Annotated in this window: 784 protein-coding genes, 16 tRNA genes, 3 pseudogenes and 1 riboswitch (1 of these 804 cut by a window edge); of the genes and pseudogenes, 334 read left to right on the top strand and 469 right to left on the bottom strand. The window is 60.0% G+C overall.

From position 1 onward, the window contains the following. Positions 1-1,052: 1,052 nt before the first annotated feature. The 6 genes from bcsQ to DOM27_RS12005 all read left to right on the top strand — a co-directional run bounded on the left by bcsQ (position 1,053) and on the right by DOM27_RS12005 (position 13,066). Positions 1,053-1,904: a cellulose biosynthesis protein BcsQ gene (gene bcsQ / locus DOM27_RS12030; protein ID WP_110656202.1), complete on the top strand. Its 852-nt coding sequence runs from the start codon at positions 1,053-1,055 to the stop codon at positions 1,902-1,904. Positions 1,905-2,005: 101 nt separating this feature from the next. After that, positions 2,006-6,598 (top strand): UDP-forming cellulose synthase catalytic subunit, encoded by a 4,593-nt coding sequence (bcsA, locus tag DOM27_RS12025; protein ID WP_223162324.1) that lies wholly within the window; start codon positions 2,006-2,008, stop codon positions 6,596-6,598. Next, positions 6,595-10,818 carry a cellulose biosynthesis protein BcsC gene (locus tag DOM27_RS12020; RefSeq protein WP_110656200.1) on the top strand — a complete coding sequence of 1,408 codons (4,224 nt, stop codon included), beginning with the start codon at positions 6,595-6,597 and terminating at the stop codon, positions 10,816-10,818. Before bcsA ends, DOM27_RS12020 begins: the two co-directional genes overlap by 4 nt. Positions 10,819-10,850: 32 nt before the next feature. Beyond that, entirely contained in the window at positions 10,851-11,366 is a 516-nt protein-coding gene (bcsD, locus tag DOM27_RS12015; protein WP_157956763.1) for a cellulose biosynthesis protein BcsD, read from the top strand. Between the two features lie 20 nt (positions 11,367-11,386). Continuing rightward, the gene (locus DOM27_RS12010) at positions 11,387-12,400 is read left to right on the top strand and encodes a family 8 glycosyl hydrolase (RefSeq protein WP_188113714.1); all 1,014 of its coding nucleotides are present in this window, start codon (positions 11,387-11,389) and stop codon (positions 12,398-12,400) included. Positions 12,401-12,835: 435 nt separating this feature from the next. Further along, the gene (locus DOM27_RS12005) at positions 12,836-13,066 is read left to right on the top strand and encodes a hypothetical protein (protein ID WP_110656197.1); all 231 of its coding nucleotides are present in this window, start codon (positions 12,836-12,838) and stop codon (positions 13,064-13,066) included. A gap of 21 nt (positions 13,067-13,087) precedes the next feature. On the opposite strand, the gene DOM27_RS17900 is transcribed toward DOM27_RS12005, so the two are convergent. Beyond that, entirely contained in the window at positions 13,088-13,282 is a 195-nt protein-coding gene (locus tag DOM27_RS17900) for a hypothetical protein (RefSeq protein WP_157956762.1), read from the bottom strand. Positions 13,283-13,559: 277 nt separating this feature from the next. On the opposite strand from DOM27_RS17900, the gene DOM27_RS12000 reads away from it, so the two are divergent. Beyond that, entirely contained in the window at positions 13,560-15,002 is a 1,443-nt protein-coding gene (locus DOM27_RS12000; protein ID WP_110656196.1) for a mannose-1-phosphate guanylyltransferase/mannose-6-phosphate isomerase, read from the top strand. Between the two features lie 76 nt (positions 15,003-15,078). On the opposite strand, the gene DOM27_RS11995 is transcribed toward DOM27_RS12000, so the two are convergent. From DOM27_RS11995 to DOM27_RS11985, 3 genes are all read right to left on the bottom strand, one after another. Next, entirely contained in the window at positions 15,079-16,500 is a 1,422-nt protein-coding gene (locus tag DOM27_RS11995; protein WP_245392693.1) for a mechanosensitive ion channel family protein, read from the bottom strand. Between the two features lie 182 nt (positions 16,501-16,682). Further along, positions 16,683-17,669 (bottom strand): Bug family tripartite tricarboxylate transporter substrate binding protein, encoded by a 987-nt coding sequence (locus DOM27_RS11990; RefSeq protein ID WP_110656195.1) that lies wholly within the window; start codon positions 17,667-17,669, stop codon positions 16,683-16,685. 155 nt (positions 17,670-17,824) lie between these two features. Then, the gene (locus tag DOM27_RS11985; RefSeq protein WP_110656194.1) at positions 17,825-18,793 is read right to left on the bottom strand and encodes a LysR family transcriptional regulator; all 969 of its coding nucleotides are present in this window, start codon (positions 18,791-18,793) and stop codon (positions 17,825-17,827) included. Positions 18,794-18,956: 163 nt separating this feature from the next. Here DOM27_RS11985 and DOM27_RS11980 point away from each other — a divergent pair, with 163 nt between their 5' ends. Both DOM27_RS11980 and DOM27_RS11975 read left to right on the top strand, forming a co-directional pair. After that, positions 18,957-20,213 carry a CaiB/BaiF CoA transferase family protein gene (locus DOM27_RS11980; protein ID WP_245392692.1) on the top strand — a complete coding sequence of 419 codons (1,257 nt, stop codon included), beginning with the start codon at positions 18,957-18,959 and terminating at the stop codon, positions 20,211-20,213. Beyond that, positions 20,213-21,178 (top strand): hydroxymethylglutaryl-CoA lyase, encoded by a 966-nt coding sequence (locus DOM27_RS11975; RefSeq protein WP_110656192.1) that lies wholly within the window; start codon positions 20,213-20,215, stop codon positions 21,176-21,178. The genes DOM27_RS11980 and DOM27_RS11975 overlap by 1 nt, the downstream gene beginning before the upstream one ends. A gap of 27 nt (positions 21,179-21,205) precedes the next feature. On the opposite strand, the gene guaD is transcribed toward DOM27_RS11975, so the two are convergent. From guaD to xdhA, 4 genes are read right to left on the bottom strand one after another with little or no spacing between them, the layout of a single operon-like run. Further along, positions 21,206-22,528, bottom strand: coding sequence for a guanine deaminase (guaD, locus tag DOM27_RS11970; protein WP_110656191.1), 1,323 nt, complete (start codon positions 22,526-22,528; stop codon positions 21,206-21,208). A gap of 2 nt (positions 22,529-22,530) precedes the next feature. Beyond that, positions 22,531-23,511: a xanthine dehydrogenase accessory protein XdhC gene (xdhC, locus tag DOM27_RS11965; RefSeq protein WP_110656190.1), complete on the bottom strand. Its 981-nt coding sequence runs from the start codon at positions 23,509-23,511 to the stop codon at positions 22,531-22,533. After that, positions 23,508-26,069: a xanthine dehydrogenase molybdopterin binding subunit gene (gene xdhB / locus DOM27_RS11960; protein WP_110656189.1), complete on the bottom strand. Its 2,562-nt coding sequence runs from the start codon at positions 26,067-26,069 to the stop codon at positions 23,508-23,510. Before xdhB ends, xdhC begins: the two co-directional genes overlap by 4 nt. Further along, on the bottom strand, positions 26,053-27,534 hold the full coding sequence (gene xdhA, locus DOM27_RS11955) for a xanthine dehydrogenase small subunit (protein ID WP_110656188.1): 1,482 nt from the start codon (positions 27,532-27,534) through the stop codon (positions 26,053-26,055). The genes xdhB and xdhA overlap by 17 nt, the downstream gene beginning before the upstream one ends. Positions 27,535-27,847: 313 nt before the next feature. On the opposite strand from xdhA, the gene DOM27_RS11950 reads away from it, so the two are divergent. After that, entirely contained in the window at positions 27,848-28,471 is a 624-nt protein-coding gene (locus tag DOM27_RS11950; RefSeq protein WP_245392691.1) for a TetR family transcriptional regulator C-terminal domain-containing protein, read from the top strand. Between the two features lie 402 nt (positions 28,472-28,873). Here the strand turns inward: DOM27_RS11950 and modC are convergent, their stop codons facing one another. The 14 genes from modC to DOM27_RS11880 all read right to left on the bottom strand — a co-directional run bounded on the left by modC (position 28,874) and on the right by DOM27_RS11880 (position 43,957). After that, positions 28,874-30,010, bottom strand: a complete 1,137-nt coding sequence (gene modC, locus DOM27_RS11945) for a molybdenum ABC transporter ATP-binding protein (RefSeq protein WP_110656186.1) — start codon at positions 30,008-30,010, stop codon at positions 28,874-28,876. Continuing rightward, positions 30,007-30,720, bottom strand: coding sequence for a molybdate ABC transporter permease subunit (modB, locus tag DOM27_RS11940; RefSeq protein WP_110656185.1), 714 nt, complete (start codon positions 30,718-30,720; stop codon positions 30,007-30,009). Before modB ends, modC begins: the two co-directional genes overlap by 4 nt. Positions 30,721-30,734: 14 nt before the next feature. Then, positions 30,735-31,529 (bottom strand): molybdate ABC transporter substrate-binding protein, encoded by a 795-nt coding sequence (gene modA / locus DOM27_RS11935; protein WP_245392690.1) that lies wholly within the window; start codon positions 31,527-31,529, stop codon positions 30,735-30,737. Positions 31,530-31,698: 169 nt separating this feature from the next. Next, a complete protein-coding gene (locus tag DOM27_RS11930; RefSeq protein ID WP_110656184.1) occupies positions 31,699-32,115 on the bottom strand; it encodes a winged helix-turn-helix domain-containing protein in 417 nt (138 codons plus the stop codon). 76 nt (positions 32,116-32,191) lie between these two features. Next, the gene (locus DOM27_RS11925) at positions 32,192-33,667 is read right to left on the bottom strand and encodes a PepSY-associated TM helix domain-containing protein (protein WP_110656183.1); all 1,476 of its coding nucleotides are present in this window, start codon (positions 33,665-33,667) and stop codon (positions 32,192-32,194) included. Between the two features lie 140 nt (positions 33,668-33,807). Then, complete coding sequence (locus tag DOM27_RS11920; protein WP_110656182.1) at positions 33,808-34,200, bottom strand: DUF2946 domain-containing protein; 393 nt, start codon at positions 34,198-34,200, stop codon at positions 33,808-33,810. Between the two features lie 223 nt (positions 34,201-34,423). Continuing rightward, a complete protein-coding gene (locus DOM27_RS11915; RefSeq protein WP_110656181.1) occupies positions 34,424-35,116 on the bottom strand; it encodes a response regulator transcription factor in 693 nt (230 codons plus the stop codon). A 669-nt stretch (positions 35,117-35,785) separates the two neighbouring features. Beyond that, positions 35,786-37,387: a methyl-accepting chemotaxis protein gene (locus DOM27_RS11910; protein ID WP_245392688.1), complete on the bottom strand. Its 1,602-nt coding sequence runs from the start codon at positions 37,385-37,387 to the stop codon at positions 35,786-35,788. A 347-nt stretch (positions 37,388-37,734) separates the two neighbouring features. Next, a complete protein-coding gene (locus DOM27_RS18220) occupies positions 37,735-38,265 on the bottom strand; it encodes a methylated-DNA--[protein]-cysteine S-methyltransferase (protein ID WP_110656179.1) in 531 nt (176 codons plus the stop codon). Beyond that, positions 38,262-39,629 (bottom strand): AlkA N-terminal domain-containing protein, encoded by a 1,368-nt coding sequence (locus tag DOM27_RS11900; RefSeq protein ID WP_110656178.1) that lies wholly within the window; start codon positions 39,627-39,629, stop codon positions 38,262-38,264. Before DOM27_RS11900 ends, DOM27_RS18220 begins: the two co-directional genes overlap by 4 nt. Positions 39,630-39,817: 188 nt before the next feature. Continuing rightward, entirely contained in the window at positions 39,818-41,953 is a 2,136-nt protein-coding gene (locus tag DOM27_RS11895) for a YjbH domain-containing protein (protein WP_245392687.1), read from the bottom strand. A 9-nt stretch (positions 41,954-41,962) separates the two neighbouring features. Beyond that, positions 41,963-42,778, bottom strand: coding sequence for a capsule biosynthesis GfcC family protein (locus DOM27_RS11890; protein ID WP_110656176.1), 816 nt, complete (start codon positions 42,776-42,778; stop codon positions 41,963-41,965). 247 nt (positions 42,779-43,025) lie between these two features. Continuing rightward, positions 43,026-43,661, bottom strand: a complete 636-nt coding sequence (locus DOM27_RS11885) for a YjbF family lipoprotein (protein WP_245392717.1) — start codon at positions 43,659-43,661, stop codon at positions 43,026-43,028. Between the two features lie 62 nt (positions 43,662-43,723). Next, positions 43,724-43,957: a hypothetical protein gene (locus tag DOM27_RS11880; protein WP_110656174.1), complete on the bottom strand. Its 234-nt coding sequence runs from the start codon at positions 43,955-43,957 to the stop codon at positions 43,724-43,726. 1,236 nt (positions 43,958-45,193) lie between these two features. Between DOM27_RS11880 and DOM27_RS11875 the strand changes: the two genes are divergently transcribed. From DOM27_RS11875 to DOM27_RS11815, 13 genes are all read left to right on the top strand, one after another. After that, positions 45,194-46,369, top strand: a complete 1,176-nt coding sequence (locus tag DOM27_RS11875) for a polysaccharide export protein (RefSeq protein ID WP_110656464.1) — start codon at positions 45,194-45,196, stop codon at positions 46,367-46,369. Continuing rightward, complete coding sequence (locus DOM27_RS11870; RefSeq protein ID WP_342588616.1) at positions 46,369-46,809, top strand: low molecular weight protein-tyrosine-phosphatase; 441 nt, start codon at positions 46,369-46,371, stop codon at positions 46,807-46,809. The genes DOM27_RS11875 and DOM27_RS11870 overlap by 1 nt, the downstream gene beginning before the upstream one ends. A gap of 33 nt (positions 46,810-46,842) precedes the next feature. Next, complete coding sequence (locus tag DOM27_RS11865) at positions 46,843-49,047, top strand: polysaccharide biosynthesis tyrosine autokinase (protein WP_245392686.1); 2,205 nt, start codon at positions 46,843-46,845, stop codon at positions 49,045-49,047. 78 nt (positions 49,048-49,125) lie between these two features. Beyond that, complete coding sequence (locus DOM27_RS11860) at positions 49,126-50,520, top strand: oligosaccharide flippase family protein (RefSeq protein ID WP_110656172.1); 1,395 nt, start codon at positions 49,126-49,128, stop codon at positions 50,518-50,520. A gap of 63 nt (positions 50,521-50,583) precedes the next feature. Then, positions 50,584-51,744 carry a hypothetical protein gene (locus DOM27_RS11855; protein WP_110656171.1) on the top strand — a complete coding sequence of 387 codons (1,161 nt, stop codon included), beginning with the start codon at positions 50,584-50,586 and terminating at the stop codon, positions 51,742-51,744. Between the two features lie 4 nt (positions 51,745-51,748). After that, positions 51,749-52,837: a glycosyltransferase family 4 protein gene (locus tag DOM27_RS11850; RefSeq protein WP_110656170.1), complete on the top strand. Its 1,089-nt coding sequence runs from the start codon at positions 51,749-51,751 to the stop codon at positions 52,835-52,837. A gap of 66 nt (positions 52,838-52,903) precedes the next feature. Then, complete coding sequence (locus DOM27_RS11845) at positions 52,904-54,121, top strand: capsular polysaccharide export protein, LipB/KpsS family (protein WP_110656169.1); 1,218 nt, start codon at positions 52,904-52,906, stop codon at positions 54,119-54,121. Then, positions 54,121-54,966, top strand: coding sequence for a 3-deoxy-8-phosphooctulonate synthase (kdsA, locus tag DOM27_RS11840; protein ID WP_110656168.1), 846 nt, complete (start codon positions 54,121-54,123; stop codon positions 54,964-54,966). Before DOM27_RS11845 ends, kdsA begins: the two co-directional genes overlap by 1 nt. A 20-nt stretch (positions 54,967-54,986) precedes the next feature. Continuing rightward, the gene (locus DOM27_RS11835; RefSeq protein WP_110656462.1) at positions 54,987-55,541 is read left to right on the top strand and encodes a KdsC family phosphatase; all 555 of its coding nucleotides are present in this window, start codon (positions 54,987-54,989) and stop codon (positions 55,539-55,541) included. Positions 55,542-55,977: 436 nt separating this feature from the next. Next, positions 55,978-56,910 (top strand): KpsF/GutQ family sugar-phosphate isomerase, encoded by a 933-nt coding sequence (locus DOM27_RS11830; RefSeq protein ID WP_110656167.1) that lies wholly within the window; start codon positions 55,978-55,980, stop codon positions 56,908-56,910. Positions 56,911-57,061: 151 nt separating this feature from the next. Beyond that, complete coding sequence (locus tag DOM27_RS11825) at positions 57,062-58,423, top strand: undecaprenyl-phosphate glucose phosphotransferase (RefSeq protein ID WP_110656166.1); 1,362 nt, start codon at positions 57,062-57,064, stop codon at positions 58,421-58,423. 147 nt (positions 58,424-58,570) lie between these two features. Next, positions 58,571-59,629 carry an acyltransferase family protein gene (locus tag DOM27_RS11820; RefSeq protein WP_110656165.1) on the top strand — a complete coding sequence of 353 codons (1,059 nt, stop codon included), beginning with the start codon at positions 58,571-58,573 and terminating at the stop codon, positions 59,627-59,629. Between the two features lie 75 nt (positions 59,630-59,704). Continuing rightward, positions 59,705-61,711 (top strand): acyltransferase family protein, encoded by a 2,007-nt coding sequence (locus DOM27_RS11815; RefSeq protein ID WP_110656164.1) that lies wholly within the window; start codon positions 59,705-59,707, stop codon positions 61,709-61,711. 297 nt (positions 61,712-62,008) lie between these two features. Here DOM27_RS11815 and DOM27_RS11810 read toward each other — a convergent pair whose 3' ends face one another. The 4 genes from DOM27_RS11810 to DOM27_RS11795 form a co-directional block, all read right to left on the bottom strand. Beyond that, complete coding sequence (locus tag DOM27_RS11810) at positions 62,009-64,384, bottom strand: right-handed parallel beta-helix repeat-containing protein (RefSeq protein WP_110656163.1); 2,376 nt, start codon at positions 64,382-64,384, stop codon at positions 62,009-62,011. A gap of 158 nt (positions 64,385-64,542) precedes the next feature. Next, on the bottom strand, positions 64,543-64,908 hold the full coding sequence (locus tag DOM27_RS11805) for a VanZ family protein (protein WP_110656162.1): 366 nt from the start codon (positions 64,906-64,908) through the stop codon (positions 64,543-64,545). 71 nt (positions 64,909-64,979) lie between these two features. Next, positions 64,980-65,708 carry an LrgB family protein gene (locus tag DOM27_RS11800; protein ID WP_110656161.1) on the bottom strand — a complete coding sequence of 243 codons (729 nt, stop codon included), beginning with the start codon at positions 65,706-65,708 and terminating at the stop codon, positions 64,980-64,982. After that, the gene (locus tag DOM27_RS11795) at positions 65,705-66,073 is read right to left on the bottom strand and encodes a CidA/LrgA family protein (protein WP_110656160.1); all 369 of its coding nucleotides are present in this window, start codon (positions 66,071-66,073) and stop codon (positions 65,705-65,707) included. The genes DOM27_RS11800 and DOM27_RS11795 overlap by 4 nt, the downstream gene beginning before the upstream one ends. A 246-nt stretch (positions 66,074-66,319) precedes the next feature. Between DOM27_RS11795 and DOM27_RS11790 the strand changes: the two genes are divergently transcribed. Further along, positions 66,320-66,396: transfer RNA gene (locus tag DOM27_RS11790), tRNA-Pro, on the top strand. Between the two features lie 179 nt (positions 66,397-66,575). Here DOM27_RS11790 and DOM27_RS11785 read toward each other — a convergent pair. Next, complete coding sequence (locus DOM27_RS11785; RefSeq protein ID WP_110656159.1) at positions 66,576-68,030, bottom strand: SLC13 family permease; 1,455 nt, start codon at positions 68,028-68,030, stop codon at positions 66,576-66,578. A 342-nt stretch (positions 68,031-68,372) separates the two neighbouring features. On the opposite strand from DOM27_RS11785, the gene DOM27_RS11780 reads away from it, so the two are divergent. The 11 genes from DOM27_RS11780 (at position 68,373) to DOM27_RS11730 (ending at position 78,492) form a co-directional block, all read left to right on the top strand. Continuing rightward, entirely contained in the window at positions 68,373-68,855 is a 483-nt protein-coding gene (locus DOM27_RS11780) for a DUF2489 domain-containing protein (protein WP_110656158.1), read from the top strand. Positions 68,856-69,255: 400 nt separating this feature from the next. Further along, the gene (locus DOM27_RS11775; protein ID WP_110656157.1) at positions 69,256-70,137 is read left to right on the top strand and encodes an OmpA family protein; all 882 of its coding nucleotides are present in this window, start codon (positions 69,256-69,258) and stop codon (positions 70,135-70,137) included. 316 nt (positions 70,138-70,453) lie between these two features. Then, positions 70,454-72,367 (top strand): threonine--tRNA ligase, encoded by a 1,914-nt coding sequence (thrS, locus tag DOM27_RS11770; RefSeq protein WP_110656156.1) that lies wholly within the window; start codon positions 70,454-70,456, stop codon positions 72,365-72,367. A 21-nt stretch (positions 72,368-72,388) separates the two neighbouring features. Beyond that, on the top strand, positions 72,389-72,928 hold the full coding sequence (gene infC, locus DOM27_RS11765) for a translation initiation factor IF-3 (protein WP_075563794.1): 540 nt from the start codon (positions 72,389-72,391) through the stop codon (positions 72,926-72,928). A 92-nt stretch (positions 72,929-73,020) separates the two neighbouring features. Further along, complete coding sequence (gene rpmI, locus DOM27_RS11760) at positions 73,021-73,215, top strand: 50S ribosomal protein L35 (RefSeq protein WP_071230088.1); 195 nt, start codon at positions 73,021-73,023, stop codon at positions 73,213-73,215. A gap of 36 nt (positions 73,216-73,251) precedes the next feature. Further along, the gene (gene rplT, locus DOM27_RS11755; protein WP_075563795.1) at positions 73,252-73,602 is read left to right on the top strand and encodes a 50S ribosomal protein L20; all 351 of its coding nucleotides are present in this window, start codon (positions 73,252-73,254) and stop codon (positions 73,600-73,602) included. Between the two features lie 148 nt (positions 73,603-73,750). Further along, entirely contained in the window at positions 73,751-74,770 is a 1,020-nt protein-coding gene (gene pheS, locus DOM27_RS11750) for a phenylalanine--tRNA ligase subunit alpha (RefSeq protein ID WP_110656155.1), read from the top strand. A gap of 28 nt (positions 74,771-74,798) precedes the next feature. Further along, a complete protein-coding gene (gene pheT / locus DOM27_RS11745; RefSeq protein ID WP_110656154.1) occupies positions 74,799-77,180 on the top strand; it encodes a phenylalanine--tRNA ligase subunit beta in 2,382 nt (793 codons plus the stop codon). Continuing rightward, a complete protein-coding gene (gene ihfA, locus DOM27_RS11740) occupies positions 77,143-77,517 on the top strand; it encodes an integration host factor subunit alpha (protein WP_280952140.1) in 375 nt (124 codons plus the stop codon). Before pheT ends, ihfA begins: the two co-directional genes overlap by 38 nt. Before the next feature lie 133 nt (positions 77,518-77,650). Then, entirely contained in the window at positions 77,651-78,112 is a 462-nt protein-coding gene (locus DOM27_RS11735; RefSeq protein WP_110656153.1) for a flavodoxin domain-containing protein, read from the top strand. 11 nt (positions 78,113-78,123) lie between these two features. Beyond that, on the top strand, positions 78,124-78,492 hold the full coding sequence (locus tag DOM27_RS11730) for a hypothetical protein (RefSeq protein WP_157956760.1): 369 nt from the start codon (positions 78,124-78,126) through the stop codon (positions 78,490-78,492). A 199-nt stretch (positions 78,493-78,691) separates the two neighbouring features. On the opposite strand, the gene ppnN is transcribed toward DOM27_RS11730, so the two are convergent. Beyond that, positions 78,692-80,056 carry a nucleotide 5'-monophosphate nucleosidase PpnN gene (ppnN, locus tag DOM27_RS11725; RefSeq protein ID WP_110656151.1) on the bottom strand — a complete coding sequence of 455 codons (1,365 nt, stop codon included), beginning with the start codon at positions 80,054-80,056 and terminating at the stop codon, positions 78,692-78,694. A gap of 33 nt (positions 80,057-80,089) precedes the next feature. Continuing rightward, complete coding sequence (locus DOM27_RS11720) at positions 80,090-80,377, bottom strand: YfcL family protein (RefSeq protein ID WP_157956759.1); 288 nt, start codon at positions 80,375-80,377, stop codon at positions 80,090-80,092. Positions 80,378-80,715: 338 nt separating this feature from the next. On the opposite strand from DOM27_RS11720, the gene DOM27_RS11715 reads away from it, so the two are divergent. Then, entirely contained in the window at positions 80,716-81,630 is a 915-nt protein-coding gene (locus tag DOM27_RS11715; protein WP_110656149.1) for a LysR family transcriptional regulator, read from the top strand. Positions 81,631-81,783: 153 nt separating this feature from the next. Here the strand turns inward: DOM27_RS11715 and gcvP are convergent, their stop codons facing one another. Beyond that, positions 81,784-84,681, bottom strand: a complete 2,898-nt coding sequence (gene gcvP / locus DOM27_RS11710; protein ID WP_110656148.1) for an aminomethyl-transferring glycine dehydrogenase — start codon at positions 84,679-84,681, stop codon at positions 81,784-81,786. A gap of 105 nt (positions 84,682-84,786) precedes the next feature. Beyond that, positions 84,787-85,191: a glycine cleavage system protein GcvH gene (gene gcvH, locus DOM27_RS11705; protein WP_110656147.1), complete on the bottom strand. Its 405-nt coding sequence runs from the start codon at positions 85,189-85,191 to the stop codon at positions 84,787-84,789. 593 nt (positions 85,192-85,784) lie between these two features. On the opposite strand from gcvH, the gene DOM27_RS11700 reads away from it, so the two are divergent. After that, the gene (locus DOM27_RS11700) at positions 85,785-87,179 is read left to right on the top strand and encodes an alanine/glycine:cation symporter family protein (protein WP_110656146.1); all 1,395 of its coding nucleotides are present in this window, start codon (positions 85,785-85,787) and stop codon (positions 87,177-87,179) included. Between the two features lie 33 nt (positions 87,180-87,212). Beyond that, positions 87,213-88,325 (top strand): glycine cleavage system aminomethyltransferase GcvT, encoded by a 1,113-nt coding sequence (gene gcvT, locus DOM27_RS11695; protein WP_110656145.1) that lies wholly within the window; start codon positions 87,213-87,215, stop codon positions 88,323-88,325. A gap of 169 nt (positions 88,326-88,494) precedes the next feature. Here the strand turns inward: gcvT and DOM27_RS11690 are convergent, their stop codons facing one another. The 5 genes from DOM27_RS11690 to DOM27_RS11670 form a co-directional block, all read right to left on the bottom strand. Then, positions 88,495-89,112, bottom strand: a complete 618-nt coding sequence (locus DOM27_RS11690; protein WP_110656144.1) for an alpha-ketoglutarate-dependent dioxygenase AlkB family protein — start codon at positions 89,110-89,112, stop codon at positions 88,495-88,497. A gap of 10 nt (positions 89,113-89,122) precedes the next feature. Continuing rightward, positions 89,123-89,677: a phosphatase PAP2 family protein gene (locus tag DOM27_RS11685; RefSeq protein ID WP_110656143.1), complete on the bottom strand. Its 555-nt coding sequence runs from the start codon at positions 89,675-89,677 to the stop codon at positions 89,123-89,125. Beyond that, a complete protein-coding gene (locus DOM27_RS11680; protein ID WP_110656142.1) occupies positions 89,646-90,803 on the bottom strand; it encodes a glycosyltransferase family 4 protein in 1,158 nt (385 codons plus the stop codon). Before DOM27_RS11680 ends, DOM27_RS11685 begins: the two co-directional genes overlap by 32 nt. 138 nt (positions 90,804-90,941) lie before the next feature. After that, positions 90,942-91,832 (bottom strand): murein hydrolase activator EnvC family protein, encoded by an 891-nt coding sequence (locus DOM27_RS11675; RefSeq protein ID WP_110656141.1) that lies wholly within the window; start codon positions 91,830-91,832, stop codon positions 90,942-90,944. Beyond that, positions 91,772-92,647 carry an acyltransferase gene (locus tag DOM27_RS11670; protein ID WP_110656140.1) on the bottom strand — a complete coding sequence of 292 codons (876 nt, stop codon included), beginning with the start codon at positions 92,645-92,647 and terminating at the stop codon, positions 91,772-91,774. Before DOM27_RS11670 ends, DOM27_RS11675 begins: the two co-directional genes overlap by 61 nt. A gap of 415 nt (positions 92,648-93,062) precedes the next feature. Here DOM27_RS11670 and DOM27_RS11665 point away from each other — a divergent pair, with 415 nt between their 5' ends. Further along, the gene (locus DOM27_RS11665) at positions 93,063-94,379 is read left to right on the top strand and encodes an MFS transporter (protein ID WP_110656139.1); all 1,317 of its coding nucleotides are present in this window, start codon (positions 93,063-93,065) and stop codon (positions 94,377-94,379) included. A 91-nt stretch (positions 94,380-94,470) separates the two neighbouring features. On the opposite strand, the gene DOM27_RS11660 is transcribed toward DOM27_RS11665, so the two are convergent. From DOM27_RS11660 to DOM27_RS11645, 4 genes are all read right to left on the bottom strand, one after another. Further along, positions 94,471-94,740: a GrxA family glutaredoxin gene (locus DOM27_RS11660; protein WP_075563812.1), complete on the bottom strand. Its 270-nt coding sequence runs from the start codon at positions 94,738-94,740 to the stop codon at positions 94,471-94,473. 234 nt (positions 94,741-94,974) lie between these two features. Then, positions 94,975-95,796 (bottom strand): inositol monophosphatase family protein, encoded by an 822-nt coding sequence (locus DOM27_RS11655; RefSeq protein ID WP_425353294.1) that lies wholly within the window; start codon positions 95,794-95,796, stop codon positions 94,975-94,977. A gap of 141 nt (positions 95,797-95,937) precedes the next feature. Then, positions 95,938-96,492 (bottom strand): response regulator transcription factor, encoded by a 555-nt coding sequence (locus DOM27_RS11650; RefSeq protein WP_110656137.1) that lies wholly within the window; start codon positions 96,490-96,492, stop codon positions 95,938-95,940. Between the two features lie 52 nt (positions 96,493-96,544). After that, the gene (locus DOM27_RS11645; protein ID WP_110656136.1) at positions 96,545-97,816 is read right to left on the bottom strand and encodes an ATP-binding protein; all 1,272 of its coding nucleotides are present in this window, start codon (positions 97,814-97,816) and stop codon (positions 96,545-96,547) included. A gap of 351 nt (positions 97,817-98,167) precedes the next feature. On the opposite strand from DOM27_RS11645, the gene DOM27_RS11640 reads away from it, so the two are divergent. The 3 genes from DOM27_RS11640 (at position 98,168) to DOM27_RS11630 (ending at position 101,271) form a co-directional block, all read left to right on the top strand. Next, positions 98,168-99,757 carry a peptide chain release factor 3 gene (locus DOM27_RS11640; protein WP_110656135.1) on the top strand — a complete coding sequence of 530 codons (1,590 nt, stop codon included), beginning with the start codon at positions 98,168-98,170 and terminating at the stop codon, positions 99,755-99,757. A gap of 212 nt (positions 99,758-99,969) precedes the next feature. Beyond that, positions 99,970-100,455: a large-conductance mechanosensitive channel protein MscL gene (gene mscL, locus DOM27_RS11635; RefSeq protein ID WP_110656134.1), complete on the top strand. Its 486-nt coding sequence runs from the start codon at positions 99,970-99,972 to the stop codon at positions 100,453-100,455. A 3-nt stretch (positions 100,456-100,458) separates the two neighbouring features. Then, a complete protein-coding gene (locus DOM27_RS11630; protein ID WP_110656133.1) occupies positions 100,459-101,271 on the top strand; it encodes a TatD family hydrolase in 813 nt (270 codons plus the stop codon). A 29-nt stretch (positions 101,272-101,300) separates the two neighbouring features. Here the strand turns inward: DOM27_RS11630 and ygfZ are convergent, their stop codons facing one another. Then, positions 101,301-102,347, bottom strand: a complete 1,047-nt coding sequence (gene ygfZ, locus DOM27_RS11625) for a CAF17-like 4Fe-4S cluster assembly/insertion protein YgfZ (RefSeq protein WP_110656132.1) — start codon at positions 102,345-102,347, stop codon at positions 101,301-101,303. A 292-nt stretch (positions 102,348-102,639) separates the two neighbouring features. Between ygfZ and DOM27_RS11620 the strand changes: the two genes are divergently transcribed. From DOM27_RS11620 to DOM27_RS11585, 8 genes are all read left to right on the top strand, one after another. Continuing rightward, complete coding sequence (locus tag DOM27_RS11620; RefSeq protein ID WP_110656131.1) at positions 102,640-102,837, top strand: heavy-metal-associated domain-containing protein; 198 nt, start codon at positions 102,640-102,642, stop codon at positions 102,835-102,837. 114 nt (positions 102,838-102,951) lie between these two features. Further along, a complete protein-coding gene (gene uvrB / locus DOM27_RS11615; protein ID WP_110656130.1) occupies positions 102,952-104,985 on the top strand; it encodes an excinuclease ABC subunit UvrB in 2,034 nt (677 codons plus the stop codon). Between the two features lie 59 nt (positions 104,986-105,044). After that, entirely contained in the window at positions 105,045-105,878 is an 834-nt protein-coding gene (gene nei, locus DOM27_RS11610; RefSeq protein ID WP_110656129.1) for an endonuclease VIII, read from the top strand. A gap of 163 nt (positions 105,879-106,041) precedes the next feature. Continuing rightward, positions 106,042-107,547, top strand: a complete 1,506-nt coding sequence (locus DOM27_RS11605; RefSeq protein ID WP_110656128.1) for a fumarate hydratase — start codon at positions 106,042-106,044, stop codon at positions 107,545-107,547. A gap of 193 nt (positions 107,548-107,740) precedes the next feature. Further along, complete coding sequence (cls, locus tag DOM27_RS11600; protein WP_425353293.1) at positions 107,741-109,171, top strand: cardiolipin synthase; 1,431 nt, start codon at positions 107,741-107,743, stop codon at positions 109,169-109,171. A gap of 91 nt (positions 109,172-109,262) precedes the next feature. Beyond that, complete coding sequence (locus DOM27_RS11595; protein ID WP_110656127.1) at positions 109,263-110,180, top strand: LysR family transcriptional regulator; 918 nt, start codon at positions 109,263-109,265, stop codon at positions 110,178-110,180. Between the two features lie 147 nt (positions 110,181-110,327). Next, positions 110,328-111,320 carry a YihY/virulence factor BrkB family protein gene (locus DOM27_RS11590; RefSeq protein ID WP_110656460.1) on the top strand — a complete coding sequence of 331 codons (993 nt, stop codon included), beginning with the start codon at positions 110,328-110,330 and terminating at the stop codon, positions 111,318-111,320. Continuing rightward, positions 111,307-111,531 carry an acylphosphatase gene (locus DOM27_RS11585; protein WP_245392685.1) on the top strand — a complete coding sequence of 75 codons (225 nt, stop codon included), beginning with the start codon at positions 111,307-111,309 and terminating at the stop codon, positions 111,529-111,531. The genes DOM27_RS11590 and DOM27_RS11585 overlap by 14 nt, the downstream gene beginning before the upstream one ends. A gap of 133 nt (positions 111,532-111,664) precedes the next feature. On the opposite strand, the gene DOM27_RS11580 is transcribed toward DOM27_RS11585, so the two are convergent. The 3 genes from DOM27_RS11580 to DOM27_RS11570 all read right to left on the bottom strand — a co-directional run bounded on the left by DOM27_RS11580 (position 111,665) and on the right by DOM27_RS11570 (position 114,607). Beyond that, the gene (locus tag DOM27_RS11580) at positions 111,665-112,621 is read right to left on the bottom strand and encodes a nucleoside hydrolase (RefSeq protein WP_110656125.1); all 957 of its coding nucleotides are present in this window, start codon (positions 112,619-112,621) and stop codon (positions 111,665-111,667) included. A gap of 87 nt (positions 112,622-112,708) precedes the next feature. Next, on the bottom strand, positions 112,709-113,659 hold the full coding sequence (locus DOM27_RS11575) for a ribokinase (protein WP_110656124.1): 951 nt from the start codon (positions 113,657-113,659) through the stop codon (positions 112,709-112,711). Between the two features lie 15 nt (positions 113,660-113,674). Next, positions 113,675-114,607: a D-2-hydroxyacid dehydrogenase gene (locus tag DOM27_RS11570; RefSeq protein WP_110656123.1), complete on the bottom strand. Its 933-nt coding sequence runs from the start codon at positions 114,605-114,607 to the stop codon at positions 113,675-113,677. A 334-nt stretch (positions 114,608-114,941) separates the two neighbouring features. Here DOM27_RS11570 and DOM27_RS11565 point away from each other — a divergent pair, with 334 nt between their 5' ends. From DOM27_RS11565 to DOM27_RS11505, 13 genes are all read left to right on the top strand, one after another. Beyond that, entirely contained in the window at positions 114,942-115,235 is a 294-nt protein-coding gene (locus DOM27_RS11565) for an FmdB family zinc ribbon protein (RefSeq protein ID WP_110656122.1), read from the top strand. A gap of 60 nt (positions 115,236-115,295) precedes the next feature. Beyond that, positions 115,296-117,077: an aspartate--tRNA ligase gene (aspS, locus tag DOM27_RS11560; protein WP_110656121.1), complete on the top strand. Its 1,782-nt coding sequence runs from the start codon at positions 115,296-115,298 to the stop codon at positions 117,075-117,077. 222 nt (positions 117,078-117,299) lie between these two features. Further along, positions 117,300-117,839, top strand: a complete 540-nt coding sequence (ruvC, locus tag DOM27_RS11555) for a crossover junction endodeoxyribonuclease RuvC (protein WP_245392684.1) — start codon at positions 117,300-117,302, stop codon at positions 117,837-117,839. 75 nt (positions 117,840-117,914) lie between these two features. Further along, positions 117,915-118,520, top strand: coding sequence for a Holliday junction branch migration protein RuvA (gene ruvA / locus DOM27_RS11550; protein WP_110656119.1), 606 nt, complete (start codon positions 117,915-117,917; stop codon positions 118,518-118,520). 7 nt (positions 118,521-118,527) lie between these two features. Further along, positions 118,528-119,628, top strand: coding sequence for a Holliday junction branch migration DNA helicase RuvB (ruvB, locus tag DOM27_RS11545; RefSeq protein ID WP_110656118.1), 1,101 nt, complete (start codon positions 118,528-118,530; stop codon positions 119,626-119,628). Next, positions 119,621-120,031: a tol-pal system-associated acyl-CoA thioesterase gene (gene ybgC / locus DOM27_RS11540; RefSeq protein ID WP_110656117.1), complete on the top strand. Its 411-nt coding sequence runs from the start codon at positions 119,621-119,623 to the stop codon at positions 120,029-120,031. Before ruvB ends, ybgC begins: the two co-directional genes overlap by 8 nt. Before the next feature lie 25 nt (positions 120,032-120,056). Further along, positions 120,057-120,734, top strand: a complete 678-nt coding sequence (tolQ, locus tag DOM27_RS11535; RefSeq protein WP_188113713.1) for a protein TolQ — start codon at positions 120,057-120,059, stop codon at positions 120,732-120,734. 14 nt (positions 120,735-120,748) lie between these two features. Further along, the gene (gene tolR / locus DOM27_RS11530; protein WP_110656115.1) at positions 120,749-121,189 is read left to right on the top strand and encodes a protein TolR; all 441 of its coding nucleotides are present in this window, start codon (positions 120,749-120,751) and stop codon (positions 121,187-121,189) included. A 9-nt stretch (positions 121,190-121,198) separates the two neighbouring features. Further along, on the top strand, positions 121,199-122,332 hold the full coding sequence (tolA, locus tag DOM27_RS11525; RefSeq protein WP_110656114.1) for a cell envelope integrity protein TolA: 1,134 nt from the start codon (positions 121,199-121,201) through the stop codon (positions 122,330-122,332). An 11-nt stretch (positions 122,333-122,343) separates the two neighbouring features. Continuing rightward, positions 122,344-123,657: a Tol-Pal system beta propeller repeat protein TolB gene (gene tolB, locus DOM27_RS11520; RefSeq protein ID WP_110656459.1), complete on the top strand. Its 1,314-nt coding sequence runs from the start codon at positions 122,344-122,346 to the stop codon at positions 123,655-123,657. A 47-nt stretch (positions 123,658-123,704) separates the two neighbouring features. Next, entirely contained in the window at positions 123,705-124,217 is a 513-nt protein-coding gene (pal, locus tag DOM27_RS11515) for a peptidoglycan-associated lipoprotein Pal (protein WP_110656113.1), read from the top strand. A gap of 18 nt (positions 124,218-124,235) precedes the next feature. Next, positions 124,236-125,096: a tol-pal system protein YbgF gene (gene ybgF, locus DOM27_RS11510; protein WP_110656112.1), complete on the top strand. Its 861-nt coding sequence runs from the start codon at positions 124,236-124,238 to the stop codon at positions 125,094-125,096. A 48-nt stretch (positions 125,097-125,144) separates the two neighbouring features. Continuing rightward, entirely contained in the window at positions 125,145-125,903 is a 759-nt protein-coding gene (locus tag DOM27_RS11505) for a YciK family oxidoreductase (RefSeq protein ID WP_110656111.1), read from the top strand. Between the two features lie 58 nt (positions 125,904-125,961). Here DOM27_RS11505 and DOM27_RS11500 read toward each other — a convergent pair whose 3' ends face one another. Both DOM27_RS11500 and ubiG read right to left on the bottom strand, forming a co-directional pair. Further along, a complete protein-coding gene (locus DOM27_RS11500) occupies positions 125,962-126,639 on the bottom strand; it encodes an HAD-IA family hydrolase (RefSeq protein WP_110656110.1) in 678 nt (225 codons plus the stop codon). Further along, positions 126,636-127,406 (bottom strand): bifunctional 2-polyprenyl-6-hydroxyphenol methylase/3-demethylubiquinol 3-O-methyltransferase UbiG, encoded by a 771-nt coding sequence (gene ubiG / locus DOM27_RS11495; RefSeq protein ID WP_110656109.1) that lies wholly within the window; start codon positions 127,404-127,406, stop codon positions 126,636-126,638. The genes DOM27_RS11500 and ubiG overlap by 4 nt, the downstream gene beginning before the upstream one ends. A 281-nt stretch (positions 127,407-127,687) precedes the next feature. On the opposite strand from ubiG, the gene galU reads away from it, so the two are divergent. Beyond that, a complete protein-coding gene (gene galU, locus DOM27_RS11490) occupies positions 127,688-128,575 on the top strand; it encodes a UTP--glucose-1-phosphate uridylyltransferase GalU (RefSeq protein ID WP_075562272.1) in 888 nt (295 codons plus the stop codon). A 4-nt stretch (positions 128,576-128,579) separates the two neighbouring features. Further along, positions 128,580-129,860 carry a nucleotide sugar dehydrogenase gene (locus tag DOM27_RS11485; RefSeq protein WP_075562273.1) on the top strand — a complete coding sequence of 427 codons (1,281 nt, stop codon included), beginning with the start codon at positions 128,580-128,582 and terminating at the stop codon, positions 129,858-129,860. A 62-nt stretch (positions 129,861-129,922) separates the two neighbouring features. Here DOM27_RS11485 and DOM27_RS11480 read toward each other — a convergent pair whose 3' ends face one another. Next, on the bottom strand, positions 129,923-130,519 hold the full coding sequence (locus tag DOM27_RS11480; RefSeq protein WP_188113712.1) for a Fe-Mn family superoxide dismutase: 597 nt from the start codon (positions 130,517-130,519) through the stop codon (positions 129,923-129,925). Between the two features lie 359 nt (positions 130,520-130,878). On the opposite strand from DOM27_RS11480, the gene DOM27_RS11475 reads away from it, so the two are divergent. The 4 genes from DOM27_RS11475 (at position 130,879) to msrA (ending at position 138,640) form a co-directional block, all read left to right on the top strand. Beyond that, positions 130,879-131,904 (top strand): coiled-coil domain-containing protein, encoded by a 1,026-nt coding sequence (locus tag DOM27_RS11475; protein ID WP_075562275.1) that lies wholly within the window; start codon positions 130,879-130,881, stop codon positions 131,902-131,904. Positions 131,905-131,908: 4 nt separating this feature from the next. Then, positions 131,909-133,750 (top strand): autotransporter assembly complex protein TamA, encoded by a 1,842-nt coding sequence (gene tamA / locus DOM27_RS11470; protein ID WP_075562276.1) that lies wholly within the window; start codon positions 131,909-131,911, stop codon positions 133,748-133,750. Then, entirely contained in the window at positions 133,714-137,931 is a 4,218-nt protein-coding gene (tamB, locus tag DOM27_RS11465; RefSeq protein ID WP_245392683.1) for an autotransporter assembly complex protein TamB, read from the top strand. Before tamA ends, tamB begins: the two co-directional genes overlap by 37 nt. Positions 137,932-137,995: 64 nt before the next feature. After that, positions 137,996-138,640 carry a peptide-methionine (S)-S-oxide reductase MsrA gene (gene msrA, locus DOM27_RS11460; protein WP_110656457.1) on the top strand — a complete coding sequence of 215 codons (645 nt, stop codon included), beginning with the start codon at positions 137,996-137,998 and terminating at the stop codon, positions 138,638-138,640. A 47-nt stretch (positions 138,641-138,687) separates the two neighbouring features. On the opposite strand, the gene DOM27_RS11455 is transcribed toward msrA, so the two are convergent. The 9 genes from DOM27_RS11455 to can all read right to left on the bottom strand — a co-directional run bounded on the left by DOM27_RS11455 (position 138,688) and on the right by can (position 148,681). Beyond that, positions 138,688-139,773, bottom strand: coding sequence for a hydrolase (locus DOM27_RS11455; protein WP_110656107.1), 1,086 nt, complete (start codon positions 139,771-139,773; stop codon positions 138,688-138,690). Then, entirely contained in the window at positions 139,766-141,103 is a 1,338-nt protein-coding gene (gene pepQ, locus DOM27_RS11450) for a Xaa-Pro dipeptidase (protein ID WP_110656106.1), read from the bottom strand. Before pepQ ends, DOM27_RS11455 begins: the two co-directional genes overlap by 8 nt. A gap of 22 nt (positions 141,104-141,125) precedes the next feature. Next, a complete protein-coding gene (locus DOM27_RS11445) occupies positions 141,126-142,037 on the bottom strand; it encodes a LysR family transcriptional regulator (RefSeq protein ID WP_110656105.1) in 912 nt (303 codons plus the stop codon). Between the two features lie 129 nt (positions 142,038-142,166). Continuing rightward, the gene (locus tag DOM27_RS11440; RefSeq protein WP_110656104.1) at positions 142,167-143,222 is read right to left on the bottom strand and encodes an ABC transporter ATP-binding protein; all 1,056 of its coding nucleotides are present in this window, start codon (positions 143,220-143,222) and stop codon (positions 142,167-142,169) included. Next, a complete protein-coding gene (locus DOM27_RS11435) occupies positions 143,219-144,235 on the bottom strand; it encodes an ABC transporter ATP-binding protein (RefSeq protein ID WP_110656456.1) in 1,017 nt (338 codons plus the stop codon). The genes DOM27_RS11440 and DOM27_RS11435 overlap by 4 nt, the downstream gene beginning before the upstream one ends. An 11-nt stretch (positions 144,236-144,246) precedes the next feature. After that, positions 144,247-145,194 (bottom strand): ABC transporter permease, encoded by a 948-nt coding sequence (locus DOM27_RS11430; protein WP_110656103.1) that lies wholly within the window; start codon positions 145,192-145,194, stop codon positions 144,247-144,249. Beyond that, entirely contained in the window at positions 145,191-146,237 is a 1,047-nt protein-coding gene (locus DOM27_RS11425) for an ABC transporter permease (protein ID WP_110656102.1), read from the bottom strand. The genes DOM27_RS11430 and DOM27_RS11425 overlap by 4 nt, the downstream gene beginning before the upstream one ends. Continuing rightward, positions 146,234-147,772, bottom strand: a complete 1,539-nt coding sequence (locus DOM27_RS11420; RefSeq protein ID WP_110656455.1) for an ABC transporter substrate-binding protein — start codon at positions 147,770-147,772, stop codon at positions 146,234-146,236. Before DOM27_RS11420 ends, DOM27_RS11425 begins: the two co-directional genes overlap by 4 nt. 264 nt (positions 147,773-148,036) lie before the next feature. Next, complete coding sequence (gene can, locus DOM27_RS11415; RefSeq protein ID WP_075562283.1) at positions 148,037-148,681, bottom strand: carbonate dehydratase; 645 nt, start codon at positions 148,679-148,681, stop codon at positions 148,037-148,039. 279 nt (positions 148,682-148,960) lie between these two features. Here can and gorA point away from each other — a divergent pair, with 279 nt between their 5' ends. From gorA to DOM27_RS11395, 4 genes are all read left to right on the top strand, one after another. Then, entirely contained in the window at positions 148,961-150,334 is a 1,374-nt protein-coding gene (gorA, locus tag DOM27_RS11410) for a glutathione-disulfide reductase (RefSeq protein WP_110656101.1), read from the top strand. A 362-nt stretch (positions 150,335-150,696) separates the two neighbouring features. After that, on the top strand, positions 150,697-151,281 hold the full coding sequence (gene ectA / locus DOM27_RS11405; protein WP_110656100.1) for a diaminobutyrate acetyltransferase: 585 nt from the start codon (positions 150,697-150,699) through the stop codon (positions 151,279-151,281). Positions 151,282-151,401: 120 nt separating this feature from the next. After that, positions 151,402-152,667, top strand: coding sequence for a diaminobutyrate--2-oxoglutarate transaminase (gene ectB, locus DOM27_RS11400; protein WP_110656099.1), 1,266 nt, complete (start codon positions 151,402-151,404; stop codon positions 152,665-152,667). An 89-nt stretch (positions 152,668-152,756) separates the two neighbouring features. After that, the gene (locus DOM27_RS11395; protein ID WP_110656098.1) at positions 152,757-153,152 is read left to right on the top strand and encodes an ectoine synthase; all 396 of its coding nucleotides are present in this window, start codon (positions 152,757-152,759) and stop codon (positions 153,150-153,152) included. Positions 153,153-153,270: 118 nt separating this feature from the next. Here DOM27_RS11395 and cyoE read toward each other — a convergent pair whose 3' ends face one another. From cyoE to DOM27_RS11355, 8 genes are all read right to left on the bottom strand, one after another. Further along, positions 153,271-154,164: a heme o synthase gene (gene cyoE / locus DOM27_RS11390; RefSeq protein WP_110656097.1), complete on the bottom strand. Its 894-nt coding sequence runs from the start codon at positions 154,162-154,164 to the stop codon at positions 153,271-153,273. Positions 154,165-154,172: 8 nt separating this feature from the next. Then, complete coding sequence (gene cyoD, locus DOM27_RS11385) at positions 154,173-154,505, bottom strand: cytochrome o ubiquinol oxidase subunit IV (RefSeq protein ID WP_110656096.1); 333 nt, start codon at positions 154,503-154,505, stop codon at positions 154,173-154,175. A 1-nt stretch (position 154,506) separates the two neighbouring features. After that, positions 154,507-155,124, bottom strand: a complete 618-nt coding sequence (gene cyoC / locus DOM27_RS11380; RefSeq protein ID WP_110656095.1) for a cytochrome o ubiquinol oxidase subunit III — start codon at positions 155,122-155,124, stop codon at positions 154,507-154,509. 2 nt (positions 155,125-155,126) lie between these two features. After that, the gene (cyoB, locus tag DOM27_RS11375; RefSeq protein ID WP_110656094.1) at positions 155,127-157,109 is read right to left on the bottom strand and encodes a cytochrome o ubiquinol oxidase subunit I; all 1,983 of its coding nucleotides are present in this window, start codon (positions 157,107-157,109) and stop codon (positions 155,127-155,129) included. A 4-nt stretch (positions 157,110-157,113) separates the two neighbouring features. Then, complete coding sequence (gene cyoA, locus DOM27_RS11370; protein WP_342588614.1) at positions 157,114-158,106, bottom strand: ubiquinol oxidase subunit II; 993 nt, start codon at positions 158,104-158,106, stop codon at positions 157,114-157,116. A 621-nt stretch (positions 158,107-158,727) separates the two neighbouring features. Then, positions 158,728-158,982, bottom strand: coding sequence for an aldo/keto reductase (locus DOM27_RS18215; protein ID WP_223162323.1), 255 nt, complete (start codon positions 158,980-158,982; stop codon positions 158,728-158,730). A gap of 44 nt (positions 158,983-159,026) precedes the next feature. After that, the gene (locus tag DOM27_RS11360) at positions 159,027-159,713 is read right to left on the bottom strand and encodes an aldo/keto reductase (RefSeq protein ID WP_223162322.1); all 687 of its coding nucleotides are present in this window, start codon (positions 159,711-159,713) and stop codon (positions 159,027-159,029) included. Positions 159,714-159,803: 90 nt separating this feature from the next. Beyond that, complete coding sequence (locus DOM27_RS11355) at positions 159,804-160,424, bottom strand: TetR/AcrR family transcriptional regulator (protein ID WP_110656091.1); 621 nt, start codon at positions 160,422-160,424, stop codon at positions 159,804-159,806. Between the two features lie 677 nt (positions 160,425-161,101). On the opposite strand from DOM27_RS11355, the gene DOM27_RS17895 reads away from it, so the two are divergent. The 5 genes from DOM27_RS17895 (at position 161,102) to yidD (ending at position 163,214) form a co-directional block, all read left to right on the top strand. Then, on the top strand, positions 161,102-161,530 hold the full coding sequence (locus DOM27_RS17895) for an EamA family transporter (protein WP_157956758.1): 429 nt from the start codon (positions 161,102-161,104) through the stop codon (positions 161,528-161,530). 50 nt (positions 161,531-161,580) lie between these two features. Beyond that, positions 161,581-161,871, top strand: a complete 291-nt coding sequence (locus DOM27_RS11345; protein ID WP_110656089.1) for a YciI family protein — start codon at positions 161,581-161,583, stop codon at positions 161,869-161,871. A gap of 90 nt (positions 161,872-161,961) precedes the next feature. Further along, on the top strand, positions 161,962-162,405 hold the full coding sequence (locus DOM27_RS11340) for a transcriptional repressor (protein ID WP_075562293.1): 444 nt from the start codon (positions 161,962-161,964) through the stop codon (positions 162,403-162,405). Positions 162,406-162,441: 36 nt separating this feature from the next. Then, positions 162,442-162,885 carry a phosphoribosyl-AMP cyclohydrolase gene (gene hisI / locus DOM27_RS11335; RefSeq protein WP_110656088.1) on the top strand — a complete coding sequence of 148 codons (444 nt, stop codon included), beginning with the start codon at positions 162,442-162,444 and terminating at the stop codon, positions 162,883-162,885. A gap of 8 nt (positions 162,886-162,893) precedes the next feature. After that, positions 162,894-163,214 (top strand): membrane protein insertion efficiency factor YidD, encoded by a 321-nt coding sequence (gene yidD / locus DOM27_RS11330; protein WP_245392682.1) that lies wholly within the window; start codon positions 162,894-162,896, stop codon positions 163,212-163,214. Positions 163,215-163,233: 19 nt separating this feature from the next. Here the strand turns inward: yidD and DOM27_RS11325 are convergent, their stop codons facing one another. Then, positions 163,234-163,662, bottom strand: coding sequence for a SufE family protein (locus DOM27_RS11325; protein WP_110656086.1), 429 nt, complete (start codon positions 163,660-163,662; stop codon positions 163,234-163,236). A gap of 175 nt (positions 163,663-163,837) precedes the next feature. On the opposite strand from DOM27_RS11325, the gene DOM27_RS11320 reads away from it, so the two are divergent. After that, a complete protein-coding gene (locus tag DOM27_RS11320) occupies positions 163,838-164,812 on the top strand; it encodes a DNA-binding protein (RefSeq protein ID WP_157956757.1) in 975 nt (324 codons plus the stop codon). Between the two features lie 15 nt (positions 164,813-164,827). On the opposite strand, the gene DOM27_RS11315 is transcribed toward DOM27_RS11320, so the two are convergent. Beyond that, positions 164,828-165,805, bottom strand: coding sequence for a TAXI family TRAP transporter solute-binding subunit (locus DOM27_RS11315; RefSeq protein WP_110656084.1), 978 nt, complete (start codon positions 165,803-165,805; stop codon positions 164,828-164,830). Positions 165,806-165,997: 192 nt separating this feature from the next. Beyond that, positions 165,998-166,585 (bottom strand): Fe-S biogenesis protein NfuA, encoded by a 588-nt coding sequence (gene nfuA / locus DOM27_RS11310; protein ID WP_110656083.1) that lies wholly within the window; start codon positions 166,583-166,585, stop codon positions 165,998-166,000. 197 nt (positions 166,586-166,782) lie between these two features. On the opposite strand from nfuA, the gene metH reads away from it, so the two are divergent. The 3 genes from metH to DOM27_RS11295 all read left to right on the top strand — a co-directional run bounded on the left by metH (position 166,783) and on the right by DOM27_RS11295 (position 172,885). Beyond that, the gene (gene metH, locus DOM27_RS11305; protein WP_110656082.1) at positions 166,783-170,571 is read left to right on the top strand and encodes a methionine synthase; all 3,789 of its coding nucleotides are present in this window, start codon (positions 166,783-166,785) and stop codon (positions 170,569-170,571) included. Between the two features lie 114 nt (positions 170,572-170,685). Then, positions 170,686-172,338 carry a nitrite/sulfite reductase gene (locus DOM27_RS11300; RefSeq protein ID WP_110656081.1) on the top strand — a complete coding sequence of 551 codons (1,653 nt, stop codon included), beginning with the start codon at positions 170,686-170,688 and terminating at the stop codon, positions 172,336-172,338. Further along, a complete protein-coding gene (locus tag DOM27_RS11295; protein ID WP_425353292.1) occupies positions 172,331-172,885 on the top strand; it encodes a DUF934 domain-containing protein in 555 nt (184 codons plus the stop codon). Before DOM27_RS11300 ends, DOM27_RS11295 begins: the two co-directional genes overlap by 8 nt. A gap of 98 nt (positions 172,886-172,983) precedes the next feature. On the opposite strand, the gene smrA is transcribed toward DOM27_RS11295, so the two are convergent. Continuing rightward, a complete protein-coding gene (smrA, locus tag DOM27_RS11290) occupies positions 172,984-173,583 on the bottom strand; it encodes a DNA endonuclease SmrA (protein WP_110656080.1) in 600 nt (199 codons plus the stop codon). A 184-nt stretch (positions 173,584-173,767) separates the two neighbouring features. Here smrA and DOM27_RS11285 point away from each other — a divergent pair, with 184 nt between their 5' ends. The 6 genes from DOM27_RS11285 to pdxH all read left to right on the top strand — a co-directional run bounded on the left by DOM27_RS11285 (position 173,768) and on the right by pdxH (position 177,804). After that, complete coding sequence (locus DOM27_RS11285; protein ID WP_157956756.1) at positions 173,768-174,196, top strand: gamma-glutamylcyclotransferase family protein; 429 nt, start codon at positions 173,768-173,770, stop codon at positions 174,194-174,196. 127 nt (positions 174,197-174,323) lie between these two features. Further along, positions 174,324-174,689 carry an arsenate reductase family protein gene (locus DOM27_RS11280; RefSeq protein ID WP_245392681.1) on the top strand — a complete coding sequence of 122 codons (366 nt, stop codon included), beginning with the start codon at positions 174,324-174,326 and terminating at the stop codon, positions 174,687-174,689. Between the two features lie 41 nt (positions 174,690-174,730). After that, positions 174,731-175,375, top strand: coding sequence for an NAD(P)H:quinone oxidoreductase (wrbA, locus tag DOM27_RS11275; protein WP_110656077.1), 645 nt, complete (start codon positions 174,731-174,733; stop codon positions 175,373-175,375). Beyond that, positions 175,372-175,758: a DUF2069 domain-containing protein gene (locus tag DOM27_RS11270; protein WP_110656076.1), complete on the top strand. Its 387-nt coding sequence runs from the start codon at positions 175,372-175,374 to the stop codon at positions 175,756-175,758. Before wrbA ends, DOM27_RS11270 begins: the two co-directional genes overlap by 4 nt. Before the next feature lie 41 nt (positions 175,759-175,799). After that, the gene (locus DOM27_RS11265; protein ID WP_245392680.1) at positions 175,800-177,005 is read left to right on the top strand and encodes a hypothetical protein; all 1,206 of its coding nucleotides are present in this window, start codon (positions 175,800-175,802) and stop codon (positions 177,003-177,005) included. Between the two features lie 148 nt (positions 177,006-177,153). Then, positions 177,154-177,804 carry a pyridoxamine 5'-phosphate oxidase gene (gene pdxH / locus DOM27_RS11260; RefSeq protein WP_110656452.1) on the top strand — a complete coding sequence of 217 codons (651 nt, stop codon included), beginning with the start codon at positions 177,154-177,156 and terminating at the stop codon, positions 177,802-177,804. 109 nt (positions 177,805-177,913) lie between these two features. Here pdxH and DOM27_RS11255 read toward each other — a convergent pair whose 3' ends face one another. The 4 genes from DOM27_RS11255 to DOM27_RS11240 all read right to left on the bottom strand — a co-directional run bounded on the left by DOM27_RS11255 (position 177,914) and on the right by DOM27_RS11240 (position 183,913). Next, positions 177,914-178,798, bottom strand: coding sequence for a glycine betaine ABC transporter substrate-binding protein (locus tag DOM27_RS11255; RefSeq protein WP_110656075.1), 885 nt, complete (start codon positions 178,796-178,798; stop codon positions 177,914-177,916). Between the two features lie 93 nt (positions 178,799-178,891). Next, the gene (locus DOM27_RS11250; protein WP_110656074.1) at positions 178,892-179,734 is read right to left on the bottom strand and encodes an ABC transporter permease; all 843 of its coding nucleotides are present in this window, start codon (positions 179,732-179,734) and stop codon (positions 178,892-178,894) included. Then, entirely contained in the window at positions 179,734-180,936 is a 1,203-nt protein-coding gene (locus DOM27_RS11245) for a quaternary amine ABC transporter ATP-binding protein (protein ID WP_110656073.1), read from the bottom strand. Before DOM27_RS11245 ends, DOM27_RS11250 begins: the two co-directional genes overlap by 1 nt. A gap of 184 nt (positions 180,937-181,120) precedes the next feature. Next, a complete protein-coding gene (locus tag DOM27_RS11240; protein ID WP_110656072.1) occupies positions 181,121-183,913 on the bottom strand; it encodes a bifunctional acetate--CoA ligase family protein/GNAT family N-acetyltransferase in 2,793 nt (930 codons plus the stop codon). A 153-nt stretch (positions 183,914-184,066) separates the two neighbouring features. Here DOM27_RS11240 and DOM27_RS11235 point away from each other — a divergent pair, with 153 nt between their 5' ends. The 5 genes from DOM27_RS11235 to DOM27_RS11215 all read left to right on the top strand — a co-directional run bounded on the left by DOM27_RS11235 (position 184,067) and on the right by DOM27_RS11215 (position 187,941). Next, a complete protein-coding gene (locus DOM27_RS11235) occupies positions 184,067-185,002 on the top strand; it encodes a histone deacetylase family protein (protein ID WP_110656071.1) in 936 nt (311 codons plus the stop codon). A 122-nt stretch (positions 185,003-185,124) separates the two neighbouring features. Then, positions 185,125-185,757, top strand: coding sequence for a helix-turn-helix domain-containing protein (locus DOM27_RS11230; RefSeq protein WP_110656070.1), 633 nt, complete (start codon positions 185,125-185,127; stop codon positions 185,755-185,757). Between the two features lie 96 nt (positions 185,758-185,853). Beyond that, positions 185,854-186,189, top strand: coding sequence for a DUF1244 domain-containing protein (locus DOM27_RS11225; RefSeq protein WP_110656069.1), 336 nt, complete (start codon positions 185,854-185,856; stop codon positions 186,187-186,189). After that, the gene (moaB, locus tag DOM27_RS11220; RefSeq protein WP_110656068.1) at positions 186,186-186,716 is read left to right on the top strand and encodes a molybdenum cofactor biosynthesis protein B; all 531 of its coding nucleotides are present in this window, start codon (positions 186,186-186,188) and stop codon (positions 186,714-186,716) included. Before DOM27_RS11225 ends, moaB begins: the two co-directional genes overlap by 4 nt. A gap of 37 nt (positions 186,717-186,753) precedes the next feature. Further along, complete coding sequence (locus DOM27_RS11215; protein ID WP_110656067.1) at positions 186,754-187,941, top strand: molybdopterin molybdotransferase MoeA; 1,188 nt, start codon at positions 186,754-186,756, stop codon at positions 187,939-187,941. Between the two features lie 55 nt (positions 187,942-187,996). On the opposite strand, the gene DOM27_RS11210 is transcribed toward DOM27_RS11215, so the two are convergent. From DOM27_RS11210 to DOM27_RS11180, 7 genes are all read right to left on the bottom strand, one after another. After that, entirely contained in the window at positions 187,997-188,545 is a 549-nt protein-coding gene (locus tag DOM27_RS11210) for an acyl carrier protein phosphodiesterase (RefSeq protein ID WP_110656066.1), read from the bottom strand. 26 nt (positions 188,546-188,571) lie between these two features. Continuing rightward, positions 188,572-188,922, bottom strand: a complete 351-nt coding sequence (locus tag DOM27_RS11205) for a TusE/DsrC/DsvC family sulfur relay protein (RefSeq protein ID WP_110656065.1) — start codon at positions 188,920-188,922, stop codon at positions 188,572-188,574. Further along, a complete protein-coding gene (gene tusB, locus DOM27_RS11200) occupies positions 188,922-189,212 on the bottom strand; it encodes a sulfurtransferase complex subunit TusB (RefSeq protein WP_110656064.1) in 291 nt (96 codons plus the stop codon). The genes DOM27_RS11205 and tusB overlap by 1 nt, the downstream gene beginning before the upstream one ends. Before the next feature lie 16 nt (positions 189,213-189,228). Beyond that, positions 189,229-189,615 carry a sulfurtransferase complex subunit TusC gene (tusC, locus tag DOM27_RS11195; RefSeq protein WP_110656063.1) on the bottom strand — a complete coding sequence of 129 codons (387 nt, stop codon included), beginning with the start codon at positions 189,613-189,615 and terminating at the stop codon, positions 189,229-189,231. Further along, positions 189,612-190,004 carry a sulfurtransferase complex subunit TusD gene (gene tusD / locus DOM27_RS11190; protein WP_110656451.1) on the bottom strand — a complete coding sequence of 131 codons (393 nt, stop codon included), beginning with the start codon at positions 190,002-190,004 and terminating at the stop codon, positions 189,612-189,614. Before tusD ends, tusC begins: the two co-directional genes overlap by 4 nt. A 304-nt stretch (positions 190,005-190,308) precedes the next feature. Continuing rightward, positions 190,309-190,722, bottom strand: a complete 414-nt coding sequence (locus tag DOM27_RS11185; RefSeq protein ID WP_223162321.1) for a 3-phosphoshikimate 1-carboxyvinyltransferase — start codon at positions 190,720-190,722, stop codon at positions 190,309-190,311. Positions 190,723-190,921: 199 nt separating this feature from the next. Continuing rightward, positions 190,922-191,593, bottom strand: a complete 672-nt coding sequence (locus DOM27_RS11180; protein WP_075562320.1) for a Bax inhibitor-1/YccA family protein — start codon at positions 191,591-191,593, stop codon at positions 190,922-190,924. A 163-nt stretch (positions 191,594-191,756) separates the two neighbouring features. On the opposite strand from DOM27_RS11180, the gene DOM27_RS11175 reads away from it, so the two are divergent. From DOM27_RS11175 to DOM27_RS11155, 5 genes are all read left to right on the top strand, one after another. Next, positions 191,757-191,847, top strand: a tRNA-Ser gene (locus DOM27_RS11175). Positions 191,848-192,248: 401 nt separating this feature from the next. Continuing rightward, the gene (locus DOM27_RS11170; RefSeq protein ID WP_157956755.1) at positions 192,249-192,500 is read left to right on the top strand and encodes a hypothetical protein; all 252 of its coding nucleotides are present in this window, start codon (positions 192,249-192,251) and stop codon (positions 192,498-192,500) included. Positions 192,501-192,644: 144 nt separating this feature from the next. Continuing rightward, entirely contained in the window at positions 192,645-192,887 is a 243-nt protein-coding gene (locus DOM27_RS11165) for a DUF1654 domain-containing protein (protein WP_110656060.1), read from the top strand. A gap of 166 nt (positions 192,888-193,053) precedes the next feature. After that, a complete protein-coding gene (locus tag DOM27_RS11160; RefSeq protein ID WP_110656059.1) occupies positions 193,054-193,356 on the top strand; it encodes a hypothetical protein in 303 nt (100 codons plus the stop codon). Between the two features lie 182 nt (positions 193,357-193,538). Beyond that, complete coding sequence (locus DOM27_RS11155) at positions 193,539-193,754, top strand: hypothetical protein (RefSeq protein ID WP_110656058.1); 216 nt, start codon at positions 193,539-193,541, stop codon at positions 193,752-193,754. 189 nt (positions 193,755-193,943) lie between these two features. On the opposite strand, the gene DOM27_RS11150 is transcribed toward DOM27_RS11155, so the two are convergent. Both DOM27_RS11150 and DOM27_RS11145 read right to left on the bottom strand, forming a co-directional pair. After that, the gene (locus DOM27_RS11150; protein WP_110656057.1) at positions 193,944-195,653 is read right to left on the bottom strand and encodes a potassium/proton antiporter; all 1,710 of its coding nucleotides are present in this window, start codon (positions 195,651-195,653) and stop codon (positions 193,944-193,946) included. Positions 195,654-195,744: 91 nt separating this feature from the next. Then, the gene (locus DOM27_RS11145; protein ID WP_110656056.1) at positions 195,745-196,611 is read right to left on the bottom strand and encodes a hypothetical protein; all 867 of its coding nucleotides are present in this window, start codon (positions 196,609-196,611) and stop codon (positions 195,745-195,747) included. A 251-nt stretch (positions 196,612-196,862) separates the two neighbouring features. Here DOM27_RS11145 and DOM27_RS11140 point away from each other — a divergent pair, with 251 nt between their 5' ends. From DOM27_RS11140 to DOM27_RS11125, 4 genes are all read left to right on the top strand, one after another. After that, positions 196,863-197,606, top strand: a complete 744-nt coding sequence (locus DOM27_RS11140; RefSeq protein ID WP_110656055.1) for an ABC transporter ATP-binding protein — start codon at positions 196,863-196,865, stop codon at positions 197,604-197,606. Further along, positions 197,599-198,375 (top strand): ABC transporter permease, encoded by a 777-nt coding sequence (locus DOM27_RS11135; protein WP_110656054.1) that lies wholly within the window; start codon positions 197,599-197,601, stop codon positions 198,373-198,375. The genes DOM27_RS11140 and DOM27_RS11135 overlap by 8 nt, the downstream gene beginning before the upstream one ends. A 118-nt stretch (positions 198,376-198,493) precedes the next feature. Beyond that, positions 198,494-199,504 (top strand): ABC transporter substrate-binding protein, encoded by a 1,011-nt coding sequence (locus tag DOM27_RS11130; RefSeq protein ID WP_245392679.1) that lies wholly within the window; start codon positions 198,494-198,496, stop codon positions 199,502-199,504. Between the two features lie 93 nt (positions 199,505-199,597). Beyond that, on the top strand, positions 199,598-200,494 hold the full coding sequence (locus tag DOM27_RS11125; protein ID WP_157956754.1) for a hypothetical protein: 897 nt from the start codon (positions 199,598-199,600) through the stop codon (positions 200,492-200,494). A gap of 15 nt (positions 200,495-200,509) precedes the next feature. On the opposite strand, the gene DOM27_RS11120 is transcribed toward DOM27_RS11125, so the two are convergent. Further along, positions 200,510-201,295 (bottom strand): alpha/beta fold hydrolase, encoded by a 786-nt coding sequence (locus tag DOM27_RS11120; RefSeq protein ID WP_110656052.1) that lies wholly within the window; start codon positions 201,293-201,295, stop codon positions 200,510-200,512. Positions 201,296-201,384: 89 nt separating this feature from the next. Further along, complete coding sequence (locus tag DOM27_RS11115) at positions 201,385-202,065, bottom strand: 7-cyano-7-deazaguanine/7-aminomethyl-7-deazaguanine transporter (RefSeq protein WP_110656051.1); 681 nt, start codon at positions 202,063-202,065, stop codon at positions 201,385-201,387. 277 nt (positions 202,066-202,342) lie between these two features. Between DOM27_RS11115 and DOM27_RS11110 the strand changes: the two genes are divergently transcribed. Further along, on the top strand, positions 202,343-202,645 hold the full coding sequence (locus tag DOM27_RS11110; RefSeq protein ID WP_245392678.1) for an ArsR/SmtB family transcription factor: 303 nt from the start codon (positions 202,343-202,345) through the stop codon (positions 202,643-202,645). 12 nt (positions 202,646-202,657) lie between these two features. Here DOM27_RS11110 and sohB read toward each other — a convergent pair whose 3' ends face one another. Next, on the bottom strand, positions 202,658-203,695 hold the full coding sequence (gene sohB, locus DOM27_RS11105) for a protease SohB (protein WP_110656049.1): 1,038 nt from the start codon (positions 203,693-203,695) through the stop codon (positions 202,658-202,660). Between the two features lie 157 nt (positions 203,696-203,852). On the opposite strand from sohB, the gene DOM27_RS11100 reads away from it, so the two are divergent. Continuing rightward, positions 203,853-204,173: an SCP2 sterol-binding domain-containing protein gene (locus DOM27_RS11100; RefSeq protein ID WP_110656048.1), complete on the top strand. Its 321-nt coding sequence runs from the start codon at positions 203,853-203,855 to the stop codon at positions 204,171-204,173. A gap of 10 nt (positions 204,174-204,183) precedes the next feature. Here DOM27_RS11100 and nudC read toward each other — a convergent pair whose 3' ends face one another. The 4 genes from nudC to DOM27_RS11080 all read right to left on the bottom strand — a co-directional run bounded on the left by nudC (position 204,184) and on the right by DOM27_RS11080 (position 207,163). Further along, complete coding sequence (nudC, locus tag DOM27_RS11095; RefSeq protein ID WP_110656047.1) at positions 204,184-204,951, bottom strand: NAD(+) diphosphatase; 768 nt, start codon at positions 204,949-204,951, stop codon at positions 204,184-204,186. Continuing rightward, a complete protein-coding gene (gene dnaQ / locus DOM27_RS11090) occupies positions 204,951-205,700 on the bottom strand; it encodes a DNA polymerase III subunit epsilon (protein ID WP_110656046.1) in 750 nt (249 codons plus the stop codon). Before dnaQ ends, nudC begins: the two co-directional genes overlap by 1 nt. A 69-nt stretch (positions 205,701-205,769) precedes the next feature. Then, positions 205,770-206,228 carry a ribonuclease HI gene (gene rnhA, locus DOM27_RS11085; RefSeq protein WP_110656045.1) on the bottom strand — a complete coding sequence of 153 codons (459 nt, stop codon included), beginning with the start codon at positions 206,226-206,228 and terminating at the stop codon, positions 205,770-205,772. 59 nt (positions 206,229-206,287) lie between these two features. Then, entirely contained in the window at positions 206,288-207,163 is an 876-nt protein-coding gene (locus tag DOM27_RS11080) for a methyltransferase domain-containing protein (RefSeq protein ID WP_245392677.1), read from the bottom strand. A 241-nt stretch (positions 207,164-207,404) separates the two neighbouring features. Between DOM27_RS11080 and gloB the strand changes: the two genes are divergently transcribed. The 6 genes from gloB to DOM27_RS11050 all read left to right on the top strand — a co-directional run bounded on the left by gloB (position 207,405) and on the right by DOM27_RS11050 (position 215,267). Continuing rightward, positions 207,405-208,172 (top strand): hydroxyacylglutathione hydrolase, encoded by a 768-nt coding sequence (gene gloB / locus DOM27_RS11075; RefSeq protein WP_110656043.1) that lies wholly within the window; start codon positions 207,405-207,407, stop codon positions 208,170-208,172. 78 nt (positions 208,173-208,250) lie between these two features. Further along, a complete protein-coding gene (locus tag DOM27_RS11070) occupies positions 208,251-209,414 on the top strand; it encodes a transglycosylase SLT domain-containing protein (RefSeq protein ID WP_110656042.1) in 1,164 nt (387 codons plus the stop codon). A gap of 194 nt (positions 209,415-209,608) precedes the next feature. Beyond that, a complete protein-coding gene (locus tag DOM27_RS11065; RefSeq protein WP_110656041.1) occupies positions 209,609-211,474 on the top strand; it encodes an extracellular solute-binding protein in 1,866 nt (621 codons plus the stop codon). A gap of 9 nt (positions 211,475-211,483) precedes the next feature. Continuing rightward, positions 211,484-212,569 carry a microcin C ABC transporter permease YejB gene (locus DOM27_RS11060; RefSeq protein ID WP_110656040.1) on the top strand — a complete coding sequence of 362 codons (1,086 nt, stop codon included), beginning with the start codon at positions 211,484-211,486 and terminating at the stop codon, positions 212,567-212,569. Next, positions 212,569-213,687 carry an ABC transporter permease gene (locus DOM27_RS11055; protein ID WP_110656039.1) on the top strand — a complete coding sequence of 373 codons (1,119 nt, stop codon included), beginning with the start codon at positions 212,569-212,571 and terminating at the stop codon, positions 213,685-213,687. Before DOM27_RS11060 ends, DOM27_RS11055 begins: the two co-directional genes overlap by 1 nt. Beyond that, a complete protein-coding gene (locus DOM27_RS11050; protein WP_110656038.1) occupies positions 213,684-215,267 on the top strand; it encodes an ABC transporter ATP-binding protein in 1,584 nt (527 codons plus the stop codon). Before DOM27_RS11055 ends, DOM27_RS11050 begins: the two co-directional genes overlap by 4 nt. Before the next feature lie 127 nt (positions 215,268-215,394). Here the strand turns inward: DOM27_RS11050 and DOM27_RS11045 are convergent, their stop codons facing one another. Beyond that, positions 215,395-216,096: a pseudouridine synthase gene (locus DOM27_RS11045; protein ID WP_110656037.1), complete on the bottom strand. Its 702-nt coding sequence runs from the start codon at positions 216,094-216,096 to the stop codon at positions 215,395-215,397. 2 nt (positions 216,097-216,098) lie between these two features. Further along, a complete protein-coding gene (locus DOM27_RS11040; RefSeq protein ID WP_110656036.1) occupies positions 216,099-216,902 on the bottom strand; it encodes an amidohydrolase in 804 nt (267 codons plus the stop codon). A 184-nt stretch (positions 216,903-217,086) separates the two neighbouring features. Between DOM27_RS11040 and rarD the strand changes: the two genes are divergently transcribed. Then, positions 217,087-217,995 carry an EamA family transporter RarD gene (gene rarD, locus DOM27_RS11035; protein WP_245392676.1) on the top strand — a complete coding sequence of 303 codons (909 nt, stop codon included), beginning with the start codon at positions 217,087-217,089 and terminating at the stop codon, positions 217,993-217,995. Between the two features lie 74 nt (positions 217,996-218,069). Here rarD and fliE read toward each other — a convergent pair whose 3' ends face one another. Then, positions 218,070-218,396, bottom strand: a complete 327-nt coding sequence (fliE, locus tag DOM27_RS11030; RefSeq protein WP_110656034.1) for a flagellar hook-basal body complex protein FliE — start codon at positions 218,394-218,396, stop codon at positions 218,070-218,072. 488 nt (positions 218,397-218,884) lie between these two features. Between fliE and fliF the strand changes: the two genes are divergently transcribed. The 13 genes from fliF to fliR all read left to right on the top strand — a co-directional run bounded on the left by fliF (position 218,885) and on the right by fliR (position 230,960). Further along, a complete protein-coding gene (gene fliF / locus DOM27_RS11025; protein ID WP_110656033.1) occupies positions 218,885-220,738 on the top strand; it encodes a flagellar basal-body MS-ring/collar protein FliF in 1,854 nt (617 codons plus the stop codon). Beyond that, positions 220,735-221,733: a flagellar motor switch protein FliG gene (fliG, locus tag DOM27_RS11020; RefSeq protein ID WP_110656032.1), complete on the top strand. Its 999-nt coding sequence runs from the start codon at positions 220,735-220,737 to the stop codon at positions 221,731-221,733. The genes fliF and fliG overlap by 4 nt, the downstream gene beginning before the upstream one ends. Continuing rightward, entirely contained in the window at positions 221,720-222,571 is an 852-nt protein-coding gene (locus DOM27_RS11015) for a flagellar assembly protein FliH (protein ID WP_110656031.1), read from the top strand. The genes fliG and DOM27_RS11015 overlap by 14 nt, the downstream gene beginning before the upstream one ends. Beyond that, on the top strand, positions 222,564-224,045 hold the full coding sequence (gene fliI / locus DOM27_RS11010) for a flagellar protein export ATPase FliI (RefSeq protein WP_110656030.1): 1,482 nt from the start codon (positions 222,564-222,566) through the stop codon (positions 224,043-224,045). Before DOM27_RS11015 ends, fliI begins: the two co-directional genes overlap by 8 nt. 164 nt (positions 224,046-224,209) lie before the next feature. Beyond that, positions 224,210-224,662 carry a flagellar export protein FliJ gene (fliJ, locus tag DOM27_RS11005; protein WP_157956753.1) on the top strand — a complete coding sequence of 151 codons (453 nt, stop codon included), beginning with the start codon at positions 224,210-224,212 and terminating at the stop codon, positions 224,660-224,662. Between the two features lie 490 nt (positions 224,663-225,152). Next, positions 225,153-226,238 (top strand): flagellar hook-length control protein FliK, encoded by a 1,086-nt coding sequence (locus tag DOM27_RS11000; protein ID WP_157956752.1) that lies wholly within the window; start codon positions 225,153-225,155, stop codon positions 226,236-226,238. Between the two features lie 213 nt (positions 226,239-226,451). Beyond that, a complete protein-coding gene (fliL, locus tag DOM27_RS10995; RefSeq protein ID WP_110656027.1) occupies positions 226,452-226,934 on the top strand; it encodes a flagellar basal body-associated protein FliL in 483 nt (160 codons plus the stop codon). A gap of 18 nt (positions 226,935-226,952) precedes the next feature. After that, positions 226,953-227,960, top strand: coding sequence for a flagellar motor switch protein FliM (gene fliM, locus DOM27_RS10990; RefSeq protein WP_110656026.1), 1,008 nt, complete (start codon positions 226,953-226,955; stop codon positions 227,958-227,960). Continuing rightward, entirely contained in the window at positions 227,953-228,471 is a 519-nt protein-coding gene (fliN, locus tag DOM27_RS10985) for a flagellar motor switch protein FliN (RefSeq protein WP_110656025.1), read from the top strand. The genes fliM and fliN overlap by 8 nt, the downstream gene beginning before the upstream one ends. Further along, positions 228,468-228,902: a flagellar biosynthetic protein FliO gene (gene fliO, locus DOM27_RS10980; protein WP_110656024.1), complete on the top strand. Its 435-nt coding sequence runs from the start codon at positions 228,468-228,470 to the stop codon at positions 228,900-228,902. Before fliN ends, fliO begins: the two co-directional genes overlap by 4 nt. After that, the gene (fliP, locus tag DOM27_RS10975) at positions 228,902-229,732 is read left to right on the top strand and encodes a flagellar type III secretion system pore protein FliP (protein ID WP_110656023.1); all 831 of its coding nucleotides are present in this window, start codon (positions 228,902-228,904) and stop codon (positions 229,730-229,732) included. Before fliO ends, fliP begins: the two co-directional genes overlap by 1 nt. Before the next feature lie 150 nt (positions 229,733-229,882). Beyond that, entirely contained in the window at positions 229,883-230,152 is a 270-nt protein-coding gene (gene fliQ, locus DOM27_RS10970) for a flagellar biosynthesis protein FliQ (RefSeq protein ID WP_110656022.1), read from the top strand. Positions 230,153-230,168: 16 nt separating this feature from the next. Then, positions 230,169-230,960 carry a flagellar biosynthetic protein FliR gene (gene fliR / locus DOM27_RS10965; RefSeq protein ID WP_110656021.1) on the top strand — a complete coding sequence of 264 codons (792 nt, stop codon included), beginning with the start codon at positions 230,169-230,171 and terminating at the stop codon, positions 230,958-230,960. Between the two features lie 129 nt (positions 230,961-231,089). On the opposite strand, the gene flgL is transcribed toward fliR, so the two are convergent. The 11 genes from flgL to flgB all read right to left on the bottom strand — a co-directional run bounded on the left by flgL (position 231,090) and on the right by flgB (position 241,779). Next, the gene (flgL, locus tag DOM27_RS10960) at positions 231,090-232,304 is read right to left on the bottom strand and encodes a flagellar hook-associated protein FlgL (RefSeq protein WP_110656020.1); all 1,215 of its coding nucleotides are present in this window, start codon (positions 232,302-232,304) and stop codon (positions 231,090-231,092) included. Between the two features lie 72 nt (positions 232,305-232,376). After that, positions 232,377-234,005, bottom strand: coding sequence for a flagellar hook-associated protein FlgK (gene flgK, locus DOM27_RS10955; protein ID WP_110656019.1), 1,629 nt, complete (start codon positions 234,003-234,005; stop codon positions 232,377-232,379). A gap of 128 nt (positions 234,006-234,133) precedes the next feature. Next, positions 234,134-235,228, bottom strand: coding sequence for a flagellar assembly peptidoglycan hydrolase FlgJ (gene flgJ / locus DOM27_RS10950; protein ID WP_245392675.1), 1,095 nt, complete (start codon positions 235,226-235,228; stop codon positions 234,134-234,136). Further along, positions 235,228-236,379: a flagellar basal body P-ring protein FlgI gene (locus DOM27_RS10945; RefSeq protein WP_110656018.1), complete on the bottom strand. Its 1,152-nt coding sequence runs from the start codon at positions 236,377-236,379 to the stop codon at positions 235,228-235,230. The genes flgJ and DOM27_RS10945 overlap by 1 nt, the downstream gene beginning before the upstream one ends. Positions 236,380-236,384: 5 nt before the next feature. After that, positions 236,385-237,056: a flagellar basal body L-ring protein FlgH gene (locus DOM27_RS10940; RefSeq protein ID WP_245392673.1), complete on the bottom strand. Its 672-nt coding sequence runs from the start codon at positions 237,054-237,056 to the stop codon at positions 236,385-236,387. A gap of 40 nt (positions 237,057-237,096) precedes the next feature. Continuing rightward, positions 237,097-237,879 carry a flagellar basal-body rod protein FlgG gene (flgG, locus tag DOM27_RS10935; protein WP_110656017.1) on the bottom strand — a complete coding sequence of 261 codons (783 nt, stop codon included), beginning with the start codon at positions 237,877-237,879 and terminating at the stop codon, positions 237,097-237,099. Between the two features lie 42 nt (positions 237,880-237,921). Beyond that, positions 237,922-238,689: a flagellar basal body rod protein FlgF gene (locus DOM27_RS10930; RefSeq protein WP_110656016.1), complete on the bottom strand. Its 768-nt coding sequence runs from the start codon at positions 238,687-238,689 to the stop codon at positions 237,922-237,924. Positions 238,690-238,808: 119 nt separating this feature from the next. Continuing rightward, on the bottom strand, positions 238,809-240,149 hold the full coding sequence (gene flgE / locus DOM27_RS10925) for a flagellar hook protein FlgE (protein ID WP_110656015.1): 1,341 nt from the start codon (positions 240,147-240,149) through the stop codon (positions 238,809-238,811). Between the two features lie 64 nt (positions 240,150-240,213). Beyond that, positions 240,214-240,915 (bottom strand): flagellar hook assembly protein FlgD, encoded by a 702-nt coding sequence (locus DOM27_RS10920; protein WP_110656014.1) that lies wholly within the window; start codon positions 240,913-240,915, stop codon positions 240,214-240,216. 29 nt (positions 240,916-240,944) lie between these two features. Next, a complete protein-coding gene (gene flgC / locus DOM27_RS10915; protein ID WP_110656013.1) occupies positions 240,945-241,355 on the bottom strand; it encodes a flagellar basal body rod protein FlgC in 411 nt (136 codons plus the stop codon). 4 nt (positions 241,356-241,359) lie between these two features. Then, a complete protein-coding gene (gene flgB, locus DOM27_RS10910; RefSeq protein WP_110656012.1) occupies positions 241,360-241,779 on the bottom strand; it encodes a flagellar basal body rod protein FlgB in 420 nt (139 codons plus the stop codon). Positions 241,780-242,084: 305 nt separating this feature from the next. Here flgB and flgA point away from each other — a divergent pair, with 305 nt between their 5' ends. The 3 genes from flgA to DOM27_RS10895 all read left to right on the top strand — a co-directional run bounded on the left by flgA (position 242,085) and on the right by DOM27_RS10895 (position 243,644). After that, entirely contained in the window at positions 242,085-242,765 is a 681-nt protein-coding gene (gene flgA, locus DOM27_RS10905) for a flagellar basal body P-ring formation chaperone FlgA (protein ID WP_157956751.1), read from the top strand. Between the two features lie 115 nt (positions 242,766-242,880). Further along, positions 242,881-243,156 carry a flagellar biosynthesis anti-sigma factor FlgM gene (gene flgM / locus DOM27_RS10900; protein WP_110656010.1) on the top strand — a complete coding sequence of 92 codons (276 nt, stop codon included), beginning with the start codon at positions 242,881-242,883 and terminating at the stop codon, positions 243,154-243,156. 35 nt (positions 243,157-243,191) lie between these two features. After that, positions 243,192-243,644 (top strand): flagella synthesis protein FlgN, encoded by a 453-nt coding sequence (locus tag DOM27_RS10895; RefSeq protein WP_110656009.1) that lies wholly within the window; start codon positions 243,192-243,194, stop codon positions 243,642-243,644. A gap of 86 nt (positions 243,645-243,730) precedes the next feature. Here the strand turns inward: DOM27_RS10895 and DOM27_RS10890 are convergent, their stop codons facing one another. Continuing rightward, positions 243,731-244,111 (bottom strand): histone-like nucleoid-structuring protein, MvaT/MvaU family, encoded by a 381-nt coding sequence (locus DOM27_RS10890; protein WP_110656008.1) that lies wholly within the window; start codon positions 244,109-244,111, stop codon positions 243,731-243,733. A gap of 716 nt (positions 244,112-244,827) precedes the next feature. Between DOM27_RS10890 and DOM27_RS10885 the strand changes: the two genes are divergently transcribed. The 4 genes from DOM27_RS10885 to DOM27_RS10870 all read left to right on the top strand — a co-directional run bounded on the left by DOM27_RS10885 (position 244,828) and on the right by DOM27_RS10870 (position 248,375). Then, a complete protein-coding gene (locus DOM27_RS10885; RefSeq protein WP_157956750.1) occupies positions 244,828-245,772 on the top strand; it encodes a GGDEF domain-containing protein in 945 nt (314 codons plus the stop codon). A gap of 250 nt (positions 245,773-246,022) precedes the next feature. Beyond that, positions 246,023-246,658 carry a hypothetical protein gene (locus tag DOM27_RS10880; protein WP_110656006.1) on the top strand — a complete coding sequence of 212 codons (636 nt, stop codon included), beginning with the start codon at positions 246,023-246,025 and terminating at the stop codon, positions 246,656-246,658. Then, on the top strand, positions 246,655-247,401 hold the full coding sequence (locus tag DOM27_RS10875) for a DUF3307 domain-containing protein (RefSeq protein WP_110656005.1): 747 nt from the start codon (positions 246,655-246,657) through the stop codon (positions 247,399-247,401). Before DOM27_RS10880 ends, DOM27_RS10875 begins: the two co-directional genes overlap by 4 nt. Before the next feature lie 29 nt (positions 247,402-247,430). Next, the gene (locus DOM27_RS10870; protein WP_245392672.1) at positions 247,431-248,375 is read left to right on the top strand and encodes an N-acetylmuramoyl-L-alanine amidase; all 945 of its coding nucleotides are present in this window, start codon (positions 247,431-247,433) and stop codon (positions 248,373-248,375) included. A 7-nt stretch (positions 248,376-248,382) separates the two neighbouring features. On the opposite strand, the gene DOM27_RS10865 is transcribed toward DOM27_RS10870, so the two are convergent. Further along, entirely contained in the window at positions 248,383-248,934 is a 552-nt protein-coding gene (locus DOM27_RS10865) for a helix-turn-helix domain-containing protein (RefSeq protein WP_110656447.1), read from the bottom strand. Between the two features lie 156 nt (positions 248,935-249,090). Between DOM27_RS10865 and DOM27_RS10860 the strand changes: the two genes are divergently transcribed. Further along, positions 249,091-250,284, top strand: coding sequence for a benzoate/H(+) symporter BenE family transporter (locus DOM27_RS10860; protein ID WP_110656003.1), 1,194 nt, complete (start codon positions 249,091-249,093; stop codon positions 250,282-250,284). 52 nt (positions 250,285-250,336) lie between these two features. On the opposite strand, the gene DOM27_RS10855 is transcribed toward DOM27_RS10860, so the two are convergent. The 3 genes from DOM27_RS10855 to DOM27_RS10845 form a co-directional block, all read right to left on the bottom strand. Continuing rightward, positions 250,337-251,239: a transglutaminase family protein gene (locus tag DOM27_RS10855; RefSeq protein ID WP_110656002.1), complete on the bottom strand. Its 903-nt coding sequence runs from the start codon at positions 251,237-251,239 to the stop codon at positions 250,337-250,339. Between the two features lie 43 nt (positions 251,240-251,282). Then, on the bottom strand, positions 251,283-253,811 hold the full coding sequence (locus DOM27_RS10850; RefSeq protein ID WP_110656001.1) for a circularly permuted type 2 ATP-grasp protein: 2,529 nt from the start codon (positions 253,809-253,811) through the stop codon (positions 251,283-251,285). Between the two features lie 302 nt (positions 253,812-254,113). Further along, on the bottom strand, positions 254,114-257,521 hold the full coding sequence (locus tag DOM27_RS10845) for a transglutaminase family protein (RefSeq protein WP_110656000.1): 3,408 nt from the start codon (positions 257,519-257,521) through the stop codon (positions 254,114-254,116). Positions 257,522-257,782: 261 nt separating this feature from the next. On the opposite strand from DOM27_RS10845, the gene DOM27_RS10840 reads away from it, so the two are divergent. Both DOM27_RS10840 and DOM27_RS10835 read left to right on the top strand, forming a co-directional pair. Then, positions 257,783-259,237: a circularly permuted type 2 ATP-grasp protein gene (locus DOM27_RS10840; protein WP_110655999.1), complete on the top strand. Its 1,455-nt coding sequence runs from the start codon at positions 257,783-257,785 to the stop codon at positions 259,235-259,237. 4 nt (positions 259,238-259,241) lie between these two features. Next, positions 259,242-260,240: an alpha-E domain-containing protein gene (locus tag DOM27_RS10835; RefSeq protein ID WP_110655998.1), complete on the top strand. Its 999-nt coding sequence runs from the start codon at positions 259,242-259,244 to the stop codon at positions 260,238-260,240. 134 nt (positions 260,241-260,374) lie between these two features. Here DOM27_RS10835 and DOM27_RS10830 read toward each other — a convergent pair whose 3' ends face one another. The 3 genes from DOM27_RS10830 to DOM27_RS10820 all read right to left on the bottom strand — a co-directional run bounded on the left by DOM27_RS10830 (position 260,375) and on the right by DOM27_RS10820 (position 262,687). Then, on the bottom strand, positions 260,375-261,430 hold the full coding sequence (locus DOM27_RS10830) for a zinc-binding metallopeptidase family protein (protein ID WP_110655997.1): 1,056 nt from the start codon (positions 261,428-261,430) through the stop codon (positions 260,375-260,377). 89 nt (positions 261,431-261,519) lie between these two features. Next, positions 261,520-261,942, bottom strand: coding sequence for a hypothetical protein (locus DOM27_RS10825; protein ID WP_110655996.1), 423 nt, complete (start codon positions 261,940-261,942; stop codon positions 261,520-261,522). Between the two features lie 139 nt (positions 261,943-262,081). Beyond that, entirely contained in the window at positions 262,082-262,687 is a 606-nt protein-coding gene (locus DOM27_RS10820) for a Yip1 family protein (protein ID WP_110655995.1), read from the bottom strand. A gap of 346 nt (positions 262,688-263,033) precedes the next feature. Between DOM27_RS10820 and DOM27_RS10815 the strand changes: the two genes are divergently transcribed. Together DOM27_RS10815 and DOM27_RS10810 are read left to right on the top strand one after the other, a co-directional pair. After that, the gene (locus DOM27_RS10815) at positions 263,034-264,743 is read left to right on the top strand and encodes a proline--tRNA ligase (protein ID WP_110655994.1); all 1,710 of its coding nucleotides are present in this window, start codon (positions 263,034-263,036) and stop codon (positions 264,741-264,743) included. A 33-nt stretch (positions 264,744-264,776) separates the two neighbouring features. After that, positions 264,777-265,415: a lytic transglycosylase domain-containing protein gene (locus DOM27_RS10810; RefSeq protein WP_110656446.1), complete on the top strand. Its 639-nt coding sequence runs from the start codon at positions 264,777-264,779 to the stop codon at positions 265,413-265,415. Between the two features lie 40 nt (positions 265,416-265,455). On the opposite strand, the gene DOM27_RS10805 is transcribed toward DOM27_RS10810, so the two are convergent. Both DOM27_RS10805 and rfaH read right to left on the bottom strand, forming a co-directional pair. After that, entirely contained in the window at positions 265,456-265,971 is a 516-nt protein-coding gene (locus DOM27_RS10805; protein ID WP_110655993.1) for an FKBP-type peptidyl-prolyl cis-trans isomerase, read from the bottom strand. Positions 265,972-266,099: 128 nt separating this feature from the next. Continuing rightward, positions 266,100-266,636 carry a transcription/translation regulatory transformer protein RfaH gene (gene rfaH, locus DOM27_RS10800; protein ID WP_110655992.1) on the bottom strand — a complete coding sequence of 179 codons (537 nt, stop codon included), beginning with the start codon at positions 266,634-266,636 and terminating at the stop codon, positions 266,100-266,102. Between the two features lie 235 nt (positions 266,637-266,871). Here rfaH and DOM27_RS10795 point away from each other — a divergent pair, with 235 nt between their 5' ends. Continuing rightward, on the top strand, positions 266,872-268,296 hold the full coding sequence (locus tag DOM27_RS10795; RefSeq protein ID WP_110655991.1) for an AmpG family muropeptide MFS transporter: 1,425 nt from the start codon (positions 266,872-266,874) through the stop codon (positions 268,294-268,296). Positions 268,297-268,425: 129 nt separating this feature from the next. On the opposite strand, the gene DOM27_RS10790 is transcribed toward DOM27_RS10795, so the two are convergent. Beyond that, positions 268,426-270,246, bottom strand: a complete 1,821-nt coding sequence (locus tag DOM27_RS10790) for an SEC-C domain-containing protein (protein WP_110655990.1) — start codon at positions 270,244-270,246, stop codon at positions 268,426-268,428. Positions 270,247-270,454: 208 nt separating this feature from the next. Between DOM27_RS10790 and DOM27_RS10785 the strand changes: the two genes are divergently transcribed. From DOM27_RS10785 to DOM27_RS10775, 3 genes are all read left to right on the top strand, one after another. Continuing rightward, entirely contained in the window at positions 270,455-272,368 is a 1,914-nt protein-coding gene (locus DOM27_RS10785; RefSeq protein ID WP_110655989.1) for a hypothetical protein, read from the top strand. A 78-nt stretch (positions 272,369-272,446) separates the two neighbouring features. Continuing rightward, positions 272,447-274,453: a DNA topoisomerase III gene (locus tag DOM27_RS10780; protein ID WP_110655988.1), complete on the top strand. Its 2,007-nt coding sequence runs from the start codon at positions 272,447-272,449 to the stop codon at positions 274,451-274,453. A 41-nt stretch (positions 274,454-274,494) separates the two neighbouring features. After that, complete coding sequence (locus DOM27_RS10775) at positions 274,495-275,451, top strand: ketopantoate reductase family protein (RefSeq protein ID WP_110656445.1); 957 nt, start codon at positions 274,495-274,497, stop codon at positions 275,449-275,451. 133 nt (positions 275,452-275,584) lie between these two features. Here DOM27_RS10775 and DOM27_RS10770 read toward each other — a convergent pair whose 3' ends face one another. From DOM27_RS10770 to cysM, 9 genes are all read right to left on the bottom strand, one after another. Continuing rightward, entirely contained in the window at positions 275,585-277,012 is a 1,428-nt protein-coding gene (locus tag DOM27_RS10770; protein ID WP_110655987.1) for a sugar porter family MFS transporter, read from the bottom strand. 54 nt (positions 277,013-277,066) lie between these two features. Continuing rightward, a complete protein-coding gene (locus DOM27_RS10765) occupies positions 277,067-277,768 on the bottom strand; it encodes a nucleoside/nucleotide kinase family protein (protein WP_245392671.1) in 702 nt (233 codons plus the stop codon). Positions 277,769-277,979: 211 nt separating this feature from the next. Next, positions 277,980-278,285, bottom strand: a complete 306-nt coding sequence (locus DOM27_RS10760; protein WP_110655985.1) for a chaperone modulator CbpM — start codon at positions 278,283-278,285, stop codon at positions 277,980-277,982. Then, positions 278,282-279,274 (bottom strand): DnaJ C-terminal domain-containing protein, encoded by a 993-nt coding sequence (locus DOM27_RS18210; protein ID WP_110655984.1) that lies wholly within the window; start codon positions 279,272-279,274, stop codon positions 278,282-278,284. The genes DOM27_RS10760 and DOM27_RS18210 overlap by 4 nt, the downstream gene beginning before the upstream one ends. A 114-nt stretch (positions 279,275-279,388) precedes the next feature. Beyond that, positions 279,389-282,088 (bottom strand): phosphoenolpyruvate carboxylase, encoded by a 2,700-nt coding sequence (ppc, locus tag DOM27_RS10750; RefSeq protein ID WP_245392670.1) that lies wholly within the window; start codon positions 282,086-282,088, stop codon positions 279,389-279,391. Positions 282,089-282,240: 152 nt separating this feature from the next. Then, a complete protein-coding gene (gene mazG, locus DOM27_RS10745; RefSeq protein ID WP_110655982.1) occupies positions 282,241-283,143 on the bottom strand; it encodes a nucleoside triphosphate pyrophosphohydrolase in 903 nt (300 codons plus the stop codon). 28 nt (positions 283,144-283,171) lie between these two features. After that, entirely contained in the window at positions 283,172-285,424 is a 2,253-nt protein-coding gene (gene relA / locus DOM27_RS10740) for a GTP diphosphokinase (protein ID WP_110655981.1), read from the bottom strand. Position 285,425: 1 nt separating this feature from the next. Then, complete coding sequence (rlmD, locus tag DOM27_RS10735) at positions 285,426-286,883, bottom strand: 23S rRNA (uracil(1939)-C(5))-methyltransferase RlmD (protein WP_110655980.1); 1,458 nt, start codon at positions 286,881-286,883, stop codon at positions 285,426-285,428. Between the two features lie 2 nt (positions 286,884-286,885). Continuing rightward, positions 286,886-287,782, bottom strand: a complete 897-nt coding sequence (cysM, locus tag DOM27_RS10730; protein WP_110655979.1) for a cysteine synthase CysM — start codon at positions 287,780-287,782, stop codon at positions 286,886-286,888. A 286-nt stretch (positions 287,783-288,068) separates the two neighbouring features. Between cysM and DOM27_RS10725 the strand changes: the two genes are divergently transcribed. Beyond that, the gene (locus DOM27_RS10725) at positions 288,069-290,687 is read left to right on the top strand and encodes a response regulator (RefSeq protein ID WP_110655978.1); all 2,619 of its coding nucleotides are present in this window, start codon (positions 288,069-288,071) and stop codon (positions 290,685-290,687) included. 5 nt (positions 290,688-290,692) lie between these two features. Here DOM27_RS10725 and pdxJ read toward each other — a convergent pair whose 3' ends face one another. The 10 genes from pdxJ to rpoE form a co-directional block, all read right to left on the bottom strand. Beyond that, entirely contained in the window at positions 290,693-291,502 is an 810-nt protein-coding gene (gene pdxJ / locus DOM27_RS10720) for a pyridoxine 5'-phosphate synthase (RefSeq protein ID WP_110655977.1), read from the bottom strand. 79 nt (positions 291,503-291,581) lie between these two features. Then, the gene (gene recO, locus DOM27_RS10715) at positions 291,582-292,292 is read right to left on the bottom strand and encodes a DNA repair protein RecO (RefSeq protein WP_110655976.1); all 711 of its coding nucleotides are present in this window, start codon (positions 292,290-292,292) and stop codon (positions 291,582-291,584) included. A gap of 54 nt (positions 292,293-292,346) precedes the next feature. Continuing rightward, a complete protein-coding gene (gene era, locus DOM27_RS10710; RefSeq protein WP_110655975.1) occupies positions 292,347-293,246 on the bottom strand; it encodes a GTPase Era in 900 nt (299 codons plus the stop codon). Continuing rightward, entirely contained in the window at positions 293,243-293,926 is a 684-nt protein-coding gene (gene rnc / locus DOM27_RS10705; protein ID WP_425353297.1) for a ribonuclease III, read from the bottom strand. The genes era and rnc overlap by 4 nt, the downstream gene beginning before the upstream one ends. Positions 293,927-294,099: 173 nt before the next feature. Continuing rightward, entirely contained in the window at positions 294,100-294,888 is a 789-nt protein-coding gene (lepB, locus tag DOM27_RS10700; RefSeq protein ID WP_110655973.1) for a signal peptidase I, read from the bottom strand. Positions 294,889-294,899: 11 nt separating this feature from the next. Further along, positions 294,900-296,717 (bottom strand): translation elongation factor 4, encoded by a 1,818-nt coding sequence (gene lepA / locus DOM27_RS10695; protein WP_110655972.1) that lies wholly within the window; start codon positions 296,715-296,717, stop codon positions 294,900-294,902. 190 nt (positions 296,718-296,907) lie between these two features. Then, positions 296,908-298,332 carry a DegQ family serine endoprotease gene (locus DOM27_RS10690; protein WP_110655971.1) on the bottom strand — a complete coding sequence of 475 codons (1,425 nt, stop codon included), beginning with the start codon at positions 298,330-298,332 and terminating at the stop codon, positions 296,908-296,910. Positions 298,333-298,658: 326 nt separating this feature from the next. After that, positions 298,659-299,690: a MucB/RseB C-terminal domain-containing protein gene (locus DOM27_RS10685; protein WP_110655970.1), complete on the bottom strand. Its 1,032-nt coding sequence runs from the start codon at positions 299,688-299,690 to the stop codon at positions 298,659-298,661. Next, positions 299,690-300,484, bottom strand: a complete 795-nt coding sequence (locus DOM27_RS10680; protein WP_110656444.1) for a sigma-E factor negative regulatory protein — start codon at positions 300,482-300,484, stop codon at positions 299,690-299,692. The genes DOM27_RS10685 and DOM27_RS10680 overlap by 1 nt, the downstream gene beginning before the upstream one ends. A gap of 336 nt (positions 300,485-300,820) precedes the next feature. Continuing rightward, positions 300,821-301,426, bottom strand: coding sequence for an RNA polymerase sigma factor RpoE (gene rpoE / locus DOM27_RS10675; protein ID WP_110655969.1), 606 nt, complete (start codon positions 301,424-301,426; stop codon positions 300,821-300,823). Between the two features lie 360 nt (positions 301,427-301,786). Here rpoE and DOM27_RS10670 point away from each other — a divergent pair, with 360 nt between their 5' ends. Then, positions 301,787-302,869 carry a 3-deoxy-7-phosphoheptulonate synthase gene (locus DOM27_RS10670; RefSeq protein ID WP_110655968.1) on the top strand — a complete coding sequence of 361 codons (1,083 nt, stop codon included), beginning with the start codon at positions 301,787-301,789 and terminating at the stop codon, positions 302,867-302,869. 126 nt (positions 302,870-302,995) lie between these two features. Here DOM27_RS10670 and dinG read toward each other — a convergent pair whose 3' ends face one another. Next, the gene (gene dinG / locus DOM27_RS10665) at positions 302,996-305,149 is read right to left on the bottom strand and encodes an ATP-dependent DNA helicase DinG (protein WP_110655967.1); all 2,154 of its coding nucleotides are present in this window, start codon (positions 305,147-305,149) and stop codon (positions 302,996-302,998) included. A 104-nt stretch (positions 305,150-305,253) separates the two neighbouring features. Next, on the bottom strand, positions 305,254-306,543 hold the full coding sequence (rhlB, locus tag DOM27_RS10660) for an ATP-dependent RNA helicase RhlB (protein WP_110655966.1): 1,290 nt from the start codon (positions 306,541-306,543) through the stop codon (positions 305,254-305,256). A 482-nt stretch (positions 306,544-307,025) separates the two neighbouring features. Here rhlB and DOM27_RS10655 point away from each other — a divergent pair, with 482 nt between their 5' ends. Both DOM27_RS10655 and xthA read left to right on the top strand, forming a co-directional pair. After that, complete coding sequence (locus tag DOM27_RS10655; RefSeq protein ID WP_110655965.1) at positions 307,026-307,277, top strand: hypothetical protein; 252 nt, start codon at positions 307,026-307,028, stop codon at positions 307,275-307,277. Continuing rightward, positions 307,277-308,095, top strand: coding sequence for an exodeoxyribonuclease III (xthA, locus tag DOM27_RS10650; protein ID WP_110655964.1), 819 nt, complete (start codon positions 307,277-307,279; stop codon positions 308,093-308,095). Before DOM27_RS10655 ends, xthA begins: the two co-directional genes overlap by 1 nt. Positions 308,096-308,207: 112 nt before the next feature. On the opposite strand, the gene DOM27_RS10645 is transcribed toward xthA, so the two are convergent. From DOM27_RS10645 to DOM27_RS10610, 8 genes are all read right to left on the bottom strand, one after another. After that, a complete protein-coding gene (locus DOM27_RS10645) occupies positions 308,208-309,416 on the bottom strand; it encodes a hypothetical protein (RefSeq protein ID WP_110655963.1) in 1,209 nt (402 codons plus the stop codon). A gap of 2 nt (positions 309,417-309,418) precedes the next feature. Further along, on the bottom strand, positions 309,419-310,213 hold the full coding sequence (locus DOM27_RS10640) for an energy transducer TonB (protein WP_110655962.1): 795 nt from the start codon (positions 310,211-310,213) through the stop codon (positions 309,419-309,421). Further along, positions 310,213-310,620: an ExbD/TolR family protein gene (locus DOM27_RS10635; RefSeq protein WP_110655961.1), complete on the bottom strand. Its 408-nt coding sequence runs from the start codon at positions 310,618-310,620 to the stop codon at positions 310,213-310,215. The genes DOM27_RS10640 and DOM27_RS10635 overlap by 1 nt, the downstream gene beginning before the upstream one ends. Continuing rightward, a complete protein-coding gene (locus DOM27_RS10630; protein ID WP_110655960.1) occupies positions 310,613-311,146 on the bottom strand; it encodes a MotA/TolQ/ExbB proton channel family protein in 534 nt (177 codons plus the stop codon). Before DOM27_RS10630 ends, DOM27_RS10635 begins: the two co-directional genes overlap by 8 nt. Next, complete coding sequence (locus DOM27_RS10625; protein WP_110655959.1) at positions 311,130-312,533, bottom strand: MotA/TolQ/ExbB proton channel family protein; 1,404 nt, start codon at positions 312,531-312,533, stop codon at positions 311,130-311,132. The genes DOM27_RS10630 and DOM27_RS10625 overlap by 17 nt, the downstream gene beginning before the upstream one ends. Further along, the gene (locus tag DOM27_RS10620) at positions 312,530-313,369 is read right to left on the bottom strand and encodes a DUF3450 domain-containing protein (RefSeq protein WP_245392669.1); all 840 of its coding nucleotides are present in this window, start codon (positions 313,367-313,369) and stop codon (positions 312,530-312,532) included. Before DOM27_RS10620 ends, DOM27_RS10625 begins: the two co-directional genes overlap by 4 nt. A gap of 276 nt (positions 313,370-313,645) precedes the next feature. Next, complete coding sequence (locus DOM27_RS10615; protein ID WP_110655958.1) at positions 313,646-314,572, bottom strand: electron transfer flavoprotein subunit alpha/FixB family protein; 927 nt, start codon at positions 314,570-314,572, stop codon at positions 313,646-313,648. A gap of 29 nt (positions 314,573-314,601) precedes the next feature. Then, positions 314,602-315,363 (bottom strand): electron transfer flavoprotein subunit beta/FixA family protein, encoded by a 762-nt coding sequence (locus DOM27_RS10610; RefSeq protein WP_075561301.1) that lies wholly within the window; start codon positions 315,361-315,363, stop codon positions 314,602-314,604. Between the two features lie 433 nt (positions 315,364-315,796). Here DOM27_RS10610 and DOM27_RS10605 point away from each other — a divergent pair, with 433 nt between their 5' ends. Further along, positions 315,797-317,467, top strand: coding sequence for an electron transfer flavoprotein-ubiquinone oxidoreductase (locus tag DOM27_RS10605; RefSeq protein ID WP_110656442.1), 1,671 nt, complete (start codon positions 315,797-315,799; stop codon positions 317,465-317,467). A 27-nt stretch (positions 317,468-317,494) separates the two neighbouring features. Here DOM27_RS10605 and DOM27_RS10600 read toward each other — a convergent pair whose 3' ends face one another. The 16 genes from DOM27_RS10600 to DOM27_RS10525 all read right to left on the bottom strand — a co-directional run bounded on the left by DOM27_RS10600 (position 317,495) and on the right by DOM27_RS10525 (position 331,981). Then, a complete protein-coding gene (locus DOM27_RS10600; protein WP_110655957.1) occupies positions 317,495-318,310 on the bottom strand; it encodes a sulfurtransferase in 816 nt (271 codons plus the stop codon). 3 nt (positions 318,311-318,313) lie between these two features. Continuing rightward, positions 318,314-320,596: an ATP-dependent helicase gene (locus DOM27_RS10595; protein ID WP_110655956.1), complete on the bottom strand. Its 2,283-nt coding sequence runs from the start codon at positions 320,594-320,596 to the stop codon at positions 318,314-318,316. Beyond that, on the bottom strand, positions 320,593-321,126 hold the full coding sequence (locus tag DOM27_RS10590) for a DUF1285 domain-containing protein (protein WP_245392668.1): 534 nt from the start codon (positions 321,124-321,126) through the stop codon (positions 320,593-320,595). Before DOM27_RS10590 ends, DOM27_RS10595 begins: the two co-directional genes overlap by 4 nt. 61 nt (positions 321,127-321,187) lie before the next feature. Next, complete coding sequence (locus tag DOM27_RS10585; RefSeq protein WP_110655954.1) at positions 321,188-321,994, bottom strand: TatD family hydrolase; 807 nt, start codon at positions 321,992-321,994, stop codon at positions 321,188-321,190. A gap of 137 nt (positions 321,995-322,131) precedes the next feature. Continuing rightward, complete coding sequence (locus DOM27_RS10580; RefSeq protein WP_110656441.1) at positions 322,132-322,467, bottom strand: PilZ domain-containing protein; 336 nt, start codon at positions 322,465-322,467, stop codon at positions 322,132-322,134. 116 nt (positions 322,468-322,583) lie between these two features. Continuing rightward, on the bottom strand, positions 322,584-323,567 hold the full coding sequence (locus DOM27_RS10575; RefSeq protein WP_110655953.1) for a DNA polymerase III subunit delta': 984 nt from the start codon (positions 323,565-323,567) through the stop codon (positions 322,584-322,586). Continuing rightward, on the bottom strand, positions 323,558-324,214 hold the full coding sequence (gene tmk / locus DOM27_RS10570) for a dTMP kinase (protein WP_110655952.1): 657 nt from the start codon (positions 324,212-324,214) through the stop codon (positions 323,558-323,560). The genes DOM27_RS10575 and tmk overlap by 10 nt, the downstream gene beginning before the upstream one ends. A gap of 52 nt (positions 324,215-324,266) precedes the next feature. After that, positions 324,267-325,271: an endolytic transglycosylase MltG gene (gene mltG / locus DOM27_RS10565; RefSeq protein WP_188113711.1), complete on the bottom strand. Its 1,005-nt coding sequence runs from the start codon at positions 325,269-325,271 to the stop codon at positions 324,267-324,269. Positions 325,272-325,328: 57 nt separating this feature from the next. Further along, positions 325,329-326,135, bottom strand: a complete 807-nt coding sequence (gene pabC, locus DOM27_RS10560) for an aminodeoxychorismate lyase (RefSeq protein WP_110655951.1) — start codon at positions 326,133-326,135, stop codon at positions 325,329-325,331. A 4-nt stretch (positions 326,136-326,139) separates the two neighbouring features. Continuing rightward, a complete protein-coding gene (gene fabF / locus DOM27_RS10555; RefSeq protein WP_110655950.1) occupies positions 326,140-327,378 on the bottom strand; it encodes a beta-ketoacyl-ACP synthase II in 1,239 nt (412 codons plus the stop codon). Between the two features lie 423 nt (positions 327,379-327,801). After that, complete coding sequence (acpP, locus tag DOM27_RS10550; RefSeq protein ID WP_071233058.1) at positions 327,802-328,035, bottom strand: acyl carrier protein; 234 nt, start codon at positions 328,033-328,035, stop codon at positions 327,802-327,804. 96 nt (positions 328,036-328,131) lie between these two features. Further along, on the bottom strand, positions 328,132-328,875 hold the full coding sequence (fabG, locus tag DOM27_RS10545) for a 3-oxoacyl-ACP reductase FabG (protein ID WP_110656439.1): 744 nt from the start codon (positions 328,873-328,875) through the stop codon (positions 328,132-328,134). Between the two features lie 8 nt (positions 328,876-328,883). Beyond that, complete coding sequence (fabD, locus tag DOM27_RS10540; protein WP_110655949.1) at positions 328,884-329,846, bottom strand: ACP S-malonyltransferase; 963 nt, start codon at positions 329,844-329,846, stop codon at positions 328,884-328,886. Positions 329,847-329,851: 5 nt separating this feature from the next. Next, positions 329,852-330,970, bottom strand: a complete 1,119-nt coding sequence (gene plsX / locus DOM27_RS10535; protein WP_110655948.1) for a phosphate acyltransferase PlsX — start codon at positions 330,968-330,970, stop codon at positions 329,852-329,854. Positions 330,971-330,996: 26 nt separating this feature from the next. Continuing rightward, positions 330,997-331,167, bottom strand: coding sequence for a 50S ribosomal protein L32 (rpmF, locus tag DOM27_RS10530; protein WP_075561288.1), 171 nt, complete (start codon positions 331,165-331,167; stop codon positions 330,997-330,999). 31 nt (positions 331,168-331,198) lie between these two features. Beyond that, entirely contained in the window at positions 331,199-331,981 is a 783-nt protein-coding gene (locus tag DOM27_RS10525) for a YceD family protein (RefSeq protein ID WP_342588612.1), read from the bottom strand. A 12-nt stretch (positions 331,982-331,993) separates the two neighbouring features. Here DOM27_RS10525 and DOM27_RS10520 point away from each other — a divergent pair, with 12 nt between their 5' ends. Further along, a complete protein-coding gene (locus tag DOM27_RS10520) occupies positions 331,994-332,602 on the top strand; it encodes a Maf family protein (RefSeq protein ID WP_110655946.1) in 609 nt (202 codons plus the stop codon). On the opposite strand, the gene sppA is transcribed toward DOM27_RS10520, so the two are convergent. From sppA to DOM27_RS10505, 3 genes are read right to left on the bottom strand one after another with little or no spacing between them, the layout of a single operon-like run. Then, the gene (gene sppA / locus DOM27_RS10515; protein WP_110655945.1) at positions 332,590-333,663 is read right to left on the bottom strand and encodes a signal peptide peptidase SppA; all 1,074 of its coding nucleotides are present in this window, start codon (positions 333,661-333,663) and stop codon (positions 332,590-332,592) included. The two genes, DOM27_RS10520 and sppA, sit on opposite strands and share 13 nt — an antisense overlap. 48 nt (positions 333,664-333,711) lie before the next feature. Further along, a complete protein-coding gene (locus DOM27_RS10510; protein WP_110656438.1) occupies positions 333,712-334,407 on the bottom strand; it encodes an HAD-IA family hydrolase in 696 nt (231 codons plus the stop codon). A gap of 1 nt (position 334,408) precedes the next feature. Next, positions 334,409-335,356: an RluA family pseudouridine synthase gene (locus DOM27_RS10505; protein WP_110655944.1), complete on the bottom strand. Its 948-nt coding sequence runs from the start codon at positions 335,354-335,356 to the stop codon at positions 334,409-334,411. Positions 335,357-336,131: 775 nt separating this feature from the next. Between DOM27_RS10505 and rne the strand changes: the two genes are divergently transcribed. Then, positions 336,132-339,641: a ribonuclease E gene (gene rne, locus DOM27_RS10500; protein ID WP_188113710.1), complete on the top strand. Its 3,510-nt coding sequence runs from the start codon at positions 336,132-336,134 to the stop codon at positions 339,639-339,641. Between the two features lie 183 nt (positions 339,642-339,824). Here rne and murB read toward each other — a convergent pair whose 3' ends face one another. The 7 genes from murB to DOM27_RS10465 all read right to left on the bottom strand — a co-directional run bounded on the left by murB (position 339,825) and on the right by DOM27_RS10465 (position 347,746). Next, entirely contained in the window at positions 339,825-340,868 is a 1,044-nt protein-coding gene (gene murB / locus DOM27_RS10495; protein WP_110655943.1) for a UDP-N-acetylmuramate dehydrogenase, read from the bottom strand. Further along, on the bottom strand, positions 340,868-341,362 hold the full coding sequence (locus DOM27_RS10490) for a low molecular weight protein-tyrosine-phosphatase (RefSeq protein WP_110655942.1): 495 nt from the start codon (positions 341,360-341,362) through the stop codon (positions 340,868-340,870). The genes murB and DOM27_RS10490 overlap by 1 nt, the downstream gene beginning before the upstream one ends. Then, complete coding sequence (gene kdsB / locus DOM27_RS10485; protein WP_110655941.1) at positions 341,359-342,132, bottom strand: 3-deoxy-manno-octulosonate cytidylyltransferase; 774 nt, start codon at positions 342,130-342,132, stop codon at positions 341,359-341,361. Before kdsB ends, DOM27_RS10490 begins: the two co-directional genes overlap by 4 nt. Further along, a complete protein-coding gene (locus tag DOM27_RS10480; protein WP_110655940.1) occupies positions 342,129-342,329 on the bottom strand; it encodes a Trm112 family protein in 201 nt (66 codons plus the stop codon). The genes kdsB and DOM27_RS10480 overlap by 4 nt, the downstream gene beginning before the upstream one ends. 144 nt (positions 342,330-342,473) lie before the next feature. Further along, the gene (gene lpxK / locus DOM27_RS10475) at positions 342,474-343,493 is read right to left on the bottom strand and encodes a tetraacyldisaccharide 4'-kinase (RefSeq protein ID WP_110655939.1); all 1,020 of its coding nucleotides are present in this window, start codon (positions 343,491-343,493) and stop codon (positions 342,474-342,476) included. After that, positions 343,490-345,229 (bottom strand): lipid A export permease/ATP-binding protein MsbA, encoded by a 1,740-nt coding sequence (gene msbA, locus DOM27_RS10470; protein WP_245392714.1) that lies wholly within the window; start codon positions 345,227-345,229, stop codon positions 343,490-343,492. Before msbA ends, lpxK begins: the two co-directional genes overlap by 4 nt. Positions 345,230-345,358: 129 nt before the next feature. Continuing rightward, positions 345,359-347,746 (bottom strand): DNA internalization-related competence protein ComEC/Rec2, encoded by a 2,388-nt coding sequence (locus DOM27_RS10465; protein WP_245392667.1) that lies wholly within the window; start codon positions 347,744-347,746, stop codon positions 345,359-345,361. Between the two features lie 99 nt (positions 347,747-347,845). Between DOM27_RS10465 and DOM27_RS10460 the strand changes: the two genes are divergently transcribed. Then, entirely contained in the window at positions 347,846-348,376 is a 531-nt protein-coding gene (locus tag DOM27_RS10460; protein WP_110655937.1) for a DUF2062 domain-containing protein, read from the top strand. 109 nt (positions 348,377-348,485) lie between these two features. Here the strand turns inward: DOM27_RS10460 and DOM27_RS10455 are convergent, their stop codons facing one another. Continuing rightward, on the bottom strand, positions 348,486-349,220 hold the full coding sequence (locus DOM27_RS10455) for an ABC transporter ATP-binding protein (RefSeq protein WP_110655936.1): 735 nt from the start codon (positions 349,218-349,220) through the stop codon (positions 348,486-348,488). Next, a complete protein-coding gene (locus tag DOM27_RS10450) occupies positions 349,213-350,454 on the bottom strand; it encodes a lipoprotein-releasing ABC transporter permease subunit (RefSeq protein WP_110655935.1) in 1,242 nt (413 codons plus the stop codon). The genes DOM27_RS10455 and DOM27_RS10450 overlap by 8 nt, the downstream gene beginning before the upstream one ends. Before the next feature lie 265 nt (positions 350,455-350,719). On the opposite strand from DOM27_RS10450, the gene DOM27_RS10445 reads away from it, so the two are divergent. The 3 genes from DOM27_RS10445 to DOM27_RS10435 all read left to right on the top strand — a co-directional run bounded on the left by DOM27_RS10445 (position 350,720) and on the right by DOM27_RS10435 (position 353,803). Further along, positions 350,720-351,772 carry an agmatine deiminase family protein gene (locus tag DOM27_RS10445; RefSeq protein WP_110655934.1) on the top strand — a complete coding sequence of 351 codons (1,053 nt, stop codon included), beginning with the start codon at positions 350,720-350,722 and terminating at the stop codon, positions 351,770-351,772. 44 nt (positions 351,773-351,816) lie between these two features. After that, positions 351,817-352,716, top strand: a complete 900-nt coding sequence (locus DOM27_RS10440; RefSeq protein ID WP_110655933.1) for a carbon-nitrogen hydrolase — start codon at positions 351,817-351,819, stop codon at positions 352,714-352,716. Positions 352,717-352,888: 172 nt separating this feature from the next. Further along, entirely contained in the window at positions 352,889-353,803 is a 915-nt protein-coding gene (locus tag DOM27_RS10435; protein ID WP_110655932.1) for a DNA replication terminus site-binding protein, read from the top strand. 198 nt (positions 353,804-354,001) lie between these two features. On the opposite strand, the gene sthA is transcribed toward DOM27_RS10435, so the two are convergent. From sthA to DOM27_RS10385, 10 genes are all read right to left on the bottom strand, one after another. Next, entirely contained in the window at positions 354,002-355,393 is a 1,392-nt protein-coding gene (gene sthA / locus DOM27_RS10430) for a Si-specific NAD(P)(+) transhydrogenase (RefSeq protein WP_110655931.1), read from the bottom strand. Positions 355,394-355,476: 83 nt separating this feature from the next. Next, the gene (gene nqrM, locus DOM27_RS10425) at positions 355,477-355,734 is read right to left on the bottom strand and encodes a (Na+)-NQR maturation NqrM (RefSeq protein WP_110655930.1); all 258 of its coding nucleotides are present in this window, start codon (positions 355,732-355,734) and stop codon (positions 355,477-355,479) included. Further along, positions 355,731-356,786, bottom strand: a complete 1,056-nt coding sequence (locus DOM27_RS10420) for an FAD:protein FMN transferase (RefSeq protein ID WP_110655929.1) — start codon at positions 356,784-356,786, stop codon at positions 355,731-355,733. The genes nqrM and DOM27_RS10420 overlap by 4 nt, the downstream gene beginning before the upstream one ends. Then, positions 356,783-358,015 carry an NADH:ubiquinone reductase (Na(+)-transporting) subunit F gene (gene nqrF, locus DOM27_RS10415; RefSeq protein WP_110655928.1) on the bottom strand — a complete coding sequence of 411 codons (1,233 nt, stop codon included), beginning with the start codon at positions 358,013-358,015 and terminating at the stop codon, positions 356,783-356,785. The genes DOM27_RS10420 and nqrF overlap by 4 nt, the downstream gene beginning before the upstream one ends. Before the next feature lie 62 nt (positions 358,016-358,077). Next, positions 358,078-358,698, bottom strand: a complete 621-nt coding sequence (nqrE, locus tag DOM27_RS10410; RefSeq protein WP_110655927.1) for an NADH:ubiquinone reductase (Na(+)-transporting) subunit E — start codon at positions 358,696-358,698, stop codon at positions 358,078-358,080. Continuing rightward, positions 358,691-359,371, bottom strand: coding sequence for an NADH:ubiquinone reductase (Na(+)-transporting) subunit D (locus DOM27_RS10405; RefSeq protein WP_110655926.1), 681 nt, complete (start codon positions 359,369-359,371; stop codon positions 358,691-358,693). Before DOM27_RS10405 ends, nqrE begins: the two co-directional genes overlap by 8 nt. A gap of 2 nt (positions 359,372-359,373) precedes the next feature. Further along, positions 359,374-360,153: a Na(+)-translocating NADH-quinone reductase subunit C gene (locus DOM27_RS10400; RefSeq protein ID WP_110655925.1), complete on the bottom strand. Its 780-nt coding sequence runs from the start codon at positions 360,151-360,153 to the stop codon at positions 359,374-359,376. Then, positions 360,150-361,385 carry an NADH:ubiquinone reductase (Na(+)-transporting) subunit B gene (locus tag DOM27_RS10395; RefSeq protein WP_110655924.1) on the bottom strand — a complete coding sequence of 412 codons (1,236 nt, stop codon included), beginning with the start codon at positions 361,383-361,385 and terminating at the stop codon, positions 360,150-360,152. Before DOM27_RS10395 ends, DOM27_RS10400 begins: the two co-directional genes overlap by 4 nt. Beyond that, complete coding sequence (locus tag DOM27_RS10390; RefSeq protein WP_110655923.1) at positions 361,385-362,734, bottom strand: Na(+)-translocating NADH-quinone reductase subunit A; 1,350 nt, start codon at positions 362,732-362,734, stop codon at positions 361,385-361,387. Before DOM27_RS10390 ends, DOM27_RS10395 begins: the two co-directional genes overlap by 1 nt. 327 nt (positions 362,735-363,061) lie before the next feature. Then, positions 363,062-364,513, bottom strand: a complete 1,452-nt coding sequence (locus DOM27_RS10385; protein ID WP_110655922.1) for a glyceraldehyde-3-phosphate dehydrogenase — start codon at positions 364,511-364,513, stop codon at positions 363,062-363,064. A 324-nt stretch (positions 364,514-364,837) separates the two neighbouring features. Between DOM27_RS10385 and mfd the strand changes: the two genes are divergently transcribed. After that, positions 364,838-368,287, top strand: coding sequence for a transcription-repair coupling factor (gene mfd / locus DOM27_RS10380; protein ID WP_110655921.1), 3,450 nt, complete (start codon positions 364,838-364,840; stop codon positions 368,285-368,287). Between the two features lie 120 nt (positions 368,288-368,407). Here the strand turns inward: mfd and DOM27_RS10375 are convergent, their stop codons facing one another. After that, positions 368,408-369,529, bottom strand: coding sequence for a metallophosphoesterase (locus DOM27_RS10375; RefSeq protein WP_223162320.1), 1,122 nt, complete (start codon positions 369,527-369,529; stop codon positions 368,408-368,410). 185 nt (positions 369,530-369,714) lie between these two features. Between DOM27_RS10375 and DOM27_RS10370 the strand changes: the two genes are divergently transcribed. Further along, positions 369,715-371,370, top strand: coding sequence for an FMN-binding glutamate synthase family protein (locus tag DOM27_RS10370; RefSeq protein WP_110655920.1), 1,656 nt, complete (start codon positions 369,715-369,717; stop codon positions 371,368-371,370). Between the two features lie 31 nt (positions 371,371-371,401). On the opposite strand, the gene DOM27_RS10365 is transcribed toward DOM27_RS10370, so the two are convergent. Then, positions 371,402-372,346 (bottom strand): cation efflux transmembrane domain-containing protein, encoded by a 945-nt coding sequence (locus DOM27_RS10365; protein ID WP_110655919.1) that lies wholly within the window; start codon positions 372,344-372,346, stop codon positions 371,402-371,404. 141 nt (positions 372,347-372,487) lie between these two features. On the opposite strand from DOM27_RS10365, the gene DOM27_RS17890 reads away from it, so the two are divergent. Further along, positions 372,488-372,649: a hypothetical protein gene (locus DOM27_RS17890; RefSeq protein ID WP_157956749.1), complete on the top strand. Its 162-nt coding sequence runs from the start codon at positions 372,488-372,490 to the stop codon at positions 372,647-372,649. 33 nt (positions 372,650-372,682) lie between these two features. On the opposite strand, the gene DOM27_RS10360 is transcribed toward DOM27_RS17890, so the two are convergent. The 4 genes from DOM27_RS10360 to topA form a co-directional block, all read right to left on the bottom strand. After that, complete coding sequence (locus DOM27_RS10360; RefSeq protein WP_110655918.1) at positions 372,683-373,498, bottom strand: aldolase; 816 nt, start codon at positions 373,496-373,498, stop codon at positions 372,683-372,685. A 146-nt stretch (positions 373,499-373,644) separates the two neighbouring features. Continuing rightward, the gene (locus DOM27_RS10355; RefSeq protein WP_110655917.1) at positions 373,645-373,887 is read right to left on the bottom strand and encodes a hypothetical protein; all 243 of its coding nucleotides are present in this window, start codon (positions 373,885-373,887) and stop codon (positions 373,645-373,647) included. Between the two features lie 163 nt (positions 373,888-374,050). Continuing rightward, positions 374,051-374,527, bottom strand: a complete 477-nt coding sequence (locus tag DOM27_RS10350; protein WP_110655916.1) for a DUF6586 family protein — start codon at positions 374,525-374,527, stop codon at positions 374,051-374,053. Then, positions 374,524-377,145: a type I DNA topoisomerase gene (topA, locus tag DOM27_RS10345; RefSeq protein ID WP_110655915.1), complete on the bottom strand. Its 2,622-nt coding sequence runs from the start codon at positions 377,143-377,145 to the stop codon at positions 374,524-374,526. Before topA ends, DOM27_RS10350 begins: the two co-directional genes overlap by 4 nt. A 586-nt stretch (positions 377,146-377,731) precedes the next feature. Between topA and pyk the strand changes: the two genes are divergently transcribed. Next, positions 377,732-379,195, top strand: coding sequence for a pyruvate kinase (gene pyk, locus DOM27_RS10340; RefSeq protein WP_110655914.1), 1,464 nt, complete (start codon positions 377,732-377,734; stop codon positions 379,193-379,195). 126 nt (positions 379,196-379,321) lie between these two features. Here pyk and oadA read toward each other — a convergent pair whose 3' ends face one another. Beyond that, complete coding sequence (gene oadA / locus DOM27_RS10335; protein WP_110655913.1) at positions 379,322-381,142, bottom strand: sodium-extruding oxaloacetate decarboxylase subunit alpha; 1,821 nt, start codon at positions 381,140-381,142, stop codon at positions 379,322-379,324. A 101-nt stretch (positions 381,143-381,243) separates the two neighbouring features. Further along, positions 381,244-382,659: an acetyl-CoA carboxylase biotin carboxylase subunit gene (locus DOM27_RS10330; protein ID WP_110655912.1), complete on the bottom strand. Its 1,416-nt coding sequence runs from the start codon at positions 382,657-382,659 to the stop codon at positions 381,244-381,246. A 138-nt stretch (positions 382,660-382,797) separates the two neighbouring features. Between DOM27_RS10330 and DOM27_RS10325 the strand changes: the two genes are divergently transcribed. Next, entirely contained in the window at positions 382,798-383,784 is a 987-nt protein-coding gene (locus tag DOM27_RS10325; protein WP_110655911.1) for a LysR family transcriptional regulator, read from the top strand. Here the strand turns inward: DOM27_RS10325 and DOM27_RS10320 are convergent. From DOM27_RS10320 to DOM27_RS10260, 14 genes are all read right to left on the bottom strand, one after another. Beyond that, positions 383,781-384,326, bottom strand: a complete 546-nt coding sequence (locus DOM27_RS10320) for a GAF domain-containing protein (RefSeq protein ID WP_110655910.1) — start codon at positions 384,324-384,326, stop codon at positions 383,781-383,783. The genes DOM27_RS10325 and DOM27_RS10320 overlap by 4 nt on opposite strands. Before the next feature lie 74 nt (positions 384,327-384,400). Continuing rightward, positions 384,401-384,523, bottom strand: coding sequence for a hypothetical protein (locus DOM27_RS18205; protein WP_280952138.1), 123 nt, complete (start codon positions 384,521-384,523; stop codon positions 384,401-384,403). A 24-nt stretch (positions 384,524-384,547) separates the two neighbouring features. Next, on the bottom strand, positions 384,548-385,537 hold the full coding sequence (gene lipA / locus DOM27_RS10315) for a lipoyl synthase (protein ID WP_223162319.1): 990 nt from the start codon (positions 385,535-385,537) through the stop codon (positions 384,548-384,550). A gap of 34 nt (positions 385,538-385,571) precedes the next feature. Beyond that, positions 385,572-386,258: a lipoyl(octanoyl) transferase LipB gene (lipB, locus tag DOM27_RS10310; protein ID WP_110655909.1), complete on the bottom strand. Its 687-nt coding sequence runs from the start codon at positions 386,256-386,258 to the stop codon at positions 385,572-385,574. A gap of 5 nt (positions 386,259-386,263) precedes the next feature. Continuing rightward, on the bottom strand, positions 386,264-386,590 hold the full coding sequence (locus DOM27_RS10305; protein WP_110656433.1) for an HP0495 family protein: 327 nt from the start codon (positions 386,588-386,590) through the stop codon (positions 386,264-386,266). 167 nt (positions 386,591-386,757) lie between these two features. Beyond that, complete coding sequence (locus tag DOM27_RS10300; protein ID WP_110655908.1) at positions 386,758-387,978, bottom strand: D-alanyl-D-alanine carboxypeptidase family protein; 1,221 nt, start codon at positions 387,976-387,978, stop codon at positions 386,758-386,760. Between the two features lie 27 nt (positions 387,979-388,005). Next, positions 388,006-389,121 (bottom strand): septal ring lytic transglycosylase RlpA family protein, encoded by a 1,116-nt coding sequence (locus DOM27_RS10295; protein WP_425353291.1) that lies wholly within the window; start codon positions 389,119-389,121, stop codon positions 388,006-388,008. Next, positions 389,118-390,149 (bottom strand): lytic murein transglycosylase B, encoded by a 1,032-nt coding sequence (mltB, locus tag DOM27_RS10290; protein ID WP_110655907.1) that lies wholly within the window; start codon positions 390,147-390,149, stop codon positions 389,118-389,120. Before mltB ends, DOM27_RS10295 begins: the two co-directional genes overlap by 4 nt. 35 nt (positions 390,150-390,184) lie before the next feature. Beyond that, complete coding sequence (rodA, locus tag DOM27_RS10285) at positions 390,185-391,327, bottom strand: rod shape-determining protein RodA (RefSeq protein WP_110655906.1); 1,143 nt, start codon at positions 391,325-391,327, stop codon at positions 390,185-390,187. After that, entirely contained in the window at positions 391,317-393,212 is a 1,896-nt protein-coding gene (gene mrdA / locus DOM27_RS10280; RefSeq protein WP_110655905.1) for a penicillin-binding protein 2, read from the bottom strand. Before mrdA ends, rodA begins: the two co-directional genes overlap by 11 nt. A 105-nt stretch (positions 393,213-393,317) precedes the next feature. Further along, complete coding sequence (rlmH, locus tag DOM27_RS10275) at positions 393,318-393,785, bottom strand: 23S rRNA (pseudouridine(1915)-N(3))-methyltransferase RlmH (RefSeq protein ID WP_110655904.1); 468 nt, start codon at positions 393,783-393,785, stop codon at positions 393,318-393,320. Further along, positions 393,782-394,159 carry a ribosome silencing factor gene (gene rsfS, locus DOM27_RS10270; protein WP_110655903.1) on the bottom strand — a complete coding sequence of 126 codons (378 nt, stop codon included), beginning with the start codon at positions 394,157-394,159 and terminating at the stop codon, positions 393,782-393,784. Before rsfS ends, rlmH begins: the two co-directional genes overlap by 4 nt. 65 nt (positions 394,160-394,224) lie before the next feature. Beyond that, positions 394,225-394,881, bottom strand: a complete 657-nt coding sequence (gene nadD / locus DOM27_RS10265; RefSeq protein ID WP_245392713.1) for a nicotinate-nucleotide adenylyltransferase — start codon at positions 394,879-394,881, stop codon at positions 394,225-394,227. A gap of 52 nt (positions 394,882-394,933) precedes the next feature. Continuing rightward, positions 394,934-396,217, bottom strand: coding sequence for a glutamate-5-semialdehyde dehydrogenase (locus DOM27_RS10260; RefSeq protein ID WP_110655902.1), 1,284 nt, complete (start codon positions 396,215-396,217; stop codon positions 394,934-394,936). A 249-nt stretch (positions 396,218-396,466) separates the two neighbouring features. Between DOM27_RS10260 and DOM27_RS10255 the strand changes: the two genes are divergently transcribed. Genes DOM27_RS10255 through DOM27_RS10245 form a run of 3 tightly spaced genes read left to right on the top strand, consistent with a single transcriptional unit; the run spans position 396,467 to position 399,620 of the window. After that, positions 396,467-397,303, top strand: a complete 837-nt coding sequence (locus DOM27_RS10255) for a hypothetical protein (protein ID WP_110655901.1) — start codon at positions 396,467-396,469, stop codon at positions 397,301-397,303. Beyond that, entirely contained in the window at positions 397,294-398,217 is a 924-nt protein-coding gene (locus DOM27_RS10250; RefSeq protein WP_157956748.1) for a diguanylate cyclase domain-containing protein, read from the top strand. Before DOM27_RS10255 ends, DOM27_RS10250 begins: the two co-directional genes overlap by 10 nt. Further along, positions 398,214-399,620 carry a bifunctional DedA family/phosphatase PAP2 family protein gene (locus DOM27_RS10245; RefSeq protein WP_110655899.1) on the top strand — a complete coding sequence of 469 codons (1,407 nt, stop codon included), beginning with the start codon at positions 398,214-398,216 and terminating at the stop codon, positions 399,618-399,620. The genes DOM27_RS10250 and DOM27_RS10245 overlap by 4 nt, the downstream gene beginning before the upstream one ends. 59 nt (positions 399,621-399,679) lie before the next feature. Here the strand turns inward: DOM27_RS10245 and DOM27_RS10240 are convergent, their stop codons facing one another. Continuing rightward, a complete protein-coding gene (locus DOM27_RS10240) occupies positions 399,680-400,333 on the bottom strand; it encodes a flavin prenyltransferase UbiX (protein WP_110655898.1) in 654 nt (217 codons plus the stop codon). Next, entirely contained in the window at positions 400,317-401,690 is a 1,374-nt protein-coding gene (gene mpl / locus DOM27_RS10235; protein WP_110655897.1) for a UDP-N-acetylmuramate:L-alanyl-gamma-D-glutamyl-meso-diaminopimelate ligase, read from the bottom strand. Before mpl ends, DOM27_RS10240 begins: the two co-directional genes overlap by 17 nt. A gap of 528 nt (positions 401,691-402,218) precedes the next feature. Between mpl and DOM27_RS10230 the strand changes: the two genes are divergently transcribed. Then, positions 402,219-403,478 (top strand): 6-phosphofructokinase, encoded by a 1,260-nt coding sequence (locus DOM27_RS10230; RefSeq protein WP_110655896.1) that lies wholly within the window; start codon positions 402,219-402,221, stop codon positions 403,476-403,478. A gap of 426 nt (positions 403,479-403,904) precedes the next feature. Continuing rightward, positions 403,905-404,453 (top strand): glycine zipper 2TM domain-containing protein, encoded by a 549-nt coding sequence (locus tag DOM27_RS10225; RefSeq protein ID WP_110655895.1) that lies wholly within the window; start codon positions 403,905-403,907, stop codon positions 404,451-404,453. A gap of 1,041 nt (positions 404,454-405,494) precedes the next feature. Here the strand turns inward: DOM27_RS10225 and DOM27_RS10220 are convergent. The 5 genes from DOM27_RS10220 to hemA all read right to left on the bottom strand — a co-directional run bounded on the left by DOM27_RS10220 (position 405,495) and on the right by hemA (position 410,237). Then, positions 405,495-406,241, bottom strand: a complete 747-nt coding sequence (locus tag DOM27_RS10220) for a HesA/MoeB/ThiF family protein (RefSeq protein ID WP_110655894.1) — start codon at positions 406,239-406,241, stop codon at positions 405,495-405,497. A 51-nt stretch (positions 406,242-406,292) separates the two neighbouring features. Further along, positions 406,293-406,793, bottom strand: coding sequence for an Lrp/AsnC ligand binding domain-containing protein (locus DOM27_RS10215; protein ID WP_110655893.1), 501 nt, complete (start codon positions 406,791-406,793; stop codon positions 406,293-406,295). Between the two features lie 234 nt (positions 406,794-407,027). Then, positions 407,028-407,861 (bottom strand): peptide chain release factor N(5)-glutamine methyltransferase, encoded by an 834-nt coding sequence (prmC, locus tag DOM27_RS10210; protein WP_110655892.1) that lies wholly within the window; start codon positions 407,859-407,861, stop codon positions 407,028-407,030. Next, complete coding sequence (gene prfA, locus DOM27_RS10205; protein ID WP_110655891.1) at positions 407,861-408,946, bottom strand: peptide chain release factor 1; 1,086 nt, start codon at positions 408,944-408,946, stop codon at positions 407,861-407,863. Before prfA ends, prmC begins: the two co-directional genes overlap by 1 nt. A gap of 16 nt (positions 408,947-408,962) precedes the next feature. Further along, a complete protein-coding gene (hemA, locus tag DOM27_RS10200; protein WP_110655890.1) occupies positions 408,963-410,237 on the bottom strand; it encodes a glutamyl-tRNA reductase in 1,275 nt (424 codons plus the stop codon). 277 nt (positions 410,238-410,514) lie between these two features. Here hemA and DOM27_RS10195 point away from each other — a divergent pair, with 277 nt between their 5' ends. The 9 genes from DOM27_RS10195 to DOM27_RS10155 all read left to right on the top strand — a co-directional run bounded on the left by DOM27_RS10195 (position 410,515) and on the right by DOM27_RS10155 (position 418,375). After that, positions 410,515-412,227: a tetratricopeptide repeat protein gene (locus DOM27_RS10195; protein WP_110656430.1), complete on the top strand. Its 1,713-nt coding sequence runs from the start codon at positions 410,515-410,517 to the stop codon at positions 412,225-412,227. A gap of 89 nt (positions 412,228-412,316) precedes the next feature. Next, a complete protein-coding gene (gene lolB / locus DOM27_RS10190; protein WP_110655889.1) occupies positions 412,317-413,021 on the top strand; it encodes a lipoprotein insertase outer membrane protein LolB in 705 nt (234 codons plus the stop codon). Next, the gene (ispE, locus tag DOM27_RS10185; protein ID WP_110655888.1) at positions 413,018-413,902 is read left to right on the top strand and encodes a 4-(cytidine 5'-diphospho)-2-C-methyl-D-erythritol kinase; all 885 of its coding nucleotides are present in this window, start codon (positions 413,018-413,020) and stop codon (positions 413,900-413,902) included. The genes lolB and ispE overlap by 4 nt, the downstream gene beginning before the upstream one ends. A gap of 149 nt (positions 413,903-414,051) precedes the next feature. Continuing rightward, positions 414,052-414,126, top strand: a tRNA-Gln gene (locus DOM27_RS10180). A gap of 263 nt (positions 414,127-414,389) precedes the next feature. Further along, positions 414,390-415,331 carry a ribose-phosphate pyrophosphokinase gene (locus DOM27_RS10175; protein ID WP_188113709.1) on the top strand — a complete coding sequence of 314 codons (942 nt, stop codon included), beginning with the start codon at positions 414,390-414,392 and terminating at the stop codon, positions 415,329-415,331. Between the two features lie 164 nt (positions 415,332-415,495). Continuing rightward, positions 415,496-416,149, top strand: a complete 654-nt coding sequence (locus DOM27_RS10170; protein ID WP_110655887.1) for a 50S ribosomal protein L25/general stress protein Ctc — start codon at positions 415,496-415,498, stop codon at positions 416,147-416,149. Positions 416,150-416,182: 33 nt separating this feature from the next. After that, the gene (gene pth, locus DOM27_RS10165) at positions 416,183-416,770 is read left to right on the top strand and encodes an aminoacyl-tRNA hydrolase (RefSeq protein ID WP_110655886.1); all 588 of its coding nucleotides are present in this window, start codon (positions 416,183-416,185) and stop codon (positions 416,768-416,770) included. Positions 416,771-417,060: 290 nt separating this feature from the next. Beyond that, complete coding sequence (gene ychF / locus DOM27_RS10160) at positions 417,061-418,152, top strand: redox-regulated ATPase YchF (protein ID WP_110655885.1); 1,092 nt, start codon at positions 417,061-417,063, stop codon at positions 418,150-418,152. A 146-nt stretch (positions 418,153-418,298) separates the two neighbouring features. After that, positions 418,299-418,375: transfer RNA gene (locus tag DOM27_RS10155), tRNA-Met, on the top strand. Positions 418,376-418,440: 65 nt separating this feature from the next. Here DOM27_RS10155 and DOM27_RS10150 read toward each other — a convergent pair. From DOM27_RS10150 to DOM27_RS10095, 12 genes and pseudogenes are all read right to left on the bottom strand, one after another. Continuing rightward, positions 418,441-419,304 carry a D-amino-acid transaminase gene (locus tag DOM27_RS10150; RefSeq protein WP_110655884.1) on the bottom strand — a complete coding sequence of 288 codons (864 nt, stop codon included), beginning with the start codon at positions 419,302-419,304 and terminating at the stop codon, positions 418,441-418,443. Between the two features lie 94 nt (positions 419,305-419,398). Continuing rightward, positions 419,399-420,379: an N-acetyl-D-Glu racemase DgcA gene (gene dgcA, locus DOM27_RS10145; protein ID WP_223162318.1), complete on the bottom strand. Its 981-nt coding sequence runs from the start codon at positions 420,377-420,379 to the stop codon at positions 419,399-419,401. Next, on the bottom strand, positions 420,373-421,374 hold the full coding sequence (dgcN, locus tag DOM27_RS10140) for an N-acetyltransferase DgcN (RefSeq protein WP_110655883.1): 1,002 nt from the start codon (positions 421,372-421,374) through the stop codon (positions 420,373-420,375). The genes dgcA (DOM27_RS10145) and dgcN overlap by 7 nt, the downstream gene beginning before the upstream one ends. A gap of 80 nt (positions 421,375-421,454) precedes the next feature. Further along, entirely contained in the window at positions 421,455-422,255 is an 801-nt protein-coding gene (locus tag DOM27_RS18200) for a TRAP transporter large permease subunit (RefSeq protein ID WP_280952137.1), read from the bottom strand. 64 nt (positions 422,256-422,319) lie between these two features. Then, positions 422,320-422,772, bottom strand: a pseudogene (locus tag DOM27_RS18195) (TRAP transporter large permease subunit); the annotation flags it as partial. A gap of 61 nt (positions 422,773-422,833) precedes the next feature. After that, complete coding sequence (locus DOM27_RS10125) at positions 422,834-423,394, bottom strand: TRAP transporter small permease subunit (protein WP_110655880.1); 561 nt, start codon at positions 423,392-423,394, stop codon at positions 422,834-422,836. Then, positions 423,391-424,530: a TRAP transporter substrate-binding protein gene (locus DOM27_RS10120; RefSeq protein WP_110655879.1), complete on the bottom strand. Its 1,140-nt coding sequence runs from the start codon at positions 424,528-424,530 to the stop codon at positions 423,391-423,393. The genes DOM27_RS10125 and DOM27_RS10120 overlap by 4 nt, the downstream gene beginning before the upstream one ends. A gap of 90 nt (positions 424,531-424,620) precedes the next feature. Next, positions 424,621-426,060, bottom strand: coding sequence for an N-acyl-D-amino-acid deacylase family protein (locus tag DOM27_RS10115; RefSeq protein WP_110655878.1), 1,440 nt, complete (start codon positions 426,058-426,060; stop codon positions 424,621-424,623). Positions 426,061-426,097: 37 nt separating this feature from the next. Further along, positions 426,098-427,504 carry an amidohydrolase family protein gene (locus tag DOM27_RS10110; RefSeq protein ID WP_110655877.1) on the bottom strand — a complete coding sequence of 469 codons (1,407 nt, stop codon included), beginning with the start codon at positions 427,502-427,504 and terminating at the stop codon, positions 426,098-426,100. 91 nt (positions 427,505-427,595) lie between these two features. Beyond that, a complete protein-coding gene (locus tag DOM27_RS10105) occupies positions 427,596-428,516 on the bottom strand; it encodes an N-carbamoyl-D-amino-acid hydrolase (protein ID WP_110655876.1) in 921 nt (306 codons plus the stop codon). A gap of 152 nt (positions 428,517-428,668) precedes the next feature. Further along, positions 428,669-429,583 carry a LysR family transcriptional regulator gene (locus DOM27_RS10100; protein ID WP_110655875.1) on the bottom strand — a complete coding sequence of 305 codons (915 nt, stop codon included), beginning with the start codon at positions 429,581-429,583 and terminating at the stop codon, positions 428,669-428,671. Positions 429,584-429,693: 110 nt separating this feature from the next. After that, positions 429,694-431,010: a M18 family aminopeptidase gene (locus DOM27_RS10095; protein ID WP_110655874.1), complete on the bottom strand. Its 1,317-nt coding sequence runs from the start codon at positions 431,008-431,010 to the stop codon at positions 429,694-429,696. A 134-nt stretch (positions 431,011-431,144) separates the two neighbouring features. Here DOM27_RS10095 and DOM27_RS10090 point away from each other — a divergent pair, with 134 nt between their 5' ends. From DOM27_RS10090 to DOM27_RS10080, 3 genes are all read left to right on the top strand, one after another. Next, a complete protein-coding gene (locus DOM27_RS10090; RefSeq protein WP_110655873.1) occupies positions 431,145-433,259 on the top strand; it encodes a carboxy terminal-processing peptidase in 2,115 nt (704 codons plus the stop codon). A 213-nt stretch (positions 433,260-433,472) separates the two neighbouring features. Beyond that, complete coding sequence (ligB, locus tag DOM27_RS10085; RefSeq protein WP_110655872.1) at positions 433,473-435,224, top strand: NAD-dependent DNA ligase LigB; 1,752 nt, start codon at positions 433,473-433,475, stop codon at positions 435,222-435,224. A 317-nt stretch (positions 435,225-435,541) separates the two neighbouring features. Beyond that, complete coding sequence (locus tag DOM27_RS10080) at positions 435,542-436,780, top strand: capsular polysaccharide export protein, LipB/KpsS family (protein ID WP_110655871.1); 1,239 nt, start codon at positions 435,542-435,544, stop codon at positions 436,778-436,780. A 152-nt stretch (positions 436,781-436,932) separates the two neighbouring features. Here the strand turns inward: DOM27_RS10080 and DOM27_RS10075 are convergent, their stop codons facing one another. The 19 genes from DOM27_RS10075 to cysD (DOM27_RS09985) form a co-directional block, all read right to left on the bottom strand. Continuing rightward, positions 436,933-437,922, bottom strand: a complete 990-nt coding sequence (locus DOM27_RS10075) for a glycosyltransferase family 2 protein (protein WP_110655870.1) — start codon at positions 437,920-437,922, stop codon at positions 436,933-436,935. A gap of 118 nt (positions 437,923-438,040) precedes the next feature. Beyond that, positions 438,041-439,069 carry a glycosyltransferase gene (locus tag DOM27_RS10070; RefSeq protein WP_245392666.1) on the bottom strand — a complete coding sequence of 343 codons (1,029 nt, stop codon included), beginning with the start codon at positions 439,067-439,069 and terminating at the stop codon, positions 438,041-438,043. 46 nt (positions 439,070-439,115) lie between these two features. Next, on the bottom strand, positions 439,116-441,431 hold the full coding sequence (locus DOM27_RS10065; protein WP_223162317.1) for a glycosyltransferase family 2 protein: 2,316 nt from the start codon (positions 441,429-441,431) through the stop codon (positions 439,116-439,118). An 11-nt stretch (positions 441,432-441,442) separates the two neighbouring features. Next, a complete protein-coding gene (locus DOM27_RS10060) occupies positions 441,443-443,287 on the bottom strand; it encodes a glycosyltransferase family 2 protein (protein ID WP_110655868.1) in 1,845 nt (614 codons plus the stop codon). A gap of 33 nt (positions 443,288-443,320) precedes the next feature. After that, positions 443,321-444,313 (bottom strand): glycosyltransferase family protein, encoded by a 993-nt coding sequence (locus tag DOM27_RS10055; protein WP_110655867.1) that lies wholly within the window; start codon positions 444,311-444,313, stop codon positions 443,321-443,323. 125 nt (positions 444,314-444,438) lie between these two features. Then, the gene (locus tag DOM27_RS10050; protein WP_223162316.1) at positions 444,439-446,775 is read right to left on the bottom strand and encodes a rhamnan synthesis F family protein; all 2,337 of its coding nucleotides are present in this window, start codon (positions 446,773-446,775) and stop codon (positions 444,439-444,441) included. A gap of 20 nt (positions 446,776-446,795) precedes the next feature. Continuing rightward, the gene (locus DOM27_RS10045; protein ID WP_223162315.1) at positions 446,796-447,587 is read right to left on the bottom strand and encodes a hypothetical protein; all 792 of its coding nucleotides are present in this window, start codon (positions 447,585-447,587) and stop codon (positions 446,796-446,798) included. Positions 447,588-448,540: 953 nt separating this feature from the next. After that, positions 448,541-449,896, bottom strand: coding sequence for a UDP-glucose dehydrogenase family protein (locus DOM27_RS10040; protein WP_110655865.1), 1,356 nt, complete (start codon positions 449,894-449,896; stop codon positions 448,541-448,543). Positions 449,897-450,057: 161 nt separating this feature from the next. Next, the gene (gene rfbC, locus DOM27_RS10035; RefSeq protein WP_110655864.1) at positions 450,058-450,603 is read right to left on the bottom strand and encodes a dTDP-4-dehydrorhamnose 3,5-epimerase; all 546 of its coding nucleotides are present in this window, start codon (positions 450,601-450,603) and stop codon (positions 450,058-450,060) included. A gap of 36 nt (positions 450,604-450,639) precedes the next feature. After that, on the bottom strand, positions 450,640-451,560 hold the full coding sequence (gene rfbA / locus DOM27_RS10030) for a glucose-1-phosphate thymidylyltransferase RfbA (RefSeq protein WP_110655863.1): 921 nt from the start codon (positions 451,558-451,560) through the stop codon (positions 450,640-450,642). 84 nt (positions 451,561-451,644) lie between these two features. Further along, positions 451,645-452,532 (bottom strand): dTDP-4-dehydrorhamnose reductase, encoded by an 888-nt coding sequence (gene rfbD, locus DOM27_RS10025; protein ID WP_110655862.1) that lies wholly within the window; start codon positions 452,530-452,532, stop codon positions 451,645-451,647. Continuing rightward, positions 452,529-453,602, bottom strand: a complete 1,074-nt coding sequence (gene rfbB / locus DOM27_RS10020; protein ID WP_223162337.1) for a dTDP-glucose 4,6-dehydratase — start codon at positions 453,600-453,602, stop codon at positions 452,529-452,531. The genes rfbD and rfbB overlap by 4 nt, the downstream gene beginning before the upstream one ends. Before the next feature lie 98 nt (positions 453,603-453,700). Next, entirely contained in the window at positions 453,701-454,816 is a 1,116-nt protein-coding gene (locus tag DOM27_RS10015) for a KpsE/RkpR family capsule polysaccharide export protein (RefSeq protein WP_110655860.1), read from the bottom strand. Beyond that, a complete protein-coding gene (locus DOM27_RS10010) occupies positions 454,813-455,763 on the bottom strand; it encodes an ABC transporter ATP-binding protein (protein WP_110655859.1) in 951 nt (316 codons plus the stop codon). The genes DOM27_RS10015 and DOM27_RS10010 overlap by 4 nt, the downstream gene beginning before the upstream one ends. Before the next feature lie 13 nt (positions 455,764-455,776). Continuing rightward, on the bottom strand, positions 455,777-456,631 hold the full coding sequence (locus DOM27_RS10005) for an ABC transporter permease (RefSeq protein ID WP_188113720.1): 855 nt from the start codon (positions 456,629-456,631) through the stop codon (positions 455,777-455,779). Between the two features lie 74 nt (positions 456,632-456,705). Continuing rightward, complete coding sequence (locus DOM27_RS10000) at positions 456,706-458,439, bottom strand: polysaccharide biosynthesis/export family protein (protein WP_245392664.1); 1,734 nt, start codon at positions 458,437-458,439, stop codon at positions 456,706-456,708. Between the two features lie 181 nt (positions 458,440-458,620). Then, entirely contained in the window at positions 458,621-459,025 is a 405-nt protein-coding gene (locus DOM27_RS09995) for a DVU3141 family protein (protein WP_110655856.1), read from the bottom strand. A gap of 140 nt (positions 459,026-459,165) precedes the next feature. Beyond that, complete coding sequence (gene cysN / locus DOM27_RS09990; RefSeq protein ID WP_110655855.1) at positions 459,166-461,097, bottom strand: sulfate adenylyltransferase subunit CysN; 1,932 nt, start codon at positions 461,095-461,097, stop codon at positions 459,166-459,168. Then, on the bottom strand, positions 461,097-462,014 hold the full coding sequence (gene cysD, locus DOM27_RS09985) for a sulfate adenylyltransferase subunit CysD (protein WP_110655854.1): 918 nt from the start codon (positions 462,012-462,014) through the stop codon (positions 461,097-461,099). The genes cysN (DOM27_RS09990) and cysD (DOM27_RS09985) overlap by 1 nt, the downstream gene beginning before the upstream one ends. 731 nt (positions 462,015-462,745) lie before the next feature. Here cysD (DOM27_RS09985) and DOM27_RS09980 point away from each other — a divergent pair. The 6 genes from DOM27_RS09980 to DOM27_RS09955 are packed head-to-tail and all read left to right on the top strand — an operon-like array spanning position 462,746 to position 477,414. Beyond that, the gene (locus tag DOM27_RS09980) at positions 462,746-464,806 is read left to right on the top strand and encodes a capsular polysaccharide biosynthesis protein (RefSeq protein WP_110655853.1); all 2,061 of its coding nucleotides are present in this window, start codon (positions 462,746-462,748) and stop codon (positions 464,804-464,806) included. A 1-nt stretch (position 464,807) separates the two neighbouring features. Further along, positions 464,808-466,070, top strand: a complete 1,263-nt coding sequence (locus DOM27_RS09975; RefSeq protein ID WP_245392663.1) for a capsule biosynthesis protein — start codon at positions 464,808-464,810, stop codon at positions 466,068-466,070. Then, the gene (locus DOM27_RS09970) at positions 466,067-466,846 is read left to right on the top strand and encodes an SDR family NAD(P)-dependent oxidoreductase (protein WP_110655852.1); all 780 of its coding nucleotides are present in this window, start codon (positions 466,067-466,069) and stop codon (positions 466,844-466,846) included. The genes DOM27_RS09975 and DOM27_RS09970 overlap by 4 nt, the downstream gene beginning before the upstream one ends. Further along, positions 466,846-468,477 carry an LTA synthase family protein gene (locus DOM27_RS09965; protein ID WP_110655851.1) on the top strand — a complete coding sequence of 544 codons (1,632 nt, stop codon included), beginning with the start codon at positions 466,846-466,848 and terminating at the stop codon, positions 468,475-468,477. Before DOM27_RS09970 ends, DOM27_RS09965 begins: the two co-directional genes overlap by 1 nt. Before the next feature lie 37 nt (positions 468,478-468,514). Next, a complete protein-coding gene (locus DOM27_RS09960; protein ID WP_110655850.1) occupies positions 468,515-476,095 on the top strand; it encodes a type I polyketide synthase in 7,581 nt (2,526 codons plus the stop codon). After that, entirely contained in the window at positions 476,092-477,414 is a 1,323-nt protein-coding gene (locus DOM27_RS09955; RefSeq protein WP_110655849.1) for an aminotransferase class I/II-fold pyridoxal phosphate-dependent enzyme, read from the top strand. The genes DOM27_RS09960 and DOM27_RS09955 overlap by 4 nt, the downstream gene beginning before the upstream one ends. A 196-nt stretch (positions 477,415-477,610) precedes the next feature. Here DOM27_RS09955 and DOM27_RS09950 read toward each other — a convergent pair whose 3' ends face one another. The 6 genes from DOM27_RS09950 to DOM27_RS09925 all read right to left on the bottom strand — a co-directional run bounded on the left by DOM27_RS09950 (position 477,611) and on the right by DOM27_RS09925 (position 483,467). Further along, entirely contained in the window at positions 477,611-478,603 is a 993-nt protein-coding gene (locus DOM27_RS09950) for a DctP family TRAP transporter solute-binding subunit (protein ID WP_110655848.1), read from the bottom strand. A 35-nt stretch (positions 478,604-478,638) separates the two neighbouring features. Next, positions 478,639-479,919, bottom strand: coding sequence for a TRAP transporter large permease subunit (locus tag DOM27_RS09945; RefSeq protein ID WP_110655847.1), 1,281 nt, complete (start codon positions 479,917-479,919; stop codon positions 478,639-478,641). After that, the gene (locus DOM27_RS09940; protein WP_223162314.1) at positions 479,916-480,545 is read right to left on the bottom strand and encodes a TRAP transporter small permease; all 630 of its coding nucleotides are present in this window, start codon (positions 480,543-480,545) and stop codon (positions 479,916-479,918) included. Before DOM27_RS09940 ends, DOM27_RS09945 begins: the two co-directional genes overlap by 4 nt. A gap of 63 nt (positions 480,546-480,608) precedes the next feature. Next, positions 480,609-481,610, bottom strand: coding sequence for an NAD(P)-dependent oxidoreductase (locus DOM27_RS09935; protein ID WP_110655845.1), 1,002 nt, complete (start codon positions 481,608-481,610; stop codon positions 480,609-480,611). 13 nt (positions 481,611-481,623) lie between these two features. After that, a complete protein-coding gene (locus tag DOM27_RS09930) occupies positions 481,624-482,415 on the bottom strand; it encodes an IclR family transcriptional regulator (protein ID WP_110655844.1) in 792 nt (263 codons plus the stop codon). Next, on the bottom strand, positions 482,415-483,467 hold the full coding sequence (locus tag DOM27_RS09925; RefSeq protein ID WP_110655843.1) for a D-2-hydroxyacid dehydrogenase: 1,053 nt from the start codon (positions 483,465-483,467) through the stop codon (positions 482,415-482,417). The genes DOM27_RS09930 and DOM27_RS09925 overlap by 1 nt, the downstream gene beginning before the upstream one ends. Before the next feature lie 240 nt (positions 483,468-483,707). On the opposite strand from DOM27_RS09925, the gene DOM27_RS09920 reads away from it, so the two are divergent. The 4 genes from DOM27_RS09920 to DOM27_RS09905 all read left to right on the top strand — a co-directional run bounded on the left by DOM27_RS09920 (position 483,708) and on the right by DOM27_RS09905 (position 485,867). After that, positions 483,708-484,715: an L-idonate 5-dehydrogenase gene (locus DOM27_RS09920; RefSeq protein WP_110655842.1), complete on the top strand. Its 1,008-nt coding sequence runs from the start codon at positions 483,708-483,710 to the stop codon at positions 484,713-484,715. 65 nt (positions 484,716-484,780) lie between these two features. Beyond that, on the top strand, positions 484,781-485,074 hold the full coding sequence (locus DOM27_RS09915; protein ID WP_110655841.1) for an antitoxin of toxin-antitoxin stability system: 294 nt from the start codon (positions 484,781-484,783) through the stop codon (positions 485,072-485,074). Next, a complete protein-coding gene (locus tag DOM27_RS09910; RefSeq protein ID WP_110655840.1) occupies positions 485,071-485,370 on the top strand; it encodes a type II toxin-antitoxin system mRNA interferase toxin, RelE/StbE family in 300 nt (99 codons plus the stop codon). Before DOM27_RS09915 ends, DOM27_RS09910 begins: the two co-directional genes overlap by 4 nt. A 260-nt stretch (positions 485,371-485,630) precedes the next feature. Continuing rightward, a complete protein-coding gene (locus DOM27_RS09905; protein ID WP_110655839.1) occupies positions 485,631-485,867 on the top strand; it encodes a type II toxin-antitoxin system Phd/YefM family antitoxin in 237 nt (78 codons plus the stop codon). 366 nt (positions 485,868-486,233) lie between these two features. Here DOM27_RS09905 and DOM27_RS09900 read toward each other — a convergent pair whose 3' ends face one another. The 30 genes from DOM27_RS09900 to DOM27_RS09755 all read right to left on the bottom strand — a co-directional run bounded on the left by DOM27_RS09900 (position 486,234) and on the right by DOM27_RS09755 (position 523,155). Further along, positions 486,234-486,533: a helix-turn-helix domain-containing protein gene (locus DOM27_RS09900; protein WP_110655838.1), complete on the bottom strand. Its 300-nt coding sequence runs from the start codon at positions 486,531-486,533 to the stop codon at positions 486,234-486,236. Positions 486,534-486,743: 210 nt separating this feature from the next. Then, on the bottom strand, positions 486,744-488,132 hold the full coding sequence (locus DOM27_RS09895) for a glycosyltransferase family 2 protein (protein ID WP_188113708.1): 1,389 nt from the start codon (positions 488,130-488,132) through the stop codon (positions 486,744-486,746). A gap of 476 nt (positions 488,133-488,608) precedes the next feature. Next, positions 488,609-489,775, bottom strand: a complete 1,167-nt coding sequence (locus DOM27_RS09890) for a nucleotide sugar dehydrogenase (RefSeq protein ID WP_110655836.1) — start codon at positions 489,773-489,775, stop codon at positions 488,609-488,611. Positions 489,776-490,026: 251 nt separating this feature from the next. Continuing rightward, complete coding sequence (locus DOM27_RS09885; RefSeq protein ID WP_110655835.1) at positions 490,027-490,677, bottom strand: acyltransferase; 651 nt, start codon at positions 490,675-490,677, stop codon at positions 490,027-490,029. 51 nt (positions 490,678-490,728) lie between these two features. Continuing rightward, a complete protein-coding gene (locus tag DOM27_RS09880) occupies positions 490,729-493,107 on the bottom strand; it encodes a capsular polysaccharide export protein, LipB/KpsS family (protein WP_110655834.1) in 2,379 nt (792 codons plus the stop codon). 20 nt (positions 493,108-493,127) lie between these two features. Continuing rightward, positions 493,128-494,105 (bottom strand): KpsF/GutQ family sugar-phosphate isomerase, encoded by a 978-nt coding sequence (locus DOM27_RS09875; protein WP_110655833.1) that lies wholly within the window; start codon positions 494,103-494,105, stop codon positions 493,128-493,130. A gap of 271 nt (positions 494,106-494,376) precedes the next feature. Next, complete coding sequence (locus DOM27_RS09870) at positions 494,377-495,393, bottom strand: phytanoyl-CoA dioxygenase family protein (protein ID WP_110655832.1); 1,017 nt, start codon at positions 495,391-495,393, stop codon at positions 494,377-494,379. A 179-nt stretch (positions 495,394-495,572) separates the two neighbouring features. After that, positions 495,573-497,414, bottom strand: coding sequence for a glutamine--fructose-6-phosphate transaminase (isomerizing) (glmS, locus tag DOM27_RS09865; protein ID WP_110655831.1), 1,842 nt, complete (start codon positions 497,412-497,414; stop codon positions 495,573-495,575). A gap of 77 nt (positions 497,415-497,491) precedes the next feature. Then, the gene (locus DOM27_RS09860; RefSeq protein ID WP_110655830.1) at positions 497,492-498,163 is read right to left on the bottom strand and encodes a PIG-L deacetylase family protein; all 672 of its coding nucleotides are present in this window, start codon (positions 498,161-498,163) and stop codon (positions 497,492-497,494) included. Then, the gene (gene pseI, locus DOM27_RS09855) at positions 498,156-499,202 is read right to left on the bottom strand and encodes a pseudaminic acid synthase (protein WP_223162313.1); all 1,047 of its coding nucleotides are present in this window, start codon (positions 499,200-499,202) and stop codon (positions 498,156-498,158) included. Before pseI ends, DOM27_RS09860 begins: the two co-directional genes overlap by 8 nt. Further along, entirely contained in the window at positions 499,202-499,897 is a 696-nt protein-coding gene (locus DOM27_RS09850; RefSeq protein WP_223162312.1) for a formyl transferase, read from the bottom strand. The genes pseI and DOM27_RS09850 overlap by 1 nt, the downstream gene beginning before the upstream one ends. A 13-nt stretch (positions 499,898-499,910) precedes the next feature. Next, positions 499,911-500,438: a UDP-4-amino-4,6-dideoxy-N-acetyl-beta-L-altrosamine N-acetyltransferase gene (gene pseH / locus DOM27_RS09845; RefSeq protein WP_110655828.1), complete on the bottom strand. Its 528-nt coding sequence runs from the start codon at positions 500,436-500,438 to the stop codon at positions 499,911-499,913. Further along, positions 500,425-501,579 carry a UDP-2,4-diacetamido-2,4,6-trideoxy-beta-L-altropyranose hydrolase gene (gene pseG / locus DOM27_RS09840; RefSeq protein WP_110655827.1) on the bottom strand — a complete coding sequence of 385 codons (1,155 nt, stop codon included), beginning with the start codon at positions 501,577-501,579 and terminating at the stop codon, positions 500,425-500,427. The genes pseH and pseG overlap by 14 nt, the downstream gene beginning before the upstream one ends. Next, entirely contained in the window at positions 501,576-502,280 is a 705-nt protein-coding gene (gene pseF, locus DOM27_RS09835) for a pseudaminic acid cytidylyltransferase (protein WP_110655826.1), read from the bottom strand. The genes pseG and pseF overlap by 4 nt, the downstream gene beginning before the upstream one ends. After that, positions 502,280-503,437 carry a UDP-4-amino-4,6-dideoxy-N-acetyl-beta-L-altrosamine transaminase gene (gene pseC / locus DOM27_RS09830; protein ID WP_110655825.1) on the bottom strand — a complete coding sequence of 386 codons (1,158 nt, stop codon included), beginning with the start codon at positions 503,435-503,437 and terminating at the stop codon, positions 502,280-502,282. The genes pseF and pseC overlap by 1 nt, the downstream gene beginning before the upstream one ends. Next, positions 503,437-504,435 carry a UDP-N-acetylglucosamine 4,6-dehydratase (inverting) gene (gene pseB / locus DOM27_RS09825; RefSeq protein WP_110655824.1) on the bottom strand — a complete coding sequence of 333 codons (999 nt, stop codon included), beginning with the start codon at positions 504,433-504,435 and terminating at the stop codon, positions 503,437-503,439. Before pseB ends, pseC begins: the two co-directional genes overlap by 1 nt. 8 nt (positions 504,436-504,443) lie before the next feature. Then, entirely contained in the window at positions 504,444-505,979 is a 1,536-nt protein-coding gene (locus DOM27_RS09820) for a hypothetical protein (RefSeq protein ID WP_110655823.1), read from the bottom strand. 2 nt (positions 505,980-505,981) lie between these two features. Then, a complete protein-coding gene (locus DOM27_RS09815; protein ID WP_157956747.1) occupies positions 505,982-508,747 on the bottom strand; it encodes a CDP-glycerol glycerophosphotransferase family protein in 2,766 nt (921 codons plus the stop codon). Positions 508,748-508,803: 56 nt separating this feature from the next. After that, positions 508,804-510,072 carry a LicD family protein gene (locus tag DOM27_RS09810; protein ID WP_110655821.1) on the bottom strand — a complete coding sequence of 423 codons (1,269 nt, stop codon included), beginning with the start codon at positions 510,070-510,072 and terminating at the stop codon, positions 508,804-508,806. A 20-nt stretch (positions 510,073-510,092) separates the two neighbouring features. Beyond that, positions 510,093-511,106, bottom strand: coding sequence for a tetratricopeptide repeat protein (locus DOM27_RS09805; protein ID WP_188113707.1), 1,014 nt, complete (start codon positions 511,104-511,106; stop codon positions 510,093-510,095). A 315-nt stretch (positions 511,107-511,421) separates the two neighbouring features. Continuing rightward, a complete protein-coding gene (locus tag DOM27_RS09800) occupies positions 511,422-511,883 on the bottom strand; it encodes an adenylyltransferase/cytidyltransferase family protein (RefSeq protein WP_110655819.1) in 462 nt (153 codons plus the stop codon). Continuing rightward, positions 511,883-512,875, bottom strand: coding sequence for a Stealth CR1 domain-containing protein (locus DOM27_RS09795; protein WP_188113706.1), 993 nt, complete (start codon positions 512,873-512,875; stop codon positions 511,883-511,885). Before DOM27_RS09795 ends, DOM27_RS09800 begins: the two co-directional genes overlap by 1 nt. 108 nt (positions 512,876-512,983) lie before the next feature. After that, entirely contained in the window at positions 512,984-514,087 is a 1,104-nt protein-coding gene (locus DOM27_RS09790) for a KpsE/RkpR family capsule polysaccharide export protein (RefSeq protein WP_110655817.1), read from the bottom strand. 41 nt (positions 514,088-514,128) lie between these two features. Then, positions 514,129-515,058 (bottom strand): ABC transporter ATP-binding protein, encoded by a 930-nt coding sequence (locus DOM27_RS09785; RefSeq protein WP_110655816.1) that lies wholly within the window; start codon positions 515,056-515,058, stop codon positions 514,129-514,131. A gap of 4 nt (positions 515,059-515,062) precedes the next feature. Further along, positions 515,063-515,875, bottom strand: coding sequence for an ABC transporter permease (locus tag DOM27_RS09780; protein ID WP_188113705.1), 813 nt, complete (start codon positions 515,873-515,875; stop codon positions 515,063-515,065). A gap of 78 nt (positions 515,876-515,953) precedes the next feature. Continuing rightward, entirely contained in the window at positions 515,954-517,756 is a 1,803-nt protein-coding gene (locus tag DOM27_RS09775; protein WP_110655815.1) for a polysaccharide biosynthesis/export family protein, read from the bottom strand. Between the two features lie 155 nt (positions 517,757-517,911). After that, positions 517,912-518,271 carry a DVU3141 family protein gene (locus DOM27_RS09770; RefSeq protein ID WP_157956746.1) on the bottom strand — a complete coding sequence of 120 codons (360 nt, stop codon included), beginning with the start codon at positions 518,269-518,271 and terminating at the stop codon, positions 517,912-517,914. Positions 518,272-518,895: 624 nt separating this feature from the next. Beyond that, a complete protein-coding gene (gene cysQ, locus DOM27_RS09765) occupies positions 518,896-519,717 on the bottom strand; it encodes a 3'(2'),5'-bisphosphate nucleotidase CysQ (protein WP_110655813.1) in 822 nt (273 codons plus the stop codon). An 85-nt stretch (positions 519,718-519,802) separates the two neighbouring features. Next, positions 519,803-521,566 (bottom strand): SLC13 family permease, encoded by a 1,764-nt coding sequence (locus DOM27_RS09760; protein ID WP_110655812.1) that lies wholly within the window; start codon positions 521,564-521,566, stop codon positions 519,803-519,805. A 335-nt stretch (positions 521,567-521,901) separates the two neighbouring features. Beyond that, complete coding sequence (locus tag DOM27_RS09755) at positions 521,902-523,155, bottom strand: aminoglycoside phosphotransferase family protein (RefSeq protein ID WP_110655811.1); 1,254 nt, start codon at positions 523,153-523,155, stop codon at positions 521,902-521,904. A 436-nt stretch (positions 523,156-523,591) separates the two neighbouring features. Between DOM27_RS09755 and DOM27_RS09750 the strand changes: the two genes are divergently transcribed. Beyond that, the gene (locus tag DOM27_RS09750) at positions 523,592-528,163 is read left to right on the top strand and encodes a spectrin repeat-containing protein (RefSeq protein WP_110655810.1); all 4,572 of its coding nucleotides are present in this window, start codon (positions 523,592-523,594) and stop codon (positions 528,161-528,163) included. Between the two features lie 150 nt (positions 528,164-528,313). Here the strand turns inward: DOM27_RS09750 and DOM27_RS09745 are convergent, their stop codons facing one another. The 16 genes from DOM27_RS09745 to DOM27_RS09665 form a co-directional block, all read right to left on the bottom strand. Then, positions 528,314-529,912, bottom strand: coding sequence for an isocitrate lyase (locus DOM27_RS09745; protein WP_110655809.1), 1,599 nt, complete (start codon positions 529,910-529,912; stop codon positions 528,314-528,316). 457 nt (positions 529,913-530,369) lie between these two features. Next, entirely contained in the window at positions 530,370-531,719 is a 1,350-nt protein-coding gene (locus DOM27_RS09740; RefSeq protein ID WP_110655808.1) for an adenosylmethionine--8-amino-7-oxononanoate transaminase, read from the bottom strand. Then, positions 531,716-532,468: a dethiobiotin synthase gene (gene bioD, locus DOM27_RS09735; RefSeq protein ID WP_110655807.1), complete on the bottom strand. Its 753-nt coding sequence runs from the start codon at positions 532,466-532,468 to the stop codon at positions 531,716-531,718. Before bioD ends, DOM27_RS09740 begins: the two co-directional genes overlap by 4 nt. Positions 532,469-532,541: 73 nt before the next feature. Next, a complete protein-coding gene (gene bioC / locus DOM27_RS09730) occupies positions 532,542-533,381 on the bottom strand; it encodes a malonyl-ACP O-methyltransferase BioC (protein WP_110655806.1) in 840 nt (279 codons plus the stop codon). Then, entirely contained in the window at positions 533,378-534,169 is a 792-nt protein-coding gene (locus DOM27_RS09725) for an alpha/beta fold hydrolase (RefSeq protein WP_110655805.1), read from the bottom strand. The genes bioC and DOM27_RS09725 overlap by 4 nt, the downstream gene beginning before the upstream one ends. Next, positions 534,166-535,437 (bottom strand): aminotransferase class I/II-fold pyridoxal phosphate-dependent enzyme, encoded by a 1,272-nt coding sequence (locus tag DOM27_RS09720; RefSeq protein ID WP_425353290.1) that lies wholly within the window; start codon positions 535,435-535,437, stop codon positions 534,166-534,168. Before DOM27_RS09720 ends, DOM27_RS09725 begins: the two co-directional genes overlap by 4 nt. A gap of 101 nt (positions 535,438-535,538) precedes the next feature. Next, positions 535,539-536,618, bottom strand: coding sequence for a biotin synthase BioB (bioB, locus tag DOM27_RS09715; RefSeq protein ID WP_223162336.1), 1,080 nt, complete (start codon positions 536,616-536,618; stop codon positions 535,539-535,541). A 340-nt stretch (positions 536,619-536,958) separates the two neighbouring features. Beyond that, entirely contained in the window at positions 536,959-537,987 is a 1,029-nt protein-coding gene (adhP, locus tag DOM27_RS09705) for an alcohol dehydrogenase AdhP (RefSeq protein WP_110655802.1), read from the bottom strand. Positions 537,988-538,243: 256 nt separating this feature from the next. Next, positions 538,244-540,142, bottom strand: a complete 1,899-nt coding sequence (locus DOM27_RS09700; RefSeq protein WP_188113704.1) for an aspartate:alanine exchanger family transporter — start codon at positions 540,140-540,142, stop codon at positions 538,244-538,246. Next, a complete protein-coding gene (gene gad / locus DOM27_RS09695; RefSeq protein ID WP_110655801.1) occupies positions 540,135-541,517 on the bottom strand; it encodes a glutamate decarboxylase in 1,383 nt (460 codons plus the stop codon). Before gad ends, DOM27_RS09700 begins: the two co-directional genes overlap by 8 nt. A gap of 495 nt (positions 541,518-542,012) precedes the next feature. Continuing rightward, positions 542,013-542,198 carry a hypothetical protein gene (locus DOM27_RS09690; RefSeq protein ID WP_075561163.1) on the bottom strand — a complete coding sequence of 62 codons (186 nt, stop codon included), beginning with the start codon at positions 542,196-542,198 and terminating at the stop codon, positions 542,013-542,015. A 223-nt stretch (positions 542,199-542,421) separates the two neighbouring features. Continuing rightward, a tRNA-Asn gene (locus tag DOM27_RS09685) sits at positions 542,422-542,497 on the bottom strand. Positions 542,498-542,531: 34 nt separating this feature from the next. Continuing rightward, positions 542,532-542,607 (bottom strand) — tRNA-Asn (locus tag DOM27_RS09680). A 24-nt stretch (positions 542,608-542,631) separates the two neighbouring features. Further along, a tRNA-Asn gene (locus DOM27_RS09675) sits at positions 542,632-542,707 on the bottom strand. A gap of 202 nt (positions 542,708-542,909) precedes the next feature. Then, positions 542,910-542,986 (bottom strand) — tRNA-Met (locus tag DOM27_RS09670). 270 nt (positions 542,987-543,256) lie between these two features. Continuing rightward, a complete protein-coding gene (locus DOM27_RS09665) occupies positions 543,257-544,219 on the bottom strand; it encodes a choline ABC transporter substrate-binding protein (RefSeq protein ID WP_110655800.1) in 963 nt (320 codons plus the stop codon). A gap of 302 nt (positions 544,220-544,521) precedes the next feature. On the opposite strand from DOM27_RS09665, the gene betI reads away from it, so the two are divergent. The 7 genes from betI to DOM27_RS09630 all read left to right on the top strand — a co-directional run bounded on the left by betI (position 544,522) and on the right by DOM27_RS09630 (position 559,015). Further along, positions 544,522-545,142, top strand: a complete 621-nt coding sequence (gene betI / locus DOM27_RS09660; protein WP_110655799.1) for a transcriptional regulator BetI — start codon at positions 544,522-544,524, stop codon at positions 545,140-545,142. Positions 545,143-545,248: 106 nt separating this feature from the next. Then, complete coding sequence (gene betB / locus DOM27_RS09655; RefSeq protein WP_110655798.1) at positions 545,249-546,718, top strand: betaine-aldehyde dehydrogenase; 1,470 nt, start codon at positions 545,249-545,251, stop codon at positions 546,716-546,718. 126 nt (positions 546,719-546,844) lie between these two features. Beyond that, a complete protein-coding gene (betA, locus tag DOM27_RS09650; RefSeq protein WP_110655797.1) occupies positions 546,845-548,533 on the top strand; it encodes a choline dehydrogenase in 1,689 nt (562 codons plus the stop codon). Between the two features lie 325 nt (positions 548,534-548,858). After that, complete coding sequence (locus DOM27_RS09645; protein ID WP_110655796.1) at positions 548,859-550,145, top strand: efflux RND transporter periplasmic adaptor subunit; 1,287 nt, start codon at positions 548,859-548,861, stop codon at positions 550,143-550,145. Beyond that, entirely contained in the window at positions 550,142-553,306 is a 3,165-nt protein-coding gene (locus tag DOM27_RS09640; protein WP_110655795.1) for a multidrug efflux RND transporter permease subunit, read from the top strand. Before DOM27_RS09645 ends, DOM27_RS09640 begins: the two co-directional genes overlap by 4 nt. Further along, positions 553,303-556,407, top strand: coding sequence for an efflux RND transporter permease subunit (locus DOM27_RS09635; RefSeq protein ID WP_110655794.1), 3,105 nt, complete (start codon positions 553,303-553,305; stop codon positions 556,405-556,407). The genes DOM27_RS09640 and DOM27_RS09635 overlap by 4 nt, the downstream gene beginning before the upstream one ends. Positions 556,408-556,546: 139 nt before the next feature. Then, positions 556,547-559,015 (top strand): acyl-CoA dehydrogenase, encoded by a 2,469-nt coding sequence (locus tag DOM27_RS09630; RefSeq protein WP_110655793.1) that lies wholly within the window; start codon positions 556,547-556,549, stop codon positions 559,013-559,015. Positions 559,016-559,092: 77 nt separating this feature from the next. Here DOM27_RS09630 and DOM27_RS09625 read toward each other — a convergent pair whose 3' ends face one another. From DOM27_RS09625 to DOM27_RS09610, 4 genes are all read right to left on the bottom strand, one after another. Then, entirely contained in the window at positions 559,093-559,704 is a 612-nt protein-coding gene (locus tag DOM27_RS09625; RefSeq protein WP_110655792.1) for a septal ring lytic transglycosylase RlpA family protein, read from the bottom strand. Positions 559,705-559,885: 181 nt separating this feature from the next. Then, positions 559,886-561,715, bottom strand: coding sequence for an SLC13 family permease (locus DOM27_RS09620; protein WP_110655791.1), 1,830 nt, complete (start codon positions 561,713-561,715; stop codon positions 559,886-559,888). Positions 561,716-561,829: 114 nt separating this feature from the next. Beyond that, positions 561,830-562,807: an NADPH:quinone reductase gene (locus DOM27_RS09615; protein ID WP_110655790.1), complete on the bottom strand. Its 978-nt coding sequence runs from the start codon at positions 562,805-562,807 to the stop codon at positions 561,830-561,832. A gap of 161 nt (positions 562,808-562,968) precedes the next feature. After that, positions 562,969-563,544, bottom strand: coding sequence for a hypothetical protein (locus tag DOM27_RS09610; protein ID WP_157956745.1), 576 nt, complete (start codon positions 563,542-563,544; stop codon positions 562,969-562,971). 364 nt (positions 563,545-563,908) lie between these two features. On the opposite strand from DOM27_RS09610, the gene DOM27_RS09605 reads away from it, so the two are divergent. From DOM27_RS09605 to DOM27_RS09590, 4 genes are all read left to right on the top strand, one after another. After that, the gene (locus DOM27_RS09605) at positions 563,909-564,724 is read left to right on the top strand and encodes a glycerophosphodiester phosphodiesterase family protein (RefSeq protein WP_245392662.1); all 816 of its coding nucleotides are present in this window, start codon (positions 563,909-563,911) and stop codon (positions 564,722-564,724) included. A gap of 156 nt (positions 564,725-564,880) precedes the next feature. Continuing rightward, positions 564,881-565,699 carry a motility protein A gene (locus DOM27_RS09600; RefSeq protein WP_110655788.1) on the top strand — a complete coding sequence of 273 codons (819 nt, stop codon included), beginning with the start codon at positions 564,881-564,883 and terminating at the stop codon, positions 565,697-565,699. Next, positions 565,696-566,580 (top strand): OmpA/MotB family protein, encoded by an 885-nt coding sequence (locus DOM27_RS09595; RefSeq protein ID WP_110655787.1) that lies wholly within the window; start codon positions 565,696-565,698, stop codon positions 566,578-566,580. Before DOM27_RS09600 ends, DOM27_RS09595 begins: the two co-directional genes overlap by 4 nt. 87 nt (positions 566,581-566,667) lie before the next feature. Next, positions 566,668-566,914: riboswitch (cobalamin riboswitch) on the top strand. Positions 566,915-567,036: 122 nt separating this feature from the next. Further along, positions 567,037-568,902, top strand: a complete 1,866-nt coding sequence (locus DOM27_RS09590; protein WP_188113703.1) for a TonB-dependent receptor domain-containing protein — start codon at positions 567,037-567,039, stop codon at positions 568,900-568,902. A 368-nt stretch (positions 568,903-569,270) separates the two neighbouring features. Here DOM27_RS09590 and DOM27_RS09585 read toward each other — a convergent pair whose 3' ends face one another. The 4 genes from DOM27_RS09585 to DOM27_RS09570 all read right to left on the bottom strand — a co-directional run bounded on the left by DOM27_RS09585 (position 569,271) and on the right by DOM27_RS09570 (position 574,382). Further along, on the bottom strand, positions 569,271-571,073 hold the full coding sequence (locus tag DOM27_RS09585) for a sensor domain-containing phosphodiesterase (RefSeq protein ID WP_110655785.1): 1,803 nt from the start codon (positions 571,071-571,073) through the stop codon (positions 569,271-569,273). 542 nt (positions 571,074-571,615) lie between these two features. Then, positions 571,616-573,244: a phosphoethanolamine transferase gene (locus DOM27_RS09580; protein ID WP_110655784.1), complete on the bottom strand. Its 1,629-nt coding sequence runs from the start codon at positions 573,242-573,244 to the stop codon at positions 571,616-571,618. After that, on the bottom strand, positions 573,241-574,017 hold the full coding sequence (locus tag DOM27_RS09575) for a phosphatase PAP2 family protein (RefSeq protein WP_110655783.1): 777 nt from the start codon (positions 574,015-574,017) through the stop codon (positions 573,241-573,243). The genes DOM27_RS09580 and DOM27_RS09575 overlap by 4 nt, the downstream gene beginning before the upstream one ends. Beyond that, positions 574,002-574,382 (bottom strand): diacylglycerol kinase, encoded by a 381-nt coding sequence (locus DOM27_RS09570; RefSeq protein WP_342588610.1) that lies wholly within the window; start codon positions 574,380-574,382, stop codon positions 574,002-574,004. The genes DOM27_RS09575 and DOM27_RS09570 overlap by 16 nt, the downstream gene beginning before the upstream one ends. 384 nt (positions 574,383-574,766) lie before the next feature. Here DOM27_RS09570 and DOM27_RS09565 point away from each other — a divergent pair, with 384 nt between their 5' ends. The 3 genes from DOM27_RS09565 to DOM27_RS09555 all read left to right on the top strand — a co-directional run bounded on the left by DOM27_RS09565 (position 574,767) and on the right by DOM27_RS09555 (position 578,045). Continuing rightward, positions 574,767-575,006: an SNARE-associated domain-containing protein gene (locus tag DOM27_RS09565; RefSeq protein ID WP_110655782.1), complete on the top strand. Its 240-nt coding sequence runs from the start codon at positions 574,767-574,769 to the stop codon at positions 575,004-575,006. Then, entirely contained in the window at positions 575,007-576,872 is a 1,866-nt protein-coding gene (locus tag DOM27_RS09560; protein WP_342588619.1) for a bifunctional DedA family/phosphatase PAP2 family protein, read from the top strand. Between the two features lie 96 nt (positions 576,873-576,968). After that, complete coding sequence (locus DOM27_RS09555; RefSeq protein ID WP_110655780.1) at positions 576,969-578,045, top strand: PA0069 family radical SAM protein; 1,077 nt, start codon at positions 576,969-576,971, stop codon at positions 578,043-578,045. 27 nt (positions 578,046-578,072) lie between these two features. On the opposite strand, the gene DOM27_RS09550 is transcribed toward DOM27_RS09555, so the two are convergent. Beyond that, positions 578,073-578,639: a TetR/AcrR family transcriptional regulator gene (locus DOM27_RS09550; RefSeq protein ID WP_110655779.1), complete on the bottom strand. Its 567-nt coding sequence runs from the start codon at positions 578,637-578,639 to the stop codon at positions 578,073-578,075. A 102-nt stretch (positions 578,640-578,741) separates the two neighbouring features. Here DOM27_RS09550 and DOM27_RS09545 point away from each other — a divergent pair, with 102 nt between their 5' ends. The 4 genes from DOM27_RS09545 (at position 578,742) to DOM27_RS09530 (ending at position 582,582) form a co-directional block, all read left to right on the top strand. Next, a complete protein-coding gene (locus tag DOM27_RS09545; RefSeq protein WP_110655778.1) occupies positions 578,742-579,338 on the top strand; it encodes a LysE family translocator in 597 nt (198 codons plus the stop codon). Positions 579,339-579,708: 370 nt separating this feature from the next. Beyond that, positions 579,709-580,500 carry a glycosyltransferase family 2 protein gene (locus DOM27_RS09540; RefSeq protein ID WP_110655777.1) on the top strand — a complete coding sequence of 264 codons (792 nt, stop codon included), beginning with the start codon at positions 579,709-579,711 and terminating at the stop codon, positions 580,498-580,500. After that, complete coding sequence (locus tag DOM27_RS09535; RefSeq protein WP_110655776.1) at positions 580,497-580,808, top strand: lipid-A-disaccharide synthase N-terminal domain-containing protein; 312 nt, start codon at positions 580,497-580,499, stop codon at positions 580,806-580,808. Before DOM27_RS09540 ends, DOM27_RS09535 begins: the two co-directional genes overlap by 4 nt. A gap of 16 nt (positions 580,809-580,824) precedes the next feature. Next, positions 580,825-582,582 (top strand): ArnT family glycosyltransferase, encoded by a 1,758-nt coding sequence (locus tag DOM27_RS09530; protein WP_110655775.1) that lies wholly within the window; start codon positions 580,825-580,827, stop codon positions 582,580-582,582. Positions 582,583-582,644: 62 nt separating this feature from the next. Here the strand turns inward: DOM27_RS09530 and DOM27_RS09525 are convergent, their stop codons facing one another. Both DOM27_RS09525 and DOM27_RS09520 read right to left on the bottom strand, forming a co-directional pair. Next, a complete protein-coding gene (locus tag DOM27_RS09525; protein WP_110655774.1) occupies positions 582,645-584,045 on the bottom strand; it encodes an ATP-binding protein in 1,401 nt (466 codons plus the stop codon). Beyond that, positions 584,042-584,704, bottom strand: a complete 663-nt coding sequence (locus DOM27_RS09520; RefSeq protein WP_110655773.1) for a response regulator — start codon at positions 584,702-584,704, stop codon at positions 584,042-584,044. The genes DOM27_RS09525 and DOM27_RS09520 overlap by 4 nt, the downstream gene beginning before the upstream one ends. 246 nt (positions 584,705-584,950) lie before the next feature. Here DOM27_RS09520 and DOM27_RS09515 point away from each other — a divergent pair, with 246 nt between their 5' ends. From DOM27_RS09515 to cobO, 4 genes and pseudogenes are all read left to right on the top strand, one after another. Beyond that, entirely contained in the window at positions 584,951-586,594 is a 1,644-nt protein-coding gene (locus DOM27_RS09515; RefSeq protein ID WP_157956744.1) for an ArnT family glycosyltransferase, read from the top strand. A 37-nt stretch (positions 586,595-586,631) separates the two neighbouring features. Beyond that, a complete protein-coding gene (locus tag DOM27_RS09510; protein ID WP_110655771.1) occupies positions 586,632-587,633 on the top strand; it encodes an SDR family NAD(P)-dependent oxidoreductase in 1,002 nt (333 codons plus the stop codon). Between the two features lie 108 nt (positions 587,634-587,741). Continuing rightward, positions 587,742-588,065 (top strand): winged helix-turn-helix domain-containing protein, encoded by a 324-nt coding sequence (locus tag DOM27_RS09505; RefSeq protein WP_110655770.1) that lies wholly within the window; start codon positions 587,742-587,744, stop codon positions 588,063-588,065. A 31-nt stretch (positions 588,066-588,096) separates the two neighbouring features. Next, a pseudogene (gene cobO, locus DOM27_RS09500) lies at positions 588,097-588,708 on the top strand (cob(I)yrinic acid a,c-diamide adenosyltransferase); the annotation flags it as partial. Between the two features lie 137 nt (positions 588,709-588,845). Here cobO and DOM27_RS09495 read toward each other — a convergent pair. After that, a complete protein-coding gene (locus DOM27_RS09495) occupies positions 588,846-589,727 on the bottom strand; it encodes a cobalamin-binding protein (RefSeq protein WP_157956743.1) in 882 nt (293 codons plus the stop codon). Between the two features lie 209 nt (positions 589,728-589,936). Between DOM27_RS09495 and DOM27_RS09490 the strand changes: the two genes are divergently transcribed. Further along, complete coding sequence (locus DOM27_RS09490; RefSeq protein WP_110655767.1) at positions 589,937-590,758, top strand: SIMPL domain-containing protein; 822 nt, start codon at positions 589,937-589,939, stop codon at positions 590,756-590,758. Positions 590,759-590,879: 121 nt separating this feature from the next. On the opposite strand, the gene DOM27_RS09485 is transcribed toward DOM27_RS09490, so the two are convergent. Further along, positions 590,880-592,325 (bottom strand): sodium-dependent transporter, encoded by a 1,446-nt coding sequence (locus DOM27_RS09485; RefSeq protein ID WP_110655766.1) that lies wholly within the window; start codon positions 592,323-592,325, stop codon positions 590,880-590,882. 354 nt (positions 592,326-592,679) lie between these two features. On the opposite strand from DOM27_RS09485, the gene DOM27_RS09480 reads away from it, so the two are divergent. Continuing rightward, a complete protein-coding gene (locus DOM27_RS09480) occupies positions 592,680-593,336 on the top strand; it encodes a potassium channel family protein (protein ID WP_110655765.1) in 657 nt (218 codons plus the stop codon). A 46-nt stretch (positions 593,337-593,382) separates the two neighbouring features. Next, positions 593,383-594,750 carry a TrkH family potassium uptake protein gene (locus tag DOM27_RS09475; RefSeq protein ID WP_110655764.1) on the top strand — a complete coding sequence of 456 codons (1,368 nt, stop codon included), beginning with the start codon at positions 593,383-593,385 and terminating at the stop codon, positions 594,748-594,750. Positions 594,751-594,776: 26 nt separating this feature from the next. Here the strand turns inward: DOM27_RS09475 and DOM27_RS09470 are convergent, their stop codons facing one another. After that, positions 594,777-595,406 carry a LysE/ArgO family amino acid transporter gene (locus tag DOM27_RS09470; protein ID WP_110655763.1) on the bottom strand — a complete coding sequence of 210 codons (630 nt, stop codon included), beginning with the start codon at positions 595,404-595,406 and terminating at the stop codon, positions 594,777-594,779. A gap of 92 nt (positions 595,407-595,498) precedes the next feature. On the opposite strand from DOM27_RS09470, the gene DOM27_RS09465 reads away from it, so the two are divergent. Then, positions 595,499-596,407, top strand: a complete 909-nt coding sequence (locus DOM27_RS09465; protein WP_110655762.1) for a LysR family transcriptional regulator ArgP — start codon at positions 595,499-595,501, stop codon at positions 596,405-596,407. A gap of 74 nt (positions 596,408-596,481) precedes the next feature. Beyond that, positions 596,482-596,835 carry a hypothetical protein gene (locus tag DOM27_RS09460; RefSeq protein ID WP_157956742.1) on the top strand — a complete coding sequence of 118 codons (354 nt, stop codon included), beginning with the start codon at positions 596,482-596,484 and terminating at the stop codon, positions 596,833-596,835. Between the two features lie 133 nt (positions 596,836-596,968). On the opposite strand, the gene DOM27_RS09455 is transcribed toward DOM27_RS09460, so the two are convergent. Continuing rightward, entirely contained in the window at positions 596,969-597,271 is a 303-nt protein-coding gene (locus DOM27_RS09455) for an MTH1187 family thiamine-binding protein (RefSeq protein ID WP_110655760.1), read from the bottom strand. 432 nt (positions 597,272-597,703) lie between these two features. On the opposite strand from DOM27_RS09455, the gene cfa reads away from it, so the two are divergent. Continuing rightward, positions 597,704-598,855 carry a cyclopropane fatty acyl phospholipid synthase gene (gene cfa, locus DOM27_RS09450; RefSeq protein ID WP_110655759.1) on the top strand — a complete coding sequence of 384 codons (1,152 nt, stop codon included), beginning with the start codon at positions 597,704-597,706 and terminating at the stop codon, positions 598,853-598,855. A gap of 94 nt (positions 598,856-598,949) precedes the next feature. Here cfa and DOM27_RS09445 read toward each other — a convergent pair whose 3' ends face one another. From DOM27_RS09445 to DOM27_RS09420, 6 genes are all read right to left on the bottom strand, one after another. Further along, complete coding sequence (locus DOM27_RS09445; protein ID WP_110655758.1) at positions 598,950-603,875, bottom strand: hypothetical protein; 4,926 nt, start codon at positions 603,873-603,875, stop codon at positions 598,950-598,952. Next, positions 603,872-604,834, bottom strand: coding sequence for a hypothetical protein (locus DOM27_RS09440; RefSeq protein ID WP_245392661.1), 963 nt, complete (start codon positions 604,832-604,834; stop codon positions 603,872-603,874). The genes DOM27_RS09445 and DOM27_RS09440 overlap by 4 nt, the downstream gene beginning before the upstream one ends. 3 nt (positions 604,835-604,837) lie before the next feature. Further along, entirely contained in the window at positions 604,838-606,298 is a 1,461-nt protein-coding gene (locus tag DOM27_RS09435; RefSeq protein WP_110655757.1) for a hypothetical protein, read from the bottom strand. A gap of 250 nt (positions 606,299-606,548) precedes the next feature. Then, positions 606,549-608,066 carry a tripartite tricarboxylate transporter permease gene (locus tag DOM27_RS09430; RefSeq protein WP_110655756.1) on the bottom strand — a complete coding sequence of 506 codons (1,518 nt, stop codon included), beginning with the start codon at positions 608,064-608,066 and terminating at the stop codon, positions 606,549-606,551. After that, complete coding sequence (locus DOM27_RS09425; RefSeq protein WP_110655755.1) at positions 608,066-608,512, bottom strand: tripartite tricarboxylate transporter TctB family protein; 447 nt, start codon at positions 608,510-608,512, stop codon at positions 608,066-608,068. Before DOM27_RS09425 ends, DOM27_RS09430 begins: the two co-directional genes overlap by 1 nt. Further along, a complete protein-coding gene (locus DOM27_RS09420; RefSeq protein ID WP_110655754.1) occupies positions 608,509-609,495 on the bottom strand; it encodes a Bug family tripartite tricarboxylate transporter substrate binding protein in 987 nt (328 codons plus the stop codon). Before DOM27_RS09420 ends, DOM27_RS09425 begins: the two co-directional genes overlap by 4 nt. A gap of 357 nt (positions 609,496-609,852) precedes the next feature. Between DOM27_RS09420 and DOM27_RS09415 the strand changes: the two genes are divergently transcribed. The 4 genes from DOM27_RS09415 to DOM27_RS09400 are packed head-to-tail and all read left to right on the top strand — an operon-like array spanning position 609,853 to position 613,811. Then, on the top strand, positions 609,853-610,524 hold the full coding sequence (locus tag DOM27_RS09415) for a response regulator (RefSeq protein ID WP_110655753.1): 672 nt from the start codon (positions 609,853-609,855) through the stop codon (positions 610,522-610,524). Beyond that, the gene (locus DOM27_RS09410; protein WP_245392660.1) at positions 610,521-611,918 is read left to right on the top strand and encodes a sensor histidine kinase; all 1,398 of its coding nucleotides are present in this window, start codon (positions 610,521-610,523) and stop codon (positions 611,916-611,918) included. Before DOM27_RS09415 ends, DOM27_RS09410 begins: the two co-directional genes overlap by 4 nt. Beyond that, positions 611,915-613,054: an ABC transporter substrate-binding protein gene (locus tag DOM27_RS09405; protein ID WP_245392659.1), complete on the top strand. Its 1,140-nt coding sequence runs from the start codon at positions 611,915-611,917 to the stop codon at positions 613,052-613,054. The genes DOM27_RS09410 and DOM27_RS09405 overlap by 4 nt, the downstream gene beginning before the upstream one ends. A 7-nt stretch (positions 613,055-613,061) precedes the next feature. Next, positions 613,062-613,811, top strand: a complete 750-nt coding sequence (locus DOM27_RS09400) for a TlyA family RNA methyltransferase (protein ID WP_110655752.1) — start codon at positions 613,062-613,064, stop codon at positions 613,809-613,811. Positions 613,812-613,839: 28 nt separating this feature from the next. Here the strand turns inward: DOM27_RS09400 and mscK are convergent, their stop codons facing one another. Then, complete coding sequence (mscK, locus tag DOM27_RS09395) at positions 613,840-617,394, bottom strand: mechanosensitive channel MscK (RefSeq protein WP_110655751.1); 3,555 nt, start codon at positions 617,392-617,394, stop codon at positions 613,840-613,842. A gap of 329 nt (positions 617,395-617,723) precedes the next feature. Between mscK and DOM27_RS09390 the strand changes: the two genes are divergently transcribed. Genes DOM27_RS09390 through DOM27_RS09375 form a run of 4 tightly spaced genes read left to right on the top strand, consistent with a single transcriptional unit; the run spans position 617,724 to position 619,721 of the window. Beyond that, positions 617,724-618,647: a phospholipase A gene (locus DOM27_RS09390; RefSeq protein ID WP_110655750.1), complete on the top strand. Its 924-nt coding sequence runs from the start codon at positions 617,724-617,726 to the stop codon at positions 618,645-618,647. 60 nt (positions 618,648-618,707) lie between these two features. Further along, positions 618,708-619,049 (top strand): ElaB/YgaM/YqjD family protein, encoded by a 342-nt coding sequence (locus tag DOM27_RS09385; RefSeq protein ID WP_110655749.1) that lies wholly within the window; start codon positions 618,708-618,710, stop codon positions 619,047-619,049. Next, positions 619,049-619,429, top strand: a complete 381-nt coding sequence (locus DOM27_RS09380; protein ID WP_110655748.1) for a phage holin family protein — start codon at positions 619,049-619,051, stop codon at positions 619,427-619,429. Before DOM27_RS09385 ends, DOM27_RS09380 begins: the two co-directional genes overlap by 1 nt. Then, positions 619,422-619,721: a YqjK-like family protein gene (locus DOM27_RS09375; protein ID WP_110655747.1), complete on the top strand. Its 300-nt coding sequence runs from the start codon at positions 619,422-619,424 to the stop codon at positions 619,719-619,721. Before DOM27_RS09380 ends, DOM27_RS09375 begins: the two co-directional genes overlap by 8 nt. A gap of 130 nt (positions 619,722-619,851) precedes the next feature. Here DOM27_RS09375 and DOM27_RS09370 read toward each other — a convergent pair whose 3' ends face one another. Next, positions 619,852-621,033 (bottom strand): BaiN/RdsA family NAD(P)/FAD-dependent oxidoreductase, encoded by a 1,182-nt coding sequence (locus DOM27_RS09370; protein WP_110655746.1) that lies wholly within the window; start codon positions 621,031-621,033, stop codon positions 619,852-619,854. Positions 621,034-621,198: 165 nt separating this feature from the next. Between DOM27_RS09370 and DOM27_RS09365 the strand changes: the two genes are divergently transcribed. The 4 genes from DOM27_RS09365 to DOM27_RS09350 all read left to right on the top strand — a co-directional run bounded on the left by DOM27_RS09365 (position 621,199) and on the right by DOM27_RS09350 (position 626,348). Next, the gene (locus DOM27_RS09365; RefSeq protein ID WP_245392658.1) at positions 621,199-622,428 is read left to right on the top strand and encodes an efflux RND transporter periplasmic adaptor subunit; all 1,230 of its coding nucleotides are present in this window, start codon (positions 621,199-621,201) and stop codon (positions 622,426-622,428) included. Beyond that, complete coding sequence (locus tag DOM27_RS09360; RefSeq protein ID WP_110655745.1) at positions 622,428-625,559, top strand: efflux RND transporter permease subunit; 3,132 nt, start codon at positions 622,428-622,430, stop codon at positions 625,557-625,559. The genes DOM27_RS09365 and DOM27_RS09360 overlap by 1 nt, the downstream gene beginning before the upstream one ends. 110 nt (positions 625,560-625,669) lie before the next feature. Further along, the gene (locus tag DOM27_RS09355; RefSeq protein WP_110655744.1) at positions 625,670-626,041 is read left to right on the top strand and encodes a glycine zipper domain-containing protein; all 372 of its coding nucleotides are present in this window, start codon (positions 625,670-625,672) and stop codon (positions 626,039-626,041) included. 70 nt (positions 626,042-626,111) lie between these two features. Continuing rightward, entirely contained in the window at positions 626,112-626,348 is a 237-nt protein-coding gene (locus DOM27_RS09350) for an ElaB/YgaM/YqjD family protein (protein WP_075561809.1), read from the top strand. Between the two features lie 186 nt (positions 626,349-626,534). Here the strand turns inward: DOM27_RS09350 and DOM27_RS18285 are convergent, their stop codons facing one another. Genes DOM27_RS18285 through DOM27_RS09335 form a run of 3 tightly spaced genes read right to left on the bottom strand, consistent with a single transcriptional unit; the run spans position 626,535 to position 627,312 of the window. Beyond that, positions 626,535-626,627, bottom strand: coding sequence for a tautomerase family protein (locus DOM27_RS18285; RefSeq protein WP_110655743.1), 93 nt, complete (start codon positions 626,625-626,627; stop codon positions 626,535-626,537). A 30-nt stretch (positions 626,628-626,657) separates the two neighbouring features. Then, a complete protein-coding gene (locus DOM27_RS09340; protein WP_110655742.1) occupies positions 626,658-627,068 on the bottom strand; it encodes a protein YgfX in 411 nt (136 codons plus the stop codon). Then, complete coding sequence (locus DOM27_RS09335; protein WP_110655741.1) at positions 627,028-627,312, bottom strand: FAD assembly factor SdhE; 285 nt, start codon at positions 627,310-627,312, stop codon at positions 627,028-627,030. Before DOM27_RS09335 ends, DOM27_RS09340 begins: the two co-directional genes overlap by 41 nt. 189 nt (positions 627,313-627,501) lie before the next feature. Here DOM27_RS09335 and DOM27_RS09330 point away from each other — a divergent pair, with 189 nt between their 5' ends. The 3 genes from DOM27_RS09330 (at position 627,502) to lapB (ending at position 629,394) form a co-directional block, all read left to right on the top strand. Continuing rightward, positions 627,502-627,804, top strand: coding sequence for an integration host factor subunit beta (locus DOM27_RS09330; RefSeq protein WP_342588609.1), 303 nt, complete (start codon positions 627,502-627,504; stop codon positions 627,802-627,804). Positions 627,805-627,900: 96 nt separating this feature from the next. Continuing rightward, positions 627,901-628,206: a LapA family protein gene (locus tag DOM27_RS09325; RefSeq protein WP_110602835.1), complete on the top strand. Its 306-nt coding sequence runs from the start codon at positions 627,901-627,903 to the stop codon at positions 628,204-628,206. Then, positions 628,207-629,394, top strand: coding sequence for a lipopolysaccharide assembly protein LapB (gene lapB / locus DOM27_RS09320; RefSeq protein WP_110655740.1), 1,188 nt, complete (start codon positions 628,207-628,209; stop codon positions 629,392-629,394). Positions 629,395-629,422: 28 nt separating this feature from the next. On the opposite strand, the gene pyrF is transcribed toward lapB, so the two are convergent. Next, positions 629,423-630,130: an orotidine-5'-phosphate decarboxylase gene (gene pyrF, locus DOM27_RS09315; RefSeq protein ID WP_110655739.1), complete on the bottom strand. Its 708-nt coding sequence runs from the start codon at positions 630,128-630,130 to the stop codon at positions 629,423-629,425. A 227-nt stretch (positions 630,131-630,357) separates the two neighbouring features. On the opposite strand from pyrF, the gene DOM27_RS09310 reads away from it, so the two are divergent. The 5 genes from DOM27_RS09310 to DOM27_RS09290 all read left to right on the top strand — a co-directional run bounded on the left by DOM27_RS09310 (position 630,358) and on the right by DOM27_RS09290 (position 634,447). Further along, entirely contained in the window at positions 630,358-630,621 is a 264-nt protein-coding gene (locus DOM27_RS09310) for a ComEA family DNA-binding protein (protein ID WP_110655738.1), read from the top strand. A gap of 115 nt (positions 630,622-630,736) precedes the next feature. Then, positions 630,737-631,243, top strand: coding sequence for an FxsA family protein (locus DOM27_RS09305; protein ID WP_110655737.1), 507 nt, complete (start codon positions 630,737-630,739; stop codon positions 631,241-631,243). Positions 631,244-631,410: 167 nt separating this feature from the next. Next, positions 631,411-631,704 (top strand): co-chaperone GroES, encoded by a 294-nt coding sequence (locus DOM27_RS09300; RefSeq protein ID WP_110655736.1) that lies wholly within the window; start codon positions 631,411-631,413, stop codon positions 631,702-631,704. A gap of 63 nt (positions 631,705-631,767) precedes the next feature. After that, positions 631,768-633,411 (top strand): chaperonin GroEL, encoded by a 1,644-nt coding sequence (groL, locus tag DOM27_RS09295; RefSeq protein WP_110655735.1) that lies wholly within the window; start codon positions 631,768-631,770, stop codon positions 633,409-633,411. A 643-nt stretch (positions 633,412-634,054) separates the two neighbouring features. Further along, on the top strand, positions 634,055-634,447 hold the full coding sequence (locus DOM27_RS09290) for a hypothetical protein (RefSeq protein ID WP_157956741.1): 393 nt from the start codon (positions 634,055-634,057) through the stop codon (positions 634,445-634,447). A 463-nt stretch (positions 634,448-634,910) separates the two neighbouring features. On the opposite strand, the gene DOM27_RS09280 is transcribed toward DOM27_RS09290, so the two are convergent. After that, complete coding sequence (locus DOM27_RS09280; RefSeq protein WP_110655732.1) at positions 634,911-635,144, bottom strand: hypothetical protein; 234 nt, start codon at positions 635,142-635,144, stop codon at positions 634,911-634,913. A gap of 216 nt (positions 635,145-635,360) precedes the next feature. Between DOM27_RS09280 and DOM27_RS09275 the strand changes: the two genes are divergently transcribed. Then, the gene (locus DOM27_RS09275; RefSeq protein ID WP_110655731.1) at positions 635,361-635,591 is read left to right on the top strand and encodes a hypothetical protein; all 231 of its coding nucleotides are present in this window, start codon (positions 635,361-635,363) and stop codon (positions 635,589-635,591) included. A gap of 323 nt (positions 635,592-635,914) precedes the next feature. Here DOM27_RS09275 and DOM27_RS09270 read toward each other — a convergent pair. Further along, positions 635,915-635,988, bottom strand: a tRNA-Gly gene (locus DOM27_RS09270). A gap of 731 nt (positions 635,989-636,719) precedes the next feature. Next, a complete protein-coding gene (locus DOM27_RS09265) occupies positions 636,720-637,400 on the bottom strand; it encodes a GntR family transcriptional regulator (RefSeq protein ID WP_110655730.1) in 681 nt (226 codons plus the stop codon). A 220-nt stretch (positions 637,401-637,620) separates the two neighbouring features. On the opposite strand from DOM27_RS09265, the gene DOM27_RS09260 reads away from it, so the two are divergent. From DOM27_RS09260 to DOM27_RS09235, 6 genes are all read left to right on the top strand, one after another. Continuing rightward, positions 637,621-638,661 carry a 4-hydroxythreonine-4-phosphate dehydrogenase PdxA gene (locus DOM27_RS09260; protein ID WP_110655729.1) on the top strand — a complete coding sequence of 347 codons (1,041 nt, stop codon included), beginning with the start codon at positions 637,621-637,623 and terminating at the stop codon, positions 638,659-638,661. Between the two features lie 119 nt (positions 638,662-638,780). After that, on the top strand, positions 638,781-639,794 hold the full coding sequence (locus DOM27_RS09255) for a Bug family tripartite tricarboxylate transporter substrate binding protein (protein WP_110655728.1): 1,014 nt from the start codon (positions 638,781-638,783) through the stop codon (positions 639,792-639,794). Between the two features lie 74 nt (positions 639,795-639,868). Further along, positions 639,869-640,360, top strand: a complete 492-nt coding sequence (locus DOM27_RS09250) for a tripartite tricarboxylate transporter TctB family protein (RefSeq protein ID WP_110655727.1) — start codon at positions 639,869-639,871, stop codon at positions 640,358-640,360. Positions 640,361-640,385: 25 nt separating this feature from the next. After that, positions 640,386-641,939 (top strand): tripartite tricarboxylate transporter permease, encoded by a 1,554-nt coding sequence (locus DOM27_RS09245; RefSeq protein ID WP_110655726.1) that lies wholly within the window; start codon positions 640,386-640,388, stop codon positions 641,937-641,939. 33 nt (positions 641,940-641,972) lie between these two features. After that, entirely contained in the window at positions 641,973-643,409 is a 1,437-nt protein-coding gene (locus tag DOM27_RS09240) for an NAD(P)H-dependent oxidoreductase (protein ID WP_110655725.1), read from the top strand. Further along, positions 643,406-644,383, top strand: coding sequence for a sugar phosphate isomerase/epimerase family protein (locus DOM27_RS09235; protein WP_110655724.1), 978 nt, complete (start codon positions 643,406-643,408; stop codon positions 644,381-644,383). Before DOM27_RS09240 ends, DOM27_RS09235 begins: the two co-directional genes overlap by 4 nt. 41 nt (positions 644,384-644,424) lie before the next feature. Here the strand turns inward: DOM27_RS09235 and DOM27_RS18190 are convergent, their stop codons facing one another. Further along, positions 644,425-644,553, bottom strand: a complete 129-nt coding sequence (locus DOM27_RS18190; protein ID WP_280952136.1) for a hypothetical protein — start codon at positions 644,551-644,553, stop codon at positions 644,425-644,427. A 42-nt stretch (positions 644,554-644,595) separates the two neighbouring features. After that, positions 644,596-644,826, bottom strand: a pseudogene (locus DOM27_RS18280) (GFA family protein); the annotation flags it as partial. A 148-nt stretch (positions 644,827-644,974) separates the two neighbouring features. Here DOM27_RS18280 and DOM27_RS09225 point away from each other — a divergent pair. Continuing rightward, positions 644,975-645,382 (top strand): hypothetical protein, encoded by a 408-nt coding sequence (locus tag DOM27_RS09225; protein ID WP_245392657.1) that lies wholly within the window; start codon positions 644,975-644,977, stop codon positions 645,380-645,382. A gap of 22 nt (positions 645,383-645,404) precedes the next feature. Beyond that, positions 645,405-645,629, top strand: a complete 225-nt coding sequence (locus tag DOM27_RS18275; protein WP_110655721.1) for a DUF4236 domain-containing protein — start codon at positions 645,405-645,407, stop codon at positions 645,627-645,629. A gap of 140 nt (positions 645,630-645,769) precedes the next feature. Here the strand turns inward: DOM27_RS18275 and DOM27_RS09215 are convergent, their stop codons facing one another. The 10 genes from DOM27_RS09215 to DOM27_RS09170 all read right to left on the bottom strand — a co-directional run bounded on the left by DOM27_RS09215 (position 645,770) and on the right by DOM27_RS09170 (position 651,074). Next, positions 645,770-646,465 carry an aspartate/glutamate racemase family protein gene (locus tag DOM27_RS09215; protein ID WP_110655720.1) on the bottom strand — a complete coding sequence of 232 codons (696 nt, stop codon included), beginning with the start codon at positions 646,463-646,465 and terminating at the stop codon, positions 645,770-645,772. Positions 646,466-646,782: 317 nt separating this feature from the next. After that, positions 646,783-646,870, bottom strand: a tRNA-Ser gene (locus DOM27_RS09210). 134 nt (positions 646,871-647,004) lie between these two features. Then, positions 647,005-647,565 (bottom strand): nitroreductase family protein, encoded by a 561-nt coding sequence (locus tag DOM27_RS09205; RefSeq protein WP_110655719.1) that lies wholly within the window; start codon positions 647,563-647,565, stop codon positions 647,005-647,007. A gap of 104 nt (positions 647,566-647,669) precedes the next feature. Further along, positions 647,670-648,509: an NADPH-dependent 7-cyano-7-deazaguanine reductase QueF gene (gene queF / locus DOM27_RS09200; RefSeq protein ID WP_110655718.1), complete on the bottom strand. Its 840-nt coding sequence runs from the start codon at positions 648,507-648,509 to the stop codon at positions 647,670-647,672. Next, positions 648,506-649,279, bottom strand: coding sequence for an ABC transporter permease (locus DOM27_RS09195; protein WP_110655717.1), 774 nt, complete (start codon positions 649,277-649,279; stop codon positions 648,506-648,508). Before DOM27_RS09195 ends, queF begins: the two co-directional genes overlap by 4 nt. Continuing rightward, positions 649,276-650,259: an ABC transporter ATP-binding protein gene (locus DOM27_RS09190; RefSeq protein WP_110655716.1), complete on the bottom strand. Its 984-nt coding sequence runs from the start codon at positions 650,257-650,259 to the stop codon at positions 649,276-649,278. The genes DOM27_RS09195 and DOM27_RS09190 overlap by 4 nt, the downstream gene beginning before the upstream one ends. A 329-nt stretch (positions 650,260-650,588) precedes the next feature. Next, positions 650,589-650,663: transfer RNA gene (locus DOM27_RS09185), tRNA-Gly, on the bottom strand. 53 nt (positions 650,664-650,716) lie between these two features. Continuing rightward, positions 650,717-650,792, bottom strand: a tRNA-Glu gene (locus tag DOM27_RS09180). Positions 650,793-650,889: 97 nt separating this feature from the next. Then, a tRNA-Gly gene (locus DOM27_RS09175) sits at positions 650,890-650,964 on the bottom strand. A gap of 34 nt (positions 650,965-650,998) precedes the next feature. After that, positions 650,999-651,074: transfer RNA gene (locus tag DOM27_RS09170), tRNA-Glu, on the bottom strand. Positions 651,075-651,338: 264 nt separating this feature from the next. On the opposite strand from DOM27_RS09170, the gene msrB reads away from it, so the two are divergent. The 9 genes from msrB to DOM27_RS09125 all read left to right on the top strand — a co-directional run bounded on the left by msrB (position 651,339) and on the right by DOM27_RS09125 (position 659,372). Next, positions 651,339-651,737, top strand: coding sequence for a peptide-methionine (R)-S-oxide reductase MsrB (gene msrB / locus DOM27_RS09165; RefSeq protein ID WP_075562529.1), 399 nt, complete (start codon positions 651,339-651,341; stop codon positions 651,735-651,737). A 526-nt stretch (positions 651,738-652,263) separates the two neighbouring features. Continuing rightward, positions 652,264-653,208 (top strand): ribosome biogenesis GTPase YlqF, encoded by a 945-nt coding sequence (gene ylqF, locus DOM27_RS09160; RefSeq protein WP_110655715.1) that lies wholly within the window; start codon positions 652,264-652,266, stop codon positions 653,206-653,208. 168 nt (positions 653,209-653,376) lie between these two features. Then, complete coding sequence (locus DOM27_RS09155; RefSeq protein WP_110655714.1) at positions 653,377-654,603, top strand: pyridoxal phosphate-dependent aminotransferase; 1,227 nt, start codon at positions 653,377-653,379, stop codon at positions 654,601-654,603. Positions 654,604-654,821: 218 nt separating this feature from the next. Then, positions 654,822-655,724, top strand: coding sequence for a protease HtpX (gene htpX, locus DOM27_RS09150; RefSeq protein ID WP_110655713.1), 903 nt, complete (start codon positions 654,822-654,824; stop codon positions 655,722-655,724). A gap of 251 nt (positions 655,725-655,975) precedes the next feature. Further along, on the top strand, positions 655,976-656,497 hold the full coding sequence (locus tag DOM27_RS09145) for a DUF3455 domain-containing protein (RefSeq protein WP_110655712.1): 522 nt from the start codon (positions 655,976-655,978) through the stop codon (positions 656,495-656,497). 157 nt (positions 656,498-656,654) lie between these two features. Continuing rightward, on the top strand, positions 656,655-657,263 hold the full coding sequence (locus DOM27_RS09140; protein WP_245392656.1) for a sigma-70 family RNA polymerase sigma factor: 609 nt from the start codon (positions 656,655-656,657) through the stop codon (positions 657,261-657,263). Beyond that, on the top strand, positions 657,260-658,021 hold the full coding sequence (locus DOM27_RS09135) for an anti-sigma factor (protein ID WP_110655711.1): 762 nt from the start codon (positions 657,260-657,262) through the stop codon (positions 658,019-658,021). The genes DOM27_RS09140 and DOM27_RS09135 overlap by 4 nt, the downstream gene beginning before the upstream one ends. A 148-nt stretch (positions 658,022-658,169) precedes the next feature. Further along, positions 658,170-658,592, top strand: a complete 423-nt coding sequence (locus tag DOM27_RS09130) for a MarR family winged helix-turn-helix transcriptional regulator (RefSeq protein ID WP_110655710.1) — start codon at positions 658,170-658,172, stop codon at positions 658,590-658,592. A gap of 12 nt (positions 658,593-658,604) precedes the next feature. Next, entirely contained in the window at positions 658,605-659,372 is a 768-nt protein-coding gene (locus DOM27_RS09125; RefSeq protein WP_110655709.1) for a siderophore-interacting protein, read from the top strand. Positions 659,373-659,416: 44 nt separating this feature from the next. Here DOM27_RS09125 and pdxB read toward each other — a convergent pair whose 3' ends face one another. Continuing rightward, positions 659,417-660,568 (bottom strand): 4-phosphoerythronate dehydrogenase PdxB, encoded by a 1,152-nt coding sequence (gene pdxB / locus DOM27_RS09120; protein ID WP_110655708.1) that lies wholly within the window; start codon positions 660,566-660,568, stop codon positions 659,417-659,419. Between the two features lie 249 nt (positions 660,569-660,817). Here pdxB and DOM27_RS09115 point away from each other — a divergent pair, with 249 nt between their 5' ends. Then, on the top strand, positions 660,818-661,093 hold the full coding sequence (locus tag DOM27_RS09115) for a WGR domain-containing protein (RefSeq protein ID WP_075562624.1): 276 nt from the start codon (positions 660,818-660,820) through the stop codon (positions 661,091-661,093). A 76-nt stretch (positions 661,094-661,169) separates the two neighbouring features. Here the strand turns inward: DOM27_RS09115 and rlmKL are convergent, their stop codons facing one another. Continuing rightward, on the bottom strand, positions 661,170-663,362 hold the full coding sequence (gene rlmKL, locus DOM27_RS09110; RefSeq protein WP_110655707.1) for a bifunctional 23S rRNA (guanine(2069)-N(7))-methyltransferase RlmK/23S rRNA (guanine(2445)-N(2))-methyltransferase RlmL: 2,193 nt from the start codon (positions 663,360-663,362) through the stop codon (positions 661,170-661,172). A gap of 253 nt (positions 663,363-663,615) precedes the next feature. Between rlmKL and rmf the strand changes: the two genes are divergently transcribed. Beyond that, entirely contained in the window at positions 663,616-663,825 is a 210-nt protein-coding gene (gene rmf, locus DOM27_RS09105; RefSeq protein ID WP_087719572.1) for a ribosome modulation factor, read from the top strand. Between the two features lie 157 nt (positions 663,826-663,982). On the opposite strand, the gene DOM27_RS09100 is transcribed toward rmf, so the two are convergent. The 7 genes from DOM27_RS09100 to DOM27_RS09070 form a co-directional block, all read right to left on the bottom strand. Then, the gene (locus DOM27_RS09100) at positions 663,983-665,011 is read right to left on the bottom strand and encodes a quinone-dependent dihydroorotate dehydrogenase (protein WP_110655706.1); all 1,029 of its coding nucleotides are present in this window, start codon (positions 665,009-665,011) and stop codon (positions 663,983-663,985) included. A gap of 140 nt (positions 665,012-665,151) precedes the next feature. Continuing rightward, positions 665,152-666,270, bottom strand: coding sequence for a hypothetical protein (locus DOM27_RS09095; RefSeq protein ID WP_245392655.1), 1,119 nt, complete (start codon positions 666,268-666,270; stop codon positions 665,152-665,154). A gap of 209 nt (positions 666,271-666,479) precedes the next feature. Beyond that, on the bottom strand, positions 666,480-671,300 hold the full coding sequence (locus DOM27_RS09090) for an NAD-glutamate dehydrogenase (RefSeq protein WP_110655704.1): 4,821 nt from the start codon (positions 671,298-671,300) through the stop codon (positions 666,480-666,482). A 255-nt stretch (positions 671,301-671,555) separates the two neighbouring features. Then, a complete protein-coding gene (gene trmA, locus DOM27_RS09085; RefSeq protein ID WP_110655703.1) occupies positions 671,556-672,683 on the bottom strand; it encodes a tRNA (uridine(54)-C5)-methyltransferase TrmA in 1,128 nt (375 codons plus the stop codon). A gap of 113 nt (positions 672,684-672,796) precedes the next feature. Next, on the bottom strand, positions 672,797-673,702 hold the full coding sequence (murI, locus tag DOM27_RS09080; RefSeq protein WP_110655702.1) for a glutamate racemase: 906 nt from the start codon (positions 673,700-673,702) through the stop codon (positions 672,797-672,799). Beyond that, positions 673,695-674,594, bottom strand: coding sequence for a LysR family transcriptional regulator (locus DOM27_RS09075; protein WP_110655701.1), 900 nt, complete (start codon positions 674,592-674,594; stop codon positions 673,695-673,697). The genes murI and DOM27_RS09075 overlap by 8 nt, the downstream gene beginning before the upstream one ends. A 157-nt stretch (positions 674,595-674,751) precedes the next feature. Further along, the gene (locus tag DOM27_RS09070) at positions 674,752-675,294 is read right to left on the bottom strand and encodes a hemerythrin domain-containing protein (RefSeq protein WP_110656414.1); all 543 of its coding nucleotides are present in this window, start codon (positions 675,292-675,294) and stop codon (positions 674,752-674,754) included. Positions 675,295-675,552: 258 nt separating this feature from the next. Here DOM27_RS09070 and DOM27_RS09065 point away from each other — a divergent pair, with 258 nt between their 5' ends. Continuing rightward, positions 675,553-676,905, top strand: a complete 1,353-nt coding sequence (locus tag DOM27_RS09065) for a replication-associated recombination protein A (protein ID WP_110655700.1) — start codon at positions 675,553-675,555, stop codon at positions 676,903-676,905. A 131-nt stretch (positions 676,906-677,036) separates the two neighbouring features. Here the strand turns inward: DOM27_RS09065 and lolA are convergent, their stop codons facing one another. The 3 genes from lolA to DOM27_RS09050 all read right to left on the bottom strand — a co-directional run bounded on the left by lolA (position 677,037) and on the right by DOM27_RS09050 (position 683,786). Next, positions 677,037-677,693: an outer membrane lipoprotein periplasmic chaperone LolA gene (lolA, locus tag DOM27_RS09060; protein WP_110656413.1), complete on the bottom strand. Its 657-nt coding sequence runs from the start codon at positions 677,691-677,693 to the stop codon at positions 677,037-677,039. Positions 677,694-677,862: 169 nt separating this feature from the next. Then, positions 677,863-681,540: a DNA translocase FtsK gene (locus DOM27_RS09055; RefSeq protein ID WP_280952135.1), complete on the bottom strand. Its 3,678-nt coding sequence runs from the start codon at positions 681,538-681,540 to the stop codon at positions 677,863-677,865. A 212-nt stretch (positions 681,541-681,752) separates the two neighbouring features. Further along, positions 681,753-683,786, bottom strand: a complete 2,034-nt coding sequence (locus tag DOM27_RS09050) for a methyl-accepting chemotaxis protein (protein ID WP_188113702.1) — start codon at positions 683,784-683,786, stop codon at positions 681,753-681,755. Positions 683,787-683,943: 157 nt separating this feature from the next. On the opposite strand from DOM27_RS09050, the gene aat reads away from it, so the two are divergent. The 3 genes from aat (at position 683,944) to infA (ending at position 685,886) form a co-directional block, all read left to right on the top strand. Then, the gene (gene aat / locus DOM27_RS09045; protein ID WP_110655697.1) at positions 683,944-684,636 is read left to right on the top strand and encodes a leucyl/phenylalanyl-tRNA--protein transferase; all 693 of its coding nucleotides are present in this window, start codon (positions 683,944-683,946) and stop codon (positions 684,634-684,636) included. Then, positions 684,633-685,391 carry an arginyltransferase gene (locus DOM27_RS09040; RefSeq protein WP_110655696.1) on the top strand — a complete coding sequence of 253 codons (759 nt, stop codon included), beginning with the start codon at positions 684,633-684,635 and terminating at the stop codon, positions 685,389-685,391. Before aat ends, DOM27_RS09040 begins: the two co-directional genes overlap by 4 nt. Positions 685,392-685,667: 276 nt before the next feature. Further along, entirely contained in the window at positions 685,668-685,886 is a 219-nt protein-coding gene (gene infA, locus DOM27_RS09035) for a translation initiation factor IF-1 (RefSeq protein WP_013332816.1), read from the top strand. Positions 685,887-686,064: 178 nt separating this feature from the next. Here the strand turns inward: infA and clpA are convergent, their stop codons facing one another. Then, complete coding sequence (clpA, locus tag DOM27_RS09030; protein ID WP_110655695.1) at positions 686,065-688,329, bottom strand: ATP-dependent Clp protease ATP-binding subunit ClpA; 2,265 nt, start codon at positions 688,327-688,329, stop codon at positions 686,065-686,067. Positions 688,330-688,449: 120 nt separating this feature from the next. Further along, positions 688,450-688,779: an ATP-dependent Clp protease adapter ClpS gene (gene clpS, locus DOM27_RS09025; RefSeq protein WP_245392654.1), complete on the bottom strand. Its 330-nt coding sequence runs from the start codon at positions 688,777-688,779 to the stop codon at positions 688,450-688,452. A 274-nt stretch (positions 688,780-689,053) separates the two neighbouring features. On the opposite strand from clpS, the gene DOM27_RS09020 reads away from it, so the two are divergent. From DOM27_RS09020 to DOM27_RS08985, 8 genes are all read left to right on the top strand, one after another. After that, positions 689,054-689,656 (top strand): pseudouridine synthase, encoded by a 603-nt coding sequence (locus DOM27_RS09020; RefSeq protein ID WP_110655694.1) that lies wholly within the window; start codon positions 689,054-689,056, stop codon positions 689,654-689,656. Positions 689,657-689,824: 168 nt separating this feature from the next. After that, on the top strand, positions 689,825-690,274 hold the full coding sequence (locus DOM27_RS09015) for an NUDIX domain-containing protein (RefSeq protein WP_110655693.1): 450 nt from the start codon (positions 689,825-689,827) through the stop codon (positions 690,272-690,274). Between the two features lie 174 nt (positions 690,275-690,448). Beyond that, the gene (gene mnmA, locus DOM27_RS09010) at positions 690,449-691,735 is read left to right on the top strand and encodes a tRNA 2-thiouridine(34) synthase MnmA (RefSeq protein ID WP_110655692.1); all 1,287 of its coding nucleotides are present in this window, start codon (positions 690,449-690,451) and stop codon (positions 691,733-691,735) included. After that, positions 691,732-692,376 (top strand): high frequency lysogenization protein HflD, encoded by a 645-nt coding sequence (gene hflD, locus DOM27_RS09005; RefSeq protein WP_110655691.1) that lies wholly within the window; start codon positions 691,732-691,734, stop codon positions 692,374-692,376. Before mnmA ends, hflD begins: the two co-directional genes overlap by 4 nt. 67 nt (positions 692,377-692,443) lie before the next feature. Next, positions 692,444-693,808, top strand: a complete 1,365-nt coding sequence (gene purB, locus DOM27_RS09000; RefSeq protein WP_110656411.1) for an adenylosuccinate lyase — start codon at positions 692,444-692,446, stop codon at positions 693,806-693,808. A gap of 36 nt (positions 693,809-693,844) precedes the next feature. Next, on the top strand, positions 693,845-695,047 hold the full coding sequence (locus tag DOM27_RS08995) for a cupin domain-containing protein (RefSeq protein WP_110655690.1): 1,203 nt from the start codon (positions 693,845-693,847) through the stop codon (positions 695,045-695,047). Positions 695,048-695,227: 180 nt separating this feature from the next. Continuing rightward, positions 695,228-695,695 (top strand): outer membrane lipoprotein, encoded by a 468-nt coding sequence (locus tag DOM27_RS08990; RefSeq protein ID WP_110656410.1) that lies wholly within the window; start codon positions 695,228-695,230, stop codon positions 695,693-695,695. Positions 695,696-695,901: 206 nt separating this feature from the next. Then, entirely contained in the window at positions 695,902-696,888 is a 987-nt protein-coding gene (locus DOM27_RS08985) for a lipid A deacylase LpxR family protein (RefSeq protein ID WP_110655689.1), read from the top strand. Between the two features lie 130 nt (positions 696,889-697,018). On the opposite strand, the gene DOM27_RS08980 is transcribed toward DOM27_RS08985, so the two are convergent. After that, a complete protein-coding gene (locus DOM27_RS08980) occupies positions 697,019-697,306 on the bottom strand; it encodes a hypothetical protein (RefSeq protein ID WP_110655688.1) in 288 nt (95 codons plus the stop codon). A gap of 204 nt (positions 697,307-697,510) precedes the next feature. Here DOM27_RS08980 and slyD point away from each other — a divergent pair, with 204 nt between their 5' ends. Next, the gene (slyD, locus tag DOM27_RS08975) at positions 697,511-697,993 is read left to right on the top strand and encodes a peptidylprolyl isomerase (RefSeq protein WP_110656409.1); all 483 of its coding nucleotides are present in this window, start codon (positions 697,511-697,513) and stop codon (positions 697,991-697,993) included. Between the two features lie 161 nt (positions 697,994-698,154). Here slyD and DOM27_RS08970 read toward each other — a convergent pair whose 3' ends face one another. From DOM27_RS08970 to DOM27_RS08945, 6 genes are all read right to left on the bottom strand, one after another. Next, entirely contained in the window at positions 698,155-698,766 is a 612-nt protein-coding gene (locus DOM27_RS08970; protein ID WP_110655687.1) for a C40 family peptidase, read from the bottom strand. Positions 698,767-699,029: 263 nt separating this feature from the next. Then, on the bottom strand, positions 699,030-701,456 hold the full coding sequence (locus tag DOM27_RS08965; protein WP_245392653.1) for a DUF1266 domain-containing protein: 2,427 nt from the start codon (positions 701,454-701,456) through the stop codon (positions 699,030-699,032). A 175-nt stretch (positions 701,457-701,631) separates the two neighbouring features. Then, positions 701,632-702,912, bottom strand: coding sequence for an acyltransferase family protein (locus DOM27_RS08960; protein WP_223162309.1), 1,281 nt, complete (start codon positions 702,910-702,912; stop codon positions 701,632-701,634). Positions 702,913-703,089: 177 nt separating this feature from the next. Then, complete coding sequence (locus DOM27_RS08955) at positions 703,090-703,332, bottom strand: GlsB/YeaQ/YmgE family stress response membrane protein (RefSeq protein WP_110655685.1); 243 nt, start codon at positions 703,330-703,332, stop codon at positions 703,090-703,092. 162 nt (positions 703,333-703,494) lie between these two features. Then, positions 703,495-705,966 (bottom strand): glucans biosynthesis glucosyltransferase MdoH, encoded by a 2,472-nt coding sequence (gene mdoH, locus DOM27_RS08950; RefSeq protein ID WP_245392652.1) that lies wholly within the window; start codon positions 705,964-705,966, stop codon positions 703,495-703,497. A gap of 19 nt (positions 705,967-705,985) precedes the next feature. Further along, complete coding sequence (locus DOM27_RS08945; protein WP_245392651.1) at positions 705,986-707,578, bottom strand: glucan biosynthesis protein G; 1,593 nt, start codon at positions 707,576-707,578, stop codon at positions 705,986-705,988. A gap of 303 nt (positions 707,579-707,881) precedes the next feature. On the opposite strand from DOM27_RS08945, the gene DOM27_RS08940 reads away from it, so the two are divergent. The 4 genes from DOM27_RS08940 to DOM27_RS08925 all read left to right on the top strand — a co-directional run bounded on the left by DOM27_RS08940 (position 707,882) and on the right by DOM27_RS08925 (position 713,867). Further along, positions 707,882-709,438, top strand: a complete 1,557-nt coding sequence (locus DOM27_RS08940) for a glucosyltransferase domain-containing protein (protein ID WP_110655682.1) — start codon at positions 707,882-707,884, stop codon at positions 709,436-709,438. Between the two features lie 213 nt (positions 709,439-709,651). Further along, positions 709,652-711,247 carry a solute:sodium symporter family transporter gene (locus tag DOM27_RS08935; protein WP_110655681.1) on the top strand — a complete coding sequence of 532 codons (1,596 nt, stop codon included), beginning with the start codon at positions 709,652-709,654 and terminating at the stop codon, positions 711,245-711,247. Positions 711,248-711,438: 191 nt separating this feature from the next. Continuing rightward, the gene (locus tag DOM27_RS08930) at positions 711,439-712,830 is read left to right on the top strand and encodes a YcjX family GTP-binding protein (protein WP_110655680.1); all 1,392 of its coding nucleotides are present in this window, start codon (positions 711,439-711,441) and stop codon (positions 712,828-712,830) included. Then, the gene (locus tag DOM27_RS08925) at positions 712,827-713,867 is read left to right on the top strand and encodes a YcjF family protein (RefSeq protein WP_110655679.1); all 1,041 of its coding nucleotides are present in this window, start codon (positions 712,827-712,829) and stop codon (positions 713,865-713,867) included. Before DOM27_RS08930 ends, DOM27_RS08925 begins: the two co-directional genes overlap by 4 nt. A gap of 84 nt (positions 713,868-713,951) precedes the next feature. On the opposite strand, the gene DOM27_RS08920 is transcribed toward DOM27_RS08925, so the two are convergent. The 6 genes from DOM27_RS08920 to DOM27_RS08895 form a co-directional block, all read right to left on the bottom strand. Continuing rightward, positions 713,952-714,752 (bottom strand): Cof-type HAD-IIB family hydrolase, encoded by an 801-nt coding sequence (locus DOM27_RS08920; protein ID WP_110655678.1) that lies wholly within the window; start codon positions 714,750-714,752, stop codon positions 713,952-713,954. A 159-nt stretch (positions 714,753-714,911) separates the two neighbouring features. Further along, entirely contained in the window at positions 714,912-716,603 is a 1,692-nt protein-coding gene (nagE, locus tag DOM27_RS08915) for an N-acetylglucosamine-specific PTS transporter subunit IIBC (protein WP_110655677.1), read from the bottom strand. 10 nt (positions 716,604-716,613) lie between these two features. Continuing rightward, on the bottom strand, positions 716,614-719,382 hold the full coding sequence (locus tag DOM27_RS08910; protein WP_110655676.1) for a glucose PTS transporter subunit IIA: 2,769 nt from the start codon (positions 719,380-719,382) through the stop codon (positions 716,614-716,616). Between the two features lie 105 nt (positions 719,383-719,487). After that, positions 719,488-720,507 (bottom strand): SIS domain-containing protein, encoded by a 1,020-nt coding sequence (locus DOM27_RS08905; protein WP_110655675.1) that lies wholly within the window; start codon positions 720,505-720,507, stop codon positions 719,488-719,490. Next, positions 720,507-721,673 carry an N-acetylglucosamine-6-phosphate deacetylase gene (nagA, locus tag DOM27_RS08900; protein ID WP_110655674.1) on the bottom strand — a complete coding sequence of 389 codons (1,167 nt, stop codon included), beginning with the start codon at positions 721,671-721,673 and terminating at the stop codon, positions 720,507-720,509. The genes DOM27_RS08905 and nagA overlap by 1 nt, the downstream gene beginning before the upstream one ends. Positions 721,674-721,713: 40 nt before the next feature. Continuing rightward, complete coding sequence (locus DOM27_RS08895) at positions 721,714-722,448, bottom strand: GntR family transcriptional regulator (protein ID WP_110655673.1); 735 nt, start codon at positions 722,446-722,448, stop codon at positions 721,714-721,716. 209 nt (positions 722,449-722,657) lie between these two features. Between DOM27_RS08895 and DOM27_RS08890 the strand changes: the two genes are divergently transcribed. The 4 genes from DOM27_RS08890 (at position 722,658) to gpgF (ending at position 727,707) form a co-directional block, all read left to right on the top strand. Beyond that, a complete protein-coding gene (locus DOM27_RS08890) occupies positions 722,658-724,598 on the top strand; it encodes an exoribonuclease II (RefSeq protein ID WP_110656407.1) in 1,941 nt (646 codons plus the stop codon). A gap of 172 nt (positions 724,599-724,770) precedes the next feature. Further along, positions 724,771-725,904 carry an N-acetylglucosaminyl phosphatidylglycerol synthase gene (gpgS, locus tag DOM27_RS08885; protein ID WP_110655672.1) on the top strand — a complete coding sequence of 378 codons (1,134 nt, stop codon included), beginning with the start codon at positions 724,771-724,773 and terminating at the stop codon, positions 725,902-725,904. Further along, positions 725,897-726,712: an N-acetylglucosaminyl phosphatidylglycerol deacetylase gene (gene gpgD / locus DOM27_RS08880; protein ID WP_110655671.1), complete on the top strand. Its 816-nt coding sequence runs from the start codon at positions 725,897-725,899 to the stop codon at positions 726,710-726,712. Before gpgS ends, gpgD begins: the two co-directional genes overlap by 8 nt. Next, complete coding sequence (gene gpgF / locus DOM27_RS08875) at positions 726,709-727,707, top strand: glucosaminyl phosphatidylglycerol flippase (protein ID WP_110655670.1); 999 nt, start codon at positions 726,709-726,711, stop codon at positions 727,705-727,707. The genes gpgD and gpgF overlap by 4 nt, the downstream gene beginning before the upstream one ends. A 213-nt stretch (positions 727,708-727,920) precedes the next feature. On the opposite strand, the gene sucD is transcribed toward gpgF, so the two are convergent. The 9 genes from sucD to sdhC all read right to left on the bottom strand — a co-directional run bounded on the left by sucD (position 727,921) and on the right by sdhC (position 739,573). Continuing rightward, entirely contained in the window at positions 727,921-728,793 is an 873-nt protein-coding gene (sucD, locus tag DOM27_RS08870) for a succinate--CoA ligase subunit alpha (protein WP_110655669.1), read from the bottom strand. Next, positions 728,793-729,959 (bottom strand): ADP-forming succinate--CoA ligase subunit beta, encoded by a 1,167-nt coding sequence (sucC, locus tag DOM27_RS08865; RefSeq protein WP_110655668.1) that lies wholly within the window; start codon positions 729,957-729,959, stop codon positions 728,793-728,795. The genes sucD and sucC overlap by 1 nt, the downstream gene beginning before the upstream one ends. Positions 729,960-730,076: 117 nt before the next feature. Beyond that, entirely contained in the window at positions 730,077-731,528 is a 1,452-nt protein-coding gene (lpdA, locus tag DOM27_RS08860) for a dihydrolipoyl dehydrogenase (RefSeq protein WP_110655667.1), read from the bottom strand. A gap of 81 nt (positions 731,529-731,609) precedes the next feature. Further along, the gene (odhB, locus tag DOM27_RS08855; protein WP_110655666.1) at positions 731,610-733,211 is read right to left on the bottom strand and encodes a 2-oxoglutarate dehydrogenase complex dihydrolipoyllysine-residue succinyltransferase; all 1,602 of its coding nucleotides are present in this window, start codon (positions 733,209-733,211) and stop codon (positions 731,610-731,612) included. Positions 733,212-733,262: 51 nt separating this feature from the next. After that, entirely contained in the window at positions 733,263-736,094 is a 2,832-nt protein-coding gene (locus DOM27_RS08850; protein WP_110655665.1) for a 2-oxoglutarate dehydrogenase E1 component, read from the bottom strand. A 259-nt stretch (positions 736,095-736,353) separates the two neighbouring features. Next, positions 736,354-737,064 carry a succinate dehydrogenase iron-sulfur subunit gene (locus DOM27_RS08845; protein ID WP_110655664.1) on the bottom strand — a complete coding sequence of 237 codons (711 nt, stop codon included), beginning with the start codon at positions 737,062-737,064 and terminating at the stop codon, positions 736,354-736,356. A gap of 14 nt (positions 737,065-737,078) precedes the next feature. Then, positions 737,079-738,851 carry a succinate dehydrogenase flavoprotein subunit gene (sdhA, locus tag DOM27_RS08840; protein WP_110655663.1) on the bottom strand — a complete coding sequence of 591 codons (1,773 nt, stop codon included), beginning with the start codon at positions 738,849-738,851 and terminating at the stop codon, positions 737,079-737,081. 3 nt (positions 738,852-738,854) lie between these two features. Further along, positions 738,855-739,202 carry a succinate dehydrogenase, hydrophobic membrane anchor protein gene (gene sdhD, locus DOM27_RS08835; RefSeq protein ID WP_110655662.1) on the bottom strand — a complete coding sequence of 116 codons (348 nt, stop codon included), beginning with the start codon at positions 739,200-739,202 and terminating at the stop codon, positions 738,855-738,857. Then, positions 739,196-739,573 carry a succinate dehydrogenase, cytochrome b556 subunit gene (gene sdhC / locus DOM27_RS08830; protein ID WP_110655661.1) on the bottom strand — a complete coding sequence of 126 codons (378 nt, stop codon included), beginning with the start codon at positions 739,571-739,573 and terminating at the stop codon, positions 739,196-739,198. Before sdhC ends, sdhD begins: the two co-directional genes overlap by 7 nt. A gap of 498 nt (positions 739,574-740,071) precedes the next feature. On the opposite strand from sdhC, the gene gltA reads away from it, so the two are divergent. Further along, positions 740,072-741,358 carry a citrate synthase gene (gene gltA, locus DOM27_RS08825; RefSeq protein WP_110655660.1) on the top strand — a complete coding sequence of 429 codons (1,287 nt, stop codon included), beginning with the start codon at positions 740,072-740,074 and terminating at the stop codon, positions 741,356-741,358. A 402-nt stretch (positions 741,359-741,760) separates the two neighbouring features. Here gltA and DOM27_RS08820 read toward each other — a convergent pair. The 3 genes from DOM27_RS08820 to gltX form a co-directional block, all read right to left on the bottom strand. After that, a tRNA-Glu gene (locus tag DOM27_RS08820) sits at positions 741,761-741,836 on the bottom strand. 27 nt (positions 741,837-741,863) lie between these two features. Continuing rightward, a tRNA-Ala gene (locus tag DOM27_RS08815) sits at positions 741,864-741,939 on the bottom strand. 100 nt (positions 741,940-742,039) lie between these two features. Beyond that, positions 742,040-743,518 (bottom strand): glutamate--tRNA ligase, encoded by a 1,479-nt coding sequence (gene gltX / locus DOM27_RS08810; RefSeq protein ID WP_110655659.1) that lies wholly within the window; start codon positions 743,516-743,518, stop codon positions 742,040-742,042. 328 nt (positions 743,519-743,846) lie between these two features. Here gltX and DOM27_RS08805 point away from each other — a divergent pair, with 328 nt between their 5' ends. Further along, entirely contained in the window at positions 743,847-744,455 is a 609-nt protein-coding gene (locus DOM27_RS08805; protein WP_110655658.1) for a helix-turn-helix domain-containing protein, read from the top strand. A 105-nt stretch (positions 744,456-744,560) separates the two neighbouring features. Here the strand turns inward: DOM27_RS08805 and DOM27_RS08800 are convergent, their stop codons facing one another. After that, positions 744,561-745,751 carry an MFS transporter gene (locus tag DOM27_RS08800; RefSeq protein ID WP_245392650.1) on the bottom strand — a complete coding sequence of 397 codons (1,191 nt, stop codon included), beginning with the start codon at positions 745,749-745,751 and terminating at the stop codon, positions 744,561-744,563. A gap of 594 nt (positions 745,752-746,345) precedes the next feature. Here DOM27_RS08800 and DOM27_RS08795 point away from each other — a divergent pair. From DOM27_RS08795 to putP, 5 genes are all read left to right on the top strand, one after another. Then, positions 746,346-747,311 (top strand): Bug family tripartite tricarboxylate transporter substrate binding protein, encoded by a 966-nt coding sequence (locus tag DOM27_RS08795; RefSeq protein ID WP_245392649.1) that lies wholly within the window; start codon positions 746,346-746,348, stop codon positions 747,309-747,311. Between the two features lie 85 nt (positions 747,312-747,396). After that, positions 747,397-747,768 (top strand): hypothetical protein, encoded by a 372-nt coding sequence (locus tag DOM27_RS08790; protein WP_110655655.1) that lies wholly within the window; start codon positions 747,397-747,399, stop codon positions 747,766-747,768. Between the two features lie 24 nt (positions 747,769-747,792). Beyond that, on the top strand, positions 747,793-748,563 hold the full coding sequence (locus tag DOM27_RS08785; RefSeq protein WP_110656406.1) for a helix-turn-helix domain-containing protein: 771 nt from the start codon (positions 747,793-747,795) through the stop codon (positions 748,561-748,563). Positions 748,564-748,866: 303 nt separating this feature from the next. Continuing rightward, positions 748,867-752,055 (top strand): bifunctional proline dehydrogenase/L-glutamate gamma-semialdehyde dehydrogenase PutA, encoded by a 3,189-nt coding sequence (putA, locus tag DOM27_RS08780; RefSeq protein ID WP_110655654.1) that lies wholly within the window; start codon positions 748,867-748,869, stop codon positions 752,053-752,055. A 186-nt stretch (positions 752,056-752,241) separates the two neighbouring features. Continuing rightward, the gene (gene putP, locus DOM27_RS08775) at positions 752,242-753,732 is read left to right on the top strand and encodes a sodium/proline symporter PutP (protein WP_110655653.1); all 1,491 of its coding nucleotides are present in this window, start codon (positions 752,242-752,244) and stop codon (positions 753,730-753,732) included. Positions 753,733-753,879: 147 nt separating this feature from the next. On the opposite strand, the gene DOM27_RS08770 is transcribed toward putP, so the two are convergent. Continuing rightward, positions 753,880-754,272, bottom strand: a complete 393-nt coding sequence (locus tag DOM27_RS08770; RefSeq protein ID WP_110655652.1) for a GtrA family protein — start codon at positions 754,270-754,272, stop codon at positions 753,880-753,882. Then, on the bottom strand, positions 754,269-755,300 hold the full coding sequence (locus tag DOM27_RS08765) for a glycosyltransferase family 2 protein (protein ID WP_245392648.1): 1,032 nt from the start codon (positions 755,298-755,300) through the stop codon (positions 754,269-754,271). The genes DOM27_RS08770 and DOM27_RS08765 overlap by 4 nt, the downstream gene beginning before the upstream one ends. Positions 755,301-755,552: 252 nt before the next feature. On the opposite strand from DOM27_RS08765, the gene DOM27_RS08760 reads away from it, so the two are divergent. Further along, positions 755,553-756,110, top strand: coding sequence for an OmpW/AlkL family protein (locus tag DOM27_RS08760; RefSeq protein WP_110655650.1), 558 nt, complete (start codon positions 755,553-755,555; stop codon positions 756,108-756,110). Positions 756,111-756,215: 105 nt separating this feature from the next. Here the strand turns inward: DOM27_RS08760 and DOM27_RS08755 are convergent, their stop codons facing one another. Beyond that, entirely contained in the window at positions 756,216-756,542 is a 327-nt protein-coding gene (locus DOM27_RS08755; RefSeq protein WP_110655649.1) for a YqcC family protein, read from the bottom strand. Positions 756,543-756,841: 299 nt separating this feature from the next. Here DOM27_RS08755 and DOM27_RS08750 point away from each other — a divergent pair, with 299 nt between their 5' ends. From DOM27_RS08750 to DOM27_RS08735, 4 genes are all read left to right on the top strand, one after another. After that, complete coding sequence (locus tag DOM27_RS08750; RefSeq protein WP_110655648.1) at positions 756,842-757,873, top strand: DUF3549 family protein; 1,032 nt, start codon at positions 756,842-756,844, stop codon at positions 757,871-757,873. A 4-nt stretch (positions 757,874-757,877) separates the two neighbouring features. Next, complete coding sequence (locus tag DOM27_RS08745; protein ID WP_110655647.1) at positions 757,878-758,315, top strand: ATP-dependent zinc protease family protein; 438 nt, start codon at positions 757,878-757,880, stop codon at positions 758,313-758,315. Positions 758,316-758,364: 49 nt separating this feature from the next. Next, complete coding sequence (gene rimK, locus DOM27_RS08740) at positions 758,365-759,273, top strand: 30S ribosomal protein S6--L-glutamate ligase (RefSeq protein ID WP_110655646.1); 909 nt, start codon at positions 758,365-758,367, stop codon at positions 759,271-759,273. A gap of 112 nt (positions 759,274-759,385) precedes the next feature. Further along, a complete protein-coding gene (locus DOM27_RS08735; RefSeq protein ID WP_110655645.1) occupies positions 759,386-759,826 on the top strand; it encodes a hypothetical protein in 441 nt (146 codons plus the stop codon). Between the two features lie 62 nt (positions 759,827-759,888). On the opposite strand, the gene DOM27_RS08730 is transcribed toward DOM27_RS08735, so the two are convergent. The 7 genes from DOM27_RS08730 to DOM27_RS08700 form a co-directional block, all read right to left on the bottom strand. Next, entirely contained in the window at positions 759,889-760,548 is a 660-nt protein-coding gene (locus DOM27_RS08730; protein WP_110655644.1) for a SanA/YdcF family protein, read from the bottom strand. A 158-nt stretch (positions 760,549-760,706) separates the two neighbouring features. Then, on the bottom strand, positions 760,707-761,270 hold the full coding sequence (gene sufT, locus DOM27_RS08725) for a putative Fe-S cluster assembly protein SufT (RefSeq protein WP_110655643.1): 564 nt from the start codon (positions 761,268-761,270) through the stop codon (positions 760,707-760,709). 52 nt (positions 761,271-761,322) lie between these two features. Then, positions 761,323-762,564, bottom strand: a complete 1,242-nt coding sequence (locus DOM27_RS08720) for a cysteine desulfurase (protein WP_110655642.1) — start codon at positions 762,562-762,564, stop codon at positions 761,323-761,325. Position 762,565: 1 nt separating this feature from the next. Then, complete coding sequence (gene sufD / locus DOM27_RS08715; RefSeq protein WP_110655641.1) at positions 762,566-763,903, bottom strand: Fe-S cluster assembly protein SufD; 1,338 nt, start codon at positions 763,901-763,903, stop codon at positions 762,566-762,568. Continuing rightward, positions 763,900-764,652: a Fe-S cluster assembly ATPase SufC gene (gene sufC, locus DOM27_RS08710; protein ID WP_110655640.1), complete on the bottom strand. Its 753-nt coding sequence runs from the start codon at positions 764,650-764,652 to the stop codon at positions 763,900-763,902. The genes sufD and sufC overlap by 4 nt, the downstream gene beginning before the upstream one ends. Before the next feature lie 75 nt (positions 764,653-764,727). After that, the gene (sufB, locus tag DOM27_RS08705; RefSeq protein WP_110655639.1) at positions 764,728-766,170 is read right to left on the bottom strand and encodes a Fe-S cluster assembly protein SufB; all 1,443 of its coding nucleotides are present in this window, start codon (positions 766,168-766,170) and stop codon (positions 764,728-764,730) included. Between the two features lie 108 nt (positions 766,171-766,278). Next, positions 766,279-766,755 (bottom strand): SUF system Fe-S cluster assembly regulator, encoded by a 477-nt coding sequence (locus DOM27_RS08700; protein WP_110655638.1) that lies wholly within the window; start codon positions 766,753-766,755, stop codon positions 766,279-766,281. Between the two features lie 777 nt (positions 766,756-767,532). On the opposite strand from DOM27_RS08700, the gene DOM27_RS08695 reads away from it, so the two are divergent. The 7 genes from DOM27_RS08695 to DOM27_RS08665 all read left to right on the top strand — a co-directional run bounded on the left by DOM27_RS08695 (position 767,533) and on the right by DOM27_RS08665 (position 779,077). Continuing rightward, entirely contained in the window at positions 767,533-768,942 is a 1,410-nt protein-coding gene (locus DOM27_RS08695; RefSeq protein WP_110655637.1) for a UDP-glucose dehydrogenase family protein, read from the top strand. A gap of 167 nt (positions 768,943-769,109) precedes the next feature. After that, complete coding sequence (locus DOM27_RS08690) at positions 769,110-771,071, top strand: glycosyltransferase (protein WP_110655636.1); 1,962 nt, start codon at positions 769,110-769,112, stop codon at positions 771,069-771,071. A 27-nt stretch (positions 771,072-771,098) separates the two neighbouring features. Further along, complete coding sequence (locus tag DOM27_RS08685) at positions 771,099-772,568, top strand: PilZ domain-containing protein (protein WP_110655635.1); 1,470 nt, start codon at positions 771,099-771,101, stop codon at positions 772,566-772,568. A 143-nt stretch (positions 772,569-772,711) separates the two neighbouring features. Then, positions 772,712-773,614 (top strand): polysaccharide lyase, encoded by a 903-nt coding sequence (locus DOM27_RS08680; RefSeq protein ID WP_110655634.1) that lies wholly within the window; start codon positions 772,712-772,714, stop codon positions 773,612-773,614. Between the two features lie 29 nt (positions 773,615-773,643). Further along, positions 773,644-774,948 (top strand): alginate lyase family protein, encoded by a 1,305-nt coding sequence (locus DOM27_RS08675; protein WP_245392647.1) that lies wholly within the window; start codon positions 773,644-773,646, stop codon positions 774,946-774,948. Between the two features lie 170 nt (positions 774,949-775,118). Next, positions 775,119-777,878 (top strand): SEL1-like repeat protein, encoded by a 2,760-nt coding sequence (locus DOM27_RS08670; RefSeq protein ID WP_110655633.1) that lies wholly within the window; start codon positions 775,119-775,121, stop codon positions 777,876-777,878. After that, a complete protein-coding gene (locus DOM27_RS08665; protein WP_110655632.1) occupies positions 777,875-779,077 on the top strand; it encodes an alginate lyase family protein in 1,203 nt (400 codons plus the stop codon). Before DOM27_RS08670 ends, DOM27_RS08665 begins: the two co-directional genes overlap by 4 nt. A gap of 90 nt (positions 779,078-779,167) precedes the next feature. On the opposite strand, the gene DOM27_RS08660 is transcribed toward DOM27_RS08665, so the two are convergent. The 11 genes from DOM27_RS08660 to DOM27_RS08610 form a co-directional block, all read right to left on the bottom strand. Then, positions 779,168-780,460, bottom strand: coding sequence for an adenylosuccinate synthase (locus DOM27_RS08660; RefSeq protein ID WP_110655631.1), 1,293 nt, complete (start codon positions 780,458-780,460; stop codon positions 779,168-779,170). An 89-nt stretch (positions 780,461-780,549) separates the two neighbouring features. Beyond that, on the bottom strand, positions 780,550-781,731 hold the full coding sequence (locus tag DOM27_RS08655; RefSeq protein ID WP_110655630.1) for an ATP phosphoribosyltransferase regulatory subunit: 1,182 nt from the start codon (positions 781,729-781,731) through the stop codon (positions 780,550-780,552). A 253-nt stretch (positions 781,732-781,984) separates the two neighbouring features. Then, complete coding sequence (gene hflC / locus DOM27_RS08650) at positions 781,985-782,950, bottom strand: protease modulator HflC (RefSeq protein WP_110655629.1); 966 nt, start codon at positions 782,948-782,950, stop codon at positions 781,985-781,987. After that, entirely contained in the window at positions 782,950-784,197 is a 1,248-nt protein-coding gene (gene hflK / locus DOM27_RS08645) for an FtsH protease activity modulator HflK (RefSeq protein ID WP_110655628.1), read from the bottom strand. The genes hflC and hflK overlap by 1 nt, the downstream gene beginning before the upstream one ends. Before the next feature lie 187 nt (positions 784,198-784,384). Next, complete coding sequence (hflX, locus tag DOM27_RS08640) at positions 784,385-785,707, bottom strand: ribosome rescue GTPase HflX (RefSeq protein WP_110655627.1); 1,323 nt, start codon at positions 785,705-785,707, stop codon at positions 784,385-784,387. Positions 785,708-785,721: 14 nt separating this feature from the next. Then, positions 785,722-785,973, bottom strand: coding sequence for an RNA chaperone Hfq (gene hfq, locus DOM27_RS08635; protein ID WP_075562615.1), 252 nt, complete (start codon positions 785,971-785,973; stop codon positions 785,722-785,724). Positions 785,974-786,100: 127 nt separating this feature from the next. Then, positions 786,101-787,081, bottom strand: a complete 981-nt coding sequence (miaA, locus tag DOM27_RS08630) for a tRNA (adenosine(37)-N6)-dimethylallyltransferase MiaA (protein ID WP_110656404.1) — start codon at positions 787,079-787,081, stop codon at positions 786,101-786,103. Positions 787,082-787,098: 17 nt separating this feature from the next. Continuing rightward, positions 787,099-789,108 carry a DNA mismatch repair endonuclease MutL gene (mutL, locus tag DOM27_RS08625; protein ID WP_110655626.1) on the bottom strand — a complete coding sequence of 670 codons (2,010 nt, stop codon included), beginning with the start codon at positions 789,106-789,108 and terminating at the stop codon, positions 787,099-787,101. A 28-nt stretch (positions 789,109-789,136) separates the two neighbouring features. Beyond that, positions 789,137-790,732 (bottom strand): N-acetylmuramoyl-L-alanine amidase, encoded by a 1,596-nt coding sequence (locus DOM27_RS08620; RefSeq protein ID WP_110655625.1) that lies wholly within the window; start codon positions 790,730-790,732, stop codon positions 789,137-789,139. Then, positions 790,726-791,235, bottom strand: a complete 510-nt coding sequence (gene tsaE / locus DOM27_RS08615) for a tRNA (adenosine(37)-N6)-threonylcarbamoyltransferase complex ATPase subunit type 1 TsaE (protein ID WP_110655624.1) — start codon at positions 791,233-791,235, stop codon at positions 790,726-790,728. Before tsaE ends, DOM27_RS08620 begins: the two co-directional genes overlap by 7 nt. Then, a complete protein-coding gene (locus DOM27_RS08610; protein WP_110655623.1) occupies positions 791,219-792,733 on the bottom strand; it encodes an NAD(P)H-hydrate dehydratase in 1,515 nt (504 codons plus the stop codon). The genes tsaE and DOM27_RS08610 overlap by 17 nt, the downstream gene beginning before the upstream one ends. 190 nt (positions 792,734-792,923) lie before the next feature. Here DOM27_RS08610 and queG point away from each other — a divergent pair, with 190 nt between their 5' ends. Next, positions 792,924-794,015, top strand: a complete 1,092-nt coding sequence (gene queG, locus DOM27_RS08605) for a tRNA epoxyqueuosine(34) reductase QueG (RefSeq protein ID WP_110655622.1) — start codon at positions 792,924-792,926, stop codon at positions 794,013-794,015. 28 nt (positions 794,016-794,043) lie between these two features. On the opposite strand, the gene orn is transcribed toward queG, so the two are convergent. Continuing rightward, positions 794,044-794,613: an oligoribonuclease gene (gene orn / locus DOM27_RS08600; protein WP_110655621.1), complete on the bottom strand. Its 570-nt coding sequence runs from the start codon at positions 794,611-794,613 to the stop codon at positions 794,044-794,046. A 150-nt stretch (positions 794,614-794,763) separates the two neighbouring features. Here orn and rsgA point away from each other — a divergent pair, with 150 nt between their 5' ends. After that, the gene (gene rsgA, locus DOM27_RS08595; protein ID WP_110655620.1) at positions 794,764-795,810 is read left to right on the top strand and encodes a small ribosomal subunit biogenesis GTPase RsgA; all 1,047 of its coding nucleotides are present in this window, start codon (positions 794,764-794,766) and stop codon (positions 795,808-795,810) included. 190 nt (positions 795,811-796,000) lie between these two features. Here the strand turns inward: rsgA and DOM27_RS08590 are convergent, their stop codons facing one another. After that, complete coding sequence (locus tag DOM27_RS08590; protein ID WP_110655619.1) at positions 796,001-797,317, bottom strand: NCS2 family permease; 1,317 nt, start codon at positions 797,315-797,317, stop codon at positions 796,001-796,003. Positions 797,318-797,606: 289 nt separating this feature from the next. Here DOM27_RS08590 and DOM27_RS08585 point away from each other — a divergent pair, with 289 nt between their 5' ends. From DOM27_RS08585 to arfB, 3 genes are all read left to right on the top strand, one after another. Further along, positions 797,607-798,437: a sulfurtransferase gene (locus DOM27_RS08585; RefSeq protein ID WP_110655618.1), complete on the top strand. Its 831-nt coding sequence runs from the start codon at positions 797,607-797,609 to the stop codon at positions 798,435-798,437. Positions 798,438-798,600: 163 nt separating this feature from the next. Then, on the top strand, positions 798,601-799,446 hold the full coding sequence (asd, locus tag DOM27_RS08580; RefSeq protein ID WP_425353289.1) for an archaetidylserine decarboxylase: 846 nt from the start codon (positions 798,601-798,603) through the stop codon (positions 799,444-799,446). Positions 799,447-799,557: 111 nt separating this feature from the next. Continuing rightward, entirely contained in the window at positions 799,558-799,974 is a 417-nt protein-coding gene (arfB, locus tag DOM27_RS08575) for an alternative ribosome rescue aminoacyl-tRNA hydrolase ArfB (protein WP_110655616.1), read from the top strand. Positions 799,975-800,027: 53 nt separating this feature from the next. Here arfB and epmA read toward each other — a convergent pair whose 3' ends face one another. The 3 genes from epmA to efp form a co-directional block, all read right to left on the bottom strand. After that, positions 800,028-801,017, bottom strand: a complete 990-nt coding sequence (gene epmA / locus DOM27_RS08570; RefSeq protein WP_280952134.1) for an EF-P lysine aminoacylase EpmA — start codon at positions 801,015-801,017, stop codon at positions 800,028-800,030. Continuing rightward, on the bottom strand, positions 801,014-801,784 hold the full coding sequence (locus tag DOM27_RS08565) for an SDR family oxidoreductase (protein ID WP_110655615.1): 771 nt from the start codon (positions 801,782-801,784) through the stop codon (positions 801,014-801,016). Before DOM27_RS08565 ends, epmA begins: the two co-directional genes overlap by 4 nt. A gap of 254 nt (positions 801,785-802,038) precedes the next feature. Continuing rightward, positions 802,039-802,605, bottom strand: a complete 567-nt coding sequence (gene efp, locus DOM27_RS08560) for an elongation factor P (RefSeq protein WP_110655614.1) — start codon at positions 802,603-802,605, stop codon at positions 802,039-802,041. Positions 802,606-802,702: 97 nt separating this feature from the next. Between efp and epmB the strand changes: the two genes are divergently transcribed. Beyond that, positions 802,703-803,749: an EF-P beta-lysylation protein EpmB gene (gene epmB, locus DOM27_RS08555; RefSeq protein ID WP_110655613.1), complete on the top strand. Its 1,047-nt coding sequence runs from the start codon at positions 802,703-802,705 to the stop codon at positions 803,747-803,749. Between the two features lie 22 nt (positions 803,750-803,771). Here the strand turns inward: epmB and DOM27_RS08550 are convergent, their stop codons facing one another. Genes DOM27_RS08550 through DOM27_RS08540 form a run of 3 tightly spaced genes read right to left on the bottom strand, consistent with a single transcriptional unit; the run spans position 803,772 to position 806,192 of the window. Beyond that, on the bottom strand, positions 803,772-804,089 hold the full coding sequence (locus tag DOM27_RS08550) for a DUF2834 domain-containing protein (protein WP_110655612.1): 318 nt from the start codon (positions 804,087-804,089) through the stop codon (positions 803,772-803,774). Between the two features lie 46 nt (positions 804,090-804,135). Continuing rightward, positions 804,136-805,533 (bottom strand): ATP-binding protein, encoded by a 1,398-nt coding sequence (locus DOM27_RS08545; protein ID WP_110655611.1) that lies wholly within the window; start codon positions 805,531-805,533, stop codon positions 804,136-804,138. Beyond that, entirely contained in the window at positions 805,530-806,192 is a 663-nt protein-coding gene (locus tag DOM27_RS08540; protein WP_110655610.1) for a response regulator, read from the bottom strand. The genes DOM27_RS08545 and DOM27_RS08540 overlap by 4 nt, the downstream gene beginning before the upstream one ends. Before the next feature lie 354 nt (positions 806,193-806,546). Here DOM27_RS08540 and DOM27_RS08535 point away from each other — a divergent pair, with 354 nt between their 5' ends. Further along, positions 806,547-807,287, top strand: a complete 741-nt coding sequence (locus tag DOM27_RS08535; protein WP_157956740.1) for a glycosyltransferase — start codon at positions 806,547-806,549, stop codon at positions 807,285-807,287. 58 nt (positions 807,288-807,345) lie between these two features. Here DOM27_RS08535 and DOM27_RS08530 read toward each other — a convergent pair whose 3' ends face one another. The 9 genes from DOM27_RS08530 to pgi all read right to left on the bottom strand — a co-directional run bounded on the left by DOM27_RS08530 (position 807,346) and on the right by pgi (position 819,680). Next, positions 807,346-807,855, bottom strand: coding sequence for a DUF3465 domain-containing protein (locus tag DOM27_RS08530; RefSeq protein WP_245392646.1), 510 nt, complete (start codon positions 807,853-807,855; stop codon positions 807,346-807,348). Between the two features lie 252 nt (positions 807,856-808,107). After that, on the bottom strand, positions 808,108-808,542 hold the full coding sequence (locus tag DOM27_RS17885; RefSeq protein WP_157956739.1) for a protealysin inhibitor emfourin: 435 nt from the start codon (positions 808,540-808,542) through the stop codon (positions 808,108-808,110). Further along, the gene (locus tag DOM27_RS08520) at positions 808,539-809,591 is read right to left on the bottom strand and encodes a M4 family metallopeptidase (protein WP_110655606.1); all 1,053 of its coding nucleotides are present in this window, start codon (positions 809,589-809,591) and stop codon (positions 808,539-808,541) included. The genes DOM27_RS17885 and DOM27_RS08520 overlap by 4 nt, the downstream gene beginning before the upstream one ends. A gap of 138 nt (positions 809,592-809,729) precedes the next feature. After that, positions 809,730-811,439: an HD domain-containing phosphohydrolase gene (locus tag DOM27_RS08515; protein ID WP_110655605.1), complete on the bottom strand. Its 1,710-nt coding sequence runs from the start codon at positions 811,437-811,439 to the stop codon at positions 809,730-809,732. 159 nt (positions 811,440-811,598) lie between these two features. After that, the gene (gene serB, locus DOM27_RS08510) at positions 811,599-812,816 is read right to left on the bottom strand and encodes a phosphoserine phosphatase SerB (RefSeq protein WP_110655604.1); all 1,218 of its coding nucleotides are present in this window, start codon (positions 812,814-812,816) and stop codon (positions 811,599-811,601) included. A gap of 125 nt (positions 812,817-812,941) precedes the next feature. Further along, the gene (gene parC, locus DOM27_RS08505) at positions 812,942-815,194 is read right to left on the bottom strand and encodes a DNA topoisomerase IV subunit A (protein ID WP_110655603.1); all 2,253 of its coding nucleotides are present in this window, start codon (positions 815,192-815,194) and stop codon (positions 812,942-812,944) included. A gap of 1 nt (position 815,195) precedes the next feature. Continuing rightward, positions 815,196-817,076, bottom strand: coding sequence for a DNA topoisomerase IV subunit B (gene parE, locus DOM27_RS08500; RefSeq protein ID WP_110655602.1), 1,881 nt, complete (start codon positions 817,074-817,076; stop codon positions 815,196-815,198). Between the two features lie 257 nt (positions 817,077-817,333). Next, the gene (locus DOM27_RS08495; protein WP_110655601.1) at positions 817,334-817,981 is read right to left on the bottom strand and encodes a YqiA/YcfP family alpha/beta fold hydrolase; all 648 of its coding nucleotides are present in this window, start codon (positions 817,979-817,981) and stop codon (positions 817,334-817,336) included. A 49-nt stretch (positions 817,982-818,030) separates the two neighbouring features. Then, positions 818,031-819,680, bottom strand: coding sequence for a glucose-6-phosphate isomerase (gene pgi, locus DOM27_RS08490; protein WP_110655600.1), 1,650 nt, complete (start codon positions 819,678-819,680; stop codon positions 818,031-818,033). Between the two features lie 119 nt (positions 819,681-819,799). On the opposite strand from pgi, the gene cmoA reads away from it, so the two are divergent. Continuing rightward, a complete protein-coding gene (gene cmoA, locus DOM27_RS08485; RefSeq protein WP_110655599.1) occupies positions 819,800-820,597 on the top strand; it encodes a carboxy-S-adenosyl-L-methionine synthase CmoA in 798 nt (265 codons plus the stop codon). Continuing rightward, entirely contained in the window at positions 820,590-821,600 is a 1,011-nt protein-coding gene (gene cmoB / locus DOM27_RS08480) for a tRNA 5-methoxyuridine(34)/uridine 5-oxyacetic acid(34) synthase CmoB (protein ID WP_110655598.1), read from the top strand. Before cmoA ends, cmoB begins: the two co-directional genes overlap by 8 nt. A gap of 13 nt (positions 821,601-821,613) precedes the next feature. On the opposite strand, the gene DOM27_RS08475 is transcribed toward cmoB, so the two are convergent. From DOM27_RS08475 to DOM27_RS08445, 7 genes are all read right to left on the bottom strand, one after another. Continuing rightward, positions 821,614-823,689: an LTA synthase family protein gene (locus DOM27_RS08475; RefSeq protein WP_110655597.1), complete on the bottom strand. Its 2,076-nt coding sequence runs from the start codon at positions 823,687-823,689 to the stop codon at positions 821,614-821,616. 153 nt (positions 823,690-823,842) lie between these two features. Beyond that, on the bottom strand, positions 823,843-824,754 hold the full coding sequence (gene epsC / locus DOM27_RS08470) for a serine O-acetyltransferase EpsC (protein WP_110655596.1): 912 nt from the start codon (positions 824,752-824,754) through the stop codon (positions 823,843-823,845). Between the two features lie 166 nt (positions 824,755-824,920). Further along, positions 824,921-826,390: a sulfate adenylyltransferase subunit CysN gene (gene cysN / locus DOM27_RS08465; protein ID WP_110655595.1), complete on the bottom strand. Its 1,470-nt coding sequence runs from the start codon at positions 826,388-826,390 to the stop codon at positions 824,921-824,923. Continuing rightward, positions 826,391-827,314 (bottom strand): sulfate adenylyltransferase subunit CysD, encoded by a 924-nt coding sequence (gene cysD, locus DOM27_RS08460; protein ID WP_110655594.1) that lies wholly within the window; start codon positions 827,312-827,314, stop codon positions 826,391-826,393. 139 nt (positions 827,315-827,453) lie between these two features. After that, positions 827,454-828,176 (bottom strand): phosphodiesterase, encoded by a 723-nt coding sequence (locus DOM27_RS08455; RefSeq protein ID WP_110655593.1) that lies wholly within the window; start codon positions 828,174-828,176, stop codon positions 827,454-827,456. Further along, complete coding sequence (locus DOM27_RS08450; RefSeq protein WP_110655592.1) at positions 828,176-828,622, bottom strand: DUF1249 domain-containing protein; 447 nt, start codon at positions 828,620-828,622, stop codon at positions 828,176-828,178. Before DOM27_RS08450 ends, DOM27_RS08455 begins: the two co-directional genes overlap by 1 nt. Positions 828,623-828,710: 88 nt before the next feature. Further along, a complete protein-coding gene (locus DOM27_RS08445) occupies positions 828,711-829,337 on the bottom strand; it encodes an NUDIX domain-containing protein (protein ID WP_110655591.1) in 627 nt (208 codons plus the stop codon). A gap of 312 nt (positions 829,338-829,649) precedes the next feature. Here DOM27_RS08445 and DOM27_RS08440 point away from each other — a divergent pair, with 312 nt between their 5' ends. Continuing rightward, entirely contained in the window at positions 829,650-831,065 is a 1,416-nt protein-coding gene (locus DOM27_RS08440; RefSeq protein ID WP_110655590.1) for a PhoH family protein, read from the top strand. A 98-nt stretch (positions 831,066-831,163) separates the two neighbouring features. On the opposite strand, the gene DOM27_RS08435 is transcribed toward DOM27_RS08440, so the two are convergent. The 3 genes from DOM27_RS08435 to DOM27_RS08425 all read right to left on the bottom strand — a co-directional run bounded on the left by DOM27_RS08435 (position 831,164) and on the right by DOM27_RS08425 (position 832,860). Continuing rightward, positions 831,164-831,406, bottom strand: coding sequence for a hypothetical protein (locus tag DOM27_RS08435; protein ID WP_110655589.1), 243 nt, complete (start codon positions 831,404-831,406; stop codon positions 831,164-831,166). Between the two features lie 133 nt (positions 831,407-831,539). Next, positions 831,540-832,166: a DUF938 domain-containing protein gene (locus DOM27_RS08430; RefSeq protein ID WP_110655588.1), complete on the bottom strand. Its 627-nt coding sequence runs from the start codon at positions 832,164-832,166 to the stop codon at positions 831,540-831,542. 28 nt (positions 832,167-832,194) lie between these two features. Next, positions 832,195-832,860, bottom strand: a complete 666-nt coding sequence (locus DOM27_RS08425; protein ID WP_110655587.1) for an alpha/beta hydrolase — start codon at positions 832,858-832,860, stop codon at positions 832,195-832,197. A 190-nt stretch (positions 832,861-833,050) separates the two neighbouring features. Here DOM27_RS08425 and DOM27_RS08420 point away from each other — a divergent pair, with 190 nt between their 5' ends. Continuing rightward, a complete protein-coding gene (locus tag DOM27_RS08420) occupies positions 833,051-834,754 on the top strand; it encodes an LTA synthase family protein (protein WP_110655586.1) in 1,704 nt (567 codons plus the stop codon). Here the strand turns inward: DOM27_RS08420 and DOM27_RS08415 are convergent. The 7 genes from DOM27_RS08415 to DOM27_RS08385 all read right to left on the bottom strand — a co-directional run bounded on the left by DOM27_RS08415 (position 834,711) and on the right by DOM27_RS08385 (position 843,465). After that, on the bottom strand, positions 834,711-835,712 hold the full coding sequence (locus DOM27_RS08415) for a TerC family protein (RefSeq protein ID WP_110655585.1): 1,002 nt from the start codon (positions 835,710-835,712) through the stop codon (positions 834,711-834,713). The genes DOM27_RS08420 and DOM27_RS08415 overlap by 44 nt on opposite strands. Positions 835,713-835,959: 247 nt before the next feature. Next, the gene (purU, locus tag DOM27_RS08410; protein ID WP_110655584.1) at positions 835,960-836,826 is read right to left on the bottom strand and encodes a formyltetrahydrofolate deformylase; all 867 of its coding nucleotides are present in this window, start codon (positions 836,824-836,826) and stop codon (positions 835,960-835,962) included. Continuing rightward, on the bottom strand, positions 836,823-837,497 hold the full coding sequence (locus tag DOM27_RS08405; protein ID WP_110655583.1) for a sarcosine oxidase subunit gamma: 675 nt from the start codon (positions 837,495-837,497) through the stop codon (positions 836,823-836,825). Before DOM27_RS08405 ends, purU begins: the two co-directional genes overlap by 4 nt. 13 nt (positions 837,498-837,510) lie before the next feature. Then, positions 837,511-840,600 (bottom strand): sarcosine oxidase subunit alpha family protein, encoded by a 3,090-nt coding sequence (locus DOM27_RS08400; RefSeq protein ID WP_110655582.1) that lies wholly within the window; start codon positions 840,598-840,600, stop codon positions 837,511-837,513. Continuing rightward, positions 840,597-840,953, bottom strand: coding sequence for a sarcosine oxidase subunit delta (locus DOM27_RS08395; RefSeq protein WP_110655581.1), 357 nt, complete (start codon positions 840,951-840,953; stop codon positions 840,597-840,599). Before DOM27_RS08395 ends, DOM27_RS08400 begins: the two co-directional genes overlap by 4 nt. 12 nt (positions 840,954-840,965) lie before the next feature. Then, positions 840,966-842,216, bottom strand: coding sequence for a sarcosine oxidase subunit beta family protein (locus DOM27_RS08390; protein ID WP_110656402.1), 1,251 nt, complete (start codon positions 842,214-842,216; stop codon positions 840,966-840,968). A 223-nt stretch (positions 842,217-842,439) separates the two neighbouring features. After that, entirely contained in the window at positions 842,440-843,465 is a 1,026-nt protein-coding gene (locus tag DOM27_RS08385) for a substrate-binding domain-containing protein (protein WP_245392645.1), read from the bottom strand. Positions 843,466-843,619: 154 nt separating this feature from the next. Here DOM27_RS08385 and DOM27_RS08380 point away from each other — a divergent pair, with 154 nt between their 5' ends. From DOM27_RS08380 to DOM27_RS08360, 5 genes are all read left to right on the top strand, one after another. Then, positions 843,620-844,606, top strand: coding sequence for a substrate-binding domain-containing protein (locus DOM27_RS08380; protein ID WP_110655579.1), 987 nt, complete (start codon positions 843,620-843,622; stop codon positions 844,604-844,606). 72 nt (positions 844,607-844,678) lie between these two features. Beyond that, positions 844,679-846,169, top strand: a complete 1,491-nt coding sequence (locus tag DOM27_RS08375; protein WP_110655578.1) for a sugar ABC transporter ATP-binding protein — start codon at positions 844,679-844,681, stop codon at positions 846,167-846,169. Further along, positions 846,162-847,154 (top strand): ABC transporter permease, encoded by a 993-nt coding sequence (locus tag DOM27_RS08370; protein WP_110655577.1) that lies wholly within the window; start codon positions 846,162-846,164, stop codon positions 847,152-847,154. Before DOM27_RS08375 ends, DOM27_RS08370 begins: the two co-directional genes overlap by 8 nt. Beyond that, positions 847,151-848,134, top strand: a complete 984-nt coding sequence (locus DOM27_RS08365; protein WP_110655576.1) for an ABC transporter permease — start codon at positions 847,151-847,153, stop codon at positions 848,132-848,134. Before DOM27_RS08370 ends, DOM27_RS08365 begins: the two co-directional genes overlap by 4 nt. An 11-nt stretch (positions 848,135-848,145) precedes the next feature. Continuing rightward, a complete protein-coding gene (locus DOM27_RS08360) occupies positions 848,146-849,702 on the top strand; it encodes an FGGY-family carbohydrate kinase (RefSeq protein ID WP_110655575.1) in 1,557 nt (518 codons plus the stop codon). A 29-nt stretch (positions 849,703-849,731) separates the two neighbouring features. On the opposite strand, the gene DOM27_RS08355 is transcribed toward DOM27_RS08360, so the two are convergent. From DOM27_RS08355 to DOM27_RS08345, 3 genes are all read right to left on the bottom strand, one after another. Next, positions 849,732-850,310, bottom strand: a complete 579-nt coding sequence (locus tag DOM27_RS08355; protein ID WP_110655574.1) for a DNA-3-methyladenine glycosylase I — start codon at positions 850,308-850,310, stop codon at positions 849,732-849,734. Between the two features lie 223 nt (positions 850,311-850,533). Continuing rightward, positions 850,534-851,727, bottom strand: coding sequence for a formaldehyde dehydrogenase, glutathione-independent (gene fdhA / locus DOM27_RS08350; protein ID WP_110655573.1), 1,194 nt, complete (start codon positions 851,725-851,727; stop codon positions 850,534-850,536). Positions 851,728-851,932: 205 nt separating this feature from the next. Continuing rightward, positions 851,933-853,033 (bottom strand): FAD-binding oxidoreductase, encoded by a 1,101-nt coding sequence (locus DOM27_RS08345; RefSeq protein WP_425353288.1) that lies wholly within the window; start codon positions 853,031-853,033, stop codon positions 851,933-851,935. 437 nt (positions 853,034-853,470) lie between these two features. Between DOM27_RS08345 and DOM27_RS08340 the strand changes: the two genes are divergently transcribed. Then, positions 853,471-854,760 carry an aromatic ring-hydroxylating oxygenase subunit alpha gene (locus DOM27_RS08340; protein ID WP_110656401.1) on the top strand — a complete coding sequence of 430 codons (1,290 nt, stop codon included), beginning with the start codon at positions 853,471-853,473 and terminating at the stop codon, positions 854,758-854,760. 86 nt (positions 854,761-854,846) lie between these two features. Here the strand turns inward: DOM27_RS08340 and DOM27_RS08335 are convergent, their stop codons facing one another. After that, complete coding sequence (locus DOM27_RS08335; protein ID WP_245392644.1) at positions 854,847-857,015, bottom strand: TonB-dependent receptor; 2,169 nt, start codon at positions 857,013-857,015, stop codon at positions 854,847-854,849. Between the two features lie 305 nt (positions 857,016-857,320). Between DOM27_RS08335 and DOM27_RS08330 the strand changes: the two genes are divergently transcribed. Beyond that, positions 857,321-858,268: an ABC transporter substrate-binding protein gene (locus DOM27_RS08330; protein ID WP_110655570.1), complete on the top strand. Its 948-nt coding sequence runs from the start codon at positions 857,321-857,323 to the stop codon at positions 858,266-858,268. Next, positions 858,265-860,262 carry a Fe(3+)-hydroxamate ABC transporter permease FhuB gene (gene fhuB, locus DOM27_RS08325; protein ID WP_110655569.1) on the top strand — a complete coding sequence of 666 codons (1,998 nt, stop codon included), beginning with the start codon at positions 858,265-858,267 and terminating at the stop codon, positions 860,260-860,262. Before DOM27_RS08330 ends, fhuB begins: the two co-directional genes overlap by 4 nt. A gap of 68 nt (positions 860,263-860,330) precedes the next feature. On the opposite strand, the gene DOM27_RS08320 is transcribed toward fhuB, so the two are convergent. The 7 genes from DOM27_RS08320 to DOM27_RS08290 all read right to left on the bottom strand — a co-directional run bounded on the left by DOM27_RS08320 (position 860,331) and on the right by DOM27_RS08290 (position 868,903). Beyond that, positions 860,331-860,576 (bottom strand): hypothetical protein, encoded by a 246-nt coding sequence (locus DOM27_RS08320; protein ID WP_110655568.1) that lies wholly within the window; start codon positions 860,574-860,576, stop codon positions 860,331-860,333. Between the two features lie 241 nt (positions 860,577-860,817). Continuing rightward, positions 860,818-861,693 (bottom strand): electron transfer flavoprotein subunit beta, encoded by an 876-nt coding sequence (locus DOM27_RS08315; protein ID WP_342588608.1) that lies wholly within the window; start codon positions 861,691-861,693, stop codon positions 860,818-860,820. Next, entirely contained in the window at positions 861,680-862,957 is a 1,278-nt protein-coding gene (locus DOM27_RS08310) for an electron transfer flavoprotein subunit alpha/FixB family protein (RefSeq protein ID WP_110655567.1), read from the bottom strand. The genes DOM27_RS08315 and DOM27_RS08310 overlap by 14 nt, the downstream gene beginning before the upstream one ends. After that, on the bottom strand, positions 862,954-864,981 hold the full coding sequence (locus DOM27_RS08305; protein ID WP_110655566.1) for a (Fe-S)-binding protein: 2,028 nt from the start codon (positions 864,979-864,981) through the stop codon (positions 862,954-862,956). The genes DOM27_RS08310 and DOM27_RS08305 overlap by 4 nt, the downstream gene beginning before the upstream one ends. Before the next feature lie 48 nt (positions 864,982-865,029). Further along, positions 865,030-867,099, bottom strand: coding sequence for a dimethylglycine demethylation protein DgcA (dgcA, locus tag DOM27_RS08300; protein ID WP_110655565.1), 2,070 nt, complete (start codon positions 867,097-867,099; stop codon positions 865,030-865,032). 115 nt (positions 867,100-867,214) lie between these two features. Beyond that, complete coding sequence (locus DOM27_RS08295) at positions 867,215-867,745, bottom strand: DUF5943 domain-containing protein (protein ID WP_110655564.1); 531 nt, start codon at positions 867,743-867,745, stop codon at positions 867,215-867,217. 180 nt (positions 867,746-867,925) lie between these two features. After that, positions 867,926-868,903 (bottom strand): dipeptidase, encoded by a 978-nt coding sequence (locus DOM27_RS08290; RefSeq protein WP_110655563.1) that lies wholly within the window; start codon positions 868,901-868,903, stop codon positions 867,926-867,928. Between the two features lie 328 nt (positions 868,904-869,231). Here DOM27_RS08290 and DOM27_RS08285 point away from each other — a divergent pair, with 328 nt between their 5' ends. Continuing rightward, positions 869,232-869,969, top strand: coding sequence for an AzlC family ABC transporter permease (locus DOM27_RS08285; protein ID WP_425353287.1), 738 nt, complete (start codon positions 869,232-869,234; stop codon positions 869,967-869,969). Continuing rightward, entirely contained in the window at positions 869,966-870,313 is a 348-nt protein-coding gene (locus DOM27_RS08280) for an AzlD domain-containing protein (protein WP_110655561.1), read from the top strand. Before DOM27_RS08285 ends, DOM27_RS08280 begins: the two co-directional genes overlap by 4 nt. Before the next feature lie 113 nt (positions 870,314-870,426). Here DOM27_RS08280 and gbdR read toward each other — a convergent pair whose 3' ends face one another. Beyond that, the gene (gene gbdR / locus DOM27_RS08275) at positions 870,427-871,548 is read right to left on the bottom strand and encodes a choline metabolism transcriptional regulator GbdR (RefSeq protein WP_110655560.1); all 1,122 of its coding nucleotides are present in this window, start codon (positions 871,546-871,548) and stop codon (positions 870,427-870,429) included. Positions 871,549-871,942: 394 nt separating this feature from the next. On the opposite strand from gbdR, the gene efeU reads away from it, so the two are divergent. The 4 genes from efeU (at position 871,943) to efeO (DOM27_RS08255) (ending at position 876,405) form a co-directional block, all read left to right on the top strand. Further along, a complete protein-coding gene (gene efeU, locus DOM27_RS08270) occupies positions 871,943-872,791 on the top strand; it encodes an iron uptake transporter permease EfeU (protein WP_110656399.1) in 849 nt (282 codons plus the stop codon). A gap of 4 nt (positions 872,792-872,795) precedes the next feature. Next, positions 872,796-873,953, top strand: a complete 1,158-nt coding sequence (gene efeO, locus DOM27_RS08265) for an iron uptake system protein EfeO (protein WP_188113700.1) — start codon at positions 872,796-872,798, stop codon at positions 873,951-873,953. 145 nt (positions 873,954-874,098) lie between these two features. Next, positions 874,099-875,406: an iron uptake transporter deferrochelatase/peroxidase subunit gene (gene efeB, locus DOM27_RS08260; protein ID WP_110656398.1), complete on the top strand. Its 1,308-nt coding sequence runs from the start codon at positions 874,099-874,101 to the stop codon at positions 875,404-875,406. A 150-nt stretch (positions 875,407-875,556) separates the two neighbouring features. Beyond that, on the top strand, positions 875,557-876,405 hold the full coding sequence (gene efeO / locus DOM27_RS08255) for an iron uptake system protein EfeO (RefSeq protein WP_110655558.1): 849 nt from the start codon (positions 875,557-875,559) through the stop codon (positions 876,403-876,405). 192 nt (positions 876,406-876,597) lie between these two features. On the opposite strand, the gene DOM27_RS08250 is transcribed toward efeO (DOM27_RS08255), so the two are convergent. Then, a complete protein-coding gene (locus DOM27_RS08250) occupies positions 876,598-877,839 on the bottom strand; it encodes a DUF2254 domain-containing protein (protein ID WP_110655557.1) in 1,242 nt (413 codons plus the stop codon). A gap of 196 nt (positions 877,840-878,035) precedes the next feature. Between DOM27_RS08250 and DOM27_RS08245 the strand changes: the two genes are divergently transcribed. The 3 genes from DOM27_RS08245 (at position 878,036) to DOM27_RS08235 (ending at position 882,847) form a co-directional block, all read left to right on the top strand. Continuing rightward, the gene (locus DOM27_RS08245; RefSeq protein WP_110655556.1) at positions 878,036-879,046 is read left to right on the top strand and encodes a DNA topoisomerase IB; all 1,011 of its coding nucleotides are present in this window, start codon (positions 878,036-878,038) and stop codon (positions 879,044-879,046) included. Between the two features lie 157 nt (positions 879,047-879,203). Next, a complete protein-coding gene (locus DOM27_RS08240) occupies positions 879,204-880,277 on the top strand; it encodes a lactonase family protein (RefSeq protein WP_157956738.1) in 1,074 nt (357 codons plus the stop codon). 332 nt (positions 880,278-880,609) lie between these two features. Beyond that, positions 880,610-882,847, top strand: a complete 2,238-nt coding sequence (locus DOM27_RS08235) for an NADP-dependent isocitrate dehydrogenase (protein ID WP_110655554.1) — start codon at positions 880,610-880,612, stop codon at positions 882,845-882,847. A 128-nt stretch (positions 882,848-882,975) separates the two neighbouring features. Here the strand turns inward: DOM27_RS08235 and DOM27_RS08230 are convergent, their stop codons facing one another. Beyond that, positions 882,976-884,448 carry a carbon starvation CstA family protein gene (locus tag DOM27_RS08230; protein WP_110655553.1) on the bottom strand — a complete coding sequence of 491 codons (1,473 nt, stop codon included), beginning with the start codon at positions 884,446-884,448 and terminating at the stop codon, positions 882,976-882,978. A gap of 312 nt (positions 884,449-884,760) precedes the next feature. Here DOM27_RS08230 and DOM27_RS08225 point away from each other — a divergent pair, with 312 nt between their 5' ends. The 5 genes from DOM27_RS08225 (at position 884,761) to DOM27_RS08205 (ending at position 888,855) form a co-directional block, all read left to right on the top strand. Beyond that, positions 884,761-885,531 carry a murein L,D-transpeptidase catalytic domain family protein gene (locus DOM27_RS08225; RefSeq protein ID WP_110655552.1) on the top strand — a complete coding sequence of 257 codons (771 nt, stop codon included), beginning with the start codon at positions 884,761-884,763 and terminating at the stop codon, positions 885,529-885,531. Positions 885,532-885,618: 87 nt separating this feature from the next. After that, positions 885,619-886,710, top strand: a complete 1,092-nt coding sequence (locus DOM27_RS08220; protein ID WP_110655551.1) for a L,D-transpeptidase — start codon at positions 885,619-885,621, stop codon at positions 886,708-886,710. Positions 886,711-886,932: 222 nt separating this feature from the next. Continuing rightward, a complete protein-coding gene (locus DOM27_RS08215; RefSeq protein ID WP_110655550.1) occupies positions 886,933-887,436 on the top strand; it encodes a universal stress protein in 504 nt (167 codons plus the stop codon). Positions 887,437-887,521: 85 nt separating this feature from the next. Further along, a complete protein-coding gene (locus DOM27_RS08210; protein WP_110655549.1) occupies positions 887,522-887,791 on the top strand; it encodes a DksA/TraR family C4-type zinc finger protein in 270 nt (89 codons plus the stop codon). Between the two features lie 122 nt (positions 887,792-887,913). Beyond that, positions 887,914-888,855 (top strand): LysR family transcriptional regulator, encoded by a 942-nt coding sequence (locus DOM27_RS08205; protein WP_110655548.1) that lies wholly within the window; start codon positions 887,914-887,916, stop codon positions 888,853-888,855. Positions 888,856-888,907: 52 nt separating this feature from the next. Here DOM27_RS08205 and nspC read toward each other — a convergent pair whose 3' ends face one another. From nspC to DOM27_RS08185, 4 genes are all read right to left on the bottom strand, one after another. Beyond that, the gene (nspC, locus tag DOM27_RS08200) at positions 888,908-890,074 is read right to left on the bottom strand and encodes a carboxynorspermidine decarboxylase (protein ID WP_110656397.1); all 1,167 of its coding nucleotides are present in this window, start codon (positions 890,072-890,074) and stop codon (positions 888,908-888,910) included. Positions 890,075-890,088: 14 nt separating this feature from the next. Further along, positions 890,089-891,288 carry a saccharopine dehydrogenase family protein gene (locus DOM27_RS08195; RefSeq protein ID WP_110655547.1) on the bottom strand — a complete coding sequence of 400 codons (1,200 nt, stop codon included), beginning with the start codon at positions 891,286-891,288 and terminating at the stop codon, positions 890,089-890,091. Positions 891,289-891,572: 284 nt separating this feature from the next. Then, complete coding sequence (locus tag DOM27_RS08190) at positions 891,573-891,896, bottom strand: YnfA family protein (protein WP_223162307.1); 324 nt, start codon at positions 891,894-891,896, stop codon at positions 891,573-891,575. A 159-nt stretch (positions 891,897-892,055) separates the two neighbouring features. After that, on the bottom strand, positions 892,056-892,307 hold the full coding sequence (locus DOM27_RS08185) for a CsbD family protein (protein ID WP_157956737.1): 252 nt from the start codon (positions 892,305-892,307) through the stop codon (positions 892,056-892,058). Between the two features lie 241 nt (positions 892,308-892,548). Here DOM27_RS08185 and DOM27_RS08180 point away from each other — a divergent pair, with 241 nt between their 5' ends. Further along, positions 892,549-893,472, top strand: a complete 924-nt coding sequence (locus tag DOM27_RS08180) for a DMT family transporter (RefSeq protein ID WP_110655545.1) — start codon at positions 892,549-892,551, stop codon at positions 893,470-893,472. A gap of 67 nt (positions 893,473-893,539) precedes the next feature. Next, positions 893,540-893,965 carry a copper resistance protein NlpE gene (locus DOM27_RS08175; protein ID WP_110655544.1) on the top strand — a complete coding sequence of 142 codons (426 nt, stop codon included), beginning with the start codon at positions 893,540-893,542 and terminating at the stop codon, positions 893,963-893,965. Between the two features lie 57 nt (positions 893,966-894,022). Here the strand turns inward: DOM27_RS08175 and DOM27_RS08170 are convergent, their stop codons facing one another. The 9 genes from DOM27_RS08170 to fabV all read right to left on the bottom strand — a co-directional run bounded on the left by DOM27_RS08170 (position 894,023) and on the right by fabV (position 905,546). Next, complete coding sequence (locus tag DOM27_RS08170) at positions 894,023-894,754, bottom strand: class I SAM-dependent methyltransferase (RefSeq protein WP_245392708.1); 732 nt, start codon at positions 894,752-894,754, stop codon at positions 894,023-894,025. Between the two features lie 35 nt (positions 894,755-894,789). After that, complete coding sequence (locus DOM27_RS08165; protein WP_110655542.1) at positions 894,790-895,587, bottom strand: undecaprenyl-diphosphate phosphatase; 798 nt, start codon at positions 895,585-895,587, stop codon at positions 894,790-894,792. Between the two features lie 52 nt (positions 895,588-895,639). Further along, positions 895,640-896,329, bottom strand: coding sequence for a tRNA (adenosine(37)-N6)-threonylcarbamoyltransferase complex dimerization subunit type 1 TsaB (tsaB, locus tag DOM27_RS08160; RefSeq protein ID WP_110655541.1), 690 nt, complete (start codon positions 896,327-896,329; stop codon positions 895,640-895,642). A 134-nt stretch (positions 896,330-896,463) separates the two neighbouring features. After that, positions 896,464-897,120, bottom strand: a complete 657-nt coding sequence (gene adk / locus DOM27_RS08155) for an adenylate kinase (RefSeq protein WP_110655540.1) — start codon at positions 897,118-897,120, stop codon at positions 896,464-896,466. 256 nt (positions 897,121-897,376) lie between these two features. Beyond that, positions 897,377-899,536 (bottom strand): dihydrolipoyllysine-residue acetyltransferase, encoded by a 2,160-nt coding sequence (gene aceF, locus DOM27_RS08150; protein ID WP_110655539.1) that lies wholly within the window; start codon positions 899,534-899,536, stop codon positions 897,377-897,379. 112 nt (positions 899,537-899,648) lie between these two features. Continuing rightward, positions 899,649-902,339, bottom strand: coding sequence for a pyruvate dehydrogenase (acetyl-transferring), homodimeric type (gene aceE / locus DOM27_RS08145; protein WP_110655538.1), 2,691 nt, complete (start codon positions 902,337-902,339; stop codon positions 899,649-899,651). 379 nt (positions 902,340-902,718) lie between these two features. Next, positions 902,719-903,291, bottom strand: coding sequence for a 1,6-anhydro-N-acetylmuramyl-L-alanine amidase AmpD (gene ampD, locus DOM27_RS08140; protein ID WP_110656395.1), 573 nt, complete (start codon positions 903,289-903,291; stop codon positions 902,719-902,721). Positions 903,292-903,326: 35 nt separating this feature from the next. After that, positions 903,327-904,313 (bottom strand): GlxA family transcriptional regulator, encoded by a 987-nt coding sequence (locus DOM27_RS08135; protein WP_110655537.1) that lies wholly within the window; start codon positions 904,311-904,313, stop codon positions 903,327-903,329. Between the two features lie 33 nt (positions 904,314-904,346). Continuing rightward, positions 904,347-905,546 (bottom strand): enoyl-ACP reductase FabV, encoded by a 1,200-nt coding sequence (gene fabV, locus DOM27_RS08130; RefSeq protein WP_110655536.1) that lies wholly within the window; start codon positions 905,544-905,546, stop codon positions 904,347-904,349. Between the two features lie 313 nt (positions 905,547-905,859). Between fabV and DOM27_RS08125 the strand changes: the two genes are divergently transcribed. Then, a complete protein-coding gene (locus DOM27_RS08125) occupies positions 905,860-906,267 on the top strand; it encodes a DUF7079 family protein (RefSeq protein ID WP_110655535.1) in 408 nt (135 codons plus the stop codon). Between the two features lie 44 nt (positions 906,268-906,311). On the opposite strand, the gene DOM27_RS08120 is transcribed toward DOM27_RS08125, so the two are convergent. Together DOM27_RS08120 and DOM27_RS08115 are read right to left on the bottom strand one after the other, a co-directional pair. Beyond that, positions 906,312-906,806, bottom strand: coding sequence for a glutathione peroxidase (locus tag DOM27_RS08120; protein WP_110655534.1), 495 nt, complete (start codon positions 906,804-906,806; stop codon positions 906,312-906,314). Positions 906,807-906,942: 136 nt separating this feature from the next. Beyond that, on the bottom strand, positions 906,943-907,464 hold the full coding sequence (locus DOM27_RS08115; protein ID WP_110655533.1) for an NUDIX hydrolase: 522 nt from the start codon (positions 907,462-907,464) through the stop codon (positions 906,943-906,945). Positions 907,465-907,670: 206 nt separating this feature from the next. On the opposite strand from DOM27_RS08115, the gene DOM27_RS08110 reads away from it, so the two are divergent. Further along, positions 907,671-909,359 carry an acyl-CoA dehydrogenase family protein gene (locus tag DOM27_RS08110; protein WP_245392643.1) on the top strand — a complete coding sequence of 563 codons (1,689 nt, stop codon included), beginning with the start codon at positions 907,671-907,673 and terminating at the stop codon, positions 909,357-909,359. A 157-nt stretch (positions 909,360-909,516) separates the two neighbouring features. Here DOM27_RS08110 and DOM27_RS08105 read toward each other — a convergent pair whose 3' ends face one another. After that, the gene (locus tag DOM27_RS08105; protein WP_110655531.1) at positions 909,517-910,125 is read right to left on the bottom strand and encodes a LysE family translocator; all 609 of its coding nucleotides are present in this window, start codon (positions 910,123-910,125) and stop codon (positions 909,517-909,519) included. A gap of 175 nt (positions 910,126-910,300) precedes the next feature. Here DOM27_RS08105 and DOM27_RS08100 point away from each other — a divergent pair, with 175 nt between their 5' ends. Together DOM27_RS08100 and DOM27_RS08095 are read left to right on the top strand one after the other, a co-directional pair. Further along, complete coding sequence (locus tag DOM27_RS08100; RefSeq protein WP_110655530.1) at positions 910,301-910,627, top strand: ElaB/YgaM/YqjD family protein; 327 nt, start codon at positions 910,301-910,303, stop codon at positions 910,625-910,627. Between the two features lie 161 nt (positions 910,628-910,788). Then, on the top strand, positions 910,789-911,199 hold the full coding sequence (locus DOM27_RS08095) for a carboxymuconolactone decarboxylase family protein (protein WP_110655529.1): 411 nt from the start codon (positions 910,789-910,791) through the stop codon (positions 911,197-911,199). A 108-nt stretch (positions 911,200-911,307) separates the two neighbouring features. Here the strand turns inward: DOM27_RS08095 and DOM27_RS08090 are convergent, their stop codons facing one another. Both DOM27_RS08090 and DOM27_RS08085 read right to left on the bottom strand, forming a co-directional pair. After that, on the bottom strand, positions 911,308-912,036 hold the full coding sequence (locus DOM27_RS08090) for a Crp/Fnr family transcriptional regulator (RefSeq protein WP_110655528.1): 729 nt from the start codon (positions 912,034-912,036) through the stop codon (positions 911,308-911,310). Between the two features lie 269 nt (positions 912,037-912,305). After that, positions 912,306-912,920, bottom strand: coding sequence for a hypothetical protein (locus tag DOM27_RS08085; protein ID WP_110655527.1), 615 nt, complete (start codon positions 912,918-912,920; stop codon positions 912,306-912,308). Positions 912,921-913,219: 299 nt separating this feature from the next. Here DOM27_RS08085 and DOM27_RS08080 point away from each other — a divergent pair, with 299 nt between their 5' ends. Beyond that, positions 913,220-913,918 carry a phosphatase PAP2 family protein gene (locus DOM27_RS08080; protein WP_110655526.1) on the top strand — a complete coding sequence of 233 codons (699 nt, stop codon included), beginning with the start codon at positions 913,220-913,222 and terminating at the stop codon, positions 913,916-913,918. A gap of 53 nt (positions 913,919-913,971) precedes the next feature. Here DOM27_RS08080 and DOM27_RS08075 read toward each other — a convergent pair whose 3' ends face one another. After that, positions 913,972-915,111 (bottom strand): GGDEF domain-containing protein, encoded by a 1,140-nt coding sequence (locus tag DOM27_RS08075; protein ID WP_157956736.1) that lies wholly within the window; start codon positions 915,109-915,111, stop codon positions 913,972-913,974. Between the two features lie 317 nt (positions 915,112-915,428). Between DOM27_RS08075 and DOM27_RS08070 the strand changes: the two genes are divergently transcribed. Beyond that, on the top strand, positions 915,429-915,830 hold the full coding sequence (locus DOM27_RS08070) for a DoxX family protein (protein ID WP_110655524.1): 402 nt from the start codon (positions 915,429-915,431) through the stop codon (positions 915,828-915,830). A 21-nt stretch (positions 915,831-915,851) separates the two neighbouring features. On the opposite strand, the gene DOM27_RS08065 is transcribed toward DOM27_RS08070, so the two are convergent. From DOM27_RS08065 to metE, 7 genes are all read right to left on the bottom strand, one after another. Further along, positions 915,852-916,541 (bottom strand): uracil-DNA glycosylase family protein, encoded by a 690-nt coding sequence (locus tag DOM27_RS08065; protein ID WP_110656394.1) that lies wholly within the window; start codon positions 916,539-916,541, stop codon positions 915,852-915,854. 61 nt (positions 916,542-916,602) lie between these two features. Beyond that, complete coding sequence (locus tag DOM27_RS08060) at positions 916,603-917,076, bottom strand: TspO/MBR family protein (protein ID WP_245392642.1); 474 nt, start codon at positions 917,074-917,076, stop codon at positions 916,603-916,605. Between the two features lie 5 nt (positions 917,077-917,081). Further along, positions 917,082-917,522: a VOC family protein gene (locus tag DOM27_RS08055; RefSeq protein ID WP_110655522.1), complete on the bottom strand. Its 441-nt coding sequence runs from the start codon at positions 917,520-917,522 to the stop codon at positions 917,082-917,084. Positions 917,523-917,724: 202 nt separating this feature from the next. Beyond that, the gene (locus tag DOM27_RS08050) at positions 917,725-918,129 is read right to left on the bottom strand and encodes a DoxX family protein (protein WP_110655521.1); all 405 of its coding nucleotides are present in this window, start codon (positions 918,127-918,129) and stop codon (positions 917,725-917,727) included. 25 nt (positions 918,130-918,154) lie between these two features. Beyond that, positions 918,155-918,763 carry an FMN-dependent NADH-azoreductase gene (locus tag DOM27_RS08045; RefSeq protein ID WP_110655520.1) on the bottom strand — a complete coding sequence of 203 codons (609 nt, stop codon included), beginning with the start codon at positions 918,761-918,763 and terminating at the stop codon, positions 918,155-918,157. 150 nt (positions 918,764-918,913) lie between these two features. Next, positions 918,914-919,699 carry a C-type lysozyme, inhibitor gene (locus tag DOM27_RS08040; RefSeq protein WP_110655519.1) on the bottom strand — a complete coding sequence of 262 codons (786 nt, stop codon included), beginning with the start codon at positions 919,697-919,699 and terminating at the stop codon, positions 918,914-918,916. Between the two features lie 289 nt (positions 919,700-919,988). After that, on the bottom strand, positions 919,989-922,277 hold the full coding sequence (metE, locus tag DOM27_RS08035) for a 5-methyltetrahydropteroyltriglutamate--homocysteine S-methyltransferase (RefSeq protein WP_110655518.1): 2,289 nt from the start codon (positions 922,275-922,277) through the stop codon (positions 919,989-919,991). A 124-nt stretch (positions 922,278-922,401) separates the two neighbouring features. Between metE and DOM27_RS08030 the strand changes: the two genes are divergently transcribed. After that, positions 922,402-922,746: the 5' end (the start) of a LysR family transcriptional regulator gene (locus tag DOM27_RS08030; protein WP_110655517.1), read on the top strand. 585 nt of this gene lie beyond the right edge of the window; 345 of the gene's 930 nt are visible here — the first part of the coding sequence; its start codon is at positions 922,402-922,404; its stop codon lies beyond the right edge, outside the window.

The following is a 922,746-nucleotide window of genomic DNA, read 5'->3' as shown; positions in this document are numbered from 1 at the left end:
TGCGCTCATGGCAGGTGTTGCCGGACCTTGCTGCAACGGCTCCGTTGCCGTTGATCCAGTTATCGGCGCTACCGGATTTCGCTTTAGCCCAATTTGAGAAATTTTTGATGGACGCCCTCGATGAATTTGAGCATCGAGAGGCGCAAGGCCGCGTGGCTATGGCAATGAGCGGGCGATGAGTGCGAGTATGAGAAAACTAATGCAAGAAAGTGAGATCACAATATCGGCTTTTTTGTAACATTAAATTACCTGATAGACGTTATAATAGTTACATAAAGACACATAAAGCCGGGGTGCCACCGGCCAAGTTGGCGACAGAAAAAGAAAACGACGCAGGGTGATCAAGTGACGCTTCCCCAGGATGTTGTAACGCTGCTGGCGACCGCCGGTATCGACGATGTTACCTATCAAGAGTTTATCGGTGACGGCTTGGCCAGTGCGCCGGCGACCTCCCATTGGCGGCTGTTGAGGCAACTGGCGCCCGAGTGTGTCACTTCGACAGCCCCTGCTTCGGCAGCTCTGGCTTCGACAACCTCGGCTTCGGTAGACCCAGCCTTGACGGGCCGGGGATCCGGGGGCCCTGGCTTGGTACATCCTCCCCTGAAAAACCCAAGCGCGCAGGAAACGCCCCTGAGGCCGGTCATGAACGACGTGCCGTTCCAGGAGTCGAGTCACTCTCGCTCCCGCGATGACGCCTTCGTGGTGCCGTCCTTGACTCCCCGAGCAGCCCAACACGGTGATAGCTCTCCCTCTTTTTTGGCCACCTCTTTTCCGGCCGATGGGCGAAGTGCTTCCCCGGGCGCTATTAGAGCGACGTCCTCGGGCGCGAATAATAGCAACGCGTCTAATAGCAACGCATCCTGGGACGCCAAGGGAGCCGAGTTTTCAGACACGGGCGAGGCTGGAGTCAACGGCCTATCCAGCGTGGAAATTCCGCAGCCTGCTGAGCGTCGCCAGGGGGGCGGTCTTCTACGGTTGTCCCGAAATGCCCGTGGGAACGAGGTGGCCGGGCAGGAAGCCTCCCTGGCCAGCGTATTACAGAGGGTTTCGTCATGACGCTGATCAATCTGCTCTCGCCGAAAGGCGGCGTGGGTCGCACCACGCTGTGCGCCAATCTCGGTGTGGCATTGCAACAGCTGGGGTATCGGATCGTGCTGGTGGACCTGGATCCGCAGAACGCGCTGAGGCTGCACTTTCAGTTCCCGATGGGCGACGAGCGCGGCTTGATCGATCGATTCGATTCTGCCGGCGACTGGCGACATTACCTGATAGGGCTGACGGAGGGGCTCGAGTTGCTGCCTTTCGGGGTGGCATCCGATGCGCAGTGGGACCGCTTCGTGGCGATGCGGGCTCTCCCCGGTGAATTGTCGCGCCGCTTGCGAGCACTGGCGCAGGGCCCTAATACGCTGATTCTGGTCGACTCCCATGCTGCGCGGGTGAGCGCTTCGCCGGCGTTGATCGATGATGCCGATCTCAATCTGCTGGTGCTGATGGCAGACTCCGGCTCCGTGGCGCTGTTGCCGCGTCTGGAAGCTCAGGTGGGGAGTCTTCGCCGCGCCGGCGAAGAAGGGCGGGTCGGCTACCTGCTCAATCAGGTCGACACCCGCGCGCGGCTGAAACGAGAGATCACCGAACTGATGCTGAACCGGCTGTCGCCGTCGCTGGTGGGCTCGGTACATCGTGACGAAGCCATCGCCGAGGCTTTGGCGGAACAGCGTAGCCTGTTCGAACAGGCGCCGTTCAGCGCCGCCGCGCGCGATATCGAGGAAACCGCGCGAGCGCTGGCCCAGCGATTCCCGCTTCGCTTCAGTGGCCTGTCATCGACTGGTCAGAGTTCGACGGGCCAGGGTTCGACTGGCCTGGGTTCGGGTGGATGGACCTCAAATGAGAGAGAGCGGTTCTAACTATGAGCATCGATTCCTCTCATCGCTCTAACCGCTCTAAGAATAAGAGTCAAAGTAGCGGTCCGAGACCTCGGTCGAATGCACGAAGTTCACGGTTATCCGTGCTGATTGCCGTCGTCATCCTGCTGGGCGTCTTGCCGATCGTGTTGCTGACCGTGACCACGCCGATGTCGGTCTCGCATCAGGGGTTGTTCGGGCTGATCACAGTCGTGGCGATGCTGGTACTGCTGCGCTTGCGAGCCAATTCTAAACCCATTGCGATCTTTCTGATCCTGCTCTCGGCCGCGATTTCGACTCGCTATCTCTATTGGCGTGCCACGGAAACGCTGGTGTTCCAAAGCTGGCTGGAGGCGGCGCTGGGCTATGGCCTGTTCGTGGCAGAACTCTATGCTTGGGTCATTCTGATCCTCGGTTATATCCAGAATATCTGGCCGCTGGAACGCAAAGTGGCGCCGCTGCCGGCGGATACAGCGTCCTGGCCGAACGTGGATGTCTACATTCCGACTTATAACGAGAGTCTGCAGATCGTTCAGGACACGGTGCTGGCGGCGCAAAACCTGGACTATCCGCGTGACAAGCTCAAAGTCTATCTGCTCGACGATGGTCGCCGGGAGGCTTTTGCCGCGTTCGCGGCCGCGGCGGGGGTGGGCTACATCACCCGAAACGACAATCACCACGCCAAGGCTGGCAATCTCAACCACGCCATGACGATGACCCAGGGCGAGCTGATCTGCATCTTCGACTGCGATCACGTCACGACCCGCGGTTTTCTGCAGATGACGGTCGGTAGCTTTGTCGCCGAGGACGATCTGGCACTGGTGCAGACGCCGCACCATTTCTATTCTCCAGATCCGTTCGAGCGCAATCTGAGCGTCGGCGAGCGCATGCCCAGCGAAGACGAGCTGTTCTACGGTCTGATCCAGAAAGGCAACGACTACTGGAACGCCACGTTCTTCTGCGGTTCCTGCGCTGTGATCCGTCGCTCGGCACTCGAAGAGATTGGCGGTTTTGCCGTAGAGACCGTTACCGAAGATGCGCATACGGCGCTCAAGCTGCAGCGGCTTGGCTGGAAGACCGCTTACCTCGGTGTGCCGTTGGCGGCGGGGTTGGCGACGGAGCGGTTGTCGTTGCACGTTGGGCAGCGAATGCGCTGGGCACGCGGCATGACGCAGATCCTGCGCCTCGACAACCCGTTGTTCGGGCGCGGGCTGTCGTTGATGCAGCGGCTCTGTTATCTCAACGCCATCCTGCATTTTCAGTTCGCCTTGCCGCGTATCGTCTTTCTGACCGCGCCACTGGCATATCTGCTGATCGGCCAGAACATCATCGCCGCCTCGGCCGGGATGATCTTCGTTTATGCGTTGCCTCACCTGGCTCATACCCTGGTACTCAACTCGCTGCTGCAGGGGCGCTATCGGTTCAGCTTCTGGGCAGAGATCTATGAAACCGTGCTGTCGTTTCACCTGGTCAAGGTCACGTTGGTGACGCTGTTGAGTCCCCGTCGCGGCAAATTCAACGTGACCGACAAAGGCGGGTTGTTGCCGGAAGGATTTTTCGATTTCAAGGTCGTAAGACCGCATCTGATCGTCGCCGGACTGCTCATCGTGGCGATCGCCTGGGGGATAGTGCGACTGGTCTGGAACGAGTCGTTCGGTATCGAGCGCAATGTCATGCTGCTCAACCTGTTCTGGGCGAGTTTCAGTCTGCTGATGCTGTTGGCCGCCATCGCGGTGGCGCGGGAGTCGCGCCAGGTTCGAGCCACAGTGCGAGTCGACGTCGAGCTGCCGACCGTCGCTTACCGCACGGATGGCCACGCCGAGACCGCGATCACGCGCAACTTGTCGATGGGCGGCGCGCTGGTGGAACTGGTCGGCGATACGGCGGGTGAACCGATCGAGTGGATCGAGCTGCGTCAGGGCAGCCAGTTCACGAGTTTCCCGGTCACCGAAATTCATCGGGAGGGGCGCCAGATTCGGCTCAGTTTCAGCCGGCTGGACATCGGCCAACGGCGTCAGCTGGTGCGTGCGGTAATGGGGCGGGCCGATGCCTGGCTGTCACGCCCAGGCCATGTCGATCATCCACTGCGTTCGTTGTGGTGGGTCGTCAAGTCGGTATTCGGGCTGTTCTTTACCTCATGGCAACAGCGCCGTCATGTGGCCGCGGGTGAAACGCGCGCTTCCGGCTCCTTCTGGGCGGCTGGCCGGCTAATGGCGCTGGCGGTGTTGGCGGCCTTGTTGCTGGTGACGGCGCGCTCGGCGTTGAGTGATGATCTGACGTCAGGTAATGAATTAGCGCAGGGTAATGAACAGACGTCACGGGAAGAGATGGCCCGACCCAACCCGTCAATGACGGAGGCGAACGATGCCGCGGCGTCTCAGCCATTCGCGCCCGCGGCCGCCGCGAACCCGTTCACGGCGGCCGCGAAGTCCGATCCCTCTTCGCCTCGGGTATTGGGCGATGAGCGTTGGGAAAGCGTGACGCTGGGCCAGTTGACTGGCGGCAGGGATATCGTGCTGAGCGGTGCCCAAGCGCGCGCGGGCGTGCCATTCTCGGTGCGAGCCGACGAGTTGGCCACGCAGGCTTCATTGATGCTGGACCTGCGCATGCCCGAGGGTGAAACGAGCGAGCGCCAGCGACTCAGTGTCTCGCTCAATGGCCAGCCGCTGCATAGCCAGATGCTCGAGCGTCAACCGGGTGAGCGGTTCACCCTCGAACTGCCGATAACGCCGGCGTTGCTGGTGACCCACAACCGTCTGGATTTCGCGCTTTCCGGACAAAGCGAGAATCAATGCCTGACGCCGTCGAATTCTTCACAGGCGCTGACGGTAGGACGAAGCTCGCTACTGCAACTGGCGTTGAAGCGCTTGCCGCTAAAGCGTGATCTCGCACATTTCCCATTGCCGTTTTATAGCAACGTCGCGTTATCTTCGGCCTCGGCGCAGATCGTGCTGCCGACCAGACCCAGTGAAACGACGCTGCAAGCCTCGACATTGCTGGCATCTTATCTGGGCAGTCGGGCCAGATCTCGGGAACTGACATTTCGTGTATCGCAGGGGAGCCTGCCGGATGCCGACGCTATCGTGCTGGCGACCGGCAATGATTCGATCGCCGGAGTGGATGCCTCTCAACTGGCCGGTAACGGGATTCGGTTGATTCCGAATCCGTTGAACCCTGCGCACACCTTGATGATTCTGCATGGCGATTCATCGTCTCAGTTGCTGGCATCGGTGCGAGATTTCGTCATCAATCAATCTCGGCTATCCGGCATCGAGCATGAGATGCAACGGGTCGAGGCGCCGGCATACGCGGATAGCGGCGCACCGAACTGGATCTCTTCGGCAAAGCCGGTGACGCTTTCTTCGCTGACGACATCGGAGAACCTGCAGAGCCCTGGGCTTACGCATCCGGCGATCGATATCAATTTTCGCGCGGCACCCGATCTATTCCTTTGGCCCGGGCAGAACTTGCCGCTGGCACTCAAGTACACCTTTCCCAATGCCGATTGGCTGGATGAGTCGCGCTCCAGGCTCGACGTCAATCTCAACGGCACCTACCTGGGGTCGCTGGGCGTCAATCAGACCGGTGTCATCGAGCGTCTATGGGGAAAACTGGGCGGTGACGCCCGCCGTGATGGCGGCATCATTCGCATTCCGCCTTACCTGATCTATGGCGAGAACACGTTGAGTCTCTACTTCAACTTGAAGGCGAAGGATGACGCCGGGTGTCTGGCGGCGAGCGGAAGCGTAAACAGCCGTTCTGACGGAGGTTCTGATAGTGCTCAAGACGCCGAAACAGGCAGTCGTGGAGAGGAGATCGATGACGATTCGCTAAGCCAGATCTCACCGGATTCGACGCTGGATCTCAGTCAGGCACGTCACTTTGCCACGCTGCCCAACCTTTCCTATTTCGTGGGCGCGGGCTTCCCGTTTACTCGACGTCCGGACCTGGCGGGTAGCGCGATCCTGTTACCCGCGGAGCCCGACAATAGCGAACTGGCGACCGTCCTCAATCTAGCCTCGCGTCTGGGCGAGTCGACCGGCGTCGCCATGCATGGCGTTGCGGTGGGGTTGGGTAACCCGGGCGCTGCGCGTTACGCCGACCGGGATCTGCTGGTGGTTGCGCAGACCCAGGCGCCGATGATGAAGACGCTGCTGAGCCAGGGGGGGATCGGTATCGATAACGGTGGGCTAAAGGTCAGAAATCCGGACTGGGCACAGCGTGCGATGGGCTGGTTGCAGGGGCAGTGGCGTACCGATCATGGGGCCCTGCGTAGGGCGCTGGTGAGTCGTCGTCATGTCGATGCGCTGGTGGGCCTGGAGTCGCCGTGGCAGGCCGGTCGCAGCATCGTGATCATTACTGCCGACGAATCCGAGGCTCTGCCGGGTCTGGTCGATGCGTTGGACGATCGTCGGGTCAGCCAGGCGGTGCGCGGGGATGTCGTCTTGATCGACGGCGACGGCAGCGTATCGGCCTTCCGCGTAGCTGATCACTATCAGGTCGGCAACATGCCGTGGCCCCAGCGTTGGTACTGGGTATTCGGCGAGCGCCCGTGGTGGCTGATGTGGTTGCTGATCGCCGCTCTCGTTCTGTGCACGGCGGTGCTGTATCCGCTTCTCAAACGTCGGGCGATGCAGCGCCAGTCCACGATTTCTCTCCCGGCTTCGGGATCGGCACCGTTCGAGGTCGAGCGATGAAACGCGATAGATGGTACGGGTTGTTGTTGCTTGGCATGTTGGGCGGGAGCACGCCGCTACTGGCGCAGCCGGTCGGTGACAGCTTGCAACCGCTGTTCGATCAGGCGGTTTTCTGGCAGTCCCGCCAGCGTGTCGATCTCGCGGAGGAGTCGCTGGAGCGGATTCTGTCGGTCGATCCGCAGAATCGGGAGGCACTCTTCCGGCTAGGACTGTTGGCAATCGACAACGACGATACAACGGCCGCAGACAAATGGTTGAGCCGACTGCAACAGGTCGCACCCGATGACTCCCGCGTCGAGCGTCTGCGTCAGGCCAAGGAGCGACGCAATATCGATCCGGTGGTACTGGCGCGCGCGCGCGCGCTGGCCAAGGCTGGCAACCTGCAGGGGGCGCTGCGCGAATACGATCAGCTATTCGGCAGTGACGGCCCACCCTGGGATCTCGCCGCAGAGTATTACGAGACGCTTGCGGGTACCGATGGGGGCTGGTCACGGGCCAGCAAGGCGCTCGACGATCTTCATCAGCGCGCTCCTGACGACAAAGCGCTGGCACTGGCATCGGCGCGGGTACTGAGTTATCGCGCCGAATCTCGGCGCACCTCGATCGATCAACTGAGTCAGATGACACCCAGTGCCTCGACTCGCGCCGCCTGGCGTCAGGCCTTACTTTGGCTGGATGCGGGCATGGACGATCAGGGGCTGTACGAACGCTATCTGCAGCGTTATCCCGATGACAAAGCCGTTCGTGAGTATTTTCTGGCCACGGCCGCCGAGCCCGAAACCGATCCGGTGTCAGAGGCTCGTGGCAAAGGGTATCAGGCGCTCGACGACGGTGATCTGGCGCAGGCTCAGACGAACTTCAAGACCGCACTCGAGGCCGCTGAAGACGGACCAGAGACAAAAGACGCCGAGTCAATCGCCGGGCTTGGGTTGGTGGCGTTACGACGTCAGCAGTTCGTTCAGGCTCGGGACCAACTGGGACGCGCCATCCAGATGGCGCCGTCTCAGGCGGATCAGTGGACCAGTGCGTTTCGTAGCGCCAGCTTCTACGCGGAGCTGGCGGAAGTTCGCCGTCTGGCGGCAAGCGGCAAATACAAGGCGGCGTTGACGCGCGTGGCGCCGCTGACTCGCGAAAATGGCCGTGACGGCCGCGCAGCTCGGCTGCTCGAAGCGGATCTATTGCATCGCCAGGGCAATGACGATGCGGCAGAGCGACGTTACCGGCAGGTGCTGGCGGAAGATGCGAAGAACATCGAAGCGACTCAGGGGCTCGTTGGCGTATTGCGAGACCAGCAACGCTGGCAGGAAGCGGAAATCTTCGCACAGCAATTGCCCGCGAAGGTGCGCGCTTCCATGGGCGACCCGCGCAGCGATCAAGCACAGTCACTTCGTGAGCAGGCCAATCAGCGCTTTACGGCGGGCGATAACGCCGAGGCACATCGACTGTTCAGTCAAGCGATCGAGCTGGCGCCGAACGATCCGTGGATTCGACTCGATCTAGCGCGGCTGTATCAGGCTGAAGGCAAACCGTATCAGGCCAGTTTCGTCATGTCCCAGTTGCTGGGTGACGAGGCGACGCCTGAAGCGCTGCAGGCGGGCGCTTTACTGGCAGGCGAGCAGCAGCGCTGGGATGATGCCGATACGCTGTTGCAGCGAATACCGGCTGACAGCGGGACGTCGCAAGCGGTGGCGGATCTCAAGGGACGAGTCGCCTTTCAGCGTCAGTTGGCGACGGTTCAGCGGCGTATGGCCTCTCGTGATCCCTCGGCTCGCGAGACACTGTATCAATGGTATCGCAATCCACCATCCTCACCTGATGCCGTGGGTAGCGTGGCACTGGCGTTGGCCGATGCCGGGCAGCCCGGCATGGCGCTGGAGCTGGTGCGTCGGAATCTAGCTCAGGCCGATGTCTCCAAAACCCCAACGGCGTATCTCGGCCACGCGCTGGTGCTCGCCAGGGCGGGACATTTCGAGGAAGCCAAAACCTTGCTTTCGCGCCTGGACGCTGCGGCGTCGTCCCCGGAGCAGCGTGCGATGTTGACCCGCACCGCGGGTGGCATCGCGGTTGCTCAGGCGGATCAGCTTCGCCAGCAGCAGCGCTACGCCGATGCCTACGACGTGCTGCAGCCTGCGCTGCAAGCCTCGCCGGACGACCCGCAGTTGCTGCTGGCACTTGGCAGGCTCTATAGCAGCGGCGAAATGCCCGACGCCGCCGCGAGCGTCTACGATCATCTGTTGGAAACACAGCCCGATAACGATGAGGTGCTGGCTGGCGCCGTCAACGCGGCGCTGGAGCAGGGTGATGACCAGCGGGCAGAGACATTGCTGGTCAAACATGCACCGCTCTCTTCGCCTTCGTTGGTGATACTGGCGGCTCGAACGGCCCGTGCTCAGGGGGATCGCGAGCAGGCGATTCGGCTGCTTGAGCAGGCGCGAGATCAGCAACTGGCCGTGAACGGAGAAAACCCGCTATTGCCCCAGACGGCGATGGCATCGGGCCAATTGGGTGTGAGCGGCAATCCTTTCCGTCAAACGCAGCAGGCGGCACGGGTAAACGGTAGCCGCTGGGATGCCATCACCGCGACGGGCTCGGGCAGTCGGAGTGTTTCCGATGATTCTGTCAGCACCGAGTCCGGGGGCGACACGACTCTGGGGGAAATCGATCGGTTGCTGACGGAATTACACGGCGAAACGGCACCGCGGCTGGTTCCCAGTGCTACGTTGCGACAGCGCGACGGTGAGTCGGGGTTGAGCGAGTTGACCTCGTTGGGCAGCACGATGATGTTTTCGGCAGCCCCGTTCAAGCGTGGGCGGTTGGAGGTTTCCGTGTCGCCAGAGTACGTTTCTGCGGGAGAAGCGAGCGGTAGTGCCCGGGAACGGTACGGTAGCAATTCCTTCGTGACAGCAGCGGAAACGCTGCAGACGCGGCTCTCCGATGTCTCGACGATTCTGGACAGCATTCAGGATTCGGCGGACAGCTATCAGGTGCTGGCCCTGCAGGACCAGCAGAATCCCGGTGATCCACTGACCCAGTTGCAGTTGACGCGGGCTGCCGAAAGTTTCCAGCAGGCACTCGACCGCAATCCGCTATTTGAAGCTGGCATCGATACGGCGTCGTTGAGTGACGCGCAATTGTCGCAGTTTCGCGCCGCGGTGAGGCAATTCGTCGTCAGTGACGATCTATCGGCGTCGGAGCGTTCCCAGTTGCTGGGCGATATCGACAGCGTTTTCGATGCCGATTTCTCCAATCTCGACGCGGAGGAATTTACCTCGGCGCGTGAGGCCTTGGAAGAGAGTCTGACTCGAATTCAGCAGGGCATCGGGAGCCGTCTGGCTGCGGTGCCGCGAGCCGCACGTCGCCCGGATTCAATCACCGATGCCGGGGTGGGATTGGAATTCGCCTATCGCCTGGATTCGATCGACGCCGATATCGGCAGCACGCCGCTCGGGTTTGAAAAATCCAACGTCGTGGGCGGGATTACCTGGCGCCCCCAGATCAGCGAGGACACCCATCTCAGCGTGACCGCCGAGCGGCGTGCCGTGAAAGACAGCGTTCTCTCCTATGCGGGCGTCAAGGACCCGTTGACCGGAGAAACCTGGGGGGCGGTAACGCGAACCGGCGGTAAAGTCGGAATCGAGTATGACGATGGTAAAAGTGGCGCATACGCCAGTGCGGGCGCCTACGTTTATCGGGGGGAAAACGTCGCTGATAACCATTCGTTCAATCTCGATACGGGGGCCTACGTTCGACCGATCAATGAGCCGGATCGTCAATTACAGGTCGGGGTCAATCTCGGCTACATGGGATTCGACAAAAACCTGCGCTACTTCACGTATGGTCACGGCGGCTATTTCAGCCCCCAGGACTACGTCAGTCTCGCATTCCCGGTCAGCTACCAGCAGCGTCAGGACAAGTGGACCTATCGTATCAGTGCTGCGCCCGGCTTCCAGAGCTATCAGGAAGACGACGCGGACGTGTTCCCTGAAGACGGTGATGCGCAATCGTCGCTGGATACGCTGGCAGCCGCGGGGCTGGTAGGGCAGTCGCACTATGACGGTGAGAGCAAGTCAGGATTCGGAGTGACGTTGGGTGGCGATGTCAGCTACCAGTTGGCGCCGGATCTGAGCGTGGGCGGCACACTGGGTTACGACACATTTGGTGACTACTCCGAAACCTCCGCGTCGGTTTATCTCAACTATCAACTGGGGGCTCGACCTTGAACCCATATTTGTACGATACATCGCTCAACGCCATGAGTTTACTGAATGTGTGGGATGGTGCGGAGATCGAGGCGCCGTCCGCTACCCGTTTCTCGGCTGAGCCCGATGGCGAACCGTTTGGAGATGCACCGCATTGGCCGAAGGTGCTCGACCTGTTGATCGACGAGCTGATTCAGGCGGCCGGCGAGGCGGAAGCTCAACCGTTTCTACAGCGTGTCGGGCTGCGACTCGCCGATGATCTACCTCTGGGTCAGCCCGCGACGCTAGCCGCGCTGGAGTCGGAGATCAATCGTCGGCTGGCCCAGCTCTCCTGGGGCTGGTGCTCGATTCGTGACGCGGGTCGGCACCTGGTTATCGAGCACGGCGATTATCCCCTCATGGGCTCCGACGACATCGGCGAGGCGGGGCGTCTGCGCTTGCTCGGCCTGTCATGGATTCTGGGCAGTCTCTACCAAGGCTGGCTTGGTGCTCAGGGTGGCCAGGCTGCGGTCAGCTACCAGCGCAACAGATTTCATCAGTCATTGATCTTTCATTACGGTAGCGCATGAACAACGTACCGACTCGGTGGTTGAAACTCCTCTTGCTGCTGCTTGGTGTCGTCGTGATGCCAACGATGGCGAATGCGGGATTCAACGCCAGCGATCCCGGCTGGCAGAACTACAAGACGCGATTTCTATTGCCAGAAGGGCGCATCATCGATACCGCCAACGGCGACGTCAGCCACACCGAAGGGCAGGGCTGGGGCATGTTCCTGGCGGTCCAGTTCGATGACCGCCGTACTTTCGACAGAATCTGGCAATGGACCGAGGCTAACCTGGCGAGGCCGGATATCGCGCTCAATGCCTGGCGCTATGACCCCCACGCACAGCCACCGGTCGCCGACAACAACAATGCGACGGACGGTGATCTATTCGTGGCCTGGTCGCTGCAATTGGCGGCGGATCGGTGGGGCGATGATCGGTACGCTCAGCGATCCGATGCCATACGTGGCGCCATTCGAGATCATTTGATCGATAACATCGGTGGTTACGAGATATTGCTACCGGGGCTCGAAGGTTTTCGTCAGGAGGGGTATGCCGATATCAACCTGTCCTATTGGGTTATCCCGGCGCTGCGCGATTTTGCCGCTCGTTATCCGGATGAGCCTTGGCAGGTCGTTATCGATAGTGGCCGCCAGCTTCTGGAAAGAGCGCAATTCGGTTCGGAGCAGCTACCCGCTGACTGGCTACGCTTGCAAACTTCAGGTGAACTGACGCCGGCCGAAAGATGGCCGCCGCGCTTCGGGTTCGAAAACATCCGGACCCCGCTCTACTTCACCTGGGGAGGCGCGCGAAATGTCGGCACGCTCGAGAATATTGCTCGATTCTGGGACCAGTCTGCGCCTCCCGCCTGGATCGACGTTACATCTGGAGACAGGGCCGATTATCCCCTATCCGAGGGCGGAGAAGCGATCAATGCTCTGCTCAGCGGTCGGCCTTGGGCCATCGGTACGACGCCGAGCACCGGCGAAAACTACTATTCTGCGACGCTACTGCTGCTGACTCGGGTAGCCGCCACCCAGCTCAGTCTGAGCGCCTGGTAGACGCTCGAGAAGCCCGCTGTCCAGTGATCGTTGCCGCACTGTTGCGGCGATGCCACGTGCCATTCCTTGTCTACCTCCAAGACAGTGCGGGGGACAACACAGCGTGTATGCGTTCGACGTGGTAACGGGAATTTTGAGCGATTCTCGTAGTCAAAGTGAGTAGCGATCACTGCAGCCGACTCGTTACCTATTCGGATTCTCCTCCTTGGTCAGCACACGTTGTCGCTATTCGGCGCTCGAGAGGATTTCGGCTTTAGTGATTTTCGGAGCAATTTTCGCTAGACTGATCCGATATTTATGGAAATCACGGCAGTATTTTCAGTCAGCAAGTTTTTACTTCGGTCAACGCTGGTTCAAGCCGTTTATCAATAGACTTTATCGACCCGGATTTGGGTCGTTTTTTAGGATGTTTAATAAAATATTATGCCTCGTACGATGGATGAACGTGAAAAGCTTCGTAAGTTTCGTGAACTTGATGACGCCTTTGCCCAGGCCCTTCGTGAGATGGACGGCGATTCTCGCTCCGCCTCAAACCCTTCGGAAGAGCCTGCCGCCCGCGCCGACTTCGAGATGCGCGTGCAGGGTTTGATGGACGAATACGCCTTGAGCCAGACCTGTGTGTATAAAATGCTCAGCACGTTGTTGGAGCATAAAAAAATATTATAATAAGCGTTTTGAAATTTATCGTTAATAAAATTTAAAATGCCTATGAAATATGTCGATGGCCTTCGGCGCGCCGGTCATCGATAGTGTTGTGAAAGTAATTGAATGCTTTGATGTTGACGCTGAAGCTTCTTTTGTTTGTGTTTCGTTGTATGGCCAAGTTGCCGCTGAAATATTTTTAATATCAATTGCTTTGATTTTTTGATTGATGTTCAGCATGTCGGTTTCAACGGAATCATCTGCATTGTCCGAGTAAACCGATAGCTTGCGTTGTCAGTGTGTCAGTGATCGAATGACCCGAGCGAAAATATTGGGGCACGTAAATTATCATTTATAGGTCTTTCGGCGGGTCCGTGTCTTTTTGCTGACCGAGCCTGGGTGGGGACCGGAGTTCGGACCCCCGCGTGTCCGGTAATCTGTTGTCTTGCCGGCTCGTTACATGGCAAGTCCCTGCCTCGACGAACTGGCTGTTCCAGCAAATGCCAAGGATGTGCGCATGCTGATTCCCGTTGTTCTAGCCGGTGGTTCCGGCACTCGTCTTTGGCCGATGTCGCGGGCGAGCTACCCCAAGCAGTTTCTATCCATTAACGGAACGCACAGCATGCTGGTGGAAACCTTGGCGCGTTTCGAACCGTTGGCACCCGCGGAGCCGATCGTGGTGTGTCAGGAAGCGCACCGTTTTCTGGTTGCCGAGCAGCTACGGGAGACAGATTGGTCGGCAGATATTCTGCTCGAGCCAGCGATGCGCAACACCGCACCGGCCATCGCCCTGGCCGCGCTGCAGGCCATGAGCCGTGATGCCAATGCCGTCATGCTGGTATTGCCTGCCGACCACGCTATTACCAATCCCGACGCTCTGATCCGCGCGATGGCGCCAGCGCAGGCAGCGGCCGAGCAGGGCAAGCTGGTGACATTCGGCGTGACGCCGACGCGTGCGGAAACCGGCTACGGTTATATCGAAAAAAGCCTCGAGACCGACATTGGGAATGGCCGCGAGGCGAACGAGTCGGCCGGTAACGATGACGCGGTGCCGATCCTGCGTTTCGTCGAAAAGCCCGATGCAATAACGGCGCAGACGTATTTCGATAGTGGCCACTATCTATGGAACAGCGGCATGTTCGTGATGCGCGCGGATCGCTACCTGCAAGCACTGAAGCAGTACCGGCCTGCCATGCTGGCGTCGGTGACCCGGGCCTGGGAAGGTCGTCAAGCCGATCTCGATTTCCTGAGAGTCGACGTTGAGGCCTTTAGTGCCTGCGAGGCGGAGTCGATCGACTGCGCGGTGATGGAAAATACCGCGGATGCCAGCGTGGTGGCGCTGAATGCCGGCTGGTCGGATGTGGGTTCATGGCAGTCGCTGTGGGAGATCTCGGCCAAGGATGACAAAGACAATGCGCTGCGCGGCGATGTTGTCGTCGATGACGTTTCCGGCAGCCTGATTCATAGCGAAAGCCGACTGGTGGCGGCGGTCGGGGTCCGAGACCTGATGGTGATCGAGACGCCGGATGCGGTCATGGTCGCCCATCGCGATGCCGCCCAGGCGGTCAAGCGGATCGCCGAGACGCTCAGGCATCAGAATCGACCCGAGTGGGACCAGCACCGCCGTGTGCATCGCCCATGGGGCAGCTATGACGGCGTGCATCGCGCTGAGCGTTATCAGGTCAAGCGTATCAGCGTGAACCCCGGCGGCCGGCTGTCGTTGCAGAAGCATTTCCATCGTGCGGAACACTGGATCGTGGTCCGCGGCACAGCGCGAGTGACGCGTGGCGACGAAACCTTCCTGCTGGAAGAGAATCAATCGACCTATATCCCCCTGGGCGTCGTTCATCGGCTCGAGAACCCGGGCAAGATCGAACTGGAGCTGATCGAGGTTCAGAGCGGAAGCTATCTCGGCGAAGACGATATCGAGCGGTTCGATGACGTCTACCGGCGGGAGTGACAATCAGGCTCGATCATGAGCCTGGCTGAACAGGGCTGCCTTGACCGTTGCCCTGGGCATAGTCCTGTGTGTCGCCCTATGCCTTGCTCTGTATATCGCCCTGTGCATCGCCCCTCGCCAGCGAAGCGGCCGAATCCGATAGCGGTGTTTGCCGTGTGTTGCCGCCGTCGCGTTGTGGCATATCCAGGCGCATGGTCGGCAGGTGCTCAGGATAATTCCGGCAGATGAAGTCGATCAGACCTTCACGGATCTCGCAGCGTAGATCGAAGGTATTGGGGCCGCCGCTACTGCTGATCAGCACGCGCAGTTGCTTGTTGCGCTCGGTCATCTCCAGCAATTGCACCTTGCAGACCCGGCCCGTCCAGAACGGCGACGCCTCGGCGATCCGCTGGCACTCGGCGCGCAGCGGTTCCATCGGTAAGTGATAATCGGCGTAGAGGATGACCACGCCGATGAGATCCTTGTCACGGCGGGTCCAGTTCTCGAAAGGGTGGTCGACGAAATAGGTGATCGGCAGCACCACTCTTCGCCAGTCCCAGGTGCGCACGACGGCATATGTCAGAGTCAGTTCCTCCACCCAGCCCCATTCGCCTTCGACAATGACGGAGTCGTTGAGTTGGATCGGTTGTGTCAGTGCGATCTGAATCCCGGCGATCAGATTGCCCAGCACCTTTTGCGCCGAGAAACCGAGCACTACGCCTAGAATACCCGCCGACGCCAGGATGCTGGCCCCTAGCTGACGGACCTTGTCGAATACCATCAGCATCGAGGCCAGCGCCAGGATGATAATGACGAAGTTGATCAGCTTGCGCAGCACGGTAATCTGAGTGTGCACTTTGCGTGCCACGGCATCGTCGTCGTCGAACCTGTAGCGTTCGCTGAGTGCCCGCTCGATGATGTTGACGCCGTGAATCAGTACCCCGGCGATGGCGCCGATCAGAATCAGGCTGGTGAGATCATGTAGCGCGGAATCGAGACTGACCGATGTGACGAAAATCGGAAAGATCGAAAACAGTACGAAGATCGGGATCAGTGCGGCGAGACACCGAGCCATGAACGGTACCAGGAAGCGCTCCAGTATCGAAGTCCTCGAGTCGCCCCAGCGATCCATGGTGGTGACCAGCCGGCGGCTGAGGCGGATCAATAGCCAGACGCCGAGCAGAGCGGCAGCAAAATGTGCCACGGGCATGATCAATGAATGCCCCTCGACCTCTTCAGGGATCAGGAAGTGGGTCGCACCGAACAATCCGTAGACCCACAGCACACCCACCAATGGTGGGTGTATGGACTTGGCCGTCGTACCGAGAAGGTGCAAGCGGCCGGCATCCAGCGATCGCAGGCGAAAATGAACGTACTTGAGTAGCGCGTGGGCAATGACGGTCGCGCCGATGATGGCCGCCGCAGTGATCCAGAACGGTAGCGCATCGAGCCACTGCGCGATCATGGTATTGATGGATGCCGTATCGATAGCTGTCGCATTTAGGGTCGATGCATTCATGAATGAGCCTGTTGTTACTGTTGTCGACTCATCTCAGCTTAGGCGCTTTAGCTACGACTTTCGTCTCAAATCGTATTTGTCCCGCTCGGCGCTGGTGGCGAGCGCGGACAGTGTTTACGGAAATCAGTTGTGCAGACGAGCTCACCCGGGCCGCCGAGCGAGCTCATGCGGCGGTGCTCCGGTTATTGGGATAGGCCGATCTGGCGCGATATGTCGGCGATCTGGGCGATTTGATCGTTGACGAATGTAGTGAAGGCCTCTCCGTGCATTTCGAAGGGCATCAGTCCGTTCTGGGTCATCACGCTTTTCCACTCATCGCTGGCGTATAGCGTGTCGATAGTATCGACCCACCAGGTATAAGCGTCCCCGGAGATTTCCGCCGGTACATAGAATCCGCGCCAGTTGGGAGCGATGGTATCGATTCCCTGTTCCCGAGCAGTAGGCCATTGATGCAGTTTGCCGGGTAGACGCTCCTCGGAGAGGATCGCCAAGGGGCGCAAGTCGCCGGACTCGATGAAGCTGATCACTTCCGAAATATCGCCGGTGAAGGCGTCCACATGGCCGCCCAACGTCTGAGTCACGGCTTCGCCGCCACCGTTGTAACCCAGGTAGGCAATGCGTGCCAGATCGTCGACCCCGGCCTCATCTGCCGCCATCAGCAGCTTCAGATGATCCCAGCCGCCGGTCGCGGTGCCACCGGTAAAGGTCACTGCCCTTGGATCGTCCTTGAGTGCCTTCATCACGTCGGACAACGATTGGTACGGGGAGTCCGCCGCGACCGCGATCACGCCGTAGTCTGCCCCGAGGGTACCGACCCAGTTGACCATGCTGGCGTCCATGCCCGGAAACTGGCCACGAGCCAGGCCGGTGGTGGTCACGGTGCTGGCGGCCACGATCACGTTCTCCTGGCCGCCGCGCTTCTGCACCACATGGGAGAATCCGACGCCGCCACTGGCCCCCGGCATGTTGATGGTCTGGACATTGCCATCGACCAGGTCGAGGTCGCCGAGAACACGACCGACGGAGCGGCAGGTGAAGTCCCAGCCACCGCCCGGGTTGGCCGGGGCGATGCAGTCGATCTTTCCGGCCGGCTCGAAAGCCTGGGAGGTGCTGGCCGCACCGCAGAGCAGGCCGCCGGCAATGAAAGTCATCAAAGTACGTCGGATCATGGCGTGTTCCTCTTCGTTTTGTTATCGATCTGCACTATGGCTTGCTCCATTCGGAGCCTATGGCACAGCGTTGTAGCTGAAGAGGACTGTAGCGAGCGGCGCGATGAGGAGATATTGATATTTGAACAAGCAAGCCTTCGTGTTTTCCGAAGGCTTTACACCTTCGTCGTAACGTTTGTGAGCGCTGCAGAATCATTCGTCAGCTCTGCAGTAGTTTCGGTATCCGCGTCTCGTGCGCTCGCGCTTGCCAGGTGTTCGACCATCTGCCGTGCGATCAGGGGTAACGCTTCCAGATCGCGAACGCCGATGACCAGTTCACGCTCCGCCCATTCGTCGATCAACGGGACGGTCGCCAGCGCCAGGCTCTCGCGGTAGGAAGCCACTGCGCGGGCGGGAAGAATGCCGATCCCCATTCCGCGATCGATCATTCGGCAGATGCCTTCGAAGCTGCGTACCTGTATGCGCATTCGCAGCGGCCGCGCCAGCCGCTGCGAATCCTGCTGCATCAGGGCATGGAGCGAAGAGTCCTGTTCCAGGCCGATGAAGTCGTAGTCCAGGGTATCGGCAAAGGCCAGACTTTCACGGCTGGCCAGCGGATGATCGCGGGCAGTGACCAGTACCAGCCGATCCCGGCGATAGGCATGAATCGAGAGACCTTCGGCGGGAATATGGGCCGAAAAGATGCCGATGTCGGTCAGGCCATCGCGAACAGCCGCAATGATTTCGTGGCTCAAGCGTTCCTGCATGTCGATGCGGATCTGCGGGTAACGCCAGGTGAAGTCGCTCAGATCGTCGGGGAGAAACTCGATCACGGCCGAAGTGTTCGCATGCAGCCTGACGTGACCCCGGACCCCCACGCTGTACTCGCTGAGATCGGCGTTGAGATGATCCAGGCTATCGAGCATGTGGCGGGCGTGATGAAGAAGCGCGTGGCCGGCAGGTGTCAGCTCGACGCCGCGAGGTCGGCGATAGAGTAGGGTCGTCGATAGTTGGGTCTCGAGATCGCTGATTCGTTTGCTGACGGCCGCCAGTGCCAGATGCTCCCGCTCGGCCGCGCGCGTCAGGCTTCGCGAGTCGGCAATGGCGACGAACAGCTTGAGAGTGACGAAGTCGAGTCTTTTCATGACGAGAGCATCTGCTTGCAGCGATTTGACTTCCCACTTTAGCGTTCGCCATTGACGAAGCCTAGCTTGACGATCGCCTAATTGTGGCCTCCGGCATGCTGGGCCAACCTCTACTTATCGATAGCCGACATCGTTGGCGGCGGTTCTAAACAATTGGAGTTGTATGAAGGTCACAGAGGAGAGCGACATGGCGGCCGGTGACAACGCGCAAGCGCTAGCAGGGCTCAAGGTGGTGGAGCTGGGGCAATTGATCGCCGGACCTTTCGCCAGCAAATTGCTGGGCGAGTTCGGGGCGGACGTGATCAAGATCGAGCCGCCAGGAACGGGCGATCCGCTGCGTAAATGGCGCGTGCTGAAGGACGACACCTCTCTGTGGTGGCACGTCCAGACCCGCAACAAGCGCTCGCTGGCGCTCGATCTGCGCTCCGAGGAAGGCCAGGATGTCGTGCGACGTCTCGTCGATGAAGCGGATATCGTCGTCGAAAACTTTCGTCCGGGTACGCTCGAGAAGTGGGGCTTGGGTTGGGAAACGCTGAGCGAGCGCAACCCAAAGCTGATCATGGTACGCATTTCCGGCTACGGCCAGACCGGCCCTTATCGTGACCGGCCCGGTTTCGGGGTGATCGGCGAGGCGATGGGCGGTCTGCGGTATCTGTCCGGCCATCCGGATCAGCCCTCCGTGCGCGTTGGCATCAGCATCGGCGATTCCCTGTCCGCGCTATACGGCGTGATCGGTGCATTACTGGCGTTGCAGGAGCGTCATCGCAGCGGCCAAGGGCAGTATATCGATGTTGCGCTCTACGAGTCGGTATTCGCGATGATGGAGAGCCTGATCCCCGAGTACGACGGTGCCGAGGTCATCCGTGAGCCCAGCGGCAGTGCTCTGCCCGGCATCACGCCTTCCAATGCCTATCCCTGTGCTGGTAACAATAGCGCGGACGGTGAAAGCACGGGTGGCGAGTACGTGCTGATTGCCGGTAACGGCGACAGTATCTTCAAACGCTTGATGCTAGCGATCGGACGCCAGGATCTCGCCGATGATCCACGTTTTGCCCACAACGATGGCCGCAGCCGTCATGCCGAACTGATAGACGGCGCCATCGCGGACTGGACCCGCCAGCATGAGCGCGACTACGTACTCGACGTGCTGGAGGGCGCACACGTTCCGGTCGGTTATCCGTACACGGCCAAGGACATCGTCGCCGATCCGCACTATCTGGCACGGGAGATGATCGAAACGATTCGGCTAGGCAATGGCGAATCGCTCAAGGTGCCCGGCGTTTTGCCAAAGCTGAGTCGCACGCCGGGGCGGGTCGAAGGTGGCGGGCCGGCGCTGGGTCAGCATACGCAGGATGTGCTCGACGAGTTGGGCATTGACCGTGAGACCCAAGCCAAAATGCACGAAAGAGGAGTGATCTGATGGCTGATCAGATAATCGACTCGGTGAATCGGACCACAAAGCGGTCCCGCGTCACCATCAATGATGTCGCACCACGAGACGGTCTGCAGATCGAATCGCGATTCGTGCCGACGGAGGAGAAAATTCGGCTGATCGATGCGCTGTCCCGCACTGGCCTGGCGAAGATCGAGACGACGTCATTTACCTCGCCCAAGGCGATTCCCAACCTGCGAGATGCCGAGGAGGTCATGCATGGCATCGAACGGGTCGCCGGTGTCGACTATGTCGTGTTGGTGCCCAACGAGAAGGGCGCCGAGCGTGCCTTGGCCTGCGGCGTTGACGAGATCAATCTGGTGCTGTCCGCCAGCGACAGCCATGGTCGTGCCAATCTGCGCATGACGGCGGAGCAGTCGCTCGAACGCTTCGCCCATATTCTCGAGATCACCAAGGGGAGTGGCGTATTCGTCAACGCCTCGATCTCGACGGCATTTGGTTGCCCGTTCGAGGGTGACGTTCCCTTCAAGCGGGTGCTCTGGATTACCGAGAAGCTGTTGGCACTGGGCGTGCAGGGGATTTCGCTGTGCGACACCACCGGCATGGCCAACCCGCGCCAGGTCGCGGATCTCTGCCGAGAAACATTGAGCCGATGGCCGTGGTTGCCGGTAACGCTCCATGTGCACAACACGCGCGGGATGGGGCTGGCCAACGCGCTGGTAGCATGGCAGCACGGCATCACCCGATTCGATGCCTCGTTGGGTGGCCTGGGCGGCTGTCCCTTCGCCCCGGGAGCGACCGGCAACGTCTGCACAGAGGACCTGGTCCACATGTTCGAGCAGATGGGTGTCGATACCGGTGTGGATCTCGAACGCCTGCTCGCTGCCGCCGAGCTGTTACCGGGAATGATCGGCCATGAAGTGCCGGGTCAGGTGATCAAGGCCGGTCCATCGAGCCGCCGCTATCCGTTGCCGGAGACGGCCAACGGATAAGCTCGTCCCATCATCGTCACGAAGCGGTCACGGTGCCGCGTCACGGTCGTGAACCCGGCGACCGTTAGCCCAGGTTGCCGCCACCGTGCGGTCATCGCCCAGCATCATCATTGCGAACAGGCGCTCCGCCAATATCGAGGTCTGGGACAGGCGGCGTGCCATCAGCGGGGTCGCGTTCGGATCGAGAACGACGATATCCGCTTCGAAACCCGACTGAAGGCTGCCGATTCTGTCGGCCAGGTGCAAAGCCCGCGCGTTGCCGAGCGTGAGACGGTAAAAACCTTGCCATCCGGTCAACGCCTGGCCGAGTAGCGCGCCGACCTGGTAGGCACCTTGTAGCGTGCCGAGGCCGGAGAGTGAGGTGCCGCCGCCGACATCGCTGGCCAGCGATGTGGTCAGACCCGCATCACGACACGCCAGACGGTCCATCAGCCCGCTCCCCAGAAACAGATTCGATGTCGGACAGAAGGCGATATTGGCGCCACGCTGAGCCAAACGATGACGTTGATCGCCATTCAGATGAATGCCATGGGCGAAGGTGCTGCGTGGACCGACCAGACCGTAGCGCTCGTAGACGTCGAGATAGTCCCGGCTTTCGGGGAACAGTTCCGCGACCCACGCGACTTCGCTGCGATTCTCCGACAGATGGGTCTGCAGATAGAGGTCGGGGGCGTTATTCAACACGCCGCCCACGGCGTCGAGCTGTTCACGGGTGGAGGTCGGCGCGAAACGCGGCGTCAGGGTGTAACCGAGACGACCGCGGCCGTGCCAATCGGCGATCAGACGTTCGCTGTCGCGTACGCCGCCCAGCGTATCGTCGGTCAGGACATCCGGCGCGTTCCGGTCCATCAGTACCTTGCCGGCGATCATGCGTAGCTGGCGGCGGTGAGCGGCACTGAAGAAGCTGTCGACCGAGACCGGGTGCGAGGAGCAGAACACCTGGGCGGTGGTAGTACCGACGCGCAGCATCTCGTCCAGGAAGCGCTCGGCACCGGCCTGGGCATAAGCAGCATCGGCAAACCGGCATTCGGCGGGAAAGGTGTAGTCGTTGAGCCAGTCGAGCAGTTCGCGGCCGTAGGACGCCATGATGTCGAGCTGAACGTAGTGCACATGGCTATCGATGAAGCCCGGCATCATCAACTTGTCGCGGTAATCGACGATCTCGATCCCGGGCGGCAGCTGGTCGAGCAGGGCATCGAAAGGCTCGACAGCCTGAATATGCCCGTCGACGATCCAGATTGCACCGTCCTCCAGATACCGCATGGTGCCGGCTAGCGGCGTGGCTTCTTCGCCGGGGTCGTCGAGGCAGGTGAACAGGGGGCCGCGAAGCAGGCGTTGGTGAGTATTCATGGTCACTCTCTAGCGGGATCGTTGACGAATGAGGCGCTCTCGACAGGTTCGGAGGAGGAAAAGACGTTGCGTAGGGTCTCCGGCGCGGCGCCACGCTGTGCCGGTTTGCTCGAAGGTTGCTGCTGGACAAGCAACTCGGCGGCAACGCTGATCGCGATCTCGTGCGGGCGTTTGGACTCAGTCGTACCCAGGCCAATCGGGCAACGAACCCGGGCCAGCGCAGCGTCATCGAACCCGGCGGCGGCCAGGCGGGAGCGGAAGCCGGCCCATTTGCTCTTCGAACCGATCAGGCCGATGGTCTTCGAATCCTCGCGCCCCGAATGTTGAGGAGATAGCAACGCCGCGATCAGCGCGCGGTCCTGCGCATGGTCATGGGTCATCACCAGCACGTGACTCTCTGTCGGAATCGCCGCCACGGCGCGATCAATGCCCTCGGCGTCTGGCGTCAAAGCCATCGGTTGAATGCGGGCAGGGTAGCTCTCGTGATGATCCTCACGATCGCCCGAGCGATCGTTCAGGCCAGGAAATGCCTCGGGCCGGCTGTCGTACCAGTCGATGCGCCAGGGTAACGGCGCGAGTAGCTCGACCAGCGCCCGACCGACATGCCCCGCACCGAATAGCGTCAGGTGGCCTTCGGCACCGGAGAACACTTCGAGCAGCACGTGGACGAAGCCGCCGCAACACTGGCCGGAGCGACCACCCAGCGGAAACGCCTCGAGGTAGGTATTTGACGACACAGGGGGTGCCGCCAGATGCTGGCGGGCCGTCTCGATCACCTGCTGCTCGAAGTGCCCGCCGCCCAGAGTATCGACGACCTCCCTCACAGTGACGATCAGCTTGGCGCCGGGCTCGCGCGGGGTCGAGCCGGCAGCGCCGACCACGCTGGCCAACACGTGGGGCGTCGCGCTCTCCTGCAGTCGATGAAGCGCGGCATGCCAGCTTTCGCGGCCGGCCAGGACTTCGATAGAGTCGCAAGTGCTCATCGTGACGCTCCGGCGCTCGACTTTCTGGCGTTCCACTCTCCGACGCGCAATGCTTCGGCGGCCATCAGCACTCGTTCCGGCGTGGCCGGAGTATCCAGTGTCGGGCTGACGCGATAGTCGGTGAGACTCGATAGCGCGTCGCGCAGTGCCGACCACACGGAAATGCCGAGCATGAACGGCGGCTCGCCCACCGCCTTGGAGCGATAGATGCTGGCCTGGGAGTTGGGATGTCCCTCGAGCAGTTCGACATTGAAGATCGGTGGCAGATCGCCGAAGGTCGGGATCTTGTAGGTGGCGGGGCCGTCGGTGAGCAGGCGGCCGTCATCGTTCCACTTCAGCTCCTCGCTGGTCAGCCAGCCCAGGCCCTGGATGAAACCGCCTTCGACCTGGCCCAAATCGATCGCCGGGTTGAGCGAGTCGCCGACGTCATGAAGGATATCGACGCGCTCGACCCGGTACTCGCCGCTCAGCGTATCGACACTGACCTCGCTGACCGACGCGCCGTAGGCGAAGTAATAGAATGGCCGCCCCTGCCCGCGATCACGGTCGTAGTGAATCAGCGGCGTGGAATAGAAGCCGGTCGCCGATAGCGAGACCCGGCCGAGATAGGCGGCTTGTACCAGATCACCCCAGGCGATACGGCGTTCGCCCTCGGCGTGGCCGGCAATCAGCTCACCGTCTTCCAGCCGCATGTCTCCGCCACCCGATTGCTGACCTTGGAAAAAATGCTCGGCGGCGAAGTCGAATAGACGCTGGCGGATCTGGCTGGCAGCATCGCGAGCGGCCATGCCGTTCAGATCGGCGCCGCTGGAAGCCGCGGTGGGCGAGGTGTTGGGCACCTTATCGGTACGGGTAGCGCTGATCCGTACCGATTCGAAATCGATGCCGAGCTCACGGGCGATGACCTGACACACCTTGGTATGCAGCCCCTGTCCCATTTCGGTGCCGCCGTGATTGATCATCACGCTGCCGTCAGTGTAGACGTGGAGCAGGGCACCGGCCTGGTTGAGATGCTTGGCGGTGAACGAAATGCCGAACTTGACCGGCGTCAGCGCCAGGCCGCGCTTGATGATGGCGCTCTGACGGTTGAACTCACGGATCTCGTCTCGTCGCTGCCAGTAATTACTGCTACGTTCCAGACGCGCGATGATTTCTACCATCAACGGGTGCTGGTCGACATGCTGACCATAGTGCGTGGTATCGCGCCCTTGGCGATAGAGATTGCGTTTGCGAACGGTCAACGGGTCTTCGCCAACATGGCGGGCGATATCGTCCATCGCCAGCTCGACGATCATCATCCCCTGGGGGCCACCGAAGCCGCGAAAGGCGGTATTTGAAGCAGTATGGGTGCGGGCTCGATGCCCCGTCACCCTAGCCGCGCCTAGCGAGTAGGCGTTATCGGCATGAAACATGGCGCGATCGACCACCGCTTCCGATAGGTCCGGCGAATGCCCACAGTCGCCGATCAACGTAATGTCGCCGCCGACGATCACGCCGTCATTGTCGAAACCCAGACGATAACGATTGTGAAACGGATGCCTTTTGCCGGTGGCGCGTGTGTCTTCGGCGCGCGGCAGGCGTAGGCGTATTGCTCGTCCGGTCCGGCGTGCCAACAGGGCTGCCATGCACGCCCAGGGCGCTGCCTGGGTTTCCTTGCCGCCGAAACCGCCGCCCATGCGCCGATTTTCCACCGTTACCGCATGGAACGGAATATCGAGCACTTCAGCGACCAGCTTTTGGGTCTCGCTGGGATGCTGATTGGAGGTATAGACGATGACGCCTTCGTCCTCGCTGGGTATGACCAGACAGGCCTGGCCCTCGAGATAGAAATGTTCCTGACCACCGACGAACTGCTCGGCTTCGAGCACGTGTGAGGCACCCTCCAGCGCCTGCTGCCAATCACCGCTGACCTGAACGTGAGTCGGGCGCACGAATTCGCCGGCAGCGGCGGCGGCAATCGGATCGAATCTGGGCAAGAGCGGCTCGATCTCGACGACGGCCGCTAGGATGGCGCGACGTGCTTCCGCATAACTATTGGCGGCCACGGCGAACAGCGGTTGCCCGACGTAGCTCACTGTCTCATCCGCGAACATCGGATCGCCGGGGAACACCGGGCCGATATCGCGATGCCCGGGGATATGCTGTGCGGTGATCACGTCGACGACGCCAGGCATCTCCAGAACCTTGCTCAGGTCGAGCCGCGTCACGCGGCCGTGGGCCACGTCGCTAAGCCCCACCATGGCATGCAGCGTGCCGTATGGCGCAGGCAGGTCGTCGATATAGCGGGCGCGCCCGGTGACATGCTTGATGCCGCTTTCGTGGGCCTGCGCATGTCGGGAGCCATTTGGCCCAGGGGACGGCTTAACCGTATCGCGTGCGACCGGTTCGTCGCCTTCGAGACGGCCGAGTTCCTGTCCCGTGTCCGATAACTCGCCTTCGATTCGGGATTCCAGCGAAGCTTCGGACGCAGTCGCTTCTGTCGGCTCGCCACTGCCGGCCTTGGTGTTTTTTGATGCGCCGCGCGAGGCCTTGAATAGTCGTTTAGTGAGCGTACGCATCGAGAGCCACCTCCGGCGTCGGAGCGTTCGAGTCGGCCCTGGCCAGCGTCAGCCGCCAGCGTTCGAGCAAATTGATCGCGGCGGTGAGGCGATACTCGCGAGAGCCTCGGGCATCGCTCATGGGCGTGAGCGAATCTCGTAGCACCTGCTTGGCGATCTCGAAGGCGTCCTCGCCGGGCGTCTGGCCTTCCAGCGCGTCTTCGACGGCTGTGACACGTAGCGGAACCGCCGCCATGCCTCCGTAAGCTATCCGCACGTCTGTCAGAACGCCGTCTCTCAATCGCCAGCGGAAAGCGCCCAGCAGTGTCGAGATATCGTCTTCACGCCGCTTGGAGAGCTTCCATACTCTCAGCTCATGATCGGGCTGGGGTTTGGGCATATAGATGGCGACGATGCATTCGTCGGGCTCGAGTGCGGTCCTCTTGTAGTCCAGGAAGAACGATTCGAGGGGCAATTCGCGCACGCCCTCGGGGCCGGCCAGGCGCAGTCTGGCATCCAGCGTCAGCAGCACCGGCGGTGTGTCGCCAATTGGCGAGGCATTGGCAATATTGCCCCCGACGGTGGCGCGGTTGCGAATCTGGGCCGATCCCAGCCGAGTCAGCAGATGCGCAAACCCCGGGTAGTGCTCGGCCAGTAGCGGTTCCCATTCGCGGTAGGTCACTGCGGCGCCGATCCACCAGCCCTCGGCGGTCTCTGCGATCTGGCGGAGCTCTTCGACCTGGCGAAGATCGATGAGTGTGTCGAACCGCGCTAGCCGCTGAGTCACGTCGAGCCACAGATCGGTGGCACCAGCCACCAGCGACGCTTCGGGATGGCGCTGCATCGCGATGATGAGCTCCGCCAACGTCGTCGGGGTCTGATAGCCGCCCTGGTTTTCGCTCTCGCTAACCACGCTCTGTGACAAGCCATGAAGCTCGCTCTCGAGCGTCGGATCATTGGCCCAGGGCGGGCGAGTGTCGGGATGGTCGTTCATGCTCAAGGCGGCATCCCTAATCGGGCGATAACCGGTGCAACGACAGAGGTTGCCGCCCAGGGCCGCTTCCAGCCGATGGGCATCCAGGGGTTGGCTCGCGGCCGTGCGCTGCTGCTCGTGCAGCGCGAACAGCGACATTACGATGCCCGGGGTGCAAAAGCCGCACTGGCTGCCATGACAGGCCACCATCGACGCTTGCGCCGGATGCAGCGCATCGCCCCGGGCGAGTCCCTCAATGGTGATCAGGTGCGCGCCCTGAAGCTGGTGCGCCGGCGTAATGCAGGCATTGGCGGTGCGGTATGCCAGCGGCAGGTTTTTCCATTGGCCTTCTTGCGGATGGGCGATGGCCACGGTGCAGGCGCCGCAGTCACCGGAAGCACAACCCTCTTTGGTACCTTGCAGGGCGAGCGGCCCGCGCAGTAGCTCGAGAATGCTCGTATCGGGTGTGCTCGCCACACGCTGACGTTGACCATTGAGAAAGAATTCGATCATCGGGGAACCGTCGTTATCATTGTCTGGTCATCGTGAGAGTCGCCATTCAATACCGTCGCCATCGATACGCGAGTAGAAAAGACGCGCTCGTCATAAAATCCTGACCGATCGGTCAGCTTTAGATAGCGTCCTCGATTCCGAGTGGCATGGCAAGTGCTCTCTGCCGGCTCCGAAAACTGGACCTTTGGCAGACAACCCCTCGGATTCAGCATAGCATCGGTACCGGAAGCCTCGAGAGGTTTGCTCGATGAATCGAGTTGTCAGCCCTGGGGCCCGGAAATTCAGTCTGATTGATGTACGCAAGGAGTCGGTGGTGAATCACGATCTTTCTGAGGCGACGGTTCGGGAGCGCAATGAGCTGCGAATTCACGACGCCGCGGAGAACATCTTTGCCCGGCATGGTTATCGTGGCGCTAGTATTCAGGCGATCGCTGCCGCCGCCGGACTACCCAAGTCGAACGTTCTCTATTATGTCGGTAGCAAGCGTCGACTCTATATCACGTTGCTGGAACGCACGATGTGGCGGTGGAACGAGATGTTGAGCGATATCAGCGTCGACGATGACCCGGCAGAAGTGCTCGAAGCCTTCATTCGCAGCAAGATGCGGCTGAGCCAGACCCATCCCCAGAGTTCACGACTATTCGCCAACGAGATACTTCAAGGGGCGCCTTTCCTGAAAGAATCGCTCTTCGGCGACATGCAAGAATGGATGGAAGCCCGCACTCAGGTTTTCCGGCAGTGGGCGGAGCGTGGACTGATGGACCCGGTGGATCCGGTCTGGCTGATATTCCTGATCTGGTCGGCGACGCAGCACTACGCGGACTTCGAGACGCAGATTGTCGGCATCACGCATCGCGAAAAGCTCGGGGACGAGGATTTTCGATCGGCCAGCGACTTCCTGTGCCAGGTCATCATCAAAGGATGCGGCGCGCGCTAGCGAACCTTCGGTCCGTGCCGGCAACTGACGACGATCATCGGGACGGGGAGGAAAATAGGATGAAAAATGGCGGGGCAAAAGAGCGAAGACAATAACCACTGATTCAAAATCGGAAGCGAGTCCCTTCGCGCTCGACTTCCTGTCGAGTCTCAACCTTGAGGGCCGGCAACATCCTGTTGCACTGCTGTCGATCCCTGGATGCTATCCCTGATCGCGCTCCTTGCGAGTGCGCATCGTCCTTGAAGGTGCCTCCTTGCCGCAGCGGCATCCTGCCTCGCGCATTGTAGTCGAGAAAAGATTCACAAAGCGAATGGGAAATGGGCTAAAAATCCCTTTCGTTACAAAGAGATACATTAATTTCCGGTCTCGTTTCCCGGCCTGCTTCAAGTCTCTGTTTCTGAATTAAAATCGCGAATCGAATGCGACGCTTCGAATCAGCGCGATCACGGATTTTCCTACCACGAGTTGCATTTCGTCACAGGCCTGGCGAGTAAGACGCGCTCGCAGTCGTTGGCGCCCGAAAATCAGGCGTACTTCATTGGCGCTGGGTTCTTGCGGAGAGGGCTCGATCGTCTCGATCGTCGTCTCGAGGCCGTTTCGATAGCTGGTGCCTCGGGGCATCGTGTGGGCCAGCGCGACGTCACGTACACCGATATGCAGACGTATCGACGCACCTTTGGGCTGGTCGACCGCGGGAATACGCAGCGTCTGGCCGTCGCCAAGGGCAACCCGTGTCAGCGAATAGCGGTTGTCGTGATCGACCACCGTGGCGTTAAGACGTGTGGTAGCGTCGAATCCGCCCAGCCGGTCGGTCAGATCGAGCCGCATCATCAGCTCGTCGAGTTGTCCGTGAGCGATCAGACGGCCCTGTTCGACCAGCGCGAGATGATCGGCTATCGCGACGATTTCCGCGGTATCGTGACTGACGTAGATCACCGGAATGTCGATCTCACGGGTCAAGCGAACGAGATAGCGCAACAACTCCTGTTTGCGTTCGCCATCGAGTCCGGTCAGCGGCTCGTCCATCAACAGCATCCGTGGCTGGGTCAGCAGGGCCCGGCCGATCGCGACGCGCCGGGCCTCGCCGCCGGAGAGTGTCCCGGGGAGGCGCTCGAGAAGGTGCCCAATACCCAGTAGGGCCACCAGATCGTCGAAACGCGGCCGTGCGGCCGATGGCATGCCGTAGATCAGGTTGCCGCGAACGCGGTAGTGCGGGAACAGCCGCGCTTCCTGAAACACCACGCCCAGCTGGCGCTTGTGAATCGGAACCCGGATATTGTTCGCGACATCGGTCAGCGAGCGCTCGCCGAGTCGGACGTGCCCGGCATCCGGACGGTCGAGGCCGGCAATCAATCTCAGCAGACTGGTCTTGCCGCTACCGGATTGGCCGAACACCGCAGTCACTCCGCTAGCCGGCACCGCGAGCGAGATATCCAGGTCGAAGTCACCCAGTCGTTTTCGTACGCGACAGTCCAGGGCGTTGCTGTCGGCGCCGGCGTCGCTCGCACGATAGGCGTGATGGCGGGAGACATCTTTCATCGATCACGCTCCTCGAGACGTCGCCTGGCACGGCGAGCCAGCCATTCAGATGCCATCAGCGAGAGCATGGCGATCACGATCGACAGCACGCAGAGTCGGGCGGCGGCGGCTTCCTTGCCAGGTGTCTGGATCAGGGTATAGAGCGCCAGGGGCAAGGTGCGCGTCTCACCGGGGATATTGGACGCAAAGGTGATGGTGGCGCCGAATTCCGATAGTGCGCGGGCAAACGCCAGCACCGTTCCGGTCAACAATCCCGGTGTCGCCAGTGGCAGCGTGATCGTCAACAGTACGCGCCAACGATTGGCGCCGAGCGTACCCGCGGCCGCTTCCAGTTTGGGATCGACAGCCTCGAGCGAGAGCCTGACGGCACGAACCAGCAGTGGAAACGCCATTACGCCACCAGCGATGGCGGCGCCTTGCCAGGTAAAGGGCAACGAGAAGCCAAAGCCTTGATACAGCCACTGGCCCAGCCAGCCGTTACGGCCCAACGATAGTAGCAGCAGATAGCCCACCACCACCGGCGGCAGCACCAGCGGCAGGTGCAGCAGTCCGTCGAGCAGGGCTTTTCCCCGGAACTCGTAGCGCGCCAGTAGCCAGGCAACGGCGATGCCAGGGAGCAGAATCCACCCAACCGCGCTGCCAGCGATTTTCAGGCTAAGAGTGATGGCCTGCCATTCGGTCTCGGAGAGTGCTATCGCCTCGAGGAACATCTGAGGATCGAAACTCAGTCGGCTTCGACGGGCGTGAACCCGTAACGTGAAAATATCGACAGCGCATGATCACCGCCCAGCCATTGCCGAAACGCGTCGGTCGCATCGCTCGGTTCCGGGTTGACCACGGCGAGGGGGTACGTGATGGGATCGTGGCTGTCGTCGGGAAACACACCGACCTCCTTGACCCGATTACTTGCCTTGGCGTCGGTTTCGTAGACGATGCCCAGCGGGGTTTCGGCTCGCTCGACCAAGGCCATGGCGGCACGCACGTTGTCGCCGTTGGCAAGGCGCGACTCCAGCGCGTCCCATTCGCCAATCGATTGCAGTGCCTGCTTGGCGTAGATGCCGGCCGGCACATGGCTGGTTTCGCCGACAGAGAGCCGCTGATCGCCTCCGAGCTGCGAGGCGATCGTGATATCGCCACCCGGAGTGAACGCCTGGACGTCGCTTTGCCATGGTGCAATCAACACCAGTCGGTTTTGAAGCAGATCCACACGTCGGCTGACCGGCACGTTCTGATCACTGAGCCAATCCATCCATTGCTCATTGGCGGAGATATAGACATCGGCTGGTGCACCGCTGGCGATCTGACGCGCCAGCGTCGAAGAGGACGCGTAGACCGGAACGATATCGATGTCATGGCCGGACTCATAAGCGTGAATCGCCTCGTTCATGGCATCGGTCATCGAGGCGGCGGCATAGACCTGAACCCGCACTCGAGAATCGTCGGCAGCATACGCGCCGAATGGGAGGGCCGTGCCCATGACCAGCAGACAGAAAGTAGAGAGTCGAACTGAGGCGATCACGGGTTTCTCGCTATGTATAAATGGAAATAACGGGAGTCACTATAGCCCTCGGTGACATAGCGGTCGAGAGTCAGACGGTCATGCAATGTTTCGTGTCGGTACGCGTCAGTGAAAAATATCGGAAGACAAGTGCCAGAGAGACGCTAGAGATAGGTAGGGGAGAGACGATTTAGACAGATGTCGAGTCAGTCTTGTTACCCTTGGCTGCATCCGCGCCCGACTCGGCATCGTGGTCGTGTGAGAGCGACTTCAACAATGCCTGGCCGCTGGGGTGCTGCGTCACATCGGCCATCAATTGACGATAATGATCGATGAGTTCCCGCCCCAGGGGGGTAAGCGTCGCGCCACCACGCTGGGTACCACCACTGGCGGTACTGGCCACTGGAGCGGCCAGATGGCGATTCATGGTATCGAGGAGTTGCCACGCCTTCTTGTAGCTCAGATCCATCTCGCGACACGCCGCGGCGATCGAGCCATGCCGCTCGATCGCCTCCAACAGTTCGATCTTGCCGGGGCCAATCACGATTTCCTTGTCGGCGACCAGGCGAAGTTGGAAGCGCGGCGTAGGGTGGTGAGTACGGGTCATGGCAGCATCATGGTGGTGACGAGGCACTCGTTTTAACACAGGTCGCAACACGGGCGCTCGCCTTGAAACCATTGGCTCATGCCGTCTGCGCGACTTCTTGATGAGCGCCTGCTCGCCAGCGTAGCCAGTCCACGATCACGAACAACGCCAAGCTGGCTCCCATCACCGGCAGCGCATAGCCGAAGGCAAGCGCGACGAGGACGACACAGGCCCGCGATCGTCGGCCCATCCGCCGGAAGATCGCGGTCAGCGTCTGCGCCTCGCGGGAGCCGGTAGATCGCCGTCGCCACCACATCGCGTAGCCCCAACAGATCAAGGTGGCGAGGCTCGTTGCGAAGGCTATCAGCACCAGCTGATTGGCCAGCCCGAACAGCACACCCATATGCATGTCGATTCCCCACCGGGTCAGCTTGGCGGCCAGCGGGAACGTGGCGAAATCGGTTCGATCGGTAACGGCGAATGTTTGCGGGTCCAACGCGACCTGATCGACCTGGGTCGGCCATTCGCGGCCGATCTCGCGAATCTGCCAAGCCTTTTGCGGCGAGTCGGGTGGCATGATCTCAATCTTGTCGGCATCGATGCCGGCGGCTCTTGCTGCGTGAAGTGCATGGTCGAAGTCGTCCAGCGACAGCGCCGTGTCGTGGGTCATGTCCATCCCGGCGTGCTGCTTAGAGGCATGATGCGCGGCGTGAGGATCCGCGTTATGCGCCGAGGCGGAAGGCGCTGCCAGATCGGTGGAAACGCTCGGCGTACCCCAGCCCCAGGCATGTCGCAACTGCGCGATATTGCCGCCGGCCCACTGGGACCAGGTCAATCCGGTTGCCGAAAAAAATAGCAGACCGATCAGCGCGATGATGCCAAGGGTGGCATGACGCTGGCGTAAGCGTTGCGGACCTGCCACTCGACGACTGACACGTCGGCGCCACCACCACAGGAAGCCGCCGCCTAGCGCTGCGATCCACAGCCAGGAGGCTGCCAGCTCGCTGTAGAGTCGGCCGACGTCGCCCAGCAACAGACTACGATGGAACTGGTCGATGGCCGTGCGCAGCGGTAATACACCGCTGGTCCCGTAGACCGGCATGTCGCCTCGAATCTCCAATGTCACCGGATCGACGAACAGTGCACGATGTTCCGAGGCGCCGTAGGCCTCACCGCTGAACATCACCCGTGTCGTCGTTCCGGGTTCCGGCGCGGGACGAACTGCGGCCGGGGGCTGGGCGAGTCCGGCTTCGGGGGATTGAATAAAGTGCCCGGCTTCCGGGGATTGAATCGGTCGCCTGACATCGGGGAGCCGAGGAGACAGCTCGGCGGCGGACTGGGCGGCCTCGATCTGGCGTGACAGAGGCTGAGGTTCGCCATTGCTCTGCGTTGTCAGGGCGTCGCGATAGAGCCAGCTCTCGAGCTGTGGGGTCAGCGCATAGGCAATGCCGGAGAGTGCGGCGACGAGCAAGAAGGGGCCGACGAACAGGCCGACGTAAAAATGAAGACGTGTGATCAGTGCGACCCATGCGGGAAGCGCGCGGCGATCGACCGCCGAGGAAACGGTGCCCATGAATGAACTCCAAGCCTGAACCGATGTGCAGCGCAGCGATGTCGAAGTCTCGAGCGTGCACTGGATGTCGCCGCCCATGTAGGCCCGAAGGATATGGTCCCGTAGGCCAGAAGGGCGGTGACGATGGAAAACAAATGGATTCAGGTTCGGGGTGGCGCTCGAGAGGCGTAGCGAGGATAGACCGGAGCGGTCGCTGACGACGTCTCGATCGTCAGCGTCAGAAAGCCCGCGGGTGGCGGGGTCAGCGGCGGCATCACTCGTGGCGGCGCGAGCCCTGGCGTATGGAGGAAGAGCTCACAATAGCCGCACGCGGTCATGTCGAAATGATGGACGATATGGGTATCGACCATCCGGGACTCGCCATGGGGGGGAAGTTTGGAGTCGACCTGGCGTGGCATGCCTGCCACGGCACCCGTCGGCATTTCCATCAACCGTTGCATCTGGCTGATCAACGGGCCCGTGAACGCCATCAGCATGGCGAACAGCGCGAGCGCGGTCAGCGAGCGATACCAGCGATGCCAGAAATGCGTCATATCCGTTCCAGGACGCCGTCGTTAGACCGAGACTCTACCTGTAAGCGGTTTTCCCGCCAATCATGGCCGGCTGGGTGTGTGGTTATGTCGCATTCTGCGAAAGTCCAAAGAGGCGGGCGGTGAAGAGCTGACTCAGGCCTGACAGAAAGATATGACGAAACGCTGACACGCTAATGCATCGTGTAACACACGGAGTGAAACATTTGATAAAGGCGCCCATAAGTCAAGGCGGCGATAGCTGGACGTCGAGGCGATACCCATGCTGGTAGATGCTCTGGAGCTTGATGCCATGACGGCCATCCAGCTCCAGCTTTCGTCGCAGTCGGCTGATGTGAGTGTCGACCGTGCGTGTCGCGATGTCTCCTTTTTGACCCCAGACTATCTCCAGCAGATGAGCCCGTGAAAGCAGCTCTCCGGCGTGAGCGAAAAGCAGGCTGACAAGACGGTACTCTCTCTCCGTTAGCAGTATCAGCCTCCCGGCCAATGACACCTGGCGCTGACTCGCATGAAGTTCATACTCGCCGAGTCGGTGACGCTCACGGGGGGCGGGGGTGGTAATGCGACGCGCCAACGCGTTCACCCTTGCAACGAGTTCCCGCGGGCGCAGCGGTTTTCCCAGGAAGTCATCCGCACCCAGTGCCAGCGCCTTGACGACCGTTTCTTCCTCCTGGCTGGCCGTCACGAAAAGAACGGGTCCCTTCCAGCCATCGTGTAATCGGAGATGAGCCAGTACATCCATGCCGCTGGCGTCCGGCAGGTACCAATCGAGAATCATCATGTCGAACTGATATTGCTGCAGTCCACGACGGAATTCGCTGGCGCGGGAAAACATGCGCGCCCGATGGCCGGCCCCCTCGAGACAGATCTCGATGAAGGCCTGTTGATCCGGGTCGTCCTCCAGTACGCCGATGTGCATGGATGTCGTCATGAATCCTCTCAGCCGTCCAAATATCGATTCGCGCGTGGTCCAGTCTGCCATACCGTCACAACGTCTACAGCCTGGATTACGTGACTCGAAATATAGTCGACAAAAGACATGAGGAAATGATGAAAATGAGCGTGTTGGTAGGAGCTATTGTCGGTTTGCGGTTTGCTGATTGGTGGTCTATTGATTAGCAGGATGTTGACTACAGCATGGGGGTTATCGCCCAAGTGTGGCTGGCAGCGCTGCTGAACTGACGGCCAAAGGGAAGCCGCTACCGATTCGATTACGGGCCGATATTCGTGGTCTGTCTTTTCGATGACTGTCTTGACCTGAGACGCGAAGACATCATCCTCTATCCGTCGGGCGGGTAGCCCGAATTGAATTCTAGAGAGGCCTAGAGTCCGATGTCGCGCGTGCCAACGACATCCTTTCAGTCCAGGCGATTCTGAGGGTTACCTTCGGCCATTCTGTCTTTTTCGCACGCTGGTCGCAGACGGGCTACCCGCCAGCACACTTCTCTCGGTTGCCTTCCCGCTCTTCCAAAGGAGACTGGAAAGCTATATTGCCTCGTTTCGAAATTCTCTACAGTCGATCGTGGCGATGAATAATTCACAACTGGGTCGGGATATGGGGGTAATGATGTTGCTTATCGTCGTAGGCTCAGAAGGATTCCCATTCGATTTCCTGTGTGGCCCTGGGCGTGGTTTCGGTATTGGAACGTGGACTTGCTACCGGTAGCGCTGGTCTGGCGCTGGAGCTGGTTGGCGGAGTGGTCTGGCTGAGCTTGAAACTCGACAGCAGCTCGTCCAGCCGCAAGACCTGGTCGCGCATTTCCGACGCGGCGGCTCGCGACTGCTCGACCATCGACGCGTTGTGCTGGGTCATACTGTCGAGATCGGAGACGGCCGTGTTGACCTGGCCGATACCGATGCTCTGTTCTTTGGTGCCCGCGCTGATTTCGTTGATGACATCGTTGACGTGCTGGACGCTTTGGACGATTTGCTGCATCGCGCCCCCGGCTTGATCCACAAGTTCCGCGCCGTTGCGTGCGTGCGCCACTGAATTGTCAATCAGAGCGCGTATCTCGTTCGAGGCCTCGCTGGATCGGCTCGCCAGAATTCTGACTTCCTGGGCGACGACGGCGAAACCGCGACCATGCTCGCCGGCACGGGCCGCTTCCACCGAAGCGTTGAGGGCGAGAATATTGGTCTGGAAAGCGATGCTGTCGATCATCGTGATGATCTCGCTGATCCGTGTCGACGAATCGCGTATATCGCCCATTGTCGCTATCACCGACTGCATCGTGGTTTGGCCTGCCCGGGCATTGTCGACGGTGTCCTGCGTCAGCCGGGAGGCCTGTTGAGCCGAATCCGCTGTATTCTTGACCGTCGCGGAAATCTGCTCCATCGAGGCGGAAGTCTCCTGCAGATTCGACGCTGACTGCTCCGTACGTGAAGCGAGGTCGTCGCTGCTAGTGGCGATCTCCTTGGCGGCGACGCTGACTGACGCCGTGCTGTTACGAACGCCTTGCAGCAACTTGTCGATGCGCGCAATGAAAATGTCGAATTGGGTGGCAAGGTCGCCGATCTCATCACGTCGTCGGCTGGTGATCCGCGCGGTCAAGTCCCCGTCTCCCTCAGAGATTTCCTTGATACGGGCGGTTATTTGTCGAAGGGAACGGGACATTAGCAGTGGGCCGCCCAGCGCGAGAGAAATCGAAGCAATCATGACGATGATACCGAAACCGAGGATCACGGCTTCCTGTGCGTCGGCACGGGAGAGCGCGTCTGATTCCAGTTCGTCGATGGCATCTGCAACACTCTGCCCGGCAAGATCGTAGATAGTGCGAAGATTTTCGAAGGCGTTCAGAGAGCTTCCCTCGAGTTGAGTCCGGGCCGCTAGAGTATTGCCACTATCATGCAGCTGGAACGTCCGTCCGGAGGCCTCCAACCAACTCTGGTAGTTGCTACTGAAATCCTCAGTCGTTGCGGTTACGGCGGGATAGTCGACCATCAGCGATTGAAAGCGGGTGATGCGATCCAAGGCTTGTTTCGCATTTTCTTTGTAGTCGGACAGAGCCTGGGCGGCCCGCTCGGATCCTGGCGGGGCTTGAAGGTATTCAAGTTCGGCAACTCGGGACTGATAAAGATCGCGGTCTCCATTCAGAACCGCGCCTATCGCGACATTGAAGGTGCCGCCAAATTCCTGCATGCGATATTTGATCGATTCGATCAGACGATAGTCGGCGATGTAGACGACCATCAGTGCGAGAGGAATGAAGAGAAACGCTAGCGTATATTTAATGCGGATCTGTCGGAATGAACCAAGCATGATCGCTACCTCAATTTAGGTTGGTAGCTGAAAAGTAAGCGGATGACCTTGGTTAGTCGACTACGCTTCTTGCTTTGTTACTTTTGTTTACATTTTGGTTTTTTAGTCAACTTATTGGGGGATTAAACGCTAAAGATAAAGAGATAACGGCCGATAATCCTATCTTATAGAGACTTGCTTCAGTCTTTTTAGGGTCTTTTAAGTTTCGGCCGACAGGGTGACGAATGGCATTGCCCTGTCGGTGATTATTGGCCACTGATACAGGTAAAAGCACTCATTCATGATGAGCGCTGAAGTATGGATACCTCATGTTGGAGTAACCAGCGCTTTCTATCGAGCCCGCCAGCGTAACCGGTCAGTTTGCCGTTGCTCCCAATGACTCGGTGACAGGGAACGATCAGCGACAGGGGATTGCGTCCGTTCGCGGCGCCGACCGCTCTCACCGCGAGTGGTGTGCCGATGGCGACGGCGATTTCGCGATAGCTACGCGTCTGACCGAAGGGGATGGCTTGCAGCACCTGCCACACGCGAATCTGGAAGTCGGTTCCGCGTGGCGCGAGAGGTAAATCGAATACTGTCAGCTCAGCTCGAAAATACGCCTCCAGCTGCTCTGCGCAGCGCTCGGTAATGGCATTGGTTTGCTCGGCGACGTCGGTGCCGTTAGAAAACGCCAGCCAGGTCAGGCCGTGGTCGGTTGCGCGTATCACGATGGGGCCGAGCGGAGTCGATGCAGGCGGGTGATAAATATGCACGTAGTCGTCATGACGTGCCGGAAGCCGCGGATCATCGAAGGGCAAGAAGCGTTTCATAGGATCTGATTCCACAATTGTAGCGTGAGGTAGCTGCGCCAAGGCGAGGCGACAGCGGGGTCGATCGATGTCGTCAGTGCGGCGAGTGCGCGACGCACGCCGACATCGTTATCGAGCCAGATATCCGGATCTCCATGACCACGGAAAGCGACCACGTTGGCCGTCCAAGGGCCGATCCCCTTGAGCGAGAGCCATTGTTGGGGATCATTGTCGATCTCACCGCTGGCGTAGGCAGTCGCCAACCGGCGAACAGTCTCGCGGCGGCTACCGGGCAATTTCAGAAAGCTCAGATCGCTGGCGGCGATGGCTTCAGGAGTGGGGAAGCGCCGGCGCTTCTGATCGCCGCCTTCGCCGAGCTGATCGACCAACTGCTGGATTAGCCGGTTGGCGGCGGCAATCGAGATCTGCTGGCCCAGGACGGCGCGGACGCCGGCCTCGAACACGTCCCAGGATCCCGGCAAACGCAGCCCCTCGGCGAGCGCCAGATCGGGAACGCATTGCCTCAGGTGATCCTCGATGACTTGGGTATCGGCGTCCAGGTCCAGCATACGGCGGATCTGGCGAACGATCGCGTTGAGATCGCCAAGCTCGCTCAATTCCAGCGTCACGTCGAACTGATTGCGCGCGGGGTCGTGTACGGCCTCGAAGTGACCGGTCGTTGTCCCATAGCGGATCGTGCGGCCGATCGAGTGCTCGCCGATCCACTCCAGGCCCTCGATGACGTGAACCGCGTAGAAATGGCGTAACCGTTCCCATCGATAGGGTGGACGGTAGGCCAGTTTCAGGTTCAGGGCGGCACTCTGGCGACTGCGACGTCGCCGGATGTCAGTGGGTGTCAGCAACATCTGACGTTTGAAGGCATCGTTGAACCGCCGCAGGCTCGCAAATCCGCTGGCATGAGCGATATCGACGACCGGCAGCGCCGTTTCGTGAAGCAGTTTCTTGGCAAATAGGCACTGACGGTAAAGCGAGTAGGCTTTGGGCGACACGCCGAAGCGGCGTTGGAAAAGCTGGCGCAGATAGCGTTCACCGATACCCAGCCTCTTGCAGAGAGAGGAAATATCGCCATCCTGTAGCGCGCCGTCGTCGATCAGGCGTATTGCACGCGTTAGTGTGGTCCGGGTACCCAGCCAGGCGGGGGAATCCGGCGCGCTGTCCGGTCGGCAGCGCAGGCAAGGGCGATAGCCGGCGCTGGATGCGGCGACGGCCGATTCAAAGTAGCGCACGTGGCGCTCCTGCGGCAGTGTCGCCGGGCAGACGGGGCGACAGAAAATGCCTGTGGTACTGACGGCAATGAAGAAGCTGCCATCGAATCGGGCGTCACGGGCCAAACGTGCACTTCGGCACTGTTGAGGATCGAGCATGGTGGCGAGTCCTGGTCATCTCTCGGAGCCATTGTAACGCCTGTCCATGGATTGACTGGCCGGATCCGGCACTCAATGGTGTCGATCTGGGTATCGAACTTCAGCGATCCATCGGCCCAGAAGACAGCCAGAAAAACGACGCCTCGGAGGCGCCGTGGCAAAGCAAAACGTTCAGGCCATGAGACATGCTACTTCCAGAGCTGGTCGTAGTCGTCCCAGTAGTGGCCCATGTCGCGATCCTGAGTCAGCCCGTACAGCGTATAACGACGGGCGAGACGCGCGCCGCCATCCCGCGTCAACGGCTGCCAGGCGATGGTCGTGCTGCTACGGCTGGATTCGGAGAAGAAGGCATCGAACGGGATCGAGACGTAGAGTCCCTTATCGAAGCTGCCTTCACCGTAGTCATCGCCGGCATCCGTTAGTGTTGCCCAGGCGCCGATCCGAACGCCCGAATCGAACTGGCGAGACAGGTCGAACGTTGCACCGACATCCTGTGCCAGGTATCGACCTACGCTGACCTGAGCCAGCACGTCCTCGATACCGGTTTCGATATAGGCCGTGGCGTGTCCGGTCCAGGTGTCGTAGTCACGCATGTCGAAGCGCTGATCGAAATCGCGCTGTTTGACCCAATTGAGATCGACGCCGAACGCCACCGGGCTGTTGAACGGGCGGTAGAGCACTTCGCCGCCGGCGCCCGCATACATCATTTCGAGAAGGCCGCCATAGGCCATGCCGTACCAGTCCTGGCCAAAACGCATGGTGCGGGTGTATTGCAGATTGTAGATCCCGAGGCTGGTCTCCTCCAGATAGCGGTTGATATTGGTGCGCACACGCGGCAGCTGCGAGTTGGCAACGTATTCGTAGTCGTCGAAGTTATCGGCCAGATTCAGCGCTGCGCGACCGCTGAACCAGCCGTTCGGATCCGTGCGGTACTCGGCATCCAGCTTGGCGTAGAGCTGATAGAGATAACCGTCTGGGCCGCCCAGGTTCTGGTTTAGACCGGGTGACAGGCTCCAGGTGAACTGGTCCAGATTACTCTGATAGAGCACGTCGCCGCTGGGCGGGATGTCGCTCGGCTGGGTTAGTGCCGACGCATACAGTCCGTAATGATATTGCTGATCGTGGGCGGCGGAGCTGGCGGCGTTGAGATAGGCTTGGCGATCGTGGACATCGTCGCGCAAGCTCATGCCGACGCTTTGCCAACGGTAGCGGTAGGTTCCGATATTTTCCGCCGTGTGATTGTTGAGGATGCGATTGGCGCGATCCTCGCTTTCCAGCATCGAACGGTATTTGGTCGCTTCCGCCTCGACGATCAGTTCGTCGTCATCACGGGTGATACGCCGTACGCGCATGCCGGCATTGTCCTGCAGATCCGCCGTGACCTTATCCCAGTCTCGCGTGGTGTGACGAGGTGCAGCCTGTAGCGTGGCGGGTAACGGGTCGTTCGTCTTGGGTTGTGAGACGCCGGCGAGATTCCCTCGGAAGGTAATCCCGAACATGGCTGTATTGCCGCGCTCCCAGCCGGCGCTCAGAGAAATGTTGTCATTGAGCGCCAGTCGAGCTCCCAAATTAACCGGGGAGTCTTGCGAGATAGGGCTATCGAACGGTTCGCTGCGGTAGGCGTTACCATCGTACTCGAGCTGCAGCGTGAGCGGACTCCATGGGGTCTGATACTCGACGCCGCCGAACAGGCCCATGTCGCCACTGAACAGATTGCCAAACTCGAAATCACCCGCTTCTTCCGGATTTTCACTGGAACGTTCATCGAAACGGTCCGATAGGGCAGATAAGGGATTGTCGATACCCCCTCCAGCCCCCAGGTAACCCCAGCCCAATCCGAGGGAGAAGTCGAAGTTGTACCAGCGCTTGCTGGCGACCAAATATTCGCTACCGAACAGACCGGTACCGCCGAAGTCGCGAAATCCCAACGCCACGGCGGGGGAGTCGCGATCTTCCTTCAATAGCCGCAATTTGAAGTCTATGCCTTTATCCAGATAAGAACGCCCGGGGTCGCTGGAGGCGGGGTAATCCTGGTTAGTGATCGCCGTATAACGAAAGCCTGCTTCCAACCAGTCCATGGGTTGAAAGCTGATGTTGTAGCGAAGATAAGGTGATACATGGCTGTGATTGAGAGAAATGTCTCCCAGCGGCGCCATGCGTGCTGTCGGGGTCTGCATCAACCCGATGCCGCCGAAATCGGTTCGAGCCTGCCCCAGTTCCGCATGGGCGATCGGCGAGTAAGCTATCAACATCGGGAGCGAGACGCCCATCGCCGGCGTGAGAAAGCGCAGCAGGGTCCAGCGGCGATCTGCAAGTGTCGTCATGAGCATGGCTTACTGATAAAGATTGGCGGGATCGACCGTGATGCAGTCATCACCGGGCAAACGGGTGGATAGAAACTGGGGAAGTGCCATATCAACCCATTGCGCTCCGACCGATTCCAGCGGCAAGGCGATAATCGCGCGGATGCCGGGTACCAGTGGTGCTTGATCATGATTCCAGGCGGCGATACCCAACTTGCGTATTTCTCCCTGAGGGGTCACCAGTTGCAAAGTATCGGCGCGCGCGTAGGCATCCTTGGGGAGCTGATCCATCAGCGTGTCCGTGGTCATTCCCGGTTGCCATGCCAGGCGTTTGACGCCCAGCGGGGTCCACGCTTCGACCCAGTCAGGGGTGCTGCACCAACCCAGTTCGTCGACGTCTTCGATACGCGGCACCTGACGCAGATGCGCCATTAACCAGGTAGGATCAACCCGGCCGGGCACTCGGCCCTTGTTCAGCTTGTTCAGGGCTTCTCTCCAGGACTCGAGCCCGTCACCAATCGCCGGCGCATTCAACAATCGAGCTTGCATGGCGAGTCCGTCGAGCTCTGTTTCCAACCGTCGTTGACGTTGCCGACCCTCTGCTGCCAATGCGTCGCGCACCACAAAGGCGCGTGACCAGTTCACGGGGGCTTCGCGTTCCACTGTGAGCCAGGCATCGAGGAGAGAAGGAGATTGCGACGGCGGTTGATGTCCTTCGATATCAATGGTGAAGGTCGATGTTGGCTCGGTGTCATCCTGAGCTTCAGCCGTACTGACCAGACCCCACAGTGCGATCGCGAGTATCCAGCGAGCGGTCTGTGGCAGCCGGTTATGGGGGGTTACCATGTGTCGATCTCATCCTTGATTGGCTTCACGGAGATCCCTGTCTCGTCACGCATTTCGTCCAACCTTTACCCAGTCGGAACGCTTTCCGGCTAAAGACCTGTTCGGCTAAGCTCATCCGCTCACTTTTCGTGTTGCGATACGTCGGGCGATCTTGTTCGGTTTTCGTCTCGTTCGATGCCCATCTCACAACTGTGACCTTGGGCAATCCGCACGCTGTCCGGGCTATTCGTTATGGGCGTGCAGTTAGTCACCACGGACGCGCCACTTTCCAGTCGAATGTTGGTGCATCAGGCCACGGCTGAGTTTCAACGGCCCATAGACGCCCATCCCCCGGAGCCCGCCATAGCGTGCTCTGCGTGACGTCGCCGGTATCCCAGTCGAGCGTCTCGTGGCAGGTTTGCAGTGCGCGAGAGGTTAACGGCAGTTCGGTGTTCGAGGTGCTGGCTTCGCACCTCAGCGTGGCGTCTGCCTGTCCACGATGCGCGTAGCCTTCCGACGTTCGCCACTCGCGAGTGATGCGGTAGGAGACCGACGATGACGCCTGACGCCAGGGGAGCCTGTCGAGGTCATTGCCGTCCCTGTCGGTAATCCGGGTATCTATCAAGTTTTGTTCCAGGCCAGCGCTGCTGTGCAGATAGCCATCCTTCAAAGCGATCGTCGCTTCATCGCGGAACTGCCAATAGGTCATGTCCTCTGCCTGACTCGCCAGAATGACCAATCCGCCGAAGCCTGCGACGTGGAAATCCAATGATGCGTAGGAAATCGACTCCGCTCGAGCAGATGTATCGTCGCCGGAAAACCCAGGGACGACGTCCAGAGGCGATTGTCCACTGCCGATCGAGCACCCGGAAAGGGCAAGACTCGCGGCGGTTAGGCCGAACATGGGGAAACAAAAGAAGACCGCCCGAGGGCGGCCTTCCAAGCGGAAATGACGTGCTGCTGTCATTACCGGGTCCCGGTCGTACCGGTGGTACCGGTCGTTCCGGTAGTACCATCACTACCACCTGCAGCAGCCAGTGCGCCGACCGACGACGCTGCAGCGCTTGTGCCGGCAGCCGAAGCTGTCGACGCGCTAGCAGCGGTACCGGCACCGGCGGCACTGCCCGTTGCAACTTCCTGGGCGGCGGCGAGAGAAGAGACAGCCATTAAAGCGACTGCCATGATGGCTAGCTTCTTCATAAGTACCTCCTGAATTGTTGGTTAAACCAACGAGTGTGGTCCGAAGACCACCTTTATTCTTACCAATATTAGACGATGGGGCAATTATAACTTGTGATTTATCTCGTATCTAGCGAATAAAGGCAATGTGTCAGGAATGAGTCGCCGGCTTCCTGGGTGCGCTTGTGTATCACCCTGCACTGATAAGCAACAAGTAAAATTAGCTTTGTTCATACTGGTGCAAATTTTTGATGGCGATGCAAGAAAACTTAAATGTGTCTTTATGAAACAATGCGTTAGTATATGGTTTCGCCAAAAATTAATTTGTCTATAATCGGCGACATGCCTTATTCGTAAGTCTAAGGAAAAGCGCTATCCAGCTCGCTGATCCAGGTTCTGTGTCTATTGTGTAGCGTAGATTTTTTCCGCGTTTTGCCTACAGGACATGCGGTTTCGGACCAAAAAGTCCGTAAGTTTATGAAAAATATGCCGTGGATATGGGGTTGTGGAAATGTGTTTCTAAAAGTAAATAGTGTTATTTTGTTGTTTTTTAATGAGCATGTATGTGTTTTCCAATCTGTTTTTTCATTTTTCGTGTCGCGAAATCGTCACACCTTGGCGCTATCAGTAATACGTCTAGATGGTGTGAAAACATCAAAGCCTTGGTTTTTGCACAGTTCCTTATGTGGTTTTGTATCCACATAGTAATCTTATTGTGTTTTTTTATAAACTTGGCACGAAATTGGCATTGGTTGCTTTGTAGGCAGGCTGAGACAAGGATTGGTCTCACTCAAATTTAGTGCGCTTTGCGTCGGTCAGTCGTTAGTAGTGTTACGTTCGATTTTTAGTATTCGATAAAATTTGATTAGCAAGGAAGCCAGCAGGTCAGAGACATTTTGATGTCATGTTGGTTTGTTTGAATCAAGTTTGTGCATGAATGATGAAAGTGGCTTCGGGGAATGCCGTTATTACCTTGGGGCGGTAGCGTGTTTAAAATTTATTAGATAATTTTCATTGTCTTTGATGCGTCATCCTCTGTGGCAAGACATGTTTGGCTGCGAAGTGGCTGCCAACATTTTCTTGGCAAAGGATGTATGGCAAGAAGGGCTTCAGCTGTTGTTGGCATTCAGGGCGCGGCCGGGACGAGATCGGCGAGAACGAGAGCGTCAACCAGAAGTCCAGAAACCAGAGCGACTGAAACCAAAGCAATAGGGACGAGAGCTACATGGACGAAAGAAAGGGTGGTCAGCGGGGATGATGAAATTACGCAGAGGCTGGTGGTGTTTTCCAATTCTGTCGTTGTCTATAGCCGTTGCGGTGTCGGGCTGTGCCTTCGCACCCGGTGGGCATATCGATTACGACACTGACTCTGCGCCTGTCGATGATCTGGTCGATGTAGAGCCGATCACGCTGGGTCTGGTGCGGACACAGCAGGCGGCTTCTGGCCAGGCTGGGGATGCTGGCGTTGATGGCAGTGGAGAAACGGCGCTGGCCCGAGCGGTTGCCAACCCGCAGCGCCAAGCATCCAGCGATCCTTACGAGTATCACATCGGTATCGGCGATGTGCTGTCGATCATCGTCTACGACCACCCCGAACTGACTATTCCTGCAGGTAGTGAGCGTCCTACCGAGGATACGGGCAATACCGTCTATAGCGACGGCACTATTTTCTATCCTTATGTCGGTCGTATCCAGGTTGCGAGTCGAACGATCGAAGACGTTCGATCCCAGTTGCAGAGCCGCCTGGCGACCTATGTCACGGAGCCGCAGGTCGATGTCAAAGTCGTTGGTTTCAATTCTCAAAAAGCCTACGTCACCGGGCAGGTAGAACGCCCGGGGGTGATGCCGATTACAAATGTACCGATGACGATCCTTGACGCCATCAACCTCGTCGGCGGTCTCAATGGGGATGCCAATTGGCATGATGTCGTGCTTTCCCGCGGAGACACTGAAACTCACATCGATGTCTATTCGATGCTGCAGAGCGGGGACATGCGTCAGAATCAGCTGCTCGAAAACGGCGATGTTCTGCATATCCCCGATATCGGCAATCAGAAGGTCTTCGTCATGGGTGAGGTGATGGATCCCGTCACGCTGCCGATGGGCAATTCGCGGTTGTCACTGACGGACGCCCTGTCGGAGGCCGGGGGCATGGACGAAGCTCAGGCCGATGCCAAAGGCATTTTCGTCATCCGTCAGGCTGCGCCGGATACCGGCAAGCTTGCCACTGTTTACCAACTGGATGCGCGCAACGCCACGTCACTGGTCCTCGGGGCGCAGTTCATGCTCCAGCCGACCGACATTGTGTACGTCACCGCCGCACCGCTCAGCCGCTGGAACCGTGTCGTCAATCAGCTGACGCCAACGATAAGCTCGGTCTACCAGGTGACGCGTGCTACGCGTGACTTCGATGAACTGCGCGACGGCAACTGATGATGTTCGATCGAATACTGGTGTTGTGTACCGGCAATATCTGCCGCAGCCCGGTGGCGGCAGCGCTGCTCACGCAGCGCTTTCCGGACAAACAGGTGTCTTCCGCCGGGTTGGGGGCATTGGTCGGGGAGGGTGCCGAGCCGACCGCGCGGCGGCTGGCCGACGCCGATGGACTGGATCTCTCTTCGCATGTGGCACGTCAGGTCGACGAAGCGATGCTGCAGTCGGCCGACTTGATCCTGGTGATGTCGGATGGCCAACGTCGGTCCGTGGCCGAGCGCTATCCCGCCGCGACCGGCAAGACGATGCTGTTCACACGATGGATCGAAGAAAACGAAGTGCCCGACCCCTACCGCAAAAGCCAGAGCGCGTTTGAACACGTTCATCAACTGCTGGTGAAAGCTGCGGATGCCTGGGTCGACAAGATGCCCGGTCGTTAATAAGGACGTGCTGAAAGGATGCAAAACGCCCACATGAACACAAGCAATACACCGACGACATCGGCAGCCCGCAACCACGAAGAGATCGACATTCGTCGGTTGCTGGGGATCTTGCTGGACCACAAGAAATGGGTGCTGGCGAGTGTTTTCGGTTTCGCGCTGATCGGCTTCGTATACGGCAGTCTGGCGACACCTATCTATCAGGCCGATGCTCTGGTGCAAATCGAGAATTCTGGCCAGGGCAACAATCCGCTTCAAGAGGTTTCCAGTCTGCTTGGACAGAAGCCACCAACGCTCTCCGAGATCGAGATCATTCGCTCGCGGATGGTGCTGGGTCAGGCGGTCAGTCTGCTCAACCTTGATGTCAACGTGGCGCCGGTTACGATGCCCGTCATCGGTACCTTCCTTCAGCGACAGAGTGTCGGTAGGCCCGGCTTTGCCGATGGCTGGGGATATGCGTTCAGCGACGAGAGCGTCGCGGTCAGTGAGATGCCTGTCTCTGATGACTACCTCGGCAAGACGTTTACGCTCAAGGTGCAGGATAGCTACACATATAAACTGTTCGATGGCGATGGCAGCGAGTTGGGAACCGGCGAGGTCGGGCAGTTGAGCACTTTCCTCGATGGCAATGTCTCGATGCGTGTGACGTCGATCCAGGCGGCCAGCGGTGCCGAGTTCACGATCCAGCATATTTCCCGACTGGCGGCGATCAACGGTCTGAAAGGTCGCTTTAACGTTGGCGAAGCAGGCAGCGAAACGGGCATTCTGCGATGGAGTCTCACCGGGCCGGATCCTGACGCCACCGAAAAGGCGCTCAACACCATTGCTGATATCTATTACTCGCAGAACGTTCAGCGTCAGTCGGAAGAGGCACGCAAGAGCCTGGACTTCCTCAATACCCAGGTGCCGGAGATTCGCGCTCAGCTCAATCAGTCCGAAGAGAAGCTCAACGCCTATCGTGAGTCCAAGGATAGTGTCGACCTGTCGCTGGAAACGAAATCCGTTCTCGAGCGTATCGTCAATCTGGAATCTCAGCTGAACGAGCTGGAGATGAACGAAGCTGAAATCTCCCAGCGCTTTACCAAGAGTCATCCTACTTATCAGGCGCTACTCGAGAAGAAGGCGCAGCTTCAGCGTGAGCGCGACAATCTCGACAAGCAGGTCAAGGGCTTGCCGGAGACGCAACAGGAAATCCTGCGGTTGCAGCGTGATGTCCAGGTCACCAACGAGATTTACGTCCAACTGCTGAACAAGGTTCAGGAAACCAAGATTTCCGAGGCGAGCACGGTGGGTAATGTGCGCGTTCTCGACACGGCTGAAGTGTTGTCCGCGCCGGTGGCGCCCAACAAGCCGCTACTGATTGCCGTTGCCATCATCCTGGGTTTGGTCGTTGGCGTCGCCGGGGTCTTCCTGCGTGCACTGTTCAACCGGGGTATCGAGACACAGGAGCAGATCGAGGAATTGGGGCTGCCGGTCTACGCCACGATTCCGCTATCCGATGAGCAGAGCAAATTGAACCGCCGCGTCAAACGCTCGGATAAGGATCAGAGCCGTAGTGTGCTCGCAGGCCTGCTGGCGTCCCGCAATCCGGCGGATATGTCAGTCGAGGCATTACGGGGTCTACGCACCAGCCTGCATTTCGCCATGCTCGAGGCCAAGGATAATCGGCTGATGATCACCGGACCGAGCCCCGGCGTCGGCAAGAGCTTCGTCAGCATCAATCTGGCAGCAGTGTGTGCCCAGGCCGGTCAACGCGTACTGGTCGTCGATGCCGACATGCGCAAGGGCCAGGTTCATAGCGTCTTCGGTGCGCCTTCGGAAAACGGGCTCAGCGATGTGTTGTCCGGCAAATTACCGCTGGATCAGGTCATTCGCGATGTCGATGGCGTCGACAACCTGCAGTACGTATCGCGTGGCATGGCGCCACCCAACCCCTCCGAATTGCTGATGGGCTCGCGCTTCAGCGAGTTTTTGGCCGCTGTCAGCGAGCGCTTTGATCTGGTGATCGTGGACTCGCCGCCGGTCCTCGCGGTTACTGATGCTGCGATCATTGGCGACCAGGTTGGCACGACTCTGATACTGGCGCGATTCCAGCTCAATCCGCCCAAGGAGCTGGAATTGGCGATCAATCGCTTGAAAACGGCGGGTGTGGAGCCTCGTGGGGCAATCCTCAATGCAGTGGAGCGCAAAGCCGCCACTGAATACGGGTACGGTTACTACCATTACAGCTACAAGTGACGTGATGCCATCTGCTCAGAAGCCGTGTCGCTGCGGCGTGAATCGTCGTTTCAAAAGCGATTGCGAGGTCGATAACGCATGAATCAAACGTCGATGGCAGCCTTGCCACGCCGACTTGCCTCGCATTTCCGCGGAGAGTTGTTCGCCTCCCTATGCCGTACCTTCGCCGCACGTGGAGTCGCGGCACTGGGGACGATTTTCCTTGGTGTCGTGCTGGGCCGTCTGTACGGAGCTCAGGGTGTCGGGGTTTTCGCTCTCGCGCAGAGTGTGATTTTCGGTGCAGGTATCATTGCATGTTACGGGCTCAACGGCTCTCTGATGCGCTACATCAGCCAAGACAACGATAGCCCCAACATCCTGTGCTATCTGCGCTGGGCGCTGTTGAGAGCCGGAGCCCTGAGTCTACTGTTTGGCGCGGTGATTGGCGTATTTCACCAAGGCATCGCCAACGCGTTTGATTCTCCAGATTTATCGACATTGCTGATCAGCATCGCGGTGGCGGTGCCCGCGTTCACGCTGTCTTTTGTGCTGGCCGGATTTCTCAAGGGCGTCAATATGCCGGCGAGAGCCAGTCTTCAGGAAAATGGCTCGATTTCGTTGCTGGCGGCCATCTGCATCCTGGTTGTAGTGTTCATTGGAGATGCGCGATCTCTGCCCCAGGCAGGTTGGGCATTCTGCGCGGCTGCATGGGTCGTCTTTACTCAGGGTGCATTACAGACCGCGCTATGGCTGTATCGGAAACCTCAGGTGCGCCGAGCCCAAGGCCCCGATCTGGAGACCCTTTCGACACGAAGTGACTTTTTTGCCACGGCACAGAGTTTCATCGTTCTGAATTTGTCGATGTTTCTTCAGCAGGTGGTCGCCATGTTGATCGCGGGGGTATTGCTCAGCCATGGCGATCTCGGGCTCTTCAAGTCAGCCGAACGGGTCGGAATGATCATCAGCTTTATATTGCTGGTCATCAATGCTGTTTTTCCGCCGCGCTTCGCCAGATTATTTCATCAAAACAAGCACGCCGAGCTGAGTCGCCTTGCGCGCCAGAGCTCACTGGTGGCGGCTACCATGGCGATGCCGCTCGCTATCATCTGCTTTGTATTTCCTGAGTGGGTATTGAGTTGGTTCGGCGAAGAGTTTCGCCATGCAGCCAATCTGCTTCGCATCATTGTGATCGGACACCTGGTGAATGTCATGTTCGGTTCCGTTGGCTTTCTACTGACCATGACTGGGCGCGAGAAGATCATGCGTAACATTTCCCTGATCTGTAGTGCACTCGGATTGCTTGCATTCCTGGTGCTCATACCGATGCTAGGGGCCATCGGGGCAGCGATTTCGCTGGCCATGGTCTTGATGTTGCAAAACCTCGTGGCCGCAATGTTCGTATGGCGACGGATGGGAATCGTCATGCTTCCGGTTCGTTTGGGTTTAAACCGTTCTTCCAAGGCTGACGAAACCGATTCTTCTGGGCCTAGATAGTTCTTTATGCGCAGATGGCCGACCGTACGAAAGCGCCAAATTGGCTAACGGAATAGCGCTGATATGCTGGTAATCAATACCAAACGAATGTTGGTGGCGGCACCTGTCATTTTTGCCGTTGCACTGCCGAAATCGGGTGTCGCTTTGGGTGGCATTCCGCTGAACACCATCTATCTGCTGATCGTGGCGACTTTTCCCATTCTCTTTATCAAAGGGATGCTGGGAACGGGCCAGCTCGCACGGCAAGATCGCTACTCCATCTACATCTGGATGATGGCGCCTTTCTGGGCGCTATTCATTGCAGTTACCACGCTCAATGGAATCGACAGTGTCGGCATGTATTTCGGTTATGTCATGGCTTTGGTTGTCGTGCCGATTTTTTTCTACGTATGGTCAAAGCAGCTACCTGCTGACAGTATCCAATATCTGTTGGGCTGTTTGCGAAACTGTATTCGTTTCGCGGTGGCTTTTGGTCTTTTCCTTTTTGTTTTGAAGATCGCCACAGGTCAGTATTTTTCGATACCGGCACTCACCACAACCTTTGGCGCCGAGAAGACGCTGGAATCCAGGATGAACGACCGGGGTGGGATCTTTAAGTTATTTTCCACTTATAACAACGGCAATATCTATGCGGTATGCATGATCATGCTGGTTCCGATCTATACGGTAATCGAGAAAAACCGTCTCTGGGTTGTGGCGCTGATGCTGTCGATCATGCTGACGTTATCGCGTACGGCTTGGGCGTTGCTGCTGATCTACTGCGTGTTCGAGTATTTGGTATTCAACAAGGCGATTTCGGTCAAAAAGTTGATCCTGATTTGCTTTGCTCTGTGCCTTGTCGTGCCGGGTATCGTGGGGTTGCTGGGCATGATGGGAAAGGATATGACTTTCCTGTTCGATAGCAACCTTGGCGGGCGCGCCGCTTATCTCGATTATTTCTTTGACGCCGGCTTCATTTCCAGTACTCCGCTGTATTGGTCCTATGAAATTCCTTATGTGTCGATTGCCGAGTTCATGGGGCTGATCGGGCTCGTTCCCTTTCTCATGTTCTTCTCCAATATCGTCATCGCGCGAAGCTTGTTCGACGTAACGCGCCCGGTCAGTCGGGCGGCGTGTATTGGCTGTGTGATGTACGGAGTCGCCACGTTTTCCGATGCGGCACTGGTGCTCGTTCCGACCTTCATTATCTATTCCCTGTTGGTAATGCTCTCTTTCAGCGAGTGATCTCATGAAAATCATGCATGTCTGCGAGACGGTGACGGGTGGCATCGCCACCTACCTGAATAACGTGGTTGGAGAGCAGGCTCGCCGGCCGGAGGTCGAGGAAGTGTCGGTGCTGTTGCCGAGCTCTCAGTTGGATGAGATCAATCTGGGCGATATCGGCGGTCTGAATAGCAAGATCCATTTGCTGGGATTCGGCGGTGACGGCCGGCTACAGCGTTTACGTCACCTCGCATCGCGCCTGCGTGGTGCCATCGGGGACGCGCGGCCCGATGTAGTTCACGTCCATAGCACCTTTGCAGGATTTCTATGCCGTACGCTGCCCATTTCGTTCCATGGCGCCAAGTTGATCTATCAACCCCATGGCGTTGCATTCGACCCTCATCGAATCTCCGGCCTCAAGAAGCACGGCATTCAATGGGTCGAGAAAGCGCTTTATCAGCGCACTGATGGGGTGGTCGCCATCTCCGAGTATGAGCAGGCGTTGCTGGCGCAGGCAGGCATGGGCGACAAGTCCTTGCTGATCAAGAACTGCGTACGTGACACGCGAGAAGTTATCGGTGAAGGGCGTAAGGAAGATTTCTATCTCTTTATCGGACGCTTTGATCGTCAGAAAGGTTTCGATCACCTCTATGAGTTCTGGGGTGAGGATCGTCCTCCCCTGAAGATCGTTGGCGGAAACGTCGTCGACGCCGAAGCCGGCTTTGCGGATCGCGACAATATGGAGTTTCTCGGTTGGCTCGACAACGCCACGCTCGACGGACTGATCGCTCGTGCCAAAGCGTTGATCGTGCCTAGTCGCTGGGAAGGTTTCGGATTGGTGGTGTTGGAAGCCTATCGCAACGGGACGCCGGTGATCTGTTCGAACCGTGGCGCATTGCCCGAGCTGGTCAGCCATGGAGAGACGGGCTTCGTCTTCGATTTCGATGATTTCGCGGCGTCTCTGGCCACGGTCATGACCAAGTTCGACGAGTGTGATCAGCAGGTAATGGGGCAGCGGTGCCGCGATTGCTATGAACGTGACTTTTCGCCCACCAGCATGAACGCGGAACTCATGAAGCTTTATCAGCCCCACGAACTGCTCCCAGCATCATGAGGCGCTATTAGCTTCATCAAGCGATATCAGCCTTTAAAAACGCTACCAGCATAAGTGGACAGTGCTATGTATAGTCAGGTTCTCATCAATATCTCGAACCCCGAGGATTACCGCTTCTTCAAGCGAGTTTTCGCGGCGCCCAATGCCGGTGGTTGTCGAATCGATTTCGTGGCCAATAATGCCATCATGTATGTCTATCTCAAGCTCAAGCGTGAGCGAGTCTTCATGCCTCGACGTGGGCGGGGTCGAACCTGTCGAGAAAACAATTTCAGCATTCTGACCGGTCGCTTGACGCATGCGCAGGCAGATCGGGTCTATTCCGGCTTCGCGGACTTCATCGAGCGCGAGCAACCGAAGCATCAGTGGGATCTTTATATTCTGCCGAGTGGCCGTCTGGCGTCGCAGTCCGCATTGGCGGATCACGCGCGATCCAAGGGCATCGATGTGTTGTATACGGGCTATGGCAATATCGGTAACAAGACCTTCGCGGACCCACAGGGCACCGACATGCAGTCCTATCTTTATGAGCATGTCGAGGTGTTGGACGCGTATCCTGTCGACATCGAAGCCTTCCGGCGCTGGAAGCAGGACTACACGACGGCACGGATGAAAAAACACGTCATTGGTCAGGCGCGTACGCTCGACTTCAAGACGGTCTTTCAGAAGTTCGTTCAAGTCATGGGTTGTCGCGTCGAGTCCATCCTCGGTTACGCTGGTGAAAATGCCTATGGTTTCGACGAGTTGCAGAAGCTCAAGAAGGCCGATGCCGTAGACCTAGACCATATGGATTGGGAAATGCCCTATCTATTCTTCCCGATGCAGGTCAGCACCGATGCGCAGATCATCCTGAACTACCACAAGAACAGCGTCATCGATGGGCTCAAGGATGCGATAGCGATGGCCAAGGAGAAAGGGCTGAAGTTGGTCATCAAGCCCCATCCTGCAGAGATCAATCAGGCCATTCCCTCGATTCTGTCAAAACTGCGAGCGGAGCACGGGTTTCTGATCGTCAACGAGAATACGTTCCAGTTGCTGGATCGTGCAGTGGAGGCGGTCACCATCAATTCCACGGTTGGCCTCGAGGCCAAACTGCTGGACAAGAAAGTGACGTTTTTGGGCAATACCTTTTATGCGCAGTTCAGCGAACGCCGACTTGCCGCGTATATCCATCACTATCTGGTGGATGAAGATTACTTCCAGGATACTCCCTTCAGCGGTGCGAATTTCGCTAAGCTAATGGATCGCGCAAGATTGCAATTTATGGACAGAAGTGAGGTGGCTTGATGAGATCCGTACCGGTTGCCGGGCTGACAGTGGCCAATGACGCGCCTTTCACGTTGTTTGGCGGCCTCAACGTGCTGGAAGATATGGACAGCACGCTGAAGGCTTGTGAAGCCTACGTCGAGGTAACACAGAAACTCGGCATTCCCTATGTATTCAAGGCGTCGTTCGACAAGGCCAATCGCTCCTCGATTCACTCCTTCCGGGGTGTCGGGCTCGATGAAGGCATGAAGATCTTCGAGGCGGTCAAGCGAGAGTTCAACGTGCCGGTGATCACCGACGTGCACGAGATCGAACAGGCCGGCCCCGTCGCCGAAGTCGCCGACGTGATTCAGCTGCCAGCGTTTCTGGCGCGTCAGACCGATCTGGTCGTGGCCATGGCCAGGACCGGCAAGCCGATCAATATCAAGAAGCCGCAGTTCCTGAGCCCTGGGCAGATGAAAAACATCGTCGCCAAGTGTGCCGAGGCGGGTAACGAGCAGGTCATTCTTTGCGAACGGGGCAGTTGTTTCGGGTATGACAATCTGGTCGTCGATATGCTGGGTTTCCGTGAAATGATGGATGTCAGCGGCAACGCGCCGGTGATCTTCGATGTGACGCACAGCCTGCAGCGACGCGATCCGACAAGTGATGCCTCCGGTGGGCGTCGTCGTCAGGTGCTGGAGCTTGCGCGTTCCGGGATGGCGATCGGATTGGCCGGCCTGTTTCTCGAGGCGCACCCCGATCCTGATAACGCACGCTGCGATGGCCCCAGCGCACTGCCGCTGGACAAGCTCGAACCGTTCCTGGCCCAGATCAAGGCGGTGGATGATCTGATCAAGAACCTGCCCACGGTCGAGATTGATTAATGACAAGCCGAGATCGATTGATGGCACGCCCGGATCGTCGTGACCAGATCGAATTGATGCTGTTCGATGTCGATGGCGTGCTGACCGATGGCACGTTGTTGATCGGGCCAGAAGGCGAGTCGCTGAAACCGTTCAATGTGCGTGACGGTGTGGCGATCGGCCTGCTGCGCCAGCACGGCATCAAGAGTGGGGTGCTGTCGGCGAAATCGAGCCAGCCGCTGATTACTCGAGCGACCCAGCTGGGCATGGACGTGATCAAGATCGGATTCAGCCATAAGCTCGAAGCCATTCGCCAGATCGCCGAAGAGCAGGGGATTGCTCCTGAACGCATCGGTTTCGTGGGGGATGACATCATCGATATTCCGGTCATGCAGGAAGTGGCCGTTGCTTATGCGCCGGCGGACGCGCATCCATTGGTCATCGAGGTGGCTGATCATGTCACGCAAGCGCTGGGCGGACGTGGTGTCGCGCGGGAAATCGCCGAAGATCTGCTAGCGGCTCGCGGTCTCGATCTCGCCGAGATGTATGCGCACATGCTGGGGGATGCCGACGCCCTGCGTCGCGTCGTGCAGTAAGGCTTTCGCCTCAGGCGTTAAGCCTCGGATGCTGAGCCCTAGGTGCTAGTTGTAAGACCTAGTGCATTCGCCATCACCCGCCCGGGTGGTGGCCTTTTCTGAGCTTCAATTTCTGAACTTCAATCTCTGAGCTGCGATCGATCCGGGTTCTTCCGGAGCCTCGGTCGTCTGACGGTGACGTGCCTTTGCGCGTGTTCTGACGTCATGCGTGAGATCTTGCGCCTGCGTCTTACCGCAATGTCTTTCCAAAATGGTCTTCCTGGAGTGGCCTTCACGGAATGGCCTTTGCGCAATGGCACGGTCTGATCCTGGCCACGGCACCCTCGGTAATGCTCCATCTGGAATGTCCTATCTCGACCTCGAATGCTCTCTTTCGATCTGAGGGCCATCGGTCTCGAACCCATTGATCTCATTCAGACTCAGGGAGGGAATCATCATGAATCTGGAATATCTGGAAACGGCCAGGCAGGTCTTCGTCAAGGAAGCCGAATCGCTGCTGGAAGTGTCTCGCAAGCTGGATAACGATTTGAGCACCGCGATTGACGCGATCCTGGAAACACCGGGACGGGTCATCATCTGCGGGATGGGTAAATCCGGCATCGTCGGTCGCAAGATCGCGGCGACGCTGGCCAGCACCGGGACCCCGAGTTTCTTCATGCATCCGGGAGAGGCTTATCACGGCGATCTCGGCATGGTCACGCCGCATGATGTGTTCCTCGCGATTTCCAATTCCGGCGAAACGGAAGAGGTGATCAAGCTGATCCCCTATCTCAAGGACAACGGCAATTATCTTGTCGGGATGACCGGGAATCGCGGCTCCACGTTGGCCCGGGCTTCCCACAGTCACTTGGATATCGGTGTCATCGAGGAGGCTTGCCCGCTGCAGCTGGCACCGACCTCTTCGACTACCGCCACGCTGGCAATGGGTGATGCGCTGGCGGTGACGTTAATGAAAGCGCGAGACTTCCAACCCGAAAATTTTGCCCGCTTTCATCCTGGAGGCTCCTTGGGGCGTCGCTTGCTAAGCCGCGTCGAACACGAAATGCGCAGCGAGAACCTACCGGTCGTCAAGGCTGAGGCGGAAGTGCTCGACGTAATTCAGGCGATGTCGCGTGCGCAACTGGGGATGGCGGTCGTTCAGCACAATGGCAGTTGGGGCGTCATCACTGACGGTGACGTACGTCGCGGCATCGAAAAATACGGCGAGTATGTGTTCTCCAAGAAAGCCTACGACTTCATGACGCCGGAGGCATCCAGGATTTCCCCCACGGCCCGGGTCGAGGATGCACTAGTACTAATGGAATCCAAGAAAATCAATGCTCTGCTGGTCTTCGACAACGAAAAACTGGTTGGCGTATTCAAGAAATAACCGGAACGGAGTCCCTCTGTCGGGGCGGGAAGCCACTTCCGAGAGGACTTTCAATTATTGATTGTCGTTAGCGATTTCAACATCAATTTCAACAACAGGCTTCAACGAAAGACATCTCAAGGGTTACCAGGATGGTATCGGGAGAACGAACATGAAAAGTCTAAATCCTGTAAGGCGGCTGGCGCCGTTAATCGACGTCATGGCGATCGTGATGGCGGGGGTTCTAGCGAATGAAATCCGTTTTCAAACGTCGCAGCTGGACAGTGTCAATGCACTGGTATTGATCGTCATGGCGTTGGCCGTCGTGCTGATCAATCTCTTCGGCGGGGGATACAGTAAATGGCGTTCGACGCGGCTACGCAGTCGTATCTACCGACTGCTCTGGGTGTGGACGGCCGTGTTCGCGGCGGTGAGCATTTTGATGTTCCTGCTGAAGCTGTCAGATGCCGTTTCCCGGCAATGGCTGGTGTTCACCTTCATGTTGTCGTTCTGTCTGGTAGCGGCTTCTCGCGCATTGCTGATGATGTTGGCTATGTATCACAACGGACGGATCAAGAATCGGCGTAAGGTTTTTCTGGTGGGGCCGGAGGAGAACCTGCTTGATGTGGCTCGTTCGCTGCGTCAGCACCAGGAACAGGGATACGCGATTGCCGGGGTGTGCCGGGGGCGAGTGCTGAGAGCAGAGAAAACGCCACGGAATCTGGCACGTCGGGTCGAGAAATCGGGTGCCGATGAAGTCTGGATTTGCCTGTCGGTTTCCGAAGGCGAACATGTGAAGGCGATCATGTACAACCTTCGTCATCTGCCGCTGGAAATCCGTTTCATTCCGCATTTTGCCGACATTCCATTACTCAATCATCGAGTCAGCCACATTGCAGGTACGCATGCGATCGATCTCAGTGTCAGTCCGATATCCGGCAGTGCGCTATGGGCCAAGCGGCTCGAAGATATCGTCATCGGCGGTTTGATCCTGCTGCTGATTGCGCCGGTTTGCGTTGCTTGTGCCGTGGCCGTCAAGTTGTCTTCGCCGGGCCCGGTGCTGTTCAAGCAGCTACGCACGGGGGCCAATGGCCACGACGTGCAGGTGTATAAATTTCGCTCGATGAAAATACATCAGGAGAAGAACGGACAGGTTGCCCAGGCAACGCGCCGAGATCCTCGGATTACGCGAGTCGGAGCATTTCTCCGGCGTACGTCACTGGACGAGCTGCCGCAGTTCCTCAATGTCATCCAAGGGCATATGTCGATCGTTGGGCCGAGGCCTCATGCGCTGGCACACAACGAATATTACAAGGATCTGGTCGAATCTTACATGCAGCGTCACATGGTGAAACCGGGTATTACCGGTTGGGCCCAGGTTCGTGGTTTTCGCGGAGAGACCGACACGTTGGACAAGATGCAGCATCGCGTCGAGCACGATCTCTGGTATATCAATAACTGGTCGCTACTGCTTGATCTAAAGATCATTTTTCTGACCGTGTTCAAGGGTTTTGCCGGTAACAACGCCTACTAAGGCTGCTTTCTCAATGCGGTGACCATGGTTGACGGTTGCCTCCTCCCCGTCGGCGGCACGCTTGCTGCCGTTACGTCGTTGCGCTGCCACATTCGTGGCGGAGCGGCGATCTCCGCATTCAATAGATGACGCAGAAGGAAAGCTTTCGTGGGACAGACGACAGCATCACGATATCGATGGATTGATCTGGTCAGAGGGACGGCGGTCGTTCTGGTGATCGTGCTCCACTCTCAATATGGTATTTCCATCCGCTATGAAGGTCTTTGGTCCTGGCTGCCGCTGATGTCGGAATATCTGGCGCCATTTCGTATGCCGGTATTGATGTTCCTTTCCGGCTTGATGGTCGCGCGCTCGCTACAGAAGGGGCCGCGCAGGTTTTTCGGAGGAAAGCTGAAGAATATTGCTCATCCCTACGTCGTGTGGACACTCGTAGCCTTCGTGCTTTACTCGCTGCGTTGGGTCTTGATGAACGAGCCAATGCCGGATGAGCTGTTTCCTCTATTTATTCTGCCGTACAACTATCTGTGGTTCCTTTACTGTTTGTTCATCTATTACATCGCGGCGTTCTTTCTGTTCAAGCTGAGCGCCAAGTGGGCGGTCGCGCTGACGCTGATTTGCTACGTTGGCTACTATTATCTTGCCCAGCATCTGGCACCCGACTGGCTGATGGTGCCCGATGACGATGGTCGCATGGTGCCGACCCTACCGACCAAGATCGTCTTCTATGCGGTCTTCTTCATGCTCGGCGGGTGGTTTGGCGAGAATCTGAACGGTTTCGCAGAAGGTCTGGCGCGCCTGAATCCGGCTATCGTATGGCTTCTCGTGGCAATCTGCGCGACGGGTTATCTCATGCCGTTGCATCCTTTTTCTCCCGTCTATCTATTGATCTCTCTGGCCTCGCTGGTGCCGCTGGCGCGGCTTGCCATGCTCGGTTGGGTGCAGCGTTGCACGATGTTGCTGCAGTGGTGCGGCCGTCAATCCATCGTGCTTTTCGTCGCGCACATGCCGATCATTCTCGTTGTCATCACCGTGCTATCGAAAGCCATGCCAGCTTCCAACGCCAACCTGGTATTCGGATTGCTGTTCGGAACCGCTTTCATCTGTTGCTGTGTTCTGGCATGGATGGCTCAGCGCTGGCCGGCGGTGAGGTTCCTGTTTGCTTACAACCTGAAAAGCCGTCAGGAGCGCCTCGAAAGCCGGGCTTGATCCTGATTCAGCTTGAAATTAACGGTCACAACGGAAGAGGTGTGTTGTCCCAAGTCATTGGAAAGGAGCCAGTCGTTGGACAAGGATCGTGGGTATCTTTACGAAATACAGGGGTTGCGTGCTGTTGCGGCGTTGATGGTCTCCATCTATCACATCTGGATTCAGCGCGTGTCCGGGGGCGTCGATGTCTTCTTCGTTGTTGCCGCTTTTTTTATCGTGGGGTCATTGACGCGACGGGAGTCATTAACGTTAGGTGATGTGCTGGATTACTACGGCAAGACGCTGCGTCGTGTGGTCCCGAGCGCGGCGTTGGTGATCTTTTCGACCATTCTAATATCGATGTGGTTAATGCCAGATTCAATGTGGCGCAACCAGATCAAGCATGCGTTGGCCTCGATCGCGTTCATGGAGAACTGGTCTCTGGCAATGACGGCCACGGACTATCTGCAGCAGGGGTCTCCGCCTTCGCCGTTCCAGCAATTGTGGGCGCTGGCGGTACAGATTCATTTCTATTTCTTCTTCCCGCTCATTCTATGGGTGGGTTTGAAGCTCGATTCTCGTCGTGACCGGGGAGATCATCGTTTCTGCGCCTTGCTGTTGATGATCATCACTGTCGCTTCGCTTGCATACAGCATCTATATCACCGAGAAGAATCAGCCCTGGGCCTATTTCGATACGTTCGCCCGTGCCTGGGAGTTCTCGTTGGGCGGTTTGCTGGCTTTGTTTGTCTCCCGGTTCACGTTATCGATGCTGACGGCCAAGCTGCTGGGCTGGGTGTCGTTGATCGTGTTACTGACATTCGCGTTGTTTCTCAACGTGTCAGCGCTGTTTCCCGGCATCGTGGCATTGGTGCCGGTGCTGGCTGCGGCCGGCATCATCGCTGCCGCGCGGAATCAGGGCGACATGAGGGTGTTGAATAACCGTTTCGTCGTCTGGTTTGGCAACATCTCGTTCTCTTTTTATCTATGGCACTGGCCATTACTGTCGTTCTATCGCTACGTGACCGGAGAGTTCGAGGTCAGTTTCGTGGTGGGGCTGACGATAATCCTGACGTCGGGGATATTGGCATTTCTGACTACCTGGGGATTTGAAACGCCGGTGCGTCGTTCGGCACTGTTGTCTCGTCGCCGAATTTACGCCTACGCCTCTTGTGCCGTGTTGATGTTGTTGCCGCTAGGGTCGCTGTTTGCCTGGTATCAGGATTACCAAGGCAGGAGTGCCGACGCCAAGGCCGACCTTCAAGAGTTCATGCACGAGCCATCGACGACTTTTTCAGAAGGTGGCTCGGTCGAGAGTCAGGATCTGTCCCCGTCGACGCTGATCGCAAGTCAGGATCTGCCGGAATCTTCCTATGATGGCTGCCACCAGAGCTATCTCGAGTCCAAGTTGATCGAATGCGAGTATGGCAACCCTCAATCAGACCACACGGTGGTATTGGCAGGGGGATCGCATGCGCAGCATTGGCTGGCCGCGTTGAAGGTCATTGCCGAGCGGGAAAATTTTCGATTGGTCTCGCTGACCAAAGGCGCCTGCATGTTGTCCATGGACCCGCATGCTCGCTACCAGGTGAATCCTTCCTGCCTGACCTGGAATCGGGAGGCGACTGACAGGCTGATCGAAATCAATCCGGATCTGGTCTTCACTACCAGCACTCGGGGGCAAGGCGAAGATGAGCGTGTCCCTTCGGGTTATCGGCAAGTCTGGAACAGGCTGGCAAAAAGCAGCATCAACGTTTTGGCGCTGCGCGATAATCCATGGTACGGCTTTGACGTTCCTGAATGCGTCGATCTTCACGATGATCCTGCTTCTGCCTGTTCGATTCCGCGGCAGTCCGTGCTGAAAGCGCACTCGCCAACCGATGACGTGCATTTGCCCAACGTCTATTTCGCCGATCTGAGTGATCTCTTCTGTGATGATGAGCGCTGCTCACCGCTGGACGGCAATGTATTGATCTACCGCGATGACCATCACATCACCAACACGTTTTCCTATCTGACGGCGGATCGAATCGAGAAAACGTTGCACCAGGCGGACCTGGTATTCGAACAGCGCTCGAGCGCGGGGCTTGCGCTGCGAGACTGAGAGAGGGTGTCGCGCACTCGAGAATGTGGCGAGTGCGCGTTCTCCTCAAACTCGATTCGTTCGACATGTTTATCGACTGAGGGAGGATGCCTTGGTGCCAACCAGACGCCAATTCTTGACCGCCGGGCTTGGCTGTTTGACGGTGACGCTTTTGCCGCCATGGGTGAGCGGGGCAATTGCTGGCCCCATGACTCGGACACCAGAGCGAGTCGTCCCCGGGCAAGAGCAGCGCATCGCCCGGGTCGTGTCTGCTGATAGCGTGATCGTGCTCCGCTAAAACGGCGAGCGAGGCACCTTTCAATCCTGCTCACGTGGTCGCGTCGCCTTGAGGCCAATGCGGAGTGCGGCATAGCGTTCCGCACTGTCGCCTTTCGTCGTTTCGACGTCCACGGGTTTGAAAGTCAAATCTCGATTGTTTAGCGACTCGAACTGTAAAGCATCGCCGCCGGCGCGCTGGTTGAGGTTTAGATTCTCTATTCGGCTACCCGCGGTGATGAGATTGCCATTGAGACGGAAGGCGTGAGCAGGACGACGCCCGGTGCTACGAGCGTCACTGATCGCGATCGAGGTCTCTACCCCTGGTACGTCGATGCGGCTTTCCATGATGTCCACGATGGTTGTTCCCGCATAGGCGCGAGCCTGAACCAAAAGGGGGATCACTCCCGATGGTTGTTCGACCGTAGATTCGATCGTCCCGCCTTTCCAGCAGCCATATTGGGTGCTGTTGGGCCCTATCGCGACAAACACGTCACCGTCTGTCGCCTTCTTGGTAAAGGTAAAGCGATTGTCGTGCAGCTGCTGTTCCCGGGCGTTGCTGTGGGCGCGTAGGTCCATCAGCACGTTATGGTGCTGTACGTTGCGATAGGTCACGTTCACCCACGAGTCCACCGCTACCAGCCCGAAACCTTCCCCCTCATAGACGAAAGACCCGGTGTCGAGTACGACGTCCTGCTCGAAATCCGGATCCTCGAATCCCGCCAGACGACGAAACAGGGTTTTCCCCAATCCCGGCTTGAACCTCTCGGTTGCGTAGCGGCTGCGCAACTCTGCGGCTTCGGATGTCTGTAGTGCGTAGAAATTCTTGATCACGTTGCCACGAGTGGCATAGAAGATCGATATGCCGAAGTTGCCGGCATTCACCGAGTAAATCCCATCGAACAGGCAGTAGGTACAACCTTCGAAGTCGAAGGCAGTATCGCTGACATCCTTGGCACTGCAGCCATAAATCTTGATGTTGTGAGCGTTGTTGAAATAAATCGCGCCATTAGAGCGGTTGCAGTGGACATCGGTAATGTAGCCGTCACGAAGCCGTCGCATCCAGCGTAGTTCTCCTCCCTTGCCCGGTCTCGCCGAGCCTCCCCAGCCAGAAATATTGCAATAGTCCATGTGGATATGCGCGATGCTGAAATCACGCACAAAATTCAGACGCACGGCACAGGCAGCCTTGCCATCTCCCGGAGAGTAGCTGTACCGGTCGGTACCGCCGGAGAGATGGCTGATACGGATTTGCTGGTTGAGGTCGTCCGGTGTCTGCGCATGAAAGCCCGCCATGACGGCATTGTCGGTCGCTGGATCATCCTCATGGCCCAGCGAGTAGCGATCATTCAATTCCAGCTCGTGGAAAAACTTGATGCCGCCGCAGCGGATGTGGTGATTCTCGTGGTAGTCGACTCCACGCACGCAGACCAGGGCAACGGCAGCGCTGGCGAAATCGGTTGCCTCGAACGTCAGGCCGCTGATTCGAATGTCGTGGCTGAAGGCTTGGTCGATGTCACCGGCGGGTCGCCCTTTGGCCCAGGCATCGATCACGTGTGGCTCTCGCATCCAGAACAGGCCGTCACGGAAAGACGCACCGACGTAATCGCTGACGATGCGGCTGTTGGTTGCTGGTCCGTCTCCGATAATCCGTGTGCCCGAGCACAGCCGAATCTGGCCCTCGCCAACGTACAGCCCTCGCTCATCCGGTAGGTCAGGCAAGTACTTGTTGCGAAAGGGCGTCTTGTCGATCGTCTCCTGCAGCCATGCCGACTCGTCCGTGCCTCGCGAGCCAGAGGTAGCCTTGGCGTTATAGTCGGCACGGAATCCAACTTTCAGAAGATGGACGTCGTGACTTTCGTGAACGTAGGCGGCGCCATCGTCGCTCCACAGCGTGAAGTGATGAAAGTCGGGGCGATTCCCGTCGATGGCGAGCCACGCCATTTGGCCCGCCCGGCTTGTGTCGTCGAGATGAGTGCGTCGCTGTAGTTCGACGTTGATTTCGTCGGGGAGGTCATGATGGAAGCGCTTGCAGATCAGCCGAACACCATCAGTAACGTGATCCGCTGGCCAGCTTTTCAGCATGTCGACGGAGTCGACAACGATCAGGCGCTGATTCAGAGCTGCCGCAAGGGTTTGTGTGCCAGAGGCCGACGCCACGGCGTCTTGATCGAAAAATTGAGCAGTGAGGCTTTGGCGGGAGTCGCCTTTTTCGACATCGATGGCGTAGTGGCCATTGGGTGCCGCCAACTGGATGAGACCCTCTGAGTTCGATGTAAAAGGGTTGGAAAGCGGGGCGCCCGAGACATCCTGTAGATCCGGTGCCGGCTCGGCATTTCCTTGATGGCGCACGGTGACTCGAGCGTTAGAGATGGTTTGTCCATCGGTGTCTTGTGTAAAGAACGTTTTGACTTCCATGAGACATCATCCATTAGGCCATCATCCAATGGTCTAATTATCCCCAGAGTGGTTCATGATCACCTTAGCGAGTCGTTGTCATTTTGTAAGGGCAGGTTGTAAAGACGGGCTGTGGAGACGGGTTGCAAGCGTGAATCGACAAAGGTTAACGACACGAATCAGGAATCCGATGTCGCAAGTCGAGTCAGTTGCACGAGGAGCCAGCCCAGGCTGGCGCCAAGCATATCGATGCCGACATCGCTGAGTCTGGGATGCCGGTGGGGCGAAAAGTGTTGCAGCCACTCGGTACCCAGGGCGGGGATCAAGCAAAGGGCCAATGGAAGCCAGGGCGCGCGATGACGCATCAGCCAGGAGAGTAAACCGCTTATCATGACGAAGAGCACGAAGTGTGATGCCGGTTGAATCGTATTGCTCGCGCCCAGCCAGCGCTGGATCGAAGCCTCGTACTCACCGGGCATGAGTGTGCCGGCCGCGAGTATTATCAACACGGCCGCTAGAGCGGGCGCCACAATTTTTACTTTCATACCTCGATCCTTGAAACGATTCGCACGTTCAGTTGAGTGCCCACGCCCTTTTGAGTTCCTGCTGGCGTTTGCTAGAGCCCGAATAAATGCACAATGGGCGGCAGTATGAAAGCCGTGACCAAACCGGACGTCCCCATTGCCAGCCCCGAGAAGGCGCCGGCCACGCTACCGATGGAGGCAAAACAGTAGGCGGTGCCGAAGCCATGAGCCGCCAGCCCCATGGAGTAGCCCTGAATGGTGGGGTCCGTGATTCGGGTAAGTCGGAAAATCCAGGGCCCGACGATGCACCCCACGACGCCGGTCAGCAGCACCAGGCCGGCCGTCAGTGAAGGAATTCCGCCGATTTTCTCGGCAACCCCCATCGCAATCGGGGATGTTACCGATTTGGGAGCCAGCGATAGCACCGTTTCGGGGCCGGCGCCCAAAATCATGGCGATGCCGACGGCGGAGATCACCGCTGTGACGACACCGGTAAGCGTACCGACGACGATGGGCCACAGCATGCGGCGCACGCGTTCGCGGTGATCGTAGAGCGGTATGGCCAGCGCAACCGTGGCCGGACCCAGTAGAAAATGCAGGAACTGGGCGCCCTCGAAATAGGTGGTGTAATCTGTGTCGGTCAGGAACAGAAAACCAATCAACAGAGCAATGGCCACGATGACCGGATGAAGAAGTGGAGTTCTGCCTGCCCAACGGTTGATCCTGCTGGCAACGATGAATGCCAGCAGGGTGGCGAATAGATGCAGCAGCGGACTGGCGGCCAGATAGACCCACACCTTTGCGAGACCGAAATCGTTCATGCATCACCTTCCCTGGAGGAAGTCGCTTTTTTCGCAACGCGCTGCAGGATCTGGCTGGTCACCAGAAGGGTCACCGACGTGGATACGATCAGCGTAATGATCAGGATCCCGATTTCCCGACCGATCAGACCGAAATGCTGGATAAGACCGACGCCGGCGGGTACGAACAACAACGTTAGATATTTGAGCAGACCTTCTCCCATCGTCCGCAGACTGCCTGGAACACTGCCCCGTGTGATCAAGCCGATCAGGAGAATCAACATGCCGAGCACGGGGCCGGGAACGGGAAGCGCAAGAGCGCGGCTAATGATCTCGCCTAGAAACTGACAGCCGAGCAGGATGCTCATCCCGATGATCAATCCCATATCGCCACCTTTAGACTTTGGTCGTAATGACGATAGATTGTACCCGTGGCCCGACCAGGAGACGAGGCTCATGGGCGAGTCATGAACGCGGTAGGGATGCAGTGCCCTGACGAACCCGGAGGTTGTAGTGGCACGCTTTCGCAAGCGATTGAAAAAAAAGCCTTAAGAAGCGCTTTTCATTTCTCGAGGTGCAAGGTAGTATACGCAGCGTTTCGCAGGGACCGAACTTTGGTGACTGACCGAAACCGGAGCGTGGCGCAGCTTGGTAGCGCGCTGCAATGGGGTTGCAGAGGTCGCAGGTTCGAATCCTGTCGCTCCGACCAAATATGAGAAAGGCCATCGGATTTTTTCTGATGGCCTTTTTTTGTCTGCGTTTTTTGAATTCTCTCGAATGTAGAAGAGTGCTTGGCATCGATAGCCGCGCAGCTAAAAAGCCGGCATCGTCACAGCGGTAATTGTCGCGCCGATGTCGGCGGTCTGAGCGTCTTCGGTCGACTCCGACCTAGAGCCAGAGTAGTTCGATCAGCCCCATGCAGATCAGCGTGACCAGTACCGTACCCGCGATGTTCAACAGAAACCCGGCTCGGATCATCGATTGAATTTTCATGTGGCCGGTTGCGAATACAATGGCGTTGGGGGGCGTGGCTACCGGCATCATGAATGCGCAGCTGGCGGCGATCGCGGCTGGCACGGTAATCAGCAGTGGATCGACGCCGAGCGACATGGCCAGTGCGCCGAGCAGTGGCAAAAAGGCGGCAGCCGTTGCCGTATTGGATGTCAGTTCGGTCAAGAAGATGATCACCAGCACCACGATGCCGATCAACAGTAACAGCGGTAAAGCACCAAACACGCTCAGTTGATTGGCGATCCAGTCAGCGAGCCCTGAACTGCTGATGGTACTGGCAAGAGCCAGGCCGCCGCCGAACAGCAGCAGAATTCCCCAGGGCAGATCCCTGGCATCGTCCCATAGCAACAGCGGTCGATGGCGTTCATTGCCGCTGGGGATCAGGAAAAGCGCTACCCCGGCCAGCAACGCGACCGAAGTATCGGATAGCCATTCGATCCCCCAGTCATTGAGAAGCGGACGTGTTACCCAAGCCAGTGCTGCAAGTAGAAAAACGATACCGACACGGGCTTCCGCCGGGCTGAGCTTGCCCAGTTTGGCCAGTTCATCGCCGATGACATTGCCACTACCATCGTCGAGCTCCAGCTCGAAGCCGCCGCGAGTCAGCCACCACCAGGCCACGGCCATCATCGCGATGCTGACCGGCAGGCCGACGACCATCCATTGGGCAAAACCTAGTTCGATATTCTGCTCGCTCGACAGGTAGCCCGCGAGAATGGCATTGGGTGGCGTACCGATCAGCGTTGCGATGCCCCCGATACTGGCGGAGTAGGCGATGGCCAGCAGCAGAGCGGTCGCGTAGCGTTTGACTTCGTCCGATTCCGCACTGGCAAACAGCGAAACCACCGACATGCCGATGGGCAGCATCATGATGGCGGTTGCGGTGTTAGAGACCCACATGCTGATGAACCCCGTCGCCAGCATGAAGCCTGCGATCTGCTGCTTGGGCTTCTGGCCGACGACATTGAGAATCCGTAGCGCGATGCGTCGATGCAGATTCCAGCGCTGCATGGCGATGCCGAGCAGAAAACCGCCGAGAAACAGGAAAATCGTGGGGTTGGCATAGCTAGCGGCAGTGCTTTTCAGGTCGGCAATACCGAGCGCGGGCGCCAGCGGAATGGGAAGTAGGGACGTTGCCGGGATTGGGATGGCTTCGGTTGCCCACCAGGTCGCCAATAATAGTGCTAGCCCGATACAGTGCCAGGCGGCCGGTTCCATACCGGCTGGCGCCGGTAAGACCTGCGTCAAGATAATCCAGATCGGTCCGAGAACGAGACCGATTTGCGCGGCCATCGAAGGCGCTTTTGGCGTCTGTTCAGTCGTTTCCGCCATCAGAGGAAATCCTTTTCGGGTGGCTTGAGTTCTGTCTATTCTACTTAAGATGTAGCCCTATCGATGCGACCCCTCCTTAGTCTTTGGTCTAGGGTGGGCGTTGATCTTTCTGGTGGGTAGCAGGCTAAACACGATAGTGCTCTACCCTTACCAGGCGAATGATGCCCCGGCGAGGTCATTGGCACTGGCGGCGTATCGTGGTCTTGAACTGGAGATATCGCCGGTTGGTAGTGGCGAGTGAGCCAGTGGAAAGGTAGGTGAGCCCTAGAGATGCTGTTACTCTTTTGGCCACGACTCTTTGTCCACGATCGGACATTCTTCCTATAAGGCCGCGTTAACTGTATGTCGTTACCTCTTGCAATCGGATTCACGATCCTTGCCGTTCTGATCATTGCCGGGCTCTCGATCTATGCCTGGCGTTTATGGGGCGAGGTCAAACGGCGCCGAGCGTTTCGAGTCGCTGAAATCGATCGCGCTAACCAAAACTGCATCGATAGTTTAGACGCGCTATCACAGGCGATGGTCGAACGTCAGGTGGACATGGTGGAGGGCGCGTTACGTTGCAAGGTGCTGCTCGATATCATCGACAATCGCCTGGTCGACCGGGAAGTCTGGCGGGTGCTTGGCGAAGTGCAGGTCGAAGCCGAACACTTGCACACCCACCAGTCCCGTCGCGAGCTCTCCCCGCGTGAACGTCACCGTGAGGATCTTCAGCGTGAAGAGATGGCAAAGCGTCATGATCATCGGTTGCATCTGGCGGCGGTCGAGCTTCGGATATTCTGCCGGGATTGGATAGGGCACAACGAGCAGGCTTTCAACGACTGAAACGCTCGCTCGCGGCTCAAGAAGGCTTGGCGACGAGCTCGGAGAATGAATGCTCTTCTCCCGAAGAAATGCAAGATCCAGAATGCGAAAGTACAAAGAAAAAGTGCAAAGTTTTTGCTAATCCACTTTGCCAATCTGGTAAATGATGCTAAAAAAGAACAGTGTTTCCCGACACGGGTTTGCATCTCGGGCTGGAATCGATAATGCTGTTACGGAGCTGCAAAGAAAAGGGGCAATGGGAACATTGACTACCGCTCAAATCGGCGTCTACGACGTTGGCGAGAGTTTTCTTTGTTGTCAGGAGGAGGGGAACCCTTCCTCTTGATGAATTCGGCTTCTATACTCGAAGCCGCTGGGTAACGCCCGTTACGACTAGCGCTGTGTTAAGAAGGAGTCTTACATGAAAAAATCAACGACTGGCTTGCTACTAGGTTCTGCTCTGGTAGTCGGTCTTTCTGGTTGTGCCAGTTCCGGTATGGAATCCACTGGTAGCTCGTCCGACCAAGCTTGGTACCAGTCCCCGTTCGTCTGCGGTATCGCCGGCGGCTTGATCGGTGGCGGTGTCGGTTACGCAACTAGCGGTAGCTCCGATGAAGATACCGGTGCTGCGGTTGGTGGTGTTGCTGGCGCGACTGCTGGCGCTCTGCTGTGTGCTGATTACTCGTCGAATGTCATGGACAGCGACGGCGACGGCGTGCCTGACGATCGTGACCAGTGCCCGAATACGCCTGCTGGTGTAGCAGTGGACGCCGTTGGCTGCCCGCTCGACACCGATGGTGACGGCGTGCCGGACTACATGGATCAGTGCCCGGGAACGCCGGCTGGCGTTGAAGTCAACGCTCAGGGTTGCCCGCTGGATTCCGACGGCGACGGCGTGCCGGACTATCAGGACCAGTGCCCTGACACCCCGGCTGGTGCAGAAGTCAACTCCTTGGGTTGCCAGGAAGATCTCGTCCTGCGCGACGTCAACTTCGAGTTTGACTCTGCCAAGCTGACTTCCAGCGCCGAATCCATTCTGGACGGTGTGTCCGACAAGCTGATGACCAACGACAAGCTGCGCATCCGCCTTGAAGGCCACACCGACTCTGTCGGTCCGGCGGCCTACAACAAGGAGCTGTCCCAGCGTCGTGCTGATTCCGTGAAAGCCTATTTGGTTAGCAAAGGGTTCTCCGGAAGCAACATCATGACCATGGGTTATGGTGAAGAGCAGCCGGTCGCCAGCAACGATACTGCTGAAGGTCGCGCTCAGAACCGTCGCGTTGAGCTGGGTGAGTGGGAATAAGTTTTATCCCGACACGTAGTTGATGTGATGATAAGGGCGCCTTCGGGCGCCCTTATTGTTTGGTGAGAAAAAACCGGGTTGATAGCTGCAAGAGAAAATAACCCTGGGATTCGGCGTCTTTGCCAGTGATGGCGAGGGCGTTTTTTCGCTGTTAGTCTACGTTCTCGCGATCACCAGCCTGCTTCGCGAAACGACATCTCTCGAGCATCAATGGATTTGCCCGTATGCGAGCCCGTCGCAAGGGAGGTGTTTCTGCTTCATAAACGAGTTCATGTGATCCTTGGTGTGGACCACCACTGAGCGTAAGGAATGTTTCATGCCCATTGTGACACTGCCGGACGGCAGTCAGAGAACTTTCGAAGAGCCCGTTACGGTCATGCAATTGGCCGAGTCCATCGGTCCTGGACTTGCCAAGGCATGTATCGCCGGCAAGATAGATGGCATCGAAGTCGATGCCGCCGATATTATCGGTCATGATGCCGAAGTGGCTATTCTGACCGCCAGAGACGACGAAGGCGTGGCTATCATTCGCCACTCCTGTGCTCATCTGCTGGGGCACGCGGTCAAGCAGCTGTATCCGGACGCCAAAATGGCCATTGGTCCGGTCATAGACGATGGCTTTTATTACGACATCGACTTCGAGGCCTCTCTTTCCTCCGAAGATCTGGAAGCGATCGAGGCGCGTATGAAGTCGCTGATCGATCAGGAGTATGACGTCGTTCGAGAGTATGTCGATCGGTCAGAAGCGTTGGCGAGCTTCGCGTCGAGGAATGAGCCTTACAAGCAGGAGATCGTCGAGAGTATTCCTGAAGGCGAGGCGATTCGTCTCTATCATCATCAGGAATACATCGACATGTGTCGCGGTCCTCATGTGCCAAATACGCGCCATCTCAAGGCATTCAAGCTGACCAAATTGGCGGGCGCCTATTGGCGCGGTGATGCCACCAAGCCGATGCTGACCCGAATTTACGGTACGGCCTGGGGAGACAAGAAGGCGTTGAAGGCCTACTTGCTGCGTCTCGAGGAGGCCGAAAAACGCGATCATCGCAAGCTGGCTCGCCGCTTCGACTTCTTCCATATGCAGGAAGAAGCGCCGGGTATGGTGTTCTGGCATCCCCGCGGATGGACACTATGGCAGGCCGTCGAGCAGTACATGCGGGGCGTCTACAAGAGCAGTGGCTATCAAGAAATAAAGTGTCCGCAGATCATGGACGTGGCGTTGTGGAAGAAGTCGGGACATTGGGACAACTACGCCGACAACATGTTCTTCACCGAGTCGGAGAAGCGTGAATACGCGCTTAAGCCGATGAATTGTCCGGGCCATGTTCAGGTTTTCAATTCTGGTCTGCGAAGTTACCGCGAATTGCCGATTCGTTATGGCGAGTTCGGCGGTTGCCATCGAAACGAGCCTTCGGGCGCGTTACACGGTATCATGCGCGTGCGAGCCTTCACGCAGGATGATGGGCATGTTTTCTGTACCGAGACGCAAATCGAACCCGAAGTCACGGCGTTTCACCGTCAGGCGCTGAAGGTTTACGGCGATTTCGGCTTCGAGGACATCGCTGTCAAGATTGCGCTTCGGCCTGAAAAACGTCTGGGTAGCGATGAAACATGGGATCGTGCCGAAGATGCATTGCGCGCCGCTTTGGGCAACTGCGATGTCGAATGGCAGGAGTTGCCGGGCGAGGGTGCCTTCTATGGTCCGAAGATCGAGTACCATATGAAGGATTGCCTGGGTCGCGAGTGGCAGGTCGGTACCATGCAAGTCGACTTCATGATGCCCAGCCGCCTAGGCGCGCAGTATGTCGCCGAGGATGGTTCTCGCCAGGTACCCGTCATGCTGCACCGGGCGATCGTCGGCTCGATGGAACGTTTCATCGGTATTTTGATTGAACATTACGCCGGGGCCTTGCCTTTGTGGCTCTCTCCGGTCCAGGCTGTAGTGCTCAATATCACGGATGCTCAGCGTGAATATGCCGAAAATCTTGCCAAACGCTTGCGTGAAGCTGGTTTTCGGGTCGAGTCGGACTTGAGGAATGAGAAGATCGGCTTTAAAATCCGCGAGCATACGCTGCAGAAGATTCCTTATCTGCTGGTTGTCGGCGATAAGGAAGTCGAATCGGGTGCCGTTGCATTACGCACTCGGTCCGGTGAGGATTTAGGGTCGGTAGCTGTCGATGCGCTGATAGCGCAGCTACAGCAGTCCAACCATCCGGAGCAGCAACGTTAATCGCCAAATGGAGATCTAACGATCAAGCGTAATAATCAGCGCGGGCGTCCTCAGGAAAAGCGCGCGCCCATTAATGACCGTATTCATGCAGACGAAGTTCGCCTTATCGATGCCGAGGGCGAGCAGTTGGGAGTCGTTCCCATGCAGGAGGCGCTTCAGCGCGCCGAGGAAGCCGGGATGGATCTCGTTCAGATTTCCAATGCCGATCCTATCGTCTGTAAAATCATGGATTACGGTAAATTTCTCTTCGAGCAGAAGAAGCAGAAGTCAGCTCAGAAGAAGAAAACCAAACAGATCCAGGTCAAGGAAGTCAAGTTCCGTCCTGGCACGGACGAGGGCGACTATCAGGTGAAGCTCAAAAACCTGATACGTTTCCTCGAAGGTGGCGACAAGGGTAAGGTCACGCTGCGTTTCCGTGGTCGCGAAATGGCACACCAGGATATCGGTCGTCGACTGATGGAACGGATTGCCGCCGACCTGGAAGAGCTGGCTGCTGTCGAATCCTTCCCCAAGATGGAAGGCCGGCAGATGATCATGATTCTTGCGCCCAAGAAGAAGTGATCCGCGGGCAAGTCGAACGGGAAACGGCGAGCGGCAGCGCTCGCTGTTTCCGGCCTCGGGTTTTCTAAAAAAAGCGGAGTGGAGTTTTTCCCATGCCGAAAATCAAGAGTAACAGTGGTGCTGCCAAGCGCTTCAAGAAGACTGGTAATGGCTTCAAGCACAAGCAGTCTTTTCGTAGTCACATCCTGACCAAGAAGTCCACCAAGCGTAAGCGTCAGCTGCGTGGCATGAAGCAGGTACACGCTGCCGACAAGCAGCTCGTAACTCGCATGCTGCCCAACCTGTAACACTTGGTAGTCAGTCTTTAACGTCAGGAGAGTACTATGTCTCGCGTCAAGCGTGGTGTCGTCGCACGTCGTCGTCACAAGAAGATCATGAAGCAGGCCAAGGGTTACTACGGAGCGCGCTCGCGTGTTTTCCGCGTAGCCAAACAGGCCGTCATCAAAGCCGGTCAGTATGCCTACCGTGACCGTCGTCAGCGGAAGCGCCAGTTCCGCGCTCTGTGGATCACGCGTATCAACGCGGCGGCTCGCATCAATGGCATGTCTTATAGCCGTTTCGTGGCGGGCCTGAAAAAGGCCGGCATCGAAATCGACCGTAAGGTGCTGGCTGATTTGGCAGTTCACGAGAAAGCGACCTTTACGGCGCTTGTCGAGAAAGCCAAAGCTGCATAAGCGGGTCAACTTCATCCTTCGGGGTGATGAGTGGTATGACCGATCCAGGGGAAGAGCAGCTGCTCTTCCCCTGTTTTTTTATATCGTATCGCCGCGTCGTTTTTTGATCGACGGCGCTGCGCAATGGACGACAAGCGGAGCTCGACGGATGGATCATCTTCCTGCCCTGGTCAACGAGGCGAGAGCGGCTATCGCCGGCGCTGAAGACGCCCAGGTACTCGACCAGGTGCGTGTTCGCTTTTTGGGCAAGAAAGGCGAGATCACAGCGCTGCTCAAGGGGCTGGGGCAGTTATCCGCGGAGGAGCGCCCTGCTGCTGGAGAGCGGATCAACGAAGCCAAACAAGCCCTGCAGCGTGAACTTGAGCATCGTAAGCAAGTCATTGAGCAGGCAGCGATGCAAACCCGGCTCGAGGCCGAACGCATCGATGTGACGCTACCGGGGCGAGGCGAGATCAACGGTGGTCTTCATCCCGTCACCCAGACGCTCGAGCGGATCGAGTCGCTTTTTCAGCGCATTGGTTTCGACGTCGCCGTCGGACCGGAAATCGAAGATGATTTCCATAACTTCGAAGCGCTCAATATTCCGGCGCATCACCCGGCGCGCGGCATGGCGGATACCTTCTACTTCGATGCCACGCGACTGCTACGTACGCACACGTCACCTGTGCAGGTGCGTACCATGCAATCCCAGGAGCCGCCGATCCGAATCGTCTGTCCGGGACGAGTCTATCGTAGTGATTCCGATCTGACTCACACGCCGATGTTCCACCAGGTAGAAGGCTTGCTGGTCGATGAAGGCGTCAGCTTCGCCGATCTCAAAGGCACCATCGCGGACTTTCTGCAGGCGTTCTTCGAGCGGGACGACCTGGATGTGCGCTTTCGGCCATCTTATTTCCCTTTCACCGAGCCGTCGGCCGAAGTCGATATCCAGTGCGTCATGTGCCAAGGCGGGGGCTGTCGAGTGTGCTCACACAGCGGTTGGCTGGAGGTGATGGGGTGCGGCATGGTGCATCCGGAGGTATTTCGTCATTCGGGTATCGATGCCGAGCATTACACCGGTTTCGCCTTCGGCATGGGGGCGGAAAGGCTGGCGATGCTGCGCTATGGCGTGAACGATCTGCGCCTTTTCTTCGATAACGATCTGCGTTTTCTGAGTCAGTTCAACTGATTTCCTCGCCCAGTCAAGGAGTATCCCGATGAAGTTTTCCGAAGCGTGGCTGCGCGAGTGGGTATCACCGGCTCTCGAAACCCAGGAGCTGGCCGATGCCATTACCATGGCTGGCCTGGAGGTCGACGCGGTCGCCCCCGTTGGTGCTATCTTCGAGGGCGTTATCGTGGCGACGGTCGTTGCCAAGTCGACGCATCCCGATGCCGACAAGCTCAATGTCTGCCTGGTTGACGACGGCTCCGACGAACCCGTGCAGGTGGTCTGTGGTGCACCCAATGTCGATATCGGTCAGAAAGTGCCTTTCGCGCGTGTTGGAGCGGTACTTCCCGATAATTTCAAGATCCGGAAAGCCAAACTTCGTGGCATCGAATCCTGCGGCATGATCTGCTCCGCATCCGAACTGGGCCTGGAAGAAGGGCGTTCCGAGGGTATCTACGTGCTACCGGCGGAGGCTCCTGTCGGAAAGGACTTCCGGACCTGGTTGCAACTGGACGATCACACCATTGAGGTCGACCTGACGCCCAACCGCGGCGACTGCCTCAGTCTGCGTGGGATGGCTCGCGAAGTCGGTTGCGTGACGGGAACCAAAGTGAACGAACCGAGCATCGCGCCGGTCGTTGCTCGCAACAACGCCCAGTTCCCGGTCGGCGTGAGTGATGGAGAACGATGCCCGCGCTATCTGGGCCGTGTCATTCGTGACGTCGACGTCACAGCGAGTACACCGTTATGGATGTGCGAGCGTCTACGTCGTAGTGGAATTCGCAGTATCGATCCGGCAGTCGATGTCACCAACTATGTCATGCTCGAGCTGGGACAGCCGATGCACGCTTTCGATCTCGATACCCTGAAAGGTGGGATCGAAGTTCGCCGGGCGCGGGAGAATGAGCGATTGACGCTGCTGGATGGACAGGCAGTAGTGCTGAACGAGAACACGCTCGTCATCGCCGACCATGATCGTGCGTTGGCGATCGCCGGTGTGATGGGAGGGGAAGCGACCGGGGTAACAGGCGAAACGCGCAACCTGTTCCTGGAAGCCGCCTACTTCTCGCCGCTCGCCGTTGCCGGTAAGGCGCGCGATTTCGGGCTGCATACGGACGCGTCGCACCGCTTCGAGCGTGGCGTGGATCCGGATATCACGCGCCCCGCGATGGAGCGTGCCACCGAACTGCTGATCGCTATCGTCGGGGGAGCACCAGGGCCGATCACCGAGGTGAGGCAGCCGATGCATCTGCCTCGGCGACCGGATGTCGAGCTGCGTCGCGAGCGGTTGTCCGCTTGTCTGGGCGTTCGTCTGCCCGACGAGGAAATCCATCGCATCTTTCGTTCGCTGGGCATGGCCAGCTCCGCGCCCGGGCAGAGCTGGCGCGTAGAGATCCCGAGTTGGCGTTTCGATATTTCGGTCGAGGAAGACCTGATCGAGGAGGTCGCTCGCATTCACGGCTATAACCAGTTGCCGGTGCGACGGCCTCAGGCACGTCTGAGTCTGGCGGCCGATGACGAGGCGTCACAGCCACTTCGTCGTTTGCGTCGGCACATGGTGTCCCGGGGCTACCAGGAGGCGGTGACTTACAGTTTCGTGTCACCGGAGTTGCAGGCATTGATAACGCCGGACGGCGTGTCTCCGGTACTGGCCAACCCGATTTCTAGCGACATGTCGGTCATGCGACATAGCCTCTTTCCCGGGTTGATCAAGGCGCTGATACACAATCTCAATCGTCAGCAGCATCGTGTGCGACTGTTCGAAACCGGTTTGGTCTTTCAGGGCGAACTGGACGAACTGGTACAGACCTCGATGTTCGGTGGTCTGATTTGTGGCTCTCGAGAAGTCGAAGGTTGGTTCTCCTCACGTGACGGTGTCGATTTCTTCGACCTCAAGGGTGACGTGGAGAGTCTGATCGCATTGAGCGGTGAAGCCGATGCGTGGAGTTTTGTGGGTGAAACCCATCCCGCGCTGCATCCGGGACGGTCAGCACGCGTCTATCGCAAGGGTGAGGCCGTGGGTTGGCTGGGAGCGTTGCATCCCGCCATTCGCGCGCAGCTCGACATCAAGCCCGAAGTATATGTTTTCGAAGTCGAGCAGGATGCTTTGACCCAGGGTGTGATATCTCGCTTTATGCCACTCTCTCGCTATCCGGAGGTGCGTCGGGATCTGGCATTCGTGGTCAACGACGAGGTGGGGGTCGCGCCGCTGCTGGATGCCATTCGAGTCCGGGCCGGCGAGTGGCTCACTCAGTGGCAGTTGTTCGATGTCTACCATGGCAAAGGGGTAGAGCAAGGCTTCAAGAGCGTTGCCATGGGCTTGACCTGGCAGCATCCTTCGCGCACTCTCAATGACGAAGAAATCAATCAGTTAATCGCAGACGTCGTGGAAGTTGCGCAAACGCGCTTCGGGGCCACGCTGCGGAGTTGATCCGTCATCCTGCGCGAAGGGAGCGATCATGGGAGCGCTGACGAAAGCTGAGCTTGCGGAACATCTGCACACGGAACTTGGTTTCTCCAAGCGGGAAGCCAAATACATGGTGGAGACGTTCTTCGAGGAGATTCGTGGCTGTCTGCGCGAAAACGAGCAGGTAAAACTGTCCGGTTTCGGCAACTTTGACCTGCGAGACAAGCGGGAGCGGCCCGGTCGTAACCCCAAGACCGGCGAAGAGATCCCGATCTCCGCTCGGCGGGTGGTGACTTTTCGCCCCGGGCAGAAACTCAAGGCCAAGGTCGAGAGTTTCGACGGTGAGTTGCAAGAGGACTGAGCCGGCCTCGTGATTTTCATGACCGCCCGCCAGCGATTCGTTGGCGGGCGGTCATGCTTTGGGCCTCGCACCAGGTGAGCCCAGGTAGGGGGTGTGCTAAGCTCCCGCGCAAATCAATTGCTGACTGAGTGTTATGCCTAAGCTAAAGATTGTCGTCGGCACCGTCTACGGTGGTGCGCTCGACGTGGCGGAGCAGGTTTCGCCGTTGTTCGAACAGGCGGGCTACGAGGTTGCCATCATCGAACAGCCGTCGGCGAGTGACATGGTCGATGAGCTGTCGGATCTGGTGCTGTTTTGCGTGTCGACCACCGGCAGTGGTGATTTCCCCGGTGACTTCGTTCCCTTCGTTCGTCAGCTCAAGGCCCAGTCGCCGAGCCTCGTCTCGCTTCGATACGGTTTGATCGCGCTGGGTGATAGTTCATATGGCGATACGTTTTGCGGTTCCGGCAGAGCGCTGGACGATATCCTGGCCGATCTGGGCGCGCAACGCTTGGGAGAGCGTCTCGAAATCGACGCGATGGAGACCTTCATGGCGGACGACGCTGCCATTCCCTGGATAGAAGCCTGGATCGAATCGCAGGGGCTCAAGGTGTGACCGAGTCACGGGTGTCTTTGCCGCGAACGCTGACCGCAACGCGGTGGAGTACGTTGCTCGGTCTGGCTATGGTCATGCTGCTTTCGCTGCCCCGTTACTGGTTCTTGCACGACACCACTCGATTGACGCTGCTGGCCATCCTGGCGCTTGCGGTCGTCACGGCGTTGATCGGATTCTGGCGTTTGATGGCGACGACGGAGCGGCAGCGTTGTCCTGCAGCGTTCCGGCATCTCGCGGGATGTCTGATTGGAGGTATGGCGCTGATGGCTATCTGGCACTGGTTCGATGTCGCTGCCGACCACTGGTCCGTGATCGTGTCACAGGGCGCGGCGCTGGGGTTGCTGCTGCACGTGGTCATTCGAATCTGGCGTCGTCGTTGAGTTCTGCCTCGTTAAATTTGTTCTGGCCGAACCTGTCGTGCCAAACGAGCAGCGCGGTTTTCATCTGGGATCGTTGCCAGTTGCGACATAAAAACGAAGACGGCGAGCCTTTGGCTCGCCGTCTTCGCGTTTGGCGTCTTCCATACGCCTCCGGGTGTCGTGCTCACCGGGGTCGAACTTCTCCCCGAGGCAGCAAGCCTCAGCCAAGGGTGTAGCAAGGGACGTACTCGCTGCCCGGCAGCTTCATGCGTCCCTGCGCCACGAATGAGGTCAACAACGTATCCAGACGTTTCATCAATTCTGGCTCGGCATGCAATCGGAAGGGGCCGCGAGCCGCGATGGCGCGCACGCCGGGTTCCTTGACGTTGCCAGCGACGATGCCCGAGAACGCCCGTCGGAGGTTGGCTGCCAGCTCATGATTGGGCTGGTCGTGGTGTAGCGCCAACGCCGACATCGCCTCATGAGTGGGTTCGAAGGGCTGCTGAAAACCACCCTCGATGTTCAAACGCCAATTGAAGTAGAACGCGTCGTTTTGTTCCCGTCGAAACTCCGCCACTTCCTGGATGCCGTCGCGCATCAGGCGCGCGACGCTGACCGGGTCGTCGACCACGATACGATAGTGCTGGCGAACTTCTTCGCCCAATGTGTAGCGCAGAAATTCATCGATGCGCTGGAAGTAGTCGTGAGCACTGTCCGGTCCGGTAAAAATGACCGGGAAGGGAATGTCGCGATTGTCCGGGTGCATCAGAATGCCGAGCAAATAGAGAATCTCTTCCGCGGTTCCCACGCCGCCGGGAAACACAACGATCCCATGACCGACACGCACGAACGCTTCCAGGCGCTTCTCGATGTCCGGCATGATGACGAGTTCGTTGACGATCGGGTTGGGTGATTCAGCGGCGATGATGCCCGGTTCGGAAATCCCCAGGTATCGGCTGCCTTTGCGCCGCTGCTTGGCATGGGCCAGATTGGCGCCTTTCATTGGCCCTTTCATGGCGCCGGGGCCGCATCCGGTGCAGATATCGAGCCCGCGCAGACCCATGTGGTAGCCCACCGCCTTGGTGTAATCATACTCTTCACGCGTGATCGAATGGCCGCCCCAGCAGACGACCATGCTCGGCTCCTGTGCGGTACGCAGCGTGCTGGCGTTACGCAGGATATGAAATACAGCGTTGGTGGCGCCTTCGTTGGTTTTGAGGTCGAACTTGGGGTTGTTCTGGATCTCGTTGTAGACGTAGACGATGTCGCGCAGCACGGCGGAGAGCTGTTCGCGCACGCCACGAATCATGCGCCCGTCGACGAAGGCGCAGGCCGGGGCATTGGAAAGCTTGAGCCGGATACCGCGATCCTGCTGCAGGACCTCGATCTCGAAGTCCTTGTAGGCTTCCATGACCGCCAAGCCATCGTCGGTGGGGGTATCGCAATTGAGAATGGCCAGTGCACAGCGTCTGACCAGGTCGTGAAGACCGCTCGTCGAGGTATCCCTCAGCCGGTTGACTTCGGACTGGGACAGCACCTCGAGACTACCCTCGGGGGAAACGATGGTTGATAGCGTCTCTGGCATGGACGGCATCCTCATGGCAATGAAAATCGTAAATTAGTGCTCGGCGCGTGCGGCGGCGGTCTGCCATAGAGCGGCAATCTGTTCGCGATCGGCTTGGCTCATGTTGTCCTGAGCGAAAGTGCTTTCCAGCCATTGCCAGTAAGTCGCGTCGAAATCATAGGCGTCGACATCGGCAGGGTCGTAGTCGGCCATTTCCTGAACCAGACCGATTTGCGGGATCATGTAGCCGAGAGCAAAAAGTTCACCATCATCGGCGTTCTCTTCCATGACAAGTAGCGTTTGCTGCACGGCCTTGGCGCGCTGCGCGAAGGGATCAGACATAGGGTTCTTCAATCCTGGTTGAAAGTGGGTCAATGCTAACATGCGAGGTAGCTCGCCGCAGAGCAGAGCCGCAGCTATAGGAAGCCGTGAACGGCGTTTCCAAGTTTCGTGCTCGGTTCAGAAACCGCGGCGTTGCGCTCGACCGATCAGGCCTTGTTTGCGTCTCCTACCACGGTTTCCGAACGATTTTCTACCGTAGTGGCAATGCGGCAATGTCCATAAACTGTTATGATTAGAACGCCTATGGGCGACAACGAGGCGTTATCGAAGTGCCGCATGCAAGGTTGGCTATTTCGAGACGCTTTACCAGCCGAACAGTGTGAGTGATCTGCGTTTCCATGTTCAACGCTCAGTATTTCCGTACTTACATGATGCTCGTCGAAACGGGGAGCTTTACTCAGACGGCGGGCAAGCTCGACATGACGCAGCCCGGGGTCAGTCAGCATGTGCGCAAGCTGGAAGAGTATCTCGGCCGATCTCTGCTCAATCGTCATGGTCGCCGATTTTCGCTGACGGATGCTGGCCGTCGGGCTTATGACTACGCGGTCAAGCTATTTGCCGAGCATGAGCATTTTCGCCGCTCGCTGGATGACGACTCGCCCGACAGTGGCGAGTGTCGTATCGCATCGCCTGGCAGCGTAGGACTGATGTTCTATCCTTTTTTGCTGGGCTATCAGCAGATGCATCCGGGGCTGACGGTCAACTATAGTTTCGCTTTCGATCATGAGATCGCTCAGGACGTGATGGCAGGGCGCTATGACGTGGGCATCGTCACCGAGGTCGGCAAGCAGCCCGATTTGAGTTTCGAGGCCTGGCATCAAGAGCCGTTGTGCCTGGTCGTACCGGCCGATTTTACCGGCACCACGCTGAGCGAGCTGCTGGCGTTGGGTTTCGTCAACTACAACGACGGCAATACCAATGCGGGTCTGCTGTTGCGAAGCAACTTCGGCAACGAGTTTCGCAGCATGAGCCATTTCCCGCGACAGGGATTCACCAACGAAGTGGGTCAGGTTCTGGATGCGGTGGCCCGAGGGCTGGGATTCACGGTGGTATCGCGACCGGTTCTGGAGACGTCGCCATGGCAACGTCAGGTCAAGGAGATGCCGCTGGCGCAGCCGGTCTACGAAACACTGCACTTGGTGTCGCGTACGGATGTGGAATTGCCCAAGCGCTACCGTCAGTTGTTGTCATCCTTTCGCCAGCAGCGTCTCAATGCCCTTTATGGATACAGCGAGCTCCCCACGCTGGAATAGCCCTGACACCCGATATCCGTTCAACTTATTCGTTCGCTGCTTGTCTTCAGTGCGGGGACGAGATTTCGGTGGGGCATGAGATATTCAACGACAAACGGCCGCTCCATGAGCGGCCGTTTTGGTTCTGGCTACTGCGGTTTCGATAATGACTTGCTAGGCATCCCGGTAGGCATCGATCGGCGGGCAGCTGCAGATCAGATTACGATCGCCGAAGACATTGTCTACACGGTTGACCGCTGGCCAATACTTGGCGTCACGCACGGCTTCTGTCGGGAAGGCGGCTCGCTCACGCGAGTAGGGGCGCTCCCAAGTCTCTTCCGTTACATCCGCCATGGTATGGGGCGCCAGCACCAGCGGGTTCGAATCCTTCGACCATTCGCCGGATTCGACACGTGCAATTTCTTCACGAATGGCGATCATGGCGTCGCAGAAGCGATCGATTTCGTAGCGTGACTCGGACTCGGTGGGCTCGACCATCAGGGTGCCGGCGACCGGGAAAGACATCGTCGGGGCGTGGAAGCCGTAATCCATCAAACGCTTGGCGATGTCTTCTTCACTGATCCCTGAAGCCGTCTTGAGAGGGCGGATGTCGAGAATGCACTCATGGGCAACCGTGCCATTGGCGGCTTGATAGAGCACGGGATAGTGCGCCTCGAGCCGCTTGGCAATGTAATTCGCATTGAGTATGGCCAGCTCGGTGGCTTCACGGAGCCCGCGAGCGCCCATCATCTTGATGTAGGCCCACGAGATCGGCAGGATCGAGGCGCTGCCGAAGGCGGCAGCCGAGACGGCGCCGGAGTTCTTGTCGATGCCCTCCTGCGGCGTCACGACGTGATTGGGCAGGTGGGGTGCGAGATGTGCCTTCACGCCGATCGGCCCCATTCCTGGCCCGCCGCCGCCATGCGGGATGCAGAACGTCTTGTGCAGGTTGAGATGCGAGACGTCGCCGCCGTAATCGCCGGGGCGACATAGACCGACCTGCGCATTCATGTTGGCACCGTCGATGTAGACTTGTCCGCCATTGTCGTGAACGAGCTTGCAGGCTTGGCGGATGTTTTCCTCGAAGACGCCATGAGTCGAGGGATAGGTCAACATGATCGCCGAGAGACTGTCACAGTGCTTGGTGGCCTTGGTCTCAAGATCGGCCATGTCGATATTGCCGTCTCGATCGCATTCCACGACGACGACCTTCATCTGCGCCATGGCGGCAGAGGCCGGGTTGGTGCCATGGGCCGAGCTGGGTATCAGGCAGATATCACGATGTCCTTCGCCGACCGCGGCCTGGTAGCGACGAATGGCGACCAGTCCCGCATACTCGCCCTGGGCACCGGAATTTGGCTGCATCGAGATATCGTCGTAGCCGGTAATTTCGATCAAGAAGTCGCTGAGCTCGGTGATCATCTGACGATAGCCGGACGTCTGATCATTTGGTGCAAATGGGTGAATATTGGCGAATTCCGGCCAGGTGATCGGGATCATCTCGCTGGTGGCATTCAGTTTCATGGTGCACGACCCCAGCGGAATCATCGCGTGGGTGAGCGACAGATCGCGGTTTTCCAGGCGCTTGAGGTAGCGCAGCATTTCGGTTTCACTGCGGAAGCGCTGGAAATTGGGATGCTGAAGAAACTCGCTGTCGCGACGGTAGGCGACGGGGATACCGCTGGAACCCTGTTCGACGGCTTCGCGGTCCAGTTCGCTCACCGATAGGCCATGCTCCTCGCCGATCAGTACATCGAAAAGTACCGCCAGGTCGGCCGCCGTCGTGGTTTCGTTGAGACTCACGCCGACTTCACCATCCACGGGATAGCGAAGATTGAGCTCGCGGGTCAAGGCTCGGCCCTGAATACGATGGCTGTCGACGCCGGTCAATGTCAGGGTGTCGAACCAGCTGTCGTGCTTGAGCGTGATGCCATGCTGCACCAGGCCTGCCGCCAGAAGCGTTGTCAGGCGATGGATGCGCCCGGCGATGGTCCGAAGGCCTTCGGCACCGTGGTAGACGGCATAGAAACCGGCGATGTTCGCCAGCAATGCCTGGGCGGTACAGATATTGGATGTCGCCTTTTCGCGGCGAATATGTTGTTCGCGCGTCTGCATGGCCATGCGCAGGGCAGGTCGACCACGGCTGTCCTTGGAAACGCCGATGACACGCCCCGGCAGTGAACGCTTGAGTGACTCACTGGTAGCGAAAAAGGCAGCGTGAGGACCGCCGTACCCCATCGGCACGCCAAAGCGCTGAGAATTGCCCAGCACGATGTCGACACCCATGGCGCCAGGTTCCTTGAGCATGACCAGACTCATCAGATCCGCCGCCACGCAGGTCATGATCTGGCGCGAGCGTGCCGTGGTGACCAGATTCTCGAGATCTCCGATATCACCGTCGACGCCGGGATACTGCAGTAGGGCCCCGAAGACCTCTTCATCGGCCAACCGAGCTGCGGGTGCGACGACCAGCTCGAATCCCAGGTAGGCGGCACGGGTGCGCAATACGTCCAACGTCTGCGGGAGGACGTCATCGGCGACGAAGAAACGCTGGCTCTTCTGCTTCTTGTTCGAGCGCCGACACAGTGCCATCGCTTCGGCTGCCGCTGTTGCCTCGTCGAGCAGCGAAGCGTTGGCGATCGCCATACCGGTCAGATCCATCACCATCTGCTGAAAATTGAGCAGTCCTTCCAGTCGACCCTGGGCAATTTCCGGCTGATACGGCGTATAGGCGGTATACCAGCCCGGATTTTCCAGCACGTTGCGCTGAATCACCGCCGGTAGGTGAGTAGGGTAATACCCCTGTCCGATGTAGCTCTTGAATACCTTGTTCTGCCGCGCCAGACCCCGCAGATAGTCCAGCGCTTCCGACTCGCCTCGAGGGCCGTCCAGTGCCAACTCGCCATCGAGACGAATCCCCTGGGGAATGGTTCGATCGATCAGCGTCGTCATCGACGTCATATCGAGAGCCTTGAGCATCTCGGCGACATCGTGTCGGGTCGGGCCATTGTGACGCTGAAGAAAATCGGCGTGGTTGGCCAGTTCGGTCAATGGGCGAGTTTCGGTGGGCATAATCTATCCGGCGAGGTTGGCAAGAGATTGCTAGGAAAGGGACGCGACCGTCCGGTGGAGAGGCACCGAACGGTCAGGCCAGCAGGTGGCGAGAAAGACCGGCGATCAGCTGTCTTGATCTTCCTCGGCCGCGACCAGGTCGCTGTAGGCTTCGGCCGACATCAGTGATTCAAGATCGCCCTGATCGGCCAGCTGCAGCTTGAGAATCCAGCCGTCGCTGTAGGGAGAGTCGTTCACCGTCTCGGGACTATCTTCCAGCGCCTCGTTGACTTCGACGATTTCGCCGGCCAGCGGAGAGAAGAGATCGGACGCCGCCTTGACCGACTCGATAACGCCGAACTCGTCGCCAGCATCCAGTTCTCGGCCTGCTTCCGGCAGTTCGACGAAAACGACATCACCCAGTGCTTCCTGGGCATGGTCGGTAATGCCGACGGTCACGGTACCGTCGCCGTTGTCCAGCACCCATTCATGGCTGTCGGTATAGAGCAGGTTATTAGGAATTTCGCTCATGAGGTTTCCTATAAGAAACAATTTTCGATACGGGGGATTTTGGCGAGCATTATGCCTCAATGCGGGATCGAATGGCATAGTCTCACGTGCTTCCATCGCAGCTTCTCGCGAATCGCGCTTCTAGGTTGGGCCTAGATCCCAAAAACGTCCAGTCCTGCGACGACTAACTCCACCTCGAGCGTGTCACGGCGTCACTTGCGTAGAGTCGTAGGGCTCCATTCTTGTCTATCCCGACATCGGGTAGGGTGAAAAAAACGCCGACGTCAACCGACCCCGCATCGGGAAGCCGGTGTTTCTTATTGGAAACAAAGATGCTTTTCGCTATGGTGCCTTGAGTACGGACCATACGACCTGACGTACCCGCCACCCGACTCAATGCGAGCGATCGTCGGACAGGCCCATGAGCCATCTTGCCAGGTGGATGCCATGGGATAATTGTAGGCAGACAGTCGAATCCTCTATTGTTGCGACGCTTTACTTCAGAAGATCGACCCGGATGGAAAGAAATTCACCTGCCGGTTCGCAAGACGCTCTAATGTGATCGACACACAATAGCGTTACCAATACACAATAACGTGCCAATGGAGTTCGCCATGGATTCACTGACTGCTGTATTTAGCGCCATCAATGGCGTGGTCTGGGGCCCGCTGATGCTGATTTTGTTGTTCGGAGTCGGTATCTATCTACAGTTGGGCCTCCGGTTGCTGCCCATCCGCAAATTGGGGCTGGGTTTTAGCTTATTATGGCGTGGGCGCCGCAGCGATGCCGACACTCATGACCAGGGTGAGATATCACCGTTCAACGCACTGATGACGGCGCTCTCGGCGACCATAGGTACCGGCAACATCGCCGGTGTAGCCACGGCTATCGCCCTGGGTGGGCCGGGTGCGGTTTTCTGGATGTGGTTGACTGCCTTGGTGGGTATGGCGACCAAGTTCGCGGAAGCCGTGCTGGCCGTGCGCTACCGGCAGACCGATTCCAGCGGAAACCACGTCGGCGGGCCGATGTATTACATCCGTAACGGCCTCGGCAAGCGCTGGGCCTGGTTAGGCGGGTTATTCGCGTTCTTCGGTGCCATCGCCGCTTTTGGTATCGGCAATACCGTGCAAGCCAACTCGGTGGCCGATGCGTTGACCACATCGTTCGGTGTGCCGGCATGGCTGACCGGCGTGATCATCATGGTGCTGGCGGGCGCCGTCATCCTGGGCGGCATCAAGCGTATCTCCAGCGTCGCCGGCAAACTGGTGCCGCTGATGGCGGTCGCCTACTTCGCAGCAGGTGTGGTCGTCCTGATCATCAACGCCGATCAGATCGGTAGTGCTCTGGGGACCATCTTCGAGCATGCGTTTCAGCCCATTGCCGCCAGTGGAGGTTTTGCTGGCGCAGCGGTTGCGGCGGCCATTCGTTTCGGTGTCGCTCGGGGGATCTTCTCCAATGAAGCCGGTTTGGGGAGTGCGCCGATCGCCCATGCCGCAGCGCAGACACGCAATCCGGTGCGCCAAGGGTTGATCGCCATGCTGGGCACCTTCATCGATACGCTGGTGGTCTGCACCATGACTGCGCTGGTGATTCTGACCTCGACGCACTGGCTGGATGGCGAAAGCGGCGCGGGCCTGACCTCGCTGTCGTTCGACAGCGCCTTGCCCGGTATCGGTCAGCACATCGTGGCGATCGCGTTGTCGATATTTGCCTTTACCACGATTCTGGGCTGGTCGTTCTACGGCGAAAAGTGCTTTCAGTATCTGTTCGGTGATCGGGCGATTCTGCTTTACCGGATTCTATTCGTGCTGGCAGTGCCGATCGGGGCGATGGCAAAACTGGATTTCATCTGGCTGGTGGCAGATACCTTCAACGCGATGATGGCGATCCCCAATCTGATCGCCTTGGCACTGTTGTCTCCGGTTGTATTCAAGCTGACCCGCGACCACTTCGCCGGTAAGACCGTGCTACCGGGTGAAGCGCTGGAAGACCGTGATCGAGACGCGTAATTTTCTACTATCTGCTCTTAACGGGAGACATTGATGTCCAACATGAAACAGACACCGTTGTTTGCGCTGCATCAGCAGCTTGGCGGGAAAATGGTGCCGTTCGCCGGCTACAGCATGCCAGTGCAGTACCCTCTGGGCGTCAAGAAGGAGCATGAGCATACGCGTCGAGCTTGTGGTCTGTTCGATGTCTCTCACATGGGCCAGGTGAAAGTGACTGGGCCATCGCCCGCCGTCGCGATGGAAACCCTGGTGACAGCCGACGTCGTCGGATTGGTGGAAGGTGGCCAGCGCTATGCGCTGTTCACCAATAGCGAAGGCGGTGTGCTGGATGACCTGATGATCGTCAACCATGGCGAGTCGCTGTACGTGGTCGTCAATGCGGCGTGCAAGGACCAAGACATCGCGCTGATGCGCACTGGCCTCGGGACAGGACATGATGTCGAAGTTCTGGATCGAGGCTTGCTGGCACTGCAAGGCCCACAAGCTCGGGATGTCATGCAGCGCCTTTGTCCGGCTGCTTGCGAACTGGTGTTCATGCAGCACGCCCGCTTTGAGGTGATGGGGCATGAAATATGGGTGAGTCGTAGCGGATATACCGGAGAAGACGGTTTCGAAATTTCGACACCGTCCGAGGCGACTGAAGCGTTGGCGCGCTGGTTTCTCGAGCAGCCGGAGGTCGAGCCGATCGGCCTTGGTGCACGGGATTCGCTGCGGCTGGAAGCGGGGCTCTGCCTCTACGGTCACGATATCGACACTACCACCACGCCGGTGGAAGCGAGTCTCTCCTGGGCAGTGGGCAAGCCGCGTCGCGTAGGCGGCGAGCGGGAAGCTGGCTTCCCTGGGGCCGACATGGTGCTTCACCAGTTGCAGGCGAAGGATCATCGCCGTCGCCGGGTGGGATTGATCGGCGAGGGCCGCGCGCCGGTGAGAGAGGGAGCCAAGCTGTTCGATGCAGACGATCACGAGGTCGGTCACGTCACATCCGGCAGTTTCGGTCCCAGCGTGGGAGCGCCTGTTGCGATGGCTTACGTTGTCATCGACTCCGCCGAGAAAGGCGCGACGCTGTATGCCGATGTTCGCGGCAAGCGGCTGCCGATGGTCATCAGCCCCATGCCGTTCGTGGCAGCGAATTACTACCGCGGATGAACACTGCCTGAAATTCCATATTTATACCGTTATCTTAAAACGCCTTCTTTTTCGAGATGGCGTTTTTCGTTTGGCATAGAGAAAAGGCCTTCCCAGCAGCCACATCTTCAGACAATCGGACAGATGCCGCTCAAATTGACAAGTGCCAGAAAATCCGACGAGTCGTCTGCTAGACGATCCGGCGAAAGGTGAGATTGATTCGGCCACCTTCGATTGCGCGTGGGGCTAGTGCATGCTGCCAATGTTGCTGGGCACCGGGGCCCATGAGTAGCAGGCTGCCATGAGGTAGCCAGACGTTGAACGCGCACCGGGCCGATCCCGTCTTTCTTCGAAAGCGCAGCGGGCGTTCGCTGCCCAGCGAGATCGATGCCACGATGGGTCGATCACCAAGCTCGGGCTCATCGTCGCTGTGCCACCCCATGCGCTGCTCACCGCTGGCGTAGTGGTTAAGTAATACGCTGTTGAAGTCGGTAAACGGTAGATTGCACCTCTGCAGCACGTCTTTCACGCGGTCTCGCAGCATGAGGACCAGCGAATGCCACGGCTGCGGCTGAAACGTTTGTCCCGAGTAGCGGTAACCGGCATCGCTATCTCCCATCCAGCACTGAGAGCGCGGAATCGTATGCAACCGCCCGTAGAGTCGAATGGACGGAGAGCTCCAGTCGATCTCTTTGTCGAGCGCGTGCTGCAATCTCGTTGCCTCCGCTCCCGACAGGAAGCCGGGAAGCAGCGTCAGCAAAGGAGAGTCACTGAGATATTGCCAGTCGGCGCGTGTGGTGTCGATCATGGCAACGGGCCTAGCTCCCGGCGAACAATGCTATCAGGCCGCTGCACCAGGCCAGTCCCGCGCCGATCAAAGCACCCACGACGACGTCGCTGACATAGTGCAGCCCGAGCACCACGCGGGAAGCGGCAATCAGGATCGCGATAGGAATCACGATCGGTAGCAGCTGCGGGGTGGTGGCAGCGGTCAGACACGTAAACATGGCCGCGTGTAACGTGTGCCCGCTGGGAAAGCTATAGCGGTCGACCGGCGGCATGGTGCAACGAATCGTGGAGTAGGTGATGTAGGGGCGTTCGCGGCACAGGCGAGTCTTGAGCACGCGATACAGCAGCGCGGCAACGCTAGCTGTCAGCCCCCAATGCACCGCTATCAGCCATCCGGCTTTGCCGTGCCATAGAGGCTGCAGCAGTGCCAGCATGACCCAGGCGGGCCAGTCACCTAGACGACTGACGGCGCGAAACAGCCATAGTGTCGGGATGTGCCGGGAAAATTCTGCCAGTCGGTGACTGAGCCGACTCTCGAGTCGATCCAGCCGTTCAAACCTGAGACGTGGTGTGCGTGGCAGCATGTGGGGCCCCCTGAGCCTGGATCAAGTGCGCGAGAAAGCGGTCACCGATGCGTGACCAGCTCAGATTCGAGACGCGTTTGCGAGCTTCGCAGCCCAAGCGGGCGTACAACGCCGGCTGGACGCACAGTTCGCTGGCGGCATCAATGAAGCCCTGGTCGTCACCTGGTGGCACCAGACGTCCATTCACGTCGTGGTTGATCAGTTCCTTGGCCGCCGCGTGGTCAAAAGCGACGATGGCAAGTCCACTGGCCATTGCCTCCGGTACGACGTTGCCGAAGGTTTCGGAAAGAGAGGGGAAGACGAACATGTCAGCGCTGGCATAGTGGCGTGCCAGTGCCTCGCCGGTCTGAAAGCCGGTAAATATGGCATCCGGCAGCCGTTGAGTAATCGTCTTGCGGGCGGGGCCGTCACCGACCAGGACCTGTACCAGTGCCGGGTTGGCGCGTCGCATCGCCGCCATCGTGCTGGCCAGCAGTTCTATGTTCTTCTCGCTGGCGAGACGGCCGACATAGAGCGCGATGGGCTGGTGAGGGGCGGCCCCCCATTGACGCCGCAGATCGGGATCTCGCCGCGAGGGATGGTAGCGGTTGGCATCGACTCCCCGGGCGAGAACCGAGACGCTACGGTAACCGGCATCTTCCAGCAACTGACGCTGCGCTGCGGTGGGGACCAGGGTGGCCTCGCAACGATTATGGAAGTAGCGCAGACCTCGGCGGGCAATGGGAATGCTCCAGCCGAGATGGTAATTGCTGGCGTACTGATCGAAGTTGGTATGGAAGCCGCTGACGACCGGAATTCGAAGCCGCCGTGCTGCGTTCAGTGCCGACCAGCCCAGGGGACCCTCGGTGGCAATGTAGATGGCATCCGGACGCTCTTGGCGCCATAGCCGCATCAGCCGGCCCCGGCAAGGCCATCCGACATGTACATCGGCGTAGATCGGCAGTGCCACGCCACGCACATGAACGTCGCGTTCGGCTAGAGGGTCGCGCTTACCATCCGCCGGATCAGGGCGTATCAGCTGCAGCAGGATGCCCTTGGACACCAGATGGCTGGCGAAATGGCTCAGGGTATGAGCTACGCCATTGACCTCTGGCGCCCAGGTTTCACTGACCAGGGCTATGCGCATCGTTACCACTCCTTCCACGCTGGCGAAGCTGCCACTGCGCCCGACTTGTCATCAACCGTATTGATCCGGTCCTTGATCATGCGGGTTACCCATGACGCTGATGCGTCACGGTGATGACGAATTCATGACACCGCTGAACTAGCGTAGCACGCGCGCGGGATCCACGGGCTTGCCACCATGACGGAGATCGAACAGCAAGTGGTAGCGGCTGCCGTCACTCTCCTGACTGATGTCGCATAGCGGCGCGCCGGCCGAGACAGATTGTCCCTCGGTGACCAGTAGCTTGCCGCAGAAGGCGTAGACGCTCTGCATGTTATCGGCGTGATGAAGGATCACGACCTGACCTAGCTGGCGCATCCCGCTGGCAAAACGAACCTTGCCCGAGGTGGTCGCTTTCGCCTTCGCCGCCGCCTCTGTGGAAAGCATCATGGGTTGCAGCGTGCCGTGAGAATCTCGACCAAAGCGACGCTCGACGCTGTAGTTCGCCAATGGCCATTGCCACCGGCTCGCGGATGACGGTAGCGGGCCGGGATCCGGCAGAGAACGAGACGCCGCTGGCGTCGAGGTTGATCGTCGGGTGCCGTTTGACGAAGATCCGCCGCCCAACGGGATCTGAATCAGTTGACCAACGGCCAGCTGCGAAGGGTCGATACCCTTGTTGGCAGCCTGGACGCGCTGAGGGTTAGCGCCGAAATAGCGGCCGATCGAATACAGCGAGTCTCCCCGACGCACCTGATAACGATAAGGGCCGTCCCCCGGCGCGCGTTCCTGCCGGGAAGGCAGCATCAGGCGCTGCCCAATGGCCAGGTGGCGAGAGTCGATACCCGGGTTGAAGCGTTGCAGACGCAGTAGCGGAATGCCCGCCTGGTCGGCGATTTTCCCCAGCGTATCGCCGCGCTGAACCGTCACCCAACCACCGCCGTCGGCAATGCGAGTGCCGCCGCTGGCGCAGCCTCCAAGGATGAACATCAGTCCCAGCAGTAAGAGGAGAGCGCTGCGTCTTTTTCCTGCCACAGTGAATTCAACCATGTGTAGAAACGTTCCTTGTATTGGGCGTCGCCGTAGCGGCCCTCCAGCATCCATTCTGGCCTGTCGAGACATCTGACGGATATCGCCACCTCTGACTCTCGACCGCAGAGGAAGTCCCAGAAATTAGGCGTGCTGCGCCGATAATGCAGAGTCACGTCGAGAATGCCGTCCAGTCGCGGCCCCAGCAGGCTGATCACCTGAGCAATGCCGCCGGCCTTGGGGCGCAGCAGGTGCCGATAGGGGCTTCCCTGGCGATGCTGTTTTTGTTTCGTGAAACGCGTTCCTTCGACGAAGTTATAGATCGTCATCGGCATCTCTCGGGCGTGCTCGCACATGCGCTGCGTCGCTTGGCGATCTCGCTCGGCCAGCTTGGGATTGCGCGTGAGCTTTTCCCGGCTGTAACGCCGCATGAATGGAAATTCGAGCGCCCACCAGGCCAAGCCGACGATAGGGACCAGAATCAACTCTCGCTTGAGAAAGAACTTCGGCATCGACGCTCGTCCGGTCAGCACGTAGAGCATGACCATGATATCGGTCCAGCTCTGATGGTTGGCAATCATCAACCACCATTGATGCGGCGACAGCGTCTCGGGAATATCGGCTCGAATCTGTGGATGAATCCAGTAACGGATCCAGACATTGTTGGTTCTTATCCACGCGAGCGCGATGCGGTGCAATCCTCCCAGTATCCGCAAGCGCCAATGCCGGGTTGGCGTGATCAGTTTCAGCGCAGTCAACGCCACCAGGGGAACCCCCCAGAAAAGCGTATTGAAGATCAGCAGCAGGACGCTGATCAACCCTTTGAGGGTCGACATGCCATTCTCCATCAATGACTTGGCTCGATGTTACTGGAATGTCGCAAGGCTGCCCAGCACCTCGAGTCGTTCACCCGTTGTCAACGAAAAATCTTCGTGAAGAGAAAGCCTATGCGTGAGCCGAGATTGAGATTTCTCATTGTCGAAAAACTGACCAATTTAAGACCAGCGTGGGTGGGGCCGACGACCCTCGAACCCAGCCACCGGTAATGCACAGCGTTATCCACAGAAGATGTGAATAATTTGTGTCGGTCGTCGTGGTGTATCGATATCGCCAAATCTCGGCAATATCCCCCATGAATTGATAGAATGCCGCCGCTTTCGCCTCCGTTCGACACGGAGAACCGCATATCGATTCGCCTCGACGTCAAGTCGCTGGCCGTCTTCCCTTACCGACGCTATCTGGAGAGTGCCGTTGCGTTCCTTACCCGCGACCCTTCCCATTCTGTTTCTGTGCGAGATCAGCTTTCTTCTCGGCCACGGGTTGATCATGACGTTGCTGGGTGTACGGATGTCGCTGGAGGCCTTTCCCTCGCAGATGGCGGGGTTGTTGATGTCCTGCTTTTCGCTGGGATTCGTGGCCGGCAGTTACTGGCTGGAAAAACGCATCCGGAGCGTTGGCCACATCCGCGTGTTTGCGGCATGTGCAGCGCTGCTCGCCGCCACCGCCATTCTGCATGGGTTATGGGTCAATCCCTGGGCGTGGCTGGTATGGCGGCTGTTCGGCGGTGCCGCGACGGCGGGGCTGCTGATGGTGATGGAGTCGTGGGTGTCTGGCGAATCGACCAATGAAAATCGAGGCCGAGTGCTGGGTTGGTATCTGGTGATCTCGACGCTGTCGCTGGCGGGCGGGCAGTGGATGCTCAATATGGCCGATCCGGGCACGTTCGTGCTGTTCTCGGTGGCGGGCGTGCTGTTTGCGCTATCGCTGGTGCCACTGTCGATCCACCGGATCCAAGGGCCGCTGCGCAACAGTCAGAGCGCGCCAGTCAAGATATCGCTGCGAACACTGCTGGCAAGAGCGCCGGTCGGTCTTGTCGGCGCTTTCGTGGCAGGGTTGATGGTCCAGGCGTTTTTCGCCATGACGCCTTACTATGGCCAGGAGATCGGACTTACCACCGCTCAGACGGCCAAGTTCATGTCGATAACCACGCTGGTGGCGCTCATCGCCCAATGGACCCTGGGGCGGGTCTCGGACCGTTTCGATCGTCGCAAGGTCATTCTGTGCATGGCGGTGGTCATGGCGATATCGGGCGTTCTGATCGTGTTTGCCGCACGTTCCAGCTACTGGCTGCTGGTGTTCGTGGCCAGTTTCCATACCGCGATGCTGCATACGCTCTATTCGCTGAGCCTGGCGCATACCCACGATTGGCTGGAGCCCGAGGAGACGATTCAGGCCAACGGCAAGATCCTGATGTGTTACGGCGTCGGGTCCGTGGTAGGGCCGTTCAGCGCATCGATCTTGATGCAGAGTGTGGGACCGGATGGTCTGTGGCTGTTCCTGGGTGCGGCGGCGCTGGGTCTGGCATTGTTCATCGCCTATCGGCTGTGGCGGCGCGAACCTGTCATGGCGCCGGAAGAGCAGGAGCCCTACATGCCGTTGGTGCCGATGGTGGAATCTACTCACTACATCAATGAGCTGGATCCCCGTCACGGGCCTTATCAACATGAACTGAATTTGGAAGGTGATCCGGAGGAGGAGTACGACGAGCCGGCCTATCAACCTGGTTGACGAGGTGGATCGATACTCGAGGCAAACCTACATTCCATAACGACAAGAGCCGGCGAAAGCCGGCTCTTGTCGTTACGTCTCGTCTAATGCCTCAAGCGTTTTCAGGCATCAAGGCTTTGTCCTGGACATATTGATCAAATTCGGTGAAGCCGCCGATGTGCGTCTGGTCGACAAAGATCTGCGGCACGGTCTCGACCGGCTTGCCGATTGTCTTCTCCATGTCGGCCTTGGTGATACCTTCGGCATGAATATCGATGTAGCGAAAATCGAAATCGTCTCGTGCTTCTTTCAGTTTTTCCGCCAGGTCTTTGGCGCGAACACAGAACGGGCAGCCGGGGCGGCCAAAAATGACGGTCAGCATCAATGATTCTCCTGGTCTGGATGATGAATTCACTTCGAAGGGAAGAGAGTATCAATAGAGTGGGGCTTATTCTTTCGTATTAAACCCGGCCGAACCAATAGAGTCTCGCTACATTCGTTATTGCAGGCCACTATCGGTCTCATTTCGGTCTAAGGGGTTGCTGGCCGGTCTCGAAGTTTGTGGGCAAGTCTCGCAATACGCCGCGGTTCTCGCCACGGCGTAGCATGGCCGACTTCAGGACTCGAGCCGCTGACCCGCATCAGCGTCGCGCAGCAGATTCCCGAGCGACTGGTGAATGTCGGGAGCGCTGACCAGCAGGTTCTCGCCATAGAGTTCGACCGGCAGACTCTCGGGGCATTCATAGAGATGGCTCGCTGTTGCGCCGGCTTCTCGGGCGATCAGTAGCCCAGCAGCAAAATCCCAGGGCAAGACACTTTCGTAGTAGGCGTCAAGCCGCCCGCAACCCACGTGGCAGAGGTCCAGCGCGGCGGAGCCATTACGGCGAACGTCACGGCAAGCATGGACCACATGATTGAGGCGTTTGATCAGTGGCGCGCGTTTGTCGCGAGCGTAGGGAAAGCCCGTCGCGACCAGGCTCCTCTCCAGGGTGTTTGCCTGGCTGCAGTGCATAGACTCATCGTTGAGTCGGGCTCCCTGATCGCGCACCGCGGTGAAGGTTTCGCCCAGGAACGGGGCATGAACCACGCCCAGTTGAACCTCTCCATTCATCGCCCAGGCGATCGACACGGCGACATGGGCGTGTCCGTAGGCAAAGTTGACCGTGCCGTCGATGGGATCGACGATCCAGAGCGCACCTCGTTGCTCGAGTTGACTGCGGTCCGGCGCGAGTTCTTCGGTCAGTCTGGCTTCGCCGGGAAACAGCGATTCCAGTTCATCGGCGATCATCTGATCCACGGCAACATCTATTTCGGTTACCAGCTCGTCACCGCCTTTGTACTGGCGGGAAAAATTTTGTTTCTCGCGGGCCTGAACGATCATTTCGCCGGCCTGACGGGCGATGCGGATCATCTGCTCGAGTCGCTGGGTGTGGTCCACGATGGACTCCTGTCGGGAAGGGCTAGGGCGCTCTCCAGCTCGGTGATGAAACTGGGCGCGTTGGTTGACGAAGAATAGGACGACTCTTCGTCGAGCCGGTGAAAAGCAGCGACTGACAGGGCATGGGTCAGTCGAATGGTATCAATGTCTTACCGGGCGCTTCTGCAGTTTGCGTTGCAAGGTACGGCGATGCATGCCCAGAGCTCTGGCGGTCGCGGAGATATTGCCGTCGTGCTCTTGCAGGACTTTCTGAATATGCTCCCAGGTGACCCGGTTGACCGACGGCGGGTTGTCGGCAATTTGGACGTCGCCGTCGCCGGTCTCGCGCTCGAGCGACTGCAGAATTTCGTCCGCATCGGCCGGCTTGCAGAGATAATTGGCGGCCCCGAGCTTCATGGCTTCCACGGCGGTTGCGATGCTCGAGTACCCGGTCAGCACCACGACGCGACATGCCGGCGCGACCTTGAGCAATGCGGGTAGCAGTTTCAAGCCGGAGTCGGATTCCAGCTTGAGATCGAGAGTTGCCAGCGCGGGCGGTGTTTCCCGCGCGACGGCCAGAGCCTGATCATAGGTGTGGGCGACGACCACGTCGTAGCCGCGTCGGCGCATGGCGCGTTCCATGACGAAACAGAGTTGTTCGTCGTCGTCGATGATCAGCAGACGCTCCTGATCGGGCGTCCGTTGCGAGTCACTCATCACTGAAACCTCCTGTCACTGAATCCTGTTCGGGGGATCGCGGACGTAAGCATCACAGGCTTTCGCCAGCCCTGACGCGGGGAAGCTTGACCTCGGTCAACGTGCCGCCTTCCTCGTGGTTATAGAGACTCACGCCGCCACCGAATCGACTGACGGTGGCGTGGGTCAGAAACAGGCCGATCCCCATCCCCTTGCTCTTGGTCGAGATGAAGGTGTCGCCCAGCTGGTCGGCGATCGACATCGGCACCCCGGGGCCTTTATCACGAATGTCGATGACCACCTCCTCGGTATCCCAATCGAGGCTGGTCACGATGGCCTCGGGGCTGGCGTCGGCGGCATTGTTGAGCAGATTGATCAGCGCCTGTTCCAGCGTGGCGTCCACGGCGATGCTGGGCTGGCCGCGCTTTCCGAGCACCTCCAGCCGGTGATGGACGTCCGGCCTGAGCACCAGCCAGCGCTGGATCAGATTCTCGAGCCAGGGCGTCGCGCGCCGTGTCTCGGGCTTCTCCAGACGGCGTCGATCGGCATTGGCGACGAGTGTCTGCAGGCGTTGCTTGCAGGTGTCGACCTGGCTGCGGAGCAGATCAATGTCTTCCACTAGTGCTGGCTGCTGGCTGGCTTCGTGGCGCATCTCCTTGAGTAGCACCGCCATCGTCGACAGCGGGGTGCCGAGCTCGTGAGCGGTACCTGCAGCCTGGGTCGCGACGGCCAGGATCTGCTCGTTGCGCAGGGCGGCTTCACGGGTGCGAGACAGCGTCATGTCACGCCGGCGCAAGGTTTGCGCCATCTTGAAAATGAAGAAAGTCAGCAGACTGCCGGAAAGAATGAAGTTCAACCACATGCCGAGAGTATGCAACTGGACCCCGAACACGATCGTGCTATTGGTCAACTGAGGAACGGGTTGATAAAACAGCATCATGGTCGTGTAGCTGGCGGTAGCCGCCATGGCGATGACCCAGGCATAAGGCCATGGCAGCGTGGAGGCGGCGATGCCCAGAGGCACCAGCAGATAGGTGATGAAAGGATTGGTCGAACCGCCGGTGTAGTAGAACAACAAGCTCAGTCCGGCGATGTCGACCAGCCAGTGCAGCAGATATTCGGTATCGGTCACGGCGCGCGGGCGTCCCAGTCGCCACCATGTCGCCACGTTGAACAGGCCCATGGCGACGATGACACTGATGACCGGCAGAACGTGGAGCTGAAACCCCAGCACTTCAATGCCGAATATGATCGCGGCCAAGAAGCCGGTCCAGGTAATCCCGCGGACGATCGTCAAACGAACCAGGTTACGGTTCGGCGTCGAGAGCGGAAGCGGTTGCAGCATGGTCTCTCCGGTATCGAGTCGGGTTGGCGAGACGTTCGAAACGCGAACGAGAGCAGCGCGGCTGACTCGACATCGCCGCGGTTATCGCGGTCATGGTAACGCAAGCCGCGAGGAACGTGGACAGGTCGAAAGAAAGAGGCGTCCGTTTGTCGCACAGGGGCGGGCTCGCGATATCGTTTAGACGTCTCTGGTGTTGTGTCCTGGCCTCGTCTTTCGAAAGGCCGCAGCCATGGCGGCGGCTACAACTCTGCCGGTTCAGCGCGTACAATCGCCGCCATCTTCGATCCCCCGCGAACTCTCAACCATCGACTCATGATGCTTGTGAGTCGCCTCTAGCCAGTGAAGCCATTCATGTCAGATGCTCAGCTTGCACAGGAAGCGGCCCTTCGTCGCACTTTTGCCATCATCAGTCACCCCGATGCGGGTAAGACGACGATTACCGAAAAGATGCTGTTGTTCGGTAATGCCATTCAGTTGGCCGGTTCGGTCAAGAGCAAGCGAGCCGAGCGCCACGCCACGTCCGATTGGATGAAAATGGAGCAGGAACGTGGCATCTCGGTGACCACTTCCGTCATGCAGTTCCCATACAACGGGCGCATCGTCAATCTGCTCGATACGCCCGGACACGAGGACTTCTCCGAGGACACCTACCGCACGCTGACCGCCGTCGATTCCGCATTGATGGTCATCGATGCGGCCAAGGGCGTCGAGGATCGAACCATCAAACTGATGGAAGTGTGCCGATTACGGACCACGCCGATCCTGACCTTCGTTAACAAGATGGATCGGGAGACACGTGATCCGATCGAGGTCATGGACGAGATCGAAACGGTACTGAACATTCAGTGCGCGCCAATGACCTGGCCGATCGGCATGGGCCGTCAGTTCAAGGGCGTCTACCACCTTTACGATGATGTGGTTCATCTCTATACCCAGGGCCAGGGCAATCGCATTCCTGAAGACAAGCGTATCGAAGGGCTGGCCAGCGCCGAAGTCGATCGGGTGCTGGGTGAGAGCGCGGCGGAAGAGCTGCGCATGGAGGTCGAGCTGGTACGCGGTGCCTCACACACGTTCGATCTGGAAGCCTATCGTCGTGGGGAACTGTCCCCGGTCTACTTCGGGACTGCCATGGGCAATTTCGGGGTGCGCGAAATGCTCAACGGCTTCGTCGAGTTTGCGCCAACGCCTCAGGCGCGGGAAACCGACGCTCGTGAAGTCGTTGCCGATGACGGCCGGTTTTCCGGCTTCGTTTTCAAGATCCAGGCCAACATGGATCCTAAACATCGGGATCGGGTCGCGTTTCTACGTATCTGTTCCGGCAAGTACGAGCGCAACATGAAGATGCGACATGTGCGTATCGGCAAGGAGGTCAAGATCGCGGATGCGCTGACCTTCATGGCCTCCGATCGCTCGCACGTGGAAGAGGCATGGCCGGGAGACATCATTGGCCTGCACAACCATGGCACGATTCAGATCGGCGATACCTTCACCGCCGGCGAGGACATGCGCTTCCTGGGGATTCCGCACTTCGCGCCGGAACTGTTCCGGCGCGTCCGGCTGCGTGATCCGCTGAAAATGAAAGCGTTGCAGAAGGGCCTGCAGCAGCTCTCGGAGGAGGGCGCAACGCAGGTCTTCCTGCCGTTGGACAATAACGACCTGATCGTCGGTGCCGTGGGTACGCTGCAGTTCGATGTCGTCGCGCATCGGCTCAAGGAAGAGTACAAGGTCGACTGTATCTACGAGCCGGTCAACGTTCACACGGCGCGCTGGATCTACAGCAAGGATGCCAAGAAGCTCGATGAATTCAGGCGCAAGGCGAGCGCCAATCTGGCGCTGGATGGCGGAAATTACCTGACCTATCTGGCGCCGACGCGGGTCAACCTTCAAATGACTCAGGAACGCTGGCCGGAGATCGAATTCAGGGCCACGCGCGAGCATTGACCGAGGCTAAGCTGTTTCTGGACATTTCTCCTTGAAGGATGCCTCTGGCTTGCAGGGCGTTCTTGGTTTATAGGGTACTCATGCGAGCCATGGCGTGATTTGGCCTTGCCGCTAGATGCCGCTTGAGCCATTCTGAAAACCGCCGTGTCCGCCACGGTGGTCAGCGCCAGTTCAGTCGAGAGCAACCCGTTCGATCAGAAAAGGAAAAGCCGATGGCTTCCAAATTCCTCAAAGAGTTTCGAGAGTTTGCCGTCAAAGGTAATGTCGTCGATATGGCGGTGGGCATCATCATCGGCGGGGCTTTCACGCTGATCGTGCAGAGCCTGGTGAAGAATATCTTCAACCCGGTGCTCGGGCTGCTCATCGGCGGAGTCGATTTCGCCAATTTCTATGTCGTGCTCAAGGAGGGCGGTGCGCCGGGACCTTATGCTTCTCTGGGAGCGGCTCAGGAAGCGGGCGCCGTCACGCTGGACTACGGTCTGTTTCTCAACGCGGTGATCAGTTTCATCATCGTTGCGTTCGTCGTTTTTCTACTGGTGCGCAGCATCAATCGGATGAAGCGCGAGGAAGCGGTCGCTCCCAAGGCACCGACGGACAAGGCGTGTCCGCACTGCTTCATGACGATTCCGATCAAAGCGACCAAGTGCGGCCACTGCACCGCCGATCTTCCGCTGGCGGAAGAGAGTCCGACAGCCTGAATCATGCTGTTTGACGCTCCCTCGTTCGACGGTCCTTTATTCGACGCCCCGTTGTTCGACGCGCATTGTCATCTGGATTTCGCCAGTTTCGACGCCGACCGCGAAGCCGTTTTAGAACGGGCCCACGCGGCCGGCGTCTCGCGTTTCATGGTGCCGGGAACGTCCCGACGGCGATGGGAAAACGTGCTGGCATTGAGCAAGCGCGACGACGTCGTCGTCTCGCTGGGGCTCCACCCGTTTTTTCTCGACGAGCACGCCGAGGGGGATCTTGAACGGCTGGCGGAAGCGTTCGACCAGCATCCTGACCTGGTGGGCATCGGCGAATGCGGTATCGACGCGCGATTCGAGGCCACGCTAGAGCAGCAATGGGTGCTGTTCGAGGCGCAGCTTCAAATGGCCAAGCAGCGCCGGCTGCCGGTCATCGTCCACTGTGTACACGCCGACGACCAGGTGGCCAAACGGCTCAAACAGCTCGATCTACCGGCCGGCGGGCTGATTCATGCCTTCGGGGGCAGTGCACAGCAGGCCCGACGCTTTCTGGATCTGGGTTACATGCTGGGGCTCGGCGGGGCGGTCACCTACGATCGGGCGAAACGACTACATCGCGCCGTGCGATCGCTCCCCGACGACGGTTTCGTGCTCGAGACCGACAGCCCGGACATGCCGCTATGCGGGCGCCAGGGCCAGCGCAACGAGCCAGCCTGTCTTCCCCGAACATTGAACGCCATCGCCGCGTTGCGAAGCCAGGAGCGAGACCGGATAGCCGCCAACGCCTGGGCCAATACGCGGCGACTGTTTCGGTTGGCCGCCGACTGATGAGTGGTTGAAAGACGTTGCCCCGAAGTCTAAGCGGCAACAACGCTTTCGGGATCGAGGCGCTCCAGCGGATAGGGCAGTTCGCGCAGCGTCAGCTTGCGATCGCCGACGACGAGCCTGGATTCCTCGGACTCGCTGGTATTGAGCACCACCAGCAGATCGCAGACGGCCGCGTCGCCTGCAGGCGTGGCTTGAAAAACCTCGCCCACGCGCTTGCCCTCGGCGTTGCGGATCTCGCTGCCGATCTCGACCGCAGTGCCGCCCTCCAGGGCCGCGATCTGCAACCGCTTCTTGACCTGTCCGCGAAAATGCGCGCGCGCCACGATCTCCTGGCCGGTATAGCAGCCCTTGCGAAAACTGATGCCGCCCAGGGCTTCCCAGTTGATCATCTGTGGCAGCAGCGAGTCGCTGTGCGCCGCAGTGAGCCAGGCCACGCCGGCGTCGATATCCGCGCGTTGCCAGCTCGCATTGCCGACTGCGATGGCGCTGCGCTGCATCTGGTTCCAGACCGATACCGCGCGCGCCTGGGGCAGAATCATCAGCAGGCGTGATTCAGCGCCGGGATGGCGGACCAGCACGGTGTCGTCCTGCCGACTCATGTGCCAGTCGATATCGGGCGGAGCGGGAAGCTGTGCCTCGTCGGGCAATGAGGGCATGGTGCCGAAGGCGCCGATTAGCGCCAGGTCATCGCGTGGGTTCAGCGTCACCTTGTAGAACGGGGCGTATTTGCCGAGCTGCGTCGCCAATGGGGCGACCAGAGAGATATCCAGCAGCAGCCAGTAGCGCTCTGCGCCAACCTGGAGCAGTTCGGCATTGGCGATCATGCGGCCCTTGGGCGTACAGAACGTGGTCAGCGGGGCGAATTCGCCATTCGCGTGCTCGACGTTGGCGCTGGTCTGGCCCTGGAGAAAGCGTGCCGCATCGGGGCCGTCACATTCGAGAATGCCGAGATGGCTCAGCGGCGACAGGCAGCTTGAGGTAGCGCCACGGGGGTTAGCGTACTGCGGAAACTGCCAGAGACGCTCGTCGACCTGGCGCCCGCCCGCTGCCGTGAGATGTGCCAGCCAATCGTTCATCCGGTCCCTCCATAAAGACATTGATGGCAGTCTATGCCTGATGCTGGCGTCAAGATGGTGTCGATCGCTCGCCATTGCAACATCGGCGATGGCGAACGGCGTGCTACGCTGTATCGCTGGCTCGAACTTTTTCTCCTAATCACGGTTCTGGAAGCCCCTGTCATGAACTCGGCCGTGAACCGAGTGTGACGGTATCGTGAGCTGACCGCCGTTAATTGTCAGCTTTGTAGTACTGATCAGAAAGCGCCGTTCGTCATACCGGCGTTCTGGAAAACCTCGTGGAGAAAACGGCATGGCCCGGATCAATCTGACTCTGAAAGGGGTCTCCACCCCGGAAGATCTCAATCGTGTTACAACGGCACTGATGATGGTGGATGGAGTCGATACCGTCGATATTGGACTGGAGTGGGCGGAGGTCGAGGGTCGCGTCAGCCGAGAGGCGCTGATCAAGGCCGTCGCTTCATTGAAGGCCGGCTATTCTGCTCAGTGACCGTGTCGGCCAATGATCATGTCGTCCGGCAATTGCCGCGCCGGCGAGACATGGAAAGCAACGGAAAACGGCTTGCCCCTTGAATGATGGTAGTTTGGACCCTAATTAGTGACCATGAACAAACCTTTCAAGATTCACTCCAAGTATCGTCCCGCCGGTGATCAGCCGGCCGCCATCGAGGGATTGATCCGCGGGCTGGGGGCGGGGCTTTCGCACCAGACGCTGCTCGGTGTCACCGGCTCCGGCAAGACCTTCACCATGGCCAACGTGGTCGAGAAGCTGCAGCGTCCGACGATCGTGCTGGCGCCCAACAAGACGCTGGCGGCTCAGCTCTATGGCGAGTTCAAGAGCTTCTTCCCGGACAATGCCATCGAGTATTTCGTCTCCTACTACGACTACTATCAGCCGGAAGCCTACGTGCCGTCGTCGGACACGTTCATCGAGAAAGATGCTTCGATCAACGACCATATCGAGCAGATGCGGCTGTCGGCGACCAAAGCGTTGCTGGAACGTCGCGATGCGCTGATCGTGGTGTCGGTCTCGGCGATCTACGGGCTGGGTGATCCCGAGCAGTACATGAAGATGCGTCTGCACTTCAACCGCGGCGAGCAGATCGATCAGCGCGCGTTTCTGCGGCGACTGGCCGAGCTGCAGTACACACGCAACGACGCCGATTTCCGACGCGGGACCTATCGCGTGCGTGGCGATGTGATCGACGTCTTCCCCGCGGATGCCGAAGACGAAGGGGTCCGCGTCGAGCTTTTCGGCGACGAGATCGACTCGATTCGTCTGTTCGATCCGCTGACCGGAGAGGTCCGGGGGCAGGTGCCGCGCATGACCATCTATCCCAAGAGCCACTACGTCACGCCGCGTGACACCATTCTGGGTGCGATCGATTCGATCAAGCAGGAGCTGGCCGACAGACTCGAGTACCTGCGCAAGCATGAGCGTCTGGTCGAAGCCCAGCGTCTCGAGCAACGTACGGTTTACGATATCGAGATGATGCTCGAACTGGGTTACTGCAACGGGATCGAAAACTACTCGCGCTATCTTTCCGGCCGACCACCGGGGCATGCGCCGCCCACTTTCTTCGATTACCTTCCGGACGATGCGCTGCTGTTCATTGATGAGTCGCATGTCAGCGTGTCGCAGGTTGGCGGCATGTATCGCGGTGACCGTTCGCGCAAGGAAACGCTGGTCGAATACGGCTTCCGCCTGCCTTCGGCGCTGGACAACCGTCCCATGACCTTCGAAGAGTGGGAAGGTATCGTGCCGCAGACGGTGTTCGTGTCGGCGACGCCCGGCAACTATGAAGCCGAGCACGCCGGGCAAGTCGTCGAGCAGGTGGTGCGTCCCACCGGTCTGGTCGATCCTCAGATCGAGGTGCGTCCGGCAACAACACAGGTCGATGATTTGCTTTCCGAGATCCGATTACGGGTCGATGTGGGTGAGCGCGTGCTGGTGACCACCCTGACCAAACGCATGTCCGAGGATCTGACCGAATATTTCTCCGAACACGATATTCGGGTGCGTTACCTGCATTCGGATATCGACACGGTGGAACGGGTCGAGATCATTCGCGATCTGCGTCTGGGCAAGTTCGACGTCCTGGTTGGTATCAATTTGCTGCGCGAAGGGCTCGATATTCCGGAGGTTTCGCTGGTGGCCATTCTGGACGCCGACAAGGAAGGCTTCCTGCGTTCCGAACGTTCGTTGATCCAGACCATCGGCCGTGCCGCGCGTAACGCCAACGGTAAAGCCATTCTCTACGGTGATCGGGTCACTGACTCAATGCGCAGAGCAATGGATGAAACCGAGCGTCGCCGCAACAAGCAGATCGAGCACAACGAGCGTCATGGCATCACGCCGATGACCGTGACCAAATCCGTCGCGGACATCATGGAAGGTGCGCAGGCGCCGGGTAGCCGCAAGAGCGGTCGTAAACGCAGCGAGCAACTGGTGGCGGAAGCGCCGGGCGATTACACCCGCGAAGCCCTGGGCGCGATGAACGCGTCGCAATTGACCAAGGAAATCAGCAAGCTCGAAGACCGCATGCATGAGGCCGCACAGAATCTCGAGTTCGAGCAGGCGGGCAAGCTACGTGATCAGTTACAAACGCTCAAGTCCCGGCTGCTCGAACTGGGTTAGGTCGGAGCTGGACTAAACTCAGTCAGTAATAGAAACCTCGATAAAGGTCACATCGCTCTATGCCGGAAGGGCCGGAAATACGCCGCGTCGCGGATCGATTGGGCAAAGTCCTGGTCGGCGCGCCATTGACGCAGGTCTGGTTCGCCTTTCCCGAACTGGAGAGCATGGCAGGGCGCCTGACCCGAAGCCGTGTGATCGGCGTCGACTGCTGGGGCAAGGCGTTGCTGATCACCTTTGCCGACGGTCATGTGCTCTATTCTCATAATCAGCTCTACGGTGTCTGGCGGGTTCATCGTAGCGATCGATCGCCCACGACGGGTCGAGTGCTGCGGGCGCGCCTGGCGGCAAAAGGGCACACCGCCAGTCTCTATAGCGCCTCGGATATCTCGTTGTGGACCCCCGAAACCTTACGACAGCAGCCTTTTCTGGCCCGTCTCGGGCCAGATCTGCTAACTCACGATGTGTCGACCGAAGATATCGTCGCTCGCCTGTCGGAGCCTCGCTTTGCGGGAAGGGGACTGGGTGGGCTGCTATTGGATCAGGGTTTCTACGCTGGAATCGGCAACTATCTCCGTTCGGAGATCCTGTTCTACGCGGGCCTGGCTCCCAGGCAGCGTCCTAAAGAGCTCTCTGATGCTCAGCGGTCGAGACTCGCCGACTGCATGTTGGCGACTATTCATCAGGCTTACCGTGAAGCAGGTGTGACCAATCGGCCGACATGGCGCAAGCGTCTGCAACAAGCGGGAAAATGCCGCGCTCAGTGGCGATTTGCGGTCTTCAACCGCGATAATCAACCGTGTCATGCATGCGGTACTCTGGTCTTGCGTGAGACCATCGCTTCTCGTCGGTTTTATCGTTGTCCCGAGTGCCAGCTCGATCAAGAACGAGTTTAAATGTGTCATCGGATAACCTATTTATACCGTTATCTTCTTTGTTGCCACGAATTTAGCGAACTGCCAATTTCTGTTCTCTAAGGTATGATTGGCGCCCTCGAAGTTACCGACCCTCGGACAATCGATCCGTCGGCAGTTACCGTGACCAGTCAGGAGACCAGTAATGACCGTGATCCGTCAGGAGGATCTCATTCAGAGTGTGGCAGACGCGCTGCAGTACATCTCCTATTACCACCCCAAGGATTTCATCGATGCCATGCACGCGGCCTACCAGCGGGAGGAAAACCCCGCGGCGCGCGATGCCATCGCCCAGATTCTGATCAATTCTCGGATGTGTGCCACCGGCCATCGGCCGATCTGCCAGGATACCGGCATCGTCACGGTCTTCGTCCACGTCGGTATGAACGTGCGTTGGGAAGCCGACATGAGCCTCGACGACATGATCAACGAAGGCGTTCGCCGCGCCTATACGCTGCCTGACAATATCCTGCGTGCGTCGGTACTGGCGGACCCTGACGGCAAGCGTCAGAACACCGGCGACAATACGCCGGCGGTCATTCATCACAAATTGGTACCGGGCGACACGATCGAAGTACACGTCGCCGCCAAGGGTGGCGGTAGTGAAGCCAAATCCAAATTCGCCATGCTCAACCCGTCCGACAATGTCGTCGATTGGGTGCTGGAACAGCTGCCCAAGATGGGCGCGGGCTGGTGTCCGCCCGGAATGCTGGGCATCGGCATCGGCGGGACCGCCGAAAAGGCGATGGAACTGGCGAAGGAGGCGCTGCTGGATCCGATCGACATTCAGGCGCTACAGGCTCGCGGTGCCGCCAATCGTGCCGAAGAGCTACGTCTGGAGCTGTTCGACAAGGTCAACCAGAGTGGCATCGGAGCGCAAGGGCTGGGTGGCCTGACCACGGTACTCGATATCAAGGTCAAGGATTACCCGACTCATGCCGCCAACAAACCGGTGGCGATCATTCCCAACTGTGCCGCAACCCGTCACGTTCATTTCAGCCTCGACGGCAGCGGGGCGGCGGTACTGCCGGCACCGAAGCTGGACGACTGGCCGGAGATCACCTGGGAAGTGGGTGAAGGTGTTCGCCGTGTCAACCTCGATGAGGTGACGCCGGAAGCGGTACGCGAATGGCAGCCGGGCGATACCGTCCTGCTGTCGGGCAAGTTGCTCACCGGGCGCGATGCCGCACACAAGCGAATGATCGATATGCTGGCAAACGGCGAGAGCCTGCCGGTCGATCTCCGGAACCGCTTCATCTATTACGTCGGCCCGGTTGATCCGGTCGGCGAGGAAGTCGTGGGGCCGGCCGGCCCCACGACCGCGACGCGCATGGACAAGTTCACCCGCACTCTGCTCGAGGAGACGGGATTGCTGGGCATGGTCGGCAAGGCGGAGCGGGGCCCGTTGGCGATCGAAGCCATCCGCGACAATCAGGCGGTGTACTTGATGGCGGTCGGTGGCGCAGCGTATCTGGTGGCGCAGGCGATCAAGAAAGCCGAAGTCATTGCCTTCGATGATCTGGGAATGGAAGCGATCTACGAGTTCGAGGTAGAAGACATGCCGGTCACGGTTGCCGTGGATCATCTCGGCACCTCGGTCCATCAGACCGGGCCGGCCAAGTGGAAACAGATCATCGCCGAGCGCGTCTGATCCTCCGGCATCGGGCCAAACCGTCGGCTGCCGGCGACGGGTCCCGCTCGCGGTGCCGGCCATGGCAAGTTGCAACACAGGTAAAAAAGAGAGTCCCGGTGGGGCTCTCTTTTTTTCGGTATGATGTTGGTTAGCTTGGTGATTTAAGCGGGAGCGCGGCAATGAGGCAGAGAGAGGGAGTGAGCGGGGGAAGATGGCAGACATGACTTGGCTGATCGGTATGTTTCTGTTCGTATCGCATGTCGCCGGCATCATCACCGCCGTCGTTGCGCTGATGTCGAGTCGCACCTCTCAAGGGGCAGTCGCCTGGATCGTCACGCTGGTCAGCTTTCCTTATATTGCCGTTCCCATTTTCTGGACTTTCGGTCGGCCCCGATTTTACGGCTACGTCTCCGCGCGGGGCGAACGGGATACCGTACTTCGTCAGGTACTGCAGCGTTACCGGCCCCACATGGATTCCTACGTTTCTCGGCCCGAAGCTGTCAGCGGACGCATCCGCGCTGTTGAGGAGCTGGCGAGGATGCCGATGACGCGCGGCAACCACGCGAGTCTGTTGATCGATGGCGATGCCACTTTCGATAGTCTGTTCGAAGGGATCGATCGAGCCGAAGAGTACATTCTGGTCCAGTTCTTCATCGTGCGAGCCGACGAAATAGGCTTGGCCTTCAAGCGGAAGTTGATTTACCAGGCCGAGCACGGGGTCAATGTCTATTTCCTGTACGACGAGATCGGCAGTCGTGGCCTCCCTGGCGGGTACCTGCGCGATCTCGAAGAAGCGGGGGTTCGCGTGTCGGCATTCAACTCGTCGCGCGGTTGGCGCCACCGTTTCCAGATCAATTTTCGCAATCATCGCAAGATCGTGGTGATCGATGGTCGGGATGGTTGGACCGGCGGTCTCAATGTCGCCGACGAGTATCTGGGCCGTGTCGAACGTTACGGCAAATGGCGCGACACCCATCTCAAGCTTCAGGGGCCGAGCGTGCTGGCGCTACAGGAAGCTTTTTGGGAAGACTGGTATTGGGCAACTGGCGATATCCTGGCCCTTGGCTGGAAACCCCATCATGCACCCGAAGCATCACAGCATGTGGCGATTGTGCCTTCCGGACCAGCCGACGGCCGTGAAACCGCTAGCTTGCTGGTTCAGCACGCCATGCACGGCGCACGCCACCGGCTTTGGGTGACCAGCCCCTACTTCGTACCCGACCACGGTGTGCAGGATGCGCTGGTGCTGGCCGCATTACGCGGAGTCGATGTACGGGTGCTGATCCCCGAACGCCCGGATCATTTATTGGTCTTCCTCTCGGCGTTTGCTTTTCTACCGGAAATGATACGTGGCGGTGTTAAAATATACCGTTATCAGCCAGGATTTTTACACCAGAAAGTGCTTCTTGTGGACGACCATACGGCCATGGTCGGAACGGTAAACCTTGATAACCGGTCTTTCAGGCTGAATTTCGAAGTCACAGCCTATATCCCCGACAAAAATTTTGCTGCCTCGGTCTTCGATATGCTCGAACAGGATTTTGCCAATAGTCGACAGGTCAGCCAGCGTGAGCTTTCCGAACGACCTTTGTGGCGCAAAGTGGTCTCACGTGCCACCTATCTACTGTCACCCATCCAATGACGAGACAGCCGAATCTCCATTCATTGCACGAGAAATCGCGTGGCGGATCGTATACGAATCACGCCCAGGACAAAGATGCCGGAGAGCTTCAGTGAATCTAGAAACCAAATGGCTCGAGGACTTCGTTGCGTTATCTAACACGCGAAGCTTTTCGGCCTCCGCACGGCAAAGGCATGTCACTCAGCCTGCTTTCAGTCGGCGCATTCGCTCGTTGGAACAAGCCGTCGGGACAACGCTCGTGGATCGCTCAACAACACCTGTCAGTCTGACACCGGAAGGGCAGCTCTTTCTGGTGACCGCGAGAAACATGGTCGAACAGCTCAACGATAGCCTGGCCCATCTTCGTGGTTTGGCGATGGATAACGAGGCGTTGGATATTGTCGCCGCGCACTCATTGGCGTTGGCGTTCTATCCGCCATGGATATCCCGGCTACAGAAGGGTGTCGGAGAGCTACCAACGCGGCTGGTGGCGATGAACGTCGGTGATGCCATCCACGTGCTGCGCGAAGGCAATTGCGATCTGATGCTGGCGTATCACGATCCTTATGCCACCATGCAACTGGACGCCGAGATATTCCCTTCGTTTTCCATTGGGCAGGTCAAGATGATTCCGGTCAGTGTGCCGGGTCCCGATGGCGCGCCGAAATTTTCATTCGACGGCGAAGGAGCGATTCCGTTTCTTTCTTACACCCAGGGCGCCTTTCTCGGACGCAGCGTGCGGATGCTGCTCAAGAACGAGCCCGGACGCATGCGCCTGAAAACCGTTTACGAAACGGCCATGGCGGAAGGGCTCAAGGGAATGGCGCTGCAGGGCTTCGGTCTGGCCTGGATTCCTGATTTCTGTATCCGTGAAGAACTGGCTCATGGCCGGCTCGTTCGCGCTGCCGGGGAGAGCTGGGACATCCCTCTGGAAATCCGCCTCTATCGATGCTCTCTGGTTCACAAGCCTGGGGTCGAAAAGCTCTGGCGGCGGATGATGAAACTTCCCAGCGATTTTTTGCGGGCATGAGCCCGATCAGGACATCCGAGGGGGACATCGCCGAATTGTCGTCTAGACTGCTGATAACTTGAGAAAGAGCCATTGACTGCCGATTTCCCGCAGTTCGCCTTTGCCAAGCGCGTTGGCACCCTGGCATCCAACGATAAGGAATCCTACGTGAGAGCCTCTTTTTCCAAAGTCGCCCCTTTCTTCAAGTACTGGACTGCCATCGTACGCGATTCGGTCAAGCTATGGCTCGACCGTAACGCTTTCAGCTATGCCGGATCGCTGGCTTTCTACACGCTGTTTTCCTTGGCGCCCACGGTAATCATCGCGGTGACAGTAGTCGGATTATGGTTGGGTGAGGACGCGGCTCGCGGCGAGATAGTGACTCGCTTGCAGGATACCCTGGGGCCAGCGGCAGCCAGCGCAATCGAGGATGCCGTGGCGCAATCCAGTATCCAGGCTTCCGGCATTCTGCCGACCTTGGCGGGCTTCGTCACACTAATCATCGGCGCGACGACGGTATTCGGTCAGATGCAGTTCTCACTCAACACGATCTGGGGCGTAGCGCCCAATCCAGATCGTAACAGTATCTTTCTGTTTGCCAAGAAACGGCTGCTGTCGATGGCGGTAGTATTGGCGATCGGTTTCGTGCTGTTGGTGTCGTTGATACTGGGTGTCGTCGTGCAGGCGACGTTCAGTTACGCCGGAGATTGGGTGCCGGGGAGCGTCTTCCTGCTCGAAGGGGCTCAGTTCGTGTTATCCATTGTCGTAGTAACGCTATTTTTCGCGGCAATCTTCAAGGTGCTGCCGGACGTGATGTTGTCCTATCGTGATGTACTGCTCGGCGCGCTGGTCACGGCTGTGCTGTTCATCCTTGGGCGCAACGCCATCGCCGCCTATCTAGCGCATACCGCTACGGCATCGACCTATGGAGCAGCTGGGTCGGTGGTACTGGTATTGCTATGGGTCTATTACTCGTCGTTGATCCTGCTGTTCGGCGCGGCGTTCACACGTACCCATGCGGTCGCCAAGGGCCGGCGTATCGTTCCGCGTAATACGGCGGTACTGGTTCGCCATGAAGTGATTCGAAAGGAGACATCGGATGACCCATCGAACGATCAAGGCTTGGGTGAGCGGGAGAGTGCAAGGCGTGAATTATCGTGAGCACGTGCGGCGAGACGCCGAGCGCTGGGGCATCACGGGCCATGCGATCAATCTCGAGGATGGACGTGTCGAAGTCGTTGCTTGCGGCGAGGCGACCGCCATCGCCGAGTTGATCGACCGCCTATGGGAAGGCTCTCCGGCGGCAGATGTCAGCGATGTCCGCGTCGAGGAAGCGACGCTGGTCGCGCCGGCAAGTTTCACGACTCATTAGAATTACGACTCACAGGGCTCATGGCTCATTAGCTTCACGGCCCATGCGTTCTCGACCTGGGGAAATATCGCCCGAGCGCGGATAGCGATCGGGCGATACGCGCCTAGAAGAATTCAGAATGATCCGGGGCAGTTCAGTGAGAAGTGTGAGTCGTCAGCGTCTCGACGATCCAGTCGATCACACCCGGGCCATCGGCATTCATGCAGATATCGGCCGTGGAGCCTTGGGACCAGCGTGAGTCGACGAACTCGCGTGATTCCGGTGCCATTAGCGTTTGTCCCTCGGCCAGTCCGTCCGTGACCACGCTCAAATATCCGCGTTCGACGCTGAACAAGTCCGGGCGCAATAGCCAGACCAGCGCGCAGCTATCGTGCGGACAGCAACCGTCGATCCCCAATGCTTGCTGGTAGAAGTTTCGATAGAACGCATAGCTTTCACCCAGCACCTTACCCAGCGCGCCCTGAGCATCGACGATGCGTGCCATGCTCTGCGGATCCAGCACGCAGCGGTGGGTCGCATCCAATCCGACCAGCGTCAACGGCCAGCTCGCTTCCAGCACCTTGGCGGCGGCATGCGGGTCGTTGAAGATGTTGGCCTCCGCCACCGGCGTCACATTACCGCCTTCCCGAATCGACCCGCCCATCACTACCACTCGCTTGACCTTGTCGACCAGCCCGGGATCGAGCTGCAGAGCAGCGGCGAGATTACCCAATGGTCCGACGGCGACCAGCACGACTTCGCCGGGCCGAGCATTGACCTGATCGACGATGAACTGAGCGGCACTCTGCTTCAGCGCCTGGGTCGTGACATCCGGCAGCGAGATGTCGCCCAGACCATTCTCTCCATGAATGTGACCAGGCGGCGGGTTCTTGTGCTTGACCATGGGAGCTGCCGCGCCCTGAGCAACCGGAATCGATTGCCCAGCCAGCTCGGCCAGCAGCAGCGCGTTATGGGTCGCGACTTCGATCGTGACATTGCCAAAGGTCGTCGTCAGGCCCAACAGGTCAATCTCGGGATGGGCGAGTGCAATGGCGATCGCCTGCGCGTCGTCGACACCAGGGTCAGTATCGAAAATGATCGGGGTGGGCATGTAAGTTCCTACACATCAATCTGGTTGGGATGACCGAATGCGAAGCCGGTCACTCGGATGAGACAAGACAATCAGCACGTGAGCCGGTCAAGACTTGCGGTGTTCCAGTGAGAGCGCGGGCCATTCATTCAGGGCGGCGACGACAGCCTCAGCGGTGGGAATGCTGGGCTCAGCCCCAGCCTGCTGCACGCACAGCGCCGATGCAGTCGTCGCTAGACGCAGGGCCTGCTCGATGTCTTCACCGCGCTGTCGTGCTGCCATGAAGTAACCGATAAAAGTATCGCCGGCGGCCGTGGTGTCGACGGCTTCGACCTTGTGCGCCGCCATGGTGATACGTGCGCCCTGATACTGATGACACACTCCATCGCCACCGAGTGTCAGCACGACTTCCACGTCCGGAAGACGCGCAGCCAGCGCCTCGAGCAGCGTATCGGCATCGACGGACTCCTCCTGCTCGACGAGCGCTGCAGCTTCACCGCGATTGAGGAACAGGATTCGGCAAAGCTCCAGCGGCAGAGTGGCCACGTCGGCCGACAGCGGCGCCGGGTTGAAGGCTACCGCCAGGCCGCTATCTGCGGCCTGGCGCAACATCGACTCCGAGGCATTGCACTCGTTCTGCATCAGGACCCAGCTATCCGCGTGCGCCGAGTCGACCAGCGTTTTCAGCCGTGTCTCATCAAAACCGTGATTGGCACCGGGATAGAGAATGATCGCGTTCTCGGCATCATCATCGACTTGAATCAACGCGTGGCCACTCGCGCCATCGATCAGCTCGACGTCGTGAATATCGACGCCAGCGTCGCCAAGCGGCGTCAATGCCCAGCGGTCGTTGTCGCCGAGCCGGCCCCAGTGCGAGACGTTTCCACCCGCACGCGCCAACGCCAAGGACTGATTGGCGCCCTTGCCGCCAAGTACTTGACGCAGACTAGAACTGGCCAGCGTCTCGCCGGGGCGCACCAGATGGGGAACCCGATAGACGTAATCGATGTTGATGGAGCCGTAGTTGTAGACTCTCGGCTCGGGGTTTGGCGTGACCATCTTCGAATCGCTCCCTTAATTCAACCACTCGCGGAGATTGTCCACCGTCAACTCGACAACTCGCTGGCGCGCTTCCGGCGTTATCCAGGCGTTATGCGGTGTCACGATCAGATTGAGCGACTCGGTGAGCGCGTCAAGCAACGGGTGCCCGTCACGAGGCGGTTCGCTGGGCAGGCTATCGACAGCCAAGCCACCCAGGCGTTGATTACGTAGCGCGGCCAGCGCGGCGTTTTCATCGATGATGCCGCCGCGGGCACAGTTGATCAGCAGGGCGTCCGGTTTCATCATCGCCAGCGCTTCGCTGTCGATAAGGCCGCGAGTCGCTGCCGTCAGCGGGCAATGCAGACTCAGGACATCGGCGTCGCCCAGCAGTGTCGCCAACGGCGGTCGGGAATCGTTGGCTTCGTCGCCGGGGCGCGCGGAAAACGTGACCCGCATGCCGAAGGCTTCCCCCAGTTTGGCAACGGCCGTGCCCAGGACTCCACTGCCGACGATCACCAGATGCTTATCGGCCAATTGCAGCGTGCGATGGTTGAGAAGACAGAAAATATCGCTACGCTGCCAAGCCCCCCCTTGCACCGCGGTCTGATAGAGCGGCAGGCTTGCCGCCAGAGCCAGCATCAGCATCAAGGTATGCTGGGCGACGCTTGCCGTGCCGTAGGCGGCGACATTACGCACCAAGACACCGCGACGCTCTGCGGCCGCCATATCGATGTTGTTGGTGCCAGTGGCCAGCACACAGATCAGTTTCAACTCAGGGAGAGTCTCGATCAGCTCGGCATCGAGAACCACCTTGTTGGTCAGCGCGATCGTTGCACCCTCGAGTCGTTCATGAGTCTGGTCCGACGAGGTTAGCCGATGAACATCGAGATCGTCGACGAGGGCGCGAATCGGGCCAAGGTCGACATCGTCTCCCAGTGAAGCGGCATCCAGAAGTACGGCTTTCATGCTTCTTTTCCTTATCTCTTGCGGATATCTCGGCTGTCTCGATTACCGTCGTATCGCAATTGCTGGCGCGCGGACGACGACATCGGCGTTATCAGTCGGTAATATTGCCCGCTACCGGCTGCTGCGCGCTATACTATGCGGCTTTCGTGCCCGCCTTGGAAAGGGTCGATACGGCGCAGCTCCAGCTCGAAGCCGAGAGCATTCACGGTGTTGAGCGGGGCGGTTAACAGCCAAAGAGATGGCACCACTCTGACGATCGGGTGGCGCCTGGATAACGCAAGGAAGTCGCCCATATCGTGGCCCAGGCTTCCTGTAGCCAGAGAGTGATGAATCCATGCCCATTTACGAATATGAGTGCAAGGCTTGCGGCCATCGCCTGGAGAAGCTCCAGAAAATCAGCGCCTCGCCGTTAACGGATTGCCCGACGTGCGAACGCCCGGAACTCTCTCGTCTGGTGTCCGCGGCCGGTTTCCGGCTGGCCGGCGGCGGCTGGTACGAAACCGATTTCAAATCAGGCAGCAAGAAGAATCTCGTCGGTGACACCGCCAAGCCGGCAGCGGCGGGCGAGAGCGGCAGCAAGTCGACAGGCGAAAGCAAATCGAGCGGTGAGAGCAAAGCGTCTGCCTGAGTATTGTCTTCACATTTTTAGGCTTCACAATTTTTAAGCTTCACAATTCTAGGATCCAGCATGCGCAGTCATTATTGCGGCCGATTGAACGAGTCATTGATCGATCACGAAGTCACGCTTTGCGGGTGGGTGCATCGTCGCCGCGACCACGGCGGTGTCATTTTCCTCGACATGCGCGATCGTGACGGTATCGCTCAGGTGGTAGTGGATCCCGACACGGCAGAGGCCTTCGCCAATGCCGATCGCGCGCGCAACGAGTACGTTCTGCGTATCGTCGGTCGCATTCGGCTGCGTCCGGAAGGCACCCAGAACCCCAATATGCCCACTGGCATGATCGAGGTGCTGGCGAAGCAGGTGGAAGTCCTCAACACCGCCGCGACACCGCCGTTCCAGCTCGACGAGCACGGCAAAGTAGGGGAAGAGGTTCGCCTCAAGTATCGCTACATCGATTTGCGCCGGCCGGAGATGATCGAACGCCTGCGTCTGCGCTCGCGGATTACCCACAGCGTGCGCGCCTACCTCGAGGATCACGGTTTCCTCGATATCGAGACGCCGATTCTGACCCGAGCGACCCCGGAAGGAGCCCGAGACTATCTGGTTCCGAGCCGGACTCACGACGGTCACTTTTTCGCGCTGCCGCAGTCACCGCAGCTGTTCAAGCAGTTGCTGATGGTTTCCGGTTTCGATCGTTACTATCAGATCGCCAAATGCTTTCGTGACGAGGACCTGCGCGCGGATCGCCAGCCCGAGTTCACCCAGATCGACATCGAAGCATCGTTCATCGACGAGCAGGACATAATGGGCACAACGGAGCAGATGGTGCGCCAGCTGTTCCAGAAAGTGCTGGACGTGGATCTGCCGGCGTTCCCGCGCATGCCGTACAGCGAGGCGATGCAACGCTACGGCTCCGACAAGCCGGATCTGCGCATCCCGCTCGAACTGGTCGATGTCGACGATCTGATGCAGTCGGTGGACTTCAAGGTCTTCTCCGGTCCGGCCAAGGCCGACGACGGTCGTGTAGCCGCGCTCAAGGTTTCCGGTGGCGCCAAGCTGTCGCGCAAGGAGATCGATGAATACACCAAATTCGTCGGTATCTACGGTGCGAAAGGGTTGGCCTGGATCAAGGTCAATGAGCGTGCCAAAGGGCTCGAGGGGCTGCAGTCGCCGATCGTCAAGTTCATGGAAGGCATCGTCGAGCAGCTACTGGATCGCGTCGGCGCTGAAGATGGCGACATCATCTTCTTCGGTGCCGACAGAGCGAAAATCGTCAACGAAGCGATCGGAGCGCTGCGCGTCAAGCTAGGTGAGGATCTCGATCTTTACACGTCCCAATGGGCGCCGCTATGGGTCGTCGATTTCCCGATGTTCGAAGCCGACGATAACGGCCGTCTGTCCGCGCTGCACCATCCGTTCACCGCACCTTCCTGCTCGGCGGATGAACTCAAGGCGTCGCCGGCCACAGCTTTGTCTCGTGCCTACGATATGGTGCTGAATGGCACCGAGTTGGGTGGCGGCTCGATTCGTATCCACGATCAGGCTATGCAGCGCGCGGTGTTCGAAGTGTTGGGTATCGACAAGGCAGAAGCCGAGGAGAAATTCGGCTTCTTGCTCGATGCACTGCAGTACGGAGCGCCGCCACACGGTGGTCTCGCCTTTGGTCTCGACCGTCTGGTCATGCTGATGACGGGTTCGCGGACCATTCGCGACGTCATTGCCTTCCCCAAGACGCAGAGCGCCGCCGATCTGATGACCGACGCGCCTGGCGAGGTCACCAGCCAACAGTTGCGCGACCTGCATATTCGTCTACGCCAGAAGGCAAAGCCCGAAAACAGCGGCGAATAACAACTTTCGCTGTGGCACGCCGGCGCCCCCAGGGGCGCCGGCGTCGTTTTGGCTGCAGTTAGTCTGGCTCGGCGGTAGTCTAGAACCACGCTCCGGTGCGGCTCAACGCATACAATTTCACGACATTCGCGTTCATCGATGCGAATCATGGAAACAGTCATCGATGACTGTCAGGAGGTCACTCTTGGTAAATCTTGGTCAGTGGATACAGGAATCCGACGTTTGATTCTCTTGGGCATCGACCCCGGGTCGCGGGTAACCGGCTATGGCGTGATCGATGTCGCTGCCAAGCCGCGCTATATCGCCAGCGGTTGCATTCGTATCGAGGGCGATGACCTGGCCCAGAAACTGGCGCGGGTCTATGCAGGCGTCAGCGAATTGATCGGCCTGTATCGGCCGGCAGAATTTGCCATCGAGCGAGTATTCATGGCCAAGAACGCGGACTCGGCGCTCAAGCTGGGGCAGGCCCGGGGAAGCGCGATCGTCTGCGCTGCGAACCACGGCCTGCCGGTCCACGAGTATGCCGCCCGCCAAGTGAAGCAGGCCATCACCGGCAACGGTGGCGCCGATAAGTCACAGATCCAGCATATGGTGACGGCGATACTCTCTCTGGATGGGCCACCGCCGGCCGACGCCGCCGATGCGCTAGCCATCGCCTTGACCCACGGATACGCCCGCCAGGGCTTGCTTGCGGTATCTCCACAGCGTCGCGGAAAACCCTCTCGTGGCGGGCGATGGCGAGACTTCAAGCCGGATCCATAGGCGCGCATTCGGCAGCTAGTCAGTTGAATCGGCTATGCGTATAGTGGACGCCGTCAGAGTAAGGACACGAATGGCATGATTGGACGTTTGCACGGTACGTTGCTGGAGAAAACCCCTCCTTGGGTCGTCATCGATGTACAGGGTGTCGGTTACGAGCTCGAGACTTCGATGACCACACTGGTCTCGCTGCCCGGCGCCGGAGAAACCGTGCGCCTCTATACGCACCTGAGCGTGCGTGAGGACGCCCATCTTCTTTATGGTTTTTTTCAGGATGAAGAACGCCAGCTGTTTCGCGCTCTGATCAAGGTCAACGGTGTCGGCCCCAAGCTGGCGCTAGCCATTCTCTCGGGAATGGATACCGATGCTTTCATCCACTGCGTGATGGAAGGCGATAGTAAAGGGCTGACCAAGCTGCCCGGTGTCGGCAAGAAGACGGCGGACCGCCTGATCATCGAGATGCGTGATCGCTTCCCGCATTGGCAGGAAGGGCAGGCGTCTCTACTGGGTAGCGAGACCGGAACGATGATGCCCTCGTCCGACCCGTTGGCAGATGCCGAGGCCGCGCTGGTTACGCTGGGCTACAAGCCCACCGAGGCATCGCGCATGCTGTCAGCGCTGGACAAGAGCCTTTCTACCGAAGCGCTGATAAAAGCAGCGCTATCACGCCAGCTGGCTGGATAATCCCTCCATGATTGAACCCGACCGCCTGATTGCGGCGCCGCCGCAGCAGGGCGAGCAGCAGGTCGACCATGCCATACGCCCGCGCCGGCTCGCTGACTATATCGGCCAGCCGCGCGTGCGCGAGCAGCTGGACATCTTCATTTCAGCAGCGCGGCAGCGTGAGGACACCCTCGATCATACGCTCGTGTTCGGCCCGCCGGGGCTGGGCAAGACGACGCTCGCCAATATCATCGCCATTGAGATGAACGTGGACATCAAATCCACCTCCGGCCCGGTGCTCGAACGCGCCGGAGATCTAGCGGCGATGCTGACTAATTTGCAACCGGGCGATGTGCTGTTCATCGATGAGATTCACCGACTCCCAGCCGCGGTCGAGGAAGTGCTTTACCCGGCAATGGAAGATTTTCAGCTCGACATCATGATCGGCGATGGTCCGGCAGCTCGTTCGATCAAGCTGGATCTACCGCGCTTCACCCTGGTCGGTGCCACCACCCGAGCGGGACTATTGACCTCGCCGTTACGCGATCGGTTCGGCATCGTACAGCGCCTTGAGTTTTATGCCGTCGATGAATTGACCGAGATCGTGTCGCGCTCCGCAAGGCTACTGGGCGTGCCGGCTGACGTCGAGGGAGCGCGGGAGATCGCGCGACGCGCCCGCGGCACGCCACGAATTGCCAACCGGCTGTTGCGCCGGGTACGCGACTTCGCAGAGGTCAAGGGCGATGGCCAGGTCAACGCGACGGTGGCCGATCAGGCGCTCAACATGCTCAATGTCGATAGCCATGGGTTGGATCACATGGATCGTCGGCTATTGTTGGCGATGATCGAGAAGTTCGATGGTGGGCCGGTCGGTGTCGATAGTCTGGCGGCGGCCATCAGCGAGGAGCGAGACACGATCGAGGATGTCATCGAACCTTATCTGATCCAGCAAGGATTCATGATGCGTACCACCCGGGGCCGAGTCGTCACGCGTTCCGCCTACACGCATTTCGGCATTGCCCCAGACGATCAGGCGCCACAGGCCGGGTCAGCGGTGGGAAGCGATCCGACATGTGCCGGTGCCGGCCGAAAGCCGTCGGTAGACGAGAGCCTGCCCGGCAATGAGTGAATTCATCTTCCCGGTAAAGGTCTATATCGAAGATACGGACGCCGGTGGCATTGTGTACTACGTTAACTATCTGAAATTTATGGAGCGTGCACGTAGTGAATGGTTGAATGCTTGCGGCTTCGGTCAGCGTGGACTGATCGAGCGGGGCGTGCAGCTAGTGGTCCACTCCTTGAGTTGCCGCTACGCGCGCCCGGCGCGACTCGATGACCGGCTGGAAGTGACGGCCAGGGTCAGTCGCCTTTCTGCCTGTTCGTTACAATTCGAGCAGGCCGTACGGTACGACGGGGATACATTATGCGAAGCGACGGTCGATATTGCCTGTGTCGACGCGCAACGCCTGAAACCGATGCGTTGGCCCAGCGAGCTCCGCGCGGCGCTGACGCAAGACATTCCAAGCCAGTGATTCGAGGATTTTCGTGAACGACTCCATGTCCATCCCCCATCTGATCATGAACGCCAGCCTGGTAGTCCAGTTGGTGTTGCTATTGCTGTTGGCCGCATCCATCGCTTCCTGGGTTGTCATCTTTCAACGCAGCTTTGCGCTGGCACGTGCCAAGAAAACGCAGAAAGCTTTCGACGAACGCTTCTGGTCAGGTGTCGATCTCAATGAACTTTATCGGGATGTCCCGGACAGCCACGAAGCGCAGGGTTCCGAGCACGTCTTTCGTGCCGGTTTCCGCGAATTCAATCGGCTGATGCCCAAGACGCGCAGCAGCGAAGCCGTGCTGGATGGCGTCCAGCGTTCGCAGCGCGTAGCGCTCTCTCGCGAGGAGGACAATCTCAACGCCAACCTCACGCTACTGGCGACCGTGGCCTCGGCGAGCCCCTATATCGGGCTGTTTGGTACCGTCTGGGGCATCATGGGGTCCTTCCAGAGTCTGTCGATGGCACAGCAGGCGACACTTTCGACCGTGGCGCCATGGATCGCCGAGGCCTTGGTGGCAACCGCGATGGGGCTGTTCGCGGCGATTCCGGCGGTCATTTTCTATAACCGCCTGTCGTCCATCGCCAGTCGTCTACTCGGCGAGTACGAAGATTTTGCCGAAGAATTCCATTCGATCCTGCACCGTAACCTTCAAGGTCGCGGCGGCAATCAGGCGTCCTGAGGCGGAGGTTCAACATGAGTGGACCCTATAGCCGCCGGCAACGGCGCAAGCCAATGGGCGAGATCAACGTCGTTCCGTTCATCGATGTCATGCTGGTCCTGCTGGTGATCTTCATGATCACCGCGCCGATGCTGACCCAGGGCGTGAAGGTCGATCTACCTCAGGTCACGTCGGAGCCTATCGACACCGATGAGCAGGAGCCGATCATCGTGTCGGTCGATAGCCAGGGTGAGTACTACATTTCATTGGGCGAAGAAGACAAGCCGGTAACGCTGCAGACCGTGGGCGATCAGGTCGTGGCCATTCTCGAGCGCAAGCCCAATACTCCCGTCATGGTGCGCGGCGACCAGAATGCCTCGTACGGCCAGGTCGTGACGCTGATGAGTACGCTGCAGATGGCCGGTGTGGCGAATGTCGGATTGATTTCCGAACCGCCCCATGGCGATAACGGGTAAGGAGTCAGCATGGCGAAGCGAAACCGCCGTGTCGGTTACGGCCTGCCCGTCGTTCTGGCAATTGTCGTTCACATCGTGGCGTTGTTGATGACGATGCTGCGCCTGCCGGAGAGCGAGCCGACGCCTAGTTCGTCGTCTGTCGTACAGGCGACGCTGGTCAGTGACGTTACCGCAACGGATCAGGCCCAGTACGCCAAGGAAGCGCGGGCGCGGGCTGCCCAGCAACAGGCAGAAGACGCGGCTCAGCAGGCGGCCGAACAGCAGTCGCAGGAAGAAGCGCAGCGAGCATCCGAACAGCAGGCTCAGGAACAGGCCCAAGCGCAGGAAGCGGAGCGTCAAGCGGCTGCCGAGCAGGCCGAGGCCGAATCCGATCGTCGCCAGCAGGCGGCGGAAGAAGCAGCCGCCTCACGTGCCGAAGCTGAAAAGCAGCAGCAGGCCGCCGAGTCCCAGCGTCAGGCGGAAGCGAAAAAACAGCAGGTCGCCGCAGAAAAGCGGAAGGCTGAAGAGGCCGAGAAGAAAAAGGCCGAAGCAGAAAAGCAGAAAGCGGCAGCAGCCGAAAAACAACGCCAGGCGGAAGCCGAGAAGAAAAAGGCCGAAGCAGAAAAGCAGAAGGCGGCGGAAGCCGAAAAGAAACGCCAAGCGGAGGCCGAGAAGAAGAAGGCCGAAGCGGAAAAGCAGAAGGCGGCAGAAGTCGAGAAGAAGAAAGCCGAGGCAGAAAAGAAACGCAAAGCAGAAGCTGCCGAGAAGAAGAAAGCTGCTGAGGCTGCTGCAAAGAAGGCCGCGGCCGACGCTCTGAGCGACTCGATTTCCAGTGAACAGGAGCGAATCGCCAATGCCAAACAGTCCGACCAGGCCTCGAATAGCTTCATCAATCTGGTCAAGCGTGCCGTCGAGGATCGCTGGCACTTACCGGCCAACGTGGACGGTGGTTTGGTAGCACAGGTCCGCGTAAGGCTGGGGCCGTCCGGTGAATTGCTGGCAGCCAGCGTCACGCGCAGTAGTGGCAACCCCAGTTTCGATCGATCGGCGACGCAGGCCGTTGAAGCCGCGGCACCGTTCCGTGAACTGCAGCAGCTGGATGCTGGGCTACAGCGTCGGTTCCGTGACTTCAATCTTAAATTCACCCCCGGGGATGTACAGTGATGAAACGATGGATGTCTCAAGGATGGAAAAATCTGGCCACAGGTTGGCTGGTGTCGTTGATAGCACTGACCTGTGTGGCAACGACCGCTCAGGCGCAGAACCTCACCATCGAGATCACTCGAGGCAGTGATCAGGCAACGCCGATTGCCGTCGTGCCGTTCGAATTCAGCGGCCAGGGCGGGCTACCGCAGGATGTGGCGCAGATCGTCAGCGATGACCTGGAACACAGCGGTCAATTTTCGCCACTGAGCCGCAGCTCGCTCGTCTCGTTGCCGAGCAGCAGCAAGGATGTTTTCTACGATGACTGGAAGCGTGTCGATGCACGCTACCTAGTGGTCGGCAAGATCGAACCGCAGGGTGGTCAATATCGTATCCAGTACGAACTGATGGATATCCTTGGCGGTAAGCGCATGCTCGGGGAAACCGTGACGTCCTCCGATGGCAATTTACGGGCCAGCGCTCACTACATCAGTGATCAGATTTTCGAGGCGATTACCGGTATTCGTGGCGCGTTCTCGACCCGAATCGCTTACGTTTCGGCCAGCGGTGCCGGAGACAATAGTCGCTACGCGCTCCATGTCGCCGACGCCGACGGCTACAATGGCCAGCAGATTCTTTCTTCCGATGACCCGATCCTGTCGCCGGCCTGGTCGCCAGACGGCAAGAAGATCGCCTATGTCTCGTTTGAATCCGGCAATTCCGCCATCTACGTTCAAAACGCCTCATCGGGCGAACGCGTAAGGTTGACTTCATTTCGCGGGATCAATGGTGCACCAGCCTGGTCCCCGGACGGTCGCAAGTTGGCGATGTCGCTGTCCAAGGACGGTCAGCCCGAAATTTACGTGATGAATCTAGCATCGCGTCAACTGACCCGCCTGACCAACAACCGCGCTATCGAGACGGAGCCAGACTGGGCACCTGACGGTCAGTCCCTGATTTTCACGTCCGATCGTAGCGGCGCACCGCAGCTTTACCGCATGTCGGCCAACGGCGGACAAGCCGATCGCGTAACCTTTACCGGTAGTTACAACTCTGACGGGCGCTTTTCACCCGATGGCAAATTTCTTTTCATGGTGACCCGTGACGACAGCGGTTATCACGTGGCGAAGCAGGATATGGACACCAGTCGTGTCACCGTCCTGACGGATTCACGTTGGGACGAATCGCCCAGTGTCGCACCGAATGGCACCATGGTAATCTTCGCTACCCAGCAAGGGGCGCAAGGTGTGTTGGGGGCAGTTTCTTCGGATGGACGTGCGTCCTTCCGACTACCTTCGGCGCAGGGTGACGTACGCGAACCCGCGTGGTCGCCGTTTTTAAACTAAACGACTACAGTCAGTGTGTCATTCGACATCCGAGCAAGGAGATGACAATGCAAATGAAGACCTACGCGAAGACATTAGCAGTCGCGCTGTCGCTAGCGGTAGTGGCTGGTTGTTCCAGCAGTGGCGGTACCCAGGAAGGGGACATGAATGGCACCGCCGGCGGCACGTCCGGCCAGGGCATGACGACAGGTCAAGGATCTTCAGGCTCCCAGATGGGCGCCAATGATCAGAAGCCTAACGTCGACACCATCTATTTCGCATTCGACAGTGAAGAAATTCGTCCTGAATTCGAATCCGTCCTGCGCGGTCACGCTCAGTACCTGATGGCCAACTCGAGCACCAACGTGACACTGCAGGGTTATGCAGACGAGCGCGGTACTCGCGAATACAACCTGGGTCTCGGCGAGCGTCGTGCGCAGGCGGTCGAACAGTACCTGACCGTTCAGGGTGTATCTCCGTCTCAGATCCAGATCGTCAGCTACGGTGAAGAGCGTCCGGCAATTCAGGGCCACACTGAAGAAGCTTACGCCAAGAACCGTCGCGTCGTATTTTCATACTAAGCACCGACGGAGAAAAGCATGAAACACGGTCTGAAAAGACTGTGCGGCGCGGGAGCCCTGGTGCTCCCGCTGTCCGTATGGGCTCAGCAACCGGCCGTCGATGACCTTACCGGTCAGTCGAATGGCTTCTACAGTCAGACAGAAGCTCGCCAAGGCGGCGGGGGAACGCTGACGATCCTCAATCAGCTGCAAGATAATCAACAGCAGATCCAACAGCTTCGCGGCCAGGTCGAAGAGCTGCGTTACCAGTTGGACCAGGTCAAGCAGCAGACCCAACAACAGTACCTGGACCTTGATGACCGCATATCAGGCGGTGGGATGGGGGCGGGAAGCACCGGCAATTCCGGTGGCGATCTGGATGGTGCCAGCATCGATAGCGGTACCGCCAACGATGTAGCAAGGGACACCGGCACCTCCGACGGCGGCTCTACCGCAAGCGATGCCAGGAATTCATCGCAGTCCGGTGCCAGCGACCGCGGTGGTCAAAGCGGCGCTGATGGTCAGGATGGCCGTGATGCTTACCAGGCAGCGTTTCAACAGGTTCAGTCACGCCAGTTTGACTCGGCTATCACCGCATTTCAAAGTTTCATCAGTAATTACCCGCAATCCAGCCTGGTGCCCAATGCTCACTACTGGCTAGGCGAGCTTTATTCTGCGCAATCGCAACTCGAACAGGCTGCAAAGGCATTCGAAACCGTCATTAGCGACTATCCGCAGAGCAATAAAGTTCCGGATGCGCTATACAAGTTAGGTCTATTGAAAGCGCGTCAGGGCGATACCGCTGGTAGCCGCCAGCTGCTGCAGCAGGCCCGCGACGACTATCCCGATAGCAACGCGGCCCAGATGGCGAGCGACTTTCTCAATCAAATGGGTGGCTGATCGAAATCAGTCTCTAGACTTATCGACTTCCTGGATCAGGACATCAGCATGACCTGCCATATCGACTATCGGGCACTCGCCGGGCTACTCGACGGAAATATCGTTCTGGTGTCCGGTGCCAGCAAGGGCATCGGTCGCGCTGCGGCCATGAGTTACGCTCGCCACGGCGCCACGGTGATTTTGTTGGGTCGCAGCGTCAGTCGTCTCGAAGTGGTGTATGACGCCATCGAGGCGATCGGGGCACCGCAGCCAGCGATTTTCCCGCTCAATCTCGAGAGCGCGACCTCTCAGGACTACCTGGCTGTCGCCGCCAAGCTGGAGAAGGAGTTCGGCCAACTGGATGGGCTGCTTCACAATGCCGGTATTCTAGGCGACCGCGTCACGGTCGAAGATTACGACCCGGAGCTCTGGGCCAAGGTGATGCAAGTCAACTTCACCGCGACGCTGGGATTGACTCAGGCGCTGCTACCTTTGCTGGGACGCTCGCAAGACGCCTCCGTCGTCTTCACTTCGTCCAGTGTCGGTCGCCGAGGGCGCGCCAATTGGGGGGCTTACTCGGCCTCGAAGTTTGCAACCGAAGGGTTGATGCAGATTCTGGCCGATGAGCATCAAAACGCCTCCATCCGTTTCAATTCTCTCAACCCTGGTGCCACCCGCACGGCCATGCGCCAATCGGCCTATCCGGCCGAGGATCCTCAGGTACTCCGCACTCCGGAAGAGATCATGCCGACTTACCTATGGTTGATGGGTTCACCTAGCCGAGGCATCAGCGGCCAGGCGTTTGACGCCCAACCGCCGAAAAACTGAACCAAGACAGAAAAGCGGGAAGCAGCGCCAACCCGCACACCATCGCTCGATACTTGAACTAGCGTGCCTCGAGTAACGTCGACAGGGTGTCCGCCAGTGACGCCGGGGTATCGAACCAACGAGCGGCGGGCCAAGCGTCGATGTCATCGTCTTGCGCGATGTATCCATAGCGCACGGCGATTGCCGTCATACCGGCATGATTGGCGGCTTCCATATCGCGCCGATGGTCTCCCACGTACCAGCAATCGTCGGGATCGATGCCGAGATGCCGAGCGGCTGCCAGCAGAGGGGCTGGATCGGGTTTCTTGACCGGCAGATCATCCGCACAAAACATCACTCCGGGTTTCAGCCTCAGCGCAGCTATCAGGGGTTCGGCATAACGCCGTGGTTTGTTGGTCACGATGCCCCACACATGCCCCGCAGACTCCCATTGATCTAGTAGTCGTTCCAACCCCGGAAATACTTCGCTTTTCTCGGCAACAGCTTCCGCATAGCGCTCCAGCAGGAAGTCACGAGCCTCGGCATGCTGCGGATGATCCGTCGACCATTCCAACGCCAGGGTAACGAGCGCGTTGCCGCCATTGGAAACCTGCGCTCTGATCACATCATAGGGCAGTCGTTTCAAACCGTAGTGTTCGCGCAGCCGGTTGGTGGCCTCCGCCAGGTCGGGGGCGGTGTCGATCAAAGTGCCATCGAGATCGAACAGTACGCCTTTGGGCAGGGCGGTCGAGCTCATTTGTCGTCGCCGGTACCGGTCCGCTCTTCTCCGATCCATTCGGGACGCACATGCACCATGTAGTTGACCGAAACGTCATTGGTAGTCAGCCGATAGCGGCGCGATACCGGGTTATAGGTCAGTCCTGTCTGATTTTGTAGTCGCAAACCGTGCTCACGGCACCAGCCGGACAGTTCGGAGGGTCGAATGAACTTGCGATATTCATGCGTGCCGCGCGGCAGCAAGCCCAGTACGTACTCTGCCCCGAGGATCGCGAAGGCATAAGATTTCGGATTGCGATTGATCGTCGAAAAGAACAAGTGGCCGCCGGGCTTGACCAGCTTGGCGCAGGCTTCGATCACGGAGCCTGGATCGGGCACGTGTTCGAGCATCTCGAGGCAGGTAACGACATCGAATTCGCCAGCGTGTTCTGCCGCCAACGCCTCCACGCTGACATGCCGATAGTCGACTTCCACGCCGCTCTCCAACTGGTGGAGTCTGGCAACCGCCAGTGGGGCTTCACCCATGTCGATGCCGGTCACCTCGGCGCCCCGCATCGCCATGGCTTCACTCAGAATACCGCCGCCGCAGCCGACGTCGATCACGCGTTTGCCGGCCAGCGAGACCTGTGAATCGATAAAACCCAGGCGTAGCGGATTGATATCATGCAGAGGCTTGAACTCACCTTCCCGGTCCCACCAGCGGCTGGCCAGTGCCTCGAATTTGGCGATTTCGGCCTGATCGACGTTGTCGTGAAGCGCCGCGTTGTCGTGAGGTGATGGTGTCATGAACTGGTTTCCTTGCCGGGAATGTCGGCACAACGCCGGGACGGTTCAGTCGGTCATCGCGACTCCGAGCCGGTGTAGCAGTGCGTGGCTTTACGATATTCTACTATGGACGGTAGCCAGGCTGGATGCCAAGTTAGCAAAAAGGGCTGGCAATAATCGACATGGCCTGTCGCCATTGTGCGACTGTGCTTTCGGCGTCTCGCCCGCTAAGCTAGCAGGAGACTCGATGTCAGGCTCCCCACGCCCGTTGATTTCATACCCAGGAAGGGAAGGACCTAAAGATGATTCGCAAGGCTGTACTGCCCGTCGCCGGATTCGGCACCCGTTGTTTGCCCGCTTCCAAGGCGATCCCCAAGGAAATGATCACCATCGTCGACAAACCGGTGATTCAGTACGTGGTCACCGAGGCGGTGAAGGCCGGTATCAAGGAAATCGTCCTGGTCACGCACTCGTCGAAAAGCGCTATCGAAAACCATTTCGACAAGCACTTCGAGCTCGAGACGCAGCTGGAAGCCAAGGGCAAGGATGAACTGCTCGAGGAACTTCGCAATATCATCCCCGATGACGTCAATATCATCAGCGTACGCCAGCCAGAGGCTCTCGGCCTCGGTCATGCCATTCTCTGCGCGCGTCCGGTCATCGGCAACGACCCGTTTGCGGTACTGCTGCCCGACGTCGTGATCGACGACAACGGCATGGCCAGCAACGACCTGATGGGCATGATCAAGGCCTTCGACGAGACCGGCAAGGCCCAGATCATGGTCGAGACCGTGCCCAAGGAGCTGACTTACAAGTACGGCATCGTCGCGCTCGAAGGTGACGAGCCAGCTGCTGGCGAAAGCGCACCGTTGACCGGCATGGTCGAGAAACCCAAGGTCGAGGAAGCGCCGTCGACGCTGGCCGTGATCGGTCGCTACCTGCTGCCGGGCGAAATCTTCCCGATCCTGGCAGAAACGCCGCCGGGGGCGGGCAACGAGATTCAGCTCACCGATGCCATGGAAACCCTGCGCAAACAAAGCGGTGCCGCCGCCTACCGCATGCAGGGGCAAACCTACGACTGCGGTAGCCAACTGGGCTATCTCGAAGCCACATTGGCCCTGGGGCGGAAGCATCCGAAGCTGGGCGAAGGCTTCCGTCAGTTGATTCAGCAATACGCGGCTGAGGAGTAGACCCATGCGGGTGGTCGTACATGGTAGCGAACTGGCCGCGGCGACTGCCGCCGCCGCGTTGTGCTCGGTCGGGCATCAGGTTACCTGGATGCCACATGCCGACTTTCCCTGGGAAAGCCTGGCCAATGCCGACTGGCTGATCAGTGAACCGGGCCTCAGGGACCAGATTCAGGCCGGCCAGGAGTCGGGACAGTTGGTGATCGTCGATGCCGTCCCCGACGATGCTGAGGCCGATGTTCACTGGCTGGCACTATCGCCGGATCAACGCGAGGCCGCCGAGAGCTACGTTGCGGCGGTGCCGGGGCGACAAAGCTCGCCGCTGATCATCGTCAACAACTCGACGTTTCCCGTGGGCCAGACAGAGAAGCTGGAAGCGCTGTTGGGGCACTCCTCGCAGGTGGCCGTGGCGTTGCCGGACCGCATCGAGGAGGGCCGCGCCTGGGAAACCTTCACTCGTCCGGCACATTGGCTGCTGGGTAGCGAGGACGACTGGGGAACTCAGCAGATCCGTGAACTGCTGCGTGCCTTCAACCGACGTCATGAAGTGTTCCAGTTGATGCCGCGTCGTGCCGCCGAGCTGACCAAACTGGCCATCAACGGCATGCTGGCAACGCGTATCAGCTTCATGAACGAACTGGCTGGCCTCGCCGACTCACTCGCCGTCGATGTCGAGTACGTGCGTCAGGGAATGGGCGCCGATACGCGTATCGGTTTCGAATATCTCTATCCCGGCTGCGGGTTCGGTGGGCCCAATTTCTCCCGGGACCTCGTGCGTCTGGCCGACGTGCAGCACTCGACGGGGCGCGAATCTCACTTGCTCGAACATGTGCTAGACATCAACGAGAGCAAGAAAGAAACGCTATTCCGCAAGCTCTGGAACCATTTCGAGGGTGAACTGGAAGGTCGCACGGTGGCCATCTGGGGGGCAGCGTTCAAGCCGGGAACCGCCCGTATCGATCACGCGCCGGTGCTGACGCTGCTGGAAGCGCTGTGGGCGCAGGGCGTCAAGGTCAAGGTACATGACCCGGCGGCCTTGCATGCACTGGCCGCGCACTATCCCGATCATCCGCAGCTCGAGCTATGTGAAGGAGACTTTTACAGCGCTTGTGAAGGGGCCGATGCCCTGATGCTGGTGACGGAGTGGAAATGCTACTGGAATCCGGACTGGAGACGTCTGCTGCAGGCGCTCAAGACACCGCTGATTCTGGACGGCCGCAACATCTACGATCCGGCCTACGTGGCGTCTCGAGGATTCGTCTATCGGGGTATCGGCCGCCGGGCCTGATCGCGGGCCTTGGCCCGGGTTCTAACCCCGGCGGTAACTTTGTAGCTCGAGCGCCGGTCACGCTAGACCGGCGCTCGACTCGCCACCTCGCTGTTGAGTTGCGCATACTCCCAGTTCAGGTGGGGCCACAGCGCATCGAAATACTCGCCACGGTCGTGTCGATGATCGATTCGATAGGCCTCGTCGGCCAGGGCAATGCCCAGCAGCGGGGTCACATCATCCGGTAACTCGGCAGGTGACGAGGTTGCCAGACGCAGACCGCTCCGGGAATCGAGCACCAGCCAGCACCATCCGGCGGTGGTTTCCTGGATCCGTGCGCGCCATAGGCACTGCAGTCCGCCGATCCCACCGAAGGCCGCCTCGATTCGTCGGGCGAGCCTTTCCGGCATCTCCACGCTTCGCGCGCTCAGTCCATGCCAGAAGAACACCAGGTTCCAGGCTTCCTGCGCCGAGTCACGCACGTCAGCTTCCTCGGCTTTTGCCAGCGCAGCCAGTGAGCGCCCGTCGTCGGAAGCCAGTTGCGCATTGAGCTCGTCGATGTGACGTCGATGATGGTGACTGTAAAGCAGGTCGATCTGTGCCCGGGAGACCTCGGGTTCCAGCGAATGTCGCTCGAAGGGAAGCGCGGGCAACTCGAACCGGGAAGCGAAATGGGGCATCGTATTCATCGACAGTGGGAGAGGAACGGAGTAGCGGAAAAAGAGTCCGACAGAGATCGGCCGACGGCGGGCATGCTACCGCGAACCGGGATCGGATCGCCAATGCGATACGCATTGGGGCCGCGGCCGTTATCATGCGAACCGTACGCTGCCAAGCCTAGGCTTTGCGATGGCTTTCACGTAACGTAATTGCGTCAGCGGTTTACGCCCGGCTTGCGGCATTGAGCCTTCATTCTGCGGGTTCCGCTCGACAGGAACCTTTTTGGCATATTTTCATCAGTTCGAGATTCCAGGCGTCGAAGATCATCTCGATCGCAGAATCGGCGTCCGCAACATTATCGGAAAGGTACAAGACGGCCATGCCATCACGATCCGACGAGCATCGCGCTTCTCCGAGCATCGTCCCCGACCGCAACGATATGACGGTGCCCAGGGCCGGGACACATCATTATCGAGGGGCCGGCGGCCGTCGTGCCCCCAGGGTATGGCCGCTGTGGATCCTGCTTCTGTTGCTGATTGCCGGGGCCTGCGCAGGCGGCTGGCAACTCTGGCAGACAGTGCAGGCGCAGAATGCGCAGATCGACCGGCTCAACCAGCGGCTGGATTCCACCGGCTCGACGCTGGACGCATCCGGTGAAAGCTTGCGCGCCGAATTCGACCGCCTCCGCGATCAGCTCGATGGCACTCAGGCCGCCGTGGGCAGTCTGGAAACCCGAGTCGCCGATTTCCGGCAGGGCGACCAGAAGGCCGAGCAATTCGAATCGCTGCAGAAGACCGACCAGAACCTCAGGGAGCTGATCGGGGCGTTACAGTCCTCGTTCACCGCGCTGGAGAGCACTGGCAAGGATGAGCGGGGCGCAATGACAGCACGACTTGCCACGCTCGAGGAAGGCCAGCAACAGCGGGATGATCGACTCGCTTCGCTCGGTGACGCCGTCGATCGGCAGCAGCAGGCCAATCAAGAGCAAGCCGACCAATTCAGCGCGTCGATCGAACAACTTCGCCAAGATCAGCAGGCGCTTTCGCAGCAGCTCGGGACGACGGATGATTCGGATGTTCAGGCGGCAATCGACGGTCTGCAATCGACGGTGTCGAAGCTCGAGACACGAGTCGGTACCCTGGCCCAGCAGGAGTCTCCGTCTGCGGACGACGTCGACCAACTCAAGGGAGCGGTCACGGAACTTCGCCAGGGCCAGACCGCGCTCAGCGCGAGTCTCGAATCGTTGCAGTCGCGTATCAGCGATATGCCCACCGGCGCCAGCGCGTCCCAGATTCGCGACCTCAGGGAACGGCTGGGGTCGCTCGAGGCCAGTCGCGCTCAGCTGACGCGTCGCGTGACGTCGCTGATCACCAACGTTTCCAACCTACAGCGCGGCGGAGGTTGAGCCGATGTCTCAAGCTAGAGTCCTACGGATGGGACTGCTGTGCCTTGTGCTACCCGCGGCAGGGCATGCCTGGGCGCTCGATGTCACCGTCAAGGGATTGAGTGGCCCACCGGCGAAGAACGTCGTCGACATTCTCTCGGAGCTGGAAGCCGACAGCCAGGCCACCCGCGAACGTCTCGACGGCGTGGTACGTGATCGTGCCGAGAAGGCACTGCAGGCGTTCGGTTACTACAACGCCAGTCTCGCCACCCGTTACCCCAACGAGGATAACAAACGCGTCGTCATCGATATCAAACCCGGCGAGCGCACGCAGATCACTCAGGTCGATCTTTCGCTCGAGGGCGATGCCAAACAGGACGAGGCGTTCGAGCAGGTCATGGCGAGCAGTCCGCTCAAGGTCGGCGACCCGTTGCTGCACTCGCGCTACGACGGTTACAAGGGGAAGATTTCCACGCTGGCACTGGAACGAGGCTACTTCAATTCGCGCTTTCGCCAGCAGCGTATCGAAGTTCGGCCGTGGGAGAACAGCGCCCGCATCTTTCTCGACTTCGATAGCGGAACACGCTATCGCTTCGGCAACGTTCACTTCAAGGGCAGCCAGATCGAGCAGCGCCGGCTCAGAAACATGATTCCGTTCGAACCGGGCGATCCCTACATTGCCGGGGATCTGGCAACGCTCAATCAGAACCTGGGACAAACCAACTGGTTTGCCGGGGTCGCGGTGCGCCCGCGCGTCAATGAAGACGCTTCCCCGACGCCGCCCAGCCGATGGTGGAGCGCCGCAACCGGGCGTGACACGACGGCCGATAGCACCGAAGTCATGGGTGGCCCCGGCCTGAGTGCGGCCCGTGAATTGACTGACAGCCAGCCGACGATCGTGCCGGTCGATGTCGAACTGACGCCGGCGGATCGCCATCAGTTCGAGGTCGGGGTGGGGTACGCCACCGACGTCGGTCCGCGAACGCAGTTCACCTGGACCATGCCCTGGCTCAATCGTTACGGCCACAGTCTGACCAACTCGCTGTTTCTTTCGGCGCCGGAGCAGCGCGTCTCCGGGGAATATACGATTCCGCTCGCCAACCCGTTGCGGGACAGTTACCGCGTTCGCTACGGGCTCAAGAACATCGACAACGAAGACACCAAGAGCTTCGAGAGCTCGGTGCAGCTGGCACGCCACTGGGAGTTTTCCAATGGCTGGATTCAGGATCTCTACTGGCAGACCACTTACGAAGACTTTACCCAGGCCGATCAGGACGACGCCGTGCTGCTGCTCTATCCCGGCATCAGCTGGTCGCGCACCCGCAAGCGCAACGAGACCTTCCCGAGCTGGGGCGACAAGCAGCAGCTGACGCTGGAGTGGTCGGATCCATCCTGGGGTTCGGACGCTCGCTTCGTGCGAACCACCTTCGATTCCCAGTGGGTGCGCATGCTGGGTAGCGAAAACCGTTTCGTCGGTCGGATCGGCGGCGGCGCCATGGCCACCAACACCTTCGACAAGGTGCCACCGTCGCTGCGTTTCTTCGCCGGGGGCGATCAGAGTATCCGCGGCTACTCCTATGAAAGTCTGTCCCCGGAAAACGATGATGGAGAACTGCTGGGCGGCCAACACATGTTGACCAGCAGCGTCGAATACCAGCGTCATCTGACCGGCAACTTCTGGAGCGCCACGTTCGTCGATACGGGCAACGCCTTCGACGAATGGTGGCCAGATGAGCTCAAGACCGGCGCCGGTGTTGGCGTGCGCTGGATTTCACCCGTTGGGCCGATTCGTTTCGATATCGCCCACCCGTTTGACGACGAGGAGGATTCTTGGCGTCTCCATTTCTCCATCGGACCGGAGTTCTGATTCGGCTGCTGCTGTTCCTGATCCTGTGGCTACTGGGCCTGGTGCTGACGCTCATCGGACTGGGCCTGTCTCCCTGGGGCAGCCACTGGCTGTTCGATCAGGCGCAGTCGCGCGGCTGGGTCGAGGCGCAGCGTTTCGAGGGCGCCCCGCTCGACGAGCTGACCATCGACGGGTTGCACCTGTCGGCCGGCACGCTGGATGTGGCCGTGGATCACTTTCACCTCGCCTGGGCCGATGACTGCCTGCTCAAGGGACGCGTGTGTCTCGACGATCTGAGCGTGGTCGGTGCGCGTATCCGGATGAGCGAGAGTGATCAGCAACCGACGCCGCCTCCCGAAACGGACGGCGACAGCGGCATGCCCTCGATCTCGGTACCGCTACCGATCGAGATTCGCCAGGTGCGGCTGGATGACGTCAGCGTTCAACTGGCCGACGGCACCGACGTTCATTGGCAGCATTTCCAGACCGGCGCCGAAATGGCCGGCAATCACCTGAAGCTACTGCCGACGACGCTGAACCAGGCGCGCATTCGATTGCCGCAAAGCCCGGACCAGGCGCTGGCCATGCCCGATCTTGGCCCCGGCGTCGTGAGTCCGGACGCCATGCAGGCGGCGCTGGCCGTTCAGGCTGCCGACGAGGACGCGACTGGCGAACGCGCCGCGTCTCCGGCGACGCCGGCTACTGTCGCCTCTGGAGCCGCATCGTCGACAGCCGGTGCCGACGCTGACTCCGACGATCTGGTGGCAGCCGTACTGGCGCCATTGACGCTGGCCGCGGCGGCCAACGTGGCGGATGGGGATACCTCGCAGCGCGACGCTCGCGTCGAACGGATCGAGCAGACGCTGCATGATCTTCGCCAGCAGCTACCCGACATTCAGCTGCCGCTGGAAGTCGAGGCACCCAGCCTGACGATCAGCGATGTCAGACTCGACGGGCCGAGCCCACAGCAACTGAACCGGCTGGAGCTAGCGTTCTCCGCCGTTGACCGCAACATCGAGATACAGAGACTGATGGTGGATGCCCCTGACGGCCACGTCGAGCTCACGGCGAGCGCCGAACTGCAGGGTGATATCCCGCTCTCGCTATCGCTGAATGGCCGCGTCACGCGGGCGCCGATCGACGGGCAGACGGTTGCACTCGACGCTTCCGGCACGCTCGCCGATCTCGACGTCAAACTACGCACCGACGGCGAAGCCAGAGCCGCGATCGATGCTCGAGTGCAGGCCTTCGAACCAGGTCTGCCGTTTTCGCTACACGTCGAAACGGGCCAGCTGCGCTGGCCGTTGGCGACGAGCCCGTTCGCGTCTCTACCCGACTCGGGCGAAGGGCTCGACGTTGCCGCAACCATCGACCCAACGGCTATCGAGGCCGCGCGGGCGGTGCGTGGCGTTGCCGCCGCCGATTCTGCGCCGCCGCAATACCAGCTCGACCACCTGACCCTGGATGTCGATGGCACTCTCGAGAACTATCGCGCCGCGGTGGATCTTGCCGGGCAGGGACAGGGACTGCCGCCCGTCGCGCTGACGGTGGCCGGAGAGGGCGATCTGAGTCATTTCCAGTGGCAGCCGATGCACGTCGCCAGTCAGGGCGGCGAGCTTAATAGCCAGGGCACGGTACGCTGGACGCCGGTGCTCTCGGCGAGCGTGAACCTCGATTTCAAAAAACTACCGCTGGGCGCTTTCACCCAGGCCGTGACCGGAGAGCTGAACGGTCAGACGCGCGCGGCATTCGCCATGCGCGACGATGGCGGCTGGCAGCTGTCGGTCCCTCAGTTGGCGATCGATGGCAGGCTCCAGCAGCGAGCGCTCAAGCTGAATGCACAGATCGATGGCAACAGCGAGATGCAGTGGAATATCCGCGAGCTGGATTTCCGTCAGGGTACCAATCGGGTCACCGCCAGCGGGCGCGTCGACCAGAATCTCGATATCGACGGCCGTATCGACGCCCCCGCGCTGGGCACGATTCTGCCAGCACTCTCGGGCGCCCTGCGAGGCCAGTTCGAGGGGCGTGGCACCCTGGAACGCCCGCAGATCGCCATCGATCTGCAGGGCAGCGGTATCGGCTATGCGGAGAACCGCCTCGATCGATTGACGTTGAAAGCCAATTCCACCGGGACGCAGGATCCGCAGTTCGACGTCGATTTCAATGCCGCTGGCATTCAGGCCGGCGGTCAACAGATCAGCGCCATCGATCTGGGCCTGCAGGGCCGGCTGTCCAGCCATCAGCTCTCTCTCGACGTGAGCGGCGGTGAAGGTCTGCCGCTCTCGCAGGCCTCCATTCGCCTGCAGGGGGGCCTCGACAGCGCATTCCAGCATTATAAAGGCGCATTCTCGCGGCTCTCGGCCTCGACCGACTACGGCGATATCGCGTTGCGCGACTCGCTGGGCTTCAATGCCGACTTGACCCATTCCAGCGCCATGATTTCGCCGTTCTGTCTCGATCGGCAGCAAGGCGGGGCGCTATGCCTGACCGAACGCATGACCGCTTCCGCGGACCAGGGCCGAGCGGCGCTGTCGATCGATGACATTCCGATGGCACTGCTCGACGACTTCATGCCCGATGGTTGGCAGATCGACGGCCAGACCGGCGGCAAGCTGATTGCCAGCTGGTCACGTGGCGGTCAGGCCTGGGCCGCCAAAGCCGATATCGACAGCAACGTCGCGGTCAGCGGCGTCGATGCGCGCGGCGCGCCGTGGCAAGTGCCGGCGGCAACGATGTCGCTGTCGCTGGATGCCAATCAGCAGCGGGCCCGGACCCAGCTCGATCTGCAACTGGAAGACGCGGGGCGAGTTCAGCTCCAGGCCCAAGTCGACGACCCGGCCGGCGACGGCGCGCTGCAAGGGCGGCTGCAGATGAGCGATCTCCGCTTCAGCCCCTATCGGCCACTAGTGGCAGGCATCGATCAACTGGAAGGGGCCATCAACGGTGATGTCTCGCTCGGCGGCACGCTGGCCATGCCGGCGCTGAATGGCGATGTCGTCATCGATGGCGTCAAGGTCAAGGGTGGCGTATCGCCGGTCGCGGTGACCGATGCCAAACTGACGCTGGCCCTGCAGGGCCAATCGTCGACGCTGCAGGGTTTCGTGCAGAGCGATGACGGCCGCCTCGAGCTGACCGGCGACGCCAATTGGCGAGATCCGGCCAACTGGCGAGCCAACGTCAATATCGATGGCACCGACTCGCCGCTGCTGGTGGCGATGCCGGCCTACGGTCGGCTGCGGGTGTCGCCGGACCTGCAGATTCATGCGATGCCGCAGCGACTTCAGGTACGCGGCGACGTGACCGTGCCGTGGGCGCGTCTGGAGATCGGCCAGTTGCCTGCCTCGGCACAGGCGCCCAGCAGCGATACCGTGATCATCAGTGAAGAAGATGATCGCCAGCAGCAGGCAGCCGCCGCCGCCCGGGAGAGCGAAGACGGGGCGGGTACCGCACAGGCGTTGGCCGATGCCGGCATGCAGCTCGATGTTCGCGTCAACCTGCATCTCGGGCCCGACATGAAGCTGGAAGCCTACGGCCTCGAAGCCGGGCTCACCGGCGATCTACAGGTTCGTCAGGGCACCGGCCCGGTCCAGCTGTATGGCGACGTCAATCTGACCGACGGCACGTACACCTCTTTCGGTCAGGATCTGATCATTCGCCAGGGGCAGGTGCTGTTCAGTGGCGCGGCCTCGCAGCCAAGTCTGCAGTTCGAGGCGATTCGCAATCCCGACACCACCGAGGACGACGTGGTCGCCGGGCTGCGGGTCACCGGTTCGGCATCGGCGCCACGGCTGACGATCTTCTCCGAGCCGGCAATGACGGAAAGCCGGGCGCTTTCCTACATTCTGCGCGGGCGAGCACCGGAGGACGCCGGCGGCGGTGACGATGCCCTGACTTCGGCGTTGATTGGGCTGTCGCTCTCTCAGACCGGTAGCGCGGTGGGTCAGGTCGGCGAAGCGTTCGGGGTCCAGGATCTGAGCCTCGATGCATCGGGATCCGGCGACGACAGTCAGGTCGTGGTCAGCGGATATGTCTTCGATGACTTGAAGGTGAGTTACGGCGTCGGCATATTCTCTCCCATCGCCGAACTGACGTTGCGCTACCGCCTGATCCAGAATCTCTATCTTCAAGCGGTCTCCGGTGCTGCGCAGGCCGTGGATCTGATCTATACCTTCAGCCTCGGTCGTGCCACCGGCAATTGAAAGCCACCGGCAATTGACCTCAACGGCGTCCGACGCCTCGGGCGCCGACCTCGACATCTGGGAGATGACCATGTTTCAACGACGTTCCGAATCGCTCCCCACCGCGGAAACAGCACTCCCGGGGCGCGATACGCCCATCGCCATCAGCGGCGAGCACCTGATCAATGGCGCCTCGATTCAGCCACCGTTTCCGGCGGGGACCGAGCAGATCGTGCTCGGGGCCGGCTGTTTCTGGGGCGCCGAACGCCTATTCTGGGAACAGGAAGGCGTCGTCGTGACGGCGGCGGGCTATGCCGGCGGTGTCACGCCGAATCCGACCTATGAAGAGACATGCTCGGGCAGGACAGGCCACACCGAGGTCGTTCTGGTCGTCTATGACCCGGCTCGAGTGACGCTTCAATCCCTGCTTAGCACCTTTTGGGAAGCGCACGATCCCACTCAGGGCATGCGCCAGGGCAACGACATGGGCACGCAGTATCGCTCGGCGATCTATACCACCAGCGACGCGCAGCAGACGGCAGCACAACTGAGTCGAGACGAGTATCAATCGGCGTTGCAGGCGCGCGGGCTAGGGGCCATCACTACCGAGATTCGGCCGTTGGATACGTTCTACTACGCCGAGGAGTATCACCAGCAGTATCTGGCCAAGAATCCCAACGGCTATTGCGGACTGAAGGGAACCGGCGTGACCTGTCCGCTGACGGCCTGACCGCACGTTCGGTCGGCTTCCGTACAGGGTTTCCTGCCTGTCCCGACTCACTGATCCTGCCGAGCGGGACGGGCAGCCGGTTCGGATAGGCGGGATCTCGGTTCAGAAGGACAACTCGGCGGCTCGGACGGGCAGGGTGCCCACTGCTGGAGCTGGGCCCCGATCCGACGGGCCAGCCAGGAGCGCAGCCGACCGCCACACACTTCGACATATCCAACATGACCACCGTATCGTGCGATTTCGACCCGAACCGATGAGGAAGGGGCCGGCAGGCGTGAGAACAGATCTCGTGGCATGAACGGATCGTCGGCGGCGTGCAGCACCAACGTGGGTGTATCGATCTCGCCCAGCAGCGGGCCCGCCGAGGCGCGGCAATAATAATCGCTGGCCGAACGGAAACCGTGCATTGGCGCGGTGATATCGTTGTCGTAGGCCCAGAAAGTGTTCAGGTGCCGAATATCCGAGGAGGTGATTCTCAGCGGTAGCGACATCGTCTGCAGCCGAGTCATCACCTTGCGCTTAAGCTGTCGTAGCAGATAGCGCTGATAGACCCGCGCGAAGCCGCGATCGAGGGTGTCGGCGCTCGCGGCGAGATCCAGCGGGGCATTGATCGCGATGGCGCCGGTCAGCGGCAGCTCATCGGCGCTGTGTTCGGCGACCAGCTTGAGCAGCATGTTGGCGCCCAGGGAAACACCCGCCGCCACCATCGACGCACCGGGATAACGCTGCGCCAGCAGATCGATGATCCAGCGGGCGTCTGCGGTATCGCCGGAATGGTACGCCCGCGGCAGTCGATTCGGCTCCCGACCGCAGCCCCGAAAATGCATCAGCACGGCACGCCATCCGAGATTTGACGCGGTGTACAGCAGTTCCCGCGCGTACGGCGAATCGAATGATCCTTCCAGGCCATGGAAGAGCAGGAAGATCGGCGCGGCGTCGCTGGCAGGGGCAGGGCTCGCCCATGCCAGCTCCACGAAATCGCCGTCCGGCAGATTCACGATCTCGGGATCCTGCCTCAACGATCGCCCCCGCAGCAGGCGCGGCAGCAGCGTCTGCACATGCGCATTGCGAAGCCACCACGGCGGATCGAAGTCGGCCGCGGCGATCGTGCCGGACGGGCGAGTCTCACGCATCGGGAATCGGTGCGCCCTGGGTCAGGTTGTCGTGACCTTGCCCCGTGATGATCACGTTGTCCTCGATCCGGATGCCGCCATGATCCTCGAGCCGGTCGATGGCCGCCCAGTCGATGGCACGGCTTTGCGAGCCCTGACGGAAGGGTTCCAGCAGCATCGGGATCACGTATAGCCCCGGTTCGATCGTCACCACCATGCCTTCGTCAACCGTGCGGGTCAGGCGCAGCGCCGGATCGGCCACCGGCGGCGGCAACGGCGTCCCCCGGCTATCGCGCTGCCGGCCACCGACGTCATGAACCTGTATGCCCAGGCTGTGTCCCAGGCCGTGAGGGCAGAAAGCGCGCGTCAGCCCGCTTTCGACTGCCGCGGCCGGGGTCATCGAGGTCAGCCCGGTATCGACCAGGAGTTCGGCGAGATATTGATGCATGTCGAGGTGCAGCTCGACGAAATTGAGCCCCGGCGCCAGCTGCGCGATCAGGCGGTGCTGGTAATCGGTCACGCCCTGAACGAGACGCTCGAATAGCGGGTCGGCGTGAATGGAAGCCCAGGTGCGGGTGATGTCCGCGGCGTAGCCGGCGTGCGCGTGGCCGGCGTCGACCAGCAGCGACTTCGGCGTCGCGGGCGCCGCCGAGGCGTAGTGCTGGTAGTGGAGAGTGCCGGCATGATGATTGATGCCGATGATGTTCTGATAAGGGACCTGAGATTCCCGCTGACGCGTGGCGGCCAAATAAGCGAGCTGGATATCGAGCTCGCCGGCACCCATCGCGAAGGCGTCGCGCGCTGCCTCGTGGCCGGCCAGCGCCCACTGGTTGGCGACGAACAGACAGTGGCGCTCGTAATCGTCCTTGCGCATGCGCAGCTCATCCAGAGCGGCGATCAGTGCCGGCGGATTGAGTTCCGCCCCCAGTGGCATCGACGAGGCGTCCAGGTCGCCGATCACCGCCAGTCGACGAGCGGAAACCTCCTGCGGGGGCGGCCAGCCGGTATCACGAAGCGGTTGCAACGCCAGGACTTCTGCCAGCACGCCCGCTGGCGCGGATGTCGGAAGATGCCAGAAATCCGCCGGCGCATAGTAGTACCAGCGCGGCGCGCGACCCGGCTGAACCAGCAGCCAGTCGTGCTGATGATGGCTGGCGCCGGTCCAGTGGACGAAGTGACCGTAGCCTCTGAACGACGCTTGCTGGTCGTCGGCAAAGAAGGTGCCGGCATGGCCGCTGTAGATAAGCACCGCATCGAAACCCTGTTCGGCCAGAATCGTGGCGTAGGCGGCCTGCAGGCGTTCCAGATGGGCGCGTTGAAGGGCTTCGACGGTGTTGTCGTCGGACGTCATTGAGCGTCTCCTGTCCTAGGGCTCATCGATGAGCAGCAGAAAGTTGCGTCAGCAGGCCCGCTAACGAAGGGTGCCGGCTATCGTGGCGAAAATGGAGGCGCAGCGACAGCGACACGTCCCAGCGCTGGTCGCCGGCCCGTGTCAGATCGCCGGTCTCGAGCAACTGCCGAACCGTGCGCCAGGGCAGCCAACCGAGGCCGTAACCCTGCTGCACCAGTTCACGAATATTGGAGGTCTGGACGCTTTCGTTGAGCGTCGAGAGATGCACCTCCTGACGCGAACGCGTCCAGTGTGCCTGCAGTGCCGCGGCGATCAGGCCGCCGGAATGATAGGCGATATGTGGCAGCGGGCTTCGCTTGTCCCCCGGCAGCGCATAACGCGGCTGGCCGTCGGGATTGGCCACGCTCACCGGCACCAGACGCTCTTCGCCGATCTCCAGATAGCGCACGCCGGTCAGATCCAGGTCCAGCGCCGTGCGCCCCTGTGGCCAGTAACACAGCGCCAGATCGACCTCGCCACGTTCCAGCGCGTGAAAGTAGTCCTCGATCAGCCAGCCGGTCGCGCGCAGGTAAGGTTCGACCTGCTGGCTGATTGCGTTCGCCTCCAGCCAGGCGGGGACGAAATGCGTCACCAGACTCTGGGGCGCCGCCAGCTTGACGCGACGGGCGTCCTCTCGGTCGAGATTCTTCAGCCGCTCCCGGGTCACTCGCACGCGCTCGCTGATCTGCTTGCACAGAATCAGAAATTCCTCGCCGGCCGGGGTCAGGCTGAGCGGCAGTGTCTGACGATTGACCAGCGTGGCGCCCATTGATTCTTCGAGCAGCTTGATGCGTCGCGAAAAGGTCGGCTGGGTGACATTCTGTTGATCGGCGGCACGGGAAAAATGACGCGTTTCGGCCAAGACGATGAAGTCTTCGAGCCAACGTAGTTCCATGGTGTTCTCTATCGTCAATCACGCTGTTGCGATGTCGCGGACGGCGGGTTGGCACATCACCTCATCTGCACAGAGCCGGTTGCGGCCAGCCTAACCGATACGCCATGTGGCGACCATCATCGACGGCCATCAGATGCGTCCCTCCTCGACGGCGTGGCAGGCGACCTGGTGGCCGCGATCCAACGTGATCGGGGTGGGGGCCGCCTCGCGGCAACGCCGGTTGGCATGCGGACAGCGATCGCGGAACACGCAGCCCGAGGGCGCCTGCAGCGGCATCGATAGTTCCCCGCTCAGTCGCAGCTGGCCGGGGAAGGCGTCGTCCAGTCGGGGGCTCGCCGCCAGCAGCGCCCGGGTATACGGATGTCGGGGATGCGCGAACAGCGTATCGGCGTCAGCCAGTTCACAGATCGTACCCAGATACATCACCGCCACCCGAGTGGCGAAATGCTCGACGACCGCCAGATCATGGGTGATGAAGAGATAGGTCAATCGATGCGAGGCCTGGGCGTCCATCATCAGATTCAGGACCTGGGCCTGCACCGAGACGTCGAGCGCCGAGACAGGTTCATCGGCCACCACGAACTCGGGATCGACGCTCAGCGCCCGGGCAATGGCGATACGCTGGCGCTGCCCCCCGGAAAATTCATGCGCGAAACGATCGCCCCAGCCGCTATCGATGCCGACATCGGCCATCAGCGTCTCGACCTTCGCCCCGACCCGGTCTCGGGACCAGTCGGGGTGATGGATACGAACCGGCTCCTCCAGCGCCTGTCGTACCGTCAGACGGGGATTGAGCGAGGCGTAAGGGTTCTGGAAGATCATCTGCATGCGCCGCCGAAACGGCTGCCACTGTCTGGCATTCAGATGATCGATACGCCGGCCGTCGTAATGCACTTCACCGTCGCTGGGCGTCACCAAGCCCATGATCAGGCGGGCCAGCGTCGACTTGCCACATCCCGATTCCCCGACCACGCAGAGCGCGTCGCCACGCTGAATATCGAGATCGACACCGTTGACGGCATGAATTCGCTCTCGCCGCCAGCCACGCTGACGTCTGTCGAATCGCCACGGCAGCAGGCGTTCCGGATGCAGGGCGAAGCGCTTGCGCAGCCGCCGAACGCTGACCAGCGGCTCCGGCGTGTCGGCGGCGCGCCCCAGCGTCTCCAGTGTCTCGGGCTGGGTCATGTCGCGCGCTCCTCGGACGGCTCGCGGGCGATCAACTCGGCGACCCAATGACAGGCCACCTGACACTCACCGGAGCGAACGGGCTGGGGCACGTTTTCGATGCAGTCTCGGCGCGGCAATCCTTCAGGCGTCATGCGATAGGCGCAACGGGGATTAAAGGCGCAACCGCTGGGTACCTCGGAGAGCGTCGGCATCGAACCGGGGATCTGATGCAGGCGCTGTCTCGGCAGCGTCATCTGCGGCAGGGCATTGATCAGGCCCTGAGTGTACGGGTGCTGGGCGTCATTGATGATCTCGCGGGTCGGCCCCTGCTCGACGATACGCCCGGCGTACATCACCAGCGTCCGTTGCGTCAGCTGGCCGATGACGCCCAGATCGTGGGAGATCACGATCAGACCGACGTCGTGTTCATCGCACAGCCGTTTGAGCAGGGTGATGATCTCGGCCTGAATCGTGACGTCGAGCGCCGTGGTGGGCTCGTCGGCGATGATGATATCCGGCTCCAGCAGCAGCGCGATGGCAATGACCACGCGCTGACAGAGTCCGCCGGAAAGCTGATGCGGATACTGCTCGAGGCGGCGTTCGGGTGACGACACCTGGACCTGACGCAGCTTGTCGATGGCGACGATCCTGGCCCGGCGAGTCGAGAGTCGTCGGTGCGCCTTGAGGCTTTCGATCATCTGCTGACCAATGGTCAATACCGGGTTGAGGGTGGTCAACGGATCCTGAAAGATCATTGCCAGGCGATTTCCTCGCAGTCGCCGAAACTGCCGTTCGGACAGCGAGGTCAACTCGCGCCCTTCGAAGCGGACCTTGCCAGCTACGATACGCCCGGGGCGCGAGAGCAATTTCAGCAGGCTGAAAGCGAGCACCGACTTGCCGGCGCCGGACTCACCCACGATGCCCAGCCGTTCGCCTCGCTCGAGCGAGAAGCTCAAATCACGGACCGCCCGTATTTCCCCCCGCCTTAGCGGGAAGCGGACATCGAGATGTTCGACTTCCAGCAGTGCCATGGGATTGGCCCTCATAGTGGTCCTTCAGGAAGGCGCGGATTGAGCGTATCGCGCAGCCAGTCTCCCAGCAGATTGACGACCAGCACGAACGCTACCAGGAATAGACCGGGCAGCAGCGTGATCCACCAGGAACCGGACTGCAGGTAGTCGAATCCCGATTTGATCAACGAACCGAGCGACGGCTGGGTTTCCGGCATGCCCAGGCCCAGAAACGAGAGTGCCGCTTCGGCCATGATGGCGTTGGCGATCTGCACGGTGGAGATCACCAGAATCGGCGACAAGGTATTGGGCAGAATATGTCGCAACATGATGCGACGCCCCGAATAACCCAGCACGCGGGCGGCATCAACGTAATCCTTGTGCTTTTCCACCAGTACCTTGGCCCTGACGGTACGCGCGTACTGAGGCCATTCGCTCAAACCGATGACGAGAATCAGTATCACCACGCCATAGTCGCCGTAGAACGCGCCGCCAAACGCCGTCTTGACTACCGCACCAATGATGATTGCCATCATCAGCGTCGAAAACGACAGCTGGATATCGACCAGACGCATCAGCAGGGTATCGATGACACCGCCGCGATAGCCGGCAAGCAGTCCCAGCGCCGTGCCCAGCATCGCCTGAAGCATCACCGCGCCCAGGCCGATCGCGATCGATACCCGGGCACCGTAGAGGATGGTCGACAGCAGATCCCGGCCCTGGGCGTCGGTCCCCAGCGGAAAGCCGGGCTCGCTCCCCGCGAGCCAGAACGGCGGCAGTTCGGAGTCGAGCAGATCGATCTGGGCCAGGTCGTAGGGATTGCTCGGGGCGATCCAGGGCGCTGCCAGGATGCTCGCCATCATCAGCACGAACAGCGCCAGACAGAGCTGGGCCAGGCGGTCGCGGCGTAATCGATAGACGAAGTAGGAGTCGCCAAAGCGTCGCCAGCGCGTCTCAGTCCCAGCTCGATCCTGCTTCATGCCGGCCTCCCGCTGATCGTGATGCGCGGGTTCAACACGCGATAGAGCAGATCGACGAGGGTATTGATAACCACGAAGATGGCGCCGATCACCATCAGGTAGGCGACGATCAGCGGCATATCGGCGCGTTCGATCGCGTCGAGAAACATCAGCCCGGCGCCAGGCCATTGAAAGACGGTTTCCGTCAGCAGGGTGTAGGCCGCCAGCGTGCCGATCTGAACGCCGCCCAGGGTGATCACCGGTAGCAGCGTGTTTTTCAGCGCGTGTAGAAAGTAGATACGTGACGCCCGGATGCCTCGCGCCCGGGCATATCGCACATAGTCGGATTCCAGCACCTCCAGCATTTCGGCGCGGATCAGACGCACGAACAGCGGCAGCATGACGAAGGCCAGCGACAGGGCGGGGAGCAGTAGATAGAGCCAACCTCGCCACGAGGCGAAATTGGTGCTCCAGACACCCCAGACGTGTACCGGGCTGCCCCGTCCGTAGGCGGGCATTCCGCCTTGGGTGGAGAGCGCCTGATTGAGCCAGCTGCCCCAGCCGGTCCCCTCGGGAAATAACGTCACGTGAATACCGATCGAAAAGAGCTGGATCAGCACCATGGCCGTCAGGAACACGGGTACCGAAATGCCCACCACCGAGAGACCCATCAGCGTTTTCGATAGCCAGCTGCGCGGGCGAATCGCGCAGTAGACACCCATCGGCGCCGCCAGCAGCAGCGTGATCACGGCACTGGTCACGATCAGCTCGAGGGTCGCGGGCAGATAGCGTGCGATTACCTCGAGCGCCGGCTCATGAAAGAAGTAGGAGTTGCCGAAATCCAGGCGCATGGCGTTACCCGCGAAGTGCAGATACTGCAGCCATAGCGGGTCGTTCAATCCCAGCGACTGGCGCAGCGCCATGATATCGGCGTCCGTCGCGGCCTGCCCCAGCAGCTGGCGCACCGGATCGCCCAGGCCACTCTGAAGGGTGAAGCCGATCACGCTGATGACGAACATCACCATGATCGCCTGGCACAGTCGTCGAATCAGAAACATGATCATCGGGGGTGAACGACCACGTCGCCCAGATAGGGCATGTTGATCACGTTCAGCACCGGCGCGATATCGACGCGATCCGACGCCGCCCAGGCAAGATTCTGCCAGTACAGGGGGATGAAGGGGGCGTCATCGTGAATCGACTGCTCGGCCTGCTTCAGCAGGCGCGCGCGAGCCTCCGGCTGCATGGTGAGGTTCGCCCGTTCGACCAGCGCATCGATCGCCGGATTGCAGTACTCGCTGGCGTTGTAGTGGCCGGCGCCGGTCTCAGGATCGGTGCAGAACGTAAGGTACTCGAAGAAATTGGCCGAATCGCCGGTATCCGAGTACCAGCCCATCATCATCATGTCCGCGGCGCGCTTGTCGTACTCGGCCCAGTAATGGTTCTTGGGCAACGTCTCGAATTCGACGGCGACGTTGATCTTGGCCAGCATAGCAGCCACCGCCAGCGCAACCTGCGCCGTCTGGGCGTCATTCACGTAACGGTTGTTGGGCGCCATCAGGGTGACCGTAAAGCCCTTGGCATAGCCGGCCTCACGCATCAGTTCACGCGCCTTGCCAAGATCGTAACGCGGTTGCAGCGTCGCCACGTGACCCGCATAGCCCTCGGGCGACATCTGTGCCGCCGGCGTCGCGAAGCCTTTCAGCAGGCGCTCGGCGATGGCCGTCTGATCAACGGCGTACGTGAACGCACGACGCACCCTGCTATCACGGAAAGCCGGAACCCGACGTTCGTTGAGCTGCAGCATGGTGATACGGGTTCCGGGCATGGAGATCAGCTGGATCCCGTCGGCATGGCGAAGCCGCTGCATCGCGTTGAAAGGCACCGGCGAGATGAAATCGACATCGCCGGCGCGCAGCGCAGCGACCCGGGTGGCATTCTCGGCGATCGGCGTCATCACCAGATGATCGACGTTGCCGGGCGACTCGGTATCCCAGTAGCCGGGAAAGCGTTCGAACTCGGTCCTGACGCCGGGATGGCGCTCCTCGATCTCGAACGGTCCGGTCCCGGACAGGTGATTCGAGGCAAACGAATTGCCGTTCTTGACGATTTCGGCCTTGTCGCGTCCGTCCGCCGAGGTGCCGGTGTAGAACCGGCTATCCATCGGGAAAAGATAAGTGGCGAGGTTGAGCAGCAGCGGGTAGGGCTTGCGCGTATGCAGATCGACGGTGAAATCGTCGATCGCTTCGGCCCGCTCGATCGGTTCGAAAATTGCACGGAAGTCCGGACTGCGCCTGAGACGTTGCAACGTCCATACGACATCCCTGGCCGTGAAAACATTGCCACTATGAAAGGTCACGCCGTGACGCAGATGGAAGCGCATTGTGGTGTCGTCGATCCGTTCCCAGCCGGTCGCCAGGCGAGGTTCGAGCTCGAGATCCCGATTCCAGCGCACCAGCGGATCGAAAGTCAGATGCGACAGCTGGAGCATGCGAATGGAGAGCTGCTCGTGGATATCCAGAGATACCGGGTCGGTGTCGTAAGCCACTCTGAGCGTGATGTCTCGGTCATCGTCGACAAAGCCATTATCGGCGGGCATATCGCCAGCCAGCGCCGAACACGACAAGGGCAACCATAGACTCACGATCAGAGCGCAGACCCGCGTGCTGGCCGGGACGCCGGATAAAAACAGGGTGAGACGCATTGAAAATCCGCTGTGCAGGCCCGTTATCCCACTACCTTACTGATAGATGTTCAACGGGCCCAATCGAAATCGCGCAACGCGGCATTCAACCCGTGAATGACGAGCGTCCCGTCAGCCGATGATCGGCGTGCGCTGACAGGACGAGACGCGAAGGGGAGATCAGCTTTCGGCGGGGAACGTCGGCTGAATTCGGATGGCGCCCATCTCGTCGGCGCGCGATACCGTGCAGCCGAGATCGTTGACGCGCCCATCGGTGAGGCCGTAGACCCAGCCATGCACCGACAATGGCTGATTGCGCTCCCAGGCGCGCTGAATGATCTTGGTCCGACACAGGTTGGCCACCTGGAGGCGAACGTTGTGTTCGCACATCCGATCGATCTGCTCTTCCAGGGGCAGCGACTCGAGGGTGGGGCGATGCTGCTGATAGAGCTCGCTGATGCTGTTGAGCCAGTAGTCGACGATGCCGTGTTCTCCCCCGGTGATCGCCGCCTTGACCCCGCCACAGCCATAGTGTCCAACGACCATGATGTGCTTGACCTTGAGCACGTCGACGGCGAACTGGACGACCGACAGCGCGTTCATGTCGTTGTGATAGATCAGGTTGGCGACGTTGCGGTGAACGAACACTTCGCCGGGCGGCAGATCGACGATCTGATTGGCAGGCACGCGGCTGTCGGAGCAGCCGATCCAGAGATAGTCGGGATTCTGCTGCTGAGAAAGCTGCGCGAAGAAGTTCGGATCTCGCTGCTGAACCCCGTCGGCCCAGCGTCGATTCTGTTCGAGTAGCGTGTTGATATCGCTCATGGCAGCACCCTGAGATACGTGAATCGACGGACGTCTTGTCGCGCCGGCAAAGCGATGATTCTAGGCTATCCGACGGGATTTTCGAAGGCGTGGCGAAAGCGTGGTGAAGGAGTGGTGAAGGAGTGGGTCAGCGGGCCCGATGGCATCGCCGACGCTAGCACCCTATCCCCAAAGCTTTTTTTATATCACCCCGATAGGCACGGTCTTTTTCGACAGTGCACCGAGGCTGGTATCATCGCGGCATTCTGTTCCCAAGATCTTGCTTCAAGGAGTTTCATTGTGGCGAATTACGATTACGACCTTTTCGTGATAGGAGCCGGTTCCGGCGGTGTGCGGGCCGCGCGAACGGCGGCAGCGACGGGCGCCAGAGTCGCGGTCGCCGAGGACCGCTATCTCGGCGGTACCTGCGTCAACGTGGGCTGCGTGCCGAAGAAACTCTACTCCTACGCGGCGCATTATCATGACGCGTTCGAGGACAGCGCTGGATTCGGCTGGACGATCCCGCAGGCACCGGCGTTTGACTGGGCGACACTTCGCGACAACAAGATCGAGGAGATCAAGCGCCTCAACGGCATCTACAGTCGATTGCTGGATGGCGCCGGCGTCACGCTGATCAACGGTCGTGCCAAGGTGGTCGATGCTAATGCAGTCGAGATCAACGGCGATCGCATCACCGCCGAGAAGATACTGGTGGCGGTGGGCGGCTGGCCCTGGACGCCCGAGTTCGAGGGCAGTGAACACACTATCAACTCCAACCAAGTATTCGATCTCGACAGCTTTCCCAAGCGCTTCCTGGTGCTGGGTGGTGGCTACATCGCCGTCGAGTTCGCCAGCATCTTCAACGGTCTCGGCGCGGACACGAGCCTGATCTACCGCGGTGAGCTGTTCCTGCGTGGATTTGATCGGGAAGTACGAGAGTTCACCCGCGACGAAATGGCCAAGAAAGGGGTCAATCTGCATTTCAAGACCAACATCGAGCGCATTCGCAAGGTAGAGAGCGGACTCGAAGTGACGTTGACCAGCGGCGAGCAGTTCGAAGTGGATGCTGTACTCGCCGCCACCGGCCGTCGACCCCACCTGGAAGGACTCGGCCTGGAGGCGCTGGGCGTCGAGCTCAACACTGATGGCACCCTTAAGGTCAACGACCGCTACGAATCCTCCGTGCCGTCGATTCTCGCCCTGGGTGACGTGACCGGCGGCCCCGAATTGACCCCGGTTGCGCTCGCCGAGGCAATGCATCTGGTCCAGCACCACTTCACCCAGAACGAGGGCGGCAAGACGCCAGCACCGCTCGACTATCAGAACATCGCGACGGCCGTGTTCTGCCATCCCAACATCGGCACCGTCGGCCTTTCCGAAGAAGAAGCACGGGAGCGTTTCAAGGCAGTGCGCATCTACAGTGCGGATTTTCGCCCGATGAAGCACACGCTGTCCGGTAGCGACGAGCGTTGCCTGATGAAGCTGGTGGTCGATGACGAAAGCGATCGTGTCGTCGGTGCTCATATGGTGGGCGACGACGCGGGCGAGACGATCCAGGGAATCGCGATTGCCGTGCGTGCCCAACTGACCAAGGCGGATTTCGATGCCACGGTGGGCATTCATCCTACTGCCGCTGAAGAGTTCGTCACCATGCGTAGCGTGACGCGTCGCTGATCATTGCCGAGCGCTGAACGTCAAAATGGCCGCCCGGCAGGGCGGCTATTGCTTCGCCTCATCGCATTTCGTCAATCGGCAGGCCCCAGTCATGCAACAACGGCGGCTGGTCGCCACAAGCCCACTCTCTTGACGTCGTTGCTACATCGAAGCCCCGTACCTCATCGCTTCCCGGGATTTCCCCGACTACTTTTCCTCACGGACCTTCGCTCGTCGTCTAGACTTCGGGTATCGAGGCAGTCGCAAGCCCGGCTGCATATAAATATTATTTATTGAATATGCGCGGCTAAATAACCTGTCGTTTGAAGGTTGGCTGACTCACTGTTATTCTGAATCCTAAATTCGCCATAGCGACCGTGACGATGACCAACCCCAACCCGGCATTTACGCCTTCGGCAGATTTGGCAAGGCCTACCGTGGCCGACGCCGTCGTCGGCAAGCCTGACATGCCACTCTTCATTCGTAAGCCCACCACAGAAGACGGTTGGGGGATCTACGAGTTGGTCAAGGCGTGTCCACCGCTCGATGTCAATTCCGGCTATGCCTACTTGCTGTTGGCGACACAGTTTCGAGACAGTTGCGCCGTCGCAACCACGGAAGATGGTGAAATCGTCGGATTCGTCTCCGGTTACGTCAAGGCGGCAGCGCCTGACATCTATTTTCTATGGCAGGTAGCCGTGGGCGAGAAGGCCCGGGGGACAGGCTTGGCGCGACGCCTGGTGGAGGCCGTGCTGACGCGGGCGGAGCTCTCCGGGTTGAACCACCTGGAGACCACGATCACGCCAGATAACCAGGCCTCCTGGGGCTTGTTTCGACGGCTTGCCGATCGCTGGCAGGCGCCGCTCATCAGCCGCGAATATTTCTCGACTGATCAATTGGGCGGTGAGCACGACCCGGAAAATCTCGTCCGGATCGGTCCGTTCGACCCGCAGCGCATCCAGGGCTGACGGATCTAACGTCGTGGGCCGTTTTCTCGCTCGGCTTTTCCGCCCGATCGTTTACGCATTCACTGCGACTTTCCCAAGTCAATCACTCCACTATCGATATCCATCCACTGAGGAGGTTGTATGCAGACTCAGATATTCGAACGCATGGAATCAGAAGTTCGGACTTATTCTCGCTCGTTTCCCGTCGTCTTTACCAAGGCACAGGGCGCTCGCCTGACCGATGAAGACGGCCGCGAATACATCGATTTTCTCGCTGGCGCCGGCACCCTCAATTACGGTCACAATCATCCGAAGCTGCAGGAAGCGTTGGTCGAGTACATCACGTCCAACGGCATCGTTCATGGGCTGGACATGTGGTCGACCGCCAAACGTGACTATCTCGAGACGCTGGAAGAATTGATCTTCAAGCCGCGTGGACTGGACTACAAGGTTCATCTGCCCGGGCCGACCGGCACCAACGCCACCGAAGCGGCCATTCGCCTGGCCCGGGTTGCCAAGGGACGCCACAATATCGTCACTTTCACCAACGGTTTCCATGGCGTGACCATGGGCGCGCTGGCGACGACCGGTAACCGCAAGTTCCGCGAGGCCACCGGGGGCATTCCCACTCAGGGGGCCAGCTTCCTGCCGTTCGACGGCTACCTCGGCGAAGGCGTCGACACGCTCGACTATTTCGAGAAACTGCTGGGCGACAAATCTGGCGGACTTGATGTGCCAGCCGGCGTCATTGTCGAGACGGTGCAGGGCGAGGGGGGTATCAATCCCGCCGGTCTGGATTGGCTGAAACGCCTCGAAGGCATTTGCCGCGCGCACGATATCCTGCTGATCGTCGATGACATTCAGGCGGGCTGTGGTCGTACCGGCAAGTTCTTCAGCTTCGAGCATGCCAACATCGTGCCCGATATCGTGACCAACTCGAAATCACTGTCTGCCTACGGCCTGCCGTTTGCACATGTCCTGATGCGCCCCGAGTTGGACCAATGGAAGCCGGGCCAATACAACGGCACCTTCCGCGGCTTTAACATGGCCTTCGTGACGGCTACTGCCGCGCTCAAGCATTTCTGGAGCGACGACCAGTTCGAGCTCGAGGTGCAGCGCAAGGGTCGCATCGTCCAGGAGCGCTTTGCCAGAATCGCCGCTTCGCTGACCGAGATGGGCTATCCGGCAAGCGAGCGCGGCCGCGGGTTGATGCGTGGCATCGACGTACGTGAAGGGGACATTGCGGACAAGATCACCGCCAAGGCTTTCGAAAACGGCTTGATCATCGAAACTGCCGGCCAGGGTGGTCAAGTCGTCAAGTGCCTCTGCCCGCTGGTGATCAGCGATGAAGACCTGCTCGAAGGTCTGGACATTCTGGAGCGCAGCGTTAGAGAATCTCTGGCCTGAACGCGACGTTGACTCGAGAAAGCGGCCCCTCGGGCCGCTTTCCACTCCCTGTATCATTCATTTCATATATTCCTTAGGAGTTGATATCGATGATTGTACGTAATCTCGCCGAATGCCGAAAAACTGACCGTTTCGTCGAAGCCGAGAACGGCAACTGGGACAGCACCCGCTTGATGCTGGCCGATGACAATTGTGGCTTTTCGTTCAACATCACCCGAATTCATCCGGGCACGGAAACCCACATTCACTACAAGAATCACATCGAAGCGGTATTCTGCTACGAGGGTGAAGGGGAAGTCGAAACCATCGCCGATGGCAAGATTCATACCATCAAGGCAGGCGACATGTACCTGCTGGACCAGCACGACGAGCATTGGCTGCGCGGCAAGGAGAAGGGCATGACCGTCGCCTGCGTCTTCAGCCCGGCATTGACCGGTCGCGAGATCCATCGTGAAGATGGTTCCTACGCACCGGCGGACGATTGAACCGGTATTTCCGCACAAAGTAGGGCATTAAAGAATCGGTAGTTCTCTTGATACCGATCTCTTGATGCCGACATAAAAAAAGACCGCCTCGGCGGTCTTTTTTTGTTCGAGACGCTGATCAACCCAACGCGAGTGAGACCAGAGGCTCGGTGATCGGCAAGCGACTATCTACAGACATCATGACGCTCAACGTCGTCACCACCATGATCGAGATGCCAAAGACCTTGCGGGCCCAGGCGGCATCATTGGTGGTGCGATACCCTTTGAGCGTGATGCTGAGCCAGTAGAGACCTACCGCCGTGGCGACGATGGCGTAGGCCCAGCCGGTATAACCGGCAACCGACAGCATGACCGAGGCGATCACGAACAGCACCGTGTAGATCACGATATGACGCTTGGCCACTGCGATGCCACATTTTACCGGTAGCACCGGTATCGACGCCGAAGCGTAGTCATCGAAACGGAAGATGGCGATCGCATAGGAATGAGGCATCTGCCACATGCTGAAGATGATCAGCAACAGCAGGGCACCCAGATCGAACGTTCCCGTTACCGCACAGTAGCCGATCACCGGCGGCGAAGCCCCGGACAAACTGCCGATCAGCGTGCTGTAGACCGAGTGACGTTTGAGATAAAGACTGTAGGCACCCACATAGATGGCAAAGCCGAATGCCGCGAAACCAGTGGCTAAAGGCGTCGTCATCCATGCCAGCAAACCGAAGCCGAAGATACCTGACAAGCAGCCAAGTAGCAGGGCGATCGGAATCGAGATCTCGCCTGTCACCATGGCACGGGACTGGGTGCGTGCCATGTGGCCGTCGATATCGCGGTCGATCACGTTATTGAAAACGCAACCGGACGCGACCACCAGCGAGGTGCCAAGTACCGTTGCCAGGAACAACCACAGTTCGAAACGGTCATCGGCGGCCAGAAAATAGCCGCCGATGACCGTCACGAGATTGCCGAAGATGATACCGGGCTTGGTCAGCAGCAAATAAGGCTTCAAGGCCATTTGCGGGCTTAGCCCAGCATCATGTTGATGTGGATGTTGTGCATGATCCATAGCGAACCACCAATGATCAGCACCAGAATGCCAGCCGTGAAGACGAAGGAAAGCACGTTCCAGCCGCCTTCGGACTTGGTATTCAAGTGCATGAAGAGAACCAACTGCACGAGTACCTGGATGATGGCCGTAACCACCACCGTGATCATCATCGTCGGAATGCCGAAACTGCCGGTCATGACGACGCCGAACGAAATCAGCGTCAACACGATCGAGAGCACGAGCCCAATGATGTAGGACTTGTAGCTGCCGTGACTGGCGCCGTCGTGCGAAGTGTGAATATCGCTCATGTCACATGGCTCCTATCAGATAGACGAAGGAGAAGACGCAGATCCAGACGATGTCCAGGAAGTGCCAGAAAAGGCTGAGGCACAACATGCGCGGCATGGTCACGCTATCGAGTCCACGCTTGGAAATCTGAAAAAACATGATCGCGATCCAGATCAGACCGAACGTCACGTGCAGGCCGTGGGTCCCCACCAAGGTAAAGAACGCCGACAGGAACGCGCTGCGGTCCGGACCGGCACCTTCAGCAATCAAATGATGGAACTCGTAGATTTCCATCGAGATGAAGCCCGCGCCCAGCAGGAAGGTTACTGCCAGCCACTTCAGCACGGCACCGCGGTCACCGGCATTCTGAGCCAGCACCGCCAGACCGAACGTGAAACTACTGATCAACAGCAGGAAGGTTTCGACCAGCACGAAGGGCAGTTCGAAGATTTCCTGGGACGTCGGACCGCCGGCAGTCGCCGTGGCCAGCACGCCGAAAGTGGCGAATAGAGTGCCGAAGATCACAAGGTCGCTCATCAGGTAGATCCAGAACCCGAAGACCTTCATTGCACCCGCGTCGTGGTGCTCATGCCCGTCGTGGGCATGAGCGTCGTGCTGCTTGATTGTGTCGGTTGCCATGATTAAGCCTGCATCTCCAACCGTTTGTGGTATTCACGCTCGGTCTTTTCGACCTCGGCAGCGCTGACGTGGTAGTCGGTATCGTTATTGAAGATACGGAACATGAACGTCACGAACATGCCGATCGCACCCAAGCCTACCAGCCACCAGATGTGCCAGATCAGCGCAAAACCGAAGAACAGGGCGAACAGCGACATGATCGGACCTTCGGCCGTGTTCTTGGGCATGTGAATGTCCTCGAACTTGGTCGCCAGTTCCCGTTTGAAGCCACCCGGCTGCTGCTTCATCTCCCAGTAGCTGTCGATGGACGCGACATCGGGCAGATAGGCGAAGTTGTAGTTCGGGGGCGGAGAGGACGTGGACCACTCCAGCGTACGGGCATCCCACGGATCGCCAGTCAGATCACGGTTCTTGTCGCGATCACGGATACTCACGACGAGCTGGATGACGATACAAGCGATACCGCAAGCGATGATCACGGCACCGAACCAGGCAACGATCATCAGCGGCTGCCATTCGGACTGCTCGTAAGACTGCATGCGGCGCATGGCACCGAAGAAGCTAAGCGCGTACAGCGGCATGAACGCGACGTAGAAGCCGATCAGCCAGCACCAGAAGGAGCGCTTGCCCCATTTTTCGCTGAGCGTGAAGCCGAATGCTTTCGGGAACCAGTATGTGAAGCCTGCCATCATTCCGAACACCACGCCGCCAATGATGACGTTGTGGAAGTGTGCGATGACGAACAGGCTGTTGTGAAGCACGAAGTTGGCACCCGGCACGGCCAGCATGACGCCAGTCATTCCGCCTAGCGTAAAGGTGATGATGAAGCCAATGGTCCAGAGTACCGGTGTCGTGAACTGAATGCGCCCGCGGTACATGGTGAACAGCCAGTTGAAGATCTTCACGCCCGTCGGGATCGCAATGATCATCGTCATGATGCCGAAGAAGGCATTGACGTTGGCACCCGCACCCATGGTGAAGAAGTGGTGCAGCCATACGATGAAGGAGAGCACGGTAATGGCGGCTGTCGCCCAGACCATCGTCTTGTAGCCGAACAGGCGCTTCTTGGTGAAGGTCGCGATGACTTCGGAGAAGACGCCGAATGCCGGCAGAATCAGGATGTAGACTTCGGGATGCCCCCAGGCCCAGATGAGGTTGACGTACATCATCTGGCTGCCGCCCATGTCATTGGTGAAGAAGTGCATGCCCAGATAACGATCCAGGGTCAGCAGGGCGATGGTGACGGTCAGGATCGGGAACGACAGAATGATCAGGACGTTGGTGCAGAAAGCCGTCCAGGTGAAGATCGGCATGCGGAAAAGGGTCATTCCCTTGGTGCGCATTTTCAGGATGGTGACGAAGAAGTTGATCCCCGTCAGCGTCGTCCCGATCCCCGAGAGCTGTAATGCCCATATCCAGTAATCGACCCCGACGTCCGGACTGTATCTGAGTTCCGATAATGGAGCGTAAGCCAGCCACCCGGTCTTGGCGAATTCACCAATGAATAGCGAAAGGTTGACCAGAATCATGCCCACCGCAAACAGCCAGAAACTCAGGTTGTTCATGAACGGGAAGGCCACGTCGCGGGCACCGATCTGCAACGGGACCACCAGGTTCATCAGGCCGATGACCATGGGCATGGCAACGAAGAAGATCATGATGACACCGTGAGCGGTGAATATCTGATCGAAGTGGTGGGGTGGCAAGTACCCTTCGGCACCACCGGCCGCAAGGGCCTGCTGGGTCCGCATCATGATGGCGTCGGCAAAACCGCGGACGAGCATGACCAGCGCGACGAGGAAGTACATCACGCCGATCTTCTTGTGATCGATGGACGTCACCCAATCGGTCCACAGATAAGCCCATTTGCGATAGTAGGTAATGAGGCCGACCACAATGGCACCACCGAGGGCGATGGCCGCCACGGTGACCATGATGATCGGCTCATGGAATGGAATCGAATCTAAGCTGAGTTTTCCGAACATGACGTTACTCCGCTGCCTGCGCACTCATGGGCATTGAAGACTCCCGTGCTTCGTTGTGCTCGTCATGGCTGTCTGTACCACCATGACCCGCTTTGTAACTTTTGATCAGATCGCCATAGAAATCTGGCGAAACCTGCGAAAAGTATTCCACTGGATTAGCAATCGAAGGCTTGGCCAACTTGTCGTAGTCATCCGGGAACGTCATGGTTTCCGGGGACTGCTTGACCTTGTCGACCCATGCCTGGAAATCTGCATCCGACGTCACGTGGGTGTCGAACAGCATTTCCGAGAAGCCTTCACCGCTGTAATGGGTCGAACGACCGCGGAAGGTGCCTGTCTCATTGCCTTCCAGATAGACGTCGTTGGCCATACCGGCCATGGCGTAAATCTGGCTACCCAGGGTGGGAACCATGAACGAATTCATGACGGTGCCCGAGGTCACACGGAAATGAACCGGCGTATCCACGGGGATAGCGAGCTCGTTGACCGTCGCGATGCCTTCTTCCGGATAGACGAACAGCCATTTCCAATCGAGCGAAATCGCATCGATCGTCATGGTTTCGTCTTCACTGGCGATAGGCTTGTGCGGGTCGAAGGTGTGCGACGTCTGCCATGTCAGAACGGCGAGGAAAAAGATGATGACGCACGGAATTGCCCAAACAAAGACCTCGATGATGTTCGAGTGTTCCCAATTTGGCGTGTATTTGGCCGCGAGATTGGTCCCGCGATATTTCCACGCAAACAGGATGGTCATCACGATGACCGGGATTACCACGATCAGCATCAAGCCAAAGGCTGTAATGATCAGCGATTTCAGACCCTGGCCAACCTGGCCGGTGGGGTCCATCAAAGCGGATCCACAACCACTCAACAATAATGGCGCGGCTAGCCACGTCATCACACTCAAATACTTGAGGGAGTTCCTTTTTCTCATCTCACGACCCCAGTGGAGGAAAGCTTTTCGGCCCTGCAACAATCGGTTAGCGGCCTGCATCATACGCTGCTAGCCAGGGCTGACAACTCTGACACGACGCACAGTGGCGTACCGAGCATCGGACGTCGCCAACGAAGTAGGGATTTCGCGGTCGGTATTGTACCGAAAAATTGGCATTTGATCAGACGATGACAGAAAACACGCCTTCAGTGTGGCGATATGTCGCAGACCATCGTGATTCAGTTTTTACTGTTTCAACTCAGCGTAGCGCAACTCCACACTGACCCGAGATGTTTTCGTGAATTCAGGCCCGTTCTTCGTGAACTGGAAATCCTTGGGGTAAGCGCCAAGCTAGAATACCAATCACAGGCCATACTTCGCATAATATTTATTATGTTAAATTCGCTGTGCGACACACTCAACGTGCTTAGGACATTTTTGCTGTGACATGAAAACATTCCTTTACTCAAAGATGATTTCGTGTGCTTCCCACTGAATTCTAACCCGCAGTAGCTAAATACCATTGCAGCAAGTCAGCCAGCAATCCAAGAAGCAACCGTTCGGGCACGGCTCTCATGCATTCAAACGACTGTGCTCCACTGCCAACCCTGCGTAGCTTGCTTGGGAGGCGTTTTCCGAGCAGCCAACGTGACCAGTCCTCGCCAGAAGCGATTCAGCTTAGAATTAGGCGATCACTTTCGCCTGCTCATCGTTGACCCAAGATATGGGGCTGCGGATGCCAGAGCCACTATCGCTATCCAGTTTCTGGATCTGCTCAGTTGAGAGCTCAAGGGTAATCGCACCGAGATTGCCGGCGAGCTGCGCCGTCGAACGCGGGCCAATCATCGGCACTGCGCCGTGAGATCCGGCCCAGGCGATCGCAACTTGATCGGCACTCGCGCCAAGCTCATCGGCGATGGAAAGCACGGTATCAAGCACTTGCGTTCGCTGTGGTGAGTCTTCAGCCTGAAAGACCTTTCCACCTAACCCTTCGGCGCGCCCTGTCTCGCCCTGACGATATTTGCCCCACCACCCAACGGTGACCAGGTCACCATGCCCAAGCCCAACGCTCTAGAGGCCGGAAAAAGATCGGCCTCAGGATCACGATGAACAAGACTGTGCTCGAATTGCGCGCCAGCGATCGGGACGAGGTGATTCAACTCGGCAAGTGTCACCGCACGCGCAAGGCGCCACGCCGGAAAGTTCGATAGCCCGGCATAAAGGATCTTACCGGCTCTGGCCAGATCTTCGAAGCCGCGCACAATCTCTTCTGATGGCGTCACGCCATCCGGATGATGTACCCAATAAAGATCGATCCGGTCCGTCTTGAGCCGCTTCAAGCTCGCTTTCACCGACGCTACCATCGCCTTGCGGCTGTTACCGGTGACGAGGCGATCGGCATTCGGTGTGGCGCCGTTGGTGTACTTGGTCGCGAGCACGAATTCTTCACGCCGGCCCTGCAAAAGAGAGCCCAAAATTTCCTCGGACTGACCGAACTGGTAGACGTCCGCCGTATCGATGAAATTCCCACCCGCCTCGGCATAAGCATTGAACACCGCCTTGCTCTCGCCGACTTCAGCGCCATGCCCCCAACCGGTCCCAAAGTTGCCGGTACCCAGCGCCAGTTGCGAGACCCGAAGGCCAGTCTTGCCAAATGTGGTGTACTTCATGATCCATCCCTCCAGCGGCTGATGGGGATTTCAAGACAGATAACGACTCAAGACGGAGAGTGACGCGAGGGTTTCAGCGTCACTCTTGCGTCAGGTGTCGGTTTCAGACGGCAGAACCTGAAAGAGACTCTGAGGCAGGCTCTGATGAAGATCCTGATGAAGCCATTCGCGGGTCTGCTCCAGGATGTCGTCAGACAACGCAGGGTCATCCACCGCGCGTGCGAGAATCACCGCCCCTACCATCGCCGACCAACGGCCCATCGCCGCTCGGCGTTTATCTTCGGCCTCGGCTTCCGGCGAGGCCTGACCCAGACTCTCGAGCTGATGACGCAAGCCTTCGGTCAGTGCCCGCTTGGCGGCTAGCGGCTGGTGGCGCGTTTCAGCGGCGAGACAGGCGGTCGGACAGCCCCCGGCGGCATTGTCGCGATGCCGGGGCGACAGATAGCGATCAATGATGGCGTCGAGATCGAGCGAACTCGAATCCGGCGACTGCGGCGCCAGTGGATGCACCTCGAGTGCATGAGACAGCGCCTGCGCCACCAAGTCATCCTTGGAACGAAAATGCCCATAAAACCCGCCATGAGTGAATCCCGCAGCCTTCATCACTTCCGACACGCTCACAGCCTCGAAGCCTCGATCACGGAACAGACGGCTCGCGGCATCAAGGATGGCGCAATGGTTTTCCTCCATCTGGGCACGGCTGACTCTCATTGATATTCCTTTCTCGACGTTCTGGTTGACGCTTAGATGATGACGGTCATATTATCGCCATTAAACATGACGTCAATCATGAATAAATTCAAGCCATCATCGGTATGAGAGGCAAACCATGAGTTCGCTTCCGTCAATTCTGATGACCGGCGCCTCCTGTGGCACCGGGGCGACTCATACCGATCGGTTTGCCCGCCGAGGTCACGATCTCGTCCTCGTCGTACGCAACGACGTCAAAATGAATGTCCTGGGAGCCAACCTGCTTGAGGCGTATGGCGTAGGCATCGATATCATCAGAGCCGATCTGACTCGACCCGACGATATCCGTGTCGTCGAACAGCGTCTGCGGGATGACTCAACCATCGACAGCCGAAGATGTCACCTGGCTTATCGTACTCAACACAACGGCGCCGGCTCGATTGGCCAATGCGGTCGCCCCGCATTTTCATGCGGTCTCAGAATGTTTCGTACCCGGAGAAAGGATCGCTGAGTGTTACGACCAACGTGCCTCCACTGGCTTGCTGGTATCCGAGGCTACTCAGGTCTCTCGGCAGGGACAGGGCCACCCGGCATTTACTCTCAGGCAAAGATCGACGGCTGAGGCCGAACGAAAGATGATTCCTCGAAACCGAAGTTCAGGGCGTAAAAACGCCGAAAACGGCTCAAGTGGGTGGAACATGAACTATTTATCCTGGGCTTTACTGGGGATGGTCGGTTACTCGTTCACCACGATACTGGTCAAGCTGGCCACGCGCAGCGGACAGTTTTCCAGCTTTGTGGTCTTGGCAATCGCCTGCATCATTACCATGGTTTCCGTCATTGTCATTATCTATATGCGCGGCGACCTGCAACAGCTTGAGCCGAGAGACCTCGTCAGCAGTAGTGCGCTGTTCGCCTATGCTACCGGTATCGCGCTTACCGTTGCCGTGTCGTCGTTATTCAAGGCACTGTCGCTGGGTCCGGCCAGTGCCGTTGTGCCGATTTACGGCATGTTCATCGTCGGTGCATCGATATTGGGCTTCGTGTTTCTCCACGAGCCAATCACCGTGCGCAAGATCGCTGGAATTGGCTTTGCCGTCGTGAGCATTGTCCTCCTGTCTCGCTGAGACTGGAATTTTCAGCCTCGAACCCTTTCTCCCCACAGGAGGCTTTTCCAATGCCATGCTATCTCTGCAAGTACATTCCGCCACGCGCCGACTTCCTTGAGACCATGACGGATGAAGAGCAAGAGCTAATGCGCCGGCACGGCGACTTTCTCGATCGCTTACTCGAAGAAGGATTAATCGTCGCCCACGGGCCAGTCATGGACCCCTCCGGCGGCTACGGCGTCTCACTCTATCGAATTGCAGACGGTGAGCTGATCGAAACACTCACCGCACAGGATCCGATCGTGAAAACGGGCTGCGGTCGTTACGAGCACTATCCGATGCTGCACCTAAAGAGCTGAATAACCAGCGCCACTTCTTAGGCCTCCGGTGGCTCCCGTCGACGCTAGCGCGTAGAATATGCCGCTCTCGATACTTGCCCGGGAATATCGATGCACGATTCGGATGTACTCCTCAAGCAGGCGGACCAACAGTGTCAGGAACGCGGCGTTCGATTCACGCCGATTCGCCGACGCGTGCTGGAGATGATCTCCGGAACGCCCGGCGGCCTCAAAGCCTACGATCTGCTCGATCGCCTTTCGGACGAACATGCCGCAGCCAGACCGCCGACGGTCTATCGCGCCCTGGATTTTTTGATCGAGCAAGGCCTGGTTCATCGCATCGAGTCACTCAACGCCTATATCGCCTGTCCATGCCCAGAGCATGTACATCGATTTCAGCTGCTGATCTGTCGTCACTGCGGCCGCGTCGAAGAGCTGCACCAGGAAGCCGTGGGAGAAATGCTATCCCGCACGGCCCGCGAACGCGGATTCACGATCCAGCGCCAGACCATCGAACTGCTCGGTGCCTGTGACGCCTGCCTCGAAAAAGCCTGATTGCGCGACGACCGAACACGCTCAACGGAAAATTTCATGTCCGGACTTTTTCACGATCTCGAAAACCTGCCGCCAGGCGCTCAGGTGGCGATGGAAGATTTGCTGTCGGCCGCCAAATGGAACGACGACGGTCTGATACCTGCCATCGCGCAGCAGCATGATAGTGGCGAAGTCCTGATGATGGCCTGGATGAATCGTGCAGCGCTGGAAGAAACATTGAGCACTGGACGGGTCTGCTACTGGTCTCGTTCGCGCCAGGCGTTCTGGCGCAAGGGTGAGACTTCGGGCCAGCAACAGCACCTCGTCGAGGCGCGATTCGACTGCGACGGCGACACCCTGCTGCTCCAGGTTGAACAGTCCGGCCCGGCATGCCATACCGGCCGGCGCAGTTGCTTCTATCTCAGGCTGTCGCCTTCCTCCGCAGAAATCGACCGCGAACCGTTGATGTCTCCGGATCAACTCTACGCCGGGAAACGCTGAGACTCGCCGTGATCGCCAAGCTCGCCACCTGGCTGCTGACCGTGCTGATACAGATCTACCGCTACGCGATCAGCCCCCTGCTCGGCCCGCGCTGTCGCTTCTGGCCTACTTGTTCCAGTTACGCACTGGAAGCCATCCGCCTACATGGTCCTTGGCGCGGCGGCTGGCTGACGATCCGCCGACTTTCGAAATGCCACCCGTTTCATGTCGGCGGTGTCGACCCTGTTCCCGAACCCAAGAACTGTCGCTGCCAACCCAGCAACGGCACTGGTAACGACACCACCGGATGTGACAAGACGAGTCGTGACAAGGCCGATCATGATGCATGAGCGCCGCTGACGGGCGATCTCAGTGGAGCTTTTGATCGAGTCTCGCTTCCCGCGCGATCGTGTAGATCCGTTCGATCATGGCGTGCAGGCCATTGCTGCGAGTCGGAGACAAGTGCTTGTCTAGCCCTAACTCGGCCAGAAATTCGGGTTCGCCATCGAGAATCTCCTGGGGTTCGCGATCGTTATAGATCCGCATCAGGATGGCGATCAGACCGCTGACGATGGCCGCGTCCGAAGTCGCCCGGAAACCCAATCGACCTGCCTCTTGCGTGGATCGCAGCCATACGTTGGATTGGCAGCCTTCGATCTTGTAAGCCGAAATCTTGTCTGCGTCGGGATATTCCGGAAGCTGGCGCCCCATATCGATGATGTACTGATAACGATCCATCCAGTTATCGAACATCGAAAATTCGTCTCGCAATTCGGCCTGGGCCTCTCTGATACTCATGGCGCCTCCTGTGATGAATGTCATCATTATAAGGCTTGGACGACCGAATCCCCATAGATGGACCCTCTTTCATTACATAGTGATTTTTACGTATACAGCTTACGTAAATCGCCTATGCTGTCTCTCAGGAGCCATCAGAAGCTCCCGCATTATCAGCAACGCAAGGGAATTCGACATGGCACGTAATGGTATTCGTTATGACGACGTCTGCCGCGCCATCGACACGCTGCAACAGCGTGGCGAAACGGTCAGCGTCCAGAAAATCCGCGAGCTCCTCGGCACGGGCAGCTACACCACGATCAGCGACCATCTTCGCGAATGGCGGCTACGTCAGAGCGGCGATTCATCAGTACAGTCCATTCCTCGCAACCTTGAGCGCCCTGAAGGACTCGACACCTGGGTTGCGGATATCTGGGACAAGGCCCAGCAGGCAGCCTACGAGAAGCTGGCGGTCTATCGCAAAGAGGCCGACGAGCAGATTCGTGAAGCCGATGAAATCAGCCATCAGGCACAGCGTCAGAGTGAAAATGCCGAGCAACGGCTGCAGGCGCTCAATGACCACATGCTGCGCGTTCAGGAACGGCTCGAGAACAAGACGACTGAAGCCGCCCACCTCCAGGCCGAGCTGCAATCCGTTCAGTCAACCCAAAGTCAGCAGCAGAAACGTATTCTCCAGCTCGAGCAGACCTGCCAGCGCCACCAATCAAGCCTGGAGCAGGCCGAGAAACAGCATCGCGAAGCGGTGGCCAAGCAGCACCAGGCAAACCAGACCAAGCTCGCTCAGGAAGAAAAACGTCATGAGTCCGCCGAGACTCGCCTCATGGGGTTACTGGAGGATGCACGCCAGGAGCGTTTGAAACAGGAGAAGCAGTACGAACAGCGTCTGGCTTCACTGGATCAACGCTGCGAGCGCCTACAGCAGGACCTCTCGGAGCAGCGACGTCAGTACGGTCAACTCCAGGAGTCTTTGCGCGCCGACAAGGTGCATATGGAACAGGCTGAAAGTGGAAAACGCGTCAGTGACGACCGAGTCAAATCGATGCAGCAGGAACGCCAGCGCCTGGAAAGCGAGCTCAAGAATTTACGTGCGGCCAATCGCGAGCTTCACGATCGACTGTCTCGTGCTGCTCTACCGCCCACGGCGAGCTGATGTGCCGGGCACCGGTCAGTCGGCTTCAGACGGCAGCAGCCCCACTTCTTCATAATAACGCCGCGCCCCGGGATGCAGGGGCGCGGTCAAGCCATTATCGATCATACCCGTTGGCGTCAATCTCGCCAGTGATGGGTGCGAATGGCGGAAGGCATCCATGTTTTCGAACACCGACTTGACCAGCTGATAGACGCTCTCTTCGCTCACATCCGCCCGCGTCATTAGCGTCGCCCTGACACCGAAGGTCGTCGTGTCGTTCGGCGTGTTGGCGTAGGTGCCACCGGGAATCACGGTGACGCTGTAATACGGCGTTTCGGCAATCAAGGCAGCGACGTCCGGCCCCGACACGTTGACCAGATGCGCGCCGCAACGCTGAGTGGCGTTATCGATCGCCTTCGAGGGGTGACCCACGACGTAGAAGAACGCATCCAGTTTGCCGCTGCACATCACCCGGGTCATGTCCTCCGGTTTCAATTCGCTGGCCAAAGTGAAGACCCCCTCCGTCTCACCCTTGACCTTCAATAGCGCGTCCAGCGTGGCTCGATGGCCGGACCCGGGATTGCCGACATTGACTCGTTTCCCTTTCAGGTCGTCGAACTGACGGATCTGGGGCGACGTGGCGACGACCGTGAAAGCCTCCGCGTGCAATGAGAACAGTGCTCTCAGGTCGGGACTGGGACCGCTGTCATAGAACTGGGCGGTGCCCTCCAGAGCCGCGTACTGAATGTCCGATTGAACGATTCCGAAATCGAAGTCGCCGTTGCGCACGCCGTTGGCGTTGTAGAGCGAACCTCCGGTCGATAGCGCCCTACAGGCCGAGTCGGTGGATTGTTGGTAGGCACGACAGATGGCCTGACCCACCGGGAGGTAGATGCCGGAAGCATCGCCGGTGCCGATCACGATCGGCGCGCCGGCCCAGGCGAAGCCTACCCAGAACATCGAGAGGCAGGCCATGAAGTGGCGGCTCGCCCGCCCTATTGCTGTCGAACGCATTCGCATGTCTCCGCAGCGATACCCTGTCGAGCTTGAAAGCTCGACGCTAATTAAGCGTATCGGCCGCGGCGGTCAAAGCTGAATGCAGCCGCGAGGCTGAAACGAGATTGGCGAGGCGGGGACCCGCTCGACGAGCACACCCACAGGCGTTGGTGACCACTAAAGCGCTGGTCATCACTACCCCTTGGCCGATCAGTAGTATGCGTTGGTCGTATCGGTATGATCGGTCACGTCGCGAATGCCGGCCAGCTCGGGGATGCGCTCCATCAGCGTCTTCTCGACCCCTTCCTTGAGGGTCAGATCGACCGCCGCACAGCCCTGGCAACCACCGCCGAACTGCAGGACGGCGATTTGCTCTTCGGTCAGCTGGATCAATCGAATCTCGCCGCCATGCGACGCCAGCCCCGGATTGATTTCGCTATAGAGGATGTAATTCACCTGATCCTCCAGCGGACTGTCGGCATTGACCTTCGGCATCTTGGCGTTGGGCGCCTTGATGGTTAGCTGGCCACCCATGCGATCCGGGTTGAAATCGACGACGGCCTCTTCCAGAAACGGCACGCTATTCTTGTCGAGATAGACGCTGAACCTTTCCAGCTCGAGCCGCTCGTCGGTCGGCTCTTCCTCTCCCGGACGGCAATAAGCCAGACAGGTCTCGGCGTACGGTGTACCGGGTTGCGTGATGAAGACCCGCACGGAAATGTCGTCGACGCCCTGCTTGGCCAGTAGATCGGCCAGATATTCCTGGCCGCTTTCGGTAATCTGAATCGGTTGGCTCATGAGACTGCGAACTCTGCTTGAGATGTCTCATTATGGTAGGAAAAAGCGGGCACCAAAACAATCCCGAGTGATTTAGTCAGGCTTATCGCTGGATTATCGCCAACGTCCCGCCAGTCGTGCCTTTCTGATACCATGCGGCCCCTTGGCGTCTCGGACGGGACGCGATCCGTTCCCCCTGCTGTTGGAGTGTCGTCGCCATGACTGCCATTACCCCCGCCTTTTCGCCCGATTCGTCGAACCAGGCGCTGAGAAAGACGCTGGGCGAGCGCATCGTGATTCTCGACGGCGGCATGGGAACGATGCTTCAGGATTATCGCCTCGAGGAAGCGGACTTTCGCGGCCGACGCTTCGCTGATTGGCCCAGCGAGCTCAAGGGCAACAACGACCTGCTGACGCTGACGCGACCGGATATCGTGGAATCGATCCATCGCGCCTATCTCGAAGCCGGTGCCGACATCGTCGAAACCAACACCTTCAACAGCACTCAGCTGTCCCAGTCGGACTACGGCATGGAGTCGCTGACCGTCGAGCTCAACCGCGAAGCGGCGCGGCTGGCACGGGAAGTCTGCGACGCCGTCGCCGAGGAAAGTGGCGTGCCGCGCTATGTCGCCGGGGTGCTGGGCCCCACATCGCGCACCGCTTCGCTGTCACCGGATGTCAACGACCCCGCCCGGCGCAACGTGACGTTCGATCAACTCCGCGATAACTATATCGAAGCCGCTACCGCCCTGATCGAAGGCGGCGCCGATCTGATCCTGATCGAGACGATCTTCGACACGCTCAACGCCAAGGCCGCGATCTATGCCCTCGAGGCGCTGTTCGAGACGCGCGGCGAACGCCTGCCGGTGATGATTTCCGGCACCATTACCGACGCCTCCGGACGCACGCTTTCCGGCCAGACCACCGAAGCGTTCTGGAATGCCGTGCGTCATGCCCAGCCGCTGTCGGTCGGATTGAACTGCGCGCTGGGTGCCGAGGAACTGCGCCCCTATCTCGAAGAGCTTTCGAACAAGGCCGACACCTTCGTCTCCGCGCATCCCAATGCGGGCCTGCCCAACGAATTCGGGGAGTATGATCAAACCGCCGAGGAGATGGCGGCGATCGTGGGTGAATTCGCCCAAAGTGGTCTGATCAACGTCATCGGTGGCTGCTGCGGTACGACACCCGAGCATATCGCGGCGCTCAAGCGCGTCGTCGAGGGCGTGGCACCGCGGGTGATACCGGAGCGCCCTGCTGCCTGCCGGCTTTCCGGTCTTGAGCCGTTCAATATCGAGACAGACTCGCTGTTCATCAACGTCGGTGAACGCACCAACGTGACCGGCTCGGCACGCTTCAAACGGCTGATCCAGGAAGAGGACTACACCACCGCACTGGAAGTCGCGCTGGAGCAGGTCGAGAACGGTGCCCAGGTGATCGACATCAACATGGACGAGGGCATGCTAGAGTCCGAGGAAGCGATGGTGCGCTTCCTCAACCTGATCGCCGGCGAGCCGGACATCGCGCGCGTACCGATCATGGTCGACTCCTCGAAATGGTCGATCATCGAGGCCGGCCTCAAATGTATTCAGGGCAAGGCAATCGTCAACTCGATCTCGCTGAAGGAAGGCGAATCATCGTTTCGCCATCAGGCTAACGAGTGCCGGCGCCACGGGGCTGCGATCGTGGTCATGGCGTTCGACGAACAGGGTCAGGCGGACACCTTCGAACGCAAGACTGAGATTTGCGAGCGCGCCTACCGTCTGCTGGTAGATGACATCGGCTTTCCGGCCGAGGACATCATTTTCGATCCCAACATCTTTGCCATCGCCACCGGGATCGAGGAACACAATAATTACGCCGTCGATTTCATCGAGGCTACGCGGTGGATCCATCGCAATCTGCCCCACGCGATGATTTCGGGCGGTGTCTCCAACGTGTCGTTCTCCTTCCGTGGCAACAATGCGGTGCGCGAAGCGATCCACTCGGTGTTTCTCTATCACGCGATCAAGGCAGGGATGTCGATGGGCATCGTCAATGCGGGCCAGCTCGCCGTCTATGACGACCTGCCGACCGCACTGCGCGAGGCTGTCGAGGACGTGGTGCTTAATCGCCGCGACGACGGCACCGAGCGATTGCTCGATGTGGCCGAGCAGTACCGTGGTGACGGTAGCGGCGCGCCCCGGAAGGAAGATCTCGAGTGGCGCAGCTGGGAGGTCAACAAGCGCATCGAACATGCCCTGGTCAAGGGCATCACTGCTTATATCGAGGCCGACGCCGAAGAAGCGAGAGCCGCCGCCGAGCGCCCGATCGAAGTGATCGAAGGGCCGCTGATGGATGGCATGAACGTGGTCGGCGACCTGTTCGGTGCCGGTAAGATGTTTTTGCCCCAGGTGGTCAAGTCCGCCCGCGTGATGAAGCAGGCCGTCGCCTACCTCATCCCGTACATCGAGGCGGAAAAGTCCGGAGAGGTGCAGTCCAAGGGCAAGATCATCATGGCGACCGTCAAGGGCGACGTTCACGACATCGGCAAGAACATCGTCGGCGTGGTATTGCAGTGCAACAACTACGATGTGATCGACCTTGGCGTGATGGTCCCCGCCGAAAAGATCCTCAAGACCGCCCGCGACGAGAACGCCGACATCATCGGCCTATCCGGCCTGATCACGCCATCGCTCGACGAAATGGTCCACGTGGCCAAGGAGATGAAGCGTCAGGGCTTCGAGCTGCCCCTCCTGATCGGCGGTGCCACCACGTCGAAAGCACACACGGCCGTCAAGATCGCGCCGCAGTACGACGAGCCGGTGATCTACGTCAGCGATGCGTCCCGTGCCGTGGGCGTCGCTAGCCGTCTGCTCTCGCCCGCCCAGAAACCGGGCTACTTTGCTGATATCCGGCAAGAATACGACCAGGTTCGCGAACGCAACGCCAAGCGTCGCCCCAAGGCCTCGGACATCAGCTACGCGGCAGCCAAAGAGCGACGCTTCAAGATCGACTGGAACCGCTTCGAGCCGGTCAAGCCAACCCAGCCCGGGCTCACCGTGTTCGATGATTACGATCTCGACGAACTGGTCGAATTCATCGACTGGACGCCGTTCTTCATGACTTGGCAACTCTCGGGCAAGTATCCCCGAATCCTCGACGACGAAGTGGTCGGTGAAGCCGCCAGCAATCTGTTCCGCGATGCCCAGGCAATGCTGCGCAAGTTGATCGACGAGCGACACATTCAGGCGCGCGGGGTGATCGGTCTGTGGCCCGCGAATAGCGTCGACGACGACGTGATCGAGGTCTATGCCGACGAAAGCCGTGAAACCGTGGTCGAACGGCTTCACCACATTCGCCAGCAAAGCACCAAGGGCCGCGACGGCATCTGTCACAGCCTGGCCGACTTCATTGCGCCGCGCTATCGAGAGAACGGTGAGCCCAGCGATAAACTCGACTGGATAGGCGGATTCGCGGTGACATCCGGCCATGGCGCCGACGAACTGGCCAAACGCTACGAAGCGGCAGGCGACGACTACAACGCGATTCTGGTCCAGGCGCTATCGGATCGTCTGGCGGAAGCCCTCGCCGAGCGTCTGCACGAGCGCGTGCGCAAGGAATTCTGGGGCTATGTGCCGGAAGAGACGCTCGACAACGATGCCTTGATCGCGGAGAAATATCAGGGCATTCGCCCGGCGCCCGGCTATCCGGCCTGCCCCGATCACACCGAAAAGGCCACGCTGTTCCGACTGCTTTCCGCCACCGACCATACCGGTATCACCTTGACCGATAGTTTCGCCATGTGGCCGGCGGCGGCGGTCTCGGGTTGGTATTTTGCCCACCCGGCCTCGAAATATTTCTCTACCGGCAAAATCGGTCGCGATCAGGTCGAGGATCTGGCTCGACGCAAGCCGATGCCATTGGCAGAGCTGGAACGCTGGCTATCGCCCGTGCTCTCCTATGACCCGGATGATAGAGAGCCCAACGATACCGCTGAACAAGGTACACGCTCCGAGCTGGCTTCCTGACGCGGCCGTAATAACGATAAAGCAATAAATTATGATCATTTATTCTTTTGTAGAATAAAGCACCCGCGGTAAGGTGCATTCATTGGCAATCCATGACTAGCAGGATCAGGCCCGATGTATCGCTACGATTCCTATGACCAGACGCTCGTCGACGAGCGCGTTGCGCAGTTCCGTGACCAGATGGACCGCTATCTCGCCGGCAAGCTCGGTGAAGAGGAGTTTCGTCCGGTTCGATTGCAAAATGGCCTGTATATTCAGCGCCATGCGCCGATGCTGCGAATCGCTATCCCCTATGGCATGTTGAGCAGCCATCAGCTCCGTGCGCTGGCGGCGATTACTCGTCGCTACGATCGCGGCTACGGCCACTTCACTACTCGCCAGAATCTGCAACTCAACTGGCCGGCGCAGGAAGACGTGCCCGACATCCTCGCCGATCTGGCCAAGGTGCAGATGCACGCGATTCAGACCAGCGGCAACTGCATTCGCAATACCACCAGCGATCAATTCGCGGGTATCGCCAAGGACGAAGTGGTCGACCCGCGCCCGTGGTGCGAGTTGATTCGGCAGTGGTCCACGCTACATCCCGAATTTGCTTACTTGCCGCGCAAATTCAAGATTGCCGTTACCGGCGCTACCGAAGATCGCGCCGCGATTCATGTACACGACATCGGCCTGCGGCTGTTCTTGAACGATGCCGGCGAGCTGCGCTTCCGTGTGCTCGCCGGGGGCGGCATGGGTCGCACCCCGATGATCGGCGAGGTGGTGCGTGCCGATCTGCCATGGCAGCACCTGCTGACCTATCTCGAGGCCATCGTTCGTGTCTACAACCAGTTCGGTCGGCGCGACAACAAGTTCAAGGCGCGGATCAAGATCCTGGTCAAGGCACTGGGTGTCGAGGAGTTCGCTCGTCGCGTCGAAGCCGAATGGGCCCATCTCAAGGATGGCAGCCAGACGCTCAACGACGACGCGGTCGACGAAGCGCGCACCCACTTCCCCGAGCCCGATCGCCGGCCGGTAGCGGAGTCGGCGATCGTCGCTTTTGATCAGCTACGTCAGGACAATCGTGCCTTCGCGCGCTTCGTGACCAACAACGTCATGGATCATAAGGTGCCGGGTTACAAGGCCGTCACGCTGTCCTTGAAACGTCGCGAGGCGGCGCCGGGCGATATCACGGCGGATCAGATGGACGCCGTGGCTGATCTGGCGGAAACCTTCGGCTTTGGTGAACTGCGTGTCACCCATGAACAAAATCTGGTGCTGTCCGACGTCCCTGTCGACGAGATCGAAGTGCTGTGGCAACAGCTGGATGCATTGGGCATGGCCAACCCGACCGTGGGCACGCTCAACGACATCATCTGCTGCCCGGGTGGTGATTTCTGCTCGCTGGCCAACGCGGTATCGATCCCCATTGCCCAGGCGATTCAGGAACGTTTCGAAGATCTGGATTTCCTCTACGACCTGGGCCCGATCGATCTGAACATTTCCGGCTGCATGAATGCTTGCGGACATCACCACGTCGGCAATATCGGCATCCTCGGCGTCGACAAGAAAGGCGAGGAGTACTACCAGATATCCCTGGGCGGCAACGCCGACGACGACGTCTCGCTAGGCAAGATTCTGGGGCCGTCCTTCTACCGCGAAGACGTGCCTGATGTCATTGATAAGGTTCTTCAGGTTTATGTTGAAAAACGCCTGGATGAAGAACGCTTCCTCGACACCTACCGCCGGGTCGGCCATCAGGCGTTCAAGGAGCGGGTCTATGCTTGAGTCTGACGTTCAAACTCCTGTGGATACGCAAGAAACCCAGGAAGCCGCCGCCTCGACGAGCGCGCTCATCAAACTCGGTCAACCCGTGACCGACACCTGGATGCTGTCTCGCAGTGACGAAACACTACCGGGACCAGATCAGCGCCCCGCCATCGTTCCGCTGACGTTGTGGCTGCAACACGCAGATCGCGATGATCTCGCGCCATGGTTGCCGAGTGACGCGGAACTGACCCCGGAACTCGTGGCCGCCATTGAGAAAGCCGCACTAGTTGCGATCGACTTCCCCGCCTTTACCGATGGCCGTGGCTATACGCTGGCACGGCTATTGCGGGAGCGCTTTGGTTACACCGGCGAGATCCGGGCGATCGGCGACGTGCTGATCGATCAGCTCTACTACATGGGTCGCTGTGGCTTCGATGCGTTGGCGCTGCGCGAGGATCAGGAACTCGAACCGGCTTTGAATGCGCTCAAGGCTTTCAGCGTCAGTTATCAGCCGGCCGTGGATCTCGGTGAACCGCTCTTTGCTCGGCGTTTGAGAGAACGCTGAAACGTCGACAGGCGGCGTCGTTTCTTGACCGGTAACAATGATGACCCCGGCTTCGGCTGGGGTCATGGCGTTAAGCCGGTTCACTCAGGAAAGTCGTTTCAACCGCGGCGCTTCTGCTGACGTTCACGATTGTTGGCTCGCGCCCTTTCGGACTTGCGCAGCATCACGAAGGTCGCTCCCAGACCGCCCTGCTGAGCCGGCGCCGAGCTGAATGCCTGGACCTGATCGAACTGTTTCAACCAATGATTGAGGTAGGAACGCACGACATTGGGCCTTCCATCGTCATCGCGTGAACGCCCGTGCACGATGAGAACGCTACGCAGATCGTGCTCGTAGGTATCGCGAAGGAAGCCGAATACCGCCCGACGGCATTCGATCAACGGCATGCGTAGCAGGTGCAGGCGCGCTTCGGCGGCATAACCTCCGTGACGCAACCTTTCCAGCACACCAATCTGGATTCCGTCACGGCGGAACTCGATCGGATCGTGAGCGCCTAACAGATCGACGAATTCGTCGGACAGGAAGTCTCGCTCGTCTTCACTGGTCTGCTGTGCACTCTCGCGCCGAGCCAGTTGGGCATCCGACGGCGACATTTGGGCACGGACGAGCGTCGCCTTGTCGCGACCCTTTCTGAGAGGCTGCACATCGTTACCCAAGGCTTCCTGGAATGCCTGGTGGTCGTTGGGTGCGTAACTCATAATGGCGTTCCTCCGTCAGTAACGTCGTTGACGCTTCGACTTCAAATGCTAGCACGGGGTTCGGGAGCCCAATCAACGTCTTGTCGTTTCTTCTCCCGCCATGTCATATCGGTACATTGTGTATGCTGGCAACAGTATTTCCTGCGACGCCTTCCCAGCTCCTTCACACAGATCAGGGTCTGCCATGATACGACGGCTTCTCACGTGGTTTTTCGCGCTGCTAATCGCGGGGGTCGCCATTGGCGGCGGATATTTCTGGTATACCTTCATGAGCCCCTATGGCTATCAGCCAACGGAAACGGCGATCGTCGACGAGCGAGTTCCCGAGCAGGACGTTTTTGTCTACGGCACCCTGCGCCACGATTGGTTACGCTGGATCATCATGGGGACACCAGCCAACACGCGCACCGCCACGCTGGAAGGATACCGCCGACAAGATCTCGACATTCTGCCGCAGGTGAGTGCCGAGGTGCCGGGAGAAGTGCTAACGGTCAGCCCCGATGCCCTGAAAGCTTTGGATCGTTACGAACGGCTGGGGATTCGCTACACGCGGGATAGCGTCAAACTCGAAGACGGCACCATCGCATGGGTCTACAGGCGCTTGCCGGAATAACTCCGAAACGTGGCATCGCGGGCTGTGATTGAGGCCGCTGCGCTACAACCGCTACAATGCGGGTTCTGCTCCACTGCGATGTCGACTACCGTACTGGCTATCGCCGCACTCACATCGCCGCACTGACATGGAAGGTTCCGCCACACCGATGCCCACGCTGACGCTGTACCACAATTCGCGCTGTTCAAAGTCCCGCGAAGCGCTCGCCTTGCTGGAGTCGCGCGGCGTTGCGGTCGTCGAACGCCGTTATCTGACCGATCCGCTTTCCCGAGAAGAACTGGAGGGGCTAGCCCAGCGTCTGGGCGACGATGCCGACCAGATGCTGCGGCGTGAAGAGACGGAATGGCAAATGCGAGGCATCGACGAGCCGACACGTACGCAAGTCATCGATGCGATCGTCGAACATCCGCGCCTGATGCAACGGCCGATCGCCGACGATGGCGAGTATGCCGTGATCGGACGCCCACCCCAGGCCGTTCTCCAACTGATCTAGCGTTCCTGTATTGATACCACCAGTGCGCTCGAGGGAAATTCATGACTGATCGTACCGCCCCCAACGGCTCGGCCGTGCCTTACGTTCTCGTTCTCTACTACTCACGGCAGGGAGCAACGAAAACGCTCGCGGAGCAGTTGGCCGCGGGCATCGAGAGTGTCTCAGGCATCGATGCCCGGCTTCGCACCGTGCCGCCGGTTTCTCCGGTCTGCGAAGCGACGGCGCCGGAGATCCCCGACGAGGGGGCCATTTACGTCGACGAGGACGATCTGCGCCACTGCTCGGGCCTGGCGTTGGGCAGTCCGACGCGATTCGGCAACATGGCCGCGCCACTCAAGTACTTTCTCGATACCACGAGTGGACTTTGGATGAACGGCGCACTCGTAGATCGGCCGGCCACCGCCTTCACGTCGACAGCCAGCCTGCATGGCGGTCAGGAAAGCACCTTGCTGACCATGCTCATTCCGCTGCTGCATCACGGCATGGTCTATGCCGGTGTGCCATATAGCGAAACGACGCTGTTGAGTACGCAAAGCGGCGGCACGCCCTACGGTACCAGCCACCTGGCCGGACCCAATGCGGACCGAGAAGTCGATGCTGATGAGCGACGTCTGGCCACGGCCCAAGGGCGTCGTCTTGCCGAGCTCGCTGTGGCGCTCGAATCGATGCGGGCGTTGCGCTCATGAACGGACTATCATCCCAGCCGGCTGACGCCACGGCTCTGAATAGCGCCCGCCGCGCGGTCTGGATTGCCTACCTGGCGCTGCTGGCTCTGCTGGTCGCCAGCGGTATCTGGCATTACGTGCAGCAGCATGCTCAGGCGGCGGCGCTACTGGTAAGAATCCTGCCGCTGGTACTGTTTCTGCCGACACTGCTGATGCAGCGACGCCGTGGCCATATCTGGTTGACGGCACTAGGCGTGCTCTACGTCGTTCAAGGCCTCATGATCGTCGCCAAAGGCGGTGGCTCGGTACTGGTCGGCGCCGAGATCCTGGCCGCCGCCGCCCTGGCGATCATGGCCTATCGGTACGTTCGCTTGCGCGGCCGGATCGATCGCCCCACCTCGTGAGGCCATCCAGTGTTCTGATCCTGGCCATGCTGGTGCTCAGCGTGGCCAGCAATCTCCTGGACTGGCCAATCTGGCCCGCGGCGATACTGGCCTGGCTGGCCACACTTCGGTTATTCCGGAAGCTGCCACGAACCTCGCGTCGCCAAGCCGGGACCCTATTCGGCGCCGGCCTGTTGCTGTGGACGGTAGCGCTGATACGCGGGACACCCTATCCGCTGCTGCATGCGCTGACCATCAACCAGTCACTACTGATGATGTTCGCCGGGGTCAGCTTTTTGACCATGGCGACGCCGCCAACCCAAGCCGATGATCAGCGGTCGGGCAGCATGCTTGGCACGATGCTGGGGGCGCATCTGTTCGGCGCGGCGATCAATCTTTCGGTGGTCTTCCTGTTTGGCGAGCGAATGCAGCACGAGGGCAGACTGACTCGTTCGCAGGCGCTCATCGTCGGACGTGGTTTTACCGCCGCCGCCGCCTGGTCGCCCTTTTTCGTCGCCATGGGAGTAGCCCTGACCTACGCGCCGGGGCTCGATTATCTCAGTCTGCTGCCCTGGGGCTTGTTGGCGGCGGCCCTCCTTCTGACGCTCAACTGGATCGACATCTGGAGATTGAACACCCCGTTCGTCGGCTATCCGATCGAAAAAAGCGCGCTGCTGATGCCTTGTATGTTGGCCATCGTGGTCATCGCGCTGCACCTATCCTGGCCCAATCTGTCCATTCCCCTGATCATTGCCATCGTTGCGCCGTTGTTCTCGTTTCTGCTGATGCCACGCGACAACCGGCGCGAGCGCATGCATCACCAGTTCACCCATGGGCTACAGCGACTGGCCCCACAGTTCGCGCTGTTCCTGGGCGCAGGCGTCATCTCTACGGGGTTAGCCGCACTACTGGCCAGTCTGCCTGATGGACTCGACCTGCCGATCGATCATTTCGGTCACTGGCAGGCCTGGTTTGCGCTGGGAACGATCGTGGTGATCTCTTTTACGGGCATCCATCCACTGATCGGTATCGCGACGCTGGCGCCGCTGATCGCCCCGCTGCATCCCGATCCTACCCTGCTCGGCATGCTGTTCCTGATGTGCTGGGCGCTGGGAACCGGCAGTAGTCCGCTGTCCGGTAGCAATCTGGCCATCTGCGTGCGCTACCAAATTGCCGTACGCGACATGCTGCGCTGGAACCTGCCCTATGCCCTGCTGGGCTGGTGCTGCTGCGGTCTGGTGCTGGCACTTCACGCCATGCTTGGTTAATGCCACGTTGAGCCGGAACGGTGATACGCCGGACCGGATTGATGACCGCAGCCAAGAATTGAGGCTAATGACTAAGATTCGAGGGGCATCATCACCCCCGCCGTCAGGCTACAATGATGACCATTCACAGCGTTCGCACGGAGAACAACTGATGAGCGACCTCGCCGGTATGCGACGGGACTACGAAGGCGAAGCCCTGGCGCCAGAGAATACCCCCGATACGCCACTTCCCTTGTTCGAGGATTGGCTGAACCAGGCCATCGAGATCGAAGGACTGGATGCCAACGCGATGACCTTGGCAACGGTCGACAGCGAGGGGCACCCCCACGCTCGCATCGTGTTGTTGAAAGGATTCGACCCGCAGGGCTTTCGCTTCTATACCAATTATCAAAGCCAGAAAGGCAGCGAACTCGCCCATGTACCCAACGCCGCGGTCGTGTTCTGGTGGCCAGGGCTACAGCGCCAGGTCCGCATTGAAGGCAGTGTCGAGAAAATCGACGTTCAGCAGTCGGACGAGTACTTTGCCAGCCGACCCCGCAAGAGCCAGCTAGCGGCTTGGGTCTCGCAGCAGAGCGTGGAAATTCCTGACCGAGACTGGATGCAGGAGCGGCTATCGCGATTCGAACAGGTGTACTCGGATCAAGAAGTCGAACGGCCGCCACACTGGGGCGGTTATCTTCTCGAACCGCTCGCGGTCGAGTTCTGGCAAGGTCAGCGCAGCCGACTCCATGATCGCGTACGCTACACGCGCCGGAGCAGCCAGGTGCTGGAGTGGCATCGCACTCGGCTGGCACCCTGAATCACGATAATGGTCGCCAGCTCTCGCTAAGACAATTTGCGCGATACCTGAACGCAGAAACGCCCGGCCATTCGACCGGGCGTTCTTTTGCCACTGACGCCACGCTGAGTTATTCGGCAGTGCCGTCAGTCCATTCAGCGACGACGTCGGGATGCTCGTCGACCCATTTCTTGGCGTTCTCGTAGGGATCCGAACCCTCTTCCTGGTTCATGAGCATGACTTCGCCCATCTGCTCCGGCGTCCAGTGAAAGTTATCCAGAATGGCGTAGGCTCCAGGCAACCTTTCCTTCAAGCCCTTGTGCACGACCGTATCGATGTGCTCGGCATCGCCATAGGCCTTCTTGGGATCGTCGAGATACTTGAGATCCCAGCGTGCGAACATCCAGTGCGGCGTCCAGCCGGTGACAACGATGTCTTCCTTGTTTTGGATCGCGCTAGCTAGTGCTGACGTCATGGCGGGGCCGCTGCTCGACTGCAGCTGCAGATTATCGATGCCATACGTCTCGATGGCACCTTCGGTCTGTGACATCAGACCCGCACCCGGATCGATCCCCACAATCTTGCCATCGAATTCGTCAGCATGGTCGTTCAGTTGATCGATCGAATCGATGTCGGTGTAAGTCGGTACTACCAGTCCAAGCTTGGTCCCCTCCAGGTTGGTTCCCAAGTCCTCGACGTCGCTCTTGACCTGCTTGTAGTAATCGCCATGAGTGGTAGGCAACCAGGCACACAGAATCGCGTCAGAATCACCGGTACCCACGGCCTGCCACATCACGGCGGCACCCAATGAGTCCATCTCGACATCATAGCCCTGCTGCTCGAGCACGGCACGAACGACATTGGTGGATGCTACCGTGGATGCCCACTCGACGTAGGCTAGCTTGATGGTTCCTTTGTCGTCCTGCGCCTGGGCGACCCCAGCGGTCATGCTGATGCCGGCTGCCATCATCAAGGCACCATAGCGAGCGGCTTGCGACATTACGTTGCGTGTCATCGACTTTCCCCTTCTTGTGGTTTGCGTACCGCAACTCATACTGCCGACGAGCCGCCGACAGCATCAGACTCTTGCTCTACTTTCTACCCATGCTCATTTCGTTTTCTTGCTACCGCTAAGAGACTGCGTCAAACGGTCCAGTAGCATCGCCATGATGACCACCGCGATACCGGCTTCAAAACCTTCGCCGGGACGCAACCGCTGGATAGCCCGCCAGACTTCGCTGCCCAGCCCGTTGGCGCCGATCATCGCCGCGATGACGACCATCGACAGCGCCAGCATGATGGTCTGGTTGATACCGCCCATCAGCGTTGGCAGCGACAGCGGCAACTGAACCTTGACCAGCTTCTGGCTACGTGTGGAGCCATACGCATCCGCCGCCTCGATCAGGTCTTTCGGCACCTGCCGAATCCCGAGCGTGGTGAAGCGGATCGCTGGCGGCATCGAAAAGATCACCGTGGCGAAGATGCCGGATACCGAGCCGATACCGAAAAACGGGATGGCCGGAATCAGGTAGACGAATGCCGGCATCGTCTGCATGAAATCGAGAATGGGCATGATCACCCGGTAGAAACGATCGGATATCGCCGCCAGAATCCCCAGCGGCAAGGCGATCACGATGGCGATCAACGTGGCGATGACGACCAGTGTCAATGTCTGGATCATTGGATCCCAAAGCCCGAGATTCCAGATCAAGCCCAGGCCCAGCAAGGCGCCAATCGCCAGACGACGGCCGCCGACTTTCCAGCACAGCAGCGCAACGAGCGCGATCACCGCCCATTCGGGCAGCCACATCAACCCATCGTTGAGCAAATTGATGCCAGCCTGCGTCCCTCGGGAAATCGCCCGGGTCACACCGGAGAACTCGGTGGTCAGAAAATCGAGTCCGGTCTCGATCCAGTCGCCCAGCGGAATTCTTGGAATATCGAAGTCCATCATTGTTCTCCCGTCTGCGCCAGTTGTTCGAGTACGGCACCCTTGACCACCACGCCGAGCAAGCGCTGCTCGTCATCGATGACCGCCACGGGGAAACTCTTGCCTTTGAACATCGGATAGAGCGTTGCCAGCGGTTCTTCCGGATTCACATGCGGGAAATCCGTTTCCAGCAGATCACGAATCGAATCCTTGCCGGCCTTTGCCGCTTCTTCGACGCCCTCCGCCTCCACGATTCCCAGCAACTTGCGCTCACGATCGACGACATAGATAGAATCCAGCGAGTTCTCGCTCATTTTGCGCAGCACGGTTCGCGGGCCGTCATCGTGACGTGCCGTGGCACGGACCGGGCGCATCACACGGCGCGCCGTAACGACTCGCGAGCGATCTACCCCTTCGGTGAAGCGCGCGACGTAATCATCGGCAGGCCGTGTCAGCACCTCTTCCGGGGTACCGATCTGCACGATTTCGCCATCCCGGAGCAGAATGATGCGGTCGCCGATGTTGAGCGCTTCGTCGAGATCGTGAGTGATGAAGATGGTGGTCTTCTTCATGCGATGCTGCAGCTCGATCAATTCCTGCTGCATGTCGCGTCGGATCAGCGGGTCGAGCGCGGAGAAAGCTTCGTCCATCAGCAGCACGCTGGAATCGTTGGCCAGAGCTCTGGCCAGTCCGACACGCTGCTGCATACCACCGGAAAGCTGATTGGGGTAGGCATGCTCCCAACCGTCGAGACCGACCTGCTTGAGCGAGTTCTTGGCTTTCTCAGCCCGTTCGGCCTTGGCAACGCCCCGAATTTCGAGTCCGTATTCGGCGTTCATCTGCACCGTACGATGCGGGAACAGCGCGAAGTTCTGGAATACCATCGAGAAATGCCGACGACGGCAATGCAGTAGCGCCTTGTCGTTGAGCTGGGGAATGTTCTCCCCGCCGATGATGATGTCGCCTTCTGTCGGTTCGATCAGTCGGTTCAGGCAACGAATCAGGGTCGACTTCCCGGAGCCGGAAAGCCCCATGATGACGAGAAGCTCACCTTCCCGGACGTCGAAGTTGATGTTGGAAAGACCGAGCGTCTGCCCGGTTTTCTCGAGGATCTGGGCGCGATTGAGACCCTCGTCACGCAACTTGAGCGCTTTCTTGGCGTCGTCGCCGAACACCTTGCTCAAGTTTCGCACTTGAATCTTGGTTTGCTGTGTCTCGGTCATGTCAGGCCTAGGTTGGCAAAGCAGAAGAAGTCCTTAACACCGCCGTTAAGACGGGTGTCGAACGGTATCTGTTAGTGTTGTTAGGTTTCGTATCATACGGTTTTATCAATAACCCTTCAAACGACAATATCCTATAATTGAATGGGCGTTCAATTTCCACCGCCGTTTTGCTTCCCCTCCACGCTCAATCCAGTGCCGTCTCCAGCCGATGGCGCTGCCATTCACTCTTGGGGTCGTTCAGCCGCAACGTGGCTTCGAGCACGCCCTCCTCGACATTGGTCCGCAGCCCGAACCCCAACCCTGCCAGCAGATGCCGCATCGGCAAATTGTCATTTAGCACCGTCCCTACCATCGCCAGCGTTCCTACCTGCCGACTGTAATCGATCATTTTCTGCATCAGGCAGCGCCCCAGGCCAACGCCGTGAAGATCGTCCCTGACGATGATCGAAAACTCGGTGCGTATATTGTCGGGATCGTTCCAGACCCGCACGACGCCAAGCATCTCTTCGCTGTCTGGCGCGCTGTCAGCCATCTCTGTACCACCCGTTCCCGTGTGATCGACCTCTTCACGCCGCCGCACCGCGATGAATGCCATCTGGCGGTCGTAATTGATCTGGCTCAGCTGGGCCAGATCCCGGACCGACAGCACTGCCTTGTGGTGAAAATAGCGATAGCGGATGCTTTGCTCGGAAAGGAATGTGTGGAAATGGGTGATCAACGGCGCGTCTTCACCGCGAATCGGACGGATTTCGACCTCCAAGCCCTTTAGCGCCACCGTTTCTCGCAGCTGTTCCGGATACGGCATGATGGCCTGGGTCGAAGGCTCTCCCAGGTCGAGCGCAAAATCCACCGCCATCAAGCCTTCCTGATTGAGCAGCAGCGGATTGATCTCGAGGCCCTTGAGTCGCGGTAGATCCGAAGCCAGCTGGGATAACTTGACCAGCAACCGGGAAACCCAGGCCACGGCGTCTTGCGGATCGTGACTGTGTTCACGAATCAACCGACCGGCTCGCGTACGATCGATCAACTCCTGCGCCAGACGCAGGTTGAGCGGCGGCAACGCTGTCTGTCGATCGGCCATGACGTCGATCTTGTATCCTCCGCTGCCGAAGACGATGACCGGTCCGAACTCCGCATCCCGAGTAATGCCGGCGCAGAGTTGCAGCGATCCCTTGCCGCGCTGCATGGTCTGCAGGCAGTAGCTGTAAATCGGACTATCCGGCAGCATCTCGCTGACATGCGACTCCAGCCGTACGACCGCGTCCACCACGCGCCCCGGCTGTTCCAGATCCTGAATCAACGAGGTCGCCGTCCGACGGGATTTCCCCCAGTAGCGAAACGGCTCACAGTTGTCCCGGTGAACGATTTTGACCGCCCATGGCCCCTGCAGCCGCTCGGTGGCGCGTTCCGCCTGTTCCAGGTCGAACACGTATTCGCTGGGCGCACACTCGATACCGTAGGCTGCCAGAACCTCTCCGGTCTCTTGATGGGTCAACCGGCCCCGCTGGCGTGCCAAGGCATCATCGACGAGCGCATGGCAGCGCTGGCGTATCTCGGCACTGGAGTCGAACGGCAACGACGGCGGGGTCTCCTGCAGCAGTCGCTGCACCTGGCGGTAGCGCACCAGATGCAGGAAAGCTCTCACGGCCTTTTCCGGTGACACGTAGCTGGGAATGCCAGCGCGGTTGCAGGCAGCGCGGGCATCGAGTGCTTCCTTCAGCCCCATCCAGCTCACCAGCAGTCGATGCCGGAATCGCTGGCGCGCCGCGACCAGCGCATTGGCGGTCTCCAGCGACGGTGCCAGGCGTGTCGGGGCGTGCAATACCAGAACTGCATCGACGTTAGCGTCCCGGGTCACGATCTCCAGCGCCCGGAGATAGTCATCCGGCGTAGCCCTGCCCCCGAGATCGACCGGATTGCGCCCCGGCCGGCTGATATCCAGCTTCTGCGTAATCAATGCCTGGGCAGATGTTTCACTGAGCTCGGCCAACAGACCGCCGCCATCGATCAACTTGTCGATCGCCAGCAACGCCGGGCCCACGCCGTTGGAAACGATCGCCAGACGATCACCTTTGGGTGGCTTGAATCTCGATAGCGTTTCCAGCGCATCGAACAGCTCGTCGGAATCCGCGACCCGCACCACACCGGCACGAGCCAAGGCCGCATCGACGATCCCGTCACGGCGTTCGATTCCGGCAGTCGCCGGCACCGGACTCAGCGTCGCTTCAGGAGTACGCCCGCTCTTGATCGCCAGCACCAGTCGGTTGCGCGACGACTCGCGTAGCGCCGTCATGAAGTGACGCGCGTTGCGGATATCTTCCAGATGCAGCAACAAGGCACGGCAACGACCGGACTGGTTCAGATAGTCGATGACATCCGGCAGTTGAACGTCGAGGCTATCGCCCAGCGTCACGAGATGCGAAAAACCGATCTCGCGCCCGGCGGCCCAGTCGATCATGGCGTTGCCCAGCATGCCAGACTGCCCCAAATAGGCGACGCTGCCATCGGCGATCGGCTGGCTGGCATAGGTCGCGTTGAGGCGCTGGGAAGGAACGGCAACGCCGAGACACTCGGGGCCCAGTACACGCATGCCGGAACGTAGAGTCGCCCGTTGCAAGCGACGACGCAGCGTGGCGCCAGCTTTCGAGTCGGGGTCGAGCGACGCCCCGCCCGAGACGATCAGCGCCGCGCGGACCTGCTTGTCGCCCAACCGCTCCAGCACGTCGGGTACGCTTTCCAGCGGTGAACAGACCACTGCCAGGTCCGGTATCTCGGGGAGATCGGCAATACGTCGGAAGCAGGTCACGCCATGAACCTCCTTGTAGCCCCGCGGATTGACCGCCCATAGCGGGCCGGGGAATTCCGCCTGGAGCAAATTCTGCAGCACCATCCCCCCGATGGATTCGGGTTTGGGGGAGGCTCCGATCACCACCAGGGAACGAGGAGCAAAAAATCGGCGCAAAAACTGCGTGGCCACAATGGACCTCACGACGTCGGCTATGAAGATTTCAACCCTACACGGTCAGACCGCCGAGGTTTAGCTCATAGACCAAAGTCGATGCGTGGCGGTGTGACGCCGCCGCCGCTCTGGCTCAGAATGTAGCGACCTCGAACCGGCCGGCGAGTCTCAATGATCACTTCGTATCTCACGCATCCCGATATCGCGCTGCACGACATGGGCTCTCATCATCCCGAGTCGCCGATGCGTCTCGAAGTCATTCGCGCCAGACTCATGCTGAGTGGCTTGCTCCAGCAGACCATGCAGTCCGAGCCCGGCCCGGCAACGAGGCTCCAGTTGGAGCGCGTGCATGCGCCAGACTACCTCAGTGCACTGGACGCGCAGCGGCCGCAAAGCGGCCTCCAGCAGCTCGATAGCGACACTCGGATGGGGCCCCATTCACTGGAGGCGGCGTCACTAGGCGCCGGGGCTGCCATCCGCGGCGTCGATCTTGTCTGCGGCGACCGCGCCGATAATGTTTTCTGCGCCGTTCGGCCCCCCGGGCATCACGCCGAACGAGCATTGGCGATGGGCTTTTGCTTCTATAACAACATCTCGGTGGCGGCGGCTCACGCTCGCGCCGTCCATGGCATCGAGCGCATCGCCATCCTCGATTTCGATGTCCACCAGGGCAATGGCACGGTGGACATCTTTCACGATGATCCGGCGATCCTGGTCTGCAGTAGCTATCAGGAGGCGTTCTACCCTTGGCGCTATCTGACTGGAGACTGGCCCAATATCGTCAATACGCCGTTGGCTGCCGGCACCGGTAGCCTCGATTTCCGGAAGGCAGTCGAGCGAGAATGGCTGACGGCGCTAGAGCGACATCGGCCCCAACTGGTACTGCTCTCCAGCGGCTTCGATGCCCATCGGGACGATCCATTGGGGCAATTGGCGCTCGATCACGAGGATTTCTACTGGATTACCACACTGGCCATGGACATCGCGCGTCGACATGCCGGCGGCAAGCTGGTCTCGGTGCTGGAAGGCGGCTACCACCTGAAAACCTTGCCTTTGAGTGTCGAAGCGCACCTGACCGCGCTACTAGGTCAGCCGTATTCGCCCTGAGGTTCCCGCCAGGTCGGTTTCAGCGCAGAGTCCGTTTGCCTCGCTGTGATATTCTTGCGCACTGCGTTATGACTGCTGCGCTACACAACTGATGACTTTTCACGATCCTGATAGAGATTTCCATGGCTGCCAGTAATGATCAGGATGCCGCGCTGCGCATCGCCGCCGGGCGCAAGGCCTTCGTCGAACCCCTGCGCCTGGGCGAGCGGCTCAAGGAAATACGGCTTTCGAATCAGTGGACGCTGGGCGATGTCAGCACCCGCACCGGACTGGCCCGCTCGACGCTGTCCAAGATCGAAAACAACCAGATTTCACCGACGTTCACCGCCGTTCAGAAACTGATCGCCGGCCTGGGCATCGATCTGCCACAGCTGCTCAAACCCACCAAGCCCAAACGCCAATCCAGCGGGCGTCGAGATCTCACGCCCCGCGGCGATGGCAAGCAGCATCCCACGCCGACCTATGAGCACGAGCTGCTGTCATATCAGCTTGCGCAGAAGCGGATGATCCCGTTCAAGACGATCGTGCGCGCGCGTCGTTTCGAGGAGTTTCAGGAGTGGGTTCGCCATGATGGCGAGGAATTTCTGATGATTCTCGAGGGGGAGATTCTGATCTACTCCGAATTCTACGAGCCGCTAGCGATGACCGCCGGAGATTCGCTGTACTTTGACAGCGATATGGGCCATGCCCTGGTATCCACCAGCGACGACGATGCCGTGGTGCTGTCGGTCTGCACGCCCGGCGACAGCGAATAGCGATTCGTCGTCTATTCTCACATCACGCGCTGGCATCGAACGCTCAACATCAGCGCTGGTATCGAACTTTCCACCTCCGCGACGCCGGGAGCCGTTATGCATCACCTCGATGAACAGACCCGCACCGAACTCGAAGCCGCCGCCTTCCGGCGTCTACTCCGCCATCTGGATGACAACAAGGACGTCCAGAACATCGACCTGATGATCCTTGCCGATTTCTGTCGCAACTGCCTCTCCAAATGGCTGGTCAGTGCGGCCGAGACGCGCGGTACCGAACTGGATTACGAAAATGCGCGCGAGTATGTCTACGGCATGCCCTACTCCGAATGGAAGGCGCACTATCAGGCTCCGGCCAGCGACGAGCAGCTCGCCGCACTGGAAGCCCGCCAAGCGCGCAAAGCGGCAACTGAAAACGGCAAGGGGGAATCATGAGCGAATCGGCCATGATCCCGCTGTCGATCGCCGTATTGACGATCTCCGACACTCGTGACGAGAGCAGCGACCGCTCCGGCCAGACGCTCGTCGAGCACCTGGAAAGCGCCGGCCATCGTATGGTCGAGAAACGCATCGTGCCGGACGATATCTACCAGATCCGTGCGGTGGTCGCGGGATGGATCGCCGATGCCGACGTACAGGTAATCCTGACCACCGGCGGCACGGGTTTCACCGGGCGCGACTCCACGCCGGAGGCCATTGCCCCGCTGCTCGACAAGCACATCGAGGGCTTTGGCGAACTATTTCGTCAGCTATCGTTCGAGGAGATCGGTAGCTCCACCATCCAGAGCCGCTGTCTGGGCGGGCTATCCAACGCCACCGTGATCTTCTGTCTCCCGGGCTCGACCGGCGCCTGCCGCACCGGTTGGAATCGTATCCTCAAGGAGCAGCTGGACAGCCGACACCGGCCCTGCAACTTTGCCAATCTGGTGATTCCCGAGCGAGGCACGCAACTCCATGGCTGAGCGATCCGCAACCGAGCAACCAAGCGCCAAAGAACCAATGAGCGAGCTCCAGAGCGTCGAGCAGGCCGTGTATGCGCTGCTTCACGGCGTCGAGCGTCTCGAGGGTGAAGTCATCGATTGTATCGATGCCGATGACCGCGTGCTCGCGGAGGACGTGCTGGCTACCATCGATGTACCACCGGCCGACAACAGCGCCATGGATGGCTATGCGCTGGCCAGCGAAGATAGCGGCAAGCGTCTACCGATCTCTCAGCGCATACCCGCCGGCCACCCTGCAAAGCCACTTACACCGGGCACTTGCGCCCGCATTTTCACGGGCAGTGAAATTCCGCTCGGCGCCGACTGCGTGGCGATCCAGGAGAACGTCGAGCTGGATGGCGACGTAGCGCTGATCCCGGCCACCCAGCCCGGTCAGAACGTGCGTCTACGAGGCCTCGATGTCAGCGCCGGCGACCCGTTGCTAGAGACCGGTACTCGCCTCGGCGCTGCAGCATTGGGATTGCTCGCGGGGCAAGGGTTGTCGACGGTCAACGTGGTTCGACGCCCGAAAGTGGCGTTGCTGTTGACCGGTGACGAAATTATCGAGCCCGGCCAGGTTCTGTCTCGTGGCCAGATCTACAACAGCAACGGCCCGATGCTGGCGACGCTGATTCGCCGCTTCGGCGGTGACCTGGTCAGCCAAGTCAAGGTGGCCGACGACTTCGACACCACATTGGGGCGACTGCGGGAAGCCGCGGCTCAAGCCGACGTCATCGTGACGACTGGCGGCGTCAGTGTCGGCGAGGAAGACCACGTCAAACCCGCCCTCGAGCAGCTCGGCGAGCTCTCGCTATGGCGTCTGGCGATGCGCCCGGGTAAGCCGTTGGCATTGGGGACGATCGGTGACGCACGGCTGGTGGGCTTGCCCGGCAATCCGGTATCGAGTTACGTGGGAGCCTGGCTCTACCTTCGTCCCCTGTTGGGCACATTACAGGGCTGCGACGAACGGCAAACGCTTCCGGTAATCAATGCCGAAGCACGGTTCGAGACCCGCACTCAAGGGAGACGTCATTACATGCGCGCCAATCTCGAGTTTCAGGGAGAGCGCATCGTGGCGAGCGTCTATCCCGAGCAGAGTTCGGCGGTATTGACCTCCTGCGCCGCTACCAATGCGTTCGCGGTGATCCCGGCCGATACTCATATCCGTCCCGGTGATCGCGTCGACTGTCTCTGGCTTCAGGGGTGATGGCTGGAAAGCCGATTCGAGGGTGCCATGTCTTACCGACACCGACCGCATTGGCTCACTCACTGAAGTGATGTTTCATATCGGGCCATAATGTAACGAAGGCGGTTTCGAGGTTGGTGTACTCGTCGCGTAGCCAAGGTGTCAGCGCCGCAAGCTGATTCGGCCCGCGCAGGCGTTGGCCGATACCGGCGATGGCACGGCAGGTAAAGTCGAAGTCCGCATAACGCTGCAACCAGTCACCGTCGATCATCGCCGGCACCATCCCTGCCAGTCTCGCTGGGGCTCGGCGCTCGCCGAGGACGCTATAGCAGCGTTCGACCAGCGTCGCATCCGGATAGCGGCTGGCCAGGAAATGATCCCATACCAGATCCAGCGCGATACCGGTATAACGTCGCTGTTCTTTCGGCGCCATCTGCAACAACCGCAGGACTTCAGCGTGGTGATCGATGGCGGCATCGACCCGACGATGATGCCGAATACCCGAGGCGACCCCCGAGGGCCACGATTCGAGATTCGCCCCTTTGACACCATCGGCGATCAGATTGCCGTAGAGGAAATCGTCACTGCCATGACGCGAAAGCCAGGCATGGGCGAGAAAGTTCATGACGGGGATTCTGAGAGGATCATGAACTAGAGACAGTTGGTCGGCTTGGGCAAGCCGGCCAACCGAGCGCCGACCTTGGCCGGACTCTCGGGGAAGAGTTGCATCAGATAGATCGAACTGCCCTTCTCCGCGCCCAGCGACTGCTTTACGGCTTTGACCAATGGGCGCATGGCCGGCGCTGCCTCGAAGCGCTGGTAAAAATCACGCAACACCTCGATCACTTCCCAATGAGCGGGGGTCAGATCCCGACCGTCGTCCGCCGCCAACGCCTCGGCGACGCGCTCCGACCAGTCATCCAGCGTCACCAGATAGCCTTCCGGGTCCAGCGCGATGGGCTGGCCTTCCACCATCAAAGTTCTTGCCGTTGTCGTTGCCATCAGAACCAACTCACGCAGCGTTCATGGGTTTCCGTCAAGGCCAAGAACCCTTTCATATCCACCACGGTAATGGCCGGGCTCACTCGCCCAGCCAGTCCGCGAGATACGAGATCCTCTTCGAGCACCGAAACCCGCCCTCCGAATGCCTCGATCACACCACTGGCAGCAGGCAGCGCCGCATAGCAGGCATCTTCGATCAGGAGTAGCTGGTCATCCGCGCCAAAAGCCTCGCCCAGGTCTCGATAGACGGCCGTCGACTGCGGAGATCGGTTAAGCAAATGCAGTTGCATGGAATGCGTTCCGGACTCAGAAAATCAGTGTGTGGGGTTGAACCTGCATTAGTTCTGCCACCGCTTCGGCGCCCAAGGGCTTCACCGGCAACATCAAGTCGTCTATCGACAGGCCACGTTCGGAAAGCGCCGCTGCGCTGACCCATAACGACTCGATATCGTACATCTCCAGCATCGCCAGCTGCGGATGGGTGCCCTTCTGGCCCAGTGCACCGGCCTGCTGACCTTCTAACAGCGCATAGACGCCATCGCCCTGGAACAGCAGACCCACACGCTGGCCGAACGCTGCCGCGACCAGCGCGACGTCGATTCCTTCGCGTAGCCAATGGCTGCCATGGGGCGGATGGCGCAGAACGACCATCAGATCCTGAGGCTCGATGTCGGAAGCGCGAATATTCGTCATGGGGCAAACGTGATCAGTCGATCATTGTTGAGCATGGCATCGACCAATTGGCCAATACCGGTCAATTCAAATGGGGCTTCGACATTGTGCGATGCCAAACCATGACGATTGGCTTCATCGGTATTCAGCAGACCCCGACGCAAACCGGCCGCAATGCAGACCAACAGCTGTGTACCATGATCTTCGTGAAGTCGCTTCCAGCCTTCGGCAAGATGGATTTCGTCCTGCGGCGGCGACATCAGTGCGGAAGCATTGTGCACACCGTCATGATAGAAAAAGACGGCTGCCAGCCGATGTCCGCCCGTCACGATGGCATCCGCGAAGCGCAACGCCGAAAGCGCCGCCTGATGGCTATAGGGCGCGGCATGTACCAACAACGCGTAATTCAGCATGACAACCGCGGCTCCCGTTCGACCGGCCCGGAATGGTTGGGCAAACGACATGGTATCAAACGACGAAGCCTCAACGTAGTAGGGCTTGAAAAGCCCTGGAAATCTGAACAGACCGCTTGCGTTTACTCAGGCTATTCCGGATAGCCGTTTGAAGTGCACTATGATGCCAATCTGCGTCAATGAACTAAAGAACTGACACAGAAGCCACCATCGACTCCAGATTTTAGCGACGCAAATACGCAAGGGGTCGCATTAAGAAAAAAGCCGGCTTTGATAAACCGGCTTTTCAGACCATTATTCTTTAGCTCTTGAACCAGTCCCAAAGCCCGGTGGAATAGCCAGTTAATATATCGATGCCCAAGGCAGATTTAAGTAAATATAAAGCAAAAAATAGAAAACAGACTACAAAAGTGCAGGCCAACGCAATGAGAAAAAGCATTGAGAGCACCGCGATGAATTGCTCTGTTGCATTTAAACGGCGGCGGTTTTTACCCATTAAAAACACTAGGTAAAAACTAAATGGGATAAATGGTAACTTGATGGTAGAACGAACATCGATTGCGTGTACGCGACCACCACGGGCGCCAACAACCGAAGCCAGCGCGATGAGCTGCTCAGTGGTAAAACTGTTTGCGACAGCCGGTGACAGGCGCTTTAGCAGCGCCTGCATCGCCGGGTCGGAGTCAGGGTGGATGGTTGCCGGACGATTTTTCACCATATTGATCCTTAACCCTTAATCGCCTCTTAACCAGACACTTCACCTATTATCCCTCAAGAAAACCGTAGCACCGCGTGGGTAAAGAATAGCGCCACGGTAATCAGGATTTTGGCAGATTCCTCGTCCTGAATTCGCCTATTGCTGGTGAACGCTTTTACCATGAGCGCTGATTACTATCAGCTCCATGTCAGGCGCATTAGTCGCGGGACATAACGCCCAGGATCGACAGCAGGCTGAGGAACAGATTGTAGATCGACACGTAGAGCGTGACGGTCGCCAGGATGTAATTCGTCTCACCCGCGCGATTCACGATCTCGCTGGTCTGATACAGAATCGCCGCTGACGAGAACAGCACGAAACCGGCGGAAACCGCCAGCGCCAGACCCGGGATGTTGAAGACCATCGCCGCGACCATCGCCAGCACCAGCACAATGGCACCCGCCATCATGAAGTTGCCCAGGAAGCTGAAGTCCTTGCGCGTAATCAGCGCCACCGCAGAAAGTCCCAGGAACGTTGCGGCAGTCATGCCCAGCGCAGTCATTACCAGCTGTGCGCCATTGGGAATCGAAAGGTAGAGGTCGATGATCGGCCCCAACGTGAAACCCATAAACCCGGTGAAGGCGAATATCGCCGCGATGCCGGCCCCGGAGTTGGCTGTCTTGTGAACCAGAAACATCAGGCCGTAGGCACCGATGAAGAACACGAAGATGTTGAGCTGCGTGACGCCCATAGCCATGGCGGCGCCAGCGGTCACGGCAGAAAATAGCAGCGTCATGGCCAGCAACATGTAGGTGTTACGCAACACCTTGTTGGTGCTGACCGCGCTCGATCGACGATCGGTGATGTCGTGCGACGTTCGAAAATCCATTGTAGTCCCCTCAGTTCTGTTGAAACTCACCCGTAGACCAGAATGCCCTTGCAAAGTTCCCCTGACAAGCGTTAAGAGCGGGCTCAAAGCGAAATAACTTGTTGAAAGCTAAAGAACCTATTGACGTATTCGGATGAGCTGGTAGTATTCCACGCCGTAAGCCGGAGGGATGGCAGAGCGGTTGAATGCACCGGTCTTGAAAACCGGCGTAGGTTAATAGCCTACCCAGGGTTCGAATCCCTGTCCCTCCGCCACCTTTTCGAAAAGGTCAGCTACTCAGCTGGCCTTTTTTCGTTTTTGCTCAAGCAAACCGCCCTTCTCATTTTCACCAACCGCCGATTCAAGGGTGATTGCTGGGATCTCAGCGGATTGAGAGCTGACCTCGCCTGACATTTCGACATCTCAGTGGCGGTCGCCGCGTCCCTCTCGATCACCTGACCTTGCTGGCGCGCCTTCCATGTCTCGCCAACCCGTCTCACCCTACCTGTGCGCTAGAGTGTAGAAGCCAAAGCTGTCATAGTGGGTAGTCAATGTTTTGAAAATGGATACCGCGTTGAATTATATGAGAAATATTGCTGTCGCCACAGCGCTCGGCGCTGTATTCGCTTCGACCCAGGCGGTCGCAGACGATTTTGAATGCACGTCGGATGGCTTGATGAAGCATGTCAGCGAGCAAACCCAGCAGATCGATGACTACATTTCCAACAGCGACAATCCGCAGCAGACTCAGCAAGCACTGACGAGTATGGCTCGAGGACTGCGTGAGAACGGTCAGGTTTCCAATCACGATGAAGAAATGAAGAAACTGGCGAGCGGCGCTGACTTCGAGCCGTCACAGTCTTTCTGCGACGATATGCAGACCACCGTGTCCGCCATCCAGTCTTACATGGAGAGTCATCCGCAGTAATTATCGATGAACGGCGCCATTCTCGAACTGAGGGTCGGCACGACGGACGCCCCGAGCCCTTCCCGCTTCATTTCAGCATCGAGATTGTCTTTGTCCCCATCCTGTCCGATACTGTATGGATAAACAGTTAGCGCGGAGCGTTCGATGGTCATTTCCTTTCCAACGCCTGAAACCAGACTCAGACGCCGTGTGGAAAAACTTATCTCGGTGGCCCATGCCAATAGCCGCCATCAAGTGACGATCAGTAGAGATAAGGGTGAACCCGTGAATGTCTGGGAACGGCTCGTCGAGCAGTTCGATGACAGTGACAGAATTCATGTGATTCACATCACTCCGCACGATGTTCTGCTCAACTGGTCCTCGCCGACATCGGGTCTGGCTTCGTGAAGCCATCTGTGCGACTACCTACGCGACCACAGCGCACCCAGTCTGCAAAACATTGGATCTTCTCAGACGTCGCAAATGGTGATTGGGTCGTGGCTTTTTTGGGCTGACGATGCGGATGCGGGCCTGAACGGTGCTACCCTGCATCTAGTCTCTTGTGATGTTGCCAATGTACCGCGCATTAATTTTCTTCGTCGTCCCCCTTCTCCTGGCAGGTTGTGTGTCGGCGAAACCGCGGCTGACGGCTACGAATTTTCTACAGGACAGCGATACCTGCGAGCGGCAGACGCATCAGATCGGGGGTGAGCCCGAATATCAGCTATGCATGGCTCGACTGGGATGGCCCGATCCTCAGACACAGGTGGCAATAGAACAAGCGGAAGATAGCAGTGGCGGCCGCAATGAGGGCCTCATCGACGAAGCAATCAACGGCCTTCAATTCGGCCTGCAGTGGGATTTGGACCCTGAGTGAGCACGCCATGGGACGGTTTCTTGATACGCTCCTGGCTGAAACATTAGCCTCTCTACGTTGCATCGCGCTCCGACAGCCCCCAGGCGAGTCACCGCCACCTTAGTGACAACCATCATGTCGCTGTACAACCGCGTATCACAACTAACCTGATTATCGATGTTTTTTCCTTGGAGGATCACATCATGGCAGAACCGTTCGTCGAGGTCCGAAAGACCCACAAACCTGGTGATCCGGGACAGATTTGCTACGAGGTCTATGACGGCGATACCGGCGGCAGTTTAGGCCATTTCGCCGATGCCTCTCAGGCGCAGAAACGCGCCGATAGCATGAACCGAATGACATCTTGCGAGACAGGCAAACGATTGGATAACCCTACCGACGAGGCTGAGGTCGAGTAGTGCGTCTCGGGGGTCATTTCATTTGGCACAGTCGGGGAACGCGTGGATAGATGACTCAAACACCAGCCATGGGAACACTGGGCACGCCCATCGGGCAAGCCGTTGTGAAGGGTGTTCCAAGGTTCGGGGGTCGATTCCAGACCTCGATTCGATTATCGAGTACGGTCCAGAATCTCGAGTTCCTCAGGTTCAGTGGTAAAGTCGCAGCCCGACGCGGGTCACGCGATTGCCTTCCATCTCGCTGACGACCCAGTGGAATCCGTGCCAGTCGACGTCATCCCCGACCACGGGATGCCCGCCTACGCGAAGCGCCACGAACTCCCCGAGCGTCATTTCCTGCTCGCCGGGGCTCAAGGTCAGGCCGTAAGCGTCAGCCACTTCTTGCATCAATGCTTCGCCATCCAGCGTGAACGTCCCGAAAAAGGCGCGCTCTCGCTTGAGCTTCGCTTCGCCATTGAACAGGCGGTTAAGTGATGGCAGGTCACCGGTTCGCCCGATCAGACAGATGACATCGCTCAGTCGAAGGCGTGTGCTCCCCTTCGGGTGCAACATCGCGTGCTGGCGGAAAATCGCCGAAATCAGCGTGCCTGATGGTAATCGCAGCAGCCGAATCGGCACGTCGTCGAGCGATTCATTTTCGACCTTGTAGACGAACATCTCGTAGTCGTTTTCGGGCAGCACGCCCAACTGCCCACGACGATCGGGCGTCGTGGTTTCCGGCAATACGACACGCATCCAGCGAGCAACGCGAGCTAGCGTTGATCCCTGCAGCAGCAGGGATATCAATACAACGAAGAACGCCACGTTGAAGTAGAGCGTGGCGTTCTCGACACCGCTGATGACGGGAAAGATCGCCAGCACGATAGGAACTGCGCCTCGCAACCCGACCCAGGAGATAAAGCAAAGTTCTCGCCACCGGAAATTGAAGAACGGTACCAGCGAAACCATGACGGCAACGGGACGTGCCAGCACGATCAATGCCACTGCCAGAATGGCACTGGGTACGGCGTAATCGATCATCTCGGATGGGGTCACCAGCAACCCCAGTACCAGAAACAGACCGATCTGGCTGAGCCATGCCAGCCCGTCATGCACCGGCAGTATATGGTTGAGATGGCGCCCCGGCTGATTGCCGATCATCAGCCCGGTAAGATAGATGGCCAGAAAGCCACTACCTCCGGCGGCGCTGGTCGCGCCGAAGATACAGAACCCCAGGGCCAGCGCGAGCAGAGAATAGAGGCCCGGCGCCAGATCCAGCCAGCGCAGCAGCTTGGCCGACACCCATCCCCCACCCAACCCGACGGCCAGGCCCAGGCCGAACTGGAGGATGAAGTGCATCAGCGTTTCCCAGACCCCTCCAACGGCCCCCGTCAGTAAGTCGGCCAAAGTGATGGTCAGGAAAATAGCCATCGGATCGTTGGTGCCGGACTCGATCTCGAGCGTTGCTCCCACTCGCTCGTTGAGATTGACACCCTGGCCCTTGAGCATGGAAAACACCGCCGCAGCGTCGGTCGAGCCGACGATCGCGCCCACCAGCAAACCTTCGATCAGACTCAGATCGAGTAACCACATGGCCAATAAGCCGACAATGCCGCTGGTCAGGAAGACGCCGATGGTCGCTAGCGAGAGCGCAGGTTTGAGGCCCACGCGAAAGGTCCGGAAGCGCGTGCGAAGACCGCCATCGAGCAGGATCATCGCCAGCGCGAGATGCCCGATCAGGAACGCTTGAGAATAATCATTGAATTGCAGGCCGAGCACACCCTCCTCACCGGCAAGCATGCCGAGTCCTAGAAAGAGGACGAGCAGCGGCACGCCAATCCGGGACGAGACGCGGCTGGCTAGAATGCTCAGGGCTATCAGTGCCCCGCAAACGAGGAAAAGGCTATTGATCGAGTCCAAGAATTAGCCGTCGGTCAGGTTCAAGAAACGAAGTCCGGCGGATAGTATGCCATGTACGCGGAAACTTGCGGCGCTGAAAAGCGCTGTAAATTTAATCTTTTAGCCAGTGGGGATGAGGTATTACCTGATCTCTCGAATCCTCACCGTGCAGTGACAACAGGACCGCCAGGGCCCGCATACCGTAGCGGTGGGGGCCTAGCGCGGGAAGCGCTTGGTGATGACGATAAGCGGTGACGAAGGCGTCACGCTGGGCTGCATTTTCGAGGAGCAGCTCGAACAGACACAGATCGAACTCCAGCGGCGCCCACACCAACGCCTCCCAGTCACTCCAGAGCCAATTCGTCGCGCCTGCCAGGAACTGATCGCTGCGCAGATCGGGTAATGACCAGACGGACCGCGTAGGCGATGGAAAAACAGGGATATCCAAGAACCACGCACGCTGCGGGTGGTTTTCGATAAAGGTCTGGGCACGTTCCGGCCAGCGGGACAGGGACAGGACATCACCCGCAGGATGTCCGAAGCCCGGCAGCGATTGATGATGCAAGAGCCCCAATTGATGACCGAGAAGCTGAGCTAGTGCCACGTTCATGGCCGGCGGCTCCGCACTGCGCCAAGGCAGGCTCCAGAGCGGCGCGCCTCGCCATTGCCCTAGAAATGTCATCGGCAACGGGGCCATCGGCAAATCCGGTGGCAACATACCCGGGACGCGAGTCAGTGCCTCGGGTGACTGCCAACGGTCAAAACCGAACAGCTGCTGGAGACCACGCCAGAACGGATCGGTCGTCGGTGACTTTCTCGCCAACTTGAGCAACTGCGGTGACAGCTCGTCACTGTGCCATAGCCAATTGGCACTGTCCGGCCAGCGTAGTAACAGTGGCGTCAGCAACTTGCCAGTCAATACCGAAACCCGTTGCGTCAGCTCAGGGGGGGCTTGGAGCGGGTGGTGGCGTGCCGTCAATGAACATCATCCTTGCAGAGGCGCTCGACATCATCGCCAGTGGGCAGGCGGCGCTGGGCAGCGTACAATCCGGGGCACTGGATAGGGGTGCCCATAGCATGGGCTGAGAGTGAAATTGGCTGAATGCGCAATCGCAATGCGATTGTAAACCGCCATGCACAACCCTGGAACCTGAACCGGCTAGTACCGGCGGAGGAAATGCCAGCAGTTCTCGCATGACTTCGTCCGGTTCCCCCTCAACGGGAGTTGTCATGCCCCCACCCGGACTTTTCGTCCGGCAGGCGTCGCTGACCTTTGGTGATCGCCCGCTGTTTCATGAGCTACAGGCTCGCTTCGACGCGGGCAGCTGGACCTGTCTGCTTGGCCGTAGCGGCAGCGGCAAGAGTTCGTTACTGCGCATGATCGCCAGTCTGAAGTTGCCTGACAACCACCATCTCGATCTCGAAACCAGTGACGGCGCACCGCTGATGGGCCGGCTGGCATGGATGGCACAGCAGGATCTGCTCGTACCTTGGCAGCGCGTAATAAGCAACGTGATGCTCAGCGCCCACTGGCAAGGAAACGCCACGCCTCGAGACCGACAACGCGCCGAGCAGCTGCTGGCCCAGGTCGGGCTCGCCGACAAGGCCAATCAGTGGACTGGCGAACTCTCCGGGGGGCAACGTCAACGAGTCGCCCTAGCCCGTACCTTGTTCGCGAACGCCAGCGTCGTGCTGATGGACGAACCTTTCTCCGCCGTCGACGCCATCACTAGGCTGGAACTTCACGAGCTCGCCAGTCAACTGCTCTCCGAGCGCACCGTGATCATGGTTACCCATGATCCATTGGAAGCGCTGCGGCTGGCCGACCGGATCCTGGTTCTGCAGGGAGAGCCCGCCCGGCTGGTGCCAATTCCGGCGCCGGGAGGCTCCCGCCCTCGCCCGCTCGACAATAGCGAACTGCAACAGCGTCAGGCCGAACTGGTAACCCAGTTACGGGAGACGACGCATGCGTAGTCGTGCAGCCCTGGGCCGGGCTCTTCGGCCCTTGTTGGCGCTCGTCGTCCTTGTCGCCATCTGGCAACTCACTTTGAGCCTGACTGGCGTACCCCGTTATATCCTGCCTTCGCCAATGGCAGTGGGCCAGGCCCTGATCGAACAACGTGGGTTATTGGCCCATCATGCCGGCATTACCGCCATCGAGATCGTGGCCGGGCTGATCGGTGGCATTCTGCTAGGGCTGACGACGGCGCTGGCGCTGGCGCGATTTCGTGCGCTGCGTCGAACGCTGCTACCACTGTTACTGATCAGTCAGGCTATACCGCTGTTCGCGCTGGCGCCGATTTTAATGCTGTGGCTCGGCTACGGGTTAGGCCCGAAGATTCTGATGGCCATGGTCATCATCTACTTCCCGGTAGCCTCGACCGGCTACGACGGATTGCGCCAGACACCTCAGGGCTGGCTGGATCTGGCTCAGACTTTCGGGTTGAGCCGACGCCAGCGGTTGTTGAAGGTCCAGCTACCCGCCGCCCTACCATCGCTTGCCTCCGGGCTGCGAATGGCGGCCAGCGCCGCGCCGATCGGTGCGGTAATCGGTGAATGGGTGGGCTCTAGCCAAGGACTTGGCTATCTGATGCTGAACGCCAATGCCCGGTTGCAGATCGACCTGATGTTTGCCGCTCTGGTCGTACTGGTCGCTTTCGCCGTCCTACTTTACTTCGGCGTCGACGCTGCATTGAGATTGGCGATGCCGTGGCAGCGAGATCGAGTAGCAGATCATGGCTGAACTCGATTTGGCATCCGTTACACACGACCGAGCCTATCCTCCCAACCACCATCATCAGCAATCATCATTACGACCAACCATGACTACCATCCATTCAATCCAACGGGGGGAACCCAGAATGATGATCTCACGCTCGACGCGCTGGCTGACCATGAGCCTGGCACTGCTCGGTCTGATCTTGATCTTGCCGACACTGGCGCTGGCACAGGAGAAAGAGAGCGACGACCTGGCGCCACCGCAGATGATTCCCATGAGCGTGATGCTCGACTGGTACGTCAATCCTGTTCACGCGCCGATCATCATTGCCAAACAGCGCGGGCTCTTCGAGAAGCGCGGACTGGATGTCGATATCCAGTCCCCCGCTGACCCCAGCGTTCCACCCAAACTGGTCGCTGCTGGGCGTATCGACCTGGCCGTGAGCTACCAGCCACAGCTGCATCTGCAGGTCGACCAGGGGCTACCGATCGTTCGGGTCGGCACCCTGATCGCCACGCCATTGAATGCACTGATGGTGCGAGCGGACAGCGGAATCGACGACATTTCCCAGCTCGCGGGCAAGAAAATCGGCTATTCGGTCGGTGGCGTCGAGGAAGTGCTGCTGGCGGCGATGCTCGAGCACAACGGGCTTGGCCTTAAGGATGTCGAAATGGTCAACGTCAACTTCTCGCTGACGCCTGCCCTGATCAGCGAAAAAGTGGATGCCGTGACCGGTGCGTTCCGTAATTTCGAGCTGGCGCAGATGAAACAGGAAGGTGTCGAAGGCAAGGCGTTCTATATCGAGGAACAGGGTATTCCCGACTATGACGAACTGATCTTCGTCGCCAATCGCGACACGCTCGATCGGCACCGAGACGCGGACCGCCGCTTCATGGACGCAATCGGCGAGGCGACATCCTGGATCATCAACCATCCAGACGACGCCTGGCATAGCTTCGTTGCGTATGATGCGTCACTGGATACGCCGCTGAACGCTGCCGCGTGGAAGGCCACACTGCCGCGCTTCGCCCTGCGGCCGTCGGCGCTCGATCCCAAGCGTTACCGCGACTTCGAAGCCTTCCTGCTCGAACGAGGTCAGATCAAGGCGCAGAGCCCGGTCTCTCGCCTGGCGGTTGATCTCAACGCGCCCTAACCGGCATCGCCCAAGGGAGGAGCCCGAGCCCCCAATATGAGTTCGAGACCGACAGATTTTGGCCCCGTGCGTCACGACCTTTTACGTCAAGACGTGCTACACCAAGACCAATTGCGTCAAGACCGGTGGCGCTACGACCCGCAACAGGATCCGGGCAGGACACTGCCCAGCGCCACACTCGACGACCTGGCCGTGCTCCCCGCTCGGCCGGGTGTCTATCTCTTTTTCGGCGCCACTGATTTGCCGCTCTACGTCGGCAAGAGCGTCGACATCCGCGGCCGTGTCCGCAGCCACGTCCAGCAGCCGGCCACCCGTCGACATGTTCAGATGATCACCCAGACCCAGCGTGTTGCCTGGCTGCGGACCAGCGGCGATCTAGGAGCGCAACTGCTCGAGGCCGATTTGATCAAGCGCTGGGTGCCGCTCTACAACCGACAACTGCGCAAGCGCGTACGCATGGTGAGCTGGAACTGGCCTGAGGGCGATGATCGGCCGGTGTTGACCGATGGCCAGTGGGTGGTCACGGCGCGCACACAGTTTTACGGGCTGTTCCGTAATCGTCGCGATGCGCAAATGACGTTACGTGATATCGCCACCGACGAGTCGCTCTGTCGGCGCGTACTGGGGCTGGAAGCTGGCAGCGGTCGCTGCTTCGGTTATCAGATCGGGCGCTGCCACGGGGCCTGCTGCGGCACGGAAAGCCTTGAAGATCATGCCGTGCGAGCGCGCGACGCCATGGAGCGGCTGCGCATCGAGAACTGGCCCTGGCCCGGCCGGGTTGCCTTCCGCGAAACCAATCGTCATGGCGAGGCCGGGCTGCATATCGTCGATCACTGGCACTACCAAGGCAGCGTCGAGCGGCTCGAGGATCTCGAGGTCCTGCCCGACACTCGTGGTTTCGACATCGATACCTATCGCATTCTCAATCGATTCATTGCGGCGCCGTGCCCATCGATCGCGGCCATCCCGATCGATGGCGAGAATGAGTAATACGACGCCAGATCGCTACGAGGCGTCGAGAAAGCGATTCACCGCCTCACGAAAGGCTTCCGGCTGTTCGGCGTGCAACCAGTGACCGGCGCCTTCCAGCGTCTGCCACTCCGCCCCGGGTAGAACGGCCTCTACCGCATCGCGGTAGTCGTCGCGCACGTAAGGCGATGCCCCGCCGCGAATCAGTAGCGTCGGCCCTTCGAAGGGCTCATCCCCATCCGGTGCGGCGATAATGTCCTCATAGCCGGCGCTGATCTCGTCCAGTCCCACGCGCCAGCGCATCACGCCGTCGCCATCGCTCACCAGGTTGGTGGCCAGGAACTGGCGTGTAGGCGCACTATCGATCGCTTCCTGCATCAGCGTGCCGGCATCGCGACGGGATGCCGGTTCGGCGCACTCGACCCGCCGCAGCGCGGTGAATATCTCGTCATGACCATGCGCATAAACCACCGGGGCAATATCGGCGACGATCAGGTGAGCGACCCGCTCCGGATGCAAGCGTGCCAGCGTCATCGCGACCTTGCCGCCCATCGAATGGCCCAACAGGTCGATCTTGCCGATCTCGAGCGAGTCCAGCAGCGCAATGACATCAGCCGCCATCGCTGCATACTGCATGCCCTCGACGTGCGGCGAGCGCCCATGATTGCGAAGATCCGGCGCGATCACGCGGCGATCGGGCTGCCACTGCTTGATGTGGGAACGCCAGTTGTCGGCGCTGCCGAACAGTCCATGCAGCACGACCAGCGGTAGCGTCGTCTGCTCGTTTTCCGGTACGCCGGTGTCGATACAATGCAGTTGCAACGTCGTTATCTCCTGATAATCGGTCTGGCAGGCTCGCAGCAGAATACCAAACCTGCGCCGGAGCGCCGACCCAGTTCATTCCGGCGCGCTCAGCCCTGCTGGCGCGATACGCCAGGCAGATTCACCTGATCGCGATGCGTCAGTAGCCGACGCCCCAGATAGGCCAGCAGCACACCATACAGCGGCAGGAAGAAAATCAGGCTGATCGATAGCTTGACGGCGTAGTCGAACCAGGCGATTTCGACCCAGTGTTGCCGCATGAAAAGGTCCGGGCCCTGCCAGAAAGCGATGGCAAAGAACGCGAAGGTATCTGCCAGATTTCCCAAGATGGTGGAGAACGTCGGGGCGACCCACCAGGCGCGAAGCCGACGCATGCGATCGAACACATGGATGTCGAGCAACTGCCCCAGCACGTAGGCCATGAAGCTAGCCAGCGCTATTCGTCCGACAAACAGATTCCATTGCGCCAGCGCCTCGAAGCCTTGAAAACGGCCTTGCTGGAAAAGCACCGATACACCATAGGAAACCAGCAGCGCAGGCAACATCACGCTAGCGATAATGCGGCGTGCCGATGACTTGCCGAACAATCTGACCGTCAGGTCGGTGGCCAGAAAGATGAAGGGAAAACTGAAAGCGCCCCAGGTGGTATGTAGCCCCCATAGCGTGAAGGGCAACTGAACCAGATAGTTGCTGGCAGTGATCACGAGGACGTGAAAACTGACCAGCCAGAGCAAGGCGAGCCGGAGTTGGCGACTGTCGAGTGTCAGCATGAGAGACCTTTTTCGTTTGCCGGCGCTTCTGTCTAACGAAGCTTTCGTCTACCGGAGCGTGGCCGAGGGGTAAGGGAACCCTCTGGATGGCCGCATGAAATCGTCCGCGAATAGCGGGCGCGCATTATAGAGATTTGCCTTAGTGGCGACTAGAGAAACCATACTCTCCCACGGAGAAAAAACGCTGTAACACTAGGTTACAATAAGTTAATATAGTACGGGACTGAACCGCCGGTTCAGTGTTGGCAATCCGCCAACGCGGATGCGGAATTTCTCTATGACGACAACAGTTACCCCGCTTGGTGATCACCAGATCGGCTCTGCCACGGCTATCCTCAAGGCCATCGCCAACGAGAGCCGGCTGCGTATATTGTGCATGTTGATGCGCGGAGAGCGTTCGGTTACCCAGATCAATCAGGAGATGACGTTGAGCCAATCGGCGCTATCACAGCATCTGGCCGTACTTCGCCAGGAACGTCTGGTATCGACACGCCGCAGCTCACAGGTCATCTACTATTCACTACACGGTGATGTCGCCGAACGTCTGATTCAGACACTCGGCGAACTGAATCTCACCTGACGTCAATAGCGACTAGCGGCGCTGCCAGCCAAGATCATCGACGCGCTGGAGTATGTGATCGACGCCCTTTTCAAGACGACTCTCCACGCCTTTGCCTAGTCGGCTCAACAGTCCGGAACGTGATTCCAGCGACACGTTCAGGACACGAGCCTGCTGGCGCTGCTTTTCCAGCAGATAGGCATCGCTGGTGCCAACCGCATCGACCAAGCCGGCAGCCAGCGCTTCGCTGCCATACCAGATTTCACCGGTCGCAACCGACTCGACATCCAATCCGGGTCGCCGCTCGCCGACGTAATGCTTGAACAGATCGTGAGTCGAGGCCAGATCCTCGAGAAACTTGGCTCGGCCTTCTTCGCTATTTTCACCCAGCACGGTCAGCGTGCGCTTGTAACGCCCTGCCGTCAGTAATTCGACATCGACATCGTGCTTCTTGAGCAGACGATGCACGTTGGGTATCTGAGCCACGACACCGATCGACCCTATCACGGCAAAGGGCGCCGCGATCAGATGATTGGCGCAGCATGCCATCATGTAGCCACCGCTGGCCGCGACCTTATCGACGCATACCGTCAGGCTGGCCCCAGCGTCGCGAAGACGATCGAGCTGGGCCGCCGCCAATCCATAACTGTGGACCAGCCCGCCGCCTGACTGCAGCCGTAGCACGATCTCATCGCCGGACTGAATCTCTTCCAGCAGCAGTGACACCAATTCAGCCAGTGCGGGAGTCTTCGAGGCCTTGAGATCGCCATCGAAATCGAGCACCCAGATACGCTCGGGCGCGTCTACGAGTCCCTTGGCGGCCTGCTTGTCGGATTTCCTGAGCTGCTTGGCGAGTCGTCGCCGGCCCGCTTTGGGTTCTGCCGCCAAGCGCAGCTGACGGCGCCGACGTTGAAAGCGCTCATCGAGCTCAACGACCTTCAACGTCGCCCCATCACCGCTTTGTCCTTTACGTCGCCCATGAGCGATCAGGGTCAAAACTACCCCGAGAGCGATCACCAGAGTGGCGGTCTTCGCCAGAAAAAGACCATAGTCGGCCAACCATTCGATCACGTCACACTCCTTGCGCTGAGAGATACTCTTTTCAAGGCCTTTGTCCCGTCTGAGTCACGCCACTGCAAAACCCTGCTCCCGTCGCCGCGCTTGCATGGTGCTTGCGTGGTAGCCTGGGCAATGATTTGCTTAGCGTTTTGTGACGGGAGAAACCTTCATGGAAGACCAGCAATTGATCGCCAAACTCCGCGCGCGGTTCGACCCCGAAGCAGCCGAATCGGTGTCGGCGGTCTATCAATTCGATCTCGACGACGTCGATGATTATCACATGACGATCGATCACGGCGCGCTCGATATCCAGCCCGGTCGTCATCCGGACCCCAGCGTTACCATCATCAGTGACACCGGGACACTGATGGCACTGGTCAAGAAAGAGCTCAACACGATGCAGGCGTTGCTGACGGGCAAGGTCAAGGTCAAGGGAGACATCGGTCTTGCCAGCCGGCTGCCCAAACTGTTCGGCAAATCCAAGGCGTGAGCTGCTGCGCTCAACGCACCGCGACCGCACCGCAGTGGGTTTCGATCAATTGGCGAGAAATCGAGTAGGCCGGCGGAAGCTGCGGTAATTTGTCCGGACGGAACCAGGCCGCATCGACGATTTCCTCTCCGTCGATGCGGATGCGACGACTGGCCGCTTCGGCAAAGAATCCCATCATCAGCGAGTGCGGAAACGGCCACGACTGACTCTTGAAAAAGCTGACGCGGCCGACATCGATACCCACTTCTTCCATCACTTCTCGCCTGACCGCAGCCTCGACCGCTTCGCCCGGCTCGATGAAACCGGCTAGTGTCGAGTAGCGCTGAGGCGGAAACCGCGGGCTCCGGGCCAGCAGCATGTCCTTGCCGTAAGTGACCAGCGTAATGATACACGGCGAAATACGCGGATAGCCGCGCAGGCCACAGTTGTCACACTGCATCGCGAACTCGTGAGAGAGTCGACGCGTGGCCTGTCCGCAGCGACCACAGAAACGATGATCCCGCTCCCAGCGTGTGACCTGCAGCGCAGTTGCCAACAGTTCGCTCTGCGCTGCCGACAGCTGCGCCAGCCAATCACGAAACGCCGGCCAGTCATCAGTCCCCGCCTCGAGCACCACGGCGACGGGTTCGCCTAGCCAGTATCCCAACGGTAGCGCTCGTTCAGGCCAGCGTTCGCAGTGGACCAGCATCTCGCCGGCTTCCGGGGCCACACCGCTATCGCTCATGCGCAATAGCCAACCGCCCACGGCATCTGCCGGCGGCATCTCGCGCTGTAGCATCAGTGTCGAGACTCCGGCAGATTCATGGCATCCCAGTGACACTGACCCGCCGTTTGACGTATCTGCTCGAGACGCTGCTGATGAGCTTCCCATTCAGCCTCGCTCGGCTTGAGCACGGCAAGTGTCGAACCGTTGCGTTCGACCTGACGCCTACCGCTGGCGCCACCGGATTCACGGTTATCGCTGGTGTCGTTCCCGGCCAGCGATAGCGCGGTCTGGCCGCCGGTCATGGCGAGATAGACTTCGGCCAGGATCTCGGAGTCCAGCAACGCGCCGTGAAGTACCCGCTGCCCATTATCGATGTCGTAGCGCTTGCACAGAGCGTCGAGACTATTGCGCTGCCCGGGATGCATCTGACGCGCCATCTTCAGCGTGTCCAGAACGCTGCAGTGCTCGGCAACCGGACCCAGCACCGGTTCCCCTCGTGCCGCCTTCAGCAACTTGAACTCGTGGTCGAAAAAACCGACGTCGAACGGCGCATTGTGAATCACCAGCTGCGCGCCGCGCATGAACTCCCATAACTCATCGGCTATTTGCGCGAAGACGGGCTCGTTGGCGACCCGTTCGCTGGTAATGCCGTGAATCTCGACGGCCTCCGCTTCGATCTCCCGTTGCGGGTTGACATACTGATGATAGGTCCGTCCGGTGAACCGGCGATTGACCAGCTCGATACCGCCGATTTCGATGATGCGATGGCCTTCTCGCGGATCGATACCGGTGGTTTCCGTGTCCATGACGATTTGGCGCATACCGTTATCCTCGCTTGTATCTGGCGGCTGTCACTGGTAATTCGGGGAAAAGCGTATTTCGGCGCAGGCTCAACGTTCCGAAGACCGCCGCGCCGCCACGACTTCATCGATCGCCTCATTGACCAGTCGATCGGCGGCCTCGTTGCCCTGATGGCCACTGTGCCCTTTGACCCAATGCCACTCGATGACGTGGCGCTGCGTTTCCGCAAGCAATTCCCGCCACAGTTCCGCATTTTTTACCGGCTGTTTGGCCGCGGTTTTCCAGCCCCGCTTCTGCCAGCCATGAATCCACTCCGTGATGCCCTTGCGAACATATTGGGAGTCGGTCCAGAGGGCGACGCGACAGGACCGGTCCAGCGCCCGTAACGCCTGAATCGCGGCCATCAGCTCCATGCGGTTGTTGGTGGTTTCGGCCTCACCCCCTTTCAAGGGCTTCTCGTGACGACCGGAGACCAGCAATGCGCCCCAGCCGCCGGGGCCGGGATTACCCCGGCAACCGCCGTCGGTATAAATTGTCACGGCGGGCATCGTCGAATCGGGTTCTGAAGCAGGCAAGACGTAAACTCTCTGTTGATGTGACTCTAAGGTCAGGCGGTCGTGCGGGACGGGCGAGCGCGGGCGACGCCGCTACCGTTGGCGTTGACATAATCCCGGGTCGTCGCGCCACATTGATCGCTATCGGCAACCTCGTGCGCCGCTTGACGGGGCAAAGGTTTGGGGCCCCGAGGAGGGTCTTCCGCACCGCGGCCGCGCGCGTGCGCCGTCTCCTTGGCAAGTCCTAACCAGGCACCGGATTTGTTGCCACCGAGCACCGGCTCCCGCACCTTGATTGGCTGGACCGGGATGCTTCGCCGCCGCGCGACCAGCAAGTATGCCGAGGCCAGCGGCAAATTGTAGCGCCGGCCCAGCGTCTCGAGTCGATCGCTTCCACTGGCGCGACCAGGTAGCCGAAAACCGCAGTAGTCTACCCGCTCGATCTCGAAGTCGACAAACGCCAGCCAGTCGCGCAGACGCCCGGGGGCGCGCCACTGCTGTTGCCACGGAGCGGGCCGCTGTCGGCGTCGGAGACCGCTCGGGCCGAACGGATGCCAGCCAAAGACCAGCAGACGGCCGTCAGCGCGCGTAACCCGCGCGGCTTCCTGCAGGACATGATGCGGACGCTCGACGGCCTCGAGCAGATGGTGCAGCAACACCAGGTCGAGGCTGTCATCGGCAAGCGGAAGGCTATCGGGGAGGCAAACTAGGCTGTTGTCACTACGAACGAGATCGGACGTCGGAGCCCAGTCCAGCGCATAGCGAATCGGACACATATCGCTCATCAATGGCGCCATGCCCAACTGCAGACTGACAATGCCACGATGTTGCTCGCAGTGCGGGCCCAGGCACGCGCGCTCGGCCCGCCACAGCGCGAGGCCGGGCGCGGATTCCCAGAATCGGCGTCCTTCGCGAACGGCTGCTTGCAAACCCTGATCGGGTGGCGAGATTGACACGGCCGACTTTACTCCCCAAGGTTATCGCTTTTTAAACGGCGGTTCGTCACCGGCTCCTGCAGCGGAAGTTCATTTCTAGGCGACTAGGGAACCTACGCGCAGCGCGTGGATCAGAGCCATGGTTGAGCGACATTCGCCTTCGACGCCGAAATCATCGACGTTGGAAACCCGGGCGCTAAAAGCGATGAACGAACCTGCCGCAGAAGGATGCCACATGTTGACCGTGAAACCGATTCCCGCGTTGCAGGACAACTATATCTGGGTGATGCGTCAGGATGCCCAGAATCGCGCTGTCGTCGTCGACCCGGGCGACGCCGAACCCGTCATCGCCTGGCTCGAGCAGGAAAACCTGATACTGGACACCATCTTGATCACTCACCATCATCGGGATCACACCGGTGGGCTGATCGAGCTGATCGAACGTTACTCTCCGCAGGTCTACGGTCCCGATAACGACGCCATTGCCGGCATCGACCATCGCGTTGGCGAAGGCGACGGCTGTCGCGTCCTGGGGCGGCACTTCGACGTGTTCGCCGTACCCGGCCATACATTGGATCATATCGCCTTCTACGCTCCCGGAACACCGGGACTGCTGTTCGCTGGCGACACGCTGTTCTCCGGCGGCTGCGGGCGCCTGTTCGAAGGCTCTCCCGAACAGATGCGCGAGTCGCTGGCCAAGCTCGAGGCGCTGCCGGAAGATACGCTGGTATTTGCCGCCCATGAATACACGCTCGCCAACCTCGCCTTCGCTGCAGCGGCCGAACCCGATAATGCAGCCCGTGATGCCTACCGGAAGGAGTGTCAGACCGCCCGTGACCTGGACCGCCCGACGCTGCCGACGACCCTTGCACGCGAACGCCAGATCAACCCGTTCCTGCGCATCGCCGAGCCTGGGCTGCTCGAGACTTTACGTCAGCGAGGAGCTGCCGATAACGATACAGAGGCTTTTGCCAGCCTACGGGCGTGGAAAGATCGCTTCTAGCATCGCGATGCAAGACGAGGTTACTCGCTGTTCGGCCGATCCGGTTCGGCGACAGCGTCATCAAGGATTGTCGAACACATGATTTACCGATCGAGGCGCTGCCAGGTCTTCTTTGGCCTGGCAGGCAGCCTGCTACTTTCCGTCATGCCCGTGACCGCCATCGCGGGCAGCGGCGTCGATGTCCAGGCCAGTGCCCCCCCGCGCACCTTCTGGTCATCGTTGACACTTCAGAAGCATCGTACGCCCGATGCCTGGCTCCGCCTTCGCAAGGAGTTTCGCCTTTCCCACGAAACGGCCAACCCCCGAGTTGCCGAGTGGCTGGAGTGGTATCGAGACCACCCTCAGCATGTCGAGCGCGTGGCGGCCCAGGCCAAACCCTGGCTGCGCTGGGTTACTCTGCAGCTCAAGTCTCGCGATCTGCCTGGCGAGATCGCCCTGTTGCCCTTCATCGAGAGCGGCTACGATCCTACCGCCACCAACCCTGGCGGCGCCGCTGGCCTATGGCAGTTCATGCCCGCGACCGGCGACGCCATGGGCCTGTCGCGCACGGCCTGGTACGACGGTCGCCACGATGTCGTCGCCGCCACCGCTGCCGCGATGAGCTACATTCAGCAGCAGGCTGACCGCTGGTACGATGGCGATCTGCTGTTGGCGCTGGCAGCTTACAACGCCGGCGCGGGCACCGTGAATTCGGCCAGAGAGGCTGCCGCCAATCGCGGCGAACCGATCGATTACTGGCATTTGCGTCTGCCCGCCGAAACCATGGCGTACATTCCGCGCCTGCTGGCGCTTTCCGAAGTGATTGCGCAGCCGGAGCAGTACGGCGTGGTGTTGCCGACGATCCCCGATAGCGCCCAATTTGCTCAGGTCGCCACCGATGGTCCGCTGACACTGTCACTGGCCGCCGAGCTCGCTGGCGTCGATCCCCAGACACTGCGCCAGCTCAACCCTGGGTTCAAGCGGGCGTCGACGCGCCCTCGCGACGATGCCACGATCCTCGTTCCCGTCGCGGTCAAGCAGCATTTTCTCGCCAACCTTGCGGCCCTGCCGGCCTCGGAGCGTACGGCCCTCAATCGCTACGTGGTGCGGCGTGGAGATACACTTTCCGGCATCGCCGCACGGTTCGGCGCCAGCGTTGGCGAAATTCGGCGGGAAAACGATCTACGCGGCAGCACCATCCGCATCGGACAGACGTTGGCCGTCCCCGCCACGACGCTGGCACAAAATGGTAGCGACCGATAACCCTTTGACATGGCCGCGATCGAGGTTACAACGAATGGCGGCAAGACGACTGCCGGTATTACGATGCACGGCACACCGGATCCTCTAAGCGGCGGTTCACAGAGTGGCGATTCACAAAGTGACGATTCGCGACACCACGCACGCTCCAGAGCGTCTTCCGTCCAGACCGGCACAGCAACGAAAGGAAGTCGATCATGACTAGATTCCGATGGCTGCTGGCCGCCGCCACGCTGGCGCTGACCCTCCCGCTGTCGGTGTCGGCAAATGCGCCGTCAAGCCAACCCACGGCTGAGAGCGACAGCGATCGCGTGCCGACCGTCCATGCCATCGCCCTCTATGACGACCCGGCGCTGCCTACCGACTTCGACCACCTACCCTATGCCAACCCTGCCGCGTCCAAAGGCGGCACGCTGCGTCGGGCCGCCAACGGCAGCTTCGACTCCACCAATCCCTTCATCATTCAGGGCACGCCTGCGGATGGGCTCAGCCAGATTTACGACACGCTGATGGAATCCAGCGCCGATGAGCCTTTCACCATGTATGGACTACTGGCCGGCGGCATTCGCCTCGATCCCGATCGCCACTGGATGGAGATCGATATCCGGCCGGAGGCGCGGTTTCACGACGGTACGCCAGTGACCGCCAAGGACGTCGTGTTCAGCTTCCGCCTGCTGCGCGGCAAAGGCTCACCGTTCTATCGAGCCTACTACGCCAGCGTCGAATCGGCCTCGGCGCTCAGCGAGCGTACCGTGCGATTCGAGTTCTCGAACAATCAGTCGCGCGAGCTGCCGCTGATCCTGGGTCAGCTACCGGTACTGCCCCAGCATTACTGGCAGGACCGGGAATTCACCAAACCGACGCTCGACAAGCTGATGGGCTCCGGCCCCTACGAGATCTCCGAGGTCGATCCCGGCCGGCGCATCGTCTATCGCCGGGTCAAGGATTACTGGGGCAAGAATCTGCCGCTCAATCGTGGACGCTACAATATCGACCGGCTGATCTACGATTACTTCCGCGATCAATCCGTGGCGCTCGAGGCGTTTCTCGCCGGCGCGTTGGACATGCGCATCGAAAGCAGTGCCAAGAACTGGGCAACCGCCTACGACACGCCGGCCGTCGAGGACGGGGCGATTCAGAGGGTCATCGTTCCCGACGGCCAACCCGCGGGGATGCAGGGCTACGTCTTCAATACGCGGCGCGACAAGCTCTCGGACCCACGAGTGCGACGCGCGCTGAGTTTGGTATTCGACTTCGACTGGCTCAACCAGCACTTGTTCTATGGGGCCTATCAGCGCACCGACAGCTATTTCCAGAACTCGGAGATGGCCGCCCTTGGATTGCCCGATGACGACGAGCTGGAGTTGCTTGCGCCCTTCCGAGACCAACTACCCGATGCCGTGTTCGACCAGCCACTGCCGATACCCCAGCCGGAGGCACTTCGCCCCCGGCTGCGAAAGGCACTCGACCTGCTCCGCGAGGCCGGTTACGACGTGCAAGACGGCAAACTCGTCAACCTCGACACCGGTCAGCCGTTCACGCTCGAATTCCTGCTCTACGACAGCCAGTGGGAGCGCATCACACAACCGTTCGTGCGCAACCTGGAGCGGCTCGGCATCCAGAGCAAGATCCGGGTGGTCGACGTCAATCAATACCTCAACCGCCTGCGAGGGTTTCAGTTCGACATGATCGTCGGCAGCTTTCCGCAGTCGGCCAATCCCGGCAACGAGCAGCGGGACTTCTGGACCAGCGAGTATGCCGATGTACCGCAGAGCCGAAACCTGGCGGGCGTCCATGATCCGGTAGTGGACGCGCTGGTCGACCAACTGATTCAGGCCGACAGCCGCGAGCAGCTGGACATTGCCTCGCGCGCGCTCGATCGCGTTCTACAGTGGGGCTTCTACGTGGTTCCACAGTGGAATTTCGACGGCACTCGCGTCGCGGTCTGGGACAAGTTCGACTATCCCAAACCCTTCCCGAGCTATACCCCCGACTTCACGGTGTGGTGGGTCGACACCGAGCGCGCTCGGGCCGTTACCGCGCGTCAGCGCGGTCAGGAGTGATTGCCGATCATGGCCAGCTATATCGTTCGCCGTCTGTTGCTGATGATTCCCACCCTGCTGGGTATCTTGCTGCTCAATTTCCTCATCGTTCAGGCCGCCCCGGGCGGCCCCATCGATCAGATGATGGCTCGTTTCGAGGGTCTGAACAGTAACGCCAGCACCGGTCTCGAAAGTGGTGGCGCTGACGGTAACAATGGTGGCGGCAACAGCGACAGCGCTCAACGCTTTCAGGGCGTCGACGAGCAATTGCGGCAGCAGTTGACTCAGGAATACGGCTTCGACAAGCCGGCCTGGGAGCGCTTCGGGCTGATGCTCGAGGACTATGCGACGTTCGATCTCGGCGACAGCCTGTTCCGCGGCCAGCCGGTAACCGATCTGATATTGGACCGACTGCCGGTATCGATCTCGCTGGGGCTCTGGACCACGCTGCTGGTTTATCTTATCTCGATCCCACTGGGCATTCGCAAAGCGCTGCGCCACGGCAGCGCCTTCGACGTCTGGTCGTCGGGTGCGGTGGTTGTCGGCTACGCAATTCCCGGCTTCCTGTTCGCCATTCTGCTGATCGTGGTGTTCGCCGGCGGCGGTTACTTGAACTGGTTCCCACTGCGGGGGCTGACGTCGTCCAACTTCAGCGAGCTGTCGCTGCTCGACAAGATTCAGGACTATTTCTGGCATATCACACTGCCGGTCCTCGCGTCGGCCATCGGTAGCTTCGCGACGTTGACCATGCTGACCAAGAACAGCTTCCTCGACGAAATTCACAAGCAGTATGTTCTCACGGCAAGGGCCAAGGGTGCGTCGGACCGTCGCGTGCTGTACGGCCACGTCTTCCGTAACGCCATGCTGATCATCATCGCCGGCTTGCCCTCGGCGCTGATCGGGATTCTGTTTACCGGTTCGCTGCTGATCGAGGTGATCTTCTCGCTCAACGGCCTCGGCCTGCTGGGATTCGAGGCCGTGATGCAGCGCGACTATCCGCTGATCTTCGGCACGCTTTATCTCTACACGCTGATCGGGCTGGTACTCAAGCTGATCTCGGATTTGACCTACGTCTGGGTCGACCCACGCATCGATTTCGGCACCCGGGAGTCGTGATGACATCGAGCCATCGCCGGCGCTTGTCGCCAATCACGCAGAGACGTCTTCAGGTCTTTCGTGGCAATCGGCGCGCCGTCTGGTCGCTATGGATCTTCGGCCTGCTGTTCATCGTCAGCCTGGGCGCCGAGCTGGTCGCCAACGACAAGCCGATCGTGATGCAGTACGACGGCCATTGGTACGTGCCGCTGCTGGTGGATTATCCGGAAACCGAATTCGGCGGTTTCCTGCCGACGACCGCGGACTATCGCGACCCGGTCGTCCACGACCAGATCGCCGACAACGGCTGGATGCTATGGCCGCCGGTGCCGTTTTCCTATCAGACCCTTGACCGCGGCGTACGCGGGCCGGTTCCCTCGCCGCCCGGCAGCCGCCACTGGCTGGGAACCGACGATCAGGGTCGCGACGTGTTCGCTCGCGTGCTCTACGGATTCCGGCTATCGGTTGCCTTCGCCCTGGCGCTGACTGTTGGCTCGATTTTCCTGGGTGTCGTGATCGGCGGCGTCCAGGGTTATTTCGGCGGCAAGATCGATCTCGTCGGCCAGCGTCTGATCGAGATCTGGTCCGGGTTACCGATGCTGTTCCTGCTGATCATTCTGGCCAGCCTGGTCGAACCCAACATCTGGTGGTTGCTGGGCATCATGCTGTTGTTTTCGTGGTTGGGCCTGGTCGATATCGTGCGGGCCGAATTTCTGCGCGCTCGAAATCTAGAGTATGTGAGAGCTGCACGGGCCATGGGGCTGCCCTCTCGCTTGATCATGCGTCGGCATGTACTTCCCAATGCGATGGTCGCCACGCTGACTTTCATCCCGTTTTTGTTCACCGGCGCCATTACCACACTAACGGCACTGGATTTCCTCGGTTTTGGTCTACCACCGGGCTCGCCGTCGCTGGGGGAACTGGTCGCTCAGGGCAAGAACAACCTGCAGGCGCCATGGCTCGGCGTCACCGCTTTCATCACCCTGAGTGTGATGCTGTCGCTGCTGGTGTTCATCGGCGAAGGGCTTCGCGACGCGTTCGACCCGCGGCACATCCTCACCGCGAATCAGGTCAAGCGCCCCCTATCCTCAGGATCACACACCCCGGCCGAGAGCCCGCGTCAGGGAAGCCTGCCATGAGTGACAACCGACTGTTCGAACTGCGCCAACTGACTATCCGCTTCGGGAGTCATATCGCGGTCGACTCGCTGGATCTGCACGTCGATCGCGGCGAAACGGTGGCCGTGGTCGGGGAATCGGGCTCGGGCAAGTCAGTCAGCGCACTGGGTGCTCTGGGATTACTGCCCACGGGCACCGATATCGAGGGCGAACGGCGTTTCGACGGTCGCGATCTCGGTAAACTTCCACCTCGACAATGGAATGCCCTGCGTGGCGGACGGATCGGATTCATCTTTCAGGAACCGATGACATCGCTGAATCCGCTGCACAACGTCGGCAGGCAGCTGGGTGAAACGCTCCGGTTGCATCAGGGGCTTCGAGGCGAAGCCGCCAAGCGCCGCATCAGGGAGCTGCTGACGCAGGTCAAATTACCCCGAGTCGACGAACTGATGACGGCCTGGCCTCACCAGCTCTCTGGCGGACAGCGCCAGCGAGTGATGATCGCCATGGCGATCGCCAACGACCCGCAGCTATTGATCGCCGATGAGCCCACTACCGCGCTGGACGTGACGGTCCAGCAGGAGATTCTGGCGCTACTGGACGATCTGCGTGATCGTTACGGCATGGGCCTGCTGCTGATCAGCCACGATCTCAATCTTGTGCGCCGTCATGCCGACCGTGTTGTCGTCATGCGTCATGGCGAGTGCGTGGAAACTGGCGCTACGACAGCCGTCTTTGAAACCCCGCAGGTGGCCTACACGCGACAGCTGATCGACGCCGTACCGGCCGGCCGGCCGCCGCCAGTGGCAGGCAATGCCGCGATGCTGCTGAGTGCCAGCGACGTGAGCATCGTCTTTCCCCGACCCAAACCGTTCCTGCGGCCCCGGCCGTCCGCCTTCGTCGCGGTCGAACCGCTGTCGCTGCAGCTGCGTCAAGGAGAGACGCTCGGCGTGGTCGGTGAATCTGGCTCCGGCAAGACGACGCTTGCATCGGCGCTGATTCGCTTGCTGCCGGCCAGCGGTGAAATCCATTTTGCCGGCCAGCGTCTGGACTTATTGGGCGGAGACGCACTCAGGCGCCAGCGGCGCGGTTTCCAGATTGTATTCCAGGACCCTTACGGCTCGCTGTCTCCGCGCATGCCGGTCGCCGATATCATCAGCGAGGGCCTGCGTTTTCACCACCCCGAGCTTGATCAAACCATCGTGGCCGAACGAATCACCGAAGCGCTGCGGGAAGTCGACCTGCCGCCGGATTGCGGCCACCGCTATCCGCATGAATTTTCGGGTGGTCAGCGCCAGCGTATCGCCATCGCGCGCGCCTTGATTCTCAAGCCGAAGCTATTGGTACTCGACGAACCCACTTCGGCACTCGACCGCACGGTGCAGAAACAGCTGATCGAGCTGTTGCGCAATGTTCAGGCCAAACATGGCCTCAGCTATCTGTTCATCAGCCACGACCTTGCCGTGGTGCGCGCGATGGCTCACCGGATATTGGTATTGAAAGAGGGCAAAGTCGTCGAACAGGGACAGTGCGAAGCGCTGCTCGAGGCACCTCAATCGGCTTACACTCGAGCACTGATCGACGCTTCTTCACTGACCTGATCGACGGTCTTTTTGAAGTTATTTTGATGACACTGCGAATCAAAGATAACGGTATAAACTCTAATCCCATAGAACGTCTATCGAGCGATTAGCTCGAATTATCCGTCCGCTCGAAGCTTAAGCTGCCTTAAAACGCAGCGATCTCTTCCGGGCGCAGATAACGACACTCGCCCGGTTCGAGATCGGGATCGAGCTCCAGCGGGCCGATCGCTTCGCGGTGCAGGGCTTCGACAGTATGCCCTACCGCCGTCAGCATGCGCCGGACCAGGTGGTAGCGTCCCTCGGTGACGCCGATCAGCACTTCGGTATCGGTTACGGCTTCGAAGGTAGCCGGCCGGGTCGGCTTGTCGTCGCCGTTCAATTCGACGCCCTCGGCAAACCGTTCCGCGATGCGCTCCGCCTCGCCCGCTGCCAGAGGTTCACCCAATGTCGCCCGATAGCGCTTTACACAGGCGCGGTTGGGCGTGGTCACGCGGTGCGTCCACTTGCCATCGTCGCTGATCAGCAATAGGCCCGATGTATCGAGATCCAACCGCCCTACCGGATGCACCCGCTCGATCTGAGGAATATCGATCAGGCTCAGCACGGAAGGATGATGCGTCGGGCGAAGAGAGCACTCGACGCCGACCGGCTTGTGCATCATCAGGTAGCGCCAGCCGACCCGCTCCAGCGTCTCGCCCTGCCATTGCACCATCTGGTCGTCGGATACCTGAAACGAGGCGTCTCGTGTCACCTCACCATCAACGCTAACCTCGAACTGGCGCAGCGCACGCTTGGCCTGGCTGCGCGTGAGTTCCGTGGCCTCGCTAAGAAATCGATCCAACCGCATTGTCAGTCACCCCAATGAAAAGTGTCGGCATCTTGCCACGCCGGGAACTTGTCGCGAAATGTCTTTAACGCATCGTTGGAAAGCGTGGCCGTCTCGACGAACGTTTCATTCGGCGAATGATCGACGATGGGCTCGCCTTTGAAGTCCACGACCATCGAATCTCCGGCGTAGGGCAAGCCGTTGCCATCTTCACCGACGCGATTGACGCCCACGACGTAGCTCAGGTTCTCGATTGCGCGTGCCTGCAACAGCGTGCGCCAAGGGTGTCGACGTGGCGCAGGCCAGTTGGCGACGCAAAGCAGTATGTCGTATTCGAAGGGCTGATCGGCGGTCGGCTGCTGGCGTAGCCAGACCGGGAATCGCAGGTCGTAGCAGACCGACAGCATGACGCGCATGCCCTTGATTTCGACTATCTGGCGTCGCGAGCCCGCAGCGTAGTGCCTGGGCTCATCGCCCATTCGGAACAAATGACGCTTGTCGTAGACGGTCATCTGCCCTGTCGGCGTCATCCATATCAGGCGGTTATAGCAGTTGCCGCCCTCGACGATCGCCAAACTTCCGGTCACAGTGCACGCCCGCTCACGGGCCTGAAGGCGCATCCACTCGAGCGTCGAGCTGGTTTCGGCAGGCTCGGCCATGGTCTCGGCATTCATCGTGAACCCGGTGGCGAACATCTCCGGCAGCACAATCACATCGGTCTGGCCACCATCCAACGTTCCCATGCGATCTTCGAGCAGACGGCGATTGGCTTCGGGGTCCTCCCAGTGCAGTTCGCTCTGCACCAGACTCACGCGTAGTTCAGTCATGACGTTACTCCTTCGAATCCCATTGCGCGGCGAGCGTGGAAAGATTTCGCCCGATCGCCGTCAGCCCCCGGCGGTTTGAGTCCACAGGTCATGATAGATTATGGCCTCAGGACAGGGAGCGTCGAACATGGCTGATTCTTCTACGGATAACTCTCGGACGTCGCCGGCGAACACGACGACGCCCGTGTCGTCAGCAACCGCGATCGAGGCGCGCCGCGGTGTCGTGTTGGGCGTTGCTGCGTATGCCATGTGGGGCTGCTTTCCACTGTTCTTTTCACTGTTCGACGGCGTACCCGCGTTCGAGGTGCTGATTCAACGAATCCTGTGGTCCTGCGCGTTTCTGATCGCGGTGGTCTCGCTAATGGGACGTTGGACCGCGCTGCGACGGGAATTTCAGGGGCCCCGAGAGCAGGCCCGAAGATGGGTCTGGAGTCTCGGTTGCGCGCTGCTGATTGCGCTGAACTGGGGGCTATATATCTACGCCGTTGAAACCCATCGCGTACTTCAGGCGAGTCTGGGCTACTTCATGACACCACTGGTCAACGTCGCGCTGGGGATGCTGGTGTTGCGTGAACGACTGAGCCGCTGGCAGACATTGGCGATCGGCCTGGCTTTGGCCGCCGTCCTGCTCCAGTTGGTGATGCTCGGCCGGTTACCCTGGATCAGTCTGGTGCTTGCAATGACGTTCGGCACCTACGGCTTGCTGCGCAAGCGGGTGGCGTTGGACGCCCTATCGGGACTGCTGGTCGAAACGAGTCTGCTGCTGCCATTGAGCCTGGTGGCGCTGGCCTGGTTGGCGTGGCACGGCCAATCTCACTTCGGGGACACCGGAGAGACGACCGTTCTGATGATCATCAGCGGCGTCGTCACTACCCTGCCGCTGCTGGCGTTCGCGGGTGCCGCGCGGCGTTTGACGCTCTCTACCGTGGGTTTTCTGATGTATCTCAACCCCACTCTGCAGTTCCTGCTGGCATTATGGGTATTCGGCGAGCCGATTTCGGCGTCCCAGTTGATCACCTTCGTGACGATCTGGATCGGGCTCGGGTTCTACTCGGTGGATACCTGGCGCCGGCATCGCAAACTCGGGGCCTGAAGAACGCAGAAAACCGGCGGTCCTGGACGGACGGCCGGGCTTCGATACTGCACGAAAGAGATAGGCCAGCGGGTTTATACCTGCAGCCCCATGACCTCCTTGTATGCTGTCACGAGACGGTTACGCACCTGCACCCCCATATCGAAACCCACACTCGCCTTCTGCATGTCGATCATTACGTCGTTCAACGCCACGTTCGGATCGCCGGCCTGGAAGGACATCGCCTGCTGATTGGCCGTCTGCTGCATCTGATTGATTCGCCCGAGCGACGCCTGGAGCTCACCGGCGAAGCTACCGCTGGTCTCGGCGGTCGGAACCATCGGGCTCGCGCTTTGACCGCTTGCCTGAGCCGACAACGCCTGCATCTGCTGAAGCGCCGCTTGAATGGCGGGAGCACTCATGGAAATTTTCCTGTGTAACGGTTTTCTATAAGACGACGTCGTATTCGCGGCGACGGCTTTTCATCCATGGCGATGGCTACCTTCTCTTCGTCGTGACCACTCTTTCTCTCTTCGTCGCGACGACTCTATATAGGAGGCCATAGGAGGCCAAAAAGCTGCCAATGGATTCGACGCTCGCAGCCTATCAATAGTCGGCCAACCACTATCGCGGTAAATGCGTGTGAAAACACCGGCTTTTCCCACCTTCACGGTTAACAGAGCGACACATAATGGCTGCCATCAAATTCACGCCCCGGCCATGGCCGCATCGGATTGACGCTCCGAGCGTGTCGAGGCACGGATGAGCAGACGCGTTGCAGGGAGCAGACTACTGCTATGTTGTCTAGTCGTACCAAGTTGATGGATTGCGCCATCCTGACGGGTCACACCGTACCGATGGACCACACCCAGGGGTTGGGTCGCCTCGCGTGGCTTGATCGGAGCTCGACATGAGCACGGCCACGGCGCCCAATGACACCCAGAGTTCAGGCAGCGCATCCGCCCGGGCTTCGAATCGGCAAGCCGGTTCGGAGGCGACCACTAGCGGGCGCGACTGGTTGAGCAAGTTGCAGGCGAATCCGCGTATTCCGCTGATCATCGCCGGCGCCGCCGCCGTCGCGATCGTGATAGCGCTGCTGCTGTGGGCTCGCAGTCCGGAATATCGTGTTCTCTATTCCACTCTGACCGATGCCGATGGCGGTCGAATCATCAATCAGCTCGATGCCATGGGCGTTCCCTACGAATTCAGCGAGGGCGGCCAGGCGCTACTGGTTCCTGCCGATCAGGTGCGTCCGATTCGTCTCAAACTGGCCGAGCAGGGCCTACCCGAGGCCAGTGGCGTCGGCTTCGAGCTGATGGACGACCAGGCATTCGGTATCAGCCAATTCGCCGAACAGGTCAATTACCAGCGCTCCCTAGAGGGAGAATTGGCTCGCACCATCGGCACGCTGGGCAGTGTCGCGCGGGCCCGCGTCCATCTGGCCTTGGCCAAGCCGTCGGTCTTCGTACGTGAGAGTCAACCCGCCACCGCCTCGGTGGTGCTAGACCTGCAGCCGGGTCGCGTACTCGGGGAAGGCCAGGTCAACGCCATCGTTCACATGGTGTCCAGCAGCGTCGCGCAGTTGGCCGTCGATGACGTCACCGTGATCGACCAGAACGGGGATCTGCTGAGCCGCCCGGCCCGAGACGCCAACAAGCTCGACGGCAGTCAGCTCGATTACGTCAGCAATCTCGAGAATCAATATGCCGAGCGAATCGAAGCGATCCTGGCACCGATCGTCGGCGCACGTAACGTTCGAGCGCAGGTCACCGCCCAGATCGACTTTTCCCAGCGTGAACAGACCGCAGAGCGCTATGGCCCCAATCAGTCACCCAACGACGCCGCGGTGCGCAGCGAGCAGAACAGCTCGTCGTTTCAGAGCAATGGCGATCTTGCCATGGGCGTACCTGGCGCGCTGAGCAATCAACCGCCGGGCGTGGCCGCTTCGCCGATCAACTCACCGGCCACGCAGGCTCAAGGCAATAACGAGAATAACGGCAACCAAGCCAATACTGCCGATAATACCAATCAAGACGCCAATCAGAACGCGACCAATCAAGGCGATGCGGCTCAGACTGCCGGTAACGGCGCCGATACCGGTCAGGTCCGCCGCGACAGCACCATCAACTATGAAGTGGACCGAACCGTCGAGCACGTCAAGCAGCATAGTGGCGGCATCGATCGCCTCTCGGTCGCGGTGGTGGTCAACTACAAGGACGGCGTGGATGACGATGGCCAGCCCACCCAGATCGCGCTGAGCGATACCGAGATGGATCAGATCCGGGGCCTGGTGCGCCAGGCGATGGGGTTCTCCGAGACTCGGGGAGACGCCATCGAAGTGGTCAACAGCCCCTTCCAGATCAATGCCCCGGCCTTTGTTACCCTGCCGTGGTGGCAGACACCGGAAGTCTGGAGCCTGGCCAAGAGCGCGCTCAAGTATCTGCTCGTGGCCCTGGCCGCCCTGTTCCTGTGGTTCAAACTGCTGAAACCCTTGATTCGACGCCAGACCCGTGAACCGCTGCCAGCGCCTGCAGCAGCAACGGCCGCCGCCCCCACCGGAGCAGCTGCAGTGGCCGGCGCCGCGAGTTATCAGACCGTCAGCGACAGTGGCACCGCCAATGCCAGCAGCGCCTCGAAAAGCCGCGAGCGCAATCGCCGCAGCGCTTCGAATTACGAGCAGGACCTCAAGGACGTTCGCGAGATGGCGCAGGAGGATCCGCGCCTGGTCGCCATGGTCGTCAGAAGCTGGATGGACAAATCATGACCCTGGAAATGACCGGCGCCCGACGCGGCGCCATCCTGTTGCTGTCGCTGGACGAAGATAGCGCCGCGGAAGTGTTCAAGTACCTTTCCAGCCGGGAAGTGCAGGACATCAGCCAGGAAATGGCCAAGCTCGGACAGGTCTCCCACGAAGAGATGGCGGCGGTACTGCGGGACTTCCATGATGAAGCCGAACAGTTCACTGCGATCAATCTGCACTCCAATGACCACATACGCGCGGTGCTCACCAAGGCTTTGGGCAGCGAGCGCGCCAGTAGTCTGATCGAGGATATCCTCGAGACCAGCAATACGGCCTCGGGCATCGACTCGCTGAATCTGATGGAAGCCTCGATGGTCGCGGAATTGATCCGCGACGAGCACCCGCAGATCATCGCCACCATCATGGTCCACCTGGAGCGCTCCCAGGCGGCCAATATACTCGAGCTGTTCGACGAGAAACGACGCGACGACGTCATGTTGCGCATTGCCACGTTCAGTGGTGTCCAGCCGGCCGCGCTGCAGGAGCTCACCGAGGTACTTACCTCGATGCTCGACGGCACCAACCTGAAGCGCAGCAAGATGGGCGGTGTCAGAACCGCGGCCGAGATTCTCAACCTGATGAACACTGCTCAGGAAGAGCAAGTCATCGACGTGGTCCGCGCCCACAGCGAGGATCTGGCCCAGCGCATCATCGACGAAATGTTCCTGTTCGAGAATCTGCTGGATATCGACGACCGCGGCATCCAGATGATTCTGCGCGAGGTCGAAACCAACTCTCTGGTCATTGCGCTGCGCGGCTCGGAAGAGGCACTGATCGACAAGTTCACGCGCAATATGTCCCAGCGTGCGGCCCAACTGATGCGCGAGGACATGGAAAACCGCGGTCCGATCCGGCTGTCGCAGGTCGAAAACGAACAGAAAGCGATTCTGGGGGCGGTGCGGCGTCTCGCCGACTCCGGCGAGATCGCCTTGAGCGGTGGCGACGATGGCTACGTCTGATCGCCGCAATCCGTCAACGCCAGGTACCGACGGCGAGTGGCACCGCTGGCAGATGGACGATCTTGGCCACGCGCCGGATACTCGACTGCCCGCGTTCGATGCCGAGGCGCAGCGTCAACGCCGGCAACAGGATGCCGACGCCGAGGCCCGTCAGGCTGCTAGCGAAAAGGCAAAGCGGGAGGGTTTCGAAATCGGCCACCGCGAAGGCCAGGAGCAGGGTTATCGAGCGGGATATCAGGAAGGCCTCGAAGCGTCCAATGCCGTCGCCGAACTTGAGTTCCATAAGCGCCTGGAGATGACCCTGAACCCGCTCGCCGAGCTTGCCGAAAATTTTCGCCAAGCCCTGATGGCATTGGACACCGAGGTCGCCGATCAGCTGGTCGAGCTGGCACTCATTACCGGGCGCCAACTAGCGGGCGAATCCCTTGCCGCCCACCCGGAGCAGATTCTGTGCGTGGTGCGCGAGTTACTCGATGCCGACACCTCATTGAACGGAAAACCCAGGCTATGGTTGCATCCGGCGGATCTTGAACTGGTGACAGCGGCCATGGGTGAGAAGCTCGCGGCAAGCGGCTGGGAGTGTCATCCCGATCCGGCGCTCGAGCGCGGTGGCTGTCGTGCCACCAGTGCCGGTGGCGGGCTCGACGCCAGCCTGAGCACACACTGGAAGGCAATTCTCGGTCAGCGACGCCAACGCCAGGCATCGCCAGCCAGCGAAAGCGGCAATTCTGAAACTGGAGATTCCACACCTGGAACGCCGGGATCTGAAATCTCGGGCTCCGAAAATCCGGCCGCTCAACCGCAGGACCTCAGCGGGCCGGAGAACGACGATGCATGACTCGGGCACGGCTCGCACTTCGACGGATTCAGCGGATTCAGCGGATTCAGCGGATTCAGCGGATTCAGCGGATTCAGCGGATTCAGCGGATTCACCTCATCATCAACGCTGGCGCCATGTACTGGAAAAGATTAGTCATCGTGTCGAATCGCTCTCTCACTACCGTCATGAGGGCCGCGTCACCCGTGCCACCGGCCTGGTCCTCGAGGCGGTCGGCATACGGCTGCCGTTGGGTAGCGCTTGCCTGATCGAACTCTCTGCCGGCAATGGCAATGGTGACGATGAGCGCTTCGCCGAGGCTGAAGTAGTGGGATTTTCCGGCGACAAACTTTTCCTGATGCCGCTGGCGGATACTAGCGGCCTGCTTCCCGGCGCCCGTGTACTGGCGCTCAGCGGCAACCGTCTGGATATCGCCAGCGCACGGCGATTTCCGCTTGGCGATGGTCTGCTGGGCCGCGTCGTCGACGGCAATGGCCGGCCCCTCGACGATCAGGGCCCGCTGGAGCAGTCCCCGCACGCCCCTCTCGAGACCCCTCCGATCAACCCGCTCGCTCGCGCGCCCATCGATACAGCCATCGACGTCGGTATCCGCGCGATCAATGGCCTGCTCACCGTGGGTCGCGGCCAACGGATGGGCCTTTTCGCCGGGTCCGGGGTCGGCAAGAGCGTGCTATTGGGAATGATGGCGCGTTTCACCGATGCCGACGTGATCGTCGTCGGTCTGATCGGTGAGCGTGGACGTGAAGTTCAGGATTTCATCGAGAACATTCTGGGTGAGGAAGGTCTGGCGCGGGCCGTGGTCGTTGCCGCTCCGGCCGATACTTCTCCGCTACAACGTATGCAGGGCGCCGCCTACGCCACTCGTCTGGCTGAGGATTTTCGCGATCAGGGGCGTAATGTCCTGCTGATCATGGACTCGTTGACGCGCTACGCCATGGCAGCTCGCGAAATCGCATTGGCCATCGGTGAGCCGCCGGCGACCAAGGGCTATCCACCTTCCGTCTTCGCCAAACTACCGGGGCTCGTCGAACGCGCCGGCAATGGCAAGCGCGGCGGCGGATCGATCACTGCCTTCTACACCGTGTTGACCGAAGGCGACGACCAGCAGGATCCGATCGCCGACTCTGCACGCGCCATTCTCGATGGACATATCGTGCTTTCCCGCCAACTGGCGGAAAGCGGGCACTATCCAGCGATCGATATCGAAGCTTCGATCAGCCGAGCGATGCCGGCCGTGGTCGAGGCCAAACGGCTGCGTCAGGCGCAGGGCTTCAAGCAGATGATCTCCCGCTACCAGCGCAATCGCGATCTGATCAACGTCGGTGCTTATATCAGCGGCCAGGACCCTCAACTGGACCGCGCGGTCGCACTTTATCCTCGGCTCGAGTCTTTCCTTCAGCAAGGGATGAACGAGATCGCCGAGCTGCCGCATACCCAGGCCGATCTGGATCGACTCATCCCCGTTGCAGAGTGACTTAACGGCCGTTCGCTCGTCTATCCGGCTGAAGGAATAGTCACCTTTTCTAGCGTTTCTCGAGCATTTGCCATGACTCCGGGACAGCCACAATGGCAGCCGGTGAATGGCCAGGTCGCTATCCGGGCATCATCGATATCACGGCACGAACAGGAGGTGACGTCTTGGCCAATACACAAGCCATGCAGATGCTTCGAGATCTGGCGCAACGCAGCAGCGACAAGGCCGTCGAGGATCTCGGCCATCTGCAGCGCCAGCAGCAGGAGGCCGAGAATCAGTTGGGGCAGCTCCAGAACTATCGCGACGAGTATCGACGCAAGCTTCACGACAGCCTGACGCAAGGCGTCTCTTCCAGCCAATGGCGAGATTATCAACAGTTCATCGGCTCCCTGGATAACGCGATCGAGCAGCAGCAGCGTCGACTCGGTGAGCAGCAATCGCGGGTCGAGAATGGCAAGCAGCACTGGCAAAGCGAACATCGTAAGCTCAATGCCTACGAGACCCTGCATACCCGACGTCAGAGCGAGGCAGCCCATCAGCTATCGCGCCATGAACAGCGCCACAGCGACGAGATGGCAGCGCAGTTACGTCGTCGCCAGCAAGATGGGGTGCATTGATAGCCGGACTGATCGCAGGCCAGGCCTCTGATTCCCGAGCCTGGCACGGAAGCCGAATCTTGAAAGCTTGCCAAGAACTTTTTTGACGAACTTAACGATAATCATACTGGCGCCATCGTCCATGGAACTCTCCTCTCTTACCGCTGCGACGTCCTCCTCGGCACGTAATGCCGATGCCAAGAGCAGCACGTCCTCGAATTCGGCCCGTGCGCCGTTCGCCGACGTCATGCAACGGACGGCGGAGGCCGAAAGGCCGCAACGTTCCGGTGCCAGCGAGAACGCCGCGTTTCGAGCCGCAAATTCGGACGCCAATCCGCAGCCAAATGCGAGCCTGGCGTCCACTGACAACGAGACAACCGGGTCGTCTTCGACTGACGCGGAGATCTCTCGAACGATGCGGAAATCGCAGCCGATACAAGGTGAGGCCCAAGCTTCCGATCCGACGCCCACAGATACGCAGCGGATTTTGCAGTCACTAGAGATGGGAGACATGTCGGGACTTCACGCTGCGCTTGAAAGCCTGGCGGGCAAGACCGAGAGCGGCAAGGCCTCATCCGACACATCAAAGGGTGGCGATGATTCGACGTCGCTCGACGTTCAGGGGCTCGCCGCCCTCTTCGCAGCCCTACCACCGGCAATGACCTCGGTGCCGAACAACACGGGCGCCGGCTCCGCCACTGGTGGGTCGAATGCGACCCAGGCAGTCCTCCAGCAAATGGGGCTGGCGTCCACGACGCCGTACGCAGGCGACGATGCCGACCAGCTCGCAGGTATCGCCCAGAAGATGCTGGCGGAGGCGGGACCGCAGCCGGGGGCATCGACTCGCGTCAACGCCGACTCCCAACAGACAGGAACGAAAAGCTCTTCCCCGGGTCTCGATGGCACTCAAGCAACACTGCCAGGCAACCTCGTTCCGGGCACCGCCCCGTCATCGGGTCAGCCCATGCCGCAAGGCGATTTGACTGCAGCTGACAAGCTCGACGCCACATTGGCGGCCAATCGCGATCTCGGCGGTCTGAATTCGGGCGCATCGCCGAGTGATCGTCCGGATCCCGGCTCGCTGGCGAGTCTGAACTCCTCGCTCTCGAATGCCGCGGGCGCCTCCACGCCGACAGCAGCGGCCACGCCCGCGGCCATCACGGCATCCGTTCAGTCACCCCAGTGGCCGGCCTCTTTCGGCCAACAGGTGCTGCAGATGCATCAGCGCGGTGATCAGCAGATGTCACTGAAACTTCATCCCCAGGAACTGGGGCCGCTGAGTGTCACGTTGACGGTTCAGGATCAGCAGGCGCAGCTCCAGATTCTTTCGGCCCACGCGCCAGTTCGCGCTGCGGTAGAAGCTGCGATTCCTCAGCTTCGTCAAGCGCTGGCCGATAGCGGCATCACCTTGGGCGAAGCCATGGTCGGTGACCAGGGGTCATTTCAACAAAATCAGTCGTCAGGCGATGGTCAGCCGCGACACGCCTCGATTCCCGGTGGCTCTCTACTGACCGCTGCACCCATCGATGCCGGGGATGAGGCAGCTCTTCGCCAAGTCGACCTCACGGCGAATGGCAATATCAGCCTTTATGCTTAGCCGGCGCTGCCGATAGTACGGAGAGCGACGGGCGAATGCGCGCCGCGATATCACGTTATTACCACGCTATGCGGCAGCATCGGCAGCCCATGCCCTGCCTCCCGGTTTCGGGGCATGAAAGGGGAAGTTGGCAAGTCCCAAGGCGTCTTTTCCAGCGATCGCCATGCTCCCTCGCCCCGCATAATCCGCAGCAACTTCCCGAGATGATCCGTAATGGCAGAAGCAATGGCCGCACCCCGTAAAAAACGCACCCTCATCCTGGTGGGGCTCTTGATCGTCCTGCTGGCGGTAGCCAGCTCGGTCGCCGTCTATTTTTATCTCGATGCCCGTAATGGCAGCGGGGCCACCGACGTCGTCGAGGACGAAGCGGTCGAACCGCCGGTGCCGATTTTCGTCACCATTCAGCCGTTCACAGTCAATCTGCAAAGTGATTACGGTGATCGTCTGCTCTACGTGGGGCTGTCGCTGCGCGTCGACGATGAACAGACCAGCGCATTTCTCAACCAGCACATGCCGGAAGTACGCAGTCGGCTGCTGATGCTGCTCTCCGGCAAAAGCGCGGAAGAGCTGATCAAGCCCGAGGGCAAGACCCTAATGAAGCAGCAAATTCTCGGTCTGTTCGATGATCCGATCACCACACCGCAGCCCGCGTTATCGATCGATGACGTGCTGTTTTCCGATTTCATCGTGCAGTAAGCGGACGCCAGGCCAACCATGTCCCAAGACGATTTACTGTCGCAGGAAGAGATCGACGCCCTTCTCAACGGGGTCAGCGGCGACGACGACAAGCCGGCCGACGCGCCCCAAGGCGACCGTCGAGTCCGGCCCTTCGATCCGGCCAACCAGCATCGGGTGATTCGCGAGCGGCTGCAGGCCCTGGATATCATCAACGAGCGCTTTGCGCGTCTCTTCCGGGTAGCGCTGTTCAACTTGATTCGGCGTAGCGCCGATATCACGGTATCCGGCGTGCGCTACCAGAGTTATAGCGAATTCGCGCGCAACCTGCCGGTGCCCACCAATCTCAACCTGATCAGTTTGAAGCCGCTCAAAGGTACCGCCCTGCTGGTATTCCCACCAGGGCTGGTGTTCATGGTGGTGGACAACCTGTTCGGCGGCGACGGACGATTCCTCACCAAGTCCGATGGACGTGAATTCACCGCCACCGAGCAACGCATCATTCAGCGTCTGATGTCGTTGGCACTGGAAGGTTATAGCGACGCCTGGAAATCGATCTATCCGTTGGAGATCGACTACATGCGCTCGGAGATGCAGGTCCGTTTCGCCAACATCACCAATTCGCCCAACGAGATCGTCGTCAACAGCACGTTCCATCTCGAGGTCGGCAATCTGGCCAGCGACTTCAACATCTGCATTCCGTTTTCCATGATCGAACCGATCCGGGACATTCTGTCCAGCCCGATCGGCGCACTGGACAGCGACGACACTCAATGGGAATCGCGCATGGCCGGCGAGATCAAGCAGACCCAGGTCGAACTGATCGCCGATTTCGCCGAGATACCTTCAAACATCGGCGACGTGCTGTCGCTGGAAGTCGGCGACATCCTTCCCATCGATCTTCCCAAGACCCTTGGCGTACGCGTCGACGGCGTGCCGGTCATGGCCTGCGAATACGGCACCCGGCAAGGCCAGCGCGCGCTACGGGTGAAGCATCTTATCGACCATGGTACGTACTCCGCCATGAAGGACTTTGACAATGAGTGACGAGCAGAAACCGGGATCCCAGCAGGGAGCGTCCGACAACTCAAGCCAGGAAGAGGCCGAAGATCTTTGGGCGGCAGCGATGGCGGAACAGGGCGTCGAGCCTGAAGCCGTCGAGCCTGAACCCGATAGGACCACTCCCACCGAGGAAACGGTCAAGCCCACCGCCACGGCGAGCACCGGTGAGTCCAGGGCGGCAGAGGTCGGCGTATTCCAGTCCTTCGACCAAGGCAGTGACAAGGCGTCTCAGACGCGGGACCTGGGTGTGGTCATGGATATCCCCGTCAAGCTCTCGGTCGAGCTGGGGCGGACGCGTATCACCATCAAGCAACTGCTCGAGCTGGCACAAGGTTCGGTAGTGGAGCTGGATGGATTGGCCGGCGAGCCGATGGACATTCTGATCAACGGCTATCTTATTGCCCAAGGCGAAGTAGTGGTGGTCGAAGACAAGTACGGCATCCGGATCACCGAGATCATCACGCCGTCCGAACGCGTTCAAAAACTGAATCGATGAAAGACGAAACTTTCCAGCAGGCGACACAGTCGGGCGGCGAGAGTATCGGCCTGCTGATGATCGGCAAGACTGCAATCTCGCTGCTCGTGGTCATCGCGATCATCCTGGCCTGCGCCTGGCTGCTGAAACGTATTGGTCCCAATCGTCGCGCAGGGACGCAACATCTGCGCGTGGTCGCCAGCACGCCGGTGGGACAACGCGAACGCGTGGTGATCGTCGAGGTCGCCGATCGCTGGCTCGTGCTGGGTGTCGGTGGAGGTCAGGTAACCAAGTTGGACACCTTAGATCCGCCCGCCGCCCCTACGGCGGGAGCCACCACGCCACCGGTCGCCGGATCCTTCGCCAGCCGTTTCGGACAGGCACTCAAGCATAATGCGAGCAACTCCCTGAAACGCCGGACCTCTCGAGGCAGCGACGGGGACGACTCTTGATGGCTATTATCGGTGCGACTGCCGGCTGGCCGAACGATGTCAGGGATACGCTCATCGCCGCCACGAGGCTGGTCTACTCCAAGTCTCGTGGCGTCATCTTGGGACTGGTGGCGCTGGTCGCATTGACGGCCAGCCACTGGGCAGTGGCACAGGCGCTCCCGGGTATCGTCAGCGAACCGATGCCGGACGGCGGGCAGCGCTGGTCGTTGAGTCTGCAGACCCTGCTATTTCTCTCGTCGCTCGCGTTCTTGCCGGCCATGCTGCTGATGATGACCTGCTTCACCCGGATCATCATCGTACTGGGCCTGTTGCGCACCGCCATGGCCACGCCTTCCGCGCCGCCCACCCAAGTTCTGCTGGGGCTGGCTCTATTTTTGACTTTCTTCATCATGTCGCCGGTCCTGGACCGGGTATACGACGAAGCCTGGCAACCGTTCTCGGCCGAACAGATTTCCCTGGAGGAGGCCCTCGATCGAGGCAGCCAACCTTTCCGCGAGTTCATGTTCGCGCAGACTCGCCAGGCCGACCTGGCGATGTTTGCGCGCATTGCCGATATCGGCGACATGCAGGGGCCGGAAGACGTACCGATGCGAATATTGGTACCCGCTTACGTGACCAGCGAGCTGAAGACAGCGTTCCAGATCGGCTTCACGATATTCATTCCCTTTCTGATCATCGACCTGGTCGTCGCCAGTGTACTGATGGCACTGGGGATGATGATGGTGCCACCGGCGACGATCTCCCTGCCATTCAAGTTGATGCTGTTCGTCCTCGTCGACGGCTGGCAGCTTCTGATCGGCTCGCTGACCCAGAGTTTCTACTTCTCTTGAACCGCGTATCTCTCCTGGGCCGCGTACTTATTCTTGAACCGCGTTTGTCTGCCCTGAACAACATCTATCCCCTATCAACCGCACGACCCTGAGACACGCCGTCATGTATCACAATGTCATCAGCCGTCCTGCGACCGCACGGAGCTAGCGATGTCTCCCGAAATGGTAATGAGCCTGGCCTATCAGGGCATGAAAGTGACGCTGATGATGGCGGCACCGCTATTGCTGACGGCGCTGCTGATCGGCTTGCTGGTCAGCCTGTTTCAGGCCGCGACCCAGATCAACGAAATGACACTGTCGTTCATCCCCAAGATCTTGGGCGTTTTCGCCATGTTGATCGTATCCGGGGCATGGATGATTCAACTGTTGGTCAACTTCACCCGGGAACTGCTGCACAATATCCCGATGATGGTTAGCTGAGGCCTCAGCGCCCACGATGATCGACATTACTTCCGCCCAATGGCTGGGCTGGCTTCAGCTGTTCTTCTGGCCTACGGTGCGTATCCTCGCCTTCTTCATGGCCTCGCCGCTATGGAGCCTGCCCAGCGTGCCGACACCAGTCAAAGCGTTGTTCGGCGCAGCCATTGCCATCGCCATTGCGCCGACCCTACCGCCGATGCCGGCAATCCCCCTGTTTTCGCTGGAGAGTTTCGGTCTGCTGCTGCAACAGATCCTGATTGGCGTGGCCATGGGGCTGGTGCTGCGCGTGATGATTGCCGTGGTGCAGACGGCCGGCGAATTCATCAGCATGCAGATGGGGCTGGCGTTCGCGACTTTCTATCAACCGGATGCCGGCACCAACACGATGGTCATTTCACGTCTACTGGAAATGTTGACGCTACTGATGTTTCTGGCCGTGAACGGACACTTGATCACGATCGAGATTCTGGCCTGGACGTTCGAGGTGTTGCCGATCGGTTCGACCTTGATCGATGCCAGTTTCGCCGAAACGCTGGCCCGCTGGGGCGGCACCATCTTCTCCTCCGGCTTGCTGATGGCCATTCCCATCATCACGGCGCTGTTGCTGATCAATCTCTCGCTGGGCATTCTCAATCGGGCTTCGCCCCAGCTGTCGATCTTCTCGGTGGGTTTCCCCATGACCTTGACCGCGGGACTGGTATTGATCACCGTGCTGATGCCGGACCTGGGGGGGTTCTGGAGCGATCTGTTCAGTCAGCAACTGCGCTTCATGCAAGGCATGATCGAGCAGATGGCCGGCAACCCCTGACCCGATAACGGTCTCACCCAATAACGCAACTTCATCGAAGAGGGGCGCNNGCGCCCCTCTTCGATTTGCGCTGTTTGATTGGCTGTCGGACGGCCGGAACTCTTCGCGCCCCTGGCGCCTAATCGCCGATTACATCAGATCGAACAGCGAAGTCCCCTGCAGATCGACGAAGGCTTTCTGCGATGCCTGTAGCCCCACTTGGCGCAGCACGTAATCGGATATCGCCGTGGTGTAATCGAGATCGATCAGGTCACTCTGGGTCTGGGTGTAGCTGATCGCGCGATCACTGCCTACGGTGTCCAGGGTATCCAACTCATTGAGCCTCGCGCCCACGGAAGCCCGCACGGTCAGAACGTTGTCCAGTGCATTGGACATTTCCCGGCTGGAGGTCGACAGCGTGTTGGCAAAAGCGGCCTTGTCGGTATCGGAATCGAGCGGATTCTCCAGCGCCGAGAGCATGTTCTCGAACGTGGTGAAGATATCCGGATTCATATTCTTCGCGGGGCCCGTGGAGAGCGAATCGCCATCATCCGGGGCCCCTTCCAGCGTCAGACGCACGCCACCGAATTCCAGTGTGGCGCTGGTGCCGTCATAGGTGCCCGTTGTGCCATCTTCAGGGCCACCACTGATCGTATATTCGAACGTTCCGTCACCGTTATCATTGAAAGAGATCGAGTAGTTCTCACCATAACCTTCGGCCGTCGTGTCAGTTACCTGCGGACCGGTAAAGGTGAGGCTGCCAGTGTTACCGGCGTCCGCCTTGGCCACATAACCGGAGCCCGCGGCCACGGTCTGAAAGACCTCGGTGCCGGTATTGCCCACGTTCATCAGCCGAGAGGAATCGACCTTCTGTTGGCGTACCTTGTCGGACCCGGCGTACTGGACCGCACCGGACGCGTCCTTGACGAACGGCTCGGCGCCATCCTGATAGCCGCCGAACAGATGGCTGCCGTTACCGTCGGTCGAGTTGGCCTGACCCAGCAGCGCCTCGTAGACGCCGCGCAACTCTGTAGACATCGACTGCCGATCGGCATCACTCAGCGTGCCATTGCCCGCCTGGACCAATAGCTCCTTGGCTCTTGTCAGAGAGTCGGAAACATTATTGAGGACGCTCTCTTCCTGACTCAGGGAGTTGCGTACGGTCACTCGGCTGTCGTTTTGCTGACTATTGCTGGCCAATGACTGCGATACGCCGATGGCTCGTGCTGCGGCCTGCGGATCATCGGAAGGACGCACGACACGCTTGCCGGAAGCGATCTGTTCGCCGACCTCCATGAAAGCGCTCTGCTGGCGGTTCATCGAGCTGACACTGCGCTCGAACATCATTACGGTGCTGACACGCACGGCTTTCTCCTCGATGGCGCCTCGATAAAAGGCGCGATCAATAGCTATTCAATAGCGACGCTTCAGCGGCTTTTAAGCGCGCAGTCCCAAAATCGTATCCAGGATGGTCGAACCCGCTTCGATGATCTTGGCGTTGGCCGAGTAGTACTGCTGATACTTCATCAGGTTGGCGTATTCCTCGTCCAGGTTGACGCCCGAATCGGCCTGCTGATAGGCGTAAAGCTGATCGCTCAGGCCCTCTTGAGTGGTGAGGTTGGCCTGGGTGATCGAGGCTCGGTTGCCGACATCACTGACCATCGCGGCATAACCGCCGCTGAGTGTCGCACTGCCACCCACCAGCTTCTGACTTTGCAGATCGAGCAGCGCCAGTGCGTTGCGGTTATCACCGCTACCGCCGCTGTCGCCATCGGCGGCGGCAATCTTGCTGGTATCACTCAATGCCACATCGAACCCGGCAGCCGCATTACGTGTCGGCTGAAGCATGAAGACATCTCCCTCGGCCGGGTTGCCGCTGGGCGTCAATGTCACCCCACCCACGGAGAGCTTGCCGTCGGCATCGGGCGAGACTGTACTGATATCGCCACTACCCAGGTTCTCGACCGAGTAGGAGCCATCGGCCTGGTAGGTCAGGCGATAGTCATCCGATGTCAGTTGGCTGACATCACCATATTCGGCGGATAGCGAACCGGTGCCAGCGTTGCTGGACCGGCTGATGGCGGTCGGACTGCCAATGTCGAAGAAAGCCTCGCCGTCATCGCCATTGAGATCGACGCCAGCCTGATGTTGCGTGTTGAAACTCTTTGCCAGAGTCACAGCCAACTGGCCAAGCTGGTTCTGGGCGCTATCCAGCGTTTCACTACGAAAGCTCAGTAGCCCGCCCAGCTCGCCACCCTTGATGACGGACTCCTTGAGCGGCGAACGGGAACCGGCGCCATCCTCGTAGGCGATCGTGATGCTGGAAGGATCTTCGCTGTTCTTGACGGCTACTAGATCGAATGACTTGTTACCGGCGACCAGCGGCATCCCGTTGGATAGCGATACCTGATAAGTGGAGCCATCCTGAACCTGGACGTTGACGTCGACCAGCTCGCCGAGGTCGCTGACCAGTTTGTCGCGCTGATCCAGCAAGGCGTTGGGCTCCTCACCGCTCCTGGCGCGAGCGAGCGTGACCTGCTTGTTGAGATCGGCGATCTGGTCGCTGAGATTGTTGACCTGGGAGACGACGCCGCCAATCTGGCCATTGATACCCTCGCGCATATCGCCCAGGTAATCATCGTAGGCACGGAACTGTGCAGCCATGCTGCGCGAGCTACCCAGCAGCCCTTCTCGCGCTGCCGCATCCGCCGGCGCGCCGGTCAAATCCTCGACACTGGAAAAGAACTTCTGCATCAGAGTCGTCAAGCCGGAGTCGCTATCCGCCAACAGGTCATCGACTTGGTTGACCTGGCTCTGATAGGTCTCCAGTGCCGATTGACGGCTGTTGACCTGGTTGAGCTGCGAACTGATATAACCATTGTATTGACGCTGAATGCCGTCGACGCTGACACCGGAGCTGGCACCATTGCCACTCCCATTCTGTCCCAATAACGTCAACTGCCGGCTATAGCCGTCGGTGTACACGTTGCTGATGTTATTACTGGTGGTCGATAGCGCATTCTGTGCCGCGCTCAAACCACTAAGGCCAATCGAATACAGGCTCATATCGCTTTCCCGTGAAACACCGTGTCAATTCCGGCAATGTCCGTGCAAGATCATGATTTTTTATCGGCGGCGTCGGTCACTTCTTGAACCATCCAATCCATTATTTCGCAACGATTTGTTACCGGCAATCAGAAAATCGCGGTAGGTAGATCGTCGGGGCCGAACGGGTTGTCGCTGCGGCTCGACGCTGCCAATAGATCACTACCCGCCGAGGACTCGAGCGTGCCCAACTGCGCCATGATTCCGCGAAGTTTGTCAGCGTAGCGAGGATCCGTGGCGTAACCACCCTGCTGCAACGCCTGCGCCGCAACGTCAGGCGATGAAGCCGCTACCACGCCCTGATAGCGCGGATTGTCACCGATAAGCTTGGCATAATCGGCGAACGCTTCGGCATAGGAACCATAAACCCGGAAACGATCGGCCATCTTGATCGGCCGCCCGTCGACATATTCGGTGGTGGTGATTTCCGTGGTGGCGCCTTGCCAGGACGAGCCGGCCTTGATTCCGAAGAGGTTATGACTGTTGCCGCCATTGGCCGTGGGGATTTCTCGCTGCCCCCAACCAGTTTCGAGCGCGGCCTGAGCCAGAATCAACTCGGCGGGCACACCCGAGGATTGCTCCGCCTGCTGGGCGGGTCCGGCCAGACTGTCCAGGAAGGCGCGGACGTGTGCCGGTCGATCATCGGACTCGCTCGCCTTCGGATCCAACGGCATCGAATGCGACGCGGTCGCCGCCGTCGAGCCGAGAGCCGCGGTATCGAATCCGACAGCGTCTCGCCCAGAAGAATGCGGCACGAACCCGGGAGTGCGTAGACCGCCATGCAGCAAGCGCGGAGCCCCTCTTGGGATACCGGCAATCAACGTCGCGCTGTCGTCGGCCGAGGCAACGCTACCAACCGGTAACGCCGAGGTCCCCGGCAAACCACTGCCCTCGAGCTGCTGAACCAGTTGATCGGCCAACCCCAAGCCTTTGCCTGCAAGCTGCTGGGCCCACTGCTGGTCCTGCATGGAGCGCATCATATCCATCTGATGACTCTCCAGCAGTCCGGACTTGGGGCTGGCGTCACGCATACTCTTGAGCATCATCTGCAGGAAGACCGCTTCGAACTGACGCGAAGCCTCCTTGAGACTGCCCTGCGGCGAGTTGGCAGCGCTGTACTTGAGTTTCTGCACGCTATGGACATCGAGCGCGAATTGCCCCGAAAGATCGTTGCTCATCGCCATCAGATGACATCCAGTTCGGCATTGAGCGAGCCTGCCGATTTCAATGCCTGCAGAATCGACATCAGATCCTGGGGAGAGGCCCCCAACGCGTTCAACGCGTTGACCACGTCCATCAGATCGGCACTGGTCTGGACCATCTGCAAAGCCCCGCCCTCCTGCTGAATGGTGATATCGGCGTTGGGTACCACCACGGTATTCCCACCGGCCAGCGCATTGGGCTGGCTGACCTGCGGGTTGGAGTCGATGACGATCGACAGATTGCCATGGGCGACGGCGGCGCGATTGAGCGTGACGGTATCGGAAAGCACGACCGAGCCGGTGCGAGCATTGAGGATGACCTTGGCCGGTCCACGCTCGGTGGTAACGTTCACGCCCTGCACCCGCGCCAGAAAGGTGACACGATCATTGTCATTGCCCGGCAACCTGAGCTGGACCGTGCGCCCATCGAGCGCGGCAGCCACCGGCGCGCCGAACTCCTGATTGATCGCCGTGACCATGCGTCTGGCGTTCTCGAAGTCAGAATTCTTGAGAAACAGATCCAGAGTGCCGTCGGCGTCACCCAGGCGCATCGGTACTTCCTGTTCGACGAGCGCGCCACCGGGGATCCGACCTGCAGACAAATGGTTGACGGAAACACTGCTGCCCGCGGCCTCGGCACCGGCGCCACCGACGTAGACGTTACCCTGGGCCAGCGCGTAGACACGACCGTCAGCACCCTTCAACGGGGTCATCAGCAGCGTTCCGCCACGAATGCTATCGGCATTACCAACCGACGACACTGTGACATCGATCTCCTGGCCCTGCCGCGAGAACGGCGGCAGTTTGGCCGTGACCATGACCGCTGCCACGTTACGCAGCTGCATATTGGTCCCTGCGGGAATCGTGACACCCAGCTGCGACAGCAGGTTGGTGACGCTCTGCCCGGTAAACGGTGCCTGTGTGGTCTGGTCACCGGTACCGTCCAAGCCAACGACCAGGCCGTAACCGACCAACGGGTTATCACGCACGCCGGAAAAGTTAGCGAGATCCTGGATGCGTTGAGCCTGCGCACTCAGGCTGAACAGCAGGATCGCGACAAGCACGAGTCCTCTCGCCAACGGTGAGCGACGTAGAGAGAGGCATGAATCCGGCGATAGAGACAGACGAGACATAGGCATCAGAACGGCGAAATGTTGAGGAAGAAGCGCTGCAGCCAACCCATGGTCTGCGCTTCGTTGATATACCCGTCACCGATATATTCGATGCGGGCATCGGCCACCTGGGTCGACTGCACGGTGTTGGCACCGCTGATCGCCCGGGGATTGACCACGCCGGAGAACCGGATGTACTCGGTACCCTGGTTGATCGCGATCTGTTTCTCGCCACGCACCTTGAGATTGCCATTGGCCAACAGATCGAAGACGGTCACGGTGATCGTCCCGGTAAAGGTGTTATTGGCATTGGCACCACCCGATCCGTTGAAGACATTCTCGCCTTCGAGGTCGGTACCGTACTTCTCGAGAAAATCGAGAGCGTCGGGCACCGTAGTCGGTGTAAAAGAGGCGGATCCATTGCGGGTCGCATTGGCCGCCGAATTCTTGCTGGCACTAACCTGCTCATCGAGCACGATGGTAATAATGTCGCCGACCTGGCGCGGGCGGCGATCCTCGAACAGCGGTTGAAAACCGAATCTCGCCTGATAGATCGAGCCGTTGGCTTGCACCGGCGGCGTCGAGGGAATCTCCACCGGCGCCGAATCCTCGACCACGGAGTGGCGGGGAATCTGGGCGCAGCCGGAGACGATCAGCACCAGAAAGAGGCCGATCAACATCATCATTCTGCGCCACATCGGGCCTAGTTCCAGGTTCGGCGACACGCGTCTTCCTCGGTTATAGCTGGGTCAGACGCTGCAGCATCTGATCGGAAGTTTCGACGGCCTTGCTGTTGATCTCATAGGCACGCTGCGTCTCGATCATGCTGACCATCTCCTCGACCACATTGACGTTGGAGGTTTCGACGTAGCCCTGATAGAGCTTGCCAGCGCCATCCAGGCCGGGGTTGAGATCGGTACGTGGACCCGAAGCATCGGTCTCCAGATACAGGTTCTGGCCGATGCTCTGAAGTCCGGTCGGATTGATGAAGGTGGAGAGCATCATCTGCCCGACTTCATTGCTCTGGGAAGTCCCGGGTTGCGTGACGGATACGCCGCCGTCCTGGCTCACGGTGATCGACAGCGCGTTCTGCGGAATCACGATCGGCGGATCGACCGGGTAGCCGCCGGCGGTCACCAACTGGCCGTTCTCGTTGACCTGAAAGCTGCCATCGCGGGTATAGCCCGTGGTCCCATCTGGCATCTGCACGGCAAAGAACCCCTTGCCGTTGATCGCCAGATCGCGAGAATTCTCGGTGTTCTGCAGCCCGCCTTGCGTATGTAGCCGCTCGGTGGCAACCGGACGAACACCGGTACCGACCTGCATACCCGAGGGTAGCGTGTCGACCACCGAAGACTGGGCACCGGGCTGACGCACGTTCTGGTAGAGCAGATCCTCGAAGACGGCGCGAGACCGCTTGAAACCGTTGGTGGAGACGTTGGCCAGGTTGTTGGAAATCACGTCCAGCTTGGTCTGCTGCGACTCCAGGCCAGTCTTGGCCGTCCATAAAGACTTGATCATGAGAGAAACCCTATCGTCGGTAGGCTAGCGCGTCGGCTGGCATCAACTGGTCAGAGAAAGCAGGCTGTTGGCGCGTTGCTCATTCTCATCCGCGCTTTCGATCACTTTCATGTGCATGTCGTAACGACGGGCGCTGTCGATCATCGATATCATCGCATCGGTCGCGGTCACGTTACTGCCTTCGAGAGCACCCGGGACCAGACGCAGGGTATCGTCGGCCTGCACTGGCGCCGCAACGTTCTGGCCTTGCGCCGGGGTCATCCGGAACAGACCGTCTTCCCCGCGCACCAGATTGTCGTTCCCCGGCGCCACCATCTTGAGGCGCGCCAGAGGCGCAACGGCATCGGGATTCTGTCCGGGCTCCAGCACGCTGATCGAGCCGTCGGCCGCGATCGTCACGTCGCCGCCAAGCGGCACCACGATCGCCTGGCCGTTGTCGGAGAGCACCGGATTGCCGAGCGACGTCAGCAGGCCGGTAGAATCGACTTGCAGATCACCCCGCCGGGTATAGGCTTCGCCGCCATCCGGTGACTGAACGGCCAGCCAGGTATCGTTACCTTGTAAGGCCACATCCAGGCTACGCCCGGTGGTGTTGATATTGCCTTGGGTGAAATCGGCCCCTGGCGTGGTCATCATCGAGGCAACCCGGGTGGACAGGCGCGCCTCGCCCTCCACGGGCACCGCGCGGAACGCCATCAACTCGCCACGAAAACCCGGCGTGCTGACGTTGGCCAGATTGTTGTTGACCACCGATTGCTGCGCCATGGTCTGGCTCGCGCCACCACCGGCGGTGTAGAGGATTCTATCCATGCCCAGTGCCTTTCAAGTCAGTGCCCTTGGAATCAAAGCTTTCGCGTCAAGCCTATCGCAGCGAGGTCGTTGCCGGTCAGATCGCAACCGGCAACGCCAGTGTGTTGGCGACGGCACTATCAGCGCAGCTGCGCGACCTGATCCATGACTTCGGACTGGGTCCGGATCGAGTTGGTGTTGGCCTGATAACTGCGCTGCGCAATGATCAGATTGACCAGCTCCTGCGTCAGGTCAACGTTGGAGGCTTCCAGTGTCTCGGACTCGATCGACCCCAGGGTGCCGGTGCCTGCGATACCCAGCAGTTCGTTGCCGGAGTCCGCCGTCGCCGCGAATAGATTGCCGCCGGACGGTGACAGGCCTTCAGGGTTACGGAAGGTCGCCAGTGCGATCTGGCCCAGATTGACGGTCTTCTCGTTGGCATAGCTGCCGACGACAGAGCCATCATCGGCGAAGCTGATGCCGACCAGCGCACCGGAGGCGTAACCATCCTGCGCCAGGCTCTTCACCGTGGAGTCATTGGAGAACTGGGTGCTGCCCGCCATGTTGAAGGTTGTGACGATGTTATCGACACCCGCACCCAACTGCCCGGCGCCATCAGCAGCGGCAGTAAACGACAGCTCGGGCCAGTCGAAGTTAGGATCAGTAATAGGTGTCGTAGCACCACCCTCGCCGATCGAAAACAGCTTGCCCGAAGAATCGAACGCCAGACTCAGCGCAGGGTCATTTGGTGTCAGCACGCCATCCAGCGCCGTGCGTGCGGTCCAGGTGTTTTCGCCAGTCTTCTGGAAATACAGCGTCGCATTGTGCTGCGCGCCCTGGGAGTCGAAGACGCCCAGGCTAGTCGAATAGTTGTAGTCGATGGATGCCTGGTCGGCAGCGTCAGTACTCTCGGAGTTCTTCGCATCAAGGCTGTTATAGAGCGTTGCCGTCGAAGTGTCATCGGCGACCGTGGTGGCGTCCAGGTTGAGTAGAATATTGATACCGGATTGAGTGCCGGTGCCCGTGCCGGTAGCGCGCGCGGGCATATCCGCCGCCGGTATATTGAGCACCTGCGGCTGGCCACCGACGACGACGCCGGAGTTGACGTTAGTAGCGTCTGCCAGGCCATACCCCATCAGTTGGGCGCCCTGGGCATTTTCCAGAAAACCGTCAGAAGTCAGCGTCAACTGGCCGTTGCGCGAATAGCCGACCTCGCCTTCCTGCTGGAAGCGCAGAAAACCATCACCGCTGATGGCGACATCCAGATTGCGCCCAGTGGCCTCCAGACTGCCGGTGCTGAAGTCCTGAAGGACACCGGAAACCCGGGTACCCAGACCAACGGCGCTGTTGGCAAAGACATCGGAAAACTGCACCGACCCACTCTTGAAACCCTTGGTCTGAGAGTTGGAAATGTTGTTACCGATGACATCCAACTGCTGAGCCGCGGCGTTGACGCCGCTCAATGCCTGTGAAAAACCCATGACTGATCCCCTGCGTTTATCGGTTGCGTAAGCTAAAACGGTTTTTTTGTCGCTACTGATTCACTCAGAGAATCTGGCGCACTTCCGAAAGCGCCACGGGATCCTGAGCGTATCCCAAGTCGAGCTGTGCGCCATTAGCGCCTTGAATCACGCCGTTCACGAGGGCGTAATTCAGGGTCGTCGGCGCGTATGTCTCGTCTCCCACGATTCCGGTCAGGGAAGCCGTGTAAGTACTATTGGTCGCGGCGCTTGAGCCGTCGGCCAATTTCCCATCCCAGGTAAAGCTATGGACGCCGGCTGCCAGCGGCCCGGTCGAGAAGCTGTCGATGATTTCGCCACTGGCGCCGCGGATATCGACCCGAAGATCTTCAACCGCGCTGTCTAGCTCCACACCGATCGGCGTTGTGACGACACCGTTGGATTCCTCGGAAGCCCCGACCAGAATCTCGTTGCCCGGCACCATCACGCCCTGCCCGATCAGCGCGGTGGCCTGCAAGGCCTGCCCCGCATCGATTTGATCGGTAATGGCGGAGAGGCTGTCGTTGAGCTTTTCGATACCGCTGACGGTATTGATCTGAGCCAGCTGTGCGGTCATGTCCGAATTTTCCATCGGGCTGGTCGGATCCTGATTCTTCAACTGAGTGACCAGCAATGTCATGAAGCGATCATTGAGTTCACTACCGGAATCGGCCCCCGTGGTGGCACTGCTGGCAGTTGTGCCATTGATATTGGCTAACGTACTGCTACCAATCACCGGACTGGACATGACATCTCCTTGATGTGGCCCGACACCGATCAGCCTTCGCCGATGGTGAGTGTTTTGGTCATCAGCGTCTTGGCGGTATTCATGACCTCGACGTTGGCTTGGTATGAGCGAGAAGCGGCGATCATGTCGACCATCTCGTTGACCGGATCGACATTGGGCATCTGCACGTAGCCCTCATCGTTGGCCAACGGATGGCCGGGGCGATATTCCATGCGCATCGGCGTGGTGTCGTCCTCGATCACGCCATTGACACGAACGCCGCCCGCGCTGCCCCCCTGCTGGCTCATCGCCTGAAACATGACCTGCCGGGCGTGGTACGGCTGCCCATCGGGCCCGGCGACGCTATCGGCGTTGGCCAGATTGCTCGCGGTCACGTTCATTCGCTGTGAGTTGGCCGACAGCGCCGAACCTGAAATCTCGAATACACTGAACATCGACATCGTGTTACTCCGACTGCATGGCCTTCTTCAGCCCTTGAATTTTACGGCTGACGAAAGTGACATCCGCTTGATAGCGCATCGAGTTATCGGCGAAAGCCGAACGTTCCCGATCCATGTCGACCGTGTTGCCATCGAGACTGGGCTGATCCGGCATGCGGTAGAGCAGATTCTGAACCCCAGCCCCGCCAGCAGCCTGACCAGGGATATGCCGTGCCGAAGTCCGCGACAGCGACAACCCGCCCGATGACTCGCTGCGGCCCTGCTCCATGACTCGATCCAACTCGGCACGGAAGTCAAAATCCCGCGCCTTGAAGTTGGGCGTATCGGCATTGGCGATATTGTTGGCCAGTACCTGTTGACGCTCTGCACGCAGATTGATGGCTTCCTGCTGAAAGCGCAGTGCGTTATCCAATTTGTCGAACATGCCGTATGCACCTCGGATGGCGTTCGCTGGAAAATTGACAGGGTGGAGAATAGCGGCGAGTGCTTCGTTTCAAACGTGTAAACAGACCGTTAATTGCGCGCCATTTTCATCAATGCTCATGAGCGAGCAGGCTTAGAATCGCTATCCAACGTGGAGGATTCCGTCGATCGGCGCGATGTACCGCGCTCCTCATAGCCACCGAGATCCGTGATATGCGTGTCGCCCCCCCAGAAGCAGCCCAGCGCCCCCGATCGAGATATCGCCCTTCTGTCCGGCGTCTGTTCTGGGCCAGCGCCGCAACGCTGATGACAGTATTGTTCGCACTATCGCTTTTGCCGATCCCTTCCATCGCCCGAGCCGACACCGAAACGCCGGCCGGCGACGCCGTCTCTGAAAGCGTGACGCGTTTTCTCGAGCAGCGAACCAGTTCACTAGGCGACCAGGTGACGATCGAAATCAGAGACAGTGGTGCCAATCTGGGCGACTGTCCGGCACCGCAACCCTTCCTGCCGAGGCCAGGTGTCCCCGAGGGCCGGGTTACGGTTGGCGTTCATTGCGGCGGTGAGGGCAAGCGAACACGTTACCTACAGGCCACGGTTTCGGCGGTGGTTCGCCATTTGGTAGCACTCAAGTCGGTCGATCCCGGACAGCGAATCGACGCGACGATGTTAGGTTGGCAGCAAGCGGATATTGCCCGTCTACGACGTGGCTATCTCGCTAGTGCCGATCAGGCAATCGGTATGGTTGCCACACGGCGCATTCCCAATGGGGCAACGCTGACCGACAATATGCTCAGAAAGCCCTGGATGGTGAAACGTGGCGATACGGTAGTGCTCACCGCCGTCGGCCACGGGTTTCGTGTCAGTCGCAGTGTCGAGGCACTGGATAACGGCGGATTAGGGAGTACCATTCGCCTCAAGACGGAGAACAATCAGATTCTGCAGGGGAAGGTGACGGGCCAGGATCGACTTCGCGTCGATTTGTGACTCGCTCAGATAAATTTCTTAACAAAACTCTGCTCAAATCTCTTTCAGCTCCCGCTGGCTTTGCCGATAACGTAAGCAAGCACGTGATTGTGCATCCAGCCATGAGGTAGTGACATTGAAAATCGATCAAACACAGCCGCTGACTCGCCCCACCCAGAATGAGGCAACTGAGCTGCGCAAGAGCACTGAGTCGTTGGAGGGCACCAAGCCATCGATCGGCTCCAAAACGACGTTGAGCCAAATTTCGACGGGCGACGATAGCAGCGATATCGATACCGCTCGCGTCAACGAGATTCGCCAGGCCATCTCTGAAGGCCGTCTCGAACTCGACACCGGAAAGATCGCCGACGGCCTGGTTCAGAGCGTCCGAGATATGCTGGGTGAGCGCTGATCACCTGAACTCCAGCCCCTTTTCAGGAATTTTGCATGACGCCAGCTGAATTGATTGTCGAGCAACAGACCCTACTGCAAGCGTTCGCTGAAACGCTCGATGCGGAAGCCGGCTGTCTCGGCAAGGGCAAGGTCGATGGGGAACGTCTGAGCGCCTTGGCGGCACTCAAACAGCAACAGCTCAATGAGCTCGACCGCATCGAGGAGCGACGCCGCGAGCATCAGCAGGCATTGGGATTCGGTCTGGGGAGTCAAGGCGCAGAACAGTTTGCCCACGCACTGGACCATCATGCAGCGTGGCAGCACACTCGTCAGTTGGCTGAGCAGGTTCGCACAACCAATAGGCTCAACGGACACATCATCTCCGCGCGACTTGAGCATAATCAACAGGCCATCGATTTTCTCAATCGTGCCATCGGGGGTAGCGTCTACGGCCCCAACGGTGAATCTCGACATCACGGCTTCGGCGGCATCAGCTCCAAGGCCTGAAAGAACAAGCGTCTGAACGCAAAACCCTCCGCCGAAACAGACGGCAGAGGGCTCTTCAGCTGGGCGCGCGAAAAAAGTAAAAGCGCTCAGTCTTCCGTTCTGACTACCCAGGACTCGACGGTGTCGCTACCGTGCTCGTCTTTCCAGGCCTTCAGCGTCTTGTGGTTGCCACCGCGTGTTTCAACCACATCCCCAGTCTTGGGATTTTTATAAATCTTCAGCTTGCGCTTGCGACGCCCGCCGGTCGATCCGGACTGGCTAGCCGCTGACGACGCGCTATCGGCTTTCGGATTCAGCAGTTCGATGACATCACGGGTGGTCTTGCCATACTCTGCCATCAGCGCTTCGAGCTTTTCCTTGAACTCGATTTCGGCCTTCAGGCGCTGATCGCCTTCCATGCGCTTCAGCTCTTCTTCCAGCTGCTTCAGGAGCTGTTCTTTTTTGACGTAATCGCTAAGTAGAGACATGCGTTCGTTGTTCCGTTGCGGATTGGTTTAAGCGTGATCATTATTGCGGATATCTAAAAACTTGCAAGCGCCGCCAGATGATTTTTTTAAAGGCGAGCAATAACAAAACTCTATTTGGGCCACGAGAGATGACTAACGGCTCTGCTGAGCGCTCTTGAGATGTTCGCTTCTCCATTTCGAGAACATTGAAAATCGGTTCTATCGATGGACGATGTAACGTTTTCCCGACTTAACGGTGTCGTAGTAGGAAGATAGCCGTAGGAAAATAATATCAAAATAGCGTCGACCAATAGACGATGGAAAAATCATCCCGTGGATCTTGTCTGACGCACGGGGAACAACGGTCGATGAATAGTGTGGCGCGAGTGACAAAAACTGGAATCCATCGCATCTCCCTCTGTCGCTACCGTATAAAATTTTCAATAAGCAAATAAAGCACGCATGAAATTCACGGACCAAGGCTATCGGATCATTTCAATGCCCCCGCGTTCGGCGCTACAGTTGCTCCCGCGTGCCGTCGATATTGAGTAGTAACTCGCGACGCAACGAGAGCCCCGCAACAGAGTCATACACCGAGAACACGCGCCGAGGTATACAAAATCATGCGTCAAAAGCCATGTATACCCAAGCTACGCAGCGAGAACAGCATCGCAAGAGGTACGCGTCGATAACCGCGACATCGATAAAAGATAAAACCAACAATGAAAAATCATTTCTTGAAAAAGACGATAGGCGCACTCGGCGGGATCTGGCTATGTGCTTCATTGCTGATGTGTGGTGCCGCGTGGCAGGTGACTGCAGGCCAGTCGGTCGCGATCATTGTACTGCTTGCATGGCTTTCCGGGTTGCTGGGTTTAGGAGCCACTCTGTGGTTACTCGACCGCCAGCTGCTAATACCGGTAAAGCGACTGACGGACCATGTTCGCCTCGAACACGACTTCAGCAATACGCCGCAAGAAATGCCCGTTGATCTCTTGCAGCGCCTCGATGCCGTAGGTTCGTTGGCGAGACAGTTGCAGACGCTAATCGAAGAATCTCGAAACCACAACGCCGCGCTGCTGGAACAGACATTGAACGACCCCTTGACCGGGCTCGGCAATCGGCGTTTGCTCGAGAGCCGTCTCGACATGCTCATCCCGCTGAGCCGGCGATTGAGTTGCACGGTCTCGGCGATGATGATCGATGTCGACCATTTCAAGCCGTTCAATGATAACTATGGCCATCCCGCAGGGGATGCCTGCCTGGTAGATCTCGCCGGTGTGTTGAAAGACACCTTTCGTCGGGAAACCGACGTCGTGGTGCGTCTGGGTGGCGAAGAATTTCTGGTGCTACTGATCAATATCGACGAAGAGGAAGCCTGGACACTGGCTGATGCCATGCGCGGCATGATTCAAGCGCTGGGCCTTCCCCACGAGTATTCGCCTGTGGCAGACGTCGTTACCGTCAGCGTCGGCGTGGTGACCAGTCCGAACGGCTTGCTGGTCAATATCGACGACATGATCGCTCATGCCGATCAAGCACTCTACGAGTGTAAGGCCCAAGGTAGAAACCGGGTTGCGGCCAGATTGATCGGGGCGCATCCCACACCTCCTCCCTACCCCATCGCCGAATCTGAGCGACGTCTCTCCCGAGCCTGTGACGACCCACTGCCGAATCTGTGATATCCACTGTCGAAACAAAGACATCCATCACCGAAGCGGGAAGAGGCGCCAACGAAGCCGTGACGGGCCTTGGCATCGAGGCAACAATCTTTACACATCAATACTGGATATAGATACAGTCTTTATTTAGATTATCCTTATCGGTGCACTGGAAACGCCGCCTTTTTATAGCTTTTTTTATGCATACCATTAAAAATAGCTTTTTTTGACTATAATAAGATCAGATCCAATGACCACGATGAGGAGCCTCATGTCAGTGATCGGCGTACTCAGCGGGGACATCGTTGCCTCCCGCGACATTACCGACAAACGCCAGTTGCGCCGCGCGATGGACACAGGCCTCGAGCGCCTCGAAACCACGCTGGGCGCCGTGGGCATGCGATTTCGTGGTGACGCTTTCCAGTTGGCGATACCCAAGGCCCAGGATGCCCTCATCGCGGCCGTCATCATGCGCGCGAGCCTCATCGAACATTCGCCCTCTCGACAGCAGATGTGGGATGCACGAATCGCGATCGGCATCGGTGAGAGTGCGATGCCTACGGTGGATGATTTCGTCAATGCCGATGGAGAGGCTTTCGTGCGCTCCGGGCAGGGCCTGGACGACACATTGAGTCGAGGCCATCAGCGCCTGGGGTTATTTGTCACCTCGGCTCAACCCGATCTAGATCTGCTGGTCCGCTTCGCTGATGACATTATCAGTCATTGGAGTCATAACGCCGCGGAAGTCGTTCGCTTGAGTCTCACGACCGACCTCTCCCAGAGCGAACTCGCCCGACGACTGAGCCGCTCTCAACCGACGATCAACCGCCGGCTGAGTGCCGCACGCTGGCCACTGATACGAGAGTTTCTCGATTTTACCCGGCAACGCCTGGAGGCACTGGCATGAGCGAGACGAGCCTATCGCTGCTGCTGGCACTGTTGCTAGCGCATACCATCGCTGATTTCATATTGCAGAGTGATATCTGGGCGAAGCAAAAACAGCAGCATCATTGGCGCACGATATCACTTTACTGGCATGTGGCTATTCATTCCCTGTCGAGCCTGGCGGTTATCATCATTTTTGGTATCGAAATCTCGATTGCCATTGTCGCCATGCTGATCATCGGGCTAACCCATTGGCTAGTCGACGTACTCAAGAGTTATACGCCGCCACGCCAGGTCCGCTTCTTCCTTCTGGATCAGGGATTGCATCTGATAATCCTGACCGCCGTTTGGTGGTGGATCACCGATGCCGACATGGCGGTTCTTCCCATCGATATCCGCATGCTATGGCAGCCAAAGACCTTACTGATCGCTTTGACCTATCTGGTGGTGACGCGCCCCGCCTCGGTATTGATCGCGCTGATCATGCGACGCTGGAGCGAGGGCGTCGATACCCGCGGCACGCTAGCCGATGCAGGAGCCAGAATTGGCATGCTCGAGCGCTTCCTTATCCTGACATTTGTACTGAGTCATCAGATGGCCGCGATCGGTTTCCTGTTGACGGCCAAATCGGTACTGCGTTTCGGCGACCTTTACGAGGATCGTGATCGCAAACTGACCGAATACGTGTTGCTCGGCACGATGTTGAGTTTCTCGCTGACACTGACGCTGGGTCTGCTGGCCCGTTACCTGCTGAGCGTGCTATGACATCCGATCACCATGGAGCACAACCGAGTGTGATACGGCATCTCGGTGGCTGGCTGCTGCTGGCCATGCTAGTCGGCTGCGCGGGCTCCTCCACCACGGAAGTTCGCGACGGCTACATCGCCGATCACGCTCATTTATCCCATGCCTACAACCAGCGGATTCGCTACCTGATTCTTCATTACACCGATTCCGAGGAGTCCAGGGCGATGCGGACGCTGCTTGGACCCGATGTCAGTTCGCATTATCTGGTGCCCAGGTACCCTGCGACCACCGACGCCCTGCCAAGCGTCTGGCAGTTGGTCGACGAGAAGGATCGCGCCTGGCACGCCGGCATCAGTGCCTGGGAAGATCGTACCCAGCTCAACGATACCTCCGTCGGGGTGGAAATCGTCAATCGCGGTCCACAGGACATTCCAAAGAGCACCTCGAAGCACCGGCCATCCGGGCCATCCGGGCCATCACATGGCGTCACCGCGGTTCGACAATGGGAACCCTATCCCGAGGCACAGATCGAGGCGGTCATCGCATTGGCGAAGGACATCATCCACCGCTACCACATGCCGCCTACGGCGATTCTGGGGCATTCGGATATCGCCCCGTCGCGAAAGATCGATCCTGGACCACGCTTCCCCTGGAAAAGGCTCCACGACGCCGGAATCGGCGCCTGGCCGAAAGACGCCGACGTCGTGGCCTATCGTCGGCAATTCTCTCGCTGTTCCCTTACGATCAGCCAGATCCAGCAAGCTTTGAGCGCCTATGGCTATGCCATCGATGTCTCCGGCGAGCTGGATAATCGCACTCGGGATGTGCTGCGCGCCTTTCAGATGCATTTCCGCCCCGCCAACTATGCCGGTCAACCGGACGACGATACCGCTGCCACGCTGTGGGCTCTACTGGCGCGCTACCGGCCTCAGGCCCTAATCGACAACAGCCTCGTAAAGCCAACGGGCTGCGAAGGTAGGCGAGACAGTTAGCGAGGTTTCAGGAGCTAAACGGATAGTGAATCAGATCATGGATTCTGGCCGAGGCTCGGGACTGGTTGCGATAGGCATGGGGTTGATCCGCCGGGAAACGCACGGCCTCTCCGGCAGACAGGAATTGCCATTCGCCGTCGAGTCGCAGCTCCATCTCCCCTTCCAGCACGATCAAATGCTCGATGACGCCGATCGCATGGGACGCCGATTCGCTTAGCGTGCCCCGGGGCAGCTCGATCACGAACATCTCGAACCCCAGCGCAGGATCGAACGCGAACAACGGCGTCACGATCATGCCCGAGGCATCATGATGCCGTAGACCCGATCTCGGACGCTGTAGCGCAGAACCTTCCGCCACCAGAAATCGTGAAAGGGGTAGTCGCAACCCACCGGCTATTTTCCATAGCGTCGAAACGGTCGGCGTAGATTCACCACGTTCGATCTGCCCCAACATCGCCTTACTCACACCGCATTCCCGAGCGACTCGATCGAGGCTCCATCCTCGCTCGGCGCGATGCTTTTTCAAGTGACGGCCGATGGCCGAGATATCCGCGTCCATCATGTTGTCTCCCGTGTGTCGCACTGCCGACATCTCGACTTCAGGGTGTGGGGTCAGCTGGCATGAATAATCGTGTCGTGCGCTATCACGCACATTGCCATCATCTCATCGTGTGCGTTATAACGCACATCCATAATCGTCATCGAGATGCCTCCTATGGATCGCTTACCGACGGGGCGAGGATTCGCCTTACCCAGGATCACCCTGTCACACGTCACGGCCGGTTTCGTGGCGGTCCTGGTCGGGTACACCAGCTCTGCGGTGATCATTTTCCAGGCGGCAGCGGCCGCTGGTGCAACCCCCGCTCAGATCGGCGGCTGGCTAAGCGCACTTGGCCTGGCCATGGGTATTACCTCGATCGGTCTCTCGCTACGCTATCGCCAACCCATTCTGACGGCTTGGTCGACGCCGGGCGCGGCGCTACTGGCAGTCAGTCTGCCAGGCATCCCGCTGAGCGAGGCGATCGGGATCTTTTTATTCAGCGCGGTCCTGATCCTGATCTGCGGCATCACTGGCTGGTTCGCCAGGCTAATGCAGATCATCCCGTCATCGATAGCCGCCGCCATGCTCGCTGGGGTGCTGCTGCGTTTCGGTCTGAACGCCTTTGCCTCGCTGGAAGGCGATTTCGTTCTGGTACTGGCAATGTTTTTGACCTATCTCGCTGCCAAACGCTGGCAACCCCGTTACGCCATCGTACTGGTGCTGCTGGTCGGACTCGGCGTGGCCGGTGGACTGGGAGAGATCGACACACGCCAGGCAGACCTGATCATGATCATGCCTCAACCGGTCTGGCCCACTTTCTCGCTATCGAGCCTGATCGGCGTAGGTATTCCGCTGTTCGTGGTGACAATGGCTTCGCAGAACGCCCCTGGCGTTGCCACACTGCGTGCTGCCGGCTATGAGACGCCGATTTCGCCGCTGATGATCTGGACCGGATTGGCGACACTCATTCTGGCCCCGTTCGGCGCTTTCAGTGTCTGTCTGGCCGCCATCACCGCGGCGATCTGCATGGGGCCGGAGGTCGATCCCGACCTGAACTGCCGCTACCCGGCGGCTGTCTGCGCTGGCGGATTCTATCTTCTGGCCGGGCTTTTCGGTGGATCGATCGGGACCTTATTCGATGCGTTGCCACCAGGTCTGGTGCTGGCAATCGCCGGTCTGGCGCTGCTTTCCACCATTGGCGGCAGTCTTCACCGGGCCCTGCTCGAAAGTCATCAGCGCGAGCCTGCCCTGATCACGTTCCTGGTGACAGGCTCCGGCGTGACGCTGTTCGGCATCGGCGCAGCATTCTGGGGGCTAGTAGCTGGCTTGCTGGCGCTATTCATTCTATCAAAACCGCGTCGTCACTGACCCAGGGTGACCGCGGGCCCCGAATGATCTCGCCAGCGCAAGAGGACGCGCATCAGATGCCGTTCAGCGCGCCCTGTCGCGCATTCTCGTCATCATCTCCCTGCGGCTCGACATCCACCTCAACATCGAGCTTGTGCGCACCACCACCATTCATGATTCCCGTAAGCGGCGGCACATCACCGTAGTCACGCCCCCACCCCAAAATAATGTGGCGATCACCCGGTAGGCTGCCGTTGGTCGGATCGTATTCCAGCCAACCCCAGTTCGGGACATGTACCGCGATCCACGCATGTGACGCATCGGCGCCAATCAAACGAGGTTGCCCGGGCGGCGGTAGCGTTTCCAGGTAACCGCTGACGTAACGCGCCGAAAGGCCTAGCGAGCGCAGACCACCGATCATCAAATGCGCGAAGTCCTGACAGACGCCGCGTCGAGCCTGAAGCACTTTCAGGATTGGCGTCGCCAGGGTCGAAAAGTCGGGATCATAGGTAAACGTCTCGAAGATCCTGCGGTTAAAATTCTCTAGCGCCTCGAGTAACGATCGGCCGACCGGAAAACTGGGTGACGCAAAGGCACGCAGCGCAGGTTCCCGCACGATGAACGGTGAATCCAGTTGAAACTGACGAAGTTCGGGCGCTCGAGCGGCATGGCTTGTGGCCGATTGCCAGTCATCGTCGACGTCCCTCGGCGGTCGCGGTCGTCCCTGGATGTGGAGACGAGTCAACGCGGTGACCGAAAGCCTCGTATGGACCTCCTGAATGCTGAAACGCGTCACCCGATTGCCGAAGAAGTCGACTCGCTCGCTGGCGATCGCAGGGCGCGGCTCGATCAGGAGTTCAGTGGATTCGACCTTCTGCCATGGGAGCTCCCGCGGCGTGACCCGCGCCTCGTTATGGCACAGAGAGACCGGAGAGGCATAGTCGTAGCGAGTCGTGTGGCGAACACAGTAGCGCATGCAAGAATCCTGTAACGAGATGACGACTGACGGTCATGGCAATCTATTGCGCTTGCATCGGCACCAGCTGGCGCGGCGCTTCGACGTGACTGAAATGGCTGTGTTCGATGGCCAGCGACAGCGCATCGAGCGGTGCCGTCAGCGCATCGAGCAATTCCGCCAGCGCACGTTTGGCCTCTTCGTCATCATCGAGCCTCGCCAACAGCTCCAGGTCGGCGAGATGGAGGGCTGAACGGGCCTTGATCAACAGTCGTGCCTCATCGCTGCGATAGGGCGTATTGCTCGGCTGGGGCAGACGTTCGATCTGACGCTCCAGGCGCTTGAACATGTAACCGACGGAGCGCGGGTTGGCCTCGTCGAACAGTAGCAGGTCGAGAATGGCTGCAGGATGCAGCTCACTACGGTAACGCCGCCGATAGGCCGTCGCGTTATCGGTCGTCGCCAGGACCACATCCCATAGCGACTCGCCTGCGTGGATGGAATCGATCAACGCCAGCCGCAACAGTCTCAAGGTGGCCAGCGCTCGCTCGAGGAAGCGACCGATATCCATGAAGCGCCAACCGAAATGATGCGGCATGGTCTCGTTGCAAAGGCCGAAGAAAGCCGCCAGCTGAGTGATCAGTGTCTCGACCGATCGACGACCCTGATCGATCCCGGCAGAGGGCAGTCGGGTGGACTCCTGACGTAGCTGATTGAAGACGCGCCAGGCGTCGTCGCCGAGATGGTCGCGCACGGCGCGGCAGTTATTGACCATGCGGGAAATCAGCATCGGCAGACTACCGTCCCGGCTCTCCTGAAATAGCGCCAGCAGACGCTCCCGGTGCGCAACGAAGAGCTCCACCGGCAGCTCGCCAGGCAATGCCGTATCGGGCTCGAGCAGATGCAGGAGGTCGATCAGGGTTTCATCTACCAGCCCTTCCTGATCCTGCTCCAGCAAGCGATAAAGCGCTTCCCGCAGCAGTCGGGACCGTCCCTCGAGACGTTCACCGTAGCGTCCCACCCAGAACAGGCTATCGGCAACACGGCTCGGCAGATCGGCGCCATCCCGCGTTACCACCAGCGGCTGACGTGAACGCCGCAGACGGCTGACATGGGGCTGCGGCTCATCCGCGGTGACCCAGACATCCTTGACGCACTGACTGGATCGCATCGCGGTCCCCGGGGCACCCTGCCAGGCCACCCCGCCGGGCATGACATCGTAGCCACTGAAACGATAATCGGCATCGAAAGTCGCCTGACTGAAACAGCGAAGATTGAATGACGACGGTGTCAGCTCGGCACAGTCACGACTGAAGAATGGCACAGTCGCCGCCACCACCGGTTGCTGCGCGACGTAACGATCAGGATGGTCGATGATCGACCGACGCAGATGGCCCGCTGCGTCCTTGCTCAAATCGCTGGGAGAAACCAGGCTCGCGCCCTCGTCCAGACACTGGAAGCTGAGGGTATCGAAGCCGGCCATCGCCCAGGCCAACCCTTCCGGCAAGCCACACCAGTGACGTTCGATGCCCTCGATCTGCAACATCTCGCCGAGCAAGCGCTCGCAAAGGATCGGCAGATGCGCCGCGATCAGCGGATGTTCCAGTGCGCCCACCCCAGGAGGGTTGGCCACGCCAACGCCACCGGCTCGAATCGCTTCGAGCAAGCCGGGCACGCCGATCAGAGAATCGCCGCGCAGTTCCAGCGGGTCACTCCAGGCATCGCCGATATGACGCAGCAACACGTCCACTGGCTGAAGGCCACCCAGAGTGCGCATCCAGACCCTGGAATCACGGACCACCAGATCACTACCCTCGACAAGGGCCAGATTGAGATAGTTGGCCAGATAGGCATGCTCGAAATGGCTATCGTGGCCAGGGCCCGGCGCCAACAGGGCAATGGTAGGATGATCGAAGTTGAGGCGTGACAACGATGACAGGGAGTGGTGTTGAGCCCCCAGAAAACCCGCCAGCCGTCGTAGTGGCGCCCGGCGATAGAGATCCGGCAAGGCACGAGACATGGCGATGCGGTTTTCCAACGCGAATCCCATGCCCGAGGGGGATTGAACACGGTCCGCCAGCACTCGCCAGTGCCCTTGCGCGTTACGGGTCAAGTCCACGCCGTGCAGTAGCAGCCCTGGATCCTCCTCGCTCAGCAGTTGATCGCAAGGCCGCAGAAAAGCCGGGTTGGCATAGAGCGCATCGGCCGGCAGCACACCCTCCGCCAGCATCCGTCGCGGCCCATAGATATCCTTGAGCACGGCGGCCAGCAACCGGCTGCGCTGCCGCAAACCCTGTTCGAGGTGTTGCCATTCCTGAGGCGAAATCACCAACGGTAACGGATCCAGCCACCACTGGCGTCGGCTGCCAGCTTCGTCGTTGGGGAGATTGTACGTCACCCCATTTTCATGCAGCAGATGCTGCACTTCATCAGCTCGCTGGACCAACGTGTCCCGTCCCAACTGACCCAACTGATGCAACAGCGGTAGCCAGCGCTGGCGCACCGATCCGTCGTCCGCGATCAACGCATCGTGAGCGCCGCCGGGAGCATAGGTTTCCAGCCAGGAAGTGCGAAGTGCTTCGATCGCCAGCATCGTTTTTATCTACGTGTGCGCCGGGGCTCCCTCCCAGCGGCCGGTCATCACCGGACTCCTGCCGGTGCCATGAGACGCGACGAAATCGTCGATTCCCTTCAATCAAGAAAACCAACACTCAAAACCAACGCTCAAGAACTATTGCTCAAGTACGGAGGTTGATTGAAACGAGTGTCAGGCTAGGCCCTTCACGCAACCCGATCGACTGCTGACCACCGGGCGCGCTACGAAAACGCCATAACTGTCGTGTCACCGACAGAGATCTATATCGGCACCTATCATATAGAGGTTGAGCCACGCCGCTAGTCGATTCCTGCGCTCCGTTCACGCAGGTCGAGCGTAAACGGATACTCACGGCTGACTTCCACGTCGGGCACGTCGTGCACGCCCTGCCGATGACCATGCGCGACGAACCTGGCCAGACGCCGCGCTTCCGCTTCGTTGGCGTTGACCGGAAAGCGTTCGAAGTTACGTCCAGCCGGGTGCGAGACGTGATAGGTGCAGCCGCCGATCGAGCGCCGATTCCAGGTATCCACGATGTCGAACACCAGCGGCGCATGGATTGGAATTCTCGGATGTAGCGCAGAGGGCGGCTGCCAGGCACGATAGCGCACGCCGGCAACCGATTCCCCGTTGCGATCGGTCGGCCTTAGCGGCACGCGATGCCCATTGCAAGTCACCACATAGCGATCGCCACTCATGCCGCTGACCCTGACCTGTAGCCGCTCCACCGACGAGTCGACATAGCGTGAGGTGCCGCCGCCGGAAGCCTCCTCGCCGAGAACGTGCCAGGGTTCGATCGCCTGGCGCAGCTCCAGCTCCAGCCCTTGATAATGGACACGCCCCAACACCGGGCAACGGAATTCCAGAAATGGCGCAAACCACTCGAGATCGAAATCCATGTCATCGTTGCAGAGATCGCCCAGTACCTCCTCCAGATCACGCCAGAGGTAGTGCGGCAACATCCAGCGATCATGCAGCGCCGTTCCCCAGCGCACCAGACCACCAGAAGCCGGACGGTCCCAGAAATGCGCGACCAGCGCGCGAACCAGCAGGCCCTGCATCAGGCTCATGCGCGGGTGCGGCGGCATCTCGAAACCGCGCAACTCGAGAAGACCGAGACGACCGGTATCGCTGTCCGGCGAATAGAGTTTGTCGATACAGAATTCCGCACGATGGGTATTGCCAGTGAGATCGGTCAGCAGGTGACGGAACAGCCGGTCCACCAGCCACGGTTGCGCGGCCTCTTCGCGGCTCAGTTGCGCCAGCGCAATTTCGAGCTCGTACAAGGACTCATGGCGCGCTTCGTCCATCCGTGGCGCTTGGCTAGTCGGCCCGACGAAGAGTCCCGAAAAGAGATAGGAAAGCACCGGATGTCGCTGCCAATAGCTGACCAGACTGCCCAACAGTGCCGGTCGCCGCAGGAAGGGAGAGTCCGCCGGCGTGGCACCTCCCAAGGTGACATGATTGCCGCCCCCGGTCCCGGTGTGCCGACCGTCGAGCATGAATTTCTCTGCCCCCAGCCGGGTCTGTCGCGCTTCCTCGTAGAGCGTCTCGGTCTGCACTACCAACGCCGGCCAGCTCTCGGCCGGCATGATATTGACTTCGATCACACCGGGATCCGGGGTGATCATGAACTGCTTGAGTCGCGCGTCGGCGGGCGGAGGATAACCCTCGACGAAGACCGGCATCTCGAGCATGGCTGCCGTCTGCTCGATGGCCGCGATCAGCTCGAGATAGTGCTCGAGCCGAGTCATCGGCGGCACGAAAACGTAGAGCTGCCCGGCTCGCGTTTCCAGACATAGGCTGGTGTTGATGGTCTGCGGCTGGTCGTTGATCAAGGCGGGCTGATCATTGACCACCTCGTCAGCAGCCTCCGCCAGTCCCGCGCGCCCGGGCCGGCGACCGCCGCTCAAGGCGTTATAGGGCAGGCTCTCGGCATTCTCTCGATGATCGTTCGCCTCCGAGCCGTGCGCTGCCAAGACCTGGCGCACCGCCTGATAGCGCCGCGTCACCCCGATATGCGGATCGTCCAGCGAAGTCGGCGCCACCCAAAGCGAACCCGGCTGATCAACGCCGCGAAACGCCGCCTGAGGCAACGACGATAACGGCAGGCGCAGCCCCATCGGTGAATCCCCAGGAATCAGATAAAGGTGGTCACGACGCAGCGGCCATTCGCCGCTCTGCCATCCCCTCAATCGTGGTGCGTAGCGCAGCGGTAGCGCGTACCCGACCACGCTGCCCAACCCGTGTTCGAGTAGTTGCGCCAGCCGTCGCCGCTCTTCGTCATCGGCGAGATCGTGCTGGCGCGGGTCGACATCCACGGCCAGGGTCTGCTCGCGCCACAGATAGTAAAAGGCGTCCTCGTATCCGGGTAACAGATAATTGGCATCGACATCCAGGTGTTCGGCCAATGCCTCGCCGAACCGCAGCGCGTCCCCGGCATCATGACCAGACTGAGCGCCTTCGTCGGCCAACCAGCGCTCGTCATGCCACACGGACTTGCCGTCCTTGCGCCAGTAACAGGCCAACGCCCAACGCGGTAAGGGCTCACCCGGGTACCACTTGCCCTGACGATAGTGCAGCAGCCCCCCAGGCGCGAAGCCACGTCGCAGCCGCTTGAGCAAATCGCCGGAGAGTTTGCGCTTGGTCGGGCCCTGGGCGGCAGTATTCCACTCATCGGCCTCCATGTCGTCGATCGACACGAACGTCGGCTCACCGCCCATGGTCAAACGCACATCGCCGGCGGTCAGGCGGCGATCGATCTGTTCACCGAGACGTTCGACCGACCGCCACTGTTCATCGCTATAGGGGCGGGTGACGCGGGGATCTTCGTGGATGCGCTCGACGCTCATGGAAAAATCGAACGTGACTTCGCACTCGTCCGAGTAGCCGACGATCGGTGAGGCACTAATCGGCTCCGGCGTCGCCGCCAGCGGAATGTGCCCTTCCCCGGCCAATAGACCCGAAGTCGGGTCGAGGCCGATCCAGCCCGCCCCGGGAACGAAGACCTCGGTCCAGGCGTGAAGATCGGTAAAATCGGTCTCGGTCCCGGAGGGGCCGTCCAGCGCCTTGACGTCTGCCGTCAGCTGAATCAGATAACCGGATACGAAACGTGCCGCCAATCCGAGATGACGCGCAATCTGGACCAGCAGCCAGGCAGAATCACGGCACGAACCACGCGCCGTCTCCAGCGTCTCCTCGGCGCTCTGCACACCGGCTTCCATGCGCACCAGATAGCCTATGTCCTGCTGCAGACGCTGGTTGAGCATCACCAAAAAATCGGCGATACCGCGAACGTCTCTGGGAACCTCCGCCAGCCAGGCCATCAAGCGCTCGCCGCGCTCGCCAATCTCGAGATAGGGCGCCAGCTCCTTGCGTAGTGCCTCCGGATAGGCAAACGGATAATTTTCGGCGTAGTTCTCGACGAAGAAATCGAATGGGTTGATCACCGTCATCGGCGCGATCACCTCCACCGCCACATCCAGTCGCGTCACCGGTTCGGGGAACACCACGCGAGCGATGAAATTGCCGAAGGGATCCTGTTGCCAACTCAGAAATTGCGGCTTGGCCGAAATCTCCAGCGAATAAGCTTCGATCGGCGTGCGGCAGTGCGGAGCCGGCCGCAGTCGAATCAGGTGCGGTGACAGATGAACCGAACGGTCGAAGACGTAGGACGTGCGATGAGACAGCGCAACACGTAGGGTCATGGTCGATCTCTTGGGTCGATTGACGATCTGGTCGTGAGTGCCCGCGAGCACGATTGAGCAAATTCAGGCTATCAGCGTAGGCGTTCGGCGTGACACCCGCATGCGCTTCTCACTATGCTGATGAAGGTATGCCGAATATCGGCGACCGAATTCTTCCATACACGTCTTGATCTACGTCTATATAAACGGTTTTGCCGCGACGGGCGACGCGATAACACCCAATAAAGGCGTCTTCGAACCCGCAGACAGGAGTCTTCTCCCATGGGCAATGTGGATTGGAAGCAGTACCCGAGCCAGCACTTCTACGACGAACTGCTCAATGCCAACGGTTTGCCACGAGACGCGGCCAAGCCACTGTGCGACATCTTTTCGAGCTTTACGTCCAAGGAACTCAACGAACGCAAGATCGCGGCGGAAGTCGCCATCCGGACCATGGGCATCACTTTCACCGTTTATTCCGAGGGCAGCACCATCGACCGGGCCTGGCCGTTCGATATCGTCCCCCGCATCATTCCGGCCAACGAATGGCGCGCCGTCGAGGCCGGTCTCAAACAGCGCGTCGATGCGTTGAACCTGTTCATCGACGATCTCTATCATGACCAGAAAGTCATCAAGGATGGGGTGTTCCCCGAGGAGGTGCTGGCCCAGTCGGTCAACTTCCGGCCGCAGTGCATGGGTATCGATCCACCTCATGGGGTATGGGCTCATATCTGCGGCTCCGATCTGGTTCGCGATGGCAATGGCACGATCTACGTGCTCGAGGACAACCTGCGCGTTCCATCCGGCGTCTCCTACATGCTCGAGAACCGCAATGTCACCAAGCGGGTCCTGCCCGAGCTGTTCGAAACCGGTCGTATTCTGCCGCTGGATGACTACCCCGCCCAGCTCTACGACATGCTGGCGAGTATGTCGCCGCGTCCCCATGATGAGCCCCAGATCGTGGTGTTGACGCCCGGCATATACAATTCGGCCTATTACGAACACGCCTATCTCGCACAGCAGATGGGCGTGGAACTGGTGCAGGGTTCCGATCTGACAGTGGACGACGACGATGTCGTACATATGCACACCGTCGACGGACTCAAGCGCGTGGACGTTATCTACCGGCGCGTCGACGACCTGTTTCTGGACCCGGAAGCTTTCATCCCGGACTCCATGCTAGGCACGCCGGGGCTGATACGATCCTGGCGTGCGGGCAAGGTCGCACTGACCAACGCCCCAGGCGCTGGCGTCGCGGACGACAAGGTCGTCTACGCCTTCGTGCCCAAGCTGATCCGGTACTATCTCGATCAGGAACCGCTGATTCCCAACGTACCCAGCTACCTGTGCATGTTAGAAGACGATCGTCGCTATGTACTCGAACATCTCGACGAACTGGTGGTCAAGCCGGCCAACGAGTCCGGAGGCTACGGCATGCTGATCGGCCCCCGCGCGACTGAAGAGGAGCGCCAGGAATTCGCCAGGCGTATCGAGGCCGACCCGCGCAACTACATGGCCCAGCCCACGCTGGCACTCTCCACCGCGCCGACACTATTCGACGGCACGCCAGAGCCACGTCATGTCGATCTGCGTCCGTTCATCCTGTCCGGTCCCGAAACTCACGTCACCATGGGCGGCTTGACGCGGGTAGCACTGGTGAAGGACTCGCTTGTGGTCAACTCTTCCCAGGGCGGCGGGAGCAAGGACACCTGGATCGTCGAAACCGAGGGGGAATGAGATCATGCTGTCACGAGTTGCCGAGAATCTTTACTGGCTGGCACGTTACCTCGAACGCGCCGAGGACACCGCCCGGCTAATCAGCGTCAACAGCAATCTGCTGCTCGACATGCCCGGCAAGGCGGCGCTGAGCTGGGCGACGCTGATCGATATCACCGGTAGCGGCGAGGTGTTCGATGCACTCTACGCGGAGCGCAACGGACGCAACGTGGTGGATTTTCTGTGCCTGTCCCGTGAACACGACAGTTCGATCCTGTCGTCGATGGCTAACGCTCGAGAAAACCTGCGCACGACCCGCGACGTGGTCCCGCGGGAAATCTGGGAAGAGATCAACCATTGCTATCTCGAGATCAGCGAGCAGACGCTCGCCGGGTTGACGCCCCGTAGCCGCGACGGCTTCCTGAAGAGCGTGACGCGAGCGTGCCAGACGCTGACCGGGTTGATCGAGGGTACGCTGAGCCACACCGAAGCGCGCACCTTTTTGTCATTGGGCCGTCATCTCGAACGCGCCGACATGACCACCCGCATTATCGATGTGCGCTCCAACAATCTGCTGCCGCGCAACCCGGAAGAACTGATTCCCTTCGAGCATCTGCAATGGATGAGCGTGCTCAAGTCACTGACCGCCTATCAGATGTACCGCCAGCAGGTGAGGTTGCGTGTACGCGGGCCGGATGTGCTGCGTTTCCTGCTGCAGAACCACGCCCTGCCCCGCTCCGTCCTGCGCAGTCTGGAAGAGGTCAGCTGGGAACTGGAGTCGCTGCCCCATCACGACCGGCCGCTGGCGGTTGCCGCGCTGGTCCGCGCCGAAGTCGCCGAAGCGGATGTTCAGTCACTGGCCCGCGCGCCGGAACAGTTGCACCGGCTGATCGATGAATTCCAGATCGGCTTCAACAACCTTCACGAAGCCATTGCCAGCGCCTATTTCGCCGTGAGCGAGCGGCCGGTGATGGCGTCGCAAAGTCAGGAACAATCCGCACTCGTCGACGATGACGAGGACTGAACCAACGGCACGGGCCAACGATACCGTTTAACGACAAGGCCGGCCGGCCTTGTCATCCTCTCGAAGCCATCAGGCATGAGTCGAAGCCCGCCACGCCGCGCGATCCTCCCCAATGCGCGATGCTAGGCGCGGTACTATCCGATGCGCGTTACGACTTGATGGACGTAGTCGAGCTTGTCTCGAATCGCCGGCGTGATGACCAGCGGCACCATGTCGAGCAAGCCCATTTCACGATTGAGCTCGTTGAGTACCAGCCCTACCTGCTGATAGGCCAGGATCATGCCGTCGATGCCGCCGTCATTGGCTGCACGTCGCATTCCCAGGTTCTCCGCGGTATCCAGTACGGCAACGATGTCTTGATAGGCAGCGAAGGTTTCGGCGAAATCTTCCCAAGCGTGCATGGTGGCGTAGGCCGATACGTGAGATCTCGCCCAGTCCGGGTTCGGCCCCTGCTCGTAGTAACTTTCCAAGGCTTCCGCGTAGGTCGGATCGTCAGGGTCGCCGAAGATCGCGCGGCTGGCGTCCTCGTCCTGCCCCTTGATCAACAGATCCCAGTAGTAGTGCCCGATCTCATGCCGGAAATGCCCGATCAACGTCCGGTGGGACTCGTTCATATCCACCCGCATTCGTTCGCGTTCGGCGTCGTCGGTTTCCATCAGGTTGATCGTGATCAACCCTTGCGCATGACCGGTGTAGACTTTCTCTTTACTCCCGGTCGTACGCCAAAGCCCCGCATCCGGCAGGGCGTCGGCCATGAACGCGAAACTCAACGGCAACGGCGAATCGTCTTGCGATGAAGGATGCGGCAGACCGATCAGATCCAGCGTATAGAACAGTCGACGCTTGGCGGCCTCGAGTGAAGCCCAGCGTTCGCGGTGGCCGTCGATCGATAGATCGGGGATGACAGCGTTGTGACGGCAGCAATCGCAGAGCCCGCCATAGGCGGCATGGTCCTTGGGTGTCTGCATCCGATTGCAGACGTGCTCGCTGGCATAGTTGAAGCATTTCACCAGCGCCGTTCCGCAGCCGCTATTGGCGCAGCGATAGCCGACCTCATTGTCGGGGATCATCGCAGCGATGGCGTGACAGGCAGGACACCAGCCGACCTCGGCATCGCAGATGACGCACTGGGTGTTGTCGAAGAAAAGCCGACTCGGCGGATTACAGTGATGGCATTCGAAAGTCCGCATGACCAATCTCCCTATCAGCAATGGCGCGATACCGCCGACGGCGGTATTTTCCGGAGGCCAGACAAGCAGATTAGCAAATTATGCCGGACTCACGAGTCGGCGATGTCTCGATTGTCGAACTCGATTTTCGACAGAGCCTGATCCAGCGTGGCTACCCGCTCAACGACGGTATTATGCCCCTCGGTGGCGAGATCATGTCCGGTATGCGTCTCGATCATCGAAGCCAGAGAAACCGCGTTCAATTGGCCTACGTAATGGACGCGATCAATCGATGCCTCGTGAGGCCCCGGCAGGTAGATGGTGTTATTGGAAAAATCCACCGCATAGGCAATCACGCCAGGCACGATGAACAATAGCAAGCCCAGTCCATCCGCAATGGCCACACCGGGATCGACACGGCCCTGAAGTTGTCCCTTGCGCTCGGGATAGAAGAGCGTGCCACAGCCGGTGAGTGACAGCATCAAGCCGCCCACGACAGCGCCGGCCACAAAGCGTCGAAAACGAGGTTGCATCGCGAAATTCCAATGACAGAGAAGTTACGCGAAGTAACCTAATCCATCATCGGACGACAAGTCCAGATGATATCTGCAGAAGAAGCATGAGGATGACGCCCGTTCTTAACCTCCGGGCGTCAGCAGAGCCGTTACCGAGTCATACCAGCGATGCGCCATAACCCCAGAGCAGTACGGTGATCGCCAGCAAGGCTTCCAGCACCAGAACACCAATGGCCAGTGCCGCGCTTGACGCGCGCATGCCTTCATGCTGATCGATACCCAGGAAGGACGGCAAACCTGCGTAGACGAGATAGACCGTGTAACAGAGCCCCGCGATGCCCGCCAGCAGGCACAGCCATACCAGTGGATAGAGCGCCACCACGCCGCTCAGGAACATCGGCGTCGCCATGTAACCCGCGAACACGACGCAGTGGTTGAGGTCCGGGCGCTCCGGATAACGACGTGCCAGCCAATGGATCACATTGCCCATCAACCAGACGGCGCCCAGTATCAGCGCGTAGAAGATGATCGCCAGCAATACCGCAGTCGGCGCCGACACGCTGACGGTTTTTGCCAGTCCGTCTTCGGTGGTGCCGAAGTGCCAGCCCACTACCGTGGTACCGATGAACGCGCAAACGACCGGGATGGCAGCCATCAGCAGCACATGGGAGCCGTAAAAATGCGAAACGGTTTCGTTTTCGCCACGGATCTGCTGCCATTCGCGGTTGGGATGCGTGAGCAGTCCCCAGACGTGATGAATCATGACACACCTCCCGCCGCCGCGGGCCGCCTACGACGGATTTGCGATGGTGTCCTGCTCCGCTCGCCTTCCCGACGATGCCGGATGCGGCCCTTGCTTTCACTATAGGAAAGATTACGAGATAAAAAAGATTGCTCGTGGGGAAAGGCCAATGTTCGAGGCCGGACGCGCGTCGCCTGCTCTGTCCTGGCATGTATCGAAGCATTAGCCGCGGCTTTTTACCGGTCGCCCTTCCCCGCCCGCAGTTCGCATCTCTATACTGGCGACCCGACGAATCACTGCCGATCACGTCATATCGAGCATATACCGCGTTCCACTTGACGCTGATGAATACAGGAAAGAACACTCCATGCGTGCCAGCCAACTACAGATCTCGACCCTCAAGGAAACGCCCGCGGACGCGGAGATCGTCAGCCACCAATTGATGCTCCGCGCCGGCATGATCCGTCGCCTGACATCGGGTCTCTATACCTGGTTGCCGGTCGGCGTGAGGACTCTACGCAAAGTCGAGCGCATCGTCCGCGAGGAGATGGACCGTGCAGGTGCGCAGGAAGTATTGATGCCGGCAGTACAGCCCGCCGAGCTATGGCAGGAATCCGGCCGCTGGGACGAGTACGGCCCGGAACTGCTGCGACTCAAGGATCGCCATCAGCGCGATTACTGCGTCGGGCCGACTCACGAAGAGGTCATTACCGATCTGGTACGACGCGAAATCAGCAGCTACAAGCAGCTGCCGACGAACTTCTATCAGGTCCAGACCAAATTCCGCGACGAGATCCGGCCTCGCTTCGGCGTGATGCGCTCACGCGAATTCATCATGAAGGATGCCTATTCGTTCGACAGTAGCGAAGATGGCCTCAAGGCGTCCTATCAGCGGATGTACGACGCGTACGTGAGAATATTCACCCGGCTGGGCCTCGATTTTCGACCGGTCCTTGCCGACAACGGTTCTATCGGCGGCACCGGCTCGCACGAGTTTCATGTTCTGGCCGATTCCGGCGAAGATGCCGTGGTCTTCTCTACCGGCTCCGACTACGCCGCCAATATCGAAAAGGCCGAGGCGCTGCCGCCCCAAGGCGCCGAGCGAGCTGCCCCGCAGGAAACCCTGCGTCAGGTTCCCACGCCGGGCGTGCGCACCATCGCTGCGCTGGTCGAAGGCTTCGACCTGCCCATCGAGAAGACCGTCAAGACGCTGATCGTACATGCCGCCGGCGGCGGCCTGATCGCGCTGATGGTGCGCGGCGATCATCAGCTCAACGAGATCAAGGCCGAGAACCTCGAGGCCGTCGCCGCGCCGCTGACCATGGCCAGCGAGGAAGAGATTCGTTCTGCCATCGGCGCCGGGCCCGGCTCGCTGGGCCCGGTCAAGCTGCCGCTGACGCTGATCGTCGATCACAGCGTGGCCTTGATGAGCGATTTCGGCGCTGGCGCCAACGTCGACGATCATCATCTGTTCGGCATCAACTGGGAGCGCGACCTGCCGCTACCGCAAGTCGCCGACCTGCGTAACGTGGTCGAGGGCGACCCGTCGCCCGACGGTCAAGGCACGTTATCGATCACCCGCGGTATCGAAGTCGGCCACGTCTTCCAGCTCGGTCAGAAATACTCAAAGGCCATGAATGCCACCGTGCTCGATGACGGCGGTCAACCAGCGACGCTCTGGATGGGTTGCTACGGTATCGGTATCACTCGCGTGGTGGCAGCAGCCATCGAGCAGAACCACGATACCGGCGGCATCATCTGGCCCGACGCCATTGCGCCGTTCCGGCTAGCCATCGTGCCGATGAACGCCCACAAATCGGAACGGGTTCGCGAGGCTGCCGACAAGCTCTACCAGGAGCTGACGGATGCCGGCATCGACGTACTGCTGGATGATCGCGACCTGCGTCCCGGCGTCAAGTTCGCCGACCAGGAATTGATGGGCATTCCCCATCGCCTGGTGATCGGCGATCGCGGGTTGGACAACGGCGAACTGGAATACAAGGGGCGCCGCGACATCGACGTCACCATGGTGGCGCTGGAAGATCTCCGATCGTTCCTGGATACCCGGTTCACCTGATCGTATGACATCGTCTTGGCGCGGTTTTCGGTCATGAGGGCGACGACGTTCGGGTTCGTCGTCGCCACTCTGCTGACGAGCGCTGCTGCCCTGGCGCAGCAGCCGGATGAGCCGCAGCAGTCGAGCGAGCCTTCATATTCAGTCGATCGCCTCGACGAGCCACCGGCCCAGGATCTGCTGGATGCATTGTCTCGCGTCATGGCGGCACCTGATGGTTTCGAAGATGCCTTCGACGCTCAGGTGTGGCTACTGGACATGCAGTCGCGGCTGGCCAAGCGTCAACCCGAGGCCTACCCGTCCCGCCATGCCCGGCTGGCGCTGCTGGAGCGCATCCACGCCGAAGCCCGTCGGGCCCAGCTGCCGCCGGAACTGGTCCTGGCATTGATCGATGTAGAGAGCCGCTTTGAACCGAACGCGGTCTCATCAGCTGGCGCGCTTGGCCTGATGCAGGTGATGCCGTTCTGGAAAGCCGAAATCGGCCGAACGCAGGACGATCTTCACGATATCGATACCAATCTACGCTACGGCTGTACGATCCTGGCCCACTATCTCGATCGCGAGAATGGGGACTGGACACACGCCCTGGCACGCTACAACGGCAGCCTGGGGCGCACGATCTATCCCGAACTGGTCATGCAGGCGTGGTTCTTGCGCTGGTGGGTGGATCGCTGAGACGCTGATGGGTGGAGCGCTGAGAAGGATGACCCTCTCGCTACTGCTTGCGATCCTCGACCTCGGTGTGCGAAGTGCCCGGCGGTAGCGGATGACCCTTGGACAGTTCGGCCCGCGTCGCCTCGCGCACGTCGAGAATCTCGATTTCGTAGGTCAGCGTTTCTCCCGCCAGCGGATGGTTGGCATCAACGGTAACCCGCGACTCGTCGACGGCCACTAACGTCACCGTTCGCGGACCGTCCGGCCCTTGAGCCTGAAACCGCTGGCCGGCTTCGAGCGTCTGGTCTTCAGGAAAGGCCGTGCGCGGGCTTTTACTGACCAGCGCCTCATCGCGTTCGCCATAGGTGTCGGCAGACGCCAGAGTCACGCTCAACCGCTCCCCGGGACCGTGAGCCGCCAATACCGCTTCCAATGCTGGAAACAGGTTGCCATGCCCATGCAGATAATCGAGAGGTTGCTGACGCGCGCGCGAGTCATCGAGGGTACGGCCTCGCTCATCCAGCAGGGCATAGTGAAGGGTCGCAACGTGGGACGGCTCGATGGCGAGCTGGCTCATGATGACTCCAGAAAGAGGATGGGGTTCAGTGCGATCATCGGATCAGGTTGACCCATTGAGCCGACGAGCTGAGTTTGATGGCCTATTTGATAGCCCGTTTGAAAGCGTCTTGAAGCGCGGTTGAAAAGCTACGAGGTGTGCTTGCGCAAGGCTTCGACCGGTACCTCGAGGCGTTGCGTCTGCTGCAGCAGATTGAGCAGCACGATGGCGCGCTCCTCGCCTTTTTGCGCCTCGAACACCCCCTGCAGAGCACGAAACGGCCCATCGGTGATCTCGACGATATCGCCCTGCCGGTAGTAGACGTTGGCGCGGTCGCGTCTGTCGTCGGCTGCGACGCGATCCCGCAAGGTATCGACCAACGCATCCTGCACGAACACGGGCTCCTGACCGAAGCTGACCAACCGCAGGACCCCGCGCGTGGATCGAATCGGTCGCCAGTTGCTGGCCATACGGTCGAGCCGGATGAACAGATAGTGCGGGAACAGCGGCTCGGCCACCCAGGTCAGCTTGCCACGTCGGCGCTTCTGCACCTCCAGCACCGGGTGAAATACCTCGTAGCCCTGATTATCGAGATGCTCGCTGGCGCGAAACGACTCGCCGCCCTTGCACTGGATAACGTACCAGCGGGATAACGACTCACCATTCTGCGTCGACTCACTGGTCATCGGTAACCCCTTGCTGATTGCAACCACTCATCACTAATAACAATCACTAATCACAATCACTAATAACAACCGCGAAAAGACAATTCCTGTCGTGTCTGCCGTGCCGAGGCAAAATCATGCGTTATCGCACCATCGCCGATATGGCATCCGGGCCAGACGCGCGGGGCCATCTAGAGTACCATTTTCGATCCGACACGTCCGCCCGCGGCGTGTCGATCCGGTTTTGGGAGGTTGCATGCAACGCGAGCCACGTAACTGGCTGTCATCCTTGCGCGTCTATCTGCGGGCACCGGTCGTGACCCTGCTGTTTCTGGGGTTTTCCGCTGGCCTACCTTATCTGCTGGTATTTTCGACGCTCACGGCCTGGCTCGAAGACAGTGGCGTCGAAGTGGCGGCCATCGGCTTTTTCAGCTGGGTGGGCCTGCTCTATTCGATCAAGCTGTTCTGGGCACCTATCGTCGACCGTGTGCAGCTCCCGCTGATCGGCCGATGGCTGGGGCAACGGCGCAGCTGGATGCTGTTGGGACAGGCGCTGATCGCCGCGGGCCTGGTAGGGCTTTCCGGCCTCGACCCCGCCGGCCATCTCCCCTTGGTCGCTGCCTTCGCCCTGCTCACCGCCTTCGGCGCCGCAACACAGGACATCGTCATCGATGCCTACCGTATCGAGTCAGGCGAGGCAGCCATCCAGGCCGCCATGGCCTCGACCTATATTATCGGTTATCGCATCGGAATCGTGATGGCGGGTGCCGGCGCGCTCTACATTGCCGATGCCGCGTCGTGGGCCGTCGCCTACCTGAGTATGGCGTTTCTGGTGAGCGTCGGCGTGATCACGGTGCTGGTTCGACCGGAACCTCCCCGTCCGCAGAGCCTCAGCGTGGTGCTGTTTCACCCGCGGGTAAAACGGTTTCTGCGCCAGAGTCATGGTCGCCGTCATTGGCAACGCCAGACCGGAGTCTGGCTGATCGCCGCGGTCATTTGTCCGATCAGCGACTTTTTCCAGCGCTATGGTCGCCTGGCGCTATGGCTGCTGGTCTTCATCGGCATCTACCGGATCAGTGATATCTCGATGGCTGCAATGGCCAACCCGCTCTACTTGAGTCTGGGGTTCACCAAGAGCGACATCGCCAGCGTCACCAAAGTCTTCGGCGTATTGATGACCATCGGTGGCGGCGTTCTCGGCGGGCTGATGGTAGTTCGCTATGGCCTGGGCCGCATGCTGATCGTGGGTGCGCTGGCCGTGGCATTGACCAACTTGCTGTTCGCCCTGCTCGCCAACGGCGGCGACAGTCTGCCGCTACTGATCGTGGCCATCACCGGCGACAATCTCGCCAATGGTCTCGCCAGCACGGTGTTCATCGCCTTCCTATCGAGCTTGACCTCGCGCACCTACACCGCGACCCAGTACGCGCTGTTCTCTTCGCTGATGACGCTACCCGGCAAGTTCATCGGTGGTTTCTCCGGCGTGATCGTGGCCGATGTCGGCTATGCCAGCTTCTTCGGAATCGTTTGCCTGCTCGGTCTGCCGGCCGTGGCGCTGGCGTGGTGGCTAAGCCGCCGTCTGCCAGCGCTCGACCTCGACAGTGATAGCAAAAATGACGAGCGCAGCTCCCCTTCAGTCAACGATGACCGGAAAGAGCACGAGCCCGCCAGCTCGCGCTGACGGGCTCGCCGAGAGTGCCGGGCCGAAAACGAGAGAAACCACGAGACACTCAAGACCGGGCCCGCGCGCCGTGAGTCAAGAGACCGGGTGGACGCCATTCTGGTCGGGCAACGGCGCCCGACCACATGCTCAGGCCAGTGAACGGCGCTGCTGCGACAACCAGTCCAGAGCGCCGTCGGAAGCCATCCACTGGTCGCGCATCAACTGACGATACTGCCACGCTTCTGCCCGGGTGCCCGGCTCCGGCATGTCGTCACCCAGCCGAGCCGGGCGCGGTCGGTCCTCGCACAGAATCGGCAATATGTAGGGGTTGGATGAGTAGACCTCTCGCAGCACAACGAGCGCGTCATCATGGCGCGACAGACGATAGAGCGCTAATACTCGGCCCATCTGCACGCCCAGCATCTCGACCCCCTCAGGGCCCTGTTCGCTCACTATCAGCGCCTGTTCGTCGCGGCCTTCACGCAGCAACTGATCGATCACCAGTTCTCGCAGACCCAGGCTATCCTCCTGATCCAATTCCAGCAGCCGCTGCGCCAGCTTTCGCGCATCCTGACCCGCGCCACGCTCCATACCGATGACCAACGCCAGACCGGTCCGCAGCAGCGTCGCATTATCCGCATCGTGCCAGGAGAAGGCTCCACCGGCGTCCTCGAGCTGACCCAGCCAGAAGCCGTAGCGTTCGGCCAGCGGCGTGAAGAAGGTATCGACCATCCAGGGAAGACTGCCGAAACGGCTTGCCAGCGCCAGGGTCAACGCCTGCATCACTCGCGGCGCATCCAGCCATTCCGGGTTGGCGCACAGCGCCTGCAGCCACTGCGGCGCCGTCACCCAGGGATCGCCCAAAAACCCCAGTGCCGCGTCTTCATCGATTTCGACTTCACAGGCATCGATCCAACCACTGTAGAGCGATGCTTCGCGAGCGCTGGGCTCATAGAGCAGCGCCCCCTCCTCGGAGTGAGACAGCTCGAGACGAGGCGGACGCTGCTGGGTATGCAGCAACGCCTGCAGCGCCGTCAATGGACCGGAAAGTATCTCCTCGGAGTGAATTACCTGTTCCGCCAGCGCGGCTTGGGGATCATCGGCCAGTTCGGCAATGAACTCGAGCTGATCCGGATCCAGATGATGCTGACGCGACAGCCGCCGCCACCAGAAAGCCGCACGCTGGCGTGCCTTGCCGACGTTGCCTTCGTGGAGCAGCACCATCGCCTCGATATACGCCAACGACGGCGAATCCGGCAAGGTTCGTTGGGCGCTCTGAAAAGCCTCACGCGCGCTCGCCAGATCGCCGCTGTCGAGATGCATCAGACACAGCCGCTCGAGCGCCGCGCCGCGCAGGAATCCCGGCCCGTCGGCCATCACCCTTTCGACCAACGCCGCACGCTTGCGATGGAAACCGCGCTCCTGATATAGATCGACCAGTATCTCGAAAGCCGGCTCGATCTGCTCTTCCAATGCCTCCCAATCACGATCGCTGGCGAACAGCGACTCCAGAGTCTGCTGCGCGCGGCCATTATTACCGCTCTCCGCGGAAACGATTCCAGCTTCCAGCAATGCCTGCGCCGGCGCCTTGCGGCTTTCCAATGCCGCCTTCAGCGTCTCGCCACGCCACTCGCGCAGCGACAACATCCACATCAGATGTTCGGGGATTACGCTGGGCATCTCGACTCGCGCGCAGCAGTCGCGATAGAGACGCCCTGAGTCGCACCAGCATGGCTCGTCGCGTTTCGGCTCCGCCAGCGGCTCGGTATCGAAGTTTCGTCGTACCAGCGGTGTCTGATTCCAGATGAGCGGGGCAAGCGCCTGAGCCAGATCGAGACTGCCGCCACAGTGCTCGGCCCCCTCACTGCGGGCCCATGCCATCATCGTCGGGTAGTGTTCATTGGCGCGAATCGCCTCGAGGGCGCCGCTGGCAAAGCCCAGCAGCTGTTCGACCCAAGCTGTCAGCATGGCATTCCTCCGTTTTCTGGCCCTATCCTAGCATGCTGGCCCAGAGCGCTGGCGAGTGCCGGCATGGGGTGATAATTTAGCCGCCGCTCACGCTATCGTCATTGCCAGACGCATCATCGTTGCCGGCTCAGCCGCTGTAACCAACCCAGTCGTCGTGACCCGTCGATCGCCGTTACTAGCCAATCGTCGTTAATAAAGAGAAGCGCCAGTGCTCCTGCCGATTCCGTTTCGCCGCCCTTCACAGTCGATCGCCAGCGATGCCCCCCAGGTTCGACTGGAGCGAGAGGGGCGCGACGAGATTCGCCGGATCACCGCGGCCGTCGAAAAAGTCCCGTGGACCATCAGCCTGATGCAGATCCTGTGGACCGCGGGGCCGGTGACCCTGCTCGGCGCCTGGGGCGGCTACCTGCTGGGGTACGGCAAGGCTCCGACGCTCGAGAACTACATCTTTTTCATCTCGTTCACGGTCATTACCGGCGCGGCCGGGATCATGGCCAACCTGCTGCATCAGCTGACGGGCGGGCGCCGGCTGGAACGCACTTCGAGTCGTATCGAACGGGTCATCAAGACCTTGCCGGAACTGCTGCTGGCCACCCGCAACCTGATCGTCGAAAGCCTCGAGGGCGACGCCAGGCGCCGTGAAGCCGCGGCCATGCTGCTGCGCAAGCAGGACCTGTCGCCCGAAGGCGTCGAGCTGGCGGCGCTCGAACTGCTGGACGATCGCGATAGCGCTCGCCTGATCGGCCAGATCGACGTCTATCGACGGGTCGGGCTTCACGCTCGCGTCAGCGACCTGGTCGAGATTTATCGCGACGACATCGAGCCGCGCTTTATCGAGCTCTATGATCTGGCACCGGTCGCGATCACGCTGCTGCGCGAGCGCTTCGAGGGCCATGCCCCGGATCCGCGTTACGGCGTACCGCGTGACGAACACTTCATCGAACGCGTCATGGCCGCCATCGAGCACGATAACGATCTGCTGATGACGCTGCAGGATGTCGAGGAGATGGTGATCCTGGCATTCGAGTTGATCAGCGGTCGGGAAATTCCGGTGCTGTCATTCGAATATCGAGGACGCTGGAAACTGGCCCGGGCCTTCGACAGCCTGGAAGAAGCTCGGGCTCGCCACCGGATCGCCCAGGCCACCGGCCTTTCTCGCCTGAAGGCACTGAATACCTATCTCGTCGAGCATTCGGTGACGCCACTGGCCGAAAGCGTCTCTGGCCAGCGCGCCGATGCCCTGCTGACGCACAGCGTTGCCGCCATCGACGAACTGAGCGAACAGACGCATGCGTTGTCCCACGCTATCCACACGGGGCGCAGCGATGATCGCCAGACGCTGCGACGCCAAGCCGAAGTGCTGACCAATGCGATCAAGCTCTACAAGAGCGTCTCCAGCGCTTACAACGAAGTCGGGCGTAGTCATGCGCATCGGCTACGCATGGGGCAGCGGTGGGATGCGCTCAGCGCCGATCTTTCCGACAACACGACGCGCCTGCGCCTGGGCCCGGGGCGGCGCGGCCTGCGTATCCGCGAAAGCAAGATTATCCTGAACGACGAGGCCAAGGCCGAAGTATGCAAGCATCTCGGCCGCCATCTCGAGAAGGCCAACATCGGCACGTTGCGCGAACGGCTGCGCCAGGCCGAGCGGGACACCCAACTCAGCGTGGGTGTCGAGAGCGCCAAGCGCGTCGCGGTGGAAATCTTCCTGGCGCTGGAGCCCCACGTGCACCTGTCGCGCCCGGCGGTGCAGCGCGCCATCAATAGCACCAATGCCGCGGATTTCGGCCAGCTCGAGCCTAACCTGTCGGTGGCGGCGAAAGCCGCGATGGGATCGGCCATGGTTCGCGAGATCGAAACCGACCTGTCGCGTACGGCAGAATCGCTGGCCCTGGCACTGGTCAAGCACTACCGCGTCGCGCTGGAACCGCGAGCAATGGAATTTCTGCAGCGCCAGTACGGCGCGCGCGAAGCGACGCTGCAGATGCTGACCAATGTCAATCTGGAGCGCGGCGAGACGGCCAATGTCAGTTACCTCAGCATGGCGCCACCGGCGGTGGGTACGCCTCATCGCCAGTGGTATCGGGCGCTGGTCCGGGCTCGCCGTCATCTCGAAAAATGATCCCTGAATCATGAATCGACAACAGCACGAATCGATACGAGAACGGATCGACAAAAGCCACTCAGCGGAGCCTGTCCCATGCGTTTGATCGTCGCCGAAAAGCCCAGTCTCGCCCGCGCCATCGCCGACGCTTTGCCGGTCAAGGCGATACGACGCGAGGGCTATCTGGAAGCCGGTGATACCGTGGTGAGCTGGTGTCTCGGTCATCTGCTGGAGCAAGCGCCACCCGAACGTTACGACCCGAAATACAAACAGTGGCGGCTCGATGACCTGCCGATCGTTCCCGAGCGCTGGCAACTGGTACCCAGGAGCCAGGCAAGAACGCAGCTGGCCGTGCTGCGCAAACTGATCAAGAGCGCCGACAGCGTCGTCCATGCCGGCGACCCCGACCGCGAGGGGCAATTGCTGGTGCAGGAGGTGTTGAATCACTTGGGCTGGCGCCAACAGACCCTGCGTCTGTTGATTCAGGATCTCAATCGCCCCGCCGTGGTCAAGGCACTGGGCAAGCTCGAGGACAATCACCGTTATCAACCGCTCTACGCTGCAGCCGAGGCACGCTCTCGCGCGGACTGGCTGTACGGCATCAATCTGACCCGCGCCTGGACCCTGATCGGTCGCCAGGCCGGTTTCGATGGCCTGCTCTCGGTAGGCCGCGTGCAGACGCCGGTATTGGGGCTGGTGGTCAGGCGCGATCGGGATATCGCCGCATTTGAACCCAAACCGTTTTACGTGCTGTGGGCCGATCTTCAGATCGCCAACGGTTCGCTACGCGCCTGGTGGCAGCCCGGAGAACACCACCCGCTGGATGATCAGGGCCGCCTGCTCGACCCGCGTCCGGCACAAGTGCTCGCCCAGCGTCTTGCCGGCGCCCGAGGTCATCTCGCCCAGCTTGACCAGAAGCGCAAGCGTCAGGCGCCACCGCTGCCCTACTCGCTGTCGTCTCTGCAGATCGATGCCGCACGCCGTCACGGTCTTTCCGCGAAGCGAGTGCTCGATGTCTGCCAGACGCTCTACGAACGCCACCAGCTGATCACCTATCCACGCTCCGACTGCCGGTATCTGCCCGCCGCACACCATCGCGAGGCAGCGAAGACCTTGACCAGCGCCTGCCGCCCGGACGACCAGCTGCGGGGCTGGGCCGAACAGGCCGATTTCAGTCTGCGCTCCAAGGCCTGGGACGACGCCAAGGTCGGTGCCCACCACGCGCTGGCGCCAACGGGGCGGCCGGTCGACATGGGCAAGCTGAGTCGAGACGAGACCGATCTGTTCCGGCTGATCGCGCGCAACGTTCTGGCCCAGTTCTATCCCGCACTCGAGACCTTCGAGACCCAAGCCGTTTTCGACATCCTCGATGAGCGCTTCAAGGCGCAGGGACGGGAGATTCTGGAACCGGGTTGGAAACCGCTGTTCACCACACGCGACGACGTCCCCGCCCTGCCTCCGCTGACGAAAGGCGAAACGGCGATAGTGACCGATGCCGGTTGCGAAGCGCGTGAGACCCGGCCCCCGGAACCGTTCACCGATGCCAGCCTGATCAAGGCGATGATGAATATCGCGCGCTACGTCGAGGACCCCGCCGTCAAACGAACGCTGCGCGATACCGACGGCCTCGGCACCGAAGCGACACGGGCCAGCATCATCGAGACACTGCTCACCCGGGGTTATCTCGTTCGCGACAAAAAAGCCATCAAGGCGACGCGCACCGGACACGCCTTGATCGACTCCCTGCCCTTGGCGGCAACTCAGCCGGAGCGCACCGCGCTGTGGGAACAGCGCCTTTCGGCGATCGCCGACAATCAGGATGCGCCAGCGCCATTTCTGGAAGCGCTGATCAGCGATCTGCGCGCGCTGCTGGACCAGGCGGATGCCGGCCGACTCAACCAGGCGCTTAAGGCATCGGCGCAAGGGCCGGCACCGGAAGCCCCCGTGCGGAAAAGCGGTAAAGGCGCTAGACGCGGCACCAGTGCCCGCAAGCCCGGGGGAAACCGTTCGCGACGGACCTCTCGGTCGAAAGAGAGCCAACCGGCCGCCTCGGCGGAGGGCAAACCGACGCGCGCTCGCCGCACGCGGAAACGTACCCCATGAGGCCCCCATCCAACACGCCTGGATCAATGACGACCCAGGCCATGACAATCCGGACCGTAACGCCAGTCGCCGATGCGCCGTGGTTGATCGTCGGCGCCGGGGCCCTCGGACAACTGTTTTCCGCTTCCCTTGCCCGGCATTATCCGGTCATTCTACTGGGAAGACAGTCGGCGCCTCCCGCGATCCGTCTGCGCACATCAGAGGGTATGGATCATCAGGTTACGCTGCGTCGCGAGCGGCTCAGCGACTGGGCGGCCGAGCGGTCCAGGAATGAACCACCAGCCCTGGTAGTGCTGGCGACCAAATCGCATGATACCCAGGCAGCGCTCGACGCATTGATGCCACGGCTGACACCAACCACACCGTTGCTGCTGTTGCAAAACGGCTTTCAGGTACAGCCTCGAATCAGCGAACACTGGGCGGGGCCGGTGCTGTGCGCCTCGACGACAGAGGCCGCCTATCGCCCGTTGCTCGATCCCGAGTCTGAGCTTTATTCCACCAGGCCGGACGTCGTACACGCCGCTGCCGGCGAAACCTGGATCGGCGATCTCGACGACAGGCACCCGACCCTGGCGGCAGCGGTCGCCGAATGCTTGGGCAAGGCGGGCATGACGGCAACTCCTTGCCTCGATATCCGCCAGCGCCTGTGGCAGAAACTCGCGGTCAATGCGGTGATCAACCCTCTGACAGCCAGCCATCGCATTCGCAACGGCGATCTGGCGGGTCCTGAATTCCGGCCTCGGATCGTGGCACTGGTCGCGGAGATCGGCCGGATCATGCAAGCCGAAGGCATTCAGCCACCCGCTACGGGCTGGCAAGCGCTCATCGAGGGCGTGATCGAGGCGACAGCCGCCAACCACTCCTCGATGCTGCAGGATGTGCTGGCAGGCCGCCCCACGGAGCGAGGCGCCATCCTCGGGCCACTGATCGATGCGGGCCTTCGCCATCGACTCGACACGCCTGAAATCATTGCGCTCTACCAGGCAACACCGCATTAGACACTAGCTCTCCTAACCCGCTAAAAACCTATCCTCGTGGGGCCGGAGCGCCAATACCGATGGTCGAAAATGCAAACGGCCGATCCATGGGATCGGTCGTTTGCGTTGTTCCAGCGGTATCGGTATCAGACTCTCATTCGGCAGCGCTGGCGGCTTCGGAGCTGACCTTGGAATCGTCCTTGGTCTTGTCCGCCGGGAAAAAGACACCCTTTTTCAGATCGTTCTCGATCTCTTCGAGCGAGCGACCCTTGGTCTCGGGAACGTAGCGCACGATGAATACCAATGCGATCGTGGTGATCACGGCATAGAGCCAGAAAGTACCGGACGTTCCCAGCGTACTGATCAGCGACAGCGTAGTCAGCGTGACCAGCAGGTTGAAGACCCAGTGGCTTAGCGCACCCATGCTCGCACCTTTACCCCGCACGAACAGCGGATAGACTTCCGCGTTGATCAGCCACAGACAGACGCCGAAGCTGCAATTGAGTGCCATGTAGATGGCCAGGCACGCCACCAGGACGTACTGGCTGAAAGCATCCTCGGGCGCACCACCCACGAACAGCAACCCCATGATCACCAGCGCCACTGCCGAACCCGGCACCATCCACAACAGGAAGCGTCTGCGTCCGATGCGGTCGACCAGAAAGATTCCCAGAATGGTGGCCAGGTTGATGAGCACCGCGCCACCGATGGCTGCCAGCACCGCGGCGCTATCGCCGAAGCCGGCCTGACTCAGGATGGTCGGCGCATAGTAGATCAGCGCGTTGTTGCCGGTGATCTGCGAGAACATCGCGATCCCCACGCCGGCCACCAGCGCCGGGCGGATCCAAGGCTGAAACAGGTCGCGCCAGGAACCTTCCGGGCGCGCCGAGACTTCCTTGATTTCGTCCATCTCGGTCTGCGCGCCCTCTCGGCTGGAGCGCACGCGCTCGAGGATATCGAGCGCTTCCGGCTCGCGCCCCTTGCTGACCAGCCAGCGCGGACTTTCCGGCAGAAACAGCATGCCCAGCATGAGAATGACGGCCGGTACGGTACCCAGACCAAACATCCAGCGCCACTGCTCGCCCAGGCCGTAACCGACGAGATAGGCGACGAGAATGCCGAACACCACCATGAACTGGAACATTACCACCAGCTTTCCACGATGCTCTGGCGGCGTGACTTCGGCAATGTAGACGGGGATGATTTGCGTCGCGCTACCGGCGGAAAGCCCGAGGATGAATCGCGCCGCGATCAGCATGCCGACGCTGGTCGAGGTCGCCGACAGAATCGACCCGACGATGAACACCGCCCCGACCAGCACGATCGTCCATCGGCGCCCGAGCCGATCGGACAGTCGGCCGGTGCCCACACAGCCAAAGATCGCGCCGAGAATGATGGCACCGGTGACCAGCTGTTTGAGCGTGTCGTCGAGGGCAAACTGCTTCGATAATCCCAATAGCGCGACGCCAATGATGCCGGTGTCGTAGCCGAAAAGCAGGCCACCCAGCGCGGCCACGACCGACACCATGACGACCAGCCCTTTACGCTGCGGGCCGCCATTGGCGGTAGCGATTGCGTTCATGTTTCTCTCCTTGAAATCGGGCGTCCTGGATGACGAATTGCCCGGTTCGAATGGCTATTTCGTGTCTTTGAAACGAATACTGGAACCGCTCCACCACAGCTGCCGATCGGCGTGGGCAGCCGCTGCCTCGATGCGTTTGGCGTTGGGTGCATCGGTCGTGCGTACCCACTCCCGTGCCTGCGTTTCACTGCGTCCGAAAGCCATGTGACGCGCCACAAGACGCTCTTCGCGCAACTCTCGGTCGACGTCGAGAAACCATACTTCGTCCAGCTTCTCTCGCACCTGCGGCCAGGGATCGTCCTCGAGCAGCAGATAATTGCCTTCGGTAACGATCAAGGACGTTTCCGATGGCACGGCGATGCTGGCAGCGATAGGCTCCTCGATCTCGCGGTAAAAGCCCGGTGCATAGACGGATTCTCCGTCGCTAGGGTGAGACCGATAACCGGCGCGAAGGCGCTGAAGCAGATCGCGATAGCCGAACGCATCGAACGTATCCGGCGCCCCTTTTCGCTCAGCCCTTCCCAGCGCCGCCAGCTGACGGTTGGAGAGATGAAATCCATCCATCGGCACGACCTGCGCCTGATCGCCCAGAACGGAGAGAAGCGCCTCCGACAGCGTGCTCTTGCCGGAACCAGGGGCACCGACCAGACCGAGAATTCGGCGTTCAGATGAATCGATTAAGCGACGGGCCGCGTCGAGAACCTGCGGGTCGATATCGATCGATATCGCTCGCGTTTCCATCGTCGTTATACGCATGGGGAAAATCGCAAAAAAGTCTGGAGTGGCGGTAATCGTAGCACGCTCATTTTGATGGTGAGAGTCATTTTTCCGCGACACGACCATCGTCGTAAACTTACTAACACCCTGCAATATCGAGATTGATGTTGCTTGTCTAAACCCCGATTTTGGCCGCAAACACTTCTCGACCACACTCGAGATATCGCATCATTGATTGGCAAGCGATCTGCTATTCGCCAACTCTCTGACGCAACCGCGCCACCTCATCTATCAGCTCGAGCGCCAGTGCAGCACCGGCAAGGTTGACGCCGAGATCACGCTGCAGACGCTGGACGACCCTGACCCGGTGCAGGCTCGCGCCGTAGAAACGCCATTGCTCACGGCGGCGGCCGCTGGGGACGATGACCCCCTCGTCGATCAGTTCGATGACCCATTCCGCGTGTACCGTACAGGTCTGGCACAGTTCACCCAGTGTTAGAACAGGGGTTTCGTCAAGATTATCGACCGGAATGCCGGTAAGGTCGTGAATCGTCATGACTTGTCCTCCGCTGTCGCTCTGGGATTGAAACCTGTCAGCGCCGCCAGCTGGCGATACGCCGCCTTGATCTCGTCACTCTCTGCGGCCGGCAACACGACCTCCAGTGTCACGTAGCAATCTCCCGGCGGCTCACCGGGGATCCCCCGCCCCTTGAGTCGCAGGCGCCGCCCGCTTTGCGAACCCGGCGGAATTTTCAGCTCGACCGAGCCTTCGGGCATCGGAACAGTAATCGTGGCGCCCAGCGCGGCTTCCCACGGAGCAACGGGCAGCCTCAGGGTGACGTCGCGCCCCTCGACCTGATAGCGCTGATGGGGGTCGAACTCGATTTCGAGATAAAGGTCGCCAGCCGGGCCGCCTCTCGTTCCCGGTTCGCCCTGCCCGCCGAGGCGTATCCGCTGGCCTTGCTTCACACCCTTGGGGATACGAACTTTCAAGGTGCGCTGACGAGGCCGCAGCCGGCCCTCGGTATCGACTTCGCCGCTTTGGAGCGTCAATGTCCGTGTCGCACCGCGATAGGCATCTTCGAGGGCAACCGACACCTTGGCGTGGTGATCCTCGCCGCGACCGCGATGACCGAAGCTGCTGGACTGATAACCACCGGAACGCGTGCCATGGCGCTGACCGAACAGCGACTCGAAAAAGTCGCTGAAATCTGCACGGTCCTCCTCTGAATAGCCTTCCCGTGCATAACCTTGCTGAGTATAGCCACCGCCTCGGAACTCGAATCCGGTGTCCCAGTCCGGCGGCGGCCGGAAGTCCTCGCCGGCCCGCTGGCCCTGACCAACCTGATCATAGGCAAGCCGCTTTTCCGGATCTTTCAGAACCTCGTAGGCCTCGCCCAGTTCCTTGAAGCGGGCGTCAGCATCGACTTCCTTGCTGACGTCAGGGTGGTACTTTCGGGCCAGCTTGCGATAGGCGCGCTTGATCTCATCCTGGGCGGCATCCCGTTCCACTCCCAGAACCGCATAGTAATCCTTGAACTCCATGCCGCACTCCCTGGCATCAAACCCGCTTGACTATCGGTGCGGCCATTCGCCGCCACCACCATGTTCCACACTCACTCTCGTTATAGCAGGTATGCAAGCTTGGCCGAGGCGCACTTAACCGGTATTGCGAAGGCCGGCGGCGATGCCCGCCATCGTCACCATCAGCGCGCGGGACAGTTCCGGCGTGATGTCGCCCTGGGCATCACGGTTACGCTGCAACAGCTCTGCCTGCAAACCATGAAGCGGATCGATGTAAGGATTGCGTACCTCGATGGCCTGACGAATCAGCGGGGTATTCTCGAGCAACTGACTCTGATCAAGTATCCGCAGCAGCACGGCCTCCAGATCCACCAGGCGCTGGCGCAGCGACTCGCCCAGCTGGGTCAATGCAGGCTCTTCGACGAGGCGTTTTTCGTAATAGGCCGCGATCAGCGGATCCGACTTTGCCAGCAGCATCTCCAGCATATCGAGATAGGTGCCGAAGAACGGCCACTGCTCGCGCATCTCTCGCAGCCGATCGAGTCCCCCCTCTTCCTCGAGGCGCTTGGAGAACGCTTCGCCGCTACCCAGCCAGGCGGGTAGCATCAGGCGAGTCTGGGTCCAGGCGAAAATCCAGGGAATGGCGCGCAGCGTCTCGATGCCGCCTTCCTGGCGCCGCTTGGCTGGACGCGATCCGAGTGGCAATCGACCCAGCGCGCCCTCCGGCGTCACCGCGCGGAAGTAAGGTACGAAGTCGGGGTCCTCACGCACCACGCCCACATAGGCGCGGTGGGCGATATCGGCAAGGCGGTCCATTTCTTCGCGCCAGACCGGCTGCGGAGCGGGCGGTGGCAACAGCGTCGCCTCAAGCACCGCGCAGACGTAGATTTCCATCGAACGCAGGGCGATATCGGGTTGCCCGAATTTGAAGCGAATCATCTCGCCCTGCTCGGTCACTCGCAAGCTACCGTTCACCGACCCCGGCGGCTGCGACAGAATCGCGGCGTGAGCCGGGCCGCCACCACGGCCGACGGTGCCACCGCGGCCATGAAACAGCGTCAACGACACGCCTCCCGCCCGACAAACATCGACCAGCCGCTCCTGCGCCCGATACTGGGCCCAGGCGGCGGCCAGCTGACCGGCGTCCTTGGCCGAGTCCGAATAGCCGATCATCACTTCCTGATAGTCGCCGGCCACCTCGCGGTATCCCGGCAGCGCGAGCAGTCGTTCGATCACGTCACCGGCACGATCCAGATCATCCAGCGTTTCGAACAATGGCGCGATCGGCAGGCGCACGCCATTGCCCGCTTCTTTCATCAGCAGCGCCACCGCCAGCACGTCGGAAGGCTGCTGAGCCATGGAGATGATATAGGTACCCAGCGCCTGGCGATGCTCACGACCGATGACGCCAAACGTATCGAGCACTTCTCGCGTTTCCGCCGAGCACTCCCAGCGTGGAGGAATCAGCGGCCGTGGCGAGGCCAGTTCTTCAAGCAGAAACGCCTGACGCGTGGGTTCGTCCCAGTTCTGGTAATTACTGCCGTCGGTGCCGACATCGAGATGCTGGGTCAGCTCCTCGAATACCTGGGCATGACGGGCACCATCCTGACGCACATCGAGCTTGGCAAGATTGACGCCAAAAACCGCCACACGTCGCAGCGTGTCGAGCAGCACGCCATTGGCGATGGTTTCCAGCCCCACATCGCACAGCGAGCGATAGCAGGCCAGCAACGGCGCGAACAGTTGCTCGCGAGTCTCGATGATCGGGGCGTCGGTGGGCGGCTCGCCATCGAGTCGGGCGCGCGACCACGCTCGGGTGGCCTCCAGCCGGGTCGACAGCCGCTTGAGCAGTGCGCGATAAGGTTCTGCAGCTTGTCGAGAATCGCGCTCGGGATCGTCGCCGACTTCGGCGCGCAGAGCATCGCTCGCCTTCCACATCGATAGCTCGGCCTTGAGCTGTTCCAGGTCGCGCAAATAGAGATCCGCCGCCATCCAGCGCCCCAACAACAGGACTTCCTCCGTGACACTGGCGGTCACGTTGGGGTTGCCGTCCCGGTCGCCCCCCATCCACGATGCGAAGCGAATCGGCGATGCCTCCAGCGGCAGACGCTCACCGGCCGTCTCCATCAACAGGACGTCGAGATCGCGATGGAACGTCGGCACTGCCTCCCACAGAGAGTTCTCGATGACAGCGAACCCCCACTTGGCCTCGTCGACGGGGGTGGGACGCTCGTGCCGGATCTCGTCGGTATGCCAGGACTGGGCGATCAGTTCCTCCAGTCGACCTTGGGCGCGCTGCATGACTTCCGGATGGTCGGCGCTATCCTCGATGGTCTGCAGGCAGTGATCGATGGCATCGTATTTCTGGATCAGCGTGCGTCGAATGACTTCGGTAGGATGCGCGGTCAACACGAGATCGACACGCATGCCAGCGATCGTGTCGACCAACTGGCGTGGGGATCGGCCCGACGCCGCCGCACGTTTCAGCAATTCGCCAAGATCGGGCTGGGTACCCGGCTTGTAGTCCTCGACGCGACGAAACCGCGCCCGGTAATGCTGCTCGGCGATATTGGAAAAATTGAGAAATTGATTGAACGCGCGAGTGACCGGTAACAGCTCGCGTTCGGGAAGCGCACGCAGATAGTCGATCAGCTCCCGGCGATCCGCCTCTTCGGCACTTTGACGGCCCTTCTTGGCCAGGGCGCGGATGCGCTCGATACGATCCACGAACTCGCCACCGAGATCCTTGGCGATGGTTCGCCCGAGACTGTCACCCAGCAGGCGAACATTGTCCCGCAGCGACTCGTGCAGCGACGTTTCAACTTCCGAACTCATGGCACCCTTCCCTGAATTGGCAAAACAGATACCCCGGAGGCGGTCCTGTTTTGGGCAGACCGATATCATCCCAATAAACCGATTAGGGATTCAGCATAACGATCTGAGGGAAAGAGTCGACCGGTGGATGAACGACATTAGTCGTAAATTTACTACGTAATGGAAGAACTCGCGGTCGTTTCTTCGCGCTTTGCGGCCTGCCAATGCCGCTCCATCTCTTCCAACGAGGCGAGCTCGGGCGTCGAGCCGTCTGCTGCCAGCCCGCGTTCGACATAGCGGAAACGCCATTCGAACTTCGCATTGGTGCGGCGCAGCTGCTGCTCCGGGTCGCAACCCAGACGCCGCGCCAGATTGACGACGGCGAACAGCAGATCGCCGACCTCTGCCTGGGCGTGCGTCCGGTCATCTTCGGCCAGCGCCGATTCGACTTCCGCCAGCTCCTCGCGAATCTTGTCGATGACGCCGCGCTCGTCGGGCCAGTCGAAGCCCTGCCCGGCGGCGCGCTTGCTCAACTTGGCGGCGCGGCTCAGTGCCGGTAACGCCGTTGGAATGTCATCCAGTGCCGAGATATTCAACGCTGAGGTACCCGACGCCGACGAGACGCGTGCCTCGCGCTCCTCGGCCTTGAGCGCTTCCCAGCGCGCCTTGACCTGATCCTCGGCGACCTGCGCGCGCTCACCATCGCCATCGTCGCGCCGCGAATTCAAGGTGCCATCCGGAAACACGTGCGGATGGCGACGTAGCATCTTGGCCGTCAACGTATGCACGACATCGTCGAAGTCGAAACGCCCCTCCTCCTTGGCAAACTGGCTGTAATAGACGACCTGGAACAGCAGATCACCAAGTTCGCTCGGCAGTTCGTCGAAGGCGCAGCGCTCGATGGCGTCGGCGACTTCATAGGCTTCTTCGAGGGTATGCGGAACGATGGTCTCCCAACGCTGCTTGATATCCCATGGGCAGCCGTGATCGGGGTCGCGCAGCACCGTCATCAGCGTCAGCAGATCGTCGAGCGAATGGCGATGCGGATTCTGCGTTTCGACGACATCAGAAGACATCAAGGAATCTCCGGCGTTGAATCGTTGTTCATCCACGGCCTTGCCCCTGCCTGAGCCGTTTGACGTCGATCACGTTGGGCAACTGCTGAATACGCGAGAAGATGCGCTCCAGCGCTTCCAGCCCTTCGATTTCCAGCGTGATTTGCATTCGCGCGATGTTGTCGAGCTTGTCGGTTACCGTGTTGACCGAGGTCACGTTGACGCGATCACTGGAGAGCACGTGAGTAACGTCGCGCAGCAGTCCGGAGCGATCCCACGCCTCGATCTCGATGTCCACCGGATACTGAGCGCGCACTTTCTCGCCCCATTCGACATCGACGATCCGCCGCGGCTCTTCGCTTCGCAGCTGCAGCACGTTAGGGCAGTCCTGGCGATGGATGGTGACACCGCGGCCCTGAGTGATGTAGCCGATGATCTGATCGCCTGGCACCGGGTGGCAGCAATTGGCCATCGCCGTCTTGAGATTGCCGACACCGAGCACGGTGATACCGTCATTGGACTCCTTGGCCTGATGGCGACGGGGCTTGGTCAGCAAGCGGTCGAGCTGCTCCTGATCGTCGCTTTCGCCGAACAGCTGCTGGGCCTGATGCAACACCTGGCCAATCCGTAAATCCCCGGCACCGATCGCGGCGTACATGTCCTCGACCTCGGTATAATTGACCGCGCCCGCCAAGCGCTCGAGATCGACACCATCGATATCGAGGCGACGAAATTCGCGATCGAAGATCGCCTTGCCCTCGTCGATATTCTGCTCCCGCGCCTGTAACTTGAACCAAGCCTGGATCTTGGAGCGCGCGCGTGACGTACGCACATAGCCCAGATTAGGATTGATCCAGTCCCGACTCGGCGCGCTTTTGGTCGCGGTGAGAATTTCGACCTGCTGGCCGGTTCTGAGCAGGTAGGTCAGCGGGACGATGCGGCCATCGACCTTGGCACCCCGGCAGCGATGGCCGATCTCGGTATGCACGCGATAGGCGAAATCGATCGGCGTTGCGATCTGGGGCATATCGATGACATGGCCGTCGGGCGTGAACACGTAGATTCGGTCCGGCGCGACGTCGCTGGCCAGCCCTTCCCGGAAATCTCCGACGTCACCGACTTCTTCCTGCCACTCGAGCACTTGACGCAGCCACGCGATTTTCTCCTCGTAACCCCGGCTCTTGGCGTCGGTGTCCATCCCCTTGTAGCGCCAATGCGCGCAGACGCCGAGTTCAGCCTCTTCGTGCATGGCAAAGGTACGCACCTGGATCTCGAGCACCTTGTTCTCGGGACCGATGACCGCCGTATGTAGCGACTGATAGCCGTTTTTCTTGGGATTGGCGATATAGTCGTCGAATTCATTGGGCACGTGATGCCAGCGCGAGTGCACCACACCAAGGGTGGTGTAGCAGTCGGCGATCTCGGGCACCAGAATGCGGACCGCGCGCACGTCATAGACCTGGGAGAAATCGATGCGCTTACGCTGCATCTTGCGCCAGATCGAATAAATGTGTTTCGCCCGGCCGTCGACCTGATAGCGCAGGATTCCCTGGCGCTCGAGCAGCGTCTCCAGAGTTTCCACGACCTCGTGAATATAGCGGTCGCGAGCCAAGCGTTTCTCCGCCAGCTGCTTGGCGATCGCCTTGTAATCGGTTTCGTGAAGATAGCGAAAAGCCAGATCCTCGAGTTCCCACTTGACCTGACCGATGCCCAGCCGATGAGCCAGCGGCGCATAGATATCGAAGACCTCACGCGCAACCCGCAGACGCTTCTCGCGCGAGGCATCCTTGACCTGGCGCAGCATGCAGGTGCGTTCGGCGATCTTGATCAACGCGATACGAACGTCGTCGACCATGGTCACCAGCATCTTGCGCAGGTTATCTTGCTGATTGTGCTGAGAAAGCCCGTGCTTCGGTGCCTGAAGCTGGCTGATCGCCGCCATGCTGAGCACGCCTTCTATCAGCTTGGCGACTTCGCTGCCCATCTGCTTGGACACGCTTTCCAGACTCAGCAGCCCACGACGAACGCTACGATAGAGTATCGCCGCTTCCAGGGTCGGCTGATCCAGTTTGAGCTGGCTGAGAATATCGGCCATCTCCAGCCCCGTCAGCAGTGTCTGATCAGGCAGTGCCTCGACTGCACCCATCGTCTCCCGCTCACTGGCGCGAAGGGCCAGCTCACAGGCCAGGCGAACACGCTCGGGCGCGCGCAACTCGACCTCTTGCTGCAATCGCTGCAGCCATAGTTCCAGATCGACACTGCCGTCATCGACCAGCGGTTCACTCTCGCGCACCTTCACCATGCTAGTGCTTACCTCCCAAAACCGGACTACCGAGATCACCATCCTGACGCTCTGGCCGTTCGAGGCGTATTGGGCGTTCGATACGTTCTCCCCGCTCGAATAGCGCCAGCGACTCCAGATGCGCGGTGTGCGGAAACATGTCGGCCATTGCCAGGCGCGACAGCGAAAAGCCAGCGCTCAGCAAGTGAGCCGCGTCTCGTGCCAGCGACGCCGGGTCGCAGGAGATGTATGCGACCCGCGCGACATCACTCTGTGCCAGGCGGCGGCAGAGCGCATCGGCACCATCCCGCGGCGGATCCAGCAACACCACGTCGTGGTCGGCAATCAGCGCCTCGACCGGCGCACCGGGATCGCCGAGATCCGCTTGCAGTACGGTTACTTCCAGCGCGTTGGCGACGGCATTGTCTCGCAGCCGCCCGACCATCTCGTTGCTACCCTCGACCGCGGTAACACTGGCAACGTCAGCGGCCAAGGCCAGCGAGAAGTTGCCGATACCGGCGAACAGATCGAGCAAGTGTTCGTCGCCGCGCGGCGCGAGCCAGTCGCGCACCGTGTCGATTAGACGCTGATTGACCTCAGCGTTGACCTGGAGAAAATCCCCTGGGGCGAGTGCAAGCGATACCTGACGCGGGCCACCGTCGACGACCGTGGCCAGCCTTGGCTGGTCGCTCAACCAGACCAGATCTGTCGATTGCCGTCCTCGGCGCAGCGCACATGCCACACCTTCACGCGCGGCAAACGTCCGCCAGCGCTGTTCGTCCTCGGGCACATCGCGAAGCTGACGGACGACCACGGTGGTCGCGTCGGCATCGGTCAGCAACAGTTCGAGATGCCCAACGTGGCGTGGGGCATCGAGCGATTCGAGCTGGGCTCGCAGCCTCGGCAGCAAGGCCGCCAGCGGCGGCGCCAGCACATGACAACTGTCGATATCGACCAGTTGCTCGCTGCCGCGTGCCCGAAAACCGAAATGAACGTGGCCCTGCGCATCGCATTTCACCCCGAGCCTCGCCCGACGCCGATAGCCGGACGCGACGCCGGTCAACATCGGCACTTCGCTGGGAGCTTCGATGGCCTGACGCCTGAGCAAGTCGATCAGCACCTGACGCTTGTGCTCGCGCTGACCGTCGACGCTCAGATGCTGAAGATCACAGCCACCGCAACGCGAGGCATAAATGCACGGCGGCTCGACGCGGGTATCGGCCGCACTGAGGCGCTCACGGATGTGAGCCTCGTCATAGCGCTTGCGCTGACGATGTATCGCCACCTCCACTCGCTCTCCCGGCAACGCGGCATCGACGAAGACCGTCTTGCCATCGGCATTCCGCGCCACGCCGCGTCCATCGTGGGCCAAACGCTCGATGATCAGCGAGCCATCATCGGTTTTCAGCTTCGGCGCGGCCGGCGATGGCTGTCGCTCACGGCGCGCGGCGGGTATCCGCCTTTTTCCCAGCATCGCCATGATCAGGCTTCCGGCGCGTAGAGGCCGGTGGAAAGGTAACGATCACCACGATCGCAGACGATGAACACGATGACCGCATTATCCACTTGCTCGGCGACTTTCAGCGCCCCCGCCAGCGCCCCGCCGGACGACACACCAGCGAAGATACCCTCTTCCCGCGCCAGGCGACGCATGTGCTCTTCGGCCTCCTGCTGGCCAATGTCCAGCACGCTATCGACCCGCTGCGGTTCATAGATATCGGGCAGATAGGCCTCGGGCCAGCGCCGGATGCCGGCAATACTCGCGCCATCCTCCGGCTGCAGGCCGACGATCTGGATCGAAGGATTGCGCTCCTTGAGATAGCGCGACGTCCCCATGATGGTTCCAGTCGTGCCCATGGCGCTGACGAAATGAGTGATACGTCCGGCCGTCTGCTCCCACAACTCGGGGCCCGTGGTACGGTAATGGGCCAGCGGATTGTCAGGATTGGCGAACTGATTGAGCGGCTTGCCTTCACCGCGGGCGATCATTTCCTCGGCCAGATCTCTCGCACCTTCCATGCCGGCTTCCTTGCTGACGCCGATCAGCTTGGCGCCGTAAGCCGCCATGGCCTGCTTGCGCTCGCTGGAGGCGTTGTCCGGCATGATCAGAATCATGTGGTAGCCCATGACCGCGGCGGCCATCGCCAGCGCGATACCGGTATTGCCCGACGTCGCTTCGATCAATGTATCGCCCGGCGAGATGTCACCCCGGGTTTCGGCTTCGCGGAGCATCGACAGCGCCGGACGATCCTTGACCGAGCCCGCCGGATTGTTACCCTCCAGCTTGGCCAGAATCGTGTTGTCGCGTCCGGCATGAATACGCGCGAGCCTCACCAACGGTGTATTGCCGACGGTCTGCGCAAGAGTAGGGAATGCCATAAATAATGTCCTGAAGCCTAAGCCTGTACGATTTCAACCGGCGGCATTTGCCGAAACGCCCGGCTGCAAACCGGTAAATGGAATGGTACTAGTATATCGAAGCTGACGGGGGACATGACAGCGGTCATCCGTGACACGGCACCGACTTGCTCACTGGCATTGACGTCACGAGACAACAATGAGAAACCTTCTTACGCTATTGCTGATTCAAGTTAAGCCCAGGATTACGGTTTTGTAGGTAATCGCCGATAAAACGCCAATAGAACGTCAAGGGCTTCGGGTATTCATGGCTTCACGCTGGCTGATCCTTCTTTCGGTACTCTCTTCCACGCTTCTACTCGGCTTTATCGGGTGGCACGCCTGGGAATGGCATCATGCCAACGATCAGATGCTGTCCCGGCGGTTGCAGAGCATCAATCGTGTCTTTACGCCATCGCTGGCCGAAGCCGCGCAGAACGAGGAGATGTCCAAGGTCCACGAGTTACTGATCCGCCTGACCAGCGATCCAGCGATCATCAACGCTACGCTGCGAGATGAAAGCGGCAGCGTTCGGGATTTCACGGGTTCGATACCGCCCCCCCCGCCGTTGAATGTCCTTCCATCGATACGGCACACCTGGCATCAAGATGGGATTCAGCGATGGATACAGCCGCTGGAGGAATTTTCCAGCACTCGATCACCGCATCGCTATTGGCTAGACCTGAGTCTCGATCCCCGACGCGCCACTACCACCTCGGAAAGCCTGTTCAACGGTTGGACGCCGCTGCTGGCGTTGTTGCTGGCGTCGTTGCTAGCATCGCCGGCGGCATTGGCTTGGCGGCAATCACGCCGCGCCGACGGGACCGGGCGCCATCGGGAACGGATCGACGACGGAGCGTCACGCCCGACGCCCACGCGATCGGCGCCGCCACTCCAGGCAGCGGTCCCGGACACTGACCTCAGCTACGTGAGTCATGAGCTGCGCGCTCCGCTATCCGGCGTCCTGGGGTTTTGTCGGCTACTGGAGAACAGCCCTCTCGACGCCCAGCAGCGGGAGTGGCTGCGTCATATCCACCTGGCTTCCAACGGGCTGCTTGACACCGTCGACCATGTGCTGGGAGATACCCGCCGTTGCCGGCCAGACAATGTATTCGATATTGCCGAGGTGCTATGGGAAGTCCTGTGTCTACAGACACCCGTGGCCCAGTCCAAGCGAATCACGCTGCTGGCGATCGTCTACGATGATGTCCCTCCCCGGCTCCTCGGTGCCGATATCGGCATCCGCCAGCTACTGACCAACCTGATCAACAATGCCATCAAATACGGCGATGCAGGCGACGTCGTCGTTCGGGTCGTCCTCGAGAGCCGTGATGGCAATGTCGTCCGGTTACGCTTGAGCGTCAGCGACGGTGGCAGTCCCGATCCATCACATCGCGAACGCCTTTTGCAGTCGATCGAGCGTGGCCGGATGCAACCGGGCGAGGCCGAAGCCGGCTTGGGCATCGGTATCTGTCATCGCCTGGTCGCGGACATGAACGGCACGCTGACACTGGGCGCACGCCCGGGAAGAGGCCACACCATCGTTGCCAACATCGGGCTGGAGGCTTGCAAGCCCTATGTTCGTCCGGCGGAATTCGATCTGGAAGGCGTCGAGATCGCCTTATGGCAACCTCATACGCGTCTTGCGTATCTACTCGATTACGCGCTCAAACGTTGGCATGCGCGCCCGACATCATTGTCCGAACCGGATTTTCTAAACGCACTGGATGACACGAGTCAGCTGTCGATCATCGGCATCGACGACGACGCCCACGAGCCCGACGCCCACCGAGCCTGGCAACGGCGCTTCAATGCCCTGCGTCATCCTTGCCTACTGATTGCCAACATTGCACCGACCCGGCAGATCACCTGGCATCTGCCACGAGGAAGTGTCGTGCTGAGGCTGCCGATATCGCGTTACATTCTCGGTCGAACACTAGCGAAAATGCTCGCCGAAAGCCGCCAGCGGACGCTACCACCTCGCCCCCGTATTCTGGTCGTCGATGACGACGAGATATCGCAACACTATCTCGATGCACTGCTCCCCATCCTGGGTGCCGACGTGGTGGTCGCCGGAAGCGCCGCGGAAGCTCTCGCCATCGCCGAGGACGCGACGATCGATCTGGTCCTGATGGACCAGCACCTACCCGACACCAGCGGTTTCGTCGCGACTCAGCGCCTGAGACGCTTGAGCGGGGAATGGGAGCACAAGCCCATCATCGCAATGACCGCCGAATCGTCAGCGTATAGACGACACCTTGTGGATAGCGGCAATTCGGACGATGGCAACGCCGAAAATGAGAGGGATCTCGAGGGTAGTGGCGTCAACGAGATGCTGATCAAGCCACTGGACGAGCGCCTGCTGAGAGACGTGCTGGCCCGGCACTTGCCGATCGCAGCGACCTCGGGCGTCATGTCGCGACCACCCTTGCAGCCCCCCCTTTCAGAGCCAGCGATCCTCGAAAGCATCTCCCCGGAACAGGTAAGCTCGCCGGAAACCCACTCGCCAGAAGCGGGTTCATCGTGGCACTCCGCGGATCTACCGGTCGTCGACAAGGCCGAGGGCCAACGCCTCAGCGGCAACCGTGAAACGCTCGCTGAGGAAATGATGGCAATGCTGGTCACGGAACTCCCTGGCTATCGCGAGGCGCTGCAGGTCTCGTGGCAGCGTCATGACGCCGAACAGCTCGTGGAAATCGCCCACCAGCTCGGGGGCGGCTGCCGTTACTGTGGCGTGCCACAGCTGTCGGCAGCCTGCGAAACGCTGGAAAGTCGGGTCCGCCTCTATCCGCTTCACGACTGCGATGAAGCGTTTCGCGAACTGATAGCCGCCTGCGACCGTCTGATCGTCTGGGCCGACGACCAGATGATCACCGCCAGTCGCTGACCGTCTTACTCGAGATCGTGGTTATCGCCATGACCATGATCGTGGTCATGCTCGAAAGATTCGATCTGAGCGACGAGCCCTGACTCCTGGCCGGCTATCATCAACCGCTTCATCTCCGCCACGGCTTCCTTGAGACCGACGAACAGCGCCCGCGCGATGATCGCATGTCCGATATTGAGTTCGTGGATGCCGGTAATCGCCGCAACCGCCTCGACATTGTGATAATGCAGACCATGCCCGGCGTTCACCACTAGCCCCAGTTCGTCGGCAAATTCCGCCGCAGCTGCCAATCGCGTGTACTCGAGGCGTTGCGCTTCCCCCGTGGATTCCGCATAGGCGCCGGTGTGCAACTCGACGATGGGCGCGCCGGCTTCGAAAGCCGCCTGAATCTGGGCAGGCTCGGGATCGATGAACAGAGACACCAGGCAACCGGCAGCCTTGAGTCGCGCGCAAGCGTCGGCGATGACGTCAGCACTGGCGACGACATCGAGCCCCCCTTCCGTGGTCAACTCCTCCCGCTTTTCCGGTACCAGGCAGACATCACTGGGCTTCAAGCGCTCGGCCAGCGCGATCATCTCCTCGGTAACCGCCATCTCGAGATTCATGCGCGTGTTGAGCACGGCGGCGATCAGTTCGACGTCGCGCTCCTGAATGTGGCGGCGATCCTCGCGCAGATGCAGAGTGATACCGTCGGCGCCGGCTTCCTCTGCCAGCAGTGCCGCCTGTACAGGATCGGGATAACGGGTGCCACGCGCCTGACGCAGTGTCGCGACATGGTCGATATTGACACCCAACTGGATGCGAGTAGCGATCATCGGCTCGAACTCCTTGCTGTAATATGCAAAACGAAAATGGTGTCGCGGCTGGCGCCCGGTCGCGGCATCGATCGCAACATCAGGAACTTCCCTGACGTCGACGCTGGTTGAGGCGTTGCATCAGCTCTCGAGAGCGTAGCGGCTGGCTGCCGATCAACGGCGCCAGGGCGGCGCGTGTCAATGCCTTGCTCAAACCGGCCAGCCCCGGTGAATCCCAATCACCCCGCGCCAATAATTTGAGACTGCGCCCATCCCACCCGGGATGATGCGCGGCAATCGGCATGAATCGACGATTTTCGGAAAGGTAGGTATAACGCACGGAAGGGTCGAGCGGCGCATCGTCCAGATCGAGAAACACCGGATCAGCGTCCAGCGTCTCCAGCAGCGTGATCTCGAGGCGCCTCAAACTGGTGGCGCGCTCCGCAGGGCGAGTCAGGCGCTCGATCGCCCAGGCATAGATGGCGAATACATCTGGTGACGGCAGGCCCACCGGCAGCGCACGTGTCAGCAACTCATTGGCATAGAATCCGCACAGCAGTCCTTCTCCCGCCAACAGCACGGCCCCCTGAGTAGTCTCCATCATGCGCAGACGCTTGAGATCGCCGTCACCGATCCAAGTCAGATGCAGTGGCGCGAAGGGTTGTAGCTTGCTCCGAGACTTGCTGCCGGCGCGCTGAACGCCTTGCGCCACGGCGCGTATGTGGCCGTGCTCGAGGGTGAGGACATCGACCAGCGCGCTGGTTTCCCGGTAGGGCCGCTTGTGCAGGAGGTAGGCCGGCTGGGGCGTCATTGCCGTTGTCTCTTGAGAAAAGCGCAGGTCAGCGACGAAGTCGCAGGCACTCGTTCATTCGTGGTTATAGCCGAGACTCTTCAGCGCACGGTCATCGTCCGACCAGCCGCGTTTGACCTTGACCCAAAGATTGAGCATGACCTTGCTGTCAAACGCTCTCTCCATCTCCTGGCGCGCCTCGATCCCGATCTTCTTGATTCGCTCGCCCTTGTCGCCGATCAGGATCTTTTTCTGTCCCTGGCGCTCGACCAGCATCAGCGCGCTGATATGAATGACCTTGCCTTCGTCACGGAACTCCTCGATCTCGACGGTCATCTGGTAGGGAAGTTCGTCACCCAACTGGCGCATGACCTTTTCGCGCACCAGCTCCGCCGCCAGAAAACGTTGGCTCTTGTTGGTGATCTGGTCGTCCGGAAAGTAGTGAACACCCTCGGGCAAACGCTTGGCGACCTCTCCCTCGAGCTCCGGCACGTTGGTTCCATCCTTGGCCGAAATCGGCAGAATCGCGGCGAATTCGCGCCTTGCCGAGAGCGATTCCAACCACGGCAGCAGCGTCGTCTTGTCTTCGAGCCAGTCAACCTTGTTGACCGCCAGGATCACCGGCGCTTCGACGTGGGTGAGCTTGTCGAGAACGACCTGATCCTCCTCCATCCAGCGCGTTCGATCGACCAGAAACACCACGCAGTCGACATCGCGCAATGCCTGGGTGGCCGCCTGATTCATGAACCGATTGATCGCCTTGTTGCGATCGCGGGTCTGCAAGTGAATGCCCGGAGTATCCACATAGACGAACTGAGCCTCGCCCTCGGTCTTGATCCCCATCACCTGATGGCGTGTCGTTTGCGGACGGCGCGAGGTAATCGAAATCTTCTGTCCCAGGATACGATTCATCAGGGTCGACTTGCCCACGTTGGGACGCCCGACGATAGCGACGAAACCACAGCTCTGTGTCATTGGCGTTTACCCTTGGATGGTTCGAGTTGGGACAACGCAAGCTCGGCAGCCTGCTGTTCGGCGAAACGCCGACTGGTACCCTCACCCAGCGTCGGCGATTCGCCCAGCATGGAAACATGGCACTCGACGCTGAAGGTCTGGGCGTGGGCCTCGCCCTCGACCGAGATCACCTCGTAGCGCGGCAACGCCTGCTGGCGAGACTGCAGGAACTCCTGCAGCCGAGTCTTGGGATCCTTCTGCGTGTTGTGCAGGTCGATCGCTTCCAGTCGCGTACCGAACCAGGCCAGTACACGACTGCGTGCCACATCCATGCCTGCGTCGAGATAGATGGCACCGATGACCCCTTCCAGACCGTCGGCGAGAATCGAATCGCGTCGGTGTCCGCCGCTTTTCATCTCGCCGGAACCCAGACGCAGGCATCCGCCCAGTTCGAATTCACGTGCCACCACGGCCAGCGTCTGACCTTTGACCAGGCCTGCCCGTAATCGAGACAGCTGGCCTTCCCGCGCGGCTGGAAAGCGCTTGAAAAGCGCCTCGCCGATCACGAAATTGACGATCGAGTCTCCCAGAAACTCGAGTCTTTCGTTGTTGGCACCGCCGACGCTTCGGTGCGTCAGGGCCAGTTCCAGCAGCGCCGGGTCACGAAAGTCGTGGCCGATACGGCGGCTGAAGCCTTGCAGAGGATCACTCACGTCATTCCCATTGAGTCGTTATCTTTGAAACAAGGAATCATCGTCTTGAAGCAAAGATTCATTGTCTTTGAAGCAAAGCGGGCGCGGGATAGCCCGTCGCCCGCTGTGCGAGTTGCACGTCCCGCCGCTTCCCGTGAACGGGGCGGCGGACTATATAAGAATCAGTTTATCTGGCGTACCGTACTGAAGCTAGGTAATCCGCCATCCCAGTGCATCCACACCGCGAACGCCTTGCCGACGATATTCTTCTCCGGCACGAAGCCCCAATAACGGCTGTCGTTGGAGTGATCGCGATTGTCACCCATCATGAAATATTCATGATCGGGAACGACGATCTCCCGCATCTGCGGCCCGGGACTCTGAGGGTTGTTGTAGATACTGTGGTCCGCCTCGCCCAGGTGCTCTTCGAAAAGCTCCTCACCTGGGGCTTCCGCTGGATCGGAATCGGTCATCGACTTGGGGACCGGTTCACCGTTGACGTAGAGCTGCTTGTTCTCGTAACGAATGCGATCACCGGGTAGACCGATGACGCGCTTGATGAAATTCACCGAAGGGTCCTGCGGGAATCGGAAGACCATGACGTCACCGCGCTCCGGCTCGCCGAGATCCGCAATTTCGGTATTGATGACCGGAAGCCTCAGACCGTAGCTGAACTTGTTGACCAGAATGAAATCGCCGATCTCGAGCGTCGGCCGCATGGAACCGGAGGGGATTTGAAACGGCTCGACGATGAAGCTGCGCAACACGAGCACGATCAGTAGCACAGGAAAGAAGGAGCGAGCGTAATCGACCGGCCAAGGATCCTTGTAGCCGGTGGCCTTTTCACCGCCCTTGGCTTCGGCAGCGGCCTGCTGGCGTTGATGACGTGAGCGACGCCAAAACAGGCTGTCCAGCAACCAGACGAGCCCCGTGATGGCGACAGCCAACACCAGTAACAACGAAAAATCCATGACCTGTTTTCCTACTCGTTCATTTTAAGAACGGCAAGGAACGCATCCTGGGGTATTTCGACACGACCCACCTGCTTCATGCGTTTCTTGCCGGCTTTCTGCTTCTCCAGCAGTTTCTTCTTACGCGAAGTGTCACCGCCGTAGCACTTGGCCGTCACGTTCTTGCGTAGCGCCTTGACGGTGGATCTTGCGACCACACTACCGCCGATCGTGGCCTGAACCGCGACGTCGAACATCTGACGCGGGATCAGCTCTTTCATCTTGTCGACCAGAATGCGGCCACGGGAATGGGCATGATCACGGTGAATGATCACCGCCAGCGCATCGACGCGCTCACCGTTGATGAGCACATCCAGACGCACGAGTTTGGCCGCCTCGAAGCGCTCGAAGCTGTAGTCGAGAGAGGCATAGCCCTTGGAGATCGACTTGAGCCGATCGAAGAAGTCCATCACCACTTCGGCCATCGGCAGTTCGTAGACGAGCTGCATCTGGTTACCCAGCACCTGCATGTCGAGCTGCACACCACGCCGATTGACACACTCCGTGATGACGTTGCCCACGTACTCCTGCGGCACCAGAATGCTGGCGCGCACGACCGGCTCGCGCATCTCGGAGACATTGGCCATGTCGGGGAGTTTCGACGGGTTGGAAATGGTGACCAGCTCGCCGTTGTCCATCAGGATTTCGTAGTTGACCGTGGGCGCCGTGGTCAGCAGATCGATGTCGTATTCGCGTTCCAGCCGCTCCTGGACGATCTCCATGTGCAGCGTGCCGAGGAAACCGACGCGGAAGCCGAACCCGAGGGCATCGGAGTTTTCCGGCACGTAGTCGAGCGAGGCATCGTTGAGCGCCAGCTTCTCGAGCGCGTCACGGAAGTCTTCGTAGTCGTCGGAGCTGATCGGGAACATGCCGGCATAGACCTGCGGTTTCACTTTCTGGAAACCGGGCAGGCGTGGCACGTCCTTGGTCTTGGTATGGGTAATGGTGTCGCCGACCGGGGCACCCTGGATATCCTTGATACCGGCGATGACGAAGCCGACCTCGCCAGCTCGCAGGACACCCGTGGAATTCTGCTTGGGCGTGAAATAGCCGATATCGGTCACGTCCCAATCGCGACCGGTCGACTTCATCCGAATCTTGTCGCCTTTTTTCAGCGTACCGTCGAACAGCCGCACCAAAGACACGACGCCCTGATAGTTGTCGAACCAGGAGTCGATGATCAGCGCCTGGAGATCGCCTTCACGATCGCCCTTGGGTGGCGGTATGTCACGAACGAGGCGCTCGAGCAGCAGATCGATATTGAGGCCGCTCTTGGCCGACACGCGTATGGCATCCTGCGCGTCGAGGCCGATGATCTCCTCGATCTCGTGAGCCACCTTGTCCGGATCGGCCTGGGGCAGGTCCATCTTGTTGAGAACCGGAATGACTTCCAGATTCTGCTCGATGGCGGTGTAACAGTTGGCGACAGATTGCGCCTCGACGCCCTGGCCCGCGTCGACCACCAGCAACGCCCCTTCGCAGGCGTAGAGCGAGCGCGACACCTCGTAGGAGAAGTCGACATGCCCCGGCGTATCGATGAAGTTGAGCTGGTAGGTATGGCCATCCTGCGCCTGATAGTCGAGCGTGACCGACTGCGCCTTGATGGTGATGCCCCGCTCGCGTTCGAGATCCATCGAATCGAGCACCTGCTCCTTGAGCTCGCGATCCGTCAGGCCCCCGCAGAACTGGATGATGCGATCCGCCAGGGTGGATTTGCCATGGTCGATATGGGCGATGATCGAGAAGTTGCGAATGAACTTCAGTTGCTCGTTACTTGCAGCGTCTGCCATTTAAGCCTTACCGGTCATTTGTACACGCGCAGTCCGCACGGAGTGCTGTAGCCAAGTCGCGCGGTCGATTTCGAATTGGGCGCATTGTACCGACATGGCCGGGGCAAAGACAGCGCCAACCGGAAGGCACGCAGCCCCGCTTTCGCGGGGCTGCGTGATACCACGAGGTGTCACTGTCGTGAGATCCCGCTCAGTCGTCGGACTTCAGACGCAATGCCACGAACAAAGAGTTGCCATCGCGTACGATTCGCACCGGAATCGCACGATCGTCATCGGCCTGTTTGACCGCGTCGATCAACTGGTCGGCGCTGTCGATCGGCTTCTGATCGAAGCTAACGACGACGTCTCCGGGCTGAATGCCCGCCGAAGCCGCCGCACCGCGAGGATCGACGCGACGCACCAGCGCCCCCTTGTCGATATCCAGCTGCTGCTTTTCCTGGTCGTTGAGATCGCTGATCGCAATGCCCAGTTGGGTCTGATCGTCGGAGGACTTGCTGGAAGGCGAGCCATCCGCGGTCATCTCTTCCGGCCAGTCTCCCACGGTCACATCGACCTCGCGCTTTCCGCCATCGCGCATGACCTGGAGTTTGACTTCATCGCCCGGCGCCACCTGACCCACTACGCGAGGCAATGTGGAGGAGTCCTCGATGTCAGATCCATTGGCGCTCAGAATGACATCTCCCGCCTCGAGGCCCGCCTTCTGGGCCGGGCTATCATCGCTGACATCCGATACCAGCGCACCGTTGGTGCCGTCGAGCCCGAAAGATTCGGCGAGATCCTTGGACACCGGCTGAATCACCACGCCCAGCCAGCCGCGACTGACATGACCTTCGGTGCGTAGCTGGTCGGCAACGTTCATGGCAACGCTGATCGGTACCGCGAACGATAGACCCATGAAGCCGCCACTACGCGTATAGATCTGAGAATTGATACCCACGACCTCACCGTCGAGATTGAATAGCGGCCCACCGGAGTTGCCCGGGTTGATCGCGACATCGGTCTGAATGAACGGTACGTAGGTCTCGCTGGGCAGGGTGCGGTTGATCGCACTGACGATACCTGCGGTCACCGAGTGGTCGAAACCGAATGGAGAGCCGATGGCGGCAACCCACTCGCCGGCTTCGAGGTCGTCAGAGTCGCCGATCTTGAGCGTCGGCAGATCGTTAGCGTCGACCTTGAGCAGCGCCACGTCGGTGCGTGCATCGGAACCCACCAACTTGGCCGGCAGCTCACGTCGGTCATTCAGCCGCACCATGATCTCGTCGGCATCCTTGACCACGTGAGCGTTGGTCAGAATGTAGCCATCCTTGCGGATGACGAAACCGGATCCCAGGGATTTACGCTCTTCCTCCTCGCCCTGGCTACCAGGCCCGCCTGGCATGGGCGGCATCTGGTCACCAAAGAAACGTCGGAAAATTTCGGGGACGTCCTGCTGACCGTAGGGCCCGCTGGACGCGCTGACGCTGCTGGTCGTGGCGATGTTGACCACGCCGGGAGCAGCCTGTTTGACCAAGCCGGTAAAGTCCGGCAGTTCGCGTGCCTGCGCCGTCTGAAAAGCCAATAACGTCACGGCCATCAATAACCACGGAGCGAACCATCTTGTCATGCGTTCCATTAAATACTCCTAAACATCGATGAAGACTCTGACGAGTCACACGTTGAGAAGAACGATGTGCGTGAAGGGTAAAGCGGCGTTGATGAACCTCACGTCATCGCATCATCGCTGCGCCAGACACAGGGCACGGCAACCACATTCATTGATGCGAAAAAACGCCAAGAGTTCACCGAGATGTAAAGTTTCTTTGCAGGGATCGTTGCGACCAGTTCAACATCGAGAATGGTCGAAGGACACAATCAGGCAGGTAGAAAATGCGGGGGCCTTCAGCGAAGGCGATTAAAAGCCGTCGGCGACGGCGCCTAGAAAGCCATCAGCGGAAACGTTCAGGAACCATCAGCAGAGATGTCGGCCGCAGTGTCGCTGGCGCTTTTACCATCATTCCACGCCACGCTCGAGGCGATGCGTGCCAGAACCTCGGCTGGCGCTTCGCCCAGAACCAGTATCTGCATCGGTCGACCTTGGTGGATCACATGGCGAACGGCGGCATAGGAGATGCCCAGGCGATGAATGCCCGCCAATAACGCAGGGCGATCGTTGGCCATGGGTTCGACGAACAGACTGACACTGGTCAAGCCGTCGCTGTACAGACGATGTTCGACGCGAGCGCTCTGGTCGGGGCTATCCGGAGGGATCGGCTGCACGGTAAAACCGGCAGGCAGCCACTGCGCATGCCATGGTGAACCCGGAGGACTGGGACCGGGCCCGAGGCGAAGCGTACTTGAGTAAAGCGTGGGCTCCTGTAGATCGGTTATCTGAAAGGTCTCGAGAATCCGCCCGTCGATATCGATCATTTCGCGCTTGAGCGGTAGCGCCGTCTGGCGATCGAGCCACAACCGGTAGCCGTAACGGAGTCCGTCCTGTGGTTCGACATCGAGCCGCCACGCCGGGCGTCCGGCAATGCGCTCGAGCGCCATCGGCTGCAGCTCGTAATGTGCTGCAATCTGCTCAGCCAGTGCGGCAGGCGCGATACCGGCCGAGAAGCCCAGAGCACCGTTCTTCGTGTCCTGGCCCACACGACCCCGTTTTTCCACCGCGATGGGTGGGCCGTCGAGAAATCTGGCGGACTCGGTTTCGATGCCGTCTTCCACGCTATGGGTCAGCGCCAGTGTTCTGACGCCATCGAAGCTGATGCGCACTGCGCGCGCACCGAAGTTATAGCAGTGGCTGGCCCAGAGGCTGCGTTGAAATAACGCTTCGGGTGTGATGTCGCCATCACCGGCCGAAGCAAGATCACGGCAATCGAAAGTTTCCGGAGCAGCTCTATCATCGGCAAACGACTGCGGCGGAACGCCAGCGGACGCCGCCAGTACGGAGAGCGCCGCGGCCCAAGACGCCCAAGGGAAGAACCGAAACATCAACGCGCTTCCGTGGCTCCGGCGTTATCGATCTGAGCGGATAAACCACCCGGCGTACGCAGCAGCGGCATCCAGTTATCGCCAGTGCTGTAGGCCGCCCCAGCCGAATGGCGCTCGAGGTAGGACTGGAGCGTCTGCGCCTGCTCTCGATCGACATTGGGCGACTGACGCGTGCTCGGCGACAGAAACATCGGTTGCATCATCTGCTCGCCGACGGTCATCAGGCCGCTATTGTTGCCATTACTCGGGTTGCCATTGCCAAGGCTGCCAACGCCCGAGCCACCCAGCGTGTACGGCAGGCCATTGGAGATGGGCGCCTGCATGGAAGCCTGCATCGCACCGCCCTGCCCGCCTGATACCTCTTCCGATGCCAGCGAGGGTTGTGCCCCAACCGACGAGGCTACTCCACCACTGGACGCGACGTCCGACGATGTCGTGGTGCCACCACCAAACTGGCCGTTGTAGACCTGAACGCCGGTGATCACCATCAGCGATACCGCGGCCGCAACGGCGGCGCCACTCATCATCGAGAACGAATGGCGCTTCGTCGGTTCACTGCCAGACTCCCGAACCGGTTGCGGCTCGTCCGCAATGGCAGCCATCACATCGCGGGAAATATCGATATCGACGATCACATCGCGCTCACGCCGCATCATGCTTCGAGCCAGATGATATCGGCGCCAGGTATCGCCCTCTTGCGAGGCCGTGCCCATCGTCTTGAGAACTCGTCTCAGATCGAATTCATCGGCTTCGTTGTCCATCAGTGCGGAAAAAGATTCATGCACCTGTTTCATAATCACACCCTCACACTCGGCCTTGCGGCTCGCCACGTGTTGAATGACGGCGACGTTCAGAGTGACATCTGGAGGCGCGTCATCTCGACCTAACATGTTCGAGATGCGCAAGCTCGACCTCTGTGTCACCAGCTCATCGTGACTGGGTGTCCCCAGTCGACGACGCCTTGGCCATCACCTGCCCTTCTACGACGACAAAAATCGACGACAGTTCATTTTCGATTCATCTTTCGTTGGCTGACCATCGCTGACTTTACTATCGAAGCCCGATGATTCGCCGAGTCAGGGACGACGAGTCCCTTGACGACAAATCGGTGAACCGACGTCTGGCGCCACTCAGGGACCATTGACCGCACCACCAGAGCCATGTTCCAGCAGCGGCTCGATGTGCTTGTCGACAGCTTCACGCGCCCGAAATATTCTTGAGCGCACGGTGCCCACCGGACACTCCATGATCGTGGCGATATCCTCGTAGGAGAGCCCATCGAACTCGCGCAGCGTAATGGCCGTACGCAGATCGTCGGGCAGCTTTTCTATCGCTTCGAAAACCGCCGCTTCGAGCTGATCGCGGGCAATGGCCGCTTCGGGCGACTCGATATCCGACAGCCGGCCGCTTTGGTCGACGATCTCTGCGTCGCTGATGTCGAGATCACTGCCTGGTGGGCGGCGCCCGCGCGACACCAGATAGTTCTTCGCCGTATTGATGGCAATTCGATACATCCAGGTATAAAAGGCACTCTCGGCACGGAAGCTTCCCAAGGCACGATAGGCCTTGATGAAGGCTTCCTGAGCGACGTCCTGCACCTCGGAATGGTCCTGGACATAACGGCTGATCAACCCAAGGATCTTGTGCTGATACTTCTTGACCAGGAGATCAAAAGCTCTGCTATCTCCTTTCTGCGCGCGTTCGACGAGTTGTTGATCGGTCTCTCGAGCACCCATTCAACCCCTCCCCGTACGGCTGGGCTGAGAAAGCGGCGGTAGCTGAAGTCGAGTGACAGCGCGGCAATAACAAGTGTGATGACTGGGAAACAATACGCTCATGATCCAACCTGGAGCCCTCGGGCTCACGATTCAATGACAGGCGTGCAACTTATAACAGAAACGCTGGATTAGCACGCGAAGCCGCCCCAGTGTTTCTGTTTTTCCCTACCTCATCAATCTGCTATTTCAGCGCCGATTTCGCGATATTCGATCCAGACCCGAGGCTCGACGACAGCCGGGAAGTTGATTTTTACACCTCGCAGCCTCCATAGTACGCGCTTCACGCGCAGTCACTAATCAGAGTCAACGGGCCCCAGCATGTCGGAACAGCAGGTCAACAATCTCAACGTTCTTTCCCAGGATGTCCTGATTACGCCGGAAGCGTTGAAGCAGAACATCCCACTCACGGAATCCGCCGAGCGCACGGTCATAGAAGGCCGCCACACCATCCAGCGTATTCTCGATCGCGAAGATCCTCGTCTCCTCGTGGTGATTGGCCCTTGCTCGATCCACGATCCGGACGCGGCGCGAGACTACGCCAGACGTCTACGCAAGCTGGCCGATGCCGTCAGCGACAGCCTCTACATCGTGATGCGTGTCTACTTCGAAAAACCTCGTACCACGGTCGGCTGGAAAGGTCTGATCAACGACCCGCACCTCAACGACTCGTTCGAGATCGAAGAGGGCTTGCATATCGCCCGCAGGCTCCTGGTGGATCTGGCCGAAATCGGGTTGCCGCTGGCCACCGAAGCACTGGATCCGATCTCGCCGCAGTATCTGCAGGACTGCATCAGCTGGTCGGCCGTTGGCGCACGTACCACGGAATCCCAGACTCACCGCGAGATGGCCTCCGGTCTCTCCGGACCCGTCGGATTCAAGAACGGCACCGATGGCAGCCTGGATGTGGCGGTCAACGCGTTGCAGTCAGTGGCCAGCCCCCACAATTTCCTGGGTATCGACCAGGCGGGCCAGGTCGCTGTTATCCGCACTCGCGGCAACGCCTATGGCCACGTCGTCCTTCGCGGCGGCAACGGCAAGCCTAACTACGACAGTGTCAGCGTGACGCTGGCCGAACAGGAGCTGCACAAAGCGGGACTGAAGGCCAATCTCATGGTCGACTGCTCTCATGCCAATTCCAACAAGGATGCGGCGCTACAGCCGTTGGTCATGGAAAACGTGACGCATCAGATTCTTGACGGCAATCGTTCGATCATCGGCCTGATGATCGAGTCGAACATTGGCTGGGGTAGCCAGAAGATCCCGGAAGATCGCAGCCAGCTCGAATATGGCGTCTCGATCACCGACGCCTGCATCGATTGGCCGACGACCGAGCGCACACTGGCCCAGATGGCGGAACAGCTGAAGTCACCGCTTCAAACGCGCCAGCAGGGCGAAGACTGAGCGGGAGCGAGATCCATCCCTGTCAGTCTCAGAGCCACACAAAACGCCCGATGCTGAAGCCAGCATCGGGCGTTTGAGTTCGGGCGGTATCATGCCTGTTCGGGTGGCCGGCTAGCGCTTGAACGACTAGTGCTTGACCGGCTCCCCTGCGTCGACACCCTCAATCTGGCGCCGGAACGGTGGCAGCGCGTCCAACAACGCCTTGCCATACCGGCGCGTCAGCACGCGCCGATCCAGCAGCGAAATGCGCCCGCTATCGTCTTCCTTGCGAATCAGTCGCCCACACGCCTGCACCAGCTTGATCGACGCATCCGGTACCGAAATTCGCATGAACGGGTTGCCGCCCTGGCTTTCGATCCATTCGGCGAGGGTGGCGCCGACGGGATCGTCAGGCACCGAGAACGGCAACCGGGTAATCACCACGTGGGTGAGGTAACGACCGGGCAGGTCGATTCCCTCGGCGAAACTCGCCAGGCCGAAGATCAAGCTCCCGTCACCGGCATCGACCGCCTTGCGGTGCCGCTCCAGCAGCTCGCGCTTGGGCAATCGGTCCTGGGAAAGCAGCCGCGATGCCCACAGTTCCGGTAGCCCATCCGCTACGCTGCGCAGCTGTTTGCGCGACGAAAACAGCACCAGCACCGCTTCGTCGTCGGCCAGGCCTTCGATGAACTGCACGATGGAGCGGTCGTGCGCCATGGCATCGCCAGGCTCGACCGCCTCTCGCGGCACGCTGAGCGTCGCACGGGAGTAGTCGAACGGGCTCGGCAGGCGCTGATAGCGATAGCGGTTGGCCAGGCCGGCGCGCTCCTGCAGCCGTTCGAAGCGATTGAGCGCCGTCAGTGTCGCCGAAGTGACCACCGCCCCGTAGCAGCTTCCCCAGAGATGACGCGCCAACGTTTCCGCCGCCGACACCGGACTGGCGGAAAACGTCAGCTCCGGTTCGCCGCCGAAGCTCTGGAACGTCAACCAGCGCGCCTGTGGTGCCTGCCCGGCCGGATCGGGCTTGGCCATGGCCGACCACAGCGCGTGCGCCTCGAGCGCGCGACCGTGGAGCAGTGCCGTCAACGGCAGCCAGGGTTCCGCCTGCCCCCGCGGAAGTCCGGTGGATTTATCCGGGTCGAGGCTCTCGCGCAGGATGTCGCTCATCGTCTCCAGATCCCGCGAGAGCTCGGCGAACGGCACCACCAACTGCTGAGCGAGCTCGACCAGCGGCTCGGGTGCACGGCCGTTGGGGAAGCGGAAATTCTGCGTTTCATCGCCAGCCCCGGCACTCAGCCCGGCGATCTGATGACCCATGGCATAGGCATCGCCGAGCCGGGGCTCCAGCGCCGCTATCCGCTCGGGAAAGCTCGCCAGCAGTCGCGCCAGCGTCGGCTGAGCGCCCAGCGCGGTGTTCAATTCGGTCAGCGACTTCTTCAACGTTCGCAACCAGCGCAGCGTGGCGTTGATCCCGAAGCGATGATAGAAGTGGTCCAGTGCCTTGTCCGGCAGATGGTGGCCTTCATCGAAGACGTAGATGCAGTCCTTGGGCGATGGCAACACCATGCCGCCGCCTAGCGCCAGATCCGCCAGCACCAGATCATGATTGGCAACGATGATATCGGCCTGCTCGAGATGCCGGCGCGAACGAAAATAGGCGCAAGCGCCGAAATGACCGCAGCGGCGGTTGGTACATTGACGGTGATCCACCGTCAGCCGCCGCCAGTCGCGATCGTCGATGGCGACCGGCCAGCTGTCACGGTCTCCTTCCCAGTTCCCCGACGCGTAGGTGTCGGCCATCTCCTGAATCAGCTGAGGAAAGTCCCCCCCGGCATCCGTGGCGATGGTCTGCTCGAACAAGGACAGCGTCGGATTGGGCTCGGCACCCTCCAGTGCCTGGTCCAGCTTGGCCACGCAGAGATAACGACCGCGACCCTTGGCCAGCGCATATTCGAAGTCGAGGCCACTGTGCGCCTTGAGCATCGGCAGATCCTGATTCAGAACCTGCTCCTGGAGCGCCACCGTGGCGGTGGCGATGACCAGGCGCTTGCCGCGGGCCTTGGCCACGGGCAGCGCCGACAATAGATAGGCGAGCGTCTTGCCGGTTCCGGTGCCCGCCTCCAGCACGCAGACGTGCTCGTTGGAGGTTCTCCGACCTTGCTCGTCCTGCTCGATCGACGCCAGCGTGCGCGCGATTTCCGCGATCATCAGGCGCTGACCGTAGCGCGGCGTGAGCTCCAGCCCCTCGAGCACGCGCCGGTAAGCCTCTTGAATCTGTTGCTTGAGGGGTTCATCGAGCATGCGCGTTCCGGAGCGGAATGGTATCAGGAAAGGATCGCCCACCGAGGGTGGGCGATTACCGGAGAGAGGCCGCAGGAACCTGCGCCACCCTGGATGTCAGCCGTTCAGGGCCGCATCGATTCGGGCGGATGCTCACAGGGAAGCTTGCCGTTGATGTAGTTCTCGATCTCGGGCAGCGAGAACGCATCTTCCTCGCCGACGAAACTGATCGATACGCCCTGAGCCCCGGCCCGTCCGGTACGGCCGATACGATGAACGTAGTCTTCCGGATCTTCCGGCAGCGTGAAGTTGATGACATGGCTGACATCCTCGATGTGAATGCCACGCCCGGCAACATCGGTCGCTACCAGCACGTTCACTTCACCTTCACGGAAACGTTCCAGCGTCTTGATTCGCTGACTCTGCGGCACGTCACCGGAAAGCATCGCCACGTTGATGCCCTGCTCACGCAGCAGCTGATCCAGCTCGCGCACCAGATCGCGACGATTGGCGAACACGATGACCCGCTCCATCGTCTCCTGGTTGACCAGATTGAACAGCAGCTTGCGCTTGTCGCTGTCACTGACCAGATAGACACGCTGATCGATATTGGCCGCGTTGTCGTGGGTCACCTCGATCTCGACGTGAGCCGGGTTCTGGGTCCACTGCTCGGAAAGGCCGAGGATGTCAGGCGTGAAAGTCGCCGAGAACAGGAAGGTCTGACGCTCCACGGGCTTGGGCGTATAGCGGATGATGCGCTTGACGTCCGGAATGAAGCCCATCGACAGCATCCGGTCGGCTTCATCCAGCACCAGCACTTCCACTTGAGACAGATCGATATCCCGTTTCTGCTGGAAATCGAGCAGTCGGCCCGGCGTTGCCACCAGCACGTCCAGATTCTTGCTTAGCTGATCGCGCTGCTTCTGGTAGTCCATGCCGCCGACGACGCTCGCCACGTTCAGCGACGTGAACCGCGCGAGAGCCTTGGCATCCTTCTCGATCTGCAGGGCCAGTTCGCGGGTCGGCGCGACGATCAGCGCGCGAGGCGTCCCCGGCTTCTGTCCGTCCGGCGCTTCCTCTTCGAGGAAATAGGCCAGCATGGAGATCAGAAACGCGGCCGTCTTGCCGGTCCCGGTCTGCGCCTTGCCGACCACGTCGCCGCCGAGCAGCGTGTGCATCAGCGCTTCGGCCTGAATCGGGGTGCAGTACTCGAAGCCCTCGGCCTGGATCGCCCGCATCAGCGGCGTTGGCAGGTCGAAGTCATGGAACCGCCAGCGCCCGGCAACAGGCTCGACCTGAAACTGTTTCAGCGACCAGCCGGAAGTGTTGCGGGACTGGGACTTACGTGGCTTGCGCCGACGCCGCTTGGGTCTGCGATTCTCTGCCGGGGCCTGGGTGTTGTCAGACTCACTCATAGTAATGACGAATGTCCGAAATCGATTGACGGTTTGACTCGCGACGGCTGGCGCCCTGTTCGACAACGCCGAAATCGGCGCGGCGGGACAGGCATTCACGCCCTCCAGGACGGTACTTCCAGGGTACTTCCAGGTGGTGCCAAGCAGTACTTCTAGACGATACCTCGACGCGACGATTGACGACTTCGCAGGGGCTACGCCCAGCGCGAGCCGGGGGCATTATATCAGCCCAGCCCGCTAACGTCGCGAGCCCAGTCGATCAACGTCGCGAGCCCCGCCAATCGACGCCTTGACGCGCGCCCAGTCGATCTCGTGAGTCGATGGTCTGGGAGCACGGACGTTAAGCGCTGGCACCTGCATCGCTGGCTGTTAGAATACGCAGTAATGTTCCGATGTCTCATTTCTCGACGTCGTGTCTCGACGTCGGGTTGCCGAGACGGTCGATGGAAATCGCTTGATAGAAACCGCTATAGGTCGCGCGCATGACTCGCAGAAAGAAGACCAAGTCGCTGGCCGACAAGGTGACGATTCGTACCGGCAAGCGCAAGGACTACCGCCGTTGGCGCCATGACAACCCCGATGAGGTTGCGCCGTCCCGCCGTTACGTCGACAAGAAAACCCAGCAGCGGAAACTCCAGGCCGAGCGCAAGCGTCAGCGTCAGAGCGCCCCGCCGCTACCGCTGCACGCCTCAAAAACCGACAGCGACGCTTCGAAGAATGGGGGCTCCGACTGATGCGCATGGTTTCCTTCAATATCAACGGTATCCGCGCACGGCTACATCAGCTCGCCGCCTTGATCGAGACTCACGCACCGGATGTCATCGGTCTTCAGGAAACCAAGGTCCAGGACAGCGAGTTCCCCCACGAGGCGGTGGAAGCGATGGGCTATCACGTCCATTTCCACGGTCAGAAAGGCCATTATGGCGTGGCGATGCTGACCAGAGCGGCACCGGAATCGGTGCATTACGGGCTGCCCGATGATGGCGAGGAAGCGCAGCGCCGTCTGATCGGGGTGACGCTGAAGATGGAAGACGGCGAGCCATTGACGGTCTGGAACGGCTACTTCCCTCAGGGCGAGAACATCGCGCACCCGACCAAGTACCCCAACAAGCGGGCGTTCTACGCCGGGCTCAATGCCCTGCTGGAGACGCAGCACGAGCCTTCCGAGCACGTGGCGATCATGGGAGATTTCAACATCTCGCCGGCCGATATCGACATCGGCATCGGTGAAGACAACCGCAAGCGCTGGCTGCGCGAAGGCAAGACCAGCTTTCAGCCGGAAGAGCGGGAATGGCTCGAACGCCTCAAGGCGTGGGGTCTCGAAGATAGCTATCGACGCTGCCACCCCGATGACAGCGACACTTTCAGCTGGTTCGACTATCGCTCCAAGGGCTTCGATCGCGAACCCAAACGCGGACTGCGCATCGACTACATCCTGGTCACCGAGCCCTTGGCACAAGCCACTCGTCAGGCCGGCATCGATTACGATCTGCGCGGCATGGAGCGTCCGTCCGACCACGCCCCGGTCTGGACCGAGTTTGCACTGAAGTGAGGGTAACCGATGGGCTGAGCCATGACGTGAGCCTGTTGACCCAAAACGGCGACGCCTGGGAATTCCAGACGTCGCCGTTGCGGTTCGTGGCCCGTTCGCGAGGGTGCATTTCCTAACCCAGCGAATCCAGCCACTGCTGCGCCTGATCGACGCCCGCGGCTTTGGCCCGACGGAACGCGTCGCGCGCCGCATCCTGATCGTCCAGCTGTGCCGTGGCGATGCCTTGCAGCAGCCAATCCCGCCCGGACATGCCGCCGCCTGCCTCTCTCAATGCCGAGAACGCATCCAGCGTCGTTTGCCATTCGCCCCAACCGTAGGCGAGCTCGGCGAGTTGCTGCCAATCTTCCGCGCGACCGCTCTGTTCGGCAAGCTTGCGCCACGCCGTCAGCGCCTGATCGTGATCGCGAGCCGCGGCCCAGGCCTGGGCGGTCAAGCGCAGCGTCGCGGGGCTGGATTGCAGCTGGCCGTCATCCAGCCAGCGCTGCAGATACTCGGCGGCTCGTGCCGGCGTTCCCCCGGCGATATGCAATTTGGCCAGTTGCAGCAGATCGTCGCGCGAGGTCAACGCCCCACGACGCCAGCCGCTCTCCCAGATCGCGGCAGCGCGGCCGTCATCTCCCGCCTGTTGCGCCAGCCCCGACGCTCGTCGCCAGACGTCCGGCGAACTCGCATCGTCGCCGAGCAGCGCCAGAGCGTCGTCGAACCGACCCGTCTGCTGGTAGACCGTGCTCGCCAATTGCTGCTGTGAGGAGCTCCACCCCTCGGCGCCGGATTCGCGGAGGCGATCGAGCGAATTGGCCGCGGCCGACCACTCCTTCAGCGAGGCCCGCGCCTGTACCAGCAGCCAACGAGAGGTGTCGTCGCCGCCGCTTCGTTCGACCCACTCCGTTAGTCGATCCGCGCCTTGTTCCGTCTGACCTGCACTCAGCCGAAGCTGTGCTTCCTGGCGTAACCAGGCCAGCCGGCGGGCATCGGGAACCTCATCGATGCCGCGCGCCTCGGCCAACTGATCCGCAGCCTGGCTATCGTTGGCCTGCCGGGCATTGGCCGACGCGGCCAACTGCAGGAACAGCGCGCGCGCCCAACGGTCGGCGGCATTCCCTCCTTGCAGCCGCGAGGCCGAAGCCGCGGCACGCGAGGCCACCGTGGCGTCGTCGCCGGCCTCGAGTTGCGACTGCATCGAGTGCAGCGTTCGAATCATGTCCTGACGCAGCGCCGGTCCTTCCGCCTGGGCCGACGGAACGCCGCCGAAGCCGATCAGGCCCGCGGCCATCAGCGCCAGGCAACGCTTGCGCAGATCACGGACCACCGTCGAACTCATCCTCAGCCCTCCAACTGGAACTGTATGCGCTGCGTCGCGCGCCTGACGTCATCGGCCGGAGGGAACTGCCATTGCGACACGGCTTGCTCGACGGCACGATCGAAGACATTGGCGGGATCGGCATCGATCACCCGCAGGCTACCGGTATCGACACGCCCGTCAGGCTGGATGATGAAGCTCACCTCGACGTAGCCCTCCATGCCCCGCCGGCGTGCACGCATGGGATAGGACGGATTGACCCGGCTGGTGGGCTGGAGCTGGCCGACATCGCGGGGCGAGGCTTGCGTGCCTTTCGGCGGCTGCTGCGGAGCGGGCTCCGCCTGCGACGGCTCGGATTGCGGCTGTGGCGCCGCTTCCGCCACGGTTTCCTGCGTAGGCTGCGGCTCGGGTTGCGGTTCCGCCTTCGGCTCTGGTTGAGGTTCCGGCTCAGGCTGGGGCTCTGGTTTCGGTTCCGGCCGCGCTTCGCTCAATTCGGGTAGCGACGCGTCCAGACTCGCATCCGGTGTCTCCATCGGCGGCGTCTCGGGCTCCGGGATCTCCACCGGGCTGGGCGTTTCCGCTGCCGGGGCGGGGGCCGCCGCGGGCGGCGGTGGTGGCGCACTGGGCGGCGTCGGCAATGCCGGCGAGGTCGGAGATGGCTGAGCCTGCGCTTGCTCCGGCGCATCGACCATCGAGATCGAGGTGGGCGTCACGATCTGGGTGCGATCCGGCTCCGGCGGCGCGACCAGCAGCGCCAGCAGATAGAACACCAGCAGCGTCAGCAGCGCGCCACCCACGAGTCCGGCCACTCTACGCATCAACCGGAGTCCCGGTTGGCGGCGACGGCCACGTTGTCGACGCCAGCCTGGTGAATACGATCCATGACCTGAATCAGCAGGCCCGTGGTCGAGTTCCTGTCGGCCTGAACGACGACGCTGCCGTCACCGGAAACCAGCTGCGCGACACGGGCGCCGACACGGTGAGCATCCACCGCTTCGCCATCGACCCATACCGCGCCCTCGCCGGTGATGGCGACCAGCACTTGAGTATCCTGCCGCGCCGTGGCCTCGCTCGAGTCGGGCCGCTCGATCTCGACGCCACTCTCCTTGATGAAGCTGGTGGTGACGATGAAGAAGATCAGCATGATGAAGACGACATCCAGCATCGGCGTGAGATCGATACCGGTCGAGTCGTCACTGGCTTCCCGCAACCGGCGCCTACGCATGTGAGTCCTCCACGGCGCGGGCCATACGGTCATGCAACCGCTGATCCTCGCGCCGAATGATCTGTTCCAGACGAGTCACGAAAAGCAGACCCACCACGGCGACGGCCATGCCGCACAACGTCGGCAATGTGGCCTGGGCGACGCCGTCGGCCATGGCCCGGGCCTGGCTGCTTTCGGTCAGCGCCAGGCTGTCGAAAACCTGAATCATCCCCGTTACCGTTCCCAGCAAGCCCAGCAGCGGGCAGATCGCGATCAGCAATTTGAGCCAAGGCAGTGGCAGACGCAGCCGCGCGATCAGTTCGCGCGTCCAGACTTCGCGCAGCGTCAGCGCGCTCCAGCTCGAGTGATCACGACGCCGGATCCAGGCTTCGATCAGCACCCGGCGCGCGCGCCGATGGGTGAATCGCCAGTAGAACAATCGCTCCAGCGAAATCGCGAACAACGCCATTGCCACCAGCATGATCAATACCAGCACTTCGCCGCCGGAACTGATCAGCCAGCGGATCGGCTCAAGCGTGGGCACCATGACGGCGCTCCTCGGCGTGTGCGGCAGCAGCGGTTTCGGCCTCGAGATGCTCGGCAAGTACAGCGCTGGCCCGGCCTTCCAGTAGACCGATCAACCGCCGGCTACGGCTGTTCAAGGCGGTGTTGGCGAACAGCAGCGGCACGGCCATGATCAGGCCCAGCACGGTGGTCACCAATGCCTGACTGATCCCGCCCGCCATCAACTGCGGATCGCCGGTGCCGAACACGGTGATCGACTGGAAAGTGACGATCATCCCGGTCACGGTGCCTAGCAGCCCGAGCAGCGGCGCCACCGCGGCGATCAGCTTGACGATCGGCTGACCGCGCTCCAGCCGCGGTTGCTCCGCCAGCAGGGCCTCGTCGAGTCGCGCCTCCAGTGCTTCCGGCGCATGATCGCGCCCCAGTGCCGCGAAGCGCTTGAGTACCCGGCCCAGCGGATTGTCGTCGTGCAATGTGTCCGGGGACTGCATCTGCCGGCGCATCCGGCCACTGACGATCACGAGATAGACAAACTGCGCCAGTGCTATCAGCAGACCGACGATTCCCAACGCAACGATCACGTAGCCGACATAGCCGCCCTGCTGAAAGCGCTGCCACAGGCTGGGCTGTCGAGACAGCGCATTCAGGACGTCGCCATCGGTGGGGTCGACCACGATCTGATTGCCATCCCCCTGCTGAAAGGCCTGTAGTGCCTGCCGAGCATCGCCGGGCGTCACCGGAGTCACCGCCAGCCTTCCGTCATCGCCGATCCGTTGCAGCAGATCGCCATTGCTGAAGGCGAGGGTGTCACCCAGGCGCACTACCTCGCGCTCGGCGACATCGCCGTCCTTGCCCGCTACCGGCGCCTGAAAGCGCACGCCACGGCCGCTTTCCGCGACCAGGCCGGCGAGAGCCTGACGTACCCGATCAAACGTCTGTCGATCGACCAGCCCATGGTCGTCAAGCCGCGGCGGCAGTCGAGCGTCACCGCCCACGGTCAGCCAGCTCTCGCCGAGAGCATCTCGCAACTCGCCGGCCTGCTGCTTGACGATGCCGGAAATCTCGCCGATATCTCCGGCCTGATCCGACCGCTGCTGCTGGAGTTCCGCCAGCTGCTGTTGCTGCGCGGACTGACGATCGTCCAGCTGTTGGCGTCGAGCCTGCGCCTGCTGCAGCCGCTGCTCGGCATCGGAAACGGCCTGCTGCAGCGCCTGGCGGTCGTCCAGCAATGTCTCGAGCCGCTGGCTGTCGCGCTGTTCTGCGGCCTGGCTATCGGCGCGAAAGGATTGGAGCACCTGCTGCATCGACGGCGTCGTGTCGCTTCCTGCGTCGGACTGGGCAACGGCAATACCCGGGGTGAGAAGCGTGGCGACGAGAGGCAATGCCAACCACCATGCGTGACGCTTCATGATTGGTCCTCTGTCGATGCCCGCCCGTTCTCGACGGTCAGTGAGGCCGGCAGGTGTAGTAGTGCCGGCGCGCTCTGATCCTGAGCGATGCGGATACCGCGGCGAACCTCGTCGATCTGATCGCCATCGAACACTTCCCACTCGCCGTTGGCGACGCTCCAGACACCGCCGGCGCGGTCGTCCGGCGTGACGTAGTACCAGCCGGTGCGTCCTACACGCAGATAGTCGACTTCCCGCGCCATTTGACTACCCTGGCTTGCCGCTTCGGACTGGGCACCGTCGAGCGGACCGCTCCACTGATCCATCTCGCGGCCGTAGTCGAGCTCGGTGCGCCACACGGAAAAGATTCGCTGCAACTTGTCCGCCTGGGAGGCGTCGTCGCGGGTCAGCATCTGCTCCAGATCGTCGACGCGTGCCAGACGCTCGTCGCGCAGGAACGGCATATCCGCCTCGATCATTGCGCGCAACTGCTCGACCATCTGGCGCAGCTCGCCCGGCAACGCTTCACGCGTCACCGAAATCTGCGCCAGCGCCTTTTGCTCGGAAGCGATTCGCTTGGCCTGGTTGTCGACGATCGGCGCCAGCTCGGCGTTGTAACTCTCCAGCCGGTCGGCCTGCTGTTTGGCCTGACGCAGACGCTCCAGCGCGTCGCGCGTGGCGTCGTCGGCTTCATCGATACGGCTTTGAAGTTCGGCCTGGGTCTGCTGGGCCTGGATGCTGGACTGGCTAAGCGAGTCCTGAGCCGATGCCGGGCCGGCCGCGGCCAGGCTCATGGCGGCGAGACAGAACGCCGACAGACGCCTCTTGCCTCGCCTGCGCGAGAAATCATGCACCACGCTATCTCCTTGCGTATGAGCAATCAGCAGCCGGTGACGAGCATCGCCGGATCGACGATGTAACGCCGCTGAATTCGATGCGATACGCTAATACAAACAAGAACAATTATCAATCCGTATAACATCGCCCCGCTTTCTCGGCGTTATCGCCCATGATTTCGCTGGCGAGCATGTCGCCGGATCGAGCCGCCTCATCAACAAGATACCGCATAAAAAACCGGCGCCCAGAGGCACCGGTTGGGTCGAACGCGGCTCGCGCTGAAACAGCAACAGCCCCTAAAGCTTCTGTTCCAGCTCGGGCAGGATCTCGAACAGATCGCCCACCAGACCGTAATCCGCGACCTGGAAGATCGGCGCGTCGTCGTCCTTGTTGATCGCCACGATCACCTTGGAGTCCTTCATCCCCGCCAGGTGCTGAATCGCGCCGCTGATACCCACGGCAATGTAGAGATCGGGAGCGACGATCTTGCCGGTCTGGCCGACCTGCATGTCGTTGGGCACGAAACCGGCATCAACCGCCGCCCGCGACGCGCCGACGGCAGCCCCCAGCTTGTCGGCGATTCCGTCGAGCAGTTTGAAATTGTCGCCGTTACCCATGCCACGGCCGCCGGAAATGACGACTCGAGCCCCGCTCAGCTCCGGACGTTCGCTCTGGGCAAGCTCTTCGCCGATGAAACGCGAACGCGCGCTGTCGGCAATGTAATCGAGCGCTTCGATGGACGCCGCGCCGCCTTCGCTCACCGCATCGAATGCCGTGGTGCGCACGGTGATCACCTTGAGCGGATCGCTCGACTGCACCGTGGCGATGGCGTTACCGGCGTAGATCGGACGCGTGAACGTATCGGCGCTCTCGACGCCCAGAATCTCGGAAATCTGCGAGACATCCTTGAGCGCGGCCACTCGCGGCAGCACGTTCTTGCCCTCGGTCGAAGCCGCGGCCAGTACGTGGCTGTATTCATCGGCCAGCGCGACCAGCAGATCCGCCAGCGGCTCGGCCAGCTGGTGGGCGTACGCTGTATTGTCGGCCACCCGCACGCGGGCGACGCCGTCGAGCCTCGCGGCAGCTTCCGCGACACTGCCAACGTTCTCACCCGCGACCAGAAGATCGATGTCGCCACCGATGGCCCGCGCGGCACCCACGACATGCGCGGTGCCGGCGGCCAATTGGCCGTTGTGGTGTTCGGCCAGAACCAGAATGCTCATGCGATCAGCTCCTATCAAAGCACTTTATTTCAAAGCACTTTGGCTTCGTTCTTGAGTTTGTCGATCAGCTCATCCACGGAGCCTACCTTGACGCCACCCTTGCGCTCGGCAGGCGTCTCGACCTTGAGCAGCGTGAGACCACTGGACACGGCCACACCCAGCGCTTCCGGTGTCTTGGTTTCCAGCGGCTTTTTCTTTGCCTTCATGATATCCGGCAGCTTGGCGTAGCGTGGCTCGTTCAGGCGCAGGTCGGTCGTCACCACGGCGGGCAGCTTGAGCGCAACGGTCTGCAGGCCCCCGTCGATCTCGCGAGTGACGCGAACTTCACCGGCTTCGACGCCCTCACCGAAAGCGACCTCGGAGGCAAAGGTGCCCTGCCCCATATCGGTCAACGCCGCCAGCATCTGGCCGGTCTGGTTGTTGTCGGTATCGATCGCCTGCTTACCCAGGATCACCAGATCGGGCTTCTCTTCGTCGACCACACCCTTGAGCAGCTTCGCCACCGTCAACGACTCGACACGTTCGTCGGTCTCGACGTGAATGGCGCGATCGGCACCCAGCGCCAGCGCCGTGCGCAGCTGTTCCTGAGCGGCCTTGGGGCCCACCGTGACGGCAACGATTTCCGAGGCGACGCCTTTCTCTTTCAGACGAACGGCCTCTTCCACCGCGATTTCGCAGAACGGATTCATGGCCATCTTGACGTTGGTCAGGTCGACGTCGGAGTGATCCGCCTTGACCCGGATCTTGACGTTGTAATCGATGACGCGTTTGACCGCGACGAGTACTTTCATGAGTGGCCTCGCATGGTTGTCCTCGCAGGTTATTGATAGACCGACCCGGCGGGCGCTGGTCGACGTCGGTGATCGAGATGTCACGACCACCCTTTTGACGTGATGCCAGACAGCAAAAACGTCGGCGCATATAGAATCACGTCGACGTCGGCCAAGGTCAACTCGGGGCCCGTCTTCCGCTCCAGCATGGTGCATCGCCGGGGGCATCGACGGGCCAAAAATGCGATGATAGCGCATCAAAGGCGTCCTGCCGAAGCAGCACCTTCGCATAAGAAAAGCGCGCCTAGGCATAACATCGGACACCTGACTAACGTTAGGCTATAAAAAACGGTGGCAACAGCCGTCGATGAACAGACCGAGCAGGCGTGCATGGCTACCGTATTCGCCAACGCCCCGCTAGCCAGAAAGGAGATCGGGTTTGGAACGTGAATCCATGGATTTCGACGTCGTGATCGTGGGTGCAGGCCCCAGCGGCCTGTCGGCGGCATGTCGTTTGATGCAGCAGGCTAACGAGACCGGGCAAGAGCTTTCGGTCTGCGTGGTCGAGAAGGGTTCGGAAGTCGGGGCCCATATCCTATCCGGCGCCGTATTCGAGCCGCGCGCCCTGACGGAGCTATTCCCCGATTGGGCCGAGCGGGGCGCGCCGCTGAATACGCCGGTGCTGCGCGATGAGCTCTACCTGCTGAAGAACACCGCCAAGGCGCAGAAACTGCCCAATGCGCTGGTGCCCAAGTCGATGCACAACACCGGCCACGCCGGTTCGACCGGTGGCAGTGATCAAAACTACGTCATCAGCGCCGGCAACCTGTGCCGTTGGCTGGGCGAGCAGGCCGAAGCGCTGGGCGTCGAGATCTTCCCCGGCTTCGCCGCGCAGGAAGCGATCGTCGATGACGCGGGCGTCGTTCGCGGCATTCTCACCGGCGACATGGGGGTCGCCGTTGATGGCAGCGAAACCGCCAATTACATGCCCGGCATGGAGCTGCGCGCCAAGTACACGCTGTTCTGCGAGGGGGCGAGGGGGCATATCGGCAAGCAGTTGATCTCACGCTTCGAGCTCGACGCGGGCCGTGATCCCCAGCATTACGCCATCGGCTTCAAGGAGCTATGGGACGTCCCCGCCGAGCAGCACGAGCCGGGGCTGGTGTTGCACGGTTCCGGCTGGCCCCTGGATGACAAGGACCATGGCGGCGACAGCCACGGAGGCTGGTTTCTCTATCACGGCGATGACCAGCAGGTCATGGTGGGTCTGATCGTCGATCTGGCGTACCGCAATCCTTATCTATCGCCGTTCGACGAATTCCAGCGCATGAAACACCATCCGCTACTGAAGCGTCATCTCGAGGGCGGCAAACGCGTGGCCTACGGCGCGCGTGCGATCACCAAGGGCGGCGCCAACTGCCTGCCCAAGATGACGATGCCCGGCGCCCTGCTGTTGGGCTGCGATGCCGGCACGCTCAACTTCGCCAAGATCAAGGGTATTCATACCGCGATGAAGTCGGGGCTGATCGCCGCCGAAACGGTATTCGCGACAATCGCCGCCGGTGATGAGGGCGGCAAGGAACTCAGCGATTTCACCAACGCCTGGGAGTCGAGCTGGGCGTGGCAGGAGCTGCAGGCCAGTCGCAGCTTCGGCCCGGCCATTCACAAGTTCGGTACCGTGGGTGGCGGTGCGTTCAACTTCGTGGATCAGTTGCTCGGCGGCAAGCTGCCGCTACAGCGCGATACCACGCCGGATCATCAGTTGAAGAAGGCAGTAGAGTCGGCGCCGATCGACTACCCCAAACCCGACGGCAAGCTGTCGTTCGACAAGCCCTCGTCGGTCTTTCTGTCGAATACCAACCACGACGAGAACCAGCCCTGCCACCTGAAGCTGAGCGATCCGGCCATTCCGATCGCGAAGAACCTGCCGGAATACGCCGAACCCGCGCAGCGTTACTGCCCGGTCGGGGTCTACGAAGTGGTCGAGGAAGCGGGCGAGCCGCAGTTCCGGATCAACTTCCAGAACTGCATTCATTGCAAGACCTGCGACATCAAGGATCCGTCCCAGAACATTACCTGGGTGGCCCCTGAAGGCGGCGGTGGGCCGAACTATCCCAATATGTAGCGCCCGCTTTCCACGTGATCGGCGGTGTCAGGCATCGCCGGTCGCGATCGGCCGCGACGGATCGCGAATCCAGTCACTCCAGGAACCGACATACAACCGGGGCAGCGGCAGGCCCGCGACGGCGTAGGCGAGAATGTTGTGGCAGGCAGTGACGCCCGAGCCGCAGTATGCCGTCAGAGCATCTCCTTTCGGAAGCTCGTCGGCTAGTTGACGGGGACTCTTGAAACGACCGGAGGTCTCAAGGTTTTGCGTGCAGGGACGGCACATGGCTCCCGGAATGTGACCCGCCACCGGATCCAAAGGCTCTTCATCCCCTCGAAAACGTGTCGCGGCTCTGGCATCCACCAACTGGCCACCCTGCTCTAAAAGCCCTTCTACTGAAGCTCGCGCGTCATCGTTGAATGACGGCTCCCAGCGGCTCTGATTTTCGGGCTCGACAGGAGCTTTCACCAACTCGCCACCAGCCATCTGCCAGCCAGCAAGCCCTCCATCCAATACACGGACGTCGGAATGACCCGCCCAGCAAGCGATCATCCACCAGGCACGTGCGCCTGCCAATTGACCGCCACTGTCATCGTAAACGACGACCGGGCGCTCGGGCGAGACACCTAGGGATTGAAGCGTTGCCGTGAAATCCTTCTGTGAAGGCAACGGATGTCGACCACCCTCGCCCGGTTCCGCGGATAGATCACGCTCGAGATCCAGAGCCATACTCTGGGGAAGGTAGCGGCGATCCTCTAGCTTTTCATCTCCACGAAAAACGCGGCAATCAAAAACCAGCGGCCGCTCAGCGCCGAGGCTTTCCCGTAGCGCCTCTGCCGTGACAAGAACGGATGCATTCATGGTTTATCTCCCGTTTCCGGACAGTTTGGTCACTGGCGCCCGTGTCGCGATCAAGCGGCGGCGGCCGGCAGCCTCAAAGCGGACATCGATCACCGGGTTGGCAGCGTTACCCTCGACCACCAGCACCTCGCCTTCGCCGAAGCTTGCATGCTGCAAACGATCTCCGACTTGCCAGGCCATGCGGGAAGCGGTGCCCGAATCGCTACCAATGCCGAACTCGGCTGGCGGTGCTGCTGACTCCCGGGCCTGCAGCGTCAATCGTCCCTCAGGGCGTTCCAGGCCGATGCGCGCCAGATAAGCACCGATCATTTCCGGCTCGCGAACCGCCACGGCAACCTCGCTGTTTTCCCGGATCGCCCGATCGATTCGACTGCAGTCCTCTACCGCGGTCTCTTCGAGAAAGCGACTCGGTCGATGATCGCCGCCATCGTGTATCAGCAGCAAGCGTTCCCGAGCCCGAGTGATGGCGACGTAGTATAGGCGACGCTCCTCCTCCAGCCGTTCCGGCGAGAGCGGATTGTCACGGCTGAAATGGGGAAAATCCTCCTCATTGAGCCCCCATACGGCGACGAGAGGCCACTCGAGGCCCTTGGCACCGTGAACGGTACTGATCAGCACGCCATCCGGCCGATTTTCTACCGGGTTGCGCAGCAGCTCGATGAATGCAGCCGGATCATTGGCCAGTTCGCCAGCCTGTTCGATCAACACATCGAGCAGCCGCACGTCATCGTCGCCCTTCTCCCGGCGTGCGGCCGAACGGCGCAATACCTTTTCCGCATCGATGGCGTCGACGACGTGTTCGAGCAGCTTGGCCGGTGGCCAGGCCGCCAGCTTGGGCAACTCGCAAAGCAGCTGCCAACGCCGCTTGAGGTGGCGACGCTGGCCGGGCTTGAGCCCGACCAGCACCGAGGCCTCGCGAGCCGGCCACTGCTGATTACGGACCAGTTCATCGACCAGACGGCGCACGCGATCCTGGGCGACGAACGTCGTGGGCTGGGAGAACAGCAGAATCAAATGGGCGGGATCGTGCAGCCGCTGTGGTTCACGCGCCAACTGGAGATAACCCGCCAACGCTTGCACTAACGGCAGCCGAAACACGAAGCGCTCTTCCTGGGCAAGACGGAACGGTATGCCGGCCCGCAGCAGTTGAAGCTGCACCGAGACCGACAACGACCAGCTGCGGACCAGTACGCAGGCTTCGTCACTGCGCCGGCCATCGGCATGCCAGCGCTGCAGCGCCTCGAGCAGCTTGGCGGCCCCGGCGCCTGCCTGTAATCGAGTCAATGGATTGCCGGGCGCCGCCAGACAGAGCTGATCCCAGCGCTGGCGATTGCCGCGAATGGCATGATTGGCCGCCAGCGCCAGCGCATGGCCGTGGCGAAACGTGTAAGAAAGCGGATACTCGCTGGCCCGACCGAACAGACCATCGAAGCGCGCCAGCATCGCGTCGGGCCGTGCGCCCCGCCACTCATAGATGCACTGATTGGCGTCGCCGACTGCCATCACCTGCGCCGCATCGCCGGACAGTAACTTGAGCAGCCGCAGCTGGGCTTCATTAATGTCCTGGTACTCGTCGACGATGACGTGGCCGAGAAATCCCTCGACGCGGCGACGCGCCTCGGAATGGCGCTCGAGACACTGCAACGGCCGATAGAGCAGATCCGCGTAAGTCATCTGCCCGGCAGATTCCAGCAACGACTCGGCCACATCGAAGGCATCGATGAAGTGACGCTCACTGCCGGTGTAGCCAAGCTTCTCGAACAGCTCGGCCGGCGTGGCGACCTCAGCCTTGACCAGGTCACAGAACTGGCCGAACGCCTCGAGCCGGTCCGCATCCAGCGCGGCCTCTCGGGTTTCGCTGTCGGCAGATTCCAGGCTCTGCATCACTGCCTGACGTAGCAACCGCTCTCGCTGCCAGTCCGCCTGCAGCAGCTGGCGCGGCGGTAGATAACCCCAGCGGGTCAGACTTTGGGTCAAGCGATGGCCGATAGAGTGAAAAGTGCGCACCTCCGGCAGCACGACGTCAGAGGGCGCCTCCCGCGCCAGCTTGGCCCGAAAGTCGTCGCGCGCCGCGCGATTGAACATCAACACCAGGATGCGCCGCGGGTTTTCGCCACCAGCGAGCAGATGAAGCACTCGCTTCACCAGCGTCGTGGTCTTGCCGGCACCGGCAACTGCCGCCACTCTCGCATGACCCTCCCGATGGTCGACCACCGCGCGTTGTTCGGGGGTCAAGCCGCCAGCCGGTGCGATCTCGGATGACGTCGAATTCACAAGTTCGTTCATGGCACCCCGGCGTCAGAGCGACCCAACGAGTGCCATACGCCACCACTCCACAGCCCCACCTCGTCGCCGTGCGTCTCAGCGAGTTCTACCCAGCGATAGAACAGATTGCGATGCAGGCGTGCCTGTAAACCATGCCGAATGGGCAACGCTGGCAGCAAATCACCTGTCGGCGTCTTCAGCAGATGGAGTTGATGACCGACGTCCAGCGGCACACGGTCACCACAGGCTGTCGTTGCCATCCAATCGGAACCGACCGGATCGGCGTCTATTACAAGCAACGGTAGATCCTCGACGACGATGCGCAGCTTCTCCGCCGGCGTCACCAGGTAGTAGCCACCGTCGGCTTCACGTCGCAGGACTCGACTCAACAAGCTGACCAGGGCCGGACGCCGGATTGGGGAGCCCTCGTGAACCCAGTCACCGCTGGCCATGATGATCAGATCCATGTCGCCGCACGAAGGTGGATCCCACTGCTCGAGCGGCGGTATGGCCTGTCCATCGAACTGTTGAAACAGCGTATCGAGTTTCACTAGGGTCTCCGTATGACGACGCCCGCATCCGGATGGAGGCATCCTCTGGCAATGAGCGTTATCAACCGAATGGATTGTCGGCTCGAGCGTCGGGCGCGCTGCCGGGAAATAGCCGATAGAAGTTGGCGCGCGTCTGCATCGCCACTTCGTCAACGGTAATGCCGCGCTCGCGCGCGATGCTCTCGGCAACCTCGACGACCCACTGCGGCTCGTTGGGACGGCCGCGATAGGGTACCGGTGCCAGAAACGGACTATCGGTTTCGATCAATAAGCGATCCAGCGGCACCTGGCGTGCTACGTCGCGCAGCGCATCGGCGCTGGCGAACGTGACGATCCCCGACAGTGAAATATAGAAGCCCGATCTTACCGCCTCCCGCGCCATGTCGAGATCTTCGGTAAAACAGTGAAGCACGCCACCGACCTTCGGATCGATGTGCTGGCGAATCAGTGCCAGCGTCTCGTCGCGTGCCTCGCGGGTATGAATGACCACGGGCAGCTCGAGCTCGTGAGCGGCCTGAAGGTGGGCGACAAAACGCCGGTGCTGGGTCTCTCGCGGCACGCTGTCGTAGTGGAAATCCAAGCCGGTTTCGCCGATGGCGACCGCACCGTAGCGGTCCGCGCAGTCCTGAATCGCCTCGCTATCGGGCTCCACTGCCACCTCATGCAGCGGATGTAAGCCCACGCTGATATCGACATCATCATGACGTCGCGCGATCTCGGCCAGATTCGGGGCACCTTCCAGCGATGTCGAGATCGCCAGAAAACGATGAACGCCGCGGGTCCGAGCAGCCTGCAGGGCCAGATCGAGATCGCCGTCGTAGGGCGTCAGATCGAGACGATCGAGATGACAATGGGAATCGACGAACATGCAAACTTCCATAATGAAATGAAACGTGGAACGAAACAGTAGGTCTTTCTGGCAATGCGGTGCGACACGGAGGAAACGCCTGAGCCTGACAGGAACCGAATGGGCAGCGCTGACAAGCCATCGGGACCTGCCGACGGTCAGAGGGTGTAACTGGTGGCGCCACCACTACCCTTCGCAGACCGCAGCCGAGTTTCGATACGCTCGCGCAACGTGTGATCATCGGCGCTGAAATGGACGCCAATGCCAACCAGGCGATGGCTGGCGCCGCTCGGGGTCAGCCATACGACCTCGCCATCGACGGGGAAGCGTCCGCTTTCATCCGGCAGCGTGACCCACAAATGGACAGATTGGCCCATCCGATAGTCGAGTTCGGTTGGCACGAACAATCCTCCACGTTCCAACCATGGCATGTAGGCACTACGCAGGGTGTCATCGTCGCGGATCGTCAACGACAGCGCTTTCTGGGCATTCATCGGTTTCACCTTCCGCATCATTGACGCATCGTTGTCGAGACCCCGACGTTCATCGGCTTATCGGCCCGGCGCTCTGTCCCGGGCTCTTGATAAGAGCTCTCGGCCAAAGCGCTTGTTCAGGACCTCAGCAACGCCGACCAGCGAACCAGCCAGGCTTCGAATACCAGCTGTGGGTTCGGATTGCCCCCGGCGGCTACCAGACGACGTTGTTCTCGAGCGTAATCGAGCAACCGGAACCAATCGCGAACCCGAGCATTCTTGACCGCCTGGCGAAAGAGCGGCAGTAGATCACTGTTACGCACTTGCTGTGGATCGCCTGATAAACCGAGGCGAATCAGGTCTTCGAGCCAGGCGATGCCGTACCATAGTATGCGATCGAGTGCCTGCGCATCGAGCCTGGCCGCTTCGCCGACGGGCTCCCCGCCCCGCACCAGCGCATCGAAGAGTTCGCGCATATCCTGGCGCAGCTGGCGAGCGTCAGCGCCCGCCAGCTCCTCGGCCAGTAGCGGCAATCCGCCGGCGACGCGCAGCCAGAAGCGCGCTTCATCGCTATCCCCCAGGCGTTCGCGTAGCCACGGTTCGGCTTGCTCCAGCGGTGGCGCCACCAGATTCCAGTGCTGGCAGCGAGAGCGAATGGTCGGCAGCAACCGCGAGGGAGTATCGGATACCAGAATGAACAAGGTTCGCTCGCCCGGCTCCTCGAGGCTTTTCAGCAGCGCGTTCGAAGCGGCGACGTTCATCGCCTCGGCCGGTTCGATCCGGATAACGCGATAGCCACCCTGCTGAGCCGTCTGGGAAACGAAGCCGTTGACCTTGCGAATCGCATCGACGCGTATCTGCCGGGATTTTTCCACCAGCCCCACGCTGAGCAGATCGGGATGGTAACCTGCCCCCAACATCCGGCAGCCGTGGCATTCGCCGCAGGCAACGTCGCCGGGCGCTCGACACAGGGTCCGCGCAATCAACGCATCGACCAGCGGCTGCTTGCCGATGCCGCGCGGCCCCGATAGCAGCAAGGCATGCGGAAGACGACCGCTATCCTGGAGCTCGATCAGCTTTCGCCAACGATCGTGCTGCCATGGCAATGGATTCATAGCCATGTGGCCAACCGCTGATCGAGACACTGGCCGATGGCGTGCTGGACTTGTTCCAGCGAAGGGGAAGCATCGATGACCGCGAAGCGCGCGTCGTCGTTGGCTCGCGCCAGGTAGGTATCCCGCACGGCTTCGAAGAACGTATCCCGCTCGCGCTCGAAGCGATCTAGCTGCGCGCCACGCTGGGCCACCCGCTGCGCGGCGACGCTTAGTGGAACATCGAGCAGTAGCGTGAGATCCGGCTGCAAACCATTCTGGACCAGCGCCTCCAACGTGCGAATGCGATCGAGATCCACACCGCGGCCACCGCCCTGATAGGCAAAAGTGGCGTCAGTGAAGCGATCGCAGACGACCCACGCGCCGCGTTCGAGCGCCGGACGAATGCGCTCGGCGAGATGCTGGGCGCGGGCCGCGAAGACCAATAGCAGCTCGGCGTCGTCGCTCCAGGCCTCTTCACGCGTGGGGTCCAGCAGCAGTTCGCGGATCGCTTCGGCACCGGGCGTGCCACCGGGCTCGCGGGTGCGTACCACCTCGATCCCTCGCAAAGTCAGCCAATCGCAGACGAAAGTGACATTGGTCGTCTTGCCGACGCCTTCGCCACCTTCCAGCGTGATGAAGCGGCCGGTCCGCTGTTCGATATCGCCTGCACTCATGCGGTGTCGTCTCGTCGCTGTGGTCGGTGTCGTGGATGTAAGCCCCGCGATCTCAATCGCGATTCAGAATATAGCGCCGGACGGCAGCGTTATGTTCCTGCAACGTCCTGGAAAACTGGTGCGAGCCATCGCCTTTCGCCACGAAATAGAGCGCATCGCCCTTTGCCGGATGAACGGCAGCTTTTAGCGAACCCAATCCCGGCATCGCGATCGGAGTTGGAGGTAGGCCTTCGATGACGTAGGTATTGTAGGCGTTCTGGCGTTGAAGATCGGCGCGGGTGATGTTGCCGATGTAGCTGTCGCCCATGCCGTAGATCACGGTGGGGTCGGTCTGCAGCCGCATGCCCTTCTGCAGCCGGCGTACGAACACCCCGGCGATCTCGCCGCGCTCGTTGGGCACGCCGGTTTCCCGTTCGATCAGCGAGGCGAGGATCAGCGCCTGATAGGGTGAATCGATGGGCAGGCCGTCATCGCGTTCGTCCCAGACGCTAGCCAGGGTCTGTTGCATACGATCATAGGCGCGACGAAGAATTTCAGTATCCGTCACACCTTTGTGATAGCGATAGGTATCAGGGAAGAATTGGCCTTCTGGATAGGTCTGGCCATGCCCTAGCTTCGCCATCACGTCATCGTCACTCATGCCCTGAGTACGGTGATCGAGCTTGGGTGCCTGATCCAGCAGCCGGCGCATCTGCTTGAAGGTCCAACCTTCCGGGATCGTCAGCCGATAGGTGACGACCTGATCGCTGGAGAGATGCGCGATGAGCTGACGGCCGTTCATCCCCGGTTCGAGTTCGAACTCTCCGGCACGCAACCCTTGGGTGGCTTCGGGTGCGATGCGCGCAAGCAGCTGATAGGGCCACGCCGCATCGATCATGCCGCGGCTCGCGAGGTCATGCACGACCTGGGTGTATGCGGCGCCGCGAGGCACCTCGTAGATCGTCGATTGGTCGATCGCGATCGGTGCATCGAGCTGTTTCTGCCAGTAGTGAAACCCGCCAAAGACCGCGATCGTCGCCACCACCAGCAGCACGATCAGAATTTTGAGGACACGCATGTTTATCCTTAATCGCCGGAAGCCGCGCAAAGACGGCTTTTGGGCATGATACGAGCGTCAATCGCCGAGATTCAGCGGATAACCCAACTGCCGATGGGCAGCGTGGCGGAAAGTATCGTTCGATTCGAGCGACCACTGCTTGAGAGTGTTGCCGACGCTATCATCGAGCCGGCGAAGGGGCCACACGCCCTGAACGCTGTTGATCAGCCAGGCGGCGTCAGCCGCCAGCAAGGTGTCGAGCCCGACGCGTACCCGATCGAGATCGACGACGTCATCCAGCGCATTCAACAGCGTACCCTCGACACCGCACCGATCGAGCAACGGTGTCTCGAGCCGGCCCTCTCGGCACCAGACCAGATTCATGGCCGTAGCTTCGACCAGATACCCCTGACTGTCGCAGAGCAACCCTTCGGCAATCGAGTCGTCCTGCCATTCCTGCCGCGCCAGTACGTTCTCCAACCGAGCCAGATGCTTGATACCGGCCAGGCGTGGCTGAATACCCAGGCGCAGTTCGCAACAACGTACAGAGATGCCCTCGAACCAACGCCCGGGCGACGGCTGAAATGGCGAGTCCGTCCAGCGCCACCGCAGGCCGGCGGTCTCGAGTGGACGATAACCCCGCCCGCCACTGCCGCGCGTCAGTATTAGCTTGAGAACTCGAAGACCCGGCCCGCATTGAGCCGGTAGCGCATGAAACGCATCGAAGTTCGGCCGTGGCAGAGCCAATCGATCGATCCCCCGCTCGAGGCGAGCCATGTGATAGCCCCACAACAACGGCTGTCCATCCCGAACCAGTACGGTCTCGAACAGCCCATCGCCATAGGCCAGACCACGATCGTCGATCGGCACTGCCACGTCGTGCATCGATCTAGACCTGAGTGAAGATCAGCGAGCCGTTGGTCCCGCCGAACCCGAATGAGTTCGACAGCGCCGTGCGAATCGGCATCTCGCGCGCGGTGTTGGGCACGTAGTCCAGCACGCAACCCTCATCCGGGTTGTCGAGATTGATGGTCGGCGGCGCGACCTGATCGCGAATCGCCAGCACGCAGAAGATCGCCTCGACGGCGCCGGCAGCCCCTAACAGATGGCCAACCATCGACTTGGTCGAGCTGACCGCCACCTGACGAGCGCTATCCCCCATGACCCGCTCCACCGCACGGCTTTCCGCCACGTCACCCGCCGATGTGGAGGTGCCATGCGCATTGATGTAATCGATCTCGGCGGGATCGATGCCGGCGTCGCGAATGGCATTGGCCATCGACGCCGCCGCGCCGTTGCCATCTTCCGGCGGCGAGGTCATGTGGAAAGCGTCATCGCTCATTCCGAAGCCGGTCAGCTCCGCATGAATCGTCGCCCCACGACGCTTGGCGTGCTCATACTCCTCCAAGACCATCACGCCAGCACCATCGGACAATACGAAACCGTCGCGATCGCGATCCCAGGGCCGGCTTGCGGCCTGCGGATCGTCGTTACGCGTAGAAAGCGCCCTGGCAGCAGAGAACCCGCCCAAGCCTAGCGGCGTGGTCGCCATTTCGGCACCACCGCAGAACATCACGTCGGCATCGCCGTAGGCGATCGTACGAGCGCTGTAACCGATGTTGTGCGTGCCCGTCGTACAGGCAGTAGTGATGGCGATATTGGGCCCTTTGAAGCCATGCTGAATGGCCAGACTGCCGGAGATCATGTTGATGATCGACCCCGGCACGAAGAACGGCGAGATTCGACGCGCCCCGCCCTTACGAAGGGAGTCGTGATTACGTTCGATCATCGGCAGGCCGCCGATACCCGAACCGATGGCAACACCGATTCGATGGGCATTGGCTTCGGTGCATTCGATTCCGGAATGGCGCAACGCCTGCGTTGCCGCCGCCACTCCATACTGGATGAACAGGTCCATCTTGCGAGCATCCTTGGGATTGAGATACTCGCCAATATCGAAATCCTTGATCGCACCACCGAACCGCGTATTGAAGCCGGTCGTATCGAAATGCTCGATCGGCGTGATGCCACTCATCCCTGAGAGAAGGCTTTTCCAGCTCTCCTCGACCGTGTTGCCGACTGGCGTTACCAGCCCCATTCCGGTCACCACCACTCTTCTGCGCGGCATCGAATCTCCTCCGAACTTCCTGATGGCCACTGAGGCGTGACTCATGAAGGACGACGTCTTGCCCGTCATCGTCCCACCAGATCGCCGCTATCACCTCGGCCCGACTGGCGCGAATTATACCTGAACAAGCCGAGAGATGGGCGTCGTAAGCCGGGACTTTGGGCTGACACCTTTTGAACGTTCGACCTTACAATTCCACTATTACCGCTCTCGAACACCGATCCACGTTTTTCGACTCTGACTTGCGCGCCCCCGGATCTTCAGCTCCTAGGCAGCACAACCGAGCCAGACGATCCATTTCATGACACCTCTTCCCGGCCGGATCGCCCAGAATGCAGAAAGCCGCTCTACATGAGAGCGGCTTTCCGGACATCGATACTATCAGCCTTCCTGGCTTCCCGCCTTCAGCGGAGCGCGCCAGGCTTACTGATGAGCAACGATGTAATCGATCGCTTCCTGAACGGTCGTGATCTTCTCAGCTTCTTCGTCGGGAATTTCGGTGTCGAATTCCTCTTCGAGCGCCATCACCAGTTCGACGGTATCCAGCGAATCCGCGCCGAGGTCTTCGGTGAAGGATGAGGAGTTCTGGATGTCCTCTTCCTTGACGTTCAGGCGTTCGGCAACAACCTTCTTCACGCGCTCTTCGATGGTGCTCATTATGTCGTTACTCCTAGTGGTACGAATCCGCCAGCTAAAAAGCTGCGGGTAGTTTATAGACCGCCCCCAGACGACGCAACCCGCGTCGCGGGAGGATTACCGCATGTTCATGCCACCGTTAACCTGCAGCGTTTCGCCGGTAATGTACCCGGCTGCATCGCTGGCGAGAAAAGCAATCGCGGCGGCGATTTCTTCCGGCTGGCCCAGTCGCGCCAACGGAATCTGTTTCAGAAGCGCTTCACGCTGCGCCTCCGGTAAAGACTGCGTCATATCGGTATCGATGAAGCCGGGGGCCACGGCATTGACCGTGATCGCACGCGAAGACACTTCACGCGCCAAGGCCCGGGTAAAGCCCTCCATGCCCGCTTTGGCAGCAGCATAGTTGACCTGCCCCAGATTCCCCATCATCGCGACAACGGAGCTGACGTTGACGATACGACCGAAGCGGGCCCGCGTCATCCCCTTGAGACTGGCTTTGGAGACACGATAGACGGACTTGAGGTTGGTATCGAGCACGGCATCCCACTCGTCTTCCTTCATCCGCATGAGCAGATTGTCACGCGTGATGCCAGCATTGTTGACCAAGATGGTTGGTGCGCCGAAGTCCTCGGTGATGCGTTTGAATAGGGCGTCTACGCTGGCCTGATCGGTCACGTCGAGCGCCAGACCCAACCCTTCGATACCCTCGGCCTTGAGGTCGTCGTCGATCCTGCCGGCGCCAGCTTCACTGGTGGCCGTCGCGATCACGATGCGTCCCTGGCGCCCCAACTCACGCGCTACCGCGCGGCCGATGCCTCGGCTCGCCCCCGTGACCAGCGCAACTCTACGTTCGGTCATGATGTCATCCCTCAAGGCTCTTGTACGTCCAGCGCGTCACGCGCCAGCTCGAGCGCCGAAGCCAAGGTATCGGGATCGTTGACCGCAATACCCCTCGCTTGACGCTGAATGCGCTTGTTCAATCCGGTCAGCACTTTGCCCGGCCCGCACTCGATGAACACGGTGGCGCCATCTTCGAACATCGCGTTAACACAGTCGGTCCAGCGTACTGGACGGTAAAGCTGCTCGACCAGACGCTGCTGAAGCACCTCGGTCGTCTGTGCAACCTGGCCGTTGACGTTCTGATAGACCGCATAGCGCGGTAGCTTGAAATCCAACGCCGCCATGGCAGCATCGACCCGCTCGGCGGCAGGCTGCATCAGCGCACAATGAGAGGGCACAGAGACCGGCAGCGGCAACGCCCGTTTGGCACCCGCCTCCTGACACAGCGCCATCGCGCGATCCACGGCAGCCTGATTACCGGCAATCACGACCTGGCCGGGAGAGTTGTAATTGACCGCGGAAACCACTTCTGACTGAGCGGCATCACGACAGGCCATTTCGACCGCCGTGTCGTCCAACCCCAAAATCGCGGCCATGGCGCCGACACCGGCCGGCACGGCTTGCTGCATTGCCTCGCCACGCAGACGAACCAGCCGTACACCTTCGGCAAAGCCGAGCGCACCGGAGCAGACCATCGCGCTGTACTCGCCCAGACTGTGTCCCGCCATCATGCCGGGACGCGGCCCTTCAAGCTCCTGCCAGACACGCCAAATTGCCACGCTGGCAGTTAGCAGCGCAGGTTGCGTACAGGCCGTTGCATTGAGTTTTTCTTCGGGCCCTTCCTGAACGACGTGCCAGAGATCGTAACCCAACGCTTCCGATGCTTCATCGAAGGTCGTGCGTACAACACTGTAACGCTCGGCCAGCTCTCGCAGCATGCCGATCTGCTGCGAACCCTGCCCTGGAAAGACCAAAGCCAGTGATTGCGTCATCGCGCTCACCCTTGAAATGATGGACCGTCGGTTCTCGTCGAATCGCGAGACCCGCTATCCACTCGGCCGTCGGTAACGGTCGACGAGATAAGAGGCGTCGCTGCGTTCTGAGACCATGCAGCGCGAAAATGATCCGGCAGCCCGACTTCCACCTCGCGCACTGCACGGTCGATGGCAAAGGCAAAGGCCTCTGGCCCGGCATTACCATGGCTTTTGACGACGATGCGGTTAAGCCCGAGCAGACTCGCGCCGTTGTGACGCACCGGGTCCAACTGAGCCTTGAATCGCATCAGCGCCGGCCGCGCCAGCAACGTCACCAGGCGCGTCGACCAGTGGGAATCAAATGTCGCCTGCAACCGTTTGAGCAGCATCTGAGCCACCCCCTCGCTTGCCTTTAGCACAGCGTTACCGACGAACCCGTCACAGACGACCACATCGGCCCGACCGGAGAATATGGCATCGCCTTCGAGATAACCGACGTAATCGAAGTCGCTGCTACCGCGCGCTCTAAGTAGTGCATCTGCCTCACGTACCCGGGCAACGCCCTTGTTCGCCTCGACACCCATGTTGAGCAGCGCGACTCGAGGTACTGCCACACCATCGACCACACGCGCCATCAGCGCCCCCATGTGGGCGAAATCGACCAGGTGCCGAGCATGCACGTCGACGCTGGCCCCCAGGTCCAGCAGGTAGCAGCGCCCACCCTGACGGGTCGGCACTGCCGAACTGATGGCCGGACGAGAAATTCCCGCAACGCTGCCCAATTCACGCCGCGCCAACGCGACCAGCGCCCCAGTATTGCCACAGGTAATGCCAGCGACAGCCCGCTGTTCGCGCACCGCTTCCAGCATGCCGTAAAGGCTGGTTGCCGTCGGATCGTCGTAAACCTCCATCGGCGGCGTGGATTGCAGCACCACTCGCGGAGCATCGACAATCGTAATGCGCTTGGCACTACCGGCATCTGACGGCGTTTTGGCCAGCGCCACCATCAAGGTCTCGAGCTCTTCTAGCGGCCCGAAAACCAGAGGCTCGAGCTCAGGGTGACGTGCCAGCGCCAACAGCAATCCACCAATAGTGGCGCGGGGACCGAAGTCCCCGCCCATGGCATCGATAGCGATGCGCATTGCCTGACGAAACGCCTGAGGTCTCGTTAAACTTCGACGACCTTACGGCCACGGTAATAGCCGTCCGGCGCTACGTGGTGACGAAGATGCGTGGTGCCGGTTTCCGGATCCTTGGAGAGAGCCGGTGAGGTCAGTGCATCGTGAGCGCGGCGCATGCCGCGCTTGGAACGGGTCTTACGGTTTTTTTGAACAGCCATGATATGACTCCAACGTCAATGTCTTTCAGGTTCAAATTTTTCCTTTCAACGACTTGAGGACGTCGAAAGGATTGTCAGGGCGGGTCGCTTTAGCGATCGAAGCGTCACCGCTGCTCATCTGCTCACGAGAAACGGCGCAATCCGCTTCATCGTGATAGACCACTTGGGGCAGGCTGAGAATCAACTCATCCTCCACCGCCCCCAGCAGGTCCAGCTGTTCGTTGTTGACCAGCACCGGCTCGTAGTCGCTGGGCACTTCCGCCGCCAAGGCATCATCACTGACGACCGCGAGCTTGAAATGACTTACCACGGACACCGGCATGGGCTGCAGGCAACGCCGGCAAGGCACCATGAGATCCGCTTCCAGCTCCCCATCGATGAGATGACGTCGCTGGGTGTCGACATCGAACTGCAGCTTGACGATGGCACTGCCATGCTGCACTCCAACCTCGTCTTCCAGGCGCGCCAGCTTCTCGAGGTCAACGAGCCCCTCGATGGTTTCTCGATTTGCCGCTGCCCGATAGGGCTCAACGGTGGGAGGAAGTCGTCTGGTCAACATAGGCGCGACATCATAGGGATTCACTGGACCTCTGTCAAAGCGCTTGGACCGCGCTATCCTGTCGTTGAAAATTGTTGCTGCAAACTCTGCCGAGAAACCATGTTCGAAACCCCATGTTTCAAGACCGTGTTTAATACCGGCATCCGACAAAACGTCTGCATGGCCTGAGATGTAGCCCGCTCCACGCCATGTCCGGCCTGTCGCAATGCCGCCCTTCGCTGAGCGGCAACGCCTCTTTTTATTGACCGAAGACAAGAGAAAACGCCCATGTCTCGACTGGTACTCGCCTCCAGCTCCCGCTACCGCCGACAGCTGCTGGATCGACTGGAAATCCCCTATCAATGGGCCGCCCCGGAAATCGACGAAAGCCGCCGCGAAGGAGAAGATGCAGCCACCCTGGCACATCGACTGGCACTCTCCAAGGCGCAGGCAATTGCGGCCGATTACACCGACCACCTGATCATCGGCGCCGATCAGCTGGCGCTTTTCGAGGATGACATTCTGGGAAAGCCTGGCGACTTCGGGACCGCCTGCGCCAACCTGCGCCGGTTCTCGGGCCAACAGGTCAGCTTCATGACCGGCCTTGCCCTGATCGATACCCGCGCGGGACGTCATCGCGTCGTTCACGAGACCTACCACGTTTGGTTCCGAAAGCTGAGTGACGAGGAGATCGAAGACTACGTCTCCCATGATCAACCGTACGACAGCTCGGGGAGCTTTCGGATGGAAGGCCTTGGCATTGCGCTGTTCGAGCGCTTCGAAGGTGATGACCCCAACACCCTGATCGGCCTACCTCTCATCAAGCTGTGCGAACTGCTGAGAGAGGCAGGCGTGAATCCGCTGAGAGGCTATCAGGGAAACGGTCAAGGTAGCTGATAGCGCACCGGCGATGCGGGGCTACTCAGTCCCAGCCAGTGGGCCGCCGCGCTGGTGAGCTTGTTGGAGACCAGCGACCAGGGATCCAGCGACGGCGTGTAGTCCTTCAGGCTCACTTCCCCGAGACGTGCTCTCGACAGCTGCTCGAGACTGCTGATGTCATCGATCAACCCCAGCGACTTCGCCTGTTCCCCGGTCCAGATCAGTCCGGAAAACAGCTCGGGGTCATCGCTGAGACGATCGCCGCGCCCGGCCTTGACGGCATCGATGAACTGCCGATGCGTCGTATTCAGGACCGACTGCCAGAACGCCCGCTGCGACGGGGAAATTTCGGAGAACGGATCCATGAACGCCTTGTTCTCGCCGGCCGTGAAAACACGTCGCTTCACGCCGACCTTGTCGATCGCGCCCTCCAGGCCGAAGCCCGCACTGATGACGCCAATGGATCCGACCAGACTCGCCGGCGAGGCGTAGATTCGATCCGCCGCCGATGCCATATAGTAGGCGCCACTGGCACCGATATCCTCGATCACCGCCAGAATCGGCTTGTCGCCCTGCTCTTGCAAATAGCGAATCTCGTCGTAGACACGCTGCGACTGCACCGGACTGCCGCCGGGGCTGTTGATATGCAACACGACCGCATCGGAGCCCGGATCCTTCCACGCCTGCTGCAGACCTTCGATGATGCGCTCGGCGTTGGCCTGGCCGTTCGCATCGATGGGCCCGCTGACATCGACGACGCCAAGATGGCGCTTGCCGGCCGACATCCCTTCGCCCTGGGCCAGGAACATGGCGTAGCCACTCAGGCAGAGCCCGGCAATCACGAGCAGTGCAAACAGCAGGCGGAAGAAAATTTTCCAGCGCCGAGAGCGACGCTGCTCGGCCAGGACCCCGCCGATCCAACGGTCCATCATCCGCACTTCAGCCAAGCGCACCGTATCGGGATCGCTATCCGCACCGGTTGATTCGCCGTCACCCGAGTGCGACGCCCTGCGCCGCCCGGCTTCTTCCGAGTTCAACTCAGGTCCCTGGGTCCAATCATCGTGCCGATCGTCGCTCATCAATCTCTCCTTGCTGATTTCCAACACCCAGGGTCTGTCGACGAACCGTCAGACCAGCAGCCACTCGGCGAGAGAAGAAAAGTCCTCGGCAACGAGGAGCGGCTCACTGCGCAACAGCCGTCCACGCTCGTGAACCCCATAGGTCACCGCGACGCGATCCATGCCAATCGCCCGTGCCATTTCCAGATCATATTCGGTATCGCCGATCATCACGGCTTCTTCCACCGTCGCGTCACATTCGACCAGCAACTCTTCCAGCATTTGCGGGTGCGGCTTCGAGCGCGTGAGGTCGGCGGTCCGGCTGGCCACGAACCAGTCGCCGCAGGCGCCGTGGCTCATGGCGCGATCCAGCCCGCGGCGGCTTTTGCCGGTCGCCACCGCCAGTCGACAGGTCGAATCACGTCGCAACCGTTCGATGCCTTCGATGACCCCGGGGAAAAATGGCGCCGGGATACGGTCGGCCAAGCGGAACTGATGACCGTAGGTCTCGCGCAACCGATCCTGCTCACCGGAGGTGATACCCGGGAAGAGCTGAGACATCGCTTCGGGCAGCCCCAGACCGATGATATCGCGAACCGCAGCAGCGCTCGGCACGTCCCACTGCAGTTCACGCGCGGCTATCTGCATGCAGGCGACGATACGATCAGCCGAATCCATCAACGTGCCGTCCCAGTCAAAGATGACCAGCCGGTAACGGCAGCGAGGTTGTGCCCGCCCACTGTGATTGACACTGGCCCTCGTCATTTCACTGACCATGGCGAGCACGCTCCAGCACCTTCTCCAACTCGGGGTCGAGCGGCGCCCTCACCTGCACGGGACGCCCACTTTTCGGGTCCGGGAAGGTCAGCGTCAATGCATGCAAAAACAGCCGATCCAGGCGCAGAGAGCGCGCGAGATAACCACCTTCCGCGGTACCGTACTTATCGTCCCCCAGCAGCGCGTGACCCGCGTGAGCGGCATGCACCCGAATCTGGTGAGTGCGGCCGGTGACCGGCTCCGCCTCGATCAAGGTCACTTTCGGGAAGGTTTCACGCACCGCGAATCGGGTCCGCGAGACTTTGCCATTGTCATCCACCCGGACACGACGCTCGCCGTTGCCGGCGTCATAGCGATCCAGTCGCGCACTGACGTAGTCGCGCCGCGCCGGCCACCGCCCCTGCACCAAAGCCAGATAGCCTTTCTCCACGCGACGCTCACGCAAAGCGGTATTGAGAGACAGCAGCGACTCCCGGTTCTTGGCCAACAACAGGCATCCCGAGGTATCCCGGTCGAGTCGATGAACCAGCTCGAGAAAATCCAGGTCCTCGCGCACCTGACGCAGCGCCTCGATCAATCCGATCTTGACCCCGCTTCCTCCGTGCACTGCCAGTCCGGAAGGTTTATTGATCACCAGCCAGTCCGGACCCTCGATGACGACGCTGCCGGCCAGGAGATTGCGCAAACTCTCGCTGGCCTCCTTGACCGCACTCTCCGGGGCCAGCCTCAATGGCGGCACCCGCACCAGATCGCCGGCCTGGACACGATAGTCCGCCTTGACCCGCTTCTTATTGACCCGCACCTCACCCTTGCGAACGATGCGGTAGATAAGCGATTTCGGCGCGCCCTTGAGCCGCGTACGCAAGAAATTGTCGATACGCTGCCCCTGCTGGGACTCGCTGACCTCGATAAACTGAACTTCCTGGCCTTCGGCCATCCTCGACCCCCTAAACGCCGCTCTGCGGCTACACCATCGCGCCGCCGGCCGCCATTCTAACGCACCCAACCATCAGCGCGAGCTCAATTGCCGCTACCTCGGCATTACTGTTATATTGCGAGTCACTCGATGGGTGAGAGCCCATTCAGGCGCCAGCCACTGGATATGCTGGCCGGAGTGAATAAATGTCTCGATCTTCCAGAGAGTTAATGAAGCCAACCGCTCACGGCTGCTGGAGTGATCAAAACACGTTTGGAACGCCAGGCCCCGACTCGAGAGCGCGACTGTTACCCCAGATCGCCCTGCTCGCGGGAAATCCACAGGTACCAGTGGAAGGCGTCGCCGAACCGAACAATGCCAAGTGATATAGACGGCAGTCTGCAGGACCGGATACGTCGATGAAGAGCGTACCGTGACATGTCCTGCCACCGTTTCGTACTCAACCCATGTTCGTGTAGCACCCATGAAAAGCAAGTCATGAAAGCAACGATGCAACGGTAACGAGCAAGCACGCCACTGGTCTCGACGAACGTCGATCTGAACTCGTATCAATGGCCGCTGCAGGCTCTTCGATACGGGGCTTCCGGAGATTTTCCTCGAGCCTCTGACGCGGGTTCTCGTATGTGTTTCACGCTGAGTTCGTTCCGATACACGCCGCGCTTTCAACCTTGCCGGGCCGCTTCATCCATGTGCGCGAGCACAGCACGACCGCTAGCGGTTCGTCGTCGCCAATTGCAGCACGCCTTCCACCGGCACGCTCAATTAGCGAGACTCTATGAAAAGAATGCTCATCAATGCGACACAGCCTGAAGAGCTGCGTGTCGCACTCGTCGAAGGACAACGCCTTTACGACCTGGACATCGAATCCGGTGCCCGGGAACAGAAAAAGGCCAACATTTACCGGGGCAAGATCACACGCCTCGAACCCAGTCTCGAAGCCGCTTTCGTCGACTTTGGTGCCGATCGCCACGGCTTTCTGCCGCTCAAGGAAATCTCCCGCGAATACTTTTCCAAGGATCCATCGGGCCGCCCGAACATCAAGGAAGTCCTGAAGGAAGGCCAGGAAGTCATCGTCCAGGTCGACAAGGAAGAGCGTGGCAACAAGGGGGCAGCGCTGACCACCTTCGTCAGCCTGGCCGGGCGCTTTCTGGTACTTATGCCCAACAATCCCCGCGCTGGTGGTATCTCACGGCGCATCGAAGGCGAAGAGCGCAGCCAGCTCAAGGAAGCCATGGGTCAATTGACCCTGCCCGACAAGATGGGCGTCATCGTACGCACCGCGGGTATCGGCCGTTCGCCGGAAGAGCTGCAGTGGGACCTCGACTATCTCGTTCAGGTGTGGGAGGCGATCACCACCGAAGCGGTCAAGCGCCCGGCCCCTTTCCTGATTTATCGTGAATCCAACGTCATCATCCGCGCCATGCGCGACTATCTGCGTCAGGACATCGGTGAAGTCCTGATCGATAGCAAGGACGTGCACGAGGAGGCCCTGAGTTTCATCCGCCAGGTGATGCCTTCCTATCAGCAAAAGATCAAGCTCTATACCGACGATGTGCCGCTGTTTTCACGGTTTCAGATCGAGTCTCAGATCGAGACGGCGTATCAGCGTGAGGTCAAGCTGCCTTCAGGTGGTTCAGTGGTCATCGACCATACCGAGGCGCTGGTGTCGATCGACATCAACTCGGCTCGCGCCACCCGCGGCGCCGATATCGAAGAGACCGCGCTGCAGACCAATCTGGAAGCAGCCGATGAAATCGCCCGTCAACTGCGTCTGCGCGACATCGGCGGACTGGTTGTCATCGACTTCATCGACATGTCGCCGGCGCGCAATCAGCGAGATGTCGAAAATCGTGTGCGCGATGCGCTCAAGCTCGATCGCGCCCGTGTTCAGATCGGCAGAATTTCGCGCTTCGGCCTGATGGAAATGTCGCGCCAGCGTTTACGCCCTTCTCTCGGCGAGACCAGCGGTGTCGTCTGCCCCCGCTGTGACGGCCAGGGTACCATCCGCGACGTTCGCTCCATCGCGCTGTCGATCCTGCGCCTGATCGAAGAAGAAGCGATGAAGGAACGCAGCGCCCAAATTCGCGCCATCCTGCCGGTACCGGTAGCGACCTATCTGCTCAACGAGAAGCGAAACGTCCTTTCTGACGTCGAACGCCGCCAAGGCGTCAAGGTTCTACTGCTGCCGAACCCCGAAATGGATACACCGCACTACGAAGTACAGCGCTTCCGTGACGATCACGTTTCCGAAGACGGCGACGAAATCAAGTCGAGCTTCGAGATCTCCGTCGACAGCGAGCTGCTCAAGGAGCCGGAGCCCACGCTCGCCAAGCCGATTCAGCGTACTCAGGCAGCAGTGCAGACCGTCCAGCATACGGCCCCTGCGCCGGACTCGTTGCATCAGGAGCCGGAACAATCAGCGCCAGCGTCGACACCGAGATCCAGTAACGGTTCCAGCCCGGCCCGCAGCAACGGCCAGACCAAACCAGCCGACGCCAAACCGACGATGCCCGCGGCACCTCAGCAGCCCCAGGCCAACGGAGGACTGATGCAGCTCTTCCGAGGGCTGTTCGGACGTCGTCGGGCCGATGAAGAAGTACCGCAGCCGAGCACGACGCCCAGCCAACGTGGCCAGAACAGCGGCAACGACAGTCAGCCGGCAGGCACCTCTCGCAACGGAGGCAACGGCAACAGCTCGGGCAACTCGCGATCGCCACGCAATTCTTCCCAGCGCGGCGATCAGCGCAACGACGCTAGCACCAAGCGTAACGACAGCAACGCTCGTAACGACGGCAACTCTCGTGACGGCGGCAACTCTCGTGGCGACAGCAACTCTCGCAACGAAAGTAGCGCACGGAGCGACGGCGGCAATCGTCAAAGCAATAACCGTCGTCGTCGGGGCCAGGACGATCGTCAGAACGGCAATGATTCGCGCAGCGACAACCGTCAAAGCCAGAATCGTCAGCCGCGCCAGGACAATCGCGGCGGCAGGACCGATAAGACAGGGGGCGACGCTGGTCAAGAAGCGACCAAACCCGATAACGGCAGCCAGCCTGACAATGCCAAACCGTCACGCTCCGATGCTTCCGATGCGCCGTCCGTCGCGAAAAACACCGTCGATAGCAAGCCGAAGCGCACGCGTAACAATCCGCGTAATCGCTCACGCAAGCACGCCCTGAACCCGACGGCGGCAGAAGAGCAGCAGCGGCTACAGGCAGCAACGCCGCCGGAGACGGACGCAGCGGCGACAGCGGCCGATACCGCCACGGCTGTACGCCAAGGTACCGAAGCGAAGCCAAGCGAAGCCAAGCCGACCGAAGCCAAAAGCTCAGAGCCCCAGGGTCCTGAAGCCAAGGCCACCGAACCGAAGGCAGGCAAGCCCTCGGAAGCGCCGAAAAAGGCCGAGCAAGACAAGCCAACTTCAGCGCCTGCGACCGCTGCCGACGATAGTGCCGAAAAGTCCGATATGCCGGTCGCCGAGCCTCGGAGCAGCGAAAACCGGAGTCAGTCCGATGTCGCTAGTCCGACGCCTGCCGCGGACGTGATCCAGCCGTCACCGACACCGTCTCAAAAGCCAAACGCAGAAAGCAAGGTCGTCGAAGCGACAGACGCGTCTGTTGAGCACCCCGCCAACGCGTCAGCCAGCGAGTCATCGCCCAACGAGACGCCGACCAGCCGCGAGCCGGGCGAGCGTCATATCGACACCGGGACTTCTCAGCCGGCCCAGGGCCAGACGTCGTCGAGCGAAAACCCGAAGTTGGCACCGCGTTCTACACGCGCCGACGTGTCGCCTCAGACCAGCGATGAGGCAGCACCGAAGCGTGCCCCCGCTGATGCGTCACCAGTAGCGACTGCTCCCGCCGACGCTACCAGCGGAGAAACGCTGGCCGATGACAAGGCATCGAGCGGTGACGAGGCCGTGTCTTCACCGGCGATCGACAAGCCTTCTGTAGTGCGGGCTGCCGAGGCTGAACCGAAGACAGAAGCTGCAACGTCGGTGACTACGGCTACGCCGGAGACTGACGCCACGCCGAATGGGAAAAACGCGACGTCCGAGCCCGTTCGTCCGAAAGAAGCCAGTGAGCATTCGCTGAAATCCGCCAACGGCGAAGCCGGTGAGAAGACATTGGAAGCGCAGGCGTTAGAGGCGCAGACGACTCCCTCGGCAACCCAAGCGACTGCCGCCGCTGCCGGAAGTGATGATGAGCCGAGCCGGCCACGGCGACGGGCTCACAACGACCCGCGTGAAAAGCGTCGTCGTGAAGGCGGTCAGAGCGACAACTGATCGGCCGAAACGTCGCCCAGGAAGCGAAAAGCCCAGACAATTTGTCTGGGCTTTTTCTTGTCTAACGGTATCGACTCCATTGGGTTTCGAGGTCCGGTTACTTACGGCTTATCTTGACCAGCGGTTCGCCACTATCAGTTGCCGATCCCATGCCAACCCCAAGTCCGGAAACGAACAGACCACTCATCCACGCGACGCATCGACACGGCGCGGCTCGCGCTCGAGCACGACGCCAAACCGCGCGTGAACGATGTCGACCAGCTCGTCGGCGAATGCGATCAGTCCGTCGAGCGTGCCGCCTCCGAAGTGAACCAGCACCAGAGCCTGGCGATCATGAACGCCGAAAGCTCCCTTACGTCGCCCTTTCAAACCGCACTGGTCGATCAGCCAACCGGCGGCCAGCTTGACCTGACCGTTGGGCTGCGGATAGTGCGGCATGTCAGGCGCTTGTCTTAGCAAGCGTGAAGCGGTCGCCTCGGTGACTAACGGATTCTTGAAGAAGCTTCCCGCATTGGGTGTCAGAGCCGGATCCGGGAGCTTCTCCCGACGGATGGCGCAAACGGCCTCGAACACCTCTCGCGCGCTCGGCGTTGTCGCTACACGATCACGCAAGACCCCGTAATCGAGCTGTGGCCGCGGGCGCGTCGACAGCGTCAGCCCAAGCCGAGTGATAACGACTCGATCGGCCAACTCTTGCTTGAAGATACTGTCGCGATAGCCGAGGCCGCAGGCATCTCGTTCCAACCGGTGCACACGAGAGTCACGCCGATCCGCCAACTCGACCCAATCGATCACATCGGCCAGTTCGACGCCGTATGCGCCAATATTTTGAATCGGCGCCGCTCCGGCCAGACCGGGGATCAGCGCCAGATTTTCGAGCCCCCACACTTCGCGCTCGACGCAGGCATCGACCAGCGCATGCCAACCGACCCCCGCCCCGACCTCGACGTGGACCGCACCGCCGTCTCCGGCGCGAAACGTCGTGCCCTCGATATCCGCCCGCAGCGTGAGTCCACCGACCGCTGGCGGTAACAACAGATTGCTGCCGCCGCCCACTACCGTGATCGGCCAGCCTTGCGCATTGGCCAGTTCCAGCCCATCGATGACATCACGTTCCACGCGGGCATGCCAGAAGCGCTCAGCCCGACTGGGCAATGCCAAGGTATTGGCGTCGGAAAGGTCATGATCGATCACCAAACCGCTAACCGCATTCTGCCGTGAAGACATCAGATCACGTCCAGACGCTGCCGCAACGACGTCACCAGCCCTTCCACGGCAAGCGCCAACTGCTCCAGCACTTGTTGAAAGCCTGCCTCGCCTCCGAAATAGGGATCCGGCACGTCCTGACCTGGCTGCCCGGCATAGTGAAGTAGACGCGATACCCGTGCCCGGCTGCCGGCCGGCTCCAGGTCGAGCACACGCTCGAGGTTGTCGGCGTCCATCACCAAAATTTCATCGAAATGCGCAAAGTCCTCGATAGACAACTGACGCCCACGCAGCGCACCGAGATCGATACCCAGATCGGCGGCGGCCTGAATGGCGCGACTATCCGGTGGTGCGCCGACGTGCCAGTCACCTGTCCCGCAGGAATCTATCTCGACACGATCCGCGAGACCCTCGTCATCGAGACGCTTTCTCAACATGCCTTCCGCCGTGGGAGAGCGACAGATATTGCCCATGCACACGAACAGAATTCGCCATTCGAACCGTGACTGATTCATGCCTCGCTCCGCTGCAGAAAATGCAGGCGCACGCGTTCCAGGTCCTCCTGAGTGTCAACGCCCCCAGGCAGCGACGAAGAAACGGTCGCTACTTGAATGAGATGCCCGTGTTGGAGCGCCCGCAGCTGTTCTAGCTGTTCCAGCTGTTCGAGCGGTGCCGGCAACCAATTGACATAGTCGGCCAGAAATCCGACACGATAAGCGTAAAGGCCGATATGTCGCAGCCACGCGTCGGTCTCGAGCAGCGTCGGCGGCTGGGTCTTCCAGGCGTTCCGGTCCCACGGGATCGGCGCTCGCGAGAAATAGAGCGCGCGCCCCGTCAAGTCGGTGACGACCTTGACGACGTTGGGATTGAACAGCGTATCGACGTCATGAATCGGTTCGGCCAGCGTCGAGATGGACGCTTGGGCGTCGGCAGCAAGCCTCTCGGCAACGCGATCAATCGCGCTGGACGGCAGTAAAGGCTCATCGCCCTGAACGTTGACGACAATGGTCTCCGCGGCCAGCTGGAGCGCGGCCGCGACCTCTGCCAGCCGATCGGTGCCAGAAGGATGGTCGCTTCGCGTCATGACCACTTCGGCACCGAAGTCTTGGGCAGCCCGTTCGATCCGTGAGTCATCGGTGGCGATCACTATCCGGGACGCACCGCTTTCGTTGGCCCGTTGCCAGACGTGCTGGACCATCGGCAGGCCGTTGATTTCCATCAGCGGTTTACCGGGCAGTCGGCTGGAACCGTAACGGGCCGGAATCACGACGACGAAATCAGTCATGGCGCCGGCGCTGCCTTACCGAGTTTTTCCTCGGTAGGCATGATTCGGGCTTCGTTCTCCAGCATCACGGGAATGCCATCTCGAACCGGATAGGCCAGCCCACTGACAGAGCTCTTGAGCTCTTGACGGTCGCGGTCGTAAGTCAGCTCGCTGTGGCTGACCGGGCAGATCAGCATCGCTATCAATTCCTTATCCATGGCCATTCCTTCTCAAAAAAATCCTGTTGTGCCATCACGCATGGGATGAACCGATACGAAGGCCTGGCGACATGATCGCGCCATCGCCATCGTTATTCTAGAGCAGAACGGGACCAGAGCAGAACGCTGACGGAGCGAAACGCCCTAATGCGAGCGTAGCTTCCATTCATCGACCCGCGCACGCCACCAGTCGATGAATGCCGCTTCCGGGACCGCTTCGACATCCAGAACCCAGCAGCGATCATCGACAAAATCCAGGCATTTCACCGCGTCCTTTGCCGTCATCACCACGGTCGTCGGCCCGACAGGCAGATCGGCGGCTGAAAATCGGTGATGATCGCCGAAGGCATACTCATGATGGGGGATCTGCAAGGCGTCGAGGGTATTGAAAAAGCGCTGTGGGTGGCCGATACCGACTAACGCCGCAACGGGGGCATCCAGCGCGAACGGCGTCGGTTCGACAGGATGACGAACCCCGCTTTTCAGGTGCCGCCAGGCCGTAGGCGAAAGCGTCATCGTGAACCGCGGCACTCCTTCCGCATCAGTATCGGACAGCGATCCGAGCCCGCCGTTCCCGATCATGGCATCGACCTCGGTCAGACGCTGAAGCGGCTCGCGTAGCGGGCCCCGAGGAAGACAGTGACGGTTGCCGAATCCCCGCGCCCCATCAATCACCACCAGTTCCAGCGCTCGCCCCAGCGCGTAATGCTGCAGGCCATCGTCGGCGATCAGAATATCGCAATGGGACCATTCAAGGAGCCTGCGCGCCGCCTGCGAACGATCGGGGTCGACGGCCACGGGCACCCCCGTCTGCTGGGCAAGCATCAAGGGCTCGTCGCCGCTTTGCGCGACCGGCGTCTCGGCAGACACCGACAATGGATAGGTGTCGGCCTTGCCGCCGTAACCCCGGGATACGATACCCGGCCGCCAGCCGTTGTCCTCGAGCCAGCGCACCAGCCAAGCCACCAACGGTGATTTGCCCGTGCCGCCGACCGATAGATTGCCCACCACGACCACCGGTACCGGCGGCTGCCATACCTCACGGCGGCCCGAGCGGTATGCTTCGCGTCGCCGCTTCACGACATGACGGTAGAGGGCTTCCAGCGGACTGAGCAACGTCAGCCAGCGAGCCCCGCGATACCAGGCGCGTTCGATCGGTGTCACGCGGGTTCCTGGAACTGCAGTTGATAGAGTGACGCGTAGGCGCCTCCCTGCGCCAGCAGCTCGGCATGCGTGCCTTGCTCGACAAGATTGCCCTGCTCCATGACCACGATACGGTCGGCGCGTTCGATGGTCGACAGCCGATGAGCAATGACAAACGTGGTGCGATCCCGACAGACGACTTCCAGCGCGCGCTGGATGTAACGCTCGGATTCGGTATCCAGCGCCGAGGTCGCTTCGTCCAGGATCAGCACCGGCGCATCCTTGAAAATGGCCCGAGCGATCGCCAGACGCTGACGCTGGCCGCCGGATAGCATGACCCCGTTATCCCCGACCACGGTGTCGTAGCCCTTCGGTAGCTGTTCGATGAACTCGTGCGCATAGGCCGCTTGCGCTGCAGATTCGATCTGCTCGCGACTCGCCTCGGGCACACCGTAAGCGATATTGTCGGCGATGGTCGTGTTGAACAGCGTCACTTGCTGAGAGACCAGCGCAATCTGCTGACGCAACGGCGATAGCTGATACTCCTGAATATCGATATCGTCGATCAGGATGCGGCCCTCGGTGGGACGATAGAATCGAGGCAAGAGGCCCATCAGCGTCGACTTGCCGCTGCCCGAACGGCCCACGATCGCCACCATCTGCCCCGCAGGCACATCGAGATCGATGCCCTTGAGAACCTGCGGTTGATCGTCGCCATAGGCAAACCGTACGTCTTCGAAGCGCACGCGTCCCGCCAGGTGCTCTGGCAGACGGGTACCCTCGTCTCGTTCCGTGGGTTGGCTAAGCAAGCCGAACAACTCCTGCGATGCCGACAGTCCTTTCTGGATGATGCTGTTGACGTCGGTCAGTGAGCGAATCGGCTTGGCCATCAGCGATGCGGCGGTAATGAACGCCACGAATTCGCCCGGCGTCATCGCGTTCATCAACTCCGGCGCCATCGCCAACCATACGAGCCCGGCCAGCGCGAGGGCCACCAGTAGCTGGATGATCGGCGTGCTGGTCGCCTTGGTCATCGCCTCCTTGATGCTCTGCTCGCGATTGTAGTTGCTGACGGCCTCGAAGCGGCGTTTCTCGTACTCTTCCGCGCCGTGCGTTCGCACCACCCGATAGCCGCTCAAAGCTTCGGACGCCACGTGTGTCACATCGCCCATGGAGTTCTGGATGCGTCGCGAGATCTGGCGAAAACGCTTGCTGGTATAGCGCACCACGAGTCCGATCAACGGCGTGACGCACATGAAAATCAGCGTCAGCAACCAGTTGGTCCATAAGAGGTAACCGATCAAGCCGATCACGAACAGACCTTCTCGCAGAATGATCGTGATCGCGTTGGTGGCTGCTCCGGTCACCTGCTCGACGTGATAAGTCACCCGTGAGATCAGATGGCCGCTAGAGTGCGTGTCGAAGAAGCGCCCCGGCATGTGCAACATGTGATTGAAAACGTTGCAACGTAACCGGTGCACCACGTTACGGGCCACGTTGCTCATGAAATAGGTCCCTAGAAAAGTCCCCACGCCACGCGCCGCAAACATGCCGATCACGAACAGCGGCAGAAAATAACGAAAACTCGCGTCGGGATGCTGTATCCCGTCGATCAGGCGTTTCATCATTTCTGCCAACGCGGTGCTCGAGGCCGCATAGATCGCATAGCCGGCCACCGCCAAGGCGAAGGAGCGCCACTCGACGCGGACGTATTCGAGAAGACGTCGGTAGAGTGCCCAACTGGAAGCTCGTGACACGTTGACTCCGTTCGACTGGGAAAAATCGACACCCGGCGTGCGTACCGTCCACCAAGGTGGCCGCCCGGACAAGATGTCGAACGGACGGCCGCTGGCGACCACGTAATCCACCGCACGGCGCGGGCGCATTCAGGGGCTGGATTCTACCCCAACAGACTCGCGGTCGACAGCCGGCCGTCGCGACCACCCAGGATGGCGCTGGGTACGCACTTCGACACCGGACGCCGATAACGTGACGCGCACGGCGCCGTCGTAGGCGGTGTTCCAGACTCGGCTACCGGCATCGATGAAGCGCTGCACGACCGCGGGCGCCGGATGGCCGAACGGATTGCCCCGCCCGCTGCTGAAGATCACTTCGGCTGGGCGAGTGGCGGCGATCAGCGCAGGCGATGAGCTAGTCGCACTACCGTGATGGCCCGCTACCAGCACGTCAATGGGTTGCGCACCCAATGCCCCCTGCCGCAAATTATCGGCAATCGCGCGCTCTGGGTCAGCGCCAGCGTCACCGGTAATCAATACCCGCCGCGCGCCCAAGGTCACCAGCAGCACACAGGAGCGATCATTGCGGTTCGCGGCGATCTCGCCCGGCGGCGGAGACAGGAATCGCCAGGAGACGTTGTCGTCGTGCCACTCTCCGCCGGCCTCGCAAGGGCGCGACGGTAGCGCCAGATCGTTTCCCCGTGGCGCCCACCAGCGCTCGACGCGATAGTCGCGTTGCAGTGCGGCGATACCGCCCGCGTGATCGGTATCGCTGTGGGTAACGACCACGTCGTCGAATCGCTGTCCCGACGGCCACAGCAAGGCCGCCGGCATGAAACCCGAGGCAAAGCGAGGGCCGGTATCCATCAGCACCCGTCGATCCCGCGTCTCGAGTTGCACCAATTGGCCCTGGCCGACATCGTAGACGGTAACGATCAACTGACCTTCCTCCAGGCCAGGGCCGGGGAGCAGTGACACGATGAACAGCAATGTCAGGCAGGCCCAGACCCGAGTTGGGCGCTCCACACCTGGCAGCAACCAGACCATGCCCCACAGCAGCAAAGCGATTGACACCGGCCATCGCCACCAGGGGTCGGGCGTCCACAGCGGCAAACCATCGGACGCCGTGGCGAGCATGAATGCCAGCGCATTGGCCAGACAATCGAAAGGCCACCAGACCCAACTAGCCAGCGCTGGCCAGGCGGCGAACGGCCATCCCAGAAAGCCGAGCGGTACCATCACGCTGCCCACGAGCGGGACGGCAAACAGATTGATCAACGGTGCCAGCGGCGCCAGCCGTCCAAAGGCGAGCAGGACTGCGGCGGCCATGATCGGTGCCAACAGCCATTGACTGCGCAGCAGCGCGATGCTGCCGCTTCGCCATCCGGAGGGTCGTGGGCGCCCCGACCACGCCAGAATCAGCACCGCCACCGCGGCAAACGAGAGCCACAATCCGGGCCGCCACGGCGCCAAGGGGTCACTGATCACTACCAGTGCCAGAGCCAGCCACCAGGCTTGCCACCAGCCCGGCGCATGGCGCCCGCTCGCCGCCCACAATCCCACCGAGACCATGATCGCAGCGCGAACGGCGGGAGGCTCGAAGCCGGCCAGACCCGCGTAGGCGAAAGCGGCCACACCGGCTACCAGCCAGGGCCAGATTGTCATTCGCCAGGACATCGGCTGAAGCCAACGGGATAGCCGCCTCGACAGCCATAGAAAAAGTGCCGCAATCAGCCCGACATGAAGTCCGGAGATGACCATCAGATGCGTCGTGCCGGTGGCGTTCAGCAGTCGCCAATCACCATCGTCGAGACGATCACCCGCGCCCAGTGTCAATGCACCCAGCCAGCGCTTGCCCAGCGCAGAGATGTCTACCGATTCCAATTGCTCGAGCGCGTTCTGGCGAAGGGAGAACGGCGCGACGGCGATTCGTCGCGGCGTGTCATCACGGACATAACCGAGCGCCTGGATACCTTCACGCCATAGCCAGGCGCCATAATCGAACGTCTCGGGATTGGCAAATCCCAACGGTTGACGCAGCCGCGCAGTGAGTTCCCAGCGCTCCCCTCTCTCGAGCCCGGGAGCGTCGTACCAGGAGAGCCTGACCCACCGGCTGACGGGGCACTTGTCGTCGGTGCTGCGAGGTCGACAGCCATCGATCTCGAACCGGAATCGCGCCCGGCGCGAGTCGACCTCCAGCGTCTGAATTCTTCCGGTCAGCGTGAAGTCGTGTCCGGCGAGAGCCGGCGGCAGCACACCCTCACGCTGCTGAGCGACGCCATACAGGCAAACCAGCAACGCCAACATCACGGCGCCACCCCATAGCGAACGTTTCCATACCGATACTGCCAGCAGCAGGACGCCTCCTCCGTACACGCTCCAGCACAGGACACTGGCGTCGCCGCTTCGACAACCGGGAAGAGAGCCGATGAGAGATCCCAGCAGCGAACCGGCTATCGCCGCCAATGCCAACGGCATCCCCAAGCCCATACGTCGCGTTATCGCATTGACCAGGCGCCGAATATCAGCGAGCGACAACGGCGGAAGTTCCCGAACAGTGACTTAACCACGGACTTGGCATGGCGAGGCCTTGGAGTTGTATGGATAATGGGCCTTCTTCGTTCAGCGAGCGGCCTCATGTCTCGTCGATGGTTACAACGCTACATCCCTAGCCAGGAGAGGCTGCAGCGCACTCGCTCTTTGCGTTTCATGCACCATATGCTGGGCGATCCAGCGATGTGGGTGCTCTCTCGCCGCAGCGTCGCCAACGCCTGCATGGTCGGGCTGTTCGCCGCCATGTTGCCGATCCCCTGTCAAATGCTGCTGGCCGCGTTCGGCGCCTACTGCTTTCGCGCCAACCTTCCGTTGTCCGTCAGCCTGGTCTGGTTGACCAATCCACTGACGATGCCGGTGGTGTTCTACTTCAACTACCGCGTCGGAGCCTGGCTTCTGGATTATCCGGCGCGCCAGATACCGGATCACATCACCACGATGTGGATCGCCGAGCAGATGGCACACATCATTCTGCCGCTGGCCGTCGGCTCGGTCGTTGTCGGTCTGGTCCTGGCCGTCGTCAGCAACGTGCTGGTGCGACTGATCTGGCGCTTCCATATCTACCGCAGTTGGCGGCGACGGGCGAAGCGTCGCCAGCGCCGCCAAAAATCGTGATCTCGTGGCTTCCGATCTCCCTTTTGCCACATCGCGAGAACACAAAAAAAGCCGCCCTGGAATATTGATCGTCCAGGGCGGCGTCAGCTTTAGGATTTGCGCGAACTATCTACACTGGTTCGTCCCGCTTGACGGCGGTCAGCTGACCCTTGTCCAATCTCATCATCCGATCCTGATGCGCCGCCATCGACATATCATGAGTGACCACCACGAAGGCGCAATCGGTGGTCGCCGCCAGTTCGTCCATCATCGCCAGGATGTTGCCCGCGGTGGTCTGGTCCAGGTTTCCGGTCGGCTCATCCATCAGCACCAGACTCGGGTCGGTAACCAGCGCCCTGGCGATGGCGACGCGCTGGCGTTCACCGCCTGACAGCTCGCCAGGCTTGTGCGCGCCCCTGGGTGCCATGCCGACGCGATCCAGCAAGCGCTGGGCCTTGTCGACGGCGACTTTACGGGTCTGACCGCGAATGATCAGCGGCAGCGCGACGTTTTCCGCCGCAGTGAATTCTGCCAGCAGATGGTGGAACTGATAGACGAAGCCGATATAGCGGTTACGAAAACTGCCCAGTGCCGACTCGCCCAGTCCCGCCAACGACTGTCCACCGATGATGACTTCGCCACCACTCGGCCGATCGAGACCGCCGAGCAGGTTGAGCAGCGTGGTCTTGCCGGACCCGGAGCTGCCGACGACGGCCACTCGCTCTCCCGCCCGAACCTGCAGATCCAGATGGTCCAGAACCGTGAGGTCCTGCGGCCCTTCGCTGTAGGTTCGCGTGAGTTGGCGGCAGTCGAGCATGATGTTGTCTCCGCTGGCGGTCGATGAACGAAAATTGACTTCACTCATAACGCAGCACCTCGGCCGGCTGGATACGCGCCGCTCGCCAGGCCGGGTAGAGCGTCGACAGGAAAGTCAGCCCGAAGGCGCTGGAAACGATCACGATCAGGTCGCTCATCTCGAGTCGTGACGGCAGATAGCTGATGAAATAGACGTTGGGATCGAGGAACTGAATACCGGTCACGGCCTGCACCCAGGCAATGATGTCGGATACCGTCAGCGCCAGAATCACGCCGGCGATGACCCCGATGACGATGCCGATGATGCCGATCGCCAACCCCTGTACAACGAAGATGCCCATGATCGATTTCGGCTTGGCGCCGATCGTGCGCAGAATGGCGATATCCGCATGTTTGTCGGTGACTACCATCACCAACGTCGAGACGATGTTGAACGCCGCCACCGCCACGATCACCATCAGCAACAGACCGATCATGTGCTTTTCCATCTGGATCGCCTGAAACAGATTGCCGTGGGTATAGGTCCAGTCCATGCCCCGGTAACCGGAACCCAGATTCGAAACGATATCCCGGGTCACCGGCCCCGCCTTGAACAGATCGTCGAGCTCCAGACGCAAGCCATCGACCTTGTCACCGAGGCGCGCGAGCGTTTGCATGTCCTCGATGTTGGCATACGCCAGGTTGGCGTCCAGATCGGCGCCGACCTTGAAGATCCCGCTGACCGTGAAGCGTTTCAAGCGCGGGAAAACGCCTCCCGGCGTGATCGACGCCTCCGGCACCAATAGCGTCACGCGATCGCCCACGCCGACCCCCAGGTTGCGCGCCAGCAACGAACCCAGTACCACATGCCAACTGCCGGGAGAGAGCTCATCGAGCGTGCCCGCCTGCATGTGCTGATCGATGATCGAGACATGGCGCTCGTATTCCGGCTGCACCCCGGTGACCATGGCCCCCTGGGTGCGGCCGCTCGCCGAAAACATGCCCTGCTGCTGCACGTAGGGCGCCGAAGCGATCACGTCCTTGTGCTGATCGACCTTCTCGGCCAGCGCTTTCCAATCCTGCATGCCGCCCTGCTGTTCGATACGGGTATGCGGCACCATCCCGAGCACGCGAGTTCGCAGCTCATGATCGAAGCCGTTCATGACCGATAGCACCAGTATCAGCACGGCGACGCCCAAGGCCAGACCCAGCATCGAGGTTAGTGAAATGAAGGAGATGAAGTGATTACGTCGTTTGGCCCGGACGTACCTCAGGCCCACCAGAAAGGGTAAACGGTCGAACATCAGGTTTGGTTCCTTGTCAGCAGCGGCTCATGTTACGGGTTTTTGGCGGTTCCCGAAAACGCTAGTTTGTCGGGTCACTCGCCGCTTGCCAGCCAGCCGACCCACGCTACACTGGCGACCAACGAAAACCGGCGACGGGCGGATCTCGAAACTGCTGTCGAACGGCGCCGAACGCCGGCTTGCATCGCCGCAACCAGGCTCTACAATGCCGCGCCCTCGTCGTCAGCCCTGACGCACACCGGCCCTTATGCGCAATGGAGACACCATGACCCTGCGTCTGTTCCCCGAATGGCATCCCCAAGATGCGATTCAACTGACCTGGCCGACCCCGACCAGTGACTGGGCGCCGCTGCTCGAGCATATCGAAGCGACGCTGGAGGCGATGGTCGTGGCCATCACTCGCTATCAGCCGGTGCTGATCGGCGTGCATGACGAGGCGCAGCGCGAACGTCTGAGCGCGCGTTTCCAGGCGCTTGGCGTCGATACCGGACGTCGCTATCTCGTTATGGTCGACAGCGATGATACCTGGGCGCGGGACCATGGCCCGATCGCCATCGAGCGCAACGGCACGCTCGAATTGCTCGACTACGTGTTCACCGGCTGGGGCGGCAAATTCGCCGCCGCACGGGACGATGCCTTGACCCAGGCCTTGGCCGCGCGGCAAATATTCGCCACACCGGTAACGTCCCAGAATTTGGTACTCGAAGGAGGCGCCATCGACACCGATGGCGAAGGTACGCTGCTCACGACCAGCGCCTGTCTGCTCAACCCCAATCGCAACCCAAGCCTGGACCGCGAGGCCATCGAAGACCACCTCGCAGAACGATTGGGCATTTCCCGCGTGCTGTGGCTCGAGCATGGTCATCTCGAAGGCGATGATACCGATAGTCATATCGATACGCTGGCGCGCTTCTGCGACCCGGCAACGATTGCCTACGTTCGTTGTGATGACCCGCAGGACGCGCATTACAAGGCACTCTCCGCCATGGAAGAAGAGCTCAAGGCACTTCGTCGAGAAGACGGTTCGCCCTATCGGCTGCTACCGCTTCCTTGGCCCAAGGCGTGTTACGACCCTGACGACGGCCATCGGCTGCCAGCGACCTACGCCAATTTCCTGATCATCAACGGCGCGGTGCTGGTACCAACCTATGGCGACTCCGCCGATTTCCGGGCACTGCAGGTTCTCGCCGGCGCCTTCCCGGGTCGCGAGGTGATACCGATCGACTGTCGCGCGGTCATCCGTCAGCATGGCAGTCTTCACTGCCTGACCATGCAATTGCCGCGCGGGGCCTTGAATCCCGCGCTTTGCCTGAGTTAATCGAATAGCCGAGTCAACTGACGATCCAAGTCAAGGAAAGATCAATGTCCAAGACACTCAAGGTGGGTCTGGTCCAGCAACAGGCCTGGCCCGACAAGCAACGCAGCCTCGAAACCAGTGACGCCGGTATCCGCGAGCTCGCCGCCCAAGGTGCCGAACTGATACTGCTGCAGGAACTGCACGCGACCCATTACTTCTGTCAGTGCGAAGATACTGATCTTTTCGATCTCGCCGAACCGCTGGATGGAACGACCGGGCAGCATCTTGCCGCCCTGGCACGTGAACTGGATATCGTCATCGTCGGGTCGATCTTCGAGCGCCGCGCCGCCGGGCTCTATCACAACACCGCGATCGTGCTGGACCGAGCCAGGGGCAGGGTCGGCCACTACCGAAAAATGCATATCCCCGATGATCCCGGCTTCTACGAAAAGTTCTATTTCACGCCGGGCGACGAAGATGCCGCTCAAGGCTTCGAACCGATCGATACTTCCGTCGGCCGCCTCGGCGTGCTGGTGTGCTGGGATCAGTGGTACCCGGAAGCGGCACGCCTGATGGCACTGGCTGGAGCCGATCTGCTGCTCTACCCCACCGCGATCGGCTGGACGCCATCCGATGACCCCGCGGAAAAACAGCGCCAGAAGGATGCCTGGACATTGATTCAGCGCTCGCACGGTGTCGCCAACGGCCTGCCGGTCATCGTTGCCAATCGGGTCGGACACGAACCCGATCTCTCCGGCGTCGGTGAAGGCATCGATTTTTGGGGAGGGAGTTTCGTCTGCGGTCCTCAAGGCGAGCTGCTAACGCATGCCGGCGAGGCGAACGAAAATCGGATCGTCGACGTCGATCTGACGCGGAGCGAGGATGTCCGCCGCATCTGGCCCTATCTGCGGGATCGTCGCATCGATGCCTATGGTGACCTGACACGCCGCTACCGTGACCGCTAGGCTGCTTAAGGATTATTGTTTCCCTGTCGCACCCACAACGCCCCGCGCCGTTTCCTGCTCTTCAGCGGTGACGCCGGGGCGGCCTCCTTCCATTCGCCGAACGATTCTTTAGCTACTAGACAAATTGACTAAGATAACGGTATAAAATGGCGTTCACCGTCAGGGGCCACTCATGGAATTGCAGTATCGCTTGCTGGCCGAGCTGGAATCCGATTTCGATCAGTTGATCGATGCCGTCGACCACTTGGCGACCCTCTACGCCGAGCGACCGACACCCGCCTGGGCACTGGGCGAATCGAGCGTCGACGCTCAATGGTTGCGCCGCGCGTTGACCGACTTCTGGTACCAGGATGGGCAGGACGGGCGCGAGACGCGCAACTACATCGGCGTGATCGTCGCCGGGCCGGCACTCATGGAAGCTGTCGCAGCAGTCAATCTCGGCAAAGCCCGCTTTGGTGCGACGCTGAAGCACATCCGTCAGTCCGCGCCCCGCTTGATCCCGGAAATCAAGGCCGTGCTGCCTTTCCGCCATCCGGCCCTGCATGATCATCTGCGCGGGCAGGGGTTGGCGCGACTGCATCTCAAACAGTGCTGGCGCCACCTCCCAGTCGCCGACGCGCCGCTGTCACGAGTCAGGCTGGCGTGGTACACCAGCGGGCGCTCGATCAAACGTCTCAGCGTGGCCGATGCCGAAGCCAAGCTGAAACAGATGGATAAATCCGCTGCACACATTCAAATCCAGTTGCGCAGACTCGGCGAGATACCGGATGGCGAGCCACTTGCACAGATCCAGCAGCAGGCGCCCGTGATGCGGGCCAATCTGTTTTTCCGTGAAGCGCTGGAAGACGGCCGCATGCGGCGTGCCATGAACCTGCCGCTACCGTTGTTCATCCCGGATCCCGCGCTGAAATTACCCCACCTCAATGATCCGCCGGTCAAGCCGCCGACCTCCCGAACTCGAGCCAAACGGTCCGACCAACGTCTCGAGGATGATGTCTTCCTGAAAAGCCTGCGAGTCTACCGCTACCGTAATCCAGCGTTGCAGATCGCCATCGATCATCAACGAAAAGACAACGCCGTCGACTGACGTGACGATGCCGACTAGATAGATATCGAACGAGTGGAATGAAGGCCGGCACACACGATATCGCCCTATATCGAGCCCCACGGGGGTTGATACAGGGCGATCACTATACTCGTCCAAAATGAGAGGGCTTCCATTTCCCGGAGGAACTGGCTCCGGACGCAGGACCTCTCGGCACTGGTCGATCCATGAGCGCTCGGCTCAGAACAGCCGGTTCAAGCCATTTTGGGCGGCGACCCGGTACGCTTCGGCCATGGTGGGATAGTTGAACGTCGTATTGATGAAGTAGCGCAGGGTATTCGCTTCGCCCTTCTGCTGCATGATCGCCTGACCGATGTGCACGATCTCCGAAGCCTGATCACCGAAGCAGTGGATACCCAGAATCTCCAGCGTCTCGCGATGGAACAGGATCTTGAGCATGCCCGCGGTGTCGCCGGTGATCTGCGCGCGGGCGGTATCCTTGAAGAATGCCTGGGCAACTTCGTAGGGCACCTTGGCTTCGGTCAGTTCCCGCTCGGTCTTGCCGACGGAGCTGATCTCCGGAATCGTGTAGATCCCGGTGGGAATGTCATCGACAAAGCGAAAATCCTCGCCGAGAAACTCATCGCTGGCACTGCGGCCCTGATCGTAGGCCGCACTGGCCAGACTCGGCCAGCCAATCACGTCCCCAACTGCATAGATATGCGAAATCGCAGTGCGGTAGTGATCGTCGACCTGCAATTGGCCTCGTCCGTTGGGCTCGAGGCCGATATTCTCGAGACCTAGCTGATCGGTATTGCCGGTGCGCCCGTTGGCCCACAGGAAGGCATCGGCACGTAGGCGCTTGCCCGATTTGAGGTTGACCACCACACCCGCTTCGTCGCCCTCGACGCTCTGGTATTCCTCGTTGTGACGAATCAGCACGCCGTAGTTGCGCAGCTCGTAGGAAAGCGCATCGCTGATCTCGTCATCGAGAAAGGAGAGTAAACGCTCACGGGTATCGATCAGATCGACCTTGACGCCAAGGCCGGAAAAGATAGAGGCATATTCCGAGCCGATCACGCCAGCGCCGTAGATGATCAGCGTCCGGGGCGTGTGCGACAGACCCAGAATGGTATCGGAACAGTAGATGCGCGGATGGCGGAAATTGACGTCGGCAGGACGATAAGGTCGCGAACCGGTGGCGATCACGAACTGCGGTGCGCTGAGCTCTTCCGCCCCTTCGTGATTGTCACGAACCACCACGGTATGTTCGTCGCGAAAATACGCCACGCCGAAAAACAGGTCGATGCGATTGCGGGAGTAGAATTTGGTGCGCAACTCGACCTGCTGATCGATCGTCACCCGCGAGCGTTCGAGCACCTTGGGAAAGGAAAACCAGCGCGGCTCGCCGATATCGCGGAACATGCGGTTGGTGTTGAACTGCATGATCTGCTTGACCTGATGTCTCAGGGCCTTGGAGGGAATGGTGCCCCAGTGGGTGCAATTGCCGCCGACCGAAGACTGCTTTTCAATGATCGCGACACGCTTACCGTGCTTCGCCGCGTTGATCGCAGCACTTTCGCCCGCAGGCCCCGAGCCGATGACCACGAGGTCATAGTTGTGAACTGCCATTTGCTTCGCCTACTCCTTACCTGATGGCTGGTACGATCTTATGAACTCGTGGCGTCGACACGCGAACCTGGTTTTCCCGTCGTTCAACGCTTGACGGCGTTATAGCCCAGATCCGCACCGCGATTCTCATCGCTGCGGCGACGCGCGCCAGCGCTGTTCTTGCGACTCTCCTCCTCGCAGACCTCGTCATTGCCTCCGCAAATCTCGCATCCACTCTTGAGTCCGAGCGTATTGAGACCGCCACAGGATCCGGCGATGGGCTTGTTTCCGAGGATGACACCAATCGCCATGCCGGCTACCAGCAGCAGCATGATGGCACAGGCCAGAATCCAGATCGTCATGACTGATCCTCCTTGTCCGAATCTTTGAAATAACCTTGAAACGCCGACGAGACCCGCGTTTCGAAGCCTTCCGTCGTCTTGACGACGAGATAGACGGCCAGGTCCTCACGCTCTGCCATGGCGAGACCCGCCTCGGGCCCCAGTACATCGATTGCCGTGGCCAAGGCATCGGCCGTCATGCAGTCGGACGTGATGACCGTCACGGACACCAGGTGATGCCTGATTGGCCGCCCGGTTCGCGGATCGATGGTATGCGAGTAGCGCTTTCCATCACTTTCGAAATAGTTGCGATAGTCACCCGAGGTCGCCACGGCCGAGTCGTCTAGTTCAATGATACGCTGCACGCTGCGTTCATTCGAGACCGGCTTTTCCACCGCGATTCTCCACGGCTTGTCACCAGGCTTGTCTCCACGCGTTCGAATTTCGCCACCGACTTCGACCAGGTAGCGATCGATGTCGAGACCATCCAGCGCCCGGGCAACCGCATCGACGCCGTAACCCTTGGCGATGCCTGAGAGATCGACGTAGACCGGTTTGGTCTTGGTCAGCATATCGCCGTCGAGATCGAGCGCCTGGTAGTCGACATTCTTCAAGGCTTTGGCGATATCGTCGTCACCAGGCACACGATCCGGATGTTTGTCCGGGCCGAAGCCCCAGAGATTGACCGCGGCACCAACGGTGACATCGAAGGCGCCGTTGGAGATGTCGCCCACGCGGATCGCCTCGCGGACCACTTCCGCCGTTTGCGGGGAGAGTTCGAACGGCTGGCCCACCGGCGCCTGGTTGAATCGGGATAGCTCGGAATCGGGTTTGTAAGTCGACATCAGGCGGTCGACACGGTGCAGCGCGTCTTTAACCGACTGCTCGATCTGCGCAAGCTGTTCATCATCGTAATCACCGTAGAAGGTGATATGGAACCCTGTGCCGAAGATCGGACCTTCCAGCCGGTATGACTGAGGTTCGCGCTCGCACCCGGTCAGTAGTGCGAATAGCAACAGGGCCAACCCCAGAAGGATCGGCCCCGTCACTCGGCGCTCAAGCCGTTCGATCATCCGCCGAAATCATCCAGCATGATATTTTCAGGCTCGACGCCCAGATCGGTCAGCATCTTGATCACCGACGCGTTCATCATCGGCGGTCCGCACATGTAATACTCGCAGTCTTCCGGCGCCGGGTGATCCTTGAGATAGTTCTCGTAGAGCACATTATGGATGAACCCGGTAGGCCCTTCCCAGTTATCTTCCGGCTGCGGGTCGGAGAGCGCCAGGTGCCAGTCGAAGTTTTCGAACTCCTCGGCGAGCTGATCGTACTCCTCGTTGTAAAACGTTTCTCGCCAGGAACGCGCACCGTACCAGAACGACATCTTGCGCGAGGCCTTCAACCGCTTGAGCTGGTCGAAGATGTGACTGCGCATCGGTGCCATGCCTGCGCCACCACCGATGAAGACCATTTCCGCCTCGGTATCCTTGGCAAAGAACTCCCCGAATGGCCCCATCACGGTAACCTTGTCACCCGGCTTCATGGCGAACACGTAGGTCGACATCAGACCCGGCGGATGACTGGACTTGGGCGGCGGCGTCGCGATACGGATGTTGAACTTGAGAAGCCCTTTTTCTTCAGGGTAGTTCGCCATCGAGTAGGCACGGATTACCTCCTCGTCGCTCTTGTGGGAGATATCGAACAGGCCGAACTTCTCCCAGTCACCGCGATACTCTTCCTCGATATCGAAATCCGAGAACTTGATATCGTAAGGAGGTGCCACCAGCTGGACGTAGCCACCGGCACGGAACGCCACTTCTTCACCTTCCGGCAGCTTGAGGTTCAGCTCCTTGATGAACGTGGCGACATTGGGATTTTCGGTAACCTCGCACTCCCATTTCTTGACGCCGAAGACCTCGTCGGGGACGCGAATCTTCATGTCCTGCTTGACCGGCACCTGGCAGGAGAGACGCCACCCTTCCTTTCTCTCGCGCAGTGTGAAGTGCGACTCCTCGGTCGGCAGAATCGAGCCGCCGCCGTCACTCACCTGACACTTGCACTGCGCGCAGGAACCGCCGCCGCCGCATGCCGATGAGAGAAAGATGCCGTTGGCCGCCAGGGTCTGGAGCAGCTTGCCCCCGGCCTGAGTCGTTACCGTATTATCGGGATCACCGTTGATCTCGATCGCCACGTCACCGCTGCTGACCAGCCGGCTGCGCGCGGCCAAAATGACCGCTACCAACCCCAGCACGATCACGGTAAACATGACGACGCCGAGCACGATGATGGATGTATCGACCATGTCGGATTCCTATTTCCTTATTGCGTTGACGTCGCTGTCCTGAGTCCAGCGCTGTCTTGGCCTCAGAGCTGAATGCCGGAGAAGGACATGAAGCCCAGCGACATCAGACCCGCCGTGATGAAGGTGATGCCGAGACCCTGCAGGCTGCCCGGCACATCGCTGTACTTGAGCTTCTCACGGATGCCCGCCAACGCCATGATCGCCAGCGCCCAACCGGCACCGGCGCCGGCACCGTAGACCACCGACTCGCCGAAGGTATAGTCGCGCTGCACCATGAACAGCGATGCACCCATGATCGCGCAGTTGACGGTAATCAACGGCAGGAACACGCCCAGCGCGTTATAGAGCGAGGGCACGAATTTATCGAGGAACATCTCCAGAATCTGGACGATGGCCGCGATGACGCCGATGTAGCTCAGCAGTCCCAGAAAGCTGAGATCGATATTCTCGGCTCCCTCGAGGCCGGTCCAGCTAAGGGCACCCGCCTTCAACAGATAGTTGAGGATCAGATTATTGACCGGCACGGTGATCGTCAGTACCACGACTACCGCAATGCCCAGACCAATGGCCGAAGAGATCTTCTTGGACACCGCCAGGAACGTACACATGCCGAGGAAGAACGCCAACGCCATGTTCTCGACGAAAACCGCCTTCACGAACAGGCTGAGATAATGCTCAAACATTAGCGGTCTCCTTGATCTTGGCCTTGCTGTTGGCAACGATCCGGTACTCGGTCTTCTCGACCTGTTCCGGGTTGAGCGAGCGCAATATCCAGATCAGCAGCCCGATGACGAAGAACGCCGACGGCGGCAGCAGCATCAGTCCGTTGGGCACATACCAGCCGCCATTCTGGACGGTCGGCAGAATGGTCAGGCCAAACACGCTGCCGGAGCCCAGCAGTTCGCGAATGAAACCGACGACCAGCAGAATGACCGCGTAACCTAGACCGTTGCCGACCCCGTCCAGAAAGCTCATCACCGGACCGTTTTGCATGGCGTAGGCTTCGGCCCGCCCCATGACGATGCAGTTGGTGATGATCAGGCCGACGAACACCGAGAGCTGCTTGGACATGTCGTAGGCGTACGCACGCAGCACCTGATCAACCACGATGACCAGCGAGGCGATGATCGTCATCTGCACGATGATTCGGATCGACGATGGAATGTGATTGCGGATCAGCGAGACGAACATGCTGGAGAAAGCCGTCACCGCAATGACCGCCAGCCCCATGACCAACGACACGCTCATGGAATTGGTCACCGCCAGGGCCGAACAGATCCCCAATACCTGCAAGGCAATGGGGTTGTTCTTGAAGACCGGTGACAGGACGACGTCTTTTACGGAGTCCGTAGCCATCTTCACGCTCCTCCTTGGGAATCGTCATGGAATCGGGCGAGATACGGGGCATAGCCCTCATCGCTCAACCAGAACCGCAACATGTTGGTGACGCCTCGACTGGTGAGCGAGGCTCCGGACAGCGCATCGACTTCGTACTCGCCGCTGGCACCGCCTTTCACGAGTTGGATCTGAGGGTCCTGAAAATCGCCACCCTCGTAGATCTTCTTGCCATCCCACTTGGCCTTCCAGCGCGGATTGTCGACTTCCCCGCCGAGTCCAGGCGTTTCCGACTGATCGTAATAGGATAGACCCACGATGGTATTGCCATCACCCCGTACGGACAAGAAGCCTTCCATCAGGCCCCATAGCCCTTGACCACGAATCGGCATGACGATCTGGTCCGGATCATCGGGATTGCCGACCAGATAGACCGTGGAGAAATTCTCCTGGCGGCCAATACCGGCGATATCGTCGTCACCCGACAGCGTACGCGATGTCGCCGGATCCCGGGCGGCATCGAACTGGTCGTAGCTACCCGGATCCAGATCCTCGGAATATTCACCGGTTTCCAGATTGACCACGCGCGGCGTGATCAGCTCGGCGTATTTCGCCTCGACGTCGTCACCCGGCTTGTAGAGCTCGGTGACCTGCAGGATATTGCTCTTGCGATCCAGCTCCTGATTTTGTACCTGCTTGGGCTTCAACACTACCGCCGCGGAAGAGACCACGACCGAGCAGATGACGCAGAGTGAGAACGCGACGATCAGCGTCTTCTTGATCGAGTTGTTGCTCGCCATCAGACAGCCTCCTTCTCGGCGGGCGCCAGCGCTGCCAGGCGTTTACGACGACGCTTGACGTTGGCCTGCACAAAGATGTGATCAATCAATGGCGCGAATAGATTGGCGAACAGGATCGCCAACATGATGCCCTCGGGGAACGCCGGATTGACGACACGGATCAGCACCGTCATCACACCGATCAATGCACCGAAGATCAGCTTGCCCCGGTTGGTCATCGACGCCGAGACAGGATCGGTGGCCATGAACACCATACCGAAGGCAAACCCGCCCAGCACCAGGTGCCAATACCATGGCATCGCGAACATCGGGTTACTGTCGGAGCCAACCAGATTGAACAGCGAGGCGGTGAAGATCATGCCCAGCATGACCCCGGCCATGATGCGCCAGGATGCGATACGCGTCAGCAACAGCACCACCGCGCCGATCAGAATTGCCAGCGTCGATGTCTCGCCCACCGAACCTTGAATGAAACCGAAGAACGCGTCCCACCAGCTGTACTGCTGGTGCAGACCTTCCATACCGTTGAGCGAGGCATTGGAGAGTGCCGTTGCGCCGGTGAAACCATCGGCCGGCACCCACACGCTGTCACCGGATATCTGCGCCGGATAGGCGAAGTAGAGAAAGGCACGCCCGGTCAGTGCCGGGTTGAGGAAGTTCTTGCCGGTACCGCCAAAGATTTCCTTGCCGATCACCACGCCGAAGCTGATGCCGAGCGCCACCTGCCATAAAGGGATCGTCGCCGGCAGCGTCAGCGCAAAGAGCACCGAAGTAACGAAGAATCCTTCGTTGACCTCGTGGCCACGTTTGACCGCGAACAGCACTTCCCAGAAACCGCCGACCAGGAAGGTCACCAGATAAATGGGCAGGAAATAGGTTGCCCCCAGCACGAAGTTGGCCCAGATGCTGCCGGGATCATGGCTTCCCGCCAGCACCATGGTCAGCACCTCACGCCAGCCGCCAATCGCCGTGAAACCATCGGCGATGGCCAGGTTGGCCTGATAACCGGCGTTATACATGCCGAAGAACATGGCTGGGAACGTGCAGGCCCAGACCGTGATCATGATGCGCTTCAGGTCGATGCCGTCGCGCACGTGGGTCATGCTCTTGGTAACGCTGGGCGGCGAATAAAAAATCGTATCGACCGCCTCATACAGGGCGTAGAACTTCTCGTACTTACCGCCCTTCTCGAAATGAGGCTCCAGCTTGTCGAGCGTATTGCGAATCCCCATCATCAGGCCTCTTTCTCGATCATGGTCAGGTTGTCGCGCAGGATGGGACCGTACTCATATTTGCCCGGGCACACGTAGGTGCACAGCGAGAGGTCTTCTTCATCCAGCTCCAGGCAGCCAAGTTCCATGGCCGCTTCGATATCGCCGACGATCAACGAGCGCAGCAGCTGCGTTGGCATGATATCCAACGGCATTACCTTCTCGTAGGCACCGATTGGCACCATCGCACGCTCGGAGCCATTGGTCGACGTATTGGGCGCGTAGTTGGGCAGCCCGAGGAATTGAGAGACGTAAATCCCCATGACCGAGTGGCGATTGCGACCGGGCGACAGCCAGCCCATGAAGGCACGCTTGTTGCCCTCTTCCAGCAGCGAGAACTGGCGATGAAACCGGCCCAAGAACTGGCGACTCCCTTCGCACTGGGTACCCCCGAAGATGGACCCGGAGATGACGCGCGTATCTTCCGGCTTCTCGATCTCGCCTTCGAGCAGTTCTTCGCTGCTGGCACCCAGGCGCGTACGCACCAAGCGTGGTTTGGTGGCTCGAGGCCCCCCGATGGCGACCACTCGAGTCGGATCGAAGCGCCCTTCGGCGAAGAGCTTGCCAATAGCGATCACGTCCTGACAGTCGAGATGCCAGACCTGACGCTGCAGACCCACCGGCGACAGGTAATGAATATGCGTGCCGACCAGCCCCGCCGGATGCAGCCCCTCGAAGCCTTCGGCCTGAACGCCCTCCAGTTCGTCACCCGGCAGTTGCGCATTGCCACGACGAGTCACGAAAAGCTTGCCCGGCGTCAGGTGACGGATCACCTCGAGCCCGTGGCGGAAGGCATCACTGTCGGCATCGATGATCACTTTGGGATCGGCCGACAGCGGATGCGTGTCGATCGCGGTCACGAAGATATCTGCGGGTATCGCGTCGAGCGCCGGCACACGTGAAAAAGGTCGAGTTCGCAATGACGTCCAGAAGCCGGATTCGACCAGTTGATCGACGACCTGCTGCCTGGAAAGCGAGGACAATCCGTCCGCCCCAAAGGCCGTGAACGTTTCGCTCTGCTCCTCATCGTCAAGCTTGATGACCACCGACAACAGGCGACGCTTTTCGCCACGATGAATGGCGACCACTTCACCGGCGCCAGGCGCGGTGTAACGGACGCCCGCCACTTTCTTGTCGCTGAACAATAGCTGGCCCCGCTTTACGCGATCGCCCTCACGGACCTCCATGGTCGGCCTCATGCCGACGTAGTCGGACCCGAGCAGCGCGACGTGGCGCACGGCGCGCCCCTCGTCGAGACGCTGCTCGGGCGCCCCGGCGACGGGAAGGTCCAGGCCTCGTTTGACTTCGATCATAGTCTCGCCCAGTTGTCGAATCTGATGGCAATAAGGAAAAAGGTTCGCCGGACGTCAGGGAGCTCCCCTCTTCGGCAGCAGCGCCATGGAAGCAGCGAAAGAGAACGTCACGGAATCCGAAGACTTTTACTTATCAGAAAGGGTGACTTCCATGGCCCCGGAACTCGATGGACCACGCCGAAAAACGCGCACCATTATAATGATCCGGGCTCCGGAAGACTACTCACCGGCATGCCTACCCGGCGGCCGGATAACGAAAAAGTCCCGGAACGACCGGGACTTTTTAGACTGAACCAAAGATTTTTAGACTAAAGTCCTATGGACGAATCACGCCGTGGCCGGGAGATACCGATGACGGACACGGGACATGTACTGGAGGATTCGTACCACCTGACAGCTGTAACCGAACTCGTTGTCGTACCAGACATAGAGCACGGCCTGCTTGCCATCGGCGATGGTCGCCTTGGCATCAAGCACCCCTGCGTGGCGGTTGCCGACGAAGTCTGATGACACCACCTCCGGTGAATCGACGTAGTCGATCTGCTTGTGCATCGGTGAATGCAACGCCATTTGGCGAAGGTACTCATTGAGCGCAACGCGGTCGGTCCCCTTCTCCAGTGACAGGTTCAGAATCGCCATCGAGACATTGGGCGTCGGCACGCGAATCGCGTTGCCCGTCAACTTGCCCGATAGTGCCGGCAACGCCTTGGCAACCGCCTTGGCCGCACCGGTTTCCGTCAACACCATGTTGAGTGGCGCACTACGTCCACGCCGATCACCCTTGTGATAATTGTCGATCAGATTCTGGTCGTTGGTGTAGGAGTGCACGGTCTCGACATGGCCGTGTGCGATGCCGAACTCGTCGTCGATCGCTTTTAGCACCGGCACGATGGCGTTGGTGGTACACGACGCCGCAGAGACGATGCGGTCGTCGTCGCCGATGGTCTGATGATTGATGCCATGCACGATGTTCTTGAGGTCGCCCTTGCCCGGAGCGGTCAGCAACACCTTGGCAACACCCTTGGACTCCAGATGCTGCGCCAGCCCCTCTTTGTCACGCCACTTGCCGGTGTTGTCGACGACGATCGCGTTGTCGATGCCGTAGGCGGTGTAATCGATCTCGGCCGGTGAATCGGCGTAGATGATCCGGATGTAATGGCCGTTGGCGATCAGCGCGTGGTTGTCATGATCGATATCGATCGAGCCCGAAAACGGCCCGTGAACCGAATCGCGACGTAGCAGACTAGCTCGCTTCTCGAGGTCGTCGCCGCTGCCACGAACGACGATGGCACGCAGACGCAGCAGGTTACCGCCGCCGGCCTTCTCGATCATGATCCGTGCCAGGATACGACCGATACGTCCGAAGCCGTAGAGCACCACGTCCTGCGACTCGCCGCCCATGCCGCTACTGTCGTGGCCACCGATGATGTCGGCCAGCTCGCGCTCGAGAAACGCGACGACGTCGGTCTCGCCGGCGTTCTTGAACGCGACGCCCAGACGACCGATATCGATGTGTGCTGGCCCCAAATCCATCTCGCTCATGGCTCTTACCATCGGCAACGTATCGGCGATGGACAGTTCGGTCCCCTCGACCTTGCGGACATAACGATGATTCTTGAGGATCCGGGTCACGGAACGGTTGATCAACGAACGGCCGAACAGCGAGGGAATCACGTTGTAGTGGCGATAGAGCTTGCCGAGTAGCGGAATCATCTCTTCCGCGCGCGCCTCGTTGTCCTGCCATTCCTGGAAGACGGTATCGAGCTGTTCCTGACTCACAAGCGGGCCTCTCTCTGGTCGAATGGGCTGGTCAATGGTGTCGGCCGCATTCGGCGGCGTGGTCGGTCGTCCGGCTGGAGCGGAACGACATCGGACTGACCAAAAACCCGATTATTATCCGCATCCTACAGAACACCTCGCAATCTCTCCGTAGTCGCAGAGGTTGTAGTTTCACTACAAAGGTCGAAGATGAACGGGCGTGACAGGAAGACCGTTGCGAGAACCTGAACGGCCGCGGTGACAGCAAGAAATCGGACTCGACGCCCCCCGCTCAGCCGCAGCCTGCTATCATCCCCTCACGCAAATTCGTTCTTCGAAAGGCTCATGTCGCACTTCACACCGCTAGCCCCGCCTCTGCCCACCGGCACGCGCGAAACCACCTATTGCCAGCTGCCCCAGGGAAGCGCCATCGCGCTGACCCTTGCACGTCTGGCGGATGACGCGCCGCTTCTGGTAGTGACTCCGGATACGGCAAGTGCCCAGCGTCTCGAAAGCAACCTGGGGTTTTACTCCCGGGTACCGGTCATGCCGTTTCCCGATTGGGAAACGCTGCCCTATGACAGCTTCTCGCCCCATCAGGACATCGTCTCCGCACGACTCAGAACACTGCGGGAACTCCAGGAGGGCACGCAGGGAATCGTACTGGTTTCGGTCAATACCCTGATGCAGCGCCTGCCCCCGAGGGAGTACGTGGCCGGGCGCGTACTGACTCTGGCGACCGGTGATCGACTCGACCGGGAAAGCTTTCGCGAACGTCTCTCGCGGGCGGGTTATCGTGCGGTGGAAACCGTCTACGAGCCCGGCGAGTACGCCATGCGCGGCTCGCTGATAGATCTCTTCCCCATGGGTACCAGCGCCCCTCTGCGCATCGATCTGTTCGATGACGAGATCGACACGCTCAGGCGCTTCGATCCGGACACTCAGCGTACCCAGGACAAGATCGAACGCATCGATCTGCTACCGGCACACGAATACTCGCTGTCACGCTCGGCAATCGCGTGCTTTCGTGAAGGTTTCGAGACGCTGTTCGATGTCGACCCGCGGCAGTGCCCGCTATATGTCGATGCGATCAAGGGCATACCCTCCCCGGGACTCGAACAGTATCTGCCGCTGTTCTTCGAAGAGACCGCCACGCTGTTCGAGCATCTCGCCAGCGAGACTCGCATCGCCATGCTTCCAGATGTCTTCGAAGCCGCCGAGCACCATTGGCGATCGATCGAAGGCCGCTACGAGAACCTTGGCGTCGACCCCACTCGCCCGCTACTGCCACCGGCGAAGGCCTTCGTGCCCGCGGCAGAGGTGTTCGCCGCGATCAAGCAGCACCCGCGTCTCGAATTCGTGACGGATCCCCAGGCGCGCCACGTTGTCGCCAGTGCGACGCAGCCCCCGCCTGCGGTGGCGATCAACGCCCGGGCCCAGCACCCGCTGGCGACGCTGGAGACGTTCCTCAACGCCCACCGCGATCTGCGCATTCTGTTCGTCGCCGAGTCCCGCGGACGGCGAGAAGCCTTGGATGAGGCGCTGGCGCCGCTGCATCGAGATATTCCCCACATCGATGGCTGGCAGGATTTCCTGGACGGCAACCAATCTTTCGCGATCGCCGAGGGCGCCCTGGATGAAGGGCTCTGGCTGGGCGACCCCAACGTCGCGGTCGTTACCGAGACCGAGCTTTACGGCGATGTGGTGCGCCAGACCCGCCGCCGCGCCAAGGTGACCGACGACAACGAGCTGGCCGTGCGTCACCTCTCCGAGCTACGCCCCGGATCGCCGGTCGTTCACCAGCATCACGGCGTCGGTCGCTACATGGGGCTGGAAATGATCACTGCCGGCGGCCAGGCGGCGGAGTTCCTGGCTCTGGAATACGCTGGCGGCGCCAAGCTCTACGTGCCGGTCGATAACCTGCAGCTCATCTCCCGCTATGCCGGCGCCAGCGACGAGCTCGCCCCGCTGCATAAACTGGGCTCTGACACCTGGGACAAGGCCAGGAAAAAAGCCGCCGAGAAAATTCGCGACACCGCTGCCGAACTGCTCGACATCTACGCCCGCCGGGAAGCCCGGGAGGGTTTCGCCAGCGATATGCCCGGCGACGAATATCTGCGCTTCGCGGCCAGCTTTCCGTTCGAGGAGACCCCCGATCAGCACGCGGCCATCGAGGCGGTGATCGACGACATGACGGCGCCGCGTCCGATGGATCGGGTCGTCTGCGGCGATGTCGGTTTCGGCAAGACCGAAGTGGCGATGCGCGCAGCGTTCCTAGCGGTCAACTCCGGGCGCCAGGTCGTGGTTCTGGTTCCCACCACTCTGCTGGCCCAGCAGCACTACGACAACTTTCGTGATCGCTTCGCCGACACCGCGGTGCAGATCGAAATGCTGTCCCGCTTCACCGGCGCCAAGGAAGAAACCGACGCGCTGAAGCGCATGGCGGAAGGTCGTGCCGATATCGTGATCGGCACGCACAAGCTGCTCTCGCGATCGGTCAAGCTCTCCAACCTCGGCTTGATGATCATCGACGAAGAGCACCGCTTCGGTGTCGCCCAGAAGGAGCGCCTCAAGCAGCTCCGCGCCGAGGTCGATATCCTGACACTAACGGCGACCCCGATCCCGCGTACGCTCAACATGGCGATGAACGGGATCCGCGATCTTTCGATCATCGCGACGCCGCCGGCGCGCCGACTGTCGGTCAAGACTTTCGTGCAGCAGCGCAATGAACCGGTGGTCAAGGAGGCGCTGCTGCGTGAAATCCTGCGTGGCGGTCAGGTCTACTTCCTTCACAACGAAGTCAGGTCGATCGAGGCCAGCGCCGAAAAGATTCGCGAACTGGTGCCTGAGGCCCGCGTCGGCGTCGCCCACGGTCAGCTTCCCGAACGGGCGCTGGAGCGGGTCATGTCCGATTTCTACCACAAACGCTTCAACGTGCTGATGTGTTCGACCATCATCGAGACTGGCATCGACGTTCCCAGTGCCAACACCATCATCATCGAGCGCGCCGACAAGTTCGGCCTGGCCCAACTTCACCAGCTGCGCGGTCGCGTCGGCCGCAGTCACCATCAGGCCTATGCCTATCTGCTGACCCCGCCGCCCAAGGCGATGACCCGAGATGCGATCAAACGGCTCGAAGCCATCACCCAGAGCGACGATCTCGGCGCCGGCTTCACGCTCGCCAGTCACGATATGGAAATTCGCGGCGCGGGCGAGTTGCTCGGCGACGAGCAGAGCGGACAAATGGAAACCGTCGGCTACAGTCTCTACATGCAGATGCTCGATCGCGCGGTCAAGGCGATCCGGGCCGGCAAGACGCCCAATATCGAAGCCCCGCTCGACGAGGGCACGGAGATCAGCCTCAATCTCCCCGCGTTGATTCCGGACGACTACCTGCCGGACATTCAGCAGCGTCTGATCATGTACAAGCGCATCAGCAGTGCGGCCGACGAGAGCGCGCTCAAAGAACTGCAGGTGGAGATGATCGACCGCTTCGGTCTGCTCCCGCCGCCGCTCAAGACCCTGTTCCGGCAGACACGACTACGCCAGCGCGCCGAGCGGCTAGGCATCGCCAAGCTCGAGGCCGGCGCAGGGCGCGGCCGGGTGATTTTCGGCCCGGATCCGCAGGTCGATCCGATGACACTGGTCGAGCTGATTCAGCGACATCCGGGCGAGTACAAGCTCGACGGCGCCGACACGCTGCGCTTTCACGGGGAGATGGAGAAAGCGGAAGATCGCCTCAAGCGCATCGACGGGTTACTGGAAACCCTCAACCGCAAGGTCAAGGCGGCGTAAACCGACACCGCATGACACCACGAAAAAGCCAGCNNCGCTGGCTTTTTCGTCGCTGCCTTTCATGTCCCCCGAATCCGGACTTATCGACATGCCCCGAATCTATATGTTTCGAATCCTGGCCTATGCCGCCGTCAATCGAATCCGGGTGATTTCCGCCGGCGCGCCAAAGCGCATCGGCGGTCCCCAGTAACCGGTTCCGCGACTGGTATAGATCCACATCCGACCCTCCTTGCCCAGCCCCGCCAGAAACCGGTTGGCACGTCGCGCCAGCAGGCTCCACGGCCAAAGCTGACCACCATGGGTGTGACCGGAAAGCTGGAGATCAAACCCCGCTTCCGCGGCCTGGGGGGCCGAATTGGGCTGATGCGCCAACAATATCCGCATCATGCCTGACGGAATGTCCCGAGCGGCTGCCACGGGGTCACTTCGATGGACGGCGACGTAGTAGCCCGCCGACAGATCCGTGATGCCGGCGACGGCCAGCGTCGTGCCGTCATGTTCGACGTAGTGACACTCGTTGATCAGCACGCGCATTCCCTGCCGTCGAAATGCCGCAACCCAAGCTTCCGCTTCACTGTAGTACTCGTGATTGCCGGTCACGCAGAAGGTACCGTGCCGGGCGCTCAAGCTCGACAATGGCGCCACGTCCTCTTCCAGCTCTGCGACACGACCGTCGGTCAGATCGCCGGTGATCGCCACCAGATCCGGCGCCAGCGTGTTGACCCGTTCGACGATACGGCGCAGATGTTTGCGCTTGATCGTGGGGCCAACGTGCAAGTCACTTAGCTGAACGATGACGAATCCGTCCAATGCAGGCGGAAGATCGTCCAGCGGCACTGATATCTCGACAGTGCGCGGCACTCGTCTCGCCTCCCACAGGGCATAGCCGGACAGCAGGAGCGTTGCCGCCAGCACCATCCATGCACTGGCCTGAACCGCCAAGCTCGGCGAGACGGCAACCAGACTCCAGGCCACCAGCAGGATGTCGCGCAATAGGGTGAGCTGAAGCAGAAACGAGAATATGCCGGCCATCAATGCCACCGGCCAGGCCAGCCAGCGCCCATTGAGCCAGGTCACCCTCACCACCAACGGAATCATGATCGCGCTGGCCAACAAATAGCCACTGCCAACCAGCCATCCCCAGATCCCCGCCGAGAGATCAGGCAGCAGTCGCCAGCCAATGTACCCATGAAGCACCAGCAGGAGCAGTCGCAACCGCAGGAAGGATCGGTGATGTCGCAAGCTCGGGCATTCCTTGTATCAAAAGGGCAAAGTGTCAAATGGGCGAACAATCAGGCATGCCAGAATCGGCACTCCAAAATAGCCGTCGGTGGCGTTGGCCGCAAAGCCGGGCGTTGCGCTATCCTCCACGGTCGCGGCGGCGTCCCGTGCCACCGCAATTTCACCTGCCTGGAGCCGATGTCCGCATGAGCTACGCCACTGGCCTTTCGCGCCTACCGTTACGCAACGCCGCCTTCATTGCCAGTCTCTGCCTGCTGATCGTTTCCGTCATCGGGCTCGCATCTTCATCGAACTGGTGGTGGGGAGTCATCATCTTCGGCGGTCTTTCATGGCTCGGATTTCACGATACCCGCCAGAAACGCCGCACCGTCAGCCGAAACTATCCGATTCTGGCCCACTGCCGCTACATTCTCGAATCGATCGGCCCTGAAATTCGTCAATACTTCATCCAGTCTGACCTCGACGAGCGTCCGTTCTCCCGGGAACAGCGCGCCGTGGTCTATCAGCGAGCCAAGAACGAGAGCGACAAGAAGCCGTTCGGCTCGCTGATCGACATGTATGCCCCGGGGCACGAGTGGATCAATCACTCACTACGGCCAACCCATATCGACGACAGCGACTTTCGTGTCCAGATCGGTGGCAACCTGTGTAGCCAGCCCTACTCCGCCAGCGTATTCAATGTCTCGGCAATGAGCTTCGGCTCGCTCTCGGGCAATGCCATTGAGTCGCTCAACGCCGGCGCCCGCAAAGGCCGCTTCTATCACGATACCGGCGAGGGCTCGATCTCTCGTTACCACCGAATTCATGGCGGAGATCTGGTGTGGGAGATCGGCTCCGGTTACTTCGGCTGCCGCTACGACGACGGCAGCTTCAATGAAGAGCGTTTCGCCGCCAATGCGCGCGACGAACAGGTCAAGATGATCGAAATTAAGCTATCACAGGGGGCGAAACCGGGCCACGGCGGCATCCTGCCCGCCGCCAAGGTGACGGCCGAAATCGCAGAGGCCCGCGAGGTACCCGTGGGTGAGGACGTGATCTCACCGGCCGGCCATAGCGCCTTCTCCACGCCGCTGGAACTGATGGCCTTCATAGGCCGGCTGCGCGAACTCTCCGGTGGCAAGCCGGTCGGCTTCAAGCTGGCGATCGGCCATCCGTGGGAGTGGTTCGCGATGGCCAAGGCGATGCGCGAGACCGGCCAGCGCCCCGACTTCATCGTCGTCGATGGTGGCGAAGGTGGCACCGGCGCGGCACCGTTGGAGTTCATCAACCGCCTGGGCGTGCCGCTGACCGAAGCATTGATGCTGGTGCACAACACGCTCGTCGGCGCAGGACTGCGCGAAGAGATCAAGATCGGCGCCGCCGGCAAGATCACCTCCGGGTTCAACATCGCGCGCACCCTGGCGCTAGGCGCCGACTGGTGCAACGCCGCGCGCGGCTTCATGTTTTCGCTGGGCTGTATTCAAGCGCTCAACTGCCATTCCGACAAATGCCCCAGCGGTGTGGCAACCCAGGATCCCAAGCGCAGCCGCCATCTGGACGTCGCCGACAAATCCGAACGGGTCTACAACTTTCACCACAACACGCTCAAAGGCCTGGCCGAGATGCTGGCCGCGGCAGGTCTGCAACACCCTGCGGAGCTCGGCCCGGAGCATATCATCCGCCGGGTCTCCACCGACGAGATCCAATCCTACGACAAGCTGTTCACCTTTCTGCAGCCGGACGAGCTGCTCAACGGCAACAGTCAGCACACGGTGTTCCAGAACTACTGGGAAGAGGCCCGCTCGGACTCTTTTCTGCCCCCGGCCCAGCTCGCAGAGCTACGCCTGACCAAACTGCGCTGAGCGGCCGCACGGAGGACACGGAGGCTCCGCATCAGGATTCGGCAATGCCGTGACCCGCGCTGGGCACCGCCCAGCGCTCTTCCGCCGTGAATAGCGTCTCGACGATCACCGGTGCCGACACTTCACGTACGCTGGCGTCTAGTGTTGCCCGCCACTCGTCCGCCTGCTCGATGGACAACGGATGGGCCTCGTCAAGCACCACGTGAACGGTGACATAGAGCAGCCTGCCCGGCCGCACCATGCGGATATAGATGGCCCGGGTGGGAAGTGGCGCCAGCGCCCCGAGAATCGATGCCCGCACGGGATCGACCACGGCCGCTCGCGGAGACCGGTTCAAAAGCTCCAGAATCGCGCTTCTGGCCACGCGCACCGGCACCCCCAGGCACAGTAGCACCACGGCGATCACCAGCCAGGCATCCACGTAGGGCACGATAGCGTGCCAGCCAAGTGCTCTCGCCACGGGGATCAGGCAGAAAGCCAACAGCACCGCCGCCGAGATTAGTGCGTTGACCCGCCAGTTCTCGATATCGGCTTCCAGCAACGGGCTGCGGATATGACCACTGACTCGATGTAGCACGAGAGCGGTCAGCGCGCAGGCCGCCGTGGCCAGAAAGGCGTAGACGATGGAGATACCCGCCGCGATCGTATTGCCGCCGGTCAACAGCGCAGTGACGGAATTGAACAGCGCCAGGGCGGAGACGCCCAGCATCAACAAGCCCTTGCAGGCGTTGACCATCGATTCGAAATAGCCGTAACCGAAGGGGTAAGTGTCATCGTCCGGTGAGATGACCAGGCGCCCGACCCGTAGTGTGAAGAGCCCGACCACGGCATAGATCGCATTGAACAGGCCGTCGAGCAGGATCGCCTGAGAGGAAGACAGCACCGAGACCGTCAACGCCACCACGCCAATGGCCGCAGCCACGATCGTCGAGAGGCGAAGCGCACCGCTCTCCGTCTTCGGCCAGCCAGTCGCCATCAGTGTCCCTCCAGAATTGACCGCGACCAACGTCGCGCACCGTCGAACCGACAGTGAACCTAGAACCCCGCAGCGGCGCTCGCGATCTGTATAATGCCGCCCCAAGACTCTCAACCTCTCGCTGCAGGAGCCGCAAGCTCGATGGCCAACTTTGCCTGGATAATCTCGATGCTCGCGATGACCATCGCCTTCCCCACGTTCTTCATCTTCAGCGCCACACGCCGGCGCGGCCTGTTGGTAATCGCGTTGACATCGGTCGTCATCGCTGTCATCGCGGCACTGATCGCAGGTCTGGCGCTGTAGGGTCGCTGGTCTGGCGCTGAGGAGTCGCGTCGTTCAGTCAGCGTAATCCGGAGCGAGACGATCGAGGCGACGGCGCACGCTGGCCAGGTGAAGCCGGGCACTCTCGGGATCTTCCAACCGCATCTGCGCCGCCGTGCTGGCGGCAACAGCCGGGTCCACCGACAGCACTTCCCGGCCGGAGCTCATCGCCTTGAGCTGCACTTCCGCAGCACGCTCCAGAAAGTAGAGATCATCCCAGGCCTCGGCGATCGTCGGCGCCGTGACAATTACGCCATGATGGCGCAGAAAGACGACGTCGGCATCGCCCAAGGCAGCGGCGATTCGATCGCCCTCCGTGCTGTCCAGCGCGAGACCGTTATAGCGGTCATCCACCACCGTACGGCCGTAGAACTTGAGTGCAGTCTGTCCCGCCCACAGCAGGGGCTCGCCCTCCGTCATGGTCAATGCCGTGGCATTGGGCATGTGGGTGTGAAATGCCGCCCGCCCAGCCGGCTTGTTAAGATGCAGACGCGCGTGGATATGGAACGCCGTCGCTTCAGGGTAACCGGCGCCGGACAGCACATGCCCGTCGAAATCGCAGATCAGCAGACTCGAGGCCGTGACCTCCTCAAAGGCCAGCCCGTAGGGATTGACCAGGAACTGGTCATCCCGGCCCGGCACCATCGCCGAGAAGTGATTACAGATGCCTTCGCCCATCCCCAGAGATGCAGCCATTCGGAAACAGGCCGCGAGATCCCGCCGCGCTTCCCGAATCGCTTCGCTATCGAGCGACGGGTCATCGAGCGTCGTTCTAGCGACAGCCTCGGAGCCAGCGCCGACCGCCACCGACGTCGTTAATGGTTGAGCCATCGAAATGTCTCCAGAGCGGCTCGTGGCGAGCCGGATCGAAAGGAGGCTGCGCGAAGACGGGCAGCAAGTCGGTTATGACCGTAGATTCCACCGATCTAGTGGACCTTGAACTCTAGTGGAGCGGCGGACCTGATGGAGCTTGAGTCCTAGTGGACGGTCGCCGGCTCGTCTTCAGACGATTCCTCTTCATCGCCCTCCCACAGGTGGGTGCGAGTAATCGCGTGATCGAGCATCTCGCGAGCCACATCGAAGCGGCTGCGGCGCAGCAGCTCGACGGCCTCCTCGGAAAAGCGGATCGAGACGAGTGGCTCGCCGGTCGCTTCCGCCGGCCGCAGCACCACTTCTCCGTCGGCAAGTTCGACGATTTCCAGAATCGCGGTATCGGACACGGCTCACCTCTCTGTTCGTTCGATGCTATTCGTTCTGAACTATTCATTTTATGGCCGTGGCAGTAACGGCTCCACTAAAAGACAAGACCAATAAAAAACGACCAGAGCCTGAGCCCCGGTCGTTATCATCTATCTTCAGGCTAACACGGTCAGCCCATCCCAGTCACCATTCGCTGCTACCCTCACGCAGCGAGGGCAACAGCGTCTTGAACTCTCGATGACACCAGCGCAACGTCTCTGCCAACATCGGCTCTCCTGCGCTAGCAATCAGCCGGCGCGGCGCCTCGCGGCGCGCGGCACCCTCGTCACCATGCAGTGCCCGCAACCGCTCCAGCAATATGGCCAGCCAGCTCTCGGGCTCATCGGCCAATGTCCGCAGCCGCTCAAGCTCAGCGACATGAATCGTGGTCGCCTGCAGCCAGGCCCGCCAGTCATCGTGCGTTAGGTCGGTATGCTCTGTTACTTCGCGAAGCAACGCATTCAAGGCCAGCTCCAGTTGCCCCAGCGCCGCCTCTTCCAACGCCATCCGACGCGCCGTCGCATGTTCGTCGCGATCCGGCTTCTGCGCCTCGACCATCCCGAGCGTCAATAGCAGCTCTGCTTGATAAAGCAGCTGATTGGTTCGGGCCGGCGAGGTCATTTACGCTTGTCCTCAACCTGCCAACGACCCGCTTCGAACGTCGCGCGCCAGCCGGTCGCCTTGCCGTCTTCGTCGGTCATCACGAACTGGCTCTTGGCCTTGCGCGAGAAGCGAATCTGCGCCGGCCGCCCATCCGGATCTTCACTCGGCGCCTCGAGCAGGAAATGATACTTCTCGGGAAGCGCATCGGCGTGAGCTTTCAACTCTCTGACCAGCGGTGGCCGGGTTTCCCGATTCTTGGGGAACTGGCTGGCGGCCAGGAACAGGCCGCTGGCGCCGTCTCGCAGCACGTAATGATCCTCGACTTTCTGGCAAGCCAGCTCCGGCATTGGAATCGGATCCATCTTGGGCGGCGCAACTTCGCCACTTTTCAGCAGTTTGCGAGTATTCCCGCACTCATCGTTGGTGCAGGCGAAATACTTCCCGAATCGCCCGCTCTTGAGCTGCATTTCGGAGCCACACTTATCACACTCGATCACCGGGCCGTCATAGCCCTTGATCCGGAATCGGCCCTGCTCGATCTCGTAATAACCATCGTCGTCGTTACTGATGTAGAGCTTGCGCCCCTCGTCAATCAGATAGCTGTCCATCGCCGTGCCGGTGTTCGGGTTTCGTCGCTTGGCGCGCAGCGCATCGGTCTCGGCGGCCTCGTCAGCCTCCTCCGGCACCGCTTCGTCCCCCGGGATCAAGTCGATGGTTGTCTTGCAGCGCTCCTTGGGCGGCAGGTTGTAGCCGGAACAACCCAGAAACACGCCGGTCGAAGCGATGCGAATCTGCATCGGACGGCCACAGGTCGGGCAGGTAATGTCGGTCTCGACCGGGTCGTTGGGACGCATGCCCTCTTCGCCCTCGGCGAGTTCCAGCTTACACTTGAAATCGGCGTAGAACGCATCGAGCACTTGCTGCCATTGCTCGTGTCCTTCAGCGACCTCATCGAGACGATCTTCCATCCGCGCGGTGAAACCGTAGTCGAGAAGATCGTTGAACGACTCCACCAGACGATCGGTAACGATCTCTCCGAGTTTCTCGGCATAAAATCGTCGATTGTCGAGCTTGGCGTAACCTCGGTCCTGAATGGTGGAAATGATCGCCGCATAGGTCGACGGGCGACCAATGCCCCGCTTCTCCAGTTCCTTGACCAGACTGGCTTCGGTGTAGCGCGCCGGGGGCTTGGTGAAATGCTGTTGCGGATCGATCTGCTCGACCTGCAGCGTGGCACCTTCCTCGATGTCCGGCAGTTGTGCCTGATCGTCCTTCTTTGCCATCGGCTTCATCACGCGGGTGTAACCATCGAACTTGAGCACCCGGCCACGCGCCTTGAGCTCGAAACCATCGGTCTCGATGGTCAGCGTCGTCGCGAGATATTGTGCCGGCACCATCTGACAGGCCACGAACTGACGCCAGATCAGTTCATAGAGACGCTGTGCGTCACGCTCGACAGCAAGTTCATCGGCCCGCTGCTTGACGTTGGACGGCCGGATGGCCTCGTGGGCTTCCTGGGCGTTCTGCTTGCTCGAGTAGCGAATCGACGACTCCGGCAGGTAGCGCTCGCCGAATTCGGCCTGAATATAGTCACGCACGCCGGCGACCGCATCCTGGGACAGGTTGGTCGAATCGGTACGCATATAGGTAATGTAGCCGCCCTCGTAGAGCCGCTGGGCCAGCGTCATCGTCTTCTTGACCGAGTAGCCAAGACGGCCACTGGCTGCCTGTTGCAGGGTCGAGGTGATGAACGGCGCGTTGGCCTTAGAGCTGGTCGGCTTGGTTTCACGGCTGGTGATGTCGAATGCATCCCGACGCAGCGGCGCGATACGTTCCAGGGTTTCCTTCTCCGACGTGGGGCGGAAAGCCTCTCCCTTCTCGCGGGCCACTTCGAAACGGACCGGCTCTCCGTCGGGCGTGATCATGTCCGCGTGAACGTCCCAGAACTCTTCCGGATTGAACGCCCGAATGTCGCGTTCGCGATCGACGATCAGGCGTACCGCCACCGACTGCACGCGGCCGGCCGAGAGCCCGCGAGCGACCTTGCTCCAGAGCAGCGGGGAAACCATGAAACCGACCACACGATCGAGAAAACGACGACTCTGCTGCGCCTCGACACGGGCAATGTTGAGCGTACCGGGCTGCTTGAAAGCTTCCTGGATGGCGTTCTTGGTAATCTCGTTGAACACGACACGCTTGTAACGCGAGTCATCGCCGCCGATGGTCTCTTTCAAATGCCAGGCGATCGCCTCCCCTTCGCGGTCCAGATCGGTCGCGAGATAGATGGTGTCGCTCTTGTCGGCGAGCTTCTTGAGCTCGTCCACCACCTTTTCCTTGCCTGGCAGGATCTCGTAGTTGGCCCGCCAGCCATGTTCGGGATCGATCCCCATACGCCGAATCAACTGATCCCATTGCTTCTGCTTCTTGTAGACGACCTTGTCGTCCGGCGACATCTTGCGGGTTATCGCCGCCTGTCTCGCCCGCTCCTTGGGATCGCTGGCCTGCTTGGAAGAACCACTGGTCGGCAGATCACGGATATGCCCGACACTCGACTTCACTACGAAATCGTTGCCGAGATACTTGTTAATGGTCTTGGCCTTGGCCGGTGACTCAACGATAACCAGTGACTTGCCCATAGCTCTCCTGCTTCTTTTATAGAGTGCGGCGAATTTTATTCAGCACGACAAATTCCACCCAGCACGACAAATTCTACTAGGCGCCGCAAATTTTGCAGAACGCCGCGAACTCGCAGCATACGGCGACGCCGACCGCTGGCGTGTCTGGCGACAGAAAACGGGGCCGACCGGAAAATCCGCCTACCCTACCCTAGCCGTTCTCGGGGCGCCAGCCGAAGCTTGACTTCCGCCGATCTTGACGGCGGCGCATCATTGGCCCTTCATGATGGGGCTTCGCGCCGGGATTCCAAGCTTGAGAATGCGGCACCATCTCGCGCCTTTCCGACTTCGCGTCGATGTCGCATCGCGGGACTGGCACGCTACACTTGCGTAAAATGGTGCCGAAGACAACGCGTCATTGTCATGACATGCTGACGTGATGAATTGGTGGCGCCTGCGTTGATCGCTTGTCATCGGCTCTTGTCGACCACGACGCTTCGGACAAGATGATCACCATGTTGTAAAATCACCACATGTCTCCGCCGCGGTATCGCTTCTCATGTTTTGACGCGTCGGGATGACTCACTCAGCTACCGGGAGAATCTCTATGCAGCAAGCGTTTCACGGCCCGATTCGTCGCACCAAGATCGTCGCTACCCTGGGTCCCGCCACCGATCGCGAGGGCGTACTGGATGCCATCATCGAAGCCGGCGTCGATGTCGTCCGGCTGAACTTCTCCCACGGCAACCCCGAAGACCACCGTCGACGGCTCACGGCAGTACGTGAAGCAGCCGAACGCCAGGGCCGTGCGGTAGCGGCACTCGGCGATCTCCAAGGCCCCAAGATCCGAATCGCTCGCTTCGCCGCCGAAGGTGGGGTCAAGCTCGAGAAAGGCCAATCTTTCTTGATCGACGTCTCACTGGAGCGCGATGCCGGCGACAGTGATCGGGTCGGCTGCGATTACGCCGAGCTGGCCGACGATGTCACCGTCGGCGATACCTTGTTGCTGGATGATGGCCGCCTGGTACTGGAAGTCGAGCGCATCGAAGGCCCGCGAATTTTCACCAAGGTCAAGGTTGGCGGCAAGCTGACCAACAACAAGGGCATCAACAAGCAAGGCGGTGGCCTTTCCGCAGCGGCGCTGACGGACAAGGACAAGGAAGATCTGAAGACGGCGATCGATATCGGCGTCGACTATCTCGCGGTTTCCTTCCCGCGCAGCGGCGCCGATATGCAGTACGCTCGTGAGCTGCTTGGAGAAGCGGGTCAGGAGATCGGCCTGGTCGCCAAGATCGAACGTGCCGAAGCCGTCGCCGACCCGGAAACCCTCGACGACATCATTCGTGCCTCGGAAGCGGTGATGGTGGCTCGCGGCGATCTCGGCGTCGAGATTGGCGATGCCCAGCTGATTGGTGTGCAGAAGCGCATCATCGCGCGCGCGCGCACCCTCAACAAGGTGGTCATCACCGCGACCCAGATGATGGAGTCGATGATCGAGTCGCCACTGCCGACTCGCGCCGAAGTGTTTGACGTCGCCAATGCGGTTCTCGATGGCACCGATGCTGTCATGCTGTCGGCGGAAACCGCCGCCGGTGACTACCCTGTCGAAACCATCCGCGCCATGGACCGGTCTTGCCTGGGCGCGGAACGAGAGCGCGCAGCACAGCAATCCCAGCATCGTATCCATGAAGGCTTCTCACGCATCGACGAGACCGTGGCGCTGTCCGCCATGTACGCCGCTAATCACCTCTCCGGCGTGGTCGCCATTACCTGTTTGACCGCTACGGGTTATACGCCGCTGATCGCTTCACGCATTCGTTCGGGCCTGCCAATCGTCGCCCTGGCCGAAACCCCGTTGGTACAGCGCCGAATGGCACTCTATCGCGGCGTCGTATCGCTGGTCTTCGACAGCTCTCGCTTCCCGCTGACCGAAATCAACGCTGGTGCGATCAAGGAACTGGTCAGTCTCGGGCTAGCCAGCAAAGGCGATCACGTCATCCTGACCAGAGGCGATCATATGAACGCCCATGGCGGGACCAACACCATGAAGATCATTCAGGTCGAGGAGTAAGTCGAAGTCTCGCTACTGCGGCAAAGGTCGACTGAAACAAAAACGCGGAGCCTAGGCTCCGCGTTTTTTTATCATATCAATGCTGATTCCATCGCCGGCTCACGTCGTTGCTAGATCTCGCTCAGGCTATTCGATCTCGACCAAAACTTCGCCCGGCGTGACGCGATCGCCCTTGGCCACGTGGACCGCCTTGACGGTGCCCCCGATCCGCGCCTGCACTTCCGTTTCCATTTTCATGGCCTCGGTAATCAGTACGGCCTGGCCTTCCTTGACGCTGTCACCCTCGGCCACCAGCACGTCGACGATATTGCCCGGCATCGACGTCGTGACGTGCCCCGGCGAGCTGGCCTTGGCACGTCCGCCGCTCTTGCCTTCCTGAACGAACTCGTCCTTGGCCTCGAACACGACTTCTTCGGGCATGCCATCGAGGGTCAGGTAGACGCGACGCTTGCTGCCACTGCTGCTGCCGACGCCGGTAATCTGCACCTCATAGGATTCCCCGTGAACGTCGATGACGAACTCGGTCGGCACGCCTTCGGAAACCGGACGACTAGCGCCACCCGCGGCTTCTGCAGCCGGAATCGCTTCCGGCACCAGAGTCCCGTCGCGTCGTCCTTGCAGATATTCCCGCCCCAGGTCCGGGAACATCGCGAACGTCAGCACGTCCTCCTCGCATCCGGCAAGCTCGCCGATATCGGTCTTCAGCTTGGCCATTTCCGGTTTGAGCTGGTCGGCGGGCCGTCCTTCGTCCACGGGTTCGTTGCCGATCGCCTTGCGCCGCACTTCCGCATTCACCTCGGCCGGAGGCTGACCATAGCCACCCAGCAGATAACGTTTCACCTCATTGGTGATCGATTTGTAGCGCTCCCCGGTCAACACGTTCATGGCCGCCTGTGTCCCGACGATCTGCGAGGTCGGTGTTACCAGCGGCGGATAACCGAGATCGGCGCGAACCTTGGGAATCTCGTCGAAGACATCCTGTATCCGGCCCAGCGCGTTCTGCTCCTTCATCTGATTGGCCAGGTTCGACATCATGCCACCCGGCACCTGCCAGATCTGTACACTGACATCCTCGCGGGTGTACTCGCTCTCGAAAGCCGCGTACTTCTTGCGAACTTCGCGAAAGTAATCACCGACGTCCTTGAGCGCTACCAGATCCAGTCCGGTGTCGTAGGGCGTCTCCTGGAACGCCGCCACCATGGCTTCGGTGGACGGGTGGCTGGTACCGCCAGCGAAAGCCGAGATGCAGGTATCGATATGCCGACACCCCGCCTCCACGGCCTTCATCTGGCTCAACGACGCGAGGCCGGACGTGGCGTGCGCATGCAGATGAATCGGCACATCCACGGCCTCGACCAGAGCTTCCACCAGCTCTCCCGTGGCGTAGGGAGTCAGCAGACCGGCCATGTCCTTGATCGCGATCGAATCCGCGCCCATGTCGACCAGACGTTTGGCCTGCTCGACATACATATCACGCGTGTGAACGGGGCTGACGGTATAACAGATCGTGCCCTGAGCGTGTTTGCCACTCGCCTTGACCGCCTTCATCGCGGTTTCAAGGTTGCGCAGATCGTTCAGCGCATCGAACACTCGAAAGATATCGATCCCGTTGTCGGCCGAGCGCGCGACGAATCGTTCGACCACGTCGTCCGCATAGTGGCGATAGCCGAGCAGATTCTGGCCACGCAACAGCATCTGCAACGCCGTATTGGGCAGCGCTTCCCGTAGCGACTGCAAGCGCTCCCACGGGTCCTCCTTGAGAAAGCGCACACAGGCATCGAACGTGGCACCGCCCCAGACTTCAAGCGAATGAAAACCGATGGCGTCGAGCTTGGCGCAGATCGGCAGCATGTCTTCGGTTCGCATGCGCGTGGCGATCAGCGACTGATGCCCATCACGCAGGACGACGTCACTGACCCTGACGGATGAGGCGTTGGTGTTGTTCATTTCTTTCTCCTGATCCTGATTCTGGTCCATTCCGCGTATTCAGAGTGCGATTTATTCATAGCACGGCATATTAGAGTTAAACGTGTTCAGCGCCGGACGCTTCAGAGCCCCGCATGAGCGGCGATGGCCGCCGCGATCGCTAAAGCGACCTCCTCCGGATTGCGTTTGACGGAGTAGTTGAGCAATTCGGGATGCGCGGGAACGAACCCGGTATCGAAATGGCCGGCACGAAATTCGGGATGCCGCAGAATTTCCTGATAATACGGTGCCGTGGTCTTTACGCCCTGCAGGCGCATGTCATTGAGCGCACGAATACCGCGGTTGAGCGTCTCTTCCCAGGTCATGCCCCAGACGATCAGCTTGAGACACATCGAATCGAAGTATGGGGGAATCGTATAGCCGGTATAGATCGCCGTGTCCGTCCTCACGCCGGGCCCGCCCGGGGCGTAATAGCGCGTGATGCGCCCGAAACTCGGCAGAAAGTCGTTCTTGGGATCCTCGGCATTGATCCGGAACTGGATGGCATAGCCCTGGTGACGAATATCCTCCTGGCGGCAGGCCAATCGCTCTCCGGCGGCGACGCGCAGCTGCTCACGGACGATATCGACGCCGGTAATCGCTTCGGTAATGGTGTGCTCGACCTGGACCCGAGTGTTCATCTCCATGAAGAAGACTTCGTTGTCCTTGACCAGAAATTCCACGGTGCCGGCGTTTTCGTAATTCACGGCCTGGGCGGCGCGCACCGCCATCTTGCCGACGTAGCTGCGCTGCTCCGGGGTCAGCTGCGGGCTGGGGGCAATTTCGATCAATTTCTGGTTACGCCGCTGGATCGAGCAGTCGCGCTCGAACAGATGAATGACGCCGCCGTGACTATCCGCCAGCACCTGGACTTCGATATGCAGCGGGTCGACCACGCACCTCTCCATGAACACCTCGGCGCTGCCGAACGCCTTGGTCGCTTCGGAGATCACCCGATCCCAGGCCTGCCCCAGTTGATCCCGCGTATCGCAACGCCGAATGCCGCGCCCACCACCGCCGGAAGTCGCCTTGAGCATGATCGGGTAGCCGATCTCCTCGGCGACGGTCAGTGCCTCGTCGAGATCGGCTAGATTACCCTCGGAACCGGGCGTGACCGGCACACCCGCCTCACGCATGGCCGCTCGAGCCGCGGTCTTGTCGCCCATCTTGGCAATGACCTCGGCGCTCGGGCCCACAAAGGCAATCCCGGCCTGGCTACAGATCCGGGCAAACTCGGCGCTCTCCGACAGAAACCCATAACCGGGATGAATGGCGTCACACCCCGTCTCCCGAGCCAGGCTGACGATACCCCGTGGGTCGAGATAGCCTGCAAGCGGCTCTTCGCCCATGAAATACGCCTCGTCCGCGCCTTTGACGTGTAACGAAAACCTATCGGGCTCGGTGTAGATTGCCACTGAACGGATGCCCATTTCGGCGCAGGCTCGTACAATACGCACGGCGATCTCGCCGCGGTTGGCGATAAGCAGTTTCTTGAACACCGTTTGGCCTCCGGGTTGCACGTGGACAGGTCGTTCATCTCTCCTTCTACGCTAGCCACCCGAGACCCAATAGAAAAATTGATATTTCTTTGCCAACCTATAAGCTCAACCTTATACCTGACCTCGAGAGCGTGCTGAATGTCGCGACCCAACCTGCTCAATCGACTGACGTTCCGTCAGCTCCAGGTCTTCCAGGCCGTTCATCGCCAGCAATCCTATTCGCGTGCCGCCGAGCAGCTCGGGTTGACGCAACCGGCCGTCAGCGCCCAAATTCGGCAGCTCGAACAGGCACTCGCTCAGCCGTTGTTCAAGTACGCGGGTAAAACGCTACATATTCTGCCGGCTGCCGATGCACTGGCCGCCTCGACACAGTCGATCTTCGGGCAGGTTTCGAGTTTGCAGATGGAGCTGTCGGAGCTGGCCGGCACGATTCGAGGCGAACTTAATCTCGCAGCCGTCTCCACCGCACAATATGTGGTGCCCCATATCCTGGCCCGCTTCCGTGCTCGCTATCCGGAGGTTCAGATTCGGCTGCGCGTCTGCAACCGGGCCCAGGCGCTGGAAAGGCTGGCAGAAAGGCGGGATGATCTGGTGATCATGGGCATGGTGCCAGACGACCCTAATCTGGTGTTCATGCCCATTCTGGACAATGAATTGATTCCGGTCGTCTGGCCGGGCCATCCACTAGTGACGGCCGACAGGGCAACGCTCGAGGATTTCGCGCGACACTATCTGCTGATGCGGGAGCCGGGTTCCGGCGCGCGAACGGCATTCGAGGATTTTGCCGCGAGGGAGCGTATTTCCTTGCACCATACCATCGAGCTCGGTACCAACGAGGCCATCAAACAGGGCGTGATGGCCCATCTCGGCGTCGCCGTGCTACCGCGTCTGGCAGTGCAACTGGAGCTGGCCTCCGGACTGCTGGCGAGCCCGACCATCCCCGGTTTCCCACTGAGACGCTCATGGTGCACGGTCTATCCCAAGGATCGATACCCCACGCCGGTGACGGAGCTGTTCCTGCGTTTCGTACGCGAGCTACTGCCGGAGCTAAATGCTCACTTTCGTGCGCCGATGACCCCGATCGAGACGCCCACCTTGCTGTGCCTCCCCGCCGAAGACAGTTAGCCAGCGTCATCGACCGGGGCTACAGGTGCTTCACGCAGGCGTGCCTGAGCGCGCAACACGTGCAACTGAATCAACTCCTCGGCCTGGGCCGCAAGCAGCTTCAGCCGATCCATATCGGTATCCTCGAAGGCTCGCGGCAGCGTGCCTATCAGGCATAGCGTTCCCACACAGACGTCCGGCGCCACGAATAGCGGAAATCCAGCGTAAAACCGGATGAAAGGCGATCCCGTCACCAGCGGATTGTCCGAAAACCGGGGATCCCGCAGTGCGTTGTTGACCACCATCGGCTGCCCATCGGCAACGACATGCCCACAGAACGAGATCCGTCGCGGCGTCTCGCAAACCTTGAGCCCCTGACGCGATTTGAACCACTGACGATCCTCGTCGATCAGCGTGATCATCGACATCGGGACATCGAAGATCTGCGTCGCCAACTCGGTCAGTCGATCGAAACCTTTATCAGCGTCCGAATCGAGCAATTGAAGATCGCGCAAGGCAATCAGACGTGCTGTTTCTTCGCGAGGAATATCCGGTGCAATCATAATGCGAACTCTTTAGAACCGAGAAAACGATCGGGGGATCATGAGAAAGCTGTCGAGCCGCTTGCCAAGCGACCTCATTGATACGCCGATGACGAGCCACCGGATGCATCGCCGGTGGAATTGACGAGCTGCACATTCGAACCGGGCGAAACAAAACGGGTCTGCCGGTAATCCGGCAGACCCGTCCATATGTCCATGACGTCGATCCTGAACCTCTGGACTTATTTTACCTCGACGCCATGCGCCTGCTTGTCGGCATGATAGGAAGAGCGTACCAACGGCCCCGATGCGACATGCTTGAAACCCAGCGCCCTAGCCTGCTCGGCGAACCAGTCGAAGGTATCGGGATGTACCCAGCGATCGATCGCCAAGTGGTTGCGTGAAGGCTGCATGTACTGGCCCAGCGTCAGCATATCGACATCATGCGCACGTAGATCGCGCATCACCTCGATGACCTGATCGTCGGTCTCGCCGACCCCAAGCATCAAACCCGATTTGGTCATCACTTCCGGACGACGGGCCTTGTAACCTTTCAACAAATCCAGCGACCATTGATAGTCCGCACCGGGACGCACCTTACGATAAAGCGAAGGGACGGTTTCCAGGTTATGGTTGAAGACGTCTGGAGCCTCTCCTTCCAGAATGTCGAGAGCCACCTGCATACGACCACGAAAATCGGGCACCAGCACTTCGATCTCGATATTCGGGCTATCACGACGAATCTCGCGGATGCAGTTGGCAAAATGCTGCGCCCCGCCATCGCGCATGTCGTCACGATCGACAGAAGTTACCACCACATAGTTGAGCCGCATTTCGGCAATGGCTTCGGCCAGCTCGCGAGGCTCGTTTTCGTTGAGCGCGTTGGGGCGTCCATGTGCCACGTCGCAGAACGGGCAGCGGCGGGTGCAGATATCACCCATGATCATGAAGGTCGCCGTGCCACCACTGAAACATTCACCAAGATTGGGACACGAGGCTTCTTCACAGACCGTATGCAGCCCGTGCTTGCGCAGCGTCTGCTTGATATGCGTGACCTGCGGAGAAACCGGCATGCGCACGCGCAACCAATCCGGTTTTTTCGGCAGCGTTTCGGTCGGAATGACCTTGACGGGGATCCGCGACACCTTGTCGGCTCCGCGCAACTTGACGCCGCGCTCGGCGCGGGCCGGCTTCTTGGTTTCGGGCGTTGACATGACGGTCGTCTCGGTCATAGGTCCCTTCCTGATAGTCGTAGAACGCCGATAGCTAGGTAGTCGCTAACGGTTCAAAAGCCTGTGGCGGCTCAAAAGCCTGAGGCCATCGCGTCTGCACGTCGAGCGTCGCAGACAGCCGCCGCGCAAAACATGCCGCCAGCTGCTCGGCCTCGCAAGTCAATGAGAGCGGTCCGGACACATGGTTGCGTAACTGCGTCATCGCGAGGCCGGCATAGCCACACGGGTTGATCCGCGCGAATGGCGACAGATCCATATCGATATTGAGAGCAACGCCGTGAAAGCTGCAGCCCCGACGAATGCGCAGCCCCAAGGAAGCGATCTTTTCCGCACCGACATAGACACCGGGCGCATCCGCTCGGGCTTTCGCATCGATGTCATGCATCGCCAGTAGATCGATAACCGCATTCTCGAGCAACGTCACCAGCTCCCGCACGCCAAGCCCCCGCCGGCGCACATCGAGTAGCGGATAGAGCACAACCTGGCCGGGGCCATGATAGGTCACCTGACCGCCACGATCACTGGCGACGACGGGAATATCTCCCGGAGTCAACAGATGTTCCGGCTTGCCGGCACGCCCTTGGGTGAAGACCGGCTCGTGCTCGACCAGCCACAGCTGATCCGGCGACTCGGCCGTGCGCTCGTCGGTGAAGCGCGACATCGCTTGCCACACCGGCAGATAGGGCTGACGCCCGAGACGATAGAGCGGAAGCGACGACATTAGTGTCACAGCACCATGTGAACGCGGCCGGTAGCCTTCAGATCCTGGAACAACGCATCTAGTTGCGCCTCCCCAGTGGCATGAATGACGGCACGGATCGACTGGAAGCGCGCGTTGCGACTGTCGGTCAGTTTGACCGATGCCGGATCGAAGCCTGGTGCGTGGCGTGCGATCACCTCGCTGACAGCCGACACGAAGTCCTCGGCGGCATCGCCGACCACCCGTATGGGATAATCGCAAGGAAACTCGACTTTGGGCCGGGGAAGATCGACATCATTCGGCGTCTGGGATCCTCGGCTCTTGGGCTTTTGAAGCTTGGGTCTCTGGGTCATGGCATTCAGACACTGCAATCGATTTCCGACCATTCTACTCAACATTAACCCGCTCACCAACTGATGCCAGTCGAGAGTGGACCGTCGGAGCATCGGGACAGAGGCGCCACCCGCAGGCGACACCAAGGACGGCCTCGGCTGACCTCATCCCGATTTGCCAACGAGCCTTAGTCGAAAAGCCCGGTCACGAACAGCACGATCGAGTCCCAGACACGCTTGAAGATGCTGCCCTCTTCGACACCTTCGAGTGCCACCAGCGGCTCCTGACCCAGCACTTCGTCACCGGATTTGATCTCCAGCGTGCCCACCTGTTGCCCTGCCTGAATCGGCGCATGCAGCGTCTCCGGCAGATTGAGGCGTGCGGTCAGGTTGTCGGCGCTGCCTCGCGGCACGGTCATGCTCACTTCGTTTTGAACGCCGAGACGAACGGTGTCGCTGTCGCCACCCCAGACTCGCGCTTCATTGAGCACGGAACCGGCATCGTAGAGCTTGCGAGTCTGGAAGAAACGAAACCCGTAATTGAGCAGACGCTGGGTTTCCGCGGCACGGGCCTCGTCGGAGTTGGTCCCCATGACCACCGCGATCAGGCGAGTGTCCTGCTTCTTGGCAGAGGCAACGAGGCAGTAGCCGGCAGCTTCGGTATGCCCAGTCTTCAAGCCATCGACATCCGGATCGCGCCACAGCAGACGATTGCGATTGGGCTGACGAATATCGTTGTAAGTGAAGTACTTTTCGGAATAGACCTGATAGTGATCAGGGAAGTCCGTGATGATATGGCGCGCCAGAATCGACAGATCGTGAGCGGATGAGTAATGATCGTCGTGCGGCAGCCCGGTGGGGTTCATGAAGTGAGTGTTCTGCATACCCAGACGCTGGGCCTGCTGATTCATCAGATCCGCGAAGGCCGATTCGCTACCCGCAACGTATTCCGATAGCGCCACACTGGCATCGTTGCCGGATTGCACTACCACGCCACGCAGCAGATTCTCGACACTAACCTGCGTGCCTTCCTGAATGAACATGCGGGAGCCGCCGGTACGCCACGCATTTTCACTGATACTGACCATGTCGCTATCGGAGATGCTGCCACCGTCGATTTCCTGCTCGACGATATAGGCCGTCATCATCTTGGTCAGACTCGCTGGCGGTATGCGTTGGTCGCCATTGTGATTGACCAGCAATTGACCTGTGGAGGCATCCATCAGCACCCACGAAGAGGCAGCCAGATCGGGCGGCGACGGAATCAATTGGCCCGGCTCCGGATTGGTCTTCGACATCTGGCTATCCGGGGTGGGCTGCTGGGCGCTGGCCGGAGATGAAAGCAGTCCCAGACATAGCGATGCGGAGATGACCAGGCGTGAAACAGATGAAGTGAACAACGCTTTCATGACAATCGGGTTCTCACTGGACGAGGGTTACTGAGTGGGCGCTACCAAGAACACTTGGCCGTAGCCGGCGTCTCGCAGGGTAGCCCTGATGGATTCGAGCGACGCCAGGTCATTGATAGGCCCGACCTGGACACGATAGAGAGGAGACGCATTGTCAATGCGAACCGGCTGCGACAGCAAGCCCTGCAGCCGGCTTTTCAACGCTTCGGCCCCGGTTTGCGAACCCAGCGCGGCCACTTGAAGATAACGACGCCCTGCCGCCGAGGTAGCCTTCGGGGTCGTCATCGACGCCGCCCCGCTCGACGCGCCTATGTTTGACGCCCCCGGGTTCAACGCCCCGGTGTTCGACGCTGCCGACAGAGAAGGCGAAGGCGCGCGCGAGCTCGCCATGCCGTCATCGGCCGCCGCGAGAACCGGGTCGATACTCGACTCGTAGTCCAGATTCGAGTCATGACGGGAGGCGTTCGTTTTCAGCGCCTGAATGGATGACGACCGGGGCGGCTCGGCTACGGGCCGTGAAGCGGCATCGTTACGAGCCAAGCGCGTCGACGAATCGTCCGAACGCCCATGATCACGAGCCCAGGCAACGGGATCGATCGCCTCGACCTTCACTCGACCGGTACCGCCTTTCAGGATGCCCAGGCGCGCGGCCGCGGCATAGGAAAGGTCGATCAATCTATCGCTGTGAAATGGACCACGGTCGTTCACTCGCACGATGACCTTGCGGCCGTTGTCGAGGTTGGTGACTCGCGCATAGGTCGGCAATGGCAACGAACGATGTGCCGCCGACATCTTGTACATGTCATAGGTCTCGCCATTCGCGGTGTCGTAGCCCTGAAACTTGACCCCGTACCAGGAAGCACGACCTTCGGCCGTGTAACCGGTGGGGTCGTCGAGCACGTGATAGGTCTTGCCCCAGACGGAATAGCTCGAGCGGTTGCCGCTCCTGGAACGAGGCTCGACCTTGGGCACCGCATCCGGAACGTTGGCCACGTCTTCAGGGGTATCCGGATAGGCATCCCGGTCCATCGAATAGCGTCCGCCGCCGCTCTGCGAGCCTCCACCACCGGCACACCCGACCAGCAGCGATAGGGCCAGCATCGCGCCAAGCCCCCGCCAGTTAGCGCCGTACCAGAACGTCATGCGCCCTCGTCCAGGGTCGTCTGGATACGCTGGGCCAGCGTGGCGACTGCCATGGCATAGAGGTGACTATGGTTATAACGCGTGATCACGTAAAAGTTATTCAGTCCCATGACATAGCGGACATGGCCGTCGGCAAAGTCCAGCGCCAGTGGAACCACCTTATCGGTGGATACCAGATTACCTGCCGTGGGCTCGATACCGACGCGCTTCAGCGCCTCGACCGGGGTACTCGGTGGCTCGGTGCCATTGAATCCAATCGACGGTGGCAACGTCTCGGGGCCGCCGGCCTCGACCAGCACCGGTTGATGACGCTGCCAACCATGCTCGCTGAAGTAGTTGGCGATACTGCCGATGGCATCGACCGGATTGTTCCATAGATCCTTAAGGCCATCGCCATCGAAATCGACCGCGTAAGCCTGATAACTTGTCGGAATGAACTGGGGGTAGCCCATCGCTCCGGCGTAGGATCCATACAAAGTCGACGGATCGACACCCTGGCCCAGGGTAATCTCGAGGAACGCCTCCAGCTCGCCGCGAAAGAACGCTCCGCGGGAGGGATGGTGGAAAGCCAGTGTCGACAGCGAATCCAGCACCCGGTGAGTGCCCTTATGTCGGCCATACTGGGTTTCGACTCCCAGAATCGCGACGACCACTTCCGGAGGCACGCCGTAGACCCGTTCGGCCCGCGCCAGCGCCTCATGGTTGGCCTTCAGAAACGCCACACCCTGCTGAATTCGCTGTGGCTGGATGAAGATATCGCGGTATTCATCCCAGCGCAGACGCCGCTCTGCCGCGTGACTCATGGCGTCCAGCACTTGCGGTCGGTACTCGGCCGCCACCATCGCCGCATCCAGTTCACGACTCGGCAACCCTTGCTCGGAGAGCGAGTCGAGCATCGCTCGCACTTGCGGATGTGTCGCGGGGTCGAAGTTTTCTTCCGCCTGCACAGCCGGAATCACTGAACACAAAAGCCCTGCCAGCAACAGCGTGATGCTGAACCGGCGTTCCTGCTTACAACGCAGCGCCATGCGCGAATGACTCCCTGCCTGCGACTCTTCCGCCATTAGTGTGTCAATAGCCGGCGGTGCGTGTGGATCGACATGAGAATACCGAAACCGGCCATCAAGGTCACGCTGGAGGTCCCGCCGTAGCTGACCAGCGGTAACGGCACCCCGACAACGGGAAGAATGCCGGTCACCATGCCGATATTCACGAAGACGTAAATGAAGAAGGTCAAAACGATGCTGCCGGCCAACAGGCGCCCGTAGGTATCCTGCGCGTTGTTGGCCATCACCAGCCCGCGCGAGACCAGCAGCAGGTAGAGCACCAGAATGGTAGTCATGCCGATCAGGCCGAACTCCTCACCGAGCACCGCGACGATGAAGTCGGTATGACGCTCGGGCAGAAATTCAAGCTGGGATTGCGTTCCCAAACCCCAGCCCTTGCCCTCGATACCGCCGCTACCGATCGCCGTCTTGGACTGGATGATGTTCCATCCGGCGCCCAGTGGGTCGCTTTCCGGGTTGAGAAAGGTCAACACCCGCTGACGTTGGTAGTCGTGCATGTTGATCCACAGCAGCGGCATCGCCGCTCCCGCCATGCCGACCAGGGCGAGAATGAATTTCCAGGAAAGACCCGCCAGCAGAATCACGAATACCGCCGCACAGGTGACCAGCAAAGAGGTCCCCAGATCCGGCTGGCGTGCAATCAGCAGTACCGGAATACCGACGATCACGGCACACACCACCAGGTCGCGCCAGGTCGGTGGCAATGGCCGGCGGTGAAGATAGGCTGCCAGCATCATCGGCATGGCGATTTTCATCAGTTCCGAGGGCTGAAACCGTAACGGGCCGATCTCCAGCCAACGCTGGGCCCCCATGCCGATATCACCCATGATCTCCACGGCGACGAGCATCAACAGACCGGCACCGTAAGCCACGGGCGTCCAGCGAAAGAGAATACCAGGTGAAATTTGCGCTATCACGACCGCGCCCACCAGCGCTACACCCATGCGAATGGCCTGGGCCATCGTCGTCGACGCCGACATGCCACTGGCGCTGTAGAGTACGACCAATCCGAACGAGATCAGCAGTAGCAGAATCGCCAATAGCCATGGATCGAGATGCAGTCGCAGCCATAGCGAGCGCTTACGACCCACCCGCGCTCGCTGCGTTCGCGGTGCAACGCGTTGAAAATCAATCGCCATCGATACTCTCGACTTCTTCATTGACGGTGGTGCCCGGCTGCGGTTCCAGCGCGCTATCAGGCAGCAACCAGGCATCGGTTAGCTCACGGCCGAGCCCGGACACCCCGCCGCCGGCGTTCTCGACGATGACGGCGATCGCGATCTGAGGATCTTCGACAGGAGCGAACCCGATAAAAAGGGCATGATCGCGCAGACGCTCGGTCAGCTCGTCGGCGTCGTACTTCTGATTCTGGCCCAACGAAAAGACCTGAGCCGTGCCGGTCTTGGCCGCCATCTCGTACTGCATGCCTGCTCCAACCTTGCGCGCGGTCCCTTCGGAACCGTGGAGAACCGCCTCCATGCCGCGGTAGACGTCCTGCCACCAGCGTGCCTGATCAACCTGGACATCCGGCTTGGTACCCGCAAACGGCGGCTCGATAGCCTCATCACCGACGCGCTTGGCCAGATGAGGTCGTACCCAATGCCCGTGATTGGCCAGCGTCGCGGTGGCTGCCGCCAGTTGCAACGGTGTTGCCATGAAATATCCCTGGCCGATACCCGCGGATAGAGTTTCGCCGGGATACCAGACCTGGTTGTATTTGTCGCGTTTCCATTCCCGCGATGGCATCAGGCCCGGCGAGGCGCCCTGGACATCCAACGAGGTGATCTCGCCAAAACCGAACTGGTGCATGATGGTCGAGAGCCGGTCGATACCCAGCCGGTAAGCCATGGTGTAGAAGTAGGTGTTGTTGGAAACTTCCAGCGCTCGCTCGAGATCGACACGGCCATGCCCCCAACGCAGCCAGTTATGGTAGCGCCGCGTATCGTTGGGCAGTTGGAAATAGCCGGGGTCGTAAATGATGTCATTGGGCTTGACTACCCTATTCTGCAGGGCTCCCAGCGCCTCGAATGGCTTGATGGTAGATCCCGGCGGATACTGGCCACGAACCGCGCGGTTATAGAGCGGCAGATCGAGATTGTCCTGCAGGGCCCGATAGTCCTTGTAAGAGATCCCGGTCACGAACTTGTTGATGTCGAAACCCGGCGCCGAGACCATCGCGAGGATATCGCCCGTCTTGGGCTGAATCGCGACGATTGCGCCCCGCCGGCCGTCCAGCAGATCGTAGGCCATGTGCTGGAGGCGACTATCGATGGTCAGTTCGATGTCCTTGCCCGGCACAGACGGGTCCCGATCCAGCTCGCGCAAGACTCTCCCACGGGCGTTGGTCTCGACCTTGCGCAGACCGGCCTTGCCATGCAGATGGTCCTCGTAGGTGGACTCGACTCCCGTCTTGCCGATGAAGTGAGTGCCTGCGTAGTTGCCCGGATCCAGCTCGGCCAATTCATCGGTGTTGATGCGTCCGACATAACCCAGCACGTGCGACATCACGATCGGATCAGGATAATAACGCATCAATTGCGCCTCTACCTCGACCCCGGTTAACAGGTAGCGGTTCACCGCCAGACGTGCGATCTGATCTTCACTCAGATCGCTCATTAATAGCGCTGGCTGGTAGGGACGCTGGCGCTGAAGAGAACGCGCGCGAAAGGCATCCACTTCGCTCTCGGGCAGATCGAGAATATCGATCAGACGCTGCAATGTGGTATCGAGATCGTCGACACGCTCACGCACGATGGTGAGGTTGTAGGTCGGACGGTTTTCCGCCAGCAGCTTGCCGTTACGGTCATAGATCAGACCGCGCCGTGGAGGTAATGGCTCGACTCGCATACGATTGCTGTCGGAGCGGGTAATAAAGACGTCGTGCTCGATCACCTGCAGGTAGAACAATCGGGAAAGAAGGCTTCCTGCCATCAACACGATGATCAGTACCGCAACTAGCGAACGATTACGGAAAACACGAACCTCGCGTTCGTGATTCTTGACGTTTTCCCGACGTTTACGCATGACGATAACAGCGATTCAGCACGACGCATGGTTTAGAACGGGCGCAGCGTTCAAGGGCGTCGCTTTCGGTGGCGTCAAGTGGAAACAAGCGACTGACTCTCTGGATCAACGGTGATACGGGTGGCCTGCGAGCAATGACCAGGCACGATAGAACTGTTCCGCCAGCAAGACTCGCACCAGCGGATGCGGCAAGGTCAATGCAGACAGTGACCAGGATTGTCGAGCGCGGGCAACCACACGGGGGTCCAGCCCTTCGGGGCCGCCGACCACCAGTGCGATGTCCTGTCCTTCCTGGCGCCACGCACACAGGCGTTCGGCCAGCTGCTCCGTGGTCCAGGACACACCTTTGACCTCCAGCGCCACGATATGTTCCTGATCACGCAGCTTTTCCAGCATCCGATCGCCTTCGGCCTGGATCGCCCGCGCGACATCCGCATTCTTGCCGCGAGCCCCCGGCGCAATTTCGACGACCTCGAACGGCATTTCACGCGGCAACCGCTTGCGATACTCCTCGACGCCCGCCTCGACCCACGCCGGCATGCGCGAGCCAACGGCAAGCAGTCGAATCTTCATCCGCGAAGCTCTTGCCGATCCGTGGTTTCCGCCGACCGCTGTGCATCGGTGGGCAAGTCTGCCCAGAGACGCTCCAGGTCGTAGAGCTGACGGGTTTCCGGCATCATCACGTGAGCGATCACGTCACCCAGATCGACCAGCACCCATTCACCACCCTGCTGCCCCTCGATACCCAGCGGGCGCAGTCCGGCGTCCTTGGCCTTCTCGACCACGTTGTCAGCGAGCGCGGAGACATGGCGAGAGGAGGTTCCGCTCGCAACGACCATGACATCGGTCACGCTGGTCAATGCGGCCACATCCAACTCGACCACATCGCGAGCCTTCAGCTCCTCGAGCGCTTCCACCACCAATGATTTAAGCGTATCTGTCTGCATAGCTCCTCGTTATATAACCCCTTGAACGGGGAATCGCGTCTCCCGGAATCCGAGAGACGCGCATTTTACTCGGATAACCTCTGAACGCCAGCCCTGGGCTCGCGATAGAGACCCTGGTTGTCAATGTAGCGCTCGACGGCCTCGGGGAGCAGATAGCGCACGCTGAGCCCCCGCTGCAGGCGTCGACGCACGTCGGTCGCGGCGATGGCCATCCGGCTAGGCAACCGCAGTCGCAGCAGATTGCCACCCGGCGCCGCCATCAGCGCCTCCACTGTCGACACCTCCCGCCCTTCGATCAGCGCCGCCAACTCCGACTCCAGTGGTGCTTCATGATCGGGCCGGTCGATCACCACGATATGCGCGAGCGACAACAGACGCTCACGCTGATGCCAATCGGGAAGCCCGAGAAAGGCGTCATGACCAACCGCCATGACCAGTCGGGCCTGATCACCCCACTCTGCACGCAGCGACGCCAACGTGTCGACGGAGTACGAGTGACCGGCGCGGCGCACTTCGCGATCGTCCGCCACCAGCCCCGGGGTACTGCCAATACCGGCTTCCAGCATCGCCAGACGGTGTTCTGCTGAAATACCCGGGGCCTGTCGATGCGGCGGCACATGGACCGGAATCATATGTACCGCGTCAAGCGCCAGCGCCTCGCCCAGCTCGACGGCACTGCGCAGGTGCCCCAGATGAACCGGATCGAACGTCCCCCCCAACATGGCGATACGGGGAATGGACGCGTCTTGATCTTCAAGAAGGGGAGCTTGCAATTCAACCTCGCACATGACCATCACCGAAGACGACATATTTTCGGGTTGTCAGCCCCTCGAGCCCGACCGGGCCGCGGGCATGAAGCTTGTTGGTCGAAATGCCGATCTCGGCGCCCAAGCCGTATTCGAAGCCATCGGCAAAGCGTGTCGAGGCATTGATGATGACCGAGCTGGAATCGACCTCGACCAGGAACCGCCGGGCCAACGTCAGATTTTCGGTCACGATCGCATCGGTATGCTGGGAACCGTAGGCATTGATATGGTCGACGGCCTGATCGAAGTCGTCGACGACCCGGATCGCCAGGATCGGTGCCAGATACTCCGTCGTCCAGTCTGCCTCCGAGGCCGCGACGGCATCGCCGATCCACTCTTGCGTACGCGAACACCCGCGCATTTCGACGCCCTTCTCGCGATAGATAGCCGCCAAGCGCGGCAGTACCTGCGCGGCAATGTCGACGTGCACCAGTAATGTCTCCATGGTATTGCACGGCGAGTAGCGCTGGGTCTTCGCGTTGTCAGCGATCGCGACCGCCTTGCCGAGATCCGCAGCGGCGTCGATATAGACATGACAGATGCCATCGAGATGCTTGATGACCGGTACGGTGGCCTCGCTGGCGACGCGGGAGATCAATGACTTGCCGCCGCGCGGGACGATGACGTCAACGAACTGCGGCATAGTGATCAAGGCTCCCACCGCGGCACGATCCGTCGTCGCCACCACCTGGACGGCAGTCGCGGGAAGCCCGGCATCCTCGAGCCCCAGCCGAATGCATTCGGCGATCGCGGCATTGCTGGCCGCTGATTCCGAACCGCCCCGCAGGATACAGGCATTGCTCGATTTCAAGCAGAGACTGGCCGCCTCGACGGTCACGTTGGGGCGCGACTCGTAAATGATGCCGATCACTCCCAGCGGCACCCGCATCTGGCCGACCTGAATACCGCTCGGCCGATAGCCGAGACCCTCGATTTGCCCGATCGGGTCAGCCAATGCTGCCACCTGACGGACACCGCTGATCATGGCATCGATTCGCTCAGGGGTCAGTGCCAGACGATCCAGCAACGCTTCGCTCAGGCCGTTGTCGCGACCCTGCTGCAGATCCTGCTGATTGGCCAGCGCCAGCATGGGGCGCGCCGCATCCAAACGAGTCACGATAGCTTCGAGGGCGGCATTCTTGCGCCCGCTGTCGACGCGTCGCAAAGCCGCGCTGGCGGCCCGGGCCTGTTGCCCCAACGTCTGCATGTACTGGACGATATCCTCGACCTGGGCGGTCGCACTCTGCTGCATGGTGTACTATTCCGTCTTGATGATGGCTCGATGGTAACCCGCTCTGGCTCGACTAGAGGTCGAGATCCGAAGTCTCTCGACAAAGGCGAAGAGCGACAAGAGAAAGTCAGGTCCCGGTGATACGATATCCCGTTGTCGTTCATCGCGGTTCAAGTCGGGCGTATTCAGGCTATACGGTCAGTCACGGCACATGCGATAGTGAGCCACTAACCGCGCCTGTCACTCGCAATCGGTCCAATATAAGCCACCATGCAAAGCAAGTACAAAAGCCTCGGCGGCACCCAAACTCTCCTGGCATTGACCCTGCTGCTTGCCCTGCTCACGGGCTGGCTGGCCGAAGAGGCCGTCAGAGCGATTGCCTGGCTAAGTGGCGCCATCTTCGCGACCTTGCTGATCCGCTCATCTTCTTCGCGAGTCTCGCGCTGGTTTCCGGTCGCGATCATCCTGCTATGTGCCCTGATGCTTGCAACGAACCACACTGAAGCCAGTCTCTGGCTATGGTTGTTACCCTTATGTCTATCGCGTCTGACTGGGCGAGTCGGGGTAGCCCTTAACGTGGCAGCCTACGTGGCGAGCGTGGCCGACATCGGTTTGACCTTACCGGTGCCGACCGCGATCGTCGCCAGCACCTCGTTGGCGATCGTATGGCTTCTGTGTCTGGAACGACAAAGGCTTTCGACGGCGGCACCGCCTCACACGACGTCCGGATGGCTGCTTCCTCCTGCCCAACTCGACGCCGATATTCAAAATGAATTGAAGCGATCCGAACGCGAAGCACTGCATAGCGAGGTCGCCCTCTATGGCTGCGCTCGCTCCACGGCTAGCGATATGGATCAGCTATGTCGCTGTCTTCGCCAGGAACTGGCGCCATACGAACGTGCCTACCGCCTTAACGACTACGGCGTCGCGGTCATCCTGGTAGCCAACCACGCCGAGGCCGCCTACCTACGCCGACAGCAGTTGAAATATGCCATCGCTCCACAGCGCGAGATCTCCTCGACCCCCCTGGCAGAGATCGGCGACCGCTTTACCAGCTACCACAGCAAGCCGCCCATGCGGGTTTCGGAGATGCAACCGTGGCATTGAGCCGCTATAAGCTGGGCGCACAACTACTCACACTGGGGTTACTGATAGGGCTCGCGCTGTGGGAACACCTGATGCGTCATTACGACCTGATCCTGCCGCCCACGTTACTCGCGATTGCGCTGTTGATTGCGATACCGTTGCAATGGCTTGGCCATCTTGGCGAGACATTGGCCGACCGTCTGCTTCTGGTCGGCGGACTGATCCTGTGCGCCGTGGAGGCACCAGGCAGCGCGACGCCCATGCTATGGCTGGGCCTCTCAGTCACTCTCAGCTTCCTGTTGCTGACGCCCCTGCCGGCCCTGCTACTGTCACTGGCGATCGTGCCGGCCCTGCTTTATCTGCTCGGCGACGCGCAAATGACGCTTTTCAATCTGGCGCTCGGCTGGTGGTTGACGCTCGCCGCCGCCGTTTTGACCGTGTTTTTGGATCGCTCTTCCCCTGCATCGCGCTTCACGCTCACTCCGTGGCGCCGAGACAGGCGGCTTTCCGGCACCGGCATCAGAGAAAGCCTGAAAATCGAAGTCGCCAGGGCGACCGAGCTCCACCGGCCGCTGAGCGTCCTTGTCGTGTATATTCCGCAGCTGGATCAGGCCAGTGACCAGTTCGGTAGCCACTTGCGCGAAATTCTGTCGGCGAGTTTCAGCGACGTGGTTTCCAACAACAGTCGTCAGAGCGACCTCCTCGGCGAGCACCGTGCCAACGTTTTCTGGCTGATGTTGCCCAATGCCGCGGAACCTGGCGCTATCGCAGCTGCCAAAAGGCTCTCGGATGCAGTCACCGCGATTACCCATCCTGAAATCGGGTCTTTGGAAAGTTATAGCCGGGTGTGTACATTGCAGGCCGATGAAAGTGCTGAACGTTTTTTACAACGCCTCGAAGCCGCCGCCAACAAGTTGCTGGAACCTCACGCTTGAATATCACCCACTGGCTATACTCTCTCGCCCCACCACCAGGACCGCTACTCGTCATCATCCTGGCGGTAGCGTTGATCGAATCGCTGGCCGTCGTCGGTATCGTGGTCCCCGGCGTCGTACTGCTGGGCGCCGCGGCATCGATCGCCGGCCACGACGATATTTCGGTCTGGCTGGTGCTGATCGCCGGTATCGTTGGCGCATTCATCGGTGACAATCTCAGTTTCTGGCTAGGCCGAACGCAACGCCGCCGGATACCGCATTGGTGGCCGCTAAAGCAGCATCCCGAGTGGTTGAGCCGAGGCAACGAATTCTTCCAGCGATTTGGCATTCTCTCCGTGGTCATCGGCCGTTTCATCGGCCCCGTGCGTCCGTTCATTCCGATGATCGCGGGAATGTTGTCGATGCCTACGAGGCGATTCGTCCTCGTCAACTTCGTCTCCGCTTTGGCCTGGGCTCCCGTCTACCTGCTGCCCGGCTACCTGCTGGGTCGTTCGTGGGAAGAACTGATGCAACTTCCGCACGGGGCCGAACGTTGGTTGCTGACGCTGTCGCTGTCGGTAGTGGCCCTGGCGCTACTGTTCTCGACCCTCCGCTATCAGCTCAGCGGGGACGGAAGCTTGCATCGTTGGCTGGAAAAACGCATGACCCGAAGCCCCTTGATGGCTCGAGGATGGAACGCGCTTTGCTCGCCTCCGCCCGCGAATGAATTTCCTCTGGCGTCCTTGTCGCTGTTGCTGACAAGCCTGATTGCCCTGGTCGTCTGGACGGCATGGGTGCTGATGCACAACGGGCCGCTGCCCATGGATCAACAGATCCATTCCCTCGCCAAACTGCTGCAGCGCAGCTGGCTGGTCGGAACCAGCGAGACGCTGGCAGAGATAGGCGATGCGCTGGGCATCAGCGTGCTGATGGCGCCTTGGCTACTGTGGTTGCTTTACGCCAAACGTTTCGCTGGACTACTGCATATCGCAGGTGCCCTGGGTCTCATCGCGGTCAGCAATACTGTATTCAAGGATCTCGCCGGCCGGGCGCGGCCAGACACTCCAGACTACCTGACCGGTTCGATGTCTTATCCCAGCGCCCATACCTCGACCATTGTGGTTGTGGTCGGCTTGACGGCAGCTTTCGCCGCCCAGGTAATGCCGCAACGGTACCGCGGATATGCCTACTGGCTAGGAATTGTCGTCTGCGTGCCCATGGCGTTGTCGAGGCTTGTGATTGGCGTCCATTGGGCAAGCGACCTAATCGGAGGCGCTTTGCTCGGGCTCACGGTCTGTGCGCTGACCCGCATCAGCTACCAGCATTTTCAGCGGCCCGACCGCGACATGCCACCCTGGGTCTGGCTGTGCATCGCCTCGCTGGCATTGGAGGCCGGACGCGTGGTCGTCTTCGCCCCCGTCTGACTCTCCTGCCCTCGACTACCGTCTACTATCCATCGCCATCTTTTTTACGCGGACACGCCTTAGTCCCCCCAGCGGGGCATCAGAGTTTGAGCGATACCTAACTGGTTGAGAATACGGGCGACGATGAAATCGATCATCGCCTCGACGCTGTCCGGCCGATGATAGAATCCCGGTGCTGCGGGTAGCATGACGGCGCCCATATGCGTGAGCTTGAGCATGTTATCGAGATGCACCGCCGACAGCGGTGTCTCTCTGGGCACCAGGATCAGCTGTCGCCGCTCCTTGAGCGCCACATCCGCAGCACGCTCGATCAGGTTATTGCTGGCCCCGCAGGCAACGGCGGAGAGCGTGCCGGTCGAGCAAGGGCAGATCACGAGCGCCTGCCAGTTTCCGGAACCCGAGGCTACGGGGGCCATCCAATCTTCCCTTCCGAAACAGCGAATCTGCCCCTCTCCAGCGCCGAATCGCACCCTCAGATCCTGCGCCAATCGATCCGGTTGTGCCGGCAGCTCGATCTCGGTCTCAACCGCAATCACGCGATGAGCAGCCTTCGAGACCATCACATAAACTTCATGCCCCGCGCCGACCAGACATTCGATCAGTCGTAATCCATACTGCACCCCGGAAGCGCCGGTCAGCGCCACAGCAACCGGAGCAGCATAGGGTGGAGTGGAATAATGCGTCCGAGACGTGGAATCAGCGTGTAGCGCCATGACGGACCTCCAGTGCGTGCAGCAGCTTGTCGTGGATACCGCCAAATCCACCATTGGACATCACCACGATCCGATCGCCTGGCGAGGCCGTGTCGACGATCTGAACGATCAATGTCTCAAGGTCGCTCTCGACCAGGCTGGCAGAATGTCGAGCCACGACTTCGGCAAGTGACCAGTCAAGCCCGGGAGGCTGATACCACCAGACACGCTCGGCCGTCGACACGCTGTCGGCCAGACGCGTTTTCATGGTGCCCTGGCGCATGGTGTTGGAGCGCGGTTCGATCACCGCCAGCAGCCGACCGCCGTGTCGATCCCGATGTAGTCCTTCGAGGGTCAGCGCGATCGCCGTCGGATGATGAGCAAAATCATCCAGCACCTGAATACCGGCCACTTCACCGCGCACTTCCTGACGCCGCTTGGGAGCCTTGAATGTCGCCAAGGCCTGGCAGCCGTCGACTAGCGACACACCCAATTGATTGGCCGCTGCCAGTGCCGCCACGCCGTTGGCAGCGTTATGCCGACCGCTCAATCCCCAGCGTACCGAATGACGCTCACCGCCATATTCCACCGTAAAGGCACGGCTGTCATCGGGATCGGGCACCAACTGCCAGTCACTTCCGGAGCGTTCCCCAAAGCGCTGAACCGGCGTCCAGCAACCCTGCGCCAGGACTCGCTCCAGCGCCGGTTCGCCATCGGCAACCACCAACCCGCCATTGCCGGGTACGGTTCGCACAAAATGGTGGAACTGGCGTTCGATAGCCGCCAAGTCGGGAAAGATATCGGCATGATCGAACTCGAGGTTGTTAAGGACGGCGACATCGGGGCGGTAGTGAACGAATTTCGAGCGCTTGTCGAAAAACGCCGTGTCGTACTCGTCCGCCTCAACGACGAAAGGCGCACCGGGTGCAGAAAGACGAGAGGAAAGACCGAAATTGCCCAGCACGCCACCTATCAGAAATCCAGGTTTCAGCCCTGCCGTTTCGAGTATCCAGGCCAGCATGCTGGCCGTCGTCGTCTTGCCATGCGTTCCGGCTACGGCCAGCACCTTGCGACCGGGCAGCACATGCTCCGCCAGCCACTGCGGCCCCGAAAGGTAAGGAAGCTTGGCGTTGAGTAACGCTTCGATTTCCGGATTACCGCGCGAAAGCGCGTTACCGACGATGACCAGATCGGGCGTCGGCTCCAGGTTGGCGGCGCGATAGCCTTCCATCAACTCGATACCGATTTCCTCGAGCTGGACACTCATCGGGGGGTAGACATTGGCATCCGAGCCGGTAACGCGATAACCCAGCGCCGTCGCCAGACGCGCCAGACTACCCATGAAAGTTCCACAGATCCCCACTACGTGAACGTGCATACCACTCTCTCCACCACACTCCCCCACATGAACCGGCGAGCCTAGCACGGCCTCGAAAACCGAGCCACCGACGCCATGTCATGGGTATTGCTGCCGATACCAACGCTTTTGATTGCGATGCCAGCACTTGTAACGTTTTCCGAACGCTGCCTCGTGGTCTGTTCACATCCGGGCGATACGAAAATGAACGAGAACCTCAATCAGCTTTTCCTGTCATCCAGTAGTGGCAGAAAAATGACCGCGCCAATGGCACCGCTATCGTATTAACAGGCATACGCCTTTCGGCTATCCTAGGCGCGCATCTGTGACTCGTATCATCCTCGCCATGCACTGCCCTGAATAACGGCCACTCCGCGACCGCCCACCCGGCATCATCGCGCCCTGTCCGGTATCAACGCATAGCGAAGGCTCCAGGGCCGATCGCCTCTACCGCAAGCTGGTCAGAACAGTCATTACCGGTGGGGGTTCCGTATCGCCGGATCAACGACACGAGCTCAGCAAATCGAACATCAGGAGATGAGAGCCGATATGGCCAAGCATAATGCCTTTTACGCACAGTCCGGTGGCGTCACCGCCGTCATCAACGCCAGCGCCTGTGGCGTGATCGAGGCCTGCCGCCGCCATGCGGACCGCATCGGCCATCTCTATGCTGGACATAACGGCATTATCGGTGCCCTGCTGGAAGACCTGATCGACACCAATCAGGAAAGCGATGAGACCGTCACCGCCCTGCGCCATACGCCCGGAGGCGCCTTCGGCTCCTGCCGCTACAAGCTTAAGTCGATCGAGCAGAATCGCGCCGAGTACGAGCGTCTGATCGAGGTCTTCAAGGCTCACGACATACGTTATTTCTTCTACAACGGCGGTGGCGATAGCGCAGATACCTGCCTCAAGGTCTCGCAATTGTCGGAGACGATGGGGTACCCGCTAACGGCGATTCACGTACCCAAGACTGTCGATAACGATTTGCCGATCACCGACAACTCACCGGGCTTTGGCAGTGTGGCAAAGTACGTAGCCACCTCGACTCGGGAGGCCGCACTCGATATCGAGTCGATGTGTGCCACCTCTACCAAGGTATTCATTCTCGAGGTAATGGGTCGCCACGCGGGCTGGATCGCGGCTGCCGGCGCGCTGTCCGGAGACTCACCGGAAGACGCCCCGCACGTCATCATCTTTCCGGAAATCGCCTTTGATCGAAAAATCGTCATGGCGCGCATCGACGAAGCCGTCAAGCGTCACGGCTTCTGCGTGATCGTGGTGTCCGAAGGCGCCCAGTACGCCGACGGCTCCTTTCTCGCCGATGGCGGCAGCACCGATGCTTTTGGCCACAAGCAGCTCGGCGGTGTTGCCCCCGCCTTGGCTTCCATGGTCAAGGAGGATCTGGGCCACAAATATCACTGGGCGGTAGCCGACTATCTACAGCGCGCTGCCCGACATATCGCCTCAAAGACCGACGTCGACCAAGCTTACGCGGTCGGTGAAGCCGCGGTGGAATTGGCATTGAGCGGTCAAAATTCGATGATGCCGGCGATCAAGCGAGTCTCGGAGTCGCCTTACACCTGGAAGATCGAACCAGCGCCGCTGGCGGAGATCGCCAACCATGAAAAATTCATGCCTCGGGAGTACATCAGCGAAGATGGCCTCTACATCAGTGAAGCCGGACGACGCTATCTGGCTCCGCTGATTCTGGGCGAAGACTTCCCGCCGTTCGAGAATGGCCTTCCCAAGGTCGCTAAACTGAAAAAAGCCAAGGTCGAGCGCAAACTGGCCGCATTCACGCTATAGCCCATCCGGCTCAGGGCGCGGGCGTCGACCGCGCCCGCCTTCCAGAGACTTCTCACATCTCACCTCTTGCCTCTGTCTCTCACCCCGCGCCATCCGGCGTTCAACAGCCGAACTATTGGCGAATTGTCGCTATTTGGATACACGACTTTTTTAATATGGAAACAGCGTTCAAGAACGCGATCCCCGAGCGATTAACAGAATTTTACGGATTATACTTAGTGTATCTGGAAACGAGCGGTGTATCTGGGGACGAGCGTCGCAGCGGCTGATTCGGTCGCGAGTGGCCGGTCGCCGACTGTGATTTACAGAGAATTGCCGTTAACCAGAAGAATTCCAGCAAAAAAACCGCAAGGTTTCAGTGCTTAGCCTTCCGCGAGAACTGGCAGGCACCCAAGCAATCGACGCGGATGGAAAAGGAGCAAGACCATGAACAAACCGATCATCATTGGCGGCATCATTGCCGCGCTGGGCATCGCTGGCGGCGTGGCCGTGGGCTCTTACCAGTCTTCCGAGGACGGTCCTCGTTATGCGGATATCGTCAGCGTCGATCCGATCGTACAGACGACCGAGTCCCCCCGTCAGGTCTGCAAGAACGTGACCGTGACCCACCAGCGCCCGGTGGAGGACGATCATCGCATCGCCGGCACCGCCATCGGCGCCATCGTCGGCGGCGTCGTGGGCAATCAATTTGGCGGCGGCAGCGGCAAGAAGATCATGACCGCCGCCGGTGCCGTGGGCGGGGGTGTTGCCGGTAACCAGGTCCAACAACGGATGCAGCAAGGCGATACCTACCAGACAACGGAACAACGCTGCAGCACCGTCAACGACAGCAAGGATGAAACCGTCGGCTACGACGTTCGCTATCGCTATGATGGTGAAGTCCACGAAGCCAAGCTGGATGACAAGCCCGATGATGACCGAGTACTGATGCGCGATGGCAAACCGCAATGGGACGAAGGCGGTCAGTCTTCCTGATCGCGAGGCCTACCCGTTCGCTTCTACACGACCCCGAATCCTTGATTCGGGGTCGCTTGGTATGGACGCCCAATGGAACGCTAGATTGAATTCCGGCGGCACAGGATATGGGCCGAGGAAACGCAATCCTCCCTTCACCAAATGCCTGAAAATTCTTTAGAGAAATACCCTAGCGCCGCGTGGATTTCCTGGGTCGCCCCTGGGGGCCAACTGGCCGACTCAGCGCGATTTCAATGGCACGCTCCCGCTCGATACCATTATCCATCAGCTTTTTGATTCGCGTTTTCAGTGTTCCCACGGGCATGCCAATGGCCTGGGCGCGCTGAGATAGAGTCTCAGTCCTGGCCTCGCTTTTCTTCCGGCATGGAACAGTCTGAAAATCTCGTGGGGTCAATTTCATCGTATTTCCGAGATGAACTTTCAATTACCGGAATGAAATCTAATTTGGTTACAATTAACTGTAGCTTAGTCTAAATTCCATGAAATTAAATTTTACTTAGCAGCTACTGTGACAAAGCGTTGCGGGCGTCTGCTATCGACCGCCGCACGGAAATCATCACGACGCTTGGTCGGGACCCTCTTAGTCACCGAATCGCCGTGAACAGCCATCCGAGTTGAGACGGTCCGTGAAAAGAGTGGTGTAACTCAGGAGGGCCGGAGGTGGCCGATGGATGGAATCGCCATCGAGCAAACGGCAAAAAAACGCCCGCCATACTTCATCACTTTGAGCTGAAGTATGCCGGGCCAAAAGATCGCGAAGCGCGACCATGAACCTCTGAGGTCAAAAGCACGCGCTCATTGGCACGCTTTCATCCGATTCTTCGTTCCTCTACCCGATAGGGCGTATATCCATCCAGCTTATCGTTAAGCCAATGTAAATTTGCCCGATGAAAATCAACATCTGGTAGAAAACTGCTCAAAAACACCGCCATGAACACTAGATTAGCAGTGTCTTTGCATAAAGAGGAAGCGGAATTTTCACATACTTTAGTGTTGGCGGATGAGTGGAGTCCATCGGTTCATGGGACACAAGCACGCCACCTAGCGCCCACCGCACACCTTGCAACCGGGATCTCTAGGCAGCGCAAAATGGCGCCATTCGCCGAGGAGAGCATCGAACGTCGATAACCCTCGATGGGGCTGGCCGGCCCCGCTGACAAGCTTCATCGCTTCCAGCGCCTGAAAGCTCCCGATCATCCCCACCAGTGGTGATATCACTCCGCTTTCGGCACAGGTCAACGAGTCGTCATCACCTCGTTCTCCGTAGAGACACGCGTAACACGGCGACGCCAGTTGACGCGGATCGAATACCGCGAGTTGACCCGAGAAGCGAATGGCGGCCCCGCTGACCAGCGGTGTGCGAGTATCGACACAGGCCCGATTGACCGCGAAACGGCTGGAAAACCGGTCCGTACAGTCCAGCACCACGTCAGCAGCCTCGACCTCCGCCAGCAATGCATCGCCGACGAGACGGATCTCCAGCGGACGAATTTTGCAGGTGGAGTTGAGACTACCAGCGGCAGCGGCAGCCGATTTCGCCTTGGGCTGCCCCAGCGATGCTTCCGAATGCGCGATCTGGCGCTGAAGATTCGACAGCTCGACGACATCGTCATCGGCAATGCACAGACATCCAATGCCCGCGCCGGCCAGATAGAGCGCTGCCGGCGACCCCAGACCACCGGCACCGATTATCAGCATGCGGGAAGCCAGCAGCCGCTCCTGGCCCACGATGTCGATTTCCTCGAGCATGATATGTCGGCTGTAGCGCAATAGAGCTTCGTCGTTCATGAACCTTCCTGAAGCGCAGGAACGGCCGTCACCGACCATCGCACCTGCGCGTTATCGGTCGTCTTCCGGATAGAAATCAGGAATCGGCAACGCCAACTCCTCCTTCACCTCTTCCATCACGACGTAGCTCTTGGATTCCTTGACACCCGGTAACGTCAGCACCACATCCCCCAGTAATTGACGGTATGCCGACATCTCGGGAATACGGCATTTGAGGATATAGTCGAACTGCCCCGACACCAGATGGCACTCCTGAATTTGCGGCAGAGTGGCGACCGCCTTGCGGAACTCATCGAAGACCGCGGGCGATTGCGTGTTCAAACTGATTTCGACGAACACCAGTAAATTAGCCCGCAACGCTTGCGGGTCGAGCACGGCTTTGTAGCCGCGGATAATGCCCGCCCGCTCAAGACGCTTGACCCGCTCTAGACAAGGCGTCGTCGATAGACCCACCTGCGATGCCAGATCCACATAGGAGATACGGGCGTTATCCTGCAGACAGCGCAGAATGTTGAGATCGATTCGATCGAGTGATCGAGACTTGGCTTTCATTGGTGTAATTGTTCCAGCCGGTGAATTAAAGCGCTCCGTGAATGGCACGAGGCCGAACGAGGATCATCCAACCGCGTGGCGCGAGCATCCATGAAACGATGTTTCATCGACCCCGCCGCCAGCAGCGGGATTATTACTATCACAAAGCGGTTACGATTCACTAACTAGCTGGGCAACTGTCGTTCAACGCTACCCGGTTAACGCTATCGCAACAGGGAATGGCATCGACCGCCTTCAGCCAGGCCACTGCCCACCGGTTATTCGCTCATGCCCTGCGAGATCCTGCCGTGAAACAACGCTCACAAAACCGCAACGCACTAGAATGTCCTGCACCTGCCCTGCCTGCGCGTAGCCATGCTCCAGCCACAGCCAGCCTTCCGGTTCCAGATGGGATGGTGCATGTCGGGCCAGCCATGCCAGGTCGGACAGGCCGGCGGCTTCGGCGACCAGCGCCGAGCGTGGCTCGAAACGAACATCGTCGCGCGTCAAGTGGGGGTCGTCGTCGGCGATATAAGGAGGATTGGCAACGATGATGTCGAAACGTCGTCCGGAAAGCGCGGAAAACCAGTCGCTCAGGAGAAAATTCACGTTGGAGATCGCGAGTTTTCTGGCATTCGACTGCGCCAGCGTGACTGCTTCAGGGGCGAGATCGACCCCGGTCACCTGCCAATCCCGGCGCTCGCTGGCCAAAGCCAGCGCCACCGCGCCGGTACCGGTACCCAGATCGAGCAACTTGCCACTCACCGCCGAAGCCGACTCGAGAGCCACCTCGACGAGGCGCTCGGTATCGGGACGCGGGATCAGCGTCGCGGGCGACGTCTGCAGGTCCAATCCCCAGAACTCGCGCGAGCCGGTCAGATAAGCCACCGGCCATCCTTCGCTGCGGCGCTCGATCAACGCGTCGAAGCAAGCGAACTGGTCGGCCGTCAGCGCACGGTCACTCCAGGTATAAAGCCAGGTTCGGCTGTGCTCGCAGACATGCGCCAACAACACTTCGGCATCGAGCCGCGGCGTCGGCGATTCGAGAAGTCGTCCAGTCGCTTCGCGCAAGGCGCCATCGATCGTCATCACTCGCCCTGCAGCGCCGCCAGCTGATCGGCCTGATATTCGTTGACCAAGGGTCGGATGACCTCATCGAGGTCCCCAGCGATGACTTCGCCGAGTTTGTAGAGCGTGAGATTGATACGGTGGTCGGTGAGACGCCCCTGGGGGAAATTATACGTGCGGATGCGTTCGCTGCGATCGCCCGACCCCACCAAAGATCGGCGAGTATCGGCCTGATGCTGACGCTGTGAGTCCACGGCTGCCTGCTTCAATCGAGCCGCCAGCAGCGACATCGCCTTGGCCCGGTTTTTGTGCTGACTGCGCTCTTCCTGACACTCCACCACCAACCCGGTCGGCAGGTGCGTGATGCGGATGGCGGAATCCGTGGTGTTGACGTGCTGCCCCCCGGCGCCGCTCGAACGAAACGTGTCGACCCGCAGATCGCTGCTGTTGATCTCGACGTCGCCGACTTCGCTCGCCTCAGGCATCACCGCGACCGTACAGGCGGAGGTATGAATCCGTCCCTGGGACTCCGTCGCAGGAACCCGTTGTACGCGGTGAGCACCCGATTCGAACTTCAACGCGGCGTAGACGTTATCGCCCTTGATCCTGGCGATGATCTCCTTGTAACCGCCCTGCTCGCCATGGCTGGCGCTGACCACTTCCACGCCCCAGCCTTTCTTCTCGGCGTAGCGGGAGTACATGCGAAACAGATCGCCGGAGAACAGCGCCGCCTCGTCACCACCGGTGCCTGCGCGGACTTCCAGGAAGACGTTGCTCTTGTCGTCCGGATCTTTCGGCACCAGCAGGCGCTTGACCTCTTCCTCGAGTTCCTCGAGTTGTGCCCGTGAGGCACGCCACTCTTCCTCGGCCAGTTCGCGCATCTCCGGATCGCTGTCCTGGCGCATTTGATCGGCAGCCTCGATATCGCCTTCGGTGCGTCGATAAGCGAGCCAAGCGGCGACCAGCGGATCGAGCTCGGCATACTCGCGGGAATAATCGCGGAAGCGCGGCTGGTCGGTAATCACTTCGGGTTCGGAGAGTAGCGCCGATAGCTCCTCGAAACGTTCCTGGAAGGCATCGAGTCGTTCGCGTAAAGACGCTTTCATGCCCAGTCCTGTATTGTCATACCGAGTCCTGTGTCGTGGCGGGCCCTTCGATGAGCAAGTTATCGGCGGCCTGAATGATGTCGTGACGAGACTGGCCCGACGCCTCGCGCAAACGCAGGGTCGGGCCATGCATCAACTTGTTGGCGAGTTGATGGGAAAGCCGTTTGATGACCGCTTCCGGATCTTCTCCGCGGGCCAGCTGTGCCAGTGCCTCAGCCTCGGAATCGCGTCGTAGCGTTTCTCCATGTTGCCGATAACGGCGGATCAGATCCCCGGCGCCACGCACCCGCCGCTCGTGCAACCAGTGGTCGACGCCACTGGCGATCAGCGCTTCGGCCTGACGCGCGGCGACTTCACGGTGGCGTCGGTTCTCGGCGATCACCTGCTGCAAGTCGTCGACGCTATAAAGGAAGACATCGTCGAGATCCCCCACTTCGGGCTCGATGTCACGTGGCACGGCGATGTCGACCATGAAGATGGGCCGATGGCGGCGCACCTTGAGAGCGCGCTCGACCATCCCCTTGCCGAGAATCGGCAGTTCGCTGGCCGTGGAAGCGATGACGATATCGGCCTGCTCCAACGCCTGTGGAATCGCACTGAGCTCGATCGCTTTGGCATCGCAGGTTTCAGCCAGCGCCTGGGCCCGCGCCAGCGTACGATTGGCGACGGTCAGTCCCATGATACCGGCTTCGCGTAAGTGACGGGCCACCAGCTCGACCGTCTCGCCGGCACCGATCAACAAGGCGCGGGCACGACTGAAATCGTCGAAGATCCGACTAGCCAGGCTGACCGCAGCGTAAGCGACAGACACCGGATTTTCGCCGATCGAGGTTTCACTGCGGACCTGCTTGGCGACGGAAAACGTCTGTTGGAACAGCCGCTCGAGCTCGCTGCCAAGTCCCGCATGCTGGCGCGCGATCTGATAGGCATCCTTGAGCTGCCCCAGAATCTGCGGCTCACCCAGCACCATGGAGTCCAGCCCGGCCGCCACGCGCATCAGATGTTTCGCCGCCTCGCCCTCGTGGTAGTGGTAGGCGCAACTCAGCAGTTCCTTCGCGGGCATGCCGTGAAACGCGCCCAGCCACTCGAGCAGCTGGCTCTCGCCATCGGCTACGGTGATGCAGTAAAGCTCGGTGCGGTTACAGGTCGAAAGCACTGCCGCCTCACGCACGTCGGGCAAGGCCCGCAACTGAGTGAGCGCAGACTCGAGCTGTGCCGGTGAGAAGGCGACACGCTCACGCATGTCGACCGCAGCCGTTCTATGATTGATACCCAGAGCTAGCAGCGTCATGAAATCACGGTCAATTGTCTTACGTGGACCCGGCGTTTGCGTCTACGAATGCCGTTGGAGCAGCGGCGGCAAATCAGGATGACGCCCACTACGGGCCAAGGAGCACGGCACGGGTCAAAAGCACAGCCCATTGTGGCCCGCTCAGCCAGGCGGCGCCATTTTAGCACAGCCAAAAGACGCTTAGCAGGCAATGAATCACGCCGACGAGGCGCGCCGGGAGATTGACCCCCGGCAACCAAACGTTATGCTGGAGCGATTGATCGATCTCGAGGACGGCATGCCCAAAAGTCTGTTCTACGCCGCCAGCTGCGCGGCCCTGTTGGCTGGCTGTCAAAGCATGTCGACTGATAGCGCATCGACACCCATCGACGACCCCATGGCAACGGCACCGCCGATCACCCAGGGTTTCGACGCATCAGGCCTGTCGCAGGTTCTACTGGCAGAAATGGCCGGCCAGCGCGGTGATTTCCACCGTGCTACCGAGGGTTACCTGGCAGCTGCCGACCGCTACCGTTCTGCCGATCTGGCCGAGCGAGCCACTTTGGCGGCTCGCTATACCGATGATACGGCATTACTCAAATCGGCCGCAGCCCGCTGGCAACAGCTGGCACCTCACGACTCCGCCCCGCAGAAGCTGCTCTCCGGCATCGCGGTAGACCGCGGCGATTGGCCTGCGGCACTACGTCACAGGCTAGAGCTCGCTCGTTCAGAACAAGATGCCCAGCTTCTCGAACTCTCCGATCTGATGGTCGAATCGCGTGCAGATCTACCGCCGCTGATCGCTCAGCTACGCGACTTCACCGCGACCTACCCGGATCACGCGGATGCCCAGATGGCGACCGCTCGGCTCGAGGCGGCCAATGGACAGTTCGAGGATGCCCAACAGCGGCTGGCGCTTCTGACCCGCCGCCACGCCAAGTTGCCGGAACTCTGGCTCACCCGATCACAGATCGCACTCGAAGCCGGTGACTATACCCAGGCCGCTTCAGCGGCGCGGCGCGGGCGCGAGTTCGCCCCCGATGACAGCCGATTCCTGCTGGCGCTGGCTCAGGCAGAAATTGCCAGTGGCGATGTCGCGTCCGCCGAACGGCAGATCGACCAGTTGCTGGCGCAGTACAATGATACACCGTCGCTGCGCATCGGCTTCGCACAGCTCTATCTGGATGCCGGGGCGCTGGAGCCGGCACGCCGTCTGCTGCTGCCGCTACTCGACCGCGACGACACGCCTCCGGCGACCTACTTGGTACTGGGCAGCATTGCCGAGACGCAGCAGGAGATCGATAACGCCCTGCTCTACTACCGGCAGGTGCCGACGGGGCCTGGGTTCCTCGAATCCCGCGCCGTGGCGACGCAGATGTTGATTGCCAACGACCGCGCCGAAGACGCTCAGAAATTCCTGCGCATCGAAATACTGCGTCATACCGGCCAACGTGCCTCTCTCACGCAGATCGGCCTTCAGGCCTTTGACAACGGCGGGCAGGCCCGCGCCGCCGATGCTCTGCTTGCCGATAGCCTCAAGCAGGCGCCGGATGACACGGACCTGCTATATACCCGGGCGATGAGGGAGTTCGAGCGCGGCAACGTCGCGACGATGATGACGCAGATGCGCGACGTCATCGCTCGCGACCCCGATAACGCCGCAGCCCTCAACGCGCTAGGCTATACCCTGGCGACGAACACCGATCACTTCGACGAAGCGCTGGATCTCATCGAACGGGCGCATGCCCTTGAGCCGCAAAGCCCGGCCATTCTCGACAGCCTGGGCTGGGTCCACTTCAAACGCGGTGAACCGCAAAAAGCGCTAGGCTACCTGCGCCGCGCCTACGCCGGTCAACCCGATCAGGAGGTGGCCGCGCACCTGGCCGAGGTCTTGGTCACGCTGGATCAACAACCCGAGGCCCGCGCGCTGGTCGAGTCGGCATTGGCGGGCAGTGACTCTCACCCGGATATCGACGACCTTCTGAAACGCTATCCGCAATTGGCGCCCTAGCCGGCGCCGCAACCCACGTCGAATCGGGTGCCGGGCTTGCCGTCATCGTGCCTCTCGCTTGTCTTCATTCGTACTTACAGGATAACCCGATGCAATACTCTTCACCGGTCATCGAACGCCGCCAGCGCGCCGCGATCTCGTTCAAGCGGTGGTGGCAGCCGCTCGGCACAATGTTGCTGGTTGCCTGGCTCGCCGGCTGCGCCGGCCAAGCGCCGGCACCGGACGTGCCCCGACAGCCTGATGACTGGCAGCGGCAGCAGGACGACCTCACCGCGCTCGACACCTGGAAAGTGGTCGGCAAAGTGGGGCTGCGTACCACCGAAGACAGTCGCAGCGCCAATCTCGACTGGTCTCAGGCGCCCAATCATTATCGCATGTTGATCAGTGGTCCCTTCGGCGCCGGACGTAGCGTGCTCGAAGGCCAGCAGGGCGCTGTCACGCTGACTACCAGCGATGGCCGTTTCGAAGCGTCATCCCCGGAAGCCTTGATGCAGCAGCAACTGGGCTGGTCGTTGCCGATATCCTCACTGGATTATTGGGTTCGCGGCCTGCCTGCGCCCAGCCGTTCACACCAACAGACTCAGGACGAACTGGGATTTCCCAAAACGTTGCAGCAGGACGGCTGGAACATTAGCTATCGCGACTGGACCTATGCCGGATCATTGTGGCTACCGAGCCGCCTGGTCATGACCTACGATGACATCCGCGCCACGCTGGTGGTCAATCAGTGGCAGCTTGAGGCCATGGCAAACGGAACGCCGAACGGCGCAGCGTCGTCAGACACCGCCCCATGACATCGCTGACCCTACCCGCTCCGGCCAAGCTCAACCGCCTGCTGCGCATCACGGGGCGCCGCCCCGACGGCTATCACTCGCTGCAGACGCTGTTCCAGATGCTGGATTGGGGCGACACGCTGCACTTCCACTCCACGGCCCACAGCCCTGACATCACGCTATCGTCGACGCTCGCCGACGTCGCTCACGAGGACAATCTGATCGTGCGTGCCGCTCGTCGGCTTCAGCGCGAAACCGGCTGCAGCCAGGGTGTATCCATCGAGCTGGACAAGCGCCTGCCGATTGGCGGCGGCCTGGGCGGCGGGAGCTCCAATGCCGCCACCACGTTGCTGGCGCTCGATCATCTCTGGGGCTTGAACCTCGGAATCGATCGACTGGCAACGTTGGGGCTGGAGCTGGGCGCCGACGTGCCGGTGTTCGTGCGGGGCCATACCGCCTGGGCGGAAGGCGTCGGAGAACATCTCGTTCCCGTGGAACTGACGCCTTCCTGGTTCGTCGTCATCCATCCGGGCATCGAGATCTCCACCGCAGCGATTTTCGGCGACCCTGGTTTGACACGCGATAGTCCGGTCATTAGTATGCGTCGCGCACTCGACCGGGCCTCCCCGGACACCGTGTGGCGCAACGATTGCGAGCGCACCGTGCGAGCGCTATATCCCGAGGTCGATCGCGCACTGACCTGGCTCGGCCGACAAGGTCAGGCGATGCTGACAGGGACCGGAGCCTGCGTTTTCTGTCCGCTGGATGACGAAGCGCATGCCGAGCAGATACTGCTCGAGCTTCCGGACGAATGGCATGCTTTCAAGGCACGCGGTAGCAATATCTCTTCGCTGCACCATGCCTTGGAAACGGCCAGGGGTTTAGACAGGACCCAAGCGTGATGTCACTTTGCCGTCAGCGCTGTCAAAACCGTTTCGACTACGCGGTTTTTGTCAGACTTTTCAGACTGGTTAAGACCTCACGACTGGTTTTTCGTCCAGACCTAGCCAACGGTTTATGCTTTTGCGCATAATGAGCGCGTTTGAATTGCTGGGGTATCGCCAAGTGGTAAGGCACTGGTTTCTGATACCAGCATTCCCAGGTTCGAATCCTGGTACCCCAGCCACTTCCTGAATTTCGACAAGCCTGCATACGGAAACCGGGACGCGATGGCCATTCAGCCCACACGATTTCCCCACCGGCGTTGCGGTTATTTCTTCTGCCGTCTCGACGTAGCTCGGCGATTCTCTCGGGTATCGTCAGCGGGCGAGCGTGGTGTCTCCGACATCCTGCCTTTCGTCTCGTCTCCCCTCTGCCGCCTTGTCACCCGTTCTGGCTCGAAACGAATGTCTTCTCATGACCTTCAACAGCTCTCAAAGGTGGCCGCGCGTGTCTAAATTGATGGTTTTCACCGGTAACGCCAACGTCGGACTCGCCTCCAAGGTAGCCGAGAGTCTGGATAACCGACTCGGCCATGCCACGGTAGGCCAGTTCAGCGATGGCGAGATTGCCGTCGAGATCAACGAAAACGTCCGCGGCAAGGATGTCTTCATCCTGCAGTCGACCTGCGCACCGACCAACGACAACCTGATGGAGCTGATCCTGATGGTCGACGCCTTGCGGCGCGCTTCGGCGACGCGCATCACGGCCGTCGTGCCCTATTTCGGCTACGCTCGTCAGGATCGCCGCGTGCGTTCGGCCCGCGTACCTATATCGGCCAAGGTCGTTGCCGACATGATGGTCAAGGCCGGCGTCGATCGCGTCATGACGATGGATCTTCACGCCGATCAGATTCAGGGCTTCTTCGACGTCCCCGTGGACAACGTCTATGGCTCGCCGATTCTGCTCGACGATATCGAACGCCAGAATTATGACAACCTGGTCGTGGTCTCCCCCGACGTGGGCGGCGTGGTTCGTGCCCGTGCCATCGCCAAACAGCTCAACGTCGACCTCGCGATCATCGACAAGCGTCGCCCCCAGGCCAATCAGGCCCAGGTGATGCACATCATCGGCGATATTCAGGATCGTACCTGCGTCGTGGTCGACGACATGGTCGACACGGCCGGCACTTTATGCAAGGCCGCCGAGGCATTGAAGGATCGCGGCGCTCGTCGCGTGGTCGCCTATGCCACGCACCCGATCCTTTCCGGGCCCGCCGTGGACAATATTAGTGGTTCAGTGCTTGACGAACTCGTCGTTGCCGATACCATACCGCTCTCCGAACCTGCACGTCGCAGTGGCAAGATTCGTCAGTTGACGGTCGCCGGCCTGATCGCCGAAGCCATTCGTCGTGTCAGTAACGAGGAATCCGTCAGCGCGATGTTCCACTGATCGTTCTTGGAACGATCTCTGCGTAATGGCTGTTTCATTACGATAGGGAATCACGCACGGATACGTGGGCGACTGCCGTGAGGGCAGTGACCCCTACTGGAACGCTATCGTCTGGTCGCGGACGATGCCGATTTCCATTACCCGACTATTTGAGGTGACAATCAATGTCCCACCATTACACTCTGACCGCCAATGTTCGTCAGGAGCTGGGGAAAGGTGCGAGCCGCCGCCTGCGCCGCAAGAACGAACAGGTCGCCGCCATCATCTACGGTGGTTCCACTGAACCGCAGCCGATCACCATCGACAAGCCGGCCTTCTACAAGGCGATCGAAGATGAAGCCTTCTTCTCCTCGATCATCGATATCAGCATCGACGGCAAGAGCGAACAGGTCGTCATTCGTGACCTGCAGCGCCATCCGTACAAGGCGCTGATCACTCACGCTGACTTCATGCGCGTCGATGCGACCCACGAACTGACTCTGAACGTTCCGCTGCACTTCTTGAACGAAGAGACGTGCAAAGGTGTCAAGGACGAGGGCGGCGTACTCCACGTTCAGAACAACGACGTCCAGATCAGCTGTCTGCCGTCCAAGCTGCCGGAATACATCGAAGTCGATGTGGCCGACCTGGCACTTGGCGAGACCATTCACCTGTCCGACATCAAAATGCCGGAAGGCGTGACTCTGGTCGAGCTCAGCCATGGTGAAGAGCACGACGCTGGCGTCGTCAGCGTCACGCACCCGACCGTCGTCAAGGAAGATGAAGAGTCCGACGACGCGGAAGACGGTGCCGCGGAAGAGAAAAAAGACGGCGAATAAGCCTTTTCGTCGAGACCACGACAGGCAGGCAATATGGGTGCAGTGAAAGCGATCATCGGTCTGGGTAACCCCGGACCGGAATACGAAGACACCCGCCACAATGCCGGCGCCTGGCTGGTCGAGCAACTCGCTCGGGGCGCAGCGGAAACGCTGCGCCCCGAACGCAAGTTTCTAGGTCTCTACGCGAGAGTCCGTCTGGGTGAGCATGACATTCACTTACTCAACCCCACCACTTTCATGAACCGCAGCGGCGCCTCGGTGGCTGCGCTGTGTCAGTTCTTCAAAATTGCGCCTGACGAGCTGCTCGTCGCCCATGATGAGCTAGATATTGCCCCCGGTTGCGCCCGCTACAAGACAGGCGGCGGACACGGCGGTCATAACGGCCTGCGTGACATTACCAGCGCGTTGACCAACGCCAATGGTTTCCACCGGCTTCGTATCGGCATTGGTCACCCCGGCAGCGCCAAGCTGGTGACCCACTATGTTCTCGGTCGCCCCGGCAAGCTGGAACGACGAGTGATCGACGACGTCCTTACCGAGACGGCCAACACCCTCCCCGACGCTCTCTCCGGCAACTGGGCCAAGGCCATGAATCGGCTGCATAGCTTCAAGCCAGACTGACGCGCTGCCATCTATCTATAGCGCCCTCCCCTAGGCACCTCAACGCCTCGAATCCGGCGCGGCTCTCTTGACGCCCCGAAACCGGCGCACTCTCTTCAACGCCCCGAACCCGGCGTGCTCTCTTCAACGCCCCGAACCCGGCGTGCTCGCTCCAATGCCCCGAACCCGGTGCCATGAGTCTGGCCCCTATCGGCCGCGTCCCGTAGAATGCCCGCCATTCGTTTTCGTGCTTTCGGCCATGTCTCAGGACCTGACCGCTCTCAGAATCATACCGTTCTCAGGATCATATTATGGGCTTCAATTGCGGCATCGTCGGTTTGCCCAACGTCGGTAAATCGACCCTATTCAATGCTTTGACACGCTCCGGCATCGATGCGGAGAATTTTCCGTTCTGCACCATCGAACCCAACACTGGCATCGTTCCAATGCCCGATCCGCGTCTCGACAAGCTCGCCGAGATCGTCAAGCCCCAGAAAGTGGTCCCGACCACGATGGAATTCGTCGATATCGCCGGGTTGGTCGAGGGCGCCTCCAAAGGTGAGGGGCTGGGCAACCAGTTTCTGGCCAATATTCGCGAAACCGACGCCATCGCCCACGTGGTGCGCTGCTTCGATGATGACAACGTCATTCACGTCTCCAATCAGGTCGATCCTACCGCCGACATCGAGACCATCAACCTCGAGCTGGCGCTGGCCGATCTCGATGCCGTGGAGCGTTCGATCCAGCGTCTGGTCCGGGTGGTCAAAGGCGGTGACAAGGACGCGATTGCCACCAAGGCAATCCTCGACCGCATTCAACCGCATCTAGCCGAAGGCCAGCCGTTACGCAGCTTCGGGCTCGATGCCGATGAACAGTATCAGCTTCGTAGCTTCGGCTTCCTGACCCTGAAGCCAACGATGTACATCGCCAACGTCAACGAAGATGGCTTCGAGAACAATCCCCATCTCGATACCGTGCGCGAGATCGCGGCCCAGGAAAACGCCGTTGTGGTACCGGTCTGCAACAAGCTGGAAGCGGAAATTGCCGAGCTCGAGGACGAGGAGCGCGCCATGTTCCTCGATGAGATGGGCATGGAAGAACCGGGGCTGGATCGCGTCATCCGAGCTGGCTATGGCCTGCTGGGTCTACAGACCTATTTCACCGCTGGCGTGAAGGAAGTACGCGCTTGGACGGTCAAGGTCGGCGCCACGGCGCCACAAGCGGCCGGCGTGATTCACACCGACTTCGAGAAAGGCTTCATCCGCGCCGAAGTCGTCGGCTACGAGGACTTCGTGGCGCTGGGCGGGGAGAATGGCGCCAAGGAAGCCGGCAAGTGGCGCCTCGAAGGCAAGACTTATGTGCTCAAGGATGGCGACATCATGCACTTCCGCTTCAATGTCTGATGTCGATCCAAGGGCGTGATCGTCGAGCGAATCCTCTAGGAAACGGGGAAAGCGTTGACGTTTCATCGGGTTATGGTAGTATTCGCAACCGTCGTCAGGCGACGTTGTCTACTTCGACATGATTACCTCGACGCGGTTGCTTTAAAGGCTACGTAGCTCAGCTGGTTAGAGCACATCACTCATAATGATGGGGTCCCCTGTTCGAATCAGGGCGTAGCCACCAGATACCACGAAAAAGCCNNGCGGGCTTTTTCGTGCCGTGGGTTTCAGCGGCGCTTTCAGACACGTTCAGATCGCGCGACGTCGGCTTTCCTCGATGTAGGCTCGGCGTAGCGTTCGTGTGACCTCACCGGGGCGGCCATCATTGATCGACACCGCATCGATCGCGATGACCGGCGTGACGAATGAAGACGCGGACGTCACGAAGCACTCCCTGGCGTTATGTGCTTCCAGCACACTGAAGGCGCGCGCCTCGACCTGCAACGACAGCACCTCGGCGATCTCCAGAACGACGGCTCGCGTGATCCCCGGCAGGATGGCATGGGACAGCTCGCGCGTTACCAATACCCCTTCGTGCGTCAGTATCCAGGCGTTGTTCGACGCTCCTTCTGTCACCACACCATTTTCTACCAGCCAGGCATCATCGGCACCCGCCGCTTTCGCCGCCATCTTTGCCATTGCGGGATAGAGCAACTGTGTCGTCTTGATGTCGCGCCGCATCCAACGCCAATCGGGCTGTGTCGCGACGCGAATGCCCTCGCTGCCACTGTGGCTATCGACGAGAGCCTTGGACTGGGTGAACAGCACCAGCGTGGGCGGCGTTGTGCTATCGGGATAGCCGAACTCACGATCACCAGCGCTGCCTCGCGTCAGTTGGAGGTAGACCATACCTTCCTCCAGCGCGTTACACCGGATCAGCTCGCGATGAATCTCCAGTAGCGTGTCGTCATCCCACGGCAACGTTATCTCGAGCTCACCAGCCGAGCGCTTCAGACGCTGCATATGCCCCGAAAAATCGATCAGTTTGCCATCCAGGACCGAAGAAACCTCGTAGACCCCATCGGCGAGCAGAAACCCGCGATCGAAGACCGACACCTTGGCGTCCTGTTCCGCGACATAGTCGCCATTCACGTAGACCGTGCGTTGTGTCATCTCATGCTGTCTCTAATATCTGTCTTCATGTTCATGCCGACTGTCACTGAACCTCGCGACGGAGTAACGAGATCAACCCCGCCATGACGTCAGCTCAGCCCCACAACGCCGGCGTCGCCGGATGAATCCCCTCGGCGTCGAAGCACATGCCGTGCTCACGATCCCGAGCCAACAGCAGCGGTCCATCGAGATCGACCACCGCCGCGCCCTGCGCCACCAATAGTGCCGGCGCCATCGACAGCGACGAGCCCACCATACAGCCGACCATGATATCGAAGCCTTGCGCCAATGCCTCGCGCTTGAGCGCCAGCGCCTCGGTCAGGCCACCGGTCTTGTCGAGCTTGATGTTGATCATATCGTAGCGACCGACCAGACTCGGCAGCGAGCTGCGATCGTGACATGCCTCGTCGGCGCAGACCGGCAATGGCCGTTCGATCTCCGCCAGCGGCGCGTCGTCTCCAGCCGGTAGTGGTTGCTCGACCATGCCAATGCCGAGCTCCAACAGCACTGGCGCTAGACGCGCGTAGGTTTCACGATCCCACCCCTCGTTGGCATCGACGATGATCCGTGCTTGCGGCGCGCCCTCACGAACGGCCTCGAGGCGTTCAACATCGCCCTCACCACCAAGCTTCAGCTTGAGCAGCGGCCAGGCGGCGTGGCGCCCGGCCTTCTCGCGCATGACGTCGGGCGTGTCCAGGGATAGCGTAAAGGCCGTGATCTCGGCTTTGGGCGCCTCGATGCCGGCAAGTTCCCAGACCGGCTTGCCGGCGCTCTTGGCTTCCAGATCCCAGAACGCGCAGTCGAGCGCGTTTCGGGCAGCGCCGGCCGGTAGTCGCGTCTGCAGCTCGAGGCGATCCATCCCCTTCCCAAGCAGCTCGCGCATCGACTCGATCTGCGAGATCACGCTGGCGACCGTTTCGCCGTAATGCGCGTAGGGCACGCATTCGCCACGGCCGGTGTGCGACTCATCGCTCAGTGTCGCCACAACGACATGTGCCTCGGTACGCGAACCGCGAGAAATGGTGAACACTTCGGCCAGCGGGAAGACCTGTTCTTCGACGGTCAGCTTCAACATGCCAACACCGCCTCCGCCAAACGCTCGGCACCCTGACGATAAGGATCGACACACGGCAACCCCAGCCGGGTTTCAAGCTCGGCCAGATAGCGATCCGCTTCCTCGACCGCCATACCGGATGTGTTGACCGAGACACCGACGACCTGACACGCCGGATTCACTACCTGCGCCAGCGGCAGCGCCGTATCGCGCAGCTGTTCAAGCGTCGGCAACTGGTAATGCGGCAAGCCGCGCATGTGCGTGCGAGTGGGTTCGTGGCACAGAATCAGCGCATCCGGCTGACCACCGTGGATCAACGCCATGGTGACGCCGGAATAGGACGGATGGAACAGACTGCCCTGCCCTTCGATGATGTCCCAATGATCGTCATCGTTGTCCGGCGTCAGCCATTCGATCGAACCGGCCATGAAGTCGGCGATGACGGCATCCAGCGGCACGCCTTCGCCGGTGATCAGAATCCCCGTCTGGCCGGTGGCGCGGAAGCTCGACTTGGCGCCACGTTCGCGCAAGGCGATATCCAGCGCCAGTGCGGTATACATCTTGCCGATCGAACAGTCGGTTCCGACCGCCAGGCACCGCTTGCCGCGCCGCGGCTTGCCGTCGCCAATCGGATACTGAACCTGGGGTACGCGCACATCGATGAGGCGCCCGCCGTACTTCTCCGCCGCCTCGACCAGCTCCGGCTCGTCACGCAGCAGATTGTGCAGACCGGAAGCGATATCCATGCCGGCGGCCAGAGCCTGCTTGAGCACGGAGACCCAGCTGCGGGAAATCACGCCACCGCGATTCGCCGCCCCGATCACCAGCGTCCTGGCGCCTTGCGCCACGGCCGCGTCAATATCGAGATCCGGCAATTTCATATCGGCCTGACAACCCGGCAATCGGTACTGGCCCAACGCATACTCCGGACGCCAGTCGCGAATGCCCTGAGCAACTTTGGCGGATAGAGGATCGGGCACATCACCCAGGAACAGCAGATAAGGGGTCTTGAGCATGTTGTCTCGTCTCTGTTGAATAGATATCGACGGAGTCCCCTCCGTCATGGCGATGCGCCGCGACACGGCAACGTGATCCGCTACATCATACTCTGCGGTAGCCAGAGCGAAATGACGGGAAATGCCAGCAGCAGTGCAAGGATGATCAGATCGCATGCCACGAATGGCCAGACGCCCGCGAAGACCTCGCTGATTTTGACCTCCTTGCCTGCGGCGCCGGCCAGGGCAAAGGCGTTGAGCCCGACGGGCGGCGTCACCCCCGCAATCTCGCACATCTTCATCGCAATGATACAAAACCATATCGGCTCGTAGCCGAGTTCCACCACGATCGGGAACACGATCGGCAGCGTCAATGCAAATGCCGCCGCTGGCACCACGACCATCCCCATCAGGAACCAGATGACCAGAATCAACCCCAGCACCATCCACGACGGCACGTCCCAGGAGGTCATGAAGCTTGTGATCTCGAACGGGATTCGCGTCAGCCCCAGGAATCGACTGAAGAACAGCGCCGCCACGATGATGAAAAATAGCGTTGTCGTGATCCCGGCCGACTCCCGTAGCGCCATGCGCAGCTTGTCGAGCGAGCGCAGTGGGCCGGTCGCCACGCCGAGAATGACCGCTCCCAGCGCACCGACCGCACCCGCTTCGGTTGCGGTGAACAGGCCACCATAGAGGCCGCCGATGACCACGCCACCCAGCAGCAGAATCTGCCACAGATCGAGAATGCCCCGAACTCGGTCACGCAGCATGATGCGGTGCTCTTCCTCCAGCATCGGCGCGAGCGCAGGATTGCGCTTGGCACGCCACACGATCGAGATAGCGTAAACCAGCGCTGTCAGCACGCCCGGCACAATGCCGGCGATGAAGAGCTGCCCCACCGGTACGCCAGTGAAAATAGAGAATAGGATGAACATGCCACTGGGGGGGAATCATCGCCGCGAAAGAGCCTGCACAGGCGATACTGCCCAATGCGAAGCGCTTGTCGTACTGATAACGACGCATCTCCGGATAGGCAATGCGTCCGAACACGCTAGCGGTGGCAAGAGAGGAACCGCATACGGTAGAGAACGCAGCGCTACCGAAAGCCGTTGCAACCGCCAGCGAGCCAGGGATTCTCGCGGTCGCGCGATGCAGCCCCTTGTAGGCCAGTTCGGCGAATCCGCTGGCCGCCGCCAGTGCTCCCATCAAGACGAACAACGGCAACACCGTAAAGGTCGGCGAAGCGATCGCCGTATACATGGTATCCCCGAGTAGCGAAGTGGCGCTGAAAGGGGTCAGAAGCGTAGCGATCCCGATAAAAGCGACCAGCAGAAAATTGATGGCCAAGGGAACGCCAAGCACGAGAAGTATCAGTAATGCCGCAACACCGACGACGCCGACTAGCGTGAAGTCCATGATGATATCCGTAGCAGGAGAAAAGTCAGAAACCCAGGAGCGCGCAAGCTTCTCGGCTCTTTCACGGACTTTTGAATCGGAATTGCGCCACCAGCCGGCGACACAGTTGTAATCCGTAAAGCGCCAGCGCGGCAAACATCACGAACTTGATCGGATAAACCAGAATCGGGCGGGGCCCGGCAATCGCTTGGCGACTCTCCAACGCACCGACGGCGTTGGTCCATACTGCCCACGCGACGATAATCACCGTCACAAGCGACACCAGCGTTATGAAACCCGTCAACAGGCGCGCCGCGGTGCCATTGAGCTTGTCCGTCAGGAATTCGACCCGAATATGCGCATCCTGCTCTTCGGCATGCGACAGACCGAGGTACACCACCGCAATCATCGTGAACATGGCCAATTCAGAAACGCCGTAGAGAGGACGCGAAAACCCCCGCGCCACCAGATCGACGATCATGAACAGCACTACCAGGATCAACAGCCAGCCACACAGTTCAGCCAGGCTCTGATTGAGTCGGGTCATCAGGCGCAGCCTAGGCGCCTGATGAATAGCCGATTTCGAGCTGGCCGGTGTGGCCTCGGCATGCGCCGGAGAATCGACGTTGGACTCGCTATTCATGAGTCGCCGGCCGCCGAGCCGTCATCGATGATCTTCTTCATTTTCTCGATGATCTGCGCGGGATTCTCGGCCCCTGCCGCCTTGGCGCTCTGGATCCAGGTCTGGCGATTGCTTTCCACGGCCGGTAACGAAACGAACTTCTCGATATCCTCGGCAGAGGCAGCCGTCACGGTATAACCGGCGGCTTCCTGCACCTTGACGATGCGATCGAACTCATTGGCGTAATACTCGCCGAAGGTCTTCTCCGCCCGCGCCGCGGCCTGCTCGAACCAGCCCTGCATCTCTGCAGGCATTGCATTCCACTTGCGTTCGTTGATCGTAAGAATCATGGGCACCGCCAACCACAAGCGACGTGACGTGAGAACGTTCGGTGCGACCTCGTCCATGCCAGTGCGGTTGAGACTATCGTAATTGGTGAAGACCCCATCGATGGCACCCGACTGCAATGACTGATAGGTGTCGCTCCAGGGCACCGATACTGGCGTTGCCCCTAGATCGCCCAGCAGATTGAGCATCCACTGGCTGGACGCGCGCACCCGCTTGCCTCGGAAATCATCGAACGAGGTCACGGGTTCGCGAAAAACACCGGCATAGGGAAGATAGGGGTAGATATAGATGATGTGCTGGCCCTGCCTGGCGAATTCCTCGCCTAGTTCGGGCACCTGGTCATAGACGGCATGATAAACCGACATGATGTCCGCGTAGTTCTCGGGACCCGCGGGGAACAACTGGAACGCACCATTCAGCAATAACTGATTGGGATAGTAGTTGATGTTGATATAACCCATGTCGGCAACACCATTACTGACACCGCCGAGAATTTCATCGCCCTGCATGACCGATGCCCCCCAATAAGGCACCACCTCGATCTCGCCGCCGGAAACCTCACTCAAGGCATCCAGAAAGCCTTTTTCGGCAGCACCGCGCAGGCCGTTCGGTGCGGTATTGGTGGCATAAGTCAGTGTTTCCGCGGCGGCAACCGCACCGGGCGTGGCAGCAAGACCGGCACCCAGAGTCAGGGTGAAGGCGGCCGCCGACATGAGACGGCGCCACGGGAGAGATTGCGGGTTCATCAAAGGCATGGGGAAAACCTCTTTATCGTTGTCGTTGTCGCTGTCGTCACAGCTCGTCGTCATCGAGCTATCAGAAAATAATCATCGATGTCACACGCACCTGTCTCATACCTTTTTGTCGACAGGCCATAACTTGGCGTTAATGGCGTGAAGTTACTCGATCACTGCCTCTCGCCGTAGAAGACGCCCTGCGCGATTGCGGACATCGCCATCGACCCAGGTGGGTTGCCCGTTGACCATTACCCAGTCGATACCGATTGCAGGCGTCGTCGGCGCGACGAAACTGGCGCCATCCAGAACCGTCTCGAAATCGAACAGCGTCAGATCAGCAAAGGCGCCCTCACGGATCACACCGCGATCGGTCAGGCCGAAACGTGCTGCCGACATCGAGGTCATCTTGCGTATGGCTTCCGGCAGTGCGAACAAGCCCTCGTCGCGACAGTAGTGACCGATGACGCGCGGGAAACTACCCCACAGCCGCGGATGCGGATTGGGATCGCTGGGCAAGCCATCCGAACCGATCATCGTCAGCGGATGACTCAGCACGCGCCGCACATCGGTCTCATCCATGTTGTGATAAATGGCACCGGCCGGCATCAATCGGCGAGCCGCTTCGGTCAGATCGACCTCCCACTCGGCGGCGATATCGCTCAGCAGCCGCCGCCCTTGCTCAGGATGCGGCTTCGACCAGGTCACCAGGATGTCGAACTGGTCCGAGACGCGCCAAAGATCCAGCGTCGTGGAGCACGCCGAGTAGGGATAGCAATCACAGTTGCAGGGTTGTTCGCGGGCGGCCGCCTCGAGCTTGTCGATGGCGTGTTCGCTCTTGCCCCAGTTTTCGACGTCGGCACATTTCAGATGCGAGATCACCAACGGCACCTTGCCGTGACGGGCAGTCTCGAACGCTTCATCCATCGCCTCGAACAAGGTTTCGCGCTCATTGCGCATATGCGTGGTGTAGATGCCGCCCTCTTCGCCGACGACCTCCACCAGCGCCTTGACCTCTGCCGTCGGCGCCAGTCGTGCATTGGTATAGGCGAGACCGGTGCTCATGCCGATTGCACCGCCCCGCAAAGCCTGACGCAGTGCTCCGCGCATGGCGAGGATCTCGTCGCCGGTAGCCGCCCGGTCGAAGCGATCCATGACACCCGCCCGCAACGTGGTATGGCCGATCAATGCCGCCACGTTGACGGCAGGCGTCGCGGCTTCCAATGCCGCGGCAAAGGCATCGAACTGCGCAAAGAACGCATCGCTCTCGCCGAGCAAATTCATCGGGTCCGGCACCTCGCCGACGATCTTGACCGGCGAAGCGCTGATCCCGCAATTACCGACGATCACGGTAGTGATGCCCTGGGTAATCTTGGGAAGCATCTCCGGCTCACGAATGGCGCAGTTGTCGTCGTGGGTATGCACATCGATAAAGCCCGGCGCCAGATAGCGCCCCTGTGCCTGGACCACCTGCGCCGCCTGGGCCATATCGAGATCGCCAATTGCCACGATCCGCTCTCCGCGCACGCCGACATCGGCGACGAACGGCTCGCGGCCGGTTCCATCGACGACGTTAGCCCGACGGATGATCACATCGAATATCATGTTGTTCTCCTGATGATGTGGAAAGGCCAACGTCGTCTCATTGCGGGGTTTTCAGCATCGTACCCGGCTGGACGACCAGCGTATCGAGCCCAGCGGCACGCACCGCAGCCTCGCCCGTCGGCGTGGTAATCAGACGACCACCACGTCCGACCACGTCCTCCCCATCGAGCAGACGCTGCCCATGGGCATAGCTCAGCACGGGGCGACGAAGCTCGAGATCGAGCACGGTGATATCCGCATCCGCCCCAATACCCAGGTGCCCTTTATGGGTGAGCCCGAGGATACGTGCGGGATGCAGACTCGCCTTGCGTACGAAACCGTCGAGACTCAAGGCGTCGAGATGGACTAGCGCCAGCCCTCGGGAGACGATGTCGTTGCGCGGGATACCGCCGCCGTCGGTTGCCAGGGCATCGACCGCATAGCGACCGTCGGCGCGGGTTGCGGTGACAAGGCGCAGACGCGGCTCGGGAGGATTGGCACGAAAGCTGATGCCGATGTTGGAACCGCAGGCCCGCCACGCCGCCAACCCTTCAGCGCCGCCGACCAGCTCGACGACGCCTTCACACTCCAGGTTGACCAGCGCCCAGCCGGCCCGAATGGCATCGGCCATCCCGTCGACTGTGGCGGGATAACCACCACGCTCGAGGCCGAAAACCGCCAGACGACTCCCTGGAATGCCATCAATGCACTCCCCACTGATCCCGTTGAATGGCGCCAGGTAAGACTCCGAGCGGATATGCGGATGCGCCGCCAGAAGCGATAGAGCCTTCTCGCCCTCGGCCACGGCATCAAGAATCTGGCCGCGGCAGTAGCTATTGATATGGGCCAAATGCAGCGGATGCCCTGCGCTTAATTCGCACGCTTCACGCATACCCTCGATATTGGAACCGGCGGACTGCGTGCCGGCATGGAAGGCCACGTACGCACCGCGCCCTGCAGCCGCTTCGATGGCATGAGCCGTCGCTTCAGCCGTCAATGGATAATGCCCACCCAACAGCTTCAGGCCGATCGCTCCCAGGCTCAGGGCATGACTCAGCGCATCGTCGATATCGTCGCGGCCGGGGGCGGCGGAAGCGATGGTGTGCTCCGGCCGCAAGTAATTGACGCAGGCGACACTCAGCCCGCAACCGTAACGCGCGGCTAGATCGACCACGCCTTCGATAGGCCCGGCCATATCCAGCGCCGTTGTCACGCCCGCCATCGCCAGCATGCGGTGACCACAACCGCCGCCCAAAAAGGGCGACAGATGGACATGCATGTCGACGATACCCGGCATCACCACACGTCCGGTCAGATCGTGCTCGCGCCGGGCGGCTCCGTATATCGTCGGCGCTACGTCGACGATCTTGTCGCCGCGTATCGCAATATCGTGAACACCATGCAACCCGTTGGCAGGATCGACGATCGTGCCGCTGCGCAGCAGTAAGTCATAAGGCTCGCCCATGTCGCCCCTCGACGATTATCGTTGTTGGAAGATCATCCGGGGAGTCATTCAGCGTCAGACTCTTTCGGCCCCGAGATCATCACGTCAGCCATTAGCGTTCGACGCCGGTCTGGGAAGTGATTCGCCCGTAGTGCTCGGTACGACGATGACGCGCAAAATCGAAAATCGTCTTCTTGCCGAACTGGCAGAGATCCATGTCGCAGCGCGCGGTGACTAGTTCGTCACCCTCGCCTTCCGTTCGCGCGACCACGAAACCGTCGGGGTCGACGATGATCGTGCCACCCATCAACGGGAAGCCATCTTCAACGCCAGCCTTGGCGACGGCCACGGCCCAGGTGGCGTTTTGATAGGCGCCCGCGGTGATCGAAAGCTCGGAATGATAAAGGCGCTTTTCCAGACCTTCGTCTCGATTCTGAGAATTGATAGAGGGGGTGTTGTAGCCCAGCATGACCAATTCGACGCCCTGCAAGCCCATCACACGCCAGGTTTCCGGCCAGCGGCGGTCATTGCAGATGCACATGCCCATCAGCGCGCCTTCGTTATCGAAGGTTTCGAAGCCAAGATCACCGGGCTCGAAGTAACGTTTCTCGAGATGCTGGAAATCACGCTCGGAGTCGTATTCGACATGGCCCGGCAGATGGATCTTGCGGTACTTACCGACGATGTTGCCTTGGCGGTCCGTCAATAATGACGTATTGAAGTGACGGCCTTCTGGCGTCAGCTCGGCATAGCCGAAAGAGATGGCAATGGCATGCTCACGAGCACGATCGAAGAGAGGCTGGGTCGTTACACTGGGCATCTCGCTTTCGAACCAGGTATCGACCTCGGCCTGATCTTCCATGTACCAGCGCGGAAAAAAGGTCGTCAGAGTCAATTCCGGATAGACCACCAGATCGCACCCCTGCCCGGCAGCCTGATCCAGTAGCGCGATCATTCGCGACACGACCGCTTCACGGGTATCGCTTTTCTGAATGGGGCCCATCTGAGCCGCGCCGATTACCCGTTCACGCATGACCTGTCCGCCTATCGATTTAGTATGGGTCGGATCAGTGTCTGAACTTTTGGCGGAGGTGTCGCATGCCGATTTATCGACAGGCTATAACTTTTTGTTAACCCAAGGCTTGGCCGGTTCGAAAGCCAGATTACTCCAAGGGCCTAATCGATCTAGGGATGAAGGGATGCGTCAGTGGCGCTGAAGCGACCGAATGCCGCTTCGAGGTGGGAAATAAACACGCGAGCCAGTTGCGACAGCGGCTCGGTACGTGGGTACACCAAGCTCACAATCAGCCGCTGCTCGACCGGCAAGGGCACTGCCGTCAAATACTCGCCATGAAAACCTTGCCACGTGAATTCGTCGATCAGCGCGATGCCGGCGCCCGCATTGGCCAGAGCGCATGCGTAATGCGGAGAATCGACCTCGGTTGCCGGCCGCCAGGGCTCGCCGGCACTTTCGAATGCCGAACGGATATGCTGCCCGAAGGGGGTTTCGGCGCCGTAACCAATTAGATCGTAATGTCGGAGTTCGGGCAGTGATACCACGTCACGCTCCGCCAGCGGATGATCGACCGGACAGACGCAGACCATGCCCGCTCGATGCAGCGGATTGGCCTCCAGGTTGGGATGATTGACCGGAAACAGCGAAATGCCGAGATCGGCCTGACGATCGAGCAGTTGATCGCGCAGCTGCATATGGCGCTGGCAATCGAGACTGACACGGACATCATGCTCTGCTCGGAAACTGGTGATCGCCCAGGGCACAACCTGATGACCGAGACTCGAACTGGCCGCGATGCGCACGACGCCGTGACGCCGTTGAGTCAAATCATGGAGCGTGTTGTTGACTCGCTGAACGTCACGATAGACGTTCTCCACATCACGAAACAATCGTCGCGCCTCCGGTGACGGATAGAGCCGCCCCTTGATGCGTTCGAACAACGGAAACCCGATGCGCTGCTCCGTGTGAGACAGCATCCGACTCACCGCCGGCTGGGAAATCATCAGCACGCGAGACGCGCCGCTGATGCTTCCGGTCGTCATTATTGCCCGGAACACTTCGATCTGCCGCAGATTCAGCGCCATTGCCGCCTCGCTAACCAGAGTTCACCGTTAAACCAGCGAAACCCACGCCCCTCTCTATCCGACCGGCTCGACATCATCTGACCTGACGCAATGACAAGCGCTGACACATCCTAAGCGATTCGGAGAGTTTCCCGATTGTAGAACGTGATCAATGCCCGAATCAGATACGCCGGATCACGACTGCCTGCCGTCTCCCGAATCGAGTGCATACCGAACTGCGGCACGCCTACGTCGATGGTCGGCACGCCGAGTTCGGTCGCGGTAATAGGACCGATGGTGCTGCCGCAGCCCATGTCCGCACGTGTCACGAACTGCTGCACGGGCACGCCGGCTTCACGGCAGATGTCGTGGAACAGCGCCCCAGTGGTGCTGTTGGTCGCATAGCGCTGACTGGCGTTGACCTTGATCACCGGCCCGGCGTTGAGTGACGGCCCATGATTCGGATCGTGCTTGTCTGCGAAGTTGGGGTGGACAGCGTGGGCGTTGTCGCAGGAAATCATCAGCGAGCGCTGAATCAACCGCACGAAACCCTCGTCGCCCGGCTCGCCGAGTGCGGAATTCACGCGGCGCAGCACGTCGGCCAGAAACGGCCCCTGAGCGCCACACGCACTGGCACTGCCGACTTCCTCGTGATCGTTGGCAACAAACAGCGTCCCCTGCTGCCCGTCGGCGGCAAGCAAGGCCTCGATCCCGATGAAACAGGAAAGCAGGTTGTCGAGCCTAGCGCTGGCGATCATCTCGCCATTGACGCCAACCCTGGCCGGCGGCTGAACGTCGTAGAAGCCAAGTTCGAAGTCGACGATGTCCGCCACCTCGATGGCATGCTCGCGTTCGATCCACTGCTTGAGCAGCCGATCAAAATCCGGGGCGTCCCCACCCTGCATCATCAGTGGCGCCATTTGTGTCTGCGCATTCAAGGCACGGCCGTTGTTGGCTTCGCGATCCATATGAATCGCCAGGCTGGGAATGATCGCTACCGGTTCGCCCACGTTGAGCAAAACGCCTTGCAGGGTGCCATCGGCTCGGCGCACATGCACCCGGCCGGCGATACCGAGATCGCGATCGAACCACGGCGACAGCAGCGCACCGCCGTAGACCTGAACACCCAATTGCAGCCAGCCCTTGTTGGCGATCGCCGGTTGCGGCTTGAGTCGCAACGCTGGACTATCCGTGTGAGCGCCGACCATACGCATTGCCTCGAGCGAAGAGGCCGGTAGCTGAAACGCGATCAAGGCACTATCGTTGCGCGTCACGTAATATTTTTCGCCAAGCGCCAACTTCCAGCTGTCAGTTTCCTTGAGCGGCCGATATCCTGCCGCTTCCAGCCTCGCTACCATATTGGTGGTGGCGTGCCACGGAGAGGGAGAGCGCTGGAGAAAATCGATCAAGCGATCTTCGAGAGCCTTGTCGGCAACGTGGTCTGACATGGGTTTCCTCGGATATCGGTCTGTAGTCACGCGGACTGACTGCTACAATGGACTCTGGACCTGAAAAAGATTCATGGATCCGGTGGTCTTTCTAGGGAATAGAGAGTGTACAGGAAACCGGGAGTGCTTCATTGATGACCCTGATTGTCGCCGCTCGGTACGCGGCCATGTGTTTGCTAGTGCTGGCATGGAGCGTCACGGCGCTAGCCGGTCCCACCCCAACGGATGACCAAAGTCAGGCGGCAAGTGAAGTCGCCGAGTCACTGCAGTATGGGCATTATGCCGATGTCGAGATCAACGACGATTGGTCCAAGCGCGCCTTCAAACGTCTGCTGGACGTGCTCGATGATCAACGCGCCTATCTCCTGCAGCGAGATGTCGACAGCTTCAGCGACCTGGAAACGACTCTCGACGATGCGCTCAAGTCAGGCGATCTCAATCGTGTCTATGCATTTTATTCACATTACCAGGATCGACTGGAAGCGCGGCTGCAGTGGTTGGTGAAGAGAGTCGACCAAGGAATCGATTACGACTACACCAGCAACGAACGTCTCGCACTCGATCGTGAAGACTCCTCCTGGGCAGGCAGCGAGGATTCGCTCGACGATCTATGGAACAAGCGTCTGGAAAATGCCGCGCTGACGCTATCGTTAAGCGATCAGTCACCGGGCGAGATCCAGAAGACGCTGCACGACCGCTACACCAACCAGCTCAATCGGGTGCGTCAGACCAACGCCGAAGATGTCCTGGTATTATTGATGGCCGCGGTCACGGGCACCGTCGACCCGCATACCGAGTACTTTTCGCCGCAACAGAGCGAATCTTTCGACATCCAGATGCGGCTCTCGCTGGAGGGGATTGGGGCGTTGCTGCAGAGCGACGGCGAGTACGTCAAGGTGTCTAGCCTCGTGCCCGGGGGGCCCGCGGACAAGGCCGGCGTGCTGCAGCCTGCGGATCGTATCGTTGCCGTGGGTCAGGACGAAAATGGCGACATGGTCAACGTCGTTGGCATGCGTCTCGATGAAGTGGTCGATCTGATTCGCGGACCGAAAGGCTCGACGGTACGTCTGGACGTCATTCCCGCCAAGGCCGTCGACGTGACGCGCACGCATACCGTTAGGATCACGCGCGACACCGTCAAGCTCGAGGATCAGGCTGCCCACAGTCGAGTGGAAGAGATTCAGCGGGACGGCGCGATGCACAAGATCGGTGTCATCACGGTGCCGGCGTTCTACGTCGACTTCGACGCCTGGCAAGCCGGTGAATCCGATTATCGAAGCACCACGCGGGATGTCGCCAAAGAGATCGACAAGCTCAAGGCACAGCAGGTCGAAGGCATCGTGCTCGATCTGCGCAACGACGGTGGCGGCGCGCTGCAGGAAGCCAATTCCATGATCGGCCTGTTCATCGACCGCGGGCCTACGGTGCAGGTACGCGACGCCCAAGGGCGCATCAATCTCTACGGTGATACCGACGCCGGTGTCGCCTATGACGGCCCCATCGCCGTACTGGTCAATCGACTTTCCGCGTCCGCCTCGGAGATCTTCGCCGGGGCGATCCAGGATTACGGCCGCGGTTTGATCGTCGGTAGTCGAACATTCGGCAAGGGTACAGTGCAGACGCTGTCCGACCTCAGCCATGGGCAGATCAAGCTGACACGGGCCAAGTTCTACCGGATCTCCGGGGAGAGCACCCAGCATCGCGGCGTCGAACCGGACATTCTCTATCCCAGCCTGATCGATCCGGACGAGATTGGTGAAAGTGCCCTCGACAACGCGCTGCCCTGGGATCGGGTACGCCCGGTGCAGTACCGTCTCTATGGGGAGCCGTGGCGTTATCTGGAGGGGCTGCAGGACCGCCACGAGCAACGCATCGCCAACGACCCCGATTTCGTCTACCTCGAGAAACAGGCCCAGTTGAGCAAACGTCTACGAGATCAGCAGACCAGCATCAGTCTCAACAAGGATCAGCGGCAGCGTGAAATGGATGCTCAGGAAAGCGAGCAGCTGGCGCTGGAAAATCAGCGCCGGCGAGCGCTGGGACAGGAGCCACTCGATAACTGGACAGATGCCCGCGAGGATCATGACTCGGCCGGCGACACCGATGACAAGGACGCCAAGGGTAGCGACGCGGGCTCCGAGAACGATGAGGCGGCGGAGGCCGATGACGGCAAACCCATCGACCGCGCCGAACTGCAGGAAACCTCGCAGATATTGCTGGATTACGTGCAGCTGAAATCCAACGGGTAATTTATCGCACCCGGTGTCGATTCATTTGGCACCGGGCGCGAACCGGCAGCTCCTGACAGACCAGGCCAGAAATTAGCCAAGGGCCTCGCGAACTCGCGAGGCCCTTTTTTATTTGATGTTTGATGGCAGTCGAAACGTCGAATCCCCCACCTTTCGGTGTTCAGAAAATCGTTCAGCGGTCGTTGAACGTTTAGAAGACTCGAGAGCGACGCCATGATTGCGATATTGATCCGGGCTGCGGCCCTCGCCTGGCTGGGCCTGTCAGGGATGGTACAGGCTGGCACACTTCACCCCAGCCCTGACCAGGCAGCTCACCCCGGCACGCTGGAGGCCTCGTGCCCACCGGGGGCAACTCAGATACGACAGCAAAGCGCTTATGAGGCTCTGACTCGACAAATCGAGCGATGGGACGAGGCCTACTATCAACGTGGCGAGCGCCTCGTGGATGACGGCGTCTACGACGAAGCCAAACGTCGCTGGCGGCACTGGCGTCACTGTCTGAATCCGGCCGCAGCGCCAATTCGCCAAACCACGACGGCATCGCCTGATGATCGACTGAGACATCCTTTTGCCCAGACCGGGCTCGATAAGCTACCGAATCAACAGGCCGTCGATGAGTGGTTATCCCGACAATCGGGTCGGACATTATGGATTCAGCCCAAGGTCGACGGCGTTGCGGTGACGCTGGTCTATCGCGATGGCAAGCTAAAGTCCGCCATCAGTCGTGGCGATGGAGAAACCGGTCAGGATTGGACCGCTCAGATTCGCCAGATCGACAGTATTCCGCAGCAGCTGGAAGATGACGAACCGGTGACGCTTCAAGGCGAGATATTCCTGCGTCTGCCGGGACATATTCAGGCCCGGGATGGTGGCGTCTCCGCACGCGCCAAGATCGCAGGCCTGATGAACCGAAAAGACCTGTCACCACAGGACGCCCAGGCAATCGGCTTCTTCGCCTGGGCCTGGCCGGATGGCCCGCTAAACGGTCAAAACCGCCTCGAACGCCTGACGCAACTGGGCTTCGCCAATACGGCCCGTTACACCCGATCGGTCGACCGACTGTTAGACGTCGAAAAATGGCGTGATCACTGGTATCACGCCGAGTTGCCATTTGCCTCCGATGGCGTAGTGATCAAGCGCAGCAAACGCCCCACGGGCCAACGCTGGCAGGCCCAGCCACCGAGCTGGGCCATTGCCTGGAAATATCCGGCGGCGGAGACGTTAGCCATCGTCGACACCATCGATATCTCGGTCGGGCGTACCGGCCGCCTGACCCCTATCGCCCGACTGGAGCCGGTCCTGCTCGATGATCGCGAAGTCAGTTCGGTGAGCCTGGGCTCGCTAGACCACTGGAAAACGCTGGATGTTCATCCTGGAGATCAGGTCTCTGTCTCTCTCGCCGGCGCGACCATTCCGCAAATCGATCGGGTCGTCATCCCGGCCATACCGCGTAAGGCGTTGGTCTTTCCCGACACTCAGCGCTACGACGCACTATCGTGCCTGACGTTGACGCCGGGCTGCCGAGAGCAGTTCCTGGCGCGATTGGAATGGCTTGGCAGCTCGAACGGTTTGGACATGATTGGCGTTGGCCCCGCAACCTGGCGCACTCTGGTCGATGCCGACTTGGTCAGCGACCTGCTGGCCTGGAGACAATTGCACGTCGCCGATCTTCAGGCCTTGCCTGGCGTCGGGGAAACGCGCGCCCGGCAATGGGTCAGCGTATTTCACGAGGCAGGGAACGCAGGCCAGAAACGATGGCTCATCGCACTCGGCATGCCGACGATTCCCGACGCCGCCGAGCAGTCGGTCCTCGCCTCATCGTTGACCACGCTACGCGAACGTTCGAAGACATCCTGGCAAGCTTTCGATGGCATCGGCCCCGTCCGAAGCGCGCAACTCATCGCTTTCTTTCGCAATCCCACTATCGATGCGTTGCTCGATGCCCTCTCCAAGCCGCCAACCTGAGCCTTGCTCGGGTTGCCAGTCTCGACGTCGTTCGAGACCCGGCGCCCTCTCACTCCACCAAAGACCTTGTCCGGCAATTTGCCGATGACCGTCGTCCGGTCTGATACGACTCATCTTTATAGGACGAATTAAACCACCGCTCGATTCACGAAAACGCGGCATGGCGGATATGCCAGGCCGCGTTACAGTCACGTCTTGCCTCGGTATCGCATCCGAGCTGTTCCGACGACCGCCAACTTCCTGATGATTACCAAGTCTCGACGACCTATCGTCGACAGACAGCGGCCGTTCCCATACTGACGAAAGGGATCGAGACGATGTTCCCCGCGAGGCGAGCCTTCCTATTTCTGCAAGGTCCCCGCTCCCGATTTCTCAATCAACTGGGGCAGCGGCTTAGCGACGATGGCCACAAGGTCGTCAAGGTCAACTTCACCGCCGGTGATCAGTTCGGGTGGCACGGCAAGCTAACGGAAACCTTTCGCGATCCCTGGCCCATGCTGGGGGAGTTCGTTACCGATCTGTGGCGACGCCACGGCATCACCGATCAGGTGGCTTTCGGTGACTGTCGCCCCGCTCATAAGGAAGTGATAAGCGCAGCGCGACGACGCGGGATACGTAACCATATTCTGGCGCCCGGCTATCTTCAGTCTTACTGGACCACGCTCGAGCGTGAAGGCGTCGATGGTTACTCACTGCTCCCGCGGGATGCAGATTGGTATCAAAGCGTTGGCCCGACGATACCTCACGCCCTGCCACCCCGTCCTTTCCAGCAGCCCCTCGCGTCACGCGCCTTTCGGAGGATCGGCTATCAGTTGGCAGATCTAGCCAATCCTCTGCTCTTTCGACATGCCCGAAGTCATACCCGACTTTCCAATGACATCGACTGCCGGCGACTCATCGGTCGAGGCCAGCGCCAGGCCGCGACCCGCTGTCGGCAACTGCTCGAGGAGAGACAGCCGTTCTATCTCTTCCCGCTCCAGCACGACGACGACAGCCGGATTCGCTGGCACTCTCCCTACGCAGACATGCATGACGGTGTCGCCCGGGTGGTCAGCTCGTTCGCTCGCTTCGCACCGGGACGCGCACGGCTGATCATCCTCGATCCGATGGGAACGGCCGTGCCGGGTTATGTTCGACGACTGCGGGACCTGGCGCGAGAGACCGATCTCGGCGAGCGGCTCGTGTTCATGCCCGGGGCCGACCTGAAAACGCTTATCGATCATGCCTCGGGGCTGGTAACGGTCAATGGGCAGGAGGGGCTCGCTGCACTGGAACGCGATTGCCCGACCCTGGCGCTGGGCCAAGCGATCTATCGTCTGCCTGGACTAACCTCAACCAGCACCCTAGATGACTTCTGGCGCCACCCGATCGGCCCCGAAAGACGTCTATTTCGAAACTTTGCCAGCGTCGTCATTCACGCCACGCAGATCAACGGAGGCTTCTATGATCGCGAAGGTATCGACCTGGCCGTGATCAATGCCGTGGCACATCTGACCGATAACATCTCTCCTATCGAACGTCTGCTGTGGGACTCTCGCCTACCGGTCGCATCCTAGATTCAATCTTCAGCAGGGCTCGGAGAAGCAAGCTCATGCTGGAACGACAAGCGGCCAGGTGAAGGTCACCCGGCCGCCGTGTCTTCTCCTGCGATGACGCACTTTCGATGGAAAGCCGATCTCTTGACGACTTGATGGTTCGGTGACCCGGCCTATGAAGTGGCCGGGGACAGCGCCTTTCCGATGTCGATGCGGGGTTTCACCATCAGTTTGGTAAAGGCCATCAATACCATCTCTTCGATCGCCGGCCCCATATCTGCCTTGAGCGCTTCGTAACTCGGATAACTCGGCGTCGGGGCGATGCACATCTCGAAGAAGTGCTGGCGATTGATATGCGGATTGTCGATGAAGAACTGGCTCAAGCGGTTGTGCTTTTCCTGCTTCGCCGCACTGGAGACGTAGTTACCCATCCGCGCGAAGAACTGTTCCACGCTACGTAGCGGCAGGTGATAGATGCAGGCTTCCCACTCTCGGGCGAAATTCATGATCTCGGCCTCGGGCTCCAGCACCGTTCCATCTTGTTTGGCCATCAGCCAGTGATACCCCATGTGCAGGCGATGTGACTGACGATGAACGAACAGCGCCTTGGTATCGGAGGCCTGCTCGCCCAGTGACCAATATTCGGCCTCCAACAGCTTCCCTTCCAGATCCTGCTGGTAGGCGATGCGCTCCTTGCAGATCACATTGATCCACGGCAGCCGAAAATAGAATCGCTTCATATTCTCTTCACCTGGGAAGCGCTGCGCGAATGACGCGTAGAAATCCTTTACCGTGAGCCCTTTTTTGAAAGTCAGGAACTCATCGGCGTCGAAACCATAGACGACGTTGTAGCAATCCTTTTTCAGATAAATGTCCAGGGCCCCATTGATATAGTCGGCCTTGCGTCTGGAAAAGCCCTGCTCGTCTTCGATCTCTACGAAGGCAATCTCCTTCTCCGGGTAGCTATCACGCAATTCAGCGACGCACTCCCTGAGGAAGTCATGCTCGATATGGCTGAGCACAATAAGCCGGTCGAACCCCAATCGCAGGTGATGCAGGAAAGACGCAAAGACGACGTCTTCTTCTCCCCGCACCATCGTGATGGCAGTAAATTCGATATTCATGGTTGAGTTTCCTGTCATGTTAAAGATTCTTGCCGCCATGGCGGCGATGCAAAGTGGGAAACGGAGCCGGCGTGCTCATACAGGATCAGCGCTCGAGATCAGCGCCATCATCTTGACCTCAGCACTATCATCTTGACCTCAGTTCTATCGTCTTGGCTCAACGGCGTACCCACCAGAAAGCTCGTGCCTTTTCCGGATTACCGATATCCAGCGCCTTGCGAGCGGCATTCTGTGCCATCAAGCGCGCGGCCGTCGGGTCATCGATCAACTGTTGCATGGCTGAACGCCAGGCTTCGGGCGTGTCCTCGACCAATAGTCCGTCCTCGCCATGCGCGACGATTTCCCGGTAAGGGGAGCGCGCACTGTAAAGTCCAACGCTCCCCATCGCGGCGTTGTCCAGAAACTTGATATAAGTCTTGCCGGCATTGAACGGCGTGTCCCGCATCGGGGTCAGGCTGATATGCATCCGTTGGCGGTCACGATAGCGCTGAAAGGCGCGCCAGCCCATGGGCTTGGGCGTGCGCACACGCTGCAAACCCCGCAACGATACCGGAGAGAATCCCCCCAGCATGATTTCGAATGTCAGTGCCTTGTTGCGCTCGTGGATATCGACCAGCGCGGGCGTGATATTCTCAAGATCGGCCAGATGAGCCCGAGAACCATGGAATCCGACACACGGCGCCAGCATGGAAAAATGGTCATGATTCGGCATCGGCGCGATTAGTGAAGGCGCCAACAGCGACACTGAATCGTGACGACGACTGAAGTGTTTCGCCAGCGGCTCACAACAGGCAATGACCTCATCGGCGATCGCTAGCAAACGTGGCTGTATTTGCGACGACACGTGAGCCATTCGCCGCCGATAGGTTTCCGGCAACTGTTCGTCCAGGGCCGCGGCGTCGATATCGTCATCGATCAGATAGCGAATGGTAGCCAATCGGTGCCGATTATCTTCCAGCCAAGAGATCCAGGCGCCATTGAGCGACCGACAGACGAGAACGTGGGCATTACGCAGTTCACCCACCAGCCAGGGCATGCACATGACTGGCAGTCGCCAGTAGCTGGTGTCGATCCGCTTGACCTCGATGCCACGTGATTGCAGCCACGGTGCCACCGATTTCAGGAAGTAGATATCTTCGGTCGGACAGGTTCCATCACTCAAAACCACCCAGCGCGGATAGTTCATGATCAGTCCCCCTCGTAGGCTGGATATTCATTCTTCTCACTGCGATTCAACGCAGCGAAAAGTCCTCGTAAGTCAGTGTCAGGCTAGGGTGATAAGCCGGGTCATCGAATAACCGATGGCGCCATCGCCGGCGCATGTAATCCGCTTCTCGACTCGCTCTTAGTCTCTTGGCGCTGGTGTCATCAGCGCCGCGGGAGACGGATTCGTGGTGGTAAAGCTCGGCGAACGGCGTCCACAGGTTGCGATACCCCGCCTCCCGGACCTTGAGACAGAAGTCGACGTCGTTGAATGCCACTGCCAGGTTCTCTTCGTCGAGGCCGCCCACGGCATCGAATAGCGCCTTTCGCACTACCAGACACGCTGCGGTCACGGCGGAATAATTCTGTACGAGATGCAGGCGACTGAAATATCCCGGCTCGTGACGCGAGAAGTATTTGTGTGCATGCCCGGCGACCCCCCCGACGCCGAGCAGAACGCCGGCATGCTGGACGGTGCCGTTGGGGTAGTAGAGCTTGGCCCCGACACAGCCGATCTCGTCGCGACAGGCCTGACCGACCATCTCTTCCAACCAGTCCTCGTTGATCGGCTCGATATCGTTGTTGATCAATCCGATAATGTCGCCCCTGGCGTGACGGGCACCGAAGTTGTTAATGGCGGAGTAGTTGAAAGGTTGTGCCCAACGCAGCACGCGAACGCGCGAATCCTTTGCAATTCCCTCGAGAAAGGCCAGCGTCTCCGGACAGGTCGAGCCATTGTCGAGAATCAATACTTCCAGATGCGGATAGCGCGTTCGTTCGAGCAAGGCCTCGACGCAGGGGCGCAGAATCGATACCTGATCACGGGTCGGTATCAGCAGGCTAACCAGCGGCGTTGGGTCCGGAATCGGCCAACGAATGCGATAGGTATTGGGGAATTTTCCCGGCTCGGCGCTGGCACCCGCGGCGTGGTGGATCAGATAATCCTTCACTGCCTGCAGACCGGCCTCTCCGGTGTAAGCTTTTTCCACGGCGGCCATCGCCGTGGAACCCGCGCCGGCATGCCAGTGGTAAAGCACCTGCGGAATTCTGATGATCTGATCGGGATTCAGGCCGGCACAGAAACGCAGTGTCAGATCATGATCCTGACTGCCCTCGAAGCCTTGTCGGAACCCACCCACGGCATTGACTCGCGAGGTTCGGTACACCCCAAGATGAGAGACATAGTTCTGCCCCAGCAACAGGTCGGGGTTCCACGCCGGTTTGAAGTGCGGATCATAGCGCTCTTCAAAATCGTCGATCTTGTCCTCGTCACTGTACAGAAGTTCCGCCTGCGGCTGGCGCTGCAAGGTTTCTACGACATGGTAGAGCGCTTCCGGCACCAGACTGTCATCGTGATCCAACAGCGCGACATAGTCGCCGCGGGCGAATGACAGCGCACTGTTGCTCGCCGCACAGATATGGCCATTGGTCGGTCGAAACACCAGCTTGATACGCGAATCCTGCTCGGCATAATGAGAAAGCCGCTCATGAACGCGCGGGTCGGTCGAGGCATCATCGGCGATACACAGCTGCCAGTTCGGATAATGCTGTGCCAATACCGACTCGATGCAGCGATCGATATCTTTCAGCACGGGGTTATAGGTCGGCAGCAGAATCGAGATCAGGGGCCGGTAGGAGAAAGTGGCCAGCCGTCGAGATATCTGCTCGACAGAGAGCACTGGCTGCTGAGCCAGCCACTGCCGGTAGCTCTTGCGTGGACAGAGGCGAACGAAGGTCTCCTCGTACTGTTTCAAGGCCAGCGTTCGCCAGTGAAGCTTCTGCGCTCGCGCGCTCAGTTTCAATTGGGTCATTATCTTTGTTTTGGGCGTCTCGAGCCACTGACCATGCAGGTTGGCCAACCGCTGAGATAAACGGTCGTAAGCAAACCACGGTGTCAGCCACACCAGTCTCAAATGGTCGACGACAAAACACCCTTCGGCTTCCAACGGATCGAAACGAATCCCTCGGACACCCGCCCCGATGAAACACAGACGCTTGGCGATTCGCCCCGGCCGGAGAGTCAGGTAGAAACTTTCCGTCTCTCTGAATCCCTGACCGGTATCGACATAGAGCCGCACTGAGCCGCTCGGCTGATCATGGCGGATAGCGACCTCGAGCATGTTCCAGCCCGGCAACGGTAAGTGGCGTCGCCAGGCGAACTGAGGATCGTTGCCCATCGAACGCCAGGCATAGTGCCCAGTTTCACCGCGGCCCTCGGCCGGCAGTTGCTCGATCTGATGGATCGGCTTGAGGCGGGGGTAACAAACCGCCCGCGTGGAGCGTCTGAGCCCACGCCAGAACATCCAATCCCTGGAAGCTGAGGTCGGTGACAGCAAGGTCTGCATCGGCATGTCCCTCACGGTTCCAGCACAGGCTGAAGCGTGGCGGTTCGCTGAACGCGATGCCGCCCCAACGACTGCTGGGTCAAGGTGACCCGGCAATCGACGATATCCCCATGACCGGCCTCAATTGGCAGATGAAAGCCTACGAAAGCGCCGCGAGGTGCGCCCCATCGGAGCATGCCGGGACGCAGCGCATTGGCCAGCGTACGACCGACCTTGTGATCGTTGACCCAGACATCGATCTCGACGGGGCTGTCGTCGGTGGCCCACCAGGCCCACCCCACCACCTTGTCGGCAACGCATTGTTGAATCGCGCCATGGACGAAGGGCCGGCCTAACTCGAACAGGGCCAGCCGGGAATCGAACAACCGCTGACATTCCTGATAGAGCTGGAAGTCTTCGGCGTTCAGCTCGCGCAACGCGATTTCATCCTCGGCACTGATGTCATAGGCATGATCTACCGACGCATGGCCCAGGTTTTCCGCCATCCCCGGGATTTCCCAGCCATATAGCGCATTCAGCATCGCCAGCGATTCCGAATAGCGCTCCGTCAGCCCGATGAATCCCAGAGCCTCGATACGCGTCGATTCCAGAAAACGACTCTGACGATTGATCATGTCGTGGCGACGATAGAACGCCGAGAACGTATCCTGATAGCCGTGGTGGCGAACGAAGTGATGATATTCAGACGCCAGTCGCTGCAGCGGGTCGCGAACGAAAGAGAAGCAATGACGCAAACCTGCCATATGCGCGTACTTGTCCAGCCGAACGTGCCCTCCCAGCAGTTGCACATTCTGGGCGGAGAGAATCTGCCACAATCGCCAGATATCGCGACGCTCATAGCCCCAGCGCACCACCGCGGGCGCCGTTTCGCGCTGCTTTTCGCCGTAGTCGTGCCAGACCCGGTCCTCGCCGAGATGTGCCTTGGCACCCAGACGAAAACTCGTCCCCGCAGTCTTGGGGATATGGACGAAGAAACATGGCTGGCGCCGGGCCGGGAAGGCTTCCGGTGCGAGGTCTTGACTGGCCTGACGAACGCGACTCAGCAGTTCCGGCGAAAACTGGACCGGCTCGTCATTCATGTCATGCCGGTGAAAATAATCCAGATCGCGAGAGTGCATCGGCCCCAGGTTGGCTCGACCGCGCGACATCTTGGTATCGACGAACTCTTCCTGCGATTTGATGTTGTAGTGGTAAATCTTCATCGGCGTATCGATCACGCTCTGCGAGCGGCCGGACTTCGCCTTGCCCTCGATGAAATCTACTGTTTGACCGTTCGCAGAAAGATAGCGATAGCCAGGCTTCAACTCTGCCGTATGCGGTGTCATCGACAATACCCGCGAAGGCTTGACGATCGACTTCACATGGCAATTGACGACTCGAGCACTATTGCTGGCCATGCTGAACCGCTCCAATACGCCGCCAGGCTGTCGAAAACGCATCCCGGAAGATCCGAAAATTCGCCAGTTGATCGCCACCGCGCCCACATCGTCGGGCGACAGCGTCGGCGCCAGCCACTCCAGTGGTCTATCGCAATGCGGGTGCACCAGAAACTCGTCAACGTCCAGAAATGCCATGTAGGTCGATTCGTGGCCGTGGCGCTCGAGTACATGCTGATACCACAGAATCTGCGCTCGCTCTTCAGGCTCCCATTGGCAAGCGGTGACCAGTCCCTGGCTCTGCCATTTCGCCAACAACAGATCGGTATCATCGCTGCTGCCGTGATCGGCAATGTAGAAGTGCTCGAAACCGATCAGTCGGTGGTAAGCAATCCACTCGGGTAGGTACTCACGTTCGTTCTTGACGATGGCGACCATCGTGTATCGATAACGGGGTTCGTTGGCGATGCGTGAAATCATTGGCGTAAGTTCCCAGGCAACTCGGGGCGGCGACTACTTCGCCGAGCCCAAAACCGGGCCGACGTCCACTCGATGACGGTAGATGAATCGAGTGATGGCCCGGATCTTTCTATCGGTAATGGCTTCTCCGAAGACATCTGCGGCTTCGGCAAGACTCGTGAATCTTGGCTGACTGGCGGTACACGCCGAGTAAAGTTCAGCGGCAATATCGAAAGGCACCTCGGCAGGCGCTGACGATGGAGCGCTACCAGGCTGGATCATGACGCGGCGCATCGGCCCTTCCAGCCGATCCCGGAACTGCCCGGGGCTACGCAGTGGCACGTGATAGACGCATGCCCCGCTCTTTTCGACGAACGCGACAGCCTCGGAATCCGGCAGGACGGGGACATCCTTCTCCCCCGCAAAAGCCTGGTGATAGGCCATGTGAACGCGCGTCCCCGGCCGCTTGCGGAACAGGACCTTGTGACGACTGTGCTGACGGCTGTCGACGCAGAGATACTCTCCTTCGAGAAACTGTCCGCTCAAATCCCGCTCTTCATAATGGCGACGCTTCGGAATCAAATTGAGCCAGGGCAGCGGAAAAACCTCACCTGTCGTTCCGTGAATCACTTTTCCCGGCAACTCGGCGACGAATGCGGCAAGGAAAGCACCAATCGATGGATACGCACCCAATGAGAGAAACTCATCGGCATCGAAGCAGTAGGCGAAATTTTCCATCTTGGGATCGACGAACAACGACAATGCCCGGTTGACGTAAAACGCCTTGCGTCTGCCGAAATGGCCGCGGCTCTCGAGCTCGACCAGATTCACTTCCAGGCCAGGAAAATCATGGCGTAGCTTGTCGATGCACTCGCGAAGAAAGTCGTGCTCCAGGTAGCTGATGACGATCAAACGCTGGAAACCCAGACGCGCATGATGCAGAAGCGACGACCAGACGATATCGCTCTCGCCCCGCACCATGGTGAGGGCGGTAAAACAGATATTCGTCGTGGCGCGGATACCCGCGCGCGTTGGATCGACCGTCACGCATCCCCCTCGACCACTAAATTGGTAACCATCACGTCTAACACCCCGGAGTCCGTTACCACGGCTTCTGTTACTGCACGGCGCCGGCGATCGGTAGCGGATCACTCGGCCCGTCGATACCGCCATCACTCACCAATGAACGGATTTCTGCCCACTTCGTTGATCAAGCGGCCCCACTTGAGAATTTCCATCTCATCCAGCGCATCCGCCCCGTGCAGTACCGCCGGGAATCCCAACGCCGCCCACTTATCCATCGGATGAAGAATATGGAATGTCGTCAGCCCCAGGTCACCGGGCACCTGCGCGTCCGCCACCACGTTGTCACCGATGTGCAGGTGACGATCGATACCTTCGTTGGCGAGGTCCTGCTTCACCTTCCGCCACATCGACCCGTTATCCTTGCGCAGCTGTTCTTCGCTCGACACCATCAACCGGTAGGCCGCCGCCACGCCGGCCTTACGGAGCATCAGCCCCACCTGCTCGCGGTTGTAATAGCTATCCGAGATGACCCAGAGAATGTGTCCCTGAGCGGCAAGATGGTTGAATAGCTCGACCATCTCGTCCTTGGGTTGGATCATTTCTAGATCGAGTTCGTACTCGAGCTCCATCCAGTCCTGAGCCACTACGGGATCCACATCCAGCTGATCGGCCAGTTCGTCGTAGATGGCTTCGATCCGAACGTCGCCCTGATAATTGGCCCGCTGTCGCAGCGTCGACTCGGCGTCGTTGCGCAGCTTGACGAACGCCTGCGCGGTGCCGACGATCCCCTGTTCGGCCAGCATCTTGCCGAGCTTCAGTTTGGCGTAATCGGGCACGGTGAACTCGCGGCGAACCAGCGTATCGAAGACATCGAAACTGATGCAGGCGTGCGCCTGGATACTGGCAACGTGCTGCTCCAACCGGCCGTGATAGCTTGCGGTGATATAGCCATTGTCCGTCGTGAACTGGCCGGTAGGCGGGTAATAAAACAGCTGCTTGTAACCGAGATTTTCGGCCAGCGGACCGAGAATTCGCTCCAGGGCGTGGAGCATCGAATTGTCGTTGGGCAACGGTTCTTCCGGGAAATCTTCGTAGGTCCACGTCTGATCCAGCACGCCCTTCATCGCACCGGGTCGAGACCAGAACATGCCACCGGCGGGATAGCTCAAAAACTCGGGGATATGATCCAATCCCAGCGTTTGCTGCCACTCGCGCATGAAACCCTTGTTCATGGTCTGGTGATTGACCCAGGCGGGCATCATCCAGAACGTGGTCGGGTAATAGAGCCCCAGCGACTCGTCAGCGGCGTAAGCATTCAATAGCCGGGTGATGACGGAAGTATCGCGCAACAGGTATTCGATCAGATACTCTGCCCACTGTGTCTGCTCCTTGCCCGAATAGAGCGACTTCTTGGAGTGCAGATGACAGAACAGGTCATACGCCTGTAGTGCCTGGCCGTACTCCACCAGGGCCGGGCCAAAGTTGCGGCCGCGGTTGGGCACGACACGGGTTTCCAGCTTGCCGACCTTGGGATGCTTGCCGAACATCTCCTGGGCATGCGTTTCGAAACTGGCATCCGCCAGCGTCAGATAGACGTCGACGGTCACCGGAAACCGCTCGATCGCCTTGGCAAATCGATCAAGAAAATCGACGTAGAAAACGTGCAGACAAAGTGCGACTTTCAACTCACTCGCCGCCTGGGTCAGCGTTTTGCTGGGCTCGATGATCTCTCGGGGGTACCAACGCACGGTAGCGGGTACATGCTGGCGTCCTTCGCTACGTCCATGCAGCAGATAGTGCTGTAGCGGGCTCTGCTGAGCATGAAAGACATCGATATACATTCGATGATAGGTCTCGCTATCGAAGCGCGGTGACGGGTTCACCGGGGCAAAACGAGATTTGCGAAGATAGTCATCGAAGGCTTCACGCTGCGTCGCGAAGCGCAGACCGTAGGTAGCCTGATACCACTTGGGATCGAACAGTCCGGTGCTTAGCGCGTCCATGAACGCCTGGCCCATCAGGGACGCGTGAGCACTACCACTGCCGGTCGTGACCCCCAGCGGCAATTCACTCGCTTCGCTGTCATCATTGCGCAATTCGGCCGCCGAATCGGCGTCCGACAAAGCAGCGGCGTCAGAAAACGAAAGCGGCTCTTCCTTACCGACAACCACGTTTGCAGGGGCAACATCATCGTTGATGGCATCTCCCTCGGAGACGATAAAGGTCTCGGTCACAGTGACCAGGTTCTTATCGTTGACGACGGGTTCTTCCCAGGGCTGGTCTTCAATGACTTTTTCTTCGACATCCTTTTCTGATCGAATCTCTTCTGACCTGGCCTTGTCTGACCGAGCCTCGGGCACGACGATGTTGTCGTCCATTCCCACGACTTCCTCCGCAGCCAGGCGCTTCTTGCGCGCCTGGCTGGCGATCTGGGTCTGAAATAGCCACGGTAATAGCGACATCATTTTTCCCGTTGGTTTCATGGGGGCCCCCGCCTATTGATTTATATTGCGAACATTTGCATCGGATTGACCATACCGTTACCGGTGATATCGTCATCGACACTAAAAAGATGCCATACGTCATGGGGAATACAGTTGGGTCTGGTAGCAAAGACTTCGTAGAGGTCCTGCACATCCGCACGCGTGTAGTTCACGCCATGGTGTCGACACATCACGACGTGATCGATCGCGCCATCGAAGACCGTTTTCAAATCCTGAAAATGGCGCTGTGTTGCTGCCTCACGACCATAGAAATATTCGAACTCGCGATTGCTCTTCTGACGAATGTCCACCATTTGCCCATGGGGAGCGGTCAACAAGCACTCGAAGAGCAACGAACGATCGAGCATGGTGCAGCCATCGCGCCACCCCACCCCCTCATGAAAGACACCCTTCAATAGCGCATGATGATCACCGATCGCGGAGTCACCTGGCTTGGTCGCGATAAAATAGAGGCCGGTCGTGTCCCGCTCCAGAATATGCGTGAGAATTTTCTGGATCGTGCCGGAATAGCCCAGGTCCAGCATCAGAGGACGCTTGTCGGGATCCAGCAGCCCGCTTCGGCTCAGATAGGCAATCAACGACCGGCGTGTCGGGGAAACGACGTCTTCCAAGGCTTTTAAATGCGGTGTCAGCCACTGCAGGACCAGATCCTGATCCTTGGGAAGCTCACAGTTGAAACGAAGAAGCTCGAACGGCAACGCTGCAAATATTTCATGTAGCTGAAGACCAAATCGCTTACGCATGAGGTCCAGTATGCTGCCTGTAAATTCATTGCTGAGCGCCATCGGCATGATCGTCTCCGAGCCCAGCATGGCGCGGAAAAGGAGCGTTCTGGACACCCGCAGGTAAACGGGGTCGTGCTGTAGATCGATTGACGACTCACGCTGCAATCGCGTCAACAGGCGATGAAAACACCACCCTTCGCGCGCCAGGCAGACGGGAAGATGGCCATTGGCTTCGGCTTCTATGGATTCGGCATAAACGTGCAGTGCGGGCCCAAGAAAGGTCGCTCCGAACTCATGTAGTGCTCGATTCTTGGCTTGCATGATGATGCCCCGTCGATGTTTGATTTGCCACGATCCGTGACGTTTACCTATTCTTGCCCGCGCGCGGTTATTGAGAAACTGCAGATCCGCACGACCTTCAGGCCGATGCAGCAGCGCTCAGCATTACCAGGCAAAGATTCATATCAATTTTTAATTTAATTAAAACTTATATTTCAAAACGCCATTCTTGCAGGTGCTTTTATAGTTTTTTGACAACCATCTTCATGCCAATCCAATTGGCGGACGTCTGAAGCCATCGAAAGATATGTAGAGAAAGCAATAAACACTATCAATTCATCAATAGTGATGGCAGCCAGGAAGCTAGCAATGTCGCGAAATAACGACAAAAAATCATGGCTTGCTACAATACGATGACATATCAATCTCGGGGAACCGTGAGCCTGCGACGTTTAATGTGTTTCGACTTTAAACATCCACCACCATCAATTTCAGGTCACCGCTAAGACTTTAGTCAGGTTAATCTCGACCCGGCTTTTGGTGAAGATGAATTTACTCATCGATATTCACCATCCAGCAATCCACTCATTAAAAGCTGATGAAAAATATCAGCTGTCTCATAACCGGAAGCATTAAAAACAGTAAACAAAGATATTGCGGTAACAATACGCCGCAGAAAACGACGATGCGTTTTCTAGCGGCGAGTCGGAGCAAGCGTCAGGAGCGGGTCGACTCAACGCCTAGCCTCGAGTTTCAGTCGGGGAAACGAGGGTCTTGCCTCGGCCGACGGCGTAATAATCGATGCCCGCAACAGACATCGTTTCTGGATCGAACAGATTTCGCCCGTCGACGACGACGGGAGTCGTCAGCTGGGCCCGAATCCACTCGGCGTCCAATGTGCGAAACTCCTTCCACTCGGTGCAGATCACCAGCGCATCAGCTCGCTTGACCGCCTGAATGCGATCGGCCACCAGCACCAGATCGTCACGCTCCCCGTAGATCCGACGACACTCTTTCATCGCCTCAGGGTCATAGGCCTGGACAGTGGCACCGTGGGACCACAGCGCTTCCATCAACGTTCGACTTGGGGCGTCGCGCATGTCGTCGGTTTCGGGCTTGAACGCCAACCCCCAGACCGCAATCGTCTTGCCTTCCAGTTCGCCCCCCAGAGCGTGGGACAGCTTCTCGAACAGAGTCGACTTCTGGCGTTTGTTGACCGCCTCGACCGCCTGAAGCAATTGGGCCTCGTAACCGACCTTGCTGGCCGTGCGCGCCAATGCCTGGACGTCCTTGGGAAAGCAGGAACCACCATATCCGCAGCCCGGATAGATGAAGTGATAGCCGATCCGCGGATCGGAGCCGATACCGCGACGAACGTCCTCGATATCCGCCCCCAGGCGCTCCGCAAGATTGGCCATCTCGTTCATGAAACTGATCTTGGTAGCAAGCATGGCGTTGGCGGCATACTTGGTCAGCTCGGCCGCTCTCACGCTCATGAACATCAACTTTTCGCGATTGCGGTTGTAAGGCGCATAGCATTCGCGCATGAGATCGCTGACGCGGTCTGACCCGGTACCGACAACGATACGTGCACCTCGTGTGAAATCATCCAGGGCCGAACCTTCCTTGAGGAATTCGGGATTGGAACAGACATCGAACGAGAGTTCAGCGGCGCGTTCCGCAAGAATGCCGGCGATGCGGTCGTGAACCTTGTCGGCGGTACCGACCGGCACGGTCGACTTGTCGATGACGACCTTGTAAGCGTTCATGTACTGGCCGATGGTGGACGCTACCGCCAGAACGTATTGCAGATCGGCACTGCCGTCTTCATCGGGTGGGGTGCCAACGGCAATGAACTGTAGGACACCATGCGCCACCGCCATTTCAGCGTCGACGGTGAACTGCAGTCGCTGGGCTTCGACGTTGCGAAGCACCATGGACTCGAGACCGGGTTCGTAGATCGGGATCTCTCCTTGAACCAGGCGATCGATCTTGTTCTGATCGATATCGACACAGACCACGTCGTGGCCAACATCCGCCAGACAGGCGCCGGTGACCAGCCCCACATAGCCGGTACCGAAAACGGTGATCTTCATCCGAGAAACTCCCAAGAGTAAGCGATGCCGCCCACAGGGCAGCCAGAAAGTCGAGATGGCGAGACCGAATGGCCTGGCGCAAAACCGTCAGCGCAAAAGTGCGAGCAAGGCTCGGAACACGAACCCGACGAACCGCTCGGGAGCCGTCCGAACCAGCAGCCCTAGGCGAAAGTTGCAGCGTCCGCCAGCGAACTTCCCTGTTCATCCTTTTCGGATGTCATCGGCTTGTCGCCAACCAGTGGCCAGTCGATAGCCAGTTGCGGGTCGTTCCAGTGAAGGCTGTATTCGTCGCCCGGCGCGTAGTAGTCCGTGCATTTGTACTGGAACTCGGCAATGTCGCTGGTGACGTAGAAACCGTGGGCGAATCCCGGCGGCACCCACAGCATCTGGCGATTGTCTTCATTCAGCAGCGCTCCGACCCATTGCCCGAACGTCGAGGAGCTCCGTCGAAGATCGACCGCCACGTCGTAGACCTCTCCTCGCGTGACCCGTACGAGCTTCCCCTGCGGTTGCTGCAGCTGATAATGCAGCCCCCGCAGGATGCCCTGGCTCGATTTGCTATGGTTGTCCTGTACGAACGTGTGTTCGCCGCAGTGCTCGACGAATTCACAGTGGCGAAACGTCTCGAGAAAGAAGCCGCGCTCGTCGCCGAATACCCGGGGGGTCATCAGCACGACGTCAGGAATGGACAATTTTTCGTAGTTCATTTTATTCGTTCCTCTGCCTACGATGGGCACGTCGGATTACTGGCCGCCAACGACTGCCGCTTTCGCTATCTTCGCTCCACGCCTCGAGTCCTCCAGGCGCTCCAGCAGGTACTGGCCGTACCCCGTTTTCTTGAGCGCGTTGCCACGTTCGGCCAAGACGGCGTCATCGATCCAGCCCTGATTCCAGGCAATCTCTTCCAGACAGGCAACCTTGAGTCCCTGACGGTGCTCGATCGTCTGCACGTACTGACCCGCCTCCAGCAGACTGTCATGCGTGCCGGTATCGAGCCATGCGAACCCGCGACCCAGTCGCTCGACGCGTAGATCGCCTCTCTCGAGGTAGGCGTTATTGATGCTGGTGATCTCCAGCTCGCCGCGCTCGGAAGGCTTGACCTGATGAGCGATCTCGACCACGTCGTTGTCGTAAAAATAGAGACCGGTGACCGCATAAGGCGATTTCGGCTTGATCGGCTTCTCTTCGATCGACAGCGCCTTGCCCGACGCATCGAAATCCACCACCCCGAAACGCTCCGGATCCTTGACCAGATAACCGAACACCGTCGCTCCTTTCTTTGCTTCCGAGGCCCGGGTCAACTGCTCGGTGAAGTGCTGTCCATGAAAGAGATTATCTCCCAGTACCAGACACACGGAGTCGCTGCCGATGAAGGATTCACCGATCAGAAATGCCTGGGCCAGACCATCGGGAGACGGCTGTTCGGCATATTCGAAGCGCACACCGAACTGTGCGCCATCGCCCAGCAGATACTGATACTGAGGCAGATCGGAAGGTGTCGATATGATCAGAATCTCGCGGATTCCGGCCAGCATCAGCACCGAGATCGGGTAGTAGATCATCGGCTTGTCGTAGACCGGCAGTAGCTGCTTGGAGATGCCCTGCGTGATCGGGTGAAGCCGAGTGCCGGAACCACCAGCTAGAATGATGCCCTTACGTGCCATGGTTAAGCTCCTATTCGATGCCAGGATCGATTCAAATATCTGGATAACGGTATAATTTGACGCCTTCCCTGCGGAAAGGAGCCTCTATGCGACGTCAAGCAGTTCCGAGAGCGTCAGCTGCAGTTGAGACTCCCAGTCCGGCAGCGTGATACCCAGCCCCTGCTCGAGCTTCTCCAGCGCCAGGCGCGAATTGAGCGGCCGTTGCGCGGGTGTGGGGTAATTGGCGGTCGGGATCGAAGCCACCTGATCCGGTTGTACCCGCAAGGTCTCCCCGAACGCTTCGGCCTGGCGAAAGATCGCCTGAGCGAAGCCGTGCCAGCTGGTTTCTCCACGCGGTGCCAGGTGATAAAGCCCGGCGGGCAGACGCTCATCCATCCGCGCCTTCACTGCCAGCAACGTGACATCGGCAATCAGCCGCGCCGGCGTTGGCGCACCGATCTGATCGCCAACGATGCTGAGCGCTTCCCGCTCCCGAGCCAGACGCAGCATGGTTTTCATGAAATTATGGCCGCGCGCGCTGTAGACCCAACTGGTGCGGAAGATCAGCGCATCAACGCCACTGGCCAGTATCGCCTCGTCACCCGCCAGCTTGCTCTCTCCATATAGGGAGAGCGGTGCCGTTTCGCTGGACTCCCGCCACGGCGTTTCCCCATTGCCGGGATAGACATAGTCAGACGAGTAATGGATGAGTCGCGCCGAAGCCGACGCACAGTAATCGGCAAGTTGCGCCGGCAGCGCCGCGTTCAACCGGAACGCCTCGTCACGCGAGCTTTCGGCCGCATCCACCGCGGTCCAGGCAGCGGCATTGACGATCAGAGTAGGTTGGAACGTAGCGAGCACACGGGCGACGGCGTCGGCATCCTGCAGGTCCAGCGACTGCCGTCCGGGCGAAACACACTTTCCCAGTGGAGCCAGCGCACGCTGCAGTTCGAAACCGACCTGACCGTTACCGCCAAGAATCAGAACGGTCATGCGGTTGCCCCTAGTCGCTCGCCCTGATAGCTGCCGTTCTGCACGCGCCGCCACCAGACATCGTTTTCGAGGAACCAGCACACGGTCTTGCGCATACCGCTTTCAAAGGTCTCGCGCGGCGTCCAGCCCAACTCACGCTGAATCTTGGACGCGTCGATCGCGTAACGCTGGTCATGGCCCGGACGATCGGCCACGAAAGTGATCAGATCCCGGTAATGCGCCACCCCCTGGGGTTTCTCGGGCGCGAGTTCCTCTAGCAGGTCGCAGATGGTGCCGACGACCTCCAGATTCTGCTTTTCGTTGTGTCCGCCGATATTATAGGTCTCGCCGATCTTGCCTTCACAGGCGACCTGAACCAGCGCCCGCGCATGATCCTCCACGAACAGCCAGTCGCGAACCTGCTTGCCGTCGCCATAGACCGGCAACGACTGACCCGCCAGCGCGCTGAGGATCATCAGCGGAATCAGCTTTTCCGGGAAATGGAACGGCCCGTAATTGTTGGAGCAGTTGGTCACCAGGGTCGGCAGACCAAAGGTTCGGTACCAGGCGCGTACCAGGTGATCGGAGCTCGCCTTGCTGGCCGAATAGGGCGAACTGGGGGCGTACGGCGTCGTCTCGGTGAACAGGTCGTCGACGCCGTGCAGGTCTCCGTAGACCTCATCGGTGGAGATATGATGAAACCGGAAAGTCGCCGCTTTCTGCGGAGCACTATCCTGCAACCCTTTCCAGTAGGCGCGAGCCGCCTCCAGCAGGGTATAGGTGCCGACGATATTGGTCTCGATGAACGCCGCAGGCCCGTCGATGGATCGATCGACATGGCTCTCCGCCGCCAAATGCATGACCACGTCCGGCTGATATTCGCGGAAGAGTCTGGCCATGGCCGCCGCATCGCAGATGTCGGCCAGACGAAACTCGTAGCGTTCGTCGCTGTCGACGCGTGCCAGCGATTCCGGATTACCCGCGTAGGTCAGATTGTCGACGTTGATGACGCGATGCGACGTGTGCTCGATCAACTCGCGCACCACCGCCGAGCCGATGAATCCGGCGCCCCCTGTCACTAGAAATGTCATGCTCATGTTACTTCCCCCGTCGAGGCTACTATTGATAGCGCAACGATCAATTGTGGATTTGTCGTACAGCGATCATTGGTGGACCGATGGCGAACCGATCAGTCGCGGTGATCTTTCACGATCAGGATCAGCATGTTGAGGATCAGCGTGATGAACAGCGCGATCACCGCGAAGACCACCGAGTTGTAGAGCCGTTCCGGCTGCTCGGGATATTCCGGCATCGTCGGCGTCTGCAATACGGAAACCTGCTTCAACTTGCGCGCAGCCTCGATGCGTGTGGTTTCGAGCGCTCCCAACGCCCCGGCATAGCTTTCCTGAGCAAACTGGGCACGTAGCATCAAGGTCTGATATTCCGAAGAAATGCTGTTGAGGGCATCACCCGACTGGCGGGCCAGACGCTCCTGCTCCTGCACGATCTGATCTTTGAGAGCCTTGATCTCGCTACTGACACGCACGATTTCCGGGGAGCGCGCACTCTGGAAGCTTGCGAGGGCACTCTTGCGGGCCTTGGCAATGGCGAGCTGTCCTTCCAGGCTCGAAACCACCGAGCTCAAGCTCTCCACCGTGCCTGTCGGCGAGACCAATCCGTTGGCGTTCTGATAGTTGACCAGCGCGTCTCGGGTTTGCTGGAACTTGTCTTCCAGCAGCGTGACCTGCTGTTCGAGAAAGCGCACCTGCTCTTCCGCCAACCGCTGGCCCATCAGATTCATGTGGCGCTCGCCCTCATCCAGCAATAGATTCGCGATCTTGTTGGCTTCTTCAGGGCTGAAGGCTTCGACGTCGACGCGCAACACGCCGGCGTAGTCGTCCAGCTCCACCGATATCCGCGATAGGAAGTATTCGTGCAGTTCTTCAAGCGGCGCGTTTTCATCGCCCAGCGCACTGAAGAAATCGGCGCCCGAGTTGGCGTAGTGATTGCGGAAATCCGCTTCATCGATGAGCAGCTTCAGCATATCCACGGAACGCATGTAATCCCGCAGCAGAAGCATGTCCGCAAGATTGCTGGTCGCGCCGCCGCTCAACAACGAACTCACGCTCAGGGTTGGCGATGCCAGTTGGGGGCTTTCCAGGACCACATTGGCGTGAGAGACATAGCGGTCGCTGGCCCACAGCGCCCAGTAGAGGGACACGATGACGATCGCGATCAGGCACACGATCCAGTGGAACGACTTGCGCAATCGGGATGATTTATTGAGATGAGCTGACTTGTTCATGGCCGACCTGTCTTTTTCGGAGTCTTTTTCGTAGACGTTGGCGTTCGATTTCGAGGCTTGGATTTCGCCTGAGCCTGGAACTGCTGCACGTATCGGCGCGCGTCGTGCATGCGCTCGCGGGCATCTTCCATGCGCCAGCGCAAGGCGTCGTCAGGGTCGTCCCGAGCCGGATCGTCGCTGGCGATCTGGTAATCGAGGCGCACCTGCTCGAATTCGCGATTGGCCTGCATCAGCACCTGTTTCGCCTCGGAGAGCGATTGAGGAACGACCGGAGGCGCGACCTTCTTGCCATCGGTCGCTTCGTGATAAGCGCTGATGGCATCTTCGATATCGTCGAACCACTGCGCCTGCCCTTTTTCCAGCACGATGCCCGCCTTGCAGAATTCCCGCAGGACCCCCTCGCCATGGGAGACCATGATCAGACTGGCTTTGCCGATGCGATCCTTGAATGCCTTCTGAGCCTTGGCCTTGAAGGCGCGATCGCCTACCGCGGTCGCTTCGTCCGAGAGGTAGACATCGAAATCGAAGGCCAGCGACAGCCCGAATGCCAGACGTGAACGCATCCCCGAGGAGTAGGTCTTCACCGGCTCATCGAAGGCATTGCCGATCTCGGCAAAGGCCTCGACTTCCTCGATCACCCGCTCGATGTCCTCCTCGGCACCGTGAATCCGAGCTACGAACTTGACGTTCTGGCGGCCGGTCATCGATCCCTGAAAACCACCCGCCAGGCCGATCGGCCAGGAAACGCGACTGTTGCGAATGATCTCGCCACGATCCGGAGAGTCCATGCCACCGATCAGCCGCAGCAGCGTCGACTTACCCGCCCCGTTACGCCCCAGCAGACCAACGCTGACGCCAGAGGGGATCGTCAGACTGATATCTTTCAGGACCCAAGGGCTGTCGTGATGGTTGTGATAACGCTTGTAGAGATTATGGATTTCGATCATGTGGGCAGATCTCCTAGTGCGCTTTCAGCTGGTCGCGAAAGCGCGTGTGAAGGATCAGCCCCAGCGAAATCAGCGCCAGCGCCCAGAACCACAGATAGGTCATGTCGATACCGCTGATCGTGTGGTAGCCGCCGAAGAAGTTCATTCGCATGCTCTCCAGGCCGTGCACGATCGGGTTCATCAACAGGTACTCACGGTATTGATGCGGCACGTAGAGCACCGGGAATATGACGCCGGAGAGCAACAGCAAAGGCAGGTTGAGGATGCGAGCCACCTTGCCGATTTCCGGAATCAGATCGCCAAGGACCGACAGCGTCAGTCCCATGCCCCAACCCAGCGCCCACAACGACAGCCAGTCCATCATCGCGCCGAACGGATAGTCGGGCATCAGCTCGAACTTGAGCAGACTGCCAATCGTGATGAACAGGATGAAGATCAGTGTCTTGAGCATGCCTTCGAGAAAACAGCGCACCAGTACCGGGTCGATCGGCTTGACCTGGCGATAGGCGAACAATCCGCGATTGGCCTCGACCGCACCAATCGAGCGCATCATGTTCTCCCGGAACAGCATGAAGCCCATCAGCCCCACCACCATCCAGGCCACGTAGTCGGCGCCGGCGATGTGTCGGCCGGACATGAACAGCCCACGCACCGAAACCATCACGCCGATGATCGCCAGCGGTTCGAAGATCATCCAGAACCAGCCCATGCGGTCTGCCATGGTGCGAGAGATGGCTTCGCGCATGAACATGGCGAACCAGACGCTTCTGGCTACCCGCCAGGGCGGCCGCGAGGGCGCTCCGGGCGGTCGTGCAAAATCTGATGGTGGAAAGCCCGGTGGTGAAAAACCCGGTCGTGAAGAATCCATGGCCATGACGGATTACCCCCGAGGGTGTACGCACAACGTGCGCATCAGGCGGAAAGATCGCGGATCGAGGGCGCTCATAGGTCAAGCGCTACGCGAGTTGCCACGGCGATCTGGAACAGGATCTGGGTGATTGACGACGCCAGTTCGATGTTGCTGGTCGGGGCAGCCGGCAGGACGATGATCTCGTCGCCGGCACGCATTCGGGTCTGCCCCGACTGGATGACGGCGCCATTGCGATGAACCACCAACACCTGGTCCTCGTCGGCTCTGGGCGTGAATCCGCCGGCCTGCTGGATGTAATCGAGGGCGCTCATGCCCGGCGTGTAGACCATCGCCTGAGGAATGATGATTTCGCCACTCAACAGAACGGAATCGGTATTCTCCGGGATGGTCACGATATCCCCGTCCTGCAGGCGTATATCCGCAACGTTGCCGTCTCTGGCAACAACCAGCCGACCTGTCGGCTTGACCTGAGAAGCCTTCTGCACGAACCGCTCGATCAACTCCGCCTGACGAACCTGGATTTCCCCTTCCTTGGCCGTGCGGGACGGGTAGCCGAGATAGGTCGTCTCGAGTCGGCGCAGGCTATCCTTCAACGACGACGCCTGTTGCTCCGCCACGCTGATCCGACGGATGGAGATATCCTGATAGCTGGTCATGTCCTTCGGCACGCTGATCGCATTGAGAAACTCGCCCAACCGGGCGTCCCGGGGCAGCGCATAACGCGATGGCCCGTAATAGCTGCCCTCGATCTGGACCACGATGGTCTCGTCACGCAGGTCGGCGCTGAACATCACTTCATCGCCACGACGCACCTCGGCGCTGCGGAATTCCGCCAGCGGCAGGTACCGTGAAATCGGACCCGAAGAACGGCTGCCCCGAAGGAGCACATGCGACACGCCGGATTTCAGTCGTGCCAGGTTGATCACGTCCTCTCCGGTCAGCGCATCGCCGACCAGTTCGTAGCGGTAGTTCTTCTGCACGTCACCCACGACGCTGATGGCCGGCCCACGCTCTTCGACCACGATGGTGTCGCCATCACGGAACTGCGGCCGGGCGATATCCCCGTTGATCAGAAATTCATACAGATCGATGACGTTGACGACCTGGCTCCCGCGCTTGATCACTACCTGGCGATAGCTACCGAGCGCTTGATCGATACCGCCCGCCTGATCGAGAAAGTAGAGCATCGAATCGTTGGGCGTTCCGGAGTAGCGCCCCGGGTTCAGCACATAGCCCGTGACGAAAACCCCCACCGGCTGCACACCTTGAAGATTGGTGTAGACACTGACGTTTTCCGGATAGACCGACTTGATCGCCCCACGCACTTTGGCGTTGAGCTGCGCGTTGGAGATCCCCTGGACCTGCAAAGGCCCGATTCGTGGCAGGAAGATGTTGCCCTGTGCGTCCACGGCCAATACGCGGTCAATCTCGACGCCGCCCCAGACCCGAATGGTGATCTGGTCACCAGGCTTGATCAGGTAATCGGGATTGAGTCCGTCGGCCATCATGCCGCGGAAACCGCCACTGAACAGGTTCTCGCCGAATGGCGGCAAGCTGTTGGGGTCGACCATGGCCTGTGCCCGTGGATCGACAGGACCATAGGTGCCACTGTCCCAATCGGCTCGCGGCGATGTTTCGGTGCTGTCGGCATCTTGCGTCTGCGACGTCATCGCCTCCGCTGGTTGGTCGCCGCCCAACAATGCGCTGCTGTTCAACCCGAAGTCCTGCCCGTGAGCAAGGCCAGCGTTCAAGCACGCTACCGCCACCAGGCACATAGCCCGGAAAATCATTGATAACCGCTTCATGGTGGTTCCCTTCCCTCACGTTGTTTCGGGCCATCGAGCACCGGATTTCGATAATCAAACTCCGGTAAAATGCCGTTTATCGGCACTTCTTGATTCGGTGGCGTCCAGGTCATTCCGGCATTAGGAACGACAGATTTAGACGGCTTCTCCGAAAAGCGTCTGCAAACTACTCAGACGCGATCTAGCGAATGATTTCCGTCACCAACCGCTGGGCATACCAGCCTTTATCCGGCACTAGGCACGTCACTTCGCCGACCGGAAGACCGGCCGGCGCGACATTACGTGTTACATCCAGGAGCAGACAGCGCCGGCCACTCGCCGAAAAGTAGCGCTCGCGAGCATGGATCGAGACGTTGGCACCCCAGGGTGAAGTGGCCATCGTGGTGACGCTGCCAGGCGCGGCACTATCGAGAAAGCTGGCGAGCGGACCGCTTACCGGCGTTGCCCCATTCATGGGCATCGCGGCCGTATCCCCTGTGCGTTGCTGTGAGGTCGCACATCCTGAGACGGCGACGATCGCCAGTGCCACCGCCCCCCATTTTCTAGCGGGATTACTCTTGCTGACTTGCCTTATTTCATTTTTCATCGCGACCACCTTTCCCTCGATTTCCCGCGCGTTATCGCCGAGAACCCAACCTGATATTTTTCTGTAGCGCTCAACGTCATTACCGTCTTTTCACGTGAACTACTCATGCTGAAATGCCGAATTCCGCTTTTGATGTCCGTCTAGATAATTCGATGACGACGCAGCCCCGCGATGAGACGCCTGATAGTCTCTTCAAGGTCACAGACCGAGGTATCGATTTCGATTTCTGGCGATTCGGGTACTTCGTAAGGCGAGCTGATACCGGTGAATTGCTGGATTTCGCCGCGACGAGCCTTACGGTAGAGCCCTTTGGGATCGCGACGTTCGCAAACGGATAGCGGCGTATTGACGAACACTTCGATGAATTCGCCGGCCTCGACCATGCGACGAACGTTGAGGCGGTCTTCGCGAAACGGCGAGATAAACGAAACCAGCGTAAGCATCCCCGAGTCGACCATCAGCTTGGCCACTTCACCGATGCGGCGAATGTTTTCCTGACGATCCTCGTTGCTGAAGCCGAGATCCCGGCACAGGCCGTGGCGCACGTTGTCGCCGTCCAATAGGTAGGTGTTGTAGCCCATGCCGAAGAGCTGCCGTTCCAACGCATCGGCAACGGTGGATTTGCCCGCTCCGGAAAGCCCCGTGAACCAGATAATGCTCGGCTTCTGACGGTTGCGATCCGCGCGCCGGCTCTTGGTGACGGCCATGTCATGCCAGACCACGTGTCCCTTATTCAGCATGTCCACCACCATGCCGGCGCCTACGGTGAGGTTGCTCAGCCTGTCGATGAAGATGAAGTTTCCGGTCTCGGGAGAATGCTGATAGCGATCCAGCACCAGTGGTTGCGCGACTTCGATCTGACAGCGCGCGATGGCGTTGAGCGGTAATGTCTCGCTCGCGTGGTGCTCGAGGGTATTGACGTCGACCTGATAGAGGATGTGGACGACTCGCCCCGGTACGATACGGGTGCCTGCCTTGAATTCGTATTCATGACCCACCGCGAGTGGCGTCTCGTGCATCCACACTACGTCGGCGATGAAAGCGCTACAGGGCTCGAGTTCGCTATTTGCCGCGACCAGAGTGTCGCCACGCGAGATATCGATCTCGTCGCGCAAGGTGAGCGTGACCGACTGCCCCGCATACGCCACGTTCAGATCACCGTCACTGGTAACGATTCGGGCCACGCTCGAGTGTTTGCCGGAAGGCTCGACCCGAATCTCGGTACCGACCTCGACGGCGCCGGCGGCCAAGGTACCGCAGTAACCCCGGAAATTGAGATTGGGTCGGTTGACGTACTGCACCGGAAAGCGAAGCTCGTGGAGACTTCGCGCCGACAGAATCTCGATCTGCTCGAGCTGGGTCAGCAACGGTGCCTCGTCGAACCAGCGCATGTGGGGGCTGGGGTCGACCACGTTATCGCCATTCAGTGCGGATATCGGCAGATAGCGAACGTCGGAAACGCTCAACTGACTGACGAAATCGCGATAATCCGCAACGATTTCCCGAAAACGCGCCTCGGAGTAGTCGACCAGATCCATCTTGTTGATCGCGATCACGAAATGGCGAATACCGAGCAGATCGCAGATGAAGCTATGCCGCCGCGTCTGAACCTGCACCCCAAAGCGGGCATCGATCAGAATGACTGCCAGGTTCGCGGTGGAAGCGCCGGTTGCCATGTTGCGGGTGTACTGCTCATGGCCCGGGGTATCGGCAATGATGAACTTGCGCTTGTCGGTGGAAAAAAACCGGTAGGCGACATCGATGGTGATGCCCTGCTCGCGCTCCGACTGCAGTCCATCGACCAGCAGAGCCAGATCCAAGAGACCATCCGTGCGACCTTGCAGCCTGGAATCTCGTGTCAGCGCTGCCAGTTGATCGTCGAAGATCATTTTGGCGTCATGCAGCAGGCGTCCGATCAGGGTGGACTTGCCATCGTCGACACTACCGCACGTCAAGAAGCGCAGCAGATCCTTGCCGTCGTGCGGCGCCCGGCTCTCGTTTGCATCCTTGTCCTGCTGCACCTGAAGGTACCCTTCGGTGTTGTCGGCTATCCGAACGGACGGATAATTCATCAGAAATACCCCTCGCGCTTTTTCTTCTCCATCGACCCGACACCGTCGTGATCGATGGCACGGCCGGAGCGCTCGCTGGTGCGAGTGAGCAGCATTTCCTGGATGATCGTGGGCAAGGTGGTAGCACGGGACTCGATGGCACCGGTCAGCGGATAGCAACCCAAAGTACGGAAACGTACCCAGCGCTCCTGCGGCACCTCACCGGCGGCGAGCGGTAACCGATCGTCATCGACCATGAGCAACATGCCGTCACGAACCACGGTGGGTCGTGGCGCGGCGTAGTAAAGCGGCACTATCGAGATCGACTCGAGATGGATGTACTGCCAGATATCCAGCTCGGTCCAGTTCGAGAGCGGAAAGACTCGAATCGACTCGCCCGGGTTGACCTTGCCGTTATAGAGATTCCACAGCTCCGGTCGCTGCTTCTTGGGGTCCCAGCGATGGTGTCTATCCCGGTACGAATAGACTCGCTCCTTGGCACGGGAAGCCTCTTCGTCGCGGCGGGCGCCACCGAAAGCGGCATCGAAACCGTGTTGGTTCAATGCCTGCTTGAGCGCCTGGGTCTTCATGACATCGGTATATTTGGCGCTACCGTGATCGAACGGATTGATATCGGCGACACGCCCTTCCTCGTTGACGTGCTCGATCAGCTCCATACCGACCTGGGCCGCCGTACGGTCGCGAAATTCGATCATTTCGCGAAACTTCCAGGTGGTATTGACATGCAGCAACGGGAACGGCGGCGTTCCCGGATAGAATGCCTTCCGCGCTAGATGCAGCATTACCGAGGAATCCTTGCCGATCGAGTAGAGCATGACCGGATTGCGGAACTCCGCAGCCACCTCCCGGATGATCTGAATCGACTCAGCCTCGAGTTGCCTAAGGTGCGTGTGAGCCCTGAGTGTGAGTTCGCGCATAACGTTCCCGTGCAGCCGATCGAGAGTAACGAAACAAGAACCTCGGTCCTGAAACGGACCAAAACGCTGGCGATCGTTGCTTTGATTTGTTGTTTCGAGACTCTTTTTCGTCCAAATAGCGCCTTCGAGTCAAACTTTAAAATCGCGAAAGGTAAGTTTATGTAAGCGACGAAAAGTCTTCATGGAGGATGTTGAAAAGAACGTTACACGGAAGAGATTAATGCTAAAAAGCGGCATTCTGATACTTTATACAAGCTACTGTTTTATATGGTATTTATCGATATAAATCCGTGAAAAATAACACCACCGCCACAGCAAACCCTATTCCAAAATCATTCGGCCAAGGAAAATACTCATCGATAAAATCTGCCCTGATTACTCTCTTAAAGAGAAAGCCAACGAGTTAAATACATCGAACGTAACGCAAGAAGTTTGAGTTTGTTAATACTAGCAACATCGGTTTTTCCCGCAGAAAAGTTTGTTTACATTTACCGTATCCGTTAACTCATTAACGATTGCGAATGTGATTACGAAATGTCCTGTCGATTATCATTTCGATACAGCGGAAAAGCGTTCGCCCCCCATCGTATGCGTTACACTGCGCGTCGGATTGCCTAAAGATGTGGACTCAAGTAGCTTTAGCACCCTTTTTCGGCGCGTCGGGCTCAGGCCCGGAAACAGCGATGCCGCAATTCTCATTGACGACGGACCGCATCCGCTTCTCGTGACCCATGCATAACGATTCGACCGCCCTGCGACCGTCCTCCCCTCGTGTGGCAGGCTACCTTTCCAAGGGTCTGGCACGCTGGAACATACTCGGCTGCCTGCTGCCCGAATACTCGCGTCAAGTTCGCCTCAAGCCGGGTAGCCGCCAACCCGTCGACGCAATTCTCGGTTGGGGTTTGAAACCCACGGCGACTCACGCAAGACGCTTGGCAGCACGGCGCGGCTTGCCGTATGTCGCGATCGAGGATGGCTTTTTGCGCTCGCTAGGGCTGGGCGTCAATTATTCCCAGCCGCACAGTCTGGTCGTGGACTATAGCGGCATCTACTACGATGCGACCCGGCCGTCCGATCTGGAGACGCTGCTGGCCGACGCCGCCTTCGAGGCCGATGAACTGGAGCGCGCCAGCCAGGCCATGCACCGTCTTCGCCGGCTGCGGCTGTCGAAATACAATCATGCGCCGGACCGGCCACTGCCGGCCTCCGATCAACCGCGTATTCTCGTCATCGACCAGACCCGCGACGATGCTTCGATCACGCACGGCATGGCCGATGCCGGGTCCTTCCAGCGCATGCTGGAGAGCGCGATCGCCGACCATCCCGACGCCGACATCCTGATCAAGACCCACCCGGATGTCATCGCCGGCCGCAAGAAAGGTTATCTGACCCAAGCCTCGACGCACCCGCGCTGTCGGTTGATCGGCGACGACATCAATCCGTGGGCGCTAATCGATGCCGTCGACGCGGTCTACGTGGTCACCAGTCAGTTGGGATTCGAAGCACTGATGGCAGAAAAGCCGGTGCATTGTTTCGGCATGCCGTTCTATGCCGGCTGGGGGCTGACCCACGACGCCCTGCGCTGCGAGCGTCGTCAGCGCCAACGTACCCTGGCGGAACTATTCGCCGCGGCCTACCTGCGCTACTGTCGTTACGCCAATCCCTATACCGGTCTGCCATCGACGCTGGAAGCCACCATCGATCTGATCGCCGATCAGAAACGTCAGCGTGATCGCCTTGCCGGCCGCTGGCTGGCCGTCGGCTTTTCCAGTTGGAAGCGAGCCTTCATTACCGATTTCCTGGGTCCCGCCTCCAGCGTGCGCTTCCTTCAGGGTGATCATCCGCAGCCGAGAGAACTCGAAGGGCGCGACAGCCTGGTGGTGTGGGGTCAGAAGGCGACCGAAGAGCTCAAGTCGCTCTGCCGCCAGCACGGACTCAAGCTGTGGCGAATGGAAGACGGTTTCGTGCGTTCGGTCGGGCTCGGGGTCGATCTGACCCGCCCGCTGTCGCTAGCCTTCGATTCACGCGGACTCTATTACGACGCCAATCACGAAAGCGATCTCGAACGGCTGCTGACGGAGACGGATTTCGATCCTGCACTACTGGCACGCGCCGCACGTCTGCGCCAGCGCCTGACAGAGCTCAAACTGTCGAAGTACAACGTAAAGGGCAAACCGCTACCCGCCCTGCCCGAGGGCGCAATCGGCACCCGGCCGGTCGTGCTGGTTCCCGGGCAGGTGGAGAGCGACGCCTCGATCGCGCATGGCTCCCCTGAAATCAAGACCAACCAGGGACTGCTCGAAGCCGTCAGGGACAATCGGCCCGACGCCTTCATCATCTACAAGCCCCACCCGGATGTCGTCTCCGGCGCGCGGGTCGGCCTGCTCGACAAGAGCGCCAGCGAACTCTACGACCTCGAGCTGATTCACTACGACATCATCGATCTGATCGAACTCGCCGATGAGATCCATACCATGTGTTCGCTGACGGGCTTCGAAGGGCTGATGCGCGGGGTGGAAGTGCACACCTATGGTCTGCCGTTCTATGCCGGTTGGGGTCTGACTCAGGATCGGCTATCCTCCCCGCGTCGCCACCGACGGCTGACACTGGATGCGCTGATCGCGGGCGCGTTGTTGACCTATCCGACCTACGTCGATCCTCTGAGCGGCGAATTCTGCAATGCCGACACCGCCGTCGAACTGATGCAACAGCAGCGCGATCAGCGCTCGGGCCTGCCCTTTCGTGTGCGCATGTACCGGCTGTACCGCAATCTGTTTTCCCAAAGGCAATGAATTGAGTGTTTTGACTTCGAGCAATACGCGCAAACGCTTCCTATTGCTGCAAGGTGTCTGCTCGCCGTTTTTCGATCGGCTGGGCGAACAGCTAATGGCCGCGGGACACCGGGTGATCAAGATCAATTTCACCGTCGGTGATAGCGCATTCTGGCGCCGGGGCAATACCTACGCCTATCGCGGACAGGCCAAGGACATTCCCGAATTCCTCTCGCAGATATGGGACCGCCACGAGATCACTGACCAAGTGGTTTTCGGCGACCGGCGGCCGGTGCATCGGCGCGCCATTCTGGCCGCGCGTCGTCGGGGCATACGTAACTACGTCTTCGAGGAAGGCTATTTCCGGCCTTACTGGGTGACGCTGGAGCGCGAAGGTGTCAACGCCCATTCGCTATTGCCGCGTGATCCGGACTGGTATCACGAAGCCGGCAAACGGTTACCCAGCGCCGGACGCCCCATGGCTTTCCCCAACCAGTTTCACACCCGAGCGCGCCACGATGTGATCTATCATCTGGCGGGGATCGCCAACCCGTTTTTGCACCCGCACTATCGCAATCACGCCCTGGTAACCGCGCCGGTGGAGTACGCCGGATTCCTGCTACGCAAGATCCGCATGCCGTACCTGAAGCGGCGTGACGAGGAACGCATACAGGCCCTGCTGGGCGCCAAGCGACCCTTTTACCTGCTACCGTTGCAGCTCAAGAGCGACGCCCAGATTCGCTATCACTCCGATTACAAGAACATGCAGGAGGTGATCGGCAAGGTAGCCGCCTCGTTCGCCTACCACGCGCCGCGCGATGCATTTCTGGTGATCAAGAATCACCCGCTCGATATGGGCCTTACGCAGTACGCGAGGCTGATCCAGGTACTGACCCACGAATACGATCTGGGTGACCGCCTGGTCTATCTCGAAGGTGGCAATCTCGAAGCGCTACTCAAGCACGCCAACGGGCTGGTGACGGTCAACAGTACCGCCGGCAACGTTTCGCTTGGCTTCGAGTGCCCGACCCATACTCTGGCGTCACCGATCTATGACATGGCGGGTCTGACCCATCAGGGTACGCTGGATGATTTCTGGCACAATGCGACCAAACCGGATGCGGAACTGTTCCGGGCCTATCGCCGAACCGTCGCCCAGACGGTTCAGATCAACGGCGGGTTCTACTGTCGCCCCGGTATCGATCTAGCCGCGGGGAACGCTCTTCGCGCGTTACAACGAGAGCGGTCCCCCCTACAACAACTCATGGATGAGATCTCGTCATGACCCGAATCGTCATTACGGGCGCTACTGGAGCCATCGGCCAGGCGCTCGCCGCCGTCTACGCGAAGCCCGGCAATCGGTTGGTCCTGCATGGCCGCCAACGCGACGTGCTCGACGCGTTGTCAGCCTCGAGCCGCCACGCGGGCGCCGAGGTCGAGCTCAGCCAGATCGACCTCGGCGACGATGCCGCCCTTTTCGAGTGGCTCGGGATGCTTTGCGATCCAACCCCACCGGATATCGTGATCGTCAACGCCGGCATGAACATCGATATCGGTGAAGACGCTAGCGGCGAAGCGTGGGAAGACGCCAGCCGCCTGCTCGAGATCAACCTGCGCGTGCCGATGGCGATGGGTAACTTCCTGGGCAAACGGATGCGCGCCGCCGGATGCGGACAATTGGTGCTGATGAGTTCGCTCGCGGCTTATCACGGGCTGCCGGTCACGCCGAGCTACAGCGCCAGCAAGGCTGGCGTCAAAGCCTACGGTGAAGCGCTTCGCGGCTGGCTGGCGCCAAAAGGCGTTGGCGTCAGCGTGGTGATGCCGGGCTACGTCAGCTCGAAGATGTGTCACGAAATGCCCGGCCCCAAGCCATTTTTATGGCAGCCCGAGCGTGCCGCCAAAGTCATTGCCGCCGGAGTCGAGCGGAACCGCGCACGGATCAGTTTTCCCTTCCCGCTCAATTTCGGCTGCTGGTGGCTGGCCGTGTTACCGGCGGCGATCTCCCAACGTTTGCTCAAGGGGTTCGGCTATGACCCCGAACATGGCGAAGAGGCGCATTGATGACTGAAGGATTCTGGAGCGGGTTTTGGGCAACGATTGCCACCCTGGTGGTCACCAGCCTGTTCGAAATGATACTGAAACCGCGCCCTCAGCCGCTGTGGAAGCGTGAGCCGGCCGCCGTCGCTGTTCACCTGGCAACGGCCGCGCTGCACTTCGCGTTCTGGCTATCGATCGTGCAGCGTCCCTGGTTTGCGCTGGTCATCGCTGCTTCGTTGCAGATGGTGGTGATTCAGGTCAACAACACCAAGTCGACGTCGCTACGCGAGCCTTTCCTGTGCCAGGATTTCGAATACTTCGTCGATGCGATTCGTCACCCGCGGCTCTACATTCCCTTTTTCGGCATTGGCCTCACGATCGCCGCCAGCTTGGCTGGCGCCATCGCCATCGGCGTCGGCTTCTGGCTCGAGCCGTCACTGTTTGGGTACGGCGACGCACCGTGGTCAGTGCTGGGAACCGTGATATTGATCGCCGCATCAGTTGCCACGCTGATCTGGCAGCTACCCCGCTTGCCGGGCTGTACGCTGGAACCCAACGACGACCTGGTTCGATTCGGCCTCTATCCCTATCTTTGGGCCTATGGCCGATTGACACGTCAGCCAATCGACCGCCAGGACAATGACAGCGACTTTGCCGCGCCATGGGATCTGGAATCAGACCCCGTCGACCCCGCGACGCTACCCAATGTCGTGCTGGTTCAGAGCGAATCGTTCTTCGATCCCCGCGACTGGCATCCTGCCATTCGGCGTGAGCTGTTGAATGAATACGATGAGCTGATGGCGCAAGCCCTGCATTCGGGGCGCTTCGACGTGCCCGCCTGGGGCGCCAATACCGTGCGAACCGAGTGCGCAGTGCTCACCGGACTCACGCCGACGCGGCTCGGTGTGCATCGTTTCAACCCTTATCACCAGCTATCGAAACTGCCGGTCAACAATCTCGCCGGCGCGCTCAAACGTCTGGGCTATCGCACAGTTTGTATCCATCCCTACCCCGCCAGTTTTTATCTGCGTGATCGGGTCTATCCCAATCTCGGGTTCGATACGTTCATCGATATCGCCGACTTCGATCTCAGCGAGCGCGACGGCCAGTACACCGGCGATCTGGCACTGGCGGAACGGGTTCAGAAACAGTTGGCAATGTCCGATGAAAAACCGCTGTTCATTTTCGTGATCAGCATGGAGAATCACGGCCCGCTTCATCTGGAGACGGCGGACCCGGCCATCGCCGAGCGGTGGGTGGAAGGCGGGGTTACTGGTGGTTGCGAAGAGCTAACGGTTTACCTGAGGCATCTGCGCAATACCAATAGTATGCTTGGGCGACTCAGGGTCTCTCTTTCCAACACTAGCGGGCTTTCAACGGAAAGTGGGCTTTCAACGGAAAGTGGGCTTCAGAAGGGTAGCGAGCTTCAGAACAATAGTCGGCCGGGCATTCTGGGTTTCTACGGAGACCATGTGCCGATCATGCCGAAAGTCTACGCACAGCATGGCGAGCCGGATGGTTTCACGAACTATTTCATCTGGCAGACAGCGCCCCATTCGGGGGATAACGTGCGGATGACGCTTCCAGCCGATAAGCTGGGAACCATAATCTACGACAGAATTATCGACCACGCAGGCAAGCTTGGTGCGAATTGAGAAAGGCGTAGCCCGCGCTACGAAGCAAGGAGTCCCAATGACCAAACGCGTTGCCATCATCGGCGCGGCTCACCGGTTCCCGAGCGCCCCGACATCACAACGTTTCTGGCAAGCGCTCAAGACCGGCGAAGACCTCGTCACCACGGTCGCCGAAGACCGCTGGGGCCTGGAAGCCTATCGCCATCCTGACAAGCAGCACCCGGGTACCAGCTACACTTTTGCAGCTGGCAGTCTCGGCGACATTTCCGGATTCGACGCCGGCTTCTTCGGCATCTCGCCACGCGAAGCCGCCCAGATGGATCCGCAGCAGCGAATCCTGCTGGAGATGACCTGGGAAGCGATGGAAGACGCCGGCATCCCTCCGCAGACGCTGCGCGGCAGCCAGTGTGGCGTCTATATGGGCATCGCCAGTCTCGATTATTCGTATCGCATGGCCGACGACATGTCGGCGATCGACACATCGACGGCGACCGGCAACACCTCGAGCATCGCCTCGAACCGGATTTCCTACGTGTTCGACCTGCACGGTCCGAGCATGTCGATGGATACCGCCTGCTCCTCGTCTCTGGTCGCCTTCCATCAGGCGTGCCAGTCGATCCGCAGCGGCGAGACGGAAATGGCGCTGGCCGGCGGCATCAGCCTGCACCTGCACCCGTTCGGTTTCATCATCTTCTCCAAGGCGAGCATGCTCTCGCCGACGGGCCGCTGTCAGGTCTTCGACGAATCCGGTGATGGTTACGTACGCTCCGAAGGCGGCGGAGTCTTCCTGCTCAAGGATTACGACAAGGCCGTCGCCGATGGTGATCGTATTCTGGCCGTCGTCGCCGGTAGCGGCGTCAACACCGACGGCTTCAAGAAAGGTCTGACGGTCCCCAATCCCGACGCGCAGGTCGCGCTGATGATCCAGACCCTGGAACGCGCTGGCCTGACACCGGATGATATCGACTATCTGGAAGCCCACGGCACCGGCACCGCCGTCGGCGATCCATTGGAAACTCGCGCCATCGGCGCGGCGATCGGTCAGAAACGCCAGACACCGCTACCCATCGGTTCGGTCAAGAGCAATCTCGGGCACCTGGAAACCGCCTCCGGCGTTGCCGGGCTGGCCAAGGCGCTTTATACCCTGCGTGAGCGTGAAGTGCCCGCCACCATCGGCATTCGCAAGGTCAATCCACGGATCGATCTGGAAGGCTGGAATCTCGACATCGTCGACAAGCCGCGCAAGCTGAAAGCCGAAGGCCAGCTGACCATCGGCATCAACTCGTTCGGGTTCGGCGGTGCCAACGCCCATGTCATCCTGCAGTCAGCGCTCGAATCGGACATTCCCGACACTGCCGTCCAGACCCGCCGACTACCGCTTTGCTTGAGCGCGCGCAGTCCGGAAGCGTTGCGCGAGTTCGCGGCACGCCTGAGCGACAACCTCACCGCCGGCAGCGTATCACTCTACGACACCGCCTACAGCCTGGCTTTCCGGCGCGAGAGCCATTCTCATGCCGCAGTGCTGTTGAGCGATAGTGCCGCCGATGCGATTACCCGGTTGGATGCCCTGGCCGCCGCCGAGAGCGTGCCCGGCGCCGCTGTCGGCGAGCGAATCGATAGCGGCTACGGCCCGGTGTTCGTGTATGACGGCAACGGCTGCCAGTGGCAAGCGATGGGTCGTACGCTGCTGATTGAATCACCGGTGTTCGCGGCCGCTATCGACGAAGTCGACGCATTGTTCTCCAAGCACGCCGACTTCTCGCTGCGTGCCGAACTCGATGGCAGCAATCAACAGCAAGACGCCGATGAAGACGATCGTCTGGCCAGTACCGAAATCGCTCAGCCGGCGCTGTTCGCGCTGCAAGTCGGGGTAACCCGAGTGCTCGAGGCGGAAGGTGTGCGCCCCGCTGCCGTCACCGGCCATAGCGTCGGTGAAGTCGCCGCGGCCTGGGCCTGCGGCGCGCTGACGCTGGCCGATGCCGTCAGCGTCATCTACCACCGTAGCGCGTGTCAGGGCCGTACCCGCGGCAGCGGCGAAATGACCGCCGTCGGCCTGGGAGCCGAGGCCATGCAGCGTTGGCTGGACGACTCAACGCATGCGGAGATCGTCATCGCCGGTGTCAACGGCCCCAAGGGCGTCACCCTGGCCGGCCCGGCCGAGGCGCTCGCACGTCTGGAAGAGGCGCTCTCCACCGATCGGATCTTCGCCAAACGGTTGGCGCTGGATTATGCCTTCCACAGCCAGGCCATGGACCCGATCCGTCAGGATGTCATCGATGCCCTTTCGCATCTGACGCCTCGCGCGGCGCAAGTCCCCTTCATCTCCACGGTGGCCGGCAAAGCGCTGGAAGGCAGCGAACTCGGCGCGGAATACTGGTGGCTCAACATCCGCGAGCCGGTGCAGTTCGGGCCGGCGATCGATTCATTGATCGAATCCGGCGCCCGCGCCTTCGTCGAAATCGGCGCTCAGCCGATTCTGCGGCGCTATCTCACCGACGCCTTCACCGCGCAGTCGGTGACCGGCAGCGCCATTGCCACGCTGAGTCGCGATCACGATGGCGCCAGCGCCATGGAAGGCAGCCTCGCCGCATTGCTGGTCAGCGGTGCCGTCTCTCCCGTGAGCTGGTTTCCGGTCATCGGGCGCTTCGTCGACCTGCCGCATTATCCCTGGCAGCGCGAGCGCTACTGGGTCAAGACGACCGGCGACAGCCAGGGCCTGATGTCGCGTCACTACGATCATCCGTTGCTGGGCTATCGCTTGCCGCGCCAAGGCATGGCGTGGGAAAGCCAGCTCGATACTCGACGCCTCCCGTGGCTTGCCGACCACCGCGTCGGTGACGCCACGGTATTTCCGGGTGCCGGCTTCGCCGAGCTTGCGCTCGCCGCGGCGGCAGCTGCCAAAGCATCGCCGCTGCTGGATATCGAAGCGCTGGAAATTCTCAGCCCGCTGCTGCTGGATGCCACGCACGGCAAGAAGCTGCAGGTGGAGATTCAGGATGCCGATGGCATGCTGACGATGAAGACACGAGAGCCAGCGAGCGACGACCCATGGACGCTCAATGCCCGTGCCCGCCTCGCCGCACAGACCCGTGGCCTGCTGCTGACACGTCGTGGCACACCGTTGCCGGACCGGCCGGCGGATGTCACCCGAGAGCAGCACCTGGCGATGGCCGCCCATGTCGGACTGGAATACGGCCCCGGCTTTCAAGCGATCAGCGAAGTATGGATCGAGCAGGACCGAGCGATCGCGCGCATCGATCTGCCATCGGCGATTGCCGAAGATCAGCGCGACTGCCTGCTGGCGCCCGGCATCCTCGACAGCGCCTTCCAGCTGTTCATCCCGCTGCTGGCCGATGAACTCGCCAAGGCCGGAGGTCTGGCTTTCGTGCCCGTGCGCCTGGAACGGCTCCAGCTTCAGGTCGATGCCGCACCGCCGGCGTCGATGGAAGTTCGCCTGACCAGCCGAGCCCCGCACTCGCTGTGTGCCGATGTCGCGCTGTTCGACGCCGATGGCAATGCCGTGGCGGTGGTCGAAGGCGCTCGTTTCAAGGCGGCCCGCCTGCGCCACACCGTTCAGCACCGGCTCAGCTACTTGGATCATCGCCTGGTACCGGCCCCGCGCGAAGCCGCTGCCCTGCCGCTCGACGAGGCCACTGCCGAGCTCGCGCTGGGTCAACTGGTCGAAAACTATCGCCGCGTCACCGAGAGCCGCTACGGCGACGAAGTCGAACCGCTGCTGGAGGCACTGGTCTCCGCATTCCTCGACGAGGCGCTGCGGGGCTATGCCGACAACGACGGACAGCTTCTCGCCGGGCGTTTCGACGCCGGCGATACCGACATTCGCCAACGCCGTCATGCGCTGATCGAACTGGCACTCGCGACGGGCATCGTCTCGGAAACGTCGGCCGGATGGCAGTTGCAAGACGCACCGGAGATCGATGCGGCAACGGTCTGGAACCTGCTGATTCGGGACTACCCGGACTACGCGGCACTGACCCACAGTATCGGTCGATTCGGGCTCCACCTGACGGACTGGATCGAAGAACGTCTCGATGTTGCCACGCTGGCACTGGATGCCTCGCGCCTGACTCGATTGGTACAGGCCGCCGTCGGCGAGCGCGGCTGGCATGCACTCGCAGAAACTTGGCTGGCGCAATATGCCATGTCGCTCGAGCTTCTGCCTCCTCACCAGCGACTGATCATGCTCGAAGCTTCGGCGCTGCGCCCTCAACTCGGCGAGCGGCTGATGACCGGTCTCACCGGTGATCGCGCCCAGTATCGATTCGCCGCCTTGCGTGACAGCGCGCTGAGTGAAGCGGAATCTCTGGCCGAACACGACCCTCGTGTCGATCTGCTGACACCAGGCGCCGCGGCGCCCGAGATCGGCGCCAATGTCGCGCTGGTGACGCTGGATGGCACTCAGGACGAGATCGACAGACTCCTTCAGTGGCTACCGCCGCAACTGGCGGAGGACGCCCAGATCGCGCTGCTGGCCCTGGGGGACACCGACTGGCAGTCATTCCTGTCGCTACCGATGGAGCCCAGTGCACGCCCCGCGAATCTCGAGGCCGTCGTTCAGCAGCTGGACGTGCTTGGGTATCGCCAGATCGAGCGTCACACGCTGGAAAACGAGCAAGGAGGCCTGCAACTGCTGACGGCCCAGGCACCGCTTGCCTCCATCACCGACGACAATCGTGCGGAAACGGGAGGAGCTGCCGGGCATACCGACGCTCAACCGTCCGAGCAGTGGTTGGTGATCAGTGATGACAGCTCGGCTTGGCTCGCCGCCGCACTGGTGACACGTTTCGACTCACTGGGTGAATCGGTGCTCCACCTGGCCGGTAGCGAACTGGTTCCCGGCGATCTGTTGCCGCTGGCACTGGAGAGCGTGACCCCGAGCCGGATCGTCGATCTGCGTGGTCTGGCAACGGCAGCGGAAGATCGTTGCGTGCTGGCCGCGCAGTGGTTACAGACACTCGAAACGCATCAGAGCCCCGCTTCGCTGTGGTGGCTGACGTTGGGCGTCGGGGCGCATTTCTCTGCACTGCCCGGGGCCGCAGTCAATTCGCTTACCCTGCCCGAGCTCTCCAAGCAGTCCGACACCACTGCGGATTCCGCGCTATGGGGATTCGGGCGGTCGCTGCAGAACGAGGCGGGTAACCGTCAGGTGCGACTGCTGGATCTGCCGTTCTCGTGTCGGGAGTCGTTGTCCCCGGACGTTCTGGACGCGCTGTTGTTCGAGCTCAGCGTGCCGGATGCCGAAACCGAGATCGTGCTGGACGACGCTGGCCAGCGTTGGGTACCCAGGTTAGGCCTGGCGCCGGCGCCCGGTACGCAAGTTGGCTCGGAAGAACTCGCGAGCGATCGCGCCGTCAGTCTGGGCTTCGAACTGCCTGGGCAGCTGCGTCACCTGCGCTGGCAACCGCACGACCTTCCCGCGCCGCAGGCCGGTCAGGTCGAGATCGCGGTCAAGGCCACCGGGCTCAACTTCCGCGATGTCATGTACGCGCTTGGCCTGCTCTCCGACGAAGCGATCGAGAATGGCTTCGCCGGCCCCACGCTGGGTCTGGAGTTCGCCGGTGAAGTGGTCAGTGTTGGCGATCCGGACAGCAAGCTGCGCCCCGGTGATGCCGTGGTCGGCTTCGGCCCGGCCAGCTTCAGCGATCGGTTGATCGCCGATGTGAACGCGGTGGCGCCGATTCCCGCGGAGATCGGCTACGCTGCCGCCGCGACGATTCCGACGACCTTTTTCACCGTCTACTACTCGCTCAAGCATCTGGCGCGGGTGCAACCCGGTGAACGGCTGCTGATCCACGGTGCCGCGGGCGGCGTCGGCCTGGCCGCGATTCAGGTCGGCCGCTGGCTGGGCGCCGAAATCTACGCCACCGTCGGCTCGCCGGAAAAGCAGGATTTTCTGCGTCTGATGGGCGTCGAGCGCATCTACGACTCACGCAGTCTGACGTTCGCCGAAGAGATTCTTCACGATAACGCCATTAAACGACAGGCACTGGAAAATGGTGGCGACGGTCGTGGCGCTAGCAGTGATGGCGTCGATGTCGTGCTGAACTCGCTGGCCGGTGAAGCGATCAACCAGAACCTGCGCGTACTCAAGCCGTTCGGTCGCTTCATCGAGCTCGGCAAGCGCGACTTCTACGAAAACACCAAGGTCGGCCTGCGCCCGTTCCGTAACAACCTGAGCTACTTCGGCGTCGATTCCGACCAGCTGATGAGCGAACTGCCGGAACTCACCGGTGAGCTATTCGCCGAGATGATGGAGCTGTTCGCCGACGGCACGTTGTCGCCGCTACCGTACATCGCGTTCGGCAGCGACCGCGTGGTCGAGGCCTTCCGTTACATGCAGCAGGCCCGTCAGATCGGCAAGGTGGTGGTCACCTACGAACGTCCGCCCCAGATGGCCCCTGCACCGGCGAAGGATAGTCCGCTGACGCTGGACGCTGCCGGTACCTACGTCGTTACCGGTGGCCTGGGCGGGTTCGGCCTGGCCACGGCGGAATGGCTGGCCGACAAGGGCGCACGCCAGCTGCTGCTGCTGAGCCGCCGAGGTGCCACCACCGAGGAAGCCGAAAGCGGCGTCGCGCGGCTGGAAGCACTCGGCGTCTCGGTCGCGGCCCGCGCCTGCGACGTGACCGACGCCACAGCGCTAGCCGACGTGCTGGACGATGCGCGCCGGACACTCGGTCCGATTCGCGGCATCGTTCACGCCGCAACGGTCATCGACGACGGTCTGATCCGCAATCTGGACGAATCGCGTATTCGCCACGCCATGGCACCGAAACTCGAGGGCGCTCGTCATCTGGATGCGCTCACGGCAGACGACGCGCTCGAATTCTTCGTCGTCTACTCCTCGGCTACCACTCTGTTCGGCAACCCCGGCCAGGCGAGCTACGTGGCCGCCAACCACTGGCTGGAAGCCTTCACGGCCAATCGTCGTGCCCAGGGACGCCCGTCGACGGTAGTCCGCTGGGGGGCAATCGAGGACGTGGGCTTCCTGGCGCGCAATACCCAGACCCGCGAAAGCCTGCAGGAACGACTCGGCGGCCAAGCGTTGACCTCCGCCGATGCGCTGGCCGTACTCGAGCGTATGCTGGTGGCCGACGTGGCTTCTCTCGGCGTTCTCGAGCTCGACTGGCACGCCCTGGCGCGCTTCCTCCCGACGGCGGAATCGCCGCGTTATCGCGAGATCGCCCGCACCGCAACAGACGACGGTAGTCAGGAAGGTGACGACGACCTGCAGCAGTTGCTGGCCAGTCTGCCGCCGGAAGAGCTTTACGCCACACTGATCGAAGTCCTCAGCAAGGAACTGGCGAAGATCCTGCTGATCGACGAGGAGAAGATCGACATCCATAAATCCGTCTACGATATGGGCTTCGACTCGCTGATGGGCGTCGAACTCGTCACCGCATTGGAAGCTCGTCTGGGCATTCAGGTCCCGGTGATGGTGCTCAGTGAAGCGGGAACACTGGCCAAGCTGTGTGACTATCTGATGGGCAAGCTGCGCGGCGATGACGCCGAATCCGACAGCGAGGAGGATGCGCTCAACGGTCTGGCCGCTCAGCACGGGGTCGAGGTACTTCAGAATGGCGGCGAGTCGCAGGACGATGGGGAGACGAAATCTTGAGTCAACCTCGCGATGCTCTGAAACAACGCCTGCTGCAGGAGGCGCGCCAGCGCCGCCAGCAGCGCCCCGAAGGCGATACCGCACCCAAGCCGACTACCGCTGGCGTTGACGAGCGGTTCACCCGCTTCGATCGCCATCCGGGTTATCAGCAACTCAAGATGATGCGTGAAGGCGGCCAACGGCTCGGCATCCCCGACCCGTTCTTCAAGGTCCACGAAAGCACCGCCGGTGCGACCACGGTGATCGGCGGGCGCGAATGCATCAATTTCGCCAGCTACAACTACCTGGGTCTGGCCCACCACCCCAAGGTGATCCAGGCCGGCATCGACGCGCTACAGCGCTACGGCAGTTCAGTATCCGCCAGCAGGCCGGTTTCCGGCGAGCGCCCGATCCACCATGAGCTCGAGCAGGCGATCGCCGAGACCTACGAAGTCGAGGCGTCGGTGGCATTCGTCAGTGGCCACGCCACCAACGTATCGACGCTGGGCTATCTGCTCGGCCCCAAGGATTTGTTGCTGCACGACGAGTACATCCACAACAGCACCGTGGTCGGCGCCCAGCTATCCGGCGCCCGTCGGATGAGCTTCGCGCACAACGACCCGGCTGCGCTCGAAACACTGCTGGCGCGCCATCGCCGTCAGTTCGAGCGCGTGGTCGTGGTGATCGAGGGGCTTTACAGCATGGACGGGGACGCCCCGGACCTGAAACGCTTCGTCGAGATCAAGCAGCGCCACCAGGCCTGGCTGATGGTGGACGAAGCCCACTCCTTCGCCGTGATGGGCGATCAGGGGCTGGGGTTGCGGGAATACTGCGGCGTGCCTTCCACCGACGTCGATATCTGGATGGGCACACTGTCCAAGACGCTTTCCGGCTGCGGCGGCTATATCGCCGGCTGTCGGGAACTGGTGGAAATGCTGCGCTACTTCGCGCCGGGGTTTCTCTACAGCGTCGGCATGCCGGCACAGGTTGCCGGTCCGTCCCTCGCCGCCCTGCAGGTCATGAAGGACGAGCCCGAACGCCTGAAGCGCTTGCACGATATTTCGCGCTACTTCCTGCAGCAGGCCAAGGTCAAAGGGTTCGACATCGGCGAGAGCATCGGTGTCGCGGTGGTGCCGGTGATCGTCGGTAGCTCCGTGCTCGCGGCCGGGCTATCGGACGCCCTGCTCAAGCACGACATCAATGTTCAGCCGATCCTTCACCCCGCCGTGCCCGAAAAAAGCGCACGCCTGCGCTTCTTCCTCAACTGCGACCACACCCGCGAGCAGATCGACCAGACGCTCGACGTACTGGAGACCGAGTGGAAAGCACGGACTAGCTGATACGCTGTTTGTACTATTCCGTCTGGACGAATGCGGCCTCGGCTCTTTAATGGAGACGAGGCCGTTTGGCTGCATCGGCTGAATATTCAAGACTCAAGACGACACGAGCGACAGCCATATGGAAAGGAGCCATTTCGAGCGTGTTACTCGTAATGGCTCCAGAGGTGGAGAACCTTCACGACCGCGCTCTAACGGTTCAGCCCTGTTGCGGTCCCGCCGCCTGCTGAATGCTGTCGATGAATTCCTCGCCATATTCATCAATGAAGCCTTGCCACACCGGCTTCACCGCTTCCTGGAAGGCTGCGGTATCGACATCGCGGTTGACCTCCATGCCATCCGCTTCCAGTTGAGAGATCATCTGCTCGGTCTGGTCGATGTTCATCTGGCGCTGCATGGCCGTGACGTCGTCGGCTGCCTTCTGCACGATCTGCTGCTGTTCAACTGGCAGGCTGTCGAATCGATTCTTGTTCATGACCAGCAGTAGCGCCGCGTAGGCGTGATTGGTCATCGACAGATACTTCTGCACTTCGTCGAAGTTGAACGACACCACGATACCCAACGGATGATCCTGGGCATTGACCACGCCGGTTTCCATGGCCGTATAGAGCTCGTTGACCTGGATCTGTTGCGGATTGGCTCCCAGCAGCTCGAACATGTTGTTGAGCACGATGGAATTGTTGACCCGCATGCGCAGTCCGTCGAGATCCTTGGGCTCGCGAATCGGGCCGCGACTGTTGGTCATCTCGCGGAAGCCGTTCTCGGGGAAAGCCAGCCCCTTGAGCCCGGAGTCCTCGAGTTCGCTCATGACACGATCCCCCGGTTCGCCGTCGAGCGCGTTGAAGGCGGCCTGGTGGTCGGTAAACATGAACGGCAGCGTGAAGGCGGCGGCCTCCGGCACCAGTCCAGTGAAGTTATTGAGCCCTGAAAGCGTGATGTCGATGATCCCCGAGCGAGCGCCGTCGATCATCTGCGAATCGTTGCCCAGCTGCCCGTTGGGAAATATCTGCACTTTCAGATCGCCGTTGCTGGCGCTTTCCACCTCCTCCTTGAACTTCTCCGCCAGAACCTGCTGCAGATCGCTCTGCGGCGCCGGGTGTGCGAAACGCAGCGTTGTCGCGGCCATGGCGGAGCTCGATACCAGCGCCAGCCCGAACAGCGTGGCGGTCGTTGCCTTGATGATCTTGTTCATGACACCTCTCCTTGCTTTGCAAGCCTTGTCAGGCTCTAGCCGATCAGCCAGTGCATCGGCACCGTAATGATCTGCGGCACCAGCACGAACAGTGCCAGCAGACCGATATACACCAGAACGAAGGGATAGACGCCGCGGACGGCATTGGTCATCGTCGTGTTGCCGACGCCGCACACCACGTTGAGCACGGTGCCCACGGGCGGCGTGATCAACCCGATACAGCAGTTGATGACGAACATCAGCCCGAAGTAGATCGGGTCGATACCCGCCTTTATGACCAGCGGCATGAATAGCGGCACCAGAATCAGGATGGCCGGCGCCAGATCCATGACCATGCCGACCAGCAGCACCACGACCATGATCGCTGCCATCAGCAGCTTCGGATTGTCGACCAGCGGGCCCAGCAGTTCGGCGAGCTGCTGGGGTAACTGAGCAATGGTGATCACCCAGGAAGCGACCATCGCCGCGCCGACCAGGAACATCACCAGGGCGGTCGAGCGACCGGCGCGAATCAGCACACCCATCAGTTTGCGCGCGTCCAGCTCGCGATAGACCACGGCAGAAACGACGATGGCGTAGACCGCCGCCACCACGGCCGCTTCGGTGGGAGTAAAGACGCCGAAGCGGATCCCGACGATGATGATGACCGGCAGCAGCAGCGCCCAGACGCTTTCTCGCAGCGCCTTGAGCCGTTCGCTGCGGGTCGCTTTCGGCTGCCGCGCGAGGTCCGATTTCCGCATCATGAAGCGCCAGGTGATCATCAGCGCCAAACCCATGAAGAGTCCGGGCACGATCCCGCCGATAAAGAGCTTGGCGATCGACAGATTGCCCGCCACGCCAAGAATGATCAGCGGCAACGACGGCGGGATGACCGGCGCGATGATGCCGCCGGCGGCCAGTAACCCCACCGAGCGAGAGGCGGGATAACCGCTCTTGCGCATCATCGGATAAAGAATGCTGACCAGTGCCGCAGCGTCCGCCACCGCCGAGCCCGAGAGCCCGGCCAGCAGCAGCGAAGTGATGATGGCGACATAACCCAAACCGCCGCGCCAGTGGCCCACCAGCGCCATGGCCAGGCGAACGATGCGATCCGACAGGCCGCCTACGGCCATCACCTCGCCCGCCACCATGAAAAACGGAATGGCGAGCAGCGCGAAATTATCGACCCCGTTGATCAGCGACTGAGAGAGGATATCGGCGCTGAACATGCCCATCTGCAACATCAGCGCACATGCCGCCGCCAATAGGGCGAAGGCTACCGGCAGGCGCAGCAGGATGGCGCCCAGCAGCACCGCCAGAAACAGAGCCAGCGTCATGGTCGGGTCTCCTTGCTACGGTCTTGCTTGTTACGGGCCTGCTCGTCATGGGCCTTCCGGGCCTGATCGGACGACGTCGGTAGCGATGCGCTATCGACGCCCGGTACTTCTATTCCCTCCGCCCCTGCGCCGGGAGCCCCTATTCCATCCGACCCCACGCCGGGCGCCTCCGAATATCCCGGACGCAGCAGCCCGATCAGTGCTGTGATGCTCATGAGCGCACCGGATACGACGCCGGCGAGATAGAAGAGTCCGGTGGGCAGGCCGGTGAGCGGCGAGATGTTGTGCCAGTTGGACAACGTCTGGCGCCAGCAGCCGATCAACAGCATGACCGAGGCAACCAGGATCACCAGCCACAGCAACCGCCCCAGCACCAGACGCACGGGGCGCGGCAGGCGGTCGAACACCTCGCCGACCGCCAGATGCTCGCCCTCTTTCAGACAGAGTGAGGCGCCCAGCATCACGATCCAGACGAACCCCAGCCGTGACAGCTCGATCCCCGGACGCAGCCCGGAGGAGAAGCCGTATCGCAACACCACGTTGATGAACACCAGCACCATCATTGCCGTCATCAGCGCGGCGATAGCCCACTCGATACCGCGCCAGAATGTTCGAATCGCTGCCATCACTGCCTCCCGCCCTGCTGGTTCAGCCCTGTATTCAGCCTCTGTATTCAGCCCCTGTGCTCATCAATCCCTTGCGTCGCCGGGTAGGCGATCGAGCTCGGCGATATAGCGCTGGGTCACGGTCAGATCCTCGTCGCCGAACCCGCGCCGGCCCAGATCCTGGTAAAGGGTCATCAAGGTGGCGAGCTGCGGCGTCACTACGCCGCCGCGCGCCGCTTCATCGGTAGCGAAGCCGAGATCCTTGATCATGTAGCGGGCCAAGCCGGACGGGGTGTAATCCTTGTCGATCAGACGCTGTTTGCGGGACTCCAGAAAGCGGCCGCCGGCATAGCCGCCACCGAGGCAGTCGAGCAGCTTCGACACGTCCAGCCCGGCGCGCTCGGCGATCACCGTGGCCTCCGACAGTGCCACCATGGTCGAAGCGACCACCATCTGGTTGCATGCCTTCGCCACTTCCCCGGCGCCCAGTGGCCCCAGCAGCATTGGCATCCCCATGGTCTCCAGCAGCGGCCGAGCGATCGCAAACGCGGCCTCGGTACCCCCTGCCATGATCGACAGTTTTCCTGCCTCGGCACCGTCGGCGCCACCGGAGAGCGGCGCATCGAGTAGCTGAACCCGGCCATCGGTCTGCTGCTCGAGCTCGCTGGCCAGCTCGCGCACGCCTTCGGGCGATGAGGTCGAGCAGACCACCAGCAGCAATGGATTCGATAGCCCGGCCAGCAAGCCGTCGTCGCCCTCGAGCAGCTCCCGCAGCTGCGGCAAGTCGGGGAGGACGGTGATGATCACGTCGCTGGCCGCCGCCAGCGCAAGGGGGCTATCACACCACTTGGCGCCCGCTTCCAGCGCCGGCTGCGTTCTTTCCCGCGAACGCCCGTAGACGCTAACCTGCGCCGCGACCCCCGAGGCCAGCAGATTGCGTGCCATCGGCATGCCCATGCTGCCGAGCCCCATCATGCCCACTCGGCGCCGACTATCGGCGTCAAGACCGGTGTCAGAATCGGCGCCAGAATCGATGCCAGAACTGATGCCAGAACCGATTTCAAAGTACTCGTCGAACGTCTGCATGGTGGCCCTCCGGCTAATCGTTGGCGCCGCCATCGGCGGCGAGATTCATGGGGTTGGCGATGCGCGCGGCCATGGCCCGAAGCGCTTCCACCGCACGCTTTTCGATCGCCTCATCGCAGCGCTCCTGCATCAGCGAGGTACCCAGGGCGTAGGCCTGCTCGCCGCTATACTGCGGTGCCACGGTCACTGCCAGCCCGCGCACCCCGGGAAAGACCTCACCCACGTCGAGACCATGACCGCGGCTGCGCACCGCACCAATCTTGTCCAGCAGCGCCTCGAGATCGGTAACCGAACGCTCGGTCCAGGCCGGACGCGTGGCGGGATCGCTGAAGCGGCGGCGGATCTCGTCGTCGTCGAGCCGTGCCAGCAGCGCGTTGCCCACCGCCGTGATCGAGGCCGGGAAGCGGCTGCCGATGCTGGCCGTCATGCGCAGCGGCATCCGCCCGGCATGCGCGGCGAGATAGAGCACTTCGGTGCCGTCGAGTACGGCCAGCTGGCAGATTTCATCGTGCAACAACGGCGTTTCGTTGCAGGCCTGGTAGAACGCCTGCACCGGATCGTCGGTGCGAAGGTAGGCGCCGCCCAGCTCCACCAGCCGCCGTCCTAGCTGGTAGCCGCTGCCACTTCTCGCGATCAGCCCGTCGGCTTCCAGTGTCAGACAGATATTGAACAGCGAGGAGCGGGCCACCGAGAGCTGGCGTGCCATCTCGCTGACGCCCAGCGGGGTACTGCCGGCCCGCTCCAATAGGGCAAGCACCCGAATCGCCCGGCTCACCGCCGGTGTCCGCTCGCCCTCACCCGCCATCAGTAGAATTCCACGGTATCGACACGATTGATCAGCGCTTCACCGTCGAGATAGCGTCGCGCGTTGTCGACGAATAGCTCGGCAATGAGACGGTCCTCGGCCTCGCTCAGCGCTGCGGTGTGCGGCGTCAGCAGGACATTGGGCAGATCCCACAGCGGCGAGCTCGTTTCCAGCGGTTCCACGGCGGTGACATCGAGCACCGCCATCCCCAAGTGACCGCTCTCGAGTGCGCGGATCAGCGCGGGTTCGTCGATCACCGTACCGCGCCCCACGTTGACGATCGTCGCCCCCGGCTTCATCGCCGCCAGCAGCGCATCGCCCACCAGGCCAGACGTGGCAGCCGTACCGGGTAGCGAACTCACCACTGCATCGGCGCGACCCGCCGCCTCGTGCAATCGATCGGGAGAGATGATCTCGTCGACATACTCGACCGGCCGCTGGTGGCGCGAAACGCCCATCACGTGCGCGCCCAGCAGCGACAGCTTGCGCGCCACTTCGCGCCCGATGCCGCCCAGACCCAGCAGCAACACGCGCTGCTCGCTGACCTGCCCCATCATCCAGCGTCCGCTCCAGTGATGAGCGCGCTGTTGATCGAGAATGCGGGGCAAATGCTTGGCACCAGCCATTACGCCAAAGACGGCGTACTCCGCCAGCGGCCCGCCGTGGACCCCGGCAGACGTGGTGAACTTGACCCGCTCGAGCTGCTCGGCGGAAAGGTTCGCTGCCTTCACCTGGCCGCCACCGCCGGCCGCCATGATGTGGACCCAACGCAGCATGGGGTTAGCGTCGATCGCGCGGGAGAGCCGAGCGGGATCGACGTCCGGAATGCCGTACAGCACCTCGGCGTCGGCAAGCAGCGCCTCGAATCGCGCCTCCTGCTCGGGCGTACGCCGGAAATTCGGATCCCCCCCGAAATCCGCCGGATGGCGCATGGGCGGCAACAACGATTGATCCCGCTTGAGCTCGAGACGGGGTTCGCGAGCCTCGATCCACTCGCACAACGCTTCACTCAACGGGGTTGCGACCGCGACCCTAAGCTTGCCCTCATTCATCAATTATCTGCCTCTCGAAATCACGACCATTGTCCAAGGAGCTGAACATCGTTCAGCTGAATGTACAGTGGTATTCTGAAAGGGTAAGCACGTCTTTGGTCGAGATTGAGGTCGGAACGGCTAGATCATTGGTCTGATATTGCTGGCGATCAAAACCGTCTAACGATGATCGATCCAGCAATGACGGATCTAGTAATGACTCAGGCCATCGGCCGCTAACCAAATGGGAGGGACATCGTCATGAAAGCGCTGGTGATACATGGCAAGCAGGATCTGCGTGAGCAGGAGTGGGAAACGCCGGAGCCTGCGGAAGATGAGGTGCGCGTGCGCATCGCCTGGGGCGGTATCTGTGGCTCCGATCTGCACTATTACCACGATGGCGCCAATGGGGCTTTCGTGGTGCGCGAGCCATTGATCCCCGGTCACGAACTCTCGGGCACCGTCGACCTCGACCCCAAAGGGGAACTGGCACCGGGAACACCGGTGACTTTCCATCCCGCCACCTTCGGTGAATGTCAGCCGGGACTGGAAGGCCAACCCCATCTGTGGCCGAACGGCGGCTACCTGGGCTCCGCCTCAACCACACCGCACACCCAGGGCGGAATGAGCGAATATCTGGTGATGAAACGCGACATGATTCGTCGCTTGCCGGAAACCCTGCCGCTCAAGCGTGCTGCACTGGCCGAACCGCTGGCGGTGGCACTGCACGGCATCAATGTCGCCGGCGGCGTTGAAGGTAAACGGGTCCTGGTCTGTGGCTCGGGACCGATCGGTCTGCTGGTGGCCGCCGCGGCGCTGGCCAAGGGCGCACGCGAGGTAACGGCGACCGACGTACACGAGGGGCCGCTGGAGCGAGCGCGGGCGTTAGGCGTACACCATACGATTCGTATCGGTGAGCAGACCCCGGACCCGGAGTCGTTCGACGTCGCGCTCGAGTGCTCCGGCGTACCGGCCTCGATCGATACGGCCATTCGTGCAGTACGTCGCGCCGGGGTGATCGCGCAGATCGGCATGATGGGCGCCGGCCCGCAGCCGCTGGAACTGGCGCTGCTGATCTCGAAGGAGATTCAGTTACGAGGGTGCTTCCGCTTCAACGACGAGGTCGATGACGCCATCGCCCTGCTCGACAGCGACGCGCGTTTCGACCAGGTCATCACCCATGCAATGAACGCTGACGACGCCATCGAAGCCTTCGCCATTGCGAAGGACGCTCAGGCATCCGGTAAGGTGCTGATACGACTCTGGTAGCCACAGCGTATATACTAGGTCAGTACTTCTTAGTCAGTACCTGGAAGCGACATGCAGAGGCCGTCATGACCAAACAATCCGTGTTCACCATGAAGCTCGAACCCGAGCTACGCGAAGCCTTCATGGCCGAGGCCGAGGCCGCCCACCGACCGGCGTCGCAGGTCGCCCGCGAACTGATGCGGGAGTACGTCGAACGCCAGCGCGAAGCGCGCGAGCACGATGAATTTCTACGCAGGAAGGTGGAAAAGGCTCGGGCCTCGATGCGGGCCGGTCGTGGCCGGCCGAACGAGGAGCTCGAAGTCGAAGCGGCGGCCCGTCGGACGGCCCTGCTGCGCCAGATCGATGAGGTCGGCGAGTGAAGGTGATATGGACTCCGGAAGCCTGGGCCGACCGGCAGGACATTGTAGTTTACATAGCGGAGGACAATCCAGTTGCCGCCGTGCGGATGGATCAGCTTTTCAGCGATGCGGCAGCAACTTTGACACAGTTTTCTATGCGGGGGCGACCCGGCACGATTGCCGGCACGCGGGAGCTAATCCCCCACGAGAGCTATCGCCTCGTCTACGAACTCGAGGGCGAGACGGTCTGGGTGCTGGCTCTGGTCCATGCCTCCCGTCAGTGGCCACCCATCCAGGATGAACACTCTGAGCGCTGAGGCCTTCCGGGCGCGCGCTGGAGGCGCACCACAAGATCCGTATTATTGAGCTGACCCGGACCCAGAGTCCTTCGACGTCACCCTCGAGGGCGCCGATGCGCCTGCCTCGATCGTTCGACACCCGGCTCGAAATGAAACAGACGAAATGAAGCTAAAGGGTGGTCGAGTTCTCTAACGACCACCCAAGCAAGATGACTCGTTGCCCCGGTCATTGGAGGATCGTATGGTTTGAGTCAGATGGAACTTCCAGGAATAGAGCCATGCAGATCAATGAGATTTCAAAAGCGGAGTTCAAAGCAAGGGCATTGGAAATCCTGCGCCAAGTCGAATCTTCCGGCGATCCAATTGTCATTACCGATAAAGGGCGCCCCGCCATAGAAGTGCGACGCTACCGAGCTGACCAACGCTCTCCGCTCGATCGTTTGCGCGGCAGCGTAGTTGAGCTATCTCAGCCGTTCGACCCGGTCGGTGAGGATGAATGGGAGACCCTCGTTTGATCGTACTCGATACGCACGCGCTGCTATGGCGGTAAACGAGGATCCTCAATTATCCAGCAACGCGCTGACTGCCATCAATCATGAGCTGCAAACAGAAGACGGTGCAATTCCCATATCCGCCATTACTACTTGAGAGATCGCACTACTCGTCGATAAAGATCGGCTGACGCTTTCCATGAGCATCGACGACTGGCTGGATACTGCTAGCGAAATAGACGGCATCAAGTTCGTGGACATACACATTCAAGTCTCCGCGAAACGATTCGCCGAAAACCATGACGTTGCGCCCACCCTGGTAACCGACCAGATAACCAACGGGCCTTGATGATAGGCTCACTCGCAATACCGAAACCGATTCGGACGTCCTCATGATTCTTCGTCCAGCAATCCATGCCAAGGATTCTCATCCGCTGGCGGGCTAGTGTCACGGTCGGCCTGGCTCAATAGTTGCTGCACGGCCAAGCGCTTTTCCCGAGGGATCAGCATCAGTTCGGCGTTGAGCCCTTCCGCGACCAGCGAGAGCGTGTCCAACCGCGGGTTGCCTTCGCGCTCCAGGCGCTGGTACTGCTGACGCGTCATGCCAATACGCAACTGCATGTCCTGCTGGGTCAATCGAAGCTGGCGTCGCCTCTGATGGATCTGGTCCACCACAGGTTTTCGATGCATACGTGGTCCTACCCTTCACAACATAGACATCATATAAGATGCTTTTTATAAAAAAGCATTTCATACGATTCCAAAGGGCAACCAAGGACCAACACGTAATGAAGGGCATCCATGGCAACCGATGCCCCATCGGGTGTGAATGCGGGCCACCGCCTTTCAGCGCTCCCCCGGAATCGAAAAACGCCCACCTGCGCTTTTCTCGTCGCGACCTTACTCGCGGGTGGATCGAGCTGGCTCTTGCCGCGCTTCCGACCGAGTGGGCGAAAACCAACCGATCACCACCGACCACCAGGAACGCGATCTGGTTGCCCGAGGCGTCGGCGAGCTTGCGCCTCGCGGCGCGGTATCGTCTTGAGGCTGGATCGCCTCAGTCTGAACGGGTTCGGGTCGAAGTGGCTCTGAAAATACTGGATCAGGAAAAAGTGGTTCTGGCACAAGCGGTACGGTTCGCGCCATCGCCGGCTGGAGCGGCCTCTCCTCGTCGTCAGGCAAATTTGCCGTTTTAGCTGTCGTTGGAGCCGGAGCTGTCGTTGGAGCTGGAGCTGGAGCTGGAGCTGGAGCTGGAGCTGGAGCTGGATTTAAAGCCGAAACTGGCGCGGATTCGCTGTCCACCACGGCATGCCGTGTCCCTCTCAAGAACGCCATGGCTTGAGAACGATTCAGCGTGTCGAGCATGTCTCTCAACATCGACAGTGCGAGATCGGCTCTTTCTAGAATATCGGCCTTATCCTGTCGGACGATACTGTCGATATCCGCGGCTTCCAGAAAGTTACGTTTCTTTGAATCGTAATCACGAAATTCAGCTTCAGGCCAAAAAAAGCGTCGACGCACTTTAACGTTCTTGTGTGAGCGGAACCCGGGACGATTCAACTTCAACTGCTTTCTCTGAGAAGGCCGCCCGCGAAGCATCAGTGCCAAGTATTCATCCTCTGAACGATACATTCGATGGATGACATAGGCTTTTTTGGGCTTGATGACAGATTCGCAGGCGAGTTCCGAGTGATCTTTGCTGAAGGCCATCGGTGCGCCGTCCGTATCACGGGGGATTACCTGTTTGCCAAAAATGGGGTAATGAATCCGAACATGTTTGATATCGATGTCGCGAATCGGAAACAAGGTCTTCAGATGTGAAGACAGCTCGTAACCTGCTCCATTACTCAACTGAGTAAAAGGAGTGCGCTGCCCCAGCTCACAATGCCACAAATGACAGATGGGCGCGGGCTGATCCTCACACACCGAGGCGGCCAGCTGATCAACGGTCATCTTGAAATCTTCCGGCATCCAGAACTCATCGATATCCAGAAACAGCAGCCAATCCACGTTCTGCTGCCGGGAGCTTTCGAGCTCCTTGGCGTAAGCAACCGTTTGCAATTTGGTACTGACGCCGGGATCACACAGATCCAGCCAATCGATGAACTCGAACGTCACTTGCGGGTAGGAACGGTTGATTCGTTCCAGCACGGCCGCCGAGGCGTCGGACGTTCTATTGATATAGACATGAATCAAGTCGAAACCAAAATGCAGGTGGTGAAAGACCCACTCTGCCAAATAAGGGCCCTCATCCTTGGCAACGGCGCAAACTTTGAATAACGGCTTCATGAACCCATCCTTGTTGACGTGTAACGCCTGAATATTGTTATAGCGACTTGTGTTAAATACTGATGCCCTGGACATCGTTACAGCAGTGGTTGACTGCAGTAAAATAAGTTCCGGAAGCTAGTATTTATGCGCGGAAAACTCAGCTCGACAGCATTACGCAACCCCATATCATCAGCAAGATGGTTTAACTAGCACGCCGGAGCCGGTCGACACTGGTGTAGCGGTCGAAAGTCTCGTCGACGCGACTCGGCGCATGCCGCCTGGCCCGGCGCTGGTAGTTCACCTCGAGCCGTAATAAAAAAAGCCACCCGAAGTTACATATAGCACGTAAAAGGGTGTAGTTTTGGTAGATAGCCACCTTCGGGTGGCTTTCAAGGAGGTTCGTCAGGCGAGCTTGTCTAACCGGGCTGGTCATAAAGAGCCAGTCACGAAGGACTGGCCATAAGGGACTTTTGAACCGCCGCCGAGGAGACCGATCAGTCACCGCCGAAAAGATCGCGCGTGTAGACCTTGTCGGTCACATCAGCCAGTTCTTCGGTCAACCGGTTGGCGAGGATCACGTCACAGCGGGACTTGAACGCCGCCAGATCGGCGATCACCTCGGAGTTGAAGAAAGTCGCCTCTTCCAACACCGGCTCGTAGACGACGACCTCGATCCCCTTTGCTTTCAGGCGTTTCATGACACCCTGCATGGCGCTGGCACGGAAGTTATCCGAGCCCGACTTCATGATCAGGCGGTAGACGCCAACGACGTTCGGATGCCGCTCCATGACCGATTTCGCAATGAAGTCCTTGCGCGTGCGGTTGGCATCGACGATCGCACCGATAAGGTTATTGGGGACGTCTTCATAGTTCGCCAGCAGCTGCTTGGTATCCTTGGGAAGACAATAGCCACCGTAGCCAAAACTCGGGTTGTTGTAGTGCTGCCCGATACGCGGATCGAGCCCTACCCCCTGAATGATCTGCTTCGCGTCCAGACCGAGAGTCTCGGCATAGGTATCGAGCTCGTTGAAATACGCCACCCGCATGGCGAGGTAGGTGTTGGCGAACAGCTTGATAGCCTCGGCTTCGGTACTGTTGGTCAGCAGCACATCGATGTCCTGCTTGATCGCGCCTTCCCGGAGTAGCTCGGCAAAGGTCTCGGCACGCGCCGAACGCTCACCCACGATGATCCGTGACGGATGCAGGTTGTCGTAGAGCGCTTTCCCTTCGCGCAGAAATTCCGGCGAGAAAATCAGGTTATCGGTTCCGAACCGGGTCGATGCCTCGCTGGTGTAGCCCACCGGAACGGTCGACTTGATCACCATGGTCGCCTGCGGATTCACCGCCATGACCTTTTCGATGACCGACTCCACACTCGAGGTGTTGAAATAGTTGGTGACCGGATCGTAGTCCGTCGGCGTGGCGATGATCACGAACGCCGCATCCTGGTAGGCCTGCTCTGCGTCCAGCGTGGCCGAGAACTGGATATCTTTCCGCGCAAGGAAAGCGTTTATCTCGGCATCCTCGATCGGCGAAACCCCGGTGTTCAACATCTCGACCTTCGCGGGGATGATATCGACGGCGACGACCTCGTGGTGCTGCGCCAGCAGCATGGCATTGGAAAGCCCCACGTAACCGGTTCCGGCTACCGCTATTTTCATAATCACGCATCTCCCTGCGACCGAAGCGGCTAAACAGCCGCCCGCCTCGCGACCTGATTCAATGATCCATGGGTATTCCTGGAACGATGCGTCATTCTATCAGACTCACCCGAGACCGAAATTAGGCGTTATCATGAACGTGCGCGCTCACGCATTTTCTTCAGGTCACTACGCGGGATCAGTTCGCCGAGGTAGTCCGCTGAAGACATCAGTTTGCGAACGCACCCCGGAAGTGGTTGTAACACTACACTTCAGTCAATCTTGTCTTTCCAATAGATGCCTTCTCTCACCGACTGCGCCGGTGTTCCCACACATAAGCACCCGCCCGGTAGGGACTTCAGCACCGTCGATCTCGCACCGACCACACTACCCGCCCCGATGGTAACGCCTTTATAGACATAGACGTTCTCCGCGATCCAAACGCCGTCTTCGACATGAATATCCCTTGCCGAGTTAATTCTACTGTCAGTAGAAGCATCATAGATCGCATGTTGATCGGATGTTCTGAATCTCACCGACGCCAAAAGACATTTCTTGCCGATGACAATATTGGTTCCGGGTTCTCCACAGTGGACCCTGGCTTCCTGGCTATTGAATTTGGTGCCCGCCCCCACCGAGATGGTGGAGCCCGATTTCACGATCAGACTGCCGTTAATCTTGCACTTGGCGCCAATCTCGATAACGGAATCGTTACCGTTGAATAGAATTCTCACGTCTATCATATTGACGCCAGCGCCGATAATCAGCGTATTGTTAACGCCCAAAAATCTGACACTTGCCCGCTTGATCACCTGGGCATTATTGCGCCCCTTAATGATATTCGTCGTTCCCCGCCCACGAACCGTGAGCCCCTTTTTCGGCTTCTCGACAGGCTCTTGAGGCGCATCGATGTTATCGGTCAAAACCCCACCCCACGACGTCGTATAATGATTTCTGCTCGAGCGTAGCTTCGGCTATCGATTCAAAACGATATAATCGATGAGTTCTTCGAGCTCACAGGCTCGTCCCAGATCGGGGCTGTAATATCTCGATAGCTCGACATAAGCGAAATGGAAGATGTCAGTGACACGTCTTTTCCTCGAGCGTCGATCGATATGAAGCCGATCCTGAGTCATTCCCCAACCTGCGTAGAATGGCATGCCATAGCAGTGCACTTTCTTGCCGGCCATCAATGCCTCGAACCCCATACCGGAAGTGACGACGTGGACTTCTTCGACGACATCAAATAGTGCATGGGGATTGACATCGAAGTCGATCAGAAACAGGTTATCGACATTCTTGATGAACGCGAGAGACTGATTGTCGAAGTAACTGCCTTTGCCGCCGGTAATCGAATCGGGGTGCTGTTTGATGAGGATATCGTGGTCCGGATAATGGTGGATCGCCTCCTGCAGCATCTTGCGGAATGTCGAATCATCGGCCATCCCCGATACGACGGACTGATCACCGCGGCGCTGGTCCAACAGCAGGATTTTCGGTTTATGCGAACGTCCTATCGAAAGCGGCGCGTCGGGGGCGTGGTTGTACTTGGAAACGCGATTCCCGACGATCTTGGCTATCAGCGCTTCCGCCCTGCCGTTTTCCTGTTCCGTCAGCTCCGGACCGGATTCCAGCAAGCGTTCCAGCCGAGAAGGTTTGGTGGCGTCATAGTAAGACGTCGTGTCATCCAGAATGATCGACAACCCCGGCTCACCGGAAAGCCCGATGCCTACCGAGCGTACGAAGCCATCCTCGAGGATCAATAGTTCGCGGCCGAGCGCGTTTCTCGCCTCCATCTGTTTCTTCTTCTCGATCTTCTCCGTGATACCCCACTGGACAAAGAGATCGACCGATGCCAACTCGATGAGCGAATCCTTGCCCTGGTTGCTCTGAATCCGCTGATTGGCGTTCAACATCGGCAGCAGATAACGCTGAACCCCATGCCAGGTCACGTCACTCGAGGGTATCGCGATGATATCGACGCGTTCTCGATTGAACACCTTGTTCAGAGGCGAGCGCTGCGGGGTCAGAACGTCGGGTTTGGCGGCTTCGATCAGATAATCCCTGATCCTTGTCGTCGAGCGCCCGTCGAAGCTACCGTTGGAGAACTGCGAGGCCGCCCATTCCATACCCGCCGGGTCAGCGGCGAATCCGCTAGTTCGATAGGTCTCGAGGTGGTCCTTGATGCCAGCGAGATTCCTGGCAACCGGAAAACGGCACGGCTCCCAGATCTGATCGAAATCGACATACTTGGTGGACAGCGGCATCTTGCCCATCAGAAAGCCTTCGAACATCATCGTACTGTTCACCGATGCCACGACATCGCTGTGGTAGATCGCCTCTTCGGGCGGAACGAGGTAGCACAGCGCATCATCGACGGCGGCACTATCGGAAAGCACCAGCCGCTTCGCGAGCCCAGCCCCCAAAATATTATCCTTGGACGGTGGCAAGCGGACAATCAACTGAAACTCGAGCGATTCGCAGGCCGTCAGCAGATCGCCGATAGCCTTGCGTTGGGACTCTCGCGCCACTTTCATATCCAACTGCGAGTCGAGAGGCTGCGAGGCAAACAGGACAGTTCGCCGCCCCGGCGATAGCCCGAAGAGGCGGAAATACTGAGACCGGCTGAGGTTGGGCAGATAATCGGTGTACTTGTCGAACTTGGGCGCCCCAACGCTGAGAAAGCGAGATTCCGGGTAGCCCCGTTCCGCGAATATCGACTTCTGCAGATCGCCCCACCCCAGGATGACGTCAGCCAGCGGCTGCGACGCGAACGACTTGGGGTCCCAGTAGTACTTGTTCTTGTCCACGAATACCGATTCATGAGGAATCAGGATTCTAGGTATGGAGAGTTCTTCGCAAACATGAGCGATCACCCGCATGATCGGTGCCCAGTCAAACGTGAAGATGATCCCGGCGAGTTTGGGCCGAAGCGGAATCAAGCGCCGAACGATCATCTTCCGATAAGTGTCCGGGTTCTCTCTCGCGAACCTTAGCACCTCTCGCCGATGGACATTCAGATCCGTCACGAAATCCAGCGGCGCGAGCGTGTAGTCCTGCTCGGACTGGATATTGTCGATCAGCGCATTGGTATGCTCGGTGATCCAGGGAATGTAGAGGAAGATCGGCTTGGCCGACTCCATGGCCAGCTTCAGCTCATAGCCTTCCTCGGGCCGGTACCAATCGGGGATCGAGCGTTCAACCTTCTGATCTTGAGGTTTGATGGCAACGATATTGCCGTTTCGCGACGCGCCATGCGCGGATTGACCGGCTTTCTCGGCCAGTTGCTTATTGCGGTAAGCGTCTTGCCAAAACTGGACCGGATGCTTGAAGAACTTGGTCGTTTTACTCATGGAAATAGACTCGGAGTGGATCAAGCATCGAAGCTCTTGATAACGCCGAGCGGCTCGCCCGCCTCGGCGACGATCAACGAGGTCAGTTTGCGCTCCCGCATCAATAGCTCGCAGTCGTGAAGGTTGACCTCCCCGCCCACCGTGACGGGCATGGTCCCCATGATCTCCCGCGCGGTCAGATGGTCGGTCCCGGTCGACTTCTCCAGGGCACGGCGAAGGTCGCCATCGGTAATCACGCCCAGCAATTTATCTTGAAGTGAAACTATACAAACGATCCCCCTTTCACCCTGGGTGATTTTGCTTACTATTTGGTGAAACGACGCTTCGCCGGGGAGACGAGGCACATCGTGCATGACCTCTTTGGCCAAGGTCAGAAGTTTTCTACCCAGCGAACCGCCCGGATGGAAACGGGCAAAGTCGACGGGCATGAAAGCCCTGCGATTCATCAAGGCAACGGCCAGGGCATCACCCATCACCAGGGTCGCGGTGGTCGAGGTCGTCGGCGCCAGATTGTTGGGGCAGGTTTCGCGCTCGATGGAGACATCGAGGTTCACACCCGCGCTTTGCGCCAGGGTCGAGTCGGCGCGACCCGTGATGGCTATCGTTTGGGCCTGGATATGGCGCAGATACGGGATCAGCTTGATGACCTCATCCGTTTCACCGCTGTAGGAAATCAGGATCACGAGATCGACACTGCCGATCATCCCCAGATCGCCGTGGTAAGCCTCTCCAGGGTGGACGAAGAAGCTGGGCGTGCCGGTGGACGCGAGTGTCGCGGCGATCTTGCGCCCGATGATGCCCGACTTGCCCATCCCCGAAACGATGACCTTCCCCGTGCAGGCCAGAATCATCTCCACTGCCGCCAGGAAGTCATCATTCAATGACGCACCAATTGCGCCCAACGCCCGGGCCTGGTCTTCGAACACGCGGCGAGCCAGCATCAGAGACTGATCGCTGGTCGGTGAAGCCTCCCTTCTCAACGGGGTGACGATCTCCATATCGCTCTCCTTTCCTGAAGCGCACTCGTAGAGCACGTTCTGACATGACTTATGGCATTACGGTGAACGAACGATGACAGAGAGTTATGACGGTTCCATTGCCATTGCGTGTCAGCGAAGTGACGCAACCGCAACCGGTACCCGATCAACACCGGTCGATTACCGGGCAAACACGAATTTCAGACATAAAAAAAGCAACCATGAAGGTTGCTTTCAGAGAGGCGGAGCGAGGATCAGCTGCGGGCGTTCAGCACCGCTACAGCCAGCGGCTTCATATCTTACGCTGCTCGATGACATGCCAGGAGGATTGCCCACCCTTGGCAGCGGCCTTCTTGTCTTCCTGTACCCGCATACGCTGAAGGACCCGATACTGAAGCCGATTGAAATAATCGAACCCCAGACCCGGCAACGGCAGAAACGGATTGGTACGGCTCATGCCCCAGAGTGCCAGCCGCGAACTACCTGGTTCCGCATTACCCCGCGCATGGACACCGAAAGTATTGGCGATCAGCAACGTATTGGCTTTGACGCGAAACGCCTGCGGCCCCGAAACGCCCAGACGCGGCGCCTCTTCTTCACTCACCCGGAATGACCCACGGGCCGTGTAGCGATTGGCATGCGCCTTGGCACGCAGGCTCATTTCGTATTCCCACTTCAACCGTTCGCGATGCGGATGGTTGGAACCGGGGACGAACACGAACGGCCCGTTCTGATCCGTCACGTCTTCCAGGTACAGCCAGAACTTCATGGTCGGCTGAAAGGTATCGACATGAAGGTTCTTCTGCGGATCCCTGTCTTTCTCGCTTTCCAGACGGCCGTTGTGCACGTTCTCCAGATGGCAGATTGGCAAGCGCGCGTGACCGGCACAGTAACGGAACAGACGCTTCAGACGACCTTCATTCAGTACCGCACGCAGCGTTGGCAACCGTTCCAGCACTTCCGGCGCCAGCAGGATGCGGTGGGTACGCGTATCCCCCTGGCAGCACTCGCGGATCTCGCCCGAGTACTCACGGACTTCGGCCAGCACCGCCTGAAACGTCTCCTCGGACAGGTAATTGGCCTTCTCTACATAGCCGTAGCGCTGGAACTGCTCACGGTCGGCCTTGGCGACGCCACCTGCCAGCATCGACATCCGTAGACGCGACATCCAATAGGCCGACCAGACCCGAGCGGCGTGCAGGCCGTAGCGGTTCAAGCGCTCGCTACCCAGTAGCGGGTTGGCGGCGAAGGATTTGGCGCCAGTGAACAGCTCACCAAACCAGATCGGATATCGAGTCCAGGATTTCATTTCAGGGTTCCTCAGTGCCAGCGAGCATGCTCTTACAGTAATTTGACGCGTTTTTGTTCCCAAGCCCAAGCATGCGCGACGATCGCTCCAACTTCTTAGAAGACTAGATAAGGTAGATGGGTATCGAAAGAGCCATGATAGGCCAAAATGATCACAGCACTGCTAATGATTGGACTTAACTATTCTACCGTCACACTCTTTGCAAGATTACGAGGCTTATCGACATCGGTACCTTTCACCAAAGCCACATGATAAGCAAGGAGTTGCAAAGCCACGACGTGTAGTACCGGAGAAAGTAGACCGTAGTGCTCTGGCATCTGCATCACCTGCATTCCCGCAGAGTTCTTGACGGAGCTATCACCGTCAGCGAACACATAAAGTTGGCCACCGCGAGCGCTTACTTCCTGCATATTGGATTTGAGTTTTTCCAACAATTCGTCATTGGGCGCGATCACTACTACCGGCATTTCCTGATCCACCAATGCCAACGGGCCATGCTTGAGCTCGCCTGCGGGATAGGCTTCGGCATGGATGTAGGAAATTTCCTTGAGCTTCAGGGCACCCTCTTGAGCAATAGGATAATGCCGACCACGACCAAGGAATAGCGCGTGTTGTTTGTTTGCGAAATATTGCGCCCAGATTTTGATGTTTGGCTCCAATGCCAACACCTTCTCGACAGCTACCGGCAGATGCCGCAACTCATTCAAGTATGCCTTCTCATCTCCCAGAGGAAGATTCGATTTGGTCTTCGCTAACAATAATGTAAGCAAGAAAAGCGCGCTAAGCTGAGTCGTGAATGCCTTGGTCGAAGCCACGCCAATTTCCGGTCCGGCGCGAGTAATAAATCGGAGCGCAGTTTCGCGAACGATAGCAGATTCCGGCACGTTACAGATTGCCAAGGTATACGTATGACCCTTTGCCTTGGCATAGTGTAAGGCAGCGAGGGTATCTGCTGTCTCGCCGGACTGGGAAATAACGACGACCAACTGCCTAGGGTTGGCGACACTTTGGCGATACCGATACTCACTAGCAATCTCAACGTTACATGGAATGCCGGCGACCTGCTCTATCCAATATTTAGCGGTCATCCCTGCATAACTGGAAGTGCCGCAGGCGATGATCAATACTGAATCCACATGCTGGAAGATCGTTTCAGCTTCAGCTCCGAAGATACCTGGCTGAAGCTGCCCCGCTCCACTAAGCATTTCCAAGGTATTACTGAGGGCTTGAGGCTGCTCGAAAATCTCTTTCTGCATGTAGTGATCGAACTCACCCAGCTCGACCGCATTAGCGCTGAGATTCGAAATCACGATGTCTCGCTCTACCAGTCGGGCGGAATGGTCCGCAATCGTCACCGCATCAGGCGTCAGTTGAGCCACATCGCCGTTTTCCAGATACACCATGCGCTTGGTGACGGAAAGCAGCGCAGAAGCATCCGAGGCGGCGTAATACCCTTCATCCGCGATGCCCAGCATCAAAGGAGAGCCTTCACGCGCGATCACCAAACACGCCGGCTCATCTTCGCTAATGACTGCCAAGGCGAAAGCGCCGTCCAAATATCCTACGGCGCGCTGAACGGCAGAGAAGAGATCCTCTGCCGGATCGCCAATCTGTCCCTTCAAGCAAGCCTGAATAAGGTGAGCGATAGTTTCAGTATCGGTGTCCGAACTGAAGGTGTAGCCCAATTCCCGCAGTTGGTCACGCAAGGCTTCATAGTTTTCGATAATGCCATTGTGCACCACTGCCAACCCGTCGGAGACATGGGGGTGTGCATTACGCTCAGCGGGAACGCCATGGGTCGCCCATCGCGTATGGGCGATTCCCACGCGCCCCCGCAGCCCCTCCGCTGCGACTTTGTCGATCAACTCAGCTACACGGCCCATGGCGCGGGCGCGATGTAGCCCGTTGCTCAAAATCGCAAGACCAGCGGAGTCATAGCCGCGGTACTCTAGTGTCGCCAGGCCATCCAGCAGAAAGGCGATACTATCCTTAGCGCCGATCGCGCCGACTATGCCACACATAATCTACTCTAAATTAATTAAACAACCAGCTTCTTCTCAAAAGCACTCGTAATAACACAGCAAAGCTACATCTTATTTTATTTCATGATTCTTATGGCCATGAAAGCTTCTGCTGCCTCCACGCCGACAATAGCACCACGATGCCTAGCCAAATATTCGATGTGCGCAATACTTCTGGAATGCGGATAATCACGCATTTCGACTTCATATTTTTGAAGAGACTCTATTTTGCTACCAATAAAGTCACTAATATCAATAAAAACATTTGGCAAAAACGCTTCGTACGTTGGGGCATTCCATTCAGAACTAGACATTACTTCAAAAGAATAAATTTCTTTTACTGAAGCTTCCGGAACTGGCCTGCAGGCAGTGAGAACCGCCTGATGGGTAATTCGATGATCCAGGTTTAAATCACCAAGATGATGTGTATAAATAACTTCAGGCTTTATTTCATAGATTATTTTTTCAAGCTTTTGAACAATATCAAGGAGAGATACGCCGTCCATCCTCTGATCAGGAAAACCAAGCATATAGACATTTTCGATGCCGAGAATCTGTTGGGCTTCTGCCGATGCCGCATTCCGCTGTGCCAAATCTGCAGCATCTTTATCCGGGCGAGAAGTTACGCCATCAGCTAAAAAAACCGCATGAACAGTATCACCATCTACGGAATGCTTTTTGATCGTACCGCCACAACCAAGCGCTTCATCATCAGAGTGGGCAGCCACTACTAGAACAACTTTATTCATCGAACTGCTTCCAATCTGTCGGTGTACCTTTCATCACGTCAACCCTAAGTTCTTTACCAACCAGAGTATTAAAATATTTTGGCTGAATGCCCACGCCGGGACGAATTCGACGAATATCACTCTGGGCAATAACCTCGCCAGCTTTCATATCTCGCATAAAATAAATCGAACGACGAAACATCTTATTAGGCTCTTCAGCCAGTTGCCTAGCATAGCCGGGCTTACCCACCGCCGCCCATGCAGAGTGAGTATTAGCACATAAACACTTTAATTCATTGGGTTCTATAGAGAAGGCACTATCTGGACCACCATCACTACGATTGAGAATGAAATGCTTTTCAATCAAACATGCTCCTAAGGCTACAGCTGCAACCGAAGCAGTGGTACCTAACGTATGATCAGACAAACCGGGAATGGCCTGAAAACGCTCCCCAAGCACCTTAACTTGCGCTAAATTTGCTTGTTCCATTGGAGCTGGATAGCTACTAGTGCAATGAAGTAATACTAACTCATTACAACCTGCATTTCGCGCTGTATTTACAGCCTCCTCAATTTCTTGCTCACTAGCCATACCCGTTGACATAATCATGGGCTTACCAGTTTTAGCTACATATTCAATCAGCGGTAAGTCAGTAGCCTCAAAAGAAGCGATCTTGTATGCTGGCGCCCCCAATTCTTCCAGCAAATCCACCGCCGTTTCATCAAATGGTGTAGAAAATACTGTGATGCCTATTTTCCGTGCGTGCTCAAACATCGCTTTATGCCATTCGAACGGTGTTTGCGCCATTTTATAGAGATCATAGAGCCTATGACCATCCCAAGGACCACCTTGTATCAAAAATTCAGGACGATCACTATCGATCGTCATTGTATCTGCCGTATAGGTCTGTAGCTTAACAGCCGAAGCCCCACATCGCTTGGCCTCATCAATGGTTTCAAGTGCACGCTCTAGGGAGCCATTATGATTAGCCGAGAGCTCTGCAATAATATAAGGGGGATACTCAGATCCAATTTTCACACCATTTATAGTGGCATACATTATGTTTTCTCCTGATCGTTTTTTTCTCGAATACAGACCGATGCGGTCAATTTGTCATTTCCGATATCCGCCTTGGAAAATTCTAAGACATAATCACCATATTCTAAAAAAGCCTTAGGATAGGTTGGCGCATCAAGCATTCGAATATGGTCATACAATTTTTTGAGACCACCGGCTTGCGGCAACCGACTTTGCTCAGGCCCCCTCCGCTTAAATATAACCGGTGCTCCCTGCTGGTCCTCTGGTTTAGGTTGATTCATTATCATCCAGTCTATAATACTGAAACTTAATTCGCCAGCACGCAAATAAATCTCTTCTGCCGTTCCTTGGAGAGAAAGGGGGACTTTTGTGTACACCGGACCGGCATCCATTTCTTCCACCATCTTGAGCGCGGTCAATTTAGTTTTTTCACATCCATCTACAATCAGGTTTTGAAGAGGGCTACCACCACGCCCATAAGGTAAATCAGTCATGTGAAAGCATACGCACTCATAGCGTTGCCAAATATTTATTGGTACTAACCAGTTCCAGTGCAAGAAAAAAATATAGCGAATCGAGCCGGCACTTTTCAACAAACTATCAAGTTGATCGGGATCGTGGGCCCAAATAAACTTATCATCAATGTGAAGACAGTCTTTTGCTAAATCATTGTGCCAAGGCTTAGAAGTAGCAAGAATATAAGTGTGGTTATCCAAAATATGCACCTTGTCAAACACGCGAAGCGGTTAAAGCTTTTCGAGCACTCTCCCATTCCAATGCAAAAAGACCAAAACGAGTAACATATTGATAAGAAGCACCATCCCAATATTGTTCTCTGAATTGCCCTTCTACGGTAAAGCCAAGTTTTTTGTGAAAATGCTCGCTTCGCTGATTATTTTCAAGAACTTCCGCGTTAATTTTATGAAGTTCTTTTTCCTTAAAAATATAGTCAAGCGCTTCTAAAGCTAATTTTGTTCCTGTTCCGGACGGCGCTTCTGGATCTATGTAAAGCCCCCAAAAAGCGTGACTGGAAAAACGGTCTATGTTAGTGAAATAGACCACCCCAAGCTTATTACCTTTAGTGTCACTATAAAGGAGCCAGTCAGAATTTTCTTTTTTAGCTTCCTTTAAAAACCACTCCTTGTGATGCTCAAATTGAATGATGTTCTGAAAAAACATTTTGGAACGTATATGGGGATGATTCCGCCATTCAAGCATCAATTCCAAGTCGGAAATAACGATATTACGTAAAGGCATAAATTTCGCCTCGAGCTAAGTATTGAATAACAAAATCAGCGCCCTTCCCACTCACAATATTTCGCGCTCTCTTTGAATTTTTAGAGTTGGTATACGCATCATCTAAAGAGCACCTTATGGCCGTACGAATACATTTGACACTCACTGAATTAACACCACCCAAAAAACTTATCAACTTCTGTGATGATAATTTTTGGTTAATCTCATCCTGATTATGGGCTACACTGACGACTATCGAAGTTAAACCGAGACACATACGCTCCCAATTTGTCGTCCCTCCCGCTCCCAACATTAGATCAGCGCGAACCATTAAAGCGGCGAGACTAGTAAGCCCAGAATAAAGTCTTGCACCATGTCTGTCTTTTACAAATCGCTCTACGACCGATGGTTTGGGGTGATTTTTTCCAAGCACCACGTCTATAAAAAGATGCTCAAATTCAGGTGCGGCCAATGCTTCCAAATAACGCTCTGTTAAATGAAATGGGTCACTCCCCCCTACGAATACTAGCACTCGCGAAATCTGCCCATCTCGCTCAGGTAGAGCCTCCGCCAGTACTGCGTATTCCTTCTTTAACAATGCATATCGTGGGCCCAGTAATAATCGACATTCTGGATTAACCAACTTGCGGTAGAGGTCTTCACTTTGATGATCTAGCACATTCTGATCAAGCAAGATATCTGCAGAATGGCAACGATCGGCCAAGTCATCGATGACAAGCAAGCGAGAGCGCGCTGGGCAGGCGACCCTCTCCCACTGGGCTTCCAAGGCATAGTGATCGACAACCAACCAGTCAGGATTCAGTTTTTCTAAATAGATGGCGCTTTCTTGGGCATCCGTTTGCCAGTTGGTTCCCAGCCAATGTGCATGAAAAGGCGGCTCCTGATCGGGGCCAGAAGTACTTTCCTGAGTCATATCCGACATTTTGAGCCGGTATACGGTAAAGCCTCGCGATTCGATCATGTCAATCAGATGACCGTGATGCTCTCGGCAAAGGAAATGGCATGCTGCGCGCTGACGCTCTCGCAGCGCCGTAGCCAAAGTGAGGCAACGCATGACATGCCCAGTCCCGATTTCGAGAGAAGCATCAACACGAAAAGCAATTCGTGGAATTAATGCTGACGACGCTTCCTTGACTGTCATGAATCTTGAGCCTGCTCGGCTTGCAGTGCTTTAAAGAGCCACTCGGCACGCTGCCAGTCTTCCTGAGTATCGATATCTTGTACTCTATGCCGGGGTAGCTTTACGGGTATCGAGCGCTCTGCAAAGAGAGGACGCCCCTGCACCCATGCTTCGGTACTTCCCCAATAGAATTGACCAGCGTCATGCCACGCCTCTTCAAGGTCCTGAGAGCGGGTAGTGAAATGCTCTGGCTGGAACATGCTCACCCGCCCTCCCAGTGTCATGCGCAGGGCGCGCTGGATTGGAAATGCATAACTGGTCACGGAAAAGGCGTAGTCGACTTCCTCTGTGGAAAGGGCCCGAAGCCCCGTTCGCAGATCTTGTGGTTGAACGAAGGGTGCTGTTGCATAAAGGCAACATACCGCGTCGGGAGACTCATCCTGTCCCGCAATCTGCGCTATTGCGTGAGCAATGACAGGAATCGTGCCCGTATGGTCATCCGAAAGACCAGTGGGTCGCAGAAAAGGCGTTTCCGCCCCCCACTCTCGCGCAACAAATGCTATTTCCTCATCATCAGTCGACACGATGACCCGATCAAAACAATTACTTGCCAAAGCAGCCTCAATGGACCAAGCGAGCATCGGCTTTCCGCCGAAAGCTTTGATATTTTTACGAGGTATACGCTTGCTGCCGCCACGTGCAGGAATTACTGCCAATCGCATCAGCCTAGCACCTTCTGCAGTACGTCGATCACTTCGTCCTGTTGGGCAGGATTCATCGTGGGATAAAGCGGTAGACTGATTGCTTCCGAGTAATAGCGTTCTGCTTCTGGAAAGTCACCCTTCCTAAATCCCATCTGTTCATAATAAGGTTGGGCAGGAACCGGTATGTAATGCAGATTGACACCGATGCCATGCTCACGGAGAGCCTCAAATACCTCGCGGTGGCTATTATTGATCTGGCCCAATTTGAGTCGGATGACATATAAATGTCGGCCCGAGTAACTGTCCGGATGCTGCCACGGAGTCACCAACGGCAAACTCTCTAAGGCCTTGTCATAACGCTCGGCCAATTGATGACGCTTGGCGACATAGTCATCTAGCCTTCCGACTTGGGAGACCCCCAAAGCCGCCTGCAACTCCGTCATCCGATAATTGAAGCCGAGTTCAATCTGCTGGTAATACCACGGCCCATCCGCATCCTGAGTCATCAGCGCAGGGTCACGGGTAATACCATGGCTTCGCAACAGATCCATGCGTGATGCCAGAGCATCACTATTCGTGAGCGCCATGCCGCCTTCCGCCGTCGTGACAATTTTCACCGGATGAAAACTAAAGACAGTAATATCGCTGTACTGGCCGCTACCGATGAAATCACCCTGGTACTTGCCGCCTACAGCATGCGAAGCATCTTCGATAATACTGAATCCAAACCGTTGGCTCAGAGCATGTATCGCTTGCATATCGCAAGGCTGCCCGCAGAGATGCACAGCAACCACGATTTTGGGTAACCACCCCTGCTGCTCTGCTGCGATAAGTTTGGTTTCCAGCGCTTTAGGGCAGAGGTTATACGTATTCACATCGATATCGACGAAGTCAACAGCCGCGCCACAATAGAGCGCACAGTTGGCTGACGCGACAAAGGTGATCGGACTGGTCCAGAGCCAATCACCCTTGCCCAGCCCTAGAGACAAGCATGCAATATGTAGCGCGGATGTTGCACTATTGACCGCAAGTGCGTGGCGAGCCCCTACGTGTTGAGCGATCATCCGTTCAAACAGGGGCACTTTCGGCCCCTGAGTCAGAAAGTCGGATTTCAGCGTCGAGACCACCGCGTCGATATCAGCTTGGGTGATTTCCTGCCGACCGTAGGGAATCATCAGATCGCTCCGATTTTATTTCGATTCTGATCAATCCAAGCCTCCAGCTCGGCGTCACTCATCCACTCTTTGTTGTTATCACTGGAATAGATAAACCCCTCGGGGACCTTATAACCGTCCTTTATGCGATTCCTATCTTTATCCCAATCGTTGATTTGCGGGAGAATTTTGAAATGCTCGGGATATTCATAAGTGTAGTAAGAATCTTCCGCACTGATCATTTGTTCGTGCAGCTTCTCCCCAGGGCGAATGCCCACGACTTCCTGCTCAGCTTCTGGGGAAATCACTCTTGCCAAATCCGTCACTTTCATGGAAGGGATTTTCTTGACATAAATCTCACCACCTTCCATATCCTCGAAAGCATGCCACACCAGCTCGACACCTTCCTCCAAAGAGATCATGAAACGAGTCATACGATCATCCGTGATCGGTAGTACGCCTCTATCTTTTATCGACATAAAGAACGGGATAACCGAGCCACGAGAGCCCATGACGTTGCCATACCGAACTACAGAGAAGCGCGTCTGGTTATGGGCAGCGTAGTGGTTTCCCGCGACAAACAGTTTGTCGGAAGTCAGCTTGGTTGCGCCATAGAGGTTAACCGGACTACTGGCCTTATCAGTTGATAGTGCCACTAATTTTTTGACGCCTTTATCAATACAGGCATCGACCAAATTCATAGCACCAAGGACATTGGTCTTGATACATTCAAAAGGATTGTATTCGGCGGTGGGAACAATTTTTGTAGCCGCCGCATGCACCACATAATCAACCCCGTCTAAGGCTCGGTAGAGTCGCTCGCGGTCTCTTACGTCACCAATAAAAAATCGAACACGACTATCACCCTCAAATTTCTTGGCCATTTCCCACTGTTTCATTTCATCACGGGAAAAAACGATCACTTTCTTAGGATTATGTTTTGCCAAAAGCATAGGAATAAATGTATGACCAAAAGAACCGGTTCCACCTGTCACCAAAATTGTTTGATTATCAAACACAGCGCACCTCAGATAATTGAATTCATTTTCAAAGCTTCAACAACATCTTGGCAGGTTTTTTTAAAATCCTGCAACGACTCCTCTTTAAACATATTTTGATGCAATCTAACAAAAGACCCCGTAACACAACCGCGTATAGAATAATTGTCAACCCAATCATGCAAAGAATCTTTAATTATCTCAACATCAGCGATATCGGCTTCCATGATTTCTTGATAACTCAAATCATCTTCAGCACTAAATATATTGGGGACTACATCAAACCAGTTACTACCCAGCATCAAAGACTTCTTACCTAGGCATGCAGCTTCCAAACATGATGTTCCCGTTTGAGAACACGTTAGCTCTGCATTTTTTATTAACTTTACAGGGTCCACATTGTCAGGCACTAAATAGACATTCGCAAGCGACTGAATATAACGATAAAAATAATGAGAGCGTCCAAACACCCCCCTATACTTCTTGCTAAGTTGCGTATAGTGCTCTTTTACTATAATATTTATATCAGGCGGAACATAGCTTCTCAAGTACAATAACGCATCGTAGATATTATAGTACGCACCGCCATCTGGATTTGAGGTCTTTTCCGGTTCGTAATGGAGTGGAAAATAAACATACCTGCCCTCCGGAAGACCACTTACCAACGCATTATTGTACAAATCATGCTGCAGCTCTCTTAATGCAGCCTTATATTCAAGGCCATCTCTAAAATTATCTATAGAAACTGACGGCGTTTCCGATAAAAAATCAGCTGCAGTAACTCTGTAAGAAATTTTTTTATCAGGAACTTTGCTAGCATCGACAGATTCCCAAAGTTCTTGGCTCACTCTTCTTTCAATGCTAACATTTTCTTGTAGAAATATTTCGTTACTTTTTTTCTGAGCCTTCATATAATCAGGTTCTATATCTGCATAATTGCCCTCTCCAAATGAATCAATATAACTATTCAAAAGTTCTTTGCAGCGTTTTTTTTCGACTCCTGTCTGACTAGTCTTCAACCACTCAGAGCCGAATCCTCGTGATAAATATGATAAAGGTACAACCGCCGACTCGCGAAAATGCAGTGTTTCAATACCAGCTATTTGACAGGCCCCATAAAAAGCCATCGTGGCAGGCAAATGAGGGCTATGGGCACTTATAATAAAATCTAATTTTTTCTGAATAACCTTGCTATAGAAAAATGAAAAAAGTGAATAGAAAAGAGCCTCCCTTTCTTGATATCTGAATGCCCCATGATCGTCTTGACGATCCATCATTTTAATTACTTTTTCTTTTAGCTCTAAAAACTCTGCTCTTTTATACCGAGGAATGCGGCCAATCTTTATTTCATCTTCAAACAGAAAGGAGGCGCCCTTGTTAAACCTCCAATAGTCGTAAAACTCACAATTTGGATAGTCATTCCGCGCAAGTTTTGTCTTACCACCGGAATAGCCCATCCACATCACCGGCTGGACATTGTATTTTATTAGCTGACGGCTTAACTTGTACATACTACCGCGCATAACGTCAATAAATCCCGCGTTTATCACGGATTGATTTTCCATATTCAAGCCTCATCCCCGCAAACGACATGATTAAATTTTTTGATATAACTCTCCGCTGGGTCACCTAAGGAGTAATGACAAACCTCTACTCTTTGCGGAAATTTTCTCAAATCATTTAACTTGACCGAACTTAGAACGCTGTTGATTTTTATAGGATCGTGCAGAACATACGTTGCTTTTGATGAGGGAAACAATGAAATCAAAACCTCCTCATCTTGCTCTCTTGGGTTTGTTAAAACCATCGGCTTCAGGGTATATAAAAAATCATTCAGCACGCTAGATACATCTGTAATTAGCAAATCAGCGTCATTCATCAAACCATTTATGTCCGCCCCACTGTCAAACAATGTAATATTGGATTGAGATTCACATAAACCTTTCATTTTTTCCAAATAAAACCCGCAACGACCGTTTTTATTATAACCAGTATATGGATGCGGCTTGAACAATACTTTTATGTCGTCTTTCTTGGAAAGCTCTTGCAGCACGCTCAAGCCAAATTCATTGACCGATGAATAATTTGCTTCTTCTACGAATCCTTCCCATGTAGGCGCATATAGTATCGTTTTTATTTTCGTAGTTGGTGCGGTAGTTTGCCGTAGATTTAGTTCAACCTGAGGTCTCCCCACGTGCACTATCTGATTGTCCCTAATTGGTAAATCACCATTCCTCAATCTAAACTCAGCCAAAGGACCTGCAACCAGCAACTTATCATAAGCCATCAAAAATTTACTTTGATTAACTACTTTATCACTCTCACCATGATTAATGAAATAGTGCTGAAGCTTGTAAAACCTTAATGCATGGACATTTTTTTGAGTATTTGCCGGGTATAGTATCTTCTTTACCACACCGTTATTTAAAAGCTCTAAATCTCGCATCGTCTTCATGTAATAAACAGGAAGATTAGTTTCTAGCAAACCTTCCGCAACTTCTTTCTCTCTAATCACTATAGCGCTTTTTCTATCCAGCCTTTCAAGTACTGGAATCCACATATTAGCTTGATAGGCGACATCTTTTAACCCGCTAACATATAATATAATTTCCGCTCGATCTTTCCGCATAAGCTGCGCGTCAGGAGTAACGAAATTGCTAATTAATTTCTGGTAACTTTGACTAACCTCACCTAGCTGACGCAACGTTTTCTGCGCCAAATTTTCAAGCTCATTATTTTCTCGGATTATTGAATTCAGAAGGCACTCGTAAGCGTAACTAATGAGTTCATTTTCATTCTGGTAAGTTTTTTTCGTTGATTCTAATACCCAGTCTTCGACCCATAAACTCCTAGAAACACCACTTTCTTTAAAATAACTATTCAAGTCCGCCGGCACCCAACAATCATATGCTTCTCTGGGTAATCTCCGGACGTCAAAGTTGGTGTGTCGATATACAACGCCCTTGTATGAATATTCCACCCAATCACTTGCTTTATTCAAAAAGCATAATACAACCTCAATACCATTTGAATGCTTCAACTCCACCGATTCTTCACACTCGTGCTGGATCGAGAAAAAAGATCGATATTTAAGATCCTTCAGAAATATATCAGTTTTTGAATTTTTGCTTACACAAAACTTCATTTCAGGCGGAGGTCGGTTATCATACTCCCTTAATAGCCATTGGAGCGTTTCCTGCAAAGCTATAACATTAGCGTCGCGAAAATTTGCCAGCTCCATCAGAGCTTTTAAAGCTTGGCGAAATCTACCGTCACGATTGTCCAACAAAGACGCGGGTGAAAGTAATGCATATGGCATAACCCACTGTGGGAGCCCCTTTTCCTGTAAATACTGCACCTGTACTGGTAAACCTGGAACTCCGCCTCTAACATCACTCGCGTGGCGATATATACTATCGTGGAGAGTTTTATGTGCTAGTTTATAATTTCCTGCTGAGGAAGCAGCTTTCGCTGTAGCGCGTGATATATCGCGATGGTAACGAACCGCCGGAGCTTTTTTACACCACCGATCTAATAACGTGATATAGCTCGCTAAATCACTTACGTTATCGACTAAATTAGCCAAATGGAGCCAGGTAGCCGTACGGCGACTGTAGCTAAGGACATTTTCAAGAATCCCCCAGGCTGCGTTTTTTTGACCAACATCTTTCAAAATCTTTGATATTACATATGCTATATCTGGCTTAGATGTCGCATTTGGTGTCATTTGCAATTCTGCTAAAGCATCAGCCGAATTACCTTGATAGTACTTTAAAATAGCCAAATAAACATGATACAACGAATCTTTAGTATCTAGTTGGCCTAATGAGATTTCCAGCCTAGCAGCTTCCCCATTCATTAATGCCGCTTCGCATGAAAACCTTCTAATTTTGCTTAAATCTTTATTATAACTTTTTAAACGATTCACGGCTTCTTCTGCAAGCTCAACTAGTCGAAAAACCTCTTCATAGTCAGCTTTTATCGCCGCCAATTGAAGCGCCGCAAGATACACATCTCGCTCGTTATCTAAGGGCTCTTTATCCTCTATCTTTTTTAAATGGCGTAACACTTGCTCGTACTGTTCATTCCACTCTGCCCGAGAGGGATCTAATTTCATCGCTTGTGCGATATGTCTTTCGGCTTTTTCATACTCTTTACGCCTAAACCACGACATACCCAGTTTAAAGTGACTTGGGGCGTGATCAGGCTTTTCGTTAACAGCCTTTTCAAAGTACGATACCGCTGACTCCCATCGCTTTTCACGATATGGTTTTAATCCAGCTTGGTACGATTTTGGAGTGCTATTGAAAACAGCTTTAACCAAACCAATCATGCTTGCCCTTTTTTCCACTTAGTAATCCTTCACCTGAACTTTTAGTTCTACATCACTTAAAAAGCTGTGCCAAGAGCAATTCGAAACTTATTATAACCACCTCTACGCCCACCCCGATGAAGCTCAATACATTGCGAAATATAGTATAACGACATGTTCAAGATGTTTGTCACTTCGATGTTAGGAGTATCTAAAAAAGTTTCGAATTCGATAATTGGAATCCGCCAATCGCCATAGTTCTCAGTCAAGTAAGTATCGTAATCGACAGGCACGAAGTATTGATCACCTAGAAAACTTCTTTTTTCCAACTCAAAAGGTGAATTCCACCAACGACACTTAATGCCGGCATGGTACAACTTCCCATTTTCTTTATAATGCCGAAACAAATCAATTTTTACGCCGTTAGGATGAACGACATACAACGTATTTTCGCTGACGATTTCCTGCAACTTGAAGCGCCTGGAATTCTTGATAGCCTGGTGCAGCAATGTCATGCTGACTTCCGGCATCACCCCGACATCAATATCTGTGTCGTGGCCTAAGATTGCACCTTCACGGATGCAGCCCAATAAAGTTCCGCTCACCAGGAAAAAGTCGATGTCGTATTGGGTCAAATCCTCCCTAAGCTGAGCCAGGGCCAGCCCTGCGCTTTCTTGCCAGCGGTTTTTCTGCGCGTCACTTCGCGCTGGCGGGGCCTTGGGCTGGCCGGCCGGCTCCAGCTCTACCTGCTGCATCAGTAACCGGGCTTCGGCGATTGCACGCTCGCCGAGCTGCAGGTCTCTCAACAACAAGATGTAGTGATTACGGGAACGAAGCCATCCGAGGTCGCCCGGTGTGAGTCGAGTCATCACGCTCTCAAAAGCTTCCGGGCACTTGGCACCTAGGGCGGCCAACCGCCAGGCCCGAAAATAGCGTGCGGCGTTATCGGTAAAAGTTATACCCTTCAGCATTGTCAGGGCTGATTCAAAACGCCCCTGAAAGCGCAATGCCTCCTGGTGTAGATAAAACGCCTCCTGAAACGTGCTGGTCCCAGGCCGGGTACCCTGCATGGCATTTATCGCGTGGCGTTCCGCCTCCGCGTGTCGCTTTGAGAACAACGCAACCCTCGCTGAGAAGACGGCTTTGGCTGGCAGCGTATCCGGAATGTCAGAAAGAAACGTTTCTGTCGTTTGTATCTCACCCAACTCAAAGCGCATTTTCGCGTCTTTCAGCGCTGTATTATGCTTCTCGACTTCCGGATATTGACGCTTGAGTCTTGCATCCTCGAAATAGAGTCGCGGGTTGGTGGCCAGCTTTCTCAACTTTCGATAGGTCTTGTGATTCATGAAGTTCCTTAACGCGAACTTTAGCGAAACGGCAGTGGGTCCGGCTCGTTCAAGGTCATGAGCAATTGCCGGTACCGTGTCATCGATTCGTCATCGCCTTGCAATAAGCCGCCATTAAGCTTTTTGTAAGCGTGGATGATCAATTCATTTTCAGAGCAAATTTTCGCGTTCGGTGTATCCAGGGTTGAATCGAAGTTGACGATTGGCGTACGCCAGTCGCCGTAGTTTTCTTCCAGATAACGCTCGGGGGGATCCGGTATCCAGAAACGCTCCCCAAGGAAAGTCGTCTCGGTGAGTCCAAAGGGAGAGTTATACCAACGCGCCTTGGTGCCACCATGCCAAACGCTGCCATCATGGGAATGATGCTGAAACAAATCGATAGCAATACCGTTCAGATGCTTGACTCGAAGACAGTCGCCCTCGCGCCTTGGCAACAGATGGAAATAGCCGGAAGCCGCCAGTATGCGGGCTACGTCGCTTTCGTCGACGTCATCCATCAACCCGATATCGATGTCGTTATCATGTGCCAGCAGCTTGCCTTCCCGAATGCAGCCCAGCAAGGTACCGCTGACCAGAAAGGGTTTCATGTCGTTGGCGCGAAGCACCCGATTGATGTCTTTCAGCGCCCTGGAAGCGCCACCGATGCGAAACCCGTTGACGACTGTGGCCCTAGTACGGCTTACAGGCTTGCGCTTGGCGGCATGCTCGACAACCGCTCTCCAGAGCTTGAAGGCCTCATCATATTCGCCCCCGCGTTGGTAGCCCGCAGCGAGATACTGAGCAATGGCGGCATGAAATGGGGGCACTGAATCCGAGGCTGAGGCACGCCGATAGTTTTCCGTCAGCCGGGCCAGCCCGTCGTTGGAATCAACCAGTTGCGCCATATAGAGCCAAGTCTTGGGGCGGCGTGTTCTGGGCACCAATATCTCGAGTTGGGCCCAAGCTTGCGATAGTTCGCCCTCTACACGGGCGATATCCGCCGCGAGATAGCGCGCATTGGTATCGTAGGGGCGAATTTCCTGAATTTGGCCCAACCAACGGCGGCTTTCGGCATACTCGCCTCGGTAATAATGGCTTAGCGCCAGATAGAACAGCGCTTTCTCTTGCCGGCCATTCCATAGGTTCAGGCGTCCGCGTCGCCCCAACTGCTGGTGGCACAGTGCACTTAGCTCATCATGATTCCCCTGGCGCAGTAGCAGCGCCCGGCTGGGCGGGCGCCAGCTATCTATCAAACGAGCAGGCTCATCGATCAACTTCAGTTGATCGGCTCTGGTTCGCAATGCGGTGTTGGTCATGGAAAAGGCCTCGTGACTCGTGAGCCCTGAACTCTATTTAAAACCAGCTCTGAGCTATGACAGATCCCGGCGCAGCATTTCCAGCACTTCGAAGGCTTGGGAAAGATCCTTCTGCGAAATGGAAAGAAAGCGCTTTAGTGAGCGTTTGAGATCGGTCGTCGAAATACTATCGGTGCGGTCAAGATAGACCACTTCACAGAGGTCACCCAGGAAATCGAACTTTCCCTCCCAGTCTTTACCGATAGCGAACGTATCTACTTTGTATTCTCTGACGTCTGATAACTTCTGCTCCCAACTCTTTTCAGGGATGACAAGATCGACGTACTGAATCGCGCTGACGATATCTGCCCGCTGTTCGTACGGAATCAGGACTTTCTTGCCTTTGCCCGCGTTGAACTCATCGGTAGAGACGCCGACAATGACCCGGTCCGCCATTTCATTGAGCCGGCGCAGCAAATTGAGATGGCCGACGTGAAACATATCGAACGTGCCATACGTAATAATCGTCTTAGCCATTAACTTGCCTTTTTCGTCATAAGAATCAATCGTTGAAGTAGCGAAGGCGCCGTTACTTTCTGCAATTTTTTCAACGCGCCAGGCACTTTTTCCACAACTGCTTCCGAATAATTGAGGCACCCCAACTTTTTATCCTTTCGACTCAAAACGTTCAGTTTCTTGCGAATGGCATCAGCGTCAGCATCCCGGCAGAAAGCGACCGAAAAATGTACCCAGTCGTTACTATCTCGCTTACGTTTCGCGAACTTTTGCGAGAACGCCAAATGATTATGTAAAGAAACCGGCCAAAACTGCTTGCGTGCCCGGAACCGATGGGAGGCATTTTTAATAAATGCGCTTTGATTAGCTTCATAAGCATTTTTCAAAATACTTTTGCGCATCGGGTAGCCAACGTGGATTGCCTTAAAAAACTTGTCGCCGCTAAACTCGGTCAATCTGGCGCCGTTGCGATTATTTTCGGAATGAAAGGATAGTTTTGCTACCTCATCCCAACCACTCCAACTTCCTCGCAAGACAACTTTTCTTTTGATAAAAAAATCTTCTGGGCAGACAGCTCCGCAAAAAAACATATCGTCATTCATGTAAATAAAGTTTTCGGCCAGCCCATTGATACGCCAGAGAAAAGTTTCTATTGATAGCGAGTTAAAAGTTGGTAACAGTTCCTCGTGCCCACGGAATATCTCCTGATGATCGACAATTCGTATTCGGTCCTTGATCGGCTCAATAGTTTTGGGCATATTCGCCACACACTCAGGTGTTTGCCCGTCCGTGACGATGTAGACACGATTGACCCAAGGCATATGCGTGGCGATAGATTGCAAACAGAACCGAATCTCGCCGTTATCACTAAAGCGGCGCGCCTTGCTGGAAATCGTCGGAATCCGCTTCGCCTGCTCCAAATACTGGTTACGTTTTCTCTGCATCGCAGGGTCGGATCCATCCACCCATGCAATGACGATATCGATATCTTTTTGCTGTAGTGTCTTATTCAAGCCAATTTCACCACTCTTGCATGATCTGTAACGACGGTCCCGTTCTCTAACGACAGTGCTATGAAGACGGCTTTGTAACAGCACTCCTTACGAGCGCTGTCGACATCATTAATCTCTATGATCCCTGATGATCAGGATCAGCATGTTGACTATCAGCGCGATGAACAATGCAATAACGGCAAATACGATGATGTTGTACAGGCGCTCGGGCTGCTCCGGGTACTGCGGCATGGTCGGTGACTGTAGCGTGGACAGCTGCTTGAGCTTGCGTGCCGCCTCGACCTGGGTGCTTTGCAAGGCCGAAAGCGCGCCGGAATAGCTTTCCTCCGCGAACTTAGCCTGCAGCTGAAGCCGCTGATATTCAGACGACACGGAGTTCAGTGCATTCCCGGATTGGGCCGCTAGCCGTTGCTTCTCTTTCTCGATCTGGTCTTCCAGGGCGGCGATCTGGCTCTTGATCCGCACGACCTCGGGTGAGTTGGCGCTCTGAAAACTACTCAGCGCGGTTTTCTGCGCCTTGTAGCTTGCCAGCTGGCCCTCCAGCGTCGCCACGACTCCGCTCAGACTTTCCACCGTGCCGGTGGGCGAGACCAATCCATTCTTGTTTTGATAGTCGAGGAGTACCTGGCGCGTCTGTTCGAAAGCCGTTTGTAGCTGGTCGACCTGCTGCTGAAGAAACTTGACCTGCTCTTCTGCCAGACGCCGACCCATGTCGTTCATATGCTGTTCGCCGCGATCGAGCAGCAGGTTGGCAATCAAATTGGCCTCCTTGGGATTGAACGCCTCGACATCGACCCGCAGCACACCGGCGTATTCGTCGAGCTCCACCGAGACACGCTTGAGGTAATAATCGTGCAGTTCTTCCAGCGGCGCATCTTCATCGCTCAGGCGGCTGAAAACGTCACCGCCGCCGTGGGCATAGTGCTCACGGAAATCGGCGTTATCCACCAGGTACTGCAGCATATCGACCGAACGGAGGTAGTCCCGCAGCAGCAACATATCGGCGTTGTTGGCTCCGCCACCACCGGAAAGCAGACTGCTGAAGCTAAAGTCCGGGGATGAAAGCTGCGGGCTTTCCAACACCACATGCGCGTGGGAGACATAACGGTCACTGGCCCACACCGCCCAGTAAAAGCTGACGAGTACGATGGCCACCACACAGATGACCCAGTGAAGATGCCGCGTTAATTTCTGTTTGACTGAAGAGTTCATCAAATTCGCTTCTGTAATCCGGATCCCAGCGCCGGCCTGGTTCAGGCGGACACCTGCTTGTGCTGTTTCAATTCCTTGAAGCGCTTTCTGGCTAGCTGATGCTTACGGCGCAGAGATTGCTTCTCTTCCTGCAGATTGGCTACTTCTGCTTCGTCAGTGGTCGTCTCGAGCCGATATTGCGCAATGATCTGCTGCTTATGGAGTTCGTTCATTTCGCGCTTGAGAGAGCGAAGCTGAGCCTTGAGACTATCGGCATCGAGTTGGTCGACCGGGATTTCCTCATCGTCATCCTCATCGGCCACGTCGGTGATCAGTCCGGTCGAGCGGTGATACGCCTCAATGGCGTCGTCGATTCGATCGAACCAGTGCGCCTTTCCCTCGTCGATGAAGATGCCCGCCTGGCACATCTGCTTCAGTGTGCCTTCCCCGTGAGAGACCATGATCAGGCTGGCGTGATCCACCCGCTGCTGGAACGCTTCCCTGGCCTTGGCCTTGAAAGCGCGGTCACCAACGGCGGTCGCTTCATCCGAGATGTAGATATCGAAATCGAAGGCGAGGGACAGGCCAAACGCGAGACGTGCCCGCATCCCCGAAGAATAGGTATTGACCGGGTCATCGAAGGCCTTGCCGATTTCGGCGAAGTCCTGAACTTCATGAATCAGCTTGTGAAGGCTCTTCTTGATGCCATGAACGCGGGCCACGAACTTGACGTTCTGACGCCCGGTCATGGAGCCCTTGAACCCGCCTGCCAGACCGATCGGCCAGGAGACACGCCCTTTCCGAATCACCCTGCCACGGTCGGGGGTATCCATGCCGCCGATCAAGCGCAGCAGCGTCGACTTACCGGCGCCATTACGCCCGATCACCCCGACACTGACACCGTCGGGGATGGTAAGGCTGATGTCTTTCAGCACCCAACCGCCGCCATGCGGACCATGGTAGCGCTTGTAAAGATTCTGGATTTCGATCATCGGGTCACCTTGCCTTCAGACGCGAAGCGAAGCGGACATGCATGACCAGCCCCAGGGTGAGGGTCGAAAGCGCCCACATCCAGAGATAGGTCATGTTGATTCCGGGGATCGAGTGGTAGCTATCGAAGAAACTCAACCGCATGCTCTCGATGCCATGCACGATCGGGTTCCAGAGCAGATATTGCTGATACTGCGCGGGCACATAGGTGACCGGGAAGATGACACCGGATATCAGCAAAAGCGGCAAAGTGATGATTCTAACGACACGCCCGACTTCAGGAACCAGGCCCGATGCGACAGACAGGAGCACTCCCAAACCGACTCCCAGCATCCAGAGCGAGAGCCAGTCCATCATCACACCAAAAGCGTGATCCGGAATCATATTGATCTTCAGGAGTGAGCCGATGAGGATGAACAGCAGGAAGATAAAACTTCGGATTATTCCTTCGACAAAGCAACGAATTAGGACCGGGTCGATTGGAAGTATCTGACGATAAGTAAACAGGCCCCGATTAGCCTCGACGGCGCCCATGGGTCGAAGCATGGCCTCCCTGAACAGGTAAAAGCCCATCAGCCCGACGATCATCCACGGGACGAACTCCGCCCCGGTAATATTTCTGCCGCCACGGATATAGGTGCGGATAAAGATCATCACGCCAACCGTGGCGACTGGCTCGAAGATCATCCAGAACCAGGCCATGCGATCCGCCATGGTTCTGGCGATCATCTCGCGCAGGTACATCGCCGACCAGACATCCCAGGTGACTCGCATGGGATGACGGACGGAATCCGGAACTGCTTCCGTATCGGTTGCCATTTAACGTTCCCGCGCCTGCCGGTCTACAACCGTGCAGGCGCTCATGCTGTGCTTGAAGAAATGCTTGAATCGCGAAGCTTAAAGATCCAGCGCGACCTTGGTGGCCACTGCGACCTGATACAGAATCTGCGTGATGCTGGTGGCCAGTTCGATATTGCTGGTCGGCGCCGCCGGCAGTACCAGAATTTCATCGCCTGAACGCACGTCGGTGTCATCGGCATGGATGACAGCACCGTTGCGATGCACGACCAGCACCTGGTCATCATCCGCACGTGGCGTGTAGCCACCGGCCTGGCGGATATAGTCTTCCGCGCTCATGCCCGGCGTGTAGACCATCGCCTGCGGGATCGTGACTTCGCCGCTCAGCAGCACGGAATCCGAGCTTTCCGGAATGGTGACCACATCGCCATCCTGCAGGCGGATATCGGCAACGCTGTCACCGCGAGCAACGACCAGCCGGCCGGTCGGTTGGGTCTGGCGCGCTTTCTGGACGAACTTCTGGATCAGCTCAGCCTGACGCACCTGAATTTCACCCTCTTTCGCGGTACGCGAGGGATAGCCCAGATAGGTCTGCTCCAGCCGGTCCAGGCTCTCATTGAGCGATTCTTGCTGCTGTTCGGCCACGCTTTCCCGGCGAATCGAGACATCCTGGTAGCTGGTCATGTTCTTGGGCACGCTGATCGCATTCAGGAACTCGCCCAGATGCGCATTACGCGGTAGCACGTAGCGTGAAGGGCCGTAATAACTGCCTTCGACCTGCACGACGATGCTCTCGCTACGCTTGTCGGCGCTGAACAGCACTTCGTCGCCGCGCTGAACGTTAGCGGTGCGAAATTCGTTGAGGGTCAGGTACTGCGCCATCGGCCCTTCCGGTCGATCGCCACGTAGCAACACGTGCGACACACCCGCACGCAGGCGTGCCAGATTGGTCACGTCGCCGCCGGTCAGCGTTTCACCCGCCAGTTCATAACGGAACGGACGTTCGACGTCGCCCACCACGGCAACCGCCGGGCCGCGTTCTTCGACCACGATGGTGTCGCCATCACGGAACTGAGGGTGCGGCATTTCGCCGTTGATCAGGAAGTCGTACAAATCGATCGTATCGACCGTGCGGCCGCCACGCTTGATCGCGATTTGACGATAACTACCCAGCGCCTGATCGATGCCGCCGGCCTGATCGAGGAAGTAGAGCATCGAATCGCTGGGCGTACCGGAGTAGCGGCCGGGGTTCTTGACGTACCCGGTGACGAACACGCCCACCGGCTGCACGCCCTGCAGGTTGGTGTAGACCTCGACGTTTTCCGGATAGACCGACTTGATCGCCGCGGTCACGCGGGAATTGAGACCACTGTTGGAAGTGCCCTGCACATTGAGCGGGCCGATCCCCGGCAGGAAGATGTTGCCCTGGGAATCCACCGTCAGCACGCTCTGCATTTCCGTGCCGCCCCAGACGCGCAGATTGATCTGGTCGCCGGGCTTGATGGTGTAGCCCGGGTTGAGGCCGTCGGCCATCACCCCACGGAAGCCGCCGGTAAACAGGTTGGCACCGAACGGCGGGAGCATGTCCGGATTCACCGGGCCCTGGTTCGGACCGACTGGGCCATTGTTCGCTAAACCATTGTTCGCTGAACCATTGTTGGCTTGACCATAGTTCGCGCTGCTCCAGTTGGCGCGAGGCTGATCGTCGACGGCCTGCTGCCCAGCCTGTTGCTGCGACTGTTGCCCGTTGGACCCCTGCACCTGAGTGGTCATCGACTGGGCCTGTTGGTCCTGTGGCACGATACTGCCGGAACCGAAGGATTGCGCGTTGGCCAAACTCACGTTCAGGCACGCTACCGCCACCAGACACCCGGCCCGGAAAAACGATGCTGCATGTTTCATGCAAAACTTCCTGTTGTGTTCACGCGGCTCGAGGCCTGCTCATTCGTTGTTCAAAACCGGCCTGACTGTTCGAAAACGATCTGGCTATTCGCAGACGGGCTGGTTGATCGAAAAACGATACACGCGAGCGCAGGCACTAAAGCAGAGGATTTTTGTTACGGAGTGCTGGGATCGACCAACATCTGCGTGACCAGGCGCTGGGTGTACCAGCCGCTATCTTTGACGAGACATGCCACTTGTGCGCGCTGCGCACTGGCGGGCGCTCCCTCTCTCGCCACATCCAGGTGCGCACAAAGACGGCCGCTGGCGGCGAAGTAGCGTTCCTGAACGATGACGGAGACATTCGAGCCCCAAGGGCTCTTGGGAAAAGCGGTGATACTGCCCGGCGTGGCATTATCGAGAAAGCTGGAGATCTCGGGGCCAAGGGCGGCTCCGCCCTGCATGGTCGCAATGCTGTTGCCACCGTAATGACTTTGCGAAGCGCAGCCCGCGAAGGTCACGGTCAGCGCCCCCATGGCTAACCACCTTCCGACCCGGCGACAGCCGGAAGAAACCCCGTTGAAAACGTTTGGCATGTTGTCTGTTCAACCTGATGGACGAAAACACTGAAAACCGGCGACGCTGGCACCCCCTCGGAAGCCACGGCCGGTGGATCGGTCTACCCTCGCACGACGCGCTGATTGTCAGAATGGTCTGAGAATTCTTGCCTGCAGCACCATCCATGATGCGGTCACAAAGCGAGCTGAAAGTAGATTCAATCCATTGTCTGATAACCCTACGATTGTATGGTGCCAACAGAGCCTTGCCTACAACCAAAAGTGTGGATCTCTAGGAAGGGTCGTATCGGCAACGTTACTTTACGTAACCATTTAAACATGAGCTTATTCATCCATCCATGGCAAATGGCTTACGAATCAAGGATTAGGATCGTTCCTGGACAGAGATACCAAATCTTTACGCAAGCCCTGTCAGTGCTGGTGCGATAACGACCAGGCGTCGGGAATGGCGAACGAGAGGAAGGTGTCGAAAAGGCGGAAAATGGATTCAAGACACGTCGACGGATTCTTCGGTGACGGCCGGCTGTCACTTACGCCGACCGTTCACACCGGTTGCTCATACTGGTCACTCATACCGGTCACTCATACCGATAGTGCGACGCTCAACGCCTTCTCCCAGCGCGGGTTTCGTTGCCCGCAGACGATGAAAAACGGGTTGAGCAGGCTTGGCTGCTGGTTGCAGCGAAGGGGTCGGAGATTGTCAGCGTCGAGCACGAGACCTCCGGCGGCGGTGACGACAGCCTGAGCGGCGGCGGTATCCCATTCGCAGGTGGGGGCCAAGCGTGGGTAGAGATCGGCCGCGCCTTCGGCGACGAGGCAGAGCTTGAGCGAGCTGCCCATGGAAACGCGCTCGTGGTCAGGCAACTGATCGCAGAAGGTTTCGAACGACTCGACGCCATGAAAACGGCTGCCGACGATCAGCCAGGGGCGTTCGTCGGCTGTGGGTAACGTACGAACGCCGATCGGCCGTTCGCCTTCGGCGGTGATCTTGAAGGCGCCCAGTTCGGCATCCCCCCACCAGGTCACACCGAGCACCGGCGCAAGAACGATACCGAACACGGGTATGCCGTTTTCGATCAGCGCCACGTTGAGCGTGAACTCGCCGTTTCTGTCGATGAACTCCTTGGTGCCGTCCAGCGGGTCGATCAACCAGTAGTTCGACCACTGCCGGCGAGTCTCGTAATCGATCGCCTCGCTCTCTTCGGAGAGAATCGGCACATCGGGCGTCAGACGCCGAAGCAGATCGCACAGCATGTGATGAGAGGCCATGTCCGCCTGCGTCAGCGGGCTGTCGTCGGCTTTGATCTCCACGCTGAAATCCTGGGCGTAGATCTCGAGCACACGCTGGCCAGCATCGACCACGCCAGCCAGCAGTTCGCGCCTGAGGGTATCTTCGACCTTCATCAGTTTTCTCCGTAGATATCCTTCGGCTTGGGACGAAAGCTGCCTACGCTCGCGCATGCGGCGTTAAAAAGCCAGAACGGACAGACTAGAACGGCCATATCAGCGGGATGAGCATGACGGCGGTAAGGCCCACCAGGGCGCTCACGGGGAAACCCAGCTTGAGATAGTCATGCATCCGATAGCCGCCCGGCCCCATCACCATCAGATTGGTCTGATAGCCCAGCGCGGTCATGAAGCTGGCCGAGGCTGCGATGGTGATGGCGATCACAAACGGCATGAAGTCCACGCCCAGTTGCTGCGATACCGCTATCGCGATCGGGAACATCAGCACTGCCGCGGCATTGTTGGTGATCATCTCGGTGAACAGCACCGTCATCAAATAGATGAACGCCAGCGCCAGCCAGGGCGAATCGATGTGCCCCACTACCCCTTCGGCTATGGACTGCGCGGCGCCGGATTGGGTCATCGCCGCGCCGAGAGAAAACGAGGCGGCAATCACGATCAGTACTGAAAGGTCGATATAACGTCGTGCCTTGCCCATGCTCAGGCAGCCGGTCATCAGCAATGCCCCGGCGGCAAGAAATGCCGCCTCGAGTATGGACAACAGGTTAGTGGCACTGAGTACGACCATCACGCCGAGAATTCCCAGCGACAGCGGCGCTTTCTGGAAATTCGGCGGCGTCGAGTCGTTGAGCTGGCTGACCAGCAGGAAATCCTTGCGATAGCGATACTGTTCGACGAATTCCTGTCCGGTTTCCAGCAACAGCGTGTCGCCGACCTGAAATTCGACGTCCCCGACCTTGCCGTTCAAACGAATCCCGTGGCGGGAAATCGATAGAATCACGGCCTGAAAGCGCGAGCGAAACCGCGATTCCCGTACTGTCTGCCCGATCCCCACGAAATCCGGGCTGACGACCGCCTCGACCAGACAGCGCCGATGTTGCGCCACCTGCAACTTCTGGACGTTGCCATTGGCGGGGCTCAACCCGCGGATTTCGCGCAGCTCCCGGGCGCACTCAGGCGTGCCGATGAACACCAGGGTATCGCCGTCCAGCAACCTGGTATCCGGCGGCACCGCTGTCAGCAGCTGATCGCCACGTTCGATATCGGCCAGATAACCGAACTGCAGATTGCGCAAACCGGCATCGGCGATCGATTTGCCCGCCAGCGGTCCGCCGGGTTCGACGGCCACCTCGACGCTGTACTCACGGATCTGATCGAGCTGCTCGTGGGTGCCGTCTCGCTGTGGCAGTAACCACTTCGCGAAGATCAGGATGAAGCCCCCGCCGACGAACAGAATCGGCAGCCCGATCCAGGTCAGTTCGAACATGCCCAGCGAAACGCCTTCCCGGCTCTGCAGCAGACCATCGACGACCAGATTGGTACTGGTGCCGATCAAGGTACAGGTGCCGCCCAGAATGGAGATGTAGCTCAGGGGCAGGAGCAGCTTGGAAGGTGGCAGACGCAGGCGGTTCGACCAGTCCTGAATGGCGGGGATGAACATCGCCACGACCGTGGTGTTGTTCATGAATGCGCTCAAGATCGAGGCTGGCAGCATCACGCGCCACTGGGCTCGGCGCAGGGTCGAGGGCTGCCCGAGCAGCATCCCCGCGATCCATTTGATCGCGCCGGTCTCCTTGAGCGCTGCGGCGACGACATAGAGTGCCGCGATGGTCATCACGCCGGTATTGGCGAAACCGGCCAGGGCCTCCTCCGGCGTCAATACATCGGCAAAGATCAGAAACGCCATCGCGCCGACCAGGATGGCGTCCGGTGCGATGCGCGTGAACACGAGCGTGGCGAGTACGGCCACGACCGTCGAGATGCTCAACCAGGCATCGATACCCATATGTCCCTACTCCACGCCTGGGCTGCACCGACTTACAGCTTTTGGATCCGATCATTAGCGACCGCTCGGCGGCATCCAAGCCGAATTCCACGATGGCCGCATTTTAAGCTGGCAGCCATGGCGGGTACCAGCACGGCTTTTCTCAGGAAAACGATGGCGTGTCTCGGGAAAAATATGACGAGATCAATGAGGTGATCGAACTGGCGCGACGCTAACGACGGGTTGAAGCGAAAGATGACAGGAAACGAAAGGTGACAGGAAGCGAACGGCGAGACTCGGGCAAACAATCGACATGAAGCGTTAGACAACCGCCGACGCCGCCTGCCCTGGTGACGTTACCGGACCGATGACGTCGTTTTCGGCTTGATTCTCGAATGCCTGGTGAGCTCGTTGAATCTCCGACGCAGGTAGACGCCGGCTTCGCTCGTGTGGAAATCAGGTTGACGCTGTAACTGCGCGAAGTAGGTCAAGATCAGCCAGCCCAGCCGATGCGCCCGATCGTCACCGATCCAGCTCTCCGCCAGGGCCGGCGGTACACTCAAGAGCAGACGGGAAAGATCGAGGCCCGGCGGTAACATGCCGGCATGATCCCAGTCGATGAACACCGGCCTGCCGGTGTGCGTTTCGATCAACACGTTATGGGGGTGGAGATCACCGTGGGCGAATACGCGTGGCAACCGATAGAGGGTTCGCGTCATTCGTAATAGCAGCCCGAGCTCTCGCCAACTCCCCCGCTTCAATGTCGACAGGCAGGCCTCTCTGATCATTCTATTCAGCGCGTGTCGCCCTCGCCGGCCGGCGTTTCTGCCAGCGCCAGCCATATCAGCGCTGAACGTATCGGTGCCCGCTTTCCCGCGCATGTCATCGGGCCAGCTGGCCCTCGATAACCGCAGAACCGAGGCGATGGTGTCGCGATACGCCTGATCGCGCTCACTGATTGACGTCTCAGTAGACGTCTCGGGAAACGAACCCAGCGCCTGACCGTCGATATTCTCGACCATCAGGCTTGCGGTATTCTCCTCGGGTATCAAGGCATTCAACGACGGCGCCGCAATGGCATTGGGCTCCAGCACGCGGCGGTGAAGACGCTCCAGCCATGCAGCATGGTGACGCGGACGGGCACGATAAACGATATGGCAGGCATCCGGCGTGCGAACGCATAACGCCGACAAATTACCCCGATGGCCGAATAGCGGACGAAACGCCTGAATGTCCAGGGTGGAAGCCAGCGGCTGCAAAAAAGCTCGGAACGCCGGTAGATCGCCATAGGCGCGTGCGGAAAGCCAGCCGTCCGGCGCGGTCTCCGGCATCACGACGGCCAGGCCGCTGCCCAGTAGCCGGCCGCTATCCAGCGCTCTGACACGAACGAGATCGCCGATCTGAAGCGCGAGTGGTGCCCGAAATCCGACTTCGGGATGATGAGTGATACCCGCTGCGACCACATCGGGTCGCGCATCCTGACATAGTGCGCAATAGCGCGCTTCGCCGTTGACCGAAATGACCACGCGCTGTCCCACGGGCGGCCGGCCGGGGTCCACGTACCATCCTCTTATCAGCGTCGGAGTGACTTCATCGACGAACCCCGGCATGAATGCTCCTCGGCCGCGCAGCGACCCGAACGTCAGTTTGTTGTTATTCAGCGCTCACCGAAGCTCGCGCTCGACGACTCGTTCGTCATGAATAGTACGTCAGGCATTCAACGGGGTTCGTAACGTGTTGATGCGTAGGAAAAACGTCTTAGCAACATAAGCCCGTCAATACATTCGGAAACGATCGGATGCCGTCGATCGGGCCGCAGGCGGAAAAGGAATTCAAAGTCAGAGCCATGCCGAGATCCGCAATTTCCGGAGATCGGCAGTGACAGCCGTGTTCGAGCGCGGAAATGTACTGACGCTCGCTCAAGTTACGCCTCAGCGACAATCACTGACTATTTACCCACAGAACGACACGGCTTTTATCCAATCAGCACTGAATCCGGGCGGTTATTGAACGAGTATTAAATAAACAACAGGGAGACCCTTAGTCATGCCCCAGGAACTCACGCTGAAAAATGCATCGAACAACGTGCCCGACACCAGCGACCCGACCGCTGGCAAGCACAGCGCTGAGCGCTGGGTATCGACATTGTCAAAAACACTGAATCTGAGCAGAAAGGCAGTCGAATCCGGCGACGAAGAATCCCAGAATTGGAAACAAGCCGATGGTGAAACCGAGCCGCCCCGCAATCTGAACGATTACAAGCAGATCGTGACGATCGGCGACGATCTCATTCGCTACGAGACCAAGGGCGGCAAGGCCATCGAAGTCGACCGGCAATCCACGCCGACGCTGTTCGAGACGATCAAGCAGGATTTTGATCAGATCAATGGCATCAACGAGAGCGCGGAAGATGGCTATGGCGTATTACCGCCCGATGCCGAGCCTCCCGGCAAGCTTAGCGACTACCGTTTCATCGCCCCGCCCGATGAAGCTGCCAAGGGTGTCATCCGCTACGAGATGCAGAACGGCACCCGGGTCGTGGTTGCCGAACGCGCCGCCCCCGTGCTCTACGCCGCCATCAAGAAGGATTACGAAAGCCTGATCGGCATCAATGAAAGCGAGGCGGACGGCTACCAGCGCATCGGCGCCGACGCCACCCCGCCCTCTTACTACAACACCGAGGTCGGCGCGCCCGGTGAAGTCGGCCCGGAGGTGATTCGCTATGAGCATGACGGTGAGAAGTTCGTTGTCGCGCGCAGCGACAACCCGGAGCTTTATGACTACTTGAACGAGCAGTACGCGACCTTGGGCGGTAACGCCGAGCATCAGAATGCCATCGATGGCGCGGTGGACGATGGCGCCACCATCGCCGGCGCCGATACCGAAGCGCCCAAGTTCAATGATTTCAAGGATTTCAGCTGGCAGACCGATGCGCGTGACGACGTCATTCGTTTCACCACTCACGACGGCAAGAATGTGGTGGTGTCGAAGGCCCTGACGCCAGCGTTGTTCGAAACGGTTTCCAACGCACAGAAAACCTGGGACCGGATCCACGAGCTCGAGGACGACGGTTACAAGCTACGCTCTGTGGACGAGGACATTCCGGTCCTGGGCAAGGGCGACAGCGTCAAGAGCGCCACCGACGAGCACGGTGACGTCATCGAAGGGCTCAAGCTGGTCGAGGTCGATGGCGAGAAGTTCGTGGTCTCGAAGGGGGTGACACCTGAGCATTTCGAGGCTGCCTCCAGCTTCCAGCAGACATCGAGCGAGGACGTCATCGACAAAGCCTTTGCCGATCACGACCTGCCCGAGTCGGAAGAGACCAATCTGATGGGCCAGGAGACCACCGTCGAGAATGATGACGGCGACGCGAAAACGGTCACCGAGCTCTACATGGAGAAGCTCGAGGAGAAAGCGGAAAACTCGGACAACGAGAACTTCAAGAAGTATGCCCGCCTTCTCGAACTCAAATCCCAACTGGACGACGGCAGCTTCCAGTATCTGCCCTACATGACGGTCAATCACGGCGGCGACTGGACCTACTACGCCAGCGACACCCAGGGCATGGATCCCGCCGACCTGCGCGGCCTGATCCATGAGGAGAAGCTCGGCGAGGAACTCGCCAAACTGCTCGGGGACGAGGAAATCGCCAAGTTCACCGACGAGGCGATGACGGAAGCCCAGAGCAAGATCAAGGATCGCGACGGGCTCGCGGACAAGATTTACGACTCGTTGACCGGCGATAAAGGCGCGGAATACCTCGACGCCATCGAGGACCTGCGTGGCAAGGGTTTCGGCGACGAAGCCGCCACGCGTTTGAACAATGATCTGAACACGCTGCAAGCGCTCGACCCCGACCGCGCGGCCGAGGCGAGAGGCAGCATCACGGCGGCCAGTACCGCCAGAGGCATCGAGGAAGAGCTCAGCGATATCGACGCCGAATATGAGGACGGCGGCGACATATCACCCAAGAGCGAGGAAGCCGCGGAGCAGGTCGCTGCCGACATGCTACCGACGATACTCACAAGTATTACCTACAGCACCTTCGGCATTCAGACCACCGACGGCGTCTGGAATGCGGTGAAGGATGCGCTCTCCGCCGACAAGACCGATCCCAAGGCCACGGTACCGCCCAATCTGTCGGCAGACGAGAAAATGCAGTTCACCAAGATCATGGCGATCGCCTCTGGCGTGAAGGAGGCTATCAAGTCGCTGGCGCTGAGCGGTAGCAACGTCAAGGAGGCCATGTCGAGTCCGATCCTGCTCGAGAACATCACCCAGCGCGCCGTGGATAAATATCAGCAGTTGACCCAGGGGAAAAGCGGGAATCCACCGGCCGTTCAGGTCGGCGATGCCGAGAGCGCAACATTCAAGGACTCGCTGAAGAGCGGGTTCCGCAGCCTGATGAGCTCGAATACCATGTTCGCGATTGGCGGCACCGCCGCCTTGGCTAATGCCATCTATCGCCGCTCGGGTGACGATTTCGGTGACACCTGGCAAGAGCGCATGACCGTCGCTCGCGGCATGCTGGTGTTCATCGGCACCACGCCTTTCGCGCTCAAGGGCATCACCGATGCAGTGGGCCCGAAACTCGATGAAGGCGGCCGGCTGGCCAAGCTGTTCGGCACCACCAACATCACCCAGGCGCTCGGACTCGACAAGGAGATGGGCGATGTCCTTCGCGAGCGCTTTCCCGACAAGTTCAACGGCGATAAAGCACCCTCCCTCAACCCGGGCGAGCAGGCGCGAGGCAAGCTGGACGACATTCGCGGCAAGCTCGAGTCTTTCGATACCCTCCTCGATCAAGAGAATGCCCCCGATTTCGAACAGAAGGCTCAGGGGTTGGTCGACGACATCCAGGGCCAACTGGACGAGGTCGATCGCATCGTCAAGGAATCCGACTCACTCAGCGACGATGACAAGAAGGAGATCCAGCAGCGCCTGGACACTATCGAGGATCGACTCGACAAGGTCGAAATGAAGAAAGAGGGCTTGGCGCCCCAGAATGCGGACGATCTCAGAGCGCTGGTCGACGACCTGTTCGAGGAAATGCAGCCCTTCGCCTCCTCGGCGACACCATCGGAACAACGCTTCGCCCAGATCGACGACTTCGATCGGGCCGTGGCGGAGTACCGCCAGTTACTGGACGCCGATGGCAAGGGCAAAGGCAAGATGCCGGACCAGGCACCAGCCATGTTCGACGAGATGATGGAGAAGCATCGCGCCATCCGCTCCTCGATCGAATCCGATCCGACGCTATCCGATGCCGAACGCGCGCAACAGCTCGACCGACTGGATGATATCGCCAACCGCCTGGACGATGTACGCCCGACGGACAGCGGCGCCCTGCCCAGCGGCGCTGGCGACGCGCTGGACGATCTCGACAGCTTTAGCGACGATCTCCACCAGCGCTTCGAGCCTGGCAACGGCGAATCGTCGAAAGCCGCCATGCAGTCCTGGAATCAGGCGCTGGATGACGAAGCCGACGTCATGACCAACGGCGAACGCACCCAGGGCGGCACGTCGCCCGACGGCCCCGGCAACACGAGTGGTGACGGCCACGGGGGTACCAACGGTGATAGTGGCGGCAAAAAGAAGACCAACATCTTCGGCCCGGCGCTCAAGGGCCTGGCCTACATGACCGACTTCGCCGGCGGCATTCTCGATACCGTCGTCGCGGGCGTCGGGTTGAACCAGCTGATCAAGAACGGCGGCACCCCGATGGAGTTCGCCGCCAGTTCGACTGGCGTGGTCTCCGGCTCGTTCTTCACCATCGGCGGCGCCGCCGAAATCGGCGCATCGCTGCAGACGGCTTCCCGTGTGCTCTCCGGGCTGGGCGCGGGTCTCCGTGCAGCCGGGCCGATCGGCAATCTGATCGGGCTGGGCGTCGGCTTCGCCAGCCTGATTCTCAATGCCGTGATGGCCCAGAAGAAAGGCGCCGAGACCGAAGGCAAGATACGCGACCAGTTCGAGCAGTTCGCCGACGATGGCGTGACCGAGGACGATTGGGGCGAGAAGTTCAACTACCTGATCAACTCAAGCTACGGCTTCAAGGAGATGATGCACGCCGGAGACGACGACAAGGAACCCGACCCCCTGTTCAAGGAGTGGTTCCCCGAAGACATGGCGGCGTGGGATGCCCAGCCGGAGCAGTACGACAAATTCACCCAGGAGATCGAGGAGAATGGCAACGTCGATGACTTCTTCTTCGATTTCGACAAGGACCAGATGCAGCTCAATATCCACGGCCAGGAGTTCTACCAGGAGCACAAGGAAACCATCGACACCATTCTCTTCAACTGGGACGAGGGCGATGGCGGCAACGACTGGACGGGCGGCGACGATATCGTCAGCAAGAAGGATCTGAAGAAGATCGCCGATCCGGAAAACGGCCACTCGAAGAAGGAGCGGGACGCGGCGCAATTCCTGCTCGACAACGAAGACTTCTTCGCCCTGCTGGATACCTTGCATAAACAGGACGGTTCGGATGGCAAGATCAGCAGCGCCGACATCGACTCCTGGATGCAACTGATCGGCGAGCGGGCGATCACCGACGACAACCCGGCCTTTGCCAAGGAAGATAGTATCTGGGACAACCCGGCGTCGTATAAGCTGTAAGCTCCGGGCCGATACCCAAGGCACCGATACCCAAGCTCAGGAAAGTCCAGCCTTGAGCGCCAAGCGACGAAAAGCGGGCCATGCCTCACTTCGAGGCATGGCCCGCCGCTGTTGTCGCGACCGGATCGCCGGTCGTGTTCAAGCCGGAACTCAGCCGAACTGGTTCATGGTATTGAGCCCACCGCCGGCCTTGAGTGCGGCCGCGCCGGAGAAATACTCCTTGTGGTCGTCGCCGAGATTGGACCCGGCCATGTCCTGATGCTTGACCGATGCCAGACCGCGCCGGATCTCGCGGCGCTGGACGCCCGCCACGTACGCCAGCATGCCTGCCTCGCCGAAATAACCTTCAGCCAGCTCGTCGGTGGACAGCGCCGCCGTATGGTAGGTCGGCAAGGTGATCAGATGATGGAAGACACCCGCCTCGCGAGCCGCATCGCGCTGGAAGTCACGAATCCAACGATCTGCCTCTTCCGCCAGCTCGGAGGCATCGTATTCGGCGCTCATCAGCAGGCTGCGCTCAATGCCGGACAGGTCCCGACCCGCCGCCTGCCAGCTATCGAAGACCTGCTGACGAAAGTTGAGCGTCCAGTTGAACGAGGGCGAATTGTTGTAGACCAGCTTGGCATCCGGTACCACGGCCCGAATGCGGTTGACCATCCCGGCGATCTGACCGATGTGGGGCTTCTCGGTCTCGATCCACAGCAGGTCGGCACCGTTCTGCAGCGAGTGGATGCAGTCCATCACCACCCGGTCCTCGCCAGTGTCGGAGCGGAAGCGATACAGCCCATTGGCCAGGCGCAGCGGTTTGCGTAGATCCCCATCGAGCTTGATCAGGATGTCGCCTTCGTTGACATCATCGACCGAGCAGATCGGCACCGTGCACAGGAAGCTGTTGTACTGATGGGCAAGATCGCCTGGCTCCTTGCTCATCGGCAATTTCTGCGTCAGCCCCGCGCCCAGGGAGTCGGTCCGCGCGACGATAACGCCCTCTTCCACCCCGAGTTCCAGAAACGCATGGCGAACCGCGCTGATCTTGGCGACGAAATCCTCATGCGGAACCGTCACTTTTCCATCCTGATGACCGCACTGCTTGGCATCGGAGACCTGATTTTCGAGCTGGATGCAGCAGGCCCCTGCTTCGATCATCTTCTTGGCCAGCAGGTAGGTCGCTTCTTCGTTACCGAACCCCGCATCGATATCGGCAATAATAGGGACGATGTGCGTCTCGAAATGATCGATCTTCTCTTGAAAACCGCGCGCCATCACCTCGTTTCCACTTTTCCTGGCCTGATCCAGCTCACGAAAAAGATGTGTCAGTTCACGCGCATCGGCCTGCCTCAAGAACGTATAGAGTTCTTCTATCAACGCCGGAACCGCCGTCTTTTCATGCATGGACTGATCGGGAAGCGGACCGAACTCGGACCGCATCGCCGCGATCATCCAGCCGGAAAGGTAGAGATATTTGCCTTTCGTGGTGCCGTGGTGCTTTTTGATCGAAATCAGTTTCTGCTGCCCGACAAAGCCGTGCCAGCAGCCCAGAGACTGCGTGTACCGTGACGCGTCTTCATCATACTCGCGCATGTCGCGACGCATGATACCTGCCGTGTAGCGAGCAATGTCGAGCCCGGTACGAAAGCGATTCTGCGCTCGCATTCTGGCCACGTTTTCCGGATCCACATTGCCCCACCTGCTGTTGTTCTCTTGACACGATCGAGTCAACGCTTCGATATCACTCTGGTAGATCGACATGAAAACCTCCGCCAATATCGGTTTGGAAATCAATTTCGTTTTTCAGCTATCGCTGAACGATTTCGAGACGATCATAAAACGAACGTTTTAACTTCTTGATCCGAGCGATTCATGACGTCTTCGGCAAGATCAATATGCGGCCCGATTCGAGACGACAACAATCATTACTTAGGTGGCGTGGGGGTAGGTTAATTACCCAAAACTGTCTATTAGGATGATTTATGTAGTCATGTATGACGTATGACGGCAGTGGATCCATTGCAGAGTCATCATTTGCCAATAGTATGATGCAGTCGGTCATGATCGGCGGCCAATTCAAAAAGCCATGTCCATTCATCGACTTGGCGGAGGAAAACGGCAGCCCTCTTTCACACCGGAAACGAACCCGGCGAAATCCGACAACCAAACGCCCGAGCGACTTTCGTCGCACGGGCGATAATCCAGTTTCACGCTTTTTTTAATCTGCGGTCGCGATTTCCAGCCCCTCGCGAGTGACTTGCGCCACCCATTCCAGCTCTTCCGGGGTGATCACGTAAGGCGGCATCCAGTAAATCACGTTACCCAGCGGGCGCAGCATCACCCCGCGTGACAGGGCATGTCGGAACACCCGCAGCCCGCGCCGTTCACGAAAGTCATAGGGCGTCAGGCTCGCCTTGTCCTTGACCATCTCGATCGCCATCACCATGCCCGTCTGGCGCACATCACCGACGTGGGGATGATCGCGCATCGGTTCGGCGAGCCACCCCATCAGCGCGGCCTTGTCACGATTGGCGACGATCACGTCATCCTGTTCGAAGATATCCAGCGTGGCCAACGCGGCCGCGCAGGCCAGCGGGTTGCCGGTGTAGCTGTGGGAGTGCAGAAACGCCTTGAGCGTTTCATAGTCATCGTAGAAGGCGGCGTAGACTTCATCGGTGGTCATCACCACCGACAGCGGCAGGTAGCCACCGGTCAGCGCCTTGGAAAGACACAGAAAATCGGGGCGAACGCCGGCCTGCTCGCCGGCGAACAGCGTGCCGGTGCGGCCGAAGCCAACCGCGATTTCGTCGAAGATCAGTTGAACTCCGTGGTGATCACAGGCCTCACGCAGCCAGGTCAGATACTCCGGCGGGTACATCCGCATGCCCCCGGCGCACTGGATCAGCGGTTCGACGATGACCGCCGCCAGCTCGTCGGCATGGCGCGCCAACGCCGCTTCCATCTGGACGAAGGCGACACGGGCCTGATCGATCCACTGGTCCCGTGGCAGTCCGAAACCGTCCGGCGCCGGCACCTTGATCACGTCCAGCAGCAGCGAGCGATAGGTCTCGGTGTAGAGCGCGACATCACCTACCGACAGCGCGCCCAGCGTTTCGCCATGATAGCCGTTGGAAATGGTGAGAAAGCGCCGCTTCTCCGGACGGCCGACATTGCGCCAGTAGTGGTAGCTCATCTTCAACGCGATCTCTACGGCCGAAGAGCCGTTATCGGCGTAGAAGCAGTGCCCCAGCCCGGCGGGCGCCAATTGGCCCAGGCGCTCAGACAATTCGATCACCGGCTGATGGGTGAAGCCGGACAGAATCACGTGCTCCAGTTCATCGAGCTGGTGCTTGATGCGGTCGTTGATGCGCGGGTTGGCATGGCCAAATACATTGACCCACCACGAACTGACGATATCCAGATAGCGCTGGCCTTCGAAGTCTTCGAGCCACACGCCCTTGCCGCGCCGAATCGGCACGATGGGCAGGGTCTCGTGGTCCTTCATCTGCGTACACGGGTGCCACAGGCTGGCCAGGTCGCGCTGCATCCAGTCGTTGTTGGCGCTCATTCGATATATCCATGGTCAGGGGTTTGGGTATTGGCGCTCGAGGCCAGCAGCGGTTCGATATTTAGAAAGTCGGCGACACGTTCGGCCGATGGCACCTGCAGCCCGGGTTCTTTTTCCAACCATGGAACGACACCCAGGCACGGCACGCCGGCCTCCTCGCTGAGCCAATGGATGAGCGAACCCAGATTCTCTTGCCGGCGAGGCAGCTCGGAGTCGATCACGTTGGCGACCCATCCTGCGATCGTCAGCCCGTCGTGAAGGATCGCTTCCAGCGTCAGCCGGGCGTGATTGATCGCGCCCAGTCGAACGCCGACCACCAGCACGACGGGCAACGCCAGTGCGATCACGAGATCCGACAGCGATTGGTGATCGTTGAGCGGCACTCGCCAGCCGCCGGCGCCCTCGATCAGGGTGATATCGGCACGCCGCGCTAGCAGCGCGCGCATGGGCAGTTCCAAAGCAGACAAGGCCAGTGAGACGCCCGCCTCCCGCGCGGCGAACTGTGGCGCGATGGCGGGCTCGAAGGCGAAGGGATTGATCGCCTCGTACGGCAGCATCGGGTGGCACTGGGCCTGAATCGCCAACGCATCGGCGTTACGCAGCCCCTGGGGCGTTCGCTCGCAGCCGGAGGCGACCGGCTTGCCGCCGGCCGTGGTCAATCCTCTGCGCCTTGCCGCTGCCAGCAGGCCTGCAGTTACCACCGTTTTGCCGGCATCGGTATCGGTGCCGGTGACGAAATAGGCGTTCATGAGTCAATTCCAGGGATTAGTGCGTTGCCTCGGGATTGGTACGTTGCCTCAGGATTAGTACGGTGCCTCAGGATTAGTACGTTGCGTCGAGATTGGAACGTCGCATCAGCACGGTCGCGACGCGATATCGGGTCGGTATGCCTGCGCCCTCCCGCCAGGTTTCCAGCGCCTGCGCCAGCTGCGCGAAGCGGCGACGGCCAGCCAGTCCTCCACCGGCCTGCTTAGAGGTGGTGATCGTGTTGGCACCGATACGTTTCAAGGCGCGAAGCGTATCGGTCGGCGTGGCGTGATAGGTCCGGCGTGTGGTCATGATCGCGTCGTGCAGCCGCCAACCCGGCCCTTTCAACGCGTCGATCAACCTGGCTTCGGCCATGAAGTCGTTGACGTGACGAGCGCCATCGACCTGCCGCCATGCGTGTTGCAACTCTTCCAGCGTGCCGTCGCACAGCGTGGTGAAGGCCAGCCAGCCGCCCGGCCGCAGCACCCGCGCCGCCTGCACCAGGAAGCCATCGAGAGAGTCGCACCACTGCAGTGCCAGACTGGAGACCATCAGATCGATGCTGCGATCGGCCAGCGGCAGCTGTTCCGCACTGCCGGCCAACCATCGTATCGGCCGACCGGTGTGTCGTCGCCGCGCTTCGACCAGCATGCCCGGCGCGATATCCAGCCCGATCGATACGGCGTCATAGCGCTGGGTCAGATGCGAGACCAGATAGCCGGTGCCACAGCCGACATCCAACAACGTGCGGGGGTCGAGATTCTGCGGCAGTCGGGCCATCAAATCGTCGGCGACCTCGCGCTGCAGCTGTGCGCCATCGTCGTAGGATGCCGCCGCGCGGGAAAAATTGGCGGCAATTCGAGCCTGTCGTGCGGCGTCATTAAACGAAAGCGCAACATTGGACTCGGCAGTCATGATGCACCTCGCGAACGCGGATGCTGTGAGCCAACGCACGGCTTCGGGTGCGATAAAGAGAAACGCGAGCGCAGGAAAGACGCCATCAGCTCGGCCGTCTCGTCGATCTGCGTCAGCGGAAAGGCGTGACCCGCGTCCGCTATCGATGCCGTGCGACCGCCTGCGGGCAGGCGTGCGGCGATGGCCTCGCGCGCAGACGACGGCACCAGCAGGTCGTTGTCGCCGAACAGGTGCAACTGGGGAATCCGTAGTCGCCCCAGGGTGTCGCGAAGATCGAACTGCGACAGCAGCGCCAGCCCTGCCAGCGATTGATCCAGCGGGGTTGCCTCGAGAGCCGCGAACAGCTGACGCCCCAGCCGGCGCGAGTCACGACCGCCCTGGGCGCTCAACTGGGCGAACCGGGACAAGGTGCGCCCGGGCGCTTGGTTGATTCCGTTTCGAAAGGCGCCGAACGTCTCCGCCGCCATGGCGTTGGGCCAACCGGGGCGGGCAACGAAACTGGCATTGGTGGCGAGGGTGATCAGTCCCCGCGCCCGCCGCCCGCGCCATTCTGCCAGTGCCGTGGCGAGCATGCCGCCCAGCGACCAGCCGGCGAGCCAGGCATCCTGCGGCAAGGCGTGATCGAGCGCCGCGATCCAGCTTTCCGAGCGATGACTGGTCAGTTCGGGATAGGCGACGCACTCGACGTTGAATCCGGGCAACCGCTGGCGCAACGCCTGTACCAGTGGCGCCAGCGGTGACGGCCCCAGCGCCCAGCCGGGCAACAGCACCAGCGTTTGGGTATTCATGTCGCCTCCTCGCAATTCGGTATCAGGCGACGCGCGCTATCGACCAGTGCGGTCAGCAGGCGCTCGAGGTCGTCTGGGGTATGGGCCGCCGACAGCGTGATACGTAACCGCGAGGTGCCGGCGGGGACCGTCGGCGGTCGAATCGCGGTACACCAGATTCCTGCCGCCTCCAGCGCTGCCGCCAGCGAGACGGCCGCGGCGTCTTGGCCGCCTCCCCTGGCGTCTCCCCTGGCGTCTCCCCTGGCATATCCCCAAGCAGGGCCGAGAACCAGCGGCTGAATCGGTGTCCGCGATGGCATCAGGTGAAGGTCGAACTCGCGCAATGCGTCAGCACCTTCGCGGAAACGATCGATCAGCGTCGCCAGCTGCGTTCGCCGATGCGGTTCGTCGCGCAGAATGTCCAGACTGGTCAACGTGGCCCAGGCCAGGGCCGGCGAGAGGCTGGTGGTATACACATAGGGTCGCGCGAACTGAATCAGTGCCTCGATCAGGGTCTCGCTACCGGCAACGAAAGCGCCCTGCGTCCCCAGCGCCTTGCCCAGCGTGCCGACAATCACCTCCACCCCACTGGGATCGACGCCCTGATCCGTCAGCGTACCGCCGCCCTGCGAGCCCAAAACGCCGACACCATGAGCGTCATCGATCATCAGCCAAGCGTGGTGTCGACGACACTGCGCCACCAGCGCGGCGAGCTCGGCGACGTCACCATCCATGCTGAAGACGCCGTCACTGACCACCAATCGGCGGCGTGCCGGATCAAGTCTGGAGAGCTGTTCACCGCAGTCGGCCGGATCGTTGTGTGCGAAACGCTGCAGCCTGGCGCCGGACAGGCGAGTGCCATCGAGCAGCGAGGCGTGATTGAGTCGATCATGCAGGGCGATATCGCCACGACTCAGCAGTGCCGAGATCACGCCGAGATTGGCCTGGTAGCCGCTGGAAAACAGCAGCGCCCGTGAGCATCCCGTCAACTCGGCAAGCCGAGATTCGAGCCGCTCGTGGGCTTCGCTGTGGCCGCAGACCAGATGTGAAGCCCCGCCGCCGGTACCGAAACGGCGCGAGCCGTCGGCCAGGGCCTCGGCCAATCGCGGATCGCCGGCCAATCCCAGATAATCGTTGCTGCAAAACGCCAGCATCTCGCGCCCGTTGCGACGAAAGCGGGGCCCTATCGCTGTCGTGGTCACGCGCCGGCGGTAGCGCTGACGCTCTCGCTGCACTGCCAGACGCCCCGCCAGCGTCTCATCCAGCGAGCCTTCCAACGAACCATCCAACGAGCTATCCAGCGACTCGTTTGGCGAATCGCTCGGTGAATGGCTCGGTGAATCGCTCGGCGAATTACGTGATGCCCCCGGCACTGCCGTGTCACTCACGCTCAGGCCCGAGCCGCGTTCGACGCCATGGCGTCGGTGACCATGGCATCTAGCCGTGCTCGGGTCACGCGTGCCTCGAGGGCGGCCTCATGCGCTGCATCATCGACGTCTTCGCGCGTCTCGGGATGCAACCCGAGACGCTCGAAAAGCTGACGGTCGTGGGCCGCCTGCGGGTTCTGCGCGGTCAACAGACGCTCGCCGTAGAAGATCGAGTTGGCACCGGCGAAGAACGCCAGAGCCTGCGTCTCGTCGCTCATCAATTCACGCCCGGCGGCCAGGCGCACATGCGAGTGCGGCATCAGGATTCTGGCCACGGCGATGGTGCGAATGAACTCGATGGGGTCGAGATCCTCGACGTGTTCCAGCGGCGTGCCCTGGATCCGAATCAGCATGTTGATCGGCACGCTCTCGGGATGCACCGGCAGGTTGGCGAGCTGCTGCAACAACCCCGCCCGGTCACTGACGCTTTCGCCCATCCCCAGAATGCCGCCACTGCAGATCTTCATGCCGGATTGGCGTACGTGATCGAGGGTTTCCAGACGATCGGCGTAGGTACGGGTGGTAATGATCTCGCCGTAATACTCCGGCGAGGTATCCAGGTTGTGGTTGTAGTAGTCGAGCCCGGCGGCGCCGAGCTGCTCGGCCTGATCGCGGTTCAACATGCCCAGCGTCATGCAGGTTTCTAGCCCCATGGCGCGCACGCCGCGAACCATCTCCAGCACCAGCGGCATGTCCTTGGCGGTGGGATGCTTCCATGCCGCGCCCATGCAGAAACGGCTGGCACCGACCGCCTTGGCCTTGAGCGCCTCGGCCATCACGGTTTCCAGCTGCAACAGCTTTTCGCGTTCGAGCCCGGTGTTGTAGTGCCCGGACTGCGGGCAGTACTTGCAGTCTTCCGGGCAGGCACCGGTCTTGATCGAGAGCAGCGTGGATATCTGCACTGCGTTGGGATCGAAATGCTGGCGGTGAACGCCCTGAGCCTGAAACAGCAGATCGTTGAACGGACGCTCCAGCAGTGTCTGGATTTCGTCGCGCTGCCAGTCGTGGCGCAGCGTCGCGCTCAGGGAAGGAAATGAAGGCATCGCCATGCTATTAGTCAACCTGTATGAAATCGATGGTTGACGGCATGGTGTCACGGCAATTAGTTAACTTCAAATTTAAGGATGGTTTACAGAACGAATTGGACACGCCAGAACACGACGCGCCAACAGGCGCCCGTCGCTTGGAGATAGCTCAGGCGGGCCAAGAGGCAAGTATTCACTCGCCCATGACGTACTCATCGTTTATCGAGTTTTTGTCTCCCAACCACGAAATAGTATTGCGGTCCAATATTCCAGCACTGTGACAAATTCGTACTATTGGAAGAACAATCGAAGAGAACCGGAGGTAATAGAATGCAGCGGAGCGACACACCCAAGGGGGTTACTCCATGACCATTACCATCCGGCCGTCTACAACCCCTTTTTCCAGATCGCTGAAGACTTGGTTTATGTCTTCAAGTCGGGTCTTATGAATATGCGCCTTGACCTTACCTTCAGCGGCGAATCGCAGAGCCTCGGCCATGTCGTTGCGCGTCCCAACGATAGATCCACGCAAGGTGATGCGTTTGAGCACCACGTCGAAGATTGGCGTTTGGAATTCCCCCGGTGGCAAACCGTTGAGGCTGATAGTGCCTTTACGGCGGACATAGTTGAGCGCCTGATTGAAAGCTGGGACCGAGACCGCTGTGACCAACACCCCGTGCGCACCACCACCGGTGGCAGCAATCACCTGATCGACGGCGTCTTCGTCTAGGGCATTGACCGAGACATTGGCTCCCAGCTGTTTGGCCAGATCGAGCTTTTCCTGAGAGACGTCCAGCGCTACCACATGCAGGCCCATCGCCTTCGCATACTGCACCGCGATGTGGCCCAATCCGCCGATACCGGAAATCGCGATCCACTCCCCCGGCTTGGTGTCGGTCTCTTTGATACCCTTGTAGGTAGTGACGCCGGCGCACAGGATCGGTGCGATGGCAGCATAGTCAACGCCATCCGGCAAGCGTGCGACATAGTCGGCGTTACCGGTAGCGTACTCCGCAAAGCTACCGTTGACGGTATAGCCGCTCATGTTCTGGCTCTCGCACAACGTCTCCCATCCGGTGAGGCAAAATTCGCAGTGCCCGCAAGCGTCATGCAGCCAAGCGATGCCGACGGAGTCACCCTCCTCGAGATGCGTGACGCCTTCGCCCAAGGCAACGATTACGCCAGCGCCCTCATGGCCAGGAATGAAAGGAGGGGTCGGCTTGACCGGCCAGTCGCCGTGAGCGGCGTGTAAATCAGTGTGGCAGATGCCACTGGCCTTGATCTTGACCAGCACTTCGCCCGGCCCCGGTTGCGGCACCGGCACTTCTTCGATTACCAGCGGCTGGCCAAACTCGTGAACGACCGCCGCTTTCATGAACTCAGGCATACCTTCCTCCTTTACCGGCTCGTGGCCGATGCGATGCGGAGCCGACATTCATACGTCGACGCTTTCAGTCAACTTCAGACATCCATGCTCGCAAGATTCAGATCGTCGCAGGCCAGGCAGTAGACAAACGGCATGCGATAGCGGCACTCAAACTTTGCCATCTTCCCTTTTAAAGCAGTACTAGTGATGCGCTCATCATAGACACCGAAGTAGTTCGTCAAGAACTATCGAACTGACTTTCGGTGTCATCGGTAAGTTACGATAAAATCATCGAGAAATAGCCACCGATCAGCGCCAGAACCGTCGTCAGAGCGTAACTGACCGGATAAGGCACGGCGGCCACCGAGCTCCCCGACTCTTCAATGATCGCATTCAGTCCTGGCGTACTGTTGCGCCCACCTGTGGTGGCACCATCGGCGATGATGGAGTTAAGCCCAAAAAATTTAAATCCGACCCAGAATGCAATCAACGGTGGGACCAAAGCACCTAGCGTCCCTATTAGCGCCAACCACACCAAGGTGTCGCCACCGAGCGCAGTGATGACTTTGGGTCCGACATTCGCAGATAGAACCACGACAAACGCATTCAACCCAAAGTCCTGAAGAAAACTCCGTGCGCCTTCATGAACTGGCCCGCCGAACTCAGGATTGCGGCTCCGGAAGTAGCTCACGCCCACGCCTGCGAGAATACACCCTGCTGAAGTACCTAGAGAGAATGGGATACCCGAGATCGAGACACTAACAATGCCAACCAGATAGCCCACCAACATGGCCAGCGCAAGATAGAGCACCTCGGATTTCATTGTCGATAGGATCGCGCGTCCGCCCAGTTGCTTTGCGGCAGCCTTAAGCGCTGCATCGGGCCCAGTCAAACGCACCACGTCGCCGAATGACACGACGCTAGCCGGTCCAAGCGGAAGTTCATTGCCAGCTCTGAAAAGCGCCTGTACTTCCACGCCTCCGGTTCCGTGACTTGCCAACTCTTGAAGCGTCTTCCCCGAGATAGCATGAGAGCCAATGTGGACGTCAGCCACTTCCAGAGGAACATTCCGAGCAAGAGCCTCATCGGACTCCGGTCCTATCAACTCTCCCTCTTCAAGTATTAGGTCATGTACGTTCCCACGCACCGTTACAATGTCGTTCATCGCAAGCACGAGATCATCGGACAAATCGAGGATTTTATGGTCTCGCACGACACGCAGTATCGGTACCTGAGGGTAGTCTTTAGCTAGCTGAGCAAGACTAAGACCGATGAGCTGTTCATGAGTCACACAAAACGCGCGTAGATCGTACGGCGAGAATCCCATTATTAGCGCGCCAGGCGCTCCCGGTACAGGATGCGTCGCGCCACCACTGTATTCAGTCTCGGCCAGCTTCGCATCCGCCTTGGCATCGCGACCAAAAATCCGCGGCAGATATCGAATCAACAGGATAATGCCGACACTCGATAATACATAGCTGATGGCATAAGCCGCAGCCATATTGGCTCCGACCTCTTCCACTGTCATCCCCATAGGGGGCGTATAAGCACCGCTCGACAGTGCGCTCTGACCGACACCGAGAATGGCCGTGATGGTATAACTGCCTGAAATCAATCCTGTCGCATATCCGGGTGCCAACCCCACCCAAGACGCGCCGAAATAGCAAATGACCCAATTCAACGCCCAAACGATGACGCCAACTCCAATAAAGGCCAGCCCCCCCTTTCGAAGACCAGAAAAGAACTGCGGCCCCACCTTCAAGCCCAGTGCATACATGAATAGCAAGAGCATGAAGGAGGATAAGATTCCAGGGATGGAATAGGTGATCCCGTAAACGGCCTCCGCCACCATCGAAATGATGACACCGACCAGCAATGAACCAGCCGTTGAGCCTAGGGAGACGCCCTTGAAATCGACTTTCCCTATCAGATTACCAAGCGCCAATGCGAGAAGAATAAATGCAATTGGCTGATTTCCGAGTAGCTCAAAAAAACCGTGTACTCCGGTTTCTGCTACGGGTTTTACGCTATCGAAGATTTGGCCAATGACGCGCCCTCCTGCGGAGGACGCGCTATCCTGGGCAACGGCAGGTCCTGTAAAAAATAGAAATGCCAAGCCCGAATAGCGAATGAAGATGCCTGATACCGATCGAACACAACGATGTATGTCAACCATGATGGAACCCCGGTTTGGCCGTCGAATTAGGCACAGGGTTTTCCGATAGGTGTTTAATCGCACGCTTCATATCGTCGAGAAGTAAACGTGCCAGATCACGACTCACCCCATGTCGGATCAAGATACGCTGAACGACGGTTTCCTGACGATTCGAGGGCAGCGGGTAAGAGGCGATCTGCCAACCCCGCATCCGAAGCCGCTCAGATAGATCGTAAAGGCTGAAGCCATGATCGGAATCGGTCAGCTTATAAGCCACCGCCGGCAACCCACCATGCCCGTCGTAAACCATTTCGAACGGCCCAATCTTCGCCAGCGCATTGCCCAACCACTGTGCCGTATCGGAGCAGGCTTGCTGAATAGCCGTATAACCATCACGCCCCAGACGCAGAAAGTTATAGTACTGCGCAATGATCTCTCCGCCAGGACGAGAGAAGTTGAGTGCAAAAGTCGGCATATTGCCGCCAAGATAGTCAACGTAGAAAATTAAATCTTCTGGTAAACCTTCTTTTGATGCCCAGATGATCCAACCCACGCCTAGCGGGGCTAGCCCATACTTGTGGCCCGATGCATTGATGGAGCGCACCCGTTCGATCTGAAAATCCCATACCAGATCACGCTGGATGAACGGCGCGATAAAACCACCAGATGCGGCATCGACGTGGATAGGAATATCCAGCCCCAAGTCGCGTTCGATGGCGTCAAGCTCTCGCGCCAAGGCTTCCACGGGTTCGTAGATGCCTGTAAACGTCACCCCAAGCGTTGCAACAACCCCTATCGTATTTTCATCGCAGTACTTTCGAAGATCCGCGGGTTGTAATCCCAGCGCCTCCCCTTCAAGCGGAACTTCTCTAATCTCGACATCAAAGTAACGCGCAAACTTTTTCCAGCAGATCTGAACGGGGCCGGTCACGATATTGGGCTTGCTCGCGTCCTTCCCTTCAGCTTCCCGCCGTTGACGCCATTTCCATTTGAATGCAAGTCCGCCAAGCATCGCCGCTTCGCTGGATCCCGTCGTCGAGCAACCGATCGTCTCCCACGATTTCTGTGCGTGCCATAAATCGGCAAGAATATGCACACAGCGATTCTCGATCTCCGCCGTCTGAGGATATTCGTCTTTGTCGATCATGTTTTTATCGACGGCATCCGACATCAGCTGTTTGACTTCATCCTCGACCCACGTAGTGCAAAACGTGGCAAGATTCTGGCGCGCATTACCGTCGAGCAATAGTTCATCCCGAACGAGGGAATAAGCGGCGTGTGGTTCAGTTCGCCCTTGTGGAATCCGGAATTTTGGAAGGCTTACCTGCGAAGCATCAGTGGTATAGATATCTCGGATGCTCGATTGGTCACCTGCGTCGACATGATGGATAGGCATACGATTTCCTTCGCGGTATGTGAAAAACATTTAAAAAATGACCGCGCGAAAGTATTTCTATCGCCTTCCTCGATTGCTCCCAGCCTCAATGTTCTTGCAGCTAGAGGACTATCCGTATCAGGCCTAGAAAAACCAAACCATGCTTAGAATATCGATCGGCAAGCCATGACTAAGTATTCTTAGTCTATCGCCGAGAAACTCTCACTACCCGACATGTATATGCGGTCAAAAATACATTATCATTTGCCAGATAATTAGAATAGCCAACATTGATTAATTATAATTAACAAAATATTTTTAAAATCAACTTAACGATGACGATTCCAGAAAACAGCATGTACGTCAGCAGAAACAGGGGCAGGGTGAGCGGTGAGCGATAGATAGGAGGTCAGGCGGCTCGCCATGGGCTCGGATGGACTGGCTCAGCTGGGCAAGCTGGATGGACTGGAAGGCAGGTATTGCTGCTCGCCCCAGGGCAGGACGAGCGATAACGGTTCAGTGAGTCTTCGACTTGGACTGCTGATACAGGTCCAGTGCGATCTGACACAGCGCCCCGGCCAGCAGTTCCAGGTTGTCGTCGGATTCCTCGTTGGCGACAACGACTCCAAAGGAACCATCCGGACGCTCGGTCAGCTCGATGCTGTAGCGCTTGAGTTCCTGCTGCTCGATCATTTCAGCCATGACTCGCTCCTGGTCGTCGGATCCCGTTATTCAGGAATGACCTCAGTGTGCAGGGGTTTTATGTCAGCAGCGTGACAGATTGGTGATATCGAGATGAACGTTTCGATACAGACGAACGTGCGCCGGGGAATTCAAGAATACGCCAGGAAGGCAGGAAAACGATGTCATGCGAAAAAACATCAAACGGAGGGAAATCATCTTGCGAGGAAAAACATCATCGCATTGGCTCCCCGAACAGGACTCGAACCTGTGACCCAATGATTAACAGTCATTTGCTCTACCAACTGAGCTATCGGGGATCGATGCGGCAATGATGTCATACGGTGTCGGCGATGGCTCCCCGAACAGGACTCGAACCTGTGACCCAATGATTAACAGTCATTTGCTCTACCAACTGAGCTATCGGGGATCGTCGTTCACCGCTGGCTGATGTTGGCTCCCCGAACAGGACTCGAACCTGTGACCCAATGATTAACAGTCATTTGCTCTACCAACTGAGCTATCGGGGACCATCCTTCAGCACGCGGCGTAGTATACGCGTTGAGTCCTTTGCGTCAAGGCCGACTGGCAGGAATGTTCAAAACGGAGGGCGCGAATTATCCAGCACAATCAATACGCTGCATGGCAGCGCCTGCCCTGGCCAGGTTCGGAAGGAGATCACGTGTTCCGGCCAATATCGTGCAGAAGACAGCGTATCGAGGAGAGGAGCGTTGGTGGCTACGCCCTGATTCGAACAGGGGACCCCATCATTATGAGTGATGTGCTCTAACCAGCTGAGCTACGTAGCCAACGCGGTTGCCTGAAGACGGCAGACGTTGCCGAGCGGCAACGGGGGCGGACTATACCTGCGGGCCCGCGCTTCGACAAGGGAAACACTGCATAAATGTCTGCGCGGGCAAATCACTTCGTTGTGCGGTGCGCAGAATCCTCACCTATACCCCATAGGCTCCGGTTCCTGTGCGCCGTACGCCTCGCGCTTTACTCCGCTCGTCGATTTATTCAGCGCTTCCCAAGCCCGCAGTGACAATCCAGGCGATTTTTCGCCATTGCCTTCGGTCTTAAACGCCCAGGGCTTCCTTGACCGCCGGCAATCCCGGTTCGCCATCGGCGGTCTTCACGCCTTCGAGCCAGGCATCCAGCGTATCGGGATGGGCCTTGAGCCAGGCGCGGGCGGCGTCTTTCTCGTCTTCACCGTCATCCATGATGCTGCCCATGACTTCGTTCTCCATATCGAGCGTGAAGCTCAGATTCTGGAGCAGCTGACCGACGTTGCCGCACTCGTCGACATAGCCGGCGCGAGTGTTGGTGTAGACGGTGGCGCCGCCGTAATCCGGCCCGAAGTAGTCGTCCCCACCGGAGAGATAGCCGATATCGAAATTGGTGTTCATCGGATGCGGCGCCCAACCCAAGAACACCATCCAACCGTCGCTCTGGGTACGTGCTTTCACCTCTGCCAGCATGCCGGCTTCGCTGGAATCCACCAGTTGCCAGTCGCCCAGACCGAAAGCGTCGTCGTCGATCATCTGCTGAATGATCATGTTGCCGTCGTTACCCGCTTCGATCCCGAACAGCTTGTGGCCGAACTGATCGGCATGCGCGTCGAGATCGGCCATCGAGGTGACACCGGCGTCGATGACGTACTGCGGCACGGCCAAGGTGTATTTGGCGCCTTCCAGATTGGCTCGAGGACGATCGACCTGCCCTTTCTCGATGTACGGGTCACTGATCGATTTCATCGACGGCATCCAGTTACCGAGGAAGACGTCGAAATCGCCACCTTTCATGCCCGCGTAAGCCACCGGCACGGAAACGGTATCAGAGGCCGCTTCGTAACCCAGATCTTCGAGGACGACACTGGCGAGGGCGGTGGTGGCCTGGATGTCGGTCCAGCCAACTTCCGCGAAGTGAACGGTCTGACAGCTCTCGGGTTCCTGTTGTTGTGTCTGGGCTTGGGCCTGAGTCAGCGGTGCCGTTGCCAAACCTACGCTGGCGAGGGTCCAGAGGATCGGTTGATGTTTCATGCTTGAACTCCCTGATCGTATTATGAGTTATCGTCAATAATCACTGATTATCGAATACTGAACTTTCCATTCGACAGAACAATACACTAGTTTTTATTGATTGACCGTTCAATAAAAAATTTCCATAATGGTGGCGTTCTCTGACGATGAAAGCCAAGTTAAGGAGAGCGGAACAGATGAAGGTTAGCGTAATCGAGGTCAGTCAGCCCTGACGCGACCATCGGGACAGGCCTATCGGACCAAGCCTGGAACGCACCCTCCGCAGGCTTTCATTCTACAGCCCCGATTCAGGAGACAAGCCCGTGCCGAAACTGGGTATGCAACCCATCCGCCGTCGCCAGCTGATTCAGGCAACGCTGGAAGCGATCGATGAAGCGGGTCTGGCCGATGCCACGATTGCGCGAATCGCCAAGCGTGCGGGCGTCTCCACCGGCATCATCAGTCACTATTTCGCCGGCAAGGACGGGCTGCTCGAAGCGACCATGCGTCACGTCCTGAGTGATCTGGGCACTGCCGTACTGGAACGCCGCGCGGCACTGGGCAATGCGCCCCCGGAAGCGCACCTGCATGCCATTATCGATGGCAACTTCGACCGTAGCCAGACCAGTCAGTCGGTGATGAAGACATGGCTCGCGTTCTGGGCCAGCAGCATGCATCACCCTCCGCTTCAGCGGCTGCAGCGCGTCAACGATCGGCGGCTTTACTCCAATCTAAGCTGTCAGTTTCGTCGCGTACTGCCCAAGCGGGAGGCGAGAAACGCCGCCCGTGGTCTGGCGGCCCTGATCGATGGCCTGTGGCTACGCGGCGCCTTGGCCCCGGAAGGGCTCAATGTCGACCGAGCCCGTCAGCTGGCCTACGACTATGTCCGCGTCCAGCTCGAGACGGCACGGCCCGTCAGAACCCGCGCCAACGATTACGCCTGAACAGATACGCTAGACGCTGACATGGCAAGCCGGGCCCGAGCGCTCATCTAAAGCACGCAAACACCCCAGCAACGCTATTTCATTCGCTACTCGAAGGGAGAGTCACATGGCACGACTCGAGACACAGACACTTTACATCGACGGCCGCCGCACCCCAGCCAGCGGCGATCAGACCTTCGACGCGGTCAACCCGGCCAACGGCGAAGTCATCGCCAGCGTCCAGCAGGCAACCGCTGCCGATGTCGACAAGGCGATCGAAAGCGCCCAGCGCGGCCAGCGCCAGTGGGCGACGATGACCGGCATGGAGCGTTCGCGCATTCTGCTCAAGGCCGTCGCGCTGCTGCGAGAACGCAATGACGAACTGGCCGAGCTGGAAACACTGAACACCGGCAAGCCGCTCAGCGAAACGACTGGCGTCGACATCGTGACCGGCGCGGACGCACTCGAATATTTCGCGGGGCTGGCACCCGCCATCGAGGGCACGCAGATTCCGCTCCGCGAAGACTCGTTCGTCTATACCCGACGTGAACCGCTGGGTGTCATCGGCGCCATCGGCGCGTGGAACTATCCGATCCAGATCGCTTGCTGGAAAGCGGCCCCGGCCTTGGCCGCCGGCAACGCTGTGGTCTTCAAGCCGAGCGAGGTCACCCCGCTGACCGTGATGAGATTGGCAGAGATCTTCACCGAAGCCGGACTTCCCGATGGCGTGTTCAACGTCGTTCAGGGCGACGGCAGCGTCGGCGCGATGCTCACCGAGCATCCCGGCCTCGCCAAGATCACCTTTACCGGCGAAGTGGGCACCGGCAAGAAGGTGATGTCCGCCGCGGCCGGTTCCACGCTCAAGGACGTCACCATGGAGCTTGGCGGTAAGTCGCCGCTGATCGTGTTCGAGGACGCCGATCTCGATCGCGCCGCCGACGGTGCGATGATGGCCAACTTCTATTCCAGCGGCCAGGTCTGCACCAATGGCACCCGCGTGTTCGTGCATCGTTCGGTCAAGGAGGCCTTCGAGGCCAAGATCGTCGAGCGCGTCAACCGCATCAAGGCCGGCGATCCGCTGGATCCCGCCACCAACTTCGGCCCGCTGGTCAGCTTCGAGCACCTGGAGAAAGTCGCCAGCTACCTGGAGATCGCCAAGCAGGACGGCGCGCGCCTGCTCGTCGGGGGCAATCGCATGACCGACGGCGAGTTTGCCAAGGGCGCGTGGGTCGCTCCCACGGCCTATACCGATTGCGAAGACGACATGCGAATTGTCCGAGAAGAGATCTTTGGTCCGATCATGGCGATTCTGGCTTTCGACGACGAAGACGAGGTCATCCGCCGCGCCAACGATACCGAGTACGGCCTGGCCGCGGGCCTCTTCACCGAAGGGCTCAATCGCGCTCACCGCGTCATTCATCAGATCGAAGCCGGTATCTGCTGGATCAATACCTGGGGCGACTCCCCTGCCGAAATGCCGGTCGGCGGCTATAAGCAGTCGGGCATCGGTCGCGAAAACGGCGTCGAAACGCTGGCACACTATACCCAGACGAAATCGGTGCAGGTCGAGATGGGGCCCTTCGAATCGGTGTTCTAACGAATCGGTTTGCTGGCAATCGGTTTGCTGGCATAGAACGGGCTGCGTTCGGCCGGACTCTATCGTCCAGCCGGGCGCGCGCCTGTCTCCCCCTCTCATCTCTTTGATTATAAAAGGAGCGTGTGTATGCAACAGGCTCAAGAATTCGACTACATCATCATTGGCGCGGGTTCAGCGGGTAACGTGCTCGCCACGCGTCTGACCGAGGATCCGTCGGTCAGCGTGCTGCTGCTGGAAGCCGGCGGCCCCGATTACCGTGCCGATTTCCGCACCCAGATGCCGGCGGCACTGGCCTACCCGTTGCAGGGTAAACGCTATAACTGGGCGTTCGAGACCGACCCGGAGCCGCACATGGACAATCGACGCATGGAGTGCGGCCGTGGCAAGGGCTTGGGCGGTTCCTCGTTGATCAATGGCATGTGTTATATCCGCGGCAACGCGCTGGACCTAGATAACTGGGCCAAGCATCCGGGCCTCGAAAACTGGGGCTATCTCGACTGCCTGCCCTACTATCGCAAGGCGGAAACCCGCGATATCGGCCCCAACGACTATCACGGCGGCGATGGCCCGCTAAGCGTTGCGACGCCCAAGGCGGACAACAATCCGCTCTATCAGGCGTTCATTGACGCTGGCGTCGAAGCCGGTTATCCGCGGACCGATGATCTCAACGGCTACCAGCAGGAAGGCTTTGGGCCGATGGACCGGACGACGACGCCCAACGGGCGCCGCTCCGCCACGGGGCGCGGCTACCTGGACATTGCCAAGCAGCGCGAGAACCTGACCATCGTCACCCATGCGACCACCGATCGCATCCTGTTCGAGGATCAGCGCGCCGTTGGGGTCAACTATCTCCACAAGAGCCAGCCGCGTCAGGCTCTGGTTCGACGTGAAGTACTGCTGTGTGGCGGCGCGATCGCCTCGCCTCAGATTCTGCAGCGTTCCGGCGTGGGCAACCCGGCGTTGCTGGAATCGCTGGGCATTCCCGTCGTGCACGACCTCAAGGGCGTCGGCGAGAACCTGCAGGATCACCTGGAGATGTATATACAGTACGAGTGCAAGGAGCCGATCTCGCTGTATCCGTCGTTGAAGTGGTACAACCAGCCCCAGATCGGCGCGGAGTGGATGTTCCTGGGCAAGGGTATCGGCGCCAGCAACCAGTTCGAGGCCGGCGGATTCATCCGCAGCGACGACAGTGAACCGTGGCCCAACCTCCAGTACCACTTCCTGCCGATCGCGATCAGCTACAACGGCAAGAGCGCGGTTCAGGCCCACGGTTTTCAGGCCCACGTCGGTTCGATGCGCTCCGAAAGCCGCGGCCGCGTTCAACTGCGCGACAAGAATCCGCGCAGCGCACCCAGCATCCTGTTCAACTACATGTCCACCGAACGCGATTGGCAGGAGTTCCGCGCGGCCATTCGCCTGACCCGGGAAATCATCGATCAGCCGGCGATGGATGCCTACCGCGGCCGAGAGATTTCACCGGGACCGAACGTGAAAACCGACGAGCAGCTCGACGCGTTCGTCCGCGAGCATGCCGAAACCGCGTACCACCCCTGTGGCACGTGCCGTATGGGAAGTGACGACGATGCAGTGGTCGATCAGGAAGGTCGCGTTCACGGCATCGAAGGTCTGCGCGTCATCGATGCGTCTATCATGCCGCAGATCGTGACCGGCAATCTCAACGCCACCACCATCATGATCGCCGAGAAACTCGCCGACCGTGTTCGGGGCCGAGATCCTCTGCCAACCTCCGAGGCGCCTTACTACGTCGCCAACGGCGCACCGGCGCGCCAGGCACCGGCCAAGAGCGCCTGAAGCGGAGGTCAGGCCGCTGAACACAGAGCGCTTTTGTCACTCGCCGTTTCACGATGCTTCGTTAGCCCGGCGCCGTTGGCCGGGCTTTTTGGTGTCTGGCGGTCAGTGAATGTAGGCCAGTCTTGCACCACGCCGTCGCTCCCCCCTATGCCTGCTCTCCACCTGATGCGAATATTTGTGCGCTAATTGCGCATTGTGCGAACAGTGTTCCTTTACACTGGTTTCCTCTTTACGCTAGTCACGATTTTACGCCGGTAAGACTTTACGCTCGTTCGACTCGTGTACCACGATCGTCGCAAAGCCAGTACAAGGAACGTTCTACGTCATGTCTTCTTCTCCTTCGTCGTCTCGCGCCCGTCGACTGCGCTGGCTCTGGCTGCTGTTGCCGATCGTTGTCGCGGCCGCTCTCGCCTACTACGTGTTCGGTCGAAGTGACGATTCGGAAACGAACGATGCCGCCAAGGGGCAAGCCGGCGGCGCGCCGCCGGCGACGGCTATCTCTGCCGTCGCCGCCAGCCTGGGGGATCTGCCGATCGAACTGACCGCGCTGGGCACGGTGCGCCCGCTTTCGAGCGTCGCGGTGCGCCCGCGCGTCGAAGGCCAACTACTGTCGGTCAATTTCGAGGAAGGCGAAACGGTCAAGAAAGGCCAGTCGCTTGCCCAGGTCGATCCGCGCGACTATCAGGCTCAACTGGATCAAGCCAAGGGGCAGTTGGCCCAGGATCAGGCCCAATTGGCATCGGCCCGTGAAGATCTGGCGCGCTACGAGAAGCTGATCAAGACCAACTACGTCTCGCGGCAGGAACTGGAGCAGCAGCGTCAACTGGTGCGCCAGTACCAGGGCGCCGTATCCGGCGATCAGGCCGGCGTCCAGAGCGCGCAGGTACAGCTCGACTATACCGATATCATCGCACCGATCACCGGCGTGGCCGGGATCCGCAACGTCGATCCCGGCAACATCATCCAGCTCGGCGACGACGACCCCATCGTTACCATTACCCAGCTCAATCCGATCTCGGTGATCTTCTCGCTGCCTAGCCGCTACGTCGATACCGTCAGGGGTCGCCTGACCGATGGCGATCGCCCTCAGGTCAGTGTCACCGGGACCGACGGCGAAACCTATTCGGGTCGGCTCGGCAGCATCGACAGCAACATCAACAGCGCTACCGGCACGATCCGGCTGAGAGCCACTTTCGACAATCCGGACGGTGGCCTCTATCCCAACGCCTACGTCGATGTCAGCCTGGTCTCGCAGGTTCTTCGCGATCAGGTCATCGTGCCCGAACCCGCGGTGCAGACCGGCCAGAACGGCAACTACGTCTACGTGGTCAAGGACGATAATACCGTCACCCGTCGTGACGTCACGCTGGTGGCGACCCAGAACTCCCAGAGCGCGCTCTCGTCAGGCGTCGAGGCCGGAGAGCGCGTGGTGGTCGACGGTGTCGACAGCCTGCGCGAGGGCGCCAAGGTACGCGTGGTCAGCGATGCCCTGCCGGGAGAGTCCAGCGACGAGGTCGCCGACCCGGCCGGCGGTGACGCCGAGAACCAGACCAGCGGTGACGCGGCAAAGCGGCCCAGCGATAACGGTGCGAATCGCGGCAGCGCCTCATGAACCCGTCTCGCCTCTTCATCCTGCGCCCAGTCGCCACGTCACTGGTGATGCTGGCGATCCTGATAGCGGGCGCACTGGCGTACCGGCTGCTGACGATCTCGTCGCTGCCAGAGGTGGATTTTCCGACCATCCAGGTCACCACGCTCTACCCCGGGGCCGGCCCCGACGTGATGCTCTCTCACGTCACTTCGCCGCTGGAAGACGAACTCGGCGAGATCTCGGGGCTGGAGGACATGAGTTCGACCAGTACCGGCGGCGCCTCGCTGATCACGCTGCGCTTCTCGCTCGATTCGGACATGGGCGTCGCCGAGCAGGAAGTCCAGGCCGCGCTGAGTCAGGCCGAAACGCTGTTACCCGACGATCTACCCCGCCCGCCCAGCTACAGCAAGGTCAACCCGGCCGATACTCCGATCATGACGCTGGCGGTCAGCTCGGATACGTTGCCGTTGACCCAGGTCTACGATCTGGTCGATACCCGCATGGCTCAGAAGATCGCGCAGATCAGCGGCGTGGGCCAGGTCAAGCTGGCCGGCGGTCATCAGCCGGCCGTACGCATTTCGGTCGACTCACGCCAGCTCGCGGCTCATGGGCTCGATCTCGCGGCAGTTCGCAGCGCCGTCGACGCGGCCAACGTCAATCAGGCCAAGGGCACGCTGTATGGCCCCTACCGCGCCTACAGCATCGATACCAACGATCAACTGCTGTCGGCGAGCGGCTATCGCGCTCTGATTCTCAAGAACGACAACGGCTCGGTGCTGCGCCTGTCCGATGTGGCCAGCGTCGAGGATGGCGCCGAGAACGCCAATCTCTCGGCCTGGGCCAACCGCCAGGGCGCCATTCTGATCGACGTACTGCGTCAGCCCGGCGCCAACGTCGTGGGCGTGGCCGACACCATCAAGCAGAACCTACCGGCGCTGGAGAACACGCTACCGGCCGGTGTCGACGTCAAGGTTCTCACCGACCGCACCACTACCATCCGCGCCGCAGTGGAAGACGTGCAGTTCGAGCTGATCCTCGCCATCGCTCTGGTGGTGATGGTGACCTTCCTGTTCCTGCGCAACATTCCGGCCACGCTGATCCCCAGTCTGGCGGTGCCACTGTCGCTGGTAGGCACCTTCGGCGCGATGTATTTGGCGGGCTTCAGCCTCAACAACCTGACCCTGATGGCGCTGACCATCGCCACCGGCTTCGTCATCGACGATGCCATCGTGGTGCTGGAGAACATCACCCGTTACATCGAGAAAGGTGAAAAGCCGATGGCCGCCGCGCTCAAGGGCTCCCGCCAGATCGCGTTCACCATTCTGTCGCTGACGATCTCGTTGCTGGCGGTGCTGATACCGCTGGTCTTCATGAGCGGCGTGGTCGGCGTACTGTTCCGCCAGTTCGCGTTGACCCTGGCGATCTCGATCGTGATCTCCGCTTTCGTGTCGTTGACGCTGACCCCCATGCTCTGTGCGCGCTGGCTGAAGCATCGCCCGGAGGCCGCAGACGATAGCGATGCAGAAGCCGATGACGAGACGATGGTACGCAATCGCCAGGGGCTGTTCGGGCGCGTGACGCGTGGCTACGAACGCGCGCTGGACTGGATTCTGGGCCACCAGACACTGACGCTGCTGGTCGCGGTCGCCACTCTCGGGGTCACCGCGCTGCTGTTTCTCGCCACGCCCAAAGGATTGTTTCCGGTGCAGGATACCGGCGTCATTCGCGGCACCACGACCGCCACGCAGTCGACGTCGTTCGAGGCAATGTCCGCTCGCCAACAGCAGCTCGTCGATCGTCTGCTCGAGGATCCCGACGTCGAGAGCATTTCCTCGAGCGTGGGCATCGACGGTACCAATACCACCCTCAATGGCGGCCGCATCTCGATCAACCTCAAGTCGCTGGACGAGCGCGGCGACCTGAACAGCGTGCTGACGCGCCTGCGTGACGCCAGCCACGACATTCCCGGCCTGACTCTGGCGCTACAGCCGGTGCAGGATCTGACGCTGGAAGACACCATCAGCCGGTACCCCTATCAGTTCTCGCTGACTCAGGGCGATCGCGAGGCATTGAACGCCGATGCCGATAAACTGATGGAGGCGCTCAAACGCTCGCCAGCCATCGCCAGCGTCAGCAGCGACGTGCAGAACGAGGGACGCAAGCTCGAGGTCACCATCGACCGTGCACGCGCGGGGCGCCTCGGGATCAGCGTCGCGGATATCGACGATGCGCTCTACGATGCCTTCGGCCAGCGCCTGATTTCGACCATCTTCACCCAGGCCAGCCAGTATCGAGTCGTGCTTGCCGCCAATGCGGGCAACGATGACGGCCCGGCGGCGCTGTCGCGTCTCTACGTGAGCAATGACGACGACGAGCTGGTGCCGCTGTCGACGCTGGTCACGCTGACCGAGCGCACCACGCCGCTATCGCTGCAGCGTCAGAATCAGTTTCCGTCGGCCTTGATGTCGTTCGCCGTGGCCGACGGCTACTCGCTGTCGGACGCCTTCGATGCGGTCGACCGGGCGGCGGGAGAAACGCTGAGCGACCAGACCACGCTCGACTATCGCGGGTCGGCACTGGCGTATACCAATTCCACCAGCGATACGCTGTGGCTGATCCTCGCCGCCATCGTCACCATGTACATCGTGCTGGGCATTCTCTACGAGAGCTATATCCACCCGCTGACGATTCTCTCGACGCTGCCCTCCGCGGCCATCGGTGCGCTGCTGGCACTGCAGATCAGTGGCTACTCGCTGGGGCTGGTGGCAATCATCGGCATCATCCTGCTGATCGGCATCGTCAAGAAGAACGCCATCATGATGATCGACTTCGCGCTGGAGGCGCAGCGCGAGCGCGGCATGTCGGCGGCAAAGGCGATTCACACCGCGGCGCTGCTGCGTTTCCGACCGATCATGATGACCACGTTCGCAGCGCTGCTGGGCGCGCTGCCGCTGATGTTCGCCAGCGGTTACGGCGCCGAGCTTCGCCAGCCGCTGGGTATCACCATGGTCGGCGGACTGCTGTTCAGCCAGCTACTGACGCTGTTCACAACGCCGGTTATCTATCTGTTTTTCGATCGCCTGGCGTCACGCTGGAATCGACTGGCTGCACGCCGCCGTCGCGATGACGAAGCCGGTCGTGACGACGATCATGACGGCAGCTCGGTCGAGGCCAAGCCGTGAGTCTGTCGTCGCCCTTCGTTCGCCGACCGATCGCGACGATCCTGCTGGCACTGGCCATCGTGTTGCTGGGGTCGCTCGCCTACGATCGGCTGCCGGTGGCGCCGCTGCCCAATGTGTCGTTCCCGACCATCATGGTGTCGGCGAGCCTCAGCGGGGCCAATCCGGAGACCATGGCGTCAACGGTGGCGACACCGCTGGAGCGCTCGCTGGGGCGGATTCCAGGTATCACCCAGATGACGTCGTCGAGCTCGGACGGCTCCACCCGAGTGATCATCCAGTTCGATCTCGACAAGGACATCAACGTGGCCGCCCAGGAGGTGCAGGCTGCCATCAATGATGCCCAGCCGCTGCTACCCAGCGCCATGACCAGCCGTCCTCACTATCGCAAGCTGAATCCGGCATCGGCGCCGGTGATGATCATGTCGCTGACCTCCGACTCCATTCCCACCAGCGAGCTCTATCAGCTCGCCGACAGCAAGATCGCCCCGCCGATCGCGCAGGTGCCGGGTGTCGGCGATGTCAACGTCGGCGGCAGCTCGTCGCCGGCGGTACGCGTCTCGATCGATCCGCGCAAGCTCAACCACGCCGGCATCACTCTCGATGCGGTCGCCGGTGCGCTGCGCGCTGCCACGACGCAGTCGCCGACCGGCTTCGTGCAGACCATCGACCACCGCTGGGAAGTGCAGACCGATTCCCAACTGTTGAAAGCAAGCGGCTACAGCCAGATCGTGATCGCTCGCGGCGACGACGGCTCGCTGATGCGACTGGGTGACGTGGCAACCATCACCGACGGTGTGGAAGACCGCTACAACGTCGGCTTCCAGAACGAGCTACCCGCCGTGCTGCTGGTGATCAGCAGCGCCAGCGGTGCCAACATCATCGATACCATCGCCGGCGTACGCGAACGTCTTGGTGAGGTGAAGAGCCTGCTGCCGCAGAACGTCAACCTCAGCGTTCAGCTCGACCGTGCGCCCGGCATTCAAGCGTCGCTGCATGAAACCCAGCTGACGCTGCTATTGGCGGTGGTGCTGGTCGTACTGGTGGTGTTCCTGTTTCTGCGCAATGCCCGTGCCACGATCATCCCCAGCGTCGTGATACCGGTGTCGCTGGTGGGTACCTTCGCAATGATGTGGGTGTTCGACTTTTCGCTCGATACGCTGTCGCTGATGGCGCTGATCGTGTCGATCGGCTTTCTGGTCGACGACGCCATCGTGGTGGTCGAAAATATCGCCCGCCATATCGAACAGGGCGTGAAGCCGTTCCAGGCCGCGCTACTCGGCGCCAAGGAAGTCGGCTTCACGGTGACCGCGATGAGCGTGTCGCTGGTGGCGGTGTTCATTCCCCTGCTACTGCTGGGCGGCTTCATCGGCCGAATGTTCCACGAATTCGCGGTCACGCTGTCGCTGGCGATCGGCGTGTCGTTGCTGGTCTCGCTGACACTGACGCCAATGCTCTGCGCGCGCTGGCTCAAACCGCATGCCCGACGGGAGCGGCAACCCGCCTGGGAGCGCGGTTTGGCCACGTTCGGGAGCTGGTTTCTGCGTGGCTATGCGCGCACCCTCGACATCGCGCTGGCGCATCGCCGTCTCACCCTGCTATCGCTGGTGGCGGTGATCGTACTCAATGGCTATCTCTATACTGCCGTCGACAAAGGGTTCATTCCGGATCAGGATACCGGCCGCCTGCTGGGCACCATGCGCGGCGATCAGTCATTGTCGTTCGAGGCCGTATCGGAGAAGCTCGGTCAGGTTCGCGAGCGATTGCTGACCGATCCTGCCGTCGACAGCGTTTTGGGCTTCATGGGCAGCGGCGGGCCGGGCCGCGGCGGCTCCTCAGCGACGCTGTTCATCACTCTGAAGCCGGGTCGCCAGGGCTCGACGCAATCGATCGGCAACCGCCTGACCGCCAACCTGCAGGGGCTGACCGGGGTCAGTACGTTCATGTTTCCGCTACAGGACATTCGCGTCGGCGGACGCTCCAGCAGCGCCTCGCAATACGAGATCACACTGAAAAGCGACAATCTCGATCTGCTTGACGACGGTGCCAGCCAGGTCCAGCAGGCGATGCAGCAGGTCGACGGCATTACCGGCGTCGATAGTGACAATCGTGGCGATGGCCTGGCCGCCAGGCTGGTGGTGGATAGAGATACCGCCTCCCGCCTGGGCATCGACATGCGCACCATCGACACCGTCCTGGGAAACGCTTTCGCCCAGCGCAAGGTGGTAAGTCTCTACGATGCCGACGAGCAGCGCTATGTGGTGATGGAGGTGGGCGCGCCCTATCGTCAGGCACCCGATGCCATCAGCGACCTCTACGTCAGCGGAAGCGACGGCGAGATGATCCCCATTTCGGCGTTCAGCCACGTCGAGCGCAGCACCACGCCGGTCACCGTCAACCATCAGGGCCAGTTCGCGGCCTCGACGATCTCGTTCAATCTCGAGGACGGCGTCTCGTTGGGCGATGCCACCGCGCGCATTCGCCAGGCGGTCGACGAACTCCATCTGCCGACGTCGGTACAGGTCGATTTCGAAGGTAGTGCCGGCACCTTCCAGAGCGGCATCGAAGCGATGCCGTGGCTGATCCTCGCCGCATTGATCACGGTCTACCTGGTGCTGGGGATACTCTACGAGAGCTACATTCACCCACTGACGATTCTGTCGACGCTGCCCTCCGCCGGTGTCGGCGCACTGCTGGCTCTGATGCTGCTGGATACGCCGTTCACGCTGATCGCGCTGATCGGCATCATCCTGCTGATCGGCGTGGTCAAGAAAAACGCCATCATGCTGGTCGACTTCGCCGTGGTCTGTGAACGCGATCAGGGCATGTCGCCGCAGGAAGCGATTCGTCACGCCGCACTGGTACGCTTCCGACCGATCATGATGACCACCCTGGCGGCACTGCTCGGCGCCCTGCCGCTGTTGATCGGCACCGACGAAAACGCCGGCCTGCGGGCGCCGCTGGGGATCACCATCATCGGCGGCTTGATCATCAGCCAGATATTGACGCTCTACACCACGCCGGTGGTCTATCTCTATCTCGACAGGTTGCACCGTCGGCTGCGGCCAAGACAGATAGCCTCGCTCCAGGGCAACGAGGCGTAGGGTGCCGGATACGGCGCCCTGAAATCGGCGCTAGCCAAAAGGATAAGTTGAGGTCCTCTAGTCAGCCGTCGCGGGATCCGCTAGTCTGGAAATCAAATTCAAACGCTCGTCTGAATTTCGTTTCCTCTCGGAGTCCATCATGATCACACTGCTGCTCATCGTCCTGGCCGTCGTTGGCTGTCTGGTCGTCATGCGTCGTGAAGCCGGCGCGCTTGCGGCAATCGCCGTGCTGGCGATACTGGGTATCGCCGGGCTGGCGCTGGATGCCGAAGTGATCGGCACGTTGCTGCTGATTGCGGCGATCGGCGTGGCCGTCTGTGGTCTCAAGCCGATCCGCCGCTTGTGGTTGTCACCAAGGCTGTTCGCGCTGTTCAAGAAAATCGCCCCGCGCGTCTCCGAAACCGAACGCGTCGCGCTGGATGCCGGCACCGTGGCCTGGGACGGCGAGCTTTTCAGTGGCCGCCCCAACTGGCAGAGGCTGCTCGACTTTGATAACCCGGGGCTGAGCGAAGAGGAGCAGGCGTTCGTCGACCACCAGTGCTCTGTCGCCGCCGGCATGTGCAACGCGTGGGAGATCGCCCGCGAACGTGCCGACATGCCCGAAGCGCTCTGGACCTACCTGAAGAATGAGCGCTTCTTCGGGATGATCATTCCCAAGGCCTACGGCGGCCTAGGCTTTTCCGCCAAAGCGCAGTCTGCGGTGCTGCAGAAACTTGCCTTCAACGAGACGCTGATGAGCACCGTTGGCGTGCCCAACTCCCTCGGCCCAGGCGAGCTGCTGTTGAAATACGGCACCGAAGCGCAGAAGGATCATTACCTGCCGCGTCTTGCCGACGGCCGCGAGATCCCCTGCTTCGCACTGACCGGCCCGCGCGCCGGCAGCGACGCCACTTCGATTCCGGACGTCGGTATCGTCTGTCGTGGCATCCATGATGGCGAAGAAGTGCTGGGGCTCAAGCTGACGTTCGACAAACGCTGGATCACGCTGGCGCCTATCGCCACCGTGGTGGGTCTCGCTTTCCGCATGTTCGACCCGGACAACCTGCTGGAACGCGGCGAAAGCGATATCGGCATCAGCTGCGCACTGATTCCCCGCGAGACCGAGGGATTGCAGATCGGCCGCCGACACCATCCAATCGGCAGTCCTTTCATGAACGGGCCGATTCGTGGCAAGGACGTGTTCATTCCCCTTGATTACCTGATCGGCGGACTCGACATGGCCGGCCAAGGCTGGCGCATGCTGGTCGAGTGTCTCTCGGTCGGTCGCTGTATCACGCTGCCGTCGGGCGCTGCGGGGATCGGTCGCTACGCGGTGGGCTGGAGCGGCGGCTTCACTCGCATCCGGCGCCAGTTCAATATCGCCGTGGCGGACATGGAAGGCGTGCAGGAACCACTGGCGCGCATCGCCGCCAAAGCCTATATCTCGCAGGCGGCGGTCATTCAGACCGCCAACACCATCGATCACGGTGTCAAACCGGCAGTACCGTCGGCGATTCTCAAAAGTCAGTTGACCGAGTTCCAGCGTGACGTGCTGGCCGACGCCATGGATGTCCATGGCGGCCGCACGGTGACGCTGGGGCCGCGAAACTATCTCGGCATCGGCTACAGCGCCAACCCGGTATCGATCACCGTCGAGGGCGCCAATATCATGACGCGCAACCTGATGATCTTCGGTCAGGGCGCGATCCGCTGCCATCCCTACGTTCTCGACGAACTGGCGGCCAAGGATGCCGACGATTTCGACGCCTTCGACCGCCTGTTCTTCCGCCATATCGGGTTGATCTTCGGCAACGGCGCCCGCGCCTTTACCCAGGCGCTGGGACTGGGCAAACCGGGCGTGCCGTTCGATGCCGTCGCCGCCCCCTATGCGCAGGATGCCGCACGCCTCTCTTCTGCTTTCAGCCTGTGTGCGGATGCGGCCATGGCGAGCCTCGGCTCCAAGCTCAAGCAGCGAGAGATGATCTCGGCGCGCCTTGGCGATGTGCTGTCGAATCTGTATCTGTTGTCGATGGTGCTCAAGCAGTGGCACGAGACGGACCGGGTCGACAATGAAGCCGCGCTGTTTCATTACAGCTGTCAGTTGCTGCTGAATCGCGCCGAGCAAGCCATGACGGATCTGTTCGACAACCTGCCCAATCGCGCGCTAGGCATGACGCTGTCGTTCGTGACCCAGCCGGTGGGACGTCGCTGGCACAAGCCGCAGGACACGCTGACCCGCGAAATCGCCAAGGCGATCTCCACCGACAGTGCACTGCGTCACAAATTGACCCGCAATACCTGGGATACCTGGGAAGAGGGTCAGAAGGACAACGCGCTGGCGCGCTACAACGCTCTGCTCGCCAACGCCGAACGTGCCGAAGCGATTTACCGCACTCTCAACAAGGCGCGGGGCAAGAAGGCGCTGCCCGAGGTCGCGCTGCATCCTGAACAGTGGATCGATGCGGCACACGAAACCGGATTGTTGAGCGATGAAGATGCCGCATTCATGCGCGCTCACGAAGCCGAAGTGCTGGAAATGCTGACGGTCGATGACTTCGCGTTCGATGCCTTCGTCACCCGCAAGGCAGTGGAAGAATCGGCAACGACCGAGGGCAAGGCCACCGCTTAGCATCGTTCGAGGAATTTCACCGGTATCGCCCCGAAGCCCCCGTCTNNAGACGGGGGCTTCGGCTTTTCAGGTTGCCGTTACTGACCCAGCACCTGCAGTTGCACTGCGGCGGCGCCATCATGAACCATTCCGAGCTGTTCCGCCGCTTTTCTGGACAGATCGATGATCCGACCCTCGACGAATGGCCCACGATCATTGATACGCACCACTGCGGTTTCGCCGGAATCCAGCGCGGTCACCTGGACTTTGGTACCAAATGGCAAGGTCTTGTGCGCGGCCGTCATTGCCCGGCTGTCGTAGGGCTCTCCGCTCGCCGTTAATCGCCCTTCGAAATAGGACGCATAGTAGGTTGCCTCGCCCAGACGCTTCTTGCCCTTCGGGGCATCTGCCTGCGCTCGTGCGGACGCGCCGGCTTCCTGATCGGAGGTCGGTCCCGATGCCCTGCCCTTGGCCCCGGGTTCTTTTCTGCCCGGGTCTTTTTTGCCGGGCTTAGCGCCAGGCTTGGCTGCCGTTGCGACAGGCCGGGGCGACGAGGTCGACTCCCAGCCCTGCGGATGATGAGTCGAGGCACAACCCGCCAGCAGGATGGAAGCGATGGCGACGGCCAGCAGGCACTTTGGCGGCCGCCGCCTTTGAAACACTCGCCGCCGCGGCCACAAGGGTGTGTCGTCAGTGAACGCTGATGTCATCGTGGTTACCTGGCACTTTCTATAAGCTCTAGCTATAAGTTCTAGAGGCTACAGGCCCTATAGGCCATTTCCGATCCGGCATCGACACGTGCCACCGCACAGAACCCAGACAGAACGAGCAGGCGCCGTCATCGAGATCAGACAAGTCATCGAAATTAGACAACGATAATCGATGATCGGCTCACGATAGCGGCCAAATAAGTAAAATCAAGGGAATGGCGGTTGCGATCACGATGAGCGACAGCGGCAGACCCAGCTTCCAGTAATCCCGGAAGTGATAGCCGCCCGGCCCCATCACCAACGTGTTCGATTGATGCCCGATCGGCGTCAGGAACGCGCAGGAAGCGCTGACCGCCACAGCCATCAGAAACGGATCGAGAGAGACATCCAGGCCACTGGCGAGATTGGCGGCGATCGGTGCCATCAGCAGTGCCGCGGCGGCATTGTTGATCACGTTGGAAAGCAGCAGGGTGATCACGAACAGTGCCACCAGCGTGATCACCGGCGGCCAGCCATTGCCCAGCGTCATCATGCCATCGGCGACCATCTGCGCGCCGCCGCTGGTCTCCAGTGCCTGGCCAACCGGCAGCATCGCGGCCAACAGCACGATCACCGGCCCCTCGATAGCGTCATAGCCCTCGCGCAACGGTAGCACGCCAGATGCCAGCGTGATCAGTGCCGCCAGCGACAAAGCGATCGCGGCCGGCAATAGATCGAACATCATGGCGGCAATCGCCACCGCAAAGATCGCTACCGACAGCAACAGTTGACGAGGCTTACCCAGCGACAGCTTGCGGCTGGCCAGCGGCAGGCAGCCCAGCGCCGAAAGGCTATCGCTGAGGCCGTTCTCGTCGCCCTGCAGCAGCAGCACGTCACCCGGCTGGAAGCGGACCTCGCGAAGACGCTGTTTCAGCCGCGAGCCGTCACGTGAAACCGCCACCAGGTGCAACCCGTGCTGGTTGAGCAGTCGCAAATGCGTCACGGTGCGCCGGATCATCATCGAATCGGTGCGTACCACGGCCTCAACCAACTGCAGATCATCGGTATCGAGCTTGGGCGTTCTGGCGGGCTTCGCTTCGCCCTCGTTTTCGAGCGCCTCGTCACCGGCCGTCTCGTCATCCCGGGATTGGGCGCCGAGGGTCAATCCGCCCTTGTCTTCCAACTGCTTGAGATCGTCGGGCCCCGCTTCGAGCAGCAGGATATCGCCCGCTTGCAGCGGACCGAAGAATCGATGCCCGGAGTGCTGTTTTTCATCCCTGATGATGCCCAGAATCGGCACCGGCTCGTCACAGACCTCTCGCAGTTCGCGCAGCGTCCATCCCACAGCCTTGGACGACTCCCCGACCGTCAGCTCGCTGAGATAGGCCGAGGTCTCGAACAGCTCGTCGGCAGAGGCTTGCCCTTGTCGCTGCGGCGTCAGCTTTCGTCCCACCAGCACCATGAAGAGCAGCCCGACCAGCGCCACACCGGCACCTACGGGGGCGAAGTCGAACATGCGGAAGGCGCCCTCTCCCTGACTGGCTCGAAAGGCGCTGATGATGATATTGGGCGGCGTGCCAATCAGCGTGATCAACCCGCCCAGCAGAGAGCCAAAGGCCAGCGGCATCAGCAGAATAGAGGGCGAGGTCCCGTGTTGGCGGGCGACCCGCACCGCGACCGGCAACAACAGTGCCAGCGCGCCGACGTTGTTCATGATCGCCGACATGAGAATCACGGTCGTCGTCAGCACCAGTAGCTGCCAGATCGGCTGGCTACCCGCCTTGAGCGCCTTTTCCGCGATCCAGTCGACCACGCCAGCATGCTCGAAGCCGCGACTGAGCACGAGAACCGCCGCCACCGTGATCACGGCCGGATGGCCGAAGCCGGAGAAAGCGTCGTCCGCGGGCACCACCCCCAGCAGGACGCAGCTCAGCAGCGCCGCCATGGCGACGAGATCATAGCGAAACCGCCCCCAGACGAAGGCGACTAGCGTCACTGCCAGTATCAGGAATACCCAGGTTGCATCCTGCATCGACACGCTCCTTGTGCGAATGAGTGCGAATGACGCCCGCCATGACAGAAAAAGCCGGCGACGCGCTATCGCGATGCCGGCTTGGGTATCATACGACAATGAATTGCATGAGGGTTACGGGACGAGAATCGTCGACCCGGTGGTCCGACGAGACGCCAGCGCTTCCTGCGCCTTGCCGGCCTCTGCGAGCTTGAAACGCTGCGCGATATCGATATTGACCTTGCCGCTTTCGAGCATGTCGAACAGATCGAGACACATCTCCTCGAATCGCTCGCGAGTGTCGGCGTAGCCGTTGAGACTGGGACGCGTCAGATAGAGCGAACCCTTCTGATTGAGAACGCCCACGTTGACACCTTCGACGGCACCGGACGAATTGCCGAAGCTGACCATCAGGCCACGCGGCGCCAGGCAGTCCAGGGAGGTAAGCCAGGTATCCTTGCCCACCGAGTCGTAGACGACGGGGACCATCGCGCCGTCGGTCAGCTCGCGAACGCGTTCGACCACGTTCTCCTCGCGGTAATTGATCGTTGCCCAGGCACCATTTTTCATTGCCAGCTCGGCCTTTTCGGCAGAGCCGACCGTGCCGATCACCTTGACGCCCAGGGCCTTGGCCCACTGACAGGCGATCGAACCGACACCGCCGGCAGCGGCGTGGAAAAGAATGGTTTCGCCGCCTTCCAGCGGGAACGTCTGACGCAACAGATACTGTGTGGTCAAACCCTTGAGCATCGCGGCCGCCGCGGTTTCGAAGGGAATATCCTCCGGCAGCTCGACCACCTTATCCGCCGGCAACACGTGGAATTCCGAGTAGGAACCCAGCGGCCCCTGGGCGTAGGCCACGCGATCCCCTTCCTCGAGATGGGTCACGCCCTCGCCAACGGCATCGACTACGCCAGCTCCTTCGGTACCCAGGCCGGACGGCATGGACGGAGCCGGATAGAGCCCGGTCCGAAAGTAGATATCGATGAAGTTGAGACCGATGGCGTGGTTCTTGACTCTGACTTCCCCCGCCTTGGGCGCGGCAGGTTCGAACTCGACGGTCTCGAGAACCTCCGGGCCGCCGGTGCGGGCGAACTGAATGCGCTTGGCCATGACATTTCCTTAGTGGGCTGATGACTCTCGGTCTGCCATCCAAGCGCCATTCCCGAGACGGGTCAAGTGCGGCACGGATCAGAAACGGTGCGGATCAGTTACCGCGTACGCCGGGTAACCGTCGAATCCGATGACGCACCCGGCAGGCACCGGGTCGGGAATCACAGGATGTCCGCGTAGCGCTCCAGCGCAGCGACGAAACGCGTCTTGTAATCCTCGAAGGTCTCCGGCTCCTGCTTGAAGGTGCGCACGATGCCATCGGCGTTAAAGCGCACCATGCTGGGCAGCACGCCGTTGACCGGTGACGGGTGCAGCGGTCCCAGGCCAATACGCAGACCATCCTCGCCTTCGATCCAGCGTTCGATACCGCAACCCCGGAAGAATGTCTCGCCGGCCTCGTCGGACGCCGTCACCCGCAGCGGTGCCTTCTCCGCCAGCGTCTTGACGAGATGTCGGCTATGCCGGGTGTTGCCCTTGCCTTCCGGGGTCGACAACATCCCCATCTCCATGGTCCCGCCATCGACATCGGACGAGATCAGCGCCAGACACAGGATCGCGCCGTCGTCTTCGGTCAGCGCGAACAGCCTTGCCGCCTCCTGTTCGAACAGCACGCCCTGCGTGCCGGCGAACATCACCAAGGGAGCCAAACCGGCTTGTTGCCCGTAGACACTGGCGCAAAGCTTGGCAAGACATGCCTCGCGGGTTTCAGGGTTTCTGACATGGACGACCTTCATCATGCTTCTCCTGACTGGTTGCCTTTTGGCGCGCTGCCGGCGGCTTCGGGCCGGTGTAATAAGCCGCGCAGCCTAGCATAATCAGCCAGCGGCTACTCTCTCCGCACCTCAACCCCAAAAACACCTCCGACGGCCATAGAGACTCTCGAATCGGTGATCGCATCACCTATATGTAACGTCGATCGATTACACTTCGCACCGGCAGTGACGAGATTCAAGCTTGGCTTGGCAAGGATTCGCCTTGACGCCATACACACGGTGACCGAAGGTCAGTGCTTCGGTGGCGGTAGCCACCGATCCATACTCATTTTTTTGATCCTGAAAGCCATGAACGCCGCCCCCGGCGTTCGACGGAGATCCCGAACGCATGACCCAGCCGCGCCCCGCCGCCAGCGCCGACCACGTCGATAACGCCATGCCCCGCTACATCGCCCACCGCGGTCTTTCCGCGCGGGCCCCGGAAAACACGCTGGCAGCGGTTCAGGCCGCACATGATGCCGGTTGCGATTGGGTCGAACTCGACGTTCAGTTGCTCGGGGACGGTACGCCCGTGATCTGGCACGACGCTGGGCTCAAGCGCTGCTCCGACGGGCGTGGCAAGCTGTTCAAGCTCAACGCCGAAAGTGCCGCCAAACTGGACGCCGGTAGCTGGTTCGGTGCCCAGTATCGGGGCGAAACCATGGCGACGCTCGAGGCGATGCTGGCACTGATTCAGCGGCTGGGCATGGGTCTCAATCTGGAGCTCAAGGTCTGCCGGGGTCGCAACGCCATCGAACTCGTCCAGGCTGCGCTGCCGCCAACGCTGGAGGCGCTGCCGGCCGACAAGCTGATCGTCTCCTCGTTCGATCGTCATGCGCTGACCGCCGCGCGAGCACTGGAATCCGACCCAGATCGACTGCGTCTCGGCGTGCTCGACGACAAGGTACCCAAGCGCTGGTGGCAGGAAACCGAACGTCTCGCGGCCTACAGTCTGCATCTCGACTGGCGCAAGATGAAGATCAAGCGAGTCCAGGAGATCGCCGATGAGGAGATCAAGCTGTTCTGCTACACCGCCAATGATCCGGTGACGTTCGAGAAGCTCTGGGACTGGGGCGTCGACGGCGTGATCAGCGATGACCCGACCCGTTTCGTGGTCCATGCCGAGGAAGTATCGACGCGGCGGCGGGTCACGGAAAGCGTCTGATGCCGGCTCGCACCCTGCCCTCGGACCTTGAGCGCCCTCCATCAATGCACATCCTTCGACAATAAGCGACTGATAGACCCGCCATTTAGACCCTTTGACGGCAAGCCCTCGGGCTTAAGATGGGCGCCATGCCCGTTCCCAGGTTGCGAGCCGTTCATGAATCCTTCTACGCTCATCGGCATCATCGCCAGTGCTTTGTTACTGGCGACCGTCGTGCTGTTTACCGCCCAGGCCCCCAGCAGCTTCTTCAATCTACCGGGGTTGGCGATCGTGCTGACCGGCACGCTGGCGGCGAGCTTCATCAGCTACCCGCTGCAGGAGATGCAACGCCTGTGCCGGCAGATCGCGGTGGTGTTCCGACGCGAACCCCAGGCCAGCGAATTGGAGAGTGATCTCGAGCAATTGATCGAAATGTCGCGCCACTGGAGTCGAGGCAATATCCGCGCGATTGAAGGTGCGCTGAATAGCACCACCAACCCGTTTCTACGCACTGGCATGCAGATGGTGATCGCCAACACTCGCGAGGAGGAAATTCGCGAGATGCTGCGCTGGCGGATGGTACGGGTCAAAGCCAGGGAGCGAACCGAGGCGCAGATCCTGCGCACCATGGCCGTCTACGCACCGGCGTTCGGCATGCTCGGCACCCTGGTCGGGTTGATCAACATGCTCGAGGTGATCCAGGCCGGAGATCTGGCGGTGATCGGCCCGCGTCTGGCCGTGGCGCTGATGTCGACGTTCTATGGCATTCTGCTGGCCAACCTGCTGTTCAAGCCGATCGCGGTCAAACTCGAGCGTCGTACCGAAGCGCGATTGATGACCATGACGCTGATTCTGGAAGGCGTGATGATGGTCAGCAAACGACGTCTGCCAGCGTTCATCGAGGAGGCCCTGAATACCTATCGTGCCGAGCATCGCGATGAAATGCGCGACGTCAGACAGCCACAGCCGGCCGACACCTCGGCCGAATCCGCATGAGTCAGGCCGCAATCTCCCCCGGCGGCCCCTTCTCCGATCTGCTGTTCGACGACGGCCCCTTCGACGATGCCGGACGCAGCAGCGAGAGCGATTCGTGGCTGATGAGCTATCTCGACATGCTCATGCTGCTGATCACGTTCTTCGTGCTGATGCTGGCGCTGTATGGCGGTCAGCTGGCCAGTCACGACACTGTCGATACACCGGTCGTCACCGCGCTGCCGCTGCATATTCCGGCGGAGAAACCGCATCTGGCAGCGCCGATGGTCTTGCCCGCCATCAGCATCGGCGAGTTCTATCGTCCACCGCGTCGGCTAACCCCAGCGCCGCTAGCGAGCGACATCGGCTTCTATTCGCCCGCATCGGTTCAGCCACTACCCACCGAGAGCCTCGTCGCCGCTTCAATGGCGTTCAGCGTGCCGTTGTTCGACCTACCTGATGTCGTGTCTGACGAAAAAGCCGCACCCGCGCTGCCTCGGATCGATGGCGTCGAAGTCACGGCGATTCCTCACGGCCTCAACCTTCGCATACAGGACCACCTGCTCTTCGACAGTAGCGCCGTCGGGCTAAGCGATAATGGACGAGAACTGGTCGAGAAGCTGATCCCGATGCTGCAGGACTTCCATGGCACGATTTCGGTCGAGGGGCACACCGATAGCGTTCCGATTTCGACCTCTCGCTTCCCTTCCAACTGGGAACTGTCAGCGGCGCGGGCCTCGGCGGTCGTTCGTGTTCTGCGCCTGGCCGGTATCGACGGCGGGCGGCTGCGCGCGATCGGGTATGCCTCGACCCACCCGCTGGTCAGCAATCACACCCCGGCCGGACGCGCCAGCAACCGCCGAGTGGAACTGGTGTTGCAGGAGCCGAACTCGTCGGCGCCGTGAGGATGCGGCCGGCTCCACAGCCACCCGATTCCTTTGCGCGGAATTCACTTGTCCGGAATTCACTTGTCGATAGGAAGCTGCGACAATCCGGCGCGTCGAGAGACGTGTGCACGGGAATCAGGTGGGAACCCTGAACTGCCCCCGCAACGGTAATCGCGTTAGGAACACGACATTTCCTAAGACACCACCGGATGTGCCGCCAGGCCATCCAGCCACTGTGAGACGACGGACAACGCTTCAAGGGAACGTTCGTCGCCATGGGAAGGCGTGTGTGTCGGATGGTTCAAAGCCATCGCGCGAGAGTCCGGAGACCGGCACGTTTCTCTTCACTGGTTGATGCGGAGGGCTCATCCAGTGGCGGCACCCCTGCCCGGACTCTCTGACGTCCGCGGCGGGCTTCGTCACGTCGTCCTCCCATTGCGTCTTCGTTCAGTACGCAGTTGGGGATCACATCGCATGCATTACCATAAAAAAGCCATCGCCTCGGGCGTCGCGCTCGCCGTGGCCATGGCTTCGCTATCGGCTCAGGCCCAGCAACGGGCCGACGGTCAGCAACAACTCGACAACGTCCAGGTGACGGCCAATCGCCTGCCTCAATCCCAGGCCGATGTGCTGGCCAGTACCACCATCATCGATCGCGCCGAGATCGAACGTAGTCAGGCAGACAGCGTGATCGAACTGTTGCAGGGCCGCGCGGGGATCGAAATCGCTCAGACCGGTGCACCGGGCAGTCTCACCAGCCTGTTCATGCGCGGTAGTGAATCCGATCACAGCGTCGTGCTGGTCGACGGCGTGCGTGTCAACTCGGCGACCAGCGGCGGTGCCAGCCTGGAATTTCTGCCCCCGGAGGCGATCGATCGCATCGAAATCGTGCGTGGCCCGCGTGCCGCCGCCTACGGCGCGGATGCCATTGGCGGCGTGATCCAGATATTCACTCGCCGTGGCAGCGAGGGCACTCATGCGTTGCTCGACCTCAGGGCCGGGGAAAACAGCACCAACAAGCAGAACCTGTTCGTCTCCACGGGGGATGCTGATACCCGCCTCAACGCCAGTCTTTTCCGCCGTGACGGCGATGGCTTCAATGCGACCGAAGCCGACACCAGCGGTGAACGCGATGGCTTCGAGCGCAGCGGCGGCCAGCTGGGCCTTTCCCATCGTTTCGGTGATCGAGTCGACCTCAGCTTCAATGCCCTGCGCCAGAACTTCGATACCGATTACGACAATTGTTACCCCGTCGGCGCCCTGGGCGCATCCCAGGACTGCCGAACCAAGGGGTATCTTCAGACCTTCGGTGGGCAGCTCGATGTGGCACTCGACACCGACTGGGACATGATCCTCACGGCCGGGCATTTCGACGAGCAACGCGAGGAACGCTACGACGGCAGCCGTAATAGCCGGACCGAATCCCACCGCAACGAACTCGGCCTGCAGCACCGTTTCACGCGGACCCACGGCGTCGATGTACTGGGCGTCGACTATCGCGAAGAACGACTCGATTACGACGATTACGCCTACGGCTCGCAGTACCAGAAGGACAGCCGCGAGAACTACGGCCTGTACGCCATGGTTCAGCGTCGGTACGGCGCCCACGAAGTGACGGGATCGCTACGCTACGATGACGACTCACGCTTCGGCGAAGAGACTACCGGCAACCTGGGTTATGCCTACCACCTGACCGAGTTCCAGCGGATCGGCGTGAGCTATGGCACCGCCTTCAAGGCGCCCAATCTGATCGATCTTTACGGCCCCTACGGCACCAACCCGGATCTCGATGCCGAAACTTCGAAGACACTGGAAGCCTTCTGGGCGCTGAATCGCGGCCCATGGGACGCACGAGTCACCGCCTTCGAGAGCCGAATCGACGACCTGATCAGCTACGATTCATTGACCTACATTCCCTACAACGTGGATGAGTCACGCATCCGCGGCGTCGAACTGAGCGGTGGCTGGCATCAGGATGGCCTCGCGCTGCGAGCCAGCCTGACCTATCAGGATCCCGAGGATCGCGATACCGGTGATCGCCTCAAGCGCCGCGCCAGGACGTTCGGTCGTATCGATGCCGACTACACGCTCGCCGCCTGGTCCGTCGGTACCACGCTGCGTGCTGCTGGCGACCGTCGTGATACGCAGTTCTCTTTCCCATATGGCGATACCACCACCGCCGGCTACGGCGTCGTCGACCTGCGCACCGCCTGGCAGGTGACGCCGACCGTCGAGCTGTCGGCAAAGCTCGAGAACGCGTTCGACAAGGATTATCAGTTGGCCGATGGCTACAACACCCGGGATCGCTATCTCGAAGGCGGCGTGAAACTCCGCTTCTAGGTCATAAACGAGAACTGCGATTCGAGACGACCGACAACGCCTGGTCACCCCGTGGATGGAGAGGCGTTATCGGTTTTCGACGCTAGCAGCCCGAGAGAGGAAGATCTCCGGGTGAAACCGCCCGGGAAATCAGCTTGAAAATGACGAAACGACAGCTCTCGATCGAGCACCGGATCGACTCAAGTCAGAGAAAACTGAACGAGCGAAATTTCGGTGAGTTGCAAAAAGTCTTTCCAATCGAAAGGCGCCAAAACGCTCTATCCGCGACGCCTCTGAGCGCAAACCCTTGAGGGGTACGCGAGTTGATCAGGGCAACAACCGCAATCCCCGAGCGTGGTCGAGACTCCATCATCTACCCTGAAGGTGGGTCACGGGCAGTTCTCATGTCGAGCAGCCAACCAATCGTCGAAGGCCTCGACGGTCATTGGCCGGGCCATCCAGTAACCTTGCGCTTCGTCGCAGCCCAGTGCCTGCAGCATCTGGTAACTTTCCGGGGTTTCCACCCCTTCGGCAACCACGTGATAGTCAAGATCATGAGCCATGGAGATCATCGCCTTGATCAGGGTCTGGCTGCGCACTTCGTGATCGATCTGAGCGACGAATGAACGGTCGATCTTTATCACGTCGGCCGGCACTTCCTGCAAGTAGGCCAGGCTGCTATAGCCGGTACCAAAGTCATCGATGGCGATCCTGATGCCGGCTTCCACCAGGACATCGAGCGCTTCGACGGCGGTCCGGGTGTTGCCGATCAGCGCGCTTTCGGTCAGCTCCAGCTCGAGGCCCACTACCGGCAACGCCTGCTCGGCCAGATACGTCTTGAGCCGAGCGGTGAAATCCGACTCTGCGAGGTTGGCTGCAGAGATATTGATGGACACCCGTAACACCAGGCCACGGCGGTACCATATTCCGGCCTGATCGATGGCATGGCGAAGAACCCAATCGGTCAACGACCGGATCATGGGCGTATTTTCGACGAGCGGGATAAATTCGTCGGGGAAGATCGCGCCCAGGACTGGGTGCTCCCACCGAACGAGCGCTTCCACGCCCACACAATCGTCCGTTATCAGGGATACTCTCGGCTGATAGACCAGCTGTAGTTGTCCGGTATCCTCAAGGGCGTGACGAAAGCCACTGATCAGCGCAAAGCGTCGAAGATGCTGCTCATCCAGGGACGAGGAGAATAGGCTTACGCCGGCTTCGCTATCGCGGGCGGACTGACAGGCACTGTGAGCGATTCGCAGTACATCGACCGGGGCGATCTCGCCCAGCCGGAAAGGCGCCACCCCCACCACGGGATGCAACATGAAAGGCGCCGCATCCCCTAACGGCATGCTCAACAACAACTGCCTGAGATGTAACGCCCTGTCCAGCGCTTCGCAATCATTCAGGCAGCGCTCGGTGCTGTCCAAAATGAGCACGTACTGCCCCGGGCCTACCTGGTAAAGCACTGTGGCGACGCCTAGCTGTAGTTGGAGTCGCATGGCAGCTTCACGCGCCACTTCGTCGAGACAAGCCGGCCCCAAAACGCGCTGCAACGAATACATCTCGGCGATATCGATCAGCTCTATGTAAAGCGCGAAACAGCTTGCGCCAGCGCGATCCCGGGCCCGGTCCTCGAGATCCTCGAGAAACTTGCTGCTGTTGTACAGCCCGGTGAGCGGATCGAGTCTGCCGAAGGCATGCTGCAATTCGATCTGGGCCATGACCATCGCTGCCAGATCCTGCAGGACGTTTATCTCATGTTCGGTCACGCTCCGCGGCTCGCTACCCAGTACACACATCGCGCCCAGCGTATAGCCGTCATAAGTTCGCAGTGGTGCCCCGGCATAAAAGCGAATGCCTGATTTCGCCAGGGGGCTGTTGCAATAGTGCGGTGATTCGAGCAGATCCGGCAGCACCAGCACCTGAGAGGAATCCGCCACCTCTCCAAAACACGCCTTGAATCGCGGTATCTCCCAGTGATCGACCCCCACCCGCGACTTGAACCATTGACGATCCTCGTCGGTCAGCGAGACGGCGGCGATGGGTAGATTGAAAAGCTCGCTGGCGATGCGCGTGATGCGATCGAAACTCTCACTAGGCGGGGTATCCAGCAGGTTCAGCTGCCGCAGCGTCAATAAACGTCTGCGCTCGTATTCATCGATCGTCTGAGTATCGAGGGCATTGGCCATCACGAAACTTCCTCTCTGTGGCTTCCAGGCGCTGTCAACGCCTAGCCAGAAGCCTTTGGAAAGGTATCGGCAAAGTGACCAAATTCTTCAACGATCCACATCACGATGTTCGACGATGCCCACGAATGCCTGGCGACCGGAGCGCTAAAGGCACAGCGTTGCCTACGAGACGCCACGCTCCAACACCACCCTTATCGATTAGGCCATGCGTCTTTTCCTCGAAGAGGTAGCCGCAGGTCCGGCCAGGATTGCCGTAAAGCAAACCTCGCCGACTGTGATCGGCGGCCACCGCCACGATATCGACAGCGATTGTGGATCGCGATATTGCTAAAAGCGTTAAAGACCGATGCCAGAATAAAAGCCAACAACCTTTAACGCCATGACGTTTCCGAAAACCGAGGTATAGGAGAAGAATTTTGAAGAGGGTTGCACAGTTGACAAAACGGCAGCCCGTGAAAGCGGGATCTTATATCTAATCCTTTGACTTGTAACGGCGCTCCGAAGAGACGCCGTTGTGCATCGATCTGAAGCCCATAGATGACTCAAGACGACTGACAGGAAGCGATCATATCCTTTTTGGCGTCGTAAATATCCGTTTTCACTTGGGCCAAACCCAGGATGGTGTGAAACAGGTTCGCGTGACTATGCTGAGATGCAGCCTCTGACTGAATGCAGCTGTAGTCGATATTTTCATCTTGCAGGATAGATTTGGAAAGCCACCAGATCATGGGGACATGCGTCTGCTCATCAGGCGCAATCAAATAGGGTAGCCCATGAAGATAGACGCCATTCTCCCCCAGCGATTCACCATGATCAGAGGCGTAAAGCAACGTCGCATCTACGGCGTCCTGGCTCTCTAGGTAGTCGATCATGCCGGACAATACATGGTCGTTATACAATATCGCATTATCATAAGCATTCTTGATGCTTTGCATATCACATTGACTGAGGTCGTCTTCGCGACACACGGGGGTGAATGTTTCATAGGCCTTGGGATAGCGCTTGTAATAGCTAGGACCATGGTTGCCCATTTCATGCAGAACAATGACCGTATTCTTCTTGAGATCCTTCGTTCTATCTTCCAGCGCTTCCCGTAGCGAATCGTCAAAACATTCATTTTTCGTACAACCCGGTTGATGGGTCGATGCGTCCATCTTGATACTCGTCACCCGTTCACAGACGCCTTTGCAGCCGGACTGATTGTCGATCCAGAGGACATCGAAGCCCGCCAACTTCAGGACATCCAGCAGCGACTCATGCTGCTCTATCGCGCTGCCATCATAGTCGTCTCGCCCCCACGGAGAAAACATACACGGAACCGAGACGGCCGTACTCGTGCCGCAAGAACTCACATCCGGATAGTTGACCAGATCGCGTTTGGCAAGCTCCGGGGTCGTCTGTCGCTCGTAACCATTAAGCCCCCAGTTGGCGGCACGGACTGTCTCACCCACCACCATCATGATTAGCTTGGGCTTGACATCACCCACGTAGATCGCGTCAGAGGTCAAGGGTATCTTCGCCTTCACCTTGTTCTTCTCGCTAGCCGTCAGCACTCTTGCCAATGAGACAACATAGTTACCGGGTGTTAGCAGATATCTCATCTCAGGATTATTACGCATCTCCGAAGCGAGACTTTGATAAATCAACAGCGCGCTGCCGATCAACAGAACGACTCCCCCGGAAAAGTAAGCGATCTTTCTCAGGAGTGCGGTTTTCCAGCGGACCGTCGACACCCGGAACCTCAACAGAATCACGATCGGCAATATCGCAAAGAGCAACAGATGCTCGAACAACCCAACGGTCAGCAGCTCGCCCGCCTCATGAGCATCGGTCTGGAGCGTATTGACGACCATCGTGGTGTCGAAATAGGTATGATAGGCAGCGGTAAAATAACTGACACTTGCTGCTGTCAATATCAATAATATCAGGACAGGCTTGACGGTATAACGTGTTGCGATCAGCATGAAGACGACATATTGCAACAGGGTCATCAACACGCCATACCCCAGCAGCGTCAGCCACGATGCTGGCACGCCAGGAGCGTGCATTTCAAACACTTTCTCCCAGAACGGCCCATTATAGAAAAGCGTAAACGAAATCGAGACGATTAAGGTTAAAAGCTCGGGACTAATAACGGGGCGGCGACTCAAAAATTTGGTAATTTTTCTCATACCCCCTCCTTTTTCACATAATGAGCAGGGGTTCTAGCGGATTGGTAACCCGCTGATGAGAGCGGTTCTTTCGATTCCAGATCCACACTGACATGTCTCAACATCAGCCACCCCAGGAGGGCGCTGCATGACCAGCAGATCATGAGCGTGAATAAGTCATGGGATAAGAAATGGGCGCCTCTGAGTTGTTGATCGATGCCAAAGGCCAAACCCATTCCCAGCCCAATGGCCAAGCCAAGAAGCTTCCATTGCGGTACCATGACGGTCAGACAAAAATACAGGGCGATCCAGGCATAGCCCGCGCTGGCATGTCCGGCGGGAAAACATGCGGTGTCGGGCATGCCGGCAGGGCGAACTTCCCATAGGCCAATAAAGGGCAGATTGCCGCCGTAGCGGGCCAGGTCCCAAGGGCAATCCATACTGATGGCATTCTTGATAAGACTGACGGTCACGGTCGATGCGGTGACTGCTGCTATAAGATAGAGAAGAGGCCGACGCCAGTGATTCCATCCTTTTTTCAGGAAAGCGGTCACGGTCAACACGATTAGTACGACACCCATCAACTCGCTCAATGTGCGACCGTCATCATGAAAGACGGATTTGGCGATGACATTATCTCTCAGCAGCCATTGCCCGCCTTCCCACTGATAAAGATAATCGGCAATATGAAAATCAATGCCATAAAGGTGGAAAAACAACATCAGCGGAATAAAAAAAAGCCATCCGTAACACAAACGCAAAAGGTGACGTTCGAAATCTACAGAAGTATGCATAGCCATACCCCTACCATCAGAACCAGGCTGACCAGAACGGCTGCCGACCCCATGTCTTTTGCACTGCCACTGAGAGGATGATGTTCCAGCCCGATCCGATCCACGGTCGCCTCCAGAGCCGAGTTGATCAGCTCCACGATGATGACCAGTAACGCGCTACCGAAGAGCATGGCCCTTTCCAAGCCGGCGACATCCGCCAGCAGCACGACAGGAAGACATAGCGCGCAGATAACGACTTCCTGACGGAATGCCGCTTCCTGTTGCCATGCCTGCTTCAGGCCTGATAAGGAGTACTTCGTCGCGTGGAATATCCGCAGCAGCCCTTTATGTGGCGGTGCAATGGATTGATCTGTCGTAGCTTTCACGAATATCTAGCCCCTCTGACGTTGTGCGACCCACTGTTCAATAACTATTGAACCAGCTTCAGAGAGGGCATCTTGCGAGGATTGACTTAAGATAAAATTATCATTCAAAGAAGAATAATTTTATCTCATAAGCCTTATTTAAGATTAGACGGAAATAGATTTCCTCCCTGTTCATATCCAGTTCCTGAAGGGAATCAGTCCCATAGCCAAGAATTCTTGAAGCGATTTTTTCCATCGTTTTCTGATCAATAAGGCTCTCTTCAGAATATCTGACTTAGGCTCGTCACGACGACAATTCCACGCACATCGCTGATGCTGATTGATTCAATGCTGACTCAGCCATCTATCGCTTATCAGTCCGCATACAATTCATGGATCGCCCCGATGCTCGATCATTTCATAGGCCTGGTGACCGATATCGCATCGCGATATGCGCTACTCGCCTATCTCGTGGTGGGCTTGTCCGCGCTGCTGGAAGCGATGCCCGTGATCGGCGCGCTGTTCCCGGGGTCGATGCTGATTGTGGCCTTGAGCGCGCTGGCCAGTGCCGGGACGTTGGGAACGTTGCCGCTTTTTGTCGCGGCCGTCATGGGCGCCGTTGCCGGTGATGGCCTTTCTTTCTGAATAGGTTCGCATTACCCATCCCGGATCGCTCGAATATGGCCCCTCAGCCGCTACCCGCAGTGGCTGAATCAGGCCGAGTCGTTGTTCAAGCGGCATGGCGGCAAGAGCGTCTTCGCGGCGCGGTTCGTTCAGGGGCCCCGCGCTTTTGTCCCTTTGGTGGCCGGCATGAGTCGGATGCCCGCTAACCGGTTCTACGCGGTCAATATCGCCTCCGCATTGATCTGGGCCCCCAGCCACGTGCTCGCCGGCATATTCCTCGGTACCTCATTGCAGATCCTTGCACAGATCGGCGGCCGTCTGGCCGTGCTGGCGGGGCTGATCGCCGCGTTGGCATGGGCGATTCCATGGATAAGCCGTCGAATCCTGACGCCCTACGGACAACAGGCTTTATCGAAGGCCCAGAAGGGTCTGGCGCGCTGGGCTCGGAGCCCGAGGACACCGGCAGGTCGATACCTGGCACGAATGGCTCACTCGGCAAGCGGCATGCAAACACTGACTATCGTGGCCTTACTGACGATGCTCGGATGCCTATGGGTGTTTGCCGGTCTGCTCGAGGACCTGGTGACGAAAGAGCCCCTGGTCCAAGCCAACCAGGCCATCTTCCATGCCCTACAGGCCCTGCGTTCCCAGTGGGGCGACAGTGTGATGCTGGTGATCACGGAGATGGGAGATGGCTTCGTTACCACTACACTGACCTTGACGATAGCAGCCTGGCTATTGAGCAGGCGGGCTTGGCGCAGCACATGTTATTGGCTGCTGGCGTTGGGAGGGGCGGCTCTGTTCACACCGGGCATTAAAGCTTGGGTGCAATGGCCGCGACCGACCGCCAATCTTTACAGCGGTTGGGAGCTCTTTTCCTTTCCCAGCGGCCACGCCACCATCAATGCCGTCTTGTACGGTTTTCTGGCTTATCTTATCGCTCGCGATCTGTCGGCCAGCTTGCGGAGCTGGGTGATCGGGGCCGCGTGTCTCTGGGTGTCGATGATTGCCTTTTCCCGACTTTACCTCGGCGCCCACTGGTTCGCCGACGTCGTGGCGGGCATGGCCATCGGCACCGCCTGGGCGATTCTCGTCGCGATCTTTCATCAACGGCATGAGACGAAGCGCGTGGAGGCAAAGGGCCTCGCTGCCGTCCTGTTGATCACGCTGACGATCGCATTGCCCTACCATGTCTTTCGGCAACTCGACCTCGATCGTAAACGGTATACCCCCGAGACCGCGGATCAATCGATCAGCTGGCAGCAGTGGTGGCATGGCAGCGCTCCAGGCATCCCGACAAATCGCGTCGATCTGGCCGGTGAGGTGGAAGAGCCGCTGGGACTGCAGTGGGCCGGGAGGCTCGACGCCCTGGGCCGAGCGCTGAGTCGCCAAGGATGGCATGTCGATACGCCCTGGACGTTCGAAAACACTCTAGCGTGGCTAACTCCGGAGGCTGGCGAAACATTCTTACCCGTCCTACCTCGCCTTGATGACGGACACCCTCCTTCCCTGAGCGCATCGCTCGCATTGCAGGGAAGTTCCACACAGAGATTAGTCATTCGAATGTGGCCCACCTCGTTCCGGCTAACGAACGTAGGCAAATCGACAGACGTCCCTTTGTGGAACGGTTCTCTGCGCTTACAGACGCGTAGAACAGTCCTTGAATGGATCTCTTGGGAGCAAGATGAAAAAGCCCCCACATCTATGCAGAAAATGTTATTTAAAACCTTGCAAAATAACGCAACGGCTAAGCTCAAACGATTGAATGACAATGAAGCGAGCGACATTATCGTGGGGCATGCGGTCCCGAACAGAGCAACGACAACGCCGAGTCGTCAGAACCCAGTTTCTCAGGCACTGCCCACCCTGATCCGCGAACCCGACTAGTGCGCGACCCGAATTACCACTTGCCGAATCGGCCGGGCTGACCCACAATACTGTACATAAATACAGTTTTCGAGGCCAGCCACAGGAGTCGCTGCCATGTCGTCTCCCTCTTGCCCTTCCCGCTTTTTGAAAGGCCGCGGAGCGACCTACAATCCCGACAATCGTTTCCAGCCTACCCACAGCACAGTGGAGGACGACGGTTGGTGGCAGGAAGAACTGTCACCTCGGATCGCCACCCGGGTGCAGTTCGAAGCCCCACGCTCGGCGCTTTCCTGGAATCAGTCGCCGGATCTGGGATTCGACCGCTCACTCAATCCCTATCGCGGTTGCGAGCACGGCTGCATCTACTGCTATGCCCGTCCCAGCCACGCCTACTGGGACCTGTCTCCCGGCATCGATTTCGAGACACGGCTGATCGCCAAGACGGGCATGGTCGACCGGCTGCGAGAAGAGCTGTGCAAACCGGGATATGTCTGCCGGCCGATCAATCTCTCCGGCAATACCGACTGCTACCAGCCGATCGAGGCGCAACATGGCACGACGCGCTCGCTGCTGGAACTACTGCTGGCGTGCCGCCATCCGGTCACGCTGGTGACCAAGAGCACCCTCATTCTGCGCGACCGCGAACTGCTCGCCGAGATGGCGCGTCACCGACTCGTTAGAGTATTCGTAAGCCTGACCTCGCTCGACAATGAACTGAAGCGCACTCTGGAGCCGCGTACTGCCTCTCCCGCGGCGCGGCTCAAGATCGTTCGAGACCTGCATGAAGCCGGGGTGCCAGTCGGCGTTCTGGTGGCCCCGGTGATCCCCGCCATCAACGACAGCGAGATCGAGACCCTCCTGAACCATGCCGCTGAAGCCGGCGCCCGCACCGCCAGCTGGACGTTGTTGCGATTGCCGCGAGAGGTTTCACCGCTGTTCGAGGCCTGGCTGGAGGCGCACTATCCGGATCGCGCGGGCAAGGTGATGAGCCTGATCCGCCAATCTCGGGGCGGCCAAAACAATGACAGCCGCTTCGGTCACCGCATGCGAGGGGACGGGTTGTTCGTCGACATGATCGGCCAGCGTTTTCGCCGCGCCGCAACGCGTTTGGGACTGGAACGGCGCGCCGACCTGGGCCTGGATATCACGCAATTCAGGGCACCTCATGCCCAGCAGGATCTGTTCAACTGAGCCACGAAGGCGGCAACGCCTCGGTAATCATCGATTCGAATGAGTGGGCCGCCAGGAAACCAACAGATGGCTCGCGATATCTCGCGCCATCTCCACGGGCCGAGTATTGCCCTCCCTGAGAACCCCCACCACCGCACCATCGATCAATAGCTGGAAGTGGCCGGCGAGCCGGTCGGGTTGCCGATAACCGGACTCGTGAAGCCTATCGGACAGCAGCCTTATCTGCGCTAGCTTGTGCTCCCTCGCGATGCGATGCGTTTCGCCATGTCGATCGGCGGCCTCCACCATCGCATTGATGAAAGCGCAGCCACGAAAATCATCGGCGCCGTAGCGTTCCGCCACCACGTCGAACACGCGAAGAGGATCACTGCCGCAAGAGGCCAACGCGGCGCCGAACACCGTCAGTGTTTTTTCGTTGCGGCAGCGAAGAACCGCGTGCAGTAAAGCCTCCTTGCTCTCGAAATGTCGGTAGAACGAGGCCCGCCCAATGCCGGCAGCGGCGATCAGTTCACTGATACCAACGGCTTGAATTCCCTCGCGATAGAAAAGCGTTTCCGCCGTCGTGATCAGCCTGTCACGGGCGTTTGTCGGCATTCTTCATCTCCTGCACGCTTGACTCGTCATGGTAATGACCAGTACCGTTTCAACTCAAATGGTACCGATCGGTTCTATTATTTTCCAGCGGGAGACCCACCGATGATCTCCGACGTTACGACCCTGGCGGTGACAGCGCTGCTGCTGTTTGGCTCTCCGGGGCCCGGCCCGATGACGATAGTCGCGACATCGGCTACCTTTGGCATTCGCCGGACGATCTCGCTATACCTCGGTATCCTGCTCGGCCTGGGATTATCGATGGTCGCCGCCTCTCTCGGGCTGGCGACGTTGCTGGCAGCCTGGCCCAGCCTCAAATCGGCTCTGCAGATTCTCGGAGGCCTGTATGTGCTCTACCTGGCCTATCGAATCGCCACGACCCCACTGGACCCGAATCAGGCCGGTGGATCATGCCTGACATTAACCGATGGCGTTCTACTCAATATACTGAACCCCAAGTCCTATGCAGTCCTGTTGGTGATCTACTCCAAATTTCTCCTGCCAGTGTCTCCCGTGGTCGCGGCCTACCTGATGACGATGCTCACCTGCATGGCAGTCGCAGTCATCACCAATCTTTTTTGGCTGTGCCTGGGCGGTGCGATACGCCCACTGTTTCAGCACCCCGCGGCTTCACGACGGTTACGGTTCGGCTTTGCAGCGCTAATGGTGATCGCCGTTTGCTGGGCACTCTTCTACAGCTGATACCTGGAAAGACCTGACCCATGCTGAGCCAAGGCATGAGTAACTTCCTGCCTGACGAGATCCAGACGTTCCCAATGGGCCTCAGCTCCGCCATTCGCGCAGTGTCACGATTTCGCCCCCGTCCTACCGGTTAAGATTTCTTTAAGCCTGAACCGCGACCATGTAGCCTCCCTGCTATCGAATCTAGAGTACAGTCAGCCGTGGCTGATACCGTTTTCAATTATTGCTTTCACGAAGGAAGGGGGAGATCGATGTTTGAAACCCTCTTCGAATCGAGAAAGGACTCGCCGAAGGCGATTGCCTAGCAACAATTTGCTGCCAGGCGCCATTGCCAAGAACCGTCAGAACTCTCTTCAGGAACTCCTCATCGATGCACGCGCCACTTACATCGCCCCTGCTTTCCATTCTGATTCCCGCCAAGGACGAAGTCGGCAATCTCCCCGGCCTGCTCGATGAAATCAGTCTGGCGCTCTCTTCCGTCGACCATGAAGTCATCGTGGTCGACGATGCCTCGACGGACGGTACCTGGGAGATGCTGAAGCAGCGCGCGGCGCAGGATTCACGATTGCGCCCGTTGCGCCATGCTCGCAGCGCGGGACAAAGCACCTCGGTATGGCAGGCGGCATGGTCGGCCCGAGGAACCTGGCTGGGTACGCTGGACGGCGATGGCCAGAATGATCCCGCGGACCTTCCAAAGCTGTTCGAACGAGCCCAACTGGGAGACGTTACGCTGGTCGCGGGTCATCGCACCAACCGCCGCGATGACTGGATCAAACGCGTTTCTTCCAAGGTCGCCAACCGCGTCCGCTCGGCATTGCTCGATGATGCGACACCGGATACCGGTTGTGGTCTCAAGGTGATCCACCGCGATACCTTCGTTTCGCTACCCTACTTCGATCATATGCACCGATTTTTGCCCGCCCTGGTTCGTGCCCAGGGAGGCGAATGTGTCTCTGTCCCGGTCAATCACCGCCCGCGCGGCACGGGTGAGTCGCACTACGGCCTCAATAATCGGCTATGGGTAGGGATCGTGGATATGATCGGGGTCATGTGGTTGCGTCGACGTAGCCGATTGCCGGCAACCGTCATCGACACGATCTCGCCAACGGTAGAGAAGCCCGAGAGTCAGGCGGACGCGAACAAGGAGGCGCCAGCATCATGAATCAAGAATGGTTGTGGGTCGCTATCGGATTCGTGGGTCAGGCGCTGTTCTCAGCGCGCTTCATCATCCAGTGGCTTGCCAGCGAGCGCGCCAGACGCAGCATCATTCCGGTCGCCTTCTGGTTTTTCAGCCTGGGCGGTGGCGCAACGCTACTGGCCTACGCCATCTATCGACGTGACCCGGTGTTCATCGCAGGCCAGGGCGCGGGGCTGATCATCTATATCCGGAATCTCGTGCTGATTCGGCGGGAGAAACGCCAGTCTGATTCTACGAAAAACGCATCCTCGGAAAACGCTTCGAACTCCTGAACGAGATCCTTCGCCCATGCGACGCTTCTGGACCGATCCCTCACAAGCGCAATATCGGCGTGCCTGGCTGTTATTGCTGCTCTTCACCATCTTGCTACTGGGCATCGGCATTGGCCTGCGCGACCCGTGGCCGGCCGACGAGCCGAGATTCGCGCTCAATGCGCTGGAAATGCTACGCACCGGGCAATTCTGGTTTCCGCACCGCGGTGGCGAGCTCTACCCAGATAAGCCGCCGGTGTTCATGTGGGCCTCGGCTCTCAGCATTTGGCTCACCGGCTCCGTACGCTGGGGGTTTCTGATACCCACGACGCTGGCCGGCGTAGGCACCCTGTTACTGGTCGTCGATCTCTGTCGGCGTCTTCATGGTCGACGCGTCGCGCTGCTTTCCGGTCTCGCCATGCTGGCAGCATTTCAGTTCGTGCTGCAGGCCAAGACGGCACAGATCGATATGATGCTGACGTTCTGCACGACGCTGGCAACCTACGGTATGTTACGCCATGCCCTGCTCGGGCCCGCCAAGGGTTGGTGGCTGGTGGGCTGGGCGGCGATGGGGCTCGGCATTATCACCAAAGGCGTCGGCATCCTGCCACTGACGCTATTGCCGGCCTGGCTATGGATGAGCTATTCCAGCGATTTTCGCAAAAACTCTCGCGGGCAAATCACACGCCTCACACTCAAGGATGCCATTCAGGGCATCGCCGTCATGCTGCTATGCGTTGCCGCCTGGGCGGTGCCGATGACCGTCATGGCGACATGGGGCGACGATCCCTCTCTGGCCGCGTATCGCGACAATATACTGTTCAAGCAGACCGGCCAGCGCTATGCCGACTCCTGGGCCCACCTCAAACCCTGGTACTACTATTTGATCAACGTCCTGCCATGGGCGTGGATGCCGCTGGTTCTCGCCTTCCCCTGGGCGATCCCCGCCTGGTGGCGCCGCTTGCGACGGTCCGACGCGCGTATCCTGCTACCACTGAGTTCGGTCATCCTGATCGTAATCTTCTTTTCCCTGTCACCCGGCAAGCGCGGCGTCTACATGTTGCCGACCGTACCGTTGCTGGTGATGACGATGGCACCGTTGCTCCCCGGGCTGATCCGCAAGAAAGGTCTGCACTGGCTGGGATTCGGCCTGCTTAGCTTGCTGGGCGGCATCCTGCTGATCACGGGAGTCCTCGGCGCCGCCGGCTTACCCGCACTGGCCAAAGTCGCCGAGCGCCATGCCGTATCGCCGTGGGCGTGGTGGATCGTGATTGGCGTCATCGCGGTGGGGCTACTGATCGCCATGCGGCCCCGCCGCGGCCTGTGGGCGCTGGCGAGCTGGCTGATGGTTTTCTGGGTCAGTTGGTCGACCTGGGGCTATGCGCTACAGGATCATGCTCGCTCGCCACGGGATATGATGACCAAGGTGGAATCGATTACCGGTGCCGGTAGCTGGCTGGCGATGCCGGATTATGACGAAGAATTTTTACTGCAGTCGCGTCAGCCCAGCATCCAGTTCGGTGACCGGACGCCGGCGAGCGATCAGTTTCGGCGGGCTTTCGCCTGGCTGCAGCAGGACGACAGCCGCTGGATGTTCGCCATGGAACGACAAGCCGAGGACTTCGCCTGCATCGAGTCGGATCAGGTCATCGACATGGGCATTCAAAATGGTGACGACTGGTGGCTGATTCCGGCATCTGCAGCCGCCCAATGCAAGGGAGATGACAAGGCTGCGCCGTTATTCGTGGCGCCGACGACGCTGCCGGACGATACCGGCAGCGCGCCCCGCGTCTGAAGAAAGGAATGGGCCGGAGATGCAAGACGAGGATCTGGATTTTGTGCCGGTTGGCCGGCGAATCAGGCGACCGGATCAAGCCAATCCAACTGGACTTCCAAACCACCGCCTTCACGGTTGGCGAGCGTCATCGTCAACCGCTGACGCTGAGCAATCTCGACTGCGATCGAAAGCCCCAATCCGCTGCCGCTGATACGCTGGTCTGAAGCGCGTTGGAAGCGTTGTGTTACCGCATCCAGCAGAGTTTCGGGGATGCCGGGGCCGGAATCGGCAATGGTGAGCCAAGGGCGCCGTTTTTCGGTGCCCATGGCGACGACCACCTCGCCGCCTTCGGGCGTGTAGCGCAGCGCGTTATCCATCAGGTTGCGAACCAGAATCTCCAGCTCGGTGGTATTGCCGCTCACATTGACCGGATCGCCTTCGACGATCTCCAGCATCTGCTGCCGGGATTCGGCCAGCGGCCAGAGATCGGCGGCCAGATCCATGACCAACACCGGTAGCGAGATCGTCTCTGGCGCCGGACGCTCCTGATGAAACTCGAGGCGCGCCAACAACAGCAGTTGTTCGACGACACGCTGTAATCGCTCGATACCGTTATAGGCTTTATCCAGCGCGCTAGGCTCGCCATAGCGCGCGTTATCGAGATGAATTTTCATCGCTGCCAATGGGGTGCGCAGCTCATGGGCCGCGTCGGCGGTGAATCGCCGCTCACGCTCGAGGGTCAGGCCGAGACGCGTAATGAACTCATTGAGCGCGCCGCGCAAAGCTTGAAGCTCGCGAGGCACGGCGACACCTATGGGGCGCAAATCTTTTTCGTCCCGGGTCTGTACCTGGCGCGATAGATGATCGATCGGCTTCAAGCCGCGCCGGATCAGCCTGGCAATCAACCAGATCAGTATCGGCAGTGCCAGCAGCAGCGGGACAAAATTTCCCAGCGCCACCTTGTTGGAAAGCTCATCCTGAAACGACTCGCGCAGGCCCACGCTGATCCAGCGCCCACCTTCCACTGGCATGCTGAACACGCGCCAGCGATGGTTGTCATAAGACACCCAGCGATGCCCCTCCTTGACCGGCGCGGGAAAGCTCTGGTCTCTGGCGTCCCAGCGGGCGCCCATCAACATCGGCCGATGTTCGACATCCCAGAACCCGACCGAAAGCATCCGCTCTTCGTGACCGTAGAGCTTGGGCTCGGCGCCCGGGGAAATGGGGCTGGCGGTCTGACCGTACCAACGAGCGAAGTGGCCAGGCTGGGAGAGCTGTTCGGCTATCGCCCGATATTCTTCCGACGTGGTGTCGACATCGGCCAATGCGGAGACGACCCGTGCCTGGAGACTCAACTGCGCATCGAAGATCTCTTCCATCTCATGGCGCGTGATCAGATACGCGGCAGTGACCGCCAGCCCCATGACGACTACCAGCACGCCGACGAGCGTGACATTGAGATAACGGCGAATCGATGTCATGCCACGCGACTATCCAGACGGTAGCCGATACCTCGTACGGTAGTGATCAGATGTTTGTCGAGCTTGCGTCGTAGATGATGGACGTGGACTTCCAGCGCGTTGGAACCGACCTCTTCTCCCCAGCCGTAAAGCAGGCTTTCCAGTTTGGGGCGCGACATGACCTTGTCGCTGTTTCGGGCCAGTTCGAGCAGCAGGGCAAACTCGCGCCGCGCGAGTGCGATGGGAGCCCCTTTCCAGCAAACTTCGTGCTGGGCTTCGTCGATGGTCAACTGGCCGATCGACAGCAGTTGAGTCGACCGACCTTCGGCACGACGCGTCACCACGCGCATCCTCGCCAGCAGTTCCTGCAGATCGAACGGTTTGAGCACGTAGTCGTCGGCCCCGGCGTCCAGCCCCATGATGCGCTGCTCGACCGCGTCGCGTGCGGTCAGGATCAGCACCGGCAGCGGATACTGACGACGCATCTCCTTGAGCACCACGAGACCGTCGATGTCCGGCAGCCCCAGATCGAGTACGACCAGCGAGAAAGGTTCGACGCGTACTGCTTCCAGCGCATCGCGGCCTTTCATCAGCCAATCCACCACATAGCCTTCCCGGATCAGGGCAGTCCGGATGCCATCCCCCAGCAGCGGGTCGTCTTCTACCAACAGTACGCGCATTGCCGTATCCGTATCGTTTGGCCATCGAGGAAATCGACGGTTGGTCTTTCAACTGATGCCATTGAGACACATCGACCTTAACGGTTTCTTAGCAGGTGTTGTCACACCACCGATGCTGCTGTCCGTCGATCATGCATGTCATCACGGGATGCGGTCCAACTCTCGTCCCTGACTGACATTCATAATGTTTCGTTAAGGCGGCCCCATCACAGTGAGCGTCTCACAACTCCGTCGAGGCGTGATCGCGTGATTCTTACCCGCCAGTTATCGCACTCTCTTCATTTTCTGAAGTGGGAGGCCAGGCACCGAGACGCCCTGGTCATTGCCCTGCTGTGGTCGATGGTGCTGGCCAGCGCTCTGGCGCGGCCATTGATGCCGATCGACGAAACCCGCTACGTCTCGGTTGCCTGGGAGATGTGGCACGCCCACTCGTTTTGGCTACCCCTGATGAACGGAGAGCCCTATGCCGACAAGCCGCCGCTGCTGTTCTGGCTGATCCAGTCCGGTTGGGCCCTGTTTGGCGTCAATGCATGGTGGCCAAAGCTGATTTCGCCACTGGCGTCGCTGATCGCGATGGCCCACCTATACCGTATCGCCCGCCGGTTGGGCTACGCCGGCAGCCAGGCTCGACTGGCACCGATGGTGCTGTTCGCCATGTTGATGTGGAATCTCTACAGCGGCGCGCTGATGTTCGACATCCTGCTCAGCGCCTGCCTGCTGGGTGCCATTTCGCCACTGGTCGCGGGTCAGTTCAACTTGCGCAAGGCCATCATCAGCGGGCTGTGGCTGGGGGCGGCACTGCTCGCCAAGGGGCCGGCCGTGTTCGTGACCCTCGGGCCGATTCTACTGACGATTCCGCTGTGGCGGGCGTCACCGCTAGGCAAGCCCGGCCGGCGCCATCTCGCCATTGCCCTGTTGTTGGGGCTCGCCACGCTGACGACCTGGGCGCTTCCCGCGGCCTGGCTAGGAGGACAAGATTATGCTCAGGATCTGCTCTGGGGCCAGAGTATTGACCGCCTTCAACAGGCCATGGCTCATGCTCGGCCGAGCTGGTGGTACCTTCCCTGGCTAGCGCTGCTCGCGTTCCCCTGGACCCTGTGGCCATCATGCTGGCCACGCCTGCCGCGCCATCGTCACCAGCGCCTTGCCTGGATCTGGCTAGTCGGACCGCTGGCGATTTTCTCGTTGATCAGCGGTAAGCAGATCCACTACCTGATGCCGCTGTTGCCGGCTCTCGCACTGCTGATCATGGATCGTCTTGGCAGTGCCGATCCATACACCCGTCTTCGCTCTCGCCTGACGGCGGTAGCCTTCGCCCTGCTCGGCCTGACGGCTCTGACCCTGATAATCACTGGCACCGGCACCCTGAGCCGCGCCATGCTGTCGCCTTTTGGCGCTCTCGCCCTGGTCGTGTGGGCCGCGATTCTCTGGCGTCAGAATTGGGTTGGCGCGCCAACAGCAACGCGAGGCCTGGCGCTGGGCGCTGGTATCGCAGTGCTGATTGCCACCCAATTGATGCTGGCACCGATGTGGAGCCGCTACGACGTCAGCGAACCTGGTCGGCTATTGGCCCACCTGGAACATGCGGGCACTCCGGTCGCCTACAATGGCAACGGCTATCAAGCGACTTTCCAGTTCGCCGGCCGTCTGGGCAACCCCTTGATCACGTTGAACGGCACTTCGTCGGATCTATGTCGCTTCCAACGTCAGGCCCCCGAAGGCTGGGTGATCGGGCGCGATCGTGATCTCCGCTCGTCGATCGGCGACCCCAACCTGGCCCACGTCTTCGAGTACCGAGGTGGGCAGTTGGATGTCGTACCGGTCGCCGCGTTGTCATTCGATGGCCGGATGCCGGCATGCGCCCCTCGGAGCCCAGACGTCGCCCAATGACTAGACTGATAAAAGATTCGTTAAGGATATGACCCGTATGAAAATCCTCGTCACCGGTGCGGCCGGATTCATCGGCTTTCATCTCGCCGACCGCCTCGTTCGAGAGGGCCACAATGTCGTGGCACTCGATAACCTCAACGATTACTACGCGGTGTCGCTCAAACAGGCTCGCGTGGAGCAGCTATCGGGCGTCCCTTTTCATCGAATCGACATTAGCGATCTTGCCTCTCTGGAGACGCTTTTCACGCGCGAACGCTTCACTCATGTCGTCAACCTGGCCGCTCAAGCCGGCGTGCGACACTCGGTCGACCACCCTCATGAATACGGCCACAGCAACCTGACCGGTTTTCTCAATCTGCTCGACGTGTGCAAGCGTCACGACGTCGAGCACCTGCTCTACGCCTCATCCAGTTCGGTCTACGGTCGCCAGAAGACATTGCCGTTCCGGGAAACCGACCCCGTCGATCAGCCGGCTTCGATCTACGCCGCGACCAAACGCGCCAACGAAATGATGGCCTATAGCTACGCCGACCTGCACCGACTGCCCTCGACCGGCATGCGTTTTTTTACCGTCTACGGCCCCTGGGGACGCCCCGACATGGCGCCCTGCCTGTTTGCCGCCAGTCTGCTGCGTGGCGACCCGATCGAACTCTTCAACCACGGTCGCATGGCACGGGATTTCACCTATATCGACGATGTCATCGAGTGCATCGTGCGACTGCTTCCCCTCCCTCCAAAACCAGCGCCGACGCCGAACCTCGAACGCCGCGCGCCTCATGAGATCTACAATCTGGGCCGCGGCAAGCCAATTGCCTTGCTTGACTTCGTCGATACGCTGGAAAAGCGCCTGGGAACCACCGCCATCAGGCATTTCAAGCAGATGCAGCCAGGCGACGTCGAACAAACCTGGGCAGACACCCATAAACTGCGATCCCTGATTCACTACACACCTCAGGTGACACTCGAACAGGGCATCGATCACTTCGTGACCTGGCTGCTCGAGTATCGCAGGCTAGTCCTGGAAGCCATGACTGCCTGACGACCGGTCATAGATCATGACCGTTTCTCCGACGAGAAGCGGTCGCCGGACGGCGCTTGTTGGCGTAGCATTTACGTTCCCGAAGTCACCTCGACTGCCGAGCCGCGCATGTCTTTGAATAATACGTCCTTGAGCAAAACCCGGACCAGCTTCTACCGTCGCCTTTACGTTGCCCACCTCATCGACGCCGGCCTTGCCGAAAGCGTGCCGGCCATCGTCGAAGTCAGCGGCATGCCACGTCGCACCGCTCAGGACACCCTCGCTGCGCTGGGCGAGCTCGACATTTCATGTGAATTCGAGCAGTCCGCCGGCGAGCGTCATCAGATCGGGCGCTACGTGATCCGCGACTGGGGGCCGATATCGCCGGCATGGGTGGAAAGCCGCGCCGAGGGGATTGCCAGCGCACTGGGCTATCCGCTTCCCAGGCCTTGAGCCCGCGGCCTAACGCGGTAATCGCTATCAGTCGGAGTCGCCCATGAGCGATCGCCAGCAGCGTCACCAGCAAGCCATGCAGAAACTCAAGACCCACGTCGACGAGAAGGTCGCCGCCGCCACCGAGCAGCGGGGCCTGCTGCTGGTGTTTACCGGCAACGGCAAGGGCAAGACCACGGCGGCCTGGGGCACCGTTACCCGCGCGCTGGGCTACGGCTACCGGGCCGGCGTGATTCAGTTCATCAAAGGACTTTGGGAGTGCGGGGAACGCGACCGGCTGATCGACGATCCCCATCTCGAAGTCCACGTGATGGCAACGGGCTTTACCTGGGACACCCAGAACCGCGACAGCGACACCGCTGCCTGCCTGGAGGTGTGGCAAGAAGCCGAGCGCCTGCTCGCCGATCCTGATGTCTACCTGGTGGTGCTCGACGAGATCACCTACATGCTCAAGTTCGGCTATCTGGATTTCGCGGCGGTCAAGCGCGCCATCGCCAATCGCCCGCCGGAACAGAGCGTCATCGTGACGGGGCGCAATGCCCACCGCGAACTGGTCGAGATGGCTGACACGGTCACTGAAATGCAAGACACCAAGCACGCCTTCAATGCCGGATTGCAGGCCCGTCGCGGCATCGACTACTGAGAAAAACTACCTGCGTTGGCAATACTGCGTTAAAAGCGGCCTCACAATGCTCATTTAGAACGCTAAACTGCGCTTGCTTGGCCGTTTTTGCCTTGTCTTGCCTGCCTCGCTTACGTTTTTCCAAAGGCTTATTAAGACTATTGACTACGGTATCGGCCCAAAGCCCGGCACACCTGCCGCACGGCCCGGATCATGCGCGGCCCGGGGCGGCTGATCGCATCGGGATCCAGCGTATAGAGCGCTCCGTCGCGCACCGCCGGCAACTCGTCGTGGCTGGCCCAGAACGCCTGCCAGCGATCGTCATCGCCCGCCGCCAGAATGACCTGCGGCTGCGCTTCGACCAGCGACTCCCAACCAATCTGAGGGACCAATACCGGTGCCTCGTCGAACAACGGCTCACCGCCGCAGTGACGAATGACCTGAGTCACGATCTGACCGCTGGCCAACGTGGTCAAGGGTGACTGACCTAACTGGTAGAAGACCCGCGGTGCCGGCGACAGCTGTTGCGCGGTGTCGTCCAGTGCTTGTTCGAAACGCGCGGCGGCTTGCTTTCCGGCATCGACATGCCCGGTGAGCCGACCGATATCCCGCAGTTCGCCCGCGATCTGATCTAACTTGCGCGGCTCGCTGCGGTAGACGGGAATATCCAACCGTTCGAGCTGTTCGATCAGCGACGCCGGCGTTCCGCTGGCCCAGACCAGCACCAGATCGGGCTGCTTGGCGACGATCAGTTCGAGCGGAATGCCGCGATAGCTGCCGACGCGATCGATCTGCCGCGCCGTCGGGGGATAATCGCTGCCATCGATGGCGCCGACCAGCTGCTTGCCGGCGCCGACGGCATAGCTCAACTCCACCAGGTGCGGCGCGAGCGCGATGATACGTTCGGCAGGCTGAGTCAGCGTCACGATGCGGCCGCTATCGTCCTCGACGCTGATGGCAGCCGCATGCACTCCGCCCCCGGGTGCCGCGGCCGCCGGCCCCCCGACGACGGTCAGCGCCACTGCCAGTGCTATCGGCACCAACCGCCAGAAGCACGCTGGGCTTGATCGGCTTGGCAATGGGGAAAGACAGCGCATCATCGACTCGACAACTTGGGATAAAGGGGTGGGCGAGCATAGCATGGGAACCGAATGACGCTGGAGGCGTCTATGCAGCGCTCAGCGCTGGTGTAAACGACGCTTTAATACCAGTTTTTCGATACGTCCGGTTTTTCGAAAGAGGAAATGCCATGTCTCCCGATACACCCATCCATCTTCGTCCCTCATTGCGCCACCCAGCCAACTCGCAGAATCTGGGCCGCACCGTCGGGCTCGGCCTGGCCGCGGTGCTGGCGACGCTGACGCTCGCCACGCCGGCGCTCGCCGACAAGACACCGCATCAGATTCATGTTCAGGCCAATGCAACGCTCGATGTCGCACCGGACCAGGCGACGCTGAACGCGCGTCTGTGGGAGCGGACACCTACCCAGATTCAGGGAGAGGAGTCCTCCGGCGAGAGCGGCGCCATCAAGCAAGCGCGAGATCGGCTGGAGTCCCGTACCGGCGAGTTGATCCGCACTTTGGAAAACGCTGGCATCGACAGCAAGAACATTCGTGCCGGCTCGCTCAGCGTACGTCCGGATTACGTGCAGACCGCCAGTCAGGGTGATGACGGCAAGCCCCCCAAGGTGCGGACGCAGGTCGAACGTTCGGTGTCGTTGACGCTAGACAAGCTGGACCGTCTGCCGCGCGTTCTCGACGCCTTGACCGCCGCGGGCGTCGATTCCCTCGACGGCGTCAGCTACGGACTCAAGGATAGCGATGCCGCCAACGACCGTGCGCTCAAGCAGGCACTCGAGCGCGCCCGTCATAAGGCCGAGATGATGGCGGACACGCTGGATGTCGATCTGGGCGACGTCGTCAGCATCGAAGAGACCACGGCACCCCGCTATCAACCGCAGATGATGATGCGAGCCGCCGAAGCCGACAGCGGTGGCAGCTCGTCGGAATATCGCAGCGGAGAGATCAGCATCGATGCCGGCGTCAGCGTCAGCTGGGAAATCGACGATTGAGCTGAAATCGCCACCGCCACTCGCTGAGTGACCGATAGAAAGAAAGGGCCGCCGCTGCGGCCCTTCTTCATCGTGCAGCATTTATCCGGTTACTCGAAGGAGTTGGCGTCACCCATCCTCGCTAGACGCGACGCGTGAGCCGGCCGAGAACGATCTCCGCGACCAGAGCCACCGCGAGTATCGCGGTCAGCCAGCGCCAGTCGAACCCCGCCCCCAATGCGCCGAGGGCATCCAGAAACACCACCACGATCGCCAACGGGCAGATATAGCGAATTGCGAATCGCCACAGGGCGTGAACCGCCGTCGGTAGTCCCAGTTCCTCCTCTAGCTGCTCTCGCCGTAACACGAATCCCGCCAGCAGCGCCGTCCCCAACCCGCCCAACGGCATCAGGAAGCGCGACGTCAGAAAGTCGAGCCAATCGAAGAAGTGACGCCCCGCCAGCTTCCAGTCCGCGCCGACGTTGAACGACAGCATCGCCAGCGTACTCACGATCCACAGCAGGATACCGACACTCCAGGCTGCCCTGACGCGAGATAGACCGTGACTTTCGTTCAGCCACGCCACCGTGGCTTCGATCATCGAGATGGCGGATGTCAGTGCGGCCACGGTCAGCATCAGAAAGAAGATCGTCTCGACCACGTCCCCCAACGGCATCTGATGAAATGCCAACGGCAGGCTCATGAAGATCAGGCCAGGGCCGGACGCCGGATCCATGCCGTTGGCGAAGATCACCGGAAAGATCGCCAGTCCGGCCATCAGTGCCACCAGCGTATCGCAAAGGGCGACCATCAACGTGGTGCGGCCGATGGATTGACCTGCCGGCAGATAGGCGCCGTAAGTCAGGATCGCCCCGGAGGCCAGCGACAAGGTGAAAAAGGCGTGCCCCATCGCCGCCAGTACCGCCTGCCCGGTGAGCTTGCCGGGGTCGAAGTCGAACAAAAAATGCACCCCGGCACCAAAGCTGCCGGAAAAAACGGCATAGACGATCATCACCACCAGCATGATCACCAGGCCCGGCATCATCCAGCGCACGCTGCGCTCGATACCCGCCTGCACACCCAGCCCCACGATCGCCATCGTGGCCAGTGTGACGAGCGTGCTCCAGAACCCAAGATTCCAGGGGTTGGCGTTATTGGCACTGAAGATGGCGGCCATTCCCTCGACGCTGTTGGCAGCGAGCCCGCCGGTGAGTGACTTCCACAGATAGGAGACCGCCCAGCCGGCGACCACCACGTAGAACGACAGGATCAGGAAGCCACACAGCATCGCCATCCAGCCCAGACCCGACCACAGCCGGCTACGCCCGGACTCCCTCGCCACCCGTCGGATGGCGTCGATCGGGCTGCCGCGCCCCCGGCGCCCCAGCGCGATTTCGGTCATCATTACCGGCACGCCAATGGCGGCAATGCACAGCAGATAGACCATGACGAACGCGCCGCCGCCGTATTCGCCGGTCATGTAGGGGAACTTCCAGATGTTGCCCAGGCCTACCGACGAGCCGGTGGCCGCCAGGACGAAGCCCCAGCGTCCCAGCCAAAGATTCTTGGGTCGTGCGATTGCGGTCATGCGTCCTCGTCATTCCAGCAGACGGCCCGATCCTGAAGGCTTCCATCAAGCCCGGATCCGGCACAGAAAGTGGCCCACGGCGGGCACCCAGTCGCCCTTGTCGGGTACGGGAGACCCAACAAGGGCGCTGCGGCGGGGGATTGTAGCGTCGCCGCGAGCCATGCGCGACCGGATCGGGATTGGTACGATGCGGGAGCTTGTGCAAAGCTTGGCGCTCAGCGATGATTCGGCCCTTTCTTCGGCCCACTCGCCGCCCGTGTTCATTTAAGACTCGGCAGAGTCGGCGTCAGGCCCGGCCGATCTACTTCAGCCCACCTGACCTGCACTCGACAAACGCCTCACAAGGAGATTTCGATGTCCCGGCACTTTGCCATTCTGGGGTTGGGCTATTTCGGCAGTACCGTAGCGCGAGAATTGAAACGCCACCAGAATCAGGTGTTGGGGGTCGATGCGGACGAGACCCGCGTCGACGCGCTTTCGGATATTCTCGATCACGCCGTCATCGCCGACCTCACCGATGAAAAGGCGCTAGGCGAGCTTTCGCTGGACGCCTATGACGTCGTGGTGATCGATGTCGACGACAACGTCGAGGCAAGCGTGACCTGCACGCTCCACGTCAAGGAGCTTGGCGCCAAGGAGATCTGGGCCAAGGCCCATTCCGACTCCCACTACAAGCTGCTCAAGCGTCTCGGGGCCGATCGCGTGGTATACCCGGAATACGATGTCGGTGTTCGGGTGGCGGAGAGCCTCAACTATCACGCCATGGTCGATTTCATTCGCCTCGGCGAGCGCCAGTTCATCGTCGAGATCGAGACCACCGAGCACCTGATCGAGCACTGCGCCAGCGTCGCCAATCTGTCGATCGACCGCGATGCACTGTTCCTGGTCGCCATCAAACGTGGCGAAGAAGTCCTCCGCAACCCCGCCGACGACACACCGCTACAAGTCGGCGATAGCCTGATCCTGATGGGTGATCTGCAAGCCTTGCGCGAAATCGGCAAGCAGATATGACCATTTCGGTGGTCTCCCTACTCGAACCGGGCTCGGAGAAGCACCCGTGAGACGCTGGCAACGCTTGAAACAACCCTTTCGTCGGGCACCTCATGGCAACGTCATTCGGCTATCTCCGCCGGAAGTGCTGCTGATCGGCTTCGCCCTGCTGTGTGCCATCGGCGCCCTGCTACTCTGGCTTCCCGGCAGCGCTACAAGGCCACTGGCCTGGCACGAAGCCCTGTTTACCGCGACCTCGGCAGTTACTGTCACCGGGCTCAGCGTGATCCATGTCGGTCATGATCTGACATTCGTCGGCCAACTGGTATTGCTGTTCCTGATTCAGATCGGTGGATTGGGGTTCATGACCTTCGCTGCGCTCACGGTACTGCTAATGGGCACTCGGCTGCCGCTGAGCCAGCAGAATCTGGTGCGCGAGGCGTTGGGCGAAATCGCCTTCAGCGACGTGCGACATCTGGTCAAGCTGGTTATCGTCTTCGCGCTATTGGTCGAAGGCAGCGGCACGCTGTTATTGGCATGCCACTGGGTGCCCGAATACGGCCTGGCGATGGGCCTCTGGCACAGCCTCTTTCACGCCGTCTCCGCATTCAATAACGCTGGCTTTTCGACCTTCCCCGATAGCCTGACTCATGAAGTCCGCGATCCACTGGTCAACGGCGTGATAACGCTGATGTTCGTCGTCGGTGGACTGGGCTTCGTGGTGGTGAGCGACCTGTATCGTCGTCGACGCTGGTCGCGTCTGGCGATGCAGACCAAAGTCGTGCTGCTGGCTACATTCTGGCTCAACGTAATAGCCACGGCGATTCTGTTGGGGCTGGAGTGGACCAATCCCGACACGCTGGGCGGTCTGGGAGATATCTTCAGCAAGGTGCAGGCCGCCTGGTTCCAGGCCGTCACCCCGCGTACGGCCGGGTTCAATACGCTGGAGATCGGTTCGCTGACCGACGCCTCGACACTACTGGTGATGCTGTTGATGTTCATCGGCGCGGGGTCGAGTTCCACCGCCAGCGGTATTAAGATCACTACCTTCGTGGTGCTGCTGCTGACGGCTCGGGCGTTCTACCGCAATACCGAGCACCCCACGGCGTTCGGCCGCTCGATCACTCAGGAAACGGTGATCAAGGCGATCACGGTCGCGCTGGCCGGCGTCTCGCTGGTCTTCCTGACCCTGTTCGGGCTCACCATCACCGACGGCGACCACTCATTTCTCGATCTGGCATTCGAGACGGTTTCCGCGTTCGGCACTGTCGGGCTTTCCCGAGGTATCACCAGCGATTTTTCGTTGCCAGGGCAATTTTTGCTGGGACTGACCATGCTGCTGGGTCGTGTGGGGCCGTTGTCCGTGGGTTATTTCCTGGCGACTCGTCAGGCGCGCGGACTGCGCTATGCCAAGGGAGAAATCCAGATCGGTTAACGATGAACCCGAGTGCCGGAGGGCACCTAGAGCGCTCGGTTCGCGAGCTGCCAGGCGACCAGCAGCATGATCGCCCCGACCGCGATATCGATGCCCTGCCACCAGCGGGGGGTCTGGAGGCGCGGCGCCAAACAACGCGCCAATCCGACCAAACCGAAGAACCATAGTAGCGAAGCCAGCGACGCCCCCATCACGAATCCGGCAGGGCTGGATTGCTGGCCACCAATGATCCCCAGCATCACCACGGTATCCAGATAGACATGCGGGTTTAGCAGCGTGACACCCAGCGCGGCGATCGCCACCGGTTTCGCGCTCGCCACGTCGATGCCGTTCATGACCCCATTGGCCATCGTCCCTTGTAATGCGATGGCCTGCGGGAGCTTGGCGCGCTTGAACGCGACACCGGCCTGCCACAACAGCCAAGCTACACCGCCCCAACGAGCCAGCTGCAGGCCGACAATGCTCGACGTGATCAGCGGTCCGAGACCCGCGACCCCGGCAGTAACCAATAGCAGATCACAGACCGCGCAAATACCCGCCACCAGCCATCCGTGCTCCCGCCGGAGGCCTTGACGCAACACGAAAGCGTTCTGCGCGCCGATCGCCACGATGAGGCTAGCGCCGATCAGCAAGCCGTGAATGAAGGACAATCCCATGATAGCGATCTCGAGGGGCTGGAATTCGCATCATGCCGACAAATCGGTTATTAATAAAAATGAACAAGCCGAATGGGGTATTAGGAAATTTGATGCTGGACTACAAACTTCTGGAAGCCTTGGCGGCTATCGTCGATCAGGGTGGGTTCGACCGCGGCGCCCAACAGCTCAATCTGACTCAATCGGCAGTCTCTCAACGCATCAAGCTGCTGGAAGCCAGGCTGGGCCAACCGGTGGTGGTTCGCACCCCTCGACTGACACCGACGCCGCTGGGCCGGCGCCTGCTGAATCATGCCCAGCAGGTTCGTCTACTGGAGCATGATCTGCTCGACAAGATTCCCGCCTTGGGCGTGAGCACACAACGTCTACGCCTGGCGGTCAACGCCGACAGCCTGGCCACTTGGTGGGCACCGGCGCTGGGGGATTTCTGCCATCGCCGTGGTGTCCTGCTGGACCTGGTAGTGGACGATCAGGAAGTGGTACTGCGGCGCATGCGTGACGGTGAAGTGGCCGGCTGCATCTGCTCCACCGCAAGGCCGGTCCAAGGAGCGCAGGCGCGCGCCATCGGCACCATGCGCTACCAGGTCATGGCCAGCCCGGATTTCGCCGAGCGCCATTTCGCCGAAGGCGTGACTCATCAGGCGCTGGGGCGAGCACCGGGGATTCTCTACGGTCCCAACGATCGCCTGCATCAACGCTATCTTGATGCGCATGGCTTCAAGGACCCCTTTCCGCACCATCTCTGCCCCTCTTCGGAAGGGGTACTGCAGATGGTTATTGCCGGCATCGGGTACGCCTTGATTCCCGAGTGCCAGACCGCCGATACCTTGCGCCTGAGTCAGCTCGTCGATATCGATCCCAAGCAACCCTTGGACGTGCCGCTATACTGGCACTACTGGCGCCATGGCGGCGAACTACTCGATGCATTGACGGCGCATCTTCTGTCCGCGGGCGACAACTGGTTGAGACCGCCACAAGCATCGCCGGCGGCTGCCATCTGACGGTATCATCGTCACCATTGCATCCGGGACTACAAGGAGTGAGTGACATGATAGGGATGACGGTCAGGACTCCTGTGTGGATCACTTTAATCGGCCTGCTCGCGCTTGGCACGCTTGCCGGCTGCGCCAGTGACAGCAGCTCGGTCGAAAAGGACGCCACCGACTTCGTCGTAACCGGTTTGGGCAGTGATCAGGACGAAGCAATGGCCAACGCCGAGGACCGATCGCTGGAGCGGTGCGAGACTCGGGATCGCGGCCAGTTCATCATCGTCGAGCAGCGGATGATGGGGCCGAACGACGAGGCAGGCAAAGCGGCCAGTGCCAACGAGCAGCCCGAAGGGGCGAGCGTCGACGAGGACTCCGAACTTCAGGCTGCCACCCAGGAAGGCGATGGCTACAAGGCCACTTGGACGATACGCTGCCACTGACCTTTCGGGCTATCATGAGACACCGACGTCAAGGCGCGTTTCTCAACAATCAGCCATCAAGACCATTCATCAAGCGCCTCCCATCAAGCGCCACTGAAATTTTCGCCGGCAAGCTGACCGGCGGATCTGCCCCTTAGAGTCGGCGCAGACTCTCAACACTTTCCACCTTGTCATCCATGTGCTGCTCCCGATCGGTCCGGGTTCCCATCTTCATCGTCGTGGTAATTCTCGGTGCGCCCATGGCATGAACACCTTCATGGCACGACTTGACGACCGCCATAACCTCGTCCCATGGGCCTTCGATATTGGTGCCGTAGGCGTGCATGCGATGGTGAAGGCCTGAATTTTCTATGAGTCGCTGACACTCGGCGACGTGGGCAGACACCGAAACGCCCACGCCCAGCGGTACGACGCACAAATCGACGATCACGTGCATTGCCGTTCTCCTACTGGTGATGAATGTTGCATCAATCCTACCGTTATCTTTCGAATCATTCTCGCATCGCTTTCAAGGACCAACGCATTGCTGTTCCGGTCATTCAGACACGGGCCCTTTCCCAAGTCGATTTTCGGGCGCAAGAATGGCAACTGATGGCTAAACTATTGCACTAATAGCGGCAGGCTTATTGACGCCAAAGCCGTTAGCACGCAATGTAAACAAGGCTAATAAAGAGAATAGGGACCGTGGTGCTCCACGTTTCCGCCGCCGCAGCTTGATCCTTCAAGCCATTCCGAGCGAGTGAAGATGGCCGATATCACGCGTCAACGCGGTCGAAGCCGCAAGTCAACAGGTCATCCTTCGCCGCTCGAACGGCGCGTCACGAGAAGGCGGTCAGGGAACGCGTTGCGCCCCTTGCTAGGAATAACCATGACCAGTAACACGGCAATTGCCCCCGTTGCTTTACCCGACACGCGCGCGCGCCACACCCTCGAACAATTGCTCGAAGGCTCCGGTGTCACCTTCAACGGCAATCAACCCTGGGATATTCGCGTTCACCATCCGGACCTCTTCTCACGAGTCATTCGTCAAGGCTCCATTGGTTTTGGTGAAGCCTACATGGATGGTTGGTGGGAATGCGATCGTATCGACGAGATGATTCACCGGCTGCTACGCCACGGACTTGCCGGGGCCGCGCACACGACTACCGAACGCGTCGTCTACAGGCTTCAGTCGAGTTTGATGAATCTGCAAAGCAAGGCACGAGCCTATATCGTCGGCAAAGAACACTACGATTTCGGTAACGATCTCTTCACCCGCATGCTCGATGAAACGCTGTGTTACTCCTGTGGCTACTGGAAGGAGGCTCGGACGCTGCACGAAGCGCAAGTCGCCAAGCTCGATCTGGCCTGTCGCAAGCTCGATCTCGAACCCGGCATGAAAGTGCTCGACATCGGCTGCGGCTGGGCCAGTTTCGCCGAGCACGCGGCCCGTCACTACGGCGTGGAAGTCACCGGCATCACCATTTCCGAAGAACAGGCCAAGCTCGGGCGCGAACGCTGTGCGGGTCTGCCGGTCGAGATCATTCTCGAGGATTACCGCGAACTCAGCGGCGAGTTCGACCGCATCGTCTCGATCGGCATGTTCGAACATGTCGGCCAGCGCAACTACGCCACCTATTTCGACACCGTCAAGCGTCTGTTGAAACCGGGAGGGCTGTTTGTACTGCACTCGATCGGCTCGAACACCAACGAAGTCAGCATCGATCCGTGGATCAACAAGTACATTTTTCCCAACGGCATTCTGCCGTCGGTCCAACAGATCGGTGACGCCAGCGAAGGCAAGCTGGTAATGGAAGACTGGCAGAACTTCGGCGCCGATTACGACACCACACTGATGGCATGGCAGGAAAACCTGCTGGCCCATTGGCACGAGATCGCCGACAGTTATGGTGAACGCGTCAAGCGGATGTTCCTCTACTATCTCGGCTCCTGCGCGGGCGCCTTCAGGGCGCGGGATATCCAGTTGTGGCAGGTGGTTTTTTCCAACGGCCGTGGCGGACGTTACGATTCACCGCGCTGACTTTTCGCCCAGCCCCCTTTTCGCCAAATCCTCGCGCCCCTGCACGAAGGCCCGCTGATGCGGGCCTTCGTGGTCTGATACCCGGATCGAAGACTTACTCCACCAGCGCTGGCGTCACGTGGATACCGAACAGGCTGGCTTCGCCATCGCCGCGTCCCGCATCTTCGGGAGCGACCTGACGCCCTTCCCGCACGATGACGTGACCACCCTGCCCTTGCTGGCCGCCAATCACGCTACCCACCAGATAGGTCGGGAAGATACTCGGATCGTTTTCATAATTGGGATTGTGGATCAGACCGATCATCTGGAAACGCCCGCGCGTATTACGCAGAGACTCCAGCGAATCCTGAATCAGGCGCCGATGCGACAGCTTGGAGAAAAGACCATCCAGAACGATGACGCTCTCCCGGCTGGCGCGCGCGCGACGCTTGTGATGGCCGGGCAGCTCCCGCAGTTCGCGTTCGATGGCAAATTCGGAAAGCTTGACCAGCCACATCAGTGAGATGGCCTCCCGCTGCCCTTCTGACATGTCCTCGTTGAGGGAGAACAAGCGACCATGCGGACGAATCGCATCGTGTTTGAGGCGAATGCCGACGTCCTGAAACAGCCCGCGATAGATCCGCCGGCGAATCTGTCGGGTCAGATCGTCGTCGCGGCCACTCTTCGCTTGCCCGTTCTCACCGGCCTGCTCGAGCCGACGACGCTGTACTGCGAGATGCGCGTCGATGTCCGCCAGCAGTTGCTGAATCAGCTCGCGTACCGATTCGTCGGCAATCAAGTCGGCCTTAACCTCGAAGTAGGCGCCGCCATCGCTGGAGCGCTTCGCGACCCGCTTGAGAATCTCCAGATTGCCAGCCGCATCGATGATGATCGAGCTGAGTCGTTCCACCAGGGTGTCTTCGATCTGTACCCGCGACGCCTGCAAGCGCGATACGCGCTGACGATGTTCGTCGAGCTGCACGTCGAGCTGACGATGCAGCCCGCGCAACGACTCCAGCGCCTCCACGCTGACGCCTTCCAGCGTTCCCAATCGAGCCCGCTCGGTTTCATTGAATAACCGGCTGGCGCTGGCCGATTCCAGCGACATTTCCAGCGCCTTTTCACGCGCGGTCACATCTCGAGCCTGGCGTTCGCGATTGCGTGAACGCTCGCCGAGATTGAGACTCCCCAATCCTTCGAGCAGCATCTGTTGGCAGGTCTCGAAGGCTTCCAGTTCGAAGACGGCGACATCCTTGCCTTCACTGGAAGCTTCGGAAGCGCTCTCCAACGACGCCGCCAGCCAACCCCGCCATTCGGCCAGCGCGGCATTGAGTCGCGGCGCATCATCGCCATCCGCCGGCCATTCGGCCTGAGCGTCGGCCTTGGCCCTTTCGAACCAGCCCTCGGGGAGCTGCCGTAGCACCTCGAGCCAGGCAACAGCGAACTGATCGGCAACGTTGAGCGCCTGCTGGTGGCGGGCAAGCCGACTTTCCAGTTCGCTCTGCTCGCGACCATTGGCCTTGCGCCGCTCGCGGGTCTCCTTCAGCGACTGCTTGAGCCGGCCGATGTCGCGCTCCAGCGTGCGATTGCCGCCCTGATCGTCGCGCACCTGAAGGAAGCTACGGATGCGGGCGAAATCGAAATCGGCGCGCCGGCTGGACTGAGCCAGCGCCGAACTCAGCGTCGCCTCAAGGGACTCAGCATCGCGCATGAACGCCGGGCCGTCTTCAGCGACGAAAGCCGCCAACCGTCGCAGTCGCTCACGTTCGCCGTCGGTAAACAGCTGGTTCAGCTGTTCGCGACACGTCTCGCGGCGCGCGTTCAATTCCTCGGCCTGGAGCGTGAGTTCGGCAAAGCGCTCGTCGATTTCGGCCAGCGCTTCGGTCAGTGCCGATAGACTGGCATCGATCTCACCGAGACGCTCGACGCCCCCAGCGCTGGCAAACCGCTCAGCGCTCAGCCACAGCTCGCCGTGATTTTCCAGCTCGCGCGCGGCCTGCTCGCGCTGCGGTTCCAGTATCTCGATGCGTTCCGCGGCGCTCTCGCTGGCTTCGGCGGCGGCTTCAAGAGCGGATTCGCCCCCCTCTTCCAGAAACCGCTGAAAGTCATCGATCGACTTCATTGCGGCATCGCCGAGCCGCGGGGTCAACGCCTCTAGTTCGGTATCCACGCGCTCGCGCTGCTCCTCCAGGGCGGCCAGGCGCACCTCGACCTCCTGTTCCAGTGCCTCCTCGGCCTGCAGCGCCAGGCGAAAGCGTTCGCCGTGAGGATCGAGTCGCTCGATCTCCGCCTGCAGCGCCTGCTCCCGCTCACGATCGACCACAAGTCGCTGCTGCGTCTCGTCCCGCAGCGCAGTGAGATAGGCGGGATCCAGCGCCGCCTTGACCGCCAGCGTCTCGACACCCTGGACGGCGCCCAAGGGGAGTTCTCCGCGCGCCAATGTCGCCTGGAGACGCGTCGCCTCGAGCACAGGCACACCACAACCGGCATCGATCAGATACTGCGAGGCTTCCCGCGCCCGCTCCTCGCCCTCGACCACCGGCGCGAATAGCTGCCCCGCGACCTGGGCCAGCCAGTCGCGACGCTGGTCATCATTCGCTTCGAGTCCGGCCAGCACTTCGTGCAGCGGCCGGAATTCGATCTCACGGGCCTCCAGCCACTGCCGGGCCTCGGTTTCCGATGCCAAGCGAGCAAGCGGATCGCCGTTCAGGCTTTCAAGATAGCGTTCTCGAGCGTCGATGGCGCCGGCCAGGCTTTCCCGCTCGCGCAACAATCGGGGATAACGCGCCTTGGCATCCTTGAGCCAGGCCGAAGGAAGCTGCTCGCTGGTCGTCCGGAATTCGCTCAGTGCGCGCTGCAGAATCTCGAACTGCTGCGCCTGCTGCTCGAGCTGATGCCGGCGGTCCTGCCCCTCGCGTGACTGGCGATAAAGCGAGTCACGCAAATGCACCGGCAAGGCCTCGCCGTGCCAGTGCCGATAGCGTTCGGCCGCACCCTTCAGCGGTTCCAGCCGTGACAGCCGTGCCTTGGCATCGCTCTGAGCACGACGTGCTTCGGCCAGCGCCTGTTCGAGTTCGGCCAGGGCACTCTTGCGCTCGCTCCAGAAACCGACCGCCGAGTGGTCGGGCCACTGCTCGGCGAATGTCTGCCACGCATCGCGTCCTGCCGCGAGCGGGGCCAGCTCTCCCTCGAGACGATGGCGCTGTTCACGCCGTGTCTGCAACCCCTCACGAGTCGATTCACGCTGCGCGTCCAACGCACTGGCCTGCGCATTCCAATCCTCGAGCTGCGCTTCGAGAGCGTCATGCTGCTCATGCTTGGTCGCCAGCAGTTCTTCGGGTGAGGTATCGGGATGCTCGGCGATGAAGCTTTGATACCACTGTGCGGGCTGTTTGAATTCGCCCATGCGGCCGAGATGATCGGCATGCGCCTTGCGGGCATCGGCGAGGGCCGTTTGAGCGGCATCCCGCGTCGCTTCGGGCGATTCGAGCTCGGTCTCGGTGAAGAGCCCTTCCGCCAGCGCCTGGGTGTAGACGCTCTGATTGTCGATGAAATCGCGCTGCCGCGACTCCAGCTGTTCGCGCTCATGCTCCACGCGTTCGAGCTCTTCATCGAGCTGTTCGGCATCCAGCCGCAACGAGCGGCGATATTCACGATCGGCGATCACCTCTTCACGGAACCGGTTGCCGTCCAGCCCCTCGAAGACTTCGGCGGCGTCGTCGAGCACGCCGATGGCACGGTAGCGCGCAGCGTCGTCGTTGAAGGCGTGACTGTCAGCCAGCCAGGCGCGCGCCTGATCGAACGACACATGGCCGATGTCACGCGCCGTGAGCCATGTCGCCTCGGGAAGATGAACCAGACGACGATGCGTATCGACCCGAGCGCCACGCTCGGAGAGAGCCTGTCGCACGTTGCGCTCGGCCTGGCGCGACAGTTTCGACAGCAGCCAGGTAGAGACGCGGGGCCGCTCGATGTCGCCGGTCGCCCAGGCAAAACCGCCGATACTGTCGGCGACTTCACGGCTCAGCTCGCGACGCGATTCGCTGTCGGTAAAGCCCGGCAATCCTGGCAAAGGTGCCAGCGCCTGGCCGCCCAGCAGTCGTTCGGCTTCGAGCAGCGAGGCATCCAGCCCGGTGAGCTGGCGGCGCGCCTCGAGCAGTCCTTCGCCCTCTTCGTTCAGAGTGGCGAGGCGTTCGACCTTTTCGTCGGCGCGGCGCTGATCGCTCTCGGCTTCCGCCAGCCGATGGCGCAGCTCGGTGATCCGAGTACCGGAGTTGAGAATGACGTCTTCGATCAACTCCTCTTCTTCATCGGTCTCGCCACGCGTCGCCCCGGAGAGAATCTGCGGCGCCAGTACTTCGTAGAAAAATGCCTGGTCGGCTTTTTCCCCGGCACGCGGCTTGATCGCATTGAAGATCTGGCTCTTGTCGGCACCGCCTTCCTTCTGAAACGCTGCCAACTGCGCCAGTTCGCGCCGGGAAATATGCACGCCAACCGCTTCCAGCCACTCCTCGCGGTTGTGTGCTCGGGTCACGCCCTGTGACCGCATCGTGCTCTGAAAATCAGCGTTGGCGTAGAGCGCCAGCTTGCCGTCGCGGGTAATGTGATGCACCGGCACGTCGGCCAGTTTGCCGGGATAGTGGTAGAACACCAGCCCGCTGCCATCGCTGTAGCCGTACATGCCGAAAACGAAGGTCTCGCCGGCAACTTCCTCGCCGGCCACTGCCAGCATGTCATCCTGCTGACTGCTGTCCTGCGCGCGAAATTCGACTCGCAAATGGGTCCAGCTGCGCCCTGCCCCATTGACCTTGGAGGGGGAACATTTACGCCGGGTTCGCGTCAGCAGTTGGCGATCGCGGGAAAGCATGCCGATCAGCGCTTCGGCCATGGTGGTCTTGCCGAAGCCATTTTCCATGCTGATTGCGCTCGACTGGCCCCGCAGATCGAGCAACAGATGGCGCATCTTGGCTTCCCAAGGAGACGCGATATCGCCGTGCTTGTTGAGCAGGTTGGCAATTTCGATACGGTTGATCACGCTCACCGGCGATTCTCCTCGGCGTTTTCGGCCGTTGCTCCGTCCGTCTTCTCTACCGACGGCGGGTCAAACATGTCAGTTGCGTGGGTAGCGTTCTCGTTTTCGTGCCCGTGTTCGCCGGCATCTTCCGCGCGAGTGGTATCCATCTCATCGTCGACGGCTACGCCCTCGCCCGCAGATATCTCATCCGCCGGTACCTCGTCCCATTCTGTTTCGACACCTTCGATGGAGGTGAGCTCGATCAGGTGTGTCAGGTGATTGACGCCGATCTGCTCGGCTTCCAGTGCCCCCAGCAGCGTCTGCTGCCAGACATCCTCATCGGCCGTTTCTCGCACCGTCTCGAGATGACCCGCGCGGCTCAGCAGGTCGATGAACGCCTTGACCCGGCGCGGGATGTCTTCGCCGCGCTCGTCGAGCAACACCCGGCTGTTCGCGGGCGCACGCTCGCCGAGCCCGCGCAGCGTTTCCAATTGTTCGCGAACCAGCTCGACCAGTTCACGGGTGACGAAGGTCGCTTCCTGATAGCGGCTGACATCGGACAGCGCTCGATTCAAACGGGTGTAGATCAACGTGTGCAGCAGCAGCCATAACTGCAGATACCACAACGCCAATTCGGCGCGGCTTTCCTGGCGTAACTTGAGCGCCTCGAACACCGGTTCTCGAGTGTAGAGCGGTGGCTGCTCCATTTCCGGATCCGGGAGCAACGCAAACAAGCGCGAGCCCGGCGCGATACCGGGGTAGTCACCGGATTCGAATGCCTTGAGGCGTAGGCCCTGGCCGGCGAGAAAATCCCGCAGCGCCTCGCGTTCGATTTCCTGGGCGTCATCGATCAACGCACAGACGTCGCGCTCGGAGAGCTGGCCTTCACGCGCCGCGCGACGTTTGCGCCCGCCGCTGGGAACACGCTCCGCGGTGCGATAACGCAACAGGTAGGCAACGACTTCGCCCATTTCCATCATGTTCATAAATCAAACTTCCTGTTCTTCGGGAGCGGTCTGGCGCAGGCGCAGCGACGGCGTGACAGCGCCTTCGATGCGACGCCCGTCCGGCAATTCGATCGTGAAGGGAGTGTCGTCGATCCCGACGCTCAAATGGTCGTCGAGCAATTGGGTATCGACGAAGGTATTGAGCAACTGCGGCAGGCAGTCCAGGGTTTCGGTGTTTGTCGACTCCGAACCCGCCTCGAAGTGATGCCAGCCTTCACTGAGCGCTTCCGGCAACGAGAGCGGCGCCTGGCGCAGACGCTGACGCAGCGCCGGCCCCTGCAACTTGAGATAGCGCGCCAGCAGTGGATCGGCGCTGGGCTTATCACCCGCTTCGTCGAAGACCAGCGCCGCTCCGCTGCGCTCGGCGCGGCGTGTTTCCACCAGCGGCAGCAGCGTCTCGACACGTGGCATGACCACCTCGGTACCCAGCGGCATCATCCGCGCGATGACGGCATCCTGCAGACGCCTGGGCGGGCGGGATAACAACAGCTTGTGGGCCAGGCCGGCAAAGTCGATCACGCCCATCGACTGAATCCGACCCTCGGCGATATCCGATAGCAGCTCGGATAGACGCCGCGAGAGGTTCTCGATCGCGTTCAACACCCGACCGATGGCACCGGATAACATGCGCAGATCCCACTCTTCCTCCTGCTGCCCGGCCCAGCTGCCGAACTGAGCGATCAGCGCCGGCGTCGAGAGCTGCGAGCGCGCACTGAGCAGCGTGCTCTGAATGGTACTCAGCGCATTGTGATAATGGCGCTCGTTGTCGAGCAGCGCCGCGAGCTTGCCCTCATGAGTCGGGTTTTCGCGTACGCGACGCAGTTCCTGGGTCAAGGCGCGAATCGCCATCAGGATCTGCTGGGTAATGTCCGGGACCCGCGAATAGTCGCCACGAGAGAGCGCGGCGACCACCTTGGCGGCATCGTACTCGGAGTAGAGCAAATCCTCGACCTGGCTTGCCAGCGTGACGGTCTGCCGCCCGCTGGGGGTCAACCTGACCTGGCCGGTCTGGCCCTGCTTCTCGATCAGCGACGTGCGTTTGGTACTGCGTCCGCTACGCTCCCCCCGCAAGGCAGCGCCGTCCTCGGCGTCGCCTTGCATGCCCTTTTCGGCCCGAGGCGCTTGCCACTCCCGAAAATGAATCTCGCTGGGCGTCGCCAGCAGATTGATCACGAAGCTCAGGTCGTCGGCGGGCAGATCGGGATAATCTTCGCGCAGATGCGTCAGGCACCGGCGCTGGGTAACGAACGCGCTGTTGGTGGCAAAATCGACCTCGAGCAGATAATCCAGCAGCAGGCAGCCGAGATCGAGCCAGTAGCCGTCGCGCAAACCGCGACGCTGCTCTTGCGTCACCTGAACGAAGGGCGAACCCGGTTCGTGGGCGCTGTCATGTAGATCCAGCAGCCGCGTCGTCGCGACCAGCAGCTTGTTCCAGGCGGTCATGTCGACTCCAGACGGGGAACAACGAACACAAGGAAAGCGAGCGCGCACCGAGCGCAGTCGTGACAACGCAACCCAGCTTGCCGATACGTCGCTTTCCAAAGCGTCGCATTATGCCAAGGTTACTGGCTCGGGTCATTTTGGCTGCCGATCATTTTGCCGGAAGTGCAGAACGAAAAATGCCCCGCCGGATTCACCGTACGGGGCATGGATCGTGGTGCAGCACACTGCGTGCCACGGCTAGCGACGTGGGTCAGCCAACTTTGGACTTGGCCGCCTGCATCCGTCGACGCAGGATCGGCCCCACGATCACCGGCAACAGCAGACCGATGATCGCCACCAGCCAAAGCCCGATCGACAGACCGCTGCTCCACAGGATCGACCAGTCGCCGTCGGAGATCTGCATCGCGTGACGCAGGTTCTTCTCCATCTCCGGCCCAAGCAGCAGACCGAGAATGACCGGCACCAGCGGAATCTCGAGCTTGCGCAGAATGTACCCACCGACGCCGAAGGCAATCATGAAGTAGAGATCGAACGTCGAGTGACTGATCGAGTAGATGCCCACGAACGCGACCATGGTCACGATCGGCAGCAGATACATCGGCGGCACCGACAGAATCTTCACGAACACGCCGACCAACGGAATGTTGAGCAGCAGCAGCATGAAGTTGCCCACCAGCAGCGCCGCGATCACGCCCCACACCAGTTCGGCGTTCTGGGTAAACATCAGCGGCCCGGGGGTGATGTTGAGCGAGACCAGCATCGCCAGCAGAACCGCCGTGGTACCGCTGCCCGGGACACCGAGGGTCAACATGGGGACCAGTGCACCGCTGGAGGCACCGTTGTTGCCGGCTTCCGGTGCTGCCACGCCGCGCGGATCGCCTTCGCCGAAATACCCGTCCTTGCCGACGATCTTCTTTTCCAGGGTATAGGTAATGAAGCTACCCAGCGAAGCACCCGCGCCCGGTAATACACCCGCGATGAAGCCAATCACGCCACCGCGTATCGTGGTGGGAAAGATCGACAGAATCTCGCGCCATTTCAGCTTGAGCGGATTGACCTTGATCATTTCACGTCCGGCACCGGCCTTCTCTTCGATGAAGAAAAGGAGCTCAGATACGGCAAACAGACCGACGATGGCGATGATGAAATCGACACCCTCGTAAAGCTCCAGCACGTTGAAGGTGTAGCGCTGGGTGCCGGTGGAGAGATCGATACCCACGGTGGCGATGATCAGACCGATCGCCGCGGCCATCAGGGTCTTCATCGGATTCTTGCCGGTGATGCCACCCAGCGTGGCGAACGCGAGCACGAACAATGCAAAGTACTCGGCGGGGCCGAACGTCAGCGCGAATCGGGCCAGCAACGGCGCCAGCAGAATCAGACCGATGGTAGCGATCAAGCTGCCCATGAACGAGGCGATCGCCGAGATGGCCAGCGCTTCGGCGGCCTTGCCTTTACGCGCCATCGGATAACCGTCGAGACAGGTCATCATCGCTGGCTCGTCACCGGGAATATTCAACAGGATCGATGAGATTCGTCCGCCATACATCGCCCCGGCGTAGACCGCCGTCAGCATGATCAGCGCGGTTTCGGGCTTGAGGCCCAGCGTGAAGGCGAGCGGAATCAGGATCGCCACGCCGTTGGCCGGGCCGAGACCCGGCAGCGCGCCGATCAGTGTGCCGATAAAGCAGCCCATCAGGGCGAACATCAGATTCTCGGGCTGCAGCGCCACGCCGAAGCCGAGCGATAGATAATGCAACGTCTCCATCAGTTGATCTCCAGCAGGCCGAGCGGCAACGGCAGTTCCAACCCATAGGTAAACAGCACGAAGACTATCGCGCCGCTAATCAAGCCGGTGAGATACGCCTTGACGGGGCGAGCCCCCATGCGCCAGCAAAGGGTGCCGACGGCCAGCATGGTCGAAATGATGAAACCCAGCGGCTCCAGCAGCAGCGCATACGCGACCAGCACCACGACGGCGATGCCCAGCTCGAGGAATGTCTGGGCGACCGGCCAGGGATTGTCCGCGTCGGGCTTGACGATCATGTAGAGACTGCAGACAGCCAGAATGACGGCCAGCAGCTTGGGAAAAGTCTCCGGCCCAACGGCTTCCGATCCCCCGAAGGGGACCGGAAACTGGGTAGCGCCGTAGTAGTAGGCCACGGCGATGACCAGCATGACCAACCCGAAGACGCGGTCATTGAACTTGCTCATTGAATCAGCCCGATTTCCTTGGATAGCGCCTGAATGTCCTGAATTTGCTGCTTGACGAAGGCTTCGAATTCACTGGAATCCGGATGGAACGGCATCAACCCGTTACTCTTCATGACCTTCTTCCACTGATCGCTGGCATAGAGCTTATCGACGGCATCGACCCAGTACTTCTTGGCATCGTCGTCGATATCGGCCGGCATGTAGAAGCCGCGCCAGTTGGGGCCGACAGCGTCGATTCCCTGTTCTTTGGCGGTGGGGATGTTGGAGAGATCGCCGGGCAGACGCTCATCGGACAACACTGCCAGCACGCGCAGATCGCCAGACTTGAGGAAGCCCTGGGTTTCGGTGATATCGCCGGTGAATGCATCGACGTGGCCGCCGATCACCTGCGTCATCGCTTCGCCGCCATTGTTGTAGGAGAGATAGGGAATCCGCGGCAGGTTCTCGACCCCAGCCGCCTTGGCCGCGATCAGTACCTTGAGATGGTCCCAGCCGCCGTTGGCACTGCCGCCAGCGAATTTGACCGCCCGCGGGTCCTTCTTCATCGCGTCCATCAGTTCGTTGAGATCGTGATAAGGAGAATCCTTTGAGACCGCGATCACGCCGTAGTCCGCGCCCACCGCGCCGATCCAGTTGACCATGTCGGCATTCATGCCAGGAAACTGATTCTGTGCCAGCCGCGTGGTGGTCGCCGTCGATGCTGCCACCAGCAACTGATCATCACCCTTGCGCTTGCTCACGGTGTGCGCGTACGCAACGCCGCCACCGGCGCCTGCCATGTTGATGGTCTGCACGCTGGCCGGCACCAGCTCGAGTTCCTCGAGCACGTTGCCCACGCTACGGCAGGTGAAATCCCAGCCACCGCCCGGGTCCGACGGTGCAATACACTCGACCTTGCCGGATGGTTCGAATGCCATGGCGCTGCTGGCGGTCAGGGCCAGCGCCGCAGCGGCCACCCACTTGATTGTTCTGGCTGCAAACATGGTTGATTTCCTCGCTGATGGAGCGGAGTTATTCAGAACGCCGACGCCAACCTTACAGTTTCGTAAGGTAGAACTTTGTTCCCATGGACGGAAATTAGGGTGAAGCCACGTAACGGTCAACGGCGCGTGTGCAAAAGCCGACTAAAGTTCAATGCCGTATTTATCAATTCGTTTACAATCGCGTCACCCAATGCGATGCGCGAAACTACCGCTGACGCAACGCCCAACGAAAGACGCATCGCCGAAGGGAACGACGTCGATATGGAACGGCGAAGAGAACAAAGTGGCAGGCGAGACGCGAGATCGTTGAGATGAACGTTTCAAAACCTGCTATCGCTCACCGGCAGGAGTGTTGCCATGACCTCTAAGTTGCTGTTGATAGAGGATGATTCTCTACTCGCCAGTACTCTTATGGAAACGTTGACGGTCGAAGGCCAGTGCGTCGACCGAATCGATGACGGCGGCACAGCGCTGACTCGGCTATCAATCGATCACGACTACGATTTGATTCTGCTCGATCTCAATCTTCCGAACCAGAGCGGTCTCGATGTGTTGGCCGCACTGCGTTCCCGCGATCGCCGGACTCCGGTGCTGATCCTGACGGCCAGAGCGGCGATCGAAGATCGCGTCAAGGGGCTGGATCTTGGCGCTGATGACTATCTCGCCAAGCCGTTCGCACTCGACGAACTGGAAGCTCGCGTTCGGGCACTGCTGCGTCGACGCCAGAACGGCCAGAATGAACCGCTGGTGCTGGGTTCTCTGCGCTTCGATCGACAACGTCAGCATTTCACCGTGGATGGCGTTGCGTTATCGCTACCGCCGCGTGAATACCGCCTGTTGGCGTGCCTGATTCGCTTCGCCGGCGAGCCCGTCGACAAGGCACGTCTGCTGGAGGAAGCCTTTGCCGGCGAAAGCATCGGCGACAACGCCATCGAAGTCTATGTTCACCGACTGCGTCGACGACTGGCCGGCGCCAATGTCGGTCTGCGCACGGTTCGTGGCATCGGCTATCTCCTGGAGGCGCAGTGATACTGTCACGGCGCTGGCGCCTGTCTCACCTGAGCCTCTATCGTCGATTGATGATCTGGCTGCTTTGCCCGCTCGCGCTACTGGTAGCGATCATGTTGTTGCAGGCCTGGCTTGCCTCGCGCGAAGCGTCCGATCGCGCTTTCGACCGGCTACTCGATGCCGCCTCGCTCTCCATCGCTGAACAGGTTCGCTGGCAACAGAGCCGGCTATGGATGGACCTGCCGCCCTCGGCCCTGGAAATGCTCGCCACCGATGCCGAGGAGCGCGTTTTCTACGCGCTCTACGACGCCCAGGGCCATTTCGTTACCGGCAACCGCTCGCTACCTTCGCTTCCCGCCGTCGCTAACGATCAGATGAGCTACGGAGACGTCATGTCTCACGGCATGTCGTTGCGGCTCGGCGTGCGGCGCTCTCGTCTGGAAGGATGGGATCGCAGCGACCGCTTCGAAGTCAGGGTCGCGCAGACTCGTGAAGGCCGTCAGGCACTGGCCAACCAGCTGTTTCTGGCGAGCTTCATCAATATCGTCATTATCGCCGGATTGGCAATGGTCGTCGTACTGCTGTCGGCGCGATTCGCACTGGAGCCGCTGACCCGCCTGCGCCGCGCGATTCGCCAGCGCAATCCTCGCACCTTGGCGCCGCTCGAACTGGCGCTGCCGCGCGAACTGGCCGAACTACGCCAGGCCCTGAACGAACTGCTGGCGCGCATGCGGCGTGTCCGCGCCAACCAGGAACGTTTCATCGGCGACGCTTCCCATCAACTGAGAACACCGCTTGCGGGGCTGTCCGCTCGAGCAGAACTCGCCCTGCGCCAGACTGACCCGGCAATCTGGCGTGCGGGACTCGTAACCCTGCATGGCACCGCCACCAAGACCGCGCGACTGGCCGGACAACTGCTGTCTTTGACGCGGCTCAACAACCCCGAAGCCACTCCGGCCAAGCATCCCGTCAATCTTGCCGCGCTGGCCCAGCGCTGCGTGAGAGAATCATTTTCGCGGCACCACCGTCGGGGCGTCGATCTCGGCGTCGAGATTCCCGACCGCCCGGTGATGGTATCGGCCACCGAATGGCAACTGGAAGAGGCCCTGAACAACCTGATCGAAAACGCTTCGCTCTATGGCGCCGACCAGATCACCGTCCAGGTCATCGACGCCCCGGCACGATTGACGGTGGTGGACAATGGTCCCGGCATTCCCGAATCCCAGCGCCTGCTGGTGCTCCGACCCTTCCATCGCGGACAGGAGGCCGGTGACGGCAGCGGGCTGGGCCTGGCCATCGTCGATAGCATCGCCCGCGCCCACGACATCCGCCTGAACCTGCACCCAGCCAATCCTGATCACTCCGAGCGCCCCGGCCTATGTATCTCGCTGACCTTCCCCGCCGACGCCCGATGATGACGTTGCAGCGAATCAGACGCGTCCTCGGCATCCTGCTGGCACTCTCGTTGATGACGACAACCCAGGCACACGCCCGAACGCTGCACTTCGCGGCAGATAGCGAGTCGCCACAGCCCCTGACCATCTACGGCGTGCTCGATCCACCTCAGGTACGCCCGCTGTTAGCGGACTTCCATTCCCGGCATCCGGATATCGATATCAAGTATCACAATCTGGAAACGTTGACGTTACACGCCCGAGTGCTGCAGGAGCGCAACGCCCCCCGCGCCGACGTTTTGATGTCCCCAGCCATGCCGTGGCAGTACGAGCTCGCCAACGAGGGTCTTTCGGCGCCACTGGAGTCATCCGCCGCCGCTGCCTGGCCAAGCTGGGCACGCTGGCGCCAGGAGCTTTTCGGGTTCACGTTCGAGCCCATCGTCATGGTCTATCGCCGCGACCTGGCCCAACGCCTGCCCCCACCCGCGAGCCACGCCGATCTACTGAACCTGCTACAGCAACACGCCGACACCCTGGATCGCCGAGTGGTCACCTATGACCCACGTCGCAGCGGGGCGGGCTATACCTACGCTATCGAGGATGCCAGAATTTCCGCCCGTTACTGGGATCTGGTCGAAGCCCTTGGAGAGAGCCACAGTGCGCTGGAGACGACCACCGGCGCGATGCTCGAGGGACTCAGCGAGGGACGCTACTGGATCGGCTACAACCTGATCGGCTCCTACGTGCAGGATTATGTCGCCGCACATCCCGAACTGGTCATGGTCGTGCCTCAGGACTATGCGCTGGTCCTGCAGCGCCTGGTGATGGTATCTCGAAACGCACCCCATCCCGCCACGGCGCAGCGCTTCGTCGACTACCTGCTGAGCGCGCCGGCCCAACGTCTGCTCGCCTCCCGCACGACCCTTGGCGCCGTGCATCCAGACATCGAGGGTGATGGCACCGCAGCAGATCTGCGCAATCGATTGGGGGACGCGATCCGCCCCGTCCAGATTGGTCCCGGCCTGCTGGCGACGATGGATACGCTCAAGCGCCAGACGCTGCTGGAGCAGTGGCAGCAAGCGTTCGACAACCGGCCGACCCATGCCGACGGCCCCCTTGCCGATCCTTCCCCCTTGCCCGACGCTTCAACGGAGTGAGCAGTCCATGAAACGACTCGATCAACTGGTTACCGCTCACGTCCGTTCACGGACACGGGCTCAACGACTGATTCGTCAGGGCTACGTCAGTGTCAACGAAGGCGTCGCTTGGCGAGTGGCGACAAAACCTGGAGAGAAGCTGCCGGATACCATCGACCTGCGTATCGCCGAGGCGCCGGAGGAGCGCTATGTATCGAGAGCAGGCCTGAAACTGGAAGCGCTGCTGGAGACGCTGGATCGTCGTCTCGATGGCCTGACCGTACTCGACATCGGTCAGTCCACCGGCGGATTCAGCGACTGCGCACTGCGCCACGGGGCCAGGCAGATCATCGGTATCGAAGTCGGGCACGATCAGTTGGATGCCTCGCTACGCAACGACGAGAGAGTCACCTGCCTGGAGGGAGTCAATGCGCGCCGTCTCCCCGTCGTCGATCTGGGGAGACTTGCCCCTGCGGGCATCGACGTCGTGGTAATGGACGTATCGTTCATCTCGCAGACGCTGATTCTGCCGGAGATCGCTCGTGTGCTACGCGAGGGTGGCGAGCTCTACTCCCTGGTCAAGCCTCAGTTCGAGGTCGGACCCGGCAAGGTCGACCCGCGTGGCATCGTGCGGGATAAAGGCCTCTATACGGTGGTCGCCAATACCTTGCACCAGGCATATCGTGTTCATGGCCTCGACATCGATCATTGGCAGGAGAGCCCGATCCTGGGCGGCGACGGCAATCATGAGTTTCTGCTGCACGCCCGGCGCCGCTGAGCCGCGCCATTCACGGCTTCCGTTGCCATCATCGCCCGCCATCACCCCCACCCCCGTCGCTACCGCCATCGTGACCAGCGCCGCCGACATCGCTGTCACCCAAGTGACCATCGTCGCCGCTGGGTTTCTGACGCGAATCGGACGCCTGATGGGACACCCGGCGCGAATCCTGATGTGAGCCGGCAGCCCGTGATGTCGAATCAGTGTCGGAGCCCAGCGTCGCGTCGCCTCCGCTGGCACTCTGCACCTTCGCCACCTGGCCATTGTCACCATGCAGCCAAACGTCCATCTGGTTGAACGCCACGCGAATTCCGTGCTCCTTGAACAACCGATCCAGCCGTCGATTGATCTCGTCACTGGCATAGAGCCGATCCAGCAGGTCGTTGACGAAGATGCGCAGTTCGAAATTGAACGCCGTTGGCCCATAGCTGATACAAAACACCTGCGGCTCGGGATCGCGCAGTACCCGACGGTTCTCGTCCGCGGCCAGACGCATCAACCGATGTACCTCGTCGAGATCAGAGCCGTGAGAGACCCCGTAAGTCAGTACCACCCGGGTGACGTTATCCGACAACGACCAGTTGATCAGTTGGTCGGTGACGAAGGTCTTGTTGGGAATGATGATCTCCTTGCGGTCGAAGTCGATCACCGTAGTGGCGCGAATCCGAATTCGGCTGACGGAGCCATGGAGCTGGCCGAGAGTGATGGTGTCTCCGATCCGCATCGGGCGTTCGAACAGAATGATCAAGCCCGAGATGAAATTGGCGAAAATCTCCTGCAGACCGAACCCGAGCCCTACGCCCAAGGCTGCCACCAGCCACTGCAGTTTGTCCCAGGATACCCCGAGCGTCCCCAGCGAAATTACGACGCCCGTGCCGACGATGACGTAGGAGAGCAGGGACGAGATCGCGTAGGCGCTGCCCTGCTTGAGGGTCAGCCGAGACAGCACCATGACCTCCAGCAACCCCGGCAGATTGCGCGCCAGCATCATGGTCAACGCCACCGTGATCATCGCAATGAAGACATCCGCCACGGTGATCGGATCCAGGGTCATCGATTCGCCCTGGCCACGTTCGATCTCCCACACGCTAACGTGATCGAGATAGGAGAACACTTCCAGCAGATCCGACCAGATCAGGTAAAAGGCGCAGGTAAAGCCGATGAACAGAATCAGCTTCGAGAGTCTCAGCGACTGCTGGTTGACCTGCTCCATATCCAGCGGCGGCTCTTCGACCACTTCGAGCCCGCCTTCGGCGCCTTCCTGAATCTGCGCGCGTCGTCGCGCCACCGCACGGCGATAGGCCAGGCGCCGCTGGGCCACGGCAAGCCCGCGAACTACCGTGGCCTCGACCAGTATCCACAGCCCGAAGATATACAGCGAATTGATGAACCGGCCAATCAGACGCAGCGCAGCGTACTCATAGCCCAATGCGATCAACCCGGCGAGTACCAACGGCACCAGTGCCAGCGCAAGACCCAGCAGCAGCCGGAAGAGCTTGAGACCGAAATAGGGCACATGCGCCAGAATCAGGCGCACCAGGATTCCGCTCATCGCCAGCAAGCCAACCAACAGCAACAGCAGAAACAACGGACGACTGGATAGCTCGGCCTGACTGCCGGGCGAGGTGCCACTGATGAGGATGGTTGGAATCAGCGAGATGCCGAGCCAAAACAACAGTCGGCGCAGCTGTGCGACATAGCCGGTCGACCAGTGAAAATGACGCGTCGCGACACCGTCCGGCACCAGCAACCGCCGCGCCCAACCGAGCACGCCCCAGGCCAGCGCGAGCTGCAACAGCGACTCCCCCACGCGCTCGGCAAAATCATCGCTGCCGAGGCGAAGCAAGCCACCCGCGACGGCCAGCATCAGAGGCCCATGCGCCGCCAGCATGGCGTTGTAAAGAATCGCACGCGGCGTATGCATCTGCGTATCGCGCTTGAGCCGGCCAATCTGCTCGTGCAGGTTGAGCAGACGCACCTTGATTCGACGCCTCACCAGCAGCAGCGTGGCCGTCAGCAACAACACCGGGATGACCGCCAACGCACGCATGTCCGGCACCTGCCAGAAGCTCGCCAATGCTTCTTTCCAGACCCCTTTCTTGACCTGATTGGCCACAATGGCAGGCGCATCTTGCCACCAGCCAAAGGTCAAAGGTCGTGCGCTGGCGACCCAGAACAGTTGCTCCTCGATCGCACCGCGAAGCGACGTGGTGAGTGCCGCCAACTGTTCCTGATTGAGCTGCAGATCGATCGCAACCGTCAGCAGACTGCCGTACTCTCGATCGAGCTGCTCCAGCACCTCACTACGCGACTGGAACAATCGGGTCAGGGCATCGATCAACGAGGGAGTCACCTCGATATCGGTATCGGCGAGGCTCTTTTCCGCCTGCGCCCGCGGGTGACGAAGCGCGTCTCGCTGATCGACCAGATCGAACTGGCTCAACCGCGTCTCGGCGATTTCCTCCTGCAGCCCCCCGAGTTGGTCGACATCCGGAAGTGCACGGCGCTGTTCGTTGAGAAGTCGCGACAGCAGCGGGCTACCGCGGATCGCATCGATCTGCTCGTTGAGCGTACGCTTGACTTGGCGTACCCGATCGAGCTGCGAACGGGTGTCGATGGCCTGGCGGATCAGGTCATTGGTGCGATCCGTGACCTCGAGCAGGCGATTGCTGAGATCGCGGTTGGTGTTCTGGATGTCACGCAACACCGGATGCGCTTTGATCGCAGCGCTACCCTCTTCGCCGATATCGGCGACGGCCTTTTCGGACTCGGCCCGGCGCTGGCGATCGAGAGCCTCCTGCAGCGCATTCAGGCGAGCTTCTTCGATAGAGACCTGGCGTTGGAGCAGGTCGCGTCGCTGCGCGTCGAGCTCGCGCAGCTGCGTATTGTTGGCCAGTTCCCGACGATGATAATCGGCTCGCAACTCCGCCAGCGCGAGTGCCAGCTGATATCGCGCCTGGGCCGGGTCGAAGGTCGGACCTTGGCTCTCGTCGTCATTGGGCGTCTGGAGACGGGTTCGCGCCTGTTCCGCATCGGCCATCGCCTGGGCAATGGCCGACTGTGCCCGCTCCGGTAGCGTCTCGGCGCTGATCAAGCGTGCGTTCACCGATGCCAACTGGTTCTGCAGCGTCTCGAGCTGGTCCAGGGAGTTGGAGGTCTTCTGCCCCAATGCCTCCACCGAGAGCCGGTCGAGAGCATCGGCCTCGGGCGGCTGGCTGTCACTCAGGCCAGAGAGCTGACGTTCGAGTTCGCGAATGCGCTGTGGGGCCTTCTGCGCCGAGCTCTCGAGAGTCTTCAGCTCCTTGCGCAGAGAATCCAGTGAATCCAGCGACTCCAGGGCGACACGCAAATCTTCCAGATCCGTGCGCTGCTGTTCACCGGGCGACTCGATCTTTTCGAGTTTCTGTTGTTCGGCCTCGAGCTTGGGCCGGGTCGGCAGGCTTCCCGATTGTTGTGCCGAGGCGACAACGCTTGTCATCAGTATGCACATTACCAGCGCAAAGAACGTGATACGCTGGGCCGCTTTTTCGAGGACGGCAGATGCCGGGACATCGAAGATGGCAGAGGCCGGGGTAGATACCATCAGGACGAACGCCTTCGTAAGTTGGAACGGTTTCTGAACAATAGATCCTGATCGCCTGACAGTCTCATCCCTGGCCGGGTAATCCGACATGCCCTCTCCTCGTCGACTCCGTTCATGCGACCACCATTGCGCTCGCGCGGTGGGCTTTGCTGTCGAACCCGGAGTTTACCGCCAGCTCGAGCGGATTCCGAGGCGTTCCTTAACCTCATTGCCCGAGTTTGACTTAAGCCGGCGACATGCTAGAAATCGACACTACCCGACAGGAAGCCTGATTTTTACTCGCCATGATCGCGCTTCTACTCATTGGATCATCTTGACAGGACAGTCTTATGACGCCTATTCGCTCGCTGCGCCATACCAGTCTTCTACTACTGGGGATGCTGACCACGCCATGGGCGGCTGCACAGGCGCCGGTCACCGACGTCGACCCGGTTCAACGAGCGAACGAGCAGGCAGATGTGCGTCGCGATCTCGAAGCGGAAACCGCCGAGAATCCGCTGGCGATCACGACCTATCGCCGCAACTACATCTTGCCATGGACATACAACACCAACCCGGACAAGTCCGATTTCCGCGAAATCACCTCCGAGGGTGATGTCGACAACTCCGAGATCAAGTTTCAGCTGAGCTTCAAGATCAAGCTGCTCGATGACATTTTCGGCAAGAATGGCGATCTGTATTTCGCCTATACCCAGCGCAGTTGGTGGCAAGCCTACAATTCCGAAGCGTCCGCGCCTTTCCGCGAGACCAACTACGAGCCCGAGGGCTTCGTGAGCTTCGACAACCGATGGACGGTGCTGGGCTGGACCAACACCATCAACCGGGTCGGCTTTGCGCATCAATCCAATGGCCGTTCGGATCCGCTCTCGCGTAGCTGGAACCGAATCTATGCCGAGACGATATTCCAGCGTGGCGACTGGGCCTTCAGTATCGCCCCGCACTGGCGCATTCCTGAAAACGAGAAAGAGGACGACAACCCCGATCTCGAAAACTACATCGGCTACGGCGACCTGACGGTGGTGCGCGCGTTCGGCGATCAGGAAGTCTCGCTGATGGTTCGCGGCAATCCCGGCAAGGCACATTATGGGGGGCAGCTAGACTACTCGTTCCCGCTATTCGGCAAGGTTCGCGGCTATCTGCAGTACTACAAGGGCTACGGCGAGAGCTTGATCGACTATAACCATGACGTGCAACGTTTCGGACTGGGCTTCAGCATCAACACCTTTTTAGCCGGGATCCCCGGCATGCGTTGATGACAGCAGTCAGCATGTCTATGCTGATACACGCCAATCGACTGTCAGAGGAAGACAACCATGACCATGCAATCCATCGGCGGCAACGGCCCCGAACGTGAGAGCGAAGCCTCCACCGAGCAACTCAAGGAAGATCTGCGCAACCTGTCGCACACGGTCGAAGAGCTGATCCACGCAACCGCGGACGACTCTCGCGGCAATATCGCGGAGCTCCGCGAACGTGCTCAGCAACGCCTGCAGGACACTCGCGAGCGCCTGGAAGCCCGCGGCGAGAAGCTCTACGCCAATGCCCGGGAGCAGATGGACGCCACCGACCGCTATGTTCACGACAATCCGTGGACCAGCATCGGGATCGGCGCCGCCTCCGGTGTGGTGCTGGGGCTGCTGCTGGGGCGTCGTTAATGGCAGGGCCGGCTGAAAATGTCATCTCCGCCGCACGGCGGTTGATCGGCAATCTCATCGCGAGTGGCGAGACGCGGTTGCGTCTCGCCGTCGTCGAATGGGAAGCCGAGCGCGAACGGCTGCTGAAGTTGCTGCTGCTCGCTGGCGCAGGGCTCATCATGCTCTCCTTCGCTATCGGGATGCTGCTTCTGCTGGTCGTGGTGATGTACTGGGAAGACAACCGACTGCAGGCGATCGCGATCTGCTCGGCAGTGCTTTTCGTAATCTCGGGCGCATTGATTCTTGCCGCCAAGCGGGTTGCCAAACAGCGCAAGCTGATGGCTGCAACCCTGCATCACCTGGACCAGGATCGCCGGTCGCTGGGGCCATCCCATGACTGAACGCGCTCGGCAGCAGCAGATACACGATCTCGAGAATCAAATTCTTCAGGATCGGCTCGACATGACGTCGGCGATGCGGGAATGGCGTGATGCGACGGCCCCTATTGATCACGCCTGGGAGAAGCTGATGAGCTGGCGGGTCCCGTTGATGGCCGCGGGCGGTTTGCTGGCAATGCGCGGTGTGCGCAAGCCGCGTGCAACCGGACGTCTGTTCAAACGCTGCCTGACCGGTTTGATGATGTACAACCGTGGCAAGGCGCTCTATCGGGCGACGCGGGGACGCAACCGCTAGTAGGGTTGCGGCCTAGCATCATTTCGCCTCCGACGGCCGCTGTCTTCAGTGGCCGTTTTTTCGTCGGGGTTCCAGACACCACCGCCCGAGAGAACCTTCCGTTATCGATTTGGAAGAATCGTCCTTGCGGTTAGACGGCCTGACCACAGGCCACGCCGGATGCCCAGGCCCACTGGAAGTTGAAGCCTCCCAACTGACCGGTGACATCCAGGACTTCTCCAATGAAAAAGAGCTGCGGAATGGCGTTGACGGCGAACGTCTTCGACGACACCGCATCGGTGTCTACGCCACCCATGGTGACTTCCGCCGTTCGCCACCCTTCCGTGCCTGCTGGCTTGAATTGCCACGCTTCCAGCCCTTGTGCCAGCGCCTCGATATCGGCATTGGAGAGTTCTGCCAGCGGTTTGTCCTTCCATCCCTGCCATTCGATCAGCGCCTGAGCGAGCCGCTTGGGCAACACCTCGCCCAGCCAGGTGCCAAGACGCCGGCGAGGCGAACCTTGACGCAGTGCGCTCAAGGTTTCGGCCACCGGGGTCGCCGGCAGCCAATCGATCGCTACCGTCATCCCCGGCTGCCAGTGGCTCGATGCCTGCAGCATTGCCGGCCCTGATACCCCGCGATGGGTAAACAGTAGCGGCTCTCGGTAGAGACCCTCGCCGCAGCGGGCCTCTACCGGACATGAAAGCCCAGCAAGGGTGGCGAGCGATGTCTTCCACTGCGATGTCACCGTGAACGGCACCAGGGCCGCGCGCGTCTCGGTCACTGCCAGACCGAATTGACGAGCCACGTCGTAACCGAAACCACTGGCCCCCAACGTCGGGATCGATAGACCGCCGGATGCGACGACGACTGCGCCAGCGTCCACCATGCGGCCATCGATCTCAAGGCGCATGCCGTCGCCGCAACGCTCGACCCTGCCAACCGATGTGGAGAGAGACACTTCCACACCGGCCCACTCGCACTCCGTCATCAGGACAGCGACGATATCCTTGGCCGAATGCGCGCAAAACAGCTGCCCGGGCGCCTTTTCGACGTACTCGATCCCGTGACGTTCGATCAACTCGACGAAATGCTGCGGTGTATAACGTTTCAGCGCCGAGATGGAAAAGTGCGGATTGCGCGAAAAAAAGTGTGCCGAGGTGGTCGCAAGATTGGTGAAATTACAGCGTCCGCCGCCGGACATCAGGATTTTCTTGCCAGCCTTGCTGGCATGATCGACGACCCTTACCCGCAGGCCGCGATAGCCCGCGGTCAGCGCACACATCAAGCCGGCAGCGCCAGCCCCGACGATCACGACGTCGTAGGTTTTCATCTCCACACCGACCTTGGCTTGCTGAGTGGGCGAGCATTCTAACAGAGCCGTTTTTCGACACTGCCTTTTCATTTGACGGGCGTTAGGGTACTAACGAGGAGCGAAACTTCACAGCGCTCGGTCGCGTCTCTTCGAGTTGCAATACAGCCTAGACATCGGCCCTATATGACAATGATACCCGCGGCTCTCTCGACGGCCTTCCGTTCTCGCCTGAGCGCTTTCTCGCCAACCACACTCCTGGGCCTGACAACCGCTGCCGTGCTGCTGTTCAGTCCAGTGTACGCAGAAGCCCAGACCGAATCCCCGATTGCCGTGATCGGCGCAACGGTCAGCGCTTCGACCTGGCAGGACCCGGTCGAGGCATTGGGCACATTGAGGGCGGATGAGAGCGTCACCCTCTCCTCGACGCTAACCGCCACCGTCAGCGCGTTCAACTTCGAGGATGGTGATCGCGTCGAAGCTGGCCAATGGCTGGTTCAGCTCGATGACGACCAAGTGCAGGCCGAATTGCGAGCCGCCCAGGCACTTCTCGGACAGCGTCAGAGCGCCCTCCGCCGCGCCCAGCAACTGCAGGACCGCAACCTGGGGATTCGCGCCACGCTCGAGGACAATGCCGCGCAGGTTCGTCAGAGCGAGGCCGAAATCGATGCCATTCGAGCCCAGTTGGCGGACCATCGTCTGCAGGCGCCGTTCGCTGGCACGGTTGGCCTGCGCAACATCAGCGTCGGCGCGTTGGTCACTCCCGGGACGGATCTGGTTACGCTCGACAAGCTCGATACCATGAAGCTCGACTTCACCGTACCGGCAACGCTGCTATCGGTATTGCACCGAGGACTCACGCTCAGCGCCACGACCCCCAGTTACCCCAAGGCGATCTTTCGCGCCAAGGTCACTACGCTCGGCACGCGGATCGATCCCGTCTCTCGTAGCCTGGTGGTTCGCGCCGACCTGCCCAATCCGGATGGACGGCTGTTGCCGGGCATGCTGATGGAGGTCAAGCTCCATCAGCCCGCGCGGCAAGCCTTGACGATACCCGAGAGCGCGCTGGTTCCGGATGGCGAGCGCCAGACCGTGTGGCTGATCGAGGCGGGCCAGCCGGCTCACGTCACTCGCCGCGAGGTCGTTACCGGTGAGCGCCGAGAAGGCGAAGTCGAGATCATCGACGGTCTGGAGAGCGGCCAACGCATCGTTACCCACGGCACCCTCAAGGTCCGCGAGGATGACCCCATCGAACTGATCGCCACCGATGTCGGGGCAGGCGACATCGAAGACGTGCTGGAACGCCAGCACCGCGCCTCTCGATCTCAGACCTCCGAATCACTGATCTCCGAATCCCAGACCTCCGAATCAGAGTCCCTTGAATCAGAGTCCCTCGAATCGCAGGCCAACGACTGATGCGAATTTCGGATCTTTCGATTCGCCGTCCGGTCTTCGCAACGGTCGTCTCGCTGCTGCTGATCGCGTTTGGTCTGCTGGCCATGGAGCGACTGCCGCTACAGGAATATCCGGCGATCGACCCGCCGATCGTCAGTATTGAAACGAACTATCCGGGTGCCTCCGCCAGCGTCGTGGAGACTCGCATCACCCAGTTGCTCGAGGACCGCATCGCCGGTATCGAAGGCATCGTCTCGATCGAATCCAGCAGCGCTGACGGCGAATCGGAAATCGACGTCGAGTTCTCGCTGAATCGCGACATCGACGGTGCGGCCAACGATATCCGCGATCGCATCTCATCGGTGGCCGACAACTTGCCTGATCAGGCCGAGCCGCCCGAGATCGAGAAAAGCGACAGTAGCGACGACGTCATCATCTGGCTATCGCTCTCCGGCGAGGGCTACACCATTCCGGAGCTCACCGATTACGCCAACCGTTATCTCGTCGATCGATTTTCGACCCAGAACGGCGTGGCGCGGGTACGCTTGAGCGGCGGCAAGGAGTACGCGATGCGCGTGTGGCTCGACCGCAACGCCCTCGCCGCTCGTCAGTTGACCGTCGACGATGTTGCCGACGCGCTGGAGAATGAGAACGTCGAACTGCCGGCCGGTTTCCTCGAATCCCGTGACCGCCAATTCACGTTGCGCATTCCGCGCAGCTTTACCACCGCTGCCGATTTCCGGAATCTGGTGGTTGCCCGAGGCACAGACGGTTATCTGGTCCGGCTGTCGGATGTCGCCCGCGTCGAAGTCGGCTCGGTCGAGGAGCGCTCGTTATACCGCGGCAATGAAGTTCCGATGGTCGGCCTCGGCATGATCAAGCAGTCCACCGCCAGCGTGCTGGAGGTCGCCAACGGGACCAAGTCGGAAATGGCCAGACTGCAGTCGACGCTGCCCGACGGCATGCAGCTGTCGCTCAATTTCGATTCTTCGGTGTTCGTCTCTGGCGCGCTGCACGAAGTCGTGTCGACACTGTTCATCGCCATGGCGCTCGTCGTCATCGTAATCTTTCTGTTTCTAGGCAATGTGCGCACCACCCTGGTGCCCGCGGTGACGGTGCCCATTTCCCTGATCGGCACCTTCATCTTTCTGGCGCTGTTCGGATTCACTCTCAATCTGCTAACGCTGCTGGCACTGGTGCTGTCGATCGGACTAGTAGTCGACGATGCCATCGTCGTCATCGAGAACGTCCATAGACGCATGATGACCCACGGCGAGACACCGCTGGTTGCTGCCTACCGAGGCACGCGCCAGATCGGTTTTGCCGTCATCGCCACCACGCTGGTGTTGATCACCGTCTTCATTCCGCTGAGCCTGCTCCCGGGCGACATCGGCCGCCTGTTCTCGGAGTTCGCGCTGACGCTCGCCGCCGCCGTTGGTCTTTCGTGTCTGGTCGCGCTGTCGCTGGCGCCGATGCTGTGTTCGAAGCTGCTCAGCCCGAGAATGCACGAGAGTCGTATCAGTCGCGGCGTGCACTGGCTGCTGGATCGCTCGCAATCCATTTATCGGCACTGCTTACGCTGGGCGCTACGCTGCCGCTGGATCGTGATCGGACTGTTTGCGCTGGTGCTGTTACTGACGGCCTGGCTGTTCCAGCAGCTGCCCAACGAATACACGCCCAGGGAAGACCGTGGCAACTTCTTCGTGCTGATCGAGGGGCCGCCAGGTGCCACCTTCCGTTACATGCAGGATTACTACGATGAGATCGAAGCCCGCTTGATGACGCTGGTCGATGCCGGTGATATCAAGCAGGTCTCGGTTCGCGGGCCGCGCGGATTCGGCAATGTCGAGAATTTCAACGACGGCATGGCGATCGTAACTCTCAATGACTGGGGCGCGCGGCGTTCCGCCTGGGACATCATGACCGATGTCAGACACAAGCTTTCCGACCTGCCCGGGGTCACCGCCACCCCGGTCATGCGTCAGGGCTTTGGTGGCCGGGTCGAGAAGCCGATCCAGTTCGTCATTGGCGGCAGCACCTATGAACAGCTGGTCGACTGGCGTGACCGTCTACTGACACGTATTCGCGATGACGGAAGCATCGGCCTCGAGGCGGTAGACAGCGACTACAAGGAAACCCAGCCTCAGCTGCGTATCCAGATCGACTACAACCGTGCCGCCGCTCTCGGCGTGACCGTCAGCACCATTGGCAATACGCTTGAGACCCTGTTCGGAGGGCGCAACGTCACCACCTACGTCGATAACGGCGAAGAGTACGATGTCATTGTCGAAGGCGAGCATGACCGCCAGCGTGCACCCAACACGCTGGATAACGTACAGGTACGCTCGGCCGTCAGCGGTGAATTGATTCCGCTGGCGAGCCTGGTGTCGGTATCGGAGTTCGCCGGTGCCAGCGAGCTCAATCGTTTCAATCGCATGCGCGCCATCACGATCGAGGCCAATCTAGGGGATGGCGTCGCGATCGGTGACGCACTCGACTATCTCCGGCAGATCGCCAGCGAGGAGCTCCCCAGTGAAGCGGTCGTCGACTACAAGGGGCCTTCACGCGATTACCGGGAAGCCAGCGGCGCAACCACGTTTCTGCTAATCCTGGGTGTCGTTGTGGTGTTCCTGGTTCTCGCCGCCCAGTTCGAGAGTTTCGTCCACCCCCTGGTGATCATGTTCACCGTGCCGTTGGCGATCAGTGGCGCGCTTCTGGGGCTCTGGGCCAGTGGACAATCGCTCAACATTTACAGTCAGGTCGGACTGGTCATGCTGGTTGGACTGGCAGCCAAGAATGGCATTCTGATCGTCGAATTCGCCAATCAATTGCGAGATGAGGGTCTAGCCTTTGCCGACGCCCTGGTCGAGGCCGCGGTAACTCGACTCAGACCGATTCTGATGACGACCGTCACGACCATGGCCGGCGCCGTTCCCTTGATCCTGGCATTCGGACCCGGCGCTGAATCGCGCATCGTGATTGGCACCGTCATTTTTTGCGGCGTTGCCGCGGCCACCCTACTCACGCTATTCATCGTGCCGGTGGCCTACGACCTGCTGGCACGACGTACCGGATCTCCCGGTGACGTAGGCCGGCGGTTGGAAAGCGAAATGCAGCGCGACGACGTGGTGAGAAGCCGCCCTAGCGACTGATGGAATTGCGACTACACTAATTCGACGGCGCTGTTGCAAGGCACGTGAGTGCGATGAATGCTGTTGCAAAAACCGCGGAGAGATCGTTTCATCGAGCCGGAGGAGTGAACATGAGTCTATTCCATCGTGACGACAAGACAGCCGGAGAAAGCCGTATCGATGAAGATATGGCGGTGGCCGCCGAGCGCGCCCCCCATCTGGGAGACGATCCCATTCGTGAGGAACCCGATCTGACTTCGGGGCCGGATCCCCGGGAATCGAGGTTAGATCCTCTGGAAGAGAGCATCGACGAGCCGCCGTCCCATGCAGCGGTCTATCTTGCGCATGACGGTTGGAGTGAACGTTCCCGCCGACGACTGGATGATCAGATCAATGACACTTGCGAAAGTTGTGATGAGTTCGTAAAACGCAAACCTTGGCAGAGCGTGGGCATCGCCGCACTGGGCGGCGCTCTTCTGACGCTGTTACTCACTCGGCGCTGATGCCACTTCTTTAACTACTGGCCGGTCGTTACCGGCCATTCACCACTGACCAACGATTAAGGATGATCCCATGAGCCGCAATTACCGGGAAGATACCCGCCGTCATTATCAAGATGCCAAGCGCCGCGGGCGCCAGAGTCTCGACCGGGCTCGCCATCGTGCCGACGACGTCAGCCACGAACTGGCTGAACATGCCGAAGAAGCGTGGCGCGATACCGATGACTACGTGCATCGTAATGCCTGGAGCAGCATGGGCGTTGCCGCACTGGCAGGATTTGCCATCGGTTTTCTCGCCGGCCGACGCTGAGTTTCCGGCCGTTCAACGGCCGAACGGCAAGACAGCATGACCTCTGACGGCTCCGTGGCACCCCTTCGTGGCGACCATGGAGCCGTCGGGGGTTATGAGCGATGCCTAGGCGTTCCCTCGCCTACCCCCTGCCGCTCGGTTCTTCTCGTCAGTCTCTGGAATAATATCTGCAAGGACTCCGAGGCCTTACGCTTCAACGAGAGCTCGGGTCACACCTTCCGCGATTTCGCGCTTCTGTTCGACGCTGCGTGGGAACTGCCGAATCGTCACCACAAGCATCGTCGGGCTCTTTCCATGGTTGAACACGATCTATTCTGACGAGCCATCCGACTGCTCGGAGAGTGCTTCACGCAAATGGCGCAGCGACTCGGCATCGCTGCTGTCCGGCCATAGCCACAGGCGTTGCCCGGAAAGATCGAGCGCCGACAGCAGTGGACCCAGGCGTACCCACTGGCATCTCTCTGATTGCCAGACCCGGCCGTCGGGAGAGCTTTCCCATACCGCGTGTCCATTGGCCTGCCCGCGTCGAAGATAGCGGCGTCGCGGCAGAGCGAGATAATGGCGATAGCCAAGCCCGGCCGCAGTCAGCGCCACCACGGCAGCGATTCGATAGTCGAGCCACCATCCCGCGTAGCTCGCCAGAACCAGCCCCAGCAGAACCTGGACGGCCAGCGATAGCCTAGAGCGCCTGATGACGACTACGGTCGACGGTTTCGGCATGTTCGACGATCATCTTGACGAGGCGGCGCATATCCGGGTCCAGCGGCCATTCGCGCCGCATCAACCAGGTAAACAGATCCTGATCTTCATTGGCCAGCAACTCTCGATAGAGCACCTGATCTCGAGCTGGCAAATGATCATACCGGTCCTCGAGAAATGGCATCAGCAGCAGATCGAGCTCCCACATGCCACGCCGGGAATGCCAGTACAGTCGTCTGCGCGTCACATCTTCGTTGTCCGACATGAATTTTCCTCGATCGAGTGTGTTGCACAGCATTATACCCAAGCGGATTCTCCGCCACTATCAGCAAACCGGTGCCGAACGGCTAATGCGTTGTTTTCTCAAAAGTTGCGAAGTATGCTGAAGCGACAATAATAGATGTCGGACGTCCGTTATGCCGTCCGCCACCGCTAGGCAGAGGCTTCACGGAGAATGTCGATGACCAAGTCTGAATTGATCGAACAGATTGCCGCACGCCGGCCCGAGCTATCGGCCAAAGAAGTGGAATCCGCGGTGCGTGTCATTCTTGACGACATCACCAGTGCGCTCGCCGATGGCGGACGCGTCGAGATTCGTGGATTCGGCAGTTTTTCATTGCATTTTCGCGAGCCGCGCACCGGACGAAATCCCAAGACCGGCGATGCCGTGGACCTCGACGGCAAATATGTCCCGCACTTCAAGCCGGGCAAGGAATTACGCGAACAGGTCAACGCCAGCCGTGCGCTCGGCTACTGATCTCCCCAGTCACTGCAGCCGTCGTCTCATCGAAGGCTGCCACCGCGGGATCGATTGGCGGCGAAAGCTGCCAGCGGTGTGTCACCAGGAATTGCTATGCGCTGGCTCAAAGGCGTCATTCTCGCCATCATTCTGATCGTCGTGCTGCTGCTCGGCATTCTATTTGCGGTCAACAACCAGCAACCGCTGCCGTTGGATCTGATCTGGGTTCAGCTGCCACCGGCGTCACTGTCGCTGTGGCTTCTGGTGGCTCTCGCCTGCGGCGTAATTCTCGGCATGCTCGCCATGACCGGCATGTACCTGCGTCTGCGCACCCTGTTGACCCGCGCTCAACGTCACAATCAGCAACAACGAAAGGAACTCGATCGTCTGCGGACGCAGGAGTTCAAGGAAAGCACCTGAATGAGCGATGTACTGCTGCTAGCGTTGCTGGTGGCAGCCATCGCCATCGGCTGGTTGCTGGGGCGTTGGGAATCGGGGCGCTTTCGCGCCCCGCCTCAACCGCCGCGCGGGTCTCTGCCGAGAGATTATTTCGTCGGCCTCAATTACCTGCTCAACGAGCAACCCGATCGGGCGATCGAGACCTTCACGCAAGCGCTCGAGGTCAACAGCGATACGGTCGAAACGCATATCGCGCTGGGTAATCTCTATCGCTCGCGTGGAGAAGCCGATCGCGCCGTTCGCATTCATCAGAACCTCCTCGCCCGCCCAGCGTTGACCCCCTCCCAAAGCGGTCAGGTACAGCTGGAACTTTCCCGCGACTTTCTCAATCTCGGCTTGCTGGATCGCGCCGAGCGTCTGTTGTTGTCGCTGCAGAAAAGCCACGTCGAGGATGCGCAGAAGCTTGCGGCCAAAAGGTTGCTGGTCGATCTATTCGAGCGCGAGAAGGAATGGGCACAGGCACTGGAAACCGCCCAGCCCCAACTGGTTCGTCAGGATGCCGATATTCGGCGGGCCGCCGCACACTGGCATTGCGAGCTGGCTCATCGGCATCGCTGCGATAACAGCTCGTCACTTGCCCGCAAGGCGCTGAGACAGGCGCTACAGACTGACGAACGCTGCATCCGCGCCAACTGGATGCTGGGACAAATCGAGTGGGATATCGGCCATTACCGCGATGCGACGCGATTCTGGCAACGTGTGCCGGAACAGGATCCGGGGTTTACCGCCATCGTATTGGAGCCGTTACGGGACGCCTATCGGTTACTCGATGACGACAATGGCTGGTGGCAATTTCTGGAGAAGCAGCTGCAACACAATCCACAGACCACGCTCGTGATGATGGCCGCGGACACGCTGAGACACCGCCAGGGCACGGAGGTCGCCTGCGCGTTCGTCAGCGAGCAGCTTCGCGAGCATCCCAGCCTGCGCGGGGTCGACTATCTGATGGATCTCTATCTGGACGACAGCGACCCCGAAGAACGCGATCGCCTGGAACTGCTCAAGCAACACACCCGCCAGCTATTGAGCATTCGGCCCCGGCATCGTTGCCAGCGCTGCGGCTTCGGCGCAGAGCAACTGCACTGGCAGTGCCCGCGCTGTCGCAGCTGGGGTACCTGCAAACCGGTCACCGGGCTGGAAGGCGAGTAGACCTGATCCGGTGGCTACTCGAGTGCAGTCAAGTGTCGAGCGTCAGCGAGCGCTCGATACTCGTCAGCGCCGCCATCGGATCACTTGCCTGTGTCACCGCTCTACCGATGACCAGATGCGTACTGCCGGCCGCCATCGCTGCTTCGGGTGTCATCACGCGTCGCTGATCCCCTGGATCGGCCGCTGCGGGACGAATTCCCGGTGTCACCTTGAGAAAATTTTCCCCGCACAGCTCCCGTAACCGGGCACTTTCACGCGCCGAGCAGACCACGCCGTCCAACCCACTCTCCTGGGACAACCTCGCCAGTCGTTCGACCTGACTCAACGCACTGCCCTGCACGCCCGTCTCCCCGAGTTCCTCATCGGACATGCTGGTCAGCACCGTGACCGCAATAAGGTGGGTCTTCAGCCCTCGCTGCATCAGACGCTCGACGCTGGCCTCCATCATGCGACGGCCACCGGATGCGTGCACATTGACCATCCACACCCCCTGGTCCGCCGCCGCCTCGACTGCGCCCGCCACAGTATTGGGAATATCGTGAAACTTCAGATCCAGAAAGACTTCGAAGCCACGTCGGTGCATGGCTTCGATGGCCGCCGGACCTACCCGAGTGAACAACTCCTTGCCAATCTTGACGCGGCAACGGGCCGGATCGAGCGCATCGGTCAGCTGCAACGCTGAGGGTAGATCCGCGTAGTCGAGCGCGATGATGAGCGGCGATTCCGTAGCGGGCATGAATGATCTCCGACAGTCGATTTCGTGCCGGAGTATACCGAATGCTAAGCGTTCGCGGGTGCCGAAGGCGCGGGAATGCATCTTTGTGGACTCCCGTGTAGGAGGTGGCTTACGCCAATCTCCGATTTTTCCCTATCAACCCTCGCTCAGCGTCGTCGATAAAAACTAGTGATGGTCGGCCAAGAACAACACCGATCTCACCCATCTCTTTTCGAGGGAACACCAATATGAAGACATTGATTCACGCCGCACTGCTATCGCTTCTCAGCTTCTGCGCGCTTCCGGCGCTGGCGCAGGACACACCGGTCAATATCAATCAAGCCTCGGTGGAAACACTGACGACGCTACCGGGTATCGGCGAGGTAAAGGCGCAGGCCATCGTCGATGATCGCGAGTCCAACGGCGACTACAAGACGCTCGAAGACCTTACTCGGGTCGACGGCATCGGCGAAACCACGGTGACCAACCTCGCTGACAGCGCGACGCTCTAATTCTTCACCGGTATCGCTACCCCGGGGCCAAGAGCGGCTCCGGGTCAATCAAGCTTGCAATCCTATCGATCGTCTCCATCTTGACTCATCAAGCAGCGTCAACGACGGAGATATCATGCCCCTGCTTTTGCTCTTTGCGCTTCTGGCCATCGCCGACTTCGCCATACTGTTTTCGGTCGGCGCCAAGATTGGCCTGCTGGCAAGCGTGCTATGGATCGTCGTCAGCGCCGCATTCGGCATCCATCTCATCCGCCGCGAGAGCCTGCTGACCCTTCAGCGCGCGCGTGAACGCTTAGCGATCGGGGAAATCCCCTCGGACGAACTCATGGCAGGCGCCTCTTTCGTTTTCGCCGGCCTTCTGCTGATGGCCCCCGGTTTTCTCTCGGACGTAATTGGACTACTGTGCCTGCTTCCGGGCAGCGGCCAGTTATGGCGGCGCTGGTCAGGCCGTAGCTCGCGCCGCGCCGGCGCTAACGGCAATGAAATACCCGGCGACTGGAGCACTCATCAACACCGAACCGAAAGTACCACCGATGACGGCAAACGTCAGGATTCCACCCCGCTCATCGAGGGTGACTATCTGGACAAAGATGACCCGGGCCCAGACCCCCGTCAGCGATAATTTTTTTCACCTGCCCCTTGAAACCGGTCATCCAGACCCAATCAAGGCAGCAGCGATAGCTTTAGGCCATCAGGCCCATTAACCGGAAGGCCAAGCCTTCGCCCCTTGAGTCTGACTCATGCGGGAATGTGCATTTGCAACATGCAACCATTAGGAGAATGTGAGCAATGAAAATCCGTCCCTTGCACGATCGCGTCATCGTACGTCGCAAAGAAGAAGAGCAGAAAACTGCCGGCGGCATCGTGCTTCCGGGCAGCGCCCAGGAAAAGCCGACGCGTGGTGAAGTCCTGGCAGTGGGCAACGGCCGCATCCTCGAGAGCGGCGAAGTGCGCGCGCTGGACGTCAAAGTCGGCGATACCGTGATTTTCAAGGAAGGTTTCGGCGTCGAAAAGCAGAAAGTCGACGGTGAAGAAGTCTTGATCATGAGCGAAAACGACATCCTGGCCGTCGTCGAAGACTGATTGGCCTGACCAACGCTCGACGATTCATCACGATTTCACGCATTACATTAGGAAGATCGAACAATGGCAGCTAAACAAGTCAAGTTCTCCGATGATGCTCGCAAGCGCATGGCGCGCGGCGTCAACGTTCTCGCAGACGCCGTCAAGGCGACACTGGGGCCGAAGGGTCGCAATGTCGTGCTGGAAAAATCCTTCGGTTCACCGACCGTCACCAAAGACGGTGTTTCCGTTGCCAAGGAAATCGAACTGAAAGATCGGTTCGAGAACATGGGCGCCCAGATGGTCAAGGAAGTCGCCTCCAAGACTTCCGACGCCGCCGGTGATGGCACCACCACCGCTACCGTTCTGGCCCAGTCCATCGTCAACGAAGGCCTGAAAGGCGTCGCTGCCGGCATGAACCCGATGGACCTCAAGCGCGGCATCGACAAGGCCGTCATTGAAGCCGTCAAGCACATCCAGGCACTTTCCGTGCCGTGCACCGACGCCAAGGCGATCGCCCAGGTTGGCACTATCTCCGCCAACGGTGACGCACGTATCGGTGAGATCATCGCCGAAGCGATGGAAAAGGTCGGTAAGGAAGGCGTCATCACCGTCGATGAAGGTCGCGGCTTCGAAGACGAGCTGGAAGTCGTCGAAGGCATGCAGTTCGATCGCGGTTATCTCTCGCCGTACTTCGTGACCAATCAGGACACCATGGCGGTCGAACTCGAAGACCCGTACCTGCTACTGGTCGACAAAAAGGTCGCTAACATTCGCGAACTGTTGCCGGTTCTCGAAGCCGTCGCGAAATCGGGCAAGCCGCTGGCGATCATCGCTGAAGACATTGAAGGCGAAGCGCTGGCGACACTGGTCGTCAACAACATGCGCGGCATCGTCAAGGTCGCGGCAGCCAAGGCACCGGGCTTCGGCGATCGTCGCAAGGCCATGCTGCAGGATATCGCCATCCTGTCAGGCGGCACCGTGATCTCCGAGGAAGTCGGTCTGAGCCTCGAGCAGGCCAATCTCGATCACCTGGGCAGCGCCAAGCGCATTACCATGTCCAAGGAAAACACCACCATCATCGATGGTGCTGGCGTCGAATCCGATATCGAAGCACGTGTCGCGCAGATCCGTGCCCAGATCGAGGAAACGTCCTCTGACTACGATCGCGAGAAGCTGCAGGAACGCGTTGCCAAGCTGGCCGGCGGCGTTGCGGTCATCCGTGTCGGCGCGGCGACAGAATTCGAGATGAAAGAGAAGAAGGCTCGTGTCGAAGACGCGCTGCACTCGACTCGTGCTGCTGTCGAAGAAGGTGTGGTACCTGGTGGCGGCACCGCCATGGTTCGTGTCCTGACCATGATCCAGGGTCTGACCGGCGACAACGAAGACCAGACTCACGGTATTGCTATCGCCCTGCGCGCAATGGAATCTCCGCTGCGCCAGATCGTGACCAACGCCGGTGAAGAAGCTTCTGTCGTCGTCAATCGTGTCAAGGACGGCGAAGGCAACTTCGGCTACAACGCTCAGACCGGCGAGTACGGCGATCTGTTCGAAATGGGCGTCCTCGATCCGGCCAAGGTAACACGTACTGCGCTGCAGTCCGCGGCTTCCGTTGCCGGCCTGATGATCACCACCGAAGCCATGGTTGCCGAAGATCCGGAAGACGCCCCGGCTGGTGGCGGCGGTCCGGACATGGGCGGCATGGGTGGTATGGGCGGCATGATGTAAGAAGACGAAGTCTTCCACGACTTGCTGTCTGATTGGGCCTAGGCCCATCGTGGTCACCGACTCCGAAGAGCCGGTGACCACAAGTTAGTATCGCTGGAAACCCGATATTCGAGTTCAGACGACTCGGGTATCGGGTTTTCGCATTTCCCCTTATACTCTTTCGCTTACCGATCTCCTTGCCAGACCGAGCCCTTATCGACTCGCGACCCTTCCAACTCCCGATCCTTGCCGCCGACAGTCGTCCCTTCCTCATGACCTGCAAGGGAATGCTTGAAGACCTCTTCTCGCCTCTTCTCGTCCTTCTATTTCCCGTTTTGAACCTGACAGACCTTCAATAACGACAGGTAGGAAAATCAAATGCATAACTCATATCGAGAGCCTCTCTAGAACCTGCGCTTCTAAATTTTCTCTTCTGTACCTTAGCTCCCGATACAAGTATTACTGAGTTTTCTCGACAACCTCGCCTTGACTCTCCTGGCGCCGCTACCGGCTAAACCGTGCGCACAATCAGATGTATTACATATTATGTAATGTCCAACATCGATAGCGGCGATCGCTTACATGCATCTAAGTGTTGAGCTAATGCGTATCTCCTTGAACGACAGTAAATTCAAAGCCAATGTGCTGCGTTGGGGGCTGCAACATGTCTAGTCGCTACTTCGTTCGAACGGTCAATCCCCATTCATTGAATGAGCACTTCGTGGTCGCCGACTACCATCAGGATGGCGCCTGCATCAATGCCTATTTCAACCTGCGGGCCGCGCAGGATGAAGCCAGATGGCTAAATCGCCATCACCATCGTCAGCAGCTCAAAGAGGCGCCATACTGCCACCTTAGCGACTGGAGGCCGCTGACAACGCCTGCTCCTCAGATCGAGCCGATGGCTCCCGAAAATGTTGCCGTCGGCCCGGTCTCGATTTTTGGCAACTCGGCGGACCTTCGCGAAACCGGCAGCAGGCATCATGACACCAGAGCGTCGCAGGAAAGGCCGCAAAGTGCCTTACAAAATCTCATGCACCGTCGACTGGTCGAATAGAGGCTCCGCTTTATCGGCTGATGGACACGAATAACGCCAAGGTCCCGTAGACACACGTCTCTACAGACCTAAGAAAAATTAAATTTTCAGCGCTTTCCGCCGTTTAACTATCAGTACGCATTGGTTTCATTGTGTAACTTGAGTATTGATAGGGCAGAGAAAGGGAAGGCAATGAGAATGACCGCGAGGGACCGAGCAGAACCTCTCATCAAAAAAGGCATCAGCCCCGAGAAAAAAAGCCTGGCGTATCTGGCTCAGCTACACGATATGCCGCTGGGAACTCTCAAGACACGAGTAAAGAAATTGGTCGATCAGGGCATCGACAGAGAAAAAGCCATTCGCCTCGCTCTCGTCAACCCGATAGGCCCTCAAGGCCGTCCCCGGCAGAGATAACACTGCGACTGCCGGGTTAAAGAGACGCCTCTCGTACCGACGGCGCCTTTTCAACGTGACCAGCCTTGTCTTAGTGGCTGCCACCTTGGGTTTCGTCACCGGGAAGTGTCTTTTCGAACTTGTCCGCGATCTCCTCCTTGACGAAATCGTCTTCGCGCTTTTGCATGTCGCTGGTGAAGTCCGATCTCTTACCGACGACTGCACCGCAGGAAGTACAGCGCACTACCTGATTCTGTGTATCGCCGTTTGTCACATCCAGACTCTCCTGACCACATTTGGGGCATTTGGCGTGGGCTTCTGTCATCGGGCATTCCTCCTCCTGAGTCGTCCTTCTCAGCGTAGTGGATCTATCGCGAATACGCGCTGCAACCACCATTCGCGGTAGTCAGCCGCTTGCGTCACATCCTCCGCCCCGGAATGCTTACGCGACCGTTTGCTGGTCGACTTGTGTGCAATAGAAGGCCATGCCGTTAGTGGCTACAGTCAGCGTTCCAACACTCCGCACCGAAGGGCTGACGACATGGCCACAACCGACGAAAAGCTGGATGCAATCCTGCTGATGCAGGCCGAAATTCTCGGGCGCCTTGAGGCGATGGGTGTCTACCGTGCTGTGGTGACGGACGAGGATCCGCGAGTGGCCGCTTTGCAGGCGCTAGGCGGTACCTCAATGGATCGACCGGCAGCCCGCGTCCGCGCCGAAATCGACGGCATCGTCGAAAAGGCGGCTCATTGGGGGAGACATTCTTACTGAGTGCGCTTGATCGAATTTCGCTTCCCATCGTTTGCAACCGGATGGGCTATGCCGCAATAGAGGCGGTCGACGCCATCGCTTTTGCGGCACTCTCGGGTCCGTGGCTCAAGCCTGGCGAGCAAGATGCCCGCAAGCGGACGGCATTCTATCTGGTCGCGCTTCATTGAACCTTTCATGTATGGCTGAAATCTAGCCATACATTAGGCCATACAGGGCGGTCGCTGCTCACTAATCATGGATGGACATATGTAAACAGGAAACCGCAGGAATGGGGTACTAGCGGAGATTTGGCGTATCGATCGGGACGCACTTGGGCGAGCTATTGGAGCGGGTGAAGGGAATCGAACCCTCGTCTTAAGCTTGGGAAGCTTCTGCTCTACCATTGAGCTACACCCGCAATGGTTTTGATAGTAAATCCAACGACTTAGACTTGCAAGCTCTTCCGCTTTCACGCCATCATTCACACGACTTCTTTCTCGCCAGCCAAATAGGGGCCTGAAAAATACCGTTCCAGACAAGAAAGAGCCCGGCCATCAAGCGGCCGGGCTCTCAATCAGCATGTGCCTAACCTGCTGACGGCTGCGGTCAGATGTTACCCGCTTCCATGGCACCGTATTCCCTACGGAAGTTCCTGTCGCTGTCCATGCGTCAAAATCATTCCAACAGCCATTGATTAATTATTTCAAAAAATGATGTCTATTTGATGTCATCATTTCAGGTAAACTAACTTACCATTAATATCATGCCACCTACCCTGTCGATCTTGACTCAGTTTGCACCGATTCAGACACCATTAAAGCCAACCCAGATTAACTAAGAAGCGGGTATTTAGTAGCAAATTGTAATTTTTATTAGAGCGAGATTCTGCACGGTCGCAGAACAGTAGAGCCAGTCCTGTAAATGACTAGCTATCTAATATGAGGCAAAAAAATCCCCGACCGAAATCGGGGAACCAAGGATCTACAACGAACGAAAATTTTAGTGTCTAAAAACGGAATTGGGTAGGCCACTTGATCCTATTTTCCTGTAGGAAATTGGCTCTATCTGCGAAAGGACACCGCAGATAATGAATTTAAACAAACCACTATTCATATAACTGTTTTGGCTTCTTCCCTTCCTTTTGCAAAATCAGACGACATCCCTTACCCGCTCCCACGCATGCTCGAGGTGAGCACTCAACGCGGCAACCAGCGCCGACGCATCGCGTCGCTCCAGCGCTCGAATCATCGCCTCGTGCTCTGCTACTGCCGCGGCCCACTTCTCCTTCCCTTCATGTCCAATGAAGCGCACACGCTTTAATTTCGACTGTAACGATGCATGAACCTGAATCAGAGACTCGTTGTGGCTTAACGCCACAATGGCGGAGTGAATACGTTGGTTGGTCTTGTAGTAGTCGAGGCGATTCCCCTCCCGGTAGTAAACCAGCATCTCATTGTGAAGCTGTCGTACCTCCGAAATTTCTTCATCGCTCCCCTCCTCGCAGGCCAGTCGTCCCGCCAGTTCCTCGAGCGTGCGAATCAGTACCAGCATGTCCTGAATATCCTTGGCTGAAAACTGGCGGACCGACGCGCCGCGCTGAGGCGTCAGGTCGACCAGCCCCTCGCTCGCCAGATAGCGAAGCGCTTCCCGTAGCGGCGTTCGCGATACCCCAAGGCGTTCACAGAGTGGACCTTCGTAGATGCGCTTACCCGGCTCGAGCTCACCTTCAATGATCATGTCTCGGAGGTGGCTGGTAATCGCATCATGAAGCGAATGCCGAGTAATCGCGGAACGAGGCGATGACGCGGCGGACGTGGCTGATTTCTTCATGAATGTGGGACCGGTTATTGAATGTGGCGCGTTAATGTATCGATTCAGCTTCCAGGCGCTCAAGGCTACGCACCAAGGCGAATGGTGTGTCGCCATCATACTTCGCCCCGGGGACCCTCGCCTCAATACCAACGTATAATGTATACATTTTGAATTTGAGCGCAATCTCCTCCCAAGCGAGTACTTCCTCCGAAGTGCTACCCAACGACGAGGAGACCTCATGACTCTTTTCCCATCACGTCACGACGCGTCCGAGCGGCCGATCATTGCCCTGGCCATGGGCGATCCTGCCGGCATCAGCGCCGAATTGACGGCAAAACTGGCGGCAGACGACGCCGTCAATCGCGCCGCAAGACTGATCATCATCGGTGACCGCCGAATTTTCGACGACGGCGCCCAGGTCGCCGGTGTTGCGCCTGTGCTTCAGGCCGCCCATGACGGCGACGCACTTTCGAACGCCGATTCACCGGCGTTTCTGGATCTTGGCCATCTGGCGTTGGAAGACGTCGACCGAGGCAAGGCCACACCGGCCGGCGGTGAATTCGCCTCGACCAATTTCCGTCGAGCGCTCGCACTGGCCCATGAAGGCCAGGTGGACGCAGTTTGCTTTACCCCGTTCAACAAGAAAGCCATGCGCTACGCCAACCCTGGCTACGACGACGAAATCCGATTCGTGGCCGACGCCATCAGCTTCGATGGCAAGGCACGGGAATTCAACATTCTGGAATCGGTGTGGAACGCTCGCGTGACCTCACACATTCCTCTGAAGGACGTCGCCGCCGCGCTGACGCCAGAATCGATCATCGATGAACTGACGCTGACGCACCACTGCCTGCAGCAAGCCGGGCATGATCATCCGCGTATCGCCGTTGCTGGCCTCAATCCCCACGCCGGTGACGGCGGCAGCTTCGGCATGGAAGAGATCGATATCATCGAACCGGCGATCCAGCGTGCGCGCGAACAGGGAATGGATGTGGAAGGCCCGTTCCCTGCCGACACCGTTTTCCTGCGTGCCGTGAAAGAAGGTTTTCATGCGGTGCTGACCATGTATCACGACCAGGGTCAGATCGCGATGAAAATGATGGGATTCGATAGCGGCGTGACGATGCTCGGCGGCCTGCCTTTCCCCGTCTGCACGCCGGCTCATGGGACGGCCTACGACATCGCCGGCCGCGGCATCGCCGATCTCGGCGCCTCGCGTCAGGCTTTGCTGTTGGCAGCACGCATGGCAAGCCGAGCCCGTCAGGCAAAGGCTGATTGAAGTTTCATCGTGGCCGGTGCAGGCCGGCACGCTGAAAGGTAGTGACTCGTAAGACTCACCCATGGATCACAAGTGTCTTTCACAAAAGCAATAACGCAAGAAACGACAGGAGAAACGCCATGTACAAGCTCACCTCTATTACGACAGCACAGCTCAAGCCCTTGACCCTGTTTTTCGCCGCGCTCACCGTCTCCGGTAGCGCGCTGGCCTGGCAGCCGGACCGCCCCGTCGAGTTCGTGGTGACATCCGGCGCCGGCGGCGGGACCGATACCTTCGCACGCACGGTGCAGTCGATCATCGGCAAGCATCAGTTGATGGACAAATCGATCATCGTCTCCAACAAGGGCGGTGGCAGCGGTGCCGAGGGTTACGTCTACTCGGCCTCGTCCAAGGATGACCCTTACAAGCTGACATTTGGTACCAACAACGAGTATCTGCTGCCCGAAGTCGGAGAAATGCCCTATGCCGCCGAGGACCTCCAGCCGGTCGCCTCAATGGCCATGGATGAGTTTCTGATCTGGGTCAACGGCGACGCCAAGTACGACAGTGCCAAGGATTTCATCGACGCCGCCAAGCAAAATCCCGGCAAGATGCAGTTCGCCGGCAGCCAGTCCAAGGATACCGATCAGACACTGGTCAGCATGATCGAGGAAGCGACCGATACTGATTTCCGCTACGTGCCCTTCAACGGCGGTAGCCAGGCACTGGTTCAACTGGCCGGCGGCCACGTCGACGCCAACGTCAACAACCCCAATGAAAACCTTGGCCAGTGGCAAGCCGGTATGGTCAAACCGCTATGTGTATTCAGCCCGGAACAGTTGCCCAAAGGCGAACCCGTCTACGAGGGCAAAGGCTGGGGTGATATCCCCACCTGCCAATCTCAGGGCATCGACATCAGCGAATACCGCATGCCGAGAACCGTCTGGCTGCCCGCGGGAGCGCCAGAGGAAGCGGTGACTTATTACCAGGATCTGTTGAAGAAAGTGAGTGAAACTCCGGAATGGAAGGATTACGTCACCCGCACGGTACAGACCAGCCAGTTCCTTAGCGGCGATGACCTCGAGCAGTACATCGACGACAACGCCAGCACCGTCAAGAAAGTGTTCGAGCAGGAAGGCTGGAGCGCTTCCTGAGTCGATGCCGCGGTTTGATTGGTTGACGTCGCAGGGCAGCCTCGCGCTGCCCTTCTTTTCCAGAGGGGGACAGCATGACCCACAACGGCATTTCCCGTTACAGCATGGAGATCGCCACCGCGTTACTGACAGGTGGTATCGGCGTGGCGATCTGCTACGGCGCCTGGCAGGTCGGCACCGGATGGACGCCCAGCGGACCGGACTCAGGCTACTTCCCGTTCTGGATCGGCGTACTGGTCGTCGCCGGCAGCCTAATCAATCTGCTGCGCACGATCATCGGCCACCGCCACAAGGACGAAGTCTTCCTGGATGCGGCCCGGCTCCGATCACTGGCCCGGTTCACGCTGCCGATCATCGGCTTTGCCGTGATCTCCCTGCTGCTGGGGCTCTACGTCGGCACGACGCTCTACGTATTTTTCGCCATGCGTCTGCAGGGCCACTACGCCTGGTGGAAATCGCTCGCCAGCGGTATCGCCATCAGCGTCTGTTTCTATCTGCTGTTCGAGCTCGTGTTCCAGGTGCCGCTGCTGAAAGGCCCGCTGGAACACGCCCTCGGCATCTATTAAGCGCCCGTCTTCAGGGGATCGCACCATGAATAATCTCTCGCTGCTGATGGACGGCTTCGCCACCATCCTCACCTGGAATCACCTCATGATCATGGTGATCGGCGTGATGCTGGGCATGCTGGTCGGCGTACTGCCAGGCCTTGGCGCCCCCAACGGCGTTTCGTTGCTGCTGCCGCTGACTTTCACCATGGACCCGGTATCGGCCATCATCCTGTTGAGCTGCATGTACTGGGGGGCGCTGTTCGGCGGCTCCACCACTTCGATTCTGTTCAACATTCCGGGGGAACCTTCATCGGTCGCCACGACGTTCGATGGCTATCCGATGGCGCGCAACGGTGAAGCAACCCGCGCTCTGACGCTGGCTTTCATGTCCGCCGGTCTCGGCGCCCTCGCCGGCGTGGTGATGATCACTCTGCTGGCCAACTGGGTCGCTCAGTTCGGCCTCAAGTTCTCGTCACCGGAATACTTTGCCGTCTACTTCCTGGCGTTCTGCAGCTTCATCGGCATGAGTTCCAGCGCGCCTTCGAAGACGCTGGTCTCGATGATGCTGGGCCTGGCCTTCGCCACCGTAGGCATGGATAGCGTCTCCGGTGGCCTGCGCCTGACTTTCGGCATCCCCGATCTGGTCAAGGGCATCAGCTTCCTGGTCGCGGTCATGGGTCTTTTCGGCATCGCCGAACTGATGGTGACGACCGAGGAAGGCCTGAGCTTCAACGGCATCAAGAGCCGGATTCGCATCATGGATATTCTGCGCACCGTGGCCGAACTGCCACGCTACTGGGTTTCGCTGGTCCGCAGCATTCTGATCGGGATCTGGATGGGCATCACCCCGGCCGGCCCGACAGCCGCCTCGTTCATGAGTCACGGCATCGCCAAGCGCTTCTCCAAGCATCCCGAGCGCTTCGGCAAGGGCGAACCCAACGGTATCGTCTCGCCGGAAGCCGCGGATCATTCCGCCGGCACCTCCGCGCTGCTGCCGATGCTGGCGCTTGGCGTACCCGGGTCCGCGACCGCCGCGGTCATGATGGGCGGGCTGATGATCTGGGGCCTCACGCCGGGGCCGATGCTGTTCATCACCCGTCCGGATTTCGTCTGGGGCCTGATCGCCAGCATGTATCTGGGCAACGTGGTCGCGGTTATTCTGGTACTGGCGACGGTGCCGCTCTACGCCTCGATCCTGCGGGTACCCTTTGCCATCATCGGCCCGGTCATCGTCGCGGTGATCTTTACCGGTGTGTACCAGGTCGCCAACTCGACCTTCGACTTCTGGCTGCTGTTGTTCTTCGCCCTGCTCGGCTATCTGTTCAAGAAGCTCGACTACCCTGTTGCCCCGCTGGTTCTGACCATGGTGCTCGGTCATCGCGCCGAGGAAGCCTTCCGGCAGTCGATGGTAATGTCCGACGGCTCGTTGACCATCTTCTGGTCCAACTCGCTGGTCACCACGATCATGGGGCTGGGTGCGCTGATGCTGGTATGGCCATTGATCTCCAAGGTGACCGGGCTGCGCGGCTGGCGCCAACGGCTGCATCGCCAGAAACCCGAGAATCACAAGTCTTCCACGCCCGATTCTCGAGCCTGAGTCTCGGCCCCGTCCCATTCAAGGAAAACGCCCATGCACCTTTCCCACTATCTCGAGGGCGGCGAGCCCATCCGCTGCTGCGTGATCGGCGCCGGTGGGTTCGGTCGCAGTTTCGTGGTCCACGCTCGCCACCTGGCGAGCATCGAGGCCCGGATCGTGCTCGACCTTGACCCCGATCTCGCCGCCAAGGCGTTGATCGATGCAGGCGTGGAGCCGGGGCGAATTCGCCATTGCCGAACGCCCGCAGAAGCCAAACGAGCCTGGGATAGGGGCGACTGGATCGTCAGCGATCGACTAGAGGCCGTGGTCGAGCTGCCACTGGACGTGGTGATCGAAGCCACCGGTCATCCCGAAGCCGGCGCCCGCCACGCCGCCCTCGCGATAGAGGCCGGGCACCATGTCGCGTTGGTCACCAAGGAGGTCGACAGTGTGGTCGGCCCTGGGCTCGCGGCCATGGCCCGCAAGCGCGGCTGCGTCATCAGTCCGGTGGACGGCGATCAGCCGGCGCTGGCAATCGGTCTGGTCAGTTGGGCCGAGACGGTGGGGCTGGAAATTCTGGCTGCCGGGAAATCGAGCGAATACGACTTCGTCTTCGACCCCGCCACCGAGACAATGACCAGCAATGGACGTCGCGTCGCGGTGCCCGGCTTCGGGGAACGCTGGGACATGCCCGCGGGACTGGACAGCGAGGGACATCATCGGTGGGTGGCAGATCGCGCCCGAATCGCTGGCGCGCTACCCCAGCATGCGGTGCCGGACCTTTGCGAGATGTCGATCGTCGCCAACGCCACCGGCGTGCTGCCGGACCGCCCCGCGCTGCATTACCCCATCGCGCGAGTCAGCGAAATTGCCGAGCTATTCGTACCGGCTGCCCAAGGTGGGCTGTTGACGCGAACGCCCGCGCTGGAGGTATTTCACTGTCTGCGTCGCCCCGATGAATTCAGTCTCGCGGGCGGCGTGTTCGTGGTCGTACGGGGTCATGATCGGGCCAGCTGGCAGATGCTGGCCGAGAAAGGTCATCTGGTCAGCCGGCGCGGCGACAGCGCGATGCTCCCGCTACCGCGTCACCTGCTCGGGCTCGAAGCCGCCACCACATTATTGGAAATGGTACGCCGCGGCGTCCCCAGCAGCGTCAGTCAGCCCAGGCCGGATGTCGATCTGATCGCGATGGCCGAATCGGATCTTGCCGAGGGCACCACGCTTACCGCCCACGGCCATCATCACAGCATCGACAATGTATCTTCGGCACTGGTACCGGCCAATCCGCTCGGCGACGATGCACCGCTACCCTACTATCTCGCCGCCAATCGGGTGCTGATGCGCCCGGTCAGGGCCGGCGAGCCGATTCGCCTGCGCGATGTCGCGATCGACCAAAGCTCATATCTGTGGAAGTTGCGTCAGACTCAGGACGCACTGTTCTTCGCCTCCGCCATGACTCCGACTCACGCCGCTACCGAGACATCGAAATGACCTCTGACCTTACCGATTGGCCAATCGCCGCCGCCATGCTGCCTTTCTCCAACCGGCTGCCGGATGGCTCTCCGCTTCAGGAAGCGAGCGCCGAGCAGTGGCAGCCGCTGTTCCAGGAGATCGCCGAAGCCGGTTTCGACCGCGTCGATCTATCCGACAACTGCTTTCGCCCCGGAGACCTGTCGACCGATCGACTGGACACGCTCGCCAGCGTCATCAAATCGGCACGTCTTGTACCCAGCTCCATATCGGTGGTGCGCTCGAGCGTAATCGACGAACGCCATGGCGACGACCATCTCGCTTACAGCCATCGATCGCTGGACGCCGCGGCCAGGCTCGGCATCGGTACCGTTTCGATCGGTCTACACCGGCCGCTGACAGAGACTCAGCAGCGTCAACTCTGGTTCTGGACGGCCGAAGGTCACCGCGACGACGCCGAAGATCGGGCCCAGTGGCAAAAGGCGGTGACGCGTATCCGTGAACTGGGCCAGCATGCCGCCGAACTCGGTATCGTGCTGTCGCTGGAGATGTACGAGGACACCTATCTTGGCAGCGCCGATTCGGCCGTCGCCATGATCGAGGAGATCGGCCTCGATTCGGTGGGATTGAATCCGGATATCGGCAACTTGATTCGCCTGCACCGGCCGGTGGAGCCATGGCTCGACGCCTTTCGCAAGGTGCTGCCGTGGTCGAACTTCTGGCATGCCAAGAACTACATGCGCGACGAGGATACCGAGCGCGGCCACTATGTCGCCTTTCCTGCTCCGATGGAGAGCGGCCTGATCAATTACCGGCAGGCGATGAAGCTGGCCGTCGAGGCCGGCTTCCGCGGCGTGATCTGCCTGGAGCATTACGGTGGCGATGGCCTCAGCGTCTGCGCCGCCAATCAACGCTACTTACGCGAACGCGTCCTCCCCGCCTGTCGCCACGTCACACCGGGCGCCAGCCGGGTCAGGCAACGACCCCGAAGCTGAACCGCGAAGGCGATCAGGGCCGTCATGCGATTGGCTCTGGATCAAAACCAGTAGTCGATGACACAGCGCCCGTCGCGAGGCGGATTCTCGAACGTGTCGAGGCCGTCGAAGCGATCGATGGGGACATTAGCCACGTCGTCGGGTTCCGCCAGTCGAAGGTTGACGGCCATGCGCCGTCGGCCATCCGACCCCAAAAATGTCGCCCGCCAATAAGCGACGCAACCGCAGTTGGGACAGAAGTGGAACGCGATGCGGTGTCCCCGTTGATAGGCTTGGGTCCCGCCGGCGACCGTGATGCCATCATTCTCGTGTGCGTAAGCCCAAAGTACGCCATATCGCCGGCAGACAGTGCAGTTACAGATGGTCGCCCTCTCCGGCTGGCCGGAAAAACACCAGGTTACTGCGCCGCAATGGCAGCCGCCCTGAATCACCTTGGAAGACATTGTCAATACACACCTCATCGTTGCCGGCGGAAAGGGATCGAACCAACATTATAGCCCTCTCGTAGCACGACATTCCGGAGGTAGTCCCCACTGCCTAGGTGAGATAAATCAATCTCAGGTCGCGATTTCATGCGTCCGACAAACCGCTATGATCAGAATTGGCATCAACAACAAGACATCAAGATCAAGGCATGTGCAGCGAGGCGTCATGAACGTTACCCACCTGGAGCACGCCATCATCGCCCTGAGTTTCCAATGTCTACTGTGGCCATTGGTCGGCCGCTGGGTCGGCGGATCGCTGATCGTCGCGGTGTTTCTGGGGCGCGAAATTGCCCAGCATGAATACGCGGGCGGCGGCCCCAATGCGGTGAGCTATTTTTACGGGCTTTTCCACCACTGGTCACTGGATTCGAGCCTTGACGTACTTTCGCCCGCTGCAGTCTGCGCCGTGTTTGCGATGCTTGTTCCCGGCAGCCCGCTATGGCGCAAGCTCAGGTCGGTGCGTGGAGCCTCCATAAGTCGTCGAACGAATTCACCCACTGACAGTCAATCATAAGAATATTTTCAGGAGCACCCGAATGGGACTTCTTTTCCGACGCACGCTCAGGCTCGGTCCCGGTTTACGGATTCGACTCAATAATCACGGCCCTTCGCTCTCGCTGGGCCCGCGCGGCGCAAACTTGAATTTCAGCCGGCGCGGCGTCCATAGCCACGCTGGCATCCCCGGTTCCGGGGTCTATCATCGGCAATCACTGTGGGAACGAAAATCACGTACGGGGAAGGCGAGCAAGAAGAGGCGTTAGCGGGCAAGTATCAAAAAAGCCCCGGTCCGGAGACCGGGCAAGTACGCAGGGGATTATCCCCAGCGCCATTATCGATCGACAAGGCCTTAACGAGAGGCTGAATTGTCTGGTCAACGCGAGGGAGATTTGTCGGGATGTGGCTATTCGCTCAAGGCAAACTTTAACCCCATGTCGACATGCAGCGCAGTCGTGTCATAAAGCGGCAGATCGCAATCCTGCTGGTGGAGTAGCAACGCAATTTCCGTACACCCCAGAATCACACCTTGCGCGCCCTGCGCCTGAAGCCTGGTGACGATCTCCTGGTAAACCTGTCGCGACGATTCTGTGATCACGCCGTGGACCAGTTCTTCGAAGATGATTCGATGGACGCTATCCCGATCCTCCCGAGACGGCACCAGGCAGGAAACGCCATGACCGTCGAGTAACCGGCCGCGGTAAAAATCCTGCTCCATCGTGAAGCGCGTTCCCAGCAGGCCGACCTGATCGATGCCATCGGCACGCAATCGTGAACCGGTGCCATCGGCAATATGGAGAAAGGGAATGCTCAGCGCCGACTCGATCGCGCCGGCTACCTTGTGCATGGTGTTGGTCGCCAGCAACAGGCACTCCGCACCGGCGGCTTCGACCTGACGGGCCGCCAACGCCAGCGCCTCCCCTGCCTTGTCCCAGTCACCGCTTTGCTGCAGCGCCTCGATCTCGGCGAAGTCGACGCTTACCATCGCGATCTTTGCCGAGTGGTATCCGCCGAGGCGCTCTCGCACGCCCTCATTGAGCAGTCGGTAATAACTTTGGGTGGATTCCCAGCTCATGCCGCCCAGTACACCAATGGTTTTCATCGCGATCCCCGCGTGGCCGTTCCTAGACACTTTTTATAACACAGTCGCCGGATTGTGACGGGGCTCTATGAAAACTGGAGAATTCTCGACGTTTCCTCCACGCGGAGCCCTATTCCAGACACGAAAATCGGCTGTTGAAGGCCGGTTCTTTTCAATTCGTGGCGGAGGGGGAGGGATTGCTGGCGCTTGTCGGCGCTCGAAAAGCAAAACCGTGAGCGCCTCGGTGCGAACCGGAGGGTTCTCATCACCTCCCCCGCCTCGCGCTTTATTCCGGACATGAAAAAGCCGGCTACTCGAGCCGGCTGATTCAGAATTCGTGGCGGAGGGGGAGGGATTCGAACCCTCGAAGCCTTGCGACTTACACACTTTCCAGGCGTGCTCCTTCGACCACTCGGACACCCCTCCGCATTGTCATCCCGACCGTTCCGGCTGTGCCGCACCGTTCAGAACGGCGCACATAGTAACGAGCTAAGCCTGTGATCGCAAGCCATTTTCTCCTTACCGCCGCCCTTTTACCTCTTCTGGACACAACCGAAGCGTCAGGTCCATCGCTCGACGTAGTCATCCGGATTGCGTATCTGCATGCCGGGATAGCGTCCGCCCGGCTGCCCGAGGTAGAGGTAGCCGATCAGCTCTTCCTGCTCGCTGAGGCCAAGGCCACGCCAAACGGTCTTGTCATGGGCGTATGTGCCGGTACGCCACATGGCGCCGAGGCCTTGGGCGTAGGCCGCGTAGAGCATGGCATGAGCCGCGCAGCTAGCCGAGATGATCTGCTCGACCGGAGGCACTTTGGGCAGGCCCGGCGTGACATTGGCGATCACGGCAATGATCATTGGCGCGCGCTTGGGCTTCTTGCGTACGGCATCGAGACTACCGTCGTCGATATGCGGATTGGCTTGGTAATCGGACTGCGCGAAGAGTTCACCTAGCCGGTCGAGCCCTTCCCCGCTTATCTCGATGAAGCGGTAGGGTGTCATTTCCTTATGGTCCGGTGCCCTCAGAGCCGCGCGATAGAGGGCGTCGAGCTGTTCGTCGGTGGGTGCGGGGCCTGCCAGCTTGCCCATCGAGCGGCGCTGATGCAGTAATTCCAGAGCGTCCATGTTCGTCTTCTCCATCCAGGCGCGATGTTAAACGAATGTTCTTAGCGAGTGCTGAACAGGATATCGGATGCGATTGCCGGTTGCCCGACTGTACGTCAAAAGCGTTACTGCCGCAGCAGACGTGCTGGCAGTGTGGGCGTCCAGCCAGGCGTAGCGCGCCAGGGATTGATATCCAGCCCGCCCCGGCGCACGTAGCGCGCCATCACCAACAAGTCTTGCGGACGACAGCGCGCCATCAGGTCAACGAAAATATGCTCGACGCAGTGCTCGTGGAAATCCTGATGCTGGCGATAGGAGATCACGTAACGCAGCAAAGCGGCGCGATCGAGTCGCGGGCCGCGATAGGCAATCACCACGCTGCCCCAGTCCGGCTGACCGGTGACCGGGCAGTTGGATTTGAGCAGGTGCGAATGCAGCGTTTCCTCGACGATATCGCTCTCATCGCAGGCGAGCAGATCCGGCGCTGGCGTGTAACGATCGATATCGACTTCGATGTCGTCGATACAGTCGCCCGGCATCGGCTGGGGCGAGAGCTCGGCATCATCGGCGCCATGGAGCTCGATCGTGACTGGTGCGCCAGCTGCTGCGCTCAAATCCCGCCGCAGGAAGTCGATAACCGCCTCGCGGTCGGCAAACGTGGTCTGGTTGAAGCTGTTGAGGTAGAGCTTCCACGACTTGGATTCGATCAGTTGCGGCGAATCCGCCGGCAAGCGGAATCGCGCCACGGCGACGACCGGCTTGCCACGTAGATCGAGCCAGGAGAGCTCGAACGCCCACCACTCGTCGCCTCCGACGAATGGCAGCGACGTCGCATCGATTCCCAGCGGCGCACGATTGGACGCACGCTCGATGGGGAACAGCAGCGAGGCGTCGTAGCGTTCGGGGTAAGCGGACTCCCGCCCGAGGGGCGCATCGGTCAGCGTGTGTGGGCGTTCCTGACTCATGAGCGAATTCCCTTGCCGCGATTGAGCATCCACAACGCCAGGCTCCAGAGCACGACGATAAATGCAGCAATGGCCACTAGTGCACCACCCACGGGGATATCGGAGATCCCGAGAATACCGTAGCGGAAGGCGTTCACCATATAGAGGATCGGGTTGATCATCGTCACGTTCTGCCAGAACTGGGGCAGCAGATCGATCGAGTAGAACACGCCGCCGAGATAGGTCAGCGGGGTCAGCACGAAGATCGGGATGATCGAGATATCATCGAACTTTTTGGCCAGCAACGCGTTGATGAAGCCACCGATCGAGAACAGCATCGCGGTCATGATCACGACGGCCAGGGTCACGAGTGGGTGATGCAGATTCAGGTCGGTGAAGAAGAACGACACGATCGTGACGATCAGCCCGACGCCGAGGCCACGCGCCGCGCCACCGATGACGAAGCCCGCCAGGATGACCCAATTGGGCATCGGTGAAACCATCATCTCTTCCACACTGCGCTGAAACTTGTTGGAGAAGAACGACGAGGCCACGTTGGAGTAGCTGTTGGTGATCACGGACATCATGATCAATCCGGGCACGATGTAGGACATGTAGGAGATACCGTGCATCTCGCCCACACGCGAGCCGATCAGATTACCGAAAATGATGAAGTACATCGTCATGGTGATCGATGGCGGCACCAGCGTCTGCGGCCAGATGCGCACGAAACGCCGCACTTCCTTGACCACCATGGTCCAGAGAGAAATCAGCAATTGCCGGGTATTCAAGACGCCGTCTCCTTGGCCTGCGTAGATTGCGCAGATTCACTGTCGATGCCCTTAGAGGTTTCCGGCTGCGAAGTCATCGAGACGAACAGCTCCTCCAGGCGATTGGCGCGGTTGCGCATCGAGAGTACGCGAACGCCCTGGCCGGTCAATTGCTGGAAAGCGTCGTTAAGATCAGTGCCCTTGCGCACGGACAGCGCCACTTGATGCGAGTCAACACGCTCGATCTCGAAGCCTTCGATCACCGGCGCCGTTTCGAGCGGCGCGGCTAGATCGAGCAGAAAGGTTTCGGTATCCAGCTCGGTCAATAGACCCCGCATCGAGGTGTTCTTGATGATCTCGCCGCGATTGATGATGGCGATGTTGCGACACAGACTCTCCGCTTCCTCGAGGTAGTGGGTCGTCAGAATGATCGAAGTGCCCTCTTCCTCATTGATCCGACGCATGTATTCCCACATGCTGCGGCGCAGCTCGATATCCACACCCGCGGTAGGCTCGTCGAGAATCAGCAGGCGTGGACGATGTATCAGGGCGCGGGCGATCATCAGACGGCGCTTCATACCGCCGGAAAGCATACGTGCCGCACCGTTGCGCTTGTCCCACAGGCCAAGATCCTTGAGCAGGCGATCGCAGCGCGGCCTGGCTTCCTTCATCGGCATGCCATAGTAGCCAGCCTGGGTCAGCACGATATCCTCGACTTTTTCGAACTGACTGAAGTTGAATTCCTGTGGCACGACACCGAGCGCGTACTTCGCCTTGGCGAAGTCCTTGTCGATATCGATACCGAAAATGCTCACCTGCCCTGCAGTCTTCTGGACCAGCGAGCAGACAATGCCGAGCGTGGTGGATTTACCCGCCCCGTTGGGGCCGAGCAGCGCAAAAAAGTCGCCCTGAGGAACATCGAGATCGATGCCTTTCAGGGCCTCGAAACCATTACCGTAGACTTTGCTCAGCCCGCGGATGGCTAGTGCCGGTTCTGCCATCAGGGATTCCTGTCATGTTTGAGAATCAAGTGAAACGAAGTGCCCTGAATATGGGGGCAATTCCATGAGGTTCAATCTTTAGCAGACGAATGGATGGTTCGGTATTGACCGCGCTGCACGACCTGGCTGCTGACACCTCCGGACGCGGCGAAAAGAAAAGCGAAGAGCGTAGCGCCCCAAAGAGATTAGAGCCCCAGTTACCGCCATGGTAACAACGACTTTTCGAGCCATTGGTCGAGTGAGACAGACGAATCGGATGCGAGAATCGCCAAAAAACAGACTGACTGTTTCATGACTGAGGGGAGCCGAATTTCTGGAGTGTCGCGATATGGAGCGGGAAAGGAGATTCGAACTCCCGACCCTCGCCTTGGCAAGGCGATGCTCTACCACTGAGCTATTCCCGCTTATCGCTGCCGACGCTATTAGCGACGACGACATGACCTGGCGATCATGAAAGTGGCGTCCCATAGGGGGTTCGAACCCCTGTTACCGCCGTGAAAGGGCGGTGTCCTAGACCACTAGACGAATGGGACGCATATTGGAGCAAGAAAGGAGATCGATGGGGCGGCCATCCGTCGGACCGGCGTTCCGGCTCACGACCCATGCTACCTATCTGACGCTACCAAATGTTGGAGCGGGAAAGGAGATTCGAACTCCCGACCCTCGCCTTGGCAAGGCGATGCTCTACCACTGAGCTATTCCCGCACCGTACTTTTTACACAAACTTCGCAAAACCGAGTGGCGTCCCATAGGGGGTTCGAACCCCTGTTACCGCCGTGAAAGGGCGGTGTCCTAGACCACTAGACGAATGGGACGCAATGTCTCAGCTCCGTCGAAGTGGCGCGTATGTTACTGAGGCCGTTTTGAGGTGTCAAGCGATTGATTTAACCGTTTTTCACCGCAGCTCAATCCGGGCTGGTCAGCGGCCGCCAAATGACCTGTAATGCAGGCATGGCATAGACCGATGCACCGTGTCGAGTGATAAGCGATGCACCGTGTCGAGTGATAAGCGATGCACCGTGTCGAGTGATAAATGGTATCGAGCAATGAATAGTGCCAAAGCGACGAGGAGACCCGACATGAGCAAGGTAGAAAAGACCGAAGCCGAATGGCGCGAAAAGCTGACTCCCGAGCAGTACCACGTCACTCGCGAGAAAGGCACCGAGCGGCCGTTCACCGGCGACTACCAAGTCGAGCCAGTACAGGGAATTTACCACTGTGTCTGTTGTGGCGCCCCGCTGTTCGAGAACGAGCACAAGTTCGAAGCGCACTGCGGCTGGCCGAGCTTCGACCGGCCTCTGGCGGCGGCATCGGTCGAGGAGCATCACGATGACAGTCACGGCATGCGCCGCATAGAAGTGACCTGTCGGCGCTGCGATGCGCATCTGGGACACGTTTTTCCGGATGGCCCCGCGGAAACCACCGGTCAACGTTATTGCATCAACTCGGTGGCGATGACATTCCATGCCGGCGAATGATCAGTGCCGACGCTGACTCCAGGTGACAAGGCTCGGGCAGCGAACGCGTTGACGCGTTTGTGATTCGCACCCATATAGTCGATAGCTGATCGCAATCGGGGGAATCGATATGAAGAAATTGCTATTCGGAGCCATCGCCAACTGGCTACGCAAACCCGAAAACCGGGAGAAAGCCAAGCGAACGGCGCGGGATCTGCATGGGAAGTACCAGAACCGGAAAAGTACACCGGACCGCGGGCCGAAACACTGACCCGCTCTAACGCTGCCCCGCTTCAATGACCCCTGATCGGAAAGCTCGATCGGGGTTTATTGCTTATAAACATGGCTGACGATTACCTCACCTCTTTGCGGCTATGCCCCTCGCCGATATCGGCGACCCCTCACCTTCGCTCGGCAAACCTCAGACGGCACCCCGCGTGCGGCCTCCAGCAAACCACCCGAACATGCTGGTAGAATAGCTGCCCGCTTTTGCATCGGGAACGCTCGATAAGCACGACGCAGGTACATAGATAGGCAGGAGACAGATATGCTCGGCTGGTATCCCGGACACATGAACAAGGCGCGGCGCGAGATTACCCAGGCACTCCCGGGAATCGACGTAGTGATCGAGGTTCTCGACGCACGCCTGCCCTACTCCAGCGGCAACCCGATGCTGGCCGAACTCACCGAGCACAAGCCAGTGCTGAAGATCCTCTCACGCGCCGATCTGGCCGACCCTGAAGCGACGCAAAAGTGGATCGATTTTTTCGACGCGCAGCCTGACAGCCGTGCCATTGCCGTCACCACCACTCAGGCCCGCGAACTCAAGCCGATTTCCGCGTTGTGTCACGAACTCGCAGGCCAGGTCCGAGCCGACCGCGACGTCCGCGTGATGGTGATGGGCATTCCCAACGTGGGCAAATCGACGCTGATCAACGGCTTGGCCGGACGCACGATCGCCAAGACCGGCAACGAACCGGCGGTAACCAAGCGCCAGCAGAGAATTCGTATCGACGGTGGCGTGTCGCTGATCGATACGCCAGGCGTGCTGTGGCCGAAGATCGAGAATCAGGCTAGCGCCTATCGGCTCGCGGCCAGCGGCGCGATTCGCGACACTGCGATCGAGTACGTCGATGTCGCCATCGTCTGTGCCGCCGAACTGGCCAAGCGTTACCCCGACGCCTTGCGCGAGCGCTACAAGCTTGGCGAGCTCCCCATCTATGTCGCGCCCACGGAGACCGACAGCGTCGATGCCGATGGACCCAAGCTAGTAGATTTTCAAGCCAAAGCCGGCTTCGACGGTCACGCGATCATGAACGAAATCGCACGCAAGCGCGGCGGATTGAAGGCTGGTGGTGTGATCAATCTGCACCGTGGCGCCGAAGTGCTGCTGCACGAGTTGCGTGACGGCAAACTGGGCAGGGTAAGCCTGGAACTGCCCGAGGACATTCCCGAGCCGACAGAGGACACAGTCGACGAATCCGAAAGCTGATTCTCGCCATACAGATGGCCTGAAAATTGTGTCTTTGCTGCCCCTTGCGCCGCTTCCACGCGGCGGTATGCTGGGACCTCGGCGACGCAGCCCGCCGCAGAGGTACTGAGACCCTTAAACCTGATCCACCCGCCTGACTCTTTAGGCTGTGCAGCATACGGAACCCCAATGAACAGCCCCATTCGGAAATCGCATAAGCTCGACAATGTCTGTTACGACATTCGCGGGCCCGTCCTCGATCATGCCAAACGGCTCGAGGATGAAGGCCATCGCATTCTCAAACTGAACATCGGCAACCCTGCACCCTTCGGTTTCGAAGCGCCTGAAGAGATTCTTCAGGACGTGATGCGCAACTTGCCGACCGCACAGGGTTACTGCGACTCCAAGGGGCTCTATTCGGCGCGCAAGGCGATCATGCAAGAGTGCCAGCGCAAGGGAATTCCCGGCGTCGGCGTTGAGGACGTGTTCATCGGCAACGGCGTTTCCGAGCTGATCGTGATGGCGATGCAGGCACTGCTTAACGATGGCGACGAGGTGCTGATTCCGGCGCCGGACTATCCGCTGTGGACGGCTGCCGCCAACCTTTCCGGCGGCCACCCCGTCCACTACCTGTGCGATGAGGCGGCCGACTGGTCACCGGACATTGCGGATATCCGCGACAAGATCACCGCGCGCACCCGGGCGATCGTGCTGATCAACCCCAATAACCCGACTGGCGCGGTCTACCCGCCGGCGGTGGTCAAGGAAATCCTGACGGTCGCCCGCCAGCACGGCCTGGTCGTGTTCTCCGACGAGATCTACGACAAGATCCTCTACGACGGCACCGAGCACGTCTCGACCGGCGCGCTGGCAGCGGACGATCAACTGGTCGTGACCATGAACGGCCTGTCCAAGAGCTATCGCTGCGCCGGCTTCCGCTCGGGCTGGATGATTCTTTCCGGCGGCCAGGGCAAGCAAAATGCCGAGGATTTCATCCAGGGGCTCAACATGCTGGCCTCGATGCGACTATGCGCCAACGTGCCGGCGCAGCATGCTATCCAGACCGGGCTCGGTGGCTACCAGTCGATCAATGACCTGATCCTCCCGGGTGGACGCCTGCTGGCCCAACGCAATGTGGTATATGAAAAGCTCAATGCGATCCCCGGCGTTTCCTGCGTCAAGCCAATGGGGGCGCTTTATGCCTTTCCACGGCTCGACCCGGAGGTCTATCCGATTCACGACGACGCGCAGATGGTGCTCGATCTGCTGCTGCAGGAGCGCATTCTTCTGGTCCAGGGCACGGCCTTCAACTGGCCGACACCCGATCATGTCCGCATCGTGACGCTGCCGTGGGCCGATCAACTGGGTGATGCTATCGACCGCTTCGCCCGCTTCCTGTCACGCTATCGCCAATGATTGTCACGGCCGCGCCTCGGCGCGGCCGTTCAGCCTCTCGAAACCTGCTCTCTCGAAACCAGCCCTCTTGAAACCTATTCGCGAAAGTCGTATCTAACGCTTCATAACCGCCTGATTACCAGGTGATAACGAATAACAGACGAATAAGAGACCAGCGCGCGATGCGAGGGTCGTATCTTTTACGAAATTGGCCTTTCCATGACTGAGGGTAGAAACCGATGATGCGAATCATCCTGTTCCTGGCGACCAACCTGGCGGTGGTGCTCGTTGCCAGTATCACGCTGCGGCTTCTGGGCGTGGAGCCTTATCTCAACGCCAACGGGCTGAACATGAATAGCCTGTTGATTTTCTGTTTCGTGTTCGGCATGGCCGGCTCGCTGATCTCGCTGTTCATCTCCAAATGGATGGCCAAGATGAGCACCAAGGCCAAGGTGATCGAGCAACCGAGCAATTCGACCGAGCAATGGTTACTCGACACGGTCCGAGAACTGGCAAAGCAGGCGAATATCCAGATGCCGGAAGTCGCGATCTTTCCGGCTCAGCAGTCCAACGCCTTTGCGACCGGCTGGAATAAAAACGATGCGCTGGTCGCCGTTTCTCAAGGACTGCTCGAGCGGATGCGCCCGGAAGAAATCCGTGCCGTGCTGGCACACGAAATCGGCCACGTTGCCAATGGTGATATGGTCACGCTGGCCTTGATCCAAGGTGTGCTCAACACCTTCGTGATGTTCTTCGCACGCGTGGTCGCCCAGCTCGTCGATAGTTTCCTGCGCGGCCGCGACAATGGCGGCGGTCTCGGTTTCATGGGTTATTTCGTGGTGGTGATCGTTGCCGAGATCGTATTCGGTCTGGTCGCCTCAATCATCGTCGCCTGGTTCTCTCGCTTCCGCGAGTATCGCGCCGACGCTGCCGGAGCCAAGTTTGCGGGTAGCGGGGCGATGATCAACGCGCTCGCGAGGCTGAAAGCCGAAACTGGCCTGCCAGACCAGATGCCCGACTCGCTGACGGCGTTCGCCATTACCACCGGGCAGACGCGCAAGATCATGGAGAAACTGTTCGCCAGCCATCCGCCGCTCGACGACCGCATCCGGGCGCTGAAGGAGTCAGCCTACCGGGAGTGATTCCAAGGCTTCACGATTCGGCTGAGAGCCTCGCGCCGAGCCCCGCCACAGCGCGGGGCTCTTTTATTTATGGGATAAACCCACGCGTGCCTGCGTCAATAATCTCAAACGGCGAATGTCAGCTTCAGAAGCACAAACCGTAACGGCTACTGCAAAAAGACGCTACCTGTTGCATCCGATGGCTCTGCTCGTGTGTATCCCTGAGGCGAGACATGATGTCTCGCCTTATTTTCACGCTTGGAGAGACGCCAATGAAAACCCTTAAGCTAGCCAGCGTTACCTTGACCACTGCCCTTCTGGGGACCTTCAGCCTGGGCGCGCTGGCCGATATGGTGCCGAAGGACGTCAAGGTGCCGGACGGCAATATGGTTGCCATGGAAACGGTAGGTGTCGGCGAAATCACTTATGCCTGTGAAGCCAAGGAAGGTGACTACGCCTGGGTATTCAAAGGTCCGGATGCCAAGCTTAATGATGCTGACGGCAATCAGGTCGGCAGCTACTACGGTCCGCCGGCCACATGGGAGTCCAGCGATGGCTCCAAGATCACCGGCACACAGCTCGCCACCGCGCCAGGCGGCGAAGGCAACATCCCGTTCCAACTGGTCGAAGCCAATCCCGCCGACGGTGAGGGTCACATGGCTGGCGTGACCTATGTTCAACGCCTGAACACCCAGGGCGGTGTAGCGCCGGACATGGCATGCAGCGCAGATAGTGAAGGCGACGAGGAAGTTGTCGAATATCAGGCCGACTACCTGTTCTGGAAAGCCAGCTGATGCAGCCTGTTTTGAAAAGCCAGTCGACGCGCTGGCAAACCGGCCGATCACGTTAATGTTGATCGACACACCAACGCGGGCTCGCCATGGCGAGCCCGCGTTGCGTAGTATGACGTCCATGGGTCCCTGGAGGGGATGTGCTTCAAGGAAGGTTCGTGTGACAGACGACGCGGCAACGTTCAACAAGGCAGGCTTCGGCCCCACGGGGTCTGACCATACGGGCTTCGACCACAGCGTCGCGCTGGAAGCCTGCGCCAGAGGCGACCGTCAGGCGCTACAGCGACTCTACGTTCAGGAGGGGGCACGCCTGCTGGGGGTGGTGCTACGTATCGTCGGTGATCGCGGTGTCGCCGAAGACATTATTCACGATGCCTTCGTCAATATCTGGAACAAGGCCCATACCTTCGATGCCCGACGTGGCTCGGGAAAAACCTGGATATTCAGTGTCGCGCGTCATCAGGCCCTCAACCACGTCAGAACCCGCCATCGTGAAGTGACCGTCGATGATGACACCGCCGAGCGGCTCGAGGCAGAACGATCGCAGGAGGCGGCTACGGATGTTCAGGATCATTTCGACTGGCTTGGCCACGGAGAGCTGGATCGTTGCCTCGGCCAGCTGTCGCCGGAGCGGCGCAATTGCCTGTTTCACGCTTATGTCGATGGTTTCAGTCATCAGGAAATCGCCACCCGTCTCGACCGACCCCTGGGCACCGTCAAGGCCTGGATCAAACGTAGCCTGGCCGCACTGCACGAGTGCCTGTCATGAATATTCCGTCGAACACCCCACCTTCTATAGACCCGAATGAGCTGAACGAGCTTGCCGGGGAATATGTATTGGGCACGCTGGATGCCGAGCAGCGCGAGATCGTCGAACGCCAACTGTCTGAAGACTCGCAGCTGCAAGATGCCATCCAGACCTGGGAAGCGAGGTTGCAGCCCTACGCCGTCATGGCCGAGCCCGCTGCGCCCTCGACCAGCCTCTGGCAGCGGATCGAGCGTACGCTCGACAACGAGGAAACGAGTGCGATTGCCTCTCCGCGCAGCAGGCAGATCCGGGCACCGAAAGAAGGGTTCTGGAACAGCCTGTGGCGCAACTTGACGCTATGGCGCGGCATGAGTTTCGCCAGCGTCGCCGTGGCGATCGGTCTGGCAGCCACGCTAGCCGTCGGCCCGACTTCGGCGCCGTCACCTCGATACATGGTGGTATTGATGACGCCGCAACATACCCAGGCTGGCTGGGTGATCCAGGCGAGCTCTTCGCAGCAGATCAGCCTGATACCGATGGGCACTTTCGAGGTGCCGCCAGGCAAGGCGCTGGAATTCTGGACCAAGGCAGACGACTGGAGCGGGCCGGTCTCGCTGGGCCTGGTTCAACCGGGCCAGACCCAGCGTCTCTCATTGAAGGATCTGCCGCCACTCGAAGACAACCAGCTGTTCGAGCTGACGCTCGAGGACGCCTCGGGGTCTCCGCTGAACCGCCCTACCGGCCCGATTCAATTCATCGGACGTGCCGTAGAACTCTGATCTGACTGGATACACTGCGCTGCTATCCCTGGCGACTGCCGCACAGGGTTCAAAAGGATAGTGGCGCACTGGCCGTTAATGAGAATGGTTGACATTATTGCGTTTCAGGCGCCTACTTGGTTGACACTGTCAACCGAAAGGCCGCGACATGACCGATACTGCGGTGGGCGAATCGTTACATCAGCTCATGCACGCTTACAAACGTGCCCTGCGCCGAGCTTACGCCGAGACCGAGCTGAACCTCACTGTCTCGCACATCCGCACGCTCAAGGCCATTCGCAGCCTGACGCCCTGCACCGCTCAACATATTGCACAGCGCACCCAACGTGATAAGGCCCAGATCACTCGGCTCCTGCGGGATCTGTTCGATGCCGACATCATCGCCAAATCGCCTCACCCCGAAGACCGACGTAGCCAGATTCTCTCGTTGACCAATCATGGTCGATCCGTACTGGCACAGGTCGACGGCTGTGAACGTGACGCCCACGCGCGATTGTCGAACGGAATGGCGCAGACGGATCTCGATGCCTTTCTACGGTTGTCGCGGTTGATGATTGCCAATCTGAACTGACGAGAACGCCCCATGCCCAAGCCCGCCCCTAGATGCTATACCGTACTGAATCGCCTGTTCGTCACACCTCACATGCTGCGACTGACCTTCGGCGGTGAAGGCATGGCCGGCTTTCCCGCCGATCAGGAGAGCGCCTACGTCAAGCTGATGGTTCCCGATGGACAAGACGAACAGGGCAACGCCCGGACGGTCCCGCGCACCTACACGGTGCGCCATCAGCGCGACGGAGAGATCGACGTGGACGTCGTGGTTCACGATGACGGTGGCCCCGCCGCCACCTGGGCCGCTGCAGCGAATCCCGGCGACACGATCCTGATCGGTGGCCCGGGACCCGCCAAACGTCTGCCGGAAAACGCCGACTGGTATCTGCTGGTCGGCGATATGACCTCGCTACCGGCGATCGGCGCCAATCTGGAACGCTTGCCACCTGACGCCAAAGGGCGCGCGATCATCGAAGTGACCAGCGAAGCCGACATCCAAGCGTTCGAGCTGCCCGACGGCATGCGGATCGACTGGTTGATCAATCCGCACCCGGGTAGCGACAGCGACCGTCTCACTAACGCCCTGCGCGAGTTCGACTGGCTTCCGGGCGCCCCAGGGATCTGGGTCGCCTGCGAATTTTCGGCCATGCGCAAGCTACGTCGCCATCTGATCGACGATCGCGGCGTGGGCAAACGGGAGATGTATATTTCGAGCTACTGGAAACTGGGCGCGAGCGAAGATGGCCACCGCGTGGTCAAGCGCGAAGACGCGGAAATAGAAGAAATCGAGAGCGCCTAGCCAAGGAGGTCGGCACGGGCGCTCTCTGACGAGGCGGGACTCGGCTATTTGCCCAGTTTGACGTTGAACCCGAAGCCTTCCATGGCGTCACGCAGGCCGCCCTTGTTCTTCTTCAGCTCGACCCGCAGCGTCTGGAATTCCCGCCGTGAGGGGTATTCGCGGCGGTAGGCATCGAACCCCGCGGCCATGCCCAGTCGACGACGATAGCGATCGAACGCCAGCATGTCCCGGCGCACGTCGTAGCAGGCCCGCGCGCACAGCGACAGCGCTTCCAGCGGTGGCGTCCAGCTGTGCAGCACGATCTTGCGCAGCCACGGGTCCGGCTTGAGCTGGCCGAGTTTCTTGCGTGACGGCAACCCGAAGTGGCGCATGGCGGCCTGATAGATCATCTCGGTGCCCAGCATCTTGCCGTCGACGCTGTAGCCGGCGATATGCGGCGTACCGATATCGACCAGCTCGAACAGCGCCTCGTCGATCCCCGGTTCGTGCTCCCAGACATCAAGCACCGTACGCAGGTCGACCTTGCGTTCGAGCCGCTCGCGCAACGCAACACCGTCGAGACAGTCGCCGCGGCCGGCATTGATCAGCACGGTGCCGGGTTTGAGTGCCTGGATACGGTCGCGATTCATGAGGTGGTGCGTGGCGTGTTTGCCGTCGGCCACCAGCGGCGTGTGCAGACAGACGATGTCGGCACGCTCGATCAGCGTATCCAGATCCAGAAAATCTTCCCGATTCTCGGCCTCGGCACGCGGGGGATCACAGATCAGACAGTCGACATCGAGATTGTCCAGACGTGCCGCCAGCCGCCCGCCGACGTTGCCGGCACCCACGATTCCCACCGTCTTGCCGGATAGCGAGAAGCCGTCTTCTTCGGCCAGTAGCAACAGACTGGAAAGCACATAGTCGACCACCGAATCGGCATTGCTGCCCGGCGCGCTGGCAAAACCGATACCCCGTTCGGCGAGCAGGTTCGTATCGATATGGTCGGTGCCGATGGTACAGGTGCCGACGAACCTCAGCTTGTCGGCGCCTTCCAGCAGCGTGGCGTTTACCTGTGTGATCGATCGCACCACCAACACATCGTGCCCGCGAAGACTGTCTGCCGTCATCTCGCGGCCGGGCTGACGAGTGACTTCGCCCAGCTCGCCAAAAAACTCTTCCGCCAGCGGAATGTTCTCATCCACCAGGATACGCATGACTTTCCTCTTGATTGGTTCCGCCCCGACGGTTGTCTCGTTCAATCCCGACCCCAGGCCATGGTAACGACCGATCAAGTGCCGGTCATGGGCCTCGAAAGCGGCGTCGATTTCTGCAGCGCTTGCTTTACAATGGCGCCTGACGTCAGCTGCGCCGCGGGGTCGAAGCACCGCAACGCTTGGCGCAGTCATATTAGGCCCGCCATTCGCGATGAACAAGCGATGAGCGCCAACGCAGCAGGAGACCGTGTGATCGTCCGTTGGGAAAGTGAACATGACTATGTCCTGGTCCATCTGCACCAGGACATGTTTGGCGACTGGATCTACAGTCGCGCCTGGGGCCAGATCGGCACCCAGTATGGGGGACTCAAGCATGCCGTCGCCGAGAGTTACGCTCAGGCAATGATGTGGGTCGATGACCTCTCTCACATCCAGACCGCGCGAGGCTACCGCAAGGTGCTGGAGGCCGACGATGACAGCCCCGAGGGCCGCCAGGCCGTGGCCCAGCTCTCGCTACTGGATTAGACCTCGCACTGGATTAGACCTCGCACTGGGCTAGACCTCGCGCGACCTCCGTCGCCGCGGAGGTCGGATTCGTCGGCTAACCAGCGTGCCGAATACGAAAACAGTGATGCAGATTGGCTCGCCGGGTGAAGTCTAGATCGTAGGTCTGGGCGGTGATTTCCTCGACGCGATAGCTCGCAACCACTGCATCGTCCAGACGAAACCGCTGCTGGTTATTGGAGAAGATCAGTTCCCCCGCTGGTGCCAGGCGTGCCATTGCCAGCTCGATCATTCGAGCGTGATCGCGTTGAATATCCAGCGTTCCCTCCATCCGCTTGGAGTTCGAGAACGTAGGCGGATCCATGAAGATCAGATCGAACTCGCTGCCGGCGGTCTCCAGCCAGCGCAGGCAGTCGTCACGCACGACCCGGTGACGACTCGGGTCGAGCTTGTTGAGCGCGAAATTATCCCGTGCCCACTCGAGATACGTGTTCGATAGATCAACGCTGATACTGTCGCTCGCCCCGCCCAGCGCAGCGTGAACGGTGGCCGTAGCGGTATAGCAGAACAGGTTGAGGAAACGCTTTCCCGAGGCCTTCTCACGGAGCAGACGGCGCACCGGGCGATGGTCCAGAAACAGTCCCGTATCCAGATAGTCCTTGAGATTGACCCAGAGTTTGGCGCCGCCCTCCTCGACCACGAAGCGGTCGCCGCTATTGGCCTGTTTACGATACTGCGCCTTACCGCTCTGGCGCTCTCGCTGTTTGTAGTGGATCTGCTCGGGGCGCACGTTCATGGCCCCGGGTATCGCGCTCAGCGCATCCATCAAGCGCCGCTGGGCCTTGCCGGGATCGACCGATTTAGGTGCCGCGTACTCCTGGACGTGGATCTGATGGCCGTAGATATCGATGGCCAGGGCATATTCCGGCATATCGGCGTCGTAAAGTCGGTAGCAGGACTCGCCGGACGTCTTGAGCCACTTGTTCAACCGCCTACGATTCTTCTGCAAGCGATTGGCGAACATCTTCGCGCCCTCACTTAACGGCGCCTCTCTCGGCACCGACCGAGGCGGAGAATCGTCGGTCTCGGCGGCCTCTCGCTTGTCGATGTCGATCAGCAACAGCTTGCAGTCGAGAGGCCCATTCTTGAACGCATACTGTTTATGGGCCCGCAGGCCGAGTCGATGACCCAGGTCCGGGTTACCGGTGAACAACGCCAACTGCCAACCCGGGAACTGCTGACGCATGCGTTCACCCAGATCGCTGTAGAGCGCGACCAGTTCGGGCAGTTCTCCCAGGCGCTCGCCGTAAGGCGGATTGGTCACGATCAGACCCGTTTGATCGGCATTTCTCTCGTCGGGCGCTTCCGGGCATACCAGCGATTTCACCGAGCCGCCATTCAGCGTAATCAAGGCGGGGATGCCAGCGCGCATGGCATTACTCTTCGCGGCGCCAATCGCCTGAGGGCTCTGATCCAGTCCAAACAGCCGCGACCGGGCGCGACGCCGGCCAACGTCGCCGCGCGCTTGTGCCTCGCGACGCAGCGTGTGCCAGGCCTCGGCGTCGAAATCGGCCAGTGTTTCCAGGGTAAAGCGTTCACGGCTCAATTGCGGGGCCACGTCTGCGGCCATCATCGCTGCTTCGATCAACAGCGTGCCTGCTCCGCACATCGGGTCGACCAGCGGCTCTCCACGTTTGGCGCGCGCCGGCCAGTCAGCCCTAACCAATAGCGCTGCGGCCAGGTTTTCCTTCAGTGGGGCGTGTCCGGCATCGCGCCGGTAGCCCCGCTGATGAAGGCTCGCGCCCACCAGATCGATACCGACCAGCAGCTGGCCCTTGTGCAGATGGGCATAAAGGCGCACGTCCGCCTCTCGCGGATCGATGGAAGGCCTCTCCCAGCCCGCCGCGAGCAGCGCTTCCACCACGCCATCCTTGACGACCTGCGCGCCGAAGCGTGTATGGCGAATGGCGGCAGACTGACCATGAAAATCCACGGCCAGGGTCTGCCCGGGCTTCAGCATCTTGGCCCACGGCTGGGATCTGACCGCTTCGACGATCGCTGCGGGCTCCTCGCAACCGTTCTCCCGCCCCAGCGTCAAGATCACCCGGTTGGCCAGGCGTGACCACAGGCAGATGCGATAGGCAGTGGCCCGGTCGGCGCTCGCGTGGAGACCGGCGACCGTAGTTTTTTGTATCTCGGCTCCCAGAGTCGCGACTTCGTCGGCCAGCAGGGACTCGATACCCCAAGGGCAGGTGATGTAGAGATTTAACAGCAAGTTATCGTCATTCATGGCGGCATCATCGGACCCGTGTATAGCGGTCATATTCCCTTGGAGACAGTAAAAAAAAGGCTTTATGACAAAACGCCTATCGACATCGTTTCTCATTTCGACTAAAGATAATAGTCGTAGCTACGAAACAACGCATGCGGTTTGCCTGTCCGGACGTTTTCGCGGGCAGTCGGTCGAACTTGGCCTCGTGCCGCTCGGCAGACTGTGGTTTTCCCTAGGAGATGCACTTGTTCAGACAAGAGGCTACTACACGATGAAACGACAGAAACGTGATCGCAACCAGCGGGCATTTCTCCACGGTTACAAAGCGGGTGTCGTCGGTCGCTCACGCGATGAATGTCCCAGCCAGGACGTGAATCTGCGCGAAAACTGGATGAGCGGTTGGCGTGAAGGTCGCGGAGACCAATGGGCCGGAATGACAGGCGTTTCAGGCATCCACAAGAACCCGGCGGTGATGACGTAGCTGGCGCTTACTCAGGACAATCAAGGCTCGTCATTGACGGGCCTTTTTATGGCTCATTCCGGCGTTTCACATCCCTCCGACCAACGCCCGTGTCGCTTCCGTTTCCCTACCGCTTTTGCCAACTTCCTGGTCACTCCTTTAATTCACGAATGATGACTCATGTCCGACGGCCATCAGCCTGGGTCGCGCGAACGCACTCGCCGATCAATTCAGGCCCGCGATAGATGAAACCGGTATAAAGCTGGACCAGATCGGCCCCTGCCTGGCATTTTTCGCTCGCCCGAACCCCGCTGTCGATACCGCCCACACCGATGATCGGCATCGCGGGTAGTAGACGCCTCAATTCCCGAACCACCGCCGTCGAGCTCGCGAACAGCGGCGCCCCCGACAACCCCCCGGCCTCGTGCGCATGGGGCATCCCCGCCACGTGCTCCCGCGATACCGTGGTATTGGTCGCGATGACTCCGTCGATCTCGTTGGCCTGAAGCGTCTCCGCCACCAGGGCAATCTCGTCTCGAGTCATGTCTGGAGCGATCTTGACCGCCAACGGCACGCGCCGACCGTTCTCGGCATCGAGTTTTGTCACCTCCGCCTTCAGCGCACTGAGCAGGCCATCGAGGTGATCACCAAACTGGAGATTACGTAAGCCCGGCGTGTTGGGCGACGAGATGTTCACGGTCACGTAGTGTGCTGCCACATGGGCCTTGCGCAAACAGGTCACGTAATCGTCAACTGCACGTTCGACCGGCGTCGTCAGATTCTTGCCAATATTAATGCCGATGACACCGTTGTAGCGACTCCTGCGGACATTGGCGACCAGGTGGTCGATGCCCGCGTTATTGAATCCCATGCGATTGATGACCGCCTGCGGCCCGGTCAACCGGAACAGCCGCGGTTTGGGATTGCCCTGCTGCGGTTTGGGCGTCACCGTGCCGACTTCGACGAAACCGAAACCCAGCGCCCCGAGAGCGTCCAGGTGATCGGCGTTCTTGTCCAGCCCTGCAGCCAACCCGACCCGGTTCGGAAATGACAACCCCATGAGGTCGGTGGATGCCGACGCCACGTAGGCATCGCCCAGCATGCTGGTCAGGCGCGCGCGATGCGCCGTATCCAATGCGGTCAGCGTCAGTCGATGGGCAGTCTCTGGCTCTAACCGAAATAACAGGGAGCGAACGAGGGCGTACATGGAAAAATCTCGTCGATAACGAAAGGAGTCAGTAGCGGCGGGCGAGTATATCCCACTTCGGCATGGCGGCACGAATTCGACGCCCAGTAACGACAAGGCCCGGAGACGATGCACCGGGCCTTGTCGTTGCGGGCAAATCGCTACTGTGTGTCGAGTTGCTGAACGCGCAGAGTGTAATTGTTGGCACCGTTCATTGCTGAACCGAACCGCTGCCCCTTGACCCAGACGCGATAGCGCCCCGGCTGCAGCACGCTCTCGATATCGAAGTCGCCATCGGCCAGGGAGCCTTCGTCGCTGGCGACCGTATTGCCGTTGGCATCGAGAATCTTGGCCTGAAGGCGATAGGTGCCTTCGTTCCCGGGGAAGGTGGAGCTGACGACCGATACCGTACCTGCTTCGGCCACGTCGAAGCTCAGCACCTCCCCTTCCTGGCGAATCACTATATCGGCGACAACCTCGTCGAAGGCATCCGGCAATGCCGGCTGGTTGTTGCGGCCTCTGCTATTCTCGGAGGCGCTCGGGACGGCTCCCGTCGCGTTCGAGGCGTCTGCCGCAGAGCTCGGCGTTGCCGCTGCACCGGTATTGGTGGTGCCGAAGGTGGCATCACCGTCATCTCGCGTGGACGCGACCTGACCGGCACCGTCGCTGGCCGCGACATCGTTGGCCGCCCGGCGGCCCGGGGCGCTCAATGTCGCAACCTGGTCGCTCTCGTCGACGAACGCCGTGGTTCGGCCACCGGGCCCAGGCCCGCCGAACATGATACCGCCGCCGTTGTCCACGCCGCCATCGTCGCTGCCGACGACCTTACCGCTGGCGTCCAGCCTGGCGACATCGACGTTGAAGCTGTTACCACCCGTCTTGGTGGTACCAAATTTCTGACCGGAAACCTGAAGCGAGTAGTCGCCCGGCTCGAGTGCCTGTGTCAGCTCGAGTCCCCCGGTGGAGCCCAATCCCGAACCGCTGGTCAACACCTTGCCGTTGCTGTCCACGAGTTTGGCCGAGATCTTGTAATCGTCGGATTCTCCCGGCAGCGTCGAACTGGTGAACCGATAGCGTCCCGCCTCGTCGACCGTGAACGGATGCTGGTGAACTCCGCCGAAGAAGAAACTACGGCTGCGCGCATCCGAGCTGGATTTGAAAAAGTGGGTCAAATCGACTTTGCTGGCGGCTTCCTGAGCATCCTTCAATGCCTCGCTCTGCGCCAGAACCTGACTGCTGGCGCCCGCTAGACTCAACGCCACGAATAAAGTGGAAAACACGCGATACTTCATGGGGCCTCTCTGCATTCTGCGACCGAATCGGAGCAAAGCATAACAGAGACGCCCACCGGCGCACCTTAAAAGGCTGTGACGGTAGGCGTTCTGCTGTCGGATAACCGGTGAAATGGTGCGTGGCGAGCAACATTTACGTTGCTCGCCACGGCCATTCAAAACGGGCGACATCAGCGCCACCCTAGTCTGTCGCCACCTTATCCCTCGTTTTCGCTCTCGGCAAGATCGACCAGTTCGCGAATCGCCACCGCGACCAGCGGGAAGCTGATCGGCGAGCCCGTCCCAATCTCGGCCAGCAATGCATTCCAGCGCTCGAATAGCGGCGATTGCTGTTCCTGCCAGCGTTCGACGCGAGGTTCGACCTCGCGAGGCGCATCCGACATCCCGAGCACCCTGACCGTCAATGCGAGCTGCTGACGATCGAGATCATCGCGGAAGGTTTCACGCGCCTGAGCCTGCCAGCTATCGCGCACCTCCAGACTGTTGATCTGCTGCATCATCCACGGCAGCTCCAGACACTGGCCGATGGTGTAGTAGGTTTCGGCAACCCGCTGAATTTTTTCACCGCTGGTGCGGGCAGCCCGAATGATGCCGAGCCCGGCATATAGGCTGGGCGCCGCCGCGACGATCGACGCCAAAGCTTCCGGCACCTTGGCCTCGACCAGCGCTTCGCAACGCTTGGCCCAGGCGTCCCGCTCGCCGCCGTTGAGGCGATTGCCGATGTCTTCCTGCAACTGTGCCAACTGCGGCGCGTACTGCTCGACGCACTCCTTGACGCTGAGCGAGCCGCGGTGACGCAGGAACCAGCGCGTTGCACGGCGCATCAGACGCATCAGATCGAGCATCATGGCGTACTGTGTCTGACTATCGACACGGTGATCGAGAGCCTCTATCTGCTCCCATAGCTGATTGAACCCGAAGCTGTCGCGAGCGATGACGTAGGCCTGGGCGATCTCGACTCGCGAGGCGCCGGTCGAGTCACGCAGTTGGCGCACGAAAGTGATGCCCATATGATCGACCAGGTCGTTGGCGATCTGGGTCGCGACGATCTCGCGCTTGAGCCGATGCTGATAAAGATCATCGGGATAACGCTCCGCCAGCGTCTCCGGGAACGCTTTCGTCACGTGTTGCTGCAATTGCGGATCCGCCGGTAGCTCGGCGGCGATCAGATCGCTCTTGAGCGTGCTCTTGGCGTAGGAAATCAGCACGCTCAGCTCCGGCATGGTCAGCCCCCCGTCCGCATTGCTGCGCTCGATCAACTGCTCATCGCCTGGCAGAAATTCGAGTTCGCGATCGAGACTGCCTGCCGCCTCCAGTTCATTGATGAAGCGGCGATACGGACCGAGCCCTTCTTTCGACTGCAGTTCGGAAAGCGATAGCGCCTGGGTCTGACGATAGTTGTCGCGCACCACCAGCTCGCCGACCTCCTCGGTCATCTCGACTAGCAGCTGATTGCGCTGCTTCTCGGTCATGTCACCCCGCTGAACGATGCCATCCAGCAGAATCTTGATGTTGACCTCGTGATCCGAGCAGTTGACGCCACCGGCATTGTCGATGAAATCGGTGTTGACGCGAATACCCTTCTCCGCCGCTTCCATACGCCCGCGCTGGGTCAGACCCAGGTTACCGCCCTCGCCGACCACGCGGCAGTTGAGCTCCCGACCGTCGATGCGCAGGCCGTCGTTGGCCTTGTCGCCGACGTCCGCATGGCTTTCACTAGACGCCTTGACGTAGGTACCGATACCACCGTTCCAGACCAGGTCAACCTTCGACTTGAGCATGGCGTTGATCAGATCGTTCGGCGAGAGCTTGTCCTCCTTGATACCGAAGACCTTTTTCATCGCCGCGGAAACGGGAATCGACTTGGCGTCGCGGGAGAAGATCCCGCCGCCTTCTGAGATCGCCTTTTCGTCGTAATCCGACCAGCTCGAACGCGGCAGGGCGAACAGACGCTTGCGTTCGGCGAAAGACTTTGCGGCGTCCGGCTTGGGGTCGACGAAGATGTGCCGATGGTTGAAGGCCCCCACCAGCAGGATTTTGTCGGACAACAGCATGCCGTTGCCGAAGACATCGCCCGCCATGTCACCGATGCCCAATACGCTGAAGGTCTCCTTCTGGGTATTCAGGCCCATTTCGCGGAAGTGTCGCTTGACAGACTCCCAGGCGCCACGCGCCGTGATGGCCATGCCCTTATGGTCGTAGCCCTGAGCCCCGCCGGAGGCAAAAGCGTCGCGCAGCCAGAAGTCATACTCGATCGAGATGGCATTGGCATAATCGGAGAAGGTCGCCGTGCCCTTGTCCGCGGCCACCACAAGGTACGGATCATCCGGGTCGTGACGTACGACCGTGCGCGGCGGCACCACGGTGGTGCCGTCGAGATTGTCGGTGATATCCAGCAGGCCACGAATCAGCGTCCGGTAGCATTCGATCCCTTCAGCCTGAAGGGTGTCGCGATCGGCATTTTCCGGCATCCGCTTGCAGATGAAGCCACCTTTGGCGCCAACCGGAACGATGACCGAGTTCTTGACCTGTTGCGCCTTCATGAGCCCGAGAATTTCGGTACGGAAATCCTCGTTGCGATCCGACCAGCGCAAGCCCCCACGGGCGACCTTGCCTCCGCGCAGGTGAACGCCTTCCATCCTCGGCGAGTAGACGAAAACTTCGAACATCGGCCGCGGCTTGGGCATACCCGGCACTTTGCTCGGCTCCAGCTTGAACGAGATGTAGGCCTTGGCACTGCCATCCTCACCCGGCTGGAAGAAGTTGGTCCGCACGGTGGCCTGAATCAGATCGACATAGCGGCGCAGCAGCAGATCATCATTGAGGCTGGCCACCTGATCGAGCATCGCATTGAGTTCGTCGATGCACGCCTGGCACTGTTCGTCGCGCTGCTTCGTCGTTTCCGGTGAGAAACGCAGCGTGAACAGCCGCGTCAAGCCACGCGTGATGTCGGCGTGGGCGGCCAGTGTGCTGGCGATGTAGGCCTGCGATAGGCCGATCCGCAACTGCTTCATGTAGTGCGCATAGGCGCGCAGCACCGCAACCTGACGCCAATCCAGATCGGCGCCGATGATCAAGCGGTTATAGGAGTCGTTCTCGGCATCGCCGACCCAGATCCGGGTAAACGCATCGATGAAATTGTCGCGCATGTCGCGCAGATCGACCTCGCCCACGCCGCGGTATTCAAACGTGAAGTCATGGATCCAGTAGGTCTGCTGTTCGGTGGCGATGCGATAGGGGCGCTCGCTGATGACGCGTAATCCGAGGTTCTCGAGTACCGGCAACATGTCGGAGAGCGGAATCGGTGTCTGGTGATGATAGAGCTTGAGATTGACGCTCTCGGCCGCGCTTTCGGCCAGATGGTAAAGACTGACGCCAATCGGTGCGCCATCGTCGAGTGCCTGGAGGTGACGAATGTCATTGGCAGCGGTGCGTGCCGCGAAGTCGTCGCGATAGCTACCGGGAAAGGCGTCGCGGAAGGTTTGAGCCTGAAGATTGCCCGCCTCCTCACCCAGACTCTCGATCAACGCGCCGTGCAGTTCTTCGCGCCAGTTGCGCGCCAGATTGATGATCTTCTTCTCCAGCGCTCGACCGTCGAACTCCACCGGCTTGTCGCCATTGAAGCGCAGCGTGAACTGGATCCGCGCCAGAATCGACTCGGAAAGGTACGGGTTGAAGTCGGCGAAGGTCGCGTCGAGTTCTTCGCACAGCAGGTTCTGGATGCGCAGACGCAGATCGGTGGAAAAGATATCCCGCGGCACGAACACCAGGCAGGAGTAGAACTGACCGGCGCGATCCTCGCGAATGAAAAGGCGCACACGGCGGCGTTCGCGAATATTGAGGATCCCGAACGCCGTTCGGCTCAACTCCTCGGTGGAGCTCTGGAACAGATCGTCCCGGGGATGCACCTCAAGCACCTGCAATAACAGCTTGCCGTTGTGCCCTTTCGGATTGACGCCAGCAGCGTCGATCACTGCTTGCACCTTGCGACGCAGTACCGGTACCGTGCGCGGCGATTCGTTATAGACCAACGAGGTGAACAGGCCGAAGAACCGCCACTCACCAATCACCTTGCCTTTAGCATCGTGACGGGTGATGGCGATGTAGTCCGGATAGGTCGGACGATGCACGCGGGCGTGATAGGCACTCTTGGCAAAATGCAGCAGCGCCGACCCCTTGTCCTGCTCGAAGCGCACCGGTTCCTGGTAGCGCGGCTGGTCCAGCTTCAGCACGCCCAGCTCGCTGCCGCTGACCCGCTCACCATGAGCTTTCTTGCCGCTGCCGACCTGGCGGCTTTCGGCGTAGCCCAGGAACGTGAAGTGCTCGTCCAGCAACCACTTGAGGAAAGCCACCGTTTCCTGCTGATCGTCCGCCGTAACCCCTTCCGAGTGCTGGTTTTCCAATTCCCCGATGATCTCGCGAGCCTTCTCGCACATCGGGTCGAAATCGACGACGGCGGTCCGCACGTCGAGAAGCACATCGCGCAGGCCTTGTTCCAGGTCGATCAACGTCTGGCTGTCCGTGTGGCGGTCTACCTCGATCAGAATGATCGACTCGCGTGCCTCCGGCGCCTTCTCGGCACGAGTGCCGGTGATCCGCGTCGCGTGGTGGCGGGCATCCCGCTCGACCGCCAGCACCGCGTTATGAATCGCATGCAGAGTCAGACCGCGCCGGTTGAGCTCCATGCGGACCGAATCGACCAGAAAAGGCATATCGCGATGGAGTACAGCGACGACGGTATGCGGAGACTGCCAGCCATGCGCTTCGAAGTTGGGGTTGAACACCCGCACTCTCGCCTCGTCGGGGTCGAAAGTGCGCATGAAATGCCAAGCTGCCAGCGTGGCGCCGTAAATATCATCGAGCTGCCGATCCGCTGCCTCCTCGAAAGGCGCCGTGGCGTAGAGATCCTCGGCGAACGCCGTGATCCGCTTGACCTTGTCTTCGGGGAGGCGTTTGGACAGCTTTTCCTTCAGCTGTTCCAGAAATTCTGTTTTTCCCTCGATCGCGACGTGTTGCATCTATCACCTCGGCTGGCATCGACCGTCAACATGGCGGCCGCATTCAATAGGATGGAAGCTTACGTCAGCGCCACACGGCGCCCCACTCAATTGAAGCTTCGTCATGACGCATGTCGGTTATGCATCGGCGGCGACACTGCTCGACAGCACTAACGATTGACAATACCGGCCGTCGAGGTTTGATTGCCGGGTTTGGCGATTACCGGAGCACGGCAATGCCTGGATCGGACTCATGTCAGATTGGGACCACGGCGGCTATCGACGCTCGAGCAGCACCCCGCACTCACAGTGGTCGGTCCAGGGGAATTGGTCAAACAATGCCATGCGTACCACGCGATGGGTTTGGCTCAACTGCTCGAGATTGACCACCAGTGTGTCGGGATTACAGGAAATATAGACGATGCGCCGATAACGCATCAGCGGCTCGCAGCTTTCCGCGTCCAGGCCGGCTCGTGGCGGGTCGACCAGTACGGTGGAAAAATCACATTCGTCGAGCTGCATCGCAGCGACCCGGCGGCCCTGCTTTTCCCCGCTCAGCGCCTGAGCGAACTCCTCTGCGGACATTCGGGCCACGTGCACGTTGTCGATGACGTTGGCTTCGAGATTGGCCTGGGCGGAGGCGACCGAGGTACGCGAGATTTCGGTCGCCACCACGCGGCGGAAGTTCTCGGCCAGCGCCACCGTGAAATTGCCATTGCCGCAGTAGAGCTCGACCAGATCGCCCTGACCTTCCTGCGTCACGTCACGAGTCACGTCTCGCGCCCAATGCAGCATCGAACGGCAGATCTCGGCGTTGGGCTGGGTGAAGCTGTTCTCCACTTGCTGGTACCGGAATTCGCGCCCGTCGACGTCTAGCCTTTCCCACACATGATCGCGATCCAGCACCAGACGCTGTTTGCGAGAACGTCCAATCAACGACACGCCGAGCTGCAGCTGCAGCTCGCGGGCACGCGCTTCCCACTCATCGGTCAGCGATTTGTGATAGATCATGGTGACCAATGCCTCGCCGCTCAGGGTGGTGAGGAACTCGACCTGAAACAGCTTGCGACGCATCAGTGGCTCGTCGCGGATCGCGTCCAGCAGTTGCGGCATCAGCGCGTTGATACGCTCGCTGGCGACCGGAAAGCGATCGACCCGAACGACGCGCTGGGCAACCCGTCCTCGATGCAGAGGCGCCTCCGGATCGGCTTCGAACATCGCGTAGTATAGATCGTCGCCTTCATGCCAGATCCGGAATTCGGCGCGCATCCGATAGTGCGATGGTGGCGACGCAAAGACTTCCAGCGACGGCGGCGATAACCGGGCGAACTGCCGTTCGATCCGCTCGCGCTTGGCTTCGAGTTGGGCGTCGTAGCGGGAAGGATCAATATCGAAAATTACCAAACCATGAGTCCTTGAAAGTAGCTCTTGAAACCGACCATTGACATGAAACGTTCACCAAAGCCATCGAACGAAACACCAACCGGGGCCGCTGGAGCACCAGGCCTGAACCACATCTACCATGCCCCGGGCGAATCGACCTCGAGCATCGTCGGCGGTGCATAGCCGAAACGCGACAGCGCCGATGTCAACCCCGCCACCGAAGTGGCCGTAGCCCAACTAACCGACCCGATTCCAGAGTCGGCCGCCGCCCTCCCTGCAGGAATATCGACGTCCCCGGGCAGCAGATTGCCGGATGGTGCTTTGCCTTCAGCCAGTGCATTGCGTTCGAATAGCACCTTGCGTTCGGATAATTCGTCGCTCTCGGAAAGCACGTCGCGCAGACGCCTGGCGATCGCCTCACCCGAATCGATCCAATGCACGCCTCTCGGCATCAAGAGCTCGAGCCGGGAGCGCAACAACGGAAAGTGGGTGCAACCCAGCACCACCACGTCGATATCCGACGCGGCCTTCAGCGGCTCGATTGCATTCGAAAGCCTCGACATATCGACTGGCTGTCCCATCATCAGACGCTCCGCCTCGATGACCAGCGCATCCGCCGCCACCCGTACGACGCGACAATCGGTGGCAAATTTGTCGATCAGTCGGTCCAGGTAGGGTCGATGGACGGTGGCGCTGGTCGCCAGCAACCCGATGACCCGACGCTGACTCAGAGTGGCGGCCGGCTTGATCGCCGGCACCGTGCCGATGACCGGTATCGACAACCTTTGGCGCAGCGCCTCCAGCGCCAGGGTACTGGCAGTGTTGCAGGCGACGACCAGCGCGCGCGGCCGGGCCTGCTCGCAGGCGCGTTCGCAGACGCTGGCGATTCGTGCCACCAGCCAGGCGTCTTCCTTGGTGCCGTAAGGCAGCGCCGCGTTGTCACAGACGTAGCCCAAAGAGAGCCACGGCAACCGGCGACGAATCTCGGCGCTGACCGAGAGACCGCCAACGCCTGAGTCGAAGATCAGCGCATCAATCATACGTCTGGCCGTTGCCGAAATAGTCGAGCAGAGCATCGATCAGCGTTCGCAACCGGGCGGGCATGTAATCGCGTTCGGTATATAGCAGGTGGACATCGAGCGGCGGCATCTCGAACGCTTCGAGCACCCGAACCAACTGCCCCGTTCGCTCTTCCGCCGCCGCCAGCGACGCTGGCTTGAGGGTCAGCCCCATACCCAGCACGGCCGCCTCGACCAGTGCTCGACCGTTATTGCAGGAAAGCGCCGGCTGCAGCCGAAACCGATACACCTCGCCTTCGACCCGAAACGGCCAGTACAACCCATGGCGAGAAAGCGTATAGTGCAGACACCGATGGTCCTTGAGATCGTGCGGGTGCCGAGGCGTGCCGTGATGCTGGAGATAATCCGGCGATGCATAAAGGTGCAGCGGCATTTGCATCAGCGGGCGCGCGATCAGGCCGGAATCTTCCAGTTCGCCGATACGCACGACCAGATCGAAATCCTCGGCCAGCGGATCGACACGTCGATCCTCCAGAACCAGATCGAGTGACACGGCCGGGTGTGCCGCCTCGAAAGCCTGGAGCGCCGGCATCAACGACCGGGCTCCGAAATCTACCGGTGCCGACAGCCGCAGACGTCCGCGAACCTCGCCACGCTGTTCGCCAATACCCGCTTCCAACTCCTGCAGTTCATCGAGCAGGCGCGCCGCGGTCGTCAGATAACGCTCGCCCTCCGCGGTCAACTGTAGCCGCCGGGTGGTGCGCATTAGCAAGCGCACCCCGAGCGTCTGCTCGAGTCGAGAAACCTGTTTGCTGACCATGGCATTGGAGACACCCAGACGTCGCGCGCCACCGGCGAAGCTACCGGCTTCGATCACCGCGCGGAAAACCTGCATCGCCTGCAATCGATCCATTCCGCCCTCTCACATCGTTCGAGCGGTTCATTCTACGCAAGCGACGACGATCGCGCAGTGGCGATCGTCGTCGAAATGAAGGGGTGGGGCCGACAGCCGCGATGGCAGGTAGGCGGTAAAACAGATGTCTATCGCGATAATGACACGTCGAAAACGGTTACAGCGGGGATGGCGCTTCGCGAAACTCGGTGTAAAGCTCAGGGTAGGCCTCCTGCAGCCGTGCCAGTTCAGCACCGGCTTGGGCAGGCAGTTCTTCTGCCAAGCGCGCCAGATCCTCCTCATCGAAGTGCTCACGGATCAGCGGAAACAGCTCTTCGCGTTCGCCACGCAGATATGCCCGATGCGCGTCCAGATAGGACTTGAGATCCTCGGCGAACTTGTCCATCGGCATGACGCCGTCCATGAGGATCATGTCGATGTTCTGAGACAGCTGCATCAACTGCTGATGCAGATGCTGATAATCTTCGGCCAGCCGATTGCTCAGCTCACCGATCTGCGACTCCCGAGCCACCAGTCGATCACTACAGATTCGTTCCAGCGGAATGGTGAATCCGCTCATGTAGTCGAGGATATAATCCACGACCTCCCGAATCAGCCGAAAGTCGGGACGCTCGCCATCGGCCAGAGTCTTGTGCTTGAGTTGCAACACATGCAGCAGGCGCGCCATGTTGGCATGGTCCTGACGCAGTTGGGTCAGCATGGGCATGGTGAGTCTCCTGTCCGTGAAGCGCGATGTCGAGTAACACCGCCTTGTCAGCCTAGTGTAGTGCCAGAATAACGCCAGAATAGTGCCACAGCAGAAGCGAATCTCGATCAACGATCGATTGGGTCTGCCATCGGCGACACGCTAGAATTCCCTACCCTAGCGGTTTTCTGGATAAACGCTCTACGCCTAACGTCTAAATCGCTGTAGCGAAATGTACGGTTTCGATGCCCACCGCCAGTCTTGGATGATGCCATGGATCTTTTTGCCGACGACGCCTCTCAAGGCGACACCCAGCCGGACAACGCGCCTCTCGCCTACCGCATGCGACCGCGCCAACTGGAAGACTACGTCGGCCAGCAGGCGCTGGTAGGCCCCGGCAAACCGCTACGCCGCATGGCCGAGACTGCCAGCGTGCGCTCGATGATCCTGTGGGGCCCGCCGGGTGTCGGCAAGACGACTTTGGCCGAAATTCTCGCCGAGGCCTCCGGCGCCAGGCTCGAACAGCTCTCCGCCGTCATGGCCGGGGTCAAGGAGATCCGCGCAGCAGTCGAAAGAGCCCGCGAAGGACAGATGCGCGAGCGTCAGACACTGTTATTTCTCGACGAGATTCATCGCCTCAACAAGAGTCAGCAGGACGCCCTGCTCCCTCACGTCGAATCGGGACTGCTGACGCTGATCGGCGCGACTACCGAAAATCCGTCATTCGAAGTCAACTCCGCGCTGCTATCGCGGGCTCGGGTCTACGTGCTGAAAGCACTCGATGACAACGAGCTGATCACCGTACTGAAGCGTGCGCTCGCCAACGAGACGCTAGGTCTCGGACAGCGCAACATTCGCGCCAGTGACGACACGCTGTCGATTCTGGCGCGAGCTGCCACCGGCGATGCTCGGCGCGCTCTGGGCCTGCTGGAAACCGCCTGTGATTTCGTCAAGATCGACGAGCACGGCGAGCATCTCGATCGCGATGCGGTGATCGAGGTCATCGGCCATCAAGCCGCCGCCTTCGACAAGCAGGGTGAGCACTATTACGACCTGCTATCGGCTATCCACAAGTCGATCCGCTCCTCGCGACCCGACGCAGCCCTTCTATACATCGCCCAGTTCATCAGCGGCGGTGGCGATCCGTTGGATATCGTCCGGCGTCTGGCGGCGATCGCTTCGGAAGACGTGGGCAATGCCGATCCGCGCGCGCTGCCGCTGGTGATAGCGGCGTGGGATGCCTACCTGCGACTCGGCGATCACGAAGGTCAGCGCGCTATTGCCCATGCTGCGATCCACCTGGCGGTCGCCCCGAAGAGCAATCGCATCGATCAGGCCTGGAGTCAGGCCAAGGCTTTCGTCGCAGAGCACCCCAATCTCGAAGTGCCGGTCTATTTGCGCAACGCCCCAACCAAGCTGATGTCGTCGCTGGGTTACGGCGATGGCTACCGCTACGCTCACGACGAACCCAACGGCTACCCTGCCGGCAGTGCCCACGACTGTTGGCCACAGAACTTACCTAGAACACACTTTTACGCCCCCAGCGAGTTGGGTCACGAAAAGCGCTTCCAGCAGATACAGGCTTGGCGCGAGGATCTGGATCGACAGGCGGACGACGAGTCCTGATCAACGAGCCCCGGCCAGATGAAACGTATTCGTTTCTACGCCGTTCGAGCGAGCCAATGTCTCCCGCACAAAGAAATTCGCCCCCGTCGTGAAATCCACGACGGGGGCGAGTCAGTCGACGAATGAGCCGGTCACGGTGTCGCTGGTGCCTGCTCGCGGATAACGTCCGCGCCGTCGGGGGCCTGGAACTGGAACTGCGCCGGGTCGATATCGGTATTGGTCTCGGCGTTGTCAAAGTCGATCGCCGTGCGCTGTCCGGTGCTGTCGGTCATCTGCAGGGCGTCGAGCTGCTCGCTGTAGAAGGTCAGCTTGAGCTGCTCGAACAAGGTGTCATTAGCCTGCGGGACCAGAGTGAAGGTCTCGCTGGCACCTTGCTGCTGCCGTGATACGTCGTAGTTCTCGGCCAGCTCCGAAGCGCTCCCCGACAGCAACAACGCCGGCGTGTGCGTAACACGGTCGTCGAGCGGCTGAATGGTGACCTGTTCCAGGTCCGGGTCGTACAGCGAGACTTCATCGCCATCGGACACGACCAACTGGCGATAGGGCTCGTTCACCTCCCAGCGGAAATGTCCCGGCCGCGACAGCCACATGTGACCGCTGGTGTCCTGCAGGCTCGATCCCGACGCATCCAGGATCTGCTGCTCGAAATCCGCCGAATAAGTCTTCAGCGGCTCCAGCAGATGCGTCAGGCGGTCGGCGGAGGCCTGATCAGCCATTGCCGTCTGGGTCATCAATACCGGCGCCAGCAATAGGGCCCCGGCGGCGACCAACGTCTTCATCTTGCGCATGGATATTCCTTCTTGAAACAAAGAGTCTTGAAACGGCGAGCCGTGAATCGACAAATCTCGGTCGACGATCATGAATCAGTAGCTTTTATTCGACGTGTTGAATCGTTGGACAACAAAACGGCCACGGGGTTTAGCTGCCCCGTGGCCGTGAGTGGCCGTGAGTGGCCGTTCAGTGACCGACGGGTGGCGGCGCGAGCACTTCGCGTGAGCCGTTGTTACCCATCGAGGTGACGACGCCGGCCTGCTCCATCGCCTCGACCAGCCGCGCAGCGCGGTTGTAGCCGATCTTGAAACGACGCTGCACGGCGGAAATCGAGGCGCGTCGCGTCTCGGTGACGAACTGCACGGCCTCGTCGTAAAGCGCGTCCTGCTCGGCGTCATCGCCGTCACCGCCATCGGCCTCGAGGCCAGCCAAGGCGTCGGCGGAGACACCGCCCGACAGAATTTCCTCGATGTACTCCGGTTCGCCGCGGCGTTTCCAGTCCTCGACGATACGATGCACCTCATCGTCGTCGACGAACGCGCCGTGAACGCGCTGTGGCATACCGGCACCGGCCGGCAGATAGAGCATGTCGCCGTGGCCCAGCAGATTCTCGGCGCCACCTTGGTCAAGAATCGTACGTGAGTCGATCTTGGACGAAACCTGGAACGCCATACGTGTCGGAATGTTGGCCTTGATCAAACCGGTGACCACGTCGACCGACGGCCGCTGGGTCGCCAGTATCAGGTGAATGCCCGCCGCTCGCGCCTTCTGGGCCAGACGCGCGATCAGTTCTTCGACCTTTTTGCCGACGATCATGAACATATCGGCAAATTCGTCGATCACCACGACGATATAAGGCAGCTTCGCGAGCGTCGGCGGCGGCTGATGCATTTCCCACGGCTGCGGCTCCCACATCGGATCCTGAACCTGCGCCCCGTGACGCTCGGCTTCGTCGAGCTTGGCATTGAACCCGGCAATGTTGCGCACACCCATTGCCGCCATCAGCTTGTAACGCCGTTCCATCTCGGCGACACACCAGCGCAGCGCGTTGGCAGCTTCCTTCATGTCGGTGACGACCGGCGCCAGCAGATGCGGGATACCGTCGTAGACCGACAGCTCGAGCATCTTGGGATCGACCATGATCATGCGGACTTCGTCCGGCGTCGCCTTGAGCAGCATCGACACCAGCATGGTATTGATACCTACCGATTTACCCGACCCCGTGGTACCGGCGACCAGCAGATGAGGCATCTTGTTGAGGTTGGCGACCACCGGCTTGCCACCGATATCCTGGCCCAAGGCCAACGTGACCGGAGATTCCGCGTTCTGATAGACGTCGGAATCCAGCACCTGGCGAATACGGATCATCGCCCGGTTGGGATTGGGAATTTCGATGCCCACCGTCGGTTTGCCGGGAATGATCTCGACCACACGCACGCTCTTGACCATCAACGAACGCGCCAGATCCTTGGCCAGGTTGCTGATCTTGGAGACCTTCACCCCCGCCGCCGGACGAATCTCGAAGCGGGTAATGACCGGACCCGGCCAAGTCTCGACCACTTCCGCCTTGACGCCATATTCACGCAGACGCATTTCGAGCAGCTCCGCCATATCCTCCAATTGCTCGGGGGTATAGTTCGGCTGCTCCGGATCGGCGGGCGTGGTCAGGCGAATCGAAGGCAGATCGCCACTCGGCTCCGGCATGTCATCCATCACCGGACGCTGGCTCTGCAGATGCTCGACCGTCCATAGCGTCGGCTGGTCCCCGGCCGCGGTCCTGGCCTGCGCCGCCGTGGCTACGCTAGATGCCGGAGCTGACGGCGAGTGCTGAGATGCCGGCGAATGCTGAGATGCCGGCGAATGCTGAGGTGTCGGCGATTGCTGGGATGATGGCGAAAGGCCGGCGAATTCGCTTCCGTTCTCGCTCACCGCATCGGCATCGTCCTCGATGTCGAAACGCGGCTCCTGACGGCGCGGCGGGGCATCGGCACCAAGTCTAGCCGACTCGTGAACCGGCGCCACGGAAGGGATCGGGTCCATGGGTCTCACGCCACTCTCGGCTTCGGTTTCATCCCAGTTGATGCCGAGGCGATCGCGCGCCGCCTTCTCCGACCGAGGCAAAGCCGTTTCTGCTGGTGCCGCGTCCGATTCATCATCGACGGAAACGTCTGCCGACTGCCAGTTCGATTCGGGCTCATGTCGCTCGGGACGAATTCCCCACTGCTGAGTCGGCACTTCGTCATCGTCTGCAGCGAGCCCGGACTCGCCCGTGGTCGACATCCGGTCTTCATCATCCCGAGACTGCCAAGAAGCAGCCACTGGGCGTCGACTCTCTTCGAAAGCACGGTTCTTCTCGTGGGTATCCTCGCCAATACCTGTCTCTTCACCGAAGCCCTGCTCCTCGACGGCACCCATGTCGTCGTCTCGCGAGGAGATTCCTGCGTTGTCCGGGGTGGCCGAGGGCGCACCAGCGGGTGCCTGGAAAGCATCCGGAATACGCCGCCGCGTGACATCGGCACGGAACGTCGAGCTATCCGCCCGGGGTCGTGACTGCGGCTGAGCGTTGGCCGCGGACTCGTCATGCGCCGCCTCAGAAGCCGCCAACGATCCTGTCGCCATGCCCGGCTCCGGATCGAGAGCAGAGATTCTGCTCGACGACTCGCCGTCGGACGATCGCACGGCAGGCTCGTCGATCGATCGCGAGGCTACCGCAGTGCGCCTGGGAGTCGGCTCGGAGTCATGGGCTGGTGTGGATTCCAACGGCACGGAACCCAAGGTAGGTTCACGCGCCTCGTCGCGCTGCTGTCTCGCGGTATAGGAGGCTTCCGGACGTTTGGCCGACGGCGTCCGAGCCGGAATGTCCCACGGAATATCCGTACGTCCATCATGCCGCCAGAGGGAGGATTCACGACGCTCGGCGCCTTCGGTCGCACCGACAGCGTTCTCCCACGCGGGCTCTTGACGGGCCTGGCGAGCGTATCCGATATCATCGTCGTCCCACTGCTCCAGGTCCGGCGCCTTAGTCCAGGATAACCAGCGCCAGGGTAACCAGCGCGCCCACCACGCCGTCTTGCGTGGCGCATCGTCTTCGACGGACGAATCTTCCTCATCGTCACGTTCGGTACCCGCAGTCTCGACGGACGCTTCGCGACGCGCCTCGGCCCTGTCGATCCGGCGGGTCTCGCGAACCTCACGCCGCTCGCCAGCGCGAGCTTTCGTCCAGTGGAACAGTCGACTGAGCGAACTGCCGAGTTCGTCCATCACCGTCAACCAGGACATCCCGGAAAACAGAGTGAACCCTGACATGAAAGCGGCAATGGCGATCAGCGTGGTCCCTCTTACTCCTACCAGCGAGGTGAGAGAGCCGGCAATGCCTCGCCCCAGAATACCGCCTGCCTGGTTGGGGAGTTCGCTGGCCGCATTGTAGAAATGCAGATCACCCAGTGTCGTGGTGCTCATCAACAGCAGCAACAGACCGCCGGTATGAACGGCCAGAGCGACTGGGTCCCAGGCGATCTGAACCTGCGCCTGGCGCATCAATCGCCATGCGCCTAGCCCGAACATGCCAGGCCACCACAACGCGCTGGCACCGAACAGGGAATAGAGAACGTCGGATAGCCAGGCGCCGATCCTGCCCATCCAGTTGGAGACGGATTGATCCGGCCCGCTGTGCGACCACCCCGGATCCGTCGGCGTGTAGCTGAACAGCGCCAACAGCAAAAAGACGCAGATAGCGAGCAGCAGGATCACCGCACCCTCGCGAGTCACACCCTGGAGGCGCATGATCACGTGGCGGGCCTGCTCCCTGGCTTGCGCTTGCGTTGATGAACGACGGCTCTTCTTGGCCGAACTCTTGGCACTCAAATGATCAACCCCCTCGCGCCTGGTCTGGCGTGGCGTAGCACAATCAACTGCCACGCCGCTGGCGGCATTCCATTCCGCTCGCGGCATTGGCGATCAGCGGCCGAACCCACTGGCGGGTCCGGCTTCTTCGAGTCGCCATCATACCGGGGGCAGAGCCGACATCACAGGGGGCGCTGCGAGCTCGCAGCATTACGGATTGCTGCCGTACCGATTCAGGCAGGCGAAGTATCCTCCACCATCGTCCGCTGCTCGATGCCGGCCACTCGCGGAGCCGTTCCGGGCTCATCGGTACCCACCTGGGAAGTGTGACGCAGGCGGAACAGGGCAACGGTATCCGCCAAACCGCGACTCTGCTCGCTCAGCTGCTGGGTCGATGCATGGGACTGTCGCACCAGCGCCGCATTACTCTGCGTGCTTTCGTCGATCTGCGAAATCGCCACGTTGATCTGTTCGATGCCGTGGGATTGCTCTTCGGATGCCAGACGGATCTCCGAGATCAATGTGCTGATGCGCTCCACCTGGGAGACGATTTCGGCAACGCGCTCCCCCGCCTCGACGGCTCGCAAGTTGCCGCTGTCGACCTCATCGACGGTGCGCCCGATCAGCGCCTTGATCTCTTGCGCCGAGGTCGCGCAGCGTTCCGCGAGACTACGCACCTCCTGGGCCACCACGGCAAACCCTCTGCCTTGCTCGCCGGCCCGAGCGGCTTCGACGGAAGCATTCAACGCCAATAGATTGGTCTGAAACGCGATGCCATCGATCACGCCCACCACCTCGGATATCTGCCGGGCCATAGCGACGATACGCTGCATCGCATCGGCCGTGGCCTCGACCGTGCTCTGCGCTTTACCGGCAGCCTGCGCCGTACGCTGCGCCTGCTCGTCACTCTCTTGCGCTCGCTGCGCATTCTGGCGCACCGTCGCATTGATTTCTTCGGTACTGGCAGCAGTCTCCTCGAGGCTCGCCGCCTGGGATTCGGTGCGCGATGCCAGCTCGGCATTCCCGGATGCCAGCTCTCGAGTATGGTTTTCCGTCAACGCGACCGCGCCGCGCACCTGGCCGACGATGCGCTCCAGCCCGTCGCCGATACCGTTCATGGCGGCGATCAGTTGACCGATCTCGTCACCCCGACGCGTGTCGATACGCTGTGACAGGTCTCCCTGCGCCAGCGCCTGGGCCAAGCCCACCGCACGATTCATCGGCCGGGTCACCACGCGTTTGACGATCCAGTAGAGCGCGAGGCTCAGTGCCGCCGCCAATCCCAGGGCGATCAGCAGGAAGCGATCGCGCGCCGCAATGACCCCGGCCTGGATCTCGTCCACCGAAACCGAGCCGGCTACGGCCCACTGCCAATCCGTATAGCGCGAGTAGGAGACCAACCGTTCGTCGCCGTCGCTGGCCTCATAGTCGATCTCGCCGGACGACTGCTCGAAGAGCGGGGTGTAGATCTCGCTCAGGTCACCGCTCAATAGATTCTGCCCCTCGTAAGGCCCACCGGCGATGACCTGTCCTCGCGCGTCGCCCGCCGTCGAGATCAGCATGGTGTAGCCTGCATCGCCGATGCCCATTTCGCGAATGCGATCCTGCACCTGTGCCATCTCTGCGCTGACGTCGACCCCTACGAACAGCGCTCCGACCACCTTGCCATCGCCATCCTGAATCGGCTGATACTTGGTGATGTAGGAGGTCCCGAATAGATTGGCAAGGCCGATGTAGGACTCATTCGCCATCAATTTGGCATAGCTCTTCGAGTCACGCTTGAGCAACGTGCCCATCGCCCTCTCGCCCTCCTCATTCTTGAGAGAGGTGGAGACACGCACGAAATCGTCTCCATCACGTGCAAAAATCGTCGCGGGCGTACCGGTCTGAGCGGTGAAACGATCGAGTTTCCAGGTGTTATCGTTGAGCACTTCCAGCCCATCTTTCAACGTCGGGGTCTGGCGCCCCGAAACCTCCACCTTCTGATCGGGGCTCAACGCGAACCGTCCCGAATACTGATCAGAGAAAATATTGAGAAATCGATCGGCCTGCTGTTGCAGGCTGTAATCGAACAGCGACAGCATGTCGGTGATGGAGTCTTGTTGAGTCTGCAGCTCGTGCTGGGTAGCTGCACGCAGCTGCGTCGTGCTCGACTGGGCCATGGCGAAGGCCAACCCCATGAGCACGGCGACCTGTAACAAGGCAACGATGGAAGCCAGTTTGATACCGATACTGGCATGGCGAAGACGCTGTCGAAGTGCAGCCATGAGTCTTTCCGCAAGTTGAGTAGTCGAGTCCTGTATCGGCGGTAACATCGTCAATCTTGATAATGGTCATGATAAAAAATGCACATCGCGCAAGATGAGAGCAGCGTTGTTATGCTGTTAGGCCTTTTATTCTGCTTTTTCCATTCGGTCGTGATGCATGCTGCCTTGGCTACCGCCCCACATCGTCGCCTTCCCTCCGGTCAACCAGGCTCTCGATGATCCGGATGGCCTGCTCGCCGCTGGCGGCGCGTTGACGCCTGAATGGCTGTTGAACGCCTATCGTCACGGCATTTTTCCTTGGTACGCCGAGGGTCAGCCGATTCTGTGGTGGTCGCCCAACCCCCGCATGGTGCTGTTTCTCGAAGAGATCAAAGTTCGCCGAAGCCTTTCCAAACGCCTACGCAATGGAGGGTTCACGGTGACGTACGACAGAGCCTTCGAGCAGGTCATCGCCGCCTGCGCCGAGACCCGCGCCGAAACCGGAGGCACCTGGATCGACGACGCCATGCGTCTGGCCTATGAAAACCTGCACCATCTGGGACACGCGCACAGCGTGGAAGTCTGGCAAGAGGAGACCTTGGTCGGCGGGCTCTACGGACTGTCGATCGGTCGAATCTTCTTCGGCGAGTCGATGTTTAGCCGCGCCGCCGATGCCTCGAAGATAGCGCTGGTTCAGCTGGCTCACGAGCTCCGCCAGCGTGACTTTGCATTGATCGACTGCCAGATGCACACCCCGCACCTGGCCAGCATGGGGGCGAGAGATATCGCTCGGGGGACGTTCATCAACTATCTTGAGGACAACGTCAACGCACCCAACCCGGCCGATCTTTGGCCAACGGAGCCACCGTGAGTAGCAACAACGCGAATGGCCCTCAGCCTCAGACACGTGATCTTCGTTTCTTCCTGACGGTGCCGCATCCTTGCAGTTACCTGCCAGGCCGGGAAGCGACAACGCTATTTCTTGATCCCCAGGAAACCGTAGCCTCGGAAGTCTACGATGCACTCACGCTGCTGGGTTTCCGACGCAGCGGCAGCAATCTCTATCGCCCCCATTGTGAGACCTGCAGCGCCTGCACATCGGTCAGGATACCGGTCGATGATTTCGCGCCTTCGCGAACCCAGCGCAAACTGATCAATCGCAACCGAGATCTGACGCTGAGACTGCGACCGACCGAATTCGACGAGCAACACTATGCGCTTTACGCCCGCTATATTCGTGCCCGTCATGCCGATGGAGACATGTTTCCGCCCGGCCGGGAGCAGTACCGGATGTTCTTGACCCAGACGCATCCGTTCGCCAAGTTGCTGGAGTTTCGACTGGGCGAGCATCTGATAGCAGTGGCCGCCACCGATCTTCTGGGCCACGGACTCTCCGCGATCTACACCTTCTTCGATCCCGACCCCATATTCGAACGACGCTCGCTGGGCAGCTTCGCCATTCTCAGCCAGCTCGAACTAGCGCGTGAACGCCATCTGCCCCATGTCTATCTGGGCTACTGGATCCAGGCCAGCCAGAAAATGCGTTACAAGCAGGACTATCAACCGCTCGAATATCTCAATGGCGGACGCTGGCAGCGCATGGTTCCGGCGATAGCGTTGGCCTAGAGGGATAAGGCCCGGACAAACGACAAACGACGATGGAAACCAGACGGTGTTCTCGTCCGCAAATCACCTTTAGCCCGCTTTCAAGCGTATTTTTGCCTTCCCCGGCGAGATAGCCCATAATATCGCGCACTTCAGAGGCCCAATTGCGGGCCGGCTCGATGATAACGTGGATGGCGACACTGCTGTTCGCGTCATATGACGTCGATTGCTGCCCGCGAGGCGCCATGCCAGGCCCTCATCAAGCCCTAGCTCAAAACGTCAAGAGGGATCGCCTATATGGCACGAGAAGATCACATCGAAATGGAAGGCGTCGTCGTCGACACGCTTCCCAACACCATGTTCCGCGTTGAACTGGAAAACGGCCATGTCGTGACCGCGCATATTTCCGGCAAGATGCGCAAGAACTACATTCGTATTCTGACCGGTGACAAGGTCAAGGTAGAGCTGACTCCCTACGACCTTTCCAAAGGCCGCATCGTCTACCGCTCTCGCTGATATCGCGACCCTGCTCGACTGCGCCCTGCTAAAGCGGTCTCTCGACTTCCGGTAAAGTCTCTGACAGCGAGCCCCACGTCAGGTAGACGACGCAAATGACGGCACGAATCAAAAACGCCTCGCCATGTTGACCATGGCGAGGCGTTGTCTTTTGCTAACGATGGACCATTGCTTTGCGTCAGGCTATTTCGGCTTCGGTTTCCAGCTGCAGTTCGTCGTTGTCGACGCGCACATGCACCAGGCCGCCGTTCTCGGCCAGTTCGCCAAACAGGATCATCTCGGCCAGCGGCTTCTTGAGTTTCTCCTGAATGACACGAGCCATCGGACGTGCCCCCATCTCCCGATCGTAACCCTTCTCGGCAAGCCACACACGAGCATCGTCATCCACGTCCAGCTGTACCCGCTTCTCATCCAGCTGCGCCTGTAGTTCGACCAGGAACTTGTCGACGACATTACGTACGATGGACGGCTCGAGACCATGGAACTGAATGATCCCGTCGAGGCGGTTACGGAACTCCGGCGTGAACGTGCGACGAATCACCTCCATGCCATCGGTCGAATGGTCCTGGTTCTGGAAACCGATAGAACGGCGAGAGATCTGCTCGGCACCCGCATTCGACGTCATGATCACGATCACGTGACGGAAATCCGCCTCACGGCCGTTATTATCGGTCAAGCGGCCATGGTCCATTACTTGCAACAGCAGATTGAAGACTTCCGGATGCGCCTTCTCGATCTCATCCAGCAGCAATACGCAGTGCGGCTGTTTGGTGATCGCCTCGGTCAGCAGACCGCCCTGGTCATAGCCTACATAACCCGGAGGCGCACCGATCAATCGCGATACCGTATGTCGCTCCATGTATTCCGACATGTCGAAGCGTACCAGCTCGATCCCCATCAGCAACGACAGCTGACGCGCCACCTCGGTCTTGCCCACACCGGTCGGGCCGGAGAACAGGAAGCTGCCCACCGGTTTGTCCGGCGACTTGAGCCCGGCGCGCGACAACTTGATCGCGGCGGAGAGACTCGTGATCGCCTCGTCCTGCCCGAACACCAGCATCTTCAGATCACGCTCCAGATTAGAGAGCAGCTTGCGATCCGAACTGGAGACACTCTTGGGCGGAATCCGCGCGATGGAAGCCACCACGGCCTCGACCTGCTCGACATCGATCGTGGCGATGCGCGCTTCCGGCGGCAACAGGCGCTGATGGGCTCCCGCCTCGTCGATGACGTCGATCGCCTTGTCGGGAAGGTGACGGTCGTTGATGTAGCGATCCGCCAGCCGTGCAGCACTTTCCAATGCGGCATCGGTGTACTTCAACTGATGATGTTCCTCGAAGCGACCTCGCAATCCCTTGAGAATGCGGATGGTGTCATCGACGGTCGGTTCCGGCACATCCACTTTCTGGAAGCGGCGCGCCAGCGCACGATCCTTCTCGAAGATGCCTCGAAACTCCTGAAACGTCGTCGAACCGATACAGCGCAGCTCACCCGAGGACAGCAACGGCTTGAGCAGATTCGAGGCATCCATGACGCCGCCGGAAGCGGCGCCAGCGCCGATCACCGTATGAATTTCGTCGATGAACAGAATCGAGTTGTCCTGCTTGCGCAGTTCGGCCAACAGTCCTTTCAACCGCTTTTCGAAGTCACCGCGGTACTTGGTGCCTGCCAACAGCGCCCCCATGTCGAGCGAGTAGACGACTGCATCGGCAATGACGTCCGGCACGTCCTCCTCGACGATACGCTTGGCCAAGCCTTCGGCGATGGCCGTCTTGCCCACCCCGGCCTCACCCACTAACAGCGGGTTGTTCTTGCGCCGGCGCGCCAGGATCTGCACCACGCGTTCGAGTTCGTGATCACGTCCGATCAACGGATCGATCTTGCCCAGGCGCGCCTGATCGTTAAGGTTAGTGGCATAGTTGGAGAGCGGGCTCTGACCGCTTTCGCCGGCCGCTTCTTCACCCTCTTCGGACTCCGACGACGGCTGCTGCGATTGACCATGGCCGGCCACCTTGGAGATGCCGTGGGCGATGTAGTTCACCGCGTCCACGCGCGCCACGCTCTGCTGTTTGAGGAAGTAGACTGCCTGGCTTTCCTGCTCGGAGAAGATGGCCACCAGCACGTTGGCGCCGGTGACTTCGCTCTTGCCGGAGGATTGGACATGGAAGACCGCACGCTGAAGCACGCGCTGGAAGCCCAGCGTCGGCTGCGTTTCCCGATCTTCCTGCTCTTCGGGAATCAGCGGGGTCGTGGAATTGATGAAGTCCTGTAGATCGGCACGCAGCTTTTCCAGATTCGCTCCGCAGGCATTCAATACATCGGCTGCCGAGGCATTATCGAGAAGTGCCAGCAACAGGTGCTCCACGGTCATAAACTCGTGTCGCTTTGAACGCGCCACGGTGAAGGCCGTGTTCAGGGTGAGTTCAAGTTCTTTACTCAACATGGCAGTCCCCTTTTAGCCGCTGAGGGCATCGGTCGGCACTTTCACAATCGGGCACAATCAGCGGTTTCGCAAGTCTTCACAGACAAAAGCGTCGACGATATGTGTCCGCTATCGATTTCTCTACTCTGCGGCATCCACATCACACATGAGGGGATGCTCACACTCTCTGGCGTATTCATTGACCTGATGACACTTTGTCTCCGCGATGTCGCGGGTAAAGATGCCGCAGGTCGCCTTGCCCTGCGTGTGAACGGCAAGCATTATCTGCACCGCTTTTTCGCTATCCATGGCGAAGAACCGCTGTAGAATTTCGACCACGAACTCCATTGGCGTGTAATCGTCGTTGTAGAGTACGACCTTGTACATGGGCGGTGGCGCCAGCTGCGGGTCCGATACCTGCTCGGCGACGTCGCCCTGCTCCTGATGGTCGGGCTCAGGAGGACGCGTCATACCCAAGCTCGACGATTTCCGAAACGGGTAGGACGACACTTTATATACGATCTCTGACATAGTATGGATGAATCCCTGGATGCATCGGCTCAGGTACATCAAGCCGGGACTCAGTGAGGTATTGGATACCATTGAAGACCCGAGGTTCCTCTGAAGATGCGGCCGACCGATTGCGTATGCAAGCCCTGGATAAAAATAGTCCCGACAGGCAATGGCCGATCCGAGAATACGGTTGGTGCCACCTGTCTCGTCCGAAGGATCGTTAACGCCCGGCATGAGTCAAATCTATCTGCTGCATAAGCCCTACCAAGTGCTCTGCCAGTTCACCGACGATCGGGGCCGGGCGACGCTGGCGGACTACCTGCCCGTTCCCGATGCCTACCCCGCTGGACGCCTCGATTACGATTCTGAAGGGCTTCTGCTGCTGACCGATGACGGCGCCCTGATTCATCGCATCAGTGATCCACGCCATAAATTGCCGAAGCAGTATTGGGTACAGGTCGAGGGCGAGCCAAGCGACGATGCGCTCAAGGCGTTACGCGAGGGCATCACCTTGAAGGACGGCCCGACTCGGCCAGCCAAGGTCCAGTATCTGGCCCAACCGGCGCCGCCACCACGCGATCCACCGGTGCGCTTTCGGGAATCGATACCCACGACCTGGCTTGCGATCGAGCTTCGTGAAGGCCGCAATCGACAGGTCCGGCGAATGACAGCACATGTGGGCCACCCCACTCTCCGACTGATCCGTGCCGCGATCGGGCCGTGGCGTCTCGACCACCTGCAACCCGGGAACTGGCGCTGCGAAACCGTCAACGTACCCCAGAGCCCTCCACGACGCGCCTCGAGCAAGCGTTCCAAGCCGAGCCGCAAGCGTTGACGCGCTCCTCTTACCTGCCGCGGCTATAGCCATACATTCGATCCGGCTTCGGCATATCCGCTAGCGGACTTTCGAATTGGCGCAGACCGGGTATGATCGGCGTGAGCTCCGCGGCCCGGTGTCGAGGGCCGCGTATCGAGTTGGGCGCATTGAGTTGGGAGAAACCACATGAATCGCTGGACACCCCGCGTGACCGTTGCCGTGGTCGTGGAACGAGCCGGTCGTTACCTGATGGTGGAAGAGGATCGCGGCGGCCCGTTCAGTCTGTTCAACCAGCCCGCCGGTCATCTGGAGCGCGGAGAGCGACTCATCGCTGCCGCCGAGCGCGAGGTTCGCGAAGAGTCTGCCTGGCAGGTCGCCATCACCGACTACCTGGGCCTCTATGTTCACCAGACCTCCGACGGCCTCACTTTTCATAGCCACGCTTTCCTCAGCCTGCCGCTCGCGCATCTTGGCAACGCTCTCGACAAAGGGATCATCAGCGCGCACTGGCTGACCTTCGACGAAATCGATGACCTCGACCGCAGCCGGCGACTGCGCACCCCCATCGTGATGCAGCGATTGCGCGATGCACGCGACGGACGCCGCTATCCGCTCGAGGTCATTCGCGAGCGCTGAGACCGGCGACGCCCGCGGTCGGGAACGCCCTCGTCACTCGTCTCGCCGGCGCCCTGCGGACGGACTCGATGCGACAGCCTGCTTTCGGCTATAATCGCCGGTCATTTATTCAGGCAGCAGAACCGTGCCGAGTGCAGATCACCGGCGCTATGTGCCCACTGTCGGAGAGTCACCATGACCTCAGCCAGCCCATCCAACGATACCGTGCGCTCATCCAGCGACGGCACGCTGCCGTCTCCCCGTCAGGAAGATACGTCATCCCGCCAGGATGCCCGGAAAGTCATCGTCGGCATGTCGGGCGGTGTCGATTCCTCCGTGGCCGCCCTGCTGCTCATCGAGCAGGGCTATCATGTCGAGGGCCTGTTCATGAAGAACTGGGACGAAGACGACGGCACAGACTACTGCACGGCGATGGCCGACCTGGCCGATGCCGAGGCCGTCTGCGGGACACTCGGCATCAAGCTGCACACGGCCAATTTCGCCGCCGAATACTGGGACAACGTCTTCGAGCATTTTCTGGCGGAATACCAGGCTGGACGCACGCCCAACCCGGATATCCTTTGCAACCGCGAGATCAAGTTCAAAGTGTTCCTCGACTACGCCGAGATGCTCGGTGCCGACCGGATTGCCACTGGTCACTACGTTCGTCAGCGTCCGACAGGCGACGGTGAGGCGCAATTGTTGAAAGGGCTGGACGTCAACAAGGATCAGAGCTACTTCCTGCATGCCGTGCCCGGCAGTGCAATCGCTCGTACGCTGTTTCCCGTCGGCGAACTGGAAAAGCCCGCCGTCAGAGCGCTGGCCGAACGTCACGGGCTGGCGACGGCGCGCAAGAAGGATTCCACCGGGATATGCTTCATCGGCGAACGCCGCTTCAGCGATTTTCTCCAGCAGTATCTGCCGGCCCAGCCGGGCCGCATCGAAACCCCGGAAGGCGATCCGATCGGTGACCACATGGGGCTGATGTACTACACCCTGGGGCAACGTCGCGGATTGGGAATCGGCGGCCTCAAGGATCACAGCGAGGATCCCTGGTTCGTTGCTGCCAAGGATCTCGAGCGCAACGTGCTGATCGTGGTTCAGGGCGAGCATCCTCTGTTATACAGCGATGTCGTCTACTGCGAACCGGCAGCCTGGATTGCCGGCGAAGCGCCAAAGACACGCCGCTTGAGCGCCAAGACACGTTATCGCCAGCAGGATGTCGCTTGCGAGTTGACGCTGCTGGCAGACGGCGAACTCGAAGTTCGCTTCGACGATCCACAGCGAGCCGTCACCCCGGGACAGTCACTCGTGCTTTACGACGGTGAGATATGCCTTGGCGGCGCGGTCATTCGCGCCACGGCGACGGCCGATGCAGCGGCGGTCGCCGAACTTACCGGCGCCGCGACAGTTGCCGCTTCCCTTACCGCTAAGGCTACCGCAGCGACTACCGCCACGACAGGGAGTCAGCGTCCGGCATGAATCCGACGCCCATTCAATCGGCACCGCTCGACAGCAACGGCCGCCAGGCGCTCGCCTTGGCCGGCGTTTTTCAGGCCGCCACCGTGGTCGATCAGCTCGCCCGCACGGGACAGTGCGACGAGCGTGCCTGGAATACGCTGATCCACGCCACGCTGGACACCGACCCGCCGAACTTCGAGTCGATCTATGGCGGTCATCACAACAACCTGCGCCAAGGCGTCGATACTCTGCTGGCGGTGATGTCGCGACAGCAAGCTCAACCGGCAGTGATGCGCTACGGTTTCTCGATGGTTCTGCTGATGCAGAAGCTGCGCCAGGACGATGCCATGATGGCCACCCTCGGTCAGCGCCTCGGGCGCGTGCAGAGCCAAGCGCAACATTTCGGCGAGACGCACGAGAACGTCATCGCAAGCCTGGGCGAGCTCTACCAAGAGACCCTTTCCACCTTTCGGTACCGGATCGTGGTGCAGGGCGAGCCGAGCCTGCTGCAGAGCCCCAGCATGCCTGAACGTATTCGCACTGCGCTGCTCGCCGGCGTTCGCTTCGCATTACTGTGGCACCAACAAGGCGGCCGCCGCTGGCGCCTGATCTTCCAGCGCGGTGCGATCAAACGCACCCTTCGCGAGCTCGACGCCAATTGACGTCGACTCGCACGTACTTCTTCACCGCGAACTCTCTGCTCGCGCGACGTTTCGGGAACCCACGATGATCGAACTCTCTGCACTGACCGCCCTTTCACCCGTCGACGGCCGTTATGCCACCAAAGCTGCGCCGCTGCGCGAGCATTTCAGCGAGTTCGGCCTGATCCGTGCGCGCGTCACCGTCGAAGTGCGCTGGTTGGAGCGGCTCGCGGCCCACCCCGGCATCCGCGAAGTACCGCCGCTTTCCGCTGCCTCGCAAGCGTTTCTGGATAAGCTGGTCAAGGAATTCTCGATCGCCGATGCCGCGCGTATCAAGACCATCGAGCGCACCACCAACCATGACGTCAAGGCCGTCGAGTACTTCATCAAGGAAGCGATTGCCGACCAGCCCGAGCTGCATGCCGTCACCGAATTCGTGCACTTTGCCTGCACAAGCGAAGACATCAACAACCTTTCCTACGCGTTGATGATGCGCGACGGTCTCGCGGCGCTGCTGCCGGTCATGCGTCAGGTCCATGCGGCCATCACCAGACTGGCCCACGAGCATGCCGAACAGCCGATGCTCTCGCGGACTCATGGTCAGACCGCCAGCCCCACGACGCTGGGCAAGGAGATGGCCAACGTTGCCTATCGCCTGCAGCGGCAACTCACCCAGATTGAATCGGTCGAATTGCTGGGCAAGATCAATGGTGCGGTAGGTAATTACAACGCGCATCTGGCCACCTATCCCGAGATAGATTGGGCCGAGAACGCCGAAATTTTCGTCGAGTCCCTGGGACTCACCTTCAATCCGTATACCACTCAGATCGAGCCGCATGACTATGTCGCCGAGCTGTTCGATGCGATCAGCCGCTTCAACACCATCCTGATCGACTTCGACCGCGATGTGTGGGGCTATATCTCGCTGGGCTACTTCAAGCAGCGCACCGTCGCGGGCGAGATCGGCTCCTCCACGATGCCGCACAAGGTCAACCCGATCGACTTCGAGAACTCCGAGGGCAACCTTGGGCTGGCCAACGCCCTGCTGGATCATCTGGCGCGCAAATTGCCGATCTCTCGCTGGCAACGCGACCTGACCGACTCCACCGTTCTACGCAATCTGGGCGTCGGTCTGGCGTATGGGCTGATTGCCTATGAGGCCGCACTCAAGGGTATCGGCAAGCTGGAAGCCAATCCGCAACGCCTCGACGACGATCTGGACCAGAACTGGGAAGTGCTGGCCGAACCGATTCAGACCGTGATGCGTCGTTACGGAATCGAAAAGCCCTACGAGAAGCTCAAGGAGTTGACTCGCGGCAAGCGTATCGACCAGGCCGGCTTTGCCGCCTTCATCGATACCTTGGCGTTGCCGGACGAGGTCAAGATCGAACTCAAGACGCTGACACCGGCAACCTACATCGGCAATGCCGTCGATCAAGCCAAAGCGCTCTGACCTTCCTACACGCACACCTCCAGGCAGGAGAAAGACATGACGTCGGCCAACACGCCCCGCACGCTGCTCGGTGGCCTCACGCCCGCGCAGTTTCTCAGCCAGCACTGGCAGAAATCGCCGCTATTGATTCGCGGCGCCTTGCCCGACCTAGTCTCGCCGCTGGAGCCGGATGACCTCGCCGGGCTGGCCTGCGAGGAAGGTATCGAGGCCAGACTGGTGGAGGAGCACGGCCCGGAAAAGCCGTGGCAGGTCAGTCATGGCCCATTCGACGATGCGACTTTCTCGCGCCTGCCATCCAGCGGCTGGTCGTTACTGGTGCAGGCGGTGGATCACTATGTCCCGGAAGTCGCCGAACTGCTGGAAGCTTTTGATTTCGTGCCGAGTTGGCGTCTCGACGACGTCATGGTCAGCTACGCGCCGCCGGGCGGGAGTGTGGGCGCCCACGTCGATCAATATGATGTCTTCTTGCTGCAGGCAAGCGGCAAGCGACGCTGGCAATTGGGAGGCAGCCCCGGCGATCAGGCCCAACTGATCGCCGGGATCGATCTGCGCATTCTGGAAGACTTCAGTGTCGAAGCCGGCCAGGAGTGGGTGTTGGAACCGGGGGATATGCTTTATCTACCCCCTGGCGTCGCCCATCACGGCATCAGCGAATCCGATGACTGCATGACCTTCTCGATCGGCTTTCGCGCACCGTCCGCCGACGAGATCGTGACCGGTTTCGCAGATTATATCGGCGAACAACTCGGCGACGATCGACGGTATGGCGATGCCGATCTTCAGCCACCCCTTCACGTCGGCGAACTGGATGATCAAGCGATCGCGCGGGTTCGCGAGCTGTTGCTGGACGCCATTGATCGCCCGGAGCAGATGGCTCAGTGGTTCGGACGTGCAATGACCCAGCCCAAGTATCTGGACCAGGTTGTCCCCGCGGAGTCCGCTACGGCGCCCAGCGCGTTGCGCGCCTCGCTCGAACGAGGCGATCGACTGAGTCGAAGTCCTGGCTCGCGCTTTGCCTGGCGTCGGCAGGACGAATCCCAAGCCATTCTGTTCGTCGACGGGGATGCTATCCTCTGTGATCCAGAGCTGGCCCGATATCTGGCGGCGGAGACCTGCATCGATGCCGGCGTACTGGATTACCCCGAGAGTGAACGTGTGCTCGCTGCACTCGTCGATAGCGGCAGTCTGAGCAGCGCCGATGAGGAAGACGAGGTTTCCGGCTCGGGCGAGATACTGTAGAGCCGCGGCAGGGAGAACGCGGCGGCCGTCGAATGGGAAGCAAAGACCGCCGATGGCTCCTACACTTCTAGCCGGCCAAGATTCAGTCGCTGAGAAGCAGACAGGACTGGATTGGTTTTAGAACACTGTTTTAGTATGCTGGCTACCAACGCCTAATCTGGATGTTAAGGAGAATCGATGATGAAACGACTCATTGCCCCTGCGCTCGTCATGAGTTTGCTGGCTCTGGCCGGTTGCACCAACACCTCCACGTACTCGGGAGATGTCTATCGCGGGGATCAGGCTGGTACCGCGCAGTCCGTAAGCTACGGCACCATCCAATCGGTTCGCCCGGTACAGATTCAGGGTGGCAATGGTGAGAGCGTGCTCGGCAGCCTGGGCGGCGCCGTTATCGGTGGCTTGCTGGGCAATCAGGTCGGTGGCGGCTCCGGGCGCACCATCGCCACCGCCGCCGGCGCTATCGGCGGCACTATCGCTGGCAGCAAGGTTCAGCAGGCCACCGATCGTGTCGATGGCTACGAGCTGGAGATTCGTCAGGACAGCGGTCAGAACGTGGTCGTGGTCCAGAAAGCCGATCGTAACTGGCAGGTTGGTCAGCGCGTCAAGCTGGTCGCGAGCGGCTCCAGCGTCAGCGTTGCGCCATACTGAGTTGGCGGCGACGTTTCTGGCTCTCGGAAGCCGGGGATGGTAACGACGCAACCAGTCAAGAATCGCGGCTACGGTAAGACTTGCCAGACGGCGTCCCTCGGGGCGCCGTTTTTTTGTTAGTGCGGTAGTAATTTCGGATGTCATCGACGCTTTACGTACGTTATTGTATGTTTCAAACGTCATCCGTTAAGGGAATGGTAAGCTTCATGAAAGGGAACTCTTGGGCGCAGGCCGGACTGCTCCTCGCCATGGCAACGATCTCCAGTGCGGCCTCGGCAGACGGCATTTTGACCCTGAAATCGGAAAACGACATATTCGTCAGTGGCGATGATGGTCATTACACCAACGGCTTCGAAGGCGACTGGTCTTTCAGACCGGGCCGTGACCATTGGACCCGCGATCTGGCCGATGCCATACCCGGGTGGAGCGCCTCCACGCTCGACGGGGCGTCCTATCGCGTGGGGCAGCAGATCTACACGCCGGAAGACATCAGCGAGCGTGGCCTGATCGAGGACGACCGCCCCTACGCCGGCGTACTCTACGCAGGGCTTTCCCTGTTCGATGACCAGCAGTTGACGGGATGGAGACGTACCAGCGGGCTCTTCTTCGACGTGGGTCTCGTCGGCCCGGGTGCTGGAGGCCATACGGTGCAGCAGAATTTCCACCATCTGATCGACAGCGACGAGCCCAAAGGCTGGCACAACCAGCTTCACAACGAGCCGTTCGTGAATGTCGCCTATCAGATCGCGTGGTGGAAACAGAGCCAGTTAGGCGCCTTGGAAGCGGAGTACGGCCCGTCCGTCGGCGTCGCCATCGGCAACCTCTACACCTATGGCGCGACGGGCCTCGGTCTACGTCTGGGCCAGGGCCTGGACAAGAGTTTCGGCATCCCTGCCGTGGCGCCTTCACAAGGCAGCCGAATCTTCTTCGAGGAAAATAGCGGCTTTAACTGGTATCTCTTCGCCAATGTCGAAGGACGCCTCATGGCCTACAACATGCTGCTCGACGGCAATACGTTCGAGGACAGTCACTCGGTCGACCGGCGGCCCTGGGTGGGAGACGCACAACTCGGGTTGGCGCTATCCTGGAATCGTTGGCAATTGACTTACAGCTCGATCTGGCGCACCCACGAGTTCGAAAGTCAGGATGATGGCGACCAGTTTGGCTCCCTCACGCTGTCGACCTGGCTCTGACGCCATATTGGTGACTACCAGACGCGACACGATCGAGCGCCACTATCAAGACAACACCACGAAAACAGCAGCGAGCGATGCATGAGCACCACACGCTGCTGTCTCAGGACCGCGGTAGCCGACGTCACATTCAGTGTAATTTGGCTCTACGCATGCCCCAACACGCAAGACGCTTGCCGACCCACAACCCCAAGGCCAGCAGGATCAGCGTCAGCAGCATGGAAACCGGGTTGATAATGAAAGTGGCGCCGAGCACTGCCAATGCTGCCGCCATCACCCAACGGTCCTGGGCGGGATCGCCGCGCAACTGGGACGGCAACCAGCGCGTGACCATAGCCCCGAGCGCCCCATCCCAAGCCTTGAGTGCCAGAAACAGCAAGACGACGAAGGCAATCAGCCAAACGACAAAAACGGTCATGACGAACTTCTCCTCAACCGCAGGATTAAGATGGTCTATCCTCAAAGCAGGGTAACCACACCCATGAGGCGGCGCAACCGCCTTGCCCGGCGTTCGGGACAGGATTGAACGCCCATAGGCCCAATCTCTAACGCAATGCGACCTGACAGAAACGTCGTGGCACGTTAGGATATGGGAGACATGCACAAACGCAAAGGTTTCGAGATGCAAATTGCCCAGAACTCCGTGGTCGCGTTCCACTACACATTGACCAATGATGCGGGAGAGGTACTGGACAGTTCAGAAGGTCGGGATCCACTGACCTATCTACACGGTTCGGGCAACATCATCCCGGGTCTCGAGAAAGAACTCGAGGGTCACGGTAGCGGAGATAAGCTCAAGGTCGCGGTCGCTCCGGACGAAGGTTACGGTGAAGTACAGCCAGCCCTGGTCCAGGAAGTGCCTCGGGATGCGTTCCAAGGCGTCGACGAAGTAGAGCCGGGCATGCAGTTTCAGGCCCAGACGCAGGAAGGTCCGCTCATGGTCACCATCACCAAGGTCGAAGGTGACACCGTGACTGTCGATGGCAACCATCCTCTGGCTGGCGAGAAGCTGAATTTCGACGTGGAAATTGCCGAAGTTCGCGAAGCGACCGAAGAAGAAGTCTCTCACGGCCATGTACACGGCGAAGGCGGTCACGAGCACTGACCCCTCGAATCCCGCTTGGCGGGATGATTCGTCGCTACGCAAAAAGGGCAGCCTCTCGGCTGCCCTTTTTTGATGCTGCTGTACTGCTGAGTAAACGCTAGAGAGTACCCGCCATCGGCATCCACTTCTCGTCATTCATTTCGTTTCGACTCGAGCCAGTCTCAACCTTCGCTTGCCAGCATCACCCGCTGAGCAAGTTGCGTGCGTTCGACTGGCCGGCGCGCCTGCCAGTAATAACGCTTCCAGTAGACGTTATCCAGGCGCGACAGTTTCACCCCCTGAGACGAGGAAGCGTGAAGAAAGTAACCCTCCCCCACGTAGACTCCGACGTGGTTGTAAGGGCCAGGCGGACGAAAGAAGACCAGGTCTCCCGCCTTCAGGTTCGTCTCGGCAACCCTATCGCCCTCCAGCACCTGCTCTTCGGTCGTACGTGGGAGCTCGAGAGCAAAGGCTTCACCGTAAACGTGCTGCATCAACGCCGAGCAATCGATACCACGATGCGTGGTTCCCCCCAGCGCGTAGGGCGTTCCCACCCAACGCTGATGCTCATCCAGCAGCGCCCTACGAATCACCGTCGGCGACACGGCCAGCGGCTTGAAATCGCGAATGGTCTGAGGAGCAGATGGCGCGTTACGAGGAATGCCGATCGCCACCGAGCGGGACTTGACCAGTGGAAGTGAATACTGCGCGTTAACCTGTTGTTGTTTTACGGGAGCAGTGCAGCCAGATATGACCATCACCAATGCCAGCCCCATGGCCGTGCGTCTTAGCATTCAGCGCAACCTCGTTCGCCTGTGAGCCGTCACGGGCACCGCCTCTCCTAATGACGACACAACAACAGTCGCCCGGCGAAATGGAGTCGCTGTGGTGGTGACACTACCCGCTAAGGTATCACCGCCATAACGGCCTATATTCGGCTCGAATCATCGACTAATCGGACAGAAAAAAGCCACGCCCGTTTCGGCTGGGCATAGCACAGCGGTGATCATATGTCATTGGATAAGCTTTGGCGAGTCCATCCAATTATCGAACAGCGTTAATGCAAGTGCTGCGGCTCACCGGGAAGGATATCGACATGCAGCGAGGTCCAGTGCGTCATGGCACTGCCCGGAAAATCGAGGCTCGCCCAGGCTCCGGCCAGCAGTGGCGATGCCTCGAGCCAGGCATCGAGAGCTTGTCGGAAACGAGCCAGGAAGGCTTCTCGCTCCGGAGTGTCATCCATGAAGAATCCGAAACCGCTGTACAGCCCCTCGGCATAATCCTGCCAACTGCTGTAGTGCCGTTCAGCCAGACGCATCGCAGCCTCGAGATAATGCGAGAGACGGGGCTCGTCGAGCCAGTCGAGCTGGCGGCCGGCCAGGGCCAGATCAACCAGTTGCGCCACATCCCAAGCCGTCATGTCCTGGTCGTTACAGCGGCAGGCGTTGTCCCGCACGTGCTTCAGACGCAAGAGATGAATGCGCTCCTCGTCGGCGCAGTCACCCGATTCGAGGATCGCGATTTCCGCATCGAGTCTAGTTCGATTGAGCGTATAGGGCGCGTAGTTGATCTGATAGTCCTGCCGGTCTCCCGCCCCGACCATAAAGTCGAGAAAGTCCGTGAGTCCGGCGGGGCCCTGCAACGCGTACTGGTGTTCTACCCATTCTCCCAGGTCGACCCGATCCTGCGGCGCCAACGGCTGAGGTGCCTGCCACAGCGCCTCGTTGAGCGGCCCTGCCAGCGATATCGCGGTGAACCGCCTCAAGGTCGGCCTCACGCCAGGCTCTCGCCAAGTGATTGACCGGGACGGGGTCAACCAGCGGAATGGCGAGCCGGGATCGGCGCGATGCCACTCGATGTCGTCCGCCAGCGAGACTTCTTCAGGGGTCTCATCCTGACTCAGGACCGTCTCCCAGGCATGCCAGGCGGCCAACAGCCGTAGAGGATCACTGTAGAAACGACTGAGAACATCGCACACAGAGCGAGATAGCGTCTCGATCTCTGTCGGTTGATAACGGCCGCTGTCCGCGGCCATCGTCAGATAGAAGGCATACTTCTCCGCCATCGCGATCGTTGCCGCATGGTCCGAACAGACGGCCAGGCGCCGCACCGAGTCCCCGACAGTTCGACGGTTCGCCGAATGACGGGCATCGGCCGCCAACTGGTTGAGGTGATGAGCCTGGGCGGGCATCCAGAAGCGCGCTAGTCCGCCGATGCCCTCTTCTTGATGGAGCCCTAGAACTTCGCTGAGGTAGCGCTCCGCATCCTCGACTCTGGCCTGCCCCACCGGTTCGACGAGATATCGACGATGGGTCAGATCCGGGTCACGAATCGCGGCGATGGCCAGCACCCAGCTGTCGGCCGAAGCCCGATGTTGCTTGACGAACGCCCGTGCCGCTTCACGCTGAGACACGTCGAGCGTGTCGCCGAGCGGTACCTGCCACGGGCTCATGCCGTCGTCCAACAGGCGCCCCCAATCGTCCTCGAACGTCTCGCGGAGATCCCTGCCATCATAAAGACTGCGTCCTCGCTGGTAGGCCTGAGCGACCGCCCGCCAATCGACGTAACGCTGCTGCAGGAGATCGACGGCATGCGCCGCGAAGTTCTCCGCCTCGGATGCCGAAAGCCAACCCGCGCAGTAGCCGAGAAAGGCTTGGTCGACAAGCCGCAACCAATCCCACGCCGCCCACTCCAACGGCTCATCGTCCGCCAGCAATCGCAGCAGGACTCGACCATAATCCTGCTGATCATTGAGTGAGGCCAACCACTCGACCCGCGCCACCGGCCCCTGACGAGCCACCCGAGTCGCATCCATATCCCAGCCGTATCGATGCCCCTGACCGGCGAGCCAGAACAGTAGCGAGAGCAGCTCATCACGATCACGAACCTCACCCTGCTCCAGCAGAAGTGCCTGACGCTGGAGGCGCTCATCGGCGGCGCACTCGAACGGCCATGTCAGTACCGGCGCAATCGCTGCCCTCGCCCGCCACGGACCTGCCTGCCAGAGATCACCCGACCACGGCGGAGCAGACGACTCGATCGAACGCAAGCCGTGCCGCAGCTGAGACCATGAAACACCCCGTTGCTGGCGCTCTCGGTTTAACAATTCGCGACCTGCCGCATCCAGTGCCGGATCCTTCAGGCGGCCCAATGCCGTTACCCACGCTCTGAGAGTCGGGATAGTCGTCACGATGTCGCGCGCCAAGGAACACAACCAGACTTCATCGGCCTGGGGGGCAACCCACCCCATCCGACTACCGAGCGCCAGCAGTTCAAGAGCCTCCAGCCGCGACAACGCCAGATCCTTCGCGTTCGTCACACCGTCCCAGAGCCGCCATGCGAACTCGTCCCGGTCACCGATACCCAACGACAGCAGGCGCGCAAATGCCTCGTCGGCGCCGAGTGCCTGACGAGGATCGCTGGCATAGGGCCAACCACAAAGCGTCAGTTGCTGGGCCCACCACGGGAAAAGAAGTTCGCTCAAGAAAGACCTCGTGAGACGGAAGCGGCTTGCGCTGGGCGGCATGAATCACGCCGCGAGCAGCAGACACGGCGGCACAGTATAACGGAAAGCCGATCGCACGCCGATGGCCTGAAGTGCAACCGAATCGACTAGAAGTACGGCCGCGCAGAATAAAGCGCGACCGACGCAATCGAAACTAGCTCAATTTCTCGGTGTGAGAGCGCGGGGTTTGCCCTAGCAGATGGCGGAGCAGGAATTTTCTGACTCGCACCACGAACTGTTCCTGAAACAGAACGCAGAGGAGCACGGTCATGACGAGGAACAGCGGATACAGCCACAGGTGCAGCTCGCCCGCTGCTGCCAGACAGCCCTTGAAGTCCGTCGAACACAGACCGGGGTCACCGGATATCACTCGTTCGACCCGCGAGAATACCGCATACAGGGGCACATGCAGGGCGAACATCGGCAACGAAGCGCCCCCGAGCCTTGTCGCCCAGCGCATCAATCGAGGGCTGCGTGGCTCCCCCCAATGCGCGGCGACATAGATCAACGCCAGTTGCGACCACAACAGCAGGCCGTTATGCAAGGCATAATACCAGGCATGACCCAATCCCAGCAGATAGACGGCGACAACCACGCTGAGCGCCACGATCAATAGCGTCAGGCAGCACTGGGGCAGTGACATCAGCCGCCCCTGAGTCTTGCGCTGGGCATAGAAGACGTACAGCAAGATACCGGACGCGAATTCCGGCAAGCGGATTAGCGGATTTCGATGCAGAATACCCGTTTCCGGCACGCCGTAGTCAGTGGTCAAAATGACATAGAGCGGTGGAATCAGATAGATGATATTGACCAGCAGAATCGCGCGGCGTGGATGCAGCACGCGCCGTAACCGCGGCGCCAGCCACGGAAAGGTCAAGTAGAAGAAGAACAGTGCCGAAATCGACCAGGACGGCGGATTGAAGGTCAGATAAAGCGGGTTCCAGGCGTGCAGCAACGTTAGATTGAGCAGCAGATTGATGCCCGTTTCCAGCGACCCCATGGTGTGGTTCAAGCTCTCCCAGTCCAACTGACCGACATCGTTATTGACGTCGTACACCACGAACCGCAATGAGATATCGCTATCACCCGGCGCTATCGCAAGGTAGCCGACCAATGCCGATACCGTCATGGCTAAAACCAGCGAGCCGATATGAATGGGGTAGAGATTGGAGAAGCGCTTGAGCCAGAAACTCCTGGGAGGCTCGCGCATTTGATGCGAGGCATCGAGATAGACGTGCGTCAATAAAAAGCCGGACAACGCAAAGAAAGCGCTGGTCGAGAAGAATCCGATATCGGTCACATAATGGGACCAGCCACGAATGGACGGGTAATTGTGTAGCGTATGAAAGATGACGATATACAAGCCGAGCAGAAAGCGTAACCACTCAAGCCCGATGAAGCGCTCTTTACGCATGGCGGTCGATGAATCAGGCATCCGTTGCAGATCTCTGGCCGTCAAAAGGCGCTAGTGTACCTGATTCTCGCCAGCAATCTTCATCTCCGACGCCTCCATCCTGGAGACCCGTCCTGAAAACCCGTGGTGGAAACCCATACAGGAAAGCCGCGCATTGGCGCGGCCTTCCGTTTCAGAACCTGGCGATACCGAACAAGCCTAGGCTTTTTTGACCTTGGCAACGATCCACAACAGGATAATTGCCCCGATGGTGGCGACGACCAGCGAGCCGATGAAGCCGTTGGACGATAGCCCCAGCAGGCTGAACAGGAAGCCGCCAAGCACGGCACCGATGATACCGACAACGATATTCCCCAGAACGCCAAAACCACCGCCGCGCATGACCTTTCCGGCAATCCAGCCAGCGATCCCGCCAATAATCAGCCACAAGATAAAGCCCATAGTGTTACTCCTTGATTCCCTTCAGCATGGATAGCTCGGGGACAACTCGACGTCATCCCCGCTTAAGCATAGACACCAATCGACCAATCTTCGAAGACCACGGACAAACCGTGGTCTGCTTTTATCGCACTGACATTCTCGCCGGAGAATCCGACGCGTCGATCAGGTGAATGCCGGCACCCGGAAAGTGGCCCTGGTGGGCAATCCGTGCTGATGCCAGGCGACATGGGCGTCTGCGTCCTCCCAGACTTGCCAATGCAACTGGGACAACATCACTGGATCGTCCAGGAACGCTAACCGTTCCAGGTTGCTCATGGATGACGGCCCTTGCCTGACGGCCCGAGTCACACGCTCCTGGCGTCGACGTTTCAGCGGTTCGGCGTAAGCGTGACGCGAGGTACCCAGCGCCGTCGCCAGCGCATTGGAGACCGGGTCCAGAACCACCTGGACGAAATGCGGCGCAGGCGCGGCGGCGTTCATCCTGCCCAGATGACGTACCATACGGCGCAGCACTCGTGGCGGGTGCGTCTCCTCGGGAATCCGGAACAGCCTTGCCCGGAAGCAGGCCCGACCCAGCGAAACCCGACTCGACAGCGTCGATACCGGGATCGATATCATCATCGCGCCCACGATCGGCGACAGCCACCACAGGAAGGTCGGCTCCATGAGATAGACCCCGACGGCCCAGACTGCACCGATCAGCGTCTGACTCCAGTGGTTGCGGATTGCGTCTCCCCAGGTGGTATCGCTGTTCTCACGAGACGGCGATCGCCACTGGATGGCCCAGCCCATGATCGAAGTCAACACGAACCGCGTATGGAACAGCATGCGCACCGGCGCCAGTGCCATGGAAAATAGCGACTCCAGCACCATGCTCAGCAGCACCTTTAGCGGCCCGCCGAACTGACGACTGCCCTGCACCCATACGAGAATCACGCTCAACACCTTAGGCAGGAACAGCAGTGTCGCTGTCGCGCCGAAAAGGCCAACGGCGAGCGTCGGATTCCACTGTGGCCACACCGGAAACATCATCCCCGGCTCCGGGAAGTAATTGGGCGTGCTCAAGGTATGTACGGCAAGCAGTGCGGTCGACAACACCAAAAACAGGAACCACAGCGGGGCCGAGATATAGGACATCAAGCCCGTCAAGAAAACGGCCCGATGCACCGGATGAATCCCTTTGGATAGAAACAGCCGGAAGTTCATCAGGTTGCCGTGACACCAGCGGCGGTCGCGACCGAGCTCCTCGAGGAGGTTGGGGGGCATTTCCTCGTAGCTGCCCTCCAACTCGTAGGCAATCCATACGCCCCAGCCTGCACGCCGCATCAGCGCGGCTTCGACGAAATCGTGAGACAGGATCTCACCGGACATCGACCCCTTGCCGGGTAACGGCGCCAACATGCAGTGGCGCATGAACGGCGCCACCCGAATAATGGCGTTGTGCCCCCAGTAATGCGACTCACCCAGCTGCCAGAAGTGCAACCCGGCAGTGAATAGCGGGCCATAGACGCGCGTGGCGAATTGCTGCATGCGGGCGTAGAGGTTCTGGCGCCCGGATGCACGGGGGGCAGTCTGCACGATACCCGCCTCCGAATGCGTCTCCATCATCTGGACCAGGCGGGTCAGACAGGCCCCTGTCATCACGCTGTCGGCATCGAGTACCAGCATGTAGCGGTAAAGCGCACCCCAGCGCCGACAGAAGTCGTCGAGATTGCCGCTCTTGCGTTTGACGCGCCGCTGACGACGGCGATAGAAGACCTGACCGAAGGCATCGAGATCCCGGCACAGCGCCAACCATGCGTGAGTTTCCTGGATCGCGATATCGGGGTCGAAAGTATCGCTCAAGATGAACACGTCGAAATGACGATCATTACCACTCTGGCGTAGCGATTCGATCGTCGCCCGCACACCGGCGAAAACCCGTGGCACATCTTCATTGCAGATCGGCACCAGCAACGCTGTACGCGCGTCGTCCGGAATCGGCTCGTCACCCACTTCGGAATCGATGGCGTAGCGATCCTTGCCCCGCAGCAACTGGAAGAACCCCATCAAGGCGGTCCAGAAACCCGCCGAAACCCAGGCGAAAAGCAATACGAACAGTGCCAGAATGGCGATTTCCAGCCACTGCTGGCCCTGGTAAGGCAACACCGTCCGCATCTGGTTGGCCGCGACGATGCTCTGACCGAATATCAGCACCAGCAGCACCCAGCGTCGAGCGGACGCGATCCTTTGCCAGCGAGGCGCCGGCCTGGTTTCGCGCTGCTTGCGGCGGAAGCCGCGACCCGCCCAGTTCCTGACCCGCTGCCCATAACGCACGAACGGGTTGGTCGACCACTTCTCTGGAGCTAGCGGCGTACGCTGCATCGGCGGCGCCGTTCGCAAGCGCGTGACGCCATGCTCGTCGGTGTCGAGGATCTCGGGCGGCGCCAGCGGCGGCTCGGCATAGGCAAGGGCCAGCCGACGTCCCACCGAACTGGCGGCGGGATCATCGTTACCGACCTCTCCCCCGCCTAGCGCAGCGTGCAGGGAAGCCATGTCATGAGTGTCCAGATCGCTGGCCAAGAGCTTGCGCCGTTCGTCACGATCCTGAGCCTCGAGCGCCAGCCGTTCCAGATAGTGTTCGGCTGACGTCATCCTGGAAATCGACGTCGCTTCAGCCATTGGCTGGCAGCCGGTAATACCAGGTCTCGGAAATCCGCTTGTCGCCTTGGTTCAGGTGCGCGCGAATATCCAGCGGCTGATTATTGTCGCTACGCTTGATCTTGACGAACACGCGCCAGCCGCCGGTCGCCGGATTACGCTCGGCATGGCTATCCACCAGCTCACCGTTGTCACCGACACTGGCTTGAACGCTGATATTGGCATCGTCGTTTAGTCCGGACAGCGACGGGCCCACGAAATCCAGCACGAACGCCGTCGAACCGTCGGCTTCCCGAACCAGATCGTCCTTACGGACTTCTCCGCGAGAACGGCGCGTCTGATCCACCCAGGCGAGCGAAGGATCGACGTAACGGTTCTCGTCTTTGGTCACGGTGAGTCGATAATCGTAGTCCAACGCCTTGTCGGGATCAGGTCCGGGTGCGGTCTCCGGCAGCCACATGGACACGATATTGTCGTTGGTCTCGTTGGGCGTCGGGATCTGGATCAGCTCCACCTTGCCCGCTCCCCATTCGTTCTGAGGCTCGACCCAAGCGCTGGGGCGCAAGTCATAACGGCTATCGATATCCTGATAGTTGTCGAAGTCGTGATCACGTTGCATCAGGCCGTAACCTCGCAGTCGCGGCGTGGCCTGCTCGTTCATCATCAACTTCGCCGGGTTGGCCAGCGGGCGCCAGGTCCAGCCGTTCTGAGAATCACTGATCAAAAGACCGTTGGAGTCGTGAATGGCCGGCCGATAGTTCAGCGTCGAAGATGGCTGCTCCGGACCGTAGAGATACATGCTGGTCAGCGGTGCCACGCCCAACTTCTCGACGGGACGACGCAGGAACAGGCGCGATTTGACGTCAACGACGGTATCGTTGCCTGGGCGCAGTACGAAACGATAGGCGCCGGTCAGGCTGGGCGAATCAAGTAGAGCGAAGATCGTCAGATACTGACTCGACTTGCTCGGCTTGACGATCCAGAACTCCTTGAACCGGGGAAACTCTTCGCCGGAGGGCAAGCCGGTGTCCACCGCAAGACCGCGGCCGGAAACGCCGTAGACCTGGTCCTTACCGATGACGCGAAAATAACTCGCACCGAGGAAGACCATCGTCTCGTCCTTGCGATCGGACTGATTGAGAGCGTAATTGACCTTGAAACCGGCAATGCCCAGGCCGTCGTCATTCTTGACGTCATCTGCCAGTTCCAGATTGCCGTAGGTAAAGTCGTCAGAATTGAACGCGAAATCGTGCACGCCCTGATCGTCGACGCTATGCAGCTGAATGGCGCTGTCATAGTGCATGCCTTCATGGAAGAAGCTGAGAGTAAAGGGTACTCCGTCCTCTCCACTCCAGACGTCACGATCACGCTTGTACTGGATCTGCTCGTACTGACCATAATCCAGGTTGCGCAGCGCTTCCGGCAAATTTCGCTCAGGTTCACTGTAACCCTGGCTTGAAAGGTCTTCGGCTTTCTTCGCGACATCATCGAAACCAAAAGCCAACACGTTTTGGGCGATACCGCTGAGTAGCAACCCGGTCAGGGCTACCACCGGAAGAAGCGCCTTGCGTTTTTCAAGGTTACTTCGCCGGATCAATGCACTCACACTCATACTCCTGTCATAGCTATCTTGCCCGATATCAACGGGCACGAATCGTTCGAGGCCACGCATGCCATACTGCAAAACGGTAAGCCGAGCCAAGCTGGGAAGGCGCCACCGTGAGACGGCGCACTGGCACGACTAACGATGAATAGTGACGGGATGGCGAAGCTTCCGTGCTTCGTACTCCGTAAGTCTAGCATACGCTACACTAAGGCACGGCAAGTCCCCATGGCCGGCCCGGCCGTTGTACCTCTAATTACGTGCTGCCATATACCAGTCTGAATCACCGTTGGATGAGGCCGATGAATGCGTATCGAATCGCACCCCGATCAGGTGATCATGTCAGCCGGATTACACCGTTGGCTGGGCATAATGGCGTATCTGGCCATTTTCAGCTACCCCTTGGTCCATGCTGATCGCCTCTATCGCGATGATGTCTGGCGTGCCTTTCACGGAGAAATGGGCTGGGTTTCCAACGGTCGTCCTCTCTCCAGCCTAGTCGTGCTGCTCGTCAATGGTGGCCCGCGCCTGGCCGATCTCGCCCCGCTGCCACTATGGCTGGGCTTAGCTGCCGTCACGTTCTCGATTTTGCTATGGCGCCGTCGGCTACTGACATTTGACTCGAACTACGCTTGGCTGGCGATGCTTATTCTAGTCGTACAGCCGTTTTTCCTACAGAACCTCTCATACCACTTCGATGCACTGCCTATGGCCCTGGCTTTGGCCTGCGCCGTCACCGGTATTGCCTGTGCACTGGACCCGCGCGCGAACCACGCGTGGCAGGCCGGATTTCGTTGGCTGACGGGCGGAGCGGGCGTGTTGGCTTCGCTGTTTTTGTATCAACCGGCCGCCAACGTCTACTTCGTGCTGCTTGCTTTTCACGTCGCCCTGACGATCGCTCAGCGAGGTCGCCCGGACTGGTCTCTCCATCTGGGGGCGCTGACGATTGGCAGCCTGGCACTGGTGATATCGAAAGTCGTTTCTGCAGGGCTGATCGGCGGCGCCTACAGCATGCAGCACAGCACCCTGGCCCCGCTTGGACAGCTGCCCGGCCATCTGATCGAACAGACGTGGCGATTCTGGCATTACGCGGCAATGACCCTGGACAAGCCGACGTGGTGGCTCGTGATCGGGCTGTCAGCCGTGACGCTGGTTGGACTGATGGTCGCCGCGTGCCACCAGCGCAACCTCGCGGGGCTGGCGGTGATGATCGTGATACTGCTCTGCTTGCCGTTGAGTGGACTGGGGTTTCTCTCGGCGCTGGCGGATCCGATCTGGCGACCCAGGGTCATGATGGGATTCGGCGCGCTTTACGCTGGATTGCTGTTCTGCGTTCTTGCCGGTCTGGGTCGGTCGCGCTGGCCTCTGATCAATCAGACCACAGTCGGCTGGCCGCTTATCGTCGCGGCATTGGGGATGCCTCTCACGCTCGCCTACGCCTACGGCAACGCGCAACACCAACAGGCGTTCCTCGCCGATGACGTTTCAATGAAGCTGATCGATGATCTCGCCACGCAACCCAAGGCCGCGCCACTGGTAATCGACGGCGCACTGCCCTACTCGCGAACCACCCGCAACGCGATTGCCGTGCATCCCATGATCGGTGAACTGATCTACCCCTATCTCGACAACGGTTACTGGTGGGGCTACCAAAATCTCTATCGGCAGGGGTTATCTTCGGCCTTCGAACTCGATAACGGCCGGACGCTACGCCAACGATTCCAGGCACGGTGCCGGCGACTTCAGCCTCTGACCCGCCGCGCCTGGTACACGCTCTACGCGTTCGAGGGGAAGTACGTCGTCTCGTTCAGTCCCGAATGCCACCGCAGTCTGACCGCCACCGAACTGCCTATCGACGACTGAGGCCCTATCTTGCGCTCCACGCGATATAGCATTTGTCCATTTTTCGGGTCTCGGTTGAAGTCGCCAGCACCTAAACGCCTACACATTGGGTTAGCTATGTCAGACAAATGGCGAATAGCGGTTTGATCCGAGTTGCCTGAAACTGCGCGGGTAATGTGGCGGCAACCCTACACAACAGCTGCCACTGGGATGCATTCAACTAGGACACCTTCTATGCATGCATGGACTTTAATCTCGTTTCTGTTCTTCACGGGGTTGGTCGCCTTGATCACCTGGCGCATCACTCACCGTGATGATCTCAGCAACACTCGCGGCTATTTTCTTGCCGGGCGCAGCCTCAGTTTCCCGCTGATCGCCGGCTCTCTGCTGATGACCAACCTCTCGACGGAGCAGATGGTCGGCTTGAATGGGGCGGCTTTCTCCGACGGGCTGAGCGTGATGGCCTGGGAAGTCGTGGCCGTCGTGGCACTGGTACTGCTGGCGCTGTTCTTCCTGCCGCGATTCCTGCGCAGCGGTATCGCCACCGTGCCGCAGCTGCTGCAGGAACGCTTTGGCCCGACGACGCAGCTGATCTGTAACGTCATCTTCCTGGTCGCCTACGCGGTCATACTGCTGCCGATCATCCTCTATTCCGGCGCCGTGGGCCTGCAGGGCATGCTCGACCTGCCCGTGCTCACGGGGATCGAATCCAGCACCACGCTGCTGTGGATGACGGTGTGGATCGTCGGCATCATCGGCGCTCTCTACGCCCTGTTCGGTGGTCTGCGCACGGTCGCGGTGTCCGATACCATCAACGCGATCGGTCTGTTGGTCGGTGGTTTCCTGATCGTCTACCTGGGGCTCGATGCCGTAGGTGACGGTAACGGCATGGCTGCCGGTTGGCATGCCATTCAGGAAGCGCAACCCGATCGCCTCAACTCGCTCGGGCGGTCGGATCAGCAAGTGCCGTGGCCGGCACTGTTTACCGGCGTGTTCCTGATCAATCTGTTCTACTGGTCTACCAATCAGCAGATCATCCAGCGTACTTTCGCCGCCAAGAGCCTCTCCGAAGGCCAGAAAGGCGTGCTGCTGACCGGCTTCCTGAAACTGCTGGGGCCGCTTTACCTGGTACTGCCGGGCATCATCGCCTATCAGCTCTATGCCGATGAAGGCATTGCCGGCGACCAGGCCTACGGCTATCTGGTATTCCATCTGCTGCCGCCGTGGCTGACCGGCTTCTTCGCCGCCGTCATGGTCGGCGCGATCCTGTCGTCCTTCAACTCGGCACTGAACAGCACCACGACGCTCTTCAGCCTGGGCATCTACAAAGGCATATTCAAAAAGGAGGCCAGCGAGCAGCAGGTCGTCAACGCCGGCAAAATCTTCGGCTGGATCATGGCAGTGGCAGCCATGACGATAGCGCCGATGCTGGCCGGCCAGGACAGCCTGTTCGACTACCTCCAGACGATGAACGCTATCTACTTCATCCCGATCCTGGCGGTGGTAATCGTCGGCCTGTTGACCAAGCGGGTGCCGGAATCGGCCGCCATCTTCGGTCTGATCGGGGGGATCGTGCTGATCGCCGCCGGCTACTTCGTGCCCCCGTTCAACGGCATCCTGGAGATCACCAACCAGTATCATTTCGTTGCCGGCGTGTTCGTGCTGCTCGTGGTGGTGATGCTGCTGATCGGCAAGATCGCCCCGCGTCGCGAAGCCTGGGTCCATGAAGACGTCAAGGCGGTCGATCTGACGCCGTGGAAAGGTGCCGTGCCGGTGGGTATCGTGTTGCTGATCCTGGTCTTCGCGATCTACTTCGCTTTCGCCGGCTGAGACTGAGTCGACCACAGCTTCACGCGTTGAAAGCGACCGCGACTCAACGCAACCAGAACGACGCCTCGCCACCGTGCGAGGCGTCGTCGTTTTTCGTCCCCTTCCCTTTTAACGCTCGCGCTCTGCCTCACCGCCCTCACCCCCGCTCATATCGTTTACCATGCGCGTAGGCTTTCTTCGGAAAAGAGGCGATGCGCCGACAACTGACTCATGAATTCCAGAATCTGATCGATCGCGGCCGGGACCGTCAACTGCGCCTGGCCGTCACCGGGCTTTCGCGCGCCGGCAAGACGGCATTCCTGACTTCGCTGGTCAATCAACTGCGACACGCCGGCATCGATGCGCGTCTGGATCTGCTCAAGTCTGCTCGCGAGGCGCGTCTGCTCGGCGCGCAGCGCGTGTCCCAGCCCGATCTCGGCATCCCGCGGTTCCCCTACGACGAAGCGATGGCCTCGCTCGAGGCGTCACCGCCCCAGTGGCCGGAGCCGACGCGCGGCATCAGCGAACTACGTCTGAAGCTGCGTTACAAGACGCGGCGTGCCCGAGGCCTGCTGGGCGATACCGCCACGCTGACGTTGGATCTGATCGACTATCCCGGCGAGTGGCTGCTGGATTTGCCACTGCTCGAACATGACTTCCTCAGCTGGAGTGAAGCCCAGCTCAAAGACATGGGACCGGAACGCCGCCAATACGCCCAACACTGGCAGGACGCCGTCGCCAAGCATTCAGCCGACGAGACGGTGGAAGAGTCGCGGCTGGCCGAACTTGCGGAGCACTACGCGGCCTCTCTGCGCCAGGCGCGAGAAGCCGGATTCTCGCATCTGCAGCCGGGCCGATTCCTGCTACCGGGCGATCTCCAGGGCGCCCCGGTACTGCAGTTCTTTCCGCTACCCGGCGTCGGCGAAGATGACCGCCAGACGCTGGAAGCGCTGCCTGCCTCCAGCCTCTATCAGGCGCTGAAAAAGCGCTTTCGCTTCTATCAGCAGCACGTGGTCAAACCCTTCTATCGTGAGTATTTTCGCCGCTTTGACCGGCAGATCGTGCTGGTCGACGTGCTCGGCGCGCTCAATGCCGGACCCGAGCGTTTCGAGGATCTGTCTCAGGCGCTCGCGACTTTGATGCGAAGTTTCGACTACGGCAAACGCAGCCTGCTGAACCGGCTGTTTTCGCCACGCATCGATCGCCTGGCGATCGCCGCCACCAAGGCCGATCACGTGACCCCGGACCAGCACGCCAATCTGGTCACTCTACTGGAATCGTTACTGGCCGAACCGATCAAGGATCTGCGCTTCGCCAATGTTCCGGTTCGAGCCTTCTCGCTGGCATCGATCCGGGCTACCGAACCGAGAGAGGTCGAAAGCGATGGCAAGCGCCAGCCCGCCTTGCGCGGACACGGTCTCGACGGAGAGCCGCTACTGGTCTATCCCGGCGACGTCCCGGCCAAACTTCCGGACCCCGAGTTCTGGCGACGCCAGGGCTTCGCCTTCACGCCGTTCCGACCGGCACCCGCGATCCCGGCGGCGCTACCGCATATTCGCATGGACGCCGCGCTGGAGTGGCTGATGGGAGACAAACTTCGATGAGCGACCCGCGCCCCGGACAACGTTTCACGTTCGACGAACCGCCCACGCCCGCTGAGGATGCTTCGCTACAGGCAGCACAGGCCTATCTGCCGACCCAGGCCAGCGATCCCTACACCGCAGCCGACGACCTTGACTCGCCGGCACTCGATGCCGCGATCAAGCCGCCGCGCAAGCGCCGCTGGGGGTTGATGACGGTCCTGGGTGGCAGCCTAGGCCTGGGTACGATCGAGGCGGTGCAGTTACTTTATACCTCCGCGCTCGGCGGCGACTGGCTCGCTGGCGCCTGGAGCCTGGTCGGCCTGCTCGCCGTCGGGCTGGGCGCCAAGGCGCTGTGCGGAGAGCTATGGCGACTGCGCAAACTGCGCCGCCATGCGCGGTTGCGCCAGCGGCTGGACGACGAATGGATCGGCGATACCAGCGACGCCGACTCGGACCCTCTGGCACTGGCCGATGAGTTACGCAGTCAGATGGGACTCTCCAAGGATCATCCGCACTGGCAGTCCTTTCTCCATGCCCATCAGGAACATCATACGGCGCAGGAAACCCGCGAACTGGTCGCCCATCACATCCTGAATCCCCGCGACCAGGCCGCACGGCGGCTGGTGACGCGGATGTCGGGAGAAACCGCGGTAATGGTCGCGGTCAGTCCGTTGACACTGGTCGACATGGCGCTGATGGCATGGCGCAACATCGCTATGCTCGACCGCATCGCCGCGCTCTACGGCCTGCAGCTCGGCTACGCCAGCCGCCTGCGCCTTTTTCGGGAAGTGCTGCGTAACATGGCCTTCGCCGGTGCCAGCGAGATGGTCAGCGATGCCGGTATGGACCTGCTGTCGATGAATCTGGCCGCCAAGCTCTCGACCCGCGCCGGGCAAGGCCTGGGCGCCGGGCTGCTCACGGCTCGCCTCGGGCTGCGTGCCATGCGCACCACCCGACCGGTCGCCTTCGAACGCGACGAGCAGCCGCGTCTCGCCGACCTCCGACGTGAGGTCTGGCAGCAGTTACGCAGGCTGGACGATTCCGCAGAAAAGCGCTGAACTCTCGATATAGAATCAGCGAAACAGAATCAGCGTTTGCCGTGAACCGTGACGGTGGAGATCGGGTGAAGCCACGCGCCGAGGTCAATCGAGGGCAAAGAACGTTCGCAGCGTATGCGCCACGGCCGATTCGTGATGGGCGCCGATCCTGTTGGCACGGGGCAGCTGCTCGATGACCTCCGGGTGGGCATTGGAGACCACGTAGGCGTTGCTCACCAGCGTCAGCATCTCGACGTCATTGAAGTTGTCGCCGAACGCCAGCGCCCGCTCGATGGGTAGGTCTAGCGCCTTGAGCGCGCGACTCAGTGCGGTTGCCTTGTTCACACCCCGCTGCATGATCTCCAGCGAGTTGGCTGCCGAATAGGTAACATGCAGCGCATCGCCATGCCGGTCCCTCAGAGTTCGCTCCAGTGGCTCGAGCAGCGCCGGCTCACCGATATAGAGCACCTTGCCGACGTGTTCACTGTCCAGATCGCGCATATCGTCGACCTGGTAGGTGAAGCCGCTCATCGCATGCAGCGGCAGCAGTTCGGGCGCCTCGGCATCGATCAGCCAGCGGTCGTGGGTATAGATATTGAGTCTCACCGAGGCCGGGCGCGGCAGTTCGACAAGTGCCTGAACCTGGTCGGTCGGCACCAGGGTTTCATTGACGAGCCGATCGTCGGGATCGTGGACGTGGGCACCGTTGCTGCTGATGATCCAGGCCGGAATCTCCAGTTGTCCACGAATCGCGGCGATGTCGTGATAGTGACGTCCGGAGGCCAGCACGATTACATGCCCCTGGGCCGACAATGCTCTCAGCGTTTCGTGGGTCAGCGCGTCGATGCGATGCTCGGCATTCAACAGGGTGTTGTCGAGGTCGCTGGCAATCAAGTACTGAGGCATGGTGTCTCCTTGGATGGATGGCATCGAACGTCCAGCGGCGCGCTGTTAGCCACGATCTTCACGTTTGAACGCTCCAGTGTCGAAGCCGGGCCAGCGGGCGTCAATTGCCCGCTGGCCTCGATGCACCAACCTTGATGCCATGTTCAAGGTTCTCGTGACTCAAGTCTTGAGACTGTTGGCCACCGCGCCCGCCTGGCGGCCGATCACCAGATGGACGACGCCGCTGCCGACTTCCTGAATGCCGGCGGTACCCAGCCCCTGGAGTGCGGATTCGTCGATCTCCCCGCGATCGTCCAACTCCAGTCGCAGCCGGGTCGTCGCCACGGCGGCGATGTTCCGGATATTGTCCGTGCCGCCCAGCGCCGCCAGCCATGCCTGACGTGAAGCATCATCCAGTTTGGCATTAGCTAGGGAGGCATCGCTCAGGGCCGCATCGCTCTCGACCGCCACCGGCACTTCCAGCGTCTTGCCATGATCGCGCACCGCCACCCGAATGTCGTCGGCCACGGCATCGGCGATCGGCCCCAGGATCACCTGCAGACCGCCACCGCGCAGATGCAGAATCCCTCGAGCGCCGAGCGCCTTGAGCGACGGCTCGTCGATCGCGGCGTCGTCCTCCATCACCAGACGCAGGCGTGTGGTACAGGCGCCCACACTGACCAGATTGGCCGCCCCCCCCAGGGCGGTCACGAAAGCAGGCCCCCTTTCGCCGGGATCGCGGCTGACGCTCACTGCCGCCACTTCCGGTTCGCGGCCGGGTGTTGGGAGATCGAAGCGAACGATCGCCCAGCGAAAGATGCCGTAGTAGAGCACGAAATAGACCAGCCCCACCGGGATCATCATCCAGCCGTTGGTGGAGAGGCCGTAGGAAAGCGCGTAATCGAAAGCCCCGGCGGAGAAAGTGAAGCCCAACTTGACGTCGAGCATGTTCATCACCGCCATCGAGATGCCGGTAAGAACGGCGTGCATCGCATACAGCGCGGGCGCCAGGAACATGAACGAGAACTCGATCGGCTCGGTAACACCGGTCAGAAAGGCGGTCAACGCCAACGACAGCAACAGGCCGCCGACCTGGGCGCGGCGTGACCGGGGGGCGGCGCGGTACATCGCCAACGCCGCTGCCGGCAGGCCGAACATCATCACCGGGAAAAAGCCGGCCATGAAGCTGCCGGCAGTTGGATCGCCGGCGAAGAAGCGATTGAGATCGCCGGTGGCGCCGTCGAAACTGCCGAACACAAACCATACGAAGCTGTTGAGCACGTGGTGCAGCCCGGTCACGATCAGAATGCGGTTGAGCACGCCATAGACGAAAAGGCCGAGATCGCCGGCATCGATCAGCCACTGCCCCAGTTGGTCGATGCCCTGCTGAACCGGGGGCCAGATCAGACCGAAGATGCCACCAAGCACCACTGCCGAGAGCCCGGTGACGATGGGAATGAAACGCCGGCCGCCGAAGAACGCCAGGTAGTCCGGCAGTTTGATCGACTTGTAACGGTTGTAGAGCACCCCGGCCACACTGCCGATGATGATGCCCGAGAGCACCCCCATGTTGATATCGGGACTCAGGGTTTCCAGTACCGCGGTGAGGACCAGATAGCCGATCACCCCGGCCAGCCCGGCAGCTCCGTTGTCATCGTCGGCGAAACCGACCGCCACACCGATGGCGAAGATCAACGCCAGGTTGGAAAATACCGCATTGCCCGCATTGGCGATGAAGCCGATATCGAGCAGATCCGGCTGGCCCAGCCGCAGCAGCAGACCCGCCACCGGCAACACTGCGATGGGCAGCATCAGCGAGCGCCCGAGTTTTTGAAGACCGGCCATGAGCCGGGAACCGAAGGTCGTGGTCATGACGCGCTCCTCAATATCTTGTTGTCGTATTGTTGCTATTCGGATTCGCTGGATCGGTGTCGGCAACTGCTTGATCGAGGCCAAGGGATGCTTCCTCGATGCGCTGGACGTTTGCGTTCGTCACGTCGGATTGCAGCATTTCTTTCAGCGCCTGTCTGACAGCGGCGGCATCTTCCAGCGCGAGCAGCGACGGCAGCCGCGCGGCCAGCACGCCGGCGTCCAGCTGACGCAGGACCGTCTTGACGGCAGCGACGCGTCCGGGTTCGACGGAAAGCTCCTCGATGCCCATGGCCGCCATCAAGGCTCCCGCCAGCGGATCCCCCGCCGCCGCGCCGCAAACGGCTACTGGACAGCGACCGGCAGCACCCTCGAGACATAAAGCGATAAGCCGCAACACGCCTGGATGGAGCACGTCGTTACGCAACGCCAGCGACGCGACTTCGCGATCCATGGCTAGCGCGTATTGGGTCAGATCGTTGGTACCGATGGAGAGGAAATCGGCCTCGTCCGCCAGGCTTTCGGCACACAGCGCCGCCGTCGGCACCTCTATCATCACCCCCAGTGCCGGCAGCCGCTCGATACCCAGCTCGGCGGCTCGTGACTCGAGTCGTCCTCGCACCCAGCGCAACTCGCTCACATCGGCAACCATCGGCACCATCAGCCGCAGCGTCGACAGACCGTCCGCGCAGAGCGGCAGTTCGCGGCCTGCTTCAAGCAGTGCATCGAGTTGCGTTTCGAACAGCGCAGGATGCATCTGCCACAGCCTTACGCCGCGCTCTCCCAGCGCCGGGTTGGGCGTTGCCGGCAGCGATAGATAGGGGAGCTGCTTGTCGCCGCCGATATCCAGCAGACGAACGATGACCGGCTTGCCACCCATCGCCTCGACAGCAGCGCGATACTCGGCTCCCTGCTCGGCGAGCGACGGCGCGGCCTTTCGTTCCAGAAACAGGAACTCACTGCGCATCAGCCCGACGCCATCGGCCCCCGCCTGTGCGGCGACTCGTGCTTCCGCACTGGAAGCAATGTTCGCACCGACTTGCAGATGACGCCCATCACGCGTCACCGCCGGATCGTGCGCGGCGGCTCGATCCGCCTCCGCTTGCTGGCGCTGCCTCGTCTGCCGGGTACCGATCATTGCCAGATACTGATCGTCTGGCGCCAGTTCCAGTTCACCACGCGACTCGTCGGGGCGGACATCGAGACATGCCTTGGCGCTGGCGACCTCCATCAGCGCATCGCCCATGGCGACCAGGCATGGCAACCCGCGCGAGCGCGCCAGAATTGAAACGTGAGAGGTCAGACCGCCAGCGGCCAGACACAGCCCGGCAATCCGATCCGCCACCTCGATGAACTGGGAGGGTGTGAGCTCCCGTGCCGTCAGAATCGCCCCCTCTAGCCCAGCCAGAGTCGTCGCCACCTCGGTCGCGAACGGCTGCATGACCTGGCGCTGCAGATCACGCAGGTCATCGGCCCGCGCCGCCAGCAGCGCGTTGTCACCGCCACGCAAACGATGAATCTCGTTTTCCAGCGTCAGGTACCAGGCACGCCCGGCGCTACGTCCACCGGCAATTTCCGCCTCGGCCGCCGCGCGCAGAACGGGATCATCCAGCCAGGCACGGTGCGCCTCGAATATTTCCGCCTCGGTCTCCTGACCACGCGCCCTCGCCGCCTGTGTCGAACGTTCGAGTCCGGCATCGACCTCGGCGATAGCGGCGGCCAGCGCCTGCTTTTCCTGTTCGGGGTCGCTCGCGGCATCGGCGACGTCGGGCAACGACACTTCGTAGCGAACCAGTGGCCCGACCGCCAGGCCAGAACTCGCCGCCAGACCGCTCAGCAGACCTCTGGAGAGATCAGAGCCTGCCTCGGCATCGGACCTCTGTGGCACTAGTGACTGCTCGCCGGCCTGCACTTGCTGCTGTGGTTCGCGCTGTGGGGGACTATCCTGAGACTCGGGGGTCTCCAGCAGTGTGGTAGCCACGTCGACCGCAGCCTGCGCCCCCGCACCGCGCGCCGAGACAGTGACTCGGTCGCCCTGAACCAGGCCCAGATTCAGCAACGCGCTCAGACTGGCGACACTCACGGCGCCCTCGCCGCGAGTGTCCTCGCCGCCCCTGCTCTCTCCATTCCTGTCTTTTCCGGCCTCGATCCTGCCAATCCGCGACAGCGTCAGTTCGACCCTGTGTGTCTGGGCGATCGCTCGCAGCCGCGCTGCGGGACGCGCATGTAGACCGCTGGCGGCAGCGATGATTGCCTCGCCTTGGACGGTTTCACCGCCTGAGGACGGCTTCCGAACAGCAGCTATCGCCGCCCCAGATCCCTGCCACTGCAGCAGGTCCTCACCCATCTCGACGATCGTCCCTGGTGCGACCAGTGTCGCCAGCTCGGTGTCGGGGCCGTTGATCAGCACGATGGGAGTGACGAGCGCTTTGGCCCGCTGCGCCAGACGATCGGCGTCGAACCGGCACAGCGTATTGCCGGCAGAGACTCGCTCACCGGTCGCAACCAGCAACTCGAATCCTTCACCATTGAGATCGACGGTATCGAGGCCGATGTGCAGTAGCCATTCTTGACCGCCGTCGTCACGTAGCGTGATCGCATGCGCGGTCCGCGCGCATTGGATGATCTCCCCGTTGCAGGGTGCATGCAGCGTCTCCCCCAACGGATCGATGGCAATGCCAGGCCCCATGGCACCCTCGGCGAAGACCGGATCGGGGACCTCGGCCAGTGGAACCACCACCCCGCGCATCGGCGCTCGGAGAAATCGTAATGTGGATGACATGAAGACTCCCGACTTGTTGTTGTTTCACTCCAGACCCAATTCGGCACATGCCGAATCCAGGTGGTCTGGCTGCGTCCTGTGACAACGGCAAATACCGTTGGCGATTCAGAGCGTTCGGGTCACCTTCTGCAGATGACGCGGTCGATCCGGATCGCCACCCCGGGCGACCGCTAACCTGGCGGCCATCACGTAGAAGCTCTGTATCACCGACAGCGGCTGCAGATCGTCATGACCGACATCGATCAACGGCAGATGGCGCGCGGCGACACTATCGTCGGCGGCCAGCAGCACCTTGGCGCCGATGCTCTCCAGCCACTCGGCCAGTTCCAGCAGCCCGGCCTGATCCGGCCCCGGTGGGGCCAGTATCAGCACTGGGTAGCCCGGTTCGATCAGCGCCATTGGCCCATGGCGAACCTCGGCGGCACTGAAGGGCTCGGCCTGGATAGCGCAGGTTTCCTTAAACTTGAGCGCGGCTTCCTGCGCAACGGAGAGCCCCAGGCCGCGTCCGATCACCAGCAACCTGTCGACCTCGGCCAACGCCTCCACCGCCGGCTGCCACTCCTGACGTGCCGCCACCTCGAGTTTCGACGGCAGCGCTTCCAGTGCCATCAGCAGCGCTTCGTCTTCGGCCCAGGCGCCGACCAGATGGGCACAGGCGGCCAAGGTGGCGAGATAGCTCTTGGTCGCCGCAACGCTCTTCTCGACACCGGCATGCAGCACGATCTCACGCTCTGAAACGTCCCCCAGCGGTGAAGCTGGCGTATTGACCAACGCCACGCTGCGCGCCCCACCGGCCGTCAGCGCCTTTTGCGCTGCCACCAGGTCGGGGCTGGCGCCGGACTGCGAAATGGCTACCGCCAACTGCCCCTGGACTCGCCAGCGCGTACCGACAACGGTAGTCAACGAGGGCGGCACCGACGCTATAGGCAACCCGAGATGCTTCATACCCAGATACGCAAGGTAGGCCGCCGCGTGATCGGAGCTGCCACGCGCCACCGTCAATGCCCCGTGCAGATCGGCGTCACGTAGCCGCTTGCCTAACTCGGCCATCGTTTCCGCATTGGCCTGCCATTGCGCTCGCAGACAATCCGGCGCGCTCTGGGCTTCTTCAAGCATCAGCGACATCAGTGGGTCTCCCGCGGCGCGCTGGCCGCCTGTGGCGTCGTCTTTATCGTTGTCGATGATAGTGACGACGCATGATGAGCCTGTTCGCCGCCCACGTAGACGGCATCGATCTCGAGTCGAGAATTCAGGACCACGATATCGGCCCGGCAATCGATATCGAGCCGGCCAATCTCGGTCTCGCCGAGGAAATCGGCGGGATATTGCGATAACCGCCGGCTGGCATCACCAAGCTCGAGACCGATCTGAACCAGGTTGCGCAGCGCCTGATCCATGGTCAGCGTACTGCCGGCCAATGTGCCATCGGCCAGTCGCACGCCGCCCATGCATTTAGTGACGTGCTGCTCCCCCAGACGATATTCGCCGTCGGGCATGCCGGCGGCAGCGGTGGAATCGGTGACGGCATAGAGGTGAGGAATGCAGCGCAGGGCCGTACGAATGGCGCCGGGATGAACATGGAGCAGATCGGGAATGATTTCCGCATAGTCAGCATGCGCCAGTGCCGCGCCGACCATGCCCGGCTTGCGATGATGAAGCCCGGTCATCGCATTGAACAGATGGGTGAACCCGTGGGCGCCATGTTCGAGCCCGGCCACACCCTCTTCATAGCTACCCAGAGTGTGCCCCATCTGGACCCGCACGCCGCGCTCTCGCAATTGGCGAATGAGTTCGGCATGGCCCGAAAGCTCCGGGGCCAGCGTCAATACGCGAATCGGAGCCAAGGTCATCAGCGCCTCGACATCCTCGATCAGGCCTGGAAAAGCATAGGGAGGTTGCGCCCCTAGTTTACCGGGATTGAGGAAAGGCCCTTCGAGATGCACGCCCAACAGCCGCGAAGCCTGTGATGGCGGTTTGGCCATCAGCCGGGCGATATCCTGCAAGGCCTGGCGAATGTCGGGCATGGGCGCGGTCATGGTGGTCACCAGCAGACTGGTGGTACCGAAACGCACATGGGTTCGCGCCATGATCGCGGCGGCATCGCCGCCTTCCATGGCATCCGCCCCGCCGCCGCCATGCACGTGCAGGTCGACGAAACCCGGCACTAGCCGAGGATGCTCGTTGACGTCGGGATCGACCGGCTCGCCCTCGATGGCGACGATTCGTCCGTCGCGCCACTCCAGGGTGCCGAGCCGCCATCCTTCGGCAGTCAGAATATTGCCGTAAAGCATCTCGCCTCCTGCGTGGGCGATGGCATTCCATTACGCGTCATCATTGAGTCAGTTCCACCATGAAGTCGTAGTAGTCGGTGCGACAATAGGTCACCGTGAGCTCCCCGGGACGGCCGTCCGCAAGATAGCCGAGCCGCGTCATCATCAGCAGCGCCTGGGATTCCGGCACCTGCGCCAGCCGCGCCAGCTCCGCATCGGCATTGACCGCCGATACATGCTGCAGTGCCCGTACGATCGGCATACCCCGATCATCGAGATGGCGATAGAGCGAATGGGTCACAGCCTCGGGATCGGGCAACACCCGGTGAGGAAGGCAGCTCTCTTCCACTGCGACCACCACGTCATCCGCCAACCGCAGCCGTTTGAGGCGCGATACTTGATGGTCCGCGCTCACGCCGAGGCGCAAGCTCTCTTCGACCGTGGGCGTCCCCATGCAGCGACTGAGCCAACGCGAACTGGGACGATGCCCGCGCTGGATCAACAGTTCGGTAAAGCTGGTCAGCCGTGTCAGCGATTGATTCAGTCGTGGGGCAATGAAGGTGCCGGAACCTTGGGTGCGTTGAATCAGCCCCAGCGCCACCAGCCGGTCCAGCGCCTTGCGAGCGGTAATTCGTGAAACGTTGAGCGCTTCCGCGAGTACCCGCTCTGAAGGCAGCGCCTCGCCAGTGCCCCAGTCACCTGCCTCGATCGCCTCAACCAGCTGCTGAGCCAGTTGTCGATAGAGCGGGGTCGATTGGTCGGCATCCAGCTTGAGCCGAGAAAGCGTCGGTTGCATGGCGAATCCGTATCGTGATCAATACCACTTCAATACCACCAACATAACCAGTCGAATACCAATCCACCAGCCCCAGAGCAGCCAACTTTCGTCGAACTCGCAGGCCTGCCACGCGGCAGTCGATGATGAACATTCCCGGCGGTGACGATTGGCGTGCCCCGGACGGAATCCGTATAGTGTCGATCTCGTCCACCGACCGATCCGATCCGATGCTGCAGAACAACTCTCTTCTGGCCCAGCTGAAGCAAAATATCCGGGCCAATACTCCCCGCGTCCAGGGCACCATCAAGGCCACCGACAAGGGGTTCGGCTTTCTCGAAGCCGAAGACGGCACTTCCTATTTCATTCCGCCTCCCGCCATGAAGCAGGTCGTTCATGGTGATCGCATCGAAGCGGTCATCAAGGAGGATGGCGACAAGAAACAGGCCGATCCGGAAACCTTGCTCGAGGCATCGTTGGACCGCTTCGTGGCGCGCGTGCAGAAGCGCGACGGCCGGTTGGCCGTGGTCCCCGATCATCCTTCGATCAATCTTTCGCTCAAGGCGCGTATCAAGCGCTCGCTGGAAGAATCCGACATCGCCGACGGCGACTGGGTCGTCGCGCGGCTAATTCGCCATCCGCTGCGCCCGGACGATCGCGCGTTCTTCACCCAGATCGACGAGCTGGTAGTCAAGAGCGAGGATCCGGCGGTGCCATGGCGGGTCACACTGGCGCGGCACGCGCTCGAACAGGAGTGCCCGCCGGCCGCCGACGCTTGGCCGCTGCAGGAAGAAGGATTGACTCGCGAAGACCTGACTGCCGAGCCGTTCTTCACCATCGACGGTGAAAAGACTCGCGACATGGACGATGCGCTGCGTGTCGAAGCGACCGACGACGGCTGGACCATGACGGTCGCAATTGCCGATCCGACAGCCTACGTTGACGAGTCTCATCCTGCGGACAAGGAAGCGCGCACGAGGGCCTTCACGGTCTATCTGCCGGGACAGAACATCACCATGCTGCCGGAAGCCCTGGCCGACGACCTGTGCTCGCTGAAGCCGGACGTCGAGCGTCCGGTGCTGGCTTGCCGGCTGCAGGTTGGCCGAGACGGCACATTGGGCGAGTATCGCTTCTTTGCCGCCACGATTCGCTCGCAGGCACGGCTGGTATATGACGCCGTTTCCGACTGGATCGACGACAAGCCGGAGATAGAGGCGCCGGCAGCGCCGATCGCCGAACAGCTCACCGCACTGGCCGATCTCTCCCGAGCCCGTGCCGCCTGGCGCGAAGCCAACACGCTGGTATTCAAGGACCGGCCGGACTACGCGTTCGACCTCGACGATGCCGGTAACGTGTTGGGCATCAAGGTCGAGGAACGACGCATCGCCCAGCGCATGATCGAAGAAGCGATGATCGTCGCCAACGCCTGCTGTGCCGATCTGCTGGCCAAGGAAGTCGGTCACGGGATCTTCAACGTGCACCACGCCTTCGAGCCGGAAAAAATCGATCAGGCGCTCGAGTTTCTGGCCGCCCAGGAAATCCCGGTGGAGCGCGAGCAGCTCTCCGAACTTTCTCGCTATCGCGAGTTTCGCCGGGCGCTGGACGCTCGTGAGGATGCCTGGCTGGATGTCCGTCTGCGGCGTTTTCAGGGCTACACCAATATGTCGGCGCGTCCGGGACCGCATTTCGGCCTGGGGCTGCCCGCCTACGCCACCTGGACATCGCCGATCCGCAAGTACGGCGATATGGTCAACCACCGCCTGATCAAACGAGTCCTTAAGTCTGAAGCGGCTCCCGCGGAGGCCAGTCAGCAGCTGACCGAACAATTGACCGAGCGCCGCCGACTGAACCGAATGGCCGAACGTGACGTCAAAGACTGGCTTTACGTGCGCTATCTGGGCGCCACCCTCGACCAGGGCGAAGTGTACGATGCCGATATCATCGATATCCGCCGTGGTGGCATGCGGGTCCGCCTGATCGCCAACGGGGCGACCGCTTTCGTGCCGGCACCGTTGATCCACAGCGACCGCACTCAGGTCGCCATCGACGACAAGGAAGGCCGCATCCAGATCGCCGGCGAGCCGCGCTATCAGCTCGGTGGCTCCCTGCGCGTCAAGCTGGTCGAAGCGCGTGAAGCGACACGCTCGCTGGTGGCCACTCCCGCCGAGTGAGCGACGCAACGGCCCGGCAGCGCTGACGACGGCGCCGCCGGGCTACCACTATGGTGTGAACGCCCTGTGGCAGTAAAACGATATACTGCAATGTAGTCGGTCATCGATTCAGTCATCGCCATTCCCTGGAATGGGCCGTACCGACAGGGATGTTTTTTAGAGGAGCGGCTCGTTGCATATTGCCGACGTTACGATGTTCTATGCCCCCGCCAGCGGTGGGGTTCGTACCTATCTCGATGCCAAGCACCGGCGACTTGCCAAGCTGCCCGGCATTACCTGCAGCCTTTTGATACCTGGCTCGCAGCTCTTTACCCACAACGGCATTCACGAAGTTCCGTCACCGCCGTTACCGTTCAGCCAGGGTTATCGATTTCCACTGCGTCGACGTGGCTGGGAGCGTGAGCTCGTTCGCCTGTCACCGGATATCATCGAAGCGGGCGATCCTTACGTGACCGGCTGGGCGGCGCTGCGCGCCGGGCGCAAGCTCGATGTGCCGGTCGTCGGGTTCTATCACTCCGACCTGCCCAGGCTGATCAGCAATCGAATGGGCAGCGGTACCGACAAACTGGTGGAGCGCTATGTCTACCAGCTCTACCGTCGCTACGATCAGGTGCTTGCGCCCAGCCGGGTGATGGCGGAACGGCTGACTCGGCTGGGCATCGAGCGAGTCGCTATTCAGCCACTAGGCGTCGACCTGGAAACGTTCCATCCCAGCCGCCAGAACGCTGCCCTTCGCCAGCGATTGAATCTCGACGACGACACCAAGTTGCTGATTTTCGTCGGCCGGGGCTCTCGCGAAAAGAATCTGCATGACCTACTGGAAACTGCTCGCCTGCTCGGCAAGGGATATCACCTGCTGCTGGTGGGCCCCAGCATGCCTACTCAGGTACCCGACAACGTCAGTGTGATCGATCGCTATACGCCGACCGAGGAAGTTGCAAGCTGGCTGGCATCCAGTGACGCGCTGGTTCATGCCGGCACGCAGGAGACCTTTGGCCTGGTCGCACTGGAAGCCATGGCCAGCGGCATCCCCGTGGTCGCCGCGCGAGCGGGGGCGCTGGCCGAAAACGTGCCGCTGGGCTGTGGCCTGTTGAGCGAACCGCATTCGCCGGCCGACATGGCGCGCGCCGTGAAAGAACTGTTCGCCAATCACGACGCTCCTCAAGCCGGACGCCGGGCGCGCCGTTACGTGGAGCGCAATCACGATTGGGACGTCGTCATCGACGGGCTGCTCTCTCACTACCGCCGGCTGACCAGCGCCACCGAAGGTGCGGGAGAAGCCCAGCAGGGTTCTCAGCATGGATAAGCAGCACTTTTCGCTGGTGCTTCACGACATTGCCCCCGAGACCTGGCCAGACTATCGCGGGTTCGTCGAGGCCATCGATCGTCTGGGTGAACGGCTGGGAAAGCGCATTCCGATCACCTGGCTCGTCGTGCCCAATTTTCATGGGCGTGGCGAATGCCGCGACAGTGACACCCTGCGCCGGGTACTCGATACCCGCCTGGCGCTCGGCGACGAACTGACGCTGCATGGCTATTATCACCGTGACGATGCTCCGGCGCCCCGCTCACTGCGCGATTACTACATGCGTCGGATCTATACCTGGGAGGGCGAATTTTACGCGCTCGACCACGACCAAGCAGGCGCCTTGCTGGACAACGGGATCGCGCAGTTCGAAGCCTGTGGGTGGCCCCATGGCGGCTTCGTAGCGCCCGCCTGGCTGATGAGCCAAGGCACGCGGCAAGCGCTGCAGGAGCGCCCGTTTACCTATACCAGCGATCCACAACGGCTCTATCGACTGCCCGGTTTCTCCCCGCTGGAAGCGCCTAGCATCGTGTGGAGCGCGCGCAGCGCCTGGCGACGCGGCATGTCCCGGGTGGTCAGCGCCCTACAATACCACCGCTTTCAGCACGCCCGGCTGCTGCGACTGGCGCTGCATCCGGTAGACATGCGTTACAAGCCTTCCTACGACTACTGGCTGCACCTGGTCGAGCACTTGCTGGAAGGCGGGCGCCAGCCGTTGACCAAACAGGCGTGGCTCGACCACGCGGCACCCGATCTCGTCCCTGACAATCTCGCCAAACGGGCGAACAAGGATCGTTCCGCGGCATGAAACGCATCTTGTGGCTGCTGGCGCTGGGGCTGGTAGCCGCGCTGGCGATCCCGATTCTGATCGGCGGCGGCGGCATCGTTGCTGAACTACGGGGGTTCCCGACATCGCAACTGTTGCTGATGATGGGGATGATCGTCGTCTGCTGGAATCTCAACGCCTTGCGTCTGAGACTGCTGTTGGCCGGTCGCGCGGGGAAACTCTCGCAGACTCGTGCCTTTTCGATCGTGATGGCGACGGAATTCGCGATCTGCGCAACGCCAGGCGGCACCGGGGGTCCGCTGACTCTGCTCGGCCTGCTGGCCCGGCGCGGCATACGACCGGCTCAGGCGTCGGCCATTTTCGCCGTCGATCAGCTTACCGACATGCTGTTCTTTCTATCCGGCCTGATCGGCGTTGCCCTCTACGTGCTGATCGAAGCCGTCGATTTGAGACTCGGTTGGCTGGTGGGGCTGCCTACGCTGCTGCTGCTCACCGCCCTCATTCTGTTATGGCTGACGCTCAGCAATTACGCTCGCGTCATGCACATGACCGGACGCTGGCTGGCCCGGCTCAACGTCAAGCGACGTTCGCGTTTCGGCTTTGCCCGTCGACTTCTGCATTTTCGCAATTCGCTGATCGAAACCCTGCGACTGCCGCACTGGCTGCTGTTGAGCGTATTTCTGCTGTGCTGCGCGCATTGGCTGATTCGCTACAGCATTCTCTACCTCGTGGTTCAGGGGCTGGGGCAGCATATCGACTGGGCCTGGACCTTCCTGGTCCAGATGGTGTCGATGGCTGCCGGGCAACTGAGCTTTCTGCCGGGTGGCGCGGGCGGCGCTGAGTTGACATCATCGGCTCTGCTGACGCCGTTGATCGGGGCGCAGAGTGCCGCCGCCGCGGTACTGATCTGGCGCTTCGTCACCTACTACTTTTATCTACTGGCGGGCTTCCCCATCTTCCTCACTACCGCCGGCAGAGCGTTCCTGCGCATGATCAACAAACGCAAACGGGCGTAATTGGTCCAAGTCTGATATCGGCGTTTTCTCGCCTCTAGCACAGAATATCCCATGTTCTAGGCCATCAAGCGGCTGGCCCAAAACGTCAACGGCCCGTCNNGACGGGCCGTTGACGAGGCATGTTGCCTCGAACTGCCTGGCTCATCGATTACCGACTCATCGACTCATCGACTTACCGGCTTACCGGCTTACCGGCTTACCGGCTTACCGACGTTACCAGCCGGTGGCAGCTTTCAGTGCATCACCAATCTCGGCGAGTGAACGCACGGTTTTGACGCCGGCATCTTCGAGCGCCTTGAACTTCTCGTCTGCAGTGCCCTTGCCACCGGAGATGATCGCGCCGGCATGGCCCATGCGCTTGCCCGGAGGCGCGGTAACACCCGCGATGTAGGAGACCACCGGCTTGGTCACGTTAGCCTTGATGTAGGCTGCCGCTTCCTCTTCGGCGGTACCACCGATTTCACCGATCATCACGATCGCTTCGGTCTGCGGATCCTTCTCGAACATCTCGAGGATGTCGATGAAGGTAGAGCCCGGGATCGGGTCGCCGCCGATACCGACACAAGTGGACTGGCCGAAACCGTGATCGGTGGTCTGCTTGACCGCTTCGTAGGTCAGGGTGCCCGAGCGAGACACGATACCGACGCGGCCCGGCTTGTGGATATGACCCGGCATGATACCGATCTTGGTTTCGCCCGGCGTGATCACGCCCGGGCAGTTCGGGCCGATCAGTCGAACACCCAGCTCGTCGCACTTGACCTTGACGTCGAGCATATCCAGCGTCGCAATGCCTTCGGTGATGCACACGATCAACTTGATGCCAGCATTGGCGGCTTCGAGGATCGAGTCTTTGCAGAACGGCGCCGGCACGTAGATGACGGACGCTTCAGCGCCGGTCTTCTCGACCGCTTCCTTGACGGTGTTGAACACCGGCAAACCGAGGTGTTCCTGGCCGCCTTTACCCGGCGTCACACCGCCGACCATATTGGTGCCGTAGGCGATCGCCTGCTCGGAGTGGAAGGTCCCCTGTCCGCCAGTGAAACCCTGGCAGATGACCTTGGTGCTCTTGTCGATCAGGATACTCATTACTTGCCCTCCGCCGCTTTGACGACCTGCTGAGCCGCGTCAGTCAGGCTGGTAGCAGCGATGATGTTCAGTCCGCTGGAGGCCAGTTTTTCGGCACCCAACTCGGCGTTGTTCCCTTCCAGACGCACCACCACCGGCACGTTGACACCGACCTGCTCGACGGCACCGATGATACCTTCTGCGATCATGTCGCAACGCACGATGCCGCCAAAGATGTTGACCAGCACGGCTTTGACGTTGGTATCGGAGAGGATGATCTTGAACGCTTCCGCCACGCGCTCCTTGGTTGCGCCGCCGCCAACATCGAGGAAGTTGGCCGGGCTGCCGCCGCTGAGGTTGACGATATCCATGGTTCCCATGGCCAGGCCTGCGCCATTGACCATGCAGCCGATGTTACCGTCGAGCGCCACGTAGTTGAGCTCAAATCGCTGAGCGTGGGCTTCGCGCTCGTCTTCCTGAGACGGATCGCGCATCGCCTGCAGATCAGGATGGCGATACAGGGCGTTGGCGTCGAGGTTGATCTTGGCGTCGAGGCAGTGAAGGTTGCCCTCGTCAGTGATCACCAGCGGGTTGACCTCCAGCAGTGCCAGATCCTTGTCGAGGAACAGCTTGGAGAGACCCAGGAAGATCTTGGTGAACTGCTTGATCTGGTCCTTGTTCAGACCCAACTGGAACGCCAGCTCGCGAGCCTGGTACGGCTGTGCACCGACCAGCGGATCGATCTCGGCCTTGAGGATCTTCTCGGGCGTTTCCTCGGCCACTTTCTCGATCTCGACACCACCTTCGGTGGAGGCCATGAATACGACGCGGCGGGTAGCGCGATCGACTACCGCACCCAGATACAGCTCGCTGGCGATATCGGTGCAGTTTTCGACCAGAATCTTGGCAACCGGCTGACCTTTTTCGTCGGTCTGATAGGTCACCAGGTTCTTGCCCAGCCACTGCTCGGCGAATGCCTTGGCTTCTTCCGGGCTCTTGATCAGCTTGACGCCACCGGCCTTGCCGCGACCGCCTGCGTGAACCTGTGCCTTGACGACCCACTTGTCGCCACCAATTTTCTTGCAGGCTTGTGCGGCTTCATCCGGCGTGTCGACGGCGAAACCCTTGGACACTGGAAGACCGTAATCGGCAAACAGCTGTTTGCCCTGATACTCGTGAAGGTTCATCGATTCATGCCATTAGGTTGCATGTGACTCGAATGGCAACGAGCCGGTCAACCGGCCCGTCACCCCCGTGCCATCCCGGCGGAATGGCAGCTAGTGCAAAAAGCGCGAGAGAATGACTTACTTTCGCTTCTTGCGATTGGCCATGTGGATGGCGTGCCCGTCGACGGCCAGAGCGGCTTCGTGCACGGCTTCCGACAGCGTCGGATGCGCGAAGCAGGTCAGAGCCAAGTCTTCGGCACTGGAGCCGAACTCCATCGCGATCACGCCCTGAGCGATCAATTCGCCGGCGTGCTGACCTAGAATGTGAACGCCGAGAACGCGATCGGTTGCCGCATCGGCAATGACCTTGACCATGCCTTCCGGTGCGTTGTTGGCGAGCGCACGTCCACTGGCCGAGAACGGGAAAGCACCAGTCTTGACTTCGATGCCCTGTTCCTTGGCCTGTTGCTCGTTGATACCCACCCAGGCGACTTCCGGCGCCGTGTAGATGACGCTGGGAATGGCGTCGTAATTCATTTCCGGCTTCTGGCCAGCGATGATATCGGCCACCATCACACCCTCTTCGGAGGCCTTGTGCGCCAGCATCGGGCCACGCACCACGTCGCCGATGGCGTAAACGCCGGAAACATTGGTGCGGCACTGATCGTCGACGAAAACGAAACCGCGCTCGTCGAGCTTGACGCCCGCCGAATCGTCGAGCAGCTTGTCGGTATAAGGCTTGCGCCCGACACAGACGATCAGCTTGTCAAAGGTCTGTTCCTGCTCGCCATTGCCGTCGGTGTACTTGACCACGACTTCGCGAGACTTGCCCTTGCCCTTGATCTCGGAACCGGTCACCCGAGCGCCCATCTTGATGTCCAGGCCCTGCTTCTTGAACAGCTTCTGGGCATCCTTGGCGATCGCCTGATCGACCATCGGCAGGAAGGTGTCCAGCGCTTCGAGAACGGTGACTTCACTGCCCAGCCGGCCCCACACGCTACCCAGCTCGAGCCCGATGACGCCGGCCCCGATCACGCCGAGACGCTTGGGCGCTTCGGTGAACTCCAGCGCACCGGCGGAATCGACGATGATGTCTTCGGTCATCGGCGCCGGCGGAATGTTCACCGGCACGGAACCGGAGGCGATAACGACGTTATCGGCCTCATAGGTTTCGGTCTTGCCGTCGTGGCCGGTCACCTCGACCTTCTTGCCATCGAGCAGTTTTCCGGTGCCTTCCAGCGCGGTGACGCCGTTGGACTTGAACAGCATGCTGATACCGCCGGTGTTCTTGGCGATGACGCTGTTCTTGAACTCCATCATCTTTTTCACGTCGGTCGCCACGTCACCGACGTTGATCCCGATCTCGGCATAATGATCGCGGGTCTCGACGAACTTGTGCGAGGTTTCGAGCAATGCCTTGGAAGGAATGCAGCCCACGTTCAGGCAGGTGCCGCCATGAACCGTCTTGCCTTCCTTGTTGACCCACTTCTCGACACAGGCCGTCTTGAGGCCCAACTGAGCGGCATGAATCGCGGCGACATAGCCTCCAGGGCCCGCGCCAATGACGATCACATCGAATTTATCGGCCATGAAAAATATCCTGTTCACTTCGTTTGCCATTCGCCGGGTTTGCCCGGCGAATCGACAGTCGGATGGTTGAGTCGAATGCGCTTAGATGTCCAGCAGCAGGCGCGCCGGATCTTCCAGCAGCGACTTGATGGCCACCAGGAACTGGACCGCGTCCTTGCCATCGATCATGCGGTGATCGTAGGAAACGGCGAGATACATCATTGGACGAATCTCGACCTTGCCGTTCACCGCCATCGGCCGTTCCTGGATCTTGTGCATACCCAGGATCGCGGTCTGCGGCGGATTCAGGATCGGGGTCGACATCAGTGAGCCGAAGATACCGCCGTTGGTGATGGTGAAGGTCCCGCCCTGCATGTCATCGATGCCGAGCTTGCCATCGCGGCCGCGTTTGCCGAAGTCGCCGATCGCCTTCTCGACATCGGCCAGCTTCATGCTGTCGGTGTCACGCAGCACCGGCACGACCAGACCCCGCGGCGTGGAAACGGCAACGCCGATATCCTGATAGCCGTGATAGACGATGTCGGTGCCGTCGATGGAAGCGTTGACGTCCGGGAAGCGCTTGAGTGCTTCGGTCGCCGCCTTGACGAAGAAGCCCATGAAGCCGAGCTTGACGTCGTGTGCCTTGAGGAAGGTGTCCTTGTACTCGCTACGCAGCGCCATCACCGCGCTCATGTCCACTTCGTTGTAGGTGGTGAGCATGGCGGCGGTCTGCTGGGCCTGGACCAGACGCTTGGCGATGGTCTGGCGCAGACGGCTCATCGGCACGCGCTGTTCGGGACGCTCGCCCTCGATCGCCGGCGCAGCCGCCGCTTTCGGAGCAGCCGCAGCCGCCGGCTTGGCGGATTTCTTCGCCGAACCGTCGTCGATCGCTTTCTGCACGTCTTCCTTCAGCACGCGACCGCCCTTGCCGGTCCCTTCGATCTTGCTGACGTCGAGATCGTTTTCGGCCGCCATCTTGCGCGCGGCCGGCGCCAGAATCTTGCCATCAACCTTGGCATCCTGCTCACCGTCGCCAGCCTGATCCTGGTTGCCGGTAGATTCTTCGGCAGACGCTTTTCCGCTGTCCGCACCTTCACCACCACCGCCCTCGGTGAAAACGGCCAGCAGCGCTTCGGACTCGACGACTTCGCCTTCCTCGACCTTGATCTCGGCAAGCGCGCCGTCGGCCGGCGCCACGACTTCGAGCACGACCTTATCGGTTTCGATCTCGGCCAGCACTTCGTCACGTTTGACCGCTTCGCCGACCTTCTTGGTCCAGCTGGCGACGGTGCCTTCCTGAACGGATTCGGGGAAGCTCGGCGCCTTGACATCATGGCTCTTGCCAGAGGCCGCGGGCTTATCCTTGGCAGCCGGCTTTTCTTCATCCGCCGACTTGCCCTTGTCGCCCGACTCGGCTTCGCTCTTGGCGCCGGCGGAGGGCTTGTCCTCGCTCTTACCGCCTTCGGAAGCCGCGCCGAGGACGCCCAGCACCTGTTCGGACTCGCAGGTATTGCCTTCCTCGATCTTGATCTCGGAGAGCGTGCCCGCCTCGGGCGCCACCACTTCGAGAACGACCTTGTCGGTTTCGATCTCGACGATCAGTTCATCGCGCTCGACGCTATCGCCCACCTTCTTGTGCCAGGTGGCAACCGTTCCCTCGGCAACGGATTCGGGAAAACTCGGCGCTTTGATATCAGTAGCCATGTCGTATCCTTAGTCTCTTTTCTCTCGCGCCTGTCTCAGCGGCAAGGCGCCTTACGCGTTGAAAGCGTCGTCGACCAGCTGGCTCTGTTGTGCCACATGGACAGACATATAGCCTGCGGCCGGGGCAGCAGATGCCGGACGACCGGCGAACTTGAGGCCGTGATCCAACCCCTCGCGGACCATGCTTGCCACCAGACGCAGATGATGTTGGCTCTGATACCAGGCACCCTGGTTGAGCGGTTCTTCCTGACACCAGACGACCTGCTCCAGATTCGGATAAGTCTTCAGCGCTTCCAGCAGTTCGTCCTTGGGGAACGGATAGAGCTGCTCGACACGAATGATCGCCGTGTCGTCACGCTCGTTCTCGGAGCGGTAGGTCGCGAGGTCATAGTAGACCTTGCCCGAACAAAGTACGGCCCGCTTGACCTGCTGCGGGTCACGCTCGCCGATGTCGGGAATGACCATCTGGAAGCGGCCTTCGGACAGCTCCTCCATGGTCGAAGTCGCATCCTTGTGGCGCAGCAGGCTCTTCGGCGACATCACGATCAACGGCTTGCGCAGCGGACGAATGACCTGACGTCGCAGCAAGTGGAAAATCTGCGCCGGCGTGGTCGGTACGCACACCTGCATGTTGTGCTCGGCACAAAGCTGCAGGAAACGTTCGAGGCGAGCGGAAGAGTGCTCTGGTCCCTGTCCTTCGTAGCCGTGCGGCAACAGCAGGGTCAGACCACAGAATCGCGCCCACTTCGACTCACCCGAAGAGATAAACTGATCGACCACGACCTGGGCGCCGTTGAAGAAATCTCCGAACTGCGCTTCCCACACGATCAGCGAGTTGGGCGCCGTGGTGGCGTAACCGTATTCGAACGCCAGCACGGCCTCTTCCGACAGGAACGAATCGTAGATGGCAAAAGCCGGCTGATCGTCCTTGATGTGCTGAAGCGGAACATAGGTCGACGCATCGGCCTGATTATGAACCACGGCATGACGATGCGAGAACGTGCCCCGCCCCGTATCCTGCCCGGTCAGGCGCACCGGATGACCGGCATCGACCAGCGTGGCATAGGCCAATGTCTCGGCGAAGCCCCAGTTCATCGGCTGGCTGCCGGCGAGCATCTTGCGACGCTCTTCATAGACACGAGATACCTGGCGCTGCACGTCGATACCGTTGGGAATCTCGCTCATCTTCTGCGCCAGCTGCGTCAGATGCTCGAGGTCGCAGCTGGTATCGGTATTACCGCTCCACTCGTGGCCGAGATAGGGCGTCCAGTCGACGAACAACCCGGTATTGGGCTGTTTGACCAGCGCGTTGGCGACGTGATTACCGGCCAGCAGATCGTCACGATACTGCTCGCCCAACTGCTTGGCCTGATCCTCGTCCAGCACGCTTTCCTTGATCAGCTGCTCGACGTAGAGCGTGCGCGTCGACTTGTGCGACTTGATCCTGGAGTACATCAGCGGCTGGGTGCCGGAGGGCTCATCCGCTTCGTTATGACCGCGACGGCGATAGCAGACCAGATCGATGACCACGTCGCGCTGGAATTCCTTGCGATAGTCGACAGCAACCTGCGTCGCGTGCAATACCGCTTCCGGATCGTCACCGTTGACGTGCAGAATCGGGGCCTGAACCATCTTGGCGATATCGGTACAATACTCGGTGGAACGCGCGTCGTCGGCCCGCGACGTCGTAAAACCGACCTGATTGTTGATCACGATATGCAGCGTACCGCCGGTCTTGTAACCGCGGGTCTGCGACATCTGGAAGGTTTCCATCACCACGCCCTGGCCGGCGAAAGCCGCGTCACCATGCACGACGACCGGCAGCACCTGCTTGCCGTCGTCATCCTGGCGGCGATCCTGGCGGGCACGAACCGAACCCTCGACTACCGGCGAAACGATCTCCAGATGTGACGGATTGAACGCCAGCGCGAGATGAACTTCACCACCGGGCGTCATCACATTGGAACTGAAGCCCTGGTGATATTTGACGTCACCGGACCCCTGCTTGATCTGTTTCTTGCCGTCGAACTCGTCGATCAGCTCCGATGGGCTCTTGCCGAGGATGTTGACCAGCAGGTTGAGACGCCCACGGTGGGCCATGCCAATGACCACTTCCTTGACGCCGTAGTTGCCGCTGCGCTGGATCACCTCGTCCATCATCGGAATGAAAGACTCGCCCCCCTCCAGACCGAAACGCTTGGTCCCGGGATACTTGGAGGCGAGATAGCTCTCCAGACCCTCGGCCGCCGTCAGCCGCTCGAGCAGATGCTCCCGCTCGCTCTGGCTGTACTTCGGCTTGGAGCGCACTGATTCGAACCGCTGCTGCAGCCAGCGCTTCTCTTCGGTATTGACGATGTGCATGAACTCGCAGCCGATCGACCGGCAGTAAGTCTGCTCCAGCGCCTCGACGATCTCCTTGAGCGGCGCCTCTTCCTTGCCCAGAAAGAACGAGCCGGTCTGAAACGCGGTGTTCATGTCGGCCTGGGTCAGGTCGTGAAAGGACAGATCGAGATCGGGAACGGTGTCCGGCTTGCGCAGACCGAGCGGGTCGATTTCGGCGCGCTGATGGCCACGGAATCGGTAAGCATTGATCAGCTGAAGAACCTTGACCTGCTTGCGGTTCTCGCTGCTGCCGGTAGCGGCCGATACGACAGGGCGACGCTCGCGGGCCAACTGGTAGAACTGCTCCCGAATGGGGCTGAGAGGAACATCTTGGGAGGGAGTGCCTTCCAGGCGCGGTAGCTGATCAAACGCTTGGCACCACTCATCGGGGACAGTCGCGGGGTCATTCAGATACTGCTCGTAGAGCGCTTCCACATAGTGAGCGTTGCCGCCGCTCATGTGAGAAGTGCGCCACATCAACTCCATTATGCCTTCTTGCATCTCTTGTTCACCCTACACTGATGGGGTGTTGTCGGCGCCGGTCGCGGTTGCGCGCCTCGGCGTCACTCCGGAACCGTCGCGAGACGGCCAACGACCATGTCTTCAAAACCATGGCATGATCGTTAAAAGCCGATGCACAAGGCACCGGCCAACATCTTGAGCTGAAACCGACTGCGACATCGCGCCGCAGTCGACAGCGTGGCGACATGATAACAAGCCAAGCGCTACGATTTAAGTCGTAGATGCCGCCTTCGACGAGTTAGGTGGCGTTGGACAGCAACATTTCGCGAATTTTGCCGATCGCCCGAGTCGGATTGAGCCCTTTCGGACACACCGCCACGCAGTTCATGATGCCGCGGCACCGGAACAGGCTGAACGGATCTTCCAGTTCGGCCAGCCGGGCCTGGGTCGCATTGTCACGAGAGTCCGCCAGGAAGCGATAGGCCTGCAGCAGACCCGCCGGCCCCACGAACTTGTCCGGGTTCCACCAGAAGGACGGGCATGACGTCGAGCAGCAGGCGCACAGAATGCACTCGTACAGACCGTCGAGCTTGTCACGCTCTTCCGGCGACTGCAGACGCTCGATCGCCGGTGCCGCGGTGTCGTTCTGCAGATACGGCTGCATGCGCTCGTACTGCTTGTAGAACAGCCCCATGTCGACCACCAGGTCGCGCATGACAGGCAGACCCGGCAGCGGACGCAGCACCAGCTTGTTGTCCTTGACCACGCCCGACAGCGGCGTGATACAGGCCAGACCATTGGTGCCGTTCATGTTCATGCCATCGGAGCCACAGACGCCTTCGCGACAGCTACGGCGAAACGCCATCGAGCTATCCTGATCCTTGATCATGGTCAGGATGTTGAGAACCATCAGATCGCGCCCTTGGGTATCGATCTGAAACTCCTGCATGTAAGGCGCGGAGTCGGTCTCAGGGTTGTAGCGATAAACGGAAACCTGAAGATTGGACATCGTTGACAACCCCCTTAGTAGGTACGGATCTTCGGCTCGAAAGTATCGACCGTCTTGGGCGTGAAGTTGACGTCACGCTGGGTGACGGTCTTGTTGCCCGGATGGAAGATCGAGTGCTTGAGCCAGTTGACGTCGTCGCGATCCGGATAATCGTAGCGCGAATGGGCGCCCCGGCTCTCCTTGCGCTCCAGCGCCGCGATAGCGGTCGCTTCGGCGACTTCCAGCAGATTGTCCAACTCGAGCGCTTCGACACGAGCGGTATTGAAGACGTCGGACTTGTCGCCCAGATGTGCCTGCCCGATACGCTCGCGCAGCTCTCCCAGTTTCTTGACGCCTTCCTGCATGTTGTCTTCTTGACGGAACACGCCAAAAGCGTTCTGCATGGTGTTCTGCAGCTCGGTCTTGAGCTCCGAAACCGACTCGCCACCGCTGGATTCGTTCCAACGTGCCAGCCGGCTCGTGGCGCGCTCGACATCGGAAGCGGAAGCATCGAGGTAGTCGATCCCTTCGCTGAGCGCCTTGTCGATGTAGATACCCGCTGCACGACCGAACACCACCAGATCGAGCAGCGAGTTGCCGCCCAGGCGGTTGGCGCCATGGACCGACACGCAGGCGGCTTCGCCACAGGCAAACAGACCATTGATGATATGGTCGTTGCCATCGCTGTCCTGGGTGATGGCCTGACCATGCACGTTGGTCGGAATACCGCCCATCATGTAATGACAGGTTGGCGTGACCGGAATCGGCTCCTTGACCGGATCGACGTGCGCGAAGGTCTTGGACAGCTCGACGATACCCGGCAGGCGCTTCATCAGCACCTCTTCGCCCAGGTGATCCAGTTTGAGCATGACGTGATCGCCATTCTCGCCGCAGCCGCGGCCTTCCAGCACTTCCATCACCATCGAGCGGGCTACCACGTCACGGCCGGCCAGGTCCTTGGCGTTGGGCGCATAGCGCTCCATGAAGCGTTCGCCATCCTTGTTGATCAGATAGCCGCCTTCACCACGACAGCCCTCCGTCACCAGGGTGCCTGCACCGTAGATGCCGGTCGGATGGAATTGCCACATTTCCATGTCCTGCATCGGGAACCCGGCACGCAGCGCCATGCCAATGCCGTCGCCGGTATTGATCAGCGCGTTGGTGGTCGACGCGAAGATGCGCCCCGCTCCACCGGTGGCCAGCACGGTCGCCTTGGAGGTGACATGGACGATTTCGCCGGTCTCGATGCAAAGCGCGATGCAACCCACGACATCGCCATTGGCGTTCTTCACCAGATCGATGGCATACCACTCGTCCAGAAAGACGGTGTTGTTTTTCAGGTTGTTCTGATAGAGCGTATGCAGCAGTGCGTGACCGGTACGGTCGGCGGCGGCGCAGGTTCGCGCCGCTTGGCCGCCCTTGCCGAAATCCTTGGACTGACCGCCGAACGGGCGCTGATAGATACGACCGTTGTCGAAACGCGAGAACGGCAATCCCATGTGCTCGAGTTCGAACACCGCCTTGGGGCCTTCGGAGCAGAGATACTCTGCCGCATCCTGGTCGGCGATATAGTCGCCGCCCTTGACGGTATCGTACATGTGCCAGCGCCAGTCGTCGTCGGGATCGGCGGATCCAATGGCACAGGTGATGCCCCCCTGGGCAGAGACCGTGTGGGAGCGGGTCGGAAACACCTTGGACAGCACGGCGGTCTTCTTGCCGGACTTGGCCAGCTCGAGCGCCGCTCGCAGGCCGGAACCGCCACCACCGATGATGATGGCGTCGAAAGACAGGTTACGCATGGTAGACATGGATCAGGCTCCCCAGAGGACTTGAACGCCCCACACCAGAAAAACGAAGATGGCGAGAATCACGACGGCCTGGAAACCGAAGCGAACACCGGTGTGTTTGAGATAGTCGGTGGAAACCGTCCATAGACCGACCCAGGCGTGAGCGGCCATGGAAATGAAGGCCAGCAAGGAGAAGATGCGCATCCAGGTCTGAGCGAACAGGCCGCTCCAGGTGGCATAGTCCAGATGGGGATGGAACAGTAGATAAGCCACGACGAATAGCGCATAAAGCGCCAGGACGACGGCCGACACACGCTGAATGAGCCAGTCGGAGAGCCCGCTGCGACCCAGATTCGTAATATTGGTTACCATACCCAGACTCCCGCCAGAACCACCAAGACAGCACTGATCACGACCGTGATCTGCGCCTTGCGATTGCCACCTTCGAGATCGACACCGTAGCCGGTATCCATGAGCAGGTGCTTGATTCCCGCGACGAAGTGAAAACCAAGTGCCGACAGCAGGCCCCAGGCGATCAGCTTCGCCAGCACATTGTTTGCCAGCGCATCACGCACCGAATCGAACCCCTCGGGCGAGGACAGTGATGCATCCAGTGCCCAGAAGCCGAAGATCAGGCCGACGAAGAGAATCACGCCGGTGATGCGATGTACGATGGAAGTCAGTGCGGGAAGTGGAAAATGAATGGTGGATAGGTCGAGGTTTACTGGACGTTTGCTATTCACGGCGCTTAAACACTCTCTTAACCCTGACGGGTCATGCCCGTTCAGGGGCGGTGGTTTTTAGAAGCAGGATCACGGTCGCAAGAGCAGTTCCGATGCGGCCCAAACCGGCTGACGATGCCAAATCGTGCGGTAGCAGATTATAGGGTTTGGGTAACAGGATGACAAATCGCCACGCCGTGCGGAGAGCAGCGGATAGCATAAAATACCAGACCCGGCGCGGGCTTGGGGTTGTCGACAGTTATTTCGAATTCTTTCGTTATTGTCAGCCCGACCCATTCAGTTGGTATGATGGTGGCCTGACCTGCAAAAGAACGGGCACCTTTTCCCTTAGCCCGGCATCCCGCCAATACCTCGCAAATTGGGGCCAGCGCCGTCACTGCGGCGTCGAGGCGACCCAGGCGAATTGACAATCCCCTGCGGAAACCTATAGTGGGCGAACGATTTTTCGCCCGCACGGCAGTAAAGACAAAGGCTTATGTCACGATAAAGGAGGCCAACATGGCTGACAGAAAAGCGAAATTATCGGTCGATGGTGTCGACAATGCCATCGAACTGCCGGTATACCCCGGCACCGTCGGCCCCGATGTCATCGACGTCCGCAGCCTGACCGCAGAAGGCCTGTTCACCTACGACCCTGGCTTCGTCGCTACTGCTTCGTGCGAATCCGGCATCACCTATATAGACGGCGCCGCCGGCACACTGCTTCATCGCGGCTACCCCATCGAACAACTGGCGGAAAATTCCAACTACGTAGAACTCTGCTATCTGCTGATGTTCGGCGAACTCCCCTCCGCCGACGAGTATGAAAAGTTCAGAAGCACGATCGCTCGCCACACCATGGTTCACGAGCAGATCGTCAACTTCTACAAGGGATTTCGCCGCGACGCTCACCCGATGGCGGTCCTCTGCGGTGTCGTCGGCGGGCTGGCCGCGTTTTATCACGACAATCTCGACATCACTCAAGCCGATCAGCGCCATGTCAGCGCCATACGCCTGATCGCCAAGATGCCGACCCTGGCAGCGATGTGCCACAAGTACAACATCGGCCAGCCGTTCATGTATCCGCGCAATGACCTCAACTACTCCGAAAACTTTCTGCACATGATGTTCGGCAATCCGTGCGAGAGTTACGGGGTCAATCCGATCATCGCCAAGGCCATGGACCGCATCTTCATGCTGCATGCCGATCATGAGCAGAATGCCTCAACGTCCACCGTACGTCTGGCGGGCTCGACCGGCGCCAATCCGTTTGCGTGTATCAGCGCAGGGATCGCAGCACTCTGGGGGCCGGCACACGGCGGCGCCAACGAAGCGGTACTGGCCATGCTCGACGAAATCGGTGATGACTCCGAAGAGAACATTCAGCGCTTCATCGACAAGGCCAAGGACAAGGATGACCCGTTCAAGCTGATGGGCTTCGGCCATCGGGTCTATCGCAACTTCGACCCGCGGGCCAAGGTGATGAAGGAGACCTGCGACGAGGTCCTGGGCGAACTAGGTGTCGGCGACGATGCGCAATTGCAGATTGCCAAGCGCCTGGAACAGATCGCCCTGGAGGATGAGTACTTCATCGAACGCAAGCTCTATCCCAACGTCGACTTCTACTCAGGCATCATTCTCAAGGCCATTGGCATCCCGACCAACATGTTTACGGTCATCTTCGCGATGGCGCGTACTGTTGGCTGGATTTCCCACTGGAATGAAATGATCACCAATGGCTATCGAATCAGCCGCCCTCGCCAGCTCTACACCGGATACGACAAGCGTGACTATCCCAAAGAGTAGCGCCCTGCAGGCACTCGATCACAGCCAGAACCGTCGACCTTGGGTTGGCGGTTTTTTTTGTGCCTACCGTTCATTCGGAAGATTTCCACACTTACTGTGGATAACCCTGTTCAAAACCACTCGATAATGTCACCAAACCGCCTCCAGAAGCGCCTTGGCAGCAAATTGCTTGAAATTTAACCAACAATAACTCATTGATTTTAATAACTAAAATTTTGATTCGCGTATTTTCAGCAAGTTAGCGGCACTATACGAGCGAAGGAGTGGAGCGGTGGAAAAGCTCGCCGGATGTCAAGCTTGGCGATGATAAAATCGAAGGGGTTATCAACAGCCGCAGCGGCCCGAGAATGCGGTATCGAAGCAAACGGAGAGAAAGATAAGAAAGAACTGCAGACGAGAAAGTGGCGTCCCATAGGGGGTTCGAACCCCTGTTACCGCCGTGAAAGGGCGGTGTCCTAGACCACTAGACGAATGGGACGCGGAAAACGGCAAATGCCGGTTCTTGTGGTGGAGCCTAGCGGGATCGAACCGCTGACCTCAACACTGCCAGTGTTGCGCTCTCCCAGCTGAGCTAAGGCCCCGTTCCAAGAACGGGGCGAACTATACGGCCATCCCACTGATAAGTCAACGCTTTATCACCACAAATGCCGGACCGCCATCAACCGCGGAGGCGGCACCGCGTTAGAGCTCCCGATACTGCTTTTCCAGGCGCTTGGCGTGCTTCTTGGAGACGCCTCCCAGCACCTCGATGGCGTGCCGCAGACGAGCGCGGGTCATATCGGACCCGAGAATCGCCATGGCGTCGAGCACCGATGTCGAGTGGGCGCTTCCCGTCACCGCGACGAATACCGGCGCCAGGAACACTTTCATCTTCAACTCGAAGTGCTCGGCAAGCAGCTTGACCTGAGCCAGCAGCTCATCCTTGTCCCAGCGCGCCACGGCTTCCAGACGCCATACCAGGAACTGCAGCAGTGCCAGCAACGTCTCGCGCTCGAGATCGATGTCGGCAAAACTCGTCTCTCGCACGTCGGGCAGGCCGGCGAAGAAATGTCCGGCCAGCGGCATGGCATCCGATAGCGTCGAGATACGCGGACGAATCTGCGGCAGGATTTGACCGACATACGCCTCGTTGAAGGCCCAGTCACACAGCGCTTTCAGCAATGCGGCATCATCGAGATCTTCTCGGATGTAGACACCGTTGAGCCAGGTCAGCTTGTCGAGATCGAACACCGGACCACCGAGAGACACCCGTTGGATGTCGAAATGGGCCATCATCTCGTCGAGGCCGAATTTTTCGCGCTCGTCCGGCATCGACCACCCCATCCGCCCCAGATAGTTGGTCACGGCTTGGGGCAGGAAACCCATGCGGCGGTAATAATTGATCGAGGTGGGGTTCTTGCGCTTGGACAGCTTCGATTTGTCCGGATTACGCAGCAGCGGCATATGACACAGCTGTGGCATCGACCAACCGAAGTATTCGTACAGCAGCTGATGCTTGGGCGCCGAGTTGATCCACTCCTCGCCCCTCAGAACGTGAGTGATCCCCATCAGATGGTCATCGACCACGTTAGCCAGATGGTATGTCGGCATGCCGTCCGACTTCATCAATATCTGGGCATCGACTTGGGCCCAGTCGACCTCGATCCGCCCTCGCAGCATGTCGTCGACTTCACACACGCCCTCGGACGGGACGTTCATGCGAATGACGTAAGGGTAGCCCTCGACCTCTCGCCGTTGCTGCTCATCAGGATCCAGCGCCAGATCCTGTGGCTTCAGCGCCAGGTGCAACCCAGCCGCCTTACGCGTATCGCGCAGGGTGTCGAGCTCTTCGCTGGTACGGTAGCACTTGAATGCGTGCCCCGACTCGAGCAGACGCTCGGCGTGCTCGGCGTAGATATCGCCGCGCTCACTTTGCCGATAGGGACCGTGCGGACCGCCGACATCGGGCCCCTCGTCCCAATCCAGCCCGAGCCAGCGCAAAGAATCGAGAATCATCTGCTCCGACTCGTCGGTGGAGCGCTGACGGTCGGTGTCCTCGATGCGCAGGACGAATTGTCCGCCATGCTGGCGAGCAAAGCAGAGATTGAAGAGTGCGATGTAAGCCGTACCGACGTGCGGATCGCCGGTGGGTGAAGGCGCAATACGCGTGCGTACCGTCATGAAATCCATTCCGTTGATGAACGAGCCGCCACATTATACGCCCCCAAGGGTGACGACTGCAGTGCTTGCTCGCGGATTCCAAATCTATGTCTTAGCGGATTTTTGCAGTCGTGCTACCAATGAAGAACGTCGGCGACCAAAATCGAGCCTCGCTCCGAGTCGGCTTAGCGCAAACCGGTATTCGCTTGACAGCAAGCACCGCGGGGCCAACGCTTTGGACAACGATAAGAATTTCCCGTAATAACATCTCCACAACTCTGTAACCCGAAACATACTTCGGCAATGAGTGGATATCCTCACAGCACCAATACGCAGGCGAGATTCATGGATGGACGGGTTAGGACCACGAATCAAACAGCTCCGCCTTCAGGCAGGCATGAGCAAGGCCGCACTTGCAAGACGGGTAGGTGTCTCTGACGTCACGATTTCCTATTGGGAATCAGGCACCATCAAGCAGATCGGGCACGAGCGCCTGGTGGCGCTCACTTCAGCGTTGAACTGTTCGATCAAGCAGCTACTTGACGATGATTCGTTGAACGCGATGGCGGTCAACTCTCAGGCGTCGAGCAAGGCCGTGCTCAGCTTGCAGGCGCATCTGTCAGCGCCGTGGGAGCAGCAGGACACGGGCCCCGATGAGATGTCCACGCTGCAAATGCTGACTCAGGATTGTCACTTGGTGACGCCAGCGGACAACGAGTCTTTCGACTTTCTTTTCGAAGGGGATATCGCTGCCATCGCGCCTTGCGATAGGTTCCAGCAGGACGGCCTATATCTTTTGGAGCGGGAGGGGAGGTTACAGATTCAGTATCTGGAGCATCTCGCTTCCGGCAGAATGCGGGTCAGCGGCGAGCAACTGCATGGGGTGACCGTCGAGAGCGTTCGTCATCCGCCCTTCCGGATCGTGGGTTATCTTCGAGCCCGCTGGAGCCGCCAATAGCCATGGTGAACCACGGGCTGGCGCGTACACTGGTCTCCAGGGGCGAAACTTCGCCCCTGAAAATCAGCATCGCGATTCGCTGCATCCTCGCGATGCTGGCCCTGTTCACCCATGACGTTGCTGTTGACGATAGGCAAAGAAGAACACGATCAGCCCGCCCACTGCCGTCGCCGCCCCGACGTAGCCGGTAGCAGTCCAGCCGAAACCAGCGCCGATGGCCACTCCCCCCAACCATGGTCCCAAGGCGTTGGCCACGTTGAAGGCCGCATGGTTGGACGCGGCCGCTAGCGTCTGAGCATCCGCTGCTACATCCATCAGACGTGTCTGCAAGGCCGGAGACAGCGAAACCATGGTACCAATGGCCACGCAGATCAGCAGAATCGACCACAGAGACTGCGCCGCCAGCGGGAACAGCAGCAAGATGGCAATACACCATACCAGCAACCATCCGACGCCCTTGAGTTGCACGCGATCGTAAAGTTTACCGCCGACGATATTGCCGACAATGGCACCGGCCCCAAAGGCCGCCTGTGCTACCGGTATCCAATACGGCGACACCTGAGTCACGTTGATCAGCACCGGCGCCAGATAGCTGAACACGCAGAACATCCCAGCGAAGCCGATTGCACCGACTCCCAGCGTCAGCCAGATCTGGGGCCGTTTGAGCGCCGTCAGCTCCTGAGCGGGGCTATTGCGCCTTTCCTGCCGGTTGAGTGGTAAATAGAGGAACACCAGAATGATGGTGAGAATGGCAATACCGCCAACCAGTACGAAAGCGAAGCGCCAGCTCAATATCTGACTTAACCATGTCGCGAAGGGATTCCCCACCAGCATGGCGATGGTCAGGCCCGACATGACCCGACTTACCGCCTGCGCACGCTTGTGCGAAGGGACTAGCGAGGCAGCGACCAGCGAAGCGACGCCAAAATAGGCCCCGTGGGGAAGCCCCGAAATGAACCGAAAGACCATTAGCGTGTGGTAATCAGGCGCGAGCGCGCTGGCGATGTTACCGACCGCAAAGAAGGCCATCAGCAAGAGCAACAGGTGGCGCCGATAGAAATGGGATCCCAGGACCGCAATGAGCGGCGCACCGACCACGACGCCCAGCGCGTAAGCACTGATCACGTTACCCACCTGCGGCTCCGTGATATTCAACGCTTCGGCCACATTGGGCATCAAGCCCATGATCGTGAATTCGCCGACCCCTATGGCGAAGCCGCCAACCGCCAACGCAAACTCGATCAATAGCGTAAACCGCCGCGAGGGTTTCGCGGCGCCGGTGTCAGCATGAGCCACAGCACTCTCCAACTTTGGTCTAATTGCACAGAACCGCAATTATTCAGGTCTTATCGACAAATGGGAACTACTGCAACGGAATCCGAGACATTTCAAGAGGGGAATACCACCGATTTGACGCTATTTGCAGCCCCGGGAGTCTGCGTCAAGGAACTTTTTCAGCGATGACCGTTCTCAGTAGGCAAGAGATTCAATACCGCTGTCGCTATGCGGTTTCTCGAGCTTACTGTAATGATCGTTCTCGCCGCGCCCTGCGCGGCGATTTTTTGTATGGGTGCCGTGCAGACAAACGTACCGCGCTCATCCGCTCCTCTCCCGCCTCGCCATCGCTCAGCTATACACATGCCGACGACCTAACCCGGTCTGGCCAAAGGCCAATAGCGAACTCGCGGTCAATCCGCTACTGTCACCCGGCCGCCACCTCATCTCTTCATTTGAAACCGGAGCGGAGCGGCGGCCTCACATCATGCCTCGCGGGCCGTGTCCAGCCGGACCATGCCTGGCTGAAATCATACTTCGCTGACGACACAGCACGGATTCATGACCATGAACGTCTCCTCCGATTTTTGTTCTCTGGCCCGACCTTTCAAGCGCATGTGCCAAGCTCTGCCATTGCTGGCATTGACCCTTGCAGCGCCCGCACATGCCGCACCACAGGGCAAGGTCGATTGCATTGCCCCCGCGCAGCCCGGCGGTGGCTGGGATTTCACCTGCCGTTCGGTGGCAAGAACACTGCAGGATCTGTCGATGATTCCTGCCGCCATGCAGACAATCAACGTTCCGGGCGCCAGCGGGGGCGTGGCTTTCAGCCATGTGCAGGCAAAGCGTGCCCAGGATGACGATTTGATTGTCGCGGCATCGACCGCCACGACCACGCAACTGGCATTAGGCAACTATCCCGACGGAAGTGCCGACCAGGTACGCTGGGTGGCAACACTGGGAGCCGATTACGGCGTAATCGCCGTCGCCAAGGACTCTCCCTATCAGTCGCTGAAAGCACTACTCGATGCGCTCAAGGCCGATGCCGGTAGCGTAACGTTCTCGGGCGGCGATGTGGCCGGTGGCTTCGATCACATCAAGGTGCTGATGGCGGCACGAAAAGCCGGTGTCGAGTCCATTCGCGATATCAAGTATCTCGCCTTCGATTCCGGCTCGGTTGCCATCAGCCAGTTGCTGGGCGGTCATATCGACGCTTTCACCGGTGATATCAGTGAAACCAAGAGTTTCGTCGATAGCGGTGATCTTCGTATTCTGGCCGTGTTCTCCGACGAACGGCTGCCGGGCCAGTTTGCCGATATTCCGACGGCCAAGGAGCAGGGAATCGATGTGGTCGCGCCCAATTGGCGCGGTTTCTACACCCCCGCTGGTGCTTCCGAACAGAGCTATGCGTGGTGGACGAAGACGCTGAACACACTCTACGACACCCCGCAATGGCAACAGACCATGACCCAGAACGGACTTCTGCCATTTCACAAGTCCGGGGATGAACTGAATCAATTCGTCGCCCAGCAGATTATCGAGATCAAGGAAATCGGCGACGAATTGGGCATGACACGCTAGATACCGCCTTTCTCGACCTCCTTGAGGACCACGGCAGCCGACATGGTAGACTGCGTCGGTTGCCGCGCGCCGGGGAGCCCTAGCGATGTCACTCTTTCTTCTGGTTTTCGCCATCTGTCTGCTGATCAGCCTGGCAACCGTAACAGCGCTCATGCTGTCTCGTACGCCACGCTACCGCACCCAGGCGCAAGATCTGCTCGATCTGTTCGACGCAGTGCTGGAAAACCGCGCCAGCGAAGCGCGCTGGCATACGCTGATCGGCTATCCGATCCGTCATGACACTTATCTGGAAAACCTGCGCCGGCGAAGTCAACATCTGATGGAAACCTACGGTCGACCGTGGCAGGCCGCTCAGGGAGGATCGCTCTTTTCCCGCAGCGGCCGCGAAGAGCTGGCTGCCCTGCGCGATCACCTGGCGGCACATCAGGCGCTTCAGGAAGGTGAATATCGTGCCTGACCCGGTTCAGTGGCAGCGGATATCATGACGGATACGATCCGGCTCGCCCCGCTCGACAATGCGATTCAGCATCATCATCACGACCACCATCAGATAGTGATCGGGCTGTCGGGTTACGCCGAGTTCGAAATCGCCGGCCAAGGTGGCCTCGTGGCGCCGCTTTCCGGCTGTCTGGTACCGGCCAATATCGAACACTACTACGAAGGAGTCGGCGATAACCGTCAGCTGATCATCGACCTCCCGGACGACGCGGCCTCGCTAACGGGCATGCATCGCCAGCTGAGAGCCCTTTTCGATCGGCCGGGCTACTTCTCGATCGACGAATCGTTGCAGCATTATCTGCAGTTTCTGATACAGGAAATGGCGCAGACCCGTCATGCGCCGGGAGATCTATTGGTCACGACGCTGCTTAGCTCCCTGCACGCCCGTCTCGGCGCAACCCTCTGTTCGCCTTCGTTGACCAAACGAGCCAGCCGGCCGCTCGATACTCAGCGCCTCGAGCAATTCGTTCTCGAGCGGCTGGATCAACGTATTAGCGTGTCCGACCTGGCCAATATCGTCTGTCTTAGCGAGGCTCATTTCAGCGAGCGCTTCCGTGATCAAACGGGAATCACACCCTATCAATTCGTGATGCGGTTGCGGCTGCACACGGCCCGCGAGCTGACGAACCTGACCGACATGCCGCTCGCCGATATCGCGGAACGCACCGGCTTCGCCAACCAGAGCGCCTTGAGCAATGCCTTTCGACGCCGCTACGGCCATTCTCCCACGCATCTGCGTCGCCCCTCTCTCTAGCAAAGCGTTAACGCTCCAGACAGGAGCGTTCAGTCTCCAATACCCCTATCCAGCTTTTAGCGCGCTCACCCGGTCTTTTTAGCAAATATCCCCCGGAAAATTGGCAAGAACCCGCGCCTTGTTTCACGCTAGAGTCAGCTATTACTTCTTTTCATTGGCGTCGGCAAAACTGCAGCGTTTCGAGAGCGGCCGCCGGCGCTGACGTCGATCACTATGGTTCGATATGGCTTGGTTCGACACGGCTTGGTTCGATAGTGCTTGGCTCAATACTGCCTGGTCCAATACTGCTAAAGGGGCTCAACAATGCTGAAAGCCGAACAAATGCTGGACGCTGCCACCTGGCAGACCTCGCTGGAAACCCTGTTCGCGAGGATCAGCGAACATTACATCGTCGACGAAGATGCCTATCTCACCGAGCTATGTACGCTGTTAGGCGCCGGCGAGGCCGATTTCGCTCGTATCGGTGACAATACTGCACAGTTGGTCCGCGACGTACGCGCCATGGACACTGCTGTCGACTCCATCGATGAGTTGCTTCAACAGTACAGCCTCGATACCCAGGAAGGCGTATTGCTGATGTGTCTGGCCGAGGCACTGCTGCGAATTCCCGACAAGACGACCGCCGACGCGTTGATCGAAGACAAGCTGGGCGTCGCCGACTGGAAACGTTATCTGGGGCAAAGTGAATCCTGGTTCGTCAATGCCTCGACCTGGGGCCTACTGATGACCGGCAACGTGATTCAGATGGACAAGCCCCGCGAAGGCAAGCCGGCCAACTTCATCAACAAGATGGTCAATCGCATGGGCGAGCCGGTCATTCGCAGTGCGATGTACCAGGCGATGAAGGTCATGGGCCAGCAGTTCGTGCTGGGGCGCACGATCGACGAGGCGCTCAAGCGCTCCAAACCGCTGTTCAATAAAGGCTACACCTACTCCTACGACATGCTGGGCGAAGCTGCCCGCACGCGCCAGGATGCGCAGCGCTACTTCGATGACTACGCCTCGGCGATTCGCCAAGTGGGTGAAACCAGCGTCAAACTCGATGCCAAAACGCCAGCGCCATCAGTGTCGATCAAGCTATCGGCACTGCATCCGCGCTACGAATTCGGCCGCCGCACCCAGGTTCTCGAAGAACTGGTCGGCACCGTCAAGCAGCTCGTCGAACTGGCCCGTGAACGTCATGTCGCGCTGACCATCGACGCCGAGGAAGTGGACCGCCTCGAGCTTTCGCTCGAAGTCTTTCGTGCCGTTTTCGAGAGCGATGCCTGCCGCGGCTGGGGCCACTTCGGCCTGGTGATCCAGGCCTATGCCAAACGCGCCCTGCCAGTGCTTCATTACATCAATCGACTGGCCGATCAGCAGGGCGACGAAATTCCGCTGCGTCTGGTCAAGGGCGCCTACTGGGACACCGAGATCAAGGAATCGCAGAAACTCGGGATCGACGGCTATCCGGTCTATACCCGCAAGGCGTGCACCGATGTCGCTTATCTCGCCTGCGCCCAGTTCCTGCTCTCCGAAAACACCCGCGGCCGCATCTTCCCCCAATTCGCGACCCATAATGCGCATACCATCACCAATATCCTCGAACTGGCCAACGATGCCGACCGTGCGTTCGAATTCCAGCGCCTTCACGGCATGGGTGAGGCGCTTTACGACGCGGCACTGAAGCGCGCACCGCAGGGCACTTACTGCCGCATCTACGCCCCCGTGGGCGCGCACAAGGATCTGCTGCCCTACCTGGTCCGTCGGCTACTGGAAAACGGCGCCAACTCGTCGTTCGTCCATCAGTTGGTCGACCCGCGCGTGCCGGTCGAATCCCTATGTGTTCACCCGATCGCGACCCTCAAGCCCTACCCAACCTTTGCCAATACCAAAATTCCGTTGCCGAAAGACCTCTACGGTGCGGCACGCAAGAACTCCAAGGGCGTCAATTTGAACATCAACAGTGAATATCAGCCGCTGATCGATCGCATGGCAGCATTCATGGAACGGGAATATCACGCCAAGCCGCTGCTAGGTATCGATGTCGCCGACGACGACAGTCAGCGTCAACGCGTCACCAGTCCCTTCGACCGTCGTCATTCCGTTGGCAGCGTGCAATGGGCGACACACGAGCAGGCCGAACAGGCGGTCGACATTGCCTGGCAGGCATTTCCACGCTGGAGCGAAACCCCGGTCGAAGAGCGTGCGGCCATTCTCGAGCGTCATGCCGACCTGATGGAAACGCATCTCGCTGAACTGATGGCCCTATGTTCACGAGAAGGCGGCAAGTTGCTCACCGATGGCGTCGACGAAATCCGCGAGGCCGTGGACTTCTGCCGCTACTATGCGGCTCGCGCTCGCGAGCTCTTCGCCGAACCTATCGCCCTGCCCGGACCCACCGGCGAGTCCAACGAGCTGATGATGAGCGGCAAAGGCGTCTTCGCCGCCATCAGCCCCTGGAACTTCCCGGTCGCCATTTTTACGGGTCAGCTAGTGGCGGCGGCGGTGGCCGGAAATACCGTACTCGCCAAGCCCGCCGAGCAGACTTCGCTGGTCGCCAACCGGGTGATCGAGCTGCTGTATGAAGCCGGCATGCCGCGGGACGTGGTGCAGCTGCTGCCCGGCGATGGCCCCACGGTGGGCAGCGTACTGAGCAGCGACCCACGCATCACCGGCGTGGTCTTTACCGGATCGACTGCCACCGCGCAGATCATCAATCGGGCACTGGCAGCCAGAGAGAACGCGGCACTACCGACACTCATTGCCGAAACCGGCGGCATGAACGCGATGATCGTCGACTCCACCGCCCTCCCCGAGCAGGTCGTGGCCGACGTCGTTCACTCCGCGTTCCAGAGTGCCGGGCAGCGCTGTTCCGCCCTTCGTGTCCTCTATCTGCAGGAAGATATCGCCGACCGCGTGATCGAGATCCTGCGTGGGGCGATGGACGAACTGCGAATTGGCGACCCGAGCGACCTGGGCACCGATGTCGGCCCGGTCATCGACGAAGAAGCTCGTGAAGGTCTGCTTAGACACGTCGAAACGATGAAGGCGGAAGGCCGATTGATCGCCGAGGCCAAGCTCGATCCCACTCTGACCGAGAACGGCACCTTCGTCGCCCCGATGGCCTTCAGTATCGACGGCATCGAATCAATGGAAGCCGAACAGTTCGGGCCGCTGCTGCATATCGTTCGCTATCGTGCCGACCAGCTCGAAACCGTCATCGACGCCATCAACGGTAAGGGCTACGGGCTGACGTTCGGCGTGCATAGCCGTAATGAGAACTTCACCAATCATGTGGCCAGTCGCATCCGGGTCGGTAACGTCTACGTCAATCGCGACATCATCGGCGCGGTCGTCGGCGTACAGCCTTTCGGTGGCCAGGGCTTCTCGGGGACGGGCCCGAAGGCGGGCGGGCCACATTATCTGTTACGCTTCGCCACCGAAAAAACGCGCACCATCAATACGGCGGCCTTGGGTGGCAACGCTTCACTGCTCGCTATGGGTGACTGAGTTCACGACGCATTATCGACGACTGCAGATCACGGGGAGCCCACAATGGTTAACAACAATGCCGACATGGGCCTCCCCTTCGTACTCCTCCCGAGCGGGGTGCTCGTCGCCAACGCTCAGGTTCGCGTGCGTAAAGCTCGTCGGAGCTACCTCCGGCCTAATAACTAAGAAACAGGAGACTCCAATATGGCTATCGGTGTTTGGATCAGCCTTTTTGCCTACTTTGCGCTCATGATCGCCATCGGCCTTTATGCCATGCGCACATCCACGTCCACCTCAGAAGATTACATGCTGGGTGGCAGGACTCTCAGTCCCCAGGTGGCAGCGTTATCGGCAGGCGCTTCGGACATGAGCGGCTGGTTGCTGCTGGGTCTACCCGGGGCGATGTTCGTATCCGGCCTGGGTTCGGCCTGGATCGGTATCGGCCTGTTCGTGGGGGCATTCTTCAACTGGGTACTCGTCGCACCGCGCCTTCGCGAACAGACGGTTCACTATGGCAATGCGATCACCATTCCCGCCTTCCTGGCAAACCGATTCCCGACTCGGGCCATGTCGCTGAGGACGGTATCCGCTATCGTCATCGTGATCTTCTTCGCGATCTACACGGCATCGGGTCTGGTCGCCGGCGGCAAGTTGTTCGAGAGCGCGTTTTCCGGCGTCATCAACATCGGTGGCCTGAGCGACTACGCGGCGGGCGTCGTCATCACACTCGGCGTGGTACTCGCCTATACCGTTGTCGGCGGCTTCCTGGCCGTGAGCATGACTGACTTCGTGCAAGGCTGCATCATGATGCTGGCCTTAGTGATCATGCCGGCAGTCGTTATCTTCGGCGAAGGGGGTGGCGGTTTCTCACAAGCCTCACAGACCCTGAATGAGGTCGATCCCACGCTGCTATCGTGGACGGATGGATTGACCTTCATCGGTTGGCTATCCGCAGTGACCTGGGGCCTGGGTTATTTCGGGCAACCGCACATCATCGTGCGCTTCATGGCCATTCGATCTCTCAAGGATGTGCCTGTCGCCCGTAACATCGGCATGAGCTGGATGCTCATCTCTCTGATCGGTGCGATCTCCCTGGGCATATTTGGCCGAGCCTATGCGATCCGCAATGGTCTGGATGTCCAGGATCCGGAAACGATCTTCATCATCTTGGCGAACCTGCTGTTCCACCCGTTGATTACCGGCTTCCTCTACGCGGCACTGCTTGCAGCGATCATGAGCACCATTTCCAGTCAGCTGCTGGTGGCATCTTCATCCCTGACCGAGGACTTCTACCGCCTGTTCCTGCGCAAGGAAGCCTCAGAGAAGGAGACCGTCGGCGTCGGCCGGATCAGCGTCGTACTGGTGGGTCTGGTGGCAGCCGTCATTGCCTCTGACCCGAACTCTCAGGTACTAGGGCTGGTCAGTAACGCGTGGGCAGGCTTTGGAGCGGCATTCGGCCCGTTGATCATCTTGTCACTGATGTGGTCGCGCACGAACGGCACAGGCGCCATCGCGGGTATGGTGGTGGGTGCCCTCACCGTAATCGTCTGGATCTCGCTGGGCTGGAGTGATGCGTTCATGGGCGGCCCAGGCGTCTACGAGATCATTCCCGGCTTCATCGCTTCCTTCATTGCCATCCTGGTGGTGAGCCGCGCGACCAGCGATGCGGGTGAATATAAGCAGATCTCGCGTTAACAATAGGGCACGTAGTGCACTCCAAGTCATCGGAAGGGCTCCTGCGGGAGCCCTTTTCGATGCCCTGCCGATAAATGTCAGTCGTCGTCCCCTGACCCGTAGCAGACCCTCATCAGTCAGCCTCCCCGGCCTTCTCGTATCCGGTCATCAGGTATGGTGCTCGCGAAACGCCCACAACCTGGAACCAACATAGGTAATCAGCGGGACGGTGAGCGTGGCGATGCCAATCGCCCAGAAGCCTGCGATATCGGTCGATGCCAGCAATGCCGCCAGTACACCATTGTTGAGGGCGAAACCCAGCAACGCCAGGGTGAAGAAGCGTCGTGCTCGCCCCCGGCGACGAAACGTCAGTCGACGATGGCCGACAAGAGAAATCTGGAAGGCCACCAGAAAACCGCAGAGATTGACGACAAATTCCGACAGTCCCGGCCACGATGCACTGAGAATGGCGGCGACCGACAAATGAGCCGCCGTCGCAACACCCCCTACCAGACCAAAACGTGCGGCAGTTTTCGCTTCGCGCTTGAGTCGACGTTTCATGAGGCGTCAGACGCTCCATCGACTCGACCGAATACGGTATCGAACCCGGCTGCCTCTTTCTCAGCGTTGAAGCTGTCTTCGATGACCAGGCTGTCCTCGGCAACCAGGTACAGAGGCCGCTGCTTGGCCTCGATGAATAGACGTCCCACGTACTCTCCCAGAATTCCGACGGAGAGCAACTGCATGCCGCCGAAGAATAGAATCGCCGTCATCAGCGACGCGTAACCGGGCACATCACTTCCTACCACGATGACCCGCCCGACGAGCAACAGAATGTAGAGAAAAGCGAACCCAGCGATGACGGCGCCAAAATACATCCAGATTCGCAGTGGCCAGGTCGAAAAGCTGACGAGACCATCGATGGCGAAATTCCAGAGTTTCCAGAAATTGAACTTGCTCGTTCCGGACTTCCTTGCCGGTCGATCATAGTAGACCCCAATGGAACGATATCCCGGCCAACTGAAAAGCCCCTTCATGAAACGATTGCGCTCGGGTAGCCGCTTTATCGCCTCGACGACTCGACGATCCATCAGACGAAAATCTCCTGCGTTGCTGGGGATCGGTGTCTCCGCGAGGCGGTTGAAGAAGCGGTAAAAGAGTCCGGCGGAGGTGCGTTTTGCCTGGGTATCTTCATCCCTGGAGCCGCGAATGCCGTAGATCATGTCATAGCCCTGGTCCCGCCAGAGCCGAATGAATTCCACAATGACCTCGGGTGGGTCTTGCAAGTCGACATCCATGGGCACCACCGCATCACCTCGCGCATGATCCAGGCCGGCGGTCATCGCAGCCTCCTTGCCAAAATTACGCGTCAACGACAACACCCGAACGCGGGAATCCGCCGAGGCTCGCTGGCGAAGCCCGGCGAGCGTCGAATCGGTGGAGCCATCGTCAACGAACAGAATTTCGAGTTGGGGAACGATGCTATCCAACGCGTGATTCACCGCCTCGAGAAAACGATCGATGGCACTTTCTTCATTCATTACCGGTACCACGATCGACAACATCCAGCCTGATCGACGTCTATCCACGAGCGCTCCTCGCACGAAATGAATCTAAGCCTTCCCTGCATTGGCAACTTGAACGGTCAGCGACTACGGTAATCCTAGCGGCTCAGAGCGGGATGCGCACGAGCAGGGATAAAACCTGAACATACGTAAAAAAACGCCGTTTCAAAATTTTACTGGACATAAAAAACACCGTTTCCTATCATTGGGGCGTTGTCTCATAGAATGTGAAGGCCGGTAACACGGCTTCATGATGAAAGAAAGGGAGTACTTATCATGACCAAGACCAAACTGATTTCTGCAATGGTAGTTGCCGGCGCTTGCGCATTCGGGACCCAAGCCGCATTCGCCTACGGTGCCGGTGATTTCTATGGCCGTCTGGATGTTGCCAAGACTGACACTGACGACGGCTATGCTGATAACGATAAAAGCGCTTCCTTTGGCGTAGGCTACATGGTTCAGGACAAGATCGGCGTCGAATTGAGCTCCATGACCGAAACTCAGGTTCATGCTGAAGGCGGCACTTTCCATCAGGTTCCGATCAACCTGATGGCTCAGTACTACCCGCTGGGCGGCATGGATTCTCGCGTTCAGCCCTACGCTGGCGTCGGCGTCAATTACACCTCGTTCTCTGATGAGAGTGGCGGCAAAGTCGGCAGCATCGACGACTCCTGGGGCGCTACTGGTCAACTGGGTGTTGATCTGATGGTAACCGACAACTTCGGCTTCAACGCCTTTGCCCAGTACACCGATGTCAGCGCTGACATCAGCGGCGGGCGCGATCTCGACCTCGACCCGGTCACCGTTGGTGCTGGTGTCACTGGCCGCTTCTAAGCGATTGCCAGTCGGTATATCAACCGGGCCTCAGGGCCCGGTTTTTTTGTGCCTGGGGTTCAAGTACTTGGCGCCAGGGCAAGGTACTGGTTCCCCAGGCGACGATCACGCGCGGGTCACGATCCGGTCGACGGCGGCAAGTTGACGGATCACAGGCTCTCTTTGGGATGCAGGCGCGTCCTTGAGCCATACCTCCATCGCCGGGGCGACGTCGCAACTGGCCGGCAAGGGCGCGCGTGCATCGACAAGTGCCTGCAACCGAGCAATAAAGACATAGCGTAGCCACTGCGGCATCGACATCGTATCGACGCAAAACGGTTGGTGACTCTCGAATGCCGAAGGCGCTGGCAAGGGTTCTTCCCACAACCCTGCGCTCATCAGCACGACTTCCAACTGGCGTAGGCCGCGCGCCAGCTCTTCGTGGACGGTCATCCTTTCTCCTGATGAGATCATTTCTCCTGATACTGCCATTCTGTCTCCTGAGACTGTGATTCTACGGTGCTGTGATTCTTCGATGCTGTGATTCTTCGATACTGCCAGAACCCTAGAGACTCCATCTTGCGGTTGCTCACAAAAATCCTGAAAGAGCCTGTGGATAAACTTGGGACACCTGCGTCAATCCGGCGCAATACATGCGATCGGAAAGGCTGGTCAATTTTTGGTCACACACTATCCAGCGCCACTACCGCACGTTACAGTGCGCGCCTCGACGAACATGACGATTATCCACCATGCAGACTCTGAGCGATTTTTTCACGCATAGCCGCGCCGAACTTGCGTTATCGGCGCTGGGCCGGCGAGTGGCACCCATTAGTCGTGACACCTTCTCCGCTTTCGAGCAGGAACGCGAACCCTGGCCGTTGCCCTGGAATGGTCGTGCTCAGGTCGCGTGTGCCATGCACTGGCCCGCCCTGCAAGAGGATCCGGCGATCTGGTTTTTATCCCTGCCGTTAGATGAACAGGGATTGCTGGTGCCCGCCGCACGAGATGCGTTTCTCGATCGTCTGCTGACTCTTGGCATGCAGCCGGCTGACGGGCCGACACCGAACGACTCGACGCGAGACGTTCTGACCCAGAGCAATCTGATGCAGGACAATCCACTGGCCTTCGAGCCGGAACTGCATCAACGTGCGTTGCTGCATGCTCGCCTGTCTCGAAGATTCGGACAACCGTCATCCGCGCATTCTGACCTGGCGCGACGTTACCTGCTAGGCGACAGCGGACTCGATTGGCAAATGCTGAGGCTTCAAGGGCTGGCCGACGAAGTCGCCGCCCAGGACCCCGCCGTCATCCTCGCGCTGACCAAGCGCCTAAAAACATTGCCGAGAGACGTCGTTCTCCCGATGTGCTACCTGATGGAGCATGGCGACGCCCCCGCCGACCTCCTGCCAACGTTATGGGAAGCCATGCGCGAGGCAAGACAACGACAAGATGTCGAAACGTTCTGCGCCTTGTTGAGAGCGTTATTGGGCAGCAACGATGGCCGAGTAGGCGATTGGCTGGATCGTATTCTCGATGACGAGGATCTCATGGCCGCCGACTGCCTGGCGGCCATCGCCGCTCGAGGCTGGCATCATCTCGAGCATGAAACTCGCCTCGGACGGTTTCTGGAACGTCTGGCGAGCTGTTCGGATGCCAACTTTCGTCCTGTGGTACACGATTTGGCATTGATCCCGCGCCTGCGGCTGCCCATATTGATGATGCTGCGTCAGGCGCCGGCGAACTCCTCCCTGGGCCGGCTCGTCAGAGAAGGGAACACGTGAACCCATGAAAGCATTGCCCTACCAGGCCAAGGCGATTATCGGCCGGCGCGAGATGGTCACACTGCCGGATCTCCACATGACGCTCTGCTGCAAAGCGGATACCGGCGCTCGAACGTCCGCCCTGCACGCGGAACAGATCGAACCCTACGAGGAAGGCGGTCATCCTTGGGTTCGCTTCATTACCCGCTCGAGTGGTCAGCCCATTGCGCATCATGAATGCCAGCTACCACTGCACGACCGCCGCAGAGTCAGAAGCTCAAACGGCCATCAGGAGTGGCGTTATGTGATCCGCACGCGGCTCATCCTGGGAGAGCTGGACTTCCCCATCGAGCTGACTCTGACCGATCGCAGCGACATGCGTCATCCCATGCTACTGGGAAGGCGTGCCATGCGGCGACTGTTGGTTGCCCCGGGTGCCGCGTTCCTGCACGGTGAACCCTGACACCCCTTTTTACCACGCCCTCTCATCCCGGCTACGGAGCCTTTCGCGCATGCACATCGGCATCTTGTCACGCAATCGCAACCTCTACTCGACGCGTCGTTTGATCGAGGCCGCCGAGCAGCGTGGCCACAGTGTCAGAATCGTCGATACACTGCGCTGCTACATGAATATCGCCTCGCACCGCCCCTCGATTCACTACAAGGGCGGAGAGCTGGAGCCGTTCGACGCTATCGTTCCACGGATCGGCGCGTCAGTGACGTTCTACGGGTGTGCCGTATTGCGTCAGTTCGAGATGATGAGTACCTACGTGCTCAACGACTCGGTCGCCATTACCCGTTCCCGTGACAAGCTGCGCTCGTTGCAGTTGTTGTCGCGCAAGGGCTTGGGGCTCCCGGTGACCGGTTTCGCCCATTCGCCTGACGATATCCCCGACCTGATCACCATGGTCAAGGGCGCGCCACTGGTGATCAAGTTGCTGGAAGGTACGCAGGGCATCGGCGTGGTGCTGGCGGAAACCAATCAGGCTGCCGAGTCGGTGATCCAGGCGTTCATGGGCATGAAGGCCAACATCATGGTTCAGGAGTACATCAAGGAAGCCAAAGGTGCCGACATTCGCTGTTTCGTCATCGGCGATAAGGTCGTGGCTTCGATGAAGCGCCAGGCAGCCGAAGGGGAATTCCGCTCCAATCTCCACCGTGGCGGTACCGCGAGTGTCATTAGAATTACCCCGGAAGAACGCTCTACCGCCATTCGCGCCGCCAAGGCGATGGGGCTGGGCGTGGCAGGCGTCGATTTGCTGCGTTCCAATCATGGTCCGGTCATCATGGAGGTCAATTCCTCACCCGGCCTGCAGGGCATCGAATCCGCGACCGGTAAGGATATTGCAGGCCTGATCATCGAGCATTTGGAAAAAAATGCCAGCACCCCGCGCAAGGCGCCACCGAAGCCTAAAGGTTAGATCGAGGAAAAATCGAACAAATAGCCGAAAATGCTAAAATTTTCTGCTATTAGGGGTAGCAAAACAGTGTTTCCGGCCGCACAATTTGTGTCACCTCAGGAGGTGGCCGCACATGTTTCTCGACAATCGCCAAGTGGCGATGGACAGCGTTCTCGAAGCGCTGGCCGACAGTCTCGATTATTTTCAGGACAATCTCGATCGCCTGCGACCGGCGCTGCGTAATGCCCTGAAACCCCATTACGAGGAACGTGGGGTCGCCATGCACGAACTACAGCAGCTGGTTCGCGAGCATCTCGATATTCTGCCACGCGATGCCGACGTCGAGCGCGACGACTATCTGTGGCTCTGGAGCCGCATCAAAAGCTTCGTCGGCAATGACAGCGCCGTACTGCTGGGAGAACTTCTCGAGCAGGAGCGTGTGTTGATGCAGGCGCTGGGTAATGCCTTTACTCATCCGCTACCGGAAGCGCTGGAACCAACACTGGAACGCTGCTGGAAGAACTGCCGCGCATTGATTCGGGAAATCAACAAGCTGCAACAACGCCAACGCTGACACCTGGAATACGACCTGCGATGCGCCGGCCGACTCATTGTCAGCAAGGCTCGGGCGAGCGCTCACGACGGTGGTAGTCGGATCGGCTCTTGAGGTCCCAGAAAGTAAGGTTCCCTACCCCAGAAGTAGAGATCTCCAAAGGTGGCGGCACGGGCAAGCCACTCCCGCAGCCTTAGTCGCCACTCGCCCTCGACGCCACCATCCGGCACTGCGCACCCGGAGGCCTCGACCCCGAGGGCGTCCGCGATGAACAATGCCCGCGGTAGATGCCAATCCTGTGATATCAGCATCAATCGGTCAGCGCCAAAGACTTCCTTGGCTCGAACGACACTATCGAACGTGCTGAAGCCGGCATAATCGAGCGTCATGTATTCATCGTCCACGTTGCGATGGCGCAAGGAGCGCCACATGCTGATGGGCTCGTTGTAATACCTTGTGCGGTTATCGCCGGAAAGTAGCAGGTGTTGGATGCGATGAAGCCGCAGCAGCTCTGCCGACGTCTCGATCCTGGCCTTGTAGTAGGGGTTGGAGCCACCCTGGCGAAGCCATTGGGCGGTACCGAAGACCAGCCCGACCGGCTGCGCGGTACAAAGCGGTACCTCATGCTCGATGCGAGCTTGGGTCTTCTGCAGTATCCACAGATTGATCAGCACCACACCGATCGCCAGCAACAGCACGCCAGCCGATAGCGCCTTGAATAACCCCTTCAGTAGCCGGAGCATGAATAAACGTAATGGCGGTGAGCGAAAAGCGGCCGCTGAGGGCCGCTCTCGGAAGTCAGATAGCGTGTGGACGTATCGATCAACATATTGCGTTCGTTGCTCTGCCAGAAACCGGCTCGCGCAGCTCGGAAGTTAGTCAGGCATTTTCTGCCAGGTGCCTAGAACATTCCCAGCTCGAGGCGCGCCTCTTCGCTCATCATCTCACGGCTCCAGGGGGGATCGAAAACGATTTCCACATGAACCTTGGAGAACTGCGATGCACCCAGGATCTTGCGCCGCGCGTCCTCGGCGATGACGTCGCCCATTCCGCAGCCCGGCGCCGTCAGCGTCATCCGAATGGTAACCATGAGTTCGCCGGTGAGCAGGCGCTCCAGGCGACAGCCGTAGACCAGCCCCAGATCGACGATATTGACCGGTATTTCAGGGTCGAAGCAGGTTCGCAACTGATCCCAAACAAAGCGCTCCATCTCCGCTTCCGTCGCGGCGGGATCCAGCGTCGGCCGCTCGAGCGCTTTGAGGCCGAGCGCATCGAGATCGTGGCCTTCGATCAGATAAAGCCGCCCTTCGTAGCTGACACTGACCGAGCTCCCCTTGGCCTGCATCACCACGACCGTACTGTCTTCAGCCAGCGTGATGGTCTTGCCGAACGGAATCGAGATGACCTCGACATCCCGCTGTAGCGGCATTTCCTGGCCTTTATAGACCTCGTTTAGCGGATCCATCGTTGCTCCTGACAGAATTGACGGCCCTGACACACCGAGAGCCGGAACCGACTCAGCGCAGCATGCCAAGCACGCGCTGCAAGGCCTCGACGAACGCATCGACCTCTTCCGGCGTGTTGTAGACCGCCAGCGAGGCACGGCAGGTCGCCTCGACACCAAAATGGTTCAACACTGGCTGAGCGCAGTGATGCCCGGTACGGATCGCCACACCCAACTGGTCGATCAACAAACCGATGTCCTGAGCATGCGCGCCGTCGACGAGAAACGAGATCACGCCCGCCTTCTGTGGCGCCGTACCGATGATTTTCAGCCCGTCGATCTGCTCGAGCTTCTGGGTGGCATGATCCAGCAGCCAATGCTCCCAGGCCGACAACCGCTCGATGCCAAGCGCGTTGACCCAATCCAGCGCCGCGCCCATGGCAATCACGTCAGCTACCGACGGCGTCCCGGCCTCGAACCGATGCGGGACGGCGGCAAAATCGGTGCCGTGCTCGAAAGAGACTCGCGAGATCATTTCACCGCCACCCTGCCACGGCGGCATGGACTCGAGGATGGATGCCTTGGCATACAACGCCCCGGCGCCCATCGGTCCATAGACCTTGTGCCCCGAAAACGCATAGAAATCGGCATCCAGCGCCTGCACATCGACTGCCTGATGCGGCACCGCCTGGGCGCCATCGACAAGCATCAGCGCACCGCATGCATGAGCGTCGGCCGCCATTTCGGCAATGGGGTTGATGGTTCCTAAGGCATTGGAGACGTGATTGACGCAGACCAGCCGAGTTCGCTCGCCGAGCATCTCGCGATAGGCGTCCTGATCGAGCACGCCGCGCGTGTCGACGGGGATGACCTTGATCACGATACCCAACTCGCGCTCGAGCAACTGCCAGGGCACGATATTGGAGTGATGCTCCATCAAAGAAATCACCACTTCGTCGCCAGCCTTCAGGTTGGCCCGGCCCCAGCTGTTGGCCACCAGATTGATCGCTTCGGTGGTCCCCCGCGTAAATACGATCTCGCGCGGTTCGAACGCATTGATGTGGCGCTGGACCGTCGTGCGCACGCCCTCGAAGGCAGCTGTTGCCTCGTCGGCCAGTGTATGCAGGCCGCGATGAATATTGGCGTTGTAGCGACGATAATAGTCACTAAGGCTGTCGATCACCGCCACCGGCGTCTGGCTGGTAGCCGCGTTGTCGAGATAGATCAATGGCTTACCGTGAACTTCCCGATCGAGAATCGGAAAATCCCGGCGCACCGCCGCCAGGTCCAGCGTCAGATCGGTAATCGCGGTCATCTCAAGCCTCCTGAATGGCCTCGGCGGTTTCCACCAGGTCAGCCAGGTTGAAGCGCTCCGGCAGACGCCCAGCAACGGCTCGTTCGACACGCTCGGCGATGACGTTGAGGCGCACCTTGTCCATGACCTCGCCGACGAATGCCAACGTCAGCAATGCTCGCGCCATCGGCTCATCGATACCGCGACTTCGTAACGCATAGACGGCATCTTCATCCAACTGGCCGGTAGTGGCGCCGTGAGAACATTTGACATCGTCGGCGTAGATCACCAGTTCCGGCTTTGTATCGATTTCGGCACGATCGGAAAGCAACAGGTTGGCGTTGTTCTGATACGCCTCGATCTGCTGCGCGTCCTTCTTGACGAAGACTTTGCCGTTGAACACACCGCGAGAGCGGTCATCGAGTACGCCCTTGTAGTTCTCGTTGGAGAAAGTGCGCGGCGCATTGTGATTGACCAGCGTATGGTTATCGACGTGCTGACGACCCTGCACGAAGAACAGTCCGTTGTAGGCTGCTTCAGCGCCTTCGGCATTCAGATCCGTCACCAGATCCGTGCGCACCAATGCCCCGCCCAGGTTCATGTTGTACGAATTGAAGTGGCTGTCGCGCCCTTGGTCGACATGAATACTGGCCACATGCAAATCCGTCAGTGCGGCTTCCTGCAGCTTGTAATGATCGATGATGGCACCCCGGTCGAGCATCACTTCGGTCACCACATTGGTGAAGTTCGCCGCCTCGGGCTCACCGGCATAGTGCTCGATGATCGTTGCCTCGGTACGCGCGCCGGCTTCGACCAGTACCCGCGGATGGCTCATTACCGGCTGTGAGCCAGCGCGCGACAGCATCAACAGATAGATCGGCTTATCGACGACGGTGCCGGCAGACAAACGAATGATGGCGCCCTCATCCGCGAACGCGGTGTTGAGCGCGGTAAAGGGCGAGAAATCGACACCCGCCAAACGGCCCAATGATCCACCGACGGCCTCGTGATTGGCGACCATCGCCTGGGAAAGAGGCTCGACCGAAACACCCGTCGGCAACGCGTCGAGATCCGACAGTGTGGCGCTAAATTGACCGTCAACGAATACCAGGCGATGCGCATCGATCTCGAGACGCAGGGCATCGAAGCTTGCAGCATCGAATGCGACGTCGGAGGCTAGCGCGAAGTCACCCTCGGCGATGCGACGCACGTCGGTATATTTCCAGTGTTCGTCACGACGAGTCGGAAAACCCATCGCCTCGAATCGCGCCGCGCCGGCCTGCCGGCGTGCCGCAACCCAGCTCGGATCGTCGGCGCGGCGTGCGGTCAGACGCTGAAGAAAGCGTTCCGCTGCACTCATGCGACAGACTCCTCCAATACCCATTCATAGCCTCGAGCCTCGAGTTCCAGCGCCAGATCCTTATCGCCGCTCTTGACGATTCGACCGTCGACCAGCACGTGAACGCGGTCCGGCACGATATGATTGAGCAGGCGCTGATAATGGGTCACCATCAGGATCGCGCGATCGGCGCTGCGCAACGAGTTGACGCCGTCGGCGACGACCTTCATGGCATCGATATCGAGACCGGAGTCGATCTCGTCCAGCATCGCCAGCTTCGGCTGCAGTACCAGCATCTGCAGGATCTCGTTACGCTTCTTCTCGCCGCCGGAGAAGCCTTCGTTGACCGCGCGCTGCAAGAAGCTCGGATCCATCTTCATCTCGGCGCTCTTTTCACGTACCAGCTTCATGAATTCCGGCGCCGGGATTTCGCCTTCACCACGAGCGGCACGCTGTGCATTGAGCGCTGCCTTGAGCAGGTAGATATTCTTGACCCCGGGGATCTCGATCGGGTACTGGAACCCCAGCAGCAAGCCGGCGCGCGCGCGCTCCTCGATTTCCATTTCGAGCACGTCCTGCCCTTCGAACAGAATCGTTCCCTGAGTGACTTCATAGCCGTCCTTGCCGGCAATCACCGCCGACAGCGTCGACTTGCCGGCGCCATTCGGGCCCATGATGGCGTGAACCTCACCGGCGTTTACGGTCAGGTCGAGGCCCTTGAGGATAGCCTTGTCCTCGATGGTGACATGAAGATCTTTGACTTCGAGCATGTGAAACCCTTGATACGAGAGAGACCGCAGACGCAGTCTCTCGAATTGGCATATGAATTCGACAGTGGCAGCGGTTCAGCCCACCGAGCCTTCCAACGTCACGTTGAGCAGCGCTTCAGCCTCGACCGCAAACTCCATCGGCAGCTCCTGGAAGACATCCTTGCAGAAACCGTTGACGATCATGCTCACGGCATCCTCCTCATCGATGCCACGCGCACGGCAGTAGAAGAGCTGGTCGTCGGCGATCTTGGAGGTAGTCGCCTCGTGCTCGACAGTCGCGGTGCTATTGCCGATTTCCTGATAGGGAAACGTGTGCGCCCCGCACTGATCGCCGATCAGCAGTGAATCGCACTGGGTGTAGTTGCGCGCGCCCTTGGCTCGTGGGCCGATCTTGACCAGACCGCGATAGGCCTGATCGCTACGGCCGGCGGCGATCCCCTTGGCGACGATGGTCGAACGCGTGTTTTCGCCGATATGGATCATCTTGGTGCCGGTATCGGCCTGTTGGCGCCCATTGGTGACGGCGACCGAGTAGAACTCGCCGACACTCTCCTTGCCGCGCAACATGCAGGATGGATACTTCCAGGTAATCGCCGAACCGGTCTCGACCTGCGTCCAGCTGATGCGGGAGCGATCACCGCGACAATCGCCACGCTTGGTCACGAAGTTATAGATACCGCCCTTGCCGTTCTCATCTCCCGGATACCAATTTTGCACCGTGGAGTACTTGATGTAGGCGTCCTCGAGGGCCACTAGCTCGACTACTGCCGCATGCAGCTGATTTTCATCGCGTTGCGGCGCGGTACAACCTTCGAGATAGGAGACTTGCGCCCGCTTGTCGCAGACGATCAAGGTGCGCTCGAACTGACCGGTGTTGGCAGCATTGATCCGGAAGTAGGTGGAAAGCTCCATCGGACATTTCACGCCTTCCGGCACGTAGACGAAGGAGCCGTCGGTGAAGACCGCCGAATTGAGCGCGGCGAAATAGTTATCCGCCTGCGGTACGACGGTGCCTAGATACTGGCGTACCAGCTCCGGATATTCACGAATCGCTTCTGAGATGGAGCAGAAGATAACGCCCGCTTCATGGAGCTTCTCCTTGAAGGTCGTCGTCACCGAGACGGAGTCGAACACCGCATCCACGGCAACCCCTGCCAGCGCTGCGCGCTCGTGTAGCGGGATACCCAGCTTCTCGTAGGTTTCAAGCAGCTTGGGATCGACCTCGTCCAGACTCTGGGGTCGGTCCTCGGGCTTTTTCGGCGCACTGAAATAGGAGATCGCCTGATAGTCGATCGGTGGATATTCCAGATGCGCCCAGGACGGCGTCGTCATCTTGAGCCACTGATAGTAAGCCTCGAGACGCCACTCGAGCATCCACTCGGGCTCTCCCTTTTTCTGGGAAATGAAAGCAATGGTGCTTTCATCAAGGCCCGGCGGCACGGTATCGCTTTCGATGTCGGTCACGAATCCTTGCTTGTATTCGCGACGGACCAACTGCTCCATCTCTTCGCTAGCCATGGTCTTCACTCCTCTCCACAGAGAGTCTTATGACGAAGACGCGATCTCGGACACCGGCACGATCAGGCAATTCACTGCCGCCGCTCGGCTCTCCCTCGCCACGCCCTCTTAATGTTCGCGCGACGCTGCCGTCGTTGGCAGCGTCACACTCTGAATCGGTAGCTGCACGGGCAGCTTGATCGGATTGGACTGCGCGAGATGCGCCAACGTCACGCAATCCAGCAGCGTGCGTATCGCCTGCGACACACGTTGCCAATTGTCGGCAACGCCGCAGGTATTCAACAGCTCGCAATCTCCATCGGCATGGCTGCATTCCGTCATACCGATCGGTCCTTCGATGGCGGCAATAATATCGCTGGCCGTGATCTCCACCGGAGACCGCGACAGCACGTACCCCCCATGAGAACCCCGGCGCGACTCCAGCAGCCCGCTCTTCGCCAGCTTCTTGAGCATCTTGCTCACTGTCGGCAGCGGCAGATGGACGCGTTGAGCCAGTTCCGATGCCGTATGCGCCTGGTCCGACTGACGCGCGATCTGCGCCATGATTACTGCCGCATAATCCGTCAACTTCGATAATTTCAGCACGCTGTAATGCCCTCTCGGTCCTGACAGCCGCCATATAGGACCATTTTAGTCCTCTTTCCCCCCGGTGTGAACCCAGTCGCCACGCTGACCCGGGCTCGCCAGCTTCGGCAAGCGAATAGGCATGACGATCACGCAGGCCATGACGATCAGCAAGCAGAGGATAATCAAGCGAAGCGAGTCGGAACCCACAAACCCGGTAAATCGAGCACGGAATTCGGACAGCGGGCTTCGACGTCGTCAAATTACGAAAAACAAATCCACACAAGAAGAATTATTTTGAAACATTTATTTCTCTAAAAAACATTTTGATTACATATAAATACATAAAGGTGATTTCAAGCCATTTCCACGTCTCCAATCGCAGACATTAGACGTCGGTATAAGGACACACCCTGTGCAATACAACGACACGAAAAGCGCATGCTCAATTACATGCATTTTTTCTGAATTGGACCGTGGAACGCTTTGATCCTAACGTTGGTGCCACATTTCGAAAACGCTGTTTGTCATCGGCTGTAAGTCAGAAAAATACGAAAGACAGCTATAAATCAATAACTTAAACCACTAATGAAAATTAGTCTTTTGATTTCATGGCTTTTTGTAAGGTCAGATTCGCTATCCGAAGTGAGTGACCACCAGTAAAGCCGAACACCAGATCATCCGTGATTAAAGTACGGAACGACTGCCGTTGGTTGGCATATCGCATGACCGATATTGCCAACGCGAAGAATGAGCGGGCGGAAACGTAACGATACGAACATAGCAAGGAGCGCCATCATGCGGATCACCATTTTTGGAACGGGATATGTGGGTCTCGTCACCGGCACCTGCCTCGCCGATGCCGGCCACGAAGTCATGTGCATGGACGTCGACAGCGACAAGATCAACGGCCTTAAAAATGGCATCGTGCCGATCTATGAGCCGGGTCTGGAAACGCTGGTCAAGCAAAACGTGGCTGAAGAGCGGTTACTGTTCACGACCGATCCGGTTGAAGCGGTCGGCTTCGGTACACTGCAGTTCATCGCCGTAGGCACCCCACCGGACGAAGACGGCAGCGCCGACCTCAAGTACGTGCTCAGCGTGGCCGACACCATTGCCGAGCATATGCAGGAGTACAAGCTGGTCATCGACAAATCCACGGTACCGGTAGGTACGGCAGATCGCGTGTCCGCCACTATCAATCAGCGCCTCCATCAACGCGACGTCGATATCCCGTACGACGTCTGCTCGAACCCCGAATTCCTCAAGGAAGGGTCGGCGGTCGAAGATTTCTCCCAGGGCGCCCGCATCATCATTGGTTGCGACTCTCCACGCGTCGAGCCGCTGATGCGCGAATGTTATGCCCCGTATAACCGGCGCCAGGAAAAGTTGATGTTCATGGACATTCGCAGCGCCGAGCTGACCAAGTATGCCGCCAACGCCATGCTGGCCACCAAGATCAGCTTCATGAACGAAGTCTCGAATCTGGCCGAGCGTCTTGGCGCCGACGTCGAGAACGTGCGCCGGGGGATCGGCAGCGATCCGCGAATCGGTTACAGCTTTATCTATCCAGGCTGTGGCTACGGCGGCTCGTGTTTTCCGAAGGACGTCCAGGCCCTGGCCCGCACCGCCAGCACTGTCGGTTACGAGGCACAACTACTTAATGCCGTGGAAGCGGTCAACTATCGCCAGAAGGCGAGCCTGTTCACCAAACTTTTTCAGGCGCTGGACGGTGACCTGCAAGGCAAGACCATCGCCGTGTGGGGGCTGGCCTTCAAACCCAATACCGATGATATGCGCGAAGCCCCGAGCCGCGAGCTGATGGAAGCGATCTGGGCGGCAGGCGGCAAGGTTCGTGCCTATGACCCGGAAGCGATGAAGGAGTGTCACCGTATCTACGGCGAACGCGACGATTTGACGCTGACAAAGCGTCGCGACGACACCCTGGCAGGTGCCGATGCACTGGTCATCTGTACCGAATGGAAGGCCTTCCGCACGGTCGACTTCCGCCGTCTGCGCGAGCAACTGGCCACGCCGGCGATCATCGACGGGCGCAACCTTTTCAATCCGGAAAGCGTGCGTGCTGCTGGCCTGCTCTATTTCGCCGTCGGCCGCGCCGACTCGCTGCGTATCCCGATCGACAACGACGCCACCGCCTCGGCAACTCAAGCAAAGCTTGGCCGTTCGAACGTCGCCTACACGCTGTAACGACTGTCTCCGCCGGCGGCATCAGTGACCGCCGGCCACCGATTTCACACACGGTTTCAGCCAGCGCCAACGCGCTGGCCACAGGAACGTCGTGCCTGCCGAGCGGGATCTCGGACGCAGGGAGCGACTCCAGGGTCGATTCAAGGGACGACTCAAAGGACATTCCAATGAGCCATATCAATTACACTCAAGCCAGACCCAGCAAGGCGTCAATAGCGACCGAGATTACGGTCATGTTGCTGCTTGCCACGCTGGTTCTGCTATTGGTGACACACCTGCCGGGCGAGGTTTTTCATCCAGGCTCGAAGAGCTTCATCTTCGCCGTGGGCTTGATAGGCGCCTGGCGCTACTCATGGTGGTTCGTGCAGGCGTTACGTTCGGTCTGGTACAACCGCCGGATGTTCCCGCGGCTGCGCGCCGAGGCCGATGCCGTCGGTGCCACCGAGACGCCGGACGCGCTCTATATCCTGTGCACCTCGTTTCGCATCGATACCGAGGTCACATTCGCCGTTTACGACGCCCTGATCCGCGATGCCGCCGATTACAACGTACCGACCACGCTATTTGCCGCCATTGCCGATCGCAGCGACGTCGACATCATCGATCAGGTCATGGAAGAACACGGCTGGCCCGATAACATCAGCGTGCGCTACATGTTTCAGAAAGGGGACGGCAAGCGTTCAGCCATGGCCGAAGTGCTGCGTGCCATCTCTCGCTGCATGCCAACCCATCGTTCGCTGCTGGTCAGCATGGATGGAGACATCCGCATTCAACCCGGCACGCTGGAACGCTCACTGTCATTTTTTCTGGCCAAAGACGATCTAGGTGCGATTACCACCAATAACAACGCGGTGGTGATCGGCAATGACGTGACCAAGGAGTGGTATGACCTGCGTTACGCGCAACGCCACCTGGTCATGAGTTCGACCTCGGTTTCCGAACGACTGCTGGTATTGACCGGTCGCTACAGCGCCTTTCGAGCCGATATCGCCACCGAACCGGAATTCATCGACCTGGTCGAGAGCGATCACGTCGATCACTGGCGCTTTGGCAACTTCAAGTTTCTTTCCGGGGATGACAAGTCGACCTGGTTCTGGCTGCTCAAGCATCGCTGGAAAATGCTCTACATCCCCGATGTCATCGTGACCGGTTTCGAGGAGTTACCCGAGCGTCGACGATTCTTTAAATCGACGCAGGATCTGATGCGCCGCTGGTTCGGCAACATGCTGCGCACCAATGGTCGCGCCATCGCGCTGGGTCCGAGCCGCATGGGCTGGTTTACCTGGTGGAGTCTCGTCGATCAGCGCCTTTCCATGTGGACCACGCTGATTGGCCCGACCATCGCGGTGATGCTGACGCTGTTCGTACGTCCATCATTTATCTTCGCCTACCTGTTGTGGATCGTGATGACGCGCGGCATTACCAGCTTGGTACTGGCGTGGCAGCGGGGGCGCTGGAGTGCGCTTTGGGTGCCGATGCTCTACTACAACCAGCTCAGCGGCGCAATTCTCAAGACCTGGGTCAGTTTCCGCTTCAATCGTCAGACCTGGTCTCGCCAGGGGATTTCCGCCGGCGAACCGGATGACCCTCGCGCAGCCCGTCGTCAGCGCCTCGGCGGCCATCTTATTCACGCGCTCTACTTCGGCATTCTGGTATTCGTTCTGGCCATTTTCGGCGGAATCATGGCACCGGCAGATCGTCTTTCGGTAGCGGCAATGGTCGGTGCGCAGCCGGAGGCGGCCGATGAGGACAATGCCAGCGATAACCGCTGGCTGGCGCTAACGCTGGCCGATGCGCCGGAAGATGGCAGCATCCATCTACCTGCCGGCGACTATCGGCTCGACGCAAGCTTTGAGGACGACGTCGCGGCGCTGGATAGGATTCGCGGCGCCAGCCTTCACGGCTATGGCGATCCAGACCACCCGACGAGGCTGCAGATCGGCCCCGGCCTGTCTACGCAGATCACGTCAGGAGACACCACGCTCGCCAGCGCCGGCCGGTTGCAGTGTGAAGCACAGCAACCGTGCCAGCTTCAGGTCGGCGGTCACGATATTCGGCTAACGGATCTATCGCTGGTACTGGGCGAAAGCCACAAGGACGAGAAAGCGCTGGCCATGAACCGCCAGTAAGCCAGGGAACACCAAGGAGATTTCATCATGTCAGATCACTTCAACAATTCGGACAACGACAACGATTCGCAGCACGATCCGGACCAGCTGCGCCACGAGCGCCGCGACGAACGTCACCACGTTCGTGTCGAAATGCCCTTCAACGTGCGCCTGGGCGATGACCGCGTGGTCAAGGGTCATGACCTCTCGATAGGCGGTTTTTCCGCAGAGACGTCGATGCATCTTGAGCGTCATCGCGAGATTCCGGTTGCGCTGATGCTCACAGCCAGCGGCGTCGAGTTGGCACTCTCAGCCATGGCGCGCCCACTGCGCGATATCGGCGAAGGCCGACGCCAGCGCATCGCGTTCGAATTCACCCAGATGGACACCCGCCAGCGCGACATCCTGCGACGAGTGATTCGCGCTCAGATGAGCGGACGCCACGTCAGCCTCGACGGTCTGGTCGATCAGCAAGACGCTCAGACGCCGCGCAAACGGCGCGCAAACGTGGCGACTCCCGCCACCAAACCCAAGCGTCGCATTCCGATGTTCCGCTATCTGGCTCTGCTGGTCGCAGCAGGCGTATTGACCGCCGCCGTGGCCGCGACGGTCTACCGCAACGTCTTTTTGATCGAGCCGAGCTTTGCCGCAGTGACCGCACCGCGTACGGACATTCTGGCGCCGGGCGCCGGCCAGCTGAAGGATCTCGACCTCAAGGCCGGCGACAAGGTCGAGCGCGATCAGCCGCTGATCGACGTCAACAACGCCGAGCTGCAGAACGATCTGCTGCTGTCTCAGGCCTCGTTCGACTACAACAAGCGCCTGATCGATAACCTGCAGAAGAGTCTCGACAATCCCGGCGGCGCCAAGGTCAGTGTGGCAACGTCCTCCAATCCGGCGGAGGGTGAGCTGGGCTACGAGACGCTGTCACCGAAGATCGCCAAGACACGTGTCGAGCAGTTCGAAACCGCGCGGGACTACGAAAGCTCACGCATCGACGCCTACAAATCGCGGGTTTCCGCCAACACCATCTACAGCCCGTGTGAGTGTGAAGTGGCATGGGCACTCAGCGCCGCCGGCGGTACCTACGTCAACGAAGGCGACCGGGTAATGACGCTGGTCAGCACCAGCAACAACGACATCATGGTCGAGGCGCTGGTGCACATGGATGACATCGGCGATATCGAAAACCATCAGAAGGCCTACATCGCCCTGCCCAACGCCTCGGAGCCGATTCCCGCCCGCGTGCGCAGCGTCGCGCTGGATGTCGAGCGTCAGCCGCGTGCCGGCTTCCCGGACTGGGTCCGCCAACAGCAGAACGTGGCGAGCGTTCTACTGGTGCCGGAAAAGCCGCTGCCCGCCAGTGCCGTGGGAACGCCGGTCGACGTTCGTTTTACCGAAGCGCCGATGCTCGACACCGCCGCCGAATGGACTTATCAGGCCGGGCGCGCCATGGCTCAAGGCGTTCAGTCGTTATGGGGGCGCGCGTCCGAGGGCATGAAAAGCGCGATGAATTGAGCCATTGCCGGCCGTGTTCAATCAGCACGGTTGACCAAACCGCACCTTCTAGATTGGCAAGCACGGTTCAATCGAAAAGCACGGCTCGACCGGAAAGCACGTCGGAGCCCGATCTCGAAACGGACATCGCCAAGGAGACGATCATGACGTTATCCACACTCGGTAAAACTCGACACTCCCTGATTCGCCCGCTGAGCGCGGCCGTTCTGACCGCCGGCGCATTGACGCTGGCTTCCCTCCCCGCGCAGGCCGCGAGCAGCAGTTCGCTGACCCAGCCTCAGGTCGCGGCCTGCTCGACGCGTTATGCGCCGGTACAGACGATGGCCATGAGCGCGAATGCAAAATCCGACCCCAAAGCATGGGTCAAGGACGGCCTCGGCGGCCAGCGCCGCTGGGGTGAACAGAATCTACGGATACTCGACAGTGCCGAAAGTGGCCTCGATGCTCCGGCGCTGCGTGTCAATTATCCCGAGGGAACTTCCTCGCCCAGCGACGCCGAAGAAGGCGGCGCCGGCTTCGTGATGCCGGCGCCGGCGCTGCGTCAGGCCGATCGTGCCTGCCTGCGTTATCAGGTGCGCTTTCCGGCCGGGTTCGATTTCGTCAAGGGTGGCAAGTTGCCGGGGCTCTATGGCGGCGATGGTCCTACCGGCGGCGATGAGGTCACCGGCAAGAATGGTTTCTCGATGCGCTTCATGTGGCGCAAGCAGGGTCAGGGCGAACTTTATGAATACGTCGTCAACAAGGACAGCGACTACGGCGAATCGGTCGGCCGCGGCCGCTGGCTTTTCACGCCGGGCCAGTGGATGACCGTAGAAGAGGAAATCGTGCTCAACGATCCCGCTCAGGAAAACGGCGTTGCCCGCGTCTGGATCAATGGGCAACCGACGCTCGAGCAACAGGGCATCGTCTATCGCACCACGGACGACGTGCATATCGACGGGCTGATGTTCTCGACCTTCTTCGGCGGCCACGGCAGTGACTGGCGGACCCCGCGAGATCAGTCCGTCGATTTTGCCGACTTCACTCTGATGACCCCTAAGGGGTGATTCATCCTCTCGACAGGGAGTCGATTCTCATGAACCGGACGTCATCCGCAGGCCGATTCGGCCTGCATCACCGCTTCAGGCTGCTGTTGGGTCTCGCAACTTTCAGTCTGGCGCTGTCGGTTCAGGCCGCTCAGTCGTCCCAGACAGACGAGGCCGCTCCGGCAGACAAGACCGCTGCCACAGATCCGACGATGAGCTACGCCCAGCGCCAGAAACTCGATCTGTCCGAGTACACGGTCACCGATCCCGATGCGTCCTATTTCGACGTCAAGGCACGGATGGCGATGCTGCAACGTACCGACAACGATCTGCTGCAGTACAACCGCGATCAGCTCAAGCACGGCCCCAGCTGCCGTCAGGAGCTGTCCAAGCCGCCGCTGGACAGTGTGATCCGGATCCCCGGCTATTATCCACAACCCAAGGCCTGGGAACTGGCTTCCGAGCCGCTGTTCGATTTCGAGGACACCGTATCGAATCTAGCCGGTTCGTATGTCGCCTCCGGAGACGATTACTACGCCGACTGCCTGGTTCAGTTTCTGGACAAGTGGGCGACGCAAGATGCGCTGAGCCAGTTCTACTACAACCGCCTCGAGCCTCAGGGCTGGTACTCGACGGAATCGATGATGTTTGCTGCCGCAATGTCTTATTCGATCGTGCGCCCCGCGGTGGCGGCCAAACGTCCGGAGGCGATCGAGCGAATCAATCATTGGCTCAACACGCTGGCCCACAAACATTCGTCCATCCGCGGTGGTGACCCGAGCTGTTGCAATAACCACTTCTACCGCCGAGCCCTATACGCCAGCATGATCGGCGTTCTGACGGATGACGACGAGCTGTTCCAGTTCGGCATCAGCGCCATCTATTCGGCACTCAACGATCTGACGCCGCGTGGCGCTCTACCGCATGAAATGGCGCGTGGCAGACGTGCCAGCCACTATCAGAACTATGCATTGCTCTATCTAGTCAACATCATGCAGGTGGCCTCTCGCCAGGGTTACGACCTGTTCGACTTCGAGTATCACGGCCACACCATCGACGATGCCGTTCAGTTCGCGCTGGATACCTTCGACGATCCGGCCGCACTGGGTGACATGGCAACGCATGCGCAGTACTACGGCTTTCTCGATGACGAGCAGTATCTCGCCTGGATGGAGATCTATCTCAGTCATCGCAGCGACTCGCGAGTTTCTCACTACGTCAGCCAGAAACGCCCCATCGACAATCGCAGTGCCGGGGGCTACGTCACCTTCTATTTCATGAACCCCAAGGCCCAGTCCCGTGCCTTGCGGGAGCCCGATGAGAAAGAGCTCGCGACTTTCGAGCCCGACGCCTGAGCATCATATCTGAACGCCGGTATTTGAATACCGACACCCGAAACCCGTGCCGATGCTCGCTATCGGCAGGATAGCTCACGCGACAGTGGCGACACTCGGGCTCGAAAAACGACGACTCATGGCCCGCTTCAGGGACGAATGACGGGCCTGACCCAAAAGGAGAGATTCACATGACGACGACTCGCAACTCGATTCGTAACGCACTACCAGTGACACTAAGCCGCCCGGGCAACCGCCTTCTGCTGGGCCTCGCCTCGGTAATCATGCTCACCGCCTGCGCGGGTCAGAGCAGCTATCAGACGCAGCCGATTGCCGCCCAGGACCGAGAGCTGTTCGCGCATCACTACATCGAATCGATGCCCTCTACCGATTGGAACCGCGTGGAATATATTCGCGGCCTAGAGGCCAAGGGCGAGAGCCTCAAGGCTATCGAGCTGCTCAAGCCGATGGCGAGAACCCACCCTGAAGCCAGCTACGAACTCGCGCGAATTTATGACGATGGCGATGGCGTACCCCGCGATCCAACGTTGGCTGCGCACTACTACCGCCAGGCCGTTCCCTACGACTTCAGCGGCCTCGACAATGCATCATTGAAGCTGGGCCGACTCTATCGCACCGGCGATGGCGTCATGCGCGACCCGGCTTTGGCGTGGAATCTGTTCCATCAGGCCATCGATCACGATGGCAACCCCAGCGCACGTATCGAAGTCGCCGAGATGCAGCTGGCCGGCGAAGGCGTCCCTCGCGATGTCGATGCCGCGAGAGAACAGCTCGAGCAGGCAGCGGCACTGAACGAGCCCCGCGCCTTGCAGGCATTAGCCGAAAACACCGCTACCGGTGGCGCGTTCGACAGCAACCCGGGCCAGTCTCACGCCTATGCCGAGCGTTATGCTCAGGCAATGACACCGCGTGCCCAGGGTGGCGATGTGGGTGCCATGCTCGCCTTGTCGCGACTCTACGCCGAGGACGGCTTGCTGCCGCAACCGGAGCGCCAGCGGCAATGGTTGAGTCAAGCCGCCGACAGCGGCGACCCGCAAGCGCTGGCCGCTGCCGGGCGTTTGCTGGTCAAGCAGCGGGATCCCGCCAAAGGCCTGGACATGCTTCAGCGTGCCGCGGGATCCGGCAACGTCGATGCCGCCTACTGGTTAGGCCAAGCCTATCTAGGTGAAGGCCGGGTCACGCCCAATCCGAGCCTTGCCGAAAAGTGGCTGACGAATGCCGCCGAGCGAGGCCAGCTCGACGCCGCTCGAAGCCTGGGCCAGGCCTACCTGGTGGGCGACGTGCTGCCAGCGAATCCCCAGCGTGGCATCCAGCTACTGGAAAGCGCAGCGCAAAAGAACGACGCCTATGCGCTCGCGCTACTGGGTAACGTCTACCTGGACGGTGACAAGGTTCAAGCGCAGCCGCAGCGCGGCGTCGAATATCTCGAACGTGCCTACAAGCTGGGGCATCCCTATGCCACGGCACGTCTGGGTGAAGCTTATCTCAAGGGAGAAGGCACACCGGCTGATCCGGTGAGAGGAGTGTCACTGCTGAGCGAGGCGGCCAAACAACAGCAGAGCGGCGCCGCCCGAACTCTGGGGATCGCTTACATGGATGGCGTCGGTCTCCAACGCGATCCCGCCAAGGCCCAGCAGTGGCTGAGCCAGGCCGTCGAGCAGAATTCCGAAGACACGACTTCCAAGACGCGACTCGGCCAAGGATATATCGAGGGTAAGCTGCCCGGTTCCAGCCAACAGGGCGTCAAGCTACTCGAGGAGGCCGCCAATCAGGGCGATGCCTATGCCATGGTCGTACTCGGCCGCGCCTATCGCGACGGCACCGGTGTGCCGCCGGATCTGAGCCGATCCGAGCTCTGGCTACAACGTGCCGCTCGCGCCGGCCACCCCTCTGCCCGGCAGGCGCTGGCACGCACCTATCGTGCCAGCGGCGAGCAAGGCAATGTCGATGATCTGATTCGCGCAGCCCAGATGGGCCAAGTACCTGCCATGGCGGATCTCGGCCGCGCCTACCTGCGCGGTGAGGGTGTACGAGCCAACTATGCCAGCGCCCGAAAATGGCTCACGCGCGCCGCCGATGAAGGCCATCCGGGCGCGACTGCTTCGTTAGGCAGGATGTACGCCGAAGGCTTGGGCGTCGGGGCCAACAAGTCGCGTGCCGCCAGCTATTTCGAACGCGCGGTTGCCGCAGGCCATGTTGGCGCCAAAGCCGATCTCGGCCAAATGCTGCTGAGCGGCGATGGGGTTTCCGCCGACCCGCAACGCGGCGTCAGACTGCTGACCCAGGCTGCCAACGCCGGGCATGGCTCGGCTGGCGTCACCCTCGGCGAAGCGTATCTCAACGGCAATGGCGTCGCCGAGGACCCTGAGCGCGGTGTGCGCTATCTCACTCAGGCAGCGCAACGCGACGACGACAACGCCCAACGTCTGCTCGGGCAATCCTATCTCGAAGGCAATGGCGTCAGCCAGGATGCGGATCAAGCCGTCGAATGGCTGTCCCGCGCGGCCGACAACGGTAACGTCTCCGCCCAGGCATCTTTAGGCGCAGCCTATCTCGAGGGGCAAGGCGGCATCACGCAAGATATCGCACGAGGTAAGCAGCTACTCACGGCGGCGGCCGACACCGGTCATGCTGGTGCTGAAGCGACGCTGGGCCGCGCCTATCTGAGCGGCGACGTACTCCCCCGCGATACTCATAAGGGCGCCGAGTTGCTGGTCGATGCCGCGCGCCAAGGGCATCAGTCCGCCAGCCTCTCGCTGGCCCAGGCCTTTCTGCAGACTCGTGGCGTCGAGTTCGTCAATCAGCAGCAGGCGATGATCTGGCTGGACGGTGTCATGGAAGGGAATAGCAAGACCGCGATCGAAACCCTGCAGGATCTGCTCGAAGACCCGGAGGTCGCCTCTGCCGCGGGCGATGCTTCTTCGACATGATCCGCCACCTTCGCAGCCATTGCCGCCGCGTTCTGACATTCGTGTTCACATCGCTGGCGCTGTCGCTCTTGCCGCCAGCGGCATGGGCCAAATCGATAATCCCCGAGGCCGCGACAAATGTCGCGGCCTCGGCCGTCATTCACAAGGCCGCCCTCGAGCTGCACACTCCGCTCTACAGCGTCACGGACAAAACGCAGCTGCCGGCCAGTGGTAATCCGCACGACTATTTCAGCTTCGCGCCCTACTGGTGGCCGGATCCGGACTGCCCAGAAGGGCTCCCCTACGAACGGCGCGACGGCGAATACAACCAGGCAACACGGGGAGACGCGACCGACAAGCAGCGCCTGATCGATTTCACCGATACGGTCAACACGTTGTCATGGCGCTATCGTCTCACCGACGACAGCGAATATGCTCAGCGTGCCGTCACTCAGCTACGCCATTGGTTCATCACGTCCGAGACCCGAATGGCACCGAACCTGCTCTACGCCCAGGCCATACCGGGGCGAATCGACGGCCGCGGCATCGGACTCATCGAAAGCCGTCTGCTGATCGAGCTTGCACAGTCGATCCGTCGGCTCGAGCCAGCACCGGCGATGACGGTGGAAACACTGCAAGGGCTGAAACAGTGGTATAGCGATTATCTGGACTGGATGCTGACCAGTAAGAATGGGCAGGACGAACATGCCAAACGCAACAACCACGGCACCTGGTACGACGCTCAGATCGTGGCGTTCGCCAGATTCGTCGATCGTCAGGCACTGGCCGGGCGTCAGTTGCATAGCGCATCGCATCGGATAGCGACGCAGATCGCAGAAGGCGGAGCCCAGCCGCTGGAGTTGGCGCGCACTCGGCCGTGGCATTACGTCAATTTCAATCTCGAGGCCTGGTCGACACTCCTCGAGGAGTCATCGACACTCGGCCTGCGCTGGCCCGACAGTGACGCGGATCGAGAACGCCTCGCTGCGGCCTATCGCTGGATTGCCGAGCGTGCGGCCAATCCCCACGCTTGGCCGTATCGGGAGCTGCACGGCTTCCACCCCGCCATCGCGCTGCCTAATCTGGTGATGGCACAGCGTCATCACCTACTCGATGATGATCATCGCGCCGGCGTCCTCGTGAACAAATGGACACGAACGGAAGATTTGGTTTCCAAACCCACCTCGCTACTGTCACTGACGATGCCAGACCCTCAGTGATGACGCCCCCAAACGACACGACCCGCTGCTTTTGGCAGCGGGTCGTGTCATCAGGCTCATGTTATCGCTTCGTGCTGAAAGCGCTGGCGATCAGTCGAACGGGTTACGCAGCACGATCGTCTCATTACGGTCGGGGCCGGTGGAGATGATATCGATCGGCGTTCCCACTTCTTTTTCGAGAAAAGTGATGTAGGCGCGCGCGTTGGCCGGCAGGTCGTCGATGCTCCGAATCCCGATGGTCGAGTCATCCCAACCCGGCAGATCGTGATAGAGCGGCTCGATCACCTCATAGCCTTCGGAATCCACCGGATTGTCGATAGTCTCTCCATCCTTGCTGCGATAACCCACGCAGACACGAATGTTCTCGAGGCCATCGAGCACGTCGAGCTTGGTCAGACAGATGCCGGAAACAGAGTTGATCTGCACCGCGTGACGCAATGCCACCGCATCGAACCAGCCGCAGCGTCGGGCACGCCCGGTAGTCGCGCCAAACTCATGGCCTTTCTCAGCCAGATGACGACCGAACTCATCGAACAGTTCGGTGGGGAAAGGACCAGAACCAACACGCGTGGTGTAAGCCTTGGTGATACCCAGCACGTAATCAAGATAGAGCGGACCGACGCCGGAACCGGTGGCCGTGCCGCCGGCCGTGGTATTGGAACTGGTGACGTAGGGATAGGTACCGTGATCGATATCCAGCAGCGAGCCCTGGGCGCCTTCGAACAGGATATTTTCGCCGGATTTACGAATATCGTGGACCAGCGAGACCGTATCGCAGACCATCGGCCGCAGCTCTTCGGCAAACGCCATCGCCTGATCCAGCACTTCCTGGAAGTCGACCGCGGGCTCACCGTGATAGCGAGTCAGCACGAAGTTGTGATAATCGAGCACTTCACCCAACTTGGAGGCGAAGCGCTCGCGGTGCAACATGTCACCCAGGCGCAATCCGCGGCGGGCAACCTTGTCTTCGTAGGCAGGCCCGATACCGCGACCGGTCGTGCCGATCTTGGCGATGCCCCGCGCCTTCTCGCGCGCCTGATCGAGGCGAACGTGATAAGGCAGGATGAGCGGACAGGCCGGCGATAGACGCAAACGTTCGCGCACCGGCACGCCTTTGGCCTCCAGCTCCTTGATCTCCTCCATCAGCGCTTCCGGCGACAGCACTACGCCGTTGCCGATCACGCAGATATTGTCGTCACGTAACACGCCGGAAGGAATCAGGTGCAGGACGGTCTTGTGGCCGTCGATTACCAAAGTATGGCCGGCATTGTGACCACCCTGGAATCGCACGACCGCACTGGCGGACTCGGTCAGCAGATCAACGACCTTGCCCTTGCCTTCGTCGCCCCACTGAGTACCCAATACGACTACGTTCTTGCCCATTGCTCTCGTCTCTTGATCAACCCGTCGCGAACTCGTCATTCATCGCGATCCGTTTTCGGTACCGGCATCGGCCCCTGACCGACGTCAGCCTAGTTCAGCGGCTCTATACGCCATTCGTCCGCTTGGCGTACCAAGTGACGATTGCAGCGATGCGCCTCCGGGCCAGTATTCTGGCCGGGCAGCGCCTGGATCACGCGCTCGCCCTGATCCCTCAGGCGATTGATGGCGTCATTGAGCGCAGCATCTTCTTCACTGGGCGCCCAGACACCGTCCGTTGGCGGTTCCCGCTCAGCCAGCGTCGCCAGCTGCTTGAGGTCCATGGAAAATCCGGTGGCCGGTCGAGCCCGGCCGAACGCCTGCCCCGTATCATCGTAGCGTCCACCCTTGCTCAGGGCCTGACCATAGCCAGGCACGTAAGCGGCGAACACCATCCCGGTGTGATACTGGTAGCCTCTAAGCTCGGCCAGGTCGAAGTAGAGCGACACCTCGGGATGCTCGGCAACGACGCCGCGATGCAGCCGCACCAGCTGCTCCAGCGCTTCCCGCACGGCACTCGGAGCCTCGGCCAACGCCAATCGGGCATGTTCGAGAATCTCCGCCCCGCCGTGCAACCGCGGCAGCTCGCTGAGCATGCGGGCCAACTTGGGGTCTTCGACGTTGGCCGCGACCAGCTCGTCGACGACAATGAACGCCTTGCGCTCGATGGCATCGAACAATGACCTTTCGACATCGGCGCGCCAGTCCGCGGCACGCACCAGCTCGCGATAGATCGCGATGTGACTCAATGCCAGATGAACCTTGCTCGCCCCCGCCGCTTCGAGACTGGACAGCGCCAGCCGCAGCACCTCGATATCGGCCTCCAGGCCGGCGTGGCCGAACAGTTCGACACCGACCTGCATCGGACTCCGACCGCCCTGATGCTTGTCCGCCTGAGCCCGCAGCACCGTGGTGCAGTAGCACAGACGCACCGGCCCCTGGCGCTTCAGCGAGTGGGCATCCATTCGCGAGACCTGAGGGGTCACATCGGCGCTGGCGCCCATCATTCGGCCGGTAAGCTGGTCGGTCAACTTGAATGTCTGCAAGTCGAGATCGGTGCCAGTGCCGGTCAGCAGCGAGTCGAGGAACTCGACCGGTGGCGGCATGACCAAGTCATAACCCCAGCGGTCGTACAGGTCGAGCAGCGTCCGACGCAACTCCTCCATCCGGGTCGCTTGCGGCGGCAATACTTCATCCATGCCGTCGGGTAGCAACCAGCGGTCAGCGATCGTCATGAGCCTATCCTGCCCAGCGGTAATTCGGTAATGATTGGAAGGCGAGCTTCCGCCGTACCATCCCATGATAGCCGCAGCTGAAAGCCGCGCCGTGCAGCCTGCTCCCGGACAGTAACGATGACGCGCAGGAGCGGGCCGCACGAATACATTCCGCACAAAAAAGCCGGGCGAGACCCGGCTATATAATGGTATCACGAAACGCCCGCAGGGAAATCCCGCGGGCGTTCGATTTCCTATGCTCTGAAACCCTTCCTCAAGGAGAGGTCGCCTCCGCCGGCGTCGGGTTTTTCAGGTAACGGAAGAAGTCGCTGTTATCCGGACTCAGGACCAACAGATCCTTGCCTTCGCCACTGAAGCTGTCGCGGTAGGCCTGCATGGAACGGTAAAACGAGAAGAAATCCGGGGCCTGCTGGTAAGCGCCGGCATAGATTTTCGCCGCCTGCGCATCACCCTCGCCGCGGGTGGTTTCTGCTTGCTGACGACCACTGGCCAAAATTTCCTGGCGCTGACGGTCGGCATCGGCACGAATCGCTTCGGCCTGCTGAGACCCCTCTGCCCGATAGGTTCGCGCTGCCTGCTCCCGCTCGGAATTCATGCGCTCGTAGACGGCCTGAGTCACTTCGGGGGGCAGCTCGATTCGCTTGACGCGAATATCGAGGATATGAACCCCCAACTCATCGCGCATCGCCTGATCGAGCTGCTGTACCGGCTCGACCATCAGCTCTTCACGGGCTCCCTCGACGGTGTCGGCGCCCTTGTCCTTGCCCGGCAGCTCCTTGTCATCGCTCTCGGCAGCGATTCGCTCCTGGATGATCGAGGACATCTCGGTCTGACCGAACTTGTTACGCAAGGCTTCGTCGGTTCGCGGCGCAATCAGGTTTTCGGCAACCTGAATATCTCCCCGCGTGGCCTCGTAGAACTGCTGCGGATCGGCAATTTTCCATTTAACGAAAGAATCGACGATGACCGCCTTGGAGTCGGCCGTCAGGTAGCGTGTCGCACTGGAATCGACCGTCTGCACACGCACATCGAAGATGCGCACCGTGTTGAACACCGGCAGCTTGAAGTGCAGACCGGGGCCGATATCGTTTTCGATCACTTCACCAAACCGCAGTTTGATGGCACGTTCGGTTTCATTGACGACATAGAAGCTGGCACTGGCAAACCATGCCAACAGTGCCAGAACGATGACCCCAATCAGGGCGCGATTGTTAAACATTAGCGACCCTCCCGCAGGCTGGAACTACGCGTCGGCTGCTGCGAGCCGCTATTCATGTGATCGACGACCTGTCGTGATATCTGTTCGAGCTGCTGCATGTTCATCGACGAGGAATCGCTTTTGCTGCTGTTGCCCCCTGCCTGCATCTGATTGAGCGGCAGTACGGTCACACCGTTGCCGTCGCCCAGATCGACGAGCGCCTTGGGTGTCTTGCTGAGCACCTGGCTCATGGTTTCCAGATAGAGACGCTCACGCGTCACATCCGGCGCCTGCTGATATTCACCCAGCAGCGAATTGAAGCGATTGGTCTGCCCCGTCGCATCAGCAACTGAAGCTGCCTTGTAGCCATCGGCTTCCTCGATCAGGCGCCGCTGCTGACCCTTGGCCTCGAGCACGACGGCCTGACTGTAAGCATTGGCCTGGTTGATCGAGCGCTGACGCTCTTCCCGGGCACGAATGACATCATCGAAAGCATTCTGGACCTGATCCGGCGGCGCGGTCGACTCGACGTTGACCGTCTGCAATCGCAGGCCAGTCCCGTAGGCATCCATGTAAGCCGTCAGACGCTCGAAGACTCGCTGCCCCAGCCGATCACGACCTGTGGTCAGGATCTCCTGAAGATGCATGTTGCCGACTTCCTGACGCAACGCGGAGTCCATGGCATTCTGCAGCGTCATCTCAGGCTCGTTGACGTTGACCAGAAAGGCGTGTGAATCGCTCACCACATATTGTGCCGAGACACTCACATGAACGATGTTTTCATCGCTGGTCAGCATCGAATCCGTCTGCGTTGCAGACCGAATGCTGGTCACGTTGACGTTATCCACGCGATCGATGATCGGCGGATTCCAGTGCAGACCGGGTGTCAGGGTGTCGGTGTACTTACCGAGCCGGAAAACCACACCTCGCTCGGACTGATCGATCAGATGGAAACCGGACCCGGCCCAGATCACGAGTGCAACGATCAATACCAGGATCGGCAACATGAAAGGATTGCGTTTGCCGCCGTCGGACCCATCGCCACCGGACCCACCGCCCGAACTGGAACGCTTGCCGCGGCCGCCCAGCATGCGATTGATCTTGTCCTGAAACTTCTTCAGGGCCTCATCGAGGTCCGGCGGACCTTGATTCTTTCCGCCGTTGTTGCCATCGCCGTTTTTGCCATCATTACCACTCGGGCGTCGGCCCCCACCGCCACCCCAGGGGTCCTGTTGGTTGTTGCCACCACCAGGCTCATTCCAAGCCATACCTAGTCTCCAATGATGCAGTCAAAGCGTTGCGTCAGGCCAAAGCGTTACGCATGGCATCGGGAGCCGCCGTGGCGGTGCACTGGCGTGCAAAAGGTCAGTTCGAACTGATGTCGAATCGCTCTTGGCCTGCATCTCCGGGCCTGATCGTCAGGCCACGAAGCTCCCCTGCGTAGTTTTCCTCGCCTCAGACCTGCTCCCAATCGGCAACCGGCGTCTTTTCCGAGGCGGGCAAGTAATCATCGGCGCGTTCATTCAAGCGAGCCATCATCTGCATAAACTCCCGCCGGGGCAAGCGAATCTCCAGATTCGAGCGGCCGTGCTCGTCGAACGTTTCATTTTGTACGGCTTGCGATTCATGCAGCGCCGCTCGTAGTCGACCTTGCTCGGGCGTCAGCGTCAAGCGGATCTCGAGAATATCCTCGGCCAGCCATTCGCCGAGCGCTTCGCGCAGCAGCTCGAGGCCTTCACCGTCACGGGCCGACAGCCAGACCACCTGCGGGAACCCGTGTCCGTCGCGCTCGATTCGCGGCGACGAGCCCAGCAGGTCGATCTTGTTCATCACCAGCAGCCGCGGTACGTCGTCGGCATCGATTTCGGACAGCACGCTGTCCACCTGCGCGACATTGAGCTCCCGATCCGGATCACCGGCATCGATCACGTGGACGATCAGGCTGGCCTCGGTGGCCTCCTGTAGCGTTGCCCGGAAGGCCTCGACCAGCTTGTGCGGCAGATGCCGGATGAATCCCACTGTGTCCGCCAGCACGACGTCGCCGACGTCCGGCACGTCCAGACGCCGCAGTGTCGGATCGAGCGTCGCGAACAGCTGGTCGGCGGCATACACCTCTGCGGCGGTGATCGCATTGAACAGCGTCGATTTTCCCGCGTTGGTATAGCCCACCAGCGATACACTCGGGATTTCCGCCCTGGCTCTGGCGCGTCGATTTTGATCACGCTGCTTGCGGACCTTCTCGAGGCGCTTGTTGATCGACTTGATCCGGCCGCGCAGCAGGCGCCGGTCGGTTTCCAGCTGCGTCTCGCCCGGGCCACGCAGGCCGATACCGCCCTTCTGCCGTTCGAGGTGGGTCCAGCCACGTACCAGTCGCGTGGACATGTACTCGAGCTGAGCCAGTTCGACCTGGAGCTTGCCTTCGTGGGTGCGCGCGCGTTGCGCGAAAATATCGAGAATCAGCCCCGTTCGATCGAGCACGCGACATTCGAGCGTGCGCTCGATATTGCGCTGCTGAGAGGGAGACAGGGCATGATTGAAAATGACCAGTTCGGCCTTGTGGGTCTCGAGTGCGGCCTTGACCTCTTCGAGTTTGCCACTGCCGATAAAGTAACGAGGGTCGGGGCGGCGCCGACTCCCCTGAATCAGGGAAGCCGACTCCGCCCCGGCAGAGCGCACCAACTCCAGGAGTTCACCCGAGTCTTCGCGCTCCTGCTCGTCCTGGAAGTCCACATGGACCAAAATCGCCGTTTCGCCGGCGTCGGGACGTTCAAAAAACAATCACTACCTCTCGATTAGCTATCGAGTCCGGGCGCAGCGGCGGGATCTTGCGGCGGCAACCGGACATTACGGGACGGTACGACCGTCGAAATGGCGTGTTTGTAAACCATCTGACTGACGGTGTTGCGTAACAGGATGACAAACTGGTCGAACGACTCGATCTGCCCCTGCAACTTGATGCCGTTGACCAGAAAAATGGACACCGGGATGCGCTCCTTGCGCAGAATATTCAGGTATGGATCCTGAAGGGACTGTCCTTTGGACATGTTGCTCTCCCTAATGCTGTTATGAATGGTGCTGTTTTAGTTGGGCGGCGATTCGTTCTGACTCGGCATCACACCGGCGGCATCGCGTGCCGCGAGTATAGGTCTCGACGAAGCCCGCCATTTTACGCTAACTGCCGTGGTCACGCACGATTTTCGCAATCCGCTCGCCGACATCCGACGCACAGCTATCGACCCAGTGCAGATCGGGCCAGCGCCGCAACCAGGTCAGTTGGCGCTTGGCCAACTGGCGGGTGGCGGCGATACCTCGTTCGCGTAGAGCATCTTTACCGTACGCGCCTTCGAGATATTCCCATGCCTGCCGGTAACCGACACTGCGCATAGCCGGCAGTTCCGGATAAAGATCGCCCCGCTGCTTCAATGCCGCCACTTCCGAGATAAATCCATCGGCAAGCATGGCATCGAAGCGCTTCGCGATACGCTCATGCAAAACGTGACGCTCGGCGGGCGCGAGAGCTATGGACAACAGGCGCCAGGGAAAGTTTTCGCGTTGCTGACGTTGCCAGTGTTCGGAGAGCGTCACACCGCTGACGAGATACACTTCCAGCGCTCGAATCAGACGCTGTCGATTCCGTGGGTGAATGGCTTCGGCCGCCTGGGGATCGACCCGGGAGAGCTCCATATGCAGGGCCTCGAAGCCCTCACGCTCGCCACGCTGTCGCAGCCGTTCACGCAACGCCGGATCGGCGCTCGGCATGGAGGCGACGCCTTCGACCAGGCGCTTGGCGTACATCATCGTCCCGCCCACCAGCAGCGGCATTTTGCCGCAGGCAGTGATGGCTTCCATCTCGCGCAGGGCATCGAGACGAAAGTCGGCCGCCGTGTAGACCTCGGCCGGATCGCGAATGTCGATCAGGCGATGCGGCGCTCGCGTCAGCTCTTCAGAGGACGGCTTGGCCGTGCCGATGTCCATGTCGCGATAGACCATCGCGGAATCGACGCTGATCAGCTCGGCGCCGAAACGTTGATGCAATGCAATGGCGTTGTCCGTCTTGCCGGAGGCCGTAGGGCCGAGCAGCAGGATCGCCAGCGGCCGCTCGTCACGCCGCGTTCCGTGCGGCGACGAGGTATCAGAATGTCCGTCGTTCACGTGATCGTCGTCCTCGTTCACTGGCCGCGAAGAAACAGCTTGTCGAGCTGCGGCATCGACATTTCGGTCCAGGTGGGACGGCCATGATTACACTGGCCGCTGCGCTCGGTACGCTCCATGTCGCGCAGCAGCGCGTTCATTTCGGGAATCGTGAGCAGTCGATTGGCACGCACGCTGCCATGGCAAGCCATGGTGCTGAGCAGCTCATTGATACGGGTCTCGAGACGATCGGAACGTCCGAAGCGCTCGAGATCACCGAGCATGTCGCGGACCAACGGTTCGATATCCGCGTCCGCCAGCAGCGCCGGCACCTGGCGTATCAACAACGTCTCGGGGCCAGCGGCGTCAAGCACGACCCCCAGACGGGCAAAGGCGTCGCGCTCCTGTTCGGCGACTTCGGCCTCACCCGCGCTGACCGCCATGGAGACCGGCACCAGTAGCGGCTGCGCGTCGAGCGCGCCGACGTGAATTTGCTGCTTCATGCGTTCGTAGACGATGCGCTCGTGGGCGGCGTGCATATCCACGATGACCATGCCGCGCGCGGTCTGGGCAAGAATGTAGACACCGTGCAGCTGCGCCACAGCGTAGCCCAGCGGTGGCGCCTGGGTATCATCGGCTTGTGTAAGCGTCGTCACCGCCGCCGGTCGTTCCCCGAGCGCCACATCAGCCGCCTCACCACCGGGCGCGCCCGTGCCATCGCCACGCGCGTTGAGCAGCGAGGCCTCGTGATCCGGATGCAGCGCGTGATACCCCGCCATGAATTCGCGGATCCGCTGCGCGGCGGGACGATCCGCCCGCTGTGATTCAGGGCGCGACGAATACGATTCCGCGCCGCCTCCGTGCTGCACGGCCAGCGACATGCGTTGCTGCTGCCAGTCCGAAGTTTCGACATCAGAGCCATCAGGTCCACTCGGCGAGTGATTCGATCCACTCTGCTCAGCGTTTCCGGGCATCCCCGCCGGGTAATCGTCGACGCCTGGCTCGCTGTTGTTGGGTTTCACCGACGCCAACGCGTGATGCAGGCTCGAGAACAGGAAGTCGTGAACCAGCCGGCCGTCGCGAAAGCGCACTTCATGCTTGGTCGGGTGCACGTTAACGTCCACTACCCGCGGATCGAGCTCCAGATAGAGCACGAACACCGGGTGGCGGCCGTGAAACATCACGTCGCGGTAGGCCTGACGAATGGCATGCGCAACCAGTCGATCCCTGACGATACGACCATTGACGAAGAAGTACTGCTGATCGGCCTGCGCCCGCGAATAGGTCGGCTGCCCGACCCAGCCCCACAGCCGCAGCCCCGTGGCCTCCAGATCGACATGCAGCGCCTCGTTCAGGAAACGCTTGCCCAGCATCGCACTGATGCGACGCTCCCGCCCGACCTGGTCGGAGGCAACGCCCGGCAGCTGATGCACGACTTTCTGATTGTGTCGCAGCAGCCAGGTGATATCGAAACGCGACAGTGCCAACCGCCGAAAGGCTTCCTCGACGTGGCCGAACTCGGTCTTCTCGGTGCGGAGAAACTTGCGCCGTGCCGGCGTATTGAAAAACAGATCGCGAATCAGCACCGAGGTACCCCGCGGATGCGGCGCCGGTGTCACCCGGGGCTCCATCTGCCGGCCTTCGGCAACGACACGCCAACCACCGGAAGGATCATCGGCAGCGTTGGAAATCAACTCCAGGCGCGATACCGAGCTGATCGACGCCAGCGCCTCGCCGCGAAACCCCAGACTGGAAACGTCCTCGAGGTCGTCGAGCGAAGCGATCTTGCTGGTGGCGTGACGCGAAAGCGCCAGTGGGAGATCGTCCGCGCCAATGCCGATACCGTCGTCGCGCACCCGAATCAATCGCGAACCGCCCGCCTCGAGTTCGACCTCGATACGTCGGCTGCCAGCGTCGATGGCGTTTTCGACGATCTCCTTGACCACCGAGGCCGGGCGCTCGACGACTTCGCCGGCGGCAATCTGGTTGGCCAGCCGAGGATCGAGAATGCGGATGCGTGGTGACTCGCTGGTCGGCAAATCAGTCATCGGCAACCTCCCCGTTCATTGGCCCGGATCATGGAATGGTCAGCACTTGGCCCACCCGCAGAATATCGCTATCCAGTCCGTTGGCCTGTTTCAGCGCCTTCATGCTGATCCGGTGACTGGATGCCACCTGGGACAGCGTATCGCCCCCCTTCACGCGGTACTCGTTACTGGCGTTGCCGCGGCCCTGATCGCGCCGCCAGGCCAGCAGGCTGGAGGGCGGCGGGTGCTGTCGGAAATGCGCGACGATACCGTCGTAGATTGCCTGGGCCAACTTGGCCTGGTGCGCGGAAGACTTGAGCTGCGCCTCTTCGCGCGGATTGGAAATGAAGCCGGTTTCGACCAGCAGTGACGGAATGTCCGGCGATTTCAGCACCACGAAGCCCGCCTGCTCGACACTGGACTTGTGCAGTTTGTTGATTCGCCCGAGCTGATCGAGCACCTGACCGCCTGTCGCCAGCGAGTCGTTCATTGTCGCGGTCATGGTCAGGTCGAGCAGCACGCCACGCAGCACCTCATCCTTGTCATCGAGGCTGAGACTGCCATCGACACCACCGATCAGATCCGACTGGTTCTCGCTGGCCGCCAGCCAACGCGCGTTTTCCGAGGTCGCTCCACCTTGAGACAAGGCATAGACCGAGCTGCCATAAGGCTGTCTGCTGCGCACGGCGTCGGCGTGAATCGACACGAAGAAATCCGCTTTCTGCTGCCGGGCGATCAGAGTCCGCTGACGCAGGCCGACATAATAGTCGCTGTCTCGGGTCAGAAACGCCTTGAAGCCTGGTGTCTGATCGAAGCGCTGTTTCACCTTGCGGGCGATCTGCAGCACGATATCCTTCTCGTGCGTGCCGTCGGGCCCCGAGGCGCCGGGATCTTCCCCTCCGTGACCGGGATCGACGGCGACGATAATATCGCGCTTGGGATGCGGCTGCGCTTCGGCGGTCGATGCCACCGCCGCGGCCTTCTTCGGATTGCCCTCGGCAACCGCTTCGGTCTGTGCCCGCTTCGCGGCGATTTCCTGATCGCGGATCATTGCCTCGATGGGGTCGATGGGATCCTTGACCGCGCTGGCGCCGGGATAATCGAGATCGAGAACGAAGCGGTCGCTGTACTGCTCGTTGGGCGGCAGGGTAAAGCTCTTGGGAACGACGGCGCGGTCGACATCGAGCACGACACGCAGCCCGCCGCTTTCGCGCACACCGGTCCGCACCTTGGAGATGGCGCTATCGTCCAGTTCGAGCTTGTCGATGTCGAAATCCAGATTGGTATTGTCGAGATCGATAACGACTCGATCGGGATTATCGAGAGTAAAGACATTGGCGTTGACCGGCCCCGACATGTCGAACACGAGCCTGACATGGTCCGGCGCCGACCATAACCGCAGGTTGTCCACCTCGACCGCCTGGGCCTGACCTACGGCACCGAGGCAGCACAGCGAGGTCAGCGCGATCAGCTTCCGGCGTCTGACGTCGACATCCTTGACCCGATCGCCGCCGCGTCGAATCCAACCCGTCAAGAAGGTCACCAGCAGCAGCAGACCTCTGAGAACGCCAGCACGGTATCGCGTCGAGACATCGCACGATGAAGCCGCGTTAGTGGGCGATATCTCTCGAACATCTTTCAGCATTCATCTTCCTTGTGACTGACGGGTACTTCACCACTCATCGAATCGTGCAACTCCACCGGCAGCTTGGCCAGTACGGCGTGCCCACGCTGGCTCCGCGCTCTTGCCAACGCTCGGCGGCCACCAGCAACCACCTCGAGGTGAATCTCAAGATCCGGGGCCGGCAACCAGCCCGCCCCCCGACTGGGCCATTCGATCAGACACAGCGCGTCGCCGCCCAGCATGTCGCGGGCACCGATGAACTCCAGCTCCTCGGGGTCGCCCAGGCGGTAGAGATCAAAATGATAGACACGAGCCGAGGCGGTCTCGTAGGGCTCGACGAGCGTGTAGGTCGGGCTCTTGACCGCACCGACGTGGCCATAGGCCCGCAAGATGCCTCGCGCTAGCGTAGTCTTGCCGGCGCCAAGATCGCCGATCAGGTGAACCTGACCGCGACCGGCCAGCGCCCGACCCAGAGATTCTCCCAAGGCAACCTGGGTGGCTTCGTCGCTAAGAATGATCGGCATGACTCGGAAACGGTTGAGGGTTGGCTAAAGTTCGCGCATAGGATGCCAGATCAGTCGCCAGCAAACCACGCTCGCCGACATCCAAAGCTGCAGCGTCGGCCGCCAGCGCATGAACTAGCACGCCGACCCTCGCGGCGGCGTCAAGCGAGGGCAACTGACCGACGAACCCGGCGATGATGCCGGTCAGGGCATCGCCCATGCCGCCGCTGGCCATGCCGGGATTGCCGAACGGGCAAAGGGTGAGCCGTTCGCCGTCGTAGACCAGCGTGCCCGCACCCTTGAGCACGATCGTGCCGCCCCAGCGCTGATGCAGGGCGATGACGGCACGACGCCGATCCCGCTGCACCTCGGCAGTGGAAATCCCCAGCAGGCGCCCTGCCTCGCCGGGATGCGGCGTCAGAACCCAGTCGTCGCGGCGGTACGGTGTCTCATAGCGCGCCAGCAAATTGAGCGCATCGGCGTCGACCACGCAAGGTTTGCTCGCATCGAGCACGCCTTGCAGCGCAGCTTGGCCCCAGGCGCCGCTACCGATCCCCGGGCCTACGGCGATGACATCGGCGGCCTCGACCATCGGTTCGAGATCCGGCGATCCGCGCACGCCTCGCGCCATGATCTCGGGGAACCGAGTCAGACTGGCCGAGACATGCGCGGCATCGGTAGCAAGGCTGACCTTGCCGGCACCGACCCGCGCCGCCAGCTCGCTGGTCATCAGCGCGGCACCGCCCATGCCGGGAGCGCCGGCGACCACCAGCACATGGCCGTAAGTGCCCTTGTGGCTATTGGGCGAGCGTGGCGGTAGCGCTATTGCCAGATCCTCGCGCGCCTGGCGCCAGGCCACCGGGATGACATCGCCATGGCGCTGCGGGTCCACGCCCAGCGAGGCATAGACGAGCTCCCCGACGACATCGAGCGCCGCGCCGGTATGCAGCCCTAACTTGTCACCGATGAAGGTGATCGTCAGTGTGGCCTTGATCGCGCCCGCTTCGACATGGCCGGTATCGACATCGACACCGGAAGGCACATCGATGGCCAGCACTGGGCAGCCGCTCGCATTGACCTCGGCGATCGCGGCGGCATAGGGCTCGCGAGGGGCGCCATAAGCGCCGGTACCCAGCATCGCGTCGATCATCAGCTCGCCGTCGAGGGTCAGCCCGTCCTCCCACGCCACCGGTTCGACACCGGCTTCCGCCGCCAGCACCGCCGCCCGCCGAGCATTGCCGTCCAGCTCGGCAACCGGCTTGAGTGCGACCAGATCGACCATCAGGCCATCGGCGACGGCCAGCGCCGCGATGACATAACCATCGCCACCATTGTTGCCGCCGCCGCACAGCACGCAGAGGCGACGTACTCGCGGCCAGCGGGCACGCAGCGTGTCATAGGCCGACTCGCCAGCCCGCCGCATCAATGCGAAGCCATCGCCTTCTGCCTCGATGGTTCGCCGATCCAGTTCACGGACCTGATCGGCCAGATAGAGCGGTTGCTGGGAAAAGGCGGACATCGTGGCTCCTCTCGTTTCCTGAAAAGGGTTTCAGATAAGTGACAGCGAAAAGGGCCGTCGATTGCCGGTGATGCCGTTCAGTCTGGCAATGGTTGTCGTTCGGCCGGCGCTCCGCCAGGACTGACGTTCGGCTGAATAGTGGTGTAGGGTAGCGCACCCGACACCCCCATCCTGTGTGCTTCTCTGCGGTATGTCACAACCATCCAGCATCGACGGCAACGAACTCGCCTCACGCATCAAGCAGTGGGGACGTGAACTCGGCTTCCAGGCGATCGGTATTACCGATACCGATCTGCAGACCCATGAGCGCTATCTACAGCGCTGGCTGGAAGCCGGGAATCACGGCGAGATGCACTACATGGCCAAACACGGCAAAAAACGCACGCGGCCGCAGGAGCTGGTGCCCGGAACGCTGAGAGTGATCAGCGCGCGAATGGATTATCTGCCGCCCGAGGTCGAAACCACTAAAGTACTCGGACAACCGCAGAAAGCGTATGTTTCACGCTACGCCCTCGGCCGCGACTATCACAAACTGATCCGCAAGCGTCTCGATCAACTGGCCCGCAGAATCGAGGACGAAGTCGGCGAGATCGGCTACCGCGCCTTCGTCGACTCGGCGCCGGTGATGGAACGCGCCCTGGCGCAAAAAGCAGGGCTCGGCTGGTTCGGCAAGAACGCCATGCTGCTCAACCCCCAGGCAGGTTCGCTGTTCTTTCTCGGCGAGCTGTATACCGATCTGCCGCTACCGGTGGACCCGCCCTTCGAACGCGATCACTGCGGTTCCTGCTCCAGTTGTCAGACGGCCTGCCCGACGAACGCCATCATCGACGACAAGGTGATCGACGCCCGGCGCTGCATCTCGTATCTGACCATCGAGCTCCACGGCAGCATCCCCATTGAGTTTCGCCAGGCCATGGGTAATCGTGTCTACGGCTGCGACGACTGCCAGCTGTTCTGCCCTTTCACCCGCTTCACCCGCGCCAGCATCGAGCCGGATTTCGCGCCGCGCCACGACCTCGACCGGGCCGAGCTGATCGACCTGTTCGCCTGGAGTGAGATCGAATTTCTCAAGCGCACCGAAGGCAGTCCGATCCGACGCATCGGCTATCGGCGCTGGCTGCGCAATCTCGCCATCGGGCTGGGTAATGCGCCCTGGAGCGAGCGCGTCGAGAGCGCGCTGCGGGCTCGTCTCGCCTACCCCTCGGATCTGGTGCGCGAACATGTGCGCTGGGCGCTGGAAGAGCAACGCACCAAGCGCGAGGCGCGTATTGCCAGCGACTGACGCCTTACGATGATCCCAGGCCTGGCGCTTAGCCTGGCAGCTTGAGGAACGTCTCACGGTAATGCTTGAGCTCTGCCAAAGATTCGCGAATATCGTCCAGCGCCTGATGGGTATTCTGCTTGGTGAAGCTGCTCGCCGCCGCCGGATTCCAGCGCTTGGCCAGTTCCTTCAACGTCGAGACATCCAGATTGCGGTAATGAAAGAAATTGTTCAGCGCCGGCATTTCGCGTTCCATGAAGCGTCGATCCTGATGCACGCTGTTACCGCATACCGGCGAGGTACCAGTCTCGACGTAGGTCGCCAGAAACTCGAGCGTCCGACGTTCCGCTTCGGAGGTGTCGGTGGTGCTTTCACGTACCCGCTGGATGAGGCCAGATTCACCGTGAGTCTTCTGATTCCACTCGTCCATGCCCTCGAGCAGCGTGTCCGACTGATGCACGGCCAGCACCGGACCCTCGGCGATCAGGTTCAGATCGCCATCGGTGATCAACGTTGCCACCTCGATGATGCGCTCTCGATCGGGATCGAGTCCGGTCATTTCCAGATCGATCCAGACCAGAAGGTCACGGCGGGCGCTTGAAGTGGATGGGTCAGACATGAACGGCTCCAGGTTGGTGTCGCCCGGCAAGGAACGCGGGCGGACACGGCAAGACGGTAAAGGCTACAATGCCCGCCATTCTACCCCCAGGGCACAACGGGAGAGCAAACCCATCCGCCAGACACCGACCACCATGAGTCTTCATAAACCATGAGCCGCCGCAAATTGACCCGCCAACAGCGCTGGCGCGTGGAGAAGATCCAGGCCGAACGCGCCGAAAGAGCATCAAAAAAGGACGAGCGCGATAGCGGACGTCTCGATGCCGGCGAATACGGCACGGAACGCCCCGGCCGGGTCGCCGCGCACTTCGGCCGTTCGCTGGAAGTGGAATCCGTCGAGGGTGATCAGGTTCGGCTGCACCGTTGTCATTTGCGCGCCAATCTCGAAGGTCTGGTGACCGGCGACCAGGTGATCTGGCGCGAAGCCAGCGACGGAAGTGGCGTGGTGGTCGCCCGCGGCGAGCGTCACAGCGTGCTCGAACGTCCCGACACCCATGGTCAGTTGCGCCCGGTCGCCGCCAACATCGATCAGATTCTGATCGTCGTCGCGGTCGAGCCCGAACCGCACCCCAACCTGATCGACCGTTATCTCGTCGCCGCCGAGAGCACCGGCATTCCCCCGGTGCTGGTGCTCAACAAGAGCGACCTGCTGCCCGACGAGGGCGGCGCACTACGCGAGTGGCTGATACGCTACGATGCGCTGGGGTATCCACTGATCGAGGCTTCCGCACGCGGCGAACACGGCCTGGACGCCCTGCACGGTCAACTGGCAGGTCGCACCTCGGTGTTCGTCGGCCAGAGCGGGGTCGGCAAATCCTCGTTGATCGACAAGCTATTGCCCGAGGAAACTCTGCGAATCGGCGCGCTGTCGACGGAGTCCCGCAAAGGCAAGCACACCACCACCACCGCCCGCCTATATCCGCTGCCGCTGGAAACAGCGATCGACGGAGAGAGACGAGGCGACCTGATCGACTCCCCCGGCATCCGCGAGTTCGGCCTGTGGCATCTCGACGAGCGCGAACTGGCGGAAGGTTTCATCGAGTTCCGCCCCTTTCTCGGCCGCTGCCGATTTCGCGACTGCCGCCACCGTCAGGAGCCCGGCTGCGCATTGCTCGGCGCCGTCGAGCGCGGCGATATCCATCCTCAACGTTTCGCCAGTTTTCAGCGCATCAGAGACGACATCGTCGCGTCCCGATGATCGCCACAAAAGCTGCCTGCGGCGATTTTTGGATAGTGACAATGTCTCGAATGCCGACGATAAACATCCAGACTTGCCGAGCGAAGATCAATCAAGGCAAAAAACGGCGAGAAGACGGAGTTTACGTGTTTGTAAATGAATACTTCGAGCCGCTTTTTAACAAAGAGTGATCGAGCGCAGGCAGTCTGGATCAACCTTCAAACAACATTAAAATGGAAAGGAAAAACAGCACCCACATCGCCGGACGCACTTCCTGCGACTTGCCTACCCCCACCTTGACCACCACGAAGGTCAGAAAGCCGAACACCACGCCGTGGGTGATCGAGTAGGTCAGCGGGATCAACATCATCGCCACGAAGGCCGGAATCGCATCGTCGTACTGCTGCCAATCGATGGTCCGAATCGGTGACAGCATGAACACGCCCACCATGATCAGCGCCGGCGCAGTGGCAATGGCCGGGACCAGTGCCAGCAGCGGCGACAGGAACAGAAACGGCAGAAACAGCAGCCCCGCGACAACGGCGACCAGACCGGAGCGTCCGCCCTGGCTGATACCCGCGGCGGATTCGACGTAGGCATTGGCCGGACTGGTGCCTAGCGGCGCCGAGATCAATGCCGAGGCCGCGTCCACCATCATCGAGCGGCGAATGTTGCGTGGCTCGCCATCCGCGTCGAGCAGATTGCCCGCCTGGCATACGCCGATGAAGGTCGACATCGCATCGAAGAACGTGGTGAACAGAATCACGAAAATGAACGGCCAGTAGGCGATCGACAGCGCGCCCAGAAAATCGACCTGCCCCATGGCGCCAAAATCGGGCCAGGCGAAGATGCCGTGGAAGTTGACCAGCGTCGGCGAGCCGGTGGGCGACATGGCACTGGCGTCACCCCACAGCCGGCCGATGGGGATGGCGATGAGCGTGGTGACGACGATACCCAGAATCAGCGCGCCTTGCAGGCGCTTCGCCACCAGCACGGCGGTGATACCGAGGCCGATCAGGAACGTGACCAATGTCGGCGTCATCTCACCGAGCCCGACCACAGTGGCCGGATTGGAGACCAGCATGCCGGCGTTGACGAGGCCGATCACGGTGATGAACAGTCCGATGCCGCAGGCGATGGCGTGGCGCAGCGTCGCCGGTATCGCATCGACCACATAGCGGCGCACGTTGAACAGCGCCAGAATCCCGAACAGCACGCCGGACCAGAACACGCAACCCAGCGCGGTCTGCCACTCGATCCCGGCACCCAGCACCATGGTATAGGTGAAAAGTGCATTGATACCCATGCCCGGCGCGACCAGAATCGGATTGCGCGCATAGAGCCCCATCATCACGCTGCCGAAGAAGCTGATCAGGACGGTGGCCGTGAGCGCGCCGGCAAACGGTACACCCGCGCTGGAGAGGATCGAAGGGTTGACCACGATGATGTACATCGCTGCCAGGAAGGTCGCGATGCCCGCCAGCACTTCGGTTTTAACCGTCGTACCCAACGAGCGTAGAGAGAACATTTTTTCAAGCACGCAGCAATCTCCTGGCAATCATGATTGTTATTGGTGACGCGAGCGATTCGCGTCCGTGAATTTTGTAGCCGAGGACGGCCCTATGGAAAGCGCCAATCGGTCATTGGGTCAAAAAACCCTGTCCGGGCTTCGTATGGCAAACAGATAGAGGCCACTTTCGAGCGGCGCGCAGTATAACGAATACGCTCGATACCGCCACCCGCTCGCTACCCGAGTGGCAGGCGTATGTGCCATCATCATCGCTAGCGCAACATCACCAATACAGGAGTCGCCGCTCATGAGCTCGGAAATTCCTCAGCTGCCACTGATTCTGGATCCGGCCACGCTATCCCGTCATCTCGAAGACCCGCATTTGCTGATCATCGACGTACCGCTCAAGGCCGAAAGCTACGAATCGGGGCACGTGCCGGGCGCGATCTTTCTCGAGTCCCGTCGCTTACTGGCAGGCACTGGCGACATGCCCAACGACGTGCCTTCCGAAGCCACCCTGAGCACGCTGTTCTCGGAACTCGGGCTGACGCCGGAAACCCACGTCGTTGCCTACGACGATGAGGGTGGCGGCTGGGCCGGGCGGCTACTGTGGACGCTGGAGCTGATCGGGCACCGCCGCTACTCCTATCTCAACGGTGGTATCCATGCCTGGCGCGCCGACGGTCAGCCGGTATCCACCACGCCCGCCTCCCCCACGCCCGCCGAGTACGAGGCGGCTTATCTCAACCCTGAGGTCCAGATCCGGCGCGAGGAGCTGCTCGAGCGTCTCGGCGACCCTGGCCTAGCGATCTGGGACGCTCGCTCCGACGAAGAGTACCGCGGCGTCAAGGGCGACAATCGGAAGCTCGGCCATATCCCCGGAGCGGTCAATCTCGACTGGCTGGAGGTGATGGATAAAGACCGGGAGCTACGCCTGCGCGATTACGCCGAGCTCGTCTCCGAGCTGGAAGCTCGCGGCCTGACCCAGGACAAGGAAATTGTCACCCACTGCCAGACCCACCACCGCAGCGGCCTGACCTGGCTCGCCGCCAAGGCACTCGGTTACGACAACGTTCGCGCCTATCCTGGCTCATGGAAAGAGTGGGGCAATCGCGACGATACCCCCATCGAGAAATAGCCCGCCGGACCAATGACATCAGCGCCGCCCGTCGATGTGGTGATCGGCGCTCGACGCCAGCATGACGCTCTATTGCACGGAACGGGTAGTCTCGCTACCTTAGTCCGCCTTCCAGCCTGTCCGACGTTAAGCTGGTCTGTCTTCCAATATCGGGGCCATCATCGTGGATCGCCAGGAACTCTTCGCCAGAATCCAGTACCCCCTGCCCCAACATGCGATCTCGCGACTGATCGGCCAACTCGCCGATTGTCGGATTGCCTGGGTCAAGGATCTGTTCATTCGCCGTTTCATCGAGACATACGGCGTCGACATGAGCCAGGCCCGACAACCGGATCCCGGCGCCTACCCTTGCTTCAATGACTTCTTCACCCGCGAACTCAAGCTCGACGCCCGCCCTATCGGCGAGGGACTGGTATCGCCGGCCGATGGCGTGCTTTCGCGCTACGGGCGTATCGAACACGGCACGCTGATCCAGGCCAAGGGCCAGACCTACTCGCTCAGCGCCTTGCTCGGCGGCGATGTTTCGCGCGCGGCACCCTTTCGTCAGGGCAGCTTCGCCACGGTCTATCTCGCACCGAAGGATTATCATCGAGTCCACATGCCGATGACTGGCACTCTGCGCGAGATGACCTACGTTCCGGGGCGGTTGTTCTCGGTCAACAGTGCCACCGCCAACTATGTTCCCGGGCTTTTCGCCCGCAACGAACGGCTGGTCTGTATCTTCGATACCGAACGCGGACCGTTGGCGATGGTGCTGGTCGGCGCGATGATCGTCGCCGGGATCGAAACGACGTGGGCCGGGCAGGTTACCCCGTTGAGCGGCCGCGTGCAGACCACCCGATTCGATGAACCGATCGTGATCGAGAAAGGCCAGGAGATGGGCCGCTTCAAGCTCGGCTCCACCGTAGTGATGTGCCTGGGTCGCGAAACCGCGTTCGGTGACTTCGACCCCGAGGGCAACCCGATCAGCATGGGGCAACGCCTGGGTGAGCTGCCTGGAACCGTTTAGACGCGGCTAGTCGTCACACCACGTTTCGAACGCATCCGTACCATCTTCAAGAACGGGCAGATTTTTCGGACGCGATTAAATTCTGCCAAGACACCAGAGAGGGAGCCTGCCATGACACTCGAAATCTCCCGCAACGTGTCAATTCCCGACAACGAGATCGAGCTCATCGCCGTGCGAGCGCAAGGCGCGGGGGGCCAGAACGTCAACAAGGTCTCTTCGGCGATTCACCTGCGTTTCGATATCCGCGCCTCGAGCCTGCATCCCGGCTTCAAGGAAAAGCTGCTGGCGCTCAGCGATCGCCGCATCACGCGGGACGGCGTCGTCGTGATCAAGTCGCAGGAACACCGCACGCAGGAGCTCAATCGCGAAGCGGCACTGGCTCGATTGAAAGAGCTGATCAAACCGGTGCTGTACGGCGACAAGCCGCGCCGCGCGACCAAGCCCAGCCACAACGCCAAACGCAAGCGCGCCGATCAAAAGACGAAACACGGCCAGAAGAAACGCCTGCGCGGACGTATCGACGACTAAATCGCCGGCCGGCGACAACCGCCCCGTAGACAACCGACCCTGGGAGGCACGGGTCAACAACGTGGCGAGGGAAACGCCATGACCTCGGCGATCGAGTCCTTGCCCAGCGCCAGTTGAATGAGACGGTCGACCCCGAGCGCCACGCCACTGCCGGCGGGCATGCCGTGTTCGAGCGCGGCGATGAGGCGCCGGTCGATATCGACCGTCGGCTTGCCCAGCGACTCGCGCTGAAGATTGTCATTCAGGAAGCGCGCGGCCTGCTCCGCGGCATCGGTCAGTTCGTCATAGCCGTTGGCGAGCTCGAGCCCCTGGAGATAGATCTCGAACCGTGAGGCCACTCCCGCGCCATCTTCCGGATCTCGATGCTTTCGGGCCAGGGCCGCCTGAGAGGCGGGATAGTCGACGACGACATCGATGCCATTTCGGCCCAGCTGCGGCTCGATAGCTAGGCTCATCAGCAAGTCGAGGCAGCCATCACGATCGGTATCACCCATCGATAGCCGGCCGATTTCCTCGGCGCGTTGGCGCAGGATCTCAAGCGAAGTGATGAACGGGTCGATATCGAGTGTCTCGCGAAAGAGATCCCGATAGCGACGCTGGCGCAATGGACCCGGGTCGACCGGCAGCACTTCGCGAATCAGCAACTCGCACTCGTCGATCAGATCGATCAGCGAGAAGCCCGGGCGGTACCACTCGAGCATGGTGAATTCGAGATTATGCCGCCGTCCGATCTCGCCGTCGCGAAAACTCCGTGCCAGCTGAAATATGGCGCCACTGCCTGCGGCCAGTAGCCGCTTCATGTGAAATTCCGGCGAGGTCTGCAGCCACAGGCGCTCACGACCATTCGATGTGGTCGCGTCGAGCGACAGCGAATCGAGATGCGGGTCGGTACTGCCGCCATGGCCAAGAATCGGTGTCTCGACTTCCAGCACGTCTCGCACCGCGAAGAAGAAGCGAATTCCTGCCATCAGACGCGCTCGCTCGCGCAGCGTTTCGATCGACGCCGTGGGTTGCCAGTCATCGGAATCGGAGATGGGCGTCACAGGTGGTAGACCTGACTGCGCCCACCGTCGATCAGGATATCGGTGGCGTTGATGAAACGGGCTTCGTCACTGGCCAGGAATAGCGCCGTATTGGCGACTTCGTCGGCTTCGCCCATCCGCTTGCAGGGCAGTAAATCGACCTGACGCTGGCGCTCCTGCTCGTCGCATTGCGCCAACCAGGCCTCGGCGGCGGGCGTGCGAATCAGCCCCGGCGAGATCGAATTGACCCGAATGCCGCGATCCGCGTATTCGATGCCCAGCGAGCGCGTCAGCCCGATCAGGCCGTGCTTGGCAATGGGGTAAGGAAAAGCGCCCGGAATGATCTTGTGACCATGAACGGAAGCGATATTGACCACATGGCCATAGCCCGCCTCAAGCATGCCCGGCAGTACCGCCTGAATGCAGTGCCACGCGCCCTCCAGATTGATCGCCAGGCAGCGCCGCCAGGTTTCCCGATCGAGTTCGAGTGGATCGCCGAAGACGTTGACGCCAGCGGCATTGACCAGGATATCGATGCTCCCCGTCGCCGCGAGTGCCTGCTCGACGCCGGCAGCAATGCTGTCGACATCGGCCACATCGGCCTCGACCCCCACACAGAGCGAGGCAAAGCGGGCAGCGAGCCTCGTCGATTCGCGCTCGAGAGCAACCGTGTCGCGATCCAGCACGATGACGTCAGCACCCTCGGCGAGAAAGCGTTCCACCGTCGCCAGACCGATCCCGCTGGCGCCACCGGTGACCAGCGCTTTGCGTCCGCTCAATCTAGCCATTCCTTGCTCCCCCGTTCACGATCCGGCATGCCTTCTGGCAGCACCCTTTTGTAAACCGTCTTGCAAACCGTCTTGCGAATATCGACACGCTCGACGAACGGCAGGCGACGCGCCACCGGCCGGCCTTGACGGCGGTCTTTGCCCTAACGACGAAGGCCACGCAAAAGCGTGGCCAGCGAAGACGAATCATCATTTCTCAGCACATCATTGCTCAGCGCATTATCGCCGAGCGTAATAGCACTGACCGCGAATGATCATGCGCGGGAGACATACTCTCCGCTGCGCGTATCGATCTTGAGAATCTCACCCTGATTGATGAACAGTGGCACACGAACCACGGCACCGGACGAGAGTTTCGCCGGCTTGGAGCCACCCTGAGCGGTATCGCCCTTGAGGCCCGGGTCCGTTTCTACCACTTCGAGCTCGAGGAAGTTGGGCGGAGAGACGGCAATCGCGTTATCGTTCCACAGCGTCACGGTGTAGACCGCCTGTTCCTTGAGCCACTTCTCGACATCGCCAATAGCTTTCTTGTCGACCGCGTACTGCTCGAAGGTGCCGTCGGTCTTCATGAAGTGCCACATGTCGCCATCGGAATAGACATACTCCATGTCCAGGTCCATGACGTCGGCGCCTTCCAGCGATTCGCCGGATTTGAACGTGCGCTCCCAGACGCGCCCGGTGTTCAGGTTGCGCAACTTGACGCGACTGAAAGCCTGGCCTTTACCCGGCTTGACGAATTCGTTCTCGAGAATGTTGCACGGGTCGCCGTCCAGCATGACCTTCAGGCCGCCCTTGAATTCGTTGGTAGAATAGTTCGCCATGATTCCTCACAAATGAACGATCGCGGGCCATCCGCGACGACAAATCCCAATTCCGCGTCATGCCCTGCGGCATGCGCTCTGATTTTAAGTGGTCAGCATGATAACCCGAACCCCGATCGCTGTGCATTGCGAAGAGGTCGTACCCGTGGCACCCGTGCCCGATACACCAACCGGCGACTGGCAGCAGCAGCTGCGCGATGTGATCCGTGACCCCGTTGCGCTATGCCGGCATCTGGCCCTGGACCCGGCGTGGATATTAGGCGCGCGAACGGGCCACGAGCTGTTCCCCGTGCGGGTACCGCTGGCGTATCTCGCCCGGATGCGGCGCGGCGATCCCGAGGATCCACTGCTGCGCCAGGTGCTGCCGCTGGTCGCCGAAAGCGATGCAGTGCAGGGCTTCGTCGACGACCCGCTGGAAGAGCGCGATCACACTCCCAGGCCGGCGTTGATCCACAAGTATCCCGGCCGGGCGTTGCTGATCGCCAGCCCGACCTGCGCCATCAACTGCCGTTACTGTTTTCGCAGGCATTTCCCTTACGCCGACAATGCCCCCTCGATGAACGAGTGGGAGCAGACGCTGGATTATCTGCGTGATGACGACTCGATTCACGAGGCGATTCTCTCCGGTGGCGATCCCCTCGCCTCGCCGGACCGTCGCCTGGCAACACTGGTCAAACGCCTGGAAGCGATCCCTCACCTCAAGCGGCTGCGTATCCATACCCGCCTGCCGGTGGTAATTCCCGATCGCGTAAACGACGCCCTGCTCGACTGGCTGGGTGGTACGCGGCTACAGAAAGTGGTGGTACTGCACATCAATCACGCCCAGGAGATCGACGAGGCCGTCATCGCTGCCTGCGAACGGCTCAAGGCCGCCGGCGTCACCCTGCTCAATCAGAGCGTGCTGCTGCGTGGCGTCAATGACGATGTCGGGGCGCTCGAGAGACTTTCCGAGCGACTGTTCGAGGCGGGCATTCTGCCCTACTACCTGCATGTACTCGACCCGGTGGCCGGCGCGGCGCACTTCGACGTGCCCGACGATGAGGCGCGCCAGCTGATGGAAGCGCTGCGTCAGCGTCTCGCCGGTTTTCTGATGCCGCGACTGGTGCGTGAAGTCCCCGGTGAAAAGAGCAAGACACCGTTATGAGCGACTCAACCCGGTGTTATCACTAGGAAAGATGTCGATAATCTCGCCAGCCGCGCAGGGTCAGATAGGCCAGCGGCCCGGCGGAGCCAAAGCAGAAGGTGATGACGTAGAACACCAGCAGATAGCCGATGCCGTGACCGCGTCGGCGTGCGTCGACAAACATCCATACCGCGATCATGATCAACGCCAGATAGACATCGAACACTACCATTGCGGTCGTTGGACGACTCATCAAGCCGCTGGCGAATTGGCCCAGCGTCTGGTCGCTGGTGGCAATCGCGAAGGTCGTGTATCCCATGAACACGATCAGCGTCAGTAGTGGCACGAGAAAACGCAACATCGGCAAATATCCTGTTTGCAGTTCGATCGACCGGTTTGGTCAAAACTCAGGATAGCGGCAACGTGACATGAACGCTCAACCCGCTGGCGACCGGCAGCGACGTCTCCTCGAGTCGGATATCTCCGCCGAGCCGTTCGGCCAGCTCCCTGACGATCGACAGGCCGAGCCCCGACCCGCTGGTACGCTGCCCGGCAAGCCTCACGAAGCGTTCGAACACGCGCTCCCGTTCGGCGACCGGGATTCCCGGCCCGCTATCCGCAATCTCGATGCGCAGCCCGTCCGCTGCTTGCCACATTCGCAGGTGCACCGAGCCGCCCTCCGGGGTATAGCGCACGGCATTGTCGAGCAGATTGCGCAGCAGCACATAAAGCCCGTTCTCGTAGCTGAGCACGCTCAGCGTCTCGGGAATCTCCTGAATGAACAGAATCTCTCGGCTGTCTATGAGCGGCTGAATGTCCCGCTGCAGTTCTCGTCCCAATCGAGTCAAGTCGATCGTCTGCCGATTCAGGCCGCCGTCGTTTTCCAGCCGGGAAAGCGTCAGGAGTTGCTCGACCACGCGAGTCATGCGATCGACGCCGTAGATGATCGAGCGGGCCCCCCGTTGAGAGCGTTCCTCGCCGGTGTCACTCAGCAGATTCTGGGCATGCACCTTGATCGCGGCCAGCGGAGTGCGCAGCTCATGCGCGGCATTGGCGGTAAATCGCCGTTCCTTTTCCAGCGTCTCGGCCAGCCGCCCGAACAGACCGTTGAGCGCACTGACCATGCCACGAATCTCTTCCGGCACCTGGCTTCCATCGATGGGCTCGAGGTAGCTCGGTTGGCGCGCGGTGATCTGTCGGCTGATGCGCAACAGCGGCAAGAACCCTCTGGCGATGGCAAACGGAATCAGCAGAGCGATCAATAGCACGCCGATGACCGGCGGCATCAAATTGCGCAAGGCGATCTGCCAGGTCAGTTCGTCACGCACGTCATCCCGTTGGGCGGCGCTGGCCCAGACGCCGTGAACCTCGTCATACAGCGTGAACGTGCGCCAGTCGTGACCGCCACCTTCGGCGTGCGCGTAGCCTGGCGCCGGAATCAGCGTATCCAGCAGACCCGGCGTTTTCATGCCAAGCAGGGCATGACCGTCGGCGTCCCATATCTGGAACCCCAATTTCTTCTCATACGGGTGGCCCAACGGTGTCGGCGCATCGGTCACGCTGTCAGGCACCAGGACCGGCTGCAGTTGAAGATCACGGATCATCTGCCGAGACTCCCGGCCCTGATCGCCACGGTACTCGAAGTAGAGCGCCACCATCGTCCGTGTGGTCTGCGCCAGCTCGGCATCGAATAGCTCGTTGATCTGGTCACGAGTGTCGTGATAACTCCAGAGCGCCGCGATCGAAGTAATCAGCGTCACCGAGATCAGCAGGACGCGCCGAAGATAGCGACGAATCGAGATCAATCTGCCACTCCCAACCGGTAACCGACGTTGCGCACGGTCGACACCACGTCGCTGCCGAACTTCCGCCGCAGATGATGAACGTGCACCTCGATCACGTTGCTCTCGACCTCGGCATCCCAGCCGTAAAGCACCTCGACCAGTTGGTCCCGAGTGAATACCTGACCGGGATGCGTCATCAGATAGGCCAGCAGATCGTGCTCGCGGCGACCCAGAGCGACCACCGTCTGATCGAAGCGTATCTCATGAGCCGCCGGATCCAGCGTCAATCGACCACAGTTCACCAACGGTGAAGCGCGCCCTGCACTACGCCTAACCAGCGCCCTCAGCCGCGCCAGCAGCTCGCCATTGTCGAACGGCTTGATCAGATAGTCGTCGGCGCCGCTATCGAGCCCGCGAATCCGATTGACGACGTCGTCCCTCGCGGTCAGCACCAGTACCGGAATCTGACTTTGAGCCTCACGCAGCTGCCTCAACACCTCGAGACCATCGATATCCGGTAACCCGAGGTCTAGTATCAATGCGTCGAAAGTGGAGTCGTCGAGCGCTTCGCAGACCCCGCGCCCCTCCATGAGCCACTCAGGCACCATCTGCTCGCGCCGCAGTACATCGACGACCCCCTCACCCAGCAATGGATCGTCTTCAACCAGCATTACCCTCATGGCACTCTCTCTTACGTTCGCCTTCCAATCGCCATTTTCGACGAAACCTGGCTTTCGAAGCGCGTCTCTTATCGGTCAGATCGCTCCATGTCTCAAATCATCGCGCTATCAGTACGATGCCATCCTTGTACAAAATGCCACCCTTCAATACAACGCCATCCTGCGGTTGGTTCCCGCTGGGTCGCGATACCGTCGCCGTTATGCCGTTCCTGCCCTGCCATCGTCATGGGCTCGTCCGGTAATCGGCGGCATATCCAGGGCGAGTGTAAGCCGATTTTAAGATTAGGCTGTCATAGTGGCGACTCCGAACGAGACGAGCAAAGTCGACGCTTTGGAAACCCACAGGATTTCATGATGCTCGAACTACCCAAACTGTCACTCGTGATCATCGTACAAGACGCCTCGCACCGCGTCGGCAGCGTTGTCGCCGAAGCATCCAGCGCCCTTCGTCATGCGAAGGATCTCGAGTTCATCGTCATCGATTCCGGCGAGAGCGATGACGGAGACGACCGGGGCAACTTGACGCAACTGGCGGATACCGATAGCCGGATCCGGCTCTATCGTCAGACGGCCGCCATCGGCGCGGACGCCGCCTTGTGGCAGGCCGGCAGCCTCGCTCGGGGAGAGTGGATCGTCACGCTCGATGCTCACGGAAGAGATGACCCGCACGATATTCCCGACATGCTCTGCGAAGCCCGGCATCAAGGGTTGACCCTGATCGAAGGGATTCCGCTCGACCCGCGCTGTCGCTGGAGAAAGCCACTTTTCCGAGCAGCCAGATCCGCCGGTATCGAGCTGGCTGATAGCGAACGCTGTGGCCTTCGCCTGATTCAGCGCGACGTGCTGACCGCCCTGCCCTCTGTGGAAAACCTGCATCGTTTTCTGCCGTTGCTGATTCGTCGCAGCGGCGGCCGTATCGGCAGTTACCGCGTCAATCGGCGTCAGGTGTCGTCGACACCGCGGCCTTCGCGCTGGTCGATACCCGCACGGATGGCGGGACACACCCGAGACTGGCTTGGCATGTGGTGGCTTTCCCGGCGCTGGCACGCGCAGCGCCCACCGAGCAAACGCCGGGTTCGCGTCTACGCGCGCTGAGGGACCATTGCTTCCGACGATAGTGCCTTTGACGATAGTGCCTTCGACGATAGCGTCGCTAACGGTAGCGCCGCCCGTCGAGCTCCAGCCAGCCGCCGACGCGGGCGCCGCTCGGATCATGGTGAGTCCAGTGAATCACGCCACCCTGAGCATTCCAGACATACTTTCCGCGAAAGCGTAATCGATCCCCCGGTACGAGCGACTTCAGCCGCGGCGCGATATCGATATTGTGCGCAATCAGCAGCGTCTGCCCGGTTGCGAGTGCAACGATGATGCGCTGATGACGACTTCCCTCTCGGTCATCCGGCAATACACGCACGACCCTCCCTGATGCCTCGATCCAAAATGCCTCCCGGCGGGTATCGAAGGCCCGGCTCAGCGTCTCTTCGGCATTGGCCCGTGCTCCTGACGACTGCGCGAGACGAGCAGCAGGAGTCGCGGGAGGCTGTCGCTCCGATCCGCCATCTCGGACTTCTCTCAGTTGGCTGGAAAATATCGAGATGACGACTATGGCCAGCAGCCCCATTGCTGCCGGTCGGCGTAGTGTCCTGATGAAGCGTTGTCGCATCTTTCTGGTTACCGTGAAACGGTAGTAAAAGCGGGCCTGTTGTCGGGCCAACGTGAAAGCCGGTCATCCGATAGAACGCCGCCGGGCAAGAAAATCGCAGCTATCGAGAGAAAGCGACGGACAAAAAAAGGCCGAACCCAATTCAGGCTCGGCCTACGCTGTGTGCCCGTCCTGGGCTACTTACTCTGAGGGCAAACTATCGGAAGAGTTCCGATCAGATGAAAAAAAACCCGTCAGCCCTAGCCTTCCCGGTTAATCGTCACTTTCATCGAGCACCTGAACCCCCCGTTTCCACAGGCCAATCAACGACCTGGGAGCCGCTCGCTCGTCCAGTTCCCATTCATGGGATGGAAAACCCGACGAAATCTCCAGCGTGACATGAAACCATCGTCCGTCTGCAACGCCTGCAGGGGGATTGGCGCTTCGACGAGTCGCATCTTGTGAACCTGGGTGCGAATCGGCCGGGCTCTGGCGTTCAGGGCATTGGCACTCAGTGTGCTGGTCACCAGCGCCTCGTTGATCGAGTTCTTCGAGTACCGCTTGCAGCTTTCTCCGCTGCGGCTCGCTCAGCTCCTGGCAGTCGATACGCCTAGGCGCCGATAGGCCGGGAGCCACGACGAAACCACCCTGTCGGGTAACCAGTAAAACGCTGGTCGGCTCCAGCCAGAAGCCGCCTTGATTGCTCATGAGATCACGCCTACATCCGCCCATGCCCGCTGAACGATACGTGTGGCGTCACTATCGGCGCCAAACCGCTTGGCGGCGCAGGCCACCGTCAGTTGCGCAAACTGCGCGAAATTGCCATCTCGCTGTAGCCCTGGATCGGTCAACGCATCGAACCAGATAGGGCCGGCTTGTTCCCAGGCAAAGCCGCCGAACGCCATCGCCGCAAGGTAGAACGCGTGATTGGGGATACCCGAATTGATGTGCACGCCCCCGTTGTCCGAAGAGGTACTCACGAAATCGTCCATGTGGGCTGGTTGAGGGTCCTTGCCCAGCACCGGATCGTCATAGGCGCTGCCGGGGTTGGCCATTGATCGCAGAGCGCGGCCATTGACACGATCGGTGAGCAGTCCTTCGCCGATCAACCAATCAGCCTCTTCGACGCTCTGCTCGAAATGGTGCTGCTTGACCAGGGTCCCGAAGACATCGGCCAAAGACTCATTGAGCGCCCCAGATTGATCGGCGTAGACGAGACCCGCCTCACGCTCGATCACCCCATGAGTCAATTCATGAGCGACCACATCGAGCGCTGCCGTGAAACGATTGAACAATTCGCCATCACCATCGCCGAAGACCATCTGAGCGCCGTTCCAGAAAGCGTTATCGTAGTCTTCGCCATAATGGACGGTGCCCAGCAAGGCCATGCCATCGCCATCGATGGAAGCCCGCTCGAAAACCTGCCAATAGAAGACATGCGTGGCGCCCAGCCACTGGTAAGCTTCATCGACGGCAACGTCGCCGCTGTCGGGACCGCCTTCCTCGCGAATCAGGTTACCCGGCAGCATTTGCTGGTTGTTCGCGGAATAGATGTAACGCGCAGCCTCCCCGGGGTTGCGACTATCCCCGGGCCGTGCCTGGATCGCACTGGCAGTGCGCAACCGAAATTGGGCGTCGGCCTGCAGCGTTGCGCGGGCACACTGCTGCAATCGCGCGTTACCGTGCGACATGATACGTTCGAGAACATGGGGTGGCATGAATCCGGCAACAGCCGGGGAATCGGTCGATCCAGCCATTCGATCACCTCCTGTGCATCATAGCGTTCCGCTCACAGTGTGGATCAAACTGTCGATCGTCGCCGCGCTGCCAATGTACCTTTTTGTCAAGAAAGCTCTGTCTCGCTGGTCTCGTTCGATAACTCGGTCGAAGCCGGATCAGCTCAACTGAAGCTGAAACTTGGCCGGCTCGACGATACCCTCGAGGTGGCCGAGCTGATCGAGATCACGCTGTGCCAACACCAGGTCAAGGCGCCGATGACGACTGCGGGTATCGAGCACCACATGGACCTGTGAAGGTCGACCCTGACCGTCCAGCCGCTGCACCCACGCCAACGCCCCATTGGCGTAACGCACCAATGATCCCACCGGCGTGACGCCAAAAAGACGCACGTAGCGTTGTACCCATACATTGTCGAAAACGTCCGGATGGTTCAGCAGATGGCGGTACGCTTCGACCAGCGGCCAGGCTTCACGGTCCGCACGCGGCCGTGTCAGCGCATCAATGACGTCGACCACGGCAAGCATACGACCCAGATCGCTAATAGCGTCACCACGCAGTCCGTGGGGATAACCACTGCCATCGAGCCGTTCATTGACCTGCTCGACCACCGGTGAGGCAATCGCCGGCGACAGCCAACGGCACTCCACCAGGCGTTCGCTGACCTGCGCGACATGCTCCGGCAGCAGCGCCCGCTGTTCCTCGGCCAACGGCACGCGGCTATCGAGCAGGCTGGTCGGCAGTGATGCCTTGCCAAGGTCGTGCACCAGCGCGCTGGCCGCGATGGCTTTCAGCGAATCGTTGTCATATCCATGGCTGCGCGCCAGATCGGCGGCGCGAATCGCCACCGCCAGCGCGTGCCGCACGGCAGCGGGCTCGGATTCGAGATAACCCAGCGCATAGAGCAGCGACTCCCGACTCTGAGCACCCAGCGTCAGCAGGGTATCGGCGTGCCGTGACAACAGCGATGGTGCGATCGTCCCCCCGTTCTGAAGCTGTAGACTCTGGGCGTTGAGATAGTCGGCGACTCGGTGAAGCCGTCGCGCCGTCGTATTGCCGGTAACAACCTGGGCGGCAATCGCCGATTTGGCGGTTTGAGGACGACGCCCTTGCGGTAGCAGAAACAGCGCTGACGGCTCGAGTGGTTTGTCGCTACTCGATGCCCGACGAACCCCCTCGCGTTCGATCTCCTTGACGCAATACCACAACATGCGCTCGCTATTGATCGGCAGCGCATCGAACTCGCAGCCCACCAACGCCACGGACCAGTCGTCATCGGTGCGGATATGCCGAATATGCCCCTTGAGATCGAGCCGTTGGCGATTGGGAAAGTGCAGTTCGAGCGCGAGCACGGGTTGATCGGGAGCGAGCGAGACAGCGTCCACCAGTCGCATGGCCAGCAGACATCCTCCCAGCGACAGGTTACGAACTTCTGTTTCGATGGCGGGCACGTCCGCTGTCAGCGTCAGGCGCGCCTCGACCCCCATTTCGGGGCGCAGCGGGGCACGAAACGTACCGCGCCGGTGCATGGTGCTGATGAATTCCGGATAGCTGCAGCGAAAACGCACTCGCTGCGAATCGTCGAGCCGCGCCGTCGCGATCAGCGCAGAGGTACGCACCAGCGCTCCCCTGACATGACCGATAAGATGGAACGAATCGCCCCGAGCCAGCGAATCCGACAGGGCAGGCACCGCCGAGACATCCACGATCAGCGCCTGCTCATGGAGGGTATCGTCGAGCAACACCGGCCAGGAGGTGCTATCCGCGGCATTGAACGCCAGATTGACGCCGCCCTGAAGACAGAGCGGCTCTAGCCATTCCCGCATGGCGTGAGCTTGATAGATATCCGTGGAGGCAGAGTCGGACATGAGGGCTCCGAAAACACATGGCGCGATAACGATGAACTGTCAGGAGGACAATATTAACGCTGATACCTGGCATTATGTAACTTTTCGTTATCGACCATTTCGATGCGAACTTTATCCTCGCTCACCGCTGTTCGCCCGCCACCACGGGCGACGTCGCCCTCAACTGTCCACTGATAGCGTCGCCAGATCCGACACGGAATAGCCCAGTAGATAAAGCAGCCCATCGAGTCCGATAATCGACACGGAAAGCTCGGCCTGACGGCGCACCAGCGGCTTGGCATGAAACGCGACGCCCATGCCAGCGACCGCCAGCATCTTGAGGTCGTTGGCCCCATCGCCCACGGCCACGGTCTGGTCCGGGTGCCACCCTTCGCGCTCCACGATCTGCTTGAGTATCATTGCCTTGCGCTCGGCGTCGATGATCGGCTCCTGCACCTCCCCGGTCACCTTGCCGTCGCGAATCACCAGTTCGTTGGCATGGATCTCATCGAAACCCAACCGCTCCTGCAGGTAACGGGCGAAATAGGTAAAGCCGCCGGAAAGAATCGCGGTCCGGTAACCCAGTCGTTTGAGATAGCCCATCAGTCGCTCGAGCCCCGGCATCAGCGGCAAAGACTCGGCGATTTCTGCCAGCACCGATTCATCCAGGCCCTCGAGCTTGCTCATGCGCTCGCGAAAGCTTTGCTGAAAATCGAGTTCGCCCCGCATCGCACGCTCGGTGACCACGGCAACGTCGTCATAGACGCCATGACGTCGAGCCAACTCATCGATGACCTCCGCCTGGATCAGGGTCGAATCCATATCGAAGCAGATCAGTCGGCGATGCTGCCGCCAGAGATTGCCAGGCTGCAGTGCCACATCGACATCGAAGCGCTCGCTCAAGGCGAGGATCTTCTCGCGTAGCGATGTGGAGTCGCGTACCGCCCCACTGAGCTGCCATTCGAGACAGGCACCGGCGTCTGCCGACAGGGCCGCATCGAGCTGGCTTTCGGCAGAAAGCCGCTTCACCTGCTGGATGGTCAATCCCTGCTCGGCCGTCAGCGCACCGACTTCTGCCATCACTTCCGCGGACAGCGAGGGCGCCATCAAGGTCAGTATCCAGCGCGAGTCCTTGGCGACGTCCGCCCACAGCGCCTCGCTTTCGGCAGACACCTTCTCGACCCGACAATCCAACCCGAACACGTCGCCGGCCGTCGGCAGCAGCGCACCGAGATCATCCGGTGTCTCGACCAGCGCTTCCAGCGCCACTTCACCGAAGGCAACATGCTGGCTCAAGTCCAGCAAACGGCAATTGGCACTAACCAGCGCCGTACCCAGTGCAGCCGTCTGGCCAGGCCGTGCAGGCCCGGTGGCTCGCACCACAAAACGTTGTGACATCGTTTCCCCACGAGGCGCCTCAATGCGCCTTCTCGCCTTTATCAATGGCTGTCATCAATGACTTATCGTCAATGGCCCGTTATCGACCGATCCTGCCGAAGGTCGATAGCGGCGTCAGGCTTCGTTCAGGACTCGACCTCGAGTCGGTCGACCTTCTGGAAGCCTCTCGCCAGCTTGCTGCCTCGGCGGCCGCGCTCGCCGGTGTAATACTCGAGATCTGCCGTTTTCAGCGTCTGTTTGCGCTTGCCTGCGTGCACGACCAGCGCTGCGCCCTCCGGCAGTAGCACCAGATCACGCACGAATTCTTCCCGCCTCGCCGCCTTGGCACCCGGAATATCGATCATCTTGTTGCCCTTGCCTTTCGACATCTCGGGTAATTGCGACAGCGCGAAGACCAATAGACGCCCCTCGTTGGACACCGCCGCCACCCGCACGTCATCACTCGCGGGGATCACCTTGGGCGGCATCACGTTGCATCCCTTGGGAACCGAGAGCACCGATTTGCCGGCCTTGTTCTTACCCAGAAGATCCTCGAGTTTGACCACGAAACCGTAGCCGCCATCGGACGCCAGCAAATAGCGCGAGCTAGGCACGTCGAGCATCAGACCGGTCATGGCGGCACCGGCCGGTGGATTGATGCGCCCGGTCACCGGCTCACCCTGGCCGCGTGCCGAGGGTAGATTATGCGCCGTCAACGTGTAGCTGCGCCCGCTATCATCGAGCAGCACCAGCGGCTGATTGGTCTTGCCGCGGGCTGCCAGATGAAAACTGTCGCCTGCCTTATAGGAAAGCCCCGCGGGGTCGATATCATGGCCCCGCGCCGCGCGTATCCAACCCTTGTCGGAGAGCACCACGGTCACCGGGTCGGCACCCACCAATTCGACCTCGGAGAGCGCCTTGGCTTCGCTACGCTCGACCAGGGGCGAGCGACGGGGATCGCCGTACGCCTCGGCCGCCTCGCGCAGTTCCTTCTCGACCAGGTCTGTCATCGCCGCTTCGGAGCCCAGCAGCTTCTTGAGGCGTTTGCGTTCAGCTTCGAGCTCATCCTGCTCGCCGCGAATCTTCATCTCCTCGAGCTTGGCGAGATGACGCAACCGTAGCTCCAAGATGGCTTCCGCCTGACGCTCGGTGATACCGAACGCGCTCATCAACGCGGGCTTGGGTTCATCCTCCTCGCGAATGATGCGGATCACTTCATCGATGTTGAGATACGCAACCAGCAAGCCTTCGAGCAGATGCAACCGATCCTCGACCTTGCCGAGTCGATGCTCGAGGCGTCGGCGCACGGTGGTACGGCGGAACGTCAGCCACTCGCCGAGCATCTCATTCAGCGCCAGGACTCGCGGCCGGCCGTCGAGTGCGATCACGTTGAGATTGACGCGAATGCTCTTCTCGAGATCGGTGGTGGCGAACAGGTGTGCCATCAGCCCGTCGGCATCGATACGGTTGGAGCGTGGCTCGATCACCAGACGCGTCGGTGTCTCGTGCGTCGATTCATCACGCAGATCGGCCACCATGGGTAGCTTCTTGGCCTGCATCTGGGCCGCGATCTGTTCGAGCACCTTGGCCCCGCTGACCTGATAAGGCACCGCAGTGATCACGATATTGCTGTCTTCGCGCTCGTAACGGGCGCGTAGCTTGACCGAGCCGCGACCGGTTTCGTAGAGCTTGCGCAGATCGGCCGGCGGCGAAATGATCTCGGCGTCGGTAGGGAAATCCGGCGCCGGTAGATACTGCATCAGATCCGCGACACTGGCTTCGGGCTGGCGCAGTAGATGACACGTCGCTTCGACCACTTCCACCACATTGTGCGGGGGAATGTCGGTCGCCATGCCGACGGCTATACCCGTGCCGCCGTTGAGCAGCACGTGAGGAAGGCGCGATGGCAGCACCGCGGGTTCGTTCATGGTGCCATCGAAGTTGGGCGTCCAGTCGACGGTGCCCTGCCCCAGCTCTGCCAGCAACGTCTCGGAGAAACGTGACAGCCGCGCTTCGGTGTAGCGCATGGCGGCGAACGATTTGGGGTCGTCCGGGCTACCCCAGTTACCCTGCCCATCGACCAGCGGGTAGCGATAGCTGAACGGCTGCGCCATCAGCACCATCGCCTCATAGCAGGCGCTATCGCCGTGAGGATGAAACTTGCCAAGCACGTCGCCAACGGTGCGTGCCGACTTCTTGTACTTGGCGTTGGCGGTCAGCGATAGCTCGCGCATGGCGTAGACGATACGCCGCTGAACCGGCTTCATGCCGTCGCCGATATGCGGCAACGCGCGATCGAGAATCACGTACATCGAATAGTCGAGATACGCCTTCTCGGTGTACTCCTTGAGCGAAAGGCGCTCGACGTCGCCTTCCGCCACCTGAATATCCATGGTCATTTCAAACCTCGATCTCGGCCAGATTACCGTAGTCTTCCAGCCAGCTCTTTCTATCGCTTGCCCGTTTGCGTGCCAACAGCATGTCCATCATCTCCAGCGTGCCGTCGTTGAGCTCCCGGGTCAGCTGGACCAGACGTCGCGTATCCGTGGCCATGGTAGTCTCGCGCAGCTGCAGCGGGCTCATCTCGCCCAGGCCCTTGAAACGCTGCACATTGGGCGTGCCGCGCTTGCCTTCGAGGCGTTTGAGTGTCGCCGCTTTCTCGCTCTCGTCGAGGGCGTAGAAGACCTCCTTGCCCAGGTCGATACGATACAGCGGCGGCATGGCGACGAAGACGTGGCCCGCGTCGACCAGCGCCGGAAAGTGGCGCACGAACAGCGCACACAGCAGCGTCGCAATGTGCAGGCCGTCGGAATCGGCATCGGCCAGGATGCAGACCTTGTGGTAGCGCAACTTGGAGAGATCGTCACTGCCCGGATCGAGCCCGATCGCCACGGCAATATCGTGGACTTCCTGGGAGCTGTAGATGTCGCTGGATTCGACTTCCCAAGTGTTGAGAATCTTGCCGCGCAGCGGCAGGATCGCCTGCGTCTCGCGATTGCGCGCCTGCTTGGCGCTGCCACCGGCAGAATCCCCTTCGACCAGAAACAGCTCGCTGAAGACGGGATCCTGACCGGAACAGTCGGCCAGCTTGCCGGGTAATGCCGGCCCCGAGGTGATCTTCTTGCGCGCCACCTTCTTGGCACTCTTCTGACGCCGCTGGGCCGCATTGATTACCAGCTCGGCGAGCTGTTCGGCCTGATCGATGTGATGGTTGAGCCACAGCGAAAAGGCATCCTTGACCACGCCGGAGACGAAGCCCGCCACCGTGCGTGACGACAGCCGCTCCTTGGTCTGACCGGCAAATTGCGGGTCGAGCATCTTGATCGAGAGCACGAACGAGACCCGCTCCCATAGATCTTCCGGAGAGAGCTTGACGCCGCGCGGCAACAGGCTGCGATATTCACAAAATTCCCGCACCGCCTCGAGCAGACCGCTGCGGAACCCGTTGACGTGGGTCCCGCCAAGCGGCGTCGGGATCAGGTTGACGTAGGACTCGAGCACCGGTTCGCCGCCCTCGGGCAACCACTGAATGGCCCAGTCGACGCCCTGCTCATCGTCCTCGAAATGACCGATGAACGGTGTCGGCGGCAGCACCTCGAAGCCATCCGTGGCCTGAGCGAGGTAGTCGCGCAGACCATCTTCGTACTGCCACACGTTCTCGGCGCCATCGGTCTCCTTGAGCACCACTTTGAGCCCGGGGCACAGTACTGCCTTGGCGCGCAGCAGATGTTTCAACCGGGGTAGCGATAGCTTGGCGCTGTCGAAATAATCGGCTTCCGGCCAGAAGCGCACGACGGTGCCGGTCGCCCGCTTGGCGCAGCTGCCGATGATCGAGAGTTCCTCGACCTTCTCGCCCTTCTCGAACGCGATGCCATAGCGATTGCCATCGCGGCACACTTCGACCTCGAGACGCGTCGACAGCGCGTTGACCACCGACACCCCGACGCCGTGCAGACCGCCGGAGAAGCGATAGCTCGACTGGGAAAACTTGCCGCCGGCGTGGAGCCGGGTAAGGATCAGCTCCACCCCGGTCACGCCGTGTTCCGGATGGATATCGATCGGCATGCCGCGACCGTCATCGGAGACCTCGATGCCGCCGTCGTCGAGCAGGTCGACACGGACTGTCCGGGCGTGCCCGGCCAGCGCCTCATCGACGCTGTTGTCGATGACTTCCTGCACCATGTGGTTGGGACGGGTGGTGTCGGTATACATGCCCGGTCGCTTGCGGACCGGATCGAGGCCGGAGAGCACCTCGATGGAGCTGGCACTGTATTGCGTCATGCAGGATCTCGCCACGTTTGTAAGGTCAAAGTCACTGGGTCAAAGTTGCATGGTCAAAGTCGCAGGGTCGACATCGCGGCGCCATCGAATCGTCACAGCGCGCCTAGCTAGCGCAGGGCATGGCTCGGACAAGGCCTGATTACCGAACAAGATCCGACATCGCGATATCTCCACCCCGTGCGGGACTGGCGACGATGATACACTCTACTGGTCAAATCTACAGTATCGCGTTGCCATTCGACACCACCGCGGCATGCTCAAGTCAGCTCGAGCGAGGCCGGTACGTGCCAGCCACCGTGGGAGAAAAGCGCGGGCAGATAGTCGGGTAGAACATTGAAACTGTGATCGCCGCCCGGGTGAATCAGCGTTCGGCTGCCGGCGTAGGCGCGCAACGCATCACGACAATCCAGCGTTTCGTCCGCGCCGCCCAGCAGTAACAGATAGCGTCGTGGATGCACGATGCAGTCCCACTGCAGCGCGGTCAATTGGTCGAAATAGCTATTGTCGATCGTGAACCGCTCGCCGGAATCGTCATTGACCAACGTTTGTCCGAGATAATCGGCCACGAAGCGGGCGGGCTGAACCGCGGGATTGATCAATACGGCGCGGAGACCGTGACGCTCCGCCAGGATCGTGGCCAGGAAGCCCCCCATGGAGCTTCCGACCAACAGCGTATCTTCGTGACCCAGCACGTCGAGAGCCGCTTCGGCCTGCTGCCATGCCACGTCAGGGCGATGCGACAGATCCGGCGTCAGACACTCGAGCGGGCGCCCTTCGTGCTGCGCCAACGCCGCGCAGGCTTGCTTGACCAACTGCGCCTTGGGCGATGCGCTGCTGCTGTTGAAACCATGCAGATACAGCAGCGCCTTGGCGGGACGAAGCACCGGTTCGGGTTCTCTCAACATGGATCGCTCGCCAATAGGTCGCTCATCCGTCGCGAACCCCCACGGGTCATCACCGGGACTGCTGCCCCGTCCAGATGGCTTCGATCAAGCCGCGGCTGGAATCGTCCAAAGCCTCCAATCCGCTTCGGGTAGCGATGATCTCTTCGGTCTCGGTGGCGATCTGTTTGCCGAGCTCGACACCCCACTGGTCGAAGGAGTCGATATCCCAGATCACGCCCTGTACGAATACCTTGTGCTCGTAGAGCGCGATCAATGCGCCCAACGTGGCCGGATTGAGGCTATCGAACATCAGCGTGGAGGATGGCTGGTTGCCGCGATAACGCTTGTAGCTAGGCGGCGTGCCGTCGGACTTCACCGCATCATCGCCAAGCATCAACACTCGAGATTGAGCAAAGCAGTTGGCCAGCGCCAACCGGTGCTGGGCCATCAGATCGCCGCGGAATCGCTCATCCTCGACATCGTTGTAGCGATTGACCGGCGCAATGAAATCGCAGGCTACCGGTTGAGTGCCCTGGTGCAGCAACTGATAGAACGCGTGCTGGCCATTTGGACCGATTTCGCCCCAGATGACCGGGCAGGTAGAGTAGTCGACGACCTTGCCACCATTGGTCACGGACTTGCCATTCGACTCCATTTCCAGTTGCTGAAAATAGCCGGGCAGGTGCTTGAGACGACCATCGTAAGGCAGGACGGCATGGGAACGGATGTCGAGAAAGTTGACGTTCCAGATACCGATCAACGCCAACTGCACCGGCAGATTTTCTGCCAGGTCGGCGGTGCGAAAGTGCTCGTCCATGGCGTGGGCACCCGCCAGCAACTGGCGGAAATTGTCCATACCGACACGGATCGCTATCGGCAGCCCGATCGCACTCCAGAACGAATAGCGACCGCCGACCCAATCCCAGAACAGCAGCTGATTGGCGGGATCGATGCCCCATTCGGTCATTTTTTCTGGCTTGGTGGACACGCCGACGAAGTGGAAACGTTTGATCAACGACTCGCCGCAGCCCAGACGAGTGGCAATCCAGTCGAGCGCCGTCGAGGCGTTCGATAGCGTGTCGATGGTGCCGAAGGACTTCGACGACAGAATGAACAGGGTCGTCTCGGGATTGAGCCAACTCAGGAAGTCGGCCAGCTGCGAGCCATCCATGGTCGAGGCGAAGTGTGTCGACACCTCAAAACCGTCTTTGGGCTCGAAATCGGTCAGCGCCGACGTGACCATCAGCGGCCCCAGATCCGACCCCCCGACCCCCAGGTTGACGACATCGGTGATCGGCTTGCCTGTCGCGCCGCGCCATTGACCGTTCAGCAGCTTATCGACCAGGGTTTCCATCTTGTCGAGCGTGGCGTGCACGTCGTGGACGACATCGACACCTTCCACCTCGAGCTTGGCGTCCCGCGGCAATCGCAGCGCGGTATGCAGCGCGGGGCGATCTTCGGTGTGATTGACACGTTCTCCCGATAGCAGCCGTTGAATCGCGCCGGGCACGTCGGCCTCTCGCGCCAGGGAGAGCAACTGTTCCCGAACCGTCGTCGTCCAGCGCTGCTTGGACAGGTCCATCTGAATACCCGCGGCCTCCAGGGAGAACGTCTCGAAGCGCGGAGACTGCTGAAACAGCGTCTTCAGATGAACATCCCGCATCCCCCCCTCGAGTTCCTGCTCGAGCGCTTTCCATGCCTGGGTCTCACGAATCGACATCTATTGCTCTCCTTGTCACGTGCAGCGAAGAGACGCAAAACGTACACTGTTGCCACGGCGGGCGTATTCCCAGCGCTACGTTCGCTTCACGCTCTCCCAATTAAGAATATCTTTCGGCAATGATTGACGCATCTTACCGTGACGCCATCTTTTCGACACCCCTCGATCGTGTGGCAAGTTTTTCGTTCGACGAACGGGTCGTGGCCTGCTTCCCGGATATGGTCCGGCGCTCGATTCCCGGCTACGGCCAGATTCTCGGCATGTTCGGTGTCATCGCCGAACGCCACTTGCGCCATGGCGCCCATGTCTACGATCTGGGTTGCTCGCTGGGCGCCGTGGGCTTGGCCCTGGCGGGCCGCCTGCCCGCCGATGCTTTCGAGCTGACCGGCGTCGACCTTTCTCCGACGATGATCGCGCGAGCGTGCGAGACCGCGGCTGAAGAAAGCCCCAATCATCGGATCACGTTCGTCGAGGGCGACATTCGTCATCTCGACTACCGTCCCAGCGGCATGATCGTGCTCAACTTCACCCTGCAGTTCCTGCCGCCGGCGGATCGCGATGCCGTGATCGCCAAACTGTTCGCGGCGCTGGAGCCCGGCGGCATTCTGGTGCTGTCGGAAAAGATCGTCGCAGAGGATGAACAGGAGAATGCCTGGCTGGTCGAGCGCTATCACGACTTCAAGCGCGCCAACGGCTACAGCGACATGGAAATCAGTCAGAAGCGTACCGCGTTGGAGAACGTGCTGATACCGGACTCGCTGGCGACGCATCATGAACGATTGGCCCAGGCCGGCTTCTCGCGAGTCACGACCTGGTTCCAGTATCTCAATTTCGCCTCCCTGATCGCTTTCAAGGACAAGGCGGCTTTCAACGACAAGGCAGCACCCAAGGAAAAGGCGGCGGTCAAAGATGCCTGACGTTGCCACCGATACGTTCAAGGATGCCGAACGTCGGCTTTATCTCGCCTTCCTCGACAACGATCTGAACCGATGGCTGGGACGCATTCCCGAACAACTGGAACGCGGGCTCGATCGACGCCGGCACGGTGATCTGCCAGCGTGGGAAAAGGCCGTGGCCAAATTGCCCGCCCTGACCTCGGCACGCCAGGTGGACTTGCAGGCCGACAGCGTCAGCGTGGAACTCGAGCTGAGCGATGCCGACCGCAGGCGCTGCGAAAACCTGCTGAAGATTCTGATGCCGTGGCGCAAGGGCCCCTACTGCCTTGGCGATATCGACATCGATACCGAATGGCGTTCGGACTGGAAATGGCAACGAGTCGCTCCACATCTCTCCCCGCTGAAGGGACGCCGCGTTCTCGATGTCGGCGGCGGCAACGGTTATCACGCCTGGCGCATGGCGGGCGATGGCGCAGCGTTCGTGCTGGTGATCGATCCCTCCCCGCGTTTCTACTATCAGTTTCAAGCCGTGCGTCATTTCGTGGGCAACGCGGATGACTATCGCACCCATTTCCTGCCCGTCGGCATCGAAGACGTACCCGAAAACCTCGCCGCCTTCGACACCGTGTTTTCGATGGGCGTGCTCTACCACCGTCCTTCGCCGCTGGAGCACCTGTTGCAGTTGAAGGATACGTTGGTGCCGGGCGGCGAACTGGTATTGGAAACACTGGTTGTCGAGGGCGATGCACAGACGGTCTTCATGCCCGGCGAGCGCTACGCCAGCATGCCCAACGTCTACTTTCTGCCCTCGTCGAAAGCCCTGGCTCACTGGCTCGAACGCTGCGGCTTCGAGGCCATCCGCTGCGTTGACGAGACGGTGACAGCGCTGGACGAGCAGCGCGCGACCAAGTGGATGACATTCCATTCACTGGCCGATTTCCTGGACCCCGTCGACCGCACGAAGACGGTCGAGGGTCATCCCGCGCCGCGCCGGGCTACATTGATCGCCCGCAAGCCCAGATAATGAATCGGCCAACTCAGGGCTTGGGCGACTCTTTCGTCGCCACCGCCTCGCGCCGAATTCGCCAATCTTCCAGACCCACGCGGGCTCGAGCGCGACGCGCCTGTTCACTCAGCGCCTCGGAGGGCGCAGTTTCGGCCTGCAACAGCCCATTCGACCAGCGATAGTAGGTCGGATGAGCCAGGTTCGCGACTGCGCCGGCCTTGCTCACCATCACGCCTTCCCCACCATCCTGGTAGTTGAAGGTCAGCGCCATGGATGACGCCTCCGGTGTATAAAGGTCACGCCCTACCCAAGGCACCTGAGCATTGGAGAGCGAATGCGCCCAAAGCGTAGGGAAGATGTCGCGATGGCTGGTCCAATCGTCGATCTGCGCTTTGCCGCCCTCTCGATACGCCGGCGGTACCCACATCAGGATCGGCACGCCGAATTGATCGAACAGATCCCTTGAGTCGGGATAGCTCATCAGCGAGCGGGTGTTGTGATCGCCGGTCGCCGCGAACAGCGTATGATCCATGAGCCCCGCCCCTTCGAGGTCGTCGAGGAATCCGCCCATGCTGTCGTTGGCATATTGATAGGTTTCAAGAATCGACGCGCCCAATTCGGACGAGGCCGCCAGCGTGTCGCCGAGACGCGAGACATCCAGGGGCGCGGGAGTGTAACTTTCGGGGATTTCGTAGGGCGGATGGTTGGTGATCGATAGCATCACCAGCAACACTTTTTCACCCTTGGCGTCAGCCTCTTTCAGCAACGCCTCACCGTAGCGAAACATCCACTCGTCGTAGAGTCCCCAGGTGCTCCCGCTCGCCTCGGGAAAGCGTTCCCGAATGGCATTTTCACCCAACACCTCGTCGAATCCCTGACGCTTGAGCGCACCATCGAGGTTGCGCCAATGTGCCGAGCCGGACGTCAGGAATACGGTGTGGTAACCCTCGCGCTCGTAGGGGGCAACCGCAGAAGTGGAGTACTGCCGATAGCCGTAACGCCCCTGCGTCAGTGGCGTGATCGGCGTGTCGAACAGCAGCCCCTCCAGACTGGGATGGGTGCCATTGCCGGATGACAATGCGTGGGGGAAGTAGTCGGCCCTCTTTTCCAGCCACGGTCGTAAACGACCCAGAAGATCGTTGTGTTCGGGATCGTCGAAATCCAGCGGGGGTCGCCCCCAGCTTTCCATCAGGCTCACCACCACGTGCGGTGGCCGGCGTTCTGCGGCGGCGACGGCAGGTGTCTTCTCGGTCATCCGATCGGATACCGCCTGCGGCGTATCCAGCCCGGACCAGCCCAGCGCCGACGCCGCTTGCATCGGCGTGGCGAACCCGTAACGCTTCAACCCAGAGCGTGGGTCGTCATCGATCTGACTCACCTCGCGTTCTCCCCAGGCCAGATAGAATGCCTGCGGGCCGCTGGGTACCAGATCATTGACGAAGGCATTCGACGAGACGGCCATGTGCATTTCGCGCAGCGGAAACGCGCCCAGACTACCCCGCCCGAGTCCGACCAGCGCCACGAGCGAAACGACAGCTAAAACGCTCGCCCAACGCCAGCCGAGCCGACGCCGCTGACGGCGCTGACCACGGCGCATCAACGCAACCTGAGTCCCCGTCATGCCAATCAGCACGACCAGCAGAGGCAGTACCGGATAATCGCTCCAGATGGTCCGCAGTACCGCCTGAGTGTCATCCTCGAATAGGCCAAAGATCAACGCATTGATCGGGCCCTGATAGAAGCTGAAATAGAAATGGTTGATCAATGCCAGCAGATTGACCAGTACCATGATCACGATCGTCCATACCAGCCACAGCCGGCGCCAAGTCGCGATGACGATTCGTGGCAGCGGCAACAGTACCGTCCCCAGCAGCAGCCAGGGACCGAGAAGCGTCGCCATGATCTTGGCGTCGAAACGCAGGCCCATCCAGAACGCGCTAACGATCTCGCCGGTTGGCACATCCAGAGAAGGTGGCGCCTCGAGTTGCCACAACGCCAAACGCATCAAAGTCAGAGTGACGACCCCGATGAGCCCCAACCGCCATAGCTGGCGGTTCATTTCACGCCAGTGCTGCCAGCGCGTTCTCGTCCTGGAATCGTTCTGCATGGGTCATCTCGACGTGGAAGGCGGGCTCACTATACCGGCCTTGATCGACGCTGACGATGCGTTAGCTGACTAAGGGAAAGAGCAGAGGCGCCTTCCAGACGACGACGCGCGGCCCAAAGCCGCGCGCCATGGAACCCTATTCGTCGCTTGGCCTCAGGGGCACGGCCCACTCTGGATATTGGCCTGGGTGATGTTGCGGCCTGGCTCCACGCTACAGGTGAGCCAAACATTACCGCCGATGATCGCCCCCTTGCCTACCGTGATACGGCCGAGGATCGTCGCCCCGGCGTAGATGACCACGTCGTCCTCGACGATCGGGTGGCGCGGCAAGCCTTTCTCCAGGTGCCCTTTTTCATCTGCCGGGAAGCGTTTGGCGCCGAGCGTGACCGCCTGATAGAGACGCACGCGGTTGCCGATGATCGCGGTTTCCCCGATAACCACACCGGTACCGTGATCGATGAAGAATCCTTCGCCGATCTGCGCACCGGGATGGATGTCGATGCCGGTGTCGGAGTGGGCCAGCTCGGCGATGATTCGCGCCACCAGTCCAGCTCCCGCCTGATAGAAATAGTGGGCAATGCGGTGGTAGATCACGGCGTGAACGCCGGGATAGCAAAGCAGTACTTCGTCGACGCTGCGCGCGGCCGGGTCGCCGTAGAATGCCGCCATGACATCGTCGTCGAGACGGCGACGCAGGTTCGGCAGACCGTCCGCGAAGCCCTGAATGATCTGTGTCGCCGACGCTTGATGCTCGGATGCCTTGTCGCCGTTGAGCCGCGCCATGTAGCGCAACTCGAGCAACACTTCCTCGTGCAGCGCATTGAGCGCACGATCCAGCGTGTGACCGACGTAGAAGTCCTCGCTCTCCTTACGCAGATCCGATGGCCCAAGCCGCATCGGGAAGATGGCCCCGCTCAGGAATTCCAGAGTTTCCCGAATGCGATGCCGCGACGGCAATTCACGACAACCCTTCTCTTTCTCTCGACCGTTCTGGGCGCGCCACTGCTCGCGAGTGGCGCGTAGCTGGGACACGATACCGTCGAGCTGCCAGTTGACGTGTTGCATAGAGGTTCCTTTCTATCACGGACGCAAGCGTCGGGCCGAAGCGGCATGATACACCTGGCGGCGCCTGGGCCAAATGTCGCAGGGAATCGCCACGATTTCTCAAAGCGACTCATGGCTTCTCTGCTCGTGCCTGGACGCTCGCCTCTCTTGCTGATGCCCTTTTCCCTTAACGCCTCTCGCGTGAAACGCCTTTCAGCAACTCACCCATATCCTTCGCCTCCCAATGCGGGAAATGCTTACGGATCAGCGCATTGAATTCGACTTCGAACGCCTGCCAGTCGACCTCGCCATCCGCCGCTGAAGAATGCGTCGACTCCTCGACAGCGCCCCGAATCAGACCTGCGCCCACCGTGATGTTGCTCAGACGGTCGATCACCACGAAACTCCCGGTGCCGGGGCTTTTGCGGTAATCGTCCAGCGGCACACTGGCGGTCAGTTCGACCCGGCAGCGGCCGATGGCATTGAGCGGCAGACTGGCGGCATCATGATGCTCGAGGGTGTTGACGTCGATCTGGTAATCGATCGCCGCGATCTTGCCGGCGATCTCCTGGGTACCGATCTTGAAATCGTAAAGCCGGCCTGGCTCCAGGGCTGCATCATGCATCCAGACGATATCGGCGGCCAACGCACGGGACTGTTCGACCTCGGCATCAGCCGCCACCAGCCAGTCGCCGCGGGAAATGTCGATCTCGTCCGTCAGGGTGACGGTGATTGCCTGACCGGGGTAGGCTTCCTCCAGATCGCCGTCGAAAGTTACGATGCGATCGATGGTGGAAAGCTTGCCCGACGGCAGCGCCTTGACCGCCTGCCCCGGGCGCAGGATGCCAGCCTCGAGCGTTCCGCAGTAGCCGCGAAAATCGAGATTGGGTCGGTTGACGTACTGCACCGGCAGGCGCAGATCGGAGAGATTGCTGTCGTGAATGACCTCGACGCTCTCGAGCAACTCGAGCATCGCGGGGCCGGGCGCGCCGTCGACCCGATACCAGGGCATGTGCTCGCTGCGATTGACGACATTGTCGCCGTCCAGTGCCGACATCGGCACGAACCGGATGTCCCTGGCGTCGAGCTTCTCGGCAAATTCACGATAGTCGGCGACGATCTCATCGAAGCGTGCCTGGGAGTAGCCGACCAGGTCCATCTTGTTGACCGCGATCACCAGATGCTGAATACCCAGCAGATCGGCGATGAAGCTGTGGCGCCGGGTCTGCACCTGTACCCCGTAACGCGCATCGATCAGGATTACCGCCAGACTCGCGGTGGAAGCGCCGGTGGCCATGTTGCGGGTGTACTGCTCGTGACCCGGGGTATCGGCGATGATGAACTTGCGCTTGTCGGTGGAAAAGAAGCGATAGGCGACATCGATGGTGATGCCCTGCTCCCGCTCCGACTGCAAGCCATCGACCAGCAGCGCCAGATCGACCTTGTCGCCGGTGGTGCCGCTGGTCTTCGACGCCTGGGTAATCGCGGCCAGCTGATCTTCGTAGATCATCTTGGAATCATGCAGCAGCCGCCCGATCAGGGTCGACTTGCCGTCATCGACACTGCCACAGGTGATGAAGCGCAGTAGATCTTTCTGCTCGTGCTCTTTCAGATACTGCCCGATGTTGTCGGCGATCAGAGTAGATTGATGGGCCATTTAGAAATATCCCTCGCGTTTTTTCTTCTCCATCGAACCCACCTGATCGCGGTCGATGGCGCGGCCGGAGCGTTCAGAGGTGCGGGTGAGCAGCATCTCCTGAATGATCTCGGGCAGCGTTGCGGCTCGCGATTCCACGGCGCCGGTCAACGGATAGCAGCCGAGCGTGCGGAAGCGTACCCATTTCTCTTCGGGCACCTCACCGGGTTCCAGCGGTAGGCGCTCGTCGTCGACCATGATCTGCATCCCATCCCGCTCGACCACGGGACGCGGCGCGGAGTAGTAGAGCGGCACGATGGGGATCGATTCGAGGTAGATGTATTGCCAGATATCCAGCTCGGTCCAGTTGGAGAGCGGAAACACACGAATCGATTCGCCCTTGTTGACCTTGCCGTTGTAGAGATTCCACAGTTCCGGACGCTGGTTCTTGGGGTCCCAGCGATGGTGCTTGTCGCGGAACGAATAGACGCGCTCCTTGGCGCGAGAAGCCTCCTCGTCCCGGCGGGCGCCACCGAAAGCCGCGTCGAAGCCATACTTGTCCAGTGCCTGCTTGAGCGACTGGGTCTTCATCACGTCAGTATATTTGGCACTACCGTGATCGAACGGGTTGATACCGGCGGCACGCCCTTCTTCGTTGATGTGCTCGATCAACTCCATGCCGACGTCCGCGGCCATACGGTCGCGAAACTCGATCATTTCCTTGAACTTCCAGGTGGTGTTGACGTGCATCAGCGGGAACGGCGGTGGCCCGGGATGGAACGCCTTGCGTGCCAGATGCAGCATCACCGAGGAGTCCTTGCCAATCGAATAGAGCATGACCGGATTACCGAACTCGGCGGCGACTTCACGGATGATATGAATGGACTCGGCTTCGAGCTGCTTGAGATGAGTCTGGCGCTGGGCGCTGACGATAGGAGCTGTCATGGTCGATGTCTCACGGTCGCCACCTGATACCAGACGGCAAAAACAGAATATGGGTGTCTAAAGGGCTCACCCTAGCGAGACATTGGTAATAACGTCAAAGAATCAAAGATGATCCAAAAATCGCTTTTGGTTATAAAAACTAGAGATCGACTCGTTCGATCCACGTCGACAGCCGTTCGCCGCGCAGGTCAATGACTCGCAAACCGGGCCGGGCCGCTTCATCGGTAGCAAACTCGTGACTTTTCGCCAGAAACTGATCCGAGGTCGCCGGACACCCGTAAACGGCCACAAGGCCCTGCCAAGCGGCATAAGCCTGATGAATATGCCCGCAGACCACTGCCCTGACCTGAGGGTAGGGAGAGAGCGTCTGCCACAGTGCATCCCGATCCTTCAGACCGATCGCATCCATCCATACCGAGCCGACATCCAGCGGCGGATGATGCAACGCCACCAATACCGGCCGCTCGTCCGCTTCCAGTTGGCGGGCCAGACGCTGCAGCTGATGCTGCCCCAACTCCCCTCCCGGTTGGCCGCTGATACGAGAGTCCAGCAGCAGCACCCGCCAGTCGCCGAGATCGATCTCCTCATGGAACGGCTGACATTCGGCCATCAGCTCTGGTTGGTCATGGTTGCCGGGGATCCAGAACCACGGGCACCCCACGGCAGCGAATGCCTGACTGGCGTGCCGATAGGCAACGGAAGTCTCGTCCTGGGCGATATCACCGGTCACCAGCAACACGTCGGGGCTGAGCGTCCGCGCCCGCTCGACGACGGCATGCAACTGGCGTAACGGGAATCCCCTGCGCGAAGCGCCCTCAGGGTCCGCCAGCAAATGGCAATCACTGATCTGGATCAGTCGCATCAGGGCGTTTCCGGCACTTCGGCGGCATGTCCATGAGCCAGGCCGTGCTGCAACCATTCCCCCAGAAAGCGGTTGATCTGCAGTTTTTCATCCGGCTGGTGCATCTGCGGATTGGGGTAGCGATAACGGCCCTGGAAGTGACGCTGTCGCTGAAAATCGGTGACTTCCGCCATATTGGCGTCGTGGTAGAGATGCACGGTCATCCGCGGTGAATCGACGAAGCCATCCAGCACGCCAGTCTGGGAAACTCTGGCAACGGTCGTATAGGGTGCCTGATCGAGCACCTCTAGCCACAGCGTACCGAAACGAGCATGTTCACCCGAAAGCGGTACTTCCTTGACCTCCCCCGGCACCATATTCATGACAAGACGGCGGAGCCGCAGGTAATTGCTGCTGCACTCCGTCTGGAGCGTCTTGAGATCAGTTACGTAAGCAGTCTTTCTCATGCAGTTCTCCTGGCGCATGACGGCCTTAACGTAGCCCGAAGATCGGGCGGCCAACTACTGCGTCCTACAGTAACGCCGCCCACTCGCGCTAGACCTTGGCTCTCAGGGTGGCTCGCTCGCGTGCCAGCCAGTGAAAGCCAATCAACGCCATGGCATTGTCCAATTGTCCCGCCATCAGTCGATCCCAGGCCTCGGGAAACGACATGACGTGAACCAGAATATCCTCGTGTTCGTCTTCCACACCGTGTACGCCGCCGATCCCCGTACTGTCGATCAGACCACAGAACAGGGTGACCTGTTCGGTACAGGCGCCTGGGCTTGGGTAGTAACGATGGAGCTCGATCAGCTCGGTGATGTCGCAGCCCGCCTCCTCCTGCGCCTCCCGGCGAGCCACATCCGCGGGGGTTTCCCCTGCTTCCACCAATCCGGCGACCGGCTCCAGCTTCCACGGCGAGACGGCATCATCCAGGGCGCCTGCGCGAATCTGCTCGACTAGAACGACCTTGTCGCAGGCTGGATCGTAGAGTAGTACGCCCACCGCATCCCGGCGAACATGAACCTCGCGATCAATCGTCTCGCTCCACTCGCCGTTGAATTGGCGATGACGCAAACGACGTTTTTCCAGTCCGAAGAAACCTGAATACAGCTGCTGATCCTCGATTCGTTCGACGTCTTCGACATCGAAGCGATTGATCGGTGCAATGGCTCGATCCATGAATCGGCTCCTCGGGATTGAAGGCCCATTATTGCGGCGCTGCAAGCCGATTCCAACTGGAGCGTGGTAATTCGCCGGCTCATGCCCTGTCGATAGGCAATGATTATTTTCGATGCCAACACGCAAAAAGGGGTGCACTTTGGATCGCATCGAGCCATTCTGGTATTGACTTCATCCGTCAGAGAGGTAAAGCCGACACAGTCTTTACGTTCGAACGATCGTGGCACTGACGGAATGAGTCGGCTGATAGCGGTCTGTCACCGCACTCCGTCAGGGTCGAGAAGCCTTGAACTCACAGGAGTGCTTTTGCCGATGGTACGAATCGACAAGAAAGCGAACAGGCTCTACGTACTGGACACCAATGTCCTGATTCACGACCCAGCAGCCCTCTATCACTTCGAAGAGCATGACGTCGTCATCCCCATGACCGTGCTCGAGGAGCTCGACAAACACAAAAATGGAATGCGCGAGATCGCGAGAACGGCACGCCAGATCAGCCGCACTCTGTCCGATCTAACTGCCCACGTGACCCCGCAGGAAATTCAGCAAGGCATCCCCATTCCCCGAATCACCGGCGGCCCGGCCGGCCGGCTGCGCTTTCTCTGTTACCAGGATCTGGCTCCGCTGGAGACGCTGGAGAACTCTCCGGACAACCGCATCCTTGCCGAAACCTGTCGGCTACGCGATGAACGCCCCGATGCCTCCGTCACGCTGGTCACCAAGGACATCAACCTGCGGGTCAAGGCCGCGGCCCTCAACGTGCCGGTCGAAGACTATCTCAATGACAAGGCGTTCGACGATCTCGACGCCATGATCGAAGGCGCGAAAGTCTACGCCGATGCCGGCCGCGACGGTCACAGCCTATGGGAATCGTTGGATGTGGAGGTGATGGTCGAGCGTACCGATGGCCATACTTTCTATCATCTCGAGGGCCGCATCCCCGAAGACTGGCACGTGGGGATGCTCGTCTCCGATAGCGACAACGGTGCGGAATTCGAGGCGATCGTACGTGGACACGGGCCGCACAAGGCTACCCTGCAGCTGCTGACCAACTATCGTCATCACGGCGGTGTCTGGGGCGTGCATGCGCACGACAGCCGTCAGAACTTCGCCCTCAACCTGTTGATGGATCCGTCCATCGACTTCCTCACCCTCGCCGGCAGCGCCGGTACCGGCAAGACCTTCATGACCCTGGCAGCCGCCCTGCAGCAAACGCTGGACGGTAAACAGTTCGAGCGCATCGTTTTCACCCGGGCGCCGATTCCCATGGGGGAAGATATCGGTTTTCTACCGGGGACCGAGGAAGAGAAGATGTCGCCGTGGATGGGCGCCTTCCACGACAACATGGACAACCTGTTACGCGACGAGCGTGAGGGCTCGTCGAGCTGGAACGATGGCGCGACCCGGCAACTGATCGGCTCTCGCGTGCAGATCCGCTCCCCTACGTTCATGCGCGGACGCACGCTCAACGACACTTTCCTGATCATCGACGAGGCCCAGAATTTCACCCCCAAACAACTTAAATCTCTGATTACCCGCGCCGGACGCAATACCAAGATCGTCTGTCTGGGCAACGTGGGACAGATCGATACACCCTACCTGACGGCCAACAGCTGTGGCATGGCAGCCGTTGTGGAACGCTTCCGTGACTGGCCGCATGCCGGTCATATCACCCTGAAAAGCGTCGAGCGCTCGAGACTCGCGCTGGCCGCGGAGGAGCTACTGTAGCCTCTCTGCCCCCTATTTAGTCTCTTTCCCTCATTGTCCACCGAACGTAAAACGCCCTGGCTTGGCCAGGGCGTTTTCATGATGAGTTATCGTCACCGCTATCGATCATCATCCTCGGAAGGCTTCTTATTGTTCATGACATCCTCGATCAACTGCTCGGACTCGCTGCGCGGCGTCTCTGCCAGGATTCGCTCAGCCTCTTCCCACGCGCAGACTTCCGTATTGCAGGACGTGCAGTACACCTGATCATCCGGTGATTTGGCCTGCGAGACCTTCATCATATGGTTGCCACAGTTGGGGCATCCCTTGGGCATGCGAAACTCTTCGGAAAAATCTGACACGGTGTCACTCCTTGTTAACCGTTGAACGTTAATCGCTGAACGTCGATCAATGTCGGTTGGACGTCTGCGTTGAGTGTAGTCGAGTTATAGGCCACTGCGGCGGCATCTCCGAACGTCATGAATCGGGGCGAGCTCAGCGTCGCCAGACGACACAGAGATTGTTTGCCGGCAATTCATGGACCGTCTCGCAGGTGAACCCATTGTCGACCGCCAGCGCCTGGACCATTTCGAGATCGCGAATGCCCCACCGCGGGTCACGCGAGCGGAGATCTTCATCGAAAGCCGCGTTGCTGGGCGCGGTGTGCTCGCCGTCGCGACGGAAAGGACCGTAGACGATGAGTATACTGCCAACGGGAAGCTGGCGACCGGCCGCGGCGAACAGGGCCTCGCTCGCAGCCCAGGGCGAGATGTGCAGCATATTGATGCAGATGACAGCCGCCAGATCCGGCAGTACCGGCCACTTCCCGGTTACATCCAGGCGAACCGGCGCCGCAAGATTGTCCAGCGCTTCTCTATCTCGCCAGGCGGCGATCGACGCCAATGCCGTCTCGCTAGGGTCAGTCGGCTGCCAACACAGCGGTGCAAGATGGCGAGCAAAATAGACCGCGTGTTCGCCGCTACCGCTGGCGATTTCCAGCACTCGCCCCGTCTGCGGCAATACCGACCGTAGTACTGCCAGAATCGGTTCGCGGTTGCGCTGGGCTGCCGGGCTGGACAGACGTCGGTCGTCTCCGTGCTCGAGACTATCCATGCTGTTCATGAAAGGCTCCGTTGACGAGGGGCTTCGCTCATTCGAGCCTGGCGGTCAGCCAGGCTGCGATATCCTGTGCCTGTTCCGGGCACAGGCTATGCCCCATTTCGTAGGTACGGTAATTGACCGGATAACCGAGCGACTCGACCCGCTCGGCGCCTTCGCGACCCAGCGACTCGGGAACCACCGGATCGGCCGAACCGTGATTCACCTCGATCGGCAGCCGACGGTTGGCCTCGGCCAGATCAATGCTATCGGCGGTAGCGAAGTAGGTCGATAGCGCCAGTAGCCCGGCCAATGGCTGCGGATAGGAGAGCGCTGCCTCGTAGGCGACCGCTCCGCCCTGGGAGAAGCCGGCAATCACGATGCGACGGCTGTCGATACCAGCCGCGATCTGGTCATCGATCAGGGCATGGATACGTTCCGCAGACGCTCGCAGTTGGTCGACATCGACTCGGCGGCCAAGATTCATCTCCAGAATGTCGTACCATGCCGACATCGTCATGCCGCCGTTGACGGTGACCGGCAGTTGCGGCGCATGGGGCAGCACGAATCGCACGGCCAACGTGGTCGGCAATCCCAACGCCGGTACCAAAGGCTCGAAATCGTGACCATCCGCACCCAGGCCATGAAGCAGAATGACGCAGGCATCGGCCTTTCGCCCATCGGTCGGTTCAATGATCAATTCTTGCGCAGATGCCATATAGGATCGTCCTCGTCGCCCGGTCATCCCGGTCTGGATTCGAAATTCTCGATGCCCAGTCTAACGTGCCATCCGCAAGCTTGCCCGCTGCGTAGGTCGATGAACGGATCCGACATTCACTCATCCGACGGCCATGGATCAGCGTCATGTTGACTTCGCAGCGCCCAACTCGACTCAAGGACGAGCTCTGATGTTCTCTCAATTCCGGACACCTCGCGGACATCTGTTACTGGCGCTGGTGTTACTCGATATCCTGCTGCTGACACCGGAACTGCCGTGGGCCGGGCTTCCACCCCGACACTGGATCGCGCTCGAAGCCCCACTGATCATCGGACTGATGGCCCTGTTGCCACCCGCGCGCTGGCGACACTGGGTAGCCGGCCTGATTGCGATTCTGGTTCTAACGGTCGTCCTCGGCGCCGCGGGCGACGCCCTGACCCAGACCATGCAGGGGCGATCGCTGAATCTCTATACCGATCTCAAGCTGGTTCCGGTTCTGATCGAACTAATCGTGACCAATCTCGGTCTGCCGCTGGCGATCGGCGGGCTGCTGGTCGTCGGCCTAGCCCTGTTCGCCCTGGGTCTGGTACTGACCAGACTGCTGCAAGGCTTCCATGCTCGCAATACGTCGCGCGGGCTGGCTCTGCTGTTGATCCTGGTGGGCGGAGTCGGCCTCGCACGCATCGACACGCTGCATGATGACGACGCCCCGGGATGGATGGCCAGGATCGGCCATCCCGCGGCCAGTTTCGTGACGTTCGAATGGCAGCGCGCACGGGAGACGCGCCAGGCCCTGACGACGTTCGGCCGCCAGCTATACAACGATAACCACGCCTACGCGGCACCCGGCGGCCAGCCTCTGCCGGGGCTGGCCAATACCGACGTCATCCTGGGGTTCATCGAGTCCTACGGCGTGGCGGCCATCGAGCGCGAGCCGTTCAGGACCGAGATTCAGCCACGCCTCGAGATAGTGGAGAGCCAGCTCGCGGCCGCCGGGCTAGCGGTCGTCACCGGGCGCGTCACCGCGGCCACCCTGGGTGGACAGTCCTGGCTCAATCACGCCACGTTCACCAGCGGCCTGCCGGTGACGTCACAGCTGCGCTTCGAGCTGATGATCAACAGCCAGCACTCGACCATGATCGACGATTTCAAGGCGACCGGCCACGACACCGTCGCCATCATGCCAGGCATTACCCGGAACTGGCCGGAAGGCAGTCTTTACGGTTACGACCAAATCCACACCTCTGACAGCATGGACTATCAGGGGCCTTCGATGGGTTGGGCCAACATGCCGGATCAGTTCACCTGGCAGAGGGTGGAGGATTACGTGCTGTCACGTCACCAAGGCCCGACCTTCACCGAGCTGGCCACGCTCTCTAGCCACGCGCCTTGGTCACCAATCATCGACATGATCGACGACTGGTCGACGATCCGCGACGGAAGGGTGTTCGATCGTTGGCAAGTTGCCGGGGAGGACTATGCTTCGCTGTGGCAGGACACCGAGGCGATGCGCCGAAACTATGGCCCGGCCATCGACTATGCGCTGCAGGCGGCCAGCGGCTTTGCTCGACGCTATTTTGGAAAGGACAATCTTGGAAAAGATGGTCTCGACCCAGACCATCAGCGCGATCACACGCTGATGATGGTCCTCGGCGACCACCAGGCTGCGCCCGCGATCATCGGCAACACTCCCGGTAGAGACGTGCCGATGCATATCATCAGCGACGACCCGGCGCTGCTTCAAGGCTTCCTGGATCAAGGCTTCCGGTCCGGCATGTTTCCGCCGGGACCGGAGGCCGCGATACCCATGCAATCGATGCGGGGCCTGCTCCATCGGATTTACGGCGCCGTCACTCCTGATGTGACGGCGACGACTTCAGATTCCGGCTCTTGATCAGGCTGGCCACGGTGGTGATTACCAGGGTGCCGAGAATGATCGTCATCGACAGCCAGATCGGGATTTCCGGAACCAGGTGCAGCGGTTGGCCGCCGTTGATGAACGGCAGGCTATTGGTATGCATCGCCTCGACGATCAGCTTGACGCCGATGAACGCCAGAATGAACGACAGCCCCAGGCTCAGGTAGACCAGACGGGTCAACAGACCACCCAACAGGAAGTAGAGCTGGAGCAGGCCCAGCAATGCGAAGGCGTTGGTGGTGAAGACGATATAGGGCTCCTTGGTCAGCCCGTAGATCGCAGGAATCGAATCCAGCGCGAACAGCACGTCGGTCATCCCCAGCGCCACGACCACCATGAACAGCGGCGTCACCAGACGCTTGCCGTTCTTGACCGTCAGCAAGCGATCTCGATCGAATTCGTCGGTTGCCGGCAGGCGCTTCTGGATCCAGCGAACGATCGCATTGGGCTCGTACTCTTCGTTTTCGTCATGCCCTCCGCCCCCTTCGCGCACCAGTTGAAATGCGGTATAGAGCAGGAACAGCCCAAACAGATAGAACACCCAACTGAACTGCGCGATGGCCGCCGCGCCGACAGCAATGAAGATGCCCCGCAGAATCAATGCGATCACGATGCCGATCAGCAGCGCCTTCTGTTGATAGGCACGCGGCACCGCAAACTTGGACATGATGATCAGGAAGACGAAGAGATTATCGACGGACAGGCTTTTTTCGGTAATGAAGCCCGCAAAATACTCGGCGCCGTGTTGCGCACCCCAAACCCACCAGAGACCACCACCAAAAACCGCCGCCAAGGCAATGAAGAAGACCGACCACCAAGCCGCTTCCCTGAAAGTGGGATCATGGGGCTTACGCACGTGGGCGTAAAAGTCGAAGATGAACAGCGCGGCAATGCCAGCGATAGTCGCCAGCCACACCCAGACGGGTACGTGCATAGAGGAACCTCCGGTAGACGGTGAACGTCACCGAAAGTCTCTCCCGTCACACTGGCTTGCCAAGGTGTGGATGCCAGTGTGACCGATAACGCCGGGACATATGGTCCGTGCTGACGACGTCATCGCCGGGGAGGATTGCTTGATCCTGCCCGCGGGATACTCCCCTTCCGTGCTGGTCGCATTGTGTCTTGAAGCCTTGACGTAAGCAAGCGCGGAAACTGGTATCCACGATGACTTGGCGTGCGGGTCAGCCCGTCAACACCACCGTACGCCCCCCGTGCAGAAAAACGCGTTTTTCCTGATGGAAGCGAACGGCCCGGGCCAAGGTCAGGCATTCGATATCGCGCCCCCGCGCCACCAGGTCTTCCGGATAATGGCTATGATCCACGGCCTCGACCCCCTGGGCGATGATCGGCCCCTCGTCGAGATCGTCATTGATGTAATGCGCCGTCGCGCCGACCAGCTTGACGCCTTTTTCGTAGGCCTGATGGTAAGGCTTCGCCCCCTTGAAGCCCGGCAGCAGCGAATGATGAATATTGATCGCTCGCCCGGCGAACTCATGGCACAACGCCGGCGACAGCACCTGCATGTAACGCGCCAGGATGACAAGCTCCGCGCCGCTCTCTTGTACCACGTGCCGAACGGCAGCTTCCTGATCCAACTTCGTCTCCGGCGTGATCGGCAGATAGTGGTACGGCAACCCGTGCCAGCTCGCCAGCGGTTCCAGATCCGGATGGTTGGAGACGATGGCGCGCACGTCTATCGCCAATTGATCGGTGCGATAGCGGTACAGCAGATCGTTCAGGCAATGGTCCGCCTTCGAGACCATGATCACGACCGGCAACCGATAGTCCGGCGCCATCAGTTCGAACGTCATGCCGAATTCCGTCGCCCGCGCCTCGAAACGGTCCCGGAAAGCCGACTCGGAAAAGTCGGCGATTTCCGGGCGAAATGCTGCACGGATGAAGAACTGCCCACCCTGATAATCATCGAAGGAGTGCAACTCGGTGATGTAACAGCTCTGCTCTTTCAGAAACCGGGTGACGACATCCACCGTACCCAGCCGGCTGGGGCACTGCGCCGCCAGCACCCAGACATCGCGCGCGCCGCTCACGACACCGCCTCCATATTCGAGGCCGACTTTCTCGCCGACGCCACTCGAGCCTTGGCCGGCTGATAGTCAATACCGTACTCCTCGCCGGCATCCAGCAACCAGCGCAGGCAGTAATCAGCGAAACTTCGTCGCACGATCAGTTCCCACCGCTCCTCACCGACACGTCGGATCACGGCCGTCGCCTTGGCGAAGACGCTGGTGACCCCCTTGCCGACGGGAAAACGTCCGGGATCGACGTCATAGACGGTAGATTTCATCAGAACCGCTACAGCGCATTCTCCATGAAGCTCGAGAACCGTTTGCCCGCCGCTGACATCGACGATGCTGAAGTGAGATTTCCCCAGCGCCTCGCACAGTGCACGTTGAAGCCGGAAGCCGTCGCCAGCCGCGACGATCAGCAACCATTCATCGGGCGATAGCCATTGCAATGAACCGGCATCGCCCAGAACCAGAGTCTGGGGTTCGGTCGGCAGCGTCAGCCCCAGGACAGACTGCACGACATCGATCATGACGGCCGGCTCGCCACGCAGAATCAGATGATCGAGGAATGCATGCTCGCGTAGCGCGACAGCGGATCCCTCGCCCGACGCCGAGGCTACGAAATGGTGCAAAGGCGACTGCGTGGTGACCGCTTGCGCAGGGTGCGGATCGAAATAAGCGAATCTGGGCATGTTGGCGCTTCCCTCAAATATTCTGACGTTGCCCTTTCGGGTCATAGAAAATCGAGCCGACCACTTCGGCCACGTGGGTCACACCATCCGGCATCGGCAGATAGACTTTCTCGCCCAGACGCTTATGCCCGCCCTTGACCACAGCCAGCGCGAAGCCGTGCTCAAGCGTCGGGCTGTAGTAGCTGGAGGTCACATGGCCCACCATGCGCATCGGAATGGCCTGCTTGGGATCGAGGACGATCTGGGCGCCCTCTTCCAGTACCACGTTCGCTTCTAACGGCTTGAGGCCCACCAGTTGCTTGCGATCTTCGCGTCGGGTATCGGAACGCGTCAGTGCGCGCTTGCCGATCCACGAGTAGGGTTTGTTGTAGCCGACACACCAGTGCATGCCGAGATCTTCCGGCGTCATCGAGCCATCTGTATCCTGGCCGACGATGATGAAGCCTTTTTCGGCACGCAGCACGTGCATGGTCTCGGTACCATAAGGGGTCAGTCCGTACTTTTCGCCATGGTCGAACAGCGCCTCCCAGACCTGCATGGCATAGTTTGCCTGTACGTTGACCTCGAACGACAGTTCCCCGGTAAACGAGATCCGGTAGACCCGCGCGGGCACGCCGGCCACGATACCTTCCCGCCACTCCATGAACTTGAAGCTGTCGCGATCGAGATCGATGTCGGTCAGCTCGGAAAGCAGGTTTCTCGCCTCCGGTCCCGTCAGCGTCATCGTCGCCCAGTGATCGGTCACCGAGGTAAAGTAGACCTCAAGCTCAGGCCATTCGGTCTGGTGCCAGAGTTCCAGCCACTCGAGGATCGCCGCCGCGCCGCCGGTCGTGGTGGTCATCAGGAAATGATTGTCGGCGAGACAGGTGGTGACGCCATCGTCCATCACCATGCCGTCGTCCTTGCACATCAGCCCGTAGCGCGCTTTGCCCACCGCCAGCTTTTCCCAGCCGTTGGTGTAGATTCGGCCCAGGAATTCCCGCGCGTCCGGCCCCTGGATATCGATCTTGCCCAGGGTCGAGGCGTCGAGCACGCCGACTTTTTCGCGCACGGCCCGACATTCCCGTACGACGGCCTCGTGCATCGATTCGAGCTTGCCATCAGCGCGTTCGCGGCGTTTTTGTGGATAGTACCAGGGGCGTTTCCACTGACCGACGTCTTCGAATTTGGCCCCATGTTCAACGTGCCACTGGTGCATGGCGGTATAGCGTTCGGGGTCGAACAGCTCCCGGCAATGGCGGCCAACGATGGCGCCGAAATTGACCGGCGTGTAGTTGGGCCGGAATACCGTGGTCCCGGTCTGGGGAATGGTCTGACCCAGACATCGCGCGGTAATCGCCATGCCGTTGATATTGCCCAGCTTGCCCTGGTCGGTACCGAACCCCATCGCCGTGTAGCGTTTGACGTGCTCGATCGACTCGAAGCCCTCTTTCGTCGCCAGTTCGATCGCCGCGGCGGTGACGTCGTTCTGTAGATCGACGAACTGCTTGGGCGCGCGCATGGTCGGCTTGTCGTGGGGAACCTGGTACATCGCGACGGCCGCTCCTTCGCGGAAAGTCTCGACGATGGGAATCTGCACTTCCTCGGCATCGATACCGTCACTTGCGAGCGCTCGTTTGACCTGCGTCACAGCGCTTTCGAACACTCCCGCGGCCGCATAGACACCCGCCGCCGCACCGACCACGCCGAAGCCTTCGAATGCTGCAATCGTCTGCCCCGGCACGAAGCCGAGGATATCGTCGCGCCAAACCGGCCGCACGCCGGTGTGCGCGGCCAGATGCACCACCGGGCTGTATCCGCCGGACGTGGCGACGGTATCGCAGTTGAGCAACTCTACTTCACCGCTGACGCGGAACCCCTCGATGTCGATAGCGGCAACTCGCGCGCCGTTGACCCGGTGTCCCTTACGATCGCTGGTCGCCTCGACCACTGCACTACCGGATATAATCCTGATCCCGGCCGCTTTCGCCCGCTCGACCAGCTCGCCGTCGGGATTGGCGCGAGCATCGGCGACCGCGACAACCTCGCCACCAGCGTTCTGCCAGTCCAGCGCCGTCCGATAGGCGTAGTCATTGGTGGTGGAAAGCACCAACCGCTTGCCGGGCCGCACGGCATAACGCCGGATATACGTCGACAGCGCACCGGCCACCAGATTGCCCGGCACGTCATTGCCGGCGTAAACCAGCGGTCGCTCGTGAGCACCGCTTGCCAGCACCACGTGACGCGCCCGTATCCGGTGTAGACGCGAGCGCGGCTGCCGCCGTCCATCGAGTGTCGGCGCAGTATCGCCGAGGTGTTCGGTTCGCCGCTCGTGCAGCGTCACGAAGTTGTGATCGAAATAACCGTTGGCCGTGGTACGCGGCAGCAGCGTGACGTTTTCCAGCGCCGCCAGGCGCTCGACGGCATCAAGGGCCCAATCGAATGCGGCCATGCCGTCGATCGTCTCGGCGCTATCCAGTAGCGAGCCACCGAACACCGGCTGCTCGTCACACAGGATCACGCGGACGCCACTCGATGCGGCGGCCAGCGCCGCCATCAGCCCGGCCGGGCCGGCGCCGATCACCAGCACTTCGCAGTGGCGATTCATATGATCGTAGATGTCCGGATCGCTCTCGGTCGGCGCCCGACCCAGCCCGGCCGCCTTGCGGATATATTTCTCGTAGGTCAGCCACATCGACGCCGGGGCCTTGAAGGTCTTGTAGTAAAACCCGACCGGCATGAATGGTCCGCCCAGCTTGCCGATCAGTCCCATCATGTCGCGCTGAGCATCCGGCCAGCCGTTGGTGCTACGTGCGGTCAGCCCATCGAAGAGCGTTTGCTGCGTGGCTCGAACGTTGGGCACCTGAGCCGCCTCGCTCGAGCCCAGTTGAACGATAGCATTGGGCTCTTCCGCGCCAGCGGCGACGATGCCTCGGGGTCGCGAATACTTGAAGCTGCGATTGACCACGTCGACGCCGTTGGCGAGCAGCGCCGAGGCCAGCGTATCGCCGGCATAGCCCGGGTAAGACTTGCCATTGAAGATAAACGATAATGGCTTGTCGCAATCGATTTGGCTGCCGACTCCACTCTCCGATGCCAGGCGGAAGGATTGGGTAGAACTCATGACGGCACTCCCTGCATCGTCGCGGTTGAGGTGACTCCGCACTCGGCATCTCGCTCGGCAAGAATCATGGACTCAGCCGTCACGCTAGGCTGATCGCCCATGCGATAGGTCTCCAGGATCGCATAGCTGCGTGTATCCCGAGTGATGTTGAAGAACTTGCGACAGCCCACCGCATGGACCCACAGTTCGTGGTGCACGCCGCGAGGATTGTCGCGAAAGAAAAGGTATTCGCCCCAGGTATCGTCGGAAGTCGCCGTCGGGTCCGCCGGACGCGCAATGTGCGCCTGCCCCTTGGGATGAAATTCCTCCTCCTCGCGATACTCGGCGCAATAAGGGCAGTAGATATGAAACATCGCCAGTCTCCTTCAGTGGGCTACGCCCGCGGCGCCGTGTTCATCAATGAGCGCGCCGGTTCTGAATCGATCGATCGAGAACGGCGCGGCGATCGGATGCGCTTGCCCGTGGGCCAGCGTCCAGGCGAAGACATTGCCGGAGCCCGGAGTCGCCTTGAAGCCACCGGTCCCCCAGCCACAGTTGAAGAAAAGCCCCTGTACCGGCGTCTTGGAGATGATCGGGCAGGCATCCGGCGTGGTATCGACGATACCGCCCCACTGTCGATTCATGCGGACACGGGAGAACATCGGGAACATCTCGATGATCGCTTGCAACGTGTGCTCCACCACCGAAAAACTGCCGCGTTGACCATAGCCAAGGTAGCCGTCGATACCCGCGCCGATCACCAGATCGCCCTTGTCGGACTGGCTGATATAACCGTGCACATGATTGGACATGGTCACGGTGTTGAGAATCGGCTTGAGCGGTTCGGATACCAGCGCCTGTAGGGGGTGCGACTCTACCGGTAGCTGGAAACCCGCCATCTTCGCCAGCACGCCGGAGTTTCCCGCGGTGACGCAGCCCACCGTCCTGGCACCGATATCCCCCCGATTGGTATGGACACCTACGACCTTGCCATCGAGGATCTTGAAGCCCGTGACCTCGGTCTGCTGAAGCAGATCGACACCGCGTGCATCGGCGCCACGGGCGAACCCCCAAGCCACCGCATCGTGTCGCGCCACCCCGCCGCGCGGCTGCCACGACGCGCCGAGAATCGGATAGCGGGCACGCTCGGAGGTATCCAGCGCCGGCTCGATCTCCTTGATCTGAGCGGGCGTGACCACCTCGCCGTCGATGCCGTTGAGACGGTTGGCGTGGACGCGGCGTTGAATATCACGCATGTCCTGCAAGGTGTGGCCGAGGTTGAGCACACCACGCTGTGAGAACATCACGTTGTAGTTGAGGTCTTGCGAAAGCCCCTCCCACAGCTTCATCGAATGCTCGTAGAGTGCGGCGGACTCATCCCACAGATAGTTCGAGCGCACGATCGTGGTATTACGCGCCGTATTGCCACCGCCAAGCCAGCCTTTCTCGATCACCGCCACGTTGGTGATTCCGTGCTGCTTGGCGAGATAATAGGCGGTAGCCAGGCCGTGCCCACCGCCACCGACGATGATCACGTCATACTCTTTTTTCGGGGTCGGGTTACGCCAATGACGCTGCCAGTTCTCGTGATGACTGAGCGCGTGTTTGACCAGACTGAAACCGGAATAGCGTTGCATGAGCCCCTCTCTACGCCTCGGCGGACGGCGGTATCGATCATCGGATCGATGATTTTCCGCGATGTTATCGTCCGCCTTGGGGGGCATGATGCTCTGCGACGTCACGCTCAAGCGTGTTTGCGACATGACGATGCGATTTGCGACAGGGTCGACTGCTCCCTTTCGTTCGAGGGTCGGTACGGGCAGCAGCGCATGGACGAGAAGCGGATGACTATCCGGCCACTCAGGTCGCCGTGGGATCACCGATGATTTCCGGCATGACTTCCAGGCGTATCGTCGGGTCCTCGGGTGGGGTATCGATCCAGTCGAAAAGACGCGCAATCATCGTGGGAACGTCCTGGCGCATCATGATCAGTCTCGGATGAAAGGCCGCCGCCAGAGGGTCCCAGTCGAAGCAGCCCATGATGATGTCGTTCATGTCATGGTCACCTAGGCGCAGCCAGCGGACGATACCTTCCAGAGAGATCGTCGAGTTGACGAACATCGCGGCGGGCAGCCGGCCTTCACGACCGACGTAGGCCTCGAGCGCTGCCTGGGCCTTCTCGGCGGCGTAGTCGCAAGGGACGATATCCGTGGCCTCCGTGGTCAGCCCGCGCCCCTCACGGGCCTGGCGAAAGCCCTCGATACGTTCCCGGGTGTTGTGATCTTCAGCTCGCCCGCCGATGAATAGCACGCGCTCCCCATCGGTCTGCTTCTCCTCGAGACGGTCGAGCAGCGCATCGGTCAGACGGCGCGCCCCCTCGCGATTGGCAGATATCACCGAAGGCGCGGCCGTACCCGGCAAGTCGAGGTTAAGGCTGGCGATGCCCGCGCCGCCACACATCTCGGCGATGACGTCAGGATTCGTCGCACCGGTACAAATCAGATGTTCAACGCGATAGGCCAGCATCATCCGCGCCGCCTCGCGCTCCTGCGCCGGGTCGCGGTTGGTACAGGAAACAATGGTGAAAGCGCCTCTCCGTCGAGCCTCGGCTTCGAATACCTGGGCAATCGAACTGAAGTAGCGGTTGTCGTACAACGGCAGGATCATGCCGAGAATGCCGGAGCGGTCTCGTCTCAGCGCACGCGCCTGCATATTGGTCGAGTAACCCTCGCGCTCGGCCAGATCGAGAATTCGCTGAGCCAGCTTTCGACTGATTCGACGCCGCTGCCACGTTCCGTTAAGGACGGCGCTGACGGTACTCGGCGAGGATTTCGCCAATCTTGCAAGATCGTAAATCGTCAGCTTTCTGGATTGCTCGATCGACACTTGGGCCCTCCCCTTCGGTAGATCAAAAGTAGCATTGACCTGATCGATGCAGAAACGAATAGTTGCACAACCGATTGCGCATTCATAAGCGACTTTGGTGATAACCGCTGAACAAGGCTGCGCTGTCGGACCACCAACGACGGGGAACCCGATCATGAAACGCAATTTATATCTCGCCGCGACCGTTCTCGCGGGCATCGTCGGCAGTGCCGGCATGGCGCAGGCTCAAGACAAACCCACCATCGCGGTCGTGGCCAAGGTCGGCGGGATACCGTGGTTCAACGCTATGGAACAAGGCATCGAGGAGATGGGCGACGAGCTCGGCGTCGATGCCTACATGATCGGACCGACCAGCGCCGACCCCGCGCTGCAGGTGCGTGCCGTGGAAGATCTCATTGCCCGTGGCGTCAATGTCATCGGCGTGGTCCCCAACGATCGCGAGGTTCTCGAGCCGGTGCTCAAGAAAGCGCGCGACCAGGGCATCATCGTCCTCACCCATGAAAGTCCCGACTCCGAGAACATCGACTACGACTTCGAGATGATCTCCGCTCAGCAACTGGGTGAAGAGCACGCCAAGCTGCTCGCCGACACTACCGGCTGCGAAGGCTCCTATGCCGTCTACGTCGGCGGACTCAACGTTCCTGCCCACAACGCCTGGGCCGATGCCGCCATCGAATGGCTCGATCAGAACTGCCCGGACATGAAGCAGGCCGCCGACCGCTTCGGCGTTGCAGAGAGTGTCGACGACAGCCGCAACACGACATTGGACTTGATCCGCGCCCACCCGGATCTGGCCGGCATCATGTCTTTCGGCAGCCAGGGCACCATCGGTGCAGCACGAGCCGTCAAGGAGCGAGGTCTGGCCGGGGATATCCAGGTCATGGGCCTGTTCTCTCCCGGTCAGGGGCGGCGCCTGGTCCATGAGGGCGTCATCACTGGGGGCTTCCAGTGGAGCCCGCTGGAAGCCGGCAAGGCTTTCGTCGCGCTCGGCGACAGACTCTACGAAGGTGGCGAGATCACCGACGGCGACGATCTGCCGGTGCTGGGTAAAGTCCGTCTCGACGGTCATACCCTGTTCGCCTCCAAGCCGCTGGAGCTGAACGAGGAGACGGTCGACGAACTGGCCGAACTCGGTCTCTGAATCGATCCATGACCCATCGCCGCGCGATGTCCGCGCGGCCTTTCTTCATCTTGCCTTCCGGGAGAGACAGCGATGGATGACATCGCACTGCGGGCGGAGCGTGTCAGCAAGGTATTCGGCCAGAGTCGGGTACTCGATGACGTTTCCTTCGAGCTTCGTCGTGGCGAAGTGCTCTGCCTCGCCGGCGAGAACGGCTGCGGCAAGAGCACGCTGATCAAGATACTCAACGGGGTCTACACCCCGGAAGCGGGAGCGGCGTTCTCGTTCGGCAACGCCGACGCCGTAAGCCGCATCACCCCTCACGACGCCCGCGCGCTCGGGATCCATGTCATCTGGCAGGATCTGGCCCTGTTCCCGCACCTGAGCGTTGCCGAGAACATCGTCTTCGACGATTACGTGGCCAGCCCTTTCCGACCGCTCTCCCGACGAGCTGCCCGCCACGAGGCGCGAGAGGTGATCGAACGACTCGGGGTTCCCCTCGACCCCGATGCCCGGGTCGAGGATCTCTCCATCGCACGACGTCAGTTGGTGGCGATCTGCCGGGTCCTGCGCGCCGGTGCTCGAATCGTTTTCATGGACGAGCCCACTGCCTCGCTGACACGCAACGAAGTGCAGACCCTGCTCGAAATCACCCGCTCGCTCTCCGCGCAGGGAATCTCCATCGTCTTCGTCAGTCATCGCCTGGCGGAGGTCCTGGCCGTCTGTCAGCGAGTGACCGTACTTCGCAATGGCGCCCTGGTCGGGACCTATCCGACCGAGGGCATGACTCAGACCCGGCTGTCACAATTGATGACCGGCCGTGAACTGACGCTCACCCCACGTCATGCCGCCTGCTCGGGCGAGCCCGTGCTCGAACTGCGCCATCTGAGTCGTACCGGCGAGTTCGAAGACGTCTCGCTGACGCTGCATCGCGGCGAGATACTGGGCCTTACCGGGCTACTGGGCGCAGGACGCACCGAACTCGCCCACGTGCTATTCGGCATGAATCGCCCCACCACTGGGGAGCTACGCAAGAACGGCAAGCCGCTGAAAATGCGCTCCAACCGGGACGCCATTCGCAACGGCATCGCCTACGTCTCCGAGGACCGCCTGCATCTGGGACTGGTCCAGAACCAATCGATCAACATGAATACCGCCGTAACGGTACTGGACGAACTGGAACAACCTCGGGGCTTTCTCGCTCCGCGACGCCTTCGCGAGCTGACCGCCGAGTGGATTCGGCGTCTCGGCACCAAGGTCAGCGACGCCGAACTCGCGGTTTCTTCTCTCTCCGGGGGCAACCAGCAGCGGATCGTGTTGGCCAAGTGGCTGGCGACCAAGCCCGATGTGCTGATTCTCGACTGTCCCACGGTGGGCGTCGACGTGGGAGCCAAGGCGGGCATCTTCGAGATCATTCGCCAGCTCGCCGACGAGGGCATGTCGATCATTCTCATTTCGGACGAGGCCGGCGAGATTTGGATGAATTCGGACCGCGTCGTGGTGCTCAAGGCGGGCCGAGTCAGCCGGGAGCTCGCGCCGAACGCCACCACCGAGGCATCGCTCGAGGAGATCATCAATGCGTAAACTGCACCTCGGCACCGAGGGCGTGCTGGCGGCGATCATCGTCGCACTCTGCCTGGTTCTCGGTTTGACCACGGATACCTTTCTGACGACGCAGAACCTGTTTGACCTGCTCAACAACCAATCCGTGAACATGATCTTCGCCGCCGGGCTGGTGGTGGTACTCATCGCCGGCGGCATCGACATCTCGTTCGCAGTGGCGGCGTCGGTGGTGCAGTACGTGGTCATGACGCTACTGATGGACCACATGGGCGGCGGCAACTGGTTGCTTGGCATCGTCCTGTCGATGGCCGTGGGCAGCCTACTCGGCCTGGTCAACGCCTTCCTGATTCATCGTTTCCGCATCGTTTCGATCATCGTCACCATCGGCACCTTCAATCTCTACTTCGGCCTGCTGATGGTCTTCACCGGCGGCGTGTCGATCTACGATGTCCCCGACTGGCTCTACTATTCGGTTCCGCTGATCGACCTGCCTGCCTCACGAGGCAGCGCGACGCTCTATCTCCCCGTGGCGGTGATGGTCGTGATGAGCCTCGCTACCGGATTCATCCTCACCCGCACCGGGTTCGGCCGTGCCATTTACGGTTTCGGCTCCAGCCCGGAGGCCGCCAGGCGCTCGGGAGTGCGGGTGGGGATGATCCACGCCTTCGCCTATGGCTGGCTGGGTCTCTGCGCCGGCGTCGCCGGGCTGATGCAGGCCCACATCGTGCAGGAGGTGGTGCCCAACGCACTGATCGGCCAGGAACTGCCGATTCTCGCGGCCGTGGTCCTCGGTGGCGCGACGCTCGGTGGGGGGCGGGGCTCGGTGACCGGTGCGCTTCTCGGCGTGCTGCTGCTGGCAGTGGTACAGAACGGGCTCAATCTGCTCGGCGTGACGCCCTATGCCTTCCGCATGATCGTCGGCTTCATCATTCTCGCGGCGATCACCTGCAGCAATCTCGACAAGCTGCTGCCCCGTCGCACGATTTCCCAGGAGGCACGCTCATGAGTTCCGCATCAGCCCCCCGTCACGCCTTCCGTCTCGGCGCCGACACGCTCGAGATCGGGATCATGGCGCTGCTGCTCGTGGCGAGCTTCTCATTCTTCGCGCTGATGGCACCCGGCTTTCTGAGCGCGGTCAACGTTCGCTCGATGGCCGTGCAGCTACCTGAACTCGGTCTTCTTTCCCTGGCCATGCTCGTGCCGATCATCTCCGGCGGTCTGAACCTCGCGGTGACCTTCACCGCCAATATCGCGGGACTGACCACGGCCTGGCTGGTGCAAAACGCCCTCGGTGACGCTGGCGTGATCGGCATCGTCGCGGGTATCGGGGCCGGTCTCGGCGTCGGCAGCGCGGCCGGATTCCTGATCGGCGTCATCGTCGCGCGGGTCGGCGCCCATCCGATTCTGGTCTCGCTGGGCGCGATGATCTTCCTCCAGGGGCTTGGCGAATTCCTGACCCGTGGCGGCGGCATCTCCGGTATGCCGGCCGGCTTTCAGTGGCTCGGCAGCGGCACTCTGATCGGCATCCCCATCCCGATGTTGATCTTCCTGATGTCCGCCGGCGGGCTCGCCTACTTCATGCAGTTCACGCGCACCGGCTTCTCGATCCATATGATCGGCTCCAACCTGCGTGCCACCGAGTACTCGGGTATCGATGTGCGCCGCGTGCTGATCGTGCTCTACACCCTCTCCGGGTTGCTGGCCGCGATCGCCGGCATGGTGATGCTGGCGCGTTTCAATTCCGTCCGCGTGGGCCATGGCGAGAGTTACCTGCTGATCACGGTATTAGCCTGTTTCCTCGCCGGCGCCAATCCGTTCGGCGGCTTCGGACGCGTGCTGCCGCTGGTGCTGGGTCTGATGAGCCTCCAGGTAATCGCCTCGGGCATGAATCTGATGGGCGCCAGCCAGCATCTCGCCACCGCCGTCTGGGGCGCGTTCCTGATCGTCGTGATGACGCTGCGCATGCCCTTTCTCAAACGTTCTTGAACAGGCCGACCATGACCAATACACATTATTCATTGGGCGTCGACATCGGCACCGGCAGCGCTCGCGTCGGAGTCTTCGACGACCGCGGCAGTCTAGTGGGCGAGGCGAAGGCGCCGATCGCCATTCACCGTCCTCTCGAACACCACGTCGAACAGAGCACCACCGATATCTGGCGGGCGATCTGCGACGCCACTCGTCGCGCCGTGGCCAAGGCGGATATCGACCCGGTTCAGGTCAAAAGCATGTCGGTCAGCGCGACCTGTTCACTGGCGCTACTTGACCGTCAGCATGAGCCATTGGCGCTATCGCCTGGCGACGAGCCCTGGAACATTATCGTCTGGATGGATCATCGAGCGACGGCCGAGGCGGAGATCTGTACCGCGACCCAGGCCACACCACTGGCCAATCTCGGCGGGGTGATGTCGCCGGAGATGCAGATGCCCAAGCTGATGTGGCTCAAGCGCAACCGACCGGAACTCTACGACAGCATCGGTTACGCCGGTGACCTCGGCGACTGGCTGGGCTATCACTGCACCGGCATCGATCGCCGCTCGGTCTGCACCCTGGCCTGTAAATGGACCTTCGATCCACGCCCGAATCGTGGCTGGGATCGGGGATTCCTCGCGCAGATCGATATGGAGGACGTGCTCGAGCGCGCCGCGCTCACCGATCGAGCCGCTGCCGTGGGCGAGCCGCTAGGAAAATTGAGCGAGACAGCTGCGGCCGACCTCGGGCTGACCACTGACTGTCTTTTCGCAGTGGGCATGATAGACGCCTACGCTGGCGCCATGGGCACGCTGGGGCGTAGCCTCGACGAACACTCGGCCCATCGATTGGCGGTCATTGCCGGCACCTCCACCTGCCATATCGGTGCCCAACCGGATCGCCGTGAAGTTCCCGGGGTTTGGGGGCCCTACCCCGACGTCCTTTGCGACGGATTCGTCGCCAATGAGGGCGGCCAGAGTCTGACCGGCGCCCTGCTGGACCACATCGTCGCTCTGTTCAGCGCGGGCAGTGAGTTCGGCGACGATCCGCACGGGGCGCTCTCGGAACTACTACTGGCACGACTCAAAGAAGGCGACCCGGCACCGGGCCTACACGTTCGTCCAGATTTCATCGGCAATCGTTCGCCACTGGCTGACCCCGACATTCGCGGCGCCATCGTGGGACTCACGCTGGAACCGCCGCGGGAGACCTTGATCAAGGTGTACTGGGCCACGGCAACGGCACTGGTCTATGGCACTCGCGCCATCGTCGAGCGCATGAACGCTAACGGCTACGCCATCGACACGCTCCACCTCAGTGGTGGCCACAATCGTTCGCCATTGCTACGCAAACTCTACGCCGATGGCACCGGCTGCCGCGTGATACTGTCAGAAGCACCGGAGCCCGTGCTGCTAGGCGCCGCCGTGGCCGCCATGGCATCGCAGCGGGACGGGGATCTGCTGGCCGTAGCCCGTGAACTCGTGCCTGACGAAGGCATACTCGAGCCCGACCCGGCAACGAGGGAGATGCACGAAACTCGCTATGTCGCGTTTCGCAATCTGTTCGACGGACGCCTGGACTGAACGTGATGCAAGGCCTCGGTGCTCAACGATCACTCCATCGCCGCCACGGGCTTGCGGCGGTGACATGACTCGTCATGGTCGTTGACCATGCCGACGGCTTCCATCCAGGCATAGACGATCACTGGCCCCACGAACTTGAAGCCGCGCTTTTTGAGCGTCTTGGAAATTTCCAGCGATAGCGGCGTCTGCGTAGGAACGGGGCCGTCGTTTTCGAAAGAATGTTGGATCGGCCGGCCGCCGACCATGCCCCACAGGAATTCGGAGAAGTCTTCGCCGTTGTCCCGCATGGCGAGGTAAGCACGCGCGTTGCCGATCGTCGCCTCGATCTTGGATCGCGAGCGTATGATGCCGGCATTTCCCATCAGACGCTCGATGTCATGCTCGTCGTATCGAGCGATCCTTTCGGGATCGAACTCATCGAAAGCGTCACGGAAGGCGTCGCGCTTCTTGAGGATGGTCAGCCAGGAGAGTCCCGCCTGAAAGCCATCCAGAATCAGCTTTTCCCATAGCGCGCGACTGTCGTACTCGGGTACGCCCCACTCGTCGTCGTGATACTCGGCATTCAGCGGATGGGTCTGCGCCCAGCGGCAGCGAATCGGTTCGGTCATGGTCGGCTCTCGTCGCGTTCTTGTTGCATCATCATGTCGATGACCGATTCTGCCGACAATCGCGTGCGCAGCCAATCGCTTATGCAGCCAAAAGAAAAAAAGCGGGCAGCGCTCGAAAGCGCCGTCCGTTGTTTTGATGGTGTCCGGAAGCCGGCTTGTGGCGGTTTCCTAGCGCGCCCCAAAGCCGGCGCTGGCTACCTCTCCTTGCGGCCCGAAAATGACGCTATCCCAGCGTGCCGTGTGGATCGATCACGAATTTCTGTGCTGCACCGCCATCGAAGGCAGCGTAACCCTGTGGGGCCTCGTCCAGTGCAATGGTCTGGACGTTCACCGCGCGGCCGATCTGTACCTTGTCGTGGAGAATCGCCTGCATGAGCTGTCGCTGATAACGCATGGCGGGCGTCTGGCCGGTATGGAACGACATCGCCTTGGCCCAGCCGAGACCGAACTTCATCGAGATATTGCCGTGCTTGGCGTCTTCGCTCTCGGCGCCAGGGTCCTCTGTCACGTAGAGCCCGGGAATGCCGACCCGCCCCCCGGCCTGAGTAATCTCCATGGTGGCATTGAGCACCGTGGCCGGCTGCTCATGGGCATGATTGTGGCCATGGCAGTTGGCCTCGAACCCCACCGCATCCACCGCGGCGTCGACTTCCGGCACGCCCAGCACCGACTCGATCAGTTCCGACATACTGGCGTCCTGCTTGAGATCCAGCCCCTCGCAGCCAAAACTGCGTGCCTGCTCGAGGCGCTTGTCGTTCATGTCACCGACGATCACGCAGGCCGCACCCAACAGTTGGGCGGAGACCGCCGCCGCCAGCCCTACCGGACCCGCACCAGCGATGTAGACCGTCGAACCCGGCTGCACACCTGCCGTCACGCAACCATGGAAACCGGTGGGGAAGATATCCGAGAGCATCGTGAGATCGAGAATCTTCTCCATCGCCTGCGCTTTGTCGGGGAAGACCAGCAGCTGGAAGTCGGCATAGGGCACCATCACGTATTCGGCCTGTCCGCCGACCCAACCGCCCATGTCGACGTAGCCGTAGGCACCGCCAGGGCGATCGCCGTTGACGTTGAGGCAGATGTGAGTATCGCCGCGTCGGCAGTTACGGCAACGCCCGCAGGCGACGTTGAACGGCACCGAGACGATATCGCCCTGTTTGATGAATTCGACGTCACGGCCACATTCGATCACCTCACCGGTGATCTCGTGGCCCAGCACCAACCCTTCGGGCGCCGTGGTGCGGCCACGGACCATATGCTGGTCGCTACCACAGATATTGGTCGTCAGAACCTTGAGGATGACGCCGTGATGACACTGGCGGCTTCCCAATGCCAGCTCGGGAAAGGGAATGCTCTCGACGGCAACCTTGCCGGCGCCGCGAAAGACGACGCCGCGATTGGCGGTTGAAGACATGGCGTAAACTCCAGTTGGCGTGATCATGGGCGCCTTCGACTCTCATCGATGGCACCCGAACAGCGTAGGATTGTCAGTGGTGGCAGGACTTGTCCTTCGACGCCTTCCCGTGATGCCTTGGCGACAGCGACGCGGTCCATAGGTCGTAGCCCGATATCGAACCGCCCCGCCGATCCACGTTTCGCAACGTCGACGTTCATCAGCCCTAGAAGTCGATGACGACTTTCCCCCGCGGCTTCGAGCAGCAGGAGAGGATGAAGCCTTCGGCCTCGTCTTCCTCGGTGATACCGCCGTTGTGTTCCATCTCGACCTCGCCTTCGAGCTTCATCACCCGACAGGTGCCACAAATCCCCATGCCGCAGGCCTTGGGGATATGCAGCCCGAGTTTGGCCGCTGCCGAGTGAATGGTGTCGTTCTCGCTGACGCGAATGCTCTTGCCGCTGCCGGTAAATTCGACAGGGACCAGATCGGCGGTATCCACCTCTTCGGCATCGGCTTCCGCCTGTTCGGCGAGTTCCAGCACGTCTTCCTGAACGCTCAGTGGCGTCGCCCCGAAAGACTCCTGGTGATAGCGCGACATGTCGAATCCATCTTCCTGCAGGACCTGACATACCGCGTTCATGAACGGCGCGGGGCCACAGCAGAATACCTCTCGATCCAGATAGTCTGCTGCCATCAGCATCAGCATCTGACGTGTCAGGTAACCGCGGAATCCCGACCAGGCTTGGCTGAGCTCATCGCTGCGTTCGCAGACGATATGTAGTCGGAACTCCGGCAACCGCGAGAACATGTGCACCAGCTCACGGTGATAGATGATGTCGTTGGGCGCCTGGGCGCAATGGATGAACTCCAGGTCGACGGCAGCGTTGGTATCGAAAAACCAGCGCGTCATCGACATCAACGGCGTGATACCGACGCCGCCCGACAGCATCAGTACCTTTTCCGCCGGGTGGTCGATAACGTTGAAATCGCCCACCGGCCCGTGGACCACCATCGGCTCACCGACCTTGAGATTGTCATGAAGCCAGTTGGAGACCCAGCCGCCGGGCAACCGCTTGACGGTAATCGAGAAGCTGTAGGGAATCGACGGCGAACTGGAGATCGTATAGGAGCGCATCACGGGCTGGCCGGCGATCTCCAGCTCCAGAGTGACGAACTGCCCCGGTTTGAAGAAGAACATCAGCGGCTGATCGGCCATGAAACAGAACGTTCGGACGTTCCAGGTCTCTTGAATGACCTTGACGCATCGCACCTGATGCCGACCATTGGTCCAGGTTTGCGTATTGACCGGATTGAAGAATTGCATCGCCACCGCGCTCGATCAGGGGGAAATGGCTTGGCGAGATAACACCGACCCGCAACGACATTTCCAGTGAATGACCCTCATGAGCGGATTCTGGGCACGCCAGCGGTCGCCGACTTGCCCGTTAACGACACGGGCATGCCAACCACACCCAAATCGATCAAAACCTGGCCAAGCGCGCATCTGATTATCCGCCATGGCAAACCATGTTTTGCGTAGGCACCGCACGCCGATTCGATATGCGGCGTCAGCTATTTGTATCGTCGGTCGTCCTCAACTCGACGAATGTCGCAGATGGACAATTTAACGGGAAGCACCTGAGCGACACTTCGCCGCAGGACGGCCGCAAGGATGCAATCACCGCCACTGCCACACGTCATTTATCCGATCGTTTTCGCCAAGATGCGGAAACGACGCTATACCCTGATGAGGATGCGTTCATGTCACCACTTCCACGCGATAGCCTGGAGGACTCACTTGCCGGTACCCGTCAAGCCGTGGCCGACATGCTGGACCAGCGCGACCCAACGTTCTCGCTGCCGCAGCCGTTCTACAACGATCCGCGCCTGTTCGCGCTGGAAATGCAGGAAGTGTTCGAGAAACAGTGGTTATTCGCCGGCATGAGCTGCGAGATTCCCGCCAAGGGCAACTTCGTCAAGCTCGAGATCGACAGCAATTCGATCATCGTGGTACGCGGCGCCGAGAATCGCATTCAGGCGTTTCATAACGTCTGCCGCCATCGCGGTTCGCGACTGTGCCTGAAGGACAAGGGCAAGGTCGCCAAGCTGGTTTGCCCCTACCATCAATGGACCTACGAACTGGATGGCCGGCTGCTGTTCGCCGGCAGCGACATGGGCACCGATTTCGATATGAGCGCCTACGGCCTCAAGCCGGTGGCGGTAAAGAGCGCGGGGGGATTCGTGTTCATCAATCTGAGCGACGAGCCGGAGCCGATCGACGACTTCCTCGTCTCGCTAGAGCATTACCTTTCGCCCTACGAGATGGACAACGTCAAGGTGGCGGTGGAATCGAATATCGTCGAGCGCGCCAACTGGAAGCTGGTCATCGAGAACAATCGCGAATGCTATCACTGCAACGGTGCGCATCCGGAACTGCTCAACTCATTGATCGAGTTCGACGACACCGACGATCCGCGCTCCACCGGCGAATATCGCGATCTGGTCGCCCGCAAGCAGGCCGACTGGACTGCCTGCGAGGTCCCGTGGCAACTGGCACGCTTCGGCAAGCGTAACCGCCTCACCCGCACGCCATTGATCGACGGTATCGTCTCGATGACCATGGATGGCAAACCGGGCTGCAACAAGCTGATGGGCCATATGCCCAACGCGGACATGGGCTCGCTGCGTATCCTGCATCTGCCCAATTCATGGAACCATTTCATGGGCGACCACGCCGTCGTCTTTAGGGTACTGCCGCTGGGCCCGCAGGAAACGCTGGTCACCACCAAATGGCTGGTTCACAAGGATGCCGTCGAAGGCGTCGATTATGACCCCGAACGCCTGCGCCAGGTCTGGGACGCTACCAATGATCAGGACCGCCGTCTGGCTGAGGAGAATCAACTCGGTATCAACTCGCTGGCCTACCAGCCCGGCCCCTATTCGAAGACCTACGAGTTCGGCGTCATCGACTTCGTAAACTGGTACAGCGAAACGCTGCGCGCCAATCTGGGAGTCGAAACTCCGGCCACGCTGCAAGTCGCCAAGCGGTAAGTTTTACCCACCCCATCAAAAAGGCGCCCTTGCCGGGCGCCATTTGGTTTCTCTCAATCCTTGTTTCTTGACCGTTCGCAGGCCGATCAGAACTCGACGGTGGCCGATAACTTGACGGTACGCGGCTCGCCCTGAACCAGCGTCTGGAAGCCAGTCGTGGCGGCAGACTCCCAGTAATCTTCGTCGGTCACGTTGTCTATGCCTGCGCGCCAGATCAGGCTCGCCTGGTTGAGCGGCATGGTGTAGCGGAAACCCAGGTCGAGACGATTCCAGGGATCGACCTCGAGGTTGTTGGCTTCGTCGACGTACTGCGAGCCGGTGCGGATGAACCGGCCAGTGGCGGTGAGACGATCGACATGCGGAATATCCCATTCACCACCCAGCACGTATCGATAGGTCGGTACACCCGGCGCGTTGTTGCCGTCGTTCTCTCCATTGGTGGTATTGCGAAGCTCCGGGTCCATGAAGGTCGCGCTTGCCAACACGCGCACGCCATCCACTGGCGCGCCGTAGCCATTCAGCTCGATGCCGCGATTGCGTTGCTCGCCGTTGTAGCCGGCAGTGTTGTCCTCGATGCTGACCTGCGGCTGCTCGATCTGGAACAGGCTGATGCCGCCGCCGATATTGCCGTAATCGAACTTGGCGCCGATCTCGTCCTGCTTGGAGCGCACGATGCCTAGAATCTCGCCGCCGTTGCTGGCCGGCATGCCCCCGATTTGCGCTGGTGCTGACTCACCTTGCTGCAGCGCTTCGACATGGTTGGCATAAAGCGAGATCGCCGCCGTCGGCTTATAGACGATGCCATAGACGGGCGTGATGCGCGATTCGGTAAAGCGACTGCTTCGGGAGCCATCAAGCGCACTGTAATTGTTGACCTCGATTTCTTGATAACGTCCGCCCAAGGTCAGCAATAGACGATCATCGAAAAAGCCCAAGGTGTCGGACAATGCAACACCGTTGTTATAGGTTCGGCCAGTCGTATTGGGATCGCTAACATCTCCGAATGGGCTCCCCCCATCTCTGACCGGCACATCGGCTGGTTCGTATATATTGGTTGGAAGATTCGAACCACTGCCAAACGTGTAAGCCACGTCTTTACGTGCATAGACACTCGAGTAGCCCAGATTGACCTGATGAGAAACAGGGCCAGTATCCAGTTGACCGCGCAAACCGACTTGACTGGCGAAAGTTTCCGACTGGTAGGCGGTATCCAGTTGGCCGACCGTACCGTCGCCAGTTTCATCTAACAAACTCACAGAACCCGATAGACTCCGTTCATGCGTGCGATTACCCCCGATCGCCGCATAGCCGGTCCATGAGTCGCTGAAATCATACTCGCCACGCAACATGGCAAAGTTGGTCTCCAGGCTCGAGCGATTCCAGCTGGGGGTGTAGTTGCTGTCAGAATCCGGTACCGAGGGCACGGAATCCCCGGTGTAGTTGGTCAGGTTCACGTTTAGCCTCCCGCCATCGATGACTGACTTCTGGTGACCGACATCCAGCGATGCCCGAGCGCGATCGCCCCGGTAGTCAAGGCCCACAACGGCAGAGGTATTCTTGCGGCTCTCGTCATCGATGGCCGTATCCCCACGCCCACGGTTGATACTGGCCCGAACGCCATATTCGTTCTGATTGCCAAAACGTCGACCGACATCGAGCTGCGTTTCACCGTAGCTGTCCGACTGGTATCCCGTGGAAATTCTCGTGATCGGCTCGTCGGTCGCTCGCTTGGGTTCGATGTTGACCGCCCCGCCCACGCCAGTCCCGCCAGCCGGGACACCATTGGCAAACGCGCTGGCACCTTTGAACAGCTCGACGCGGCCCATCATGCTGGTGTTGATCAACTGACGAGGCAGCACGCCATAGAGCCCGCCGTAGGAAATATCGTCACCGTACAGATCGAACCCGCGGATCTTGAATGACTCCGAGTAGTTGCCGAAACCCTTGCCGACCATTACCGAGGCATCGTTCTGCAGTACGTCACCCAGCGTATCGGCTTGCTGGTTCTCGATCAGCTCATCGGTATAGCTGATGACATTGAACGGCACGTCCATCGTGTCCTGCTCGCCCAGGATCCCGATCCGTCCTCCCGCAGCGACCTGCCCGCCCGCAAAAGCCGGCGGCGGCGTATCGCCCTGGGTCAGAATCGCCTGACTGGTCACGGTGACCGTATCGAGAGACTGGCTGTCGCCGGGAGGGCTCTGAGCCCAGGCCGAAGACGCCAACGGCACGGTGCTGATGGCTACGAAAGTCATCAGGCGATAGGCCTGGCGACGATTTCCTAAAGACGAGTTCCCTGCTGGCATGTCGTTTTAGACCTGTTCTTGGTTTGACAACGGAAGCGGCGATGCTGGAACTGGCTGAGGACATGAATCAGCCGTATGGCGCACGATAAGCGGCATTCTATACGCACTTCGACGAAATGAAAATGAGAACGCTTCTTATGCGCACAAGAATTTCGAGTCGTCAAGCCTCGCTCTTTATTGATAACGATTGTCATTCGATCTACCATCACCGCCCGTAGTCGCATCCGGTGCCGCGTTTCTGGCCGGATGAACCCGTGCCATTTTTCCGTCGCCAGGAAACCGTCACTTTGCCGCGTGTTCGCTCTTTTCCCGCTCTCCTCGCACTTGCGGTTGCCGTGCTGCTGGGGATGAGCACCGCGCTTGCGGACGCCCAGGCCGACGCCGATTCGAAACCGCTGCGGATCGCCGCCTCCAACTGGACGGTGGCGGAGACGCTCATCGCGCTCGGCGTCAAGCCTTATGCCGTCTCCGACATTTCCAATTACGACGAATGGGTCAAGGCACCTGCGATTCCCCAATCGACGCTGGACATGGGACTGCGCAACGAGCCCAATCTCGAGCTTCTGGCTCAGGATCCACCGGACTTGTTGATGACCAGCGCGCTGTTTTCTCGCGACAACGCGCGTCTCGAGCGGCTGATGCCGGTGAAGGTGATCGACAACTTCTACACCGACCTGCCCTACTACGAAGCGACCCTGGCGATGACTCGCGAAATCGCCAGGTTGACCGATCGACAAGCGCAGGCGGAAGACTTGATCGCCGAGACAAACCAGGTGCTGGATCAGGCTGCGCGTGCCCTTGAGAATACCGAGACACCCCTTTTCATCGTCCAGTTCAGCGATGCCCAGCACGTTCGCGTCTTTGGTCAGGGCAACATGATCGGAACCCTTTTCTCGCGTACCGACCTGACCAATGCCTGGACGGGGCCTACCAATGCCTGGGGCTATGCCAGCATTCCGATCGATCGGCTCGCGGAGCGTCCCGAGGCGCGCATCGTGATCATCAAGCCCTATCCGCGCGGGGTGGGTGACGAACTCGCCAACAACCAGATCTGGCAGCACTTGCCTGCGGTCCGCGAGGGTCGCGTGAGCTATATCGATCCCGTGTGGCCTTATGGCGGGCTGATATCGTTGCAACGCCTCGCCCGGTCGCTGGTCGAAGTCAGCACGACGAGCCCCGCTGGGCTGGCCAGCGCGCCATGAAGCTTCGCGCGCAGACACCTGCCTGGTTCGCAACCGGCCTGGCGTTGCTGGCCCTGGCCCTGGGCTACGCCACGCTGGAGATTCAATTCATCGACCTGTCGGGGCACTGGTGGCAAGCCATCGTCGCTCCGGACGACGATCAGATTCGTCAGATCGTAATGCACTATACCTTTGCCCCCCGCCTGATGGTGGCGCTGCTGGGTGGCGCGGCGCTGGCGCTGGCCGGGTGTCTGATGCAGCAGGTACTGCGCAATCCACTGGCGTCTCCGGCAACGCTGGGCGTGACCAGCGGAGCGCAGCTGGCATTGGTGATCGCCACGCTGTGGGCACCTGGCTGGATGCTGGCCGGACGCGAATGGATCGCGCTGCTTGGGGGGATCGTCGCCACGCTGCTGGTCTTCGCGCTATCGTGGAAGCGGCGCCTGGCGCCGATGGTGGTGGTCCTTTCCGGCATGGTGGTCAGCCTTTACTTCAGCGCCATCAACAGCGCGCTGCTGCTTTTCCATCAGGAGAGCCTGTCGGGACTGTTCATCTGGGGATCAGGGGCACTCGCTCAGGATAACTGGCAAGACACCCAGTTTCTGCTGCTGCGCCTGGGTATCGTGATGGTGCTGGCGCTACTGATGCTGCGCCCGCTTTCGCTGCTGGATCTCGAAGAGGAAGGTGCCAAGAGCCTGGGGATTTCGCTGCACAAATTGCGCCTCGCAGGCCTGGGACTGGGTATTTTCATGACGGCTTGCGTGGTCAGCGCCATCGGCTTGATCGGCTTCATCGGCCTGGCCGCTCCCGCCCTCGCACGGCTTTCCGGGGCTCGTACGCTGTCCCAGCGCCTGGTCTGGTCGATGATTCTGGGTTCGCTGCTGCTTGCCGTGACGGATCTCGCCGTACAGCAACTTTCACCATTCACCGCTTCGCTGCTGCCAACGGGCGCCATGACGGCAGCGCTCGGCGCCCCGCTACTGTTGTGGCTGTTGCCACGTCTGAGGGTCAGTGGATCACGACCAACGCCCAGCACGGGGCTGACGCTACCGCGCCTTTCGCACCCGCCGCGACGTCTGTGGATTCTGGGAGGGCTGACGGTCATCGCCTGCGCCGCGGCGCTCGGCATCGGTTTCATGCTCGATAGCCATTCGATGTATCCCAGCCTGGTGGGGAGCGGTGATCTGGCACTGGTCGTCGATTGGCGCCTGCCGAGAGTCGCCACAGCCGCCGCAGCCGGGTTGATGCTAGCCATTGCCGGCACGCTGTTGCAGCGCATGACCGGCAACCCAATGGCCAGTCCGGAGGTACTGGGTATCAGTGCCGGCGTGGCGATCGGCGTGATTGCGCTGATGCTGTTACCGCTTGGCATCGCTCCGCTCAGCGGCTCTGTCATGGGATTCAGCGGCGCCGCCGTGGCCCTGCTGGTGCTGATCGTCTGCAATCGCCGCAGTGGTTTTGCCCCCGAACGATTGCTGTTGACCGGCATTGCCATCTCATCACTGCTGGATGCGATGCGCGCCATCGTGCTGGCCAGTGAGGACCCTCGCGCCCAGCAGCTGCTCTCGTGGTTGGGTGGCTCGACCTACTACGCCAGCTTGACCTCCAGCGCCTGGGTCGTGGTAATCGCGATCGTGCTGGCTGCACTGGCGCTGCCACTTCAGCGCTGGCTGACGCTGCTTCCGCTGGGGGCACCCACGGCCAAGGCTCTGGGGATGAACGTGGATCGTAGCCGACTACTGCTGCTCGCGCTGGTCGCCCTGCTGACCGTCGCCGCGACGCTGGTCATCGGCCCGCTGTCGTTCATTGGCTTGATGGCTCCGCACATGGCACGGCTGATGGGCTTCCATGGCGCACGGCACCAGTTGATCGGCGCGGGGCTACTGGGGATGCTGGTCATGGTGACTGCCGACTGGCTGGGCAGAAACCTGTTCTTCCCCTATCAATTGCCGGCAGGCCTGATCGCCGCACTGATTGGCGGCGTCTACTTCATGTGGGGGTTACGCCGACTCTAGCGGGCAGGTTTCACCGCGGCCATGAGACAGCCATATCGGTAACATCGGCGGCATCGAAAAATGCCGACTCAGACACCGCTGAAAACCGGCAGCAGATGGCGCTCTATCGCTTCCCGCACTGACGGCAACATCACATCGGTGTGCTGCATCAGGTCACGAATGGCAGGTTCAAGCCCGTCTATTCCTCTGGCGCGATAGCAGCCCGCAGCCAGCCTTGCGCAGGTCTCCGGGCATGCTTCCTCCGGAATGCGCACGCCGAGAGAAACCAGCCGCTGACGAAAATCCTCGCCATCGATGAGATCAACGATCATCATCTCCCACCTCCTGTTTGACGTTATTGATATCCATCATGCGGCTGACAGTTGATCGGCCAATCCGCATCGTGCTCAATGTTGACGCTCGTCTCCAAGCCTGTCTTCCGCCACCAATATGTACCCTGACGGGCCGGGCGCAGTCGATACGCGGATCGTCGATCTTCAACTTCCGTCCCGTCGAACCGAGAGGCATCGTGCCTGGCGCCCAGTCGGCGTCAGCGCGCATGCCGAAACCGATGGCCTACTGATCTGCGGCGGACGCTTCTTCGCTGATGGAAGGAGTTTTCTCTTCTCTCAGTATTTTCTCCTTACGTAGATAATCGATCAGCTTCTCAGCCGCCTGGTCAGGCGTCAGCCCGGAAAGCACCTGACCGCCTGACGCAGAAGACTTGGCCGCCGCGGCTTTGAAGCGATCCCGGGCGTTGCCGGATTTCACAACTTTGAGCCGCCTGGGTCTGGCTCGCGCCGGCTGAGTCTGCCACGCTCGACGAGCGGTATCGGGACTCGTCTCGATACCCTCGACTACGTTGATGCTGCCGCGCCGTGCGGGCCCGAAGGCGCTCTGTCGCGGCGCGGGGGCAACCGCATCGACGGCGACCAAACAGGGCAAGCGTACGTCTAGCCGCCGCCGCTGCCCCTGCGGTAACGCCTGCAACAGCGTGGCGCTACCCGCATCGACGCTTTCGATCGCCGCGATGCCGGCAACCACCGACCAGCCAAGCCGTTCCGCCAGCAGATAGGGAAGCATGGCGGAACCCTCGCCGCACTCGGCACGCTGGCCGGTCAGCACCAGTCGTGCACCACTATTCGCCAACCATTCCGACAGTGCTGCCACGGCATCGTCTTCGGTCGTCATGGGTAGCAGCGAGAGCTCCCCCGGACGATCATCGCCGAGCCCGTGAAACATGCCCAGATACGCTTCCAGGCAATCCCGCAACGCCCCATCGTCGGCGTCGCCGGCATGGGCCAGCTTCAGCGCCGATCCGGCCAGCATCAGCCCCATCTCGACGGCACGCGCGTCTTCTCGGGCGCGTCCGGCACGCCCGGAAACCGGGTGGCGTCCGCTGGAGACCAGAGCAAATACGGACACGCTATTGGCATCATCAGGCGGCATCATGCAGAGGCTCCTCGCCCGGTTGACTGGAGGCTTTCGGCTGACCCAGAGATTCACAGAGCGCTTTCAGCACGTCGTCGCCATCGGCGATGATCGCCAGATCGGCGCGTTTGACCATATCGCAGCTCGGGTCGCTATTGATCGCGATGACCCGCTGGCATCGAGCGATGCCCTGCAGATGTTGCACCGCACCGGAAATCCCCACCGCGATATAGCAACTGGCGGAGACGAACGTCCCGGTAGCACCGACCTGACGCGCTCTCGGCATATAGCCGTCGTCCACAGCGACACGCGACGCGCCCTCGCTGGCGCCGAGCACACGGGCCGCGTGGTGATAGCCTTCCCAGTCCCCGATACCACGCCCGGCCGAGAGGATGAACGGCGCCTGCGCCAGCGGGATCTGCTGCGGGTCGACCGCTACCCGGCCACGATCGATGATGCCGATGTCGACAGCCGCATCGGTGCCGCTCTGCCCGGTGTCGACCATCATCGGCCGCGCCTCGTGGCGTGTCTCGCTGACCGGTTCGGCGCACTCGGGTAGCGCCAGCAGCACTCGCGGTACGTCGCGCTGAATATCCTGGCGATCGCCGGCCCGCGACAGGCTCTTGCCGTCAGCCACCTGCCACACTCGCGTCGCCGCGCGCTCGCCTTGCGCACCATCCGACGGGACCGAAAGTCGCGCCGCCAGACGCCGCCCCAGATCGCCACCGCCGGGGAACGTATCCGCGAACAACCAGTGTGCCGGCGACAGCGACGCTTCGATCCGCTCGAGCCCCGCCAGTCGCGCCTCGGGGCAATAATCGCCATCCTCGGCGCTCGCCGAGAGGTCGAGCCAGCGATCCGCACCGGCCTCTTCCAGGCCGGTCACGCCACCCTGAAAGGTGATTGCGGTGACCGCCAATCGACGGTCGTCGGCCAGCTGTCTGGCGAGGCCGAAAAGATCCCGGTCGTGATCGCTCAAGCGCCCTTCGGCCAGCTCCGGCACCACCATGACGTAACCCGCCGGCTCGGCGATCACGATCTGTCGGCGAGAGGGTTCCGCGCTAGCCTGAGAAGCCGATACGCTGCTCGATTCGACCGAGGCGCCGCTGCGATCGATGCGCTTGATGCCGTTGGGGCCGATGGCTCCCACGAGGTGCGGATTGACTCGGGTTACGCCCTCGGCGCTGATCCAGCGCCACGCCGGACGCGCAAACTCCTGGTGACGCGGATGCAGCCGATTGCGACGCATGCGCTCGGCGTGGGGGTCGATACGCCTGATGCTCATGCCGGCACCTCATCGAAAAATTCGGAGTCGGCCGGGCTCACGATATCGTCCGCAGCTGTGGGCTGCTCGATAAGCGCGTCGGCGACCAGCTCGGCCAGATCCTTGATCTGGGGGCGCGGTTCGACCACGCCCTCGAGCATCGCGGTACATTGCGGACAGGCCACCGCGACGGTCGTCGCTCCGGTCTCGCGCACATCGATCATGCGCATGTCGGGAATCCGAGCCTTGCCGGGTACGTCGGATAGCGCAGCGCCCCCGCCCCCGCCACAGCAGCGCGAGCGATAGCCCGAGCGCTCCATTTCCGCCACGTCGAGTCCCAGTGCCGCCAGCACCTGGCGCGGCGCGGCAAATTCGCCGTTATAGCGACCCAGATAACAGGGATCGTGATAGGTGATGGTTTCGCGCTGCTCAGACGTTGCGACGCTCAGCCGCCCCGCGTCGAACAGCTCGGCAATGAAGGTCGAGTGATGCTTGACGACGTACTCGCCGCCGAAGGCGGGGTACTCGCGACCGATGACGTGGAAACTGTGCGGATCGGCGGTCACGATGCGCTGAAAGCGATAGCGCGAGAACGTCGCGATATTGCGCTCGGCCAGGCGCTGAAACGTCGCTTCGTCACCCAGACGCCGGGCGACGTCGCCGCTGTCGCGCTCTTCATCGCCGAGCACGGCGAAGTCGACATTACCCGCCCGCAGTATCTTCACCAGCGCACGCAGCGTGCGCTGATTGCGCATGTCAAAAGCGCCATCGCCCAGCCACAGCAGCACGTCGACCCCTTCAGGACGATCCTGGATGCGCGGAATCTCCAGATCCGCTGCCCAGTCCAGCCGGGAGGCGTTGTCTAGACCGCCGGGGTTATCGGTCGCGATCAGATTGTCGATCGCGGCCGCGCCCTTCTCCGGGGTTTCACCACGCTCCAAAGTGATGAAGCGGCGCATGTCGACGATCGCATCGACATGCTCGATCATCATCGGGCACTCTTCCACGCAGGCGCGGCAAGTCGTACAGGCCCAAAGCGTCTCGGCTTCGACCAGCTGTGGGACGATTGGCTCGGCGCTCGCCCCGTGGTGTTTACCCACTTCGATACCGGGATAGCCGGAACCTGCATAGCCCGAGTCAGTACCACCGGCCATGCCCACGACCATGTCCTGAATCAGCTTCTTGGGATTGAGCGGCTGGCCCGCGGCGAACGCTGGGCACACCGCCTGACAGCGTCCGCACTGCACGCAGGCATCGAAGCCCAACAGCTGCTCCCATTGGAAATCGGCGGGCTTCTCCACGCCCAGCTTTTCAGCGTTCAGGTCCAGCGGAAACAGTGCCGTCGAGCGGCTGCCACGGTGCTCGTCATGGCTAGCATCCTGATCGAATTGATGGCCGGACGGACGGATAGACTTGGGATGCCGATCATCGAAGCGCTCGGGACGGCGATGAAATGCCAGATGCAGCGACCCGGCGAAGGCATGTTTCATCGGTCCACCCCAGCCCATGCCGACGATCATTTCCAGCACGCCCCATGCCACCAGCGCGATCAGCAACACGGCCAGTACGCCGCCGCCGAACAATGCGGGAGCGATGCCAACCAGCGGCAGACTGATCAGAAACATTCCGACCGAGTAGGCCAGCAGACTTTTCGAGAGCCGCTGCCAGGGACCCCTTGAGAGCTTTTCAGGTGGCTTCACACGACGACGATTGACCGCGAGCGCACCGACGAACATCGCGGCACTCGCCGCCAGCAGCAGCCCGCCGAGAATCGGATGGCGCCAGCCAAAACCATGAACCACCACTGCTAGCGCCATTGCCGCAACGAAGCCGCCAGCCGTCGCCACATGGGTATGTGCCATCGCCTTGTCGCGGGCCACGACGTGGTGCAGATCGTTCAGATAACGCTTCGGTATCAGCAAGATTCGCCGCCACACCATCGGCGAGCGCCGGCCCTGCCGCCATAACCGCACGCGGCGCAAGGCGCCTATCGCGCCCACGATCAGTGCCGCAAAGATCAAGATGGGGAGTAGCGTCTGCAACATGGTGCTTCTCCAAAAAAGCCGCTGACGTCGAGCTCAGCCCGTCCCGCCTCAAAGATCCTTGCAGAGGCGGAGCGCATCGTATATCGCCGCATGCGTATTCCTCGGCGCCACGCAATCTCCCAACCGGAACAGCGCGAACTCTCCCGTCTCGGCCAAGGTTGGCTGCGGCTGAATTGCGTAAAGCGCTTCGAGATCGATCTGACCGTGGTTGCGTGAGCGATCCTTCAGCGCGTAATAGAGGCCTTCATCCGGCCGCACGCCGTTCTCGACGATCACCTGATCGACCACGCGCTCCTCATGCTCGCCGGTGTATTCGTTCTCCAGCACCGCCACCAGCTTGTCGCCCTCGCGATAGACCTTGTGCAACGCTAGATCGCCGGTCATCACCACCGCCTTCTGATAGAGGCTGCGGTAATACGTCGGGAAGGTGGTGCCGCCAATGGCCACGCCAGGTTTGGTGTCGTCGGTCACGATCTCGACCGTGGCGCCCTTGCTGGCGCAGTAATCGGCAGTGGACATGCCGCTGAACTCGCACATGGTGTCGTAAATCAGGACGTTGCTGCCGGGTTCTACCTTGCCACCAAGAATGTCCCAGCTGCTGACCACCAGCCTCTCGTCAGGATTGTCCGAGTAGCCCCACTCCGGCACCTGTTCGAGGAACGGATGGCCGCCGTTGGCGAGAACCACTACGTCCGGCTGCAGGTCGCGAATCGTCGCGTCGTCAGCGCGTGTTTCCAAATGAATGTCGACGCCGAGACGCGACAGCTCCATCTCGTACCAGCGGGTGATGCCGGCAATCTGGTCACGCTGTGGCGCTCTGGACGCCAAAGTGATCTGTCCGCCCAACTGCGGCTCGGCCTCGAACAGGGTGACATCGTGGCCGCGCTCGGCGGCAACGCGGGCCGCCTCCATCCCACCGGGGCCGCCACCGACCACCACCAACTTGCGTTTAGGGCCGGTGGATTTCTCGATGATGTGCGGCAGGCCCATATACTCCCGCGAGGTCGCGGCGTTCTGGATGCATAGCACGTCGAGGCCCTGGTACTGGCGATCGATGCAGTAGTTGGCGCCCACGCACTGACGGATCTGATCGGTTTGCCCGGCCTTGATCTTGGCGATCAGATGCGGGTCGGCGATATGGGCGCGGGTCATCCCCACCAGATCGACATAGCCGCCTTCGAGCACGCGCTCGGCCTGGGTCGGATCCTTGATGTTCTGGGCGTGAATCACCGGCACCGAGACCACCTCCTTGATGCCCGCCGCCAGATGCAGAAACGGCTCCGGCGGATAGGACATGTTAGGGATCACGTTGGCCAGCGTGTCGTGGGTGTCGCAGCCGGAGCCGACCACGCCGAAGAAGTCGACCATGCCGGTGGCATCGTAATAGGCAGCAATCTGCTTCATGTCATCCTGAGACAAGCCGTCCGGATGGAACTCGTCACCGCAGATGCGCATGCCGACGCAGAAATCGTCACCAACCTCGGCACGCACGGCCTTGAGCACCTCCATGCCGAAGCGCATACGGTTCTCGAAGCTGCCGCCCCACTGGTCGGTGCGCTTGTTGACGCGTGGACTCCAGAACTGATCGATCAAATGCTGATGAACAGCAGACAACTCGCAGCCGTCGAGGCCGCCCTCTTTCACCCGGCGTGCGCCCTGGGCGAAATCGGAAATCACGCGCCAGATCTCTTCTTCCTCGATGGTCTTGCAGGTCGCACGGTGGACCGGCTCACGAATGCCCGAAGGCGACATCAGTGTCGACCAGTGGTGCCCATCCCAGCGCGAGCGACGACCCATATGTGTGATCTGGATCATGATCTTGCCGCCATGTTTGTGCACGGCATCGGCAAGATTCTGGAAATGCGGAATGATGCGATCGGTGGCGACGTTGACCGAACTCCACCACTGTTGCGGGCTATCAATGGAAACCGGCGAGGACCCCCCACAGATGCAAAGCCCGCAGCCGCCTTTCGACTTCTCTTCGTAATACCTGACGTAACGGTCCGTCGTCATCCCACCATCGGTGGCATAAACCTCGGCGTGAGCGGTACTGACCACACGGTTACGTATCGTCAGCTTACCGATCTGGATCGGCTTGAATAAGGCTTCGTGCGCCATGGTCGGTGACTCCTCTCTGCCCTCTGGCGGGGCTAATTGAGCTCAGAACGCGTCGATTGACGGGTAAATCCGGTAGGTGAAGGCGGTCCGAGCTCGGATCGCTTCAAGAAAGAACTCAGCGCGGATCGACTTCGAAATAGCCAACATCGCAACCCTCTTCAGCGCCGCTTTGGGTTTGCTCGGCGTGGGTGCGAACCTCACTGCCGCGAACTTCTAAAATCTGGTCCATGGCGCCGGCGAACCAGCCGGTGAACATGTAGTCGACCTTCGTGTTGGTCTTGCCGAGCTGATAGACGAAACAGGAGTGCTCAAGGCGAATCTTCGCCGTGCCCGCTTCCAGATCGATCTCGTCGGTGATGAACTTCCCCCAACCACGCTGCGAGAGACGATTCATGTAGTGCTCGAACACCGCCACGCCCTCGATGCCATGCAGCGCGGCTTCCTTCTCGCACCAGTACCAGGCCGATTTGTAGCCAGCGTCATACAGCAGCTTGGCATAGGCATCGACACCCAATGCACCCTCGATCGCCATATGGTTGTTGATGAAAAAGTGGCGCGGCACATAGAGCATCGGCAGCGCATCGGTAGTCCAGATACCGGTGTCGCTGTCCACGTTGATCGGCAGTTCAGGGGCCATCAGGGTCATATCGATTACCTCGGAAATTGTTCTTTGACTGCAAGCTGCGAGCCGTATCTTCTGCGATATTCGAGGAGCCGAGCGAGCGATCGAAGATCAGGCGAAGTCTGTCGGTATCGCACAGTGACGTGGTTGTACATGAGCAGAGGCCGGCAGACTTCAACGCCGAATTCGCGACGCGCAGCCGGCTTACTCGCCCCAGACGTTGCCAAGAGTCCGCATCCAGTTTTCACCCATGATCTTCCTCACCACCGGCTCGGAAAGACCGTGATCCAGCAGTGCCTGGGTGAGGTTGGGGAACTCGCCGATCGTGCGGAAACCCTTGGGATTGATGATTTCGCCGAAGCGGGTCAGGCGACGAGCGTAGCCCTTGTCGTGAGTCAGCCACTCGAAGAAGGCTTCATCCTGGCCCTGGGTGAAGTCGGTGCCGATACCGATGGCGTCCTCACCGACGATATTCATGATGTAAACGATCGCCTCGACGTAATCCTCGACCGTGGCGTTGACGCCGGCACGCAGGAAAGGCGTAAACATGGTCACGCCGACGAAGCCACCGTGGTCGGCGATGAACTTGAGCTCGTCATCGCGTTTGTTGCGAGGATGTTCTTTCAGACCGGTAGGTAGGCAGTGGGAGTAGCAGACCGGTTTTTTCGACTCGAGGATGACTTCTTCAGAGGTCTTGGAACCGACGTGGGAGAGATCGCACATCATGCCGACGCGGTTCATCTCGCCGATCACCTCGCGGCCATAGCCGGATAACCCGCCGTCGCGTTCATAGCAGCCGGTGCCGACCAGATTCTGGGTGTTGTAGCACATCTGGGTAATGCCCACGCCGAGCTTCTTGAAGATCTCGACGTAGCCCAGGTTATCCTCGAAGGCATAGGCGTTCTGGAAGCCGAGAATGATTCCGGTCTTGCCCTCTTCCTTGGCGCGAGTGATGTCGCGGGTGGTGTGCACCGGCCGCACCAGCTCGGCGTTATCGCGCATCAGCTTGTTGACGCTGACGATATTGTCGACGGTAGCTTCGAAATCCTCCCACACCGACACCGTGCAGTTGGCGGCGGTCAGCCCACCCTTGCGCATATCCTCGAATAGCGCGCGATCCCACTTGGCGATGATCAAACCATCGATGATGATGGCATCGTCGTGCAGAGATGACGTCGGCATGCGGAAATCCTCCTTGGTTGGGCGCCCGTCACGAATTGGCTTGTTGAAGCACCGGGACGACTGTTCTGCGCAGCATATCCCTGCGTCCGCGCCACTCGCCGACCGAAAGCGAATTCGAGTGTTCCGATTGCGCCACATCGAATGTCCTCACCACGACAGCCATACCCGACAGTACCGACCATGCGAGACGTGATTGACGCGCGAGAGCTCGTTGGATAGAACAGTCGATTCGGCTCAGGACTGTCGCCCCCGCGACATGACCGCCACACGACCGGTCACTTTCGTCCAAATCAAGTCACTATCGCCCACACCAAGGAAGATGAATCGAATGTCTGACATCGGGATATCACGTCGACCCCAAGGTTGGCTGATGGGGGTGCGCGAGGCGGTCCCGTTACTGGGCGGCTATATCCCGGTGGCGATCTCGTTCGGGCTGATTTCCACTCAGGCCGGATTCAGCACTGCCGAGACGATGGCGATCTCGACGTTGATCTATGCCGGCGCTTCGCAGTTTCTGTTCGTGGGGATGATCGCCAGCGGCTCTCCACTATGGTTGACCGTGGCGATGACACTGCTGATCAACGTGCGCCACGTCGTCTACGCGCCAAACCTGGCGCCTTGGCTGCCAAGAAGTCGCTGGTGGCCGTGGCTGATGCATGGCCTCACCGACCAGATCTTCGCCCTGGCCCACAGCCGGCTACCGCAGTTGCCGGAATCGCAGCGCGTCGGTTGGTTCTTCGGCGCAGCACTGCTGGCCTGGCTCAGTTGGATCGCGGGGTCGCTGCTGGGTGCGGTGGCGGGAGAGTGGCTGACGAGCCGCTGGCCGCTGCTCGGGGAGGTAATGCCGTTCGCGCTGCCGGCGCTCTTCGTGGTGTTGATCGTGCCACGTTTCACTTCGCGACGCTGGGCCGCCGCGCTCAGCACCAGTGTCGCCGTCGGCCTGCTTTGCACACTGATAGGATTGACCAATATCGGCATTCCGCTGGCAGCGACGTGCGGTGCATTCTGCTTCTATATGGTCCGCCTGCCGGAGACGACCACACCAGACAGAGGGGGACGCGCATGAGCCTCGAACTCTGGATCGGCATGCTCGTGGCGGCGCTAGGTACCTATCTGATCCGGCTGCTGCCGTTGCTCTGGATGCAGAAACGACTGACGCGCCGCGAGGCGAATGGCCCCGTCGACGCGCTGCCGAAGTGGTTGGTGGTTCTGGGACCGATGATGATCGCCGCGGTACTGGGCGTATCACTGGTACCCCGCACTCCCGATGCCGCCGGTTGGCTGGCAACGCTCATAGGGTTAGGAGTAACGCTCGTCGTCTGGCGGCGCACGCGTTCATTAGGCTGGCCGGTCGTTGCTGGTGTCATTACTTTCGGGATCGTGGTCATTGTGGCCAGAGCCGTTATGTAGGCCAACAGAACGCAGGTAACACGGCGATATCGAGCGGCAAAACGGCGTCAGTTGCAAGAAGACATCGGGCGGCACAAGAGCCGCCCGATCGGTAGGTATCAGATCAACCGCTCTCACCCCAGGGCGATACTGGCGTAGGTCGGTTCTCCCCGGGCATGACTCAACGCGACGGTAGCGCTGCTGGACTGCATGAGCGGATCGCTGCCCGCCAGTGGAACGAATGCAGGCTCCAGCCGGCGGATCTTCAACGTTTCACCACGGTCCTCACGCGGCGGCGTACCGAAGAACTCGCGGTAGCACTTCGAGAAGTGAGGCGTGGAAACGAAGCCGCAAGCGGAAGCGATCTCGATGATCGGCAGCGGAGTCTGCTTGAGCAGCTGTCGCGCGCGCGTCAGCCGCAGCTTGAGATAGTAGCGCGAAGGCGAACAGTGCAAATGGCGCTGAAACAGTCGTTCGAGCTGACGCCGGGAAACATCGACGTAGCTTGCCAGTTCGTCGAGCTCGATCGGCTCTTCGATATTGGCTTCCATCAATGCCACGATTTCCAGCAGCTTAGGCTGAGTGGTACCCAGCACGTGCTTGAGAGGCACTCGCTGCTGATCCTCCTCGCCGCGCACACGCTCGTAGATGAACATTTCCGAAATGGCCGCGGATAGCTCGCGGCCGTGATCGCGGCCGATCAGATTGAGCATCATGTCCAGCGGTGCGGTACCACCGGAGGCGGTGAAACGATCGCGGTCGATCGAGAACAACCGTGTGCTCCAGGCCGTGCGGGGATAAGCCTCCTGAATCGCAGCCAGACACTCCCAGTGAATGCTGGCATCGTACCCGTTAAGCAGGCCGGCCTGTGCCAGCGCCCAACTGCCGGTGCAGACCGAGCCAACCCGCCTCAACTGACGATGGCGACTCTGCAGCCAGGTCAGCAAGGCCGGCGTGACCGAGCGTTGCGGCGCGACGCCACCGCAGACCACCAGCCAGTCGAGCCGTAGCGGCGAGTAGGCGCTGGCATCTGGCGTCACCTGCATGCCATCGCTGGCTCGCACAGGGGCGCCATCCATGGTCATCACGTACCAGCGGTACAGCTCGCGACCGGCCAGTTGATTGGCCATTCGCAACGGCTCGATTGCCGAGGCCAGCGAGATCAGAGTGAAGTCTTCCAGCAGCAGAAAACCTAGTGTCTGCGGCTCCGGTACGGCATTGGCGCGGCCGGTGCCTCGAACGGGATTGATTGCCATTTCACGTCTCCTCCAAGGATATAGAACGGTTATTGTTATCGGTTCCCTGGCATCTGTCGGTCTCGGTCCATGGCGATTTCATCGGCGTCGGACGACTCGTGACAGCGATCGCCAGGCGACTTTTACAGCGCCTTGACGGTCTAGTTCGACTGTAATCCCTGTGACGACACGACGCATGCGTTTTTATCTCTCCGCGACAGGCTAACCGCCATCAGATACTTCGATGTCGCATTTAGAACAGAAAGCAGCCGGTTAGCCGAACTGATGTCGCGATCCCGATGGTTAAACGAAAAATCATTACCGATTGCATTTGATAACACGTATCATTCGTGCCGTTCGCCCGCCACGTGCGGTTCTGTCTGATGATCGTTTCGTTCGCAATCGGGTTCCCATCATGTTGGTACCATTTTTAATCATGCTGAGAGAGGGACTGGAAGCCGCTCTCGTCGTTGGCATCATCGCAAGCTATCTGCGCCAGACCGGGCGTGGCGCCTGGATGCCCGCCGTCTGGATCGGCATTTTCCTGGCCGCAGCGCTGGCCCTGTTCGTCGGTGCAGGCCTGCAGTTCGCCAGTGCGGAATTCCCGCAGCGCCAGCAGGAAATGTTCGAAGCCGTGGTCGGCTTTCTCGCCGTTGGCGTCCTGACCTGGATGGTGCTGTGGATGCGGCGCGCCGCCAGCGGTATGCGCCAGGGGCTGACACAAGCGCTCGACCACGCTTTTCGTAGTGGTCGACGACACACCTATGCACTGATCGTCATGGTCTTTCTGGCCGTGGCACGCGAAGGCCTGGAATCGATCTTCTTCCTACTCGCCGTTTTTCAGCAAAGCACCAGCGCTCATGCACCTTTGGGCGCGCTGCTTGGTCTGGGTGTCGCCGCAGTCGCCGGGTTGGCTCTCTATCGTGGCAGCCTGAAACTACCGCTGGGGCATTTTTTCCGCGTGACAGGGATGTTCATTCTGTTGGTCGCTGCCGGCCTATTCTCCGGCTCCGTGCGTGCGTTGCACGAAGCCGGGCTGTGGAATCATGCCCAACAGGTCGTGTTCGATCTAAGTAATACCCTACCGCTGGATACGCCGCTCGGCTCGCTGTTCGCCGGCATCTTCGGTTATCAGCCTGCTCCGACGGTCAGCGAAGTAGTCGCCTATGTCGGCTATCTCGTCGCTGCGCTTTGGCTGTTGCAACCACGTCCGACATCACGCCGGATCGCACCGGCACCCCGCACTCAGCAAGGGCGGGCCTGAAGTCATGTCCAACGCCGTTCACCCTGCGACGCCCTCTCCGCGCGCGCTGCGCCTTGGCCTCGTCATGTCGTTCCTGCTCGTGCTGTTTGCATTGGGTGTATTCACCCTGTCGCTCGAGGCGGTCAGATCACCAAACGAAGACGGTTATCGGGTCAACGTCACTTCCAGTGGCTGCGAGCCGAATCGTCTGGAAGTTCCCGCCGGACAACGAACCTTTACCGTCGTCAATCAGTCGGATCGCGCCATCGAGTGGGAAATCGTCGACGGCGTCATGGTGCTCGCGGAACGTGAAAATATCGCTCCCGGCCTACGCCAGCCGCTGACCGCCACGCTGAAAGCCGGCGACTATGCGATGACCTGTGGTCTGCTCAGCAATCCGCACGGTACCCTGCACGTCGTCGCTGGCGACTCGAATGCCGAACCTGCCGCCCTTTCCACCACGGCCTTCATCGGGCCGCTGGCTGAATATCGCGTCTACACCACACTGCAACTGCGAAAGCTCCGCAGCAGCGCCGATGAATTACGTGATGCCATAGCCGCCGGCGATCTCTCGGCAGCCCAGCAGGCCTACCGGGAAGCGCGTCGCATCGATCTGCATCTGGCGATGCCGATCGGCCTCTTCAGTGATATCGACCAGCGCCTCAATGCGCATGCCGACGATTTCGAGCAACGCGAGAATGACCCCGCCTTCGTCGGCTTCCATCGGCTCGCCGGCGGTCTGTTCGAGCGTCAGAGCACCGCGGACTTGAGTACCGCTGCCGAACAGCTGGTGACAGACGTGGAAACGTTGGCCACCCGGCTCAAGAGCGCTTCGATTCCGCCCCAGCAGTTGGCGGACGGCAGCGCTCGCGTGCTCGAAACGTGGCTCGATCATCACCGCGACGACACTAGCATCGAAGCGCGGGATCTCGCCGATCTCATCGCTTTGACGGAAGGCGCCGACAAAATCGTCTCGCTGCTGTCGCCACTGCTGGAAAGCCAGTCCCCGGAAATCCTGCACACGCTCGAGTCCAATCTGACCGCGCTACAACGGGACCTTCAGGCGGACACCGATTCGCCCACATCGCGAGGCGCAGTTGACGACGCTGATTTGCTGCAGACAACCCGGGCGTTGGCCAACTCGCTCTCCGACATCAATCACGCACTCACTTTGGAAGGCTAAACGGCCCGGTTCGTCGCTTATGAGTCAGTCCGATCACCCATCACGCTGCCCTTTTTCATTCAAGACCACATCCCGTGAGACCAACGCCTGCGAGACCACGTCTCGCGCGACCGAAGTTTCCGAGTCGAAGGCCATCGATTCCTCGATGAAACTCGAACGCCGCCGGTTTCTCAAAAGCGCAGGGATGGTCGGTCTCAGTGGCGTCACACTCGGTGGTCTCGCGCTGGGCAGCGCGTGTCCGGCCCAGGCGCTAGCCGCGACAGGGCACGGTCAGGACGTCACCAGCGCCCCGCAGGAACAGGATTCTCAGCTGCGCTATCCGTTCCACGGCCACCATCAACAGGGTGTCGTCACCCCTCGTCCAGCCAGCGGCATGTTGGTCTCGTTCGACGTACTGGCACGGGATCGAGACGATCTCGAGACGTTGCTGAAAATCTTGACCGAGCGCATCGCCTTTCTGACCCAGGGCGGCAGGATCCCAGAGCGCAATCCGCTGTTCCCGCCGCCGGACTCCGGCATTCTGGGACCGGAAATCGCCCCCGATGGACTGACCATGACGCTCGCGGTCGGCGACTCGCTGTTCGATGAGCGCTACGGGCTTGATGGCTTGCAGCCCAGGCGTCTGCAGCACATGCAGGGGTTTCCCAATGATGCGCTGGATGCTGCGCGTTGCCATGGTGATCTGGCGCTGCAGATCTGCGCCAATACCCTGGATACCGGTTACCACGCGCTGCGCGACATCATCAAGAACACCCCGGGGCTACTGATGGTGCGCTGGAAACAGGAAGGCACCGTGCCGCTGCTGCCACCCTCGCCGGGGGACGTCGATGGCAGCGCCCGCAATTTTCTCGGCTTCCGCGATGGCTCCGCCAACCCCGAGGGCGACAATGAGGCGCTGATGGACGAGCTGGTATGGGTTGGACAGGACCACGACGAGCCAGCCTGGGCAAACGGCGGGAGCTATCTTGCAGCGCGCATCATTCGCAACTTCGTCGAGCGCTGGGACCGCACACCATTGAAAGAGCAGGAAGCGATCTTCGGCCGCCGCAAGATGAGCGGCGCGCCTCTCTCCAAGACAGGCGCGGGCGTCGAGGGCAAGGAGCAGGACGTTCCCGACTATGCCAGTGATCCGGAAGGCGCCATTACCCCGCTCGATGCCCATATCAGACTGGCCAACCCACGTACCGCCGAGACCGAGAAAAATCGTATCCTGCGCCGGCCGTTCAACTACTCCAACGGCGTCGAAACCAATGGGCAACTGGACATGGGATTACTGTTCCTTTGCTTTCAAGCGGACCTCGAGGCCGGTTTCATCGCCGTTCAGCAGCGTCTCGATGGTGAACCGCTGGAGGAGTACATCAAACCGGTCGGCGGCGGCTATTTCTTCGTCCTGCCCGGCGCGGTCGACGAGACTGATTTTCTGGGTCGGGGCCTGCTGGCTGCAACCGCGTAACCCGATCGGCGCAAGAGCGCCCGGGATTTATCCGGATTTTTTCAAAACAGAATTTGCAGAACGAGTCTTTCAAAACAACAACGCTCGCGGAGACGAGCTCGTGGTTCACGACCGCCGACTAGCCCCCGGATCACTCAACGGAGACACATAATGAAAACCTCGAAGTTACCGACAGCGTGGCTCACCGCAGGCGCGCTCGGCCTGCTCTCGCTCACCACCACCGCTCACGCCGACGTCGCGCCCGAAGCCCTGGTTGGTCCGGTCGCCGACTACAAGCTTTACGTGCTCGACAATCTGGAACAACTGGTCACGCACACTGAGGACTTCACCGCCGCGATCAAGACCGGCGACGTGGAGAAGGCCCAGGCGCTCTACGCCCCCACCCGTGTCTATTACGAGCGCATCGAACCCATCGCCGAGCTGTTTGCCGATCTCGATGCCAGCATCGATGCGCGTGAAGACGACTACGAGAAGGGTGTAGAGGACCCCGACTTCACCGGCTTCCATCGCCTGGAGTATGCACTGTTCCACGACAACACCACCGACGGCATGGAGACATACGCCCAAGGGTTGATGAATGACGTCAACGATCTCGATAGCCGTGTTCAGGGTCTGACCTTCCCGCCGGAGACGGTGGTCGGCGGTGCGGCGGCGCTGATGGAAGAGGTCGCGGCAACCAAGGTTTCCGGTGAAGAGGATCGCTACAGCCGCACCGATCTATGGGACTTCCAGGGCAACGTCGACGGCGCTCGCGAAATCTTCGATCTGTTCAAACCGCTGGCTGCAGAAGAGGATGCCGACTTCGTCGCTCGAGTTCAGGACAATTTCGACGACGTGGAAGCCACCCTGGCCGACTATCGCCTGGATACCGAAGACCCGACCGCCGGCTTCGAGTCATATGACGAGGTCAGCGATGCCGACCGTCGCGCCCTGACCGGCCCCGTGACCGTCCTCGCCGAGGATCTGTCGACGCTGCGTGGTCTGCTCGGCTTGAACTGAGTTACCCGCGGGCCGATCGTTCTCAAGATTGGCACCACACAAAAGGGCCGGCATTTCGCCGGCCCTTTTCGTTTCCCGCACTGTGCTGCAAACGCATGAATCAGCCTCTCTGCGCCGGTCTATCCACACGGCCTATCTACCAAGCTCTATCTATCCGGGTCTGTCGACGCAGGCCGATCTCGTCGAGTCGGCTCAGCTCGACGACTCCCTGACACGCTGACGATCCTCTTCCAGCGTCAGCCCCTGGTCGAAGCGTTTGAGCATCAGCTTACGATGGTCACTGACGATACGCTCGACGTGCGCGTCTCCCATCGGCGCCAGCGCGCTCAACGCCTTCTGCAGCCGAATACCGATCTCCACGGTGGAAGCGCCGTCCCGCGCGATCGGCGTGAAGAAATCGTCGAACACATCAGCCGTCGCGAGTGGTTCGACGAAGACATGCGTGGCGGGTTGTTCGGTCTCGTCGATACCGTCGGCAGCATGTCGTACCCACGGCGTCAGCACGCGAACGCCACAACCAATCACGTCGATTGCGGTACCCGGATCGTTGATGCCCGGCGATAGCGCCTTGGAGGCAACTTCGGCCAGCACGATGATGCCGAAACGCGGATCCTGCTCGAAACGCCTCGAGGGACCGATGGTGAAAGCGTTGGAAATCTTCCTGGCGCGTTCGTCATTCGCCTCCAGGCTCTTCGCCAACACGACCCCGCTGTCGACGAACTTGCCCGGCAGTGCCTGAACGTAGATCGCCTCTCGCTCACTCGTTGCCAGGGAATCGAGCAGTGGCATATCGACATGCTGGATGTAGCCAATCTTGTCGGTACGAATGGGTTGCAGCCCCGGGGGGCACTCTTCCGGCATTGCCTGACCACCGAGGTAAGGATTCTCGATGCGAGACTGGAACGCGTTGCTGGCAGCACGCTCGACCTTGGCGATCGTATCTCGAACACGTCCCAGCCGGGTTAGATACCCGGCCCACTTGATCAATTGATAGACCACCAACACGACGACCATGATCGTCGCCGCAAACAGCAGCGTGCGACCATCCTCATCGTAAATACCGGCAGTCAGGGCGATGATCCCCACCAGACTGAACAGAAAAGCGCCGATGAAAGTCGCCAGCGTATTTTGCGTAATGCGGTCCTCGATCAACAGAAGTGTGGCCCGCGGGCTGACGTTGCTGGTCGCCGAGCCATAAGCCGTTACCATCGCGCTCAGTGAAAAGGTCGTCACCGCCAACATGCTCGAGGCGATGATATTGAGAATGCTATCTACTGCGCTGGCCCCGATGCTGACCACCGAGGGTACATCCAGCCAGGGCGTCAACAGCCAGGCGATCAGCGCCGTGAGCACGCCGCCCAACGAAAAGAGCGTCGCTCGATACCACAATGATCGGTGCAGCCGACGCCACACCCACTGAAAACGTCCCATCATCTTGCTGCTCCCATCCCTGGATCGAATCCCGCTCAGTCTACGCCAAACGGACCATTGGCGAGCCTTTTGCCGCGGCTGGTCTATTCTTTGATCGAACGGGTTGGATACCGAAGTCGGGTCGCCAATGACGGCGACGGTATCGACCCCTTTTTGTGGTAAGGAAATCCAACATCGGTTTGGGCAAAAGGAGCTTGCCATGACCACATCCCCCTCGAAGCGGGTGACCCGCCATCGCTGCGGCAAGGGCTTCACCTATCGAACGTCGGGTGGCAAGACGTTGAACGACAAGACGTGGCGCGATTGGATCCAGTCGCTGGCGATCCCGCCGGCCTGGCACGACGTCGAGATCGTGCTCGACAAGCGCCACCATATCCATGCCACCGGTCGCGACAACGCCGGCCGCAAGCAGTACATCTACAATGCCGATTGGCGTGAAAAGCGCGAGGTGCTGAAATTCGACCGCATCGTCGAATTCGCCCAGCGTCTGACACCCATGCGCCGCGTAACCGGCCAGCATCTCACGCTGGACGGCATGCCCCGCGAAAAGGTACTCGCCTGCATGGTGAGACTGATCGATAGCGCCTATTTTCGACCGGGTAACGAGCGCTATCGGGAAGAGAACGAATCCTATGGCTTGACCACCATGCGCTCCCGGCATCTGACCATCGATGGCGACGAGTTGATCTTCGACTACCAGGGCAAGAGTGGGCAGCATCAGCATCGCGTGATCGAGGACAAGCGCCTGGCCAGGGTCGTCGGCGAGCTCGATGACATCCCCGGCTACGAGATATTCAAGTATTTCGACGACGATGGACGCAAGGTGCGGGTCGACAGTCACGACCTCAATGATTACATCCACGACGTCATGGGCGAACGTTTCAGTGCCAAGGATTTTCGCACCTGGGCCGGGACTTCGATTGCTGCGCTGGCGCTGGAAGAGCTCGGCCCGGGCGAAAATGACAAGATGAGCCAAAGCAACGTTCGCCAAGTGATCGAGCGGGTCGCCAAGACGCTGGGCAACACGCCAAGCATCGCCAAGGCGAGCTACATCGATCCTCGCGTAGTGGAAAGCTATCTCGACGGCCGGACGCTGGACCATTTTCGTAAACTGGTGGAGACCGAGCTGGAGACGGATGACAAGCTCACCGGGCCGGACGAGCGAGCCATTCTCAGGCTATTGAAGAGCCGTCTCGAATCGGCGGGTTAAACGATCTATCGACCTACCGACAATCGACGCCACCGAGCGGCCAATGCTAAAAGGAAGGTTTACCCTTCGATCATCCTTATCGCCCGATCCAATCGCGCCCGTAGATCGCAGCGATGAGCATCCCGACTCACCCTCCTCGAACCGTCAAGGAAAGCGCATGAACCCAGCCGAGCCCTCCATCGATACTGTCGTCTACGTCGCCAGCTCAGGAGATGGGACCATTGGCAGCTATCGCCTGGACCGTCAGACCGAAAAGCTGATCCCTCTAGCCACCACAGAGGCGGCGGAGAACGTCATGCCTTTGGCCGTCAGCCCGGACAAGCGATTCCTTTACGCCGCCATTCGCAGTGATCCGCTACGGGTGCTGAGCTATCGCGTCGAAGCGAATACCGGCGCTCTGACCCCGCTCGGTAGCGGTGCCCTGTTCGGTAGCATGGCCTACATCTCCACCGATCGATCCGGTCGTTATCTGCTAGCGGCCTCCTATGGCGGCAATCTGGTCAGCGTCAGCCCCATCGACGGCAACGGTGTGGCCGGTGATGCCACCCAGACCCTGGAAACCGGCAGCCGCGCTCATGCGATCCTGACGACACCGGACAACCGCCACGTCTTTGCGACCAATCTGGGTGACGACCGTCTGGCCCAGTTCTATTTCGCCGACGGCGCGCTAGCCCCTAACGACCCGCCGGCCGCCGAGACCGCAAGCGGGGCCGGCCCGCGCCACTTCGTGTTCTCACCCGACGGACGCTTCGTCTACGTGCTGGGTGAGTTCGATGCGACGGTGACCACATTCGCGCTGGATGCCGACGATGGCACGTTGACCCAGGTCAGTGTGTGTCAGGGTCTACCCGAAACACTGGCACTGGCGCCGGGCATGCCCCGCGAGGAGATTCCCGACGGTGATGACACGCCACGTATCTGGGCCGCGGATCTGCACATCACCCCGGATGGTCGCTATCTTTACCTCTCCGAACGCACCAGCAGCACCCTGAGCACGCTATGTGCCGATCCGGACAGTGGCGAGCTGCAGTTCGTCGGCAATCAGCCCACCGTGAAGCAGCCCCGTGGCTTCGAGATCGATCCCGCCGGGGGCTATCTTGTCGCTGCCGGGGAGTTGAGTGATCACCTGTCGCTCTACCGCATCGAGCCGGCGAGCGGTGAATTGACCCACGTCAGCGACGCGCCGGTCGGCAACAAGACCAACTGGGTGGAAATCGTGTCGTTCGCCTGACCGAGACGCCTCGGTCGACGCGCCACGTGAATGCGTTGGTCACGTGGCGCTGGTATACTCTGGCGCGACCGCAGGTTGTCGACAACTTGAACGCATAACCGCGCGGCCGATTTTATATCGCGCTGCCGGCTCCCCTGAGTCAAGGGAATCGGCGCCGTGATCCACTGCGCCTCGTGGAGCGAACCGGAGACGGGTAGCCAACGTCAGCCGGTGACGCCCACCCGACGCACTGCTCGCCAGCGGTTTACTGCACCAAAGGCGCGAAGCACATTCGAGTTGCCGTCGAGCACGCGATACTCGTGCCATTGCCAAAGAGAGGTTAACGAATAGATATGTCCAATACGCCGAAGATCATCTACACCCTGACTGACGAAGCGCCTGCGCTGGCCACCTACTCTCTGCTGCCGATCATCGAAGCTTTTACCGGCACTGCCGGCATCACGGTCGAGACTCGTGATATCTCGCTGGCCGCCCGCGTGCTTTCCCAGTTCCCGGACCGGCTGAGCGACGAGCAGCGCGTGAGCGACGACCTCGCCGAACTCGGCCAGCTGGCGACCACGCCGGAAGCCAATATCATCAAGCTGCCCAACATCAGTGCATCCGGCCCGCAGCTCAAGGCGACGATCAAGGAGCTTCAGGGTCAGGGTTACCCGCTCCCGGACTACCCGGAAGCGCCGAAGAACGACGAAGAAAAGGCGATCAAGGCCAGCTACGACAAGGCCAAGGGCAGCGCAGTCAACCCGGTCTTGCGTGAAGGTAACTCCGATCGCCGTGCACCGAAGTCGGTCAAGAACTACGCCCGCAAGTATCCGCACCGCATGGGCGAGTGGAGCAGCGAATCGCAGTCTCACGTTTCACACATGAGCGAGGGTGATTTCTACGGCAGCGAGCAGTCCGCCGTGATCGCCAAGGCCGGCAAGCTCAAGATCGAACTGCAGCAGAAAGATGGCACCCACACCGTCCTCAAGGATGCACTGGCGGTCAAGGAAGGCGAAGTCGTCGACGCGTCCAGCATGAGCAGCCGTCGCCTGCGCAACTTCATCGACAGCGAAATCAAGGACGCCAAGAAGCGTAACGTGCTGTTCTCGCTGCACCTGAAAGCCACCATGATGAAAGTCTCCGACCCGATCATGTTCGGTATGGTGGTCGAGGAGTTCTACAAGGAAGTGCTAGAGAAGCATGCCGACGCCCTCAAGCTGGCCGGCTTCAATCCCAACAGCGGTATCGGCGATCTCTACAGCTCGATCGAAGCGCTGCCGAGCGAACAGCAGGATGCGATCAAGAGCGATATTGACGCGCTGTACAAAGAGCGTCCGCCGATGGCAATGGTCAATTCGCACAAGGGCATCACCAACCTGCACGTGCCATCTGATGTGATCATCGATGCGTCCATGCCGGCGATGATTCGCGACTCCGGCAAAATGTGGGGCACCGATGACGCGCTGCATGACACCAAGGCCGTGATCCCCGACCGCTGCTACGCCACCATCTATCAGGCGACGATCGAAGACTGCAAAAAGAATGGCGCCTTCGATCCGACCACCATGGGCAGCGTTCCCAACGTCGGCCTGATGGCACAGAAAGCCGAAGAGTATGGCTCTCACGACAAGACCTTCCAGATTCCGGCCGACGGCACTGTCGTCGTAACCGACGAAAACGGTCAGACGCTGTTCAGCCATGACGTCGAAGCCGGTGACATCTGGCGCATGTGCCAGACCAAGGACGCGCCGATCCAGGATTGGGTCAAATTGGCCGTCAATCGCGCCCGCGAAAGCGGCGATCCGGCCATTTTCTGGCTCGATTCCCATCGCGCCCACGATGCCAAGCTGATCGAAAAAGTCGAAACCTATCTCAAGGATCACGACACCAACGGTCTGGATATCCGCATCCTGGCGCCGGTCGAAGCCATGAATATCTCGCTCGAACGTATCCGTAAAGGCGAAGACACGATCTCCGTCACCGGCAACGTATTGCGCGACTATCTGACCGACTTGTTCCCCATCATGGAACTCGGCACCAGTGCCAAGATGCTCTCCATCGTGCCGCTGATGAACGGCGGTGGCCTGTTCGAAACCGGTGCCGGTGGCAGTGCGCCCAAGCACGTTCAGCAGCTCCTGGAAGAGAACCATCTCCGCTGGGATTCGTTGGGTGAATTTCTGGCCCTGGCGGCTTCTCTCGAGCATTTGGGTAGCACTTTCGACAACGCCCGTGCCAAGATCCTGTCCGCTACGCTGGACAAGGCCAACGGGGAATTTCTCGATAGCGACAAGTCGCCCAAGCGCAAGGTCGGCGAGCTCGACAATCGTGGCAGCCACTTCTATCTGGCACTTTACTGGGCACAGGCGCTGGCCGCCCAGACCGAGGACGGCGAACTCAAGTCGCTGTTCGAGGAGATCGCCAAGACGCTCGGCGACAACGAGAAGACGATCGTCGACGAGCTCAATGCGGTGCAAGGCAAGCCGGTGGATATCAAGGGTTACTTCCACCCGAATGGAAAACTGGTTAGCGATGCCATGCGGCCCAGCAAGACGCTGAACGCGGCGCTGAACAAGCTCTACCAGGCGTCCTGATCGGCGACCGGCTCGGTTTTATCGAGCCGGTTGTCCCCTCGCCCACCCTGCTCTGGCAGCGGCGAGACCAGAAATGAAAACGGGCCCGTTTTTCCTTGGAGGTTTTACCGCAAGCGCGATACCGACGATCAGCTCGTCGCCAGCGCCTCTTCCCCTTTTCCGTTGAGATGGGCAGGCACTTCCGGCTCGTCGACAGCAAAGATACCCCCACTCAAGCGCCGTACCCGCTTCATGAACAGTGCAATGCAGATCAGCGTCCCGATCGCCGCCACCACGTAGCTCATCTGCAGCGACAGACCGAATCCGATCGGCGCATAGGCGAGATAGGTGAAGGTCGCCATGGTCATGAACGTCGCCGGGATCGAGGTGATCAGATGCGGCTTGCGAGCCAGAACCAGGTACATGGTCGCGACCCACAGCGCGATGACGGCCGTGGTCTGATTGGCCCAGGAGAAGTAGCGCCACAGCAGCGTGAAGTCCATGTGCGTCAGCGCATACGAGACCACGAACAAGGGTGCGGCGATGAGCAAACGCTTGACGATGGGGCGCTGGTCGATCTTCAGGTAGTCGGCAATGATCATGCGTGCGCTACGGAAAGCCGTATCGCCGGAGGTGATCGGCAACACGATGACGCCGAGAATCGCCAGCGTTCCGCCGATGGCACCGAGCATGGTGGTCGACACCTCACTGACTACCGCGGCCGGGCCGCCTGCAGCCAGAACGTCGGACAGCGTGTGATCGCCATGGAACAGGCTCATCGCCGCAGCGGCCCAGATCATCGCGATGACGCCTTCGGTGATCATCATGCCGTAGAAGATCTTGCGGCCGCTGCCTTCGTTCTCGGTGGTGCGCGAAATGATCGGCGTCTGGGTGGCGTGAAAGCCGGAGAGCGCGCCACAGGAGATGGTCAGGAACAGCAGCGGGAAGATCGGTGCCCCTTGCGGATGCATGTTCTGGAACGAGAGCTCCGGGATCGGCGCGCCGGTGAACACCATACCCAGACCGATACCTAACGCACTGAACAGCAGCAGCGCACCGAAATAAGGGTAGATTCGACCGATGACCTTATCGATCGGCAACAGCGTGGCCAGCAGATAGTAGGCGAAGATCACCATCGTGATCAGCGTGATCGACAGCGGCGTCATGTTGGCCAGAAGCGCTGCCGGCGAGGTCACGAAGACGGTTCCGACCAGCAGCAACAGCAGGATGGCGAAGCCGTTGACGATATGCTTCATCGCCTTGCCCAGAAACTTGCCCGCCAGCTGCGGCAGGTGCGCGCCATGGTTACGGATCGAGATCATGCCGGTGAGATAGTCATGCACCGCGCCAGCGAAGATACAGCCGATCACGATCCAGATGAACGCCACCGGCCCGTAGAGTGCACCCAGGATCGGCCCGAAAATAGGCCCGACGCCCGCAATATTGAGCAGCTGAATCAGCGAATTACGAGTCGTGTTCATCGGCACGTAATCGATATTGTCGCGCATGGTGAAAGCAGGCGTTCGCCGTTTACGATCCGTGACGAATACCCGCTCCACGAATTTTCCATACGTGAAGTAGCCCGCTATCAATAGCAGGATCGATCCAATGAATGTAATCATTTAGGGGCCCCTGGAGCGAAGAGGACGCCTTATGGGCATCCGGCAGGTACTTGGATAAGTACGTTTGATAGGTACGTTGGCGGACCAATGACGGTCGCGGCATGGTTATCCGCGCCAATTTACGAATAAGTTCAAATAATGACATTTAGACTTTAGTGCAAACCTTTCCCTGCCAGCGCTTGTCGGGCAGCGTGTTTACCCGCATGCTGATGCCTTCCTGTCGGAATAACCCGTTACTTTCGATAATCCAGATACTTTCGAAGACCCAGATACTTTCATGATTCAGAAACTTTTAATGCCAACATATCGCCGATGACCAGGATACTTTTACCCGTCATCCTGCTCATCTCGAGTTGCTTCAAGGTAGTGATCGCCGCACCTGCGGATGCAGCTACATTGCCAGCCCCCTCGAATCTTTTAGCCCATGCTGATGTGGAATATCGCCTTAGCGCGGAGTCCCTCGACCGACTTGCTCCGGATGCGGATCCCGACGTCATCGCGCTGGGGCTCGCCACTATGCAATGCGCACAATTGCATGGCGTCGGCGAAGACGCGCAGCGTCTCGCGATCATCGATTACAGCCGCTCCTCACTGACGCCACGCCTGTGGGTCTTCGATCTGACCCGAAACGAGCTCCTCTACCGTGAAGTCGTGGCTCACGGGCAAGGTTCGGGTGGCGACGTCCCGGATCGTTTCTCCAACCAGGAGGGATCGCACGCCTCGAGCCTGGGCCTGTTCGTGACTCGTCAGACCTACGAAGGCAAGAATGGTTATTCGCTGCGGATGGATGGGCTGGAGCCTGGCTTCAACGATGCCGCAATGAGCCGCGCCATCGTGATGCACGGCGCCGATTACGTCGATCCTGCTATCGGCGAGCGACAGGGTAGACTGGGACGCAGCTGGGGCTGCCCTGCGCTTCGCCCGGAGATTGCCGGTGATGTCATCGACGTGCTCAAGGACGGCCAGTTCGTCTTTTCCTACTACCCCGAGCGCGACTGGCTAATGCACTCGGCGCTGGCACAGTGTGGCCTGGCGACGGTCGAGCGGGAAAACGCCGATGCTCGCTTCCTGAGTTCGCGTTGATCACGAGACATCACTGCGGGAGTTGCCAGACTCCGCCACGCGTACGACAGTGATAGCAGGAAGATGCCATCGCTTGGGAGTCTCGTCATGCCTCGCCTGGGATTCACATTGCTTTTGGCCGTAACGCTACTCGTTTCACCCGCGAGCTTTGCCGTGCCTTTCTGGGGTGAGAAACAATCGAGCCCCGTCGACACCCCAAGCGACCAACTTGTCCCCGGCGCCTGGATCTGGGGCGGCGACGACAAGCGCTACGGTCCGATGGCAGTCGTCGTCAGTTTGACCGAGCAGCGCGCCTATGTGTATCGCAACGGCATTCTGATCGGCGTAACGACCGTAAGCACCGGCCGCCAAGGCTATGAGACCCCGACCGGGGTCTTTACGGTGCTGCAGAAGGACAAGGATCATCACTCCAACCTTTATGGCAATGCGCCGATGCCGTACCAGCAACGTCTGACATGGGACGGTGTCGCACTGCATGCCGGCGGATTACCCGGCTATCCGGAATCCCACGGCTGTGTCCATATGCCCACGGAGTTCGCTCGGCTCCTCTTCGATTCCTCCAATCTCGGTATGACCGTGGTGGTCGCGAAGGAAGGACAAGCGTCGGTATCAGTGGTCCATCCCGGCCCGCTCAGCCCGATCGATGCCCGGACCGGTGCCGACGTGGACATGCCGCTACTGTCCAGCGGCAACAGTTGGCGTTGGGTCATGGATCCGCCGACAGAGGGACCCATTTCGCTGGTATTGAGTCGCAGCGATCAACTGTTGGTAGCCTACCGCAACGGCACCGAAATCGGACGCTCTCGGGTCGAACTCAAGCGCCCGGATCACGTGAAAGGCACACGAGCTTATATCGTCGAGGGCAGTTATCAGCCACCCCATGGCAGTGCGGACCCGGCGCAAGCCACACAGCCCACCTGGATCGCCATCGGCGTACCCGGTTACGAGAACGCCTCTGGGCAAGCCGTTCCCGCCGATGTGGTCAATCAGGTCGTCGTGCCCGATGGTTTCAAGGCCAAAATCTTGCCGATACTGTCGCCCGGCACGGTGCTGGTGGCGACCGATGCGCATCTATCCGCACAAAACAGCGGTGAGCATCTGCGGGTCATCGATAGCGTTGGCCCGAGTAGCTGGCTGGATGACGTCGTCACCGAGGGGGCTGCCGGCGCGGAGCGCTAGGGAATCTCTGCGGCGAAATCTTCGCATTCCTGAAGTTTCACAGGACCGATGTTCGGCTCGAGGTGCGCGACCGATACGACAACGAACCGCTATGAGATTCCTCGCCGATAGCCTATGTTGAAAGTCGAACGAGCGAGTCGGCTAGCCGCAATGCGGTAATCTCCAAAGCCAGGCGGCCTCCGAGCGCTGACGCTGGATCCTGTCACGGCTACGAGGTGTCTCATGTTCAAGTCTCTGCTGATTCCCATCGATGGTTCCGAAGATTCGCGCACGGCACTCAACGTCGCCTGCCAGTTGGCTGCCCCGGTGCAAGGCAAACTTTATCTGCTCAATGTGCGCGATCCCTATCCTCAGCTTCACCGTGGCGAACTACTCAGTCTCGAAGCGGCGATCAAGGCGGCGTCCGTCGAGACCGCCGAGAAAGAGGGTAACGCCATTCTCAGTGTCGCCCTCGACACGCTGCCCTCTTTTCCCGGTTACAACGGCGAGTTCGAAACCCTGATCAAGCAGGGCGCACCCGCCAAGGTCATCGTCGAGGAAGCGGAGCGACTCGGCGTCGATGCCATCGTCATGGGAAGTCGTGGTGTCGGGCAGTTCAAGGGCCTGATGATCGGCAGCGTGTCGCACAAGGTGACGCATGTCGCCAATTGCCGCGTGATTTGCGTGCATGAAAAGCCGCGCCAACATGCCGTGAAAGCGCCCCACGAGTTCGTCGACTTCGACTGACACCCGGGTAGTGTCCCGAGGGATTTGCTTATCCGTCATGGCGCTATCATCTTTAATCTCCATGCACGTCATCCAGGAGTTCGATATGGCCAGTGGCTGGGCAAAAGATGGCGCGGTTCAGGAGCAGATCGACAGCACCGTGGAAGATGGCATCAATGAAGCGCGTCAACGCCTTCAACAACGCGGACCAAGTCTGGAATTCTGCGAAGCGTGCGAGGCACCGATTCCCCAGGCACGCCGGGAGGCGGTCCCCGGCGTGCGGCTGTGTATCGACTGCCAGGCGGAAGCCGATCGAAATGACACGCATCGCGCCGGCTACAATCGTCGCGGCAGCAAGGACAGTCAGCTGCGCTAGCGGCAAACACTCTGATGCGGACTCTCTAGGCTGGCACGCACGTGCCAAGCATCGGCCATGGGTGATGATAGAATCATGGTGTCGTTGTCGAAGCCTGCCGAGCGCTGAAGGAGTCCGACCCTATGCATTTCGATCTTGCGGACTTGCGTATCTTCGTTCATGTGGCCGAAGAGAGAAGCCTGACCGCGGGAGCTCAGCGGGCGCACCTGTCGACAGCCGCCGTCAGCGGCCGCGTCAAATCGCTCGAAGCGCAACTGGAAAGCCGGCTGTTCTACCGCAGCAGTCAAGGCGTTGAACTGACGCCAGCTGGCGAGCGGCTGCTGCAGCACGCACGCCTCATTCTGCGCCAGGTCGAGCGGGTCAAAAGCGAATTCTCGGGCTATGCCAATGACGCCATTGGCCACCTCCGGATATTCGCCAACACGACAGCCGTGATCGAGTTCATGCCCGAGGTGCTGGCCGATTTCCTTGCCACGCGCCCCGGCATCACCGTCGATCTTCAAGAACGTCTCACCAGTGACATTATCCGCGGGGTGCTCGATGGCACCGCTGATATGGGTATTCTGGGTATCATGGTGGGTGTCGACGTACCCTCGCGGTTGAAGACACTGCCTTTCAGTCGCGACAGGCTCGTGCTGGCGACGCCACTCGACCATCCACTGACCGAGCGTGAGAAGATCACCTACGAAGACGCGCTGGACTATCCACATGTCACGCTCCACGAGGGCAGTACCCTCTTCCACTACCTGGAAAGAAAGGCCCTGGAGTTTGGCAAGCCGCTACCGGTCCGAATCCAGGTGTTCGGTTTCGAGTCGGCGTGCCGCATGATCGAAGCCGGAGTCGGCGTGGGCATTCTTCCTGAATCCTGCGCGCTGCGTTATCAGCAATCCATGCGATTGAGCGTCCGCCATTTGAGCGACGCCTGGGCTTATCGGGAACGTAGCGTGCTGGTTCGCGATGCTCATGTTCTCCCCGCCTTTGGCCAGGAGCTGCTGGATATCATCACCCAGTATCAGACGTCTCGGAGCCCATCGCTGGAACGCCACGAACCGGCTTCGCCATGAAAAACGCCCCGCATGGCGGGGCGTTGTCGTTTTGGTTATTGCCGACTCGGGCTCAACTCAAGCGCTGGGCGTAGTCCTCGTAGCCGAAGGTCTTGACCGTGCGCACTTCGCGGCTCGTCTCGTCGATTCGACAGATCGACGGCAGACGGATGCCGTTGAACGTGGTGGTCTTGACCATGGTGTAGTGCGCCATGTCGGTGAACACCAGACGGTCACCGATCTCGAGCGGACGATCGAAGGCGTAATCGCCGATCACGTCACCGGCCAGGCATGTCGTGCCGCCCAATCGGTAGGTGTACGCCTTCTCGCCGGGCTTGGCAGCGCCAATGATCTCCGGACGATAAGGCATCTCAAGCACGTCCGGCATGTGCGCCGTCGCCGAGGTATCCAGAATGGCGATCGGGCCGTCATTTTCGACGATATCCAATACGCTGCAGACCAGATAACCGGTATTCAGCGCAATCGCCTCACCCGGCTCGAGATAGACCTCGAGATGCGGATGACGCGACTTGAAATCACGGATCACCCGCACCAGCCGCTCGACATCGTAGTCGGCACGCGTGATGTGGTGGCCACCGCCGAAGTTCACCCATCTCAGACCGGCCAGATACTCGCCGAATTTGGCCTCGAACGCCTGGAGCGTCGCTTCCAGCGCATCGCTGTTCTGCTCGCACAGCGCGTGGAAATGCAGCCCCTCGAGCCCCTCGAGATCCTCTGGCGCCAGATCCACCGCCCGCGTCCCGAGCCTCGAACCCGCAGCGCAGGGATCATACAACGCGACCTCACCGGTCGAGTGTTCCGGATTGACGCGCAGCCCGCATGAGACGCTGCGCGGCGCCGCTTTCACGGTGTCGCGAAAGTGGCGCCACTGCCTGGGGGAATTGAAGCTGAGGTGGTCGGCGTAGCGCAGCACCACCTCCATTTCCGGCGAGGTAAACGCCGGAGAGTAGACGTGCACTTCGCCACCGAAGGTCTCGGCACCCAGACGCGCTTCATCCTGACCGCTAGCCGTGGTTCCGACCAGGTACTGGCTGACCAGCGGGAAGGTGTCCCACATGGCGAAACCTTTTAGCGCCAGCAGAATCTTCGCGCCGCTGTCGGTCTGCACCCGGCCCAGCAGCTCCAGGTTACGCCTGAGCAGCGCGTCGTCGACCACGTAGGCCGGCGAAGGGCAGGTCTGCACGTCGAACGGGTAGCTGCCCAACGCCGAAGCGCTCATGTCCGCGCTCGCCATCAGGCCAGCGGGTCCTGATCGGGGTCGAGCTCGACCATCTGCCACGGCAGACCCATCTCGCCGATGCGATCCATGAACGGGTTAGGATCGAGTTGTTCGACGTTGTAAACGCCCTTGCCTTTCCAGATGCCTTCCAGCATCAGCATCGCTCCTGTCACTGCCGGCACGCCGGTGGTATAGGAGATCGCCTGAGACTGGACTTCCGCATAGCATTTCTCATGGTCGCAGATGTTGTAGATGTACACCTTGCGACGTTTGCCATCCTTGATGCCGTCGAGAATCACGCCGATGTTGGTCTTGCCCTTCGTACGCGGACCCAGAGAGGCCGGATCCGGCAGTACCTGCTTCAGGAACTGCAGCGGCGAGATCTCGACACCGTTGACCTGAATCGGATCGATGCGGGTCATGCCGACGTTCTCGAGCACTTTCAGATGCGTGATGTACTTCTCGGAGAAGGTCATCCAGAAGCGGATACGCTCGAGCCCTTTGATGTTCTGGGACAGCGACTCCAGCTCTTCGTGATAGAGCAGGTACAGGTCCTTTTCGCCAATCCCGTCGAAGTCGAACTTACGCTTTTCGGCCAATGGCGCCGTTTCGACCCACTCACCCTTCTCCCAGTAGCGACCGTTCGCGGTGATCTCGCGAATGTTGATCTCAGGGTTGAAGTTGGTGGCAAACGGATAGCCGTGGTCGCCACCGTTGGCATCGAGAATGTCGATCCGATGGATCTCGTCAAACAGATTCTTCTGACCGTAGGCGCAGTAGATATTGGTCATGCCCGGATCGAAACCGCAACCCAGCGTGGCCATAGCACCCGCTTTGGCATAGCGATCCTGGAACGCCCACTGCTCCTTGTATTCGAACTTGGCCTCGTCAGGGTGCTCGTAGTTGGCGGTATCCAGATACGGCACGCCAGTCTGTAGACAGGCTTCCATGATCGTCAGGTCCTGATATGGCAGGGCGACATGGATCAGAATATCCGGCTTGAACGACTCAATCAGCGCAACCAGCGCTTCGACGCTATCGGCATCGACCTGGGCGGTCTGAATGGGACGCGGCAACTGTTCGGCGATCGCCTTGCACTTCGCTTCATTGCGGCTGGCAAGACAGATCTCGCTGAATACCTCGGGGTGCTGTGCGCACTTGTGCGTAACGACACCACCGACGCCGCCGGCACCAACAATCAGGACTTTGCTCATGAATTCACTTCCAGATCGGGAAAAGTCAACAGTGATAAGGTCTTATCGGTAGTGGTCAAGGGCTTGTCAAATTAGTGGCCAACTCTTTAGCGCACCCCGACCCGATGCCACCCCGGTCTTGGCCTCCACCGAATCTCTGGGACCCGGCGAGAGGCCGCAAATAATGACCTCGTCAGAGACTGGCCTCAAGACTTTTTCGCGTCAAATCCTCACCGATTTCACGACCGCCGCGATGTTCGTCGAAGACCTAGTATCTGTGTGCCCCGTTCAGCGCCTTCGGCCGCTCAGCCACGCGGGCCGAAAAGAATGACCCCGGCGCCGATCAGACAGATCGTTGCGCCGATCAAATCCCAGCGATCCGGCAAGCGCTGCTCGACGAGCCATAACCACAATACCGACGTGACGATATAAACACCGCCATAGGCCGCGTAAGCACGCCCGGCATAATCGCTGTCGACCAGTGACAACAACCAGGCGAACAACATCAGGCTGATCACGCCCGGCGCCAGCCATAGTGAGGACTTATCCCATCGCCACCACGCCCAGAACGCGAAACAGCCCGCGATTTCCGCCAGCGCAGCGGCCAGGTAGATAAGAGGGGTCAGCAAAATGCAAGCCTGTCTGGAAACGGGGGATCCAACGAGGACTCATTCGAGAGAAGCGTCGAATCAAAATCACGGCCAAGAAACGCTCTCGGGCTCACACGACGACCCCGGCCTGAAGCCGGGGTCGAAATACGTTCTTGGCGGTAACGCTCGGGATCTCTGTCAACGGCGGCCGAGAAGAATCCCCAGAAACACGCCGACACCGCCGGCGATCGCCAGCGCGCTGATCGGATTCTTGACAGTCGCCTCGCGAACGTCATCGAGCTTCTCGCCATAGTTTGCCTGCAGTTTGCCTGCAGCCTGACGCGCTTTACCTTCGCTTCGCAGGTCATCATCTTCAGTAAAGCTGCCGGCAGCTTCCTGAGCGCGGCCCTTGAGTTCTTCGGTGCGTCCTTTCACTTGATCTTCGTACATTTCGATCTCCTTGATGACTGACTTTACAGCAGAATCATTCCACTGGCCCTTGAGCATAGTTGGCTTGCGGGATCTCGACAAAATTCCGTAGCCCGACCGTGCTGATTGCCGTCACACTTGGGCCCCTTTTCATGATCGACTCAGAATCGAACAGGCAGCTGAGCGTGAGCGCCGAAAACTGCCGGACATCGACACGAAACCGATTTAGGCTTCGTCGCGATCATACCCAAGGATGAACGCCATGCCGTTACCATCGCTGCTCCGACTGCTCCTGCTGTCCGCGCTCTGGGGGGCCAGTTTCCTGTTCATGCGGATTGCCACTCCGGTATTGGGGGCGTTTCCCACCGCCTTTTTCCGGGTGCTTCTCGGAGCGCTGGGATTAGTCGTTATTCTCGCCGTGCTGGGCGTTCGGTGGCGTTTCGATGGCAAGTCCAAGGCGTCGCTGGCGATCGGCATGATCAACTCCGGCATTCCATTCGCCATGTTCTGTATCGCGGCGCAGTACCTGCCTGCCGGTTATTCCGCCATGCTCAATGCCTCGACGCCGCTGATGGGCGTGATAATAGGTGCCGCTTTTTTTCAGGAGAGACTCACGCGGGACCGCCTCATCGGCGTTGCGCTGGGTGTAATGGGCGTCGGCGTACTGGTGGGGACCGGTCCTGTCGCGATAAGCGGTGGTCTACTGATCGGCGCTGGCGCCTGCCTGGTGGCCGCAGCCTGCTACGGGCTAGGCGGTTTCGTCGTCAGACGCTGGATCGCCGAACGCGGCGGACTGGATTCACGTCTGATCGCGATGGGCTCGCAGTTCGGGGCGACCTTACTGCTCGCGCCTTTCATGCTGGGTCAGGTCGCCTTGACGCCCAATGGGCGGATATGGAACGACGCCGGCGTCTGGTGGGCAATGCTGGCGCTGGGCTTCGCCTGCACCTCGTTGGCCTACCTCCTCTATTTCCGGTTGGTCGAGGATCTCGGCCCTATCAAACCGCTGACGGTCACCATGCTGGTTCCACTGTTCGGCGTGCTGTGGGGCGCACTTTTCCTCGGGGAGCGGGTGACCTGGGCACACGGCGTGGGCGGTTTGCTGATCGCGACTGCCCTATGGCTGATCCTGTTCAAACGTCAGCGGTCGCGCTTCAACGAGAGAACCAGAAGAACGCCCTCGTGAGCGAATCTTCCGCGTCCGGATTTTCGAACTACACTGAAAGACGCATTCTGCTAAAAAGGAATAAGCAATGCGTACTTCAGGATTCATTGGTGCAGGACTGTTGGGTCTGTCGTTGACACTCACGGGCTGTGCCAGCACTCCGCCATCCCCTTATGAAAAGGCGGCCGGTGAATACGAGGGCGTCTTACCCTGCGCGGATTGCTCGGGCATCCAGGTCGACCTGGAGATGATGAACATGGATGACACGGGCGGTGCATATTCGCTCAATAGCCTCTATCAGGGGCGCAGTGACGAGCCGATGACCACTCAAGGCAACTTCCTGGTGCTCAAGGATGCAGGACCGCAGCAAATGCCAACTATCTACGAGCTCAAAGGCGCTGGCGGCAACACGATCTACTATCTGCGTCCGCTGGACAATGGCGACCTCGAAGTCCTGGACACCCACATGCAGACGATCCAGTCCGGGGCCGACATGACGCTGAAGCGTCAGTAAAGTCCCATCGAAAAACCCGACGAACCGGGCCGATGCCCGGTTCGTTCGTTTCGAAGCTCAAGCCTTCAGCGAGCGATGCACATAGAGATCGTAACGACTGGTCTTACCTTCCAGCGTGTGCTGTGGCAGGCGCCCTTCGATCGGCGGCGCCTTACGCGGACGTTTGACCACCACTCGGTGCGTGGCGACGTCTAACGCCGCTTCCAGCAAGCGGGCCGCATCATCGTCATCGCCGGCGAGCTCTCGGAAAATCCGCATTTCCTTTTTCACCAGCGCCGATTTCTCGCGATGGGGAAACATCGGATCGAGATGCACGACCTGAGGCTCATGCGGCCAATCGCTGACCGCCTGCGCCAATCCGGTGGCACTGTCAGCGTGTCGCAGCGAGAGCCGCGATGCTATCTCGGCCACTTCGCCATCCGCCAGCGCCTGCGACAATGCCGCTTCCAGCAACGCGTGAATCGCCGCCACCCGCTCGACCATCAATACGTCCGCACCTAAAGAAGCCAGCACGAAAGCGTCTCGGCCCAGCCCCGCCGTGGCATCGACAATCTGCGGCACTACACCCTTGCCGAAGCCACAGGCCTTGGCGACGAGCTGACCTCGGCCTCCCCCGAAGCGCCGGCGATGTGCCGCGGCACCGGAAACAAAGTCTGCGCGTATCGGCAGTCCGTAATGTTTCACGTCGCCAGCGATCTCGAGTCCATGCTCACCGAATTGCAGTGCCAGGCCTTCGTTTGGCGCAGACGACGACCAAGGCAGGCCATATTGGTCCGCCAGCGCTTTCAACGGCTCGCCGACCGCGACCAAAGGGTCCACTCGATTTACATCGCCCATGCGAACAGTACGATACCCAGCAGCAGGCGATAGATCACGAATGGCATCATTCCGATCTTGTCCAGTGCCGCCAGGAACAACTTGATGCAAAGCCACGCGGCAACGAACGAGAACACGATACCCAGGAAAATCTCGTGCCACTGCGTCGCGGTGCCGGACTGCATAAGCTCGAGCCCTTTCAAAGAGCCCGCCGCTAAAATCAGCGGAATCGACAGCAGGAAAGAGAAGCGCGCCGAGGCTTGTCGGGTAAAGCCCAGCATCAGCGCCGCCGTCATCGTGATGCCCGAACGCGAGGTCCCGGGAATCAGGGCAATGGCTTGAGCCAGCCCGATCAGCAACGCGGTCTTGAGCGTCATCGTTTCGATCGGTTTCACACGGCTGCCACGTTTGTCCGCCACACCCAACAGCACCCCGAAAAGGATCGTCGTCGTGGCAATGACCAGCACCGATCGTCCAGCGCTCTCGACCCAACCTTCGATCAACAGCCCGACGATCACCGCCGGGATAGTCGCGATGATGATCGCCCATCCCAGACGGCTTTCAGGGGTCGGCCCCCTCGCGCCGAACTGGGTAAACCAAGCGTGAAGAATACGCCAGACCTCATGGCGAAACGCGAACAGCACGGCCCCCAGGGAGCCGATATGGACGGCGACATCAAAAGCCAGCCCCTGATCGGACCATCCGAATAGCTGCGAGGGTAAAATCAGATGCGCGGAAGAAGAGATGGGCAAAAATTCCGTCAAGCCCTGGATGATGGCGAGAGCAGCCAGCTGGAAAACATCCATTGTCGTTCAATATCCTTGTACGAAGAGGTCGCCGATAATGGACCTCGATCTGTCACGCCTTACGCCATGCCACCTCATCACGTAAGTAGACGGGAATTACCTCGTGAGGCGCACTACCACGTGCGCCACGCTCCCATGATGTGGCGGCCAGACGAACGAGATCCTCCGCCGCCGGTAATTCGTCGGGGAGGGTTTGGGCCAAGATAGCCTGTACATCGACAGGTATATTAGACAAAAGTTGCCACCCGCTGCCTATTCCCAGCCACTCAACGTGATGGTCGGACTGGGGCAATCGCAGTTTTGAAGGTGGCATGACCCGCTCTTCCAGAGCGACGGTCAGCGTTCCCTCGTGGCAGTGATAAGCACTAACGTAGATTTCGTCCATTCGCGCGTCGAGCGCCGCGATCACGTGTCGTGCGTGCCATTTGCGATGGGCAGCCAATGCCAGCGCCTCCAGCGTCGAAACCCCCATCAATGGCACATCAGCGCCATAGGCCAGGCCCTGAGCGACACCCGCCGCGATCCGTAATCCGGTAAACGAGCCCGGACCTCGTCCGTACGCAATCGCGTCGAGCTGGCCCAGTGACACGCCCGCCTGCGCCAACACCTCATCGATCATCGGTAGCAGCAGGCGGGTGTGCTCGCGCGGAGCAATCTCGAAACGCTGAACGACGGAATGATCCTGCATCAGTGCACAGGAGCAGGCAGTAGAGGAGGCGTCCAGCGCCAGCAACGTCGGCATCGGTGTCCCGGAGAATGGCAGCAAAAAGAAGGTGGCGATTATAGCGTCATCGCGGCGTCAAAACGAACGCTCCGCCAGCAGGCGGAGCGCAATGTCGAGCTACCAGTAATTCGAACTAGCCATGATTCGCGCGATCAAGCACCAAGCGCGGCAAGGACCTGTTCACGAATCTCGTCGACACTGCCGATGCCGGCGATACGATGGTATGCCGGTGCAGCGTCGGCGTTCTCGGCCGCCCACTCCTGATAGTAGCCGACCAGCGGTTCTGTCTGATCGTGGTAGACGGAAAGGCGATGACGTACGGTCTTCTCGCTGTCATCGTCGCGATGAATCAGCGGTTCGCCGGTGACGTCATCCTTGCCCTCTTCCTGCGGAGGCTTGTAATCGACGTGATAGATACGCCCCGAGCCCGGGTGAACACGACGTCCGGAAAGCCGATTGACGATTTCTTCATCGTCGACGGCAATTTCCACCACATGATCGAGCTTGATGCCAGCCTCCTTCATCGCATCTGCCTGCGGCAGCGTGCGCGGGAAACCGTCGAACAAAAAACCGTTGGCGCAGTCAGGCTGCGCAATGCGTTCCTTGACCAGCGCGATGATCAGATCATCCGATACCAGAGCGCCACTGTTCATGGTCTCTTTGACCTTGATTCCCAGCTCGCTACCGTCCTTGACCGCGGCACGCAGCATGTCGCCGGTGGAGATCTGCGGGATATGGAAATGCTCGCAGATGAACTGGGCTTGGGTACCCTTGCCAGCGCCGGGGGCGCCCAAGAGGATCAAACGCATTGATACGGCTCCTTGAAGACTTGTGTTGATTTTTGGAATGGTCGGTGACCTTTAAAGCGTGACACGAAAGACACCTTCAATGGCTCAAGACGATACCTGCCGATCCGATAGCGCACAAGACTCGCTTGGGCTAACACTGCGCAGGCGGCACACCGCGGGATGGAACCTGCCGCCTCTGCCGTGTTGACCTCCTGCCAGCAAAAACGCCAACGACCTCCGTAGAGGCCGTTGGCGTCGATCCGTACCACCACCGTCATTAGACCAGCATGCGACGGATATCGGTCAGCACCTGTGCCAGGAAGGCGGTGAAGCGTGCCGCATCGGCACCGTTGACAGCACGGTGATCATAGGAAAGCGACAGCGGCAGCATCAATCGCGGCGCGAACTCACTGCCGTTCCAGACAGGCTTCATCGACGACTTGGAGATACCCAGAATGGCCACTTCCGGGGTATTGACGATCGGCGTGAAGGCAGTACCACCGATAGAGCCGAGGCTCGAGATGGTGAAGCTGGCACCGCTCATCTCGTCGCGAGACAGCTTCTTGTTCTGCGCTTTCTTAGCCAGTTCGACGGACTCCTTGGCCAGATCGATCAAGGACTTTTTGTCGACATCGCGAATCACCGGCACCATCAAGCCGTCCGGCGTATCGACAGCCACGCCGATATGCACGTAGTGCTTGATGATCAGCTTGTCGCCGTCCGGATGGAGGCTCGAGTTGAACTGCGGGAACTTGCGCAGTGCATAGGCACACGCCTTGATCATGAACGGTAGCGGCGTCAGCTTGGCGCCCTGCGATTCCGCCTCGGCTTTCATAGACTTGCGGAAGGCTTCGAGCTCAGTGATGTCCGCTTCGTCGAACTGCGTGACGTGCGGCACGTTGAGCCAGCTGCGATGCAGGTTGTTGGCACCGGCTTTCATTAGACGGCTCATCGGCTTTTCTTCGATTTCGCCGAACTGGCTGAAATCGATCGCCGGCACCTGCGGGATGCCCGCACCACCGGTGGCCGCCGCCTTCGCCGTCCCGCCGCCACTCTTACGCTCTTTCATCACCTGCTTGACGAAACCGTCGACGTCGTCCTTCAGGACGCGACCCTTGGGGCCGGAACCCTTGACTTCGCCGAGTTCGACGCCAAGTTCGCGGGCCAGCTTGCGCACGGCGGGGCCGGCATGCACGTGTGCACCTTCGGTCTTGTCGTCACCATGTTTGTGACGCGCTTCCGGGCTCGGCTCGCCGCTGACGTCTTTCTGCGCTTGGGCGTCGGATCGCTTATCGGTCTTGGACGTCTTTTCGGCGTCGGACTTGGCCGGTGCCGGCTTCGACTCGTCGTTGTTCTTCGGGGAAGATTTCTTCTTCGCCGGCTTCTTGGCACCCGCCCCCGGAGCGCCGGCTACCTCGATATAACCGATCAGATCGCCTTCCGAGACGCTGTCGCCTTCCTTGACCGAGACTTCGACGACCTTGCCCTTGAAAGGGCTCGGCACGTCCATGGAGGCCTTGTCGGACTCCAGCGTGATCAAGGTGTCTTCTTCGCTGATCTCGTCGCCTTCGCTGATGGCGACTTCGATCACTTCGACACCTTCACCGCCGCCGATATCGGGAACACGAACCTCCTGCCGGCCGGGTTCACCGTCACCGTCATCGCTGTCGTCTTCATCGCTGTCGTCTTCATCGCTGTCGTCGGCGCTGTCGTCGTTGCCACTATCGGCACTATCGGAAGATGCTGCTGGTGCGTCATCGGCGTCGTCTTCGCCTTCGTCGTCACCTTCGCCGGCGATCTCCATGGTGCCGATCAGGTCCCCTTCGGAGACGCTGTCGCCCTCCTTGATCGAGAGCGATACGATCTTGCCGCTGTACGGGCTCGGCACGTCCATCGAGGCCTTGTCCGATTCCAGCGTAATCAGTGTGTCTTCTTCGCTGATCTCGTCGCCTTCGCTGACAGCGACTTCGATGATCTCGACGCCGTCGCCACCGCCGATATCCGGCACTTTCACTTCGACGGTGCGCTTGCCGCCACCGGAGGACTTCTTCTTCGAAGCGGCCTTCTCAGGCTCGGCGTCATCGCCACCGTTATCGTCTGACTCGTCGCCATCGTCCGCCTGGCGCTTATCCGATGACTCGCTCTCGTCCTGCGACGGCTCGTCGTCGGCATCATCGTCATCTTGGCCGTCGCCGCCATCCTCGGCTTCCAGCTCGAGAATGTCGTCGCCCTCGGAGACGGTATCGCCTTCCTTGACCAGAATCTTGACGACCTTGCCACCTTTCGGTGCCGGCACGTCCATGCTGGCCTTGTCGGATTCCAGCGTGATCATGGTGTCTTCTGCGGCAATGACATCGCCGACGCTCACCGCGATCTCGATGATTTCGACATCGTCGCTGCCGCCGATGTCGGGAACTTTGATGATTTCGCTACTCAAGGTCGCGCTCCTTTAATCATCCACCAGCCTGCCCAGCGGGCAAGCCGGCTAATTCAGGCAATCTGGTCGCCGCCATCTCGTCGGCGACGACACCCTGACGTGATCCGCCGACTCAAGACATCAGAGGGCTGGGCTTGGCGGGATCGATGCCATATTTCTTCATGGCATCGTTGACGACCTTGGCGTCGATCTCGCCGCGATTGGCCAGCGCCCGCAGTGCCTGAATCGTCACGTAGTAGCGATCGACTTCGAAGAAGCGACGCAGCTGTTCGCGCGTATCCGAGCGACCGTAGCCATCGGTGCCGAGAACGTGGAAGTCGCTCGGGACCCAAGCGCGGATCTGATCCGCATAGAGCTTCATGTAGTCGGTCGATGCGACGACCGGCCCTTCGGTCCCGTCGAGCTGCTGCACGACCCACGGCTTTTCACGCTTCTCATCGTAGTCGAGGAATTGCTGGCGATCGTACTCGAGCGCTTCGCGACGCAGTTCGTTGAAACTGGTCACGCTCCAGACATCGGCAATCACGCCATGCTCTTCGGCCAGCATCACGGCGGCCGCTTCGACTTCGCGCAGGATCGTCCCGCTGCCCATCAGTTGAACGCGCGGCTGCTTTTTCTTCCCGGCAGCTTCGCCAGGCGCAAGCAGATACATGCCGCGAACGATACCCTCTTCGCTGCCTTCCGCCATTGCTGGATGCGCGTAGTTTTCGTTCATCACGGTCAGGTAGTAGAAGCAGTTTTCCTTGTCCTGGAACATCCGCTTCAAACCATCCTGCACGATGACTGCCAACTCGTGACCATAGCAGGGATCGTAGGCACGGCAGGTCGGCACTGTCGACATCAGGATATGACTATGGCCATCCTGGTGCTGCAGGCCTTCGCCATTGATGGTCGTACGACCAGCCGTACCGCCGACCATGAAGCCTCGCGCCTGCAAATCGCCGGCAGCCCATACCAGATCGCCGATACGCTGATAGCCAAACATCGAGTAGTAGACGTAGAACGGCAACAGCGGCAGGTGATGGTTGGCGTAAGAAGTCGCCGCGGCGATCCAGGCCGACATCGAGCCCGCTTCGGTAATGCCTTCCTCGAGGATCTGACCCTTCTTGTCCTCGCGGTAATACATGATCTGGCCCATATCCATCGGCTCGTACTTCTGGCCTTCGGCCGCGTAGATCCCGAGCTGACGGAACATCCCTTCCATCCCGAACGTCCGCGCTTCGTCGGGAATGATCGGCACCACGCGAGAGCCCAACTGCTTGTGCTTGACCAGGCCATTCAGCACGCGCACGAAGGACATCGTGGTCGAGACTTCACGATCTCCGGATCCTTTCAACTGGGCGGCGAACATCTTGTCGTCGAGCCCCGGGATCTCCATGGCCTCGAAGTCCGCCTTGCGCGCCGGCAGGAAACCGCCGAGTTTCTCGCGCTGGAGGTGCAGATACTTCATCTCCGGGCTGTCGTCTTCGGGTTTGTAGTACGGAATATCGCCGCTTTCGATCTGCTTGTCCGAAACCGGAATACCGAAGCGATCGCGGAAAGCCTTCAGCGCATCGACGTCCATCGACTTGATCTGGTGGGCTTCCATATCGGCTTCGCCGTGACCACCGCCCATGCCGTAACCCTTGACGGTGTGCGCCAGGATGACGGTGGGACGACCGTTCGACTTGTGGACCGCTTCGTGGTATGCCGCGTAGACTTTCTGCGGATCATGGCCACCGCGATTGAGCCGGAAGACCTGCTCGTCGGAGTAGTCCTTGACCATCTCCGCGGTCTCTTCGTACTTGCCGAAGAAGTTGTCGCGGGTGTACTTGCCGCCCTGAGCCTTGTAGTTCTGGTACTCGCCGTCGACCGCCTCGTCCATGCGCTTCTGCAGCATGCCCTTGGTGTCCTGTTCGAACAGCGGATCCCACAGGCCGCCCCAGACCACCTTGATCACGTTCCAGCCGGCACCGCGGAAGACGCCTTCGAGCTCATCGATGACCCGCGAGTTGCCGCGCACCGGGCCGTCGAGACGCTGCAAGTTGCAGTTGATGACGAAGATCAGGTTGTCGAGCTTCTCGCGGCTGGCCAGGTGCAGCGCGCCCAGCGATTCCGGCTCGTCGCACTCGCCGTCGCCCAGGAATGCCCAGACCTTGCGGTCCTTCATGTCTTCCAGCTCACGCGAGTGCAGATACTTCATCACGTGGGCCTGATAGATCGACTGGATCGGACCCAGACCCATGGAAACGGTCGGGAACTGCCAATAGTCCGGCATCAAGTAGGGGTGCGGATAGGATGGCAGCGAATCGCCGTCGACTTCCTGGCGGAAGTTGTCCATCTGCTCCTGCGTCAGGCGGCCTTCCAGGAAAGAACGCGCATAGATGCCCGGCGTGACGTGGCCCTGGATGTAGAGCAGGTCGCCCTTGTGGTCACCGTCGTCGGCGCGGAAAAAGTGGTTGAAACCGACCTCATAAAGCGTGGCGCTGGACTGATAGCTGGCGATATGACCGCCCAGGCCCTTGTGCTTCTTGTTAGCCCGTAGCACCTGAACCATGGCATTCCAGCGAATCGCAGAGCGAATCTTGCGCTCGATGAACATGTCGCCGGGCATCTTGGCTTCACGGTGCACGGGAATGGTGTTGCGATGCGGTGTGGTACCGGTAAACGGCGGTGAAGAGCCGTCACGACGCAGGCGGTCCGCCAACCGGGTCAAAATGTACCGAGCGCGCTCTTCGCCCTCATGCTCGACGACCGAGGCCAGGGAATCCAACCATTCCGTGGTTTCGACCGGGTCGAGGTCTTCTCGTGTCTCCAGACTCATAGACAACTCTCCGAATGGGAAAAGGTTTGCCATTCGCCCGGCCATGGCGGGTAGCCGCAGCGGGGCTTGGGAATATGCGCTCTTCGGTGCGGGCGCGGCTCTTTTGGGGCCGCTTTCCGAAATTTATTGGCTGTAATGGAATGACAGCAGGCGTGCGTGACGCAGGAAATCAGGCGAAGAAGATACCGCAAACGCCCGCATCTGCCAATTCACAGACGCATCGATAGTGCTGGAGACCGAGCCCAAATGCCGCAACATCAATTGCTTAGCGACCAATCACGCAAACAGAAAACGAGGGCAGAGCCATGTAGCCAATTTACCTGTGCCGTGGACTCGCGCGTAATTCAGACGCGCAGCGCGCCACGCACAAGCATAGCATTCAAACGATTTCTGTCAGACAACGACGCAGATAGGACCAGTCAAACGCGGGCCCCGGATCAGTCTTGCGAAGCGGCGCGATCTGCGCGTGACCCGTAATACGGTCGGCGGTTACCGCCGGGTAGTGTGCGATCAACGCCCGAAGCACAGCCGCAAGCGTGCGGTATTGCGCCTCTCGATAGGCACGCTCGTCGGTACCTTCCAGCTCGATACCAATAGTGAAATCGTTGAGGCCTTCGCGCAGCTGTTCCTGGCCTGCCCGCTCGACATCCCGCCAGCGTGACTTGCCAGCATGCCAGGCACGCCGATCGAATGGCACAAACTGGATGCATTCACCATCACGTCGGATCAGCAGATGAGCGGAGACCCGCAGCGAGGCGATCGCAAAAAAAGCCGGATGCGCGCCAGAATCCAGCGTATTGGTGAAGAGCCGCTCGATGGCATCTCCACCAAACTCACCCGGTGGAAGACTGATGCCGTGCAGCACGACTGCCGAGACCTCGTCCGTCGGTCTGGCATTGGCATTGGGAGATACCACCCGACGCGCCGAGTGCCACCAGTGATCTCCAATCATCCCGACGTCGTCGATTGCAACATCTTCCTCTGGATTCACGACTCGCCTCCGACATGGCCCAGTCGCTCATCCCGCGGACTGATCCCGAAATGATGGCGATAGGCGGTGGAAAAATGCGCACCCGACGAAAATCCGTGCGCCAGCGCGATCTCCCCCACCGCCTGATCGCCCTCCCGCAGCAATTTGCGTGCCTGCTGCAGGCGCAGGTTCAGGTAGTAGCGGCTGGGCACAGCCTGGAGATGCTTCTTGAACAGCCGCTCGAGCTGACGCCGCGATAGCCCCAGATGCGCCGACAGCTCGTGCGTGGTTAGCGGTTCCTCAATGTTTGCCTCCATCAATGCCACCGCATCGATCAGGCTTTGCGGCGCATGACCGAGTCGCGAACGCAGCGGAATTTGCTGCGGCTCGTCGGCCATGCGGATCCGCTCGCAGACGAAATGTTCGGAGATCCGCTGCGCCAACCCCGAACCCTGCTGCTGACCGACCAGCGTCATCAGCATGTCCATCGCCGCGGTACCGCCGCCGCAGGTAAGGCGATTGCGGTCGATCTCGAATAACTGGTGGGAGACGTGGATGGTGGGAAATGCCCGCGCGAACGCGTCGGCACTGGCGTAGGGAATCGAAGCCCGATAGCCGTCCAGCACCCCCGCTCTCGCCAACCAGTGGGTACCACCAGCGATGCCGCCCAGCATCACGCCCCGGCTCGCCAATCGATGTAACCAATGGATCAGCGTCTCGCTCTCTCCCCCCGCAGCGACCGGCCAGCCCGGCGTGGGAGCGCAGACGAACAGCATGTCGAGATGGCGCGCATCGCTGCCGGCCACGCTCTCCGGCGAGAGCGTCAATTCGGCTACGCTCTTCACCGGGCGACCATCGATGCCGAAGGTCGTGGCCGTATAGAGCCGCCGCTCCGCCAACGTATTGGCGATGATCAGCGGCTCGATGGCGCAGGCCTGCGCCAGCAGGGAAAAACCCGGCAGCATCACGAACCCCACTCGACGCGGGGTGTCGCTGGCGTTCATGGATGATGATTCATACGACAACGATCGACGCGATCAAACCTGAACGACGTCGAATTCGACCCACGGGTCGACATCGGCATCGTAATCGACGTCATCGCGCTCGAAGCCGAACAGTTTGAGGAATTCATGCTTGTAGCCGGCGTAATCGGTCAATGCGAACAGGTTGTCGCTGGTGACCTGCGGCCATAGATCCTTGCATGCCTGCTGAATGTCGTCGCGTAGCTCCCAGTCGTCCAGACGCAGACGCCCCGCTTCATCCAACTCGGGTTCGCCATCAGCGTAGAGACGCTCGCCGAACAGTCGATTGAGCTGATCGATGGTGCCCTCGTGAACGCCCTGCTCCTTCATCACCTTATAGACCATGGAGATGTAGAGCGGCATGACAGGAATGGCGGCACTGGCCTGAGTCACGACGGATTTGAGCACGGCAACGTTGGCGCCACCGCCGGTCGTCTTCAGACGCTGATCGATTTCACCGGCGGCACGATCGAGGTCTTCCTTCGCTTTGCCAAGCGCGCCATGCCAGTAGATCGGCCAGGTGATGTCGGTGCCGATATAACTGAACGCCACCGACTTGGCGCCCGGCGCCAGCACGCCAGCCTTGTCCAGCGCATCCATCCAGAGTTCCCAGTCTTCCCCGCCCATCACCTCGATGGTGTCGGCCACTTCCTGTTCGGTGGCCGGTCCGACGGAAGCCTGGGTAATGGTGTCCTTGTTGGTGTCGATGGCAGTTGCAGTGTAAGTCTCGCCGATCGGCTTGAGGCTGGAGCGTTTGAGCTCGCCGCTGTCCGGCAGCTTGCGCACGGGTGAAGCCAGCGAGTAGATCACCAGATCGATCTGCCCCATGTCGGCCTTGATCAGCTCGATCGCCTTGTCGCGGACTTCATGCGAGAACGCGTCGCCGTTGATCGACTTGCTGTAGAGACCTTCGGCCTTGGCGAACTTGTCGAACGCTGCCGAGTTGTACCAGCCTGCGGTGCCGGGTTTACTTTCGGTGGCGGGCTTCTCGAAAAACACGCCCAGCGTGTCGGCGCCGTAACCGAAGGCTGATGTGATGCGCGCCGCCAGGCCATAACCGCTGGAAGCACCGATGACCAACACGTTGCGCGGGCCGGCCTTGCGGTCGCTCAGGTTGGCACGAGTGGTCTCGATCTGTTCGAGTACATTGCACTCACAGCCGAGCGGGTGCGTCGTGGTACAGATGAAACCGCGAACCTTGGGCTTGATGATCACGTCTAACCTCGTCTTCTTGAGCCGAAACGGAAATCCCGACGACTCTCGCCGGGAGATGGCATGGGTCGAATGCTATCAGGTCGAATGCTGTCTGGGCGCATTCTAACAGGGTGGCAAAACAGGTTGGCAAAAAAGGGAGGAACGAACTCATGATGCGCCGCTATCTCTCCTACGAAACCCACACTGCGTCGCGCGCCTTTCCTGAACAGTCGCGATCCGGGCTAACGTCGGCGCCGGGCTTGTCTCGCCGCGACGGGTATTCGAAGATAGCCGACCGGCGAGCCGAGCCAGTCCAGAGAGTAGAGAAAGCCCGATGCATCACGAGCAAGAGATCGAAGATCTGGTCGTCAAGCGTGGCGCCCTATGGCTGGCGCTATCACCGCTGTGGCTCGAGCGCGAGCCACGCGAGGCCGATTACGCGAGCATGATCCGCGAGGTCGACGCCAGTGACCTGACGCTACAGCAGCTGGAGTGGGTCTATCGTCTGGAGATGTCGCCAGTCATGGCACGCAATCAGCTTTCCATGGCAGGAGAATGGCGCGCATTCGACGAAACCGAGCTTCTGACGCGCCTGGTGCGGCATAACCGCAAGCTTGGAGGCTGGCGCAAGGTAAGCTGGTCGCTGTTCTCGGGGCTGACGACGATGATGAGCCGACCCCGTTTCAACGAACTGGCGATGCGGGTCATGGTCGCAAGAGGTGAGCGGCCGCCCGGCGGATAACTTGAAACAGCAAGACGCCGAGGTGACACATAGAGAGCCGCGACTCAGGCCGAAAAAGGTGTTTCCAGCGCATCCTCGATGGCATGACGCAGCGAGCGCGGCACGTCTCGCGGCCCAAAGCGACGAATGATCTGGCCATCGCGCCCCACTAGAAACTTGGTGAAATTCCACTTGATCGGCGTGCTGCCCAGCACGCCGGGCGCCTGACGCCTAAGATGCACGAACAACGGATGCGCTTCGCGTCCATTGACTCGGACCTTCTCCATCATCGGAAACGTCACCGCATAACGCTGCTCGCACAACGCGCCAAACATCGCCGAGGATTCTGGCGCCTGACGCCCGAATTGATTGCAGGGAAACGCCAGTACGGTAAAGCCCTGATCGCGATATTCGCGATAGAGCTTTTCCAGCCCCGCCATCTGCGGCGTGAAACCACAGCGGCTAGCGACGTTGACGACCAATAGCACCTGTCCACGCAGCGCACGCAGATTGAAAAATTCGCCGGTTTGCGTCCGACAGTCTCGCGTATATAACGACATTGATGAGTCGACCTGGGTCACGCCAAATTCAAATCCGTGGGAGCCACCTGCCATGGTGGGAGCGCTTTCCAAACCACTGAAGCATTCCCATCATCGGCACGCCTTCGACTCAAAGAGTGCCACGCCAATCATCACATCACCAGTGGGAAAGTTCGATGGCCATCGACAGCGCCAAACGCGTATCCGGCGTGGCCTTCTCCAGCGCTAACGCCTCGGCAACCGGCACCCAGCGCACGGCAACGACCTCCTCAGGCTGCAGACGCAACGGGCCGGTGTAGTCCACCCAGTAAAGACTGCCGTAAAGCCTCAACTCCGCTTCCTGGAATACGAACTCACCACCCGATATCAGCTTGACGCCGCCAACACCAAGCTCCTCGAACAGCTCCCGTCGTGCCGCCGGTAGCGACGCCTCCCCCGCCCCAACCACACCGCCGGCGGCCAGATCGAACCAGCCCGGATGGGTTTCCTTGATCGACGTGCGCTCCTGCACGCAGATCTCGCCCGCCGTATTGCGCACGATGATATAGGTCGCCCGGTGCCAGCAGCTCAAGCGTCGCATCATGGCTCGCGAGGTGCTGCCGCAGGGTCGGTTGCGTGGATCGACGAGCTGGACCTGTTCGTCGGCGATGACCCTATTGCTCATGGAAAACGTGCTCATGAGGAACCTGTCGATCAAAAAACGAGTGCGCAGCGTATCACGAGCAGTTTATGGCTCGCTCCTTCCGGTCATCAACAGTCGGTGTCGTACCGGGGGCGTCGATCGTGTCGGGAGCCACAGGCCTATCGAGAGCTGCTGTGAAATAAACGGCGTTGCTGGAATACCGCGTTGGTCGAAGACCACGCACATTCATCGATGAGCGGTTTATGCTGAATTCAGTCACCCTGGAGGATTGCATGGCCGACTATGTGCCCCGCACCGAACTGACGACCCATCGCGTCGAAAACCAGCCCGGCATGGAAACCGAAGGTGACCTGTGGCGCACCGACCGGATGCTACGTGACGCCGTCGCGAAATTTGCTCCGCGTTGGGTGGAACAACGCCTTGAGCCGCTGGGCCAACGCCTGGCAGCGCCGGAGGTGGCGAACTGGGGCGATCAGGCCAACCGCTTCCCACCACAGCTCCACGCTTTCGACCGCTACGGTCGACGCCTGGACGAAGTCGACTACCACCCCGGCTATCATGCACTGATGGATCTCGCCATTCGCGACGGCTGGCACGCCGTCGCCTGGGAGCGCGAGCATGACGGCGGGCATCAGGCGCACATCGCCGCACTCTATCTGCTGACCCAGGCCGAACCCGGCTTCTGTTGCCCGATCACCATGACCCACGCGGCCATGCCGGTTCTGCGCCACCTGAGAGATGGCGAGGCATGGCAAGCGCGCCTCATGGGTCGGGACTACGACCCGACCGCCCTCCCGGCCTGGCAAAAGACGACCAATACTTTCGGCATGGCCATGACCGAGAAACAGGGCGGCAGCGACGTACGTCGCAACAGCACTCGAGCGCAGCCGATAACGGTTACTGGCCCTGGGGAATGGTATCGGCTCGAGGGCCACAAATGGTTCTGCAGTGCGCCAATGTCGGACGCCTTTCTGACGTTGGCCCAGACCGACGACGGACTCTCCTGCTTTCTGGCTCCGCGATTCACACCGGAGGGGGAACGTAATGCCATCGAGATTCAGCGGCTCAAGGACAAGTGCGGCAATCGCGCCAACGCTTCCGCCGAGATCGAATATGCCGGTGCCTGGGCGCAGCTCGTTGGCGAGCCCGGCCGCGGCGTGCCGGCCATTCTGGAGATGGTGCAGCAGACTCGGCTCGATGCCGCCACCGCACCGGCAGGCATGATGCGTCAGGCGCTGAGAGAGGTCTGGCACCACGTGCAGGAACGAACGGTTTTCGATCGGCGACTGGCCGACCAACCCTTGATGCAACGCGTGGTCGCCGACCTGGCGATCGAAACCGAGGCCAGCCTGTTACTCGCCATGCGCGGCGCGCGCGCCATGGACCGGACCACGGATGACGAGCACGAGGCAGCACTGACACGCCTGATTCCCGCGTTGGCCAAGTTCTGGCACAACAAACGCGGCCCCCTATTCATGGCCGAAGCGATGGAGTGTCTCGGTGGTGTCGGGTATGTCGAGGAAACGCCGTTGGCGCGACTCTATCGCGAGGCCCCGGTCAACTCGATCTGGGAAGGCTCAGGCAACGTCATTTGTCTGGACGTACTGCGAATCCTGGATCGCCACCCGGCCAGCATCGCGGCTCTACGAGAGGAGTTGAACCAGGCCCGAGGCCACCATCCTGCCTTCGACGCCGCGGTCGATTCACTCGACCATCGGCTGGCGGCGAGCTCGGAGCAGCTTCAGGTCGAGGCGCGTTGGCTTGCCCAGCGCATGGCGCAGACGCTGCAGGCGGCGCTGTTGATTCGCCACGCACCCAACGCCGTCGCCGATACCTTCTGCGCCACTCGGCTGAAAGACGCCTCGCCCATTTTCGGTGTAATGCCTTTCGACGCGCCGATCGCGCCAATACTCGAGCGTCTGAACGAATAGCCACACGCAATGAACTCGGAAGCCAACCTCACGCGAAGGTCTGAGAGGACAGTCTGAGGGGGAAGTCCAGGGCGAAGGTAGGGGGCGAAAAAATGGACGAAAACCTTGGCCGAGATTCTAGACCGAGCGGCGGGCGTCCCGGCGGTGCCGACGGCGATCAGCCCAGCGCTACCCGAGCGGCCAGCCCCAGCAACACGACGCCAGTCAGTCGGTGAATCCATCCGGCGCGTCGCTGCAACCACGGCAGTACTCGGGAATGCGACAGAACCAATGCGACCAGCACGTACCAACCGCCATCAACCAGCGCCGCCGTCGCAACGACAAGCCAGCGCGCATCCGCACTCAGATCGACAGTGACGAACTGGCTCAACAACGCAATGAAGAACACGATTAGCTTGGGATTACCCAACGCCACCAGCAGACCATCGCGCATGGCTCGACGCCAGCCTCTGGATTGGCTGACGACCTCGAAACCATCGCTACCGCCAGCGCGTAGTGCCTGAAAACCCAGCCATGCGAGATACAATGCACCACCCCAGGTCACCAACCGGTATAACCAAGGCTGATGGGCGATGACTGCCGCCAACCCCAATACCGTCAGGCCGGCGTATAGCCCGACGCCAAGGGCGTGAGCAATTCCCGCGACCACGCCACAGAGACGCCCACCGCCGACCGTATTCTGCATCACCATGGCCAGGCTGGGGCCTGGCGACATGGCCCCGAGGGCACATATCACCAGCAGAGAAAACCAGAGTTCCAACGACACGCCGACTTCCTGTTTTCATCATCGAAATCCGACCGTCGACTATACAGCACGCAGGCTGTCCAGCGAGCAGAAGCCCGTCAGCTTTGCCTATCAACCCGATTTTACGGCGGCGCAGGCACTTCAGAACGTCTACGCTGTCATACGCACAGGACCATAAACATCAAGGAAGTGAACCATGAGCCTATTCAACAAGCGTGACGACCAACAAGCACGTACCGACCGCATCCGTGACGATCTGCGCGACATCGGCGATCAAGGTCAGGCGTTGGGACGCGATCTGCGAGACGATGCCGGAGACGCCATCGAAGAAGCTCGGATGAAAAGCGAAGAGCAGTACGCCCGCATGGCGGCCGAATCGCGTCGACGCAATCGCCGCTTCAAGCGCTCGGCCAATCAATCCATGAACGACTGCGACCGCTATGTTCGCGAGCATCCGTGGTCAGGCATCGGCGTCGCGACCCTAGCCGGAGCGGTCCTAGGGCTGCTGATAAGCCGCCGCTGAAGTGTCCACAAGCGCCCCGCTCAGCGGGGCGTTTTCGTTGTCTCCAGCGTTCGAAACTATGATTACATAGTTTAACCGTGTTCAAACTTTCCAATCAAAGCTGTGGAAACTTGAGAACGATAGTCGTTTAATCGCATGAAACCTGCTTCAGGAGCCCTGAGATGAACGCTGATAAATGGCAGACGATCGACGTCGAAAATATTGATAAGTCCGCTAGATCGCTACATGCTTGTTCATTGGATCCGTCGATTCGTTGCCTGGCCGAGCTGCGCACCTCGCAGATCAATGGCTGCCTGAGCTGCACGCACTTTCGCCGTGAACAGGCCGAAGCGCTGGGCATTTCTGCCAGCAAGCTTCAGGCGTTGACGGCTTGGGCGGAGTCCGACGAATTCGATGAGCGGGAAAAAGCCGCTCTGGCGTGGTGCGAGTCTTTCACGCACTTCCGCCCGGCCAACCCGGCGACCCGCAAGCTGGCGCTGAATGCGTTCTCCCCACGGGAACTGGCGGATCTGACCATGGCAATCGAAATGACCAGCGCGCTGAGCCGCGCGTCACGTCGCGCCGCCGTCTAGGACGACTCGACGCCAGATTCAGGCCAAGTGCCATCTCGGCTCGCTTTCGCTACCGGCGTAAGCGAGCTTTCACGTATGCACTCCCTATTTGGCCATTGCCATCGTCGATCAAACGAGCGGCTCGACGTGATCATGCAGGCAGCCACTGACACTACCCTCGCGAGCCAATGCCCGCCGGTCCATCATGTGCGCCCAGCCACGCGCTATCTTGAGCAATCCTTCGTGGCGAAAGGCCGTCAGCGTCCGGCTGACATGCACCGGAGACAACCCTAGCGCATCCGCCAGCTGCTGTTGCGATAGCGGCAGACGAAAGCACTCTTCCAGGCCGTCATTACGGCGCCGAAGCCGACAGAATATCTCGAACAGCAGGTAGGCTACTCGCTGGCGAGCACTACGCCGAGAGAGATGGACCATTCGCTCGCTCAGCACGGCCTGCTGATAGGAGCAGACGGCGAAGCAGAGCGACATCAAACTGGTCGATTGACGAAACAGATCATGTAGCTGCCGATTCGACACCAACCGAATCTCGCCATCCTCCAGCATAGCAACGCTGGAAAGCCGTTGTTTGAATGAAAATTCACATAACCCGATGATATCTCCGGGTAAAAAGATCTCAAGAATATGGCGAGTGCCATCTTCCATATGGCGAAACGAATAAGCCCATCCCCGCCCTAACGTACAAAATTCTCTAGCGATGTCGCCCTCGTGCCAAAGTACCTGCCCCTTGATCACGTCAACTGCCGCGCCTTCAAGAGCGTCAAGCCGGTGGCGGTCATTTTCCGAGAGTGTTCCGTAGTGACCGAAGTGATGAGCGATACAGCCTTCCTGCTGACCCATGCTCTTGCCTTATCGAATTTTTCAATAATGACAGCATGTTAGGAAGGTTAATTACATAACATCGGTTAGATAGCACGGGGAAATACCCGAGGCGTCTACCGTATGCGAAGGTTCACGGACGATCCCCGAGCCATCTGAGAGGCTCATCCCGTGAAGACCTGGACGCTGAGGCAAGGCGACGTACAGAGAATACGATACCGTTGCTCGGCGACTCGGCCGTAATCAATGGATCGTGGTTGCCCGGCTGGTCACAAGGCGCGGGCCAAAGGCTATCCAGAAGTACGGTTCAGAGTGCCGATCAGGTAGAGATCATGGAGGTAGGTGTCGAGCTTGTAGATTCCGTGAGTCAGCATGATCACCGCATAGATGATCAGCATCAAAATCCATTCACTATTCATCCAAGCCAGCGTTTCCACGGAAACCTGGTAGGCAATCGTGTAAAGACTCAGCCCACCGAAAAACATCACCACCAGGCAGTTCACCAACACCAACGTCAACAGCACGGGCCGACTGTCTTTGGCGGGCGGTCGGGTTTTCCAGGAAAGGAGGTGATGTACCAGAATTCGGCCGTTGGAGAGAATATGTCGCTGGCGACGTAACAATGCCGCCAGATACGGGGATGGCTGAGGGCGAGAGGCCGCGGAGAGCACGAGATCACGATCGAAGCGAGTGTCGAACAGTCGACCCGCGAGTTCCAGCAAACCTTGGAACTCTCCCGTTGCCTTGTACTGCTCGGCCTGGGTCGAGAGCTGACCCAGAGCGCTATCGTCAAATGTCTGCCGCTCGTCGTCTTCGAAGTTTTGAGCGTAATAGATGTCATAAACCTGATAAACGGCGATCGCGACACCTACGAAAATCAAGAACAACATCATTGTACTCAGCATGCTTCGTCACTCCTCGGGCGTCCCGATCAGAGCCACCATCATAGCAGGGAGACATTTAGGCAGGCCATCGGATCCGGTGTGGCAAACGGTCGCTATCGGCAGACAGCGCACGTGACAATTGAACGAGCAAAGAGAGAACTGGACAAGCAACAAACGCGTCCTGACTGTCATCATCCTGGCTCTCTTGATGAGCCATCGTTCCCGGATACCCAAAGATTCGACACCATGTTATCAAACACTGTTCCTTATAGAATGCTTAAATTATAATCCTCGCAGACGAATCACCCTGCGAGTCACTGATGAACATACAATGGAAACGTCTGATCGGTCTGAATCTGATCGCACTGGGGTTGTTGCTTAGCTGGGCCCTACCCCATGGGTTGCCCTGGGATAACGTGGACGACCGGATTTTCTGGACCTTCAATCAATGGATCACTCCCAATCACGAACTGTGGGACAACATCCTGGCACTGCTCAACACACGCTTTTTCGATGCAGCATCGTTCGCGGTGATGGGTGGACTGTTCACCATGGCGATGTGCCGAGATCCGCGTCCCGACAGGCTGCGCCGATGGCTCGGTATTGGTCTGACGATGCTGTTGACCGCGGGTATCATCGCGGTAGTCACCAACAATGCCATCACCTACGGGCATCCCAGCCCGACGCGCTTTTTTGCTCATGCGGCTCGGCTGACGGACATTGTTTCGATTCCCACCAAGGACGCCGCATCGAATAGTTTTCCCGGCGATCATGGCTTGATGCTGATGATCTTCGCCGGCTTCATGCTACGCTTTGCCGACCGCCGCATCGCCGGATGGAGCCTGGCCTTCGTGCTGCTATTGAGTGCGCCCAGAATCATGGTCGGTGCGCACTGGTTCAGCGATGTCTACATGGGAGCGCTGAGCATCGCTCTTCTGATCCTGCCCTGGGTGCTTTGCACGCCTGTGGCGGGCGGTATGACGAAGCTCATCCAACGTGGGCTACCACGGCTGACCTGAGCGCTTTAACGATGCCGGTCTGGAAATCCCCGGAGAGAGAGCTTTAGTGAGGTTTATACCTCATCGATCTCCAAAGCACTTTCTGCGCCCCGGGTAAGCCGCTCGGCATTGCGGGAGGCGGAACTATCGGCGTGCCCCTTGGCCACGACCTGATCGCGACCACCGGATTTCGCGGCGTAGAGACGGCGATCCGCCAGATCGATCACATCTCGGAGATGCAGGCCTTCACGAGACAGCGCGATACCCATCGACACCGTTGCTGGCAATACAGTGCCGTCGAGCCAACAGGGGTGACGCGCCAGCCGGTCACGGATTCGCATGGCGGCGGCGATAGCCTGCGTCTGACCGGCGCCGGGCAGCAGAATCAGGAATTCCTCCCCCCCGACACGGCCAACACTGTCATCGCTGCGCAGCGAATCCCGTAATAGCTTGGCGAGATGACGGAGCACGGCATCGCCCGCGGTGTGCCCGTGATTGTCGTTGATGTTTTTGAAATGATCCGCATCCACCAGCACGACGGCGAAAGCCCGGCCCAGCTTCCAGTAGCCAGAGGCCCGCTCGAAGATCGCACGCCGATTGAATGCTCGAGTCAGCGAGTCGTGCATGGCATCACGCCGGTAACGATGCTCATGGCGATCGGTGATCGCCAGCATGCGTAGAATCACGACGCACAGCATGACGAAGACCAGCCCCAGCCCCAGATCGGACAGTAGTGTATCCACCACCGAACGGGAAACGACAGGTACGCGTAGCGATGGCAAATGGAGCACGCCGAGCGAGAGCGCGATCAAGACGCCCGTAGCGAGAATCTTGGTTCGCCGCCTCAGATCGGCAAGCATCAGTTCGACCTCGGCGAACAACAGATAGTAGATCACGCTGACCTGATTGGCCGCGATGTCGGTACCCACGCCGACGAAGACGAGAAAGACACCCAACTTGACAGCCAATGCCGTCGCCACATAGAGCCGGCGATGCAGCATTAGCGCCAGCACGTAACCACCCAGGCAGAGCAGATTGAGTCCACCCAGCCAAAAATGCCCGACAGCGAACAGCAACGGCGCCACGATCACCTGCAAACACAGCGCGAGCAGATAGATTTCGGCCATGATCTCGAAGCTACGTCGGCGCTCCGCCGGCAGAGAGTCGGGCGCTTCCGTACATTTCCGCCAGAGAGAGAAGAACAGGCTCTGCATTGTCGACTCGTTCTTGTATGTAGGGTACGCAACCGTGGCCAGGCCCTTCTCCGCCGGACACACAGAATGATGTCGAACCATGACCAAGCGGCGATCCTGCATCGAGCGCATCAGAGTTTGGGGAAGCGCACGGGTTTGAGTATCGCCCGGTTTAACAAAAAATAACATTGTCAAAATTGCTAAGAACAATGTAGTCAATTGATTACAAATAGACACTTTAATTATTGAGCCGGCATCTGCCGCAAGTTCTGGTAGCCTAGCCTCGCCAGAGTGGCATCGCATTGCTGACAAATAGTGTTACCACACGGAAATTTCTTATGCGCTTCCTGCACAACGAAGACTTGGGCAAACTCCTGCTACGCCTGTGCGTCGGCGGCCTGATCCTGCTTCATGGCATCAGCAAACTGATGGATCCCTCCAGCCTCAACGGTATCGCCCAACAGCTTTCAGCAATGGGGCTCCCCTCTTTCGTTGCCTATGGCGTGCTGGTCGGCGAAATCGTCGCACCGCTGATGGCTATCGTCGGCTGGCAGGCACGAATCGGTGGGCTGTTGATGGCGGTCAACATGATCGTGGCGCTGGTACTCGTCCATACAGGCCAACTATGGACACTCAATGGTCAGGGTGGCTGGACACTCGAGCTACAGGGCATGTTCCTGGGCGGGGCGCTGGCAATCACGTTTCTGGGCAGTGGCCGGATGGCAACGAAACCCGATTGAGGCAACGCCTCATCATTGATATCACTCGATGTTCAAGGCCGCTAGCCGCGCATCCAGGAGGCTGGGGAAACGCTTGAACCACTGCTGATTGAGTGGCGACGGATGGGGCAGCGGCGCCAGAACGAAACGCTTGGTCGAACCGTCAGGTAGGGACAGTTCGGTGACGTGAGTCGTGGCAAAGCGATCGTCACGGTTCCAGAAGGCTGCCAGCGCATCACGAACTGCCGGCGGCTGGCCGATACCGAACCAGAAAAACGCTTCACGCCCCAGCGTGATGACCTGTTCGCCCTGCCACTGCTGGGCCAGGAGCGCCGCCACCAACGGTTGAAAACGCCGCTTTACGGCCATCGACCATGCCTTGTTGCCTTGCGGCTTGTAAGGGACGGTATTGATCCAGAAGAGGTCTTCGCCGACCGTCAGCGAAGTCTCGAAGTCCGGTAGAGACTTGCCGTGGCGGTGCCGATAGAGTGCGCCGCGCACCTTCTGACCGCCAGCTCCCACGAAGGGCAAACCCACGTCGACCTCTTTCTTGCCGGGATCACGCCCGAAGATCGCGAGCGTTGCCTCTCGAGGCCCCAGGCCGACGATCGGCGCCAGCGGGTCTCGGCCGTACTGGCGATAGACCTCGCGGTCCAGCCGCTCGAGTTCGGCCGCTTCCCGACGCATCGCCTTTTCGATATCTGCCGGAAGTGGGCTGGCCCGATGACTCATGAACATCCTTTCGCTGTCGAGACGATGCATCTCTGCATGGCCGCCGTAGGCCGCAGATACCTCAATGCCACGGGGCGTTGAATACCAACAGCGCCGCGTTGAGATAGGCGGCGAAACTGACCCACGCAAGGTAGGGCAACAGCAAGCCGGCAGCGAGGCGTGAATAGCGCGAGAACGTCACGATCGTCCACACGATCAGCCCCCACATCAATAGCAGATCGAGTAGCCCGATCAGCATCCAGTGCGCCGCAAAGAACAGCCATGACCATACCCCGTTGGCGATCAACTGCAGCATGAAAGGCGCCAGCGCCGTCCGACGATCGCTGCGCGGGACGATCAATGTCACCTTCCAGGCCGCCACTGCCATCATCAGATAAAGCAGCGTCCAGGCGGCGGGAAACAGCCAGTCCGGCGGGGTCAGGGGCGGCTTGACGAGCGCGGCATACCACTCGCCGGGCGGGGCCAGAATGCCGCTGCTGGCGGCAACCGCCACCAGCAGCAACCAGCCGCAGAAGACAAGACTCGAACGGCTCACGATATTTACCAGCTACCCGTATTTTCCATCGAGGCCCAGGGCTCACTGGGTTCAAGTGCATCACCTTTCTGGAGCAGCTCGATGGAAATGTCATCCGGCGAGCGAACGAAAGCCATGTGGCCGTCGCGCGGCGGGCGATTGATGGTGACGCCACCGGCCTGCAATTTTTCGCATAGTGCGTAGATATCGTCGACACGATAGGCCAGATGACCAAAATTGCGGCCTCCGGTGTATGTCTCCGGATCCCAGTTGTAGGTCAGCTCGACCATCGGCGACTGCTCGGCCTTGGCGCGCGGGGTGTCATTGGGCGTCGCCAGGAAAACCAGGGTAAACCGACCCTTCTCGTTTTCCTTGCGCGAGACTTCCTGCAGGCCCAGCAGGTCGCAGTAGAAATGCAGCGAGGCGTCGAGATCGGCAACGCGAACCATCGTATGCAGGTATTCCATGAAATCTTCCTGATTCGTCAGTGTATTGAACCACTCTATGGTAGACCACGACCGCCGTTCGGTGAATGACACTGTCTATCCCTCAAGGTAAACATCGTCTCGCATACCGGTCGGCGGCGACTTGGGCCACCATAGGCAAAATAAAGCCCTCGATACCGATGATATCGAGAGCTTTCCCGGGGGCGATATCGCTTGCCGGGAATCAGTCGGGTTTCAACGCCGTGCGACCGCTGCCAAGGAACACCACCGCCAGCGCGGCGAAGAAGTACATCCCCTGCAGTTCCAGCGCCCAGCCGCCCTGCTCGTTGAGCGATCCCAACTGGGGTAGATGGACCAGCAGGACCGCAACGGTCATATTGCCGGCCATCAGCAGACCGCCAATTCGCGCCTGCCAACCAACGATCGCCATCAGCGGACCGACCACCTCGCCCAGCAAGACGCCATAGGCGAGAAACGCCGGTAGACCGATCCCCTCCAGCATCTGGCCCAACCCGTCGAAGCTGCCCGGATGAGTGACCTTGTTGATGCCGTGAAACAGAATCAGGATGCCTACGCTCAGGCGAACGATCAGCTTGCCGAGACCATCGTTTTGCAGCAGTTGACGCATGACAGACTCCCCGGGATATGGACCCTTAAAATCGCGATGAAACGTACTGGCCGATCGCCTGCTTCGCCTCTTTCAGAGACTGTTGCTTGCGTTCATCGCCCATGTTGAGGCCTTCCGCGTAGATCGTGTGAACATCCTTGATCCCGATCAGCCCCAGCATGTGCTTGAGATGCGGCGTTTGAGAGTCCATCTCCGTGCCGGCATACATGCCGCCGCGCGCCGCCAGAATCAGCCCGGACTTGCCTTCCAGCAACCCAACCGGGCCATTGGCGGTGTATTGAAAGGTCTTGCCGGCGCGCAGAATACGGTCGAACCAGGACTTGAGCTGGCTCGGAATCCCCAAGTTGTAGAGCGGCACCGCCAGAACCAGCACGTCGCTGGCCTCGACTTCGGCCAGAAGCTCATCGGAGATCCGCGCCAAAGCCTGCTGTTCGAGGCTGCGCTCGGCGGGCTCGGTCATCCAGCTCGTCATCTCCGCTCCCGTCAGATGCGGCAACGTCTGTTCGACCACGTTGCGCTCGGTGAGCTCGACATCTCGGGCTTCCAGCGACTGCTTGAAGGACTCCGCCAGCGCGCGAGATTGACCACCCTCGCCGAAAAGAGAACTGGTAATGAGAAGAATGCGTTGCGTCATGAATCTGCCTCCGAACCTGAGTACAAGACACCGGCAGCCGCCGGCGAACGTTGGAGGCATTATTCATTGTGCTTTTTGAAATGAAAAACGCGAAAAATGGCACGAACCGTTCGACGCTATCGTTCATATCATGACGATCGGCTCCGATATCTACCGACTGGCCTCGACACCCTGCCCGCAGCCGTGAAATTCACGCCCGCCATAGCGCAACGTCACCTTGACCGGCCATGGCTTGCCACTCATGTCATCGAAACAGGCGCCGGCCCGAAGATTCAGCTCCATCGGATAGCGGCCGCTATCGCTGACCAACACCATGCTTGCATCGCTACCGTTATGTACCGCAGCGACCCGGTAATCGAACGTATCGCTGGCCTGGCCGTAATCGGATACCAGCGTCAGTGAATGGCTGTTGCGATCGAGTGAAACATTCCAGCCCGGTTCGTTGCCGCCAGCGTAGAGTATGCTGTCGGGGTGCTGCTCGCGAGTCGCCGTTTCGCGTTCGTTGGCCAGCGTACAGACCAGTCGTCCGTTGTCGCTTTCGACGCGGGCGTCGCGGCCCTGGCGCCAGAATGACAGCCCCCCGAGTTCGTAACGGGATCCGGCCCCGACCACGGCACTGGGCAGCTCGGTCTCCCCCAGCGCTGTCCATAGTCGCAATCGGCTCTCATCGGGCGTGGTCGTCACCAGGTCTTGAGACGGCGTACAGCGCCAGGCAGTGAAGGTCTTGCCGCCATCCGCGAAGAAGGCACTGGGTAGTAGCGGGGACTTGAGCGCCTCCAACGCCGACGACGGTGCCGTCGAGTTCACACGGGGGTGCCCCCCGCCGGCACAACCCGCAAGCAAGAGCGCGCAGATCGATGCAGCCAACCAGCTAAGCGATGAGTGATGGCAATGGAGGGCGCGGCGGTCTGTGCCAGCCTGAGGCGCTTTGGACATGAGTGAGATTCCCGAGAGATGTCTGAACACGAAGAGAGCGCTTACTAGAGGGCTGCACTCGACAATACAGCGTTAAAATTGACCTCAAAATACTCATTTACGCCCTGTAAATTCCGCTTTCTCGTCCAATTTCGCCTTGCCTTGTCTTCGTTCGCCTGTTTTGTAAACGCCCTCGAAGAGCCGTCATAAAAAAGCGCCGCGAGATCGTCTCGCGGCGCAATGTTCAGCCTAACATGCCAGGGGTACTGGCGGGCCAAACCACGAACCCGTTCATCGCTCGACAATCGTCTCAGGCATAACGCTTACGCAGCTCACGGGCAGCCTCGACCATGTTGGCCAGCGCCGGTTCCACTTCCGCCCAGCCGCGCGTTTTCAGGCCACAATCCGGATTGACCCAAAGACGCTCGGCCGGGATCTTTTCCGCCGCCTTGGCCATCAGATCGACCATCCAGGCACGCTCGGGAATGTTCGGCGAATGGATGTCGTAGACGCCCGGCCCAATCCCGTTGGGATAATCGAAGTGCTGGAAAGCATCCAGCAGCTCCATGTCCGAGCGCGACGTCTCGATGGTGATGACATCGGCATCCATCGCCGCGATAGCCCCGATGATGTCGTTGAACTCGGCATAGCACATGTGAGTGTGGATCTGGGTCCCGTCAGCAACGACCGCCGCGCTGAGCTGGAAGCACTCTACCGCCCAGTCGAGATAGGCCTGCCATTCGGCCTGGCGCAACGGCAGCCCTTCGCGCAGGGCAGGCTCGTCGATCTGAATGATCGCGATACCAGCACGTTCGAGATCGGCGACTTCATCGCGCAGCGCCAGTGCGATCTGACGACAGGTGGTGGCACGCGGCTGATCGTCACGCACGAACGACCACTGCAGGATGGTCACCGGGCCGGTCAGCATGCCTTTCATCGGCTTGTCGGTGAGAGACTGGGCGTACTCGCTCCAGCGCACCGTCATCGCCGCGGGTCGGGTCACGTCGCCGAAAATCACCGGCGGCTTGACGCAGCGCGAACCGTAGCTCTGGACCCAGCCGCTCTGAGTAAAGGCGAAACCATCGAGCTGTTCGCCGAAATATTCAACCATATCGTTACGTTCGGCCTCGCCATGCACCGGTACGTCGAGGCCCAGTTGCGCCTGACGCTCGACCACCAGCGAGATTTCATCACGCATACGGCGTTCGTAATCCGCCACATCGAGCTCGCCCCGCTTGAAGTCACGGCGAGCCGTGCGAATCTCCTGCGTCTGCGGGAAAGAGCCAATCGATGTCGTCGGAAACAGCGGCAGATCGAGTCGCGCACGCTGCGCTACCGCTCGTGCCGAATAGACGTTGCCACGCCGCGTGTCGGCGACGCCGACCTTGGCCAGACGCTCGGCGACCCGAGGCTTGTGAATGCGATGGGATTCACGTCTCGCAGCCAGCGCCCGGCTGGCATCCTCGACGCGCTGGCAATCTGATGGCGTCTCGACGCCATCGAGCACGTGCGCCAGCGTCACGATCTCATCCAGCTTCTGGCGTGCGAATGCCAGCCAGCTCTTCAATTCGGGGTCCAACTTGGTTTCGTTATCCAGATCCACCGGCACGTGGAGCAGCGAGCAGCTCGGCGCGAGCCACAGCCGATCCCCCAGCCGAGCCTTGGCATCCTTTAGCGCTCCGACGAGCTGGCTCAGATCAGCGCGCCAGATGTTGCGGCCATCGATGGCCCCCACAGAAAGCACCTTGTCGGGCGGCAGGCGATCGAGCACCGCGGTCAACTGCTGTGGTGCCCGCACCAGATCGATGTGCAGCCCTGCGACCGGTAGCGACACTGCCAGCCCCAGGTTATCGCCAAGGCCGCCAAAGTAGCTCGTCAGCAGCAACTTCACCGGGGCCGACTGCAACTGGTTGTAGGCAGACTCGAAAGCACGCTGCCAATCGTCGGGCAGGTCCTGAACCAGCGCCGGCTCGTCCAGTTGCACCCACTCGACCCCAGCGTCCGCCAGCCGGCTCAGAATCTGATCGTAGGTCGACACCAGGTCGTCGAGCAACGAAAGACGATCGAGGCCCTCACTCTTTGACTTGGCCAACCAAAGCCAGGTCACCGGGCCGGTCAAAGCCACCTTGATCGGGTGCCCTTCTGCCTTCGCTTCGGCGACTTCCTCGAACAATCGCTGGCTAGCGATACGGAAGGCCTGACCCTCATGCAATTCCGGCACCAGGTAGTGATAGTTGGTGTCGAAATATTTGGTCATCTCGCAAGCTGCCACCGGCTCACCGGACGGTGCGCGACCGCGGGCCATGCGGAAATCGGTATCGAGATCGACATCTCCATCGACGCTGCCGAAACGGGGCGGTACAGCGCCGACCAGTACGGAAACGTTGAGCACTTGGTCATAGAAAGCGAAGTCGCCGACGGTGACGACATCCAGGCCAGCGTCGACCTGATCCTGCCAATGCGTCTTGCGCAGACGTACGCCTTCCTGCTCGAGACCCTCGCGGTCGAGCTCACTCTTCCAGTAGGCTTCGACGGCTCTCTTCAATTCACGATGAGCGCCGATGCGCGGATAACCCAGCGTATGTACCAGAGTGGTCATGTGTAGGGTCTCTCAATGTTAGCGGTTAGAATGGCAAAGTGTTGGCTTGCCGAGCAGTCTGTCCGCCCACAAATCCTGAATCAAACGCGTTTATCTAATCACCAACGTGAGCAAAATTCATAACATGCTCGAACTTCGTCATCTCCGTACGCTCATCGCCTTGCGTGATACCGGCTCGCTGGTCGAAGCCGCGGAGCGTGTTCATCTGACCCAGTCCGCGTTATCGCACCAGATCAAGGACCTGGAGTCGCGGCTAGGCATGCCGCTATTCACGCGCAAGACCCGCCCGGTATCGTTTACCCGTGCCGGAGAGCGTCTGTTGACCTTGGCCGAGCAGGTGCTACCGCAGTTGCGTCTGGCAGAGCGGGACCTGGCACGACTGGCGGGGCACGAACATGGCCGCCTGCACATGGCGATCGAGTGTCACAGCTGTTTCCAGTGGCTGATGCCGACAATTGATCATTTCCGG

It is taken from the genome of Salinicola halimionae (genome assembly GCF_003206065.1).
Classification (GTDB): domain Bacteria; phylum Pseudomonadota; class Gammaproteobacteria; order Pseudomonadales; family Halomonadaceae; genus Salinicola; species Salinicola halimionae.
Note: the sequence above shows the minus strand (reverse complement) of the source record. Positions and strands in the feature narration are given on the sequence as shown.

Excerpts from the sequence above, each read along its gene's own strand:
- sppA (WP_110655945.1), bottom strand. The coding sequence starts at position 333,663 with ATGAGCGACGATCGGCACGATGATTGGACCCAGGGACCTGAGTTGAAC.
- pdxJ (WP_110655977.1), bottom strand. The coding sequence starts at position 291,502 with ATGATCGCTACTCGCATCCAGTTGGGTGTCAATATCGACCATGTCGCG.
- DOM27_RS09745 (WP_110655809.1), bottom strand. The coding sequence starts at position 529,912 with ATGTCGATCTACCAGAGTGATATCGAAGCGTTGACTCGATCGTGTCAA.
- DOM27_RS10295 (WP_425353291.1), bottom strand. The coding sequence starts at position 389,121 with ATGACGTTCTGGTACGGCGCTAACTGGCGGGGGCTTGGCGCGATGCTG.
- rlmD (WP_110655980.1), bottom strand. The coding sequence starts at position 286,883 with ATGGCGATGCTGGGAAAAAGGCGGATACCCGCCGCGCGCCGTGAGCGA.
- DOM27_RS08110 (WP_245392643.1), top strand. The coding sequence starts at position 907,671 with ATGCTGAATTCAGTCACCCTGGAGGATTGCATGGCCGACTATGTGCCC.
- DOM27_RS11800 (WP_110656161.1), bottom strand. The coding sequence starts at position 65,708 with ATGAACGATTTCGGTCTCGCAAAGGTGTGGGTCTATCTGGCCGCCAGT.
- DOM27_RS08910 (WP_110655676.1), bottom strand. The coding sequence starts at position 719,382 with ATGTCATCCACATTACGATTTCTCCGAGCGCCGATGCGCGGGGTGGTG.
- DOM27_RS08620 (WP_110655625.1), bottom strand. The coding sequence starts at position 790,732 with ATGCTGAAAGATGTTCGAGAGATATCGCCCACTAACGCGGCTTCATCG.
- fhuB (WP_110655569.1), top strand. The coding sequence starts at position 858,265 with ATGAAGCTTCGCGCGCAGACACCTGCCTGGTTCGCAACCGGCCTGGCG.
- DOM27_RS10305 (WP_110656433.1), bottom strand. The coding sequence starts at position 386,590 with ATGACCCAGAGACCCAAGCTTCAAAAGCCCAAGAGCCGAGGATCCCAG.
- lipA (WP_223162319.1), bottom strand. The coding sequence starts at position 385,537 with ATGACCGAGACGACCGTCATGTCAACGCCCGAAACCAAGAAGCCGGCC.
- DOM27_RS10840 (WP_110655999.1), top strand. The coding sequence starts at position 257,783 with ATGGGCAATGTGGATTGGAAGCAGTACCCGAGCCAGCACTTCTACGAC.
- DOM27_RS08250 (WP_110655557.1), bottom strand. The coding sequence starts at position 877,839 with ATGATGGGACGTTTTCAGTGGGTGTGGCGTCGGCTGCACCGATCATTG.
- DOM27_RS11280 (WP_245392681.1), top strand. The coding sequence starts at position 174,324 with ATGGAAGGTTCCGCCACACCGATGCCCACGCTGACGCTGTACCACAAT.
- DOM27_RS11355 (WP_110656091.1), bottom strand. The coding sequence starts at position 160,424 with ATGAGAGTCAGCCGTGCCCAGATGGAGGAAAACCATTGCGCCATCCTT.
- DOM27_RS09590 (WP_188113703.1), top strand. The coding sequence starts at position 567,037 with ATGCATTACCATAAAAAAGCCATCGCCTCGGGCGTCGCGCTCGCCGTG.
- DOM27_RS08805 (WP_110655658.1), top strand. The coding sequence starts at position 743,847 with ATGGACGGGTTAGGACCACGAATCAAACAGCTCCGCCTTCAGGCAGGC.
- DOM27_RS08340 (WP_110656401.1), top strand. The coding sequence starts at position 853,471 with ATGTCACCACTTCCACGCGATAGCCTGGAGGACTCACTTGCCGGTACC.
- recO (WP_110655976.1), bottom strand. The coding sequence starts at position 292,292 with ATGACGCCCCAGCCGGCCTACCTCCTGCACAAGCGGCCCTACCGGGAA.
- DOM27_RS10070 (WP_245392666.1), bottom strand. The coding sequence starts at position 439,069 with ATGAACTATCCGCGCTGGGTGGTTTTGAGTGATGGAACCTGTCCGACC.
- DOM27_RS09490 (WP_110655767.1), top strand. The coding sequence starts at position 589,937 with ATGTCTCCCGATACACCCATCCATCTTCGTCCCTCATTGCGCCACCCA.
- DOM27_RS09205 (WP_110655719.1), bottom strand. The coding sequence starts at position 647,565 with ATGGACGCTCTGGAATTACTGCATCAGCGCCGCTCGATGGGCAAGCTG.
- gloB (WP_110656043.1), top strand. The coding sequence starts at position 207,405 with ATGTTGACCGTGAAACCGATTCCCGCGTTGCAGGACAACTATATCTGG.
- DOM27_RS08195 (WP_110655547.1), bottom strand. The coding sequence starts at position 891,288 with ATGAGCAAAGTCCTGATTGTTGGTGCCGGCGGCGTCGGTGGTGTCGTT.
- DOM27_RS11915 (WP_110656181.1), bottom strand. The coding sequence starts at position 35,116 with ATGCACATCGGCGTACTGGAGGACGACCCGGATCAACAGGCCTTCATC.
- pheT (WP_110656154.1), top strand. The coding sequence starts at position 74,799 with ATGAAGTTTTCCGAAGCGTGGCTGCGCGAGTGGGTATCACCGGCTCTC.
- fabF (WP_110655950.1), bottom strand. The coding sequence starts at position 327,378 with ATGCCGCGCAGAAGAGTGGTGGTGACCGGAATGGGGCTGGTAACGCCA.
- xthA (WP_110655964.1), top strand. The coding sequence starts at position 307,277 with ATGCGCATGGTTTCCTTCAATATCAACGGTATCCGCGCACGGCTACAT.
- metE (WP_110655518.1), bottom strand. The coding sequence starts at position 922,277 with ATGACCACTCTGGTACATACGCTGGGTTATCCGCGCATCGGCGCTCAT.
- DOM27_RS08375 (WP_110655578.1), top strand. The coding sequence starts at position 844,679 with ATGGATGACATCGCACTGCGGGCGGAGCGTGTCAGCAAGGTATTCGGC.
- DOM27_RS10635 (WP_110655961.1), bottom strand. The coding sequence starts at position 310,620 with ATGCGTAGGCGCCGGTTGCGGGAAGCCAGTGACGACTCGACCGGTATC.
- ylqF (WP_110655715.1), top strand. The coding sequence starts at position 652,264 with ATGCTCGGCTGGTATCCCGGACACATGAACAAGGCGCGGCGCGAGATT.
- DOM27_RS08760 (WP_110655650.1), top strand. The coding sequence starts at position 755,553 with ATGACCAAGACCAAACTGATTTCTGCAATGGTAGTTGCCGGCGCTTGC.
- DOM27_RS10015 (WP_110655860.1), bottom strand. The coding sequence starts at position 454,816 with ATGAACAAGTCAGCTCATCTCAATAAATCATCCCGATTGCGCAAGTCG.
- DOM27_RS09135 (WP_110655711.1), top strand. The coding sequence starts at position 657,260 with ATGAATATTCCGTCGAACACCCCACCTTCTATAGACCCGAATGAGCTG.
- ligB (WP_110655872.1), top strand. The coding sequence starts at position 433,473 with ATGATTGCGATATTGATCCGGGCTGCGGCCCTCGCCTGGCTGGGCCTG.
- moaB (WP_110656068.1), top strand. The coding sequence starts at position 186,186 with ATGAGCGAATCGGCCATGATCCCGCTGTCGATCGCCGTATTGACGATC.
- DOM27_RS10760 (WP_110655985.1), bottom strand. The coding sequence starts at position 278,285 with ATGACGATTCACGACCTTACCGGCATTCCGGTCGATAATCTTGACGAA.
- nadD (WP_245392713.1), bottom strand. The coding sequence starts at position 394,881 with ATGTTGGGGGGGACGTTCGATCCGGTTCATCTGGGGCACCTGCGCAGT.
- DOM27_RS12005 (WP_110656197.1), top strand. The coding sequence starts at position 12,836 with ATGGATGAACGTGAAAAGCTTCGTAAGTTTCGTGAACTTGATGACGCC.
- DOM27_RS08290 (WP_110655563.1), bottom strand. The coding sequence starts at position 868,903 with ATGCCGACGTCATCTCTGCACGACGATGCCATCATCATCGATGGTTTG.
- DOM27_RS10820 (WP_110655995.1), bottom strand. The coding sequence starts at position 262,687 with ATGATTCATCACGTCTGGGGACTGCTCACGCATCCCAACCGCGAATGG.
- cls (WP_425353293.1), top strand. The coding sequence starts at position 107,741 with ATGGCAGACATGACTTGGCTGATCGGTATGTTTCTGTTCGTATCGCAT.
- DOM27_RS10100 (WP_110655875.1), bottom strand. The coding sequence starts at position 429,583 with ATGGCGCTGAATCTGCGGCAGATCGAAGTGTTCCGGGCAATAATGACG.
- DOM27_RS08240 (WP_157956738.1), top strand. The coding sequence starts at position 879,204 with ATGAACCCAGCCGAGCCCTCCATCGATACTGTCGTCTACGTCGCCAGC.
- nqrM (WP_110655930.1), bottom strand. The coding sequence starts at position 355,734 with ATGACGATCTGGATTCTGGCCTGTGCCATCATGCTGCTGCTGGTAGCC.
- modC (WP_110656186.1), bottom strand. The coding sequence starts at position 30,010 with ATGAAAGATGTCTCCCGCCATCACGCCTATCGTGCGAGCGACGCCGGC.
- DOM27_RS10440 (WP_110655933.1), top strand. The coding sequence starts at position 351,817 with ATGTCCAAGACACTCAAGGTGGGTCTGGTCCAGCAACAGGCCTGGCCC.
- DOM27_RS08795 (WP_245392649.1), top strand. The coding sequence starts at position 746,346 with ATGTGCCAAGCTCTGCCATTGCTGGCATTGACCCTTGCAGCGCCCGCA.
- DOM27_RS11685 (WP_110656143.1), bottom strand. The coding sequence starts at position 89,677 with ATGCTGCCACGCACACCACGTCTCAGGTTTGAACGGCTGGATCGACTC.
- DOM27_RS09970 (WP_110655852.1), top strand. The coding sequence starts at position 466,067 with ATGACCCGAATCGTCATTACGGGCGCTACTGGAGCCATCGGCCAGGCG.
- DOM27_RS11060 (WP_110656040.1), top strand. The coding sequence starts at position 211,484 with ATGGCCAGCTATATCGTTCGCCGTCTGTTGCTGATGATTCCCACCCTG.
- DOM27_RS09610 (WP_157956745.1), bottom strand. The coding sequence starts at position 563,544 with ATGATGAAGGTCGTCCATGTCAGAAACCCTGAAACCCGCGAGGCATGT.
- DOM27_RS10105 (WP_110655876.1), bottom strand. The coding sequence starts at position 428,516 with ATGCGTGAACGGGTAATCGGCGCGGCTCAGATGGGCCCCATTCAGAAA.
- sufC (WP_110655640.1), bottom strand. The coding sequence starts at position 764,652 with ATGCTCGAAGTCAAAGATCTTCATGTCACCATCGAGGACAAGGCTATC.
- guaD (WP_110656191.1), bottom strand. The coding sequence starts at position 22,528 with ATGAATACTCACCAACGCCTGCTTCGCGGCCCCCTGTTCACCTGCCTC.
- DOM27_RS09995 (WP_110655856.1), bottom strand. The coding sequence starts at position 459,025 with ATGAAAAATGAAATAAGGCAAGTCAGCAAGAGTAATCCCGCTAGAAAA.
- aat (WP_110655697.1), top strand. The coding sequence starts at position 683,944 with ATGCTGCCTTGGCTACCGCCCCACATCGTCGCCTTCCCTCCGGTCAAC.
- DOM27_RS08355 (WP_110655574.1), bottom strand. The coding sequence starts at position 850,310 with ATGACCGAACCGATTCGCTGCCGCTGGGCGCAGACCCATCCGCTGAAT.
- sucD (WP_110655669.1), bottom strand. The coding sequence starts at position 728,793 with ATGAGTATCCTGATCGACAAGAGCACCAAGGTCATCTGCCAGGGTTTC.
- prfA (WP_110655891.1), bottom strand. The coding sequence starts at position 408,946 with ATGAAAGCGTCTTTACGCGAACGACTCGATGCCTTCCAGGAACGTTTC.
- DOM27_RS11315 (WP_110656084.1), bottom strand. The coding sequence starts at position 165,805 with ATGCGTTCGACAGCAATAGGGCGGGCGAGCCGCCACTTCATGGCCTGC.
- DOM27_RS08220 (WP_110655551.1), top strand. The coding sequence starts at position 885,619 with ATGCCTCGCCTGGGATTCACATTGCTTTTGGCCGTAACGCTACTCGTT.
- fliP (WP_110656023.1), top strand. The coding sequence starts at position 228,902 with ATGGCTATTATCGGTGCGACTGCCGGCTGGCCGAACGATGTCAGGGAT.
- DOM27_RS10255 (WP_110655901.1), top strand. The coding sequence starts at position 396,467 with ATGCAAAGCAAGTACAAAAGCCTCGGCGGCACCCAAACTCTCCTGGCA.
- gad (WP_110655801.1), bottom strand. The coding sequence starts at position 541,517 with ATGCCTATCCATCATGTCGACGCAGGTGACCAATCGAGCATCCGAGAT.
- DOM27_RS09415 (WP_110655753.1), top strand. The coding sequence starts at position 609,853 with ATGACCTCTAAGTTGCTGTTGATAGAGGATGATTCTCTACTCGCCAGT.
- DOM27_RS08065 (WP_110656394.1), bottom strand. The coding sequence starts at position 916,541 with ATGAGTCATCGGGCCAGCCCACTTCCGGCAGATATCGAAAAGGCGATG.
- tolR (WP_110656115.1), top strand. The coding sequence starts at position 120,749 with ATGAGTGGACCCTATAGCCGCCGGCAACGGCGCAAGCCAATGGGCGAG.
- tolA (WP_110656114.1), top strand. The coding sequence starts at position 121,199 with ATGGCGAAGCGAAACCGCCGTGTCGGTTACGGCCTGCCCGTCGTTCTG.
- rpmF (WP_075561288.1), bottom strand. The coding sequence starts at position 331,167 with ATGGCTGTTCAAAAAAACCGTAAGACCCGTTCCAAGCGCGGCATGCGC.
- DOM27_RS10765 (WP_245392671.1), bottom strand. The coding sequence starts at position 277,768 with ATGCGTATAACGACGATGGAAACGCGAGCGATATCGATCGATATCGAC.
- DOM27_RS18285 (WP_110655743.1), bottom strand. The coding sequence starts at position 626,627 with ATGCTTGTGGTGACGATTCGGCAGTTCCCACGCAGCGTCGAACAGAAG.
- DOM27_RS10690 (WP_110655971.1), bottom strand. The coding sequence starts at position 298,332 with ATGGAACGCATGACAAGATGGTTCGCTCCGTGGTTATTGATGGCCGTG.
- DOM27_RS17900 (WP_157956762.1), bottom strand. The coding sequence starts at position 13,282 with ATGCTGAACATCAATCAAAAAATCAAAGCAATTGATATTAAAAATATT.
- DOM27_RS08675 (WP_245392647.1), top strand. The coding sequence starts at position 773,644 with ATGAACCGGACGTCATCCGCAGGCCGATTCGGCCTGCATCACCGCTTC.
- DOM27_RS10000 (WP_245392664.1), bottom strand. The coding sequence starts at position 458,439 with ATGAAGCGGTTATCAATGATTTTCCGGGCTATGTGCCTGGTGGCGGTA.
- DOM27_RS09545 (WP_110655778.1), top strand. The coding sequence starts at position 578,742 with ATGATCTCCGACGTTACGACCCTGGCGGTGACAGCGCTGCTGCTGTTT.
- DOM27_RS08530 (WP_245392646.1), bottom strand. The coding sequence starts at position 807,855 with ATGCGACAACGCTTCATCAGGACACTACGCCGACCGGCAGCAATGGGG.
- DOM27_RS08285 (WP_425353287.1), top strand. The coding sequence starts at position 869,232 with ATGTCTGACATCGGGATATCACGTCGACCCCAAGGTTGGCTGATGGGG.
- DOM27_RS10880 (WP_110656006.1), top strand. The coding sequence starts at position 246,023 with ATGTCAGTGATCGGCGTACTCAGCGGGGACATCGTTGCCTCCCGCGAC.
- groL (WP_110655735.1), top strand. The coding sequence starts at position 631,768 with ATGGCAGCTAAACAAGTCAAGTTCTCCGATGATGCTCGCAAGCGCATG.
- nagA (WP_110655674.1), bottom strand. The coding sequence starts at position 721,673 with ATGCTTTACGGCAATATTCTGACTGCCGAAGGATGGCGGCTCGGCACC.
- DOM27_RS09630 (WP_110655793.1), top strand. The coding sequence starts at position 556,547 with ATGATCACACTGCTGCTCATCGTCCTGGCCGTCGTTGGCTGTCTGGTC.
- DOM27_RS10125 (WP_110655880.1), bottom strand. The coding sequence starts at position 423,394 with ATGAATAGCGAGTCCAACGTCGATTCTCCGGCGCATGCCGAGGCCACA.
- DOM27_RS11215 (WP_110656067.1), top strand. The coding sequence starts at position 186,754 with ATGAGCGAGCTCCAGAGCGTCGAGCAGGCCGTGTATGCGCTGCTTCAC.
- DOM27_RS10845 (WP_110656000.1), bottom strand. The coding sequence starts at position 257,521 with ATGACCCTACGTGTTGCGCTGTCTCATCGCACGTCCTACGTCTTCGAC.
- DOM27_RS08790 (WP_110655655.1), top strand. The coding sequence starts at position 747,397 with ATGTCACTCTTTCTTCTGGTTTTCGCCATCTGTCTGCTGATCAGCCTG.
- hflC (WP_110655629.1), bottom strand. The coding sequence starts at position 782,950 with ATGTTTAACAATCGCGCCCTGATTGGGGTCATCGTTCTGGCACTGTTG.
- DOM27_RS11345 (WP_110656089.1), top strand. The coding sequence starts at position 161,581 with ATGCCATGCTATCTCTGCAAGTACATTCCGCCACGCGCCGACTTCCTT.
- era (WP_110655975.1), bottom strand. The coding sequence starts at position 293,246 with ATGACACAGAGCTGTGGTTTCGTCGCTATCGTCGGGCGTCCCAACGTG.
- DOM27_RS09815 (WP_157956747.1), bottom strand. The coding sequence starts at position 508,747 with ATGATTGGTTTGGTTAAAGCTGTTTTCAATAGCACTCCAAAATCGTAC.
- DOM27_RS11920 (WP_110656182.1), bottom strand. The coding sequence starts at position 34,200 with ATGACGCATTTCTGGCATCGCTGGTATCGCTCGCTGACCGCGCTCGCG.
- rsfS (WP_110655903.1), bottom strand. The coding sequence starts at position 394,159 with ATGCAGACAGATACGCTTAAATCATTGGTGGTGGAAGCGCTCGAGGAG.
- DOM27_RS08985 (WP_110655689.1), top strand. The coding sequence starts at position 695,902 with ATGAAAGGGAACTCTTGGGCGCAGGCCGGACTGCTCCTCGCCATGGCA.
- DOM27_RS08590 (WP_110655619.1), bottom strand. The coding sequence starts at position 797,317 with ATGTTCTCTCTACGCTCGTTGGGTACGACGGTTAAAACCGAAGTGCTG.
- tmk (WP_110655952.1), bottom strand. The coding sequence starts at position 324,214 with ATGAGTGCAGGCGATATCGAACAGCGGACCGGCCGCTTCATCACGCTG.
- bioB (WP_223162336.1), bottom strand. The coding sequence starts at position 536,618 with ATGCCTTCATTTCCTTCCCTGAGCGCGACGCTGCGCCACGACTGGCAG.
- flgK (WP_110656019.1), bottom strand. The coding sequence starts at position 234,005 with ATGAGCCTGTATTCGATTGGCCTTAGTGGTTTGAGCGCGGCACAGAAT.
- DOM27_RS08730 (WP_110655644.1), bottom strand. The coding sequence starts at position 760,548 with ATGCTCCGGCTACTGAAGGGGTTATTCAAGGCGCTATCGGCTGGCGTG.
- DOM27_RS09525 (WP_110655774.1), bottom strand. The coding sequence starts at position 584,045 with ATGACATCGATTCGCCGTTATCTCAATGTCACGCTCGTCGGCGTGCTG.
- pgi (WP_110655600.1), bottom strand. The coding sequence starts at position 819,680 with ATGTCGATTCGTGAGACCCAGGCATGGAAAGCGCTCGAGCAGGAACTC.
- DOM27_RS08955 (WP_110655685.1), bottom strand. The coding sequence starts at position 703,332 with ATGGGCTTTATCTTGTGGCTGATTATTGGCGGGATCGCTGGCTGGATT.
- DOM27_RS09880 (WP_110655834.1), bottom strand. The coding sequence starts at position 493,107 with ATGAGTAAAACGACCAAGTTCTTCAAGCATCCGGTCCAGTTTTGGCAA.
- efeU (WP_110656399.1), top strand. The coding sequence starts at position 871,943 with ATGTTGGTACCATTTTTAATCATGCTGAGAGAGGGACTGGAAGCCGCT.
- DOM27_RS11395 (WP_110656098.1), top strand. The coding sequence starts at position 152,757 with ATGATTGTACGTAATCTCGCCGAATGCCGAAAAACTGACCGTTTCGTC.
- DOM27_RS10630 (WP_110655960.1), bottom strand. The coding sequence starts at position 311,146 with ATGGTGCCCACGCTTGAGCCGATCCGCTGGCTGATCAGTTCCGGCGGC.
- fabD (WP_110655949.1), bottom strand. The coding sequence starts at position 329,846 with ATGACGCAATCACTGGCTTTGGTCTTTCCAGGGCAGGGTTCGCAGCAG.
- DOM27_RS11115 (WP_110656051.1), bottom strand. The coding sequence starts at position 202,065 with ATGCTGACACTCGACAGTCGCCAACTCCGGCTCGCCTTGCTCTGGCTG.
- DOM27_RS09360 (WP_110655745.1), top strand. The coding sequence starts at position 622,428 with ATGCGAATTTCGGATCTTTCGATTCGCCGTCCGGTCTTCGCAACGGTC.
- pepQ (WP_110656106.1), bottom strand. The coding sequence starts at position 141,103 with ATGACGTCCGACGACAACACCGTCGAAGCCCTTCAACGCGCCCATCTG.
- DOM27_RS09960 (WP_110655850.1), top strand. The coding sequence starts at position 468,515 with ATGACCAAACGCGTTGCCATCATCGGCGCGGCTCACCGGTTCCCGAGC.
- mltG (WP_188113711.1), bottom strand. The coding sequence starts at position 325,271 with ATGCGTGTCCTCAAAATTCTGATCGTGCTGCTGGTGGTGGCGACGATC.
- sucC (WP_110655668.1), bottom strand. The coding sequence starts at position 729,959 with ATGAACCTTCACGAGTATCAGGGCAAACAGCTGTTTGCCGATTACGGT.
- DOM27_RS09780 (WP_188113705.1), bottom strand. The coding sequence starts at position 515,875 with ATGGCAACCGATACGGAAGCAGTTCCGGATTCCGTCCGTCATCCCATG.
- mscL (WP_110656134.1), top strand. The coding sequence starts at position 99,970 with ATGGCTTCCAAATTCCTCAAAGAGTTTCGAGAGTTTGCCGTCAAAGGT.
- DOM27_RS09540 (WP_110655777.1), top strand. The coding sequence starts at position 579,709 with ATGCACGCGCCACTTACATCGCCCCTGCTTTCCATTCTGATTCCCGCC.
- DOM27_RS09690 (WP_075561163.1), bottom strand. The coding sequence starts at position 542,198 with ATGGCTGAAATGATCGAGCAGCAGGAACTCAAGCGCTACAGCATCGAG.
- DOM27_RS09980 (WP_110655853.1), top strand. The coding sequence starts at position 462,746 with ATGCATAACGATTCGACCGCCCTGCGACCGTCCTCCCCTCGTGTGGCA.
- prmC (WP_110655892.1), bottom strand. The coding sequence starts at position 407,861 with ATGACGATCGATGGCGCCTTGCGCGAAGCGACTGGACGACTTCTCGAA.
- DOM27_RS08165 (WP_110655542.1), bottom strand. The coding sequence starts at position 895,587 with ATGGATGTTTTCCAGCTGGCTGCTCTCGCCATCATCCAGGGCTTGACG.
- DOM27_RS10830 (WP_110655997.1), bottom strand. The coding sequence starts at position 261,430 with ATGCGGACTTTCGAATGCCATCACTGTAATCCGCCGAGTCGGCTTTTC.
- lolA (WP_110656413.1), bottom strand. The coding sequence starts at position 677,693 with ATGCGCAAGATGAAGACGTTGGTCGCCGCCGGGGCCCTATTGCTGGCG.
- DOM27_RS10790 (WP_110655990.1), bottom strand. The coding sequence starts at position 270,246 with ATGCTGACAGCTTGGGTCGAACAGCTGCTGGGCTTTGCCAGCGGCGCC.
- DOM27_RS18220 (WP_110656179.1), bottom strand. The coding sequence starts at position 38,265 with ATGAAACGCTTCTTGCCCTTCGATGATCCGCGGCTTCCGGCACGTCAT.
- DOM27_RS10585 (WP_110655954.1), bottom strand. The coding sequence starts at position 321,994 with ATGTTCGTCGATTCCCATTGTCATCTCGATCGTCTCGATCTGACGCCC.
- DOM27_RS10680 (WP_110656444.1), bottom strand. The coding sequence starts at position 300,484 with ATGAAACAGGTGCATGAATCTTTTTCCGCACTGATGGACAACGAAGCC.
- DOM27_RS10405 (WP_110655926.1), bottom strand. The coding sequence starts at position 359,371 with ATGGCTACGGACTCCGTAAAAGACGTCGTCCTGTCACCGGTCTTCAAG.
- DOM27_RS11580 (WP_110656125.1), bottom strand. The coding sequence starts at position 112,621 with ATGCCCACCCCGATCATTTTCGATACTGACCCTGGTGTCGACGACGCG.
- DOM27_RS09480 (WP_110655765.1), top strand. The coding sequence starts at position 592,680 with ATGTCCCGGCACTTTGCCATTCTGGGGTTGGGCTATTTCGGCAGTACC.
- DOM27_RS11055 (WP_110656039.1), top strand. The coding sequence starts at position 212,569 with ATGACATCGAGCCATCGCCGGCGCTTGTCGCCAATCACGCAGAGACGT.
- DOM27_RS11805 (WP_110656162.1), bottom strand. The coding sequence starts at position 64,908 with ATGAAAGTAAAAATTGTGGCGCCCGCTCTAGCGGCCGTGTTGATAATA.
- DOM27_RS11455 (WP_110656107.1), bottom strand. The coding sequence starts at position 139,773 with ATGCGTGAGACTCGCCCGTCCGGCACGATCGCCGCGGCCGACTTCGAT.
- DOM27_RS11285 (WP_157956756.1), top strand. The coding sequence starts at position 173,768 with ATGATACGACGGCTTCTCACGTGGTTTTTCGCGCTGCTAATCGCGGGG.
- DOM27_RS09535 (WP_110655776.1), top strand. The coding sequence starts at position 580,497 with ATGAATCAAGAATGGTTGTGGGTCGCTATCGGATTCGTGGGTCAGGCG.
- ampD (WP_110656395.1), bottom strand. The coding sequence starts at position 903,291 with ATGATTGGAGATCACTGGTGGCACTCGGCGCGTCGGGTGGTATCTCCC.
- DOM27_RS08520 (WP_110655606.1), bottom strand. The coding sequence starts at position 809,591 with ATGGCTGGATCGACCGATTCCCCGGCTGTTGCCGGATTCATGCCACCC.
- DOM27_RS09530 (WP_110655775.1), top strand. The coding sequence starts at position 580,825 with ATGCGACGCTTCTGGACCGATCCCTCACAAGCGCAATATCGGCGTGCC.
- DOM27_RS12020 (WP_110656200.1), top strand. The coding sequence starts at position 6,595 with ATGAAACGCGATAGATGGTACGGGTTGTTGTTGCTTGGCATGTTGGGC.
- DOM27_RS10320 (WP_110655910.1), bottom strand. The coding sequence starts at position 384,326 with ATGATTGCACCGGATATTCCTCGCGAAGAAACAGCACGTCTGATTGCC.
- nspC (WP_110656397.1), bottom strand. The coding sequence starts at position 890,074 with ATGAGCGCTTCGGCGTTGGGCAGCTACCCGTTCGACGTGCAGACCTGC.
- pyk (WP_110655914.1), top strand. The coding sequence starts at position 377,732 with ATGCAGCAAGCGTTTCACGGCCCGATTCGTCGCACCAAGATCGTCGCT.
- DOM27_RS09065 (WP_110655700.1), top strand. The coding sequence starts at position 675,553 with ATGGATCTTTTTGCCGACGACGCCTCTCAAGGCGACACCCAGCCGGAC.
- DOM27_RS08445 (WP_110655591.1), bottom strand. The coding sequence starts at position 829,337 with ATGGATCGAGCCATTGCACCGATCAATCGCTTCGATGTCGAAGACGTC.
- DOM27_RS11875 (WP_110656464.1), top strand. The coding sequence starts at position 45,194 with ATGAAATTACGCAGAGGCTGGTGGTGTTTTCCAATTCTGTCGTTGTCT.
- DOM27_RS09290 (WP_157956741.1), top strand. The coding sequence starts at position 634,055 with ATGTCTAGTCGCTACTTCGTTCGAACGGTCAATCCCCATTCATTGAAT.
- DOM27_RS10795 (WP_110655991.1), top strand. The coding sequence starts at position 266,872 with ATGCAACGCGAGCCACGTAACTGGCTGTCATCCTTGCGCGTCTATCTG.
- cyoA (WP_342588614.1), bottom strand. The coding sequence starts at position 158,106 with ATGATGCAGGCCGCTAACCGATTGTTGCAGGGCCGAAAAGCTTTCCTC.
- DOM27_RS08895 (WP_110655673.1), bottom strand. The coding sequence starts at position 722,448 with ATGCAACCGACGCTTTCTCGGCTCAAGCTGGATGCCGACCAATCGACC.
- DOM27_RS08055 (WP_110655522.1), bottom strand. The coding sequence starts at position 917,522 with ATGGAATACCTGCATACGATGGTTCGCGTTGCCGATCTCGACGCCTCG.
- flgB (WP_110656012.1), bottom strand. The coding sequence starts at position 241,779 with ATGTTCGACAAATTGGATAACGCACTGCGCTTTCAGCAGGAAGCCATC.
- DOM27_RS09905 (WP_110655839.1), top strand. The coding sequence starts at position 485,631 with ATGCAGATCAATGAGATTTCAAAAGCGGAGTTCAAAGCAAGGGCATTG.
- DOM27_RS08930 (WP_110655680.1), top strand. The coding sequence starts at position 711,439 with ATGCGCCGACAACTGACTCATGAATTCCAGAATCTGATCGATCGCGGC.
- DOM27_RS09580 (WP_110655784.1), bottom strand. The coding sequence starts at position 573,244 with ATGAGAAAAATTACCAAATTTTTGAGTCGCCGCCCCGTTATTAGTCCC.
- sthA (WP_110655931.1), bottom strand. The coding sequence starts at position 355,393 with ATGGCAGTTCACAACTATGACCTCGTGGTCATCGGCTCGGGGCCTGCG.
- rlmKL (WP_110655707.1), bottom strand. The coding sequence starts at position 663,362 with ATGAATGACGATAACTTGCTGTTAAATCTCTACATCACCTGCCCTTGG.
- DOM27_RS11975 (WP_110656192.1), top strand. The coding sequence starts at position 20,213 with ATGGCTGATCAGATAATCGACTCGGTGAATCGGACCACAAAGCGGTCC.
- DOM27_RS09870 (WP_110655832.1), bottom strand. The coding sequence starts at position 495,393 with ATGAAATCCTGGACTCGATATCCGATCTGGTTTGGTGAGCTGTTCACT.
- DOM27_RS09925 (WP_110655843.1), bottom strand. The coding sequence starts at position 483,467 with ATGAATGAGGGCAAGCTTAGGGTCGCGGTCGCAACCCCGTTGAGTGAA.
- msrA (WP_110656457.1), top strand. The coding sequence starts at position 137,996 with ATGACCATGTTTCAACGACGTTCCGAATCGCTCCCCACCGCGGAAACA.
- DOM27_RS09130 (WP_110655710.1), top strand. The coding sequence starts at position 658,170 with ATGACCGATACTGCGGTGGGCGAATCGTTACATCAGCTCATGCACGCT.
- DOM27_RS11910 (WP_245392688.1), bottom strand. The coding sequence starts at position 37,387 with ATGGTCGTCTACATCGCCGACTATCGTCTGATCGAATCGATCAAATAT.
- DOM27_RS18275 (WP_110655721.1), top strand. The coding sequence starts at position 645,405 with ATGGGACTTCTTTTCCGACGCACGCTCAGGCTCGGTCCCGGTTTACGG.
- DOM27_RS11325 (WP_110656086.1), bottom strand. The coding sequence starts at position 163,662 with ATGAGTATCAGAGAGGCCCAGGCCGAATTGCGAGACGAATTTTCGATG.
- bcsQ (WP_110656202.1), top strand. The coding sequence starts at position 1,053 with ATGACGCTGATCAATCTGCTCTCGCCGAAAGGCGGCGTGGGTCGCACC.
- ruvA (WP_110656119.1), top strand. The coding sequence starts at position 117,915 with ATGATTGGACGTTTGCACGGTACGTTGCTGGAGAAAACCCCTCCTTGG.
- DOM27_RS11780 (WP_110656158.1), top strand. The coding sequence starts at position 68,373 with ATGTCGTTACCTCTTGCAATCGGATTCACGATCCTTGCCGTTCTGATC.
- DOM27_RS11065 (WP_110656041.1), top strand. The coding sequence starts at position 209,609 with ATGACTAGATTCCGATGGCTGCTGGCCGCCGCCACGCTGGCGCTGACC.
- DOM27_RS08770 (WP_110655652.1), bottom strand. The coding sequence starts at position 754,272 with ATGAAACGTCGACTCAAGCGCGAAGCGAAAACTGCCGCACGTTTTGGT.
- DOM27_RS09645 (WP_110655796.1), top strand. The coding sequence starts at position 548,859 with ATGTCTTCTTCTCCTTCGTCGTCTCGCGCCCGTCGACTGCGCTGGCTC.
- DOM27_RS11300 (WP_110656081.1), top strand. The coding sequence starts at position 170,686 with ATGTATCGCTACGATTCCTATGACCAGACGCTCGTCGACGAGCGCGTT.
- DOM27_RS10365 (WP_110655919.1), bottom strand. The coding sequence starts at position 372,346 with ATGGCGACTGGCTGGCCGAAGACGGAGAGCGGTGCGCTTCGCCTCTCG.
- cmoB (WP_110655598.1), top strand. The coding sequence starts at position 820,590 with ATGCCTGACGTTGCCACCGATACGTTCAAGGATGCCGAACGTCGGCTT.
- DOM27_RS09400 (WP_110655752.1), top strand. The coding sequence starts at position 613,062 with ATGAAACGACTCGATCAACTGGTTACCGCTCACGTCCGTTCACGGACA.
- DOM27_RS11565 (WP_110656122.1), top strand. The coding sequence starts at position 114,942 with ATGCCCATTTACGAATATGAGTGCAAGGCTTGCGGCCATCGCCTGGAG.
- DOM27_RS18210 (WP_110655984.1), bottom strand. The coding sequence starts at position 279,274 with ATGGAGTTCAAGGATTACTATGCGGTTCTGGGAGTGGAACGGGATGCC.
- DOM27_RS10005 (WP_188113720.1), bottom strand. The coding sequence starts at position 456,631 with ATGGATTCTTCACGACCGGGTTTTTCACCACCGGGCTTTCCACCATCA.
- DOM27_RS09600 (WP_110655788.1), top strand. The coding sequence starts at position 564,881 with ATGAATCCTTCTACGCTCATCGGCATCATCGCCAGTGCTTTGTTACTG.
- DOM27_RS11670 (WP_110656140.1), bottom strand. The coding sequence starts at position 92,647 with ATGTCGACCCTCAAAGGGTTGATCAGCGTCCTGCTGCTGATCTTCAAT.
- DOM27_RS08565 (WP_110655615.1), bottom strand. The coding sequence starts at position 801,784 with ATGGCTAGATTGAGCGGACGCAAAGCGCTGGTCACCGGTGGCGCCAGC.
- DOM27_RS11165 (WP_110656060.1), top strand. The coding sequence starts at position 192,645 with ATGGTCATTTCCTTTCCAACGCCTGAAACCAGACTCAGACGCCGTGTG.
- flgG (WP_110656017.1), bottom strand. The coding sequence starts at position 237,879 with ATGATCAAGTCTTTATGGACGGCCAAGACTGGCCTGGAGTCGCAGCAG.
- cyoB (WP_110656094.1), bottom strand. The coding sequence starts at position 157,109 with ATGTTCGGAAAACTCAGCTTAGATTCGATTCCATTCCATGAGCCGATC.
- DOM27_RS11000 (WP_157956752.1), top strand. The coding sequence starts at position 225,153 with ATGTCGGGACTTCACGCTGCGCTTGAAAGCCTGGCGGGCAAGACCGAG.
- DOM27_RS11180 (WP_075562320.1), bottom strand. The coding sequence starts at position 191,593 with ATGGATTTTCGAACGTCGCACGACATCACCGATCGTCGATCGAGCGCG.
- tusB (WP_110656064.1), bottom strand. The coding sequence starts at position 189,212 with ATGCAACTGCATTTGCTTAACCGATCTCCGCAGTCGACGGCCGTCTAT.
- lpdA (WP_110655667.1), bottom strand. The coding sequence starts at position 731,528 with ATGGCCGATAAATTCGATGTGATCGTCATTGGCGCGGGCCCTGGAGGC.
- DOM27_RS11810 (WP_110656163.1), bottom strand. The coding sequence starts at position 64,384 with ATGGAAGTCAAAACGTTCTTTACACAAGACACCGATGGACAAACCATC.
- pseI (WP_223162313.1), bottom strand. The coding sequence starts at position 499,202 with ATGTATGCCACTATAAATGGTGTGAAAATTGGATCTGAGTATCCCCCT.
- cmoA (WP_110655599.1), top strand. The coding sequence starts at position 819,800 with ATGATTGACGCATCTTACCGTGACGCCATCTTTTCGACACCCCTCGAT.
- DOM27_RS08920 (WP_110655678.1), bottom strand. The coding sequence starts at position 714,752 with ATGCCTCAGTACTTGATTGCCAGCGACCTCGACAACACCCTGTTGAAT.
- DOM27_RS09125 (WP_110655709.1), top strand. The coding sequence starts at position 658,605 with ATGCCCAAGCCCGCCCCTAGATGCTATACCGTACTGAATCGCCTGTTC.
- DOM27_RS11235 (WP_110656071.1), top strand. The coding sequence starts at position 184,067 with ATGATCACTTCGTATCTCACGCATCCCGATATCGCGCTGCACGACATG.
- DOM27_RS09775 (WP_110655815.1), bottom strand. The coding sequence starts at position 517,756 with ATGAAACATGCAGCATCGTTTTTCCGGGCCGGGTGTCTGGTGGCGGTA.
- DOM27_RS11045 (WP_110656037.1), bottom strand. The coding sequence starts at position 216,096 with ATGCGGTTGGATCGATTTCTTAGCGAGGCCACGGAACTCACGCGCAGC.
- DOM27_RS09595 (WP_110655787.1), top strand. The coding sequence starts at position 565,696 with ATGAGTCAGGCCGCAATCTCCCCCGGCGGCCCCTTCTCCGATCTGCTG.
- DOM27_RS09225 (WP_245392657.1), top strand. The coding sequence starts at position 644,975 with ATGATCAGAATTGGCATCAACAACAAGACATCAAGATCAAGGCATGTG.
- DOM27_RS11715 (WP_110656149.1), top strand. The coding sequence starts at position 80,716 with ATGTTCAACGCTCAGTATTTCCGTACTTACATGATGCTCGTCGAAACG.
- DOM27_RS09965 (WP_110655851.1), top strand. The coding sequence starts at position 466,846 with ATGACTGAAGGATTCTGGAGCGGGTTTTGGGCAACGATTGCCACCCTG.
- DOM27_RS09340 (WP_110655742.1), bottom strand. The coding sequence starts at position 627,068 with ATGCCGAAACCGTCGACCGTAGTCGTCATCAGGCGCTCTAGGCTATCG.
- DOM27_RS11110 (WP_245392678.1), top strand. The coding sequence starts at position 202,343 with ATGACGACAACAGTTACCCCGCTTGGTGATCACCAGATCGGCTCTGCC.
- DOM27_RS08245 (WP_110655556.1), top strand. The coding sequence starts at position 878,036 with ATGACCACATCCCCCTCGAAGCGGGTGACCCGCCATCGCTGCGGCAAG.
- ispE (WP_110655888.1), top strand. The coding sequence starts at position 413,018 with ATGACATCGCTGACCCTACCCGCTCCGGCCAAGCTCAACCGCCTGCTG.
- DOM27_RS09300 (WP_110655736.1), top strand. The coding sequence starts at position 631,411 with ATGAAAATCCGTCCCTTGCACGATCGCGTCATCGTACGTCGCAAAGAA.
- DOM27_RS09505 (WP_110655770.1), top strand. The coding sequence starts at position 587,742 with ATGTCTTTGAATAATACGTCCTTGAGCAAAACCCGGACCAGCTTCTAC.
- DOM27_RS10780 (WP_110655988.1), top strand. The coding sequence starts at position 272,447 with ATGCGTTTGATCGTCGCCGAAAAGCCCAGTCTCGCCCGCGCCATCGCC.
- ruvB (WP_110656118.1), top strand. The coding sequence starts at position 118,528 with ATGATTGAACCCGACCGCCTGATTGCGGCGCCGCCGCAGCAGGGCGAG.
- DOM27_RS17890 (WP_157956749.1), top strand. The coding sequence starts at position 372,488 with ATGGCCAACTTTGCCTGGATAATCTCGATGCTCGCGATGACCATCGCC.
- DOM27_RS09090 (WP_110655704.1), bottom strand. The coding sequence starts at position 671,300 with ATGCAACACGTCGCGATCGAGGGAAAAACAGAATTTCTGGAACAGCTG.
- DOM27_RS08070 (WP_110655524.1), top strand. The coding sequence starts at position 915,429 with ATGCGCTTCCTGCACAACGAAGACTTGGGCAAACTCCTGCTACGCCTG.
- DOM27_RS11255 (WP_110656075.1), bottom strand. The coding sequence starts at position 178,798 with ATGACACGCAACGTAATGTCGCAAGCCGCTCGCTATGGTGCCTTGATG.
- fliG (WP_110656032.1), top strand. The coding sequence starts at position 220,735 with ATGACCCTGGAAATGACCGGCGCCCGACGCGGCGCCATCCTGTTGCTG.
- pyrF (WP_110655739.1), bottom strand. The coding sequence starts at position 630,130 with ATGCCCGCTACGGAATCGCCGCTCATCATCGCGCTCGACTACGCGGAT.
- DOM27_RS10625 (WP_110655959.1), bottom strand. The coding sequence starts at position 312,533 with ATGAAGCGTCACGCATGGTGGTTGGCATTGCCTCTCGTCGCCACGCTT.
- DOM27_RS09920 (WP_110655842.1), top strand. The coding sequence starts at position 483,708 with ATGAAAGCGCTGGTGATACATGGCAAGCAGGATCTGCGTGAGCAGGAG.
- flgE (WP_110656015.1), bottom strand. The coding sequence starts at position 240,149 with ATGGGTTTTTCACAGGCATTGAGCGGCGTCAACGCCGCGGCTCAGCAG.
- DOM27_RS11785 (WP_110656159.1), bottom strand. The coding sequence starts at position 68,030 with ATGGCGGAAACGACTGAACAGACGCCAAAAGCGCCTTCGATGGCCGCG.
- DOM27_RS08925 (WP_110655679.1), top strand. The coding sequence starts at position 712,827 with ATGAGCGACCCGCGCCCCGGACAACGTTTCACGTTCGACGAACCGCCC.
- DOM27_RS17895 (WP_157956758.1), top strand. The coding sequence starts at position 161,102 with ATGAACTATTTATCCTGGGCTTTACTGGGGATGGTCGGTTACTCGTTC.
- DOM27_RS08430 (WP_110655588.1), bottom strand. The coding sequence starts at position 832,166 with ATGAACAGCATGGATAGTCTCGAGCACGGAGACGACCGACGTCTGTCC.
- DOM27_RS10150 (WP_110655884.1), bottom strand. The coding sequence starts at position 419,304 with ATGACACAACGCACGGTCTACGTGAATGGCGACTATGTCGCGGAACAG.
- DOM27_RS09075 (WP_110655701.1), bottom strand. The coding sequence starts at position 674,594 with ATGGATCGATTGCAGGCGATGCAGGTTTTCCGCGCGGTGATCGAAGCC.
- cysN (WP_110655595.1), bottom strand. The coding sequence starts at position 826,390 with ATGGCCCATCAATCTACTCTGATCGCCGACAACATCGGGCAGTATCTG.
- DOM27_RS09435 (WP_110655757.1), bottom strand. The coding sequence starts at position 606,298 with ATGACCGCCTGGAACAAGCTGCTGGTCGCGACGACGCGGCTGCTGGAT.
- dgcA (WP_110655565.1), bottom strand. The coding sequence starts at position 867,099 with ATGGCGCACGAAGCCTTATTCAAGCCGATCCAGATCGGTAAGCTGACG.
- hisI (WP_110656088.1), top strand. The coding sequence starts at position 162,442 with ATGTCCGGACTTTTTCACGATCTCGAAAACCTGCCGCCAGGCGCTCAG.
- DOM27_RS08935 (WP_110655681.1), top strand. The coding sequence starts at position 709,652 with ATGCATGCATGGACTTTAATCTCGTTTCTGTTCTTCACGGGGTTGGTC.
- lepA (WP_110655972.1), bottom strand. The coding sequence starts at position 296,717 with ATGGCAGACGCTGCAAGTAACGAGCAACTGAAGTTCATTCGCAACTTC.
- cyoD (WP_110656096.1), bottom strand. The coding sequence starts at position 154,505 with ATGAGCGATATTCACACTTCGCACGACGGCGCCAGTCACGGCAGCTAC.
- DOM27_RS11040 (WP_110656036.1), bottom strand. The coding sequence starts at position 216,902 with ATGACTGAACTACGCGTGAGTCTGGTGCAGAGCGAACTGCACTGGGAG.
- DOM27_RS08345 (WP_425353288.1), bottom strand. The coding sequence starts at position 853,033 with ATGCAATTCTTCAATCCGGTCAATACGCAAACCTGGACCAATGGTCGG.
- DOM27_RS18190 (WP_280952136.1), bottom strand. The coding sequence starts at position 644,553 with ATGGCCGTCAACCTTCGACTGGCGGAACCCGACGACGTGGCTAATGTC.
- DOM27_RS10810 (WP_110656446.1), top strand. The coding sequence starts at position 264,777 with ATGAGGGCGACGACGTTCGGGTTCGTCGTCGCCACTCTGCTGACGAGC.
- epsC (WP_110655596.1), bottom strand. The coding sequence starts at position 824,754 with ATGCAACACGTCAACTGGCAGCTCGACGGTATCGTGTCCCAGCTACGC.
- DOM27_RS11735 (WP_110656153.1), top strand. The coding sequence starts at position 77,651 with ATGCCTAAGCTAAAGATTGTCGTCGGCACCGTCTACGGTGGTGCGCTC.
- pseF (WP_110655826.1), bottom strand. The coding sequence starts at position 502,280 with ATGCGATTGGCAGTAATTCCTGCACGTGGCGGCAGCAAGCGTATACCT.
- DOM27_RS09520 (WP_110655773.1), bottom strand. The coding sequence starts at position 584,704 with ATGCGCGTACTGTTGGTAGAAGACGACCCGCTGCTGGGGGATGGCATC.
- msrB (WP_075562529.1), top strand. The coding sequence starts at position 651,339 with ATGAGCAAGGTAGAAAAGACCGAAGCCGAATGGCGCGAAAAGCTGACT.
- rfbA (WP_110655863.1), bottom strand. The coding sequence starts at position 451,560 with ATGGCACGTAAGGGCATCATTCTAGCTGGTGGTTCCGGCACTCGGCTT.
- rnhA (WP_110656045.1), bottom strand. The coding sequence starts at position 206,228 with ATGCCCGCCGTGACAATTTATACCGACGGCGGTTGCCGGGGTAATCCC.
- DOM27_RS12000 (WP_110656196.1), top strand. The coding sequence starts at position 13,560 with ATGCTGATTCCCGTTGTTCTAGCCGGTGGTTCCGGCACTCGTCTTTGG.
- DOM27_RS11700 (WP_110656146.1), top strand. The coding sequence starts at position 85,785 with ATGGATTCACTGACTGCTGTATTTAGCGCCATCAATGGCGTGGTCTGG.
- DOM27_RS08215 (WP_110655550.1), top strand. The coding sequence starts at position 886,933 with ATGTTCAAGTCTCTGCTGATTCCCATCGATGGTTCCGAAGATTCGCGC.
- DOM27_RS09665 (WP_110655800.1), bottom strand. The coding sequence starts at position 544,219 with ATGAAACATCAACCGATCCTCTGGACCCTCGCCAGCGTAGGTTTGGCA.
- DOM27_RS10895 (WP_110656009.1), top strand. The coding sequence starts at position 243,192 with ATGACGCCAGCTGAATTGATTGTCGAGCAACAGACCCTACTGCAAGCG.
- DOM27_RS10825 (WP_110655996.1), bottom strand. The coding sequence starts at position 261,942 with ATGCAACCTCGTTTTCGACGCTTTGTGGCCGGCGCTGTCGTGGGCGGC.
- cysD (WP_110655854.1), bottom strand. The coding sequence starts at position 462,014 with ATGCGCGAACTCACACTCAGGGCTCACACGCACCTTAGGCAACTCGAG.
- DOM27_RS11485 (WP_075562273.1), top strand. The coding sequence starts at position 128,580 with ATGCGGGTGGTCGTACATGGTAGCGAACTGGCCGCGGCGACTGCCGCC.
- parE (WP_110655602.1), bottom strand. The coding sequence starts at position 817,076 with ATGACGCAATACAGTGCCAGCTCCATCGAGGTGCTCTCCGGCCTCGAT.
- DOM27_RS10645 (WP_110655963.1), bottom strand. The coding sequence starts at position 309,416 with ATGAGTTCGACGGTGGTCCGTGATCTGCGCAAGCGTTGCCTGGCGCTG.
- DOM27_RS11650 (WP_110656137.1), bottom strand. The coding sequence starts at position 96,492 with ATGAGTGACTCGCAACGGACGCCCGATCAGGAGCGTCTGCTGATCATC.
- lepB (WP_110655973.1), bottom strand. The coding sequence starts at position 294,888 with ATGGATTTTTCGTTGTTACTGGTGTTGGCTGTCGCCATCACGGGGCTC.
- DOM27_RS11160 (WP_110656059.1), top strand. The coding sequence starts at position 193,054 with ATGTACCGCGCATTAATTTTCTTCGTCGTCCCCCTTCTCCTGGCAGGT.
- DOM27_RS08400 (WP_110655582.1), bottom strand. The coding sequence starts at position 840,600 with ATGAGTTCTACCCAATCCTTCCGCCTGGCATCGGAGAGTGGAGTCGGC.
- pseG (WP_110655827.1), bottom strand. The coding sequence starts at position 501,579 with ATGACAGTCAAGGAAGCGTCGTCAGCATTAATTCCACGAATTGCTTTT.
- tolB (WP_110656459.1), top strand. The coding sequence starts at position 122,344 with ATGTCTCAAGGATGGAAAAATCTGGCCACAGGTTGGCTGGTGTCGTTG.
- rfbB (WP_223162337.1), bottom strand. The coding sequence starts at position 453,602 with ATGACATTTCTAGTGACAGGGGGCGCCGGATTCATCGGCTCGGCGGTG.
- DOM27_RS11930 (WP_110656184.1), bottom strand. The coding sequence starts at position 32,115 with ATGACCCGTACTCACCACCCTACGCCGCGCTTCCAACTTCGCCTGGTC.
- DOM27_RS10010 (WP_110655859.1), bottom strand. The coding sequence starts at position 455,763 with ATGATCGAAATCCATAATCTCTACAAGCGTTATCACAACCATCACGAC.
- fliR (WP_110656021.1), top strand. The coding sequence starts at position 230,169 with ATGATCGACATTACTTCCGCCCAATGGCTGGGCTGGCTTCAGCTGTTC.
- DOM27_RS09350 (WP_075561809.1), top strand. The coding sequence starts at position 626,112 with ATGAGCCGCAATTACCGGGAAGATACCCGCCGTCATTATCAAGATGCC.
- DOM27_RS10480 (WP_110655940.1), bottom strand. The coding sequence starts at position 342,329 with ATGGATAAGGAATTGATAGCGATGCTGATCTGCCCGGTCAGCCACAGC.
- DOM27_RS09790 (WP_110655817.1), bottom strand. The coding sequence starts at position 514,087 with ATGAACTCTTCAGTCAAACAGAAATTAACGCGGCATCTTCACTGGGTC.
- DOM27_RS08425 (WP_110655587.1), bottom strand. The coding sequence starts at position 832,860 with ATGGCATCTGCGCAAGAATTGATCATTGAACCGACCGATGGGCGAAAG.
- wrbA (WP_110656077.1), top strand. The coding sequence starts at position 174,731 with ATGACTGATCGTACCGCCCCCAACGGCTCGGCCGTGCCTTACGTTCTC.
- DOM27_RS09605 (WP_245392662.1), top strand. The coding sequence starts at position 563,909 with ATGACCCAGCCGCGCCCCGCCGCCAGCGCCGACCACGTCGATAACGCC.
- mltB (WP_110655907.1), bottom strand. The coding sequence starts at position 390,149 with ATGGCGCTGCGTTGTAAGCAGGAACGCCGGTTCAGCATCACGCTGTTG.
- rfaH (WP_110655992.1), bottom strand. The coding sequence starts at position 266,636 with ATGACCAGTGAGTCGACGCAGAATGGTGAGTCGTTATCCCGCTGGTAC.
- tsaB (WP_110655541.1), bottom strand. The coding sequence starts at position 896,329 with ATGCCGACGTTGCTGGCGCTGGACGCCTCCTCTACTGCCTGCTCCTGT.
- DOM27_RS09860 (WP_110655830.1), bottom strand. The coding sequence starts at position 498,163 with ATGAATAAAGTTGTTCTAGTAGTGGCTGCCCACTCTGATGATGAAGCG.
- DOM27_RS08045 (WP_110655520.1), bottom strand. The coding sequence starts at position 918,763 with ATGACGCAACGCATTCTTCTCATTACCAGTTCTCTTTTCGGCGAGGGT.
- DOM27_RS09875 (WP_110655833.1), bottom strand. The coding sequence starts at position 494,105 with ATGGAGATCGTCACCCCGTTGAGAAGGGAGGCTTCACCGACCAGCGAT.
- DOM27_RS11620 (WP_110656131.1), top strand. The coding sequence starts at position 102,640 with ATGGCCCGGATCAATCTGACTCTGAAAGGGGTCTCCACCCCGGAAGAT.
- DOM27_RS09550 (WP_110655779.1), bottom strand. The coding sequence starts at position 578,639 with ATGCCGACAAACGCCCGTGACAGGCTGATCACGACGGCGGAAACGCTT.
- nei (WP_110656129.1), top strand. The coding sequence starts at position 105,045 with ATGCCGGAAGGGCCGGAAATACGCCGCGTCGCGGATCGATTGGGCAAA.
- epmB (WP_110655613.1), top strand. The coding sequence starts at position 802,703 with ATGATAACCCGAACCCCGATCGCTGTGCATTGCGAAGAGGTCGTACCC.
- oadA (WP_110655913.1), bottom strand. The coding sequence starts at position 381,142 with ATGAACAACACCAACGCCTCATCCGTCAGGGTCAGTGACGTCGTCCTG.
- DOM27_RS08395 (WP_110655581.1), bottom strand. The coding sequence starts at position 840,953 with ATGTTTCATATCTACTGCCCTTATTGCGCCGAGTATCGCGAGGAGGAG.
- gltA (WP_110655660.1), top strand. The coding sequence starts at position 740,072 with ATGGCTGACAGAAAAGCGAAATTATCGGTCGATGGTGTCGACAATGCC.
- DOM27_RS11895 (WP_245392687.1), bottom strand. The coding sequence starts at position 41,953 with ATGACGACACTTGCAGATCGCCGCTGGACCCTGCTGCGCTTTCTCACG.
- gpgF (WP_110655670.1), top strand. The coding sequence starts at position 726,709 with ATGAAACGCATCTTGTGGCTGCTGGCGCTGGGGCTGGTAGCCGCGCTG.
- DOM27_RS11070 (WP_110656042.1), top strand. The coding sequence starts at position 208,251 with ATGATTTACCGATCGAGGCGCTGCCAGGTCTTCTTTGGCCTGGCAGGC.
- DOM27_RS10045 (WP_223162315.1), bottom strand. The coding sequence starts at position 447,587 with ATGCCGATGGCGCTCAGCAATGAATTTACAGGCAGCATACTGGACCTC.
- DOM27_RS10510 (WP_110656438.1), bottom strand. The coding sequence starts at position 334,407 with ATGACGAGGGCCAGTGTCAATCACAGTGGGCGGGCACAACCTCGCTGC.
- DOM27_RS11870 (WP_342588616.1), top strand. The coding sequence starts at position 46,369 with ATGATGTTCGATCGAATACTGGTGTTGTGTACCGGCAATATCTGCCGC.
- DOM27_RS09380 (WP_110655748.1), top strand. The coding sequence starts at position 619,049 with ATGGCAGGGCCGGCTGAAAATGTCATCTCCGCCGCACGGCGGTTGATC.
- DOM27_RS11320 (WP_157956757.1), top strand. The coding sequence starts at position 163,838 with ATGGCACGTAATGGTATTCGTTATGACGACGTCTGCCGCGCCATCGAC.
- DOM27_RS11880 (WP_110656174.1), bottom strand. The coding sequence starts at position 43,957 with ATGAAGAAGCTAGCCATCATGGCAGTCGCTTTAATGGCTGTCTCTTCT.
- DOM27_RS10890 (WP_110656008.1), bottom strand. The coding sequence starts at position 244,111 with ATGTCTCTACTTAGCGATTACGTCAAAAAAGAACAGCTCCTGAAGCAG.
- DOM27_RS09190 (WP_110655716.1), bottom strand. The coding sequence starts at position 650,259 with ATGGCAGAACCGGCACTAGCCATCCGCGGGCTGAGCAAAGTCTACGGT.
- DOM27_RS09370 (WP_110655746.1), bottom strand. The coding sequence starts at position 621,033 with ATGAAAACCTACGACGTCGTGATCGTCGGGGCTGGCGCTGCCGGCTTG.
- DOM27_RS10370 (WP_110655920.1), top strand. The coding sequence starts at position 369,715 with ATGAGCTACGCCACTGGCCTTTCGCGCCTACCGTTACGCAACGCCGCC.
- DOM27_RS08685 (WP_110655635.1), top strand. The coding sequence starts at position 771,099 with ATGTCAGATCACTTCAACAATTCGGACAACGACAACGATTCGCAGCAC.
- DOM27_RS09950 (WP_110655848.1), bottom strand. The coding sequence starts at position 478,603 with ATGAACAAGATCATCAAGGCAACGACCGCCACGCTGTTCGGGCTGGCG.
- DOM27_RS10605 (WP_110656442.1), top strand. The coding sequence starts at position 315,797 with ATGGATTTCGACGTCGTGATCGTGGGTGCAGGCCCCAGCGGCCTGTCG.
- DOM27_RS09800 (WP_110655819.1), bottom strand. The coding sequence starts at position 511,883 with ATGGCTAAGACGATTATTACGTATGGCACGTTCGATATGTTTCACGTC.
- rimK (WP_110655646.1), top strand. The coding sequence starts at position 758,365 with ATGCACATCGGCATCTTGTCACGCAATCGCAACCTCTACTCGACGCGT.
- DOM27_RS11015 (WP_110656031.1), top strand. The coding sequence starts at position 221,720 with ATGGCTACGTCTGATCGCCGCAATCCGTCAACGCCAGGTACCGACGGC.
- DOM27_RS11135 (WP_110656054.1), top strand. The coding sequence starts at position 197,599 with ATGCGTAGTCGTGCAGCCCTGGGCCGGGCTCTTCGGCCCTTGTTGGCG.
- DOM27_RS08755 (WP_110655649.1), bottom strand. The coding sequence starts at position 756,542 with ATGACCGTCCACGAAGAGCTGGCGCGCGGCCTACGCCAGTTGGAAGTC.
- DOM27_RS11865 (WP_245392686.1), top strand. The coding sequence starts at position 46,843 with ATGAACACAAGCAATACACCGACGACATCGGCAGCCCGCAACCACGAA.
- DOM27_RS08845 (WP_110655664.1), bottom strand. The coding sequence starts at position 737,064 with ATGTCCAATCTTCAGGTTTCCGTTTATCGCTACAACCCTGAGACCGAC.
- ubiG (WP_110656109.1), bottom strand. The coding sequence starts at position 127,406 with ATGACACCATCACCTCACGACAACGCGGCGCTTCACGACAACGTCGAT.
- DOM27_RS09930 (WP_110655844.1), bottom strand. The coding sequence starts at position 482,415 with ATGGCGGGTGAGGGCGAGCGGACACCGGCGGTGAGCCGGGCGATTCGG.
- DOM27_RS11225 (WP_110656069.1), top strand. The coding sequence starts at position 185,854 with ATGCATCACCTCGATGAACAGACCCGCACCGAACTCGAAGCCGCCGCC.
- DOM27_RS10855 (WP_110656002.1), bottom strand. The coding sequence starts at position 251,239 with ATGCGCTACTGTGTTCGCCACACGACTCGCTACGACTATGCCTCTCCG.
- sufD (WP_110655641.1), bottom strand. The coding sequence starts at position 763,903 with ATGAGTGCAGCGGAACGCTTTCTTCAGCGTCTGACCGCACGCCGCGCC.
- DOM27_RS11575 (WP_110656124.1), bottom strand. The coding sequence starts at position 113,659 with ATGGTCACGCCAAACCCCGAGCCGAGAGTCTACAACTACGGCTCCATC.
- can (WP_075562283.1), bottom strand. The coding sequence starts at position 148,681 with ATGAGCGATATCAACACGCTACTCGAACAGAATCGACGCTGGGCCGAC.
- DOM27_RS09265 (WP_110655730.1), bottom strand. The coding sequence starts at position 637,400 with ATGAAGAAATCAGCCACGTCCGCCGCGTCATCGCCTCGTTCCGCGATT.
- DOM27_RS09945 (WP_110655847.1), bottom strand. The coding sequence starts at position 479,919 with ATGACGCTGGCTCTGTTTCTGGCGGTGCTGCTGGGCGCCATCCTGCTG.
- DOM27_RS11270 (WP_110656076.1), top strand. The coding sequence starts at position 175,372 with ATGAACGGACTATCATCCCAGCCGGCTGACGCCACGGCTCTGAATAGC.
- DOM27_RS10075 (WP_110655870.1), bottom strand. The coding sequence starts at position 437,922 with ATGGCGGCAAGAATCTTTAACATGACAGGAAACTCAACCATGAATATC.
- ectA (WP_110656100.1), top strand. The coding sequence starts at position 150,697 with ATGACCAACCCCAACCCGGCATTTACGCCTTCGGCAGATTTGGCAAGG.
- ppnN (WP_110656151.1), bottom strand. The coding sequence starts at position 80,056 with ATGCCAGAGACGCTATCAACCATCGTTTCCCCCGAGGGTAGTCTCGAG.
- gpgD (WP_110655671.1), top strand. The coding sequence starts at position 725,897 with ATGGATAAGCAGCACTTTTCGCTGGTGCTTCACGACATTGCCCCCGAG.
- DOM27_RS09700 (WP_188113704.1), bottom strand. The coding sequence starts at position 540,142 with ATGGTTGACATACATCGTTGTGTTCGATCGGTATCAGGCATCTTCATT.
- mfd (WP_110655921.1), top strand. The coding sequence starts at position 364,838 with ATGTCGCACTTCACACCGCTAGCCCCGCCTCTGCCCACCGGCACGCGC.
- rfbD (WP_110655862.1), bottom strand. The coding sequence starts at position 452,532 with ATGACCGTTCTGATTCTTGGCGGTAACGGTCAGGTCGGTTTCGAACTG.
- DOM27_RS09385 (WP_110655749.1), top strand. The coding sequence starts at position 618,708 with ATGACCATGCAATCCATCGGCGGCAACGGCCCCGAACGTGAGAGCGAA.
- DOM27_RS09250 (WP_110655727.1), top strand. The coding sequence starts at position 639,869 with ATGACCCACAACGGCATTTCCCGTTACAGCATGGAGATCGCCACCGCG.
- sdhD (WP_110655662.1), bottom strand. The coding sequence starts at position 739,202 with ATGGTAACCAATATTACGAATCTGGGTCGCAGCGGGCTCTCCGACTGG.
- DOM27_RS11340 (WP_075562293.1), top strand. The coding sequence starts at position 161,962 with ATGCACGATTCGGATGTACTCCTCAAGCAGGCGGACCAACAGTGTCAG.
- flgJ (WP_245392675.1), bottom strand. The coding sequence starts at position 235,228 with ATGGCGATGAGCAACGATCTTTCGGGGCAATTCGCGCTCGATGTCCAT.
- sufT (WP_110655643.1), bottom strand. The coding sequence starts at position 761,270 with ATGGATCCGCTAAACGAGGTCTATAAAGGCCAGGAAATGCCGCTACAG.
- DOM27_RS08080 (WP_110655526.1), top strand. The coding sequence starts at position 913,220 with ATGAACATACAATGGAAACGTCTGATCGGTCTGAATCTGATCGCACTG.
- DOM27_RS08115 (WP_110655533.1), bottom strand. The coding sequence starts at position 907,464 with ATGAGCACGTTTTCCATGAGCAATAGGGTCATCGCCGACGAACAGGTC.
- htpX (WP_110655713.1), top strand. The coding sequence starts at position 654,822 with ATGATGCGAATCATCCTGTTCCTGGCGACCAACCTGGCGGTGGTGCTC.
- clpA (WP_110655695.1), bottom strand. The coding sequence starts at position 688,329 with ATGTTGAGTAAAGAACTTGAACTCACCCTGAACACGGCCTTCACCGTG.
- efp (WP_110655614.1), bottom strand. The coding sequence starts at position 802,605 with ATGGCGAACTATTCTACCAACGAATTCAAGGGCGGCCTGAAGGTCATG.
- DOM27_RS08515 (WP_110655605.1), bottom strand. The coding sequence starts at position 811,439 with ATGTCCGACTCTGCCTCCACGGATATCTATCAAGCTCACGCCATGCGG.
- DOM27_RS10940 (WP_245392673.1), bottom strand. The coding sequence starts at position 237,056 with ATGTGGCGCAGAATGATGATGTTGATCGGCCTCTTTCTGGTGCTGATC.
- cysM (WP_110655979.1), bottom strand. The coding sequence starts at position 287,782 with ATGGCATTCCCTACTCTTGCGCAGACCGTCGGCAATACACCGTTGGTG.
- DOM27_RS09640 (WP_110655795.1), top strand. The coding sequence starts at position 550,142 with ATGAACCCGTCTCGCCTCTTCATCCTGCGCCCAGTCGCCACGTCACTG.
- nqrE (WP_110655927.1), bottom strand. The coding sequence starts at position 358,698 with ATGTTTGAGCATTATCTCAGCCTGTTCGTGAAGGCGGTTTTCGTCGAG.
- flgC (WP_110656013.1), bottom strand. The coding sequence starts at position 241,355 with ATGTCGATGTTCAGTGTATTCGAGATTTCAGGTTCGGCGCTGTCGGCC.
- lolB (WP_110655889.1), top strand. The coding sequence starts at position 412,317 with ATGCAATACTCTTCACCGGTCATCGAACGCCGCCAGCGCGCCGCGATC.
- DOM27_RS08995 (WP_110655690.1), top strand. The coding sequence starts at position 693,845 with ATGACGTCGGCCAACACGCCCCGCACGCTGCTCGGTGGCCTCACGCCC.
- DOM27_RS10865 (WP_110656447.1), bottom strand. The coding sequence starts at position 248,934 with ATGGACGCGGATATCTCGGCCATCGGCCGTCACTTGAAAAAGCATCGC.
- DOM27_RS10615 (WP_110655958.1), bottom strand. The coding sequence starts at position 314,572 with ATGAGCATTCTGGTTCTGGCCGAACACCACAACGGCCAATTGGCCGCC.
- DOM27_RS08745 (WP_110655647.1), top strand. The coding sequence starts at position 757,878 with ATGAAAGCATTGCCCTACCAGGCCAAGGCGATTATCGGCCGGCGCGAG.
- DOM27_RS08235 (WP_110655554.1), top strand. The coding sequence starts at position 880,610 with ATGTCCAATACGCCGAAGATCATCTACACCCTGACTGACGAAGCGCCT.
- cysD (WP_110655594.1), bottom strand. The coding sequence starts at position 827,314 with ATGACAGCTCCTATCGTCAGCGCCCAGCGCCAGACTCATCTCAAGCAG.
- DOM27_RS08185 (WP_157956737.1), bottom strand. The coding sequence starts at position 892,307 with ATGTACGAAGATCAAGTGAAAGGACGCACCGAAGAACTCAAGGGCCGC.
- DOM27_RS09155 (WP_110655714.1), top strand. The coding sequence starts at position 653,377 with ATGAACAGCCCCATTCGGAAATCGCATAAGCTCGACAATGTCTGTTAC.
- nqrF (WP_110655928.1), bottom strand. The coding sequence starts at position 358,015 with ATGGTCGATACATCCATCATCGTGCTCGGCGTCGTCATGTTTACCGTG.
- DOM27_RS10460 (WP_110655937.1), top strand. The coding sequence starts at position 347,846 with ATGTCTCGTCGATGGTTACAACGCTACATCCCTAGCCAGGAGAGGCTG.
- DOM27_RS08380 (WP_110655579.1), top strand. The coding sequence starts at position 843,620 with ATGAAACGCAATTTATATCTCGCCGCGACCGTTCTCGCGGGCATCGTC.
- DOM27_RS09425 (WP_110655755.1), bottom strand. The coding sequence starts at position 608,512 with ATGAGCAAGTTCAATGACCGCGTCTTCGGGTTGGTCATGCTGGTCATC.
- DOM27_RS09740 (WP_110655808.1), bottom strand. The coding sequence starts at position 531,719 with ATGAGCGCCAACAACGACTGGATGCAGCGCGACCTGGCCAGCCTGTGG.
- DOM27_RS09485 (WP_110655766.1), bottom strand. The coding sequence starts at position 592,325 with ATGACCGCAATCGCACGACCCAAGAATCTTTGGCTGGGACGCTGGGGC.
- sufB (WP_110655639.1), bottom strand. The coding sequence starts at position 766,170 with ATGGCTAGCGAAGAGATGGAGCAGTTGGTCCGTCGCGAATACAAGCAA.
- DOM27_RS09070 (WP_110656414.1), bottom strand. The coding sequence starts at position 675,294 with ATGCTGACCCAACTGCGTCAGGACCATGCCAACATGGCGCGCCTGCTG.
- DOM27_RS08100 (WP_110655530.1), top strand. The coding sequence starts at position 910,301 with ATGAGCCTATTCAACAAGCGTGACGACCAACAAGCACGTACCGACCGC.
- tolQ (WP_188113713.1), top strand. The coding sequence starts at position 120,057 with ATGTCCATCCCCCATCTGATCATGAACGCCAGCCTGGTAGTCCAGTTG.
- DOM27_RS08495 (WP_110655601.1), bottom strand. The coding sequence starts at position 817,981 with ATGTTGAGAGAACCCGAACCGGTGCTTCGTCCCGCCAAGGCGCTGCTG.
- DOM27_RS08905 (WP_110655675.1), bottom strand. The coding sequence starts at position 720,507 with ATGTCGCTGATGCTTGAAGAAGCCCAGAGCGCGCCGGATTGTCTGCGA.
- rmf (WP_087719572.1), top strand. The coding sequence starts at position 663,616 with ATGAAACGACAGAAACGTGATCGCAACCAGCGGGCATTTCTCCACGGT.
- galU (WP_075562272.1), top strand. The coding sequence starts at position 127,688 with ATGATTCGCAAGGCTGTACTGCCCGTCGCCGGATTCGGCACCCGTTGT.
- DOM27_RS09890 (WP_110655836.1), bottom strand. The coding sequence starts at position 489,775 with ATGAAAATAGCGGTAGCCGGAACCGGTTACGTGGGGCTTTCCAATGCC.
- rodA (WP_110655906.1), bottom strand. The coding sequence starts at position 391,327 with ATGGCGATTGATTTTCAACGCGTTGCACCGCGAACGCAGCGAGCGCGG.
- DOM27_RS11170 (WP_157956755.1), top strand. The coding sequence starts at position 192,249 with ATGAAGCATGTCAGCGAGCAAACCCAGCAGATCGATGACTACATTTCC.
- DOM27_RS11900 (WP_110656178.1), bottom strand. The coding sequence starts at position 39,629 with ATGCTCGATCCTCAACAGTGCCGAAGTGCACGTTTGGCCCGTGACGCC.
- mdoH (WP_245392652.1), bottom strand. The coding sequence starts at position 705,966 with ATGACGTCAGCCGAACACTATCTGGAACGGCTGGCGCTCGAGGCTCAG.
- DOM27_RS09100 (WP_110655706.1), bottom strand. The coding sequence starts at position 665,011 with ATGTACGCCCTCGTTCGCTCCCTGTTATTTCGGTTAGAGCCAGAGACT.
- sdhA (WP_110655663.1), bottom strand. The coding sequence starts at position 738,851 with ATGTCTACCATGCGTAACCTGTCTTTCGACGCCATCATCATCGGTGGT.
- pheS (WP_110656155.1), top strand. The coding sequence starts at position 73,751 with ATGGATCATCTTCCTGCCCTGGTCAACGAGGCGAGAGCGGCTATCGCC.
- DOM27_RS11855 (WP_110656171.1), top strand. The coding sequence starts at position 50,584 with ATGCTGGTAATCAATACCAAACGAATGTTGGTGGCGGCACCTGTCATT.
- tusC (WP_110656063.1), bottom strand. The coding sequence starts at position 189,615 with ATGACGAATATTCGCGCTTCCGACATCGAGCCTCAGGATCTGATGGTC.
- DOM27_RS10395 (WP_110655924.1), bottom strand. The coding sequence starts at position 361,385 with ATGATGGGGATTCGCAATACGCTCGACAAGCTGGAGCCTCATTTCGAG.
- DOM27_RS09405 (WP_245392659.1), top strand. The coding sequence starts at position 611,915 with ATGATGACGTTGCAGCGAATCAGACGCGTCCTCGGCATCCTGCTGGCA.
- glmS (WP_110655831.1), bottom strand. The coding sequence starts at position 497,414 with ATGTGTGGCATAGTCGGCGCGATCGGCGCTAAGGATAGTATCGCCTTT.
- adhP (WP_110655802.1), bottom strand. The coding sequence starts at position 537,987 with ATGCCTGAGTTCATGAAAGCGGCGGTCGTTCACGAGTTTGGCCAGCCG.
- gcvH (WP_110656147.1), bottom strand. The coding sequence starts at position 85,191 with ATGAGCGAAATTCCTAATAACCTGCTCTATACCGACAGCCATGAATGG.
- DOM27_RS08665 (WP_110655632.1), top strand. The coding sequence starts at position 777,875 with ATGATCCGCCACCTTCGCAGCCATTGCCGCCGCGTTCTGACATTCGTG.
- DOM27_RS10050 (WP_223162316.1), bottom strand. The coding sequence starts at position 446,775 with ATGAAACCAACGGGAAAAATGATGTCGCTATTACCGTGGCTATTTCAG.
- DOM27_RS08125 (WP_110655535.1), top strand. The coding sequence starts at position 905,860 with ATGCATCACGAGCAAGAGATCGAAGATCTGGTCGTCAAGCGTGGCGCC.
- DOM27_RS10240 (WP_110655898.1), bottom strand. The coding sequence starts at position 400,333 with ATGGCGCTACACGCTGATTCCACGTCTCGGACGCATTATTCCACTCCA.
- rplT (WP_075563795.1), top strand. The coding sequence starts at position 73,252 with ATGTCTCGCGTCAAGCGTGGTGTCGTCGCACGTCGTCGTCACAAGAAG.
- DOM27_RS11140 (WP_110656055.1), top strand. The coding sequence starts at position 196,863 with ATGCCCCCACCCGGACTTTTCGTCCGGCAGGCGTCGCTGACCTTTGGT.
- putA (WP_110655654.1), top strand. The coding sequence starts at position 748,867 with ATGCTGAAAGCCGAACAAATGCTGGACGCTGCCACCTGGCAGACCTCG.
- DOM27_RS11360 (WP_223162322.1), bottom strand. The coding sequence starts at position 159,713 with ATGAAGTACACCACATTTGGCAAGACTGGCCTTCGGGTCTCGCAACTG.
- DOM27_RS11850 (WP_110656170.1), top strand. The coding sequence starts at position 51,749 with ATGAAAATCATGCATGTCTGCGAGACGGTGACGGGTGGCATCGCCACC.
- DOM27_RS08455 (WP_110655593.1), bottom strand. The coding sequence starts at position 828,176 with ATGCGACTGATCCAGATCAGTGATTGCCATTTGCTGGCGGACCCTGAG.
- DOM27_RS10670 (WP_110655968.1), top strand. The coding sequence starts at position 301,787 with ATGTCGGAACAGCAGGTCAACAATCTCAACGTTCTTTCCCAGGATGTC.
- ygfZ (WP_110656132.1), bottom strand. The coding sequence starts at position 102,347 with ATGAACGATTGGCTGGCACATCTCACGGCAGCGGGCGGGCGCCAGGTC.
- murB (WP_110655943.1), bottom strand. The coding sequence starts at position 340,868 with ATGTCTTCACGGCAGAATGCGGTTAGCGGTTTGGTGATCGATCATGAC.
- DOM27_RS08390 (WP_110656402.1), bottom strand. The coding sequence starts at position 842,216 with ATGCAACGCTATTCCGGTTTCAGTCTGGTCAAACACGCGCTCAGTCAT.
- DOM27_RS08850 (WP_110655665.1), bottom strand. The coding sequence starts at position 736,094 with ATGCAAGAAGGCATAATGGAGTTGATGTGGCGCACTTCTCACATGAGC.
- DOM27_RS10455 (WP_110655936.1), bottom strand. The coding sequence starts at position 349,220 with ATGAGTGAAGTCAATTTTCGTTCATCGACCGCCAGCGGAGACAACATC.
- DOM27_RS08370 (WP_110655577.1), top strand. The coding sequence starts at position 846,162 with ATGCGTAAACTGCACCTCGGCACCGAGGGCGTGCTGGCGGCGATCATC.
- DOM27_RS11640 (WP_110656135.1), top strand. The coding sequence starts at position 98,168 with ATGTCAGATGCTCAGCTTGCACAGGAAGCGGCCCTTCGTCGCACTTTT.
- gcvT (WP_110656145.1), top strand. The coding sequence starts at position 87,213 with ATGTCCAACATGAAACAGACACCGTTGTTTGCGCTGCATCAGCAGCTT.
- pal (WP_110656113.1), top strand. The coding sequence starts at position 123,705 with ATGCAAATGAAGACCTACGCGAAGACATTAGCAGTCGCGCTGTCGCTA.
- fdhA (WP_110655573.1), bottom strand. The coding sequence starts at position 851,727 with ATGTCTTCAACCGCCAATCGCGGCGTCGTCTTTCGCGGCGCCGGCAAG.
- DOM27_RS10115 (WP_110655878.1), bottom strand. The coding sequence starts at position 426,060 with ATGATATTCGATGTGATCATCCGTCGGGCTAACGTCGTCGATGGAACC.
- DOM27_RS08415 (WP_110655585.1), bottom strand. The coding sequence starts at position 835,712 with ATGCACGTACCCGTCTGGGTGTGGCTGGCGACTATCGCTGGCATTGCC.
- DOM27_RS08720 (WP_110655642.1), bottom strand. The coding sequence starts at position 762,564 with ATGACCGCGATTACCGATCTGACGCTGGACCTGGCGGCGGTGCGCCGG.
- rfbC (WP_110655864.1), bottom strand. The coding sequence starts at position 450,603 with ATGAACTACGAAAAATTGTCCATTCCTGACGTCGTGCTGATGACCCCC.
- DOM27_RS09215 (WP_110655720.1), bottom strand. The coding sequence starts at position 646,465 with ATGAAAACCATTGGTGTACTGGGCGGCATGAGCTGGGAATCCACCCAA.
- DOM27_RS10420 (WP_110655929.1), bottom strand. The coding sequence starts at position 356,786 with ATGATCGAACGGCTTGAGCGCCGAGTGACGGGGCCGATCCTTCTGGGG.
- DOM27_RS08585 (WP_110655618.1), top strand. The coding sequence starts at position 797,607 with ATGAGCTCGGAAATTCCTCAGCTGCCACTGATTCTGGATCCGGCCACG.
- tamA (WP_075562276.1), top strand. The coding sequence starts at position 131,909 with ATGTCTCAAGCTAGAGTCCTACGGATGGGACTGCTGTGCCTTGTGCTA.
- DOM27_RS09625 (WP_110655792.1), bottom strand. The coding sequence starts at position 559,704 with ATGACATCAGCGTTCACTGACGACACACCCTTGTGGCCGCGGCGGCGA.
- nudC (WP_110656047.1), bottom strand. The coding sequence starts at position 204,951 with ATGCTACAGCGCGAGATGCCGCCGGCAGATGCCGTGGGCGGTTGGCTA.
- DOM27_RS10390 (WP_110655923.1), bottom strand. The coding sequence starts at position 362,734 with ATGATCGAAGTCAAACGAGGCCTGGACCTTCCCGTCGCCGGGGCGCCC.
- DOM27_RS10260 (WP_110655902.1), bottom strand. The coding sequence starts at position 396,217 with ATGCAGCAGAGTGCGACCGCCCAGGTCGAGGATATCGTCCAGTACATG.
- DOM27_RS09470 (WP_110655763.1), bottom strand. The coding sequence starts at position 595,406 with ATGGGATTGTCCTTCATTCACGGCTTGCTGATCGGCGCTAGCCTCATC.
- DOM27_RS11845 (WP_110656169.1), top strand. The coding sequence starts at position 52,904 with ATGTATAGTCAGGTTCTCATCAATATCTCGAACCCCGAGGATTACCGC.
- arfB (WP_110655616.1), top strand. The coding sequence starts at position 799,558 with ATGACACTCGAAATCTCCCGCAACGTGTCAATTCCCGACAACGAGATC.
- DOM27_RS10640 (WP_110655962.1), bottom strand. The coding sequence starts at position 310,213 with ATGCGTAGAGTGGCCGGACTCGTGGGTGGCGCGCTGCTGACGCTGCTG.
- DOM27_RS09305 (WP_110655737.1), top strand. The coding sequence starts at position 630,737 with ATGCCCCTGCTTTTGCTCTTTGCGCTTCTGGCCATCGCCGACTTCGCC.
- hflD (WP_110655691.1), top strand. The coding sequence starts at position 691,732 with ATGAATCCGACGCCCATTCAATCGGCACCGCTCGACAGCAACGGCCGC.
- DOM27_RS11155 (WP_110656058.1), top strand. The coding sequence starts at position 193,539 with ATGGCAGAACCGTTCGTCGAGGTCCGAAAGACCCACAAACCTGGTGAT.
- DOM27_RS09935 (WP_110655845.1), bottom strand. The coding sequence starts at position 481,610 with ATGCAGACGTTCGACGAGTACTTTGAAATCGGTTCTGGCATCAGTTCT.
- DOM27_RS09420 (WP_110655754.1), bottom strand. The coding sequence starts at position 609,495 with ATGTTTGCAGCCAGAACAATCAAGTGGGTGGCCGCTGCGGCGCTGGCC.
- bioD (WP_110655807.1), bottom strand. The coding sequence starts at position 532,468 with ATGAACGCCTATTTCGTCACCGGCACCGATACCGATGCCGGCAAAACG.
- infA (WP_013332816.1), top strand. The coding sequence starts at position 685,668 with ATGGCACGAGAAGATCACATCGAAATGGAAGGCGTCGTCGTCGACACG.
- DOM27_RS08225 (WP_110655552.1), top strand. The coding sequence starts at position 884,761 with ATGACCAGGATACTTTTACCCGTCATCCTGCTCATCTCGAGTTGCTTC.
- DOM27_RS10225 (WP_110655895.1), top strand. The coding sequence starts at position 403,905 with ATGAACAAACCGATCATCATTGGCGGCATCATTGCCGCGCTGGGCATC.
- DOM27_RS11680 (WP_110656142.1), bottom strand. The coding sequence starts at position 90,803 with ATGCGCATAGCCCTGGTCAGTGAAACCTGGGCGCCAGAGGTCAATGGC.
- DOM27_RS11690 (WP_110656144.1), bottom strand. The coding sequence starts at position 89,112 with ATGATCGACACCACACGCGCCGACTGGCAATATCTCAGTGACTCTCCT.
- DOM27_RS09750 (WP_110655810.1), top strand. The coding sequence starts at position 523,592 with ATGCCCCAGGAACTCACGCTGAAAAATGCATCGAACAACGTGCCCGAC.
- DOM27_RS09555 (WP_110655780.1), top strand. The coding sequence starts at position 576,969 with ATGTCGTCTCCCTCTTGCCCTTCCCGCTTTTTGAAAGGCCGCGGAGCG.
- parC (WP_110655603.1), bottom strand. The coding sequence starts at position 815,194 with ATGACCATGGATATTCAGGTGGCGGAAGGCGACGTCGAGCGCCTTTCG.
- DOM27_RS11130 (WP_245392679.1), top strand. The coding sequence starts at position 198,494 with ATGATGATCTCACGCTCGACGCGCTGGCTGACCATGAGCCTGGCACTG.
- DOM27_RS11295 (WP_425353292.1), top strand. The coding sequence starts at position 172,331 with ATGCTTGAGTCTGACGTTCAAACTCCTGTGGATACGCAAGAAACCCAG.
- DOM27_RS11500 (WP_110656110.1), bottom strand. The coding sequence starts at position 126,639 with ATGAGCTCGACCGCCCTGCCCAAAGGCGTACTGTTCGATCTCGATGGC.
- DOM27_RS09275 (WP_110655731.1), top strand. The coding sequence starts at position 635,361 with ATGGCCACAACCGACGAAAAGCTGGATGCAATCCTGCTGATGCAGGCC.
- rsgA (WP_110655620.1), top strand. The coding sequence starts at position 794,764 with ATGAGCCGCCGCAAATTGACCCGCCAACAGCGCTGGCGCGTGGAGAAG.
- DOM27_RS11435 (WP_110656456.1), bottom strand. The coding sequence starts at position 144,235 with ATGGCACTGCTGGAAGTCGAACATCTCGATGTCCGCTTCCCGCTAAGG.
- DOM27_RS11660 (WP_075563812.1), bottom strand. The coding sequence starts at position 94,740 with ATGCTGACCGTCATTTTTGGCCGCCCCGGCTGCCCGTTCTGTGTTCGC.
- betB (WP_110655798.1), top strand. The coding sequence starts at position 545,249 with ATGGCACGACTCGAGACACAGACACTTTACATCGACGGCCGCCGCACC.
- DOM27_RS08695 (WP_110655637.1), top strand. The coding sequence starts at position 767,533 with ATGCGGATCACCATTTTTGGAACGGGATATGTGGGTCTCGTCACCGGC.
- DOM27_RS09310 (WP_110655738.1), top strand. The coding sequence starts at position 630,358 with ATGAAGACATTGATTCACGCCGCACTGCTATCGCTTCTCAGCTTCTGC.
- DOM27_RS10595 (WP_110655956.1), bottom strand. The coding sequence starts at position 320,596 with ATGAACGAACTTGTGAATTCGACGTCATCCGAGATCGCACCGGCTGGC.
- DOM27_RS11645 (WP_110656136.1), bottom strand. The coding sequence starts at position 97,816 with ATGCTGCAACCGCTTCCGCTCTCGACGCCGAACCGTAACCTGGTTCGT.
- DOM27_RS09390 (WP_110655750.1), top strand. The coding sequence starts at position 617,724 with ATGACGCCTATTCGCTCGCTGCGCCATACCAGTCTTCTACTACTGGGG.
- DOM27_RS09620 (WP_110655791.1), bottom strand. The coding sequence starts at position 561,715 with ATGCAGGATGCAACCTGGGTATTCCTGATACTGGCAGTGACGCTAGTC.
- DOM27_RS10095 (WP_110655874.1), bottom strand. The coding sequence starts at position 431,010 with ATGTCAGACCACGTTGCCGACAAGGCTCTCGAAGATCGCTTGATCGAT.
- gbdR (WP_110655560.1), bottom strand. The coding sequence starts at position 871,548 with ATGGCAATCAATCCCGTTCGAGGCACCGGCCGCGCCAATGCCGTACCG.
- DOM27_RS10775 (WP_110656445.1), top strand. The coding sequence starts at position 274,495 with ATGACAATCCGGACCGTAACGCCAGTCGCCGATGCGCCGTGGTTGATC.
- DOM27_RS08960 (WP_223162309.1), bottom strand. The coding sequence starts at position 702,912 with ATGCCTGATTCATCGACCGCCATGCGTAAAGAGCGCTTCATCGGGCTT.
- cfa (WP_110655759.1), top strand. The coding sequence starts at position 597,704 with ATGACCAGTAACACGGCAATTGCCCCCGTTGCTTTACCCGACACGCGC.
- plsX (WP_110655948.1), bottom strand. The coding sequence starts at position 330,970 with ATGCGCATCGCTATCGATGCCATGGGCGGGGACTTCGGTCCCCGCGCC.
- metH (WP_110656082.1), top strand. The coding sequence starts at position 166,783 with ATGACTGCCATTACCCCCGCCTTTTCGCCCGATTCGTCGAACCAGGCG.
- pdxB (WP_110655708.1), bottom strand. The coding sequence starts at position 660,568 with ATGCGTATCCTGGTGGATGAGAACATTCCGCTGGCGGAAGAGTTTTTT.
- DOM27_RS10195 (WP_110656430.1), top strand. The coding sequence starts at position 410,515 with ATGCCCAAAAGTCTGTTCTACGCCGCCAGCTGCGCGGCCCTGTTGGCT.
- DOM27_RS08085 (WP_110655527.1), bottom strand. The coding sequence starts at position 912,920 with ATGCTGAGTACAATGATGTTGTTCTTGATTTTCGTAGGTGTCGCGATC.
- DOM27_RS09015 (WP_110655693.1), top strand. The coding sequence starts at position 689,825 with ATGAATCGCTGGACACCCCGCGTGACCGTTGCCGTGGTCGTGGAACGA.
- pseH (WP_110655828.1), bottom strand. The coding sequence starts at position 500,438 with ATGCCTTTACGTAATATCGTTATTTCCGACTTGGAATTGATGCTTGAA.
- slyD (WP_110656409.1), top strand. The coding sequence starts at position 697,511 with ATGCAAATTGCCCAGAACTCCGTGGTCGCGTTCCACTACACATTGACC.
- DOM27_RS18205 (WP_280952138.1), bottom strand. The coding sequence starts at position 384,523 with ATGGACATATGGACGGGTCTGCCGGATTACCGGCAGACCCGTTTTGTT.
- gltX (WP_110655659.1), bottom strand. The coding sequence starts at position 743,518 with ATGACGGTACGCACGCGTATTGCGCCTTCACCCACCGGCGATCCGCAC.
- DOM27_RS11050 (WP_110656038.1), top strand. The coding sequence starts at position 213,684 with ATGAGTGACAACCGACTGTTCGAACTGCGCCAACTGACTATCCGCTTC.
- DOM27_RS09355 (WP_110655744.1), top strand. The coding sequence starts at position 625,670 with ATGAGTCTATTCCATCGTGACGACAAGACAGCCGGAGAAAGCCGTATC.
- DOM27_RS11890 (WP_110656176.1), bottom strand. The coding sequence starts at position 42,778 with ATGGTAACCCCCCATAACCGGCTGCCACAGACCGCTCGCTGGATACTC.
- DOM27_RS10945 (WP_110656018.1), bottom strand. The coding sequence starts at position 236,379 with ATGTCTCGTCTGTCTCTATCGCCGGATTCATGCCTCTCTCTACGTCGC.
- DOM27_RS09820 (WP_110655823.1), bottom strand. The coding sequence starts at position 505,979 with ATGGAAAATCAATCCGTGATAAACGCGGGATTTATTGACGTTATGCGC.
- DOM27_RS09245 (WP_110655726.1), top strand. The coding sequence starts at position 640,386 with ATGAATAATCTCTCGCTGCTGATGGACGGCTTCGCCACCATCCTCACC.
- DOM27_RS08750 (WP_110655648.1), top strand. The coding sequence starts at position 756,842 with ATGCAGACTCTGAGCGATTTTTTCACGCATAGCCGCGCCGAACTTGCG.
- DOM27_RS08405 (WP_110655583.1), bottom strand. The coding sequence starts at position 837,497 with ATGCCCAGATTCGCTTATTTCGATCCGCACCCTGCGCAAGCGGTCACC.
- ectB (WP_110656099.1), top strand. The coding sequence starts at position 151,402 with ATGCAGACTCAGATATTCGAACGCATGGAATCAGAAGTTCGGACTTAT.
- DOM27_RS08540 (WP_110655610.1), bottom strand. The coding sequence starts at position 806,192 with ATGAGGGTAATGCTGGTTGAAGACGATCCATTGCTGGGTGAGGGGGTC.
- DOM27_RS10600 (WP_110655957.1), bottom strand. The coding sequence starts at position 318,310 with ATGAATGCATCCGTTCTTGTCACGGCAGAGGCGCTACGGGAAAGCCTC.
- DOM27_RS08610 (WP_110655623.1), bottom strand. The coding sequence starts at position 792,733 with ATGTCCGCCTTTTCCCAGCAACCGCTCTATCTGGCCGATCAGGTCCGT.
- DOM27_RS09235 (WP_110655724.1), top strand. The coding sequence starts at position 643,406 with ATGACCTCTGACCTTACCGATTGGCCAATCGCCGCCGCCATGCTGCCT.
- lipB (WP_110655909.1), bottom strand. The coding sequence starts at position 386,258 with ATGTCGTCGCTTCCGCTCTATCGTCTCGGGCGTCAGCCCTATCTGCCG.
- DOM27_RS08670 (WP_110655633.1), top strand. The coding sequence starts at position 775,119 with ATGACGACGACTCGCAACTCGATTCGTAACGCACTACCAGTGACACTA.
- uvrB (WP_110656130.1), top strand. The coding sequence starts at position 102,952 with ATGAACAAACCTTTCAAGATTCACTCCAAGTATCGTCCCGCCGGTGAT.
- DOM27_RS10350 (WP_110655916.1), bottom strand. The coding sequence starts at position 374,527 with ATGACCTCGCCGGCCCGAACCAATCAGCTGCTTTATCAAGCAGAGCTG.
- DOM27_RS08550 (WP_110655612.1), bottom strand. The coding sequence starts at position 804,089 with ATGTTGCGTTTTCTCGTGCCACTACTGACGCTGATCGTGTTCATGGGA.
- DOM27_RS08890 (WP_110656407.1), top strand. The coding sequence starts at position 722,658 with ATGCTGCAGAACAACTCTCTTCTGGCCCAGCTGAAGCAAAATATCCGG.
- rne (WP_188113710.1), top strand. The coding sequence starts at position 336,132 with ATGAAAAGAATGCTCATCAATGCGACACAGCCTGAAGAGCTGCGTGTC.
- fliN (WP_110656025.1), top strand. The coding sequence starts at position 227,953 with ATGAGTGACGAGCAGAAACCGGGATCCCAGCAGGGAGCGTCCGACAAC.
- DOM27_RS11245 (WP_110656073.1), bottom strand. The coding sequence starts at position 180,936 with ATGACCGAGACACAGCAAACCAAGATTCAAGTGCGAAACTTGAGCAAG.
- nagE (WP_110655677.1), bottom strand. The coding sequence starts at position 716,603 with ATGACCACGACCTTCGGTTCCCGGCTCATGGCCGGTCTTCAAAAACTC.
- DOM27_RS10920 (WP_110656014.1), bottom strand. The coding sequence starts at position 240,915 with ATGTCCAGTCCGGTGATTGGTAGCAGTACGTTAGCCAATATCAATGGC.
- hflK (WP_110655628.1), bottom strand. The coding sequence starts at position 784,197 with ATGGCTTGGAATGAGCCTGGTGGTGGCAACAACCAACAGGACCCCTGG.
- betA (WP_110655797.1), top strand. The coding sequence starts at position 546,845 with ATGCAACAGGCTCAAGAATTCGACTACATCATCATTGGCGCGGGTTCA.
- DOM27_RS09255 (WP_110655728.1), top strand. The coding sequence starts at position 638,781 with ATGTACAAGCTCACCTCTATTACGACAGCACAGCTCAAGCCCTTGACC.
- DOM27_RS08535 (WP_157956740.1), top strand. The coding sequence starts at position 806,547 with ATGCTCGAACTACCCAAACTGTCACTCGTGATCATCGTACAAGACGCC.
- DOM27_RS10445 (WP_110655934.1), top strand. The coding sequence starts at position 350,720 with ATGACCCTGCGTCTGTTCCCCGAATGGCATCCCCAAGATGCGATTCAA.
- DOM27_RS11570 (WP_110656123.1), bottom strand. The coding sequence starts at position 114,607 with ATGAAAGCCGTACTTCTGGATGCCGCTTCACTGGGAGACGATGTCGAC.
- kdsA (WP_110656168.1), top strand. The coding sequence starts at position 54,121 with ATGAGATCCGTACCGGTTGCCGGGCTGACAGTGGCCAATGACGCGCCT.
- DOM27_RS09240 (WP_110655725.1), top strand. The coding sequence starts at position 641,973 with ATGCACCTTTCCCACTATCTCGAGGGCGGCGAGCCCATCCGCTGCTGC.
- DOM27_RS10610 (WP_075561301.1), bottom strand. The coding sequence starts at position 315,363 with ATGAAAGTACTCGTCGCGGTCAAACGCGTCATCGATTACAACGTCAAG.
- fliO (WP_110656024.1), top strand. The coding sequence starts at position 228,468 with ATGAAAGACGAAACTTTCCAGCAGGCGACACAGTCGGGCGGCGAGAGT.
- DOM27_RS11230 (WP_110656070.1), top strand. The coding sequence starts at position 185,125 with ATGGCTGCCAGTAATGATCAGGATGCCGCGCTGCGCATCGCCGCCGGG.
- DOM27_RS10930 (WP_110656016.1), bottom strand. The coding sequence starts at position 238,689 with ATGGATAGAATCCTCTACACCGCCGGTGGTGGCGCGAGCCAGACCATG.
- DOM27_RS09050 (WP_188113702.1), bottom strand. The coding sequence starts at position 683,786 with ATGGCTGCACTTCGACAGCGTCTTCGCCATGCCAGTATCGGTATCAAA.
- hfq (WP_075562615.1), bottom strand. The coding sequence starts at position 785,973 with ATGTCCAAAGGACAGTCCCTTCAGGATCCATACCTGAATATTCTGCGC.
- DOM27_RS10770 (WP_110655987.1), bottom strand. The coding sequence starts at position 277,012 with ATGAACGCAATCGCTACCGCCAATGGCGGCCCGCAGCGTAAAGGGCTG.
- cyoC (WP_110656095.1), bottom strand. The coding sequence starts at position 155,124 with ATGGCAACCGACACAATCAAGCAGCACGACGCTCATGCCCACGACGGG.
- DOM27_RS11475 (WP_075562275.1), top strand. The coding sequence starts at position 130,879 with ATGCCATCACGATCCGACGAGCATCGCGCTTCTCCGAGCATCGTCCCC.
- DOM27_RS08690 (WP_110655636.1), top strand. The coding sequence starts at position 769,110 with ATGAGCCATATCAATTACACTCAAGCCAGACCCAGCAAGGCGTCAATA.
- DOM27_RS09725 (WP_110655805.1), bottom strand. The coding sequence starts at position 534,169 with ATGAATACCCAAACGCTGGTGCTGTTGCCCGGCTGGGCGCTGGGGCCG.
- efeO (WP_188113700.1), top strand. The coding sequence starts at position 872,796 with ATGTCCAACGCCGTTCACCCTGCGACGCCCTCTCCGCGCGCGCTGCGC.
- rlmH (WP_110655904.1), bottom strand. The coding sequence starts at position 393,785 with ATGAAGATTCGACTGCTTGCCGTTGGCTCGCGCATGCCGGCGTGGGTC.
- DOM27_RS08095 (WP_110655529.1), top strand. The coding sequence starts at position 910,789 with ATGAACGCTGATAAATGGCAGACGATCGACGTCGAAAATATTGATAAG.
- DOM27_RS09510 (WP_110655771.1), top strand. The coding sequence starts at position 586,632 with ATGAAAATCCTCGTCACCGGTGCGGCCGGATTCATCGGCTTTCATCTC.
- DOM27_RS08735 (WP_110655645.1), top strand. The coding sequence starts at position 759,386 with ATGTTTCTCGACAATCGCCAAGTGGCGATGGACAGCGTTCTCGAAGCG.
- DOM27_RS08090 (WP_110655528.1), bottom strand. The coding sequence starts at position 912,036 with ATGGGTCAGCAGGAAGGCTGTATCGCTCATCACTTCGGTCACTACGGA.
- aceE (WP_110655538.1), bottom strand. The coding sequence starts at position 902,339 with ATGAGTCTGGAGACACGAGAAGACCTCGACCCGGTCGAAACCACGGAA.
- DOM27_RS10725 (WP_110655978.1), top strand. The coding sequence starts at position 288,069 with ATGGCTTCACGCTGGCTGATCCTTCTTTCGGTACTCTCTTCCACGCTT.
- DOM27_RS09770 (WP_157956746.1), bottom strand. The coding sequence starts at position 518,271 with ATGGGGGCGCTGACCGTGACCTTCGCGGGCTGCGCTTCGCAAAGTCAT.
- serB (WP_110655604.1), bottom strand. The coding sequence starts at position 812,816 with ATGTCACAACGTTTTGTGGTGCGAGCCACCGGGCCTGCACGGCCTGGC.
- DOM27_RS09895 (WP_188113708.1), bottom strand. The coding sequence starts at position 488,132 with ATGAAGCCGTTATTCAAAGTTTGCGCCGTTGCCAAGGATGAGGGCCCT.
- DOM27_RS09325 (WP_110602835.1), top strand. The coding sequence starts at position 627,901 with ATGCGCTGGCTCAAAGGCGTCATTCTCGCCATCATTCTGATCGTCGTG.
- lapB (WP_110655740.1), top strand. The coding sequence starts at position 628,207 with ATGAGCGATGTACTGCTGCTAGCGTTGCTGGTGGCAGCCATCGCCATC.
- DOM27_RS10090 (WP_110655873.1), top strand. The coding sequence starts at position 431,145 with ATGACCCTGATTGTCGCCGCTCGGTACGCGGCCATGTGTTTGCTAGTG.
- DOM27_RS11675 (WP_110656141.1), bottom strand. The coding sequence starts at position 91,832 with ATGGTTGAATTCACTGTGGCAGGAAAAAGACGCAGCGCTCTCCTCTTA.
- DOM27_RS09900 (WP_110655838.1), bottom strand. The coding sequence starts at position 486,533 with ATGCATCGAAAACCTGTGGTGGACCAGATCCATCAGAGGCGACGCCAG.
- DOM27_RS10490 (WP_110655942.1), bottom strand. The coding sequence starts at position 341,362 with ATGAATCAGTCACGGTTCGAATGGCGAATTCTGTTCGTGTGCATGGGC.
- DOM27_RS09785 (WP_110655816.1), bottom strand. The coding sequence starts at position 515,058 with ATGATCGAAATCCAGAATCTTTACAAGCGCTACCATGGTCCGCATGGC.
- DOM27_RS09940 (WP_223162314.1), bottom strand. The coding sequence starts at position 480,545 with ATGGCAGCGATTCGAACATTCTGGCGCGGTATCGAGTGGGCTATCGCC.
- DOM27_RS10505 (WP_110655944.1), bottom strand. The coding sequence starts at position 335,356 with ATGGCCGAAGGCCAGGAAGTTCAGTTTATCGAGGTCAGCGAGTCCCAG.
- bioC (WP_110655806.1), bottom strand. The coding sequence starts at position 533,381 with ATGACTGCCGAGTCCAATGTTGCGCTTTCGTTTAATGACGCCGCACGA.
- mnmA (WP_110655692.1), top strand. The coding sequence starts at position 690,449 with ATGACCTCAGCCAGCCCATCCAACGATACCGTGCGCTCATCCAGCGAC.
- mpl (WP_110655897.1), bottom strand. The coding sequence starts at position 401,690 with ATGCACGTTCACGTAGTGGGGATCTGTGGAACTTTCATGGGTAGTCTG.
- DOM27_RS11430 (WP_110656103.1), bottom strand. The coding sequence starts at position 145,194 with ATGAAGCAGGATCGAGCTGGGACTGAGACGCGCTGGCGACGCTTTGGC.
- DOM27_RS08420 (WP_110655586.1), top strand. The coding sequence starts at position 833,051 with ATGTTCTCTCAATTCCGGACACCTCGCGGACATCTGTTACTGGCGCTG.
- clpS (WP_245392654.1), bottom strand. The coding sequence starts at position 688,779 with ATGACGCGTCCTCCTGAGCCCGACCATCAGGAGCAGGGCGACGTCGCC.
- DOM27_RS10435 (WP_110655932.1), top strand. The coding sequence starts at position 352,889 with ATGGAATTGCAGTATCGCTTGCTGGCCGAGCTGGAATCCGATTTCGAT.
- DOM27_RS08310 (WP_110655567.1), bottom strand. The coding sequence starts at position 862,957 with ATGAGCATCAGGCGTATCGACCCCCACGCCGAGCGCATGCGTCGCAAT.
- DOM27_RS08210 (WP_110655549.1), top strand. The coding sequence starts at position 887,522 with ATGGCCAGTGGCTGGGCAAAAGATGGCGCGGTTCAGGAGCAGATCGAC.
- DOM27_RS10060 (WP_110655868.1), bottom strand. The coding sequence starts at position 443,287 with ATGATTTCACGCATCGCCAACGAACCCCGTTATCGATACACGATGGTC.
- DOM27_RS11720 (WP_157956759.1), bottom strand. The coding sequence starts at position 80,377 with ATGTCTGATCCCTTCGCGCAGCGCGCCAAGGCCGTGCAGCAAACGCTA.
- ybgC (WP_110656117.1), top strand. The coding sequence starts at position 119,621 with ATGAGTGAATTCATCTTCCCGGTAAAGGTCTATATCGAAGATACGGAC.
- ychF (WP_110655885.1), top strand. The coding sequence starts at position 417,061 with ATGGGCTTCAATTGCGGCATCGTCGGTTTGCCCAACGTCGGTAAATCG.
- DOM27_RS11980 (WP_245392692.1), top strand. The coding sequence starts at position 18,957 with ATGAAGGTCACAGAGGAGAGCGACATGGCGGCCGGTGACAACGCGCAA.
- hemA (WP_110655890.1), bottom strand. The coding sequence starts at position 410,237 with ATGACGCTGCTAGCTCTGGGTATCAATCATAGAACGGCTGCGGTCGAC.
- kdsB (WP_110655941.1), bottom strand. The coding sequence starts at position 342,132 with ATGACTGATTTCGTCGTCGTGATTCCGGCCCGTTACGGTTCCAGCCGA.
- acpP (WP_071233058.1), bottom strand. The coding sequence starts at position 328,035 with ATGAGCACCATCGAAGAGCGCGTGAAGAAGGTTGTTGCCGAACGCCTG.
- DOM27_RS10850 (WP_110656001.1), bottom strand. The coding sequence starts at position 253,811 with ATGCTGGCGATCGAAGCACTTCGCACTTCCTGGCTGGAAACCTATGCT.
- DOM27_RS10805 (WP_110655993.1), bottom strand. The coding sequence starts at position 265,971 with ATGAGCCAGCTCGCCATCGAGCCGTCCCACGTTGCGACCCTTCACTAT.
- DOM27_RS09465 (WP_110655762.1), top strand. The coding sequence starts at position 595,499 with ATGCTGGACTACAAACTTCTGGAAGCCTTGGCGGCTATCGTCGATCAG.
- putP (WP_110655653.1), top strand. The coding sequence starts at position 752,242 with ATGGCTATCGGTGTTTGGATCAGCCTTTTTGCCTACTTTGCGCTCATG.
- odhB (WP_110655666.1), bottom strand. The coding sequence starts at position 733,211 with ATGGCTACTGATATCAAAGCGCCGAGTTTTCCCGAATCCGTTGCCGAG.
- adk (WP_110655540.1), bottom strand. The coding sequence starts at position 897,120 with ATGCGTTTGATCCTCTTGGGCGCCCCCGGCGCTGGCAAGGGTACCCAA.
- tsaE (WP_110655624.1), bottom strand. The coding sequence starts at position 791,235 with ATGCCGATCATTCTTAGCGACGAAGCCACCCAGGTTGCCTTGGGAGAA.
- DOM27_RS09755 (WP_110655811.1), bottom strand. The coding sequence starts at position 523,155 with ATGCCGGGGTTCGTCGATGAAGTCACTCCGACGCTGATAAGAGGATGG.
- DOM27_RS17885 (WP_157956739.1), bottom strand. The coding sequence starts at position 808,542 with ATGAGCAATCAAGGCGGCTTCTGGCTGGAGCCGACCAGCGTTTTACTG.
- topA (WP_110655915.1), bottom strand. The coding sequence starts at position 377,145 with ATGGGCAAGTCACTGGTTATCGTTGAGTCACCGGCCAAGGCCAAGACC.
- DOM27_RS08180 (WP_110655545.1), top strand. The coding sequence starts at position 892,549 with ATGCCGTTACCATCGCTGCTCCGACTGCTCCTGCTGTCCGCGCTCTGG.
- DOM27_RS09810 (WP_110655821.1), bottom strand. The coding sequence starts at position 510,072 with ATGAATCACAAGACCTATCGAAAGTTGAGAAAGCTGGCCACCAACCCG.
- DOM27_RS11995 (WP_245392693.1), bottom strand. The coding sequence starts at position 16,500 with ATGAATGCATCGACCCTAAATGCGACAGCTATCGATACGGCATCCATC.
- fliE (WP_110656034.1), bottom strand. The coding sequence starts at position 218,396 with ATGAGTGCTCCCGCCATTCAAGCGGCGCTTCAGCAGATGCAGGCGTTG.
- DOM27_RS08320 (WP_110655568.1), bottom strand. The coding sequence starts at position 860,576 with ATGATGATCGTTGATCTCATCGATGGCGAGGATTTTCGTCAGCGGCTG.
- fliI (WP_110656030.1), top strand. The coding sequence starts at position 222,564 with ATGCATGACTCGGGCACGGCTCGCACTTCGACGGATTCAGCGGATTCA.
- DOM27_RS10300 (WP_110655908.1), bottom strand. The coding sequence starts at position 387,978 with ATGAAAGCGTTGTTCACTTCATCTGTTTCACGCCTGGTCATCTCCGCA.
- aspS (WP_110656121.1), top strand. The coding sequence starts at position 115,296 with ATGCGCAGTCATTATTGCGGCCGATTGAACGAGTCATTGATCGATCAC.
- DOM27_RS11795 (WP_110656160.1), bottom strand. The coding sequence starts at position 66,073 with ATGGGATTGATCATCGGGATGAGCATCCTGCTCGGCTGTCAGTTTCTA.
- bcsD (WP_157956763.1), top strand. The coding sequence starts at position 10,851 with ATGAGTTTACTGAATGTGTGGGATGGTGCGGAGATCGAGGCGCCGTCC.
- pabC (WP_110655951.1), bottom strand. The coding sequence starts at position 326,135 with ATGCACGACGTGGCAGTGCCGATCGACGATCGTGGTCTGGCCTATGGC.
- cysQ (WP_110655813.1), bottom strand. The coding sequence starts at position 519,717 with ATGAAGGTCGAAGATACCCTCAGGCGCGAACTGCTGGCTGGCGTGGTC.
- DOM27_RS11445 (WP_110656105.1), bottom strand. The coding sequence starts at position 142,037 with ATGGAACTACGTTGGCTCGAAGACTTCATCGTCTTGGCCGAAACGCGT.
- DOM27_RS10040 (WP_110655865.1), bottom strand. The coding sequence starts at position 449,896 with ATGAAGATCACCGTTTTCGGTACCGGCTATGTGGGGCTGGTCACCGGC.
- DOM27_RS08990 (WP_110656410.1), top strand. The coding sequence starts at position 695,228 with ATGAAACGACTCATTGCCCCTGCGCTCGTCATGAGTTTGCTGGCTCTG.
- nfuA (WP_110656083.1), bottom strand. The coding sequence starts at position 166,585 with ATGAGCCAACCGATTCAGATTACCGAAAGCGGCCAGGAATATCTGGCC.
- dnaQ (WP_110656046.1), bottom strand. The coding sequence starts at position 205,700 with ATGCGCCAAATCGTCATGGACACGGAAACCACCGGTATCGATCCGCGA.
- DOM27_RS08315 (WP_342588608.1), bottom strand. The coding sequence starts at position 861,693 with ATGATGCCGCCTGATGATGCCAATAGCGTGTCCGTATTTGCTCTGGTC.
- DOM27_RS11885 (WP_245392717.1), bottom strand. The coding sequence starts at position 43,661 with ATGTTCGGCCTAACCGCCGCGAGTCTTGCCCTTTCCGGGTGCTCGATC.
- DOM27_RS11440 (WP_110656104.1), bottom strand. The coding sequence starts at position 143,222 with ATGACCCAGCCCGAGACACTGGAGACGCTGGGGCGCGCCGCCGACACG.
- DOM27_RS11775 (WP_110656157.1), top strand. The coding sequence starts at position 69,256 with ATGAAAAAATCAACGACTGGCTTGCTACTAGGTTCTGCTCTGGTAGTC.
- mutL (WP_110655626.1), bottom strand. The coding sequence starts at position 789,108 with ATGACTGATTTGCCGACCAGCGAGTCACCACGCATCCGCATTCTCGAT.
- DOM27_RS08120 (WP_110655534.1), bottom strand. The coding sequence starts at position 906,806 with ATGTCGTTATATACGCGAGACTGTCGGACGCAAACCGGCGAATTTTTC.
- DOM27_RS11420 (WP_110656455.1), bottom strand. The coding sequence starts at position 147,772 with ATGCCCGCCGATAATGGCTTTGTCGACGATGACCGAGACATCACGCTC.
- mscK (WP_110655751.1), bottom strand. The coding sequence starts at position 617,394 with ATGGTATCTACCCCGGCCTCTGCCATCTTCGATGTCCCGGCATCTGCC.
- DOM27_RS10575 (WP_110655953.1), bottom strand. The coding sequence starts at position 323,567 with ATGGCTATGAATCCATTGCCATGGCAGCACGATCGTTGGCGAAAGCTG.
- cyoE (WP_110656097.1), bottom strand. The coding sequence starts at position 154,164 with ATGGCCTTGAAGCCTTATTTGCTGCTGACCAAGCCCGGTATCATCTTC.
- DOM27_RS08335 (WP_245392644.1), bottom strand. The coding sequence starts at position 857,015 with ATGACTTTCGTAGCCATCAGCACCGTGCCGTTGGCGTCTTCGGCCTGG.
- relA (WP_110655981.1), bottom strand. The coding sequence starts at position 285,424 with ATGGTGAAGGTGCGCGAGAGTGAACCGCTGGTCGATGACGGCAGTGTC.
- DOM27_RS10220 (WP_110655894.1), bottom strand. The coding sequence starts at position 406,241 with ATGAACGACGAAGCTCTATTGCGCTACAGCCGACATATCATGCTCGAG.
- DOM27_RS08305 (WP_110655566.1), bottom strand. The coding sequence starts at position 864,981 with ATGTTGCAGACGCTACTCCCCATCTTGATCTTTGCGGCACTGATCGTG.
- DOM27_RS10110 (WP_110655877.1), bottom strand. The coding sequence starts at position 427,504 with ATGGGCGAGCCTTATGACTTACTGCTGCGCAGCGGCACGATCGTCGAT.
- DOM27_RS09915 (WP_110655841.1), top strand. The coding sequence starts at position 484,781 with ATGACCAAACAATCCGTGTTCACCATGAAGCTCGAACCCGAGCTACGC.
- mazG (WP_110655982.1), bottom strand. The coding sequence starts at position 283,143 with ATGTCTTCTGATGTCGTCGAAACGCAGAATCCGCATCGCCATTCGCTC.
- DOM27_RS11210 (WP_110656066.1), bottom strand. The coding sequence starts at position 188,545 with ATGAACTTTCTCGCCCATGCCTGGCTTTCGCGTCATGGCAGTGACGAT.
- DOM27_RS10835 (WP_110655998.1), top strand. The coding sequence starts at position 259,242 with ATGCTGTCACGAGTTGCCGAGAATCTTTACTGGCTGGCACGTTACCTC.
- DOM27_RS11505 (WP_110656111.1), top strand. The coding sequence starts at position 125,145 with ATGACCTGCCATATCGACTATCGGGCACTCGCCGGGCTACTCGACGGA.
- DOM27_RS09585 (WP_110655785.1), bottom strand. The coding sequence starts at position 571,073 with ATGGCCAATGCCCTCGATACTCAGACGATCGATGAATACGAGCGCAGA.
- dinG (WP_110655967.1), bottom strand. The coding sequence starts at position 305,149 with ATGCTCGATGAACCCCTCAAGCAACAGATTCAAGAGGCTTACCGGCGC.
- DOM27_RS09455 (WP_110655760.1), bottom strand. The coding sequence starts at position 597,271 with ATGCACGTGATCGTCGATTTGTGCGTCGTACCGCTGGGCGTGGGCGTT.
- queF (WP_110655718.1), bottom strand. The coding sequence starts at position 648,509 with ATGAGTCAGGAACGCCCACACACGCTGACCGATGCGCCCCTCGGGCGG.
- DOM27_RS10580 (WP_110656441.1), bottom strand. The coding sequence starts at position 322,467 with ATGAATGCCCAGAAAGCGCTGTCGTTGACGATCCGCGACGATGACACC.
- DOM27_RS08475 (WP_110655597.1), bottom strand. The coding sequence starts at position 823,689 with ATGCAGAACGATTCCAGGACGAGAACGCGCTGGCAGCACTGGCGTGAA.
- ybgF (WP_110656112.1), top strand. The coding sequence starts at position 124,236 with ATGAAACACGGTCTGAAAAGACTGTGCGGCGCGGGAGCCCTGGTGCTC.
- DOM27_RS09330 (WP_342588609.1), top strand. The coding sequence starts at position 627,502 with ATGTCGATGACCAAGTCTGAATTGATCGAACAGATTGCCGCACGCCGG.
- DOM27_RS11250 (WP_110656074.1), bottom strand. The coding sequence starts at position 179,734 with ATGGACTTCGATATTCCAAGAATTCCGCTGGGCGACTGGATCGAGACC.
- DOM27_RS11425 (WP_110656102.1), bottom strand. The coding sequence starts at position 146,237 with ATGATCATGTTTCTGATTCGACGACTGTGCCAGGCGATCATGGTGATG.
- DOM27_RS10080 (WP_110655871.1), top strand. The coding sequence starts at position 435,542 with ATGTTCCCCGCGAGGCGAGCCTTCCTATTTCTGCAAGGTCCCCGCTCC.
- DOM27_RS08365 (WP_110655576.1), top strand. The coding sequence starts at position 847,151 with ATGAGTTCCGCATCAGCCCCCCGTCACGCCTTCCGTCTCGGCGCCGAC.
- fliL (WP_110656027.1), top strand. The coding sequence starts at position 226,452 with ATGGCAGAAGCAATGGCCGCACCCCGTAAAAAACGCACCCTCATCCTG.
- DOM27_RS08660 (WP_110655631.1), bottom strand. The coding sequence starts at position 780,460 with ATGGGCAAGAACGTAGTCGTATTGGGTACTCAGTGGGGCGACGAAGGC.
- DOM27_RS10815 (WP_110655994.1), top strand. The coding sequence starts at position 263,034 with ATGCGTGCCAGCCAACTACAGATCTCGACCCTCAAGGAAACGCCCGCG.
- DOM27_RS09575 (WP_110655783.1), bottom strand. The coding sequence starts at position 574,017 with ATGCATACTTCTGTAGATTTCGAACGTCACCTTTTGCGTTTGTGTTAC.
- DOM27_RS09430 (WP_110655756.1), bottom strand. The coding sequence starts at position 608,066 with ATGGAGACGTTGCATTATCTATCGCTCGGCTTCGGCGTGGCGCTGCAG.
- DOM27_RS10230 (WP_110655896.1), top strand. The coding sequence starts at position 402,219 with ATGGCCAAGCATAATGCCTTTTACGCACAGTCCGGTGGCGTCACCGCC.
- xdhA (WP_110656188.1), bottom strand. The coding sequence starts at position 27,534 with ATGATCGAATTCTTTCTCAATGGTCAACGTCAGCGTGTGGCGAGCACA.
- DOM27_RS08440 (WP_110655590.1), top strand. The coding sequence starts at position 829,650 with ATGGTACGAATCGACAAGAAAGCGAACAGGCTCTACGTACTGGACACC.
- fliF (WP_110656033.1), top strand. The coding sequence starts at position 218,885 with ATGAGCACGGCCACGGCGCCCAATGACACCCAGAGTTCAGGCAGCGCA.
- DOM27_RS09760 (WP_110655812.1), bottom strand. The coding sequence starts at position 521,566 with ATGGGTATCGATGCCTGGTTGAGCATCTCGACGGTCGTGGCCGTACTC.
- smrA (WP_110656080.1), bottom strand. The coding sequence starts at position 173,583 with ATGAGTTACGCACCCAACGACCACCAGGCATTCCAGGAAGCCTTGGGT.
- DOM27_RS08655 (WP_110655630.1), bottom strand. The coding sequence starts at position 781,731 with ATGACGATCGCTGACCGCTGGTTGCTACCCGACGGCATGGATGAAGTA.
- DOM27_RS08980 (WP_110655688.1), bottom strand. The coding sequence starts at position 697,306 with ATGACCGTTTTTGTCGTTTGGCTGATTGCCTTCGTCGTCTTGCTGTTT.
- DOM27_RS09565 (WP_110655782.1), top strand. The coding sequence starts at position 574,767 with ATGCTCGATCATTTCATAGGCCTGGTGACCGATATCGCATCGCGATAT.
- DOM27_RS09280 (WP_110655732.1), bottom strand. The coding sequence starts at position 635,144 with ATGACAGAAGCCCACGCCAAATGCCCCAAATGTGGTCAGGAGAGTCTG.
- DOM27_RS10520 (WP_110655946.1), top strand. The coding sequence starts at position 331,994 with ATGTCTCGACTGGTACTCGCCTCCAGCTCCCGCTACCGCCGACAGCTG.
- DOM27_RS08295 (WP_110655564.1), bottom strand. The coding sequence starts at position 867,745 with ATGACCCTGATGGCCCCTGAACTGCCGATCAACGTGGACAGCGACACC.
- mrdA (WP_110655905.1), bottom strand. The coding sequence starts at position 393,212 with ATGCGTAAACGTCGGGAAAACGTCAAGAATCACGAACGCGAGGTTCGT.
- DOM27_RS11480 (WP_188113712.1), bottom strand. The coding sequence starts at position 130,519 with ATGCCCCATTTCGCTTCCCGGTTCGAGTTGCCCGCGCTTCCCTTCGAG.
- DOM27_RS08360 (WP_110655575.1), top strand. The coding sequence starts at position 848,146 with ATGACCAATACACATTATTCATTGGGCGTCGACATCGGCACCGGCAGC.
- DOM27_RS10450 (WP_110655935.1), bottom strand. The coding sequence starts at position 350,454 with ATGTTCGACCGTTTACCCTTTCTGGTGGGCCTGAGGTACGTCCGGGCC.
- DOM27_RS10655 (WP_110655965.1), top strand. The coding sequence starts at position 307,026 with ATGACTCGCAGAAAGAAGACCAAGTCGCTGGCCGACAAGGTGACGATT.
- flgA (WP_157956751.1), top strand. The coding sequence starts at position 242,085 with ATGACAGTATTGTTCGCACTATCGCTTTTGCCGATCCCTTCCATCGCC.
- fliQ (WP_110656022.1), top strand. The coding sequence starts at position 229,883 with ATGTCTCCCGAAATGGTAATGAGCCTGGCCTATCAGGGCATGAAAGTG.
- DOM27_RS08280 (WP_110655561.1), top strand. The coding sequence starts at position 869,966 with ATGAGCCTCGAACTCTGGATCGGCATGCTCGTGGCGGCGCTAGGTACC.
- DOM27_RS09020 (WP_110655694.1), top strand. The coding sequence starts at position 689,054 with ATGAGTCAAATCTATCTGCTGCATAAGCCCTACCAAGTGCTCTGCCAG.
- DOM27_RS11825 (WP_110656166.1), top strand. The coding sequence starts at position 57,062 with ATGAAAAGTCTAAATCCTGTAAGGCGGCTGGCGCCGTTAATCGACGTC.
- DOM27_RS11835 (WP_110656462.1), top strand. The coding sequence starts at position 54,987 with ATGGCACGCCCGGATCGTCGTGACCAGATCGAATTGATGCTGTTCGAT.
- DOM27_RS08135 (WP_110655537.1), bottom strand. The coding sequence starts at position 904,313 with ATGAACGCCAGCGACACCCCGCGTCGAGTGGGGTTCGTGATGCTGCCG.
- DOM27_RS09365 (WP_245392658.1), top strand. The coding sequence starts at position 621,199 with ATGACAATGATACCCGCGGCTCTCTCGACGGCCTTCCGTTCTCGCCTG.
- DOM27_RS11205 (WP_110656065.1), bottom strand. The coding sequence starts at position 188,922 with ATGGCAACGACAACGGCAAGAACTTTGATGGTGGAAGGCCAGCCCATC.
- DOM27_RS10120 (WP_110655879.1), bottom strand. The coding sequence starts at position 424,530 with ATGACGACGAGCTGTGACGACAGCGACAACGACAACGATAAAGAGGTT.
- DOM27_RS08785 (WP_110656406.1), top strand. The coding sequence starts at position 747,793 with ATGACGGATACGATCCGGCTCGCCCCGCTCGACAATGCGATTCAGCAT.
- DOM27_RS09335 (WP_110655741.1), bottom strand. The coding sequence starts at position 627,312 with ATGTCGGACAACGAAGATGTGACGCGCAGACGACTGTACTGGCATTCC.
- DOM27_RS09440 (WP_245392661.1), bottom strand. The coding sequence starts at position 604,834 with ATGAACATGATGGAAATGGGCGAAGTCGTTGCCTACCTGTTGCGTTAT.
- murI (WP_110655702.1), bottom strand. The coding sequence starts at position 673,702 with ATGATTGATGCGCTGATCTTCGACTCAGGCGTTGGCGGTCTCTCGGTC.
- thrS (WP_110656156.1), top strand. The coding sequence starts at position 70,454 with ATGCCCATTGTGACACTGCCGGACGGCAGTCAGAGAACTTTCGAAGAG.
- DOM27_RS08450 (WP_110655592.1), bottom strand. The coding sequence starts at position 828,622 with ATGAGAAAGACTGCTTACGTAACTGATCTCAAGACGCTCCAGACGGAG.
- DOM27_RS10065 (WP_223162317.1), bottom strand. The coding sequence starts at position 441,431 with ATGCAGACCTTGCTGTCACCGACCTCAGCTTCCAGGGATTGGATGTTC.
- DOM27_RS09615 (WP_110655790.1), bottom strand. The coding sequence starts at position 562,807 with ATGGCCAAGCGCATTCAGTTCGCCCGCACCGGCGGCCCGGAGGTTCTC.
- DOM27_RS08040 (WP_110655519.1), bottom strand. The coding sequence starts at position 919,699 with ATGTCCAAAGCGCCTCAGGCTGGCACAGACCGCCGCGCCCTCCATTGC.
- efeO (WP_110655558.1), top strand. The coding sequence starts at position 875,557 with ATGAAAACCTCGAAGTTACCGACAGCGTGGCTCACCGCAGGCGCGCTC.
- DOM27_RS10215 (WP_110655893.1), bottom strand. The coding sequence starts at position 406,793 with ATGAAAGCCAAGTCTCGATCACTCGATCGAATCGATCTCAACATTCTG.
- rpmI (WP_071230088.1), top strand. The coding sequence starts at position 73,021 with ATGCCGAAAATCAAGAGTAACAGTGGTGCTGCCAAGCGCTTCAAGAAG.
- gcvP (WP_110656148.1), bottom strand. The coding sequence starts at position 84,681 with ATGCCCACCGAAACTCGCCCATTGACCGAACTGGCCAACCACGCCGAT.
- xdhB (WP_110656189.1), bottom strand. The coding sequence starts at position 26,069 with ATGCGTACGCTCACTAAACGACTATTCAAGGCCTCGCGCGGCGCATCA.
- DOM27_RS11990 (WP_110656195.1), bottom strand. The coding sequence starts at position 17,669 with ATGATCCGACGTACTTTGATGACTTTCATTGCCGGCGGCCTGCTCTGC.
- DOM27_RS09375 (WP_110655747.1), top strand. The coding sequence starts at position 619,422 with ATGACTGAACGCGCTCGGCAGCAGCAGATACACGATCTCGAGAATCAA.
- dgcA (WP_223162318.1), bottom strand. The coding sequence starts at position 420,379 with ATGTTGAAGCTGACCGTCGAAGAACAGGTCTTCCCGCTGGCCGAAGTG.
- xdhC (WP_110656190.1), bottom strand. The coding sequence starts at position 23,511 with ATGAGCACTTGCGACTCTATCGAAGTCCTGGCCGGCCGCGAAAGCTGG.
- DOM27_RS10325 (WP_110655911.1), top strand. The coding sequence starts at position 382,798 with ATGTCGCGACCCAACCTGCTCAATCGACTGACGTTCCGTCAGCTCCAG.
- orn (WP_110655621.1), bottom strand. The coding sequence starts at position 794,613 with ATGTCTGACCCATCCACTTCAAGCGCCCGCCGTGACCTTCTGGTCTGG.
- DOM27_RS08940 (WP_110655682.1), top strand. The coding sequence starts at position 707,882 with ATGCGTATCGAATCGCACCCCGATCAGGTGATCATGTCAGCCGGATTA.
- DOM27_RS08680 (WP_110655634.1), top strand. The coding sequence starts at position 772,712 with ATGACGTTATCCACACTCGGTAAAACTCGACACTCCCTGATTCGCCCG.
- DOM27_RS08050 (WP_110655521.1), bottom strand. The coding sequence starts at position 918,129 with ATGCGTCAACTGCTGCAAAACGATGGTCTCGGCAAGCTGATCGTTCGC.
- DOM27_RS11605 (WP_110656128.1), top strand. The coding sequence starts at position 106,042 with ATGACCGTGATCCGTCAGGAGGATCTCATTCAGAGTGTGGCAGACGCG.
- rpoE (WP_110655969.1), bottom strand. The coding sequence starts at position 301,426 with ATGGGTGCTCGAGAGACCGATCAACAACTCGTCGAACGCGCGCAGAAA.
- efeB (WP_110656398.1), top strand. The coding sequence starts at position 874,099 with ATGAAACTCGAACGCCGCCGGTTTCTCAAAAGCGCAGGGATGGTCGGT.
- DOM27_RS10170 (WP_110655887.1), top strand. The coding sequence starts at position 415,496 with ATGTCCCACCATTACACTCTGACCGCCAATGTTCGTCAGGAGCTGGGG.
- DOM27_RS09260 (WP_110655729.1), top strand. The coding sequence starts at position 637,621 with ATGACTCTTTTCCCATCACGTCACGACGCGTCCGAGCGGCCGATCATT.
- DOM27_RS11630 (WP_110656133.1), top strand. The coding sequence starts at position 100,459 with ATGCTGTTTGACGCTCCCTCGTTCGACGGTCCTTTATTCGACGCCCCG.
- DOM27_RS11925 (WP_110656183.1), bottom strand. The coding sequence starts at position 33,667 with ATGGGCACCGTTTCCTCGGCGGTCGATCGCCGCGCGCTTCCCGCATGG.
- fliM (WP_110656026.1), top strand. The coding sequence starts at position 226,953 with ATGTCCCAAGACGATTTACTGTCGCAGGAAGAGATCGACGCCCTTCTC.
- DOM27_RS08075 (WP_157956736.1), bottom strand. The coding sequence starts at position 915,111 with ATGCAGAGCCTGTTCTTCTCTCTCTGGCGGAAATGTACGGAAGCGCCC.
- pseC (WP_110655825.1), bottom strand. The coding sequence starts at position 503,437 with ATGATTCCCTACGGTCGGCAGGAAATCACCCAAGCTGATATCGACGCG.
- dgcN (WP_110655883.1), bottom strand. The coding sequence starts at position 421,374 with ATGCTCAAGACCCCTTATCTGCTGTTCCTGGGTGATGTGCCCGATCCT.
- DOM27_RS08175 (WP_110655544.1), top strand. The coding sequence starts at position 893,540 with ATGCGTACTTCAGGATTCATTGGTGCAGGACTGTTGGGTCTGTCGTTG.
- DOM27_RS11860 (WP_110656172.1), top strand. The coding sequence starts at position 49,126 with ATGAATCAAACGTCGATGGCAGCCTTGCCACGCCGACTTGCCTCGCAT.
- rhlB (WP_110655966.1), bottom strand. The coding sequence starts at position 306,543 with ATGAGTGAGTCTGACAACACCCAGGCCCCGGCAGAGAATCGCAGACCC.
- DOM27_RS08230 (WP_110655553.1), bottom strand. The coding sequence starts at position 884,448 with ATGATTACATTCATTGGATCGATCCTGCTATTGATAGCGGGCTACTTC.
- pth (WP_110655886.1), top strand. The coding sequence starts at position 416,183 with ATGGGTGCAGTGAAAGCGATCATCGGTCTGGGTAACCCCGGACCGGAA.
- DOM27_RS09145 (WP_110655712.1), top strand. The coding sequence starts at position 655,976 with ATGAAAACCCTTAAGCTAGCCAGCGTTACCTTGACCACTGCCCTTCTG.
- DOM27_RS10685 (WP_110655970.1), bottom strand. The coding sequence starts at position 299,690 with ATGTTTCGGTTCTTCCCTTGGGCGTCTTGGGCCGCGGCGCTCTCCGTA.
- cysN (WP_110655855.1), bottom strand. The coding sequence starts at position 461,097 with ATGAATTATCCGTCCGTTCGGATAGCCGACAACACCGAAGGGTACCTT.
- DOM27_RS10360 (WP_110655918.1), bottom strand. The coding sequence starts at position 373,498 with ATGGCTCAACCATTAACGACGTCGGTGGCGGTCGGCGCTGGCTCCGAG.
- DOM27_RS08205 (WP_110655548.1), top strand. The coding sequence starts at position 887,914 with ATGCATTTCGATCTTGCGGACTTGCGTATCTTCGTTCATGTGGCCGAA.
- queG (WP_110655622.1), top strand. The coding sequence starts at position 792,924 with ATGTCACAACCATCCAGCATCGACGGCAACGAACTCGCCTCACGCATC.
- DOM27_RS11985 (WP_110656194.1), bottom strand. The coding sequence starts at position 18,793 with ATGAAAAGACTCGACTTCGTCACTCTCAAGCTGTTCGTCGCCATTGCC.
- DOM27_RS11830 (WP_110656167.1), top strand. The coding sequence starts at position 55,978 with ATGAATCTGGAATATCTGGAAACGGCCAGGCAGGTCTTCGTCAAGGAA.
- DOM27_RS10875 (WP_110656005.1), top strand. The coding sequence starts at position 246,655 with ATGAGCGAGACGAGCCTATCGCTGCTGCTGGCACTGTTGCTAGCGCAT.
- ppc (WP_245392670.1), bottom strand. The coding sequence starts at position 282,088 with ATGAGTTCGGAAGTTGAAACGTCGCTGCACGAGTCGCTGCGGGACAAT.
- DOM27_RS08970 (WP_110655687.1), bottom strand. The coding sequence starts at position 698,766 with ATGCTAAGACGCACGGCCATGGGGCTGGCATTGGTGATGGTCATATCT.
- DOM27_RS10860 (WP_110656003.1), top strand. The coding sequence starts at position 249,091 with ATGGATCGCTTACCGACGGGGCGAGGATTCGCCTTACCCAGGATCACC.
- modB (WP_110656185.1), bottom strand. The coding sequence starts at position 30,720 with ATGTTCCTCGAGGCGATAGCACTCTCCGAGACCGAATGGCAGGCCATC.
- DOM27_RS11100 (WP_110656048.1), top strand. The coding sequence starts at position 203,853 with ATGGAAGACCAGCAATTGATCGCCAAACTCCGCGCGCGGTTCGACCCC.